Origin of the sequence: Streptomyces sp. B21-105, assembly GCF_036898465.1 — a bacterium.
Lineage (GTDB): Bacteria > Actinomycetota > Actinomycetes > Streptomycetales > Streptomycetaceae > Streptomyces.
Genome location: NZ_JARUMJ010000001.1, coordinates 5150587 through 6071232 on the forward strand (window position 1 = coordinate 5150587; position 920646 = coordinate 6071232).

The following is a 920646-nucleotide window of genomic DNA, read 5'->3' on the forward strand; positions in this document are numbered from 1 at the left end:
GGGACAAAGCCGTCGAGAACGGACGAGAACGTGTGTCGACAGTTGTAGCAGTGCTGGTAGGGCGCGCCTTGGGGGCCTATGGGCGTTGGAGTTCGACACAAGAAGCAAGTGCCAGCGTCGTCAGCCAAGACTGAAGGCGCAACATGCTGCTCGCGCAGCCAGTGCACCCAGTTCGCAGTACTCCAATTCCGGTCGTCGGGACGCACGAAACGGCGGTAGGACAACCTTGACCCCCTGCTTGCAGCTCGGACCCCAAGCAGAGGTTAATCCTACTGTCCGACAGCAGGCAATCACTTGGCGTCAAATAGGAGCTGCGTTGGGCCCGAAACCTCCTCCGCTCGAAGAGGGCTCGCCAAGGTTTCGATCATCTGTTCGGTATTCGCCACGGGGGTTGCTCGCTGAGCCTCGACCATCTTGCGGGCCCATGGCTGCTGATCCACTAGCGACTGGAGCAACAGCACATGCCGGCCTTGCTCGGCCGCCACACGTGCCTGCATCTTGGCGCCGGAAGTTCCTGACGCCTCGATTACGACGCTTCCCAGGCTGATGCCAGACGTCACATGGTTCCTCCGGGGGAAGGTGTCCCGGCCGGGAGATCGAGAAGGCCAAAACTGGGAAACGATCAGGCCTTGATCGGCGATTTCTTCCGCGAGATCAAAGTTTTCCCTGGGGTAGCACTTTGTGATACCCGTACCAATCACTGCGATAGTCCGACGGTCGAAATGCAGTGCCGTTCGATGCGCCTCCGTGTCAACGCCGCGAGCGAGACCCGACGAGATGGTGTATCCCGCTTCACTCAATTCACGTGCCGCCTTGCGGGCGCGCGAGAGCCCCAACTCCGTAGCGTCACGGGTACCTACGACTGCGACTGAGCGTGCGTCGGCTTGGTGATCGAGCTTCCCACGGTAGAACAGGAACGGGGGAAGATCCGCCACGGTCCTTAGATTCTCGGGGTACTCAGGGTCCAACACCGTGACCAGACTCGCTCCGGCGCTGTCAGCCTGCTCCAGCTCGCTTTGAACGCGAGCGAAGTGTTCACTCAGGGCACGTTCCCTTAGTCCCTCGCGGAGCAGGGGTAGGGCCTTGCGGGCTGCGGCGGACTCTTCGGGGATGAAGCCCTCACACAGGCTGTCGAGATGCCCCTTCAGCGCGCACCGGGCAAGTAGTGCCCAATCGACACTCTTGCCCTCCATGCGGAGCGAGCAAAGCGCTAACAAGCGCATACGTACGTCATCGATCATCTCTGTCTCCTTCTACTCAAAGATCACTGTTCGAAGGATCGATGACTGAAAGTCTAGAGGTCAGCCACATCGTGCTGCTACAGATACGCACTCGGTGAATGGGCGAGATGCAGAGACGTAGCACGTGACCTGCACAGTCGGGGAAAAATCGACTGCGACACATCATGGAAGGCCACTCGAACGTGCCCCTCCGCCCGCCAGGGACATTGCGAGTACCGCCCCAGGTCGCCGTTCTGGCGACAACAGACCTTGACGGCAACGTCAGCGCGCGAGCGCATCCTTGGGTACTCATCGACGTGCTGCCCAACCCCTGTCAGGTGGCTGGCGAGCAGGCCGGCTGCTCCACGGGATGAACTTGTAGAGCGAAGGTCGTCAGTTCGAGTCCGGCAGGGGGCTCTTCGATCTAGCTGAGACAACGCCTCCGCGACCTTCCAACCGCGGGGGCGTGACGGCACCCGCCTATCGACGTCGCTTGAGCAGACGATCCATCTGGCCCACAGCCTCCGGCCGGTGCTCGTCGCTCGCCGAGACGTGGCGACACGGGGATGCTGAGGCTTCCAGATTGAATCGCTTGTGAGTTACATCACCCACTCGGCGCCCATATTCTCCACGGGGTGATGTGCACCGGGTAAGTCGCGAGTCGCCCTCTGGGGGCCGGGGGTGCTCCTGGGCAAGCAGCTCTGCGGTCCCGCGAAGCCCAGCAGCCTTTGGTGCAGTAGTCGTTGCGAGGATGCACGCCCTGCTCGCGGGCAGTTTGCCGCCGTACCGTGCTAGGCATTGCACTGCAATGCCTAGCTGAGGCTGGGTGACATATTCTCCCTGGTTAGGGAGATGTTCAGGCAACCTAAATTTGCCATTCGAGTTCGCGTTAGTGAATTGATAACGCCCTGGGGGCTGGCCTGCCGCCCCGCTCGCTCGGTCTTTGATGGGCCACACTGTGCCTGTGCCCGCCCCCGCTCACGGTTGGCCCCAGTGCGGAGGCGGGCTTGACCACATCCCATGTGCGAGAAGGGTCGCCAATGACGTTACCGAGTGAATCCAGGTTTCTCAGTTTCGAGCGGCATGCTGCTGCCGCAGAGACTTCACAGACACCCCGTGGCCGAGTCCGGTTCAGGTGGCGTACCTCCGTCATCCTCGGCATGGCTGCGCTGGGCGCGGTGATCGCCTTCCTTGTGTTGCTCATGCCTGGTCTGGCAGTGCCGCTGGGCGTGGCGGCGGGAGTGGTCGCGGCCGTGGCTGCCATCGCGCAATGGCTGTGGCCGGGCGGGCCGGCGGAGCATCATGGTGCGGAAGAGGGGGCGTGAGCTAGGTCGCCCGGAGGGCACTCAGTCTCAGTTGCAGTCTCAGTTGCCGCACTTTCCAGAGTGATCCGCCAGTGTCCACCACCGTCCATGAAGCCTTGTGATCAGGTAAGGCGTGGCGATGGTGGACGCCCGCGGACGCCCCTGGATCAAGACCGGACAGCTCGTAATGCGTAGGTCTCGGGTTCGAATCCCGAAGGCGGCTCCGAGAAACCCCAGGACTCACTCGCCGTGACCTGGGGTTTTTTCATGCCCGGGGCATGCCGAGCCGCACGACGGGGATGCCGTGGAAGTGCTTGCGTGAGCGATGCGTGAGCGGAGCGGCTCGCCGACCTACTTCTTGGGCTTCACCCGCTTGGCCTTCACGACGGCCTTGGGGCCTGCTCGCTCCGAGCGCAGGACATCTCCGCATGTGCGCTGCGCGGGCGGAGCGAGGCGTACTGACACCTGCGGCGGTGGCCATCTCATCTCACCCGCTGCTTGTCGTGGTGATCTCTCTTAGCGCGGGGCAGCCGTCGGCCCGAAGCGATTCTCGGCGGGCTGGTCGTCGCGTATCGGGCAGAACCTCGGGCTCTTATATATATGTTCCGGCTCTCATGCCCCATGAGAGCGCCTACATTAATAACTCCCTTGTGGTGTGGGTTGGTTGTGGTGACAGTGGTTGTCATCCGCCACGCCCCTCTTGTCATCGGAGCATTGATGCGCCTCATTCACTGCCTGCCCCTCAGGGGGCGTTCGTGCCGTAGCTCGCAGACGTCGGCCCGGTGGTTCCGGGCAACCGTGTTCCACGGAGGCCGAGGGTGAGCGTCGGGGGTGTGGGCATTCCACGGCTGCAGGACCTCGCGTACATCGAGGTCGCCATCGGCAACGTTGCTCAGGGCGCAACCTTCGAGCAGGTGCGTCGTGCTCTCGTCGACCGAGCTGCTGCGGTGGCGCGTGAGGGGGATACGGACGGCTCGTACTCTGCCCGCAAGTGGGAGCTAGCGCGGTCGGACACCAGGAAGCACGTCCACAACACCGTCGACGTCCTCAAGGAGCTGATGCGTCTCGGATGGGTCGAGAAGCACATCCTTCCCTCCAGTCCCAACTCCGCATACGCGCATGCCGATTCGGTGTTCACTCTCACCCCTGCGGGGGAGAGATGGGCGGCGCTTGTCGCCGCCGACGGTCGCGCCGCGTACAACGCGCTCACTGGCGTACTGCTCAACACGCATCCGCAATTCGAGGGTTTTCTGCGCCTCCTGGGCGCCCGACCGGACAGCAGCACCACTCACTTGACCATTCCCCTCTTGAGGTTCAGTGCGTCGGGCTACGGCACTAACGCGGCGTACCTTGACGCGTTCGTCGCGTTCGCTACGGACGCGGCAGCTCAGGGCACGCTCGGCTGGACTGCGGAGCCCGAGGCCATCAGTGAGAGCGTCCGCGACTATGTCCGCCGCTTCGAGGAGCGGGCGCGCGCCCGGGAGAAGGAGATCAGCCGAAAGCAGTTCGCCACCACGTGCGAAGAGGCCATGGCCCGGTTCGTATTTGGCGCGGCCGGCTGTCCTTTGGACTACATCAGCCTCGAGCTGCTACGCAGGTGGACTCGGTTTCTGGGGTTGGCCAACTTCAGCTACTACGCACCAGGACCTTCAGCGATGCGGCTCTGGCCCACCGCCGTGGTGACGGGTAGCGGCGATGCCGTCGCGATCAGCCGGCGAGTCGGCAAGGAGGTGCGTCGGACAGCCCTCGACGCCGTCTGGGCGATCTGGCGCGAGCAAAGGGCCGACGCAGCCGGTGGCATGTACCTGCCCGTCTGGCAGCTGCGTGCGGCCGTTTGCTGGAAGCAACGGATCAGCGACGACGAGTTCGATCTGGCGTTGCGGGAAGCTCTCGCAGGCGAGCACCCCGGCCTTGGTTTGAGTATTCACCTCGATCAGGCGTCGCTGAGGGTCGCCCCTGCTTCGACCAAGCCCTTGATCATTCCCAGTGCGAGTGGGCTCCGACGTGTGTTCAACGTGATCAGCGTTGCACAGGAACCCACTGTCCACGCCACTTCAACCACCACCCAGGAGACCTGACACGATGACCGCCTCAACCCGTAGCGCGGGCCCCGTCTGGCTTAAGAAGCAATGGGGACTGCGTCAAAACCCCTTCCCGACCACGGGCATCGCCCGGTTGGGGGGCGCCGACGTGCGAGAGAACGGACTCCTCTACGAGCCGGACGTCAACGCGGACAAATTCGAGGAGGCCGTCGAGAAATTTGTGCTTGGGGCAGCATTTTCCGGTCTGCGGTTCGGTTACCTGTGGTCGACGGGTACCGGCCCGGGCGACTCTGACGCCCGTGGGTTCGGCAAGTCTGTGCTCATGCAGCACCTCACATGGAGTCTCAACGAGGACTTCGGCCGTGCTGCGTATTTGAGCTGCGGCCTCGATGAGGACGATGCCTCCGAGGAACCGATCTGCGGGTTGCTGACGAGCTTCGACACTGCCCAGATCCGTTCCCTGAGTGCCGCTCTGTTCACGGCCGTCGAGTACGCGACGGATTTCCGTGCCGCTAATACAAGCCTTACGCTCGTCCAGCGCCTACGTGAGGCACTTGTCGCACGGACCGCCACCGACGATCCGCAGAGCCTGGCGAAGATCGTGGTCGAGCAGCATCGAGATCTTCGGGGCCGGACTCTGGGGCCGCCCGACGACAAGCTCATCCTGGCTTTGTGCGACGCGGACTCGACCGTTGCCCAGGACTACCTGGACAAGGTCAAGCCTGCTTCGCGGACCCGGAACGGCGCTGTGTATCTCGCGACGTTCCTCCTCTTCGCCGCGGCAGCAGGCATGAAGCACGTCCTGCTCTGCTGCGACCAGCTGGAGGACCTCGCGAGCACCACTACGGCGAAGGCCAAGCGTGATCTCGAAACCGAACGGTTCCGCGACATCATCCTCGAAACGCTGCCTATGGCCGACATGCTCAACATCGTGGTAACCATGCATCCTCGAGCAGCACTAACCATCGGCACGGCCTGGGAACTCGCGGACCTGCCGACGTTCGAGATCTCGGAGGCCAACAAGCACCGGATCGTGGTCCTGCCAGCGCTTCGTGATCTGGACTCGGCAGTCAAGCTCCTTTCTAAGTATCTCGCTGCTGCTCGCAAAAAAGACGATCGGCCGCGAGGGGACGTGTACCCGTTCACGTCGGAGGCGGTAGATGCGTTGTTCAGGCGATCGAATCGCAAGCCGCGCGACGTACTACGCAAGGCACAGGGCCTGATCGAGGCTGCGTCGGGTGACAACCTAGTGATCATCGACGAGGAGGCCGTCACCCGTTACTTGGACGCGGTCGGTCCCGACACCGAAGAGGACATCGGCCCCGTCCTGGCGAGTCCGGTGACTACGTCCCTGGACTGGAGCGCAGGGTGACCTCCTTAGCTTCGTGTTATGGAGAGTCGGGATGACGGCCGATGCCTGTGATGCCTGCCCCCTTTGCGGCGCCGCCCTGTCGTCATGGGAAAGCAGGCGTTGCGGCTGCGGGGGGCCACGCTGGGAGAGCCATGCAGAGGTCATGTACGCGATTGCCTGTTCGGTCCGATCACCCCTGCACGTACGTGACTTCGTTCGCCTTGCCCACAGCGATTACGGACACAAAATCGGTGTCCCCAGTGCCAATGCGGTGCTTTCGCCTGACCGGCGCTTCTGTTGGGCCGGTCAAGGAACCTACTCCTTGTACCGCCACGGCCCCCTGCCGGGCCCTCGAAATTTGGAAGGGGCGAGTCGGCTGGTTCTGCTCGCAGCCAACGAGCCCATGACAGCGGATGCGCTGGACTACTGCCTGAAGCAACTCGGATATCGGTACAACGTGGCTTCTTTGAAGAACGCGATCAGAAGCTCCAAGTGGATCACGTGGCAGCAGGATGGCCGGTGGGCGCATTCGCTGGGAGAAGCCGCCGAGGCCGAGCTGCGGCGCGAGGTTCCCGTTGTTCCAGACAGCCGTCACGCCGCGTGGGCGGCCATGCGAGATGTGCTGACCAGGGATGTGCGAGGTTTCATAACCCAGCGAGCGGAGCGGCTTCGCAACCTCGGCAGTCCCCACCGATTCGGTCTCAATTGGGACGAGGAACCAGGAGCGATGATGCTGCCGATGTGATGCCGAGGTCTCGGGTTCGAATCCCGAGGGCGGCTCCGGAAAAGGCCAGGTCACAGCCCGTGACCTGGCCTTTTGTGTTGCTCGGGGCATGGCGCGTCACACGGCCGGGGTGCCGCGAGATGGCTTGAGTGAGCGATGGGTGAGCGGAGTGGTCCGGTGCCCTACTTCTTGGGCTTCTTCCGCTTGCTCTTCTTATTGGCCCTGGCCTCGGCTTTCGCCTTGTTCTTGGCCTTCTTGGTGGCCTGACGGGCCTCCTCCGCCTGGGTCTTCCTCTGAAGCGGGACCAGCTTGGCGGTGGCCTCGGCCGCGTTCTTGCCGACCTGTGGCAGGACGCTCTGGTAAATGTCCCGCGTGATTCGGGTGTCGCTGTGCCCGAGTGTGTCCGACACGATCTTCACGTCGATGCCGGCGGCGAGCATGAGCGTGGCCGCCCCGTGCCGGAGGTCGTGCAGCCGGATCGGCGGGAGCCCGGAGGCGGCGACGAGGCGCTCGAAGAGGTCGGTCACCTTGCCGGGGTGCAGCCAGGATCCGTCTTCCTGGGTGAAGACCATGCCGGTCTCGACCCAGGCCGTTCCCCACTCCTCGCGGTCCGCGTCCTGTTGTTCGCGGTGCCGCTTCAGGACGTTGACGGTGTCGTCGTCGAGCGCGACCACGCGGAAGCCGCTGTCCGTCTTGGGCTCGGAGGTCTCGACCTCCCACCCGTCCTGGACGAGCTGGGCGGAGACCGTCAGGGAGTGGTCGTCGAGGTTGGTCTCCGACCAGGGCTGCGCGCATGCCTCGCCCCGCCGCAGACCGCGGACTCCGCGCCGACCTTGCAGTATATGTCGAACGGTACGTCCGGCCAGTTCTTCGCGTGGTCCTCGTCGAACGTCGCGCAGTCGGTCAGGCAGCGTTCGCTGACGTCGAAGGACACCTGGCCCATGGCCTTGGCCGAGTACACCGACGTCGACCGCAGACCGTAGTCGATGTGGTCGAGGTAGCCGGCACGGATGTACGGCGTGGCGGTGGAGTCGCCCGTGGTTTCCGAGACGTTGCGGCCGTAGTTGTTGCTCTCGGTCTTCCAGTAGTAGGCCGTGGCGTTGCCGTGCGGGCCGACGACGTAGTCGAGCTGCCAGCGCCAGGCCTGCTGGCACCAGCCGCTCGCGAACGAAGCGGCGTAACAGGGCTCACCGGCCTGGTTGCCGAAGACAGGCGTGGTCCACGTCGAGTTGGTCTCCGGGTCGTCGGCCGCCGTGCCGTGATCGCTCCAGCCCGGGAGCTGGTTGAGTCCGAAGAAGTACTGGGTGCCGTCGGTCGTGGTGATCTTCCAGTGCTCGCCCTACCGTCGACGTCGGTGGTGCCTTGGTCGCCGTTGGCGGCGCCCGTGAGCTTCTCGAAAGGGCGTTGTCGTTGCACCAGCACAGGTCGCCGACCCGGCTGTTGTCCGTCGCGTCGGTCTTGTCGTCGTTGCAGGACTTGTAGCGGCGCTGGACGAAGCCCGGCTCCCAGGACCAGCCGTCGCCGATCCAGGAGGCCTGGTTGTTCGAGGCGGCTGTCAGCCCGTCCACCGACTCCGACGAGTAGTCGAGCGAGATCTTCGGTTCCATGTTGCCGGGAACGTCCGGCACGTCGATCGGGTACGACCAGGCGAAGGCCCCAGTTGACTTGCGGGCGCTCCACGAGCCCGCTGCCTTTGGCGTGGCCTTATAGTCACCCCCTGGGCCCTCGTTGCCCGCCGTCGCGGCCAGCACCGTCGCGTTCGTCACTGCCACCGTGGCCGTGAGCGTTGAGGACAGCACATCGTTGTGAGTCGCGAGCGGCTTCGGCGTCCGACACGGCGCCTTCTGCGGCGTCGTGAGTGCACAGGCGGGCAGTTGCACGAGCCGGAGCCGAGACGCCCAGTCGCCTCCGTAGGCCTTCCGGAAGGAGGCGTAGTCCACCTGAACTCTGGCCGGGACAGCCTTCGCGGTACCGTCGCGTCGGCCGACCGACAGCAGAAGGCCCTCTATGCCCGCCCTGCGGGCCGCGTCCCGTCCGGCGACCTTACCCCCATCTTCTCTTCGCTGGAGTGTCCGTGCCCTCGGCCGGTGCAAGAGACACTGGCAGTCCGCCTGCCCGGGCCGGCTTCGCTGGCGCGACTTCCCTCACCACTTTTCCGGCAGCCAGCTCCACCTCAGCTAAACCTGCAGCCGGCCAAGCCGCCTCAGGAACGCCTTTCCAGGCATTCTTGGCGGCCATATCAGGCTTTTTGGATCCGCCGATTTGCACCTTTTCCACCGGAACAGTCTTGGGCTGTTTCACTCGCGGAAGTGGGGCTCTTTCTTCCGCGTAGGCAGTCATATGCATCGCCCAGGACTACTCGCTAGAGTCCGGCCGACCTGTCGAATAGCGAGAGGATGCTTGTGCGTCTCGTAAGACCCCGCTACGGTACGGTGAGAAAGAGATGGCCAGCCCGGTCATTGTCTCTCACTTTGATTTGTGCGATTTCCGCCTCTAGCCTCCTTGGCCTGTCCACCGGCGCGAGCGCAGTAGTACCCGCCGTCGCTTCGGGCAACGTCTCTGACGGCTCGAAGAGCGATGAGGAATACGCTCTCGAGCAGGCTGCGGCCACGGGCCAGCCCTACGAACTGCTCTCTGCGCGGACCGAGTCATCCGACACGTGGGCGCTGCCTGACGGCAGTTGGTCGGTCAAGCGGTACGGGACACCGGTGCGCGTGCTGCGCGGCGGCGCTTGGGTGCCCACCGACCCCACGTTGGTCTTTGCTGCGGACGGCAGCGTCGTCCCGAAGGCCTCGTCCGTGGCCGTGACCTTCTCCGGTGGGGGAAGCGGTCCCCTGCTGTCCGGGGTGAAGGACGGTCGCACTCTGACCCTCACCTGGCCTAAGACGTCATCTCATTTGGCCGACTCGGTAGGCTGTGGCTCGTGGGGATCGTTGAGCGGCTGGTGCCGGATGAGTTGTGGGAGTTGTTCCAGCGAGTGGTGCCGGAGGCGCCCTCGCGGCCTCAAGGCGGTGGCCGGCGCCGTCATGGCGATCGTGAGGTTCTTGCCGCGATCGTGTTCGTGGCCACGTCAGGCTGTACCTGGCAGCAGCTGCCGTCCGCGTCATTCGGGCCGTCGGGAGCGACGGCCCATCGACGCTTTGCCGAGTGGTCGAAGGCCCGCGTCTGGGCCAAGCTCCACCGCCTGGTCCTCGACGAGCTCGGCGTTCGTGGCGAATTGGACTGGTCCCGGTGTGCGATCGACTCGGTGAACATGCGGGCCTTGAAAAGGGGGACATGACAGGTCCGAATCCTGTCGACAGGGGCAAGTACGGGTCGAAGATCCACCTCATCACCGAGCGGACCGGTCTGCCCCTCTCCGTCGGAATCTCAGGGGCGAACCTGCACGACAGCCAGGCCCTGATCCCCCTGGTGAAGGGCATACCGCCCATCCGCTCCCGCCGCGGGCGTCGGCGACGCAGGCCGGACAAGCTCCACGCCGACAAAGGCTACGACTACGCCCACCTGCGGCGATGGTTATCCAGCCGAGGCATCCGGCATCGCATCGCCCGTAAGGGCGTCGAGACTTCGCAACGACTCGGCCGCCACCGCTGGACCATCGAACGCACCATGGCCTGGCTCGCCGGCTGCCGGCGCTTGCACCGACGCTACGAGCGCAAAGCCAGCCACTTCCTCGCCTTTACCAGCATCGCCTGCACCCTCATCTGCTACCGCAGGCTCACCAAATGAGATGGTTTCTAAGACGCTTGCCAAGCCCACCCTGGTCGAGAACGTGGCTACCTATGCCGAGGTGCTGCCCGGGGTGGACCTTCAGCTGAAGGCGGAGGTGGAGGGCTTCTCGCAGTTGCTGGTCGTCAAGACGGCCGAGGCGGCGCGGAATCCGGAACTGGCGTCGCTGAAGTACAAGCTGGACACGGTCGGGCTGAACGTCTCTACGGACCCCGAGACGGGGAGTGTCACGGCTGTCAATCCGGCCGGCCAGACCGTGTTCACCAGCCCTACCCCGCTCATGTGGGACTCCACGACCGCCACCTCGGGCGCCGCGGCCGCCACGTCGGGCGCTCCGACCGCCCGGGCTCTCGCAGCAGCTGGGACGGAGGAGATGGCGCCCGGAGACGTCTTCGAGCCGCAGGCCGGGGCGCAGGACGCGCAGATGACTACGACGGTCACGGACTCCACGCTGGAGATCAAGCCCGACCAGGAGCTGCTGACCGGGGCGGATACGCAGTACCCGGTCTACATCGATCCCTCGTGGGCGTGGGGGAAGAGGCAGAACTGGACGCGCGTCTACAAGAAGTACCCGAACACCTCCTATTGGAACACTAAGGAGGTCGTGCGCGTCGGGTATGAGAACGAGACCTATGGGCTGTCGCGATCCTTCTTCCAGCTCGATACGTCCAACATCAGGGGCGCTCAGGTCAAGTCGTCGGTCTTCCGGATCAAGAACACCTGGTCGTGGTCCTGCCAGGCCCGTCCCGTGGAGCTGTGGCATGTCGGTGCCATCTCCTCGAAGACCACCTGGAACCGACAGCCCGCCAAGTACTCCGGGATCGCCACGGTGAACGACGCCAAGGGCTGGAGCAAGGACTGCGCCGCCGGCAACCTGGAGTTCGACACCACAAGCCTGGTCCGCGAGGCGGCGCTGAAGAAGTGGTCGAGCGTCAACCTCGGGATGTACGCCTCCGATGAGACGGATACCTTCGGCTGGAAAAAGTTTGACGCCAAAACCGCGGTCCTGGAGACCAAGTACAACAACCCGCCCAAGACTCCGACGGGCCTGGGCACGAACCCCAGGACAGCCTGCCTCACCGGCGGCGTGATCGGCAACACGCGCGTCAGCCTCTTCGCGAAGTACGACGACGTGGACGCCGGCAACCTCACCGCCGAGTTCCAGGTCTTCAAGGCCGGCAGCAGCACGCCGACGGTGACCCAGACCGTCCCCGCTACCAAGGGAAAGATCTCCACGCTGGCCGTCCCCGATGCGAGCCTGCCCACGGGTGACTACACGTGGAAGACCCGGGCCAAGGACCAGGACGGCGCCTACTCCGGCTGGTCGACCATGTGCAAGTTCTCCGTCGACCGCACCCGCCCGAGCAAGCCGCCCGTCATCAGCTCCCCGCAGTTCCCCGACGGCAAACTGGGCTGGCCGGCCGACACGAGCAAGGCACGCACCACCGGCACCTTCACCTTCATCCCGAACGGCGTCACCGACGTGCGCCGGTACTACTACTACACGGACTGGGACCCGAAGCTGCTGGACGCACCGGTGACGACGGACGACCCGGACACACCGGCTAATGAAGCCGCTGCGTTCGTACAGCTGACGCCGCCCGGCGCCGGCCCGCACTTCGTCTACGCCTACAGTGCGGACGCCGCAGGCAATCTCTCCGACACCGCGGCCTACCTCTTCTACGCCAACCGGTCCGCCGAGCGGGACGGCCCCAACGACCTGAACGGTGACGGCAACAGCGACTTCTGGAGTCTGGACGCCAACGATGCACTGCTCACCTACGCCGGGCAGGGAAACGCGCAGTTCTCCGCCGCGGCCAACGGCGGCATATCGATCGTCAACGGCCAGGTCACGTCCCGGGGAGACTGGAACCAAGACGGGTACAACGATCTCACCTCGTTCGAATACGACGAGGTGGACAAGAGGAACAAGCTCTGGGTCTACCGCAACAACGGCCGCGGCGCCGTGTCCCTCGACGACTACACAGAACTCACCGTTTCCTGTCCGGTGAAGAATCCTGACCTCGGATGCGACTTCGGCGACGAGTGGACCGGCGACGATCACTGGTACAACGCCGAACAGATCGTCGCTTCGGGTGACATCAACGGTGACAGTCAGCCGGACCTGCTGGTCAAGCAGGGCAAGCAGCTGTGGGCGTATTACGGCAATCGCGCAAGTTACACCCTCGACATCCGCGAGCCTGTTCTCGTGGGCAACGGCGACTGGGACCAGTTCACCATCGTTGCTCCCGGCGATACCAACGGCGACTCCCTGCCGGACCTCTGGCTCCGCCAAAACACGACGGGCGACATCTACCGCGCCTATGGCAAGAAGGGAAGCGACGGAAACGTCGACCCGACCACCTGGGGCGCAGTCAGCGAACGCGTGAAAATCGGTTCCGGCGTCAAGGCTGCGGACTTCCCTACACTGGGCTCCTCGGGAGACCTCAACGGTGACGGAATCGCCGACCTGTGGGCGCGGAATTCCGACAATTCCGTGCAGGGATGGCTCGGCAAGGTACCGGGCGCGGACGGCATCGCATTCCAGCCGGCGTTCCCCATCAGCCGGACCCAGCCGACCGGGACGCCGGGCGGCACGCCGGGCAAGCCGGACATGAACGGCGACACCCTCGGTGACATGGTCGTCCACACGCCCGACGGGGCGCTGGCGATTCGCAGGAAGCAGCCGACCGGGCCGTACTTCGACACGGGCACCTACGTGAGCTGGGGCTGGCAGCAGTTCCTGGGCAAGTCCGGCCAGGGCAAGCTGTACTTCGCCGACATCGACGCCGACGGTACCAAGGACCTCATCTCCCACGGCACGGATGGCAACATCATCGTCCGCCGTAACAACCGGACGGGGACCGGGTTCGACACGGGCACCTTGATGAGCGCCCATTGGTCCAACTTCCTGGGGCAGCCTGGTCAGGGTCTGCTGTACTTCGCGGATGTCACCGGCGACGGCAAGGCCGACATGCTGGTCCACACGCCCGATGGCAACATCAACGTCCGTAAGAACATGGGCACCTACTTCGACGGCGGCACGCTGATGACCGCGAACTGGTCGAACTTCCTTGGCCAGCCGGGCCAAGGCCGCCTGTACTTCGCCGACATCACCGGTGACGGGAAAGCCGACCTCATGGTGCACGAGATGGACGGGAACATCAACGTCCGTAAGAACATGGGCACCTACTTCGACGGCGGCACGCTGATGACCGCGAACTGGTCGAACTTCCTTGGCCAGCCGGGCCAAGGCCGCCTGTACTTCGCCGACATCACCGGTGACGGCAATTCGGACCTGGTGGTGCACACCACCGATGGCAACGTCAGTGTCCGCAGGAACATGGGCACGTACTTCGACGGTGGTTACCCGGCCAGTTCCTACTGGTCCAACTTCCTTGGGGGCGACGGCCCCGATCAGGGACGGCTCTACCTCGAGTAGGAGCGGCCTGCACCGTAGGGGGTGGGGCGAGTGACCGAATTCGCCCCACCCCCTGCTGGCCGCGGTCTGGGCGTCTGGCTACTCAGTGCGACCAAGTGGAATCGCATCCCGTTCGTAACCTCCTCCGGTCACAAGAGCCACATGGGCCCCTTATTCTGACAGTAATATCCGCAGATCTTTACGGGGGCTTCCTTGATGGTTGAATCACGCCTGCCAACCGTCTCTGTGGTCATACCCGTGTGCAATGCGATGCCCTATCTGGAGCAGACGCTCGCATCGGCCTCGATTCTTCACTGGCGGTGTGACGCCGGTCGGCTCGGCGACTTGCCCGTAATATCCCCTGCCGTTCGAGGATGGGCCGTCGCGTGACGCTGCGGGGCGTCGGGTTCCACGGGCCCGAGGGTGCTGCGGGTTCCCTCCTCTCCGGTGTCGTTGGGGCGGGGCCGGTCGTCAGGTGTCGGCCGGGAGGCCGGTTGCGTGTCGCCAGGCGGTGGCGAACGCGGGTGCCCAGGGCCAGGTGCGGTCGAGGTGCAGGGTGCGCCGGCGGGCGTGGGTGGTGAGGCGGGCGGGCAGGTGATAGAGCTTCGTCCGGATTGTCTCCGGTTCGGCGGCGGCGAGTTCGGGTTCGTCGTGCAGGAGGAGGAGTCGGGTCCAGGCGTCGAGGTCGGCGGCGAGGGTGGCGGCCAGCATCCAGGCGGCGTTGAGCTGGAAGGACTTGGAGGGCAGTAGCCCGAGCCCGACTCTCTTGATCGCTTTGATGCGGTCCTCGACCTCGGCGTGATCACGGTAGAGAGCGTCGACGAACCACACCTGTCCGGAGCCTGGGACCCCGGAAAGCCCCTGGTGGGTGGGGATGTTCGTGGCGACGATCTGGTAGCGCCAGCCGGTGCGCTGCTCGAACGCGGTCAGCTTCTTCAGGTCGCGGCGCGAGGGTTTGACCCGGCGCACGATCAGCCGTGTCCCCTCGGGCCAGCCGGTCAGGTCGCGGACCCCGGTCAGCTCGGCGACCTGGTAGGTGACCTTCTCCCCGTCCGGGCCCTTGATCTCGTGGACCTCGCCGTCCTGGCGCAGCGCGTCACTCCACACGTCCGCGGGCAGCAGTGCGATCGCTCTCTCGTCGGCGGTGTTGATGGCCCAGCCGGTGATCCAGCGCACCCGGCGGCGGCTGGTGGTCAGCGCCTGCAGATGCTCAAGGAGGCCATGACTGAAGGCCGCGCCGTCGATCCGGATCAGCAGCTTCGACCACAGCGGCAGCGGGAGCTGGTGCAGGGCTGCCGCGAGGACGCTCTTGTGGTCGGCGATGTCGTTGGCCGCGGCGTTGCCCGGCCGCAGCAGCATCGTCACGCATTCGCGGGTGTTGGCCAGCCAGGCTCCCAGCGGGTGATGCCCGTAGCTGCCCTTGAACGTGCCGGCCGCGCCGTCCTTCTTGCTGGTGCAGGTCACGAGGGTGGCGTCGAGATCGAGGACGTACCAGTTGGTGAGCTTGCGCCCGCATACCGAGATCCAGGGAAACCCGCCGGGGCGCAGGGCGAGCAGCGTCCACACCCCACGCCGTATCACGGCACGGACGCGCTCCACCCGGGCTGCGACCGGGCCGTCGATGGCTTCCAGCGTGCGCCACAGGGTGCTGTCCGAGACCGGACAGGGGAACAACGGCCGCCAGTGATGCTGCAGTTGCTCGGCCTGCAGGATGTTCCTCGCGCCGAGGACGATCGCGCAAGCCAGCTGGACAAGGGCCATCCCGCGATCCCGCCACCCCGGCCCGACGCCCTGCGGCAGCGCGGCGGTCAGGGCCCGGGTCAGCCCGACGCGGTCCGCTATCCGGCGCAGCAGCACCACGCCCGCGTGCCCGACCAGGTTCTTGCCGTCGGCCCGCACGACGAGCCGGTGATTCCATTCGGTAGCCTGCACCTGTCGGGTGCCCCCACTCTGCGACGTTCTTGATCTAGGAAATCCAGATCATCGCAGGTCAGGGGCACCCTTCTGCTGTCAGGTCGTCACATCGCTGGCGGACGGCCCTCGTAGCTGAATACACGAGGTCGGTGGCCGGGCAGAGCATCGGCATGGACGCCCTCGAGGTCGTCGCCGTCGACGACGGCAGCACGGACGGCAGCGGCGAGGTCCTCGACGCCTGGGCCAAGGACAGGCCCTGGCGGATGACGGTAATCCACCAGGAGGCGTCGGGCGGGCCGAGTCGCCCCCGCAATGTCGGGCTTGATCACGCGACCGGACGCTATGTGTTCTTCCTCGACGGCGACGACTGCCTGGGCCCGGAGGCGCTGGAGCGGCTCGTCGCCATGGCCGAGAAGAACGGCGCCGACACCGTCCTGGCCAAGCTCGTGGCCGTGGGCCGGGCGATCCGCCCCGAGGTCCGCGAGGTCTTCGTGAAGAACGTGGACCGTGTGGATCAGGCGGCCGTCTACTACACGCTGATGCCGTTCAAACTTTTTAGGCGCAGCATGATCGAGGAGCACCGGATCCGCTTCCCCGAGCACATGCGGATCAGCGAGGACCAGCACTTCGTCGCCCGCGCCTACCTCCACAGCACGGTCATCTCGATCCTTGCCGACTACGACTGCTACTACCTCGTCGGGCGTGGCGATAAGGGCAACATCACGCACGGCGGTCTCGACTACCCGACCATGGTCGCCCAGGCGGCGGAGGTGGTGGCCCTCGTGAAGGACCTCACCGAGCCGGGCACCCTGCAAGACCGGCTGGTCGCCCGGCACGTCAAGGCCGAGTTGCTGCGCCGCTTCGACCGCCGGTACCTCGACGCCGACGACGCGGGCCGCAAGGAGTTCGCCGCCCTGGCCGCGCCGTTCGCCAAGGAATGGGTCACCCCCGGTGTGCGCGCCGAACTGGACGTCGCGGAGCGGCTGCGGGTGCACTGTCTGCGCGAAGGGCTGCTCGACGAGCTCGCCCAGGTCGTCGAGTGGGATCTGGCCGGCCGCCCGGGCAAGAACCAGGTGCGTGACGGCCGGCTGTACGCGGCCACACCGTTCCCGTCGGCATCCTCCGCCGCCTACGCGGAGCTGTGCGACATCACCGACGTGACGCTGGGCGTCAGCCCTCGGCGCCGGGTGGACAGGATCACCTGGAACGGAAGCGTCGTCGAGCTGTCCGGCTACGCCTATCTCGACCAGGTCGACACCGAGGACCTCACCACGGAGATCCTGCTGCGGCACTCCGCGACACAGCAGGAGATTGCCGTAACCGTGCAGCCTGAGTCGTCGCCCTATCTCACGGTGAGCCGGGGCAAGGAAACCTACGACTACGGCCTCGCCGACTTCCGCGTGTCGATCGACATCGCTTCCGTCGCCGGAGGGCGTTGCCTCGATCCCGGCACCTGGGAAGTCTCCCTGCGATGCACCACCCACGGCCTGTCCGCCCGCGGCGGCCTGGGCAAAGCCCTGGGACGCGACGTGCCCAGGGTCGATCGGCACGTCGTGCCACTCCCGGCGGCCAGCGGCCGGCTGCACACGGTGAGCATCGGCCCGGAGAAGGGAAAGCTCGTCCTGAAGATCCAGCCGGTACCCGCACCCCCGTCGAAGCTGTCCCGGCTGAAGAAGATGGCGCGACGCGTGACGAGCGCGTCGAACCGGCGCGGGGAATGAGCCAGCCCCCGCCCTCCAGCTTCCTCCACCAGTCCTGACCAACACCTGACTTGTCGACGTCCGCTGGCGCCGACTCATCACCGTGCACACGCACGCGTCGGCCGCGCTCTCCTGCCGACCGACGCGTTCTGGAGACAACAGTGAACATAGGCGCGCCCGAAAGAGCGGCCGACTTGGCCCCGCCCGCGAGACCTCGACCCGTTGTCCGTCACGCGACCAGGATCCGCATCCGGCTGCTGGTCCAGCCCTGGTGGCCTGCGGCCGGGGAGGTGGCGGTCAGCCTTGCGACCGCACTCGGCTTCACCTACTGGGGGCTGACGGTCGGCAACAGCCCGATCACGCGGATCGGCCAGGTCAGCGGGCTGTCGAACCTTCAGTTCCGACTGGCGCTGCTCGTGCTGGTCGTCGTCGCCGTCGTGGGATGGGCGACCGTGCGGGGCAGCGAGCGGACGCGGGCGACGGCCGTTCGGCTGGGTGCAGCAGCCGTCGCCGGGTTGAGCACCGGATTCCTCGGAGCCGGCCAGGTCTTCGCGCTGCGGGGCACTCCGTGGCCGATCAATGGCCCTTACGGTGACAACAACCGCCTCCTCGGCTGGGCCGAGGAAGTGCTCCACACCGGCTCGATGCACGCCTTCTACCCACCGGCTGTGCCCTACCTCCTCGGGTACGCGGCCAAGACCGGATTCCTCGGCGGACAGCCGGCCTTCGGGCTCAAGTGGCTCTTCATCGCGTTCGTCGCGCTGACCGGACCGGCGGCCTATCTGGCCTGGCGGTCGTGCCTGTCACCGCTGCCCGCGCTCGCCGTCGGTCTGCTGCCCGCGCTGCAGCAGACCCTGTCGCACAAGCCGTACAGCCCGTTCGTGCTCGTCGTCCTCGTGCCGCTGATCGCCAAACTGCTGATGTGGCTGCGGGCCTCGCCCCACTTCACCACACGCGGAGCAGCGCTCCGGGGCGGATTCCTCGGCCTGCTGTTCGGACTCCTCTTCCTCGTCTACTCTGGCTGGCACCTGTGGTCGCTGCCCGGAGCGCTCATCGCCACCCTCTTCTTCTTCCCCTGGCGAACCGGAGCGAGGCGCGGCCTGCTGCTCCTCGGCAGCACCCTCGCCGGATTCCTGCTCGTGGCCGGCGTATACCTGCGCGTCCTGCTCAGCGCGGCCAGCACCCGTGACCAGTGGTGCTCCGGATACACCCTGACCGAGCCCGCCTACATCGGCACAACCCCGCTTTCCAGCCGTGCCTGGGACGACCCGGGCGAGTACCCGGGCTTCGGCGAGTTCGCCGGGCTCCACATGTACGCCGTGCTGGCCCTGGTCGGGCTCGGCGTGGCCGTCGCCATCGGACTACGTGAGGCCGTGGTGATCGCGCCCCTCGCCTGCTTCGGCAGTGCATGGCTGATCCGGTTCTGGCTGGCCGGCCACATGGAGGCCGATCAACAAGTTCAGCTGTTCCCGCGCACCATGATGCAGATTCAGGCGACGCTCACCGCCCTCGCCGTGCTGGCCTGCCTCCTCACGGTGCGCAAGCTCGCACCACTCGTTCAGTCACGGACCACAGACAGGCCCGATACCCAGCGGCGGTTCACCGCTGTCGGCGCGCTGCTCGCGCTGGCGCTGGCTGGCGGGATGATCGGCTCGTACTTCAGCAACCAGTACCTGCCGACCCTGCCCGAGGAGAAACTCGCGGGCACGCTCGCGTGGCAGTCCCACCAGTTCCGCAAGCCCGACGGGAACTGCCCGAAGTACGCCAACCACGGCACCTGCCGGGACTACCCCAAGCGCACCATCATCCACGACGCCCCTCCGGTCGAGCGGATGGTGTGTGAGTACCCCTGGCGCAAGGTGTCGTCCGACGGGTCGATCTCCCTGCTGCTCACCCAGCCCTGACGCGATGCGCTCTGGAAGCGAGGCCGTAGCGCGGGCTGCCGCGGGTGTCTCTACACGCTCGGAGCAGCCCTCGCTGGCAGGCGACCGCACCTGCGTGCAGGGCACACCGCGTGCTACATCCTTGGCCAGAAGGCAGGAGCCCCCACCCCAGTCGCCACAGCTCTCGTTCGGACGGGGTGTCCTCGTGCCATCCGAGGGAGGTGCGTACCTTCTCCCCCACCGCGATCAACATGATCCGCCTCGACGCCCACTGGGGCCAGCAGCCCGCTCGGCCCAACCGCACCAGCAACCTCGAACAGCTCAAGTACCGACTCACCGCCTGAACATCAGGAATTGCGCAGCAGAGGCCACAGCAGTGCCAATCCATGCGTGTGCGTGACGTTGCCGCCAGGCTCCCCTTCGTCAGCGAGTAGCTCGTCGGCAAGCGGCCCACCCGGGCCGACGACCGCCACGGGGCTCCGTACTCTGGCCCACGACTACGCCGAAGCCGACGCCACCGACGGCAACGGGCGCTTTCTGACGAGCCCGTCGTTGTACTGGGCCGACGCCGTCCGGCCGCTGACCGATGCCGGCTGGGCTCGCGACGGCGCGGCCGAACGCGGCACCGTCGAGATCATCGCCCCCGACGGGCAAGCAGGCGTCCTGATCGACAACCGCCTCTCTGACTGGGACGACGAAACCGTCACGCTATGGGCCGGTCCTCCGGGTTGGAACACTCGCGCGGAGGCGTTCTTCACAGCCTGCACCCCGTCTCACCTGTTCGCCGCGACGGCAGCCGCCGTGACAGATTCAGCCCCGGTGATCCGTGAGCGGCACCAGATCAACCGCAAGGTGGATTACCTGGTCACGCTCACCCCAGTCGGCCCAACCGCCCCCAGATCTCTCGGGCTCCGACCCCGCTCGACGTGCGCCGCGCCGCTGTTGCCCAGGCCGTCCACCGCGCCGCACGCACCCCGCAGACACCCGCCGACCTCCGCGTCATGGCCGCCCGCAGCCGCACCGCGAATTCGGCACAGAACCGGTCGAGTAATTCCGCACACTCTCGGGGCCAAGCGGACGGCCAGCCTGTCGGCCCCACGCCACAGCCGCTGACCCCGGCGCCCCGGGCCTTCCGGGGCATCACCTTTGCCCGAAGCACCTCCCAAGCCGGGAGTTCCGCCATGCCCGATGCCACCGCACTCGACCAGGCCACAGCCATGATTGAGAAAGCCTGGGGCCGCCCTATCGACCTGGAACGGATCACCAGCTCAGCGGCGGACCTTCGCGTCGGCCAAGCCGAGAGCCGCACATCCCTGCAGGCGATCAGCCACGTGATCGAAGCGCGTGAAGCCGCCGCGACCGTGGACTGGGCCCCAGCAGTCCGGCTGGCTCAGGCTGCTGTCGTCCGCTCCGGGCACGCGCCACGCGCCCTGGACCAGACGCCCGACCAGCCCGCTCCTTCGGCCGCTGTCGGCCCGTCGGTGGCCAGTCCGGGGCCGCATCGCTGCACTGTGCAGCAGCCGGTAGCGCAGCTTCTTCCGCTGCCGCAGGTGTGCCGCCTGGGCCGTACGAACGGCCGCGTGCCCTTCGCTGACACTGGCGGCGACCGCCGTGCTGAATCCGAATGGGCATGGGCGAGCGGTCATACTCCTGGCATGAGCAGATACACCGAGATCATCGTGCTGGCGCGGAGGGCGGAAGGGGTGATGGAACCCCTGACCCGGCCCGACAAGAACCGGGAGTGGCACCAGTGCTTCACCCGGGTGGGCGACAACGTGTTCGCCGGATCGGGCAAGCCGTCCGAGGAGTGCTATACCTGGGTCATCCAGTTCATCCGCCGCAATTGGACCGGCCTGTTCGCGCATCTGGAGTTGCTGCCCTGGCCCGATCCGTGGTCGGTGCAGGTCCTGGTCCGTGACGAGGACGACGACTGTTTCGGGCTGTGGATGCTCTACGACGGCAAGCTGACCGAGGTGCCGCTGCCGCAGACCCGGCGGGAGCCTTTCTCGGACACCATCGTCGGTGTGCTGTCCCGCACGGACCGTCCCGACCGCTGAGAACGCACGAGGCGGGGTGCCACCCCCGGCTGCTGCCGGAGGGCGGACACCTCGCCTCTGCCATGCGTCAGACCTCGCGATCAGGCCCAGTTGTCCGGGTCCTGCGAGGGGTCGTACCAGGGGTCGATCGATTCACCCATCATGTCCAGCGGATCGATGGTGTCCTCGAACATGTTCCACAGGCCGTGTCCCCAGCCGTCTTCCCTGATGTAGCTGGGGGCCTGGGCCACGGCGAGGGCGCCGCTGACAATGGGCAGCCCGACGCGAACCTTCGGTGCCTTCAGCGGTCCGGGCTTGGCCGTCACCTTGAACGACGGCGGGGGCACCGGAGTACGGTGCGTGTCGAAGTTCCCGGTCGGGTAGATCACCCGAACGTTCGGGTTGCCCTGGTAATAGTCGGCGTACTCCGTCGCCTGGGCCATGTCCTTGGCGACGAAGACGACCGTGCGGGTCTGCTCCCTGAGCTTCTTGTCGATCGTACCGTGGTTCGCGATGACGCCCCGCGTGGACTCCGTGGCATCCGCCGTCTCGACGTTCACGATCTGGCCGTTCTTCCAGGTGACCTTCACGAAGTCGGCCGTCGTCTCCGGCAGCACGGGCTTGCCGTCGGCGTCCTTGACCGGCGCGTCCTTCGCCAGGGTGGTCTTGCCCGCCGCGCTGTCGTCCTGGAGCAGGTACTGCACGCCGTTGCCCGTCTTGGGGTCGTAGTACATCCCCGCCCGTTTCAGGTCGTCGTTCAGCGTGTCGAATGCCTTGGCGGCGGAGGCGTCAGGCGTGTTGGTCAAGTGGTGTGGGACACCCTGTTTGTCGTATACCGTCTTGATGTTGCCTTTGCCGTCGTTGTCGGCGGTCAGTGCCTTGGTGGGCTTCTTGTTTTTGACCTTGCCGCCGTCGCACTGGTCCGGGTTCTGCTGGCAGTACGCCCGCTCGTCCGGGTCGTACAGCCCCGACGGGTCGCTGCGCGTGATCGGGTTGTTGTGGCTGTAGCCGTAGCCGTCCAGCTGGAGCGGGTCGGTGCTGTCCATCACCGGGTCCACTGAGACGAACCTGCCGATTGCCGGGTCGTACTCGCGTGCCCCGAGATGGGTCAGCCCGGTGTCCGCGTCCCGCACACCGCCGACGAAGCCGCGGTCGCCCTGCCAGGTGGTGGGCTGGGTACCACGCGGGCCGCCGAACAGGGCCGTCTTGCGTCGGGTGATCGCCAGGGTCGAGGCGTCGACCTGGGTGGTGCCGGTGCCGTGGTGGTCGGACAGCAGGAAGGTCAGCTTGCCGCCGGTCCGCATGGCCACCGTGGTGCTGCCGGCGCTGTAGTAGCGGGTGCCGGTGACCGTGGTGCCGTCCTTGGACAGCTTCAGCTCGTTGCCGCCCGGCAGGTACAGGGTGGTGCCCGCCGAGTCAGTACGGGTGAGCCGGTCGCCGTCGGCGTCGTAAGTGTAGTCGGTCACCAGGGCGCCCTGGGTGGTCTTCGCGAGGTGGCCCTCGGAGTCCCAGTCCAGGATCTGCTCGGCCGCCGTACCGATCTTGCGGCTCTTGGTCGCGCCTGTTTCGTTGTACTGGTACGACTCGGTCAGCGAGCCCGAGGGGCCGGACTGGCTGACCGAGGTCAGGGCGTGCTTGCCCGCGACCGGGTCTGCGTAGGTACGGGTGATGTCACCAGTCGGACCGGACGGCGTCCTGTGCTGGACTTCGGTCTTCCGGTTACCTGTCGGACCGTAGGTGTACGTCGTCCAGTATGCGTCCGGGCCACCCACGGTAGCTGCAGACGGAGCTGCAGCGCAGCCTTCGGCGATGCCCGGCGCAACCGTCCACGCCTCTGTGATCTGGCGCAGCGCGTCGAGGGTGAAGCACTGGGTGTCGGTCACTGCCTGCGTGTCCTGACCGGAGACGGTCTTCACCGAGGTGATGTTGCCGTTCGGGTCGTAGGTGTAGCGGGTGTTGTCGATGCGCTGCGGGGCCAGCTCCCGGTCGGTCACCGAGCGGGTGAGCGCGCCGGTGTGCTCGTCGTACTCGAACGAGTTCCATAGGTGCTTGGCAAACTCGCCGTACTCGACCCGGGTTGGCCTCCCGTAGTGGTCGTACGTCATCGTCGAGACCAGCGGATCGACGCCCGCGCCCACTGTGTTCAGCAGTCCGCCCGCGGCGGTGTAGGTGTTGGCGATCTTTTCGGAGGGAAGGCCACCCATCGCTGGCTGCTGCAGCCACATCGCCTGCCCGGTGTTGAGGTTGTAGCTGGTGGTCCATTTGTAGGTACCCGCCAGCGCGCCGGTCTCCGGGGCCACCGGGATGGTGACCTGGTTGACGACCGGCAGGTACAGGCTGTTGTAGGTAGTGACGGCTTCCTCGTATGCCTTGCCGTTGATCCAGCGGGTGGACTTGGCGAGCCTGCCCTTGCCACCGGTGGCGGAGTCGTAGGACCAGGCGGCCAGGGTGGTGGCGCCCTGCTTCAGCGCGGTTTTGCGGCCGAGCTCGTCGTAGTCGGTGTGCAGGATGACGCCGCGGGCGTTCTTTATGTCGGTGGCCCGGTCGCCCGCGTCGAAGGTGATGTCCGAGGCACCCTTGTCCGGGTCCTCGATGTGGTTCTGTCGGCCGCGAATGTCGTAGCCGTACTTCCACACCGCGCCGGCCGGGTCGCTTACCTGTTCCAGCAGACCGCGCTTGTTGTACGTGTACTTCGTCGCCAGGAAGGCCGTGCGCTCGGCGTTCGTGTAGTGCCGGACCTCGGTGTTGCGGCCCTTGGCGTCAGTCAGCGAAGTCGTCGTGGTACCGCCCTGCTCGGGGACGATCGTGGTCGAGTCCCCGGTATATGTCGTGGTCGTCCGCCTGGTTTCGTCACCGAACTTGCGGGCGATGACCGCGGTGACCCGGCCGGCGCCGTCGTACTCGGTGTCCGTGGACGCCGGGTAATTCAGCTCCTGGCCGGTGACCAGCACGGGCTCCGCCTGCCCGCTAGCGAAGAAGGTGCCCGAGGTACGCCAGGCCAGGCCCCGGGTGTCGTAGAAGGTCTCACTGACTAGGCGGCCCGCGCCGTCGGGCGAAGAAGACTGGCTCTGCCGGACGCGCAGCTGGCCGTCGTAGAAGGTGTAAGCGGTCCGGTAGACGGAGTTGTGGTCCAGCGCGCTGGTGGTCACCACATTGGGGCCGTCATTGCGGACGGTGTACCCGAAGGTGTAGCTCGGCGTGTCCGGGTAGGTGGTTGCCGAGCGGGCCGGGGTCCAGATCTTGGTTACCCGGCCGAGAGCGTCGTACGCCGTCGTGGTGACGCGGTTGTTCGCGTCGGTGACCGACAGGGGCAGGGCGCGCAGCGGGTCGGCCACGGTGGTGATCGTGTGACCCAGCGGGTTGGTGACTACCGTGGTGGTGGGCACCTCACCGGTGGCCGGGGTATATACCGTGGTTGTCTTCTTGCCGTAGAAGTCCGTGGTGCTCAGCGGCCGACCGTATATGTCGTAGTCAGCGACCGGGGTGGTGCTGGTGATGTCGTAGCCGGTGCCCGTGCCGTTGATCTGCTCTAGCCTGGTGACATCGCCCTTGGTGGGGGCGGCGCCCGGGGTGGTGGAGCCGTCGAAGTAGCTGCGGTTGTCAGAGATGACGTCCGCGGGTCGGCTGATCGCGCTGTCGCAGGCCCCGGCGACCACCTCGGTGCGGTACACCCGGTTCAGCAGGTGCGCGGCGGTGTTCCGGGCAAATTGGGCGGTGATGCAGGACTCGTCGCCGGTCCTGGCTGTGTCACCGAGGTCGGAGGTCTGGGTGACCATGCCGTAGCCGTCAAAGGTGCGGGTCAGCAAGGTCTTGCGCTGGCCGCCGGAGACGGTGGTGAGCGTCTCCTCCTTCTCGATGCCAGTCTTGTAGGACACCAGGTCCGGCAGCCCGGTGCGGGTGCGGGTGGCGACCGCGGCCGAGCGCCACGGGGTGGCGGAGGTCGCGGAGACCAGCTTGGTGGTGTCATCCCCGTTGAAGGTGGCGGAGGCGCGCGGCAAGCCGGCGAACTGCTCCCGGTCGGTGGCCGCGGCCCCGGCGTAGTCGGTGACCTGGGCTCCGTCGATGCCGCGGAAGTAGCGGGTCTCGGTCAGGGTGCGCGGGTCGCTCGCGGCGCCGGTACGGGTCTGCACCCGGCCGTAGCCGCGCGGCACCGAGTACGTACGGTCCTCGGCCTTGGTGAACTCGTCGGCGTTCTTGGCCCAGGCAGCCCCGTCCAGGTACGCGTACGAGGTGACCTTGTCCGGGGACTCCACCAGGTTGTCGCCCTCGACCACCTGGGTGACCACGTAGGTGTTGAACCAGTCGAGTTGGGCGGTCTGGCCCTCGAAGGCCCACTTCACCGGGAAGCAGCGGGTGGTGTTGGTGCCGTCGGCCGGGGGCAGATTGTCCGGGGTGCAGTCCTGCTGCGAGTAGTAGGCGCCGAGGGTGCCGCCGCTCTCGGTGGTGATCTGCGACAGGCGCAGCCGGATGAACGGGGCCAGCTCGTCACCGGTCTTGTCCACGCGGTTGGCCCGCTGTTCGCCGGTGAAGGTGACCGGCGGGAGGGTGGCGGTGCCGCCCGCCTTGCCGGTGCGCTGGATGGACTTCAGCCACATGGGGGTGGATATGCCGTCGCCCGAGGCAGGGAAGTCCTGTGCCAGGGTCCAGGTGTCGACCTCCTTGGGCACCCCGCCGGTGAGCGCCTTGGTGGTGATGGAGGTCAGCCGCTTCCGCGACCAGAAGGTCGGGGCGAACTGGTCCTTGCACTCCGTGGACCCGTCCTTGCAATACTGGTCGAAGGGGGTGTCCGGCCAGTTCGCGGCGTTGGTCTCGTCGAAGGTGGTGCAGTTGGCCAGGCAGCGCTCGGTGACCCCGAAGGCCACCTGGCCCATGGGCTTGCCTGTGTAGACGGCGTCGGAGCGCAGACCGTAGTCGATCCGGTCCAGCCAGCCGCCCCGCGTGTAGGGGGTGACGGTGCCCTTGCCGGTGGACTCGTCGAAGGCGCGGCCGTAGTTGTTCTTCTCGGTGTTCCAGTAGTACGCCATGGCGTTGCCATGGGTGTCGACCACATAGTCGAGCTGCCAGCGCCAGGCCTGCTGGCACCAGCCACTGGTGAAGTTCGCGTTGTAGCAGGGCTCGCCGGACTGGTTGCCGAAGACGGGCACGGTCCAGGTGGAGTTGGTCACCGGGTCGTCGGCCGCGGTGCCGTTGTCCTTCCAGTCCGGAAGGCGGTTGAGGCCGAAGAAGTACTGGGTGCCGTCGGTGGCGGTCACCTTCCAGTGCTCGCCGACTCCGTCGACGCCCGCGGTGCCGCCGTCGCCGTTGGCGGCGCCGGTCAGCTTCTCGACCTTCTCACCGGAGTCGGCCTCCGGGTGCCAGCCCTTGCCGGCCTCGTAGACGAGCTCGGTGGACTTGCTGCCCAGGTGTAGCACGGCGTTGTCGGTGAACCAGCACTGGTCGAAGCGCTTGGTGGTGTTGGTGCCGCCGTCCTTGTCGTCTTCGCAGGACTTATACTTGCGCTCGATGAAGCCCGGCTCGTAGGACCAGCCGTCGCCGATCCAGCTGGGCTGGTTGTTGGAGGCCGCCGTACGGCCGTCCACGGCCTGCGAGTTGTAGCCGATCTCGATGCCCGGCTCAAGGCCTCCCGGCACGGCTGGGATCTGGATAGGGTAGTTCCAGCTGAGTGCGCCGGTCGAACCGCCCGCGCTCCAGGCGCTGGAGGCCTCCAGCGGTGTCGCCTTGTAGTCGCCCGAAGAGCCACCGGAGTCAGCCGTCACGGCCAAGGCCATCGCTCCGGACCGGGCCGTAGCACCCGAGGCCATCACCTTGCTGCGGGCGGACGGGACTGGACCGGTCCGGGCGGTCCCGGGTATCTCGGCGGAGACCTTGCGAGTCTCGGTGTTGTTGGTCGAGTCCAGCGGCCGCTGGCCACGGCACTCGGGCTTCTGTGGAGTGATGAGAGCGCACGCGGGAAGCTCGACCAGACGCAGCCGGGCTGACCAGTCACCACCGTACGCTCCACGGAAGGCCGAGTAGTCGATCGCCACTCTGGTCCCACCGGCAGGCTGGTCCACCAAGAACAGGACGCCCTCCACACCCGCCGCCTTGGTGGTCTTCCGGTCGGCGACCGTGACCTTCACCTTGGGCGGGTTGGCCGCTGCGGCCGAGCTGATCGGGTCCCGTTTACGAGCCACCGGACTCGCCGGGGTCAGTCGGGTGACCGTTATGGGAGCCGCCGCCGAGGCCGTGTTCAGGTCTATGTCCATACTGCCTGCGGCCGGCCAGATGACCTTGGACGCACCCTTCCAGGGGTGGGCGGCGTCTTTGCGTTTGCTGCCGCCCGCGGCCACCGATTTGACCGACACCGCCTTCGGCTGTTTGAGCTTCGGAAGGTCCAGATCGCCATCTGCTACGACCGCCACAGCGGGCAGCGCTCCGGCAAGTACTGCCGAAACCATAAGCACGGCAAGTCCGTGCTTTCTCATGCGTCTCACACCCCACCCCTCATCAAGAGACTTGAAACAGGTTCGGCGCAGGTTAACAGGCATCTTGCGGGGGCTCTTGAGGGTTTACCCGGCCATAAGTGACTGAATATAACTCAATCATGATCTTGATGGAAAATACGAACCTAGGGGCCCAGAGCGCCACAAACACGTAGGCGAGGTGGTGGGCAGCGGAAGATCCGATGGATAGAGTCCGACCGGCTATCGAACATTGAGAGGCTTCTGTGCTACAGAAAAGACCCGGCTATGAGGGGGCAAGAAAGAGATGGCTTTCTCAAGTGATTTCCCTTGCCTTGGTAGGCGGAATTAATCTTGATTGCTCTGCCCACTACTGATCTTTTTTCGGGGTGTTGACAAGACTTCGGGTTGCGGTATGCCGGTTGTATGGGGTTTTCGGGGGCGGCTGTGTCGGGATCACGGGAGTTGGAAGCGGGGCGGCTGGCCGCGGCGGCGTTATTCGAACAAGGGGTGCGGCCAGGGCGATTGCAAAGTCGCGGTGATCTCGTGAGTGTGCAGGTCACGGCGGTGTGACGATGCCGGGAGGGTGCGCGACCGGACGCAACGAAGCTCCGTTGCGGAGGTGACCTTGCCAAGTCGCCTGCGCCCAACGGAGCTTCGATGTGCCGTCAGTCTGCCACCGTCTGTCTGGTCAAGTCGCCCACCCGTCAGCACTGTGCGACGGGTCCGCTGGCCGAGCGGCTGGCCACGCTGGCCGATCCGCGGTGCCGGCGCGGGAAGCGTCACCCCTTCGTGGCAGTACTGCTGATCGTCTGCTCCGCTGTGGTGACCGGGGCGAGTAGCTTCGCGGCGATCGATGAGTGGGCCACCGACGCCCCGCAGGACGTTCTGGCCCGGCTCGGCGCCCGCACCGCGACCGCTCTGGCCGTCCGGGTCCCACCCAGTGGCGCGACGATCCGCCGGGTCATCAAGGACACCTGCCCCGGCGGTCTGGCCGACCTCCTCGGCCACGACCCGGCCGGCGCGGACACCCTCGCCGTGGACGGCAAGAGCGCCCGCGGCTCGCGCCTCGGCGCCACCCAGGCCGCCCACCTGCTGGCCGCGATGACCGGCACCGGAATGACCGTCACCCAGCTCCGAGTCCCGGAGAAGACGAACGAGATCACGTGCTTCGCCGCTCTCCTGGACCCCTATGACCTGCAAGGAGTCACCGTGACCGGCGATGCTCTCCACACCCAGCGCGACCACGCCCGCTTCCTCGTCGAGGCGAAGAAAGCGCACTACGTCTTCACGGTGAAGCGGAACCAGAAGAACCTCTACGAGCAGTTGCGAACGCTGCCCTGGGGCGAGGCGACGGCGAAGTTCTACGACCGAACCACCGGCCACGGCCGCAAGGAAACCCGGGTCGTGCAGGCCCTGACCGTCACCGACCTCGGCGTCGACTTCCCCCACGCCGCCCAGGTCGCCAAGGTCGTACGCCACCGCACCGACGCCAAGACCGGTAAGCAGAGCCGCGAGACCGTCTACGTCATCACCGACCTGACCAGCCGCCAGGCATCCCCGGAACGCATCGCGAAGATCCTGAGGGCGCACTGGGTGATCGAGAACAGGCTCCACTTCGTCCGGGACACCGCCTTTCGCGAGGACGCCTCGAAGATCCGCACCGGGCACGGCCCGGAGAACATGGCCACCCTGCGCAGTTTCGCCATCAACCAGCTCCGCAACGCCGGCCACACCAACATCGCCGCCGGACTCCGCACGACAGCCCTCCGCCCCTACGAGCGGCCACTGGCACTCCTCGGACTCAACTGACCTGCGCCAACACACGATCAACGGACTTTGCAATCGCCCTGGGGGTGCGGCAGGCATGGGTTGCCGAGCGGCTGGGGGTGTCCCGTCAGGCGGTCAGCCAGTGGCACGCGGCGTGGACGGCGGGCGGGGACGAGGCCCTGGCGGCGAAGCGCGGCAACACCACGTCGAACCGGCACCTGACGGGGGGCAGGAGGCGGAGCTGATCACACTGCTGCGTCAGGGCCCTACGGCCCACGGCTGGGAGGACCAGCGCTGGACGCTGGCGAGGATCTCCCGGCTGATTGAGGAGAAGTACGGTCCGCGTTTTTCGCTGCCGGGAGTATGGCTGCTGCTACGGCGTCTTGGCTGGTCATGGCAGGTCCCGCAGACGCGGGCGATTCAGCGGGGCGAGGAGGCGATCGCCGCATGGCGCACGGAAACGTGGCCGGCGGTGTCCCATCCCGACGAGCGGTGAGCGAAGACCGCTGGATCGTCTTCGGCGACGAGTCCGGGGCTGCGATCTCCTCGGTGATGCGCCGGACCTGGGGTCCGCGCGGGTGCACCCCCGTCGTGCACCTCAACGGCTCCCGTCGCGGTCGGGTCAACATGGTCGGCTGGCTCGCCTACCGGCCAGGCCACCAGCCGCGTCTCTACGCCTGGTACAAGCCCGGCAAGGGCTACACGAAGGAGGACTTCCCGCTCCTGCTGACCGCGCTCAAAGTCCGGTTCGGCGGTAAGATCACCCTCGTCTGGGACAACCACTCCAGCCACCTCGCCCACAACGTGACGGAGTGGACCGAAGGCGAACGGGCCTGGCTCGACATCGTCCAACTGCCTGCCTACGCGCCAGGACTCAACCCGGTCGAGCTCCTCTGGAAGATCGTGAAGGACGAGATCGCCAACCGCGCCTTCCGTTCGATTACCGAGCTTGGCGACGCCATCGCCACCGCCCTCGGCAGACTCAAACGGCGGGCCGACCTCATCATCGGATTCCTTCTTGGAACCGGACTCGAAGCAGCGCATATCGTGTCAAGCAGATAGATAAAGATCAGCATCATCGCGCCCCTCGGAGCGGAACGCGTCAACTTCCAGCAGATAAGTCCGTGGCCGACATGTGAGAGACGTGACCTACGCCGAGGACGTCTCCCGCGTGCGCACCGGCACCGCACCCCGAATCATGGCCACCCTGCGGAACCTCGCCATCGGCCTCATGCGCCAGGCCAGGCTGGACCAACATCGCCGCCACAGCCGACCACTACCGGTCACGCCCGGACCTTGCAGTCGCACTACTCAATCTTGAAGCCTGAGAACGCATCAGTCCTGCTCCAGACAGCGGCGGAGGCGCCGCTGATCTCGAGGTTGGGAATCAGTAATCGCGTGATCGCCTGGCGGGTCTTGTGGTTGTGCCAGATCGCGGTGGCAAATGCGAGGATGAGTTGGGCGACGTGGACTGCGATGCGATGGCGCTCGCCACAAGTCGAGCAGGTGGCAGCACCGAACCGCCACGAGATGACGCCTTCAGGAGCTGGCCCAGCCAATTGCGTGTCAGGCTGCTTCGAATGCCCGCCGGATCAGCGTGCCCGCCTTCTCCAAGTCGGACGCCGACGAGATGCGCACCTCCAGGTCGCCCGTCCCGAGGTGGCCGATGCCGCGCATGTCGCGGGAGAAACCCTCCTCCAACTCGACGGTGTCTGGGTCGACTCTGAGGTAGACCACGATCACCTCGTGCTTCGGGCGGAAGATTACCTTGGCGAGATTCACCATCCGCCGGTAGGCGATGTAGTGCCGGAGCGGAGCCACCTCGACCTCGCCCCACGTGGTGAGGGCCTCGTCCAACTCGGCATACAGGTCCTGCAGGCAAGCCGGAACGATGCTCGGAACCACTGGCCTCGACGGCTTCCCGACTTCTCCGCCGGAATCGGACGCCTCTTCCCTCTCCCGCCGCTGACGCCGAGCCAGTGCGGGACGGAAAGAACCCGGTGCGGACTCGACCAGCAGCAGGCCCAGCAGGCCGCCGTCGAAGATGCGGTAGCGCACCAGGTCGATGCTGCGCCTGTGCTCGCGTACGGCGTGCGCGTCGTAGCGGGTGAAGTCGGCGGCGACACAGATCAGCCGGGGTGCGCTCCACAGCACCTGGGACGCGGCCGATACCCCGAGCCGGTCGCGGACCAGGTGCCGGAAGGCGTCCTTGTGCGCCATAAGCCACGCCATGTAATACAGGCCCTGATTGATCACGCCGGCCGCGGTGCCGCGCTTGAACTCCACGACCACCGGCGCCCCGTTCTCATCGAGCCCCAGCGAATCGATCCGGCCGCCGTCAAATCCCTGCGAGTTCACGATTTCTGAAGGTATCGAAATCTGAACTGTAGGTACCGTTGGGGGATTCGGAGGCTCTCTGACCGAGGGTTCGTGCCGCCGGCCCCTGCAGCCGACGTTCCACGCGTCGATGGCAGCCTGGTTCTTGTTGAGGTTGTACTCGGTCAGGTCCTCCGCCCTCCGGTGGTTCGGGGAGGCTGAAGAACTGCTCGGGCACGGCTTGCCGTAGGGCCATGCCTGGGTCGGCCCGTTCGTCTGCTGATCGCGCAGACGCTGCGCCGGTTGCTCGTCCGTCTTGCCGACTGCTTGTCGAGGGTGTGGCCGTTCTCCATGTACTCGTTGCGGCGAGGTTGAGGTCGTACTTGCCGGTCGAGTCGACCTTCAGCCAGACCTGTGAGTCCTTGAAGTCCTCCAGAGTCGAGGAGCACGCTGGGGCCGCTGTGCAGGTCCAGGGCGACGGACAGCAGGGTGGCGTAGTGGTCCAGTGTCGGGGGCAGTTGGGAGGAGCGTGTGACGAACGCGTCGTAGGCGGTGATGGCTTGTTGGTAGCTGAGGATCTCGGGCTGGTAGTCGCGCAGTCCCGTCATTCGGGAGAGGAGACGTCCGGCCTGGGCCACGACCTGGGTGTCGATCTGCTCCTCGCTGAGAATGTCGGCGAGTTGGACGGCCTCGGCAATCCTGCGGGCGGTTGAAGGTCCGACAGCACCTGAGTCGAGAGGGGCGTTGATCAGCCATTTGCGGGCGTCGTGGTCATCGCGTGCGGCGATCGCGTCGATCAGGTGGCGCAGTGCACGGCTCTCGGCGTGGTCGGCCAGCCATACCAGGGCTGCTGTCGGGCAGTCGAGGGCGGTGAGCGCGCCGATTACGGGACGGGCGAGAACCCTCAGCAGGCCGAGAACCTTGAGGTAGGGAAAGTCCTCCGGTTTACCGAGGCGAGCCAGGAGAGCGATGCCGACGCTCACGGTCAGTGTGCTGGTGCCGGTGCGTGTCAGACGGCGGCCGAGAGCACAGGCTGCCGCTGTGTCTTCCAGAGGCAGATCGGCCATCGCGGCCTGGACATGACGATCCTGAATGCCCAACGTGTGCAGCCTGCGGTGGATCTCGTCGGCGGCGCGGACCGTGTTCGGATCGGACAGTAGGGGAGCGAGGATCTCCCGCACACCTGCTTGGGCCTCGCGCCAACCCAGCGCTGCGCGCCTTTGTGGCGAGTCAGGCAAGGGGTAGCCACCGTGAGGCAGTCGACCTTCGGGCTTCGACTGGTACAGGCGCAGCGCGTATGCGTACAGGGAGGGCCGAGGGGCGGGGACTCCACTGCCTGCCTGGGCGCTCATCGGGTGGGGTAGGACTCGATTCCATGGGCCATGCTGCGGATCCTGTCACCACTGGTTGGTCGATGGCCAGAGGTTTTCGCTGGTCAGGAACGGACCTGAAGGACGGTCTCGGGGACAGCCAACCGGCCACGCTGGAAGGGGCCGTCTCTGGAACGACCTGCAGGAGACCCGGCACACGTACGAAGAATCTGTGGGAGGCCTACAATCTCGGTGAGTCTGCTCTTGCCACCCGTGGCAGCCTTCCCGGTGGTCAGCCGGTGGCCGGACGCCTTTGGACGGTGCAGCATCGGGTGGCACGGGTCAACCTGCTGCAGGTGCTCTGATCAGGCACAACGTCACTACGCGGCACGGCGGAACACCACGCAGCACGATTCCTCACGGTCTCCTAAGAGGAGTTCAGCGCGCCATGCCGGCCGAGCTCCATGTGTTGGGTCGGGGACGGGACGCCGTGCGCCGTTTCCGGTGTCGGTTTTCCCGTCCCCGCCCGCCGAACCGGACGTGCCCGTTGGCCGAGCATCCGGCTCTCCACGTGCCGCTGGATCAGGCGAGGTATTCGCTGACCTGGCCGACGAAGGCCACATCGTCGTGGTTCGTCCGGCGGAAGCGTGCTCCGTCGGGATCGACCTCATCGATGTTGTAGGGCGTGCTGATCTGCGCTCCACGAAACGTGTATCGCTGGACCCGCATCTTCTGACGATCGGCTTGCCCGGGGGGTCGGAGCTGCTCGGGTTGGAGTGTGCTCAACTGGGACGCCACAGCCAGCGCAGCGCGTCCGGAAGCAGGACACCGCCGTGGTTGGGGCTGTGTCCGCCGTCTCCCAGGACAAGGCGGAAGTCGTAGCCCGCTTCGGCGAGAGCGGCTGCCACGCGCAGGTTCTCGGCGAGCCAGTTCCACTGTGGCTCGTTCCAGCGCAGGTCGCGGTGGCCGCCTTGCAGGAAGACGCGCAGCGGCTTGCGGGGGACGCGGGAGACGAGGTCCGGGTAGGGGTTGCCGCCCGGCATCTGCGCGAAGCTGGACAGGTATCCGATGACGCGGCTGAATTTGTCCGGACGCAGCCAGGCGGCGGTAAAGGCGCAGTTGCCGCCGCTGCTCCCGCCGCAGATGCCCCACCTTTCGGGTGACTGGGCGATGCTGTAACGCTCCGCGACCTGCGGGATGATCTCGGTGAGGAGAAAGGTGACGTACCGGTCGTCGAAGGCGTCGTACTCGGTGTTGCGGTTCTTCGGGTTCTCCGCATCGGGGAAGACACCGGGATCGACGAACACGCCGATGGTGACGGGGATGTCGCCGCGGTGAACGAGGTTGTCCAGGGCGATCGCGCCGCGTACCTCCCCTGCGGGGTCCAGGTACCACCATCCGTCCTGGAACACCATCAAGGACGCCGGTACCGCCGGGTCGTACTGTGCGGGCACGTGCACCCAGAACTTCCGGAAGGTTCCCGGGTAGACCTCGCTGCCACTCCACTCGAGCTCGACCGTCTCGCCGGCGGGCACGCCCGGCTGGGGAGCGGAATCGGGTCCGTGGATGTAGCGCACGTCGGACTGGTCGATCGGCAGTGGCTGGTAGGGCATCTCCACGGTCATGGGGAACAACCGTAGGGCGATCATCACCCGCGACCGCAAGGGATTTTCGTCCAGACGCTCCACCGCGCAGCTTCAGCGCGCGGTGGGAAAAGGTTCAAGGTCTTCAAGACGGCGGACACGTCACGTCATGGGAGCAGTTCGTACTGGCCGCCCGTTCCAGGGCAGGGCGCTCGCCCTTCCGTCTGGGCAGATACGCCGAGGCCAGGCCGACCAGGAGATTCGGCTGGTCACCGAGGCCTACCGTCGACGCTTCGGCCCCGACTACTTGACCCCGCTCTCGGTCCAGCAGCTTCTTTCCCGCACCCGAGCCGCTCTCGGCCACGTGGAGGCGGGGGCAGAGCTGATGACAGATGTCGTGGCCCGACGGGAACACAGCCTGGGTCCCGACCATCCGTTCACGGTTGCCGGCCGGGAGCTGCTGAGCGCATTCACGTCGGGGAGGTGGCGCCCGCCGCCCGGTGCGCAGGCGTGACGGGGCGGGCGTCTGCGGTGGGTGCGGCTCCGCTGCTTGGGAAGACGGTGTGGGCCGAGCTGAAGGCGCCGGACATCGTGGCCGGGCCCGTCGGGAGCGTGGTGTTCGGCAGCGGATCCCCTCGCTCGCGCCCTGGACGCTGCCACGGCCGCCGGCCTTCGCCAGGTCGCGGACGTCATCAAGACGTACGCCGGCGGCATCCGTGCCTTCAGTGACCCGAGGTCGACCATGCGCTGCAGGAGGGGCTCGACATTGTCGCCGAGATCAAGAAGGGCAACCAGGAGAGAGCCCGAGCATTGCTGGGATCACCGGGTAGGGAGCGCGACGAGTGCTCTGTGCCTCCCGGAGAGCTATCCTTTAGTCCAGTACTTAGTCCACCAGTCCAGCGCTTGGTCCACTCGTTGGTCACATCGTGAGGCAGCCATGGAAGCAGCCCGTCAATACAACGTTCACGAGGCCAAGACGCACTTTTCGCGGATCTTGGAGCAGGTCGCGACGGGTGAGGAGGTCGTGATCAGCAAGGCGGGGGAGCCGGTGGCCAAGGTCGTGCCTCTGCGTCCCAAGGTGAAGCGGACCGGTCGGGGCTCGCTCCGGGGGCAGATCCATATCCCCGACGATTTCGATGAACTGCCCGACGATATCGCCGCCGCTTTCGGGATGCGCTGATGCGGCTGCTGCTCGACACCCACGTGGTCCTGTGGTGGCTGGACGACTCCGCTGAGCTGTCCGGTGAGATCAAGGATCTCCTCGACACCGAACCCGCCGTGTACGTGAGCGCGGTATCACCGTGGGAGATCGCCATCAAGCAGTCTCTCGGGAAACTGGAAGGTTTGGAAGATCTGGCCGAGCGGGTGCGCGACAGCCAGTTCACCGGCCTGCCCATCACCGCCGGGCACGGGGTACGGGCGGGTCGGCTCCCGGCGCTGCACCGGGATCCCTTCGACCGGATACTGGTCGCCCAGGCTCAGATCGAAGGAATGACCCTGGTAACGCGGGACAAGCGGATCCCGCAGTACGACGTCCGGGTCATGACCGTGTGAGGGGCAGTTCACCGGGCGCCTCCGAGGATGCCCCGGCCTTTGGGACAAGGCCGTGAAGTTTGTGGCTGGAGCGTGTTGTCAGGGCCTGCGGGCACGAGGATTTCGATGCCGGTGACGGCTTTTGCAGCTGGTCCGGTCGATGCGGGGACTGACGCGTAGTCGCCGCGGGGGCAGCAGGTTGGCCTGCCGGGCGACGGCCGGCGACCGCCCGTGAGCCCGGAAGGGGTCGCGGGCGGTTCGCGGTTTCCGGCGCCACCCCGGTCGGCGCCGTCCCCGGCCGTGAGGACGGCGGCGCGCCGACCGCCCCGGCGGGGGCACCGCGTCGCGTCTCCCGCCGTCCTGCTCGGTAGGGTATCGGCGGCGTGATCGCATGGGTGAGCGAGTGGAGGGGGAGTCGTGAGCGAGTCCGTGTCGGTGGGGGGCGGCTTCAAGGAACCGGGGCCCGCGCAGGGCGGTGAACTGGCCGCCCGCTGGTGGCAGTGGGCGTTGTCCGCGCCCGAAGACCGCAGCCCTGTCGGTGACACGACGGGGGAGTTCGCGGGCTGGCGCCAGCCGGACGACGTCTGGTTCCTGGCAGGTACCTACGGCGGCCGCGTGGTGCGGCGTTGTTCGATGCCGTCGGGACGGCCGGTGTTCTTCCCGGTGTTCAACACGCAGCGGCCGCTGACGCTGACCTCGCGCGAGCCGATGGTGATGGAGGTCGTAGACGCCAGGGCGTTCCTGAACGGAGTCCCGCTGCCGATGCGGGAGTACACCTCGAAGCCCTTCCGCGCGGCGATGCGCAAGCGCGTCGCCTGGGGGCTCTGGTGTGCTTTCGACCCGTTGCCCGTCGGTCACTACGTCGTCGAGATCAAGGCCCGCACCACGGGGGGCTTCTGGGTGGACACGACATACCACCTCGCCGTCGTCGACGGCGGCTGAGCGCCGGCACGGCGGCCGTGCGGGCGGGGAGAACTCGCGGTGGTCGGGCGCCGGGTCGGACATCGAGACGGACGGCGGCGCGTAGGCCGGGTGCGGTTCGGCGGAGTCATCCGGTCGCGTAGTCGTCGACCAGGTCGGCGACGAAGGCCAGCAGGGCGTCGACGCGGTGCCGGTCCTGGCGTTGCTCGCGCAGGGACCGTTCCAGGGCCCGGAGCCGGTCCAGGGCGGCCGGGACCCGGTCGCGTACCTCGTCGAGGAGTTCCGTGGTGATGAGGTCGAGGCAGTCGGTGAGCAGGCGCCGGGTGGCGGGTGCGGGGGGTGCCGGGTCGGGGGCGGCGAAGCCGGTGGTCAGGTAGCGGGCGGGGTCGGTGAGGCTCCAGCCGACGACGGCGCCGTGCTGGACGAGGAGCGCCACGTCGGGGGCGATGCCGATCCGGGCGTCCAGCGGCTCGTCCAGGACGTCGAGGTCGCGCAGGCAGGTGAGCGCGGCGTCGCCGGGAGCGCGGCAGAGCTCCGAGGTCACCGCCAGATGGAAGTCCCGGGCCTCGTCCGCGCGAAGGCCGCCCGGGCGGACGGGGGGTGCGGCGGGCAGGCGGGCGCAGTCCTCGGGGTCGGCGGCCTCGCCGGCGATCTGGAACTCGGCGCCGACCAATTCCGAGCCCGCCTTGTCGAAGTGGAGCTCGTCGGGCGTGTCCCACAGCCACGGCCGGCTGCCGAAGGTGTCCAGCAGGAACCGCCCGCGCTCCTCGACGTCCGCGTACGCCGCTACCCGCACCCGGAAGTCCCGGAAGTCGAAACGCGGGCTGACGGCGAGCGGATCGTCCGTCACCGTCGCACGCCAGTGGCCGTCGAAGGAGAGCCGCACGATAGCCGGGCCTCAGTCCAGTTCCGCCGCGCGCCTTCTCAGGTCCTCGGCGTACGTGTCCCAGTCAGGGCCGAAGGAGAGCAGGTCCGCGGCTGCCTCGCGGAGCAGCAGCGGGTCGTCGGGGCGTTGCAGGCACGCCAGGCGGTAGGCGAGGTTGCGGGCCCAGGGCGGGAGGGCCATCCAGTCCTCGGTGAGGACGTCCCGCAGCATGGCGAGGATCTCGTCGGCCGTCGCGAAGGTGAGCTTCTCGACGAAGTCACGCGTCGCCTCGTTGACCTGACGGCTGTCGGCACTGTCGATCGCCTGGCCGAGGCTCCTGGCCGAGGGGGTCGGGTCGGGCATCTCTCGCTTCTCCTCGAGGATTTCTCACGGGGTTCTCGCGGGGGTGGCCGTGAGGGTGGTCGTGGGGTCGGTGCTGCGGGTGCCCGGACCCTGACCGACGGGCACGGCCGGTCCCGGCGCCGCCGTGCGGCCGGTGCGGGCCGGGATCGGGTGAGCCGGCCGCTACGGATTGAGCCAGTAGGTGGACAGTTGGTAGGCGCCGTCGGGCCGCTGGACGACCCGGTAGCCGACGTCGTGCCCGTCTATTGTCACCGACCTGTCGAGCGGCCCTGCGAAACCGGGGGTGCCGGCGCGGGGGACGGCGCCGCCGTCCCTCATGTATCCGTACACGTCGGAGACGATCGCCTGCTCGATCTGGTCGGGCTTCAGGTTGGTGGTGCGCAGGTCGTTCGTGGTTCCGCCCGGTCCGGTGTGGGCCCGGTCGTAGCCGTGGCCGGTGTTGAAGTGCCATGAGTCGTCGCCCACCATCGCGGAGCGTTTGAGGTCCTGCCCCTCGCCCTTGGAGGTGTACTCGCCGATGGTGGGGCCTTCCCCCTCCTTGTACGGCGACAGGCCGAACGGGTCGCAGACGGTGTGCGGATTGTCCACGTAGGCGACCGGGTTCGGCGCCGGCGAGAGCCCCAGCGGGTCGGGAGACGCGTACCGGGCGGTCTCCGGGTCGTAGTGCCGGAACAGGTTGTAGTGGAGGCCGGTCTCCGGGTCGTAGTACTGGCCGGGGAAGCGGAGCGGGGTGTAGGCGGTGCTGGAGCGGGACCAGGCGGTGGTCCCCCACAGCGTGGTGCGGGTGCGCCAGGCGATGTCGCCGGACTCGTCGATCAGTTCGGTGGGGGTGCCGATCAGGTCGGTGGTCATGGCGAAGAAGCGCCGGTTGATCTCCTCCTGGCGGGCGTCCGGGGTGAGGATGCGCTCGGTCTGCGCGAGGGGCGCCAGGCCGCGGTGTTCCCAGGTGAGCGCCACCGGACGGGGCAGGTCGCCGGAGACGGTGGTCTGTTCGCAGAGGGTCAAGCCGTCCCAGGTGAAACGGATCTCCTCCGTCACGCTTTCGCCGTCCGCCGCCAGGCGCTGCTTGGCGGTGCGCCGGCCGAGGGGGTCGTAGCGGTAGCGCCAGCGGGTGCCGTCGGGAGTGGTCACCGAGGTGAGGCGGTCCTCGGCGTCCCAGGTGTAGCGCCAGGTGTCCGGTTTACGGGAGAGCCGGGCCTTCTGGCGCAGGGTGACGCGACCGAGGGCGTCGTGCTCGAAGCGGACCGCGCCCGCCCGCGTGACGGTGGTGCCGGTGTAGGTGCGGGCGCCGGTGGCCTCGTGGCCCGGGTGCGAGTCGGGCCACGAGGCCGCGGTCTGGTTGCCGCCGGCATCGTAGGCGTACCGCTCGCTCCAGCCGCGCGCGTGGACGGCGGTGACCCGGCCGACCGGGTCGAGGTCGAAGGTGCGCGCCCCCGACACCAGGTCGGACGTCGCGGTGAGACGGCCGTCGGCGCGGTAGGCGTACGTGCGCTCGTCGAGGGTGCGGGAACCGGCGGTGAGGTGCTGGGCGGACAGCCGGCCGGCCTCGTCCCAGGCGGAGGCCTGGGTGACGATGCCGGCGAAGACGCGTTCCACCTCGCGGCCGGCCGCGTCGTGCGTGAACGTGATGTCGTGGCCTCCGGCGGTCATCCGGCTGGGGCGGCCGGCGGCGTCGTAGGCGTAGTGGGTGACCAGTCCCGTGGGGGTGGTGCGCCGGATGCGGCGGCCCACGGCGTCGTAGGCGTGCCCGAGGGTGCGGCCGTCGACGAGTTCGGTCGTGAGCCGGCCGCACCGGTCGTAGCGGCGCACCAGCTCGCCGTCCGGGCCGGACGCGTGGGTCAGGCGTCCCGCGCGGTCGTAGGCGTGGACGGTGACCCGGCCCTCGACCTCCTTGCGGATCAACCGGCCGAGCGCGTCGTACGCGTAGGCGGTCACGCCGCCGAGGCGGTCGGTCCGGGTGGTGAGCTGTCCGGCGGCGTCGAGGCCGTAGGTGACGGTGCGGCCGTCGAAGTCGGTCTCGGAGACGAGCCGGTCGGCCCGGTCGTACGCGTACGTCCACACGAGCCCCTGCGGGTCGGTGACCCGGGTGAGCCGGAGACCGGCGTCGTGCTCGAACTCGTACCGGGAGCCGTCGGGTCGGATGCGGGCGGCGACGAGGTCGAAGTGGGTGTACTCGAAGCGGGACACCCCGCCCGCCGCGTCGAGGTGGGTGAGGCAGTTGCCTTCGCCGTCGTACGTCCATGACTCGGTGGCGCCGTCGGGGCCCGTGCGCCGGGCGAGCTGCCCGTCGGCGTGCCACTCCAGGCGGGTGACGGCGCCCACCGGGTCGGTGATGCGGACCGGGCGGCCGAGGGCGTCGCGCTCCAGGCGGGTCGTGCCGCCCGCCGGGTCGGTCACCTCCGCCGGCCGCCCGGCCGCGTCACAGCGCACGACGGTGGTGGCGCCCAGGGCGTCGCTGACCGACGTCAGGAGACCGGCGTCGTCGTAGGTGTAGCGGGTGACGCCGCCGGCCGGATCGGTGACCGCCGTGCGGTTTCCCCGCTCGTCGAACTCCTGCAGCCACCGGGCGCCGTCCGGGTCGTACCGCTCGGTGGGCAGACCGAACGGGCCGCGCACGACGCGCAGTTCGGTGCCGTCGGGACGGGTGACCGTGACGAGCCGGCCTTCCCCGTCGTAGGAGTACGCGGTGGTGCGGTTGAGCGGGTCGGTGCGGGACAACAGGTTGCCCCTGCTGTCGTGGCGGAACCGGGTGGTGTGGCCGAGCGCGTCGGTGGTGGCCAGGACGTGACAGCCGGGGCCGATCAGATGACGGGTGGTGCGGCCGTCGGGGGTGGTCAGGACCGTCGTCCGGTGGCCGGTGCCGGGGTCCGGTCCGGTGTAGGACAGGGAGATCTGGACGTGCCCGGCCTGGCCGCCCTCGGCGACGACGCGGTCCTGGTCGTCGTAGACGTAGTCGTAGCGGCTCGCGTTGGAGTCGGTCCAGGCGATGACGCGGCGGCGGTCGTCGTAGAGGAAAGTGGTCGTGGCGCCGGAGGGCCTGGTGACGGCGGTCAGGTCGCCGTCCTGGTAGCCGTAGTTCATCAGTGGCAGGTCGGCGCCGTGCTCGCCCCCGCCGGCCAGGGACAGGGCGGTGACGAGGCCGTCGGCGGACGCCACGTTCACCCGGTGGCCCGCCGAGTGGACGAGGGCCAGCGGCAGGCCGTCCTCGGCGCGCTCGACGGTGATCGTGTGGCCGTTGCGTTCGGTGACGTCCGTCAGCCAGGCGACGCCGTCGCCGCCCGGTTCGCCGCCGGAAGGGGCGTCGAAGCGGCGGACCAGGCCGGTGTCGGGGTCGGTGAGCGTGTAGTCGCCGTCGGCGTCCCGGGCGAGACGCGTGCGGGAGAGGCCCGACTCCGGGGTGGTGGGCGCGCCGGGGACCGGGTGCGGGTACGGGATCAGCAGCCCGTCGGCGGTGACGTGCAGGACGCCGACGGCGTCGATCTGGAGACGCTCGTCGACGGTGGACGTCCAGGCGGGCCCGAGGAAGCGGCCGGCCGTGCAGCCGGACTCGGTGCGGCGGGTGAAGACCAGCGGCAGGATGCCGGGGATCACGAGGTCGGTCTGGGGCAGGAACATCCGCCCGGTGCCGAGGTCCACCGGGTCGGTGCCGTCGGTGGTGCGCCCGGCGTCCGGGCGGTTGTGGGTCCCCTCCGGGGCGTCGTCGAGCAGCCGGCGCAGCCGTGCGGCCTCGGCGGCGTCCTCCGCGATCCGCACGCCCTTCACGGCGGCGCCGCCGCCCCCGGTGGCCACGGTCAGCGCGACGTCGGGCAGCAGCCGTCCCAGGCCCTCGCTGGGGTCCTTCATGAAGTCGGTGACCATCTGCTTGCCGGTGCCGACGGGGTCGTTGGCGGCGACGACCAGCCCGGCGGCCAGACTGTTGAGGGAGGTGACGTACTCGGCCGGGTGCGTGAGGTTGTACGGGTCCATCGGGTTGATGCCGCGGACGAAGTTGAGGATGCCGGCGGTGCCCTTGATGAGACCGCCGCCGACGTGGTCGCCCATGATCTGCAGTTCCTGCATGCCGTCGTTCAGCTGCTCGGCGTAGGACGGCTTCTCGGGCGCCGTGTCACGGGCGGCGCGGACTGCGGAACGCGCCGTCTCCGCCGCCGAGTTGCGCTGCTTGCGGGCCTCGGTGAGCAGGTCCTGGGCGTCCTGCATCAGCTTCTTGCCGGGGTCGTGGAAGGTCGCCGCCGGCTTGGTGGGGAGGGTGGAGGGGTCGCGCTTGTCGGCGGGCTGGGCGTTGTAGCGGTCGACGGCGCTGTTGTAGTCGTCGACCTTCTTGCGGTGGGCGTCGGCGGCGTCCTCGGAGGCCTTGACGCCCTCCTTCCACTTGTCGATCGCCGTCTGCGCCTGCCCCTGCGCCCAGGTGACGGTGCCGGCGAACGCCTCGAGCGCGGCGGCCGCCTTCGTGCAGGCGTCGGCGCCGGTGAACCACTTCGGCGGCTGGGTGCCGACCGCGGTGCGCAGCGCCTCGGCGGTCTCGCCCTTGAGCCGGGACGAGTCGAGGCCCTTCAGGCCCTCGCCCGCGCTGTCGAACGCCGCCTGGAAGCCGCGGAGCTGCTCCGCGGTGGAGCGGATCTTGTCGGCGCTGCCGTAGATCAGCTTGGTCTTGTCCTCGGTCTGCCCGAGGTCCATCTCGTCGACGTCGGCGCCCAGCCGGTTCGCGACCGAACGGGACTGCTCGCGCACCCAGTCCGCGCCGGTCTGCCAGCCGGCCTCCTCCAGTTTGTCGGCCGTCCAGTCGCCCGCGTCCTCGACCCGGTCGCCGACCCACGCGACGCCGTCCTCGACCGCGTCCTCGACCGAGTCGGGCGTGATGTCACTGATGAAGTCGCCGATGCCCACGGTCAGTTGCCCCCGGAGTCGCCCTGTTGCTGTTGCTGCGCCTGCTGGGCGCGTTCCTCCGGCGACGGGCCGAAGGTGTCGTCCAGCGCCTGGTTCCACTGGTCGTCGGAGATGCCGAGCGCGTCGTTGAGCAGCTCCGACCGCCGGCCGCCGTCGCCCTCGGTGAGGACGGTGCGACCGGTGTCCTTCCAGGTCTGCTCGATGTCCTGGCCGGCCTTGTCGAACGACTCGCCGCTCCAGTCCGGGTCCAGGGCGTCCGGCTTGAAGACGTCGCCCCAGTCCTGCCGGGTGATCTCCTCCTCGGTGGCGTGCGGGTTGCCGCCCATCACGGAGTTGACGCCCACCTTCAACGAGCCCGCGATGTACTGGTCGTGCTCCCACTGGGTGCCCGCCGCGAGACCGAGGCGGCTCGCGAGTGCGCTGGCATCGCGCACCAGGGCGCGCACACCCCACTCCCAGCGCTCGCAGAAGTCCTCGAAGTCCACCGACAGGCCGTGGTGCCCGGCCTCCATCTGGGTCATCGCCAGCTCCGAGAAGCCCTTGCCCATCACCGAGCCGGTGGCGCCGCCGAGTTCGCCGAGCTGGTCGATCGTCGCGCCCACGCCCTGCGTGAACTTCGCGACGGCCTCCGCGCCGAGCTGGAGATCCGTTCCCTCACCGCTCACGACAGCCTCCCCGCTCCCGCTCCACCGCCATCGACGGCGACCGCCTCCGGGACGATGCCGACGACCGGCGGGAAGAACATCGACCCGTCCTCGGTGGCGATGTCGACGGCGAGACCGGCGGGTTCGCCCAGCGCGGGCACGATCTCGTCGACGATGCGCGCGCCGAGCAGCGCCGCGTACTCCACGGGCCGGTCGCCGGGCCCGTGGTGCAGGGCGAACCGGGCGAGCGCCGCCTCGTCGGTGAACCCGCAGATCCACCGCACCCCGCCCGAACGCACCGACCACAGCCCCCCGTCGGCCACCGGCACCAGCAGCACCGACCGCCGCATCTCACCGACCAGCGCCCGGGGATCGTCACCCCCGTATCTGCGCTCCGCGATCCGCTCGGCGAGCGCCGCCCTCGACTGCTGCACGCTTCCTCCCCGTTCCAGGTGCCTCATGGCACCGTAGATCAGGACGCACGGCACGAACGGGTCGGTTCTTGTGAAGGTTCGCCGGGGGGCTCACCGACCCGGGGCGGCGGAGCGGAGCCTCACCCGACGGTCACACCTTGACGACCTCGACGGCCGGCCCGCAGAGCAGGCCGATGTCCTCGGGGTCGGAGGTGAGGACGGTGACCGGTCCGGGTGCGGAACGTGCCACGGCGGCGAGGACGGCGTCGATGGCGTACTCGTGGCCGCGCAGACGGTGGTCGCGCAGGAGCGCTGCCGCTCGGTCGGTGACGTTCTTGGTGACGTCATGCACGTCGATCCGGGAGAGCACCCACCGGATGCGGGCGGGGTGAACCCGTCGTCCGTGAGGCGTAGGCCCTCGGCGATGTTGTCCCGCCCTGCCAGGCGGAGTGCGCCGATGGCCAGGTTTCCCAGGGAGGCCATCGCTCGCGGTGCACTGCCGGTCCGCACCCGCGAGGCGTCCTCTCCGAACGTCACATCTCTGACATGGTGCTCACGATTCTCGATTGACCAGTGTCTGCGGAGCCCTGGGCCGGTACCGCCGAAGAGGAAGAGCCAGTTGTTGAGGCAACACGCCGGTGAAGGTCGTCCTGGCGGTGAACTGGAACACGGTCAAGGCCTTCGGCTGGGCCGACCCGCACGAACCGGGCCCCGGCCACCCTCCCAGGGGGTTGCCGGGGCCCGGCCGTTGTGGCGCGCGCTGCCGCTCGTCAGACCAGGTCGTTCTTGTAGAAGATGCTGGAGCGGCGGTCGCCCTCCTCGCCGGTGGCGAAGCCGAGGAACAGGCGCGACTCGCCGGCGTCGGTGCGGTAGATGGCGAGCCCCTCGGGCTCCCGGTAGGTCAGCGTGGAGCCCGCCTTGGTGAGGGTCGGACCCTGGGCTATGGCACCGGTGTTGACGTTGATGCTCGTCAGGTAGGTGTTGCCCGGATCCTTGTTGGTGTCGGAGTAGGCGGTGCCGGTGAGGAAGTACATGTACGAGCCGTAGAGCGTGTAGCCCTGCGGCGTACCGGAGATCGCCGGCGGGGTGAACTTGGCCAGCGGGCTGCTGAAGTCGCCGCGGTAGGCGTCGGCGGCGTCGTAGACCGCGATGTGCTTGGCGCCGTCCTTGTGGTAGCGGACGATCATGCGGTTGTAGACGGGGTCGATGGAGCAGGTGTACTCGGTGGCGCCCGAGATCGGCTGGAACCTGCCGAAGCTGGTGGAGGAGGCGTCCAGCGTGGTGCCGGCGCTGTACTTCACGTAGGCGAGCTTGGTGCCGTAGCCGTTGCCGTTGGCCTCGGTCTCGATCCACAGGTAGCTGGAGGAGCCCGACGGGCGGACGGCGAACGCGACACCGTGGCCGAAGCCGTTGAGGTGCATGTACGACACGTAGTTGCCGTCGAAGTCGAGCTGGCTGATGCACAGGTCGCCGGCCGACTCCGCGCTCCCCGAGCGCTTGGCGGCCACGAACAGGCGCTTGTTGACGGAGTCGAAGGCGAAGCTCTGCTGGACCCGCACGCTGTGCAGCTGCTTGCTTCGGAACAGGTCGTAGGACGGCTGCGACAGATCGAACCGGGCGCTTCCCGGCACCGCCGCGGACGCGCTCTGGGCGCCGTATCCCAGTCCGACCGCGGCGAGAGAGGCGCCGGCGCCGGTGCGCAGAAGTCCGCGACGGGACAGGGGCGAACGGAAGGCTTCGGTCATGGGGCAACTCCTGAATACTGCGACGAACGACGAGATCAACGTCAACGACCGTACGCAGCACGGCGAGTGCGACCGTGCGATGGTCCGGGGACCTCACCCGCTTCTCCTCCATCTCTCCACAGGGCGGGCACCGGGGGAACACGTCGCTTCAACTTGACTTTGCCGAACGTTGTTGGCGGGGAGGGGGGCGGCCGGGAGGCTCGCGTCGACCGCGAGCGGCGCTCTCAGTGCCGCGGGCGGGAGTTCAGGCGGGGCGATCGCGGCCGCGAGCTGCCGGGTGAGCCGGATGGCCTCGGCGGCCAGGTCGACGTCACCGGAGTAGCCCTCGTTGAACACCAGGCGCGGGCTCCTCGTCGAGGAGGTCCTCGTGTCGGCGACGGGCGGTCTCGGCGCGGGCGGTGTCGGCGCGGGCGGTGTCGAGGAACTTGCGCCGGGCGACGGTGATCAGTCAGCCCTTCGCGTCGCGCGGCGGGTCGGCGGGCCACACGCGGACCGCTTCGACCAGCGCTTCCTGCACGGCGTGTCGTCGTGGACGAAGGTCAGCCGGGGGTGCCTGTCGCGTACACGAGCACGCTCTGGTCAGTGGCCCGGTCCGGTCCCGTACAGGCCCAGGCCGGTCGTGGACAGGTCGCCGCCGAGTCCGGCGGGCAACGGCACCTCTTCGCCGTACTTGCCGTGGACGACGCTCCGGTACTCGCCTTCCCCGGGCCGGCCGAACAGCGACCACGTGCCCGTCCGCGGGTCGACCTGCAAGAGGAGCGCGACGCCCGCGGCCGCGTACCACGCGGTCTTCTCGTTGATGCCTTTGAGTCGCTCGGTCGGGGAGATGACCTCCACGGCCAGTTCGACCGCGTCGGCGTCCAGGAGCCAGCCGTCGTCGTCCTTGAACGCACGAGGGCCGATGGTCAGATCCGGGGTCGCGTAGTCGTCCGGGTCACCGGGCATCGGGACGGACACGTTCTCGAACGCCTCGTAGGGGGCCGAAAGCCCGGGCCGAACGGCATCGCGCAGGTCGATGATGATCCCGGCGTGCCTGCCGCTCGGGCTGGGGGACATCACCAGTGTTCCTCCGATGATCTCAACACTCATACCCGTGGCCTGCTCGATGCTCTCCGCGGCCTCGCGCAGGTGCCCACGACGGACGGGAATGGGGTGATGAGCCGGGGTGCCCACGGTGCCACCTCTCTCCTTGCCTGGCCGGCGCTCCCGCCGGGAGCGTCTCAGCACTCACGCGACGTGGATTTCACTGTACGGCGGAGACGGGGAACAGGACGGCCCGGCTCACTTCTGGCCGCCGTCTGTCGCCGACAACCTTCCCGGACTCGTTCCCGTCCGGGACGGTAAGCGGGCCGGCGGTCCCGCGCTCGCCTTCTCCGCGCGTGCCTGGGGCGCTTTCGTCGATCACCTCCGCTGAGAACGGCGTTCCCGACGGAGTCCTTCAGGACCGGGACCCGGGAGAAGCACGGCCGCAGGAAACGCTTCCGCAAGCTGATCTCGGTTCCTTCAACGCCGACGGCGTCTCCACCCTCAATGGGGCCGGCGGGGGCTCCGGCAGCTGGTCTTAGCGTCGATCTTTCGTGACGGTCTGCCGGCGAAGTCGGCAGACCGTTTCGCGTTCCATCGGTGTTCCGTCCAGGTTCAAGACGTGTCGACCAGGGTGGAGGCATGATCCCAACGCCCAAGGAGCACTCATGACCGAGGCGCAGAAGGTCCCCGACGTGCGCAAGACGGTGACGGTTGACGTGCCCGCGGACCGGGCCTTCGCCGTTTTCGCCGAGCGTCCGCTCGAATGGTTCCCGGAGAGGCACGTCTTCGTCGAGGACCGGGTGTCGCTCACCATCGAACCCTTCGAGGGCGGCCGCTACTACGAGGTCGGCGCCGACGGCACCGAGATCGCCTGGGGCACGGTGGTGGAGTGGAACCCGTCCAAGCGGATCGTGCTGACGTGGCGGGTCGGCCCGCACTGGCAGCCGATCTTCGACGACGAGAAGGCGAGCTTCATCGAGGTCGACTTCGAGCCGGCCGGCCCCGGGCGGACGACGGTGGCGCTCACGCACAGCGGACTGCACCGGCACGGCGAGATCGCGCCGCAGATCCACGCGGCGCTCGACGGCCCGAGCCCCGGGGACACGCTGGCCCGCTACGAGCAGGTCGTCGCCCGGGTCGTCGCGGCGGCGAAGGCGGTACCCGTGACCCTCGTCAACAGGTTCCAGCTGACGGGGGACGCCGAGGAGTTCGAGAAGGTCTTCGCCGCGACCTCGGCGTTCTTCGCGGCCCAGCCGGGTTTCATCGAGCACACCCTGCACCGCCGGCTCGGCGAACCGGCGTCGTACGTGAACATCGCGCGCTGGGCGGACAACGCCAGCCTGCGGGCGGCGGTGGCGCAGCCGGAGTTCCAGCCGCACAGCGCGGCGCTGCGGGCGCTCGCCGTGTCGAGCCCGGAGCTGTTCGAGGCCCGTCTGAAGGTGACGGCGGGCGACGCCGGGTGAGACGGCAAGGGTGCGGGAACGGCGGTGGGTCGCCGTTCCCGCACCCGGTCATGTCGGCTGGGTGAACAAGGTGGTCGGAGTCACGAAGTCGAGCGCGGGATCCGCGGACAGGATCGCGTGCTGCAACTGCTGCAGTCGCGCCGACGGTTCCAGCCCGAGCTCGTCGGCCAGTTCGCTGCGCACGCGCTGGTAGACCTCCAGTGCTCGCCAGCGCTGTCCCGAGCGGTAGAGGGCGATCATGAGTTTGGCGCAGAAGTTCTCGTGCATGGGGTTGCGGGCGACCAGCACCGCGAGTTCGCCGAGCAGCATGTGGTGCCTGCCCAGATGCAGTTCGGCGGCGATACGGGTCTCGAGCAGCCCCAGTCGGCTCTGCTCCAGACGCGTGGCCTCGATGCTGAGATGGACCCCGCGCAGGACGTCGATCAGGGCGTCCCCCGACCAGAGGTCGAGGGCTTGGCGGGCCACCCGGTACGCCTCCACGTGGTCGCCGTTCTCCGAGGCCTGGTTGGCCTCGTCGACGAGCCCGTCGTAGAGCTGCGCGTCCACCATCACCGCCTCGGGGGCGAACAGGTAGCCGTTGTAGCGGGTCAGCAGGACGTCCTTCGCCGAGCCCGACAGCACGACCCGGCCGATCAGTCTGCGTAGTTGCAGGATGTAGGTCTGCAGGGTCGTCAGCGCGCTCCGCGGTGGTTTCTCACCCCAGATCTCCTCGACCAGGGTCGACACCGAGACGACCTCACCGGCCCGCAGTGCCAGCAGTGCGAGGACCTGGCGCGGTTTCGCCGCCGTGGGCGCGATGCACCGGCCGGCCCCGGTGGCCTCCATCGGCCCGAGCACGTTTATTTCCAGCAACTTTTCCCCCTCTACGTGGCGCTTCTTTTCAGCCTCTGCGGTTACCTTCGAAGAATGCACGACCGGAATTGAGGCTCGGAACTGCCGCTGTCACCAATGCGCATGAGGTTCACAGGGCCCAGGTATGGGTTTTTCATACGCGTGACGCGAACGGGTCGGACGAAACGCGTCAGATGATCGACGCATCGGACGGGCAACGCATCGGATGATCAATGCGTCAGACGATCAATAGCTTGGTGTTCTCGGGGAGGGCGGGAGAGCCCACCATCCTGGCGGTGCGCCGCCAGCGCCGGCGGCCCAGTACGACCCAGCCGGGATCCCTCCTGCGGACCAGGCCGGCGACGATTCCGCCGGTGTCGCTGTAGGCCGTGTGCAGGGTCCATCGCACGGCCCGGCCCTCCAGGAAGGCTCCGACCTTGAGCAGGGATTCCAGTTCGAGGTCGGCGGAGTCGAACGCGGCGGCCAGGGAGCAGTCGAGCAGCAGGGTCCAGGGCCGTCGTACGACCAGGACGAGGACGAGGTCGCCGCCGTGTTCCTCGGCCAGCGCGACGGCGCAGCGCATGAGGTCGCAGTCCACCGACCACATCACCGCGATGACGGGGCGAGGGCGCCGCAGTGCCATCTTCCGCTCCTTTCCCTGCTGGTCACGGCATCAGCCGAGGGAGTTCAGGCAGGCGACGAGGGTGCGTGCCTGCACGTTCACGTACTGGCTGTGCCGGAGCAGGGCGGTGAGCTGGCTCACCGTCGCCCAGGCGTGGCCGGGCGGCAGTGTGTCGGACGCCGCCGCGTCGGTCTCGGCGACGACGTAGCGGCTCACCGCGTTCAGGAAGCGGCCGCCCTCCTCGGCGTGCAGGGCGTCGTAGCGGATCCGCGGGGAGCCCGCGTCGGGGATGTGGTCGAGGAACGGCGAGGTCTCCTCCTCGAGTTCGCAGGCCGACATGCACTGGACTGTCGGGGCCAGTTCGACGCGGTCACCGAAGCCGCCCTCGGTCGCGGCGCGCACGAGGACATGGAGCACGCCGTCGAACTCCCTGACCAGGAAGGCGGACAGGCCCCGGCCGACGGGCTCGACGAGCGGCTGGGACCAGGACGAGACCTCCCGGCTGCCGGCCCGGACGTCGGCGGCGACCACCCGGAAGAGGCGGCCGTCGTCGCGGCTGATCTCCTTGTCGTCGCGGTGCCAGCCCGGCAGGGCGCCGAGCGGCAGCCGGCCGGTCTCGAGCGTGCAGTCGGTGCGCAGTCCGGTGAACCAGCTCAGCAGGTCGGCCGTGGTCGACAGCGCGCCGGCGTCGGCGTCGCGGGAGGCGGCCAGTGAGCGGCTGAACCGGTCGGCGGCCCCGGCCTCCGGCCCCACCGGGGGCAGGCACGCCAGTACCGTGCGCGAGTCCATGTTGATGAGGTTGTCCCTGGCCAGCAGGGCGTTGATCTGCCCGAGGGTCAGCCAGCAGAAGTCGTCGTCGAGCGGGACGACCTCGTCGTCGGCCGCCTCCACGAGCATGTTCCGGTTCCGTTTGCGGTAGAACCAGTCGCCGTGCTCGGACTGCAGCACGTCGGCGATCACCCGCGTCGGCCGCTGCCCCGTGAAGTACTCCAGGTACTTGACCTTCGCGCCCCGGTGCACCTGTGTGTAGTTGCTGCGGGTCGCCTGGACGGTCGGCGAGAGCATCAGCGGCTCCGGGTTGCCCGGTTCCATCTTGGCCTGCATCAGGAAATGCAGGACCCCGTCGAACTCCTTGACGAGAATCCCGAGGACGCCGACCTCGGGCTGGTTGATGATCGGCTGGAACCGGTCGGCGGATCCGGGGGCGCGCAGACAGAGGCCTTCCACGGAGAAGAACCTGCCGCTTTCGTGCACCAGGTTCCCGATGTCGTTCTCGAATTTCCAGCCGCGCAGTCCGGAGAACGGAATGCGTTCGACCGTGAAGTCATGCGCGTCCGCCCGTTCGGCCAGCCACGCGTCGAATTCGTCCATGTGCATCTGAACGCCCGCCGTCCGCTGGGCGGAGGCGGCGAGTCGGCTGGGAAGAACGAGGTCCTCCCGTTGCTTCAGCTTTTCCACACCCGACACACCCTCGCAGGCTAGGAGTCGTTGGGCGGTCCACGCTGGAGGGGGCCGCTCGATTTCCGCGGCAGCGCTGCTGGAGCTTGCTCGGAAGGTGGGTTTTCCAGGCGGCCGCGAGCACGATCCGAGTCGTCCGGAACAAATTCTCAGAGCACGCACAACCCTCCGACACGGGAGATGGAAATGGCGGAACTGACGATCGACCGGCTCAAGGACATTCTGCGGATCAGCGCGGGCGAGGACGAGTCGGAGCAGCTCGCCGGCGACATCGGCGGGACCACGTTCGGCGAGCTCGGCTACGACTCGCTGGCCCTGCTGGAGACGGCGGCCCTGATCAAGCGCGAGTACGGCGTCGACATCACCGACGACATCGAGCACCTGACCACGCCTCAGGCGGTCACGGACTTCGTGAACGGCAAGTCCCTCGCGTGAGGGGCTTCGACGGGACGGGACGGGAAGGAATCGGATGAGCGACAGGCGGGTAGCGTTCGTCACCGGAGCCAGCAGCGGCATCGGCCTCGCGGTGACCCGGACCCTCGCGGAGCAGGGGATGGCGGTGTACGGGTGCGCCCGGGACGCCGACAAGCTGGCCGAGACGCTGGAGAAGCTCACCGCGGAAGGGCTGGAGGTCGCCGGCGGGCCCTGCGACGTGACCTCCACCGAGGGTGTGCGTGCCGCCGTCGCCGCGGCCGTGGAGCGTTTCGGCCGCATCGACATCCTGGTCAACAACGCCGGCCGGGGCGGCGGCGGTGAGATCGCGCATCTCGACGAGCCGACCTGGCTCGACGTGATCGACACCAACCTGAACGGCGTCTTCCGGGTGACCAAGGAGGTGCTGGCATCCGGCCGGATGGGCGAGAACGGCTACGGGCGGATCGTCAGCATCGCCTCCACGGGGGGCAAGCAGGGCGTGATCTACGCGTCGCCCTACTCGGCCTCCAAGCACGGGGTGGTCGGCTTCACCAAGGCCGTCGGTCTCGAACTGGCGAAGTCGGGCATCACCGTCAACGCGGTGTGTCCCGGATACGTCGAGACGCCGATGGCCGAGCGGGTCAGGTCCGGGTACGCGGACTTCTGGGGCGTCTCGGAGCAGGACGTCCTGGAGAAGTTCAACGCCAAGATCCCGCTGGGCCGTTACTCGACCCCTCAGGAGGTCGCGGGCCTGGTCTCCTACCTGGTGACCGACACCGCGGCGTCCATCACGGCGCAGGCGATCAACGTCTGCGGCGGGCTGGGCAACTACTGAGGCGTACGGCCATCGCGCGGCAGACCTCACGAATGAGGCACGGCAGCCGCACCGCGTACGACCAGCGCACCGCGTACGACCACCGCACCGCGTACGACAACCGCACGACACAGCAGAGGGAGGGAGTGCCAGGGGCACCCCCTCCCTCAAGTCGTGTTCACCACTTGACGGGCAGTGACCACACCCCGTAGACGACGGAGCCCTCCTTGGTGCGGATGTCCTCGTAGGGCACCGCGAGCCGGAGGTCCGGGAAGCGCTCGAAGATCTTGGTGAGGGCGATCTCCAGCTCGACCCGGGCCAGGTCCGCGCCGATGCAGTAGTGCGCGCCGTGCCCGAAACCGAGGTGGCGCCGGGTGCCGCGGGACAGGATCAGCTCGTCGGGCCGCTCGAAGACCGTGGCGTCCCGGTTGGCCGGCAGGGCCAGGCACAGGATGCCGTCGCCCTTCTTGATGGTCACGCCGCCGAGCTCGATGTCGTCCAGGGCCACCCGGGGCACGGCCAGGTCGCCGATGGTGATGTAGCGGACGAGTTCCTCGACGGCCGGGCCGATCAGCGACGGGTCGGCCTTGAGCTGCTCCAGCTGCTCCGGGTTGCGCAGCAGGGCCATGGTGCACAGGGAGATCATGTTGGCGGTGGTCTCGTGCCCGCCGTTCATCAGCAGCCGGCACAGGTTGACCAGGTCGCGGGTGGTGTACTCCTCGCCGGAGTCGCGGTAGGCGATGATCGCCCGGCTGAGCAGGTCGTCGCCGGGCTCGCGCTCCTTGAGGCCGACCAGCTTCTCCAGGTACCTGCCCACCTCCACCATCGCGGCCTGCCGCTGGTCGGGGGTGCTGTGGCCGCCGAGCAGGTTGGTGCCGTGCTCGGCGAAGAACGCGTGGTCCTCGTACGGCACTCCGAGCAGTTCGCAGATCATCGACATCGGGACCGGCAGCGAGACGATCTCGTGCAGGTCGGCCGGCGAGCCCGCCGCCTCCAGGGCGTCGAGGCGCAGGTCGACGTTCTCCTCGATCTTCGCGCGCAGCTGCTGGACCCGGCGGTTGGTGAAGGTGACGGCGGCCTTGCGGCGGGTGGTGGTGTGCTCGGGGGCGTCGTATCCGATGAAGGAGGTCTCGGTGCGGAACTCCGGCGGGGCCTCGAAGTAGAAGGGGAAGTTGTCGTGCTTGCGCGAGGAGCTGATGCGCGGATCGGTCAGCAGCTGGCGTATCAGGTGGTAGTCGGTGACCGCCCAGACCTCGAGACCGGTGATGAGGCTGACTTTCGTCACCGGACCCTTCTCCATCATGGGCCCGTACTCCTCGGGAAGGGAGAAGGGGCACTTGCGCTGGTAGGGAAACGTCGACTGTTCGGTCGCGGATTCGGCGGCGTTCACCGACATGACTACTCCTTGTCTCCGGCGAATTCAGAAGGTCAGAACAGAAGGTCGATCAGACGGTCAGATCAGACGGTCGGCTCGGAAGGTCGGCTAGGAAGGTCGGCTCGGAATTCGGATCTACATCACGTTCCGGGGCGAAGGCGAAAGGAAAGAAGCGCGCTGCCGGGCATAGTGCGCCAGACAGTCCTCGTAGCGGGGCAGAATGCCGAGTTCGGCGGCCCGGGACAGGCTCGGCGCCGACAGGTCCTTCGGCGCCACCACCGGGTCCTCGGACAGACGCCAGGGCAGCGCCAGATCCGGGTCGAACGGGTCGATCTCGAAGGGCGTGCCCGGGATGTACGGGGTGTCGAACACATAGCTGACGCAGGAGTCGTCGGTCAGTGAGACGAAACCGTGCGCCATCCCGTCGGGCAGGAACACCGCCGTGCCCTTCTGGGGCTCCAGCAGACTGACGTCGTGGCGGCCGAACGTCGGCGAGCCGACGCGCACGTCCAGTACGACGTCCAGCACCGCGCCCCGGACGCAGGTGACGTACTTGGCCTGGCCCGGCGGCAGACGCACCCCGTGCATGCCGCGCAGCACGTTGCGGTGGTTGACGGAGAAATTGGTCTGCACCGGCCGGAACACCTGGCCGGTGACGCGGGTGAACTCCTCGTCCCGGAAGGACTCGAAGAACGCGCCCCGCTCGTCGCTGTGGATCCGCGGCCGGATGCGGTAGGCGTCCCGCACGGCCATCTCCTCGATCTCCATGGCCCGCGAAGCTAGCGGGAGCGGCTCGAGCACCGCTGGTGGCGTCGGCCCGGCGGCTCAAGTGCGGCTCGAGTGGCGGGGAGTTGAGTGGCCAGCATGAGGATTCTCGTGAGCACCGGCCCGAGCTACGGGCTCTACTGTCCGGTCGTCCCGCTGGCCTGGGCGCTGCGCGCGGCGGGTCACGACGTGCTGGTCGCCGCACCGGAGAGCCTTGCCCCCGTGGCCAACGGCTCGGGGATGCCCTTCATCCCGACCTACGGCCCGATGCACATGCGCGAGGTCATGGCCCATGACCGGCAGGGCGAGCCCATCGCGTTCGCGCGTGAGGAGCCCCGGATGCTGGAGCAGGCGGGCCGCGGCTTCGGCCGGCTCGCCGCCCGCACCCTGCCCGGTCTCCTCGACGTCGCCGAGAAGTGGAAGCCCGACGTCATCGTCGCCGAGCCGCACACCTACGCGGCCGGCGTCGTGGCGCGGCTGAAGGGCATTCCCTGGGTGGAGCACGGCGTGGGCCTCGGCTACTTCCGCGAGATGGACAAGTCGGGGGCCGACGAGCTGACGCCGGAGCTGACCGAGCTGGGCCTGGGCGCCCTGCCCGAGCCGGACCTGGCGCTGGAACCCTGCCCGGCCTCGCTGCTGCCGGCCGGCGGCGCCCACGGCGTCCCGATGCGCTACGTCCAGTACGACCCGCCGGCCACCGTGCCGTCCTGGGTGTTCGAGGCACGCGAGCGGCCCCGGCTGCTGCTCACACTCGGCACGGTGGCCCCTGCGGCCGGCGGCGCCCGGGTGCTCAAGGACCTCGTCAACTCGCTGCCCGCGCTCGGCGTGGAACTGCTCGTCGCGGTCGCCGAGGACATCGTCCCCGAGCTGGGCCCGCTGCCCGACGCGGTGCTGGCGGCCGGGTTCCTGCCGCTCGCCTCGGTGCTGCCCTCCTGCGACCTGGTGGTCCACCACTGCGGCGGCGGCTCCACCATGGCGGCCATCCTCGCGGGGCTGCCGCAGCTGCTGGTCCCGCAGCCGATCGTCGCCGAACAGTACGACAGCGCGCGCCGCGTCACCGCGTACGGCTCCGCCCGCCAGCTGGTGGAACAGCCCATCGACCCGGAAGCCGTCGTGGAGAACTGCCGCGCCCTGCTCGAGGACGAGTCGTACGGCGTCAGGGCCCGGGCACTGCGCGCGGAGGTGGCCGCGATGCCGTCCCCCGCGTCCGTCGTGCCCGTCATCGAAGAACTCGCCGGCGCCAGGCCGGGACGGTAGGGAAGGAAACCCCGTTGAGCGACACCAACAGCCGCGCGCACCTGCTGCCGGAGACGCTCGAGGTGCGTGGCGCACGCGAGCACAACCTGCGCGGCGTCGACGTGGACCTGCCGCACCGCAACCTCACCGTGTTCACCGGCGTGTCCGGCTCGGGCAAGTCGTCCCTGGCCTTCGCCACGATCTACGCCGAGGGCCAGCGACGCCAGCTGCAGAGCATGTCGACCTTCGCCCGCCAGTTCATGCACCAGATGGACAAGCCGGACGTCGACCACATCGGCGGCCTGTGCTCGGCCGTCGCGGTCGACCAGCGTTCCTCTGCCTCCCGCAGCCCGCGCTCCACGGTGGGCACGGTCACCGAGGTGTACGACCTGCTGCGGGTGGTGTTCGCGCGGATCGGACACCCGCACTGCACCGAGTGCGGGACCGAACTGGCCGACGACGCCTGCCCGCGGGGCCACGACAGCGCGCTGCCCGAGATGACCAACGGGGCGTTCTCCTTCAACCTGCCGTTCGGCCAGTGCACCGCCTGTCAGGGCGTCGGCACCCGGCTCGAGGTGGACCCCACGACTCTGGTCGCCGATCCGGGCCGCTCCCTGCTGGAGGGCGCGATCACGCCCTGGCGGCCCACGTTCACCGAGCCGGAGCGGATGAAGGCCCGCGCGGTGGCGCAGCTGCTGGGCGAGGACGAGAGCACGCCGTGGGAGGACCTCTCCGAGGGGCTGCGGCACACGCTGCTGCACGGCACCGACATCAAGGTCCGCGCCCGCAAGTTCGACAAGCCCGGCGACCCGGTCAAGGACGTCGTGTTCACCGGGGTGGTGCCATGGCTCTACGAGCGGTACCGCAAGTCGGGCGGGGAGAACTTCGGGCAGCTGGAGAACTACATGCGGCCGGCGCCCTGCGCCGAGTGCGGGGGCGGCCGGCTCAACCCGGCGCAGCTCGCCGTCCGGGTCGCCGGGCGCGGCATCGCGGAGGTGGCGGCGCTGCCGGTCTCCGTGTCGCTGCGCTTCTTCCAGGAGCTGGACGTGGCGGAGCGTGAGCGTGCCGCCGTGGGCCAGGCCCTGGAGGAGATCGTGCAGCGGCTCGGCCATCTGACGCGGATGGGGCTGGAGTACCTCAGCCTGGACCGTCCGGCCCGCACCCTGTCCGGCGGCGAGTCGCAGCGCATCCGGCTGGCCGGGCTGCTCGGCACCGACATGTTCGGCCTGCTCTACGTCCTGGACGAGCCGACCACCGGTCTGCACCCCAGGGACATCGAGAAACTGGTCGCCACCCTGAAGGACCTGCGCGACCAGGGCAACACGGTGCTCATCGTCGAGCACGACCACCAGATGATCAAAGCCGCGGACTGGGTGGTGGAACTCGGTCCGGCGGCCGGCGAGCACGGTGGCGAGCTGCTGTTCAGCGGCCCGGCCGAGCAGCTGCTCGACGACGTGAACTCGCCGACCGGCGGCTACACCAGCGGCACCCGCGGCATCCCGGTGCCCGCGAGCCGACGGCCCGGGGCGGCGGACCGCCGGATCGCCGTGTACGGAGCGAAGGAGAACAACCTCGCCGGGTTCGACGTCGACTTCCCGCTCGGCACGTTCATCGCGGTGACCGGGGTGTCGGGGGCCGGCAAGTCCACGCTGGTGGACGACATCCTCTACCCGGCGGTGGAGAGCGCGCTGGGCGGCGACGCGCCGGCGCCGGGCGCCCACACCAGGATCGAGGGGCTGCACCACGTCGACCGGGTGATCAGGGTGGACCAGGCGCCGATCGGGCGTTCGGGCCGGTCGACGCCGGCGACGTACACCGGGGTCTTCGACAGCGTCCGCAAGGTGTTCTGCCAGACCGCGGAGGCGAAGAAACGCCGCTACAAGCCGGGCCGGTTCTCCTTCAACTCGGCGGGCGGGCGCTGCGAGACCTGCACCGGCGACGGCTCCATCAAGATCGAGATGCAGCTGCTGCCCGACGTCTTCCTGCACTGCGAGACCTGTGACGGCACCCGCTACAACGCGGAGACGCTGGAGATCCGCTACCGCGGCAAGAACATCGCCGAGGTGCTGGCGATGCCCGTCGAGGAGGCGCTGGAGTTCTTCGCGGGGGAGCCCGCCATCGAGGCCCCGCTGCGCGTCCTCGACGAGGTCGGCCTCGGCTATCTGCGGCTGGGCCAGTCGGCGACGACGCTCTCGGGCGGCGAGGCGCAGCGCGTCAAGCTGGCCAACGAGCTGCAGCGCAGGGCGGGCGCGCACACCCTCTACCTGCTCGACGAGCCGACCACCGGCCTGCACTCCAGTGACATCGAGCGGCTGCTGGCGGTGCTGCACAGCCTCGTCGACAGGGGGCACACCGTGCTCGCCGTGTCGCACAACCTCGACCTGATCAAGACGGCGGACTGGGTGGTGGACATCGGTCCGGAGGGCGGCGACGGAGGCGGGGCGCTGGTCGCCGCGGGCACCCCCGAGCAGGTGGCCGGGCAGTCGGAAGGACACACCGGGCGTTTCCTGCGCGACGTGCTGGGGACGAGCGGGCGGCCGTGATGTACGGGTCGCCCTCCGAGGGCCCGGAGCCGGTCCGGATCGGTGTGCTGGGGTGCGCGGACATCGCCCGCCGCCGGGTGCTGCCCGCGTTCGCGGCAGACCCCGGCAGCCGGGTGGCGGCCGTGGCCAGCCGGGACGGCGGCCGGGCCCGCGAGATGGCCGACCGGTTCGACTGCGCCGCCGTGACGGGGTACGACCGTCTGCTCGCCGACCCGGCGGTGGAGGCCGTCTATGTGCCGCTGCCCGTCGCCCTGCACGCCGACTGGATCGAACGGGCGTTACGGGCGGGCAAGCACGTGCTCGGCGAGAAGCCGCTCACCGGTGACGTCGACTCCACCCGCCGGCTGTTCGAGCTGGCAGCCGCGCGCGGTCTGGTGCTCGCCGAGAACTTCATGTTCCCCCGTCACCCGCTGCACCGGCGGGTGCGGGAGCTGGTCACGGGCGGGGCCATCGGTGAACTGCGCAGCTTCACGGGGGAGTTCGCCATCCCGGCGCCGCCGCCGGGTGACGTCCGCTACGACGCGGCCCTCGGCGGCGGCGCGCTGCTGGACATCGCCGTCAACCCGCTGCTCGCCGCCCGCTTCTTCCTCGGTCCCGCGCTCACGGTGTGCGGGGCGCGGCTGCGCCGGCACCCCGTGCACGGCGTGGACACCGGCGGAGCGGTCCTGCTGGCCGCACCGGACGGCGTCACCGCGCAGGTGGTGTTCGGCATGGAGCACGCCTACCGGGCCGGGTACGAGCTGTGGGGGAGCGCGGGGCGGATCCGGGTGGAGCGCGCCTACGCGCCGCCCGCCGACCACTGCCCGGTGATCCGCGTGGAGCGGCCGGAGGGCGCCGAGGAACTCGTCCTGCACCCCGCGGACCAGTACCTCGAGGCGGTTCGGGCGTTCTCGCACGCTGTCCGCCAGACCCGGCGGACCGAGCCGGCCGGGCAGACCCGGCGGACCGAGCCGGCCGGGCAGACCCGGCGGACCGAGCCGGCCGGGCAGCCCCGGCGGACCGAGCCGGCCGGGCGAGCCGAACAGGCCGGACCGGCCCAACAGACCCGGCCGACCCGACAGACCCGGCCGAACACCCGACAGACCCGGCAGACACGTGGCGGCCCGGGGGCCGAGCGGAGTCTTCGTGAACGGCACCAGGAGCGGGCCCTCACGGTCGCCCGGCTGGTGGCCGAGGTTCGAGCGGCGGACAAGGCCGCTTCCAGCGCCGCACAGCACCCTGTTCCGAGCTGGGACGACCCGAGAGGGGCCTTATGAACTCCGCTGTCACCGACAAGCTGCGCTGTGAGCGCATCACGAAATTCCGCGACGTCATACCCGGCGACGGTCCGGGCAGGCTCTCCTCTCCCGCCGGGGATCTGGTGAGGTTCGCCAACGGCGACTCCTACCGGTTCGCCGCGTACTGGGACTGCCTGCCGGGCGGACCGTGCCGCGGCAACCACTACCACCTCGACAAGACCGAGGTGATGTTCGTGATCTCCGGCGAACTGAGAGCCGCGTACTACGACCTCGACACCGGCCAGCGCTTCGACACCGTGCTGGTCGCCGGAGACCTGGTCACCGTCCGCCCGCGCCTCGTGCACAGCTACATGGCGCTCAGCCCCACCCAGGTGGTGGAGGTGGCCTCGCACGCCTACTCGCCGAGCGACACCCATCCCTACGTGTTGCTCTGACCGACCAATCCGCCGCACACACACCCCCCATAGAAGGAGAAGATCGTGACCGCTCTGGAAGCAACGTCGTCCGGGGAGCGGGAGGGAGAGCTCAATCCCAAGCGCTGGATCGCGTTGACCGTGATCCTCGTCGCCGCGTTCATGGACATGCTCGACAGCACGATCCTGAACGTGGCCATCCCCTCCATCCGAACCGACCTCGACGCCGGCTACGCGGACATCCAGTGGGTCACCGCCGGCTACCAGCTCGCCTTCGCCCTGCTGCTGATCCTCGGCGGCAGGCTCGGCGACATCTACGGCCGCAAGCTCATCTTCCAGATCGGCGTGGCGGGCTTCACCCTCGCCTCGCTGGCCGCGGCCGTGTCGACCGAGCCGAGCATGCTGATCGTGTCCCGGCTGCTCCAGGGCGGCTTCGCCTCGATCATGGTGCCGCAGGTCCTGGCCATCATCCACGTCAGCTTCCCGCCGCAGGAACGCGCCAAGGCGTTCGGCATGTTCGGCACGGTGGCCGGTCTCGCCGCACTCACCGGTCTGAGCCTCGGCGGTCTGCTGGTCGAGTGGAACCTGTTCGACCTGGAATGGCGGCTGGTGTTCCTCATCAACGTCCCGGTCGGCATCTTCGGCCTGATCGTCGGACAGAAGGCCATCGTCGAGTCGAAGGCGCCGGTCGCGCTGCGGCTGGACATCGTCGGCGCGGTCCTCGGCGCCGTCACCCTGTTCCTGCTCGTCTTCCCGCTCATCCAGGGGCGCGAACTGGGCTGGCCGGCCTGGGGCTTCGTCCTGCTGGCGCTGACGCCGGTGTCGCTGTTCGTGTTCGTCCGCCAGCAGCAGGCCCGTACCCGCAAGGACGGCTCGCCGCTGGTCGCGCTCAACCTGTTCCGGCTGCGCAGCTTCTCCTCCGCGCTGAGCGTGCAGCTGGCGTTCAACGTCGGCGTGGGCGTGTTCTTCCTGTCCTGGAGCCTGTACATGCAGGTCGGGCTGGGCTGGAGCCCGATCCGCGCCGGTCTGACCAGCCTGCCGTTCTGCATCACCACCTTCGTCACGTCGGCGCTGTCGTACGCCTTCCTCGCCGCGAAGATGGGGCGCAAGCTCCTGCAACTCGGCGCGGTGCTGGTGCTGCTGGGCCTCGGCTCCTACATCTGGGTGGTCGAGCACTACGGCAGCGAGGCCACCAGCTGGAAGATGGCGCTCCCGCTGGCCTTCTTCGGGCTCGGCTTCGGCATGGTCATGTCCCCGATCCCGGACATGGCCACCAGCGAGGCTCCGCGGCAGGACGCGGGCTCGGCCTCCGGTCTGGTCAACACCAACCAGCAGCTCGGGTTCGCCGTCGGCACGGCTCTGGTCAGCGTCATCTTCTTCGGCGCCCTGGGCGGCAACGCGGCCGACAACTCCCGGGAGGCGGCCCCGCAGCTGCGCCAGGACCTGGCGGCCGTGTCGGTCACCGGGCAGGACGCGGACCGGGTCGTGAACTACTTCGTGCAGTGCACGAGCGACCAGGCGAAGGAGAAGGACTGGACGGTCCAGGCGCCGAGCTGCGCCAAGCCCCCGTCCGAGCTCACCGGCAACCCGAAGGTCGCCGCCGTGTTCGCCGCGACGGGCAAGCACACCAACGCGCTCACCTTCGCCGACACCTTCTCCCACGCGCTGCGCTGGTTCGTCGGCGGCATGGTCCTCACCCTGCTGCTGACGTTCCTGCTGCCCCGCAAGAACGCGGCGCACGGCGCGCAGAGCGAGGCCGGCGCGGAGCCGAAGCCCGGCGCCGAGCCGAAGGCCGTGGCGGGGAACGCCTGACGGTCACGCACCGCGAGAGGTACTGGGCCGCGGCCCGCGGGGCGACACACCCCGTGGGCCGCGGCCTGCACGTTTGCGGCGGTAGGCCCACCCCGGCGCAGCCCCGGCGCCCCCCCCGACACCCACCCCCGCACCCCCCGGCGCACGCCTCTGCACCCACCCCGGCGCGCGCCCCGCGCGAAAGCCTGCTTGAAGCCGTCATCCGGCGATCATGAATTCTTCACTACCGGCCGGTGAGCACGGCACTACTGCGGCCCTCCTCCTCTCGGCGAGACTCCTGGTCAGACGCCGAAGCCGCGGAGAACACAGACCCGCGAGACGACGTCACACCGCACGGTCACACCGACCGCGTCGCCCGACGCGGGACACCGCCGATCGAGGGGGAGACCATGTCCGCACAGCACCTTTCCGAGGACCTGCTCATCGAGGACTACAACCCGGCCGGCCCGTGGGCCGCGCCCACCGACTCCTTCGTCTGCTGGGCCGAGTCGGCGATCCCCGCCACCACGGACCACAGCGGGGTCTGACGGTGATCCGGTCGGCTTCGGAGAAGCCCCGCCTGGGCTTCAAGGAACACCTGACGGTCCAGATCGTCCCCGGGGAAGCGGTCTACCTGATGTCCGGGCGACGCGTCACCACGTTGCACGGCGCGGAGATCTGCCACCTCGCGGAACTGCTGGACGGCGCCAGGACGCGCGACGCCATCCTCACCGAGGTGTCCGGGCGACTGCCGGTCGAGCGAACGCTGCGGCTGCTCGACCGTCTCACCGAAGCCGGCCTGCTGGCCGAACTGCCCGCGTCGCGGGCCGACGACGCCGCGGAGCGCGCCTACTGGGACGCCGCCGGTCTCAGCGGCGCCGCCGTCCGCCCCGCGGCCACCGTGCACACCCTGGCGGTGGGGGGCGTCGGCCCCGAGACACTGCACACCGCCGCCGTGGCGGCCGGCCTGCGCACCGGCCCGGCCGCCGAGGCGGACCTGGTCCTGGTGGCCTGCGACGACTACCTCGACCCCCGGCTGCGTGACCTCGACCGGGAGTACCGGGAGGCCGGACGCTGCTGGCTGCCGATCCAGCTGCACGGCACCGAGACCTGGATCGGCCCCTTCCTCGGCGTGCCGGACGGCCCGTGCTGGTCCTGCCTGGCCGAGCGGCTGTGGCGCAGCCGCCCGGTCGAGGCCCGGCTCCAGCAGGGGCTCGGTCGCTCCGGCCCGCTGCCCCGCCGCCCCTGCGCGGTTCCGGCGAGCCTGCTCGCCGGACTCCACCTGGCCGTGCTGGAGGCGGTCAAGTGGCTGGCCGGGCTGCGCCACCCCGGCCAGGACGCGCTGTGGACCCTGAACGGACTGATGCTGACGGGCGGTCACCACCCGGTGAGCCGGCGCCCGCAGTGCCCGGACTGCGGCGACCCCACGCTGGTCGCCGCCCGGGTCGAGGCGCCCGTGGTGCTGACCTCCCGCCCCAAGGCGGACAGGGGCGGCGGCGGACACCGGGCCCTGGGCCCGGAGGAGATGCTCCGGCGCTACGGCCATCACGTGGACCCGCTCACCGGCCTCGTCCGGGAGATCCGCCGCGACCCGCGCGGCCCGGCCTTCCTCAACGTTTTCCACGCCGGGCACAACCTGGCCCTGACCCACCACGACCCGCGCGGCTGGCGCACCGGACTGCGCGCCACCAGCGCGGGCAAGGGCAGCACCCCGCTGCGGGCCAAGGTGAGCGCGCTCGCCGAGGTGCTGGAACGGCACAGCGGCCACCTCCAGGGCGACGAGCCGATGCTGCACGCGAGTTACGGCGCGCTCGGCGACGAAGCCGTCCACCCCGACTCCGTCCAGCTCTTCGCCGCCGGCCAGTTCACCGGCCGCGCGCGCTGGAACGCCGGACACGGCGCGTTCCAGCAGGTCTGCGAACCCTTCGACGAGGACCGGGAGATCGAGTGGACCCCCGTGTGGTCGCTCACCGAGTCGCGGCGCCGGCTGCTGCCCACGGCCCTGCTGTACTTCGGCGCGTCCCGCCTCGCGGGCCGTCCGTACTGCCTCGCCACGTCCAACGGCGTGGCCGCGGGCGCATCGCTGGAGGACGCGGTGCTCCAGGGGTTCCTGGAACTCGTCGAACGGGACGCGGTAGCCCTGTGGTGGTACAACCGGCTGCGCCGGCCCGGCGTGGACCTCGGCTCCTTCGAGGATCCCTGGATCGCCGAACTGCGCACCGTCCACGCCTCCTTGAACCGTGAGGTGTGGGCCCTGGACCTCACCGCCGACCTCGGCGTTCCCACCGTCGTCGCGCTGTCCCGCCGTACCGACAAGCCCGACGAGGACATCACACTCGGCTTCGGCGCGCACTTCGACCCGAAGATCGCGCTGCACCGCGCCCTCACCGAGCTGAACCAGATGCTCCCCTACGTCGTGGACGCCGGCGCCGACGGCGGGGGCTACGGGACCGACGACGCCGAGGTGCTGCGCTGGATGCGCACCGCCCGGGCCGCCGAACTCCCGTATCTGCGGCCCGATCCGGAGCGTCCCGCGATGAACGCGGACACCCACCCGTACCGGCCCCGAGCCGATCTGCGGGAGGATGTCGCCGAGGCGGAGCGGATCGTCCGCGAGGCCGGACTGGACATGCTCGTGCTCGACCAGACCCGTCCCGACGTAGGGCTGCCGGTGGCCCGCGTCATCGTCCCCGGGCTCCGCCCCCACTGGGCCCGGTTCGCACCCGGCCGTCTCTTCGACGTGCCGGTGCGCAGCAAAGACCTGACCGAACCGACCCGCTACGAGGACCTCAACCCGGTCCCCCTGTTCCTGTGACCGTCCCCGTGATTCCCCAGCGATCGCGATTATCCCCCCACCTTGGATCAGCCGTGCACCTTGGCAGTCTCGCCCCCCAATTGGTCAATCTGTGGTCCTTGAGGCCGGACATCGTTGTCGATCCGGACACCGATCCCGAGGAGGCCCTCCTGCTGGAGACGCCCTGGGAGGATCTCCGGATCAAGGAGCCCAGCGCCGCCCTGCGCGAGGCCGTGCGCCGGATGCAGCTCGGCCCGTCCGCCATCCCCAACATCCTCGCCTCGGCGTCGGGCTCGCCCGGCGGCGCCGAGAAGCTGCTGGAGGAACTCCGGCCGCTGCAGCACCTGGTGGTCCGCACGCTGGCCGTCGGCGCGGTGCCGCTGCTCTCGGTGGTGCCGATCTCCGGGCAGGCCCGGTTCACCCGGCTGAAGCCGCTGCTGGGCCGGGTCTGCCGGCTCTCGCGGTTCGCGGTGATCCGCTGTGCGCCAGGCGGCGGCCTGGCCGTCGAGTCGTCGCTCGTCGACCACAAGGTGGAGCTGCACCACCCGGGCGTCATGGGCATGCTGGGCCGGATCGACGGCGCGGCAGACGACTTCGACGCGCCGCACCTTCCGGTGGCCGAGGCGGTCCGGTCGTATCTGGTCGCCGCCGGCGTGCTGGTGGTCGCGGACCAGCCCACCGGGCACGGTCCGGGCGCCGCCGAGCCCACCTTCGCGGAGGACCGCGATCCGGCGCTCACCGGCTGGTCCCCGGACGAGCTGCTGGTGCACTCCGGCAGCCGTCGGGAGCGTTACGACCGCCCGCGCGGAGCCGCCTTCGCGCAGGTCGGCCGGATGCCCCCGCCGCCGGTGGTCAAACCGCCGGCCGCGACGGACCCGGACCGCCCCGCGCACCGGATCACGCTCGCCCGGCCCGACCTCGACGGGGGCCCGGGGACCGGGCCGGCGGCCGCCGACCCGTCCCTCACCGCGGTGCTGGAGTGCGGCGACCTGCCGGTCGTCGAGGACGGCGAGCTGTCGCTGGACCGGCTCGGCGCGCTGCTGTACCGGGCGGCCCGGGTCCGCGCCATGCTGCCGCCGGCCGACTTCGATCCGGCCGGCTACCCGACGAGTGAGCGCCCCTACCTCAGCGTCGACGACAGTTACGCGCTGGAGGTCTACGTGCTGGCCGACGAGGGGGAGTCCTGTCTGCCGCCGGGCGCATACCACTACGACCCGCTCGACCACTGCCTGGAGCGCATGGGCGGCGATCCCGGAGCCGCGGCCGACCTGGCGGGCGCCGCGCGCGCCGGGGAGCCGGGCCCGGACGGCGAGCCGACCGTGTTCATCGGCATATCCGCACGGTTCGCCCGCGCCGCCTACAAGTTCAGCGGCACCGCCTACAGCAACGTCCTCAAGGACGTGGGAGCGCTCCAGCAGACGATGACGCTCGTGGCGCGGGCGATGGGACTGCAGTCCCGCGTCCTGCCGGTCGGTGACGCGGACGCCTTCCAGCGGGCCGTCGGTCTGGACTGGCGGGTGGAGTCCAGCGTCGGCGACATGATCATCTCGAGTCGTATACCGCCGAGTTGAGGGACTTGAGGGCCTGTCAGAACACCGGTATGGTGCGCTTTCACCAGCTGGGACTCGGGGCGGGGGAGCGGTCGAGACGGCATGGAACCTATGGAACCGAACGATCTGCGGGTCGATGAGACCGACGCGACGGCAGCGCACCTCGCACCCAGGATCGCGGCGGGCATCACCACGGTCGTCCTGCTGGCCTTCGGCTTCGTCGCCGTCACCTATCTGATGGCCGCCCGGCATCCCGCGCCCCGGCTGGCGGGGGCGCTGGGGCTGCTCGCGCTGGTGCTGGCGCTGCAGTTCTTCATCTCCTTCCCGCGGCTGCTGCCCAGGGTGGCGCCCGGGCTGGCGTCGCGGCTGGGCCGGCACCGCTGGTTCCTGCTTGGCGCGCAGGCACTGCTGACGTATGTGCCGTTCCTGCAGTTCGGGCTGGCCTGGCTCCCGTTGCCCGGGCTGCTGGCGGGGTCGGCGCTGCTGGTGCTGCGCGACATCCGGCAGGGGTGGACGGCGTTCGGCCTGATCGTCCTGAGCACGGACCTGCTGCAGTTCGGCATCGGGCTCGGCTGGCGGAACGTTTCCTACACCACCGTGTCCACGATCCTGACCGGCCTCGTCGTGTTCGGTCTGTCCCGGCTCACCGACCTGGTCTCCGAGGTGCACCGCTCCCGCGCCGAGCTGGCGCAGTTCGCGGTCACCCAGGAGCGGCTGCGCTTCGCCCGTGACCTGCACGACCTGCTCGGCTACAGCCTGTCCACGATCACCCTCAAATGCGAGCTCGCCTACCGGCTGACGCCGGTGACCGCCGACCAGGCCCGGCAGGAGATCTCCGAGGTCCTCGACATCTCCCGGCAGGCGCTCGCCGACGTCCGCGCGGTGGCCCACGGTTACCGGGAGATGTCGCTGTGCGCCGAGGTGCGCGCCGCCCAGGCCATGCTCTCGACGCTGGGCGTGCAGGCGAAGGTCGACGTGGCGTCCGACTCGCTGTCCACCGAGGTGGACACCGTGCTGGCCACGGTGTTCCGCGAGGGGCTGACCAACATCCTGCGCCACAGCGAGGTCAGACGGTGCGAGATCGAGACTGGCCGCCGGGCCGGCGCGGTCTGGTTCCGGCTGGCCAACGACGGCGTGGTCCGCACGGGGACGGTCCAGGGCGCGGAGCAGGGCGGCGGCAGCGGCATCAAGAACCTGACCTTCCGCGTGGAACGCCTCGGTGGCCGCCTCACGGCCGGCGTCGACGACAACGGCTGGTTCGAACTCCGCCTGGAGATGCCCCTGGGCGAGGTCCCGGCCCCCCGGTCGCCCGTACGGTCCTGACAGCGCAAGGCCCGCGGGCCGGACGTCCACCCTCGGGCCGGGCGCCTGCGGTACGGGACCCTTCACGCCGGGCGCCTGTGGGACGACGTCCACGGGGCGGCGGGTTCCTGCGGGCCGGACGCTTGTGGGGCGGGCGCCTACGGGACACCTTCGTGCCGGGCGCGTCCGGAGCGGGGTTACGGGACGGGGATACGGGACGGGCGCGGCGGCGCGGGATTCGGGGTGCCGGCGGTGGGTCAGAGCCAGCCTGATTCGCGGGCGATCCTGATGGCGTCCACCCGGTTGCGGGCGCCCAGCTTGGTGACCGCGGTGGTCAGGTAGTTGCGTACCGTGCCGGTGGCGAGGTGGAGTTTGCGCGCTATCTGGGCGGCCTCCTCGCCCTGGGCCGCCAGCCGCAGCACCTCGACCTCGCGGGAGGTGAGCGCGCCCGGCTGGGTCTCCAGCGCGGCGAGGGCGAGCGTCGCGTCGAACGCGCGCTCGCCCCTGGCGATGGCCCGGATCGCGGCGGTCAGCCGCTCCGGCTCGGCGTCCTTGGGCAGGAAGCCCCGGGCGTGGGCCGCCACCGCCCGGCGCAGATGGCCGGGCTGCCCCAGACCGGTGAGGATCAGCGTGCGGCACTCCGGCAGCGTCGTGTACAGCGCGGACGCCACGCTGATCCCGTCCGTGCCCGGCAGGTCGATGTCCAGCACGGCGACGTCGGGCCGGCACTCCAGGGCGCGCGCCACGACCTCCGAGCCGTTCGACAACTCCGCGACGACCTCAATGTCCCCTTCGAGGCTCAGCAGGGAGACAAGTGCCCTGCGCAGCATGTGGAGATCCTCAGCCAGCAAGACTCTGATCACCTGGTCATTCAAGCATCGGAATCTGGCCGTGTAAGCAAGTTTCGTCAGATGGCTTGTTCGATAAGTGCCGTGCTGTAGTTCGCCGCTGCCCGGGTGATGTCGTAGCGCAGCGCCACATGACTGGTCGCCGTCGTGACGTCCCGCCAGACGCGCTGCAGCTCACCCGAGTCGCTCAGTCCCGCCGTGCCCGCCACGCGCACCAGCGCCGTGACGGCCTCGGCCGCCTGTTCGCCGGCGAACGAGGCATTGCGCTGATTGCGTGCCAAAAAGGTTGGCGTGAAAGTGCGGTCGTCGATCACGGCGGCGTTCTGCTCGACCAGATGCCGCGCCGAGTCGATCCGCGCGGTCGCCCGGACCAGCTCGATCTGCACCGCCTCGGTGAGCCGCTTGCCCTTCAGCACGCGGACGGCGGCCCTCAGCGCGCCCTGCGCGGCGCCCACGGCGGGGGCGGCGAAGGTGGTCGCCCCGATCGCCTGGAAGGGGATGTTGTGCGCGGGCAGCGGGGACCAGCTGTTGACGCCGGTCTCCATCTCCGCGCGCGCGAAGGACAGATGGGCCGGCACGAACACGTCGTCCACCACCACGGTGTGGCTTCCGGTGGCCCGCATGCCGACGCAGTCCCAGGACTGCACCACGCCGAAGGTCCCCCTGGGCAGCGCGAAGAAGCGCGGTCCCGCGTCCTCCTCGGACACGGTCGCGCACAGCAGCACCCAGTCCGCGAAGTCGACGCCGCTGATGTACTGCCAGCGGCCGGAGAGCCGGTAGCCGTTCTCGGCCGGCTCGGCCGTGCCCGCCGGCACCAGGCCGGTGGCGACGAGGGCGTCGGCGCCCGACCCCCACAGCTTCTCGTGCCCCTGCTCGGGCAGGTGCGCGGCGTAGCGGGAGGACGCGGCCAGCAGCGCGACGCACCAGCCGGTGGCGGCGCACGACGCCGACACCCGCAGCACGCCCCGCACGAAGTCGGCGACACTCCCCTCGGTCCCGCCGTAGCGCGCGGAGACGAAGTGCCGCGCGAACCCGCTCGCGCGCAGGGCGGTGACGACGTCCGCGGACAGACGCCCGGTGGCGTCGGCGGCCGCGGCGTGCTCGGCGGACAGCGCGGCCAGCTCGCCGGCCGCCGCCGACAGGTCGCGGATGGGGAGGGTGGAGAGGGTGGCGACGCTCATGGTGGACGACTCCTCGGATGTGGGCGCGCGGGTGCGCACGCGTGGGTGGGGACCCGTGGCTGCGGGCGCGTGGCTGCGGACGCGCGGCGGCGGGCGCGGGCGCGCGGGTGTCAGCCGACCGTCTCGAACCGGATGTCGTGGCGCCCGGTCCCGGAGGCGGCGAAGCGCAGCAGCCGCTCCCCCTCCTCGGTCAGTTCGGCGACGTCCCGGCGTGCCAGGGGGACGAAGGGCTCGACGACCAGGGTGGCGGCGTCCTTGGCGCGGTCGATCCGCCACAGGCCCCGCACGAAGCCGTCGATCAGGAAGGTGGCGCGGATGATGCCGTTGCTGGTGAAGACCCTCGGACGGTGCTCCGCCGCCATGATCCGTGCCCGGTCGGCGTGCGAGAGCAGGATGTTGTCGAACTCGGGCAGATACCGGGCGGGCAGCTCCTCGGACGGGTCCGGCAGCCGCGTCCCCACCAGGTCGTACAGCACGGTCCCGGCCTCGTCCCGGTAGGTGCGCAGGGCCGGCCCGAGCCGGGTGAACGCCTCCTTCAGCCGGGTCAGACCGGACCACTTCTGCATGTCCTTGACGCTCGCCGGGCCGAACGCGGCCAGGTAGCGCCGTACATAGGTGTCGAGGGAGGCGTCCGGATCGAGCCCGCGGCCCAGCCAGCGCTCGACGGTGGTGTGCGCGGCCTGCCCGCTGTGGCCCCAGAGCCCGCGCGGCGGGACCTGGACCAGCGGCACCAGGTTGCGCACGGTCTGCGCCAGCGCGTTGGCGTCGTGCCCCGGCATGCGCTGCGCCATCAGCGCGCCCAGCTCGGCGAAGGTGAGCGTGCGCTCCTCGGCCAGCTCCGCGCCCAGCTTGGCGATCTCGTCGGTGGCCAGGCCCGCGACCTGCCGGCCGAACTGCCCCTTGACCGTGCGGGCCAGCATCTCGGCCAGCAGCGGACGCAGGGCGAGGCAGTCGTCGTCGGTGACGAGGTGGATGGTGGAGCGCATCAGCGCGATGCGCACCACCTTCCGCTCCCGGACCAAGGCCGCCAGGTCCTCGACCGCGAAGTCCGCGAGCCGGGTCCACAGCCCGATGTACGGCGGGTTGGGGGCCTGGGCCTGCAGCCCGGCCAGATGGGCGACGGCCTGCGCGGGCGACAGCGTGGACCGCTCGGCGAGCAACTGGCGGTGGATCAGTGCGCGGTTGAGCGCACGCACACTCAGGACCGGGCCTGCGGACGTAGTGCTCACGGTCAGGACAACCTCACCAGCGCGGTGCCGGAGAGCCGGCCCTTCATCAGATCGATCATGGCCTGCGGCAGCGCGGCGACGCCGCCCTCCACCACGGTGTGCGGGAAGGAGATCCGGCCCTCGGCGAGCCACGCGCCGAACTGCGCGTTCCAGTCCTCGATCTGCTGCGGGGTGTGCAGGGTGGCGAAGCCCTGGAAGGACAGCTCGCGCGGGATGAGACTCGTGAGGTCCAGCCGGGGGCGGGCGTCCTCGCCGTGCTGTGCGGCCAGCGAGCCGCAGAGCGCGAAGCGGGCCCCGGGGCGGCCGCCTGCACCGCGGCCTCGAACTGCTCGCCGCCGACGTTGTCGAAGAAGACCGTGATCCCGTCCGGCGCCAGCTCGCGCAGCCGGTCGACGACCGGGCCGTCGTGGTAGTCGAACGCCGCGTCGTAGCCGGCCTCTTGGACCAGGAAGTCGATCTTCTGCGGGGAGCCGGTGCTGCCGATGACCTTCGCCGCGCCGAGCGCCTTGGCGATGTGGGCGGCGAGGCAGCCGACGCCGGAGGTCGCGCCGGAGACGAACACCACGTCGCCCTCGCGGACCTTGGCGATCTCGGCGAGCCCGCGCCAGGCCGTGGGCCCGTTGGAGAGGAAGTACTCGCTGCCGGGCAGCAGTTCGGGGTCCCGCCTGAAGAACTGTCCGGCGTAGCCCACGACATGGTCGCGCCAGCCGCTGAAGTGCTCGACCAGGTCGCCCACGGCAAGGTCGGGGCTGGCGGACTTCACCACGGTGCCGACCGTGCGGCCCCACATGGGCTGCCCCAGCTGGAACACGGGGATAGGGATGTCCAGCGAGGACTGCATCTGGTCGCGGTAGACCGTGCCGAGGGACATCCAGTCGTTGCGGACCACCACCTGACCCGGCTCCGGCTCGGCCAGCTCCGTCACGGCGACCTCGAAGTGGTCGAGGGAGAGCTCGCCGTCCGGGTAGGAGACGAGCCGCACCTCCTGGCTCTTCGTCGGCGTCCCGTCGGACATGTCGTCAGCTCCTTGTGCGAGGAAATCGAAGGGTCGTGCTGTGCCGAGGGTGCGGGAGCGGTCTCGAAGTGAGGTCGCGCCCGGCTGGAGCGTCCCGGTCGGCGTCCGCGGTCGCGGACCGTCCCCGCAGCCATGATCGACGGGACGGGGCCCCGACAGGGGCGTTTCACCCACGCTCCAGCCGCTCTGGATCGGCGCGGGACACGGTGCGGTTCCCGCGAAACCACCGGACCGTCGAAAGGGGTGCACCGTGTCACCGACACTGCAGCACTCGGAGCAGCACTCGGAGCAGCACACCGGCCAGAACGCGGATGTCTCCTCGGAGATCGCCGCCTTCTACGCCCACCAGATGCCGCTGCTGGAGGCGCGCGACTTCGAGGCCTTCGTGCAGACCTTCACCGAGGACTGTTCCTTCGGCTACGAGGGCGCCTGGCAGCTGGGCAGCCGCCCAGCGCTGCTGGAGGGCGTGCGCGCGAACATCTCCCGCTACGGGACCAGCACCATCCGGCACTGGTTCGAGAACCGCCGGGCCGAGCCGCAGCCGGACGGCGCGCTCCGGGTCACCGCCACCTGCCTGGTCAGCGTCACCGACGAGAACGGCGACGTGACCTTCGAGCCGAGCTGTGTCGTCACCGACGAACTGGTGCGCACCGGGGAGGGGCTGCGCGTCAGGGCCCGGGTCATCCGCCACGACGTGCCCGACCCGGGCCGCTTCTACGCCCGGCTCGCGGCCCAGCACAGCTGACCGAGCCCCCACGACCGGCACCGACCGGCACCGTCCGGCACGACCCGTTCGACCGGCGCCGTCCGGCACGCACGTGGAGCAGAGAGAGGCGGTTGTTGTTCGGTGGTCAGTGGACGCCGGTCCGCCCTGGCGGCGAACCGGCCCTCCCCGCCCTGCTCCTCCGCAGGAGCTTCGTTTCTCCCCCCGCCAGCGGGAGGTACCCCCACCCCTGCCCGAAGGCAGGGGCATCCACGAAGGAGAGACCCGATGACCACTCCCGCACTTCCCTCCCTCGAAGCCCGGGTGAAGCTGTACCGGATCGGTATGGGCTTCGCGGCCCTGCAGTTCGTCCAGGCCGCCGTCGACCTGAAGGTGGCCGACGCGCTGGACGACGAGCCGCTCGGCGCCGACGAGCTGGCGAAGGCCGTCGACGCGGACCCGGACGCGCTCGGCCGGCTGCTGCGCGCACTGTCCTGCCACGGGTTCTTCGAGGCCGTCGAGGACGGCCGGTTCCGCCACACCGAGCTGTCGCGGATGATCCGTCAGGACTCCACCTGGGGCGCCCCCGACGTCATCCGCTTCGGGTGGCTGCACGTGCCGGTCTCGGTGCTGCACCACACCGCGGACGCCGTGCGCACCGGCGAGGCGGCCTTCCCCAAGGTCTTCGGCACCCAGGCGCAGAGCTACTTCGTCAACGACGACCCCGAGGCCGGCGCGATCTTCAACCGGGCGATGACCGCCAACACCATCCTGCTCAACAACGCGCCCGCGCTGGTGGCGGCGCTCGCGCCGAGTCCCGGCGAGACGGTCATGGACGTGGGCGGCGGCCAGGGGCAGCTGCTGCTCCAGCTGATGGAGGCGTACCCCGACATCGACGGGGTGCTGCTCGAGCTGGAGCAGGTGCTGCCGGGCGTCGACGAACGGCTGCGGGCGGGCGGCGCGCTGGCCGCCCGCGCCGAACTGCTCGCCGGGGACTGCCGCGAGTCCGTGCCGGGCGGAGCGGACGTCTATCTGTACAAGCACATGATGTACATGTGGGACGACGACACCGTCGTCACCATCCTGCGCAACACCGCGCGGGCCGCGGCCTCCGGGGCCCGGGTCGTCGTCGTCGACATGCTGCTGGGCGGCGACAGCCCGTTCGAGGAGATCTGCACCGCCGTCGACCTGCTGATGGTGCTCATGGGCGGCGGGAAGCGGCGCAGCGTCGACCAGTTCGCGGCGCTGTTCGAGCAGGCCGGCCTCGACTACCAGGGCGCGCGCAGCATCGAGGGCGACCAGTCGGTCCTGCTGACCGCGCTCGTCCCGTAGGAGAGCCAGGAGCCAGGAGCCAGGAGTGCGTGACGCCGGGGCGTCCGGGTCCAGGGAGTAGTCGGGGGCCCGGATCGCAGCGGAGCAACAGGGGTGGGAACGCCGTGGGCGTCCCGCCCCTGACGCATGCCGGGGCCAGGGGGCGGTGGGGCGCCGGCGGGTGGGCCGCTTGAGGCGGGGTCCGTCGTGACACGAGCGGGCTGGCCGACCGTGGCGTGAACGGACCCCTGCCGCCATCCGCAGACTTTCGGGAGACAGCCATGCCGCATCTGCTGCACATCGACTCCTCCGCCATGTCCCGGGGCTCGGTCTCCCGGGAACTGGCCAAGACCTTCCGCCGGGCGTGGCAGAAGGAGAACCCGGACGGTGTCGTCACCTACCGGGACCTGGGCGCCGTGCCCGTGCCACCGCTGACCGAGGCGGGCGTCACCGCGGGGTTCGTCCCGCCGGCCGCGCACGACGGCCACCAGCGCGCCGCCATGCTGCTGCGCGACGAGCTCGTCGAGGAGCTGCTGGCCGCCGACACGCTGCTGGTGAGCACCCCGATGTACAACTGGTCGATCCCCTCCACGCTCAAGGCGTGGCTCGACCAGGTGCTGGTCAACGACCGCACGATCACCTTCGACGGCAGCCCCGGCCCGCTGGCCGGGCGTCCCGCGACCGTCGTCGCCAGCTACGGCGGCGGCTACAGCCCGGGCGCTCCCATGGAGAAGGCCAACCACTGCGGCCCCTACCTGCAGACCGTGTTCGGCACCGGTCTCGGACTGGACGTCGAGATCATCGCCGCCCAGCTCTCGCTGGCCCCCCGGGTGCCCGCGATGGCCGCGCTCGTGCCGCTCGCCGAGCAGTCGCTGGCCGAGGCCCACCAGGCGGCCGAGCAGCGGGCCCGTGAGGTGTCCGCCGTGCCGGTGCGGTGATTGTCGAGTGAGTCACTAGCCAGACGCCGCATTCTCGTACAAACCAACCTGCATTGATCCAGGAGGCCATCGGTGTCCCGTCGCGCTGTGATCACCGGGCTCGGCGTCATTTCGCCAGGTGCCATAGGTGTCAAGGAATATTGGAGCCTACTTGCCGAGGGCAGGACGGCGACCAGGGCGATCTCCCACTTCGATCCCTCGGCCTTCCGCTCCCGCATCGCGGGCGAGGTCGACTTCCACCCGCTGAAGTCGGGGCTCACCCCGCAGGACGTGCGCCGCCTCGACCGGGCCGCGCAGTTCGCCGTGGTCGCCGGCCGGGAAGCCGTCGCGGACGCGGGCCTGCAGTTCGACGTCATGGACCCCACCCGGGTCGGCGTCGCCCTCGGCTCCGCCGTCGGCTGCACCACCAGTCTGGAGCGTGAGTTCACCATCGGCAGCGACGGCGGCCGGCTCTGGGAGGTCGACCAGGGTTACACCGTCCCGCATCTGTACGACTACGTGAACCCCAGCTCGATGGCGGCCGAACTCGCCACGCAGACCGGCGCGGAGGGACCGGTCACCCTGGTCTCCACCGGCTGCACCTCCGGCATCGACTCGGTGGGCTACGCCGCCCGGCTGATCGAGGAGGGCAGCGCCGACGTCGTCGTCAGCGGCGGCACGGAGGCCCCGCTTTCGCCGATCACGGTGGTGTGCTTCGACGTGCTCCGCGCGAGCTCCACCCGCAACGACGACCCCGAGCACGCCTGCCGTCCCTTCGACAAGACCCGCGACGGTCTGGTGCTGGCCGAGGGCTGCGCCATCGTCGTCGTCGAGGAGCTCGAGCACGCACGGGCCCGCGGCGCGCAGATCTACGGCGAGATCGCCGGGTACGCCTCGCGCTGCAACGCGTACCACATGACCGGTCTCGAGTCCGAGGGCAAGGACATGGCCTCGGCGATCGAGGTGGCGATGGACGAGGCGCGGATCCTGCCCCCGCACATCGACTACATCAACGCGCACGGCTCGGGCACCAAGCAGAACGACCTGCACGAGACGGGCGCCTTCAAGCGCAGCCTCGGCGAGGACGCCTTCACCACGCCGATCAGCGGCTTCAAGTCGATGATCGGTCACTCGCTGGGCGCGATCGGCTCGCTGGAGATCGCCGGCTGCCTGCTCGGCATGCGCGAGGGGCTGATCCCGCCGACGGCCAACCTCAACGAACCCGACCCGCTGTGCGACCTGGACTACGTGCCCAACGTGGCCCGCGAGAAGCGGCTCAACACCGTGCTGACCGTCGGCAGCGGCTTCGGCGGCTTCCAGAGCGCGATGATCCTGCGAAACGTACGAGGAGCGAAGCGATGACCAGGCGAGCAGTGGTGACCGGAATCGGCATCGCGGCGCCCAACGGGCTGGGTCCGACGTCGTACTGGCGGGCGCTGATGGCCGGCCAGTCCGGCATCCGCCGGGTGACCAAGTTCGACATCTCGAAGTACCGCTGCAAACTCGGCGGCGAGATACCCGACTTCGCGCCCGACCGGCATCTGCAGGACCGGATCCTGCCGCAGTCCGACCACATCACCCGGCTGTCGCTGGTGGCCACCGACTGGGCGCTGCGCCAGGCCGGGGTGCGAGGCGGCGACGTCCCCACCGACGAGATGGGCGTGGTCACCGCGGCCTCCGGCGGCGGCTACGAGTTCGGCCAGCGCGAACTGGCCAAACTTCACCACCAGGGCCCCGAGTACGTCAGCGCCTACCAGTCGTTCGCGTGGTTCTACGCGGTCAACACGGGCCAGATATCCATCCGGCACAAGATGCACGGGCCCGGCGCCGTGGTGATCAGCGAGCAGGCCGGCGGCATCGACGCGATCGGCCACGCCCGGCGGCAGCTGCGGGACGGCGCCAACCTCATGCTCACCGGCGGCATCGACAGCACGCTGTGCCCGTGGGCCTGGGTCGCCCACCAGGCCACCGGCCGGATCAGCCGCAGCTCGGACCCGACGCGCGCCTATCTGCCCTTCGACGAGCGGGCCGGCGGTTACGTGCCCGGCGAGGGCGGCGCGATCATGGTGCTGGAGACGCCGGAGAGCGCGAAGAAACGACTCGGCACCACCGTCTTCGGTGAGATCGCCGGCTACGCCTCCACCTTCGACCCGGGCACCCCGGGCCGTCCGCCGGGCCTGCAGCGCGCCATCGAGATGGCGCTGGGCGACGCCGGCATGGACGCCTCCGACATCGACGTCGTCTTCGCCGACGCGGTGGGCGAGGCCGAACTGGACCAGGTGGAGGCGGAGGCCCTCAAGGAGGTCTTCGGCCCGCACGGCGTCCCGGTCGCCGCGCCCAAGACCATGACCGGACGGCTGTTCGCCGGCGGCGCCTCCCTCGACGTCGCCACCGCGCTGCTGTCGATGTTCTGGAGCGCCATCCCGCCCGCCGTCGGCGTCCGGGAGGCCGTGCCCGAGTACGAGATGGACCTCGTGGTCGGCGAGCCGCGGCAGGGCCCGATCCGGTCCGCGCTGATCGTCGCCCGCGGGCACGGCGGCTTCAACTCGGCGATGGTGGTGCGCCAGCTCCGCTGAGCGGCACCGGCAGCACTCCGTCACCGTCATCGACATGTCGCAACGAAAGGGCATTCATGCTGACGTCAGTCGCCGAGGCGGCCGGGAGCGCGATACTCCCGGACGACCTCGAGGAGGCCGTCCAACGCAACGACCTGCGGACCCGCACCGAGGAGCTCGCCCGGCTCAAGGCGGTCATCCGCGAGGGACCGAGCGTGGAGGCGACCGCAGCCCAGCGCGCCAAGGGCAAACTCACCGTCAGGGAGCGCATCGAGCTGCTTTTCGACGAGGGCACGTTCCTCGAGATCGAGGCGTTCCGCAAGCACCGGGCGACAGCGTTCGGGCTGGCGAACAAACGCCCCCACACCGACGGCGTCGTCGTCGGCTGGGGACTGGTCCACGGCCAGAAGGTCTTCGCCTACGCGCACGACTTCCGGATGTTCGGCGGCGCCCTGGGCGAGGCGCACGCCGCGAAGATCCACAAGCTGATGGACATGGCCCTCGCCGCCGGCGCCCCGCTGGTCAGCCTGTGCGACGGGGCGGGGGCCCGGATCCAGGAGGGCGTCACGGCGCTCGCCGGGTACGGCGGGATCTTCCGCCGCAACGCCCAGGCGTCCGGCGTCATCCCGCAGATCAGCGTGATCCTCGGACCGTGCGCGGGCGGGGCGGCCTACTCGCCCGCGCTGACCGACTTCGTGTTCATGGTCCGGGACGTGGCCCAGATGTTCATCACCGGCCCGGACGTCGTCCAGGCCGTCACCGGCGAGCACATCAGCATGAACGGCCTCGGCGGGGCGGACGTCCACGCCGGCGTCTCCGGCGTCTCCTCGTTCGTCTACGACGACGAGTACACCTGCATCGCCGACGTCCGGTACCTGCTGTCGCTGCTCCCCGCCAACAACCGCGCCCTGCCCCCGGTCGTCCCCTGCACGGACCCGGTGGACCGCAGGAACGACGCCCTGCTCGACCTCGTCCCGTCGTCGGCCAACCAGGCCTACGACATCCTGAAGGTGATCGAGGAGATCGTCGACGACGGCGAGTACTTCGAGGTGCAGCCCAACTGGGCGGGCAACATCGTCTGCGCGCTGGCCCGGATGGGCGGCCGGCTGGTCGGCGTGGTCGCCAACCAGCCCATGGTCTCGGCCGGCACCCTCGACATCGACGCCTCCGACAAGGGCGCGCGCTTCGTCCAGATGTGCGACTCGTTCAACATCCCGCTGGTCACCCTGGTCGACGTGCCGGGCTTCCTGCCGGGCCGTGAGCAGGAGCACCAGGGGATCATCCGGCACGGGGCGAAGCTGCTCTACGCCTACTGCGTCGCCACAGTCCCCCGCATCCAGCTGATCCTGCGCAAGGCGTACGGCGGCGCCTGGATCGTCATGGACTCGCGGTCCATCGGGACGGACCTGTCCCTGGCCTGGCCCACCAACGAGATCGCCGTGATGGGCGCCGAGGGCGCGGCGAACGTCATCTTCCGCCGGGAGATCGCGGCGTCGGGCGATCCCGAGGAGACCCGGGAGCAGTGCATCCGGTCCTACCAGGAGGAGTTGATGCATCCCTACTACGCGGCCGAGCACGGACTGGTCGACGACGTCATCGACCCCGCGCACACCCGGGAGACCCTCGTCCGGGCGCTGGAGATGCTGGAGGGCAAACGTGCCTCCCTGGCGCCGCGCAAACACGGCAACCCCCCGATGTAGCCATGACCGCCGACCCGTTGTTCACGATCCGTTCCGGACGGCCGACCGAGCAGGAGATCGCCGCACTCACCGTCGCGCTGCTGACCCGCCTGCACCGGTCCGCCGCGGATCCGTCCGCGGTGGCCGCCTGGGCACAGCGCACCCCCGACGTGCCGGTCGTGGCGGGCCTCGCGGACTGGCCCGGCCCGGACCGGCCCGCGACGACCGTGTGGGGGAGCCGCTCCGGCGGCCCGGACGCCGGGCCGGCCGGCAGCGGCTGGGGGGACCCGACCGGCGCGGACGCCCCGCCCGAGACCGGCTGGGGAAGCCGGCCCGTCCCGGATCAGCCACCCGGCCCGGAGCAGCCCGCGACGGCGGGCTGGCCGGGCCTGCCCTGACGCCCGGACCGGTCTTGGCGTCCGGGCTTGGCCTGGCGTCCGGGCTGGCCCTGACTTTGGGGTTCGCCTTGCCGGGCGGGGCCCCGCGCGGCGTCCGGGCTTGGCCTGGCGGCCGGGCTTGCTCTGGCGTCGGGCCCTGCTCTGGCGTCGGGCCCTGCTCTGGCATCGCAGGGTCGCCTTGTCGGCAGGACCCGGTTTGCCGGGTGGGACTGCTCCGCGCGAAGGGGGGTGACGCGATCGCGTCACCCCCCTTCGCGTGTGCCGGCCCGGTCTGACGGCCGTCGTCGCTCAGGCGTGGCACACCGGGAGGCCTCCGTGGAACTGCGTCATCTCGCCGAACGCCGTCGCCACGTCGATCGGCGCACCCGGCACCGCTCCGGCGAGCTCGGCGTAGGCGCGGTGCAGGTTGCCGACGATGCGTTCGGCGTCCAGGAAGGCGGCCCACGCGCCCAGTTCGGTGCACCGGGCCGTCTCCAGCGCCGACCGTCCGGCCCGCAGGCCCGACTCCGCGACCTCCAGCAGCCAGTTCAGGTAGGCGGCGGTCTCGTCCAGCAACTCGGCCCCGCCGACCGGCCCGTGACCGGGCACCACCGTCTCCGCGCCGAGCGCGCGCAGCCCTCCGATCGCCTCCAGCGACCCCGTGACCGAACCCATCAGACAGAACGGTGTGCTCCCCGACCACACGACGTCCCCGGTGAACAGGACGCCCTCGTCGGGCAGCCACACCACCGTGTCGCCGGTGGTGTGGGCCGTCCCCGGGTGCAGCAGCGCGATGCGCCGGCCGCCCGAGTGGACGGCGGCCTCGTCGCCCCGGTAGGTCACGTCGGGCCCGAGGACCGGCGTCTCCCCCCACTCCACGTCCGGCCACAGTCCGCGCAGCCCCGCGCCCGCCGCTATCTGGTCACGGGCGCAGTTCTCGTGGGCGATGATCGTCGCCCGCGGCTTGAAGTAGGAGTTGCCGAAGGTGTGGTCGCCGTGGAAGTGGGTGTTGACGACGAAGTCCGGCCCGGCCGGCGCCAGCGCGCCCACCGCCTCGGCCAGGACCCGGGTACGGCGTTCGGTGGCGGCCGTGTCGACCAGCACCGCACACTCCCCGTCGAGGATCAGCCCCGCGTTGTTCAGGCACCACCCGCCGTCGGGCTGGATCCAGGCGTAGACCGACGGGGCGACCTCACGCATTTCCGACCGGACCTGTTGCAACGTCATTTCCGACTCCGTTTCGGGTGAGAGTGAGAGTGAGAGTGCGGTGGGCAGTGCGGGTGTGAAAGAAAGTGCCGCGGCAATTTGCCGGAAAGGATGGCCCGAACGGCATGAGCCTCACTGGAACACCCGGTGCGGGAATTCCGGTGCAGCGGTAGTCCAGCCGGTTTCGAGCTGCCCGGAGAACGCTTTCGGGAGAAGGAAACCCCTGCCCGAGGAGGAGTACACCGTGGCTACCCAGACCGCTGAGCGGCAGAAGGTGACGGCCGAGGAGCACGTGGAGATCCTCGGCTTCTACGCCCGACAGTGCCGCCTGATGGACGCCCTGAAGATCGAGGAGTTCGCCGACACCTTCACCGAGGACGGCGTCATCGACCACGCGCACCGCGGCGAACGCCTCGCCGGCCGGGAGGCGATGGTCGCGGCGATGCGGGCTGCCCTCCCGCGGTACCGGTCGGTCGTGCCCCGGCACTGGTTCGACCACTACCTCGTGGAGAAGACCGCGGACGGCTGGCGGGTGGACTACGTCTGCCTGGTCACCCGGACCGACGCCGCCGGGAAGGTGGACTTCGAGCCGACCTTCACCGTGGTGGACGAACTGGTGCGCACCGAGGCCGGCGAGATCCGGACCCGGGAGCGCGTCATCGACCAGGACCGTCCGGCCTCCTGAGGCCGGGGCCCACGATGAAGGGGATAGTCCTCGCCGGAGGCACGGGGACCCGGCTGCATCCGATCACTCTGGCCGTGTCGAAACAGCTCCTCCCCGTCAGTGACAAGCCGATGATCTACTACCCGCTGTCGGTGCTCATGCTGGCCGATATCCGGGAGATCCTCGTCATCACCACTCCCACCGACCTGCCGTACTTCCAGCGGCTCCTCGGCGACGGCTCACGGCTGGGCATCTCGCTCAGCTACGCCGCGCAGGAGCATCCCGGCGGCCTGGCGCAGGCGTTCACCATCGGGGCCGACTTCATCGGCGCCGACCCGGTGGCCCTGGTACTGGGCGACAACATCTTCCACGGCTCGGGATTCCGCGAGCTGCTCCGCCGCAACGCCCGTGACGTGGACGGCTGCGTCCTCTTCGGCTATCCGGTGCCGGACCCCGAGCGGTACGGGGTCGGGGTGACCGACGCCGAGGGGCGGCTCGTCTCGCTCGAGGAGAAGCCGGCCGAACCCAAGTCCGACCGGGCGATCACCGGCCTGTACTTCTACGACAACGACGTCGTGGACGTGGCCAAGAACCTCACCCCGTCGCCGCGCGGCGAACTGGAGATCACCGACGTCAACCGGTGGTACCTGGAACGCGGCAAGGCCAAGCTGATCGAACTCGGCCGGGGTTTCGCCTGGCTCGACACGGGCACCGCCGAGTCGCTGCTGAAGGCCGGCATCTACGTGCAGGCCATGGAGGAGCGCATGGGGGTGCGCATCGCCTGCCTGGAGGAGGTCGCCCTGCAGATGGGCTTCATCGACGCCGACACGTGCCGCCGGCTGGGCGAGGGGATGAAGTCGCCGTACGGCAGGTACGTGACGGAGGTCGCGGCCGAGGCCGCCGGCGTGGGGTACCGCCGCCGGCTCGTCGGCGCACCCCGAGGTGCCTGACGCCCGCGCGGCCGCCCGGGACGGGCCCACCGCGAGCGCGGAGTGCGACGGTCGTTCTTCGGAACCCGTCGCACTCCGCGACGTGCGTCCACGCAGGACACGGCAGGCGGAAAGGATCCGGCGGATCACGTCGCGGCGGCGGTGCTGCCCGCGCGACGTGATCCGCCGGACGCCGTTCAGGCCGCGGACAGGATCTCCAGGACGGCCACCGTCCACGCGAAGCCGCCGCCCGCGCTGACCAGGGCGCCCGTCTGGCCCGGGCGCAGGGCGCCGGTCCGGGTGAGGTGGGTGAGGCCGGCGAACATGTCGCCCGCGCCGAGGTGGCCGACGCCCGAACCCCAGGGCCAGGTGGTCCGCTCCGGGTCGAGGTCCAGCGCCGAGAAGAACTGGAAGTCCATCTTGGCGCGGCCGAGGTGCGGCAGCACCGTCCAGTCGAGGTCCTCCTGCTTGACGTCCGCCTCCCGCAGGGCCTGTTCGAAGGCCGTCCGCTGGCCGGTGTGCAGCCGGTCGATCAGCTCCGACATGCCCATCTCCTTCACCAGGCGGGCGCGGGGCTCCTCCACGCTGACCGGGGTCCGGGTCTCCAGCGGAGTCGCGGCGAAGGGATCGTCGCCGCGCCCCATCTTCTCCAGGGTCGGGTCGGACACCGTCACCAGAGCGCGCAGCAGCGCGAAGCCGTCCTCGGTGGACAGCACGATCGCGGTGCCGCCGTCCCCGAGCACGGTCCCCGGATCGCTGGTCCAGCGGTCGATGCCCGGCAGGCAGAACCGGTCGCCGGTGGTCACGAGGGCGCTGTGCCGGCGGGCGTCCGCGCGCAGATAGGCCACCGCCAGTTCGAAGGCGGCCATCCCGCCGTTGGACAGCTGCTCGACGGCCAGCGACAGGCACGTGTTGCCGACGGCCTCGCGCTGCACGTACGAGGCGGGCGCCCACAGGTCGTAGCCCTGGAAGTAGCTGCTGGCGTGCAGGACCAGGTCGATGTCCTGGGGCCCGGCGTCCGCATGGCGCAGCGCCTCCCGCGCGGCCCGGACCGCCATCTGCGGCCCGGCCTCCGTGCCGACGCACACCGACCGCATCCGGGTGCGCCGCACGGTCCATTCGTCGGTCAGCCCCTGCCGGACCGCCTCCTCGGCCGGCATGGCCGACGGCAGATGAAGTCCCACCCCGGAAACGAACACCTCTTTTGCTGGCACGACCATTTCCCTCCGCCCGACGGCATTCGGCCGTCGAGTCTGCACGGAACTGCTCGGGGGCGGCTCGACGCCGGACGGAGCCCGATTCCGTCCGCGGCTCTCGATCGAGGCTCAGGCGAACGTCGAATCCCCGGGCCCATATTGCGGCAGCGGGAAAGGCAGGAAAGGAAGGTACCGGATGCCCCTCACAGCGCAACAGCCGACTCCACCGGTCGCCCTCGTGTTCCCCGGTCAGGGTGCGCAGTACCCGCGGATGGCCGCGGGCCTGTACGGGCACGACTCGACGTTCACGTACTGGATGGACGAGGCGTTCCGGCTCCTGGCGCCGGACGGCCCGCGGCTGCGCCGCGCATGGCTCGCCGAGACGCCGTCGGCGGACTACGACGACGTGACGGTCGCCCAGCCGCTGCTCTACGCGGTGAACCACGCCCTCGGGCGGATGGTGCTCGACTGGGGTGTGCGTCCGGTGGCGATGCTCGGGCACAGCGTCGGCGAGGTCGCCGCGGCGACCCTGGCCGGGATCCTCGGCTTCGAGGACGGCATACGCCTGATGCGCGACCGGGTCGTGCACTTCGCCGACACCCCGCCCGGCGGCATGCTCGCCGTCGCGGCCTCCCCCGACGACGTCGCCGACCTGCTCGGCGAGGACGTCCACCTGGCCGCCGTGAACGCCGCCCGCCAGCTCCTCCTCGCCGGGGAGCGCGAGCCGCTCGCCCGGGCCGCCCGCGAGCTGGACGGACGGGGTGTCATCTGCCGCCCGGTGCAGGCCCGGCAGGCCTTCCACAGCCCCGCGGTCGACGACGCCGTCCGCGCGACCCTGCCCGGGTTCCGCGCGGTGCCGCTGCGCCGGCCGGCCTTCCCCTTCTACTCCGCCTACACGCCGGGCCGGCTCCCCGACCGGCAGGCGCTGGACCCCGACTTCTGGGCCTGGCAGGCGGCCCGGACCGTGTACTTCGCACCGGCGCTCACCGCCCTGCTCGCCGCGCACGACTGCCTGCTGCTGGAGGCCGGTCCGGGCGACGGCCTCAGCCGGCTGGCCCGCCGCCAGCCCCGGGTGATCGCCCGGCACAGCTTCGTCCAGGCGCTGCTGCCGGGCGACCGCGACGACCGCGAGGCCGTGGACGAGGTACGGCGCCGGCTCACCCTCGTCGCCGCCGGAGGCCGCCATGACCGACCTGGCCACTGACAGAGCCGACGGGACCGACATGACCGAGCTGACCGACATAACCGCCATGACCGAGCTGGCCGAGCCGACCGAGCCGACCGAGACGGCTGAGCCGACGGAGACGACCACACGGACCGACACGGCCGGCGCGTCCGGGGCGCCCGTGGCCGTGGTGGGCATGGCCTGCCGCTTCCCCGGCGCCGACGACCTCCAGGGCTTCTGGCGGCTGCTCCGCCGGGGCGGCGACGCCATCGGCCCGGGCACGGGGCTGCGGGAGGGCCGCCGCCCCGGCGGATACCTGCGCGACGTCGAACTCTTCGACGCGGAGCTGTTCGGGATCTCCCCGCACGAGGCCGCCCTGATGGACCCGCAGCAGCGCCTGCTGCTCGAACTGTGCTGGCACGCCCTGGAGGACGCCCGCATCGCGCCCACCGCGGGCGGGGCGACCGGCGTCTTCGTCGGGTCCTGCTCGGACGACTACGCGCTGATGAGCCGGATGTCCGCGGTGGTGGACGCCTACTCCATGACCGGCACGGCCCGGACCTTCCTCGCCAACCGCCTCTCCTACTTCTTCGGGTTCACCGGCCCGAGCACGGTCGTCGACACGGGGCAGTCCTCCTCGCTGGCCGCCCTCGACCAGGCGCTGGGCAGTCTGCGGCGCGGGGAGTGCGCGACCGCGGTGGTCGCGGGCGTCCAGCTCAACCTCACCCCGACCGGCGACCGGCTCATCGAGGAGCTCGGGGCGATGTCGCCGACCGGCCGCTGCCACACCTTCGACCGCGGCGCCGACGGGATCGTCCGGGGCGAGGGCGCCGGCGTGCTGGTGCTCAAGCCCCTCGAAGCGGCCCTCGCCGCCGGGGACCGGGTGTACTGCACGGTGCTGGCCGCGGCCGTCAACAACGACGGCGGCGGCGCGAGCCTGACGACGCCCACCCGGTCCGCCCAGCAGAGCGTGCTGGCGGAGGCCTACCGCCGGGCGGGCGTCGACCCGGCCGAGGTCGCGTACGTGGAGCTGCACGGCACCGGCACCAAGGCCGGCGACCCGGTGGAGGCGCGGGCCCTCGGCGGCGTCCTCGGCCGGGGCCGGCCCGCGGACCGGCCGCTGCTGGTCGGCTCGGTGAAGACCAACATCGGGCATCTGGAGGGCGCGGCCGGCATCGCCGGTCTGATCAAGACGGCGGCGAGCCTCCACCACCGCGAGCTCCCGCCGACGCTCAACCACCGCCGTCCCAACCCCGACATCGACCTCGACGGGCTGCGGCTGCGCGTCAGCACCCGGCGGCGGGCCTGGCAGCCCGACGAGGGGCCGCTGGTCTGCGGCGTCTCGTCGTTCGGCCTCGGCGGCACCAACGCCCACGCCGTCCTCGGCGAGGCGCCCCGGCGCGAGGACGCCGTACCCGTACCGGCGCCCGAGCCCGTCCCCGGGTCCGTCGAGCCGGTGCCCGTGCTGCTCTCCGGGCACACCGACGCGGCGCTGCGGGCCCAGGCGGCCCGGCTGGCCGACCGGCTGGAGGACCGGCCGGAGGGCCGCGACGACGTGGACCTGCGCGATCTCGGCCTCGCCTCGGCGACGACCCGCGCGGCGCTGCCCGTACGGGCCGCCGTCATCGCCTCCGGACGCACACAACTGGTCACCCGGCTCCGTGAGTTGGCCGACGGGACCCATGAGGACGGGGCGCGTGACGACGGGACGACCGTCCTCACGGGCCGCCCGGGCGCGCAGCCGCCGGACCGGCCTGCCCTCGGGAACGGGCCCGCCGCGGTCGGCGCGGCCGCCACGCTCGGCGAGGCCGCCACGGCCGCCACGGCGGCGGGTGCCGCGTTCGTGCTGGGCAAGCCGGTCGACTGGCTCGCGGTCTACGGCCCGCGGGCCCGCCCGGCGGACCTGCCGCTGTACGCCTTCCAGCGCCGCCCGTACTGGCTGGACACGACGGCGACCGCGGGCGGCCCCGCCGCCGAGGACGCCGCGCCGCAGTGGTCCGGCGACCCGCTGGACCTGGTCCTCGACCTCACCGTGGAGATCCTCGGGCGCGCGCCGGGCGCGGACCTCGACCTGGACGCCACCTTCACCGATCTCGGCCTGGACTCCCGTATGGCCGTCGCGCTGCGCACCTCCGTCGCCAGGGCCACCGGCCGCGTCCTGCCGACGACCCTGCTGTTCGACCACCCCACTCCGGCGGCGCTCATCGAGGCGCTCCGGGCGGACCACACGAAAGGTCACGAGTTTCGATGACTCCCCAGACCGGACCACTGGACGGTGACCAGGAAGCCGTCGCCGTCGTGGCCATGGGCTGCCGCTACCCGGGCGGTGTGCGCACGCCCGCCGACCTGTGGCAGCTGGTCGCGGACGGCCGCGACGCCACCTCCTCCTTCCCCACCGACCGCGGCTGGCGTGCGGCGGACCTCGCCGACGGCCGCTCCACCACGACCCGCGGCGGCTTCCTCGACGACGCCGACCGCTTCGACGCCAAGTTCTTCGGCATCTCGCCCCGCGAGGCGGAGGGCATGGACCCCCAGCAGCGGGTGCTGCTGGAGACGGCCTGGGAGACCTTCGAGCGGGCCGGCCTGAGCCGGGACGCCCTCACCGGCAGCAACACCGGTGTGTTCGTCGGGGCGATGGCCCAGGAGTACGGGCCGCGCCTGTACGAGGACAACCAGGGCGCCGGCGGCTACCGCATCACCGGCAGCTCGACCAGCGTCGCCTCCGGACGCATCGCCTACTGCTTCGGGCTGCGCGGCCCCGCCCTCACGGTGGACACCGCGTGCTCGTCCTCGCTGGTCGCCGTCCACCTGGCGGTGCGGTCGCTGCGCGACGGCGAGTGCGACCTGGCGCTGGCCGGCGGCGTCGCGGTGATGTCGACGCCCGGCATGTTCGTCGACTTCACCCGGCAGGGCGGACTCTCGCCCGACGGACGCTGCCGCCCCTTCTCCGACGACGCCGACGGCACCGCCTGGGCGGAGGGCGCCGGACTGCTGCTGCTGGAGCGGCTCTCCGACGCCCGCGCGCGCGGCCACCGCGTCCTCGCCGTGGTCCGCGGCACCGCCGCCAACTCCGACGGCGCGAGCAACGGCCTCACCGCGCCCAACCGGGCCGCCCAGGAGGACGTCATCCGGCGGGCCCTGCGCCAGGCCGGACTGGACCCGCACGACGTAGACGCGGTCGAGGCGCACGGCACCGGCACCGAACTCGGCGACCCCATCGAGGCGCGGGCGCTGTCCGCCGTCTACGGCCGGGGCCGCGACGCGCAACACCCGCTGTGGATCGGCTCGTTGAAGGCGAACCTGGGACACGCCCAGGCCGCCGCGGGCGTCGGCGGGGTGATCAAGATGGTGGAGGCGCTGCGCGCCGGCGTCCTGCCCGCCACGCCGAACGTCTCCCGGCCCACCCACCACATCGACTGGGAGCACAGCGGTCTCGCCCTGCTGACCCGGGCCCGCCCGTGGGAGCGCGGCGACGGACCACGGCGGGCCGGTATCTCCTCGTTCGGGATCAGCGGCACCAACGCCCACCTGGTCATCGAGGAAGCCGAGCCCGAGCCCGTGCCCGCGCGGCAACCGGCCGCCGACGCGACGGCGCCGCTGCTGTGGTCGGTCTCCGCCCCGCACGCCGAGTCGCTGCGCGCCCAGGCGAGGGCCCTCGCCGACCACCTCGGCCGCACCCCGCAGGATGCGCCCGAGGACGTCGCGCACACCCTGCGCGGCCGCAGCGGGTTCCGGCAGCGCGGCGTCGTGATCGCCGACGACCGCGCCGACCTGCTGACCGGACTGGAGGCGCTGGCCTCCGACGCCCCGCTGCCCGCCGTCCCGGGCCGCTACCGGTCGCCGACCGTGCTGCGCACCGAGTCCTACCGCGACCTGGCCGGACCGGTGTTCGTCTTCCCCGGGCAGGGGTCCCAGTGGCGCGGGATGGGTCTCGCGCTGATGGAGGAGTCGGCGGTCTTCCGCGCGAGCATGGAGGCCTGTGCGGAGGAACTGGCCCCGCTGTGCGGCTGGCGGCTGACCGACGCGCTGCGCGGCGAGGGACTGGAACGGGTCGACGTCGTCCAGCCCGCGCTGTTCTCGATGATGGTGTCGCTGGCCGCGCTGTGGAAGTCGGCCGGCGTACGGCCCGCCGCGGTCGTCGGCCACTCCCAGGGCGAGATCGCCGCGGCCCACGTGGCCGGTGCGCTCAGCCTCGCCGACGCCTGCCGGGTGGTGGCCCTGCGCAGCCAGGCCCTGGCACAGCTCGCGCCCCCCGGCGGCATGGCGTCCGTCCTGCTCGGCGCGGAGGAGACCGAGCGGCTCCTGAACAGCGTGGACGGGGTGAGCGTCGCGGCGGTCAACTCGGCGACCTCGACCGTGGTCGCCGGGGACGTCGCAGGCCTCACCGACCTGCTGGCCCGCTGCGAACGGCACGGCGTCGACGCCCGGCGCATCGACGTCGACTACGCGTCGCACACCGAGGCGATGGAGGCGCTGGAGGAACGCCTCCTCACCGACCTCGCCGGGATCTCGCCGCGCTCCTCCGACGTCCGGCTGCACTCCACGCTGACCGGCGCGGTCATCGACACCGCGGACATGGACGCCGCGTACTGGTACGACAACCTGAGCAACACCGTGCGGTTCGAGCCGGTGCTGCGGGGACTGGTGGAGCGCCGGCACCGCACCTTCGTCGAGTGCAGCCCGCACCCCGTGCTGACCTTCGGCGCCCAGGAGGTCCTGGACGCGGCCGGGGTGACGGGCGCCGTGCTCGGCACCCTGCGCCGGGACAGCGGCGGCGCGGGCCAGTTCCTGGCGTCGGCCGCGGCCCTCCCCGACTCCGTGGGGCCCGTCGACCTGACCGCGCTGCAGCCGGCGGGCCGCCAGATCGACCTGCCGTCCTACCGGTTCGAACGCACCCGGTTCTGGGCGACGGCTCCGACGGCCACCGCAGGCGGCGACGCCGGCGCGTTCACCGCGGCACCGACCGAACTGCCGTCCGGGCAGACCGTCGTCACCGCGACCGTGGACCGCGAGCGGTACCCGTGGCTGGCCGATCACGTCGTCCGGGGCGCGGCGCTGGTGCCGGCGACCGTGTTCCTGTCGCTGCTCGGCGAGGTCGGCGAGCGGATCGGCCGGCCCGTCGTGGCCGACCTCACCCTCAGCGTGCCGCTGCCGCTGCCCGAACAGGGGGCCGCGGACCTGCGGATCGTCCTCGACCCCGAGGACGCCGCCGGACGCCGGGCCCTGACCGTGCACGCCCGCCAGGCCGACGGCGGCTGGGTGCGGCACGCCTCCGGCGCGCTCGCCGGCCGCGACCCGGCGCCGGCCGAGCCCGCCCGCTGGTCCACCGAGGGCGCCACCCCGGTCGACGTCGCCGACGCCTACCGGGTGCTCGCCGAACGCGGCTACCACTACGGCCCGGCGTTCGCCGGACTGCACGCCCTGTGGACGCGCGGCGCGGACATCCTCGCCGAAGTGGCCCTGCCCGACCTGGAGCGGGGCGACTTCGTCACCGCCCACCCGGCGCTGCTCGACGCGGCCCTGCACCCGGCCGTCCTCCGGGCGGACGCGGGCCTGCTGGTGCCGTTCGCCTGGCGCGACGCCGACCTGACGCCCACCGACGCCCGCACCCTGCGCGTGCACGCCCGGCCGGACGGCGACGACCTGTCGCTGACCTTCTTCGACGGCCAGGACCGGCCCGTCGGCTCGGTGCGCTCGCTCACGCTGCGGCCGCTGCCCGCCGAGGAGCGGGGCGTCAGCCTCGAACCGGCGTGGGAGCGGCTGCGCGCCACGGACGCCTCCGGCCCCGACACATGGGTGACGGTCGGCGCGAGCGGCCTGTGGGACCGGCCGGACTTCCCCGACCTGGAGTCGGTGACGCTCCCCGCGCCGGCGATCGTCGTCGCGCCCCTCGGCTCCGCCCCGCTCGGCCCCGCCCCGCTCGGCTCCGTCTCCGGCCCTGACGGCGACCCCGGCGGCGATCCGGCGCAGGCCGAGCGGCTGACGCTGGCCGCCGCCGACCTCGTGCAGAGCTGGCGCGCCGACTCGCGGTTCGCGGCCTCACGGCTCGCCGTGGTCACCCGGGGGGCGCTCGCCGTCACCGACCGGGAACCCGTCCGCGACCTGGCCGCCTCGGCCGTCACCGGACTGCTGCGCTCGGCGCAGACCGAGCACCCGGGCACCTTCGTGCTGATCGACGTCGACGACGACCCGGCGTCCCTGGCGGCTCTGCCGCAGGCCCTCGCCTGCGGTGAGCCCGAGGTGGCCCTGCGGGCCGGACGGCTGTACCGGCCGCGGCTGCGGATCGCCGCCGAGAGCCGGCTGCGCCCCCCGGCCGGCAGCCGCGCCTGGCGGCTCGACGTCACCGTCAAGGGCACCCTCGACGACCTCGCACTCGTCGAACACCCGGAGGCCCAGGCCGAGTTGGGTCCCCGAGAGGTGCGCGTCGAGGTGCGCGCGGCCGGCCTCAACTTCCGTGACGTCACGGTCGGACTCGGCCTCGTCGCCACCGAGAAGACCATGGGCAGCGAAGGCGCGGGCGTGATCACCGAGGTCGGCGCCGAGGTGACCCGCTTCGCGGCCGGCGACCGGGTGTTCGGCATGTTCGAGCGCTCGCTGGGCCCGCTGGCCGTCGCCGACGAACGCATGGTCAAGCCGCTCCCGGACGGCTGGAGCTTCGCCCAGGCGGCCGGCGTGCCCATCGTCTTCATCACCGCCTACCAGTGCCTCGTCGACGTGGCCGGCACCCGGCCCGGCGACCGGGTGCTGATCCACACCGCGACCGGCGGCGTCGGCCTCGCGGCCATCCAGCTCGCCCGGCACCTGGGCGCCGACGTGTTCGCCACCGCCCGCGCCGACAAGCAGCCCACGCTGCGCGCCTGGGGCGTCCCCGACGACCACATCGCCTCCTCCCGCACGCTCGACTTCGCCGACGCCTTCCGGGCCGTCACCGGCGGCCGGGGCGTGGACGTCGTGCTGAACTCGCTGTCCGGCAAGGCCCTCGACCTCTCCCTCGGCCTGCTGGCGCCGGGCGGCCGGTTCGCCGAGATGGGCAAGACCGACCTGCGTGAAGTGGCCGCCACCGAGGCCGAGCACCCCGGCATCACCTACCGGGCGTACAACATCCTGGGCGTCGACCCGGACCGCATCAGCGAGGTCCTGGACGAGCTGGTCGCCCTGTTCGAGGCGGGCGCGCTGCGCCATCTGCCGGTGCGCACCTGGGACGTGCGCGACGGCCAGGTTCCGCTGCGGATGCTCAGCCGGGCCCGTCACCAGGGCAAGCTCGTGCTGACCACCCCGCGCTCCTACGACCCGCTGCGACCCACGCTGATCACCGGCGGCACCGGCGGTCTCGGCGCCGAACTGGCCCGGCACCTGGTCACCGAGCGGGGCGCCCGGCACCTGGTGCTGCTGAGCCGCAGCGGCCCGGCCGCCGACGGCGCGACGCAGCTGAGCGCGGAACTGACCGCGGCCGGCGCCGAGGTGTCCGTCGTGGCCTGCGACGTCGCCGACGCCGACGCCGTCGCGAAAGTCGTCGCCGAGTACCGGCCCGGCAGCGTCTTCCACACCGCCGGCGTGCTGCGCGACGGGGTGCTCACCGGGCTCACGCCGGTACAGCTCCGGGCGGTGCTGCGGCCCAAGGTCGCCGGGGCCTGGCATCTGCACCGGCTCACCGAGCACCTGGACCTGTCGGCGTTCGTGCTGTTCTCGTCGGTGGCGGGGGTGCTCGGCAACCCGGGCCAGGCGAACTACGCGGCGGCCAACACCTACCTCGACGCCCTCGCGCAGTACCGCAGGGCACGCGGGCTGGAGGCGACGTCGCTGGCCTGGGGTCTGTGGCGGCAGCCCACCGGGATGACCGGTCATCTGACCGAGGCCGACACCGCCGCGCTGGCCCGCATCGGGATCGCTCCGCTGGACAGCGGGGACGGCATGCGGCTCCTCTTCGAGAACCTGGCCTCGTCCGCGCCGGTCCGGGTGCCGCTGCGGCTCGCCCCGGAGCAGCTGCGGCCCGGCAGCCGTGCCGCCCGCCTGCTCGAGGGGCTGCCGGACCTGTCCCGGAACGACGCGCCTTCCCGGCCCGCCACACCGGCGCCGGCTCCCGTGCCCGCAGCTCCGGTGCCCGTGCCCGTGCCCGCGGCTCCCGCTCCGGCGCCCGCCCCAGCACCCGGAGCGGCAGCGCCTCCGGCGGGCGGCGACCTGATGCAGCTGGTGCGGACGCACACCGCCGAGGTGCTGGGCTACCTCGAACCGTCCGCGGTCGGCGCCGAGGACTCCTTCAAGGAACTCGGCTTCGACTCCCTGCTCAGTGTCGACCTGCGCAACCGGCTCACCGCCGCGACCGGGCTCCGGCTCCCCGCCGGCGCCGTACTGGAACACCCGACGCCGCGGGCACTTGTCAACTTCATCTCAGGACTGGAGGGCGCGTGATGGCACGCGACGCCGAAACCGTCACCACCGAAGGCACCACCGAAGCCACAGCCGAAGCCATTGTCGACGGCACCCCTGACGCCACCACCGGAGTCACCGTGGACGGCACCGCCGAAGTCACCGCCGACGGCACCACCGTGGTGACCCACCGCGTCGAGGTGTCGGCCCCGGCGGCGGCCGTCTACCGGATCGTCGCCGAAGTGGGCCTGTGGCCGCTGTACTTCCCGCCCACCGTGCGGGCCGAGCGGACCAGCGGCGACGAGACAGACGAACGGATCCGGATCTGGGCGCTCGCCAACGGCGAACTGCGCACCTGGGAGTCGCGCCGACGGCTGGAACCGGCCCGGCTCCGCATCGAGTTCGAGCAGGTCCAGCCGCGCGAACCGGTCGCGGCGATGGGCGGCACCTGGCGCATCACCGAGCGGCCCGACGGCGGCTGCACGGTGGAGCTCGACCACTTCTACCGGGCCGTCGACGGCGACCCGGTGGCCCACGAGCGCATCACCCGGGCCGTCGACACCAACAGCCGCTCCGAGCTGGAGCACCTGCGGCGGGCGGCCGAACGCGGGGAAGCCGAGCGGGAGTTGCTGTTCGACTTCGCCGACACCGAGACCATCACCGGCTCCATCGAGGAGGCGTACGCCTTCATCTACGAGGCGTCCCGGTGGCCGGAGCGCCTTCCACACGTGGCGCGCCTCGAACTCCGCGAGGAGGAGACCGGGCTGCAGTTCATGGAGATGGACACCCGCTCCCCGGACGGCTCGCTGCACACCACGGCGTCCGGCCGGGTCTGCGAGCCGCTGCGGCGGATCACCTACAAGCAGACGATCCTGCCGCCGGTGCTCCACGCCCACAACGGGGAGTGGCGGTTCGAGGAGGGTCCCGACGGCACCGTGAAGGTCACCTCGCACCACCAGGTCCTGCTCGACCCGGCGGGCATCGACGCGCTGCCCGACCCGCCCAAGACGCTGGCGGACGCCCGGCAGGCGGTGCGGCACGCGCTGGGCTCGAACAGCCGCGCCACCATGGCCAAGGCCCGCGCCTTCGTCCAGACCGGGTGAGGGGGACACCATGACGACCGAGACGACCGAGACGACGGAAACGACGGAAACGACGGAGAGGGTCGGGGGCCCGGCGGACGCGGCGGAGATGCTGAAGCGGGTCCGGGAGTTCGTCCGCGCCGAACTGCTGCCCAGGGGCGAGTACTTCGACGGCCTGCCCGAGCAGCCCACCGCCGAGTCGGCCCGGCTGCACGCCGCCGGGCTGGCCAACTGGTGGATCCCGGCCGCGTACGGCGGCGCCGGGGCGTCCCTCGCGGACAGCGTGGACATCGTCTCCGAACTGGCCTACGGCGACGCCGGCTTCGCCTTCGGCGCCTTCCTGCCGGTGCTCGGCACGGTGATGCTCCAACTGCACGGCGAAGAGGCCACGGCCCGCCCCGTCCTGGAGCGTCTCGTCCGGGACGGCGGCCGGCTCGGCATCCTCGGCAGCGAGGAGGACGCGGGCAGCGAGCTCAACCGCACCGCCACCACCTTCCGGCGCGACGGCGACGACCTGGTCCTCGACGGGGAGAAGTACTTCTCCACCAACTCCGACCCGGCCGACACCCTCCTCGTGCTCGCCAGGTCCGCCGACGACGACGGCGACTACGCCGTCGTCGCGGTGCCCCGCGCCACCCCCGGGGTGGAGATCGTCAAGCGCTGGGACATGCTCGGCGTCCGCGGCTCGGGCACCTACCGGGTCCGGCTGCGCGACTGCCGGGTGCCCGCCGCGGGCCGGCTGCGCGGCAACGGGCTGCGCCTGCTGGAGATCGGTCTCAACGCCAGCCGCATCCTCATCGCCGCCACCGCGATCGGCGTCGCCCGCAGGATCCGGGACCTGTCCATGGAGTACGCGGCACAGAAGCGGATCAAGGGCGCTCTGCTGCGCGAGAACGCCGTGTTCGCCGCCAAGCTCGGCCAGATCGAGATGACGATCGACGTGATGCGCAACCAGTGCCGGGCGGCCGCGGCCGAGCTGGACCGGTTCCTGGCGGCGGAGAACCCGGCCGCCGCCCTGTACCGGGTGGGCACCCTGCGCTCGGCGCTGGCCGCCAAGATGTACTGCGGCCAGGCCGGCTGGGAGGTGGCGACGACCGGCTCGGAGATGTTCGGCGGCCTCGGCTACACCCACGACCACCCGATCGGGAAACTGGTCCGAGACCTGCGCTACGTCTCCATCGTGGAGGGCGGCGACGACGTGATGCGCGAGCTGCTCTACGCCCGGTACGTCGTCCCGGCGGGCAAACGCCGCTGACGGACGGCACACACGACGGCGAAGGGGGAGGGGCCGGTCGGCGGGCCCCTCCCCCTTTCGCGCAGTCCCGGACGTCCCGGACGTCCCGGACGTCCCGGACGTCCCCCCGGGATGCAGGCGCCCCGGGGGATTCGGACGTCCCCCGGCCCTCAGGCGTCCTCGGGAACCGGCGGCGCCTGGCGCACTCCGGGCACGCCCACCCGGGCCGGCGGCAGCACCCCGTCCACCAAGTACCCCTCCACGTAGGCCTCGAGGCGCGGATTGCTGCCGCTCAGCACATAGACCTCGTGCTCGCCGGAGTCCTCCACCAGGATCAGATGGTGGCCGAGGCGTTCCGCCAGGGCCTCGCCGCCCTCGCGGTGGTCCATCGGATCGCCGTCCGCCTGCACGACCAGGCCCGCCGGATAGCCGTCCCGGGCGAGCACGGTGGGCGGCTCGGGCGACCGGAAGGTGCGGAACGCGCCGACCCAGGGGGCCGCCCGCAGCACCCCGTGCCCGTAGGGGTAGCGCTCCCGGCAGACGCGCATGTCCGCGTAGTAGGTCTCCAGGTCGGTCGGCCACTCCGTCTCCAGCGTCACCGCCTCGAGGACGCTCTGCTTCCACTGCTCGCTGGCCCGCGCCCCCCAGCCGCCCGTGGCGTGCTCGGCCAGCAGCGCCGCCGTCCGCTCGTCGGCGCCCTCGGCGAGCGCGTCCCGCAGCGCCCCGACCAGCAGCCCCAGCCGCTCCCACGCGGAACGGTCGGTGGCCAGACCGCCCACGATGCCGTCGAACGACGTCCGCACGGACGCCCCGAGCCGGCTCTCCAGCCGCGCGGCGACGCCCTCGACGGCGGCCACGGTCAGCGACGCCGTCGTCCCGAGGGCGAAGTGGTTGTCGCGCCTCGCGGTCCATGCGGCCCAGCGGTCCACGTTCTCGCGGACCGCCCGCGCCTGCGCCACGAACTGCTCACGCCAGGTCCAGCCGGGGTGCACACAGGAGTCGAGCACACTGCGGTCCAGGCGCTCGGGGAACATCGTCCCGTAGACGGCGCCGACGTAACTGCCGTACGCGTAACCGAGGAAGTTCAGTTTCTCCTCGCCGAGCGCGACCCTGATGCAGTCCATGTCGCGGGCGGTGTTACGGGTGTTGACGTGCGCACGCATCTCACCCCCGGCCCGCAGGCACCCCTGCTCGCGCTCGCGCATGTCGGCGGCCATCGCCGCGAACGCGGAGTCCGGCGGCCGTGAGTCGAACGGCGCGGTGGTGGGGGTGACCTCGATGCGCAGCGGCGTCGAGGCGCCGGTGCCGCGCGGGTCGAAGCCGATCAGGTCGTACACCTCCGCGAGGGGGGTGCCGGCCAGCCGGGCGGGCATGCCGGCGCCGAGGCCGCCGTCGCCGCCGGGCCCGCCGGTCACCCCGATCAGGACGCCCCGCCGGCGTGCGGGATCCGTGGCCGGCAGCCGGCTGACGGCGAGGGTGATCCGCGCGCCGTCGGGATCGGCGTGGTCGAGCGGGACCTCGAGCGTCGCGTACTCCAGGCGTTCGCCTGGTCCTGCGGCCGTCCACGTGAGCCGCTCGCCGGTCTTCGGCATGGGTGCCTCCTGTGCGCCATGAGTGCCGTACGTACCGGCCACCCTCCAGCGTGGCTCTCGAACCGACCTGGAGTGCCGGGCGCACCGACCTGGAGCACGGGGCGCACCGGCCTGGAGTGCGCGGGCGGCGGCGGCCCGGAGGCCGCGTTCGATCGAGCCCCCAGCGACTCCCCAGGGAGGCGCGGCACGGTGGGCGGCGAGAGCACCGCAGGCATCCGTGGAACGTACGCCGGCGCGGCTCCGCGGCACGTGCGCGGACGCGCGAACGCAGGGAGGACACGACGCATGGCCAGGATCACCTACCGGAGTCCGGACGGAACCCCCACGACCCTCGACGTCCCCGAGGGGAACTCCGTGATGCGGGGGGCGGTCGTGGGCGGCGTCGACGGCATCGTCGGGGAGTGCGGCGGCGGCGCCATGTGCGCGACCTGCCACGTCTACGTCGACCGCGGCAGCACGGTCACGCTGCCGGCCGTGTCCGACATCGAGGACGAACTGCTGTACACGACGGCCTGCCCGCGCCGGGAGAACAGCAGGCTCAGCTGCCAGCTGCCGGTCACCGACGCGATCGACGGCCTGGTGGTGGACGTCCCGGAGCGGCAGGTGTGACACAGGCCGCCCCGGATCCGGTCGCCCCGGATCCGGTCGTGCCGGGTCGGGCCGCCCCGGATCCGGCCGCCCAGGGCTCGGCAGGGTCACGGCCCGGCCGCGTCAGAACGCGGCGGCGTGCTCGGACACCCATTCGCGGTAGCTGCGGGGGGCCCGGCCGGTGATCTTCTCGACGTCGGCCGTGACCAGGGCGGGCCGGCCGACCGAGTCGGCCCACACCTTGAGGATGTCGTCGAGGACCGGCCCGGGGACGTGCGCGCTCATCGCCGCGCGGACCGTCTCGACAGGCAGCTCCTGGTAGGTGACGGGACGGCCGAGCACCTCGCCGATGATCACGGCCTGGTCGGCGTGGGTCAGCGACTGCGGACCGGTCAGCCGGTGGATCTCGGCGGCATGACCGTCCTCGGTGAGCGCGGCCACGGCCACGGCGGCGATGTCGGCCTCGTGGATCGGCGCGGCGGTGGCCTCGGCGTAGGCGCCGCGGACCACGTCGCCGCCGCCCTTGGTCTGCCCGGCCCACATCAGCGTGTTGGCGGCGAACACGTCGGGCCGCAGGAACGTCCATTCCAGGGTGGAGCCGCGCAGCGCCCGCTCGACCTCCGCGTGGTAGGCGGCGATCGGGCCGTCCTGCTCCTCGGACTCGTCGTCCACCGACCCGGAGGACAGCAGCACCACCCGGCGTACGCCGGCGGCCTCGGCGGCGGCGACGAAGGCCGGCCCGCAGCCCGGGGCGGCGAACAGGAACACCGCCTCGACCCCCTCCAGCGCGGTGGCGAGCGACGCCGGGTCGGCCAGGTCGAGCGCGACGGTCGACACCCCGGCGGGCCAGCTCGCCCGCTCCGGGGCGCGTGACGCGGCCCGCACCTGGCGGCCCTGCGCGAGCAGCATCTCCAGTGCGTGGCGGCCGACGTTCCCGGTGGCTCCGGTGACGAGGATCATGACTTTCTCCCTTGCTGTGCCGGTGGTTCTGCTTGCCTGTGGTTCTGCTTGCCTGTGGTTCTGCGGGCCGTTCCCTCGCGGGCCGGCAAGAAAGACACTAGGAAGCCCTGAGGACAGGTTCTGTCCTCGACCGGGTGCGATCGATGAGGAGTTTTCCGCCAGATGCTCGAGACCTCGGCCCGATTACTGCGGCTGCTCTCCCTGCTGCAGTCCCGCCCCGACTGGCCGGGCCCGGAACTGGCCGAACGGCTGGGCGTGACGACCCGCACCGTCCGCCGGGACGCGGACCGGCTCCGCGAACTGGGCTACCCGGTGCGGTCCCTGGCCGGCCCCGGCGGCGGCTACCAGCTCGGCGTCGGCGCGGCGCTGCCGCCCCTGCTGCTGGACGACGACGAGGCCGTCGCGGTGACCGTCGGCCTGCGGGCCGCCGCGTCCGGCTCGGTGGCGGGCTTCGAGGAGACCTCGCTAAGAGCGCTCGCCAAGCTGGAACAGGTGCTGCCCTCACGGCTGAAGCACCGGGTGGCGGCGATGCAGTCGGCGATCCTGCCGCTGACGGCGTCCGGCCCGGCCGTGGACGCGAACCTGCTGGCGGTGCTCGCCGCCGCCTGCCGGGGACACGAGAGCGTGCGCTTCGGCTACCAGGGCAGGACGCGCCGCGTCGAGCCGTACCGGCTGGTCCACACCGGCCGCCGCTGGTACCTGCTGGCCTTCGACCTGGAGCGGGACGACTGGCGCACGTTCCGGCTCGACCGCGTCGACGCCGCCCCGCAGTCCGGGCCCCGGTTCACCCCCCGGCCCGGCCCCGCCGAGGACCTGAACGCCTACCTCACCGACAAGCTGTCGTCGGCCCCCTACCGCTGCCGGGCGACCGTCCTCTTCCACTGCCCGGTGGAAGACCTCGCCGAGCGCACCTCCCCGACCGCCGGCCGTCTGGAGCGGTACGACGACCGCTCCTGCCTGTTCCACACGGGCGCCGCGACCCTGGACGAGATCGCGTTGCACATCGCCCTCAAGGGCGTCGACTTCGAGGTTCTCGACCCGCCGGAACTGGCCGACCACCTCCGCACCCTGGCCACCCGTCTCACCCGAGCCGCCGCCCACACCCCACCACCCCCATGACCCCACCCCGCCCTGACGGCCCCTCAAACCCCGACGCCCCCCGGAGCCCACACCGGCCGCCACCCCCGTCCCCGACGGCCCCCGGCCCGCACCGGCCGCCACACCGACAGCCATCCGACCTCGGCACCACCCCGGCCCCAGCGCCTACTTGGCACCGACACCCGGCAGCCCCCCAGGCCCCGGCTGTCGTCCCCGCCCCGGCCACCCGTCCCCGGCGGCTGCCCCGGCCCCCGTCGCCGGCGGCCACTGGGAACCCACACCGGCCGCCACCCCCGTCCCCGACGGCCCCCCCGCCCGCACCGGCCGCCACACCGACAGCCACCCGACCTCGGCACCACCCCGGCCCCAGCGCCTACTTGGCACCGACACCCGGCAGCCCCCTCGACACCCGGCCACCCCCAGACCCGGCCGCCGCCCCCGTCCTCGGCGGCCGCCCGGGCCACCCCGTCGCCGGCGGCCACCCAGCCCCGGCATCCGGCCGCCGCCCGGCCCCCGCAGGACCCGGCGGCTACCCCAGGACCCGCACCGGAGCCCCCGACAGGTACGCGCGGATGTCCTCCGCCGCCTGGCCGTAGTAGCGCTCGTAGTTGGCCCGGGACACGTACCCGAGATGAGGGGTGGCCAGCAGGCGGGGGGCCGTCCGCATCGGATGGCCGGCGGGCAGCGGTTCGACGTCGAAGACGTCCACCCCCGCCCCCGCGATGCGCCCTTCCCGCAGCGCCGCCAGCAGCGCCTCCTGGTCGACGATCGCCGCGCGCGAGGTGTTCACCAGGTAGGCCTTCGGCTTGAGCAGCGCGAGTTCTGCGGGACCGAGCAGCCCCCGGGTGCGCTCGCCCAGCGCGAGATGGACCGACACGAAGTCGCTCTCGGCCAGCAGCTCCTCCTTCGAGGCGGCCCGCCGCACACCGACCTCCCGCGCCCGTTCCGCCGTCAGGTTCTGGCTCCAGGCGCTCACCTCCATGCCGAAGGCGAGGCCCACCCGGGCCACCAGAGCGCCGATCTTCCCCAGCCCCAGCAGCCCGAGCCGCCGCCCGTGCAGGTCCTCGCCCAGCGTCGACTGCCAGGGCCCGCCCTCACGCAGGGCGGTGCTCTCCTGCACCAGTCCGCGCGCGAGACCGAGCAGCAGCGCCCAGGTCAGTTCGACCGGCGGGGTCGACGAGCTCTGGGTGCCGCAGACCGTCACCCCGTTCGCCTTCGCCGCCGGGAAGTCGATCACCGAGTTGCGCATGCCGGAGGCGATCAGCAGCCGCAGCCGGGGGAGCCGGTCCAGCAGCGACGCCGGGAAGGAGACACGTTCGCGCAAGGTGACAACGCAGTCGAAGTCGGCCAGTGCCGTCGCGAGTTCGTCCTCGTCGCCGAAGTGCTCGGTGAAGGGGACGACCTCCACCTCCTCGCCGGGCACGGACCAGTCGGCGAGGGTTGTCGCGACGTTCTGGAAGTCGTCGAGTACGGCACAGCGGAAGGGCACGGCGTCTCCTCCGGAGGGGGCGGGCCCACGGGCGGGTCCGCGGGCAGGACCGTCCGAGACTACGGCCGGTCCTCAGGCGCCCCGGCGACTGCCCTCGCCGGACCGGTCAATTGGCGTCGGCGTAGCACTCCACGACCGCCGTGGTGAACGGGAACCGCACCGGCGTCTCCCCGAACGTCAGCCGCCCCGCCAGGTCGGACGCCTCCCGGATCGCCGCGACGACCGCGTCGGCCTCCTCCTGCGGACAGTGCACGATCACCTCGTCGTGCTGGAAGAAGACCAGTTCCGCCGCCATGTCCGCGCAGGCCCGCCGCAGTGCGGCGAGCAGCAGCAGCGCCCAGTCGGCGGCGCTGCCCTGGACGACGAAGTTGCGGGCGAACCGGCCGCGCGCGCGGGCGTCGGTGGAGGCGTAACCCGGCGTCCACTGCCGGTCGTCGGCGCTCTCCTCCTCGGCAGGGCCGCCGGGGCCGCCGGGTCCGCCGGGATCGTCGACGGGGATGCCGGCCTCCTCGGCCTCGGCCGCCCCGACCGCCGGCGGGCACGTCCGGCCGAGCCAGGTCCGCACCAGCCGGCCCTCCTTGCCGGCCCGGGCCGCCTCGTCGACGTACTCCACCGCGCGCGGGAAGCGGCGGCGCAGGGCGGCGAGGTTCTTCAGGCCGTCGCCCGAGGTCTGCCCGTAGACCGCGCCGAGCACGGCGAGCTTGGCCTGGTCGCGGTCGCCGGAGAAGGCGCGGTCCGAGACGGACTGGTAGAGGTCGCTCTCGCGGCCCGCGACCTCCATCAGACCGGGGTCGCGGGAGATCGCCGCCAGCACGCGCGGCTCCATCTGGTCGGCGTCGGCGACCACGAACCGCCAGCCGGGATCGGCGACCACCGCCCGCCGGATGACCTTAGGGATCTGCAGACCGCCCCCGCCGTTGGTGACCCAGCGCCCGGTGACCGTGCCGTGCGCGAGGAACTCCGGCCTGAACCGCCCGTCGCGCACCCAGTCCTGCAGCCAGGACCACCCGTGGGCCACCCGGATGCGGTACAGCTTCTTGTACTCGAGCAGCGGCTTCACGGCTGGATGGTCGAGGGACTCGATCTCCCAGCGCCGGGTCGACCGCACCCGGATCCCGGCCTGGCCGAAGGCCTTCACCACGTCCGCCGGCAGGTCGGGGCGGACGCGGCGACCGAACGCGGCCGACACCTCGTCCGCCAGCTCCGCCAGCCGCCGGGGCTCACCGCCGCCCGCGTACCGCTCGCCGAGCAGGTCGTCCAGGAGCGCGCGGTGCACCGGCGCGCTCCACGGCAGCCCGGCCCGGTTCATCTCGGCGGCCACCAGCATCCCCGCCGACTCGGACGCCGTCAGCAGCCGCATCCGCGCCGGGTGCTCGGCCCGCTCGTGCCTGCGCTGCTGCTCCGCGTAGACGGCGAGGAGGTCCGCCAGCGGCAGCCCCGCGGCGGCCCGCGGTTCGAACAGCGAGGACTGGGCGCCGGGCTCGGCCGAGCGCTGCGGCGGATCCGGCGGCACGGGCCCACCGCGCAGCCGGGCCAGCGCGGCGGCCGCCGATCGGGGCTCGCCGGACCGGCCCTCGTGGCCGAGCAGGAGCGTCTCTGCGTCCTCCACGTCGTAGCAGCGGTCGACCCGCACGCCCGCGTCGAGCAGGCGCGGATAGACCTCGGACGTGGAACGCCAGACCCAGCGCACGACGTCGGGCCGCTCCCGCACGGCCCGCGCCAGATCCGGCTCGCGCAGCGACGGGCCCGCGGGCAGGCCGTCCGGACCGAGGGGGGCGAGTTCCACGCCACCGTCCTCGGCCGGAGCGAGCGCCCACCGGTCGGCCATACCGCGAGTGTGGCAGGGGGGTCTGACAGTGAGGGTGAAGGTGCGCGGGCGGCACATGGCACGATCGAACGGTGAGCAGCACCAACGGCGACCCGGCCGGCGCCGTCGAACGCGCCCTGCGGACCGCCCTCTACGACACCGCCGACGCCGCCCTCGACTCGGGCGCGTCCCTTCTCGCCGCCGACCCCGCCGCGGACGCGGAACTCGCGCGGCGCGGCACGGAGTTCGTGGCGGCGCTCTGGCGGCGCGGCTGGCAGCCCGCCGACCTCGTGCGGATCGTGCGGCGCGACCTGGACGGCGCCCATGTGGGCCTCGTCGCGGCGCTGATCCGCGCGCAGGCGCGCGACGACCGGGCGCGTGGTCGCCGCTGGACGGCCCAGCTGGCGGAGCTGCCGGCCGGCCCGCCCGCGCCGGACGACCGTTTCTCGCACGCCACGGCGGTCCTGGAGCTCTACCGGCTGCTGCTGCGCCTGCCCGGCCTCGACCCTCTCGACGAGCCCGGCCACGGGCGCGGTCACCGGCGGGGGCCGGCGGCCGGGTCGCCCGCGGACTCCTCCTCCCGCATGCTCACCCGGATCCGCGCGCTGCTCGCCAAGGCCGAGGCGACCGGCTTCCCGGAGGAGGCCGAGGCGCTCACGGCGAAGGCGCAGGAGCTGATGGCCCGGCACAGTGTCGACGAGGCCCTGCTCGACGCCGGGGCGCCGGCCCCGGACGCGCCCGGCGCCTGGCGGATCGGCGTCGAGCCGCCGTACGAGCAGGCCAAGGCGGTGCTGCTGGACGCGGTCGCCGACGCCAACCACTGCCGGGCGGTGTGGAACGAGCCGTTCGCCTTCTCCACGGTCGTCGGCTTCGAGGCGGACCTCGAGGCCGTGGAACTGCTCTACACGTCGCTGCTGGTGCAGGCGCAGTCGGCGATGGCGAAGGCGGAGGCGGCGCAGCGGGCGAGCGGCCGCCGGCGGACCAAGACCTTCCGGCAGTCGTTCCTCGCCGCGTACGCACACCGGGTCGGGGCCCGCCTCACGGCCGCCGCCGAGACCCAGGTCAGCGACGACCTGCTGCCGGTCCTCGCCTCCCGCGAGGTCGCGGTCACCGCGGCGACGGACCGCATGTTCCCGCAGACGGTCTCCACCCGTCTGCGCGGCGTCACCGACGAGGCGGGCTGGACCGAGGGCGCCGAGGCGGCGGACCGGGCCCGCGTGCGGTCCCGGCCCCGCCTGCCGTGACCGCATGCCAGGCCCCGCCTGCCGTGGCCGCACGCCGAACGGATTCCGTCAGTCGCCCGCCTGTCGTCTGTCGGGTCGCCTGCCGGTCCGTCAGTCGCCCGCCTGGGTGAAGGCGCTGACCGTGGCGTCCGCCACGCCCTCGCTCTTGAGCGCGACGTCACCGTACGACCAGGGGAAGTCCGTGGTGGACGAGGCCTTCGGCAGGCCGTACTCGACGGTCTTCACGGCGAGGGACTTCTCGCCGCTGCCCGCGCCGCGCACATAGGTGATCGTGAAGGAGGCGGTGCCCTGCGCCGGGAGGGTCAGGGTCTGCGGCGCGGCGGCCTCGTCCTGCGTCACCGACGCGGAGGCGTCGCCGGCCTTGAGGTCGACCTTGGGGACACCGTCCAGGGTGCACTCCTTGCCCTTGTTGGTGAGGGTGATGGTGACGTTGCCGGTGTCCCCGGCGGCGGGCGCGGCGTCGACGGGGCCGACGTCCTGGCCGAGGTCGCCGGCCGCGCAGGCGGATCCGGCGGCCCCGGCGGAGCTCGCGGCCTTGCTCTCGTCGCCGCCGGAGCCGCTGTCGTTCCCGCCTGAGCAGGCGGTGAAGAGCAGGGCCGCGGTGAGAGCGGTGACGGTGATGGGAACGGCGCGCATGAGTGGTTCCTCGGGTCTGGTCGTGACGACGGTGCTCCCAGGATCATCACGCACGCGCGCGGTCCCGCGCCGCGCGCCCCCGCCCTGACCGCTGTGCAGCTGTGTACTTGCGGATGCTGAAGAAGCGGGGCAGGCGCGAGCAGCGCCATGTCTCCGACACCAACCACATCATCGCGAGACGAATCGTGACCGAGGCCGAACGCACCTCTGCCGGAATCGCGCTGGAGGACCTGGGCGGCATCCGGCAGAGGGTACGGCTCCGCAAGCCTGGGGGTACCTCCCACGCCCTTGAGGCAGTGGGGGAGGGTCACGCTCCACTCCTGGGCCTTCGCCCGGCTCGGAGAGTTCATCGCGTACAAGGCCCGCCGCGCAGGCCTGCACGTCGACAAGAACGACCGGGTCGGCCAGGCCCTCTTCATCTGCCGGAACTGCGGGGTCGTCGACCACGCGGCCGGAACGCTTCCCACAACATCGCCCAGCGTGGCGCCGTGGTGTGGAACGCGGGGCGTGAGTCACGCGTCCCTGCCACCCCGTAAGGGGTGCCTGGAGACGGAGGAGTCCACCCAGCAGCCGGCTGTGCACTACCTCCAAGCCCGGTCCTCCAGGACCGCGTCAAGATGACAGGCTGCGGGCGGTGATGTCGCCGTAGGCGGTGGTGGCCTGGATGGCGAGGCCGGCTGCGGCGCCGTCGGTGTTGGCGAGAGAGTTGTGGATGCGGCCGTAGGTGGTGCCGGCGTCGAGGGAGGCGGAGACTCCGCGGGCGGCGCCGACGGAGATGCCGCCCGCCTCGGTGCGCAGGACGACCGTGCCGTGCACGGCCTCGGCGATGTGCAGGTCGCCCTTCTGGGTACTGATCCGGGCGGGGCCGGTGAGACGGCCGACGAAGACGTCGCCGGCGAGCAGGGTGAGCCGGGCGCTCGCGGCCTCGTCGATCTTGACCGTGCCCTGCGCGCCTTCGAAGGCGACGTCGCCGAGGCGGCCGACGCCGCGGAACTCGCCGGCGGCGGTCGTCGCCTCGACGTGCGAGCCGGCGGGCAGCTGGACGGTCACCTCGAGGGCCCCGGTGGCGCCGAGGAACTGGTTCCTCGAAGGGCCCGTGATCCGCAGGGCGCCGTCGGCGAACTCCACCGAGGTCTCCTCCGCCGCCTTCACGTCGCGGCTCCTGGCGGCGTCCGCGGGCAGCACCTCGACCGTGGTGTCGGCCCGGTCGGCGGCGATGAACCGGACACGTCCCGCGGGAACGTCGAGGACGACCGAGACCGGGGCGGTGGTGGCGAACTTCTGCATCGTGCTCTCCTGTGTTCGTTGCTGTTTCCGACACGGGAAAAGCTACGTTGCGTTCTCTGTCTCTGCAACAAGTTCGTTGCGCAGAATTGTCATTCAAGCAGGTGGGAGGCGCATAAATGTTGCAATGCATTGTAAGGTAATGCAACATTGCGGCTCTCGCTCGTTGCAATGTGTGTCGGTGAACGCTAAACTGCCGGCATCGAGGCGCACGAAGGAGGCCGTGATGCCGGGAGGCAGACTCACCCAGCAGGAACGTCAGCAGATCGCGTCGGGGCTGGCCGACGGCCTCGCCTACGCGGAGATCGCCAGACGTCTCGACCGTCCGACCTCGACGGTCACGCGCGAGGTGATGCGCAACGGCGGACCCACCGCCTACCGCGCCGACCTGGCCCACCGGGCCACCGAGCGCCGCGCCCACCGCCGCAGGCAGACCGCGCCCCGCGGGCCGGGCACGTTCCCGCAGGCCCACGGGCGCGACGCCGAGGCCGTGCGCGAGTACGAGGAGGCGTTCACCACCGTCCTCATGGCCTCGGGCATGCCGAAGATGATGTCCAGGGTCATGGCGTGCCTCACCCTCACCGACGCGGGCAGCCTCACCGCGTCCGATCTGGTGCAGCGCCTCCAGGTCAGCCCCGCGTCCGTCTCCAAGGCGATCACGTACCTCGAGGAGCAGGCCTTCGTCCGCCGGGAGCGCGACGAACGCCGCCGCGAGCGCTACGTGGTCGACGACGACGTCTGGTACCAGTCGATGCTGGCCAGCGCCCGGGCTCTCACCCAGGTGATCGACGTCGCACGGCAGGGCGTCGGCGTCCTCGGCCCCGCCACGCCGGCCGCCGCCCGCCTCGAGAACATCGCGCGCTTCCTGGACTTCGTCAGCGAGAGCACGATCCGGGCGGCGGAGCAGGCCCGCGCGGTGCTGCACACGAAACCCGGCACGAAACCCGACGCCGCGGCACAAGCGCGCACGGGCACGGACGAAGGCCCCGCCGCCCCGGCTCCGACCCGCGAAGAGACCCCGCGGGCACAGGCGCCACGCTGAAGGACGGGCCGCCGACGGGGGCGCGGGCCGGCCCGTCCGTCCGGGGGCGACGAGGGGCGGACCGGGGGCGACCGGGCCGTCCGGCCGGCCCGTCCGGGGCTATCCGATCCCGGCCGTCGGCATGCCCGACGGCCACTGACCGTCCTGCGCCCTGGTGAACGTCTCCTTGCCGGCCGCGCCGGTCCAGGTGACCTCGAGGGACTCCGCGTCGACGGAATCGACCATGCCGGTCGCCCGGTCGTCCTTCCCGACGGTGCACGTCAGGTGGATCATCCGCATGCCCGACTCCTTGCCGGCGGTCCCGCTGCACACGCTCCCGCCGGTCCCGAAGAGGGCGGCCTGCTTCCCCGTGATGATGAGGGCGACGGCCTTGCCGTCCGTCGTGGCGAGCCAGCTGCCCTCCAGCTCGTCCGAGGCGGAGACGGAGTCGGAGGGCGAGGCCGACGCGCCGCCGTCCGCCGTCGCCTCCGGGGTGGTCGCGGAGCCGTCGCCGGACCCGCCGTCACCGCTGCACGCGGTCAGCGCGAGCGCGCCCGCCAGCGCGGCGGCCACCGCGGCGGCCCGCACCGGACGGCGGGACGCGCCCCGCGAGAAGATCGCCGAAGTCACTGCAAGCTCCCGAGCTAGGACCGAGGACCGAGGACCGGGAAAACCCGGGACCTCGAGGACCGCAGCAAGCTACCAGCAAGCCCGGCAGCGCCCCGGGCGCGACCGGAAGGCGGCCCGGGAACCGCCCGCGGCCACAGGGGACCCCTGCGACCACCAGGACTCCTCCCGTGACTACCAGGAGGACTTGCGCACCCCCGGCAGGTGTCCCGCGTGCGCCTGCTCGCGCAGACCAACCCGGGAGAGCCCGAACGTGCGGAAGTACCCGCGCGGGCGGCCGTCCACCTGATCCCGGTTGCGCACCCGCGTCGCACTGGCGTCCCGAGGCTGCGCGCGCAACTCCCGCTGCGCCGCCTCCCGTTCCGCGTCCGTCGACGACGGCCGCCGGAGGATCTCCTTCAGCTCGGCCCGCCGCGCCGCGCACCGCGCGACGATCGCCCGGCGTCGGTCGTTCTTCGCGATCTTGCTCTTCTTCGCCATCAGACCCGCACCCCCCGCGCGCGGATCCGCGCCACGGCCGCCTCGACGCCGATCACGTCGACGGTCTTGATCCCCTTCGTGCTCAGCCGCAGCCGTACGTGCCGGCCCTCGCTCGGCAGCCAGTACCGCTTGCTCTGGACGTTGGGGTCGAAGCGGCGCGACGTGCGCCGGTGGGAGCGGGAGATGCGGTTGCCGAAGCCGGGCCGGGCGCCGGTCAGCATGCAGTGCGCGGACATGGGTGACGTACCTCTCCTGAAGCGCTATCGCTAATGGTATTCATTTTCAGTAACATAGCAGCATGGCTCGCAACGAACTCCGTCCGGTCGTCAGGCTCAAGTCCACCGCGGGGACCGGATTCACCTACGTGACCCGCAAGAACCGCCGCAACGACCCCGACCGCATGACCCTGCGCAAGTACGACCCCGTCGCCGGCCGTCACGTCGACTTCCGAGAGGAGCGCTGAACCCCATGCGCAACGAGATCCACCCGCCGTACGGACCCGTCGTCTTCCGTGACCGTGCCGCGAACTACGCCTTCCTCACCCGCTCCACCATGAGCAGCGACCGGACGATCGAATGGGCGGACGGCGTCACGTACCCCGTCGTCGACGTCGAGATCTCCGATGTCAGCCACCCCTTCTACACCGGCACCGCGCGCGTGCTGGACACCGCCGGCCGGGTCGAGCGCTTCGAGCGGCGCTACGGGAAGCAGGGCGGGGCGTGAGCCTGTCGGTCGTGATCGTCGGCGGGCTGCACGCCGACGCCCGCCGGGCCACGGTCGCCCGCCTGCTCGCCGACGTGCCCGGCAGCGTCGTCCTGCACCACGACCTCGCGACGGCCGCGGCGGGCACGGTCGTACGGACGGTCCGGGACGCCACCGGCATCCTCTCCGCCGGGGAGGCGCCCCTGGTGAACGACTGCGCCTGCTGCGCGCTGCGCGAGGACCTGGTGCCCGAGCTGCGCCGTCTCGCCGACGACGGCGTCACCCGCCTCGCGGTCGTCGAACTGTGGGACTCCGTCGAGCCCAAGGCCATGGCCGAGGTGGTGGTGGCCGGCGGGCTCACGGTCACCGGCGTCGTCACCGCCGTCGATCCGGCGCTGCTCCTGCCCTGCCTCGGCAACGGCGACGACCTCGCCGACTGCGGTCTCGCCGCGGCCGCCACCGACCAGCGCACGGTCGCCGACACCTTCGCGCGGCAGCTGGAGTACGCCCCCGTGCTGGCCGTCGTCGACTCCGAGGAGGCCGACGACGAGGACCGCGAGCTGCTGGCGCAACTGCACCCCACGGCCCGTCAGGTCCGGATCGCGCCCGACGACCGCGCGGACCCGCGGTCGCCGCTGGCCGGGGCGGCGCTGGCCGGTTTCGACGCGGAGGCCGCCGCCGCGGCCCAGCACCCGGCCTGCGCGCTGCTCCCCGCCGAGGCCGACGCGCACGGCGTGAGCACGTTCGTCTGGCACCGCCGCCGGCCGTTCCACCCGGAACGGCTGTACGCGGCGCTGGAGGATCTGACCTGCGCGGCAGCCCGCAGCCGGGGCCGGTTCTGGCTCGCCGACAAGCCAGACGTGCTGCTCCACTGGGACGCGGCGGGCGGCGCCCTGTGCGTGGAGCCTGCCGGCCCGTGGCTGGCGTCCCTCCCCGACGCGGCCTGGGACCTGGTCCCGCCGGTGCGCCGCGCCGCGGCCGCGCTCGACTGGCACCCCGAACACGGCGACTGCTGCCAGCACCTGGTCTTCACGTCCCCCGGCCTGGACCGCGACGGCCTCGCCCGGCTCCTGGAGTCCTGCCTGCTCACCGACGCCGAGTACGCCGCCGGCCGCGCCGCCTGGAAGCGGCTGCCGCCCGCCTTCGACACCCTCCTGGAGGTCTGACCCGATGCCCCGCAAGCCCGAGCGCAAGCCCGCCAAGTCCCGTCCCAACCCCCTCGACCAGGCAGGCGTCACCTACATCGACTACAAGGACACCGATCTGCTGCGCCGGTTCCTCTCCGACCGGGGCAAGATCCGCAGTCGCCGGGTGACCCGTGTCTCCGCCCGGCAGCAACGGCAACTCGCCCGAGCCGTCAAGAACGCCCGCGAGATGGCCCTGCTCCCCTACAGCGCCGCCCGCTGACCCGCGCTCCGGGCGCCGCACGGACTCCGGGCGCCTCACGCGCCGCTCCGGCCACGGGAGGGGCGCTCACCTGTCCGGTACACGCCTCTCCCGTCCACCCGGGCCCGGTGCGCACACGTCGCCTTCCGTAGCCCCGGCCCACCGCCCTCCGTACGGTGCCCCCCGCATCCGTACGAGTGGACGCCCTCCCGCCGTCTACTCGCTCCGGCCGTCCGGACGCAGTCGTGCTCCGGCGGTGAGCCGATCCCGCCCTGATGCTCCGGGCCACCGCCCGCCCTGCCGCACCCCGCCCCCGCGCCGACCTCCGGGTCGTACGCGGGGGCGGCGGCCGTCGTCGTGCGACGAGGAACGGGCGGGTTGCGGCGTACTGCCGGGGCGTCGGCGACCGGCAGGTCGGGCGGTGGCCTGGCCCCGGCCGGGTCATGGTCGGGTCGTGGTGGGATCACGGCCCGGCCGCCCTGCGGACCGTCGTCCGAGGGCCCGAGCGGACGGCGGGCGTCCGCCGGAACCGCCGCCTTCGGGACGGCCGTCGCGGCCGTGGTGCCGCTCCCGGCGGAGGGATCCGATTCCGCGTCGTTTCCCCGTCGACGGAACACGAAGGCCCTGGCGCGCGTCTGTCCGGGTACACAAGTAGTCCGATCCGGACGACCGGGCGACCTTTCCGGACGACCTTCCGGACGCCCTTCAAAGCACCTTCCGGGAGCACCTCCCGACGCTCGGCCGCACGGAACGACATCGGTCAAGGGAGCGTCGCAGCTGTAACCATTCAGGCACCGCGCGTGCACGTGCATCTGCTCATGCGTCTGCATGTGAACAGGGTTATGATCCGGGACAGTTGACAACGGCACCAATGGCCACGCAAGCCAGTGCACCACCAGGGAGCGACCTGTGGACCACCACGTTGACGGGGGGCACGACGTGTACAACGGCATGACGGCCACACAGCTGTACGGGGTTGCCTGGCAGAAGAGCCGGCACAGCAACTCGCAGGGCTCCTGCGTGGAGTTCGCGCGCCTGCCCGGCGGTGACGTCGCCGTGCGCAACTCACGCTTTCCCGACGGACCCGCGCTCGTCTACACGCGCGCCGAGATCGAGGCCATGCTCCTGGGCATCAAGGACGGCGAGTTCGACCACCTGATCGGCGGCTGACGCCGCTGCCCGGCGCCCGCGTCGGATATCCCGGCGGAAAACGGACCGCAACGCGCGTAGAAGCAGCGCGTCCACGCGGCCCGCGTCACCTCACGCGGCCGGTGCGTGCAGCCGGAACAGCGCCCAGACGACCTTGCCGCCCAGGCTGCCGGCGAGCGGCTGCCAGCCCCAGCTGTCGGCGAAGGAGTCCACGAGGAACAGCCCGCGACCGGACTCCGCGGAGAAGTCCTCGCCCTCCTGCGGCAGGGGGCTGTCGTGGCTGGGATCGCGCACCGCGCACACCAGCCGCTGGGTCCAGCGCATCAGGTGCAGCCGCACCGGCGGATGCTGCCGGTCGGGCTCGCGTGGAAGGTCGTCGGAGGACAGTCCGTGCCGCAGCGCGTTGGTCACCAGTTCCGAGACGACCAGGCAGACGTCGTCGAACCGGTCGTCCACGTCCCACTGGCCGAGGGTGCGCCGGGTGAACCGGCGCGCCTCGCGCACCGCTTCGTAGCGGGCGGGCAGGGCGCAGGAGGCGGCGTTGGACACGGCCGCGGGATCCAGTGGCGGAAGGCCCTGCCGTAACGGCTCGAGCATGGTCGATCCATTCGTCCCCATGCGAGGCACTCCCGGGATTCGCGGTCGTTGCGATGCAGCGGTGGCGCGGGACCATGGTTTCTGATGCGCACTGCGGATGCAAGGGCAGATGCACGTGCACGTGACCGAAATGGACCCGCCCGTACCGCTTCTTGGCCATTTTTTCCGCCAACTTCTCTCTCACCGCCGCCACTTCTCTTGCTTTCTTCTCACTCTTCCTTCGCATCACGGTGTGCGTATGCTTTGAGTAAGTTCCATCTCTGTAATCGGACGTGTACTGCTCGAAGTGTTTTAGTGGCAGACTGCGGCCCCTAGGACGGCTGGGGAGGCTGGCGAACGTGAGCGCGGGAGAGCCCGGATCGGTGGTGCGGCGGATGCTGCTCGGCTCGCAACTACGACGGCTGCGTGAGGCCCGCGGCGTCACACGCGAGGCGGCGGGATACTCGATCAGGGCTTCGGAGTCGAAGATCAGCCGGATGGAACTGGGCCGGGTGAGCTTCAAGACCCGTGACGTGGAAGACCTGCTGACGCTGTACGGCATCACCGACGACGCGGAGCGCCACGCGCTCGTCGGCCTCGCCCGTGAGGCCAACGTGGCGGGCTGGTGGCACAGCTACTCGGACGTGCTGCCCAACTGGTTCCCCACCTATGTCGGCCTGGAGGGCGCCGCCGCCCTGATCCGCGTCTACGAGGTGCAGTTCGTGCACGGCCTGCTGCAGACCGAGGCGTACGCCCGTGCCGTCGTCAGTCGCGGCATGAGGGGCGCGAGCGCCGATGACGTCGACCGGCGCGTGGCGCTGCGCCTGGAGCGCCAGAAGTACCTCGTCGCCGAGAACGCCCCCGACTTCCACATCGTCCTCGACGAGGCCGCGCTGCGCCGGCCGTACGGCGACCGCGAGGTGATGCGCGGGCAGCTCCAACATCTGATCGACGTCTCCGAGCGGCCCAACGTCCGGTTGCAGGTCATGCCGTTCAGCTTCGGCGGGCACTCCGGCGAGTCAGGGGCCTTCACCATCTTGAGCTTCCCCGAGTCCGATCTGTCGGACGTGGTCTACCTGGAGCAGCTCACCAGCGCCCTGTACCTGGACAAGCGCGAGGACGTCGCGCAGTACGAACTCGCCCTGAAGGAACTGCAGCAGGACAGCCCCGGACCGGACGAGAGCCGCGACCTGCTCCGTGGCCTGATCCAGCTCTCCTGACCCCCGGCGGCTCAGGGATTCCCCTAGAGGCTCCGGGAATCCCTTCAACTCCCTTGAAACACCCGTACGATGACGTGTGATCAGATCGTGACTCCGATCGATCACAGTCGTTCGCAGCAGGGGATTGAGGGATCACATGTCGCCGTCCTACTTCACCGACCTGGCCCAGCAGTACATCGACGGTAAGTGGCGCCCGGGGACGGGCTCCTGGGACATCATCGACTTCAACCCCTACGACGGCGAGAAGCTCGCCTCGATCACCATCGCCACCGTCGACGAGGTCGACGAGGCCTACCGCGCCGCCGCCCGCGCGCAGCGGCAGTGGGCCGCCACCAACGCCTACGCCCGCCGCTCGGTCTTCGAGAAGGTGCTGGCGCTGGTCGAGGAGCGCGAAGCGGAGATCAGCGAGCTGCTCGTCGCCGAGGCGGGCGGCACCTACGGCAAGGCGGCCTTCGAACTCCACCTCGCGAAGGAGTTCCTGCGCGAGTCGATCCACCTGTCGCTGCGCCCCGAGGGCCGCATCCTGCCCTCGCCGGTCGACGGCAAGGAGAACCGCGTCTACCGCGAGCCGGTCGGCGTGGTCGCCGTGATCAGCCCCTTCAACGTGCCGTTCCTGTTGTCGCTGAAGTCCGTCGCCCCCGCGCTGGCCCTCGGCAACGGCGTGGTGCTCAAGCCGCACCAGAACACCCCGGTCTCCGGCGGCACCGTGATCGCCAAGCTGTTCGAGGACGCGGGTCTGCCTCCGGGCCTGCTGAACGTCGTGGTGACCGACATCGCCGAGATCGGCGACGCCTTCCTGGAGCACCCGATCCCGCGGGTCATCTCCTTCACCGGCTCCGACAAGGTCGGCCGGCATGTCGCGACCGTCGCCGCCTCGCACTTCAAGCGGTCCATCATCGAACTCGGCGGCAACAGCGCCTTCGTCGTCCTCGACGACGCCGACGTGGACTACGCGGTGGACGCGGCCGTCTTCAGCCGCTTCGTCCACCAGGGCCAGGTCTGCATGGCCGCCAACCGCATCCTGGTCGACAGCTCGCTCGCCGACGAGTTCACCGAGAAGTTCGTCGCCAAGGTGCGCACGCTGAAGGCCGGCGACCCGCGCGACCCGCAGACCCTCATCGGCCCGGTCATCAACTCCCAGCAGGCGGAGGCCGTCTCCGGCGCGGTCGCCCAGGCGATCGCCGAGGGCGCGACCGCCCTGCTGCACGGCACGACCACCGACAACCTCGTCGAGCCGTCCGTCCTCGCCGATCTGCCGCTCGACTCCGCCCTGCTCCAGCAGGAGGTCTTCGGGCCGGTCGCCTTCATCAACACCTTCGACGGCGAGGCGGAGGCCCTGCGCATCGCCAACGACACGCCGTACGGCCTGAGCGGCGCCGTGCACACCCGCGACGTCGAACGCGGCGTCGCCTTCGCCAAGCAGATCGTCACCGGCATGTTCCACGTCAACGACGCCACCGTGCACGACGAGCCGATCGTCCCCTTCGGCGGCGAGAAGAACTCCGGCGTCGGCCGTCTCAACGGCGAGACCACCCTGGAGTCCTTCACCACCACCAAGTGGATCTCGGTCCAGCACGGCCGCAGCCGCTTCCCCTTCTAGGACGCGCAGCGCACCGAGCTCCGGACGCTCCGCGTACCCGGGCGGGCGGCTGTCCGGTGCCCTGCGGGGTGCCCGGACGTCACGCCCTAACCTGGGCGCATGTCAGCGATCCGTCTCCTCGTCCTGGGCGCCGTGCGCCAGCACGGGCGGGCCCACGGCTACCAGGTGCGCGGCGACCTGGAGTACTGGGGCGCCCACGAGTGGTCCAACGCCAAGCCGGGCTCGATCTACCACGCCCTGAAGCAGATGGCGAAGCAGGGCCTGCTGCGTGAGCACGAGACGGCCCCGTCCACCGCGGGCGGCCCGCCCCGCACCGAGTACGAGGTCACCGAGGCGGGCGTCGAGGAGTACTTCCGGCTGCTGCGCGAGGCGCTGGTCTCCTACGACCAGAAGACGGACGTGAAGTCGGCCGCCATCGGCTTCGTGGTGGACCTCCCGCGTGCGGAGGCGGTCTCGCTCCTGAAGGAGCGCGTGCGCGGCATCGACGGGTGGCGCTCGGCCGTCACCGAGCACTACGTCCCCGAGGAGGGCCCCGGGCAACTGGGCCACATCGGCGAGATCATGAACCTCTGGGTCCACACGGCCGACGCCGAGGCGGAGTGGGCCCGCGGCCTGATCGCACGGATCGAGGACGGGGCGTACACCTTCGCGGGCGAGGGCGAGCCGTTCGTCGGCATCCTCGCGCCGGGCGAGGAGAACCCGTACGCGACGGGGGAACGGCATCCGGAGGACTGGCACTAATCAAGTTTGACGACTGGCGAGAGGCGCGTTACCTTCGCCGTTGTAGTCAAGTTTGACTAATCGAGGAGTGGGGGCTTCATGGCCGACACGGCGATCACCGTCGACGGCGTCCACAAGAGGTACGGGGAGACGCGGGCACTGGACGGGCTCGACCTCACCGTGGCCCGCGGCACCGTGCAGGGGGTGCTCGGACCGAACGGCGCGGGCAAGACGACCCTGGTCAGAATCCTGTCCACGCTGCTGCGGCCCGACGCCGGACGCGTCGAGGTGGCGGGACACGACGTCCGGTCCGAGGCCCGGGAGGTCCGCCGGCGCATCGGCCTGCTCGGCCAGCACGCCGCCCTCGACGAGGAACTGGACGGCCGGCAGAACCTGGAGCTGTTCGGACGCCTCCACCATCTGGGCGCCCGCCACGCGCGCGTGCGCGCCGTCGAACTCCTCGAGCGCTTCGGCCTCGCCGACACCGGCCGCAAGCCGGTCCGCTCCTACAGCGGAGGCATGCGCCGTCGGCTGGACCTCGCCGTCTCCCTCATCGGCGGCCGGCACGGCGCCGACCCCGAGGTGCTCTTCCTGGACGAGCCGACCACCGGGCTCGACCCGCGCGGGCGCGCCGAGGTCTGGTCCGCGGTGCGTTCGCTGGTCGGCGGCGGCACGACGGTGGTGCTCACCACCCAGTACCTGGAGGAGGCCGACCAACTGGCCGACCGCATCTGCGTCGTCGACCGCGGCCGGGTGATCGCCGACGGCACGCCGGACGAGCTCAAGGCGCTGACGGGCGGCGACCGCATCGACGTCGTCCTGCGCGACGCGGGCCTCCTGGGGGCCGCGGTCGCCCTGCTGCCCCTGCCCGAGGAGGGCGTCACCGTCGACACCGACCGCCGGCTGCTCAGCGCACCCGTCACCGACCGCATGGCCGCCCTCTTCGGCGTCGTCCGCGCCCTGGAGGAGGCCGGCGTCGAGGCGGAGGACGTGGCCCTGCGCCGCCCCACGCTGGACGAGGCCTTCCTGCACCTGACCGGGCGCGGGGACCGCGCCGACGACCGCGTCGACCGCGCCGACGACCGCGTCGACCGCGCCGACGACCCCGCGAAGGAGACCGTGTGAGCGGCTACGCGTACGCGCTGACCGACTGCTGGACCATGACCCGCCGTGAGCTCGCCCACTGGGCACGCCGGCCGGGCCGGCTGGCCGTCGGGTTCGTCTTCCCGGTGATGCTGCTGCTGATGTTCGGCTACCTGATCGGCGGCGGCCGCGGGGTCGGCGGCGCCTACCTCGACTACCTGATGCCCGGCATGCTCGCGCTCACCATGGCCTTCGGCCTGGAGGGCACGATGGTCGCCGTCACCCAGGACCTCGACAAGGGCGTCGTGGACCGCTTCCGCGCGATGCCGACGGCCGACGGCGCGGTTCTGGTGGGCCGCTCGGCGGCCGACATGCTCCAGTCGGCCGTGAGCCTGGCCGTGCTGACCGTCGTCGGCCTGGCGCTCGGCTGGCGCCCCCAGGGCGGACCGGGCGCCTTCCTGGGCGCGCTGGGCCTTCTCCTCCTGTTCCGCTTCGCGATGCTGTGGGTCGGCATCTATCTGGCGCTGGTGGCAGGGAGGCCGGAGATGGTGCAGACCGTGCAGATCCTCGTCTGGCCGATCGGCTTCCTCTCCAACGCCCTGGCCGCGCCCACGTCCATGCCCGACTGGCTGGGCACGGCCGTCGAGTGGAACCCGATGTCCCGGACGGCGACCGCGGTGCGCGACCTGTTCGGCGGCGCGGGCGCGGACCCGGCCCACGTGTGGCCGGCCGTGGGCTGGCCGCTGGCCCTGTTGGCGGTCTTCTTCCCACTGGCGGTACGGAAGTTCGCCCGCATGAGCCACTGAGGGCCGCCCGCGCGCGAGCCCGTCAGTGGTGGAAGCCGGTCGCCGCGGACCTGTCCCGGGTCCGCGGCGCCGACTGCCGGCGCAGTTCCGGCAGCAGGCGGGACAGGGCCTCCACGAACAGGTCGGCGAGGTCCTCCGAGAAGCCGTTCCTGCACACGATCCGCAGGACCGACAGGTCCTCCCGGTTCGGCGGGAACGTGTACGCGGGTACCAGCCAGCCGCTCTCGCGCAGCCGCCGCGAGACGTCGAAGACGTCGTACGAGTCCACGCCCGGGGCCGTCGTGAAGGCGAAGACCGGCAGCTCGTCGCCCCGGGTGAGAAGCCGGAAGTCGCCGAGCGCCTCCACCCGGTCGGCGATGCCCCGGGCCACGTCCCGCGTGGTCTGCTGCACCGCCCGGAAGCCCGCCCGGCCCAGCCGCAGCAGCGTGTAGTACTGCGCGACGACCTGGGCGCCCGGCCGCGAGAAGTTGAGGGCGAAGGTCGGCATGTCGCCGCCCAGGTAGTTCACCCGGAAGACCAGTTCCTCCGGCAGTGCCTCGTTGTCGCGCCACAGCGCCCAGCCGACGCCCGGGTACACCAGCCCGTACTTGTGCCCCGAGGTGTTGATGGACGCCACACGCAGGAGGCGGAAGTCCCACACCAGGTCCTCGTCGAGGAAGGGCGCGATCATCGCCCCGGACGCGCCGTCGACGTGCACCGGGACGTCGAGTCCGGTGCGCTCCTGAAGAGCGTCGAGGGCCGCGCAGAGATCCGCGATCGGTTCGTAGGAGCCGTCGAAGGTGGAGCCGAGGACACCGACGACGCCGATGGTGTTCTCGTCGCACAGCTCGGCCGCGGCCCGCGGGTCGAGGTGGAAGCGCTCGCCCTCCATGGGGACCATGCGGGCCTCCACCTCCCAGAAGTTGCAGAACTTCTCCCAGCAGACCTGGACGTTGACGCCCATCACGAGGTTGGGTCGGGCACCCGGGTAGCGGCCCCCGGCGCGCTTGGACCACCGCCGTTTCAGCGCCATCCCGGCGAGCATGCACGCCTCGCTCGACCCGGTCGTCGAACACCCCACGGCCACCGACGGGTCGGGCGCGTTCCACAGGTCGGCCAGCATCGCCACGCAGCGCCGCTCCAGCTCGGCGGTGCGCGGGTACTCGTCCTTGTCGATCATGTTCTTGTCGCGGCACTCCGCCATCAGCACCCCGGCCTGCGGCTCCATCCAGGTGGTGACGAAGGTGGCGAGGTTGAGCCGTGCGTTGCCGTCCAGCATCAGCTCGTCGTGCACCAGTTGATACGCCGCCGCCGGTGGCGTCGGGCCGTCCGGCAGCCGGTGCTTGGGCGGCGACTCGATCATGCCGCTGACCGGATCGGCCTCGCCGTAGAAGGGGTTGACGGACAGGGGACGCCCGTCGGACTTCGAGGGACCTTTGTGCAACGGCATGGGCTGCCTCCTCAAGGGGCGAACGGGTGTCAGCGGACCGGAGTTCCGTCCTCGCGCAACTGCATCTGCGGCCGCCCCGTCACCAGCAGCCAGGCCGGCAGCGAGGCGATGCAGAGCAGTGCGATGACCGAGGGCGAGGAGACCAGGACGGCGGCGACGAAGAGACTCACCCAGCCCTGCCGGGTGATGGCCAGGAGGATGCCGAGCACCCCGGTGGCCACGCCCACCGCGGGATGGACGTCCGGCACGAGCGCATGGGCGGTGAGACCGAGGGCGGAGCCCACGAACACGGCCGGGAAGATCCGCCCGCCCCGGAAGCCGGACGTCGCGGCGACCACCATCGCGGCCAGCTTCACCACCGTCATGGTGGCGAACTGGCCGGCCGTCCAGCCGTCGGGGTCGGCGGCGAGCTCCGCGACCTCGTCCAGCCCCTTGAAGAGCGTCAGATGGCCGCCCAGGGCCGCCAGCAGGCCCAGTACGACCCCGCCGGCCGGGAGGATCAGCATCGGGTGCCGCAACCGTGCGAAGGCGCGGTGCGCGTACGGGAAGGCGTAGACGCCGCACATGCCGAGCAGCGCGCCCGCCGAGGCGACCACCACCGCCGCCAGCAGATCCGCCCAGCCGGGCTGCCCGAACGGGGGCAGGTGCATGTCGAAGCTCGGATCGGCCAGCAGGGTGGTCGTCATCGCGCCGGCCGCGGCGGCGACCAGCGGGGTGAAGACGCTGTCCCACAACGGCCCCTCGGTCTGCCGTCCCGCCAGCGCTTCGGAGATGAGCAGCGCCGCAGCCACCGGCGTGCCGAAGAGCGCGCCGATGGTCGCCGCCTCCGCGAGCATCACCCACAGCGCGCCCGGCGCCTGCGGCCGCAGCCGGTGGCCGAGCCAGAAGACGACCGCCACGTTGACGGCGATGATCGGGTTCTCCGGGCCCAGGCTGGGCCCGCCCGCCAGCATCAGGGCCGTCGCCACCAGCAGCCCCGGCAGCACCACCGGCGGCAGCACGCGCGCGTCCAGCCCCATGGTCGCCGGGTCGGGACCGGCGTGCCCCGGCGCCTTCCACACCACCAGCCCCACCAGCACGCCCGTCATGGTGAGCATGACCATCATCCACAGCACCGAGTACCGGCCCACGCCGGTTGCGTCCGGGAGGTTCTGCCACAGCACGTGCTGGAGCTGGTCCGCCACCCCCTCCACGAGCAGGAGCAGCAGGCTCGCCAGCACGCCGACGGCGAGAGCGGGCAGGATCGACGGCAGCAGGGTGCGTGCCGGGGTCGCCGGAGGGCGGGGCGGCTGCACTGCGGGGTCCTGGGCCACGGGCTCACGATAAGCGGGCAAGACAGGCAAAGCGGACGCGACATCCGGACGGCGGCGGACGAGGAGGCTTCCGGGAAGGCGCCTGAGGACTGGGGGAGGAATCCGGCTTGCACCTCACGTGGCGTGAGGACGCACCGTGGAGCGCGTACCGAGAAGGGAGCGGACGAAGTGAGTTACTCGGTAGGACAGGTCGCCGGATTCGCCGGTGTCACGGTGCGCACGCTGCACCACTACGACGACATCGGCCTGCTCGTCCCCGGCGGGCGCAGCCACGCGGGTCACCGGCGCTACGAGGAGGCCGACCTCGACCGGCTGCAGCAGATCCTGTTCTACCGCGAGCTCGGCTTCCCGCTCGAGGAGGTCGCGGCCCTGCTCGACGACCCGGCGGCCGACCCGCGCGCGCACCTGCGCCGCCGGCACGAACTGCTGACCGCCCGGATCGAGAAGCTGCAGAAGATGGCCGAGGCCGTGGAACACGCCATGGAGGCGAAGCAGATGGGCATCAACCTCACGCCCGAGGAACGGTTCGAGGTCTTCGGCGACAAGGACCCGGAGCAGCACGCCGGGGAGGCGGAGCAGCGCTGGGGCGGCACCGAGGCCTACGCCGAGACGCAGCGCCGGGTCGCCGGCTACACCAAGGAGGACTGGAGACGCGTCAAGGCCGAGGTCGACGACTGGGAGCAGCGCTACGTCGCCCTGATGACCGCAGGGGAGGCGGCGACCGGCGAGTCCGCCATGGACCTGGCCGAGGAACACCGTCGGCACATCGGTGTGTGGTACTTCGAGTGCTCCTACGAGATGCACCGGTGCTTCGCAGAGATGTACGTCACCGACGAGCGCTTCAAGGCCTACTACGACTCCATGCGCCCGGGGCTCGCCGAGCACCTGAAGGAGGCGATCGTCGCGAACGCGGCGCGCCACGACGCGTGAGCGGTCGTGACCCGGGCGGGGCTGCTCCGGGGCGGGGCTACTCCCGGGTCACGATCACGGCCGTCCCGTACGCGCACACCTCCGTGCCGACGTCGGCGGCCTCCGTCACGTCGAAACGGAACGCGAGGACGGCGTTGGCCCCCCGCGCGCGTGCCTGCTCGACGAGCCGTTCCATGGCCTGGTTGCGGGTCTCCACGAGGGTCTTCGTCAACCCCTTGAGCTCGCCGCCGATCATCGACTTCAGGCCCGCGCCGATCTGGCTGCCCAGGTGCCGTGAGCGCACCGTCAGCCCGAAGACCTCGCCGATGACCTGCTGCACCCGGAAGCCGGGTACGTCGTTCGTGGTGACGACCAGTACGTCCGGCTCGGGGCCCTGCCCGCCGCCGTAATCATCGATGCCCATGTTCACAGGTTTGACCAAGGAGAGGCACAGTGCATCCTGGGGGAGCCCCCGGGAACCTGGTCCCGCGGCACCGCGTTGATAGCTTTGGGCGGCCAGGTCGCCCACCGACCGCCTTCACCCCTCAGGAGCCCGGAACCCGTGACTACCCTCGCCCTCGGCCCCGAGTGGATTACTCCGGACTATCTGATCTCGACGTTCGGCCTGGTCGGCATCCTGGTCATCGTCTTCGCCGAGTCGGGCCTGTTCGCCTTCCTGCCGGGCGACTCCCTGCTGTTCACCGCCGGTCTGCTGGTTGCCGACGGCAAGTGGATCCACCAGCCGCTGTGGCTGGTGTGCACCCTGATCGTGGTCGCGGCCGTCCTCGGCGACCAGGTGGGTTATCTCATCGGCAAGTTCTTCGGACCGAAGCTCTTCAGCCGGCCCGACTCCAAGCTCTTCAAGAAGGAGAACCTGGACAAGGCCCACGAGTTCATCGAGCGCTACGGCCCCAAGGCGATCGTGCTGGCCCGTTTCGTCCCCATCGTGCGCACCTTCGCGCCGATCATCGCCGGCGCCGGCCGCATGAAATACCGCACGTTCATCACGTACAACGTGGTCGGCGGCATCCTGTGGGGCACGGGCGTCACGGTCGCGGGCTACTTCCTCGGCCAGATCGACCTCATCAAGGAGAACGTCGAGGCGATCCTGGTCCTGATCGTCCTCATCTCGGTCGTCCCGGTGGTCATCGAGGTCCTCAAGGCCCGCAAGGAGGCCCGCAACGCCTCGGCCGCGCAGGAGGAGCCCGCCCGGCACGAGCCCGCCCGGCAGCAGGCGCAGCACTCGCCGTACGGGCAGTCCCCGGTCATGGACGACGCGACGACCCAGCTCCGCCGCATCGACCAGCAGCAGCCGTACGGCGACCAGGGCCACCGCGAGCACCAGGGCCACCACGGCCACCAGAACGGGCACGGCCACCAGAGCGGCCAGGATCACCAGAACGGCCAGGGCCAGACCTACGAGAACGAGTACTACGGCCGGCCGTACCCGCAACAGCAGCAGAACCCCCAGCAGCAGTACCCCCAGGAGTGGCAGCAGCAGCCCGCCCAGCAGCAGCCCCCGCAGCAACAGCAGCCGTACGACGGCGCCCGGCACAACGGCCAGTACCCCCACAACCAGGGGTACTAGCGCGCGGGTGCCTGGGGCGCGGGGGCGTCAGAACCCCCGCGTCCGCTTGGCGGCCCGCCGCTTGTCGGCGGAGCCCACCCGCAGGAACAGCCGCGAGATCTCGGAACCGAGGTTCACCCCGATGGCGATGGCCATCGCCAGTGCCGCGGCCTTGGTGATCGACACCAGCCCCGCGTCCACCTCGTTCTGCGCGATCGACAACAGCCCGAAGTAGGTGGCCGATCCGGGCAGCAGCGGCCCGATCGCGGCGGTCGTGTACGGCAGCGCGGACGCGAACCGGTAGCGCGACAGCAACTGCCCGAACAGCCCCACCACCCCGGCGGCGACGGCCGTGGAGGCCACCGGCGAGATGTCACCGGCGTAGTACATCGCGCCGTACACCGACCAGGCCACCCCGCCGTTCAGCGTCACGGCCAGCACGGTGGACCGTTCCTGCTGGAGCAGCACCGCGAACGTCAGGGACAGCAGCATGGACGCGCCGATCTGCCACAGCGGCCGCTTGGAGACGCCCAGCGACACGTCCGGGTTGAGATGCGCGCCGAGCTGAACCCCGACGTAGAGCATCACCAGCACGCCGATCACGATGCCCACGAAGAAGTACATGACCTCCAACAGGCGTGCCGCCGCGGTGATGTAGAAGCCCGTCAGGCCGTCCTGGACGCCCGCCACCAGCGCCCGCCCGGGCAGCAGCGCGAACAGCCCGCCGGTGATGACCGCGGACGCCTTCACGTCGACGTCCGCCAACGTGAGCGCGATGCCTATCGCGGCCGGCGGCATCGCCGCCACCAGGAACTGGTAGAACTCCGGCAGTCCGCGCCCCGCGCACAGCCACGCCAGCCGGTCGCCGAGCATCGCGCCGAGCAGAGCCGCCACGAACACGACCGCGTCACCGCCGACCAGCACCGAGGCCGCGCCCGCGAGCAGTCCGCTCGCGGACGTCAGCACCCAGGTCGGGTAGGGGTGCCGGTTGCGGCGTATCTCCGCCAGGCGCCGGTAGGCGTCCTCCAGGGAGAGGTGGGTGTCGGCGTCGCTCAGGTCGTCCACGAGCTGGAAGACGGCCGCCAGGCGCGTGTAGTCGGTGCCCCGGCGGCGCACCGTCCGCGACGCCGTCACCGGGTCCTCCACCAGGGACGGCTGGTACGAGATGGCCAGCAGCGTGAACGTGACGTTGGGCTCGCAGCGGTCCAGCCCGTAGGAGCGGCAGACCGCGAACATGGCGGCCTCCACGTCCTCGGCGCCCTCCCCGCCCGCCAGCAGCAGTTCGCCGATGCGCAGCGTGAGGTCGAGCACGCGCGGGACGGCCGGGCCGCCCTCCTCCGTCTTCGGTCCCGGCTCCGGCGCGGGCCGCTCGGTGACCGGCATCCGCAGCATCGTGCGCATCCGGTCCTGCCAGGGCAGGTCCTTGGTCAGGCTCACCAGCGGGACGCCGGCGGCCGGCGTGAAGGCGGCCGGCGCCTCCCGGGCGCTGTAGGTGCTCGGCACGCTGAACGCCGATCCCTCGCCCTCCCCGGCGGCCGGCTGGCTCACGTCCAGCCCCTGCGGAACGGCGAACTCCGAGGTGGTCTCGGGTTCCCCGCCGGTTCTGGGGACGGTCAGCCCCACCGGCATCGCGAACTCGGACGTGATCTCGGGATCGAAGGCGGTCCTCGCCTCGTCCGACTGCGGTTTGCGATTCTCCGCCTCCGACACTCAGCAACGCTCCCTGAACGACACCTTCCGTAGGCCTCAGTATGCGCACAGACGCCCGAGAGGGCCGTACGCGCATGCGTGCGGCCCTCTCGTCGACATCAGAGGCGACCGGGGCCTCAGTGACCGCCCTGGTCCTTGAAGCGCTTGTAGGACCGCTCGATCTCGGCCTCGGCGTCGGTGCGGCCGACCCAGTCGGCGCCCTCGACGGACTTGCCGGGCTCCAGGTCCTTGTAGACCTCGAAGAAGTGCTGGATCTCCAGCCGGTCGAACTCCGACACGTGGTGGATGTCGCGCAGGTGCTCCACGCGCGGGTCCGTCGACGGGACGCACAGCAGCTTGTCGTCGCCGCCGGCCTCGTCGGTCATCCGGAACATGCCGATCGCGCGGCAGCGGATCAGACAGCCCGGGAACGTGGGCTCGTCCAGGATGACCAGCGCGTCCAGCGGGTCACCGTCCTCGCCGAGGGTGTTCTCGACGAATCCGTAGTCGGTCGGGTAGGCGGTCGAGGTGAAGAGTCGACGGTCCAGGCGGATCCGACCGGTCTCGTGGTCCACCTCGTACTTGTTCCGCGAACCCTTCGGAATCTCGATCGTGACGTCGAACTCCACCGGTGGCTCCTCCATGATCAACACATAGTTCTGGTGGTTAAGTGTCCCTCACGCCGGTGTGTGATCGCGAAAGGGGCTGGTGTTCGTGCCGGAGCTGAGGCCTTGGCGGGCCGCGAGACCGCACGTGGTGCGGGTCACGGACGCCGTGAGACCCCGTCTGGCACGGGCTGCAGGGATCGTACGGCCTCGTCTCGCGCGCGTGGCGGCGAGCGCGGGGCCGCAGGTCGCACGGCTCACGCGGGTCGCGAGGCCGCAGCTCGCGCGGCTCACCGGGACCGGTCCGAACGCCCGGTCCTGGCAGTACGGCGCGGGCGCGGCGACCGTGGGACTGGCGCTGGCCGCCGGTGTGGTGACCGTCGCCGGTCCCTGGGACGCCACCGGTCAGCGTACGGCCGAGCGGGACCGGGCGACCGCCCTCGCACGGACGGGTGGCGGAGATCACGGACGTACGGCGGATTCGTCCCGTACGTCCACCGCCGCGGCCGGTGCGCCGCGCCCCGCCCCCAGCGCCGCCTCCGTCCTGGTCGGCCTCGGCGGCGGCGTCACCGTCGTCAAGTCCGCACCGAACGCCGTGCCGACGGGCGCGGGCGTCGCGGGCGTCCTGAACCCCCTCCTGGCCGACCCGGTCCTCGGCGCGCGGCACGCCGCCGCGGTCGTCGACGTCGCCACCGGCAAGCACCTGTACGGCGCCGGGGCCGGGACGGGGCTGACGCCGGCCTCCACCACGAAGATCGCCACCGCGGTCGCCGCGCTCTCCGCGATGGGCGGCGAGCACCGCCTCACCACCCGCACGGTGCTCGAACCCGACACCAAGGAGCTCGTGCTCGTCGGCGGCGGCGACCCCACCCTCACGGCCCGCGACGACGACCGCGCGGGCTGGGCCGGTCTGCGCGCCCTCGCCGCGTCCTCCGCCGCCGCCCTGAAGAAGCGCGGCCTCACCCACGTGACGCTGTCGTACGACACGACCCTGTACGCGGGCAGCGAAGTTCATCCCATCGGGCCCAACGGCAACCTCGCCCGTGTCACCGCCCTGTCCGCCGACGAGGGCCGCCCCGACGGCTCCACCAGCGGTCCGGTCACGCGCGTGCCCGACCCCGCGGCCGACGCGACCCGCACGTTCGCCGCGTTTTTGAAGGCCGACGGCATCACCACGACGCCCCCCGGCCCCTCCAAGGCCACCACGCGCGCGAAGAGCCTCGCCTCGGTCTCCTCGCCGCCGCTTTCGGTCCTGGTCGAGCGGATGCTGACCAACAGCGACAACGACATCGCCGAGGCCCTCGCCCGGCACACCGCCCTCGCGACCGGCGTCCGCGCCGACTTCGCGGGCGGCGGCGCCGCGGTCCGGGCCCAGTTGAAGAAGCTCGGGCTGCCGACGGCCGGCGTCCGCATCAAGGACGGCAGCGGACTCGACCGCCAGGACCGGATCACGGCGAACCTGCTGACCGCCCTCCTGGTGAAGGCCGGCGACCCGGCCCGTCCCGACCTGCGCCCCGTCCTCACCGGCCTGCCCGTCGCGGGCTTCACCGGCACCCTCGCCGACCGCTACAGGGACGGCGCGGCCGGCGTCGTCCGCGCCAAGACGGGCACCCTGACCGGCGTGAACGCCCTCGCCGGCACGGTCGTCGACCAGGACGGACGGCTCCTCGCCTTCGCCTTCCTGGCCGCCGGCACGACCGACGCGGGGGCGGCCCAGGCGGCGCTGGACAGGGCGGCCACGGCGCTCGCGGGCTGCGGCTGCCGCTGACGTCGGGAGGGCGGGCCGCACCCGACGGCCGCGGCCCACCCCGGAGGCACCCCCCGAGGCACCCCCGACCCCGACCCCGACATCTCCCTGACCGGCCTCCCGCGGCCTGCCCCCGGCGGCGGCGCTCACGTACGGTTGACGCATGACGAGCATCGGTGGTGCTGCATCTGCGGGGATGGTCGACTGGAATCTGGCGGTGGCGACCGCGACCCGGCTGGTGCGGCCGGGCCCGGAAGTCAGCCGCGACGAGGCACGGGCCGTCGTCGCGGAACTGCGCCGGCACGCCAAGGCCTCGGAGGCGCACGTCCGGGGCTTCACCCGGATGGCCACCGAGGAGCTCCACGACACCCCCATCCTCGTCGTCGACCGCCCCGGTTGGGTGCGGGCCAACGTCGCGGGCTTCCGGGAGATCCTCAAACCCCTCCTGGACAAGATGCAGGAACGACGCGGCAACACCCCCGGGGGCGCGGTCCTCGGAGCCGTCGGCGGCAAGGTCACCGGCGTCGAACTCGGCATGCTGTTGTCCTTCCTGTCCTCCCGCGTCCTCGGCCAGTACGAGACCTTCGCGCCGGCCACCCGTGAACTCCCCGCCGGCGCGGGCGGCGGCGGGCGGCTTCTGCTCGTCGCGCCGAACATCGTCCACGTGGAACGCGAACTCGACGTCCACCCCCACGACTTCCGCCTCTGGGTCTGCCTCCACGAGGAGACGCACCGCACGCAGTTCTCCGCCGTGCCCTGGCTGCGTGACCATCTCGAGGGAGAGATCCAGTCGTTCCTGGGCGAGACCGACGTCGACCCCTCGACCTTCCTCGAGCGGGTCCGGGAAGCCGCCCAGTCCCTCGCCGGCGGCCGCCCCGAGGGCGAGGAGGACGACGGGGGCCACTCCCTGGTCGAACTCGTGCAGACGCCCGCCCAGCGCGAGATCCTCGCCCGCCTCACCGCCGTGATGTCCCTCCTCGAAGGCCACGCCGACTTCGTCATGGACGGCGTCGGCCCCGACGTCGTCCCGACCGTCGCCGAGATCCGCGAGAAGTTCCAGCAGCGCCGCGCCAAGGGCGCCTCCCGGCTCGACATCGCCCTGCGCAAGCTCCTCGGCCTCGACGCCAAGCTCAAGCAGTACCGGGACGGCGAACGCTTCGTGCGCGCCGTCGTCGACCAGGTCGGCATGGACGGCTTCAACCGCGTCTGGACCTCCCCGAACACACTTCCGACCAAGGCCGAGATCGGCAAACCGGCGGACTGGATCGCGCGCGTGCACCGCAAGGCCGAGTCGTGACCTCGCGAAACCCGATGAGCCGAATCCGGCCGACGGCAGGCGAACGCCCCTTCAATCACCCGTCCGAGGGACCGTCGGCCCCGGGCAGGCGTGCAATGCTCGGGGAACGCCCCGGTTCTGTCACCATCTACACACTCTGAGTGACCGAACCCGGGCTCAGCCCCCGAAAACTTCATGAAGGGAACCGGACAATGGGTCCCCATCCTGCGGTCGCGGCGATACGCCTGGCGGTCCGCCGCGTACTCCACGACGTCCTCAACGACCACCCCGCCCCCCGAGTGAGCGCCCACGAACACCCGCCGTCGCCGCCGCTCGTGCTCGTGGCGTGCTCCGGCGGCGCCGACTCCATGGCCCTCGCCTCCGCCCTCGCCTTCGAGGCCCCCCGGCTCGGCATCCGCGCCGGCGGCGTCACCGTCGACCACGGCCTGCAGCCCGGCTCCGACCTGCGCGCCGCGGAGGTCGCCCTGCGGCTGCGCGAACTCGGCCTCGACCCCGTCGAGTCCACCGCCGTGACCGTCGGCCGCGAAGGCGGCCCCGAGGCAGCCGCCCGCGACGCCCGCTACACCGCCCTCGACGCCGCCGCCGAGCGCCACGGCGCCGCCGCGGTCCTGCTCGGCCACACCCGCGACGACCAGGCCGAGACGGTCCTGCTCGGCCTCGCCCGCGGCTCCGGCATCCGCTCCCTGTCCGGCATGGCCGCCGTCTCCGGCGGACCGGGGGCCGCCCGCCGCTACCGCCGCCCCTTCCTCCAGCTCGACCGGCAGACCGCCCGCAAAGCCTGCATGGTCCAGTCCCTGCCCGTCTGGGACGACCCGCACAACGCCGACCCCGCCTACACCCGCTCCCGGCTCCGCCACGAGGGTCTGCCCGCCCTGGAGAAAGCCCTCGGCAAGGGCGTCGTCGAAGCGCTGGCGCGGACCGCCCAGCTCTCCCGCGACGACGCCGACGCGCTCGACGCGTGGGCCGGCCAGGCCGAGTCCTCCGTACGGGACGCGGCCGGTCTGCTGGAGTGCGCCAAGCTCTACGCCCTGCCGCCCGCCGTGCGCCGCCGCATCCTGCGCCGCGCCGCGATCGAGGCGGGCGCTCCGGCCGGCTCCCTCTTCGCCCGGCACATCGAAGAGGTCGACCGGTTGATCACCGGATGGCGCGGCCAGGGGGTCATCAATCTTCCCGGCAAAGTCGTCGCCCAGCGCCAGGGTGGCAGACTGGTGATTCGGCAAGGCTGACTCGGGCCCTCCGCCAGGACCGCTCACGTGGTCGTCGTGGGCGGTCCCGGCGGCCGGTAGGACAACCGAAAGTGATGCGGGTGGACGCGAAAGACATGGGCACCGACCTCAAAGAGGTGCTCATCACCAAGGAAGAGATCGACGCGAAGCTGGTCGAACTGGCCGCGAAGATCGACGCGGAGTACGCGGGCAAGGACCTGCTCATCGTCGGTGTCCTCAAGGGCGCGGTGATGGTCATGGCCGACCTCGCTCGGGCCCTGTCCACCCCCGTCACCATGGACTGGATGGCCGTGTCGTCCTACGGCGCGGGCACCCAGTCCTCCGGCGTGGTGCGGATCCTCAAGGACCTCGACACCGACATCAAGGGCAAGCACGTCCTCATCGTCGAGGACATCATCGACTCCGGCCTGACCCTGTCCTGGCTGCTGTCCAACCTCGGCTCGCGCGAGCCCGCCTCGCTCAAGGTGTGCACGCTGCTGCGCAAGCCCGAGGCCGCCAAGGTGGCCATCGACGTCGAGTGGGTCGGCTTCGACATCCCCAACGAGTTCGTCGTCGGCTACGGCCTCGACTACGCCGAGAAGTACCGCAACCTCCCGTTCGTCGGTACGCTCGCCCCCCACGTCTACGGCGGCTGAACCCGAAAAGCCGGGGCCCCTTACGAAGATCGGGAACCCCGGCGGGCCTCACGCCGTTGGAGCATGCAGACGGGTGCGCCAGCCGTCCCGTGCGGCTTCGCGCGACGAAGCTGGGGTACCGTCAGAAGAACTGTCTTATCAAACTCACTATGGCAGGAGGGACGGGGCGACACCGCTCCGTATGGATGGACGTGAAGCGATACTTCCGTGGGCCGGTCATGTGGATCGTGCTGGCCGTCCTTGCCGTGGTCGTGTTGATGCAGGTCGTCGGCTCGTCCGGCGGCTACAAGACGGTGGACACCGGCCAGGTCATTGCAGCGATCAACGACAACAAGGTCGAGTCGGCCAAACTCACCACCGGTGACGAGCAGACCATCAAGGCCACGCTCAAAGACGGCGTGAAGATCAAGGGCAGCTCGAAGATCCAGGCGAGCTACATCGGCGATCAGGGCGTGACGATCGCCAACACGCTGCAGACCAAGTACCAGGACAAGCAGATCCCGGACGGCTACACGGTCTCGCCGACGAAGCAGAACGCCTTCGTCGGGATCCTGCTGTCCCTGCTCCCCTTCGTCCTCATCGTGGTCGTCTTCCTGTTCCTGATGAACCAGATGCAGGGCGGCGGCTCCCGGGTCATGAACTTCGGGAAGTCCAAGGCCAAGCTCATCACCAAGGACACCCCGAAGACCACTTTCGCCGACGTCGCCGGGTCGGACGAGGCAGTCGAGGAACTCCACGAGATCAAGGAGTTCCTCCAGGAACCGGCGAAGTTCCAGGCCGTCGGCGCCAAGATCCCCAAGGGCGTGCTCCTGTACGGCCCGCCCGGCACCGGCAAGACGCTCCTCGCGCGCGCCGTCGCCGGTGAGGCGGGCGTCCCCTTCTACTCGATCTCCGGTTCCGACTTCGTCGAGATGTTCGTCGGCGTCGGCGCCTCCCGGGTCCGCGACCTCTTCGAGCAGGCCAAGGCGAACGCCCCGGCGATCGTCTTCGTCGACGAGATCGACGCGGTCGGCCGCCACCGCGGCGCCGGCCTCGGCGGCGGACACGACGAGCGCGAACAGACCCTGAACCAGCTCCTCGTCGAGATGGACGGCTTCGACGTGAAGGGCGGCGTGATCCTCATCGCCGCCACGAACCGACCCGACATCCTCGACCCGGCGCTGCTGCGCCCCGGCCGTTTCGACCGCCAGATCGCGGTCGACCGCCCGGACATGCAGGGCCGTCTGGAGATCCTCAAGGTCCACCAGAAGGGCAAGCCGGTCGCGCCCGACGTCGACCTGTCCGCCGTCGCCCGCCGCACCCCCGGCTTCACCGGTGCCGATCTCTCCAACGTGCTGAACGAGGCCGCGCTGCTGACGGCCCGCTCGGACAGGAAGCTGATCGACAACCACATGCTGGACGAGGCGATCGACCGTGTGGTCGCGGGCCCGCAGAAGCGGACCCGGATCATGTCGGACAAGGAGAAGAAGATCACTGCGTACCACGAGGGCGGCCACGCCCTGGTCGCGGCGGCCTCCCCGAACTCCGACCCGGTCCACAAGATCACGATCCTCTCGCGAGGCCGCGCCCTGGGCTACACGATGGTCCTGCCGGAGGAGGACAAGTACTCCACCACGCGCAACGAGATGCTGGACCAGCTCGCCTACATGCTGGGCGGCCGCGCGGCCGAGGAGCTCGTCTTCCACGACCCGACCACGGGCGCGGCGAACGACATCGAGAAGGCCACCGCCACGGCCCGCGCGATGGTCACCCAGTACGGCATGACCGAGCGGCTGGGCGCGATCAAGTTCGGCGGCGACAACACCGAGCCGTTCCTCGGCCGTGAGATGGCTCACCAGCGCGACTACTCGGAAGAGGTCGCCGCGCTGGTGGACGAGGAAGTCAAGAAGCTCATCGAGAACGCGCACAACGAGGCCTGGGAGATCCTGGTCGAGAACCGCGACGTCCTCGACAACCTGGTGCTTCAGCTGCTGGAGAAGGAGACGTTGAACAAGGAGCAGATCGCCGAGGTCTTCTCCGCCATCGTCAAGCGCCCGGCGCGGCCCGCCTGGACCGGCTCCTCGCGTCGCACGCCGTCCACCCGTCCGCCGGTGCTCTCCCCCAAGGAGCTCGCTCTGACGAACGGCGCCAACGGCGCCACCCCGGCGATCTCGACCGCGAAGTCCACCGCGGTCGACGCCGGCCCGGTGGCCGAGCCCAGCCCGGAGGAGCGCCCCGAGAGCTGATGTGCTCCCGGCGGCCTCAACAGGCCCGGAATGGATGCCGCGCCCCCCAGGTTCTAGCCTGGGGGGCGCGGCATTTCCTCTCCACCAAGTTCGATGCCGCAGATGAGGCGCGTGACCGGTACGCGCTACCCGCACAGGAACGAGGCACCAGATGACCGACCCCGTGACGCTGGACGGCGAGGGCTTGATCGGCGAGTTCGACGAGAAGCGCGCCGAGAACGCCGTACGGGAGCTCCTGATCGCGGTCGGCGAGGACCCGGACCGCGAGGGACTTCAGGAGACGCCGGCGCGGGTGGCGCGGGCGTACCGGGAGCTGCTGGCGGGCCTCAGGCAGGAGCCCGAGGATGTGCTGACGACCACGTTCGACCTCGGCCATGACGAGATGGTGCTCGTCAAGGACATCGAGATCGTCTCGCTGTGCGAGCATCACATGCTGCCGTTCCACGGTGTCGCCCACGTGGGGTACATCCCGGCGGAGTCAGGGAAGATCACGGGCCTGTCGAAGCTGGCGCGGCTGGTCGAGGTGTTCGCGCGCCGCCTTCAGGTCCAGGAACGCCTCACCACGCAGGTGGCGGACTCTCTCATGCGGATTCTCGAGGCCCGCGGTGTGATCGTCGTCGTCGAGGCCGAGCACATGTGCATGTCCGTGCGCGGGATCCGTAAGCCGGGCGCCAAGACCACCACGTCCGCGGTGCGGGGGCAGCTCAGGGACGCGACGACCCGCGCGGAGGCGATGAGCCTGATACTGGCGCGCTGACCCCGCCGCGCCGGCACCCACCCACACCGCCGGCGCCCCGCGCACGCCGGCACCCCGCGCGCGCCGACCCCGCCGCACTCATGCGCGGCGGGGTCACGCCGTCGAGGCCGCGCCGTTCTCGTGGTCGTCGTCCTCCGGGAGCTTGCAGACGCGTTCCAGGAAGATGGCCGCCGCTATGACGGCGATGCCCGCCAGGACCGAGAAGCCGGCGTAGATGGCCTGGTCGCGGCGGGCGGGGATGTCCAGGGACTCCAGGAGGAAGACGCCCGTGCCTCCGTACATGCCGGAGACGAGGGCGGCCACGAGGGCGCTGGCCTGGCCGAAGACGACCGCGCGGGCGGCCATCAGCGGGTCGACGCCCTTCGCCTCGGGGCGGCGCTCGCGCTGGGCCTTGAGGCGCGAGCGCAGCGAGATCGCCGTGGCGAGCAGGATCACCGCGATCACGGCGAGCACGATGGGCGCGGCCAGCGGGACGCTGGGCAGGGTTCCGACCGAGTTCCAGAGGCGGGCGCCCGCCCAGGACAGGACGCCGGCCACGACGAACACGCCTGCCAGCACCCTGATGTGCAGCTCTCTCACGGTGTCCCTTCAGCTCCCCCGCAGTGGTCCTGCGACCTTCCTGTTGACCTTAACGACTACTCGGGCAGGTGGAGTTCCAGGTCCTCGCGGGCGGCGACGCCCTCACGGGTGACGGCGTCGAGAAGGTCGGCGACCGCGCCGAGGCCGGGGAGTTGGGCCTCGGGCTCCACGTCGTGCCAGGGCGCGAGCACGAACGCCCGCTCGTGGGCGCGGGGGTGAGGGAGGGTGAGCTGCGGGTCGTCGTCCACGACGTCGGCGTACGCGACGATGTCGACGTCCAGCGTGCGTGCGCCCCAGCGTTCCTCCCGGACCCGGTGGAAGGCCTCCTCGACGGCGTGCGCGCGCTCCAGGAGGGAGGACGGCGGCAGGGTCGTCTTCAGCAGGACCACCGCGTTGAAGTACGACGGCTGGCTGCCGGGCTCGACGCCCCAGGGCGCCGTCTCGTACACGGGGGAGACGGCCTTGATGCGCACGCCCGGGGTGTCCTCGAGGGCGTCGATGGCGCCCTGCAGCGTCTCCAGGCGGTTGCCCAGGTTGGAGCCGAGGGAGAGCACGGCGCGTTTCGGGTTGTGCAGGGTGGTGTCGGCGGCGTCGACCCTCTCGACGACGGAGGCGGGCACCGGCTGGACGGTCGGGTCGCTCTGACCCCCGGCGAAGAACGCGGTCATACTCGGCTCCGGGTGATGGTGACGGTCACGTCGTCGAAGGGGACGGTGATCGGGGCGTCCGGTTTGTGGACGCAGACCTCGACCTCCCGGACCACTTCGTGCTTCAGACAGACCTGGGCGATGCGTTCGGCGAGCGTCTCGACGAGGTCGACGGGCTCGCCCTCGACGACGGCCACGGTCTCCTCCGCCACGATGCCGTAGTGCACGGTCTTCGCCAGGTCGTCGTCGGCCGCGGCCGGACGGGTGTCCAGGCCGAGGACGAGGTCCACGATGAAGGTCTGGCCCTCCTCGCGTTCCTTGGGGAACACGCCGTGGTACCCGCGGGCCTTCAGGCCGCGCAGCGCGACACGATCCACGCGAATCACTCCTGCAGTCGTCGGTTCCGGCCGGTGCGTGCCATGTGCGGGCGGCACCCCGGCCACGCTCGAATCTACCCGCGAGCACTGACAGACCCGGTCTCCGGCCGCGACGGCCGGGGCGGGAGCCAGACATTTCACCGGCCGTTCCCCGTGGGGAACCCGGTGGCTCACGGGTTGGTAGCCGCCCCTACCCACGGGTTCGTGATTCCAACCACTTCTTCGCCCTGGTGGGCCGTCCGGGGCCCGCCGCCGGCTCCCGGGGGCCGCTCCCGACCGCTCAGGAGGGGGTGTCCTCCTCGTCGTCGTCATCGTCCTCGTCGTTCCCGGCCAGCACCGGGGAGGCGTGGTGCGACCAGAGCTTCCAGCCGTCCGGCGTGCGGCGGAACACGTTGGTGGCGACCACGAGCTGGCCGACGAGCGGTCCGAGCTCCTCGCCGGCCTCCGGCGCCGGACCGCCGCTGAGGATGTTCTCGGTGCAGTTCACCAGGGCGGTGTCGCCGGTGACCGAGACGTGCACGTCGGTCAGGAAGAACTGGATGTAGTCGGTGTTCGCCATGATCAGCGCGTACGACCGCAGGACCTCGCCGCGGCCGGTGAGCGCGGGCCAGCCGGGGTGCACGCAGGAGACCACGCCGACGTCCGCCGGGTCGTGGTAGGTCTCGTCCACGCCCAGGTCGGACGGGGCCAGCCAGAAGGAGGAGACCCCCTCGAAGTCCCCCTGCTCCAGTGCCTCGTAGAAGGCGGTGTTGGCGGCTTCGACCTCCTCGACGTCCGTGTGTGGGGCGCTCACCGGGCTCCTTCCGCCCGCGCCGGGCCGGGTGCGCCCGCGCCGGGCGTACGCCTTTCCTCGCGCGCCCCTTCCACGGCGCGCGCGACCTGCACCGCGTCGGCCGTCGCGCGGACCTCGTGCACACGGACGGCCCAGGCGCCGGCCTGTGCCGCGAGGGCGGAGACGGCGGCGGTAGCGGCGTCGCGCTCGCGCGCGGGGGGCGGGGCGCCTTCCGGTCCGGCCAGGACCCGGCCGAGGAACCGCTTGCGGGAGGCGGCGACGAGCAGCGGATGCCCGAGGGCGTGCAGCCGGTCGAGGTGGGCGAGCAGGGTGAGGTCGTGCTCGGCCTCCTTGGAGAAGCCGAGTCCGGGGTCGACGACGATGCGGTCGGGGGAGACGCCGCCGGCGAGGACGGCGTCCACGCGCGCGTGGAGCTCGTCGACCACCTCGGCGACGACGTCGGCGTAGACGCCCCGGACGTTGCCGCCCTCGAGGAAGCCGCGCCAGTGCATGACCACGAAGGGGGCGCCCGCGTCCGCCACGGTGGGAATCATCGCCGGATCGGCGAGGCCGCCGCTGACGTCGTTGACGAGGGCGGCGCCGGCCGTCAGGGCCCGGGCGGCGACGGAGGCGCGCATGGTGTCGACGGACACGACGACGCCTTCGGAGGCGAGACCGCGGACGACGGGGACGACCCGGCGGAGCTCCTCGGCCTCGTCGACGCGGGTGGCGCCCGGGCGGGTGGACTCTCCGCCGACGTCGACGAGGTCCGCGCCCTGGGCGACGAGGTGGAGGCCGTGCTTGACGGCGGCGGTGGTGTCGAACCACCGGCCGCCGTCGGAGAAGGAGTCGGGGGTCACGTTGACGACTCCCATGACCGCGCAGCGGTCCCATTGGGGAAGTCCGACGACGCGCCCGCGTCCGCTCTGCTTGCTCATATGTTCAGCGTAGGCCCAGGAGGCAGCCGCGCCGTGGTGCGGCCCAGGGGCAGGGCCCGGCCCGGGAACGCGGCGGCTCCGCGGGCCGGTGCGGCCTATGCCGCCCGTACGTCCCTCTCCGCCACGGCGTGCGCACACGCGCGGGGCGCGCCGGCGCGGCGGCGCAGGAAGCGCGGCAGGGGGAGGGCGAAGTTGACGAAGCCTTCGGCCTGCATGGCGGCGAAGCCGATGCGGGGCAGGTCGCCGGAGGCCCGGTAGACGACGAAGCGGGGCTCCCAGCGGGGCTGGAACTTGGCGTTGAACTTGTACAGCGACTCGATCTGGAACCAGCGGGAGAGGAAGACCAGCAGCCCGCGCCAGGCGCGCAGCACGGGACCGGCGCCGATCTTCTCGCCGCGGGCCAGGGCCGAGCGGAACATGGCGAAGTTCAGCGACACGCGCGTGATGCCGAACTTCGGTGCGGCCTGGAGAGCGGCGACGATCAGCAGTTCGTTCATGCCGGGGTCGGCCGAGCGGTCGCGTCGCATCAGGTCGAGGGAGGCGCCGTCCGGGCCCCAGGGCACGAAATGCAGGATCGCCTTCAGGTCGCCGTACTCGCCGGGGACCTCGTCGGCCTTGTGGGCGGTGGCGATGAGGCAGTCCCCGTCGGAGGCGTCGCCGACGCGGCCCAGAGCCATGGAGAAGCCGCGCTCGGTGTCGGTGCCGCGCCAGTTCTCGGCGGCGCGCCGGATGCGGTCCAGTTCGGCCTCGCCCAGGTCACGTACGCGCCGGACCCGGGTCTCGTAACCGGCGCGTTCGATGCGCTTGACCATTTGGCGCACGTTGCGCATCGCGCGGCCGGCGAGGGAGAAATCCGCCACGTCCACCACCGCCTCGTCGCCCAGCTCCAGGGCGTCCAGGCCGGTCTCGCGGGTCCACACCTCGCCGCCGGTCTCCGAGCAGCCCATGACGGCGGGCGTCCAGGAGTGGGCCTTGGCCTCGTCCATGAAGCGTTCGATGGCGCCGGGCCAGGCCTCGACGTCGCCGATGGGGTCGCCGCTGGCGAGCATCACGCCGGAGACCACGCGGTAGGTGACGGCGGCCTTGCCGCTGGGGGAGAAGACGACGGCCTTGTCACGGCGCAGTGCGAAGTGGCCGAGGGAGTCGCGCCGGCCGTGCTTGTCCAGCAGGGCGCGCAGACGGTTCTCGTCCTCCTCGGTGAGGCGCGCGGCCGGGTGCTCGGGGCGGAAGGCGAGGTAGATCGTGGTGACGGCGGTGATCCAGCCGAGGGCGCCGAGGGAGAAGGCGACCGTCCAGGAGGTGTTGCCCTGGTAGTCGACCGGGCCCTCGAAGCCGAAGAGGCCGTACAGGACGTGCGTGATGCGATCGGCCAGGCTCGGGTCGCCGATCAGGCGCCCCGGGTGGACGCTGACGATGACCAGGCCGAGGCCCAGGGAACCGGCGCCCATGAGGACGAAGTTGGCGAGCGCGCGCCAGCGGCTGCGCGGGTCGGGCAGCGCCGTGAACTGGTCGCGGTGCACCAGGAGCGGGATGAGGAGGGCGACCGAGATGAGCGCGCCCACGATCGAGTGCCGGTACACGAACTGTGAGATCGCGCCGGCCGGGAGCAACACGACCGCGGCTCGCCAGGCCCGCCGCTTGCCGCGCCGGAGACCGTGGGCGAGCAGCAGCAGCAGGACGCCCGCGCTGAGCGACAGCGCGGCCGCGAAGGGCCCGAACGAACCGGGCAGCACCTCGGCGAAGGTGTGCATACGGCTGTGGCGGAACCGCGGGAAGACGCCGGCGGCGACGTCCAGCAGGCCCACGAGGGCACAGGCCCGGGCGACGAGGGACGGCACGGCCGCGGGGCGTGGACCCCGCACTATCCGCCGCACCCGGCTGGTACGGGGCGGAACCCCACCCGACATTTCCCCATCTTCGGTGACAGACATCGCATCCCGTAGTTCCGCGAGAGACATTGGACCCGGTGCCGATTCGGGCATCCGGCGACATTGCGCCCTCTAGGACGGTGTCTTGGGGAGAGAGGTTCACTCGTCTCGCCAAAGCCGTTGAAAAGACCAGGGAAAGTTCGGGACAAGCCCTCGCGAAGGAGTCGGGGGAGCGGGCGTGATTCCGGACGGAGAGCAGGCAGGGAAACACCGCATGGGTCTCACGAGCAACAAAGTGCTGCTGCTGTCAGTGCTGTTCGCCGTATCGCTGTTCATCGGCACGGTGTGGCTGTGGCCGCGTCTGGGCAAGCGCAACTGGCGGGCCGTCGGCGGGCGGGTCGGGCTGCTGTTCGCCACACAGTTGGCACTCTTCGCGTCCATAGGGCTGTCCGCCAACCAGGCGTTCGGCTTCTACGCCAGTTGGGCGGACCTGTTCGGTCAGGAGACGGATCAGGGCGTGGTCGTCGACCACGCGAAGGGCGGCGTGCCGGCGGGTCCGCTGCGGGTGGTCGACACCCGGCGGGTGGACGGCAACGGCAGCGGGATGCCGCGCTTCGGAGGACAGATCCAGAAGATCGCCGTCGTCGGGCGTACGACGGACATCGCCACGCCCGCGTTCGTGTACCTGCCGCCGGAGTACTTCGATCCGCAGTTCCGCACACGCACCTTCCCCGCGACCGTGGTCCTCACGGGCTACCCGGGCACGGCGGAGGCGCTGGTGAACAAGCTGCACTACCCGAGCACCGCGCGGACGCTCGCGAAGAACGGGCGCATGGAGCCGATGATCCTGGTGCTGATGCGGCCGACGGTGGCGCCGCCGCGGGACACCGAGTGCGTGGACATCCCGGACGGCCCGCAGACCGAGTCGTTCTTCGCCAAGGACCTGCCGGAGGCCGTGACGGCCCACTACCGGGTGAACAAGCGGCCCGGCGGCTGGGGCATCATCGGCGACTCCACGGGCGGCTACTGCGCGCTGAAGCTGGCGATGCACCACCCGGAGGTCTACGGGGCGGGTGCGGGCCTGTCCGCCTACTACAAGGCGCCGAGCGACCCGACCACCGGCGACCTCTTCCACGGGAACAAGAAGCTCCGCAATGAAGCCGATCTGCACTGGTTTCTGAAGAATCGTTCCGCTCCGGCCACCTCGCTGCTCGTCACCAGCAGCAAGGTCGGCGAATCCAACTACAAGGCCACGCTGAAGTTCATAGAGCTGGCGAAGAACACCCACCGGACCAAGATCTCGTCGATCATCCTGGAAAGCGGCGGTCACAACTTCAACACCTGGCGCCGGGAGATCCCGCCGACCCTGGAGTGGGTCAGCGAGCGCCTCACCGTGCGGCGAGGGGGCGACGCGGGGTGACGTGGGAGTCCGGGACCGGAAATGATCTTGCCGTTTGTCGAATTCGGTGACAGCAGAGTTTCCCGATGCCCTGTGAAGGCATCGGTACGGCTGCGTTTTTGTGGGGCGGGGCGCCAACATTCGCCTACGCGCGGTAAGTTTCTGGCCATGCCACGTGGACGTCACCGTCATTCCCCTCCTCTGCACAGGCTGCTGCCCCCCTCGGTGATCGCAGGCGTCTCCCTTGTCTGCGCTCTCGGCCCCTGGGTGTTCACGCAACAGACGACTCTCCGCGGCCTGGCGGCGGCGGCCGCGGTCACGGCGATCGTCGGCGCGGTCGTGATGCGCCGCTGGGACGTGCAGGCCGGAAAACACGTCGCCGACCTCACGCGCGCGCGTGCCGGTGACGAGTGGCGGTACGAGGAACGTGTCGCCGAACTGGAGAGCGACCTCGACGAGTCGCGTGAGCTGCGGGTCAAGCTGGAGCAGCGACTGCGGGCCAAGCGCGCCGAACTCGCCGGCCTGCGCAACGAGCACGCGGCGCTGCTGCGCCGCTACGCCACCGCGGAGACCGAGCGGGCCAGCGCCCTGGAGGGCCGCCGACTGCTCGAGATAGAGGCGGTGCCCGCGCTGCCCGGCCCCCCCGCGAGCGAGGCCACCGCGGATTCCGGGGCCGTCGAGGCTCCGGACCCGGTCGAGGGCGCGGCGGCGGACGAGGCGGCTGCGGCGGCGGACGATGCGGCGGCTGAGGCCGAGCCGGATGAGCCGCGCGAGGCAGGCGAGGACGGGTCGCGGATCCCGGCGGTCTTCTCGCCCGAGGGTTCGAAGCTGTTCCTGCGGGCACAGGCCGCGCTGGCACGGCTGGACACCGACGGCGTCGAGCCCCCGAAGGGCGAGGACCTCGCCGCGGACCCTGCCGGGGAGGAGCCCGCGCGGCCGTCCGCCGCGGAGGCCGGGGCCGCCGACGGCGACGCGAACGCCGCCCAGGAGGGCGAGGCGCAGGGGAAGCCCGAGGCGGTCGACGAGCACGCGCGCGCGACCGCCCCCCAGCCGGCAGCCGACGACGAGCCCTCGCAGGACATCACCCCACAGGACGTCGACACCCCGCACGACGCGGCCCTGGAGACCGAGGGGCCGGAGGAGGACGCGGCCCCGGGGACCGCCCCGGGGACCGCCCCGGAGAACGAGCACCCCGGTGCCCTGGCCGACGCCCCGGAAGCCGTCAGGTCCCGTGGGGAGTCGTCCCACGCGCGGACCGCGCCGCAGCCCGAGCCGCCCCTGGACCCGGAGCCCGGCACCGCCCCGGCGCCCACCGCCCCCGCCCCCGCCCCCGTCGAGACCGCAGCGGCGGGTGCGGGCCACGCGCTCGTGCCACGTCCCGCCGCGCCCGTGCGGCCGCCGTCCGGCCACTTCGCCGTGCCGACCGCCGTGGCCGTCGTACCGGCCGCTCGGCCCGTGCGGCGCCCGACGGCCGAAGGCGGGTTCGACTTCTTCGGCACCAAGAGCGAGTCGGCGCCGTACGCCATCGAGTCCGTCCAGAACGAGGACCTGGCGGACGTCGTCGGCCAGGAGGCCCTCGCCCTGCACAAGGCCGAGTCCGAGGCGGAGTTCAAGGCGGCGGACGAGGCGTCGCGCGGAGTCGGCCAGGTGATCGACCTGACCGCCCACGACGAGACGGAACAGATCGACCTCCAGCAGCTCCGCAGCGCCGTCTCCTGACGGGGCGCCTGACGAGGCGAGCGGGTCAGGCCATCCACCGGTCGGGCCGGGCGTCACGGCGCCCGGTCCGAGACCGTTCGGCCTGGCCGTCGAGCAGCCGCGCGGCCTCCTGCACGTCCCTCAGCCGGGCTGTGACGGTCTTGCCGGCCCCCGTGTCCACATGGACGTCCGCCAGGCCCCAGAGACGCTGCCAGGGCCCCTGCGTCAGCCGCACGCTCTGTACCTTGGCGTGCGGCACCAGCGACAGCCGGCGGCGCAGCAGGCCGTGCCGGGCGGCGAACACGCTGTCCGTGACGGTGATGCCGAAGCCCCGCCACCACACCGGCACGCACCGCCCGGCCCGGCGCGGCGGGCGCTCCAGCGCCGCTTCGGCCGGGACGGCCACCCCGGGCAGCACGCGTGCGACGACGTTCTCCGCGGCCGCGTACGGGGCGACCGGCACGAGCACGGAGTTGGCGGAGCCGGCCACGTCCAGCTCGACGCGCACCCAGCGGCGTCGCCGCCACAGCAGCGGCTGGACGATCCGCACGGTCTGCACCCGTCCGGGCGGCACCGTCTCGTGCCTGCGGTCCAGGAGGCCGCGGTCGATCCGCAGCCCGTCCGGCGACTCCCCGACCGTCCAGTCGTACTCGCCGGCGAACCGTCCCACGCTGCTCGCACCGGCCGCGCCGAGCAACGGCACCCCGGTCGCCAGGACCGTCCACACACTGTGGGTGGCCAGCCACAACACGGGCGGCACGACGAGTGCGGCGGCCAGCGCGCCCCAGGTGGCGCCCGTCAGCGCCAGCGCGATCGCCAGTTCACGCGCCGGCACCCGGAGCACCTCGCGCGCGGGCGCCTCACCGACCTCGTGCGCCGTCTCCGGGGCGAAGCCCGCCGCGCGCGCGAGCAGCTCGGCCCGCAGCGTGCGGGCCTCCTCCTCGCCCAGGAAGGCGAGTTCGTCCTTCTTCTCGGCGCCGACGACGTCCAGCCGGAGTTTCGCCACGCCCGCGACGCGGGCCAGCAGCGGCCGACTGACGTCGACCGCCTGAATGCGTTCCAACCGGATGTGCGCGGTGCGCCGGAACAGCAGCCCGGTCCGGATGCGCAGTTCGCCCTCGGTGACCGCGAAATGGGTGAACCACCAGCTCAGAAAGCCGTACAGGGAGGCCGCGGGCACGAGGACGGCGAGCGCGATCAGCAGCGTCGTCGTGGTCAGCCGGGTGAGCTGCTCCTGCGCCTGGTTCGGGTCGTGCACCGCCCAGCCGGCCAGGACGGCGACGGGCGCCCAGGCCCGTCGGAACGGCGTCACGGGGTGCAGTCGGCGCTCGGCGGCGAGCGGCGCCGGGCCTGCCCCGGACGTGCCGGGCGCCTGCGGCCCGCCGTCCTCCTGGCCGTTCGCCAGGCCCTCCTGGCCGTTCGCCAGGCCGTCCTCTGCGCCGTCCTGCACGTCCGGCGCCGTCACAGCCCCGCCGATCGGGCCTCGCCGAGTGCGGTGAGCCGGTCGCGCAGCCGTTCCGCCTCGGCGGGGTCGAGACCCGGGATGGCGGCGTCGGTCGCGGCGGCCGCGGTGTGCAGCTGGACGCCGGCCAGCCCGAAGTGGCGCTCGACGGGGCCGGAGGTGACCTCGACGAGCTGCATGCGCCCGTACGGCACGACGGTCTCCTCGTGCCACAGCACGCCCCGGCTGATCAACAGGTCGTCGGCCCGCTCCGCGTACCGCCAGGAGCGCCAGTTGCGGCCGAGCAGCACCCAGCCCCAGCCGATGCCGGCCAGCGGCAGCAGCGCGAACGCGGCCCACGCGGGGCCGACGAACAGGCCGAGCAGCACCCCGGTTCCGACGGCGGCCGGCACCAGCCACATCACCAGCAGCAGCCGCCGCATCCGCAGCAGGCCCGGCGGCAAGCCGGTCCACACCGGTCCGGCTTCCGTCGTCCCCGCGCCGCCGGCGGCCTCCGCGCCCTCCGCTGCGCCCCCCGGGCTCACCGGGCTCCCCGTCTCCATGGGCCCAGCGTACGTAGGGGAGACTGGTGCCATGACTCCCACGACGGAGACCACGGTCGGGATCGGCGGCGCCGCGGAGAGCACCGACATGGTGCTCAACATCGGCCCCCAACACCCCTCCACGCACGGTGTGCTGCGGCTGCGGCTCGTGCTGGACGGCGAGCGCATCCAGCACGCGGAGCCGGTGATCGGCTACATGCACCGCGGCGCCGAGAAGCTGTTCGAGGCCCGCGACTACCGGCAGATCGTCATGCTGGCCAACCGTCACGACTGGCTGTCGGCGTTCTCCAACGAGCTGGGCGTGGTCCTCGCGGTGGAGCGGATGCTCGGCATGGAGGTCCCCGAGCGCGCGGTATGGACCCGCACGCTGCTCGCCGAGCTGAACCGGGTGCTCAACCACCTGATGTTCCTCGGGTCCTACCCCCTGGAGCTCGGCGGCATCACTCCCGTGTTCTACGCCTTCCGTGAGCGCGAGGTGCTGCAGAACGTGATGGAGGAGGTCTCCGGCGGGCGCATGCACTACATGTTCAACCGCGTCGGCGGCCTCAAGGAGGACGTGCCGGCCGGCTGGGCCTCCCGCGCGCGCGGGGCGGTCGCCGCCGTGCGCTCCCGGATGGACGTCTTCGACGACCTCGTGCTCGGCAACGAGATCTTCCGGGGGCGCACACGGGACGTCGGCGTCCTCGCGCCGGAGCATGTGCACGCCTACGGCGTGAGCGGGCCGATCGCGCGCGGCTCGGGCGTCGATTTCGACCTGCGCAGGGACGAGCCCTATCTCGCCTACGGGGAGCTGCAGGACACCCTGAAGGTGGTGACACGCACCGAGGGCGACTGTCTCGCGCGCTTCGAGTGCCTCCTGGAGCAGACGTACAACGCGCTCGCTCTCGCGGACGCCTGCCTGGACCGCCTGGCCGAGCTGGCGCCCGGACCGATCAACCAGCGGCTGCCGAAGGTCCTCAAGGCGCCCGAGGGGCACACGTACGCGTGGACCGAGAACCCGCTCGGCATCAACGGCTACTACCTCGTCAGCAAGGGCGAGAAGACGCCGTACCGGCTGAAGCTGCGCTCGGCGTCGTACAACAACATCCAGGCGCTCACCGAACTGCTGCCGGGCACGCTGGTCGCCGACATGGTGGCCATCCTGGGGTCGATGTTCTTCGTGGTGGGAGACATCGACAAATAGGCGGGCCTTCTCGCTGTCGGTCCACAGGCGCGCTCAATCGCCTTCCGGCACCCGTGCGGCGTCCGGATCCGGTACGGCCGCCGGGTCCGGCTGCGCGGTCAGCGGGTTCGCGATGCCGACCGGCTGGACCAGCCAGCCGAAGTCGCCCAGTCCGCCCGGTGCGGTGAGCTCGCCGGCCGCTCCCGCGCTCACGAGGGCGCGGACATATGCGGCTGGGTCCGTGGAGGCGAGCGCGAGCGGGGGGCGTGCACCCGTGACGCCCAGGGCGTGCAGCGCCGCACGTTGGGTGAGCAGGCGTGCGCCGGGGCGCGTGCCGGTGTCGGGGCGCGCGGGGGAGCCGGAAAGCGTGTGCGGCGCGGCCGCGCGCGTCGCGGCTCTCGCTCCCGCCTCCGCGCACGCGTCCAGCGCCACGTGTGCCGTGATGTCGCACGACCCGTCCGGCAGGGGCGCGGTCTCGCGACCGTCCCGGAACCCGGTGAGAGTCCCGTACGGGGGGCGTGCGTCCGCGGTGTGGGCGTAGTCCGCCGCCACCGCGAGCCCCCGTTCGACGCAGGCCACGGCCGACGCCCACGCCAGGTCCCTGGGCAGCCCGATCTCGGCTCGCAGCCCCTCCTCGCCCCCCGACGGCCACCAACGCGCCAGCCAGTCCGCCTCCGCTCCCGACACCGGCTCCCCGAGCCGCTCGGTCCCGTCCTCCCGGACGAGGACCAGCCGCGCCACCCCGGCGGAGTCGACCTCCGCGACCTCGACGGGGACGTTGTCCAGCCACTCGTTGGCGAACAGCAGCCCGGTGACGGCCGCCGGCGGTTCGGGGAGCCACTCGATCCGGTGAGCGAGGCCCTCGGGGCGGCCGGCGATCTCGACGGCGTACACGCGCGTGCGGGCGAGCACGCCGGCGGGGAGCGCCGCCAGCACCGCGACGACCAGCTCGCCCCGGCCGGCCGCCATGTCGACGAAGTCGAGCGACTCGGGCCGGCCCAGCGCCTCGTCCACCCGGCACAGCAGCCGGGCCACGGCCTCGGCGAAGAGCGGCGAGGCGTGCACGGACGTGCGGAAGTGCCCGGCGGGACCTTCGGGCCGCCGGTAGAAGCCCTCCATGCGGCCGCCCGAGCCCGGCGTCCCCGGCGATCCCGTCGAAGCCGGATCAGCCACGTCCAGCGCGCTCGTCGCGCTCGGCGCGGCCGGTGCGCCCGTTCCGCCCGTTCCGCCCGTTCCGTACAGCGCGGCCTGCGTCGCGGCGCGCCAGCCGCGCCACTCGCCCGAGCCGGTCACCTCGTCCGCCAGACCTCGTCCACCCGGACAGACTAGGCGGCCGGACCAGGCGTACAGGTGATCGCGGCATCCACCTTGCGGAGTACACGCGCCCCTACCGGATCGACCCTCCGGTTGACCCCTGCACGCATCGGGCTTCCCTACGCTGGGTTACGTGCAGCGCCTCTATGACTTCCTCCGCAGAAACCCGACCGGGGTCGACGGCTTCTGGGCCCTCGTCCTGTTCGGGATCTCTGTCGCGGCCGGAACCGCCGGCCAGGACCAGCGCGGAGGCACCCACTCCATCGCGCTGTACGTGCCCGTCGTGCTCCTGCTCTGCCTGGTCATCGCGCTGCGCAGGCGGCTGCCCGAGAAGATGCTGCTGCTGGCCGCCGCCCTGGGGGTGGCGCAGCTGGTGCTCAACGTCTCGACGACGGCCGCAGACTTCGCCCTGCTGGTGATCGTCTACACGGTCGCGGCGAACGGCGCCCGCTGGGCGTCCCGGCTGGCGCTCGTGATGGGCCTGAGCGCGGCCACCGTCGCCCAGCTGCGCTGGTCGAACGAGAACTCGGGGGTGCTGGGCAACGTCGCGACCGTGGTCTTCCTCACGGTGCCGTTCGCGTTCGCCTGGGTGCTCGGCGACTCCATGCGCACCCGCCGCGCCTACTTCGCCCAGCTGGAGGAGCGCGCGGCCCGTCTGGAGAAGGAGCGCGAGGCGCAGGCGAAGGTCGCCGTCGCCGCCGAGCGCGCCCGTATCGCGCGCGAGCTGCACGACGTCGTCGCGCACAACGTCTCGGTGATGGTGGTGCAGGCCGACGGCGCCGCCTATGTGCTGGACGCCGCGCCCGACCAGGCGAAGGCGGCCCTGGAGACGATCTCCTCCACCGGCCGCCAAGCCCTGGCCGAGATGCGCCGGCTGCTCGGCGTGCTGCGCACCGGCGAGCACCAGGAGAGCGGCGAGTACGTGCCGCAGCCCGACGTCGAGCAGATCGAGGACCTGGTCGAGCAGTGCCGAGGCTCGGGCCTGCCCGTGGACTTCAAGGTCGAGGGGACGCCCCGGCCGCTGCCCAGCGGCGTCGAGCTGACGGCGTACCGCATCGTGCAGGAGGCGCTGACCAACACGCGCAAGCACGGCGGCCCGAACACCGGCGCGAGCGTCCGCCTGGTCTACTTCGACGACGGCCTCGGACTGCTCGTGGAGGACGACGGCAAGGGCGCCCCGCACGAGTTGTACGAGGAGGGCGGGGCCGACGGCGCCGGCCACGGACTGATCGGCATGCGCGAACGGGTCGGCATGGTGGGCGGCACTCTGGACGCGGGCCCGCGTCCGGGCGGAGGATTCCGCATCAGCGCCCTGCTCCCGCTCAAACCGGCGCATTGACGCTGACGCACGCCTCCCGTTGACACCTGTCACGCCCCCCCGTGAACCGCCCGTTCCGCTCCGCCCGCTCCGCCCGCTCCGCCCGCTCCGCCCGCTCCGCCCACGCTCCCCGACAGAAGAACGGAAGAGGACCCGATGACGATCCGCGTGATGCTCGTCGACGACCAGGTGCTGCTGCGCACCGGGTTCCGGATGGTGCTCGCCGCCCAGCCGGACATGGAGGTCGTGGCGGAGGCGGGCGACGGCGTCGAGGCCCTCCAGGTGGTGCGTTCGACGGAGGTGGACGTCGTGCTGATGGACGTCCGGATGCCGAAACTGGACGGCGTCGAGGCCACCCGGCGCATCTGCGAGGAGCCCGACCCCCCGAAGGTGCTGATCCTGACCACGTTCGACCTCGACGAGTACGCGTTCTCCGGGCTGAAAGCGGGCGCCTCCGGCTTCATGCTCAAGGACGTCCCGCCCGGCGAGCTGCTCGCCGCCATCCGCTCCGTGCACAGCGGCGACGCGGTGGTCGCGCCCTCCACCACCCGCCGCCTCCTGGACCGCTTCGCTCCGATGCTGCCCGCCACCGGCGGCGAACCCCGGCACAAGGAGCTGGAGCGGCTCACGGAGCGCGAACGCGAGGTGATGGTGCTGGTCGCCCAGGGGCTGTCCAACGGGGAGATCGCGGCCCGGCTGGTGCTCTCCGAGGCGACCGTCAAGACCCACGTGGGACGCATCCTCACCAAGCTCGGCCTGCGCGACCGTGTCCAGGTGGTGGTGCTGGCCTACGAAACGGGTCTCGTCCGGGCCGGCGGGCACTAGCTGGCCAGGCCGCGTCCCGCCCTTCGTCACGGGCACGGCTCGGGGCCTCTCGTTCGGATCGGGCCGGGCCCGCACTAGGGTCTGGGGATGCTTCTGTGGATCAACGGTCCCTTCGGCGGGGGCAAGACGCAGACCGCCTACGAGATCCGGCGCCGTCTGCCCGGCAGTGTGGTGTGCGACCCCGAGCACGCCGGGTTCGGTCTGCGCCGCATGCTGCCGCCGGACCTGCGCGGTGACTTCCAGGACCTCGCGTCCTGGCGGCAGGGCGTCGTCGAGGTCCTCGATCTGGCACTCCGCGAGCACGACGGAGTGGTCGTCGCCCCCATGACCGTCACCGACCCGGTGTACTTCGCCGAGACCGTCGGCAGGCTGCGCGAACTCGGCCACGACGTGCGTCACTTCACGCTCCTCGCCCAACGGGAGACCATCCTGCGACGGCTGCGTGAACGCGGCCCGGGGCACCTCCTGGGGTTCGCCGTGGGAAGGAACGCGGGGCTGCGCCGGGAGACCTGGGCCGTCGGGCGGCTCGATCACTGCCTGGAGCGCCTGCGCGAGCCGGAGTTCGCCGAACACCTTTGGACGGACCACACGACCGTGCCGAAGACGGCCGACCGCGTCGCCGTCCTGGCCGGTCTGACGCTCAGGCCCCACACCGAGGGCGCGCTGCGGACGCGGCTGCGGCAGGCCGGCGTGGGCCTGAGGCACATCCGGTTCGACTAGCACCCTGTCAGGCCCGAACCGTCCGTCCGGGCCGCTAGCGGAGTATCCCTTCCAGGAAGTCGCTGCCCAGCCGGGCCACCACCGTGACGTCGAGCTGGTGCAGCAGATACCGGCCGCGCCGGCGGGTGGTGACCAGCCCCGCCTTCTTCAGCAGCGTGAGGTGCCGGGATATCTCGGGGGCCGACACGCCCTGGACCTGGGCCAGTTCCGTCGTGGTGCACGCGCTGCGTGCCAGCATCCGGCAGATGCGCATCCGGACGGGGTGGGACAACGCGGTCATCCGGAGCGTCAGCTGCTCCACCGACGGCGGTGCGGCCGGCTCCGGCGAGCCGGTCGGATAGAGCAGCACCGGCTGCCAGCCGCGCCGGAGCACCACCATCAGGTGCGGCCAGCCGAGGCTCGTGGGCACCAGCAGCAGGCCGCCGTCCCCCGTGGTGCTGTGGCCCACGGAGAGCTTGTCGACGGTGATCCGCGCGCTCTCCTCGTCGAGTGTCACGGCCGACGACACGGAGGCGAGCGTCTCCGCCAGCCCTTTGTGGCGCAGGAGGTCCGTCTTCAGGCGGGCGTCGGCGGCGAGCGGGAGCCGCACCCGCGCCCAGACGTCGGCGAAGAACGCCTCGTCGCAGTCCCGCAGGAACTGACGCAGCCACGCACGCACGCGTGGCGGGTCGTCGAGCAGCCGCCGGGTGAACCGCACCTGCCGCGGGCCGCGGGTGGCGGCCAGGTCGAGAGCGCGTCGCCGCAGCTCCGGGTCGCAGAGCACACCGGCGCTCGGCAGGTCGTAGACGGGCGAGCAGATGAACTCCACCGCGCAGTCCACGAACTGTTCGTCCGTCAGCTTGTCCAGGAGGTCGAGCTCGTCGGCCAGCGTCGCGCCGGGGAGGGCGGTTCTGCCCGGGGTGCCCGCGCAGGGCAGGAAGAGGTCCGAGAACGTCGTCCGCCACAGGAAGTCTGCCTCGCACATCCGGTCGGCCAGATGCGGGTCGAGCCCGGACGTGACCGCGGTGACCCAGCCCCGCAGGCCGGGATGGTGCCCGGGCTCGGCCAGCGCGTGCAGCGCCATGCCGAGCTCGGCCAGGGGCGCGGGCGCGACGGAGACCCACTCCGGCCGCAGCCCGGCGACGTCGATGCGCAGGCTCATGTCCTCATGGTGCACTCCCCCACCGACAATCCCCCGCCCTGCCCCCACCCGCCCCCGCTTCTACCGTCACCCGCCCCCGGCCCGCTGCTCCCTGCCTGTCGCCCGCCACCTACCCGCCGACCCCGCCCGCGGTCCGGGCCGCCTGGGGGATCCGGTTGGTGAAGTCCGCGACCGCCGCCTTCACGCCGTCCGCCGTCCACGTCAGCCCCTCGGCGCGGACGCCGACCTCGGTGACGGACAGCCCCGGCCCGCCGCGCTCCCAGGCGCCCGCGAAGAGCATCGTCCCCGTCTCCTCGGCCTGGAGCAGCGCCGCTTCGGCGAGGACGTCCGCCTCGTACGGCAGCCAGACCTGGAACTCGTGGGTGTGCGGCGGCTCCGGGTACACGCGCGCCCAGGGCACGTCCGTCGCGGCGAGGCCCTCACACAGCGCGGCGGCCACCACGCGCGCGTGGTCCACGTAGTCGGGTAGCCGGGGCAGTTCGCGCTCCAGGCCGATGAGCGCCGACAGCGCGGTGGGGAACTGCTGGAAGATCATGCCGCCGTACCGGTGCCGCCAGGTCTTCGCCTCCTCCACCAGCGACCGCGGGCCGGCGAGCGCGGCACCGCCGAAACCGTCGAGAGACTTGTAGAACGACACGTAGACGCTGTCCGCCAGGCCGGCGATCTCGTGCAGCGGACGCCCGAGTCGACGGGTCGTCTCCCACAGCCGCGCGCCGTCGAAGTGCACCACCGCGTCGCGCTCGCGCGCCGCCTCCACCGTCTCGGTCAGCTCCTCCCACGAGGGCAGCACGTATCCGGCGTCGCGGAGGGGCAGCTCCAGCATCAGCGCGCCGAAGGGCTCCTCGCAGCCGCGCACCTCTGCGGCGGTGGGCAGCCGGGGCTCCCCCGTCACCCGGACGGTGCGCAGCCCGCTGACGGCGGTGAACGCGCCCCGCTCCCACCTCTCGGGATGACTCAGCGCATGCAGGGCGACCGTCGGGTTGCCGGTGCGGCCGGCCCAGCAGCGCAGCGCGATCTGCTGGGCCATCGTGCCGGTCGGGAAGAACGCGGCCGCCTCCGTGCCGAGCAGCCCGGCGACCCGCTCCTCCAGGGCTTCCACGACCCCGTTGCCGTACAGGTCACCGACGTCGTCCAGGTCGTGGACGTCGGGGGCGTGCTCGTGCAGCACGGCGAGCCGCTCGCGCAGCGTGCCGCGGAATCCCGGGCGTGACAGCAGGCGTTCCGCCTCCCGGTGGGCGACCGCCCGCCGCTCCCGCAGGCGCTGCTGCGCCCTCTTCTCCTCGCCTTGGTCCGTCGTGTATGCCATGCCCCGGATGATGCCGTGCCGCCACGCGCGCGAGCACGCTCATATCCCGTCGACCAGCAACCCGGGCGTCCCTCGTGGGCCCCGGACGCGTCGCCCCCGCCCCGCCCGCACGCCGCCCGATTCACCCACGCCCCAGCCCTCCCACCCGTCCCGCCCGATGTCGGGGAACGGGTGGGAAAGCCCACAGCCTGTGGACAACCGGACGCCCCTCGAACGGATCGCGTTAACATGACGAGAAATCGTCCGGTACCCGGAGCGGACTGGAACGGAAGGCCGCGTCGCGTGAGTACAGCCCATCAGCCAGACCCGAGGGACCGCCCCGCGCGGCTGGCCGTCGGCGTCGTCGGCGCGGGCCGGGTGGGTCCTGCCCTGGCCGCGTCGCTCCAGCTCGCCGGGCATCGTCCGGTCGCCGTCTCCGGCGTCTCGGACGCCTCCAGGCGACGAGCCGGGCTGCTGCTGCCCGACGTGCCCCTCGTCCCGCCCGCCGAAGTCATGCGACGCGCCGACCTGGTACTGCTGACCGTCCCCGACGACGCCCTGCCCGGTCTGGTCGAGGGCCTCGTCGAGACCGGCGCCGTGCGCCCCGGCCAGCTCCTCGTGCACACCTCCGGGCGGTACGGCGCGAAGGTTCTCGACCCCGCCCTGCGCGCGGGCGCCCTGCCGCTCGCGCTGCACCCCGCGATGACCTTCACGGGCACCCCGGTGGACGTCCAGCGCCTGGCCGGCTGCTCCTTCGGGGTCACCGCGCCCGACGGACTGCGGATGGCCGCCGAAGCGCTGGTGATCGAGATGGGCGGCGAGCCGGAGTGGATCGCCGAGGAGAGCCGCCCGCTCTACCACGCGGCCCTCGCCCTGGGCGCCAACCACCTGGTCACCCTCGTCGCCCAGTCCATGGAGCTGTTGCGCGCGGCCGGCGTCGAAGCCCCCGACCGGATGCTCGGCCCGCTGCTGGGCGCGGCTCTCGACAACGCGCTGCGCTCGGGCGACGCCGCGCTCACCGGGCCCGTCGCGCGCGGGGACGCGGGCACGGTCGCGGCGCACGTCGCGCAGCTGCGCGAGCACGCCCCGCAGACCGTCGCGGGCTATCTCGCGATGGCCCGCGCGACCGCCGACCGCGCGCTCGCCCACGGGCTCCTCAAGCCCGAACTCGCCGAGGACCTCCTCGGGGTGCTCGCCGGCAACCCGCACAGCGCCCCGTCCGACCCCGGCGCCGGCCCGCACGGCGCCGAAGGAGATGCCGGATGACCGCCGCCCTGCTGCGCACCGCCGACGAACTGCACGCACGCCCGCGTGACGGCCGCCGGACCGTCGTGATGACGATGGGCGCCCTGCACGAGGGGCACGCCACGCTGGTGCGCGCGGCCCGCGAGGCCGCCGGGCCCGGCGGCGAGGTCGTCGTCACGGTCTTCGTCAACCCGCTGCAGTTCGGCGCGGGCGAAGACCTCGACCGGTACCCGCGCACCCTGGACGCCGACCTGGAGATCGCCGGGCAGGCCGGCGCGGACGTCGTGTTCGCCCCGTCCGTGGACGAGGTCTACCCGGGCGGCGAGCCGCAGGTCCGGATCTCCGCGGGCCCCATGGGCGAGCGCCTGGAGGGCGGCTCCCGGCCCGGGCACTTCGACGGCATGCTCACCGTCGTCGCCAAGCTGCTGCACCTCACCCGGCCCGACGCCGCCCTCTTCGGCCAGAAGGACGCCCAGCAGCTCGCCCTGATCCGCCGGATGGTGCGGGACCTGAACTTCGGCGTGCGGATCGTCGCCGTGCCGACCGTGCGCGAGGAGGACGGGCTGGCGCTGTCCAGCCGCAACCGCTATCTGTCCGCGCGGGAGCGGAGCACCGCTCTCGCGCTCTCCCAGGCCCTCTTCGCCGGCCGCGACCGGCACGCCGCGCAGGAGGCGCTGCGGGCCCGCGCGCGGGAGGTTCCCGCCACCCACGCGCGTGCCGAGGCGCTCAGCGCCATCGGCGAGTCCCGCGCGGCCGCCGACGCGCACGCCGTCGCCAAGGCCGCCCCCGGCAACCCGGCCGCCGTCCGCGCGGCCGCCCGCCAGATCCTGGACGAGGCCTTGCGGCTCGACCCCCCTCTGCGGCTGGACTACCTCGCCCTCGTCGACCCGTCCGACTTCACCGAGATCGACGACGACTTCACCGGCGAGGCCGTCCTCGCCGTCGCCGCCCGGGTCGGCACGACCCGGCTGATCGACAACCTCCCCCTCACCTTCGGAGCCGCCTCGTGACCAGCACAGGCATACGACTGCACGCACCCGCGCCCGGGTGGAACATCTCCGCGGACGTGGTGGTCGTCGGTTCCGGCGTCGCCGGCCTGACCGCCGCCCTGCGCTGCGAGGCCGCCGGGCTGAGGACGGTCGTCGTCACCAAGGCGCGCCTCGACGACGGCTCCACCCGCTGGGCGCAGGGCGGCATAGCCGCGGCCCTGGGCGACGGCGACACGCCCGAACAGCATCTGGACGACACGCTGGTGGCGGGCGTGGGCCTGTGCGACGAGGAGGCCGTGCGGATCCTCGTCACCGAGGGCCCCGACGCCGTGCGCCGGCTGATCGAGACCGGCGCGCACTTCGACGAGTCCGAGGAAGGCGGCCTGGAGCTGACCCGTGAGGGCGGCCACCACCGCCGCCGTATCGCCCACGCGGGCGGCGACGCGACCGGCGCGGAGATCTCCCGCGCGCTCGTCGAGGCGGTACGCGCGCGTGGACTGCGCACGGTCGAGAACGCACTCGTCCTGGACCTCCTCACGGACGCCGAGGGCCGCACCGCAGGCGTCACCCTGCACGTCATGGGAGAGGGCCAGCACGACGGCGTGGGGGCCGTGCACGCCCCCGCCGTCGTCCTCGCGACCGGCGGCATGGGCCAGGTGTTCTCCGCGACCACCAACCCTTCGGTGTCCACCGGCGACGGTGTGGCGCTCGCCCTGCGCGCGGGCGCGGAGGTCTCCGACCTGGAGTTCGTCCAGTTCCATCCGACGGTGCTGTTCCTGGGCGCGGACGCCGAGGGCCAGCAGCCCCTCGTCTCGGAGGCCGTGCGCGGCGAGGGCGCGCACCTGGTCGACGCGGACGGCGTGCGCTTCATGCTCGGCAGGCACGAACTGGCCGAGCTCGCCCCCCGGGACATCGTGGCCAAGGGCATCATGCGCCGCATGCAGGAGCAGGACGCCGAGCACATGTTCCTCGACGCCCGCCACTTCGGCGCCGACATGTGGGAGCACCGGTTCCCGACGATCCTGGCCGCCTGCCGGGCCCACGGCATCGACCCGGTCACCGAGCCCGTCCCGGTCGCCCCGGCGGCCCACTACGCCTCCGGGGGCGTGCGCACCGACTCCCGCGGCCGTACGACCGTGCCGGGCCTGTACGCGTGTGGCGAGGTCGCCTGCACCGGCGTGCACGGCGCGAACCGCCTGGCGTCCAACTCGCTCCTCGAAGGTCTCGTCTACGCCGAGCGCATCGTGGCCGACATCGCCCTGACCCAGACGGATGACGCACTGCACGCGCGCGTGCCCGCGGCTGTGGAGCGCCCCGAGCGGCCGGCGCACCCGCTGCTCGCCCCCGAGGCCCGGTTCGCCATCCAACGGATCATGACCGACGGCGCGGGCGTCCTGCGCTCCGAGGCGTCCCTGGAGAGGGCCGCCGACCAGTTGCAGCGGCTGCACACCGAGGCCCGCGACGCCCTCGACGAGAACGGCAAGACGGCCGAGCCCGGCGTCGACACCTGGGAGGCCACCAACCTCCTGTGCGTCGCGCGCGTCCTGGTCGCCGCCGCGCTCCTGCGCGAGGAGACCCGGGGCTGCCATTGGCGCGAGGACCACGCCGACCGCGACGACGCCGCTTGGCGCCGCCACATCGTCGTCCGGCTGAATCCGGACCGCACCCTCGCCGTACACACCACCGATACCGCAGACTTCCCCCCGACCCGGCAGCACCACCAGGAGCAGTGACAGACGTGAGCACCCCCGACCTTCCCCTCGCCCCGAGCGGCGGCTGCGGCGACGGCTGTGCCTGCGGCGCCGCCGCAGGCGCCGAATTCACCGACGAGGGATACGCCGAATACGAGGAGTGCGGGCTCGACCCCGCGCTCGCCCAGCTGCTGGTCGACGCCGGACTCGACCCCGTCGAGGTGGAGGACATCGCCAACGTCGCCATCCAGGAGGACCTGGCGCACGGCGTCGACGTGACGACGGTCGCGACCATCCCCGAGGAGGCGGTCGCCACCGCCGACTTCACCGCGCGCGAGGCGGGCGTGGTCGCGGGGCTGCGGATCGCCGAGGCGGTCGTCTCGGTCGTCTGCACGGACGAGTTCGAGGTCGAGCGGCACGTGGTGGACGGCGACCGGGTGGAGGCCGGGCAGAAGCTGCTGTCGGTCACCACGCGCACGCGTGACCTCCTCACCGCCGAGCGCAGCGCGCTGAACCTGCTGTGCCGTCTGTCGGGCATCGCCACCGCCACGCGTGCGTGGGCGGACGCCCTGGAGGGCACCGGGGCACGCGTGCGCGACACCCGTAAGACGACGCCGGGCCTGCGCTCGCTGGAGAAGTTCGCCGTCCGCTGCGGCGGGGGCGTCAACCACCGCATGTCGCTGTCCGACGCGGCGCTGGTCAAGGACAACCACGTGGTCGCCGCGGGCGGTGTCGCCCAGGCCTTCGAAGCGGTGCGGGAGACCTTCCCGGACGTGCCGATCGAGGTCGAGGTCGACACCCTGCACCAGCTGCGCGAGGTCGTCGACGCGGGCGCCGACCTGATCCTGCTGGACAACTTCACGCCCGCCGAGTGCGCGGAGGCCGTAGCCCTCGTGGGCAAGGGCGCGCTGCTGGAGGCGTCGGGCCGGCTCACCCTGGACAACGCCAAGGCCTACGCCGACACGGGCGTCGACTTCCTCGCCGTGGGCGCGCTGACGCACTCCTCGCCGATCCTGGACATCGGTCTGGATCTGCGGGCGGCGGAGTAGGGAACGGGGACCGGCCATGCTGCTGACGATCGACGTGGGCAACACGCACACCGTGCTCGGCCTCTTCGACGGTGAGGACATCGTCGAGCACTGGCGGATCTCCACCGACTCCCGCCGCACCGCGGACGAACTGGCCGTGCTCCTGCAAGGCCTGATGGGCATGCACCCCCTCCTCGGGGGCGAGCTGGGCGACGGCATCGACGGCATCGCGATCTGCGCCACGGTGCCCTCCGTGCTGCACGAGCTGCGCGAGGTGACCCGGCGCTACTACGGCGACGTGCCCGCCGTGCTCGTCGAGCCGGGCGTGAAGACCGGGGTGCCGATCCTGTTCGACAACCCCAGGGAGGTCGGCGCCGACCGCATCATCAACGCCGTCGCGGCGAACGAGCTCTACGGCGGTCCGGCGATCGTCGTCGACTTCGGCACGGCGACGACGTTCGACGCGGTCAGCGCGCGCGGGGAGTACGTCGGCGGCGTCATCGCCCCCGGCATCGAGATCTCCGTGGACGCCCTGGGCGTCAAGGCCGCGCAGCTGCGCAAGATCGAGCTGGCCCGGCCCCGGAGCGTGATCGGCAAGAGCACGGTCGAGGCGATGCAGTCCGGCATCCTCTACGGCTTCGCCGGCCAGGTCGACGGCGTGGTGACCCGGATGGCCCGGGAGCTCGCCGAGGACCCGGACGACGTGACGGTGATCGCGACAGGCGGGCTGGCACCGACGGTGCTGGGCGAGTCCTCGGTGATCGACGAGCACGAGCCGTGGCTGACACTGATCGGGCTGCGCCTGGTGTACGAGCGGAACGTGTCACGCATGTGAGCGACCGCCCCGGCCCTCCCCGTGACCGGCCTCCCCAGGACCGGCCCTGACCCTCCCGGTGCTCCCTTAGTGCTCCCTCGGGCCCTCCCGGGCCCGGTTCTGGTCCGGGGCCGCGAGAGCGGATTCGGACGCCACGCCCGTCTGTTATGTCGAATTTGTCTGATTAGCGCGTATCGTCACAGCATGCCCACGCCCTACGGATCCCGCGGCGGCCTGGCGTTCGGCGCGGAGGAGCTGCGTGTGCTCCGCCGCGCCCTCGCCCTCGCCCTTCACCCCGGCCCCGTCTCCGCCGAGGACATCCAGGACTGTCATCGCCTAGCCGAGTCCCTGGACGAGGCGATGCACGAGGCCGCCCGGCTCCGGGCCTTCCTGGTGGCCGACCTCGGCCGGTACCGCGCAGCCCTTCCCGGCACCGCCGCCGGATATCTCACGCTGCTGGAGGAGGTGCTGGCGACCGGCTACCGGCCCGATCCCGACGATCTCGCCGCCCTGCGCGCCCTGCGCGGCAACCCGGCGGGCGCGGCCCTCCTGGATAGCTGCCAGGCGCTCGCCGAGCAGGACGTACGCGCCCGTCTGGCCCGTCGTACGGCCCGCAGGGCCCCGCTGGCCACCGCGACCGTCCCGGCGTCCCGTACGCGCCTCCTGGCCCTCCCTGGAGGCCTCTCGGAGGAGACGCCCGCCTGCGCTCCAGCGAGTTCCGCGACTTCCGCGGGACACGCGGCCGGCGCGGACCCCGGCGGCGGGCCGCCGGAGGAGCCACGGAAGAAGCCGGCCGGGAAGCCCGCCGGAAAGCCGACCGCGCCGGGCCCCGGTCCGGTGCCCGCCGAGCCCGCCGCCCCGGAGCCCGCCCGCCGGCCCGTCCCCACGCCGGGCGAGGTCTTCCCGCGCCGCAGGCCGACCCCGCCGCCCGCCGACCCCGAGCAGCGGCGACTCGCCGTCGGCTGATCCCCGCGCACCCCGCCCCGGTGTCCCGTTCCTCCCTGGCTACCCTGGTTCCATGGACTACGTCTCCGCGCTGCTGCCCCCCGTCGTCATGGCGGCGTTCTTCATCGGTCTGATCAGGGTGATCGTGAAGACCCAGGGCGGCGCCAACAAGGCCAAGGAGGACGCGGCCGTCGACGCCGCCCTCGCGCGCGCGGAGGGGGCCCGTCAGCCCTCCGTGAGTTCGGAGGCCTGACCCTCCCCTCGGCGCTCGGCCGCCCTCCGAGGCGCGTGGCTCCCTTCGGAGCCGCGCGCCCTTTTTGTTGCCGTTTGCCGGTGAAAGTGTACGAAAGTGGCCGTCCGGCACGCGATCCGTGTGATCTCCCACTATTGTTCTGAGCTGTGCCTCGTCCATTGGGAGAACTCGAAGACGCGGTCATGACGCGGGTGTGGAAGTGGAACCGCCCGGTCACCGTTCGAGAAGTCCTGGAAGACCTTCAGCAGGAACGGTCCATCGCGTACACCACCGTGATGACCGTTTTGGACAATCTCCATCAGAAGGGCTGGGTCCGCCGGGAAGCGGAAGGCCGGGCCTATCGATATGAGGCGGTCTCCACCCGGGCCGCCTACGCCGCCGCCCTGATGAACGACGCCTGGGCGCAGAGCGACAACCCCGCCGCCGCTCTGGTCGCCTTCTTCGGGATGATGAGCGAAGAACAGCGACACGCGCTGCGCGACGCCGTGCGCATGGTCCAAGGCCCGGAACCCGCAGAACCCGCGGAACCCGCGACTACGCGGAGTGCGCCCCGTGTGCCGAGTGCGGACACCACGGCCGGTAAGGGCGGCACCGCGGAGAACCCCGCCTCGGCGACGGAGCGCGACGGGCGATAGCGTCCGTACATGTCAGCAGAGAGTCCCTCGGCCGAGAACCCCGAAGTCACCGCTAAAGCCATCACCGTCCGGCGGGCCCGGACCGGCGATGTCCCCGTCGTGCGGCGTCTCCTCGACGCCTACGTCCGCGGCGGGATCCTGCTCGACAAAGCGACGGTCACGCTTTACGAGGACATCCAGGAGTTCTGGGTCGCCGAACGCGACGACAACGCCGAGGTGGTCGGCTGCGGCGCCCTGCACGTCATGTGGGAAGACCTGGCAGAAGTGCGGACTCTCGCGGTGAAGCCCGGCCTGAAGGGCGCGGGCGTCGGGCACCGGTTGTTGGAGAAGTTGCTCCACACCGCCCGCTGGCTCGGCGTTCGCCGGGTTTTCTGCCTGACCTTCGAAGTGGACTTCTTCGCCAAGCACGGGTTCGTGGAGATCGGCGAGACGCCGGTCGACACCGATGTCTACGCGGAGCTGCTGCGTTCCTATGACGAGGGTGTCGCGGAGTTCCTCGGACTCGAACGAGTGAAACCGAACACCTTGGGCAACAGCCGGATGCTTCTGCATCTGTGATCGTCGCCCCCATTCCCGCCGACTCGCCTTGCCCGGGTTCCCTATGTCCGAAACGCGCACGTTTCCGGTCGGTGGGCGGGCGGTCAGCCTTGGCCGAGGGTTTGTGTTTTCCCAGCAAAAGCGGTTTGCTTTCCGACGTACTGCAGTACGCATATAACAGGGCGCGGCTAAACGGCGGACGCCGCGGACACCCGACCCTCACGTTTTCGATGAAAGGAAATCCGGTGGCACAGAAGGTTCAGGTCCTTCTTGTCGACGACCTCGACGGCGGCGAGGCGGACGAGACCGTGACGTTCGCGTTGGACGGCAAGACCTACGAGATCGATCTCACGACCACCAATGCGGACAAGCTGCGTGGACTTCTCGAGCCCTACGTGAAGGGCGGCCGGCGTACCGGCGGCCGTGCCGCGGGTGGGCGTGGAAAGACGCGCGCCGTTTCCGGCGGAAGCCAGGACACCGCTCAGATCCGCGCGTGGGCGAAGGAGAACGGTTTCGAGGTCAATGACCGCGGCCGTGTTCCGGCGACCATTCGCGAGGCCTACGAGAAGGCCAACGGCTGAGCGCACGCGCCCAGCAGTCGGACACGGTGGCATTGCGTCGCCAGCGTGTCCACCAGCCGTACGAGATCGGGGGCGTTCCCCACGCCCCCCAGCGCCGACATGGTCGGCAGCGAGGCTTCGACCTCGCACCCTGCAACGGGGGGCCGCAACCACACGGCGGCCCCCTGCACCGGTCCGCGGTCCGACCCGGTGGCGCGGCCGGGAGCCCGGTCCGCAGGCCACGGCGCCTCGATGAGGCCGCCCGCCCCGAGCGCCGTCAGGCCCAGGGGCAGCGCGCCCCACTCCAGCCACTTCAGGATCCCCGGCACCTCCTCCGCGCCGCCTGCCGCCACCAGCAGCAGCATCCGGTCGCCCCGCACGGCCACCGGCGAGCCCGTCGCCAGTCGCCGAAGCGCGGCGAGGCCCGCCTCGGCCGGGACGTCCAGGACGTCGAAGCGCTCGCCGGTCGAAAGCCGGACCGGTTCCCCGGGCACGGTCGCCCAGCCCAGTTCGTTCTCGTACCAGCCACGGATCCGGCCTACCGGATCGAACGCATCGAACGCATCGGACGTATCGACCGGAGCGACCGGAGCGGCCGTATCGACCGGAGCGGCCGGGTCGACCGGATCGCGCGGCTGTCGAGGGAGGGGAACAGTGGGCAGTGTGGAGGAGGCCGAGCGGGCCGCCGGGGGTTTCGACGAGGGAACCGAGCCAACCATGCCAAGTGCAACCGCCCGAAAGGCACCCGAGTTACGCTGGGTGTTTCCGTGACTGCGCACCGTTTCGCCGATCGAGGCGGGCCGGGGTGTCGCGAGGCGCAAGGTTGTTCGCCCGTAGCGGAGGGAACCGGTGCCCACGGCATGGAGTGTCAGTCCCGGCGGGTAAGACATCCCTAGTGGGAGGGGGCGACACGCAGGAAAGGCACGTCTCACGTTCGCCATCGGCGTACTGGCGACTGGGGTAACTGCCTGGCCTGCGGGAACATCGTCTCGCACCATCGGGTTGGAGCAGATGTCGGCGTTCGGGGTCAGGAGGCCATCGACGGTGTCGGCAGTTGGAATGAGCGGTCCCCGCTTGCGGGACTAAGCTGCGGAAGGACAGGGAGGGGAAGTTCCCCCCACTGCCTGACCGCTCTGAGGAGCGATTAACGATGTTCGAGAGGTTCACCGACCGCGCGCGGCGGGTTGTCGTCCTGGCTCAGGAAGAAGCCCGGATGCTCAACCACAACTACATCGGCACCGAGCACATCCTCCTGGGCCTGATCCACGAGGGTGAGGGTGTCGCCGCCAAGGCCCTTGAGAGCCTCGGGATTTCGCTCGAGGCGGTCCGCCAGCAGGTGGAGGAGATCATCGGGCAGGGGCAGCAGGCCCCGTCCGGGCACATCCCCTTCACCCCCCGTGCCAAGAAGGTCCTGGAGCTGTCGCTTCGCGAGGCGCTTCAGCTGGGCCACAACTACATCGGCACGGAACACATCCTGCTCGGCCTGATCCGCGAGGGCGAGGGCGTCGCCGCCCAGGTCCTGGTCAAGCTGGGCGCCGACCTCAACCGGGTGCGGCAGCAGGTCATCCAGCTGCTCTCCGGCTACCAGGGCAAGGAGACCGCCGGCGCCAGTGGCGGTCCTGCCGAGGGCACCCCCTCGACGTCCCTGGTCCTCGACCAGTTCGGCCGGAACCTCACCCAGGCCGCTCGTGAGTCCAAGCTCGACCCGGTCATCGGGCGCGAGAAGGAGATCGAGCGGGTCATGCAGGTGCTGTCCCGCCGCACCAAGAACAACCCGGTGCTCATCGGCGAGCCCGGCGTCGGCAAGACCGCCGTCGTCGAGGGCCTCGCCCAGGCCATCGTCAAGGGCGAGGTGCCCGAGACCCTCAAGGACAAGCACCTCTACACCCTGGACCTCGGTGCGCTGGTCGCCGGCTCCCGCTACCGCGGTGACTTCGAGGAGCGCCTGAAGAAGGTGCTCAAGGAGATCCGCACCCGCGGCGACATCATCCTGTTCATCGACGAGCTGCACACGCTGGTCGGTGCGGGTGCCGCCGAGGGCGCCATCGACGCCGCTTCGATCCTGAAGCCGATGCTGGCCCGCGGTGAGCTGCAGACCATCGGCGCCACCACGCTGGACGAGTACCGCAAGCACCTGGAGAAGGACGCGGCCCTCGAGCGCCGCTTCCAGCCCATCCAGGTCGCCGAGCCGTCCCTGCCGCACACGATCGAGATCCTCAAGGGTCTGCGTGACCGGTACGAGGCGCATCACCGGGTCTCCATCACCGACGAGGCGCTGGTCCAGGCCGCCACCCTGGCCGACCGGTACATCTCGGACCGCTTCCTCCCGGACAAGGCGATCGACCTGATCGACGAGGCCGGCTCCCGGATGCGCATCCGCCGGATGACCGCTCCGCCGGACCTGCGCGAGTTCGACGAGAAGATCGCCGGCGTCCGCCGCGACAAGGAGTCCGCGATCGACTCGCAGGACTTCGAGAAGGCCGCCTCGCTGCGCGACAAGGAGAAGCAGCTCCTCGCCGCCAAGGCCAAGCGGGAGAAGGAGTGGAAGGCCGGCGACATGGACGTCGTGGCCGAGGTCGACGGCGAGCTCATCGCCGAGGTCCTCGCGACCGCCACCGGCATCCCGGTCTTCAAGCTGACCGAGGAGGAGTCCTCGCGTCTGCTGCGCATGGAGGACGAGCTCCACAAGCGGGTCATCGGCCAGATCGACGCCGTCAAGGCGCTGTCGAAGGCGATCCGCCGTACGCGTGCCGGTCTGAAGGACCCGAAGCGTCCCGGTGGCTCGTTCATCTTCGCCGGCCCGTCCGGTGTCGGTAAGACCGAGCTGTCCAAGGCGCTCGCCGAGTTCCTCTTCGGCGACGAGGACGCGCTGATCTCCCTCGACATGTCGGAGTTCAGCGAGAAGCACACGGTCTCGCGGCTCTTCGGCTCGCCCCCCGGATACGTGGGCTACGAGGAGGGCGGCCAGCTGACCGAGAAGGTCCGCCGCAAGCCGTTCTCCGTCGTCCTCTTCGACGAGGTCGAGAAGGCCCACCCGGACATCTTCAACTCGCTGCTGCAGATCCTGGAGGACGGTCGCCTGACCGACTCCCAGGGCCGGGTCGTGGACTTCAAGAACACGGTCATCATCATGACGACCAACCTCGGCACCCGGGACATCTCCAAGGGCTTCAACCTGGGCTTCGCGGCCTCGGGCGACTCGAAGACCAACTACGAGCGCATGAAGAACAAGGTGTCGGACGAGCTCAAGCAGCACTTCCGCCCCGAGTTCCTCAACCGCGTCGACGACGTGGTCGTCTTCCCGCAGCTCACGCAGGAGGACATCCTCAAGATCGTCGACCTGATGGTCGGCAAGGTCGACGAGCGGCTCAAGGACCGGGACATGGGCATCGAGCTCTCCCAGTCCGCCAAGGAACTGCTGTCCAAGAAGGGTTACGACCCGGTGCTGGGCGCGCGGCCGCTGCGTCGCACGATCCAGCGCGAGATCGAGGACACGCTGTCGGAGAAGATCCTCTTCGGCGAGCTGCGCCCCGGTCACATCGTGGTCGTGGACACCGAGGGCGAGGGTGACACCAAGACCTTCACCTTCCGCGGTGAGGAGAAGTCGGCGCTGCCCGACGTCCCGCCGATCGAGCAGGCGGCCGGCGGCGCCGGACCGAACCTGAGCAAGGACGCCTGACCCCCTTCAGGGGTTGAGCCCACGAAAGGGGCCGGTGCTGCCGGCCCCTTTCGCATGCGCTCCTACGACAGCTGGCCGTTGTAGTCGGGCAGCTTGTACGTCGTCTCGGCGTGGCCGCCCGAGAGGTCGGTGGGGGTGTTGCCGATGTTCGCGATGATCGTGTAGCCCTTGGACTCGATGGTGACGCGCTGGGCGGTCTTGTAGGCGGCGACGTCCTTGAAGAGGTCGAGGAAGCCGCGTACGTACAGCCCGGAGACCTTGTAACCGACGGTCTTGAGGTTGTAGTCGGTCACCCCGGAGATGATGCCCGGGCGGGCGGTGACGAAGAACAGGGAGACGCCGTGCTCCTGGGCGTACTTGGCCACGTCGAGGACGGGCTTGTTGGCCGGCGCCGGGTAGCTGAAGCCGAAGTCGGACTCCAGGGTGGTGTTGTCGATGTCGAAGACGATCGCCTGCTTCTCGCCCGGCTTGGCGGCGGCGATCCGCTGCTTCAGCGCCGGCAGGGCCTGGTTCATCACCGCCTGGCAGTCCTGCTGCCAGGTCGCGTAGTCGACGTCCTCCGCGGCGGTCGCCGCGGCGGTGGAGGCGCCGGCGGCCGTCGCGGCCTGGGCTCCGACCGGAACGACCAGGGCCGTGGCGGCGGCCGTGGCGACGGCGGTCATGCTGATGCGGCGCTTCCAGGTGCCTCTGGTCATGTGTGGGGTCCTCTCGCGTCCTTGCACTGCCGGTGTCGTGGGCATGCTCATCGGTGGGGATGACTTACGGGGAACCAAGGGGTTACCGGAGGGAACCAGCGGGTTACTGGACGGTAGAGCCGAACGAGAGGCCCGTCACAGACCCGTGCACGTGAACGTGACCGGGGTCACAAGTGCCTTACGGGGCAGGGGAGTAGCCGCCGTCACATTCCGAAGTCCCCCGAGGCGGGCGGCCGGTGACATGCCGCACAAGGGATTTGGGCCCTACTAGGCCGGATAGTCGCGCTGCGAAACGGAACAAAAAGGACATGCGCATCGAGGGGTGCGGGCCCTCTCCGCAGCCTCCGGCCTGGGCGATGTCGAAATCGTCCGGAAGGGGGCGATCTGTCAAGAAGTGGGAAGTTTTGGGGTGAAGTACTAGCTTCCGTCGTAGATCACACGTTTGAGCCCATGCGGGCCTCGGGGTTACCAAGGGATGGCCACTGCGGCGGACGTTCACGCCGGGTGGTTTCTTCTGTCCCCTTCCCACACGAGGTCTTCATGTTCCAGCGCGTCACGTTCCGTTCTTCCCGTACGTCCCTGCTCCGCACCAGCGTGGCCGTCGGGGCCGCCGCAGTGGGCGCCTCGGTCGTGCTGGGGACCGGAGTGGCGTCCGCCGCCGCCCCCGCAGCGGCGCCCGCCGCCGTGCCCGCCGCCGCCAAGAAGGCCGTGTCGGCCTCCTGGATAGACCCGGTGAAGAAGTACAAGCTGTCCGCCGGGTTCGCCCAGGCCGGCAAGATGTGGCAGTCCACCCACAGCGGTCAGGACTTCGCCGTGCCGAGCGGCACCAAGGTCATGGCCACGCACGGCGGCACCGTGGTGAAGGCCGGCGGCAACGGCGCCGGCGACGGCCCGGCCTACGGCAACGCCGTCGTGATCAAGCACGCGAGCGGCGTCTACTCGCAGTACGCCCACCTCTCGCGCATCGACGTCAAGATCGGCCAGGTCGTGAAGACCGGCCAGAAGATCGCGCTGTCCGGCAGCACCGGCAACTCCAGCGGTCCGCACCTGCACTTCGAGATCCGTACGACCGCCAACTACGGTTCGGCGATCAACCCGGTCACCTTCCTGCACTCCAAGGGCGTGAAGGTCTGACGCCTGCGTGATCAGGCGCCCTGGTGCGCCTGGGTCACCAGATCGACCGCGACCTCGAGGACGGCTTGCCGCTTGTCCTCGGGGTCGCCTTCGAGGTCATGCAGGAAGAACATGCCGGCGTGCAGCGTGAAGATGGCGCTCACACAGCGGACCTGGTCGGTCAGTGGGGCCTCCGGGTCGATGATGATGTCGCGCAGGCTCCGCATGCGGTCCTTGAACGAGTCGCCGATCTGGAGCTCGCGCACCGTCGCCTGGTTCTCCTGCATGAAACGGAAGAGCGGGGCCGCCTCGGAGAGTGCCAGGCTGTAGCGGCGCACGAGTTCGTGCTTGGTCTCCAGTGTGTGCGGCTGGCTCCTGCCCCACTCGATCAGGTCCTCGATCGGCTTCGTCAGATCCGTGAAGATGCTGACGGTGATCTCTTCCTTGGTCTTGAAGTGGTAGTACAGCGCCGCCTTGGTGACCTCCAGGCGCTCCGCGATCTCGCGGAGCGAGGTCTTCTCGTAGCCCTGTTCGGCGAAGAGTTCGAGCGCCACGTCCTGGATGCGCTGGCGGGTGTTGCCGCGACGTTGCTGCTTGGTGCCGTCCATGGTGACGTCCATCCTCGTACTTCCGGGCTCCCACGAAGCGTCGGGTGCCGTCCGTCCGGCTCGTTGCAAGAAACTTACTTGACGCCCGGCTAGTTGCAGGTCTACCTTCCCCAGTGTAGTGAACTAGCCGGGCGGCAAGTAAGTGGCCGGCGGCGGTGAGTGGCACAGGGGAGTGGGGAACGATGGCGGACACGCAGACGACCGAGGCGGAAGCCGAGAAACAGCCCAGGAGCGTGCGGGTCGTCCTCCTCGCGCTCATGATCACGATGATGCTCGCGATGCTCGACAACATGATCGTGGGCACGGCGATGCCGACGATCGTCGGCGAGCTGGGCGGTCTCGAGCACCTTTCCTGGGTGGTGACCTCGTACACCCTGGCCACCGCGGCCTCCACCCCGATCTGGGGCAAGATCGGCGACATGTACGGTCGCAAGGGCGCCTTCATGTCGTCGATCGTCCTCTTCCTGATCGGGTCCGCGCTGAGCGGCATGGCCCAGAACATGGGCGAACTGATCGGCTTCCGCGCGGTCCAGGGCCTCGGCGCGGGCGGCCTGATGGTCGGCGTCATGGCGATCATCGGCGACCTCATCCCGCCCCGGGAACGCGGCAAGTACCAGGGAATGATGGCCGGCGTCATGGCGCTGGCGATGATCGGCGGCCCGCTGGTCGGTGGCACCATCACCGACAACTGGGGCTGGCGCTGGTCCTTCTACATCAACCTCCCGCTCGGCGTGGTCTCGCTGGCCCTCATCAGCGCCGTCCTGCACCTGCCGAAGAAGCGGTCCCAGTCGCGGATCGACTACCTGGGCGCGATGCTGCTGACCGTCGGCATCACCTCCATCGTCCTCGTGACCACGTGGGGCGGCACGGAGTACGCGTGGACGTCCGCGCGGATCATGGAACTCATCGGGATCGGCGTCGCCTCGCTCATCGGGTTCGTGTTCTGGCAGACCAGGGCCGCCGAGCCGATCGTCCCGCTGCACATCTTCCGCAGCCGCAACTTCACCCTGATGTCGCTCATCGGCTTCATCACCGGTTTCGTGATGTTCGGCGCCACGCTCTTCCTGCCGCTGTACCAGCAGTCGGTGCAGGGCGCCTCCGCGACCAACTCCGGCCTGCTGCTCCTGCCGATGCTCGGCGCGATGCTCGTCACCTCGATGGTCGCGGGCCGGGTGACCACGAACAGCGGCAGGTACTACGTCTTCCCGGTCGTCGGCAGCGTCCTGATGGTGATCGGCCTGTACCTGCTGTCGACGATGGACACCGGGACCAGCCGTTTCACCTCCGGGGTCTTCATGGCCGTCGTCGGCCTCGGCATGGGCTGCCTGATGCAGATCACGATGCTGGTCGCCCAGAACAGCGTCGAGATGAAGGACATGGGCGTCGCGTCCTCGTCCACCACCCTCTTCCGCACGCTCGGCTCGTCGTTCGGCGTCGCGATCATGGGCGCCCTGTTCAACCACCGGGTCCAGGACGTCATGGCCGAGCGGGCCGGCGCGCTGGGCTCGAAGGTCACCGAACAGTCCGCGCAGCTGGACGCGGCCAGCCTGGCGAAGCTTCCCGTGGCTGCCCGTGAGGCCTACCAGCACGCGGTATCGGCCGGCACGCACTCGGCGTTCCTGCTGGGCGCCGTGGTGGCCGTGGGCGCGCTGGCCGCGGCGGTCTTCGTGAAGGAGGTCCCGCTGAAGGGCGCGGGGCCCCAGAAGACCGACGCCCCGGCCGACGCCCCGGCCCCCCAGCCGCCCGTGGTCGAGGCCGTCTGACCCGCCGACCACACCCGAAGGCCTCCCGGCGGTAATCCGCCCCGGGGGGCCTTCACCACGACCCCACCCAACCCGTCGACCCTGTCCAGCCGTTGAGCCCCGTCCAGCCGTCGGCCCTGCCGTGGCCGTCGGCGCCCGTCCGGGACGTAGAGCTCGTTCGGGACGTAAGGCTCGGACGGGCCCTCGGCCCGTCGGGTGCGTCCGGCGTCGCGTCTGTCCAGACGTCGGCGTCTGTTTGAGCTGTTGGTCTCGGACGGGCCGTCGGGTCTGTCGGGACGTTGCGCTCGGACAGGCCGTCGGTCCGCCCGTCGGGGACTTCTGGGGGCGCGCCTGTCCAGCCGTCGGCTCCGTCCGCGCCGCAGAGTTCGTCTGGCCCGTCTGGCCCGTCTGGCCCGTCTGGCCCGGGCCCTTGGGCTGCCACCGGTCCGCAGGTCTCCGTCGACGGCCGGCGACGACGGTCCGCGACGGCGCGGGGCTTCGGGGCGGGCTTCTGTGGACTTCCGTGGGCCTCGGGGGCCTACGGCATCGTCGGGTAGCTTCCCGTGTTCGTCGGTGCGTGTTCGGGCAGCCACAGGACGGCGACGGCGCCCTCGGCGGGTATGTGCTCCGCGGCTCCGGCGGGCCGTACGTTGCGAAACGTCAGCCGGGCGCCCAGGACGCGGGCCTGGCCGGCCGCGATGGTGAGACCGAGCCCGTGGCCGCGCCCCGCGCGGTCGGCGCTGCCGGTGCGGAACCGCCTCGGCCCATCGGCGAGCAGGTTCTCCGGGAAACCCGGACCGTGATCGCGGACCCGGATGACCCGCCCCTCGACGGTGACCTGGATCGGCGGCTTGCCGTGCCGGGCGGCGTTGGCCAGCAGGTTGAACAGGACCCGCTCCAGGCGGCGGGGGTCGGTCGTGACCACCGACTCGTGCACGACCCGCACCTCCACCTCCGGGTCCTTGGCCGCCACCCGTCGGGCCACGAACTCGCCCAGCACGATGTCCTGCAGCTCGGCCCGTTCCGAGGCGCCGTCGAGACGAGCCACCTCCAGTACGTCCTCCACGAGGGTGCGCATGGCCTTCGCCCGGTCCAGGACCAGCTCCGTCGGCCGGCCGGGCGGCAGCAGTTCGGCGGCCGTCAGCAGTCCCGTCACCGGGGTGCGCAGCTCGTGCGCGATGTCCGCGGTGACCCGGCGCTCGGCCTCCAGGCGCTCCTGCAGCGTGTCCGCCATGGCGTCCACGGCTCTTGCCAGGTCGTCGGTCTCGTCGCGGACCACCCCGCCGATGGCGTCACGGACGCGGACGTCCGACTCGCCCCGGGCGACCTGGTTGGCCGCGGCCGCGGCCTTGCGCAGTCGGCGGGAGAGCTGTCCGCCGATGAGCACCCCGAGCGCGCTGCCGCCGAAGACCACCGCGATGGAACCGATCACCAGGGCCTGGTCGAGATCGTTCAGGATGTCCGTGCTGCGGTCGGTGAAACCGGTGTGCAGGGACAGCACGTGCCCGCCCTTGACCGGCACGGCGGCCCAGATGTCGGGCACTGAGCCGGGGCGGTCGGAGACGAACGTGGCCCGGCGTCCCTCCTGCATCTTGTGCCGCAGCGACGTCGGCAGACCGGGGTCGTCGATCTTGATGTTGGGGAAGTTCAGCCGCCCGGACTGCTCGTAGTTGCGTTGGGCGATCCGCACCCGCTCGTCGGCGAGGTCGCGGGCGTTGTCCAGCATGGACACGCGTGCGGCGTTGTGCACGACGAGGCTGAGCGCGACCGCCACCAGCGCACCGACCAGCGCGATCGCTGCACTCAGCTTCCACCGCAGCCCCGTACGGATGCCCGCGCCCGCTGCGCGCGCCGGTACCAGGCGCTCGATCATCCGCCGCATATCCCTGTCCCTGCCCCGCTCAGGCCTTCAGCTTGTAGCCGAAGCCGCGGACCGTCTCGATGCGGTCCTGACCGATTTTCGTCCGCAGCCGCTGGACATGGACGTCGACGACCCGGGTGTCGCCGCCCCAGCCGTAGTCCCACACCCGCTCCAGCAGTTTGTCGCGGGAGAGGACCGTGCCCGGGGCAGAGGAGAACTCCAGCAGCAGCCGCATCTCGGTGGGCGTCAGCGCCACCGTCTGTCCGGCCCGCCGCACCTCCATGCCCTCGGTGTCGATCTCGAGGTCGCCGAAGGTCAGCACACCCCCGTCGGCGGCGGTTTCGGGCGCGGCACGGTCGCCGACGCCCGCGTGACCGAAGCGGCGCAGCACGGCTCGTATCCGCGCGACCAGCACCGCTCCGTCGAACGGCTTGGTCACGTAGTCGTCGGCGCCGGCCTCGAGGCCCAGGACCACGTCGATGGAGTCCGCGCGCGCCGACAGCATGATCACAGGCACCGTGGACTCGTCGCGGATGCGCCGGCACAGGCTCACACCGTCCAGACCCGGAACCATCACGTCCAGCAGGGCGATGTCGGGGCGGTCGGCCCGGAACGCCTCCAGGCCGGAGAGGCCGTCGGGCATCGCGGTGACCGCGAAGCCGTCCCGCTCCAGGGCGAGCTGGGTGGCTTCGCGGATGACGTCGTCGTCCTCGACGAACAGGACGTGGGTCTGGTCTGCCATCCCGGTGCTCTCAGTTCTCGTATGCGGTCCCGTGCTGCTGTCGGGCGCTGGTCTCGTGCTGTTGTCGCGCGCTGTCGCGCTGCTGTCGGGGCCCTGTCGGGTTCTTGTCAGAGCGCCCCTTGGAGGGACGCGCAAACCACGGCGAGCGTTCACTTCCCGTGTCGTCGGCGTTGCCCGTTCGCCTTGCCCGTTCGCCTTGCCCGTTCGCTTTGCCGGTCACTTATTGATCGCACCGAGCAGCCCGATCGGTTCACGTCCGCCGAAGATCTCTCCGATCGTCGCGTCCGTGCGGGTCAGCCGGTGTCCGGCACGGGGGTCGGTTCCCCGCCGACGACGCTGCTGTAATCGTTGTGCCAGCTGTACTCCTTCATGAAGCGGCCCGAGGTCCAGCGGTACGTGATCACGTTCTCGCCGGACGGACTGGAGACCGGGTCGCCCTTCTCGTACACCTGCTTGGTCACCACGAGGTCGCCCCGGTCTATCTCCGCGTAGACGGGGGGCTCCTCGGCCTTGAACACGTTCTGGTAGCCGTCGTCGCTCTCGCGGTACACATACGAGCCCACGCCGACCGCGTCACCGCAGGTCAGCACGTTGACGACGACGTCGTCGCCGGTACTGCCGGTCAGGTGGCCGTATGAGACGTCGACCGGGTACTCGTCGCCGACACAGGGCTTGAGCCCGCCCTTGACCTCGGCCGAGACCGCCGGGTCGTCCTGGACGAGCTGGACCGCGTCCGACTGGTCGAGGGCCTGGGAGGCGGCGGCCTGGGGCAGAGGTGTCGCGCCCGTCACCGCGTCGGTGTGTGCGGGCCCCTCATCGCGTGCGCCGGTGCCGCCGGTGGCGCAGGCGGAGACGAAAAGGGCAAGGGCGGCGAGCACGGCCATCGCCGCGGTCGCCGCCTGGACGGCGCCACGGGCCGGTGTCGGCCCATGGCGCAGGCCGAAAGGGGCCCAGGCTCCTCGCCGCCCGCCCTCAGGACGGACGCCGGGGCCATCGACACCGCTCCTGTCGGTCAGGCCGCCGTGCAACGCTCCCGCTCCTCAAGCTCCAGCGCGCGTGCGTCCAGATCGCGGGCCTCCAGCTCCTCGCGGAGCCGGGCGAGCGCCCGGTGCAGCGTGCTCTTGACCGTTCCCGCCGACATGCCGAGGGCAGCGGCGGTCTCCTCCGTGGACATCTGCTCCCAGTGTCGCAGCACCACGACACTGCGCTGCTTCGGAGCGAGCACTTTCATCGCATCCATCAGCAGGGCGCGGTCCGCGTGCTGCTCGGTGGAGTCGTCCACCCGGGCGTCCGGGAGCTGCTCGGTCGGCACTTCCTCGAGCTTGCGGGCCCGCCACCACTCGGTGCGCGTGTTGATCATGACCCGGCGCAGGTAGGCGTCCGCGAGCCGCTTGTCCGCGATGCCGTCCCAGCGGCCGTACGTACGGGCCAGCGCGGTCTGCAGGAGGTCCTGCGCGTCGACCGGGTCCGGGACCAGACGTCGGGCGCTGCGCAGCAGCGCGTCCTGCCGCGTGCGGACGTATTCCTCGAACTCGAGCACCTCGCCCTGCGCCATGGTGAACCCTCCGTCTTTTCCCCGTTTTCGGCGGGCTGTCGCCTGCCGGTTCCTGCTGTGGTCGGTGGCCCGGTGTTCTCGGTGGGCACGCAAACGAAGCTACGGAGGTGTTGTCACGGGGCTGTCCGAAGCAGCCTGCGGCTAGCGCTCGGCTGTCCGTCGGTTGTGTAACGGAAACGGGTTCTGGGTAAGGAGGCCGGGCTGTTAGTCCAGATATGGGGCGTTGTGCCCCGTTGTCTTGTGTGACACGGGCACCGTCACGACTCGGTGAAGTCCGTGAAGGAGGCCGTTGTCTGTGATGTGGCTGTGTGTCAGCTCAGCGGCAGGCGGTACAGCCCGTCGGGCAGCGGCTCCACCAGTCCGTCCGCGACGAGCCCGTCCAGCGCACGAGCGCGTTGCACCGGCTCGTGCCACATCCGGTCGAGGGCGGCTTGCGGCACGGGCGCGTGTGCGTCCCGCAGGACGGCGAGCAGCTTGCCCCTGACCTGCCGGTCGGTGCCGGCGTACGTCTGACCGCGGCGCGGCGGACCGTCGTGCTCCGGCTTGCCCGCGAGCCGCCATGCGCACTGCGCGGCGATCGGGCAGCGCACGCACGTCTCGTTCCTGGCCGTGCACACGAGCGCGCCGAGCTCCATGGACGCGGCGGCCCAGCGCGCCGCCGTCGGCTCGTCCTCGGGCAGCAGGGCGCGGGCGAGCTTTCGCTCGGCGGCCGTGGTGGCGTTCGGCGGGTACCGCACGCCCGTCACGGCGCGCGCGAAGACCCGGCGGACGTTGGTGTCCAGAACGGCGTGCCGCTGCCCGTACGCGAAGGAGGCGACGGCCGCCGCCGTGTACTCGCCGATGCCGGGCAGCGCGAGCAGCTGGTTGTGGTCCGACGGAACGTCGCCGCCGTGCCGTTCCGTTATCGCCGCCGCGGCGCCGTGCAGCCGCAGGGCGCGGCGCGGATAGCCGAGCCGCCCCCATGCGCGGACCGCCTCGCCCGGGGCCTCCGCGGCCAGGTCGGCGGGGCGCGGCCAGCGGGCGAGCCACTGTTCGTAGACCGGCAGGACCCGGCTGACCGGCGTCTGCTGCAGCATGAACTCGCTGACCATCACGCCCCACGCGCCGGCGTCGGGGCGTCGCCAGGGCAGGTCACGGGCATGGTCGGCGAACCAGTCGATCACGGGGGAGTGCAGGTCCGCTCCGCAGGCGTCGGCATCGGCCAGGGAGGAGCTGCTGTGCGGGGGCTTCGTGGTCGCAGTCATGGCTCTTCCGATCCTGCCATGCCAACCGGGGCGCGCGCGTGCACCGCCACTCGGCCGGGACCGGCGGGGCGGCGTTCCACGCGCGCGTGCCGGGGGCGCGGTCTTGGGCGCGGTCATGGATGCGAACTGGGTGCGGCGGAGCGATCGTCAAGGGGCGATCGTCAAGGAGCGATGACGGCGTGGGCCGAAGTCGGGCGCGCGAGGCCGGTTTCCGGGATGATGATCCGGAAAAGTTGTGTTCCCAGCGGCGGGTGGGGCAGGTGAACACGACGATCTCTCGTACAGTTTGCGCCGTGGGATCTCTGCGCAATCCGGTCGGGCCGCTTCCCTCCTCCATCTACTGGCGACGGAGGGTCGTACTGCTGTCCGTGTTCGCCCTGTTGGCGTTGCTGACCTTGTGGGTCGTGACCTCGGGCGGGGGCGGCGGCAGGAACAGCGCCGGTAAGGGCAACGGCAAGAACCCCGCCTCGTCCATCACGCCCGGACCGTCCGGATCCGGGCCCGCGATCAGTCAGCACCCGGGCGGACGCGACGGGTCCAGCCCGGGGTCCACCAGCGGCTCGGGTGCGGACGCGGGCGCCGGCTCCGGCGGTTCGGACGGCGGCTCGGCCGGCGCCGGCGACACCGACGACGGCGCCAACGGCAGCGGTGACGGCGACACAGCAGGCGCCGGCGCAGGCGCCGGAGCCGGCGCCGGTGGGAGCAGCGGCGGCGCCGGCGGTACGGCCGCGACGCTGCCCCTCGGCACCACCCTCCCCAACTGCACCGCGGGCGCCGTCACATGGACGCTGCGTAGTGTCCGCAACGACTACTCGCCCGACCGGACGCCGACCTTCCAGCTGATCGCGAAGAACCGCTCGGCAAGCGACTGCAAGGTCGATCTCGGCCCGAAGCAAGCGGTGTTGACGATCACTCAGGCGACCGACGACGAGGACTACTGGTCCTCCGCGGACTGCCCCAAGGCGTCGGGCAGCCTGCTGTACCGGGTGCCGGCCGGGCAGAGCTTCACCTACACCGTGAAGTGGGACCGCAAGCCGAGCGCCCCCGAGTGCGCGACTCCGCCGGCCGGGACGGCCAAGGCCGGCACCTATCTCCTCGAGGCGCAGGCCCCGGGCTTCGCCAAGACCCAGACGTCGTTCGTACTCAAGGACGACTGAGCGCCGTTCGTGCCCAAGCACGACTGAGCGCCGTGCGCGGCCTCCCCGCGGTCTAGACGTACCGCTCCAGGATCGAGGACTCGGCCAGGCGGGACAGGCCCTCGCGGACGCTGCGGGCCCGTGCCTCGCCCACTCCGTCCACCGTCTGGAGGTCGTCGACGCTCGCGGCGAGCAGCTTCTGCAGGCTGCTGAAGTGCTCCACGAGACGGTCGATGATCGCTCCCGGAAGGCGCGGCACCTTCGCCAGCAGGCGGAAGCCGCGCGGGGAGACCGCCGTGTCCAGTGCCTCGGGGGAGCCGGTGTAGCCCAGTGCGCGGGCGACCGTGGACAGTTCCAGGAGCTCGGCGTGGGTGAGCGCGTCCAGTTCGTACAGCGCCTCGTCGACCGTGCGGGAACGCTTGGCCGTCGGCTCAGGCACATAGTCCCGGACCACCAGTTCGCGTTCCGGCTCCACGCCCGCGATCAACTCGTCGAGCTGAAGGGCGAGCAGTCGCCCGTCTGTGCCCAGTTCGACCACGTATTCGGCGATTTCGGTCGCGATGCGGCGCACCATCTCCAGCCGCTGGGCCACCGCCGAGACGTCCCGGACCGTCACCAGGTCTTCGATCTCCAGCGCTGACAACGTTCCCGCGACCTCGTCCAGGCGGAGTTTGTAGCGCTCCAGGGTGGCCAGCGCCTGGTTCGCGCGGGACAGGATGGCCGCGGAGTCCTCCAGGACCCGGCGCTGCCCGTCGACGTACAGGGCGATCAGCCGCATGGACTGCGAGACCGAGACGACCGGGAAGCCGACCTGCTTGCTCACCCGGTCCGCCGTGCGGTGCCGGGTGCCGGTCTCCTCCGTGGGGATCATGGGGTCGGGCACCAGTTGGACGCCGGCCCGGAGGATCTTCGACAGGTCCGAGGAGACCACGATGCCGCCGTCGAGCTTGCACAGCTCACGCAGGCGGGTGGCCGCGAACTCCACGTTCAGCACGAACCCGCCCGTGCACATCGCTTCGACCGTCTTGTCGGAGCCCAGCACGATCAGCCCGCCGGTGTTGCCGCGGAGGATCCTCTCCAGGCCGTCGCGCAGGGCCGTGCCGGGAGCCACCGCGCTCAGCGCGGCGCGCATCAGGCCGTCGGAACCGGAACTCCCACCGGACTTTCCGGGAGCTGCCGCCCGGTCGTTGGCTGCCACTGCACTCCTCCGGTCACTGGGGTCTGGGCGTCCCCGTTCGCGCACTCGTTCGTACGGACGGGCGAGACCAGGGCAAAGTCTACCGGCGGTCCTCCGCCTCCTGCGGGGCCTCTCGGCGACGGGACCGCGGCAGCACCCGCAGGGCGTCCCCCATGTCGGCCACTTCCAGGACCTTCATGCCCGCGGGGATCTTGCCGGGATCGCCCGGCACGAGCGCGTGCGTGAAGCCCAGGCGGTGGGCCTCGGCGAGCCTGCGCTGGACGCCCGTGACCCGTCTGACCTCGCCCGCGAGGCCCACCTCGCCGATCGCGACGAGGTTCTTGGGCAGCGGGGTGTCACTGGCGGCGGAGGCCAGGGCGAGGGCGATGGCCAGGTCCGCCGCGGGCTCCGAGAGCTTCACGCCGCCGACCGTCGCCGAGTAGATGTCCCGCTTGCCGAGTGCGCTGATCCGTCCGCGCTGCTCCAGGACGGCCAGCATCATCGAGACGCGCGAGGTCTCCAGGCCGGACGTCGTACGGCGGGGGGAGGGGATCTGGGAGTCGACGGTGAGCGCCTGCACCTCGGCGACCAGGGGCCGGCGCCCCTCCAGGGTGACCGTCAGACAGGTGCCCGGGACCGGTTCGTCACGTCGTGTCAGGAAAAGTCCGCTCGGGTCGGCAAGGCCGGTAATGCCCTCGTCGTGCAGTTCGAAGCAGCCGACCTCGTCGGTCGCCCCGTACCGGTTCTTCACGCCGCGCACCAGGCGCAGCCGTGCGTGCCGGTCGCCCTCGAAACTCAGGACGACGTCGACGAGGTGCTCGAGGAGACGCGGGCCGGCGATCGCGCCGTCCTTCGTGACGTGGCCCACCAGCAGAGTGGACATGCCGCGGTCTTTGGAGGCGCGGATCAGGGCGCCCGCGACCTCGCGGACCTGGGCCATGCCGCCGGGCGCACCGTCGATCTCCGGGGAGGCCACGGTCTGCACGGAGTCCACGATCAGCAGGGACGGCTTGACCGCGTCCAAGTGGCCGAGGACGGCCGCCAGATCGGTCTCGGCGGCGAGGTACAGGTGGTCGTCGATGGCGCCGATGCGGTCGGCGCGCATCCGGACCTGCGACGCGGACTCCTCGCCCGTGACGTACAGGGTGCGGTGCTCGTCGCTCGCGGACTTGGCGGCCACGTCCAGCAGCAGGGTCGACTTGCCGACGCCCGGCTCGCCCGCCAGGAGCACGACCGCGCCGGGCACGAGCCCGCCGCCGAGGACGCGGTCCAGCTCGGCCACGCCGGTGGGGCGGGCGGTGGCCTGCCGCCCGTCGACCTGACCGATGGGCAGGGCGGAGGTCGTGACGCGGCCCGGCGCCGTGGTGCGGACCGCGGGCGCGCCGTACTCCTCGACCGTGCCCCAGGCCTGGCACTCGGGGCAGCGGCCGAGCCACTTGGCCGTCTGCCAGCCGCACTCCGTGCAGCGGTAGGACGGACGGTCCTTGGTGGTCTTCGTACGGGCAGCCATGGGGAAACCGTAGCCGCCCCCACCGACAGCCGGACGCGCCTGTGGACGACGGGGGCGCGAAACACCGGCACCCCTTGCGAATCAGCCACGCTCCGTCACGAACGAGCCACCGGGCCTCCGGGGTGGTCCCCTTTTGAGGGATCGTTTCACCCGTACGGATTAAATGGACTCAAGGGACAAGAAGACCCGGTTCCGTGCCGCCTACGGTCGCACGGGTGATGAGCAGCAGCCCGGAAACCTCGACCCGCACGACCGGCGCGCACCGGGCGCACCGGGAGGCGCGAGACGGCGCTGCGGCGCGCACGCTCGCGCAGCGGCCGTCCACGCGCTACGAGCCGTACCTGGACGGCCTGTTCACCTACTGTCTGTCTGTTCTGTGCGACCACGAGGCGGCCACCGCGGCCCTCGGCGACGCCCTGGCGTTCGCCGAGCGGCGCGGCCAGCGCGGCCCGCACACCCCGGGCGACCGCCGGGCCTGGCTGTACGCCCTCGCCCGCTGGGCCTGTCTGCGCAAGCTCGCCGAGGCCAGGCAGAAGCACCGGAGCGCCCACGCGTCGCACCGCGACGGTCGCCGCCGGCAGCCGGGACAGCAGCCGGGACAGCAATCGGCGACGGCCGCCGCGTCCGCCGCTCCCTCGGCCGCCTCACTCACGTCCTCCGCCGCCTCACTCACGTCCTCCGCCGCCTCACCCACGTCCTCCGCCCGTTCGGCCGCGGCCGGCGCGCCCGACGCCGTCCAGGAACGGCAGAGACGCGAGCTCTCCCTGCTGGCCTGGCCGGAAGCCGCCGGCACGACGCCGGAACAGCGCGAGGCGCTCGAACTCGCCGTGCGCCACCATCTCGCCGTCCACGAGGTCGCCGCCGTTCTGGGCAAGGACCTCGTCGCCGCCCGCGAACTGCTCGCCACGGCCGCCTGCGAGGTGGAACGCACGCGCGCTGCCCTCACCGTGGTCGAGACCGGCGGCTGCCCCGGCGTGGCACGGCTGACCGGCGGGAGCCGGCTCGTGCTCAGCGCCGCGCTGCGCCGTGAACTCGTCCGGCACGTCGACGACTGTCCGCGCTGCCGCCGGGCCGCCGGACGTGCCGTCCCCGGCCGCTGGCCCGGCGCCGGCGTCACCCCCGCCGAGCTGCCCGTGCTGGAAGCGCCCCGCGCGCAGCTGCACGCCGCCATGAACCACCTCCCGCGCGCACGGCGGACCGCGGTGCCGCGCTACGACCGGCGCGGCTTCCCTATGGACCCCAAGGACCACGCCGCCCGCCGGGAGCGTCTGCGCGCGCGTGCGGTCACGACGACCGTCGTCGCCACCGTCGTCGCCGCTCCCGTGCTCGCCCTGTGGGCGGCCTACCGGGGAACGCCGACGGGGGAGGGCGCCGAAGGCCGCCCGGTCGGCGTCAGTGAGGCGCACGGCTCCGACAACCTGGACGACGAGGCGGAGGCCGGCTACGAGAACGCCGGGAACGCCAGCGCCCGCCCCCGGAGCGACGGCGCGAGGGGCGACGACACGGATGTGTCCGTGGAGGTCGTCAGCGTCACGGGACTCGCCCCGAACGCCGCCGGGCGGCTCTCCGTGACGGCCGCCACCCACGGCGACACCACGCTCGTCACCCTGACCGCGGACGTCGACGCGGACGGTCCGGTCCGCTGGTCGGCCGTCACCGCGGCGCCCTGGCTGTACCTGAGCCGGTCCGCGGGCGTCCTGCGGCCCGGCGAGTCGGTGACGGTGAAGGTGTACGTGGATCACCTGCGCGAGCCGGCCGGCCCGTGGCACGCACGCGTGGCGATCGCCCCGGCCGGCGCCGTCGTCTCCATCGGGGGCTACGGCACCGCCCCCGGCCCCTCCGCCCCCGGGAACGGCCCGGACCCCGGCCCCGGCACAGGCCACGGCCCCGGTACGGGCCATGGTGACCCGCCCCCGGCCACCGACCCGGAGCCCACGCCCACGACGCCGTCCACACCGGACCCGACCCCCACCGACCCGCCCTCCGACCCCGACCCGGACCCTGACCCCACCCCGGCCGACCCGTCCCCGGCCGACCCGCCACCGCCGACCGGCGACGGCGAACCCCCGAGCCCGGAGACGTCCTGAGCCGCGGCCCGGCGGGCGCGCCTCGGACGTTCAGCTCGTCGGAGGCGCCGGGTCCGCCGGGTGCGGGGCGAGGAGCGGGAGCTGTCCGGCGAGTCGTTCCTCGCACAGTTCGACCAGGCGGTCGTAGCCGGCCTTGCCCATCAGCTCGGTCAGTTCCGGCCGGTAGGAGACGTACACCGGGTCGCCCGCGCCGTGCGCCGAGGTCGCCGACGTGCACCACCAGTGCAGGTCGTGGCCGCCGGGACCCCAGCCCCGCCGGTCGTACTCGCCGATCGACACCTGCAGCACGCGCGTGTCGTCCGGCCGGTCGATCCAGTCGTACGTCCGCCGCACCGGAAGCTGCCAGCAGACGTCCGGCTTGGTCTCCAGCGGTTCGCGGCCCTCCTTCAGGGCCAGGATGTGCAGCGAGCAGCCCGCGCCGCCCGCGAAGCCCGGACGGTTCTGGAAGATGCACGACCCGTTGAACGGACGGGTCTGGCGCGAGCCCTCGTCGTCCTCCGTGATCCAGCCGTCCTGTGTGCCCTCGGCGTGGTGCTGCCAGACGTCGGGGGTGAGCCTCGCCACATGCCCGGCGACACGCTTCTCGTCGTCCTCGTCGGAGAAGTGGGCGCCCAGCGTGCAGCACCCGTCGTCCGCGCGGCCCGCCTGGATGCCCTGGCAGCCGCTGCCGAAGATGCAGTTCCAGCGAGAGGTCAGCCATGTCAGATCGCACCGGAAGACCTGTTCGCCGTCCGCCGGATCAGGAAACTCCACCCACGCGCGCGCGAAGTCGAGCCCCTTCTCGTCCGCTGCCGGGGTCGCTTCCGGGACCTTCTTCGCCTGCTTCGCCTTCATCGCCTTCTTGGTCGCCGTCACCACGTCCGCCCGCGAAGAACCGCCGGTGGATTTGTCGGTCTTCGCCTTTTTCGTCTTTGGCACTCGTCCAGGGTAAGACGCGGGAAGCCCCTTCGGGGACGGCCCACGGCCGCACGGGCAGTAGCGTGCCCTACATGAGACTCGGTGTCCTCGACGTGGGATCGAACACGGTGCATCTGCTGGTGGTGGACGCCCACCCCGGCGCGCGGCCCCTTCCCGCGCACTCGCACAAGGCGGAACTGCGCCTCGCCCAACTCCTCGACGAGGACGGGGCGATCGGCGACGACGGCATAGACCGGCTGATCGCGGTCGTCCACGATGCGCTGCAGGCCGCCGAGGACAAGGGCGTCGAGGACCTGCTGCCGTTCGCGACCTCCGCCGTGCGCGAGGCCACCAACGCCGACGACGTCCTCGCGCGCGTGCAGGCCGAGACCGGCGTGGAGCTCCAGGTCCTCACCGGCGCCGAGGAGGCCCGGCTCACCTTCCTCGCAGCCCGCCGCTGGTTCGGCTGGTCGGCGGGCAAGCTGCTCGTCCTGGACATCGGCGGCGGCTCCCTGGAGATCGCGTACGGCATGGACGAGGAGCCCGACGCGGCCGCGTCCCTGCCGCTGGGCGCCGGCCGCCTCACCGCGGGCTGGCTCCCGGGCGACCTGCCGGACCCCGAGGACATACGCGCCCTGCGCCGTCACGCCAGGGCGCAGATCGCCCGCACGGTCGGGGAGTTCAGCCGCCTCGGATCCCCCGACCACGTCGTCGGCACCTCGAAGACCTTCAAGCAGCTCGCCCGCATCGCCGGCGCCGCCCGCTCCGCCGACGGCCTCTACACGCAGCGGGAGCTCAAGCGGGAGTCCCTGGAGTCGTGGGTGCCGCGCCTCGCCGGCATGACGACCGCCCAGCGCGCGGAGCTCCCGGGCGTGTCCGAGGGCCGCGCCAACCAGCTGCTCGCCGGCGCGCTGGTGGCCGAGGGGGCGATGGACCTCTTCGGCGTGGAGGCCCTGGAGATCTGCCCCTGGGCGCTCAGGGAGGGCGTGATCCTCCGCAAGCTCGATCACATGGCGACGACGTGATCCGGGCCTGCGGCGGAGCGGCGGCCCACGGCGCGCACCACCCCGGCGCATCCGTCCGGCGTACGGCCCTGGCGCAGCACCCCGGCGCACCCGCCCCGACGACGAGCCGTCCCGTGGGGAACGCCACAACGGCGAATGGGGGCGCGGTCCCACCCGACCGCACCCCGTAACCTGTCCACCATGGCAGAGCCAGTCGTGCGGATCCCCGATGCGAAGGTCGCCCTGTCGACGGCCTCGGTCTACCCGGAGTCGACGGCGACGGCCTTCGAGATCGCCGCGCGCCTCGGGTACGACGGCGTCGAGGTCATGGTCTGGAACGACCCCGTCAGCCAGGACATCGACGCGCTGCGCAGGCTCAGCGACCACCACCGCATCCCGATCCTCGCCGTTCACGCCCCCTGTCTGCTGATCACGCAGCGGGTGTGGTCGACCGACCCGTGGACGAAGCTGCAGCGGGCCCGCGCGGCGGCGGAGAAGCTCGGCGCGAGCACCGTCGTCGTCCACCCGCCGTTCCGCTGGCAGCGCCAGTACGCGCGCGACTTCGTCACCGGCATCTGGCGGATGGCCGACGAGACGGACGTGCGGTTCGCCGTCGAGAACATGTACCCGTGGCGCTACCGCGACCGCGAGATGCTCGCCTACGCGCCCGACTGGGACGTCACGAAGGACGACTACCGGCACTTCACCATTGACCTCAGCCACGCCTCGACGGCCCGCGCGGACGCGATGCAGATGGTCGACCGCATGGCCGACCGGCTGGGCCACGTCCACCTCGCCGACGGAAACGGTTCGGCGAAGGACGAGCACCTGGTGCCCGGGCGCGGCTCCCAGCCCTGCGCCGAGCTGCTGGAACGGCTCGCGCTGACCGGCTTCGACGGGCACGTCGTCATCGAGGTCAACACGCGGCGCGCGATGTCCGGCGCCGAACGGGAGGCCGACCTGGCGGAGGCCCTCGCCTTCACGCGCCTGCACCTCGCCTCGCCCTCCTCGCCTGCCTCACCCGCCACGGTGTCCTCCCCGGCCGCTCCGGCCGCCGCGCCCCCGTCGAAGCCCCCCGCGCCGCCCTCAAAGCCCTCGGGGTCCTCAACGCCCACAGCGTCCTCGGCGTCCACTGGGTCCGCCTCGTCCGATGTCCCCTCGGGGGCTGCGATGCCGTCCTCGAGGTCCTCCTCCCCGAGCTCCCCGAAGTCCCGGGCCGCGTTCCGGCGCCCGAAGGCCCGCCGCCGATGACCGGCGTCACCGCCCGCAGGCGGGGCCGCCCCCCACGCGCGGAGTCGGCGGACACCCGGGACCGCATCCTGGCCGCCGCCCGCGAGGAGTTCTCCGAGCGGGGCTACGAGAAGACGTCCGTCCGAGGCATCGCGAAGGCGGCCGGGGTGGACCCGGCGCTCGTGCACCACTACTTCGGCACCAAGGAGCAGGTCTTCGAGGCCTCGATCGAGGTGGCCTTCGCGCCCGCGCTCAGCGCGCCGGACGCGGTCGCCGACGGGCCCCCGGACCAGGTCGGCGAGCGGCTCGCCCGTTTCGTCCTCGGCGTCTGGGAGAACCCCACCACCCGCAAGCCCCTGCTGGCGATCGTGCGCTCCGCGGTGAACAACGACACCGCGGCCGCCGTCTTCCGGCGCCTGGTCGCCTCGCAGCTGCTGCGCCGCATCGCCGCCCAGCTGGATCTGCCGGACGCCGAGCTGCGCGCCGAACTCGCGGCGGCGCAGCTGGTCGGCTGCGCGATGCTGCGGTACGTGATCAAGGTGGAACCGCTGGCCTCGGCTGATCTGGAGCAGATCATCGCGCGCGTGGCGCCGGTCGTACAGGGGCACCTGACCGGACCGTGAGGCGCGACCCGGAGGGGGCGCGAACGCGGGTACGCACGCGGGTCTGCACGCGGGCTCGCAGGCAGCCCCGCACGCGGGCTAGACGGGCAGTCCCGCACGCGGGCTGACGGGCAGCCCCGCACGCGGGCCGGGAGGTGAGACATGCATCCCGGTATGCGGACACAGTGTCCGCCCTCTGGATGACCGGCGTACGCTCGTCAACAGTCAGAAGTCTCTGATCGCAGTCTCTGAAGGAGCGAGCGACGATGCCCGAGCTGAGGTCCCGCACAGTCACCCACGGCCGCAATATGGCGGGCGCCCGCGCCCTTATGCGCGCCTCTGGTGTACCCGGTGCGGACATCGGCCGGAAGCCGATCATCGCGGTGGCCAACAGTTTCACCGAGTTCGTGCCCGGGCACACGCACCTCCAGCCGGTCGGCCGGATCGTCAGCGAGGCGATCACCGCGGCCGGCGGCATCCCGCGCGAGTTCAACACGATCGCCGTCGACGACGGCATCGCGATGGGTCACGGCGGCATGCTCTACAGCCTGCCCTCCCGCGACCTGATCGCGGACAGCGTGGAGTACATGGTCGAGGCGCACTGCGCCGACGCCCTGATCTGCATCTCCAACTGCGACAAGATCACCCCGGGCATGCTGAACGCGGCGCTGCGCCTGAACATCCCGACGGTCTTCGTCTCCGGCGGCCCGATGGAGTCCGGCCGCGCCACCCTCGTCGACGGCACGGTCCGCACGCTCGACCTGGTCGACGCGATCTCCGACGCCGTCAACGACAAGATCTCGGACGAGGACATCCTCCGCATCGAGGAGAACGCCTGCCCGACCTGCGGCAGCTGTTCCGGCATGTTCACGGCCAACTCGATGAACTGCCTGACCGAGGCCATCGGCCTGTCGCTCCCCGGCAACGGCTCGGTCCTGGCCACCCACACGGCCCGCCGGGCGCTGTACGAGGACGCGGGCCGCACGGTGATGGACATCACCCGCCGCTACTACGAGCAGGACGACGAGACGGTCCTGCCCCGCAACATCGCCACCATCGCGGCCTTCGAGAACGCGATGGCCCTCGACATCGCGATGGGCGGCTCGACCAACACGATCCTGCACCTCCTCGCCGCCGCCCAGGAGGCGGGCGTCCCGTTCGGCCTGGAGGAGATCAACGAGGTCTCGCGTCGCGTGCCCTGCCTGGCCAAGGTCGCGCCGAACGTCGCGAAGAACCGCACGTACTACATGGAGGACGTGCACCGGGCCGGCGGCATCCCCGCCCTGCTCGGCGAACTGCACCGCGCGGGCCTGCTCAACGAGGACGTGCACGCGGTCCACAGCCCGTCCCTGGGGGACTGGCTGAAGACGTGGGACGTCCGTGCCGGCTCGCCGTCCCCGGAGGCCCTGGAGCTGTGGCACGCGGCCCCCGGCTGCGTCCGCTCCGCCGAGGCCTTCTCCCAGTCCGAGCGCTGGGAGGCGCTGGACGAGGACGCCGAGGGCGGCTGCATCCGCTCCGCCGAGCACGCCTACAGCAAGGACGGCGGCCTCGCCGTGCTGCGCGGCAACCTCGCCGTCGACGGCTGCGTGGTCAAGACGGCCGGCGTCGACGAGTCGATCTGGACCTTCGAGGGCCCGGCGGTCGTCTGCGAGTCGCAGGAGGAGGCCGTCGAGAAGATCCTCAACAAGCAGGTGACGCACGGCGACGTCGTCGTCATCCGCTACGAGGGCCCCAAGGGCGGGCCGGGCATGCAGGAGATGCTCTACCCGACGTCCTTCCTCAAGGGCCGCGGCCTCGGCAAGACCTGCGCCCTGATCACCGACGGCCGTTTCTCCGGCGGCACCTCCGGCCTGTCGATCGGCCACGCGTCGCCCGAGGCTGCCTCCGGCGGCACCATCGCCCTTGTCGAGGACGGCGACCGCATCCGCATCGACATCCCGAACCGCACCATCGAGCTCCTCGTGGACGACGCCGAGCTCGCCCGGCGCGAGGCGGCCCTCGGCGGCGTGTACGCGCCGAAGCACCGCGAGCGCAAGGTGTCCGCCGCCCTGCGGGCCTACGCCGCGATGGCCACGAGCGCCGACAAGGGCGCGGTGCGGGACGTGTCGAAGCTGGGCTGACGCCCGCGACCGACACCAGGACCGGCCCCGTGAGGGCCGTCTCCGCCGATACCCGTGCGGAGGCGGCCCTCGGCGCGTTCGCGGTATCGGTTTGGGTATCGGTATCGGTATCGGCGGTGGCGGCGGCTACCAGTCCTCCGGGGCCCGCCCGTCCACGGTGAAGACGGTCCCGTCGGGCGCACCGGTGTAGACACGGCCGTCGACCGCAGTGGGCGCGGGCAGCGAGGCCACCACCCTGTCCGACTCGGCCCCGAGGCGCAGTCCCGTCTGCCCGACGAGCCTGCCCTTGTCGGCGTCCACCGCGAGGAGACGTCCGTCGGCGGCGCCGAAGTAGACGTGCCGGCCGTCGGCGGACGGCGCCGAACCCCGGCTCACCGCCGTCTGCAGCGACCACAGCTCCTTCTCCGCGGCCGTGTCTACGGCCACCAGCGACCCGTCGAAGGCCAGCAGGTATACCCGGTCGCCGTGCACGGTGGCCCGCACCCCCTGGAGGGCGACGCCCAGGCCGGTGCGCCGTGGCGCGGCGTCCCCCGGCCGGTAGCGGAGCACGGCGTCGACGTCGCCGTACGCACTGCCCTCGGACAGCAGGACGAGGCTGTCGCCCGCGGTGCCCGCGGGGACGACCGTCCCCTCGAACCGCTTCTCCCACCGCACCTGGCCCGTCGCCGGGTCCACGGCCGTGATCCGGGTGCGCCGTCCGTCGTCCGAGGTGCTCGACGCGTAGGCCAGCGGCCGCGCGTCCTGCGCGAACGACACGAAGTACGGCTCGCTCAGCCCCGGGATCGGCCGGCTCCACGCCGTCCTGCCCGTCGCCGCGTCCACCCCGGTCACCCTGCCGTCGGCCGCGGTCAGCAGCAGGGTGTCGCCGACGGTGCGGACGCCGGGGTACGGCGTCAGATCCCGCTGCCAGCGCGGCACGCCCGACGCCGGGTCGAGCGCCTCCATCCGCCTGCCCGAGTCGGTGACCACCAGCGCCAGTCCGCCCGCGAGCGCCGGCGCCTTGACGGGCCCGTCGCCCTCGGGGACCGCCCGCCGCCACAGCATGCGTCCGTCGGACGCGTTCAGCGCGGACACCTGCCCGGCCTGGGCGCAGACCAGCAGTCGTGCGGCGTACCCGCACTGCGGCAGGCCGCCCGTGCCGCCGCCCGCCTTCTGGCCGCCGCGCTTCATGGGCTGCACGCTCCAGTCGGCGAGGGCGGGCGACGCGGAGTGCGCGCCGCCGGCGTTCCCCCGCCCACCCCGGCCCGCGCCGTCGAGCATCCGCGCCGCCCCGAGCGCGCCGCCGCAGAGGACGACGGCCAGCGCACCGGCCGCGAGCACCCTCCACCCACGTCGTCCCCGCGGCTTCCCGCCCCCGTCGGCGGTCCCGGCCTTCCCGCCCGTCCCGCTGTCCCCTGCGGTCCCGCCGTCCCCTGCGGTCGCGGCCGCGGTGGTCTGCCCGGATTCCCCGGCCGAGGGGGAGGTGGGGGAGGTGGGGGCACCTGCCCACGCCCCGGGCTCCGACTCCTTCTGAGCTCGCTGCGGCGGTACGAACACCTGGGTGTCGTAGGAGGCCGCCACCGTCCGCAGTGCGCGCATGAGTTCGTCCGGGGTGGGCCGGTCCTCCGGCTCCTTGGCGAGGCAACGCGTCACGAGGGGCGCGAGGTTGTCCGGTACGCCCGTCAGATCCGGTTCGTCGTGGACGACCTGGTAGGCGACGACGTACGGGCTGTCGGAGTCGAACGGTCCGCGTCCCGTCGCCGCGTGCACCATCACGGAGCCGAGCGCGAAGACGTCGGCGGCGGATCCGACCTCCCGCGGGCGCCGGAACTGCTCCGGCGCCATGAACGGCGGCGTGCCGATCAACTTGCCGGTCTCCGTGTGCAGTTCGCTGTCCTTCGGGCGGGAGATGCCGAAGTCGATCACCTTCGGACCGTCCTCGGCGAGCAGCACGTTGCTCGGCTTCAGATCCCGGTGCACGACCCCGACGCGGTGGATGTCCCGCAGTGCCTCCGCGAGGCCGGCCATCAGCCGCCGCAACTCACCGGCGTTCATGGGCCCGTTCTGCTTCACCTGCTCGGCGATCGTCGAGCCGGGGATGAACAGGGTGGCCATCCAGGGCCGTTCGGCCTCCGGGTCCGCGTCGACGACGGGTGCGGTGAACGCCCCGCTCACGCGGCGGGCGGCGGCCACCTCCTGCCGGAAACGCCCCCTGAACTCGGGATCCCGGGCGAACCGGGCGTGCACGACCTTGACCGCGACCTTCATCCCGGAGGTGCTGCGGGCCAGATGGACCACGCCCATGCCGCCGGAGCCCAGGCACTCCTCGAGACGGTAGTGACCTGCATACTCCGGAAGTTCAGCTTCCGCGCCCGCTCCGGTGTTGCGCTGTGGCGTCATGGACCACCCCCGTGCTGTTCATCCGCGCGCGCGACGCACGGAGCCTAGTCGATGAGTCGTGCGGCGCAGAGGCGGCTTGCTAGCCTCCGCGTACGAATTCCGCACACGTGTTTCATGGCGGGTTTCGGGGGAATCAACGGGACCCCATGGCAGTCATGGGGTGCAACGGGGGAGGTTTCACATGTCTGTCGACCGCGTGGAAGAGGCCGGGAACAGCGACGCGGCGGAAGCCGTCGCCACGACCGCGGCCGCCGCGCTCACCTACTATCCGGTCGCGCCGGGCGTCCGGCTGAACGTGCGCAGCGGCCCGGGCACCGGCTACTCCGTCGTCCGCGTCCTGGCCGAGGGCGCGCGGGTCCCGGTCTACTGCCAGAGCCCGGGCACGTGGGTCTCCGGCCCCTACGGCACCACGAACATCTGGGACAACATCGCCGACGGCCAGTACGTCTCGGACGCGTACGTGCGCACGGGCAGCGACGGCTACATCGCACCGCGCTGCTCCTGACCTCGACGGCGGCGATCGGGGGGCGCAGGCCCGGCCGACCGGGCGCCCCCCAAACAGACCGAACCAGCGCAACCGCACCCCGGCCCGGCTGGCTCGGCCCGTCGGCTCGGTCAGCTCGACTTGGCTTCGCCCGTTCAGGTCAGCCCGTTTCGGTCAGCCCGGCCCGTTCGGCTGGGCTCGTTCGGCTGGCTCGTTCGGCTGGGCTAAGCCCAGGCCTGGCCACGCCCGGCTCGGAGTCGTCCGGACACGCGGTCCGCTCGGCCCGGTCCGGCTGGTTCGGCTCGGCTCGGCTCCGCCCGGTCCGGCTGGTTCGGCTCGGCTCGGCTCCGCCCGGTCCGGCCGCGCCCGGTCCGGCTTTGCCCAGGTCCCGCCCGGTCCGGCTTTGCCCAGGCTCCGCCCGGCCCGGCTCGGACTCGTCCCGACACATCCGGTCCGCGCGGCCCGGCTCCGCCCGTCGGTACTCGCGGGGGCGGCGTCCGTGAGCACCCACCCGGTGGGCGGTGGCGGCGACTTCGGGCGGGTGGCACCCGGCTGGGGCGGTCCGAGCAACATCGGTGCCGCTCCGCAGGGTCCGGTGCCGCTCCGCCGGGTCCGGCTCCGCCCGGCTTCGCCCGGTCCGGCTTTGTCCAGGTCCCGCCCGGCCCGGCTGGGCTCGCACCCAGCCCCGCCCTCGGCGACCCGCGGCGCCGCGGTCCGCGGCACCCACCCGGTGGGCCCGTCCGCACCCCGAGCCATAATCGTCCCGTGAGCGACGAAAACGGCACCCCGGGCACCCCGGCGGAGTCCCGGGGCGCCACCGAGGCCTCCTCGGGCGCCCCCACCGACCCGGCGGGAGACCCTGTCGGCACCGGAACCGGAATGGGCACCGGAACCGGCCCCCGCCCCGAACCCCTCCGCTTTTTCGGCACCACCTGGCTGGACCACGACACCGGCCCCCGCGGCTACGCCGTTCGCCGCGCCGCGGTCGCCCTGGGCTCACTGCTCGCCGTCGTCGTCTCGTGTCTCGTTCTGCGCTTCGCCTACCAGGGCATCGCGCTCTCCGACCTCGGCGGCTTCGTGACCGTCCTGGTCGTCGTGATGTTCGCGGTGTGCAGCTCGCTCGCCTTCCGGCACACCTGGGACGGCTTCGCCAAGCGCCCCGACCCCGACCGCCAGGCCTCCCTGCGCGGTCTGCTGGCGGTCGGCTTCGTCGGCTCGCTGCTCGCGTACTTCTTCCGCACCCTCACCGAGGCGCCCGGCGAGCGACTCCACCGCGAGGAGTACGACGCGGCCCGCCTGCGGTACGAACGCCGCACGACGCGCCGCACCGGCAACCCGTCGAAGAAGCGCCGCCGCGGCTGAGCCGCCCGAGCAAGGGCCCGGTTCACCCTCCCGAAAAGGGCCCCGTTCCCTCCCCACCCGACCCCAAGCCACCATGGCCCCATGACGGCTTCCATCCCAGCCCCCTCCCACGCGGCCCGAGCCCGCTCCTTCGACGCCGCGGCGGCCCAGTACGCGGCGAACCGTCCCTCCTACCCGAACGCCCTCTTCGACGCGATCGAGGATCTCGCCGGCCGCCCTCTCGCCGGCGCGCGAACAGTGGACGTCGGGGCCGGCACCGGCCTCTCGACCGCACGCCTGCACGCCCGCGGCGCGGACGTCCTCGCCGTCGAACCCGGGGACGGCATGGCCGCGCAGCTCCGCCTGGCCCTGCCCGACGTGCCGGTGGTCCGCGGTGACGGCAACCGCCTCCCGCTGGCCGACGCCTCCGTCGACTTCCTCACCTACGCCCAGTCCTGGCACTGGACCGACCCGGTGCGCTCGGTCCCGGAGGCGCTGAGGGTGCTGCGTCCCGGCGGCGCGCTGGCGCTGTGGTGGAACACCGAGGCCCTCGACGTGCCGTGGCTCGCCGCGGCGGCGGAACGCGTCGGACGCCACTTCGGGCAGAACACCGGCGCCGGCAACAAGAACGTGAACACCCGCGTCGTCGACCCCGAGGGCCGTCTCGGCCTCGTCCGCCGCACGGTCCGCTGGAGCCGCCGGGTCCCCGTCGACACGCACCTGGCCAACATCGGCAGCCACTCGATCTTCCTCGTGCACGACGAGGAAGCGGCCGCCGCGTTCCTCACAGAGGAACGCGACCACCTGATACGGGCCTTCCCCGACGGCATCGTCGAAGAGGTCTACGACGTGATCCTCCTGCTGGCCACCAAGACCTGACCCACCGGCCCGACGACCCCTTCCCCTTCTCCTTCCTCTCTCCCTCGCCCGACCCGTGCGCGGCGGCCCTCAACTCCAGGAACTCCAGGGCCGCCGCGCACCCATGTGCCGCCCCCCACCACCCGCGCCCCCCGCCCCCCGCCCTCACCGCCTTCCCCTGCCGCGTGCACCTTGACGGCGCCTCCCACCACGAGCAATATTCATCACATGATGAATTTCAAGCCCGGCGCCCGCCCACCCGACGACGCCGCCGCAGGGCAGACCGCGCCCGCCGCACCTGCCACGCCCACCGCCCCCGCCGTACGCGCCGAAGGCCTGACCGTGGTCCGAGGCCCGCGCACCGTCCTGCGCGCCCTCGACTTCACCGTCCCCCGCGGCCAGATCACCGGCCTGCTCGGTCCCTCCGGCTGCGGAAAGTCGACCCTCATGCGCTCGATCGTCGGCACCCAGGCCAAGGTCGCCGGGACCCTGGACGTGCTGGGCCGTCCCGCCGGCCACGCCGCCCTGCGCACCCGCATCGGATACGTCACCCAGGCCCCGTCGGTCTACGACGACCTGACGATCCGCCAGAACCTGGACTACTTCGCCGCGATCCTCGACCCGGGCCGAGCGGCAGCGGACCGCCGCCACGAGAACGTCACCCGGGCCGTCGCCGACGTCGACCTCACCACCCACGCCGACGCCCTCGCCGGCAACCTCTCCGGCGGCCAGCGCAACCGCGTCTCCCTGGCCGTCGCCCTGCTGGGCGCCCCGGAACTCCTGGTCCTCGACGAACCGACCGTCGGCCTGGACCCGGTCCTGCGCCGCGACCTGTGGAACCTCTTCCACGACATCGCGACGACCCGGGGCGCGACCCTCCTCATCTCCTCCCACGTCATGGACGAGGCCGAGCGCTGCCACCGCCTGCTCCTCATGCGTGAGGGCGAGATCCTCGCCGACGCCACCCCCGACGCCCTGCGCACCCGCACAGGAGCGGACACGGTCGAGTCGGCCTTCCTGCACCTGGTGGACGCCGCCACGGAAGCGGCCCGCACGAAGGAGACCGCCCGATGACGACCAAGACGCCCCCCGAGACCCCGGACGCCCCCACTCCTGCCGCCACCCCTGTCCGTGCCCCCGCCCCGACCGGCAGCCCGACCGGCGCCCTGAACGCCTCCCGGACCGCCGCCACCGCCGCCCGCGTCCTGCGCCAACTGCGCCACGACCCCCGCACCATCGCGCTGCTGATCCTCATCCCCTGCGTGATGCTGCTTCTGCTCCGGTACGTCTTCGACGGCAGCCCCCGCACCTTCGACAACATCGGTGCGTCCCTGCTGGGCATCTTCCCGCTGATCACGATGTTCCTGGTCACGTCCATCGCCACCCTGCGCGAACGCACCTCGGGCACCCTCGAACGCCTCCTCGCGATGCCCCTCGGCAAGGGCGACCTGATCGCCGGCTACGCCCTGGCCTTCGGAGCCCTCGCGATCGTCCAGTCGGCCCTCGCCACCGGCCTGGCCGTCTGGTTCCTCGACCTGGACGTCACCGGCAGCCCCTGGCTGCTCCTTCTGGTCGCGCTCCTCGACGCGCTTCTCGGCACCGCCCTCGGCCTCTTCGTCTCGGCGTTCGCGGCCTCCGAGTTCCAGGCCGTCCAGTTCATGCCGGCGGTGATCTTCCCCCAGCTCCTCCTCTGCGGCCTCTTCGCCCCCCGCGACACCATGCACCCCGCCCTGGAGACGCTCTCCGACGTCCTTCCCATGTCGTACGCCGTCGACGGCATGAACGAGGTCCTCACCCACACCGACATGACGGCCACCTTCGTACGGGACGTCCTCATCGTCGGCGGCTGCGCCCTCCTCGTCCTCTGCCTGGGCGCCGCAACCCTCCGCCGCCGCACACAGTGAGCCCCCACCCCGTCCAGTTCCCAGCCCGTCCGGCGCTTGAGGACGAGGCCCGTCCAGGGCCGAAACGGGGGCCTCGGGGCAGCGCCCCCAGGGACGGGACGGGAAGGGGCGGCGGGGGCGAAAAACCCACGTCCGCCCACCGGACGCGCCAGCCGGACAAGCACCCCCGATGCGAGGATGACCCCGGACGACGACGGCACCACCGCGGCGCGCGCGCCCACCACGCGCCCACACGCACCCCTCCGGAGGACCCCCCAGCCATGACCCAGAAAGTCGCAGTCCTCGGCGCCGGCAAGATCGGCGAAGCCCTCATCAGCGGCATGATCCGCGGCGGCTGGCCCCCCGCCGACCTCCTCGTCACCGCCCGCCGCCCCGAGCGCGCCGAAGAACTCCGCACCCGCTACGGAGTCGCCCCGGTCGCCAACGCCGAAGCCGCGAAGACCGCCGACACCCTCATCCTCACGGTCAAGCCGCAGGACATGGGCACGCTCCTCGCCGAACTCGCCGACCACGTCCCGGCCGACCGCCTGGTCATCAGCGGAGCGGCCGGCATCCCCACCTCGTTCTTCGAGGAGCGCCTCGCCCCCGGAACCCCCGTCGTCCGCGTCATGACGAACACCCCCGCCCTCGTCGACGAGGCCATGTCCGTCATCTCCGCCGGCACGCACGCCACCGCCGACCACCTCGCGCACACCGAGGAGATCTTCGGCGCCGTCGGCAAGACGCTCCGCGTCCCCGAGTCCCAGCAGGACGCCTGCACCGCGCTCTCCGGCTCCGGCCCGGCCTACTTCTTCTACCTGGTCGAAGCCATGACGGACGCCGGCATTCTGCTCGGCCTGCCCCGCGACAAGGCCCACGACCTCATCGTCCAGTCCGCGATCGGGGCCGCCACGATGCTCCGCGACAGCGGAGAACACCCGGTCAAGCTCCGCGAGAACGTCACGTCCCCCGCCGGCACCACCATCAACGCGATCCGCGAACTCGAGAACCACGGCGTACGGGCCGCGCTCATCGCCGCCCTGGAGGCCGCCCGCGACCGCAGCCGCGCACTGGCCTCCGGCAAGAAGGACTGACGCGCCAGAAGAACCGGCCCGCAAGAAGAACCTGCCCGCAAGAAGAACCGGCCCGCCGTTCGCCGGGCCCGCTTCTTCCTGGCGGCCCGCCTCTTCCCGGAGCGGCGGCCCGGTCGTCGTTCACCCGCCGACCGCGCCCACGATCTCCTTCGTGGTGACCACGCGCGCGAACCGCCCCCCGTGCAGCGACACCGCCGAGGCCTGCGCCAGTTCCTCGGCGCTCCGCCGCCAGCCGAACGGCCCCTCCAGACCGAACGTGTACGTCGCGTCGTACGCGAACAGCACGTCATACCCGAGGTTCCCGCCCATCCGCGCCGTCGTCTCCGCGCACATGTTGGTCTGGATCCCGGCCACCACGATCTGCGCGATCCCCTGAGCCGTCAGCCAGGCCCCCAGATCCGGCGTTCCGAGGAATGCCGAGTTCACGGTCTTCGTCACCAGCAGCTCCGCCCCCGCGCCCCGCCCCCTTCTCTCCTCCACGTACGCCTTGAAGTCGTTCCCCTGATACCCCGCCCGCAACGGCGACCGCGGCCCCGACGAGTCGTGCCGCACGAACACGACCGGCCGCCCCGAGGCCTGCCAGACATCGATGAGAGCGGCGATGTTGTCGTCCGCCTCCGGATTGTTCCGCTCACCCCAGAACTCGAGCTCCTCGAAGCCCTTCTGCACGTCCACGACCACCAGCGCTGCGTTCTCTGCGATGTCCATGCCCACGATCCTGCCGCCATCCGGGAACCCGCCCCAGAGGTACGAAAGCCATCGATCGATGGTTTACTGCCAGCCATGAAGAAGCCCGCGCACCGGGTCGCCCTCGTCGCCTTCCCCGGCATCCGCGCCTTCGACGTCTCCGTCATCACCGAGGTCTGGGGCGACGACCGCACCGACCGCGGCGCCCCCGCCTTCGACCTGCGCCGAGTCGCCGCCGACCCCGCCGCGCCCGTCCCGATGCGCGGCGGCATGGCCCTCCTCCCGGACCGCACCCTCGCCTGGCTCTCCCGCGCCGACCTGATCATCGTCCCCGGCCTGGACGACCACCTCACCCCAGCCCCCGCCCCCGTCCTCGACGCCCTCCGCCGCGCCCACGCCCGCGGCACCACCCTCGCCGCCCTCTGCGGCGGCGCGTTCACCCTCGCCCAGGCCGGCCTCCTGGACGGCCGCCGAGCGATCACCCACTGGAACCTCGTCGACCTCCTGCGCACCCACCACCCCCGGGTCACCGTCGTCCCCGACGCCCTCTTCATCGAGGACGACAACATCTGGACCGCCGCCGGCACGGCAGCCGGCATCGACCTCTGCCTCCACCTGGTCCGCCGCTCCCACGGCGCCGAAGCGGCCGCCACCATCGCCCGCTCGATGGTCACCGCCCCGTTCCGCACCGGCACCCAGGCCCAGTTCATCGAGCACCCCACGCCCCGCTCGGACCGGGACGCCGACACCCTCGCCGCCGTGCGCGAACACGCCCTGCGTCACCTGCACGAGCCACTCACCGTCGCCGACCTGGCAGCGCGGGCCGGCATGTCCGCCCGCAGCTTCGCCCGCCACTTCACGGCCGAGACCGGGTCCACCCCCCTGCGCTGGCTCCTCGACCAGCGCATCGCCGCCGCCCAGAAACTCCTCGAACGCACCGACCTCCCCATGCCGGAGGTGGCCCGGCGCGCGGGCTTCGGCAGCGAGGTCACGATGCGCCAGCACTTCGCATCACGCCTAGCCACCAGCCCCCGCGCCTACCGAGCCGCCTTCAACGCCCCCTCCGACGCGCACGTCTCGGCCACAGCCTCCACCACCGACTCCGTCAGCGGGGGAAGCAGCCCGATCGCGCGATAGGCGCGGTCCACGACCGGCCGGGCCATCCCCCGGGCCTTCTCGGCACCGTCGCGCAGCACCCGCTCCACGTACACCGGGTCGGCGCACAGTTCCCGATGCCTGGCCTGCAGGGGTTCCAGGACCGCCACCACCGCGTCGGCGGCGTCCTTCTTCAGAGCGCCGTACGACGCGTACCCCGCGCTGAGCGCCGCCGGATCCCCGCCCGTACAGGCGGCGACGATCTCCAGCAGATTCGCGACCCCGGGCCGCCCCGCCCGGTCGTACACGACCTCCCGCCCGCTGTCGGTGACGGCCCGCATCACCTTCTTGCGCACCACGTCCGGCTCGTCCAGCAGATAAACGATGCCGGGCCCGAAGTCGTCGCTCTTGCCCATCTTGGACGCCGGCTCCTGAAGGTTCATCACCCGCGCAGCCACCGCCGGCAGCGTCGCCTTGGGCACCACGAAGGTGTGCCCGTACCGCTGGTTGAACCGCACCGCCAGATCCCGTGCCAGCTCCACGTGCTGCGCCTGGTCGTCCCCGACCGGCACCTCATGGGTTCCGTAGGCCAGGATGTCCGCCGCCATCAGCACGGGATACGTCAGCAGGGACAGCCGCACACTGCCGCCGCGCCCCCGCTCCCGCGCGGCCTTCTCCCTGTACTGGATCATCCGCCGCATCTCGCCGTCGGTGGCCACGCACTCCAGCAGATACGACAGCCGCGCGTGCTCGTCCACATGGCTCTGGACGAAGACGGTGCACAGCTTCGGATCCAGTCCCGAGGCCAGCAACAGCGTCGCCGCCTGCCGGCTCAGCCGTCGTACCCGCGCCGGATCGTGGTCGACGGTCAGCGCGTGCAGGTCGACGACACAGAACAGGGAGTCGGCCCGGTGCTGGTCGACGTCGGCCCACTGCCGCAGCGCGCCGAGGTAGTTCCCCAGCGTCAGGTGCCCGGTCGGCTTGACTCCGCTGAAGACCCGCTTCATCTTTCCACCTCCTGGTCGAGACCGCCGTTCCGGTCGGCCGGCCCCCGGGTGCTGGTGGGAGAAACGAGAACGGCCGCCGAAGCGGCGGCCGTTGAGTGCATACGTGAACACGGCCGCCGGTCAGGCGGCCCACCACAGCTGGGTGCACGTACGCGTAGTCATGCGGGTCAGACTACGCCTCCGGGGTGCTGCCGGGACATGAGTTGACACACCCTGGCGTGAAACGTAGTGTTCTCCGAGTTGTCCGACGTGAGCGCCGACCCCGGTCGGTCCCCGGACAGCCATTCCGCAGGTACCAACCAACTCTCGACAACAGTCGATTCGTCTGCTGTCGCGTTCATTGGCATGCGTATTCGCGAAATGAGGAATCCGCGTTCGAAAGGACGCAGGCCCCGATTGGCTTCGGAGGCCGGGAATCCGCTAAAGTCTCACTCGTCGGAACGACCCAACAGTCGCGAAGACGACTCCCGCTGACCGGGAATCAGGGCCGAAAGGGTCTGGTAGAGTCGGAACCGCCGGAAAGGGAAACCGCGAGATAAGCGGGGAACCTGGAAAGCACCGAGGAAATCGGATCGGGAAACGGTCTGATAGAGTCGGAAACGCAAGACCGAAGGGAAACTGCCCGGAGGAAAGCCCGAGAGGGTGAGTACGAAGGAAGCGTCCGTTCCTTGAGAACTCAACAGCGTGCCAAAAATCAACGCCAGATATGTTGATACCCCGTCCCCGGCAGTGATAGCCGAGGATGAGGTTCCTTTGAAACAAACACAGCGAGGACGTTGTGAACGCCGGGCTTATTCCGCTCGACGTTCCGCTCTCGTGTGTGCGATCCCGATCACGGGAAAACATTCACGGAGAGTTTGATCCTGGCTCAGGACGAACGCTGGCGGCGTGCTTAACACATGCAAGTCGAACGATGAACCACTTCGGTGGGGATTAGTGGCGAACGGGTGAGTAACACGTGGGCAATCTGCCCTTCACTCTGGGACAAGCCCTGGAAACGGGGTCTAATACCGGATACCACTTCCACTCGCATGGGTGGGGGTTGAAAGCTCCGGCGGTGAAGGATGAGCCCGCGGCCTATCAGCTTGTTGGTGAGGTAACGGCTCACCAAGGCGACGACGGGTAGCCGGCCTGAGAGGGCGACCGGCCACACTGGGACTGAGACACGGCCCAGACTCCTACGGGAGGCAGCAGTGGGGAATATTGCACAATGGGCGAAAGCCTGATGCAGCGACGCCGCGTGAGGGATGACGGCCTTCGGGTTGTAAACCTCTTTCAGCAGGGAAGAAGCGAAAGTGACGGTACCTGCAGAAGAAGCGCCGGCTAACTACGTGCCAGCAGCCGCGGTAATACGTAGGGCGCAAGCGTTGTCCGGAATTATTGGGCGTAAAGAGCTCGTAGGCGGTCTGTCGCGTCGGATGTGAAAGCCCGGGGCTTAACCCCGGGTCTGCATTCGATACGGGCAGACTAGAGTGTGGTAGGGGAGATCGGAATTCCTGGTGTAGCGGTGAAATGCGCAGATATCAGGAGGAACACCGGTGGCGAAGGCGGATCTCTGGGCCATTACTGACGCTGAGGAGCGAAAGCGTGGGGAGCGAACAGGATTAGATACCCTGGTAGTCCACGCCGTAAACGGTGGGAACTAGGTGTTGGCGACATTCCACGTCGTCGGTGCCGCAGCTAACGCATTAAGTTCCCCGCCTGGGGAGTACGGCCGCAAGGCTAAAACTCAAAGGAATTGACGGGGGCCCGCACAAGCAGCGGAGCATGTGGCTTAATTCGACGCAACGCGAAGAACCTTACCAAGGCTTGACATACACCGGAAACGGCCAGAGATGGTCGCCCCCTTGTGGTCGGTGTACAGGTGGTGCATGGCTGTCGTCAGCTCGTGTCGTGAGATGTTGGGTTAAGTCCCGCAACGAGCGCAACCCTTGTTCTGTGTTGCCAGCATGCCCTTCGGGGTGATGGGGACTCACAGGAGACTGCCGGGGTCAACTCGGAGGAAGGTGGGGACGACGTCAAGTCATCATGCCCCTTATGTCTTGGGCTGCACACGTGCTACAATGGCCGGTACAAAGAGCTGCGAAGCCGTGAGGTGGAGCGAATCTCAAAAAGCCGGTCTCAGTTCGGATTGGGGTCTGCAACTCGACCCCATGAAGTCGGAGTTGCTAGTAATCGCAGATCAGCATTGCTGCGGTGAATACGTTCCCGGGCCTTGTACACACCGCCCGTCACGTCACGAAAGTCGGTAACACCCGAAGCCGGTGGCCCAACCCCTTGTGGGAGGGAGCTGTCGAAGGTGGGACTGGCGATTGGGACGAAGTCGTAACAAGGTAGCCGTACCGGAAGGTGCGGCTGGATCACCTCCTTTCTAAGGAGCACTTCTCACCGATCCCTTAGGGGTGAGGTCAGAGGCCAGTTCATCGGCGAACGTCCGATGCTGGTTGCTCATGGGTGGAACGTTGATTATTCGGTCCGGTTTCCGGGTCGGAGGCTTGCGAGTACTGCTCTTCGGAGCGTGGAAAGCATGATCTCCGGGCGGGATCGGGTCGGGCACGCTGTTGGGTGTCTGAGGGTATGGCCGTCAAGGTCGTCCTTCTGATGCCGGCCCCAGTGAACTCCAGCTCAGGTTGGGGGTGATGGGTGGCTGGTCGTTGTTTGAGAACTGCACAGTGGACGCGAGCATCTGTGGCCAAGTTTTTAAGGGCGCACGGTGGATGCCTTGGCACCAGGAACCGATGAAGGACGTGGGAGGCCACGATAGTCCCCGGGGAGCCGTCAACCAGGCTTTGATCCGGGGGTTTCCGAATGGGGAAACCCGGCAGTCGTCATGGGCTGTCACCCATACCTGAACACATAGGGTATGTGGAGGGAACGCGGGGAAGTGAAACATCTCAGTACCCGCAGGAAGAGAAAACAACCGTGATTCCGGGAGTAGTGGCGAGCGAAACCGGATGAGGCCAAACCGTATGCGTGTGAGACCCGGCAGGGGTTGCGCATACGGGGTTGTGGGATCTCTCTTTCACAGTCTGCCGGCTGTGAGGCGAGTCAGAAACCGTTGATGTAGGCGAAGGACATGCGAAAGGTCCGGCGTAGAGGGTAAGACCCCCGTAGTCGAAACATCAACGGCTCGTTTGAGAGACACCCAAGTAGCACGGGGCCCGAGAAATCCCGTGTGAATCTGGCGGGACCACCCGCTAAGCCTAAATATTCCCTGGTGACCGATAGCGGATAGTACCGTGAGGGAATGGTGAAAAGTACCGCGGGAGCGGAGTGAAATAGTACCTGAAACCGTGTGCCTACAAGCCGTGGGAGCGTCGGACGTCAAGCTTGCTTGGCGTCTCGTGACTGCGTGCCTTTTGAAGAATGAGCCTGCGAGTTTGCGGTGTGTTGCGAGGTTAACCCGAGTGGGGTAGCCGTAGCGAAAGCGAGTCCGAACAGGGCGTTTCAGTAGCACGCTCAAGACCCGAAGCGGAGTGATCTAGCCATGGGCAGGTTGAAGCGGAGGTAAGACTTCGTGGAGGACCGAACCCACCAGGGTTGAAAACCTGGGGGATGACCTGTGGTTAGGGGTGAAAGGCCAATCAAACTCCGTGATAGCTGGTTCTCCCCGAAATGCATTTAGGTGCAGCGTCGTGTGTTTCTTGCCGGAGGTAGAGCACTGGATAGGCGATGGGCCCTACCGGGTTACTGACCTTAGCCAAACTCCGAATGCCGGTAAGTGAGAGCGCGGCAGTGAGACTGTGGGGGATAAGCTCCATGGTCGAGAGGGAAACAGCCCAGAGCATCGACTAAGGCCCCTAAGCGTACGCTAAGTGGGAAAGGATGTGGAGTCGCAGAGACAACCAGGAGGTTGGCTTAGAAGCAGCCACCCTTGAAAGAGTGCGTAATAGCTCACTGGTCTAGTGATTCCGCGCCGACAATGTAGCGGGGCTCAAGCGTACCGCCGAAGTCGTGTCATTGCAGCATGAGGGCCAACGCCCGCTGTGATGGGTAGGGGAGCGTCGTGTGCCGGGTGAAGCAGCACCGGAAGGTAGTTGTGGACGGTTCACGAGTGAGAATGCAGGCATGAGTAGCGATACACACGTGAGAAACGTGTGCGCCGATTGACTAAGGGTTCCTGGGTCAAGCTGATCTGCCCAGGGTAAGTCGGGACCTAAGGCGAGGCCGACAGGCGTAGTCGATGGATAACCGGTTGATATTCCGGTACCCGCTGTGAAGCGTCAAACATCGAACCAGGCGATGCTAAGTCCGTGAAGCCGTTCCGGACCCTTCGGGGAATGGAAAGTGGTGGAGCCGACGGACCAGACTTGTAGTAGGTGAGTGATGGGGTGACGCAGGAAGGTAGTCCATCCCGGGCGGTGGTTGTCCCGGGGTAAGGGTGTAGGACGGTGTGTAGGCAAATCCGCACACCACATAGTCTGAGACCTGATGCCGAGCCGATTGTGGCGAAGTGGATGATCCTATGCTGTCGAGAAAAGCCTCTAGCGAGTTTCATGGCGGCCCGTACCCTAAACCGACTCAGGTGGTCAGGTAGAGAATACCGAGGCGTTCGGGTGAACTATGGTTAAGGAACTCGGCAAAATGCCCCCGTAACTTCGGGAGAAGGGGGGCCACGCTTGGTGAGAGGACTTGCTCCTCGAGCTGGGGGTGGCCGCAGAGACCAGCGAGAAGCGACTGTTTACTAAAAACACAGGTCCGTGCGAAGCCGTAAGGCGATGTATACGGACTGACGCCTGCCCGGTGCTGGAACGTTAAGGGGACCGGTTAGTCACTCTTCGGGGTGGCGAAGCTGAGAACTTAAGCGCCAGTAAACGGCGGTGGTAACTATAACCATCCTAAGGTAGCGAAATTCCTTGTCGGGTAAGTTCCGACCTGCACGAATGGCGTAACGACTTCTCGACTGTCTCAACCATAGGCCCGGTGAAATTGCACTACGAGTAAAGATGCTCGTTTCGCGCAGCAGGACGGAAAGACCCCGGGACCTTTACTACAGTTTGATATTGGTGTTCGGTTCGGCTTGTGTAGGATAGCTGGGAGACTGTGAAGCTCGGACGCCAGTTCGGGTGGAGTCGTCGTTGAAATACCAGTCTGGTCGTGCTGGATGTCTAACCTGGGTCCGTGATCCGGATCAGGGACAGTGTCTGATGGGTAGTTTAACTGGGGCGGTTGCCTCCTAAAGAGTAACGGAGGCGCCCAAAGGTTCCCTCAGCCTGGTTGGCAATCAGGTGTTGAGTGTAAGTGCACAAGGGAGCTTGACTGTGAGACCGACGGGTCGAGCAGGGACGAAAGTCGGGACTAGTGATCCGGCGGTGGCTTGTGGAAGCGCCGTCGCTCAACGGATAAAAGGTACCCCGGGGATAACAGGCTGATCTTCCCCAAGAGTCCATATCGACGGGATGGTTTGGCACCTCGATGTCGGCTCGTCGCATCCTGGGGCTGGAGTCGGTCCCAAGGGTTGGGCTGTTCGCCCATTAAAGCGGTACGCGAGCTGGGTTTAGAACGTCGTGAGACAGTTCGGTCCCTATCCGCTGCGCGCGCAGGAATATTGAGAAGGGCTGTCCCTAGTACGAGAGGACCGGGACGGACGAACCTCTGGTGTGCCAGTTGTTCTGCCAAGGGCATGGCTGGTTGGCTACGTTCGGGAGGGATAACCGCTGAAAGCATCTAAGCGGGAAGCCTGCTTCGAGATGAGTATTCCCACCCACTTGATGGGGTAAGGCTCCCAGTAGACGACTGGGTTGATAGGCCGGATGTGGAAGCCCAGTAATGGGTGAAGCTGACTGGTACTAATAGGCCGAGGGCTTGTCCTCAGTTGCTCGCGTCCACTGTGTTGGTTCTGAAACCACGAACAGCCCCATGCCATGGTCACGGTGTGGTGCGGCTGAACAGTTTCATAGTGTTTCGGTGGTCATAGCGTGAGGGAAACGCCCGGTTACATTCCGAACCCGGAAGCTAAGCCTTACAGCGCCGATGGTACTGCAGGGGGGACCCTGTGGGAGAGTAGGACACCGCCGAACAATCATTGCGAAAACCCCCGTGCCATTCGGCACGGGGGTTTTCTGCGTTTAGGGTCGGAATATGCGCTACGACTTGGTGGTCTTCGACAACGACGGTGTCCTCGTGGACAGTGAGCCGATCTCCAACCGCCTGCTGGCCGGCTATCTGACCGAGCTGGGGCATCCGACCAGCTACGAGGACTCCATCCGTGACTACATGGGGTCGGCGATGCACCGCATCCACGACCTGGTCCTGGAGCGGACAGGAGAGCGGCTGCCGGCCGAATTCGACGACGTCTTCCACCGGCGGGTATTCGACGCCTTCGAGCGGGAGCTGCGGCCCGTCCCGGGCGTCGTGGCCGTGTTGGAGAAGCTGGCGGCGGACGAGGTGCCGTACTGCGTGGCGTCCTCGGGGAGTCATGAGCGGATCCGGGTGGGGCATCGGACGACGGGGCTGGACCGGTGGTTCGACGAGAGCCGTGTCTTCAGTTCGCAGGACGTGGGCAAGGGGAAGCCGGCTCCGGACCTCTTCCTCTTCGCGGCCGAGCGGATGGGCGTCGCTCCGGAGCGGTGCGTGGTCGTCGAGGACAGCCCGCTGGGGGTGCAGGCCGCCCGGGCGGCCGGGATGGACGTGTACGGGTTCACCGCGATGACGCCGGCCGCCAAGCTCGCCGGGGCGACACAACTCTTCGCGAACATACAGCAGTTGGCTGACCTGCTCGTTTGACGCCGGTCCGGCGGACGGGCTGACATTTGTCATGCCGAGCTCCGGACGATCGTTTCTACTGGAGGACCCCTCCCGGCGGCGAAGCTATGTGCATGACGACGAACCAGCACAAGAAGCAGAACGCCTTCGCCCCGCTCATCGTGGACGTGGCGGTGCCGCTCGGGTCGTACTACCTCTTCAAGGGCGCGTTCGGGATGAGCACCTTCGCCGCACTCGCCTGGAGCAGCGTGGTGCCGGCCGCGCGGACGCTGTGGAGCGTGGCCATGCAGCGGACGGTCAACGGGCTTGCCGGGCTGATCCTCGTCGTCAACATCGTCGGACTGGTGCTCAGCTTCGTCTCCGGTGACCCGCGGCTGATGCTGGCCAAGGACAGCGGGGTCAGCAGCACGGTCGGGCTCGGGATCCTGGTCTCCGTGATGCTGGGGAAGCCGATGATGACCGCGGCACTCAAGCCGTTCCTGGTGAAGGGGAAGGCGGTCCGGGAGGCTGCATGGGAGCGGCTGACGAGCGGGCAGTCGGTGGCGTCAGCGGACTTCCGCAAGCGGGAGCGGGCCTTCTCGGTCGTGTGGGGCACGGTGCTGCTCGTCGAATGCGTCGTGCGGGTCGTCGGGGCCTACACGGTGCCGGTGGACACGATGGTGTGGCTCGGCTCGGTGATCGCGATCGTGGGGATGGCGCTGGGGTTCGTGCTCGGCGGGGCGCTGGGCGCGGGGCCGATGGAGGCGATGGTGTCCTTCGAGGCGAAGGCCGCGGACGCCGGCGTGGCGGACGCCGAGACGGGGAACGGCGAAGCGGGGGACGGCGTGGAGGGCGGGGAGGTTCGGGGCGTGCGGCCCGAGGTGGCGCTCGCCCGGTAGGACGGGTCGGATTGCCCGGCCGGACCGGCAGTCCGGTAAAGCTGAAGGGAATTCATCTTTGGCTGGATCTACCCACGAGTACGCAGGGGCCCTACGCTCGCCGCCATGACGGATGTACTGCGGCGCGGTAGGGCCTCTCTGGCGTTCAGCTTCTTTGCGCAGGGAGTCGCCTTCGCTCTGCTCGTGACCAGGATTCCGGCCATCCAGGACAGGTACGGGGTTTCTGACGCGTTGTTGCCCGCCTTCCTGGCCGCCGTCCCGGTGCTCGCGGGTGTCGGCAGCGTGACGACGGAGCGGCTGGTGAAGCGGATGCCGCCCAGTCGGCTGCTGCGCTGGTCCCAGCCGGTGGTGCTGCTGGCGCTGCTCGGGGTCGGGGCGGGGCGGGGGATGGCCGAGCTGGGGGTCGCCCTGGCCGTGTTCGGGTTGGCCGTCGGTGCGCTGGACGCCTCGATGAACATGCTCGGGGTGAGCCTGCAGCGGACGTACGGGCGAAGCATCATGCTCAGCTTCCATGCCGTGTACAGCCTGGGCGGGATCCTGGGGGCCTCGCTGGCCTGGGCCGGGGCGCACTGGCACCTCGCGCTGTGGGTGTCGTATCTGCCGGTGGTGGCGGTGCTGCTGCCGTTGGCGCTGGTGGGCAGCCGGTGGTACGTGGACGGGGGCGTGGAGGCCGCCGGAGCCGTGGCGGAGGACGGGAAGGGGAGCGGCGGCGACGCGGGCCTCGTCTTCAAGGTGCTGCTGCCGCTGTGTCTGGTGATGAGCTTCGCCTACATCGGGGATTCGACGGTCTCCAACTGGAGCGCGAAGTACTTGCAGGACGTGCTGGGGAGTTCGGAGCAGCTGGCGACGGTCCCCTACAACGTCTACATGGTGACCACGCTGCTCGGGCGGGCCATCGGGGACTTCGGGGTGCGGCGGTTCGGGGCCGCGGCGGTGGTGCGGCTGGGGGCCCTGGTGGCGGCGGCGGGGTTCGCGGTGGTGGCCGTCGCGCCCGGGGCGTGGGTCGGGATGCTGGGGTTCACGCTCGTGGGGCTGGGCCTGTGCGTGCTGGTGCCGCAGACGTTCGCGGCGGCGGGGCGGCTGTTCCCGGGGGCCTCGGATGCGGCGATCGCCCGTCTCAACATCTTCAACTACGTCGGGTTCCTGGTCGGGTCGCCGTTGGTGGGGGCGCTGGGGGACGCGTGGAGCTATCGGGGGGCGATGGCCGTGCCGATGGTGTTGGTGCTGGTGACGTTGGCGTACGCCCGTTCGTTCGCTGCTCAACCGGACCGATACGGTGGCGGGCATGAGCGGCCGCGCACAGCTGATGTGGGACGAGGCAGTAACGGGCTATGACTTCGGGCCCGGGCATCCGATGGATCCGGTCCGGCTGGATCTGACGTGGAGACTCGTCGGGGCCCTGGGGCTGGACCGGGAGGTGGACGTCGTCTCGGCGAAGCCCGCCGGGGAGTCGACGCTGCGGCTCGTGCACCGGGAGGACTACGTCGAGGCCGTGAAGGCGGCGTCGGCCGAGCCGGGGGCGGCGGACCAGTCGTACGGACTGGGGACGATGGACGACCCGGCGTTCGCGGGGATGCACGAGGTGTCCGCGCTGATCGCCGGCCTGTCCGTGGGGGCGGCGGAGGCCGTGTGGCGGGGCGAGGCGCTGCACGCGGTGAACTTCGCGGGCGGGCTGCACCATGCGATGCCCGGGGGCGCGTCCGGGTTCTGCATCTACAACGACGCCTCGCTGGCGATCGCCCGGCTGCTGGAACTCGGGGCGCAGCGGGTCGCGTACGTGGACGTGGACGTGCATCACGGGGACGGGGTCCAGGCGGCGTTCTGGGAGGATCCGCGGGTGCTGACGGTCTCCTTGCACGAGCATCCGCGGACGTTGTTCCCGCAGACGGGCTGGCCGGAGGAGACCGGTGGGGAGGCGGCACCGGGGTCGGCGGTGAATGTCGCGCTGCCGGCCGGGACCGGGGACGCCGGGTGGCTGCGGGCGTTCCACGCGGTGGTGCCGGAGCTGATCGCCGACTTCCGGCCGGATGTGCTGGTGACCCAGCACGGGGCCGACACGCACTTCGAGGATCCGCTGGCCCATCTCGCGGTGTCGCTCGACGCGCAGCGGGCCGTGCAGGTGGCCTGCCACGACCTGGCGCACGAGTACGCCGGGGGGAGGTGGGTGGCGCTCGGCGGTGGCGGTTACGCGGTGGTGGACGTGGTGCCGCGGTCGTGGGCGCATCTGGTGGGGGTGGCGGGTGGGGTGCCGGTGCCGCCGGAGACGGTGATTCCCAAGGGGTGGCGGCAGGACGTCTTCGCTCGTACGCGGCAGTTGGGGCCGATGCGGATGACCGACGGGCGGTGGCCTGTGGGGTGGGCCGGGTGGGAGTCGGGGTACGACCCCGCCGATCGGTTGGATCAGGCGGTGCTGGCTGCTCGGCGGGCGGTGTTTCCGTTGCGGGGGCTGCTGGCGTAGCCGGGTGCCCGGGGACCGGGTGGGTTGTTTCGCCCCCGCCGCCCCTTCCCGTCCCGTCGGCAGGGGCGCTGCCCCTGCCGTCCCGCCAGGGGGCTCTGCCCCCTGGACCCCCGGTCGGTCCGGACGGCCTCGTCCTCAAGCTCCCCCAGAGGGGGCGCCCTCGGACGGGCTTGTAGGTTACGCCGACTGTGCGGTGTTCCTGCGGTTCCTGCCCGTCGGGCGTTCTCGTCCGTCAGCATCGCTCGGGTGTTGAGTACCGGGGCGCTTCGGGCGCATCTGCTCGCCGCGCGGTTGGCCGGTGTGGTCGCCACCTCCCGGGAGGAGAGTCTGCGGAGCTATCGGCTCTTCGCTGCCCGGGATCCGCGCGTGCTGATCGGGCTTGATCCTGAAGGGAGTTGGGGGCAGCGGGAGCTGATCGCGTTGATGGCGGACAGGTGCGGGGTTTCGGCCGATCCGGGATGTGTGTCGGGGCATGATGTGATCGATCCCGAGCGGACGCTGACCGCTCTCGACGCGTTCGCGGAGCGGCTCGCCTCGGTCGCCCAGCGTGGTGCGGCCGTGCTGATCGGCACCGGGCATCCGCATCGGCTGCTGGGTTTCTACGCCGGTCTTGCGGACGCTTTGCAGACGGCGGGATGTGTTGTTCTCAGCCCGGCATGGGGTCGCTGTATCGACATAACGACCCGGTTCGGTCTACGCCGCCACACCCTGGACTACGTACGAGGGGTGGGGGTCGTCCGGGAGGCGGAGGGTGAACGCGCCGGTTGTGCGACCGGTGCGCACAGTCATTCTCCGCTGCCGGTTCGGGTCGCGCTCGCCGCGGCGGCCGAGGCCGGCGGGCCGTTGCCCGAGCTGGTGATCGGGGACCACGGATGGGTCTGCGGGGCTGGTCAGCTGGGGTTCGAGGCGGTCGGGCTGGCCGACACCGACGACCCGGCGCTGTTCGTGGGGGAGGCCGAGGGGGTCGTATCGGTGGCCGTTCCGCTTGATGACGCCGTGCGGTCCGCTTACTACAGGCCGCTGACCCGCTACGTACTCAATCGAGCGTGTCTGTCACAGTAGGCCGCTGATGGGTGCACCTCTTCCCCACTCGCATCACCCGCCCCTACATTGGGGAGTGAGCACGCAGCGACGAAGAGTCACCGGAAGGGGAAGCCGGTGGCCGTCGAGTCGAGTGCGGAAGGTTCAGGTGTGTCATGGCTGCAGCTGGCGAGAGGCCTCTGAACGAGGTTCAGTTCCTGACCGTGGCGGAAGTCGCCTCGGTGATGCGAGTGTCGAAGATGACCGTGTACCGGCTGGTGCACAGTGGTCATCTGCCCGCGATCCGGGTGGGGCGGTCCTTCCGCGTCCCCGAGCAAGCGGTTCACGAGTACCTCCGCGAGAGCTACGTGGGGGTGGAAACCGCCTGACGGCCGGGGGCCTGCCTGCCGGGCAGGCCCGTGGGTGAGGGGCCCGGCCGTCAGTGCCGTCCCGGGTCCTTCCGCCCTCGATTACGACCTCAGCGCTCAGGCGGGTAGGCTAGCCCCTCGTAGGTCGTATGGGCCCATGGCGCCCAGCACCGAGTGATGAGAAGTGAGCGAGGGTAGTCGTGGGCTCTGTTATCAAGAAGCGGCGCAAGCGGATGGCCAAGAAGAAGCACCGCAAGCTGCTCAAGCGCACGCGCGTTCAGCGTCGCAACAAGAAGTAGGCGCGAGAAGCAGGCACGTTCTGCTTCTTCCGTGTGCTTCGCGCGACGCGAGCCGCGTAGGCGTGGTGTGGCCCCCCATCGATCCGTCGGTGGGGGGCCACACGTGTATCCGGCCGCCGTGCGGTCCGTTGAACGCCGTGCGGATGCCTGGACCGGCATGATTGCCGACGTGGTGGTACGACCGCCCGGTTCTCGTCATTTCGCGCATCGGGCGGTCGTCACAGGTCGACACCGACCCGCTAAGTTGGCCCGCAGACGGGAACCCGGTGCGGCAGCCGGCGGTTCCAGGACGGAAGGAAGGCGCGGATCTTGGGAAAGGTCGTGCTCGTTACCGGCGTGGCCCGTCAGCTGGGGGGCCGCTTCGTGCGGCGGATCCAGCGTGATCCACAGGTCGACCGGGTGGTCGCCGTGGACGTCGTGCGGCCCGAGCATCATCTCGGGGGCGCCGAGTTCATCCAGGCCGACATCCGCCAGCCCACCATCGCGCGGGTGCTGGCCGAGACCGGCGCCGACACGGTCGTCCACCTGGACGTGACGGCGACCGCGCTGGGCAGCGGCAGCCGGACCACGGTCAAGGAGACCAACGTCATCGGGACGATGCAGCTGCTCGGCGCCTGCCAGAAGTCGCCGAACGTGAAGCGGCTCGTGGTGAAGTCCAGCACCAACGTGTACGGGTCGGCGTCCCGGGACCCGGCCGTGTTCACCGAGACCACGCCCGCCAAGGCGCTGCCGAGCGGCGGTTTCGCCAAGGACACCGTCGAGGTGGAGGGGTACGTCCGCGGGTTCGCCCGGCGGCGGCCCGACGTCGCCGTGTGCGTCCTGCGGTTCGCCAACATCCTCGGGCCCACCGCCGAGACGCCGCTCGCCTCGTACTTCGCGCTTCCCGTGCTGCCCACCGTGTTCGGCTACGACCCCCGGCTGCAGTTCGCGCACGAGGACGACGTGATCCAGGTGCTGCGCATCGCCTCGCACGAGCCGGAGCGGGGCACGCTCAACAGCGGCACCTTCAATATCGCCGGGGACGGGGTGCTGCTGCTCTCGCAGTGCTCGCGGCGGCTCGGACGGCCCACGGTGCCGCTGCTGCTGCCCGCCGTCACCTGGGCGGGCTCCCTGGTGCGTACGCTGGGCATGACGGACTTCTCGCCGGAGCAGATCCGGCTGCTCACCCACGGCCGGGTCGTGTCGACGGTCCAGATGCGCGAGACGCTGGGGTTCACGCCCCGGTACTCGACGGCCGAGACCTTCGAGGACTTCGCGCGTGCCCACGGACCCGGGCTGCTGCCGGCGGAGGCCGTCGCCGGGGTGGTCGACCGGATCGCCGCGCTGCCGCTGCCGGGCACTCGCGCTAAGGCCCCGGACCGGTCCACGGTCACCCCCCCGACGCAGAGCGCCAACTGAGGAGCGCATCAACGATGGCGGACGCCAAGGTCATTCCGTTCGACGACGACCGGTCCCGGGGGAGCGCCGTGGCGCGGCCGTCCCGGCGACGGGGTGCGAGCCGGCGCAAGAACGGCGAGCCCGCGCCGGTCCGGGAAATCGGCGAGGTCGGTGAGAACGGCCCGGTCGGTGAGGTCCAGCCCCTGCACAGCGGGGCGGCCGGGCTGGATGATGTTCCTGTGACGGGTGAGGAACGGCCGGACGAGGCCGGGGGCGGCTTGGAGCGGCGGATCGCGGGCGGGTTGTCCTTCCTGCGGCGGCGACTCACGGGCGACTACGAGGTCGACGACTTCGGATACGACGAGGAGCTGACCGACCAGGTCCTGATGTCCCTGCTGCGGCCGCTGTACGAGAAGTACTTCCGGGTCGAGGTGAAGGGCGTCGAGAACATCCCGGCCGAGGGCGGGGCGCTGATCGTCGCCAACCATTCCGGGACGCTGCCGTTGGACGGCCTGATGATGCAGGTCGCCGTCCACGACCAGCACCCGGCGGGCCGTCATCTGCGGTTGCTCGCCGCCGATCTCGTCTTCGTGCTGCCGGTCGTCAACGAGCTGGCGCGCAAGCTCGGGCACACCCTCGCCTGCGCGGAGGACGCCGAACGGCTGCTCGGCCAGGGCGAGCTGGTGGGGGTGATGCCGGAGGGCTTCAAGGGCATCGGGAAGCCGTTCAACGAGCGGTACAAGCTTCAGCGGTTCGGCCGGGGCGGCTTCGTGTCGACGGCCATGCGCAAGGGCGCTCCGATCATTCCCTGCTCGATCGTCGGGGCCGAGGAGATCTACCCGATGATCGGCAACGCCAAGACGCTGGCCCGGCTGCTGGGCATCCCGTACTTCCCGCTCACGCCGACGTTCCCGTGGCTGGGCCCGTTGGGGGCGATCCCGCTGCCGACGAAGTGGACGATCCAGTTCGGCGAGCCGATTCCGACGGACGGTTATCCGCCGGAGGCGGCGGAGGATCCGATGCTGATGTTCAACCTCACGGATCAGGTCCGTGAACAGATCCAGCACACGCTCTACAAGCTGCTGGTGCAGCGGCGGTCGGTGTTCTTCTAGTCCGGCTGCCGGTTCGTCCGCTGTTTCGCCGGGTGGCAGTCGGCTGGTCTGCGGCGGTACGGCGATGGGGGCGCCCCTTCTCAGAAGGGGCGCCCCCATCGCCGTGTGCGGGTGGTGTTACTCCGCGTCCTCGCTGTCGATGCCCAGGCCCGGGAGGAGGCCGGGGAGGAGCGGCGGGAGGGTGACGTCGGGCCGGGTGAGGGGCGGGTCGGTGGTCGGGGTGGTGCCGCCGGTGTCCTTCGGGGGGTCGAGGAGGCCGCCGGTGTTGCCGCCGAGGAGGCCGTCGTCGGTCCCGGAGGTGGCGGACCTGCTGGGGTTGCCGGTGTCGCCGCCGGTGCCGTCGGACGTGTCCTTGCCGCCGCCCGGCGTGGTGGTCCGGCCGGGGTCGGAGGAGCTGCCGGTGGATGCCGACCCGGTGCCCTGCCGGGTGCCGCGGCCGCCGCCCGGGGCGGGGGGCTGCGGGAGCAGGGACTGCAGCGGGGCGACCTCGTCGTCTATGGCTTCGAAGACCGACGACACCTGCTGACTGACGTCTCCGAGCTGGACCGGGAGGCGTTCGCGCAGGGCGCCCCAGGCTTCGCGGTGCGAGCGGGAGAACGCTTCGAGGGCCTGGATGGGGCCCAGCGAGTCGGGGTCGCGTGCGTATGCCTCGTGGAGGAGGCGGTGGCCTTCCGACGCGTCGTGCTGCATGCCGTTCAGGGCGCGCCGGATCTCGCCGAGGGATTCGTGGTCGAGGTCGCCGCTGCGGCCCCGTTCCATGAGTCTGCGGGCCTCGCCGAGCCGGGTGGAGGCCTGGTCGAGGTAGGTGCGACCGCGTTCGTCGTCACCGTCGGCCAGGTAGTTGAGCTTGAAGTCCTCGATGCCGCGCTTCAGCCCGTAGAGCCCGTCGCCGGGAAGGGCGTCGGAGCTCGCGGCGGCGACTCCGCCGAAGGCGCCCGCCGCGACGCCGACGCTGAGGCCGCCCGCGGTGAGGCCTCTGGCGAGGCGGGAACGCGGCCGGAACTTGGCCAGCGGCCCGGCCCGGTGTGTGCCCCTGCTCCGGTGGGACCGCTGTTCGGGGACCGACAGGTCCGCCGCCTCGCCTCCCGCGGTGCCAGCCTGCAGCATGGCCTCCATCGCTGCGACCAACTGGGCCCGCTGGACGACCTTGACCTCGGGATCGAGTTCCGGTTTGGGCAGCTCGGCGAGACTCGTGGCGAGGGCCAGCAGCTGGCCCCGCCCGGTCTGGTCCGCAGCGGCCGGCGCCGGCGGTGATCCTTCGGTCTGCTCGGCCGCCGTGCCCTGGGCGGACTGCTCCTCCAGGGCCTGGGCGAAGGCGTTCGCCCGCCGGTGCGCCGATACGTTCGCGATCACGGGCGGCACCTCCTCTCGTCATGACGGTCGACTCCCTTGGGGTACTGAGGGTTGCACGCCCTGCGCCGGTTGCACCCGATCGAGTGATCGGGGTCGGCCAGGGTGTGACCACAGGGAGCCTGTATCCCGCACAACGACTGGCGCGGCACTTGGGTTACGGACTGCGGATGATCGGATCGGGAAGGCAACGGACTTTCACTGAACGTGAGTTGGGGAACGCGGACAGTGCGCTGCGGGCGGGGGCGGTCAGCGGGCGTCTTCCGGCAGCAGCCGGGCGAGGGTGCGGACGGCCCGGTACTGGAGGGTCTTGATGGCGCCCTCGTTCTTGCCCATCACACGAGCGGTCTCGGCGACGGAGAGGCCCTGCAGGAACCGGAGCGTCACGCACTCCTGCTGCTGGGGGTTGAGCCTGCGCACCGCGTCCAGCAGTGCGGCGTTGGACAGGGACTCCAGGACGGAGTCCTCGGGGGAACGCTCGACCTCGTTGGCGTCGAGCATCTCGCCGGTGGTCACCTCGAGCCGGAAGCGGCTCGACTTGAAGTGGTCGGCGACCAGGTTGCGGGCGATGGTGACGAGCCAGGCGCCGAAGTCGCGGCCCTGCCAGGTGAACGTCCCGATGCGGCGCAGGGCGCGCAGGAACGTCTCGCTGGTGAGGTCCTCGGCGGTCGCCTTGCCGCCCACCCGGTAGTAGATATAGCGGTACACGGTGTCGCTGTACTGGTCGTACAGCCGCCCGAAGGCGTCGGCCTCGCCGGCCTGAGCGCGTTCGACGAGGTCCATCATCCGGGCGCTGTCGCTGTCGGCGGCCGGTCGGCGGGGGGCGGTGGTCGCGCCGCTGGTAGCGCCGCTGGCCGAGCGACCTCTTCTGCCGACCGCGGCGCTGCCTTCCGCCAGTGCGTAGCAGGGGCCCGCCGGAGCGGCGGTGGCGAAGGCGGGGCCGGCGTACGCGGTGGGGACGAAGCCGCGCAACAGGTCCTGGACCGTAGCGACCGTTGCGCGCAGCGTAGCCAGGCCCGAGGTGTCAACCCCGACGTGTGGGTACACGGGACTCCCAGAGGCAGAGCTTCCATCACGTGCAGTGCGGAACCTTTCACCCGTCGTGGCGACAGGAGGGGTACCGGATTGCGTCTGAGGAGAATAACGCTTCGTACAGGGCCTGCTACACCGAGTTGCTCAAATCATCGATTACGTCGCTTCTGTGACCTATTGACGCTCGATCAAGTGGTGCAGGTTGAGCGGTTGTTGATCGGAACGGTTCGAGTTTCCGGTCGGTCCAGGGCGTGTTGTGGCTGTGCGCGGACAACGGGACTGGATACGGGGTTACGCGGGTACGACCGTCGGATTGGCCGGGTTTGCTCGTGGGTGTGGGGTGTTGTCGCCGGTGTGACGGATGTGGGCGGGGTTCCGGGGGTGGGCGGTGGGGTGGACGCGGGCTGGTTGGCGGTCCGGGGCGGTGGGACGAAAAACGGAGCGGCCGGGCGGTGTCGTCCCCGCCCGTCCGCTCCGCCCGGTCCTCGTCCTCGTCCTCGTGCGCCTTGTTCCCGTGCGCCGCTTTCCCGTGCGCCTCGTCCTCGTGCGCCGTCAGCTCATCGGCGGCGTCGGTGCAGCGCGATCGCCGCCGCCGTGCCGCCGGCCACCGCGCCGACGCCCGCCGCCGCCGGGATGCCGACCTTCGCCGCCTTGCGGCCGGTGCGGTAGTCGCGCAGCCGCCAGTCGAGGCTGTGGGCGTGCCTGCGCAGCTTGGCGTCCGGGTTGATGGCGTAGGGGTGGCCGACCAGGGAGAGCATCGGGATGTCGTTGTGGGAGTCGCTGTACGCGGCGCAACGCGAGAGGTCCAGGTTCTCCGCCGCGGCCAGCGCGCGCACCGCCTCCGCCTTGGCGGGTCCGTGCAGGGGCTCGCCCACCAGCTTGCCGGTGTAGACGCCGTCGACCGACTCCGCGACCGTGCCCAGCGCGCCGGTGAGGCCGAGCCGGCGGGCGATCACCTGGGCGATCTCCACCGGCGCGGCTGTGACCAACCACACCTTCTGGCCGGCGTCCAGGTGGGCCTGGGCGAGGGCGCGGGTGCCCGGCCAGATGCGCTCGGCCATGTACTCGTCGTAGATCTCCTCGCCGATCGACATCAGCTCGGAGACGCGGTGGCCCTGGACGATCGACAGGGCCGAGTCGCGGGCCTCCTGCATGTGCTCGGGATCCTCGACGCCGGCCAGCCGGAACCACGCCTGCTGCCAGGCGAAGCGGACCAGGTCGTGGGTCTCGAAGAACTTCCGTTTGTACAGGCCGCGGCCGAAGTGGAAGAGCGCGGCGCCCTGCATCACGGTGTTGTCGAGGTCGAAGAAGGCGGCGGCCATCGCGTCGCCGTGCACCGGGAACTGTGCGTCCCGGTCCGGGGTGTCCAGGGCGTCCTGGGTGTCCAGGGCTTCCTGGGTGGACTTGCGGGCGGCCTCGGCCGAGGCCTCGCCTGCCAACACGCTCCGCGCCGTGGCGGAACGCCTACGGGGAGTGAGCCATCCTAGAGCGGCCATGGCGTGAGCATAGCCAGTCCGTTCGGTGGTTCCGGATCCATCATGTCGGCAGCGTGTGAACACTCGAGGTCGTCCTGTCGCCAGAAGCGCGACAATGGCGCCATGACTCCCCTCTTCCGACGCAGGGCCGACGCGCACGAGCGGTCGGTCACTCTCATCCGCAAGGCGGGCTGCCATCTGTGCGACGACGCGGAACAGGTGGTCGCCCGGGTGTGCGCGGAACTCGGCGTGCCCTGGGAGCAGAAGGACATCGCCGACGACCGTGACCTGCACGACCAGTACTGGGAGCAGATTCCGGTCGTCCTGGTGGACGGCAGGCAGCACACCTTCTGGCGGGTGGACGAGGGCCGGCTCCGCAAGGAGTTGACCGGATGAGAACTGACCGAGCAGTACAAGGACGTACCGGACGTCGCTTAGGATCGATGGCGCTTTGGTCTCGGGGGCGGGATTCACGAGGAGAGTGACGGTTTTGCCCCCTGCAATGACGCGCGTGACCCCGGTCACGTTGGCCGGGCAAATCGGACACCATCTTTGTGCACGCGTTCACAAAGACATAGCCTGCTGTCGACGGGGCGGTCTGGGAACATGTGACCGCCTGCAGCCCCGCTCTACCCGCAGGAGCACCGTGGCAACTGGCCGAACTCACCGACCGGCGACCCGTAGCCGAGGGATTCCCGAGGCCACCGTCGCCCGCCTGCCGCTGTACCTCCGCGCGCTGACCGCACTGTCGGAGCGCTCGGTGCCCACGGTCTCCTCCGAGGAGCTCGCCGCCGCCGCGGGCGTCAACTCCGCGAAACTGCGCAAGGACTTCTCCTACCTGGGCTCCTACGGAACGCGCGGTGTCGGCTACGACGTCGAGTATCTCGTCTACCAGATCTCGCGCGAGCTGGGCCTCACCCAGGACTGGCCGGTCGTCATCGTCGGCATCGGAAACCTCGGCGCGGCGCTCGCCAACTACGGCGGGTTCGCCTCCCGCGGCTTCCGGGTCGCCGCGCTCATCGACGCCGACCCCGCGATGGCCGGGAAGCAGGTCGCCGGGATCGCCGTGCAGCACAGCGACGGCCTCGAGAAGATCATCTCCGACAACGGCGTCTCCATCGGTGTCATCACCACCCCCCCGGGCGTCGCCCAGCAGGTCTGCGACCGGCTCGTGGCCGCCGGCATCACCTCCATCCTGAACTTCGCGCCGACCGTGCTGTCCGTGCCCGACGGCGTCGACGTGCGCAAGGTCGACCTCTCCATCGAACTGCAGATCCTCGCCTTCCACGAGCAGCGCAAGGCCGTCGAGGAGGCCGCGGCGAGCGACGCCGCCAGCGCCCCCGCACCCGTCGCCCGCGACGCCGCCACCGACCAGGGACCCGACGGGGACGTGCCCGCCGTGATGCCGGCATGAGCCTCCTCGTCGTCGGACTGAGCCACCGCAGCGCCCCCGTGAGCGTGCTGGAGCGGGCCTCGCTGTCCACGGACGCCCAGTTCAAGCTGCTCCAGGACACGGTCGCCGCCGAACCGGCCACCGAGGCCGCCGTCCTCGCCACCTGCAACCGGATCGAGCTGTACGCCGACGTGGACAAGTTCCACGCGGGCGTCGCCGAGCTGTCCACGCTGCTCGCCCAGCACAGCGGCGTCGGCCTCGACGAGCTCACTCCCTATCTCTACGTGCACTACGAGGACCGTGCCGTCCACCACTTCTTCTCGGTGGCCTGCGGGCTCGACTCCATGGTCGTCGGCGAGGGGCAGATCCTCGGCCAGATCAAGGACTCGCTGGCCCGGGCGCAGGAGCTGCACACCGCCGGACGGCTGCTGAACGACCTGTTCCAGCAGGCCCTCAGAGTCGGCAAGCGCGCCCACTCCGAGACCGGCATCGACCGCGCCGGGCAGTCCCTGGTCACCTTCGGCCTGCAGCAGCTGGCCACGGGCGAGGACGTGACCGAGTGGGCGCGGGGCAAGCGGGCCCTCGTCATCGGCGCGGGTTCCATGTCGTCGCTGGCCGCCGCCACGCTCGCGCGGGCCGGGATCACCGAGGTCGTGATCGCCAACCGCACCCTCGACCGGGCCGAGCGGCTCGCCCAGATAGTGACCGAGGGCGGCGGCACGGACGTGTCGGCCCGCGCGGTACCGATGGAATCGGTGCCGGCCGAGCTGACACGTGCCGACGTGGCCGTCTCCTGTACCGGAGCGACGGGCCTGGTCCTGACGGCGGAAGCGGTCGCCGCGGCCGTCGAGGGCCGCACCGGGACGCCCGCCGCCTTCGCCGCGGAGAGCGCGGCCCCGGACGTACGGCCGCTGCCGCCCGCCTCGGCCGACGCCGACGAGAACTGCCCCCTCGACCTGAACGCCGTCCAGCAATCTGCCGTGCAGCAGTCCGCCGTGCAGCAGTCCGGCTTCTCCGTGATGGGGGACGCCGCCGTCGCCGGCATGGACGCGGCCACGCTGGAGCAGCACGCCGCCTGGGTCGACAACGCGACCGTGGACCGGCGGCTCGCCGCCCGCCGCAGCCCCGAGACCGACGCTGAGCTGATCGCCGCGCTCGCCGCGACCGCCGCCGCCGTCGGCCGCATCCCGGAGCGCCGCACCCCCGAGCCGGTCGCCACGCTCGTCCGGCCGCAGCCGGTGCTCTTCCTGCTCGACCTCGCGATGCCGCGGGACGTCGACGCGGCCGCGCACCGCCTCGCCGGGGTGCGGCTGGTCGACATCGAGTCGCTCTCCGAGGCCTCTGCCGACGCCCCGATGGCCGCCGACGTCGACCAGGTGCGGCGGATCGTCGCCGACGAGGTCGCCGCCTTCGGCGCCGCGCAGCGGGCCGCGCACATCACCCCGACCGTGGTCGCGCTGCGCGCCATGGCCGCCGACGTCGTGGCCGGCGAGATCGCCCGGCTCGACGGGCGGCTGCCCGGCCTGGACGACAAGCACCGTGCGGAGATCACGCAGACCGTGAAGCGTGTCGTCGACAAGCTGCTGCACGCGCCGACCGTGCGGGTCAAGCAGCTCGCGGCCGAGCCCGGCGGCGCCGGGTACGCGGACGCGCTGCGGACCCTGTTCGACCTCGACCAGGAGACGGTGGCCGCCGTGTCCCGGGCCGAGGACAGCACCGAGAAGAACGCACAGAACCGAGGGCCGGCATGAGCGGCATGAGTACGAAAGCACTGAGACTGGGGACCAGGCGCAGCAAACTCGCCATGGCCCAGTCCGGGCAGGTCGCGGACGCCGTGAGCCGGGTGACCGGACGGCCCGTGGAACTCGTCGAGATCACCACTTACGGCGACGTCTCCCGGGAGCAGCTGGCGCAGATCGGCGGCACGGGCGTCTTCGTGACGGCGCTGCGCGACGCGCTGGCGAGGGGTGAGGTCGACTTCGCGGTTCACTCGCTGAAGGACCTCCCCACCACGCAGCCGGAGGGCCTGGTCCTGGCCGCGGTGCCGGTGCGCGAGGACCCCCGCGACGTGATCGTCGCCAGGGACGCGCTGAAGTTCACCGACCTGCCGCGCGGGGCGCGCATCGGCACCGGCTCGCCGCGCCGGACGGCCCAGCTGAACGCGTACGCGCGCAGCCACGGGCTGGACATGGAGACCGTGCCGATACGCGGGAACGTCGACACCCGGATCCGGTACGTGCACGACGGCGAGCTGGACGCGGTGGTGCTGGCCGCGGCCGGCCTGAGCCGCATCGGCCGCATCGACGAGGTCACCGACTTCCTGTCGATAGACACGGTTCTGCCCGCTCCCGGCCAGGGAGCACTGGCGATCGAATGCGCCGCGGACGACGCCGCGCTGATCGCCGCGCTCGGCGAACTCGACGACCCGCTCACCCGGGTCGCCGTCACTGCCGAAAGGTCCCTGCTCGCCGCCCTGGAGGCCGGCTGCAGCGCCCCTGTGGGCGCGCTGGCCGACCTTCTGGCCGACGGGCAGATTGTCAAGGAAATGCGCCTGCGCGGCGTCGTCGGCACCACCGACGGCACGCGCACGGTGCAGCTGTCCACCACCGGTCCCGTGCCCGAGACGCACGACGGGGCAATGGCGCTCGGTCGCGAACTCGCCGCCGAGATGCTCGCCCAGGGCGCGGCCGGTCTGATGGGGGAGCGAGCACAGTGAGCCCCACCGCCCTTCCAGCCGCCGGCCTCGAACACGGGCACGTCACCTTCCTGGGTGCCGGACCCGGGGATCCGGGACTACTGACTCTGCGCGCCGTGGAGGCGCTGGCGCACGCGGACGTCCTCGTCGCCGAGCACGAGGTGCTCGACGTCGTGCGGACGCACGCCAGGCCTGGCGTCGCCGTCGTGAACGCGGACGCGGGCCCTTCGCCGGACCCGCTCGCGCTCACGGGCGCACCCCGCCCGACGATCGTTGACGGCACGTCAACAACCGCTGAGGTACCCGCTGTGCGCGATGCCGCACATCTTGTCATGGAGGCCGCGAGGGGCGGCAGGCGGGTCGTCCGTGCGGTGTCCGGGGACCCGGGACTGGATACGTACGCGGCGGAGGAAATGCTCGCGTGCGCCGCCGCCGGCGTTCCCTTCGAGGTGGTCCCCGGCATCTCGGCCGCCGTCGGCGTGCCCGCGTACGCCGGTGTGCCGCTGCGCGACGCGCAGGGCGCGGACGTCCGCTTCGTGGACGCGCGCACCGCCTCGGACCGCTGCTGGACCGAGGTCGGCGCCTCCGACGGCACGGTCGTCGTGTCGACGACCCTCGACTCGGTGGCCTCGGCCGCGGGCGAGCTGGTGTCGGCGGGCCGCAAGCCCGACACGCCGATGACGGTCACCGTGGCCGGCACGACGACCCGGCAGCGGACGTGGACGGCGACGCTCGGCACGATCGCCCAGACGCTGAAGCAGGCGAAGGTGCTGCCCTCCCCGGAGGGCGGCCGGCCGGTGATAGTGGTGGTCGGCGAGCGTTCCGCCCCCGCCCAGCGCCACCAGCTGTCGTGGTTCGAGTCCAAGCCGCTGTTCGGCTGGAAGGTCCTCGTGCCGCGCACGAAGGAGCAGGCGGTGTCGCTCTCCGACCAGCTGCGGTCGTACGGAGCCGTCCCGCACGAGGTGCCGACGATCGCCGTCGAACCGCCGCGGACACCGCAGCAGATGGAGCGCGCGGTCAAGGGCCTGGTGACGGGCCGGTACGAGTGGATCGCCTTCACCTCGGTGAACGCGGTCAAGGCGGTGCGGGAGAAGTTCGAGGAGTACGGGCTCGACGCGCGTGCCTTCGCGGGCATCAAGGTGGCCGCGGTGGGCGAGCAGACCGCGAACGCGCTGATCGCCTTCGGCGTGAAGCCGGACCTGGTGCCCAGCGGCGAGCAGAGCGCGGCCGGGCTGCTGGACGACTGGCCGCCCTACGACCCCGTCTTCGACCCGATCGACCGGGTCTTCCTGCCGCGCGCCGACATCGCCACCGAGACCCTGGTGGCCGGGCTCATCGAGCTGGGCTGGGAGGTCGACGACGTGACCGCCTACCGGACCGTGCGGGCCTCGCCGCCGCCGGCGGAGACGCGCGAGGCGATCAAGGGCGGCGGGTTCGACGCCGTGCTCTTCACGTCGTCGTCCACCGTGCGCAACCTGGTGGGCATCGCGGGCAAGCCGCACAACGTCACCGTCATCGCGTGCATCGGTCCGGCGACCGCCAAGACGGCCGAGGAACACGGGCTGCGGGTGGACGTGATGGCTCCCGAGCCCTCCGTGCACAAGCTCGCCGAGGCGCTGGCCGACTTCGGTCTGCGCCGGCGCGCGGCGGCCCAGGAGGCCGGGGACCCGGTCAGCCGCCCGAGCGAGCGCCGCCCGGGCGCGCGCAGGCGGCGGGCTACGTAGCAGCCACCTCTGCGGCTCCCCCCGTGCCTCTGGGGGCAACCCGCCACACCGTGCGCCCCGCCTTCTCCCTCGGAGACGGCGGGGCGTTCTTCATGGACGGGCCGCAAGGTGGGCAAGTTTTCAGGTCTTTATTGAGTAGATACCAACTCCTGAGAAGAGGGCTTCTCAGGAGTTGGTATCTAAAGAGCGTTGACTGGGTTTGGTCAAGCTACTACTGTGGTTAGTGGGCGCCGCAGTCGATGCGATCCCGGTGATCTGAACCTGGCCTGCCGGCTCCAGAAGCAGTTGTGCCCCCGAGTCCGCCTGAATCGGGCGGGCGGACTCGGGGGTCACAACCAAGCACTGCCAAGGGCTGTATGCAATGCAGTGACAGTTATCCAAGGCTTACTCAAGAGACCCTACCACGGGCGGGTCACGGGCGAAAGGACGCGTGATGACGCTGACCAATGGTGGGGTGAGCGAGGACGACCGGTTAATCGCGGCCATCTCTGCGGAGCGGTTCCAGCCGTTCCTGCACAAGTGCGGAGGCGACCGCGTCCGCGCTCTGCGGCTGTATGCCTGGGACTCGGAGGTGGCCCGGGCTCTGCAGAGTCCCCTGCGGGACCTCGAGGTGAGCCTGCGTAACCGGCTCCACCGCCAGCTCGTCGGCAAGCACGGCCAGGAGACGTGGTGGGACGTGCCGAAGGCCCGGCCCAACCACAGCGGCCTGGACATGCTGGACCGGGCGAGCAGGACCCTGGAGGACAGGCGGCCGTCTCGTCCGTTCGGCCCCTGCGACATCGTGGCGCAGTTGCCGTTCGGGTTCTGGGTCGGTCTGCTCGGGCGTGGCGGCCGTGACAACTACGAGATGAAGTACTGGAACTCTTCTCTCCGGCATGTGTTCCCGGAGCATCGCGGTGGTCGGGACGCCCTCTACAACAAGTTCAGGTTCATGCTCACGCTGCGGAACCGGGTCGCGCACCACGAGTGCGTCTTCCAGCGGCACCTGGAGCGGGACCTGGAGACCGCGTTGACGCTGCTGCGGCACGTCTCCCCGGAGATGGCCGACCGGCACGAGAAGTACGGGCAGGTACCGCAGGTGCTCGCCCGCAGGAGGGCGGTGCTCGCCGGCACAGAGCCTCCGCGGCTGTAAGGGCGGTGCCCCGGCGGCCGTGGCCGCCGGGGAGGCCACCCGCCGCGGCCGGGGTGAGAGAACAAGGATCGAAGGAGCGGAGATGACGGTGCGGGTTCCGGGCGGGACCGAGGGGTCGACGTTGGTTTCCCTCGGGGAGATCAAGGAACTCGCCGAGGTCGGCCGGCCCACGGTCAGCAACTGGCGACGCCGGTTCGCCCGGGACGTCCTGGAGGCGGCCGGTGACCGGCGCGTGCCGTTCCCCGATCCCGTGGCGGGCAGCGACAGCAGGCCCCTCTTCGACGCCGGGGAAGTGGCGTCCTGGCTCGACCTGCGTCCGGTACCCGACGAGGAGCCGGACGAGGACGGTACCGTCCCGACCTACGGCGACCGGTTCCGGCGTGGACTGCGCCTGCGCGGGCTGGTCGCGCTACGCCACGAACTGGGCTCCGCGAACCGGCTCATCGTCGACGCGCTCGCGGTGTGTGCCATGGCGGGCGAGGGCGGCGACTGGTACCGAGAGGCCCTCCCCGCACAACTGCTGGAGGACGCGGAGCACGCTGATCCCCGGGTGGTCCGTGCCGTGCGGGAGCTCGTCGAGGAACTCGGCTCGCCGGGTGCCGCCGCCGACGCCGTGCTCGGGCTGGCCGAGCGGCTGGAGTCGGACCTGACGACGGACACGACCCCCCCGGCGGTCGCCCGGCTGATCAGCCGCCTGGTCGGCCCGTCCGGGGCGCTGTCCGCAGGCCCCGGCCAGCCGTCGGTGATCAACCTGTGTGCGGGAACCGGCGAGCTGTTGTTCGCCCGGGACGACATCGGCGGACGCGGTGACATCGCGGCGGTGGAGTCCGACCCCTTGCGCGGCAAGCTGCTGCTGTACCGGCTGTTCGCTCACTACTGCACGGCCGTGGACGTATGCGCCCGCCCAGAGGACCTGGACACCCTGCGGCCGTGGGAACAGCGGGAGTTGGACCTCGATCCAGACCGGCCCTGGGGCATGCCGTCCGCGGATCTGGTCCTCGCCGATCCGCCGTACGCGTCCGGTGAGCGGGAGTCCGACGAGGACGGGCCGCTCGGCTGGGCGCGGGAGGCCGTGCGGCGGTTGCAGCCGGGCGGCCGGGGCTATGTCGTCGTTCCGTCGTGGACCCTGAGCCGGCCGCGTGTCACGGCGTCGACGCCGAGTATGCGGATGCGGGAGCAGCTGCTGAGCGATGGCGCGGTGGCCGCCGTCGTCCAACTGCCGCGCCGCATCCACCCGTTCCGTACAGGGGCGGAGCACGCGCTGCTCGTCCTGCGCGGTGCGGGGACGCGGGAGGAACCGGGCGAGGTGCTGCTGGTCGACGCCGACCGCATCGCCCGCCGGGTCGGCGGGGAGTGGGCCGCGTACGTTGCCGAGGTACTGGTCGCCGGGCGCTCACCGGTGGACGAGGAGGCCGGGTACTTTCCTGTGTCGGGCACCGGACCGCGAGCGGCATCCCTCCTGGACGGCCGTTCGGTCCTGCCCGCGCACCGGCTCGCCGCGAAGGAACAGGGCCTGGACCACTTCTCGGCGACCCTGGACGCCCGCCGCGAGGCCGCAGTGGCCCTGCCCCGGCTCAAGGAGTGGATAGGCGATCTCGGAGTCGCCAGGCGTCAGCCGGAGAACAGGCTGGCGCACCGCAAGGTGGCCGAGCACCTGAAGGGTGGCCAGCTCAGGCTGCTGGCCGGCCACCGGATCCGCGAGGCGGACATCGGGGAGGCGGGACTCCCGGTCGTCGGCCGGGAGGAGATGCTCGGCGCGCTGCCGTTCGGCAGGCGGCGGATCGCGTTGGAGGACCTGGCGCAGTATCCACAAGCGGTGGTCACCGAACGCGGCGACGTCTTCCTGCTCACCGAGCACGGCATCCGTACGCACGTCGACGACGCGGGCGGCTGTGTCCTGCTGGCGCCTGTCCAAGGGCTGAGGATCGCCGCGTACCGTCGGTTCGTGGCGGGCGAGGCGCGCCCCGAGGAGCTGTGGATGCGCCCCCAGCCGTTGGCTCAACTGCTCGCCGCCCCGCGCAACCAGCAGCGCAGCAGCGGCTCCCTGGTGCGCCGGGTGAGTGTGCGGGACATGGATCTGCCGGAGCTGCCGCACGAGGAGGTCGCCGAGCTGGAGGCCATCCTGACCGAGACGGACCGGCAGCGGGCGCAGGTGCGGCGACAGCTGAACGCGCTGGACGACCTGGCCCTGCGGCTGGCGGCCGGGGTCGCCGACGGCGATCTCGCGCTGCGGCGCAGAACCGGCGGCACCTGAGTATCGGCGGGGGCGATGGGTGACACGGCCCCGTCTGGCCGCCGCCACGACGTACGACGAGAAACACCGCGAACGAGAAGGAAACGAGGCAGTGATGCCGCCACGCAACAAGAAGACGACCGAGCCCCCGGCCATGAAGAAGGTGCTGTGGGCGTCCGCGGACAAGCTGCGCGGCAGCCTGGACGCCGCCGAGTACAAGCACTTCGTGCTGGGCCTGGTGTTCCTCAAGTACGTCTCCGCCGCCATGGCCGAGAAACGGGCGCAGTTGGAGGCCGAGCTGCGGGAGGAGGGCGGCTGGAGCGAGGCCGACATCCTCGCCACCCTGGAGGAGCGCCGCGAGTACACCGGCTCCGGGATCTTCTACGTGCCGCCCACCGCGCGCTGGGAGAGCGTCCTGGAGCGGGCGAAGGGCACGGTCGAGGGTCAGAGCATCGGCGAGGCCGTCGACGCCGCGATGCGCGCCATCGAGAAGTTCAACCCGTCGCTGAACCGGACCCTGCCGAAGATCTACGACAACGGGCGCGTCGACAGCGAGCGCCTCGCCGGCCTGGTGAAGCTGCTGGACCGGCTGGTCTTCCAGGAACAGCTCGGCGAGGACGGCAAGCGCCGGGGCGCGCGCGACATCATGGGCGAGGTCTACGAGTACTTCCTCGCGGAGTTCGCCCTCAAGGAGGGCCGCAAGGGCGGTGAGTACTTCACCCCGGAGAGCGTGGTGAAGCTCCTGGTCGAGGTGCTGGAGCCCCAGCAGGGCGAGCGCGTCTACGACCCGGCGTGCGGTTCGGGCGGCATGTTCGTCCAGGCCGAGAAGTTCATCGAGACGCACGGCGGCAACCCGCTGAACGTCGGCGTGTACGGGCAAGAACTCAACCAGACCACCTGGCAGCTGGCCCACATGAACCTCGCGATCCACGGCGTGGAGGCCAAGCTGGGCGACGAGCCGGCCGACACCTTCCGCAACGACCAGCATCCGGAGCTGAAGGCGGACGTGGTCATGGCCAACCCGCCCTTCAACATCTCCGACTGGGGCGGCGAGCTGCTCGGCATGGACAAGCGGTGGGTGTACGGCACCCCGCCCGTCGGCAACGCCAACTACGCCTGGCTCCAGCACATGATCAGCAAGCTGGCGCCGGGTGGCCGGGCGGGGGTCGTTCTGGCCAACGGCTCCATGAGCAGCAAGCAGTCGGGCGAGGGCGACATCCGGCGCGCGATGGTCGAGGACGACCTGGTCGCCTGCATGATCGCTCTGCCGGGGCAGTTGTTCCGGTCCACCCAGATCCCGGCGTGCCTGTGGTTCCTGGCGGAGGGCAAGGGACGGCACTCGGGGTGGGCCCCGGGACGCAAGGGCGAAGTGCTGTTCATCGACGCGCGCGAGTTCGGCGAGATGGAGAACCGGACGCTGCGCGTGCTGACGGAGGACGAGATCGTCGGGCGCATCGGCGACACGGTGCGGGCGTGGCGGGGGGTGGAGGGCGGCCGGCCTTACGAGGACGTGCCGGGGTTCTGCGTGAGCGCTCCGCTGGGTGTTGTCGCCGAGCATGACTTCGTGCTGACGCCGGGGCGGTACGTGGGGGCGGCGGAGGCGGAGATCGACCCGGACGCGGAGCCGGTGGAGGAGAAGATCGCCCGGCTGACGGCTCTGCTGCGTGAGCAGTTCGCGGAGTCGGAGCGGTTGGCGAAGGTCGTGGATGAGCAGTTGGGGAGGGTGTGATGGGGGAGTGGAAGACCTATACGGTCGCTGAGCTTGCCGCGCCCGGTAAGCATTCACTCGCTACCGGACCTTTTGGATCCGCCATTGCGTCCCGGCACTTCAGGGAAGCCGGGGTGCCAGTGATCCGCGGTGGCAATCTGAGTGTCGACGTGGGCACCAGACTGAGTGATGACGGACTGGTCTTCATCAGCGTTGAAAAGGCCAATGAGTTCCAGCGAAGCGTTGCCACCGAGGGGGACTTGGTTTTTACGTGCTGGGGCACAATCGGCCAAGTCGGCATTATCGATGACAAGGCCGTGCACGGGCGGTATGTCGTATCCAATAAGCAGATGAAGCTCACCGTGGACGAAAGCATTGTCCGACCGCTCTTCATGTATTACGCGATGTCATCACCCGAAATGATCTCGCGGGTGCAGGGGGCTTCGATCGGCAGCTCGGTTCCGGGGTTCAACCTTACACAGCTCCGATCCATCATTTTGTCCGTTCCGTCCCTATCTGAACAGCGGGCCATCGTGGAAGTCCTCGGTGCCCTGGACGACAAGATCGCGCTCAACGAGCGGATCCGCGAGACCAGTCTGCTTCTTGCCAATGCCTGCTATGAAGCGGCCGGTGCGAGTGGTGAGTCCATGCTGATTGGTGAGCTTGCTGAACTCTTCGACGGGCCGCACGCCACCCCACACAAGACCGAGGCTGGTCCCTGGTTCCTCAGTATCAGCAGCCTCAAAAACGGCTATCTTGACCTGGCCGAGTCGGCGCACCTCTCTGAAGAGGACTTCCCACGCTGGACTCGGCGCGTGCAGCCGGAGGCCGGGGACGTTCTCTTCTCCTATGAGACAAGGCTCGGTGACGCCGCGCTGATGCCCCCTGGCGTTCGTAGCAGCCTAGGGAGGCGTATGGCTTTGTTGCGCAGCAAGTCCGCCTCGATCAGCGGAGCGTTGTTGCTCCACGCTTACCTCAGTCCCGCATTCCAGGAAGAGATCAAGCGCAGGACCGTCTACGGCGCGACGGTGGACCGATTGCCGCTCAAGGAGATGCCCGGCTGGCGCATCCCTCTGCCTGCTGAAGGTGAGCGAGAGCGGTTGTCGGCGCGGCTCGAAGCACTGCACGCGAGCGTGATGCAAACCGCCGCCGAGAACCGCACCCTCGCCGATCTCCGCGACACCCTCCTCCCTCAGCTCCTCTCCGGAAAGCTCCAGGTGAGAGACGCCGTCCGTGCCGTCGAGGAGGTCGTGTGACCGCAGCCGCCGATCGTGTGCCCGGTGAGCCGTCGACAGGCCGGCTCACCGAGGCGGAGCTGGAACTGCACGCGCTCGAACTGCTCGCCGAGTACGGGTGGCAGCACATTCCGGGGGCGGAGCTGGGGCCCGTGCACGGGGTGCGTACCGACTGGGACGATCTGGTCCTGCGGCCCCGCCTGCTCAAGGCGATCCGCAGCCGGTACCCGCGCCTGCCCGAGCACGTCGCCGAGGACGCTGCCAACGAGTTGCTGCGCTGGCAGACGCGGAACGATCTCCGGGAGAACCACCGGTTCTACGAGCGGCTGGCCGACGGGATCAGCGTGCCCTACGACGACCCCGCCACCGGCGAGCAGCGGCATGCCCGCATCCGTCCCGTCGACTTCGCCGACCCGCACGGCAACGATCTCGTCGCCGCCTCCCAGGTGCGGGTGCGCAGCACGAAGAACCGGACCTTCGTCTTCGACATCGTGCTGTACGTCAACGGGCTGCCCCTGGCCGTCTTCGAGCTGAAGAAGGCCGACAGCAACGACAGCGCCCGCACGGCCTACGACCAGGTCCAGGGCTACCGGCGCGAGCTGAAGGAGACCAGCACCTTCGCCACGCTCCTGCTCACCCTCGTCTCCGACGGGATCACCGCCCGCGTCGGCACCCCCTTCACGCCCTGGCAGCACATGGCTCCCTGGCACGCCGACGAGCACGACGTCATGCTGCGCAGGGAGGAGCGGCAGGACGGGCGGGCGCTGGAGCGGATGCTGTACGGGGCATTCGAGCCTGTCCGTTTCCTCGATCTCGTCGCCAACTTCCTGTCCTACTCGGCCCCCGAGTCCGGTTCCGTCGACACGGTCAAGCTCGCCAAGGCGCACCAGTACATCGCAGTCAACGCGGCCGTGCGCGCCACCGAGTCCGCCGTGGCCACCGACGGCCGCGCCGGTGTCGTCTGGCACACCCAGGGGGCGGGCAAGAGCGAGGAAATGCTGTTCTACGTCGGCAAGGCGGCCCGGACGCCCGAGCTGTCCAACCCGACCTTCGTCCTGCTCACCGACCGCATCGACCTCGACACCCAGCTTTACCGCACCTTCGCCGCCAGTCGCACCCTGGAGAAGATCACGGGAGCTCCGGAGAAGGCCGATGACGCGGGCGAGCTGCGGCGACTGCTCCAGCGGCAGGAGGGCGGCGGGGGCGTCGTCTTCACCACCCTCCAGAAGTTCCGGCTCCAGCAGGAGGAGAAGGAGGCCGGCGTTCGGCATCCGCTGGTCTCCCCGCGCCGTGACGTGATCGTCGTCGTCGACGAGGCGCACCGCAGCCACTACGACTTCATCGACGGCTACGCCCGCAACCTCCGCGACGCGCTGCCGAACGCCACCTTCATCGCGTTCACCGGAACCCCCATCGAGAACGGCGTCGGCAGCACCCGTGGCGTCTTCGGCGAGAACATCCACACCTACGACCTCACACAGGCCGTCGACGACGGGGCGACCGTCCCCGTCTTCTACGAGCCGCACCTCGTCCGCGTCGACCTCCCCGCCGATGCCGATCTCGACGAACTCGACGCCCGTGCCGAGGGGTTGATAGAGGGGCTGTCGGAGGAGGAGAAGCGCAAGGCCCGCCGTCAGTTCGGGGACTACGAGAGCCTGATCGGCGCCCGGCCGCGGATCGAGGAGCTGGCCGGAAAACTCCTCGAGCACTGGGACGCGCGCCGCTCGGAGATGATCAAGCTCACCGGTCATCCCGGCAAGGGCATGGTGGTCTGTGCTTCACGGGTCATCGCGGCGCGTCTCTTCGAGGCGGTCATCCGGCGTCGGCCCGAGTGGGCGGGGGAGAAGGATCCGGAGACCGGGCTTCTCACCGACGACACCGGCCGTATCCGGGTCGTGTTCACCGGCAACGTCGCGAAGGACGATCCGGAGGTCGCCGACTACGTGCGTACGCCCACCCAGTTGAAGAACATCCAGAAGCGGGTCACCGACGCGGACGACGTGCTGGAACTCGTCATCGTCCAGTCCCTCTGGCTGACCGGGTTCGACGCACCGCCGCTGCACACCCTCTACCTGGACAAGCGGATGCGCGGAGCGGCTCTGATGCAGGCCATCGCCCGCGTCAACCGCACCTGGCCGGGCAAGCCGTCGGGACTGGTCGTCGACTTCCAGGGGGTGATCCGGGAGATCAAGGAGGCCCTGGCCGAGTACTCCGAGCGGGACCAGGAGAACCCCGTGTTCGGTGCGGATCTCCGTCAGGCCGTTCAGCTCGTCCGCGAGAACCACCAACGCATCGACGAGCTGCTGCACGGCTGTCCCTGGCGCGAGATCCGTGACGCGGGCGGTCCGAGCGCCTACCGGGAGGCGCTGACGGAGGCGTTGGAGTTCCTGATCGCCCCCGAGCGGAAGCCGGAGCCCGCGAAGGCCACCCGTCGCCAGCGGTTCATGTATCACGCGAACCTCCTCCGCCAGGCCTTCTCCCTCTGCCCCACCGACGAGCGGGTGCAGGACCTGCTTCCCGACATCCGGTTCTTCGAGGCCGTGCGCACCTCCCGCGAGAAGTACGCCATGGACGAGAAGGAGGAACAGGGACTCGCCACCGCCGCCGACGTCCGCCTCCTCATCGCCCAGCTCAACGAGTCCGTCGTCGCCACCGAGGGCGTGGTGGACATCTACGACGCGGCCGGCCTGACCAAGCCCGACCTGTCTCACCTCGACGACCGGGTGCTGAACGACCTGAAGGCGAGCCGTCACCCCAACCTGGCCATCGCCGCGCTCCGACAGGCGCTCATGAAGGAGATCAAGGACGCCCACCCGAACAACCTCACCCGACAGGAGACCTTCACCAAGAAGATGAAGGCCGCCATGAACCGCTACACCAACGGCCTGCTCACCGCCGCCGAGTTCATGGAGTTCCTGGTCAACCTGGCGCGCGAGGTGTCCGCCGACCGCGGCCGGGCGAAGAAGCTCGGGCTGACCGAGGACGAACTCGCCTTCTACGACGCCCTCGCCGCCGACCCGTCAGCGGTGGAGGAGATGGAGGACACCCTCCTCGCGAAGATCGCCCACGAGCTGTACGAGCAGATACGGAAGGACGTCACGGTCGACTGGAAGGTGAAGGAGCAGGCCAGGGACAAGATCATGGCCCGGGTCCTCCGCCTGCTGCGCAAGCACGGCTACCCGCCGGACAAGCAGCCCGCGGCGATCGAACGCGTCCTGAAGCAGGCGGAGGAGATGGCGGAGAGTCTCGCCTGACCCCAACCGTTGCTGGTGTCAGTTCCCGGAGGCGTACGGCAGAAAGGCCGCCCAGGTGGTGGGGGTGAGGGTGAGGCGGGGGCCGCGGGGGGTCTTGGAGTCGCGGACGAGGACGCGGGCGGGGGCGGTGGCCACCTCGACACAAGATGGGCCGTCTTCCGAGCTGTAGCTGCTCTTTATCCACTTCAGCTCGGTACCGGATCCGCCCGAGGGCTTGAAGGTCATGACTCTCCCAGCACTTTTTCGATGAAGGCCAGCGACTCTCCTGGCGTGAGAGCCTGCGCCCGGATGATCCCATAGCGCATATCGAGGACGGTGGTCTCCTTCGGATCGGTGATCACGCGGCTGGTGAGCTGAACTTCGTTCAGGCCCACGACCACCCCGTCCTTGAGCTTGAGCAGTCGAAAGGGACCGCCGAGGCCCGAGTTCTCCTCCCGGCTCAAAGGCAGTACCTGGAGATCGACGTTCCTCAGCCGGGCCACTTCCAGCAACCGTTCGAGCTGTTCGCGCATCACCATCTTGCCCCCAATCAGACGGCGCAGCGTGGCTTCGCACAGCACGAAGCTGAGTAGGGGACGCGTTGCTGGGGCGCGGAGGATCTCCTGACGGGCCAGTCGAGCGGCTACCCGCTGCTCCAAATCGTCCTCGGTGAACTGAGGCCGCCGGGAGCCGAACACGGCCCGTGCGTAGGCCTCCGTCTGCAACAGCCCGTCGATGACCGAGTTGTTGTAGGAGCAGATTTCGACGGCTTCCCCCTCAAGGCGCTTCACGTCCCGCACCTTCTTCGGGTAGCGGGCTTCCGCCAGGTCCTCCTTCAGCGCTGCGATCCTGCCGCCCGCCGACAGAGCCTCGTCCGCGCGGTCCAGGTACTCGGGGCGCGGAATCCGCCGCCCGCGCTCCACGGAGGAGACCTGCTCCTCGCCGTACCCGATGGCCGCCCCGAACTCGGCCTGGGTGAGGCCGGCCGACTCCCGCCACAGCTTCAGCTGCCGTTGGACGGTCCTCATCACCGCGCCGGCTTCCTCGTCGACCTCCGGTTCCGCGTCCCACTCGCTCACGTCCGCCGTCCTCCCGCCGCGCCCTTCTCGGTCCAACCCCGGATGCCTGCGTCCGGTCACCCCGTACGGCCCGGACGAAACCGCACGCCACACGGACAGACACCGTCCGCACGGGCTGCATTCCTTCACAGGTTACGTACATATGGACACGCTGAGTGACGTGAATCAGCAAACTGTGCGTGCCCCGCTCCACCACTTCTCCGTGCCGCTCTCCGCCACCCGGCGCGGCGCCCGTCTCGCCCGCCTCCTCGCGGCCGAGCAACTCGGCTCCTGGGGAGTGCCGTTGGATCCGGCCCGGCTCATCGTCGCCGAACTCGCCGCGAACGCGGCTCTGCACGGACGCGTGCCCGGGCGGAGCTTTCGCCTCACGCTCTCCGTCGTCCGGCCCGGAAGCTTGCGCGTAGAGGTCGCGGACACCCGGGGGGATCACCTGCCCGCCCCGGCCCGAGCGGGCGGCGACGCCCCCGCGGAGTCCGGCTACGGGCTCCGGCTCGTCGAGGAGTTGGCCGACCGGTGGGGTGTGCGGTGCGGGCCGCTGCCGTGCAAGAACGTGTGGGCGGAACTGGATTTCGACCCATGCCGGTGAACTCCGCACCGGAGCCCGGAAACACGGGACCCGGTGGGGCGAAGGCCGGTGCTGTGGGCGGTAAAGGATCAAAGCAACCGGGGAAAAAACCCTTCCAACCAAACCAAACCCCGTGTTTGTCACTCGGGTGGGTGAAACGGGCCGTTGTGACTGGCGTGGGAGTCGTCCCGCCGTGCACGCTCGGCACGAACGACCCCACACATGCATCGGCCCCCGCCGGGACTGCAATCCCAGTGCGAGGGCCTGACCATCGCAGGAAGAGAGCATTCTTCCCCATGGCTGCTACGAAGCCTATCGCTGCACCGCGCCCGACACAGTGCGTTCGGCGGAGTGCCACCCACTCCGGTGTCACCCACGTACGTGCGTTCCAGTCGAGCCACTACACGATTATCGGCAACCACCTCGCCCAGCACCAGGCGCTGTCGCTGACCGCGATCGGACTGGCCGTCCACATCCTGTCGCTGCCGCAGGGCGCCCCCGTCGACATCCGCAGCCTCGCCGACCGCTTCCCCGAAGGGCGGGATCGCATCGCCTTCGGGCTGCGGGAGCTGGAGGCGCACGGCTATCTGGAGCGGGTGCGTGAGCGCATGGACGGGGGCCGTTTCGTCACCCGTACGTACGCCTACAACGCCCCGGCGCTCACCCGGAGGCAGGCGGACGCGACGGAGGCGACGGAGGTACGGGACGCGCCGGTCGCTCCTGCCGCCGTCGTCGCCTGCGTCACTCCGGTCGCACCCGTGGCCCCGGTCGCGCCGGTCGTGGTCGCGGAAGCCGTAGTGGTCGAGGCGGCATGCGACACCGTCCCCGAAGAGGCTCCGACGCCGCCGTCCGAGCGGTTCGAAACCTCCGAACCGTCCGAACCGTCCGAACCGTCCGAACCCGTCGAATCCCTTGACCAGGGACCGCCCGGCAGCGAGCACCGTGACAAGGCCTTCGCCCTGCTCGCGGGCCTGCGCCGCATCGACTACCGGTTCACGCTCTCCGGAAAAGACGTGGAGAGTCTCGCCCCCGCCGTCGTCGCCTGGTTCGACAACGGCGCCTCCCGGTCCGCTGTGATCCACGCCATGACTGCCAACATTCCCGTCCCTCTGAAGTCTCCCGCCCGGTTCCTCGCCCACCGGCTCCGCGAAGGTCTCCCGCCGCCTCTGCCGGTGCTTCTGCCGTACGCGGATCCTTCCGGCACCCCGCCGACCGCCACCGCGTCGGACCGGCCGCCCCCCTGGGCGGATCCCTGGACGAACTGCGAGGGCGGCTGCACGCGCGTCTTCCGGGAGTCGGCGCCCGTCAAGTGCTGTCGCGAGTGCCGTGCGCGCAGAGCGGCAGCGTCACCGAAGTCGCCGGTTCGCACTGTCTGAGCCCTTACGCAGCCCCGGAACCACTCCCGGCTGACACCACTCCCGAGGAAGCAGCCCATGCCCGACGACATGACCCACTCCGCCTACGCGCGCGTGTACCGAGTCCTTCTCGAAGCGGCCGGGGACCTCGAGACCCTGAAGAGGGAGGGTGCCGAGGTCGGCGTGGAGCCGCACGCCGGTGGCGCTCTGATGGCGGTCAGACTCGCAACGGCCGTGCTGTATCCCAGGGTGACCTGCCAGACGCCGCCCTGGTCCCAGGACACCGACCGGCTGCTGGACCTGTGCGTCAACTGGCGTGACGCCGCGTTCGAGGTGGGTGAGTTCGCGCCGGAGGCCGACCTGCGTCTCGTGCAGGGCGGAGAGGACCGGTGAGGGGCCGACGAGGCGTCGGCAAAGGGGCTGCCGGGCCGGGCGTAGCGTAGGGCGTATGACGACGTACGGATCCTTTCCCGGGACGCGGCCCCGGCGGCTGCGCACCACTCCCGTCATGCGGCGCATGGTCGCGGAGACGCGGTTGCATCCGGCCGACTTCATCCTTCCCGCGTTCGTGCGGGAGGGCGTGAGCGAGCCGGTGCCGATCACGGCGATGCCGGGGGTCGTGCAGCACACGCGGGACAGTCTGAAGAAGGCCGCGCTGGAGGCCGTCGAGGCGGGGGTCTCCGGGATCATGCTGTTCGGGGTGCCGGAGGAGTCCAAGAAGGACGCCCTCGGGACGCCGGGGACCGACCCGGAGGGGATTCTGCAGGTCGCCCTGCGCGACGTCCGCGCCGAGGTGGGGGACGACCTGCTCGTCATGTCCGACCTGTGCCTGGACGAGACGACCGACCACGGGCACTGCGGTGTGCTGGACGCGGAGGGGCGCGTCGACAACGACGCCACCCTCGAGCGGTACGCGGAGATGGCGCAGGTGCAGGCCGACGCCGGCGCTCACGTGGTGGGGCCCAGCGGGATGATGGACGGGCAGATCGGGGTCGTCCGCGACGCGCTCGACCAGATCGGGCGGGAGGACGTCTCGATCCTCGCGTACACCGCCAAGTACGCGTCCGCCTTCTACGGGCCCTTCCGGGAGGCCGTCGGCTCCGCGCTGAAGGGCGACCGCAAGACGTACCAGCAGGACCCGGCCAACCTCCGCGAGTCGATGCGCGAACTCGCCCTCGACCTGGAGGAGGGCGCGGACATGGTCATGGTCAAGCCGGCCGGCCCCTACCTCGACGTCCTCGCCCGGGTCGCCGACGCCGTGGACGTGCCGGTCGCCGCCTACCAGATCTCCGGCGAGTACTCGATGATCGAGGCCGCCGCCGAGAAGGGCTGGATCGACCGGGACCGGGCGATCCTCGAGACGCTGACCGGGATCAAGCGGGCCGGCGCCCAGAACATCCTCACCTACTGGGCCACCGAGGCGGCCCGGAAACTGCGCTAGCTCCGGTCACCGGAGCCGGAGCCGGTCACCGGGCCGGGGCCGGTCAGGGTGCCGGAGCCGGTCACCGGGCCGGAGCCGTTCAGGGTGCTGGAGTCGGACGGGCCCTCGTCGCGCAGGCCCTCGCCGTCCTGGCACGCGGTGAGCGTGAGCGCCGCGGCGGCGGTGAGCGCGACGGCGAGCAGACGGACGCGACGCCGGGTGGGGGGATCGGGGCGATGGGACATGGGGCAAGCCTGTGCCGTACGGCTCGCGCCTTCCACATCCGTGGCCCGATTCGGGACGCCGGAACGGTCCCACGGCGTCCTACCTGCGTGAACGCCGCGCATGCGGGACGGGGTGTGGGACGCCCGGCGGCCTGCGGAGCCGCCCGCAGCCGCCGGGGGCGGACACATCGGCGGCGCAGGCGCCCGGCTTCCGGGGCCGTCCACATTCCAGAAACCCGGGTGTAGACGGCACGTATATCCCTAGGGTGCGGACATGACTGTCGCATCCGTGTCCGCGCCCCGCTCGGTTCCCCCGCTCGCCGCCCGCAGCCGGTCGATCGGCGGCTCGCCCGTGCGGGACATCCTCGCCGTCACCGCCCGCCCTGAGGTGATCAACTTCGCGGGCGGACTGCCCGCGCCCGAACTCTTCGACCGCGAAGGCGTGGCGGCCGCCTTCCGGTACGTGCTGGAAGAGGCCCCGGCGCAGGCCCTGCAGTACTCCACGACCGAGGGCGAACCGGCCCTGCGGGAACGGCTCGCCGCCCGGACGACGGCCCGCGGGCTGCCCACCGCCGCCGACGACCTCCTCGTCACGACCGGCTCCCAGCAGGCGCTGTCCCTGCTGGCGAGCGCGCTGCTCGACCCCGGCGACACCGTCCTCGTCGAGGCTCCCTGCTATCTGGCCGCCCTCCAGGTCTTCGGCCTCGCGGGAGCGCGGATCCTCGCCGTGCCCGGCGACGCGGACGGTCCCGACCCCGAGGCGCTCGCGGATCTCGTCGTCCGCGAACGGCCCAAGCTGCTCTACACCGTCCCCACCTTCCAGAACCCGACCGGCCGCACCCTCCCCGCCGGACGCCGCGCCGCCCTCGCCTCCGTCGCCGCCCGGCACGGCCTGTGGATCGTGGAGGACGACCCCTACGGCGAACTCCGCTACGACGGCGCACGCGTGCCCTGGATCGCCGCCCACCCCGACGCCCGCGACCGCACGGTCCTGCTCGGCTCCTTCTCCAAGGTCATGGCCCCCGGCATACGGCTGGGCTGGCTGCGTGCCCCCGCCGCACTGCTGCGGGCCTGCGTCGTCGCCAAGCAGGCCGCCGACCTGCACACGCCGACCGTCAACCAGCTCGCCGCCGCCCGCTACCTGGCCGTCGAGGACCTCGACGCCCATGTGGGCCGGGTGGCCTCCGTGTACCGCGAACGGCGCGACGCCATGCTGGCGGGGCTGGGTGCGGCACTGCCGGACGGGTCGGTGTGGAACACGCCCGAGGGCGGCATGTTCCTGTGGGCCCGCCTCCCCGACGCGTACGACACCACGGCCCTCCTTCCGCAGGTCGTCGCCCAGGACGTCGCCTATGTGCCGGGCGCCCCCTTCTACGCGGGCGACGCCGACCGCTCGACGCTGCGCCTGTGCTTCGTGACGCAGACGCCGCAGGAGATCGCGGAGGGGCTGCGCAGGCTGGAGCGCGGACTCAAGGGGGGCCGGCCCCCACGGGAGGCCCTGGAGGTTCTGGAGGTTCTGGTGGACTTTGCGGGCGAGGGTGGGTCAGGGGGGACCGGCGAGGCTGGCGCAACTGGCAGGGCAGACCTGACCGGCACGGCAGGCGTGACCGGCGAGGCGGCCGTGGGCCGGGTCTGTCAGTCCCACCAGAAGGACCAGGTGTGCTCGCCGACGAGCTGCTTCGCGTAGGACGCCAGGTCTCCCTCGCCCTGCAGCACGTTGTCCGGGCAGAACGCGAAGTGCTCGGCCGCCACGGCTGCCGCATCCGCGGGCGTGGCGGGCGGCGCGGCAACGGAGAGCACGAGCACGTCGAAGCCGAGCCCGACGACCCGTATGCCGAAGCGGTCCTCCCACGAGCGCAGCACCGCGCAGAGGCGAGCCGTGTCGTTCTCGTGGTTGGCCGGTCCCGTCCAGCCGAGTGCCGCCGGCACGTCCGCGCTGCGGCGCGCCGGGACCAGGGCGAGATGAGGTGCCGCGAAGAGGGAACTGCCCTCGCCGGCCAGCGAGTCGGCGACCTGCGCGGCGCGCACGTCCGGATCGGAGGCGAGGGTGAGGCCGTCGGCCAGGCCCGGCCACTCCTCGCCGTCGGCCGCGCACTCCTCCCAGAACTCCGCGAGCACGTCCTCCGCGTCGTGATCGCCCGGGTACGACATCTCCCCGGGCATCAACTCCCACTCCTCCGGGCCGCCTTGGGAGCCGCCCAGGTCGACCAGTACCGGCAGCAACCCCGCCCGCCCCGAACTCCCTCCGAGCGCCGCCCAGTTGCCTGGCGCCGCCGACCGCTGCGCATGCCACAGCAACGGCTCGTGCCAAGGCCCCTCGTCGGTCGCGTCGATCAGTCTCCCCGGAGGGAGCTGCAGCCCGAGGGAGCGCCCGCTCGGATCGGACGCGAGCTTTGGCAGCGGGTTGGGAAGAGTCGCCATGGTGGTGACTGTAGGGGCAGCCACTGACATCGCCGTGGGCAGGCGGCGACAGCCGAAGGCCTCGACCGTGCTCCAGCCCGCCGCCCGGACGGTGGTCAGCGGGGCTTTCTGGCGCGTAGGCGATATGTCAGCCAGATGCCCAGGCCGATCAGCGGCAGCACCACGGCGGCCGGGATGAGCACGCCGGCCCCTCCGATCAGCACGAGGCCGATCAGTGCATCAGCGACCGACGGGCCGTCCGCGCCACCCAACTGTTCCTCCTCGCGCCCGCGTTCCCCGTGCAGTGCGTTCCGGAGGAGGACGCGTGGGTGCGCCGAGTCGGTTCCGGCATGGCCTGGACATGCGTTCCTGCGGACGACTGCGGCCCGTCCTCCGGGAGAGAACGGGCCGCGGGTGCGTCATGGCGTTGTGGCGGCGTGGCGGCGTGGTGTTGTACCGGATGCCGGACGGTTCAGAGCTTTCCGGGGGTCCGGATGCCCAGCAGGGCCATGCCCAGGTGGAGCGTGCGGCCCGTCAGGTCGACCAGGAACAGACGGTTCTCGACGACCTCCGGCGCGTTGTCGGGCGACAGCACGTGGCACTGGTCGTAGAACGTCGTCAGATGCGAGGCCAGCTGGTAGAGGTACGCCGCCAGCTTGTGCGGCGCGTACTCCGCCGCGACCTCCGCCACCAGCTCGCCGAACTGGTCCAGGTGCAGGCCCAACGCCCGCTCCGCCGGGGCCAGTTCGAGCTCCGGGTGGGCGGCCGGTCGGGCCTCGCCCGCCTTGCGCAGGATCGACTGGATACGGGCGTACGCGTACTGCAGGTACACGGACGTGTCGCCGTTCAGCGACACCATCTGGTCCAGGTCGAACTTGTAGTCGCGGACCGCCGACGTCGACAGGTCGGCGTACTTCACCGCGCCGATGCCCACGTACCGGCCGTTCTCGACGACCTCCTCGTCCGTCAGCCCGACCTTCTCGCGCTTCTCGCCGACGACGGCCGTCGCCCGGTCCACCGCCTCGTCGAGGAGGTCGACCAGCTTCACCGTCTCGCCCTCACGGGTCTTGAACGGCTTGCCGTCCTTGCCCAGCACCGTGCCGAACGCCAACTGGTGCGCCTTGACGTCCTCGTTCAGCCAGCCCGCCCTGCGCGCCGTCTCGAAGACCATCTTGAAGTGCAGCGACTGACGGGCGTCCACGACATAGAGCAGCGTGTCCGCCTTGATGTCGAAGACACGGTCGCGGATCGCCGACAGGTCCGTCGCCGCGTAGCCGTAGCCGCCGTCCGACTTCTGCACGATCAGCGGGACCGGGTTGCCGTCCGGGCCCTTGACGTCCTCGAAGAAGACGCAGAGCGCGCCCTCCGAGCGGACCGCCACCCCCGACTCCTCCAGGAGCCGGCAGGTCTCCGCCAGCATGTCGTTGTAGCCCGACTCGCCGACGATGTCCGGGTCCCGGATCTCGATGTCGAGCTTCTCGAAGACCGAGAAGAAGTAGATCTTCGACTCGTCGACGAACTTCTGCCAGGTCGCGAGCGTGTGCGGGTCGCCCGCCTGGAGGTCGACCACCCGGCGACGGGCCCGCGTCTTGAACTCCTCGTCGGAGTCGAACAGCTTGCGGGCCTTCTTGTAGAGGCGGTCGAGGTTCGACATCGCCTCCTCGCCGCTGACCTGGGATTCCTTGTGGTCCAGCTCGTGCGGGTGCTCGTCCAGGAACTGGATGAGCATGCCGAACTGGGTGCCCCAGTCGCCGATGTGGTGGCGGCGCACGACCGTCTCGCCCGTGAACTCCAGGATCTGCACCACCGCGTCGCCGATGACCGCCGACCGCAGGTGACCGACGTGCATCTCCTTCGCCACGTTCGGCTGCGCGTAGTCGATGACGGTGGTGCCCGGCTTCGCCGCGTGCGGCACGCCGAGGCGGGCGGTGTCGTCGGCGTAGCGCGCCGCCAGGTTCTCGGTGATCGCCCGGTCGGTGATCGTCACGTTCAGGAAGCCGGGGCCCGAGACCTCGATCTCCTTGATCACGTCACCGGTGACGACCTGCGCGACCACCTGCGCCGCCAGCTCCCGCGGGTTGGCCTTCGCCTTCTTCGCGAGGGCAAGGATGCCGTTGGCCTGGAAGTCGGCCCGGTCGCTTCGTCGCAGCAGCGGGTCGGCGGGGCCGGCCTCCGGCAGGGCTGCCGTGAGGGCCGTCGCGAGACGCTGGTGGACCGAAGCGGTGAGGGACGTTACCGGGGCCATAGGAGTGGGTGCCGTTCTCCTGGTGGGGATGGATAGACACGGCCAGTATCCCATGGGGGTAAAGCGGTTTTCCCGGGCGCGGGGAGGCGGCAGGCGCGGAGCCGGGGAGGCGGAAGGCAGCCGTGGGCCGGGGCGTGTGGCGGGGTGCGGGGCACGGTCTCGTAAAGGGGTTTTCGCGGTTGCGGGCGGAGCTGGGAGAATGGGGGCTCCAGCCGTCGACCGTACCGGCTGCCCCGGAGAAAGAAGGACGTGCCGATCGTGGCTCAGAGCACCGAGACCACCGACTGGGTCTCCCGTTTCGCGGACGAGGTCATCGAAGAGTCGGAGCGTCGGGCCCCCGGCAAACCTGTGGTGGTCGCCTCCGGACTGTCCCCCTCCGGCCCCATCCACCTCGGCAACCTCCGCGAGGTCATGACCCCGCACCTCGTCGCCGACGAGATCCGCCGCCGCGGACACCAGGTACGCCATCTCATCTCGTGGGACGACTACGACCGCTACCGCAAGGTCCCCCAGGGCGTCCCGGGCGTCGACGACTCCTGGGCCGAGCACATCGGCAAGCCGCTGACCTCCGTCCCGGCCCCGCAGGGCTCGTCCCACCCGAACTGGGCCGAGCACTTCAAGGCCGCGATGACGGCGTCGCTCGCCGAACTCGGCGTCGAGTTCGACGGCATCAGCCAGACCGAGCAGTACACCTCGGGCGTCTACCGCGAGCAGATCCTGCACGCGGTCAGGCACCGCGCCGACATCGACGCGATCCTCGACCAGTACCGCACCAAGAAGGCCCCGGCGAAGAAGCAGCAGCAGAAGCCGCTCGACGAGGCCGAGCTGGAAGCCGCCGAGGGCTCCGGCGCGGCCGACGAGGAGGACGGCTCCTCCGGCACCGCCGGCTACTTCCCGTACAAGCCCTACTGCGGCAACTGCGAGAAGGACCTCACCACCGTCACCTCCTACGACGACGACACCACCGAACTGACCTACGCCTGCACCGCGTGCGGCTTCTCGGAGACCGTCCGGCTCAACGAGTTCAACCGCGGCAAGCTGGTCTGGAAGGTCGACTGGCCCATGCGGTGGGCCTACGAGGGCGTCGTCTTCGAGCCCTCCGGCGTCGACCACTCCTCGCCCGGGTCCTCGTTCCAGGTCGGCGGGCAGATCGTCGGGATCTTCGGCGGCAAGCAGCCCATCGGGCCCATGTACGCCTTCGTCGGCATCAGCGGCATGGCGAAGATGTCGTCGTCCAGGGGCGGCGTGCCCACCCCCGGCGACGCGCTGAAGATCATGGAACCGCAGCTCCTGCGCTGGCTCTACGCCCGCCGCCGCCCCAACCAGTCCTTCAAGATCGCCTTCGACCAGGAGATCCAGCGGCTCTACGACGAGTGGGACAAGCTCGACGCCAAGGTCGCTGGGGGCACCTCCCAGGCCTTCGGCTCTGGGGGAGGCTCCGCCCTGCCCGGCGACGTCGCCGCACACGCGCGTGCGGTACGCACCGCCGGCGCCGAGCTGCCGCGCACCCCGCGGCCGCTGCCCTACCGCACCCTGGCCTCCGTCGCCGACATCACCGCCGGCGAGCAGGAGCAGGCCCTGCGCATCCTGAGCGAACTCGACCCGGACAACCCCCTCGCCTCCCTCGACGAGGCCCGGCCCCGGTACGACAAGGCCGAGGCGTGGATCAACACGCACGTCCCCGCCGACCAGCGCACCATCGTGCGCCAGGAGCCGGACGCCGAACTGCTCAAGTCCCTCGACGAGGCCGCCCAGCAGTCCCTGCGGCTCCTGCTCGACGGACTCGCCGCCAACTGGTCCCTCGACGGCCTCACCCACCTCGTCTACGGCGTTCCCAAGGTCCAGGCCGGCTTCTCCGCCGACGCCACGCCCAAGGAACTCCCGCCGGAGATCAAGACCGCCCAGCGCACGTTCTTCGCCCTGCTCTACCACCTGCTGGTGGGACGGGACACCGGGCCCCGCCTGCCCACCCTGCTGCTGGCCGTCGGCCAGGACCGGGTACGCGCCCTGCTCGGGGAGTAGGCCCGGCCGGACGGCGGAGGGGGCGCCCGGTGCTGACACCGGGCGCCCCCTCCGCCGTCCCCACCGCTACGCGATGTGATCCTCTTCGAGTTCCGCCGCGTGACGGTTCTGGAAACGCATCACCATGCGCTTGGCCTCGGCGTCGAGCAGCGGAGCGCCGAACGTCGCCTCCACGTCGTCGCTGAACTGACTCGGCGTCGGGTAGCCGCCGATGCTTATCGACTGCTTGAAGACCTGGTAGTACGCCTCCTCGTCCGGCTCGACGAGCGGAGTCCCACCACCCTCGCCCAGCTCACGGCTGCGCCCCGGACCCACCGGGATCGGGAACGAACCCGTCTCCTCCGGAGAGGGCTCCTGGGCCGGGGGCTCCTCCTGGTACTGGTCCGCGTACTGCTCGGCGTCCCGCTGCTCCTCGTACCAGTCGGCGTACTGCTCCGCGGGGTCGTACGTGGGGTCGTAACCGCCCTGGTAGGTGACCTCGTGCGGCATCGCCTGGAACCAGGGGCTCTGCTCCTCCGCCGACAGCCCGGGCCGACCGGGTTGCCCGGACGGCTGCCGCGCCTGCCGGGGCAGTGGCTGCTGCGGGTGCTGCGGCTGCTGCGGGGACACCGGCGTCGCCGGTCCCTGGAGCTGAGCCGGGGCCTGCGACTGCACCTGTGACGGTGACTGCGCCTGTGACGGCAGCTGCGGCTGTGCCTGCAGCTGCCCCTGCCCCTGTGCCTGCATCTGCGCCTGGGTCGGCATCGGCGGGAGCAGGGCGGGCTCGATGCCCGCCGCCGCCAGCCCCGCCGGAGCGGTCTCCGCCAGCGGAACGCCGTAACGGGCCAGCCGCAGCGGCATCAACGACTCCACCGGCGCCTTGCGCCGCCAGGCACGGCCGAAGCGCGAACGCAGCCGCGCCTGGTAGACGAGACGTTCCTGCTCCAGCTTGATCACCTGGTCGTAGGAACGCAGCTCCCACAGCTTCATACGACGCCACAGCAGGAACGTCGGCACCGGAGAGAGCAGCCAGCGCGTGATGCGCACGCCCTCCATGTGCTTGTCCGCCGTGATGTCCGCGATGCGGCCGATCGCGTGCCGGGCCGCCTCCACCGACACCACGAACAGGATCGGGATCACCGCGTGCATGCCCGTGCCGAGCGGGTCCGGCCAGGCCGCCGCACCGTTGAACGCGATCGTCGCCGCCGTCAGCAGCCACGCCGTCTGGCGCAGCAGCGGGAACGGAATGCGGATCCACGTCAGCAGCAGATCCAGGGCCAGCAGGACGCAGATACCCGCGTCGATGCCGATCGGGAACACATACGAGAAGTTCCCGAAACCCTTCTCCAGGGCCAGCTCACGGACGGCCGCGTACGAACCGGCGAAGCCGATGCCGGCGATGATCACAGCGCCGGTCACGACCACGCCGATGAGAACGCGGTGCGTCCGGGTCAGCTGTATTCGCTCGGACACCCGTACTCCCCTCCCCTTGCGTGCTCTTGCGCGCAACAGGGTGGCACATGTGTGCGGTGCACGCCTTTCTGGACCGTCAGCTCTTCGCGGACGCGGTCGTCTTCGGAGCCGCCGCGGCCGCCTTGGACGCCGTCGCCTTCGGGGTCGCCGACGGCGGTAGCGAGGCCCCCTGACCCGGCGAGACGGACGCCGACTTCGACGGGGACGGGGAGGCCGAACCCGCCGACGAACCCGCCGAACTCCCGCCGCCGTCCACGCCGTTGGCCGACCGCACGGACGCCACCACGTCCTTGACGGCCTTCTGCGCGGACGCCGACAGCGCGTCCGCGCTGGGCACCTTGTCACCCGCCAGACCGGCACCGTTGTAGTCCAGCGTGACGACGACGTTCTCCACCCGCGCCACCACCGTCTGCTGCTTGAAGGCGCCCTCGGCCTTCTTCAGGTCGTAACGCACCAGCGTCGCCTCGTCGCCCGCCCCCGCGACCGGCTGCGACTTCGCGTTCTTCGCGCCCGCCACCGCCTGGGAGTCCTTCACCTGCTTCGCGTAGTACGTCTTCGCCTGCGACTCGCCGTCGCCGGTCGTCGCGTCCGACTCGAACCGCAGCAGCGACACGTTCAGCCAGCGGAACTGCGAACCCTTGACCCCGTTGTTGGCCAGGCTCGACCACGAACAGCTCGCCCGGTCGGCGGTGTCCCCGGTCGTCCCCTCCTTGCCGGAGGTGACCCCCTTCGGCACCAGCTCGGTCAGCGTCTTCTTCGACACCACCGCGCACGCCTCCGGCAGCTTCTGGTAGGCGGCGGCCTGCACGGTCGGGGTGGCGCTCGCGGCGGAACCCGCACTGCCGCCGGTGGCCGCGGCGGCGTCCTTCGAGCCGTCCTTCGAGCCGTCGTCCGAGCCGGAGTCCGAGGAGCAGCCCGCGGCGATCAGCATCACCGGGACGGCGACCGCGGCTGCCAGGAGGCGGTTGAGCCCTCCCGTGCGCCTCGCTCGCCCGTCACGCTCCTCGCGCTCGTTGAACTGGCCGTCTCGCTGGGCTCGTCGCTGCATGGTTCCTTCACTCATGACGCTCGTGGTTCCTGCGGTCGGATCGGGTCCGAGGAGCCACCGTACGCGGTGAAGACTCTGTGCGGTTCCGCTTCGAAAGCTTGGCGGGCGGGTCACGAACCGCCCCGAAACGACCTCAGCCGGCCAGTGAGTCGACCAACTGCGCGGCCAGTTTCCGGGCCTTGTCCTGCATTTCCTCACTGTCCGGCGTCACGCCCACTGTTGCCGGCTGCTCCTCGTACCGGATGGTCACCAGGACGTTGGACGTGCGGAACGCCACAGTCACCGTGCGCTGCTTGACCGTCGAACCGGAACTCCCGAGCGCGTCGTCGACGAACGCCTCGTCGCCGAGGTCGTCCAGCAACCGGGGCTGCAGATCGGCCGGCGCGACCGTCGAGGAGGCCGAGGCGGAGGCCGACGGCGAGGCGGCGGCCGGCGACGAGGCGGCGGCCGGCGGCGAGGCGGCGGCCGGCGACGATGACGAGGTCGACGTCGAGGCGCCCGCGCTGGGCGAACCCGTGGCGCCCGTGGCACTCGTGGAGGGGGACGCGCCGGCCGTGGTGGACGCGGCGGGCGCCGGCAGGTCGGCCGCCGTCACCTTCTTCGCGAAGAGCGTCTCCGCCTGCGAGTCGTCGCTCACGGCGTTGTCATAGGAGACGACCCGCTCGAAATCGACGAGGAGATGATCGGTGGCGTCCGCCGACTCCACCTTCCAACGGCACCCCACCTTGCGGTCCGTGTCGTAGGTCAGCGTCGCCTCGCCGGCGTAGGCCGTCTCGCGCAGGGCCGCGTCGGTGAGCTGCCGGATGCCGGGAAGCAGGGAGTCGAGGGTGGCCCGGCTCACCACGCCGCATGCCTCCGGCAGCGTCGCGTACTTGCCGGGCCGGGCGGCGGGCGCCGACATGCCTGCCTCGCCCGGGTTGGAGTTGTCGTCCGAGCCGGTGTCGTCCGAGCCGCCGGTGCAGCCGGCCAGCAGCGCCGCGAGGAGCGCGACGACGCCGGGTACGTAGGCCTTCCGCTGCACGGACGGCTCCTCTCGACGGTCACTTCGGGATGTGTTCGGGATGTGTTCGGTCTTCGGGCCCGCGTCCCCGCTGGTTAATCGCTTGCCGGGCGGGGGCGGCCCCTGCAGACAATGTGTATCGCACGCACCACCGTGGATGCCGGTTGGCAGTCCGATTTCGTCGACCATGGCACCGGTTTTGCGACTTGAGACTTTTGTTGGTTGTCCCGGGGGGATGAGGGCATATGTCGTACGTGGAAATGCCGGGCGCGAGAGTGCCCATCCGTATGTGGACCGACCCGGCGTCGGTCGAGGAGGGCGCGCTGCAGCAGCTGCGCAACGTGGCCACCCTGCCCTGGATCAAGGGCCTGGCGGTCATGCCGGACGTCCACTACGGCAAGGGCGCCACGGTCGGCTCGGTCATCGCCATGCGCGGGGCCGTCTGTCCGGCGGCGGTGGGGGTCGACATCGGGTGCGGGATGTCGGCGGTCAAGACGTCGTTGACGGCGAACGATCTGCCGGGGGACCTGTCCCGGCTGCGCTCGAGGATCGAGCAGGCCGTTCCGGTGGGGCGGGGGATGCACGACGACCCCGTGGATCCGGGACGGTTCCACGGCCTGGCCACCGGCGGCTGGGACGACTTCTGGGGCCGTTTCGACGACGTCGCGGAGACGGTGAGGTTCCGCCGCGAACGCGCGGGCAGGCAGATGGGGACGCTGGGAGCGGGAAATCATCACTGTGAGTTCTCGCTCGACACCGAGGGTTCCGTGTGGCTCACGCTGCATTCCGGTTCCCGGAACATCGGCAAGGAACTGGCGGAACACCACATCGGTGTTGCCCAGAAACTCCCGCACAACCAGGGTTTGGTCGACCGCGACCTCGCGGTGTTCGTCTCGGACACTCCGCAGATGGCTGCCTACCGGCACGACCTCTACTGGGCGCAGCAGTACGCGAAGTACAACCGCACGATCATGATGGCGCTCCTGAAGGACGTGGTCCGCAAGGAGTTCAAGAAGGCGAAGCCGACCTTCGAGAGGGAGGTCAGCTGTCATCACAACTACGTGGCGGAGGAACGCTACGAAGGGGTGGACCTCCTGGTCACCCGGAAGGGTGCGATCCGGGCGGGCTCCGGCGACCTCGGAATCATCCCCGGTTCCATGGGTACCGCCACCTACATCGTGAAGGGCCTGGGCAACGAGAAGGCCTTCAACTCGGCGTCGCACGGCGCGGGTCGCCGCATGAGCCGGACGGCGGCCAGGCGCCGCTTCTCGACGAAGGACCTGGAGATGCAGACACGGGGCGTGGAGTGCCGCAAGGACTCCGGAGTGGTGGACGAGATCCCTGGCGCCTACAAGAACATCGACCAGGTGATGGACCAGCAGCGTGATCTGGTCCAGGTCGTGGCGAAGCTGAAGCAGTTCATCTGCGTGAAGGGCTGACGTGTGGAGGGGCCCGAGCTGTGGTGCCGCTCGGCCCCCTCAGTTCACTGATCGCCTGTCGGCAGCGGGATTTTTCCGGTCCGGTGTCGCCAGAGGCGCAAGGCGCAGCTCTGGACAGTTCTGTTCAGTGCCTCGGCGGCCGAGTCGGCGTCTCCGCTTGCAAGAAGCCGAACATGTACGCGTACTCCGGGACCGTCAGGTCCATGAAACGTCGGGCGCTAGGCTCGCAGTCAGCCATGAGGAAGTCTGCCTTCCTTGCTGGTCAGGCCCTCGCCTGGGATGCCGCCCGGGCGAGGGTCGTCGTGTGTGACGTGTCTGGCGCGAGCCCAGGTCGCCAGTTCGCCCGCCGATCGGGTGATCGGCGACATTCACTCGTGTGGGTTCAGGGGAGGCGTTTTTCCAGGAGGGTTACTGCGTAGGGGCTGCCTGTGCCGCCGTCCTTTGCTCGCTGTTCGCCTACGACGGTGTAGCCCGCCGACTCGTAGTAGGTGCGCAGGCGGGGGTTGGAGGAGAGGCAGTCGAGGCGGGCGTAGGGGCGGCCGGCGGCGGTGACGCGGGACTCGGCGTGGGCCAGCAGCCTGCGGCCGGCGCCGGGCGGGGCGGTGTGCGGGGCCGTCATCAGGCGGTGGATGTAGCCCGCCTCGGGCGGACGGGGGCCCCAGGCCGCCGGGTCGTCCCACCAGAGTTCGTAGCCGCCGGTGAGGGCGGCGCCGGTGTGCGCCAGCCAGACCTCGCCCTCGCGCATGCGGTCGAGGAAGTGGGCCTCGGTCTTCTCGCCCGGCAGCCATTGCCGGATGCCGCGGGCCAGTTGCCACAGGGCGGCCGTGTCGCGCAGGCGGACCAGCGCAGCGGCGTCGGCGGGGGCGGCCCGGCGGTAGACCGGCTCCGGCCAGGTGGTGGGGAGCGGTTCGAGGAGGCCGGAGCGCAGCGCGGTGGACAGTTCGGCCGCGTTCAGGCCCAGGGCGTGCGTCACGTACGCCTCGACCGAGCCGTGGCGCTCGCGCAGGGCCGCCAGGAACAGGCGCATCGCCGCCTCGGGGGCGCGGCCGAAGGCCGGCCAGGACGGGGAGCGGCCGTCGTTGCGGGCCCGCCAGTCGTCCAGCAGGGCCCGGGTCGCCAGTTCGGTCAGGCTGAAGTCCTCGATGATCGTCTCGTCCGGGACGCCGAGGAGGGCGAGGACCAGGGCGGCGAGCTGGCCGGTGCGGTCCTTGCCGGAGGCGCAGTGGAAGACCAGGCCTTCCTCCGACTCGGCCACCAGGCGCAGTGCCGCCGCGATCTCCTTGACGCCGTCCTCGGCGACCTCCATGTAGCGGGCGCTGAGGTAGGGGCCGGGGTCGAGGTCCGGGGTCAGTGCCGCCTGGTTGTAGGGGCGGTGCTCGATGCTGAGGTTCTGGTAGGCGAAGGAGTCGTGCCGGGGGACGCGGCCCCGTGCCTCGATCTCGAAGGGATGCCGCAGGTCGATCACGGTGCCGATGCCGAGGGCGAGGAAGCGGTCCCAGTCGGGGCTGCCGGCCGTGAGTTTGCCGAGGGAGTCGGATCGGAACAAGCGTCCCGGGCGGACCCGATGGCCGGTTCCGGTGCGATATCCGCCCAGGTCACGGAAGTTGTGCAGCGTCTTGAACGGTATGTGTCGGTCCACGGACCAGACCTTATGTCGGTGGCAGGTGCCGGCGCGGCGGGCTCACAGCTCGCGGTGGACCTTGGTGTTGGACGCCTGGGCACGGGGGCGCAGGACGAGGAGGTCGACGTTGACGTGGCTGGGGCGGGTCACCGCCCAGGCGATCGTCTCGGCGACGTCGGAGGCGGTGAGGGGTTCGGCTACGCCCTCGTAGACCTTGGCGGCCCGGTCCTGGTCGCCGCCGAAGCGGGTGAGGGCGAACTCGTCGGTCTTCACCATGCCGGGGGCGATCTCGATGACCCGGACGGGCTGCCCGACGATCTCCAGGCGGAGGGTCTCGGCGAGGACGTGCGCGCCGTGCTTGGCGGCGACATAGCCCGCGCCGCCCTCGTACGTGCCGAGCCCGGCGGTGGAGGACACCACGACCACGGTTCCGTCGCCGCTCGCCACGAGCTGGGGGAGGAGGGCCTGGGTGACGTTCAGGGTGCCGAGGACGTTCGTCTCGTACATGGTGCGCCAGTCGGCGGGGTCGCCGGTGGCGACGGGGTCGGCGCCGAGTGCGCCGCCGGCGTTGTTGACGAGCACGCCGATCGTGCGGAAGGCGGTGGCGAACTCGTCGACGGCGGCGCGGTCGGTGACGTCCAGTTGGTAGGCCGTCGCGGAGCCGCCCGAGCGGGTGATCTCCTCGGCGAGCGCCTCGATGCGGTCCTTGCGTCGGGCGGTCAGGACGATGCGGTAGCCGGCCGCGGCGAGTTCCCGGGCGGTCGCGGCGCCGATTCCGCCGCTCGCACCGGTGACGACGGCGATGCGGGACGCGGTGGACGGTGCGGCGGGGGCCATGGACTGCTCCTCGGACGGGGGCGGGACGGGGTCGGCTGGGCTACGGCCAGGATAGGCGGGCGGTGTGTGCGGTCGGTCGGGGGTCTGGGCCGGGGCCGTGCCGGTGACGTCACCTGGTCGGGACGTCACCTGGCGGGGCGTCTGGTGGGTGCGTCGTACGATCTGCGGACGGCAGACGACGAGGGCGCCGGCGACCCGGCTGGTCGGCCGGGTGGAGGGCGGGTGTAGGGCGGGTGCGGCAGGAGACGGGCATACGGCCGTCCGGAGCGGGTGCGGATGGGATGGCGGGCGGGGTGGCGGGTGGCCCGGCCGACGGGACGGCGGGCGCTTTCGCGGGGCGGCGCCTGCCGCGGCACTGGCCGCTGTTGCTGCTGGGCGCGGCGGTGGTGCCGGGTGTGCTGCTGGTGGTCGTGGGGCGGTCGCTGGACGAGCCGGCGGTGCAGGCGTGGCGGACGGTGTGTCTGGCCGTGACCGTGCAGGCGCTGCCGTTCCTGCTGTTGGGGACGGCGTTGTCGGGGGCGATCAACGCGTTCGTGCCGGCGAGGGTCTTCCAGCGGATGCTGCCGAAGCGGCCCGCGCTGGCGGTGCCGGTGGCGGGGGCGGCGGGAGTGGTGCTGCCGGGGTGTGAGTGCGCGTCGGTGCCGGTGGCGAACAGTCTGATCGGGCGCGGGGTGACGCCGGCCGCGGCGTTCGCGTTCCTGCTGTCGGCGCCGGCGGTGAACCCGGTGGTGCTGACGGCGACGGCGGTGGCGTTCCCGGGCCGTCCGGAGATGGTGCTGGCGAGGCTGGTGACCTCGCTGGTGACGGCCGCCGCGATGGGCTGGCTGTGGCTCTGGCTCGGGCGGGAGGAGTGGCTGCGGCCGAGGTCGCGGACCGTCGGGCAGGCGGGGCATGTGCCGGGGCACAGCCGTTTCCGGGAGTTCCGGCAGGGTTTCCAGCATGATTTCCTGCACGCCGGGGGTTTCCTGGTGGTGGGGGCGATGGCGGCGGCGACGTTCAACGTGGCGGTGCCGCGTTCGGTGCTGGACACGTTCGCGGGTTCGCCGTGGCTGTCGGTGCTGTTCCTCGCGGCGCTGGCGATCGTGCTGGCGGTGTGCAGTGAGGCCGACGCGTTCGTGGCGGCGTCGCTCAGCGGGTTCTCGCCGGTGGCGCGGCTGACGTTCATGGTGGTGGGGCCGATGGTCGATCTGAAGCTGATCGCGTTGCAGGCGGGGACGTTCGGGCGGGCCTTCGCGGTGCGGTTCTCGGCGGCCACGGCGGTGGTCGCCGTGGTGTGCAGCGCGGTGATCGGAGGTGTGCTGCTGTGAGGCGGTTCGCGCAAGCGGCGTTGCTGGTGCTCAGCGGCCTGGGGCTGCTGCACGCCGCGCTCTTCACCGACCTGTACCTCAACCTGGTGAAGCCGGGCATGCGGCCGCTGCTGATCGCGTCGGGAGTGGTGCTGGTGGCGCTGGGCGTCCTGGCGGCGGCGGAGGCATGGGGCCTGCGGCGGCCTGGCGACGGGCGGGACGGGGGCGAGCGGGACGGGGGCGAGCGGGACGGGGGCGAGCGGGACGAGGGTGAGCGGGACGAGGGTGAGGGCGCGCACGGACACGGGCACGGGCACGATCACTCCCGGGTGCCGCGGGTGGCGTGGCTGCTGTTCCTGCCGGTGCTGAGCCTGCTGTTCTACGCCCCGCCGGCGCTCGGTTCGTACACCGCCTCACGTGAGCCGGCCAAGGCGGTGGCGGTGGAGGAGGACGGGTTCGATCCGCTGCCGTCGACCTCGCCGCTGCCGATCACGCTGACCGACTTCACCCAGCGGGTGCAGCAGGACCGGTCCGGGGCCGTAGGGAAGCGGACGGTGGTGATGACGGGGTTCGTCACGCCGGCCCCGGGCGGGAACGGCTGGTATCTGACCCGGATCGTCGTCAACTGCTGTGCGGCGGACGCGTCGTCGGTGAAAGTGCTGGTCCACGGGGTCGCCGCGCCGAAGGCGGACACCTGGGTGAACGTCACCGGGACCTGGCATCCGGGCGGGACGCTGGGCACGGCGTCGGCGTCGGTCGCGCTGGACGCGCTGAGCGTGACCCAGGCGCCGAAGCCGTCCAACGCGTACATGGACGCACTGCCGCTGACGTCTTGAGACCGCAGGCCGGGCCCGAGGTCCGGGAGGGGCGCGCGGGCCTACGGTGTGCGGGCGGCGTGGGCGTAGGCGGCCGGGGGGAGGCCGACGGTGCTGGTGAAGTCGCGGGCAAGGTGGGCCTGGTCGGCGTAGCCGAGGTCGGCGGCGAGGCCGGCCCAGTCGAGGCCCTGCCGGGTGCCGGCGAGTTCCAGGGCCTCGTGGAGGCGGTACCGGAGGATGGCCCACTTCGGGCTGACGCCGACGTAGGCGGCGAAGAGCCGTTGCAGCGCCCGTACGGAGAGTCCCTCGGCGCGGGCGAGGTCGGCGACGCGGCGCACCGCACGGTCGGCGCGGATCTGCTCGACGAGGCGCATGGCCTGGTCGGCGCGCGGGTCGGGCTCGGGGTCGAGGGAGAGCAGGAAGGCGTCGAGGGCGGCGACCCGGCCGAGGTCGTCGGCGGGGCCGGTCACGGTGCGGGGGGTGTCGCCGCCGGCCCGGGGGAAGACGTCCCGGGCGGGCAGGACGCGGCCGGTCCAGTGCGCGACGGGTTCCGCGGGGGCGTACGGGCGGAAGCCGCCGGGCCGGAACTTCACCCCGCAGACCCGTCCCCGGCCGGTGAGCTTCCTGGTGTAGAGGCCGCGGGCGACGCCGGTCAGCTCACCGTAGGGCGGGCCGTCGGCCTCCTCCCACTGGAAGGTGAGGTTGACGGACGGGTGCGGGACGATGTGGGAGGCGTACGGCTCGGGCAGGTCCCAGTCGATCAGCCAGTACGTCTCGACGTGACGGCGCAGCGGCTCGGCGGGCAGTTGGCGGCGGAACCGCACGCGGGCCAGCAGCCCGGCCGGGTCGACGATCCCGCGGGTGTCGCGGCGGAGGGCGGCCATGCCCGGATCGTACGTCGCGTTTCTTCAAGACGGGCGGCGCCGGTGTCCTTACGGTCGAGGTATGGACATCGACGGCAGCGGCAACGGTATCGGCACCGACGGTCACCGTGGGAGCGCGTACGGCATCGGTGAGCTGCTCGACAGGGCGCGCGAGCGGGCGGAGCCGGTGCTGCGGGGCATCCCGGACGCGGCGTTGGCCGATCCCACGCCTTGCGCGGAGTACGACGTGAAGGCCCTGGTCAACCATCTGTTCCAGGTGGTCGTCCAGTTTCAGCGGCTGGCGGCCAAGGAGGCGTCGGAGTTCGGGGAGGCTCCCGACCGGGTGGGTGCGGGGCCCGACTGGTGCGGGCGGCTGGTGGCGGAGACGGATCTGCTGGTGGCGGCCTGGTCCGAGCCGGGCGCCGAGGAGGGCACGACGGGCGCGATGGACATGCCCGCGCGGCTGGTCGGCTCGATGGCGCTGCTGGATCTGACGGTGCACGTGTGGGATCTGGCGCGGGCCACCGGCCAGGAGTTCCCGGAGGCCGACGAGGCGGTGGTGGCGGAGCTGGCGGGGGCGGTCGCCGTGCTGGAGCCGACGGCCCGGCGGATGGGGGTGTTCGGCGAGGCGGTGGCGGCGGCCGAGGACGCGTCGCCGTTCGAACGGCTGCTCGCACGCACCGGCCGTGATCCGCACTGGAAGGGGTGAGCCAAGAGGGTGGGCCGGCCGCGGGGAATAGCCGTGGGCGGGCCGCCGTTCTCCGGGTATAGTTGAAGCGTCAACAACCTGGAGGGTGAGCGACCATGCAGTTCGGGATCTTCAGCGTCGGCGATGTCACGCCGGACCCCCCCACGGGCCGTACGCCGACCGAGCGCGAACGGATCAAGGCCATGGTCGCGATCGCGCTGAAGGCGGAGGAGGTCGGCCTCGACGTCTTCGCGACCGGCGAGCACCACAACCCGCCGTTCGTGCCCTCGTCCCCGACCACCATGCTCGGCTACATCGCCGCGCGGACCGAGAAGCTGATCCTCTCCACCTCCACCACCCTCATCACCACGAACGACCCGGTGAAGATCGCCGAGGACTTCGCGATGCTCCAGCACCTCGCCGACGGGCGCGTCGACCTGATGATGGGACGCGGCAACACCGGCCCGGTGTATCCCTGGTTCGGCCAGGACATCCGCGAGGGCATCAACCTCGCCATCGAGAACTACGCCCTGCTGCGCAGACTGTGGCGCGAGGACGTCGTCGACTGGGAGGGGAAGTTCCGCACCCCGCTGCAGGGCTTCACCTCCACGCCCCGCCCGCTGGACGACGTGCCGCCGTTCGTCTGGCACGGCTCCATCCGCTCGCCCGAGATCGCCGAGCAGGCCGCGTTCTACGGCGACGGCTTCTTCCACAACAACATCTTCTGGCCGGCCGACCACACCCGGCGGATGGTCGAGCTCTACCGCGCCCGGTACGCGCACTACGGGCACGGCACGCCCGAGCAGGCCATCGTCGGCCTCGGCGGCCAGGTGTTCATGCGGAAGAACTCGCAGGACGCGGTGCGCGAGTTCCGGCCGTACTTCGACAACGCGCCGGTCTACGGGCACGGGCCGTCCCTGGAGGACTTCACCGACCAGACCCCGCTGACCGTGGGCACGCCCGAGCAGGTCATCGAGAAGACCCTGAAGTTCCGCGAGTACGCGGGCGACTACCAGCGTCAGCTGTTCCTGCTGGACCACGCGGGGCTGCCGCTGAAGACCGTGCTGGAGCAGCTCGACCTGCTCGGCGAGGAGGTCGTGCCGGTGCTGCGCGAGGAGTTCGCCGTGGGCCGCCCGGCCGCCGTGCCGGACGCGCCGACCCACGGATCGCTGCTCGCGCAGAAGCGGGCCGAGGAGGCCGGGCAGGCCGACGCGGGCCGGGCGGAGAAGAAGGAGGTCGTGGCATGAAGCTCGTCGTGCTCTCGGCGGGGCTGAGCGTCCCCTCGTCGACCCGGCTGCTGGCCGACCGGCTCGCCGGCGCCGTGCAACGGCACGCGTCCGTCAGCGTCAGGGGCGGCGTCGATGCCGAGGTCGAGGTCGTGGAGCTGCGTGAGCTGGCCGTCGAGATCGCCCACCACTTCACCAACGGCTTCCCCGGACGGCGGCTCGCGGCCGCGCTGGAGGCGGTGACGGCGGCGGACGGACTGATCGCCGTCACCCCGGTGTTCTCCGCGTCCTACAGCGGACTGTTCAAGTCCTTCTTCGACGTCCTCGACCCCGATGCACTGTCCGGAAAGCCGGTGCTGATCGCTGCCACGGGCGGCTCCGCACGCCACTCGCTGGTGCTGGAGCACGCCCTGCGGCCGCTCTTCTCCCACCTGCACGCCGTCGTCGTCCCGACCGGTGTCTACGCGGCCTCGGAGGACTGGGGCGCGCAGGGCCTGCCGGAGCGGATCGAGCGCGCGGCGGGCGAACTGGCCACGCTGATGGCAGGACTGTCGGCGCCCGCGCCCGCGTCGCCTCCGGAACCGGCGAAGGCCGGCCAGGGCCAGGAGGCCGGGTTCACCGTGACGCCGTTCGCCGACCAGCTGGCGGCCCTGGCCGCCCGGTGACCGCCCGGACCGCTCACGCCGCCGGCGAGCGCTGAGTCCGCTGACCTCCTGAGCGCCCGACGGTGAGAGCCGAGTAAGAAGGGTGACTCCACGACCGTCCCCCCGGCCCAACCGTCGAAGGCCAGGGCAGACTGGGCAGGTGCCTCCCACCGTGCTGCTCGCCGAAGACGACCGTGCCATCCGCAACGCCCTGGAACGCGCCCTGTCCCTGGAGGGCTACCGGGTCACCGCGGTCGCCGACGGGGTCGAGGCGCTGGCGCAGGCCCACCGGAACCCGCCGGACGTGCTCGTCCTCGACGTGATGATGCCCGGGATCGACGGCCTCCAGGTCTGCCGGGTGCTGCGCGCCGAGGGCGACCGGACGCCCGTCCTGATGCTGACCGCGCTGGTGGAGACCGCCGACCGGATCGCCGGACTGGACGCGGGCGCCGACGACTACGTCGTCAAGCCGTTCGACGTCGAGGAGGTCTTCGCCCGGCTGCGGGCGCTGCTGCGCCGGACCAGCCCCGACCCTGCCGCGCCCGCCGCGCCCGCCGTGCCTGCCGCGCCCGCGGCGGCCGCAGTCCCCGCCGCGCCCGTCCCGGACGTCCCGACGCCGGCGTCCGAGCGCCAGGTGGAGGCCGCCGGGCTGCGCATGGACCCGCAGGCACGACGGGCCTGGCGGGACGGACGGGAGCTGGAGCTCACCCGCACCGAGTTCGAGCTGCTGGAACTGCTGGTGCGCAACGCCGGGATAGTCCTGGACCACTCCACGATCTACGACCGCATCTGGGGCTACGACTTCGGTCCCGGCTCCAAGAATCTCGCCGTCTACGTCGGCTACCTGCGCCGCAAGCTCGACCACCCCGGCGCCCCGCAGCTGATCCACACCGTGCGCGGCGTGGGTTACGTGCTGCGCGAGGACTGAGGGGCGCGCGGGTGAGCCGTCAGCGCCCGATGCTGCGCCGGCTGCTGCCCCCGTTCCTGTCCCGGCCGCGGCCCAAGCTGGTGTCGCTGCGCACCACGCTCGCGGTGTCCTTCGCGGCGGTGACCGCCGCCGTCACCGTCCTCGTCGGCGTCCTGTCCTACTCGGCGGCCGCCCGGCTGGTCCGGGTCGACCAGGAGTCGGTGTTCGACGAGGTCGTGCAGGACCTGCGGGACGAGGTGCGCGACCAGCGGATGGCGCCGGAGGACTTCTCCTCGGCCGAGCCCGGGCACGACATCGTGCGGCCCGCCCGTACGGACGTGCAGGTGCTCGGCCCGGACGGGACGGTCGTGGACGGCGGCACACCAGGGCTGCCGGTGGTGGCCGCCGACCGCGCGGTGGCGGGCGCCGCCGACGCCGGGGCGATGGCCGAGCACAAGGACGTGGACGTCGGCAGCGACGTCTACCGCATCGCGACCGTCTCGCTCGGCGACGGGCGGGGCGCGGTCCAGGTGGCGCAGGAGTTCAGCGACACCGAGGACCTGCTGCGGGCGCTCCAGCAGCGCACACTGATCCTGATGGCCGCGGTCGTGACGGCCGCGGGGCTGTTCGGCTGGTGGCTGGCCCGGCGCATCACCCACCGCCTGGTGATCCTCACCACCGCCGCCGAGAGCGTCGCCCGCACCCGGCAGCTCGGCGTGCAGGTGCCCGTCACCGGCCACGACGAGGTGGGCCGACTGGGCCGCGCGTTCGACCGCATGCTGGGCCGGCTCGCTCAGTCGGAGGAGGACCAGCGGCGGCTCGTCCAGGACGCGGGGCACGAACTGCGCACGCCGCTGACCTCGCTGCGGACCAACATCTCCCTGCTGCACCGCATCGACGAACTGCCGCCGGACGTCCGCGACGAGCTGGTGGCGGACCTCGGCCAGGAGGCCCGGGAGCTGACCGACCTGGTCAACGAGCTCGTCGACCTCGCGGCCGGCCAGTCCGACGCCGAGCCGCCGCGCAAGCTGGACCTCGCCGACCTCGCCGAGGAGGTGGCGGCCCTCGCCCGGCGCCGCACCGGGCGGCAGATCGTGCTCCGGGCGCACGGCGACACCAGCTCCTACGGGCGGCCGGGGATGCTCCAGCGGGCGGTGTCGAACCTCGTGGAGAACGCCACCAAGTTCGACCGGGAGAGCCGTGCGCCCGTCGAGATCGCCGTCACCGGTCCCGCCCGGCCGGGCGTCGTCCGCGTCGAGGTCCTCGACCGCGGGCCCGGCATCGCCGACGCCGACCTGACACGCGTCTTCGACCGCTTCTACCGCGCAGCCGACGCGCGCTCCCGGCCCGGATCCGGCCTCGGGCTGTCCATCGTGCGCGAGGTGGCGCTGGCCCACGGCGGCGCGCCGTTCGCCGCGCGCCGCGCGGGCGGCGGCTCGGTGATCGGCTTCACCGTGAGCGGAGGCCTGCCGGAGGGCCGGCGCGACGCGGAAGGACCACCGGACGGGGCGTGAGCGGCACGGGATGACCGGCGGTGGGGTGCCCGGTGACGGTGACCGGCGACGGGGTGAGAGACGGTGGAGTGACCGGCGACGGTGTGACCGGCGGTGGGGCGGTCGCGGTCCCGGCGTTCTCACGGAAGTGCGAGCGATCCCGTGTAGCGCGTATTTGCCGGGGAATGATACGGATTGCGTATTCCGCGGGAGAGTGAGATGAGCGAGGCATCGGACGCCGCCGGCGAGGTGCTCACCGCGCGGGTCACCGTCGACGAACAGGGCGCTGTCACCGGCTGGAACACGGGCGCGGCACGGCTGCTGGGCTACGCCCCGGAGGAGGCCGTCGGCCGCCCGGCCGCAACGCTGCTCGCCCGCACCCCGACCGCCCCGGACGCCCCGGCCCCACCTCGGCCCCGACCCCCGGCGGACGAATCATCCCCGGCCGACGCGCCCTCCGCCGGCCCGCGCCGCCCGCCCGGCCCGCGCCCGATCGCCACGCCACCCGCCGACCCGCGCCCGACCAGGGCACCGCCGCCCACAGGATCGCAGCTCCCGAACCCCTCAGACGCGCCCCTCCCGGACCCCGCAGGCACGCCCGCCACCGGCCTGCCCCCCACCAACCCGCCTCCGCTCACCCGGGCCGCCCTCGCGGACCTGCCGCGGTGGCACGGGGTGCTCGTCCTGCGGCATCGGGACGGTCGTGCCGTGGAGGCCAGGGTCGTCGCACATCACCGGATCGGGGACGACGGCGTCCGCGACTGGCTGCTGGTCTGCGCGGTGCCCGGGTCGCCGAACGGATCGCCGTCCCGGCCCCAGGCTGACGAGGACGCGCTCGCGCGGTGGGGTTTCGTCGACTCCCCCTGCTGCGCGACCTCGGTGCACGACACGGACCTGCGCTTCTGCCGGTCCAACCGGGCCGCACAGCGCGCGCTCGGCCTGGGCGAGGAGTATCTGTGCGGCCTGCGGATCACCGACGTCCTGCCCACGGCGTCCGCGCAGGACGTCGAGCGGATGATGCGGCGGACGCTGGAGACCGGCGAGCCGCGGCACCTGGAGGACGTCGCGCGGGCCCCCGGCGAGAGCCGGCAGCACGCCTGGGCGGTCGATCTCTACCGGGTGCAGGACGAGGACGGCCGGATCCTCGGCGTGGCGCTCACCGGGCACGACATGACGGAGCAGCACCGCGCCCGTGAGCGCCTCCAGCTGATCGCCGAGGCCAGCACCCGGATCGGCAGCACCCTCGACGTGACCCGGACGGCACAGGAGCTGGCGGACGTGGCGGTGCCGGGGCTGGCCGACTTCCTCAGCGTCGACCTGCTGACCTCGTTCGAGGCGGGGCAGGAGGAGACCACGACCGGCGGGCCCCTGCCGCTGCGCCGGGTCGCCCACCGGTCGGTGCTGCCGGGCGCCCCGGAGGCCGTCCTCCAGCCGGGCGACGTCGACGTGTACCCGGAGAGCTCGCCGCCGGCCGAGAGCCTGCGCACGGGACGGGCCGTGCGCCGTCAGGTGACCGAGTCCGCCATCGCCGCCTGGGTCGCCGGGGACCCGGTGCGCACGGCCCGCATCCGGGACTTCGGTCTCCACTCGGTGATCGCCGTCCCCCTGACGGCGCGCGGTACCGCGCTGGGCGTCGCCGTCCTCGTCCGGCACCGGCGTCCGGAACCGTTCCAGCACGACGACGTGGTGCTGGCCGAGGAACTCGCGGCCAAGGCGGCGGTCTGCATCGACAACGCCTGGCGTTACACCCGCGAGCGCCGCACGGCCGTCACCCTGCAGCGCAGCCTGCTGCCGCAGCGGCTGCCCGAGCAGTCCGCGATGGAGATCGCCTCCCGCTATCTGCCGGCCGACGCGCGCGCCGGGGTGGGCGGCGACTGGTTCGACGTCATCCCGCTGTCGGGCGCCCGGGTCGCGCTCGTCGTCGGCGACGTCGTGGGCCACGGCATCCACGCCTCGGCGACCATGGGACGGCTGCGCACGGCCGTGCGCACCCTCGCCGACATCGACCTGCCGCCCGGCGAACTGCTCACCCACCTCGACGACCTGGTCGGCCGGCTGGCCACCGAGGCCGACACGCTCGGCGACGAGGGGACCGCGGGCGACGTCGGGGCGACCTGCCTGTACGCCGTGTACGACCCGGTCACGCGCCGCTGCACGCTGGCCAGGGCCGGGCATCCGCTGCCCGCCGTGGCGCGGCCGGACGGCACGGTGGAACTGCTGCCGCTTCCCGCGGGGCCCCCGCTCGGCCTGGGCGGGCTGCCGTTCGAGGCGCTCGAGACGGAACTGCCCGAGGGCAGCATGCTCGCCCTCTACACCGACGGCCTCATCACCTCCCGGTCCCGCGACAGCGACGTCGACGTCGGCGCCGCCCGCCTGTGCCGCGCGCTGACCGCTCCGGCGGCCTCCCTGGACGTCATGTGCGACGCGGTCCTCGACAGCCTGCTGCCCCGGACGCCCACCGACGACGTGGCGCTCCTCCTCGCCCGCACCCGGGTGCTGGACGCCTCCCGCGTCGCGACCTGGGACGTGGACTCCGACCCGGCCGCGGTCGCCGACGCCCGCAAGAAAGCGGTCGGCCGCCTGGCGGACTGGGGGCTCGCAGACGCCGCGTTCGTCACCGAGCTGATCGTGAGCGAGCTGGTCACCAACGCCATCCGGCACGGCGAACCGCCCGTCCATCTGCGGCTCATCCATGACCGCACCCTTGTCTGCGAGGTCAGCGACGGCGGCGGCACGGCGCCCCACATGCGCCGCGCCCGCACCTACGACGAGGGAGGCCGCGGCCTGCTGCTGGTCGCCCAGCTGTCCCGGCGCTGGGGCGCCCGCCCGGGAACCAAGGGCAAGACGATCTGGGCGGAGCAGGACATCGAGCAACCGGAGGGCGACCCCCCGATCCCCCACTGGCACTGAGCCCGCGCCCCTGCCCCCGTCAGGTGTCCTTGCGGGCCACTCCGCCGTACATGCCGATGGGCGGGGTGTCCGGTGCGGGCGGCTCGTCGGGACGCCACTGCGGGACCAGGACCACGCCCGGGTCGAGCAGGGTGAAGTCCCCGAAGAAGTCCAGGACGCGGGAGTGGCTGCGGGGGTTCATGGTGGCGGTCGCGCCCTTGTAGATCGCGGCCGCCTCCTTGCGCCCGTCCGCGTGGAGGTCGCCCGTCGCGTGGGACAGCACCAGGTACGAACCGGCGGGCAGCGCGTCACGGAGTTCGGCGACGACGGCGTCCGGGTCCTCCGCCTCGGTGACGAAGTGCAGGACGGCCACCAGCAGCAGGGCCACCGGCCGGTCGAAGTCGATCACCCGGCGCACGTCCGGGTGGTCGAGGACGGCCCGGGGGTCGCGCAGGTCGGCCAGGACGACGGAGGTGTCGGCGGCGTCGTCCACGAGGGTCATGGAGTGGGTGCTGACGATCGGGTCGTTGTCGACGTAGGCGACGCGCGTCCCGGGTGCGACGGCCCGCGCGACCTGGTGCACGTTGGGCTCGGTCGGCAGACCCGTGCCGATGTCGAGGATCTGCCGGATGCCGCCCTCCGCGACGACATGACGCACGGCGCGGTGCAGGAAGCTCCGGTTGGCCCGCACGGCCACCCGGACCTCGGGCGCCGCCTTGATGAACTGCTCGGCGGCCGCCTGATCGACCTCGTAGTTGTCCTTCCCGCCGAGGAAGTAGTCGTACATCCGGGCGGGGTGCGGCTTGCTCGTGTCGATCCGCAGAGAGGGACCGCCGTCGCCGCCGAGGGCAGAGGACATGGCGCAGGACTCCGTCCATGAGTGACTGTCGGATCGTCATCCTGACACGCCCCGCCCCGCCCCACCGTCACCGCCACCCCGGCCCACCGCCTGCGCCTGAACACGCCGACCACAATGGCGAGTTGCCCCAAGAGGACAATCCCGTCGGCGCCGGAAGCCGCCGCACAGCCGGACGAGGCAGTAGGGCTGGTGGCTGATTGCTGCTCGAACGCGCAGTCCTGACTCCCTGCGACGGGGCTCACCGCCCTCACCCGTGGGCGCAGAGCCCTGTGCAAGCCCATCGCTTCAGCGGCGACGGGGAGTCGACCGGCAGGCACTCCTACTTTCCGCCCCCTGGCGTCCCGCCGCGGTGTACCCAGTAGAGCGTGCCGTCCATCTCCGCCCATCTCCGCCAGGGTCGAGGCGGAGACACTCAGGTGGTCGGCGAAGGCCACCGCCGGGCTCCAGCCCTTCTGGGTCGTGTAGACCGCCCGCCACAGGTTCTGGTCGTCCGGTTCGCTCTCGGTGTCGGCAGCCCCAGCAGAACGGGCCCGCCCGATGCCGCCGGGTCGATCCGGCCGATCTTGGCTTTGGCGCCGGCGAGGCTGACACGGAGCCCCTCGCGCTCGCCGAGCCGGCCTTCACGCTCGGCTTCGGCGATCCGGTCGAGCAGGTTTTCGCGGATCTCCACGAGCCGGCCCCGATGGGCGCTGCCTTCCTGAGACAGCCGGCGAGGCCCCCAAGGCCTCGCCCGGGTTACACGAGACGGTGGGTCACGGCCAGACGAGGCAGTAGGGCTGGTGGCCTGCCTCGTGCAGACGGTGGCTGAAGTCCTGCCATTCGTGCAGGAGTTGGTACACGTTGTAGGCGTCGCGGGGGCCGCCGCGGTCGGGGACCGTCGACCAGATGAAGGCGGCCGCGCCGACCGCTTCCTCGCCGATGTCCCGCAGCGGGTCGACGACGGTCATGGGGAGTTTCACGACGGCGTAGTCCGGGTGGAGGACGACCAGTTCCAGCGGGGGCACCTTGTGCAGGGGGACGCCTTCGATGCCGGTCAGGACCATCGCGGCCATCGTCTCCGGCTTGATCTTGGTGAACATGCCGTTCATGCCGAGCTCGTCGCCGCCGAGCTCTTCGGGGCGCATCGAGATCGGGACGCGGGCCGCCGTGGCGCCGTCCGGCGCGCCGAAGTACTTGTACGTCACCCCCACTCGACCACCATTCCTGCTTCCCGCCTCGAGACGATCGACCTGGCCGACCCGTCGGTCGACCCGCTCGGACTCGCTCGGCGCGCCTTGTGCCTGCGTCTGTCGCGCTTCGCCGCTTTCCTCCACGTTGCGCCGGTGCCTGCCCCGCCGGGCACGTCGAGGACCCAGGTCGTCAGTCCCCTCGCCCAGTCCGCCACCGCGATGCATATCTCCACCCGACTGCTTTTCTAGGACGCGCCGGCGCCGCCGCGCAACCCGATCATCGTGTCAGTGACCTCCCCCACGGCCGCCCGCCGAAACGTGCGGTGAAACACCTGTCCGCAGGAAACTCGCAGTCCCTCGACACACGGTCGGTGAGATCTACGTCTGTCAGGCCCGTTACGACTCAGTTTCGCAGATGGTGAGGGGGTCGGCGGAGCCACGTGCGCCACGGCCGGCCCGTGGAAGGGGGCCGCGGTCGTGGCACGGGCCCTGACCGGTACGTAGCCGTCGCGGCTGGTCACGGCACGCCCCGTGGGCCCCGGCCCCCGCTGGCCTACCCTGGGAGGTCACTGGCAACCGGAGTCCAGCAAGTCGGAGAAGGTCGGAGAAGTCGCAGGTCATGAGCGAACTGCCCTATTCATACGATGCGCCCGTCTCGCAGGCGCTGTTCGACCGTGCGTCCGTCGTCACGCCGGGCGGCGTGAACTCGCCGGTGCGCGCGTTCCGCGCCGTGGGCGGCACACCGAGGTTCATGGTGTCCGGCGCCGGCCCGTATCTGACGGACGCCGACGGGCGGGAGTACGTCGACCTGGTCTGCTCCTGGGGACCCATGATCCTCGGGCACTCGCACCCCGAGGTGATCGCCGCCGTGCAGGAGGCCGTCACCCGCGGCACCTCCTTCGGCACGCCCGGTGAGGGCGAGGTCGCGCTCGCCGAGGAGATCGTGGCGCGGGTCGCGCCCGTCGACCAGGTGCGCCTGGTGTCCAGCGGCACCGAGGCCACCATGTCGGCCATCCGGCTCGCCCGCGGCTTCACCCGCCGCACCAAGGTGATCAAGTTCGCCGGCTGCTACCACGGGCACGTCGACTCGCTCCTCGCGGCGGCGGGCAGCGGGGTCGCCACCTTCGCCCTGCCCGACACCCCGGGCGTCACCGGCGCGCAGGCCGGCGACACGATCGTCCTGCCGTACAACGACCTGGAAGCCGTGCAGGAGGCCTTCCACCGGCATCCCGGTGAGATCGCCTGCGTGATCACCGAGGCCTCGCCGGGCAATATGGGCGTCGTCCCGCCGCTGCCCGGGTTCAACCAGGGGCTCAAGGACGCCTGCCGGGCCAACGGCGCGCTGTTCGTCTCCGACGAGGTGATGACGGGCTTCCGCACCAGCCGCTCCGGGTGGTTCGGGATCGACGGGGTCACGCCCGACCTGATGACCTTCGGCAAGGTCATGGGCGGCGGCTTCCCGGCCGCGGCGTTCGGCGGGCGGGCCGACGTCATGGCGCACCTCGCGCCCGCCGGGCCCGTCTACCAGGCCGGCACGCTCTCCGGGAACCCGGTCGCCACCGCGGCCGGTCTGGCCCAGCTGCGGCTCCTCGACGACGCCGCGTACGCCAAGGTGAACGAGGTCTCCACGCAGATCCAGTCGCTGGTGTCGGAGGCGCTGACCAAGGAAGGCGTCGCGCACACGCTGCAGAGCGCATCCAACATGTTCTCCGTCTTCTTCACGGACCGTCCCGTCCGCGACTACGACGACGCCAAGGCGCAGGAGTCGTTCCGCTTCACCGCCTTCTTCCACTCGCTGCTGGCGAACGGCGTCTACCTGCCGCCGTCGTCCTTCGAGTCCTGGTTCGTGTCCACGGCCCACGACGACACGGCCGTCCAGAGAATCGCCGACGCCCTCCCGGCGGCGGCCCGAGCGGCTGCGGAGGCCACGGCGGAATGAGCACCTTGGGGAATTTCGAGAATTTCGAGAAGAACGGCGCCGCTCAGGACATCACCGTCGTCCACGTCATGCGGCACGGCGAGGTGCACAACCCCGACGGCGTGCTCTACGGCCGTCTCGACGGCTACCACCTCTCCGAGCTGGGCCGGCAGATGGCCGACCGGGTCGCCGAGCACCTCGCCTCCCGCGACGTCACGCACGTCGTCGCCTCGCCGCTGGAGCGGGCGCAGGAGACGGCGACCCCCATCGCGAAGGCGCACGGGCTCGACCTGGCCACCGACGCGCGGCTCCTGGAGGCCGAGAACGTCTTCCAGGGCAAGACGTTCGGGGTGGGGGACGGGGCGCTGCGCCGGCCGGAGAACTGGAAGCACCTCGTCAACCCGTTCAAGCCGTCCTGGGGCGAGCCCTACGTCGACCAGGTCGTGCGGATGATGGGCGCGCTGGACGCGGCGAAGGACGCGGCCCGCGGGCACGAGGCCGTGCTGGTCAGCCATCAGCTGCCGATCTGGATCGTGCGGTCCTACGTCGAGCGGCGGCGGCTGTGGCACGACCCGCGCAAGCGGCAGTGCACGCTCGCTTCACTGACGACGTTCACGTACCAGGGCGACCGGATCATGTCGGTCGGGTACACCGAACCCGCCCTCGACCTGGTGCCGGCGCACCTGCGCGCCGGAGCCAAGCCGGTGCAGGGCAAGGGTGCGGGCACGGGTCAGGGCAAGGCCTTCGGTGCGTAACGGGTGATGACGGGGTGTTGTGGGGGATTACGGGTGATTGCGGTTGGTGAGAGGCCTGTCCGGTCGGGTACTTCCGCCCGGACGGTCCGGTCGCCTGGCTGAAATCCCCCTTCTGTTACCGAATCCGGAACTATCGGCGGAACCCTGTCGTTCATCATGTCCTCTGAATGGGTGACCACCTGAGGATCTGATGAACGAGGACGCCATGCGCACGATCACCCGAAGGGGAGCACTCGGACTCGGGGCCGGAGCCGCTGCCGCGGCCGGACTCGCCGGCTGCGGCAGCCTCACCAGTTCGGACGAACCCTCCTCCGGTGGTTCCGGTTCCGGGAAGAAGGGCGCCAAGGACGGCGGCTCCGGCAGCCCCCGTCCGAAGTCCACCACCCGCCCCCTCGGCGACGGTTCCACCTCCTTCACCGGCAAGCAGCCCCACCAGCCGGCGGGGCCGGTGCCGCTCCAGCCCGGCGAGGAGCCGCCGCAGTTCGTCGTCTTCTCCTGGGACGGCGCGGGCGAGGTCGGAAACGGACTCTTCAACCGTTTCCTCGACCTTGCCAAGGCGCACGGCGCGAGCATGACCTTCTTCCTCTCCGGGCTGTATCTGCTGCCCGAGTCCAAGAAGCGGCTCTACGACCCGCCGAACAACCCCCGCGGGGCCTCCGACATCGGCTATCTCACCGACGAGCACGTCAAGATGACGCTCGCGGGAGTGCGCCGCGCCTGGCTCGAGGGGCACGAGATAGGCACCCACTTCAACGGTCACTTCTGCGGCGAGGGCCGCGGCTCGGTCGGCAAGTGGACGCCGGCGCAGTGGCGCAGCGAGATCGACCAGGCGAAGAAGTTCGTGATGGAGTGGCGGACCAACACCGGCTGGACCGACCTGCCCGCGCTGCCCTTCGACTACGACAAGGAACTCGTCGGCGGCCGCACGCCCTGTCTGCTCGGCCAGGACAACCTGCTGCCCACCGCCCGCGCCCTCGGCTGGCGCTACGACGCCTCCTCGCCGGGCGGCCGCCAGGTGTGGCCGAGGAAGAAGGACGGCATCTGGGACCTGCCGTTGCAGCAGATACCGTTTCCGGGACGCCGCTTCGAGGTCCTCTCGATGGACTACAACATGCTCGCCAACCAGTCGATCAACTCGACCAAGGCGCCCGCCCACAACTACCCCGGCTGGCGGCAGCAGTCCGCCCAGGCGTACATCCAGGGATTCAAGCGGGCATTCGAGACGAACCGGGCACCCTTCTTCGTCGGCAATCACTTCGAGCAGTGGAACGGCGGCATCTACATGGACGCCGTCGAGGAGGCCTTCAAGCACATCGCGCGCGAGAAGGAGAAGGGCGCGGACGTGCGCATCGTCTCCTTCCGGCAGTTCGTGGACTGGATCGACGTCCAAAAGCCCGAGGTGCTCGAGAAGCTGCGCACCCTCGAGGTCGGACAGCAGCCGGCCGGTGGCTGGAAGACGTTCCTGGCCGCGACCCCGAAGACGCCGAAGTCGCCGACGGCTCCGAAGTCGCCGACGGGCTCCGCGTCTGCCGCCTGAAATGCGGTTCTCTCCCCACAAAGGGGGGTGCGCAAGATCCCCAGAACGGCCATGCGAAACTTTTCACATGAGTGCCGCCTGGATCCGTCCGCGCCGCCCCGCAGTCCTCGGCGCGGGTGCCGTCGTCGCAGCGTTGCTGCTGTCCGCCTGCGGCTCCGGCGGCACGTCGGGCGGGGGCGGCGGCACCAACTTCGTCCTGGGCAAGGACGGCATCTCCACCGCCGAGAAGGGTGAGCGGGCGCAGGTCCCCGACCTCTCCGGCGAGACCGTCGCGGGCAAGCAACTGGACATCGCGTCCTTCAAGGGCAAGATCGTCGTCCTGAACGTGTGGGGCTCCTGGTGTGCCCCGTGCCGCGCCGAGGCGCCCAACTTCGAGAAGGTCTCCAAGGACCTCCAGGGCAAGGGCGTCCAGTTCGTCGGCATCAACGTCGCCGACCCCCAGGTGCGCAGCGCCCTCGCCTTCGAGGAGCAGTTCGGCGTCACCTACCCCAGCCTGTACGACCCCAGCAGCAAGCTGATCCTCCGCTTCCGCAAGGGCACGCTCAGCCCGCAGGCGATCCCCTCCACGCTCGTCGTCGACCGGGAAGGGAAGATCGCCGCCCGCTCGCTGGCCGCGCTCAGCGAGGAGAAACTGCGCAAGATGATCGCCCCGATCCTCGCGGAGAAGTGACGTGAGCGCGCTCACCACGTTCGCCGCCGCCACCGACCCGAACCAGACGGTGATGAGCGGCGCGCTGCTGCTCGCTCTGCCGCTCGCCCTGTTCGGCGGACTCGTCTCCTTCTTCTCGCCGTGCGTCCTGCCGCTCGTCCCCGGCTATCTCTCCTACGTCACCGGCGTGACCGGCACCGACCTCGCCGAGGCCCGGCGCGGACGGATGGTCGCCGGCGCCTCGCTGTTCGTCCTCGGCTTCACCGCCGTGTTCGTCTCCGGCGGGGCCCTGTTCGGGTACTTCGGCCAGACGCTCCAGGAGAACCAGGGCGTCCTGTCCAAGGTGCTGGGCGTCCTCATGATCCTCATGGGCGTCTTCTTCATGGGCCTGATGCCCTGGATGACACAGCGGGAGTTCCGCTTCCACCGCAGGCCCGCCGCCGGGCTCGTCGGCGCTCCCTTCCTCGGCGCGCTGTTCGGCATCGGGTGGACCCCCTGCATCGGCCCGACCCTCGCCTCCGTCATCGCCCTCTCCTCCCAGCAGGGCAGCGCGGGCCGCGGTGCCATACTGACCGTCGCCTACTGCCTCGGCCTCGGTGTGCCGTTCGTGCTCGCCGCGGTCGCCTTCCGCAAGGCGCTCGGGGCCTTCGGCTGGGTCAAGCGGCACTACGTCTGGGTGATGCGGATCGGCGGCACGATGATGATCGTGACCGGTCTGCTGCTGCTGACCGGTGCGTGGGACCGCATCGTGCAGGACATGCAGTCCTGGTCCGCCGGCTTCACTGTGGGGATCTGATCCATGAGCAAGAGCACGGTCGACACCGGCCCCGGTGAGACGCCGCCCCCCTCCGGGAAGCAGGACCTCGGCCCCGGTGAGACGTCGGCCGCCGCCGAGGAACAGGATCTCGGCGCGGCCGGATCCCAGTTGTCGACCGCGCCCGCGGACTCGCTCGCCAGCATGCCCGCCCTCGGCGTCATCGGCTGGGCCCGCTGGTTCTGGCGGCAGCTCACCTCCATGCGGGTCGCCCTGCTGCTGCTCCTGCTGCTCGCGCTCGGGGCGATCCCCGGCTCGCTGATCCCGCAGTCCGGCAACGACGAGACGAAGGTCGACGACTTCCGCCGGGCCCACGAGAGCCTCGCCGGCGTCTACGACCGGCTCGGCCTCTTCCACGTCTACAGCTCGGCGTGGTTCTCCGCGATCTACCTCCTGCTGTTCGTCTCCCTCGTCGGCTGCATCGTGCCCCGCACCTGGCAGTTCGTGGGCCAGCTGCGCGGCCGCCCGCCGGGCGCGCCGAGGACCCTGACCCGGCTGCCGGCCTACACGACCTGGCGCACCGAGGCCGAGCCGGAGCAGGTGCGCGAGGCCGCGCTGACGCTGCTGCGCAAGCGCCGCTTCCGCGCCCACCAGGCCGGGGACGCCGTCGCCGCCGAGAAGGGCTATCTGCGCGAGGCCGGCAACCTCGCCTTCCATATCGCCCTCATCGTGATGCTGATCGCCTTCGCCTGGGGCCAGCTCTTCAAGTCCGAGGGCAACAAGCTGCTCGTCGAGGGCAACGGCTTCTCCAACACCCTCATCTCCTACGACGACTTCAAGTCCGGCAACCTCTTCGACACCGACGACCTGAACCCGTTCAGCTTCACCCTGGACAAGTTCACCGGCACCTACGAGACCTCGGGCCCCAACACCGGCACCCCGCGCACCTACCAGGCCGCCCTCACCTACAGCGTCGGCGCGTACGGCAAGGACCAGAAGACCCTCGTCAAGGTCAACCACCCGCTGGAGATCGACGACTCGAAGGTCTACCTCACCGCTCACGGCTACGCCCCGGTGATCACCGTCCGCGACGGCAAGGGCAAGGTCGTCTTCCATGACGCCGTCCCGCTGCTGCCGCTCGACTCCAACGTCACCTCGTCCGGCGTGATCAGGGTTCTCGACGGCTACCGGAACGCCCGGGGTGTCAGCGAGCAGCTGGGCATCTCGGCGTTCTTCCTGCCGACGTACACGCCGGGCAGCGAGACCGCCTCCACGTTCCCGTCGCTGAGCAACCCGGTGCTGAACCTGACGCCGTACCACGGCGACCTCGGCGTCAACTCGGGCATCCCGCAGAGCGTGTACCAGCTCGACAAGAGCCACATGAAGGAGTTCAAGGACTCCAAGAAGGCTCAGCTGCGCGCGAACCTGAAGCCCGGCGAGACGATGACCCTTCCCGGCGGGGCCGGCACGGTCACCTACGACAGCACCCGGCAGTGGGCCAACTTCCAGGTCACCCAGCAGCCGGGCAGCGGCTGGGCGCTGGGCGGCGCGATCACCGCGATCTTCGGGCTCGCCGCCTCCCTGTTCATCCAGCGCCGCCGGGTGTGGGTGCGTGCCGTGCGGGGCGCGGACGGGGTGACGGTCGTCGAGATGGCCGGCCTCGGCCGCAGCGAGTCCGCCAAGGTGCCCGAGGAACTCGGCGCTCTCGCCGGAACCCTGTACGACCAGGCTCGCGGGGCCTCCGACCCCGAGGACGACTCAGACGCCCCAGACGACTCAGACGCCTCACCCGAACCCACCGACCCCCACGTCGTACCCGCCGAAAAAGGGGCTGAGCAGTGACTCTCGCCGCCGCGACCGAGTTGGCCGCCGCCACCAACGAAAACCTCGCGAGCATCAGCAACACGCTGATCTACTCGTCGATGGCCGTCTACACCCTGGCCTTCTTCGCATACATCGCCGAATGGCTCCTCGGCAGCCGCAGCAAGGTCGGCCGGACCGCCGCCGCGCTCACCGCCCAGCCGGCCGCGCAGGCGAAGGGGCCGGCGAAGGGGCCGGCCGTCACTGTGACGAAGGGCGGCTCCACCGCCGTCCTGGAGCGGCCGCAGGTCGTCGTGCGCTCCGCGGCCGGCGCGCGTGACGTGCCCGACGGGCCGGGCGCGCACGGCGGCGACGAGCAGGGCGACATGTACGGCCGGATCGCCATCTCCCTCACCGTGCTCGCCTTCCTCGTCGAGGTGGGCGGCGTGATCGCCCGTGCGGCCTCGGTGCAGCGTGCGCCGTGGGGCAACATGTACGAGTTCAACATCACCTTTTCCACGGTGGCCGTCGGCGTGTACCTCGGCCTGCTCGCGCTGAAGAAGAACGTGCGCTGGCTCGGCCTGTTCCTGATCACCACGGTGCTGCTGGACCTCGGCCTGGCGGTCACCGTCCTCTACACGGCGAGCGACCAGCTGGTCCCGGCGCTGCACTCGTACTGGCTGTACATCCACGTCTCCACCGCGATCTTCTGCGGCGCGGTGTTCTACGTCGGCGCGGTCGCCACGATCCTGTACCTGTTCAAGGACTCCTACGAGAACAAGCTCGCCAACGGCGGCACGCCGGGCAGGTTCGCCAACTCGGTCCTGGACCGGCTTCCCGCCTCCGCGTCTCTCGACAAGTTCGCCTACCGCGTGAACGCGGCCGTCTTCCCGCTCTGGACGTTCACGATCATCGCGGGCGCGATCTGGGCGGGCGACGCGTGGGGCCGCTACTGGGGCTGGGACCCCAAGGAGACCTGGTCGTTCATCACCTGGGTCGCCTACGCCTGTTACCTGCACGCCCGCGCCACCGCCGGCTGGAAGGGCCGCAAGGCCGCCTACCTGGCGATGATCGCCTTCGGCTGCTGGCTGTTCAACTACTACGGCGTCAACATCTTCGTCTCCGGCAAGCACTCGTACGCGGGCGTGTGACTCTCGTACAAAGAAGGCCGGTTCCTGTGACGTGGGTCACCGGAACCGGCCTTCGTCGTGCGGACGGGCAAGGGGGCGTGGATACGATTCCGAGCACGACGAGCAGTCTGAGGAAACGCATCCGCGCGGGGGACCACGACGCCTTCGGTGAGCTCTTCGACGCCCGCGCACGCTCCGTCTACCTCTGACCTTGGCCAGTGCACCGGGCTTGGGAGTGGACGACGGCCGAGGAGATCGTCTCGCCGACCTTCCTGGACGCCTGGCGGCTGCGCGGGAAGCTCGACGAGGACGGCGGTTCGCTGCGCCCGTGACTGACAGGCATCGCCACCCACGTCACGCGCAACACCCGCCGCGCGGCCCGGAGAACAGGGCTCAGGACGGCGGCAGGCACTCCTTTCCCGGGGGTTTGCCCTCCGGCCAGGCGATGCGGACGAAGCGGGAGCCGCCGTCGGGGTGGAGTTCCACGATCGGCACCGCCTTGTCGTACGGGTTGCCGTGCACGTCCAGGCAGATCCAGCCGCTCGCCCCGCTCACTCGCAGCGAGCCCTTGACCTGGGGCCACTGGAGGCCGACGTCCGCCAGGGTCGGGACGTTCCCGCCGTCCGGCGTGGCCTCGCGGATGCCGTGGACGGCCAGCGTCATCGCGTCGTAGCCGATGATCAGCTGACCGTCCTCCAGGGCGACCTCGCCGATCGGGCCGACCGGCTCACGGACGCTCCGGGCGAGCAGGTCGGTGAGGACCTTCGCGTCCTGCGCGGAGCCGCCCGTCAGCCCCGCCGGGGCGTTCGCCCAGGCGTCCGGGTGGGCGAGCGAGGTGTAGCGGACGGACAGGTTGTGGGTGAGGGCGGTGCGGTCCAGCTTCTTGTCGCCGGACAGGTACGAGCCCTCGTCGCCGGTCAGCACGGTGAACTTACGGTCCTGGCAGCCGCGGGTGCCCAGAGCGTTCACGAACTGCCGCAACTGGGTGTGCCGGCCGGCGAACAGGATGGTGTCCGTGCCCGCCGTGGTGTCGCACACCAGATGCGTGATCTGCCGGAAGGTGTTCGCGGTGGTGCCCTCCTGGGTGCGGTCGGCGGGCGGGGTGAACGGCTGCGGCTCGTAGGGAGAGCCCTTCAGCAGAACGGCGAACGACGTCTGGAGCGTCCGGGTGTAGGGGTCGCCGGGCTTGTCGTACACCAGCAGCGCCCGTCCGGCCTCGACCTTGGCGAACGAGGCCAGGGCGCGCGCCTCGTCTGTGTTGGTGGGGGCCACCCGGGCCAGCCCGGGGAACGGGTCCTTGCCGTTCTGCCCGTTGGCGAGGTCGTCGGCGGTGATCGACGCGCCGACCACCGGGATGCCCCGCCGGGTCAGCTCCGTCACCGCCTTCTTGTTGGCGTCGGTGCTCTGGCCGACCCCCGCCACCGCCCGCAGCCGGTCGTCGCCCCGTGCCATGCGCTCCAGCTGGTCGACCATCGTCTCCCAGTGGGCGCTGGTCGCCCCCGGGTTGGCGAGCACCAGCCGGATCGCCGGGGCCTGCCCGTTGGAGGTGTGGTTGGCCTGCCACTGCGCGAGGTACGCGCCCTGCAGCTCGTGCTGGATGTCGCTGAGCGTCGAGGGGGTAGTGGCGGTGTACGGCAGCATCAGCGCGACCGTGACGTAACCGCCCTTCTTCAGACGGCTGTTCTCCCGGTCGATCGCCTTCACCGCGTCCCGCAGTTGGGCGTGCCCGAAGTCGAATGCGCCCGCGGCCACACCCACGCATTCGTCGCTGTCGGGCGGACGGGCCACTCCCGGCGCGCACGCGCGGTTCTCCGCGGTGACCGCCCGCACGGCGAAGACCAGCCCGGCCACCACGGCGGCCGTGACCAGCAGTGCCAGATAGCGGTAGAGACGGATCTCCCAGATCTCCCGAAGCCACCGCACCAGCGGGCTTCTGACCCCGCCGCCCTCCGCCATCACGCCTCCCCGTCCCCGCTGTTGCCGCCGTGTCCGTTTCCGGCGTTTCCGTCCCCGCCGTCCCCGCCGTCCCCGCCGTTTCCGCCGTTTCCGCCGTTTCCGTCGTCCGGTCCGTTGCCGGGCCTGTCGCCGTCGCCGTTTCGGCCGTTTCCGTCGCTTCGGCCGTTCCCGCCGTCCCCGTCCCCGCCCCTGTCCGCGTCGTCGCCGTCCTCGTCAGGGATGCTCAGTGGGCGGCCCGCGAGGGCGTCGCGGGGCCATGCCCGGGAGGTCGCGAACAGCAGCGCGCCCCCGGCGGGCCGCAGATCGGACAGCTGGAGCAGTTCGAACTCCAGCCGCTCGCACACTCGTGGATCCGGCAGGACCAGCGGGTCGGACGCCTGCCACACCGCGTGCAGCAGCCGCCGTATCCGCAGATGCAGGGCCCGGTCGACGCCCTCGGGCGGTTCTTCGCCGGCGTCGGTGCGGCCCAGCGCGACCGCCGAGCGCCGGTCCTCGTCCCCGTCCGCGTCGCGCCCCTCGGTGTCGTGCGCGTGGAAGTAGGGCGCGGTGCCCAGCAGCCGCAGCGTCAGCAGCCAGGTGCGGGTGGCGAGGACCGGGAACGTGTCACGCAGGTGGGCGACCGCGCCGGCCGGGTCCCCGAGGGCGAGGCGGTGGTACAGACGGAAGGCGTCCACGCCGGGATTCGGGGTCCTGGAGTCCCGGCCCGTCGCGAAGTAGTGCTCGATCATCGTCTCGTGCGTCTCACGCCACCCGGTGTGGTCGGCCTGCCGGTGGTGCAGCCGGAGCAGCAGCAGGGTGCGCAGGAACGGGTCGCCGACGAAGTGCCCGGCGTCGACCGGGAGCCCCTCCTCGGCCAGCCGGATCCGCAGCGACCGTACGCCCGACGAGCCGAAGTCGTCGGGAAGCCGGGCCTGCGCGAGGGACGTGGCGGAGGCGTGGTCGTGGGCCGCCGCGAGGACCGTCAACTCGTCGAGCCGGTCGGCGGGGACCAGCCGGGCCAGCAGCTCGGCGTAGACGGGCCGGCCCTCGTCGGCCTGCCCCTCCTCCAGCCTGACCTTCGCGGTGAGCAGGCGTCCCAACGACGCCGCCTGCTCGGGGTGCTGCCGGGCGGCGGTCGCCAGCAGCACGATGCCGAGCGGGTTGCCGCCGGTCAGCCGGTGGGTGGCATGCGGAAACCGGGGCGGCAGTTCCACGTCGTCGCACACCGCGCCCACCATGTGCAGGGTGTCGTCGGGGGAGAGCGGCGGCAGCGGTACCGCCAGCGCCCGCGAGGACGGCGAAGCGCCCGGCTGCCAGTCGGTGGCCCGGGCGACGTCCGGCAGCGCGCGGCGCACGGCGTCCCCCAGCGCCGGATGGTCGGGGCCGCGTACGGTCGCCACCCACACCACCTGGTCGGCGGTCCCGTCCGCCCGGTCCCGCAGGACGGCGTCCAGCAGTCCCGGACCCGGACCGCCGCCCGCGTTGTCCAGCAGCACCAGCGGCCGGCCCAGCCGGGTGAGGTGCGAGCCGAGCCCCGAGTACGCCTCGGCCAGGTCGGCGAGCAGCGCCCGCACCAGCCAGCGCTCGGCGTGCTCGCGCGAGGTGCCGCCCGCCCGGAAGTTCCCGGCGAGCAGCAGCAGGCCGCGCTTGGCGTTGCCGCCCGCGTTCGGATAGGAGCGGTACCAGGTGGCCGGCTTCTGCTCCCTGCGGTGCGTGACCCCCTCGGACAGCGCCTCCAGGGTGGCCTCGACGGTCGCCGCGACGAACGGGCCGCCGCCGCTCGCCGCCGCGATCACCTTCGACGCCACCTTCGCCGCCCACCGCCCGGCCAGGCTGAAGCGCGAGGCCCGCTCGTTCAGCAGCAGGATGCGCACCAGTTCGCGCCGGATGCGGTCGGAGTCGGTCCGGCCGCTCCAGTCGCTGGCCCGCACGGCCACCAGCCCGGCCGTCAGCCGCGGGAACGTGAGCTGCCCGGCCGCCCGCACCGGCTCCGTCAGCTGCTCGGCGACCACCAGCAGCGCCTGCCACACCGGTGACCACGACTCGGGGCTCTCCTCGTGCGGCGGCCGGGCGAACTGCTCGTCCTCGCAGTCGATCGACGCGACCGGCGTCCGCCTGCGGGCCTCGCCCCGGCGGGTGTGGTCCGTGTAGGCGTCCCACAGCTCGGCCAGCACCGCGCTCTTGCCGAGTCCCCGGCCGCCCGTCAACACCAACAGCGGTGGCCCGCCGGGGTGTTCGAGTTTCTCCGCGTGCAGCTCGTAGGGACGGATCCCGACGAGCCGCGGTACGAGGCCGGCCGGATCGACGTCGAACAGCGCGCCCCGCCCGTACAACCGTCTGTGCACCGTACCTCCCCCAGGGCCGGTCCCTGACGCAAGGGTAAGGAGAGGGAGTTGATATCCGCCAGATCGCGTGGTGCCGGTCTGGCGACGAACGTGGCCTCACACGGCGGCCGGACCGGCGAAACCCGAGGGACTGGAGGGACCAGCGAGACTGGAGGGACTAGAGGGGGCGGCCGGACCGGCGGGCCCGACCCGCGCTCCGTGGGTCACCAGTTCGCTTCGGCGGTGGTCTTCGCCGGGCCGAGGACCTGCACATGGCCGTGATCGCCGTACACGGAGAGCCGCCAGCGGGCGAAGACCCTGGCGGTGCGGTCGGCCCCCGCCTGCTCCCACAGGCCGTAGTCGACGTGGACGACGGCCACACTGCGGGCACTGTCGGCGGGCACGCGGATCTGGACGCTCGTCACATGCGCGGAAACGGCGGCGTCCGCCTCGGGGACGCTCGACGCGAGGTACGCGCGGAACTCGCGGAGCATCGGGAACCAGCGATGCGGCCCCTCCGCCGGCACACCCCCACCGTCGTCGGTGGTGTTGTCCGCGCCGGTCCCCTGGTCGTCGGTGGTGGTGTCGGGGCCGGTGCCCTGGTCGTCGGTGGTGGTGTCGGGGAGGGTGCCCTGGTCGTCGGTGGTGGTGTCGGGGAGGGTCTCCTCGCCGTCGTCGCTCGTCTCGTCCCCCGCGGACGATTCCGACGATCCCCCTCCGGACCGGTCCCCTGCCCCCTGCGTCCCTGCCGCCTGCGTCCCCGGGCGTTCCGTGCCGCAGGCGGCCAGCGGCAGACAGCAGCAGACGAGCAGTGCCGCGACGGGCGTGTACCGGTTCATCACGAACTTCATCGGCTTTCCCCCTTCGGCCTGTGAGAGAGGCTCGCGCGGTCCGGGGTTCCTTCGGCGGTGCCGGAGATGTGCGGTGGCCGGCCGCCGATCGAGTGGCGGCGTTGCCCCCGGCCGTCCGCCGCAGCAGCATGAGCGCATGGAGCGCAATCAGCGTACGCATCACCTTCTGGACCGGCCGACCGCCCGGACCTGGCTGGCCACCGCCGTCGCCGAGGCGCGGACCGGACTCGCCGAGGGCGGCATCCCCGTCGGCGCGGCCCTGTACGGCCCGGACGGCACGCTCCTCGGCCGCGGCCACAACCGCCGCGTCCAGGACGACGACCCCTCCGTGCACGCCGAGACGGCCGCCTTCCGCGCGGCGGGCCGGCAGCGCTCGTACCGCGGCACGACGATGGTCACGACCCTCTCCCCGTGCTGGTACTGCTCCGGCCTGGTCCGCCAGTTCGGCATCTCCCGGGTGGTCGTCGGAGAGGCTACGACCTTCCGGGGCGGCCACGACTGGCTGGCGGAGCACGGCGTGGAGATCGTGCTGCTGGACGACGCGGAGTGCGTCTCGATGATGCGCGACTTCATCGAGCGGAACCCGACCCTGTGGAACGAGGACATCGGCGAGTGATTCCGCAGGTCGGCTCGCACGTCTACCTGCGCGCGAAGCTGGACTCCATCACCGTCGGCTGAACTCCGCCCGCGTTTCCGGCCGGAAACACCTGTCCCCTACCGCGACTCCTGTTTCCACCTGCGGAAACAGTCGGTGTTTCCGTTCCGCAACACCCTTGGTCCTCGCCACGCTTGAGCACATGTCGAGGCATCCAAGGAGGCTGTCGTGAACCGTACGTTGCTGACCACTCGCTCGGCCCTGATCTTCCTGCTCGCGGTCCTGTGTGGCATCGGCGCGGGCGTCCTGACCGGGTTGACCGGGCCGAGCACCGCACAGGCCGTCCTGACGGGTGCGGCAGGCTTCGGGCTCGCAGTGCCGTTCTTCAACAGCCTCATCGACTGACCCTGGAGGTGGAAGGGGCGCAGGCGGTGGGAATCAATGACGACCAGGGACACGGAGAGGCGGGACGGTCTGTGGGGGAGCAGGGGTTCGACGACGGGGAGCCGTCCTTCGGCGACGTGGAGCACCTCAAGGGCTTCCAGTCCTTGCGGCCCGACCTTTCGCAGGAGACACGGGACCTGGTTCTCGCGATGCGTGGCCTTTTCAAGGCGACGCGGCTGAGTCTGCGTGTGTTCGCCGCTCGCCATCATTTCAGCGCGCCTTCGGTCTCCCGCTACCTCAAGGGTGACCGCATTCCCGACAAGCAGTTCCTCGACGTCCTCATGAAGTCGGCCTGCGAGCGGAACGGGTGGGAGGTCACCGCCGATCTGCAGGCACATCTGTATCAGCGGTACCGCGAGGCCCTGATGGCCGATCAGCCCGCCCGGTGCCGAGAGCAGATGGCGAGCGACAGGCTGGAGGACGCGGTGCTGAGGCAGGAGGACGCCGAACTGCGCATCCACGACCTCGAAGGGAACCTGTCCCGCCACAGGGAACAGCTGGACGGGCTCAGGACGCGTATGAAGGAGCTCGAAGCCGCCTGCGCGCTGGAGCAGCGGGAGCTCGGCTCAGAGCTGGACCTGTACCGCCGTCAAAAGGCCGATCTCGAAGTCCGCGGCGAGCACCTGCGCGAGACGATCGCGGAACTGGAGGCGGCGCTCGCCGAAGCGGTCCGGGAACGCGATGCGGCGAGGGCGCGCTGTGGGGAACTGGAGGCGGAGCTCGTCGCCGTCGAGGAGTCGGCGGACCGCGAACGGCTGGAGAGGCGCGTCGCCGAGGAACGTCTGCGGGTGGCGAAAGCGGAGGGTGCCGCCGCAGAGCGTCGCGTGGACCTCGAACGGGCCAAGCGGGACGCCGAGCGGCTGCGCCTGGAGGCGGAGGCCCAGGCCAGAGAGATCATCGAAGAGGCCAACAACAGGGTGACCAGGATCCGGCCCTCGGTCGTCACCAGGTCGGCAGCACTGCGCCAGCTGCGGGACGCGGCACTCGAGGTCGCCGACGTCAGGCTGCCCGCAATGGTCGAGGGGATCTCCCCAGCCGACTCGGCCGACGTCGTCAGCACGGTCAAGCCGATCGGCATCCAGACCAAGGACGAGATCGGGGAGGTCGCCCGGGCATTCGACCGGCTCCATCTTCAGGCGGTTCGTATCGCCGCCGAGCAAGCGTCGCTCCGCGCGGTTTTCGGCGGTATGGCCCGTCGACAGAAGGCCTTCATCGAAGCGCAGCTGGATTTGGTCTTCCGACTGCGTCGCCCGGACTCGGACGCCGGCCAGCTGGAGGGGCTCTTCCGCCTGAACCACTTGGCCGCCCGTCTGGGGCGCATCAGCGAGACCCTCCAGCTTCTCGCCGGCGGCGTGCCCGACCGATACGGGGACCGGGGCGTCCGCCTTGCCGACGTGTTCCGCGCCGCCTCCTTCGAGGTGGAACAGTACGAGCGCTTCGATCTGTCCGGTCTTCCGGAAGTCGAGATCCGCGGCGTCGCCGCGAGCGGCCTTGTCCACCTGTTGGCCGAGTTGCTGGAGAACGCCGCCACGTTCTCCTCGCCGAAGACCGAGGTCCGTGTCACCGGCTACCTGCTGCCCGACGGCCGTGTCCTGCTGGAGATCCACGACCAGGGATGCGGCCTGACTCTCGAGGACTTTGGCGACGTCAACGCGCGGCTTGCCGACCTGCGGGCAGCTCCGGACGCCGGGACCTCCGAGCGCATGGGCCTCTTCGTGGTGCGTCGCATCTGCGAACTGTACGGTTTCCGGGTCCAGCTACGTCCCTCCGACCGGGGCGGCGTCACCGCCCTGATCATGCTGTCGCTCCAGCACGTCAACCGCGACCGCCCGGACACTCACGACACCGGCGCCTGGAGCCCGGACATCGCGTAGTCGACGACGGCAGGGCGGTAGCGGGCGTGCCCGGTGTCCCGGGGTGCCGCGCGGAGCCCTGGGCCGCGTTCGTCGAGCCGGTTCGCTCCTGATGTCGACTTCCGGCTTATTCGATGTCGTGGCGAGGTGGAAGCTGGCTGAACCGGGGAGGACGCATGGCGCGAACAGTCATCGACGTGGACGACGAAATGCTCGCCGAGGCGGCCGAGATCTTCGGGACGACGACCAAGGTCGCGACGGTCAACGCCGCTCTGGAGGATGCGGTCAACCGCAGGAAGCGGGCGTCCTTCCTGGGCTGGCTGGCGGAGGGCGGCCTGCCTGATCTGACCGGTCCGGTCAGTGCCTCGGGCAAGCCGCACGGGGCCGCCGGGACCGCGGACTGAGCGAGGCTGTCCGGCTCAGCCTTCCGTGGGGTCCTCGCCTGTTTCGCGGCGCTTGAGTTCGTCCTCACGGCGGCGCAGGTCGGCTTCCCAGTCCTTGAGGAGCTTCTCGTCCTTCTTGTTCTCGTCCTTCAGGGACTTGAGGAACTCGGGGTTGTCGTCCGGCGCGACGAACTCCGTGCGGTGGTTGCGGTGCCACTGCGACGGCGTGGAGCCGCCCGCCGGCGCGTGCCGCGTCTTTCCGGCGACCAGCCAGGCGATCGGGCCCACGAGCACCTCGCCGAAGAGCAGGATGATGATGACCCAGACCACCTTGGGCAGCCCGCGCACCTCCTCCTCGGGGGTGTTCAGGCAGTCGATGAAGGCGTAGATCCACAGCGCCAGGACCAGCAGGAACGGCAGATACCTGAGCATGGTGGCGGGTTCTCCCGGAAGACGGCGGCAGGGCGCGGGCGGCCCCGGTGACGGGGTCAGGGTAGCGGGTGGCCGATACTGGGACACATGGCTTATGACGATCTTCGTTCCCTGCTCAGGGCACTGGAACGCGAAGGCGACCTCAAGCGCGTCAAGGCCGAGGTCGATCCGTATCTGGAGGTCGGGGAGATCGTCGACCGGGTCCAGAAGTCCGGCGGCCCCGCGTTGCTCTTCGAGAACGTGAAGGGCTCCAGCATGCCCCTCGCGATGAACGTGTTCGGCACCGACCGGCGGCTGCTGAAGGCCCTCGGGCTGAAGTCGTACGCGGAGATCAGCGACAAGATCGGCGGGCTGCTGCGCCCCGAGCTGCCGCAGGGCTTCGTGGGTGTGCGCGAGGCCTTCGGGAAGCTCGGCGCGATGACGCACGTGCCGCCGAAGAAGGTGAAGCCGCAGGACGCGCCCGTCCAGGAGGTCGTCCTGTACGGCGACGAGGTCGACCTCGACGCGCTGCCCGCGCTCTTCACCTGGCCGCAGGACGGCGGCTCCTTCTTCAATTTGGGCCTCACCCACACCAAGGACCCCGAGAGCGGCATCCGCAACCTCGGCCTGTACCGCCTCCAACGCCACGACAAGCGCACGATCGGCATGCACTGGCAGATCCACAAGGACAGCCGCAACCACTACCAGGTCGCCGCCCGCAAGGGCGAGAAGCTGCCCGTCGCGATCGCCTTCGGCTGCCCGCCCGCCGTGACGTACGCCTCCACCGCCCCGCTCCCCGGTGACATCGACGAGTACCTGTTCGCCGGGTTCATCGCCGGCAAGCGGATCGAGATGGTCGACTGCAAGACGGTGCCGCTGCAGGTGCCGGCGCAGGCGGAGGTCGTCATCGAGGGCTGGCTGGAACCCGGCGAGATGCTGCCGGAAGGCCCCTTCGGCGACCACACCGGCTTCTACACCCCGCAGGAGCCGTTCCCCGCCCTGAAGATCGACTGCGTGACGATGCGGAAGCGGCCGCTGCTCCAGTCGATCGTGGTCGGTCGGCCGCCGACCGAGGACGGGCCCCTCGGCCGGGCCACGGAACGCTTCTTCCTGCCCCTCCTCAAGATCATCGTCCCGGACATCGTGGACTACCACCTGCCCGAGGCCGGCGGCTTCCACAACTGCGCGATCGTCTCGATCGACAAGAAGTACCCCAAGCACGCGCAGAAGGTCATGCACGCGGTCTGGGGCGCGCACATGATGTCGCTGACCAAGCTGATCGTGGTCGTCGACGCCGACTGCGACGTCCACGACCTGCACGAGGTCGCCTGGCGGGCGCTCGGCAACACCGACTACGCCCGCGACCTGTCGATCGTCGAAGGCCCCGTCGACCATCTCGACCACGCCTCCTACCAGCAGTTCTGGGGCGGCAAGGCGGGCATCGACGCGACGCGCAAATGGCCCGAGGAGGGGTACACGCGCGACGGCGGCTGGCCCGAGATGGTCCTGTCCGACCCGGAGACGGCGGCCAAGGTCGACCGCCGCTGGAAGGAGTACGGGCTTTGACATCCTCCCCGTCCTAAAGGACGGGGATTCCTGGCTCACGTTGGCTGGGGATCAGCGATCCGCCAGCTCTTACACGATCAACACCAGCCGGGTCGAGACCAGCCCGGACCAGCATCACGCGTGCGGAGTTCTTGTCCCTGGGGGATACGACTCCGCACGCGGTGCAGGTGTAGGTACGTTCCGAAAGAGGAAGTGCGTGCTTGGTTCTCGCTCCGCACGACGCGCGGTCCATGGTGGTGTGCGCGGGATGCACGAGGCGGATGTCCCGCCCGTGCTTGCGGCCCATCTCGATCAGGGCCGTCTTCGTGGCGCCGATCGCCGCGTCAGCGGCCTTGCGGGCCATGGTGGTCTTCGCGAGGAACTTCGGGCGGAAGTCCTCGACGGCGATGGCGTCGTGGTCGAGGACCACGCGCTTGGCCCACTTGCGGGCGGTGTCCTGCCGCTGCCGGGCCGCCTTCTTGTGCACCTTCGCGGCCTGCGGCCGGGCTTGCCGGTAGCCCTTGGAGGCGGCCTGTCCCCTGGCGGGGCGGCGGCGGGCCATCATCCGCTGGTAGCAGGCGCGGCGCTGCGCCGACTTCTTGCCGTGCCCGGCGTGGGGAAGATCGTGGGCGTCGGATGTGGTGGTGGCGGTCTCCTTGACGCCCCAGTCCACGCCGAGCACTCGCCCCGTCTCCGGGAGCGGCTGCGCCTGGGTGGCGACGACGAACGAGGCGTACCAGTGGCCGAGGCTGTCCTGGTACACGCGAACGCTCGACGGCGCGGACGGCAGGTCGCGGGACCACACCACCGCCAGCACGATCCCGCCCGCGACGTGCAGGCGGCCGTCCTTCAACCGGAAGCCACGGGCGGTGTAGTTCAGCGTGGGCAGCGCGTCCCGCTTGCGCTTGATGCGGGGCATCCCGGCACGCTGCCGGACCGGAAGCTTCGCCTTGATGTCCTTGAGCGCCTTGGCACGGGACTTGGCGAAGTCGCGGATGGTCTGCTGCTGCGGCACCGACGCGCCCTCACGCAGCCAGGCCATCACGCCCCGAGCCTCGGTCAGCATCCTGTCGAGCTGCGCCGGGCCGCACGTCGTCTTCTCGGCGGCATCCCGGTTCGCGGCGTGGACCTTGCGGGACATGGCCACGCACTCGTTCCACACCCACCGGCAGCGCGCCCACTCGGCCGACAAGCTGGCGCGGGCGGTCGACGACACGCGGAGCCGGTAGGTGTACCGGGCGCACCCCGTACCCTCCGCGCCTTCCTGTCGTGCCGTCATGACACCATTCTACCACTACAGTTGGGGTATGAATCATGAAGAAGTGCGCATCACGCTCCGCCTGCCCGCGGACCTTCACGCGTGGCTCGTCGTCGTCGCCAAGCGCGACCGGCGGTCCCTCAACTCCGAGATCGTTCACCGGCTGGAGGTCGGGTGCGACAACGCCCCGGCAGACGACCAATCACCCTGACGGCGATTGCTCTATCCCGTGCCCCGCTACGCGGGAGCTTCGATTCCTCCCCGGCCTGGAGGACTCTGCTGAGAAGGCCGGGGCATCCTCGAAGGAGGCTCGGTGACCTCCGCTTCCGCGGCGCTCCCGCAGCAGCCGGGGCGCACCAAGGCCTTCCTGCGCCTGGTGATGATCGAGCACTCGGTCTTCGCGCTGCCCTTCGCCTACATCGCCGCGCTGACGGCGATGTACGAGCTGGACGCCAACATCCACTGGGGCAGGCTGCTGCTGGTCACCGTGTGCATGGTGGGCCTGCGCACCTTCGCCATGGCGGTCAACCGGATCATCGACCGAGAGATCGACGCCCGTAACCCGCGCACGGCGCAGCGCGAGCTGGTGACGGGTGCGATGTCGGTGAAGCACGCCTGGACCGGCGCGCTGATCGCCGTCGCCGTGTTCCTCGGCTCGGCGGCCATGCTCAACCCGCTCTGCCTGGCGCTCGCCCCCATCGCGGTCGTCCCGATGGTCGTCTACCCCTACGGCAAGCGTTTCACGAACTTCCCGCAGGCCATCCTGGGTCTGGCGCAGGCGATGGGGCCGATCGGCGGCTGGCTGGCGATCACCGGCGAGTGGTCCTGGGACGCGGTGATCCTGGGCCTCGCCGTCGGCGTCTGGATCGGCGGCTTCGACCTGATCTACGCCTGCCAGGACGTCGAGACCGACCGGGAGACCGGCGTCATGTCGGTCCCGGCCCGCTTCGGCATCCCGGCGGCGGTCAAGGGGGCGCGCGTCTGTCACGCCGCGACGACCGCGCTGCTCGTCTGGTACGCGGTGGCGACCGGCGCGGGCGCGTTCTTCTGGCTGGGGCTGCTGATCGTCGCGGGCGCGTTCGTGTACGAGCACACCATCGTCCGCCCGCACGACCTGTCCCGCCTGAACAGGGCGTTCTTCTCGACGAACGGGTTCATCGGCATCAGCTTGTTCGTCTGTGCGCTCGCCGACCTGATGGTGCGTGGGCTCACGGTGTAGTCCGGTCCTGAAGACCTCAGCGCCCACCGGTACGCTCGAGGTGTGAACGCAGGAGAAACGCAGCGCGTGCCTTGGATCGTGGGGGTGTCCGGGGCGTCCGGTACGCCCTATGCCGCTGCTGTGCTGCGTGCGCTGCTCGCCGGGGGCGAGAACGTGGACCTGGTGGTCAGCCGGGCCTCGCGGCTCACCCTGCTCGACGAGACCGGGATCTCCTTCCGGGACGCGCACTGGCGTGACGACCTGCGGGAATGGCTCGCGCGCGGGGCCGACGGCAAGCCGGGCGCGTTCGACGTGGACGTCAGCGGCGACCGGGTACGGCACTGGAGTGCGGGGGATCTCGCCGCCGGACCGTCCTCCGGGTCGTATCCCGTCAAGGGGATGCTGATCGTGCCCGCGTCGACGGCCTGCGTCGCCGGCGTCGCCCTCGGCCTGTCGAAGGACCTGCTCCAGCGGGCCGCGAGCGTCACGCTCAAGGAGCGGCGGCCCCTCGTCGTGGCCGTGCGCGAGACCCCGCTGAACGGGCAGACGCTGCGGCAGCTGGTCGCGCTGGACGACGCCGGCGCGAGCGTCGTGCCCGCCTCACCCGCCTTCTACGCGGGGGCCACCCACATCCAGGACCTGGTCGACTTCGTCGCCGGGCGCGTACTCGACGCGGCGGGGGTCGCGCACGGGCTCTATCGCCGGTGGGACGGCGATCTGGGCGGCGCGGCCGGAACCCGGGCCCCCTGAGCGCCATCTGAGCAAGTCGCAGTACCTCTCATCTTTCAGGAATCTTGATCGGAAGGCTTCGATTCGCATGGACGCGGTGGACAGGCAGCTCATCCAGGCCCTCCGGGAGAACGGCCGGGCCTCGTACGCGGAGCTGGGACGCCTCGTCGGCCTCTCGGGACCCAGTGTCACCGACCGCATCAACCGGCTGGAGGCGGCCGGCGTCATCACCGGCTACCGGGCCACGGTGAACTCCGCCCAGCTCGGCCTCGGCGTCATCGCCCTCATCGGCATCTCCCTGTCCGACGCGGCCGACCACGAGGACGTGGCGGCCCGGCTCAAGGACCTCAGCGAGATCGAGGACTGCTGGTTCATCGCCGGCGACGACTCGTTCATGCTCAAGGTGCGGGCCACGGACGTCGACGGTCTGGAGAAGATCATCCGCCGGCTCAGCGGGACCAAGGGCGTGTCCCGGACCCGTACCACCATCGTGCTCTCGACGAAGTGGGAGAACCGCGTCGGGGAGCTGCCGGAAGAGGTGTAGGGGCGAAGACGTACGGTGGGTCGGGCCGGCAGGGAGCCGGGCCGCCGGGAAGTCGTCGGCAGTGGTCGGCAGTGGTCGGTAGTCGTGGGTAGGTCGTCGGTGAAAGGTGTGGGCATGGACGTCGGGCTCAAGCGCGAGCTGGAGGAGAAGGTCAGGGCCGGTGAGCGGCTGACCCGTGAGGACGGCGTCGCGCTGTACGAGTCGGACGACCTGGCGTGGCTGGGCGGCCTGGCGCACGAGGTGCGGACCCGCAAGAACGGCGACGTCGTGCACTTCAACGTCAACCGCCACCTCAACATGACCAACGTGTGCACGGCCTCCTGCGCCTACTGCTCCTTCCAGCGCAAGCCGGGCGAGAAGGACGCGTACACGATGCGCATCGAGGAGGCGGTGAAGCTCGCCAAGGCGATGGAGGGCGAGAACCTCACCGAGCTGCACATCGTCAACGGCCTGCACCCGAACCTGCCGTGGCGTTACTACCCGCGCTCGCTGCGCGAGTTGAAGGCCGCCCTGCCGAACGTCTCGCTGAAGGCGTTCACGGCGACGGAGATCCACCACTTCGAGACGATCAGCGGGCTCACGGCCTCGGAGATCCTGGACGAGCTGATCGACGCGGGGCTGGAGTCGCTGACCGGCGGCGGCGCGGAGATCTTCGACTGGGAGGTCCGGCAGCACATCGTCGACCACCGCACCCACTGGGAGGACTGGTCGCGCATCCACCGCCTCGCGCACGAGAAGGGTCTGAAGACCCCGTGCACGATGCTGTACGGCCACATCGAGGAGCCCCGCCACCGCGTCGACCACGTCCTGCGGCTGCGCGAGCTGCAGGACGAGACGAACGGCTTCCAGGTCTTCATCCCGCTGCGCTACCAGCACGACTTCGTGGACATGAAGGACGGCAAGGTCCGCAACCGGCTCCAGGCCCGTACGACGATGGCGACGGGCGCGGAGGCGCTGAAGACGTTCGCGGTCTCGCGGCTGCTCTTCGACAACGTCCCGCACGTGAAGGTCTTCTGGGTGATGCACGGCGTCCAGACCGCGCAGCTGGCGCTCCAGCACGGCGCGGACGACATGGACGGCTCGGTCGTCGAGTACAAGATCACCCACGACGCCGACAACTACGGCACGCCGAACAAGCTGACCCGCGACGACCTGCTGGACCTCATCCGGGACGCCGGGTTCCGCCCCGTGGAGCGCAACACCCGCTACGAGATCATCCGCGAGTACGACGGCCCCGACCCGGCACTGCGCGAGTCGCCGCAGCCGATGCGGGTGTGATGCCGGCGGTGTGATGCCGGCGGTGCGAGCCCGGCGGCGGATCGGGAGCCGGGGGCCGGTGGGCCGGGGGCTGGTCCAGGATCCGAGAACGGCGGCGCGGCTCCTGTCGTAAGGGTTACGATTCGATCGTGACCCTTACTTTCACCCTCGACCCCACTGTCGCCCCGGCCCTGCGCGACGGCGTCCTCGACCTGTGGACGGACGTCTCCAACGCGGGCGGCGCGGTCGGTTTCGTGGCGCCCGTGTCGCGCGACGAGATCCGGCCGGATCTGGTGAGGCAGCTCGCGGCCATGGCCGAGGGCCGCAACCGGCTGCTCGTCGGCCACGACGCGTCGGGTCGGGTGGCCGCGACCGCGTTCTTCGCCTTCAACAGCCACCGCCTCCGTACCCACTGGGTGATGCTGCACACGGTGATGGTCCACCCCCGCCACCAGGGCAAGGGGCACGGCCGCGACCTGCTGGCCGCCGCCGCGGACGCGGCCCGCGGCTTCGACGGCATCGAGGCGATCCGGCTCGGCTGCCGCGGCGGACTCGGCCTGGAGCACTTCTACGGCTCCTGCGGCTACAAGGAGGTCGGCCGGGTGCCCGGTGCGATCCGGGTCGGGCCGGGCGACGACCGCGACGACATCACCATGCTGCTGCCGCTGACGTGACGCCCGGGGCCCGTCCACCCCGCTGCAAGATCGGGAGCCGGGCGTGCTTCACTGGACGGCGGCCCCTTTGGAATCGGAAGTCTGGATTGAGATGCTCCGCTACACGCTGATGCGCCTCGGTGTCTTCGCAGGCTGCCTCGTGGCCGTCTGGGGACTCGTCTACTCGGGCGTCGTCCCGCGCGGCCTCGGTGACTCCAACGGCATGTGGATCGTCCTGCTGGCCCTGGTGATCTCCGCGCCGATCAGCTTCGTCGTGCTGCGCAAGGAACGCGACCGCGCCTCGGTGACGGTCGTCGAGCGGGTGGACCGTATGAAGGCCAACCTCGAGGCCAACCGGGCCCAGGAGGACGAGGCGGTCGACTCCGCCCACACCCAGGGCCGGGCTGGGGAGCAGGGCAGGACGCAGGAACAGGCGTCCTGAACGGGACTGCCGGTGGCGGGGCCCAACTAGGCTTGCCCCATGGGTGCCGTGAAGACCAAGCGGATGCCGCGTGCGGTCCGTGAGCAGCAGATGCTGGACGCCGCCGTGGAGACCTTCGGCCGCCGCGGGTACATGGCCGCGTCGATGGACGAGATCGCCGAACTCGCGGGCGTGTCCAAGCCGTTGGTGTACCTGTACCTGAACTCCAAGGAAGACCTCTTCACCGCCTGCATCCGGCGGGAGGCCGCGTCGCTCGTCGAGGCGGTCCGCAACGGCGTTCGCACGGATCTGCCCGCCGACCGCCAGCTGTGGGACGGCCTGCGGGCGTTCTTCGCGCACACCGGGCGGCATCCGCACGCCTGGACCCTCCTGTACCTCCAGGCCCGCACACACGGCGAGTCCTTCGCCGGCGAGGTCGCGGCGATGCGCGAGGAGATCGTCGCGTTCGTGACGCAGCTGATCGCCGTCGCGGCCCGGGAGGCCCTCCCCCACCCTCGGCTGCGCTCGTGCGGGGGGACCACCACCGACCCCGACCTGCCCGAACGCGAGGTCGCCGGGCTCGCCGAGGCCCTGGTCGGGGCCGCCGAGTCACTCGCCGCCTGGGCCAACACCGACGACGCCGTCTCCTCCCACCAGGCGGCGGCCACCCTGATGAACTTCGCCTGGGCAGGCCTCGGCAACCTCATGAACGGCCACCCCTGGTCCCCACCGGCTGCCTGACCGCCAAAGCGTGAACCACCGGCCCCCGATTGCAGTTCCTAGGGGCTCTAGGTTAAAACTAGAGCTCCTAGGATCCAGGAGGGTGCATGGCACGGGCCGGGCTGACGGCGGAGCGGGTGACGATCGCGGGCGCCGAGCTGGCGGACGAGGTCGGGTTCGACCAGGTGACCATGTCGCAGGTGGCGCGGCGGCTGGGCGTGAAGGACGCGAGCCTCTATACGCACGTTCGCGGCCTGGAGGATCTGCGGGGACGGATCGCGCTTCTCGCGGCGGACGAGAAGACCATCCGCATCGCGGAGGCGACCGTCGGCCGGTCGGGGAAAGCCGCTCTGGTCGCCTTTGCGAACGCCTGGCGGGAGTACGCACACCAGCACCCGGGCCGCTACACGGCGACGCAGACGCCGATCCAGATCGACCCTGAGCTGGCCTCGAAGGCGCCCGGACCGCGGCGCGCGGTCGAACTGACCTACGGCATGCTGCGCGGCTACGGACTTGCCGAGCCTGACCTGACCGACGCGGTCCGGCTGCTGCGCAGCACGTTCCACGGGTTCGTCGCCCTGGAGTCCGCGGGCGGCTTCGCGCACGAGCGTTCACCGCAGCAGTCGTGGATCCGCGCCCTCGACGCGCTGCACACCCTCCTGGAGCGCTGGCCCCCGTCCCGAGAATCCCGAGAATCCCGAGAAGGAGACCGAGCATGACCGATCCGACCATCGGCAGCCTGCGGGTGAACGGCGCCGATCTGCACTACGAAGTGCGCGGCCAGGGCCCGTTGCTGCTGCTGATCCCCGGAGGGACGGGCGGCGCCGCCTCCTTCGACGGCATCGCCGACTGCCTGGCCGCCGAATACACCGTTGCGACCTACGACCCGCGTGGCATGTCCCGCAGCACGCTGGACGACCCCGACGCCGAGCAGCGAGTCGCTGAGCACGCCGATGACGCGTTCCGGATGCTGGAACTGCTGTCGTCCGATGAGCCCGCCCGAGTGTTCGGCGCCAGCTCGGGTGCGATCGTCGCAGTGCACCTGCTCACCGCTCGTCCCGAACGCGTCGCACGCGTCGTGGCGCACGAGCCGCCGTTGGTGGAGGTCCTTCCGGACGCCTCGGAACACCGCGCGCTCATCGCCCGCGTGAAGGAGACCTTCCGCACGCAGGGGCTCATGCCGGCGATGGCCGCTTTCGCAGCGGGGCTGAAGAAGGACGGCGCCGCCACCGCACCGGAGGCCGAGATCGAACTTCCGCCTCAGGCAGCGGCGCGGGCCGAGCAGACGATGGCGAATCTGCCGTACTTCGTCGGGCGCATCGTGCCCGCCTTCATGTCCTACGCGCCGGACATCCAGCGGCTCAAGGCGCTGTCGGACCGGCTCGTGCTCGCATGCGGCGAGGACTCGCGTGGCGAACTGCCCTACCGGCCGGCCGCTTTCCTGGCCGAGCACCTTGGCACGGAGCTCCATCACTTCCCGGGTGGGCACACCGGACTGACTACACATCCCGCCGAGTACGGAGAGCTCCTGCGGAAGGCCCTACGTGCCTGAACCACTCGGTTCGGCCCTCCCGATCAGTCTCTAGACGCGGTCCACGCGGCCCGTCACGTGGATCCGGGTCGGGTCTTCCGTGCCGCACAGGACGAACCGTGCGCCGTCCGACGCGAACGACACCGTGCCCGGGAGCAGGACCGGAGCCCGGAAGTCGGCCCGGACCCGTGCCCGCTGCGGGACGCCGTGGGCGGCGAGGCAGCGGGCGACGGTCCACATGCCGTGCGCGATGGCCCGGGGGAAGCCGAAGAGCCGGGCGGTGAGCGGGTGGAGGTGGATGGGGTTGCGGTCGCCGGAGGCGGCGCCGTAACGCCGGCCGACGTCGGCGGCGAGCCGCCACTCGTCGAGCACCGGCAGCGGGCCGGGTTCCGGTTCCCTGGCGGCGGGCGCGGCCCGGGTGGCGTGCCGGGCGAGGTATCTGCTCGTCGACTCCCACACGGTCTCGCCGTCCTGTCCCAGCTCGGTGATCACGACGGCCTCCGTCCCGCGCCGGTGCGCCGCCAACTCCTCGACGCGCACCGAGAGTTCGTAGGCCCCGGCGGACGCGAGGGCGGCGCGGCGGGTGATCTCGATCGAGGTGTGGACGAGGCCGAGCAGCGGGAGCGGGAAGTCCCGGCCGCTCATGATGCCCATGGCCAGCGGGAAGCCCAGGACGTGCGGGTAGGTGAGCGGCAGCGAGTCCTCGCCGGTGGGGAAGCCGCAGACGCGTTCGTAGGCGGCGAGCCGGGGCAGGTCCACGCGCAGGCCGGGCACGACCAGGCGGTCGCCGGCGCCGGCGAAGGAGACGCCCGGGCGGGGGTGCTTGAAGGGGGACCGCAGCGCCCCGCGGGCGAGCAGCGGGCCGAGGGACGGAAGCGCGGTCAGGGTTCTCGGCGTGGTCGGAGTGCGCACTACGCCCCCAGCAGGCTCTGGCCGCACACCCGCACGACCTGCCCGTTGACCGCGCCGGACGCGGGGTGGGCGAGCCACGCCGTCGTCTCGGCGACGTCGACGGGCAGCCCGCCCTGCGCCAGGGAGTTCATCCGCCGGCCCGCCTCACGGATGAACAGCGGCACGGCGGCCGTCATCTTCGTCTCGATGAAGCCGGGGGCGACCGCGTTCACCGTGACCCCGTGCTCGGCGAGCGCGTGGGGCGCCAGGGTGCGCACGAGTCCCGCGATCCCCGCCTTGCTCGCGCCGTAGTTCGTCTGGCCCGCGTTGCCCGCGAGTCCGGCGATGGAGGCGGTGGCCACGATCCGCCCGCCCGGGCGCAGCACACCCTTGGCGAGCAGCGCGTCCGTGGTGCGCAGCACGCTCGCCAGGTTGACGTCGAGCACCGAACTCCAGCGTTCGGCGGGCATGTTGACCAGCCGGCGGTCCCTGGTGATTCCCGCGTTGTGGATCAGCACGTCCAGTCCGTCGGGCAGTTCGGCGGCGATCCGCTCACCGGCGTCGGCCGCGGTGATGTCGAGCGCGAGGGCGGTGCCGCCCAGCCGTTCGGCGACCCGCCGGGCGTCGTCCTCGGCCTGCGGCACGTCGAGGACGACGACCCGCGCGCCGTCCCTGGCCAGCGTCTCGGCGACTGCCGCGCCGATCCCGCGGGCGCCGCCGGTGACGAGCGCGGTGCGGCCGGCGAGGGGGAGCGACCAGTCGTCGGGACCGGAGGAGCGGGAGGAGCGGGAGGGGCCGACTGGGTCGGCGTGGAGGCTGCCGGAGCCGGCGGCCTCCACTGCGATCACCTGCCCGCTGACGTAGGCCGACTTGGGGGAGAGGAGGAAGCGCAGGGTGGACTCGGCGGCCTGCGCGTCGGTCAGCCGGACCAGGTTCACCGTCCTGCCGCGCCCGACTTCCTTGCCGAGGGAGCGCACAAACCCTTCCAGGGCCTGCTGCACGGCCGCCTGGCAGTGGTCGCGGGGGTCGAGGGGCGCGCCGAGGACGACGATCCGGCCGCTCGCCGCGACCGACCGCAGCACCGGGTGCAGGGCCGCGTGCGCCTCGGCGAGCGCTTCGACGTCCCGGACGCCGGTCGCGTCGAGGACGATGGCGGCGGGGTCCGGGACGTCGGCTCCGCCCACGCCGGCGGGCCCGTGCGGCGGCAGGCCGGCGCGGGACAGTACCGGCTCGAGGTCCAGGGCGGACCTCCCGGCCGTAAGGTGGATCAAGGAGCCGGTGAGGGAGGGACGTTCGGCTGACCAGCGCTGCAGCGCCGCCGGTTGCGGAAGGCCGAGCCTCCGGGTGAGGAAGCGGCCCGGTGCGGTGGCGGTGAAGCTCAGATAGCGGTCGGCCATGTTCGTCTCCCACGGGCTCGGCACACATGCTTACTCTGGAGTAAGGTTACCTGGGGTAAGTCTAGGTCAAGGGTGAGGAGCAGGTCGAGATGAGTGCCTCGGAGCCGTCACGGCTGAAGCTGGTGGAGCCCTCGCTCCACACCCCTCCTTCCGAGCCCCCGCGCGCCCGCCGGGTCGCGATCGTCGGCGGCTCGCGCATCCCCTTCGCCCGCTCCGACGGCCCCTACGCCACCGCCTCCAACCAGGAGATGCTGACGGCGGCCGTCGACGGGCTGGTGAGCCGGTACGCCCTCGACGTCCCCGGCGTGGTGGGGGAGGTGGTCGCCGGGGCCGTCCTCAAGCACAGCCGCGACTTCAACCTCGCCCGCGAGACCGTCCTCGGCTCGAAGCTCGACCCCCGCACCCCCGCCTACGACATCCAGCAGGCCTGCGGCACCGGCCTGCAAGCCGTGATCGCCGCCGCCAACAAGATCGCCCTCGGCCAGACCGACTCGGCGATCGCGGGCGGCGCGGACACCGCGAGCGACGCGCCGCTCGGCGTCAACGACCGGCTGCGCCGCATCCTCCTGGAGGCCCGCCGGGCGAAGACGACCGGAGCCCGCCTCAAGGTGCTCGCACAGATCCGCCCCTCCCACCTGATCCCCGAGATCCCGCGCAACGCCGAACCGCGCACAGGCCTGTCCATGGGCGAGCACGCCGCGGTCACCGCCCGCGTCTGGGGCGTCGAGCGCGAGGCCCAGGACGTGCTGGCGGCCGCCAGCCACCAGCGCCTCGCGGCCGCCTACGAGCGCGGCTTCTTCGACGACCTCGTCGTCCCCTTCCGCGACCTGGCCCGCGACCAGAACATGCGGCCGGACTCCACCGTCGAGAAGCTGGCCCGGCTCAAGCCGGTGTTCGGCGTCGACGGCCCCGAACCGACCATGACGGCGGGCAACTCGACGCCGCTGACGGACGGCGCCGCGGTCGTCCTCCTCGCCTCCGAGGAGTGGGCCGAGGCCCGCGGCCTGGAGCCGCTCGCCTACCTGACGGCCTACGAGACGGCGGCCGTGGACTTCGTACGCGGCGACGCGGCGGGCGCCGGAAACGGGAGCGGCGACGGCCTGTTGATGGCCCCCGCGTACGCCGTCCCGCGGATGCTGGAACGGGCCGGCCTGGGCATGGAGGACTTCGACCTGGTGGAGGTCCACGAGGCCTTCGCCTCCCAGGTGCTGGCGACGCTGTCGGCCTGGGAGAAGCAGGGCCTCGCCCCGGTCGACCGGGACCGGCTGAACGTCGCCGGCTCCTCGCTCGCCACCGGCCATCCCTTCGCCGCGACCGGCGCCCGCATCGTCGCGACGCTCGCCAAACTGCTCACCGAACAGCACGGCCCCGCGCGCGGCCTGATCTCCGTCTGCGCGGCGGGCGGCCAGGGAGTGACAGCGATCCTGGAACGGGCGTGACCGGAGAGAGCCCCGCACTCGACTAACGGCAAAGTCGGGTGAAGCTATGACAAACCTGAAGGTTCCTCAGATAAACCCCGAGATTGCACAACCCCGACCCCGGAACAACCCGGAACACGCACAAGCCCCACATGTGAGCGCCGTACGATCTCCTACCTAACTGGCGGTAACCCCTTTCTTAGGGGGCATCCCGGTTGAACGCGTCGGTGCGCGAAGCACGTACGTCATGCAGCAAGCAGTTTCTTCGCTGCACGCCCAGGGAGCCGCCCGTGTCCACCCCGTACTCAGCCGACGGCTCGGCCTACGCCGACCAAGACGCTCCTCCCGCCCTTGTGGAACCCGAGACGCGACGACTGGACGGCGCGGTACGCGAGGCGTCCCTGCCGGCCCTCGCCCGCCCGGTGACGTACGGCTCGCTCGCCGACCTGCCCTACGACAACGCGGCGGCCGTCCCCGAGTCGGTGGTCCTCAGCCGCCGGGGACCGGACGGACACTGGACCGACATCACGGCGGAACGATTCGCCGCCCAGGTCCACGCCGTGGCCCGCGGGCTGATCGCGGAGGGGCTGGTGCCCGGCGACCGGCTCGCCATCATGTCCCGCACGACCTACGAGTGGACCCTGCTCGACTTCGCGGCCTGGGCGGCAGGCCTGGTCACCGTGCCCGTCTACCCGACGTCATCCGTCTTCCAGACCCGCTGGATCCTCCAGGACTCCGGCGCGGTCGCCCTCGTCACCGAGACCGCGGGCCAGGCGGCGGCCCTCGGCCCCGAGCGCGACCGGCTGCCCGACCTCCAGCACCTGTGGGTCATGGAGAAGGGGCACGTGGACCGGCTGATCGAGGCGGGCGAGCGGATACCGGACGCCGAGGTCGAGATCCGCCGCGGCATGCTCGTCCCCGACACCCTCGCCACCCTCATCTACACCTCCGGCACCACCGGCCGGCCCAAGGGCTGCGCGCTCACCCACGGCAACTTCTTCGCCGAGGTCGACAACGCGATCGAACTCCTCTACCCGGTCTTCAAGGCCAAGAACGACGACGAGCTCTCCGTCCTCCTCTTCCTCCCCATGTCGCACGTCTTCGGCCGCATGGTCGCCATCGCCTGCATCCGCGCCCGCGTCCGCCTGGGCCACGCCCCGAGCCTGAAGGCGGAGCAACTCCTGCCGGACCTGGCGGCCTTCCGGCCCACCTGCCTGCTGGCCATCCCGTACATGCTGGAAAAGATCTTCAACACCGCCCGCGCGAAGGCCGAGGCGGGCGGCAAACTGACCTCCTTCGAGCGGGCCGTGGGTGTGGCCCGCCGCTACGGCGAAGCCGTCGAGGCGCAGAAGACCGGCGCGGGGTCCGGCCCGGCGGCCACCCTGCGCGCCGCCCGCGCCCTCTACGACCCGCTCGTCTACCGCCGTATCCGAGGCGCCATGGGCGGCAGGGTCCGCCACGCCATCTGCGGCGGCTCCCCGCTCGGCCGCCGCCTCTCCGCCTTCTACCTCGGCGCGGGCATCGAGATCTACGAGGGCTACGGCCTGACCGAGACCACGGGCGCGTCCACGGTGACCCCGCCGATGAAACCCCGCCTGGGCACGGTGGGCTGGCCGCTGCCCGGCACGAAGATCCGCATCGCCGCGGACGGCGAGATCCTCATCGCCGGCGACCACGTGCTGCGCGGCTACTGGGACCCGGCGGCCGGCGGAGTGGTCCCCGCCGCCCCCGACGGCTGGCTCCCCACCGGCGACCTCGGCGAACTCGACGACGAGGGCTACCTGACGATCACCGGCCGCAAGAAGGAGATGATCATCACAGCGGGCGGCAAGAGCGTCGCCCCCGCGCCCCTGGAGAACTGGCTGCGCTCGCACCCCCTGATCTCCCAGGCCATGGTCCTCGGCGACGGCCGCCCCTACGTCTCAGCCCTGCTCACCCTCGACCCGGACGGCCTCACCCACTGGCGGCACATGAACGGCAAGCACCCGGTGCCGGCAGAACTGCTCATCGGCGACGAGGAACTGAACGCCGTGCTCCAGCGGGCCGTCGACGAGGCCAACAAGCTGGTCTCCCGGCCCGAGTCGATCCGCCGCTTCGTCATCCTGCCGACCGACTTCACCGAACAGGCCGGCCACCTCACCCCGTCGATGAAACTCCGCCGCGAGGTCGTCCTGCGCGACTTCGCGGACCAGGTGGAGGGCCTGTACGTGAGATGACCCCGCCGGGGCCGCCCCTCGCTCAGGGCGCGTCGCCCCGCAGCACGCTGTAGGACAGGCTGTCGCGCCAGCGTCCGTCCCGGAACAGGACGCTGCGCAACACGCCCTCGCGGGTGAAACCGGCCTTCTCCAGCGCGCGTTGCTCGGCGATGTTCTCCACCTCGGTGTGCGCCTCGATCCGCACGGCGGGCGTGTGCGCGAACAGGTAGCGGGCCAGGAGGCGCTGGGCCTGGGTGCCGACGCCGCGTCCCTGCGCCCGCGGCAGCAGCTGGATGCCTATGTTCCAGTAGGACGAGTGGGGCACGGTGACGATCCTGCGCCAGGCCACGAAGCCGAGCGGTTCCGTGCCGGACGCCACCATCAACTGGCCCCCGTCGACGGAGAGCATGCCGTTCTCGGCCCAGCGGCGCCTCATGCGCCCGGCGTCCGTCCAGCCGAACCAGGAGAACGTGCCGGCCGCCTCGGGGTCGAGCATGAACTGTTCCAGCATCGGCAGATCGTCCTCGCGGACGGGGCGCAGTCGCACGGTGTCATCGATCATTCGGCCACGCTAGCCGTACTCGCCGGCGCGTGTTCCCGCGCGCTGCATCACATACGTGTTCCCGGCGTCGGGGTCGCCGTAGAAGAAGAACAGCACCAGGTTCTCGTGCTCGCCGCGGTCTGCCTGGAAGTGCCAGGTGTAGGCCGAGGGCGCCGCGGGGGACTCCGTGGGGGCCGTCGCGTCGGAGCGGATCGCGACCGCCGTCCGGGAGGTCATGGTGAGATGGACCTCCTGGCCCCCGCTGTCGTCGACGAGCTTCCAGACTCCCGTGCCGGTCACGCGCCAGGCGTCGTCGAAGTCGAAGTCCTCGCCGTCGAGCAGACGGAACTCGGCGGTGCCGTCCGTGTGCAGGGTCAGCCGAGTGCCGTCGACGCACTCCCAGGCACCGGCCGCCTCGACCGCGGTGGCGTCGTGCAGACCGGTGCCGAGGTAGTACTGGGCGGGGCCGCATCCGCTCAGCGAGACCGTCAGAAGGGCGACGGACAGCGCGAACAGCACCCCCCTGAAGGTCCGTTCCATGGGGTCACCCTGGCAGATTTTTTGAACGTGTTCAACTGATTCGGTCGTGAACGGTCCCGGGTTCGGTCTCGGGGGGCCTGCGGGCGATCAGGAACGCCTGGGGGGCCGGCTCGCGGAGGTCCGCGTGCGGCTCCCGCACCGTTTGCGACAGCATGGTGAACCCGGCCGAGGTCAGCAGCCCGGCCATCGCCTCCGGGCGTCGACGCTCGAAGTCGATGGAGACCGGGCGGCCCCATGGGCGGTCGTAGTGCCGGGGCTCGTCGCCGACCTGGAAGGCCAGCAGGAGGTGGCCGCCCGGGGCCAGGACCCGGTGGAACTCGGCGAAGAGGGCCGGCAGTTCGTCCGGCGGGGTGTGGATGGACGAGTAGAAGGAGACGACTCCGGCCAAGGCGCCGTCCGGGAAGTCCAGCTCCAGCATCGAGCCCTGCTCGAAACGGATCCCGGGGTTCTCGCGCCGGGCGATCGCCAGCATCGACTCCGACAGGTCGAGCCCGGACACGTCCAGCCCGAGCGAGGCGAGCCGTGCGGTGGTCCGGCCGGGCCCGCAGCCCAGGTCGGCCACCCGCCCGCCCGCCCCGACGAGCTCGGCGTAGGCGGCGACGAGGGCCCGCTCGAGCGGTCGCGCGGCGAGTTCGTCACGGAACTGCTCGGCGTAGTCCTCGGCGACGGCGTCGTAGAAGGCACGGGTGGTGCTGACGAAGTCGGGGGTGGGGGTGGGGGTGGGCTCGGGTTTCGTGGTGTCGGTGTCGGTCATGGGTGGGGAGCCTAGGAGCGCCGACTGACACCGAAGCGGTTTCGCGCCACTCCCACCGAGGAGTGTGGAAACGGGAGAGGGCCGACGGCAAAGGCAGGAGCCCCGTGCCGAACGGCACAGGGCTCCTTGGGTACTGCTCTCAGACTTGCGATCTCAGGGTGTGAAGATCAGACGGGAGTGACGTTCTCCGCCTGGGGACCCTTCGGGCCCTGCGTCACGTCGAAGGAGACCGCTTGGTTCTCCTCGAGCGAGCGGAAGCCCTGCGCGTTGATCGCGGAGTAGTGGACGAAGACGTCGGGGCCGCCGCCTTCCTGGGCGATGAAGCCAAAGCCCTTTTCGGCGTTGAACCACTTCACGGTTCCGGTAGCCATAAGCCCTCCTTGGGCCCAAAGGGTTGCCCTGCTCCAGAACCCTGCAAGCGTGAAAGCAAGTGCCGCACAACTGCATACGTCTGAAAACGACGAGAGCCCGCGGTTACATGCTCCGCAGGCTCTGTACTGCAAGGGAAACCAAACTGCAACTTGCGGCGAGCCTAGCATGTGGGCAGCCGGATGCAATAGAGGTCAAGATCACGTCACTCGGACGTTTGAAGATCCATGAAGAGGGTTGACTCGGGGGTCGGAGTCCGCAGCGTACCCGACGGGGTCTAGCCTCGCGATGTGGACAATTCTCGCACCCGGCCGCGCGTCGGCCACATCCAGTTCCTCAACTGCCTGCCCCTCTACTGGGGGCTCGCGAGAACCGGCACGCTCCTCGACTTCGACCTGACCAAGGACACCCCGGAGAAGCTCAGCGAGCGGCTGGTGCGGGGCGACCTCGACATCGGGCCCGTGACCCTCGTCGAGTTCCTCAAGAACGCCGACGACCTGGTGGCCTTCCCCGACATCGCCGTGGGCTGCGACGGCCCGGTGATGTCCTGTGTGATCGTCTCGCAGGTCCCGCTGGACCAGCTGGACGGCGCCCGGGTCGCCCTTGGCTCGACCTCCCGGACCTCGGTGCGCCTCGCACAACTGCTCCTGGCCGACCGCTTCGGCGTCCGGCCGGACTACTACACCTGCCCGCCCGACCTCAGCCTGATGATGCAGGAGGCCGAGGCCGCCGTCCTCATCGGCGACGCGGCGCTGCGGGCCAACCTGCTGGACGGACCGCGCTTCGGCCTGGAGGTGCACGACCTCGGCATGCTGTGGAAGGAGTGGACCGGGCTGCCCTTCGTCTTCGCGGTGTGGGCGGCCCGGCGCGACTACCTGGAGCGCGAGCCCGTCCTGACCCGCGAGGTCCACCAGGCCTTCCTCGACTCCCGCAACCTCTCCCTGGAGGAGGTAGCCAAGGTCGCCGAGCAGGCGGCCCGCTGGGAGGAGTTCGACGAAGACGTCCTCGAGCGGTACTTCACCACCCTCGACTTCCGCTTCGGCGCGCCCCAGCTGGAGGCCGTGGCGGAGTTCGCCCGCCGCGTCGGCCCGACCACGGGCTTCCCGGCGGACGTCAGGGTGGAACTGCTCCGGCCCCGATCTGCGTAGTCTCCTACGGAGTCCTGACGGGGGACACGGAGTCCCGGCGCGGACACGGAGTCCTGATGGGGGAGGGGGGTGGCGCCGATGCAGCCGCTCGGAGACGGTGAACCCACGACCGTGGGGCCCTACCGGCTGCTCGGCCGGCTGGGCTCCGGCGGCATGGGCCGGGTCTACCTGGGTCGCAGCGCCGGCGGCCGCACGGTGGCCGTGAAGATCGTGCATCCGCACCTCGCGCTCGACGAGGAGTTTCGGGCCCGCTTCCGGCGCGAGGTCGAGGCCGCGAGGCGGGTCGGCGGGGCGTGGACCGCGCCGGTCCTGGACGCCGACCCGGAGGCGACGGTGCCCTGGGTGGCCACCGGTTACGCGGCCGGACCGTCCCTGGCCGCCGCGGTCGCGTCCGGCGGGGCACTGCCCGAGCACTCCGTGCGCGTGCTGGGCGCCGGCCTGGCGGAGGCCCTCGGCACGGTGCACGAACTGGGCCTGGTGCACCGGGACGTCAAGCCGTCCAACGTCCTGCTGACCGTCGACGGCCCGCTGCTGATCGACTTCGGCATCGCCCGCGCGACCGACGGCACCGCGTCGCTCACCTCGACCGGCGTCTCGGTCGGCTCGCCCGGCTACATGGCCCCGGAACAGATCCTCGCCAGGGGAGCGTCCGGCGCTGCCGACGTCTTCTCCCTCGGCGCGGTGCTGGTCTACGCGGCGACCGGGCAGTCCCCGTTCCCCGGTGACTCGTCGGCCGCGCTCCTTTACAAGGTGGTCCACGAGGAACCGGAACTCGGCGCGCCCGAGGGCGGACTGCGCGGTGAACTGCGGGCGGTCGCCGAGGCGTGCCTCGCCAAGGACCCGGCCGCGCGGCCGTCCCCCGCAGAGGTGGCCCGGCGCCTGGCACCCGACGGCGCGGCCCGGCTGGTGGCGGGCGGCTGGCTGCCGGGAGCGCTGGTGGAACAGCTGGGGCGCAGCGCCGTCCAGTTGCTGAACCTGGAGGGGACGCAGGCCGGCGCGGAGCCCGCAGCGTCCGGTCCGGTGGGGTTCAGCAACGCGGCGATGACGCCGGGGGAGCCCGCGGGAGCGGCCTCGGGCAGAGCCCCGGCAGGCGAGCCGCCGGCCTCGCTGGGCGTGTTCGGACCGCCACCGGTGATGGACGCGATCCCGGCAATCCCGGCGACTCCCGCGACGCCGGCGACCCCCGCGACTCCTGCGGACGGGGTCGACCGCTCGGCTGCCTTGCCCGCGGTCCTGCCCGTGCCCACGCCGAGGGACGCCGGGCCCGCAGCCGCCGAGGCCGAACACTCCGAGCACTCCGAGCGCGCCGAACACTTGGAACACTCCGAACACTCCGAACACTTGGGACGATCCGATGGTCGCGGTCGGCTCTCGGTCACCGTGGCGGGCAGTGCGACGCCGGGTGAGAACGGCCGCGGCCGGCGGTTGAGCTGCACCGTCGCGCTGGCGGTCGCGGGCGCGATGGCGACGGTGACGGTCGGCTCGGTGCTGCTGTTCCGGCTGCTGCCGGGCGACGGCGGCCAGGACACCCAGGCCGGCAGCGACGTGAACTCCCCGGGGCCGACGGCTGCGGCGACCCCGGGCGCCACGGAGGGCGAGACGCCCGCGGCGAGCCCCGGCCCCACCGAAGGGCAGTCGCCCCCGGCGAGCCCCGGAGCCACCGACGGCTCGTCGGCCGCCGCGCTTCCCGCCTGGTACGTCGGCACCTGGGAGGGGCAGGCCAGCGGCCTCGGCGGCGCCCTCCCGATGGGCACGTTCCGGGTGACGGTCCAACGGGCGGTCGTGGGCGGGAAACTGGGGGAGCTGCGGCAGACGGACGTGCTCGGCGGCGTCTGCGTCGACATCCTGACGCTGAAGCAGGTGACGGCGAAGGAGGTCGTCGCCACGTCGGTGGGCGCTGAGGACAACCACGGCGGCTGCAATCCGAAGCCGCACCCGATCCGGCTCACCCCGACCGGTGACGACCTGACCTACGCCTCCGACAGCGCGGCGGAGGGCAACCCGGTCGCACGCATGTCGAGGGTCGAGTAGGGCCACGGGGCGAGGAGAGAGACGGGGGAGGCGGGGCGGGCGGACGGCGTCGTGCTGACGGTTCCGGTGCCCGTGCCCTCCTCCTGTCCCTACGATCTCTGACGATGACCACACCTCCCAGCGACCTGACACTGGCCGCCGTCGCCGCGCTGTGGGGCGCCGTGACAGGGGCGCTGCTGCCGCGCGCCGCCTACCGTTTCTCCGTGCCGCCGGAGGAGGAGCGGGACGAGACGACCGAGGAGCGGGAGGAGACGGCGGGGCAGGAGGAGCAGGAGGAGCAGGAGGAGCAGGAGGCGGGCGGCGGCTGGCGGGCGATCTGCCCGGCCGGGCATCCGATGCGGGGCTGGCTCGGACGCGCACCCTGTCGCCGTTGCGCCGACACCGGCGCACCCGGCGCACCCCGCCCATCCGGCGTACCCGGCACCCCCGCCGAACCCGTCGCGTCCGGCGCCCTTCTCCTCCCCCTCCTGACCGCCCTCGTGTGTGCCGCGCTCGCCGTGGCGACCGGTGTGCGGCCCGAGCTGGCCGTGTGGCTGGCGCTCGCGCCGGTCGGGGTGCTGCTGGCCGTCGTCGACGTGCGGGTGCGCCGGCTGCCCGACCCGCTCACCCTCCCGCTCGCCGTCGCCGCCCTCGCGCTGCTGGGCCTGGCCGCGCTGCTGCCCGAGCACGCCGGGGACTGGACGACGGCCCTGCTGGGCGCGCTCGCCCTCGGCGCCGGCTACCTCGTGCTGCACCTCGTCAACCCCGGCGGCATGGCCTTCGGCGATGTGAAGCTCGCGCTCGGCATGGGCGCCGCCCTAGGCTGGTACGGCTGGCCGACGGTCATGCTGGGCACGTTCGCCGCGTTCCTGTTCGGCGCGCTGTACGGCGGCGTGCTGTTCGTCGTGGGGCGGGCGGGACGCGGGACGCTGATCGCCTTCGGGCCGTTCATGCTCGCGGGGACGCTCGCCGGGCTGCTGGCCGGCGCGTACACGGCCTGAGGTCGGGGCGTCGGGAGGGCTGGCGTAGGCTGACTTGGTCTGTCCACAACCCTTGACGAAAGGGACGCTCCCGGTGACCGAGAAGGCCGACCTTCAGTCCGTCCTCGACCGTGCCGCCGCCGGTGGGCGGATCACCCCCGAAGAGGCCCTCGACCTCTACCGCGACGCCCCGCTGCACGCGCTGGGCGCCGCCGCCGACGCTGTACGCCGTCGTCTGTACGCGGGGACCGAGCACATCGCGACGTACATCATCGAGCGGAACATCAACTACACGAACGTGTGCGTCACGGCGTGCAAGTTCTGCGCCTTCTACGCGGCCCCCAAGGACAAGGCCAAGGGCTGGACCCGCGACCTCGACGACATCCTGCGCCGCTGCGCGGAGACCGTCGAACTCGGCGGCACCCAGATCATGTTCCAGGGCGGCCACCACCCGGACTTCGGCGTCGAGTACTACGAAGAGCACTTCGCCGCCATCAAGAAGGCGTTCCCGCAGCTGGTGATCCACTCGCTGGGCGCGTCCGAGGTCGAGCACATGGCGCGGATCTCGAAGGTGAGCGTGGAGGAGGCGATCACCCGGATCCACGCGGCGGGCCTCGACTCCTTCGCGGGCGCGGGCGCCGAGCTGCTGCCCGCCCGGCCGCGCAAGGCGATCGCCCCGCTCAAGGAGTCGGGCGAGCGCTGGCTGGAGATCATGGAGACCGCGCACGGGCTGGGCGTCGAGTCGACGTCCACCATGCTGATGGGCACCGGCGAGACCAACGCCGAGCGCATCGAGCACCTGCGGATGATCCGTGACGTGCAGGACCGCACCGGCGGCTTCCGCGCCTTCATCCCGTACACGTACCAGCCCGAGAACAACCACCTGAAGGGCCGCACCCAGACGACCCTCTTCGAGTACCTGCGGATCATCGCGGTCGCCCGTCTCTTCCTCGACAACGTCCGGCACATCCAGGGCTCCTGGCTGACGACGGGCAAGGAGGTCGGCCAGCTCTCCCTGCACTACGGCGCCGACGACCTCGGCTCGATCATGCTGGAGGAGAACGTGGTCTCCTCGGCCGGCGCCAAGCACCGCTCCAACCGCCTCGAGATCATCGACCTGATCAGGAAGGCCGACCGCGTCCCGGCGCAGCGCGCCACGACGTACGAGCACCTCGTCGTGCACGACGACCCGGCGAACGACCCGGTCGACGAGCGGGTCGTGTCCCACATCTCGTCCACGGCGATCGAGGGCGGCACGGCCCACCCCGAGCTGAAGCTGCTGGCGTCCAACTAGCCGCCGCACCGGCCTTTCGCATGCTGACGATTCACGCCGCGCCCCTGGTCCTGCCGGTCGGCGCGGTGCCCCTCCCGGACGGCGCCGTCGCCGTGGACGGCGGCCGGATCGCGGCCCTCGGTCCGTACGACGAGGTCGCCGCCGCGGCCCCCGGGGCACGTGTCCGGCGCTGGCCCGGCGTCCTCACCCCCGGACTGCGCCAGTGGCACGGCCTGTGGCTGCTGCGCCGCTGCTACCACCCCGACCCGCGCGAGTACGACGAACTCGGCGAACTCCCGCTGTGGGGCGAGCGCTTGGCAGCCCTGGACCTGACCGAGACCCGCTGGTCGGGCAGTGTCCGCCGCGGCCTCCAGCGGATGCTGAGCCACGGGACCACGGCATTGGCCTCTCCCGGCGCCCGCTTCACCGACCCCCTGGTGGCGCGGGCCGTGGCCCGCTCCGGCCTGCGGGTCGTCCCGGTCACCGGCGCTCCCGGCGGGATGCTCCTGGGCGACCACCCCGACCTGGACCCCTTCTCCGAGGGGTTCGACCTGGCGGGCACGGTCCACGGACCCCTGGAGGTGGGCGCCCGAGCCGACCTGGCGGTCTTCGACGCGGAGGACGAGGCGATTCTGGCGGCGAAGGGCGCGTCCACCTGCGTGGCCACGGTGATCGAGGGCAGGCTGCTGTACCGGTCCAGGTGAGTCCCCGAAGGGGTGCGGGGAACCGCGCGACCAGCCACAACGCACCTGCACCGGCGCACCGCAGACCCTCGGCGCACTACGGACCCCCGCCCCCTACCCCGAGAAGGCATCCGCGAAGGCCCCCGAACTCTGCGACACCCCACTGCAATTGCTCAGCGCGTCATCCCTGTCCGTCCCGGCGGCGCACTGCCGGTCCCGGAACGTCGCCCACATCGACACCCAGGCGATGCCCTTCTCCTCGGCGAACGTCCGCACCTGGACCGCGTCGGCGAGCGTGAACGTCTCGTTGGCGACGTCGTTCGTGCCGATCATCGACGTCAGCGCCATTCCCCGCCACGCGGTCGAATCGTCCGTCCCGAAGACCTTCTTCAGCTGGGCCTGCGCGGCCGTCGCCGAAGTGATCGCGTATCCGCCCATGTCACCGGAGTGCGACTCGCTGTAATTCATCGTCATGAGGTTGACGGTGGAGACCTGGACGTCGTATTTGTTCGCGGACGCCAGCAGCGCCAAGCCGTCGGAATCCAGCCCCGAGGGCATCACCGGAAGCGTGAAGGTGACCTCCAGACCGGGGCGCTCCTTCTGCAGTGCCGCGATCGCCGCGGAGCGCCTGGCGACCGAGCCGGAGTCGGTCAGTTCGTCGCCCTCGACGTCGAAGTCGGCCTGTGTGGAGCCGGCCGCGTCGAGCGCGTCGCCGTACGCCTTCGCGAGGGCCGACGCGCTGTCGCACGCCGCCGCGAGTTCCGTGCCGGAGGCTCCGCCGAAGGAGACGCGCACCGTGGAGCCCGTCTTCGTCAGCGCCGAGATACGGGACTTCACCGCCTTGTCCCGGATCGCGTCGACGCCGTTCCACTTCGGCGTGCAGTCGCGGCCGTCGGCGATGACGAACGCCAGGTTGTACGTCGTCGGGGCGCCGGCGGAATCGTTGCCGGAAGCCTCGACCGCGCTCACGTAGGGCGCGTAGCCGGTGCCGGTGCCGGACGCCTCGGCGCTCGTCCACCGCGAGGCGCTCGCGGACGGTCCGTCGGCCCGGCCGGTGCCACCGTGTGCCGCGGCCGACGGGTCGCCGGAATCCGCGGAGCATCCCGCCAACGCCAGGGCGGCGAACAGGCAGGCGACCCCGGCCGTCGGCAGCACCAGGAGACTCCTCATTGCGCAAGCACCCGCTTTCTTGATTTCTGCCTGGGACGGAAACAATGTGCGTTCCCGAATTGGGAATGTCTCACATCTGGGCGGATCGCGCGGGAACAGTGGGCACACAGTCAGTTCAGGGATGCAGGCGCGCAAACATGATATTCATCCGACCAAAAGGGGTCATCAACCCTCCCATGAAGGATCGGGGTTGCGCAGAGATTTCATATTTCTCTCAGGTGGGTGACAGGCTCGGGTGCTTCTCATGGGTCTCTCATATGCGGCGCAGAGTTTGCCCCGCATAATGGCTCCCTGATATCCGGTGAATGCAATCCGAGCCTGCCGTCGAAATCCGTGCCGCCGCTCGCGGCAACCGTCGCAGCCGCAAACGTGACGACGCCTCAGCCGACTTCGGCATCGGATTCGCCGGCTGATCGGCGTCTTCGTGCTGCTGTGCGGATGGGCCGAGGACGTGGCGGCGCACACGAAGCCGAGGCTCCTGACGTGAGCCGACGCGAGGCTCCTGCCGTGAGCCGACGGGGGAGGGGCTGACACAATGACCGGGTGACCCGTGCTTCCCTGAACAAGCAGCCCCACGAAGTCGCCTCGATGTTCGACCGCGTGGCGGAACGGTACGACCTGACCAACGACGTCCTGTCGCTCGGACAGGACCGGCGGTGGCGCAAGGAGGTCGCGAAGGCGGTCGACGCCCGCCCGGCGCAGAAGGTCCTGGACCTCGCCGCCGGCACGGCCACCTCCTCCCTCCCGTTCGCGCAGACCGGCGCCTACGTCGTCCCCTGCGACTTCTCCCTCGGCATGCTCCAGGTCGGCAAGAGGAACCACGCCTGGCTGCCGTTCACCGCCGGGGACGCGACGAAGCTGCCCTTCAAGGACGACTCGTTCGACGCCGTCACCATCTCCTTCGGCCTGCGCAACGTGCAGGACTTCGACGCGGCCCTGCGCGAGATGCACCGGGTGACCAGGCCCGGCGGGCGCGTCGTGATCTGCGAGTTCTCGCACCCCACCTGGGCGCCCTTCCGCACCGTCTACACCGAGTACCTGATGCGCGCCCTGCCCCCCGTCGCCCGCGCGGTCTCCTCGAACCCGGACGCCTACGTCTACCTCGCCGAATCCATCCGCGCCTGGCCCGACCAGGCCGCCCTCGCCGAGCACCTGCGCAAGGCGGGCTGGTCGAAGGTCGCCTGGCGGAACCTGACGGGCGGCGTGGTGACCCTGCACCGGGGCTTCAAAGAGGCGTGAGGACCACCATCGCTGTCACCCGGTGACAGCCGTCATCGGGTGATCGCCTGCGAGGGGGTCCTTCGGCCGGTCCAGCTCGCGCTCCAGGCCGCCCCCGCCCGGTCGCGGCACGCGCGGTTCGCGCACACCCGCGCCTCCGCCGCCCTCCCCTTCGCGGAACTCGAACCACACCGTGACGACCGCGCCCAGCGGCACCTCGACACCGGGTGGCGGGTACTGCCGTACGACGTAGTCGACGACCGCGCGGTGGAAGTCGGGCCGGTCCGGTGCGGCCAGCAGCACACCCCGCGCCGCAGCCGCCTCGCGCGCGTCGACGGCCATCAGGCCGACGAACCTGGGCACGCGCACTTCGGGTGTTTTGGGTGGTATGAGCACAGATGTCACCCCCAGCGGTACTGGAAGGGTAACCGCCCGGGGGTGCTGTCCGGAAGCGTCAGGTGTCTTTCCGTAGTCGACGACCACATGGAGTCACCGAAATCGTCACCAGGCCAGGCGGTAGCAGCGCGCCTGCCGCGTCGACCCGGGCCTCGGGTACACCTCCGCGAGCCGCATCCCCAGCCGCTCGGCGACGGCGATGGACCGCTTGTTGGCCGCGTCGACCATGGCCACCACCTCCGGCACCCCGGCCGCCCGCACCCGCTCCAGCGTCGTCCGGGCGGCCACCGTCGCATACCCGCGACCCCAGTGCTCCCGCCCGAGCCGCCACCCGATCTCGATCTCGCCCCGGGGACCCCAATCCCGCGGCCACGGCTGGGCGCCGGTGAAGCCGATGACCCGGTCGTCCGCGTCCAGCATCGTCCACAGGCAGAAGCCGTACTCGGCGTCGTGCCGGCGCTGGCGGGCGGTGAGCTCCTCGTAGACCGAGAGCTCCGCGGATCTCCCGCCGTGGAACTCCATGACGTCCGGATCGTCGAAGGCCCGGTGCCAGGCGACCGCGTCCTCGTCCGTGGGGACGCGCAGCCGTACTACGGGGAGAGCTCGGTTCACGGGGCAGCCCCTTCAGCCAGGTGATCAATTCTGCTGAATAGACTGCCCGTGTCCAGTGCCGGTCGGCACGCAGATTCCGAACTTGGGGAGATCCCGCCGTGACCGCCGTGACCGAGCCCCACTCCGAGCCCTTCACCGCGAACACCGCCGACGTCATCGTCGTCGGCGCGGGACCGGCCGGCTCCACGACCGCCTACTACCTCGCCAAGGCCGGACTCGACGTACTCCTCCTCGAGAAGACCGAGTTCCCCCGCGAGAAGGTCTGCGGCGACGGACTCACCCCGCGCGCCACCAAGCAGCTGGTGGCCATGGGCATCGACATCTCCGAGGAGGCAGGCTGGCTGCGCAACAAGGGCCTGCGCATCATCGGCGGCGGCGTCCGCCTCCAGCTGGACTGGCCCGATCTGGCCTCCTTTCCCGACTACGGGCTCGTCCGCAAGCGTGACGACTTCGACGAGCAGCTCGCCCGCCAGGCCCAGAAGGCGGGCGCCCGCCTCCACGAGCGCTGCAACGTCGGCGCCCCGATCGTCGACGACCGCACCGGCCGCATCACCGGCGTGCACGCCAAGCTGGGGGAGGAGAAGCGCGAAGTCACCTTCCACGCCCCGCTCGTGGTCGCCGCCGACGGCAACTCCACCCGTCTCTCGCTGGCGATGGGCCTGCACCGCCGCGAGGACCGCCCCATGGGCGTGGCCGTCCGCACCTACTTCACCTCCCCGCGCCACGAGGACGACTACCTGGAGTCCTGGCTGGAGCTGTGGGACCGCCGCGGTCCCGGCGAGGACCGACTGCTGCCCGGCTACGGCTGGATCTTCGGCATGGGCGACGGGACGTCGAACGTCGGCCTCGGCGTGCTCAACACCTCCGACTCCTTCAAGGAGCTGGACTGGCGCGAGGTCCTCAAGGCCTGGTGCGCGTCCATGCCGGAGGACTGGGGCTACACCCCCGAAAACATGACCGGCCCGATCCGCGGCGCCGCCCTCCCCATGGCCTTCAACCGCAAGCCCCACTACACCAAGGGCCTGCTGCTGGTCGGCGACGCCGGGGGCCTGGTGAACCCGTTCAACGGCGAGGGCATCGCCTACGCCATGGAGTCGGGGCAGCTCGCCGCCGACGTCATCGTGCAGGCCCACGCCCGCGCCACCCCCGGCCAGCGCGAACTCGCCCTGCAGCGGTACCCGCAGATCCTCGCGGACACCTACGGCGGCTACTACACGCTCGGCCGCGCCTTCGTGAAGCTCATCGGCAACCCGAAGGTCATGAAGATCGCGGCCCAGCGCGGCCTGACCCACCCGATGCTGATGAAGTTCACGCTGAAGATGCTCGCCAACCTGACGGACCCCACGGGCGGCGACGCGATGGACCGCATCATCAACGGCCTGAGCAAGGTGGCTCCCAAGGCCTGACCCGACCGGTGAGCCCGGCGGGCCCGCCCACGCGGTGAGGGCCCGCCGTTCGGCGGCCGACGCGCGAAGACTGCTTCCCGCCGGTCGGCCCGATGATGAAGTGCCCGACATGTCGGGCATCTTCGCCCCTGTGTCGGGCGTGAACGAACAGCCGCAGCCCGACGGCCGCTGGGCGGCCGGCGAGACCTGCCTTCGCGGTGGCGCACGGTGACGAGCCGCCCGCCCGCCCCGCGTCAGGGCCGAGCACGCCCGAAGAGCCCGAAGGGTCAGGAAAGCCCGGAGGGCCAGGAACGCCCGAAGGGTCCGGAACGCCCGGAGAGTCGGAGTGCCGGAGAGAGCCCGAAGGGCCGCTGCCCCCGAGCGGCTGCGGCCCTTGCGTGCGTGAGGCGCTTTCAGAGGCGCCCGGGGGCGGTCAGAGGACCCTCACCGCACCGCTCGGCGGGTCGTACGACAGAGGCTTCTCGGCCACGCCGGTGGACGGGTTCTGCGCACCGACGAACATGCCGTCGCCGACGTAGACCGCCACGTGGTAAGCGCTGCCCGCTTTGCCCCAGTAGAGGATGTCGCCGGGCTGCAGGTTGTCCAGGGACACCTGGGTGCCGACGGTCGACTGGTCCTGCGAGACGCGCGGCAGGTCGATGCCGACCTGCTTGAAGGCGGTCTGCATCAGGCCCGAGCAGTCCCAGGAGTTGGGGCCGGTTCCGCCGGAGACGTAGGCGTCACCGATCTGCGCCTTCACGAAGGCGATGACGGCCGCGGCCGAACCGGTCGCCGTGGAGCCGCTCGTGCTGCTGTAGCTGCTGCCGCTGCTCGCCGTCGTGGAGAGCGTGGTCCGCTCCGCGTTGCGCGTGGCACGCTCGGCGGCGGCCTTACGGGCGGCCTCGGCCTTCTTCTTCGCCGCGGCCTTGGCGTCGGCGAGGTCCTTCTTGGCCTCCTTGGCTGCGGCCGCGGCGGCCGCGTCACGCTCGGCGTGCAGCTGGTAGTTCGCCGCGGCCTGCTGCGTGGCCTGGGCGGACTGCGCGACCTGGGCGGCCAGGTCGCCGGTGAGCACGGGCAGTTCGAGCGTCTGCGTCACCGGCTCGGCGGCGTTGGCCGAGCCGGCTGCTGTGCCGACGGCCAGCGTGCCGAGAACACCACTGGCGACTCCGGCCCGCATCGCGATCGTCGACGCGCTGCGGCGGGGTTTCCGGTGGCTGCGTATGTGAGCGGTGAGGGACATGGGTACAACCGGTATCAGGGGCTCCTCCATACCTTCAAGAAACGTGTGCTGCGCCACAGTTGTTCAACGGACGCCCCAAATTCCCCGCCTCGGGTTCTTTATTGACGCCGTAACGGACATTGCGGACGCACGTGATCAAGCCTGTGATCATGGTGTTTCGTATTTACGCCCGAATTGCCCCGCGCCTACCATCGGTCGCGACAGTTGGCCAAGCCCCGCTCCTGAGCGCCCCTCGCGGATGTGGCGGAGGTCACGGAACGGTTACCGAGACGGCTGCGTCTCGCGCCTGGCGGCAGGACGGCTTCCGCTCGTGAACGCGTGCACACGTCCACATCCGGCCCGACCCTCCCTCTGATGTGTGAACGCGGTCCTCTATCAGCACTCTGCATCCATCTCCAATTTGCATGCAAGGGAAGCTTCTTGATATGGAGACGCCTCTGCGGCCTGCGGTGACGAGCGTAAATGTCACTTCTTGTGATCACTCTGACGCTTCGCGTGCGAAGATCACCGCTGATACGATTTCATGATCGTTCGTCAGGTGGTGGAGATCACAAAGCTTGTGTAATACCCCGTGTCGCAGATCACAGAGCGGCGGGCATAGGATGCGAGGCAGTTGGGCTTGTGACCTGCTTCACATGTTCGCGATCTTCGTCTGGACGGGCGGTGTTCGCGGGCCTGCGGGCCAGGTGGGAGTCCGATGTCATCGCCAGCAGTCAGTGCCGACTGAGAGGAGCGAGGAGCGGTGAACGCGTATGCGCCCATCCTCGTACTGGGAGCCCTCGGGGCAGGCTTTGCGATCTTCTCCGTGGTCATGGCCACGCTGATCGGGCCGAAGCGGTACAACCGCGCCAAGCTCGAGGCCTATGAGTGCGGTATCGAGCCGACCCCCACGCCGGCCGGCGGCGGGCGCTTCCCCATCAAGTACTACCTGACGGCGATGCTCTTCATCGTCTTCGACATCGAGATCGTCTTCCTCTACCCCTGGGCCGTCACCTTCGACGCCCTGGGTGTCTTCGGGCTCGTGGAGATGCTGCTCTTCGTGCTCACCGTCTTCGTGGCGTACGCGTACGTGTGGCGCCGCGGCGGCCTGGAATGGGACTGAGGGGCCTTTAAGTCATGGGACTCGAAGAAAAGCTGCCGAGCGGCTTCCTGCTGACCACCGTCGAGCAGGCCGCGGGCTGGGTGCGCAAGGCGTCCGTCTTCCCCGCCACGTTCGGTCTGGCCTGCTGCGCCATCGAAATGATGACGACCGGCGCAGGCCGCTACGACCTGGCGCGCTTCGGCATGGAGGTCTTCCGCGGCTCGCCCCGCCAGGCGGACCTGATGATCGTCGCCGGCCGGGTGAGCCAGAAGATGGCGCCGGTGCTCCGCCAGGTCTACGACCAGATGCCCGCTCCCAAGTGGGTCATCTCCATGGGCGTCTGCGCATCCTCCGGCGGCATGTTCAACAACTACGCGATCGTCCAGGGCGTCGATCACATCGTGCCCGTCGACATCTACCTTCCGGGCTGCCCGCCGCGGCCCGAGATGCTGATGGACGCGATTCTCAAGCTCCATCACAAGATCCAGAACTCCAAGCTGGGCGTGAACGCCGAAGAGGCGGCCCGCGAGGCGGAGGAAGCGGCGCTGAAGGCCCTGCCCATGATCGAGATGAAGGGGCTGCTGCGGTGAGCGACGAGAACGGCGCCCACGGCGCGAACGGCTCCTCGAACGGGGTGAACGGTTCCTCGGACGGGGTGAACCCCGAGAAGGACCTCTCCGCCTCCAACCTCCCGGGCCAGCGCGGCCAGGGCGGGGAGGAGGTCCGCGTCCAGCGCGGCATGTTCGGCGCCGACAACGGCGGCGACACCTCCGGATACGGCGGCCTGGTCCGCTCGATCCGGCTCCCGGGGGCGGCGAGCCGGCCCTACGGCGGCTGGTTCGACGAGGTCGCCGACGAGCTGGAGGGCGCACTGGAGGAGCAGGGCCTCCTCCCCGCGAACGCGATCGAGAAGACGGTCGTCGACCGCGACGAGCTCACCTTCCACATCGAGCGCGAGCACCTGCCACGCGTCGCCCGCACCCTGCGCGACGACCCCGCCCTGCGCTTCGAACTCTGCACCGGCGTCAGCGGCGTGCACTACCTGCATGACAAGGGGCGCGAACTGCACGCCGTCTACCACCTGCGCTCGATCACCCACAACCGGCTGATCCGCCTGGAGGTCAGCGCCCCGGACGCCGACCCGCGCATCCCGTCCCTGGTCCCCGTGTATCCCACCAACGACTGGCACGAACGCGAGACGTACGACTTCTTCGGGATCGTCTTCGACGGCCACCCGGCCCTGACGCGGATCATGATGCCGGACGACTGGCCGGGCCATCCGCAGCGCAAGGACTATCCCCTCGGCGGCATCCCCGTCGAGTACAAGGGCGCCCAGATCCCGGCTCCGGACCAGCGGAGGTCGTACTCGTGAGCACGCAGTCATCAGCCGCGTCCGCCTCGGCGCGCGAGACCACAGAGGGCACCGTATACACGGTCACCGGCGGCGACTGGGACGAGGTCGTCCAGTCCGCGGCCCGCGCCGACGACGAGCGCATCGTCGTCAACATGGGCCCCCAGCACCCCTCCACCCACGGGGTGCTCCGCCTCATCCTGGAGATCGAGGGCGAGACGGTCACCGAGGCCCGCTGCGGCATCGGCTACCTCCACACCGGCATCGAGAAGAACCTCGAGTACCGCACGTGGACGCAGGGCACCACGTTCGTGACGCGCATGGACTACCTGACGTCCTTCTTCAACGAGACCGCCTACTGTCTCGCCGTCGAGAAACTCCTCGGCATCGAGGACCAGATCACCGAGCGAGCCAAGATCATCAGGGTGCTCCTGATGGAGCTGAACCGGATGTCGTCGCACCTGGTGTGCATCGCCACGGGCGGCATGGAGCTCGGCGCCACCACGATCATGATCTACGGATTCCGTGATCGTGAAATGATTCTCGACATCTACGAGCTCATCACGGGCCTGCGGATGAACCACGCGTACATCCGCCCCGGCGGACTCGCCCAGGACCTGCCACCGGGCGCGGTGGACCAGATCCGCGAGTTCGTGAAGAAGATGAAGAAGAACCTCCCCGAGTACGACAAGCTCGCCACCGGGAACCCCATCTTCAAGGCCCGCATGCAGGACGTCGGCTATCTCGACCTGGCCGGCTGCATGGCCCTCGGCGCCACCGGCCCGATCCTGCGCTCCACCGGCCTGCCGCACGACCTGCGCAAGACCCAGCCCTACTGCGACTACGAGACGTACGACTTCGACGTCCCGACCGCCGACTCCTGCGACTCCTACGGCCGCTTCCTGATCCGTCTGGAAGAGATGCGCCAGTCGCTCAGGATCGTCGAGCAGTGCCTGGACCGGCTGCAGCCCGGTCCGGTCATGGTCGCCGACCGGAAGATCGCCTGGCCGGCCCAGCTGGCACTGGGCCCCGACGGTCTCGGCAACTCCCTCGACCACATCAAGAAGATCATGGGCACGTCCATGGAGGCCCTGATCCACCACTTCAAGCTGGTCACCGAGGGCTTCCGCGTGCCGCCGGGCCAGGCGTACTCGGCGGTCGAGTCGCCCAAGGGCGAGCTCGGGGTGCACGTCGTCTCCGACGGAGGCACCCGCCCCTACCGGGTCCACTTCCGGGACCCGTCCTTCACCAACCTGCAAGCCATGGCGGCGATGTGCGAGGGCGGCCAGGTCGCCGACGTCATCGTCGCCGTCGCGTCCATCGATCCCGTGATGGGAGGCGTCGACCGGTGACCACCTCTTCTTCCGAGCGGGGCGTCAGCCTGGGCATGCCCGAACTGCCCGCACCCGCCTACCCGGACGACGTCCGAGCCCGGCTGGAGGCGGACGCGCGCGAGATCATCGCCCGCTACCCCGACTCCCGGTCCGCGCTCCTGCCGTTGCTGCACCTCGTGCAGTCGGAGGAGGGGCACGTCACGCGCACCGGGATGCGCTTCTGCGCCGACGTGCTGGACCTCACCACCGCCGAGGTCACCGCGGTCGCCACCTTCTACACGATGTACCGGCGCGGCCCCAGCGGCGACTACCAGGTGGGTGTCTGCACCAACACGCTGTGTGCGGTGATGGGCGGCGACGCGATCTTCGATGAGCTCCAGGAGTACCTGGGTGTCGGCAACGGTGGGACCACCGACGACAAAAAGATCACTCTGGAGCACATCGAGTGCAACGCGGCCTGCGACTTCGCGCCGGTCGTGATGGTCAACTGGGAGTTCTTCGACAACCAGACCGTCCAGAGCGCTAAGCGCCTGGTGGACGACCTGCGGAGCGGTCGCACGGTGTCCCCGACGCGCGGGGCGCCGCTCTGCTCCTTCAAGGAGACCGCCCGCATCCTGGCGGGCTTCCCCGACGAGCGGGAGGGGGCCGTCGAGGCGAGCGGCAGCGCGGGACCGGCGTCGCTGGTGGGTCTTCGCCTGGCAAAGGGAGAGACCGCATCCGCGCGCGTGGTCCACCCGCGTGACGGCGGGCCGCACGACGAGCCGCGGGACCGGGCCGTCCACGAGCCGTCGCCCACCGAGCACCTGAGTTCGCACGACGCGCCGCAGGACACGTCGGCCTCCGACCCGGCTCACCCGGCAGGGCCTACCGCCGAGGAGGGGGAGTGATGACCTTGGCACCCGAGCTGAAAGGCGGCAGCCCCGAGAAGCTGCTCGCACCCGTGCTGTCGGCCTTCTGGGACGAGGACAGGTCCTGGAGCCTGGACGTCTACCGAAGGCACGAGGGATACGAGGGCCTCCGCAAGGCGCTCGCCATGTCGCCGGACGAACTGATCGCGTTCGTCAAGGACTCCGGTCTGCGCGGGCGAGGCGGCGCGGGATTCCCGACGGGTATGAAATGGCAGTTCATTCCCCAAGGGGATGGAAAGCCGCACTATCTAGTTGTCAACGCCGACGAATCGGAGCCCGGGACCTGCAAGGACATCCCGCTCCTCTTCGCGAACCCGCACAGCCTCATCGAGGGCATCGTGATCGCGTGTTACGCCATCAGGTCGTCTCATGCCTTCATCTATCTGCGTGGTGAAGTCGTTCCGGTTCTGCGACGGTTGCACGAGGCCGTGCGCGAGGCCTACGCGGCGGGCTATCTCGGCGAGAACATCCTGGGCAGCGGACTCGACCTGCAGCTCACCGTGCACGCCGGCGCCGGCGCGTACATCTGCGGTGAGGAGACCGCGCTGCTCGACTCGCTCGAAGGCCGCCGTGGTCAACCGCGGCTTCGTCCCCCCTTTCCTGCGGTCGCGGGCCTCTATGCGTGCCCGACTGTGGTGAATAACGTCGAGTCGATCGCGTCAGTTCCCGCCATCCTGCACAAGGGCAAGGAATGGTTCAGGTCGATGGGAAGCGAGAAGTCCCCGGGCTTCACGCTCTACTCCCTCAGCGGCCACGTCGCGAGCCCCGGCCAGTACGAGGCGCCGCTCGGCATCACCCTGCGCCAGCTCCTCGAGATGAGCGGCGGCATGCGACCCGGGCACCGGCTCAAGTTCTGGACGCCGGGCGGCTCCTCGACGCCGATGTTCACCGACGAGCACCTCGACGTCCCTCTTGACTACGAAGGAGTGGGGGCCGCGGGTTCCATGCTCGGCACGAAAGCCCTGCAGTGCTTCGACGAGACGACCTGCGTCGTGCGTGCCGTGACCCGGTGGACCGAGTTCTACGCCCACGAGTCCTGCGGCAAGTGCACGCCGTGCCGCGAAGGCACGTACTGGCTCGTGCAGTTGCTGCGTGACATCGAGGCGGGCAAGGGCTCCCTGTCCGATCTCGACAAGCTGAACGACATCGCCGACAACATCAACGGCAAGTCCTTCTGCGCCCTCGGCGACGGTGCCGCCTCGCCGATCTTCTCCTCGCTCAAGTACTTCCGCGAGGAGTACGAGCAGCACATCACGGGCCGCGGCTGCCCCTTCGACCCGGCCAAGTCGACGGCGTGGGCGGACAAGCACACGGAGGTGAACGCATGACGGTGACCACCAGCGCTCCCTCCGGAGGCGGCGAGGCGGCGGTCCCGCCGGAAGATCTCGTGACGTTGACGATCGACGGCGCCGAGATCAGCGTGCCCAAGGGCACCCTGGTCATCCGGGCCGCCGAACAGCTCGGCATCGAGATCCCCCGCTTCTGCGACCATCCCCTCCTCGACCCCGCAGGCGCCTGCCGCCAGTGCATCGTCGACGTCGAGGGCCAGCGCAAGCCGATGGCGTCCTGCACGATCACGTGCACGGACGGCATGGTGGTGAAGACCCACCTCACCTCGCCGGTCGCCGAGAAGGCGCAGCACGGTGTGATGGAGCTCCTCCTCATCAACCACCCCCTCGACTGCCCGGTCTGCGACAAGGGCGGCGAGTGCCCCCTGCAGAACCAGGCCATGTCGCACGGGCAGGCCGAGTCCCGCTTCGAGGGCAGGAAGCGGACCTACGAGAAGCCCGTCCCGATCTCCACCCAGGTGCTCCTCGACCGGGAGCGGTGTGTGCTGTGCGCGCGCTGCACCCGGTTCTCGAACCAGGTGGCGGGCGACCCGATGATCGAGCTGCTCGAGCGGGGCGCGCTGCAGCAGGTCGGCACCGGCGAGGGCGACCCCTTCGAGTCGTACTTCTCCGGCAACACCATCCAGATCTGCCCGGTCGGCGCGCTGACCTCGGCGGCGTACCGATTCCGCTCCCGGCCGTTCGACCTGGTCTCCTCGCCGTCGGTCTGCGAGCACTGCTCCGGCGGCTGCGCCACCCGCACCGACCACCGGCGCGGCAAGGTGATGCGGCGGCTGGCCGCCGACGACCCCGAGGTCAACGAGGAGTGGATCTGCGACAAGGGGCGCTTCGCGTTCCGGTACGCGCAAGCGCGGGACCGGCTCGACACGCCTCTGGTGCGCAACGCCGAGGGGGACCTCGTACCGGCTTCCTGGCCGGAGGCCCTGCAGATCGCGGCTCAGGGCCTGCTGGCGTCGCGCGGCAGGACCGGCGTCCTGACCGGCGGACGTCTCACCGTCGAGGACGCCTACGCCTACAGCAAGTTCGCGCGCGTGGCGCTCGACACGAACGACATCGACTTCCGCGCGCGGGTGCACAGCGGCGAGGAGGCCGACTTCCTGGCCGCCCGCGTCGCCGGCCGCGGCCGCGATCTCGACGGCACGGGCGTCACGTACTCCTCCCTGGAGAAGGCGCCCGCCGTCCTGCTGGTCGGGTTCGAGTCGGAGGAGGAGGCGCCCGGCGTCTTTCTGCGGCTGCGCAAGGCCTGGCGGGGGCACCGCCAGCGGGTGTTCTCGCTGGCCACGCATGCCACGCGAGGTCTGGAGAAGGCGGGCGGCACACTGCTGCCGGCCGCTCCGGGCACCGAGACCGAGTGGCTGGACGCGCTGGCGAGCGGCGTCGGTCTGGCGGACGCGGGCGGCACGGCCGCGGAAGCGCTGCGGGCCGAGGGCGCGGTGATCGTCGTCGGCGAACGGCTGGCCGCGGTGGCGGGCGGGCTCACCGCCGCGGCGAGGGCCGCCTCGGCGACCGGTGCCCGGCTGGTGTGGATTCCGCGCCGGGCGGGGGAGCGGGGCGCGATCGAGGCGGGCGCCCTGCCGTCGCTGCTGCCGGGCGGCCGTCCGGCCACCGACCCCCGCGCGCGTGAGGAGGTCGCCGCGGCCTGGGGCCTGGCCGAACTCCCGCATCGCTACGGCCGGGACACCGGGCAGATCGTCGAGGCCGCCGCCTCCGGCGAACTACAGGCGTTGCTGGTCGCGGGCGTCGAGGTCGCGGATCTGCCCGACCCGGCACGCGCGCGTGAGGCGCTGGCCGAGGCCGGCTTCGTGGTGTCGCTGGAGCTGCGGCCCGGCGAGGTCACCGAGCACGCCGACGTCGTCCTCCCGGTGGCCGCGGTCGCCGAGAAGCCAGGCACCTTCCTCAACTGGGAGGGCCGGCTCCGCTTCTTCGAGGCGGCCCTGAAGCCCGACCAGATGGCCCGCCGTGCGGCGCCTGCCGACGCGCGCGTGCTGCAGATGCTCGCCGACGCCATGGACGTCCATCTCGGCCTGCCGGATCTGCGCACCGCCCGTGCGGAGCTCGACCGGCTCGGGGCCTGGGAGGGCTCCGGCGCCGCCGATCCCACGGAGCCGGCCGCGCAGTTGCCGCGCCCCGCGGCCGGGGAGGCCGTCCTCGCCGGGCATCGTCTGCTGCTCGACCAGGGCGTCCTCCAGCAGGGCGACGAGGCGCTCGCCGGGACCCGGCACGCGGCCCACGCGCGCGTGTCGGCTGCCACGGCCGCCGAGGCCGGCGTCAAGGACGGCGACCTGCTCGCCGTCACCGGGCCCGCCGGAACGGTCGCGCTGCCGCTGCGGATCACCGAGATGCCCGACCGGGTGGTCTGGCTCCCGCTGAACTCCACCGGCCGGGGCGTCGCCTCCGACTCCGGAGCCACGCCCGGCTCCCTCGTACGCATCGGCCCGGCGACGCTCACCGCCGACGCCCCCAAGGAGGTGGAGGCATGAGCCCGTACTTCGCCGCTGAAGACCTCTCGATGTTCGGCCGCGACCCCTGGTGGCTGGTCGTCGTCAAGGCGGTCTTCTGCTTCGCCTTCCTGATGGTGACCGTGCTGTTCTCCATCGTCTGGGAGCGCAAGGTCGTCGCCTGGATGCAGCTGCGCATCGGCCCCAACCGGCACGGCCCCTGGGGCATGCTCCAGTCGCTCGCCGACGGCGTGAAGCTGATGCTGAAGGAAGACCTCGTCGTCAAACGCGCGGACAAGGTGGTGTACGTCCTCGCGCCGATCGTCGCGGCCATCCCGGCCTTCATGGCGATCGCGGTGATCCCCTTCGGGCCGGCCGACAACGAGATCTCGATCTTCGGCCAGCGCACCACGATGCAGCTGACCGACCTGCCGATCGCGATGCTCTACGTCCTGGCGGTCGCCTCCGTCGGCATCTACGGCATCGTGCTGGCCGGCTGGAGCTCCGGCTCCACCTACCCGCTGCTGGGCGGCCTGCGGTCCTGCGCGCAGATGATCTCCTACGAGATCGCCATGGGCGCGGCGTTCGCCTCGGTGTTCCTCTACTCCGGGTCGATGTCGACGTCGACGATCGTCGAGCAGCAGCAGGACCGCTGGTACATCCTCCTGCTGCCGGTCTCCTTCATCCTCTACATCATCACGATGGTGGGCGAGACCAACCGCGCCCCGTTCGACATGCCGGAGTCCGAGGGCGACCTGGTCGGCGGCTTCAACACCGAGTACTCGTCGATCAAGTTCGCGCTGTTCATGCTCGCCGAGTACGTGAACATGGTGACGGTCTCCGCCGTGTCGACCACGCTCTTCCTCGGCGGCTGGCGCGCCCCCTGGCCGATCAGCGGCTTCTGGGAGGGCGCGAACCACGGCTGGTGGCCGATGCTCTGGTTCGTCGTCAAGGTGCAGCTGCTGCTGTTCTTCTTCATCTGGCTGCGCGGCACGCTTCCCCGCGTCCGCTACGACCAGCTGATGAAGCTCGGCTGGAAGGTCCTGATCCCGGTCTCGGTGACGTGGCTGATGCTCGTCGCGACCGTACGGACGCTGCGCAACGAGAACTACGACTTCGCCGACATCGCCCTCTACGTGTGCGGCGGTGTCCTGGTCCTGCTGTTGCTCTCCTTCGTCGCGGACATGTTCCGCAACGCGAGGAAGGAGGCGCAGGCCCCCGCCGAGCCTGCCGACTTCGACCCGATGGCGGGCGGATTCCCCGTGCCGCCGCTGCCGGGGCAGGAGCTGCCGCCGGTGCCGAGGCGGCGCCCGAGCCGGGAGCGGGAGCTCGTTGTCAGTGGTGGAGTGGACACTGTGAGTGACGGATCGCTGGATGGAAAGGAGGCGTCCGATGGCTGAGGAGCCCAAGGAGACCAAGCCCGGTTTCCAGAACCCCGTGGCCGGCTTCGGCGTGACCTTCAAGGCCATGTTCAAGAAGCGGCTGACCGAGCAGTACCCGGAGCAGGAGAAGACCACAGCTCCCCGGTTCCACGGACGGCACCAGCTCAACCGCCATCCGGACGGCCTGGAGAAGTGCGTCGGCTGTGAGCTGTGCGCCTGGGCCTGCCCCGCCGACGCCATCTACGTGGAGGGCGCGGACAACACCGACGAGGAGCGCTACTCCCCGGGCGAGCGGTACGGCCGCGTCTACCAGATCAACTACGCCCGCTGCATCCTGTGCGGCCTGTGCATCGAGGCGTGTCCCACGCGCGCGTTGACGATGACGAACGAGTTCGAGCTGGCCGACTCCAGCCGCGCCAACCTGATCTACACCAAGGAGCAGCTGCTCGCCGGTCTCGACGAGGGCATGGTCGACTCGCCGCACGCCATCTACCCGGGCACGGACGAGCAGGACTACTACCGGGGTCTGGTCACGGAGGCCGCGCCGGGCACGGAACGCCAGACGGCCGTCTCCAAGGGCGAGAGCCCGCAGGAGTCCGCCTCCACGTCCGGCGCGGGCGAGCCGTCGTCGGAGGAGGTGGTCGGCCGATGAGCGCGCAGCTCGCCGCCTACGCCACCTCGACCGGCGAGGCCTTCCAGTTCTGGGTGCTCGGCACGGTCGCGGTGATCGGCGCCCTGTGCACCGTCTTCATGAAGAAGGCCGTGCACAGCGCGCTCTGTCTCGCCGGCACCATGATCGTCCTGGCGGTGTTCTACCTCGCCAACGGCGCCTACTTCCTGGGCATCGTGCAGATCGTGGTCTACACCGGCGCGATCATGATGCTCTTCCTGTTCGTGGTGATGCTCGTCGGCGTCACCGCGGCGGACTCGCTGAAGGAGACCATCAAGGGGCAGCGCTGGCTGGCCCTCCTGTGCGGTCTCGGCTTCGGCGTCCTGCTGATCGCCGGCATCGGCAACGCCTCCCTGACGGAGTTCAACGGCCTCACCGAGGCGAACGCGCACGGCAACGTGGAGGGTCTCGCCGCCCTCATCTTCACGAAGTACGTCTTCGCGTTCGAGATCACCGGCGCCCTGCTGATCACGGCGGCCGTGGGCGCCATGGTGCTCACCCACCGTGAGCGCACAGAGCGGCCCAAGACGCAGCGGGAGCTGGCCGAGCAGCGCGTCCGTGAGGGCAAGCACGTTCCGCCGCTGCCGGCCCCCGGCGTGTACGCGCGGCACAACGCGGTGGACGTCCAGGGCCTGCTGCCCGACGGCACCCCGTCGGAGCTCACGGTCAGCAGGACGCTGCGTGAGCGCGGTCAGATCAGGGACGTGTCCGCCGAGGCGCTGAGCGACCTCAAGGCCCTCGACCAGCGCGCCGAGGAGCGCCTGGAGCGGGCCGCGGTCGAGCCGCCCCGCCTGGGGCCGAACTCCCGGCGGACCGAGGAGGCGTCGAAGTGAACCCCGTCAACTATCTCTATCTCGCGGCCCTGTTGTTCACGATCGGTGCCACGGGCGTGCTGATCAGGCGCAACGCGATCGTCGTCTTCATGTGCATCGAGCTGATGCTCAACGCCTGCAACCTCGCGTTCGTCGCCTTCTCCCGGATGCACGGCAACCTCGACGGCCAGATCATCGCCTTCTTCACGATGGTCGTCGCCGCCGCGGAAGTCGTGGTCGGACTCGCGATCATCGTGTCGCTGTTCCGTTCCCGCCACTCGGCCTCGGTCGACGACGCCAGCCTGATGAAGCTGTAAGGGGTCGGAAGAATCGTGGAGAACCTGATTGCGCTGCTGATCGCGGCGCCCCTGCTCGGAGCGGCCGTCCTGCTGGTCGGCGGCCGCCGGCTCGACGCCGTCGGCCACTGGATCGGCACGCTGCTCGCGGCCGTCTCCTTCCTGCTCGGTGTCGTCCTCTTCGGCGACCTGCTGAGCAGGAACGCCGAAGACCGCACACTGACGCAGCACCTGTTCAGCTGGATCCCGGTCGAGGGCTTCCAGGCGGACGTCGCCTTCCGCGTCGACCAGTTGTCGATGACGTTCGTGCTGCTGATCACGGGCGTCGGCTCGCTGATCCACCTGTACTCGATCGGGTACATGGAGCACGACGAGCGGCGGCGCCGCTTCTTCGGCTACCTGAACCTGTTCCTCGCGGCGATGCTGCTGCTCGTCCTCGCCGACAACTACCTGCTGCTGTATGTCGGCTGGGAAGGCGTCGGTCTCGCGTCCTACCTGCTCATCGGCTTCTGGCAGCACAAGCCCAGCGCCGCCACCGCCGCGAAGAAGGCCTTCCTGGTCAACCGCGTCGGCGACATGGGGCTGTCCATCGCCATCATGCTGATGTTCACCACCTTCGGGACGTTCGCCTTCGGCCCGCTGCTCGGGACGGAGGGGGAGCCCGGCCTCGCCGGTGACGCGACGGAGGGCAAGCTCACCGCCATCGCCCTGATGCTGCTGCTCGCCGCCTGCGGCAAGTCCGCCCAGGTGCCGCTGCAGTCCTGGCTCGGGGACGCGATGGAGGGTCCGACCCCCGTCTCGGCTCTCATCCACGCCGCCACCATGGTGACCGCGGGCGTCTACCTGATCGTCCGATCGGCCGCCGTCTTCAACGGCGCGCCCGACGCGCAGCTCGTCGTCACCGTCGTCGGCGCCGTCACGCTCCTGTTCGGTGCGATCGTCGGTTGCGCGAAGGACGACATCAAGAAGGCACTGGCCGGTTCGACCATGTCGCAGATCGGCTACATGGTGCTGGCCGCGGGCCTCGGTCCCATCGGCTACGTCTTCGCGATCATGCACCTGGTGACGCACGGTTTCTTCAAGGCCGGGCTGTTCCTCGGCGCGGGCTCGGTCATGCACGGCATGAACGACGAGGTCGACATGCGCAAGTACGGCGGCCTGCGCAGGTACATGCCGGTCACCTTCGTCACCTTCGGTCTGGGATACCTCGCGATCATCGGCTTCCCCGGACTGTCCGGCTTCTTCTCCAAGGACAAGATCATCGAGGCGGCGTTCGCCAAGGGCGGCACCGAGGGCTGGATCCTCGGCGGCTGCGCCCTGCTCGGCGCGGCCATCACCGCGTACTACATGACACGCGTGATGCTGCTGACGTTCTTCGGTGAGAAGCGCTGGCAGCCCGACGCGGACGGCCACGAGCCGCACCCGCACGAGTCCCCGAAGTCCATGACGATCCCCATGATCGTGCTGGCGTTCGGCTCGGTGTTCGCCGGCGGGTTCTTCAGCATCGGCGACCGCTTCCTGCACTGGCTGGAGCCCGTCACCGGCCACTCCCACGGCGACTCGCCGGTCAGCGCCCTCACCGTCACCCTCGCCACCATGGTGGTGCTGGTGATCGGCGTGGCGATCGCCTACGCCCAGTACGGCCGCCGTCCGGTCCCGGTCGTCGCCCCGCGCGGGTCGCTGCTCACCCGGGCCGCCCGACGCGACCTGCTCCAGGACGACTTCAACCACGTCGTACTGGTCCGCGGCGGCGAGCACCTCACGCGCTCCCTGGTCTACGTCGATCACACCTTGGTCGACGGAGTCGTCAACGGCACGGCGGCCTCGGTCGGCGGCCTCTCCGGGCGACTGCGCCGACTGCAGAACGGCTTCGCGCGGTCGTACGCGGTCTCGATGTTCGGCGGTGCGGCGGTCCTCATCGCCGCGACCCTGCTGATGAGGGCGGTCTGATACCGATGTCCTTTCCTCTGCTGACAGCGACGGCGGCGCTCCCGGCGATCGGGGCGGTGGCCACGGCCGCCGTGCCGGCCGCCCGGCGCAACGCCGCCAAATCGCTGGCGTTGCTGTTCTCCGTCGCCACGCTCGTCCTGGCGATCTTCGTCCTGGTCCGCTTCGACCCGGACGGCGCCCGCTACCAGCTCACCGAATCCCACTCCTGGATCGCCGACTTCGGAGTCCGGTACGAACTCGGCGTGGACGGCATCGGAGTCGCGCTCGTCGCGCTGACCGCGCTGCTGATCCCGTTCATCATCCTCGCGGGCTGGCACGACGCCGACCCGCTGGAGACCGGCGACGCATCTCTCAGCAGCTTCGCTGCGGGGCGCTGGCGGCCCACTCAGGGCTTCTTCGCCCTGATCCTGGCCGTCGAGGCGATGGTGATCCTCTCCTTCGAGGCCACCGACGTCTTCCTCTTCTACATCTTCTTCGAAGCCATGCTCATCCCGATGTACTTCCTCATCGGCGGCTTCGGGGACCGTGCCCACGCGCACGGCGAGGAGACGGCGGCCACCCAACGGTCGTACGCGGCGGTCAAGTTCCTCCTGTACAACCTGGTCGGCGGTCTGATCATGCTGGCCGCGGTGATCGGCCTCTACGTGGTCGCCGGGAACTTCTCGCTCACGGACATCGCCGAGGCCCGCGCCAACGGCACACTCGACATGGCGACGAACACCGAACGCTGGCTGTTCCTCGGCTTCTTCTTCGCCTTCGCGGTGAAGGCCCCGCTGTGGCCGCTGCACACCTGGCTGCCCAACGCCATGGGCGAGGCGACCGCCCCCGTCGCGGTGCTGATCACGGCGGTGGTCGACAAGGTGGGCACCTTCGCGATGCTCCGGTTCTGCCTCCAGCTCTTCCCCGAGGCGAGCAAGTGGGCGACGCCCGTGATCCTCGTCCTGGCGCTGATCAGCATCATCTACGGGGCGCTGCTCGCCGTCGGCCAGCGGGACATCAAGCGGCTTGTGGCGTACGCGTCGATCTCGCACTTCGGGTTCATCATCCTGGGCATCTTCGCGATGACCAGCCAGGGCCAGTCGGGCGCGACGCTCTACATGGTCAACCACGGCATCTCGACGGCCGCCCTGATGCTGGTCGCCGGATTCCTCATCTCGCGGCGCGGCTCGCGGCTCATCGCCGACTACGGCGGTGTGCAGAAGGTCGCTCCGGTGCTGGCCGGCACGTTCCTGATCGGCGGTCTGGCGACGCTGTCGCTGCCGGGGCTCGCGCCGTTCGTGAGTGAGTTCCTCGTCCTGGTGGGCACGTTCGCGCGCTACCCGGCCGTCGGCATCATCGCCACCTTCGGCATCGTCCTGGCCGCCCTCTACACGCTGGTCCTCTACCAGCGGACGATGACGGGCCCGGTCAAGCCCGAGGTCTCCGCGATGCCGGACCTGCGCGCGCGTGAGCTCGCCGTCGTCGCCCCGCTGATCGTGCTGCTGATCTTCCTGGGCGTCTACCCGAAGCCCGTCACGGACATCGTGAACCCGGCGGTCAAGCAGACCTTGTCCGACGTACACAAGAAGGACCCCCAGCCCGAGGTGGAGGCGGCCAAGTGAGCGCATCAGCCGTCCACAGCCTGTGGACAACGGCGGCAGCCGCGACCGAGCCGATCTCGAAGATCGACGCGCCGAAGATCGAGTACGGGCAGCTGTCGCCCACCTTGATCGTCGTGGGTGCGGCGATCATCGGGGTGCTCGTCGAGGCGTTCGTGCCGCGCAAGCACCGCTACTACGCACAGCTGTTCGTGTCCGTCGTGGCGCTGGTCGCCGCCTTCGCCGCGGTGATCGCGCTGGCGGCGGGCGGCTACGGCACCACGAAGGCGCGCATCGCGGCCATGGGCGCGATCGCCGTCGACGGACCCGCCCTCTTCCTTCAGGGCACGATTTTGCTGGCCGCCCTGGTCGGGGCGTTCACCTTCGCCGAAAGGCGGCTCGATCCCGAGGCGCACGGCAACCGGGTCGACTCCTTCGCCGCTCAGGCGGCCTCCGTGCCCGGAAGCGACAGCGAGAAGGCCGCCGTCAAGGCCGGTTTCACGACCACCGAGGTCTTCCCGCTGCTGCTGTTCGCGGTCGCCGGCATGCTGGTCTTCCCGTCGGCCAACGACCTGCTGACGCTCTTCATCGCACTGGAAGTCTTCTCGCTGCCGCTGTACCTGCTGTGCGCGGTGGCCCGCCGCAAGCGGCTCATGTCGCAGGAAGCCGCGGTCAAGTACTTCCTCCTCGGGGCGTTCGCCTCCGCCTTCACCCTCTTCGGCATCGCCCTGCTGTACGGCTACGCGGGATCGGTGTCGTACGCGACGATCGCGCAGGTCGTCGACGGAACGGTGCAGAACATGAACCCGGCGCTCGCCGACACCATGGGCAACGACGCGCTGCTGCTCATCGGTGCCGCGATGATCGTCATGGGCCTGCTGTTCAAGGTCGGCGCGGTGCCCTTCCACATGTGGACGCCCGACGTCTACCAGGGCGCGCCGACGCCCGTCACCGGCTTCATGGCCGCGGCGACCAAGGTGGCCGCGTTCGGCGCGCTGCTGCGCCTGCTGTACGTCGTCCTGCCCGGGCTGCGCTGGGACTGGCGGCCGGTGATGTGGGGCGTCGCGATCGTCACCATGCTGGGCGGTGCGATCGTCGCGATCACGCAGACCGACATCAAGCGGCTGCTGGCGTACTCGTCGATCGCGCACGCCGGATTCATCCTCGCCGGCGTCATCGCGACCACCCCGGACGGCGTCTCGTCCGTCCTCTTCTACCTGGCCGCGTACTCGTTCGTGACGATCGGCGCGTTCGCCGTGGTCACCCTCGTGCGCGACGCCGGCGGTGAGGCGACGCACCTGTCCAAGTGGGCGGGGCTCGGCCGGCGGTCGCCGCTGGTGGCTGCCGTGTTCGCGGTGTTCCTGCTGGCCTTCGCCGGTATCCCGCTGACCTCCGGGTTCGCCGGTAAGTTCGCCGTGTTCAAGGCGGCGGCGGAGGGCGGCGCGGCACCTCTGGTCGTGGTCGGCGTGATCTCGTCCGCGATCGCCGCCTTCTTCTACATCCGGGTGATCGTGCTGATGTTCTTCAGTGAGCCGCGGCCCGAGGGCCCGACCGTCGCCGTCCCGTCCCCGCTGACGATGACGGCGATCGGCGTGGGCGTGGCGGTCACGCTCGTGCTCGGTGTGGCGCCCCAGTACTTCCTGGACCTGGCGAACCAGGCGGGAGTGTTCGTGCGCTGAGCCGGCGGCGAGGCGCGCCGGCCTGCGCCTGCCGGCGTTGTGGGCCCGGTTCCCAGGGGACCGGGCCCACCGTCGTCGCACAGGTGAGCGACGCGGGCCGATTCCCAGGGGGCATCACGCAGAGTCACCGGATCGGGTCTGTGGATAACTCCGGCGGTGTCGGTGCGGACCCCTATCGTGGAGGCAGTGGTCGAAGGGCGACGTACGGGGGACCAGACGATGGGCGCGACGGGCGGGATCAGCGAGATGACAGGGATCACCGGGACACCGGAGCGGACCGACAGCGAGGCCCTGGCCACGCTGCACCGGGTCTTCGGATACGAGGCCTTCCGCGGCGCGCAGGAAGAGGTCATCGAGCACGTGGTGGCGGGTGGGGACGCGGTGGTCCTCATGCCGACCGGCGGCGGCAAGTCGCTCTGCTACCAGATCCCCGCCCTGGTCCGACCCGGCACGGGAATCGTCGTCTCCCCGCTGATCGCGCTGATGCAGGACCAGGTGGACGCGCTGCGGGCACTCGGCGTGAACGCCGGGTTCATGAACTCCACGCAGGACTTCGACGAGCGGCGCGTGGTCGAGGCCGAGTTCCTGGCCGGCGAGCTGGACCTGCTGTACCTCGCGCCGGAGCGACTGCGCCTCGAGTCCACCCAGGAACTTCTGTCCCGCGGCAAGATCGCGGTGTTCGCGATCGACGAGGCGCACTGTGTGTCCCAGTGGGGCCACGACTTCCGCCCCGACTACCTCACGCTCGCCGTGCTCGGCGAGCGCTGGCCCGACGTCCCGAGGGTCGCCCTCACGGCGACGGCGACGCGCGCCACGCACGACGAGATCACCCAGCGGCTCAACATGCCGTCGGCCCGGCACTTCGTGGCGAGCTTCGACCGGCCGAACATCCAGTACCGGATCGTACCGAAGGCCGACCCCAAGAAGCAGCTGCTGAGCTTCCTGCGCGAGGAACACGCGGGCGACGCGGGCATCGTGTACTGCCTCTCACGCAACTCCGTGGAGAAGACAGCCGAGTTCCTCTCCCGCAACGGCGTCGAGGCGGTCCCCTACCACGCGGGTCTGGACGCGGGCACGCGCGCCGCCCACCAGTCCCGGTTCCTGCGCGAGGACGGCCTGGTGGTGTGCGCGACCATCGCCTTCGGCATGGGCATCGACAAACCGGACGTGCGGTTCGTCGCCCACCTCGACCTGCCGAAGTCGATCGAGGGCTACTACCAGGAGACCGGGCGCGGCGGCCGTGACGGGCTGCCGTCCACGGCCTGGATGGCGTACGGCCTCAACGACGTCATACAGCAGCGCAAGCTCATCCAGTCCGGTGAGGGCGACGAGGCGTTCCGGCGCAGGGCCGCCGCCCACCTGGACTCGATGCTGGCGCTGTGCGAGACCGCGCAGTGCCGCCGTGGACAGCTCCTCGCCTACTTCGGCCAGGAACCGGACGCGGCGGGCTGCGGCAACTGCGACACCTGCCTCACCCCGCCGGAGACGTGGGACGGCACGGTCGCGGCCCAGAAGGTCCTGTCCACGGTGGTGCGGTTGCAGCGCGAGCGCGGACAGAAGTTCGGCGCCGTGCAGATCGTCGACATCCTGATGGGCAAGCGCACGGCCAAGGTGATCCAGTTCGACCACGACCAGCTCTCGGTGTTCGGCATCGGCGAGGATCTCACCGAGGGTGAATGGCGAGGCGTCGTCCGGCAGTTGCTGGCGCAGGGGCTGCTGGCCGTCGAGGGCGAGTACGGCACGCTCGTGCTGACGGAGGCCAGCGGGGCGGTGCTGCGCCGCGAAGGGGACGTGTTGCTGCGCAAGGAGCCGAAGAGGCCGGTCACGTCGTCCAAGGCGTCGGGGGGTTCCTCGTCCGGCCGCAAGGGGGCCAAGGCCGCCGTGGCCGAGCTGCCCGAGGAACTGCTGCCCGCCTTCGAGGCGCTGCGCGCCTGGCGCGCGGAACAGGCCCGTGAGCAGGGCGTTCCGGCGTACGTCATCTTCCACGACGCCACGCTTCGCGAGATCGCCACGGTGTGGCCGACGTCGGTGCGGCAACTCGGCGGGATCAGCGGGGTCGGCGAGAAGAAGCTGGTGACGTACGGGGAGGGCGTGGTCGCGGTCCTGGCCTCATTGGGCGGGCCCCCGCAGGGTGGCACCGAGGCGGGTGCGACCGAAGGTTCGGCTGCCGGGCGTGCCGGTGGTGGTGCCGGAGCCGGTGCCCACGCAGCTGCCGGCGGGAACGCCGCCACGGACCCGGGCGCTTCGGACCTCTGGCCCGACGTGGACGAAGAGCCCGCGCCCGAGGACTGGATATAGAGAGCCGCGCCTCCTCGTCCCGTCCCGTCCCGTCCTGTCCCGTTCCGTCCCGTCCCGAGTGCCACTGTCCGGAGTCCGACCGTGCCGATTCCCGTGTCCCCCGTCAGGGGCCGAACCCGGGGGCGGAGGCGGCGCTCGTGCCGCTGCGGTCCTCGGCGTGCCCGGCTCGTGGGTGCCGGTCCGGGCACCTTCCTCAAAGGGCGCGGCCCGCGTAGGCCCTGACGTCGGCGTCCGAGTCGGTCGTCGCCGTGGCGAGGGCGGCGCGGGCGGCCTCCGAGGCGCGCAGGCGGGTCAGGGCCAGCACGGCGGCCTTGCGGACGTCGGCGTTCGGATCGGCCAGGGCCTTGGCGAGGACCGGCACGGCCGTGTCGGGGTGGGTCACGGACAGCGCGGTGGCAGCGCCGGCACGGACCTGCCAGGCCGGGTCGGCCAGGGCCTCCACGGCGCGGGCGGCGAGCGGCGCCGGGCAGCCGGTCGTGCCCAGCGCCCCGTAGGCGGCGGCGCGGACCAGGGCGTCGGGGTCGTCGACCAGACGGACGAGCGCCGTGTGGACGGCGTCCCGCTCGATGGTGGCCCCCGGACCCGCGCCCATGCCCGTGGCGGAGGCGAAACCGGCTCTGGTTCCGGATTCGGCTCCGGCTCCGGCTCCGGAAGCGAATCCGCAATCGGCTCCGCCGTCCGCGACCGGTGAGGCGCCGGTGAAGGGCAATGGGCCGATGCCGTGTCCGCCCCCGGACTCCGCCGACCCGTCGCCGCCGAGGCGTCCGGCGGCCACCGTGGCCAGGGATCTGGCGATCGTGACGCGAACCTCGCGGGACGGGTCTGCGGTCGCCGCGCGAGCCAGTTCGTCGGCGGCGTCGACGGAGACCAGAGCGCGGACGGCCTCGATCCGGACGGCGATGTCCGCGTCGGTGAGGGACCCGGCGAACAGGGCGGCGTCCCCGAGACGCAGGGCGCGCAGAACGTCCAGGGCCGCCGCACGGACGACGGGGTCGGCCTCCGTGAGCGCGGCGGCGAGGCCGTCCCGAAGGGCGGGCTCCGCGGGCAGGGTCTCGACGAGTTCCCGGAGCGAGGCCGCGGCGGCGGAGCGTACCGCGGCGGCGGGGTCGCGCAGCGCTTCGGCCAGTGCGGGACCGGTGCCCGAAGGCAGGGTCTCGGTGAGGACGGCGACAGCCTCGCGCCGGACGGCAGGCGCGGGGTCGGACAAGTAGGGCAGCAGAGCGCCGAGTTCGGGCTCCTCCTCGGCGAGGGCGACGAGTTCGAGCAGACGGGACGAGGACCGGGGGGAGGAGGCGTGGTCGAGGGCGGGTTCGGGGGCGGCGGGCGCCGAGACGGTCGTCTCCGCCGTGCGGGCCTCGGCCCCCGCGGCGACGGGCGCCACGTCGCGTGAACCGGCCGTCGCCACGTTCTCGGCGTGCACCTCGCCGATGTGCCGCGAAGTGCCGCCGACGGGGGTGAACTCGTCGATCGGCACCAGATACGGAGCCACGGGCCGGGCCGTGAACTCCATCGCACCGGAGGGGGACTTGTGCAGATCCAGATGGTGGAACCAGGAGGAGTCGTCACGATGAGGGTGGTCGAGACGGTCGTGGTAGAGGCCCCAGCGGGACTCGGTGCGGGCCAGGGAGGCGCGCGCGGCCATCTCCGCGCAGTCGCGGATGAAGGTGACCTCGGCGCAGCGCATCAGCTCGTGCGCGGTACGGGCGCCCATCCCGGCGATGTCGTCGCGCATCCGCTCGAAGGACTCCAGGGCAAGCGACAGCCGCGCGCCCGACTTCGGCGGGGCGACGTAGTCGTTCACGAAGCGGCGCAGCTTGTACTCGACCTGGGGCTGCGGCGGGCCCTCCGGGTTGCGCAACGGGCGGTAGATCAATTCGTGCGCCTGGCGCAGCTGATCGGCGGGCAGCTCACCGTCGTACGCCGTGTACCGGGCGGCGTCCGACCCGGCCAGGTCGCCGAAGACGAACGCGCCGATCATGTAGTTGTGCGGGACGCAGGCGAGGTCGCCCGCCGCGTACAGCCGGGGGACGGTGGTGCGGGCGTGTTCGTCCACCCGGACGCCCGACGCCGAATGGCCGCCGCACAGGCCGATCTCCGAGATGTGCATCTCGATGTCGTGGGTGCGGTAGTCATGGCCGCGGCCGGCGTGGAAGGTGCCGCGGGAAGGGCGCTCGGTGGAGTGCAGGATCGACTCCAGGGAGGCGATCGACTCCTCGGGCAGATGGCTGAGCTTCAGGTAGACGGGGCCCCGGTCGCTGGCGACCTCCGCCGCGAACTCGGCCATCATCTGCCCCGACCAGTAGTCGGAGTCGACGAAGCGTTCGCCGTGCCGGTTGACCTGGTAGCCGCCGAAGGGATTGGCGACGTAGGCGCAGGCGGGGCCGTTGTAGTCCTTGATGAGCGGGTTGATCTGGAAGCACTCGATCCCGGTCAGCTCGGCGCCCGCGTGGTAGGCCATGGCGTAGCCGTCGCCCGCGTTGGTGGGGTTCTCGTACGTGCCGTACAGGTAGCCGGAGGCAGGCAGGCCGAGGCGGCCGCAGGCGCCGGTGGCGAGGATGACGCCGCCCGCGCGGACGGTGACGAACTGCCCTGTGCGGGTGTTGAAGCCGACCGCGCCGATGGCCCGCCCGTCGTCGGGGGCCGTCAGCACGCGTACCGGCATCACCCGGTTCTCGATGCGGATCCGCTCCCGCATCTCGCGCCTCCGCAGCTGCCGGTACAGGACCTTCTTGACGTCCTTGCCCTCCGGCATGGGCAGCACATAGGAGCCGGAGCGGTGGACCTGGCGGACCGCGTAGTCGCCGTGTTCGTCCTTCTCGAACTTCACGCCGTACGACTCCAGGCGCTGCACCATGGCGAAGCCGCGGGTGGCGGTCTGGCGGACGGTGGACTGGTCGACGATGCCGTCGTTGGCGCGGGTGATCTCGGCGACGTAGTCGTCGGGCTCGGCGCGGCCCGGGATGACGGCGTTGTTCACGCCGTCCATGCCCATCGCGAGCGCGCCCGAGTGGCGGACGTGGGCCTTCTCCAGGAGCAGCACGTCCGCGCCGCGTTCGGCGGCGGTCAGGGCGGCCATGGTCCCGGCGGTGCCGCCGCCGATGACGAGGACGTCGCAGGTCAGCTCTTCGGCGTCGGTGAGCGCGGGGATCTGCAGGAGGGTGTCCACCGGGGTGCCTTTCAGGTGCTCAGGGAGGTCAGGACGTCGCGCCGCAGGGCCGCGCGCGCGGGGTCGTCGTTTGCGGCGCGGTCGCGGGGGCGGGGTACGTCCCGTACGGCTACGAGCCGGCCCGCGCCGAGCAGGGCCACGCGGTCGCCGAGGAACAGGGCCTCGTCCACGTCGTGCGTGACGAAGACGACGGTGGCCCCGGTCCCCCGCAACACCTCCACCAGCAGGTTCTGCATGCCGGCGCGGGTCTGGGCGTCGAGGGCGCCGAACGGCTCGTCCATGAGGACGGCGCGCGGGCCCGCAGCGAGGGCGCGGGCCAACTGGGCCCGCTGGCGCTGCCCTCCTGAGACGCGGTGCGGCAACTGCCGTGCGCGGTCGGCGAGTCCGACCCGCTCGAGCCAGTCGGCGGCCTTCCCTCTGCGTTCCGCGCGCCGAAGGCCCTGGATGGCGAGAGGCAGTTCGACGTTGGTCTGCAGGGTGCGCCAGGGCAGCAGGGCGTCCTCCTGGAAGACCAGCGCGCGGTCCGCCGCGGGTCCGCCGATCGGCAGGCCGTCCTGCTCGACGGCTCCGCCCAGCGCGGGCAGCAGCCCGGCGAACGTGCGCAACAGCGTCGACTTCCCACAGCCCGAAGGGCCGACGACGGTGAGGATCTCGCCCGGCGAGACGTCCAGGTCGACGTCGGCCAGGGCGGCGGCGTCGGGGCGGCCCAGCGTGGCAGCACGAAGGGTGAGCCGGGTGCCCCGCGCGGGGGAGCCCGTTGCCGTACCGGCGGCGGCCCTCACGGTCGGGGGGCCGGGGGTCTCACGGGTGTCAGACGAGGTGCTCACGGCGCGTCCCCTCGGGTTCGGGTCCGCTGCGTACGGCGTCGTCGGCGCCGCCGGACGAGGCGGAGGCGGACGGGCTGGAGCCGGAGGAGACGGCGGAGGAGATGGAGTCGGCCGGTGTCGGTGTCGGTGTCGGCTTGGGCGTGGGGGTCTCGAGGCGCCGTGGGCGGGGTCGGCCGCCGGCGGGAACGTACGAGGTGCGGGGCAGCCAGCGGGTCAGCCGACGGCCGAGGAGTTCCACGGCCGTGGAGGTGGCCCAGCCGAGCACACCGATCGTGACCATGCCGACGAAGACGCCCGGGTAGTCGACCACGGTGTAGTCCTGCCAGGTGCGGTAACCGACGCCGTACTGACCGGAGATCATCTCGGCGGAGATCACGCAGATCCACGACACGCCGATGCCGACCGACAGCCCGCCGAAGATGCCGGGCAGCGCACCCGGCAGCACGACCGAGCCGAGTATCCGCCACCGGCCGCCGCCCATGGTGCGCACCGCTTCCTCCCATCCAGGGCTCAGCGCGCGGACCGCGTGCCGGGTGGAGACCATGACGGGGAAGAAGGCGGCGGTGAAGGTGATGAAGACGATGCCCTGTTCGTTGGAGGGGAACAGGAGGATCGAGACGGGGACCAGGGCGATCGCGGGGATGGGCCGCACGACCTCGAGGACAGGTCCGAGCAGGTCCTCGGCCAACCGCGAGCGCGCCACGAGCACGCCCGTGGCGACCCCCACGACGGCGGCCAGCAGGAAGCCGCTGAGGATGCGGGTGAGACTGTCGGTGAGATCGGTCCAGTAGTCGTCGCCGGCCATGCGGTCCGCGAAGGCGCGCGCCACGTCGGCGACCGTCGGGAACTGCGAGAACCGCAGCCACAGGTCGACGTTCAGGCTGGTCAGCAGCTGCCACAGACCGAGAGCGGCGGCCACCGAGGCGAACCGCAGCGCATACCGGCTCATGAGGCCCGCCCCAGGGCGTCGTCGTACGTCACGACGCGGGCGCCGCCGTGCGCGGCGACGTAGACCTGCGCGGTGGCCGGGGTGACGAAGGGCAGGAGGGTCGTGCCGTCGGCCACCCAGACCGCCTTGTCGGCGAACCACAGGGTGCCGGTGGTGGCGTCGGGGACGTAGGCGGCGCGGACCGCGTCCTTGTGCCCGGCGACGTAGTTCAGCAGCTCGGCGGGGGTCTTGAAGGCGAGGGTCTTCGTGGCGTCGCCCTTCGGCCAGACCTCGCTCGCCGCGGGCGGCGGGGCGGCGGCGAGCTGCCGGGCGTACGACGAGCCGAGCGCCTTCCTGACGTACTGGTCGTCGACGAAGGAGTCCACGTCGACGTCGCCGGTCAGCTTGGCCGCCTTGAGGATCGACACGTCCTTCTCGAGGGCGGAGACCAGTTGGGGTTTGACGGCGGGGTCGAAGGTGGAGATGCCGTGGGCTCCGTTGTAGAGGTAGACGACCTCGGCGGGCAGCTCGGTGGCCTTGGCGACGCTCTCGGCGGCGGCCACGGGGTGGCCGTTCAGATAGGCGGTGGCCTCGGCCTGCGCCTTGAGGAACGCCTCCAGTACCGCGGGGCGCTCCTTGGCGAACTTCTCGCGGACGGTGACGCCGTGGAACGTGGCCAGGTTCAGCTGGGCGCCGTCGTAGAGGGCCTTGGCCTTGCCCTGGTAGGCGAGCAGGCCGGGCCATGCGACGAACTGCGAGAGGGCGTCGGCGCTGCCCGCGGAGAGCGCCGACGCGCCCACGGCCGGCTGCTGGTTGAGTTTTTCGACGCCTTTGTCCGGGTCGATGCCGGCCCGCTGCAGGGCGCGCACGAGGGTGCCGTCGGCGGCGGAGCCCACGCTGGTGGAGACCTTCTTGCCCTTGAGGTCCTGGAGGGAGGCGAGCTTGGAGTCGGGTGCGGTGACGATGGTGTTGAGACCGCCGCGGAGGTTGTAGCCGGTGATCGACACCAGGTGCGTGGGCTGGTTCAGCTGCTTGCCGCGGGCCGCGTTGATGAGGAGCGGGAAGTCGCCCATCGAGCCGATGTCGATCTTCCCGGCGGTCATCTGCGCGGTGATGGGTGCGCCGGTGGCGTAGTCCTGCCAGTCCACCTTGTAGGTTCTGCCGTCGCCGAGCGCGTTGAGTTCTTTCTCGAAGTAGCCGAGGGAACGCAGGAGGGTGCCCGCGGTGACCGTGTTGATGGTCTTGGACTGGTAGCCGACGGTGACGGTGACCGTGGAGTCGCTGCCGGCCTCCGCACTGCCGCACCCGGCCAGCGGGAACAGCAGGAGGACGGCGGTCGCGGCCGCTGCCTGGGATTTCATGGGAGATGCGGACCTTTCACCGGAGCAGGTAGGGCATGTTGACCGTGACGGCTCCGGTGGGGCAGCGGGCCGCGCAGGGGCCGCAGTACCAGCACTCGTCGACGTGCATGTAGGCCTTGCCGTTGCGCTCGTCGATGGCGAGGGAGTCCAGCGGGCACATGTCCACGCAGAGGGTGCAGCCGTCGATGCACTTCGACTCGTCGATGGTCACGGGCACGTCGGCCCGCTGGGGCGCCAGGGTCATGGCTGTCTCCGAAAAAGTCCCGAGAAATTCTGCGAGATCCCGTGCGGCGGCGAACCGATGGGGCCTTGCCGAACGATGAAGGGGTGAGAGCGGGAAAGCAGGGCGGAATGGCTGGGGAGGGGGCGGCGGGAGATGGAAGGTCACAGCGAGCGGTGCAGTTGTCCACTCATCGAGATGCGGTCGCCGCGGAAGCGGATGAACTCCAGGTCCACCGGGCGTCCGTCGGCGAGATGGGTGAGGCGTTCGAGCATCAGGACGGCCGCCCCGCGCGGCGCCTCCAGTACGGCGGCGGAGTGGGCGTCCGCGGTCACCGCCTCCAGGGTGATCTCGGCGTGGCCGAGGCGCTGCCCGGTGAGGGCTTCGAGGAGACGGAAGACGTCGGTGTTCTCCAGATCGGCGCCCAGCAGATCGGCGCCGATGTCGAGCGGGATGTAGGTGAGGTCGAGCGAGAGGGGAACGCCGCCCAGGCGGCGCAGGCGTTCGATGTAGAGGACATCGGCGCCGGGCGGGACCCGGAGGCGGCCGGCCACTGGTGCGGGTGCCGCGACGGGTCCCATCGTGCGGACCTCGTTCGTGACGTGGCCGTGCTCGTGCAGGGTCTCCGCGAGCCCCATCAGACGGTCCAGCCCATGGGGGTACTTCTGTGCCACGACGATCGTGCCGACGCCGGGCAGGCGTTCCACCAGCCCTTCGGCCCGCAGGAGGTCGAGGGCCTCGCGGACGGTGTTGCGGGAGGCGCGGTAGTCGGCGGCGAGGGTCCCCTCGTGGGGGAGCATGCCGGCCGGGAAATCGCCGGTGAGCAGTTGGCGACGGAGCAGGTCGGCGAGCTGACGTGCCTGGTCCGCGCGCAGCCGGCGCCGCGCACGGTGGGCGGCGACGGTGGTCGCGCCCTGGCCGGCGTGGTCTCGGATGCGGTCGGTGGCTGGCATGTTTCGAACCATACCGACTCACTAGGGAAACAGGTGTTGCCGGAATGTTGCGCCATCTGCGGCAACGTCAGACAAGGGTGTGACCTGGGGAAACGGCTGCCCTTCGAGGCAGATCCGCCACTTCGCGGAGAGATCCGCGGGTTCAGGACAGCGCGGTCAGTCCTGGGGCGAAGGTGATCAGCAGCGGCAGCAGCGGGACCAGCGTGGCCACGGTCGTCGTCAGCGCCCGGTGTCTGCGCAGCAGGCGTGGGGGCGGCTCGAGGAGCCGGTCGACGCGCTCGCCCAGGAGGCGGTGACTGGAGGCGCAGGACAGGACGCCGCGGTGCTGGTTCAGCTCGATCAGGGCCAGCGCCGTGGTCAGGTGCCCGCAGCGGCGTGACGCCGTGTCGTCGGCGGCGAGTTCGACCAGGCGGTGCGTCTGGTCGCAGAAGTGCGAGAAGAGCGGAATACGGGGGAAGCCGGTGGCAAGGGCAGTGGACAGGTGGAGCAGCCAGTCGTGGTGGGCGCGGGCATGGCCGCGCTCATGGGTGAGGACGGCGTCCAGCTGGTGGGAGGTGAGGCGGTGCAGGGCGCCGGTGGTCACGATCAACTGGGGCGGGCTGCCGGGCATCCACCAGGCGTCCGGGTACTCGTCCTCCAGCACGAGCAGCGGGCCCCGGGCGGGCGGCAGGCCCGCGGGCAGGTCGGGGGCGCGTTCACGCAGGTGGGCCCGCGCCCGGTCACGGCGTCGGCGCGCCTCGACGAGTTCGCGGGCGAGCATGGCGGTGGTCCAGGCGGCCCCGCAGGCCAGCAGCAGCGTCAGGGCCGTCGCCCACAGCGGGGCGGCGGAGAGGTCGTACGCCTCCGTGACCTCCGCCGGGGCAGGCGCGAACACCTGTGAACGGACGGTGTGGAAGACGGCCGCAGCGCCCAGCACCAGCGCGGTCAGGCAGCACAGCAGCACGGTGGCGACCAGGCACTGCCACACCCACAGCCCCACCACCGGCTCACGCTCGGGCCAGGCGGCGCGGGTCAGCGCACGAGGGGCCGGCACCGCGGCGGCCAGGCCGACGATGCTCAGCAGGAGCAGGCAGACGGTCATGCCGGGGGCTCCGGATCCTGGTAGGGAAGGGGGAGCGCGCCACACGGGCGCGAAGTGCGTGCCGGCGGCGCGCACGCGTGCGGCCTGCCACGGGCGGCAGGCAGGGTACGAAGACCGCGCCCGCCGCCAGTATGACGGCGGTTCCGCCGGGAGTCAGCCCAAGCCGACGCCCGGATTCGACGAGGGCCGGCTTGTCCGGGCACGGACCACGAAGCAGGCCGGCACACCCAACGTCCCGCCGCACGTCGCACCGGACGTCCCGCCGCACGTCCCGCCCTACGTCGGGCCGAACGCCCCGCCGAAAGTCGCACCGCGCGTCATCGCACCGCCTGCCCTCGAGTTCGAGGCCGGGCCTGTGATCGGGCGCGGGAGAGGGGCTTCACCCGGTGACCACCCGGCCGCTCACCTCGCCCAGTCCCACCCGCAGTCCGTCGGGGCCGGGAGCCCACGCCGACAGGGCCACCACATCGCCGTCCTCCAAAAACGCCCTTTTGCCGTCGGGGAGTTCCAGCGGGTCACGGCCGTTCCAGGTCAGCTCCAGGAGGGAGCCGAGCTGGTCCGGGTTCGGTCCGCTCACGGTGCCCGAGCCGTACAGATCGCCGGTGCGCAGGGAGGCCCCGTTGACCGTGAGGTGGGCCAGTTGCTGGGCGGCCGTCCAGTACATGGCGCAGAAGGGCGGCTCGGAGACGACGTGACCGTTGACCGCGACGGAGATGCGCAGGTCGTAGCCTGCGGGTTCGGCGGCGGAGTCGTCCAGGTAGGGCAGGAGGGGGTGGGTCCGCTCCGGGGGCGTGGTGCGGGCCTCGTCCAGAGCTTCGAGCGGGGTGATCCACGCCGACACCGACGTGGCGAACGACTTGCCGAGGAACGGGCCGAGGGGCACGTACTCCCAGGCCTGGATGTCACGGGCGGACCAGTCGTTGAGCAGGCACAGTCCGAAGACGTGCTCGCGGTAGTCGGCCAGCGCGACCGGGCTGCCCTGCTTCGACGGCACTCCGACCACGAAGCCGACCTCGGCCTCGATGTCGAGCCGCACGGACGGACCGAAGACGGGGGCGGGATCGGAGGGCGCCTTGCGCTGGCCCGAGGGGCGCACGATGTCCGTGCCGGAGACCACGACCGTGCCGGCGCGGCCGTGGTAACCGATCGGCAGGTGCTTCCAGTTGGCGAGGAGGGTGTCGCCGGCGTCCGGGCGGAAGATCGCGCCGGCGTTTCGCGCGTGGTGTTCGGAGGAGTAGAAGTCGACGTAGTCGGCGACCTCGAAGGGGAGGTGCAGGGACACCGCCGACAGGGGATGCAGGAGCGGTTCGACGGTGGGGCGGTGGGCAGGGTCGGTGACCCACTCCGTGAGCGTGCGGCGCACCTGCGACCAGACGGCACGGCCCGCCGCGAGCAGCGGGTTCAGGGTCGGCGCCGAAAGCAGCTCCGCGTGGGGCGAGCCGAGCGCGCGGGCCGCCGCGCCCGCGTCCAGCACGTGCTCGCCGAGCCGGACGCCGACGGTCCGCCCGGTGGAGCCCGAGAGGGAGAACACGCCGTACGGGAGGTTGTGCGGGCCGAAGGGATCGCCCTCGGGAAGGTCGAAGGGGGGCATGGGGTACTGCCTCTCTTTCCTGCACTCATCGGTCTCGCCATGTCGTGGCCACCGGATACCGGGCGGATGTCGCGCGGGTGCGGCGAGCCGGGCCACACGTTACGGCTGACCTGGCGAAAGCGACATGGGGGACCGGCCGGCGAGGCGTTTCGGCCTGCAGCCCTGCAGCCCTGCAGCCCTGCAGCCCTGCAGCCCTGCAGCCCTGCAGGCCCCGCAGCCCGGGAGGCCCGCCGCCCTCCGCATCCGGCGGACCGACTCCCGGTGGTGCACGGGCGGGGCAGGGGCCCGGCCCGCCATCTCGAGCCGGTGCAGAGACCCTTGGCCGTCGGCTCCCCGGGCGAAGGGTCAGAAAGCCGCTTCAATGAGCCAGTCCCGGGACGGTCGGTAAAGACCAGTCCCGCAAGGAGAGTTGGCAGAACAGGGCAGGACCTGGCCGTCGTTCGCTTCTCGTCGAACCAGGGGGGTACGAGATCCGTATTCTCTGATCATGGCCGCACCCACCGCATATGCCGCGCGCACCGCGTACTCCCTGATCGCCACAGACCTGGACGGAACGCTGCTCCGCGGCGACGACACCTTCTCCGACCGGTCGCTCGACGCGCTCGCGCGGGTGGCCGCCGCCGGCGCACGCCACCTGGTGGTGACGGGACGGCCCGCGCCCCGCGTGCGGCCGCTCCTCGAGCGCCTGCACAGCAGGGGGCTCGCGGTGTGCGGACAGGGTGCGCAGCTGTACGACGCCGGCGCGGACCGGCTGCTGTGGTCGGTGACCCTGGACCGGGAGCTGGCCGAGACCGCGCTGGGCAAGATCGAAGCGGAGGTCGGGCAGCTGTACGCGGCGGTCGACCAGGACGGCGTCGACGGGCTGACGCTCATCGAGCCGGGGTACCGGATGCCCCACCCGACGCTGCCGGCGCTGCGCGTCGGTCGTCGCGACGACCTGTGGTGCGAGCCGATCAGCAAGGTGCTGCTGCGTCATCCCACCCTGTCCGACGACGAGTTGGCGGCGACGGCCCGCTCGGTGGTCGGCTCGCTCGCCACGGTCACGATGTCGGGTCCCGGCACGGTCGAGCTGCAGCCCTGCGGGATCACCAAGGCGACGGGGCTGGCGCTGGCCGCGGAACACCTCGGGCTGCGGCCCGAGGACACCGTCGCCTTCGGGGACATGCCCAACGACATCCCGATGTTCGACTGGGCGGCGCGCGGTGTCGCGATGGCCAACGCCCATCCCGAACTCAAGGCGGTGGCCGACGAGGTGACGACGTCGAACGAGGACGACGGCGTGGCCGTCGTCCTCGAAAGACTGTTTCCGTGAGCCCGGGGGTCAGTAGGCGCCGAAGACGTTGTCGATGGAGCCGTAACGCGCGGCCGCGTAGTTGCAGGCGGCGGTGATGTTCGCGACCGGGTCGTAGGAGTCCCAGGAGGTGCCCTCGACGTGGTACGCGCGGAAGGTCGGGTCGATGACCTGCAGCAGGCCCTTGGACGGGATGCCCGCGGCGGCGTTGGAGTCCCAGAGGTTGATGGCGTAGGGGTTGCCCGAGGACTCGCGGATGACGTTGCGGTAGATGCCGTTGTACGTCCCCGGGATGCCGTGCTCCGACATGACCTGCAGGGAGGCGCGGATCCAGCCGTCGAGGTTGTCGGAGTAGCCGAGGCTGCTCGCGGTGGCGACGGTCGGCGTGGTGGCCGCGGAGGCGGTGGTCGCGCCGATGAGCGGGAGCGCCAGTACGGCGACTCCGGTGCCGGCGATGGCGAGCTTGCGGGCGAGACGAGACGTGCGGGTGGGGCGCTGAGCGGCAGCGGACATGATGAGTTTTCCTCTCCGTCGCCTGCGAGGTGAGCTGTCGGGTTCGGGCGGGAGCTGCCCGGTCGCGTCCTGAAGACCGCGACTTCACCCCAAGCCGCAACGGATTGCCCGAAACGCTCCGAATATCCAGAACGTCAGGGCCATGCGATGCGGCGACTTACCTGGTTCCCCCGCTCCTGCCATGCGTTTCTCGGTGGGTGTTACGGGCGGCGGCAGGATTAGGCGTCCGCCCGACTGGCCCGGAACGTATGCGAGAGCACATGTCCGAAACAAGTGTCGGATTCACAGATGACCCCTATTGACCTTGGTCTGTGCCGTATGGGCCACTTGATCCTTTGTGGGTGCAAAGTGTCAACTCGCTTGAGGAGTGCGGTGAATCGATGGGTGGCGGGGCGCGACTGTCGCCGGCGGGACAGTGAGCCATGTCACGGAGAGTCGCAAGGCTGGCGAATCGGGCATTAGCCTCAACTCGCTTGTTATGGGGTGCGGGAGGAGTGGACGGGTCGGGGTCGTGCTTCCTGCGGTGTCGCCGGTGTCGCCGGTGTCGCCGGTGGCACCTGGGGCGCATCCAGTGACACGTCCTGCGGCGCCTCCTGTGCGCCTGGGCTGCCTCCCGCGGGGCTGCCTTCGTGGCCCTCCGCGGCCTCCGTGCGGGATGGCCATGCCATTTTCGAGCCCCGGACGTCGCCCCCGGACGTCGCCCCCGGACGTCGCCCCCGGACGTCGGCGTCGGCCTGGCGTGGAGCATGATTCAGCGCTTCGCGGCAAGCAGATGAATATCTCTTCGTATGAGCTGATCAAAAACGTCACGGACGTGATCGGATACGGTCTGGCCGGATGCGCGCACCTCGCGGGCGAGTGCATTCGCCCCCGGGGGACGTGGGGGCTATCGGTGATCGAAACGTGACCGGATACGCTGACTCGAGTGATGGCAGCGACCTATCGACAAACCGCGTAATCGCCAGTAGACACCAGCAGACAGGAGACCCCTCGTGACCGTCGTCGGGCCGTTCGGGCTGAGCGTGCGGGACCAGGCTCTGGAAGCCGATGTCCAGGCCGGATTGGCGGCTGTCGAGGAAGGCTTGCTCGAGGCCACCAAGAGTGAGGTTCCGTTCATCACGGAAGCCGCCCAGCACCTGGTGCGGGCGGGCGGGAAGCGGTTCCGCCCGCTGCTCGTGATGCTCGCGGCGCAGTTCGGGGACAGGCACGCGCCGGGCATCGTGCCGTCGGCCGTGGTGGTGGAGCTGACGCACCTGGCCACGCTGTACCACGACGACGTGATGGACGAGGCCGCCGTGCGGCGGGGGTCCCCAGCGCGAACGCCCGCTGGGGCAACTCGGTGGCCGTCCTCACCGGCGACTTCCTCTTCGCACGCGCCTCGCACATCCTGGCCGATCTCGGTCCGGAGGCGGTGCGGGTGCAGGCGGAGGCGTTCGAGCGGCTGGTTACCGGGCAGATCCTGGAGACGGCGGGGCCCACGGACGGACGGGACCCGGTCGAGCACTACCTCGACGTGCTCGGCGGCAAGACCGGTTCGCTGGTCGCGGTGGCCTGCCGGTTCGGCGCGATGATGTCGGGCGCCGACGAGACGGTCGTCGACGTGCTGACGCAGTACGGCGAGCGGCTCGGCGTCGCCTTCCAGCTGGCGGACGACGTGCTGGACATCGCGTCCGACTCGCACGAGTCCGGCAAGACGCCCGGCACCGATCTGCGCGAGGGCGTGCCCACGCTGCCCGTGCTGCGACTGCGGGAGCGGGCCGCGCGCCTGTCCCTGCCCGAGGACGTCGCGCTGTGCGAGCTGCTGGACTCCGACCTGAGTGACGACGCCCGGCTGGCCGAGGCCATCGAGGCGCTCCGGGCCCACCCGGCGCTGGAGCAGGCCCGCCGGGACACCGTGCGGTACGCGAAGGACGCGCGGGCCGCGCTGGCGCCGCTGCGCGAGTGCGACGCGAAGGCGGCGCTGATGGAGCTCTGCGACGCGGTGGTCCACAGAGCGGGCTGAACCCTCCCCGCGAGTTCCGGCACTGATCATCGCCGAGCCCCCAGAGCGGTCTGCCTGCCGAGCTCCCGAGCCGTCCTGCTGCCGAGTCCCCGAGCTCCTCAGCTGCTGAGCCGTCCGGCTGTCGAGTCCGTGCCCGTCGGCTGCCGGGTTCTCGTGTGCGCCGTGTCACCCGCGCCACCGTCGAGCCGTCGTACCCCTACGGGTCGGCAGGCGTCCGGGCGTTCCCGTGTCATACCGCAGGTGTACGGGAGTTGAGCCCTCGGGTTGACGCTTCCGAGGAGTCGATTTGGTCAGATGGGAACCACGGAAAACACCACTCCTCACCGATTCGGGTGAGAATGGCGGCTCGGGGTGGGACGCTCAGCGTGAGGACCAGCCGCCGCCGACGACGGAGGTAAGGGACACATGGCACCGAAGGCATCCGACGACACCATGACCGGCGGGAACGCCATCGGCGGGGAGGCCGACGACCTGCGCGTCGGGCGGCGCAAGGCCGTGAGGTACGTCGTTCCGGTCACCGTGATCGGTGTCGCGGCCGCGACGATCGGACTGGTTCCGGCGCTCGCCGACTCCGGCGACCCCGACCTGCCGAAGATCACCGCACAGCAGCTCCTCGACAAGATCGCCGCCTCGGACGTACAGCAGTTGTCCGGAACGGTGAAGATCACTACGGATCTCGGACTGCCGAACCTCGGCGGGCTGGAGAGCGGTCTCCTCTCGGGGGCGGCCAAGGGTGACGACGGCTCGGCCGCCGATCCGTCCGCCAAGCTCACCGAACTCGCCTCCGGCACGCACACGTTGCGCGTCGCCGCCGACGGCCCGGACCGGCAGAAGCTCTCGCTGCTGGAGAACGCCGCCGAATACAGCGTCATCCACAACGGCAAGAACGTGTGGGCGTACGACAGCGGGTCCAACGAGGTCTACCACTCCACGGTCGACGAGAGCGCGGGGAAGAAGGCGGAGTCCCCCGTTCCCGCGACGCCCAAGGACCTCACCGAGGACGCCTTGAAGGCAGTCGACGACACGACGTCCGTGACCGTCGACGGCACGGCCCAGGTCGCCGGCCGCGACGCCTACAAGCTGGTGATCAAGCCGAAGCAGTCCGGGTCCACGGTGGGCGCGATCAGCGTGGCGGTGGACGCGAAGACGGGCCTGCCACTGAAGTTCACGCTGACTCCGACGAGCGGTGGCGCCGCCGTCGTGGACGCCGGGTTCACCCAGGTCACCTTCGCCAAGCCCGCCGCCTCCACCTTCGACTTCACCGCCCCCAAGGGTGCGAAGGTCACCGAGGGCGACGAGGCGGGCAAGGGTGACGAGGCCGGCAAGGGTGACGAGGGAGGCAGGCCGGCGCCCGGGCACGGCGGCTCCCACGACTTCGCCGAGGGCAAGCGCGGCCAGGACGGTCCCGAGGGCCTCGACGTCATCGGCGAGGGCTGGAGCTCGGTCGCCGTCTTCGGCACCGGCGGTGAGGGCGTGCCCTCGGGCGCCGAGGCCGGCGGCGACCTCGGCGGGTTCCTCGGTTCCATCGGCGACAAGGTGAGCGGAAAGTTCGGCTCGGGGACCGTCTTCTCCACCCGCCTGATCAACGCCCTGATGACGGACGACGGCAAGGTCTACGTCGGTGCGGTCACCAAGGACGCGCTGGTGAAGGCCGCAGACTCGGAAAAGTGAGGAAGTCCATGGACGACGTCGACGTCGTCGACGACGCTGACACCCACGTCGACGACGCAGACGTCCATGCCGACGAGGCCGTCATCCGCACCCGCGGCCTCACCAAGCGCTACCGCGGCGGACAGCTCGCCGTGGACGGTCTCGACCTCACCGTCCCGGCCGGCAGCGTCTTCGGCTTCCTCGGGCCCAACGGCTCCGGCAAGACGACCACCATCCGCATGCTGATGGGGCTCATCGAGCCCACGGCCGGCACGGCCCGCGTCCTGGGGCGACCCATGCCGCGGGACGTGCGGATCGTGCTGCCGTACGTCGGGGCCCTCATCGAGGGGCCCGCCCTCTACGGCTTCCTCTCCGGCCGGGACAACCTGCTGCGGTACGACGCCGCCGATCCGACGGCCGACCCGCGCACCCGGCGTGCGCGGGTGGAGGCGTCGCTGGACCGGGTGGGGCTGACGGCCGCCGCGGGCAAGAAGGCGAAGGCGTACTCCCTCGGCATGAAGCAGCGTCTCGGGCTTGCGGCCGCCCTGCTGCAGCCGCGCCGTCTGCTCGTCCTCGACGAGCCGACGAACGGGCTGGATCCGCAGGGCATGCGGGAGATCCGTTCGCTGGTCCGGCAGTTGGCCTCGGAGGGCACGACCGTCTTCCTCTCCTCTCACCTGCTCGACGAGATCGAGCAGGTGTGCACCCACGCGGCGGTGATGGCGCAGGGCCGGCTGATCGTGCAGGGGCCGGTGGCGGACCTCGCGGCGGGGACCCGCGGCCGGCTGGTCGTGACGACCCCGGACCCGGCGGACGCGGCCCGGGTGCTGAAGGAGCAGGGCGCGGCCGATGTCGTCGTCGGCGAGGACCGGGTGAGCGCGGAGGCGCCGCCGCCCGACCGCGATCCGGCCGACCTGAACACGGCACTGGTGACGGCGGGCGTCCGCGTCCGCGGCTTCGCCGTCGAACGAGCCTCCCTGGAGGACGCGTTCGTGGCGCTCACGGGAGAGGGCTTCGATGTCGCGGGCTGAAAGGGAAACAGAGCCCCCAAATCCGCCCCCGCCCCCACCCCCACCCCCGTCCCGGCCCCGGTCGTGGACCTGGACTCTCGGGCTGTTCCGCAGCGAGCTGCTGACGACCTTCCGGCGCTGGCGCACCCTCGCCCTGCTGGGCGTGCTGGCGGCGGTGCCGGTCCTGGTCGGGATCGCCGTCAGACTCGAGACCGGCGACGGCGGGTCGGGCGGTCCCGGCGGCGGGGGAGGGGGCGGCGGCGCGGGACCGGCGTTCATCGCGCAGATCACCAACAACGGCCTGTTCCTGGTCTTCACCGCGCTGGCCGTGACCCTGCCGTTCTTCCTGCCGATGGCGATCGGTGTCATCGCGGGCGACGCGATCGCCGGCGAGGCGAACACGGGCACCCTGCGGTACCTCTTGGTCGCCCCGGCCGGCCGCTCCCGCCTCCTCCTGGCCAAGTACGCGACCGTCATGACCTTCTGCCTCGTCGCCACCCTCGTGGTCACGCTCTCGGCACTGACGGTCGGAGCGCTGCTCTTCCCGCTCGGCGATCTGACGACGATCTCCGGCACCCGGATCGGCTTCGGGGACGGACTGCTGCGGGCGCTGCTGATCGCCGTGGCCGTCGCCCTGTCCCTGATCGGCGTGGCGGCGCTCGGCCTGTTCGTCTCGACGCTCACCAGCAGTGGCATCGCGGCGATGGCGACGACCGTCGGCCTGCTGATCACGGTCCAGATCCTCGACCAGATCCCCCAGCTCGACGCGCTCCAGCCGTACTTCTTCTCGCACTACTGGCTGTCCTTCGCCGACCTCATGCGCGAGCCCGTCTACTGGGACGACCTGCAGAAGAACCTCGGCCTCCAGGCGCTGTACGCGGCGTTCTTCGGCTCGGCGGCCTGGGCGCGCTTCACGACGAAGGACGTCACCGCGTAACCGGCGCGGGCCACAGCGAGCGTTCCGCGCTGTTCCGCGCTCGTTCCGCGTTCCTTCAGCGGGTCTCGTAGGGGAAGCGGGCGAGTGGGGTGTCCTGCGCGAAGAACGTTTTCGCCCGGGCCAGTGCCTCCGTGTCGTTCAGGACGTCGCCGGGCTTGCTGCCGTTGCCGAGCAGCACCCCTCCGAAACGCATCCCCAGGTACGCGGCCGAGTTGCGGAGCGTCCCGACGAGCGGGTCGGCGACCGAGGGCTGTGGGTCCGCCAGCACGGTGACGCCCCACAGAGTGCGCCCGGCCAGCGTCGCCTCGAAGTCGAGGCCGGGGGTGCGCAGCCAGCCCGACCAGTGGTCGAGATAGCGCTTGGTCTGCGCGGAGACCGAGTACCAGTACAGCGGGGACGCGAGCACGATGTCCGTCGCGGCGAGCGTGGCGTCGAGCAGCAGGGCGGCGCTGCCCTCGGTCGGGCGGACGTGGTCGATGTCGTGACGCTGGTCGGCGAAGTCGGGCAGGGCATGCTCGGCGAGGCTGATCCACGTCTGCTCCACATCGGACGGCAGCTGCTCCGCCGCCGCGCGGGCGAGCGACTCGGTGTTGCCGTCCGGGCGGCTGCTGCCCAGCACGAAAAGGACGTTGCGGCGCGTCATGTCTGATCCCCCAGTGGTCGGTGTGTGGCGTGACGCCAGGCCGGCATCCGCAATAGTATGCGCATGCATTAAATGTGTGCGCAAGCATATGGTGGGGAGTGAGAGGCGTGGTGGGCGTCAGCTCTCGGCGGCCCGGGCGACGGCCAGCAGCGTCGCTTCGCCGCCGTGGGCAGCGATCACCTGGAGTCCCAACGGACAGCCGTCCGCGCCGATCCCCGCGGGGAGACTGATCGCCGGGTGACCGCTCAGGTTGAACGCCCAGGTCAACGCCGTCGAATACCGGTCGCCGGGGCCCTCGTGACCGTGCGCGGGGTTCGGGGTGGTGGGCGTCAGCAGCAGGTCCGCCCGGGAGAAGAAGGCAGCCAGCAGTCGGTCGTTCGCCGCGCTGACGCTTTCGGCGGGGCCGCGGTCCGCACCGGGGCCACGGCCCGTTCCGGGGCCGCGGTCCGTTCCGGGGCCGCGGTCCGCGCCGGGGCCGCGGTCCGCGCCGGGGCCGCGCAGTGCCAACCAGGCCGGAGCGGGGTCCTCCAGGTGCAGCAGGGTTGCGGAGGGCAGCAGCCGTAGGACTCCGGCCGCGGCGAGGCGCGCCGCAGCGGCCCTGGCGACGGCGACCGGCTCGGGGTCGGGACCGGCGAAGCCCAGATCGGGGGAGAAGAGGGCGACGGGCGGATCGGGGTTCGCGGGGTTCGCTCTTTCGGGCGTTTCGGAAGCAGACTCCCGGGCTGTGATCCGCCAGTACGCCGCCGCGTCCGCCGCGTACCGGACCAGCACACCGGGCGCCGCCAGCCCCGTAAGGTCCCCGGCCCCGCCCCGCGTCGGATCGCCGGTCCGATCGCCCGGGGGCCGTCGGGCATTCGTGGTCTTCAGGCCGATCACTCCGCACCACGCGGCCGGGATGCGCACCGAGCCGGCGCCGTCGCTGCCGGTCGCGAGCGGGACGAGTCCGGCGGCCACCGCTGCCGCCGCGCCCGCCGAGGAGCCGCCTGGCGTGCGGTCCGCACGCCAGGGATTGACCGTGCGGCCGTGGGCGCCGAGTCCCCACGTCTGCCAGGGCGTCCCCGCGCCGGGCACGGCGGTCGCCCCCACCGGCACACAGCCGGCGGCGATCAACGGGCCCGCCGTACGCAGCCCGTACCGCCCCTTCACACCGATCGGCACCCCGGCCAGCGGCAGCCGCTCACCCGCGGCGACCCGCACCTCGACCTCACGCGCCGCTGAGAGGGCCCGTTCGTCCCAGACCTCGGCGAAGGCGCACAGGGAACGGTCTGCCCGGGCGATCCGGCCGAGCGCTTCGCCGACGACGTCCACCGCCCGAAGCCGACCCGCCCGCACGGCCTCGGCGAGTTCCACGGCCGGGGGCCACTCCCAGGGCCCGGCCGCCCTCATCCCGGCCCCGCGCCCGGTGAGCCCGTCCGGCCGCCCGCGCCCGCTCACCGGGACCGTCCGGTCACCGCCCCGGTGAGGCGGGACAACGGCTGGGTCTCTCGCGGCGGGCTGCCGGTCAGGTCGCCGAGCCGCCAGTCCGCCACCCACGGCACGCGGTACACGTCGATGACCGACTCGATCACCCCGACCCGCTGGACGAGCGGCCGCGGCAGCCGTCCCGGCGCGTCCGCGACGAGGACCACCGCCTCCAGGCCGAGGCCCTGCGGGACGTCCCCGCACCGGAACGCCTCCAGCGCGCGCAGGGCGGAATCCAGCCCCGTCGCGTGGGTGCGGGCGACCAGCAGGACGGACGGCGGAGCGCCGGCGCCCGGCCAGCCACGCCCGCAGTCGTGGCCGCCGTAGACCGCCGCGAGCGTGGTGCTGCCGGCCCCGCCGTGCGTGGCGACCCAGGAGAAGCGCCGGGGCGTGGCGACGTCAGGGTGGGGCGGCGGCGCCGGATCCGGTGCGGGCACCGGCCCGCGGATCCAGATCTCCGGCCCCCGCTGCCCGTCCGTCGTCCGCATCCTCGTGTTCCTCCCGGTCGTCGCCGCTGCTCCGGGCGGCCCGGGTTCCGGCTGGTTCCCGGCGCGGCCCGAGAGGGGGCGTGGGTTCCTGGAACGAGGCTGTGACGTCGTGGTGACGTGAGGACCGGGAGCGCTCGGAGAGACTCAACAGTACGTGTACATGTATGCGTACGTGGACGACCGGAGCGTGACGGCGCATCCGAGTGAGGAACCGATGTCTCGACTCAGCCGCGAGAAGAAGCGGGAACAGAAGCACCCCGGCCGGCCGGCCGGAGTGGTGGCGCCCCTCGACGTCCACGTCCGCGCGGGCGGTGCGGGCGGTGCGGGCGGTGCGGCGACGATAGGCGGTGTTCCGGTCGCGGCGGTCGAGGGCGAGGAGATCCAGCGCGCCGTCCTGGGCCACCTGCACCGCATCGCCCTCGCCACGGGCCACTCGGTTCTCGCCACCGTCCACGACGAACGCATCGGTTACGTCGTCCCCCTGCGCGTGGACCCGGACGGTTCCAGCCACTTCACGGCGGAGCCCCTGCGCACACCGGCGGCCCCGGCTCCGGCGGTCGCGCCTCCGGTGACTTCCGCCGTCGTCGAGGACGGACGGCCCTTGGCGCCCGGGCCCGGACGGGACAGCGCCACACACCTCCTGCGCCCCGTGTCCGAGCCGGTGCGGGACACCAGCCCCACCTTCCCCATGCGCACGGTGCCCGAGAGGGAGCCGGAGACGGAGAGGCACGCGGAGGCGGGGCGGACGCAGGGCTCGGACCCGTCACCGACGTACGCACTCCGGGCCGTACCGGAGTCGTCCCCCGAGCCGGAAGGCGCCATGGCTTCAGAGCCGGAGTCGGAGGAAGCCCTGGGTGACGTTCAGGCCCCCGGCACGGTCGCCGCCCCGACCGGTGTGTTCGGCCCGCCCCCGACCATGGACGAGCGACCGAACCCGGAAACCGCCACCCCCCAGGCCCCGACCGCACCCCCGAGTCAGGCCCCGACCGCACCCCCGCCCCAGGCCCCGACCTCGGTCCTGAACCCACCCTCGGCGCCCATTCCGCTCCCGCTTCCTGTGTCCGCCGTCCCCACCACCCTCACCTCGACCCCCAGCCCCACGCCGCTCGTCCCCGAGGAGCTCATCTCCGTCGCGGGCCTGGATCCCGACCCCAAACCCACCCCCGCCCGCGGCTTCGACGCGGTCGCGGAGGCGGTGCTCGGGGACGATCCCCGTACCCTGCAGGGCCCTGACGGAGCACCCGCGCTCCTCGCCGAGCCGATGGCTCGGATCAACGAGGCCGTCAGGGCGGGCCGGACGGACGTCGCGGCCGGCCTCGCGGAGCGAACCGTGCTGGAGGCGTCCGGGACGCTGGGGCCGGAGCACCCCGAAGTGCTCCGGCTGCGCGAACTCACCGCCTATATCGCCTACTTGGCGGGCGACCCGCTGCGGGCCTTCCACATCTCCCTCGAGCTGGCCCGCCTCCATCGCCGGGCCGGGGGCGCGGAGGGCGCGTACGGCAACGTCCAGAGCGCGGCCGCGGCCTGGCGTGCCGTACGCGACCCCTTCCAGGGCCTGAACCTGGGGACGGAACTCCTCGGCCTGTGGACGGAGCTCGCCGCCGAGGAGGGCCCCGCCGCGGACGACGTCGAGGAGCTGGAGTCGGCCCGCGCGCGCATGCTCCGGCTGGCCGCACGCGCCCGCAGGTCGGGCGGGTAGCGACCGCGAAGCAGCCGGGCGCGGACCGGACTCCGGTCAGGACTCGGTCAGGACGACAGGGCCAGGGCCGGAGCCCCCGTCAGGAGGACAGTGTCCAGACCGCGTACGCGGCTGCGTCCGCGTTGCGGTCGAGGGCGGTGTCGTCGATGTTGGCGGTGGTGTCGCAGGAGGAGTGGTAGCAGCGGTCGAAGGCCCGGCCGGACGTGCCGCCCCACTTGGCCGCCTGCGCCGCAGTCTTGCGGTAGTCCGCGCCGCTGAACAGACCGCCCACCGGCACGCCCGCGTTCTTGAAGGGGGCGTGGTCGGAGCGGCCGTCACCCTCGGTCTCGATCTCCGTCGGGACGCCGATGCCGGTGAAGTAGTCCTTGAACGTCTTCTCGATGGTCGGATCGTCGTCGTAGACGAAGTAACCGGGGTTCGGCGAGCCGATCATGTCGAAGTTGAGGTAGCCGCTGATGCGGGCGCGGTTCGCCGAGGACAGGTTGTTGACGTAGTACCGGGAGCCGACCATGCCCAGCTCCTCCGCGCCCCACCAGGCGAACCGCAGGTGTTTGGTGGGCTGGTAGCCGGTCCGGGCCACGGTCAGGGCGAGCTCCAGCACGGCCGCCGAACCGGAGCCGTTGTCGTTGATGCCCGCGCCCGCCGTGACGCTGTCGAGGTGGGAGCCGGCCATGACGACCCGGCCGGTGTCGCCGCCGGGCCAGTCGGCGATCAGGTTGTAGCCGGTGCGCCCGGACGACGTGAACTGCTGGACGACGGTGGTGTACCCGGCGGCGTCCAGCTTGGCCTTCGCATAGTCGAGCGAGGCCTTGTAGCCGGCCCGGCCGTGGGCGCGGTTGCCGCCGTTGGCGGTGGCTATGGACTGCAGCTGGGTCAGGTGCGCCTTGACGTTGGCCACGGGGATGTCGGGAGCGGCGGCGAGGGGGGCGGGCCCGGGTGCGGGGGCCGCGCCGGCCGTCGATCCTATGGTCAGGAGCATGACAATCGAGGCGGCGCCGGCGGCCGCCGCACGGCCGGAGACGGGGAGCTTCATGTGGGGGCTCCGAATTCCTCGGGAATCACCGGATCACAGGGATTCCACAGTGAGTGGGGTTCCAGGATCGTGAACTCTCACTGACCATGCGTCAAGAGCGCCAACAGGACACGGATCACCGGGCACACCGCGCCGGACGCACCGCGCCGGACGCACCGCGCCGGACGCACCGCGCCGGACGTGGAGCCCCGCCCTCACCCGTGCGCCCCTAGTGGACGCAGAACTCGTTCCCCTCGGGGTCGGCCATCACCACCCACTCGCCGGACGGCTCCTTCACCTCCCGCAGCACGCTCGCCCCCAGTCCGGCCAGCCGCGCCACTTCCTCGGACCGCCGTTGCGCACCGGGGTGCAGATCCAGATGGAGCCGGTTCTTCACCGTTTTGGCCTCCGGTACCCGCTGGAAAAGCAGCCGCCGCCCGAGTCCGGTCCCGCTGTCGGGGTCGTACGGGTCGCCGGGGTGGCGCACGGCGACCAGGTCCCGGAAGGCGAGCCGACCGTGGAATTCCACCGACGCCGCGCCCGGCAGCGCGCCCAGCTCCAGCAGTCGCTCGATGAGAGCGCCGTTGTCCTCGGCCGTGTAGTGCAGCGCGGCGGCCCAGAAGTCGGCCTGCGCGTGCGGGTCGGCGGCGTCGATCACGAGCTTCCAGTGCACGGGCACCGGCGTGGGCACGGGTGTGGGGGTGGGGGTGGGACCGGGCGAGGCCGACGATGCGGGTGTCTGCGTCATGCCGTCCACTCAACCAGCGAGCACGCCGCCGCGCGCGAGGTTCACCCGGAAGAGGGCCGGTCGTCAGGCGTCTGTGGGGACGGCCGGTCGTCAGGCGTCTGCGGGGGCCGGTGTCGCCAACGACGCCTCGGTCACCTCGACCTGCCTCTTCGGGCGGCGTGCGAAGCGCCATGCGTCCGCCGTGAGGAGCACCAGCGCGAGCCACACCAGGCCGAAGCCGGCCCAGCGCTCGGGCGGCATCGCCTCGTCGAAGTAGACGACGCCGAGCAGGAACTGGAAGACGGGGGCCAGGTACTGCAGCAGACCCAGCGTGGACAGCGGCACGCGGATCGCCGCCGCGCCGAAGCAGACGAGGGGGAGGGCGGTGACGAAACCGGTGGAGGCGAGGAGGGCCGCGTGCCCCGTGCCCTCCGTCGCGAACGTGGCGTCACCGTGCGCGGAAAGCCAGATCAGGTACGCCAGCGCCGGGAGGAACTGGACGGCCGTCTCGGCGGTCAGCGACTCGACCCCGCCGAGGTTGACCTTCTTCTTCACCAGCCCGTAGGTGGCGAACGAGAAGGCGAGGCAGAGGGAGATCCACGGCGGACGGCCGTAGCCGACGGTCAGCACCAGCACCGCCGCGAAGCCGACGCCGACGGCCACCCACTGAACTGGCCGCAGGCGTTCCTTGAGGATCAGCACCCCCATGGCGATGGTGACCAGGGGGTTGATGAAGTATCCGAGGGACGCCTCGACCACGTGGCCGCTGTTGACGGCCCAGATGTAGACGCCCCAGTTCACGGTGATGACGGCCGCGGCGACCACCACGAGCGCCAGCCGGCGAGGCTGCCGCAGCAGCTCTCCTGCCCACGCCCAGCGCCGCACCACGAGAAGGGCGACGCCGACGAAGGCGAGGGACCACACCATGCGGTGGGCGAGGATCTCGGTCGCCCCGGCCGGCTTGAGCAGCGGCCAGAAGAGGGGCACGAGGCCCCACATCCCGTACGCCGCGAAGCCGTTCAGCAGACCTATCCGGCCCTCACTCTTCGACGTCCCGGCCACCACGGGCCCCTCTCTCTCGCGGCAGGCCCTCCCACGTCAGGCATGCGTGGACGACGGTAACGCCGAGCACCCCCGCCTGTCATGTCCGTATCGCCATACGGTCATGACAGGCGGGGGTGGGGTGACTCACGCACCGGCGCGGAAGCGGTCAGCCCTGCAGCGGCGGTCAGCCCTTGAGCGCGACCGCGATCGAGTCGGCGATCGGCGTGGTGGGACGTCCCGTCAGCCGGGACAGGTCGCCGCTCGTGCCGGCCAGCTCACCCTTCGCGATGGACGCCTCCACACCGCCCAGGATCGCGGCGAGCGGGCCCGGGAGTCCGGCGTGGGTCGTCAGGATGCCGACGAAGTCATCGACCGAGACGGCGTTGTAGACGATCTCCCGCCCGGTCTGCCGGCTCAGCTCGGCCGCGTACTCGGCGAAGCTCCAGGCGGTGTCGCCGCTCAGCTCGTACGTCGTGTTCTCGTGGCCCTCGCCGGTGAGGACGGCCACCGCGGCGGCGGCGTAGTCGGCCCGGGCGGCGGAGGCGACGCGGCCCTCGCCGGCGGCCTGGGTGACGGCGTTGGTCTGCAGCACGGGGGCCAGCTGCTCGGTGTAGTTCTCGTTGTACCAGCCGTTGCGCAGCAGCGTGTAGGGGACGCCGGACTCGAGGAGCGCCGCTTCCGTGCCCTTGTGGTCGTCGGCGAGCGCGGCGCTCAGGGAGCCGAGGGCGCTGGTGTAGGCGAGGAGGGCGACGCCGGCGGCCTTCGCGGCGTCGATGACGACCTTGTGCTGCCCGACGCGGCCCTTGTCGAACTCGTTGCCGGAGACGAGGAGCACCTTGTCGCCGGCGGCGAAGAGGCCGTCGAAGGTCTCGGGGGCGTTGTAGTCGGCGACGGCGAGCCTGACGCCGCGGGCCGCGAGGTCGGCGGCCTTGGCCTCGTCGCGCACGACGGCTGTTATCTGCTCTGCCGGAACCTTCTCCAGCAACTGCTCGACGACGTGACGGCCGAGGTTTCCGGTGGCTCCGGTGACGACGATGCTCATGGCTCAGAAACTCCTGGTGGGGTTGCGGGGATGCACTAACCCTAAGGGAAGCGCTAACTGAACGAAAGTACCCACTTTGAAGTAAGGTACTGGCATGACCGTAAGTACCCCGCGAGCAAGTGCCCCGCGAGCAAGTACCCCGAGGGTCGACGACGCGATGTGCCCGTACCGTCTGGTCCTCGAGCACCTCACCAGCCGCTGGGGCGTTCTCGTGCTGATCCACCTTCTCGACCGCTCGTACCGGTTCAGCGAACTGCGCCGGGCGATCGGCCAGGTCAGCGAGAAGATGCTGACCCAGACCCTGCAGACCCTGGAGCGCGACGGCCTCGTCCACCGCGACGCCAAGCCGGTGATCCCGCCCCGCGTCGACTACTCCCTCACCGACCTCGGCCGGGAGGCCGCGGAGCAGGTGCGCGCACTGGCCGACTGGACGCACCGGCGCATGCCCGAGGTGGAGCAGGCCCGCCAGACATACGACGAGGCCCGGGACCACCGGCCCCGGGCCCACTAGCCGCCCACGCGGTTCGCGCCGCACGCCGCGCGCGCACATCGCACCGCGCCCGCACACGGCACCGCGCCCGCACACGGCACCGCGCCCGCACACGGCACCGCGCCCGCACACGCACATCACACCGTGCCCGCACACGGCACCGCGCCCGCACACGGCACCGCGCCCGCACACGGCACCGCGCCCGCACACGCACATCACACCGTGCCCGCGCGGGCCGTTCGTCTCAGCCGGAGACGGTCCAGGTGTCGCCGCCCGCCAGCAGTGCGGCGAGGTCGCCCTTGCCGTGCTGCTCGATGGCGGTGTCGAGCTGGTCCGCCATCTGCGTGTCGTACACGGGCCGTTCCACCGAGCGCAGCACGCCGATGGGCGTGTGGTGCAGGGTGTCGGGGTCGGTGAGACGGGAGAGGGCGAAGGCGGTGGTCGGAGACGCGGCGTGCGCGTCGTGGACCAGGACGTCGGCCTCGTTCTCCGGCGTCACCGCCACCACCTTCAGATCGCCGGTCGCCCGGTCGCGGACGACGCCCTTGGCCAGGCCGGCCCCGAACCGGACGGGCTGCCCGTGCTCCAGCCGGATCACCGCCTCCTCGGCGCTCTCACGGTCCTTCAGGGCGTCGAACGCGCCGTCGTTGAAGATGTTGCAGTTCTGGTAGATCTCGACCAGCGCCGTGCCGGAGTGGGCGGCCGCCTGGCGCAGCACGTCGGTGAGGTGCTTGCGGTCGGAGTCGACGGTGCGGGCGACGAAGGAGGCCTCCGCGCCGATGGCGAGGGACACCGGGTTGAAGGGCGAGTCCAGTGAGCCCATCGGCGTCGACTTGGTGATCTTGCCGACTTCGGAGGTGGGGGAGTACTGGCCCTTGGTCAGGCCGTAGATCCTGTTGTTGAAGAGGAGGATCTTGAGATTGACGTTGCGGCGCAGGGCATGGATGAGGTGGTTGCCGCCGATGGACAGGGCGTCGCCGTCGCCGGTGACGACCCAGACCGACAGGTCGCGGCGCGAGGAGGCCAGGCCGGTCGCGATGGCGGGAGCGCGGCCGTGGATGGAGTGCATCCCGTAGGTGTTCATGTAGTACGGGAAGCGCGAGGAACAGCCGATGCCCGAGACGAAGACGATGTTCTCCCGCGCCAGACCCAGCTCCGGCATGAAGCCCTGGACCGCGGCGAGGATCGCGTAGTCCCCGCAGCCCGGGCACCAGCGCACCTCCTGGTCGGACTTGAAGTCCTTCATGGACTGCCGGGCCTCGGCCTTGGGCACGAGGGCGAGCGCCTCGGTGGTGCCGCCGGGGCGGTGTGTCGACGTCTCAGTCATCGATGGCCTCCTTGAGCGCCGCGGCGAGCTGCTCCGCTTTGAACGGCATGCCGTTGACCTGGTTGTAGGAGCGGGCGTCCACCAGGTACTTCGCCCGGATGAGGGTGGCGAGCTGGCCGAGGTTCATCTCGGGGACGACGACCTTGTCGTACCCCTTCAGCACCGCTTCGAGGTTGCGCGGGAAGGGGTTCAGGTGGCGCAGATGGGCCTGCGCGATCGGCGTCCCGGAGGCGCGCAGCCGCCGTACCGCCGCGGTGATCGGCCCGTAGGTGGAACCCCAGCCCAGCACCAGGGTCCGGGCGGCGTGCGGGTCGTCGACCTCGAGGTCCGGGACCTCGATGCCGTCCACCTTGGCCTGGCGGGTGCGGACCATGAAGTCGTGGTTGGCCGGGTCGTAGGAGATGTTGCCGGTGCCGTCCTGCTTCTCGATCCCGCCGATGCGGTGCTCCAGGCCGGGCGTGCCCGGGATCGCCCAGGGGCGGGCCAGGGTGTGCGGGTCGCGCTTGTAGGGCCAGAAGACCTCGGTGCCGTCGGCCAGGGTGTGGTTGGGGCCCTGCGCGAACTGCACCCGCAGATCCGGCAGCTCGTCCGGCGACGGCACCCGCCACGGCTCGGAGCCGTTGGCCAGATAGCCGTCCGAGAGCAGGAACACCGGGGTGCGGTAGGTGAGGGCGATGCGGACGGCGTCCAGGACGGCGTCGAAGCAGTCGGCCGGGGTGCGCGGGGCCACGATCGGCACCGGGGCCTCGCCGTTGCGGCCGTACATCGCCTGCAGCAGGTCCGCCTGCTCGGTCTTGGTCGGCAGGCCCGTCGACGGCCCGCCGCGCTGGATGTCGATCACGAGCAGCGGCAGTTCGAGCGACACGGCGAGGCCGATCGTCTCCGATTTCAGCGCCACGCCCGGGCCCGACGTCGTGGTGACGGCCAGGCTGCCGCCGAAGGCCGCGCCCAGCGCCGCGCCGATCCCGGCGATCTCGTCCTCCGCCTGGAAGGTACGCACGCCGAAGTTCTTGTGCTTCGACAGTTCGTGCAGGATGTCCGAGGCCGGTGTGATCGGATAGGAGCCCAGGAACAGTGGCAGATCCGCCTGCCGCGAGGCGGCGACGAGGCCGTAGGACAGGGCCAGGTTCCCGGAGATGTTGCGGTAGACGCCGGCCGGGAAGGCCTGCGCGGCCGGAGCGACCTCGTAGGAGACCGCGAAGTCCTCGGTCGTCTCCCCGAAGTTCCAGCCGGCTTGGAACGCGGCCAGGTTGGCCCGCATGATCTCGGGCTTCTTCGCGAACTTCGACTTGAGGAACTTCTCGGTGCCCTCGGTGGGCCGGTGGTACATCCACGACAAGAGACCGAGCGCGAACATGTTCTTGCTGCGCTCGGCCTCTTTACGGGTGAGGTCGAATTCCTTGAGCGCCTCGACGGTCAGTGTGGTCAGTGGGACCGGGTGGAGCTGATAACCGTCGAGGGAGCCGTCCTCCAGCGGCGAGGCCGCGTACCCGACTTTCTGCATGGCGCGTTTGGTGAACTCGTCCGTGTTGACGATGATCTGGGCCCCGCGCGGCACATCGGCGATGTTCGCCTTCAGCGCCGCCGGGTTCATGGCCACCAGCACATTCGGCGCGTCGCCCGGAGTGAGGATGTCGTGATCGGCGAAATGCAGCTGGAACGACGACACCCCGGGCAGCGTTCCCGCGGGCGCGCGGATCTCGGCCGGGAAGTTCGGCAGCGTCGAAAGATCGTTGCCGAACGACGCCGTCTCCGAAGTGAAACGATCACCGGTCAACTGCATGCCGTCGCCGGAGTCCCCCGCGAACCTGATGATCACCCGGTCGAGCCGGCGGACGTCCTTCGTCCCGCCCCGTCTGCGCTGCTCTCCCACGACGGCCGCATCCGCTCCGTCGGTTCCGTCGGCCTGTTCTGCTGGGCTGACCTGACTGGTCACTGAACTGGACCTCCCTCGAGGCGGCTGTCCCGGAGCGCCCTTCCCGAAGGCCCTCCACGGATCAACCCTACGTCTGTAAGGGTCGCCTTCCTTCGGCCATTCGTATGACGGTCACTGTCCCGAGACGGCCCGGCACCCCCGCTAACCATGATTTCCCGCCCCCCGGCGCTCCTCCGTTAGACGCTCCGGAATCCCGCCGCGGTTCTGTGGTGTTTCTCCGCCGCTTCCTCCGAGTTCCCCCCTCTGATTTCCTGACCCGACGAACGGCACAGTGCCATCTGTTTATGAATTCAGGTAAGTGAGAACTGCCAGTACTCGGCGGTGATCTCCGTCACTCGGCGACAACCCGAGCTTCAGGAAGATATTGCTGACGTGCTTCTCGACGGCTCCGTCGCTGACGACCAGCTGCCGGGCGACCGCCGAATTGGTCCGCCCCTCGGCCATCAGCCCGAGGACCTCCCGCTCCCGCGGGGTGAGCCCCGCCAGCACGTCCTGCTTCCTGCTCCGCCCGAGCAGCTGCGCCACGACCTCCGGGTCCAGAGCGGTGCCGCCCTCGGCGACCCGCACCACGGCGTCCACGAACTCCCGCACCTCGGCCACACGGTCCTTGAGGAGATACCCGACCCCGCGACTGGAACCGGCCAGCAGTTCGGTGGCGTACCGCTCCTCCACATACTGTGACAGCACCAGCACGCCCAGTCCGGGGTGCGCTTTGCGCAGTTGGACGGCGGCCCGCACACCCTCGTCCGTATGGGTCGGCGGCATCCGCACGTCCGCGACGACGACGTCGGGCAGCGCGCCCTCGTCGTTCAGCTCGGTGATCGTCTTGACCAGGGCTTCGGCGTCCCCGACCCCCGCGACCACGTCGTGTCCCCGGTCGGTGAGCAACCGGGTCAGCCCCTCCCGCAACAGCACCGAATCCTCGGCGATGACCACCCGCACCCTGTCCTCCACGATCCTCGGCCCCCCAGCCGCCCACCCGTCCGCCCGTCGGTCGAACCAGTCAAGCATTTCAGCAACAGACTCGTCTCTACCCGGCGAGAGTCGGGCCCGGCTGGAGGACGACGCGAAAACAGCCCCGACCCACCGTCTTTCGGCCGCCGGCCGAGGCGACGGGAGGAGGGGGTCGGAGCCGCGTGACGAAGGGCGAGGGATGGGAGCCGGTGGCGGGAGGAAGAGGCCGGGAGCGGCGTGACGAGGGGCGAGGGGCGGGAGCGGCGTGACGAGGGGCGAGGGGCGGGAGCGGCGTGACGAGGGGCGAGGGGCGGGAGCGGCGTGACGAGGGGCGAGGGGCGGGAGCGGCGTGACGAGGGGCGAGGGGCGGGAGCGGCGTGACGAGGGGCGAGGGCCGGGAGCCAAGAGGCGACGGCCGGCAGCCGGCAGCCGCGTGACGAAAGTCCGGGAGGGGAGGGCCGTCCCGTGGGTCGACGGCTGTCAGACCTGGCCGCCCCGCCAGGGCAGCTCCGCGGTGACCCTGGTGGGGCCGCCCACCGGTGAGTCCACGACGAGGATCCCGTCCACCGAGTCCAGCCGTCCGGCGAGCCCGGCCAGCCCCGACCCGCCGCCGGAGGCGTCCGCTCCGCCCACCCCGTCGTCCGCCACCTGCAGCATCAGCCGGTCCTTCGCCCGCCACACGTCGACCGAGGCCGACCGGGCACCGCTGTGCTTGCTGATGTTCTGCAGCAGCTCCGACACGGTGAAGTAGGCGATGCCCTCGATCGCCGGAGCCGGCCGTTCGGCCAGGTCCACTTCCACCTTCACCGGAACCGTGCAGCGCGAGGCCACCGAGGACAGCGCCGCGTCCAGCCCGCGGTCGGTCAGGACGGCCGGGTGGATGCCGCGCGCCAGGTCCCGCAGCTCCTGCAGCGCCGTCTTCACCTCGCCGTGCGCCTCGCCCACCATCCGCGCCGCCGTCTGCGGGTCGTCCCGCAGCTTCTCCTTCGCCATCCCGAGGTCCATCGCCAGCGCCACCAGCCGGGCCTGCGCCCCGTCGTGCAGATCGCGCTCGATGCGCCGCAGATCGGCGGCCGCCGTGTCCACCACGACCCCGCGGTCGGACTCCAGCTCCACCACCCGCGCCCCCAGCGACGACGGCCCCAGCAGCCCGTGCACCAGCAGCCGGTCCACCGTCGTCAGCGCCCGCACGATCCACGGCGTGGCCAGCGTGATGAGCAGACCCACCAGAGCCGTCACCGCGATCTCGAACGGGTTGTCGAGGTAGACGCTGTGGTGTTCGTCGCCGTACAGCTGGACGCCGCCCTGACCGCCGTGCACCGGGAAGACCCAGAACCACAGCGGATACGTCAGCATGCTCCAGCCGGCCGACCACACCGCCACGGTGACGCCGAAGGACAGCACCGCCCACGGCAGGTGCAGCACCGCGTACAGGGCGCTCCGCCAGGACGTGCCGCTCTTGAGGGCGGCCGCCATCCACGCCATCGCACCGCTTCCGCGCGGCCGCAGCGGCTCCGGGGAGGCCACCTCCAGACCGAGCAGCCCGCGCGCCCGGGCCCGTTCCAGCGCCCCGAAGCCCCGGCACGCGGTCAGGCCCGCCGCCAGCACCGGGATGCCGAGGAACGTCACCAGCAGGCCCGCCCCGAGGGACAGCATCGTCACCGCGAAGGTGAACCCCACGATGCTGATCGGCAGGCTCAGCAGGACGTACACGAGCTCCTGCCAGTGGCGCGCGGTGAGGGGCTCACGCAGTCCCACCGGAAGCAGCTGCCGGCGCTCCCGTGCCCCGTGCCCGGCCTCGCCCCCGCGCCCGTACCCGCGGTCGTCGCGGACGTATCCGTCGTGCCCTGCGTTCCCGTCGTACCGCCCGTGCGGGTGCCCGTACTGGTCGTACTGCGTGGCCATCGGCGTCGTCCGTTCTACTCGTCCTGCTCATCGCGCAGCTGTCGATCCGTACCTCCCAGCCTCCTCGGCGGCCGTCGCGCGGACCATGGAGTCCGTCGGCCTCTTGGAAGGGGGGTTTTCCCTACCCCGCGCGGTCACGGCCTCCCGCCCCGGTCCCGCCAGGGGAGCTCCGCGGTCACCGTCGTGGGACCCCCCTCCGGCGACTCCAGGACGAAGAGCCCGTCGACGGCGTCCAGCCGTTCCGCCAGCCCCCGCATCCCCGATCCGCCGTCGATCCGCGCGCCGCCCCGGCCGTCGTCCCACACCTGGACGAGCATCCGGTCGCCCGACCGCCACACGTCGACCGAGGCCGACCGGGCCCCGCTGTGCTTGCTGATGTTCTGCAGCAGCTCCGACACGGTGAAGTAGGCGATGCCCTCGATGGCCTGCGCCGGCCTGCTCGGCAGGTCGGCGGTCACCTTCACCGGCACCGTGCAGCGCGAGGCCACCGAGGACAGCGCGGCGTCCAGCCCGCGGTCGGTCAGGACGGCCGGGTGGATGCCGCGCGCCAGGTCCCGCAGCTCCTGCAGCGCCAGCTTCACCTCGCCGTGCGCCTCCTCCACCATCGCCGCCACGACCTCGTCGGCCTGCCCCTCCAGCAACTTCTCCTTGGCCAGACCCAGCCCCATCGCCAGGTTCACCAGCCGGGCCTGCGCCCCGTCGTGCAGATCGCGCTCGATGCGCCGCAGATCGGCGGCCGCCGTGTCCACCACGACCCCGCGGTCGGACTCCAGCTCCGCGATCCGCCGCTCCAACTCGTCGGACGGTGAGAGCAGGCCCCGCACCATCGCCCGGTCCGCGTTGGTCAGACCGCGCGCCAGGAACGGCAGCACCGGCCACAGCACGAACAGCGAGGGCACCACCACGCTGAACGTGACAACGCCCCAGGGCAGCCGGATCAGGTCGTACAGCACCGTGCGCCAGGCCACCGGGTCCTTCAGCACCAGCCACATCCGCTGCAGCGGGCCGCCCGCCCTGCGCAGCGGCAGCGGGCTCGGCTCGTCGATCCGCACCCGGAGCAGCTTGCGCGCCCGCGCCCGTTCGAAGCGGCCCATCAGCCGCGCCCCGCCCAGCCCGAGCGCGAGCAACGGCAACCCCACCACCGTGACGGTCATCGAGGCCCCGGTGACGATCACCGTCATCACATAGGTGAACCCGATCAACGCCATCGGCAGATTGGTCAGCAGGTACGCGATCTCCCGCCAGGTCTGCGGATCGAACGCGGCCCGGGCCGGAGGCAGACGGTCGTCGTCGTGCCCCGCGCCAGGCCGGCCGGAGGAAGCCGGTCGGCCGGAGGGACCCGAAGGGACGGCGGAATGGCTGGCGGAAGCGGTCATACGGGCTAGCCTGCCGCCCTGCACGACCCCGCGCCATGAGGTCTGCTGCCTTCCGCTACCGGGGGAAAACCCCCGCCTCACGTCCCGACCCGTGACGGGCTGCTTACCGTCCCTTTATCAGGGCCTAGACTCCCGTGCGTACAGATCGTCGAACCGGCCTGCCGTCGAAGAGGCTGAGGTCAGGGAGCGAGGGGACGGACGTGCGGGAACCGACCGTCGATGTCGCTGCGGACTATGCGGCCGACTACTTCCAGTCCTACTCCGTCGTCGGGCTGCTCGCCGTCGTCGGCGTGCTGTTCGTCGCCGTCGCCTTCGGCGCGGGACGCCTGCTGCGCCCGGTGGTCCCCACCCCGGAGAAGCTTCTGACGTACGAGTGCGGAGTCGACCCCGTCGGCGAGGGCTGGGCCCACACCCAGGTCCGCTACTACGTCTACGCCTTCCTCTACGTCATCTTCGCGGTCGACTCGATCTTCCTCTTCCCCTGGGCGACGGTCTTCGCCGCCCCCGGCTACGGCGCGACCACGCTCGTCGAGATGTTCGTCTTCCTCGGCTTCCTCACCGTGGGCCTGCTGTACGCATACAAGAAGGGCGTCCTGACATGGGCGTGACGCCGGAACAAGCGGCTTCCGAGCCCGTTCTGCTGCCCGAGCCGAAGCGGCTCGGCACGCTGGCCCGACTCGCCCCCGAGCCGATGAAGGTGATCCTGAACTGGGGCCGCCGCTACTCGCTCTGGGTCTTCAACTTCGGCCTCGCCTGCTGCGCGATCGAGTTCATCGCCGCCTCGATGGCCCGCCACGACTTCATCCGCCTCGGCGTCATCCCCTTCGCACCGGGTCCGCGCCAAGCCGACCTGATGATCGTCTCCGGCACGGTCACGGACAAGATGGCCCCGGCCGTGAAGCGCCTCTACGAGCAGATGCCGGAACCGAAGTACGTCATCTCCTTCGGCGCGTGCAGCAACTGCGGCGGCCCCTACTGGGACTCGTACTCGGTGACCAAAGGCGTCGACCAGATCATCCCCGTGGACGTGTACGTGCCGGGCTGCCCGCCACGCCCGGAAGCTCTGCTCCAGGGCATCCTCAAGCTCCAGGAGAAGATCGCGCGCGAGTCCCTCGACGAGCGCTACGCCACCGCCCCCGCTCGCCGCCCTGCCCCGTCGCGTGCCTCGACCGCGGCCCTGCAGAGCGGCCTGGTACGGCCTCCGGCGTCACCGGGTTCATCGACGCCGCCGTCCGAGGAGGGCCGATGACCACGACCGGGTGGCTCCCCGCCCCCGCCGAGGACCTCTTCGGCCCGCACTCCACAGCCGAGGAGTCCTACGACGTCCTGACCGTGGACGTCCCGCCGGCCTCCTGGACCGACGCCCTGCACGTGGCCCGCGACCGTCTGTCCTGCACCTACTTCGACTGGCTGAGCGCCGTCGACGAACCGGGCACCGGCTTCCACGTCTTTGCGCACGTCGTGGCCCTGTCCCCGGTGCGCCGCCTGCTGGTACGCACGACGATCCCGCACGACGCCCCGACCCTCGCCTCCGCAGTCGACGTCTACGCGGGCGCCGCCTGGCACGAACGCGAGACGCACGAAATGTTCGGCATCGCCTTCGAAGGCCACCCCGCACTCGACCACCTCCTCCTTCCCGAGACCTTCGAAGGCCACCCCCTGCGCAAGGACTTCGTCCTGGCCGCCCGCGTCGCCAAGGCCTGGCCCGGCGCGAAGGAGCCCGGCGAGTCCGAGCACGGCGGCCCCAAGCGCCGGCAGATGCTTCCCCCGGGCGTCCCCGACCCCAACGAGTGGGGTCCCCTGAAGGGCCAGCTGCCTCCGGCCCCGGCCCGCCCCGCCCGAACCCCGGCCGCCCGTGCGACAGGCGACCGCCCTGCCCGCCGCACCCGCGCGGCCTCACAGGGCTCCGCCAGCCAGACGGCCCCGACGGCCACCCCGCCCCCGGCCGCCGCACCGCCGGCGACAGCACCCGACGCCACCGACGGCCCCGGCACGGCGCCCACGCCGCCGGCGACAGCACCGTCCACCGCCGCCATGCCGCCGCCGGTGACCCCGGGAACCCCGGCGGGGCCCCGTCGTGCCCGCAGCGCATCCCAGGGCTCCGCCTCCCAGCGCCCCCAACCCCCGGCGGCGCCCTCCGACACCCCGGCCCGCCCCTCCACGGCCCCCCGCTCCGCCGACGCCCCCTGGCACCACGCCCGCCCCGCCTTCGACGCCCCACCGGCGTCCGAAGAGCCGACCGCCGAGCCGAAGCCACACGCCGAGCGGAAGCCGCAGTCGGGAAACCGGCCGAGGACGGAGCCGGAGCCCACGGCGGAGCCCGGGCGTGGGGCAGAGTCGCAGCGGGCGATGGAGCCCGAGCCCCCCGCAGACCCTCAGCCCACCGCAGAACCCGACCCCACCGCAGAACCCGAGCCCACCGCGGAGCCCGCACCTGAGGCGGAGACGGCGCCTCAGACCGAGGCCGCGCCGGGTGCCGCGACTGAGGCGCCCCCGGAGCGAGACCGCAAGCCCGATTCCCCCTCGAACCGGGCCTCGAACCCGGGCTCGGGCTCGAACCCGGGCTCGGGCTCCGAGCGTCCGGCCACCGATGACGACCCTGCAGGAGGCCCGCAGTGAACGACGCGCTCGACGTCGCCCTGCGACTCCTGGTCGTCTTCGTCGTCTTCCTCACCTTCCCTCTGATCATCGGTCAGACCGAGCACAAGGTGATGGCCCATATGCAGGGCCGCCTGGGCCCGATGTACGCGGGCGGCTTCCACGGCTGGGCCCAGCTCGTCGCGGACGGCGTGAAGTTCGCGCAGAAGGAGGACATCGTCCCCGCGGGCGCGGACCGCCGTATCTTCCAGCTCGCGCCGGCCGTGGCCCTGCTGCCGTATCTGCTCGTTCTCCTCGCCATCCCCATCGGCCCGGGCGAGGGCGCCGTGGGGCAGGTCCTGGACGCGGGGATCTTCTTCGTCCTCGCCGTGATGGGCGTCGGTGTGCTCGGCTCCCTCATGGCCGGCTGGGCCAGCGCCAACAAGTTCTCCCTTCTCGGCGGTCTGCGCACCGCCGCTCAGCTGCTCGCCTACGAACTGCCGATGCTGCTCACCGCCGCGTCGGTCGCGATGGCTGCCGGGACTGTCTCCCTGCCCGGCATCGTCGACGCGTTCGAGTGGTGGTGGCTGCCGTGGCAGATCACCGGAGCGGTCGTCTTCTTCATCGCCGGTCTGGCCGAACTCCAGCGCCCTCCCTTCGACATGCCGGTCGCCGACTCGGAGATCATCTTCGGTGCGTACACCGAGTACACAGGACTGCGCTTCGCTCTCTTCCTCCTTGCCGAGTACGCCGGGATCGTCGTCCTGTGCGGACTGACCACCGTCCTCTTCCTGGGCGGCTGGCACGGTCCCTGGGGCGCCGACGGCCTCGGCTGGGTCTGGACCCTGCTCAAGACGGCCGTCCTCGCCTTCGTCGTCATCTGGCTGCGCGTCACCTACCCCCGCCTGCGCGAGGACCAGCTGCAGAAGTTCTCCTGGACCCTCCTTGTCCCCCTCTCTCTCGCTCAGATCGCCCTCACCGGCATCGTCAAGGTGGTGATCCAGTAGCCATGTCCCGCCCGTCACCCGACCACCACACCCCGGCGCCCCCAGCGGCCCCGGCAGCCCCTGCGGCGGCCCCCGGGCGGCCCCGTCTGCCGATCCCCGGCAGCGGCCTCGCCAAGGGCCTGGCCGTCACCCTCCGCACGATGACGCGGAAGACCGTCACCCAGCAGTACCCGGACGCCCAGCCCGAACTCCCGCCCCGCACCCGCGGGGTCATCGGACTGTTCGAGGAGAACTGCACGGTCTGCATGCTGTGCGCCCGTGAGTGCCCCGACTGGTGCATCTACATCGACTCCCACAAGGAAACGGTGCCGCCCGCCGCTCCCGGCGGACGCGAGCGCAGCCGCAACGTGCTCGACCGCTTCGCCATCGACTTCTCGCTCTGCATGTACTGCGGTATCTGCATCGAGGTCTGTCCTTTCGACGCGCTGTTCTGGTCCCCGGAGTTCGAGTACGCAGAGACCGACATCCACGAGCTCACCCACGAGCGCGACAAACTCCGCGAGTGGATGTGGACCGTGCCGGCCCCACCGGCCCTCGACCCGGCCGCCGAGGAGCCGAAGGAGATCGCGGCCGCCCGCAAGATGGCCGAGAAGCTGGCCGCGGCCGCCCGAGCCGACTCCACCGCACCCGAAACCACTGCACCCCAGCCCACCGCACCGGAGTCCACCGGCCCGAAGTCCACCGCACCGGAGTCCACCGAGCCCGAGGGAGGAGACGCGTGACCCTCGCCGAGGCCCCGCAGGGCTTCCTCTCCCCGACCGGAGTCGAGATCGCCTTCCTTCTCGTCGGACTGGTCACCTTCGGTGCCGCCCTCGTCACCGTCACCACCAAGCAGCTGGTGCACGCGGCCCTGTGGCTCGTGGTCGCCCTAGGCGGTCTGGCCGTCGAATACCTCCTGCTCACCGCCGAGTTCATCGCCTGGGTGCAGGTCCTCATCTACGTCGGTTCCGTCGTCGTGCTCCTCCTCTTCGGTCTGATGCTCACCAAGGCCCCCATCGGCCGCTCGCCGAACGCGGACTCCGGCAACCGCTGGGCCGCGCTCTCGGTCGCCGTCGCCGCGGCCGCCGCCCTCGTCTGGGTGGTCGTCGACGCTTTCCGCGCCACCTGGATCGAGCTGGACGGCCCGGCCGCCGGCTCGACCCAGGTCACAGGCGCGAGCCTCTTCCAGCACTGGGTCCTTCCCTTCGAGGCCCTATCCGTCCTCCTGCTCGCGGCGCTGGTCGGCGCGATCGTCCTGTCCCGCAAGGCGAAAGCCGAGTCGAGCTCTCCCCCAGCGAACGCGCGAGCCGTCACGGATGGTTCCCGACCCGTCACGGACAGTTCCGGAAGTTCCGAGGGCTCTCCCACCGTCCCTGACGCCCGGCAGAACCCGGCCGAGCAGGAAGGCGCCCGCTGATGCACCTCGCCTATCCCGCCGTCCTCTCCGCTCTCCTCTTCTGCACCGGCCTGTACGGCGTCCTCGCCCGCCGCAACGCGATCCTGGTCCTGATGTCGGTCGAGCTGATGCTCAACGCCGTCAACCTCAACCTGGTCGCCTTCGACGTCTGGCTCAGCAGGACAGCCGAGGAGACCCTGCACTCCGGGCAGGCCCTGACCCTGTTCACCATCGCCATCGCAGCCGCCGAGATCGGCATCGGCCTGGCGATCGTCCTCGCCGTCCACCGCAACCGCGGCACCGCCGACATCGACCGCCTCCGCGACACCGCCGAAGGCCATGAGACGCCCGCCGCAGACGGCTTTGACGGTTCCGACGGCGACGCCCCCGCGACCGGAGCGGCCGCCGAGAAGGCTGAGGCCACCGCGTGACCACGACCACCCTCGCCGTCCTCGTCCCCCTCCTCCCGTTCCTGGGCTCAGCCGCCGGCCTGCTCCTTGGCCGTACCGCGCCCGGGTTCGTCCGCCCGCTCGCCGTCCTGCCGACCCTCGCCGCGCTCGCGTTGGCCGCGGTCGTCGCCGCCCGCCAGGGCGGAGACGGCGCCGTCGACGCGGCCACCGAGCTGACTCCCACCGGTTCCGTCCCGATCGAACTCGCCCTGCACATCGACGGATTCGCCGCCCTCGTCGCCGTCCTCGTCGCTCTCGTGGCCACCTGCGTACAGATCTACTCGACCGGCTACCTGCGCGACGATCCGCGCTACGCCTCGTACGCCGCGCTGGTCTCCCTCTTCACCTCCGCGATGCTGCTGGTCGTCTACTCCGGCGACCTGATCGTGCTGCTGGTCGGCTGGGAAGTCATGGGCATCTGCTCCTACTTCCTCGTCGGCCACTACTGGGAGACACCGGAGGCCCGCGCCGCCTCCATCAAGGCCTTCCTGGTCACCAAGCTCGGCGACGTCCCCTTCCTCATCGGCCTGTTCGCCCTCGCCACCGACGCCGGCTCCTTCCGCATCACGAAGGTCCTCGGCGCCGTCGCACAGGGCGGACTCGACCATCCGACCGTCGTCGCCCTGCTGCTCCTCGCGGGCGTGGCCGGAAAATCCGCGCAGTTCCCCCTGCACACCTGGCTCCCGGACGCGATGGCCGGCCCCACGCCCGTCTCCGCCCTGATCCACGCCGCGACGATGGTCGCCGCCGGCGTCTACTTCGTCGCACGTCTCCTCCCGGTCTTCGAGGCCTCCGCGGCCGCGATGGTCGTGCTCGCCGTGATGGCCGGCGTCACGATGGTCGGATCCGGCCTGGCCGCGCTCGCCCAGGACGACATCAAGCGCGTCCTCGCCTACTCGACGATCGGCCAGCTCGGCTACATGACGGGTGCCCTCGCCGTCGGCGACCGGAGCGCCGCCGTCTTCCACCTCCTCTCGCACGGCGCCTTCAAGGCGCTGCTCTTCCTCGCGGCCGGCGTGGTCATCCACGCCGCCGGCACCAACTCGCTGGCCGCCATGTCCCGCATGAGCCACCTGCGCCACCGCGTCCCCGACGCCTACTGGACGATGACCGTGGCGCTCCTCGCGCTCGCCGCGATCCCGCCGTTCAGCGGCTTCTTCTCCAAGGAGTCGGTCCTCGGCGCGGCCGAGCACGCGACCACCGGACACATCGAGCACATCCCCGGCGCCGCCGGCTGGGTCGTCCTCGTCGCCGGGCTGCTCGCCGCCCTCCTCACCGCCGCCTATGCGACCCGTCTGTGGCTGCTGGCCTTCCGCGGGCAGGGAGCCGAAGCACCAGATCACGGCCGCCAGCCGCGGACCATGACGGTGGTGCTGTGGGTGCTGGCGGTGCCCTCCCTGGCCCTCGGCGCGCTCGCCTACCGCACGCTCCCCGACTGGTTCGACGGCGACGACCTGGCCCCGACCCTCACCACCTCCGTAGTGGGCACCGGCGTTGCTCTGGCAGGCGGACTCGTCACGTTCGCCGCCTGGCGGCACCTCGCTGGAATCGCCGCCCGCATCCCCCTGGGTGCGGTCGCCGCCCACCCGGACGCGGACGCGGCGCAGGTCGAGGCCGAAGCCATCGCGACGCACGCCCCCGCCTACGGCAACGTGGCCTCCGCGCCCGACCCGGCCGATCCCGGGCGTCTTCTGCTCGGCCCGCTGCACCGCCACGCGGCTGTCGGCTTCCACGTGGACGCCCTGTACGACCTGCTGTTCGTGCGCCCTGTGCAGGCCGGCGGCCGTCTCGTCCGGTTCCTCGACCGTGAGGTCGTCGAGACCTACGTCCGCGGCGCGGGCGCCCTGCCCCGCTGGCTGGGGATCGCGGTACGGCGAGCCCAGACCGGCAACGTCCAGACCTATGTGAGCGCGCTGCTCGCCGGCACCGTCGTCCTGGCGGTCGCCGCCCTTCTCGTCGCCTCAGGAGCGTGAGCAGGCGTGATCCCTCTCAACGAGTCCGTGATGCAGGTTCTTCTGGCGTTCATCGTGGTCGGCCCGCTTCTCGGCGCCGCCGCCGCGCTGCTGCCCGCCCCGCCCGGACTGAAGGGGAAGTCGCCCGAGCAGGCCGTCCTCCGGCACGGCGTGACGGTGACCGGCGTGATCCTCGTTGCCGCGATCGCCCTCGCGGTCGGCTTCGACCACGACCAGCCGTCGAAGATGCAGGCCACCACGGACATCAGCTGGATCCCCGCACTCGACGTGCGCATCCACCTCGGCATCGACGGCATCTCTCTCCCCCTGTTGGTCCTGACCGCGCTGCTGACCTTCCTCTGCGCGCTCTACTCCTACTTCAAGCTGCCCGCGGGCCCCTCACCCAAGGCGTTCGTCGCCCTCGTGCTCGTGCTCGAGTCCGGCACGCTCGCCACCTTCGCCGTCCTCGACCTGCTGCTGTTCTTCCTCGCCTTCGAGACCGTGCTCATCCCGATGTACTTCCTCATCGCCCGCTGGGGCGGCGCCGGCCGGACCCGGGCGGCCTGGAAGTTCATCCTCTTCACCCTGCTCGGATCCGTGGTCATGCTGCTGGGCCTGCTCCTGATCGGAATCAAGGCGGGCACCTTCGACATGGTGGCACTCGCCACTGACAACGGCCGGTCGCTGACCACATCCGTGCAGGTCATCGCGGTTCTCGCGATCGGGATCGGGCTCGCGGTCAAGACCCCGATGTGGCCCCTGCACAGCTGGCTGCCCGACGCCCACACCGCCGCCCCGACCGTCGGCTCGGTCCTGCTGGCGGGCGTGATGCTGAAGATGGGCACGTACGGCGTCGTCCGCATCCTGCTGCCGGTCGCGCCGGACGGCTTCCGCGTCTTCGCGCCGTACCTCGCCGCCTTCGCCGTCGTCGGGATCATCTACGGATCCCTGGCCTGCCTGGCCCTCGCCAAGCAGGGAGCGAAGGGCGACCTCAAACGACTGATCGCCTACTCCTCCGTCGGCCACATGGGCTTCGTCCTCCTCGGCATCGCGACCATGACGCCGACCGGTGTGAACGGCGCACTGTTCGCCAACATCGCCCACGGCCTCATCACCGGCCTCCTGTTCTTCCTGGTCGGAGCCCTGAAGGACCGCACCGGCACGACCGACCTGGACACCCTCGCCGAGCAGACCGGCGCCGCCCTGTACGGCAGGACCCCCCGCCTCGGCGGCCTCCTCGCCTTCGCCGCGGTCGCCTCGCTCGGCCTTCCGGGCCTCGCCGGGTTCTGGGGCGAGATGCTCGCGCTGTTCGGCGCGTTCGACCCCGCCGAGGGCCTCAGCCGCCCCGCGTTCCTCACGTTCACGGCGATCGGCGCGTTCGGCACCCTGTTGACAGCCGCCTACCTGCTCGTCGTGGTCCGGCGGGTCTGCATGGGCACGGTCCGGCAGGACGCCCCGCGCCTCGCCGACGTGCAGAACTACGAGTTCGCGGCCTGGACCCCGCTCGTCGCCCTCACCGTCGTCGCCGGGCTGTGGCCCAAGGCCCTCCTCGGCCTCACCGACCCGGCCGTGCAGCAGCTCCTCGCAGGAGGCACCCGATGAGCTCCGTGGCCCACCCCCCGGCCCAGATCCTGACCGAGTCCGTGGTCCAGTCCGTCGACTGGACGGCCATCGCACCGCCCACCCTCGCGGCGGTCGTCGCCCTGGTCGTCCTCGTCGCCGACCTCTTCGTCGGCGAGGCGCGCAGGCCGTTGCTGGGCTGGCTCTCGGTCGCCGGCCTCGCGGCCTCCACGGCCCTGCTCCTGCCCCTCCTGGACGGCGACCGCGCCACCTTCTGCCTGACCGGCGACACACGCGCGTGCAGCTACACGGCAGACCACTTCACCCTGGTCGTCCAGTTCCTGGTGTTCGGGGGGGCGCTGCTGGCGGCCCTGCTGTCGGTCACCGCTCTGAAGGACGCGCGCGGGCGCCTTCCCGAGGGCGAGTTCTGGTTCCTGCTGCTGTCCTCCGCCGCCGGCGCCGCCCTGCTGCCCGCCTCCCGTGACCTCGCCACCCTTGTCGTCGCCCTGGAGGTCGCCTCCCTGCCGGCCTTCGCCCTCGTCGGCATCCGGCACGGCGACCGCAGGTCCTCCGAGGCGGCCCTCAAGTTCTTCCTGTCGTCCGTGACGGCGACCGCGGTCAGCCTTCTGGGCATCAGCTTCGTGTACGCGACGACCGGCACCCTCTACCTCACGCAGGTCGCCGACCGCATCCAGCGCGTCGACGGCCAGCTGCACACCCTGGCCCAGACCGGTGTGGTGCTCACCCTCGTCGGCTTCGCCTTCAAGACCGCCGCCGTCCCCTTCCACTTCTGGGTCCCCGACACCTACGTCGGAGCCCCCCTGCCCATCGCCGCCTACCTGTCGGTCGTCGGCAAGGCCGTGGGCTTCTCCGGCCTCATCCTCGTCACCGTCGTCGGCTTCCCGTCGTACGCCGACGTCTGGGGCCCCGCCCTGGCCGCCCTCGCCGCCCTCACCATGACCGTCGGCAACGTCGGCGCTCTCCGTCAGCAGGCCACGCGCGCGTACAGCGCCGTGCGCCTCCTCGCCTGGTCCTCCGTGGGCCAGGCCGGCTACCTCCTCGTGCCGATCGCCGCCGCCGCGTACTCCGACGACGCCGAGCAGGCCGTCGGCTCCACCGTCGCGTACGCCCTCATGTACGCCGCGGTGAACCTCGGCGCCTTCGCGGTCGCCGCCCTGGTGGGACGGACCAGCAAGGCGAACCGGCTCACCGACTACCGCGGCCTCTACGCCAGGAACCCCCTGGCCGCCCTCCTGCTGGCCTTCTTCCTGCTCTGCCTCGCCGGACTGCCGCCGGGCGTCATCGGCCTCTTCGCGAAGGTGACCGTCTTCTCGGCGGCCGTCGACGCCGGACTCGGCTGGCTCGCCGTCGTCATGGCCGTCAACGTGGTCATCGCCCTGTACTACTACCTCCAGTGGACGGCGCTGCTCTTCCGCGCGTGTGAGGGCGAAACCGGGAAGCACCGAGTCCCCGCCCCCCTCACGGCCGCGATCGCCCTCACCGCGGCGGTCGGCATCGCCCTGTCCGGGGCGCCCCAGCTGGTCCTGCGCTTCGCCGACACCGGTCTCTTCTGATCCCACACGCGCGTGCGGGACTCGCTCTCACCCGGACGGCGCACACGCTCCTCCGCTCCTAGGGGCGAGTGCGGGACCCGTCCTCACCCTGACGGCCCACACCCCTGCCCACACGCACAAGGGAACTAGTGCCTCCCGCCTGGCGTTGACCAGTACGGGAGGGTGCACTGGAAGTGACATCACGGCACCAGTGCCACCGGAGAACAGGAAGATCCGCAAGCAAAGGGTTCCCCTGCTGCACGACTTGGAGGGCGTACCGTGCACCGCCGGCACAACGGGCTCAGAACCGCAGTACTCCTCGGGGGGCTGTCGGCACTCATCATCGTCATCGGCAGCTTCTTCGGTCGTGCGGGGCTCGTCGTCGCGGTTCTGATCGCGCTCGGCACCAACGCGTACGCGTACTGGAACAGCGACAAGCTGGCTCTACGCGCGATGCGCGCCCGCCCCGTGAGCGAGTTCGAGGCCCCGGCCCTGTACCGGATGGTCCGCGAGCTCTCCACCCAGGCCCGTCAGCCCATGCCCCGCCTGTACATCTCCCCGACGGAGGCGCCCAACGCCTTCGCGACCGGCCGCAATCCGCGCAACGCCGCCGTGTGCTGCACGGAAGGCATCCTGCGCCTCCTCGACGAGCGCGAACTGCGCGGCGTCATCGGCCACGAGCTCAGCCACGTCTACAACCGCGACATCCTGATCTCCTCGGTCGCCGGCTCGCTCGCCTCCGTGATCATGTTCCTGGTCAACTTCGCCTGGCTGATCCCGATCGGCCGCTCCGACGACGACGACGGCCCCGGCCTCCTGGGCATGCTCCTGATCATGCTGCTCGGCCCGCTCGCCGCCGGCCTCATCCAGCTCGCCATCAGCCGCTCCCGGGAGTACGAGGCGGACTCCTCGGGCGCCCAGCTCACCGGCGACCCCCTCGCACTCGCGAGCGCCCTGCGCAAGCTGGAGACGGGCACCAAGCAGCTTCCGCTTCCGCCGGAGCCCCGCATCGAGACCGCGAGCCACATGATGATCGCGAACCCCTTCCGTCCGGGCCAAGGACTCTCCAAGATGTTCTCGACGCACCCGCCAATGGCGGAGCGAATCGCCCGGCTCGAGAAAATGGCAGGTCGCCACCAGTGAAGACCATCCTGAACGTCATCTGGCTGATCCTGAGCGGCTTCTGGCTGTTCCTCGGTTATGTGCTCGCAGGCGTACTGCTCTGCATCACCGTGATCGGCATCCCCTTCGGCGTCGCCGCATTCCGTATCGGCGTCTTCGCGCTCTGGCCCTTCGGCTACACGACCGTCGAGCGGCGTGACGCGGGCGCGCCCTCCTGCATCGGCAACGTGCTGTGGCTCGTGCTCGCCGGCTGGTGGCTGGCCCTCGGCCACGTCGTCACCGGCTTCCTGCTGTGCCTGACCGTCATCGGCATCCCGTTCGGCATCGCGAACTTCAAGCTGATCCCGGTCTCGCTGTTCCCGCTGGGCCGCGAAATCGTCTCCACCGACCAGCCGTTCGCCTCCCGCTGACGGCGCTGACGGCGTGCCCGCGCTGACCGCGCGGGCACGCCGTTCGCCGTCGCCGGTGGGCGTGTTGCCCGTACCCACCGATACCGGAACCACCGACCGCCGTCATGCGTCGTTCCGATCAGTTCGGCACGAACCCGCGTGCGACGAAGGACGCGGGGCGCGCCGGAGAGCGCGGCCCGTGCGGGGCGAGGGACATCACAGTGCCCGGACAGCACGGGGTGGGTACAGCACAGAAGGGCAGGTTCAGGGCATGAGCATCATCAGCTGGATCATCCTGGGGTTGTTGGCCGGAGTCATCGCCAAGATCCTGCTGCCCGGGCGCGACCCGGGCGGCTTCATCGGCACGACCCTGATCGGTGTCGCGGGCGCGTTCATCGGCGGCTGGATATCGGCCCGCTGGCTGGACCACCCCATCGCCAAGGACTTCTACGACGGCGCCACATGGGCCGCCGCGATCGGCGGATCGCTCGTGCTCCTGATCGTCTACCGCCTGCTGTTCGGCAACTCGCGCGACTGAGTCCGCTGCCGCCCGGCCGGCGCAAGGGCTGACGCCGAGCGGCGCCCGGCCCTTGCCCGTACGGTCGGCTACCGGTAGTTCACGAACTGCAGCGCGAAGTCGAAGTCCTGGCCCTTGAGCAGCGTGATGACGGTTTGCAGGTCGTCGCGGCTCTTCGAGCTGACCCGCAGCTCCTCGCCCTGTACCTGGGCCTTGACGCCCTTGGGACCCTCGTCACGGATGAGCTTCGCGACCTTCTTCGCGTTCTCCTGGGAGATGCCCTCCTTGATGTCCGCGAAGAGCTTGTACTCCTTGCCGGAGAGCTGCGGCTCGCCCGCGTCCAGCGCCTTCAGCGAGATGCCGCGCTTGATCAGCTTGGACTGGAAGACATCGAGAACGGCGTTCACCCGGTCCTCGGAGTTCGCCTCCATGAGGATCTTCTCACCGGACCACGAGATCGAGGCGCCCACGCCCTTGAAGTCGTAGCGCTGCGAGATCTCCTTGGCGGCCTGGTTGAGGGCGTTGTCGACCTCCTGCCGCTCGACCTTCGAGACGATGTCGAAACTGGAGTCGGCCATGTCCTGTGGCTCCTTGTATCGGGGTGCGTGTCAGGGTGCGTATCGGCGCACGTGGGGGTGACCGCCGAGCCCGGTGTGGTCCCGGGCCGCATCCGCCCAAGCCTAGCCACCCCGCCCCCTCCGGGCGGCGCGGAATCAGGTGGCGAAGCACCCCTGCGTATCGGGTATCGTTTACGTCGTTGCCAGGGAGCACCGCCGAAAAGCGGTTCGAACAGGCGGCAAACCCGGCGGTGTGCCCGAGCGGCCAAAGGGAGCAGACTGTAAATCTGCCGGCTCAGCCTTCCGTGGTTCGAATCCACGCGCCGCCACGCTGAGGGAAACCCCCTCTGATCAGGTTACTTACCTGGTCAGAGGGGGTTTCGCGTTAGCCCTCCCCGTTCGCTCGACTGTGGACGGGGCGTGGACGTGTCTCACCTCGTATCGCCCGTATCCCACCTTTGATCAGTGCGTGTCCCCCAGGTGTCCCCCGGGGGTGATCACGATCACTCGGGCTCGTTCCACTCACGAAGAGCGGCGTCGATGCGGCTGTTCGCGTGCTCCCGTGTCTGGTCGAGCACCTTGGCGTACACCTTGTGCAGTACCGCGATGCTGTGGCCGGCGCGCCGGGCGCACTCCATGGCGTCCACGCCGGAACTGAGCCAGAACGAAACGCCGGCGTGCCGCAGGTCGTAGGGACGCCGGGCCAGGAGCGAAGCCGTTTCCGTTTCGCTCAGCACGTCCTTACGAGCCTTCGCCCACACCTCCCCGTAACCGGTCTCCTGCAGCAGGCCGTCACGGTTCGTCCGAAAGAGCCGGCCGTCGGGTGCCGTGCCGTGTGAGGCGATGTGCTGCCGCAGTAGACGGACGAAGTGCGGCGGGATCGGCACCGGACGGGAGTCCTTCTTCGCACGGGCCTTGAGATGGCGCATCTCGTGAGCCGTCCCGTCGTCGGTCCAACTTCGTCCGGCCCGGACAACCCCCTGGCGCAGGGTGAGCATCCCCCATCCCGACTCCGGAAGGTGGCACTGGCTCACACGCAATCCGGCGGCCTCAGCGGGACGCATGGCCGCGTAGTACAGGCACCCGAAGAACGCTTCCAGATGCCTCCCGCGCGGGCCCTGCTCTCGCACGCCGGCCAGCAGCGCGCGGACTTGGCGGGGGTTGGCAACGCTCTCGGGGTCCACGGCGTCCGCCGACTTCGGGGCGGTCCACTTCACGGCCGTGATCGGGTTGACCGGCATGGTGAAGTACTGCTCCTCCACGGCGAGCCCGAGGGCGTCACTCAGGCAGGCCCGTTTGCGCTTAGCGGTGCGTGGCGCTGCCTCCTTCCCGTCCAGCCGCAGGGACAGTGCGTCCAGGGCCAGACGTACGGTCGCCGGGTCCTCCAGTGCCGAGACGGGCATGGAGTGCTTGGCGATCCAGGCGAGAGCGCGGGCCACGTCGTCCGGCGGGGTGTCGGTCCAGCGGTTCCGGTTGTACGCCCACCCGTACAGCGCACGCCGCAATAGCGGGCTATCGGGCATCCCCGCCTTGGTCTTCACGAGCGCGGGGGTGATGGTCGCCAGCGCATCGGCGTAGTTCTTCCGCGACTTCGCCGGGGCCAGCGCCCACTTGCGGTCGATGTAGGCACGGCTGTGCTCGTACCAGGTGATGGAGCCTTGCTTGGCGCGCAGTTCGGACACGGGCAGGCCCGTTTCCTCGTCGAACTGGTCGCCGCGCCGCACGGCGGACATGAGTTCCGAGCGGCGTCCCTCGGCCTGGACCTTGAGGGTGTAGCTCTTCGAGTGCTTCCGCTCCCCGACCAGCCAGCGCAGGCGGTAGGGCTTCGGGCGATCCTTGCGAACTTCGGTCGAGTAGAGACGAACGTCGTAGGTCAGAGCCATATGAACTCCAGAGGGGCCCGCCGGAAGCGGGCCCCTCGTGTCTCGCTGTGCGGGAGGCGGTCAGGCGGCAGCGTTTTCCATGGACGCCCACCACGCGTCGAGGTCGGTGCGGCGGCAGCGGAGCTGACCGTTCGGGAGCTTGATGAGCTTCGGGGCCTGGCCCCGGGCACGCATGCGGTAGAAAGCGGCGCGGCTCATCTCGATCTCTTCGAGGACTTCGGGGAGCTTGAGCATCTTGGGGCGGGCCAAGGCGACGACTCCTTCTCGGGCTCTACGGGAGGGGGTGCCTCTGAGGGCCGCTACTTCCGCTACCGCCGCTACCGTGCAGGTCAGGGGCCTGTTCGAGGTAGCGGGAAGGGGTAGCGGTAGCGGATGGGTAGCGGCGAGGTAGCGGCAAAATCCGGTGCTTGCCGCTACCGCATCGCTGCTGGTCAGGCAGCGTTTTCCATGCCGGGTAGCGGAGGTAGCGGACTTTCCGGGGGTGGGGGGCAGTAGCGGGCCCATGCGTCCCAGAGATCGGCGGCGTAGTAGCCCTTGAGGACGCTGCCGGCGGCCTTGATGTTGCGAGAGGCGATCGGCTCGTTGTCGGCCGTCATGTACTCGGCGAGCATCTTCGACAAGCGGCGATTGTCGAGCGGCTTGCCGCTGAGGTCGGCCCATGGGGCGTCGTCGAGGGCGTTGAGCCGGTCGAGGATGGCGACGGTGGGCAGGCGGTCGATGCCGACCATGACGTGGTCGCGCAGGTCGGTCAGCAGCCGCACGCCCATGCTGCCTTTGTCGTTGGCGCGGGAGGCTTTGACCAGGGCCAGGCAGGCTTCGCGGGCCCGGTCGGGCCAGTTGCCGCCGGCCGCGTCCGCGATGGCGAGCAGCGGTTCCCACACGTCGGCCGGCCGGTCGGCGACTCCGTCCGGCATGTCCGGCCACGCCCCCATGACGAACTCCCGGGCCTGCTCCGCCCATGCGGCGAGCCGGTCGCGGAGCTTGTGGCCTTCCGCCTCGTGGATGCGGGCCCGGAAGGGCTCCACCGTCTCGTTCCGGGCCCGGCGGCGCATGCGGATGATGACAGAGCGGGTGAGGATGGTGTCGGGCAGCGAGCCGAGACCGGCGACCGCGACCGCGCAGTACGAGGGGAACGCCTGAACGGTCTGGTTGCCGCCGTCGCCGATGCACCGGTAGGTGACGCCGGTGCGGCGGTGGCCGGCGTTCAGGAACCCGCGCAGCTCCTCGTTGTCGCCTGCTTTGGGGCCGAAGACGGTGTCGATCTCGTCGAACAGGATCGTGGGTTTGCCGCCGGGTCCGGAGACGGACCGGAACAGGGCGGCGGCGGACGCGTTGACGGCCGTCATGGGCTGCGGCACGAGGGTTTCCACGATCTCCAGTGCCCGCGTCTTGCCCGACCCCGGCTCGGGGGACAGGAAGGCGATGCGGGGAGTGGAGTCGAACGCGTCGAGCAGGTGGGCGTGTGCGTCCCAGAGTGTGACGGCGACGAACGCGGCGTCGGTGGGGAAGACGTTGAAGCGGCGGTGGAAGGCTTCGACTTCGTCGAGCAGGGCAGCGCCGTCGATGGCGGGCTCGGTCATGCGGCGGTCCTCCGTTCGGTGAGCGCGGCGGGGGTGCCGGTGCAGAGGTGCTTGTGGGCCGTGTAGTCGGTGACCAGGTCGGCCACGGCCTGTTGGCCGGTGGCGGTGGCGGTGTGGCCGCAGGAGCAGGCGTAGGCGGCCGTGGGGGTGTCGCCGTAGCGCTTGGACCAGCGGGCTCCGTCGTGGCGGTGGCGGTAGACCGGCGGGGCGTAGACGCGGATCCCGGGGCGGTCGGGCGTTGGGTCAGTGCCAAGGGCCATGGGGACGCCCTGACGGGCGGCGACCTTCGGCACGCCTACGGCCGTCGTGTCCACAGGATGTGGAGCGGCGTCCCGTCGGGCGGGGTCGGGGCTGATGCTCTTCAGAGGGGGGCGGGCCGATGCGCTCATGCCGTCGCTCCCCTGCGCCGCTGGTTGTGGGCGATCGACCAGTTCAGAGCGCTCCGCAGAGTGGAGCGGCACTCGGCGACGGTGAGTCCGGCAGCCTCCCCCGCCTCCTGAAGAGCCTGCTCGACCGAGTGCCGGGAGAGGTCGCCCCATGCGACGAACCGTCCGAGTGCGCGCGCCGCGCGGAACAACGTCGACTCGCGCGCCCCGAGTTGGGCGGTGGCGACGTTGCGCGTCTCGGCGGCAAGGGCGACGTCCGCATATCGGCCGGATTGCCCCGGTACGGCCACCGAAGGGACGTGAGAGCGCTTGGGGGCGGGCTTGAGGACGCTGTGCAGCCATCCGGGCAGTGGGGCCGCCTCAGCGTCGCACAGCGGCTCGTATGGTCCGGCGGGGGTGACGGAACCGGCGGCGACGACGTATCCGCCCCATGCCCGCGTGTCGACCAACTCGCCCACGGTCCCCGCTGTGTTGGTCAGCCGGACCCCGGGCGGGGCGGTGAAGTACAGGTGGGTTCCACCGCTCGCGGTCCGGATGCGGTAGGTGGCGGGGACGGCGTGGCCGGCGCGCTCGCAGAGCGCACCGAAGGTGGCCGCGCCGTCAGGCGCGTCCGAACTGCCGTTGTCCTTGGGCACGTCGAGGTCGACGACCAGCAGCCCCGAGGGGCCGGTGGCGATCCCGACGTTGAACGGGCCGTGCGACCAGGTCGCGCGGATGCGGTCCGGGTCGGTCGTGGCGCGTTCCTCCCACTTCCGGTGTCCGCCGGCGCAGGGCCCCGTGCCGGGGCAGGACTGCTCGCCGTGCAGGGCGGGGCGCTTGGTGCCGGAACGCAGGGGAAAGACGTGCCATCCGCGTTCGATGGCGTTCAGCGCTGCGCGGAGCAGCGCGGACTGTGAGTCATGGGTCATGCTGGAGGTCTCCAGTTCCTTGATGGTGACTGGCTGGACAAGGGCGGCCCCGGTTCTTGGCGGAATGGGGGGCCGCCCTTGGCGTAGCTACTGGCCGGCGGCCGCCATCAGCGCGTACTGCTGGCGGACGTAGGCGCGCGGGTCGCGGTCGGCGTGTGCGTCGTCGAGTTCGATCAGGAATTTCGCCGCGGTGTGGGCGGTGTCGTCGTCGCGGTGGTCGGCTCCGTCGGCGAGCGCGATGCGGTCGAGGACGGCGGCCTTGCGCAGGTAGAAGCCGCGTTCCAGCGCGGTGTAGCAAGCCGCAGTGCCGAGCGTGTGAGCGATCCAGTCGAGTTCGCTGTGGATGCTGGGGGCGTCGGCGTAGGCCTGCTCGGGGTCGGGCCAGACGTCGGCGTGGTCGGCGGTGAGGTAGAGGCGCTGACGCTCGCCGTCGCGGGTGGGGAAGACGCTCACCCGTCCGGTCTTGAACGCGGCCTCCAGGGCGTCGGCGACGCGGTCGGAGTCGGCGGGGTCGCAGATGACGCGGATCTCGAACACGTAGGGCTCCCTGTCAGCCGTGGAAGTGGTTGCGCTTGAACGTCGCCTTGCGGATGTGGAAGGTGTTGCCGCCGCTCCCGCTGCTGCGTCCGCCGAAGATCTGCACGGCGATCCATCCGCCGAAGACGACGGCGGCCAGTGTGATGAGCTGGGTGATCAGCGCGGTGAGCGCGGTGATGAACGTGGTGAGCAGCAGCAGGCCGCCGCACACGGCGAGGAATCCGACGCCCCCGAGGGCGACGTTCACCGCCGTCCGCGAGACGGCCGGCCGGTCGGTGACCGGTTCGGGCTGCACGGGGCTGACGGCGTAGCCGGTGACGACGCGGCCGTCGGGCAGGACGACGCTCGCCACGGCCGGGACGGCTCCGGACTGCACCGGCACAAGGGGTGCCGGGTACGGGGCGGGCGGGGTGAGGGGGGTGGGCTGGTGGACTTCCAGGACCCGGACGGCGGGCGGATGGTGGGCGTGGTCGGGGTACATGCGGAATCCCTTCCGGTGCGCAGTGAGGGAGGCGGACACACCCCCTGCCGGGGGCGTCGTGGAGGGGGTTTCAGGGGTGCTGGCCTGCGGGCTTCCCTGCCTCCCTGGGGATCATCTGTGCAGGTCAGGGCCAGGGATGCGGGGCAGGGAGGGGGTTAGGGAGTTCTCCCTGCCTCCCTGCCCGGGTGGGGGTCGCCTCCCTGTCATCCGTCGGCGGAAGCGGAACCCTCGGAGTCGCGGTTGGTGAGGGCGCGGGCGACGCGGTCGCGGCCGACGACCATGCGGCCGTCGGACTTGTAGGGCTCCGCGCCGGCGTCTTCCAGGACGCGCTTGAGGTCGCCGGGCGTCCAGCGGCCGTAGGCGTCCGCGTTCAAGGTGGTGAGGCGCTTGAGTACGTCGGCGGTCAGGACGCGGGAGGCGTTGCCGAGGACGGTGAGGATGTCGGCGAGCGGGTCACGCTGCTCGCCGGTCTCGACGGCGTGCAGGGTGGTGACGCCGTCGCGCAGGGCCCGGGCCCGGTCGGTGATGACCGTCGCGGCGTCGTCGTCGATGTAATGCGTGCGGACCGTGATGGACGCCTGCCCTGCCGGAATCGTGATGCCGTCGGAAGCGACGACCAGCGTTCCCTTGTCCAGGCCGGGACGGAGCATGTTCGGCGCGGCTCCGCCGTCCACGGCCTTGTCACCGAGCGCCATCCGGGCCTGCTGCTCGGTGCCCAGCGCGAGGGAGGCACGCGTGTGCGCGCCCTCGCGGACCAGCTTGGGCAGGTTCTGGTCGGTGGGGTCCTGAGTGCCCTGCCACATCAGGACGTTCACCGCACGCCCCTGGTTGTGGATCTTGCGGACGGCCATGAAGTACCGGGACGTGGCCTTGGACCCGCCGTACGGCCGCTTGTCCTCGTCGACGGCCGGACACATGAACGCGACCTGCGCTTCGTCCACCACCACGATCAGCGGCGGGAACTGCGTTCCGGGCGGTGCCTGAATGCGGCGGTTCATCTCCTCCACCGCGCCCTCGACCATCTGGGTGACCTGCATGACGTGCTCGTCGGTCGGGCCCTGGATCAGGGTGGAGGCGAGGCCGTCGAACATGGCCCAGTCTCCGACGCCCTTGAGGTCGCCCATGAGGAACTGGACCGACCGGTCCAGCGCCACCCACAGGGCGAGGGAGCGCAGGGCGACGGTCTTGCCCTGGTTGGACAGGCCCGTGATGAGCAGGTGCCGCTGGTAGAGGCTCAGGCTCGCGGCGTCGCCGCGCAGGTCCTGGCCCCAGGGGGCGCGGCCCTTGGCGTAGTCGGCGGTCAAAGTGTCGTCGGTGACCAGCGGGGACGGGCCGATCGGCTCGTCGAGCGCGCCGGAGTCGGCGACCCACAGCCGCACCGTCCGCGCGGCCTGCGGGATCGTGACGAACACTTCGTGCTCATGCCGGGACAGGTTCTCCGCCAACTTGCGCCGCCTGCCCTGCACTTCGTTCGTGGCCACCCCGGACGGCAGGGTGACGTCGACCTCTACGCCGCATCCGGCGATGCGGATCGGCCCGAGCATGGACGCGCCGGCGTCGCCCATCTCCTTGATGGCGTTGCGCAGCGCCGGCACCCCGAGGTCGCGCAGGGCCTTGACCACGATCGACGGGGTGATCGGCTCACCCTCACCCGATCGGACGTTGGCCGGGAGAGCCCACGCGGGTGCGGCCTGCTGCTTGCTGCCGACGGCCCACAGGGCGAGCAGCGCGAGGAACGGGCCGAGGGTGACGGCCGGGCCCCAGACCACCTGAACGATGGTGATGAGCAGGTCGATTGCCTTGATGACGGCCATGATCGGCGTGACGACGTCGGTGACGTCCTTGTTCGCGATCGCCAGCACCACCCCGAGCGCGACCAGACCGCCTATCCCCATGCCCGTGCCGACCAGCGCGCCCTTGGCCGCGTCCAGCGGCGAGTGCAGCAGATCCATACGCCGGCGGTGGCGAGCCTCGCGGTAGCGCTGCCCGCGATCCTCCCACTCGGCAGCGGCCTCGTAGTTCCCCGCGGCTTCCGCCGCACGAAGCATCCGCTCGTAGCGGGCGGCGGTACGCCCGTCCCACGTGCGGCGGGCCACGATCCGCGCCCCGCCCATCACGTAGAGGCTGTGCCGGGCGACCGTGCGGGCGGTCGTCTTCGTGCGCTCGTGCGTGACGGCCGTCTTCACGGCGCGCCCGGAACGCACCCACAGCGGGAGGGGTGCCGGCGGTGCCGGGTCGGGCACCACGGTCAACGTGGTCACGGCCGGGGGGTCGGTGTGCTTGTGCAGGTGAACGACGTTCTCGGACATGCGGAAGTCTCCTCAACACCCCACGACGGGGCAGGAATTGCGTGCGGGAAGAGCGAGGAGCCGGGACGGCGGGGGCGGCCGTCCCGGCGACGGTTCAGGCGGTGCGGGCGGGTGTCACCACCAGCCGGACGACTTCTTCGCGGCCTTGGCCTTGGCGTGCTCGTTCACGACCCGCTGACGCTCGGTCGTGAGCGCGGCGATCTCCGCGACCAGACGCGTTTCCGCAGCACTCCAGGCGGTCTCCAGCTTGCGTTCCGCGCGGGACGGGGCCTCGCCCCGCAGGACGCGGTACGAGCCGCCGGCCAGGCCGGCCAGCACCGCGCGCCGCTCACGGCCGTCCAGCGGCCACATCTCCCGGTCACGGACCGCGTCCAGCTTGCGCATCGTCTTCTGAATCTCGCGGTCGAGACGGCGGGTGTCGGGCTTGCCCATGTCAGGCACTCCTTCAAGCGTCGGAGGGTTCGGGGTAGGCGCAGGGAACGCACATGCCGAGCGACGGCGGGATGACGTATCCGGCATCCGTGCGGCAGTGCGGGCAGGTACGGCGGGCGGTGTTGGCCTTGGCCAACGCCGCCCACTTCGCCGGCGTCATCGGCCGCACCGGCTTGGCGTCTTCGACGCGGTAGAGGTAGGCGACCAGCGGCCCCCGCCGGCGGCGCGGCCGCTCCAGCTGAGCGGCCACGCCCTGACCGCCGGGCCGCAGGTCGCGGGCCCGAAGCTGTCGGCGGGTGGCGTAGCCGTCCGGGGCGAGATGCCACCGGAACACCGGCAGCGCGGCCATCAGGCGACGCGCTTCCATGCCGCCCGCAGCCGCACTTCGGATGCGGAGTGGCCGGCCGCCCGGAAGCGCACGGCCATCTCCCGGTACGACAGGGCCGGGGTCTGGCTGTGCCGGATCGTGTCGACCAGCGCGTCAAGCTGCGCGTCCGTGAGCGCGGGAGCAGACTCCAGGGCGAGCGCGGACAGCGGCTCGACCGGACCCCAGACCGGGAGCTCCCAGCGGGGCGTGACGTCCGGTGTGACGCCGGGCGTGACGGTGCTCGTCACGCAGGTCAGGGCCCGACCGGTGTCCTCGCCCTGCCGCGCCGTCTCCAGCGTCGACCACGCCCCCGCCAGGGTCGCGGCGGTCTTCGCCTGCACCCGTGCGACACGCGCGCCGGCCGCTGTCACGGCCGTCAACCGCGTCTCCTCCGTGGACGCGTCGGCCCGCAGCCGGGCCCGCGCCACCGCCGCCTCATCCCGCGCTTCCTGTTGGATGCCCCGGATGGCACCGAGCGCGGCCGGGGTGAGCGCGGTCCGCTCCCACATGCCGTGAACCAGCCACAACGCCTTGGCCGCGACCGGCAACCACGCCACCGCCAACCAGGCCCCGGTGGATCCCTCGGCGGTCAGCGCGTGCGCCACCAGGACGCCGGTCGCGAGCAGGCCGAAGCACCACCCGACGGCCGTCACGGCGTGGCTGTGGTCGCCCTGCGCGGCGAGCCGGCGTTCGTAGGCGAGGGTGGCGAGCCATCCCCCGTCGATGCCCAGGCCGACGACCAGGGCGACCGGCCACGGCATCGCCGTGCCCAGCCACATCACCACCACCGCGAGGGTGAGCACCATGGAGACGGCCGTCATCGCGACGGCCGGCCCTGCGGTCTTGGCCTTCACGCCGCGCCGCCCGGCAGCGTCGCCGCAGCGGGGCCGTTGGCCAGGTTCCGGCGGGCCGCCAGGACCCGGTTGCGAGCGCGGCGGATGCGGCGGGCATCGACCTCGTTCGCGGGGCGGTCGAGGGTCATGATCTGCGCGTCGAGCAGGTCGACTTCCGCCAGAATCAGCGGCGACTCCTGCTCGATCGCGTCCAGCTCAGCGCTGGTCGGCTCCGTGAAGTCGGCGAACGCGGTAACAGCGCTCTGAACGGTGACGATGGATTCCATGGGTCGTGTTCTCCCTGCAAGGTGGCAACGGCCCGAACCGCGCCCCCAGTGCTCCAACACTGGGGGCGCTCGCCGTTGGGGTCGGAATGTCCGGCTCCCCTCAACCCCGCCCGTACGGACTCCGCGAATCGCGGGACCGGACGGCCAGGGGAGGCAACCGGCGCGACGAGAGCCGCCGCGAAAGCTGAACGAGAGCGGACCGAGCTACTGCACAGGTGACGCCGGCCGGTCCATCACGGCGACACCCCAAGTTGTCGTAGACGCATCAGAACTCCTCGGAAGACGGGAACGGGCAAAGCACTGCAAGGGGGACCTTGTCCCCACTCTCCGGCCGTTGCTCGCGGTCGCCGGGCCACCTCGCCAGTACGGGCCGAAACCCTGTTCCCCCTGGCCTTTAGCGGGATTGCAGCGTCCCCGCCCCGTGCATTCGTGCAGGTCAAACAGCCGCGACAGCGCCCCAACTTGCTGGGGCCTCTCGGGTACATCCCTAAGGTTCCCTAGGGTTCCCTGCGGTGTCAAGCAGTAAGCTAGGGAACCTCAGGGAAGTGACGACAGGGAGCAGGCGAGATGGCAGGCCAGGCCGACAATCGGGCCCCTTACGCGAAGATTGCCGCCCACTACGCGGAGCGGATCACGTCCGGTCGGCTACAGCCGGGGTCGCTCTTGCCGAGCATCAAGAACCTCGCGGAAGAGTGGAAAGTGAGCACCGCGACGGCAGAGAAGGCCCTACGCAAGTTGCGCAACGAGGGGCTTGTGCGAGGGATCCACGGAATCGGGACGGAAGTTCTGGACCGGCCGGCTCCGATGTCCTCGGGGGCGCAGCGTCAAGACCGGGGCCGCCGTACCGGGTCCAGCTGGGGGACAGGCGAAAGGTCCGACTCGCATCAGGCCGCCGTCGTGTCGGCTCCGACGGAAGTGGCACAGGCGCTCGACATTCGGCCCGGCTCGGACGTGATCCGCCGAAGCCGGGTCTACCGAGACCGGCATGGCATCGTGGCCCATAGCACGTCATGGATTCCCGCCCGGTACGGGAAGCTGATCCCCCAACTGGCGTCGAGTGAGCGCCTAACGGGGGGAACGTCACTCCAGCTCATTGCCGAAGCGACCGGCCATGCGATCAGCCACCGCATTGACACGGCATCGGCCCGGCTGCTCACGTCAGAAGATGCGCATCTCCTCGAGTTGGATCCCGAAAGTCCGCCGGCCGATCCGGTCGTCGTGATGACGGCAAAGTTCGTCGACACCGAGGGCAACATCGTCGAATACGGTGTGGACCTCGGGGGCCCTGGCCGTACGTGGCGCACAGAGTCGGAGGTTTCTCCGTGACGGTTCGAGATGGCACGTACGCGTCCCGGCCGCCCTGCTGCGTACTGATGGCCGGACTACCCGGCTCCGGCAAGACCACTCTGTCCCGCGCCCTCACCGATCGCGGGTTCGTACGGCTGTGCCCGGACGAAGAGATGTACCGCCGGCACGGCGTGTACGGGGTCGACTTCCCCCGGGGCACCTTTCCCACCCTTGAACGGCCGGTGCTCGACGACGTGGCGGACGAACTCAGGGAGCAGCTCAAGGCGGGCCATGACGTGGTTGTCGACCACGGGTTTTGGACACCCGAGGATCGGGCTCGGTGGCGAGCACTCGCCACCGACGTCGGAGCAACGCCGGTGCTCGTGTATCTCGCAGCAAGTCATGAGGAGCTTTGGGCGAGGATCAGCAAGCGCAACGAATTCCACGCGGGCGATCCCAACTCGATTTACTTCTCGGAGAGCGACCTTCAGCGGTACCGCACCCGGTTCATCCCTCCTGAGGCAGACGAACCGCACGTCCTTTACGACGGCGATACGGCGGCCGTGATTGCGGCTCTGGAGACCGCTCCCGGGGCCTGATTCCCCCAGGTGTCCCCCAGTGGCGGCCGGTTCAGGGGAAACGCCAGCTCAAGACCCCCGAACCCGTCCCGCTGTAAATCTGCCGGCTCAGCCTTCCCAGGTTCGAATCCTGGCGCCGCCACGCTGAGAGAGGAAGCCCCTCCGAACTGCGGAAACGCAGGACGGAGGGGCTTTTTCGGGTCTGGGCGGCGGTGTTTCGGATCCGCGAGGGCTTTCAGCCGTTATCCGGGGTTTCGCCCTCTCCCTGGGGCGTCTTCGCCTCCCTCTTCACCTCCGCCTCGACGTCGGTGCGGGGCTTCTGCTCGTCCTTGGCGTACTCCGTCACCGCTGCCTGGGCGTCGCGGGCGAGGTCGCGCCAGGCGCGCCAGGCCGTCTCGTAGGTGTCCGTCTGGGTCTCCGACCAGGGGGCGGTTGTCGGCGCGCCGTACGCATCCCGCAACTGCTCGACCCGCGCGTGTGCCTCGTCGGCCGCACGCTGCTTCTCCACGAGTTCCTCGAAGGTATGTGCCACGTGTACGGATGCTAAGGAGGTGGCGGCGGTTCCGCGCGGCGAGCGGGGCGCGTCCGGCCACGGGGTACCCGCGTGGCCCACTGGGGCACACTGACCTCATGTCCAGCCTGTCCAGCCGCCGTAGAAGCTGCCCGGAGTGCCATCGGGAGATCGCCGTCGTCGCCGGACGGTTCGCCCGGCACGACCCGCCCGGGACACGGGAGAGCGGGGACCTCGTCTCCTGCCCGGGTTCCCGGAGGGCGGCGCAACTGGGTGCCGTCCAGCCGTCGTTGGACGGGTATGTGGTCCCGGCGTTCCCGGGACAGCTGCCGCTCTTCTAGCGCGTCCGCAGTGCGCATCCGGCGGGCGGCGGGCCTTCGCGCGCCCCCGACCGTGAGGGCGACGAGACCCCTCACACCCACACCGTCGGTTCCTCGCCGCCGCCCGGCCTCCGTCAGACCGCCCCGGCCACCGCCCTCAGTTCCCCGCCACCGCCTTCACGGCGACCGACACCGGCGTAGAGCCGCTGATCAGCTCCAGGGTGAGGCCGGACGTGGCCGGCGAGTCCAGGAGTTCGGCCAGTACGGCGGCCACGTCCTCTCGTGGGACGGGACCGCGGCCCGTGCGGGCCTCCAGGCGGACCAGGCCGGTCCCGGCGTCGTCCGTGAGCGCGCCCGGGCGCAGGATCGTCCAGTCGAGGGAGTCCAGGCCCCGCACGTACGCGTCCGCCGCGCCCTTGGCGCGCAGGTAGACGTCGAAGACCTCGTTCCCCTGGTGCTCCGGGTCCGCGCCCATGGACGAGACGATCACGAAGCGACGTACGCCCGCCCGGACCGCCGCGTCCGCGAACAACACGGCCGCGCCCTTGTCCACGCTGTCCTTGCGTTGCACCGCGCTGCCCGGGCCGGCGCCCGCCGCGAAGACCGCCGCGTCCGCGCCCCGCAGCCGCTCGGCGACCTCCTCGACGGACGCCGACTCCAGGTCCAGGACGACCGGTTCGGCGCCGGCCGTCCTCAGGTCGTCGCTCTGTTCCGCCTTGCGGATGATCCCCGCGACCTCGTTCCCGCGCGCGGCGAGCAACCGCTCCAGCCGCAACGCGATCTGACCATGACCACCAGCGATGACAATGCGCATGGTTCCGACCGTACGCCCGGCCGACCCCGTCCGCCGCCGCACGGCCCCATCCGCCACCGCACAACCACGTTCACCACTGCACGCCCCGCCCCGCCATCGCGCGACCAAGTCCGCCACGACGCGACCACGCGACCACGTCAGGCCTCACGACCGCGTGTCGCCCCGCGGCCGCTGCTGCGGCGGCACTACGACGGTTCGCCCCGCCCCTGCCGCGGCAGACCCAACTCCTCGGCGGCCGCCGAGTTGCAGTACTCGCGGACGGCGCTCGTGCGAGCCACCACGCGCCCCCGGTGGATGACGATCCGGCTGTACGCCAACGACAGGATCCCCGCCAGCCGGTCGCCGCGGACGGCGAGGAGGTCGGCCGGGAAGCCGGCCTCCACGCGGACCTCGGGCAGACCCAGCGCGGCCCGCGCGGACGTGCTGACGGCGTCGTAGGCGTCCTCGGGACGCAGGCCGTGGCGGGAGGCGAGCAGGTAGGCCGCTTCGAGGGGGTCGCCGCGGCCCACCGGGTTGCGGACGTCCCGCAACGCGCCGCTGCCGGCGGCCAGCCGCACCCCGGCCGCGCGCAACAGCCGTACGGGCGCGGCCCGGCGGTCCTCGACGGCGCCGCAGCCGCCCTGGGGCAGGCAGACCACCGTCACGCCGGCGGCGGCCAGTTGGTCGGCGGTGCGGCCGGCCGCCTCGGCGGGGAGGCGGCCCAGGCCGCCGCAGGGGCTGAGGGCGACGCCGGGCCGCAGCCCGCCGGCCATCGCGGCGAGGCGGCCGAGCCGGGCCGGATCGGCGGCGTCGGTGTGCAGGTCGACGGGGCAGCCGTGTTCGGAGGCGACCTCGAGCACGGTCTCCACGTACCCTGCGGGATCGGGGTCCAGGTCCGGGCAGCCGCCGACCACCGCGGCGCCCATCTTCACCGCGTCCGTCAGCATCGCGCGCCCGTCCGCCCCCGCCGCCCCGGTCAGTACCCGCGGCATCGCCACCGCCGTCAGCTCCGCCAGCCCACGCAGCGAGCGCCGGGCCTGGAGGACGGCGGCCAGCGCGCCGAGGCCCTGGACGTCCCCCACATGCACATGAGCGCGCAGCGCGGTCGCGCCGTGGCCGAGCTGCAGCAGCACCGCCTCGGTGGCGCGGCGCTGGACGTCCTCGGGGGTGTACGAGACGGGGCCGTCGGCGTCCGCCGTGAGCGCGGTGTCGGCGTGCGCGTGCGGCTCGGCGGGGGCCGGCAGGAGGAGGTAGCCGTCGAGGTCCACGCGTGCTCCGCCGCGGGCCGCGCCCGCGGTCATGCTCCCGGCCAGACTCCCGGCCGTTCCGACCGCCTCGATGCGCCCGCGGCCCAGCCGTACGTCCACGGTGCGGCCGTCCGTCAGACGCGCCCCGCACAACAGCAGGGCGGCCGGGTCCGGTGTGCCCGAGGAGGCGCCGGAGGAGGACCACGAGTGGGGCGGCTGCGGCCGGCTGTCGGGCATCGGGCTCCAGGGGCTCGGGACTGCGCGGGGCGCAGAGGGCGCTGAGGATGCAGGCGCCGTGGCGGGACGCATGATCACGCAGAGTGAGTCGAGCCTAGGGCGGCGCTTCGGCAAGGGCGGGGAGGAGCGCAATAGTCGTACCGGCGTGGTCCGCTGTGCGTAAGGGGCGCGTGAGGCCCCTGAGGAGACCTTCGGGAGGCACTCGGGAAGCACTCGGAGCCACTCGGGCCCCCGGGGAAACGAACGCCAGGACGGCCCTGCAAGGAGGGCCGGAGGGGCTCGCGAAACGGATTTGGGTGAACGGCTGCGGACCGTGTAATGTCTTCATCGCTCGCCCCAATAGCTCAGTCGGTAGAGCGTCTCCATGGTAAGGAGAAGGTCTACGGTTCGATTCCGTATTGGGGCTCTGGTGGGTGAGGTTCCCGTCGCGAGGCGGGACCTGATCCCATCAAAGCGGTGTAGCTCAGTCGGTAGAGCAAGCGGCTCATAATCGCTGTGTCACCGGTTCAAGTCCGGTCACCGCTACTGACAGTAGCCGATTGTGGGGTCGGTCCTTCGATCGGCTACTCTTTTATGCGTTAATCGTCCCATCCGTTCGTCAAGGAGCACTCCTGTGGCTGCCACCGACGTCCGCCCGAAGATCACGCTGGCCTGCGTGGAGTGCAAGGAGCGGAACTACATCACCAAGAAGAACCGGCGTAACAACCCGGACCGACTGGAGATGAAGAAGCACTGCCCGCGTTGCAACGCGCACACCGCGCACCGCGAAACGCGATAGATCAGGCTCGTATGCGAGGCCGTCCCCGAGTGATCGGGGGCGGCCTCGTGTCGTTGAGCGACCCCGTACCGGTCAGTAGAGCGACGCACAGCGACGCAGAGAACCAGGAGGTGCCGAGGCCCATGGCGCTCGACCAGTCCTTCGTCGGGCGGAGCTACCCGCCCACCGATCCCTACGAGGTCGGCCGCGAGAAGATCCGCGAGTTCGCCGAGGCCGTGGGGGACGACAACCCGGCGTACACCGACCCTGAGGCCGCCAAGGCGCTCGGGTACGCCGATGTGATCGCGCCGCCCACCTTCGTGTTCTCGATCACCTTCAAGGCGGCGGGACAGGTCGTCCAGGACCCCCAGCTGGGCCTCGACTACAGCCGTGTGGTGCACGGCGACCAGAAGTTCGCCTACAAGCGCCCGGTGCGCGCCGGTGACCGGCTGACGGTCACCTCGACCATCGAGGCCGTCAAGTCCATGGCGGGCAACGACATCCTGGACATCCGCGGCGAGGTGCACGACGAGACCGGCGAGCACGTCGTGACCGCCTGGACCAAGCTGGTCGCCCGTGCGGCGGAGCCGGCGCAGACCGACGGGGAAGCGTGAGCAGCCGATGACGACGAAGATCGCTTACGACGACGTCGAGGTCGGCACCGAACTGCCGGCCCGGTCCTTCCCTGTGGACCGCGCCATGCTCGTGCAGTACGCGGGCGCCTCCGGGGACTTCAACCCCATTCACTGGAACGAGAAGTTCGCCAAGGAGGTGGGCCTGCCGGACGTCATCGCGCACGGCATGTTCACCATGGCCGAGGCGGTCCGCGTCGTCACCGACTGGACCGGTGACCCGGGCGCCCTCGTGGACTACGGCGTCCGCTTCACCAGGCCGGTCGTCGTCCCGAACGACGACCGGGGCGCGGTGATCGAGGTCACCGGCAAGGTGGCCGCCAAGCTCGACGACAACACCGTGCGGGTGGACCTGACGGTGCTGAGCGGCGGCCAGAAGGTCCTGGGAATGTCACGGGCGGTCGTACGACTGGCCTGAGCAGTGAGCAGTGAGCAGTGAGCAGTGAGCAGTGACTGGTAAGGGGCGTCTCCTGGAAACCGCCATGGGGAGGCGCCCCTTACGCGTGACGGGCGGGCCGGACCGGGCTGTCGGTGGTGTCTCTCGTAGGCTGGGGCGCGTGCAGGAACTCCACGACGCCCCGCTCGCCCCGCTGACCACCTTCCGGCTGGGCGGCCCCGCCGCCAGGCTGCTGACCGCGACCACCGACGCCGAGGTGATCGCCGCCGTGCGCGAGGCCGACGCCGACGGCACGCCCCTGCTGATCGTCGGCGGCGGCTCCAATCTCGTCATCGGCGACAAGGGTTTCGAGGGGACGGCCCTGCGCATCGCCACCCGCGGCTGCGAACTCACCGGGACGCGGCTGGAGCTGGCCGCGGGCGAGGTGTGGAGCGACGCCGTCGCCCGCACCGTCGCGGCCGGCCTGGCCGGGATCGAGTGCCTGGCGGGCATCCCCGGCTCGGCGGGCGCCACCCCTATCCAGAACGTCGGGGCGTACGGCCAGGAGGTGTCCACGACGATCACCGGCGTGGTCGCCTACGACCGCCGGGCGGATGAGACTGTCACGCTCACCAACGAGGAGTGCGCCTTCTCCTACCGGCACAGCCGCTTCAAGGCCGATCCGGACCGGTATGTCGTCCTGCGCGTCCGCTTCGAACTGGAGGACGCGGACGGGCTGTCGGCACCGCTGAAGTACGCCGAGACGGCACGCGCGCTGGGCGTCGGGCCGGGCGACCGGGTGCCGCTCGCCGACGCCCGCGAGACCGTGCTGAAGCTGCGCGCCGGGAAGGGCATGGTGCTGGACGCCGAGGACCACGACACCTGGTCGGCCGGTTCGTTCTTCACCAATCCGATTCTCACCGACGCCGACTTCGCCGCCTTCCACGCGCGCGTGAAGGAGCGGCTGGGCGACGGTGCGGAGCCGCCCGCCTACCCGGTCGGCGAGGGCCACACCAAGACCTCCGCGGCGTGGCTGATCGACAAAGCGGGCTTCACCAAGGGGTACGGCAGCGGCCCCGCCCGCATCTCCACCAAACACACCCTCGCGCTCACCAACCGGGGCGCGGCCACCACGGAAGACCTGCTGGCGCTGGCCCGCGAGGTCGTCGCCGGCGTGCGCGAGGCGTTCGGGGTCACCCTGGTAAACGAGCCGGTGATGGTCGGCGTCGGGCTGTAGACCCCGACCGGTTCCAGGGTTCCGGGATACCGGTATCCCGGAGCCCCGAAGTCCCGAAGTCCCGGTATCCCGAAGTCCCGGCCACCGAGCGCCGCGAGGCCCCTGAAGGTCGCTGAAGCCGCCTAATAGGCGACCCCCACCCCCTGCTTCACCGTCCCCGCGTTCTCGGTCATCGCCAGCATCGCGTGGGCCACGTCGGCCCGCCCGATGAACCTGCCCTTGGGCGGGAAGCCGCCGACCACCGTCCGGTACCTTCCGGTGACCGGTTTGTCCTGCAGACGCGGCGGGCGGACGACCGTCCAGTCCGTGGCGCTGCGCGCCAGCTCCGCCTCCATCGCGCGCAGGTCGGCGTACACGTCCTTCAGGGCCGCGGAGACGAGGCCGCGCACGGTGCGGTCCAGGAAGCCGTCGGCCACCGGCTCGGGGCCGACCGGAGCGGCGCTCACCACCAGCAGCCGACGCACGCCCTCCGCCTCCAGCGCCGACACCACCGTCCGCGTGAGCCGGGCGGCCACCCCCGCGTCCTTGCGGCTGCGCGCGCCGAGCCCGGACAGGACCGCGTCGCGGCCGGCCACGGCGCGGCGGAGCGACTCCGGGTCGGCCAGGTCGGCGCGGACCACCTCCAGGCGGTCGCCGGTGACGCCGAGCCCGGCAGGGTCCCGCACCACGGCCGTGACGTCGTGGCCGGCGTCCAGGGCCTGGCGGACGACCTCCCGGCCGATGCCTCCGGTGGCCCCGAAAACGGTGAACCTCATGGCGTGCTCCCCACTCCGAGTCGGTGGGTGAGTATTCACTCACCCCAGGTCCTCTAGCATGGGTAAGCATTCACTCACTCGTCAAGAGGGGATTCCCCATGGAGCGACCGGCCCGCGTCCGCATCCTCGACGCCGCGCACGAGCTGATGCTCACCGTCGGACTGGCCCGCGCCACCACCAAGGAGATCGCGAAGGCCGCCGGCTGCTCCGAGGCGGCGCTCTACAAGTACTTCCCGAGCAAGGAAGAACTGTTCATCCGGGTCCTCATCGAGCGGCTCCCGCGGCTCGCCCCGCTGCTCGACAGCCTCACGGCCGAACCCGGCCGGGGCACCCTGGAGGGCAACCTCACCGAGATCGCCCGCCAGGCGGCGCTCTTCTACGAGGAGAGCTTCCCGATCGCGGCCTCCCTGTACGCCGAGATGCAGCTCAAACGGCGGCACGACGAGGGCATGCGGGAACTGGGCGGGGGCCCGCACGTGCCGATCGAGCAACTCGCCGGGTATCTGCGGGCCGAGCAAGGTGTGGGCCGGGTGCACCAGGACGCGGACCCGTTCGCCGCGGCCTCGCTGCTGATGGGCGCCTGTGCGCAGCGGGCGTTCGCCTACGACGCGGTGGGGGATCGGCCCGAGGTGCAGGACTTCGCCGCGCGCCTGGCGCGCACGCTCCTGACCGGCGTCACCGGCGCGGCGAGCCACACCAGCCCCACGAGCCCCACCGGCGGCACCTCGCACGCCCCCGGGACCACCGGCGGCCTCACCGGCTGAAGACCCGGCGAGCAGCCGACGACGACACGCCCCCGACCCCCCGACCCCGACCCGCGGCTCAGCCGTGCCGGGCTCCGCGGGGGCGGGCTCAGCGGCACCGGGCTCAGGACGCCAGCCAGTCGTCCACGCCCGACAACAACTTCCGGCGTACGTCCTCGGGCGCCGCCGAGCCCCGCACCGACTGCCGGGCCAGTTCCGCCAACTCCTCGTCCGTGAAGGCGTGGTGGCGTCGGGCGATCTCGTACTGGGCCGCCAGGCGCGAGCCGAACAGCAGTGGGTCGTCGGCGCCCAGCGCCATGGGGACGCCCGCGTCGAACAGGGTGCGCAGCGGGACGTCCTCGGGCTTCTCGTACACGCCCAGGGCCACGTTCGAGGCCGGGCAGACCTCGCAGGTCACGCCGCGTTCGGCGAGCTTCCTCAGCAGCCGGGGGTCCTCGGCCGCCCGTACGCCGTGCCCCAGCCGGTTCGCGTACAGGTCGTCCAGACAGTCGCGGACGGACGACGGGCCGGTCAGCTCGCCGCCGTGCGGGGCGGACAGCAGCCCGCCCTCGCGGGCGATCGCGAACGCCCGGTCGAAGTCCCGTGCCATGCCACGGCGTTCGTCGTTGGAGAGCCCGAAGCCGACCACCCCGCGGTCCGCGTACCGCACGGCCAGCCGGGCCAGGGTGCGGGCGTCCAGCGGATGCTTCATCCGGTTCGCCGCGACCAGCACCCGCATCCCGAGCCCGGTCTCGCGCGACGTCGTCTCGACCGCGTCCAGGATGATCTCCAGCGCCGGGATCAGCCCGCCCAGCCGGGGCGCGTACGACGTCGGGTCGACCTGGATCTCCAGCCAGTGCGAGCCGTCCCTGAGGTCCTCCTCGGCGGCCTCCCGCACCAGCCGCTGGATGTCCTCCGGCTCCCGCACACACGACCGGGCCGCGTCGTACAGGCGCTGGAAGCGGAACCAGCCCCGCTCGTCCGTGGCCCGCAGCTTGGGTGGCTCCCCGCTGGTCAGCGCCTCGGTCAGCGCGTCCGGCAGGTGCACGCCGTACTTGTCGGCCAGTTCCAGCACGGTGGTGGCCCGCATCGACCCGGTGAAGTGCAGGTGCAGATGGGCTTTCGGCAGCTCAGAGACATCACGTACACGCTCCATCCAGGGATCCTGCCGCATGCCCCGGGCGTCCCGGTAGCGCTTTCCCCGAACGTGGTCTTGCTCGCACAAAGCAGCGGGACCGCACGCCGGTGTCGGCATGCGGTCCCGTGCGGGAAGCGGACGTCAGTCCCGGGCCTCCGCCAGCAGCTTCTGGATGCGGCTCACGCCCTCGACGAGGTCCTCGTCGCCCAGCGCGTACGACAGCCGCAGATACCCCGGGGTGCCGAAGGCCTCGCCCGGCACCACCGCGACCTCGGACTCCTCCAGGATCAGCGCGGCCAGCTCGACCGAGTCCTGCGGGCGCCTGCCGCGGATCTCCTTGCCGAGCAGCGCCTTCACCGACGGGTAGGCGTAGAACGCGCCCTCCGGCTCCGGGCAGACGACGCCGTCGATCTCGTTGAGCATCCGGACGATCGTCCTGCGACGCCGGTCGAAGGCCTCGCGCATCGTCTCGACGGCCGACAGGTCACCGGAGACGGCGGCCAGGGCGGCGATCTGCGCCACGTTGGAAACGTTCGAGGTGGCGTGCGACTGCAGGTTCGTCGCGGCCTTGACGACGTCCTTCGGGCCGATGATCCAGCCCACCCGCCAGCCGGTCATCGCGTACGTCTTGGCGACGCCGTTGACGACGATGCACTTGTCGCGCAGCTCGGGGAGGATCGCCGGGAGCGAGGTGAACGTCGCGTCGCCGTAGACGAGGTGCTCGTAGATCTCGTCCGTCATGACCCACAGGCCGTGCTCGACGGCCCAGCGGCCGATCGCCTCGGCGTCCTCGGCGCTGTAGACCGCGCCGGTCGGGTTGGACGGGGAGACGAAGAGGACGACCTTGGTGCGCTCCGTGCGGGCCGCCTCCAACTGCTCGACGGAGACGCGGTAACCGGTCGTCTCGTCGGCCACCACGTCGACCGGGACGCCGCCGGCCAGCCGGATCGACTCCGGGTACGTGGTCCAGTACGGCGCCGGGACGATGACCTCGTCGCCCGGGTCGAGGATGGCGGCGAAGGCCTCGTAGATGGCCTGCTTGCCGCCGTTGGTGACCAGGATCTGCGAGGCCTCGACCTCGTAGCCGGAGTCACGCAGCGTCTTCGCGGCGATCGCGGCCTTCAGCTCGGGCAGGCCCCCGGCGGGCGTGTACCGGTGGAACTTGGGGTTCTTGCAGGCCTCGATCGCGGCCTCGACGATGTAGTCCGGGGTCGGGAAGTCGGGCTCGCCGGCGCCGAAGCCGATCACCGGACGCCCGGCGGCCTTCAGGGCCTTGGCCTTGGCGTCCACGGCGAGGGTGGCGGACTCGGAGATCGCGCCGACGCGGGCGGAGACCCGGCGCTCGGTGGGAGGGGTTGCAGCGCTCATGGGGCCCATGGTTTCAGACCGGAAACCGGCCCGGCACACGGGTTTCACGGACTGGTCAGCCGAGCGGTCATCAAAGAGAACATCCGAAGGAATCCGATCAAGGCCGCTTTCCGTTCGACGAGGCGCTCAAGACCACGTACACTCACACGTCGTTGGCCTTCGACAGCCGCGCCCCGCAACCAGGTGCACACCGAGCACCTGAGCGGATGCGGTACGTTGGGGACACACAAAGGGTCGTAGCTCAATTGGTAGAGCACTGGTCTCCAAAACCAGCGGTTGGGGGTTCAAGTCCCTCCGGCCCTGCTACACACTCCATCAGCAGGATGTGTGCGCAGCGCATGTACGTACAGCAATGCACTCGCCGTGCGGCTCAGACCGGGCGCGGCACGGCCACGACCCGGGAACAGGTGAGGACGAATGGCGGACGCCGTGGGCTCCATCGACACGCCTGATGCCCAGGACGAGGCGCCTGAGGCGAAGAAGAAGGCCCGCAAGGGCGGCAAGCGCGCCAAGAAGGGCCCGCTCAAGCGCCTCGCGCTCTTCTATCGCCAGATCGTTGCGGAGCTCCGCAAGGTCGTATGGCCCACTCGTAGTCAGCTGACGACGTACACCACCGTGGTGATCGTGTTCGTCGTCATCATGATCGGCCTGGTGACCGTGATTGACTATGGACTCAGCCACGCCGCCAAGTACGTCTTTGGCTGAGCCTAGAGCGAAGGGCGCCGAGGTATCCGGCGCCCCTTTCGCATGTTCCACCCCTATGTATCCAGGAAGAAGCAGCCACCGTGTCTGACCAGAACCTGAACGACGCCATCGAGCCGGACGAGTCCGTGGACGACGAGCTCGACATCGTCGAGGGCTCGGACGAGGTGGACGAGTTCGAGGCTGCCGAGGCCGAGGCGGGCGAGCCCGCGGAGGAAGCCGCGCTGCACGTCGAGGACGAGGACGCCGAGGACGACGAGACCGTCGCCGAAGAGTCCGAGGAAGCCCAGTCCGAGGACGACGAGTCCGGGGAAGCCGAAGAGGAAGAGCCGGCCGAGCCGGTCGACCCCGTCGTCGCCCTGCGCGAGGAACTGCGCACCCTCCCCGGCGAGTGGTACGTCATCCACACGTACGCCGGTTACGAGAACCGCGTGAAGACCAACCTGGAGCAGCGCGCCGTCTCGCTGAACGTCGAGGACTTCATCTTCCAGGCCGAGGTGCCGCAGGAAGAGGTCGCGCAGATCAAGAACGGCGAGCGCAAGACCATCCGTCAGAACAAGCTCCCCGGCTACGTGCTGGTGCGCATGGACCTGACGAACGAGTCCTGGGGCGTCGTCCGCAACACCCCCGGCGTCACCGGCTTCGTGGGCAACGCCTACGACCCGTACCCGCTGACCCTGGACGAGATCGTCAAGATGCTCGCCCCGGAGGCCGAGGAGAAGGCCGCCCGTGAGGCCGCCGAGGCCGAGGGCAAGCCGGCTCCGGCCCGCAAGGTCGAGGTCCAGGTGCTCGACTTCGAGGTGGGCGACTCGGTCACCGTCACCGACGGCCCCTTCGCCACGCTGCAGGCCACGATCAACGAGATCAACGCCGACTCGAAGAAGGTCAAGGGCCTCGTGGAGATCTTCGGCCGCGAGACCCCGGTCGAGCTCAGCTTCGACCAGATCCAGAAGAACTAGCTCCTTCTGGAACACACGCCTCCGACCAGGTCAGGCGGGCTGTCACAGCTCGCCTGACCTGCTCGGTTTTTGGCCGCGCAGAGATACCCGTTATCGTTGTGCGGTATGCCTCCATCCGGATCATCCGGACCGGAAGGCTGAAAAAACTCTCACTAGGACCCGGAGAGAGCAATGCCTCCCAAGAAGAAGAAGGTCACGGGGCTCATCAAGCTCCAGATCAACGCCGGTGCGGCCAACCCCGCGCCGCCGGTCGGCCCCGCGCTCGGCCAGCACGGCGTCAACATCATGGAGTTCTGCAAGGCCTACAACGCCGCGACCGAGTCGCAGCGTGGCTGGGTGATCCCGGTGGAGATCACGGTCTACGAGGACCGCTCCTTCACCTTCGTCACCAAGACGCCGCCGGCCGCGAAGATGATCCTCAAGGCCGCGGGTGTCGAGAAGGGCTCGGGCGAGCCGCACAAGACCAAGGTCGCCAAGATCACCGAGGCGCAGGTCCGCGAGATCGCCACGACCAAGCTTCCCGACCTGAACGCCAACGACCTGGACGCCGCGTCGAAGATCATCGCCGGCACCGCCCGCTCCATGGGCATCACGGTCGAGGGCTGATTCCCAGCCCCGTAGCACCTTCGTAGCACCGTGGCAGGGCCTGCTCGGCCCGTACCACGACTCCTCAAGACACACTGGAGCAGTAGTGAGCAAGCGCAGCAAGTCCCTCCGCGCTGCGGACGCCAAGATCGACCGGGAGAAGCTCTACGCCCCGCTCGAGGCCGTCCGTCTCGCCAAGGAGACCTCCACGAGCAAGTTCGACGGCACCGTCGAGGTCGCCTTCCGCCTGGGTGTCGACCCGCGCAAGGCCGACCAGATGGTCCGTGGCACCGTGAACCTGCCGCACGGCACCGGCAAGACCGCCCGGGTCCTGGTCTTCGCGACCGGTGACCGTGCTGCGGCCGCGGAGGCCGCGGGCGCCGACATCGTCGGCTCCGACGAACTGATCGACGAGGTGGCGAAGGGGCGTCTGGACTTCGACGCCGTCGTCGCCACCCCGGACCTCATGGGCAAGGTCGGCCGTCTCGGCCGCGTCCTCGGCCCGCGTGGTCTGATGCCCAACCCGAAGACCGGCACCGTGACCCCGGACGTGGTCAAGGCCGTGACCGAGATCAAGGGCGGCAAGATCGAGTTCCGCGTCGACAAGCACTCGAACCTGCACTTCATCATCGGCAAGGCGTCCTTCGACGACGACAAGCTGGTGGAGAACTACGGCGCGGCGCTGGAGGAGATCCTCCGTCTGAAGCCGTCCGCCGCCAAGGGTCGCTACATCAAGAAGGCCGCGATCAGCACCACGATCGGCCCCGGCATCCAGGTCGACCCGAACCGCACCCGGAACCTTCTCGTCGAGGAGGACCCGGCCGCGGTCTGAACCTGACGGTTCGCCCGAGTCGGCGACGAGCCCCGCAACCTTTCGAGGTGCGGGGCTCGTCCCTTTTTGTCGTATCTCTCTTTCTTCGTACGACTGTCAGTGCCGTGCGTTAACGTCCAGTGACAGGCATTCCATGGGGGTGGGACGAATGAAGTGCACGAGTGTGCGCCGCGCGGGCCTCTCGATCGCGGCGGTGACCCTGGCGGCGGCGGCGACGGCCTGCAGCGGCTCGGGCGGGTCCGGCGGGTCGGGCGGCTCCGGGAAGGGCGGGGAGGACAGCCCGAGGCTCAGCCCCGTCGCGGCGCTGCGGAGCGCGGAGAAGTCCACCGGCGGCGCCGACTCCGCGAAGGTCGAGTCCACCACCACCATGGGCTCGGTGATGTCGATGACCGCCGAGGGCGCCCTGGGCTGGAAGGACGGCCTCACCGGCACGCTCACCATCACGTACACCGGCGGCACCATGGCCGACACGATGCGGCAGATGGGCACCACCTCGATGGAGGCCCGATACCTGCCCGACGCCTACTACGCCCGGATGGGCGACTCCTTCGCGGGGCAGGCCGGCGGCAGACACTGGATCAAGTACGCGTACGACGACCTCGAGAAGCTCGGCGGCGGCTCCGGCGCCTTTCTGAAGGACCAGCTGACGAACACCACCCCGAACCAGTCGGTGAAGCTGCTGCTGGCCTCCGGGGACGTCCGGGAGGTCGGCGAGGAGAAGGTGCGGGGCCGGAACACCACGCACTACTCCGGCACCGTCGAGGTGGCCGACCTCGCCGAGAAGAACTCCCACCTCAGCCGGAGCCAGCTCGACGAGCTGAAGAAGACGCTGGAACAGGCCGGCGTCACCACGGAGACCGTCGACATCTGGGTCGACGACCGGGACCTGCTGGCCAAGAAGGTCGAGAAGGGCGAGACCACGGCGGGCGCGTACAGCCAGACGGCCTTCTACACCGACTACGGCACCGAGGTCGTGGCCGAGGCGCCGTCGGCCGGCGACACGACGGACTTCCGCGAGCTGGTGAAGCGGCAGGGGGCGGCCGGAGGCTCGTAATTCACGGGACCTCCTCCCGGTTCCTGGGATACCTTCACGGTCTTGCTGTGCGTCGATCGTGTGTTCTCTGTATGGGGTTCTGGGGGAAATTGGATGAGGTCTGCCGTGGGTGTCCTCGGGCTGTCCGTGCTGCTCGTCAGCGGCTGTGCGGCGGTGGGCGGTACGGGGAGCGGGGATGACGCGTCCGCCGCGGCGGAGGCGGTCACACGGGCCGCGGAGAAGGCGGAGCAGCCGGTGTCCCTGCGCTACCGCACGAACGGCCGGACGCCGGAGGAGGGCCGGATCCGAGGCGAAGCCGCGATCGGCACGAAGCCGCAGGTGATGAGCCTGAAGTCCACCGTGCTCAGTGGCCCCGAGAAGGGCACGGGCGAGTTCCGGTTCGTCGGCGGGGTGCTCTACATAGGCACCGACGAAGCCGACGAGGACGGCAAGCACTGGATCAGGTTCGGCAAGCGCGGCGCCAACGGCGGGATGTCCGACAAGATGCGGGACAACCCGGTGCACGAGACCGGCTTCCTGGCCGGCGCCGACGACCTGAAGAAGGCCGGATCCGAGACCGTCGGCGGCGTCCGCACCGACCATTACACGGGCACGGCCACGGTCGACGAGATCCGCGCCTCCTACGAGGGCAAGCCGACGAAGATCCGGCAACGCACCGAGAAGAGCCTCGCCCAGTACGAGAAGCTGGGCGTCGACGAGCTCACCATGGACCTGTGGGTCGACGCCGAGGACCGCACCAGGCAGCTGCGCATGCAGGGCTTCGGCCGGCGTGGCCCGCTCGACCTGACCATCACCTTCTCCGACTACGGCAAGCCCGTGACCGTGCACGCGCCGCCGGCCTCGGACACCGTGGACCTGGCCGAGCAGCTGCGCAAGGCCGCGGACTGAGCGCCGCCGGGCGACCGGCCGACCGCCCGCCCCGGCGCGCGGCCCGTCCAACCCGGCCCGACCACCCGGCCCGGCGCGCGGCCGGTCCCCGTACGGGCGGATTTGCTTGACGGCGACCGGTTCCCGTACGCTCCTGAAGAAGCCAAAGACCGCTGGTCGTTGCCGTGCACTCAGCAGAGTGTGCGGTGGCCGAAGGATCCGCTGCAATGCGGACGACCCGCGCAGGTGTCAGTGGATGTGCTCCCGAACAGAACTCCTTTCACGGAATTCGTCCGGTCGAGCTACGCCCCGTGCGCCTGCGCCGGGGCGTTTCGTCTGTCACAGCCCCTTCTGAGCGGTCCTCATCACCCGGAAGGAGGCCGACGCTCTATGGCAAGGCCCGACAAGGCTGCCGCGGTAGCCGAGCTGACGGACGCGTTCCGCAGTTCGAACGCCGCCGTGCTGACCGAGTACCGGGGTCTCACCGTGGCGCAGCTCAAGACGCTGCGTCGTTCGCTCGGTGAGAACGCCCAGTACGCCGTGGTGAAGAACACGCTGACCAAGATTGCGGCCAACGAGGCCGGGATCAACACGCTCGACGACCTTTTCAACGGTCCGACGGCGGTCGCCTTCATCACCGGTGACCCGGTGGAGTCGGCGAAGGGTCTTCGTGACTTCGCCAAGGACAACCCGAACCTCGTCATCAAGGGCGGTGTCCTTGACGGCAAGGCGCTGTCCGCCGACGAGATCAAGAAGCTTGCGGACCTCGAGTCCCGCGAGGTTCTGCTCAGCAAGCTGGCGGGTGCCTTCAAGGGCAAGCAGTCTCAGGCTGCTCAGCTCTTCCAGGCGCTTCCCTCGAAGCTCGTCCGCACCGTGGACGCTCTTCGCGCCAAGCAGGCCGAGCAGGGCGGTGCCGAGTAACTCGGCTCGCGAAATGACCGCCGTCTGAGGCGTCCCGCCTCAGGCAGAGGTCGTAGCGGGCCGACAGTACGCCCGCCACACATGTACATACCGGCACCAGCCGAATTAGTGGAAGGATCGCCCACCATGGCGAAGCTCAGCCAGGAAGACCTGCTCGCGCAGTTCGAGGAGATGACCCTCATCGAGCTCTCCGAGTTCGTGAAGGCGTTCGAGGACAAGTTCGACGTCACCGCCGCCGCCGCGGTCGCCGTCGCGGGCCCGGCCGGTCCGGCCGCCGTTGCCGACGCCGTCGAGGAGCAGGACGAGTTCGACGTCGTCCTCACCGGTGCCGGCGAGAAGAAGATCCAGGTCATCAAGGTCGTGCGTGAGCTGACCTCCCTGGGTCTGAAGGAGGCCAAGGACCTCGTGGACGGCGCTCCGAAGCCCGTTCTCGAGAAGGTCGCCAAGGAGGCCGCCGAGAAGGCTGCCGAGTCCCTCAAGGCCGCCGGCGCCTCCGTCGAGGTCAAGTAACACCCCGCGGTCGGCGACGACCGCACGCGAAGGCTGAAACTGCCCCTCCCGGGGCTGTAACGCCCACGCACCGAAGAGCGATCATCCATCTGGGTGGTCGCTCTTCGGCGTTCCTGGAAGCGCGGCCACGGTTACCTCGCACCCCTCTGAGCGGGGGGTATGGTGATCTTCGTCGTGTCTCCGAGCGCCCCGGTTCGCGCCAGGGGGCCTTGACGAACCGCACGCAGCGCGCAATTCTCAGGACGCGTCGTCACAAGGATCCGTATCCGAGGCATGGATCGACGACGAAGAGGGCAGTATCACCGTGCGATTGAGGGCTACCGGACCGAGGGCGTTGAGAACTACGAGGGTCTCGAAGAACCCGCACTGGACATCAGTGTGCCAACTGGCTACACTGACCCTTTGCGCTGCCTGTTAGCTGTCCCCTGCCCGTCACCAGGGGCATGCCCTCACTTGAGTCCGGACGACCAGATCATCTCCCACCTGGCCTTTTCGCCAATCGGGGAACATCTGTCTCCGTGCCCGGGACTGAGGGGCCGGTACGCGCGTAGTGAGTCCGAGCCCTCGGAAGGACCCCCTCTTGGCCGCCTCGCGCAACGCCTCGACCTCGAATACGAACAACGCCGCCAGCACTGCCCCGCTGCGCATCTCTTTTGCAAAGATCAAGGAGCCGCTCGAGGTTCCCAACCTGCTCGCGTTGCAGACCGAGAGCTTTGACTGGCTGCTCGGGAACACCGCCTGGCAGAGTCGGGTCGAGGCGGCTCTGGAGTCCGGTCAGGACGTCCCCACCAAGTCCGGTCTGGAGGAGATCTTCGAGGAGATCTCCCCGATCGAGGACTTCTCCGGGTCGATGTCGCTGACGTTCCGCGACCACCGCTTCGAGCCGCCGAAGAACAGCATCGACGAGTGCAAGGACCGTGACTTCACGTACGCGGCCCCGCTCTTCGTGACGGCCGAATTCACGAACAACGAGACCGGCGAGATCAAGTCCCAGACGGTCTTCATGGGCGACTTCCCGCTCATGACGAACAAGGGCACCTTCGTCATCAACGGCACCGAGCGTGTCGTGGTGTCGCAGCTGGTCCGTTCGCCGGGTGTCTACTTCGACTCCTCCATCGACAAGACGTCCGACAAGGACATCTTCTCGGCCAAGATCATCCCTTCCCGGGCGCCTGGCTGGAGATGGAGATCGACAAGCGCGACATGGTCGGTGTGCGCATCGACCGCAAGCGCAAGCAGTCCGTCACCGTCCTTCTGAAGGCTCTCGGCTGGACCACCGAGCAGATCCTCGAGGAGTTCGGCGAGTACGAGTCCATGCGCGCCACCCTGGAGAAGGACCACACCCAGGGCCAGGACGACGCGCTGCTCGACATCTACCGCAAGCTGCGTCCGGGCGAGCCCCCCACGCGTGAGGCCGCGCAGACGCTGCTCGAGAACCTCTACTTCAACCCCAAGCGCTACGACCTGGCCAAGGTCGGCCGCTACAAGGTCAACAAGAAGCTGGGCGCGGACGCTCCGCTCGACGCGGGCGTGCTGACCGTCGAGGACGTCATCTCGACGATCAAGTACCTGGTCAAGCTGCACGCCGGCGAGACCGAGACGGGCGCGGACAACGGCACGACGATCGTCGTCGAGACGGACGACATCGACCACTTCGGCAACCGTCGTCTGCGCAGCGTCGGCGAGCTCATCCAGAACCAGGTCCGCACGGGCCTGGCGCGTATGGAGCGAGTCGTCCGCGAGCGGATGACGACCCAGGACGTCGAGGCGATCACGCCGCAGACCCTGATCAACATCCGGCCGGTCGTCGCCTCCATCAAGGAGTTCTTCGGCACCAGCCAGCTGTCGCAGTTCATGGACCAGAACAACCCGCTCTCGGGTCTCACCCACAAGCGCCGTCTGTCGGCGCTCGGTCCGGGTGGTCTCTCCCGTGAGCGGGCCGGCTTCGAGGTCCGTGACGTGCACCCCTCGCACTACGGCCGCATGTGCCCGATCGAGACGCCCGAAGGCCCGAACATCGGTCTGATCGGCTCGCTCGCCTCCTACGGCCGCGTCAACGCGTTCGGTTTCGTGGAGACGCCCTACCGCAGGGTCACCGACGGTGTCGTCACCGACGAGGTCGACTACCTGACGGCCGACGAGGAGGACCGCTTCGTCATCGCGCAGGCCAACGCCACGCTCGACGACGACCTGCGCTTCACCGAGAACCGCGTCCTGGTCCGCCGTCGTGGCGGCGAGGTCGACTACGTCCCCGGTGACGACGTGGACTACATGGACGTCTCGCCGCGCCAGATGGTGTCGGTCGCGACCGCCATGATCCCGTTCCTCGAGCACGACGACGCCAACCGTGCCCTCATGGGCGCGAACATGATGCGTCAGGCCGTGCCGCTCATCAAGAGCGAGGCCCCGCTCGTCGGCACCGGCATGGAGTACCGCTCCGCCGTCGACGCCGGCGACGTGGTCAAGGCCGAGAAGGACGGTGTGGTCCAGGAGGTCTCCGCGGACTACATCACCACGACCAACGACGACGGCACGTACATCACGTACCGCCTGGCCAAGTTCTCCCGCTCCAACCAGGGCACCTCGGTCAACCAGAAGGTCATCGTCAACGAGGGCGACCGGATCATCACCGGTCAGGTCCTCGCCGACGGCCCGGCCACCGAGAACGGCGAGATGGCGCTCGGCAAGAACCTGCTCGTGGCGTTCATGCCGTGGGAGGGTCACAACTACGAGGACGCGATCATCCTGTCGCAGCGCCTCGTGCAGGACGACGTCCTCTCCTCGATCCACATCGAGGAGCACGAGGTCGACGCCCGTGACACCAAGCTCGGCCCCGAGGAGATCACCCGGGACATCCCGAACGTCTCCGAGGAGGTCCTCGCCGACCTCGACGAGCGCGGCATCATCCGCATCGGTGCCGAGGTCGTCGCCGGCGACATCCTCGTCGGCAAGGTCACGCCCAAGGGCGAGACCGAGCTGACCCCGGAGGAGCGCCTGCTGCGCGCGATCTTCGGCGAGAAGGCCCGTGAGGTCCGTGACACCTCGCTGAAGGTGCCGCACGGCGAGATCGGCAAGGTCATCGGCGTCCGCGTCTTCGACCGTGAAGAGGGCGACGAGCTGCCGCCGGGCGTGAACCAGCTGGTTCGTGTCTACGTGGCGCAGAAGCGCAAGATCACGGACGGTGACAAGCTCGCCGGCCGTCACGGCAACAAGGGCGTCATCTCCAAGATCCTGCCCATCGAGGACATGCCGTTCCTCGAGGACGGGACCCCGGTCGACATCATCCTCAACCCGCTGGGTGTGCCGTCCCGAATGAACCCGGGACAGGTGCTGGAGATCCACCTCGGCTGGCTCGCCAGCCGCGGCTGGGACGTCTCCGGTCTCGGCGAGGACTGGGCGCAGCGCCTGCAGGTCATCGGCGCCGACCAGGTCGCCCCGGGCACCAACGTCGCCACCCCGGTGTTCGACGGCGCCCGTGAGGACGAGCTCGCGGGTCTGCTCAACCACACCATCCCGAACCGCGACGGCGAGCGCATGGTGCAGCCGACCGGTAAGGCGAGGCTGTTCGACGGCCGCTCCGGCGAGCCGTTCCCGGACCCGATCTCCATCGGGTACATGTACATCCTCAAGCTCCACCACCTGGTCGACGACAAGCTGCACGCCCGTTCGACCGGCCCGTACTCGATGATCACCCAGCAGCCGCTGGGCGGTAAGGCGCAGTTCGGCGGTCAGCGCTTCGGTGAGATGGAGGTGTGGGCGCTGGAGGCATACGGCGCCGCGTACGCCCTCCAGGAGCTCCTGACCATCAAGTCCGACGACGTCACCGGCCGCGTGAAGGTCTACGAGGCCATCGTCAAGGGCGAGAACATCCCCGAGCCCGGCATCCCCGAGTCCTTCAAGGTGCTCATCAAGGAGATGCAGTCTCTCTGCCTGAACGTGGAGGTGCTGTCCAGCGACGGTATGTCCATCGAGATGCGTGACACCGACGAGGACGTCTTCCGCGCGGCGGAGGAGCTCGGCATCGACCTGTCCCGGCGCGAGCCGAGCAGCGTCGAAGAGGTCTGACGGGAGTCCGGTCCGGAGGTTCGGCGATGAAGATCCCTGAACCTCCGGCCGGCCCCGGGACCCCCGTATCAGACCCCAAGACTTACAACCCTGAGAGGGATTGACGCATAGTGCTCGACGTCAACTTCTTCGACGAGCTCCGGATCGGTCTGGCTACCGCTGACGACATCCGTCAGTGGAGCCACGGCGAGGTCAAGAAGCCCGAGACGATCAACTACCGCACGCTCAAGCCGGAAAAGGACGGACTCTTCTGCGAGAAGATCTTCGGTCCGACCCGGGACTGGGAGTGCTACTGCGGCAAGTACAAGCGCGTCCGCTTCAAGGGCATCATCTGCGAGCGCTGCGGCGTCGAGGTCACTCGCGCCAAGGTGCGTCGTGAGCGGATGGGCCACATCGAGCTTGCCGCTCCAGTCACCCACATCTGGTACTTCAAGGGCGTTCCGTCGCGTCTGGGCTACCTGCTCGACCTCGCCCCGAAGGACCTCGAGAAGGTCATCTACTTCGCGGCGTACATGATCACGTTCGTCGACGACGAGCGCCGCACGCGTGACCTGCCCTCGCTGGAGGCGCACGTCTCCGTCGAGCGCCAGCAGATCGAGAACCGCCGCGACGCCGACCTCGAGGCCCGCGCCAAGAAGCTCGAGACCGACCTGGCCGAGCTCGAGGCCGAGGGCGCCAAGGCCGACGTGCGCCGCAAGGTGCGCGAAGGCGCCGAGCGCGAGATGAAGCAGCTGCGCGACCGCGCCCAGCGCGAGATCGACCGTCTCGACGAGGTGTGGACCCGGTTCAAGAACCTCAAGGTCCAGGACCTCGAGGGCGACGAACTGCTCTACCGCGAGCTGCGTGACCGCTTCGGCACGTACTTCGACGGCTCGATGGGCGCCGCCGCGCTGCAGAAGCGCCTGGAGTCCTTCGACCTCGACGAGGAGGCCGAGCGCCTCCGCGAGATCATCCGCACCGGCAAGGGCCAGAAGAAGACCCGTGCGCTCAAGCGCCTGAAGGTCGTCTCCGCGTTCCTGCAGACCAGCAACAGCCCCAAGGGCATGGTCCTGGACTGCGTGCCGGTCATCCCGCCGGACCTCCGCCCGATGGTGCAGCTGGACGGTGGCCGCTTCGCGACCTCCGACCTGAACGACCTGTACCGCCGTGTGATCAACCGCAACAACCGTCTGAAGCGGCTTCTCGACCTCGGCGCGCCCGAGATCATCGTGAACAACGAGAAGCGGATGCTCCAGGAGGCCGTCGACGCGCTCTTCGACAACGGCCGTCGCGGTCGCCCGGTCACGGGCCCCGGCAACCGTCCGCTGAAGTCGCTGTCCGACATGCTCAAGGGCAAGCAGGGCCGCTTCCGTCAGAACCTGCTCGGCAAGCGTGTGGACTACTCCGCGCGTTCCGTGATCGTCGTCGGTCCGCAGCTGAAGCTGCACCAGTGCGGTCTGCCGAAGGCGATGGCGCTGGAGCTGTTCAAGCCGTTCGTGATGAAGCGGCTCGTGGACCTCAACCACGCGCAGAACATCAAGAGCGCCAAGCGCATGGTGGAGCGCGGCCGCACCGTCGTGTACGACGTCCTCGAAGAGGTCATCGCCGAGCACCCGGTGCTGCTGAACCGTGCGCCCACCCTGCACCGCCTCGGCATCCAGGCCTTCGAGCCGCAGCTGGTCGAGGGCAAGGCCATCCAGATCCACCCGCTCGTCTGCACCGCGTTCAACGCGGACTTCGACGGTGACCAGATGGCCGTCCACCTGCCGCTCTCCGCGGAGGCGCAGGCCGAGGCCCGCATCCTGATGCTGTCCTCGAACAACATCCTCAAGCCCGCCGACGGCCGTCCGGTGACGATGCCGACCCAGGACATGGTCCTCGGTCTGTTCTTCCTCACCACCGACGGCGAGCTGCGCGACACCAAGGGCGAGGGCCGGTCCTTCGGCTCCACGGCCGAGGCGATCATGGCGTTCGACGCCGGTGAGCTCGCGCTGCAGTCGCCGATCGACATCCGCTTCCCGGTGGGCACCATCCCGCCGCGTGGCTGGACGCCGCCGGCCGTCGAGGAGGGCGAGCCGGAGTACCAGACCGGTGACACCTTCCGGCTGCGGACGACCCTGGGCCGCGCGCTCTTCAACGAGCTGCTGCCCGAGGACTACCCGTTCGTCGACTACTCGGTGGGCAAGAAGCAGCTCTCCGAGATCGTCAACGACCTGGCCGAGCGCTACCCCAAGGTCATCGTGGCGGCGACGCTCGACAACCTGAAGGCGGCCGGCTTCTTCTGGGCGACCCGTTCCGGTGTCACCGTGGCCATCTCCGACGTCGTCGTCCCCGAGGCGAAGAAGGAGATCGTCCGCGGGTACGAGGCGCAGGACGAGAAGGTCCAGAAGCAGTACGAGCGCGGTCTGATCACCAAGGAAGAGCGCACGCAGGAGCTCATCGCGATCTGGACCAAGGCGACCAACGAGGTCGCCGAGGCGATGAACGCGAACTTCCCCAAGACCAACCCCATCTTCATGATGGTTGACTCGGGCGCCCGAGGAAACATGATGCAGATGCGGCAGATCGCCGGTATGCGCGGTCTGGTGTCGAACGCGAAGAACGAGACCATCCCGCGTCCGATCAAGGCGTCCTTCCGTGAGGGCCTGTCCGTGCTGGAGTACTTCATCTCCACGCACGGCGCCCGTAAGGGTCTGGCGGACACCGCCCTGCGTACCGCCGACTCGGGTTACCTGACCCGTCGTCTGGTGGACGTCTCGCAGGACGTCATCATCCGCGAGGAGGACTGCGGCACCGAGCGCGGTCTGAAGCTGCGGATCGCCTCGAAGGACGCGAACGGCGTCCTGCAGAAGGCGGACGACGTCGAGACCAGCGTCTACGCCCGCATGCTCGCCGAGGACGTCGTCATCGACGGCAAGGTGATCGCGCCGGCCAACGTGGACCTGGGCGACGTGCTCATCGACCAGCTGGTGCGCCACGGCGTCGAGGAGGTCAAGACCCGCTCGATCCTGACCTGTGAGTCGCAGGTCGGTACGTGCGCCATGTGCTACGGCCGCTCGCTGGCCACCGGCAAGCTGGTCGACATCGGTGAGGCGGTCGGCATCATCGCCGCCCAGTCCATCGGTGAGCCCGGCACCCAGCTGACGATGCGTACCTTCCACACCGGTGGTGTGGCCGGTGACGACATCACCCAGGGCCTGCCGCGTGTCGTCGAGCTCTTCGAGGCCCGTACCCCGAAGGGTGTCGCCCCGATCTCCGAGGCCTCCGGCCGCGTGCGGATCGAGGAGACCGAGAAGACGAAGAAGATCGTCATCACGCCGGACGACGGCAGCGACGAGACGGCGTTCCCGATCTCCAAGCGCGCCCGTCTCCTGGTCAGCGAGGGCGAGCACGTCGAGGTGGGCCAGAAGCTCACCGTGGGTGCCACCAACCCGCACGACGTGCTGCGCATCCTGGGTCAGCGTGCCGTCCAGGTCCACCTGGTCGGCGAGGTCCAGAAGGTGTACAACTCGCAGGGCGTGTCGATCCACGACAAGCACATCGAGATCATCATCCGGCAGATGCTGCGCCGGGTGACGATCATCGAGTCCGGCGACGCCGAGCTGCTGCCCGGCGAGCTCGTCGAGCGCTCGAAGTTCGAGGTCGAGAACCGTCGTGTGGTCCAGGAGGGCGGTCACCCGGCCTCCGGTCGTCCGCAGCTCATGGGTATCACCAAGGCCTCGCTGGCCACGGAGTCCTGGCTGTCGGCGGCGTCCTTCCAGGAGACGACCAGGGTGCTGACGGACGCGGCGATCAACGCCAAGTCCGACTCCCTGATCGGCCTCAAGGAGAACGTCATCATCGGTAAGCTCATCCCGGCCGGTACGGGTCTGTCCCGCTACCGCAACATCCGGGTCGAGCCGACCGAGGAGGCCAAGGCCGCGATGTACTCGGCCGTCGGCTACGACGACATCGACTACTCGCCGTTCGGCACGGGCTCCGGCCAGGCCGTTCCGCTGGAGGACTACGACTACGGTCCGTACAACCAGTAAGGCGAACGTCCGAGGTGCATGAAGGGCGGTCACCCCCGTTGCGGGGTGGCCGCCCTTCGGCGTGCGCGCCGTGCCCGGGAGGACGCTGACCGGAGCTCTGCCAGGGCTCTGACGGGTGACGGGTGACGGGTGACGGGTGACGGGTGACGGGTGACGGGTGACGGGAGAGGGGGCGAGGGCGAGCTGACGGGCGAGGGGCGCTCTGACGGCCGGCAGGGCGGCCGGGGAGATCCGGGCCGCCTCCGTGCCGCCTTCCGAGCCCCGGAGGGAGCCGTCGGGGCTCCCAGACGCTGCCCGCGGCCGCGTCAGGCGCCCTCGTCGCCCCCCGGCCCCGGAGCGGCTACGGGATGCCCAGCTCGAAGATGACGTAGTGCGCGTACCACCCGGAGGCCAGGGCCGCCGTCGTGAAGAACACCGCCAGGCTCGGCCACTTCAGCCGGCTCATCGCCGCGGCCGGCGCGAGCAGCAGCGGAAAGGCCGGGAGCAGGTAGCGGCCCGTGTTGCCGAACATCTGCTGGGTGCCCAGCACGGTGATCACGCTCGCCAACGTGTACGCGACCAGCACCAGCGGCGGCTTCTTGCGCAGCATCAGCGCGATGAGGAACGGCAGCGCCAGCACTACCTGGACGGCGAGGAGGTCCGGGACGGAGAACGCGAACAGGTAGTCGTGGCGGCCGACCGCCGTGTTGGCGAGCACGTCCCAGGTGTACTTGCCGAAGTCGAAGTAGTGCGCCCAGCCCTCGCGCTGGAGCGTGAAGTACGCGGTGAGGTCACCCGAGCTGAGCCCGACCCAGGCGACGTAGGTGAGCAGGCCGAGCGGGGCGGCGAACATGGCGTAGAGGGGCCCCGCCACCCCGTGCTCGCGCCGGCTTTCGCGCCGGGCGAGGGTCACGATCGCGGCGAGTCCGACGGCCCCGATGAGCGCGGCGGAGGTAGGCCGGTTGAGCCCGGCCAGGAACGCCAGCAGTCCGGCCGCCACCCAGCGGTGCTTCATCACGCAGTAGCAGCACCAGGCGGCGATGGCGACGAAGAGCGACTCCGAGTAGACCGCCCACTCCACGCCCGCGCCGGGCAACACCGCCCACAGTCCGGCCGCGATCGTGCCGGCCCGCGCGCCGGCGAGCGTGGAGACCACCGCGTAGACGCCGGCCGCCGCGACGAAGGACGCCAGCACCGACACCAGGATCCCGGCGCCGTACAGCCCGAGGCCGGTGACCTCTGAGACGCTCCGGATCAGGCCCGGGTAGAGCGGGAAGAAGGCGACCGAGTTCTGCTTGACGGTGAACAGCCCGCCCGGGGCGAGCCGCTCCAGCGGGCCGGGGTCGTAGCCCTTCTCGGCGACCTGGAGGTACCACCAGCCGTCCCAGGTGGCGAGCACGTCCCACCAGTGGGCGCCGCCGCCGAAGCGCGGGTTCTTCTTCTGGTACTCGTCGGCCCACTCCAGGAGCCAGGCGAACACGGACAGGCCTACGAGTTTCGTCACACCGTAGAGGAGCAGCGGGGCGAGGTACGGTCGTACACCGTCCGGCAGGGTGAGGCGGCGCAGGGTCCCTGACCGCTCCTCCGGCCCGTCGGGCACGGCGGGGTCCGTCGCCGTGTCGCTGGAAGCCGTGCTCATGGCTGGGGTCCCCCCTCGGCCGACCGCCGGACGTCCAGGGCGGCGGCGCTGTCCGGAAGATCGTGGAGTCTGCTCAGAAGAGTGTGGTCATAAGATCGCAACAGGGTCGCACATGCGCACCAGAGGTTGGGGGAGGACCGGTGGCCGAAGCGCCGAGGACCACGGCAGCGGCGACCGTCTTGTCGGTCGTCATACCCATGTACAACGAGGAAGAGGTGCTGCCCGCGCTCGTCAGCCGGCTGCGCCCGGTCCTCGACGGTCTCGCCGTCGACCACGAGGTCGTGGTGGTGGACGACGGCAGCACCGACCGCACGGCGGAGCTGCTGGCCGCGTTCCGGCTGGGCTGGCCGCAGCTGCGCGTCATCGGCCTGCGTCGTAACTCCGGCCATCAGGCAGCCCTGACCGCCGGGCTGGACCGGGCGGCCGGCGCGTACGTCGTCAGCATCGACGCCGACCTCCAGGACCCGCCCGAGAAGATCCCGGACATGCTCGCGCTGGCCCGCGCCGACAACCTGGACATCGTCTACGGCATCCGCGCCGACCGGGCCAGCGACACCGGCTTCAAGCGGTGGACGGCGGGCCTGTACTACCGCCTCGTCCGTCGGTTGGCGGGTCCGTCGGTGCCGGCCCAGGCCGGTGACTTCCGGCTGCTGAGCCGGGCCGCCGTGGACGCCCTGAAGGCCCTGCCCGACCAGCAGCGCGTCTACCGGCTCCTCGTGCCCTGGCTGGGCTTCCCCAGCGGCCAGGTCACCTACGAGCGGGCTCCGCGGCCGGCCGGGCAGAGCAAGTACCCCCTCGGCCGGATGATCCGGCTCGCCGTGGACAGCGTCACCGGGTTCTCGGCCGCACCGCTGCGCATCGCCACCTGGCTGGGCGGCTTCGCCTTCCTGGTCTGCCTCGGCCTGATGGTCTACACGCTGAGCGCCCACGCCTTCCAGCACACCGTGCCCGGCTGGACGTCCCTGTTCATAGGCGTGCTGTTCATCGGAGCCGTGCAGCTGGTCTGCGTCGGGCTGCTCGGCGAGTACGTGGGCCGTATATACACGGCTGTGCAGAACCGTCCGACGTACTTCATCGGCCATGACACGGCGGCGGGGGGCCACGACACGATGGCGGCCGGAACCGGAACCGGAACCGGGACCGGAACCGAAGCCGGGGCCGGAACCGAAGCCGGGGCGAAAAGAGCCGAGGCCGGGGCCGGTACCGGGGCCCGGGCCGGGGACGAGGGCGGCGGATCCGTGCCGGCTCCCGCGGGCCGGCCGGCGGGCTCCGGGGAGGTCGCGGCTCCCGTGGCACAGGGGCTGCGGCAGGGCTCGTAAACCTCCGGCGTGTCGGTGACAGGGCCTTCATTTTGACCGGAGTCGGTGCGCTGGGTACGCTCAGACCTTGTGCCTGGGGTGTGCCCTGGCCCATGTGCGTGTCTGCAACCGCACCGGGGCCGTAGCAATGGCCACCGTGATCCGCGCCCCTTCCTGCCTCGCGGCGGAAGTCCGGGGGTCCGACACACCCGACCGCGTGGGTCGGCGAAGTTCCAGGTTAGCTGTACAAATCGGCACACAGAAACCGGAGAAGTAGTGCCTACGATCCAGCAGCTGGTCCGTAAGGGCCGGCAGGACAAGGTCGAGAAGAACAAGACGCCCGCACTCGAGGGTTCTCCTCAGCGCCGCGGCGTCTGCACGCGCGTGTTCACGACCACCCCGAAGAAGCCGAACTCGGCCCTGCGTAAGGTCGCGCGTGTGCGTCTGACCAGCGGGATCGAGGTCACCGCTTACATTCCGGGCGAGGGACACAACCTGCAGGAGCACTCCATCGTGCTCGTGCGTGGTGGCCGTGTGAAGGACCTGCCGGGTGTTCGCTACAAGATCATCCGCGGCTCCCTCGACACCCAGGGTGTCAAGAACCGCAAGCAGGCCCGCAGCCGCTACGGCGCCAAGAAGGAGAAGTAAACAATGCCTCGTAAGGGCCCTGCCCCGAAGCGCCCGGTCATCATCGACCCGGTCTACGGTTCTCCTCTTGTCACGTCGCTCATCAACAAGGTGCTGCTGAACGGCAAGCGCTCCACCGCCGAGCGCATCGTCTACGGCGCCATGGAGGGCCTGCGCGAGAAGACCGGCAACGACCCGGTCATCACGCTGAAGCGCGCTCTCGAGAACATCAAGCCGACCATCGAGGTCAAGTCCCGCCGTGTCGGTGGCGCGACCTACCAGGTCCCGATCGAGGTCAAGCCCGGCCGCGCGAGCACCCTTGCTCTGCGCTGGCTCGTCGGCTACTCCCGCGCCCGTCGCGAGAAGACCATGACCGAGCGCCTGCTCAACGAGCTTCTCGACGCGTCCAACGGCCTCGGCGCCGCTGTGAAGAAGCGCGAGGACACCCACAAGATGGCCGAGTCCAACAAGGCCTTCGCGCACTACCGCTGGTAGTCGCTACCCACATCGAGACCGAGAGAAGACGAAAGCCTTATGGCTACCACTTCACTTGACCTGGCCAAGGTCCGCAACATCGGGATCATGGCCCACATCGACGCGGGCAAGACGACCACCACCGAGCGGATCCTGTTCTACACCGGCGTCTCCTACAAGATCGGTGAGGTCCACGACGGCGCCGCCACGATGGACTGGATGGAGCAGGAGCAGGAGCGTGGCATCACGATCACCTCTGCTGCCACCACCTGTCACTGGCCGCTTGCCGATGTCGACCACACCATCAACATCATCGACACCCCGGGCCACGTCGACTTCACCGTCGAGGTGGAGCGTTCGCTGCGCGTGCTCGACGGCGCCGTGACGGTGTTCGACGGCGTTGCCGGCGTCGAGCCCCAGTCCGAGACCGTGTGGCGTCAGGCGGACCGTTACGGCGTTCCGCGTATCTGCTTCGTCAACAAGCTCGACCGGACCGGTGCCGAGTTCCACCGTTGTGTCGACATGATCAGCGGCCGCCTGGGTGCGACCCCGATCGTGATGCAGCTGCCGATCGGTGCCGAGGCCGACTTCAAGGGCGTCGTCGACCTGGTCACGATGAAGGCCTTCGTGTGGTCTGCCGAGGCGGAGAAGGGCGAGATGTACGACGTCGTCGACATCCCGTCCACCCACACCGAGGCTGCCGAGGAGTACCGCGGCAAGCTCGTCGAGACCGTCGCGGAGAACGACGACGAGATCATGGAGCTGTACCTGGAGGGCCAGGAGCCTTCCGTGGAGCAGCTGTACGCCGCGATCCGTCGCATCACCATCGCGTCCGGCAAGTCCGACGGCGTCACCGTCACCCCGGTGTTCTGTGGCACCGCGTTCAAGAACAAGGGTGTTCAGCCCCTGCTCGACGCGGTCGTGCGCTACCTGCCCTCCCCCCTGGACGTCGAGGCCATCGAGGGCCACGACGTGAAGGACCCGGAGCTGGTCGTCAAGCGCAAGCCGTCCGAGGACGAGCCGCTGTCCGCCCTCGCGTTCAAGATCATGAGCGACCCGCACCTGGGCAAGCTCACCTTCGTCCGGGTCTACTCGGGCCGCCTGGTGTCCGGCACTGCCGTGCTGAACTCCGTCAAGGGCAAGAAGGAGCGCATCGGCAAGATCTACCGCATGCACGCGAACAAGCGTGAGGAGATCGAGGCGGTCGGCGCCGGCGACATCGTCGCCGTCATGGGTCTGAAGCAGACCACGACCGGCGAGACGCTGTGCGACGACAAGAACCCGGTGATCCTGGAGTCCATGGACTTCCCGGCGCCGGTCATCCAGGTCGCCATCGAGCCCAAGTCGAAGGGCGACCAGGAGAAGCTGGGCATCGCGATCCAGCGCCTGGCCGAGGAGGACCCGTCGTTCCAGGTCCACTCGGACGAGGAGACCGGCCAGACCATCATCGGCGGCATGGGCGAACTGCACCTCGAGGTGCTGGTCGACCGTATGCGCCGTGAGTTCAAGGTCGAGGCCAACGTCGGCAAGCCGCAGGTCGCCTACCGCGAGACCATCCGCAAGGCGGTCGACCGGGTCGACTACACGCACAAGAAGCAGACCGGCGGTACCGGCCAGTTCGCCAAGGTGCAGATCGCGATCGAGCCGATCGAGGGCGGCGACGCCTCGTACGAGTTCGTGAACAAGGTGACCGGTGGTCGTATCCCGAAGGAGTACATCCCTTCGGTCGACGCCGGTGCGCAGGAGGCCATGCAGTTCGGCATCCTCGCCGGTTACGAGATGACCGGCGTGCGCGTCACCCTGCTCGACGGTGGCTACCACGAGGTGGACTCCTCCGAGCTCGCCTTCAAGATCGCCGGTTCGCAGGCCTTCAAGGAGGCCGCGCGCAAGGCCAGCCCCGTGCTGCTCGAGCCGATGATGGCCGTCGAGGTCACCACGCCCGAGGACTACATGGGCGAGGTCATCGGCGACATCAACTCCCGCCGTGGTCAGATCCAGGCCATGGAGGAGCGGGCCGGTGCCCGCGTCGTCAAGGGCCTGGTGCCCCTGTCGGAGATGTTCGGCTACGTCGGCGACCTCCGCAGCAAGACGTCGGGTCGCGCGAGCTACTCGATGCAGTTCGACTCCTACGCCGAGGTTCCCCGGAACGTCGCCGAGGAGATCATCGCGAAGGCCAAGGGCGAGTAACGCACCGCGTTCACACGCTTTAGGCTTGACTCCGGAGCCCCTGGGGCATCCACCCGCATTCGTCAAGGATCGTGGGTGTTTGCCCCGGCCCCGGGATTTGACAGCAAAGATCACCTGGCGCCGATGAAGCAAGGCGTTCCAGAACCACTCCCAGGAGGACCCCAGTGGCGAAGGCGAAGTTCGAGCGGACTAAGCCGCACGTCAACATCGGCACCATCGGTCACATCGACCACGGTAAGACGACCCTCACGGCCGCCATTACCAAGGTGCTGCACGACGCGTACCCGGACCTGAACGAGGCCTCGGCCTTCGACCAGATCGACAAGGCTCCTGAGGAGCGCCAGCGCGGTATCACCATCTCCATCGCGCACGTCGAGTACCAGACCGAGACGCGTCACTACGCCCACGTCGACTGCCCCGGTCACGCGGACTACATCAAGAACATGATCACGGGTGCGGCGCAGATGGACGGCGCCATCCTCGTCGTCGCCGCCACCGACGGCCCGATGCCGCAGACCAAGGAGCACGTGCTCCTGGCCCGCCAGGTCGGCGTTCCGTACATCGTCGTCGCCCTGAACAAGGCCGACATGGTGGACGACGAGGAGATCCTGGAGCTCGTCGAGCTCGAGGTCCGTGAGCTCCTCTCCGAGTACGAGTTCCCGGGCGACGACCTGCCGGTCGTCAAGGTCTCGGCGCTCAAGGCCCTCGAGGGCGACGCCGAGTGGGGTCAGACGGTCCTCGACCTGATGGCCGCCGTCGACGAGTCGATCCCGACCCCCGAGCGTGACGTCGACAAGCCGTTCCTCATGCCCGTCGAGGACGTCTTCACGATCACCGGTCGCGGTACGGTCGTCACCGGCCGTATCGAGCGTGGTGTCCTGAAGGTCAACGAGACCGTCGACATCATCGGCATCAAGCAGGAGAAGACCACCACCACGGTCACCGGCATCGAGATGTTCCGCAAGCTCCTCGACGAGGGTCAGGCCGGTGAGAACGTCGGTCTGCTGCTTCGTGGCATCAAGCGCGAGGACGTCGAGCGCGGCCAGGTCATCATCAAGCCGGGTTCGGTCACGCCGCACACCGAGTTCGAGGCCCAGGCCTACATCCTGTCGAAGGACGAGGGTGGCCGTCACACCCCCTTCTTCAACAACTACCGTCCGCAGTTCTACTTCCGTACGACGGACGTGACCGGCGTCGTGACCCTCCCCGAGGGCACCGAGATGGTCATGCCGGGTGACAACACCGAGATGAAGGTGGAGCTCATCCAGCCCGTCGCCATGGAAGAGGGCCTGAAGTTCGCCATCCGTGAGGGTGGCCGGACGGTCGGCGCCGGCCAGGTCACCAAGATCAACAAGTAAGTCCGTTGATCGACCTGGTAGCTCCAGCCTGAGCTGAGCAACCTGAGAGGGCCCGTACGACTCCGGTCGTACGGGCCCTTTCGTATGGTCGGGCGGGGGAGAGGTCGGCACGCGTGCGGCAGAAGAAGGGGCGGAGCTGACGCGAATGCGGTACGAGGTGCGGTCGCCTCTCCTCCTAGGATGGAGCGGAACGTGAAACGGGGGAGTGAATCGTGACCGAAGGTGAGCCTGCGCACACGCGCCTGAACGAGTTGGCGGCCGACGGAGGGGGCAGAGCGCCCGGCAAGGACTTCGCGTCGACCCCTGCCCAGAAGAAGGCCGCGGCCAAAGCGATCGAGGAGCACCTGGAGCCGGACACCTCGAAGGCGGGTGCCAAAGCAGCCGAAAGCACCGGTGCGGCCGCCACGGCGTTCGGACCCGGCGACGGCGAAGGCTGGCTCACCGGCCAGGCCTTGAAGACCGCGAAGGAGACGTGGAGCCAGCAGCTCACCACGCTGATGAACCGCCTCGGGTCGGAAAAGGCGGCTCTGCGTGCCACAGGCCTGTTGTTCCAGGGCACCGACACCGGCGTGGGATCGGGGATCCGGAATTCCTCCGTACTGGACTCGTTCTGATCGGTTCCCGAACCACCATCTGATCGCGCGGAGTTGGCCTTGGCGACCTATCACGAAATCATGAGCACCGACCTGTCGAAACTCACCACGGCCGCCGGCGACTGGGACGCCATGGCCAAGGACTTCGGCACGCTCGCGGAGAGATACCAGAAGGACGTACACGGCATCTCTCTGGGAGACACATGGATCGGCGTCAGTGCGAACGCCGGATCCGCACGCTTCGACGTGACGCTCAAGGAGTACCAGGGCGCGCAGAGCGAAGCACTCGCTGTCGCGAAGCTGCTCCGTACCGCCCACACGGAGTTCAGCAACCTGCGGAAGAAGATCGAACACACACGGGAAGAGGCGGTCCGTGCCGGCATGCGGGTGTCGGAAAACGGTGTCGTCGCCTTCGACACGTCCCGGCTCGAACCCGGCGAGTACAGCGCCTACGTCCATGACCCCGGCTACCAGGAGAGCGCCCGGAACACGGCGGCCGACTGGGCCGCGCAACTCGCCGTCGCCGTGCAGGCCGTGAACGACGCGGACGAAGGGCTCAAGCTGACCCTCGCCACCGTGATGCAGGACTCGAACCTCATCGACGGCACGATCAACGGCTTCAACCGGGCGCCCGCTCCCAGCCCCTACCCGTCCCTGGAAGAAGCCGCGAAGGCGCAGCACATCCCGAAGGACAGGACCAAGGTCGCCGAATGGTGGCGTGACCTCGATCCCGTCACGCGCGCCGTCCTGCTCCAGGAGAAGGGGGACGAGCTGCGCAAGGCCGGAATCATGAGCCCGCTGTACAAGTGGCATGCGCCCGACCCCGGCTCCGGCGCATTCGACACCGAGGAGCCGACGGCCGAGGACCTGTGGTTCCTGGCGCGGGCGCAGGGCATAGCGGCAGGAGGCGATTTCACGGGAGAGAACGCAGCGTCCCGCAATATGGAGCACTACCTGAGCGCCACCGGCGAACCCCTGGATCTGGACGTGGACCGCATCCTGAAGGACGACTCAGGGTTCCGGGACGACATCGCCGTCCACATCGGCAAGAACCAGGACGACTGGCGGCAGCAAGGGCTCGACGCGTTCGAGAAGGCCGGCGGCGACAAGACCGTGGTCGTACCGGTGGAGAGTGCGCAGGCCGGTCGGACCTTCCGGAATGACCAGTGGTACCACGCGATCGGCTCGCACCAGCAGAACGTGTCAGGAATGGTCACCGTCAGCCCCGGAGAGAACGGCAGGCCCAAGGTCACACTCGACTACCAGGCCAACGTCTGGGACCGGTACAACTGGGACGAGGGCAAGTCGACCACGTTTCCCGGCGGCGTCGTGATCCCCGACTCCGAAATGGGGCGTCTCCACAAGACGGGCCTCGCCCGCGAGTTCGACATGCGAGGCAGCAGCTCCACCTACACGTACGACCTGAACAGCGACACACCCGCGACGACGGCCCCACCGGACCAGGGCCGCGAAGGCACCCGCGGGGACGTCTCCCGGGGCGATGAGGAGAACCGGTGAAGAACCGACGTGGCGCCCACCTGCTGGCGGCGCTGACAACCGCCCTCCTTCTCGTGTCGTGCTCCGGATGCGACCAGGGCGATGGCCCCGTGGCCGAGGGACGCGACTATCAGTGGGACAAGGAAGCCGGCGCCTCCGACGCGTCCGCGTTCATGAACGTGGCGATCCCGGAGGGCGCCACGCAGACCAAGGGCGCCGTCCAGATCAATCCACAGGAGGACGTCTACCTCCTCACTTTCGTCACCAGCGAGAAAACTGCCGAGGACATCGCGGAGGATCTGCGCCCCCAAGAGCCCCTGAAGGCGCAGAAGACGGATTTTGCTCCACAGGGAGAGCTCTTCGCGCACCTCGGGCTGCCCGAGCCGCAGACGTTGAAGGGGGTGCGCTGGGCCGGGGTGTGCCCGCCCTGCGTGAGCGACCACCGCCGCAAGAAGGCGCAGTGGATCGACATCTACGTCGAGACACTTCAAGCCGATCGGGCGCGGGTCTATCTCCAGGCGTTCTGACCGCGCCGCGAGGCATGAGAGAAGGGCGGCCCAATACCCGCCGCCCCCTCCTCCGATCAGCTCAACCGCGCGCGGCCATCCGCACGAACGCGGCCCACTGGCCGGCACCGACCGTAAGGAACCCCTCCCCCGGCCGCTTGGAGTCACGGACCAGCACGGCCGCACCGGCGTCCGCGATCTCGACACAGTCGCCGCCGTCACCCGCGCTGTAAGTGCTCTTAAACCAGTGCAGTTCGTTAACGGCAGGCTCGGGGCTGCTCGCCTTCATAGCTCTCCCAACAGCTTCTCGATGAAGACCAGCGACTCCCTGGGAGTCAACGCCTGCGCTCGGAGAACGCCGTACGTCGCTTCCCTCGGGCTGACCTTCTTCGGGTCCGCGAGCAGGGTGCTCATGCCCTGCACTTCCATGTAAGCCATCCTGCGCTGATCCTTCGAGTGGATCAATGTGAACGGCCCAGCCAGACCTGCGTGCTCTTCGCGTTCCGTCGGCATGACCTGCATCTCGACGTTGCGCTGATGCCCGTAGATCAGAAGCTGCTCCAACTGCCCTCGCCATACCTCTCGGCCACCAAGAGGCCTCCGCAACACGTGCTCCTCGATGACGAAGCTCAGCAGTGGAGCGGGGCGCCGCGAGAAGAGCTTCTGCCGCTCCAACCTGGCGGCCACACCCTGCTCGATCGCCTCCTCGTCCAAGAGCGGTCGCCACATCCGGAAGACCGCCCGCGCATACTCTTCCGTCTGCAACAGCCCCTTGATCACATGGCTGATGTAGGCATGCAATTCAACTGCCTCCGCCTCCAGCTCCGCGTACCGACGGAAGAACGACGGATACCGCGCCTTCGCCACCTCCGGCTTCATCGCAGCGAGCACGCCCCTCGCCCCCACCGCCCGATCCACCACTTCGATCAGGTCCGGCTTCGGAATCCGCCGCCCCTGCTCCACCGCCGCGATCTGAGCCTCGCCGTATCCGACCCGATCCCCCAACTGCGCCTGCGTGAGCCCGGCCACCTCCCGCATCAGCTTCATCTGACGCCCGAAGCCGCGCAGGAAGTCCCCGTCCGCCTCAGGCTCCGCGCCACCCGCGCCCGAGTCCGCGCCACTGCCCATCCCGCCTCGCTCCCTCGCGACTCCGCTGTCCGTGATCGCAGGTTAGGAGCGGCCCTGCTCAACAGCAGTTCGAACGACACAAGTTGGTTCGTGTGGGTGAATGCCCAGCGAAAGCTTTCTTCACTCAACGCGTCCAGGCGCACACTTTCCGTGCTGTACCGTCAGCACAAATACGGCCCCCGCAACGGCTGGAACCGTTCGCGAGGGCCTGAACCACCAGTGGAAGTAAGGGCTCCCACCGTGATTTACCGTCACCATATCGCGCCCCCGCGCGCCTTCACCCAGTTCTCCCACGACCTCATCCGGCATCCCCGGCTCTCCTCCGACGCCGTTCGACTCCTCACCTGGCAGCTCTCCCTCCCCGAGGGAGCGCGCGAACCCCTCTCGCGCACCGCCGAACGCGCCAACATCGGAGCGACCGCCTTCACCCGCGCCAAACGCCAGCTCAAAGACGAAGGCTTCGTGCACGAGCGCCGCCTGCAAGGCCCCGGCGGCCACTGGGTCACCCAACAGCTCGTCTCCAGCGTCCCGTTGAAGCCTGCCGAGGCCGCCAAGATCCTCGCGCGGATGCCCGTCGCACCGGCATCGTCCGTATCGCCGCAGGTCGCACCGAGTCCTCAACCTCCGACCGTCGGTGACCCGACCCCTCCGCCGCCCGACGGCTATCCCATTGGCGACACCCCGGAGAACACCCCCAACCGTCCCCCCAAACCCCCCACCGGCACACCCGCAAGCCCGGAACCGAGCCCGGAGCCGAGCCCGGAAACCCTCGCCGCCGCCACCACCCTCGTCGCCGCCTACCCGACCCTCTCCCCCGACCTGCGTCACATCCCCCACCCCATGCGGGCGGAGCTGACCGCCCTCACCGCCCGCTGGCTGGAAGCCGGGCACCCGCCCACCGTCATCCGCACGCACATCCTTCGCGGCCTCCCCAACGACGGCACCCTCGTCCACAGCCCCGGCGGCCTGTTCCGACACCTCCTCCGCGAGGTCCCACCGCCGCCCGCCACCACCCCCGCCCCCAGCCCCACATCCCCATCCCCCGACCGCACCCCCGGCCCCCGCCTCTCCGCCCGCCTGACAGGCACCCGCGAATGCGAAGGCCGCCACATCCAACCCAGACTCTTCCGCCCGGTCGGCGACGAGAACCTGTGTCCGGCATGCACCGCCTTCCCCGTCCGATGAGAGCTCCCGGCCTCTGGCAGCCCGGAGGTCGGGGCACCGGAGACGGGCGGTTCGACCGAGGTCCGTATCCGTCACCAGGGTTTCTTTCGAGTGACAAGCCTGCGGGAAAGAGACCAGCATGGTGGTGGGCTTCGCGTACCTTGACACCTCGCGGGTCCTGCAACATCGACGCCGGGAGGAGGGACGACATGAGGATCGAGCTCGCGCTCAAGCTGCGAGGTCCGCACGCGGGGATGGATGCCCAGGATTCCCTGCGGTCCATGCAGACCGTGCTGTCCCTCCTGCGCGAGTTGGAGGTCACGGAGACGGCTCGACCGAGCGAGGAAGGGACCCGTTGGACGTTCAACGAGCTCCGGCTCGGCAGCGTCGCCTGCGTTCTCGAGCCCCTGCGCATCGCCGAGCACTCCACCTACGAGGTGGTGGAGCGCGTGCTCCACACCGCCGTGACAGGGCTGCACGAGGCAGAGTCCAGTGAGCGCATCCCCACCGGCTGGACCTTCCGGGCCGCAAACCTCGGGCAGCGGGTCGCCAGGTCCCTCGGCGCGTCGCCGGATGTCGGGATGTTCGTCGAGGTGAGGGGGAACGGGGTGGCCCTTCGCTCTGCGGAGGTCACCCAACGAGCCGCCCTGAACCTGGGCCGCGCCACAAAGGCCCGCTTCCTGACAGTCGGCTCCCGGCGGGGACGCCTGAGCGGACTGGAGGAGGGAAAACGACAGCACCATCCCCGGGCTCTGCTGCGCACCGAGGTCGGCGGCGAGGTGATCCCCGTGTACTTCGGTGACGACCTCGACCCCGAACTCCGGCGGGCATGGCGGCGTGACCGCGTGGAGGTGACAGGGGAGATCACCGAGAACGCGCAGGGGCAGAGCGTCCGCATGCGGGCGACCGATGTCGAACTGCTACCGACGGAGCCGCTGCTGTCGGACGAAGAGCTGCGGGCCGGGTTCTGGCCGGACATGACGGGCGGGCAGGACGCGGTGGACTACCTGGAGGCCCTGCGTGGGGAGAAGTGACCGTCCCGCTTCGGTGTACTTGGACGCCAACTGCTTCATCGACTGGGCGCAGGGAACGGGCAGCGCACGCGAGGCCGAGAGCATGCTGCGGGCCGGCAAAGCCGGGCACGTGCGGCTGCACACCTCGACGCTCACTTTCGCAGAGGCGCGGGGCACCAGCGCAAGCGACCACCGGCTTCGTATCCGGGCGCTGCTCCAGGAGCCCTACATCACTCTCGTCGAAGTGACCCGACGCGTCGGCCTCCTCGCGAACGACATCACCGCCGAACGCCCGAAGATCAAGGGTGCTGACGCGATCCACCTGGCGTCCGCGTGCTTTGCCAAAGTCGATGTTCTGGTGACGCGCAACTTCCGCGACTTCAAACCGGATGACCTGTACCGAGGCGTTCTGCTGCGGATGCCCTTCGAGTTCGGGGGCGAGGGGCTGTTCGCGGCATCGGACATCGGTTGACGATCTGGGCCGGGTGAGCAGGGGACGAGGTTCACCGCCGCTTTCACCGGCCGTGTCACGTCTAGGTAGCCCCACCGTGGACGCGACCTCCCGACCCGCCGTGACGCCAGGTCACGCCGCCTCCGCCTCCTCTGCGGCCCGGCGGGCGAGCCGGTGCGCCTCGGGCAGGGCGTCGGGCGTCGTCAACGGCAGGCGTACGGCATGCGCGTTGTCCGCCTGGACGTTGCGCGCGGCGGCGTAACGGCAGCCCTCCGCGGCCTCGAGCGGCAGACGGAAGTCGAGGTACGCACGGTCCGGGCGCACATAGCAGTAGGCGCCGACCTTGCGCGGTCCGGGCACGTACAGCTTCACGTAGCTCGTCTTCTCGGTGCCGAGCTCGGCGACGGCCCCGTGCTCACGGACCTCCTTCTCCACGAAGGAGACGAAGAGGTCGGCGTACTGCGACGCCGCCCGGTTCCGCAGCAGCGCGAGCACCTCCGGGTCCAGCACGGACGGGGCCGACGCCTCGGCCGTACGCGCCATGGCGTGCAGGCTGAACTCGGCCCCGTGTGCGGCCAACGCGTCGATCAACGCGGGCAGCTCTTCCGGGCTCGCATGAATGCTGACCTTGATCACCACAGTGCACTCTCCTTCGACCGGACCCCGGCGGCCCGCTCACGCACAGCCTAGCCGCTACTGACGACCTACTGCTAGCAGCTTTTCGATGCTTTCCGCGAACTGCTCGCTTCTGTTCTGGGCATCCCGACAGCCCCGACACCACTCCGCCCGACCCCCACAGATCCGGGCCGTGCCACCGTTTCCCCTGGTCACTGACGCCACAAAACGGGATCTTCGGGCCATGCGAACCCCACTCCCCGACATCACTCCCGACCACCACCGGCACCACGACCGCGCCCACGATCACGACCGCGAAGCACCGCTCTCCCTCCGGTTCAGCGCGACCCCACGCGGCGCCCGCCTCGCCCGACGGCTCGCCGCACAACAGATGGACGCCTGGGGATGGCCGTACGGCGGCCCGGCCAATGACGCCGTCGAACTGGTCGTCGCCGAGCTGGCGGCGAACGCCGTCACCCACGGTCGCGTCGCGGGCCGGGACGCGGAACTGCGACTACGCCGCCATGGGAGCGGACGGGTGCGGGTGGAGGTCAGCGACACCCGCGGGGAGCGGTTGCCCGGGCAGGAGTCCGCCGAACCCGACGCGGAACACGGACGTGGGCTGATCCTCGTGGCCGCGCTCTGCGAGACGTGGGGTGTCGTCCCGCGTCCGGGCGGGCCCGGCAAGACCGTGTGGGCCGTGGTCGCCGCACCGCCGCTGACGGACCACGGCTGAGCGGACCGGCGTCAGCCGGCCACCCTCGGCACGCCCCCCTTGCGGCCCACGTTGAAGGCGATGCGGTAGACGTCCGGCAGGTCGATCCGGCCGTCACGGCGGCGACGCATCACGCCCAGCGAGATCAACTCCTCGATCAGCAGCTCCGGGTTCTCCGGATGACGCGGGCCGGTGCGGACCAGCGTCTCGTCGGCGGGGTCGCCGGGCACGTACCGCTCGGCCTCCTTGCGCAAGGCTTCCACGAGCCGGGACTCCTCCCACAGAGCCTCCACCTTCTCCTGCTCGACCGGCACCTGGCGGCCCGCCAGCGGTTCGATCGCCCGCCTCACCCACGGCATGTCCTCGCCGACCTCGGCGACCCGCGTCTCCGATGCCGTCTGCACCCCACGCCGGATCCCTTCGTGATGGAGCGCGAACTCATGGCCCGCGTACTGGTCCCGGGTCTCCGCCAGGGCCTTCTGCAACGCGCTCAGGAAACTGCGCGGGCTGACCTGCTCGACCCCGTCCATCAGGTGGTTGGCCGGCGCGGGAGGGCGGGCCCATGGGGCGGGGTAGCGGGGGAGACCTTGGTGGAGCCGGTCAGTCGGGGTAGCGGGGGAGATCCTCGGTGGAAACGGTCCAGTCCGCGACGGTGACGTCCTCGCCGTAGACGAAGTCCTTGCGCGTGGCGTAGCGGGGACCGTCGGGGGTGGGGTGGATGTCGCTGAGGACCGCGCCCGTTCCGGTGCGGGGGTCGAAGATCGCGTAGACGGGGATGCCCATCAGCGGGTAGTCGCGCACCTTGCTGACCCAGTCGTTGTCCGGGTTGGAGCGGGAGACCACCTCGATGGCGGCGACGAGTGACCGGGGATCGAAGGAGCCCTCTCCCTCCATGTCCGCCTCGGCGATCACCATCACATCGGGACGGCGCATGATGCCCTCGGGTTCGTCCTCCACGTCGGGTTCACCCGTGTGGGCCACGATCTCGGCCGGCATCGCCTTTTCCAGGCGCTTCCGGACGCGCAGCACGGTGAGCTCGTGCGGCCTCGTGGGCGACATCATGTCGAGGACGATCCCTTGCTTGGTGATCTCGAACCTGCCGGGGAGGTTGTCGTCCGTCGACTCCACGAAGTCCCGCATGGCCCGGTAGAGGAGGGAGGCACCGTGCTGCGTGTGGTCCGAGGCGATGGTCATGGCGCTCGCTCCTCGTCGGTGCCCGGGGGCAAGGATCGTCACGCTCATGCTAGGCGGCCTCAGGGCGACCGGGTCGGCAGTCGCGGCAGAGGAGCTCCGGGGTCGGCGAGCGGAAGGGCCGGTCGCAGCCGTCGCAGGTGGGGAGGGGGCCTCGCATGGGCGGTGGAGCCTGCGGTGCAGCCTGCGGTGGAGCCTGGAAGGGATGTGGGGGTGGGAGCTGGGCGGCGAGGCGGTGCGCCAGGAGGGCGGCCGGGCGACGCAACGGGTCCGGTGGGAGGTCCGCGGTGAGCGCTCGCACCATGGCTGCGGGGCTGACATCCCGCTCCAGCCAGGCGGCGACGCCGGGGGCGAGGTGCTCCGCGTCCGTGGCGGACAGCAGGAGGCGGGAGTCGTGGCGGCGGAGGCGGGCGAGGAGGTCCATCGCTGTCTGGAGGAGCGCGGGAGCCGGGTAGGCGGGGCGAGGCACGGCGGGGAGCGCCTTGCGCGGCTGCGGCCTTCGGGGCGGGGCGTCGCCGCCGGCCTTGTGGGGGCGTGGTCCGAGGCCGGACCGCGATCACGGTGACCGGGCTGGTTGCAGGAGACCGTGCGGGTGATGATCCGCCCGCCGGGGATGCGGTTGCGTTCGCGGCGGAGATAGCCGTGGGCCTCCAGCTCGCGCAACGCGGCGGCGATACGGACCGACCCCTCGGGGAAGCGCGCGGTGAGGCTCTTGATGTCGACGCGGACGCCCGGGGGCAGCGACTGGATGTGCACAGCCAGGCCGATCGCAAGCAGCGACAGCTCCTCGTGCTGGGCGAGGTGGTTGCCGATCACCGTGAAGCGTTCGGTGTGGCGGGCGTTGTCATGGGTGAGTCCACCCGCGTGGGGGTGGTTTTTGCCCGGGATGCGGGACTCGGAGTGCGGCGGCGCGCTAGGGTTTTCCTCGGCCATCACGGAGCCTTTTCCGTTGGTTGGTCAGTCATCGGGAAGGGGTTTCTTCCTCGGTGGCCAGGCCCTCGCAATGGGATGCCAGTCCCTGCGGGGGCCGTCGCATGTCTGCGGCGTGGGGGTGATGCGGTACTGCTGCGCTGAGCGTAGAGCAGACAACCCACCCCGAATCCATCCCAGTTGGCATATTCACTCGCGGGAGTGAGTTTGCGCGGCGGGCGGGAGGGGTGGGGCTTGGTGGGGTCCTTTCACACAGGTGGTCCTTGGGGAAGACCGCCCCTGTCACCGAAGCGCAGAGGATCGGGTTCCGGTGCCGACGACGTGCGGATTTCCGCCCAGACCGTCTTACGCGGCCACCGTCCCCGTCGGCCGGTCGGAGGCACGGCATCCGGTCACCGTGCGTGTCCGTCACCTCGATGCGGAGGGCGTCGCCGATGACGTACAGGAGCAGGCGGAAGTCGCGACCGGGGACGCGTCCGTGGGTGACGGCGTTGGCGGCCAGCTCGGCGACGAGGAGCGCGGCCGGGTCCAGCGGCATTCCCCAGGAGCGGAGTTGCTCGGTTGCGAGGAGACGGGCGAGGCGGGCTCCGCGGGGCGTGGCGGACAGGCGCACGTCGAAGTTGCGGAGGGAGGCGCCGGGGGAGTTGAGTCGGCGGGTTTCCTGAATCACGTCACTCAGCGTGGCGATCTCCGCGTACCGTGAACAGTGACCGGACGGTTGCGTAGGGTCACTGTCCATCCCTTGTCCGGTCGTGTCCGGGCTTGTCGGAGGCGGGAGCACGGGTATCGCCGTGAGGGTGTGACGGGACGACGGAGGGGTGCGGGATGTGGGTCGACGGGCAGGCGGTACGGCTCAAGGACGAGACGGGCGAGACGGACGAGCCGGGTTGGGACGTGGACCTGGACGACGAGTGGGGCGTCGCGGTCGTCGCCACGGTGGGACGCCAACTGAGGCTGCGCCGGGAGGCCGTGGCGATGCGGGTCGCCGACTTCGCGGTGGCCGTGGGATACGGCGAGGACATGGTCTACAAGATCGAGAGCGGCCGGCGGATCCCTCGCCCCGAGTATCTGGACAGGGCGGACGAGATCCTGGGCGCGGGCGGCCTGCTCTCGGCCATGAACGAGGACGTGAAAAGGGTCCAGTACCCGAAGAAGGTTCGCGATCTGGCGGCGATGGAGGCCAAGGCGGTCGAGATCCAGCTCTATGACCCGCTGAACATCCACGGGCTGTTGCAGACGCCGGAGTACGGGCGGGGGCTGCTTCTCATGCGGCGACCCGCCTACACCGAGACCGAGGTGGAGCGCTTCGTCGCCGCACGCGTGGGACGCAAGTCCGTCTTCGAGCGAGACCCGATGCCTGAGCTCAGCTTCGTACTGGAGGAGTGGACGCTGCGACGCCCGCTCGGGGGGAGGGCGGCGTTGCGCCACCAGCTTGAGCACCTGCTGGATGCAGGGAAGTTGCGGAACATCGAGCTTCAGGTGATGCCCATGGACCGTGAGGAGCATGCTGGATTGGCCGGTGGCATCGAGGTACTGAAGTTCGGAGACGGCTCTGCCGTGGGTCGCTCGCCAGCGGTGGCCAACGGTCGAGCGGTATCCGACCTGAAGCAGCTTCGTATCCTGGAACTGCGGTATGGCATCATCCGAGCTCAGGCGCTCACTCCACGTGAGTCGTCGGCCTTCATCGAGCAACTGCTGGGGGATACATGATCCGGGACCTGGTGTGGTTCAAGAGCAGCTACAGCAGCAGCTCCGAGGGCGACTCCTGCGTCGAAGTCGCGACCACCCCCGCCGCCGTCCACGTCCGTGACTCCAAGGTCGTCGACGGCCCCGTGTTCCAGGTCGCCTCGTCCGCCTGGACGGAGTTCGTGACGTACGCGTCAGGCGGAGGCCATCGCGGCCAGTAGCACCAGGAGCCCCACCGGGAAGAGCGTGATCAGCAGTGCCGCGCCGGCCGCCAGGATGCGGGGCATCCGGAACGTAAGGCGGTGCGGCAGCACCCAGGCGAGGGCGTACAGGGCCATGGCCGTGTAGATCATGCCGCCGTACTGCCCCATGCCGTGGTGATGCCGGACGAGGGTGTACTCCATCGCGAGAACCGGCAGCCCGAACACGGAAGCCACGAAGGGGGCTCTCCACCACGTCTTGTGGGGCTCGTGAAGCGGGGCCGGCAGGGTCTCGGTCTCGGTCATGGCTCCACTTCACCAGCGCCACGCGTCCGATGCATCCGAACACGTACGTCCGCGACGTAGGTACGGGTACTCAACTGGCTCCGCGAGGTCCGCGCTACGGTACATGTCAAGTTTGCAGTGACAACGGGGACAACGGGAGACACGCGTGGCGTGGGACGAGTGGGAGCAGCTCAAGAGCGCGGCGGCTGAGCGGCACGGGACCCAGATGCAACTGAACCACGTTCCGCTCGACCCGGCTGGCAGCGGCGGCACACTGGTCTCGAACAAGCCGGCCTGGTCCAAGGCCGGCAGTGACGTCGGCTTGATCCGTGAGGACCTCAGCAAGGTGGGGGTCAAGCTGGCGGACGGCCAGAAGGGCATCGGCGAGGACGCCGGCTGTCTGACCGCGGCCGCCCAGAAGGACGTCTACCGCTCGTGGGAGACGTACGTCAAGAACGTTGGTAACCGCTGCGGAAAGCTCTCCGGTCTGCTGGAGAAGGCCGGCAGCGACCAGTTGAAGACGGACGAGGCGATCAACGCCGAGATAGGCAACATGAAGGTGGAGTACGCAGATACTCCGGCCGTCGGCGGCAAGGGCTGAGGGGCGGTAACGAGACGTCATGGACCTCGCAACGCTCAAGGCCCTCAAGCCCACCGAGTACTCGGAAGCGGCCGACGGATACCGCAGCACCTCTGACATGGCGAGCGCGGCCAAGGATCGCATCGAGAACCAGATCGCCGCGGCGATGCGTAAAGCGCTGAAGGGCGAGGCCGCGACCGCCGCGATCAACCAACTGACGGAACTGGGCAAGAACTTCCACTACATCCAGGTGGAATGCGGTCTCGTCAGTACCGCGCTCGAAGCCTTCTCCTACGAGGTGGGAGCCGCCAAGACCAAGCTCGACGCGGCCCTCGACGGCGCTCAGGCCGCCAAGCTCACCGTGCTCGCGGACGGTTCGGTCTCCTACCCGGCGGGCGGGGAGAAGGACGCCGACGGCAAGATTCCCGACGGTGGCACGGTGAGCGGTCTGACAGACGGCACGGCCGCCGCGGTCGGCCGGCAGGCGGCCAACTTCGACCCCAATCCGAACCACCGCTTGGCGCAGGACTACGCCGACCAGATAGCCGCAGCGCTGAAGGAGGCTACGGAGGCCGACGAGAAGTGGGCTCCGAAGCTGCGCGCGCTGAAGGCGGACGACGACCTGACCGTCTCCGACAGCGACTGGGCCGACGCGTCCTCGGACACGAAGGGCGTCGCGGAGGCAGGCAAGAAGTATTTCGACTCGCTTCCGCAACCGCCCAAGGACGGTACTCCGGAGTCGAACGCGGAATGGTGGACTGGCCTGAACGCGGAGGAGCAGGCCGCGTAGATCTCCATGCGCCCAGACGCCGTCGGTGCGATGGACGGTCTGCCCGCCACGGCTCGCGACGAGGCGAACCGCATCGTGTTGGAGGAGACGCGCGCCAAGATGCGGATGGAGTTGGATTCGATCCCGAAGCCGCCGGCCAACGAGTGGACCTGGATCACTGCTGGTGGCTACCCGTCCAAGGTCCACACCGACGAATGGATGGACTGGCACAGAGAGTACGGGGACCGATCCGAGCAGCTGAAGCAGCACCTCAAGGGCATGCAGTACATACAGGACCGGTTCGACCGGACCGGCGAAGGGGGCCTGCCCGAGGCCTATCTGCTCGGCTTCGACCCCGTGGGGCTGGACGACGGAAAGATCATCATGGCCAATGGAAATCCGGACGTCGCGGATCACGTGGCTGTGTACGTGCCCGGTACCCACGCCGGCCTCGAGAAGATCGGGGAGAACGACACCCATGGAGACCTCGGCCGTGGCGAGACGCTGTGGGCGGAGAGCTCCAAGCTCGCTCCCGGCCAGAAGGTGTCCACGATCACCTGGCTCGACTACGACGCTTCGGACAGCATCGTTTCCGGGCGAGCAGCGGATCGCGCGCGGAGGAGGGTGGTCCTCGCCTGTACGACTTCCTCCAAGGAAGCAGAGCAGCCCATGAGGAGGCCACCGGAACCACCGCACACACCACGGTTCTCGGGCACAGCTACGGAAGCACGGTCGTCGGCGCCTCCGCACAGTCGGGGAGCTGGCAAGACCCCGAGGCCGTGGACGACTACATGTTCGCAGGAAGCCCGGGCGTCCAAGCAGATCATGCGGCTGACTTCGGTGTGGGTGCGAACCACGTCTGGGCGATGGGCGGACCTGGGGACGACCAGCTCGTACGCCAAGGCGGTCGCTTGATGGGGCTCGGTGACAACCTGACCATCCCCACTGACGAATCGTTCGGTGGGAACGTGATGAAAAGCGACTCGGACGGGCACAGCGGATTCTGGGATGAGGGATCCGAGAGCCTGCGCAATCAGGCTGCGGTGATCGCTGGCAAATATCATAGGGTTGAACTTGAATAGAATGATAGCGAAGATTTCGTATGTGGTATTGGGCTGCACCCTGTTGGTCGCATGCTCGCAGAGAGATGAGGTCTCCAAAGTGGAGGTACGCGACAGTGATGCAGTCAAGACGGAGATCGAGCAGGAGTCCAGCCGAATCCTGGAGATCATGGCGCTCAAAGGAAAGGTAACTAATACCGGAGCCGTGACTACTCCCTGCGCGAACTACGACTCCAGCGAGAATGTGTACCGTGCCCGCCATCCGTGGAGTGTCTATCAGGTTCCCGTGGCGGAGATGGAGCGAGCCATGGACCGCCTACGTGCAGGACTGCCCGAGAAGGGATGGACGATAGTCAAGGATGGCGTTGATGGCAGCGTCGGCAAGAGTCCACAAATAGTGGCCGAGTCCAAAGGTAAGAAATTTGCGGTCGATGTGCGGTTGCTTGATGAGCGAAAGCACGGTGATGACCCTTCACTCGTCGAGGTGACGGTCGAATCCGCCTGCTACCGGTCCAAGTAGGCGTGCGGGAATGAGTCTCTTCACCGAACACGCCTTCAGCCAGCCCGAGATCACCTGGCTCGAGGCCAGGTCGACGTCGCTCAACGAGGTGAGTCTGCGGGGATGGGCCTGGCGCATGCCGAAGCACGGTCAGTTCGACGACCAGCGACGTGTCCGGCGGCCCGGGAACGAGACCAGGCCCGTGTCCCAGGGACCGACCGCCATGCGGATCCGCTCACGGTGCTCGACGCCGCGGGACCAGGCTCCCGGCCAGGCGGCCGCGCCCACCGAAGCCCCGGCGAAAGCGCCCGCCAGCGCCGCGATCGAGTCCGAGTCTCCCGACGACCACGCCGCCCGGCGTAGCGCCGTCACCGGCTCTTCGGGAAAGAGAAGGAAGCAGTACAGGCCCGCCGCGAGTGCTTCCTCGGCGATCCAGCCCGCGCCGACCGCCGCGCACGGGTCCCGTTCCGGATCCGGGGCGCGCAGCGCCGCCTCGACGGTGTCCAGAGCACGCAGGCACTCGTCCCAGCCGTGGGCGATGTACGCCGCGGGGTCAGCGGCCCCCGCTCGCTGAGCCAGGTCCCCGAGCCATGCGGCGTGGTAGGTCGTTCGCGACTTGAGGGCGTAGTGGCGCAGCCAGGGGAGGAGTTCCACCGGAGCGCAGTTGTGGGTGAGGAGCCAGACGGCATGGGCCGTCAGGTCGCTCGCGGCGAGCGCGGTGGGATGGCCGTGCGTCAGCGCGGCCTGCAACTGGGCTGCTCCGGACCGCTGTTCGGCGCTCAGGCCCGGGACCAGGCCGACCGGAGCGACCCGCATGTTGGCTCCGCACCCCTTGGACCCCAGCACGCTCGCCGCCTGCCACGGCCCGCCGCGTTCGAGCGCGGCACAGGCGTTCAGGCACGTCTGTCCCGGCGCGCGGCTGTTGTCGGGCGAGCGCAGCCACCGCACGAAGTGGGCCCGCAGGGCTGGTTCCAGCGTCTCGGCGGAGAAAGCCGCGTCGGCGTCCCGCGTGACGTCCACCAGGGCGTCCCCGACGGCCAGCGCCATCCGGGTGTCGTCGGTCACCAGCGCCACGCCATCGGTGAACGGCAGTTCCAGGTCCCGCCAGGCGCCGTATCGGGCGGCCGTCTGCTCCAGCGTGAGGAACTCGGTCGGGTAGCCCAGTGCGTCGCCGACGGCCAGGCCGACCATCGTGCCCGTCGCCCCGTCCTTGACCCGGTCCAGGAGCCATTCCTTCCCGGCGAGATCGTCGACGACGATGATGCTCGGCGCCTCGGTGAGCGAGCCGGGAACGACATGGCTGCGGGGACTGAAGGGCGAGTCCCGGATCATTTCGGCGAGGGCCTGTGTGGGCGGAATTCCGCGCTGCCTGGCGTCGCGCAACCGCCTTCCCCACACCCCGAACTCGTTGTGTGCCGCGGGGCTCGCGTCGCTGCGGATGCGGACGCCCCCGGCCTCGTCCTCGTCGTTGGCCCACACATAGCCGATCATCCGGTCGTCGGCGTCGGCCACGGTCAGGTAGCGCACCGGCTTACCCGTGTGGCGGGCGTAACGCGGCGGCCCGCCCGTCACCACGAACGCCATGTCGGCCTCGAAGCGGGGATTCTTCTTCGGTTGCGGTTCCATCAGCGTCCGTTCCTCCAGCGCCCGTTCCTCCTTATGCGGCCGCCGAGCAGCTTCCGCATGCCCGGCCCTTCGGGGGGCGGTTGGTTCAGCGGTAGCGGATCACGTGCAGGCGGTGGACTCCTGCCGGGTCCAGTGACAGGGGGGCGTCGGACGAACCGTCGAGCAGCATCACGCCCTCCGCCGTCACGACGGCGTTCAGCAGCCACCCCACCGCTTCTCGCGACCGGCCGTCCGTCCGCCGTACCCAGACCAGCGCCCGCGCGCCGGTGGCCAGGGCCGACAAGGCGTCCGCCGCGGTCTGCCAGTCGACGTGCTCGGACGTGGACAGGACGGTGCCCAGCTCCGCGAGCGTCGGCTCGAACCAGCTGGCGCGGCCGGGCGGGGGCGGTGGGGGGAAGCCTTTCGGACCCGGGTTCTCGCCGGCGTTCCAGCGCGCCAGCCAGGCCCAGGGCTCCGCGTTGGGCAGGCCGAACGGGGCGCCGTTGTCCTTGGGGACGACGACCGTCGCGTCGAGCATGGCGTCCTGCCAGCGTCCGCCGTCCAGGAACCGCCTGGTGTTGCAGGAGAAGACCCAGCCCCGCCGGATCTCGTCCTCGGCCGTCGGCGACACCAGGTCGACCTGTCCGTGGTATGCGTCGTCGAGCCAGAGCCGGGCCTTGGCTGCCGCGGAGGCGAAGTCGTGCGCCTCCCGCTCCCACGCCTGCGGCGGGGCCTCCCGCGTCGCGGGCAGGGAGCGCAGGAGGACCAGCTCGTGCACCAGGTCCGCTCTGTCGAGTCTGGCGAGGGACGAGGTCAGGCCGTCCAGCAGGACCACCTGGCCGTTGTTGTTGTGTGCGTAGAGGAGGTTCCCGGACGCCTCGGCGCCGCCGATCGCGCGGCGGACCCAGACCACGCCCCGCGTGTCGGGACCCGGCTCGCTCATGGCGCCGATCACGTCGTCCCAGCCGCGCACGGGAACCCGCTGGAACGACGGGAAGTAGCGCCGGGTCAGCCTGGACCACCAGCCGGGCGCCTCGTCGGAGGGCTGCCAGGGCAACGGGACCGACGGGGCACGCTCGACGGCGGAGTGCACGGCCACCAGACAGCCGCGCGCGTTGATCCTGCGTGCCTGGTCGGTGACCCTGCGCGCCGCCTGCCGGGGGTCGACCGCGTCCATGTCCCCGAGGGGGTCGCTGGCCGACGGGTGGAAGGCCGGGCTGCCGTCCTTCGGGACGACGACGGAGGCCGCGAGCATGGGCGTGGCGGGGTAGCCCGGCTGGGTCAGGGTCCGGCAGGAGAACATCCACGCGGTGGGAGTCTCGTGAACCGGCTGCGGAACGGAGAGTTCGACCAGACCCCGGTATGTCTCGGTCAGCCACGCGGCCGCTCGGGTGTCAGGGCTCATCACGGCTGCCTACTCCTTGGGGGGCCAGTTGCCCGAGGCGCGTCGGGACATGTAGTCGTCCACCGGAAACGCGCTCGGCGGGAAGTGGGCCCTTCCTCCGTCGTGCGGCACGACGACCACGCTGGTGATCGGCGACAGCAGCCAGTCCCCGGTCTCGATGTGCTCTTTCCAGTCGAAGGCGACCGCCCATCCGTAGGGGTATTCGACGGACTTCTCCGGAAGCATGACCAGCGATTCCGTCTTCTCGGGATAGACCGCCCTGAGGAGCGCTGCCGCGGAATCCAACGCCTCGTCTCTGCTCGGCATCTACTTGACTACCTTCTCGTAGGGGACGTGCTGGATTTCCACCACGTTCTTCTCCAGGGTGGCGAGCTTTCCGGTCTGCCCGTCGAGGAAGACCACTCCGTGGTCGGTGTTCACCGCGTTGAAGAAGTGGCCCGAATTTCCTCGGCCGATGAAGACGGCACTCTTCGCCCCGTCGCCGCGAGCCTGTAGGTCGCGAATGAGATCATCGTAGCTGTCGGCCTTCCGCCAGGGCTGGGTCTCGTCCAGAACCTTGAACGGCTCCAACGGAAGGTGTCCGGGGCCCGGCCGAGGCGCCGCGCTGACCTCGATGTCCTCGATCCGGCGCGCGGTCGAGACCGTGGTGTGCGCGCAGTTCTGCGTGTACCCGTCCTCCCAGCGGTTGTTGATGTCCTTCAGCCACGGATACTGGTCGTCGAGGAATTCCTGGGCCACCTTCGGATCCACCGAGTCGGCGTGAATGGCCCTCTCCGACACGTGATCCGTGCTGCGGGCGAGACCGCTCCAGTCCTTGGGGGCATCCGCGGCCGCCTTCGCCGTTTTCTGCCCGGCGACGAGTTCGTCCCCGTATTTGAGGCCCTGGGCCGCGCTGCTCTCCAGACCTTCTTTCATCCCCAGCCGCAGCCCGCCGCGGGCCAGCCCCGCGCCCTTCGTCCCGAACAGTTCGGGCAGGAGTCTGCCGGTGAATTCGGAAGGGTCCTTCTTGAAGCCGTCCACCGTCGCCTGGACGACGCGTTCGGGGTGGGCGGCGGTGGAGACGAGTCCGGCCAGCGTCATGTTGACGTTCTGGATGTACTCGGCCGGATGCATGAGGTTGTACGGGTCCGTGGGGTTCAGCCCGCGCACGAAGTTCAGCAACCCCGCCGTGCCCTTGAGGGCGCCGCCGATGACATGGGTGAGCTCGGTGTTGACGGCCTGGTAGCCGTCGATCAGGTTGCTGCCGAACCGGTCCAGCGGCGGTGGTTCGGCGGGGGCGTGCGCGAGCGCCGCCTTGACCTGGGTCTGCGCCTCGCCGGCGACGAGGTTGCGCTGCTTGCGGGCCTGAGCGAGCCTGGCGCGCGCCGCCCTCATCCCCTCGATGCCCGGATCGTGGAACGGCTCGGGCTGCGGCCCCGGATCCTGGTCGGCCTTGATCTTGGCGTTGTAGGCGTCGACCTTCTTGTTGTACGCCTCCACGGCGTCCACGGAGGCCTTCTTGCCCTTCTTGTACTGCTCGACGGCCTCCTGGGCCTGCCGCTGGGCCCACTCGACCGTGTCCGCGTAGGCGTCCAGAGCCACGCCGGCCGCCTCACAGGCATCGGCCGCGTACAGCCACTTCATGGGATGCACGCCGAACTTCTCGCGGAAGACGTCTCCGCCCACCCCCTTCCAGCCGGCCGAGTCGACCTTCTTCATCCCGGTGCCGACTTTGTCGAACGCGGCCTGGAAGTCCTTGAGGTGTTTGGCGCTCGCCCGGATCTTCGCGGGGCTGCCGTGGACGAGCTCGTCGGCCTGCTCGGTCTGGCCGAGCTGCTGTTCCCCGGGGGTGGCGCCGAGGTCGGAGGCGAGCTCGTCGCCGAAGTCCTCCACCGCGTCGGCGGCGCTGTGCAGGCCCACGTGGTCGAGGCCGTCGCCGACCTTGTCGGTGGCGTAGTCGATGCCCTCGCCGAGCTTCTTCTTGCCCTCGTCGACGAGCTTCTCGCCGTACTCCAGGCCGCTGTTCAGACCGCCCTTGATGTCGTCGACGATCCCCATCAGCCCTCCCCGCCCTGCTGCTGGGCCGCCTGGGCCGCCTGGGCGCGGGCCTCGGGCGAGGGGCCGAACGTGTCGTCCAGCATCTTGTCGTACTCGGCGTCCGAGACCCCGAACGTGTCGTGCAGGTTCTCAGGATTGAGGCCGAGGGGGCCGACGGTCCGCGAAGTCATCACATCGCGGCCGGCGTCCTTCCAGCCCTGCTTGATGTTCTCGCCGGCCTGGTCGAAGGACTCCTTGCTGTAGTCGACGTCGCCGCCGAAGACGCCGGAGGTGGCGATGTCGCCCCAGCCCATCCCGGTGACCTCGTCCTCGGAGGCGTACGGATTGCCGATGAGGGAGTTGGTGACCACCTTGAACGTGCCCCCGACGTATTCCTCGGTCTCGTGGAGGGTGCCGGCCGCGAGTCCCGTCCTGACGGCGAAGCCGTTGCCCTCGTTGATCAGGGAACGCACGCCCCACTCCCAGCGCTCGCAGAACGAGCCGAACGTCTCGGTCAGCCCCTCGTGGCCCAGCTCCAGCCCCGACAGGGAGAGGTCGCCGAAGCCGCGCCCGGCGCCGGCCATGCCGACCATGCCGAGCTCCTTGAGCTCGCCCAGCGCATCGGTCAGCCCCTTGGCTATCAGATCCAGGCCGACCGCCTTGAGGTCCGGCGCGCCGGGCCCACTCATGGGCGCGCCGCCGTTCACGGGCACCCATGCGCCGTCCGCCGGCACGCCGCCGCCGATCAGCTGCTCCTCACCGCCGCTCACCAGGCGCCCCCCTGCTCACGATCCACGGCCACCTCGTCCGGTACGACACCCACGACCGGCGGGAACACCGCGCCGTCCGGGCCGTCCGCGCAGTCCAGCGCCACCCCGCAGGGCACGCCTGCCGCGGGCACGGCCACATCGAGCAGCCGTGCGCCGAGGATCGTCTGGTAGGCCCACTCGCGGTGGTACTCGCCCCGGGCCAGCGCGTACCGGGACAGTGCCTGCTCGTCGGAGAAGGCCAGGATGAACCGGACGCCGTTCAGGTCCGCGGTGAGCAGGCCCCGTTCGCTGTCGGGGCCGGGTCCGTCGCCGAGCGGGACCAGTACCGCGGTCTGCCGGAACTCCTCCAGCAGGCCGGCGAACCACCGTCGCCGGGCCTCGGCCTCCGGGCCGTCCGCAGTCGGCGTGGGCGCGGGTGCGGCCACGTCCGGCGGCCCGGGTGCCGCCGCGTCCGCGGGTGCTGCCACTCGTTCCGGTGCGAGCGGCGCCGGCCGCTCCTCCGACGGCTCCCGCGGCGGGGCCGTCATCTCCGCGTAGTCCTCGAGACGTGACCTGGGAACCCTGTTCCGGGCCGGTCCGCTCGCCTTGCCCCCGTACTCAGACATGCCGACGATTATGGCGAGAACCTGTCACCGAAACTTCGTTCGGGGCGCGCGAGCACGCGGCTCGCACACACTCTCCACACCCTGCGTTTGACCTGCGTCACGCTCGGGGTATTGTCTCCGGCCCGATTGGCGGAGGGCGTGCCCCATATGGCAGACTAGCGGGGTTGCTCGGTCGAGTGTTGATGCTGTGCGCCTCCCGCCGGGAGGACCGGAAGCGAGTCCCACAGTACTCGTCGCCCTAACTGCCTGATGGCAGCGCTGGGGCGGACGTACGGGAATCTTTCGGGAAGCGCGGTGCGGCACCGGCCAGGCGCCCGGTGGGCCTTCCGCCCCCGGCTTGCGGTTCCGGTAGGGCCGTGTGCATTCCGCAGGGATGTTCGAACAAGGGACATCTGTGTCAGCGGGAGCGCGACACGCCCGACCGCGTGGGTCGGAGGAGAAGGTGAAATGGAACATCGGGTTCCGGAGCGGACAAAGAGACAGGACTACTGAGTAGCCATGGCGGGACAGAAGATCCGCATCCGGCTCAAGGCCTACGACCACGAGGTCATCGACTCCTCGGCGAAGAAGATCGTCGAGACGGTGACCCGCACTGGTGCGTCGGTCGCGGGCCCGGTGCCGCTGCCCACTGAGAAGAACGTGTACTGCGTCATCAAGTCGCCGCACAAGTACAAGGACTCGCGCGAGCACTTCGAGATGCGCACGCACAAGCGCCTGATCGACATTCTCGACCCGACCCCCAAGACCGTTGACTCTCTGATGCGACTCGACCTCCCGGCCGGTGTCGACATCGAGATCAAGCTTTAGGGGCCGGTGATCTGAAGAATGGCTAAGCAGATCAAGGGCATCCTGGGCGAGAAGCTCGGCATGACGCAGGTGTGGGACGAGAACAACCGCGTTGTTCCCGTCACCGTCGTCAAGGCCAGCCCCAACGTCGTCACCCAGGTCCGTACGAACGACAGCGACGGCTACGAGTCCGTCCAGATCGCCTTCGGCGAGATCGACCCGCGCAAGGTGAACAAGCCCCTCAAGGGTCACTTCGCCAAGGCCGACGTCACTCCCCGTCGCCACCTCGTCGAGATCCGCACCGCGGACGCCTCCGAGTACACGCTGGGCCAGGAGATCACCGCTGAGGTGTTCGAGGCCGGCGTGAAGGTCGACGTGACCGGCAAGAGCAAGGGCAAGGGCTTCGCCGGTGTCATGAAGCGTCACAACTTCAAGGGCCTCGGCGCCGGACACGGCACCCAGCGCAAGCACCGCTCGCCCGGTTCCATCGGTGGCTGCGCCACCCCGGGCCGCGTGTTCAAGGGCCTCCGCATGGCGGGTCGCATGGGCAACGAGCGTGTCACCACCCAGAACCTGACCGTCCACGCCGTTGACGCGGAGAAGGGTCTGCTGCTCATCAAGGGCGCTGTCCCCGGTCCGAACGGCGGCCTCGTCCTGGTCCGCACCGCGGCCAAGGGGGCCTGAGGTAACCGATGAGCACTGTTGACATCCTTTCGCCTGCCGGCGAGAAGACCGGTAGCGTCGAGCTCCCCGCGGAGATCTTCGGCGTGGAGAAGGTCAGCATCCCGCTGATCCACCAGGTCGTCGTCGCGCAGAACGCGGCTGCCCGTCAGGGCACGCACAAGACCAAGACCCGCGGCGAGGTTCGCGGTGGCGGTAAGAAGCCTTACCGCCAGAAGGGCACCGGCCGCGCGCGCCAGGGCTCGACCCGCGCGCCGCAGTTCGCCGGCGGTGGCGTCGTCCACGGCCCGCAGCCGCGTGACTACTCGCAGCGGACCCCGAAGAAGATGAAGGCTGCCGCTCTGCGTCACGCCCTCACCGACCGGGCCCGCCACAACCGCATTCACGTCGTCACCGGCGTGATCGAGGGCGAGGCTCCCTCCACCAAGGCCGCTCGCACGCTGTTCGGCAAGATCTCGGAGCGCAAGAACCTGCTCCTGGTCGTCGACCGCGCCGACGAGGCCGCGTGGCTGTCCGCCCGCAACCTGCCCCAGGTGCACATCCTGGAGCCGGGCCAGCTGAACACGTACGACGTGATCGTCTCGGACGACGTGGTCTTCACCCAGGCCGCTCTTGAGTCCTTCGTGTCCGGCCCGAACAAGGCCAACGACACCGAAGGGAGTGACGCCTGATGGCTACGCGTCACCCGAGCATCGCCTCCAAGGCGGCCAAGGCCGCCAAGGCCGCGCGCGTCGCCAAGGCGAAGCGCCACGAGGCCGAGGGCAAGAACACCGTCGTCACCGCGCCCAGCAAGGCGTACACGGACCCCCGTGACGTGCTGCTGAAGCCGGTCGTGTCGGAGAAGAGCTACGCGCTCCTCGACGAGAACAAGTACACGTTCATCGTCGACCCCAACGCCAACAAGACCCAGATCAAGCAGGCCGTCCAGGCGGTCTTCTCGGTCAAGGTCACCGGGGTCAACACGATCAACCGCATCGGCAAGCGCAAGCGCACCAAGACCGGTTTCGGTCAGCGTGCCGGCACGAAGCGCGCGATCGTGACCCTTGCCGAGGGCGACCGTATCGACATCTTCGGCGGTCCGACCGCCTGATGGCGGTCCGGATCGTCCGATATCGGACGAGGACTGAATAATGGGAATCCGCAAGTACAAGCCGACTACGCCGGGCCGTCGTGGCTCCAGCGTCGCCGACTTCGTCGAGGTCACGCGGTCCACGCCGGAGAAGTCGCTGGTCCGCCCGCTGCACAGCAAGGGCGGCCGTAACAACGCCGGTCGTGTGACCGTTCGCCACCAGGGTGGCGGACACAAGCGCGCCTACCGAGTGATCGACTTCCGTCGTCACGACAAGGACGGCGTGCCGGCGAAGGTCGCGCACATCGAGTACGACCCCAACCGCACCGCGCGCATCGCGCTGCTGCACTACGCCGACGGCGAGAAGCGCTACATCCTCGCCCCGCGCAACCTGCAGCAGGGCGACCGCGTCGAGAACGGTCCCGGGGCCGACATCAAGCCGGGCAACAACCTGGCGATCCGCAACATCCCGGTCGGTACGACGCTTCACGCGATCGAGATCCGTCCGGGTGGCGGCGCCAAGTTCGCCCGCTCCGCCGGTGCCTCCGTGCAGCTGCTCGCGAAGGAGGGCACCATGGCCCACCTCCGCATGCCGTCCGGTGAGATCCGCCTGGTCGACCAGCGCTGCCGCGCCACGGTCGGCGAGGTCGGCAACGCCGAGCAGAGCAACATCAACTGGGGCAAGGCCGGCCGCAAGCGCTGGCTGGGCGTCCGCCCGACCGTTCGCGGTGTGGCGATGAACCCGGTTGACCACCCCCACGGTGGTGGTGAGGGCAAGACCTCCGGTGGTCGCCACCCGGTCAGCCCCTGGGGTCAGAAGGAGGGTCGTACTCGTTCGCCGAAGAAGGCTTCGAACAAGTACATCGTCCGCCGCCGCAAGACGAACAAGAAGCGCTAGGAGCGGGTTTAGATGCCGCGCAGTCTCAAGAAGGGGCCCTTCGTCGACGGACACCTCGTAAAGAAGGTGGACGCCCAGAACGAAGCCGGTTCCAAGAACGTCATCAAGACCTGGTCCCGTCGCTCGATGATCATCCCGGCCATGCTGGGTCACACGATCGCGGTGCACAACGGCAAGACCCACATTCCGGTGTTTGTCACCGAGTCGATGGTCGGCCACAAGCTCGGCGAGTTCTCGCCGACGCGCACCTTCCGGGGTCACGTCAAGGACGACCGGAAGTCGAAGCGCCGCTAACGCGGGGTGGAATGACCATGACAGACACTGGAAGGACAACCATGGAAGCCAGGGCCCAGGCGCGGTACATCCGCGTCACGCCCATGAAGGCCCGCCGGGTGGTGGACCTTATCCGTGGCATGGACGCCACGGAGGCTCAGGCGGTCCTGCGTTTCGCCCCGCAGGCCGCGAGCGTGCCGGTCGGCAAGGTGCTGGACAGCGCCATCGCCAACGCCGCGCACAACTACGACCACACTGACGCCGACAGCCTCTTCATCTCCGAGGCGTACGTCGACGAGGGCCCGACCCTGAAGCGGTTCCGTCCGCGTGCCCAGGGCCGCGCCTACCGGATCCGCAAGCGGACCAGCCACATCACCGTGGTCGTCAGCAGCAAGGAAGGGACCCGGTAATGGGCCAGAAGGTTAACCCGCATGGGTTCCGGCTCGGCATCACCACGGACTTCAAGTCCCGCTGGTACGCCGACAAGTCGTACAAGGAATACGTCGGCGAGGACGTCGCCATCCGTCGGATGATGACGTCCGGCATGGAGCGCGCCGGTATCTCGAAGGTGGAGATCGAGCGCACCCGTGACCGCGTCCGCGTCGACATCCACACCGCGCGTCCGGGCATCGTCATCGGCCGCCGCGGCGCCGAGGCCGACCGTATCCGCGGCGACCTGGAGAAGCTGACCAAGAAGCAGGTCCAGCTGAACATCCTCGAGGTGAAGAACCCCGAGGTCGACGCTCAGCTGGTGGCCCAGGCCGTCGCCGAGCAGCTCTCCTCCCGCGTCTCCTTCCGTCGGGCCATGCGTAAGAGCATGCAGTCCGCCATGAAGGCCGGCGCCAAGGGCATCAAGATCCAGTGCGGTGGCCGCCTCGGCGGCGCCGAGATGTCCCGCTCGGAGTTCTACCGCGAGGGCCGCGTGCCCCTGCACACGCTCCGCGCGAACGTGGACTACGGCTTCTTCGAGGCCAAGACGACCTTCGGCCGCATCGGCGTGAAGGTCTGGATCTACAAGGGCGACGTCAAGAACATCGCCGAGGTCCGCGCCGAGAACGCCGCAGCCCGCGCCGGCAACCGCCCGGCCCGTGGTGGCGGCGGCGCCGACCGCCCGGCCCGTGGTGGCCGTGGCGGCGAGCGTGGCGGTCGCGGTCGTAAGCCGCAGCAGGCTCCCGCTGCCGAGGCCCCCAAGGCCGAGGCTCCGGCGGCTGCCGCTCCGGCTGAGAGCACCGGAACGGAGGCCTGACCGACATGCTGATCCCCCGTAGGGTCAAGCACCGCAAGCAGCACCACCCGAAGCGCCGTGGTCAGGCCAAGGGCGGTACGACGGTCTCGTTCGGCGAGTACGGCATTCAGGCCCTCACGCCGGCGTACGTGACCAACCGCCAGATCGAGGCGGCCCGTATCGCGATGACCCGCCACATCAAGCGTGGCGGCAAGGTCTGGATCAACATCTACCCGGACCGCCCGCTCACGAAGAAGCCTGCCGAGACCCGCATGGGTTCCGGTAAGGGTTCTCCCGAGTGGTGGATCGCGAACGTGCACCCGGGACGGGTCATGTTCGAGCTGTCCTACCCCAACGAGAAGATCGCCCGTGAGGCCCTGACTCGCGCAGCCCACAAGCTGCCGATGAAGTGCCGGATCGTCAAGCGCGAGGCAGGTGAAGCGTGATGTCGGCCGGTACCAAGGCGTCCGAGCTGCGCGAACTGGGTGACGAGGAGCTTCTCAACAAGCTCCGCGAAGCCAAGGAAGAGCTGTTCAACCTCCGCTTCCAGGCGGCGACGGGTCAGCTCGAGAACCACGGTCGGCTCAAGGCCGTCCGTAAGGACATCGCGCGGATCTACACCCTGATGCGTGAGCGCGAGCTGGGCATCGAGACGGTGGAGAGCGCCTGATGAGCGAGAGCAACGTGACCGAGAACACCACGACCGAGGCCCGTGGCTTCCGCAAGACCCGTGAGGGTCTGGTCGTCAGCGACAAGATGGACAAGACCGTCGTCGTCGCCGTCGAGGACCGTGTGAAGCACGCGCTGTACGGCAAGGTCATCCGCCGTACGAACAAGCTCAAGGCTCACGACGAGCAGAACGCCGCGGGCGTCGGCGACCGTGTCCTCCTCGCGGAGACCCGGCCGCTGTCCGCGACGAAGCGCTGGCGCGTCGTCGAGATCCTCGAGAAGGCCAAGTAATTCTCCTGCGGCCCTAACACATAGGGGCCCCGCAGGACAGTTCCGCCAGGCTCGGCAGGGGCTCCACCTCGTGAGAGGCGGCCCCTGCCGGGAACCGGCAGACAAACAGGAGATAGACGTGATCCAGCAGGAGTCGCGACTGCGTGTCGCCGACAACACTGGTGCGAAGGAAATCCTTTGCATCCGTGTGCTCGGTGGCTCCGGTCGCCGCTACGCGGGCATCGGTGACGTCATCGTCGCCACCGTCAAGGACGCGATCCCCGGTGGCAACGTGAAGAAGGGTGACGTCGTCAAGGCGGTCATCGTTCGCACCGTCAAGGAGCGCCGCCGTCCGGACGGCTCGTACATCCGCTTCGACGAGAACGCCGCCGTCATTCTGAAGAACGACGGCGACCCTCGCGGCACCCGCATCTTCGGCCCGGTCGGGCGCGAGCTGCGCGAGAAGAAGTTCATGAAGATCATCTCGCTGGCTCCGGAGGTGCTGTAAGCATGAAGATCAAGAAGGGCGACCTGGTCCAGGTCATCACCGGTAAGGACAAGGGCAAGCAGGGCAAGGTCATCGCGGCCTTCCCCCGTGAGGACCGCGTCCTGGTCGAGGGTGTCAACCGGGTCAAGAAGCACACGAAGGCCGGTCCGACCGCCAAGGGCTCGCAGGCCGGCGGCATCGTGACCACCGAGGCCCCGATCCACGTGTCCAACGTTCAGCTGGTCGTGGAGAAGGACGGCAACAAGGTCGTCACGCGCGTCGGTTACCGCTTCGACGACGAGGGCAACAAGATCCGCGTTGCCAAGCGGACGGGTGAGGACATCTGATGGCTACCACCACCACTCCGCGTCTGAAGACGAAGTACCGCGAGGAGATCGCGGGCAAGCTGCGTGAGGAGTTCTCCTACGAGAACGTCATGCAGATCCCCGGCCTCGTCAAGATCGTGGTCAACATGGGTGTGGGCGACGCCGCCCGCGACTCCAAGCTGATCGAGGGCGCCATCCGCGACCTCACCACGATCACCGGTCAGAAGCCGGCCGTCACCAAGGCCCGCAAGTCCATCGCGCAGTTCAAGCTGCGTGAGGGTCAGCCGATCGGCGCCCACGTCACGCTTCGTGGCGACCGCATGTGGGAGTTCCTGGACCGCACCCTGTCGCTCGCGCTCCCGCGCATCCGCGACTTCCGCGGTCTGTCCCCCAAGCAGTTCGACGGCCGTGGCAACTACACCTTCGGTCTCACGGAGCAGGTCATGTTCCACGAGATCGACCAGGACAAGATCGACCGTGTCCGGGGTATGGACATCACCGTGGTCACCACGGCGACCAACGACGCTGAGGGCCGTGCGCTCCTTCGTCACCTCGGCTTCCCCTTCAAGGAGGCGTGAGCGAGATGGCGAAGAAGGCTCTGATCGCGAAGGCTGCTCGCAAGCCCAAGTTCGCTGTGCGCGCGTACAACCGCTGCCAGCGTTGCGGCCGTCCCCACTCCGTGTACCGCAAGTTCGGCCTCTGCCGTGTGTGCCTTCGTGAGATGGCTCACCGCGGCGAGCTGCCGGGCGTGACCAAGAGCTCCTGGTAGAACCCCCTTTTAGGGTTTCCAGAGGCTCTCGGTAAGCAATGGGCGTGTCAGGTGCCCACCCCTCCATGGCTTAGGCTGGGAGGGTTGGGCGCCCTGACGGTCGCCCGTACGACTTACTACGCCGTAGGTCCACCGCGCCGCACCCGTCCCGTCTCGGATCGGGGAGAGGGATGGCGCACCAGGAAACCCCGGCGAGAGAGGCCACAGGCCAATTCATGACCATGACTGATCCGATCGCAGACATGCTTACGCGTCTGCGGAACGCGAACTCGGCGTACCACGACTCCGTGACGATGCCGGCATCGAAGATCAAGTCTCACATCGCGGAGATCCTCCAGCAGGAGGGCTTCATCACGGGCTGGAAGGTCGAGGACGCCGAGGTCGGCAAGAACCTCACCCTCGAGCTCAAGTTCGGCCCGAACCGTGAGCGCTCCATCGCGGGCATCAAGCGGATCTCCAAGCCCGGTCTCCGGGTTTACGCGAAGTCCACCTCCCTGCCCAAGGTGCTCGGTGGCCTCGGCGTGGCGATCATCTCCACGTCGCACGGTCTCCTCACCGACAAGCAGGCCGGCAAGAAGGGCGTAGGCGGAGAAGTTCTCGCCTACGTCTGGTAGCGGAAGGGAACGGAGGAAACAGCTATGTCGCGCATTGGCAAGCTCCCCATCACGGTTCCCGCCGGCGTGGACGTCACCATCGACGGCCAGACGGTCTCGGTCAAGGGCCCCAAGGGCTCGCTGACCCACACCGTCGTTTCGCCGATCGAGATCGCCAAGGCTGAGGACGGCGTCCTGAACGTCACTCGCCCCAACGACGAGCGTCAGAGCAAGGCCCTGCACGGCCTGTCCCGCACGCTGGTGGCGAACATGATCACCGGCGTGACCGAGGGTTACGTGAAGAAGCTCGAGATCAGTGGTGTCGGTTACCGCGTGACCGCGAAGGGCTCGAACCTCGAGTTCGCGCTCGGTTACAGCCACCCGATCACCGTCGAGGCGCCCGAGGGAATCACCTTCAAGGTGGAGACCCCGACCCGCTTCCAGGTTGAGGGCATCGACAAGCAGAAGGTCGGCGAGGTTGCGGCCAACATCCGCAAGCTGCGCAAGCCCGACCCGTACAAGGCCAAGGGTGTCAAGTACGAGGGCGAAGTCATCCGCCGCAAGGTCGGAAAGGCGGGTAAGTAAGCCATGGCATACGGACAGAAGATCCTCAAGGGCGACGCTTACAAGCGTGCCGCGATCAAGCGTCGCCACATCCGGATCCGTAAGCACATCTCGGGTACGGCGGAGCGTCCGCGCCTGGTCGTGACGCGCTCCAACCGCCACATCGTGGCTCAGGTCATCGACGACATCAAGGGTCACACCCTGGCGTCGGCGTCGACCCTGGACACCACGATCCGCGGTGGTGAGGCCGACAAGTCCTCGCAGGCCAAGCAGGTCGGCGCCCTGGTCGCCGAGCGCGCCAAGGCTGCCGGTGTCGAGGCTGTCGTGTTCGACCGTGGTGGTAACCAGTACGCCGGGCGCATCGCCGCCCTGGCGGACGCCGCCCGCGAAGCCGGGCTCAAGTTCTGAGCCGCTTCCGTAGCTAGCGGAAAGAGAGAGGTAATCCAATGGCTGGACCCCAGCGCCGTGGAAGCGGTGCCGGTGGCGGCGAGCGGCGGGACCGGAAGGGCCGTGACGGCGGCGCTGCTGCCGCCGAGAAGACCGCGTACGTTGAGCGCGTCGTCGCGATCAACCGTGTCGCCAAGGTTGTGAAGGGTGGTCGTCGCTTCAGCTTCACCGCGCTGGTCGTGGTGGGCGACGGTGACGGCACCGTGGGTGTCGGATACGGCAAGGCCAAGGAGGTGCCGGCCGCCATCGCCAAGGGCGTTGAGGAGGCCAAGAAGCACTTCTTCAAGGTCCCGCGTATCCAGGGCACCATCCCGCACCCGATCACGGGCGAGAAGGCCGCGGGCGTCGTCCTGCTCAAGCCGGCTTCCCCCGGTACCGGCGTCATCGCCGGTGGCCCGGTGCGTGCCGTGCTCGAGTGCGCCGGCGTACACGACATCCTGTCGAAGTCGCTCGGCTCGTCGAACGCGATCAACATCGTGCACGCGACCGTGGAGGCCCTGAAGGGCCTGCAGCGTCCCGAGGAGATCGCGGCACGCCGTGGTCTGCCCCTCGAGGACGTCGCTCCCGCGGCTCTGCTTCGTGCGCGTGCCGGGGCTGGTGCTGCGTAATGGCTCAGCTCAAGATCACGCAGACGAAGTCGTACATCGGCAGCAAGCAGAACCACCGTGACACCCTGCGTTCGCTCGGGCTCAAGCGCCTGAACGACGTGGTCGTCAAGGAGGACCGCCCCGAGTTCCGCGGCATGGTGCACACCGTCCGCCACCTCGTGACGGTCGAGGAGGTCGACTGATCATGGCGGAAAACAACCCGCTCAAGATCCACAACCTCCGTCCCGCCCCGGGCGCCAAGACCGCGAAGACCCGTGTCGGTCGTGGTGAGGCGTCGAAGGGTAAGACGGCCGGTCGTGGCACCAAGGGCACGAAGGCCCGCTACCAGGTTCCGGAGCGCTTCGAGGGTGGGCAGATGCCCCTCCACATGCGTCTGCCGAAGCTGAAGGGCTTCAAGAACCCGTTCAAGACCGAGTTCCAGGTCGTGAACCTCGAGAAGCTGGCCGCGCTGTACCCGGAGGGTGGCGAGGTCACCGTCGAGGGTCTCGTCGCCAAGGGCGCCGTTCGCAAGAACAGCCTCGTCAAGGTCCTGGGCCAGGGCGAGATCTCCGTGGCGCTGCAGGTGACGGTCGACGCCGTCTCCGGCTCCGCCAAGGAGAAGATCACCGCCGCCGGCGGTACCGTCACCGAGCTCATCTGATCACCTCAGGCGTCTCGATGACTTGATCGATCCCGACCGGGGATACCCCACAAATGGGGTATCCCCGGTTGGTCGTTCCTAGGGCAGGCATGTCGCGGGTATGGTGACCAGCGCTGCCCTCTTTTCACAAGGTTCCCCCAAGAGGGCACCTTGAGCGGCAGTCGACCGTTACTCATGTCGTTGTCGTATGTCGTTGTTCTTATTGGCCCCTCAAGACCGTCACCCTTGACGCAGATGCGCGGGGGTCGCAGGAGGCACCGTGCTCACCGCGTTCGCCCGGGCGTTCAGGACGCCCGACCTGCGCAAGAAGCTGCTCTTCACGCTCGGGATCATCGTCGTCTACCGGGTCGGCACGCACATCCCGATTCCCGGCGTCGACTACACGTCCGTTCAGCGCTGCGTGGACGAGGCATCCGGCCAGCAGGGAATCTTCGGTCTGGTGAACATGTTCAGCGGCGGTGCGCTGCTGCAGATCACCATCTTCGCGCTGGGGATCATGCCGTACATCACGGCGAGCATCATCCTCCAGCTGCTGACCGTGGTCATCCCGCGCCTGGAAGCCCTCAAGAAGGAGGGCCAGGCCGGCACCGCGAAGATCACGCAGTACACGCGGTACCTCACGGTGGCCCTCGCCATCCTGCAGGGCACCGGCCTGGTGGCCACCGCCCGCAGCGGCGCCCTGTTCTCCAGCTGCTCCGTCGCCTCGAGCATCGTCCCGGACCGTGCGATCTTCACCACGATCGTGATGGTCATCTGCATGACCGCCGGTACGGCCATGGTCATGTGGCTCGGTGAGCTCATCACCGACCGCGGCATCGGCAACGGCATGTCGATCCTGATGTTCATCTCGATCGCCGCGACGTTCCCCTCCGCGCTGTGGGCCATCAAGAAGCAGGGCACGCTGGCGGGTGGCTGGATCGAGTTCGGCACCGTCGTCCTGGTCGGCCTGGTCATGGTCGGCCTGGTGGTCTTCGTCGAGCAGGCCCAGCGCCGTATCCCCGTGCAGTACGCGAAGCGCATGATCGGCCGCCGTTCCTACGGCGGTACGTCGACGTACATCCCGCTCAAGGTGAACCAGGCCGGTGTGATCCCGGTCATCTTCGCCTCGTCGCTGCTGTACATCCCTGCTCTGGTCGCTCAGTTCTCCAGTGGGACCTCCAGCTGGAAGACCTGGATCGAGACCAACCTGACCAAGGGCGACCACCCGATCTACATCGTCACGTACTTCCTGCTGATCGTTTTCTTCGCGTTCTTCTACGTGGCTATCTCCTTCAACCCCGAGGAAGTAGCCGACAACATGAAGAAGTATGGTGGCTTCATCCCGGGCATCCGGGCTGGCCGGCCGACCGCTGAGTACCTGTCGTACGTCCTCAACCGGATCACCTGGCCGGGTTCGCTGTATCTGGGTCTGATCGCTCTCGTGCCGACGATGGCGTTGGTCGGTTTCGACGCGAACCAGAACTTCCCGTTCGGCGGGACGAGCATCCTGATCATCGTGGGTGTGGGTCTCGAGACGGTGAAGCAGATCGAGAGCCAGCTCCAGCAGCGCAATTACGAAGGGTTCCTCCGCTGATGCGTATCGTGCTCGTCGGGCCGCCGGGTGCCGGTAAGGGGACGCAGGCCGCGTTCCTGGCCAGGAACCTGTCGATCCCGCACATCTCCACGGGCGACCTGTTCCGGGCCAACATCAGCCAGCAGACGGAGCTCGGCAAGCTCGCGAAGTCCTACATGGACGCGGGCAACCTCGTACCGGACGAGGTCACCATCGCGATGGCCAAGGACCGCATGGAGCAGCCGGACGCCGAGGGTGGTTTCCTGCTCGACGGCTTCCCGCGCAACGTGTCCCAGGCCGAGGCGCTCGACGAGGTGCTGCAGGCCGAGAGCATGAAGCTGGACGCGGTCCTGGACCTCGAGGTCCCCGAGGAAGAGGTCGTCAAGCGGATCGCCGGGCGGCGGATCTGCCGCAAGGACTCCAGCCACGTCTTCCACGCCACCTACAGCCCGCCGAAGTCGGAGGGCGTCTGCGACGTCTGCGGCGGCGGCCTGTACCAGCGGGACGACGACACCGAGGAGACCGTCCGGACGCGGCTGGAGGTCTACCACACGCAGACCGAGCCGATCATCGACTACTACAAGGCGCAGGGCCTGGTCGTCACCATCTCCGCGCTCGGCAGGGTCGACGAGGTCACGGCACGTGCCATGGACGCGCTCCAGCGCGACGAGGACGGCAAGTAGCAGCGTTCGCGCCGCGCGGTCGACGACCGGTGCGGTGCGGCGAGCAGTCTGTGCAGACGCCCGGCGGGGTTTCCCCGCCGGGCGTCCTGCGTTTCGGGTCCCGGCCCCGGAAAGGGGGTCCAGTCCCGGAAAGGGGGTCCGGTCCCGGAAAGGGGGACGCCTCGGGCGCGTCGGCGTACATGCGTGCGTACGCGTATTGTGGAGCGTCGCGATACCAGTGGCCCAGGAGGCGCAGACCGTCATGGTGCAGATCAAGACCCCCGAACAGATCGCCAAGATGCGGGCGGCGGGGCTTGTCGTCGCCGCCATCCACGCGGCCACGCGGGAAGCGGCGGTGCCGGGGGCGACCACGAAGGACCTCGACGACGTCGCCCGCAAGGTGCTGGCGGAGAACGGCGCGAAGTCGAACTTCCTGGGGTACGGCGGCTTCCCGGCGACGATCTGCACCTCGGTGAACGACGTCGTCGTCCACGGCATCCCCTCCGACGAGGTCGTCCTGAAGGACGGCGACATCATCTCCATCGACTGCGGCGCGATCGTGGACGGCTGGCACGGCGACGCGGCGTACACGGCGTTCGTGGGCGGCGGCCACGCCCCGGAGCTGGTCGAGCTGTCCCGGGTCACCGAGGAGTCCATGTGGGCCGGGATCGCCGCGATGAAGCTCGGCAACCGCCTGGTGGACGTGTCGCGGGCGATCGAGACGTACATCCGCCGGCAGCCCAAGCCGGGCGGCGGCCGGTACGGCATCGTCGAGGACTACGGCGGTCACGGCATCGGCACCGAGATGCACATGGACCCGCACCTGCTGAACTACGTCGACCGGCGGCGGGGGAAGGGGCCGAAGCTGGTTCCCGGGTTCTGCCTCGCGATCGAGCCGATGGTGTCGCTGGGCACGCCGCGGACCGAGGTCCTCGAGGACGACTGGACGGTCATCACGACGGACGGCACGTGGTCCTCCCACTGGGAGCACTCGGTCGCGCTGACGGAGGCGGGGCCGCTGGTGCTGACCGCTCCCGACGGCGGCCGGGCGAAGCTGGCCGAGCACGGGATCGAGGCCGCGCCCGATCCGCTGGCCTAGGTCCGGCCCGGGGCAGGTGGGCGGGTGTGCCGCTTAAGGATCTCCCCGGCGGGGCAGACTCCTCGATTCGTGTTTCCGTCGGGGCTGACGTAGACTGACTCGTCGACTCCCGTGCACCCGCATGTCCGCATGTACCCGTAAGGGAATGGGTGGGGAGTCGATCAAGGTAGTCGATTCGAAGGGCGAAGCGTGGCCAAGAAGCAAGGTGCCATCGAGATCGAGGGCACTGTCGTCGAGTCTCTTCCGAACGCCATGTTCAAGGTCGAGCTCCAGAACGGCCACCAGGTCCTGGCACACATCAGCGGCAAGATGCGTATGCACTACATCCGTATCCTCCCTGACGACCGGGTCGTGGTGGAGCTGTCTCCGTACGACCTGACGCGTGGCCGGATCGTCTACCGCTACAAGTAGATCTTGCCCAGGCTCCGTGCGCTCTCCCGCGTGCGGGGTTGCCGGCAACTGACCCGGAGAACCTCACTTTCATGAAGGTCAAGCCGAGCGTCAAGAAGATCTGCGACAAGTGCAGGGTGATCCGCCGTCACGGTCGGGTCATGGTCATTTGCGAGAACCCGCGCCACAAGCAGCGCCAGGGCTGATCGCTCAGAGATCACACCCTCTGCATCGACATCGCAGAGACTTCGCGCGACGCGAGCTGAATATGTTCATACGCAGGGCCCGGGCGGTCGTACCGCCTGACACCCCCGGTTCGGAGGCCGGGGACCCAGTCCGTACCAAATCTTCCGCAGTGAAGAGGACGGCGGCTGGGAGTCGGTCCTGTGGCAGACCTCCGAAGATCAAACTGGAGCCATTGAATGGCACGCGTTTCCGGTGTTGACATCCCGCGCGAAAAGCGTGTGGAGGTCGCCCTCACCTACGTGTTCGGCATCGGCCGGACCCTTTCCCAGGAGACGCTGGCAGCGACCGGCGTCGACCCGAACACCCGCGTTCGCGACCTCTCCGAGGAGCAGCTCGTCGCGATCCGCGAGTACGTGGACGCCAACATCAAGACCGAGGGTGACCTTCGTCGCGAGATCCAGGCCGACATCCGCCGCAAGGTCGAGATCGGTTGCTACCAGGGTCTCCGTCACCGTCGTGGTCTGCCGGTCCGCGGTCAGCGCACCAGCACGAACGCTCGTACCCGCAAGGGCCCGCGTCGCGCCATCGCCGGCAAGAAGAAGCCGGGCAAGAAGTAGTCCTCAGCGGACAACGCTTCATCAGCGGTCTTCGCTGTAGGACCGACCACCTCCCCGTAGGAGTTTGTAGATGCCCCCCAAGGGTCGTCAGGGCGCTGCCAAGAAGGTGCGCCGCAAGGAAAAGAAGAACGTCGCGCACGGCCAGGCGCACATCAAGAGCACGTTCAACAACACGATCGTGTCCATCACGGACCCGGCCGGAAACGTGATCTCGTGGGCCTCCGCCGGCCACGTCGGTTTCAAGGGCTCCCGCAAGTCCACGCCGTTCGCCGCGCAGATGGCCGCCGAGTCGGCTGCCCGTCGCGCGCAGGAGCACGGCATGCGCAAGGTCGACGTCTTCGTAAAGGGCCCGGGCGCCGGTCGTGAGACCGCCATCCGCTCCCTGCAGGCCACGGGCCTCGAGGTCGGCTCCATCCAGGACGTCACCCCGACCCCGCACAACGGCTGCCGTCCGCCGAAGCGCCGTCGCGTCTGACGCACGGTCGTCCCGGGTTTTTTCGGGTTTCGGGCGGCACGTCCTGTTCCGGGCGTGTCGCCCGTACCCTTGCAGTACCGAGTCGGGCGTCAAATAGCGGGCGCCCCTGACTGAAGGATTCATCCATGCTGATCGCTCAGCGTCCCTCTTTGACCGAAGAGGTCGTCGACGAGTTCCGCTCCCGGTTCGTGATCGAGCCGCTGGAGCCGGGCTTCGGCTACACCCTCGGCAACTCCCTCCGCCGGACCCTCCTGTCGTCGATCCCGGGTGCGGCGGTCACGTCCATCCGCGTCGACGGCGTGCTGCACGAGTTCACCACCGTGCCGGGCGTCAAGGAGGACGTCACCGACCTGATCCTCAACATCAAGCAGCTGGTCGTCTCCTCGGAGCACGACGAGCCGGTCGTGATGTACCTGCGCAAGCAGGGCCCGGGTCTGGTCACCGCCGCCGACATCGCGCCCCCGGCCGGTGTCGAGGTGCACAACCCCGACCTCGTCCTCGCCACGCTCAACGGCAAGGGCAAGCTGGAGATGGAGCTGACCGTCGAGCGCGGTCGCGGTTACGTTTCGGCTGTGCAGAACAAGCAGATCGGTCAGGAGATCGGCCGTATCCCGGTCGACTCGATCTACTCGCCGGTTCTCAAGGTCACGTACAAGGTCGAGGCCACGCGTGTCGAGCAGCGCACCGACTTCGACAAGCTGATCGTCGACGTCGAGACCAAGCAGGCGATGCGTCCCCGTGACGCCATGGCCTCCGCCGGTAAGACGCTGGTCGAGCTCTTCGGTCTCGCCCGTGAGCTCAACATCGACGCCGAGGGCATCGACATGGGCCCGTCCCCCACGGACGCCGCCCTCGCCGCCGATCTCGCCCTGCCGATCGAGGAGCTCGAGCTCACCGTTCGGTCGTACAACTGCCTCAAGCGCGAGGGCATCCACTCCGTGGGTGAGCTCGTGGCACGTTCCGAGGCCGACCTGCTCGACATCCGCAACTTCGGTGCGAAGTCGATCGACGAGGTCAAGGCGAAGCTGGCCGGCATGGGCCTGGCCCTCAAGGACAGCCCGCCCGGATTCGACCCGACCGCCGCGGCGGACGCCTTCGGGGCGGACGACGACGCGGACGCGGGCTTCGTGGAGACCGAGCAGTACTGAGCGCTCCGCGGGGAGGCGATACTGCGACTGCGGGCCGGTTGTGGCTGGTCGCGCCCACGCGACGGAGTCGCACATCGACACCGCCCCGCGCCCCTTCCAGGCCCCTGCGGGGGCCTGGATCTTCGACAGACGACCGTCTGCTCGGATACTGACCCCGGTACCTGATACGGCCGGGGCAGACACCTAGGAGAAACACCATGCCGAAGCCCACCAAGGGTGCCCGTATGGGCGGCAGCGCCGCGCACGAGAAGCTGCTCCTCGCGAACCTCGCGAAGGCGCTGTTCGAGCACGGCCGCATCACCACCACCGAGGCGAAGGCGCGCAAGCTGCGTCCGTACGCCGAGCGTCTGGTCACCAAGGCGAAGAAGGGCGACCTTCACAACCGCCGTCAGGTGCTCCAGGTCATCACGGACAAGAGCATCGTGCACACGCTCTTCACCGAGATCGGCCCGCGCTACGAGAACCGTCCCGGTGGCTACACCCGCATCACCAAGATCGGTAACCGTCGTGGCGACAACGCGCCCATGGCCGTCATCGAGCTGGTCGAGGCGCTGACCGTCGCGCAGCAGGCGACGGGCGAGGCCGAGGCCGCCACGAAGCGTGCCGCTAAGGACGCCGAGACCGCTCCGGTCGCCGAGGCCGCTCCGGCCGCAGAGGAGACCGAGGCCGACGCGGCCGAGGAGTCCAAGGACGCGTAAGCGTTCTGCCGGGGGCTGTGCGTTTTACGGCTGCGGGTTCGTCGTGGCTGGTCGCGCAGTTCCCCGCGCCCCTTCAGGGCGATCGCGGGTCCGCTTCTTTCGAGGAGCGGGCCCGCTTTTGTGTTGCTGAGAGGATCTGTACGTGAGTGACGAAGCACAGCCCGGGTTCGTGCGGGTGCGGCTGGACCTGTCCTACGACGGGGCCGGGTTCTCCGGGTGGGCCAAGCAGGCCGGGGGACGGCGAACCGTCCAGGGGGAGATCGAGGACGCGCTGCGGACCGTCACACGGTCGGGCGGGACGACGTACGAGCTGACCGTGGCCGGGCGCACCGACGCCGGGGTGCACGCGCGCGGCCAGGTCGCCCATGTCGATCTGCCGGAGGCGGTCTGGCGTGAGCACCACGAGAAGCTGCTCAAGCGGCTCGCCGGGCGGTTGCCGAAGGATGTGCGGGTGTGGGCGCTGCGGGAGGCGCCGAGCGGGTTCAACGCGCGGTTCTCGGCGATCTGGCGGCGGTACGCCTACCGGGTCACCGACAACCCCGGGGGCGTCGATCCGCTGCTGCGGGGGCACGTCCTGTGGCACGACTGGCCGCTCGACGTGGACGTCATGAACGAGGCCGCCCGGCAGCTGCTCGGCGAGCACGACTTCGCCGCGTACTGCAAGAAGCGGGAGGGCGCGACCACGATCCGCACGCTCCAGGAGCTGAGTCTGACGAAGGGCGACGACGGGATCGTCACCGCCACCGTCCGGGCCGACGCCTTCTGCCACAACATGGTGCGTTCGCTGATCGGGGCGCTGCTGTTCGTGGGGGACGGGCACCGCGGCCCGGAATGGCCCGCCAAGGTGCTGGCCGCCGGTGTGCGGGACTCGGCCGTGCACGTCGTGCGGCCGCACGGGCTGACGCTGGAGGAGGTCGGCTACCCGGCGGACGGGCTGCTCGCCGCGCGCAGCAGGGAGGCGCGCAACCGGCGGACGCTGCCCGGGGCCGGGTGCTGCTGAGCCCGGCCCACACGCCCCGTGGGCCAGGGCCGGCCGGTCAGCTGTTGGCGGCCGCGGACGCCTGGGCCTCGCCGCGGCGGCGGAGCTGCTGGAACGCGAACTCGGCCAGGTCGTCGCCGGCGGTGAACACGGCGGTGTCCTTGGTGGTGACGTCCTTGCCGTTCGCGAAACCGGTGAGCGTGAAGTAGGCGTACCGGCCGTAGGAGTTGGTCGTCGAGCGGCAGATCGCGCCGTTGCAGAAGGCCTTGACGCCTCCGCCGGCGAGGGCCTTGACGATGCTCCTGTCGTCGGACTGGCTCTTGACCTTGGCGGCCTGCGCCTCGGTGTCGAAGACCGCGACGCCGACGGTGACCGAGATGCCGTCCTTGGCGTACGTGACGCGCATCATGCGGGTGCAGCCGTTCGCGGCGAGGATCTTGCCCAGGGTGCCCGCGGCGCCCGTGGCGCACGCGGTGCTGTCGGCCTTGGTGCCCTTCTTGTACACCGCCGCGCCCATGGTCAGCTGCTTGCCGGGGAAGAGCAGGTCCGGCCCGTTGGGGGCGGTGTCCTTGGCCTTGCTGGAGACGAACTCCTTCGGGTCCAGCGGGGGCGGGGCGCTGGTCGGCGCGAAGGACGGGGTGGTGGACGCGCTCGGGAGGTCGCCGGTGGCGGGCAGCGAGGCTGTGGGCCGGTTGGCCTTGTCGTCGTTCGCCGACACCACGCCCATGGCCACGGCGGTGCCGATGCCGAGCGCGGCGAGCGCGCCGCCGCCTATGAACAGCAGCCGGCGGCGCTTGTTGCGCGTCTCGGACGCCTCGGCGAGCGCGGCCCAGTCCGGGGTACTGCCGTCATCGCCGGTGCCCCACGGCTGCTGGGAGTTCGGTTTCCACGGATCCCACTGGGACTGAGGTCCCCCCTGCCCATAGCTCATGGGGCGCATCTTAGACGGGGTGCGGGGTGTGGTGTCCCGTGCCGACGGGTAGGGGAGACGCGCGGAATCCCGGGCCGGGGGCGGGCAAACGCGACATCTCCGGGTGCTTGGTACGGCGTTCCCCCTGGCCGCCCTCGAACGTGTGGCGCGGGCCACTCCGGAGGGCCGTTTCCCGCTCCGATCGAGCTCGTTTTGACCCCGCCATGGAGACGCGGGTATCCTGCATCTTCGTTGTGTATTGGCGCGCTCTTCTCACGGGACGGGCCCTTACACCGGTCCACCGGGCCGATGACCAGCGACCAGCACGCGGTATGCGTCACCGCAGTGCGGTCTGGGCTGTCGTGATCGTCTTCGGTGACCTTGTCAGGACCATTCACTGAAGAAGCGAAGGCTACGAACCGTGCGTACGTACAGCCCCAAGCCCGGCGATGTGACGCGCCAGTGGCACGTCATCGACGCTCAGGACATCGTCCTGGGCCGTCTCGCCACCACTGCCGCGTCCCTCCTCCGGGGCAAGCACAAGCCGATCTACGCGCCCCACGTCGACACCGGTGACTTCGTCATCATCATCAACGCCGACAAGGTGCACCTCTCCGGCAACAAGCGGACCCAGAAGATGGCGTACCGCCACTCCGGCTACCCGGGTGGTCTGCGCGCCGTGCGCTACGACGACCTGCTGGCGAACAACCCCGAGAAGGCCGTCGAGAAGGCCGTCAAGGGCATGCTCCCCAAGAACACGCTGGGCCGTCAGATGCTCTCGAAGCTGAAGGTCTACAAGGGTGACGTGCACCCGCACGCGGCGCAGCAGCCCGTGCCGTTCGAGATCACCCAGGTCGCGCAGTAAGTCCGGCCACACCACCTAGCTGAAGAGAATCTGAGGAGAACCGTGGCCGAGACCACTGCCGAGCAGCCGCTCGAAGAGACCGAGCTCGTCGACATCGAGAGCTACACCACCGAGTCCGAGGTCCCCGTCGAGGGTGAGTACACCTCGGAGTCCCTGGCCTCCCGCTTCGGCGAGGCCCAGCCGGCGGCCGGCCTGGGCCGTCGCAAGAACGCCATCGCCCGCGTCCGGATCGTTCCGGGCTCCGGCAAGTGGAAGATCAACGGGCGCACGCTCGAGGACTACTTCCCGAACAAGGTGCACCAGCAGGAAGTCAACGAGCCCTTCAAGGTGCTCGAGCTCGACAACCGCTACGACGTCATCGCCCGCATCTCGGGTGGCGGCGTCTCCGGTCAGGCCGGTGCGCTCCGTCTCGGTGTCGCCCGCGCGCTGAACGAGGCCGACGTCGACAACAACCGCGGCGCCCTCAAGAAGGCCGGCTTCCTCACGCGCGACGACCGCGCGGTCGAGCGCAAGAAGGCCGGTCTGAAGAAGGCCCGCAAGGCCCCGCAGTACAGCAAGCGCTAGGCTTCGCTGCCTGCTCGTGCATATCGCGGAGCGGGTCGCTCGCCTCGCTCGTATGTACTCCGAACGCCCCGGCGGCACGCCACAGTGTCGTCGGGGCGTTCGTTTTATCGCAGTCGTGGGCGTATAACGGCACAAGGTGCTCAAAGGCTTGTGCGATCGGATGCTCGGGGCATCAAATGCCTGGATGCGGGATCGGATGCGGAATCGGGGGCGGCCGCAGCAGGCCGTCCGACCGGCGGCCGGGCCCGCACGGCCTTGGAAACTGACGCTTCCTCAGGAGGACAAGTGGGACGACTCTTCGGCACGGACGGCGTGCGCGGTGTCGCCAACGCGGATCTGACGGCGGAGATGGCCCTCGGCCTGTCCGTCGCGGCGGCGCACGTGCTGGCCGAGGCGGGCACCTTCGAGGGTCACCGACCGGTGGCCGTCGTCGGACGGGACCCGCGCGCGTCCGGGGAGTTCCTGGAAGCCGCCGTGGTGGCGGGTCTGGCGAGCGCGGGCGTGGACGTGCTGAAGGTCGGCGTGCTGCCGACGCCGGCCGTCGCGTACCTCACCGGCGTGCTCGGCGCGGACCTCGGCGTGATGCTCTCGGCCAGCCACAACGCGATGCCCGACAACGGCGTCAAGTTCTTCGCCCGCGGCGGTCACAAGCTCGCCGACGAGCTCGAGGACGCCATCGAGACCGTCTACGAGGAGCACCGCACCGGCGCGCCCTGGGACCGGCCGACCGGCGGCGGCGTCGGTCGCGTGCGTTCGTACGACGAGGGGTTCGACCGGTACGTCGCCCATCTCATCGCCGTCCTGCCGAACCGGCTCGACGGGCTGCGGATCGTCCTCGACGAGGCGCACGGCGCTGCCGCGTGGGTATCGCCGGAGGCGTTCGCCCGGGCCGGCGCGGAGATCGTGACCATCGGGGCCGAGCCGGACGGGCTCAACATCAACGACGGCTGCGGGTCGACCCACCTGGACAAGCTGAAGGCCGCGGTCATCGAGCACGGCGCCGCCCTCGGCATCGCGCACGACGGCGACGCGGACCGCTGCCTCGCCGTGGACCACACGGGTGAGGAGATCGACGGCGACCAGATCCTCGCCGTGCTGGCGCTGTCCATGCGGGAGCGGGGCGTGCTGCGCTCGGACACCGTTGTCGCGACGGTCATGTCCAACCTCGGGTTCAAGCTGGCCATGGAGCGCGAGGGGATCCATCTCGTGCAGGCCGCGGTCGGCGACCGCTATGTGCTCGAGGAGATGAAGGAGCACGGGTACGCGCTCGGCGGCGAGCAGTCCGGGCACGTGATCATCCTCGACCATGCGACGACCGGCGACGGCACGCTGACCGGGCTGATGCTGGCGGCTCGCGTCGCGGAGACGGGGCGGTCGCTGCGTGAGCTGGCCTCCGTGATGGAGCGGCTGCCGCAGGTGCTGGTCAATGTGCCCGACGTCGACAGGTCCCGGGTCGGGGACTCGGCCGAGCTGGCGACTGCCGTCGGTGAGGCGGAGCGGGAACTGGGGTCCACCGGGCGGGTGTTGCTCCGGCCTTCCGGGACCGAGCCGCTGGTCCGGGTGATGGTCGAGGCGGCGGACATCGATCAGGCGCGGGCTGTTGCGGGGCGGCTGGCGGATGTAGTGAAGTCCGCGCTGGGTTAGCCGAGGGCGGGCCGGGGCGGATCGGGTTCGGGGTGCTGCGCGTCGCGGGGTGCGGGTGTGTTGTGGCTGGTCGCGCAGTTCCCTGCGCCCCTTGGGGGGTTGGGGTGGGCGGGTCAGGGGTGTTGGGTTCGGCGGTGTTGGGTTGACCAGGCCCATTTTTGGAGGAGCAGGGTCAGGGTGCCGGCCAGGACGATGCCCAGGAGGTTCAGCAGGAGTTGTTTCGCCGAGCCCCATGTCTGGCTCATGTCGCCGTAGCTGAGGGCCACCGCCGCGTTCGCCGCCGCCGGGACCGTCGTCACCGAGATGGCGACGCCGACCAGGGCGCCCGACTTCGCCGAGGTCAGGGAGAGGGTGCCGGCGACTCCGGCGAGCACGGCGACGACGAAGGAGAACCAGTCCGGGGCGTAGACGAAGCCGGTCTGGGGGCGGTCACCCTCCAGTTTGGCCTCGCTGAACAGGCTGACCGCGTCCATGAAGAGGCTGAAGCCGACGGTTGCCGCCATCGCCACCGCGAAGCCGACCAGCAGGGCGATCAGGGAGCGCACGGCCAAACGGGGTGCGCGCTGCACGATCGCCGTGCACACGCCGGCCAGCGGGCCGAACTCCGGGCCCACCGCCATCGCTCCGACGATCAGGACCGCGTTGTCGAGCACCACACCGCAGGCCGCGATCATCGTGGCCAGTGTGATGAAGGCGAGGTAGGTGACGGAGAGCGTCGAGTCCTCGTGGGTCGCGTCGGTCAGGTGCTCCCACAGGACGGCGTCGGCGGCTTCGCCGGGGGCCTCCGCCTCGGCCTTGTCCGCGCGCCGGGAGAGCGACAGGTCGATGTTCTCCACGGCGATCGAGCCGGTCTCCTCCAGGCCCAACTGCTGCAACCGGGTGAGGAGTTCGTCGCCCGCCTCGCGGGCCACGTCGCACAGGACGACGTCGCCGGCCGGGTTGCGGGCGGCCCGGGGCAGGACCACGAGGTGGGTGGCCCCGACGGTCCGCTCGATGAGACGGACGACGTCGTCGGTCCGCTCCGCCGGGGTGATCAGACGCAGGTGCAGCATGGGGGCAGGGTAGCCGTCAGAGTTTGCGCAGCCGCAGCCGCTGGACCTTGTGGTCGGGCCCCTTGCGGACCACGAGGCCGGCCCGCCCGCGGGTGGGGGCGATGTTCTCCACCAGGTTCGGCTTGTTGATGGTGCGCCAGAGCGTGCGCGCGTAGTCGAGGGCCTCCTCCTCGGAGACCTGGGTGTACTTGCGGAAGTACGAGTCCGGGTTCTGGAAGGCGGTCTGACGCAGTTTCCGGAACCGGCTGAGGTACCAGCGCTCGATGTCCTCGGTGCTCGCGTCGACGTACACGCTGAAGTCGAAGTAGTCGGCGAGGCCGACGCGGGTGCGGCCGTCGCTGCCGGGCAGGGCGGGCTGCAGGACGTTCAGGCCCTCGACGATGAGGATGTCGGGGCGGCGGACGGTGAGCCGCCGGTCGGGGACGATGTCGTAGATCAGGTGGGAGTAGACCGGCGCGGTGACCTCGCCCTTGCCCGCCTTGATGTCGGCGACGAAACGGGTCAGCGCGCGGCGGTCGTAGGACTCGGGGAAGCCCTTGCGGGACATCAGGCCGCGGGCTTCGAGTTCGCGGGTGGGCAGCAGGAAGCCGTCCGTGGTGACCAGCTCGACGCGCGGGTGCTCCGGCCAGCGGGAGAGCAGCGCCTGCAGCAGGCGGGCGACCGTCGACTTGCCGACGGCGACCGAGCCGGCGACGCCTATCACGAAGGGGGTGCCGGACTGCGAGCCCTTCTCGCCCAGAAAGGTGTTCAGTGCGCCGCGCAGGCCGTCGGTGGCGCCCACGTAGAGGTTGAGGAGGCGGGAGAGCGGGAGGTAGATGTCCCGCACCTCGTCGAGGTCGATGACGTCGCCCAGGCCGCGCAGCTTCTCGAGCTCCTCGGCGGTCAGCGGCAGCGGGGTCTTCTCCCGCAGCGCGCTCCACTCGGATCGGGTGAGGTCGACGTAGGGAGTCGCCTCCGGCCTGTGCCGGTGGGCGCTCCGGGGCATCGGGGGGACCGGAGAGATCACAGTCCATTGTTAACGGAGTTTGAACGCGATGGCGGGTGGGCTCCGTCACGCCCGGGCGGGGCGGCGTACACCCGCGGGAATTTCCGGAATCGGGCACGTGGAGGCTCTTTCGGGGCGGGGATCGGCCGTAGGCTGCCGCGCATGTGCGGAATCGTGGGATACGTGGGGTCTCAGTCGGCGCTCGACGTCGTGATGGCCGGACTGAAGCGGCTGGAATACCGGGGGTACGACTCGGCGGGCGTCGCCGTGCCGGCCGACGGGGGGCTCGCCGCGGCGAAGAAGGCGGGCAAGCTCGTCAATCTGGAGAAGGAACTGACGGAGTGGCCGCTGCCGGCCGGGACGACGGGCATCGGGCACACCCGGTGGGCCACGCACGGCGGGCCCACCGACGTCAACGCCCATCCTCATCTCGACAACGCGGGGCGGGTCGCCGTCGTGCACAACGGGATCATCGAGAACTTCGCGGCGCTGCGGGCCGAGCTGGCCGAGCGGGGACACGAGCTGCTGTCGGAGACCGACACCGAGGCCGTCGCCCATCTGCTCGCCGAGGAGTTCTCCGTGACGTCCGACCTGGCGGAGGCGATGCGGCTGGTGTGCCGGCGGCTGGAGGGCGCGTTCACGCTGGTCGCGGTGCACGCGGACGAGCCGGACGTGGTGGTGGGCGCGCGACGGAACTCGCCGCTCGTGGTGGGCGTTGGCGAGGGCGAGGCTTTTCTCGCCTCGGACGTCGCCGCGTTCATCGCCCACACGCGGTCGGCGGTCGAACTGGGTCAGGACCAGGTGGTGGAGCTGCGCCGGGACGGGGTGACGGTCACGGGGTTCGACGGCCGGCCGGCCGAGGTGCGGTCGTACCACGTCGACTGGGACGCGTCGGCGGCGGAGAAGGGGGGTTACGACTACTTCATGCTGAAGGAGATCGCCGAGCAGCCCAAGGCGGTGGCCGACACCCTGCTGGGCCGGATCGACGCCGGCGGCTCGCTGACGCTGGACGAGGTGCGGATCCCCGCGCGGGAGCTCCGGGAGATCGACAAGATCGTCGTCGTCGCCTGCGGGACGGCCTTCCACGCCGGGCTGATCGCCAAGTACGCCATCGAGCACTGGACGCGCATCCCGTGCGAGGTGGAGCTGGCCAGCGAGTTCCGCTACCGGGACCCGATCCTGGGCGCCCGGTCGCTGGTCATCGCGATCTCCCAGTCCGGCGAGACGATGGACACGCTGATGGCGCTGCGGCACGCGCGGGACCAGGGGTCCAAGGTGCTCGCCATCTGCAACACCAACGGGTCGACCATCCCCCGTGAGTCGGACGCCGTGCTCTACACGCACGCGGGGCCGGAGGTGGCCGTCGCGTCCACCAAGGCGTTCCTGACCCAGCTGGTGGCGTGCTACCTCGTCGCCCTGTATCTCGGGCAGGTGCGCGGCACCAAGTGGGGGGACGAGATCCGGGCCGTCGTCCGGGACCTGGCGCGGATCTCCGGCGAGGTGGAGCGGGTGCTGGAGACCATGGAGCCGGTGCGGGAGCTGGCCCGCTCGCTGGCCGACAAGGACACCGTGCTGTTCCTCGGGCGGCACGTGGGCTATCCCGTCGCGCTGGAGGGCGCGCTGAAGCTGAAGGAGCTCGCCTATATGCACGCGGAGGGATTCGCGGCGGGCGAGCTGAAGCACGGGCCGATCGCCCTCATCGAGGAGGGCCTGCCCGTGGTGGTGGTCGTGCCCTCACCGCGCGGCCGGTCCGTCCTGCACGACAAGATCGTCTCCAACATCCAGGAGATCCGGGCGCGAGGGGCGTGCACCATCGTGATCGCGGAGGAGGGGGACGAGGCGGTCGTGCCGTACGCCGACCACCTCGTGCGGATCCCCGCCACGCCGGTGCTGCTCCAGCCGCTGGTGGCGACGGTGCCGTTGCAGGTGTTCGCGTGCGAGCTGGCGACCGCGCGGGGCAACGAGGTGGATCAGCCGCGCAACCTCGCGAAGTCGGTCACCGTGGAGTAGGGGAACAGGCGGATGCCCGCGGGAGTCAGACGGATGCTCGCGCGTGGGGGCGTTCCGTGTCCCCCACGCGGGCGGGTGGTCAGCGGCGGGTGCGGCGTCTGCGGGCGGCGAAGAGTTTCCAGGTCGTGAGGAGCAGCGGCAGTTCCATGATCCAGAGGCCGGTGACCGCGTCCCACTGCGGGTCAGCCATCGCGGACTCGTCGGCGGTGACGACCCCGCACAGCACGCCCCAGGCCGCCGCGAGCAGGCCCACCAGCCAGAGGGCGGTGGTCCAGCCCCGCACCGAGCCGTCGGCGCCGGCCGTCCGGGCCGTCGGGGGCCGCTTGCGCGGCTGCGGCTGCGGGATGCGGTCGGGTTCGCGGGCCGGCATCCGCACGATCGCGTCGTCGGGCACGGCCGCGTCCAGCGCCGCGATGCGGTCCGGCGTAACGCCCTTGTACAGCGTCGGCTCCACGGTGACCGGGAAACCGTCGTGGCCGGTGAGGGCACGGGCGCCGTCGGGATACGCGGTCATCGCCGCGCAGGCGTCGTAGCGGACGGTGACTGGGCCCTTCGGGGTGAGCAGGCTGACGCCCTCCGCACCGATGACCAGGGTGACGTCCTCGTCCTCCAGGGACGGGTGGCGGGTGCCGGTCACGGCGGCCGTCGAGAACTGCGGGGCGAGGGTGAGCCCCGCCCAGTCGACGCCCCGGCCGGGCACCTGCAGCAGCGCGGCGTCCCACGCCTGGCGGGCGACCTCGTGCAGGTCCCGAGTCGTCACCGCGTTCAGCTCGGCCCGGAGCTGGTCGGGGGTGAGGATGCGATGCCCGATCAGCAGGCTCAGCGCGTACGAGGGGAGCAACGCCGCGCCGAGGTCGGGAGTGTCGTACACCTTGAGGAGCTTGGCGCGGACGGAGTCCAGCTCGGCCTGCTCGATACGGCCCGCGCGCAGCCGGGCGAGGGTGTCGACGAAGCCGCCGACGACCGCGTCCTGCTTCTGCGGGAGGGCGTCGGCGTACGCGGTGAGGGTGGCGAACTCGGCGTCGCGCGGGCTGTAGTCGGCCTCCGCGGAGTAGGAGTAGCCGCCCTCCTGGCGCAGGTCCTGGAAGAGGGCCCGGCCGAGGACGTCCGCGAAGACACTGGCCGCGGTGGAGCGGCGCAGCACCGAGGTGAGGACCACGTGTCCGTCGTCGCCGCCGATGAACGCCGGCGTGACGGGCAGGGCGCTGGTCGCGGCGGGGGCGGGGAAGCGGGAGCCCCGGGGGAGGGTCAGGTCCAGGCCCTCGGGGACATGGTCGCCGGCGATCCACAGGACCGCGTTGTCCCTGGTGAAGCGGGTCTCGGCCCAGTGGCGGACCTGATCGGGAGTGAGGCTCCAGGTGCCCAGTTCGTTGTAGCTGGACAGTCCGTAGCTCTGGGCGCCGTACCGCCACAGCGGCATCCGGTGCTGGGGTCCGCCGCCGCGGCCGGCCGCCTCCGTGCGGAGGATCTCCCGCTCGGTCTCCAGCCGCTCCATCGGCAGGTCCCGCAGTGCGGCGCACACACTGTTCAGGTACTCGACCACCTCCTCCTCGCTGCCGTGCACGTGGAAGAGGGTGTACGTGTTCGCCGTCGCACCGTTGTAGTGCAGGTCGGACAGGCCCAGGCGGTGCAGGGCGAGGTGCTCGACGAGGTGGGTGAGACCGGCGGTGGCCAGCGTCTCGTCGGCGCGGCCCACCCGGAAGAAGAGTCCGGCGGTGATCTCCTTGCCGGAGGCGGGGGCCGGGGCGTAGAGGGTGGGCACACCGTTCGTGGTGGTGTGCGAGACGAGGCCTTCGAGAGCGGCGAGGCCGTCGAGGTCGTCGTGCGGGGTGAGGCCGTCCAGGTCGTCGACGTCGTCGTGCTTGTGCAGGTTCGTGGTCATCGGACGCCGCCTCCACGGGATTCCAGCGCGGCCTTGCGGAAGCCGAGGAACGCCGACTTCTGGTCGGGCAGGTACTGCCAGGGGGTTTCCGTGGCGCGGTTGCCGAGGAAGGCGAAGTGCGGGGCCGCGTCCGCGAAGTGGCCGCCCAGCGAGAAGGCGAACGCGAACGCGTTGTGCGCGCCGACCGAGTTCCAGTCGGGCCGGTGGTCCGGGTGCAGCACCGAGACCTGGGCGGCGAAGCGCAGGTCGTCGCGGACCGGCACGCCCCGCAGGTACGCGGCGTCCTCGCCGCTCGGCAGGTCCAGCCAGTGCTCGATGTGGGCGAGGGCCACCACGGCGGCGGAGTTCGACGCGTCGGGGGCCCCGGTCGCGCACTCGCGGGCGAAGCCGTGCGCCGCTTCCCAGGAGCCGCCCCACTTCGGGCACAGCTGCTGCAGCAGCTGCGACTGCGCGCGGTACTGGTGCGGATGGTGCGCGGACAGCCGGTCGTAACGGCGACGCGCCTCGGCCTGCCCCAGCTGCAGACCGCGCGCGGTCGTCAGCCGGGTGATCCAGGCGAGGGCGTACGAGGGCTGCTCGGCGCAGACCTCGATCAGCAGCTGTTCGGCCCGCCGCAGCCAGTCGTGGAACTGGCTGAACCGGTCCTGCGAGACGTACTTGGCGCGGGCGCCGCTGCGGATGTCCCAGCCGATGTACACGTACCGCTCGGCGAGCAGGGTGCGGGGCAGTGGGTCGGCGGGCGATTCGGCCGCCGCCCGCTCCAGGAAGCCCTCGACGCCGGCGATGTCGGCGAGGAGGCCGGCGGCCGAGGCGAGCCTGTCGACGGAGCCGAGCCCCGCGAAGCAGTCCCGGACGGCCGGCCAGTCCCCGGCCTGCGCGGCGGTGCGCAGCGGGATCAGCTCGGGTGTGTTGTCGTACGGGTCGAACGTCGGCGCCGAAAGGCCTATGGGTCTGCCGCCGGACATGCCGCCGGTCGTGTTGTCGGTCGTGCTGGTCATTCCCCCGCCCCCTGGCGTCCCCTTCCGCGGCGCGCGGGCTGGCCCCCCAGGGCGCGCGGCGGTGAAATCCTGCTGGAAAGTCTACGTTCGACTTGACGTGCTCAAGTCGCCGCAGGCTAGCAGCAGGGGGTGACGGTGAGGCCCTAGGGTGCTGGGCATGAGCATCATCGGGGTCGGTATCGACGTGGCCGAGATCGAGCGCTTCACGGCGTCCATGGAACGGACACCCGGGCTCGCCGAACGGCTGTTCCTGCGGAGCGAGTTGCTGCTGCCGAGCGGCGAGCGCAGGGGCATGGCCTCGCTGGCGGCCCGGTTCGCGGCGAAGGAGGCCCTGGCCAAGGCGCTCGGGGCCCCGCCCGGACTGCTGTGGACGGACGCCGAGGTGTACGTCGAGGAGAGCGGGCGGCCCCGGTTGCGGGTGCGGGGGAGCGTCGCCGCCCGGGCGGCCGAACTGGGCGTCACGGGATGGCACGTGTCGTTGAGTCATGACGCGGGCGTGGCCTCGGCGGTGGTGGTGGCCGAAGGGTGAGGCGCGGGGTGGGGCGCTCCGCGGGGTGAGGCGAGGAGTGGGGAGTGGGCTGCGGTACGCAGGTGCGGCGGCGAGGGCGGCCGGGGCAGACTCGACCGTATGCGTACTGCCTACTGCGTGGAGACCGTCCGTCGTGCCGAACGGGAGCTGATGGCCCGGGTCCCGGAAGGGGCCCTCATGCAGCGGGCCGCCGCCGGGCTCGCCGCCGCCTGCGCCGATCTGCTGGGCCGGGTGTACGGACGCCGGATCGTGCTGCTGGTCGGCAGCGGGGACAACGGGGGCGACGCCCTGTACGCCGGGGCGCGGCTCGCCCGGCGCGGGGCCGGGGTGACCGCCGTGCTGCTCGCACCCGGGCGGACCCATCCCGGAGGGCTGACGGCGCTGCGCCGGGCGGGCGGCGCCGCCGTGACCCCCGACGGGGCCGGCGACGTCGTCCGGCGGGCCGACCTCGTGCTCGACGGCATCGTCGGAATCGGCGGCAAGGGCGGGCTGCGGCCCGATGCGGCGGAGCTGGCCGCGCTCGTCGCCGGGTTCCGGGCCGCCGTCGTGGCCGTCGACCTGCCCAGCGGGGTCGACGCCGACACCGGCGAGGTGCACGGGAGCGCGCTGCGCGCCGACCTCACCGTCACCTTCGGCACGCACAAGCCGGGGCTGCTCGTCGATCCCGCGCGCGAGTACGCCGGTTCGGTGCGGCTCGTCGACATCGGGCTCGGCGAGTACCTGCCCGACGTACCCGAGCTGGAGGCGTTGCAGCACGCGGACGTGGCGGCCCTGCTGCCGGTGCCGGGAGGGGAGAGCGACAAGTACCGGCGGGGCGTCGTCGGGATCGCCGCCGGATCGGACCGGTATCCGGGGGCGGCCGTGCTCGCCGTCGCGGGAGCGCTGCGCGGCGGGGCGGGGGCGGTGCGGTATGTCGGGCCGGCCGGGGACACGGTCCTCGCGCGGTTCCCCGAGACGCTCGTGTCGGAGCGCGGGCCCGCACACGCCGGACGGGTGCAGGCCTGGGTCGTCGGCCCGGGGGCCGGGGACGACGCGACGACGGTCGCGGAGGTGCTGGCCGCCGACGTGCCCGTGCTGATCGACGCCGACGGGCTGCGGCTGGCGGACGCCGACGCGGTACGGGGGCGTGCCGCGCCGACGCTGATGACACCGCACGCCGGGGAGGCGGCCGCGCTGCTCGGCGTGGCGCGTGAGCAGGTGGAGGGGGCCCGGCTGGCCTCGGTGCGGGAGCTGGCGGCGCGGTACCGGGCGACAGTGCTGCTGAAGGGGTCGACGACGCTGGTCGCCGACGCGGGCGGCGAGGGACCCGTGCGGGTCAACGCCACCGGCACGGCCTGGCTCGCCACGGCAGGCAGCGGGGACGTGCTGTCCGGGCTCGCCGGGTCGCTGCTGGCGGCCGGGCTGGGCGCGCTGGACGCGGGCAGCGTCGGGGCGTACCTGCACGGCCTCGCGGGTCGGTACGCGGCGGACGGGGCGCCGGTCGGGGCACATGACGTGGCCGAGGCGATCCCGCGTGCCTGGCGGGACGTGCGCGACTGAAACGACTGAAGCGACTGAAGCGACTGACGTGACTCCCGGGTCACGGGGCGGGGGCGTCGGCCCGGTGCCGGGAGTGCCGTTCGGCCGCTCTGAGACACTGGGCGCGATGAGTGAGACTGCCTTCCCGCCCGCCGCCGCCCCGCTGCGCGCCCGTGCCGAGATCGATCTGGCCGCGCTGCGGGCCAACGTGCGGACCCTGCGTGCCAAGGCGCCGGGGGCTGCGTTCATGGCCGTGGTCAAGGCGGACGGTTACGGCCACGGCGCCGCCCCCTGCGCCCGCGCGGCCGTCGAGGCCGGCGCCGAATGGGTGGGCGCCGCCACGCCCGAGGAGGCCCTCGCGCTGCGCGCGCACGCCGGGCTGCCCGCGGACGTCCGGATCATGTGCTGGTTGTGGACGCCGGGCGGGCCCTGGCGGGAGGCCGTCGACGCGGGCATCGACGTGTCGCTGAGCGGGCTCTGGGCGCTGCGCGAGGTGGAGGAGGCGGCTCGGGCCGCCGGTCGGGCCGCCCGGGTGCAGCTCAAGGCCGACACCGGGCTCGGCCGCAACGGATGCCAGCCCGCCGACTGGCCCGAGCTCGTCGGGGAGGCGCTGCGCGCCGAACACGAGGGACTGGTGCGGATCACCGGCCTCTGGTCCCACTTCGCCTGCGCCGACGAACCGGGGCACCCCTCCGTCGCCGCCCAGCTCGACCGGTTCCGGGAGATGGTGGCGTACGCCGAACGGCAGGGCGTCCGGCCCGAGGTGCGGCACATCGCCAACTCGCCGGCCGCGCTCACCCTCCCGGAGACCCACTTCGACCTGGTCCGCCCGGGGATCGCGATGTACGGCCTGACGCCCAGCCCCGAGCTGGGCTCGTCCGCCGACTTCGGGCTGCGGCCGGTGATGACCCTCGCGGCCTCGCTGGCGCTGGTGAAGCACGTCCCCGGCGGGCACGGCGTGAGTTACGGCCACCATTACGTCACCCCGGGCGGGACGACGCTCGGGCTGGTGCCCCTCGGGTACGCCGACGGTGTGCCCCGGCACGCCTCCGGGACCGGCCCGGTGCTGGTCGGCGGCAAGTGGCGGACGGCCGCCGGCCGCATCGCGATGGACCAGTTCGTCGTCGACCTCGGCGGCGACGAGCCGGACCCCGGCGCGGAGGCGGTCCTCTTCGGACCGGGCGACCGCGGCGAGCCCACGGCGCAGGACTGGGCGCAGGCGGCCGGAACCATCGGGTACGAGATCGTCACGCGCATCGGATCGCGCGTTCCCCGCGTCTATGTGAATGAGTGACGAGACCGGGTAACCCGCAGTCAGTGCAAGGACATCGGCCCAGGAGGAGCGGCACGTGAGCGAGAGCAGCGCGGAGGCGGTGGCGAGCGCCGCCACGGCGGTCGTCGCCGCGTCCGCGACGGGGGTGGGAGCGGGAGCGGCCGGAGGCTGGCGCCGGGCGACCGGCATCGCGGGCGCCGCGATAGGCGTGATCGCCGCTGGCGCCGCGGCCGGTGTCGCCGTGGAGCGGATGACCGTGGGGCGGGGCATGCGGGCCAAGGCCCGGCTGGCGCTCGACTCGGCGGGACCGTACGGAGGGCTGCGCGGCACCCCCGGCAAGGCGTACGCCGACGACGGCACCGAGCTGTACTACGAGGTCGACGACGTCGAGCCGCAGGGCGGGCCGGCCGGCCGGCGGCGCAGGCTCTTCGGGCGCAAGGCGCCGCTGCCCGTCACCGTCGTCTTCAGTCACGGCTACTGCCTCAACCAGGACTCCTGGCACTTCCAGCGGGCGGCTCTGCGGGGCGTCGTGCGGACCGTGCACTGGGACCAGCGCAGCCACGGCCGGTCCGGGCGCGGCAACGCCCAGACCGGGGACGGCGTGCCGGTCACCATCGACCAGCTGGGACGCGATCTGAAGGCCGTCGTCGACGCGGCCGTGCCGGAGGGGCCGATCGTGCTGGTCGGGCACTCCATGGGCGGGATGACGGTGATGGCCCTGGCCGCCCTGTACCCCGAGCTGATCCGTGAGCGGGTCGTCGCCACCGCGTTCGTGGGGACGTCGTCCGGGCGGCTCGGCGAGGTCAACTTCGGGCTGCCGGTCGCCGGTGTGAACGCGGTGCGGCGGGTGCTGCCGCAGATACTGAAGGCGCTGGGCCAGCAGGCGGCCCTGGTGGAGAAGGGGCGGCGGGCGACCGCCGATCTGTTCGCCGGGATCATCAAGCGGTACTCGTTCGCGTCCCGGGACGTGGACCCGGCGGTGGCGCGGTTCGCCGAGCGGATGATCGAGAGCACGCCGATCGACGTGGTCGCCGAGTTCTACCCGGCGTTCACCGACCACGACAAGACCGAGGCGCTCGCCTGCTTCACGGACATGCCGGTGCTGGTGCTGGCCGGGATCGGGGACCTGGTCACGCCGAGCGAGCACAGCGAGGCGATCGCCGACATGTTGCCGGACGCCGAGCTGGTCCTCGTTCCCGACGCCGGGCACCTCGTGATGCTGGAGCACCCGGAAGCGGTCACCGACCGCCTCGCCGACCTGCTCACCCGCGCGGGCGCCGTGCCGGCAGGGGCTACCGTGGGAGGTTATGGAGACACCAGCAGCGCCGCACCACCCGGCTGACCTTCGGATCACCGTCAACTCTCCCGAGCAGATGCGGGACTTCGGCCGCCGGCTGGCCAAGGTGCTGCGCGCCGGCGATCTCGTCATGCTGAGCGGGGAGCTCGGGGCGGGCAAGACGACGCTCACCCGCGGGCTCGGCGAGGGGCTCGGGGTGCGGGGCGCGGTGACCTCTCCGACGTTCGTGATCGCCCGGGTGCACCCCGCCCTCGGGGACGGCCCGCCGCTGGTCCACGTCGACGCGTACCGCCTGGGCGGTGGGCTCGACGAGATGGAGGACCTCGACCTCGACGTGTCGCTGCCGGAGTCGGTGATCGTCGTGGAGTGGGGCGAGGGCAAGGTCGAGGAGCTGACCGACGACCGGCTCCAGATCCGCATTCACCGGGCGGTCGGGGACACCGACGACGAGGTGCGGCACGTGACTGTGTCGGGGCTCGGCCGGCGATGGGCCTCGACGGACCTCGGCGTGCTGTCGGCCTGACGCTGACTCTGGCTCTGCGTCCGACTCTGGCCTGCGTCCGACTCTGGCTCTGGCTCTGACTCCGACTCTGGCTCTGACTCGGTGAAGGTTCCGACAACGTGTCGGCAAAATGTTGCGTCCCGTGTCGGAGGCGTGGTCACATGGGTATCAAGCTCGTAGTTAGGTCTACCTAACTACGCCCGCCCCCGAACCTCAGGAGGCGTCCATGCCGGCCACCGAGCCCCCGCCCCGGCCGCCGCGTCCCGTCGCGCCCGCCGCCGTGTCCATGCGTGACCTGCTGGCCTCGTGCGCCGCCGCCGAAGCCGTCTCGACGCCGCCGCGGCTGCCCGACCCCGTACTGGCGGAGAAGCCGGCCCGCCGCCCCCGGGCGGCCTGAGGCGACACCGGACGGCGCAACCGGCCGGACCGATCCGGACCGATCGGGACGGGAGGGTCTACCGGACCACGTCGACCCGTCGGCCGATCGTCGCGAACGCCCACATCGCGTCGCCGTCCGCGACGCTCTCCCGGATGCCGCCCGTCCGCACCCTCGGGTCGGGCTGCGGCAGCGAGCCGTCCAGGGCCGCGCTGAAGCCGATCGTCACGCCGTCCACCTCGGTGAACCGCACGACGTGCTCGATCGGGGTGCCGTCGGTGCCGGTGATCGCCCCCGAACGGGAGCCGACCGAGTAGCTGCCCGGCAGCGGGTCCACACTGCCGGGGGCGACCTTGAACGTGCGGTTGACGCGACCGTCCGCGCCGACCAGCCACACCCGGTCGGCGGTCAGCGCGTACACCACCCGCTCACCCACGCCGGAGCCGTCCGGCAGTGCCGTCGAGGCGACGGTCCCGGGTGCCTTCGCGGGTTTCGCGGGGGCGCCGCGCCGCGGCCCGGTCAGGTCGTCGGGCGCGTTCGCCGACGCCTGGAACGCGAGGAACCCGACCGTCGCCAGGGCGGCCGCGGTGACCCCGGCCACGAAAGTCGAGCTGCTGCTGGGCACCGGTGACCACCTCGTCCGTCCTGCGCCCGATTCCGGGCCACTTCCGCGTTCTGTCCTGTACGTGATGTACGTCATGTTTCGCGGCGACGTTAGCAGCCGTCACGGCTGCGACCGGGACGGCGGTGTCGGGGGCACGGGAGCCGTAGGCTGTTTGCGTGCTCTTGCTCGCTCTGGATACCGCCACCCCCGCCGTCACCGTCGCCCTGCACGACGGCACCGACGTCGTCGCCTCCTCGAGTCAGGTGGACGCGCGCCGGCACGGCGAGTTGCTGCTCCCGGCCGTCGACCGGCTGCTCGCCGGCGCCGGGCGCGGTCTCGACGCCGTCACCGGGATCGTCGTCGGCGTCGGCCCCGGCCCCTACACGGGGCTGAGAGTCGGTCTGATGACCGCAGACACCTTCGGGCTGGCGCTCGGCGTCCCCGTGTACGGCCTGTGCACCCTCGACGGTCTCGCCTACGCCTCCGACCTCGAAGGACCCTTCGTGGTCGCGACCGACGCCCGCCGCAAGGAGGTCTACTGGGCGCGCTACACCGACTCCCGCACCCGGGTGTCCGGCCCCGCCGTGGACCGGCCCGCCGACATCGCCGACGAGGTGGCCGGGCTGCCCGCCGTCGGCGCGGGCGCGCTGCTCTACCCCGACGCCTTCCCCCACGCGCACGAACCCGAGCACGTCTGTGCCGCGGCCCTCGCGAGCCTCGCGGCGGAGCGGCTGGCCGCCGGCGAGGAACTGCCCCCGCCACGGCCCCTGTACCTGCGCCGGCCGGACGCCCAGGTCCCCAAGAACTACAAGGTGGTCACCCCCAAGTGACCGAATCCGTCGACCTCGTGCTGCGCGAGATGCGCTGGTGGGACATCGAGCGCGTGCTCGAACTCGAGAAGGACCTCTTCCCCGAGGACGCCTGGTCCCGGGGCATGTTCTGGTCCGACCTGGCCCACGCCCGCGGCCCGGAGGCGACCCGGCGCTATCTCGTCGCGGTCGACCCGGCCGCGGACGACCGGATCGTCGGATACGCCGGTCTGGCCGCCGCAGGGGACGTCGCCGACGTCCAGACCATCGCCGTCGCCCGCGACCGCTGGGGCACCGGCCTCGGTGGCCGGCTGCTGACGGAACTGCTGAGCGCGGCGACCGCCTTCGAGTGCGTCGAGGTCCTGCTCGAGTGCCGCATCGACAACGTCCGCGCCCAGAAGCTCTACGAGCGCTTCGGGTTCGAGGCCATCGGGTTCAGGCGCGGCTACTACCAGCCGGGCAACGTGGACGCCCTGGTGATGCGCCTCACCGACCCATCGACATCCGTAGCGGGAACACAGGGAAACGAGACCAATGGCTGACGAACCCCTCGTTCTGGGGATCGAGACCTCCTGCGACGAGACCGGCGTCGGCGTCGTGCGCGGCACGACCCTGCTGGCGGACGCGATCGCCTCCAGCGTCGACGAGCACGCCCGCTTCGGCGGGGTCGTGCCGGAGGTGGCGTCCCGCGCCCACCTGGAGGCGATGGTCCCGACCGTCGAACGGGCGCTGAAGGAAGCGGGGGTGAGCGCGAAGGACCTCGACGGCATCGCGGTCACCGCCGGTCCGGGGCTCGCCGGCGCACTGCTGGTCGGCGTCTCGGCGGCGAAGGCCTACGCCTACGCCCTCGGCAAGCCCCTCTACGGCGTCAACCACCTCGCCTCGCACATCTGCGTGGACCAGCTGGAGCACGGCGCGCTGCCCGAGCCGACGATGGCGCTGCTGGTGTCCGGCGGCCACTCCTCCCTGCTGCTGTCCACCGACATCACCGCCGACGTCCGTCCGCTGGGCGCGACCATCGACGACGCGGCGGGCGAGGCCTTCGACAAGATCGCCCGGGTGCTGAACCTGGGCTTCCCGGGCGGCCCCGTCATCGACCGCTACGCCCGCGAGGGCGACCCGACGGCGATCGCGTTCCCGCGCGGTCTGACCGGCCCGCGCGACCCGGCGTACGACTTCTCCTTCTCCGGTCTGAAGACGTCGGTCGCCCGCTGGATCGAGGCCAGGCGGGCGGCGGGCGAGGACGTCCCGGTACGCGACGTGGCGGCTTCCTTCCAGGAGGCGGTCGTGGACGTCCTGACCCGCAAGGCCGTCCGGGCGTGCAGGGACGAAGGCGTCGACCACCTCATGATCGGCGGCGGCGTGGCCGCCAACTCCCGGCTGCGCGCCCTGGCCCAGGAGCGCTGCGAGGCGGCCGGCATCCGGCTGCGCGTGCCGCGTCCCAAGCTGTGCACGGACAACGGCGCGATGGTGGCGGCGCTGGGCGCGGAGATGGTCGCCCGCGGGCGGGCCGCGTCCGGCTGGGACCTGTCGGCGGACTCGTCGCTGCCGGTGACCGATCCGCACGTGCCGGGCAGGCACCACGGGCAGCCTGACGAGGACGGCCACGACCACGGCGGTGTGCACGGCCAGGTGCATGGCCACGACCATGTGCACGAGGTCTCCAAGGACAACCTGTACTCATGACCGTCGCGCTGATGTGGGAGGCCCGGGCCGCGGCCGGCCGGGGCGAGGAGCTGCTGCGCTGGGCGCAGGAGCAGGCGCGCCGGCTCGCGCGGCGGCCCCTGCGCAGCGAGACCTTCCGGGCTCCGCAGGACAGGGTGCTCGTCATCACCTGGTGGGACGCCGGGTACGACGACCCCGGCCTGCCCGAACTTCCGGAGCCGGACGGGGAGTTGGTGGCCAGGGCGGTGCACCGTTGGCGGTTCGAGGCGGTCCCGGACAAGCCCTGAGGAGAGCCCTGAGGAAAGCCCTGAAGGCGGGTCAGGGCTCGTCCGTCTCCGCTTCCAGCGCGGTGCGGGTCGCGACGCCGTACACCCCGGCCTCGTCCTGCAACACCGTCCGGGTGAGCTGGTAGGAGCGGACCGTGTTCTCGACCTCGAGGTCGTACACGCCCTCGGTCCGGCCTGCCTGGTAGCCGATCTCACGCAGCCGCGCCTGGAGTTCGGCCACCTCGGGACCGGTGTCCCCGAACCGCAGCACCGGCGGCGCGGAGTCGGACGGGCGGCCCGGCCCGGGGGACGCGGTACCGGTGGCCGCTCTGGAGGGAGCCGGAGTCCTGGGCGGCGCGGCGGACCGGGTGGGCTTCGCCGGAGTGGGGGAGGGCGTGTCGGGGGAGTCGGAGGCGGTCGGCGACGGGGGTGTCCGCGAGGGCCGTGGGGGCGCCTTCGCGGCCGTCGTGGTGATGCCGGACGTCACGTCGGGCACCGGCGCCCGTACGCCCTCGGGGAGCGCGCCGTCACGGGTGGGACCGTCGTAGAGGAGGAAACCGGCGAGCACCGCCGCGGTCACGGCGGTCGCGAGGACGCCGGCGAGCACCAGCAGGCGCACGGGGCTCCGGCGCCGGCCGGGGTGCGGTGCGTCGCCGGAGCCCGGGCCGGCCTCGGCGCCGTCGGCCCGTCTTCGCTCGGCCGACGCGGACTCGACCGGCGCGGACTCGACCGGCGCGGACTCGGCCGGCGCGGACTCGGTCTCCGTCGACTCGCCTTCGACGTGTGCCTGTCGAGCCGCCTCGGCCTTCGTTGCGGAGGGCGTCCCGCCGTCGTCGTTCTGTGCGTTCCGGCCGTCGCCGTCCTGCGGCTCCCGGCCGTCGTCGAACACGACGAACGGCCGGATGCGTACCGGGTCGAAGTCCTCGGCGGCGGCCGCCTCCGCCGTGCGCGCGCTGCGGTGGGCGTCGGACGCGAGCCGGCCGCACACGCACGCGGGGGCGCCGTCCGCGGCCCGGGGCGCGCCGCACAACGGACAGACACCACGCTGCGGTTCACTCAACCTGAAGCACCTCTCGGGGCGGGCTTCAGATGATATTCACATTCTGTGCACAGCATTTCCCCGGCGCCGGATCCCGCGTGCACCAGCGCCGCCCGCGCCACCTGCGCGGTGCGGGGGGACCTCCGCGATCCGCCGGACAGGGCCTAGCCGCGTACGACCTCCGCCTCGCACCGCAGCCGCCGCTCCGCCCCCGTCTCGCGCACCGGCCCGGTCAGCCGCAGCCGTGCCGTGGCCCGGACGTCGGTGCTGGAGGCGGCCAACCGCAGTTCCAGGTCGCCGGGTTCGACCACGCGCCGTCCCGAGCGGTCGGTGAAGGCGGAGAGGTCGGCGTGGAAGCGGAAGGTCACGCGGGCTGCTTCGGTGGCGGCCAGTTCCAGCCGCTGGTAGCCGATCAGCCGCATGTCGGGGCGGGTCACCCCGGCCACCGGGTCGTGCAGGTACAGCTGGACGATCTCCGCACCCGCCCGGTCGCCGGTGTTGCGGACGGTGACGGAGACGTCGTACGAGCCGTCCGTGCCGATCTCCGCGTCCGTGCCGGTGAAGTCCTCCCAGGTGAACGCCGTGTACGAGCGGCCGTGGCCGAAGGGGTACAGCGGGGTCGGGTCGAGGTTGCTGACCTGGCCGGCCAGGCCGAGCGGCGGCTGGAGGTAGGTCCACGGCTGGCCGCCCGGCTCGCGCGGGACGCTCACCGGGAGCCGGCCCGAGGGGTTCACCCGGCCCGACAGCACTCCGGCCACCGCAGGGCCGCCCTCCTCGCCGGGGAAGAACGCCTGGACGGCCGCCCCCAGCCGCCCGTGCCAGCGGCCCAGCGCGTACGGGCGGCCGGTGAGCAGCACGAGGACGACCGGGACGCCCGTCGCGACCAGCGCGTCCAGCAGGTCGCCCTGGACGCCGGGCAGGCTCAGATCGGCGACGTCGCAGCCCTCGCCGGACGTGCCCCGCCCGAACAGGCCCGCACGGTCGCCGAGGACGGCCACGCAGACGTCGGCCTCCGAGGCGCGTGTGATGGCCTCCGTGAAGCCCGACGGGTCCGGGTCCGAGACCCCGCAGCCCTCCGCGAACGTCACCTTCGCGTCGGGGAGTTCGACCCGCAGGGACTCCAGCAGCGTCGGGATGTCGATGCCGGTCTCCACCCCGGGATGGTGGGGCAGGACGTGGGACGGGAAGGAGTAGCAGCCGAGCATCGCCAGCGCGTCCGCCGCCCGTGGCCCGATCACCGCCACGCGCGCGTCGGGGGAGAGGGGGAGCAGGCCGTCGGGGTTGTCCAGCAGGACCACCGACTTCTCGGCCAGCCGGCGGGCCAGCGCGCGGTTGCCGGGCGGGTCGAGGTCCACCGACTCGGGGACGTGCGGCTGCCAGTCCTCGTTCAGCAGGCCCAGTTCGCACTTCTGCAGCAGGACGCGGCGCGCGGCCCGGTCGATCAGCTCCGCGGGCACCTCGCCCGCCCGTACGGCGTCGGCCAGCGCGTCGCCGTAGTACTTCACGGTGGGCAGTTCGACGTCGATGCCGGCGTCCAGCGCCAGCCGGGCGGCCTGCGCGGGGGTGCCGGCCACCCGGTGCAGGGTCTGCAGGAAGCCGATGCCGAAGTAGTCGGCGACGACCGTGCCGGTGAAGCCCCACTCCTCCCGGAGCAGTCCGGTCAGCAGTTCGGGGTCGGCGGAGGCCGGGACGCCGTCGCGTTCGGTGTAGGCCGCCATCACCGAGCGGGCGCCGCCCTCGCGCAACGCCATCTCGAACGGGGGCAGTGTGACGTCCGCGAACTCGCGGGTGCCCGCCCGCACCGGGGCCAGGTTGCGCGCGCCCGCCGAGGAGGCGTAGCCCGCGAAGTGCTTGAGGGTGGCGACGACCCCGGCGGACTCCAGTCCGCGTACATAGGCCGTGCCGACCGTGCCGACCAGGTACGGGTCCTCGCCGATCGTCTCCTCGACCCGCCCCCAGCGCGGATCGCGGACGACGTCCAGGACCGGGGCGAGGCCCTGGTGGACGCCCATCGCGCGCAGGTCCCGGCCGATCGCCCGGCCCACCTCCTCGACCAGCGGCGGGTCGAAGGCCGCGCCCCAGGCCAGCGGGACCGGGTACGCGGTGGCCCGCCAGGCGGTGACTCCCGCCAGGCACTCCTCGTGGGCGACCGCCGGGATGCCGAAACGGCCTGCGGCGACGATCTGCCGCTGGGCGCCGGCCAGGGCGCGGGCGCCGAGCGCCGGCTCCACGGGCGCGGTGCCGAAGGAGCGGGTCAGCTGGCCGAGCCCCCGGGTGATCAGCTCGTCGTAGTCGTATACGGCGGTCATGTCGTGCTGGTGCGGGGCGACTCCCTCGCCGTCCGTCGCGGCGCCCACCCACACGCCGTACAGCTGGGCGGTCTTCTCCTCGAGCGTCATCCGGCCGAGGAGGTCGTCGACGCGGGCGGCGGCGGGCAGGGCGGGGTCACGCCAGGGGGCGGTGGTCATGAAACTCCTGTCAGAGGTCGGTGAGCCACCAGGGAGACGGTGCGGTCCTGGAATTGCGTCCTGCTGCTGGCTGGAATGCGGTGGAGCGTCCGGCAGGGCGGGCCCTGTCGAGTATTGTCGAATGTTTCGATGCATATTCCGAATGTTCCGGGAACCTATGGCGTCGACATGGGTTCGTCAAGAGGTCGCGTGACGATACGATCGCCGCCATGACACCCTCGGAGCCCACAGAAACGCGGACAGAAGCGCGGCAGACGCAGACCGCGACGCTCGCGGAGATCGCCCGCGAGGCCGGCGTGTCGGCACCGACTGTTTCGAAGGTCCTCAACGGCCGTGCCGACGTCGCGCCCGCCACCCGCACCCGCGTCGAGGAGCTGCTGCGCACCCACGGCTACCGGCGCCGCCGCGCGGAGGCGACCCGTTCCCCCCTGATCGACCTCGTCTTCCACGAGCTGGAGAGCGCCTGGGCGATGGAGGTCATCCGGGGCGTGGAGAACGTGGCGCGCGACGCCGGGCTGAGCGTGGTGCTCAGTGAGAGCGCCGGACGGCTCACTCCGGGGCGGACCTGGGCCGACCAGGTCGCCGCCCGCCGTCCGCACGGCGTGGTGCTGGTGCTGTCCGGGCTCGACGGGTCCCAGCGGGCGCTGCTGACCAGCCGCTCCATCCCGTTCGTGGTGATGGATCCGGCCGGCGACCCGGGGGCCGACGTGCCCTCCATCGGGGCCACCAACTGGCAGGGCGGTCTCGCCGCCACCCGGCATCTGGTGGAGCTGGGGCACCGTCGGATCGGGGCGATCAGCGGGCCGCCGCAGATGATGTGCAGCCGGGCCCGGATCGACGGTTACCGCGCCGCGCTGGAGACCGCCGGCCTGCCGGTCGAGCCGGGCCTGATCAAGACCGGCGACTTCCACCACGAGACCGGCTACCTCCTGGGGCGCGAGCTGCTCGACCGCCCGGACCGGCCCACGGCCGTCTTCGCGGGCAACGACCTCCAGGCGCTCGGCTTCTACGAGGCGGCCCGCGAACTGGGCCTGCGTATCCCGGAGGACGTGAGCGTGGTCGGCTTCGACGACCTTCCGGTCGCCCGCTGGGTCGGCCCGCCACTGACGACGGTGCGCCAGCCGCTGACGGAGATGGCCGAGGCGGCTGCCCGGCTGGTCCTCGAACTGGGCCGGTCGGCCTCGCGGGAGGCGCCGACGTCGACGCGGGTGGAGCTGGCCACCAGCCTCGTGGTGCGGACGAGCACGGGTGCGCCGCCCGCCGGAAGCTGACCTCCGGGAGTTGACCTATTGACGGGCGTGCGGGACGCCTCCACACTCCACCGAAGTCAATCGGTTGAACGGCCGAAACTTTCGGAGGCCCCGCAATGAGCTCCTCCAGAACCTCTCCCCGGACTTCTCCCCGGACTTCTCCCGGGACTCCTTCCCGGACTTCTCCCGGGACTTCCCCCGGGTCGTTTCCGCTGCGGACCCGGCTCACCACCCTGGTCACCGGCGCCGCCGCGGTGGCGGCCCTGCTCGTCGCCGCTCCCGTGTCCCACGCCGCCGACGCCCCGCTGCGCGACCTCGGCGCAGCCAAGGGCAAGGTGGTCGGCACCGCCGTCACCGGCTCCAAGCTCACCGGCGCCTACGGCGACATCGCCGGGGCGCAGTTCTCCTCACTGACCCCGGGCAACGCCATGAAGTGGGGCTCGGTGGAGCCGACGCAGGGCGTCTTCAACTGGGCCGAGGCGGATCAGATCGTGGCGTTCGCCCAGGCCCACGACCAGCAGGTGCGCGGCCACACCCTGGTCTGGCACAGCCAGAACCCGAACTGGCTGACCAACGGCAGCTGGACGTCCGCCCAGCTCGGCACGCTGCTGCAGAACCACATCGACACCGAGGTCGGCCGCTACAAGGGGAAGATCGCCGCCTGGGACGTCGTCAACGAGCCGTTCAACGAGGACGGCACGTACCGTCCGACCCTCTGGTACAACGGCCTCGGCGCCGACTACATCGCCACCGCCCTGACCCGGGCGCGGGCCGCCGACCCGGCCGCGAAGCTCTACGTCAACGACTACAACGTCGAGGGCGTCAACGCGAAGTCGACCGCCCTGTACAACCTGGTCAAGTCGCTGAAGGAGCGGGGCGTCCCGATCGACGGCGTCGGGCTGCAGGCCCACCTGATCCTCGGTCAGGTGCCGTCCACGTTCCAGCAGAACATCCAGCGCTTCGCCGACCTCGGCGTGGACGTGGCGATCACCGAGCTGGACATCCGGATGAACCTGCCCTCCGACAGCGCCAAGCTCGCGCAGCAGAAGGCCGACTACAAGGCCGTCACCGCCGCCTGTGCCGCCGTCACGCGCTGCGTCAACCTCACCGTCTGGGGCTTCACCGACTCCGACTCCTGGGTGGAGAGCACCTTCCCGGGGCAGGGCGCGGCGACCCCCTACGACGCGAACTACGCGCCGAAACCGGCGTACTACGGCATTTCGGAGGCGCTCGGCGGCACGACCACGCCGGTACCGACCGGCAAGTGCACGGCGGCCTACAGCGTGGGCAGTCAGTGGAACACCGGGTTCACCGGGAACGTGACGATCTCCTGCTCGGGCGCCTCGCTGTCGTCCTGGAAGGTGACCTGGGCCTACGGCGCGGGCCAGCAGATCACCCAGGCCTGGAACGCCGTCTGCACCCAGTCGGGGGCGGCCGTGTCGTGCGCGAACGCCCCGTACAACGGGACCGTTCCGGACGGCGGTTCGGTGAGCTTCGGGTTCAACGCCAACTGGAGCGGGAGCAACCCGGCGCCCACGGTGACGCTGGGCTGAGCCGGAACGGTGAGTTCTCCCGCGGAAGGCGCGTCGACGGTTCCCTTCCTCACCGTCCCCTCATAATTCGGACGTACGTTCCTTCTAATGGGGGAACTCGCTTTCCTGTGAGGGGACTCGTGACGGCACTCGAGGAGCACGGCGAAACCGGCAGCGGGGCGGGCCGGAGGTCGAGAGCACTCAAGGCCGCCGGCCTCACGCTGGCCGCCGTCATGGTGGCGGGCGTCGGGACGGCGGGCTGGGCCTACTGGCACCTCAACGGCAACATCAAGAGCGTCGACATAGACAACGCGCTCGGCGACGACCGCCCGGCGAAGGCCCTCACGGCCCCGACCCCGACGCCGACCCCGGCCCCGTCCGGCTCGGCGTCCGCCTCACCGCTGCCCACCGAGGCCGTGAACGTCCTGGTGCTGGGCTCGGACTCGCGCAGCGGCGCGGCGAACCAGGAGCTCGGCGGCGGCGACAGCACCGGCGCGCGCTCCGACACGGCGATGGTCGTGCACATCGACGCCGGCCGCACGACGGCCACGGTCGTCAGCATCCCGCGCGACACCCTCGTCACCCGGCCGTCCTGCCCGCTGCCAGACGGCGGTTCGACGGCGACGGCGTACGGGGCGATGTTCAACACCGCCTACGCGGTCGGCGGCCCGGTCTGCGCCGTCAAGACGGTCGAGTCGGTCACCGGCGTCCGCATGGACCACTACGTCGAGGTCGACTTCTCCGGCTTCGCCGAACTCGTGGACGCGCTCGGCGGCGTCACCGTCACCACCGACGAGGACATCGACGACGACGACAGCCACCTGCACCTCGCGGCCGGCACCCACCATCTGGACGGCGCCCGCGCCCTCGCCCTGGCCCGCACCCGGCACGGTATCGGCGACGGCAGCGACCTCGGCCGCATAGGCCTCCAGCAGAACCTGGTGAAGGCCCTGCTGGCGCAGATCGCCTCCACCGACCTCCTCGCCAGCCCCACCAGGCTGTACGAGGTCGCCGACGCGCTCACCGGCAGCCTCACCACCGACACCGGCCTGGACTCGCTCGCCGAGCTGACGGAATTCGGCGGCAGCCTGAAGGGCCTGTCGGCCGGGAACGTCCGGACGGTCACCCTGCCCGTGGTGCCGGCCCCCTCCGACCCCAACCGGGTGATCGCCCAGGAGCCGGCGGCGAGCGCGCTGTGGGAGTCGCTGAAATAGATTCCGGTGAACGTGTCGATCCGGCCCGTCGCCGTTCGACGCAGGGGGGAGAGGCCGGGAAGGACCCGGCTCACCGCACCCGAGGAGTCACCATGCCCCGTTACCTGTCGCTCGTGAAGATCGACGAGGCCACCGCCCCCGCCGAGGGCCCCAGCCCGGAGCTGATGCAGCGGATGGGCGAGCTGATCGAGGAGGTCACCAAGGCCGGCGTCATGCTGGAGACCGCTGGGCTGACACCGTCCGCGCAGGGCGTCCGCGCGCACTACGAGGGCGGGAAGATCACCCTCACCGACGGGCCCTTCACCGAGGCCAAGGAGGTCGTCGGCGGCTACGCGATCATGCAGTGCAAGGACATGGCCGAGGCCGTCGAATGGACGAAGCGGTTTCTGAAGGTGCACGAGGAGCACTGGACGGTGACCTGCGAGGTGCGGGAGATCGCGGAGGGCTGAGCTTTCTTGGCCTGAACGGGCGCCGGGTGTTCGATGGTGAGCTGTGGAACGACAGCCCGCCCCGAACCCCGGCCCGCCCTCGGGCCCCCGTACGCCCTCGGCCCCAGGCTCGCCCCCGGATTCCCGCAGCGCCCCGGATTCCCGTACCGCCCCGGACCCCCGTACGGCCATCGAGACCGTCTTCCGTCTGGAGGCCCCCCGTGTCATCGCCGCCGTCGCGCGCGTGGTGCGGGACGTCGGCGTCGCCGAGGAACTGGCGCAGGACGCCCTGGTCGCCGCGCTGGAGCAGTGGCCGCGCGACGGAGTGCCGGACCGTCCCGGCGCTTGGCTGACCACCACCGCCCGCCGCCGTGCCGTCGACCTGGTCCGCCGGCGCGAGACCCACTCCCGCAAGCTCCAGGAGATCGGCCGCGACCTGGAGACCACGACCGCCCCGCCCGCCGACCCCGCCGACCCCGACGACATCGACGACGATCTGCTCCGGCTCGTCTTCAACGCCTGCCATCCGGTGCTCTCCGCCGAGGCCCGCATCGCCCTCACCCTGCGTCTGCTGGGCGGCCTGAGCACACCGGAGATCGCCCGCGCCTTCCTGGTCCCCGAGCCGACGGTCGCCCAGCGGATCGTGCGCGCGAAGAAGACTCTGGCGACCAGGAACGTGGCCTTCGAGGTGCCGTACGGTCCCGACCGCGAGGCCCGGCTCGGCTCCGTCCTCGAGGTCATCTACCTGATCTTCAACGAGGGGTACGCGGCCACCGCCGGCGACGACTGGCTGCGCCCGGCCCTGTGCGAGGACGCCCTGCGGCTGGGCCGGCAGCTGGCGGCGCTGATGCCGAAGGAGCCGGAGGTCCACGGCCTCGTCTCGCTGCTGGAGTTCCAGGCGTCCCGGACGGCCGCCCGCACCGCCCCCGACGGCACGCCCGTCCTGCTGAAGGACCAGGACCGCCGCCGCTGGAACCGCATGCTGATCGCGCGCGGCATCACCGCCCTCGACCGCGCCCGGAGCGCAGCCGCCGGCGCGCCCCCGGGCCGGTACGCCCTGCAGGCCGCCATCGCCGCCTGCCACGCGCACGCGTACACGTACGACGAGACCGACTGGGCGGCCATCGCCACCCTGTACGGGCTGCTCGCGGCCCGGTTCCCCTCTCCCGTGGTCGAGTTGAACCGCGCGGTCGCCGTTTCCATGACCGAGGGCCCGGCGGCCGCCCTGGCCCTCGTCGACGCCCTGACGGCCGAACCCGCCCTGCGGGACTACCACTTGCTCCCGAGCGTCCGCGCCGACCTCCTGTCCCGCCTCGGCCGCACGGCGGAGGCCCGCGCCGAGTTCGAACGTGCGGCGGCACTGACGTCCAGCGCCCGCGAACGCCACCTGCTGCTGCGCCGGGCCGCAGAGGTGGTCGGATGAAAGCCATGAGCGCCATGGAGCTGGAGATCGGCCTGTACGACTGGTCCGCGCTCCGGTGCCGTAGCTGCGAGTCCGCGGAGCACGTGCCCGGGGAACTGCTGCGGATGGCCCGCGCACAGACGCGGGACGAGGCCAGGCCGAGGGACATCGAGTTCCACGTGCTGCAGGAGAGCTGGGCGACGCCGACGGTCGTCCCCGTCGCCCGGGTGCTGATGGCCGGTCTCGCGGACCGGACCACCACGCCGGCGGCCCGGAACCAGTTCCTCGATCTGCTCTGGTCGTTCGTCATCGTGGACGACGACGACCTCGCCGAGGCCTGCAAGGACGCGGTAAGGGCCGGAACCTGGTCGCTGTACGAGGAGATCCTGTCCGGCGCGTCGAAGGGCAGCGCCCTCCTCGCCTACTGGCTGGTGAAGGAGGTGGAGACGGCTCCGGCCCGCGTGGAGCGGCTCCTTCAGGTGGCGCGGCACATGCTGCCGGACGACCTGTGCGAGGACGAGGACGACTGACGGCCTGAGGGGCGTCAGACGGTGGCGGGCCTTCCGATCAGCATGGTCGGGGCGCCCGCCACTCGTGTGAGGAACACCGTCGCCGAGTGGGGCCCCTGCGGCTTCGGGAGGACCTTCTTCCGCAGCTCCTCCGGCTCCACCGCCGACCCCCGCTTCTTCACGGTCAGGACGCCGACCTCACGCTCCCGCAGCAGGGCCTTCAACTTCTTCACCCCGAACGGGAGTTGGTCGGTGATCTCGTAGGCGGCGGCGTACGGGGTGGGGCGCAGTTCGTCGGCCGTGACATAGGCGATCGTCTCGTCGACGAGCCCGCCGTCGAGCTCCCGGGCCACCTCGGCGACCAGATGGGCCCGGATGACGGCGCCGTCCGGCTCGTACAGATACCGTCCGACGGGCCGGACGTCAGGGTCGGGCAGGCCGGCGCCGAGCAGCGTGCGCGGGCCCGGCAGCAGCGTCGCCCGGACGGCTCCCGGCTCGGCGGTCCCGAACCACAGCACCGCCTCCTTCACGTCCCCGCCGTCCGAGATCCACTCGGCCTCGGCCTCGGCGGGGATCGCCTCGTGCGGCACACCCGGCGCGATCTTGAGGGCGGCGCGCGGAGCGGCGAGGGCGGCGCCCACCGCCCACGACAGGGGAGGCGAGTACGCCTCGGGGTCGAAGATGCGCCCGCGGCCGCCTCGGCGCGCCGGGTCCACGAAGACGGCGTCGTAGCCGGCGGTGTCCACCTCGGTGACGTCCGCCTCCCGCACCTCGATCAGCTCGCTCAGCCCGAGCGCCTCGGCGTTCGCCCGCGCCGCCTCGGCCGTCGCCGGGTCCCGGTCCACGGCCAGCACCCGGATCCCGGCGCGGGCCAGCGCGATCGCGTCCCCGCCGATCCCGCAGCACAGGTCGGCGACGGAGGTCACGCCGAGCGCCTTCATCCGCTCGGCCCGGTACCCGGCGACGCTCGCCCGCGTCGACTGCTCCACGCCGTTCGGCGTGAAGAACATCCGCTCCGCGTCCTTCGCCCCGAACTTCGCCGCGGCCCGCTGCCGCAGCCGGGCCTGGCCGAGGGCCGCGGAGACCAGGTCGGCGGGGTGTTCGCGGCGCAGCCGGGTGGCGACGGCGAGTTCGTCGGCCGGGGCGGTGCCGCGCACCGCGTCGAGGAGGGCGCGGCCCTCGGGAGTGCGCAGGGAGGCGAGGTCGTTCACCGGGTCATTGTGGGCCAGTCGGTGGACAGCGCGCCGCAGGCGGCGGTGTCGGCCCGGGTTCGGGAGGGGGCGACTGCGAAGATCCGGCGCCATGGGACCTGTCGTACAAGATGACAAAAACGGCCTGGATGGGCCGTCCCGTCGCCGCCCGCACCCAGAAACCGGCTCCTGTCGGACAAGGATCCCCGGCCTGACGGGGATCCGCCCCCGCTCGGAGGCCCGCCGCCGCACAGATGCCCTCGTCCGCCAGGGAATCCGGGGCCGCGGGACCCGCGCCGGGCTCGGGAGCCTAGTCGCCGTTCTCGCGCTCGCCGCCGTCGCGTCGGGCTGCGCGGGAGGGGGTGACGGCCGTACGACCCGCCCCGCGGCCGGACAGCAGCCGGAGAAGGCGGCGCCGCCGGCGGTCGCGCCCGCCCGCGCCCTGTACGGGTACGCCGCCCGGCTGCGCGCCGCCCACCGGGCCAGGGTCGCCGTGGCCCGGCGCTGGGGTCTGGGGAAGGTCCCGCTGACGCCCCCGGCGCCGCCCGCGCGCAAGCCGGAGATCACCACCCGCAAGGGCTTCGAGGTCGACGACCACGAGAAGCTCGGTCTCCCGCCGGTCTTCACCAGGGTCCCCACCGAGGACAAGGTCGTCTTCCTCACGATCGACGACGGCGCCGAGAAGGACCGGGCGTTCCTGCGCATGATGAGCGAGCTGAAGATCCCGTACACGGCCTTCCTCAGCGACTACCTGATCAAGGACGACTACGGGTACTTCAAGGAGATGCGGGACCGGGGGGTGGCCCTGAACAACCACACGCTGCACCACCCCTACCTGCCGGCCCTCTCCTACGCCCGTCAGAAGCACGAGATCTGCGGGATGCAGGAGGTGATCCGGAAGCGCTACGGGGCCCGCCCCGCCCTCTTCCGGCCGCCCTTCGGCAACTACGACCAGGACACCCTGCGCGCCGCGAAGAGCTGTGGCGTGCGTTACGCGCCGCTCTGGGGCGAGGAGGTCTTCGTCGACCACTGGGAGTACCGCGAAGGGGACCGGGACCTGCACCCCGGTGACATCGTGCTGACGCACTTCCGGGGCCGGGGCGAGTGGAAGGGCACGATGCCGGACCTGGTCCGCCGGTTCCTGGACAAGGTCACGGCGAACGGCTACGCGGTGGCCCGTCTGGAGGACTACCTGTGAGGGCGCTGAGGGCGCGGCAGAAGAGCGCGCGACGGACGGCCGTCCCGCTCGTCCCGCTCGTCCCGTCCATCCAGTCCATCCCGTCCATCCCGCTCGTCGCGCTCGGCGCGGTCGTCGTGCTCGTCCTGACGACCCTGAGCGGCTGCGCCCAGTCCGTCGACCCGATCGAACGGCTGGGCAGGAAGGCAGCGGCCCGGGTCCATCCGGCGAGCTCGGCGAGCCCGGCGGACGCGGCAGGTTCGGCGGGCTCGGCGGGCGCGCCGGGGAGGGCCGCCGGTCAGCCCGCCTACCGCCGCTGGGGTCTGACGGCCCCCCTGACCCCCGCCCCGGCCCGTCCGGCCCGTCCGGCCCGCTCCCCGGCCGGCAGCCCGGGGACGGCTCTCCCGCCGGTCGTGGACCACGTCCCGACCGACGACAGGGTCGTCTTCCTCACCTACGACGACGGCGCCGAACGCGACCCTCGCTTCGTCGACATGGTGCGCGAACTGCGCCTGCCGGTCAGCATGTTCCTCACCGACAGCGTGATCGGCCCCGGCTACGGCCGGCTGGCCCGGCTGCAGTCGGTCGGGGCGAGCGTCCAGAACCACACCCTGGACCACCCGGCCCTGCGCGGCCTGCCCTACGCCGGCCAGCGCGCCGAGATCTGCGGTCAGCAGGACAAGCTGCGCGCCCGTTTCGGCCAACGCCCCCGCCTCCTCCGTCCTCCCTACGGCGTCTACGACACGACCACTCGGCGCGCCGCCGCCGACTGCGGCATCGCGGCCGTCGTCCTGTGGCGCGCCTCGATGGGCCCCACGGGCCTCACCTACGCCCACGGTCCCCACCGCCTCCGCCCCGGCGACGTCATCGCCGTCGCCCCGGACGAGACGACGGCCCCGGACCTGAAGGACCGCACGACGCGGCTCCTGCGCCAGATCCAGCAGGGGCACCTGACGGTGGCCCGCCTGGAGGACTACGTCTAGGCCTCGGCGCCCGGGGCGAGCCTTCGCCAGGCGGGCATACGTCAGGCGAGCCCGAGTCGGGCAGGCATGCGTCAGGCGAGTACGAGGGGTCGGGAAGATCAGCCCGTCCGGCGTTTGAGGACGAGGCCCGTCCAGGGCCGAAGCGGGGGGTCTGGGGGGCGGCAGCCCCCGGTGCGGGCCCACACGAACACCGGGGCAACGAGGACACTCACGTGAGCGAAAAGTGGGCCGACGCGCCGCCGTCATTGGCACTCCGCTTGACCGAGTGCTAATCGCGGTCATAGTCTCGGGTCTGGCACTCCCCACTGGAGAGTGCCAAACGCGACGGGCAGGTCCGGCACCCGCGACGACGGATCCACCTGGTCGCCACCTCAGACAGTTAGCCCCGTGAGATCTCCGAAGGGGGAGGTCGGATCGTGACGACCACCAGCTCCAAGGTTGCCATCAAGCCGCTCGAGGACCGCATTGTGGTCCAGCCGCTCGACGCCGAGCAGACCACCGCCTCTGGCCTGGTCATCCCGGACACCGCGAAGGAGAAGCCCCAGGAGGGCGCTGTCCTCGCGGTGGGCCCGGGTCGCTTCGAGAACGGCGAGCGCCTGCCGCTCGACGTCAAGGTCGGCGACGTCGTCCTGTACAGCAAGTACGGCGGCACCGAGGTGAAGTACAACGGCGAGGAGTTCCTCGTCCTCTCGGCTCGCGACGTGCTCGCGATCATCGAGAAGTAATTCACCCAGTTTTGCAGTGAACTGCGCTCCTGGCCCCGCGTGTTTGTGAAGCCGGGTGCCGGGGGCGCAGTTCGTTTCTCCCACTTTTTCCGAGAGGGCTGAACCGCTCCCATGGCGAAGATCCTGAAGTTCGACGAGGACGCCCGTCGCGCCCTCGAGCGCGGCGTCAACAAGCTTGCCGACACGGTCAAGGTGACGATCGGCCCCAAGGGCCGCAACGTCGTCATCGACAAGAAGTTCGGCGCCCCCACCATCACCAACGACGGTGTCACCATCGCCCGCGAGGTCGAGCTCGAGGACCCGTACGAGAACCTCGGCGCGCAGCTGGTGAAGGAGGTGGCGACCAAGACCAACGACATCGCGGGCGACGGTACGACCACCGCCACCGTGCTCGCCCAGGCGCTGGTGCGCGAGGGCCTGAAGAACGTCGCCGCGGGCGCGTCCCCGGCCGCCCTGAAGAAGGGCATCGACGCCGCCGTCAAGGCCGTGTCCGAGGAGCTCCTCGCGACCGCCCGCCCGATCGACGACAAGGCGGACATCGCCGCCGTCGCCGCGCTGTCCGCCCAGGACCAGCAGGTCGGCGAGCTCATCGCCGAGGCGATGGACAAGGTCGGCAAGGACGGTGTCATCACCGTCGAGGAGTCCAACACCTTCGGTCTGGAGCTGGACTTCACCGAGGGCATGGCCTTCGACAAGGGTTACCTGTCGCCGTACTTCGTGACGGACCAGGAGCGCATGGAGGCCGTCCTCGAGGACCCCTACATCCTCATCAACCAGGGCAAGATCTCCTCGATCGCCGACCTGCTGCCGCTGCTCGAGAAGGTCATCCAGACCAACTCCTCCAAGCCGCTGCTGATCATCGCCGAGGACCTCGAGGGCGAGGCGCTCTCCACCCTCGTCGTCAACAAGATCCGCGGCACCTTCAACGCGGTCGCCGTCAAGGCCCCGGGCTTCGGTGACCGTCGCAAGGCGATGCTGCAGGACATGGCCGTCCTCACCGGCGCCACCGTCATCTCCGAGGAGGTCGGCCTCAAGCTCGACCAGGTCGGCCTCGACGTGCTGGGCTCCGCCCGCCGCGTCACCGTCACCAAGGACGACACCACCATCGTCGACGGCGGCGGCAGCTCCGAGGACGTCACGGGCCGCATCGGCCAGATCAAGGCCGAGATCGAGAACACGGACTCCGACTGGGACCGCGAGAAGCTCCAGGAGCGCCTCGCGAAGCTGGCCGGCGGCGTGTGCGTGATCAAGGTCGGCGCCGCCACCGAGGTGGAGCTGAAGGAGAAGAAGCACCGCCTGGAGGACGCCATCTCCGCGACCCGCGCCGCGGTCGAGGAGGGCATCGTCTCCGGTGGTGGCTCCGCGCTGGTCCACGCCGTCAAGGTCCTCGAGGGCAACCTCGACAAGACCGGCGACGAGGCCACCGGTGTCGCGGTCGTCCGCAAGGCCGCCGTCGAGCCGCTGCGCTGGATCGCCGAGAACGCGGGCCTCGAGGGCTACGTCATCACCTCCAAGGTCGCCGAGCTCGACAAGGGCCAGGGCTTCAACGCCGCGACCGGCGAGTACGGCGACCTGGTCAAGGCCGGCGTCATCGACCCGGTCAAGGTCACCCGCTCCGCCCTGGAGAACGCCGCCTCCATCGCCTCCCTCCTCCTGACGACCGAGACCCTGGTCGTCGAGAAGAAGGAAGAGGAAGAGCCGGCCGCCGGCGGTCACGGCCACGGCCACTCCCACTGACCCAGGTCAGCCCCCGCACCACCGCCGAGGCCCGGCCCCCCGTTCCACCGGGGCGCCGGGCCTCGGCGCGTGCGGCCCTGTTCGGTGCCCTCCGTCAGCCGTTCTGCTGCACCAGGAACCTGACAGGTTCGGCCAGCACGGCCCGGGCCCCTTCCTCGTCCGCCAGTCGCGCGGCGAGGGTGGCCTCCGCCAGCCCCTGAGGGAGGGCTTCGGCGAGCTTCAGGCCGCGCACGGCACGCACGTCCACGTTCGGCAGGGTGAGCCCTGCCTCGGCATCCGCCACGGCGGCCCGCCACCCCTGGGGAGTCACGTCGTCGCGCAGCCGGATGAACCGGTCGTCGATGTACCGGTGCCTCAGGTCGACGGACGAGAGGGAGGCGGCCAGCGTGGCGTTCGCCCGGTGCCCTGCCCAGGTCCACCAGCGCCCGTCACTGTCACCCCGCCGCGTGATGACGGTTCCGGCCAGGTCGCGACAGGGCACCGGGGTGGTGCGGCGGACGGAGTTCACGGACACGCGCGGACGGCTCGCAGCCGAGGTGAGCTACGCCATTCGGGTTGTCCGCGCCATATGATCCCTCGGGTGTCGGTGAACCCAGCAGAACACCACTACGCCCAGGCCGCTGTCCGGCACTACAAGGACGGCGTCTTCCTCCAGGACGGCGCGCGGCTGCCCAACGCCGACCATCACTACGGCTTCGCGGTCGAGTGCGCTCTGAAGAGTCTGCTGCTCCGCTTCACCGCGGCCACGATGGATCCGAAGAAGCCCGGAGGGCTGCCGTCCAAGTCCCCCTGGATCAAGGACCCGGCGACGGGCAGGGCCGCCCACACCTACAGTCACCTGCCGTGGGTGGCCACCGATGTGGCTCTGCTGACGCACGGCAGGTCGGCGACCCGGCTGTCCGCCGCGCTCGGCGGGCTGACCGCGTTCGACGCGTGGGCGGTCGACGACCGTTATCTCGACGGCAGCGGCGTCGTGGAGGCGGACGTCGAACAGCGGCGTACCGTGGCCAAGGACATTCTCGGCCTGCACGAGCAGGCACTGATCACCGGAAGGCTGCCGTGACGCTCGCCTCCGAACCGGCTGGCCGGCCGGTCCGCTTCGCCGAGGCGCGGCCACGCGCACTGGCACTGGCCCACGAGATCGCGGACGCGGGCGTGGACGTCCTGGTCGTACGCGACGTCCTGGGGCGTTTCACCCTCATCGTCGACGACCGCACGCGGCCCCTGCCGCCCGCTCTGGAGGACCCCGAGGCCGGCTACGGCCCGCGTCTCGTGCGGGAGCTGGGCCGGTATGCCGCGGACCGCCCGCTCATGGCGGCGTCCGGTCTCTTCTCGGCGGACGGCCTGCTGGGGTCCGAGCGAGCCGTGAAGGACCCGGAGCGCCCGGGGGGACGTGTCCGGATCCTCGACAACACCGTGGTCGGCGAGGACTGGGCGCAGGTGTCCACTCCCGCTCCCGAAGCGGACGGCTCCCGCACCCACCGCACCGCGCTCTACGGCTTCAAGGGCGGTGTCGGACGCAGCACGGCGACCGCCGTCCTGGCCCGCCATCTGGCCGACCAGGGCCACATCGTGCTCGTCGTCGACCTGGACCTGGAGTCGCCGGGCGTGGGCCCGCTGGTCGCCGAAGGCACGGAACTGCCCGCCCACGGCGTCATCGACCTGCTCGTGGAGTCGGCCGTCGGCAACGCGGAGGGGCTGGACCATGTGGTCCGCACCGGGTACGCACCCCGTGGCGGGCGCGGCGAGCTCTGGGTGTCGCCTGCCCGCGGCCGGGGCGCGCCGGGTGTCCCCTACGCCTATGTCGAAAAGCTCAACCGCGCGTACGCGGACGTCCCCGGCGCCGACTTCGCCGACCGGCTGGAGCAGGCCGTGCGCGCCTGCGAGGAGGCGGTGGCCCGGGACGGCGAAAGCGGCCGGCGCCCCGATGTCGTCCTGCTCGACAGCCGGGCCGGGATCCACGACATCGCGGCGGTCATCATCTCCCGCCTGTGCGACCTGGCCCTGCTGTTCGGCACGGACAACGCCCAGACCTGGGAGGGCTACGGGGACCTGTTCGAGGCCTGGCTCACGTCGGGGCAGGCGCCGGCCGTCCGCGACAAGCTCCGCATGGTGGCCTCGATGGTCCCGGACTCTCCGCTGCGCCCCCAGGGGGCCTACCTCCAGTCGTTCCGCGAGCATGCCTGGGAGTGCTTCGCGCTGCTCTACGACGACGATGTCGTCGACCCGGAGACCAACGCACTGGACCCCGACACGTTCTCCCCCTTCCTGGAGGACGAGTCGGCTCCGCACCACCCCATCCCCATCCTGTTCGAGCCGGGGTTGGTCGGTCTGGACGCCGTCACCGCGCCCGGCTGGCAGGACCGTGCCTTCGTGCAGGCCGCGTACCGGGACTTCCTGCCCACCGCCACTCTTCTGATCACCGCAGATCCGCAGAACAGCGAAGGACCGCGATGAACACCCCCGCACTGGGCGTCCAGGAGTACCGCGACCTTCTGGCGGCGGCCCTGCCGGAGGCGCACGACGCCGACACCGCCGAGCCGAGCGTCCAGAGCCTGTTCACGCCGGACACCCACCGTGCGGCTCTGTACGTCGACAGCACGGTGGTCCGCGGTGGCCGAGGCGTCGGCAAGACCTTCTGGTACCGCTCGCTGCAGGACGAGAACCTGCGGGAGATCGCGGCTCAGGAGTACGGGATCGAACGCCTGCGCCGCGTGAACGTGTCGCGCGGATACGGGGCCGCCCTGGAGCCCCACCTGTACCCCGGGTCGGGCAATCTGCGGCAGCTGGTCGAGGAGGGCGTCCGCCCCTACGACCTCTGGTACGCCGTGCTGCTGACCGCCTTCGGCCAGCCCGAGCTGCGGGAGCTTCCCGAATGGCGGGACAAGGCCGCCTGGGTGCGCAACAACCCCGGCGCGGTCGAGCGCACGGTGCAGCGCGTCGACAAGGAGGCGCAGGAGAACCGCGTCACCCACCTGATCCTCTTCGACGCCCTGGAGCATCTGCACCGGGTCCGCGCGCAGGCCGACCGGCTCGTGAGCGGCATCCTGGAGCTGGCGCTCGCGATGCGTCTGGGCACCCGCAGCATCCGCTTCAAGGTGTTCATCCGCCCCGACATGTACGACGGTGCGCTGCTGCACTTCCCCGACGCCTCCAAACTGACGTCGAACGCGGCGGCCCTGACGTGGTCCCGTGCCAATCTGTACGGCCTGCTCTTCCACACCCTGGGCAATCACGACGGCGACCTCGCGACCCGCTTCCGGCAGCTCACCGGCGGCTGGCAGTCCGAGGCCGACGGCCGACGCCATGTTCCGCCCGCGCTCCTCAGCGGCGACGAGCAGTTCCAGACCGAGCAGTTCACCCTGATCGCCGGCCCCTACATGGGCTCCAACTTCCGTAAGGGACACACCTTCACCTGGCTCCCCAACCACCTGATGGACGGGGTCGAGCAGGTCAGCCCGCGCAGTTTCCTGAGCGCGTTGCAGAAGGCCCTGGCGGAGACCCGGGACCAGTACGCGGGCCATGAGTTCGCGCTCCATCACGAAGGGATCCGGCGTGGGGTGCAGACGGCATCGGAGACGCGGGTCGCCGAGGTCGGCGAGGACATGCCGTGGGTGAGGCGGGCGATCGAACCGCTGGCGGGCCGCCAGGTGCCGGTCGAGCAGGAGAAGGTGGAGGCTCTGTGGGAGGAGTCCCGGCTCGTGGAAGCCTTGCGCAAGGAGGCCGAGCGGTACGTGCCCGGCGACCCCGCCGACGAGACGCTGGTCCGCACCGGCCCGCGTCATCCGGAGAACCCGGAGCTGCTGATCGAGGAGTTGATCTCGCTGGGCGTGATGCGTCGCCGCCGTGACGGCCGGATCGACCTGCCGGACGTCTACCGCATCGCCTTCAACGTGGGCCGCAAGGGGGGCGTGCCGAGGGTGGCCGGCTGACGCCGGTCCGCTCAGCCGTGGTCCGTCAGCGGCGGTGCGGCGACCACGGCCCACACGGTCTTGCCGCGCCCGCCCGGACGCGGGACGACGCCCCACGTCTCGCAGAGCGCGGCCACGAGGATCAGCCCACGTCCGTGTTCCGCGTCGGGTTCGGCGGACTCCTGCCCGGGCAACCGCTCCCCGCGGGTGTACGGCCCGTCTCTGATGCCCTGACCTCAGGACTGCCAGAGGCCGTGAGCTCTCATCGGACGGGGAAGGCGGTGCATGCCGGACACAGGTTCTCGTCGCCGACCGGGCGGAAGAGTCTGGGTTGGATGTGGCGGCCTTCGCATTCGCGGGTGCCTGTCAGGCGGGCGGAGAGGCGGGGGCCGGGGGTGCGGTCCGGGGACGTGGGGCTGGGGCTTGGGCTGGGGGTGGTGGCGGGCGGCGGTGGGACCTCGCGGAGGAGGTGTCGGAGCAGGCCGCCGGGGCGGTGGACAGGGGTGCCGTCGTTGGGGAGGCCGCGAAGGATGTGCGTGCGGATGACGGTGGGCGGGTGTCCCGCTTCCAGCCAGCGGGCGGTGAGGGCGGTCAGCTCCGCCCGCATGGGGTGGGGGATGTGACGCAGGTCGGGGGAGAGGGTCGGGTAGGCGGCGACGAGGGTGGTGGCGGCGGCGAGGGTTTCCGGGCTCGGCTCCGGGCTCGGTTCCGGGCTTGCGGGTGTGCCGGTGGGGGGTTTGGGGGGACGGTTGGGGGTGTTCTCAGGGGTGTCGCCATGGGGATAACCGTCGGTGGGCGGAGGAGTCGGGTCGCCGACGGTCGGGGATGGGGGACTCGGCGCGACCTGCGGCGATACGGACGATGCCGGTGCTACGGGCATCCGCGCGAGGATCTTGGCGGCCTCGGCGGCGACCAACGGGACGCTGGAGACGAGCTGTTGGGTGACCCAGTGGCCGCCGGGCCCCTGAAGGCGGCGCTCGTGCACGAAGCCTTCGTCTTTGAGCTGGCGCTTGGCGCGGGTGAAGGCGGTCGCTCCGATGTTGGCGCGTTCGGCGGTGCGCGAGAGGGGTTCGCGCGCTCCCTCGGGGAGGGAGAGCTGCCAGGTGAGGAGTCGAACGGCGTCGGAGGAGAGCCGGGGATGCCGGATGAGGTCGTGGGAGAACTGAGTGAAGGCGCGCGGGGGCGCGATATGGTGACGGTAAATCACGGTGGAGCCTCGATATCCACTGGTGGTTCAGGCCCTCGCGAACGGTTGCACCCGTTGCGAGGGCCGTATTCGTGCTGACGGTACAGCACGGAGCGTGTGCACCTGGACGCGTTGAGTGAAGAAAGCTTTTCGCGGGGCCTTCACCCACACGAACCAACTTGTGTCGTTCGAACTGCTGTTGAGCAGGGCCGCTCCTAACCTGCGATCACAGACAGGGGAGTCGCGAGGGAGCGAGGCGGGGTGGGCAGTGGCGCGGACTCGGGCGCGGGTGGCGCGGAGCCTGAGGCGGACGGGGACTTCCTGCGCGGCTTCGGGCGTCAGATGAAGCTGATGCGGGAGGTGGCCGGGCTCACGCAGGCGCAGTTGGGGGATCGGGTCGGATACGGCGAGGCCCAGATCGCGCCCGTCAGGCCGAGCAGGAACTGCGGCTCACAGACGTAGCCAATTGCGCAGGCAAGAGACCTGGACGCCCGTCACGCGGGTACCAGTCCGCGAAGTCCTCGTCGCACCACAGCCCGTCGAGGCGGTCTCTCACCCATATAGCTGTGGACGAGGAAGAGCCGCCGACGGCCGTGGCCACTCCCACTGACCCAGGTCAGCCGCCGCACCACCACCGAGGCCCGGCGTCCCGTTCCACCGGGGACGCCGGGCCTCGGCGCGTGCTGGGACCCGTTCCGCGCCCTCCATACCCCACACCCCGCACGGCACGCGCCGCCATCTCCTATGCAACGGCCGGTATGTCAAAGGCGGATGCGAGAAAGTCAGATCATATGATGGGCGTTTGATGGGTGCGGGGTGCGGGGTGCTGTCGATCAGCGGCGCACGACACCGAGGGGCGGGCGCAGAGCATGGGACAGCACGGAGCCGACTCACCGCAGGGCGGTACTCCGGATCTCAAGGCGACCGCCGGCGACCTGACGAAGCTCGCGGGCGACCTCGGCGACATGCGTGATCACCTGGACGGACAGGTCACACGCATGGACGCGATCGTGGACCGGATCGAAGCGGGCTGGCGCGGCCCGGCAGGGTCGGCGTACCGCGACTTCCATCGTGCGGCTGCCGAGGACGCCGTACGCATCCGGGAAGTCGTGAAGCTGCTGGAGGAGGCAGTACGGCTCAGCCGGGACGGTTTCTCCGAGACCGATCTCGATGTGCTCGCCGGGATGCGCCAGGTCAGCGTGGACGTCGACAGCGAGGTCGACAGGCTCTCCACGCCGAACGTGGAGGGGGCGACGCCTCCGCGCAGCAGTTTCGACGAGTACTGACAGGCCACGCCCGCCACGCTTCGAGCGGCCGACGCGGACGTCACCAAGGGGGAACATGTCGAACGGGCCGGCACCCGAGGAGCAGATCACCGTCTCCTTCGCGGCGCTTCAGGAACTGGCCACCGACCTGGAGGACATTCTCAAGAAGCTCAACGAGAAGCTGGAGGCGCTCTACGGCCGGGTGGAGCCTGTGGTGTTGTCGTGGAAGGGCGAGACCAGAGAGGTCTTCGTCGACAAGCTCGACGAGTGGGACCGGTCGGCCCAGGATTTGCAAGCGGCCCAGAAGTGGCTGCACGAATTCGTCACCACCGGGCAGCTCAACTACACGGCGGCGCATCGGGCGGTGCTGCGCGGCTGGGGTGCGCTCTGATGGCCACACCGGTTCCGGCGCCTTCCGCGAGTCCGACCCCCACCCCGTCCACGGGGGGAGGCGTGCCCCAGCCCTCCGGCTCCGGCGGTGCGGGCCCGACGCCGCATCCGTCGCCCGGCGGCCTCACCGACCCCGCCGGTAAGGACATCTCCCGTGGCGACACGGGCTCGGACCGCCACCGACGCGCCGCTGAACTGCAGGCGATGAAGCCCGCACCGCCGGGCAACATCGTCGGTTTCGACGTCCAGCCACAGCACGTGCATTACGCCTCGTACATGTTGCGCAACGCACAGTACGACTTCGCCGGCCAGGCCACGAAGCTGGTGGAGGGGCTCGACGGTTACGAGCACGCGGTCGGCTGTGGCACCGGACCCGAGGCCTTCGCCAAGGCCTACGCCGACACCGCCGTCCTCTTCCTCGAGGTATGGAACAGGACGACGCAAGGCGTCGGCGGCGCTGCGGTCGGCCTCACGGTCACCGCGAACAACTACGTCCGGGCGGACCACACCCTCCACCCCCTGATCCCGGTGCCGGCGACGAAGAACCCGCCGGACGTCCTGAAGAGCGCCCGTGCGTCCGGGTCCGTCGCCGAACTCGGCTGGGGCAACGCCCAGGGTGAGGACGGCTGGGGCAACGCGGTCATCGATGAAGTCTCGGGTGCCGTAGCCACGGTCGGGGCCGAGATCCTCCGCCCGATCCTCAGTCATGCCCTGCGCCACGGCAAGGTCGCGGACATCACGCCCGGCGGCGACGACGTCGCCCTGCCGGAGATCGCCAAGGTCTGGCGACAGGCCGCCAAGGACGCCAAGACTTCCGCGGAGGCCTTCGACGACGCCATCGCCTACATCACCAACCCTGCGATGGGGAACGACGAGTGGCAGAGCGCGATGAAGCAGTTCTGCTCGGCGATGTGGGGGACTACGGCGTGGGGCAAGGAGCATCACGGCTACAAGTGGGCCCACAAGGAGGGCAAGCAGCCCGCTCTCGACGTTCTGCAGGACACCGCGCGGGATGTGGCGACGGCGTGCGACGCGGTCAGTGCGGAAGTGACGAAGATCCGATCCATCATCGTCGACGTCTACAAGGACGCGGCGACCAAGACCTTCGCGGTGAAGAGTTTCAAGGATCTCCTCGAACTGATCGGCGAGCTCCCCGCGCTGGCGGCGGAGTTCATCACGAACGTCGACACGGGCCGCCTGAACACTGCGGTGGACTCCTACAACCGCGAGATACACAGCCTCGGCGACGGGCTGGCGAAGCTGAAGCCAGCGCTGGAGGAGGCCAAGAACAGCGTCCCCACCTACTCTGCGGAAGAGGCACGGGCCGAGGCATTCGGGGCTCGCTCGCTCAATGACTTCAAGGGACAGCCGCTCTACACGGTTGCAGGGGAGGACAAGGACAACCATTTCTACACGGTTGACCTGGCGAACCAGGAGGGCGTGCATGGAAGCCATGTGATCGACAAGCATGTCGGGCAGTCCGACGCGCAACTCGTGAACCGACTGAGGGACCAGCCGGGAATCGCCGCCGCTTCGACGTTCACGAACCTTGCCACAGCCCAAAAGGCGACGCAGACCGCCATGGACGAGATCGGTCCGTCCAACACTCCTGCGAACGCCGGCAAACCTAATGCCGGGGTCAATAATCCAGAGAAGATTGAGAAGTGGCTCTCGCGGCCACGGTCCGACAGCTCGAAGCTCGAACTGGACCCCGTGGAGTTCGACTATGTCACGGGAAGAACAATCCCGAGCGGTTCGACGACTGCTCATGAAACCCACAGCGTCAAGGTGATTCTCAAATACAAAAACGGTATCGATCCGCCTTACGTTGTCCTTACTTCCATGCCCAAGTGATCTGTGTACCCGAGTGAGTGATGTCCATGAGCGTAGGAACTCTGCCCGAGTGTGCGTCCACCCTGTTCGACCCGCTTTGCGCCGTCGTCTGTCTGACCCCCAGGAGTCATGAGGATTGGGCTGACGACCTGGTGGCCTTCACTCGCGGTGACGGTGGCGGGGAGAGCGTCGGTGTTGATCCGGTCCCGATGTTCGAGGCTGTGACCGGTGAGCTCGTGAGGCAGAACCTCATGCCGGTCACGTCAGAAGGTGCAGAGGAGTTGCTGAAGTTCCTCGCGGTGGGATCCTTCTACGAGGGGCCGGATCCGTCGCTTCGTGAAGCGGATGAGGTCAGGGACGGCTGTGTTCGCGATGTCCTGGCCTCGGTCGGCGATTCCGTCGAATTCTTCACGAATCATGGTCACGCCGAGGACGGCCCGGACGCGGAGTTCCTGGTGCCCGGCTTCTACTGGAATTCCCTTGCCGTCACGCTCTACGACGTCTGCCTGATCGGGGTTACGTCGGAACGGCTGCTGGTGGCCTGGAGATTCGAGGACGCCTGAAGGGAAACCAAGGACCGAAGGTTCGCGGCACATCCCAGGAAGGGCGGCCTTCCAAATCTTCATCCAGTCGAATGGGCGTTCCGTGACGCCTCGTACCTTCCCAGTGAAAGTGGTGGCATGTCCGAGACGACTCCTGGGCGTACCCGAACGTCGACGTACCCCGACCGGGAGACCGCCCAGTGGGCCACCCAGCATGTGGTCACCGCCAACGAGCAGCTCATCCACCGCTGGCTCGCCCGGTCCACCCGGGCGCGTCTGACCGTCGAGGCGTCGTGGCCGTCGCGGGAGGGGCCGGTGGGGCGGGTGTTGCTGACCGCCTACCTGCGCCAGACCTGGCACAGCCGGCCATGGGCCCTCGCCGTCGCCGAGCGCCAGTTGCGGGAGTACGCGGACCATCCGCCGGGACGGCTGAGGCTGCGCCTGGGCGAGTTCTACCCTGTGCCCGACGTCGGTCTGCCGGACAGCGAGATCCAGCAGTGGCTGTACTGCCTGGCCGACCACATCAGGCTCAGCGTCGAGCAGGGCGAGGTGCCGCCTCCGTCCACCCCGGCGACGCACTGGGAGTGGCGCGCCCGCTTCCCCGAACTCGGGCAGTTCCTCGGCGGCTGGTTCTCCCAGAACATGCCCGACGGGTTCGCCGGTCACGACGCGGCGGTCGACGACTACCGGGCGACGACCGACGCTCAGGTGGTCGCCAGGCTGGTCGGCGAGCTCCATGAACTGCTCGCCCTCGACCTGGACGAGCCCGACTACGCGCTGGCCCTGGCCGAGCTGGGAATGGAGGTCGACCCACCGGCTCCGTACGCGCCGAGCGGCTGGCTGGAGCTGATCGCCCACCGGCTGGCCGGCCCACGCGCCGTGTACGCACCGGACACGACGCAGAACCGAGAGTGACTCTCCCGGCGGACGAGCTGGGACCGCTCCTCGACGGCCTCTCGTCCGAACTGCGCGTCTGCCTTTGATCTTGGCCGGGTCAGCACTGTGCGCATGCGCTTACGGGGCACCGGCTGTCGCTCGATGTACTGCTGTGCGACGGTCGGCGGCGCCCCGCCGCGGCGGCGACGCGCGCGGGACGCGCTGAGTGAAGAGCGTGGTACAGCGTGGTACGACCTATGCCCCCCACCCCGCGCGGGCCGCGTCGTCAGGTCTCCAGCGTGTCCAGTGCCCCCAGTTGGGCCATCAGGCCCAGGCGGTCGTACTGCCACCAGGTCTCGGCGATCCTGCCGTCGTCGTCGAACCGGCAGATGGTCGTCCCGGTCATGGTGACCTCCCGGCCGGTGGGTGCGAGACCCATGAACTCACCGTGGTGCGTCGCGTCGAACGTCCAGCGGGTGCACACGCGGTCGTCCTCGGAGATCTGGTCCTCGACCGTGAACGAGATGGAGAAACCGGCGCGCCACATCTCGACCTCGCGCCGCATCGCGTCCATGCCGATCACGTCCTGCACGTTGGACGGATCATGGTGGTGGTAGTCCTGCGCCAGCAGACCGTCGAGCGGCGCCAGCTCGCCCGGGGCGGCCAGCGTCTCCAAGAACCGCCGCGCCGTCGCCGCGAACAGCCGCTCGTCCCGCACGACGTCGAGATCGGTGAACGTGGGCATCTCGTCGCACAGGGCCACCAGCTCCTCGAAGACCTTGCCGGTCTCCGGAAGGTTCGAGTTGCGCATCGCCTCCTCGTACGAGGGGAACTCCACGATCTCGATGAAGTGCGAAGCGTCGGAGCGGTCCTTGCCGACCACCGCGTGCGTGGCGGTCCGCTTTCCCTTGGTCTGCTCGACCCATGTGTCCATCAGCCGGTCCATCTCGTCGAACCGGCTCGTCTTGCAGTCGATGAGCTGTACGAACGTCATGACGTCGCCTCCGGCCCCCCTGGGCGGTGTTCAGACACGCCCATCTTCCCACCGGAGCGCCGACGCCACCCGTCCACCCACAGGCCCGCGACGGGGGCCGGTGCTTGCTACCGAGGCCCGTACTTGCGCCCCGTCCTCGAGCTGACGCCGCCCAGCAGCGACCGCGGGGTCACCTTCACCAGCCCCATCAGCGCCTTGTACCGCGGGTCGGGGATCGACACCGACTTCCCGCGCGCCAGATCGTGCAGCGCCGCCGCGACCAGTTTGTCCGCGTCCAGCCACATCCACCCGGGGATGTTGTCCGTGCCCATCCCGGCCCGCTCGTGGAACTCCGTGCGCACGAAGCCCGGGCACAGGGCCATCAGGCGCACGCCCGTACCGGCCAGGTCCTTCGCCGCGCCCTGCGTGAACTGCACGACCCACGCCTTGGACGCCCCGTACGTCCCGCGCGGCACGAACGCCGCCACCGAGGCCACGTTGACGACACCCCCGCGCCCGCGCTCCCGCATCGTGGCCGCCGCCGCGGACGTCAGCCGCAGCACCGCCTCGCAGTGCACCTTGAGCATGGTCAGCTCGTCCGCCATGGAGACGTCCAGGTAGCGGCCCTTGTTGCCGAATCCGGCGTTGTTGACCAGCAGGTCGACCGGGTTCTTGCGGTCGCCGAGGCGGACGGCCACCGCCTCGATGCCCTCGTCCGTCGCCAGGTCGGCCGTCAGCACCTCCGCCTCGATGCCGTGCCGGTCGTGCAACTCGGTCGCCTGTTCGCGCAGCCGCTTGGTGTCCCGCGCGACGAGGACGAGATCATGCCCGTCCGCCGCCAGTCTGCGGGCGAACGCGGCGCCGATGCCCGCGGTCGAACCCGTGATGAGAGCCGTTGTCATGACAGAAGGTTAGTGACCCGGAGCGGGTCCGTCCGCTCTCTGCACGCGCCCTTCCGAAGGTGAAGGCCACGTGAGCACCGATCCCCCGTCAGGCCTCACTCTCCGTGCCGCGCCAGATACTTCCGGGCCGCGGCCAGCGTCTCCGGATGCAGGGCGTCGCCCGCCGCGAGCGTGCGGGGCAGCAGCTCCCGGTGCGTGGTGACGGCCTGGAACTGCATACGGGCCGTCACGTCGTGATCCGGCCGGTGGACGATCTCCACCGCGTCCCCCGCGCGGATCCCGCCCGGCGTGATCACCCGCAGGTACGCGCCCGTGGCCGCCCTCTCCGTGAACCGCCGGACCCAGCGCCGCTCGCCCAGATGCCCCTGGAAGGTGAGGCACGGTATGCGTCCGGCACTCACCTCCAGCACCACCTCGGAGCCGATCCGCCAGCGCTCGCCGATCCGTGCGCCGGACACGTCGAGCCCCGTGGTGGTGAGGTTCTCGCCGAACGCGCCGGAAGCCAGCGTGCGCCCCAGCTCGCGCTCCCACGCGTCGAGGTCCTCGCGCGCGAAGGCGTACACCGCCTGGTCGTCGCCGCCGTGATGGCGCAGGTCGCACACCGCGTCCCCGGCGAGGCCGCTCGCCCCGACGCCCTTCGGACCGGGCGCGGACACCCGCACGGGCCCCTCGACCGGCTGCTTGTCGATGCCGGTCAGGCCCTGGGGCTGGTCGGTGTACGGCACGGCCTCAGGGCGGCCCAGATTGACGGACAGAAGCCTCATGGCGGCACGATAAGCGACCGGGTGTCAAAGTGTCGACGCATTATTCGCACGGAGCCCCAAGCCTCCCTTATGCTCGGCGCATGATCGAGGCCCGTCATCTCCGTGTCCTGCGCGCCGTCGCCGCCACCGGCTCCTTCTCGGCGGCGGGGCGGGAGCTGGGGTGCACCCAGCCGGCCGTGAGCCAGCAGATGAAGGCGCTGGAGGCGTCGGTCGGCACTCCGCTGCTGGTCCGCAGCGGCCGCGAGATGCGGCTGACCCAGGCGGGCGAGGCCCTCGTGCGGCACGCGGCCGGGATCCTGTCGGGCCTGACCGCCGCGGAGGAGGAGGTCGCGGCCATCGCCGGCCTGCGTGCCGGCCGGGTCCGCCTGGTGTCCTTCCCCAGCGGCAGTTCCACCCTCGTCCCGACCGCTCTCGCCGCCCTGCGCGCCGCTCACCCCGGCACCCGCGTCTCCCTCGAGGAGGCGGAGCCGCCGCAGTCGGTGCGACTGCTGCGGGAGGGCGACTGCGACATCGCCCTGGCCTTCCGCTACGAACGCGCGATCCCCGGCGGCGCGCCCGAGGGAGGCCCGGAACGGGCGCCGGTTCCCGAGCAAGGCGGCCCCGGTCCGGTCCGGCCGGGCGGCACCGGCCCTGGCCCCGGCGTCGGCCCTGGCCCAGGCACCCGAGACCTTGGCGACGACGAATGGGACGACCTGGTCGTGCGGCCGGTGCTGACGGACCGTCTGGTGGCCCTCGTCCCCGAACGGCACCGCCTCGCCCGCACCGGATCCTCGGACGCCGTCGCCATCGGCGACCTCGCCGACGAGCCGTGGATCGCCGGCTGCCCGCGCTGCCGAGGCCAGCTGGTCCGGGTGTGCGAGAGCGCGGGCTTCACGCCCCGCATCGACTTCGCGACCGACGACTACCTGGCGGTGGTCGGCCTGGTCGGCGCCGGCCTGGGCGTGGCCGTCCTGCCCCAGCTCGCGATCGACTCCGTGCGCCCCCGCGGCGTCCGGGCACTGACGCTGGAACCAGCGGTGCGGCGGGAGATCGTCGCGCTCACCCTGCCCGACCTGGCCCACGTGCCGGCGGTGACGGCCACCCTGGAGCAACTGGGGCGTGCCGCGGCCCGCTCATGACGTAGCCGGTCACTTATGACCCAGCCGGCCGCTGAAAGGAAACGGAGGGCACGCGCGTGTGCCCTCCGTTTTCTGAAGAAACGTTCCTTCATGTGTTCGAAGCGGGGTCTCTCGCGCCCGACGACGCCGAGACCAGGCGGTTGCGCGCCCGCCCCATGAGCTCTTCGCGCTCGTCCTCGGTCAACCCGCCCCACACGCCGTACGGCTCGCGCACCGCCAGCGCGTGCGCCGCGCACTGTGCGCGGACCGGGCACCTCATGCAGACCTCCTTGGCCGAGTTCTCTCGAGCGCTCCGAGCCGCCCCGCGCTCGCCCTCCGGATGGAAGAAGAGCGAGCTGTCCACTCCGCGGCAGGCAGCCAGGAGCTGCCAGTCCCACAGATCCGCGTTCGGTCCGGGAAGGCGGGAGAAATCTGCCATTGCGTGACCCCTTGTAGCCGTTCAGAGCGGATACGGTGCCCACGACCGTACAACTACGATCTAAGGAGATGAAAATATGACTCATTGCGAATCTAGCCTCAGACACCAGCAAAAGGGAAGAAATAGGGCCAAACGGGGCACTGCTTGTGATGAAAGCTTGAGGGTCCGTGTGGCTGACTCCTCTGTGTCCGCGCCCTCACGTAGAGTGCCGAAGAATGCACGCGGCCCCGTAACTCTTTCGAGTGACCGTCGTTGAGTGAGCGGTGGCGGTTGAGAAGACAAACGCTCGGGCAGGCGTCCGAGCGGTCGACCGCACAGGTGACGATTTCGTACCAGCCTGGAGGCACAAGGTGACGCGCATCAGCTGCGGAGGGCGACCATGACTTCCGTCCTCGTCTGCGACGACTCCCCGCTTGCCCGAGAGGCGCTCCGCCGCGCGGTCGCGACCGTGCCCGGCGTCGAGCGCGTGACGACGGCGGCCAACGGCGAGGAAGTCCTCCGCCGCTGGGGTGCCGACCGCTCGGACCTGATTCTGATGGACGTGCGCATGCCCGGACTGGGCGGCGTCGAGACCGTACGGCGGCTGCTGTCCGCCGACCCCGGCGCCCGCATCATCATGCTGACCGTCGCCGAGGACCTCGACGGCGTGGCCCTCGCGGTCGCGGCCGGCGCCCGCGGCTACCTGCACAAGGACGCCTCGCGCGCGGAGCTGCGGGCGACCGTCACCCAGGCCCTCGCCGACCCGACCTGGCGGCTCGCCCCGCGGAGGCTGCGCTCGGCCGAGATGGGCGCGGCGCCCACGCTCACCGCGCGTGAGATCCAGGTCCTCGAAGGCATGAGCCACGGCCGCTCCAACGCGGAGATCGGCCGTGAGCTGTTCCTCTCCGAGGACACCGTCAAGACGCACGCGCGACGGCTGTTCAAGAAGCTCGGCGCCTCGGACCGCGCACACGCGGTGGCCCTCGGCTTCCGCTGGGGCCTGGTCCGCTAGGACGCCGTCCCGCCGGGTCATGCCCCGGCCGGCGCGGCGCCGCCGTACCGGCAGCTGCATGGTCGCGCTCACGGTCGGGCCCGCGTCGGGTTCCCGGCCCCCGGCCCGGCCCGGCCCGGCTCGGCTGCGGCCGTTGGCCTCGCAGATGCGGTCGATGGCCCTCCGACCTCGGGTCAACAACGCCACGACCTCAGGGCAACCGCTCGGCGACCTCGGGGCAACCGCTTGGCGACCTCAGGACAACCGCTCGGGGACCTCGGGGCAACCGCTCGGCGACCTCGGGGCAATGGCTTCGCAGCCTTGCGGCACCAGCGTCACAGCCTTCGGCCAGTGGCTCCACGGCCCTCGGGCTGGTGGCTCACGGTCTTCGGTCCGGTGGCTTGCCGCCTTCGGGCTCGCGGCCTCACGGCTTGCGGCGCGATGGCTTCACGGCCCTCGGCCCGATGGCTTCACGGTCTTGCGGTCCGGCGGCCTTACGGTCTCTCTCGGGCCGGTGGCCTTGCGGTCTTTCGGCTCGGCGGCTGCTCCGTCTGCGGGCCGGGGGCGCCGCGGTTTCGCCCGGTGACTGCACGGCCTTCGGGTCGGCGGCCTCGCGGCTCCGGACAGGGCCCGGCACCGGGCGATCCCGGGCCGGACGGCGCTGTCCGCGGTGGTCCGGCCATCGCGGTCGGCATGACGCTTTGGCGGTCCGGAGCGGTCGCGGGTGACATCGGCCATTCGGACGGCGATTCACTGAGGGGAGTGGGCTCATGAGCGAACCTCCCTGGTCAAGGGCGGTCCGGAGGGCGGGTGAGACGCCCAGCCGCCGCACCTCGGGCGGCCTTGGCGAGGAGTCCCGGCGGACGCCCGCTGCTCGTTTCGCCGCGGATGCCGCATCCTTGAGGTGTGGAGTTCCTCGGGGACGAGTCGGGCGAGCGGAAGGGGAGGGCGCAGGGGATGACTTCCGGCGCACCTGCTCATAACGCTTCGGTGCACAACGACGGGCACGGTGCCGCGGCCGGTCCGGCCGCAGTGCACCATGGACCGATGCGCGAGGACGAGGCGGTCACTGCCGTGGGGACGATCGGGGCACTCGTCCATCGCGCCGTGGACGGCGACGAGCAGGCCACGCACGACCTGCTGGCCCACGTCCACCCCCTGGCACTGCGCTACTGCCGCACACGGCTGTCCCGGCTGCCCGGCGACGCGCGCCACTTCGTGGAGGACCTCGCCCAGGAGGTCTGCGTCGCGGTCCTCCTCGCCCTGCCCCGCTACCGGGACACCGGGCGGCCCTTCGAGGCCTTCGTCTTCGCCATCGCCGCACACAAGGTCGCCGACCTGCAGCGGGCGGCCATGCGCCACCCGGGCTCGACGGCGGTCCCCTCCGACGAGATGCCCGAACGTCCCGACGACTCCCTCGGTCCCGAGGAGCGCGCCCTGCTCAGCAGTGACGCCGAGTGGGCGAAGAAGCTCATGGCCAACCTGCCCGAGAACCAGCGGGAACTGCTTCTGCTGCGCATCGCGGTGGGCCTCACCGCAGAGGAGACCGGCCAGATGTTGGGAATGTCACCCGGAGCGGTCCGGGTTGCCCAGCACCGCGCGCTGAGCCGGCTGCGGGCGCTCGCCGAGCAGTAGGCGGCCGGGCCGCCGGGTGTGTCGAAGACGCCCCGGCGGCCCGGAGAGAGCGCTTTCGCCGCCGGCCGGGCCGTCGGTGAACGGACGGCTCGCGTTCTCCGTACGAACACACGAAGCCCGGAGTCACGCTCGTTCGTGGAATTCGGGCGGTGCGCTTCCCGTTAGCATGGACATCCGCACCGATCAAGGCCATTTGGGGAAGGTGTCATGACTGCAAACGTCGACGGAGTGCCCGGCAAATTCGCGACCCTCGGGCTCACCTACGACGACGTGCTGCTGCTGCCGGGCGCATCCGAGGTGCTCCCGAACGCGGTCGACACCTCGTCCCGCATCTCTCGCAATGTTCGCGTCAACATCCCGCTGCTGTCGGCGGCGATGGACAAGGTGACCGAGTCGCGCATGGCGATCGCGATGGCCCGCCAGGGCGGCGTCGGCGTGCTGCACCGGAACCTGTCCATCGAGGACCAGGTCAACCAGGTCGACCTGGTGAAGCGTTCCGAGTCCGGCATGGTCACCGACCCGATCACGGTGAACCCGGACGCGACGCTCGCCGACGCCGACGCGCTGTGCGCCAAGTTCCGCATCAGCGGCGTGCCGGTCACCGACGGCGGAGGCAAGCTGCTCGGCATCGTCACCAACCGCGACATGGCCTTCGAGTCCGACCGCTCGCGGCAGGTGCGCGAGGTCATGACCCCGATGCCGCTGGTCACCGGCACGGTGGGCATCTCCGGCGTCGAGGCCATGGAGCTGCTGCGCAAGCACAAGATCGAGAAGCTTCCCCTGGTCGACGAGGCGGGTCTCCTCAAGGGCCTCATCACGGTCAAGGACTTCGTCAAGGCCGAGCAGTACCCCCGGGCCGCCAAGGACGGCGAGGGCCGGCTGCTCGTCGGCGCGGCGGTCGGCGCCAGCCCCGAGGCGCTGGAGCGCGCCCAGGCCCTCGCCGAGGCCGGCGTGGACTTCCTGGTCGTCGACACCTCGCACGGCCACAACAGCAACGCCCTCAGCTGGATGTCGAAGATCAAGTCGAGCGTCCGTGTGGACGTGATCGGCGGCAACGTCGCCACCCGTGACGGCGCCCAGGCCCTGATCGACGCGGGCGTGGACGGCATCAAGGTCGGCGTCGGGCCCGGCTCGATCTGCACCACCCGGGTGGTCGCCGGCATCGGCGTCCCGCAGGTCACGGCGATCTACGAGGCCTCCCTCGCGGCCCGTCCGGCGGGCATCCCGCTGATCGGGGACGGCGGACTGCAGTACTCCGGCGACATCGGCAAGGCGCTGGCCGCCGGCGCCGACGCCGTGATGCTGGGCAGCCTTCTCGCCGGCTGCGAGGAGTCGCCCGGCGAGCTGCAGTTCATCAACGGCAAGCAGTTCAAGTCGTACCGCGGCATGGGCTCGCTGGGCGCCATGCAGTCCCGCGGCCAGGCCAGGTCGTACTCCAAGGACCGCTACTTCCAGGCGGAGGTCGCGGCCGACGACAAGCTCGTGCCCGAGGGCATCGAGGGACAGGTCCCCTACCGCGGCCCCCTCGGCAACGTGCTGCACCAGCTCGTCGGCGGACTCCGTCAGACCATGGGCTACGTGGGCGCCGCCACCATCGAGGAGATGGAGAGCAAGGGCCGCTTCGTCCGGATCACCTCCGCGGGCCTCAAGGAGAGCCACCCGCACGACATCCAGATGACGGTCGAGGCGCCGAACTACAGCAGCAAGTAGACGCGCGAGCAATTGAGCAGGCGCTGACGCGCGCGTGAGACGCGACAAGGGCGGTCCCGGGACATCCGGGGCCGCCCTTGTCGTAGCCGTCGGCGATACTGGAGGACGCTGCAACGCATCAGGGAAAGGCCACACACGTGACTGAGATCGAGATCGGGCGCGGCAAGCGCGGCCGCCGGGCGTACGCCTTCGACGACATCGCCGTCGTCCCCAGCCGCCGTACGCGGGACCCGAAGGAGGTCTCGATCGCCTGGCAGATCGACGCCTACCGGTTCGAGCTGCCCTTCCTGGCCGCCCCCATGGACTCGGTCGTCTCCCCGGCCACCGCGATCCGCATCGGTGAGCTGGGCGGTCTCGGCGTCCTCAACCTCGAGGGCCTGTGGACGCGGCACGACGACCCGCAGCCGCTGCTCGACGAGATCGTCGGGCTGGACGCGGACACCGCGACCCGTCGCCTCCAGGAGATCTACGCGGCACCCATCAAGGAGGAGCTGATCGGGCAGCGCATCAAGGAGGTGCGCGACTCGGGCGTGGTCACCGCCGCCGCGCTGTCCCCGCAGCGCACGGCCCAGTTCTCCAAGGCCGTCGTCGACGCGGGCGTGGATATTTTCGTCATCCGCGGTACGACAGTGTCGGCGGAGCACGTCTCCGGTTCGCACGAGCCGCTGAACCTGAAGCAGTTCATCTACGAGCTCGACGTCCCAGTGATCGTCGGCGGCTGCGCCACCTACACGGCGGCCCTGCACCTGATGCGCACGGGCGCGGCGGGCGTCCTGGTCGGCTTCGGCGGCGGCGCGGCGCACACCACCCGCAACGTGCTGGGCATCCAGGTTCCGATGGCGACCGCGGTCGCCGACGTGGCGGCCGCCCGCCGCGACTACATGGACGAGTCCGGCGGCCGGTACGTGCACGTCATCGCGGACGGCGGCGTCGGCTGGTCCGGCGACCTCCCCAAGGCGATCGCCTGCGGCGCCGACTCGGTGATGATGGGCTCGCCGCTCGCGCGCGCGACCGACGCGCCGGGCCGCGGCAACCACTGGGGCATGGAGGCCGTCAACGAGGAGCTGCCGCGCGGCAAGAAGGTCGACCTCGGCACGGTCGGCACGATCGAGGAGGTCCTGACGGGCCCCTCGCACACCCCCGACGGCTCGATGAACTTCTTCGGCGCCCTGCGCCGCGCGATGGCCACGACCGGCTACAGCGAACTGAAGGAGTTCCAGCGCGTCGAGGTCACGGTGGCGGACTCGGTGCACCGGCGGTAGTCCCACACGTCGCACACGGACACGGACACGGACAGCTGAAAGGGGCCGGTCATCTCACCCCGGGTGAGATGACCGGCCCCTTTCGCATGCCCGACGCACGGGCCGACCGGGGCGCGTGGTGGGGACGAGGGGGCGCGCGGTTGCGTTCGGGTCGAATCCGGGCTGGTCAGGGGGGTCGCGGGCGATAGCGTCCGGTCGGCGCCCCAGTTGTGTGGGGTGCCCCCTTCCAAGGACATGTGTTCCGGACCCCGGCCCTCGGGGCCCGGCCCGAGTTCCTGAACGTGCCGCACCCCGGGTCATGGGCGGCGTCGTGGAAGGTGGCGTCCATGGGACGCCACCGCAAGCCCACCCGCTGAGACCGACTCCGTCTTCGGACGGTGCAGTGCCGGAGGAGGCGGATCTTGCGTCTTTTCGGATGGTGAGCGGCCGCCCCCAAACACACTAGGGGCGGACACTCCGTGATCCATCCTGGAGCCTGCCGCAGTGCCCCTGCGGTGGGCTCCACCTGCTTCGGATGGTGAGCGGCCGCCCCCAAACACTCTAGGGGCGGACACTCCGTGATCCATCCTGGAGCCTGCCGCAGTGACTGCTGCGGCAGGCTCAGCTTGTTTCCACCGGATAGGCCGGAGGGTGCCCCGGCCTTCAGGCCGGGGGTGAATCCGGTTTCCCGCGTAGCGGGGCAGGAGAAGCCGGATCGCCGTCAGGGCGATCCGGCGTCCCGGAGGCTTCGGTAGCACGTCGCACTACGGAGATCAGCCATGAGTTCAGAGAGCGGTCGTCAGCCGCAGCAGCAGCCACGGCGAGTGCGTGCACGTCGTCGGGAAGGCGGAGGTTCACATGCTTCGTCATGGTCCCATTCTGGCATCGGCTCCAATGTGAAGCTATGATGGGACCATGAGTCGTTTCCGGATGTACCCGACGCGCGAGCAGGCGGAGCAGATTCTGCTGCACTGCGCGCACGCCCGGTACGTCTGGAACCTCGCCGTCGAGCAGCACTCCCACTGGCGCAGGTGGCGCAAGTCCGCCCCCGGTTTCGCCGAGCAGTGCCGCCAGCTCACCGAAGCCCGACACGACAACGAATGGCTCGGCACGGGCAACGCCGACGTACAGCAGCAGGCCCTCAAGGACTTCGCCAAGGCCAAGAACGCCCGCTTCACCTCAGGGTTCGGCGAGCCGACCTGGCGCAAAAAGTTCCGTCACGAAGGCTTCCGCGTCATCGGCACCGACCGCGTGCCCGAGTGCAACGAGGACGGCTCGCCGAAGCTGAACACGAAGACCGGCAAGCAGGTCATGGGCCGCTCCGTCGTGGTGCAGAAGCTGAACCGGCGCTGGGCCCAGGTGAAGGTGCCCGGCTGCGGCTGGGTCCGCTTCCGCCTCACCCGCGACCTGCCCAGCGCGAAGACGTTTCGGGTCACGTTCAGGAACGGCCAGTGGCACGTTGCGTTCGCCGTCATCCCCGAGCCGATCGACGCCCCGGGCACGGGCGAGGTCATCGGCATCGACCGGGGCGTGAAGATCACCGCCGCCCTGTCCGACGGCCGCACCCTCAACTGCCCGCAGCTCACTGTCAAGGAACGTGCCCAGGTCCGCAAGCACGAGCGGCGCGCGGCACGGGCGAAGAAGGGCAGCCCCGAGAAGACGGCCGAGTACGCCAAGGCCGCCAAGTTCAAGGCCCGTGAGGCGAACCGGCGCAAGGACTGGTGCGAGAAGACCTCGACGATGCTCGCCCGCTCGTATGACCTGGTGCGGTTCGAGAAGCTGAACGTCAAGACGATGACCCGCTCGGCGAAGGGGACCGTCGAGCAGCCCGGCAAGAACGTCGCTCAGAAGTCCGGCCTGAACCGGGCGATCCTCGCCCAGGGCTGGGGTCTTCTGCGGCAGCGCACCGAGCACAAGGCCCCCGGCCGCGTCGAAGACGTGCCCGCCCCCTACACGAGTCTGCGGTGCAGTGCCTGCGGATGGATCGACAAGAACTCGCGCAAGAGCCAAGCCGAGTTCGTCTGCTCCTCCTGCGGCTTCACCTGCAACGCGGACACCAACGCCAGTATCAACGTCGCGGCAGGACAGGGCGGGATTCCCCGCCCCCGGCGATCAGCCGGTGCCGGAAGGATGACACCCCCCAAGGGGTCGAGCGTCCGTGAACCTCAGCCCATATGGGTTGGAATCCCCCTCTTTTAAGAGGGGGAGGATGTCAACGTACTGGCGCGGGACTCCTCGTGCCAGCAGCACCGGAGGCCTGCGCGGCCGTGTGCGCCCCGGTCTCACAACCGGTGCGCCGCCCCCGTGGGCGTGGCGCCCCGCGTGTCCAGCAGCAGTTGCGCCTTCACCGACAGGCCCTGGAGGTCGTACGTCCGGTGCTGCTGGAGGAGGATCGTCAGGTCGGCGTCGGCGGCGGCCTCGTAGAAGGAGTCGGCGCGCGGCACCGGGCGGTCCAGGACGCTCCAGGACGGGACGTGCGGGTCGTGGTAGCTGACGGCGGCGCCGAGCTCCATGAGGCGGGTCGCGATCTCGCGCGCGGGGGTGTTCTGCTGGTCGGCGAGGTCGGGCTTGTAGGTGACGCCGAGCAGCAGCACGCGCGCGCCCCGCGCCGACTTGCCGTGCTCGTTGAGGAGGGCGGCGGCGCGCTGGACGACGTAGCGGGGCATGCGGTTGTTGACCTGTTGGGCGAGTTCCACCATGCGCAGCGTGCTGCCGGGCCGGCCGGCGCGGTCCAGGGGGACGGAGTGGCCGCCGACGCCGGGGCCGGGGCGGAAGGACTCGAAGCCGAAGGGCTTGGTCTCCGCGCAGCGGACGACGTCCCACAGGTCGACGCCCAGGTCGTGGCAGAGGACGGCCATCTCGTTGACGAGGGCGATGTTGACGTGCCGGAAGTTGGTCTCCAGGAGCTGCACGGTCTCGGCCTCCCGCAGGCCACGCGCGCGTACCACCTTGTCGGTGAGCCGGCCGTAGAAGGCGGCGGCGGACTCGGTGCAGGCGGGGGTGAGGCCCCCGATGACCTTCGGGGTGTTGGCCGGGGTGAAGGCGCGGCTGCCGGGGTCGACCCGGCTGGGGGAGTGGGCGAGGTGGAAGTCGCGGCCCGCGCGGAGGCCGGACGTCTCCTCCAGCAGAGGCAGCAGGAATTCCTCGGTGGCCCCGGGGTACACGGCTGACTCCAGGATCACGGTGGTGTGCGGGCGCAGGTGCCCGGCGAGGGTGCGGGCGGCCGTTTCCACCTGGCTCAGGTCGAGCCGGCCGTCGGTGTCGCGCGGGGTCGGGGCGCAGATGACGGCGGTGCGGACCCGGCCCAGTTCCGCGGGGTCGGTGGCGATCCGGAAGCCCCCCGAGAGCATCCGGCGCAGTTCGGCGGGACTCAGCGAGCCGGCTTCGGGGCCGGTGCGGTAGCCGACGGTGGGGATGCCGGCGGCCACGGCGGCCTGGGCCAGGGGGAGGCCGAGCGGGCCGAGTCCGATGACGGCGAGATCTGCGGGCATGGCGTATGCCGTCCTTCCCAGTAACCGAGGTGGGACAGGTGCGCAAGCCCGGTGGACAGGATGGGCGAGCGCAATGTCAGACTAGGAGTAAATATGACCGTTATGTGGGATTGATCGACTGTGTTGACCGGCTGTGTCGACCGGCTGTGTCGAGGGCCGTGTTCCCCGGCGTTGCCGGACGCTTCTCGGCGTCCGCAGGCGTGCGTGGCGTGCCCCGGCGTTCCCCGGTGTCCGCAGATGTGCCCTATGAAGCGAGGGTCAAGTCCCGTGAGAGTTATCCACAGGCTGGGGCTCGTGGTGGCTGAAGTGGCGCAGCGCGGTCAGAATCTGGGCATGGGGGATACGGACGGGGTCTCGCCCCTGACGGGCGCGGCCGGCACGACCGACAGCGGGAGGCAGCGGTGAGGACAGCGACACTGGGGCCGGCGCAACGAGCCGAGTCACTGGCGGCGATGGCCGAGCGTGAACTGGACGTGCTGGTGGTGGGAGCCGGCGTGGTGGGCGCAGGCGTCGCGCTGGACTCCGTGACGCGCGGCCTGTCCACCGGGCTGGTCGAAGCACGCGACTGGGCCTCGGGCACGTCGAGCAGGTCCAGCAAGCTGATCCACGGCGGCCTGCGCTATCTGGAGATGCTCGACTTCGCCCTCGTGCGCGAGGCGCTCAAGGAGCGCGGCCTGCTGCTCGAACGGCTCGCCCCGCACCTCGTGAAACCGGTGCCCTTCCTGTATCCGCTCCAGCACAAGGGCTGGGAGCGGCTGTACGCGGGCTCGGGCGTCGCCCTCTACGACGCGATGTCCATGGCCCGCGGGCACGGACGCGGGCTGCCGACCCACCGTCACCTGAGTCGAGGCCACGCTCTGCGTGTGGCCCCTGCCTTGAAGAAGGACGCCCTGGTCGGCGCGTTGCAGTACTACGACGCGCAGATGGACGACGCCCGCTTCGTGGCCACGCTGGTGCGCACCGCGGCGGCCTACGGGGCGAGGGCGGCCAACCGCGCGCGCGTCACCGGATTCCTGCGCGAGGGCGAACGGGTCGTGGGCGCGCGCGTGGAGGACGTCGAGGCGGGCGGGGAGTACGAGATCCGCGCCCGACAGATCGTCAACGCCACCGGCGTGTGGACCGACGACACCCAGGCGATGGTGGGCGAGCGGGGACAGTTCCACGTCCGCGCGTCCAAGGGCATCCACCTCGTCGTGCCGAGGGACCGCATCAGCTCCTCCTCCGGGCTGATCCTGCGCACCGAGAAGTCCGTGCTCTTCGTCATTCCCTGGGGCCGGCACTGGATCATCGGGACCACCGACACCGACTGGGATCTCGACAAGACCCACCCGGCCGCCTCCAGTGCCGACATCGACTACCTCCTCGAGCATGTGAACTCGGTTCTCGCAGTACCGCTGACCAGGGACGACGTGGAGGGCGTGTATGCGGGACTGAGGCCGTTGCTGGCCGGCGAGTCCGACGCCACCAGCAAGCTGTCCCGGGAGCACACCGTCGCCCATCCGGTGCCGGGGCTCGTGGTCGTGGCGGGCGGCAAGTACACGACGTACCGGGTGATGGCCAAGGATGCGGTCGACGAGGCGGTGCGCGGCCTGGATCAGCGGGTCGCCGACTGCGTCACGGAGGACGTGCCGCTGATGGGCGCGGAGGGCTACCGGGCGCTGTGGAACGCGCGGGCGCGGATCGCGGCGCGGGCCGGACTGCACGTGGTGCGGGTGGAGCATCTCCTCAACCGCTTCGGGGCGATGGCGGAAGAGGTCCTGGACCTCGTCGTCGCCGACCCGTCGCTGGGGGAGCCGCTCCAGTTCGCCGACGACTATCTGCGCGCCGAGATCGTGTACGCCGCCTCCCACGAGGGCGCACGGCATCTGGACGACGTGCTGACGCGCCGCACGCGCATCTCCATCGAGACCTTCGACCGCGGCACCCGCAGTGCCCTCGAGGCCGCCGAACTCATGGCGCCGGTCCTCGGCTGGGACCAGAACCACATCGAGCGCGAGGTCGAGCACTATCAGAAGCGGGTGGAGGCCGAGCGGGAGTCGCAGCGCCAGCCCGACGACCTGACGGCGGACGCGGCACGGCTGGGCGCGCCGGACATCGTGCCTCTTTGACGTCTCCGCTGACAGTTCCTCTGAAAGTTCCTCTCAGGACCCTGCTGACATCTCCTCCGACAGCCCGCTGGCCGCTCTGACAGTCCGTTCGGCGGACGCTCCCGGGCCGTCCCCTCTGACGGTCCGTCTGACGGCTGCCGGCTGTTCTGATCGGGGCGCCCGCGGGGCGGGGCCGGTCGGAGAGCCGCGGCGGGCGCCTTGCCGCGGGTGAGAGGCAGCGGGAGCGGCTGGTCCGTGGGCGGAACGGGCCCGGCCTGCGAACTCACCCGTGCACAGGCCGAGGAGCGCCAGGGCCACCGGGACGGCCGCCAGGTTCCGGAGTGCGGGCATCGCGGTCCCCTCTCTCCTCGTCCTCGGCACTCTTCCACCGGACAGGCCGGAGGGTGCCCCGGCCTTCAGGCCGGGGGTGAATCCGGTTTCCCGCGTAGCGGGGCAGGAGAAGCCGGATCGCCGTCAGGGCGATCCGGCGTCCCGGAGGCTTCGGTAGCACGTCGCACTACGGAGATCAGCCATGAGTTCAGAGAGCGGTCGTCAGCCGCAGCAGCAGCCACGGCGAGTGCGTGCACGTCGTCGGGAAGGCGGAGGTTCACATGCTTCGTCATGGTCCCATTCTGACATCGGCTCCAATGTGAAGCTATGATGGGACCATGAGTCGTTTCCGGATGTACCCGACGCGCGAGCAGGCGGAGCAGATGCTGCTGCACTGCGCGCACGCCCGGTACGTCTGGAACCTCGCCGTCGAGCAGCACTCCCACTGGCGCAGGTGGCGCAAGTCCGCCCCCGGTTTCGCCGAGCAGTGCCGCCGGCTCACCGAAGCCCGACACGACAACGAATGGCTCGGCACGGGCAACGCCGACGTACAGCAGCAGGCCCTCAAGGACTTCGCCAAGGCCAAGAACGCCCGCTTCACCTCAGGGTTCGGCGAGCCGACCTGGCGCAAAAAGTTCCGTCACGAAGGCTTCCGCGTCATCGGCACCGACCGCGTGCCCGAGTGCAACGAGGACGGCTCGCCGAAGCTGAACACGAAGACCGGCAAGCAGGTCATGGGCCGCTCCGTCGTGGTGCAGAAGCTGAACCGGCGCTGGGCCCAGGTGAAGGTGCCCGGCTGCGGCTGGGTCCGCTTCCGCCTCACCCGCGACCTGCCCAGCGCGAAGACGTTCCGGGTCACGTTCAGCAACGGCCAGTGGCACGTTGCGTTCGCCGTCATCCCCGAGCCGATCGACGCCCCGGGCACGGGCGAGGTCATCGGCATCGACCGGGGCGTGAAGATCACCGCCGCCCTGTCCGACGGCCGCACCCTCAACTGCCCGCAGCTCACTGTCAAGGAACGTGCCCAGGTCCGCAAGCACGAGCGGCGCGCGGCACGGGCGAAGAAGGGCAGCCCCGAGAAGACGGCCGAGTACGCCAAGGCCGCCAAGTTCAAGGCCCGTGAGGCGAACCGGCGCAAGGACTGGTGCGAGAAGACCTCGACGATGCTCGCCCGCTCGTATGACCTGGTGCGGTTCGAGAAGCTGAACGTCAAGACGATGACCCGCTCGGCGAAGGGGACCGTCGAGCAGCCCGGCAAGAACGTCGCTCAGAAGTCCGGCCTGAACCGGGCGATCCTCGCCCAGGGCTGGGGTCTTCTGCGGCAGCGCACCGAGCACAAGGCCCCCGGCCGCGTCGAAGACGTGCCCGCCCCCTACACGAGTCTGCGGTGCAGTGCCTGCGGATGGATCGACAAGAACTCGCGCAAGAGCCAAGCCGAGTTCGTCTGCTCCTCCTGCGGCTTCACCTGCAACGCGGACACCAACGCCAGTATCAACGTCGCGGCAGGACAGGGCGGGATTCCCCGCCCCCGGCGATCAGCCGGTGCCGGAAGGATGACACCCCCCAAGGGGTCGAGCGTCCGTGAACCTCAGCCCATATGGGTTGGAATCCCCCTCTTTTAAGAGGGGGAGGATGTCAACAGTTCGTCACGTCCATCATCCAGGGCCGGGGCGCACGCTCCTCACCTGGTCCGCGCCCCCTGACCGGCGCTCGAGCGGCGCATTGGCCGGAGCGTGCTGCACCTTCTGGCCGGAATGCTCCCCTCCTGGGGTGCGGTCGGGAGGCGGTGAGGGGCACCCTGGGCGTCGGGCACTTGTCGGGTGAGGGACAATGGAGGCTCTGTCAGGGCGGGTTGCATGAGGGGACGCATGTCGGAGGCGGAGCGGGCGGGAGTATCCCGTCAGGACAAGAGCGCACGTCTCCTCGCCGGGCGGTACCGGCTGGGAGACGTACTCGGCCGCGGCGGCATGGGGACGGTGTGGCGCGCCGAGGACGAGACCCTCGGACGCACGGTCGCCGTCAAGGAGCTGCGGTTCCCGGGGAACATCGACGAGGACGAGAAACGCCGCCTGATCACGCGGACGTTGCGCGAGGCCAAGGCCATCGCGCGGATCCGCAACAACAGCGCGGTGACGGTCTTCGACGTGGTCGAGGAGGACGACCGGCCGTGGATCGTCATGGAGCTCGTCGAGGGCAAGTCGCTCGCCGAGGTCATCCGTGAGGACGGCGTGCTGGATCCGAAGCGTGCGGCGGAGGTCGGGCTGGCCATCCTCGACGTGCTGCGCTCCGCGCACCGTGAGGGCATCCTGCACCGGGATGTGAAGCCGTCCAACGTGCTGATCGCGGAGGACGGCCGGGTCGTGCTCACGGACTTCGGCATCGCGCAGGTCGAGGGTGATCCGTCCATCACCTCCACCGGCATGCTCGTCGGCGCGCCCTCCTACATCTCCCCGGAGCGGGCCCGCGGGCACAAGCCGGGGCCGGCGGCCGACCTGTGGTCGCTGGGCGGTCTGCTGTACGCGTCGGTCGAGGGATCGCCCCCCTACGACAAGGGTTCCGCCATCGCGACGCTCACAGCGGTGATGACGGAACAGCTGGAGGAGCCGAAGAACGCGGGTCCGCTGCGGGACGTCATCTACGGCCTGCTCACCAAGGATCCCGCGCGGAGGCTCGACGACGCCGGTGCGCGGGCGATGCTCGACGCGGTGCTGCACGCGCCCGAGCCCCGGCACGCCGAGCCGGCTGACGCGACGAAGGTCGTGCCGCTGCCGGTACCGCCGGACGGCCCCGGCGGCAGGGGCGGTTCGGCCGGCGCCGAGGCCGGCGAGAAACTGCGCGGCGCGCTGCGGTCCGTGCGGAAGGTCGCCGTCGCGGCGGGGGCGGCGACCTCGGCGGCCGCGGCCCGCGCCAAGTCGTCCAACGGGCCGAGCGGTTCCGGATCGGCCGGCGCGGGCGAGGCGTCGAGCGGGGGCGGGGCGTCGTACCGGTCCGGTGCCGCTTCCGCCGCCGCGCCGCCCACGGTGCCGCCTCCGCCGCCCCCGGCCGCGCCCGCTGTCCAGGCATCCGGCAACCCCGCGACGCGATCGGCTCCGGCCTCGGGTACCGCGGCGGGTGCGGGGTCGGTGAGCCGGGCGGGGTCCGGGGCGGTCGCCCGGTCCGCGTCCGTGCCTGCGGCGCGTGCCGGTTCGGGCGCCGTGGCGGGCGCAGAGTCCGCCTCGGCCAGTGCTGCCGGGGGGAACGGCGGCAGCGGCGGGCGGAGTTCGGGGTGGCCCGTCATGACGCCTCCGGACCTGCCCCCGCGGTCCGTGCCGCGGGCGCCGCTGACCGACGTGGTGCCGAAGCGGACGCTGGTGATCATCGCCGTGGTCGTGGCGCTCGCCGTGCTCGGCACCGTGCTGGCCCTCACGCTCGGCGGCGGTGGCGACGACTCCGCGGGCGCCAAGGGCGGCACGAAGGGCGGCGCCTCCACGGCGGCGGCCGCCGGGAGCGCGAGCGCCGGCTCCGACACCAAGGAGGACACCGGCGACGCGACGCGCAAGGACGGGTCGGGTTCGAAGGACCCGTCACAGTCCGGGACGTCCGGGTCCACGCCGGGCAACACCGCCGCGGCCGGGGGCACCGGGTCCGGCGCCACCGCGGACGGCGGGGCGGTGACGACGTACAAGAGCGCGCAGGGGTACACGATCGGGCTGCCCGCAGGGTGGAAGTACCGCACCACGGTGTCTGCGGGAGACCGTTTCACCGGGCCGGACGGGCAGAAGCTGCTCGTCGCCTGGACGAACAGGCCCAAGGGCAGCCCCGTGGCGGACTGGAAGAACCAGGAGCGCTTCATGGTGCGCTCCCAGTACAAGAAGGTCCGCATAGCGCAGGTGAACTACCGCGGCTGGAACACGGCCGACTGGGAGTTCACCTACAAGGAGGGCGGGACGGCCTACCGCACCATCGACCGCGGGTTCGTCGTCAACAGCGGTCTCGGGTACGCGCTGATGTACACGGCGAAGGCGGCAGCGTGGGGCAGCGACCTGCGCGGCGCCACCTGGGCGACGCTGACGGACACCTTCACGCCGAAGAAGTAGCGGCCGCCGGGCAGAGCCGGGTTCGCAACGCGAGATCCGGCATCCCCGCTTTGCGGGTTGCCTCCGGCACGTATCGTGAGTGGTTGCGGACCGTACGCATCCAGCAATGCGGCTGGATTCGGCTGCAAAGGCACGCAACGCGAACGGAATTGACCGACCGGGCGGCCGGGGGAGGCAACGTGGACGACTACGCGGGTCGGGTACTCGCCGACCGCTACCGCCTGCCGCTGCCGCTCTCCGACGAGTACGAGCACGAGAGCCGGGCCTTCGACACCTACAGCGGGCAGGAAGTCCTGGTCCGCCAGGTGCCGTTGCCGGAGGTCGTCGAGGCGGAGGTGCTCGACGCCGAGGGACTGCCCGAGGGGTTCACCGCCCGTGAGCGCGGGGCACGGCGACCGGCCACGCGCGCCACGGGCGAGGCGTCCGGGACACGCAGGCCGGCCGATCCCGTCGTGCGGCGCGCGATGGAGGCGGCGCAGGCCGCGGCGGGCATCCCCGACCACCCACGGCTCGACCAGGTCTTCGACGTGTTCGCCCAGGGCGGCTCGCTGTGGATAGTGAGCGAACTGGTCGCGGCGCGACCGCTGTCGGCGCTGCTCGCCGAGCAGGCGCTGACGCCGTACCGGGCGGCCGAGGTCGCCTCCGACGTGCTCATGGCGCTGCGGGTGCTGCACGCGCACGGGTGGGTGCACCGGAACATCACCGCCCGCACGGTGCTGGTCTGCGACGACGGACGGGTCATGCTGACCGGGCTCGCGGTCGGCGCGGCGGAAGAGGCGCTCTGCGGCTACGACCCGGTGCCGGCCGAGACCACGACGGCGGGCGGGCCGGACGGGCCGGGCCGAGCGGATGGGCCGGACCGGGCGGGTGATCCGGCCCGCGGCGGTGCCGCGACCGTCGGACCTGCGGGGACGGGCGGCCACCCCGGGGCCGGGGCGCACCCGGCGCACGGGGTGAGCGCGGGACCCGGCGGCGGCGCGGGGTTCGGCAGGGGCGCCGGCGTGCCCCGGGCCGGGGCGGTGGACGCCGAGGCCGCCAGGCGGGCCGCCATAGAGGCGCGGGCGTCGGGTGCGCGACCGGTGCCGTCCGGTGAGCCGTCCGGCGCGGGCGGGGCCTCCGGCGCGGTGGCGCGGCGGGACCCTGTGGAGACCGGCGGGGACATCCGCGCCGCGCGGGCCGGGGCGATCGCCGCGTACCGTGCCGGAGCACGGGCCGCCGCCCGCGTGCAGGAGGCGCAGGAGGCGCAGCAGAACGGCCGCGCGGCGCTGCCCGGGGCCCGCCCCCCGGCCGACGGCGATCCCGCAGCCCTGGCCGGCAACCCTCCCGGACAGATGGCCGACCCCTACGGTGTGCAGGGCCCGCCCGTGCCCGGTCCCGCGCGGTACGGCGCTCCTTCGCCGGCGCACGCTTCCCTCGCGCCCCACTCCGGACAGGGCCCGGAGGCGACACCGGGAGGCGGCACGGCGGGCGAGGCGCGGACCGGCGCCCACTGGGACGGACCGGCGACCGCGGCACCGGGCGCCGGCGTCGGGCGCGGCCCCACCACCGCGCTGGCGGCCGAGCGGGCCCGCCAGGCGCGGATGGCCGTGGTCGGGCCGGTCACCGAGCGGTGGGCGCCCGAGCAGGCCGGGCCGGTGCACGAGAACTGGCAGCTGGCCGCGCCGATCGGTCCCGCGACCGATCTGTGGGCGCTCGGCGCGCTGCTCTTCCGAGCCGTCCAGGGGCATGCGCCGTACCCGGAGGAGTCGACGGCCGAGCTGGTGCAGATGGTGTGCGCCGAGCCGCCCGCCTTCGCCGAGGAGTGCGGACCGCTGCGACCGGTCGTGGAGTCCCTGCTGCGCCAGGACCCCACCGACCGCCCCGACTTCGAGGAGCTGCGCGGCTGGCTGCGCTCGCTGGTGCGGTCCGCGCCGGAGCCCGAGGCGGGCACGCACGTGATAGTCGCGCCGCCGGCCGATCCGCGCCGTCTGCCGATCGTCCGCCGCAAGGGCGAACTGGTGCGCCGCCGGCGCGCCGGGCTGCCCGCGTCGCACGGACGGCACAAGCGGGGCCGCCCCGAGCCGGACCGCTCGCCCCGCAGTCTGGGCCGCACCCTCGTCCTCCTGGTCCTGCTGGTGCTGGCCGCGGCGATCGCCTACGCCGTGCTGTTCATGCCCAAGGCCGGCGAGGACGACGCCGCCGGCCCGGACGGCGCCCGAGGGACCGGGGCCACCGGGACTCCGGCCGGCCAGGCGCCCGACGCCAGCAGCGAACCCCGGCCCGACCAGACCGGGCCCGCCGGCGGCGTCTCCGGATCCCCGTCGTCCCCGTCGTCCTCGTCGGCGCAGGCCACCCAGACCCAGACCGGTGGTTCCGGCGCGGGCGTCGCCGACGGTTTCACGCTCCGCAAGGACGAGGCCGGCTTCCAGATCGCCGTGGCGAACGGCTGGAACCGCACACCGAAGAACGGCCGGGGACAGGTCGTCTACGCGCACGGCGACTTCGAGCTGATCGTCGTGCCGGGGCGGGACAGCACGTCCGGGAACGGCAGCGACCCGATGGTCTACCAGCGGGAGAAGGAGAGCGAGCTCCAGCCGTACCGCGCCTCCAGCTGGGCGACGGCGTCCGGGCTGCGCACGACGACCGTGGGCACCCGGACCATGGCCGAGGGCCAGTTCACCTGGACCGACGGCGACGGCCGCAAGCTGTATGTCCGCAACCTCGCGATCCTGATCGCCGGGCGGTACCACGTCGTCCAGGTCAGAGGGCCGGAGGCCGAACGGGACGAGGTCACGCGGCTGTACGAACAGGCGGCGGCCGCCTACCAGTACACCGGCTGAGCGCCGCCGGTCCCCCCGGTTCCCGCGCCGGCGCGGAAGCGACAACCGTCACAGTGCTGTCTCCTTGGCACCCCTGCGGTTCCGCCGAGGCAGCAAGGTCTTTACGCTGACCCTGTCAAGAGCATTGCGGGGCAACGTGAATCAGATGCAGGGCCAGCTCCTGGCCGGCCGCTACCGGCTCGCCGACGCCATCGGGAGCGGCGGCATGGGCCGAGTCTGGCGTGCCCACGACGAGCTGCTGCACCGGGCTGTCGCCATCAAAGAACTGACCGCCGCGCTCTACGTCGCGGAGAGCGACCAGGCCGTGCTGCTGGCGCGGACCAGGGCGGAGGCCCGGGCCGCCGCGCGGATCAACCACTCCGCCGTGGTCACCGTCCATGACGTGCTCGAACACGACGGCCGGCCGTGGATCGTGATGGAGCTGGTCGAGGGCCGTTCGCTGGCCGACGCCGTCAAGGAGGACGGCCGAGTCGAGGCCGCCGAGGCCGCCCGGATCGGCCTGTGGGTGCTGCGCGCGCTGCGCGCCGCGCACTCCGCCGGTGTACTGCACCGCGACGTCAAGCCCGGCAACGTGCTCCTCTCGCACGACGGACGGGTTCTCCTCACCGACTTCGGCATCGCCCAGATCGACGGCGACACCACCATCACGCGCACCGGCGAGGTCGTCGGCTCTGTCGACTACCTGGCCCCCGAGCGGGTGCGCGGCCATGATCCGGGCCCGTCCTCCGACCTGTGGGCGCTGGGCGCGACGCTGTACACGGCGGTCGAGGGACGCTCGCCCTTCCGGCGCACCTCACCGCTGACCACCCTGCAGGCCGTGGTCGAGGAAGAGGCCGCCGACCCGCGCCATGCCGGCCCGCTGGGCCCCGTCATCGCCGCCCTGCTGCGCAAGGACCCGGCCGCCCGCCCCGGCACCGCCGAGGCCGAGCAGCTTCTCGCGGAGGCGGCCGAGGGACGGCGTCCGCACGCGGCTCAGGCGCACGGGGCCCAGGTGTATGTGCCCACGCAGTACGGCGGGCCCGACCCGGGTACCGGAGGCCACCGGACGGCGTCCCGCTCCGGGTCCCACCCGACCCCCGCCACCTCGTACGTACCCGTCGGCCCGGAAGCGGCGACACCGGTACCGGGCCACCCCGCGACCGGCCCGACCGCCGTGGGCCCGACCGCGACGGGTCCCACCACCGCGGCCCCGGCGCACTTCGGCCAGGGTCCGGCACCTGTCGGCCAGAGCCCGGCGCACAGCGGCCAGCGTCCGGCATACGTCGGCCAGGGTGCGCCGTCGGCCGGGACGGCGGCGGAGCCGCCCCGGCGCCGTCGTCGGCTGCGCTCGCTCGTGCTGGTGGTGGCCGTCGCCGCGCTGGTCGGCGGGGGGACCGCCGTGGTGCTGCAGAAATGGGACGGGGGGCGGTCGCAGACCGTCGGCTCCGACTCGCCGTCCGACTCGCCGAGTCCGACGAGCGCCTCCACCCCCGTCGAGCAGGGCGCGGTGCCCGACTCCTGGCAGCGCGTCGACGACCCGCTGGGCTTCGGCCTCTCGCTCCCCCGGGGCTGGGAGCGTGAGGTGTACCAGGACGACGGCGATCTCCAGCAGATCGACTACTCGCCCGACGGCGGCAAGCACTTCGTGCGCATCGCCCTCGACAAGTCCCCCGACTTCAGCGACCCGTACGCGCACCAGGTCGACCTGGAAGCACAGCTCAAGAGGCTGGTCGACTACCACCGGGTCACCCTCGAGAAGAACGTCTACCGCGACCGGGCCGCCTCCGAGTGGGAGTACACCTGGACCGCGCTGGCCAAGGACACCGAGTTCCCCGGACCGCGCCGCGCCATCGAGGAGACGTACGTGGCCCGTAACGGCGCCGAGTACGCGATCTACATGTCTGCGCCCGCCGACGACGACTGGGCCACCACGGCCAGACAGTTCAGATCCGTACTGCAGAGCTGGCGCGAGCCCACCGCGTAGTACCGGCCGCAGGCTCCCGCAGTTGGCCGGACGGCGCCCCGGAGGCAGGCCGTCCGGTGGGGCATGATGTGCCCATGGGGACCGAGGGGGACGGGAGCACCGCACGGGTCATCGCGGGCCGTTACCGGCTGGAGGCGAGGCTCGGGCGCGGCGGCATGGGTGTCGTGTGGCGGGCCACGGACGAGCTGCTGGGACGGCGTGTCGCGGTCAAGGAGCTGACCCAGGACGACACGCTCTCCGACGAGGAGGCCCGCGAACGGCGGGACCGGACACTGCGCGAGGCACGTGCCGTCGCCCAGTTGCGCCACCCGCACGTCATCGTCGTGCACGACGTCGTCGTGGAGGACGAACGCCCCTACATCGTGATGGAGCTGCTGGACGGCGGCTCGCTCGCCGACCGGATCGCCGAGCACGGCCCGCTCGCCCCGGACGAGGCCGCCCGGATCGGCATCGCCCTGCTCGGCGCCCTGCGCGCAGCGCACGCGGCGGGGGTGCTGCACCGGGACATCAAGCCCGCGAACGTCCTGTTGGAACGCGACGGCGACCGGGTCGTCCTCACCGACTTCGGCATCGCGCAGGTCTCGGGCGCCACCACGCTCACCCAGACCGGCTCGTTCGTCGGCTCGCCCGAGTACACCGCGCCGGAGCGGATGTCCGGGGCGCGCACCGGCGCGGAGTCCGACCTGTGGTCGCTGGGCGCGCTGCTGTGCACGGCGCTGAGCGGCGAATCCCCCTTCCGACGGGACTCGTTGGGCGGCATCCTGCACGCCGTCGTGTTCGCCGAGATCCGTACGCCCCCGCAGGCCGGGCCGCTGCTGCCGGTCGTCCGGGGTCTTCTGGAGCGCGATCCGGACCGGCGGCTGAGCAGCGCGGAGGCGGAGCGGCTGCTGCGCGCCTTCCTCGACACCGGGTGCACGCCGACGCCCGTGTCGTCCGGATACACGCCGACGCAGGCCGACCTGCCCCGGCCGCAGCCGCAGCCGCAACCGCAACCGGAACAGGCCGCCAGGGAACGCTCCACGCGCAGTGTGCTGGTGGCCGCGCTGCTGGTCGCCGCGATGGCGGGCGCGGGCGTGTCGGCGGCGGCGCTGCTGATGAAGGGGGACGGCGACGGAGGGCACGCGCCCGCGAGTTCGGCGCCGGCGGTCTCCGCGAGCGGGTCGGGGCGCTCGGCGAGCGGGTCCCCGAGCGCGCCGGTGTCGTCCGCTCCGTCGCCCGCCGCGTCGCTCACGCCGAGCCGTACGCCGTCCGCACCCTCCGGCTACCGGGTGGCCGACGATCCCGCCGGGTTCGCGTTCGCGGTGCCGGAGGACTTCACGCGTGTGCCGCAGGGCGAGCGGGTGTTCTACATGTCGCCGGGGCAGGTCTTCCGGCTCGGCGTGAAGGTCTCCCACGCGTCGCCGGACGGCCCGCTCGCCGTCATGGAGCGGGCCGCAGCCCGGGGTGCGGACACCAACCCGGGCTACCACGACGGCCGGGTCACCGAGACCAGCCAGGGCGGACGCCCTGCCGCGCTCTGGCAGTTCACCTGGAACGGCTTCAGCGCCGCGGAGGGCCCCCGGCACACCTACGACCTGTGCTGGGAGGAGGGCGGGCGACTGTACGACGTGTGGGTCTCGGCGCCGGTCGGGAAGGTACGGGAGGCGCGGGAGTACTTCGACGTCGCGGTCGACACCTTCGTCGTAGGGTGAGGAACCTTCGTCGTCGGGTGGGGCGGCCGCGCGGAGGGTCCGCGTAAAAGGGGCATAAGGAGCGGTACGCGTCACGGGTGTGTGACCGGTGGGCCCGACCGGTGGAAATCGGCCCGTGTGGCGCGATGTGATGAGCCCATGAGCCACCACGGGGGATTCGGGCCCGGTCCCGACGACACGACGAGTTTTGTTCTGCAACCGCCGAACCCGCGCCCGCAGGTGAACCCGCAACCGCACATGAACCCGAACCCGGCCCCGGGCGGCGTGCCGCCGCAGCCGCCGGTGGCCGGGACGGCGGACGGGTCGGTGGACGGGCCGGCGGCCGGGGCGGTGCAGGAGCCCGGCGTGGGGAGGCTCGTCGCGGGACGCTACCGGCTGCTGGCCAAGCTCGGGCACGGCGGCATGGGCACCGTGTGGCGCGCCAAGGACGAGACCGTGGACCGCGAGGTCGCCGTCAAGGAACCCCGGGTGCCGGACCACCTTCCCGAACGTGAACGGGCCAATACGTTCGAGCGGATGCGGCGCGAGGCGCGGGCGGCGGCGCGGCTCGACCATCCGGCCGTGGTCAACGTCCATGACGTCGCCGTCGTCGACGGCCGGCCGTGGATCGTGATGGAACTGGTCCACGGACGTTCGCTCGGCGACGCCTTGCAGGAAGGCACGCTCGGGACGCCCGAGGCGGCCCGGATCGGCCTGGAGGTGCTCGGCGCGCTGGAGGCCGCGCACGCGGCGGGCATCCTGCACCGGGACGTCAAGCCGGACAACGTACTGCTCGGCCGGTACGACCGGGTCGTCCTCACCGACTTCGGCATCGCGCAGATCGAGGGCGAGACCAACCTGACCGACACCGGGGGCTTCGTCGGCTCGCCCGAGTACATCGCGCCCGAGCGGGTGCTGGGCCGGCGTCCCGGGCCCGCCGCCGACCTGTGGTCCCTGGGCGTGGTGCTGTACACGGCGACCGAGGGCGTGTCGCCGTTCCGGCGCAGCAACACGCCGGCCACCCTGCAGTCCGTCCTCCACGCGACGCCCGCACCGCCCGCCGCCGCGCAGGGGCCGCTCGCCGAGGTCGTCGACGGCTTGCTGCAGAAGGACCCGGCACTGCGTCCGACGGCCGCGCGGGTGCGGACGCTGCTGGAGGCCGCCGCGAACCCGCCCGCACCGCCCGCGCCGCAGCCCCCGCAGGCCGTCTCGCACACCGCGGCGCTGAGCGTCCGGCGCCGGCTCGGCCGCCGCACGACGTGGATCGGGCTCGGCGCAGCCGTCGTCGCGGCGGCGACAGCGGCGTACCTGGTGTTCGCCGATCCGTTCGCGGGGCCGCTGCCGGACGGCTGGACGACGAAGCCCGAGAAGGAGGTCACCGCGACGCTGGTGGTGCCCGACAGTTATGTGCGCAGCGAACCCGAGAAGACCGCCCCCGCCGACGATCACTGGGTGGCTTACACCGACCCCAGCGGCGCGATCTCGGTCGTCCTGCGGGTGGACCGCAGAGCGCAGGACACCGGCCACCGGATCAAGGACTCCGCGGCGGCCGAGATGTACGCCGACAACGGGGACTTCAAGGAGTCGGGCAGTTACGAGCTCGACATGCCGAAGGGGCCCGCGACCCGCACGGACGGCAACGCGACCTTCCACGGCCGCAAGGCCGCCGGGAACACCGTCGTCTACACCACGGACGACAGCCGGCAGCCGGCCCCGCGCGAGCTGCGGATCCTGTACTACAAGTCCAGCGCCGGCGACATGTACAAGCTCATGGTCGGCTACCCGGGCAAGGGCGACTTCACCGCCCGCGGCCGCGAGGTGGCCCGCACGGCGATCGCCCACCTGGAGATCGACCGGCTCTAGCGCCCGCCACGGAACCGCACCCGGGAACCGCACTCCGGTCTCCCGCCCCGGAACCGGTGGGGGGACGAGTGCGGAACCGGTGCCGGACCGGGGCGCCCGGACCGTGTGGGGAAGCGTGCGGCAAGCCCGGCATATGCGGGGCTCGACGCCCTGATCAGCACGTTTGTTGCCAGTGAACGCTGGCGTCATGTGTGCGGGCGGTGAATCCCTATTACCCGCGGGTACCCAAAGTCCCCCGTACGTCATACCCTGCGGCTCATGACGGACTCGCAGGCCCCGGAGAAGACTTCGGAACAGACGCCGGAAAAGACAGGCACCAACCCCCTCGCCCCCGCCCCCACCGGCGTCCGTACCGCCGCCGACGTGGTGACCCCCGAGCTGGTGGCCCAGCTCACCAAGGGAGTGACCGGCTCCGGCCGCACGGCCAACCACACGCCGTTCACCGGCGAGAAGCTCGCCGACCTGCCCGAGTCCACCCCCGAGGACGTGCTCAGGGCCTACGAGGCGGCCCGCGCCGCCCAAGCGGTGTGGGCGAAGACGCCGGTCCGGGAGCGGGCCGCCGTCCTGCTCCGCTTCCACGACCTGGTGCTGGAGCGCCAGGCCGAGGTGCTCGACCTCATCCAGCTGGAGACCGGCAAGGCCCGTCTGCACGCCCACGAGGAAGTGCAGGCCGTCGCGGTCGCCGCCCGCCACTACGGCCGCAGGGCCCCCTTCTACCTGCGCCCCAAGCGGCACGCGGGCGCCATACCGACCCTCACCAAGGTGACCGAGCTGCGCCACCCGCGCGGTGTCGTGGGGCAGATCGCCCCCTGGAACTACCCGCTGGAGCTGTCGGTCGGCGACGCGCTGCCGGCGTTCGTCGCGGGCAACGCGGTCGTCATGAAGCCGGACACGGAGACCTGCCTGACCGCCCTGTGGGCCCGTGACCTGCTCGTCGAGGCCGGTCTGCCCGCGGACGTCTTCCAGGTCGTCCTGGGCGAGGGCCCCGTCGTCGGCCCCGAGGTCGTCCGGCACGCCGACTACGTGTCCTTCACCGGGTCCACCCGCACCGGCCGCGAGGTCGCGCAGGGCGCCGCCGCCCGGCTGATCGGCGTCTCCCTCGAACTCGGCGGCAAGAACGCCATGCTGGTCCTCGAGGACGCCGACATCGAGCGGGCGGCCGAGGGCGCGGTCCGCGCCTGCTTCTCCTCGGCCGGCCAGCTCTGCATCTCCATCGAGCGGCTGTACGTCCACGAGTCGATCGCGGACGCCTTCGTCGAGCGCTTCGCCGCCCGCACCCGGGCCATGCGCCTCGGCACCTCCCTGGCCTACGGCGCCGACATGGGCTCCCTGGTCGGCGAGCGCCAGCTGGAGACCGTGACCCGGCACGTCGAGGAGGCCGTCGCCAAGGGCGCGAAGGTCGTCGCCGGCGGTGTCGCCCGCCCGGACGTCGGCCCGTACTTCTTCGAGCCGACCATCCTCGACGGCGTCACGGAACCCATGTCCGTCTGCACCGAGGAGACCTTCGGCCCGGTCGTCTCGATCTACCGCTTCAAGACCGACGACGAGGCGATCGAGCACGCCAACTCCACGCCGTACGGTCTGAACTCGTCGGTGTGGACGAAGGACGGCCGTCGCGGCCGGGAAGTCGCCTCCCGCGTGCGGGCGGGCACCGTGAACGTCAACGAGGGTTACGCCGCCGCCTACGGCAGCGTCCAGTCCCCGATGGGCGGAATGAAGGACTCCGGTCTCGGCCGCCGGCACGGCTCCGAGGGCATCCTGAAGTACACGGAGGCCCAGACGGTGGCCCATCAGCGCCTGCTGCCGATGGCGCCCGCCTTCGGCATGGACGACGAGAAGTACGCGGCGTTCATGAGCACCAGCCTGAAGGTGATGAAGGCACTCCGACTGCGCTAGGGCAGGCCCGCACCGTTGCGGTGCCAGGACAGGCCCCGCGTGTTCTGTCCCGGGTGAGTCCCGGGGGAGACGACCGGTCCCCATCCGTTCTCGACGAGGAGAGCACGTGTCCCAGGACGCCTACGACTACGACGTCATCGTCGTCGGATCCGGCTTCGGCGGTTCCGTGACCGCCCTGCGCCTCACGGAGAAGGGCTACCGCGTAGGCGTCCTGGAGGCCGGCCGCCGTTTCACCCGGGAGTCGCTCCCCAGGAACTCCTGGGACCTGAAGAACTACCTGTGGGCCCCGAAGCTCGGCATGTACGGCATCCAGCGCATCCACCTGCTGGGCAACGTCATGGTGCTGGCCGGCGCGGGCGTGGGCGGCGGCTCCCTCAACTACGCCAACACGCTGTACGTGCCGCCGAAACCGTTCTTCGACGACCCCCAGTGGCGTGGCATCACCGACTGGCAGGAGGAGCTGACGCCGTACTACGACCAGGCCCGGCGCATGCTCGGCGTACGGCTCAACCCGACGACGACCCCCTCCGACGTGCACCTGAAGGCGGCCGCCGAGCGGATGGGCGTCGGCGACACCTTCCACATGGCGCCCGTCGGCGTGTTCTTCGGCGACGGCGAGGACGCCGACGGCACGGTGAAGGCGAAGCCGGGCCAGCGGGTCGACGACCCCTATTTCGGCGGCGCGGGCCCGGCCCGCAACGCCTGCACCGAGTGCGGCGAGTGCATGACCGGCTGCCGGCACGGCGCGAAGAACACCCTCAACGAGAACTACCTGCACCTCGCCGAGAAGGCGGGCGCCGTCGTGCACCCCCTGACGACGGTCGTCTCCGTCACGGACGACTCGCAGGGCGGGTACGCGGTGGCCACTCTGCCCACCGACGAGCGCCGCAGGGGCAGGGCGAAGGCGCGGGGCAGGGTCTTCAAGGCCCGCCGGGTCGTCCTCGCCGCCGGCACCTACGGCACCCAGACCCTGCTGCACCGGATGAAGGCCAACCGCCAACTCCCGTACCTCTCGGACCGGTTGGGCGAGCTGACCCGTACCAACTCGGAGGCGCTGGTCGGTGCCCAGACCGACGACCGCCGCTACCGCAAGGCCACCGGCGCGCCGAAGGTCGACTTCACGCGCGGCGTCGCCATCACCTCGTCCGTCCACCCGGACGCCGACACGCACATCGAGCCGGTCCGCTACGGCAAGGGCTCCAACTCGATGGGCGGGCTGTCGATCCTCCAGGTGCCGTACGCGGAGGGCTCCTCCAGGGTGGCCGGCTGGCTGACGAACGCGGCCCGCCACCCGCTGCTCGTCCTGCGCTCGCTGTCCAACCGCCGCTGGTCGGAGCGGACCATCATCGGTCTGGTGATGCAGTCGCTGGACAACTCGCTGACGACGTATCTGAAGCCGTCCGGCGTCGGCAAGGGTCTGCTGACGGCACGCCAGGGGCACGGCGCCCCCAACCCCAAGCAGATCAAGGCCGCCTCCGAGGCCGCCTCCGCGATCGCCGCCGACATCAACGGCTTCGCCGGTTCCAACGTCGGCGAGCTGATGGGCACCCCGCTTACCGCCCACTTCCTCGGCGGCTGCCCGATCGGCGACTCCCGCGAGACCGGCGTCATCGACCCGTACCACCGCCTGTACGGCCACCCGGGCATCTCGGTCGTCGACGGCGCGGCCGTGTCGGCGAACCTGGGCGTCAACCCCTCGCTCACCATCACCGCCCAGGCGGAGCGCGCGATGTCGTACTGGCCGAACAAGGGCGAGACGGATCCGCGTCCGGCGCAGGGAGCGGCGTACGAACGCCTGAAGCCGGTGGAGCCGGTCAGCCCGGCGGTGCCGGCGGACGCCTTCGGCGCGCTGCGCCTGCCGTTCCTCGGCATGCCGGCGGTCCCGCCCCGGCAGTAGCACGAGTACGGGCGACGACACGCCGAAGGGACCTGCGCCCCCCTCCGGGCGCAGGTCCCTTCGTGTGTCCCGATGCGCGTTACGCGTGCATGCCGACCTTGCGGCGACGGACGGCGAACACCGCGCCGCCGCCGGCGAGCACGGCGACCCCGCCGACCAGGCCGATCACCGGCAGCGCGGAGTCGGAGCCGGTCGAGGCGAGGCTGCCGCTGATCGGCTTGGCGTCGCCCTGGGGCTTGACGCCGGAGGTGGGCTTGTGGCCGTTGGGCTTGGCGTCGCCGGAGTCGCCCGCGTCCGTGCCGGCGGCGAGGATCCGGACGTCGTAGTAGTCACTGTTGCCGTGGCAGGCGGAGTCCTCGCCGGCGTAGACGGCCTCGCTCAGCGCCAGCGAGGAGCCCGCCGGGGCGGAGGCCTTGACCTTCACCCGCAGTTCGAGGCTGGCGGAGGAGTGCTTCTCCAGCGTGTCGAGCAGGCCGACGAACGATCCCGTGACGTCGACCTTCTTGCCGTGCTCGTCCTCGTAGGAGTCCTGGAAGCTGTTGGTCCACTTCCCGTCCTCCTTGACCTGGATGACGGCGAGGCCCTCGGACAGGTACGCCTCGGTCGTTTCGTCGCCGTACTCGAGGAACGCGTCGAGGTACACGTTCTTCAGGTCGCGGTCGGAGTCGTTGTCGACGACGAACGTGAAGCCGTGCCAGCCGGAACCGGCGACGATCTTGCTCGGCAGGCCCTTGATCTGCGCCGACAGGTCCTCGTCGAGGTCGAAGGAGTCGCAGTCCTCGTACGGGTCGAACCCGTTCCCGCTCTCGGAGGCCGACGAGCTCGCGGTGGACGTCCCCGAGCTGGAGGAGGAGGCAGAGGAGGAGCCGGACGGGGAGCCGGACGCCTTCTCGCCGTCCGACGGGGACGACGAAGCCGACGAAGCGTCGGTCGTGGTGTCGGTCGTGGTGCCGGTCTTGGTGTCGGACGCACTCTGGTCGTCCGAGGCCGAGGCGGACGGCGAGGAGGTGCCGGTCTCCGAGGAGGATGCGCTCGGCGAGGACGTACCGCCCTCCTCCGCGAAGGCGGCGGGCGCCGACAGCAGCGCGAGCGGCGCGATGACGGCAGCCGCGGCCGCGGTGACCATCGTGCGGCGGAGATTCATGAAGACCTCGTGGATCTGGTGGTGGAGGCCTTCCGCATGGGGGTGCTGGGAGTGGCCCTGGTTCGGTACGTGTGACCAGGCAGGGCCGAAATCAGTTGTCCTGAACTCATCAGTTCTTTATGTGATGCCCGTCACGTTCACTCCTTCCTGGGCGTGACGAAGGGCCCCGCGGGACGGATCCGCGGGGCCCTTCTTTACCGTCAGCACCGGCGTCAGGGCAGCGCCGGTGCCTGGGAGCGGCGCCGGGGGGTTTGCGCCGCTGGTCTGGACCTCTGGTGGTCGAGAAGGGCAACGGTGCACGTGAGGCAGTTGCCCTGGGGGACTTGGCCCTGTTCGGGGCTTTCTCGCATCGTGCTGGATGAGCGCGGCCTCCGCAACCATTTGGCCCAGCCTTGTGCGTTTTCGCATTGTCCGTCGGTCGGCCCCGGGCGTCCCCGAGGCCGGCCGTTCTCTTGGGTGACCGGGCTGCTGTCCCCTGCGGTCCGGTCACGTTCCGGAGCGAGGTCCCACGGCGCACGAACGCGATCCGTACGCCTCTCGCCCCAGCGAGCCACGCGTGGTTCTTCCGGGCCCGCCCCTGGCTGGCGCGGACACGGGGACCAACGAAGCGCCCCGGGCGGCGGTCACGCGCCGTACGGGTGAGAGAACGCCCGAACTGGCGCGCGACCTCGGGCCCGCCTCCGCGTGTCCTTGTCCGGCGCGCGGCCTCAGACGCGGCCCCGGCACAGCTCCAGCAGCGTCATTGCCAGGGACGTGCCGGGCTTGCCGAGCGCGTCGCTGTAGTGCCCGAGGACCTCCATCTCGCGGGAGAGGTTCACCCGCCGACCGCCGGAGGTGATGCGCGCCTCCTGGATGACGGCCGAGACGGCCATCCGTTCCTGGATCAGTCCGATGATCCGGTCGTCGAGCGCGTCGATGCGCTCCCGGGCGCCGGTGATCACGTCGGCGGCGTCGGTGGTGCGGGCGCCGGTCTTCTCCGCGGCGGTGGCGGCGGTGGCGGTGGTGGTCATCTCGGGGCTCCTCGTGGGAAAGGGGGCCCCGGATCGGCAGGATCCGGAAAACGCCAGGCGCCCCGGACCTTGTCGGCCCGGGGCGCCTGGGAAGTCGCTCGTCAGTTGCTCAAGCAGCACGACCATGGCAGCCGGTGGGCCGGTTGCCATAGGTAAACAGGAAGGTCGGGTGCGTGAGCATGCGGCCAGTATGCAGCGTCGTCGGGCGCGGTCCAACACGGTTCGCATCCTGAGACGCGACGGTGGGCCAGGGCGCCGGTCGGCGCTCGGTCCGCCGTCGGGGCCGCTGCCCGCGCCCGCCTCGGTAGAATCGGAGGACACAGAGACCCCGCCCCACCGCCGGAAGGCCCCCGTGTCATCAGCGACTCCTACTGCCGCCGCCCCCGACACCGTCCTGGTCGTCGACTTCGGTGCGCAGTACGCCCAGCTCATCGCCCGTCGAGTCCGCGAGGCGCGGGTCTACAGCGAGATCGTGCCGAGCAGCATGCCGGTCGAGGAGATGCTCGCCAAGAACCCGGCGGCGATCGTCCTCTCCGGCGGCCCCTCGTCCGTGTACGAGGAGGGCGCCCCGACCGTCGACCGTGCGCTCTTCGAGGCCGGCGTCCCCGTCTTCGGCATGTGCTACGGCTTCCAGCTGATGGCGCAGACCCTCGGCGGCACCGTCGACAACTCCGGCGCCCGTGAGTACGGCCGCACCGACCTGCACGTCTCCCGCGCCTCCTCCACCCTCTTCGAGGGCACCCCGGCCGAGCAGGCCGTGTGGATGTCGCACGGCGACGCCTGCTCCGCCGCGCCCGAGGGCTTCGTCGTCAGCGCCTCCACGGACGTCGTCCCGGTCGCCGCCTTCGAGAACGACGAGAAGAAGCTCTACGGCGTCCAGTACCACCCCGAGGTCATGCACTCCACGCACGGCCAGCAGGTGCTGGAGCACTTCCTCTACCGGGGTGCGGGCCTGAGCCCGGACTGGACCACCGGCAACGTCATCGACGAGCAGGTCGCGGCCATCCGCGAGCAGGTCGGCGACCGGCGTGCCATCTGCGGCCTCTCCGGCGGCGTCGACTCCGCGGTCGCCGCGGCGCTCGTGCAGAAGGCCATCGGCTCGCAGCTGACCTGCGTCTACGTCGACCACGGTCTGATGCGCAAGGGCGAGACCGAGCAGGTCGAGAAGGACTTCGTGGCCGCGACCGGCGTCCAGCTGAAGGTCGTCGACGCGGAGGAGCGCTTCCTCACCGCCCTGAAGGGCGTCTCCGACCCCGAGGAGAAGCGGAAGATCATCGGACGCGAGTTCATCCGCGTCTTCGAGCAGGCGCAGGCCGAGATCATCGCGGACGAGGGCCCGGCCGTGGAGTTCCTCGTCCAGGGCACGCTCTACCCGGACGTCGTCGAGTCCGGCGGCGGCACCGGCACCGCCAACATCAAGTCCCACCACAACGTCGGCGGCCTCCCCGAGGACCTGGAGTTCCAGCTCATCGAGCCGCTGCGCAAGCTGTTCAAGGACGAGGTCCGCATGGTGGGCCAGGAGCTCGGCCTGCCCGAGGAGATCGTCCAGCGCCAGCCGTTCCCGGGTCCCGGCCTCGGCATCCGCATCGTCGGCGAGGTCACCAAGGAGCGCCTGGACCTGCTGCGCGACGCCGACGCCATCGCCCGCGAGGAACTGACGGCCGCCGGTCTCGACCGCGAGATCTGGCAGTGCCCGGTGGTCCTCCTCGCCGACGTCCGCAGCGTCGGCGTCCAGGGCGACGGCCGCACCTACGGCCACCCGATCGTGCTGCGCCCGGTCTCCTCCGAGGACGCCATGACGGCCGACTGGTCGCGGCTGCCGTACGACGTCCTGGCGAAGATCTCCACCCGGATCACCAACGAGGTGCGTGACGTCAACCGTGTCGTCGTCGACATCACCTCGAAGCCGCCGGGCACCATCGAGTGGGAGTGACCCCCTGCACGGGGTTCAGGTCCGCTTGAGAGTGCGCACCGGCTCTCCGGGCTTCCAGACCTGGGCGACCAGATATGTGTCGTCCTCGATATAGGTCCGCACGACCTCCGTCAACTCGGTGCGGAAGAGGTGGAACGGCTCCGGCGGTTCCACCTCTTTCACGTACGCCCCTTTGAGCTTCGGGTCGTCCACCTCGACCGCCCGGCCGGCGATCCGGACGTCGCCGCCGCCCAGCCCCGTCCCCTCGCCCGGGTTGGCCTGGAGGCTGAAGCGGGGATCGCGGTGCAGGTCCCGTGCCTTGAGCGAGTCCGGCATCATGCCGAGCCACAGCTCACCGCCGGTGAACCGGACCTCGAGGCCGCTGGTGCGGGGCGAGCCGTCCTTGCGGAGCGTCGCGAGGACATGGTGCGTGAAGGCTGCGAAGCGTTCCTCGGCGACCTTCGCCAGCTCCGGTTCGGCCGCGGCGAAGGACGACCAGTTCGCTGTCATGGGGATCTCGGCGGGGATCTCGGTCATACGGCGAGTGTGGCCCCGATACCGGACACCTTCTGTCGGTGTTTCGCGCACGTCCGGATGACGGTCGGCAACGCTCAAGACGTGCACCGAAGGTGACGGAAATCGTCATCTTTGTATAACGGCTCTGCCCTTTTACGTTGACCGAGGGTAACTTCCGCGTCGTGACGCAATCCAGTGCTGGAGGACCGATGCCACGGCCCACGCCGCCTGCCCCCCTGCCCACGGACCGGCTGCAGTTCGCGATGCCACCGATGCACGACTCGGTGGAGGGCGAGCGCCTGCACCGCAAGGAACGGCTGGCGGGCGCGGTGCGCCTCTTCGGACGGCTCGGCTTCGAGGACGGCGTCTCCGGCCATATCACCGCCCGGGATCCCGAGTTCGACGACTGCTTCTGGGTCAACCCGTTCGGCATGCCCTTCCAGCACGTCACGGTCAGTGACCTGGTGCTGACCAACCAGGACGGGCAGGTCGTCGAAGGCCGCTACCACGTCAACCAGGCCGCCTTCACCGTGCACGCCCAGGTGCACGCGGCACGGCCCGACGTCGTGGCCGTCGCGCACTGCCACTCCGTGCACGGCCGCGCCCTCGCCGCCCTCGGCGAGCTGCTCGACCCCATCACCCAGGAGAGCTGCGCGTTCTACGAGGACCACGCCCTCTACGACGCCTACACCGGGGTCGCCGTCGACGCGGAGGAGGGCAGGCGCATCGCGGCCGCGCTCGGCTCCCGCAAGGCGCTCGTGCTGCGCAACCACGGACTGCTGACGGTCGGCGACTCCGTCGACGCGGCCGCCTGGTGGTTCCTGTCGATGGAACGCTCCAGCCAGGTTCAGCTGACCGCGCGGGCGGCGGGCCGGCCCGTGCTGATCGACCACCGGGCGGCGGTGGCGACCCGGGAGCAGCTCGGCGGCGACCTGGTGGCGTGGATCAACTACCAGCCGCTGTGGCAGGACATCAGCCGCAGCCAGCCCGACCTGCTGAGCTGACCGGGAGCCGCGGCCCGCACTCAGAAGTTCCGCAGCCCTCAGAAGCCCCGCAGCACCACGGCCTTCGTCCGCGTGAACTCCTCGTCGGTGAGCACACCGTCCCGGTGCAGTTCGCCCAGCTCGCGCAGCCTGCGCAGCAACACGTCGTGATGGTCGGCCGGCGACGGGACGGACGCCGTGAGCCACCGCCCGCGGTCCGCTCCCCCCTGCCCGTGCGCGCGCCCGTGTCCGCCCCCGTCCCCGGCCCCACGGCAGTCTCCGTTTCGGTCTGCGTTCCCGTGCCCGTTCCTGTCGCCGGGCTCCCGGTGTGCGCGGGCCGAGGGATGCGGCAGCCGTGCGGTGACCGCCGTCGCGACCAGCGCCGTCAGCAGGTCGCGGCTCACGTTGCCCCACAGATCGAGGGCGTACGGGTCCTTCTCGGCCGGCAGCTTCGAGTGCACCGTCTCGCGGGTCACGAAGCGCAGGAAGCCGTCCTCGAAACCGGAGTTGGGCAGCCACTCGACCCGCACCACGTCGCCCACGTCGAGCACCCGGGGCCCGGTCGCCCGTTTCACCCGGTCCGAGGTCTCCGCCCAGTCGACGCGCACCTGGACGCCGTCGAAGGAGACGACGCCGTCCGACGACCGCACGGAGACCGGGACCGGCGGGCCGGGCAGCAGGTAGGCCACGGTCGGCTCACCCGGGATCTGGTCCAGCAGCAGCGCGTGCCGGATCTCCTCGGCGAGGTACTCGGCGACCCCGGAACGATCCGCGTCCACCGTGAGCCGGTAGGGATCGACGGCGTCGGGCAGCCGCCCGCCGGTCGCCTGCAGCAGTGGATCCGCTCCCTCGCGCAGCCTCATCCGCAGCCGACCGCGCCTGCGTTCAGGCTCGTAGACGATCCCGGCGACCGCCTCCAGAGGCACGGCGATCTCCCCGTACGTCTGCCGGAACAGCGGCACGGAACGGTGCAGCCCCGGCGTGATCCGGACCGTCGCGCCGTCGAAGGCCCAGGTCCCGTCACGCTGGATGATCTCGGCCATACGGAAATTCTCGCAGCCGGGTCAACACTGCCCTTCGCGCTTCACCCCCGCTGACCAGACCTGGCGGACACACAGGGTGTGCCGTAGGGCACAATTCGACGGCATCACAGGGGAGTTGTTCACAGGGTGGCGGCCCGGTCCGCTCAGGGTCCATCGAGGACCGCCATCCGATCGGGTCGCGGGGAAGGCAGGCGTCGGACGTGGCGGTGCAGGAGGCGAGACAGGGCGCGAGCCCCGGACCGGGTGCGGGCGTGCACGACGGCGGCTGCACCTGCGGGGACTGCCCGCACGGGGCGCGTGAGGGACACCGGCGCGCTGTCGCCGCGTTCCTGCGGAAACGTGACGGGTTCGCCGCCGGACAGGGGCTGCCGGCCGCCGTCGCCCACTCCGTCTCCGCCTCCCGCCAGTGGGTCTCGGAGGAACTGACGCAGTCCGCGGAGTTCGTCGCCGAACGCGGGCGCGCCGAGAGCGAGGCCTGGCTGGGCCGTCTGTGGCTGCGCACCACGGTCACCGTGTGGGCGGCGGTCGTCGTGCTGCTGCTGATCCAGTCCCTGACCGCCGTCGGCGCGGGCTGGACCGCCGCCCGCACCGCCGGACTCCTCGCCGCCCTCGTCGTCGCCGGCGCGCTCACCGCCGCCTCGTGGTTCCACCGGGCGCGCGGCGGTGCGCTCGCCCCCGTGATCGGCGAGGACAACCGTCCCTCCACCTCCCGCGCGGTCGCCGCCGCCTGGGTGCTGCTCGTGGCCTACGCCGTGCTGGTGCTGGCCGGCCGGCTCGCCGCCGCCTCCGGCCCCGCCGAACGCGACGCACTGATCGCCGGACTCGACCTCGCCCGCGGCGCCGGCACGGTGACCGTCCTCGCCGTGGTCTGCGGGATCGCCGTGCTGGTGCGCCGCGTGGTCGGCCTGCGAGTCCTCGCCCAGCGGCTGCAGAAGGTCCGGGCCCACCGCCCGCGCGCCGCCGACCTGCTGACCGACGACTCCGGCCGCGGCGCCTTCGCCGACATCCAGTACGCGGTCATCGGCGGCGTCGCCCTCGTCTTCGCCGGTGTCCGCCTGGCCCGCCGCCCCGACCAACTGCCCGACCTGCCCTGGGGACTCGCGGTCGTGGTGCTGATCTCGGCGGCGACGTATCTCGCCGGCAAGTACGCCGAGGGCGGCCGCCCCGTCATCCTCTCCGTCGTCCGCTCCCGCGAGGCCGGCGACCTCGACGCGCCGATCCGCACCGGCGACGACATCGAGATCCGCGGGGCCGGGTTCGTGCCGCCCGGGGCCCAGACCGCCGACCGGCTCTCCCGCATGGTCGTCCGCATCGGACCCGTCCACGTCCACGTCCCGCTCGTGCCGGTCACGGGCGGGTTCAGCAACCCGACCGACGCCGTCCTCACCGTCCCCGTCCCGGCGGACGTGGAACCGGGGCGGGCCGAGGTCCAGGTCGTCACGGCGGCGGGGGTGGAGACGAACCGGTACATGATCGACGTCACAGAGTGAACGGCCCGCCGGAGTGAACCGCCGGGCCCGCTTATCCGTGCACCCAGTTGAGCGCACCCTCCATGTCGTACGTAGGGTTGTTGAGGGGTTTACCACTGCGCGGGCGAGAGGCGACTACGGGCGATGACTCACGGTATGCGGACGGACACCACTTCCCCTTACGCCGACGGCGGAGGACACGGCTGGCGGGACACCGCCACCCGGTACGCCCTCCTTCCCCTGCGCGTCTTCCTCGGCGTCACCTTCCTCTACGCCGGTCTCGACAAGCTGACCGACAGCGCCTTCCTGAAGGACAGCGGCGCCGGCTCGATCGGCGAGACCATGCGCGCCGTCCGTGACTCCTCCGCCATCCCGGCCCTGGTCGACATGGCCCTGAAGAGCCCGGTCGGCTTCGGCTACGCGATGGCCTTCGGTGAACTCGCCGTCGGCATCGGCGCCCTGCTGGGCATCCTCACCCGACTCGCCGCACTGGGAGGCGTGCTGATCTCCCTCAGCCTGTGGCTGACGGTGAGCTGGGCCGCCGAGCCGTACTACTACGGCAATGATCTTCCCTACCTCATGGCCTGGATCCCTCTCGTCCTCGCCGGCGCCCCGGTCCTCTCCTTCGACGCCGCCTGGCGCTCAAGGCGACGACAGCGCACCGGCGGCCTGGCCTAGGCTGCGCCGCCGGGCCGTTCGTCCGGCCCCGTCGGCACCGGCCCTTCAGGTCCCGGCCGGCGCCACCCGGCCGTCGGGTCCCGCCCGGCCGTCGGGTCCCGTGCGTGCCGTCCGGCTGGGCGCGCTGCCCGTTCGTTCGGGCACGCACGCCCGACCGCGTTGCCCCGCCTGAGCCCGTCCGTGTGTGCCGTGCGTGTGTGCCGTCCGCCGGGGCCCGCCTGTCCGGGCCGGTCCGTCGGTGCTGCCCGGCTGCGTCGCCCCGTCCGGCCCGGGCCGGACGGGGGAGGCGGTTTCGGTGGGGACGGAAGACGCGGTTGTGGGGCTCGGAGGGCCGGTGGTCAGGGTGTGGGGTTCGGGTCGGGGGCGGTCGGGGCGGTCTGGGCGGTGGGGTGGGACGAGCCGCGTCGTCTTCGTATGCTCCGGGCCGTCGCGCCCGTCGCGCCCGCCAGACAGAGGCCGCCCGTGACGAGCGGGATCAGCACGAACCACGGCGTCTGCCACAGGCTGCCCGCATCACCCGCGAAGAGGACGCCCGCGAGGACGAAGGCGGCGCCCGCCACCAGCCTGCCGGGCCTGAAGTCATGACGCAGCACGGGCCACCTCCGCCTGTCCCACTCCGACCCTGAGGTCGAGATCGATGGTTCCCTTCGCCGCCGTGCCCGAGGCCGGCGGCAGGGTGACCTCCTTGTGCTTGCCCGGCTCCACGTCCACATCCTGTTCGTCGTCGCCGGGCAGCTGGATGTCTCCCAGCCCCACGTCGATCCGTAGCTTCACCGTCACGTCGGGCGGGACGATCACCCGCAGCCGCCCCGCGCCCACCTCGGCCTCGGTGCTCACCGTCTGCCCCTTGGCCGGCGCCAGCCCGGAGAGGTCGAGAGTGCCCTCGCCGGCGCCCAGGTCGTAGGCGGTCCGTACGTCCGCCGCCGTCAGGGGGCGCCAGGTGGTGTCGGTCCAGTGCGTGCCGATGTCCTTCGGCAGGGCGGACGCCCCGGCCAGCAGTCCCGCCGTGACGATGGCGAGGAAGACCGACCCCGCCCCCGTCCGGCCCAGGAACGAGCTGACGGCGATGCCGCAGCCGAGCACGATCAGCGCTGCCGCGAGGCCTGCCTGGAGGCTGGTGCCGAGCGGGTGGTGGTCCCAGGTCAGCCCGGTGGCGAGGCCGCACGCGAGCAGGGCGAGCAGGAAGAGCCAGCCGCCGATCCAACGCGGCCCGCGCGGTTCGGTGTGGGGTGCGCGCGAAGTGCGTACGGCCTCCGGGCGGGGCCCGTGTCCGACGAGGTCGACGCTGACCGCCGACGCGAGGTCCCGGCCGCGGGCATCCCAGGGGCCCCACAGGTAGCCCGTGCCGCCGTCGTGCGTGCCGTCCTTGACTATGGGGTCACGCCACCACGAGGGGTAGGCGGTGGGCGCCGGCGGCGCCTTGGCCTCCGGCGGAGCGTCGGCCACGGCCTGGGCGGCCAGCGGGTCGGGGTCGAAGGAGCCCCGGTGCCGCGACCAGTACCCGGCGCCCGCGAGCAGCAGGGAGACGACGACGGCGAAGGTCAGCACACTGCCGTTCTTCAGCATCGACAGGAACACCCCGCAGCCGACCAGCGCGAACAGCACGGCCGCGAGGGCCTGGCCGTCCACCCGGCCGGTCAGGAGCTTGCGCACCTCGTTCTGCTCGTCGTCGGCGTAGGGGACGAAGAGCCAGGCGAACCCGTAGAAGATGAGGCCGACGCCGCCGGTCGCGGAGAGCACGGCGAGCGTGATCCGGAAGATCACCGGATCCATGTCGCACTGCCGCCCGAGGCCCGCGCACACGCCGGCGAGCACCTTGTGCTCCCGGTCCCGCCGGAACCGGGGAGGAACGGCGGCCGCCGCCCCGCCGGCTTCCGCGGCTCCCGCCGCCGCAGCGTCCGTCGCGGCTTTGACGGCCGCCTCCGCCGCCGTCATCGCGTCCGCCTCCACGGACCCGTTCTGCGCGGACCCGCTCTGCGCGGTGTGGGCGTCCTTCGCCTTCCCCTGTTCTCCGTGCGCGCGAGGGTTCTCACCGGCGGCGCCCGGGGCGCCGGGGGACGAGGCGGCCGCGTCGGACGCGGCGCCCCCGTCGGGCACGGCGTCCGCTGCGTGCTGGTGATCTGTCATGACTCCATGGTGGCGGTCGGACGGCCCCCGCGGCAGTCGGAACGACCCTGGTCGGACCCTGATATCGGCCCTGACCCGAGGCGGGGGAGGTGTTCGACGTGCGGCGGCGTCGAAGATCAGGGGCGTCTCGGGGGCGAACCCTGATGCCCTGCCACGCGGCCCGTGTGACCATCGTTGGCATGCCGGAAGCCGCAGCAGCGCCACTCGTCGAACCGCGGCCGCCGCGCAAGCTCTACCGCAGCAGCGACGGACGCTGGCTCGGTGGTGTGGCGCGGGGGCTCGCCGGGCATCTCGGGCTGCCCGTCGTGTGGGTGCGGCTGGTCTTCGTCGGCCTGTTCATGGCCGACGGGCTCGGCGCTCTGCTCTACGCCGCCTTCTGGTTCTTCGTGCCGCTCGGGATCGGCGGCGTCGGCGACCAGAAGCCGCCGTCCCTCGTCGCCACCGAGACCGCGCCCGACGGCCGCCGCAGAATAGTCGCCCGCAAGCCGGACAAGGGGCAGATCGTCGCCCTGCTCCTCATGGTCGTCGTCGCCGTGGTCTTCGTGGGCAACGTGAACCTGGGCAGCGGCGCCAAGGCGTATCTGCTGCCCGCCGTCCTCGTCGGCGCCGGCGTCGCCCTCGTCTGGCGCCAGGCGGACAACGCCCGGCGGGCCCGCTGGGTCGAGGTCGGCCGCAGACGCCGCACGCTCACGCTGCTGCGCACCGGCGCCGGCGTCCTGCTGGTCACGGCCGGCGTCTCCGGCACGTTCGTGCTGCAGGGCTCCGCCGCCCACCTCGGCTCCGTCCTGCAGGCGGCGCTCGCCGTCATCGTCGGCATCACCCTGCTCGCCGGCCCCTACCTGGTCCGCATGACCCAGGATCTGTCCGAGGAGCGGCTCATGCGCATCCGCGCCCAGGAACGCGCGGAGGTCGCCGCCCACGTCCACGACTCGGTGCTGCACACCCTGACATTGATCCAGCGCAACGCGGAGAACGCCGGTGAGGTGCGCCGCCTCGCCCGTGCGCAGGAGCGCGACCTGCGCACCTGGCTCTACAAACCCGAGGGCACCGGCAAGGAGGAAGCCGACGAGCCGACCACCGTCGCCGAAGCGGTCCGGCGCAACGCGGCCGAGGTCGAGGACAAGCACGGCGTCCCCATCGAGGTCGTCGTCGTCGGAGACTGCCCGCTCGACGACGGAGTCGGCGCACAGATGCAAGCCGCGCGCGAGGCGATGGTGAACGCGGCCAAGTACGGTGGCGAGGGCGGCGCCGTACAGGTCTACGCCGAAGTCGAGGGCAGGACGGTCTTCGTGTCCGTCCGCGACCGCGGACCCGGCTTCGACCTCGACTCGATACCCGGCGACCGCATGGGCGTCAGAGAATCGATCATCGGCCGCATGGAGCGCCACGGGGGCACGGCGCGACTGCGGGCCGTGCCGGACGGCGGCACGGAGGTCGAACTGGAGATGGAGAGGGCGGAGAAGACGTCATGAGCGACCCGAGCAACCCGACCGACACGAACGGCACGACGGGAGCGGGGGCGGCCGAGCCGGCCCACGCCCCCGGCGACAGCACGGGCGGGCGCCATGTGCGCGTGGTCCTCGTCGACGACCACCGCATGTTCCGCACGGGCGTGCAGGCCGAGATCGGCCAGACCGCGCAGACCGGCGTCGAGGTCGTCGGCGAGGCGGCGGACGTCGACCAGGCGGTCACCGTCATCACGGCGACCCGGCCCGAGGTGGTCCTCCTCGACGTGCACCTGCCGGGCGGCGGCGGCGTCGAAGTGCTGCGCCGCTGCGCTCCCTTGATGAGCGACGCCGAACGGCCCGTCCGGTTCCTCGCCCTGTCCGTGTCGGACGCGGCGGAGGACGTGATCGGGGTGATCCGCGGCGGCGCCCGCGGATACGTCACCAAGACGATCACCGGGACCGACCTGGTGAACTCGATCTTCCGGGTGCAGGAGGGCGACGCCGTCTTCTCGCCGCGGCTCGCCGGGTTCGTCCTCGACGCCTTCGCCTCGACCGACGCCCCACCGGTCGACGAGGACCTGGACCGGCTCACCCAGCGCGAGCGCGAGGTCCTGCGGCTCATCGCCCGCGGCTACGCCTACAAGGAGATCGCCAAGCAGCTCTTCATCTCCGTCAAGACCGTCGAGTCGCATGTCTCCGCGGTGCTGCGCAAACTCCAGCTGTCCAACCGGCACGAGCTGACCCGCTGGGCCACGGCACGGCGACTGGTCTGACGGGGCGAGGCGTCGGCGCGCACCGCCCTGAGCCCTCGGGATCAAGACCCTCGCGGTCCTGGCCGACGGCACCGGCGAGATCCGCACCATCGACAACCCGCGCCACATGGACGCGGCGTTGAAGCAACTGCGCCGCACCTCCCGCGTCGTGTCCCGCCGCCAGGGACCGGACCGCCGGACCGGCCGCAAGCCGTCGAAGCGGTGGGAGAAGGCCAACGCCCAGCGCAACAAGGTCCACCACCGGGTGGCGGACCTCCGCACCGACGCCCTGCACAAGCTCACCACCGCGGTCGCCGCCGAGTACGGCACCGTCGTCGTCGAGGACCTCAACGTCGCCGGCATGCTCCGCAACCGGCGCCTGGCCCGCCGCATCGCCGACGCCGGATTCGGCGAGATCCGCCGCCAGCTCACCTACAAGACCCGCCGGCGCCACGCCACCCGCATCATCGCGGCCGACCGCTGGTTCCCCTCCTCCAAGACCTGCTCCGGGCGCGGCGCGGTGAAAGCCAAGCTGCCGCTGCACGTCCGGACCTACACATGCGACGCCTGCCCCCTGGTCATCGACCGGGACACCAACGCGGCCCGCAACCTCGCCGCCCTCGCGGCGGCAGCCTGCACCACTGGTACCGGAGTGGCCGGAGACCAGGGCGCGCAAGCGCCGAAACCTCGTGGAGCCGACCAGAAGACCCGCGCCACCCGTCCCAGCCGCAAGGCCGGGACGGGGCGGGCAGGTGGCGCATTCCCGTACCAGCGGGCGGAAGCGAGAGATCGTCAACAGGACGCTACGGCCCAACTCGGGCCGTGGTGACCTCGTTACGAACCTTTCTTACCGAATGGGTAGGAATTACTGAGAGTCGATGAGACTTTCAGCAACGGGCGGTACACCTAGACCACCCGGGCGGCACCCGCGAAGGGCATCTCGTCGATCGGGGCCACGCGCACCGGGGCCGACGGGTTCGGGGCGTGGATCATCCGGCCGTCGCCGATGTAGAGGCCGACGTGGGAGATGCCGGAGTAGAAGAACACCAGGTCGCCCGGGCGGAGTTCGGAGCGCGACACGCGCTGCCCGGCACCGATCTGGGCGTAGGTGGTGCGGGGCAGGGAGACCCCCGCGGAGCGGTACGCGGCCAGCACGAGCCCCGAGCAGTCGAAGGCGTTCGGCCCGGTGGCCCCCCACACATAGGGGCTGCCGAGCTTCGAGTAGGCGTACGAGACGGCCGCTGCGGCACGGGAGCTGGGGGCGTCGGCGGTGCCGGAGCCGGGCGTCCCGAGGTTCGTGCGCGCGCCGGACGCACCGGACCCACCGCGTGAGGCGCGGGCGCCCGCGCCCCCGCCGCTCGGCTGCTCGCCGAACCTGGCCTGCTCCGCCGCCGTCAGCCGCGACAGCAGGCGGCGCGCCGCGTCCAGCTTGCCGGTGATCGTCTGCTTCTGCTTCTGCAGTTCGGCCCGACGGGTCCGCAGCGCGGTCAGTTCGAGGCGTGCCGCGCCGCGCAGCTGCTCGATCTCGCGCAGCTGTCCGCGCACCCGGGTGACGGCGGCGGACTGGCGGTCGCCGGCCCGTTCGGCGAAGGCGGCGCCGTCGAGGTAGCGGTCGGGGTCGTCGGAGAGCGCCAACCGCACGGCGGGGTCGAGGCCGCCGTCGCGGTACTGCGCCGCGGCCATCGAACCCAGCGCCTCCCGCGTCGCGTTGAGCTTCTCCTCCTTGCGCGCCGCCTCGTCCCGCAGGTTCTTCAGCCGCTGCTCGGCGGCCGTCGCCCTCTCCTTCACGCCGTTGTACTTCTCGGTGGCCTCCTCCGCCTCCTGGTAGAGCTTGGCCACCTTCGCCTTGACCTCGGCGGGAGTCAGTTCCGGCTCGGCCTGCCCGGTCCCGTCGAAGGCGGTCGCCGTCGCCACGCCCGCGAGGGCGATCGTGAAGGCCGTACGGGCTGTACGGCCCGAAGGGCTCGTACGGCCGCCGAGCGAGCGCTGTCGGGGCTTGCGGTGCGCTGCCACGTGGGACTGCACGTCCTTTCGTCGACCGCCCGGCCCGCCGGTCCGCCGCGGGAAGTGCCCCGTGACTGCCGGCCGATCCGTGTCAGGCGGTTCCCGGGCCGTCGGGGGAGCGGATGGACGGCCCGGGCCGCGGCTGACGCGTCCGGCGACGTTCCGCACGGGGAGCGGTCACGCCGCCGGACTTCCTCGGCGGTGGTGGCCGACTGCCGCCCCTGGCCCGGGCGGCGGTGGGGAGCCGGTCACCTGGGGAAGGACGGTAGGCCGGTGATGACGTTTGGGTAACGCGATGTGCGGAAGTGACACGAGCGGACTGCCTGGTGACCGGATGTGTCCCGCTGACCCGGCCGGACGGGGCGGGTTCGCGCGGCGCGCTGACCGAAGGCGGGATTTCGCGACCCGCGGGAGCGGGTCGGTGATATGGCGCATATATGCAAGGACGAGCGGTCCCGCGGCGGAATGCGGGGGAGACCCGCTGGGATGAGGGGTGGGGAATCACGGGCGAACGGCTAACGGCTAACGGCGAACGGCGGGCGGCGGGTGCTGGGTGCTGGGAGCGGGCAGCGCCGGGGGCGGTGTCGGTCAGCGTGTGCGGGCTGATTAGCATCCGGCTTCATCGGGAACCTCCGTGGATACTCCGTCCTTCAGGGCGGAGAGGAAACGGACTCCTGCGGAGCAGGGCAAGATGCGGGGTTTCGCCTCCTGGGCGAAGGACCGCGCTCTGACCAGCGGGTTTGAGCTTCACCTGACGTAACGCTAGTTTGTGAGAGTGACCACGACGCAGGTGAAGCGGGCGTTCAAGTACCGCTTCTATCCCACGGACGAGCAGGCGGCAGAGCTGTCGCGCACGTTCGGCTGTGTCCGCAAGGTCTACAACATGGCCCTCGCCGCCCGCACACAGGCATGGACGCGGCAGGAGCGGGTGAACTACAACCAGACGTCGGCCATGCTGACGGCGTGGAAGAAGACCGAGGAACTGGCGTTCCTCAACGAGGTCTCTTCCGTGCCGCTCCAGCAATGCCTGCGCCATCTGCAAGCCGCGTTCACCCACTTCTTCGGCAAGCGGGCGAAGTACCCGCGCTTCAAGTCGAAGAAGAAGTCCCGCAAGTCCGCCGAGTACACCACCAGCGGTTTCCGCTTCCGCGACGGCGAACTGACGCTCGCCAAGATGCGTGAGCCGCTCGACGTCGTGTGGTCCCGGCCGCTCCCGCAGGGCGCCGAGCCGTCCACGGTGACCGTCTCCCAGGACGCAGCCGGGCGCTGGCACGTCTCGATGCTGTGCGACGACCCGACGCTCAAGCCGCTGCCCGTGAGCGATGCCGCCGTCGGCGTGGACGTCGGCCTCGATCACCTCCTGACGCTCTCCACCGGCGAGAAGGTCGCCAACCCCAGGCACGAGCGCAAGGACCGTTCCCGCCTCGCCCTGGCCCAGCGTCGTCTGGCGAAGAAGGCCAAGGGGTCGGCGAATCGCGCCGAGGCGGCGCGCAAGGTCGCCAGGATCCATGCCCGTATCGCCGACCGTCGCCGTGACGGGCTGCACAAGCTGACCACTCGACTCGTTCGTGAGAACCAAACGATCGTGATCGAGGACCTGACCGTGCGCAACATGGTCAAGAACCGGACCCTGGCCCGCGCCGTCAGCGACGCGGCGTGGTCGCAGTTCCGGAGCATGCTGGAGTACAAGGCCGCCTGGCACGGGCGGGAAGTGATCGCGGTGGACCGCTTCTTCCCCTCGTCCAGGCTGTGCTCCGCTTGCGGCGCCCTCCAGGAGAAGATGCCGCTGCACGTCCGCATGTGGACGTGCGACAGCTGTGGCACGACCCACGACCGGGACGTGAACGCGGCGAAGAACCTGCTGGCCGCCGGACGGGCGGTGTCGGCCTGTGGAGCCGGTGTAAGACCTCAACGGAGTACTCCGGGCGGGCAGTCGGCGATGAAACAGGAAGTCTCACGGCGCGAGCCGTAAGAATCTCCTCCCTTAAGGGAGGGGAGCGTCAAGGACGTACTCATCCACCTCTTCGTCGGCCTGCAGCCTGCACATCATCGGCATCGCCTCGCTCCTCGGCGGCTTCCTCACGCAGATGAAGGCGATGGGCCAGGGCACGGCCCGCTTCGTCCCCGCCATGCTCCACGGCGCGGCGACGATGCTGGTCACGGGCGTGATCCTGGTCGGCCTCAACCAGGCGGACGACCAGAGCGTCGACAACGTCAAGATCGGCGTGAAGCTGGCCCTGCTGATCGTGATCCTCGGTCTCGTCTATGTGAAGCGCGACGACGAGAAGGTGGAGAAGCCGCTGTTCGCCCTCGTGGGCCTGCTCACCGTGGCGAACATCTTCATCGCGGTGCTCTGGACCTGATGTCGGCCCGGGCCGAGCCGACCGCCGCAGCGGCGACGACCAGCCACGCCGCCACGGCGAGCCACAGCAGCGCCTCGCCCGGCCCGTCCAGCGCCGGGACGTCCACGGCGGCTCCGACGGACAGAGTCGCCGCCGCCGTCATCCCCATGGGGAACACGGTCGCCCACCGGCGTTCGTCGTAGCGCGGCCGCGGCCACCGCACCTCGGCGTACAGCAGGACGGCGTACCAGACGTAGTCGAGCACCAGGAGCGCGACGGTCAGTCCGCGCAGGACGGCGGTGTCGTCGGCGTTCCACAGGTACAGGGCGCCGTCGTCGGCCATGAGGAGTTTCGCGCCCGCGAGCGCGGAGACGGAGAGCGCCCCGCCCGCCACCCAGTGGTCCCCTGCGCCCTCGGCCGTCTGCCGGAAGTCGAAGAGGCCCAGGGCGACGCCGTACAGCAGAAGACCGAGCCAGAACAGCACGAGCGCGGTGTGCGCGAGCCAGGCCGCCGACGCGGCCTTCGCGAGCACCGCGCCGAGCACGGCGAGGCTCTGTGGCGCCACGCAGCACAGGAAGACCGCCCCGGGCATGCGCCGCTTCCACCGCCGCACGACCGTCACGAACAGCACCGGCCACAGCGCCGCGGCCAGCGCCAGCAGCGCCTCGGCCAGGGTCTGCCGGCCGCGCGCGGAGATCTGTGTGCCGAGCACGGCCGTCGCCGCGACGGCGGTAAGCGCCCCGGGCGCCCCCGCCTCGGCCCGCCACCGCGCGCGCTCCCGCACCAGCCGGACGACGAAGTCCGCGGCGAGCGCGACCCAGGCGACGCCCGCCATCGCCAGCCAGACGCGGGACAGCGCCTCGTGCCCGGCCAGATGCAGACCGACCGACACGATGCCGGTCGCCATCACGGCGGTCCCGGACGCCGGCGGGCGGCGCGCCCACCAGTCGCGGAGCCGGGAGCGACGCGGGGCGGGCGAGGCGGGCGGGGGTGCGGCAGGCGGGGAGGAGCCGGGCATGCGGCCGATGCTAGAGAGCGCGCCGCGCCGAGCGAGCGGGCCACGCGCGCGTGCCCGCAAAAACGACGTGTGCCGCAAGAACGAGGGGTGCGGGGGTGCGACGCGCGGGGACCTGCGGCGGGGCGGCGCGCGGCGCACGATGTACGCCGCGCGCGCGTGCGTCAGTCGGCCACCGCCGTCGAGGTGGGCCGGGACCCGCCCTCGACGGCGGCGTTCGGCCCGAGTACTTCAGAGACTGCCGCACGCCGGACGGCCCGGCGTCACTTCAGGTGCCGGTCCAGGAACCGGCACCCGTCCTCCAGTTCGAAGAACGGGGTGCCGGTGTGCCCGCCGAGGTTGGCGTGCAGCGTCTTCTCCTTGCTGCCGAAGGCGTCGAACAGGTCCAGGGCCCGTTGCCGGGGGTTCCCCTCGTCGTCCCACTGCAGCAGGAACAGCAGCGGCACGGTGACCCGCCGGGCCTCCTCGCGCTGGGCGCGGGGCACATACCCGCCGGCGAAGAAGCCGGCGGCCGCGATGCGCGGGTCGACCACCGCCAGCCGGATGCCGAGGGCGGTCCATCCTCCCGAGTACCCGACCGGACCGCCGATCTCCGGCAGCTCGAGGAGGGCGTCCAGAGTGGTCTGCCATTCCGGGACCGCCCGTTCGACCAGCGGGCCGATGAGGGACTCGAAGATCTCGTCGACCGGCTCACCCGCCTGCATCGCCCGCCGGAGGTCGGCGCGGGCCTGTTCGTCGGCGGCGGAACGGGGTCGGTCACCGCACCCGGCGGCGTCGATGCTCGCCACCGCGTAACCGCGCGCCGCGGTGTACCGGGCCCGGGCCACCAGCCGGGGATCCGCCTTGGGCAGGCCGTTGTTGTGGGCCATCAGAATCAGCGGTGCCGGCGCGGCGGACTCGGGTGTCCACAGGGTGCCGGGGATCTCGCCGAGGGTGAACTCGCGCTCGAGGACGCCGTCGTCGGCGAGGCGCTGCTCGGAAGTGAGTCGCATGGTCGTGCCTTTCGGGAATGCGCGTGAACGGCGCTCCCGGACGACCTATCGCCCGACCGTGACCCCGGAGGGGAGCACCCATGTCGATACAGCGTTCACGGGTACCACCTCCTCGTCTCTCGCACGGCCGCCAGGAAAGTAGCAGCGGTGGCCGCGATCCGCCAACGGGTTTTCCGCGCAGGGTCCGTGACCGTGACACGGCCCGGCGGCGCCGCCGCGGTCCCTTGGTCGGGCCGGCGCCGGCCCGACGCCCTCAGGCCGGGCGCACCACGCTGTGGATGCCGGACTCGCCGTCGCAGTAGATCGACTCCTCGCGCACATAGGCGCCGGGCTTCGGAGAGTGGATCATCATGCCGTTGCCGATGTAGACCCCGACGTGGCTGACGTCGTCGTAGAAGAAGATCAGGTCGCCGGGCCGGGCGGCGGCGAGCGGGACCGTGACGCCGGCGCCCGCCTGGGCGTGGGTGCTGCGGGGCAGGGTGACCGCGGCGGCCTTCCAGGCGGCCTGGGTGAGGCCGGAGCAGTCGTAGGACCCGGGTCCGGTCGCGCCCCATACGTACGGCTTCCCGATCTGTGCGCGGGCGAAGGCGAGGGCCTTCTCGGCCTTGACGGCGTACGACGCGTCCACGACAGAGCCGGCAGAGGCCGCAGCGCCCGCCGCCGACGCTGTGGTGGGGGACGTCTCATACGCCGTCGGCGCTGCGGCTGGGGGCGCGCCGTACGCCGTCGGCGCTGCGGTCGGGGCCGCCGTGCCCGCCGTGCCCGTCGACTCCGTGCCCGACGGTCCGCCGATCCTCTCTTCGGCGGGCCGGGCGGTCTGCCGGGCCGCTGCCTGCTGGGCCGCCGCCTGCCGGTAGGCGAGCTCCGCCGCGCGCGCGGCCTCCTCCTGCTTCAGCTTCTCGATCGCCGCGAGGCGCGCCGTCTCCTGGGCCGCCAGCCGGGACAGCACCTCGCGTGCGTCGCCGAGCTTCTTCTGGACGGCGGCCTTGGCGGTCCGCAGGCCGTGCTGCGGGTCGGCGGGCGTCGCGAGGCTCTCGGCCGTCTCGTGGCGCCGCTTCGGGGTCGCCGACTGCTCGGCGACGTAGTCGTCGACCGCGCCCTGCCGGCGGTCGGTCGGCCGGTCAGTCAGCCGGTTGCGGCCGGCGTGGTCCTGCTGGGTGTCCGCGAGGAGGGGGGTCGCGGTGGCGGGCGCGGAGGCGCCGGTGCGGTACCGGGCCGCGGCCCGTGGGCCCGGTTCCTCACGCGCCTCGGAGGGGTTCCGGGTGCGCTGGGGGGCGACGTCGTCGAGGAGACCGTCCGCGCGCGTGCGCTGCTCGGTCGTCCTGGGCGTCTTCTCCTTGGCGGAGTTGCTCTTCTCGGTCGCCGACCCCGCCTGGCGGTAGAGGTCGTCGACCTTTTTCTCGACCTCCTCCAGGCTCGGCCTGCCGTCGTCCGAGGGAGCGGCGTTCGCCGACTGGGAGAGCAGGGCCACGGACGTGAGGGCCGCGGTGGCGAGGGCGGGGGGACGTATGCCTGCCATACGCGAAGCCGCGGAGCGTGGCCTGCGATGCTGCGACGCCAAGGGAGGCGACTCCTTCCAAAAGCTCCGCCTGCCGGTCGGCGGTGAGGTCCCGGAGGCCGCCGTCCAGGCACCGGGGAGGGTGTTTCGGGCGGGCGAGCGGAAGGCCGTCCTACGCCGGCCTTCTCCCGACAGGGTCGGGCCGGTTCACCCAGGTTGCGGTGGTCCCCGGAGCCACGCGGCGCGAGCGGGCGCCTCGGCTCCGGCGGAGGCCGCGCGGTCCGGCGGGGTCACCGGTGGAGTCGTACGGCCTGTCCGCACGGTAGCCAACGCGTGTGGCCCGTGTGAAGGTTGACGGGCGATATGCCCGATACATTTTCGTGACCTGAGGGTGGATCCCACGCTCCTGGCCGGAACCGTCGCGGTTCGTGACCGCGGCGGGCCGGAGGGTGAGTGCGCGGCGAAGTGCGGGGCGAAGCGCGAGCGAAGTGCGGGGCGAGTTTTCCGGACGGCGGCCGGTTGTCGGTGGCGCCCCCTAAACTCGGAGAGCGATGAGCAGCCTCTTTGACGACAGCTTCCTGGCGGACCTCAAGGGCCCCCGTGCCCACGAGGAAGAGCCCCCGCCGCCCGAGGACGATCACGGACCGGAGCCGGTCCCGGACGATCTGTTCGGCGGGAAGTTCGACGCGCCCCCGGACCGGGACTCCTACTACCGCGGCGGCGCCCCCCGTCCGGCTCTCGACCCGGCGGCACTCCTGGACGGGCTGAACGACAACCAGCGCGCGGCCGTCGTGCACGCCGGCACACCGCTGCTCATCGTGGCCGGCGCCGGTTCGGGCAAGACGCGCGTGCTCACCCACCGCATCGCCCACCTCCTCGCCGAGCGCCACGTGCACCCGGGGCAGATCCTCGCGATCACCTTCACCAACAAGGCCGCGGGCGAGATGAAGGAGCGCGTCGAGCAGCTCGTCGGCCCGCGCGCGAACGCGATGTGGGTCATGACGTTCCACAGCGCGTGTGTGCGCATCCTGCGCCGGGAGAGCAAGAAGCTCGGCTTCACGTCGTCGTTCTCGATCTACGACGCCGCCGACTCCAAGCGCCTCATGGCCCTCGTCTGCCGGGACCTGGACCTCGACCCCAAGCGCTACCCGCCGAAGTCCTTCAGCGCGAAGATCAGCAACCTGAAGAACGAGCTGATCGACGAGGAGGACTTCGCGGCGCAGGCGACGGACGGTTTTGAGAAGACCCTCGCCCAGGCCTACGCGATGTACCAGTCGAGGCTGCGCGAGGCGAACGCCCTCGACTTCGACGACCTGATCATGACGACGGTCAATCTGCTGCGCGCCTTCCCCGACGTCGCCGAGCACTACCGCCGCCGGTTCCGGCACGTCATGGTCGACGAGTACCAGGACACCAACCACGCCCAGTACGCCCTGGTGCGCGAGCTGGTCGGCACCTCCGAGCACCCTGTGGACGTCCCGCCGAGCGACTACGACCTGCCGCCGGCGGAACTGTGCGTCGTCGGTGACGCCGACCAGTCGATCTACGCCTTCCGGGGCGCGACGATCCGCAACATCCTCCAGTTCGAGGAGGACTACCCGAGCGCGACGACGATCCTGCTCGAGCAGAACTACCGCTCGACGCAGACGATCCTGTCAGCCGCCAACGCGGTCATCGAGCGCAACGAGTCGCGCCGGCCCAAGAACCTGTGGACCAACGCGGGCGAGGGCGCGCGCATCACCGGCTACGTCGCCGACACCGAGCACGACGAGGCGCAGTTCGTCGCCGACGAGATAGACCGCCTGACGGACGCGGGTGACGCGAAGGCGGGCGATGTGGCGGTCTTCTACCGCACCAACGCCCAGTCCCGTGTCTTCGAGGAGATCTTCATCCGGGTCGGCCTGCCCTACAAGGTCGTCGGCGGGGTCCGCTTCTACGAGCGCAAGGAGGTCAGGGACGTCCTGGCCTATCTGCGCGTGCTGGCCAACCCGGAGGACTCGGTGCCGCTGCGCCGGATCCTCAACGTGCCCAAGCGCGGCATCGGCGACCGTGCCGAGGCGATGATCGACGCCCTCTCCCAGCGGGAGAAGATCAGCTTCCCGCAGGCCCTGAAGCGCGTCGACGAGGCGTACGGCATGGCCTCGCGGTCGACGAACGCCGTGAAGCGGTTCAACGCGCTGATGGAGGAGCTGCGCACGATCGTCGAGTCGGGCGCCGGTCCGGCGACCGTCCTGGAGGCGGTGCTCGAACGCACCGGCTACCTCGCCGAGTTGCAGGCCTCCACCGACCCGCAGGACGAGACCCGGATCGAGAACCTCCAGGAACTCGCCGCCGTCGCCCTGGAGTTCGAGCAGGAGGCCGGCGCAGGGGAGGGCGAGGACGCCGCCCCGGCCGGCCTCTCCGACTTCCTGGAGCGGGTCGCGCTGGTCGCCGACTCCGACCAGATCCCCGACGAGGAGGAGGACGGCTCGGGCGTCATCACCCTGATGACCCTGCACACCGCCAAGGGCCTCGAGTTCCCGGTCGTCTTCCTGACGGGCATGGAGGACGGCGTCTTCCCGCACATGCGCGCCCTCGGCCAGACCAAGGAGCTGGAGGAGGAGCGCCGGCTCGCGTACGTGGGCATCACGCGTGCGCGTGAGCGGCTGTACCTCACCCGGTCGTCGCTGCGCAGCGCCTGGGGGCAGCCGTCGTACAACCCGCCCTCCCGGTTCCTGGAGGAGATCCCGCCGACGCATGTGGACTGGAAGCGGACGGGGGCGTCCTCGCCCGTGCCGTCCGGGCCGGTGTCCGGGGTGGCAGCCTCACTGTCTTCGTCCCTCTCGCGTTCCTCGGCGGCGGGCGCGTCCGGATTCGCGACGCGCCGCACCGCGGGGGAGAAGCCCGTGGTCGCGCTGGCCGTCGGCGACCGGGTCACGCACGACCAGTTCGGGCTCGGCACGGTCGTCGGAGTGAAGGGCACCGGCGCCAACGCGGAGGCCACCGTCGACTTCGGCGACACCAAGCCGAAGCGACTGCTGCTGCGGTACGCGCCGGTGGAGAAGCTGTAGGCCGAGCCACCGGGCGGCCCCACCGCCCGGTGCACGCGTGAACCCCGCTTCGGCGGCGGACACTCTGGCGGCCGGTTGCCAGTGGCTGCTGACCGGTGGCTGCTGACCGGCGGGGCGTGGGGTGCGGCGCGGGGCGCGAAGAGCGCTTACGTCGGGAGGCGCTTACGTCGGGAGGCGCTTACGTCGGGTTGAGGCCGTGGCTGCGCAGCCACGGCAGCGGGTCGATCGCCGAACCACCGGCCGGCCGGACCTCGAAGTGCAGGTGCGGGCCGGTCGAGTTGCCGGAGTTGCCCGAGTAGGCGATCGGGTCGCCGGCCTTCACCGTCGTGCCGGAGGGGACGCGATAGGTGGAGAGGTGGCAGTACCAGGTCTCCGTGCCGTCCTTCGACGTCAGGATCAGCATGTTGCCGTAGGCGCTGTTCCACTGGGTGCGCACGGTGCCGTCGGTCGCGGCCATCACCGTCGTGCCGTACGCGACGGGGAAGTCGATGCCGGTGTGCTGCGACATCCAGTTGATGCCGGCCTGGCCGAAGTAGGCGCTGAGGCCGTGCTGCGCGACCGGGAGGGCGTACTTGGGGCGCAGCCGCTCCTTGCGGGCCGCTTCAGCCGCCGCCTTCTTCTTCTCGGCCTCCTGCTGCGCCTTGAGGTCGATGCGCTCCTGCGTGCGGCTGACCCGGTCGCCGAAGTCGTCGGCCCCGGCGCTGAGCGTCGCGAGCTGGCTGTCCAGCTTGGTGTTGGCGGCGGACGGCTTCACCGGCTGAGCGTCCGCGGCGGAGGCCGAGGTCTCCTTGCCGTCGCCGCCGGTGAGCGTGCCGACCGAGGCGGCGGCGATCCCGGCGACGCTCATCACACAGGCCGAGGGCACCGCCACCGTCAGCAGCGCGGAGCGCCTGGCGGGCACCCGGCGCCGGGAACGGTTCGCGTTACGGGTGGCCGCCCGGCCGAGGGGCGCGGAGACGGGATCTTCCTGGTCGTCGAGGAGCGGAAGGGGGGCGCCGTCCGCCGACTCGCCCTCGGTGCCGCTCGCTTCGGTGCCGACCGCCTCGGTGCCGGTCTCGTCGTACGCGAGCTGCTCGAAGGTGGCGGTGGCCTGCTGGTCGAACGGGACCTCGGCCTGCTGCTCGAACTCGTCCGCGGCGGCCTGGGCGAAGATGCCGGACGGGTCGCCGTCGGAGTTCCACTGCGTGGCGTCGTACGCGCCGGTGTCGAAGTTCTGCGTGCCCCATTCCCACTGCTGGGTCGCGTCGGCGGGGCAGCCGGGCTGGTCGGGCTGGAGCCAGGCGCTCGCGTCCCACTGGCCGGAGGCGTCGTGCGCGGTCGCCTGCTGCGGGACGGCGGACAGGTGCTGGTGCTGTCCCGTCTGCCAGGCGGTCGCGTCGTACGCGCCGGAGTCGTGGACGGCGTGGTGCTGGGCCGCGTACGCGTCGTAGTTCAGCGTCTGGTGGCTGCCCGTGTCCATGGCCTGGTGGCTGCCCGTGTCCGCGGACCCGTGGGCGCCGGTGTGCCACTGCGTGCCGTCGTACGTGCCGGTCGCGGTGCCGACGGCGTCGCCCGAAAGCTCGCCGAACAGCGGGTCGGCGGCGGTGAAGTGCCCGGTCGTGTGCGCGCCGGTGTCGTAGCCGGCGGTCTCGTGACCGTCGTACGTGGTGAAGCCGTCGTACGAGACTTCCTGGGTGCCGTACGACGCGTAGTGCGCCGAAGCGGCGTCGGAAGCCGGGGTCGGGGAGGTCATGATTCCCGACGGGTGACGGTCATTCACCAACTTCTCTTTCGTCGACGACAGGGGCTGCCAGAGCAGTGCGGCGACTGTACCCGGCAGTACGCGGGCGCGACAATGTTCTGCAGGTTTCATGCCCGAAGGAAAGGGGCATTCGGCTCTGTTTCGGGGGACGGCGGGCGCGGGCTTGGCTTTACGTTCGAATGACGTTCGATGTTGAACGAGTGGCAGAGGGTGTCGTCAGGCCACCGTGAGGCCGGTCTGCCGGGTGCCGGAGCGAGCGGCGGCGGGCTCCTGCGGTGTCGCGGTGTCGAGGGCCTGCCGTATTCCGGTCGCGACGGCGGGGTGCACGGGCAGCGCGAGATGGCCGATCCCGGTCACCCGGACGTTCTGTGCGGACAGGTCGGGGTGGTCCACGCAGGCGGACTCCAGCGGGTCCATGAGGTGGTCCAGATCGCTCCAGAAGCTGACGAACCTGGTGCGGCACCCCGGCGCGGGCCGGGAGAGCTCCTCGATCACCGCCGAACCCGGACGCATCTGGCGCACGATCGGGTGCGCGTTCGCCAGCGGCGCCACCCGGGTGCCGGAGTGCGGGGTGCCCAGCGTGACCAGGATGCGGACGCGGACGTCACCGCCCAGCCGTTGTACGTAGTAGCGCGCGATCAGGCCGCCCAGGCTGTGCCCGACCACGTCGACCTGCACACTGCCGGTGCGCTCGCAGATCTCCTCTATGTGCCGGCCGAGCAACTCGGCCGCCGTCCGTATGTCACAGGTCAGCGGCGAGTAGTTGAGCGACTCCACGCGATGCCGGCCGTGCTGCGCGAGGCTGCGGCGCAGCAGCACGAACACGGAGCGGTTGTCGATGAACCCGTGCAGCAGCACCACCGGCGGCGGCGCCTGGGTGGGCAGCCGGGCCGGATCCTCGGCGGCGGCCCCCGCGGGCAGGGCGGGACGGACCGGGTCGCGGCGCTCCTGCGCGATGCCGGAGGGGTACAGGAGCAGATGCCCCGCGAGTATCGCGAGGTCCAGAGCGGTCGCCTTGAGGAGGGCCAGGGACAGGCCGGCCAGTCGGCCCGGCAGGCTCGGGAGGTCCGGCAGCCCCGGGATGCCCGGGAAGCCGGGCAGGCCCGGCAGGTCCGGGAACAGACGCTGGCACAGCGGCAGAAGGGGCTGCAGTGCCCGGGTGACCTTCATGGCCGACCTCCTGTCGGCACGCTGAGGACTTCTCTGTCCCCCGTGTGCCCTCGTGGAAGTCGCTGTCGAGGAGGTCGATCGGGCACGGCGGGGCGTGGAGCGGACGCGGCCCGAAGCTCGGGGCGCGTACGGCGTGTGCGACACCCCTTGCACCGCCGACCCTTGCACCGTCGACGTGGCGAGGATCCCTGCCGGTGTGGCGACAGGCTCCCCGCTGTCGTGCCTTACCTGCTCTACATGACCATCGTGCCTGCCGATGCGCCGTACCGCCACGCAGCGCGGGCTGCGACGCGACGAACGGCCACCTCGTTCTGCGGCTTCCTCTGCGCCTCGAACCCCCTGGGACAGGGTGCGAACGGTGCGCGGTGAACGTGTCCCTCCGTGTGATTTCCCCCTCGGTCAGCACCGCGAAACTGCCGGTTGCGGGATGCTGGCGATAACGTTCGTTCACTTCCCCCGGGCGGTGTGGCACGGGGTGTCCGTGGCCTCGAGGATGGACGCAGTCGCTCGAGGGCGGACGGAGTCGCTTCATGGAGGCAGTGATGGGTGTGGCAGCCGGTCCGATCCGCGTGGTGGTCGCCAAGCCGGGGCTCGACGGCCACGATCGCGGGGCCAAGGTGATCGCGCGGGCGCTGCGCGACGCCGGCATGGAGGTCATCTACACGGGGCTCCACCAGACGCCCGAGCAGATCGTCGACACCGCGATCCAGGAGGACGCCGACGCGATCGGGCTGTCCATCCTGTCCGGGGCGCACAACACGCTCTTCGCCGCGGTGATCGAGCTGCTGAAGGAGCGGGACGCGGCGGACATCCTGGTCTTCGGCGGCGGGATCATCCCCGAGGCGGACATCGCGCCGTTGAAGGAGAAGGGCGTCGCCGGGATCTTCACCCCGGGGGCGACCACCGCGTCGATCGTGGAGTGGGTCCGGGCCAACGTCCGACAGTCCGCACAGGCGTGAACCGCTCGGGGTGAGCCCCGCGCTCGGGTCGGTGGTCGAGTCGGTCGTGGGGTCGTGGGATCGTGGGGTCGTGGGTCGAGTCGGTCATGGGGTCGGTGGTCGGGTCGTTGGCGGGTAGGGAACCGGTCAGGCGCCCTGTCCCCGGGGCGCCCGTGGTCCGAGTTCCTCCGCCATCAGGGCCCGCAGCCGCAGTGTCCTGCCCAGCCGCTGGAAAGCCTCCGCCCAGTAACCGCCCGCGCCCGGCGACGCGTCCTCCGGTTCGTCCGGCACTGCCAGCAAGGCGTCGAGGCGGGACGCCTCCGCCGGATCGAGACAACGCTCGGCGAGACCCATGACGCCGCTGAAACTCCACGGATAACTGCCCGCGTCCCGCGCGATGTTGAGCGCGTCGACCACGGCCCGGCCGAGCGGCGCCGCCCAGGGCACGGAACAGACGCCGAGCAGCTGGAACGCCTCCGACAGACCGTGTGCCGCGATGAACCCGGCCACCCAGCCGGCCCGCTCGGACGACGGCAGCGTGCCCAGCAGCTTCGCCCGCTCGGCGAGGGACACCGCGCCCGGTCCGCCCGCGCCGGGCGATGACGGCGCGCCGAGCAGCGCCCGTGACCAGTCGGCGTCCCGCTGCCGGACGGCGGCCCGGCACCATGCCGCGTGCAGTTCACTCAGCCAGTCGTCGGCCACCGGGAGCGCCACGATCTGCTGCGGTGTGCGGCCGCCCAGCCGGGCCGGCCAGGTGGCGAGCGGGGCCGCCTCCAGCAACTGGCCGAACCACCAGGACCGTTCGCCCCGGCCGGGCGGGGCGTGCGGCGACACGCCGTCGCGTTCCATGGCCGCGTCGCACTCGTGCGGCGCCTCCACCAGGAGGGTCGGCGTGTCCTGGGTGTGGTCGACGGCCACGCACGCGCCCGCCCGGACCGCCATGCGGGCGGCGAGCGCCGAGCCCGGCAGCGCCGACAGCAGCTCCGCGGCCGTGGCCCGTACGTTGCGGCTGCGATCCGCCAGCGCCTGCTCCAGGAACGGCTCGTCGCGGGGAGCGAGGCCGGTGCGCAGCGAGTCGAGGAACATCAGCCGGTCCTCGGCACGCTCCGTCGACCAGGTGGCCGCGAGCAGTTCCCGGGCCGCGTCGGGGTCACGGGAGCGGATCGAGGCGAGCAGGGCGACCCGCTCGGCGAACAGGCCCTCCTGCCACAGGCGCTCGGTGCGCTCGGCCTCCGCCGGTCCCGGCAGCGCCGTGCCGCCGCCCGGTGCCGCGCGCAGGGCGAACCGCCAGTCCGGGTTCAGCCGGGCCAGCCACAGGGCGCGCGGGCCCGCGAACTCCAGCGCCGCGGCCCGCAGATCGGTACGCGCGCGTGCTGCGTCGAGCAGCGCGGGGAGGGTTTCGGGGGGTGCGGCGAAACCGCGTGCGTTCACCGCCGTCAGCCACTGGGGCAGCAGCTCCATGAGGTCCGGCGAGGCCCCTCTGCGGCCGCCCGCGACGGCGCCGGGGCGGTCGGCCAGGAGCAGGGCGAGTCTGCGGGCCGCCGCGGTGGGCAGCGGCGTGCGGGGGTCCTCGGCGGCCGGTTCCGGACGGGGCGCCGCGCGGCCGGGGCGCAGGCCGGCACGCCGGCGTACGGTCTCCGCGGCCGCCGCGTCGAGCAGGGCCGTCGGCGCGTTACGGCCCGGGGTCGCTCCCGGGGGTGTACGGCGGTCCGTGCCGAGGAGGGCCGCGGTGATCAGCTCGTCCCAAACGGCGGCCGTGGGCAGGGCTGACGGGGTGTTCATGAAACTCCTTTCTGCCGGCTCTGCCGACTTCGTCGACGCAGCGGGCTCTGCGGGATCCGCCGACTCGGCTGGCTCTGCCGGCTCTGTGGGTGAGGCTCGTTCAGCACAGCCGCACCGCCTCTCCCGGGCCCGTCGGCCAGGCCGTCAGCGGGGTGAAGCCACGGTGTCCGCACTCTCCGAAGACCCGGACGGGGGCGCCGCCGGAAAGGGCCGCCAGACGCCACAGGCCGGGCCGGGCGAGCGCGGCGGAGGTGAGCGGCAGGGCCGTGTCGCCCTGTGCGTCCGCCAGTTGCCAGGAATCGCCGTCCGGCGTCGGGACCACGTCGGCCAGCGTCACCGGGACCGACTCCTGCCAGGGGTCGCGGCGCAGGGCCTCGCCGTAGCGGGCGGCCGCCTCGTGGGTCGACACGCCCGGGGGTCTGGCGCCGGTCGGGGCGGGCGGCGCGAACTGTTCGCCGAGAGCCGCCCGTGGCTGCCCCGCGCCGGGATACGCGGACAGCTCGGCGTCCATTGCGAGGCCCACGGGCAGGGTGACGTCGGGGGACCGGCCGGCGGCGCCGTAGGAGAGCAGGAGCGCGGTGCGGCCCGTGGTGGCCCCGTACAGCCAGATGCGGCGGGTCGTCAGTTTCGGGTCGGGCGTGTCGTACTGGGCGAGCACCAGCCACTGGTCGCGGACCGGCGGGCCGGCCGCTGACGAGGGCAGGCCCACGCGGCTGCGGACGGTCGCCGCGAGGTCCGCCGGCAGCCGCTCGCGGTGCAGCCAGCCCCGGTCGAGGAGGTGCAGCAGCGCGCACTCCTCCAGCAGCCGCACCGGCCAGCCCGGGCCGGAGGCGGGAATGGCACCCAACTCCCGTACCCGCGCCGCGAGTCCGGGTGCCTGTGCGTCGACCATGCGGGCCGCCGTCTCCTCCCACAGGCCGTAGCCGGCCTGTTCGGCGCCGGCCAGGCCGGAGCGCAGGAGATCGGTGAGCCGTTCCTCCAACTCCGTCACCCCGCCGGTGATCCGCGCGGCGCGGCGCTCCGCCCGCCGCCGAACCCCCTCCGCGTCGACGGGGCCGGACGCGGAACCCTCCGCCCCCGCCGCCCGTTTCTCCTGCGTGCGCCGGCGCCCGGCGACCCACTGCTCGGCCCACTCCGGCTCGCGCCCCGCCGGCACCGCTTCCTCTCCGCCCGACCAGAGCAGCAGCAGCCCGAGCGCGTGCTTGCAGGGGAACTTACGGCTCGGACAACTGCACGTGTACGCCGGACCGGGGCCGCCGACCGCGCTCGCGACGTCTACGGCCGTCCGGTACGACGTGCCGCCGCCGCCCCGGCACAGGCCCCACACGATCCCCTCCCGCGAGCTGCCGGTCCCCGACCACGGGCCGGGCGCGGCGAGTTTGCTTCCCGCTTTGCGTGACGCGGAGTCAGGCGCCAGTGCCAGCACCTGGTCCGCGGTCCAGCGCACCCCCTGCTCAGTCATGTCACCGACGGTAGACGCCCCCACTGACAATCGGTCCGCCGAGCCGCGGACGGACCCGGCCGAGGTGACGTTTGCGCAGGTCGGATCGCATTGTCAGTGGCGTGGTGCACGGTGGACACCAGATCCGAACCGGCCGAGATGGAGGGGGGCCCAGCCATGTCTGTGTCCGTAGATCCGACGTCCGTCGACCCGAGTGCGAACAGGCCGGCCGATGCGTTGCGCCCGCACGCCGAGGAGGCTTTCGCGGGCGAACTCGCCGCGCTGGCCGCACAGGACGACCGGCCGCGTCCGGCCCGCTGGAAGCTGTCGCCGTGGGCCGTGGCCACCTATCTCCTCGGCGGCGTCCTGCCCGACGGCACCGTGATCTCGCCCAAGTACGTGGGGCCGCGCCGCCTCGTCGAGGTCGCCGTCACCACCCTCGCCACCGACCGCGCCCTGTTGCTGCTGGGCGTCCCGGGGACCGCGAAGACGTGGGTCTCCGAGCACCTCGCCGCCGCGGTCAGCGGCGACTCGACGCTGCTGGTGCAGGGCACCGCGGGCACCCCGGAGGAGGCGATGCGCTACGGCTGGAACTACGCGCAGCTGCTCGCGCACGGGCCGAGCCGTGACGCGCTGGTGCCCAGTCCCGTCATGCGCGCCATGGCGGACGGGGCGACGGTACGGGTGGAGGAGCTGACCCGTATCCCGGCCGACGTGCAGGACACGCTGATCACCGTCCTGTCCGAGAAGACGCTGCCGATACCGGAGTTGGGACAGGAGGTGCAGGCCGTCCGGGGTTTCAACCTCATCGCCACGGCCAACGACCGCGACCGCGGCATCAACGAACTGTCCAGCGCGCTGCGCCGGCGCTTCAACACGGTGGTGCTGCCGCTGCCGGAGAGCGTCGAATCCGAGGTGGACATCGTCGCGCGGCGCGTCGACCAGATAGGCCGGTCCCTGGACCTGCCGGCCTCGCCGGAGGGCATCGACGAGATCCGCCGGGTGGTGACGGTCTTCCGCGAACTGCGGGACGGCGTCACCTCCGACGGCCGGACGAAGGTGAAGTCGCCGAGCGGCACGCTGTCCACCGCGGAGGCCATCTCCGTCGTCACGAGCGGTCTCGCGCTGGCCGCGCACTTCGGCGACGGCGTGCTGCGGCCGGGGGACGTGGCCGCGGGCATCCTCGGCGCGGTCGTCCGCGATCCGGCCGCCGACCGGGTCGTCTGGCAGGAGTACCTGGAGGCGGTCGTGCGCGAACGCGCCGGCTGGACCGACTTCTACCGCGCCTGCCGAGAGGTGAGCGCGTGAACGGGGAGCACATGAACGGGGAGTACGGGCACGGGGTCGGCACCGGGAGCGGAAGGAGCACCCGCAGCGGTCGGGGCAACCGGAGCGGCCGTAACCACGTCAACGAAATGACCTGGTCGTTCGTGCACACAACGGGGAGGGCGAGGGTGAACGGCGACACGAAGTGGCCCCGCGCGTGAAGGGTGACCACAGCACGGCCGACGTCGACGGGGGCGGCGGTCGGGGCACGGGACAGCCGCTGCTGCTCGGCGTGCGGCACCACGGGCCGGGGTCGGCGCGGGCGGTACGGGCGGCTCTGGAGGCCGCCCGGCCTTTGACCGTCCTGATCGAGGGACCGTCCGACGCCGACGCATTGATCCCGCTCGCCGCCGACGCGGACATGCGGCCGCCGGTCGCCCTGCTCGCGCACGCCGTCGACGAACCCGGCCGGTCGTCCTTCTGGCCGATGGCCGAGTTCTCGCCCGAGTGGGTCGCCCTCCGCTGGGCGCTGGACCACGGGGTTCCCGCCCGCTTCATCGACCTCCCGGCCGCCCACTCGCTGGCCTGGGAGAACACGGCGGAGACGGAGGAAGGGGAAAGAGAACAGGCAAGGCAAGGGGACGAGGAGAAAGGGGACGAAGGGGCCGGGGGAACGGGCCGCGAGGGGGGAGAGGGCGAAGAGGGGGGACAGGGACGACAGGGGAGACAGGGACGAGAAGGGAGAGAGGGCAGCGGAGCGGAACTGCGGGGTGATCCCCTCGCCGTGCTGGCCGAGGTCGCGGGGTACGACGACGCCGAGCGCTGGTGGGAGGACGTCGTCGAGCACCGCACCTCGGGGACACGGGACCCGTTCGCGCCGTTCGCCGCGATCGAGGAGGCCATGGGGGCGCTGCGGGAGGCCGAAGACACCGGTCCGGGCCGGAGCGGAACCGACCGGGACCTCGTGCGCGAGGCCTGTATGCGCGGCCACATACGGGCGGCGCAGCGGGAGTTCGGGCCGGAGGGGGTGGCCGTGGTGTGCGGGGCGTGGCATGTGCCCGCGCTGCGCCGTAAGGCCGCCGTCGCCGCCGACCGGGCGCTGCTCAAGGGACTGCCCAAGGTCAGGGCCGACCTGACCTGGGTGCCGTGGACGCACCGCAGACTGGCGCGGGCCGGCGGGTACGGCGCGGGCATCGACGCGCCGGGCTGGTACGCCCACCTGTTCGGCGCGCCGGACCGGCCCGTCGAACGCTGGCTGACGAAGGCGGCGGTCCTGCTGCGGGAGGAGGACCACGTCGTGTCTCCGGCGCATGTCATCGAGGCGGTCCGGCTGGCCGAGGCGCTCGCCGCGTTGCGCGGCAGGCCGCTGCCGGGCCTGGGCGAGACGACCGACGCCGTGCGGGCCGTGCTCGGCGAGGGCTCGGACGTCCCGCTGGCGCTGGTGCGTGACCGGCTGGTGATCGGGGACGTGCTCGGCGAGGTGCCGGCCGACGCGCCCGCGGTGCCGCTGCAGCGCGACCTCGACCGGCTGCTGCGCCGGCTGCGGCTCCGACCGGAGGCGGCGGAGCGGGAGGTGGCGCTCGACCTGCGCAAGGAGAACGACGCCGAGCGCAGCAGACTGCTGCACCGGCTGCGTCTGCTGCACGTCGAATGGGGCGAGCCGGTCGCCTCGCGCGGCAGCACGGGGACGTTCCGGGAGACCTGGCGGCTGCGGTGGGAGCCGGAGCTGTCCGTGCGGGCCGCCGAGGCCGGCGTGTGGGGGACGACCGTGTCGGCCGCCGCCAACGCGAAGGCGGCGGCGGACGCCGTCGCCGCGCGCGGCCTCGCCGAAGTGACGGCGCTGGCCGAGCGCTGCCTGCTGGCCGGTCTGTCGGACGCCTTGCCGACCGTCATGCGGGTGCTCGGGGACCGGGCGGCCCTTGACTCGGACGTCGGGCATCTCGCGGAGGCGCTGCCCGCCCTGGTCCGCGCCCTGCGCTACGGGGACGTGCGCGGCACCGACACCGGCGCGCTCACGGAGGTGGCGGCGGGCCTCGCCGAGCGGATCTTCGTGGGTCTGCCGCCGGCCTGTGTGTCGCTGGACCGGGACGCGGCGGACGAGATGCGACGCCATGTCGACGCGGTGCACGCCGCGGTGGCGATGCTCGACGACGTCCGCGCGGCGGACGACGAGGCCGCCTCCGGCGCGGACGACCCGCGCGCGGACGACCCGGGCGAGAACGACCGGGGCGAGGACGCCCCCGGCAGTGCCCCCGGCGCCGGGCGGCGTGTCCGCTGGCGGGCGGTGCTGGGGGTGCTGTCCGGGCGGGACAGCGTGTCCGGAGTCATCCGGGGGCGTGCCGCACGACTGCTGCTGGACGAGGGGGAGCTGGACCCGGAGGCGGCGGCGCGGCTCATGGGCCTCGCCCTCTCGCCGGGGACGCCGCCGGGCGACGCGGCCGCCTGGATCGAGGGCTTCGTCGGCGGCGGCTCGGGGGGCGGGCTGCTCCTCGTCCACGACGAACGGCTGCTCGCCCTGGTCGACGGGTGGCTGACGACGGTGCCGGCGGAGGCGTTCACGGACGTGCTGCCGCTGCTGCGGCGGACGTTCTCGGCGTACGAGCCGGGGGTGCGCAGAACGCTCGGCGAACTGGTGCGGCGTGGGCCGGGGGAGCGGGCGAGCGGGCCGGGCGCGGAGGCCGCGACGCCCGGGTTCGCGACCGCTCTCGACGCGGGGCGTGCGGACGCCGTCCTGCCCGTGGTGCGTCTGCTGCTGGGGCAGGACCCCGACGGGACGGTGGAGACGAGCGGGGAGGCGGACGGGACGGAGGAGACGGAGGAGACGGGCGGGGCCGGTGTGGCCGGCGCGGCAAGGGGGCCGGGGGACCCCGAGTACTCGGGGGTGGGCGCATGACGACGAGCAGGCCGAGGACGGGTGACACGGCGGCGCATGCCACGGAGGTGAACGCGATGGAAGCGAGGGGCACGGAGGCCAGGGGCGCGGAGCCGGGCGTGCCGGAGGCGAGCGGCACGCCGACGGCGGCGGACGACGGACAGGAGCGGCTGAGGCGCTGGCGGCTGGTGCTCGGGGGCGACGTGGCCGACGGCACCGGCACCGGCTCAGGCACCGGCTCAGGCACCGGCACTGGCCTGTCCGGCCGGGACACCGCGATGGACGGGGCGCTCGCAGCGCTCTACGGGGCGCCGGAGCAACCGCGCGCGGGACGGGAGCGTTCGGGAGGACTGGGCGCCTCCGCACCGTCCGTGGCGCGCTGGCTCGGGGACATCAGGACGTACTTCCCCTCCTCCGTGGTGCAGGTCATGCAACGCGACGCCATCGACCGGCTCGGGCTGTCCACCCTCCTTCTGGAGCCGGAGATGCTGGAGGCGGTCGAGGCCGACGTGCACCTCGTCGGCACCCTGCTCTCCCTTCACCGGGCCATGCCGGAGACGACGAAGGAGACCGCGCGGGCCGTCGTCCGCAAGGTCGTCGAGGACCTCGAGAAGCGGTTCGCCGGCCGCACCCGCGCCGCCCTCACCGGCGCACTCGACCGGGGCGCGCGGCTCAGCCGTCCGCGCCACCGCGACATCGACTGGAACCGCACGATCGCCGCCAACCTCAAGCACTACCAGCCCGAGTACGGGACGGTCGTGCCGGAGCGGCTCGTCGGGTACGGGCGGGCCTCGCAGTCCCTGCGCAAGGAGGTGATCCTCTGCATCGACCAGTCGGGTTCCATGGCGTCGTCGGTGGTGTACGCGTCGGTGTTCGGGGCGGTGCTGGCCTCGATGCGGTCGATCAGTACCCGGCTCGTCGTCTTCGACACGGCGGTCGCCGACCTCACCGACCTTCTCGACGACCCCGTGGACGTCATGTTCGGCACCCGGCTCGGCGGCGGCACCGACATCAACCGGGCGCTGGCGTACTGCCAGTCGCAGATCACCCGGCCCGCCGAGACCGTGGCGGTGCTCATCAGCGACCTGTACGAGGGAGGCATACGCCACGAGATGCTCAAACGGGTCGCCGCGATGAAGGCGTCGGGCGTGCAGTTCGTCGCGCTGCTCGCCCTGTCCGACGAGGGGGCGCCGGCCTATGACCGGGAGCACGCGGCCGCGCTCGCGGCACTGGGGGCGCCGGCGTTCGCCTGCACACCCGATCTGTTCCCGGAGATCATGGCGGCGGCCCTGGAGAAGCGGCCCCTGCCGACACCGGACCCGGGGTGAGCGGGAGGGCGGCACGATCACGATTACCCATCGGTAACAGGGGTTGCGCAACGCCGGGACCTGCGTGCAAGGATTCGGGGCACGTTGCCGCCGCACGGGAGGAACCTCCCCTCTTGGCCTGGTTCACCGCCCTGCCCGCCACCGTCCTGCTCGCCACCGCCGGGCCCGCCGCCGCTCCGCGTGTCCTGCGCGCGGGGTCGGGGTGGCGCGTGCTGCACCTTGCGCTGCTGGTGGGCGGGCTGTTCGTGCTCGCGTTCCTCGACGGGGAACAGGCGCGAGCAGCCGACGGCGCGCCGCCGACGCGGGCGACGGCGGTTGCCCAGGTCACGAGCCCGCGCACGACCGCCGAGACCCCCCTCCCCGACTCCCGACGGACTCCCGCCCACGCCGGCGTCTCGCTCTCGCCTGCCGTCGTCGGCCCCGAGCACGCCCGCCTTCCCGTCTTCGTCGCCGCCCCCGCCGCCGGCCCCGCAGTCGCGCCGGCTCGATGCGGCCCTGTCGTGGGCGGCGCCGGTGTGCGCGGTGGCGTGCCGGGCGGCGTGGCCGCGCTCGACGGCGGGACGCAGGGGGACGTCGACGTGCACGCCGTCCTGCCGCCGCAGCACCGGATGCCGCCGTGGCCGCCGTCCGGTACCGCCCCGCCATACGACGCCGCCGGGACGCGGGACAGCTGCCGGGACGTCGCTGCCTTCCCCGGCTGAGCACCGGCGGCGCACTGGCGCATTGGCGTACGGGCGCACCGATGGGCGCTCCAGTTCACCGGCGATTACTCCCCGCCTCGCGTCACGCAGCCTCGCGTCACGCAGCCTCGCGCCGCCCGGCCGCGCGCCGCACAACCTCGCGCCGACTCTGCGCAGCTCGCATCCCTCGACTTCGTGAGGCGACGGACACGGACGGCCGAAACCCGTCGGTCGGTCCGGTAGGGACCTCACGGATGGGGGCGGCTGGTTCCCATTGGGGTGGGGACCGGCCACCCCGAGCCCCTGAGGGGCTGCTCAGGGGGCCTCACCGGGTCCACCCCAACCTGGTGAGGCCCCTCCCTCCGACCTCACATCCGGCACGGGGTGCCAGTGATCCCGGCATCGTGTGACAGGTATCACCGCTCAGGTGTGACCCTCGATTTAGGGGCCTCATGCAAGCAGCGATAACCTGCGAGACGGACATGCCGCGCGCTCGGACACCGTGTGCGCCTCCCTTGTGACTGACAGACGAAGCGGACGTCACGTTGCCCTCGCGGCACGCCCACGCAGACAACGAACCGCGAGATCACTGATAGGGACGGAAGCGCGTGGACCTGTTCGAGTACCAGGCGAGGGACCTCTTCGCCAAGCACGATGTACCGGTGCTGGCCGGTGAAGTCATCGACACGCCTGAGGCGGCCCGCGCAGCCACCGAGCGTCTTGGTGGCAAGTCCGTAGTCAAGGCCCAGGTGAAGGTCGGCGGCCGTGGCAAGGCGGGCGGCGTCAAGCTCGCCGCCACCGCCGACGAGGCCGTGGAGCACGCGACCAACATCCTCGGCATGGACATCAAGGGCCACACGGTCCACAAGGTGATGATCGCCGAGACGGCTCCGGAGATCGTGGAGGAGTACTACGTCTCCTTCCTCCTGGACCGTGCGAACCGCACCTTCCTCTCCATCGCGTCCGTCGAGGGCGGCATGGAGATCGAGGAGGTGGCGGAGACCCGCCCCGAGGCCGTCGCCAAGACGCCGATCGACGCCAACGTGGGTGTGACCCCCGAGGTCGCGCGCCAGATCGTCGAGGCCGCGAACTTCCCGGCCGAGGTCGCCGACAAGGTCGAGAACGTCCTGGTCACCCTGTGGAAGACCTTCGTCGAGGAGGACGCCCTTCTCGTCGAGGTGAACCCGCTGGCCAAGGTCGCCTCCGGTGACGTCATCGCCCTCGACGGCAAGGTCTCGCTGGACGAGAACGCCGAGTTCCGCCAGCCGGACCACGAGGCCCTCCAGGACAAGGACTCGGCGAACCCGCTCGAGGCCGCGGCCAAGGAGAAGAACCTCAACTACGTCAAGCTCGACGGCGAGGTCGGCATCATCGGCAACGGCGCGGGTCTCGTCATGAGCACCCTGGACGTCGTCGCGTATGCCGGTGAGGCGCACGGTGGGGTCAAGCCCGCCAACTTCCTCGACATCGGCGGCGGCGCCTCCGCGGCCGTCATGGCGAACGGCCTGGAGATCATCCTCGGCGACCCGGACGTCAAGTCCGTGTTCGTCAACGTCTTCGGTGGCATCACCGCCTGCGACGAGGTCGCCAACGGCATCGTCCAGGCGCTGCAGCTGCTCAAGGACAAGGGCGAGGAAGTCACCAAGCCGCTCGTCGTCCGCCTCGACGGCAACAACGCCGAGCTGGGTCGCAAGATCCTCTCCGACGCCAACCACCCGCTGGTCCAGCGCGTGGACACCATGGACGGCGCGGCCGACAAGGCCGCCGAGCTCGCGGCTGCGAAGTAAGGGAAGAGGGACAGAACAGCCATGGCTATCTTCCTGAACAAGGACAGCAAGGTCATCGTCCAGGGCATGACCGGTGCCACGGGCATGAAGCACACCAAGCTCATGCTGGCGGACGGCACCAACATCGTCGGCGGCGTGAACCCCCGCAAGGCGGGCACGTCCGTGGACATCGACGGCACCGAGATCCCGGTCTTCGGCACGGTCGCCGAGGCGATCGAGAAGACGGGCGCCAACGTGTCCGTCCTCTTCGTGCCGCCGGCCTTCGCCAAGGCCGCCGTGGTCGAGGCGATCGACGCCGAGATCCCGCTCGCGGTCGTCATCACCGAGGGCATCGCCGTCCACGACTCGGCCGCGTTCTACGCGTACGCCGTGTCGCAGGGCAACAAGACCCGGATCATCGGCCCGAACTGCCCCGGTCTCATCACCCCGGGCCAGTCGAACGCCGGCATCATCCCGGGCGACATCACGAAGCCGGGCCGCATCGGTCTGGTCTCGAAGTCCGGCACGCTGACGTACCAGATGATGTACGAGCTGCGCGACATCGGCTTCTCGTCTGCCGTCGGCATCGGTGGCGACCCGATCATCGGCACCACGCACATCGACGCGCTCGCCGCGTTCGAGGCCGACCCCGACACCGACCTGATCGTCATGATCGGTGAGATCGGCGGCGACGCCGAGGAGCGGGCTGCGGCCTTCATCAAGGACAACGTGAAGAAGCCGGTCGTCGGCTACGTCGCGGGCTTCACCGCGCCCGAGGGCAAGACCATGGGCCACGCCGGCGCCATCGTCTCCGGCTCCTCCGGCACGGCCGCCGCGAAGCAGGAGGCCCTCGAGGCCGCCGGCGTCAAGGTCGGCAAGACGCCGACCGAGACGGCGAAGCTCGCGCGCGAGATCCTCGCGGCCGGCTGAGTCGTCCGACCGCGTCACCCGGCTGCTGACGCGTCCGGCCGAGCTTTCGGCCCGGACACGGCGGCCGGACGCCGGCGGGCCCGTTCCCCCAGGGGGAACGGGCCCGCCGTCTTTCTGCCGTGCCGTCTTTCTGCCGTGCCGTCTTTCTGCCGTGCCGTCTTTCTGCCGTGCCGTCTTTCTGCCGTGCCGCCGTGCCGCCGTGCCGCCGTGCCGCCGTGCTGCCCCTTCTGCCGTCCCGCCCGTCCCGCCCGTCCCGCCCGTCCGCCCGTGCTGCCGTCACTCGGGGCGTGGGAGCAGTCTGTCCGGGCCGTTCTGGGTCTCGGACCTCAGCTTCGCGCGCAGCTTCAGCTCCGCGTCCGACAACGTGCCAGGGGCGGCCCGCGGCGGGACGCCCTGCACGGTCTCGCCGGGCGGCACCGGGGGCTCGTAGCGGGTGGGGGCGGTGCGCGCGGTCAGCGCGGTCGCGCCGATGAGCGCGATCGTGAACGCGATCGCCGCCCTGGTCCAGAAGCGGGCCCGCCGCTCCCCGCCCGACCGCACGGCGGGCGGTTTCGGTGCGCGCAGCCGTTCGGCGGACGCGACCTCCGCGAGACGCCGGTGCAGTGCGGCCGGACTCGCCAGTTCCGGCAGCCGCGCGGCGACCGCCTCGCGCGCGTGCAGCAGCCGGTGCGCCGCCGCCGGGGTGCTCGCCTCCGTCTCGGCGGCCGTCTCCGGCAGATCGAGTCCGACGCCGTCGTAGAGCAGGAGCGTGCGACGGTACGTCACCGGGAGGGTCAGCAGGACGTCCAGCAGCGCGCGGTCCGCCGCGGCGGCCGGGGGCGGCTCCGGGTACCGGTAACGCGGACGGAACCGGTGCCACGGGGAGAGCGCGTACTCGTACGCCACGGCCCGCACCCAGCCGGCGGGGTCGGGATCCACGGCCACCTCGGGCCAGCGCTGCCACGCCAGTTGAAACGCCCGTTCGACCGACTCGCGGGCGAGCTCGCGACGCCCGGACAGCAGATAGGCCTGCCGGACTAGGGCGGGGGCGCAGAACGCGTACAACGCGTCGAAGGCCTGAACGGGAGTCAAGGGGGCAGCGGACGCGCCTGGTTCGCCGACGGGTTCCGTGCCGCGGGGGTCAGGGTTCTCCGTCGTCGGACGCGCCTCGGCCGGACGCACCGTCACCTGACGTCGAGGCGCCGCCTTCTGGGTGTTCGTCACCTTTGCCGCCTTGTCCCAGCCGTGTTCAGCCTTGTTCGGTGATGCCGGCAGTTTCGCGTACGCCTCCCGTGTGCGGTCGCGGGGCGCCGCGTCACGGAGTACCCCTTCACCCGGTAACTACATAAAACGTATATTGAGCGACACATCCGAAGTTCGCCCGTTACGACGGAAAAGCGCGTGTCGTTGGGAGCATGGCCGTCGTGATCCCGATGACCGCTCGCCGGCTTACGTTGTCGTCCCTGCTGCCTCGAAGGCGCGACCGATCGCCCGGACTGGCCGCCGGCCTCGTGGGCGGTGTGCTCGCGGCCGGGCTGGGGCTCGGGTCCTTCGCCGTGCTCGTGATGGTGCTGTGGATCAGCTCTCCGTACCCGGACAGTGGGCCGAGCGGTGCGCTGCATGTCGCCGCCGCGCTGTGGCTGTTGGCCCATGGCGCGGAACTGGTGCGCGTCGACACGTTGTCAGGGGCCCCCGCGCCGGTCGGCGTCACCCCGCTGCTGCTGCTCGCGTTGCCGGTGTGGCTGGTGCGGCGGGCGGCCCGCGACGCGGTGGACGGCGGCGACGCGGGCGCCGGGGGTGGCACCGGCGGCGGCGCGGAGAACGGGGAGCCGGTGAGCGCGCGCACCGCGTGGGCCGGCGTCGTGCTCGGGTATCTCGCCGTCGGCTCGGGCGCCGCCTGCTACGCCGCCTCGGGCGGCGCGCTGCGGACCTCGTGGGCGTGGGCGGCGGTGTGCGTCCCGGCCGTCGCCGTGCTGGCCGCCGGGGCGGGGGTGTGGTCCGGTTGCGGTCACCCGCGCGGGCCGGTGGACGGCGTGCTGCTCATGCTGCCCCGCGGGCTGCGACGGCTGCTCGTCGGGACGGCGGAGCGCGCACGCCTGGCTGCCGCGGCGCGGGCGGCCGCCGCGGGTGCGGCGGTGCTCGTCGGTGGCGGGGCCCTGCTGGTGGCGTCGTCGTCGGTGTGGCACGCCGGGGCGGCTCGAGAGGCGTTCCTGCAGTTGACGGAAGGGTGGTCGGGGCGGTTCGCGGTGCTGCTGCTGTGTGTGGCGCTGGTGCCGAACGCGGCGGTGTGGGGGGCGGCGTACGCCCTCGGGCCGGGGTACCTCCTCGGCGCGGGGCACGTGGTGGCGCCGCTGTCCTCCGACCCGGCGCCGCTGCTGCCGCCGTTTCCGCTGCTGGCGGCGGTACCCGAGGCGGGGGCCGGGACGCCGTGGAACTGGGCGGCGAGCGCGGTCCCGCTGGTGGCCGGTGTCACGGTGGGCGTGTTCGCGGCCGGTGCGGCGACGGATCAAGGCTGGTCGCGGGGGAGGACCGTCGGAGTCGTCGTGCTGGCGGGCGTGGGGTGCGGGGTGCTGACGGGGGCGCTGGCGGGGCTGGCGGGCGGGCCGCTGGGGGCCTCCGTGCTGGCCCGGTTCGGGCCGGTGTGGTGGCAGGCCGGGGGTGCGGCGCTGCTGTGGGTCGTGGCGGTGGGGACGCCGGTGGGCGTGGCGGTACGGGGGTGGCGCTGCCGGAAGCGGGGAGCGGTCGGCTGGGTCCGCGGGCCCTGGAAGGGGCACGCCGAGACGGCGGGAACACCCGGCGTGCGAGCGTCGGCGGGGACGCCCGGGAAGGCAGATGAGGAGCTGTACGACTTCCTCGTCACCCGGGATGCCACCCCTGGTTCCCCTGGTGCTCCTGGTTCCCCGAGCTCCCCCGGCGCGCCGCCGCACCTGTACGACGAGGCCGCCGACTCCTTCGCGCCCTTCGCGCCGTTCGCGGCCTTCGAGCAGGCGCCCTACGTCGCGCCGCCGGACCCCTTCGCCCCCCTCGAGCCCGCGTCGTTCCTCGAACCGGGCGAGCTCCGCACTCCGCCCGACCCGCTCGCCGACGTCGGACCGGTGGAGCCCGTCGGACCGGCGTGGCACGGCGACTCGGCCCGGGAGGCCCGGTGGGCGGCGTTGCGTGAGGCGGGCGAGGTAGGCAAGGCGGGCGACGAAGGGACGGAGCCGAAGCGATGACCGTCCGTCGGCGCCGCGCAGCTCACCTTCGCAAAGGACGACGACCAGGCCGAGGACGACGACGAGGACGAGGACGAGATCTCAGGAGTCGGTCCCGAGGATCTTCCGCAGTTCCTTCGGCAGAAGGTCGTTGCAGGACTGCTTCGCCTCGACGGTGAGGGCGTCGTTGGTGCAGGTGTAGTAGTCCTGGTAGACGAGTTGGGCGCTGAAGCTCGCGGCGACCAGGGCGAGCGCCAGGGAGGCGGTGACCACGCCGCTCACCGCGGCGGTCTTCTGCGGGCGGGGGCCGCTCTCCGGGCTGTCGGGGGACGGGTTGCGGGGCCCCGCGCGCAGGGCGCTGATGCCCCAGTTCAGGGCGAGGGCGCCGAGCAGCAGAGCCACGTACGGCCAGCCGAAGAGGACGAAGAAGAAGGCCCACATGCCGCTGAGCAACGCGTAGCGCGCGCGGCGCTGCGCGGGGTCGGTGGGGTCCCAGCGTTTGCCGCCGTTCTCGGATCCCGGCCCGCCGTTGCCGTTGTCGGGCCCGCGGCCCGGGCGTTCGCCGAAGCCGCCGGGGGAGCGGCCGGGCTGCTGGTCGCTCCACTGACCGCCCCACGGCGACCGGCCGCCCTGGGAGGAACCACCCTCGGGAGCACCGCCCTCAGCCCCGCCGCCCGCCGGGCGCCGGGGCTGCCACGGGCGGTCGGGGGCGTTCTCCGGCGGCGGGGCGAACGGGTTGTCGTCCTCAGGGGGCGTGCCGTCGCCCGAGGGGGCGTCCGGAGGTGAGGCTGGGCGCTCCCGCAGCAGCACGGCGCCGCGCTCCCCTCCCTGCGGTGACTGCGGTGACTGCGGGGGGAGCGTGAGGAGTCGCAGACTGCGGTCCGGCATCAAATGAGCGTCTTCCCCTAGGAGATACGGCTGACTGGTGTGAGCTGTCGTGAGCTGGCATGAGCTGTCGTAGGGGGAACGCACCGCACGGCGACCGCGTTCCCGCTCTCCGCTCCTCGCAGACGCTACCTTCCGGCCACGCCCCCGTCCCGCGGGGGCCGCCCGGTGTGCCGGTATCGTTGCTGACGGTCGGCTCCTTCGTAGGCTTCCCCGTATCCGGGGGCGCGATGCATTCGTACGAACGTACAAGCGGGAAACCACGAGTACGAAAGCACAAGCCCGCGCAGGTCGCCACCCCGTTGACGTGCTTCCCCGAGAAAGGGCCCCGCCGTGGCCGCCAAGCCCGTGGCCAAGCGCCTCGTCGTGCTGGTCTCCGGATCCGGTACGAACCTGCAGGCGCTCCTCGACGCCATCGCCGCCGCCGGCGTCGACGCGTACGGCGCCGAGGTGGTGGCCGTCGGGGCGGACCGGGCGGCCGTCGAGGGCCTCGCCCGTGCCGAGCGGGCGGGGATCCCCACCTTCGTCTGCCGGGTCAAGGACTTCGCGAGCCGACAGGAGTGGGACGCCGCGCTCGCCGAGGCCGTGGCCGCCCACGAGCCCGACCTCGTGGTCTCCGCCGGGTTCATGAAGATCGTCGGCAAGGAGTTCCTGGCGCGGTTCGGGGGGCGGTTCGTGAACACCCATCCCGCCCTGCTGCCCAGTTTCCCCGGGGCCCACGGGGTGCGGGACGCACTCGCGTACGGCGCCCGGGTCACCGGCTGCACCGTCCACTTCGTCGACGACGGCGTCGACACCGGCCCGATCATCGCCCAGGGCGTGGTCGAGGTCCGGGACGAGGACGACGAGAGCGCTCTGCACGAGCGCATCAAGGAAGTCGAGCGAAGGCTGCTCGTCGAGGTCGTGGGGCGGCTCGCCCGTAACGGCTATCGCATTGAGGGACGAAAGGTAGTTATCCAGTGACCGCCGACAGCACTGTCACGGCAGAGAGCAGCAAGCGGGGCATCCGTCGCGCGCTCGTCAGCGTCTACGACAAGACCGGTCTCGAAGAGCTCGCGCGCGGGCTGCACGAAAGCGGTGTCGAGCTCGTCTCCACCGGGTCCACCGCCTCCCGCATCGCCGCCGCCGGCGTCCCCGTCACCAAGGTGGAGGAGCTGACCGGCTTCCCCGAGTGCCTGGACGGCCGGGTCAAGACCCTGCACCCCAAGGTGCACGCCGGCATCCTCGCCGACCTGCGTCTCGAGGACCACCGCCGGCAGCTGGCGGAGCTCGGTGTCGCGCCGTTCGACCTGGTCGTCGTCAACCTCTACCCGTTCCGCGAGACCGTCGCCTCGGGCGCCTCCGAGGACGAGTGCGTCGAGCAGATCGACATCGGCGGGCCGTCCATGGTGCGCGCCGCCGCCAAGAACCATCCGTCGGTGGCCGTCGTCACCAGCCCGGACCGGTACACCGACGTCCTCGCGGCCGTGCGGGACGGCGGCTTCGACCTGGCCGCCCGCAAGCGGCTCGCCGCGGAGGCCTTCCAGCACACCGCCGCCTACGACGTGGCTGTGGCCTCCTGGTTCGCGTCGTCCTACGCGCCGGTCGACGAGTCGCGCTTCCCCGACTTCCTCGGCGCGACCTGGGAGCGCAGGAGCACCCTGCGCTACGGCGAGAACCCGCACCAGCCGGCCGCCCTGTACGTGGACGGCAGCGGCACCGGTCTCGCCGAGGCCGAGCAGCTGCACGGCAAGGAGATGTCGTACAACAACTACACGGACACGGATGCCGCGCACCGGGCCGCGTACGACCACCCCGAGCCGGCCGTCGCGATCATCAAGCACGCCAACCCGTGCGGGATCGCCGTCGGCGCGGACGTCGCCGAGGCGCACCGCCGGGCGCACGCCTGCGACCCGCTGTCGGCGTTCGGCGGCGTCATCGCCGTGAACCGGCCGGTCAGCCGGGAGATGGCGGAGCAGGTCGCGGAGATCTTCACCGAGGTCATCGTGGCGCCGGACTACGAGGAGGGGGCGCTGGAAGCCCTCACCAAGAAGAAGAACATCCGGGTGCTCAGGGCGCCGCAGGGCCCCGCGGCCCCCGTCGAGCTCAAGCCCGTCGGCGGCGGCGCGCTGCTCCAGGTCGCCGACCGGCTCCAGGCCGACGGCGACGACCCGGCCAACTGGACGCTGGCGACCGGCGAGGCGCTGTCCGGGCCGGACCTCGCCGAGCTGGCGTTCGCCTGGCGGGCGTGCCGGGCGGTGAAGTCCAACGCGATCCTGCTCGCCAAGGACGGCGCGTCGGTCGGCGTCGGCATGGGGCAGGTCAACCGGGTCGACTCGGCGAAGCTGGCCGTGGAGCGGGCCGGTGAGGAGCGGGCGCGCGGCTCCTACGCCGCCTCCGACGCGTTCTTCCCCTTCCCCGACGGGCTCGAGGTCCTGGTCGAGGCGGGCGTGAAGGCCGTGGTGCAGCCCGGCGGTTCGGTCCGTGACGAGCTGGTCGTCGAGGCCGCGAAGAATGCGGGCGTGACGATGTACTTCACCGGCACGAGGCACTTCTTCCACTGACCCGAGCCGCAGCGCACGAGGGCCCGCCGGTTCGCGAACGACTCGTCGCGAACCGGCGGGCCCTGCTGGTGCTTGTGCGGGTGCCGGTCGGCGGGCGATGCTGCCCGGCCGGCGGCCTGTTCAGGCGGCCCGGTAGGCCTGCACCCAGGAACTGTTCTCGAACAGGAGCCGGTACCGGGTGCCGTCCCGCACGTCGGTGGCGACGACCGTCCAGTCGCTGTCGACCCTCGTGTAGCTGCTCTGGCAGTACGAGGGCGACGAGCTCGGGTAGAAGCACACCTTGACGTTGCGGTACGGGGTGATCAGGAGGTTGGCGATCTTGACGTTGATGTCGTTGCAGCGGGAGGTCGTCGTGTACGTGCCGGAGCTGGGGTGGTAGCGGCTCTCGCCGGAGAAGTAGCTCGCGCCGTCATAGCAGCTCGCGGCGCTCGCGGGGGTACCGCCGGCCAGGACGCCCGCGCTCGCGAGAGTGAACGCCGCAGTGAGGGTGACGGCCGCCTTGCGCACCGTGTGTGCGGACATGATCTTTTCCCCTGTTCGTCGGAGGCCTTGTGCTCTGTGCAGTCGGTCGCTCTGCGCAGTCGATCGCGCTCAGACTAGGCGGCCCGGCGCCGGAGGGGTCCCTGTAACTTTCCAGGTTCGCCGGTCCCGCGCGTGACCTCGTCACCGGCTCGGCGGTGTGGGGTTCCGTCCGTCGCCCCCGTCCCCGCAGTGTGCGATGAGCCGGTGGGACAGGGGCGCGTACGTGCCGGCCAGATTGCCCTGGGCGCGCTGGGAGGTGCATCCGGTGCGCAAGCGGCTGCGGGGGCGGGTGACGTCCACTCCGACGGGGGTGTAGTCGCGGCCCCGGTAGTAGGCGACGCCGCCCAGGTCCGTGGAGTCGTCGGCGTTGTAGTAGATCGACCTCACCGGGCGGTCGGCGGTCCACATGCAGGTTTCCCGGCCGGACAGCCAGTCGGGGTCGCTGCCCTCCCACGCGCACATCTCGCCGTTGCCGTTCTGCTCGCTGAAGAAGCACACGGACGCGTACGGGCAGCGGTGGTAGCCGTACGACGGGCCGGCGTCCCGCAGGGCCGCGTACGTGACGCCCCCGGCGGCGGCCAGGAGCGCCCCGGCGACGGCGACAGCGCCGACCAGGGCGGGCCTGCGCCGTCCGCGCGTGCGCAACCAGGGCGAGCGGAGCAGGCGGTAGAGGCGGCCCAGGCGAGCCAGACGGGGTAACCGGGCAAGAAGAGCCAGAAGGGCCAGAAGAGCCGGGCGTGCCGGACGGGCCGGACGGGCCGGACGGGCCTGGCGGGCCTGGCGGGCGGGAGGGGCCTGGCGGGTGGAGTCGGTGACGCCCGCCGCCGCCTCCACGCGGCGCAGGAGCGCGCCGGTGTCATGGACGAGCCGGTCCCGGTGGGTGCGGGACAGGCAGTCGGTGACGATCTGCCGCCAGCCGGCCGGGAGCCGGGGCGAGAGGCGCAGTTCCTCAGCGCCCCGGGCGTATCGCACCGCCGCGTCGCTACGGGCCTCGGCCGACGCGCCCGGCAACGGGTACGAGCCGGTGAGGACCACGTGCGCCAGGACCCCGTAGGCCCAGACGTCGGCGGTGGGGCGGACCGGCGTGCCGCGTTCGCTGACCTCGGGCCACAGCAGTTCGGGCGGGGTGTAGTCCTGGGTGGCGAAGGCGAGCGAGTAGGCGTGGGTGCCTTCGAGTTCGGCGGCCGTGTTGAAATCGGCCAGGCGTACCGAACCGTCCTTCATCAGCAGGACGTTGCCCGGTTTCAGGTCGCCGTGGACCCAGCCGGCACGGTGCAGCTGGCTCAGGCCCGCACAGACCTGGGCGAGCAGCGCGGGTCCGGCTTCCGGGACCGGATCGCGGTCGAGCAGGGCGTCCAGAGAGCCCTCGGCCCGCTCCAGGACGAGCACGGTGGCGCCGTCGAGTTCGGGACGGTCCGGGTCCTCGACGGTGAGCGTCTCGTGCATGCGGATCAGCCGGGGTGCGCGGATCCGCTGGAGCAACTCGACCTCGCGTGCGGCCAGTTCCCGCAGGTGGTGCAGTTGGCGGGGGGTGCGCGTGCCGGTCGGCAGGAACTTCAGCGCCGCGACCGGCGGCAGTGCGGCGCCGGGCCGGGTGTTCCGGGCCGCGTACACGGTCGCGAAGGAGCCGGACGCGAGGGGCTCGCGCACCTCCCAGCGGCCGACCCGGTAGCCCTTCGGGACGGGCACGGTGTGCGGCTCGTGGCATCCGCGCGTCCGGCCGGTCACCGGACCGCACCGCTCAGGGACGTGGTGAGCACACTGAGGTCGTCCTCGCGGACCAGGTCGAACCGGAGCGCCAGGGACACCAGCGACTCCTTCCGGCCGTTGAAGCGCCGGCCGGGCTCCTGCACGTCCGCGTCGGGCCGCAGCCGCAGTTTGACCGCGAGGTAGTCGACGTTCCAGTACACGGCGGAGCGGCTGACCCCGGGCCAGACGGGCCGCAAACGGTCCACGAGTTGTTCCACGGCGGGCGGCGGGGCGTGCGGTTCGCCGCGCAGACGCGGCTCGCACAGGGCGGCCAGGACCGCGAAGTACCGTTTGGTGCGGTCGAGGGAGAACGCCTTGGCGGTGCGGTCCCCGGACAGTCCGTGGCGGGCGACGCTGCGGAAGGCGTGGCATGGCGCCCAGACCTCGAAGGCGAGCAGATCGCCGCCGGCGGGCAGGACGACGCGCGAGAACTCGAACGGTACGGGCGCTTCCTGGCGGCCCGGCGCCACCTTCATGTGCTCGCCCGCGCCCTCCGGGTTCTCCACCACGTAGGTCTGGTCCTCGCTGTGGTTGCTGAGCAGCCAGAACGAGCGGTGCGCGGTGATCTCCCCGGCGGCCCGGGGGACTCCCGCGTGAGCGATGACGAGGCCGCCGCCGTCGGCGGCAGCGGCTCTGCCGAACGTCAGCCGTTCCCCGTGGAGACCCTGATCTGTTCGGCTGCGCCGTCACACGGCGGTGGCACGACGATGAGGCTGTACATGGAGTCGTCCCCCTCCTCCGATGCCTGGGGGCGAGCCCCCAGCCCGAGGGGGGCAGATTAACGGAGGCTCCGCACGGACCACGAGGCTTTCCGTGGCGTGGTCGGGCGCCGACGTGCGGGACGCGCGTCGACAGGTGCCGACACACGGGAGGGGGCCGTGTCACGTGGTGACACGGCCCCCTCGGGGAGTGACGAGAAGACGCCGTTGCGGCGCTCAGACCGGTTCATCGCGCCTCCGGTTCCCGAGCGGTCGGCAGCGCGCCCGCGGTCAGTAGCGCGGACGGCTGAACCAGGCTCCGCCGCTGATCATCGCGGAGAGGATGATGCCGCCGAAGGCGAGCGAGATGACGCCTCCGAAGGTGCCCGAACCGCCGGCGCCGTTCACGATGTTGGCGAGGCTGCCCAGGATCATCAGCGCGCTGTACACGATCGTGGTGACGCGGATGCCGCCGCGGCCGGTCTTGAACTTGACGCCCAGGAAGATCGACAGGCTGCCCAGCGCCAGCATCAGCAGCGCGATCGCGATGACGAGGCCGGTCGCCGTGCTGCTGTCGTCGCCGGACCCGAACGCGTTGGTCGTGTCCTGTGCGGCGCCGGCCAGGATGCCGATGAACACGCCGGCCAGGAACTGGAAGCCCGCGGTGATGAACAGCAGCACCCGGGCGGTCTTCACCAGGCCGGGCATCTCCTGCGGGAAGCCGTAGCCGTAACCCTGGGGGACCGGCGGGGCCTGCGGGTAGCCGTAGCCGGGCTGGCCCTGGGGAGCGGTGGGGTAGCCGTAGCCGGGCTGCTGGGGCGGCTGGCCCTGCGGCGGGTAGCCGGGCGGCTGGCCCTGGGGCGGGCCGTAGGGGTTGTTCGGGTCGCCGAAACTCATGGCGGTCCTTCCTCCGTTGCATTCGAGTGCGGGGACGCGCGGCCTGGCTCGGAGGAAGGTTCTACAGATGCGGTTCGTCCCCCCGGTACTGCCCGCGGCACTGTGCCGTCAATCGTTCTGCAATGGCCGGTTTGTTGTCCAGCGGCATTCCGAGGCAATGAACATGTGTTGTGCAAGTGCAACATCGGCGATCATGCCCGCCGCGGTCGCCCGCAGTCGTCCTCGGCACGTCCGCGGCCGCCCGCAGGCCGCCCTCGTCCCGTCCGCACCCCTGTCACCCCGCCCGACGTCCCCGTACGGGTTCACCCGGATTGGAACCGGGAGGCCGTCATCCGCGAGGATGGGACCATGACCGCCCAGATTCTCGATGGCAAGGCCACCGCGGCCGAGATCAAGTCCGAGCTGACCGCCCGCGTGGCGGCGCTGAAGGAGAAGGGCGTGACGCCCGGACTCGGCACGATCCTCGTCGGCGCCGATCCCGGCAGCCAGAAGTACGTGGCCGGCAAGCACCGCGACTGCGCCGAGGTCGGCATCGCCTCCATCCAGCGCGAACTGCCGGACACGGCCACCCAGGAGGAGATCGAGGCGGTCGTCCGCGAACTGAACGACGACCCCACCTGCACCGGTTACATCGTGCAACTGCCGCTGCCCAAGGGCATCGACGAGAACCGCATCCTGGAGCTGATGGACCCGGCGAAGGATGCCGACGGCCTGCACCCGATGAACCTCGGCCGGCTGGTGCTGGGCGAGCCCGCCCCGCTGCCGTGCACACCCAATGGCGTCCTCACGCTGCTGCGCCGGTACGGCGTCGAGATCAAGGGCGCGGAGGTCGTGGTCGTCGGCCGCGGCGTCACCATCGGCCGGCCGATGCCGCTGCTGCTGACCCGGCGCAGCGAGAACGCGACGGTGACGCAGTGCCACACCGGTACCCGGGACCTGTCGGCGCATCTGAAGCGGGCCGACGTCATCGTCGCCGCCGCCGGCTCGGCCCACCTGGTGCGGGCCGAGGACGTCAAGCCGGGCGCGGCCGTGCTCGACGTCGGCGTCTCGCGCAGCGCGGAGGGGAAGATCGTCGGCGACGTCCACCCGGACGTCCGCGAGGTGGCCGGCTGGATCTCCCCGAACCCCGGCGGGGTGGGCCCGATGACCCGCGCCCAGCTGCTCGTCAACGTGGTCGAGGCGGCGGAGCGCAGTGTCGGCTGACGGCGGCTCCGGAAAGCCCGACGGCATGGACGGCACCGGCGGCATCGGCGGCATCGGCGGCATCGGCGGCACCGACGGCATCGGCGGCACCGACGACCGTGTCAACGGCGGCGGCACTGTGGCCGACGGCGACGACATCGAGGTGCGGGATCCGATCAGTGCGCCCGACGCCGACGGTGTGCCGCGCCGCACCACCCGCCGCTTCCCCAAGTTCACCCGGGACACCGCGCGTCCCGAGGGCGCCGGGCGGGCCGCGCCCGGCGACGCGCTGGCCGCCCGGCAGTGGCCGATCATCGCCGTGCTGGGCATCGCAGCGCTCGGTCTGCTGGTGACCGCGCTCGGCCAGTTCCGGGTCGGCACGATCCTGATCGGCGTCGGTCTGCTGACCGGCGCGGTCCTGCGCTGGACGCTGCCCGGCGTCGGCATGCTCGCGGTGCGCTCCCGCTTCACCGACATCGTGACCTACGGAGTGCTCGGCACGGTCATCGTCCTGCTGGCGCTGATGGCGCAGCCCGGTCCGTGGCTGCAGATCCCGTTCCTCAAGGACACCCTGCACTTCACGGTCAGCAGCAGCTGACGGCACGCGAACGGCGGCCCGTCCTCATCCCCCGAGAAGGACGGGCCGCCGACGCGTTCCACGCTCCCTCATCACGAACAACCTGTTCAACAGCTGTCCGGACGCTGTGGCACGGAAGTGACCGTTCCGCCATCGTGCGCGCGCCCTGCCACAGTCGCCCCCGGCCGGGGAACCGAGGGGCCGCCCCGCGTCGTCCCCTCAACGGACCGAAGGGAAGGTGGGTGGGATGGGCGCCTGGCAGCCGCTGCCGGACGGGCTGCCGTCGGAGGTACGGCACTTCGTGGAACAGCTGCGGCAGCTCAAGGACGGTACGGGCCTCAGCCTCGCCGCGCTGGGCGCGCGCACCGCGTACAGCAAGTCGTCCTGGCAGCGGTATCTCAACGCCGTCCAGCCGCCGCCCCGGCAGGCCGTCGCTGCGCTGTGCCGGGTCGCGGGACTGGTCGGAGCGGAGGCCGAACGGCACGTCGTGCGCTGGGAGTTGGCGGTCGAGGCCTGGCCACGGCCGACGCCGGCCAGCCCGGCCGAGGCCTACGAGGACGATCCGACGATCCCCTGGTGGGACCGGCTCGAGGAGCCCGCCCCGCAGCCCGCGCCCGGACCGGTCGGACGGCTCCTGCTCTACGCTGCCCTGCTCCTGCTGGCGCTGCTCCTCGCAGCCGTCGGCGGCGCGGTCGCCTTCGGCTGAGCGGCCGTCACGACTCCGCCGACGCCCCGAGGCCGGCGCCGCGCACGCCCTGAAACGGGCGCGGGCAGAACCGTCCTGAGAAAAAGCGCTCCGCGCAGGAATAGCCGCCTCCGCTCCGGGAAGGCGGACCCGTAACCCCCACGGGAGTCCGGCGCGACCCGGCACCCCCACACGGCGGCCGCCGATCCCCCTCTCCCGGACCGGCGGCCGCCGCGTCGTGCGGGTCTCCCGTAGGCCGAGACGCATTCTGTGAAGCGGGCCACACAAGCCCCGGACGTCGGGCCTCCCGGATGCGCGATAGCCTGACCGCTGATCGGATCTCTTGATACCAAGAGATCGATCATTTGTACGTCCCACCCGGGGCAGGGACGCCCCACCGACAGCTGTCATACGGAGAACGCCATGACCCGCACTCCCGTGAACGTCACCGTGACCGGCGCGGCCGGCCAGATCGGTTACGCCCTGCTCTTCCGCATCGCCTCCGGCCAGCTGCTCGGCGCGGACGTGCCCGTCAGGCTGCGCCTGCTGGAGATCACCCCGGCGCTCAAGGCCGCCGAGGGCACCGCCATGGAGCTGGACGACTGCGCGTTCCCGCTGCTTCAGGGCATCGACATCACCGACGACGCCAGCGTCGCCTTCGACGGCGCCAACGTGGCCCTTCTCGTCGGCGCCCGCCCGCGCACCAAGGGCATGGAGCGCGGTGACCTCCTCGAGGCCAACGGCGGCATCTTCAAGCCGCAGGGCAAGGCCATCAACGACCACGCCGCGGACGACATCAAGGTTCTCGTCGTCGGCAACCCGGCCAACACCAACGCCCTGATCGCCCAGGCCGCCGCGCCGGACGTACCGGCCGAGCGCTTCACCGCGATGACCCGCCTCGACCACAACCGCGCGCTGACCCAGCTCGCGAAGAAGACGGGCTCGACGGTCGCCGACATCAAGCGCCTGACGATCTGGGGCAACCACTCGGCCACCCAGTACCCGGACATCTTCCACGCCACGATCGCCGGCAAGAACGCCGCCGAGGTCGTGAACGACGAGAAGTGGCTGGCCGAGGACTTCATCCCGACCGTCGCCAAGCGCGGCGCGGCCATCATCGAGGCCCGTGGCGCGTCCTCCGCCGCGTCCGCCGCCAACGCCGCCATCGACCACGTCCACACCTGGGTCAACGGCACCGCCGAGGGCGACTGGGCCTCCATGGGCATCCCGTCGGACGGCTCCTACGGCGTCCCGGAGGGCCTGATCTCCTCCTTCCCGGTCACGGTGAAGGGCGGCGTCTACGAGATCGTCCAGGGCCTCGAGGTCAACGACTTCTCCCGCTCCCGCATCGACGCGTCGGTGCAGGAGCTGGCGGAGGAGCGCGAGGCGGTCCGCGCCCTCGGCCTGATCTGAGCCTGACCTGAACGCAAAGCGATCCCCGGACGGTCCGACCGTCCGGGGATCGCTCGCGTTCGCCTGCGCGTTCAGCTCTGCTTGAGGGCGTCCACGAAGCTCGCCCACGCGCCGAGCCCGAAGAGGACCGCCCCGCGCTCGGGGTTCTTGCTGTCCCGGACCGGGACGACGGCCGGGATGTGATCGGCGACTTCGAGGCATTCGCCGCCGGTGGTGTTGCTGTAGCTGGACTTGCGCCAGGTCACTTGACTCAGGTCGAGGGCTCGCACGGCACTTCCTCCAACATCCGCGTGATGAACTTCTGCGACTCGGCCGGAGAAAGCGCCAGGTCGCGCACCGAATCGTACGCATGTTGCAGCTCCTCGACCGAGCCGATTTCCTCGATCAGTTCGCCTCGCACGTCGTTCTCCGTGTAGGCCACGGTACGGGCGTCGGGCAGGCGAAGGAACATCATCGAGGTGTTCATCAGCGGGTGAGGACCGGCGCTGAACGGCAGGACATGGAGGGTGATCCCCGGCCGCTCGGAGACCGCTACCAGGTGCTCCAGCTGATCCCGCCACGCCTGTGCGTCCCTGAGCCGGGTGCGCAACACCGCCTCCGAGAAGATGGCACGGAACTTTGGCGCACCCTTCTCCTCCAGCAACTTCCGTCGCCCCATCCGTGCTTCGACTTGCTGATCCAGCTCGTCCCCCAACAGGCCACCCGCGGTGAGCGCTTCGCGTGCGTAGGCAGGCGTCTGGAGCAGCCCAGGCGGTGCGGACACGCCGTAGTGCCACAGGCTCAGCGCCTCCGCCTCCAGGTCCATGTACCTGCGGTACTGCTCCTTGAACTGGCTGTTGTCGCCCATCGCGACTTCCCACAGGGCCAGCAGCAGTCCCGGTGTTCCGTAGTGCGTGTCCAGGGCTTCGACGACCTCAGGGCTGCCCAGGTTCGTCCCGCTCTCCATCTTGCCGAGGGTGGACGAGTCCCAGCCCAGGCGTTCGGACAGTTCCCGCAGGCTCTCGCCGCGGCCGTTGCGCAGCAGCCGCAGTTCCTCCGCGAAGCGTTTGCGGGGCTGCTGACTGCGGCCGGTGACCACTCGTCTCGCAGGCATGGGGCGACTCCTTCGCGTCTCTGAGTGGCGACGGGAACACAAAGAGTAATCCAACCCTCCGTGGAGTTCGGCCCACTCGCTCACCCCGGTACTATTTGTCCATTTATGCGAGCAAGTTCCGTGACGCGGCGCACTTTCGGCCGCGAATTGCGCATGCAATCGAAGGCCGGGGGCAGGTGGACGCGGTCTCCCGAGTGACCCGCGGGTGACGTAGGGGGACGGAACAGGAACGGAAGGCAACGCCGATCATGGCCGACAGGACCGAACCGCTGTACACGCCGGAGCTGCGGGAGCACTGGACGATTCACTCGGGCGGAGAGTGGCGGGAAGCCGTCTCCGGCGCCACGCGCGAGATCGTCGACCCCGCGGACGGCCGTCCCTTCGCCGTGGTCGCCGAAGGCGACGAGAAGGACACCGACCTGGCCGTCGCGGCCGCCCGTGCCGCCTTCGACGCGGGCGAGTGGCCGCACACCCCCGCCGCCGAGCGCGCGGCCCTGCTGCACCGGGTCGCCGACCTCCTCGTCCGCGACCGTGAACGGCTCGGCCTGCTGGAGAGCCGGGACGCGGGCAAGACGGTCGAAGAGGGTCGCGTCGACATCGACTGCGTCGCCGACGCCTTCCGCTACTTCGCGGGCCTGGTGGCCGCCGAGCCGTCGGGCCGGGTGGTGGACGCGGGATCGGCCGACGTCCACAGCGTCGTCGTCCATGAGCCGGTCGGCGTGTGCGCGCTGATCACGCCCTGGAACTACCCGCTTCTCCAGGCGAGTTGGAAGATCGCCCCGGCGCTGGCGGCCGGCAACACGTTCGTCGTCAAGCCGAGCGAGATCACGCCGCTGACCACGGTCGCGCTGATCGACCTGCTCGCCGAGGCGGGGCTGCCCGCCGGTGTCGCGAACATCGTCACCGGACCCGGCCACACGGTCGGCGCCCGGCTCGCCGAACACCCCGACGTCGACCTGGTGTCGTTCACCGGCGGCCTGGTCAGCGGGACGAAGGTCGCGCAGGCCGCCGCGCCCACCGTCAAGAAGGTCGCCCTCGAACTCGGCGGCAAGAACCCCAACGTGGTCTTCGCCGATGCCTGCGCCACCGACGAGGGGTTCGACACCGCCGTCGACCAGGCCCTCAACGCGGCTTTCATCCACAGCGGGCAGGTCTGCTCGGCGGGCTCCCGGCTCATCGTCGAGGAGTCGGTCCGCGATCGTTTCGTCGCCGAACTCGCCCGCCGGGCCGGGAAGATCCGGCTCGGCCGCGGCACCGAGGACGGCGTCGAGTGCGGCCCGCTCGTCTCCGAGCAGCAGCGCGCCAAGACCGAGGAGTACGTGGCCTCCGCGCTCGACGAGGGCGCGGTGCTGCGGTCCGGCGGCAGGCGGCCCGAACCCTCCCCGCAGCGGCCCGGGTCGGGCTACTTCTACGAGCCCACCGTCCTCGACCGCTGCCACCGCGAGATGCGCGTCGTGCGGGAGGAGGTCTTCGGACCGGTCCTCACCGTCGAGACCTTCCGCACCGAGGACGAGGCCGTCGCTCTCGCCAACGACACCGAGTACGGCCTCGCGGGCGCCGTCTGGACCGCCGACGCCGGCCGCGCGCGGCGGGTCGCCGGCCGACTGCGGCACGGCACCGTCTGGATCAACGACTTCCACCCCTATCTGCCGCAGGCGGAGTGGGGCGGCTTCGGCAAGAGCGGCGTGGGCCGCGAACTCGGCCCGGCCGGACTCGCCGAGTACCGCGAGGCCAAGCACGTCTACCAGAACCTCGCGCCGAAGCCCGTCCGCTGGTTCGCGGGCTGACCGGCCGGCAGGCCCCGCAGTCCCCGCAGAGCCCGGCCGTCTCCCGCCCCGAACGCATTTCGCCCCGAACGCACTTCGCACAGACTTCGCACGCCCCTGGAGTACCCCCCATGCCAGAGAGCTCACCCGTCTATGACTACGTGATAGTCGGCGGCGGAACCGCCGGTTCCGTCATCGCGTCCCGGCTCACCGAGAACCCCGACACCACCGTCGCCGTCATCGAGGGCGGCCCCAGCGACGTCGGCCGCGACGACGTCCTCACCCTGCGCCGCTGGACCGGTTTGCTCGGCGGCGAACTCGACTACGACTACCCGACCACCGAGCAGCCGCGCGGCAACTCCCACATCCGGCACAGCCGGGCCCGCGTCCTCGGCGGCTGCTCCTCCCACAACACGCTCATCGCGTTCAAGCCGCTGCCGTCCGACTTCGACGAGTGGGAGGCGGCGGGCGCCGAGGGCTGGGGCGCGGTCCCGATGGAGGCGTACTACGCGCGCCTGCTGAACAACATCGTCCCGGTCGACGAGAAGGACCGGAACCCCATCGCCCGCGACTTCGTCGACGCCGCGCGGCAGGCGACCGGAGTGCCCCGCGTCGAGGGCTTCAACAGCAAGCCCTTCGACGACGGCGTCGGCTTCTTCGACCTCGCCTACCACCCCGAGACCAACAAGCGGTCGTCCGCCTCCGTCGCCTACCTCCACCCGGTGATGGACGAACGGCCCAACCTGACGATCCTCCTGGAGACCTGGGCGTACCGGCTGGAGCTGGACGGCACGCGCGCGCGGGGCGTGCACGTGCGCACCCGGGACGGCGAGGAGATCCTCGTCCGCGCCCGGCGCGAGGTCGTGCTCTGCGCCGGCGCGATCGACACGCCCCGGCTGCTGCTGCACTCCGGCGTCGGCCCCAAGGCCGACCTGGACGCGCTCGGCATCCCCGCCGTCCACGACCTGCCCGGCGTCGGTGAGAACCTGCTCGACCACCCCGAGTCGGTCATCGTCTGGGAGACCCACGGCCCGCTCCCGGAGAACTCCGCGATGGACTCCGACGCCGGCCTGTTCGTGCGCCGCGACCCCGAACACCGGGGCCCCGACCTGATGTTCCACTTCTACCAGGTCCCCTTCACCGACAACCCCGAGCGGCTGGGCTACGAACGCCCCGCGCACGGCGTGTCGATGACCCCCAACATCCCCAAGCCGAAGTCCCGCGGCCGGCTCTCCCTGCGGAGCGCCGACCCGGCCGTCAAGCCCGCCCTGGACTTCCGCTACTTCACCGACGAGGGCGACTACGACGCCCGCACCCTCGTCGACGGCATCCGCATCGCCCGCGAGATCGCGAAGACCGAGCCGCTGGCCGGCTGGCTGGGGCGCGAGGTCGCCCCCGGCCCGCACATCACGGGCGACGAGGAGCTGAGCGAGTACGCGCGCAAGGTCGCGCACACCGTCTACCACCCGGCCGGCACCTGCAAGATGGGCGCCGCCGACGACGAACTAGCCGTAGTTGACCCCCAGTTGCGAATCCGTGGACTGGACGGCATCCGCATCGCGGACGCCTCCGTGTTCCCGACCATGACAGCCGTGAACCCGATGATCGGCGTGCTGATGGTCGGCGAACGGGCCGTGGACCTGATCGGAGGCAATGCCTGATGAGTACCGACCCGAGCACCGACACCCCTACCGACACGACCACCTTGAGCACCGACACGAGCGCCCCTACGGCCATCGAGGAGCGTCCGCCGGTCTTCTCGGTGGACGGCCTGTGGAAGGTGTTCGGCCCGAAGGCCGAGAGCGTCCCCGCCGATCCCGAACTGACCTCGCTGCCCCCCGCGGAGCTCCGCTCCCGCACCGGCTGCACCGCCGCCGTCCGGGACGTCTCCTTCGACGTGCGCAAGGGCGAGGTCTTCGTCGTCATGGGCCTGTCCGGATCCGGCAAGTCCACCCTCGTCCGCTGCCTGACCCGGCTCATCGAGCCGACCGCAGGCAGGATCGCCATGGAGGGCGAGGACGTGCGCGCCATGGACAAGAACCGGCTGCGCGAACTGCGCCGGCACCGGGCCGCGATGGTCTTCCAGCACTTCGGCCTGCTCCCGCATCGCACCGTCGTCGACAACGTGGCCTACGGCCTGGAGATCCAGGGCGTCGGCAAGGCCGAGCGGCGCGCCCGGGCCCGGCAGGTCGTCGAGAAGGTGGGCCTGGAGGGCATGGAGCACCGCAGGCCCAGCGAGCTGTCCGGCGGGCAGCGCCAGCGCGTCGGACTGGCGCGCGCGCTCGCCGTGGACCCCGAGGTCCTGCTCTTCGACGAGCCGTTCAGCGCCCTCGACCCGCTGATCCGGCGCGACATGCAGGAGGAGGTCGTCCGGCTGCACCGGGAGGAGGGCCGCACGATGGTCTTCATCACCCACGACCTCAGCGAGGCCCTGAAGCTCGGCGACCGCATCGCCCTCATGCGCGACGGCCAGGTGGTGCAGCTCGGCACCCCCGAGGAGATCGTCGGCTCGCCCGCCGACGACTACGTCCGCGAGTTCGTCCGCGACGTCCCGCGCGAGCAGGTCATGACGGTCCGGCGGGCCATGCGGGCCGGCGAGTGCGGCGGCCCCGGCCACCCGGGCGCGCTCGCCGCCGACGCGGTGGTCGCCGAGGCGATCCAGGTCGTGTCGCGCAGCCACAAACCCGCGTGCGTCGTGGAGAACGGCCGGTGTCTGGGGGTCGTCGATCATGAACGGCTCCTGGACGTCGTGGCCGGGACGGAGCTCCGCAAGGAGGCGGTCTGACATGGCTACGGTCACCGCACCCGCCCCCCGTGTCTCCCTGCCGGGGGTCCTCAAACACCGTTCGGTCGCCAAGCTCGCGCTACTGGCGCTCGCCGCGGCGGTCCTCGTGCCGCTCGCCAACGCCCAGTGGGCCAGCGGCAGTTGGCCCGCCACCCTCACCGTCGACCTCACCGAACCGCTCGGCAAGGCCAGCGACTGGATCATCGACAACCGCGACAGCCACCCGCTGTTCCTCTACGGCTTCGGCTACGTCAGCAACGCCGTCGTACTGTGCGTGCGGGCCGTCTACCTCGTGCTGCTCGCGGCCGGCTGGGCGGGCGTCACCGGCGCCGCCGCGCTGGTCGCCTGGCGGGTCGCCGGCGTGCGGCTGGCCGTCGGCACCGCTGTCGCGTTCCTCGCCTGCGGACTGCTCGGCATGTGGATCCCGACCATGCAGACACTCGCGCTGATGGTCGTCGCGGTCCTGGTGTCGGTCGCCGTCGGCGCCGTGCTCGGCCTCGCCGCCGGGCTCTCGGACCGGATGGACCGCATCCTGCGCCCCGTCCTTGACACCATGCAGGTACTGCCCGCGTTCGCCTACCTGCTCCCGGTCGTCCTGATCTTCGGCATCGGCGTTCCCGCGGCCGTCCTCGCCACCGTCGTCTACGCCGCGCCGCCGATGGCCCGGCTCACCTCGCTCGGGCTGCGCGGCGCCGACAAGGAGGTGCTGGAGGCCGTCGAATCGCTGGGTTCCACCGCACGCCAGCGCCTGCTCACCGCGCGCATCCCGCTGGCCCGCAGGGAGCTCCTGCTCGGCCTCAACCAGACGATCATGATGGCGCTGTCCATGGCGGTCATCGCCTCGGTGATCGGCGCGGGCGGCCTCGGCGACCGCGTCTACCAGGCGCTCGCCTCGGTCGACGTCGGCGCGGCCCTCGCCGCCGGCATCCCGATCGTCCTCCTCGCCGTCGTCCTGGACCGGGTCACCGGCGCGGCCGGCGACGGTGACGGCGACCCCGGCGCCGGAACCCGGCGCGGCGGCCTCTCGCGCCGCGCGGGCTGGGCGGCCGCGCTCGCCGCCACCGTCGTCGTCGCGGTCGCCGTACGGCTCGCGGGCCGCCTCGACTGGCCCGACGCCTGGACGCTGAACATCGCCGAGCCGGTCAACCGGGCCGTCGACTGGATGACCGACCACCTCTACTCCGGGGTGCCCGTGATCGGCGGCACCGCCGACTGGGCCGGCCACTTCACCACCTGGGTCCTCGACCCGCTGCGCGACGGCCTCCAGGGCCTGCCCTGGTGGTCGGTGCTGCTGATCGTCGCCGCGCTCGCGTGGGTGATCGGCACCTGGCGCACCGCGCTCACCGCCGTCCTCGCTATGGCCGCGATCGGCGTCCTCGGCGTGTGGAAGCCGTCGCTCGACACGCTGTCGCAGGTCCTCGCCGCGGTCGCCGTCACCCTCGTGCTGGGCTTCGCGACCGGTATCGCGGCCGCCCGCAGCGACCGCTTCGAACGGCTGCTGCGGCCCGTCCTCGACGTCTTCCAGACGATGCCGCAGTTCGTGTACCTGATCCCGGTCGTCGCGCTGTTCGGCGTCGGCCGCGCGCCCGCCGTGGCCGCCGCGGTCGTGTACGCGCTGCCCGCCGTCGTCCGCATCACCGCCCAGGGCCTGCGCCAGGTCGACCCGGCCGCCCTGGAATCGGCCCGCTCGCTCGGCGCGGGCAGCGGCCAGCAGATCCGCCAGGTGCAGCTCCCGCTGGCCCGCCCGGCCCTGCTGCTCGCGCTCAACCAGGGCGTGGTGCTGGTCCTCGCCGTCGTCATCATCGGCGGTCTGGTCGGCGGCGGCGCGCTCGGCTACGACGTCGTCTTCGGCCTCGCCCAGGGCGACCTCGCCACCGGTCTGGTCGCCGGCGCGGCCATCGTCTGCCTCGGCCTGATGCTCGACCGGGTGACCCAGCCGACCGAACGCCGCACGAAGAAGGGGGCGTGACATGCGCATCCGTAACACAGCGACAGCGGCAGCGACCGCGACCGTGGCAGGCGTGTCCGCGCTGCTCCTGCTGACCGGCTGCGGCGCCGCCGACATGACCAAGCAGGCCTCGCCGTTCGCGAACGCCCAGGGAGCCAAGTCACTGACCCTGTCCGTGCAGTCCTGGGTGGGCGCCCAGGCCAACGTGGCCGTCGCCCAGTACCTGCTCGAGCACGAGCTCGGCTACCGCGTCGACACCGTGAAGGTGGACGAGGTGCCCGCCTGGGACGCGCTCAGCCAGGGCCGGGTCGACGCGATCCTGGAGGACTGGGGCCACCCCGAGCAGGAACAGCGCTACGTCAAGGACAAGAAGACGATCACGCCCGGCGGCGACCTCGGCGTGACCGGGCACATCGGCTGGTTCGTGCCGACGTACTTCGCCAAGCAGCACCCGGACGTCACGAACTGGAAGAACCTCAACAAGTACGCGGCGCAGTTCGCCACCGCGGAGAGCGGCGGCAAGGGCCAGCTCCTGGACGGCTCGCCCTCCTACGTCACCAACGACAAGGCACTGGTGAACAACCTGGACCTGGACTTCCAGGTGGTGTTCGCCGGTTCGGAGGCCGCCCAGATCACCCAGATGCGGCAGTTCGCCAAGGCGAGGAAACCCTTCCTCACCTACTGGTACTCGCCGCAGTGGCTCTTCAAGAAGGTCCCGATGACCGAGGTGAAGCTGCCCGCCTACAAGGAGGGCTGCGACGCCGACCCGGCGAAGGTCGCCTGCGCCTACCCGCACACCCCGCTGCAGAAGTACCTCAACACCGGCTTCGCGAAGGACGGCGGCAAGGCGGCCGCCTTCCTGAAGAGGTTCAAGTGGACGACCGAGGACCAGAACGAGGTGTCCCTGGCCATCGCCGACCAGAAGCTGACGCCGGAGGAGGCCGCGAAGCAGTGGGTGGACGGCCACGCCTCCACGTGGAAGGCGTGGCTGTCCTGAGCACATCGGGTGCGGCGGGTGCGGCGGGTGCGATGAGCACGGTGCGCGCGGCGGGTGCGTCGAGTGTGCTGACCGCTGCCGTTACGCCAGTCCTGCGCTGATCTCCCGCAGGGCGGCTGCCGCCCGCTGCTGGAGTCCCGGCCCGAACGTGACGCGTGTGGCCCCGAGTTCGCCGAGACCGGCGGGCGAGGGGCCTTCGCCGTCCACCCGGCCGCCCACGTTCACCGGGCCCTGGATCCCCGACCGCAGCAACGGCAGCAGGCGGGTGGGCGCGCCGATCGGGTAGACGCAGTCGGCGCCGGCCGCCACATAGAGCGCGGCCCGCTCGATGGCCCGCTCGACGGCCCGTTCGGGGGCGCCGGCGTCGTCGCCGTACTCGAAGACGTCCACGCGCGCGTTCACGAAGAGCAGGTCGCCCGCCGCCGCCCGCACCCGCGCCAGCCACTCGGCGTGCTCCCGCGGGTCCTTCAGGGTCCCGTCGGTGGAGTCCTCCAGGTTGCAGCCGACCGCGCCCGTCTCCAGCAGCCGCTCCACCAGTTCCTTCGGCGCCAGCCCGTACCCGTCCTCGACGTCCGCCGACACCGGCACGTCCACCGCCCGGACGATCCTGGCGACCGCCGCGAACATCTCGTCCGCCGGGGTCTGCCCGTCGGCGTACCCGAGGGAGGCGGCGACACCCGCGCTGGGCGTCGCGAGGGCCGGGAAGCCCGCCTCGGCGAAGACCCGGGCGCTGGCCGCGTCCCACGGTCCCGGCAGGACCAGGGGGTCGCCCGGCAGCCGGCCGCGGTGCAGCCGCCGGAAGTCGTCCGCCTTGCTCATGGCGTGCGCTCCTCGCGGTCGAAGGGGGCCGTGCGGCTCACCGGTGCTGCCCCGGGCGGTAGTGCCCCGGCGTCATCCGGCACGTCACGCCGAACCGGTTCCAGGCGTTGATCACCGTGATCGAGGCGATCAGCTGCGCGAGCGCGGGCTCGTCGAAGTGCTCGGCCGCCCTCGCGTACACCGCGTCCGGCACGAAGCCCTCCGTCAGCACCGTCACCGCCTCGGTCAGCGCCAGCGCCGCGAGCTCCTGCTCCGTGTAGAAGTGCGCCGACTCCTCCCAGGCGCTGAGCTGGACGATCCGCTCGACGCTCTCGCCCGCCGCGAGCGCGTCCTTGCTGTGCATGTCGACGCAGAGCGCGCAGCGGTTGAGCTGCGAGGCCCGGATCTTCACCAGCTCCAGCAGCGTGGGGTCGAGGCCCTTCCGGGCGGCGGCGTCCAGCCGGATCATCGCCTTGTACACCTCGGGGGCGTGCGCGGACCAGTCGAGCCGGGGGGTGTGCTCGGGCGCGTGACCCGGCCGCTCGCCGGTGGCCGGGGCGGGGGAGCCGACCGCCGGGCCGGGGGTGGGGCCGGTCGAGGGGCTGGTCATGGTGCTCGTCGCGGGGCTGGGCGCGGTGTTCGTCGTGGTGGCCGGGGCGGGGGCGTCGGTCGTCATGCCTTCGACCCTAGGTGTCAGGCAGCCCAGGAGTATGGTCCATTCCCATGGCGAAATCATGGGCCACTTTCGGGGTCGACCTGCATGTGGAGCCGACCGGGCCGCAGGTGCGGCGGGGTCTGACCGAGGGTCTGCGCGAGGCCGTCCGCGGCGGCCGGCTGCCGCCCGGCACCCGGCTGCCCTCCTCCCGCTCCCTCGCCGCCGACCTGGGCATCGCCCGCAACACGGTCGCCGACGCCTACGCCGATCTGGTCGCCGAGGGCTGGCTCACGGCCCGCCAGGGCTCGGGCACCCGGGTGTCCGAACGCCGCGTCGTGCCTCCGGCGGGCTCGCCGCCCCGCCGTCCCGCAGACCACCGGCCCCCCCACGACCTGCGGTCGGGCAGCCCCGACCTCGCCTCCTTCCCGCGCGGCGCATGGCTCAGGGCGGCCCGCCGCGCCCTCGCCGCGGCCCCCTCCGACGCCCTCGGATACGGCGACCCGCGCGGCCGGGTGGAACTGCGCACGGCCCTCGCCGGCTACCTCTCCCGCTCCCGCGGGGTGCGCGCCGACCCCGAACGCGTCGTGGTGTGCGCCGGGTCCTCGCACGGCCTGCGCCTGCTCGCGAAGGTCCTGCGGGCGCGCGGGGCGAAGTCGATGGCCGTCGAGTCGTACGGCCTGGACGAGCACTGGCGACTGCTGGCGGCGGAGGGGCTGGTCACCACCGCCCTGCCGTTCGACGAACGCGGCACGGACCCGGCGGCCGGGCCGACGGACGCCGGCGCGGTCCTGCTGACGCCCGCCCACCAGTTCCCGATGGGCGTGCCGCTGCACCACGACCGCCGGGCGGCCGTCGTGGACTGGGCGCGGCGCACCGGCGGTCTCGTCCTGGAGGACGACTACGACGGCGAGTTCCGTTACGACCGCCAGTCCGTCGGCGCACTCCAGGGGCTCGACCCCGATCACGTGGTGTACCTGGGCACGGCGAGCAAGTCGCTGGCCCCCGGCCTGCGGCTGGGCTGGATGGTGCTGCCGCCGGGTGTGGCGGAGGAGGTGGCGGCGGCCAAGGGCGGGGTGGACAGCTGCGGGGTCCTTGACCAGCTGACGCTCGCGGAGTTCATCGCCTCGGGCGCGTACGACCGCCATGTGCGGGCCATGCGCACGCGCTACCGCCGCCGCCGCGACGCGCTGGTCGCCGCCCTGGCCGACCGGGCCCCCGCGATCCGCGTCACCGGCATCGCGGCGGGCCTGCACGCCGTCCTGCGCCTGCCGCCGGGCACGGAGGCGGCCGTGGTGCGGGCGGCGGCCCGGCAGGGTCTCGCCGTCGACGGTCTCACCCCGCGCCACCGGCACCCGGGCGCGGTGGCCGCCCCGCTCGACGCCCTGGTCGTGGGCTACGGCACCCCGCCGGACCACGCCTGGTCCGGCGCGCTGGACGCCCTGTGCGCCGCTCTTCCCGTCGGCGACAACGGCTCCGGAATTCTTTTTCCCGGATAGATTTCCGGGAATTTCCCGGATACAGTCACACCATGACGAACAGTAATTCCGTGTCCCGTGCAGTGTCCCGTGTGGCGCTCAAGAAGGTTACTCCCGATGTCTCCGCCGCGATGGGCTCCCTGCACGGCGCGGCTGTTTCCGCCGCCCGGGACGCCAAGGTCGAACCCGAGATCCTGGAGCTGGTCAGGATCCGCGCCTCGCAGCTCAACGGCTGCGCGTTCTGCCTCGACATGCACACCAAGGACGCCCGCGCCGAGGGCGAGACCGAGCAGCGCCTCTACGCGCTGAACGCCTGGCGGGAGACCCCCTTCTTCACCGAACGCGAGCGCGCCGCACTGGCGTTGACCGAGGCCGTGACCCTGGTGCACGACGGCCACGTGCCCGACGCGGTGTACGCCGAGGCGGCGGAGGTCTTCGACGAGGCGCAGCTCGCCGCGCTGATCTGGGCGGCCACCGTCATCAACGCCTACAACCGCATCGCCGTCGCGACACGCATGGTCCCGGGCGCGTACCAGCCGGCGAAGAAATAACGAGAAAACCGGCAGAGCCGACGGAATGGCAGAGGGAATTCAATGAAATGCGAAATGCGGGCACCGGTCCTGTCGGCCGGCGCCCGTGTTTCTTTCTGTTCCGCGGTGTTTCGGGGTCTTCTTCTCTCCCGTTCCAGACTCGGGCTATATTCGCGGCAGTGGCTCGCCCATGGAATCCAGCCACCGTCGCCATTCCGGCGCCCGTACCGCAGGCCCGGGAGTGATCGGGCCTCCCGCCCAGGCCGTGACCGGGCGGATGCCGTGCAGTGCGTTCACCAGCCACACCTCCCGCCCGTCCAGCTCGGCGGGCGTCCGTTCGCGGTGGACGACCCGGACGCCGAGGCGGTGGGCCCGTTCCTGGATCAGCCGGCCGGTCACCCCGGCCAGGACCGGCAGCCGGGGCGGCGGCAGGCACAGCGTGTCGTCCTCCCACCACAGGACGCTCGCGGTGGCCGCCTCCAGCACCGCGCCGGACGGCGTGACCAGCACCGCCTCCGTCGCGCCCGCACCGGACGCCCGGCGGCGCACCCTGGCGAGCGCGTCCAGGTCGGGGCCCTTGCGGCGGGGCATGGTCCGCGGGTCGGGCTGGCCCGCGGCCCACACCCGGACGTCGGGCTCGAGCTGCGGGGCGTGACGCAGCAGCAGCCGCAACTCCAGGGAGCCGGCGGCGAGTTCCACCCGGGGGAACCACTCGCCGCACCGCGGAAGGGCGGCCGTCATGTCCCGCCAGAACTCCACCAGCCGGCGCAGCGGCGGACCGCTGCACTCGCCGCAGGCCCGCAGGAACCGTTCCCGGTGCCGTTCCAGGCCGCGCACCCTGCCGTCACGCACCAGCCACGAGTCGGCGACGAGCAGCCGCCCGCCGGCCTCGGCGCCCGGCCTCAGCCCTCCGGCCGACGTCCACCCCGACAACCCCTCCACCATCGTCGCCTGCGCCGTCGACTGGGTCATCGCCTGCGTCATCGCCTGCGCCGTCGTCCGCGTCATCGCCTGTTCCTCTCCGACCGTCCCGCTCAGTACTTTCCGCCCGCCGCCGCCGGAGCCCCGCCCCGGGGCCCGTACGGCGCGTGCTCCAGCCATGACCCGCACGAGGGCAGTACCGGCGCGAGGGCCGCCGCCGCCCGCTGCCGGAGCCGTACGGTCCGCCGCCGGGGGCGCAGATGTTCCAGCGCGCGCCCCGCGGCGTCGCTGTTGAACAGTCCCGCCGCCCGCCGCGTCCCGGCGAACTCCTCGACGGCCCGGTCGGTGCCGGCCGCGACGGCCTCGGCCGCCGCCACCGCGTCGGCGATCCCGCTGTTCATGCCGCGCGCCCCGAACGGCGGGAACAGGTGCGCCGCCTCACCGACGAGCAGCACCCGCCGGTGCGGGTCGGTGAACGAGGCGGCGACCTTGCGCAGGAAGCGGTACGTCGACACCCACAGGATCCGCCCGTCCAGCCCGGCGTCCCCGCCCCTGCCCCCGCCGTCCCCGGGCCCGTAGTCGTCGCCGACGACCGCCGGCAGCCACCGTCGTACGGCCTCCTCGGCGCCGAAGTCCTCCTCCGCGTCGTCGTCGCGGCACTGCAGGTCGACCTGGAAGCCCCCGGTGAACGGCACCCGCATCACGCTGCGGCCGCCCACCCCCGGATGCTCGTAGTGGAAGACCCGCTCCAGCGGCAGTTCGGCGCCGGGCACATCGGCCACGTCCACCACCACGTGGAAGCCCTCGCCGCGCACGCCCTCCATGGCGATGCCCAGCCCGCGCCGGACCGCCGAGCGGGCCCCGTCGGCGGCGACGACGTGCCCGGCATGCCACTCCCGCCCGTCCGCGCCGCTCAGCACGGCCCCGTCCGGCGTGGTGCGGACGTCCGTGACGCGCGCCCCCCACACGAACTCGACGCCGGCCCGCGCACAGGCGGCGCGCAGGAACCGCTCGGTGTCCACCTGCCGCAGACTGGTGAACGGCGGCAGGGCCGTCGAAGGGCCGGAGCGGGGCGGGAAGGTGCGGGCGTACACCTCACGGCCCCGGTACAGGGTCCGCCGGGTGTGCCAGGTGCGCCCGTAGGCGGTGATCTCGGCGGCCAGCCCCGGCGCCGCCCCGTCGAGCAGCGCGAGGGTCTCGCGGTGCACGAACAGGGCGCGGCTGCCCGGCCGTTCACGGTCCTCGGGGTCCGCCTCCAGCACCAGCACGGGCAGCCCGTGCGCGCGCAGCGCGAGCGCCGCCGACAGACCCACCGGGCCCGCGCCCACGACGACGGCCGCCTTCACGCGGGCACGCTCCGCGGCGTCCCGGTCAGCATGCGGGTGATCTCCACCCGCTTCACCTTCCAGGTCGCCGTCATCGGCAGCTCCTCGAACCGCCACTGCCGCGGCTCGGCCATCACGGGCAGATCGGCGGTGGCCGTCCGCCAGCGCTCCGGATCGAGCGGCTGCTCGCCCCGCACGCACACCACCGGCACCGGCTCCCGGTCCGCGCCGGGCACGATGACCACCTCGCGCAGCTCCTCCAGACGCTCCATCAGCGCGTCCTCGACCTCCAGGCTGCTGTGCACGGCGTCGATCCGGTCGATCTCACGGTCGATCAGCCGCAGCGCTCCCAGCCGGCTCAGGACGCCCATGTCGCCCATCTGCCACCACCCGTCGTCGAGTTGGCGCTCGTACTGCGCCCGCGCGCCGAGGTAGGTGAGGATGCGGCCCCGGGTGCGCGCCTCGATCCGGCCGGGCGTGCCGGGCGCGACGGGCCTGCCGTCGGGGTCGGTGATCCGCAGCCGGGTGAAGCCGGGGATGCCCGTTCCGACCCGGCGGCCGTCAGCCCGCTGCGCGCTGCGCCGGGTGAACCACTGGACCGCGACCGGCCCCGTCTCGCTCTGCCCGTACAGCTGGACCAGCCAGGGCGCGCGGCGTTTCGACGCGCCCAGCAGCCGGCGCACGGTGCGCGGGTGGATCGCGTCGAACGTGGAACCGTACGACTTCACCCGGGACAGCGGCGCGCCGGGCGCGTCGGCCAGCTCCTCCCACAGCACGAACGTGTTGGGGTGGGTCTCGACGATGCCGGGCCGGTGGCGGACCAGCAGCGGCCGTACGGCGGCCGGGTCCGGGTCGGTGATCAGCACGAGCGGGCTGCCGAAGCGCAGCAGGACGCCGAGCAGGTGGTAGAAGCGCGAGTGCACGAACGACATGTGCAGCGCGGCCGTCTCGCCGCGGGTGGGCCAGCCCATCGCCTGCTGCGGGACGAGCCGGTTCCACATGGTGTTCGGGCAGTGCACGGCCAGCTTGGGGACGCCGGTGGTGCCGGAGCTGTGGGTGATCAGCGCGGGCTCGCGAGGGTGCAGCCGCACGGGCGGAGGAGGCCCGTCGGCGGTGAACCCGGCCAGCGGTTCGGCGCCGGGCGCGTCGTCGACGGACAGCGTCCGCCGCACGTGGACGTCGACGCCCGCCAGCGGACCTTCCAGCTTGGCCCGGTCGGTGATCAGCCAGGGCTCCCGCAGCCGTTCCAGCAGCTGCCCGACGACCGGGCCGGCGAGGCCGGGGGAGAGCAGCACGGGCACGGCGCCGATCCGGGAGATCGCGCAGGTCAGCAACACGATGTCGACGTTGTCCGTCTTGTGCAGCGCCACCTGCTCGGAGGGCCGCACGCCGGCCGCCCACAGCCGGCCCGACAGCTCCTCGACCACGTCGGCGAGGACCGCGTAGTCGAGGTCGACACCGAGGCCGGGATGGGTGTCCAGCGGCCGGTCCAGGGTGACGAACACGGCGCCGTGCCGGTCGGCCGCCCGCCGGAACAGCGGGCCCAGATAGAACCCGCGGTCGGCGAGCAGACGTTGCTGCGACATGTGACTGTTCCTTTCGGCCGTACGGGGGCGACCCGCGGGGGTCACCACGGTCACCACGCCCCCTGGCGGACCAGATGGCGGCGGAGCTTTCCGGTGGCGGTGCGCGGCAGGGACGTCACGAAGCTGACGCTCCTGGGCACCTTGAAGGCGGCGAGGCGCTCGCGCGCCAGCGCGAGGAGGTCGTCCTCGAGACCGGCGGCGACCGGGCCGGCGGGGACGACGAAGGCGCGCAGCCGGCTGGAGCCGCGCCCGTCCGTGACGGCGGCGACCGCGACCTCGCGCACCGCCGGACCGGTCCGCAGCACGGCCTCCACCTCCAGCGGGGAGACGGTGATCCCGCCGACCATCTCCATGTCGTCGGTGCGGCCCAGATGCCGGTAGGAGCCGTCCGGCTCGCGACGGGCCCGGTCGTGGGTGGCCAGCCAGCCGCCGACCAGGGTGCGCGCGGTGTCCTCCGGCCGGTTCAGATAGCCCGACGTCAGCGTCGGCCCGCGCACCCACATCTCGCCGTCCGCGCCGTCCGGCACCGGCCGCCCGGCCCGGTCCCGCAGCTCCACCTCGAACCCCGGCACAGGACGCCCGACGGTGCCCGGACGGTCGTGGCCGAGACTGTTGGCGCAGAAGGCGTGACCGGCCTCGGTGGAGCCGATCTGCTCCAGCACGGGCGCGCCGAGCAGTTCGGCGACCCGGACGCCGAGCCCGTCCGGCAGGCCCTCGCCCGCCGACACCGCCGCCCGCACCGAGGCGAAGCAGGCGGTGTGCCCGCTGCCCCGGTCGGCGACCAGCGCCGCGTACGCCGACGGCACCGAGTAGAGGAGGGTGACCCGGTGCCGGGCGACGAGCTCGTCGACGGCGGCGGGCGTCGGACGCCGGTCCACCAGGACGGCGGACGACCCGGAGAACAGCGGGAAGACGAAGGCGTTGCCGAAGCCGTACGCGAAGTACAGCTTCGACACCGACAGGGTGACGTCGTCCTCGGTGACGCCGAGCAGCCGCCGGCCGATCAGGTCGTGGTACGCCTTCGGGTCGCCGTGCGCGTGCACGACGCCCTTCGGACGGCCCGTGGTGCCGGAGGTGTACTGCACGTACAGCGGCGCGTGCGCGTCGACCGGGTGGACGGCGGCCGGCTCGGCGGCGGAGGCCAGCGCGAGAAGCTCGTCGGCCCCGAGCCGCGCCCGTCCGGCGAAGCGGTCCCCCCGCTCCCCCCGGTCCTCTCGGTTCTCCCGGTCCTCCAGCCCCGGCCCGGTCAGGCAGAGCACGGCCTCGGCGTCCTCGGCCATGAACGCGTGCTCGGCGGCGGGCAGTTCGGGGTTGACCAGGACGGCGACGGCCCCGAGACGGGCGACGCCGAGGAAGGCCGCCACCCACGCCACCGAGTCGGGCAGCGCGAGCACCACCCGGTCGCCGGCCCGCACCCCGTGCGCCGCGAGCACCGTGGCCGCCCGCGCCCCGAGGTCGTGCACCTCGCCGTGGGTCCAGCGCCGGTGCCCCTGGTGGAACGCGGCCCGCCCGGCCCAGCCCCGCCGCCCGGCGAGGTCGACCAGCTGCGCGGCGAGGTTGCCGGGCGCGTCGCCGTCGCCGTTCCTCCTCGGCCGGGGCACGGCCGAGGCGCGCGGAGCCGCCGCGGCGGGGGACACCGTCGTGACCTGAGGTGCTGCCGGGGCCTGTGGAGCTGTCGTGACCCGGGATGTCGTCGTGGGCTGCCGGTTCGTCATCGGGAGGCCTCCTCGGCGGTGGCGGGCCCCGGCTGCGAGGCCGCCGCCCCGTCCTCGGCGTCCTCCCGCAGGGCCCGCATCTGCGCGGCCGTCTTCAGCAGCATCTCGTCGTACTCCGCGACCGGATCGGAGTCGAGGACGATCGCGCCCCCCGCCCCCAGCTGCATCGAACCCTCGGCGAGGACCGCGGTGCGGATGACGATGTTCAGGTCCGCGCCGCCGCTGCAGCCCAGATAGCCGAGCGCACCCGCGTACACGCCGCGCGCCTGGGTCTCCAGCTGGTCGATGATCTCCATCGTGCGCAGCTTCGGCGCGCCCGTCATCGAGCCGCCGGGGAAGCAGGCGCGCACGCAGTCCACCGCGTCGGTGTCCTCGCGCAGCCGTCCCTCCACGGTGGAGACGAGCTGGTGCACGGTCGCGTACGTCTCGGCGGCCATGAGCCGGGAGACCCGCACGGTGCCGGTCCGGCAGACCCGCCCCAGGTCGTTGCGGAGCAGGTCGACGATCATCAGGTTCTCGGCGCGCGTCTTGGCGTCGGCCGCCAGCGCGTCCCGCAGCCGGGCGTCCTCCAGCGGATCGGCGCCGCGCGGCGCGGTGCCCTTGATGGGCTTGGCCTCGGCGACCCCGTCCCGGGTGATCCGCAGGAACCGTTCCGGAGAGGAGCCGGCCACGTCGAGGTCGCCGAGTCGCAGGAACGCCGCGTAGGGGGCGGGGTTGACGCGACGCAGCGTCCGGTAGAAGGCGAGGGCGTCGGCCGGTGCGGGTAACCGGGCGGCGTCGGTCAGGCAGATCTCGTAGCTGACGCCCGCGGCGAGCTCCCGCCGGCAGGCCTCGATGTCCGCGAGGTAGGTCGCGCGGTCCCGCACCAGCCACGGCTCGACGGCTCCGAGGTCCGCCTGCGCCGACGGTCCGGCGGGGGCCGCCTGGGGCCGTGCCCGGTCGGACTCGGCGGGCAGCGAGGTGAGCCGGGCCAGCGTGGCCTCGAGCCAGTCGGCGGCCTCCAGGGCGGCCTGCGGGGTGTCCTCGGCCAGGCAGACGGCGTAGGTGAAGCCCTCCTGGTGGTCCACCGCGACCAGCCGGTCGGCGAACAGCCAGCAGGCGTCCGGGACGGTGGACCGGTGCCGGTTCGGGGAGCCGCAGTCTGCCTTCGTCTCGTAACCGAAGTAGCCGACGTAGCCGCCGGTGAAGTCGAAGGGCAGCCCGGTGGCGTCGACCCGGCGGCTGGCGAGCTGCCGCTTGAGGTAGTCGAAGACACTCGCGCGGACCTTGCGCGTCGGCCGTCCCGCCCGCTCGATCTCGCAGCGCCCGGCCTCGACGTCGTAGCGGACGAACTCGGCGAGCGGACCGCTGTCGTCGCCGAAGAACGAGAAGCGGGACAGGCCGCGCTCGACCCGGGAGCTGTCCAGCCAGAACGCCCGCGCCGATTCGGCGTGCAGCCGGGTGAAGGCGGCCTCCGCGTCGATCGCCACGGCGATGCGGCGGGTGTGCAGCCGGTAGGCGGGCCCGCTCGCCCGGCGCGGGCCGGGGACGGTCACCGTCTGCCGCGGCATCGCGGCGGCCGCCGGCGTGACCGCGGTGTTCTTCGTCCGCGTCTTGCGGGCCCGCTCGGCCGTGAGGTTGCGGAAGTTCACCAGCATTCGGTGGCCGTACTCGGTGAGCACCGACTCCGGGTGGAACTGCACGCCCCACAGCGGTCGTTCGCGGTGCCGCAGACCCATCAGGACGCCGTCCTCCGCCCAGGCCGTGGCCTCCAGGGAGTCGGGCAGCGGCTCGCGCACGGCCAGCGAGTGGTAGCGGACGGCGGTGAAGTTCTGCGGCAGCCCCTGGAACAGGTCCCGCTCGTCGTGCCGGACAGCCGACAGATGCCCGTGCCGGGGCTGCGGGGCCGCCGACACCTGGCCGCCCTCCTCGAGCGCGATGCCCTGGTGGCCGAGGCAGACGCCGAGCACCGGCAGCGGGCACTCGGCCAGCACACGGGCGCTGATGCCGAAGTCACGCGCCTTCGCCGGATGCCCGGGACCCGGCGACACCACCACGTTGTCGAACGCCGTGAGGTCGGGGAAGGCGTCCAGGGGGGCGTCGTTGAGGATCACCACCGGCTCCTCGCCGTTGACCTCGGCGATCAGCTGGAACAGGTTGTACGTGTACGAGTCGTAATTGTCGATGAGCAGGGTTTTCACCCGCCCACCTCCCTAGGGTCGTTCTCTGGCCTACGCGGTGCGTTTGTGGCGACCGCGGAGCGCCTGGAGCGGTGGATACAGCCATTTCTTGAAGAAACGCTGGAGGCGGGGCATGAGAATCCAGGTGACGAGGGCCGTCACGCACAGACACAACAGCAGCGTACGCACGAAAGGATTGAGTCCGCCGAGATAGGGAAGCACGATCAGATTGAACAGGAGCACCGGCGGGAAAACGGCGCTCATATTCACGAACCACAACTTCCATTTCGACGGCGGACCCGGCGGGGCCTGCGGTTTCGGCGCGTCCGCCTGGGCGTCGAACCACGCTCTGGAGCCCCGCACGCTACGGCGGTCCGTCTGCCGGGCGATGCCCTGCGTCCGGGCGTCCCACCGCACCCGGGCGTCCGAGTTCTCCCAGGCGCGGGTCGCGCCCTCGCTGACGAAGCGATAGACCACATGCCATTCCGCCCCTTCGTCGACGAGCACACCACCTCCCAGGAATCCGGGCTGCTGTGCGCTCGCGCCCAACATGCCCCACCCCCAGGAATGAAAGTCGGCCTCTCGGCCCGGCACCACGTGATAAGCGGTGGTGACGGTGACGGGATTACTGGTCACACCGTCGAGTACGCGTCAGAGAGCGCTTGCGTTCACAGGTCCTTCAAACTTTTACAAGTGTCTTCCGTTGTCCGAAAGGAGGCTTTGGGTGGGTCTCGTCACCCCTGCTGACAGAAAGGAAAAGAAAAACGGACCGCAGGGGAGCGCGCGCCGCCGCCGAGCCGCGTTCGGCCGCTCTCAGCCCGGTGTCTAGGCTGTTCACCGGAGATCGCCGTAGGGGCGATGCGACCAGGGGGAGACACGGACATGGCGGAAACGCGTCGACGACTTCGTTCGGGCACGGTCGTGCTCGGGGGTGTGGGGCTGCTCGCCACCGCCCTCACCGCCTGTTCCTCCGACCCCGACAAGCGCTGCGTCGACCGCGACAGCTACACCCTCGCCAAGGGGTACAAGGTCGTCGCCGACAAGAACTGCAAGTCCTCCAAGAGCACGTCGGGCAGCGTCTGGTACTACGGCGGCAAGAAGAAGGGCTCCTGGGTCGAGGGCGGCTCCCTCAGCAAGCCGGGCAAGGGATCCGGCGGCTCGGGCGGGTCGAGCAGCGGTAGCGGCGGCGGCAGCGGCGTCGACCGCGGCGGCTTCGGCGGGGACGGCGACGGCGGCAGCGGCAGCCACAAGGGCAGCTCCGGCGGCTGAGCGCCCGGACGACCGGCGATCCGGCGACCGGCGATCCGGCGACCGGACGCCCCGAACGACCGGACGCCCCGAACGACCGGACGACCCGGCGACCGTACGACCGAGCGGCTGAACAGGACACCGTCACCCATGCGACGTCACACCGTCGAACCGCGCCCCGGCTGGCAGCGGACCGTCGAGGAGCAAGGCCTCGTCTATCCCCTCACCCGTCACCCCGACGGCAGCCTGCGCCCCTACTGGGACGAGAGCGCCTACTACGCCTTCAGCCTCGACGAGGTCGAGGCGCTGGAGGAGACCGTCGAGGAACTGCACGCCCTGTGCCTGACCGCGGCCGAGCACCTGGTGGACGCCGGCCGCCTCACCGACCTCGGCATCACCGACCCGCGGATCGCGGCGGCGGTCGCCGAGGCCTGGCGGCGGCGCGCCGAACTCCCCTCCGTCTACGGCCGGTTCGACCTCCGCTACGACGGGACGGGCCCGGCGAAGCTCCTGGAGTACAACGCCGACACCCCCACCTCCCTCGTCGAGGCCGCCTCCCCCCAGTGGTTCTGGATGGAGGACCGCTTCCCCGGCGCCGACCAGTGGAACTCCCTGCACGAACGCCTGGTCGCCGCCTGGAAGAAGCAGGCCCCGCTGCTCCCGCCCGGCAACCCCCTCTACTTCGCGCACTCCTCGGCCGACGAACTCGGCGAGGACCTGATGACGGTCGCCTACCTCAAGGAGACCGCCGAGCAGGCCGGCCTGGACACCGACTGGATCTCCATGGAGGAGATCGGCTTCGACCCGCTGTCCGGCCGCTTCGTCGACGGCCAGCTCCGCTTCATCCGCAGCTGCTTCAAGCTCTACCCCTGGGAATGGCTCACCACCGACCGCTTCGCCGGCCACGTCCTCGACACCCTCGACAACGGCGGCGGCACCGGCAGCACCCTGTGGATCGAACCCGCCTGGAAGATGCTCCTCAGCAACAAGGCGCTGCTCGCCGTCCTGTGGGAGCTGAACCCCGGCCACCCGCACCTGCTGCCCGCCTACCTGGACGGCCCGCGCGACCTCGCGGAGACCGCCGGCTACGTCGCCAAGCCGCTGCTCGGCCGCGAGGGGGCCGGCGTCACGATCCACGAGAAGGGCGCCGATCCCGTGGTCCGGGACGACGAGCCCTGCTGCTACCAAAAGCTCGCCCCGCTCCCCGCCTTCGACGGCAACCACGTCGTCCTCGGCGCGTGGGTCGTGGACGGCGAGTCGGCCGGCCTCGGCATCCGCGAGTCCGCCGGCCTGATCACGGACGAGTACGCCCGCTTCGTCCCGCACGTGATCCTCTGACCGGGAGCCGGTAGGGTGCGGAGTGGGCCGTGACTGGCGCGCTGGGATGGGACGGACCATCGGGGAGCGGCCCGTGAGCAGTGACAGTGCCGTGCGCCTGGGCCGAACCGAACTCGCCGTACGCCACGTCCGGAGGTCCCGATGCCCGAGAATTCCGCACCCCTGTCCACCGAGTCCGCCGCCGTGCGGGCCGCCCTCGACGTCGTCCGCGCCGTCGAGCCGCGCGTCGCCGACGCCATCGGCCAGGAGCTCACCGACCAGCGCGAGATGCTCAAGCTGATCGCCTCGGAGAACTACGCCTCCCCGGCCACCCTCCTCGCGATGGGCAACTGGTTCAGCGACAAGTACGCCGAGGGCACCGTCGGCCGCCGCTTCTACGCCGGCTGCCGCAACGTGGACACCGTCGAGGCGCTCGCCGCCGAGCACGCCCGCGAGCTCTTCGGCGCCCGCCACGCCTACGTCCAGCCGCACTCCGGCATCGACGCCAACCTCGTCGCCTTCTGGGCCGTCCTCGCCGACCGCGTCGAGGCCCCGTTCCTGGAGAAGACCGGCGCCCGCCAGGTCAACGACCTCTCCGACGCCGACTGGGCCACGCTGCGCCAGGCCTTCGGCAACCAGCGCATGCTCGGCATGTCCCTGGACGCCGGCGGCCACCTCACGCACGGCTTCCGCCCGAACATCTCCGGAAAGATGTTCGACCAGCGCTCCTACGGCACGGACCCCGCCACCGGCCTCATCGACTACGACGCGCTGCGCGTCTCGGCCCGCGAGTTCAAGCCGATGATCATCGTCGCGGGCTACTCGGCGTACCCCCGGCTGGTGAACTTCCGGATCATGCGCGAGATCGCCGACGAGGTCGGCGCGACCCTCATGGTCGACATGGCGCACTTCGCGGGCCTGGTCGCCGGCAAGGTCCTGACCGGCGACTTCGACCCGGTCCCGCACGCCCAGATCGTCACCACGACCACCCACAAGTCGCTGCGCGGCCCGCGCGGCGGCATGGTCCTGTGCGACGACTCCCTCAAGGACCAGGTCGACCGCGGCTGCCCGATGGTCCTCGGCGGCCCGCTCCCGCACGTCATGGCCGCCAAGGCCGTCGCCCTCGCCGAGGCCCGGCAGTCCTCCTTCCAGGACTACGCGCAGCGCATCGTCGACAACGCGCGCGCTCTCGCCGAGGGCCTGACGCGGCGCGGCGCGACCCTGGTCACCGGCGGCACGGACAACCACCTGAACCTGATCGACGTCGCCTCCTCCTACGGCCTCACCGGCCGGCAGGCCGAGGCCGCGCTGCTCGACTCGGGCATCGTCACCAACCGCAACGCGATCCCGGCCGACCCGAACGGCGCCTGGTACACCTCCGGCATCCGCATCGGCACCCCCGCGCTGACCACCCGCGGTCTCGGCCTGGCGGAGATGGACGAGGTGGCTGGCCTGATCGACCGGGTCCTCACCGCCGCCGAGCAGGGCACCACGAAGTCGGGCGCGCCGTCGAAGGCCTCCCACGTCCTGGACGGGAAGATCGCGGACGAGATCTCCCGCCGCGCGACCGACCTGGTCGCGGGCTTCCCGCTTTACCCGGAGATCGACCTCGGCTGAGCCGGCGGCGTCCCGGGCGGCCCGCGCGGCCGCCCGGGACCCGTTCCGGGTCCGACCGGGACCCGTTCCGGGTGGTCCCCGCGCTCTGAGACAATAAGAGGCATGGCCTCAGACCGACCCCGCGTGCTCTCCGGAATTCAGCCCACCGCAGGCTCGTTCCACCTCGGCAACTACCTCGGCGCCGTCCGCCAGTGGGTGGCCCTGCAGGAGTCCCACGACGCCTTCTACATGGTCGTCGACCTGCACGCGATCACGGTCCCGCAGGACCCGAAGGAGCTCGGCGCGAACACCAGGCTGGCCGCCGCCCAGCTCCTCGCGGCCGGCCTCGACCCCGAGCGCTGCACGCTGTTCGTCCAGAGCCACGTTCCCGAGCACGCGCAGCTCGCCTGGGTCATGAACTGCCTCACCGGCTTCGGCGAGGCCAGCCGGATGACGCAGTTCAAGGACAAGTCCGCCCGGCAGGGCGCCGACCGCGCGAGCGTTGGCCTTTTCACGTACCCGATCCTCCAGGTCGCCGACATCCTGCTCTACCAGGCCCACGAGGTCCCGGTCGGCGAGGACCAGCGCCAGCACATCGAGCTCACCCGCGACCTCGCCGAGCGTTTCAACGGCCGCTACGGCGAGACGTTCACGATCCCGAAGCCGTACATCCTGCGCGAGACCGCGAAGATCTACGACCTCCAGGACCCGTCGATCAAGATGAGCAAGTCGGCGTCCACGCCGAAGGGCCTCATCAACCTGCTCGACGATCCGAAGGCCACCGCGAAGAAGGTCAAGAGCGCGGTCACCGACACCGACACGGTGATCCGCTACGACACCGAGAACAAGCCGGGTGTCAGCAACCTGCTCACGATCCTCTCGACGCTGACCGGCCGCAGCGTCCCCGAGCTGGAGCTCGCCTACGAGGGCAAGCTCTACGGCGCGCTCAAGACGGACCTCGCCGACGTCGTCGTCGACTTCGTGACGCCGTTCCGGGACCGCACCCAGCAGTACCTGGACGACCCCGAGACGCTCGACTCGATCCTCGCCAAGGGTGCCGAGAAGGCGCGCGCCGTGGCCGCCGAGACGCTGTCGCGGACGTACGAGCGGATGGGCTTCCTGCCCGCGAAGCACTGAAGGCACAGGGAAGCACCGAAAGCGCCGGGAAGCACTGAAGGCGCTGAGGAGCACTCGGGGCGCACCGCACACATGTTCCTCGGGGCAGAGCGCTGCACATCACTCCGTCTGCGCCTGCCCAGAGCACAGCCGTGGTCGTACAGTCGATAGCCGTACGACTGAGTACGAACCCGGCACCACACTCCGCCACCCCGCCATCACCACATGACGACATGACGACAGGAGAAGACGTGGGGACCGTAACGATCGGCGTGTCGATCGCGGTCCCGGAGCCGCACGGCAGCCTGCTCCAGGAGCGGCGCGCAGGCTTCGGCGACGCCGCGGCTCACGGCATCCCCACCCACGTCACGCTTCTGCCGCCGACCGAGATCGACGCGGGCGCGCTGCCCGCCGTCGAGGCGCACCTCACCGAGGTCGCGGCGGCCGGCCGGCCCTTCCCGATGCGGCTGTCCGGCACCGGGACGTTCCGGCCGCTGTCGCCGGTGGTCTACCTGCGGGTCGTGCAGGGCGCGGAGGCCTGCGCCCGGCTCCAGCAGCGCATCCGGGAGGGCTCCGGGCCCCTCGTGCGCGAGCTGCAGTTCCCGTACCACCCGCATGTCACCGTCGCGCACGGCATCGACGAGGCGGCGATGGACCGGGCCTTCGAGGAACTGGCCGGCTACGAGGCCGAGTGGCCCTGCACCGGCTTCGCCCTCGCCGAGCAGGGCGCCGACGGCGTCTGGCGCAAGCTCCGTGAGTACCCCTTCGGCGGCACGGTGGTGCCTCCGCAGGCCGCCCACGTCGACCGGGGCTCCCTGCCGACGCGGTGAGCCGAGGCCGACGGGTTCAGAGCGGCAGACGCCGGAACAGTCCCCGCGGCAGGTGGCGCAGGGCGGACATCACCGCCCGCAGCGCCCCTGGCGCCCACACCGTCTCCGAGCGGCGCCGCAGTCCCAGCTCGACGGCCACGGCGACCGCCTCCGGCGTGGTCGGCAGCGGCCCCTCCTGCCGCCCGGCCGTCGTCTTCGTCCGCACGAACCCGGGGCGTACGACCATGACGTGGACGCCGGTGCCGTGCAGGGCGTCGCCCAGGCCCTGCGCGAAGGCGTCCAGGCCGGCCTTGCTGGAGCCGTAGATGAAGTTCGCGCGGCGGGCCCGCTCGGCGGCGACCGAGGAGAACACGACCAGCGAGCCGTGTCCCTGCGCCTGCAGGGCCTGCGCGGCGATCAGGCCGGCCGACACCGCCCCTGTGTAGTTGGTCTGCGCGACGCGCACCGCGGCCGCCGGATCGCGCTCGTCGTGCGCCTGGTCGCCGAGGACGCCGAAGGCGAGCAGCACCAGATCGACGTCGCCCTCGGCGAACACCTTCCCGAGGGCGCTCTCGTGGGACTCCGGCTCCAGCGCGTCGAACGACACGGTGTGGACGTCCGCCCCCAGCGGCCGCAGCTCCGCGGCGGCCGACTCCAGGGCCGGCGACGGCCGCCCGGCCAGCCACACCGTGCGGGTGCGGCGGGCGATCAGCCGGCGCGCGGTGGCCAGCGCGATCTCGGACGTGCCGCCGAGGACGAGCAGGGACTGGGGGAGGCCGAAGGCGTCCTTCATGAGGGCTCCTGAGGAACGGTGTCGGAAACGGTCTCGGAAACGGTCTCGGCAGGGATGTCGGTGACCGTATCGCCCCTGCTTGAGCGACTGGTTGTGAAACGTGACGATCATCCCTGAAACGGGTGATCAAACGGGTGATTGATGAGATGTCGCCTGACCACGTACTCGTGCCCCCTCCTCGGCGTCATCCTCGCGGAGCAGGGCAGAGTGGGCTCATGGACTGGCTGAGAAAGCTGCCCGGCATCGGGCCGTGGGTCGCGCGCCTGATGACCACGCACGCATGGCGGTCGTACGAGCGCCTGGACCGTGTGAAGTGGACGCGGCTCGCCGCCGCGATGACCTTCGTCAGCTTCGTCGCGCTGTTTCCGCTCCTCACGGTGGCCGCGGCCGTCGCCGCCGCCACGCTGGGCGAGTCCCGGCAGCAGGAGCTCCAGGACAAGATCACCGACCAGGTCCCCGGCATCTCCGACCAGATCGACGTCAACGGCCTGGTCGAGAACGCCGGCACCGTCGGGTCCATCGCCGGCGCCGTCCTGCTGCTCACCGGCATCGGCTGGGTCGGGCAGATGCGGGACTGTCTGCGCGCGGTGTGGGAGCTGCCCGACAAGGACGAGAACCCGGTCCTCGCCAAGATCAAGGACGCCGGCGTGCTCGTCGGCCTCGGCGGCGCGCTCCTGCTGACCCTCGCCATCTCCACCGTCGCGTCGGCGCTGGTCGGCTGGATCACCGACGAGCTCGGGATCGACCAGGCCGGCTGGAGCAGCGTCCTGCTGCGGGCCGCCGCGTTCGCCGTCGCCGTCCTCGCCGACTTCCTGCTGCTGCTCTACGTCCTCACCCTGCTGCCCGGCGTCGAACCGCCCCGCCGCCGGCTCGTCGTCGCCGCGTTCCTCGGCGCCGTCGGCTTCGAGCTGCTGAAACTGCTGCTCAGCGGCTACATGCAGGGCGTGGCCGCGAAGAGCATGTACGGCGCGTTCGGCGTGCCCATCGCCCTGCTGCTGTGGATCAACTTCACCGCGAAGCTGGTCCTGTACTGCGCGGCCTGGACGGCGACCGGCAGTGCACCCGACGAGCCCGGGGACATCGACGTCAGCGACGACGTCGTACCAGGTCCGGCAGCGGCCAGCGCCGGTTGACCAGCCACGCGCCGCCCGCGAGCAGCACCAGCAGACCGCCGGTGATGGCCAGCGCGATCCACATGCCGCCGGAGCCGTCGTCCGCCACGGCGCCCGCCACCGGCTTCCCCGACGCGTTCCCCGCGCCGCCCGCCTGCCCGCCCCCCGCGGACGAGGACGGGTTCGCGCCGGGCTGGGCGCTCGACTGCGCGGCGTTCCTCGGCGCGATCAGCTCGCCCACCGGCGTCACCTTGCCGGCCGCCTGGAAGCCCCAGTCGAACAGGGCGGCGGTCTCCTTGTAGACCTCGTTGTGGTCGGACTTCGCCGGGTTCATGACCGTGACGAGCAGCACCTTGCCGTTCCGCTCGGCGACGCCGGTGAAGGTGGCGCCCGCGTTGGTGGTGTTGCCGTTCTTCACGCCCGCGATGCCGGGGTACTGGGAGATGTCGTAGTCGCCGCTGAGCAGCCGGTTGGTGTTCTGGATCTCGAAGGTCCCGCGGCTGGGCTTGCCCTTCTTGTTCTTCGTCGTCGCACCGGGGAACTTGGCCGAGACCGTCGAGCAGTACTCCCGGAAGTCCTTCTTCTGCAGGCCGGAACGGGCGAACAGGGTCAGGTCGTACGCCGAGGAGACCTGTCCGGGCGCGTCGTAGCCGTCCGGGGAGACGACGTCGGTGTCGAGGGCCTGCAGTTCGTCGGCGTGCTCGTTCATCTGGGCGACCGTGGCGGCGACGCCGCCGTTCATCGCGGACAGGACGTGCACGGCGTCGTTGCCCGACCGCAGGAAGACGCCGAGCCACAGGTCGTGGACCGTGTACGTCTCGCCTTCCTTTATGCCGACGAGGCTGGAACCGGCGCCGACGCCGGCCATGTCCTTCGGGGCGACCTTGTGCGCGGTGGTCCGGGGGAAGCGCGGCAGCACCGTGTCGGCGAACAGCATCTTCAGCGTGCTCGCCGGGGGCAGCCGCCAGTGCGCGTTGTGCGCGGCCAGCACAGCGCCCGACTCGGCGTCCGCGACGATCCACGACCGCGCCGTCAGGTCCTTCGGCAGCACCGGCGCGCCGCCCGCGATCGTCACCTGGGTGCCGGCCTGCCCGAGCCGGGCGCCGCCCACGGTCGACATCTTCGCCGGCGGAGCGACCGAGGGACTGGCCGACGCCGAGGCCCCCTTCGAGGCCCCGGCGGACGGCGAGCCCGACGCGGGCTTCGACGCGGACGGCGACGGCGAGGGCGACGGCGAGAGGGGCGCCGACGGGGGCGGGATCGGCACGGCGAGCGAGACGGGCGCGGTCAGCGCGAGGGCTGCCAGGGTTGCGGAGGTGACCAGCAGGGAACGCCTGACGGTCTGCTTCATGGGTGCGGGCACGACGCAGAACGTACCCGGCCCGCGACGCGAAGTCCCGTTCCCCTCCCCACCCCGGTCACGAAACAGGAATCCGGGCGGCGATACTGAACGCATGACGCTCAGCCGCCGCCTCTCCTGGTTCCTGCTCGCCTTCGGGGTGTGGAGCTGGATCATCTGGGTCACTTTCGTCAAGAACCTGGTCAAGGACAGCAGCGGGCTCGCGTTCGAGGACGGCGACCCCACCGCGTACTTCTGGGTGCATCTCACGCTGGCCGTCGTCTCCTTCGTATTGGGGACGGTCGTCGGGGCCATCGGGTTGCGTGGTCTGCGCGCACTCGGCCGGAAGTCGTAGCCATGGTGATCGTCTTCGCGCTCCTCGCGCTGACCGTGCTGGTCACGGCCAACTGGTACCTGTGGCGCCGGCTGTTCCGCGACACCACCCACGGCCCCGGCCGGGCCCGCCGCGGCGGCGCCGCGCTCATCGCCGGCGGCTGGGCCCTGGCGATCGGCGCCCTGATCGCCGAGCGGGCCGGCGCCCCCTTCTGGCTCCAGCGGGTCCTCGCCTGGCCTGGCTTCCTGTGGCTGGCCCTGTCGATCTACCTGCTGCTGGGCGTCGTCGTGGGTGAGGCGGTACGGCCGCTGCTGCGCCGTTTCCTGGAGAAGCGGGCGCGCGCCGCGGCCCCGGCCGGGACGGCCGTCGCCCACCCACGGCCGGACCCGGTACCGGTGGGCGCGCCCACGGGGTCGGGGAAGCCCGAACCGGGCCGGCCGGCGTCCGAGAAGCCGGCGTCCGAGGATCCGGAGGCCGAGCGGACCGCGTCCGAGCGGACCGCGTCCGAGCGGACCGCGTCCGGGAAGCCGGGCCTCGGGGCGCCCTCGCCGTCCCGTCGGCTGTTCGTCTCCCGGGTGGCGGCCGGCGCGGCGGCCGCGGCCGCCGCCGGTACCGTCGGCTACGGCACCTACGGCGTGCTGCGCGGCCCCCGGGTCAAGCGGGTGACCGTGCCCCTCGCCAAGCTTCCGCGGGCCGCCCACGGTTACCGGATCGCGGTGGTCAGCGACATCCACCTGGGCCCGGTGCTGGGCCGCGGCTTCGCCCAGAAAGTCGTGGACACGATCAACGCGACGCAGCCCGACCTGATCGCGGTCGTCGGCGACCTCGTCGACGGCAGCGTCAAGGACCTCGGCCCGGCGGCCGCCCCGCTCTCGCAGCTGAGGGCCCGTCACGGCAGCTACTTCGTCACCGGCAACCACGAGTACTTCTCCGGCGCCGAGAGCTGGGTGGAGGAGGTGCGGCGGCTCGGCCTCACCCCGTTGGAGAACGCGCGCACCGAGCTCGCCTGGTTCGACCTCGCCGGCGTCAACGACATCGCCGGCGAGAGCGAGGGTCAGGGCCCCGACTTCACCCGGGCGCTGGGCGGCCGTGACACCGCGCGCGCGTGCGTGCTCCTCGCCCACCAGCCGGTCCAGATCCACGATGCCATGCGTCACGGCGTCGACCTCCAGCTCTCCGGACACACCCACGGCGGTCAGCTGTGGCCCGGCAACCTCGTCGCCGCCGCCGCGAATCCCACCCTGGCGGGACTGGAACGCCACGGCGACACCCAGCTGTACGTGTCCCGGGGCGCCGGCGCCTGGGGTCCGCCCACGCGCGTCGGCGCGCCGTCCGACATCACCGTCGTCGAACTGGCCTCCCGGCACGTCTGACGGAGGCTAGGGCAGGCGGCCCTGACGCCCCGTCGAGTCCCTTTCCGGGAAGCTGAGAAGGAGCTGTCGACTACCCGGCCCTGAAGGGCCGGGTCTGCAGACAGAGTGCGACATGGTGCCCCACCGTGGTCCCCTGCGTCCGGAACTAGCTTGCGCCGGTTCTGGCGGTTGACTGCGCCCCGCTGCCCCGCTGCCCCGCTGCCCCGCTGCCCCGCTGCCCCGCTGCCCCGCTGCCCCGCTGCATCGGCCCGGTGGGTGTGCCAGCTCTCGGAGCACTGACGGGAGGTGTTGCGCGGGTCCACGTGGACCCGAGTTCGAGGTTGCCGTGACCGCCCTGGGCGACGGCTCCTGCCTGATAGAGGTAGCCACCCCCCTATGACCCGACACCGCCCCCGGCCCCTCGGCCCGCCTGACACTCACGCTCGGCGGGGCCCGCCCGGCTCACGCCTCGGCCGGGCCCGGTGGGTTCTTCTTGACCGGGTCCGGCAGCGCGTTGGTCATCCCGGGCAGGAAGTCCGTGAACAGGTCGTGCACTTCGAGGACGAGCGGCCGCAGCACCCGGAACCGGGCCAGCGCCACCCCCCGGGCGGTGAGGCGCGCACCCCGCCCGGCCAGCCGGTAGCTGCGTTCGCGGCCCGCCGTGCGGTCGTAGATCCAGTACATGACGAGGCCCATCTGCGAGAGCCACATCAGCTCGGGCAGCACCTCCCGCAGTTCCTCCGGCACCTTCGCCTTCGACCCCGCGAGCACCTCCTTGTGGACGGCTATGGCCTGCACGCGCGCGGGCTCCGACTCGGCGGAGAACGGGCTGAGCGGGCTGTCCGGGTCGGCGGCGTTCTTGAAGAACTGGACGGCGAACTCGTGGTACGGCTCTGCCACCTCCAGCCACACCCGCAGCACCCCCGCCAGCCGGGCCTCCAGGCTCGTCTCCCGCGCCAGGACCTCCCGGACGGCCTCCCGGTGCTCGGCGGCGAGCCGGTCGTAGAAGCCCTGGATCAGATGCTCCTTGCCGGCGAAGTAGTAGTACGCGTTGCCGACCGAGACCCCGGCCTCCTTGGCGATGGCCCGCATCGTCGTCTTGTCGTAGCCGCGTTCCTGGAACAGCCGCATCGCCGTCTCCAGGATCAGGGCGCGGGTCTGCTCGGACTTGGACGCGGGAGTCCCGGAGGACTCGGTCGGGGAAGCGGCCTCGGCGGGACCGTCGTTGTTCGCGGGCACGGGACAAGAGCCTAGTCAGTGGCGCAGACGCCGTCCGCACAGGCAGGCGGGTCGTACAGCCAGCCCAGGTGCGGGTCGTACGACCAGCCGTCGCCGCGCCGGTACACGCCCCCGCCCCAGCCGGTCGCCGGCTCCTGCCCCCGGCGCCACTTTGCGGCGGCGAGCACGGCGGCCCGCGCGACCTTCGCCCCGGCGGGGGTGCTCAGCCGGTGGGACAGCGGCCGGTGCTCACGCAACGCCCACAGGGTGACGATCCAGGCGGCGGCGCCCTGGTAGACCTGGCCCGCGTCGCCGACGACGGTGATCTCGTCGAGGGTGGCGCGGTGGTCGAGGCCGGGGAAGCGGGCGCACGCCTGCGCCGACCCCGCCGGGACGAACTCCAGCGGCACCAGCTGCGGCTGCCGGCGCAGCCAGTCGCAGAGGAAGCCGCACAGCGAGCACTCGGCGTCGTGCAGGACGGTGAGCCGGCGGACCGGGACGCGGAGCGCGTCCCGGTCGGCGGCGGCCTGCGCCGCGATGGTGTCCTGCGCGGCCCGGTGGGCCGTCATGGTGCTCACGCCCCGGTCGCGGGCGCCGACGGGGCGGTCCAGCCCTGCGGGGCGACGGGCGGCAGCTGCTCCCGCTCCATGATCCCGCGCCGCCGGATCCGGTTGAGCACGTACACGTTGGCCAGGTGCATCGCGCCCAGCACCAGCAGCACCACGCCCAGCTTGGTCGACAGGGCCTCGAAGATGCCCCGGGTGTCCTCGATGGTGTCGTCACCGCTCAGGTACAGGGCGACGAACCCGAGGTTGACCAGGTAGAACCCGACCACCAGGAGGTGATTGACGGCGTCGGCGAGCTTCTCGTTGCCCTGGAGCACGTCGGCGAGGAAGACCCGCCCGTTGCGACTGAGGGTCCTGGCCACCCAGACGGTCAGCCCGATGCTGACGATCAGGTAGACGACGTAGGCGATGACCGTGCGGTCCATGTTCCCCACCTCTTCTTGAACGCGTTCAAAACGCTGTCAGGGATGACTGTAGCCCTGCTTTTGAACATGTTCAACTCAAATGTGGGGGCGTGCGGGAGCGATGGGCCGAGGGTTCGCCCGGGCGGGGGAGGAACGGTGGCCGAAAGGGCTTGTGCGCCGTGGGGATCCGTGGGGCGGCCGAGGCCGTGCTGGGGCATCCTCTTCCGGCTGCCCTCAAGGACTTCTGGCGGCTCGCGGACGGCGCGCACGACGAGGACGGTTTCGCCGTCGTCTGCTCGGTCGGCGAAGTGATGGGCCGCAACCTGGAGTTTCGGAGCTCGGCCGACTTCCGCGGCCTCTACATGCCGTTCGACCCGCTGCTGCTGTTCGGCGAGAGCGCCGGCGGCGACCTGTTCGCCTGCGTCGTCAAGCCGCAGCGGCCGGAGGTCTTCGTCTGGGACCACGAGAACGACATCCGCCGCTGGGCGGCGAACGACCTGGAGGACTACCTGCGCCGGCGTCTCGGCAGCGACGACCCGGAGTGGTACGCGTCGTGGTGACGGAGGGTCAGTCGCTCTTCCTCGGGCGGCCCGCCGCGAGGATCTCGGCCGCCTCCAGGGTGACCGTCGCGCCGATGACGTCGGGCAGCGTGACGGACTGCCCCGGCGCGTAGAACTGGTGGTTGTCGTAACCGCCCACGACCGGCTCGGTGAGGACGTGGACACGCTGGTGCTTGCGGTCGACGATGACGTAGACGGGCACCTTGGCCTGGGCGTACGCGGCGACCTTGGTTTTGAGGTCGTCCTTCCAGTTCCCCGAGGTCACCTCGAGCACCAGGCGGAAGCAGCCGGGGTCGTACGCGTTGTTCTCCACGAAGTGGTCGTCGATGTCCGCGTCGACGATCACGAGGTCGGGAATCGCGTAGTCCTCCGCGCCCGTCGGCAGCCACAGCCCGACGTTCTGCAGGACCTCGCTGTCGCCGTCGTCGAGCCCTGCTGCGATGAACGGTCGCATGAGCTTCGTCAGAGCGCGGGCGTGCGGGGCATCCGGTGAAGGGGTCACGAGGAGGTGGCCTCCGATGATCTCGACGCGGTAGCCCGGATGGCGCTCCATGATCTCGTCGGCGATCGCCGTCAGGGAGAACGGCTCGTCGTCGGTGTAGGGCTGCTCGACGGATGCAGCGGACATCGCGTGCCTCCTTGGGGCTGGTGTCGAGAGCATCATCGTAGGCCGGGGTGCGCTCAGGTGTCTCTCTTGATCACGTTCACCCGATCGTGGTGTGCCAGGCCCGAGGGCCCCGCCCCCGGTGGCGAAACCGGGAGACGGGGCCCTCGTGGACGTACCGTGACGCAGCTCAGAAGCGGCGGGTGATCAGGGCCTTCTTGACCTCCGCGATCGCCTTCGTGATCTCGATGCCGCGCGGGCAGGCGTCCGTGCAGTTGAACGTGGTGCGGCAGCGCCAGACGCCGTCCTTGTCGTTCAGGATCTCCAGCCGCTGCTCGCCCGCCTCGTCACGCGAGTCGAAGATGAAGCGGTGGGCGTTGACGATCGCCGCCGGGCCGAAGTACTGGCCGTCGTTCCAGAACACCGGGCAGGACGACGTGCAGGCCGCGCACAGGATGCACTTCGTCGTGTCGTCGAACCGCTCGCGGTCCTCGGCCGTCTGGAAACGCTCCCGGGTCGGCTCGTTGGTGTCCTTCGTGATCAGGAAGGGCATCACGTCCCGGTACGCCTGGAAGAACGGCTCCATGTCGACGACCAGGTCCTTCAGGACCGTCAGGCCCTTTATGGGCTCGACCGTGATCGGCTTCTCGGGGTTGATGTCCTTGATCAGCGTCTTGCACGCCAGACGGTTCTTGCCGTTGATCCGCATCGCGTCCGAGCCGCAGATGCCGTGGGCGCAGGAACGGCGGAAGGTGAGCGTGCCGTCGAGCTCCCACTTGATCTTGTGCAGACCGTCGAGGACGCGCTCCTTGGGGTCGATCTCCAGCTGGAAGTCGTCCCAGACCGCCTCCGCCGAGACCTCCGGGTTGAACCGGCGGATGCGGAAGGTGACGGTGATGTACGGGGAGTCGGCGAAGCCGGGCTCGGGGGCGCCGGCCGCGTCCGCCTTGTCGAGGGTCGGGGTAGCCATCAGTACTTACGCTCCATCGGCTGGTAGCGGGTCTGGACGACCGGCTTGTAGTCGAGACGGACGGTCTCGGTGCCGTCGTCGCCCACCTCGCGGTACGCCATGGTGTGGCGCATGAAGTTGACGTCGTCGCGGTTGGGGTAGTCCTCGCGGTAGTGGCCGCCGCGGGACTCCTTACGGGCCAGCGCCGACACCGCCATGACCTCGGCCAGGTCGAGCAGGTTGCCCAGCTCGACGGCCTCCAGCAGGTCCGTGTTGAACCGCTTGCCCTTGTCCTGGATCGAGACGTTCTTGTACCGCTCGCGCAGCTCGGCGATCTTCTCGACCGCCGTCTTGATCGTCTGCTCGGTGCGGAACACCATGACGTTCGCGTCCATGGTCTCCTGCAGCTCGCGGCGCAGGACCGCCACGCGCTCGGTGCCCGTGGCGGAGCGCAGCCGCTCCACCTGGTCGACGACCAGCTGCGCGGGGCTGTCCGGCAGCTCGACGAAGTCCGCCTTCTGGGAGTACTCGGCGGCGGCGATGCCGGCCCGCTTGCCGAACACGTTGATGTCCAGCAGCGAGTTGGTGCCCAGGCGGTTGGCGCCGTGCACCGACACGCAGGCGACCTCGCCGGCCGCGTACAGGCCCGGGACGACCGTCGTGTTGTCGCGCAGGACCTCGCCCTCGACGTTCGTCGGGATGCCGCCCATGGCGTAGTGCGCGGTCGGCTGGATCGGGATCGGGTCCGTGTAGGGCTCGATGCCGAGGTAGGTGCGCGCGAACTCCGTGATGTCGGGCAGCTTGGCGTCCAGCTGCTCCGGCGGGAGGTGGGTGAGGTCCAGGTAGACGTGGTCGCCCTCGGGACCGCAGCCGCGGCCCTCGCGGATCTCGGTGTAGATCGAGCGGGAGACGACGTCACGGGACGCGAGGTCCTTCATGACCGGCGCGTACTTCTCCATGAAGCGCTCGCCGTCCTTGTTGCGCAGGATGCCGCCCTCGCCGCGGGCGCCCTCCGTCAGCAGGATGCCCATGCGCCAGATGCCGGTCGGGTGGAACTGGAAGAACTCCATGTCCTCCAGCGGCAGACCGCGGCGGTAGACCGCCGCCTGGCCGTCGCCCGTCAGCGTGTGCGCGTTCGACGTCACCTTGAAGAACTTGCCGCAGCCGCCGGACGCGTAGATCACGGCCTTCGCCTGGAAGACGTGGATCTCGCCGGTGGCCAGCTCGTACGCCACGACGCCGGCGGACTTCTTGACGCCGTCGACCTCGGTGATCAGCTGGTCGAGGACGTAGAACTCGTTGTAGAACTCCACGCCCTCCTTCACGCAGTTCTGGTACAGCGTCTGCAGGATCATGTGGCCGGTGCGGTCGGCCGCGTAGCAGGACCGGCGGACCGGGGCCTCGCCGTGGTTGCGGCTGTGACCGCCGAAGCGGCGCTGGTCGATCGTGCCGTCGGGCGTCCGGTTGAACGGCAGGCCCATCTTCTCCAGGTCGAGGACGGAGTCGATGGCCTCCTTCGCCAGGATCTCGGCGGCGTCCTGGTCGACCAGGTAGTCACCGCCCTTGACCGTGTCGAAGGTGTGCCACTCCCAGTTGTCCTCCTCCACGTTGGCGAGCGCGGCGGCCATGCCGCCCTGCGCGGCGCCCGTGTGGGAGCGGGTGGGGTAGAGCTTGGTCAGCACGGCGGTGCGGCTGCGCTTCGTCGACTCGATGGCGGCGCGCATACCGGCGCCGCCGGCGCCGACGATGACGGTGTCGTACTTGTGGATCTTCATGATTCTCGCAACCCCGTGCCTAGCGGATGTTCGGGTCGAAGGTGAAGATCACCAGCGTGCCCAGCAGGATGGTGAACACCGTGGCGGTGTAGAGCAGGCCCTTCAGCCACAGCCGGGTGTTCGCGCGCTCCGCGTAGTCGTTGATGACCGTGCGCAGGCCGTTCGCGCCGTGCAGCATCGCGAGCCACAGCATCAGCAGGTCCCAGACCTGCCAGAAGGGGGACGCCCAGCGGCCCGCCACGAACGCGAAGCCGATCTTCGACACGCCGCCGTCCAGCACCAGCTGGATGAGCAGGTGGCCGAGGACCAGCACGACCAGCACGACGCCGGACAGACGCATGAACAGCCAGGCGGCCATCTCGAAGTTGCCCCGGGTGGACTTCGGGGTCTTCTTGGTGCGCTTGCGCGGGGCCTCGATGAAGGGCGCGGGGTTGTCGACGTCGTAACCGGAGCCGCCCTCGACGGGGCCGATCCCGGCTGCGGTGGTTTCAGTGGTCGCCATGGGTCAGCTCCCGAACAGTTCACGAGCGGCGTGTCCGAGGACGGGGTAGACCGCCCCGAGCATCAGCACGAGCCACAGGCCCACGACGGTCCAGAGCATGTGCTTCTGGTAGCGCGTGCCCTTCGACCAGAAGTCGACGGCGATGACGCGCAGGCCGTTGAGCGCGTGGAAGAGGATGGCGGCGACGAGGCCGTACTCCAGCAGCGCGACGATGGGGGTCTTGTAGGTGGCTACGACCTTGTCGTAGTCCTCGGGGGAGACACGCACGAGGGCGGTGTCCAGCACGTGGACGAACAGGAAGAAGAAGATGAGGACGCCGGTGACTCGATGAGCCACCCAGGACCACATTCCTTCCCGGCCGCGGTACAGCGTTCCAGCCGGCACGGAAGAACCCTCCGGGAGCGGGGATTGGGGCCTGCCGGCTTGGGTGTCGGACGGGCCCGGCCGGGTACGGTCCACCGGCCCCCAGCATCGTAGCGAGGCCCCGGCGCTGGGCTTACGCCGGGCCTGTCGGTGTGATCAAAGTGGCACGCGTATGGGTGAGCGCCGGCGGCATCTGGGGCGATCTCGGCCGATATGCGCCGAGTGCGGCCGCGGCGCCGGGCGTATGGATCACGGGAGCCCGTCACGTGTCCGAGGCCGCGCGTCGACCACACCCCCGCGCCTCTGACCGCGTCGGCTACGTTCCCGCGTCCCTGACCACGCCGACCAGTCGGCCCTTGGCCAGCCGGCGGAGCTCCTCCGCCGCCACCACCCGCTCCTCCTCCGGATCGTTCGCCAACCGTGACCGGATGCCTTCCAGTACGTGGTCCAGGGCCTCCGCCGGCGGCAGCCCGTCCAGGCAGATGACGAACGCGTGACCGAATCTGGCCTCGTAGGCGGAGTGGGCCGCGCCCAGCGCCATGTGGGCCGCTCCGTAGGCGTCGTCCGGCAGTGCGGGGAGTGTCTCCGCGGCCAGGGCCTCCGCCAGGTCCTCGGGCGTCAGGTCGTACGCCGCCTCGTCCGACGCCGCCAGCAGGGACTCCATCGTCGGATAGGGGCGATGGTCGGCGAGGCGACCGGCCCAGCGGGGACTGCGCAGGCAGGTCAGGAGCACCCGGCGGGCCTCGTCGGCGGACGCGGTGTTGAAGCCGTGCAGCAGGGGCACCGGCGATGTCCGGGTCTGCGCGGGTATGGCGAGACGGCCGGAGAGGTGGGGAAGGCGGTGCGCAGGCAGCGTGGATCCTCGCGTCACGTGTGAAGTGGCAGGGGATGCATGGGCAGGAGGTTCAGGTGATGTGGCAGGGGATGCATCCGATGTGGCAGGGGGTGTGGTGAAAGATGTGTCGACACGTTATCGAGAGCGGTCGAAGTGTGTCCGACCGATGTCTGAATTTCACCCGAACGAGAGAGTTTCAAAGCGTGTCATAGACCCCTTCGCGCGGACTTCGGCGTGCCGCGACCGCGCGCGGGTCGTACGGTTGGCGGAGTGAGCAGGCACAGGCACCGGCGCCGGGCGCCGCGGACGAAACCGCACCAGAGGGTCGTGACACGGGCACTGACGGCGGGCGGGCTGGTCGCCGCGCTCGGCGTCGGAGCGGGGCTGTGGGCCTCCTCGGGCGACGACGGGACGCCGGCCGGGTCGTCGTCCTCCCGGCAGGCGGCCGACGACGCCTCGGCCGGCGGCCCCGGCCCGGCCGCCGCCCCGTCCCCGAGCCCCACGCCCAGCCGCTCCTACGCCCTGTCCACCGCCCCCCGCACCATTCCCGCCGTCCGCGCCCACACGCCCGCCCGCGGCCCGGGCTGGCGCCCCGCGACCGAGCGCCGGGTCGTGGTGGGCGACGCCGGACTCGCCGACGAGGGGCGACTGGTCGCCGCCGAGCTGGGACTGACGTACGCGGGTGAGAAGGACGACGTGCGCGCCGGCGACCTGCGCCTCGTCCTCAACGACGACAAGGGCGCGAACCCGGAGTCGTACACCATGACCGTGAGCGGCGGTCGGGTCACCGTCACCGCGCCCACGGACGCCGGCGTCTTCTACGGCACCCGCACGTTGAAGCAGGAGGTGCACGGCGGCGGGACGGCCCCCGAGGGCGTCGTGCGCGACCAGCCGGCCAAGCCGCAGCGCGGGTTCATGCTGGACATCGCGCGCAAGAACTTCAGCGCCGACTGGATCGAGGACCGGCTGCGCGAGCTCGGCGACCTCAAGTACAACCAGCTCGGCCTGCACTTCTCCGACGACCAGGCGTTCCGGATCCAGTCCGACACGCACCCGGAGATCGTCGCCCGGGAGCACCTGACCAAGGCCCAGGTGAAGAAGATCGTCACGCTGGCGGCCCAGCGGCACATCACCGTCGTACCCGAGATCGACTCGCCCGGACACCTGGGCGCCGTCCTCGACGCCCACCCCGAGCTGCAGCTGCGCAATGTGCGGGGGGTCGCCACCCGCGGGGCGATCGACATCTCCGAGCAGGCGTCCGCGGAGCTCCTCGACGACCTGCTGAACGAGTACACCGGTCTCTTCCCCGGCGGTTACTGGCACCTCGGCGGCGACGAGTACCAGGCGCTGACGGTGTCGGACCCGGCCGCCTCCTACCCGCAGCTGGCCTCCGCCGCACGGGCCCGGTACGGCGCCGGCGCGGGGGTCTCCGACCTCGCCACCGGCTGGCTCAACGACCGCGCCGACACCGTCCGCGCCCACGACCGGACGATGCGGGCGTGGAACGACGGCTTCTTCCGCGGCACGTCGGTGCAGCCGGCCTCCGACCTGGTGGTCGCCTACTGGACGGGCAAGGAGATCGGCGCCCGGACGCCGACGGAGTACCTGAGTGCCGGGCGCAAGATGCTCAACTACAACGACGAGTACCTCTACTACGTCCTCGGCGAGCCCAACGACTTCGCCTACCCGACCGGGCGGCGCATCTACGAGCAGTGGACCCCGCGCGTGCTGCGCGGCACCACGCCGGTCCCCGCGAAGTACGACGCCCAGATCCTCGGCGGCTCCCTCGCGGTCTGGTGCGACCTCGCGAACTCCCAGACGCAGGACCAGGTCGCGGCGGGCGTGCGGATGCCGCTGCGGGCCACCGCACAGAAACTGTGGGACGCGCGGACGCCGGCGCTGACCTGGGCGCAGTTCACCTCCCTTGCGAACAGGCTGGGCTGATTCCGGCTCATCTGTCATGCTCACCCGACTGCGCAACGGTGCCCTGGTTGGCCGAAAAGCTCTCCTGTGACACTCCCGGGCCGTCGCACGCAGTAAGGGGAAGTGCGGGCTCCGTCAGGGCGGGCCCTGGCGAGGGAGGCGTGAATGAGCCTGGTGGAACTGATCGCGCAGGCCGACGAACGCGGACTGGCCGCCAGCGGGTTGGCTTGTTTGGATCGGTGCGTGCCCCTGCTCGGCGGTGACGACGAGACCCTGCGGCCGCTCTGGGGAAACCTCGCGGACGCCGCCGACGCTGCCGACTGGGGCGGCCTGCTGGAGCAGACGCGCGGCAAGCTGGAGTCCTTTCAGGGCGAGGACGAGAACGAAGATGAGGGCGGGGGCGGGGGCGGGGGCGAGGGCGGGGGCGACGAGGCCGTGGTGCTGGTCCGCCGCATGCTGAGGGCCGCCCCGGCCGACCGCCGCGCCGCCGAGGTGCGGGCCTGGGCCGACGCCTGCTCCGTCGCCTCGCTCCAGATCCACCGCCTGCTCGACCCCGCGGCGGACTCCGGCCCGGTCGACTCCGGCCGCGAGGGCCGTACGGCGGGCATGTCCCCCCTCGTCGCCGCCGAACTGCGCCGCCAGGTCATCGTCCTGGAGGTGCTCGCCGGTCACGGCGCGGGCGGACTGCGGCGGGCGCTGGAGGTGTCCACGGAGGGGCGCCGGGTGCTGCGCGCGGTGGTGTCGCGGCGAGCTCGTGGACGGTCGTGAGCATTTCGCGGCGGAGCTGCGACGGTCCTGCACCGGTCTCGCGCCCGCCGCGCCATCGCGTGACGGAACACCCGCCGCCCTCGCTGAACGGAGTGTGACGCACAGGAGGACCACCCAGCCCCAGCCGACCCCCCAGCCCGCCCAGCCCGCCCAGCCCGATCCGAGCGAACCACCCCGGCAGCCCCGCCCGCCCGGCCGGCCCTCCGCCGCGGCCCGGCCCGTGCGCTGGGCGGCGGAGGCGGTGGCCGCCGCACCCGACGCCGTGCGGCCGCACCTCGACCACTCGCCGCAGAGCCTGTGGCGCGTCGACCGGTGGATCGCGGAACTGCGCCGCACCGCTGCGTCGCCCGCCGCCGTCGAGGACCTGCTGCGCGGACTCGGCGCCTACGCCGGTGAGGTGATCGTCCGTCGATCCGGCGCCGAGTGGTGGTCCTCCGGCGGCGACCACTGGGTCCGCACCCCCGACGGCCGCCTGTGGGAGCCCCTCGACGAGGCCCGCCGCTGCTACGCCGGCCACGGCTCGCTCCGCCTGCTGTGCCGCGACGCGACCCCCGGGACCCGGTGACAGCACGCTGCCCGGGGGCATGACGGGGGCCGTCCCGGACGGGAAAGGAAGGAGCAGGGCCCTGAAACCGAGCCAACGGCCGGGGCCGCCACCCCTGGGCGGACCAAGCCGTAGGAGGCCTCTGACCAGGCACTTTGTTGGCCAGGAGTCGGTTCCCGTTTGTCGCCTGGAGCTGGCCTCATCTGGGTGCTTCTGCCTGTTCCTGACCGCTGTTGGTCACGCGTTGGTCATGTGGCCAACCGACGGCATAGATCAGCCCGTCGCGGATCGCCTCGGCAGGGACTGCGTCCCAAACCCCGCGGCACGGCTGCCGCCCTCGTAGACATCGCTCATCGTCCAGAGGGGCGGCGGCCGAGTGTGTACTGCTGCCTCTCGCCCGGCCGCCCGGCGAGCAGCGCGCCACATCCGGTTCGGAATGGCCTTTATGCCGCAGGGTGCCCTCGACGACCAGCTACGCGAGCTGCCCGGCTTGCGCGTCACCCGCACAGCGGCGACTGCGTGGGTTCAAGGTCCGTAGCCCTGGGGCGGGCGCAATATAGGCCACGATCCCCGGTTACCGAAACCGGGGGATCGTGCGGACCATTGATGTGTTCGTGCTTGGCTGTATAGCGGACGCGGCGAACTGAGTCATGCAGTTACCCGAGATACGGGAAAACGAGGTCCTGAGTGTCCAAGAGAGGCAACGGTCAAGGGAGTACTCCGGTCGAAATACCCCGAAAGGGCAGGACGAACACTTGGGGGGTACGTACTCCGCTCCACTTCAATGAGGCTCAAGGAAAGCAGGTCCGCTACTGGATCGGCCGGAGATACACGAACAAAACGGAGGCCAGCAAGGCTCTCACCAAGTGGCTGGCGGAACGCGACGCAGGGGTGGTTGTCGCGCGTGCTCGGACGACAGTTCCCCAAGGTCAAAACGATGCTCCTGGAATCCAAGACCGACCTCACCGCCTTCGCGGACTTCCCCGAGCGACATTGGAAGAAGATCCAGTCGACCAACCCCCTGGCGGGTCAACCGGGAGATCAAGCGCCGCGTCGACGTCGTCCAGATCTTCCCCAACCCAGGCGCCCTCGAACGCCTCACCACGGCCGTCCTCATCGAGATGCACGACAAATGGATCGCCTTCCCCCGCCGCTACCTCCCCGAAGGCAGCATGGACAAGATCTATCCAGCCGAAGATCAACCCAACCCGGTTACACCACCACAGGGGACATGACCCACTACCGGAACCGGCAGGTGTCCCAGGACGGAGAGCTGGTGACCCTGTTGGGGCAGTGCTTCCGCAACGAGGACCATTTCGACGGACTCCGCCGCCTCAAGGCGTTCCGGATGCGCGAGGTCGTGGCGCTCGGAACCCCGGAGCAGGTCACGGCCCACCTCGATCACTCGGCACACTTCCTCGATGTTCTGGCCGGTGAGGTCGGTCTGTCGCTGGAACGCCGCGCGGCCTCCGACCCCTTCTACGATCAGTCCGGAGAGCGCGCCACGTTCCAGCAGATCGTTCCGGTCAAGCACGAGTACGTCTACAGGGGCATGGCGATCGCCTCGGTGAACACCCACCACACCTTCTTCGGCGAGCGGTGTTCCATATCGCTGCCCAGCGGCGGCCCGGTCTCCACCAGCTGCGTCGGCTTCGGCATCGAGAGGTGGCTCCACGCTCTGGCGGATCACTTCGACGGGGACTGGGATCAGGCTCACGGCGCCGTTGAGAAGGCCGAGAAGTCGCTGGCCTGAAGACCGCTCGTGGTGGTGCACGCCGGTGGCGCGCACCACCACGACCACCGCTTCAGCCGACTTGTGCTCTGGACGGGCGGCTGGCCCTCACGCTCCAACGCCCGTCAACGCGGGTGAGGCGGATGGGATGGTCGAAGCACTTGCTGACCTGGTCGCTGGTCAAGACCTCGCCGGCCGGACCGGAGGCCAGGCAACGACCGTCCCGCAGCAGCATCACGTGGGTCGTCCCGGGAGGAAGTTCCTCCAGGTGATGAGTGACCAGGACGGATGCGAGCTCAGGGTAGGTGTGCTGAAGCGTGTCTATCCGCTCGATGAGCTGTTCGCGGCCGGCGACGTCCAGACCGGTCGCGGGCTCGTCGAGCAGGAGGAGCCGTGGACTGGGCATGAGCGCCCGGGCGATCAGCGCGCGCCCCCGTTCGCCCTGGGACAGGGTCGGCCACCGCGCGTCCTGACGGTCAGTGAGGCCGAGCAGGCCGATGAGACGGTCGGCCGTGGATACTTGCTCGGGGGTCGGCTCCCAGCGGGGCACTCGCTCGATGGTGTTGGTCAACCCGGTGAGTACGACGTCCTGGACCTTGAGGGGTGAGCGCAGATCGTGCCGTGGGTTGACGTGGCCGACATAGGAGCGCAGTTGGCGCATGTCGACCCGCCCCAGCCGATGGCCCAGCACCTCCACCATGCCGCAGGTGGGGTGCGCGAGCGCTCCGAGGAGACTGAGGAGGGTGCTCTTGCCTGCCCCGTTGGCGCCGAGCAGCGCCCAGTGCTCGCCGGCCCGTACGGTCAGCGACACCTCGCGCAGGATCGGATTGCCGTCGCGGACGACATCCACGTCCTTCACGAGGAGTAGTGGAGTTGCGGTCACGAGGAGACCTGCCCGGAGCGGTTGACGGCGGCCATGACGGCGTGGACCGATGCGGTCAGGACCGAGGTGTCCCAGCCCGCGCCCCAGCAAGTGACGTCGTCCACGCGGCACTCGGCGTAAGCGACTGCGGGACTCCCTGGCCCTGTGGCGGTGGAGTGCTCGGTGTAGCTGAGGATGTCGACGGTGATGCCGACGGTACTGAGGGCATCCGCGAGGGCGGACAGCGGTCCGTTGCCGGTGCCCTGGCAGGAGTGTTCCTGACCGTCGGCGTGCAGCGTGCAGGTGAACTGGTGCTGGCCCGGTACAGGCTCTGTGGTGTTCCAGGCGGCCAGGGTGACCGGGCCGTCCAGGGCAGAGGTGATGTAGGTGGTCCGGAAGAGTTCCCACAGTTCGTTGTGCGAGAGCTCCTGACCGGTGGCGTCGGTGAGGTGCTGCACCGTTCGGGAGAAGTCCGGACGCATCGTCTGGGGCAGGTCCAGGCCGTGGTGGGTGTGGAGGAGGTGTGCGATGCCTCCCTTGCCGGACTGGGAGTTGATGCGGATGACTTCCTCGTACGTGCGGCCGATGTCGCCCGGGTCGATGGGCAGATACGGCACCGCCCACGGGGCCTCTTCGGCGGAGACGCCCTTCTCGGCGGCCTGCTTGGCGTGGTGGGCCATGCCCTTGGCGATGGCGTCCTGGTGGGTGCCGGAGAAGGCCGTGTGCACGAGGTCGCCGCCGTAGGGGTGGCGCGGGTGGATCGGCAGCCGGTTGCAGTACTCCACCACCTCGCGCACCGCGTCGATGTCGGAGAAGTCGACCATCGGGTTCACGCCCTGCGCGTAGAGGTTCAGGGCCAGGGTCACCAGATCGACGTTCCCGGTGCGCTCGCCGTTGCCGAACAGACAGCCCTCCACGCGCTGCGCCCCGGCCAGGACGGCGAGTTCGGCGCAGGCGACGCCGGTGCCACGGTCGTTGTGCGGGTGCACCGAGAGGATCACGGACTCGCGGCGTGCCAGGTGGCGGTGCATGTACTCGATCTGGTCCGCGTAGACGTTGGGGGTGGCGATCTCCACCGTCGCCGGTAGGTTGTGGACGACTGGCCGGTCCGGGCTCGCCTCCCACAGCTCGGTCAGGCTGTTGCACACTTCCAGGACGAAGTCCGGCTCCGTGAGGTTGAAGACCTCGGGGGAGAACTCGAACCGGATGTCGGCGCCCGGCCGTTCTTCGGCACGGCGCATCAGGTAGGTGGCGGCGTCCCGGATCAGCTCGTGGACTTCGGCACGGGAGCGGCCGAGGACCACATCCCGCCACGTCGGCGCGGTCGCGGTGTAGAGGTGCACGAGGGTGCGGGGGAGCCCTTCGACGGAGGCGATGGTCCGGTCGATCAGATCCTCGCGGGCCGCGGTGAACACAGAGATGGTCACGTCATCGGGCACGGCGCCGCTGTCGGCCAGGTGGCGGACGAAGTCGAAGTCCGTCTGACTGGCGGAGGGGTACCCGACCTCGATCTCCTTGAAGCCCATGGCGACGAGGAGGTCGAACATCCGGCGCTTGCGCTCGGTGTCCATGGGCTCGGCCAGCGCCTGGTTGCCGTCACGCAGGTCGACCGGCACCCAGAGCGGAGCCCGCTCGATCCGCAGCGACGGCCAGGTCCTGTCCCTCAACGGCAGGGCGACCCGCTGGTGCGCGGGCTCGTAACGGTGATGTGGCATCGCGCTCGGGCGCTGCGGGTTCCAACGCGGTGCATCCGCCGGGATGTCACCGGAGGGAGTGTGAAGGGTGGGAAACGCCATGCTCTGGAAGGACGAAGTCATCGTGCGGAACTTCTTTCAGTCGGCCATACGATGACCGGCGCAGCCCGGTACCCCGCTGCGGGGTGCCGGTCGTGTCAGGCCCCACAGCGGCAGCCGAGGAGAAGAAGCTCGTGCAGCAGCATGGGGGTACAGTAACGACAACTCAGCTCCTCAGACAACCCGAGAGGTGTGGGAAGGTGAACCTCACATGACGCTAGGTGCCTTGCGGCCGTCCCCCTTGGTCGAGCAGGCCACGGACCGCCTGCGCGAGCAGATCACCGGCGGTGAATGGGCCGTGGGGACGAAGCTCCCCGGCGAGACCGCCCTGGCCAAGTCCCTTGGCGTGGGGCGCTCGACCGTCCGTGAGGCCCTGCGCGCACTGGCCGGCGCCGGGCTGGTACAGCCACGCCAGGGATCCGGTGTCTTCGTCATCGCGACCAAGCCCAAGGAGGACTGGTCCACGCAGCTCCGCCAGGCGGCCATCACCGATGTCTACGAGGTCCGGATGCTCGTCGAGGTCGAAGCCGCGCAATTGGCCGCACAGCGCCGAACCGACGACGACATCGCCGCCCTGAATGACGCCCTGGCCAGGCGCCGCGACGCCGGGAACGCAGGCAACGCCGAGTTCGTCGAGGCCGACATCGCCCTGCACGCGGTCGTGGTCGCCGCGGCCCACAACCCGGTGCTCACCGGCCTGTTCACCGAGTTCGTACCCGTGCTGAAGCAACGGCTGCTCGATCTGGTCGAGCTGCTCAGCCTGCGCTCCGACGACCCGAACCATGGCGACGAGGGGCACGCCGTGCTGGTGAACGCCGTCGTGCGGGGAGACGCCGAGGCGGCCGGACGTGCGCTGCGGGACGAACTCAAGCAGACGCTCGCCCTGTTGCACTCCCTCTGACGATGTCGTCTTCGAGAGAACGGTAGCCATGCTCGACGCCGAACCGTGGATACGGTCCTTTCCCGTCGCCGCACCGCCGGCCACCCCTTGGACGATCCTCTTCTTTCCGCACTCGGGCGGCTCCGCAGACCCCTACCGGCGCCTCGCGGTGCAGGTGGCCGACATCGCATCTACGGCGGGTGTTCAGTACCCGGGGCGCGCGGAACGCCAACAGGAGTCCCTCTTCACCGATGTTCATGTCCTCGCGGACCAGGTGGCCGAAGCGCTTGCCGCAGCGCGCCAGGACGCACCGATGATCTTCTTCGGTCACAGTCTGGGGGCAGCCGTGGCCTACGAGGTCGTGCGCCGTATGCCCGTTCAGCAGCGGATCGTGCTCGTGGCCTCCGGGCATCCGGCACCTTCCCGTTTGAGGCTGTCTGTCTTCGACGCCGCAGACGATGCCTCGAAGGACCCCGACGAGCCGCTGATCGAGCTGGTCAGATCGCTGGGCGGTGCCGATGCCGACCTCCTGGACCATCCGCTGCTGCGTCGTATGTTCCTGCCTGCCATACGCAGCGACCTCATGGCGCACAGCCGCTACCGCCCCGAAACCGACTCGGCCGTCAGCTGTCCCGTCATCGCCCTCATGGGAACCACGGATCCCTTCACCAACCTCCCCGACGTACAGGCATGGCAGCAGCACACGACCTCGACGCTGCGAGTGCACGCGTTCCCTGGCGGGCACTTCTTCACCAACGAGCGCACCGGGGAAGTGGCGGACATCCTGCGCCACGTCATGACAACTGATCGCGAAGGAGCGGGAGTTCGCCATGCGTGACGCGACGTCCAGGCACGAGACGTCGGTACAGGGGACGGGCTCCGAACTTCCTGTTCCTGGTGAGGGCCCGGGCGGTTCCCGGCTGATGCGACGCGTCGCCGTGGCGAGCTTCATCGGCACGGCGATCGAGTTCTACGACTTCTACATCTACGGCACCGCTGCCGCACTCGTCATCGATGAGGCGTTCTTCCCCAACCTCTCCCGGGTCAACGGCGTACTCGCCGCCTTCTCCACCTACGCCGTAGCCTTCGTGGCTCGTCCTCTGGGCTCGGTCCTGTTCGGCCACTTCGGGGACAGGGTGGGCCGCAAGTCCGTTCTCGTGACCTCTCTGCTTCTCATGGGCCTCTCGACGGCGGCGGTCGGCTTGCTGCCGACGTACGGCATGTGGGGAGCCTGGGCGCCGGCGCTGCTGGTGCTACTGCGTTTCCTGCAGGGCATCGGGCTCGGCGGAGAGTGGGGCGGTGCGGCCCTGCTGGCCGTGGAGCACGCACCGCCCGGTCGCAGAGGGCGGTACGCGGCCTACCCCCAGCTCGGTCCCTCCGTCGGCTTCCTTGGCGCGACCGGTGTCTTTCTGCTGCTGTCCACCGCGGTGAGTGACGAAGCGTTTCAGGGGTGGGCGTGGCGGGTTCCCTTCCTGCTGTCGCTCGTCCTGGTGGCGGTGGGCCTGTTCGTCCGGCTTCAGATCAGTGAAACTCCTGCCTTCAGGAGGGTGATGGCAGACCGGCGGACCTGCCGGACTCCCTTCGTCGAAGTCGTTCGCGGCTACCCGCGGGAGCTGTTGCTGGGCTCTGGCGCGATGATCGTGGCGTACGGCTTGTTCTACACCGCCACCACGTACTGCCTGTCGTACGGGACCAAGACGCTCGGTGTCGGCCGCACCACCATGCTGCTGGCCTCCATGGCCGCGGTTGTCTTCCTCGCTGCCGGAACATGGGTCGCTGCGACGAGATCCGACCGGCTCGGCCGACGGCGCATGGCGCTTTCCGGCACGATCGCGGCGGCGGTGTGGGGCCCGCTGCTCTTTCCGCTCCTGGACACCGGTCACCTGCCGCTGATCATCCTCGGGCTCGGCGGCACTCTTTTGCTCATGGGTGTGATCTACGGACCCATGGGGGCGTTCCTGCCTGAGTTGTTCCCGGCGGAACTGCGCTACTCCGGGGCCGGTCTCGCCTACAGTCTCGGTGGCGTGGCGGGAGGCGCTGTCGCGCCACTGGTGGCGACACGTCTCCAGGCCGAGTTCGGCTCGGCTTCGGTCGGCTGGTACGTGAGCTTCATGGCTGCACTGTCGCTGATCTGCCTGCTGCTTCTGCCCGAGACGCGAGAACGCGAGCTGATGAAGGTCTGAGCCTGGTCGGCACCGGTCAGCGTCCCACAAGGCACTGGCCTCTTGCACCGGTTGCAGGCGGATTGGCTTCGTCGGCGACGAGTCCGCTATCGAACTGGAGCGGGTCGTCGGCCCGGTCGGCAACAAGAGCATCCGGCGGCGCCTCGCCAAGGACAGAGACAACCGCGCGATCATCTACGTCGGCCAGGCGCTGATGAGCGTGCTCAAGGTGCAGCAGGAGCGCCAGCAGATGTGGAAGGAGAAGCTCGGCTCGGCTCGCCTCGTGGAGGTCTCTGCGAACACGAGGCGTCCGGCCCGTTGGTCACGCGTTGGTCGCGCTGGTCATGGAATCCGGGTAAAGTCCCAGGTCAGAGTCCTAAACCGCGGAGACGGCCGGGGCCGCCACCCCCCACAGGAGAGGCCCCGGCCGTCGCGCGGCACGGGCCGCGCGGCGACCCGTACTCCCTACAGCGCCAGCAGTGCGGTTTCCGTCACACCTGGCGCGCGTCACGAACCAGTTGCATGTTCCATGAACGTGGACGGGCGGCGGTTTCAGGTCGTAACGTGCTTTTCGCGCCGGACGGCCAAGCGGAAGACCACCGCTACGACCTGCGGTCCCGAGACCGCGAAGCATCGACCGAGGAAACCACGACGTGGGGGACGACGCGGAGCTGACAGCCGCGGTGCTCGCGGCACAGCACGGGGACGAGACCGCGTTTCGGACCGTGTACCGCACGGTGCACCCGCGGCTGCTGGGATACGTGCGCACACTGGTCGGAGATCCCGACGCCGAGGACGTGGCGTCCGAGGCCTGGCTGCAGATCGCCCGGGACCTCGAGCGGTTCGCCGGCGACGCGGACCGCTTCCGCGGCTGGGCCGCCCGGATCGCCCGCAACCGCGCCCTGGACCACCTGCGGATGCGCGGACGACGTCCGGCGACGTCCGGCGACGAGACCGAGCTGGCCGGCCGGGCCGCCCAGTCCGACACCGCGGGCGAGGCCATCGAGGCGCTGGCCACCGGCCGTGCCCTCGGCCTCATAGCCCGGCTGCCGCAGGACCAGGCCGAGGCCGTCGTCCTGCGGGTGGTCATGGGCCTCGACGCCAAGACGGCCGCCGACACGCTCGGCAAGCGGCCCGGCGCGGTGCGCACGGCCGCCCATCGAGGCCTGAAGAAGCTCGCCGAACTGCTCGGCGACGACCCGGAGACGGCCGGCGTGCTCGACGCGCTGCCGCCCCAGCGGGGACCGCGTTCCCGCGCGGTGCCGTCCGCCGGTGTGACGCATGTGCGCACGCGGACGCAGAGGGACATGTGATGGCCGACAAGCACGACAGGTGGCTCGACCGAGAGGCGTCAGAGCGTCTGCTGCGCGGTGAGTCACCCGACAACGCTGTCGCCGACGCGGCCCGCGACGAGGCCGAACGGCTCGCCAGAACGCTCGGCGCGCTCGCGGCGTCGGCCGCCGCTCCGCCGCCCGCCGACGAGGAGCTGCCCGGTGAGGCGGCGGCCCTCGCCGCGTTCCGCAAGGTCCACGCCGACCGCCATGACCTCGCGGCCCGCGCGGGTCACGCGGGCGCGGCGGCCCTCTCAGGCGCCGCGGGCCGTGCGGGCCGTGCCGGGGCCCCGGGCACTCCCGAGCCTGCGGGCGCTCCCGAGCCTGCGGGCGATGGCGACGCGGGACTGGTCCGCATCGGCGGACGGGGCGAGCAGAGCGGGCGCCGTGCGCGCCGGGGGCGGCCCGTGCGGCTGGGGCTGGCCGCCGCGCTGGCCGTCGGGATGATCAGCGGGGTGTCGGTGGCGACCGCGGCCGGATATCTGCCGACGCCGTTCGACGATCAGTTGCCCGGGCCGCCCGCGGCGTCCGTCTCCGCCTCCGCGTCCTCCGACGGCCGTCCGCTCGGCTCGCCCGCCCCGACCGCGCCGACCGTCACGCCCGGCGACGGCGGAGGGTCGGCGCCCGAGCCCGGCGCGAGCGCCGCCGACCGGGGCGCGGCCGGGAAGGGCGACGCGGGCGACGACGCCTCCGGCGCCCCGGAAGCCCGCGGCGCCCGGCCGTCCGGCGTGACCTCCTCCTGCCGTGAACTCGTCGCCGGCAAGACCCTGGACCGGGAGCGCCGCCGGCGCCTGGAGAAGCTGGCGGGCGGCGCACAGCGCGTCCAGGCGTACTGCGCGGCCTTCCTCGACGGCGCCCGCGCCGGAAGCGGCTCGGCGGGCCGGGACACCGGAAAAGGGCAGTCGGGCCGCGGCAGCGGAAGCGGTGGCGGCGACGCGGCCGGACAGCAGGGCGCCGACGACAAGGGCGGCCGCGGCGGCTCCGACGACGACGATGACCCGGGTCGAGAGGGCCACGGACGCGGTCGCGGACACGGCCGGGGGCACGGCCACGGGCACGTCGAGGGCCAGGACCGGACGCAGGGGCAGGGGCAGGGCCGTGGTTCCGGCGGCGGTCCTGGACACCACGGCTGACCTGCGGTTTCAAGGTCGTGGAAAAAACCTACTCGGCGGGTGTGACGTTTTTCGTGGCCGGTACGCAGTAACGAGTGAGCCGACTGGTCATCGGCCCCTGCACAGAGCCGGGGGTTCCCCCCGTACCTTCGGCTCGTGCGCTCGGCGCGGGCGGGACACGTTCCCCCGGTCCCGCTCGCGCCCCATACACCTCTCCCTCGCCTCGCCCCCGGTCCGGATGACGAGTCGCGGACCGCCCGGCACACTGACGAGTACTCAGTCGACAGACCAGGGGCGGTTGCCGCGACCGCCCGGCGGGAGGCCTGCACCCATGGCGCGTGAGTCGGAGTCCGGACTGCCCATCGAGCCGGTGTACGGCCCGCAGGACCTGGCGGGCTGGGACCCTGCCGAGCAGCTGGGCGAGCCGGGCGCGTACCCCTTCACCAGGGGCGTCTACCCGTCGATGTACACGGGCCGACCCTGGACGATGCGCCAGTACGCGGGGTTCGGCACCGCGGTCGAGTCCAACGCCCGCTACCGGCAGCTGATCGCCCACGGCACCACGGGCCTGTCCGTCGCCTTCGACCTGCCCACCCAGATGGGCCACGACTCCGACGCCCCCATCGCGCACGGCGAGGTCGGCAAGGTCGGCGTGGCGATCGACTCGGTCGAGGACATGCGGGTGCTGTTCGACGGGATCCCGCTGGACCAGGTGTCGACGTCCATGACGATCAACGCCCCCGCCGCGCTGCTGCTGCTGATGTACCAGCTGGTCGGCGAGGAGCAGGGCGTCCCGGCCGACCGGCTCACCGGCACGATCCAGAACGACGTGCTGAAGGAGTACATCGCACGCGGGACGTACATCTTCCCGCCGAAGCCCTCGCTCCGTCTGATCGCCGACATCTTCAGGTACTGCCGGGCCGAGATCCCGAGGTGGAACACCATCTCCATCTCCGGCTACCACATGGCGGAGGCGGGCGCGTCGCCGGCGCAGGAGATCGCCTTCACGCTGGCCGACGGCATCGAGTACGTCCGCACGGCGGTCGCCGCGGGCATGGACGTGGACGACTTCGCACCCCGGCTGTCGTTCTTCTTCGTGGCCCGCACGACGCTCCTCGAGGAGGTCGCGAAGTTCCGCGCCGCCCGCCGGATCTGGGCGCGGGTGATGAAGGAGGAGTTCGGCGCGAAGAACCCCAAGTCGCTGATGCTGCGCTTCCACACGCAGACCGCCGGCGTCCAGCTGACGGCCCAGCAGCCCGAGGTGAACCTGGTCCGGGTCGCCGTCCAGGGCCTGGCGGCGGTGCTCGGCGGCACCCAGTCGCTGCACACCAACTCCTTCGACGAGGCCATCGCACTGCCGACCGACAAGAGCGCGCGGCTCGCCCTGCGCACCCAGCAGGTCCTGGCCCACGAGACGGACGTGACGGCCACCGTCGACCCCTTCGCGGGCTCGTACGTCGTGGAGCGGATGACCGACGACCTGGAGGAGGCGATCGTGGGCCTCATGCGCCGGGTCGAGGACCTCGGCGGCGCGGTGTCGGCCATCGAGCACGGCTTCCAGAAGAACGAGATCGAGCGGTCCGCCTACCGGATCGCGCAGCAGACCGACTCCGGCGAGCGGGTCGTCGTCGGCGTCAACCGCTTCCGGCTCGACGCGGAGGAGCCGTACGAGCCGCTGCGCGTCGACCCGGCCATCGAGGCGCAGCAGGCGGAGCGCCTGGCCCGGCTCCGCGCGGAGCGCGATCCGGCGGCCGTGGACGCCGCCCTCGACGCCCTGAGGAAGGCCGCGCAGGGCGAGGACAACGTCCTGTACCCGATGAAGGACGCGCTACGGGCCCGGGCGACAGTGGGCGAGGTGTGCAACGCGCTGCGCGAGGTCTGGGGGACGTACGTGCCGTCGGACGCGTTCTGAACGGGGTGATTCCAGCGAGGTACGGGATCCGGTAACCGAAAGCCCGGCAGCCGGCTCGCCGGGCCATGGGTGGGCACCGTATGTCGAACCCCGAGTTCAACCGCTCCTGGATCCAGGACCGGCACGGCCGGGTGCTCCTGCGTGACGCAGCGCACGTTCTCCCGGGTCGACTCGAGCGAGGCGCCTCGGTGAGCCGCTCGGGCAGGTTGAGCTGGGAGGAGGCCCGCGGCGGCAGGACGGCTCCCTTCCGCACGATCGGCGGCCTGACCCGCCCTGCTGCGCAGGGCGGAACGGGTCGTTCCGGGAGACCCTTTCTCCCGCTATGTCCAACTGCTGCTGACCATCACCCGGGCCCGTGACCTGGTGGTGGTCGACGACGGCACGGCGACCGCTCGCTCTTGAAGACCCGTCACGTCACCCGCTACTTCGCCCACCGCCGTGACCGCGTGGGGAAGCTCCACCGCCTGGCGGTGGAAACGGGCCTGGAAGCGGCCCGCCCGGAACTCCCCTGGAGCTGATCGCCCACCTGGGCACGTGACGGACACCGCCCGGGACGTACACCGGTTGGCGGCGGTGACGGCGGACTGACGCGTCGAGAGGCCCGGTCGCCGCCGAGAGTGCCAGGAATTTCCCCAGGCGTACCTGTTCATTCTGATCACATTCGAATCAAGATCGGAATTCTCTTTGATCGGATGGTTCCCTCACTGATAGACATTCAGTTCTGGCTGTCGTCCGCCGCGTCGGAGCGGTGACACCGTCGGGGGGGCTTACGTAGGTCTGGTCCTGGGCTGGTCGTGCCCGGACCCCTTGACTCTTCACGCTTTCGCCGTGCCCGCACACCGCACGGTCACGCCCTTCCGTGGTCTCACCTGCCCGCACCCGCACCCGGGCGACAGGGATCGCGAGAAAAGGGAGTGTGCATGGGCCGTACCGCCCGTGAGAAGGCATTCAGATGGGCCGCGGCGACCGTCGCCGCACTGGCCGTGACTGCCACCGTAGCGCCGGTGTCGTACGCGGACACGACAGGTGAGCCGGGCCCGCGGCGGGTCGGCTCGGCGCCGAAGGTCCCGCAGGGCGCCGACCGTTCGGCGGACCCGGCGCCGGGGCAGACGCTCGACCTGAGCGTCATCCTGGAGCCGCGCGACCAGGCTGCGCTGAACCGTTTCGTCGCCGACGTCGCCAACCCCAAGTCCCCGAACTACCGTCAGTACCTCGGTACGGGCGAGTTCGCGACCGCGTTCGGCGCGCTGCCGCGGACCGTGGAGCGGGTCCGCGCCGAGCTCGAGGCGAAGGGCCTCACGGTCGGCGAACCGGAGGCCGACGGCCTCACGCTGCCGGTGCGCGCCACGGTCGCCGAGGCGGCGAAGGCCTTCGCGACGGAGTTCGACGGCTACAAGCTGAAGAACGGCAAAACCGGTGTCACCAACACCCGCGCGCCGCAGTTCGGCGGTACGACCGCGGGCGACATCCGCGCGGTCGTCGGCCTGAACACGCTGGCGACGTACGAGCCGAGGAACACCGGCGCCAAGGGCCCGGCCCGCAAGCAGCGGACCACGGATCCGAGCGATGGCGCCCGCCAGTCCCGTCTGACGGGGACCACCCCGACGATGTGCTCGTCCATCAGGGACCTGTACGCCCAGCCCCCTGCCGCGTACGACAAGCAGGACTACTGGAGCGCCAGGTCCCTGGCGACCGCGTACAACATGGCGGACCAGCCCAACGTGCAGACCGGCACCACCGTCGCCGTCTACTCGCTGGAGAACTACGACCTGCGCGACATCGCGAGCTACCAGGCTTGCCACGGCACGAAGGCCCCGGTCAGCTCGGTGCGGGTCAACGGCGGTCCGACGGATCCGGCGGACCTCGACACCGGCGTGGGTCTGGAGACCGCGCTGGACGTCGAGACCATCATCGGTCTCGCCCCGCAGGCCAAGATCCTCGTCTACCAAGGCCCGAACACCTGGGAGGACGGGGTCGACGTCTTCCGCAGGATCGTCACGGAGAACCGGGCCAAGGTCGTCTCCGTCAGCTGGGGCAGCTGTGAGGTGAACACGCCGACCGACGTGATGGACGCCGAGACCCTGGCGTTCCAGCAGGCCGCCGCCCAGGGCCAGACCATCGTCGCCGCCTCCGGCGACAGCGGCTCCACCGGCTGCTACAGCGACGACTACAACGACCCCAACGCCGACCAGCTGGTCACCGACAACCCGGCGAGCTCGCCGTACGTCCTCGGCGTCGGCGGCACCACCATGCAGACCTCGGTCTCCAACCAGACCACGTGGACCGGCTCCGGCGGCGGCGTCTCCCGCCGCTTCCCGCTGGCCGCCGACGGCTTCCAGAGCGGCAGGACCGGTGCCGGCTACAGCGACGCCTGCGTCGCCGGCGCGAGCCAGGTCTGCCGTCAGGTCCCGGACGTCTCCGGCGTCGGCGACCCGGCCACCGGCTACCCCGTCGCCTTCGGCCACGACACCGACGGCAACCAGTACTGGCACATCATCGGCGGCACCAGCGGCGCCGCCCCGGTGTGGGCCGCGCTCATGGCGCAGGCCGACCAGGACCTCGCCTGCCAGGCCAACGGCTCCGTGGGCGATGTCCACTCCGCGCTGTACAAGCTCCCGGCCACCGCGTTCCGTGACGTCACCACCGGCGACAACAACGTGCTGGAATCCGGCAACTTCAGCGGTTTGTACCAGGCCGGCACCGGCTATGACCTCGCGACCGGCCTCGGTACCCCGAACGGCCGCGAGATCGTCAAGGGCCTGTGCCAGTCCGTCCCGCGCTCCCCGGCCGGCACCTTCAACGCGCTGACCCCGGCTCGCATCCTCGACACCCGCTACGGCATAGGCCGCACCGGCACCTCCCCGGTCGCCGCGAACGCCACGGTCAAGCTGAAGGTGACGGGCGTCGGCGGCGTCCCGGCCACCGGTGTCACCGCGGTCGTCGTGAACGTCACGGCCGCATCGCCCACCGCGACCGGTCACCTCATCGCGTACCCGAGCGGCACCACCCGCCCGTCCTCGTCCAACATGAACTGGCTGAAGGGCCAGATCGTCCCGAACCTGGTGACCGTCCCGGTCGGCAAGGACGGCTCGATCGACCTCTTCAACGCCGGCAGCGGCACCGTGCACTTCATCGCGGACGTCTCCGGCTACTACTCCACCGAGGCCGGCGGCAGCACCTACCTGCCCAAGGGACCGGCCCGGGTCCTCGACACCCGCAACGCCATCGGCGTCCCCGGCAAGACCCCGGTCGCCGGCCAGGGCACCGTGTCCCTGAAGGTCGCGGGCGTCGGCGGGGTGCCCGCCACGGGCGCCACCGCCGTGGTCCTCAACGTCACGGCCACCGGGGCGACCTCGACGGGCCACCTGATCGCGTACCCGAACGGCGCCACCCGCCCGACCGCGTCGAACATCAACTGGCTCACGGGCCAGACGCGCCCGAACATGGTGGTCCTGCCCATCGGCGCCGACGGCAAGGTGAACCTGTACAACGCCGGCCTCGGCACCGTGCACTTCATCGCGGACGTCTTCGGCTACTTCACGCCCACTACGGAGGGCTCGTCCTTCCACACCGCGGGCCCGAGCCGGCTGCTCGACACCCGGTACGCCCTCGGCACGTCCCGCACCACGCCGGTGTCCGGCGGCTCCACCCTGGTGCTGAACATCAACGACGGCCACACCCTGGCGAACGCCAAGGCCGTGGTCCTCAACGTCACCGTAACGGCCCCGACGACCAACGGCTTCCTGACCGTCTGGCCGGATGGGACCACCCTGCCGAACGCGTCCAACCTCAACTGGACCACCGGCCAGACCGTGGCCAACCTGGTGACCGTGCCCGTCGTCAACGGAAAGATCGACTTCCGTCCGAACGCCGGCGGCGTGCACGTGATCGCCGACCTGTTCGGGTACTACCTGTAGTCCCCCCGCGAGTGGTCCGCCGCGCGCGGGACGCATGACACGGGCCCTGCCCCCACCGCTTCGGTTCGCGGTGGGGGCAGGGCCCCTCCCGCTCCCGGCGCTCGCGTCACCCGGCTGACCGTCCCACGGCCACCGGCAGCCGGCCGCCGGCCCGTGCGGCCTCACGGGGCTCATGAGACCCATGAGGCCGCACGATCCAAATCATGCCGATCACGAGGGCCCGCCGTGCCGGGCACCAAGCAGACCGGGATTCTCGAGGAATCCGGGGACGTCCTCCTGCCACAGCCGCATGCCCACCGTGGTCCGCTCGCCGGTGCCGTCAGGGGACACGAGGCCCGCAGCGCCGCCGACCGTCGCACAGCGTTACCGAAACGACACGTGGCGATGGCGGTTCCGGGAACCGGCCGCAGGTCGCTCGGGCCCCTCTGGCCCCATCCGGTTCCGGTGAGTGGACAGCTCCGGCGCCCCGCGGCGGGCCATGGTATGCGTGGAGGAACAGGAAAAGGGTGGGTCCCATGATTGACTCGGTCGGAAGAGCGGGCTATTTTACCCACCCTCGTCGACAGCCATGCGCCGCGCGGTCAACTGATCTCCCCTAACGGGCTGATTTTTTGTTGATCCTGGTGGGTTGACCACCCCGGCGTCCTACCCTTCAGAGGGTGAAGCAACTGATGTCCCGAGAGTCCGAGGCCGATCCCTCAGGGGAAGCAGCGCTCCCCGGCGCCCTCCCCGGCGTCCTTCCGGGCGTTCTGCCGGAGGCGCTGCGCGCCGAGCTCGTGGCCTTCCGCCGCGACCTGCACATGCACCCTGAGCTGGGCAACCAGGAGTTCCGCACGACGGCCGCGATCAAGGCCCGCCTCGAGAAGGCTGGCCTCAGGCCGCGCGTACTGGCCGTCGGCACCGGCCTCATCTGCGACATCGGGCCCGTGGGGGCCGAGGGTGCGGCGGTGGACGGCGTCCCCGTCCTCGCGATGCGCGCCGACATCGACGCGCTGCCCATCCCGGACACGAAGACCGAGTGCGCCTACCGGTCCACCGTCCCCGACCGCGCGCACGCCTGCGGCCACGACGTGCACACCACCGTCGTCCTCGGCGCCGGTCTCGTCCTGGCGGAGCTGCACCGGCAGGGCCGGCTCCCGCGGCGGGTGCGGCTGATCTTCCAGCCCGCGGAGGAGGTGCTGCCCGGCGGCGCCGCCGACGCCATCGCCGACGGCGCGCTGGACGGGGTGGGCCGGATCATCGCCGTGCACTGCGATCCCCGGGTCGACGCGGGCAAGGTCGGTCTGCGCGAGGGCGCCATCACCTCCGCCTGCGACCGGCTGGAGATCTCCCTGGACGGTCCCGGCGGCCACACCGCACGCCCGCACCTGACCACCGACCTCGTCACCGCGGCCGCCCGGGTCGTCACCGACGTGCCCGCGCTGGTCGGCCGCCGGGTCGACACGCGCGCCGGGCTGGCCGTCACCTGGGGCCGCATCGAGAGCGGCCACGCCCCGAACGTGATCCCGCAGCACGCCGAGCTCTCCGGGACCGTCCGCTGCCTGGACATCGACGCGTGGCGGCAGGCGCCGGACATCGTGGTCGCGGCGATCGACGAGGTGGCCAACCTGCACCGGGCCAAGTCGGAGATCAACTACGTGCGGGGCGTCCCGCCCGTCGTCAACGACGGCGACGTCACCGCCCTGCTGCGGGACGCCATGGTGGCCCGGCGTGGCGAGTCGGCAGTGGAGGGCACCGAGCAGAGCCTCGGCGGCGAGGACTTCTCCTGGTACCTGGAGCGGGTCCCCGGCTCGATGGCCCGCCTCGGCGTGCGCCCGCCCGGCGAGCGCACCGTGCGCGATCTGCACCAGGGCGACTTCGACGCCGACGAGTCGGCGATCACCGTCGGCGTGGAACTCTTCACGGCGGCAGCGCTGCTGGACGCGGCCGACAGGTGAGCGGAGGGCGGAACGGCCCGAAGGGGGTCGTTCCGCCGTTCGGCGCAACCCTGTTGTAAGCCATTCGTCCTCGGTTCGAAATCATCGGCGCGAAGCCGCAAGGGACCGAGTTCAGACGGCGTTCGCCTCGAATCGATAACGGCGTCGCGAGGGGTGTTTTTCTGACATCTACGCGCGTTACGATGCCGCGAAGCCAACGCCGATCGGGGCGTTCAGGCCCGAGCACTGGCATGGTGCTCACATCAAGCGCCGACGAGGCGCTCAGGTCAGGTGAAGGAGCCTTCCCGTGCGCCGGGTAGCCAAGCTTTCCGCTGCGTGTATCGCCACCGCAGCTCTCGCACTGACTGCCACTGCATGTGGCAGCACCTCCTCCGAGAACGACAGCAGCAGCTCGTCCTCCGCCTCCGCCGGCGGCGGCTCGGGCGTCAAGATCGGTCTCGCCTTCGACGTCGGCGGCCGTGGTGACCGTTCCTTCAACGACTCCGCCGCGCGCGGCGCCGACAAGGCCAAGGCCGAGTTCGGCGGCTCCCTCAAGGAGCTGACCGCCAAGACCACCGACACCGAGGCCGACCGCGAGCAGCGCCTGACCGACCTGGCGGACGCCGGCTACAACCCCATCGTCGGCGTCGGCTTCTCCTACGCCGCCTCGATGACCAAGGTCGCCGCGAAGTACCCGAAGGTCAGCTTCGGCATCGTCGACTCGGTGGTGGACGCCAAGAACGTCGACAGCATCACCTTCACCGAGGAGCAGGGCTCCTACCTGGCCGGTGTCGCCGCGGCGCTGAAGACCAAGAAGGACCACGTCGGCTTCATCGGCGGCGTCGACGTCCCGCTGATCAAGAAGTTCGAGGCGGGCTTCACGCAGGGCGTGCACGACACCAAGCCGACCATCAAGGTCGACAGCCAGTACCTGAGCCACGGCTCGGACTTCTCCGGTTTCGCCAGCCCCGACAAGGGCAAGGCCGCCGCGTCGGGCATGCTCGACAACGGCGCCGACGTCATCTACACCGCGGCCGGCTCCTCCGGCAACGGCGCGATCGAGGCCGTCAACGGCGTCAAGGGCGCCTGGGCCATCGGCGTGGACTCCGACCAGTACAACATCCCGGGTCTGGCCAAGTACAAGGCCTCCATCCTGACCTCGATGGTCAAGAACGTCGACGTCGGCGTCTACGACTTCGTCAAGTCCGTCCACGACGGCAAGCCGCTGACGGGCGTCAACAACTACTCGCTCGCCAAGAACGGCGTCTCGCTCGCCACCAGCGGTGGCTTCATCGACGACATCAAGACCCAGCTGGACGCGGCGAAGCAGAAGATCGTCGACGGCTCCATCAAGGTCAAGACCACTCCGTGACCTGAGGCTCGCCGCCTGACCCCGGCTCGACGAGGGGGGTGCACGACAACCCCTCGTCGAGCCATAACAATGTGTCAACTCTACGCGTGTAGCACGGAGTTGCCGCGCTAGCGTCGCCGACGCCTGCCCTCCCCTACGCAGCCCCTTTTCCCCGAGGAGAGTGCGCCATCAACGCGTCCAGCCCTCCCGCTGCCGTCGAACTGCGCGGCATCACCAAGCGATTCCCCGGCGTCGTCGCCAACCGCGACATCGACATCACGGTTCGCACCGGCACCGTCCACGCCCTGTGCGGTGAGAACGGCGCCGGCAAATCCACCCTGATGAAGATCCTCTACGGCATGCAGCAGCCGGACGAGGGCACCATCACCGTGAACGGCGACCAGGTCACCTTCAGCAACCCCGCCGACGCCATCGCACGCGGCATCGGCATGGTGCACCAGCACTTCATGCTCGCCGACAACCTCACCGTCCTGGAGAACGTCGTCCTCGGAGCGGAGAAGCTCCACGGCATCGGCGCCAAGGCCCGGACGAAGATCAGGGAGATCTCCGACGCGTACGGCCTGAACGTGCGGCCCGACGTCCTCCTGGAGGAGCTCGGCGTCGCCGACCGCCAGCGCGTGGAGATCCTCAAGGTCCTCTACCGCGGCGCCAAGACCCTCATCCTCGACGAGCCCACGGCCGTCCTGGTGCCGCAGGAGGTCGACGCCCTCTTCGACAACCTGCGCGAGCTGAAGGCCGAGGGCCTCACCGTCATCTTCATCTCCCACAAGCTGGGAGAGGTCCTGTCCGTCGCCGACGAGATCACCGTCATCCGGCGCGGCACCACGGTCGGCACGGTCGAGCCGGAGAACACCACCACCAAGCAGCTCGCCGAGCTGATGGTCGGCAGCGAACTGCCCACGCCGGAGACCGAGGAGTCCACGGTCACGGACGTCCCGCTGCTGACGCTGGCGGGGCTGCACCTCACGCAGACGGACCTCGACGGCGTCGAGCGGATCATCCTCGACGACATCTCCTTCACCATCCACAAGGGCGAGGTCCTCGGCATCGCCGGCGTGGAGGGCAACGGCCAGTCCGAACTGGTCGAGGCGATCATGGGCATCCGCGCCCCGGACGCCGGCGCCATCACGCTCGACGGCGCCGACATCTCCCACGTCCCCACCCGCAACCGCCGCGAGGCCGGCGTCGGCTACATCCCCGAGGACCGCCACCGCCACGGCCTGCTCCTCGAGGCGCCGCTGTGGGAGAACCGCATCCTCGGCCATGTCACCGAGCGACCCAACTCGCGCGGCCGGCTGCTCGACATCAAGGCCGCCCGCACCGACACCGACCGCATCGTCAAGGCGTACGACGTCCGCACGCCCGGCATCGACGTGACCGCCGCCTCGCTGTCCGGCGGCAACCAGCAGAAGCTGATCGTCGGCCGCGAGATGAGCCACGCGCCCAAGCTCCTCATCGCCGCCCACCCCACCCGCGGTGTGGACGTCGGCGCGCAGGCCGCGATCTGGGACCACATCCGCGAGGCGCGCCGCGAGGGCCTGGCCGTGCTGCTGATCTCCGCCGACCTGGACGAGCTCATCGGGCTCTCCGACACCCTGCGGGTGATGTACCGCGGCCGGCTGGTCGCCGACGCCGATCCCGCCACGATCACCCCCGAGGAGCTGGGCTCCGCCATGACGGGTGCGGCCACCGGCCACCTGGAGCACGCAGAGGACGACGCCCGATGAAGAAGCTGACCTCAAGGATCGACAAGGAGCGGCTGCTCCTCGGCATCGCGGCCCCGCTGCTGGCGATCGTCACCGCGCTCGTCGTCACCGCCCTGGTCATCCTCGCCACCGGCAAGAACCCGGGCGCGGCCTTCAGCGACATGCTGACCTACGGCTCCGCGAGCGACAGCCAGGTCTACATCCTGAACAAGGCGACGACGTACTACCTGGCGGGTGTCGCGGTGGCCATCGGCTTCCGCATGAACCTGTTCAACATCGGCGTCGACGGCCAGTACCGGCTCGCCGCGTTCGTCGCCGCCGTCCTCGGCGGCGCGCTGACCGTGCCCGGCTGGATCGCGATCCCGCTGATCATCCTGTGCGCCATGGCGACCGGCGCCCTGTGGGCGGCCATCGCGGGCATCCTCAAGGTGACCCGCGGCGTCAGCGAGGTCATCTCCACGATCATGCTGAACTCGATCGCCACCGCGATCATCGCCTACCTGCTGCAGCCGGGGAAGCTCGCCGAACTGCAGAGCGGCGGCACGGTCGTCTCGACCGACCCGCTGCCGAAGTCCTCGTACTTCTTCACCATCGACACCGGCGCGGCCGGTGTGCTGTGGGGCTTCATCGTCGTCGCCGTCCTCGTCGGCGTCGCCTACTGGTTCGTGCTCGGCCGCACCCGGTTCGGCTTCGACCTGCGCACCGTCGGCCAGTCCGAGAGCGCGGCCACCGCGAGCGGTGTCTCCGTCAAGAAGATGGTCGCGACCAGCATGATCATCTCGGGCGCCGTGGCCGGTCTGATCGGCATGCCGACCCTGCTCAACGACAGCCACCAGTTCAGCAACGACTTCCCGTCGGGCATCGGCTTCACCGGCATCGCCATCGCCCTGCTCGGCCGCAACAACCCGGTCGGGATCGCGCTCGGCGCGCTGCTCTGGGGCTTCCTGGAGCGCACCACCAACCACCTCGAGTTCGAGGGGTACGACAAGGAAATCCTCGGCGTCATCCAGGGCGTCATCGTGCTGTGTGTCGTCATCGCCTACGAGCTCGTCCGGCGCTACGGCCTCAAGCGTCAGCAGCAGCGGGTCGGCGCCGAGCTCGCCGCCCAGGCCGCCGCCCCGACCCAGAAGCAGGAGGTGGCGTGATGACTGCCACGATGACCGACACGCCGCCCCCCGCGGCGCCCAAGGCGGACACCGGCGGCCGGTCGGGCCGCTCACTCGGCCGGATCCTGATGATCGTCGCCGGCGCGCTGCTGCTCGTCGCCGCGGTCCGCGTCATCACCGGCTCCAACCAGCTCACCTCCGAGGGCCAGGTCTCGGCCGCGCTCGGCCTCGCCGTGCCCATCGGCCTCGCCGGTCTGGCCGGCCTGTGGTCCGAGCGGGCCGGCGTGGTCAACATCGGCCTCGAGGGCATGATGATCCTCGGCACCTTCGGCGCAGGCTGGATCGGCTGGCAGTCCAACCCCTGGCTCGGTCTGCTGTGCGGCGTCGGCTTCGGCGTCCTCGGCGGCCTGGTGCACGCCGTCGCGACCGTCACCTTCGGCGTCGACCACATCGTCTCCGGCGTCGCGGTCAACCTGCTGGCGCTCGGCACCACCCAGTACCTCGCCAAGCTGTTCTTCTCCGAGGGCGAGCCGGCCGAAGCGGGCGGCAACCCCAAGCAGTCCCCGCCCGTCGAGTCGCTGCCCCACATCGACGTGCCCGGACTCTCGGACGCCCTGCAGTCCGTCGAGAAGCACCACTGGTTCCTGCTCTCCGACATCGCGGGCATCCTCGGCGGCCTGGTCACCGACCTGTCCGTGGTGACGCTCCTCGCCTTCCTGCTGTTCGTCGGCAGCTGGTGGCTGCTGTGGCGCACCCCGTTCGGCCTGCGACTGCGCTCCTGCGGTGAGAACCCGATCGCCGCGGAGTCCCTCGGCGTCAACGTCTACAAGTACAAGTACGCGGCCGTCGCCGTCTCCGGCGGCCTCGCCGGCCTCGGCGGCGCCTTCCTCGCCCTGGTCACCTCGCACACCTACCTCGAGGGCCAGACCGGCGGCCGCGGCTACATCGGCCTCGCGGCGATGATCTTCGGCAACTGGCGTCCCGGCGGTCTGGCCATGGGCGCGGGCCTGTTCGGCTACTCCGACGCGCTGCAGCTGCGCAACGGCGGCGAGACCGTCCACGCGCTGCTGCTCCTGCTGGTCGTGCTCCTCGCGGGCCTGGCCGGCTGGAAGCTGTACCGCAAGGCGCACTGGCAGGCCGGGATCAGCCTCATCGTGGCCGCGCTCGTCCTGGTCTGGTACCTGTTCACCGACGAGGTCCCGAGCGACTTCGTGGGCGCCACCCCGTACGTCGTCACCCTGCTGGTGCTGTCGCTGTCCGCGCAGCGGCTGCGCATGCCCAGGGCTGACGGCATGCGCTACCGGAAGGGCCAGGGCAAGTGACCCCGGCCGCCGACGTCGACTGGGAGGCGCTGCGCGAGGTGGCCCGGGAGGCCATGTCCCGCGCGTACGCCCCCTACTCCGGCTACCCGGTCGGTGTGGCGGCGCTCGTCGACGACGGCCGGACCGTGTCCGGCTGCAACGTCGAGAACGCCTCCTACGGGCTCGGCCTGTGCGCCGAGTGCGGGCTGGTCTCGCAGTTGCAGAACACCGGCGGCGGCCGGCTCACGCACTTCACCTGCGTGGACGGCCGCGGCGAGATCCTCGTCCCGTGCGGCCGCTGCCGCCAGCTGCTGTACGAGTTCGGCGGCCCAGGCCTCCTGCTGGAGACGCCGGCGGGGATCCTGCCGCTCGCGGAGATGCTCCCGCAGGCATTCGGCCCGGACCACCTCACCAAGTAGTTCCCGCGCGGCCCCTCTGACTGGCGCAGAGGGGCCGCGCACTTTCTCCCCCCCGTCTCCACCCGTTTCTCCCCCTGTCTTGTCGCACCACCGTCGCACCACCGCGCACCACCGTGCATCACCGCGCACCACCGTTGCATCACCGGAAGGAAAGCCATGGCCATGGACGCCGTCTCCGTCATCCGCACCAAGCGGGACCGCGGTGAGCTCAGCGACGAGCAGATCGACTGGGTCATCGACGCGTACACCGGCGGTGAGGTCGCCGACTACCAGATGGCCGCCCTCAACATGGCCATCCTGCTCAACGGCATGAACCGCCGCGAGATCGCCCGCTGGACGGCCGCGATGATCGCCTCCGGCGAGCGCATGGACTTCTCCGCCCTGTCCCGCCCGACCGCCGACAAGCACTCCACGGGCGGCGTCGGCGACAAGATCACGCTGCCCCTGGCCCCCCTCGTGGCGGCCTGCGGCGCGGCGGTCCCGCAGCTCTCCGGACGCGGCCTCGGCCACACCGGCGGCACGCTGGACAAGCTGGAGTCGATCCCGGGCTGGCGCGCGCTGCTCTCCAACGAGGAGATGCTGTCCGTGCTGGACGGCACCGGCGCGGTGATCTGCGCCGCGGGCGACGGTCTCGCCCCGGCCGACAAGAAGCTCTACGCGCTGCGGGACGTGACCGGCACCGTCGAGGCCATCCCGCTGATCGCCTCGTCCATCATGTCCAAGAAGATCGCCGAGGGCACCGGCTCGCTGGTCCTGGACGTGAAGGTCGGCACCGGCGCCTTCATGAAGACCATCGAGGACGCCCGTGAGCTCGCCTCGACGATGGTGGGCCTCGGCACCGACCACGGTGTGAGGACGGTCGCCCTGCTGACCGACATGTCCACCCCCCTCGGCCTCACCGCGGGCAACGCCCTCGAGGTCCGCGAGTCGGTCGAGGTGCTGGCCGGCGGCGGCCCGGCGGACGTCGTGGAGCTGACGATCGCCCTGGCCCGCGAGATGCTCGACGCGGCCGGGATCAAGGACGCCGACCCGGCGAAGGCGCTCGCCGACGGCTCGGCGATGGACGTCTGGCGGCGCATGATCGCGGCCCAGGGCGGCGACCCGGACGCCGCGCTGCCCACCGCGAAGGAACAGCACGTGGTGAAGGCGGGCGCCTCGGGCGTCCTGACCCGCCTCGACGCCTACGACATCGGCATCGCCGCCTGGCGCCTCGGCGCGGGCCGCGCCCGCAAGGAGGACCCGGTGCAGGCGGGCGCCGGCGTCGAACTGCACGCCAAGCCCGGCGACACGGTCACGGCCGGCCAGCCGCTGCTCACCCTGCACACCGACACCCCGGAGCGCTTCGCGTACGCGCTCGACGCGGTGGACGGCTCCTACGATGTCGCCGCCCCGGGCACCCCGTTCACGGCCTCCCCGGTCGTGCTGGAACGCATCGCCTGACCTGGCCTTACCTGACCTGCGGCCGGAGGTCGCCGGTGTCACAGCCCCCTTTCGGGTGAACGGGATCGGTGGACCTCCGCCGGTCCCGTTCGGCATGCTGGACTCGGTGACGCACCGATCAAGGAGACCGCCATGAGCGCACTCACCGTGGGCCACGACCCCGAGCAGAGCTGGGACGACCTCGTCCGGTTCTGGGAGGAGATGGAATGGCCCGAGGGCAGCAAGGTGGAGATCATCGAGGGGATCGTCACCGTGTCACCTGCTCCCGCTTACCGCCACAACGTCATCGCGGCACGCATTCAGCGCCGCCTCTACTCAGTCATCCCCGAGGACTGGGAAATCTTCCAGACGCTGGCCATCGCCGTGCCGTCGCGGCTGGGCATGCTCATTCCGGACCTCGTGGTGGCCCCCGTGCGGGAGCACACGGAGGCGGACAGCCACATCCCGGCCGGACTGGCCGAACTCGTCGTCGAGGTCACCTCGAAGTCCAACGCGCGGCACGACCGCATCAGCAAACCCGCCGCCTATGCCACCGCGGGCATCCCCTTCTACCTCCTCGTCGACCGCTGGGCTCCCGAAGGCCCCAGTGCGACCCTCTACGGAGAACCGCGCGGCGACGTCTACCGCCTGCTGAGCACGGCGAAGTTCGGCGAGCCGCTCAAGCTTCCCGCACCCTTCGACCTCGTCATCGACACGAGCGAGTTCCCCGCTGAGTAGGTCCTGCCGCCGCCTGGCGATGAGTCGGGGTGTTGCGCACGGTCTACCGATCGTGGAAGCGACGACACCCCCCGTGCTCACCCTGACCGGCCCCGTCACCCGCGGGCAGGCGGCAGGGCTGGGCGACGCCGTGCGCACGCTGCTGGCCGGCACCGAGACCGCAGTGGTCGTCTGCGACGTGGCCGGGATCGGGCCGCCCGGGCTGCTCACCGTCGACCTGCTGGCACGGCTCCAGCTGGCCGCCCGGCGGGCCGGGGGCCGGATACGGCTGCGCGGCCCCGACCCCGCGCTACGCGCCCTGCTCCACCTGGTCGGACTCCCCGTCGAGGTGGAGGGGGAGGTCGAAGAGGGGGAACCAGCGCTGGGTGTCGAGGTAGAAGTGGAACCCGGTGAGGCGGCCCTCTGAGATCTCCAGGATCTGCACGGCCCACGGGGTGAACCCGCCCTTCTCCGGGTCCGGCTTGTACTGGGCGAACCCCGGCAGACCGTTGACCTCGACCGGCAGCAGGCGCGAGCCCTCGCAGGCGGAGCCGAACGTGGTCATGAAGCCGGTGATGTCGTCGTGCCCGGTCAGCCACAGGTCGAACGGCGGCATCGTCATGACGGCGTCCTCGTGGAGCAGGGCCGTCAGCGCCGTCATGTCATAGCCCTCGAAGGCCGCCACATAGCGGTCGAGGAGCTTTTGCTGCTCCTCGTCGAGCGGGTCCGACACCGCCGCGTCCGCGCCGGACTCCTTGCGCTCGGACAGGGTGGCCCGCGCCCGCTGCAGCGCGCTGTTGACCGAGGCGACCGAGGTGTCCAGCAGTTCGGCGACCTCGCTCGCCCGCCACGCCAGCACCTCCCGCAGGATCAGCACCGCCCGCTGCTTCGGCGGCAGCTGCTGCAGCGCGGCCATGAACGCCAGGCGTACCGACTCCTTCGCGACCGCCGCCTCGGCCGGGTCCTCCACCGTCGGCAGCACACGGGCGTCGGGCATCGGCTCCAGCCAGGTGTTGTCGGGACGGGGTGAGAGCGCGGCCCGGGCGAGGGGGGTGGGCCCGGAGAGGTCCATCGGCCGGGCCCGCTTGTTGCCCGCCGTCAGCATGTCCAGACAGACGTTGGTGGCGATCCGGTACAGCCAGGAACGCAGACTCGAGCGGCCCTCGAACCGGTCGTAGCTCCGCCAGGCGCGCACCAGAGTGTCCTGCACCGCGTCCTCCGCCTCGAAGGACGAGCCGAGCATGCGGTAGCAGTAACCGGTCAGTTCCGTCCGGTGCTTCTCCAGTGCGACGTCGAGCTCCGTCGTCGTCGCCGTGCTGTCGCCCATCGCCAACCCACCCCTGTGGCCGTCCTGTCACGCGTCTTCGCGCCCAGCACTTCGGAAGCTACCGCAGCCCACTGACAACGGCCTGCCGAGTCGGCGAAAGCGCAGGTGGACGCCCTGCCCGAGCCCTTGCGGCCGCCCATCAGACCAACTGCTTGACGGACATCAGCAGGTGCCGGTGGCTCTCCGGCGCGTCCGCCGGGCTCAGCAGCGCCCGCTGGCCGGTCCCCAGCAGCTCCACCCGCAGCCGTGCCGCCCCGAACGACGACAGCGCGTCCAGCAGATACGCCGGGTTGAAGGCCACCGTGACGTCCTCGGCGCCGGTCAGCGCGGCCGGCAGCCGCTGCGCCGCCACGTCGTCGCCGTACCCGGCGCGCAGCAGCACCGACTCCGCCGAGAAGTCCAGCCGCACCGGACTGTTCGCCTCCGCCACCACCGCGACCCGGCGCACGGCCTCCGTGAGCGCCTCGCACTCCACCTCGGCGACCGTGGCCTCCGCCATGTCGAACAGCTTCCCGTACGACGGCAGCCGCCCGTCCAGCGGCCGCAGGACCGTCCGCATCCGCCCGCCCTCGAACCCGACCGGCCCGCTCCCGACCGGCCTGCTCCCTCCTGGCCCGCTCCCGGCGGCCCCGTCGAGGCCGATCCGCACGGTCCCGCACCGGGCGAGCGACCGGGCCGTGTCCAGCAGCCGCCGCGCCGGCAGCAGCGCCTCCACCACGCCCCCGTCCGCCGCGTCCGGCTCCGCCCTCCACTCCAGCCGCCGCACCGCGTACCGGTAGCGGTCCGACGCCGACAGCGTCATCTCCTCGCCCTCCAGGCGCAGCTGGACGCCGGTCAGAACCGGGAGGGTGTCGTCGCGGCCCGCGGCCACCGCGACCTGCGCGACGGCGGTCGCGAACGCGGCCGCGTCGACGGCGCCGTACGCCTGCGGCGGCGCGGGCGGGACGGGGTACTCCTCGTGCGGGAGGGTCGACAGGCCGAAGCCGGTGCCGCCCGCCTCGACCGTGAACCGCGTCCCCTCCAGCGCACAGCTCACCGGCCCGTTTGGCAGCACCTTGCAGATGTCCAGCAGCCGCCGCCCGAGGACGAGCACCCGGCCGCCGGCCCCGACCTCGGCGTCCGCCTCGATCCGCGCGGCGGTCTCGAAGTCGAACCCCGACACGCTCAGCACTCCCGCCGACGCCTCCAGCACCAGACCGCCGAGCACCGGCACCGGCGTGCGTGCGGGCAGCGCGCGGGCCGCCCATCCCACGGCCTCGACGAGATCACCGCGGTCGATGCGGAACTCCATGGACGAACCCCCTGCGACAGAAACCGGTCAGTGGTCGCGGAGGCTATCCGCGACCACTGACAAACGACTCTGAGCAGGACGGACGGGGACCGGGACCGGGAAGGGAGCCGTCAGGCGACGGCCGGCGCCTCCCGGCGCGCCGCGCGCGTGCCGGCCACCGTGATCGCGACGACGCCGAGCACCGCGACGAGGCCCACGCCGACCGTGCCGGCCCAGCCGCCCGAGTGGAAGGCGATCGCCCCGACCGTGGAACCGGCGCTGGAGCCGACGTAGTACGCGGACTGGTAGAGCGCCGAGGCCTGGGCGCGGCCGGTGGTCGCCGTCCTGCTGACCGCCGACGACGCCACCGCGTGCCCCGCGAAGAAGCCCGCCGTGATCAGGACCAGGCCCAGCAGCACCGACGCCAGCGAGTCCGCCAGGGACAGCAGCAGGCCCGCCGTGGTCGTGCCGCCCGCCAGGTACAGCGTGCCGCGCCGTCCCAGCCGGCCGACCAGCCGGCCCGCCGTCGACGCCGACACCGTGCCCACCAGGTACACCAGGAAGATCGAGCCGACGATGCCCTGGGGAAGGGAGAACGGCTCTTCCGTCAGCCGGTAGCCGATCACCGTGTACACGCCGCCGAAGACGGTCATGAACAGCGCGCCGATCGCGTACAGCCGGCGCAGCAGCGGGTTCGCGAGGTGGCTGCGGACGGTCCGGGCCAGGACGCGCGGCGGCAGGGAGCCCGGCGTGAAGTGGCGCGGCGCCGGCAGCAGCAGCCGGAAGGCGACCGCGCAGGCCACCGCCAGCGCGCCGATCACGCCGACGGCGATCCGCCAGCCCCACTCCTGTGCGACCCAGCCGGTGATGACCCGGCCGCTCATCCCGCCGACGCTGTTGCCGGCCACGAACAGGCCGATCGCCGTGACCAGCGCCTTCGGCCGGACCTCCTCCGCGAGGTAGGCCGTGGCCGAGGCGGGGAGCCCGGCCAGCGCCGCGCCCTGCACCGCCCGCAGCACGACCAGCCAGCCCAGGGAGGGGGCGAACGGGACCAGCAGGCCCACGCCGACCGCGACCCCCAGCGAGGCCGTCATCACCGTACGGCGGCCGTAGCGCTCCGACAGGGCGCTCATCGGCAGGACGAACAGTGCCAGTCCGCCGGTCGCCGCCGCCACCGTCCAGCTCGCCTGGCTCGCCGCCACCCCGAAGTCGCCGGAGATCAGCGGCAGGAGCGCCTGCGTGGAGTACAGCAGGGCGAAGGTCGCCACACCGGCGAGGAAGAGCGCGAAGCTCATCCGGCGGTAGCCGGGGCCGCCGGGCGCCAGCCGGGAGTCGCGGGAGACGTCGGAGACGGTGGCGGTGGCGGCCGAGCGGGCGGGGGAGGCGGCGACCACGATCGTGGACGCCCCGGTACTGGCGGGAGACATGCCTCGAACCTACGGACGGTCCCGCTGATCCGTCCAATGCATGGACTCGTCATAATCGTTCCCATGGTGCATCAGCAGAGGTCGCAGGCTCGCCTGTCACGGTCCGGTGACACAGAAGCCATCGCCGACATGGCGAGGCTGCTCGCCCCGCGGCTCGCCTACTTCGCCGGCGTCGCCCGCACCGAGCACGTCACACGCGCCGCCCGGGAGATGGACGTCCCGCAGTCGACGCTGTCCCGGGCGATGGTCCGGCTGGAGCAGGACCTCGGCGTCGATCTGTTCGCCCGCCGCGGCCGGACGGTCTCCCTCACCCCGGCCGGCCGCACCTTCCTCGCCTCGGTGGAGCGCGCCCTCGCGGAGATCGAACGGGCCGCCGACGAGGTCCGGGCCGACGCCGACCCGACGGCCGGCAAGGTCGCGTTCGGCTTCCTGCACACCATGGGCGCGGAGACCGTGCCGGGCCTCCTCCACGCCTTCCGCGCCGACCACCCGCGGGTGCGCTTCAGCCTCGTGCAGAACTACGGCGAGGCGATGCTGGAGCGCCTGCGGGCGGGCGAGCTGGACCTCTGTCTGACCTCCCCGGTGCCCGACGCCCCGGACCTGGTCGCGCGCAGGCTCGACGAGCAGAAACTGCGTCTGGTCGTCCCGGCCGACCACCGTCTCGCCGCCCGCAGGAGGGTTCGCCTCGCCGAGGCCGCCGACGACACCTTCGTGACCCTGGAACCCGGCTACGGCCTGCGCCGCATCACCGACGACCTGTGCAAGGAGGCGGGCTTCAGGCCCCGGGTCGCCTTCGAGGGGGAGGAGGCGGAGACCCTGCGCGGGCTGGTGGCGGCGGGCCTGGGGGTCGCCCTGCTGCCACCGCCGGCCGTGGCCCGCCCCGGCGTGGTGGAACTGACGGTCACGGCCCCCCGGGCCGCCCGCGAGATCGGCGTGGCCTGGCTCGACGGCCATCCGGACACCCCGCCGGTGGCCGCCTTCAAGAAGTTCCTGCTGTCGAGACGCGGCAACCTGCTTCCGTCCTAGTGACGTGACCGGAGAGGTTCACCGGCTCGCGACGCCCGGCACGGCACTCCCCCAGCCTTCGGCCGGGGCTGCCCCCACGCCGCGTTGTCGCATCACCCGAGTACATCCAGTACACGGGCGATGCTCGCGCCTTGCGATGCTCACCCACTGCCTGAACGGCGTGGGAGGCGCCCCCACCACCGGACGCCGCGAGCTTCTCGGCAAACCCTTCCGGTCACGGCACTAGACACGCCTTCCCGAGCGCGGTGCCCGTGACGGGACGCCCGGCCGTGCCACCACCGGCATCCCGTTTCTACGTTTCCTCGCCGTTTCTACGGTTTCTCGCCGTTACTACCGTTTCCCAGCCGTTCCTACCGTCGCCGTAACGACTTTCCGAAACCGGCTGCCAGCGGCATGCGCAACCCCAGCGGGGGCGGGGCCGCGAGCGCGTCCTCGACGGGGCGGGAGAGGACCCTGCCGAACAGCGCGCCCATGACGAAGTCCTCGGCGAGGGCGAGGACTTCGGCGCGGTACTGGTGCAACCCGTGGCCGTCGGAGTGCACTTCGAACCGGCACACGTCCCGGTTCGTCTTCTTGGCGCGCGCGGCGAGCCGGAACGACAGCTCGGGGTCGCAGCGTCCGTCCTTGGTGCCGTGCACGAGGAGCACCCGCCGGCCCACGAGCTGTCTGACCGGCTCGGGCGGAGCCGCCAGGTCCTCCTCCGGCAGCCACGGAGCCATCGCCAGAACGGAGTTGACGGCGTCGTGGCCGGCCGCGTGCAGAGCCGCCCGCGCGCCCATGTCGACGCCGGCCAGACACACCGGGACGTCCCCGTACCGCCGCACGATCTCGTCGGCGGCCCAGGCGGCGTCGGCCGCGAGATGCGCCTCGCCGCCGTTCCAGCCGCGGTAGCGGTAGTGCACGGCGTGCACGGCCAGCCCCTCCGCGGCTCCCGCACGGGCCAGTCGGCGCCCGAGACCCCGGACGGAGGCCGCCGCCCACAGGGCGGACGGTCGGCGGTCGGAGACCTCCTCGCCGCCCGGGAGCAGCAGCACCGCTCCGCTCACCGCCGTCGGCTCCGGGCCGAGCGCCCTTCCCAGCCGGGCCGTCCGAACCGGCGTCAGTTCCTGTGCCATGGCGCAACAGTGTCAGAAGCAGTGGTGTACTCCACCTGTCCGTGCGGTCACCGTTACATATCGGCGGAGTTGTACAACGCGCGATCTACGCGCGTAGGAGTTAGAGTGCGGAAATGACGAGCCAGAGCATCCAGACGGGCATCACCCCGAGCCCGGACCAGATCCGGCGGGCGCCCAAGGTTCTGCTGCACGACCACCTCGACGGCGGGTTGCGCCCCGGCACCGTCGTCGACCTCGCCCGGAACGCCGGGTACTCACGCCTCCCCGAGACGGACCCCGACAAGCTCGGCCTCTGGTTCCGGGAGGCCGCCGACTCCGGTTCCCTGGAGCGGTACCTGGAGACCTTCTCGCACACCGTCGGCGTGATGCAGACCCGGGAGGCCCTGGTGCGGGTCGCCCGCGAGTGCGCCGAGGACCTCGCCGAGGACGGCGTCGTCTACGCCGAGGTGCGGTACGCGCCCGAGCAGCACCTCGACGGCGGACTGACCCTCGAGCAGGTCGTCGAGGCCGTCAACGAGGGCTTCCGGGAAGGAGAGCGGGCCGCCCGCGGCAACGGCCACCGCATCCGCGTCGGCGCCCTGCTGACCGCCATGCGGCACGCCGCCCGCGCCCTGGAGATCGCCGAAATCGCCAACCGCTACCGGGACCTGGGCGTCGTCGGCTTCGACATCGCGGGCGCCGAGGCCGGCTACCCGCCCACCCGGCACCTCGACGCCTTCGAGTACCTCAAGCGCGAGAACAACCACTTCACCATCCACGCCGGCGAGGCCTTCGGGCTGCCGTCCATCTGGCAGGCGCTGCAGTGGTGCGGCGCCGACCGGCTCGGGCACGGCGTGCGGATCATCGACGACATCGAGGTCGCCGACGACGGCTCGGTGAAGCTCGGGCGGCTCGCCTCCTACGTCCGCGACAAGCGCGTCCCGCTGGAGATGTGCCCCAGCTCCAACCTGCAGACCGGAGCGGCCGCCTCCTACGCCGAGCACCCCATCGGGCTGCTGCGCCGGCTCCACTTCCGGACCACCGTCAACACGGACAACCGTCTCATGTCCGGCACCAGCATGAGCCGGGAATTCGAGCACCTGGTCGACGCGTTCGGTTACACGCTCGACGATCTCGCATGGTTCTCGGTCAATGCTATGAAGTCAGCATTCATTCCTTTCGATGAACGACTCGCAATGATCAGTGACGTGATCAAGCCCGGATATGCCGAGCTGAAATCCGAATGGCTGTTCCAGTAAACCGTCTCCACCAGCGGTTCTGTGACAGAAGAAAGCTGAATGCGAAACCTTTGGCGTACGAAATACGGGCGGGTGTTCACCAACCGTCCGCATTTCGATGTTTGCCGCTGACCCCGTCCCGTGTTTACGGTCGGGAACCGCTCAGTTCCCCGTATCCCATTCGAGGACGCATTCATCATGAAGCAGTCTGCTGCCAAGACCCTCGGCGTCGCCGCCCTCGGCGCCGCCTTCGCCGCCGTCGGTGCGGGCGCCGCGAACGCCGCCCCTGCCGTACCGGACGCCACGCAGGCCCTGGACGGCGTCACCCGCACGCTGCCGGCGGAAAGCGCGACCCAGGCGCTGCCCGCCGCCGGTGAGGCGCTGACGCACGCCCAGCCGACGGTCGGCGCGGGCCTGAGCGCCGCCCAGCCGGTCGCCGGGAAGCTGCTCGCCGAAGGCCCCACCGCGCCCGTCTCCGGACTGCTCGGCGGTCTCCCGCTGCAGGGCCTGCCCACCCACGGCCTGCCGGTCAACGGAATCCCGCTGGGCTGAGCGGCGCCGCCCGCCGCACCCACCGCACACCACCACGCCGTCGGGGTGTGCCCGGTACGCACCGGGCACACCCCGACGGCGTTCTGTGCGACGGCGGGTCACCAGGCGGTGCGCGCCGCCTTGTCCTCCGACGGCAGGAGGATCCAGAGGGCTATGTAGAGCAGGAACTGCGGCCCGGGCAGCAGGCAGGAGATCACGAAGATCACACGCATCGTGGTCGCGGAGGTGCCGAAGCGGCGGGCCAGCGCGGCGCACACTCCGCCGATCATGCGGCCGTGGGTGGGGCGGGCGAGGCTGGACATCTGCGGCTCCTTCGTGAGCGTCCGGCGGGGCGGCCTTTGCGGCTGCTCCCTCTGACGACAACGCTACGGTGACGAAGGGGACGAAGCGTCGCTCTACGGGGCGATACCGACCCTGGGAATCCTCGGGGTGCGACCCTGAGCCGCCTCCCCCTGCCGGAACCCGGCACGCGCCCCGGGCTCCTCCCTGCGGCGCAGCCACCCGCGCACCGCCGGCACCACCGCGACGTGCGCCAGCGCCACGCCCGCCGTGTTCAGCAGCATCGAGTCGACGTCCGCGACCTGCCCCGGCACGCCCGTCTGCAACAACTCCACGGCCAGGGACAGCAGCGCGCCCGCCGTGACCGTACGGACCAGGGAGACGAGCGGCGAGACACGGAGCCTGCCGTGCACCAGCGGGAGCAGGAAGCCCAGCGGGGCGAACAGCCCGAGGCCTGCACCGATCCGCGCCGCCGCCTCGGGCCAGCCCAGCTGCAGATCGGCGCGGATCCCGTCGAAGGGATGCAGGTTGGCCGGCATCACCCAGGGAACGTTCAGCGGGCGCAGCGTGACCCAGGCGACGAACACGAGGTGGGCGGCCAGGAGGAGAATCCCGGTCGCGCGGATGCGGATCGCGGCGCTGCCGCCGATGGAGCCTTGACGCTGCACGCCCCCCAAGACGCGCCCCCCGGCACGATCGGTTCCGGCCCGCCGGCGCAGCACCCGGCCCGGCCCCCCGTCCCGCCGCGACACGACAGACGATGACCTGCGACGACGTCGAGCCCAGGCCCCCGAGTGAGGCGTCCGACACACCCACCCGCCACGCCGGACGGCCGGAGCGGGCCGGCACGAGGCCGACGACGGGACAACGCGGGGTCGGCAGCGGTCTCAGCAGCGGGTCGGCACGGGGCAGTGAGGTGGCGGCGCGGCCCGGGGGGCCGCCCGGCGGCAGCCCGAGGGCCGCCCGGCGACGGCCGCTTTTCAGCGGCCGCTCGTGACGGCCGACGACGGGACAACGCGGGTCGGCAGCGGTCTCGTAACCGGTCTCAGCAGCGGGTCGACACCGGGCAGCCCGGTGGCGGCGCGGCCCGGGGCCGCCCGGGGGCCGTGCGGCGACGGCGGTCCTTCAGCCGCCGCTCGTGACGGCCGACGACGGGGGTTCCGTGCTGCCGGGCCGCGAGCGGACCTCGTCGGTGCACTTGTAGCGGCGCACGGGCTCGGAGCCGGGACCGCCCAGGATCACCGAGCCGTCGCCCTCGGCCGCCGCCGAGTCGGAGAAGGTGCACACGACCTGCGCGAGCGCGTACGAGGTGAGGTCCCCGGGCGGGACGCTCAGCCGTAGCGCGTCGTCCGGGTCCTTGGCGGCCGGACCGCTCACGGTCATGGCACCGCGCACGTCCGTCGTGTACCCGGCCTCCTTCTCGGCGGCCGACGGCGACTCGGCGAGCTGGTCGAGCAGGCCCTGAGCGACCAGCGCGCGCCGCGCGGGGCCGGCCGCGCCGTCCGGTACCCGCACACTGCGGTCCACGGCCACCAGCGCCGAACCGCACAGCAGGAACACCCGCACCGGCACCCCCGCGCGCGCGGCCTGCGGCGACACGGCGAGGTCGGTGAGCGAGCAGCGCACCCGGGAGGGCGCGGGACCGAAATCGGTCGGCACCTCGGTCGCCCGGATGCCGCAGCCCGCGAGCGGACCGGCCAGGGCGGCCAGCACCGCGGCGGCGCACAGCCGTCGTACGGTCGCACGGCCCATGGTCACGATGCGTCCCCCTCGTCCAGCCCGGTCTTCACGCCCTGCTCGCCGCCCTCCGCGCCGTCCTGCTCCACCGGCTCGGAGACCCCCCGCGGCAGCCGCAGCGTGAACACCGCGCCGCCCTCCGCGGAGTTGGCGGCGGTGATCTCACCGCCGTGGATGTGGGCGTTCTCCAGCGCGATGGACAGCCCCAGTCCGCTGCCCTCGGAACGCGGCCGCGAGGCGCTCGCCTTGTAGAACCGGTCGAAGACGTGCGGCAACACCTCCTCCGGGATGCCCGGCCCGTGGTCGCGCACGGCGATGACCACCGAGTCGTCCTGCGCCGACACCGACACGCGCACCGGCGAACCGCCGTGCTTGAGCGCGTTGCCGATGAGGTTGGCGAGGATGACGTCCAGCCGCCGCGGGTCGAGCCGGGCGTGGATGCCGCGCTCGGCGGCCAGGTCGACGGCGTCCAGCCAGGCCCGCGCGTCGATGCACGCGGTGATCTGGTCGGCGACGTCGACGTCGTCCAGGACCAGCCGCGCGGTCCCCGCGTCGAAGCGGGTGACCTCCATCAGGTTCTCCACCAGGTTGTTCAGCCGCCGGGTCTCGCTGACCACCAGCCGCACCGCGGGCTCGATCATCGGGTCGATGCTGCCCGACTCGGCGTCCAGCTCCTCCTCCAGCACCTCCGCGACGGTGGTGATGGCGGTCAGCGGCGTCCGCAGCTCGTGCGACATGTCGGCGACGAACCGGCGCGACGCCTCGTCACGGGCGGCCATGTCGTCGACCCGCTTCTCCAGCGCCTCGGCGGTCCGGTTGAACGTCCGTGACAGATCGGCGAGTTCGTCCGTGCCGGAGACCCGCAGCCGGGTGTCGAGCCGTCCCTCGCCGAGTCGGCGCGCCGCGACGCCCAGCCGGTGCACGGGCTTCAGGACGGTCGTGGCGGCGGCCTGCGCGAGCAGCGCGGCCCCGACCAGCGCCAGGGCGGTGGCGATCCCCAGCGACCAGGCCAGCGAGTTGAGGTCCTTGGCCTCCGGCTCCAGCGACTTGCGCATGTAGCCGGTCGGCCCGCCCCCGTTCACTCTCGTCCCGGCCACCAGGTACGGCGTCCCGTGGTCCACGATGCGCTGCCAGTACAGGTGGTACGGCGACTTGTTGCCGCCGGTCACGTCCTGCTGCTTGTTCACCGCCGTGCGCAGCGACTCGGGGACGTCCTCCAGCGAGAACCCGTTGAGCCCGTTGGAGTTGCCGTACACGGTCTTGCCGCTGTCGTCCGCGCCCACCAGCAGCACGTTGAACCGCTGGCTGCTGTTGGCCATCTGCCCCGCGGTGTGCTGGAGCTCGTCCTGCGTGGGATGCTCCGGCAGCGAACCCGCCCGGTTCTGCATCTCCTGCTCGAAGTCCCGCAGCACCGAGCCCTGGGTGCGGGTCAGCACGGCCTCGCGGTTCAGCCAGTACGCGATGCCGGACGCGGACACGGCGGCCGTCAGCGCCACCGCGCCGAAGACCAGCACGAGCCGCAGACGCAGGCTGGTGAGACGCAGCCGTGACAGTTTTCCCTTGCGCGCCGCGGACCAGCCGCGGAGCCCCCCCTGCGGCTGTGTCACTGAGGGGCGTCCAGGCGGTAGCCGACACCACGCACGGTACGGATCAGGACCGGGGAGGACGGCACGTCCTCCACCTTGGCCCGCAGCCGCTGGACGCAGGCGTCCACCAGCCGCGAGTCGCCCAGGTAGTCGTGCTCCCACACCAGCCGCAGCAACTGCTGCCGGGACAGCGCCTGGCCGGGCCGGCGGCTCAGTTCGAGCAGCAGCCGCAGCTCGGTCGGGGTGAGCTGGAGGTCCTCGCCGTTCTTCGTGACCGTCATCGCCGCGCGGTCGATGACGAGACCGCCGAAGGTCGCCGAGTCGTTCGACTCGCGCTCCCCGCGCCGCAGCACGGCCCGGATCCGGGCGTCCAGCACCCGGCCCTGCACGGGTTTGACGACGTAGTCGTCGGCGCCGGACTCCAGCCCGACCACCACGTCGATGTCGTCACTGCGCGCGGTGAGCAGGATGATCGGCAGCTGGTCGGTGCGCCGGATGCGACGGCAGACCTCGAAACCGTCGATTCCGGGCAGCATCACGTCCAGCACGATCAGATCCGGCCGCTGCTCGCGCAACAGCTTCAGACCGTCCTCACCGCTCGCAGCGGTCGCCACACGGTGCCCCTGGCGCGTCAGTGAGAGCTCCAGGGCCGTACGGATGGCGTCGTCGTCCTCGATCAGCAACAGGGAAGGCACGGGCTCATTCTGGCCTATGAGGGTGCTGTCGTTCGACCTGTGGGTAGGTGCCGGTCCGGCCACGGTCGCAGCGGAGCGGCGTTTCCGGCGGCGCGCGCGGCGTTCGAGCGGCGCGCCAGAGGCGTGCGAGGGGCCGGGGGAGGGGGCCGGGGGAGTCCGGCGAACACCTGTGCCGGAGGCGTACGACAGTCCGGTACACGCATCGCGGACCTGCGGTTTCGTCCGCAGGCCCGGGCCTTCCCCGCGGACGGGCGGGGCCCCCTCGACGCCCGGCTCCGGTAGCCGTCCGGGCGGGGCCGAGCCGTCCGGGCGCGACGGGACGGAAGCGGCCGCCCCGCGCAGCCGGCCACGGGCCGCGGGCATGACACGAGACCGGTCGGCGCCCCGCGCGGCTTCCCGTCGCCTGGCCGTCCTGCCGTGCGGCGCCCTCACGCCGAGCCAGAGGACCGCCCCCGTCGAGAGCCCTCGCGGACCGCCCCCGTGCCCCCGGACCGCCCCCGCATCCCCCGCCGGTGACCTGCGACGACCAGGTCAACTGCCGTACCGCGCAGGCCTGTGCAGTGCCTGTGTTGTTCCCGTGACAGGCCCCTGTGACAGGTCTGTGACAGACGGCGGACACGGCGATGAAGTGGCCCGGGCAGTCTTTTGGTCACCAGGCGGGGCGACGCGGAAACGAACACCGCGGAGCCCGGCCGAGGCACCAGACAGAACACCGGTAAGTCCACGACGGGGGGCGCGAGATGAACACGCTGCACGGTATGAGCACCAACGCAGTCGCGGTCGTCACGCGTCTGCACGATGTGAACCGGGGTTCCGAGAAGTCCGGTGCTGTGACCGGGCGGGGGTGCGGTCGTGGCATCGGGCGTCAGCACGCTCCCCTCATGTCGGTCGTCGACACGGGGGAGCAGGCGGCTCACGGGGGAGCCGCGTACAGGGAGGACTCGGGGGAGCAGCGCTCCCTGACGGAGGCGGAGTTCACCGCCTACGTCCAGGAGCGCCGCGCCTCCCTGTACGCCACCGCCTATCACCTCACCGGTGACCGTTTCGAGGCCGAGGACCTGCTGCAGAGCGCGCTGTTCTCGACGTACCGGGCCTGGGAGCGGATCAGCGACAAGGCCGCGGTCGGCGGATACCTCCGCCGGACGATGACCAACCTGCACATCAGCGCGTGGCGCCGCCGCAAGCTGAACGAGTACCCGACCGAGGAACTGCCGGAGACGCCCGGCGACACGGACGCGATGCGCGGCACCGAACTGCGCGCCGTCCTGTGGCAGGCGCTGGCCCGGCTGCCCGAACTCCAGCGGACGATGCTGGTCCTGCGCTACTACGAGGGCCGCACCGACCCGGAGATCGCGGAGATCCTCGACATCAGTGTCGGCACGGTGAAGTCGAGCATCTGGCGGTCGCTCCGCCGGCTGCGCGAGGACGAGGTCCTCAGCTTCGGCCGTGACGAGGAGGACGCCTTCGGGGAGCTTGTCGCCTGAGGGTGAAACAGGGGAGGGACCCGGCTCAGCTCAGGTGAGCCGGCGAACGGGGGAGCGGTGCCGGGGGGACCCGACGGGGGACGTACGGGGGAGCGGCACCGCGCAAGCACGGGGGAAGCACCACACGGGGGAAGTACCGGGGGGTACGGGGGAAGCACGGGGGAGCGGGACTGGAGGGCCGGGGGGTCCGTCCAGTCCCGCTTTTTCGCGTCTCATCGCGTGTCGTCGCGCCACGGGGCGCGTCACGGCATGGCACGTCACGTCACGTCCCGCTATGTCACATCGCGAACGGAACCGTCAGGCGGCGGTCCTCGTGGTGGTGGCGGCGCCGCGGCCGTCCGCGGCGGCGGCCAGGCGGCCCATCGCCTCGTCGCGGTCGCAGGCGTACGCGCCGAGCCCGGTCTGGCGGGCCACGATGGAGCGTTCGGCGCGCATCAGACGCCAGCCGCGCCGCAGGAGGAAGGGCACCGACTTGCGGCCCTCCTTCAGATCGCGCAGGAAGCGGCGGCGGAAGGTCTTCACCGGGCCGCGGCTCAGGCACAGCGCGTCGGCGAGGACACCCAGTTCCCCGCAGCGGACGACGATCTCCGCGGCGAAGATGCCTTCCGCGATGAACAGCGGGGTCCGCCCGATCTCGACCGCTGCCTCGCCGGTGCGGGCGCTGAGCGAGATGTCGTAGACGGGAACATTCGTGCGTCCGGTGGTGCACAGGTCCACGATCGCGGCGACGGCGGCGTCCGCGTCCCACGAGTCGGGGTGGTCCCAGTCGATGTCGGCGCTCCCGGCGACCGACGGCAGCGTCGGGTCGTCGCCCTCCTTGTAGAAGTCGTCGAGCCGCAGCACAGGGAGGCCGGAGCGGGCCGCGAGCAGGGACTTGCCGGAGCCGGAAGGGCCGCAGAGCAGCACGACTCGCGTCGGTATGGGCACAGGGGGCGTCACGGGACACCAGTGTGAGGCATCCCCCGGGCCGTCAACGACCCCGCGGGTCGGCTTTGATGCGCGCGTCACATCTCAACTACCCTTCGTGGCGACCTGATCACCTTGCGCATCAGAAGGCGGCATCGACGATGGCCCGACACGACTCCTCCCAGACCTCCACCGCCCGGCGCGCCCTCGCCGCCCTCGCGACCGCCGGAGTGGCGCTGGGCGCGGGCGCCTCTGCCGCCTCGGCGGCGACCGGCGTACCGGTCCTCGACGCGGTGAGCAGCCGGCCCACCTCGATCGGCTCGATCGACGCGCAGGCGGGCATGCAGGGGGCGCTGGGAGCTCTGCCCTACGTCACCGGGGCGGTCTCCGGCCTCAAGCCCAACCCCCTCGCGGGCACCGGCGTCGACCCCCTGGACAACGGCGTGGGGACCCAGCTCGCCGACTTCCAGCCCCTGACCTCCCAGATGCTGACCGCCCCGGTCGCCCAGGCGCAGTCGATCGGGTCGATCCCGGTGCTGGGCGAGGTGACGAAGGTGCTCGGCGGCTGAGCGCCCCGCACGGCAGAAAGACGGGAGCCGCGCCGCCATCCGACGGAGGGTGACGCGGCTCCCGCGTTGGGTCAGGGGGTGCGGCCGATGTGGGTGATCACGACGTGGATCACCTCATTGTCGATGACGTACAGGATCCGGTAGTCGCCGACGCGGAGGCGGCGGATGTCGGGAGATCCGTAGGGAGTCGAGGTAGCTGGACGGGGGTCGTCGGCCAGTTTGTCGATGGTGTCGAGAACCAGAGCCAGGCCGCCCGGATCTTCCTTCAGGAACCGGGCTGCCGAGTCGAAGGCGTGCGGCTCGAAGACGATCTCGTACGTCACTGCTGTTCGAGCCCCAGCCGTCGACGGACCTCGGCCATCGGAATGCCGGGTTCGAGAGTTCCCTCGGCCTTGCGCCGCTGGTAGTCCGCCACCGCCAGGGCGTCTTCGAAGTCCTCTATCACCTGCGGTGACACGAGGAGTGCGGCCACGTGGCCGTGGTCGGTGAGGGCGATGGTCTCGCGGCCGTGGGCGGCGCGGCGGACCAGGTCGCCGAGCTGGGAGCGGGCTGCGCTGATGGCGATCTCAACCATACTGGAAATGTATCACATGGTTAATCTAGTGAGCGATTCATGTGTCAATAACGCAAAGGGCCGCGCCTTCTCCGGACGGAGAGGAGGCGCGGCCCAGCTCGTAGGGGCGCCGGCGCGACGCCCCGGGGTCGTCAGTACGACGAGCCGGAGGCGCCCAGGGAGCCCGTGGGGTGCCAGACGGTCTTGGTCTCCAGGAAGGCCGTCATGCGGTCGATGCCGGGAGTCGCCGCCCAGTCGTCCACAGGCTGTGGACGAAGGACGCGCTTGAGGTTGTCGGCCGCGGCGATCTCCAGCTCCTTCGCCAGCGCCTCGTCGGCGCCCGCGAGGTCGATCGCGTTGACGTCCTGGTGGGACGCCAGGGGCGCCGCGATCTCCGCCGTGCGGCCGGAGAGGACGTTGACGACGCCGCCGGGCAGGTCGGAGGTGGCCAGCACCTCGCCGAGCGAGAGCGCCGGCAGCGGCGAGCGCTCGCTCGCGATCACCACGGCAGTGTTGCCGGTGGCGATCACCGGGGCGACGACCGAGACCAGGCCCAGGAAGGACGACTCCTGCGGCGCGAGGACCGTCACGACACCCGTCGGCTCCGGCGAGGAGAGGTTGAAGTACGGGCCCGCGACCGGGTTTCCGCCGCCCACCACCTGGGCGATCTTGTCGGTCCAGCCCGCGTACCAGACCCAGCGGTCGATCGTGGCGTCCACCACGGCGGCCGCCCTGGACTTCGACAGGCCCTCGGCGTCGGCGACCTCGCGGGCGAACTGCCCCCGGCGCCCCTCCAGCATCTCCGCGACGCGGTAGAGGATCTGGCCCCGGTTGTACGCCGTGGCCCCGGCCCAGCCGCCGAACGCCTTGCGCGCGGCGACCACCGCGTCCCGCGCGTCCTTGCGGGACGACTGCGGCGCGTTGGCCAGCCACCTGCCCTGTGCGTCGGTCACCTCGTACACCCGGCCGCTCTCCGAACGCGGGAACTTCCCGCCGACGTACAGCTTGTAGGTCTTGAAGACGCTCAGACGGGGCTGCTCGGTCTTCTCGGGCTTGTCAGACATCGAGGTACGCCTCCAGGCCGTGGCGGCCGCCCTCGCGGCCGAAGCCCGACTCCTTGTACCCGCCGAACGGCGAGGTCGGGTCGAACTTGTTGAACGTGTTGGACCAGACGACGCCTGCCCGGAGCTTGTTCGCCACCGCGAGGATGCGGGAGCCCTTCTCCGTCCAGACGCCCGCCGACAGGCCGTACGGCGTGTTGTTGGCCTTGGCGACGGCCTCGTCCGGCGTGCGGAAGGTGAGGACCGACAGGACCGGGCCGAAGATCTCGTCCCGGGCGACGGTGTGGGCCTGCGTGACGTTCGTGAACAGCGTCGGCGCGAACCAGTAGCCCGCGTTCGGCAGCTCACAGGCCGGGGACCAGCGCTCCGCGCCCTCCGCCTCGCCCTGCTCGACGAGCGAGGTGATGCGGGTCAGCTGCTCCTCGGAGTTGATCGCGCCGATGTCCGTGTTCTTGTCCAGCGGATCGCCGAGGCGCAGCGTCGACAGCCGGCGCTTGAGCGACTCCAGCAGCTCCTCCTGGATCGACTCCTGGACGAGGAGACGGGAGCCCGCGCAGCAGACCTGGCCCTGGTTGAAGAAGATGCCGTTGACGATGCCCTCGACGGCCTGGTCGATCGGCGCGTCGTCGAAGACGATGTTGGCGCCCTTGCCGCCCAGCTCCAGCGTGAGCTTCTTGCGCGTGCCCGCGACCGTCTTGGCGATCGCCTTGCCGACGGCCGTGGAGCCGGTGAAGGCCACCTTGTTCACGTCGGGGTGGGCGACGAGCGCCGCCCCCGTGTCGCCGTACCCGGGCAGGATGTTGACGACGCCCCTGGGCAGACCCGCCTGACGGCAGACGTCCGCGAAGAACAGGGCGGACAGCGGAGTGGTCTCGGCCGGCTTCAGGACGACCGTGTTGCCGGTGGCGAGCGCCGGGGCGATCTTCCACGCCAGCATCAGCAGGGGGAAGTTCCACGGGATGACCTGGCCGGCCACGCCCAGCGGCTTCGGCGAGGAGCCGAACCCGGCGTGGTCGAGCTTGTCCGCCCAGCCCGCGTAGTAGAAGAAGTGCGCGGCGACCAGCGGGAGGTCGGCGTCGCGCGTCTCCCGGATCGGCTTGCCGTTGTCCAGCGTCTCGAGGACGGCCAGCTCGCGGCTGCGCTCCTGGATGATCCGGGCGATGCGGAACAGGTACTTCGCCCGCTCGGCGCCGGGGAGCGCGGACCAGGCGCCGAAGGCCCTGCGGGCGGCCTTCACGGCACGGTCCACGTCCGCCTCGCCCGCCTGGGCGATCTCGGAGAGGACCTCCTCGGTGGACGGCGAGACGGTCTTGAAGACCCTGCCGTCGGCCGCCTCGGTGAACTCGCCGTCGATGAACAGGCCGTAGGAGGGGGCGATGTCGACGACCGAGCGGGACTCGGGCGCCGGTGCGTACTCGAAAGCGGAAGTGAATGCGGAAGCCATGGTGATCAGTCCACCGTCACGTAGTCGGGGCCGGAGTAGCGGCCGGTGGCCAGCTTCTGACGCTGCATCAGCAGATCGTTCAGGAGCGAGGAGGCGCCGAAGCGGAACCAGTGGTTGTCCAGCCAGTCCTCGCCCGCGGTCTCGTTGACCAGGACCAGGAACTTGATCGCGTCCTTGCTGGTGCGGATGCCGCCGGCGGGCTTCACACCGACCTGGACGCCGGTCTGGGCGCGGAAGTCGCGGACGGCTTCCAGCATGAGCAGGGTGTTGGCGGGGGTGGCGTTGACGGCGACCTTGCCGGTGGACGTCTTGATGAAGTCCGCCCCGGCCAGCATGCCGAGCCAGCTCGCCCGACGGATGTTGTCGTACGTCGAGAGCTCGCCGGTCTCGAAGATGACCTTGAGACGGGCGGCCGTCCCACAGGTCTCGCGGACGGCGACGATCTCGTCGTACACCTTCAGGTACCGGCCGGCCAGGAACGCCCCGCGGTCGATGACCATGTCGACCTCGTCGGCGCCGGCGGCGACCGCGTCACGGACGTCGGCCAGCTTCACGTCCAGGGCGGCGCGGCCGGCCGGGAAGGCGGTGGCGACCGAGGCGACCTTCACGGCGGAGCCCGCGACGGCCTCCTTGGCGACGGCCACCATGTCGGGATAGACGCAGACCGCGGCCGTGGCGGGGGCCGTCCGGTCGGTCGGGTCGGGACGGACCGCCTTCGCGCCGAGCGCCCGGACCTTGCCCGGGGTGTCCGCGCCTTCCAGCGTCGTCAGGTCGACCATCGAGATGGCGAGGTCGATGGCGTACGCCTTGGCGGTCGTCTTGATGGAACGGGTGCCGAGCGTGGCGGCGCGCGCCTCCAGGCCGACCGCGTCGACGCCGGGCAGCCCGTGGAGGAAGCGGCGCAACGCGGCGTCGGACGCTGTCACGTCGGTGAGCGCCGGGGCTGCGGTGGGTGCATTGGTGGGCATGGTCACCAGACGAGCATATCTACGCGCGTAGCGGGTGTACACCCCCGGACGCTGTTTCGGGCGCTCGTCACCCGCTCATCGCGAGCTCGTCGCCACTCTTCGCGCCGCTCGCCGCCTGCTCGGTGCCCGCTCATCGCGCGCCGGGGCACCGCGTATGAGCGGATCACGGGCTTCGGGCACAATCGGGGCCATGACGAGCCCGGAAGACCAGTCGCCAGAGCCACGGCCCGCGAAGCCCGCGGGCGCCCCGGAGCCCGCACGGCCCGCGGGGACTCCCGGGCCTGCGGGGACTCCCGGGCCTGCGGGGACTCCGGAGCCGTCCGGCTCCCCGGACTCCCCGGACTCCCCGGACTCCCCGGACTCCCCGGACTCCCCGGACTCCCCGGCGGACTCGGGCTCTCCGGACTCCCCGGACTCCCCGGCGGACTCGGGCTCTCCGGCCGCCCCGGGCTCCCCGGCCGCTTCGCGGTCTCAGGAGCCGTCGGAACCCGTGTTGAAGGACCGGGTCTACCGGTCGTCCGGGAGTGTCGCCACCGGTGCGGCGCTGCTCGGGCTGGCAGCCTGGCTCGGCACCGACGCGATCGTCGCGGGTGAGGGGCGCACGCCTTGGCTGGCGCTCGCGACGCTGATCCTCGTCGTGCCGCTGATCATCGCGTTCACACTGCGCCCCGCCGTGTACGCGGGACCGGACCGGCTGCGGGTGCGCAACCCGTTCCGGTTGATCGTGCTGCCCTGGGGGCAGGTCGCCGTGCTGCGGTCCGGCTACTCCAACGAGGCGATCGCCGTGTCGGGGAAGAAGTTCCAGCTGTGGTCCATTCCCGTCTCGCTGCGGGCGCGCAAGCGGGCGGCCCGGGGGAAGAGCGGCCGCCTGGGCGGGACCGGCGCGAGTGCCGCGGACGGTCCGCTGCGCGCCCGCGGCGACCGGGACGTGGACGAGCTGCGCGAGCTGTGGGAGGCGCGGCAGCGGGAGGAGAGCGCGCAGGGCGAGGTGTCCGTGCGGTGGGCCTGGGAGATCCTGGGCCCGGTCGCGGCGGGGGCCGTGGTGCTGGGGATCCTGCTGGCCGTGGGCTGAGGGCCGGCCGGCGCGCCCCGGAGGCGGTGCGTCGCGGTCCGGCGGGAACCCCAGGCGGTGCGTCGCGGGTCCGGCGGTCACCGGTACCGAGGGCCGGGTCTGCGGCTGGGACCCGGACGAAACGGTGTGCGTCCGGGGTGCGGCGGCGGTCCGGTGTGGGCCGACGGTGTGGGCGGGTGTCCACGTACACGTCCAAGGCCTCCCGCGGTGCGGCCGGCGCCGGCACGGACGAGGACGACAGCCACAAGGCCGACGGGGACGAGGACGACGGGGACGAGGACGACGGCGACGACGAGGAGCTGCGCGCGCTGATCGACCGGATCGGCGACGGGCGCGCCGGACCGCTGCGGGAGGCCGTACTGCACGGAATCCCCTGTGACGGGGGCGAGGCCGTCTTCCTCGCCGCCGCGTCCGTGGCCGGCGAGACGCCTGTGGTGGAGGTGTCCCTCGGGTCGGTGCGGCCGATGACCCCGGGCGCGTTGCGGACCAGGGGTGACGTCTACGCCCTCGTCCTTACGGCCCTCGCCGGGCTCGTGCTGCCGCGCCGGCTCGCCTGGCGCGTCACCGCCGACCGGGAGGGCATGTGGTTCAACGGGCTGCGCGGGACCCGGCACATCCTCTGGGACGACGTCCGGATGGTGAAGGCCGACGGCGCGCGCCTGAGGATCGAAAGCCGACGGACGGCGTTCGGGGAGTGGCGGGTGTCCTCCCCGCGCTGGGCCTGGCTGGAGGCCAGGCTCGGAGTGCTGCACCCGTACGAGCGGACGGCCGCGGAGATCACGGCCATGTGGCGGACCCCGGCACTGCGGCCGACCGGCACGGCGACCGGCCGCCTGCGCGGACGGCCCCTGTGGCCGCTCGGCGCGGCTGCCGCGACGGCGGTCGCCGCGGCACTGCTCCTGCTGCGGTGAGGACCGGCTCTCCCGCGTGAGGCCCGTTTCTCCTGCGTGCGGCCTGTTTCTCCGGTCTCAGATCCCCGCTGCCGCCGACAGGTCCTGCTTGAGGGTTGTCAGGAGTGCGGTCGCCCTGGTGCGGGCGGCCGGCAGGTCGGCGTGGGCGGCGACCGGGACGACGACCTCCAGGTAGCACTTCAGCTTCGGCTCGGTGCCGCTGGGCCGGACGACGACCCTGGCGCCGTCGAGGGTGTAGCGCAGGCCGTCGGTGGGGGGCAGCCGGTCCGTGCCCCGCGTGAGGTCCTCGGCCGCGGTCACGGCGAGGCCGGCGAGGGAGGCCGGGGGCGCCGCGCGCAGCCGGTCCATCGCGCGGGCGATGACGGACAGGTCCTGCACCCGGACCGAGAGCTGGTCGGTGGCGTGCAGACCGTGCTCCACGGCGAGGTCGTCCAGCAGGTCCAGGAGGGTGCGGCCCTGTTCCTTGAGCTCCGAGGCCAGTTCCGTGACGAGCAGGGCGGCGGTGACGCCGTCCTTGTCCCGGACGCCCTCGGGGTCCACGCAGTAGCCGAGGGCCTCCTCGTAGCCGTAGCGCAGGCCGTCCACGCGGGCGATCCACTTGAAGCCGGTGAGGGTCTCCTCGTAGGGCAGGCCCGCCTTCTCGGCGATGCGGCCGAGGAGGGAGGAGGAGACGATCGACTCGGCGAACGTGCCGCGCGCGCCGCGCCGGACGAGGTGCGCGGCGAGCAGCGAGCCGACCTCGTCGCCGCGCAGCATGCGCCAGTCGCCGTCGTACGGGACGGCCACCGCGCAGCGGTCGGCGTCCGGGTCGTTGGCGATGATCAGGTCGGGGGCTGCCGCGCGGGCGGCGGCGAAGGCGAGGTCCATCGCACCGGGCTCTTCCGGGTTGGGGAAGGCGACGGTCGGGAAGTCCGGGTCGGGCTCGGCCTGCTCGGCGACGAGGACCGGCTCGGGGAAGCCCGCGCGGGCGAACGCGGCGAGCAGGACGTCCTTGCCCACGCCGTGCATCGCCGTGTAGACGGTGCGGGCCGTGCGCGGGGAGCCCTGGGCGAGGACGGCGTCCGTGCGGGCCAGATAGGCGTCGAGGACGCCGTCGTCCAGCGTCTGCCAGCCGGCCTCGGGACGGGGGACGTCGTCGAGCGAGACGATCGCCTCGATCTCCGCCGCGATCCCCGCGTCGGCGGGCGGCACGATCTGCGAGCCGTCGCCCAGGTACACCTTGTAGCCGTTGTCGCGGGGCGGGTTGTGGCTGGCGGTGACCTCGACCCCGGCGACCGCGCCGAGCCGCCTTATGGCGAAGGCGAGGACGGGCGTGGGCAGGGGGCGGGGGAGCACGGCCGCCCGGAATCCCGCGCCGGTCATCACGGCCGCGGTGTCACGGGCGAAGTCGGCGGACTTGTGGCGGGCGTCGTAGCCGACGACGACGGTGCCGCCGGCCTGGCCGTTCTTCGCGAGGTAGGCGGCGAGACCGGCCGCCGCGCGGATCACCACGGACCGGTTCATCCGCATCGGCCCGGCGCCCAGCTCGCCGCGCAGGCCGGCGGTGCCGAACTGCAGGGTGCCGGCGAAGCGGTCGGCGAGCTCGGTGACGTCCCCGGCCTCGAGGAGCTCGGCCAGCTCGGCGCGGGTCTCGGGGTCGGGGTCCTCCGCGAGCCAGGCCTGGGCGCGGGCGAGGAGATCGTCGTGCACGGGGGTCACCCTCCGGTTGCGTGTGGACGCCGGACGCGTGGTCCAGCCCGTCCGGCGTGTCGGGACGAGGCCCGCTCGGGGCCGTGGCGGAGCCGGGGGCCGCGACGCCCCCGGCGGCGGCGCGATCAGAGCCGGTCGAGCACCCGGGCCAGCAACGACCCCATGCGCGTCGCGCTGTCCCGGCCCGCCTGGAGGACCTCCTCGTGGTTCAACGGCTCGCCCGTCATACCGGCGGCCAGGTTGGTCACCAGGGAGATGCCGAGCACCTCGGCGCCCGCCTCACGCGCCGCGATGGCCTCCAGCACGGTGGACATGCCCACCAGGTCGGCGCCGATGGTCCGCGCCATGCGGATCTCGGCCGGCGTCTCGTAGTGCGGGCCCGGGAACTGGGCATAGACGCCCTCCTCCAGGCTGGCGTCGATCTCCTTGCACAGGGCGCGCAGCCGCGGCGAGTAGAGATCCGTCAGGTCGACGAAGTTCGCGCCGATGATCGGCGAGGTCGCCGTCAGGTTGAGGTGGTCGCTGATCAGCACCGGCTGACCGGGCCGCATGCCCTCGCGCAGACCGCCGCAGCCGTTGGTCAGCACGATCGTCTTGCAGCCGGACGCCACCGCGGTGCGCACGCCGTGGGCGACGGCGGCGACGCCACGGCCCTCGTAGTAGTGGGTGCGGCCGAGGAACACCAGCGCCCGCTTCTCGCCGATCCGGTACGAGCGGACCTTGCCGCCGTGGCCCTCCACCGCGGGCGGCGGGAATCCGGGAAGGTCGGTGACCTGGAACTCGGCGTCGGCGGCGCCCAGGGCGTCCACGGCGGGCGCCCAGCCGGAGCCCATCACGAGGGCGACGTCGTGGGTCTCGGCGCCGGTCAGTTCGCGCAGGCGCGCGGCGGCGGCGTCGGCGGCGGCGTGCGGGTCGCCCTGGATGTCGTCCGGGAGAAGAGATGCGTTCACGCGGGAGAGCGTAGCCGGTTTGTGCCTACGCGCGTAGATGACAGAGCCCACGGGAATGCGATCGTTGTCTTGTCGTTTCCGACGAGGAAGGGCTTCAGGGTGGTCGAGGAGCCCCTCAGGCGTCCGTGATCAGGATGTCCTTGTCGTTGAAGACTTCGACGATGAAGATCAGCAGGCGGCCGCGGCTGACCGTGTACTCGACGAGGATGTTCTGGGTCAGGCGGATCGTGCGGTCGTCCCCGGTGGACCCTATGGGCCTCGACACCGAGAGGAACGGGTCGCGCGCCAGCAGGGCGATGCCCTTGTCGAACGCGGCGCGCTGCTGATCGTCGAGCCGGTCGCGGGCCTCGGCGGCCTGCACCGTGTAGTAGACGTCATACGTGCTGGGACCCATACGATCTCCCGTTGCTGCGCAGATGCTCCGAGTCTAGAGGCGGCCGCGCTCAGCAGGGCCGCTTGCGCAGCTCCATCACGTAATCGTGGGGCGCGCCCGCCGACTCCGCCGCGTCCGCGACCTCGCCCAGGTACCGTGCCGACGGCAGACCGCCCTCGTAGCCGTTCAGCACGTACATCCAGGCCGACTCCTCGCCCTGGAGCGTCTGCACCCGCACCCGGGCGCGCCGGTAGATGCCCAGACCCACGCCCTCCCAGCGGTCCAGTGACTCCTCGTCCATGGGGGCGATGTCGTACAGCGCGACGAAGACCTGCGCGCCGGGCTCCTCCACGACCGTCGCCAGCGCGCCCTCCCAGCCGAGCTGCTCGCCGCCGAACGTCAGCCGCCAGCCGTTCAGCCAGCCCGTGGCGCGCAGCGGCGAGTGCGGGGTGCGGCGGGACATCAGCCGCGCGTCGAGGTTGCCGGCGTACGCGGCGTAGAGCGACATGCAAGGAGAGTACGGCAGCGGCCCCGCACGGCACTCCCGTCACAGGCGGCGGCGCCGGCCCGGACCCGGGGCGGGACCCGGGGCGGTACCACCGCCCGCCGTGCGGGAGAATGGAGTACGTGACTCGGATCGTGATCATCGGTGGCGGACCCGGCGGCTATGAAGCGGCCCTGGTGGCCGCGCAGCTCGGCGCGGAGGTGACCGTCGTCGACTGCGACGGTCTGGGCGGAGCGTCGGTGCTGACCGACTGCGTGCCGTCGAAGACCCTTATCGCTACGGCCGAGGTCATGACGACCTTCGACTCGTCGTACGAGGAACTCGGCATCATCGTCGCCGACGACACCCCGCCGCTGGAGCAGGCGGCCCGGGTCGTCGGGGTCGACCTCGGCAAGGTGAACCGGCGTGTGAAGCGCCTCGCGCTCGCCCAGTCGCACGACATCACCGCCTCCGTCACCCGGGCCGGCGCGCGCGTGCTGCGCGGCCGCGGCCGGCTGGAGGGCATGCAGGCCCTCGACGGCTCCCGCAAGGTCGTCGTCGCCGCTGCGGACGGCACCGAGGAGACCCTCACCGCCGACGCCGTGCTGCTCGCCACCGGCGCCCACCCGCGCGAGCTGCCGGACGCGCAGCCCGACGGCGAGCGCATCCTGAACTGGACCCAGGTCTACGACCTCGCCGAGCTCCCCGAGGAACTCATCGTGGTCGGTTCCGGTGTCACCGGCGCGGAGTTCGCCGGCGCCTACCAGGCCCTCGGGTCCAAGGTCACCCTGGTCTCCTCCCGCGACCGCGTGCTGCCCGGCGAGGACCCGGACGCGGCCGCCGTCCTCGAGGACGTCTTCCGCCGTCGCGGCATGAACGTCATGGCCCGCTCGCGCGCCGAGTCCGCCAAGCGGGTCGGCGACCGGGTCGAGGTCACCCTGTCCGACGGCCGGGTCATCACCGGCTCGCACTGCCTCATGGCGGTCGGCGCGATCCCCAACAGCGAGGGGATGGGGCTCGAGGAGGCGGGCGTCAGGGTCCGTGAGTCCGGGCACATCTGGACCGACAAGGTCAGCCGTACCACCGCCCCGGGCGTCTACGCGGCCGGTGACGTGACCGGGATCTTCGCCCTCGCCTCCGTCGCCGCCATGCAGGGCCGGATCGCCATGTACCACTTCCTCGGCGACGCGGTGGCCCCGCTCAACCTCAAGACCGTCTCCTCGAACGTCTTCACCGACCCCGAGATCGCCACCGTCGGGTACAGCCAGGCCGACGTGGACGGCGGGAAGATCGACGCCCGGGTCGTCAAACTGCCGCTGCTGCGCAACCCGCGCGCCAAGATGCAGGGCATCCGGGACGGGTTCGTCAAGATCTTCTGCCGCCCCGGCACCGGGATCGTCGTCGGCGGCGTGGTCGTCGCCCCGCGCGCCTCGGAACTGATCCACCCCATCTCGATCGCCGTCGACAACAACCTGACGGTCGAACAGATCGCGAACGCGTTCACCGTGTATCCGTCCCTTTCGGGGTCGATCGCGGAGGTGGCGCGGCAGTTGCACACCCGTAAGACGGAGGGCGAGGGCTGACCGTCCGTTCCGACCGGACCCCGGCCGTCGCCGAACCGGGCCGCCGGATTCCTGCCGGATTCACGCGGATTCCCCGCCGGCCACGGGAAGTTGACGGGAGGCCGGCGCGGTGTCGGCGGACGGTGCGGGAGGCATAGGCGCCGGAAGTGAGCCCTATACCACCCCCCGTGCCCCTGTGCGAACAACTTCTACTATTCGGCGCAAAGAGCTGAAAGCAGACGGTCGTCCGCGTTACTGTCAGTTTCGTGTTCGCTGCAGAACGTCGTCAATTGATCCTCGAAATGGTGCGAGCGAACGGGGCCGTGTCGCTCCGTGAACTCGCCCGCGTCGTCCAGACCTCCGAAGTGACCGTGCGGCGGGACGTGCGCGCACTGGAGGCAGAAGGACTCCTCGACCGCCGGCACGGCGGTGCGGTATTGCCGGGCGGGTTCACGCGGGAGTCCGGCTTTCCGCAGAAATCCCATCTCGCGACCGCCGAAAAAACCGCCATCGCGGACCTCGCCGCCAACTTCGTCGAAGAGGGCGAGGCCATCGTGGTCGGGGCGGGCACCACGACACAGGAGCTGGCCCGCCGGCTCGCCCGGGTGCCCGGCCTGACCGTGGTCACCAACTCCCTTCTGGTGGCCCAGGCGCTGGCCCACGCCAACCGGGTCGAGGTGGTGATGACGGGCGGCACCCTGCGCGGCTCCAACTACGCCCTCGTGGGCAGTGGGGCCGAACAGTCCCTCCAGGGACTCAGGGTCTCCCGCGCCTTCCTCTCCGGGAGCGGGCTGACCGCCGAGCGCGGGCTGTCCACGTCCAACATGCTGTCGGCGTCGGTCGACCGGGCGCTCGTCCAGGCGGCCGCCGAGGTCGTCGTCCTCGCCGACCACACCAAGCTCGGCACGGACACCATGTTCCAGACCGTGCCCACGGACCTCGTCACCCGCCTGGTGACGGACGAGCCGCCCGCGCACGACGACCGTGCCGCCACCGAACTGCAGGCCCTGGCGGACCAGGGGGTGCAGATCGCCGTGGCCGGGGCGTCGGGAAGCCCGGGGGGTGATGCGGTCCCGGCGCGCCATCAGCAACAGCGCCGGGACGTACCGCTGCCGGCGCCGCGGCGGGGCCAGGTCCCCGGGGCCGCGTCGGGGCTGCGTGCGGGATCGGCTCTGGGCGAGCAGGCTCCGGGTGCGGAGCGGGCGCGGGTTGCGGACCTGCGTCGACGGTGAGGTGACCTTGCGGTCCGCACGCTGGGGTTCCGTCCCCCCGGGGCCCTTGCGCGGGCCGCGCGCTGGGGGCTCCGCCCGCAGGCCCCCGATCGGCCCTGGACGGGCCTCGTCCTCAATCGCCGGACGGGCTGATTGTGCGGGCCCTCGTCCTCAAACTCCCCCAGAGGGGCCCGCGACGGGCTGATGGGTGGGGCCCTGGGCACGGATCGTGCCCGACGGCTGATGGTACGGGCCCGGGAGGTCGGGGGTGACCGTCGGTACAACGCGGTGAGGCGCCCGGGTGAGCGGGCGCCTCGGCGTGGGGAGCGGTGGGGTCAGTCCTTGATCTCGCAGATCGCCGCGCCCGACGTGATGGACGCGCCGACCTCCGCGCTCAGGCCCTTGACGGTGCCGGAGCGGTGGGCGTTCAGGGGCTGCTCCATCTTCATGGCCTCGAGGACGACGACCAGGTCGCCCTCCTTGACCTCCTGGCCCTCCTCGACCGCGACCTTGACGATCGTGCCCTGCATCGGGGAGGCGAGGGTGTCGCCGGAGGCCACCGGGCCGGACTTCTTGGCCGCACGGCGCTTCGGCTTCGCCCCCGCGGCGAGGCCCGTGCGGGCCAGCGACATGCCGAGCGAGGACGGGAGGGAGACCTCCAGCCGCTTGCCGCCGACCTCGACGACGATCGTCTCGCGGTCCGTCTCGTCCTCGGCCTCGGTGTCCGCCGGGGCCGAGAAGGCAGGGATCTCGTTGACGAACTCGGTCTCGATCCAGCGGGTGTGGACCGTGAACGGGGCGTCGGAGCCGGTGAGTTCGGGCGCGAACGCCGGGTCCGCGACCACCGCGCGGTGGAACGGGATCGCCGTGGCCATGCCCTCGACCTGGAACTCGGCCAGAGCGCGGGCCGCCCGCTGCAGCGCCTGCTCACGGGTCGCGCCGGTGACGATCAGCTTGGCGAGGAGGGAGTCCCAGGCCGGGCCGATGACGCTGCCGGACTCGACGCCGGCGTCCAGGCGGACGCCCGGGCCGGACGGCGGGGCGAAGAGGGTGACCGTGCCGGGGGCCGGCAGGAAGTTGCGGCCCGGGTCCTCGCCGTTGATGCGGAACTCGAAGGAATGGCCGCGCAGTTCCGGGTCGCCGTAGCCGAGCTCCTCGCCGTCGGCGATGCGGAACATCTCGCGGACGAGGTCGATGCCGGCGACCTCCTCGGTGACCGGGTGCTCGACCTGGAGCCGGGTGTTGACCTCCAGGAAGGAGACCGTGCCGTCGACGCCGACCAGGAACTCCACGGTGCCGGCGCCGACGTAGCCGGCCTCCTTCAGGATGGCCTTGGAGGAGGCGTACAACTCGGCGGTCTGCGCCTCGGAGAGGAACGGCGCCGGGGCCTCCTCGACCAGCTTCTGGTGGCGGCGCTGCAGGGAGCAGTCACGGGTCGAGACGACGACCACGTTGCCGTGGCTGTCGGCGAGACACTGCGTCTCCACGTGCCGCGGCTTGTCCAGGTAGCGCTCCACGAAGCACTCGCCCCGGCCGAACGCGGCGACCGCCTCGCGGACCGCCGACTCGTACAGCTCGGGCACCTCTTCCAGCGTCCGGGCGACCTTGAGACCGCGGCCGCCGCCGCCGAACGCGGCCTTGATCGCGATCGGCAGGCCGTGCTCCTCGGCGAACGCGACGACCTCGTCGGCGCCCGAGACCGGGTCGGGCGTGCCGGCCACGAGGGGCGCGCCGGCGCGCTGGGCGATGTGCCGGGCGGCGACCTTGTCGCCGAGGTCGCGGATGGCCTGCGGCGGCGGGCCGATCCAGATCAGGCCCGCGTCCAGGACGGCCTGGGCGAAGTCGGCGTTCTCCGAGAGGAAGCCGTAGCCCGGGTGGACGGCGTCCGCGCCCGACTCCCGCGCCGCGTTCAGCACCTTGTCGATGTCGAGATAGCTGGTCCCGGGAGTGTCACCGCCCAGGGCGAACGCCTCATCCGCGGCGCGGACATGCGATGCGTCCCGGTCCGGGTCGGCGTAGACGGCCACGCTCGCGATACCGGCATCCCGGCATGCCCGGGCCACGCGGACAGCGATTTCGCCACGGTTGGCGATGAGCACCTTGCGCACGATTGAGGCTCCCTCCTTGAAACAAGCCGAGTTTAGGGACTGCCGACACGACTCATCGACCCGTGCCCACAGGTGAGCTTGCCCACACGGAGCGTGATGCCAGGCTCACTCGACACCGAAATCCCTTGCAGTACCGCCGTACGCAGCACTCCTCCGGGAAACCCTAGCCCTCCGATGTGGTCAAGGTCTCTGTGAGAGCGTGCTGCGGCACACTCCGTTTCTTTGTGGAGTCCCTACGAATGGCCCAATGATTCTTTGCGCCGCGCAGAACCCTTGTCCCGGAACCCTTGTCCCGGGGTTTACCCGTTAGTAGCGTGCGGGATGTCTCGAACGTAGTCGAGGTAACAGCACCCTTGCTCGGGTCGGGGTCGAAAGTGGGTGGGGACCGGTGGTGCGCAGACCGGTGGCGTGGATCGTGGCGGTCGTGCTCTTCGCCGAAGGGCTCGGCGTCGCCGCGCTGAACTGGTTCATGGGCGTCGTGGTGGACCGGCAGGACATGTCCCTGGCCGGCCTGGACCCGGACGTCATGTCGACGTCCTCCAAGGTGGGCGGGATCGTCTTCGGCCTGTACTTCGTCCTGTGCGGCGTGGTGGCCCTGCTGGTGGCGCTGCGCGACCGCGCGCCCGCCGGCTTCGGACGGATCCTGCTGATCAGCGCCGCCGTCGTGCACGGGCTGCTGGGCGCGGTCGCCTGGGGGCTGCTGGGCGTGCCGCAGTTCGCGTTCATGGTGGTCGTGCTCGCCCTGATCGTGCTGCTGCTGATGACCTACGACGCCCGGCAGCGGCCCGCCGCCCAGGCGCCCGAGGACGCCAAGGGCGACGGCGGCGGCTCCCCGGCGGCGCCGGTCGCGCCGGCGCCCGTCACGCCTCCGGCGGCGCCCACAACTCCGTGATGCCGACGCCCAGCTGCGCCAGCAGCCGGCGCAGCAGGGGCAGACTGAGGCCGATCACGTTGCCGTGGTCACCGTCGATGCCCTCGATGAACGGCGCCGACCGGCCGTCGAGGGTGAACGCCCCGGCGACGTGGAGCGGCTCGCCCGAGGCGACGTACGCCGCGATCTCCGCGTCCGTCGGGTCGCCGAAGCGGACCACGGTGGACGCGGTCGCGGAGGCGTAGCGCCCGCTGACGGTGTCGTAGACGCAGTGGCCGGTCTGCAGGGTGCCGGCCCGGCCGCGCATCGCCTTCCAGCGCGCGGTGGCCTCCTCGGCGTCCGCCGGCTTGCCCAGCGCCTCGCCGTCCAGGTCGAGCACCGAGTCGCAGCCGATCACCAGGGCGCCCTTGACGGCGGGCTTCGCGGCGACGACGGAGGCCTTCGCCTCGGCGAGGGCGAGCGCCAGGTCGGCGGGGGTGGGGGCGGTGACGGCGTCCTCGTCCACCCCGCTCACGATCACCTCGGGGGTGAGGCCGGCCTGTCGCAGCAGGTTCAGCCGGGCGGGGGACTGGGAGGCGAGGACGAGGCGGCGCGCAGCGGTCATGCGGTCAGCGTATCGCCGGTGTTCTTCTCATCTGACGCCGAGCACGATCATCGCCAGCACCATGGCCAGGGCGAGGAAGAGGCCGAGTCTGCGCAGGGTCTCCTGCATGTCGCGCAGTTCCTCGGGCGGCTCGTTCTCGGGGTCGGACCACAGCATGCCACCAGCGTGCGGCCGGGCGGGGTGCGGGCGCCTGAGTACGCCTACTCAAATAGGCGCCCGCGCCCCTGCCGTCATGTCCTGCCCGTGCTCTGCCGGTGTCCTGCCCGTGTCCCTGCGCGTGTCCCTGCGCGTGTCCTGTCCGCGCCCTGCCCGTGCTTCGTCAGCTCGGCCAGTAGGTGCGGGACCAGGAGGCCGCCCCCGCCTGCGGCAGTCGGCGGGCCGCGATGCGGGCGGGGTCGGACCACGCGTCCCTCGGGGGCTGCGCGCCGGACGGCGGCGTCGCCGCCACCGCCGCGGCGCGGGCCCGGACCACCGCCAGGGCGGCGGCGAGCTCCTCCGGGGTCGGGTTGCCCCGTACGACCTTGATCGTCACAGCGGCTCCTTAGAGGGGGATGTTGCCGTGCTTCTTCGGGGGCAGGGATTCCCGCTTGGTGCGCAGCTGACGCAGTCCGCGCACGATGTGCCGACGCGTGTCGGACGGCATGATCACCGAGTCGACGTAGCCGCGCTCCGCCGCGATGTACGGGTTGAGGAGGGTGTCCTCGTACTCCCGGATCAGCCGGGCGCGCACCGCCTCCAGGTCCTCGCCGGCCGCCTGCGCCTCCGCGATCGTGCGGCGGTGCAGGATGTTGACCGCGCCCTGGGCGCCCATCACGGCGATCTGGGCGGTCGGCCAGGCCAGGTTGAGGTCGGCGCCCAGGTGCTTGGAGCCCATCACGTCGTACGCGCCGCCGAAGGCCTTGCGGGTGATGACGGTGATCAGCGGAACCGTCGCCTCGGCGTACGCGTAGATCAGCTTCGCGCCGCGGCGGATGATGCCGTCGTGCTCCTGGTCGACGCCGGGCAGGAAGCCGGGCACGTCCACGAACGTGATGACCGGGACGTTGAACGCGTCGCAGGTGCGCACGAAGCGGGCCGCCTTCTCGGAGGCCGTGATGTCCAGACAGCCCGCGAACTGCATCGGCTGGTTGGCCACGATGCCCACCGGGTGGCCCTCGACCCGGCCGAACCCGGTGAGGATGTTCGGCGCGAACAGCGCCTGCGTCTCGAAGAACTCGGCGTCGTCCAGCACGTGCTCGATCACCGTGTGCATGTCGTACGGCTGGTTCGCGCTGTCCGGCACGATCGTGTCCAGCTCGAGGTCCTCGTCGGTGACGGACAGGTCCGCCTCCTCCGCGAACACCGGCGCCTCGGACAGGTTGTTGGACGGCAGGTACGACAGCAGCTGCTTGACGTACTCGACGGCGTCCTTCTCGTCGCCGGCCATGTGGTGCGCCACGCCCGAGACGGAGTTGTGGGTGCGCGCGCCGCCCAGCTCCTCGAAGCCGACGTCCTCGCCGGTGACCGTCTTGATGACGTCCGGGCCGGTGATGAACATGTGCGACGTCTGGTCGACCATCACCGTGAAGTCGGTGATCGCGGGGGAGTAGACCGCCCCGCCCGCGCACGGGCCGACGACCAGCGAGATCTGCGGGATCACCCCGGACGCGTGGGTGTTGCGGCGGAAGATCTCGCCGTACGCGCCCAGCGACGCCACCCCCTCCTGGATGCGGGCGCCGCCGGAGTCGTTGATGCCGATGACCGGGCAGCCGGTCTTCAGCGCGAAGTCCATGACCTTGACGATCTTCTGGCCGTAGACCTCGCCCAGAGCCCCGCCGAAGACGGTGAAGTCCTGCGAGAACACGGCGACCGGACGGCCGTCCACGGTGCCGTACCCGGTGACGACGCCGTCCCCGTACGGGCGGTTGTTCTCCAGGCCGAAGTTGGTGGACCGATGCCGGGCGAACTCGTCCAACTCGACGAAGGAACCCTCGTCGAGCAGCAGCTCGATCCGCTCACGGGCCGTCAACTTGCCCTTGGCGTGCTGCTTCTCGACGGCGCGTTCCGAACCGGCGTGCGTCGCTTCCTGGATGCGCCGCTGGAGATCCGCGAGCTTGCCCGCGGTGGTGTGGATGTCGATCCCTGGGATCTCGTGGCGCTCTTCCGGCTCGGACATCGGGATGCGGCTCCCTGCCTGCTCAAAAGGGGGGGACGGTTACTCATCCGTAGCGTAGTGGTGCCCCCACGGATCGGCAGTGCGGTGTTCAACACACCTAGGGTGGCTTGCATGACACCGCGAGATGCATCAGAGGCGGGCGGCGGCGGCCGGTGGTCCGACCTCGACCGCCCGCCCCTCAACGGCGCAGCCCTGCGCCGGGCGCTGGTACGGGAGGGCGGCCTGTGGTCCGGGGTGGACGTGGTGCAGCGCACCGGCTCCACCAACTCCGACCTGGTGACGGCCGCGAGCGAGGGCAGGGCGCACGAGGGCGCGATCCTGGTGGCCGAGGAGCAGACCTCGGGCCGGGGCCGGCTGGACCGCCGGTGGACGGCGCCCCCGCGCTCCGGACTGTTCTTCTCCGTGCTCCTCACGCCGAGCGAGGTGCCGGTGGCCCGCTGGGGCTGGCTGCCCCTGCTCACCGGTGTCGCGGTGGCGACGGGGCTGACCCGGGCGGCGGGCGTCGACACGGCACTCAAATGGCCCAACGACCTGCTGGTCACCGTCGACGGCGAGGAACGCAAGGCCGGCGGCATCCTCGCGGAACGGGCCGGCACGGACGCGGTGGTCGTCGGCGTCGGCCTCAACGTCACCCTGCGCGCGGAGGAGCTGCCGGTGCCGCAGGCGGGCTCCCTGGCCCTCGCCGGCGCGGTCAGCACGGACCGGGACCCGTTGCTGCGGGCCGTCCTGCGGTCGCTGGAGGACTGGTACGGACGCTGGCGCGCGGCCGGCGGCGACCCGGCGGCGAGCGGTCTGCAGGAGACGTACGCGGCCGGATGCGCGACCCTGGGACGAGCGGTACGGGCCGAGCTGCCCGGCGACCGGTCGCTCGTCGGCGAGGCGGTCGCGGTCGACGGCGACGGCCGCCTCGTCATCGCCACCGAGGAAGGGGTGCAGGAACCGGTGGGAGCGGGCGACATCGTCCACTTGCGACCGGCGTGACGTCCGAGCCCGTCCGGCTGCCCTCGCGGGTGCTTGAGGGCGGCGGGACGTGAACGGGCCCCGGCCCCTGACGAACCGAACGGGAGTGAGCTGGCGCACACCTGCCGTAGAGTTGAGGCCGGTCGAAACCTGACCGCGGAAGATCGGAAGGGCAGCAGGCGTGACCGTCGACGACACGGGCTCCGGCGCGGGCGAGGACGGCCGGGGCAACCTGCCGGCCGCCGACCCCGGCGAGCCGGGCGACCCCGGTGAGGACCCGCATCCTCTGGCGCTGCGCCTCGAACAGCTCATCCTCGGCGCCGAGCGCCGCTACACCCCCTTCCAGGCCGCCCGCAGCGCGGGCGTCTCCATGGAGCTGGCGTCGCGTTTCTGGCGGGCGATGGGCTTCGCCGACATCGGGCAGGCCAAGGCGCTCACCGAGGCGGACGTGCTGGCCCTGCGGCGGCTGGCCGGTCTCGTCGAGGCCGGGCTGCTGAGCGAGGCGATGGCCGTGCAGGTGGCGCGGTCCACCGGGCAGACCACCGCCCGGCTGGCGGAGTGGCAGATCGACTCCTTCCTGGAGGGCCTGACCGAGCCGCCCGAGCCGGGCATGACCCGCACCGAGGTCACGTACCCCATCGTCGAGCTGCTGCTGCCCGAGCTGGAGGAGTTCCTCGTCTATGTCTGGCGCCGCCAGCTCGCCGCCTCGGCGGGCCGGGTCGTGCAGGCCGCCGACGACGAGGAGATGGTGGACCGGCGGCTCGCCGTCTGCTTCGCCGACCTCGTGGGCTTCACCCGGCTGACCCGCCGGATGGAGGAGGAGGAACTCGGCGAGCTCGTCGAGGCCTTCGAGACCACCTCCGCCGACCTGGTCGCCGCCCGGGGTGGACGCCTGATCAAGACCCTCGGCGACGAGGTGCTCTACGCGGCCGACGACGCGGGTACCGCCGCCGACATCGCACTGCTGCTGGTCGAGACGATGAGCAACGACGAGACGATGCCGGAGCTGCGCGTCGGGATGGCGTTCGGCACGGTCACCACCCGGATGGGCGATGTCTTCGGCACGACCGTCAACCTGGCCTCCCGGCTGACGTCGATAGCGCCACGGGACGCCGTCCTGGTCGACAGCGCCTTCGCCGAGGAGCTGATCCGCACCGGCGACGCTCCCTCCTCGGAGGCCGAGGCCGCGGAGGAGGCGGCCGCCGCGGAGAAGGAGGGCGAGGAGCCCCCGAAGTACCGCTTCGCCCTGCAGCCGATGTGGCAGCGCCCGGTACGCGGCCTGGGAGTGGTCGAACCCTGGCTCCTGACCCGGCGCAACGACACCGACGACGACTGACCGACCGACCCGTATCGCCGGTGGGGGCTTCTGGCGGGCGCCGCTGTCCGGGGTCTCGGGGGGTGCTGCTGTCGGGGGTCTGTGCTGGGCGTTGCTGGTGGGGGCTTGCGCCGGGTGCTGTTGGCGGGGGTTTGCCGCGACGCCGTTGCCGATGGTTTCGCCGGACGCGCTGACGGCCGGGGGCGCAGGCCTCCGGTGGCTGGGGTGGCGGTGTCCGGGGCGGAGGCGGCGGGCGGGGGCGGAGGCGGGGGCGGCTAGCGCTGCGACGCCGGGGCGCTCAGCGGGTCCACGCAGAGGCCGATGATCGGGACGCAGAGTCCCGGCTGCCGGGGCTTTTCGGCCTTCGGCGGCTCGGCCGGCTGGGACGCGGGGGCGGCGGTGGCCGGGCGGGGCGTCGGCGCCGACGGGGCTTTCGGGGCGGCGGTCGCGGCGGGCGCGGGACTCGCCGCGCGAGGTGCCGGGACGTAGGTGGCGCCGGGGGTCAGGGCGACGGACGTCGGGGCTCCGGGCGCGCCCGGCAGGAGGCCGGCCGCCTCGCGCGCCGGGCCGGTGCTCGCCCCGCCCATGGCGGAGGGCGCGGTGGGGGCCGGGGCGACGGTGTCAGGTCCGGCGGCGGCTCGGCCGGCGCGGGCCTCGCGGTCGCCCCGGCTGTCGTCGGCCGCCTTGCCGGCGCCTTCGCCGGTCTCCTCGCCGGCACCGTCGCCCGCGTCGTCGTCCGCGCTGGTGACGAGGTCGGGCTGGGGCTCCGTCTCCGTGGCGCCGAGGGCGTTCGTGCCGCCCGCGTCGGGAGCCGGCCGCAGGAGCGTCAGCACGCCCGCGGCCAGCGCGAGGCCGCCCACGGCGAACAGCACCTTGCGGGGGCGCGGCCGGCGGTGCCGGCCCCGGGCACGCGGGACCCAGGGCGGGTCGGCCTCCGCGGCCAGGTCCTGCCGTGTCGTCTCGTCCAGTCCGATCAACGTCGCAGCCATCACGTTCCTCCCCGATGCGGTCGCGCCCTCGATGCGCCGGGGCGGAGGCACGGTATGGCCTCTCCTGGGCGGTGCGCGCGGGGTTGGCTGGGATGTCACCCGAACGGGTGGCCGGGGTACCGGTACGGAGGGGGCCGGTCTTTCGCTCGCGGCCGCGGACTGGGATGATCGGATCCTGACTGTTAACCATCGTTAACTTGGAGGGGCTGTCGTGAGCGGTGTCGTGGACGGGGAGCGCGAGGGCGGGGAGCACGTGGGCGAGGCGCGCTTCGGGGAGTTCGTGCTGGTGCGGCGGCACGGGGGCGGCGGCCATGTCGCGGAGCTGGTCCTCGACCGGCCGAAGGCCATGAACGCGGTCTCCACCGAGATGGCCCGGTCGATCGCCGCGGCGTGCGCGGCACTGGGCGAGGACCGCGAGGTGCGGGCGGTCGTGGTGACCTCGACGCACGAGCGGGCGTTCTGCGTCGGCGCCGACCTCAAGGAGCGCAACTCCTTCAGCGACGCCGACCTGGTGCGGCAGCGACCCCTGACCCGTGGTGCGTACACCGGCGTCCTGGAGCTGCCGGTGCCCACGATCGCGGCCGTCCACGGCTTCGCCCTCGGGGGCGGGTTCGAACTGGCCCTGGCGTGCGACGTGATCGTGGCCGACGGCACGGCCGTGGTGGGCCTGCCCGAGGTGTCGGTGGGCGTGATCCCCGGCGGCGGAGGCACCCAGCTGCTGCCCCGCCGGGTGGGCGCGGCCCGGGCGGCCGAGCTGATCTTCACGGCGCGGCGCGTGGAGGCGGCGGAGGCGCGGGAGCTGGGCCTGGTGGACGTGCTGGCGGAGGAGGGGCGAGACCGGGAGGAGGCGCTGGCGATGGCCGCGCGGATCGCCGGCAACTCGCCGGTGGGGCTGCGGGCGGCGAAGCGGGCGCTGCGGATCGGGCAGGGGCTGGACCTGCGGGCCGGGCTCGAGGTCGAGGACGCGGCGTGGCGTTCGGTGGCGTTCTCCGGCGACCGGGCGGAGGGGGTCGCCGCGTTCAACGAGAAGCGCAGGCCGCAGTGGCCCGGCGAGTGAGATTCCCGGGGCAGCCCACACCACTCCCGGCGCTGTCACTCTAAGTGCCCCCTTCGTGTCTCTTTTTCACCCAAATATCCCTAGCCTGATGTCATGGGCGAGGGCAGTGGGGGTGAGGGCGATGGGTGAGGACACGCGCCTGGCGGCCGTGGTGGCGCTCGCGCAGGGCATGGCGGCCGCGCGCACCCCCCGCGAGTCCTGGCGCGCGGCCGCGCTGGGAGCCGGCCGGGCGCTGACGGGAAGCTTCGCCGCGCTCTCGGTGTGGGAACGCGACCTCGGGCGGCTGCGGGTCCTGGTGAACGTGGGGGACCGGGCCGCGGACGAGGCCGAGTTCCCGGAGGCGGAGGCCTACCCGGTGCACCAGTTCCCCGAGATCACCGAGTTCCTGCACGAGCGCTGGGCGGCGGGCGGTGAGCCCAACGCCTGGGTGGAGACCGCCCAGGGCCTCGCAGCCGGCCGCCCCGGCTACTGCCATCAGCGCGTCGCGGCCCTGCGCCGCCGGGGCCGGGGTTCCTGTGTGGTGGCGCCGATCGTGCTGCACGGCCGGGCCTGGGGCGAGCTGTATGTGGCCCGCTCCACCGGCGCCCGGGTCTTCGACCGTGCCGACGCCGATTTCGCGACCGTCCTCGCCGCCGTCGTCGCCGCCGGGCTCGCCCAGACCGAGCGGCTGGAGGAGGCCCGCCGCCTCGCCTTCACCGACGCCCTCACCGGCCTGGCCAACCGCCGAGCCGTCGACGTGCGGCTGGAGGAGGCGGTGGAGCGGCACCGCGCGGAGGGGGTGGTGGTCTCTCTCGTGGTGTGCGACCTCAACGGGCTGAAGCGGGTCAACGACACCCGCGGGCACGCCGTCGGCGACCGGCTGCTGGAGCGGTTCGGTTCGGTGCTGTCACTGTGCGGGGCGATGCTGCCCGGCGCTCTGGCCGCCCGGCTCGGCGGGGACGAGTTCTGCCTGCTGGCCGTCGGACCGGCCGCCGACGACGTCGTCAAGGTCGCCGACGACCTCTGCCGACGGGCCGGCGAGCTGGAGCTCGGCGAGGGCGTGGCCTGCGGGGTCGCCTCCACCGCGGACCCGATCGGACCGGTGTGCTCGGCCCGCAGGCTGTTCCGCCTGGCGGACGCCGCCCAGTACCGCGCCAAGGCCGTGCGGGCCGCTCGGCCTGTGGTCGCCGGACGGCAGGGCCCCGACGACCCCGTGGTGCGCCTGGCCGACGAGCCGGAACCGCCGCACGAGCGGACCTCCGCCGAGCGGCGGCGGTTCCGCGGCCGGCCCTGAGGCGCGGGCGGCGACGTAGCGCGGTGACGGCGGGGCGTGGAGGAGGCTGCGGGGTGCGGTGCGGCTGTGCCGGGATGCGGCGGGGCACGGTGGTGGCGGGACGCGGTGGCGACGTGACGCATCGGTAAGGGGCGAACACCGCCCCCACTGGTGACATCTTCGTCTTCACTGCGTACGCTCCTGAATATGGATATGCACACTGTGGTGGTGGGGACGTCCGGCGTGACCGCGTCCGACGTGGTCGCCGTGGCGCGTGACGGCGCCAGGATCGAGCTCTCCGCGGGAGCGGTGGCGGCCCTCGCCGCGGCCCGCGGCATCGTGGACGCGCTGGCGGCCAAGCCCGAGCCCGTCTACGGCGTCTCCACCGGTTTCGGCGCCCTCGCCACCCGGCACATCAGCCCGGAGCTGCGCGCTCAGCTGCAGCGCAACATCGTCCGCTCGCACGCCGCCGGCATGGGCCCGCGGGTGGAGCGCGAGGTCGTCCGCGCGCTGATGTTCCTGCGGCTGAAGACGGTCTGCTCCGGGCACACCGGCGTCCGGCCCGAGGTCGCGCAGACCATGGCCGACATCCTGAACGCCGGCATCACCCCGGTCGTCCACGAGTACGGCTCCCTCGGCTGCTCCGGCGACCTGGCCCCGCTCTCGCACTGCGCCCTCACCCTCATGGGCGAGGGTGACGCGGAGGGCCCGGACGGCGTCGTACGCCCCGCCGGCGAACTGCTCGCCGAGCACGGCATCGGCCCGGTCGAGCTGCGCGAGAAGGAGGGCCTGGCGCTCCTCAACGGCACCGACGGCATGCTCGGCATGCTGGTGATGGCCCTCGCCGACCTCGACATGCTCTACAAGTCGGCCGACGTCACCGCCGCGTTGTCGCTGGAGGCCCTGCTGGGCACCGACAAGGTGCTCGCCCCCGAGCTGCACGCCATCCGCCCGCACCCGGGGCAGGGCGCCTCGGCCGCCAACATGCTGGCCGTGCTCGCGGGTTCGGAGCTCACCGGTCACCACCAGGACGACGCCCCGCGCGTCCAGGACGCCTACTCGGTGCGCTGCGCACCGCAGGTCGCCGGCGCCGGCCGCGACACCATGGCGCACGCCCGCCTCGTCGCCGAGCGCGAGCTGGCCTCGGCCGTCGACAACCCGGTGGTGCTGCCCGACGGAAGGGTGGAGTCCAACGGGAACTTCCACGGGGCGCCCGTCGCCTACGTCCTGGACTTCCTCGCCATCGCCGTCGCCGACCTCGCCTCCATCGCCGAGCGGCGCACCGACCGGCTGCTGGACAAGAACCGCAGCCACGGCCTCCCGCCGTTCCTCGCGGACGACGCCGGCGTCGACTCCGGGCTGATGATCGCCCAGTACACGCAGGCCGCGCTGGTCAGCGAGTTGAAGCGGCTGGCCGTACCGGCGTCCGCCGACTCGATCCCGTCCTCGGCGATGCAGGAGGACCACGTGTCGATGGGCTGGTCCGCGGCCCGCAAGCTGCGCACCGCCGTCGACAACCTCACCCGGGTGATCGCCGTCGAGCTGTACGCCGCCACGCGCGGTGTGGAGCTGCGCGAGGGACTGACCCCGGCGCCGGCGACGCGCGCGGTCATCGCGGCGGTACGCGAGGCCGGCGTGCAGGGCCCCGGTCCGGACCGGTTCCTCGCCCCCGACCTCGCGGCGGCGGACGCCTTCGTGCGCGCCGGTGGGCTCGTCGCGGCGGTGGAGACGGTCACCGGACCGCTCAGGTAGAGACGAGCGGGGCCCCGCCGCACGGAGGTGCGACAGGGCCCCGAAGTTCCGTCCGGCCGAGCGGAGTTACTTGAGCTTCGCGAGCTGCGCGTCGATCACGGCCGCCGGGACGGCGCCCATGTCGCCGCCCTTGGTCATCGCGGCGAAGTTCACCGTGTAGAACGTGGCGACGGTGTTGCCCTTGCGCACCACCGCGGCGTGGAAGGTGGCCTTGCCCGCGCCGTCCATGTCGACGTCCTCGGTGAACGCCACCACCTCGTCGCCCTTGGCGGAGTTCTTCTCCTCGGCGACCTTGGTGACCTTGGTGTTCTCGCCGTCGGCCTTCAGGCCGTACCCGCCGGCACAGGCCGTCACGCCGTCGGAGACGGCCTTCATCGCCTTCTCGGCGCCGTCGCCCGCGTACGAGGAGAGACCGACGAACGTCATGTCGATGTCGAAGGCGTCCGCGAGGTCGGTCGGCTTGGCGGTGGCGGCGGCCGTCTTGTCCTCGGCGACCGTGTTGCCGACGCTCGCGTCCGTGTCGCCCGGGGCCAGTGCGGCCGTGGCCCACGCGAGCGGGTTGCAGGCCGGCTTGTCGGTCTTCACCACGCTCTTGGAGGCCGGCAGTGTGTCGTCGCCCGAGTCGACCTTGTAGCCCTTGAGTTCACCCTGCGCGAGCAGCAGCTTCTCGAGCTCGGCCTTGGTGAGCGCCTTCGCGGCCGGAGCGGAGGAGGAGGCCTCGGCGGGCGCGGAAGCGGAGGCGGACGTCTTGGAGTCCGTGTCCTTCGACCCGTCGTCCGAACAGGCGGTGAGAAGGGAGAGCGACAGTGCGCCGATTGCGGCCGTGGCGCACAGCCGCGCCCCCGATGATCTCTTCATGTGCGAACTATGAGGAACCTGTCAAGGGCGAGTCAAATTGATTCAAAAACCCAGGCGTTCCCGACGAATGGAATAAACGACGAAGCCCGCGCCCAGTGCGAGCAGGGCCGTCCCGCCGATCACGTACGGGGTGGTGTCGAAGCTTCCGGTGTCGGCGAGCCGGACGCCGTCGTCGGCTCCCGCCCCTGCCTCCGCCTCGGCATCGGTGTCGGTCTCGGCGAGGGTCCGTGTCGCGCTTCGGTCGGCCGCCCGGTCCGCGGTCCGCTTCACCGCCCCGGTCGTGGTCGCCGAGGCGGCCCGCGCCTGGGTCGGGACCTGTGTCGTCGTGACCGTTCTGGCAGGGGTGTGCTGGGACGCGTTGGCGGACGGGACGAACCACAGGGCGCCCAGCAGGGTCGCCGCGGCGGTGGCGGTCAGCAACGGACGTCGAGCGGATGACACGGAATATCGATCCCCTTGTGGCGCTGGCGTATTGGCCGTGTCCTCCGATGCTAATGAAAGTCGCGGGTCGCGGGAAAGTCGCGCGAGCCACGAGCCGTACGCTCCGGCCATGAGCGATGAGACAACATCACGTTTTGTGCGGATTCGAGTGGAAGTTCTTCTCGAAGTGCATGACGAGGACGCCGTGAGCGCGGCGGCGCTGCGCCGGCTCGCCCACGACCCGGAGGTCCCGGACGCCGAGCGCGCGCACGCCGAGGCCGCTGTGACGGAAGACACGGCGGAGGCCCTCGCCTACCTCGTCGACCCCTTCGACCTGGTCGGCGAGGTGCCCGGGGTGGAGCTCCAGCAGGCCTCCTGGTCCAGTGAGCGGGTCGACCACGACCCGGATTCAACGGAGTGGGACCTCGACGAGGACGATCTCGACGAGGATGACGGGGCGGACGGCGAGGCGGGCCGTATCGGCTGAGCGGAGCCCGGCCGGATCGGCTGACTGAAATCGGCCGCATCGGCTGAGCGTTCCGGGAAACTCGTGACCCCGGACGGCAACCGCCGGCCGGGGTTTCGTCGTCTCAGCAGGCGCACGAACCGACACCCACACCTTCCGCGCCGCGAACGTGGCGTGCCCCACACCTTCTGTGCAGGGGGAACGGGAGGAACCGGTCGTAGCGTTGATGTTCTTGACGGGGACTCTCGGGGTTCAGGCATACGGCAACGATGGAGAAGCGTGTGATGACGGACAGTAGGCGGCGCCGGGGTCTGATGACGGCGTCCGCACTGCTCGGCGGAGTTCTGGTGCTTTCCGCGTGCTCCGGCGGCGACGACGGAGCCTCCGGCGGCGGAGGCAGCTCCTCGCAGGCCAAGGCCGACGAGGCAGCCGCGAAGAAGTCCTCCGAGGCGCAGATCAAGATCACGCCGGCCGACGGTTCGGACAACGCCTCCATCAACAACTCGGCGGCCGTCACGGTGAGCAAGGGCACCCTCACCTCCGTGACGATGACCACGGCCGAGGGCGCCGCCGTCAAGGGCGCGCTCTCCGCGGACAAGACCAGCTGGAAGCCGGACGGGCAGCTCGAGCGCTCCACCACCTACAAGGTGGCGGCCGAGGCCAAGGACTCCAGCGGCCTCGTGGCCCACGAGAACGCCTCCTTCACCACGGTCTCCCCGGCCAACAGCTTCATAGCCAACTTCACGCCGGAGGACGGTTCGACCGTCGGCGTGGGAATGCCCGTGTCGATCAACTTCAACAAGCAGATCACCGACAAGGCGGCCGTCCAGAAGGGCGTCACGGTGACCTCCACCAGCGGTCAGGAAGTCGCCTGCCACTGGTTCTCCAGCCAGCGCATGGACTGCCGTCCCCAGGAGTACTGGAAGGAGAACTCCACCGTCACGCTGAAACTCGCGCTCGACGGTGTGGAGGGCGCCAAGGGCGTCATCGGCGTCCAGCAGAAGACGGTCACCTTCAAGATCGGCCGCAACCAGGTCTCCTACGTCGACGCGAAGACCAAGCAGATGAAGGTCACGCACAACGGCGCGGTCATCAAGACCATCCCGATCTCGGCCGGCTCGCCCGACAACAAGACGTACGAGGGCCAGATGGTGATGTCGGAGAAGTTCAAGGAGACGCGCATGAACGGCGCGACCGTGGGCTTCACCGACGACGACGGCAAGGGCGAGTACGACATCAAGGACGTGCCGCACGCCATCCGCCTCACCAACTCCGGCACCTTCGTGCACGGCAACTACTGGGGCGCGAAGTCCATCTTCGGCTCGGTGAACACCAGCCACGGCTGTGTGGGCCTGTCCGACACCAAGGGCGCCAACGACAAGGGCACGGCCGGCTACTGGTTCTACACCAACTCGATCGTCGGCGACGTCGTGGTGGTCAAGAACACCGGCGACAAGACCGTGGCCCCGGACAACGGCCTCAACGGCTGGAACATGGACTGGGCGCAGTGGAAGGCCGGTTCGGCCGCCTGACCCCGTTCCCAGCCGATCCACAGGCTCCCGATGCCGCCCCCAGGGGCGGCATCGGTGTTTCCGGGGCCCTGCACAGCCTTCTCATCGTTCTCTTATGTCTGGTTTATGCCTTCATCACGCGCCGTACCTAGCTTGCGGCCATGTTCTTCACCTACCTGAGGCGCGAACTGCGCCGCCGCAGAAAAGCGGCACTCGTCGTCGCCTCCGGCCTCGCGCTGGGCATCGCGCTGGTCATCGTGGTCACCTCCGTGTCCTCCGGCATGGGGAAGGCCCAGGACAAGGTCCTGCAGTCCCTGTACGGCCTGGGTACGGACATGACGGTCACCAAGGCCGCCTCGCCCACCGCGAGCTCCTCGGACCGTCCGCGCTTCCGGTTCGACGCGCAGGACAACGACTCGGACGCGGAGCAGAGCACCGACCGCGTCATGGTCCAGGGCTTCCAGACCCTGTCGGCCGCGACCGTCGCCGAGGTCGGCAAGCAGAGCGGGGTCTCCGACGCGGTCGGCGGGCTGAGCCTCCAGGTCATCAAGATCAACGGGCAGTTCACCCGCGGCCGGTTCCAGCAGAACGGCAGCGGCGGCAGCGGCGGCGGCCGGCGGGGCGGGGGCGCCGGCGGCAGCGAACGGCCGCAGGGTGAAGTGCAGGGCGGCGGCGCGAACTTCGACGTCAACAACTACTCCGTCTACGGCGCCGACGTCACCGAGCCCGAACTCGGACCGCTGACCTCCTCCACGATCAGCAGCGGTCGCACCTTCAAGACCTCCGAGACCGACGGCAAGGTCGCCGTCGTGGACTCGGCGTACGCCAAGGAGAAGTCGCTCAAGGTCGGCTCCACGCTCACCATCAGCAGCGTCACGTTCTCCGTGATCGGCATCGCCACGGCCGACAGCGGCGACGCCGCCGCCAACGTCTACATCCCGTTGACCCAGGCCCAGACCCTCGGCGACGCGAAGAACAAGGTCACCACGATCTACGTCAAGGCGACCGACTCGCAGAAGATCGACAGCGTCAAGTCGACCATCCAGAAGAACGTCTCGGGTACGACGGTGACGACCTCCGCCGACCTCGCGGACACCGTCTCCGGTTCCCTCTCCACGGCCTCCTCGCTCGCCGCCACCGTCGGCAAGTGGCTGTCGATCGCGGTCCTCATCGCCGCCTTCCTGGTCGCCGGGCTGCTCACCTCCTCGGCCGTCTCCCGGCGCGTGCGCGAGTTCGGCACGTTGAAGGCGCTGGGCTGGAAGTCCGGCCGGGTCACCCGGCAGGTGGTCGGCGAGGCCATGGTCAACGGACTGCTGGGCGGCGCGCTCGGCATCGCCCTCGGCCTCGCCGGCGCCTACGCCGTGACCGCGATCAGCCCCACCCTCCAGGCCCGGTTGGGCGGCGGCGCAGGCGGCGGCCAGGGCGGCCCCGGCGGTGGCGGCGGCTTCGGCCGCCGGGCGGCCGCCAAGACCCTCGACGTCGCGCTGACGGCTCCGGTGAGCGTCACGACGGTGGCCGTCGCGGTGGCACTCGCCGTGGCCGGCGGCCTGATCGCGGGCGCGTTCGGCGGCTGGCGCGCCTCGCGGCTGCGCCCGGCGGACGCGCTGCGCCGCGTCGAATAGCCAACCCACCCACCAGCTCCAGGAGTTGTTGTCCCCATGTACGAACTCAGAGGCGTCACCAAGCGCTACACCCGGGGCAAGGAGACCGTCCACGCCCTGGACGGCGTCGACCTGACCGTCCCCGACGGCGACCGGCTCGTCATCCAGGGTCCCACCGGCGGCGGCAAGTCCACCCTCCTGCAGATGATCGGCGCGCTCGACCGGCCCAGCGAGGGCGAGATCGTCTTCGACGGCGTCGACCTGGCCAAGCTCTCCGAGGCCCGGCTGACGAAGGTGCGCAGCGAGAACATCGGCTTCGTCTTCCAGTCCTTCAACCTGATCCCGACGCTCAACGCGCAGGAGAACGTCGAGACGGCCCTCGTCCCGCTCGGCGTGAAGGGCGGGGAGCGCCGCGAACGGGCCGCCGAGGCGCTGAAGTCGGTGGGCCTCGGCGAACGCCTCGGACACCTGCCGTCCGAGATGTCGGGCGGTCAGCAGCAGCGCGTCGCCATCGCCCGCGCGCTGGTCAAGCAGCCGAAGGTGCTCCTCGCCGACGAACCGACCGGCAACCTCGACGAGGGCATGCGCGACGAGATCATGGACGTGCTGCACACCCTGTGGAAGGAGCACGGGCTGACCTTCATCATGGTCACCCACGACTCCGCCATCGCGAAGAAGGCCCCGCGCGTCGCGACGATCCGCAAGGGCCGGATCACGGTGAAGGAGAACGCGACGTCCGCCTGACGCGCGTCGCCCTCCCCGCGAACGCTGAGCGCTGAGCGAACGCCCGCCGGAAGAGCAGCCTCCGGCGGGCGGTCCGTGCTTGCGTGTCCCCATGACCGCAGCCGAGACAGCCACCACTCCCGCCGGCCCCACCACGGTCGAGTACATCCGCTACCGCATCCCGCAGGAGCGATCGGCGGAGTTCCTCGCCGCCTACACCCGGGGCGCGCGTCAGCTCGCGGCCTCCCCGCACTGCGTCGACTACGAACTCGCCCGCTGCGAGGAGGACTTCGAGCATTTCGTCCTGCGCATCACCTGGACGTCGACCGAGGACCACCTGGCGGGCTTCCGGGCCTCGGACCTCTTCCCCGCCTTCCTCGCCGAGATCCGCCCCTACGTCGGTCACATCGACGAGATGCGCCACTACAAGGCCACCTCGGTGCGCGGCTCCGGCTCCGCCGTGCCCACGCTGTACGAGTGGGCCGGCGGCGCGGACGCCTTCACCCGGCTCACCGAGACCTTCTACGCCAAGGTGCTCCAGGACGACCTCCTCGCCCCCGTCTTCGCCGGCCTCGCCCCCGAGCACGCCGAACACGTCGCGCTCTGGCTCGCGGAGGTCTTCGGCGGGCCCGAGACCTACTCGGCGACCCAGGGCGGTCACAGCCACATGGTCGCCAAACACTTCGGCCGCGACATCAGCGAGCCCCAGCGCCGCCGCTGGGTCAACCTGATCCAGGACGCCGCCGACGAGGCCGGTCTGCCGACCGACGCCGAGTTCCGGTCCGCGTTCCTCGCCTACGTGGAGTGGGGCACGCGGCTCGCCGTCCACTTCTCCGGTCCGGACGCGGGGCCGCCGGCCGAGCAGCCGACGCCGAAGTGGGGATGGGGGGCGGCCCCGCCGTACCGGGGCTGAGCACGGCCGGCGGGCGGCCGGGGGTGGAGCCGGTCAGGCGGACGGCGCCTGCGACCCGGCCCCCGCCTTCCGCGCGTCGGCGCCCCAGCTCGCCAGCAGCCGCAGCGCCTCCGCGGAGGCCGACCCGGGCTCCGCGTGGTACGTCACCATCGTCTGCTCGCCGTCACCGGTCAGCCTGAACCCCTCGAAGTTCAGGGAGAGCTCACCGACCAGCGGATGCCTCAGCCGCTTCACGCCGTGGCTCTTCTCCTTGACGTCGTGGGTCGCCCACAGCCGCCGGAAGTCCTCGCTCTTCACCGACAGTTCGCCCACCAGCGCGGAGAGCCGCGGGTCGTCCGGGTAGCAGCCCGCGTCCATCCGCAGCGCGCAGACGATGTCGATCGCCTTCTGCTCCCAGTCCACGAACAGATCCCGGTAGTCGGGGCGCAGGAAGACGAGCCGCGCCCAGTTGCGCTCCGCCACCGGCAGCTCCGCCCAGTCGCCGAAGACCGCCGCGGCCATGCGGTTCCAGCACAGGATCTCCGCGCGCCGTCCGACCAGGTACGCCGGCACCGAGTCCATCGTGTCCAGCAGCTGGCGCAGCGTGGACCGGACCTGCTGGGGCGGCCCGCTCTGCTTCTTCTTGTGCTTCGGCTTCGCGAGGTGGGTGAGGTGCGCGTGCTCGGCGTCCGTCAGCCGCAGGGCGCGCGCGATCGCGTCCAACACCTCCGCCGACACGTTCCGGCCGTTGCCCTGCTCCAGACGCGTGTAGTACGCCACCGAGACCCCGGCCAGCTGCGCCAGCTCCTCGCGCCGCAGCCCGGGCACCCTGCGGTGCCGTCCGAAGTCCGGCAGCCCCACGTCCTCCGGCTTCAGCCGGGCCCGCCGGGTGCGCAGGAACTCACTGAGCTCGGCACGCCGGTCGAGGGGGGCGCCGGGAGGTTCGGGGCGATCGTCCATGACGTCCAGTATTCCCGGTCGTACGCCCAGCAGCCTGACCCCGCCAGTGGTAGGCACGGCAGTCGTACGCAGAAGCGTGACCTGGGTGAACACGGTGGAATGGGGGAACCTGGACGGCATGCCCGGTCCGAAGGCAGGCCGGGACGACCCCCTCGCTAGGAGAACCACGCATGACCACCGTTGCCGCGTACGCCGCATCCGCAGCCAAGGCTCCGCTGGAGCGCACGACGATCGAACGCCGCCCGGTGCGCGAGTTCGACGTGCTCATCGACATCGAGTTCGCCGGCATCTGCCACTCCGACATCCACCAGGCCAGGGAGGGCTGGGGCGAGGCCATCTTCCCGATGGTGCCCGGCCACGAGATCGCGGGCGTCGTCTCCGAGGTCGGCCCCGGCGTCACGAAGTTCGCCGTCGGCGACCGCGTGGGCGTCGGCTGCCTCGTCGACTCCTGCCGGGAGTGCGACAACTGCAAGGCCGGCCTCGAGCAGTACTGCACCGGCGGCGGCGTCGGCACCTACAACGCCGTCGGCAAGGACGGCGAGCCCACCTACGGCGGCTACTCGCAGAAGATCGTCGTCGACGAGAACTACGTCCTGCGCATCCCCGACGGCCTGGGGCTCGACGAGGCCGCGCCGCTGCTCTGCGCCGGCATCACCACGTACTCCCCGCTCAGGCACTGGAACGCCGGCCCGGGCAAGAAGGTCGCGATCCTCGGCATGGGCGGCCTCGGCCACATGGGCGTCAAGATCGCACACGCGCTCGGCGCCGAGGTGACCGTCCTGTCCCAGTCGCTGCGCAAGAAGGACGACGGCCTCAAGCTGGGCGCCGACCACTACTACGCCACCAGCGACGAGAAGACCTTCGAGGACCTGCGCGGCACCTTCGACCTCATCCTCTCCACGGTCTCCGCCCCGCTGAACCTGGACGCCTACCTGTCCCTGCTGCGGACGGACGGCGCCTTCGTGAACGTCGGCGCGCCCGAGGAGCCCGTCGCGCTCAACCTGTTCTCGGTGATCGGCGGCCGCAAGACCCTCGCCGGCTCCGGCATCGGCGGCATCCAGGAGACCCAGGAGATGCTGGACTTCTGCGCCGAGCACGGCTTCGGCGCGGAGATCGAGTTGATCAGCGCCGCCGAGATCAACGAGGCGTACGAGCGGGTGCTCGCCAGCGACGTTCGCTACCGCTTCGTCATCGACGCCTCGACGATCTGACGGACCTCGGGACTGTCGGTTCTCGGGAGAGCGCTCCGGCGGACGCCGGAGCCTGGTTTTCGGGCAGGGTGCCCGGCCCTTTCAGGGCCGGGGTGATGCCTGCTCCCGCGGAGCGGGGCAGGGGTAGCCGGATCGCCGCCAGGGCGATCCGGTGTCGTCGGGGATGCGGAGGGCGGCCGCGGTCGGGTGGTGGTGACGGGGAGTCGAGAGTCCCGGGGCCGGTGGCCGGTGGTGTGGTCACTCGCATGGGTGATGGTGATCGATGAGGTGCGCTGCTGGGGAAAGTGTGGTCTAGGTTTCGGGGCATGGCGGTTTCGGATGTACCCGACGGGTGAGCAGGAGCGGCAGATGCTGCTGCACTGCGCGCACGCGCGGTACGTGTGGAACCTCGCCGTGGAGCAGCACGCGCACTGGCGGCCGGGCCGCGGGTCCGCGCCGGGGTTTGCCGAGCAGTGCCGTCAGCTCACCGAGGCCCGGCGGGACAACGAGTGGCTGCGCCGGGAACGCGGACGTACAGCAGCAGGCCCTCAAGGACTTCGCCGCAGCCAAGAACGCCCGCTTCACGTCCGGGTTCGGTGAGCCGACCCGGCGCAGGAAGTACCGGCACGAGGGGTTCCGCGTCATCGGCACCGACCGCGTCCCCGAGTACCACGAGGACGGCACACCGAAGCTGAACGCGAAGACCGGCAGACAGGTCATGGGCCGGTCCGTCGTAGTACGGAAGCTGAACCGGCGATGGGCGCGGGTGAAGGTGCCCGGCTGCGACTGGGTCCGCTTCCGCCTCAGCGCGAGCGGCAAGGGTGCGAAGCTGCCCGACGCGAAGACGTTCAGGGTCACCTTCCGCGACGGGCAGTGGCATATCGCGTTCGCCGTCGTCCCCGACCCGGCCAGGGCGCCCGGCACTGGCGAAGTCATCGGCGTCGACCGCGGCATCGCCGTCACCGCCGCCCTCTCCGACGGGCGGCGACTGAACTGCCCACAGCTCACCGCACGCGAACACGCCCAGATCCGCAAACACCAGCGCCGCGCCGCCCGCGCTCCCAAAGGCAGCGACCGCAAGACCGCCGCCTACGCGGCCGTCGCACGGCTCAAGGCCCGCGAGGCGAACCGCCGCAAGGACTGGTGTGAGAAGACCAGCACGCTGCTCGCCCGCAGCTACGACCTGATCCGCTTCGAGAAGCTGAACATCAAGAACATGACCCGCTCAGCGAAGGGCACCGTGGAGCAGCCCGGCCGAGGCGTCCGGCAGAAGGCGGGGTTGAACCGGGGCATCCTCGCCCGGGGCTGGGGCCTGCTGCGGCAGCGCACCGGGCACAAGGCCCCGGGCCGGGTCCAGGACGTCCCGGCCCCCTACACATCTCTGCGGTGCAGCGCCTGTGGCTGGATCGACAAGAACTCGCGCAAGAGCCAAGCCGAGTTCGTCTGTTCCTCCTGCGGCTTCACCTGTAACGCGGACACCAACGCCAGTAGCAACATCGCGGCAGGACAGGGCGGGATCCCCCGCCCCCGGCGAACAGCCGGTGCCGGAGGGGTGACAATGGCCAGCAGCCGTTCGAGCACCCGTGAACCTCAACCCAAACCGGTTGGAATCCCCCTCTTTTAAGAGGGGGAGGATGTCAAGAAGACGGCCACCGAGCCGCCACCCGCCCGGCCGCCGCCACCCGCCCGGCCGCCGCCACCCGCCCGTCCGCCCCGGCCGTCCGCGTCTGCCGGCTCGGCCGGCCGTCACGGTCCGGAGCCGCCAGGCCTGTCAGGGCCGCCGGAGGTGCCGGCCGGGGACTTCGTCAGCGGGTCCGGGGAGTCCTGGGGGCCCATGTCGAGGCGGAACGGCGGATACACGTCGGTCATCAACGCCGCGTAGGCGGCCACCCGCACGACCCAGCGGGCCAGCCCGATCAGGAAATCGAACAGGTGGACCGGGTAACGGCCGGTGAACGCCAGGATGATCACGGCGACCAGCGACAGGAAGTAGACCAGGCCGCCGCCGTGCCAGCGGTCCGACTCGCCCCAGCCCCAGCCCCAGTCGCCTACGAACATCCCCACGACGATGTACTGCGGGATCGCCAGCAGCCACCACTTCACCAGGACCAGGCCCCGGGACAGTCGCTCCGGATAGGCCACGTCGAGATGCGCCGGGTAGTCGGCCACGTCGGCCAGGGTGAACGGCGGATACCGGTCGGTGCCGAGCGCGGCGTGGGCGTAGTAGCTGACGCGCCAGTTCCAGCGCATGACGCCCACGTTGAAGTCGAACAGCGACCGCGGATACCGGCCGGTGAACAGGATGGCGAAGAACGCGACGACGGTCACGAAGAAGAACGCGATCCACAGGAAGAACAGCACGATGTAGTGCGGGACGGCGAGAAGCCACTTCACCAGCCACAGCCATCTGGACAGCCGAGGATCGAGGAAGGCCTCGACCCGCACGGGCGACCCGGCGACCGGATTCATGTCGATCAGCTCCTCTCGAGCGCCCCCGCCCCGGCGGCCACCGCCCCCGTCCCCACCCGGAGCGGCGGGCGGACGGGCGGTTTCCTGATCATGAATTCAGGCTCGCACAGGAACACAGAGGCTGCGACCGGGCCGACCCGACCTGCCCCCTGCCAGGTGCAGGAGGTGCAGGTGCAGGTGCAGGTGCAGGCGTCGGCCGCGCTGCGGGCGCTCGAGCGGCGGTCAGTGCGGCATCGTCGCCGGGCTGCCGCCGTTCGCCTCGTAGCCCGCGACCGCCAGCGCGCGGTAGACCGCGAACTCCGCCGCCGGGTCCGGGGAGAGCGTCCAGGGGAGCGCGCCGACGTGGCCGTCCACGTGGACCAGCTGGCTCATCGCCTCCGACCAGCGCTCGGAGCGGACCAGGAAGAAGACCAGCAGATGCCGGACGTGCGCCAGCATCGGATCGTCGGGCCGCGCCGCGTGCACCGCGAACAGCGCGCCGTGCACAGCCTTCGTCACGACCTCGCTCTGGTAGAAGCTCCTGACCAGGTTCACCTCGGGAAGGTGCTCGAAGACCGCGAAGAGGGGCATCGCCGCGAGAAGGGAGCCCCGCGGGGCTCTCGCCGCCGCGGCCTCCGCGAAGTCGTACGCCAGCTCACGCGAACCGTGCCACTTCTCGCACCAGTAGTGCAGGGCCGCGAGATGCGCCCCCATGTGCGCCGGAGCGCGGTCAAGGATCTGCAGCCAGAGCTGCTCGAACTCGGCCTGCGAGTACCGCAGGCCGCGGGCCACCGACAGTTCGACGATGTACGGGATCGGGTCACCGGGGGCCAGCAGCGCCGCCTGCCCGCAGGTGTCCTTCGCCTCCTCCATGATGATCCGGAAGTCGTCCGTGCCCGGGGTGGACGTGCGCCAGGCCTGCTGGACCAGGAACTCGGCGTGCACCGCCGCACCGCCCGCGTCCTTCGGCGCCTCCGCCCGCCACACCCGCAGCCACTGACCGCCGGGCGCATCGCTGACCCCGCCCGGCCGCTGCTGCAGCTCCAGCGCCGCCGCGCCCGCGAAGGCCTGGACGCGCTGCCAGCGCACCTCGCCCTCCGCCTCGGTGCCGGCCAGCAGCTGCTGCGCGGCCCGGTAGTCCTGCGTGCGCTGCACCACGTCCAGCACGTTCAGCAGGTCCTGGTCGGGGCCGGGCATCCGGATGTCCAGTTCCTCCGTGCTCAGGAAACCGTAGGTCGCCGGGTCCGCGGCGTCCGGATGATCCGCCGGGACCAGCCCCACCAGGCCGCGCCTGCGCCGCAGCAGCGCCAGCAGCACGAAGCCGATCATGATCACGGCGGTCAGGACCCAGAGAATCTCCATGCCACAAGCGAACCAGACCGCGCCGACAATTGGCCAACCCGCCCCCCATGCCTGTGGAAAAACGTCCCTGCCGGCAGGGACGGTGGTGACGGCGGAGCCGGACCCCCGTTACGCCCGCCGCCCGCACCGGGCCCGCGAGCGGACTACGCTCGGGGCCCATGAGCGACAGGCACATCAGTCAGCACTTCGAGACCCTCGCGATCCACGCGGGCAACACCGCGGACCCCCTCACCGGCGCGGTCGTCCCGCCGATCTACCAGGTCTCGACCTACAAGCAGGACGGCGTCGGCGGTCTGCGCGGCGGCTACGAGTACAGCCGCAGCGCCAACCCGACGAGGACCGCCCTCGAGGAGAACCTCGCCGCCCTCGAAGGCGGCAGCCGAGGCCTCGCGTTCGCTTCCGGACTGGCGGCCGAGGACTGCCTGTTGCGTACGCTGCTCAGCCCCGGCGACCACGTGGTCATCCCCAACGACGCCTACGGCGGCACGTTCCGGCTGTTCGCCAAGGTCGTCGCCCGCTGGGGCGTGGAATGGTCGGTCGCCGACACCGGCGACGCCTCCGCCGTCCGGGCCGCGATCACACCGAAGACCAAGGCCGTGTGGGTGGAGACGCCCTCCAACCCGCTCCTCGGCATCACCGACATCGCCGCCGTGGCCCAGGTCGCCCGTGAGGCCGGCGCCCGCCTCGTCGTCGACAACACCTTCGCCACGCCGTACCTGCAGCAGCCGCTGTCACTCGGCGCGGACGTCGTCGTGCACTCCCTGACCAAGTACATGGGCGGCCACTCGGACGTCGTCGGCGGCGCGCTGGTCACCGGCGACGCGGAGCTCGGCGAGGAACTGGCGTTCCATCAGAACGCGATGGGCGCGGTGGCCGGACCCTTCGACTCCTGGCTGGTGCTGCGCGGCGCGAAGACGCTGGCGGTGCGCATGGACCGGCACAGCGAGAACGCCACCAGGATCGCCGACATGCTGACCCGTCACGCGCGCGTGACGAGCGTGCTGTACCCGGGCCTGCCGGAGCACCCCGGTCACGAGGTCGCCGCCAAGCAGATGCGGGCCTTCGGCGGCATGGTCTCCTTCCGGGTCGCCGGCGGCGAGGAGGCGGCGGTCGAGGTCTGCAACCGCGCCAAGGTGTTCACCCTCGGCGAGTCGCTGGGCGGCGTCGAGTCCCTCATCGAGCACCCGGGCCGTATGACGCACGCGTCCGTGGTCGGCTCCGCCCTCGAGGTGCCCGGGGACCTCGTCCGCCTCTCGGTCGGCATCGAGAACGTCGACGACCTGCTCGAGGACCTGCACCAGGCCCTCGGACAGCTGTCCGCGTAGCCGTCCGCGCAGCCGTCCGCGCGGGTCGTCACCAGTCGGTGAGCGGTGGAGTCGTCTGCGACGGCGGCTCCACCCACGGCTCGGCGACCGCAGCCCACACGAGGAACGCCACGGTGGCCGCGCACAGCAGCAGCCACAGCAGTCGCAGGGCCAGCGTCCGCCGGCGCAGCATCCGGCTGCCCCGGCGCACGACGTCCGGGTAGAGCTCCGCCGGCAGCGGAGGGGCCGTGCCCTCCAGCATCCGGCGGACGGCGGCCTCCCGGGCGGCCCGGTTCACGACGCCGCCGCCTCTTTCGCCGGGCGCACCGCGGGGGCCCGATGGCCCGGCGGACGCAGCAGTGTCGCCGCCGCCCGTTCGCAGACCGCGCGGACCCGGTCGTCGGGCAGGCCCAGCAGCGCCCCCACCTGTTCCTCGGCGACGCCCTCGTACAGCCTCAGGACGAGGACGAGGCGCTGTCGGGGGGTGAGGCGGGCCAGCGCGCCGCCGGCCGTACGCGGGCGGGCACGGCCGAAGGGCAGCGTGCGGTACCGGTGCCAGGCGCCGTGCGCGAAGCGGGCCGCGAGGTCCTCACGGGCGTGGTCGTAGGGGTCGTCACCGCGCAGCCGGTCCCAGCACGCGTATGTGTGCGCGAGGGCCAGCGTCAGCAGACGACGCGCGCGCGGGTTGTCGTCCGGGGCCTCCGCGGTGAGCAGCGTGGCGGTGTGCAGCAGCCGCCCACCGGCGCCGGCGACGAACGCCTCGAAGTCCCGGTTCCTGCGGTGTTCCTGGGTTCCACGCCTCTCGCGCACACCGAGCCTCCCGCCTGACGGCGTCCCCTGGACGGCCATCTGCCCCGGTCTCATCTGAGGCCAGGCGCAGGCTGCCGGTCAAGAGCCGCGCACGCTCGCCGGAAAGTCGTCCACGCGCGCGTGTCCGGGGGGTCAGCGCGCGCGCTCGGGCGTCAGGAGGCGGCCGGCGACTGTTCCGCGCCCGGGAGGCCCGCGGAGGCCATCCGGGAGGACAGCGCGGTGTTGAAGCGCGTGAGGAGCGTGCAGAACGCCTCGCGCTCCTCCGGCGCCCAGTCATCCGTCAGTTCGGCCATCAACTGCCGTCGCGAGGACCGTACTTCCTCGAGGCGCGCCGCCCCGCGCGGGGACAGCTGGAGCACCACGGCCCGTCCGTCCTCCGGGTGCGAGGTCCGCTTGACCAGGCCGGTGTCGACGAGCGGCGCCACCTGCCGGGTGACCGTCGAGGAGTCGATGCCCATGCTCGCGGCGAGCGCCTTGACGCCCATCGGACCTTCGTTGTCGAGGCGGTTGAGCAGCAGGTACGCGGCGCGGTCCATGGAGTTGCGCACCTGTCCGACCCCGCCGAGCCGGGTCTGTTCGGCCCGGCGGGCGAACACCGCGACCTCGTGCTGCAGCGTGTCGAGGAGACCGGTGTCAGCGACGGTCGTCATGTCCATCGACATTTCAGGTGTTGTGGGCATGGCCGGGGGCTCACTTCATGAAGGGGCTGCTGGAATGGGGGACAGAGTACGCGGCTGGAAGGCGGGTCGTACCGGCGCTGCGGAAACCGGTCTCGGAGGTTGGTCACAGCGGTCGTTCCCGCCTGTGAACTGCGATGCTGGTGTCATGAGCTACAGCCCGGCTGACTCCTTGCGCGCCGTCACCCTCGACGATGTGCGCGGCGCCCAGAAGATGCTGTCGGGCGTGGCCCGGGCGACCGCGATGGAGGGCAGCAGGCACCTGTCCCAACTGGTCGGGGCACCAGTGCACCTCAAGTGCGAGAACCTCCAGCGGACGGGTTCGTTCAAGCTGCGCGGCGCCTACGTCAGGATCGCCGGGCTGCTGCCGGAGGAGCGGGCCGCCGGAGTCGTCGCGGCGAGCGCGGGCAACCACGCGCAGGGTGTGGCGCTGGCGTCGACGCTGCTGGGCGTGCGCTCCACGGTGTTCATGCCCCAGGGCGCGCCGCTGCCGAAGATCAGTGCGACCCGGGAGTACGGCGCTCAGGTGCGGCTGCACGGTCAGGTGGTCGACGAGACGCTGGCGGCGGCGCAGGAGTACGCGGCCGCGACGGGCGCGGTGTTCATCCACCCCTTCGACCACCCCGACGTCATCGCGGGGCAGGGCACGGTCGGTCTGGAGATCCTGGAGCAGTGCCCGGAGGTGCGCACGATCGTCGTGGGGATCGGCGGCGGGGGTCTGGCGGCGGGCATCGCGGTCGCGGTGAAGGCGCTGCGGCCGGACGTGCGGATCGTCGGCGTGCAGGCGGCGGGCGCGGCGGCGTATCCGGTCTCGCTGGCGGCCGGGCGGCCGGTGTCGATCGACAACCCCACGACGATGGCCGACGGCATCAGGGTCGGCCGGCCCGGTGACGTGCCGTTCGGCATCGTCGGCGACCTGGTGGACGAGGTGCGCACGGTGTCGGAGGGCGAGCTGTCCACCGCGCTGCTGCTGTGTCTGGAGCGGGCCAAGCTGGTCGTCGAGCCGGCCGGGGCGAGTCCGGTGGCCGCGCTGCTGAGCGAGCCGGGCGCCTTCGAGGGGCCGGTGGTCGCGGTGCTGTCCGGCGGCAACGTCGATCCCGTGCTGATGGAGCGGGTGCTGCGGCACGGCATGGCGGCGCAGGGCCGCTACCTGGCCGTTCGGCTGCGGCTGACGGACCGGCCGGGCGCCCTCGCCACCATGCTCGGGGCGTTGTCAGTGGTCGACGCTAATGTGCTGGACGTGGGCCATGTGCGGACCGACCCCCGGCTCGGGCTGACCGAGGCGGAGGTCGAGCTGCACCTGGAGACGAAGGGGCCGACGCACTGCGCCGAGGTCGTCCGAGCCCTGCGCGAGGCCGGTTACACCATCCTCGGCTGAGGCCGACGGAAGGATCACCCGGCGGCGGGGCACGGGGCGGCGGGAGCCATCGGCACCGTCGGCGGTGGCCTCCCGGTCATCGCCGTCCTGGTCGCGGCCGTGTCCGACGCCGCTGTCCGGTCGCCGTCACGGTCGTCCGAGGGCGGTCGCGACGGGTGTCGGTGCAGGTCAGGAGGGTCTTCGTCACCCATACGTAAAAGCCCTTTGTGAGACGCGATACATCGCGTTATGGTGTGTGTCACGCCAGCCGTTCCTGTTCCTCATGACGTTCCCCATGGCAGGACGAAAAGCGACAATTCCGGGATTGCTCAGGAATCCCGTACGAAACATCCCCAACGACGTGGAGACTCATATGCCAGGCGCCATCTACGCCGAAGGCCTGGTGAAGACCTTCGGCGACGTAAAGGCTCTGGACGGCGTCGACCTCGACGTCCCGGAGGGCACGGTCCTCGGCCTGCTCGGGCCGAACGGCGCGGGCAAGACCACCACGGTCCGCTGTCTGACCACCCTTCTGCGACCCGACAGCGGCCGAGCGGTGGTCGCCGGCCTCGACGTGCTCAGGCATCCCAACGAGGTGCGCCGCTCGATCGGCCTGTCCGGCCAGTTCGCCGCGGTCGACGAGTACCTCACCGGCCGCGAGAACCTGCAGATGGTCGGGCAGCTCTACCAGATGAAGGCCGGCGCGGCGAAGGCCCGGGCCGCCGAGCTCCTCGAGCAGTTCGACCTGGCGGACGCCGCCGACCGCACCGCCAAGACTTACTCCGGAGGCATGCGCCGCCGCCTCGACCTGGCCGCGGCACTGGTGGTCTCCCCGCCCGTGATGTTCATGGACGAGCCGACGACCGGCCTCGACCCCCGCAACCGCCAGTTGCTGTGGGAGGTCATCAAGCGACTCGTCTCCGGCGGCACGACGCTGCTGCTGACCACCCAGTACCTCGAAGAGGCCGACCACCTCGCGCACGACATCGCGGTCGTCGACCACGGCCGCGTCATCGCCCGCGGCACCTCCGACGAGCTGAAGGCCCGCACCGGCGGGGAGCGCGTGGAGGTCGTCGTGCACGACCGCGGGCACATCGCCACGGCGCAGGAGGTGCTGACCCGCTTCGGCAAGGGCGACACCACCGTCGAGCAGCACACCCGCAAACTCACCGTGCCCGTGGCCGGCGGCGCCAAGCTCCTCGCCGAGGTCATCCGCGAACTCGACGCCCGCGGCATCGAGATCGACGACATCGGCCTGCGCCGCCCCACCCTCGACGACGTCTTCCTGTCCCTGACCGGGCACGTGGCCGAGGAGAAGGCCGAAACCAACGACGACAACGGACAGAGTAAGGAGCCGCTGAAGTGAGCGCCGTGAACGACTCCCTGGTCATCGCCCGCAGGAACCTGATCCGCATGAGTCGGATCCCCGAGATGATCATTTTTGGACTGGTCCAGCCGATCATGTTCGTGGTCCTGTTCACGTACGTCTTCGGCGGCTCCATGAACATCGGCGGCTCCACCGACCCGGACGTCTACAAGAACTTCCTGATGGCCGGCATCTTCGCGCAGACCGTCACCTTCGCGACCGCCGGAGCCGGCGCGGGCATCGCCGACGACATGCACAAGGGCCTGATCGACCGCTTCCGCTCCCTGCCCATGGCCCGCGGCGCGGTCCTCACCGGCCGCACCATCGCCGACCTCGTACAGACCGGTCTGACCCTTTTCGTCCTGGCCGTCGTCGCGCTCCTCGTGGGCTGGCGCCCCGGCTTCGCGGAACCCACCAACTTCGGCAAAATCATGGCCGGCTTCGGCCTGCTGCTGCTCCTCGGTTACGCCTTCACCTGGATCGGCGCCTTGATCGGCCTGTCGGTCCGCACTCCCGAGGCGGCCACCTCCGGCGGGCTGATCTGGCTCTTCCCGGTGACCTTCATCTCCAACGCGTTCGTGGACTCCTCGCAGATGGCGTCCTGGCTGCAGCCGATCGCCGAGTGGAACCCGTTCAGCGCGACCGTCCAGGCGTGCCGCACGCTCTTCGGCGACCCGGGCGTCTCGACGTCCGGCGCATGGCCGATGGCCCATCCCGTCTGGGCCTCGATCATCTACTCGGTCCTGATCATCCTGCTGTTCAGAACGCTGGCCGTCCGCAAGTACCGCTCGGCCACCGCGTGACGGCCCGCCACGGCAGGCCGATGCGGGTATGACGAAACCCCCGGCGGCACGGGGCGCCGGGGGCTCGTCCAAAAGATCCGGGACGTAAGCGGTCCGCGGAGAGCTCAGCCGCTGTAGGCCACGGCCTTGAGGATGCGCACGGAGGCCTTCTTGCCGTTGGGCAGCTCGTACTGGGCGTCCTCGCCCACCTTGTGGCCGAGCACGCCGGTGCCCAGCGGGGACTGCGGCGAGTAGGTCTCGATGTCGGAGCTCGCGTACTCGCGCGAGGCGAGCAGGAAGGTCATGGTGTCGTCCTCGTCGCCGTCGAAGGCGATGGTCACGACCATGCCGGGCGCCACCGCGCCGTCGGTGGAGGCGGGGGCCTCACCCACCTTGGCGTTCTCCAGGAGCTGGGTCAGCTGGCGCACACGGAGCTCCTGCTTGCCCTGCTCCTCCTTGGCCGCGTGGTACCCACCGTTCTCGCGCAGGTCCCCCTCCTCGCGCGCGGCGGCGATCTTGGCGGCGATCTCCGTGCGCGCAGGACCAGTAAGGTACTCAAGCTCGACCTTGAGCTTGTTGTACGCCTCCTGGGTCAGCCAGGTGACGGACTCGCTGGTCTGGGTCACAGGTGCTCCTCGTCGGTACTGGGAATACAAAGCATCGCCCACCCAGAAGCATGTTCCTCAGGTGATGGGCGAAACCACGAGCCTAACAATTCAGTGGCCGAAGGGGGAGGACATAAGCCACCAGAATTGCGTCGACGCAGGTCACCGAACGTGTATTACTGTGGGCGCCACCCGCGTGGGAGCTCCCGCGTCAGTCGGCGTGACAGCCGAGCAGCTCCGCCGTCGTGCCCGTCGCGGTCGTCCGCAGGGTGACCACCTTGTCGATGCGGGTGTCCGAACCGGAGAACCGGAAGTCCGCCCGGCCCACCTCGGCGCCGTCGGCGGCCTGCGAGCGCACCGTGCAGTAGCCGCTTGTGCCCGAGTCCTTGCGGACCTCGAGATGCACCTGGACCGCCGCGTCCGAGGTCGCGTCGAAGGCGATCACCTCGGCACTGATCTTGGTCTTCGCGACGTAGTGGTAGGCGAAATAGCCCACCAGCGCCAGCAGCAGGGCACCCAGCACGGCACCGGTGATCTTGAGCCTGTGGTCGGCGCGCTCGTCCGAGGAACGGCCGTACCGGCCCTGCGGAAGTCGCGTGCCGGCAGTACTCATGATCGTCCTCTCGGCGCGGAATTATTCGCCCCCCGATTCGGTCACTATAGAAGCCTGCGATCGCGCCGGTGCACACCGGGCGCCGACTTACCGAGGATTGAGTCTTGACTGACCAGCTGCGACTGATGGCCGTGCACGCCCACCCCGACGACGAGTCGAGCAAGGGCGCGGCCACCATGGCGAAGTACGTGTCCGAGGGGGTGGACGTGCTGGTCGTGACCTGCACGGGCGGGGAGCGCGGCTCCATCCTCAACCCCAAGCTGCAGGGTGACAGGTACATCGAGGAGCACATCCACGAGGTGCGCAAGAAGGAGATGGACGAGGCCCGCGAGATCCTCGGCGTCCGACAGGAGTGGCTCGGCTTCGTCGACTCCGGCCTCCCCGAGGGCGACCCGCTGCCGCCGCTCCCCGAGGGCTGCTTCGCCCTGGAGGACGTCGACAAGGCGGCCGGCGAGCTGGTGAAGCAGATCCGCGCCTTCCGTCCCCAGGTGATCACCACCTACGACGAGAACGGCGGCTACCCGCACCCCGACCACATCATGACCCACAAGATCTCCATGGTGGCGTTCGAGGGCGCGGACGACACCGAGAAGTACCCCGAGAGCGAGTTCGGCCCCGCCTACCGGCCGCTGAAGCTCTACTACAACCAGGGCTTCAACCGCCCCCGCACCATGGCGCTGCACCAGGCGATGCTCGACCACGGCCTGGAGTCCCCCTACGGGGAGTGGCTCAAGCGCTGGGAGGAGTTCGGGCAGCGCGAGCGCACGCTCACCACGCACATCCCGTGCGCCGACTACTTCGAGATCCGCGACAAGGCGCTGATCGCCCACGCCACCCAGATCGACCCGGACGGCGGCTGGTTCCGCGTCCCGATGGAGATCCAGCGGAAGGTGTGGCCCACGGAGGAGTACGAGCTCGCGAAGTCGCGCGTCGACACCGCCATCCCCGAGGACGACCTCTTCGCGGGCATCCGCGACAATGCCTGATATGAGCGCAAGCGTGAGCCTGGCAATGACGCACCTCGTCCCCCTCGCCAAGGAGGTCGACGAGAACAAGGTCACCCCCGGCATCCTCGGCTTCATCGTCTTCGCGGCGATGGCGGTGGCGGTGTGGGGCCTGATGAGGTCCATGAGCAAGCACATGGGCAAGGTCGACTTCAAGGAGACGGCGGCCGGCGCGGACCAGGCGTCCGGCGGCACCCCGACGGACGCCCCGCGGGACACGCCGACGACCACGACGACGGGGAAGTCCACCTCGGCGACGTGAGGTCGCGCCCGGGCGGGTGCGGGCGGGCAGGCCGGGCGGGGCCGGGCCGGAGGGCCCGTATCCGAAGGACGCGTGCGCACGTGAGTGTGCACCACGGCTGTGCCGCGTGCGGGGGCACGGGCGGCCGCGCCGCCCGGCCGGCGCTCGTGCCGCACCGCCCGGCCGCACCGCCCGGCCGAGGCCGGTGCAGCGCCGCCCACCCGCGCCGCCTGGCCGACGCTCGTGCCGCACCGCCCATTCGCACCCGGCCGGTGCTCGTGACGCGGCGGGTCGTCACCCCGTGCCGACGTCCACTCCCATGACCTCCCGGCCGTGCCTGTCCGGTACCAGTCCCAGACGCCAGGCCTGCCAGCCCGACTCCAGGCGCACACCGCGTTCCAGCAGGAGGCCGTAGGCCTCCAGGCACTCGGTCAGCCGGTCGTCACGCAGCGGATGGTGCGCCCGCCGCAGCTCCGCCAGCTCCTCCTGAGCCACCGCGACGCCCACCTCCACACCGCCCGGCGCCGCGTACGGCAGAAGCGTGCAGCGCAGGAAGCGGGCCCAGTCCTCGCCGCGCCGGTCCCCGTACGACGCGAACAGGGCCGCCGCCTCCTCGCACAGCGCGAGGGCCGCCTGGGTACGGGTGTTGCCCGCGTCGACGATCGCCAGCTCGACGCACGTCCAGGCCTCGCCGTGGGCGACGCCGATGCGCTGGAAATCGGCGCGGGCGTCGACCAGGAGCTGCCGGGCGAAGCCCGAATTGCGCAGCGAACCGGTCTGCGCGGCACGCTGGTCCCGGGTCACCCGCGCCGAATGATGCCGGGCACAGGCCAGCCCGTAGACGTCCCGCATACGGGAGAAGAGAGTGCGGGAACGTTCCAGCTCGCGGACCGCGTGGTTCAGATCACCCGTCTCCTCCAGCGCGAGGCCCAGGTAGTACACCGTCCACGCCTCACCGCGCGCGTCCTCGTTGTCCCGGTGCCGGGCCGAAGCCCGCCGCAGGTCCTCCGCCGCCGGCCCCGCGTCGCCGTCGATCAGACGGGCCCGCGCCAGCTGCGTCATCGCCCACGCCTCGCCGCGCGCGTCGCGGGTGCGGCCGTACAGGTCGAGAGCCTGCCGCAGCTCGGACTCGGCCCGCGGCACATCCCCCCGCCGCAGATGCAGCTGCCCCAGCTGGAAGTGCGCCCACGCCTCACCGTGCACGGAGCCGCCCTCGCGGTGCAGCAGCAGCGAACGGGTCAGCAGGTCCAGCGCCTCCGCGAGATGGGCCCGGTCGCGTTCCACCGCCGCCAGCGCGTGCATCGTCCACGCGCGGTCGGTGGCCAGTTCGGGCGCCGCCTGCAGGGCCATCGCCTCCCGCAGCTTCGCCGACGCCTGCGTGAGCTGCCCCTGGTGGTGCAGGGTGATGCCCAGCGAACACAGCGCCCGCGCGGCCCCCGCGTCGTGGTGGGCCTGCAGATACAGGTCGACGACCGAACTGAGCGTCGTGCGTGCCTTGTCCAGCTCGCCCAGCTGACGGGCCGCGATGCCGGTGCGCCACTGCACGGACCGGACCAGCAGGTCCTGGCCGACCGCCTGCGCCAGCTCGCTGATCTCGCCGAGCCGGTACAGGTCGCCGCGCAGCAGGCAGTAGTCGCACAGCGCGCCCAGCAGACTCATCACCGCGTTCTGGTCGACGCCCTCCGCGTGCCGCAGCGTCGCCGTGATGAAGCTCGACTCGTCGTCCAGCCAGCGCAGCGCCTCGTCCAGCGAGGTGAAACCGTGCGGGGTGAACCGGTCGGAACGGGTCGACATGTTGCCGTCGACCAACCGCAGCACGGAGTCGGCCAGCTCCGCGTAGCTGACCAGCAGCCGCTCCTGCGCCGCCGAACGCTCGGCGGGGTCTTCCTCGTCCAGCAGCCGGGCCTGCGCGAAGCCGCGCACCAGGTCGTGCAGCCGGTAGCGGTCGCCCCGGACCCGGTCGACGAGGCCCGCGTCGGCGAGGGCCGCGAGGAGCCGGGCCGCCTCCGGGCGGTCCGTCGCGAGCAGCGCGGCGGCCGCCGCCGTACCCAGCGAGGCCCGACCGGCCAGCGCCAGCCGGCGCATCAGCCGACGGGTCGTCTCCGGCTGGTCGGTGTAGCGCAGCCACAGCGCGCGCTCCACCGGCTCCACCGGACCGTACGCCGCGAGATCGGCCGCGAGGGCGCGCGGCGAGCGCGGGCCCAGCGAGGAGCCCACCACGCGCAGCGCGAGCGGCAGACCGCCGCACAGCTCGGTGATCCGGTCCGCGGCCTCGGCGTCGTACGGACCCGACGCGTCCTGCGCCACCGCGACCAGCAGTTCCTCCGCGCCCGCCGCCTCCAGCGGACGCACCGCCAGTTCGTGCACCCACGCGGACAGTCCGGCCGGCAGGTCGAGCGACGTCCGGGCGGTCACCAGGACCAGGCTGTCGGAGCGTTCCGGGACGAGCGCACGGACCTGCTCGGGATCCGAGGCGTCGTCCAGGATCACCGTCACCGGCAGCCCCGTCAGGTGCTGGTGGTACAGCTCGCCCAGCCGCTTCAGCTGCTGCTCCGCCGAGGAACGCTCACGGAACAGGAGCTGCTCGCGGGGCGCGCCCAGCCGGTTCAGCAGATGCAGCAGGGCGTCCCGGGTCGGCAGCGGGGCCCCGCCCGTGCTGTGGCCTCGCAGGTCCACCACGCAGGCGCCGCGGAACTGGTCGCGCAGATCGTGCGCGGCCCGCACCGCGAGGGCGGTACGTCCGCTGCCGGGGTCGCCGTGCAGCACGACCACCGTGGGACGGGTCTGGGTGCTGGCCCTCGCCGCCTGTACCCACTGCCGGATCTGCGCGAGTTCCGCGCGCCGCCCCGCGAACGGACCGGCCGGCTGGGGGAGTTGCGCGAACGACTGCTGCAGCACCGTCCGTCCGCGTGCCGCCGCGCTCTTGTCGGCGCCGCGCAGCAGCGGTCCCGTCGCCTTCTTCGCACCGGTCGTCGCGCTCAGCACCCGCTGCTGGTCCAGGAACGGCCGGATGCCGCGCACCTCCAGCGCCGTGAGCCACTGCAACCGCAACTGCTCCGCGCCGCCGGGCTGTCCGGCCGCACCGGCCCGGTGATGCGCGGCCGGCAGATGCGACCCCGCCACCTTCACCACCGTCGCCGCCGCCCCGACGACCCCGACGGTCACCCCCGCGCCGAGCGCCGTGCCCGTGCTCGTGCCCAGCGCGAGGTCGGCGACCGCCGTCGTCAGGGCGGCAACGCCGGCCACCAGCAGCGGAGTCCGGCCGCCCTCGCGCGCGTAGCGCTGTCCGAAGCTGACCCGGGAGGCCTCCGACTCCTCCAGGGCGCGGGCGTACGCCTCGTACTCCTCGGCTGCGGTCTGCGCCATCGCGTCCAGCGCGCCGCGCGCCCGCGTCAGCAGCGCCTGCCGGTCGGTACGCCCGCCGGACCGCCGTACCTCTTCCTCCACGGCCCGCGCCAACAACCGCTCGGCTTCCGCCCTATGGCCGTCCCGCATGTTCCGTCCCCCTCCGGCGGTACCAGCTGTACGCGGTCAAGTGTGCGGCGGCCGGCTCCTTGGCGCGAGGGGGCGGGTGGCGTTGCGGCACGGGGCGCCCTCGCCACTATCGTGATCGCAGCAACCGAAGAGGATGACGGGGGAAGTCGCATGAGCGCGTACAACGGGGGACCGGCGGGACCGCCGCAGGGACCGCCGCAGGGCCCCCACCAGCCCTACCCGCCCCAGTCGCCCCATCCCCACCCGCCCCAGTCGCCCCAACAGCCGCGTTGGGCCTGGTGGGTCGTGGGGATCGTCATTCCCGTGGTGGGCATTCTCATCACGGTGCTGGTCAGCCGGCCGGGCTCCTCGGACGGCGACGGGAAGGCGGCGCCGGCCTCCGACGGGCGGCCGTCCGCCTCGCCGTCGTCCTCCACCCCGGCGCAGCCCCCGGCGTCGGCCACGCCGGGCGCCGGGACGGCACAGGTGCTCTACGGCCCGGCGGACGTGGCGGCCGACGTGACCAACTCCGGGTCGTACATCGAGCTGGACACGTCCCAGCCGGTCGTGTCGGGCAGCTCCGTCAAGGGCGCGGACGTCATCTTCGGCGCGTCCCTCGGCGACCCGACGCTGTTCGTGCCGGGCTCCGCCTCCAACCTGGCCCCGCTGCCCGCCTCCGGTCCCGCCCCGGGCGCCGGGGAGTGCGCCGAGAGCGTGGACCGCAACGGCACGTACACGGCCGACGTGAAGCGGGGCGACCGCTTCTGCCTGCTGACCGACCAGGGGCACGTCGCCTACCTGCGGGTCGTCACCGCGCCGGGCACGGGCCAGGGCAAGCTCAACGTCACCGTCTGGGACATGCCTGCCGCCTGACGGGCCGGTACCTGCGGCAGGATGGACGCCATGGCGAACCGACTGGCCCATGAGACGTCCCCCTACCTGCTCCAGCATGCCGACAACCCCGTCGACTGGTGGCCCTGGTCGGCGGAGGCCTTCGAGGAGGCGCGCAGGCGGGGCGTGCCGGTGCTGCTGAGCGTGGGATACAGCAGCTGCCACTGGTGCCATGTGATGGCTCACGAGTCCTTCGAGGACCAGGAGACCGCCGACCGCCTCAACGACCACTTCGTCAACATCAAGGTCGACCGGGAGGAGCGTCCCGACGTCGACGCCGTCTACATGGAAGCCGTGCAGGCGGCCACCGGGCAGGGCGGGTGGCCGATGACCGTGTTCCTGACGCCCGAGGCCGAGCCGTTCTACTTCGGTACGTACTTCCCGCCCGCGCCCCGGCACGGCATGCCCTCCTTCCGGCAGGTGCTGGAGGGGGTGCATCAGGCGTGGACGGAGCGGCGGGACGAGGTGGCCGAGGTCGCCGGGAAGATCGTCCGGGATCTGGCGGGGCGGGAGATCTCCTACGGGGACAGCCAGGCGCCCGGGGAGCAGGAGCTGTCGCAGGCGCTGCTCGGGCTGACCCGGGAGTACGACGCGCAGCGCGGCGGTTTCGGCGGTGCACCGAAGTTCCCGCCGTCGATGGTGCTCGAGTTCCTGCTGCGGCACGCCGCGCGGACCGGCGCCGAGGGCGCGTTGCAGATGGCGCGGGACACCTGTGAGCGGATGGCGCGCGGCGGGATCTACGACCAGCTCGGCGGCGGGTTCGCCCGGTACTCCGTCGACCGTGACTGGGTGATCCCGCACTTCGAGAAGATGCTTTACGACAACGCCCTGTTGTGCCGCGTCTACGCGCACCTGTGGCGGGCCACCGGGAGTGAACTGGCCCGGCGGGTAGCGCTGGAGACCGCCGACTTCATGGTGCGTGAACTGCGCACCGCCGAGGGCGGGTTCGCCTCGGCGCTCGACGCCGACAGCGACGACGGCGAGGGCAACCACGTCGAGGGCGCGTACTACGTGTGGACGCCCGCGCAGCTCGCCGCGGCGCTCGGCCCGAAGGACGCCGAACTCGCCGCCCGCTGTTTCGGCGTGACCGAGGAGGGCACCTTCGAGCACGGTGCTTCCGTCCTGCAGCTCCCGCAGCAGGAAGGCGTGTTCGACGCCGAGCGGATCGCCGGTGTCAAGGAGACGCTGCTGCGTGCGCGTGCGCTGCGCCCCGCGCCCGGCCGGGACGACAAGGTCGTCGCCGCGTGGAACGGCCTCGCGATCGCCGCGCTCGCCGAGACCGGCGCCTACTTCGACCGTCCGGACCTGGTGGACGCGGCCGTCGCCGCCGCCGACCTCCTCGTCCGGCTGCACCTGGACGACCAGGCGCGTCTGTCGCGGACCAGCAAGGACGGTCACGTCGGGGCCAACGCGGGCGTCCTGGAGGACTACGCCGACGTCGCCGAGGGGTTCCTCGCGCTGGCCTCGGTCACCGGGGAGGGCGTCTGGCTGGAGTTCGCCGGGTTCCTGCTCGACCACGTCCTCGCCCGGTTCGTCGACCCGGAGTCCGGCGCGCTGTTCGACACCGCCGCCGACGCCGAGCAGCTCATCCGGCGTCCGCAGGACCCGACGGACAACGCCGTGCCGTCCGGCTGGACCGCCGCGGCCGGTGCGCTGCTGAGCTACGCGGCCCACACCGGTTCCGAGCCGCACCGCACCGCAGCGGAGCGGGCGTCGGGCGTGGTGAAGGCGCTCGGGCCGCGGGTGCCCCGGTTCATCGGGTGGGGGCTGGCCGTGGCCGAGGCGCTGCTCGACGGCCCGCGCGAGGTCGCCGTCGTCGGCTCCGGCACGGACGACCCGGCGTCGAAGGCCCTGCACCGCACGGCGCTGCTGGGCAACGCGCCGGGCGCGGTCGTCGCCTTCGGCGTCCCGGGCGGCGACGAGTTCCCGCTGCTCGCCGACCGTCCGCTGCGCGGCGGCGCACCGACCGCGTACGTCTGCCGCGACTTCACCTGCGACGCCCCCACCACCGACCCGGAGCACCTGCGCACCGCGCTGGGCGGCCGGGAGCAGCCGGCGGGTTAGCGGCCGGGGCCGACAGGTCTGCGGGTCAGCCCGGGAACTCGGCGAGGGCGCGTTCCACGATGGCCTCCAGCTGGTCGTGGTGCGCGCCCTTCCAGTACGCGCGTCCGCAGGAGCGGCACTGGGCGAAGACGTCGTAGTTCTGCTGGGTGCCGTGTTCCAGCTGGTCGGCGACCTCGTCCTTGGTGGCCTGGCGCAGCTCGCCGTTGCAGGCGGTGCACCTGGTCCAGGGGCGCAAGTCGGGCGCGAACCGGTCGAGGACGTCGCGCAGTTGCTCGGCGGGGTCGGTGCTGTAGACGTAGCCGCCCGCCCACAGTTCGCGCCGGCGCAGCAGGCCCCGGTCGCGGCTGAGCATGACGCGCTGTTCGGCGGCCGAGCGGGCGGCGAGCGCCGGGTCGCCGATGTCGGTCGACTCGTACGCCGTGTCCACGCCGAGCAGACGCATGCGGCGGGCGAGGGTGCCGAGGTGGACGTCCAGGAGGAAGCGCAGCGGGGCGCCGGGTACGCGTTGGGGGCGGGCGACCGGGCGGACGGTGACGGACTCGCCGTCGGCGGGGATGTGCGAGACCGGTGCCTCGCGGCCGTCGACGACGAGGGAGCCGACCTCGGTGAGGGGCACCCCGAGGGACTCGACGACGTGGCCGAGCGTCGACACGCCGTCGACGGTGAGTGCGGTGGCGCCGGCGCGCCGGGTGTGCGGGACGAACAGGGCCAGCTCGGGAGCGACTTCGACGCGGATCTCGGGTGCGTTCACCTGGTCAGGATGGCACGGGGGGAGGGGCGGGGTCTCAGGGGTTTCCGCTGCCCGGAGCCTGCTCCCCGCCGGGCTCCGGACCGTCTTTCCGACTGTGTTCCAGGTCGTGTCCCAGTCCGTGTTCGAGGACGTCCAGCGCGCGGTCTAGGAGGGCGGGGAAGTCGCCCTGGTGGCCGTTCTCCGCCCAGTACATGGACGCCTCCATCAGGCCGCCGAGGAGCGACATCGCGTGGACGCGGACCTCCAGACCGTCGGGGTCGTGGCCGGTGCGCTCGGCGATCGCGACGCAGAGCAGCCGGCCGGTGACCGACATGCTCTCCATCATCCGCGAGCGCACCGCCGGAACCTGGACCAGCAGCCGGGTGCGCAGTCTGGCCACCTCGACGTCGTCCTCGACGCCCGCGCGTGCGGCCGCCAGCATCACCTGGCGGATGGACTCCGGCCACGGCTCGTCCGTCGGACGGGCACGCAGCTCCTCCAGGAGGACGGGGTCGTACTCGTCGGTGAGGACGATGTCCTCCTTGGTCGGGAAGTAGCGGAAGACGGTCGACGGCGACACCTCGGCGCGCTCGGCGATCTGGTCGATCGTCGTGGCGTCGTAGCCCTGCTCCCTGACGAGCGCGTAGGTCGCGGTGCGGATGGCCTCGCGGGTCTTGATCTTCTTGCGCTCACGCAGACCGAGTCGCGGGCGGTCGGCGGGGGAGCTGATGCGTGCGGCCGTCATGAGGCTCATTGTCGGGCATCGGTCCGAGCGGCGGCCCCGTCGGGACCGGTGCCCGGGGGCCGCCGCCTCGGGCGTCCGCGTCCTTGACGCGAGGGCTCGCCGGCAGGAACGCCGCCGCCAGCAGCGTGGAGACATGAAAAACGGCCATGGCGGGGACGCCATGGCCGGAACGGAGTTGTGCGGGGCGGTCAGCCGTGCTGGTACGCCACCAGGGAGATGCCGACGTAGTGCACGACGAACGCGGCGAGGGTGAGGGAGTGGAACACCTCGTGGAAGCCGAACCAGCGCGGTGACGGGTTGGGGCGCTTGATGCCGTAGATCACGCCGCCCGCGCTGTAGAGGACTCCGCCGACGATGACCAGCACCAGGACCGCGATGCCGCCGGTGCGCATGAAGTCGGGCAGGAAGAAGACGGCGGCCCAGCCCATGGCGATGTAGCAGGGGGTGTAGAGCCAGCGGGGCGCGCCGACCCAGAAGACCCGGAAGGCGATCCCGGCGAGCGCCGCCGCCCAGATGCCCCACAGCAGCCACTGCCCCTTGCTGCCGGGCAGGAGCAGCAGGGTGAGCGGGGTGTAGCTGCCCGCGATGATCAGGAAGATGTTCGCGTGGTCGAGTCTGCGCAGGACGCCGTCCATCCGGGGGCTCCAGTCGCCACGGTGGTAGAGGGCGCTGACCCCGAACAGCAGGCAGGCGGTCAGGGCGAAGATTCCGCAGGCGACGCGGCCACGGGTCGAGTCCGCCAAGGCGGTCAGGACGAGTCCGGAGACGAGGACTGCCGGGAACATGCCGAGGTGCAGCCAGCCCCGGAGCTTGGGCTTGATCTCTTCCGACAGGGAGTGCGCGAGGGACGCGGAGCCGACGGCCGGCGAGTCCGTGGGCGCGTCAGGGACGGACGCAGTCATGGGCCAATCGTACCTACGGGACCGTAAGTTACGTGTCAGTACGGCGCGGCCGAGAGCGAGGAGTGGTCATCGTCTCACGGTGTGCAGGTCAAGGGCCGGCCGGGTGAAGGTCACGGGACGTGAAGCGCAAGGTCATGGGAACGCAAAGCTACGTCCGTACACGTGGCCATCCTCACTCCGCTCACTTGTGAGGCCCTCTGGACATATGGGCGCGACCGTCGGATGATCAAATGAGTGCGGTCGACACCGGATGAGCGCCAGGGGTTCATCACTGTGCAGCATCCGGGTCGCAGCCCCCACGGGGCCTCCAACAAAAAATCCCTCTTTTTAGGAGCAATCGTGGCGCGCGACATCGCGGCTTCCCCCGTCATTCCCACCCAGCACCAGGAACTCGTCTCCTGGGTGAACGAGATCGCCGAACTGACGCAGCCGGACAACGTGGTCTGGTGTGACGGATCCGAGACCGAGTACGAGCGACTGTGCGAGGAGCTCGTCGAGCAGGGCACGTTCCGCAAACTCGACCCGATCAAGCGCCCCAACTCCTACTACGCGGCCTCCGACCCGACCGACGTCGCCCGGGTCGAGGACCGCACCTTCATCTGCTCCGAGAAGGAGGAGGACGCGGGTCCCACGAACCACTGGAAGGCCCCCGCCGAGATGCGGGAGATCTTCACCGGTGAGAAGGGCCTGTTCCGCGGCTCGATGCGGGGCCGCACGATGTACGTCGTCCCCTTCTGCATGGGCCCGCTGGGCTCACCGCTGTCCGCGATCGGCGTCGAGATCACCGACTCCGCCTACGTCGCCGTGTCCATGCGCACCATGACCCGCATGGGACAGCCGGTCCTGGACGAACTCGGCCCCGACGGGTTCTTCGTGCGTGCCGTGCACACGCTCGGAGCGCCGCTCGCCGAGGGCGAGGCCGACGTGCCGTGGCCCTGCAACTCGACCAAGTACATCTCGCACTTCCCCGAGAGCCGCGAGATCTGGTCCTACGGTTCCGGCTACGGCGGCAACGCGCTGCTCGGCAAGAAGTGCTACGCGCTGCGCATCGCCTCCGTCATGGCCCGGGACGAGGGCTGGCTGGCCGAGCACATGCTGATCCTCAAACTCACGCCGCCCACCGGCGAGTCCAAGTACGTCGCCGCCGCCTTCCCCAGCGCTTGCGGCAAGACCAACCTCGCCATGTTGGAGCCCACCGTCTCCGGCTGGACGGTCGAGACGATCGGCGACGACATCGCCTGGATGCGCTTCGGCGAGGACGGCCGGCTGTACGCGATCAACCCCGAGGCCGGCTTCTTCGGCGTCGCGCCCGGCACCGGCGAGCACACCAACGCCAACGCGATGAAGACGCTGTGGGGCAACTCGGTCTTCACCAACGTCGCCCTCACCGACGACGGCGACGTGTGGTGGGAGGGCATGACGGAGGAGACCCCGGCGCACCTCACCGACTGGAAGGGCAACGACTGGACCCCGGAGTCCGGGGTTCCGGCCGCCCACCCCAACGCCCGCTTCACCACGCCCGCGGCGCAGTGCCCGATCATCGCGCCCGAGTGGGAGGACCCCAAGGGCGTGCCGATCTCGGCGATCCTCTTCGGCGGCCGGCGCGCGAGCGCGGTCCCGCTGGTGACCGAGTCCTTCGACTGGAACCACGGCGTCTTCCTCGGCGCGAACGTGGCGAGCGAGAAGACGGCCGCCGCCGAGGGCAAGGTCGGCGAGCTGCGCCGCGACCCGTTCGCCATGCTGCCGTTCTGCGGTTACAACATGGGCGACTACATGGGTCACTGGGTCGATGTCGCCAAGGGCAAGGACCAGGCGAAACTCCCGAAGATCTACTACGTCAACTGGTTCCGCAAGAACGACGAGGGGCAGTTCGTCTGGCCCGGCTTCGGGGAGAACAGCCGCGTCCTGAAGTGGATCGTCGAGCGTCTGGACGGCCACGCCGAGGGCGTCGAGACCCCGATCGGCATCCTGCCGACGAAGGACGCCCTCGACACCAAGGGCCTCGAACTCGACGACGAGGACCTCGACTTCCTCCTCTCCGTCGACAAGGAGATCTGGCGCGAGGAGGCCGCCCTGGTCCCCGAGCACCTCAACACCTTCGGCGACCACACCCCGAAGGAACTGTGGGACGAGTACCGCGCGCTGGTGAAGCGCCTGGGCTGACTCCCGTCCGAGACTCCGCGGCCGGTTTGGGGATGCCCTGACCAGCGATCGTCACGACCGGCCGCGGTGCGGTACCGGACACCCCCACGAGAGGCTTTCGCCTCTCGTGGGGGTGTCGTTTGCGAACTGGGCCTAGCCGCACCACACGGAACAGAAACGCCCGGAAGGCATCGCCCAAGAGCTGGGGCACGCCTTCATGGCGTTGGAGGAGGCGGAGCGGCAGGGTCTGCTGCCGTCCTTCGAGGACTGCGTCGCGTAGCGGGGAATCCTCGGCAGCGGCGCCGGAGAGGGGACGCCGTGCAACTGCCCTGAGGCTGCCCTTCGGTGAATTCCACCCTTTCGGCGGAATGGTGAAGCAGCGACGAGGGCATGGGTGTCGCCCGGGTGACCCGAAGCCACAATATCGGACGATCATTCATATTTCTTTCACAAAATGTGAAGGATGTGCTTGTTGTTCGTGACCGTAGGTGAAGTGGCATGCGAGCGGCATGGAACTCACTCAGTGCGCGCTTGCTGCTGATCCCCTCCCCATCGTGAGGAAGGTTCACTTGAACCGTAGAACGATTCGAATCTCGCGCCTGAAATCCGCCACGCTCGTCTCGGCGGGCGCGGTCGCCGTGGCGCTCAGCGTCGTCCCGAGCGCGGTGGCCGTCGCCGACGTGGCGCGTCAGCCGGGCACCGACAGTTCCGTGACGCCGCTGCGTCCGATCGAGCGGCCCTCCGCGGCCATCGCCGACGCGATCCGCAGGGCGGGCGCCGAGGGCCAGGCGACGGTGCAGTCCGACCGCGCCATGAGGTCCGCCGCGGACAGGGACAAGGACAAGCACCACAGCGGCCGTGACCACGCCGGCCCCCGGGGGCCGCGCGGCCCCCAGGGCCACGAGGGCAGGCCGGGGAAGCCGGGCAAGCCCGGAAAGCCGGGGAAGCCCGGCAAGCAGGGCCCGCCCGGCCCGCAGGGCCCGCAGGGTTTCCAGGGAACCGACGGTGCTGACGGCGCCGATGGAGCCGACGGCGCGCAGGGCAACCAGGGGTTCCAGGGCAATCAGGGCTTCCAGGGCAACCAGGGGTTCCAGGGTGACCCGGGAGCACAGGGCAACCAGGGGTTCCAGGGTGACCCGGGGGCGCAGGGCTTCCAGGGGTTCCAGGGTGACCAGGGGCCGCAGGGTTTCCAGGGTGACTCGGGGGCGCAGGGGTTCCAGGGGTTCCAGGGAACCCAGGGTGACCCGGGGGCGCAGGGCTTCCAGGGCAACCAGGGCAACCAGGGCAACCAGGGCAACCAGGGGTTCCAGGGCGTTCAGGGCGGCGTCGGCAGCAACCTGTACGTCAAGACCGCGACGGGGGCGGGAGGTGCCATCGCCACCTGTGATCTCGGGGACGTGGCCACCGGCGGCGGGGCCACGAACAACGGCGGCAATATCCGGGACAACTCCCCGGTCGGCGGCACGCCCACTTCGCCGCCCACGGGATGGACGGCCAGCGTGGCGAACGACAGCTCCGTCCAGGTCTTCGTGGTCTGCGCCGACGTGATGCCGTAGTCCTTCGTGAGCGGCGGTGCGGTACCGGCCGCCGGAGACCGGGCGTGCGCGGTGGGTGCCCTTCGAGGCTTCGGCTTCGGAGGGCACCGCCGCACGAGTACGTCCGACCGTTCGACCGCACAACCCACTCAGGGACCGAGGCCAATCTGGCGCCGGTGGCGAACGCCCCCGGCTACACCTTCGTCGGGGGCGACATCTGCGACCCGGACGTGGTCGAAGAGGCCATGGCGGGCCAGGACGCGGTGGTGCACTTCGCCGCCGAGTCGCACGTCGACCGGTCGATCGAGGGGGCCGATCCGTTCGTCCGCACCGATGTGCCGGGCCCGCAGGTGCTGCTCGACGCCGCCCGTCGGCACGGCGTCTGCCGCTTCGTCCAGGTGTCCACGGACGAGGTGTACGGCTCGACAGCCGAAGGGTCGTGGACCGAGGACCGGCCCTGAACAGGCGCGTCGGCCCTGAACAGACGCGAGGCGCCCCGCGGGACCCATGAGTCCTGCGGGGCGCCTCCCGTACCCGGGACCGGGGCCGCCTGGACCCGCCTAGACCAGCAGCGGGCCGCCGCAACGCTCGGCGCCGTCCTTCACCGAGATGAGGTTGGCGATCACGTACGAGATGTTCTTCTCGGAGTGCCACTGGGACGGGAAGCAGGTGGTCAGCCGGGAACTCTGGAACCTCGCCTCGATCTCCGGCACGAACGCGCGGTACTGGTCGTCCGTGTAGTACCAGAACGAGTTCTCGTTGTAGTAGGCGACGTGGGTCGGGTCCTGGTACGCGCCACGGCCGTCGGAGCTGGGGGTCGTGCTGAGGAGCATGCCGCCGGGCGCCAGCAGCCGGTACAGCTCGTTGATCAGGGGAATCTTGGCCGGCACGTGCTCCAGGAAGTCCACGGCCCGCAGCAGGCCGACGGAGTCGTCGGGCAGGTCCAGCCGGCCCGGCAGGGTCGCGACGATGTCGACGCCCTCACCCGGGTACTGGTCCACGCCCAGGTAACCGGGCGGCTTCCGGTGCGCTGCTCCGAGGTCCAGCGCGAGCAGCCCTCTGCGGTAGGTCCAGGCGAGGGCGTTGGCCTCGATGTACCTGTCGTACAGGGCGACCGTCTCGCTCTGGATGTGCGCGTTGGTCTCCGGGTCGCGCTGGGTGTTCGCCGGGTGCATCCGCTGCAGGTACAGACAGCGGGGGATGTGGTGGAAGTCGCCGACGTGGAACAGACGGCACATCAGGTCCTGGTCGTCCAGGACCGAGCGGGAGGCGTCGTAACCGCCGGCCGTCTCGTAGGCGTCCCGGCGGAACGCCCGTACGTGGTTGGGCGCGTACCAGATGTACGCGACGTTGTGCGGCGTCGGAGCCATCGCCCTGACCTGCAGCAGGTTCTGGCCGTCGACGCGCACGTCCTCGTAGTGCCAGCCGTGCGACTCGTTGAAACGGCTGTCGTCCCGTTTCCCGTCCTCGGTGATCTGCGCGGTGTTGCTGTAGACGAAGACCGCGTCGGGATTCTCGTCGAACGCCTTGCCGAGCTCCGCCAGGCACGCCTTCGCCAGCAGGTCGTCGTGGTCGAGTTCGACGAGGATCTCGCCGCGGGCCAGCTCACAGGCCCTGCGCTTCGCGGCTCCGACGCCGGTGACGTCGTCCGCGAACTCGATCCGGACCCGGTCGTCGGGGCGCTCCGGTCGCCAGCGGGCGCCGTTGTTGAGCAGGACGATCCACTCCCAGTCCGGACAGGTCTGCGCCTGCAGCGTCGCCAGGCAGTCGTCGAGGAAACGGGTTCGGTGGCTGGGGGTGAAGACGGAGAACCTCGGGGTGGCCGTCGACGTCATCTGGTGCTCCCTGCTCGGCTCGATGGTCGCGGAGGCCGACTGAGAGCGGACCGCGGGCGTGCCGACGTGCCGGAGTCGACCACCGTCATGTGCGCCGACGTTACGAGTCCGTCGCGATGACGCCGCCGTTCGGCAGGCGCTTGTGGTGTACAGATCACCCGAATGGGCGGACCGCGGCGGACCGCAGCGATGCGCGGCTGCCGGGTGTCGTGGAGGAGCGGGACGACCGGTCGTGTGGGCGTGACACGGTCATGGCGCCCGGTCCGCGCGTCGCTGCGGGTGCACGCGGACCGGGGCCGTTCGAGGTCCCCGACGGGGAGTCCGGGGAAGCCGGGGGGAGTCCGGGATCCCCCGGGACGGGGTCAGCCGGCGGTGCTCAGTTCCTGCTGCTCCGCCTGGCCGGCGGCGTGCGCGTCCATCCGCTGGGCCGCCAGGATCGCGGCGGCGGTGTCCGCGCGGGACGCCGCGACGACGAGGGCCCGGCCGGCGAGGGCGTGGGCCCGGTCGTGCAGGGCCGCGACGTGCGGCGCGGCCGGACCGGGGGCGTGGGACGAGCGGACCTGCGTCCGCCCGCCGCGCAGCCGGGCCACCTGCTGGGCGAGCCGGCCGGCCGCGGTGTCCAGGTCGGCGGACGGCGCCGTGGCCCGCAGCTCGTCGGTGACGGCGAGCAGCGCCGCGAGATGACCTGCGAGCTGGATGTCCAGCTCCTCCTCGCGGGAACGGTGGGGGAAGTCCGCGGGCGTGCCGGCCATCTTGGTGTGGGCGGACCTACCGGAAGTACCGGAAGTCCCGGAAGACTGGGTGCGGATCGGCTCGTACATGAGGATGGCCTCCCGTGCTGTCAGGAAACCATCCTAGCTTGGATCTCGTCTAAAGTTGAGGGATTCAAGAAGTCGTTGCCCGGATGATGTTTAAGTCTGGCTGTAGCCGTCCAGGAAGCGGGCGATCCGGCCGACCGCGTCCCGCAGATCCGTCGCCGTCGGCAGGGTGACGACCCGGAAGTGGTCCGGCTCCGGCCAGTTGAAGCCGGTTCCCTGGACCACCATGATCTTCTCGCGGCGCAGCAGGTCGAGGACCATCTGCCGGTCGTCCCTGATCTTGAAGACCGCGGGGTCGAGGCGCGGGAAGAGGTACAGCGCCCCCTTCGGCCGCACGCAGCTGACGCCCGGGATCTGCGTCAGCAGCTCGTACGCCGTGTCCACCTGCTCCTTGAGCCGGCCGCCCGGCAGCACCAGGTCGTTGATCGTCTGGCGTCCGCTCAGGGCGGCCACCACCCCGTGCTGGCCCGGCATGTTCGCGCACAGGCGCATGTTCGCCAGGATCGTCAGGCCCTCGATGTAGGAGTCGGCGTGCGCGCGCGGGCCGGAGATCGACATCCAGCCGACCCGGTAGCCGGCCACCCGGTACGCCTTCGACATGCCGTTGAAGGTGAGGGTGAGCAGGTCGGGGGCGATCTTGGCGGTGGGGGTGTGGGTGGCGCCGTCGTAGAGGATCTTGTCGTAGATCTCGTCCGAGCAGATCAGCAGGTTGTGCCGGCGTGCGATGTCCGTCAGCCCCCGGATCATCGCCTCGTCGTAGACCGCGCCGGTCGGGTTGTTCGGGTTGATGATGACGAGCGCCTTGGTGCGGTCGGTGACCTTGCGCTCGATGTCGGCGAGGTCCGGCATCCAGTCCGCCTGCTCGTCGCAGCGGTAGTGCACGGCGGTGCCGCCGGACAGCGACACGGCGGCGGTCCACAGCGGGTAGTCCGGGGCCGGGACGAGCACCTCGTCGCCGTCGTCCAGCAGGCCCTGCATCGCCATGACGATCAGCTCGGAGACGCCGTTGCCGATGAAGACGTGCTCGACGTCCGTCTCGATGCCGAGCGTCTGGTTGTGCATGACGACGGCCCGGCGCGCCGCCAGCAGGCCCTTGGCGTCGCCGTAGCCGTGCGCCGTGGAGACGTTGCGGAGGATGTCCTCCAGGATCTCCGGCGGGGCCTCGAAGCCGAAGGCGGCCGGGTTCCCGGTGTTCAGCTTGAGGATGCGGTGACCGGCCGCTTCCAGCCGCATCGCCTCCTCGAGAACCGGCCCCCGGATCTCGTAACAGACGTTGGCGAGCTTGGTCGACTGGATCACCTGCATGTCTGGGAGCTTACGGCCCGGTAACGCCTCCGGGGGCGTGTTTTCCGCCACGTAAGGCGTGGATTTCGGGTGGTTTCCGGTGATCGCTCAGGGTAGTGTCCAGATCTGTGTCGTGATGACGTAGAAGACGGCCACCCAGAACGCCGTCAGGACGGCGACGGTGCCGAGGCCGATGAGGTGGGTCCGGGTCGCCGGCTCGTCCGGGGCCGGTCTCAGCCAGCGCTTGAGGAGCCGGTTCACGTAGTACGGCATGGTGAGGAAGCTCATCAGGAAGCTCGACAGCAGGTTGCCCACCAGCAGCCCGAGCCAGAGCGGCATGTCCAGCGGCGACAGGGCGAGCGTCAGCAGCACCACGGTCGGATACAGGCCGACCCAGACCGCGAGGGCCGTCCGCGTCTCGGAGGGCGCCGCCGCCCCCTTGCCGTTCCCCTCGAAGGCGAACCAGCTGCCGAAGGAGTGGTCGACCGTGCGCAGCCGGAAGTCGTCGAACTTCTCCCCCTCGGCGAGGAGCTGCCGGCGTCTGCTCGACGTCAGCCAGGCGTCGAGGTGCTCGGCGTTGTCGAACCGGTACAGGGTGGTCCAGTCGTCCTGCACTCCTTCGACCGGCTGGAAGATCTCCGTTCCGCGAAACCCCTCGAACTTCTCCTCCTCCCGGGTCAGCCGGCGCTGCCAGGCGAGGAACTCGTCGACGTGGGCCGGGTCGACCCGGTGGGTGACCATCACGGTCACCAGCGGATCCGTCGGACGGGTGCCGCCGCTGATCACCTGCTGGGTTCCGGGGCCGTCCAGGTACTCGTCGCCGACGTCCAGGAGGCGCTGTCGCGTGTCGCTGTCGATCCACGCCTTGAGGTGCGCCACGGAGTCGAACCGGTAGACGACGACCCACTCGGGCTGTACCGGGGTCGGCGGGGAGACCTCGACGCCCAGGTACCCGGCGTAGCCGGCGGCGGCGGAGTTGACGTCCTCCTGCCATGACTCGTACTCCCGTTCGAGTCCGGGGAGTACCTTCTGGTGGATGACCGCCGTCGCTCCCGCGCTCCGGTCGCGGTCGGTGGTGTCGGTGCCGGCGGCCCTGCCGGCTCTGCCGGTGCGGTCGGCCCTGTCGGTGCGGTCGGTGCCGCTCATGAGCCCGGGCCCGTCGCCACCGACTGCCTTGCGGCGAGCCGGCTCCAGATCCGCTCCGGCGTCAGGGGCAGGGAGCGGAAGCGGACGCCGGTGGCGTCGTGGAGCGCGTTCGCCAGCGCCGGGGCCACCGGGTTGATGCAGCATTCCGCCATCCCCTTCGACCGCAGCGGGCCGACGGAGTCCGTCGAGGCCACCAGCAGCACGTCGGTGCGTGGGACGTCGGCGTAGGTGGGGATGCGGTAGTTGCGCAGATTCGGGTTCGTCATGACGCCGTTCTCGTCGACGTGGTGGTTCTCGGTCAGCGCGAACCCGATGCCCTGGGCGACCCCGCCCTCGACCTGGCCGCGGACCTGAGCGGGATTGATGACCACGGCGGCGTCGGTCGCCTGGACGCTGTGCAGGATGCGGATCTCGCCCGTCACCGGGTGGACGGCGATCCGGAACCCCTGCGTGTTGGAGGTGACGCTGCGGGGCGAGCCGTAGGCCTTGCGGGCGGCCGTGAACCGGATGCCACGGGCCCGGGCCGACGCGACGAGCTCGGCCAGCGGCACCCGCCGGTCGCCGCAGACGACCTCCTCGTCGTCGATCGAGCACAGCACGAGATGCACGCCGGTGTACGCGGCGGCGTACTCCAGGATGCGGTCGCGCACGGCGTCGGCCGCCCGGAGCACCGCGTTGCCCGAGACGAACAGTCCGGCACTGGCGAAGGCGCCGGTGTCGAATCCCGTGCGGTCCGTGTCCGACTGCACCAGGCGGATCCGGGACGGCGTCGTCCCCAGCTGGCCGGCCGCGATCTGGACGTGCGCGGTCGACGTGCCCTCCCCGAACTCGACCGTGCCGACGGCCAGTTCGTAGACGAGGTCGTCCCCCAGGGTGACCCAGGCCTCGGAGACGTGCTCGGTCGGGGGCGCGGTCTCGTGCAGGGAACTCGCGACGCCCGCGCCCCTCAGCCAGCCGGGGCCGGGCGGCGGCAGGCCGGCGGTCCGGGCCAGGGCGTTCTCCACCAGGTCGATGCACTTGGCGAGGGAGTCCTCGCTGAACGCCACGTCGTCGGGGCCGTCGTGCAGGGCCACGAGCGGGTCTCCCGGCCGCACGATGTTCCGGCGCCGCAGGGCGAGCGGATCGAGGTGCAACGCGCGCGCCAGTTCGTCCATCGCCGACTCCACGGCGAACGCCGGCTGCGTCATCCCGTATCCGCGCAGCGCCCCGCTCGGCACGGTGTTGGTGTAGACGGAGAAGGCGTCGTACCTCTTGTTGGGGCAGCGGTAGATCGCCACGGCTGCGCCTCCCGCGTACAGCGTCTCGCCGCCGTGGTTGCCGTAGGCGCCCGTGTTCGCCACATTGCGGACCTGGAACGCCGTGAGGGTGCCGTCGGCCTTCGCCCCGAGCTTGACCGTCAACGTCATCGGGTGGCGTGGCGAGGCCGTGGTGAACTCCTCCTCGCGGGTGAACTCGAAGCAGACGGGCCGCCCGGTGTCGAGGGCGGCGAGCGCCGCCAGATCCTCCGAGATCACCTCCTGCTTGCCGCCGAAGCCGCCGCCGACGCGCTTGCAGAACACCCGCAGCTGGTCGGAACGCAGCGAGAACAGATAGGCGAGTTTGACCTTCGCGATCGACGGCGACTGAGAGCTGGTGCGCACGTTCAGCCGGCCGTCCTCCATCCACGCGATCGAGCCGTGCGTCTCGAGATGCGCGTGCTGCACGCGGGGCGAGAAGTAGGTGCCCTCGTGGATCACGTCGGCGTCGGCGAACCCCGCGTCCACGTCGCCGATGTGCGTGTGCAGCTCGAGCAGCACGTTGTGGGTGGGGTCGCGGACGAACGGGTCGTGAAAGCCGTGCAGTTGCGGCGCCCCCTCCGCCATCGCCTCCAGTGGCTCGAACACGGCCGGCAGGACCTCGTACTCCACGACGACCTTCCGGCAGCCCTCCTCCGCCGCCGCGACGGTGTCGGCCAGCACCGCGACCACGCGCTGGCCCACGAAGCGGACGGTGTCGTCGAGGATGCGGGTGTCGTCCGGATCGACCAGATGGTCGGTGTGGATGGCCGTGGTGAAGCGCCGGCGCGGCACGTCCTGCCAGGTGTAGACCCGGTGCACGCCGGGGACGGCGAGGGCGGCGCTCTTGTCGATCGAGACGATCCGGGCGTGCGCGTGCGGGGAGTGCAGCACCTTGAGGTGCAGCATGCCGTCCAGGCGGGTGTCCATCGTGAACTCGGCGCGGCCGGTCACCACGTCCTCGGCGGCCGGCGCCCCGACGCTGCGGCCGACGGCCCTGCCCGGCGCGGCGCTCTCCACGCCGACCACGCCGTTCACCGCGTCCTCGATGGCCCGATAGCCGGTGCAGCGGCAGAGGTTGCCCTTCAGCGCCCGGGGCAGGTCCGTCTTCTGGGCGTCGGTGAACGTCGCGGCGGTCATGATCATCCCGGCGGTGCAGAAGCCGCACTGGAACCCCGGGGCGTCGCGGAAGCGCCGTTGCGTGGGATGCAGGTCGCCCGGTGACCCCAGACCCTCGATCGTGGTCACCTCGCGGCCGTCCGCGCGGAAGGCGGGGGTGATGCAGCTGTGCACCGGATCGCCGTCCAGCCAGACCGTGCAGGCGCCGCAGTCGCCCGCGTCGCAGCCCTTCTTGACGCCGTGATGGCCGAGCGCGCGCAGGAAGGTGCGCAGGCACTGGCCGGGTGCGGGTTCCTCCGTGAAGCTCCTGCCGTTCACGAGGTAGGTCATGTCACGTTCCAGCCATGAGTTCGCGACGAATCTCTTCGGCGAAGTGCCGTGTCAGATGGCGCCGGTGGCCGGGGGTCCCGTTGGGGTCGGCGAACCAGACGTCGGCGGGGACGGCGTCGATGCTCTGCCGCAGGGTCACGGCGTCGGGAAGGCCGTCGAACGCAAGGCGCACCGGCCGGGTGGTGCCCGCCGTGACCGTGAGCAGCAGGTCGCCCGACCCCGGGGCCCGGGTGCCGATCAGGAACACCGTCGAGCGGCCGAGGCGGGTCAGGGTGAAGCGGCGGTGCGCGGCACGCCTTCTCAGGGCGTGCGCCGGGATCATGACGAGCCGCAGGACCTCGCCGGGAGCGAGAACGTTTCGGTGGTCCCCGGTCACGAACCCGACGGCGTCGAGGACCCGTGTGGACCCGTCGGGAGCCCACAGTTCGTACCGTGCCTCCAGCGCGACCGTCAGCGTGATCATCGACCCGGCGGGCAGGGACAGGCAGATGTTCCCGCCGACGGTCGCCGAGTTCCAGACCTTGAACGAGGACAGCAGGGCCTCGCAGCAGCGTGCCAGGAGCGGGCCCGCGATCCAGTCGGCGGGCGGCGTGAACGCGTGCAGGTCGCGGATGGTGCACGTCGCGCCGATCTCGAGGCCGGCGTCGCTGCGTACCAGCGGATCCCAGTGCAGCGCCGTCAGGTCGACCAGGCGGCGCAGATCGGGCTGTTCGGCGGAGAACAGCCATGTTCCGCCCGCGAGCCAGGCGTCGCCTTCACGCCAGTCGGCATCGGGCCGGACGGCCGGTCGGCGTACGACTTCGGTAATGGTGTGCAGGTCCACGGAGTCGATCTCCCTCACGGCGACGAACGTGCGGAGGGCCACTGTCGACGGGGCGCGATGGGCGCGGAGAGTCCCTCTCAGGGTATCCCCGGGCGGGCCGGCCCCGCGATGTCAGCCCTTGGGGCGGGAGGGCGTCGCGCCCTGCCCCCGCCCCCCCCGCGCCCTGGACGCGAGGGCGTCGCCCCTTCCGCCGCCGCCCCCTCGGCCGCCGCCGCCCCTTCCGTTGCCCCCGCCCCTTCCGTCGCCCCTGCCCCTGCCCCCTGCCCCCACCTCCCGCCCGTCCGTGGCCGAAAGCAGACCCTTGCTCTCCTCCCCTCTGGAACCAACAATGCGCATGACAAAACAGCGGGCGGCCGGAAGATCTCCGGTCGCCCTGTCGCAAGAGGGGACCCCCACATGAGAAAGCCTCTCGTCGCCGCCTGCTTCGCCCTGGCCATCGCCGGGGCGGGCGCGGCGCCCGCGGTCGCCGCACCGGCCGCGGCCGGGACCGGGGCGGCCACGCCCAAGGCCGCCGCGCCCACGCTCAAGGCCGTCAACCTCGCCGGGACCGTCGCGCTCAGCAACTGCTCCGGCTCGGTCGTCCGCTTCCCCAGCTCCCTGGACACCGACCCGGCGCTCGTGCTCTCCAACGGACACTGCCTGTCGACCGGGTTCCCGGAGCCGGGCGAGGTGCTCGTCAACCAGGCCTCCAGCCGCACCTTCGGCCTGCTCAACTCCTCCGGCACCCGGGTCGCGACGCTGCGCGCCAGCAAGCTCGCCTACGGGACGATGACCGACACCGACGTGTCGATCTACCAGCTCACCAGCACCTACGCGTCGATCAAGAACTCGTACGGCATCTCGGCGCTGACCGTGCAGGACACCCACCCGGTCGCCGGCACCGCCATCACCGTGGCGTCCGGTTACTGGAAGCGGCTCTACAGCTGCAACATCGACGGGTTCGTCTACCGGATGAAGGAGGGCGACTGGACCTGGAAGGACTCGGTCCGTTACACCTCCGCCTGCCAGACCATCGGCGGCACCTCCGGCTCGCCGGTGATCGACCAGGCCACCGGCAAGGTCGTCGCCGTCAACAACACCGGCAACGAGGACGGCCAGCGCTGCACCGAGAACAACCCGTGTGAGGTCGACGCGAACGGCAACGTCACCGTCCGCAAGGGCATCAACTACGCCCAGGAGACCTACCTGATCCCGGCCTGCTTCAAGGCCGGCAACCAGATCGACCTGAACAAGAGCGGGTGCACCCTGCCCAAGCCGTAGGGACTGTCCGCCGGACAGCCCTGAGGCGGGCGGCGGGGCGTTCCGTCACGTGGGACCGCGACGGACCGCCCGCCCCGCCAGCACGTCCGTGCGCCGGCCGTCCTCGATGACGAACCGGCCGTCGACCAGGACGTGCGGGATGCCCGTCGGCAGGGTGCGCGGGGACCCGTACGTCGAGCCCGCCGCCACCGTCGCCGGGTCGAAGAGCACCAGGTCGGCGCGGTGCCCCTCACGGATCACGCCCTGGTCCGGCAGCCGCAGCCGGGCCGCCGGACGGCCGGTCGGGTGGGCGACGCACTCCCGACGACGAGGTCTTCCATGGTCGGCCTCCGGCTCGAACGGGTCAGAAGTACGTGCGGATGTAGTCGACCACCGTGCCGTCCGCCTCGGCCAGCGGGATCAGCGGCCACTTGTCGAAGGACGTGCACGGGTGGGACAGCCCCAGGCCCACCCAGTCGCCGACCTCCAGGTCCGCCTCGTCCGTCGTACGCAGCCAGGCGTGCTGGTCGGAGAGCGCGGTCACCGAGACGCCGGTCGCGGGCCGTTCCCGGCCGTCGCGGCGGATCACCTGGGCGAAGGGCAGGTCGAGGTCGTAGGCCGCGTCCCGCTTGCCCGCGTTGACGAACGCCTGGTCGGGGGAGGGGCGGGAGACGACCTGGGTCCACAGCCGCAGCGCGGGCTCCAGCGCGCCCTCCTCCGGGACCCGGTTGAACGGCGTCAGCCCCCGGTAGTGGCCGTCGTCGTGGCTGACGTACGCCCCCGAGCGCAGCAACTTCACCACGGGCAGGGACAGTTCGGGGATCCCCGCGAGGACGTCGGCGACCGCGTCGAACCAGGAGCTGCCGCCCGCGCTGACGATGATCTCCTCGGCGTCCGCGAACCGGCCCGCCCTGTCGAAGCCGGCGGCCAGGGCGACCAGCCGGCGCAGCCATGCGCGCACCCGCTCCGGGTCGGCCCCCGGCGTCTCTGCCTCGTAACCCGCGACACCGACCAGCCGCAGCGTCGGGACGGCCGCCACCGCGTCCGCGACCGCCGCGCACTCCTCCTCCGTGCGGACGCCGGCGCGGGCGCCCTCACCGGCCGCCAGTTCGACCACGACGTCGAGGGGGCGGACGGCGCCGCGCAGGGCCGCGTCCATCAGCTCGACGCCGCGCACCGAGTCGACGTAACAGACCAGGCGGAACGCGGGGTCGGCGTCGAGCTCGGCGGAAACCCAACGCAGGGCCGCCGCGTCGACCAGTTCGTTGGCGAGGAAGATCCGCCCGACGCCGTACGCCCGGGCCACCCGCACCTGGTGCGGGACCGCGAGGGTGATGCCCCAGGCGCCGTGGTCGAGCTGGCGCCAGAAGAGCTGCGGGGCCATCGAGGTCTTGCCGTGCGGCGCGAACGCGAGGCCGTGCCGGGTCGCGTACGTCTCCATGAGCGCGAGGTTGTGCTCCAGGCGCTCCGCGGAAAGGGCCAGCACCGGGGTCGGGAAGCCGCCGGTGAAGAGGTCGCGGCGCTGGGCGGCCAGCTCGCCGACGGTGAGGCCGTCGGCGTCCGGCGGGAGGCCCTTGAAGCGGTGGTCGACACGTTCCTCGGCCAGTCGGGCGAGCGCCGCGATCGCCTCGGTACTCATGGAACCTCCCTGATCAGGAGCGTTGCACATAATGCAGCGTCCATTGCGTATGCCGCTCACGGCTGTCTGACAAACGCGGGGCCAACGGACCGTTCCTAGAGACTGAGCGGGACTCCCACTCACCAGAACACTCTCGAGCACACTCCAACCCGAGCAGCTCCGACCCCTCGGCGACCGGGACTCCGGCCTTCGGCCGGGGACCCCCATCTCACTTCGCTCGCCCACACCAGCACGGGAGCCACGACGAACGTGACCGCCACCGGACCCCGCAACGCCCCGGCCGCCTCACACGGCACGCACGTCGTGGACGCTCCAGTCGCCTCGCACGGGGTGAACGTCGTGGACGTCGTCGCGCTCGGCGAGTCCATGGTCGTCCTCCTGCCCTCCCGGCCGGGCCGCCTCGCCGGTGTGCCGTCCTTCGACCGGGGAATCGGCGGCGCGGAGTCCAACGTGGCCTGCGCCCTCGGGCCGCCGACCTCGCGGCCACGAGGCGTCCATCAACTGCGTCGCCGCGCCCGTCCGGGGCGCCGACGGCCGGGTGGTCGCCGCGCTGTCCGTCTCCGCGCCGAACGTCGTCGCCACCGCCGACGAGCTCCTCACCCCGCTCCCGCTGGTCCGCCGCGCGGCGGACGCCGTCAGCGGCGAGTACTCCGGCAGGACGCCCGTACCGGCTCCGTCGGCTTGAGGGTGGCCGTATTGCGCGGCTTCGTCTGGTTCTCCATGGATCGCCGTGCGGAGCTCCCGTAACGAAGTAGGGGCTGGCTGTGTCCGGCACAGGATCGTCGACCATACTGCCCGCTGTGGAGCAGCGCATAGGTACGAGCAGCCAGCCCCTGAAGGGCGCCGGATTCGACCCGGCATTCGTTCCCGGGCTCACGTCGCCCGTGACCGCGGGGCCGTCCGACGCGAAGCCGGCCGAGGCCGACGACGCCGAGGCGGTCGTCGACTCGGAGGAGGTGGAGAACACCGACACCGGATCCGGGTCCGAGGCCGACGCCGACGCCGTGTCCGACGCGGAGGCGGAGACCGAAGCCGACGCCGAGGACGGGGAAGCGCAGGAGCCGGAGGCATCCGCCGCGGGTCCCGTCTTCGAGGCCTCCGACCGCCGGGCGCGGATCGCCGCCGACGCCAGGGGCGTCCGGCTCCGCCTCGACGAGGAGGAGTGCGAGTTCCGCTGGGACGAGATCGGCGCCGTCGAGACCGAGACGCCGCGTTTCGGCAAGCGGTACACCATCACCGTGCACACCCCGGAACGCCGCTGGTACCCGATCGAGATCGAGGCGACGTCCAGGGCGCGCTTCGCGGAGTGGGACGAGCAGCTGGACGCTGTCCTCGACGCCTACTTCGACGAGGGGGACGCGGACGCCGGGGACGCCGAGGCCGACAACACCGACGCCGAGCCGGTCAACGCCAAGGACGCCGACAAGGACGCCGACTAGGGACCGGTTCGCGTGAGGGCGGGCTGAGCACATCGGGTGGAGATCGGGCAGGCCCTCTTGCCCGACCGCCCGCTGTGGGCTTTCTTGACCCTCATGGCGGACACCACGGAACCCCCCACGGGAAACACCAAGGCCACCGAGGACACCGGGGCCGGCAAGGCTCCATCCGGCGTCGACCAGACCCCCAGAAAGTCCAGCTGGAAGTACATCGGACCCGGCATCGTGGTCGCGGCGACCGGCGTCGGCGCCGGCGACCTCGTGGCCACCCTCATCGCCGGCAGCAACTTCGGCTACACCCTGCTCTGGGCGGCGGTCGTCGGCTGCCTGGTCAAGATCTCCCTCGCCGAGGCGGCCGGCCGCTGGCACCTGTCCACCGGCCGCACCCTCTTCGACGGCTGGGCGGGGCTCGGCCGTTGGACGACGTGGTTCTTCGGCGTCTACCTCGTCGTCTGGGGCTTCGTCTACGGCGCGGCGGCGATGTCGTCGAGCGCGCTGCCGCTGCAGGCGCTGTTCCCGGACGTGATGGGCCTCAAGTCGTGGGCCGTCGCCTGCGGTCTGGTCGGCCTGGTGTTCGTCTGGTTCAACAAGTACGCCGTCTTCGAGAAGGTCATGACGGTCCTCGTGGGTGTCATGTTCGTGGTCACCGTGTACCTGGCGGTCCGCGTCACCCCGAACCTCGGCGACGCCCTCGCCGGCCTGCTGCCGGTCCTGCCGGACGAGAAGGACTCCGTCCTCAACACCCTCGGCCTGATCGGCGGCGTGGGCGGCACCATCACGCTGGCCGCGTACGGCTACTGGGTCAACGCCAAGGGCTGGACGAACACCGGCTGGATGAAGGTCATGCGGCTGGACAACCGCGTCGCCTACCTCACGACCGGCGTCTTCGTCGTCGCCATGCTCTTCGTCGGCGCGGAACTGCTGCACTCGGCGAACGTGTCGATCGCGAGCGGCGACAAGGGGCTCGTCCAGCTCAGCGACATCCTGGAGGCGAAGTACGGCGCGGCCACGGCCAAGTTCTTCCTCATCGGCTTCTTCGCGACGTCCTTCACCTCGCTGATCGGCGTCTGGCACGGCGTGAGCCTGATGTTCGCCGACTTCTACGCCCGCCTGCGGGGCGGCAGCGACACGACCGGCACGGAGGTCGCCTCCGGCGAGCGGGAACGCTCCTGGCCCTTCCGGGCGTACCTGCTCTGGCTGACCTTCCCGCCGATCGTGCTGCTCTTCCAGGGCCAGCCGTTCCGCCTGGTCATCCTCTACGGTGTGCTGGGCGCGGCCTTCCTGCCGTTCCTGGCGGGGACGCTGCTGTGGCTGCTCAACTCCTCCCGCACGCCCCGCGAGTGGCGCAACGGGCTGCTGAGCAACGCGATGCTTGCACTGGCGGGGCTGCTGTTCCTGGTGCTGTGCGTCAAGCAGATCTGGGACCAGCCCTGGTCGGATTTCTTCTGACCCCCGACCGGGCCCCGCGGAGCCCCCGTTGAACCCCGCGGAGCCCAGCCGGGCCCCGGCCCCGTCGGGCCCCGTCGGGCCCCGTCGGGCCCCCGTCCGGACGCGCCCGGCCGGGGCCCGCGGCGGCCGTCAGTCCTGGTCGCTCAGCCAGCGCGGGCTGAGCGCGATCGTCCGCAGCTGCGCGACGGTGAGAGCGGGCTCGGCGCGGGTCGCCGCCTTGTTCTGCTCGGCGGCGTTGAAGGCGCTGACGACGACCCGCAGACCGTCCTTGCGGAGGGTGTCGACGGTCCACATCACGACCCCGGCCCCGCCCTTCTCACCCGGGCCCTGCCGGACGGCGACCCGGGTGCCGTCGGCCAGGGTCTCGGAGCCGTCGCCGAACAGCTCGTCGGCGACGTCGGACATGCCGGGCTGCACGTTGATCTGGACCAGGCTCCTGCCCTTGCCGTCGTCGACGACCATGTAGCCGTACCCGGTCTCCTGGCTGCCGTACGAGACGCGTTTCAGGCTGGACGGCAGCAGGAGGCTGAGCTTGCGCAGGATGAGCCACCCGGCCATCTCCGCGGGCCGCGTGGACGCGCTCGCGGCGGCGGAAGGCTTCTGCTGCTCGCGGGGCATGGCGTCCACGATCCGGCGCCACTCCGAGGCCGCGGCGAGGGTCCTCAACCGGGCCGTCGACAACGGGGGTTCGGGGCGGGTGACCGGCTTGCCCTTCTCCGCCGCCGCGTTCCACTCGATGACGCTCACATGCTGCCCGGCCGGAGTGACCAGGTCCGCCCCCCACGCCTTGGTGTCCTCACGGCGGTCGGGATACTCGTACCCCTGGTAGACGGTGACCGCCGACCCGTCGGGCAGGACGTCCGTCCTGCAACTGTCGAAACCCGACTGCCCGCCGTCCGAGCAGGGCATCACGGCTGTGACGGGATCGAACTTCCCCGGGGTGTCGGTCCGGACGCGGTCCAGGCCGACGGAGACGGCCCCCTCGCCTTTGCCGTCGTCGAACACGCCGAGGGCGAGCGGCGGCAGTTCCTCGTCCGTGCCGCGCGCCTCCGTCTTGGTCAGCTTCCCCTTCGGCAGCAGCTTCTTGAGGGTGCGGAACACGTCGTCGGCGGAGTACGCGGCCGGCTTGGCGCTGGAGCTGCCGCTCGCGGCGACGGAGGAGGGGTTCGGAGCGGGCGTGCCGCCCCACGGCACGAGCAGCGTCCCGCCCACGCCCACCAGGGCCAGGCCGGCGACGCCGCCCGCGACGGCGGCCCTGCGCCGCAGCCGCAGCCGGTGCCCGCGGGCCTGACCGGCGGCGGCGAGCGCGCCGCCCGGCCGGTCGAAGGCGCCGCCGGCCTCGTGCAGGGCGGCGGAGAACCGCTCCTCGAAGGGATCGCTGTGCTGGTCTACGGGCATGGGGAACCACCGTCTTCCGCGTGGGATGGAGTGAAGTCGTGTGAAGTGCGGCGGGCCGGCGGCCCGGAGCCGGACCGTCGAGGGCCGGACGGCTCAGGGCCGGGCGTACTCGCTCATGTCCTCGCCGAGCAGTTGCCGCAGGCGTCCGAGGGCACGGGAGCAGCGGGTCCGCACGGCCGCTGAGCTGGCGTTCATGGCGTCGGCGGTCTCCTCTATCGAGCGGTCCTCCCAGTACCGCAGCACCACGACGGCGCGGTCCTTGGCGGGCAGCCGGCCGAGCGCCTGCACCAGCGTCAGCCGCAGTGAGGCGTCGGTGCCTCTGCGGTCGGGCAGGTCGGGGAACACGTCCGTGGCCTGTTCGCGGCTGCTGCGCTTGCGCTGGTGCGCGAGGAAGGTGCGGGTGAGGACGGTCTGCGCGTACCCGGCCGGGTTGTCGACCCGGGACACCCGTCCCCAGCGGACGTACAGCCTGCCGAGGGTCTCCTGAACCAGATCCTCGGCGAGATGCGTGTCCCCGGCGGTGAGCAGACACGCGGACCGGTAGAGATGCCGGGCGCGCGCTGCCGCGAACTCGGCGTACTCGTCCGCGCGGACCTGCCTCATGTGTGTGCCCCTCGTGTCGGTTACCGTGCCGCCCTCACCTCACTGATGCGGTGGGGCACGGTAAATGTTTCAAGGGAGACCGAAAGTGGGCGCACAGCCCCCGCCGGGTAGGTTTCCCGCTGTGACCGAGCAGCCCCCGCCCCCGCCCCCGCCACCGTCCATCCTGCCGCCGTCCACCCCGCCGGGGTTCGGCCCGCCGGGGTTCGGCCCGCCCCCACCGCAGTACGCCCCGCAGCCCCAGCCCGGCGGCCCGGACTTCACAGCCGTCGACAAGCACAACGCGGTCGTCGTGGACGAGGCGGGCGTCGCCTTCGAGATGTACGGCATCACCGTCGACTTCCCCTGGCCCGAGATCCGCAGCGTCCACTACAAGCCGAGCCCCGACGGCAAGGCCCTCATGGTCGCCGTGGTCCACATCGACGGCCGCGTCTACGAATGCGTCGTCAAGGCCAAGCCCAAAGACCGCCTCCAGACCTGGTTCCCCCACCTCGCCCGGGTCCTGTCCCACTACCGCCCGACAGGCTGACCGGGCCCGTCGGCCCCCTCCGGCCACGGCAGGGCGGGTGCGTGCGGGGCGACCGTCGACGAGCAGGCGTTGACGGCCGTCGCGTTTCCGTTGTTGTCAAGAGGTCGTCGTCGGCTCCGCTTGTGGAGGGTCCGTGTGCGTAACCTGCCCCGGTTTGGCGGGACTTGCGCGAAGAAGAGTTGTCAGGCAGCTACGGAAAGCTGTTCTCCGGCCACAGGGGCGTGGATACAGTGCTGAGGTAGTCACGCAACGAAGTCACCCCGGCGCACCGGAGTAACGCCGGTGGGCCGGACGGCGGGAATCGGGGAGCTGCGCGTGCCAACAGCCATTGCCGTGACCGGAGCCGACCTGGCGCTGTCGCCGCAGGACGAACGCACCCTGCCCGCCGCCGTGCTGACCGGCCTCGATCAGCAGCCGCTTCAGGACGCCCTCGCCGCCGTCCAGTCGCTCGTCGACCAGCACGGGCATCTGATCGTCGTGTACTCGCGGGCCGTGCCCGCCGCCGTCGAGCAACGGCTGCACACCATCCGCTCCCTCCTCGAGAGCGACCGCATCGCCCTCTTCCGCCCCGACCTCCCGCCGCTCGCCGTCGCCGTCCTGGTCCGCCAGTTGCGTCAGCTCGCCTCCTGCGACCTCGGCCCCGGCGTGCTCGCCTCCGCGGGCCGGCTGCTCACCCACTACCTCCACGCGGGCGCCCTCCTCGGCTCGGTCGCCCGGCTCGACCGGGTGCCCGGCGTCGGCCTGAAGTCGCACGCCCGGTCATGGGTGCCCGGCAGCCAGTTCGGCGTGCTGGCCCACCCCAAGCCGGAACTGGTGAAGGCCACCCCCGAAACGACCCTGCCGGGACCCGAGTTCGGCACCTGGCTGCTCGTCGCCCGCGGACACCTGCAGTCCGACTGGGTCACGGACGTGCTGGCCCCCGCCTGGCGGGTGCAGGGACTGCGGGAGACGGAACTGCCCGCCGAGTCCGCCGACTGGTGGGGCACCGGCAAGGCGATCGAGTTCTGCGCCTACCTGCCCGACCTGTCCGTCCTCTACCAGCTGGTCGCCTCGGTCCGGCAGAGCGTGTGCCACTGGTGCGGCATCGACGTCATCGGCGACCGTTGCGTCTTCTGCTCCGCCACCCCGCCGTCCGCCTCCGAACTCGCCGTCCGTCCCGCCCGCGAGCTCACCGCGGGCGGCTGAGACGTACGCCCGGTCTCTCCGCTCCGCCCCGCCCGCTCGTTCCCGTCCGTTCGCCCGACCCGACTCCCGACGAGGTTGTACGGCTCATGAACTCCCGTCAGCGCCGCGGCGTGATTCTGCTCATCCTGTCGATCGTGTGCGCCCTCGGCGCCTTCGCCGGCGTTCTCTCCGTCATCGACGACGTGAAGTCCAAGGTCGGTCCCGAGGTCACCGCGTACGAGCTGCGCTCCGACATCGCGCCCTACACCGCCCTGAGCGCGGGCCAGTTCAAGAAGATAGAGATGCCGGAGCGCTGGCTGTCCGAGAACGCCGTCACCGACCTCGCCGCCATCCGCGGCAAGATCGCCGTGACGACGCTGCGGAAGGGCTCCCTGCTGCAGAGCGACATGATCGTCGACCAGCCCGCCCTCCAGCCGGGCCAGCAGGAGGTCGCCATCATGATCGACGCGGCGACCGGCGTGGCCGGCAAGATCACCCCGGGTTCGTCCGTCAACGTCTACGCGACCTTCGAGGGCGCCCGCGACAGTGATCCCGACCAGTCGAAGATCATCGTCACCAACGCCCGGGTCCTCGACGTCGGCGAGCTGACCGCCCTCGAGCCGGACGAGAAGAACCGCAGCCAGTCGCCCAGGGACGCGGTGCCCATCACCTTCGCGCTGTCGACCCTCGACGCCCAGCGCATCACGTACGCCGAGTCGTTCGCCAAGCGCGTCCGCCTCGCCCTCGTCGCGCCCGGCGGCAGCGCCACGGTCCCCGACAAGGACCGTACGTACGAACTCGCCACGGACAAGTGAGAGGCCGCCGCCCATGCCCACGAGGATCCTCCCGGCCGTCGGCGACGCGGACGCGGTCCGTTCCCTCACCACCCTGCTCAGCCAGCTCCCCGACGCCGAGCCGGTCGCCCCGGTCGCCGACTCCACCCAGCTGGTGGACACCCTCGCCCGGCTCGCCGCCGAGTCGGTCGACGAGCTCCCCGAGGTCGTCGTCGTCCACGAGCGGATCGGCCCCGTGCCGGCGCTGGAACTCGTTCGCGAGGTCGCCCTGCGTTTCCCGGCGGTCGGCGTCGTCCTCGTCACCACCGACGCCGGGCCCGGCCTCTTCGCCGCCGCCATGGACGCCGGCGCGCGCGGCCTGGTCACCCTGCCGCTGAGCTACGAGGACCTCGCGAACCGTGTGCAGGCCGTCGCCACCTGGTCGGTCGGGGTACGGCGTCATCTCGGCCACGGCGGCGACGTGTTCACCGGCGCGGGCGGCACCGTCGTCACCGTCAGCGGCGCGAAGGGAGGCGTCGGCGCGACCCTGACGGCCGTCCAGCTCGCCCTCGCCGCCCAGGCTTCCGGCCGTCCCACCGCCCTCGTCGACCTCGACCTCCAGGCCGGCGACGTCGCCTCCTACCTGGACGTCCAGTTCCGCCGTTCGGTCGTAGACCTCGCCGCCATCGCCGACATCTCGCCCCGCATCCTCGCCGAGGCCGTCTTCCGGCACGACAGCGGAGTGGCACTCCTGCTCGCCCCCGGCGAGGGCGAACGCGGCGAGGAGGTCACCGACCGCGCCGCCCGCCAGATCCTCGGCGCGCTGCGCTCCCGCTACGAGGTCGTCGTCGTCGACTGCGGCGCCCAGCTCGCCGGCGCCGGCGCCGCCGCCGTCGAACTCGCCGACCGCGCCCTGCTCGTCACCACCCCCGACGTGGTCGCCGTGCGCGGCGCCAAACGCACCGTGCGCATGTGGGACCGGCTGCAGATCCGCAAGGCCGAGGAGACGACCGTCGTCGTCAACCGCCACACGCGCGCGACGGAGATCCAGCCCCCGCTCATCCAGAAGATCACCGGCACCGCCGTCGCCACGACGACGGTGCCCGCCAACTTCCGCGAACTGCAGGCCGCGGTCGACGCCGGCCGGGTGGACGCCCTCGACGCCAAGGGCGCCGTCCGACAGGCGCTCTGGGCGCTCGCGGGGGAGCTCGGGCTGGTCAAGGCGCCGGAGACGGCGCTGGTGCGCCGCGGCGGCGGACGCGCCCGCGGTGCGGACCGGGGGCCGGCCGGGTTCCGGCGGCGGAGGGAGTGAGTTGACCGCACAGCGGACGAGGGCGTTCCTCGCGGGTGACCGGGGCCAGGTCACCGTCGAGTTCCTCGGCATGCTCCCCACCATCATCGTGACGCTGGTGGTGGTGTGGCAGTTCGTCCTCCTGGGATACACGTACACGCTCGCGGGGAATGCTGCCGACGAGGCGGTGCGGGCGGGCACGGCGGCGCATCCTGGGGCGCGGTCGGCGGCCTGCGCACAGGCGGGCAGGGACAAGCTGGGGGACGCGTGGGAGGGGGGCGCCGAGGTGAGCTGCGGGGGCAGCGGTTTCGTGACAGCCGAAGTCACGCTGCACGTCCCCGTCCTGGTCCCCGGCCTGATCGACTTCCCGTTCCCGGTGCGCGCCCACGCCGGCGCGGTCGAGGAAGAGGACGGCGACTGAGATGGCGTACCGGGCGTACCGAGGGCGTGGACGGGAGCGGGGCTTCTCGCGGGGCCGACGACCAGAGCGGGAGCGCCGGGGGAGAGCGGGGGAGCGGGTGCGGGACCGAGGGCGCGGACGCGCGTACCGGTGGGAGAGCGGGAGCGGGAGCGGGCGGGACCGGGGCCAGGCGGCCATCGAGTACCTGGGCTTCCTGCCCGTCCTCCTCGCCGTCGCGCTGGCCGCCGTCCAGCTCGGGCTGGTCGCGTACGCGGCGCAGCAGGCCGGGACCGCGGCGCGCACGGGGGCGCGCAGCGCGTCGCTGCGCGAGGACTACGCCGGGGACTGCGCGCGGGCGGTCAGCGCTTGGCTGAACGCCAGTTGCGCGCCCGCGTACTCCGACAAGGAGGTCCGGGTCACCTCCACCGTCGACATCCCCTCCGTCATCCCCGGCATCGGATTCGGAGAGGCTCACAGGACAGCCACCATGCCACTCGACCACTGACGCCGACGCGGACCCCGCCGCCCCCAGTCCACGAGATCGACGAAGTCCACGAGATCGACACGAAGTCCACGAGGAGGAACCGGAGATGAGCCTGCGGGCGCGCATCACCTCCCCCGACGAGCACGGCGGGCGCGGCGAGGACGGCCACCTGGTCACGTCCTACCGGGCCAAACTCCTCGAGGAGATCGACCTCGCCGAGATGAGCGCGCTGGCGGCGGCCGAACGCCGGGCGCGGCTGGAGCGGGTGCTGGGGCACATCATCAGCCGCGAGGGCCCGGTGCTGTCCACGGGGGAGCGCGCGCAGCTGATCCGCCGGGTCGTCGACGAGGCGCTCGGCCTCGGCATCCTGGAACCCCTGCTCGAGGACGCGTCGATCACCGAGATCATGGTCAACGGACCGGACGCGATCTTCGTCGAACGCGGCGGCCGGGTGGAGCAGCTTCCCCTCCGCTTCGCGTCCAACGACCAGCTGATGCAGACGATCGAACGCATCGTCTCGACGGTCAACCGGCGGGTGGACGAGACGAACCCGATGGTCGACGCCCGCCTCCCGTCCGGCGAACGCGTCAACGTGATCATCCCCCCGCTGTCGCTCACCGGCCCCATCCTCACCATCCGTCGCTTCCCGCGCTCCTTCACCCTGCACGAACTGGTCGGCTTCGGTTCGCTGGACGAGCAGATGCTGTACCTGCTGGCCGGGCTGGTGCAGGCGAAGTTCAACGTGATCGTCTCGGGCGCGACCGGCACCGGCAAGACGACGTTGCTGAACGCGCTTTCCGGCCTGATTCCGGACGGCGAACGCATCATCACCATCGAGGACTCGGCGGAACTGCAGCTCCAGCAGTCCCATGTGATCCGTCTGGAGTCCCGCCCGCCGAACGTGGAGGGCAACGGCCGCATCACCATCCGCGACCTGGTGCGCAACTCCCTGCGCATGCGCCCCGACCGGATCGTCGTCGGCGAGGTCCGCGGCGGCGAGTCGCTCGACATGCTCCAGGCGATGTCGACCGGCCACGACGGCTCCCTCGCCACGGTCCACGCCAACAGCGCCGAGGACGCGCTGATGCGGCTGCAGACCCTCGCGTCGATGTCGGAGGTCGAGATCCCCTTCGTCGCGCTGCACGACCAGATCAACAGCGCGGTGGACGTCGTCGTCCAGCTCACCCGTTTCGCCGACGGCGCCCGCCGCGTCACCGAGATCGCCCTGCTGGACAGCCATGGCGGAGAGCCGTACCGGCTGGCGACGATCGCCCGGTTCAACGCCCGGCCGATGAGCGCCGACGGCCGTATCGACGGGGCCTTCGAGTACTTCCCCCTCCCGCGCCGCACCGCGGACCGGCTCTACATGGCGAGCCAGCCGATCCCGCAGGCGTTCGGGGTCGCGCGTGACGCACTCGAACTGACCACAAGGGAAGCCCGGTAACGCTGATGGACCTCGACACCCTCATCACCCTCACCACCGGCGTGGCCCTGCTGACCTGCGCCCTGGCCGTCGCCGGCCTGCACGCCTACACCCGGGGCCGGGCCCAGCGCGCCGAACTGGTGGAACGCCTGACCTCCGCCGGGCAGGTGCACGGCGGCGCCCGCCGGCGGCGCTTCCACACCCTGGACCGGCGGCTGCGCCGCACCGCGACCGGCCGCCGGCTGGAGCTGAAGCTCGCGGCGACCGGTCTGGACGTGACGCCGGGCGAGTTCTTCGTCTACCTGCTGGCCGCGGTGGCCGGCCTGTGGCTCGTCGGCCAGGCCACCCTCGCCCCCTTCTTCGGGCCGATCGCCGGCCTGCTGGGCGTCTGGGCGGCCTGGCAGTTCCTGACCTGGCAGCGTCAGAAACGCATCGAGAAGTTCATCAACCAACTCCCCGAGCTGGCCCGCATCCTGGCCAACGCGACCCACGCCGGACTGGCGCTGCGCACGGCGATAGGCATGGCGGCGGAGGAGCTGGAAGCGCCCGCCGGTGAGGAACTGGCCAAGGTCGCCAACCAGTTGGCCGTCGGCCATTCCATGGACGACGCTCTCGGTGAACTCGCCGAGCGCCTGCCCTCCCGCGAACTGGTCGTCCTCGTCACCACCCTGGTCCTCTCCAACCGGGCCGGCGGCCAGGTCGTCGGGGCGCTGCGCAACCTGACGGAGACGCTGGAGGAACGCAAGGAGACCCGACGCGAGGTACGCACCCAGCTGTCCCAGGTGAACATGACGGCGTATGCGGTGCCGGTGTTGGGAGTGGGCTCCCTCTTCCTCATGAACGGCGTCAAGGACGGCGCCCTGGAGCGCATGACCGGCTCCCCGGTCGGCCAGGGCGCCGTCATCATCGCCTTCGCCCTGTACGCGGTCGGCTTCGTCCTCATCCGCCGTATGTCCCGCATCGACGTCTGAGCGGCCGGGAAGGAAGGAGCACGCGCCATGGAACTACTGCTCGCACTCGTCATGGGTCTCGCCGTCTGGGGCGCCTTCGCCGGCATCCGCATGTACCGCGCGGACGCCAAGCTTCCGCCGGACCTGGCCCTGGCCCTGGAGGTCGGCGCGACCCGCACCGGCGCGGTCGACTCCGTCGTCGACCGGCTCGGCATGCGGTACGCCCCGGCCGTACTGCGCCTGATGGGCCCCAAGCAGGTCGCCAGGTACCGCCGCAAGATCGACCTGGCGGGCAACCCGGGCGGGCTGACCATCGACCGCTATGCGGCGCGCCGCGCGGTGTACGGCGCCCTCGGCGGCTTCGGCGGGCTCGTGTTCCTGCTGCAGGGCAGGATCGTCGTGGCCCTGCTGCTCTTCGCGTTCGCCGCGTTCTGGACCGAGGTCGGCATCTGGGCGGCGATCCGGATCCGCAAGGACGTGATCGAGCGGACGCTGCCCGACTTCCTGGACGTCCTCGCCGTCGTCGTGAGCGCCGGGCTGGGCTTCCGGCAGGCCCTCGACCGCGTCGCGTCGAAGTACGAGGGGCCCTGGGCGGACGAGATCCGCATCACCCTGCGCCAGATGGACCTCGGGGTGAGCCGCCGGCAGGCCTTCGCGGAGCTGCGCCGCCGCAACGACTCCGAGCAGGTCGCCATGTTCGTCACCGCGCTCCAGCAGGGCGAGGAGCTGGGCGCGCCGATCGTGGACACGCTCGTGTCTATCGCCAAGGACATGCGCCGCACGGACGCCCAGAACGCTCGCCGCAAGGCCGCCCGGGCGGTCCCGAGGGCCACGCTGATGATCACCACGTTCATGGTCCCGGCGACGATGCTCCTCCTCGGCGCCGGCCTCCTCCTCGGCTCCGGCACGGACTTCAGCCCGCTCACGGGCGACTAGGCAGGCGGGTGAGAGACGGCAATGACGACGACAAAGACCACGACGGCGACGCCCAGGAGGGAGATCGTGAGGGTGATCGCGAGGGCGATCGCGAGGGCGCGCAGCAGGCTGCTGAGAAGGCGGGTGAACGGGCCGCCGGATCCGCCCACGCCGGTCGCGCCCATCCCGCTCAGCCTGCCTGACCCGCCCATCCCCATCCAGGTCAACGCGCTGCAGGCGATGTCCCGGCAGGTCTTCGGCTTCCGGCTGGCCATGATCGCCGTCGCCGCCCCGGCCGCCCTCCTCAACGCGGCCCCGGGAATGGGCGTCCGACTGGTGGGGGCGGCGGTCGTCGTCACCTTCATGGGCTCGTACGTCCTCTTCCGCGACTGGGAACGCTTCGGCCCCCTCCTGCTGAGACACCCCTCGCTGCTCGTCGCGGACACCCTCCTCGGCGCTCTGCTGCTGGTCTCCGCGGGCCCGGGCACGACACTCGCCTACGTCAGCGTCTGCACGCCGCTGCTGGCCGGCATCGTCTACGGCTGGCGGGGCGCCGCCTGCTTCGCCTCCCTCCAGTCGCTGATCCTGCTGCTCGTCCACGCGGCGCTGCGGCACGGGCCGGACGTGAGCGTGGCGGAACGGCTGCTGCTGCCCGGCCTCTGCGTCATCACGGGGGCGATGGGCTCCACCCTGCGCGGGCTGATGCTCCGCTTCGGCGCGGCGACGCACGCCCTGACCGAGGTCAAGGCGCGCCTCGCCGTCACCGAGGCGGTCGCCGCGGAACGTGCCCGACTGGCGCGGGAGATGCACGACTCGGTCGCCAAGACGCTGCACGGCGTGGCGCTCGCCGCAGACGCCCTGGCCTGCTCGGCGGTCGCGCCCGACACGGACCCGGCCCGGGTGCGCCGGCACGCCGAGTTGATCGCGCGCGCCGCACGGCAGGCCGCCGCGGAGTCCCGTGAACTCCTCACCGACCTGCGCCGCGAGGAGCCGGAGGACACGGTTCGGGGCGTCGACGTGCTGCCCGAACTGGCCGCCCGCACCCGGGACTTCGCCGCCCTCACGGGGCTGCCGGCCAGCTACCACGCCACCGGCGACCGGACGACGTTGCCCGTGCCGCCCGTCGTGGCCCGCCATCTCCTCACGATCACCTCGGAGGCCATGGACAACGTGCGGCGCCACGCCGACCCGACCCGCGTCGCCGTGCACGCGGGCGTCCACGGCGACCGCCTGTGTATCAGCGTCTACGACGACGGCCGAGGCCTGCCCGACGGCACCACACTCGAAGATCTACGCCGATCCGGCCATTTCGGCCTGGTCGGCATGGTGGAGCGGGCCGCCGCCATCGGCGCCCGCATCCACATCGGCCGCGGCGCACACCCCGAGGGCACCGAAGTCCGCCTCGAACTCCCCCTGACGGCGTCCCGCCCGTGAACGGCCTCCCGCTCCCGAAGGAAAGCGACGTCATGCCGGCCCCACCCGCACCCCCCGCCGCGGTGCAGCCGCTCTTCCCGCCTCCTCCCCGTCCCGCCCCCGTGCGCGTCGTGGTGGCCGACGACAACCCGGTGGTCCGCGCGGGCCTGACCGCTCTCCTCTCCTCCCGGGAGGACATCACGGTCGTCGCGGAGGCGGCGGACGGCCGCGAGGCCTACGAGGCCGCGGCACGGCACCGCCCCGACGTCGTCCTCCTGGACGTCCGCATGCCGGGCGTCGACGGCCTCACGGCCCTTCCGCACCTGGCGCGGATCGCACGGGTCGTGATGCTGACGTACAGCCACGAGGCCGAGATCGTCCAGGCTTCCCTGCGGGGCGGGGCGGGCGGATACCTGGTCCACGGGGAGTTCACCGTCGAGGAACTGACGTCGGCGGTACGGGACGTCACCCGGGGCCGCGCCCATCTCACTCCGACGGCTGCGACGGCGGTGATGGCACACCTCTACACCGATGCGACTGCACACGCAGAAACGGACCCACTTCCCCTATTTCCAGTGACTTCACCGAATCGGCTTTCGCAGATGCAACCTGTTATGGGACAGTCGACACGGGAACGCGACGGGGAACCGGAACGGGCACGGGCACGGGAAGCCGGCACGAGAAGCCGACTCAGCGCGAGGGAGGCGGAGATCATGGACCTGATCGCATCGGGCATGAACAACCAGCAGATCGCCGCCACTTGTTTCATCAGCGAGAAGACGGTCAAGAACCACATCAACCGCATCTTCGCGAAACTCCACAGCGCCAGCCGTTCCGAAGCCACCGCCACATGGCTGGGCACGGCACCCGGCGCCGCACACCGAGGGGTGGGCTGACGGGTGACGAGGAGGCGACGGAACGGCCGGGCGGTCCGGAATTGGGCCCGGAATTGGGCCCGCGGGCCCTCTACCGGAACCGGCGTCGAGGCCTACGCTCAGGGTGCCGACAGCGGCACCGGCACCCAGCGAGCCGGTCACGCGACACCCGGAGGGGAACAGCATGACCCAGTGGATCAACACGGTCGTCGCCCGTGTCCAGTCCCGAGCGCGCCGCAACGACAGCGGCCAGACCGCGGTGGAGTACCTGGGCATCATCGCCGTGGTCGTGGCGATCGTCCTGGCGATCACGGGCACGGACATCGGCCAGACGATTTACAACGCGATCACGGACAAGATCAACGAGGTCATCTCAGGCTGACGCCGTCACCTCGGTTCGGCGACGCAGGGCAGGCCTTCCCCATCTACATCACGGTGGTGGCGGGTCTGCTCTTTCTCGCGCTCGCTTACCTCGCCGTGGGACAGGCCGCGGCGAACCGGAACGGCGCGCAGACGGCCGCGGACGCGGCGGCGCTCGCCGCGGCTCTGGACACGAGGGACAAGCTCGCCCGCGACTGGACGGAGAGCGTGCTCGACCCGACGAAGTGGCAGGCCATCTTCGACGCCACGGAGACCGTCTTCGACGGGTGTGGACGTGCGGCCCAGCTGGCCGCGGCAAACCACGCGACCGCGGAGTGCGGACCCTCGGACGGGCTGCCCCCGGATACACGGTGGACGTTGAGACGACCGAGCCCGTCGGCGACTCCATCGTGCCCGGCACCGAGAACCTGCACGCAAAGGCGACCGCCACCGCGGTGATCGAGCCGGCCTGCACATTCGAGCTGCCCGAGGACGCCGACCCGGTCCTGCTGCCCACGCTCACCTGTGGCGACGGCGAGGAGTGGACTCTGGATCCGGAGCACCTCACGGAACTCCCCCGGCCCGAGGACCTCTTCCACGTCCACTTGGCCGACTGAGCAGCGAACGACGAGAAGGAAGCAGCGTGATGAGCATTCGGTTCACGGCGAAGGCCGTCAGGAGGATGGCCGCCCTGTCCGCGGCGGCCGGGTTGGTCCTTGGCGTGGCCGGTTGCAGCGGAGGCGGCGGCGACGGCGAGAAGCCGCGGTCATCGGCGTCGGCGTCCGCGTCGAAGGGGAAAGGCTCTGCGCCGAGCGCCCAGGAGGGACAGTCCGATGAGCCTCTTGCCGAACTGAAAGGTCCGACCGGACTGCTGCTGGAGATCACTTCGGCAATGCGTGACTCCGGTGGCTTCGTCACGGTGTCCGCGGACCTGAAGAACGACAGTGACAAGTTGTTGACGATCCCTGCCCAGTTGAGCGGCAACGAGACAGAGATCATCAGGAACGGCAAGTCCTTCGGTGGCGCGACCCTCGTGGACGCCAAGGGCAAGAAGCGTTACTACGTGCTCCGCGACACGGACGGCCGGCCACTCACCACCACAGGCGTCTCGAGCATCAAGTCGGGTGACTCCGTACCGGTCTTCATGCAGTTTCCGGCACCGCCCGCCGGCACCGCACAGGTGACCTTGCAGGTGCCCATGTTCGCCCCTGCTGACATCACCATCTCCGGGTGAGGCCCCCCATGCCCCGCACCCGCACCCGCACCCGCCCACTCCCGTCCCGTCTCACCCTCGCCGTCCTCGCCGTCGCCGCCGTGCTCGTCGCCCCCGCCCCCGCCCGGGCCGACACCCCCAGCGTCCCGCCCGGCACCGAACCCACCGCGTCCGCGCCTGTGGACGTCGACGCCAACGACCCCGATCTCAAGCTCCCCGAGGGCGGCACACTCGCCGAGCCCAAGGTGCTCGACATCAAGCAGGTCGTCGAGGACGAGACGGGCGACGAACGGCGGGAGGACACCAACGCCGACGTGACGTTCGCGCTCCAGGCGGAAGTCCTCTTCGGCAAGGACAGCGCGAAGCTCGGCGCGGCGGCGAAGGCACGCATCACCACGATCGCCGCCGAGATCAAGAAGCAGAACACCACCCTGGTCCGCGTCTTCGGGTTCACCGACAACCTGGGCTCCTCCGCGCACGGCGACGTCCTGTCGAAGCAGCGGGCGGACGCCGTCCAGGCGGAACTCGCGGGAGAGTTGAACGACCCGAAGATCACCTTCGAGGTGCGCGGCTACGGCGAGCAGTACCCCATCTCCGACAACTCGACCGAGGCCGGTCGCAAGAAGAACCGCCGAGTGGAGGTCACCTTTCCCCGCACGGCGAGCTGAGCGTCACTCTTGCGGCGGCTCACTGTTCCCGGACTCGGGCAGCGGGTCGGCGACGAACGTGCCGCGACCGTGCACCGTCTCGATGAGTCCCCTGTCGCGCAGAACCTGAGCTGCCCGTCGGACGGTGAGGTAGGCGACGCCGTATTCCTGTGCGAGATCGCGTTCGGCTGACAGCCGGACGCCGGGCTGGAGCTCTCCGCTGCGGATCCTCGCCTCGACGTGGTCGGCCACGGCGACATAGATGAGCTGGGACCCCTGCGGGCTGAAGTCGGGCACCTCACTGCGGTCACTCACAAGGGCAACGTAAGCCGGGGCCGAGCTATGCGAATCTTTAGAGAGCTATACATAGCTATACATTGCTTAGTAAGGTCAGGTGCAGCAGAGACGTGGCCCTGGTCATGGCGGCCGACTTCGGGATCGACCTGGGCCGGCATGTCGTGGGCGCGGAGAGGGCGGCGTGATGGGCACGGGGGACAGGGAACCCCGCCCGCCGGTACGGATGTGCGTCCGCTGCGAGGTGACCACCGAGGCTCCGGTCGTGGTGGGAGTCGTCCACCAGAACTCGGGACCCGGTTTCGTGGTGTACGCGTGCCGGACCTGCGCCGCGCACTACCCGCCGGAGCCGGACGTCCTTTCCGTCCCCTCGCCCACCCGCCAAGCGGGAAGGCCGGAGTAGCAGGGTGGCCTGTCCGAGCGAGTCGGCGGGCCGCCCCGGCAACGAGGACGTGCAGGCAGGTGCCGCCGCCCGACGGACTTCGCTGCCTGCCGGGATCTCGGGTAGGCACCCACTTGGCGAAGCACTGTCACTCCTCGCTGAGCGCCAGGTCGTCGGGAATCAGCGGGGCATTGGTGCACTTCAATGCGTCGCGCAGCGAGCGGGCGAGGGTGACCACCAATCGCTCGTGGAGGTCGGCCGACACCTTGAGCGCTCTCGTTCGAACTCTCACCTCGAGAGGTATCCGTGCCTCTTGCTCGCCATCAGTACCGCTGATCTTGCAAGCGAATATAGCGTCGGTGTCCCGACCACTCGCCGAATGATGATGGTCGGCGTAGACGTCTCCGCCAACGGGACGCCAAGGTGATGAGGCCGATCGGACGGCCTTGAGGTTGTCTTTGGCCCATTCCACGGTCGTGGAGAGGAGGATTTCGCCTGAAAGACTGCAGGGGGCATATTCTTTGAGTGAATAGTATTTTTGGTCTGGGCTCCACTTCACTACCTCTTCGACCAGTCCATTCCGTAGGTTGCCGACAGGCAACGCCTCATTTGTGAAACGGAGGTCGTCCGAGCCTTCCGTGCTGCGCATCAAGTCCATGTTCTTGGATCCGAACAATTTGTCACAAGTCTGCCACTGAACAGGGTAGCTTTCACGGAGGGAAGGCTCGCTGGAGCAGCCCGCCAGTAAAGCCAGTGCCGTCAGCGCTCCGCACCGGAAGGCCCAATCAGATCTCATGCGCATTCCCTATCCGACCTTCTCCAGATCTCCCACGAGCGCTCTCCCGTCATAGTAGGAACCCGAAGTCCCTCCACGGCCAAGGAGGGCCGGTTCACCCTCCGATCGCCAAGTCGCTCGGGATATCCGGCCTATTAGTGCATGCCAGTTCATCTCGAAGCGCGCGGGACAGATGGACGATCAGCCGCCGACGGAGATCTACCAAGGCTTTCCGGTTACCTGGCGTGGTGATCCTGGTCTCGATCAGCACCTGCTTCTGCTGCTCGCCCGCCCCCTTGATGTCGCAGCGAAAAAGAAGGTTGACGTCGCCGACTACGTAGGAGGTGTTGGCTACGTAGACGTCCTCGGCCGCCCGGTGCCATAGCTCGGTGTCGGCCTGTACCGCCCTCAGGTTATCTGCGGCCCACATCGCCATGGCTTTGAACTGGCCGTCGCCCGAGAGCCCGCAGACCTCGTATTCGTCGAATCCCTTGTATTCGTCGTAGGGCTCGATCGCTTCTCTTGTCAAACCCTTCTGGATCTGCTCCACGGGCAAAGAACGGCGGGAGAACCTGAGGTCGTCCGAGTCAACGATTTCCCGCAGAGACTCCATGTTCCCGGTGCCGAGCAGCGCATTGCAGGTTTTCCACTGCGTGGGGTACTGCTCGCTCAGCGACTGCTCGCCCGAGCATCCGGTCGCCAGCGCCAGCGCCGCGATCACCCCCCACCGGGCGATCCGCGTCAGACATCCCACGACGACACCTATTCGTTGTTCGAGATGGTGGTTTTCCGGTCAGGTACTGACGGACGGCCCGCTGCCGTTCACCATCAGTCGACGGAGCAAGAGCGGTGAACGGCGGTCTGTGGCACCTGCGCACTCACAGAGTGGCCGGGATGTGCAGGTCATTGGTGCACGGCAGCCCTTCGGCCAATGTGCGGATGAACTGGGCGGTCATCTCGTCGAGGAGCTTGGTGTCGAAGTTGGGCACGTTCCTTACCTGGGTCTCCACCTCGAAGGGGAGGCCGGCCTCCTGGTCCTTGTGGGAACCCTTGATCTTGCAGGGGAACACAGCGAAGACATGCAAGCCTGCATCCTCCCGCTTGACGTAGACGCTGCCCGCGGACTCCCAACCGGACCCCGCCTTACCGGCCGTGATTCTCGCCGGCGAGTCCAATGCCCAGGCTGCATACGAGGCGAACCGCTTGTTGGTGTTGTCCACGCCAAGCTCGCAAGGGTGGTCCCTGGTGCGCAGGCTCAACTCCTTGCCAGGTTCCCAGCGCCGGGTGACGGCGGCCCGGGCGGACATCAACTCGTCTACCGGAAACGGCGAGTTCAGGGTCTCCAGGGTCCCTTCACCCATCGCGTCCTGGAGGGCGTCGATCCGGTCGGCACCGAACAGCGCGTTGCAGGTGCTCCAGCCGATCGGGGCGTCATTCCTGTCCTTGCCGTCTCCGTCCTCCGAACCGGAGCACGCGGAGAGCAGGGCCAGTACCGCGGCCACCACACAGACGGAGGGAAGCATCTTCTGGACGGGCTTCACTGCGACACCTTCTCCGCGTCCGAGATGGCGTCCTTCCCATCCCTGTACGAACCCTCGATCTCCCGGTTGAGCTCCAGTTTCTCTGCCTGTGTCATACCGATGGCGTCGGCGTAGTTGTTCACGGGCACCCAGGCTCCGCGCTCGCCGGCGGCCTCAAGGCCTTGCACCGACCGCAGCGCCTCAGGGTCGTTTTTGTACTCGTTGTCCTCAAGGTATTGCAGTGTGTGAGTCCCGTATCCGGTGTCGAGGGTGGACCCGACGACCTCCACGACAACTGGGACCGCAGTGGCGGCGACTACGCCGGCAGCCGGTCCCAGGAACACGGCCGTCGCGCCTGCCGTCACAGCCGCGACACCTGCCGCGACACCTCCTGACGCCAACGTCTTGCGCCACTCGCCCTGCTTTTCCATCGCGAGGTTCCGGGCGGTCTCGTCGTCTTTGAAGTCCTCGCGAATCTGGTGTGCCCGGGACTCGTCGAGGATGCCGTTCACCTTGGCCGAGTTGTGGGCGAAGGCGATTCCGTCGTCACGGGCACCCTCGTGGGAAGCGAGTCCGCTCGCCGTGTAGACCTGCTGGGCAGCGGACAATGTCTGGTATCCCTCCTCGTCCCCGGCGACCAGCATCATGAAATTCCGCGCCCCCTGTTCACCGAAGCTCCTGTGCGCTGAACCGTCGCTGCTGTCGCCGAAGATCCGGGCGCGGCCCAGCTCGTCGCCCGCCTTGCCGAAGTCCATGACCGAGTAGTTGAGGTCGTCGATGTACGCCGCGCCCATGCGGGCCAGGCTGTCCTTCATGACGTCGGGAGGCGACCCGTGGTCGGAGGCGACGTTGTAGCGGTTGATGACCTTCTCCATGATGTCGGCCGTCTGCTCGTCCCGGTGGAGCGCCGGTGGGTCCGCGTCCCACGCCGACCCCGTGGTCGCTGCCTCCAGGGCGTGGCCGAGGGAGTCCGGGCCCATTTCGCGGGCGTGTGCCGCCTCGTCGCTGGAGGGGTGGGCGAGGCTGTCCGGGGCCCACGTGAAGTCCTTGTCGTTCAGGACCTCGAAGTAGTTCTCGTAGGTGACGGTGCCGTTCTTGTCGACCGTGCCGTCCTCCCGGTAGACGGTCGGCGGGTCGGTGAAGAACTTCTTCGCCGCCTCGGGGCTGTGTCCGAGGCCCTCCAGGACGCTCGTCAGGGGGTCGTAGCCGTTGCCGTTCTTGCCCGACGGGTTGAAGCCCCAGTCGAGGTCGGATCCGACGGCCATGGGCTTGTTCGCCACGAACCGGTAGGGATTCGCCTTGTGCAACTGCGCCACGTGCTCGGCGATGGGGTTGATGAACCTCGGGTCGTAGTTGCCGTAGCGCAGGATTCCGCCGAGGAGCTGGTAGCCGTACGGCGCGCTGCCCGCGCCGGGGTAGAGCTGGACCTGCTGAGTGCCCAGCTTGCGGAATTCCGAGGACCAGCTCGCCGGCAGGTGCGGCCTGTTGTCGGGATCGGTCGCCGAGGCCAGGGCCAGCCCCATGTTCCGCTGGAGCTGCCGGGTGAGGGCGAGCCGCTCCTTGTCGTCTCCCATCGTGCCGTCCAGCGACATCCGGCCGTAGAACTCCAGCGTCTCCTTCGGGCCGCCGAGCGAGGTGTAGAAGTCCGTGGAGAAGTCGGCGTCCGTGGCGTTGAACCGCATGATGGAGTTCAGTTCCATGTACTGCTTGTCGGTCATTTTCGGTCCGAGCTTGGCCAGTTCGACCGCGCGCTCGGCCTGGGCGTCGTCCAGGGACCCGTACGACGCGTGACCGGCGTTGTGCTTGTCGCCGCCGTGGCTCTTGGCCAGCGCACGGGCGAGGGACGCGTCGATCTCGGAGGCGTGCGCGACCAACCGGTTGACGCGGTCCTCCAACTCCTGCTTGGCGTCGAGCTGTTCCTGAGTGCGTTCGTCGGTGTCACCCCGGACGTGCGGGAAGAAGCAGCGGACCTTGCCCTCGCCGATGTCCTCGACACGGACTCCGAGGTTCGGTGCGTCCTGCTGGACCGCGGTCCTGATCTTCTTCTGCAGTGCGACGAGTTCCGTGTGGCCGTCCACGAGCACCGTGTGGATGCTGTCGGCCTCGACGTGCAGGTCGGAGATCTCCTTGACCGTCTTGGTGACGAACTCCCGGGTCACCGTGGCGTTCACGCCGGCCCACCGGGCCTTGTCCGACTTGGCCTGCATGCCCGTGCGGGCGTTCTCCGCCGCCGTCTTGAGCAGGTCCACGCTCTTTTTCCAGTCGGAGACCGCGGAACCGAGCTTGCCGAGGTCGACCTCGACGAGATCCGTGTAAGTGAGGGCCACTGCGCTCCCCCTACCGGAAGTACTTGCTGATCTCGGACACTGGCAGGGCGGAGCCGTCGCCGGAGAGCAGCACGGCCCCGATCTTGGCATCGTCCTCGGCGTGCAGTTTCTTGCTGAAGTCGAGGTGGTCGGATATGTGTGCGCAGGCCTGGAGCACCGTCTTGAGCTGCGACGTCCAGACGTCCACGGTCGTCTTCAGCGCTCCGCCCGACGTGAAGCCGTGGGACTGCAACGACGTGGCGGCCTGCTGAGTGCTCCCCGCGCCCTCTTTGTCGGCGCCGGCGCCGGCGATGTCGGCCCCGACCCGCAGATCCTCGAACAGCGTGTGCGCGTCGTGACCGACGGCACCGAGATCGTCCTGGTTGACCACCAGATCGCCGGTGCCGCCACTGCCCGGGTCGGACGGGATGTGGTTCAACTGCATACCTGTCGCGGACCGTTCAGCGGCCGAGGTCTTTAACTGCTCCCACTCGTCCCACGCCATGTTTCGCCGAACCTCCCCGTTGCCCGGCCGCGGACTTGGCCGGGGCTTTGCCCGAACCAAGGGAGTGTAAAGCAGCGTTCGGCTATGCGACCGGCGTTTTCCCGCCGCTCTGCACGCCCTCTTCACTCGCCCGCTGGTAGTGCAGCAGGACGACGCCGTTGCCGAAGGTGTGGGACTCGAGCAGGGTGAGGGGCGTCATGGTGTCGGGGTGGGGGAACAGGGGTTTGCCGCGGCCGACGAGGACGGGGTGGACGTACAGGCGGATCTCGTCGACGAGGTCGTGGTGCAGGAAGGCCGCGGCGAGGTCGGCACCGCCGAGACCGAGGTCCCCGCCCGGCTGCCGGGTGAGGGCGCGGACCTCGTCGGGCACGACCTCCCGGACGATCACCGTGTTCCAGTCGGCGCTCCGCAGGGTCCGGGAGTACACGTACTTCGGGATCTCCCGCCAGATGCCGGCGAACTCGGCCATCGCCCCGTCGGGATCGACGTCGGGGCCGGAGTCGTACGTGGGCCAGAAGCCGGCCATCAGCTCGTGGGTGACCCGGCCGGAGAGCAGCCCGCCCAGCCCGCGGACGACGTCGTTCATGTGCCGGTGGAGTTCCTCGTCGACACGGTGCCAGGAGATGTCGCGGCCGGGTCCTTCGACGTACCCGTCGAGCGACACCGACATCATCAGGACGATCTTGCGCATCACGCACCTCGCTGGACCACGGACGGACTCGACGGACGGTCGGAAGGGTAAGCGTTGGGGGACGCGAAAGGTGGGACATGGGGCGGCGTTGGCGTGACGGGCGGGGCCGGTTGACGGTGCACGGGGGCGGCGGGGCCCTCGCGATCGTCCCGCTGCAGGTCGCCGCGTCCTACCGGGCGCGCACCAGGGGGCTGCTGGGGCGGGACGCCGTCGACGGAGCGCTGCTGCTCACCCCGGCCTCCGGCATCCACACGTTCCGGATGCGCATCCCCATCGACGTGGCCTATCTGAGCGCAGACCTCACCGTCCTCGCCGTGCGCACCATGCGCCCCGGCCGCCTGGGCCTGCCGCGGCCGCGTGCCCGGCACGTGCTGGAGGCGGAGGCGGGAGCCATGGCGGGGTGGGGCGTCGAGACGGGCGCGCGGGTCACGGTCGAGGTGGACGAAATGGGCTGAGGGGGCCCGGTCCGCGGGGAGAAATTCGCACGCGATCGGTACCGGCCCTCTGGGACGATCCCCTTATGAAGAAGGACGACGGGCGTGACGAGTCTGCTCTCTTCGAGGGGCTGGTGGCCGAAGGGGCCGCCGTCCCCACCGAGGGGTGGGACTTCTCCTGGTTCGAGGGACGGGCGACCGAGGCGCGGCCCTCCTGGGGATATGCGCTGTCGCTGGCCGGGCGGTTGGCCGGCGCGCACGCCGCGCTCGACGTGCAGACCGGGGGAGGGGAGGCGCTGGACTTCGCTCTCGGCCGGGCCGCGCCCAAGGCTCCCGTCCTCACCGTGGCGACCGAGGGCTGGCCGGCCAACGTCGCCAAGGCCACCGCGCTGCTGCGGCCGCGCGGCATCGCGGTCGTCGCGAACCCGGAGGACGCCCCGCTGCCCTTCGCGGACGCCGCCTTCGACCTCGTCAGCAGCAGGCATCCGGTGCGGCCCCACTGGCACGAGATCGCCCGTGTGCTGCGGCCCGGCGGGACCTACTTCGCCCAGCACGTGGGCCCCCGCAGCGTCTTCGAGCTCGTCGAGTACTTCCTCGGGCCGCAGCCGGAGGCGGTGAGCAGCAACCGTCACCCCGACCGTGAGCGCGCCGACGCGGAGGCGGCGGGCCTGGAGATCGTCGACCTGCGGGCGGAACGGCTGCGCGTCGAGTTCCACGACATAGCCGCCGTCGTGCACTTCCTGCGCAAGGTGGTGTGGATGGTCCCCGGCTTCACGGTGGCGGCCTACCTGCCGCGGCTGCGCGACCTGCACGAGCAGATCCTCGCCGACGGCCCCTTCGTGGCGCACAGCACCCGCCACCTCGTCGAGGCCCGCCGACCGTAGGCCCGCCGCTCGGCCCGGGGTTTCGCCGGTGGCCCGTGAGGGGCGCGGCCGTCGTTTCGGCCGGGAATCGTCCCTCCCGGCGATGCCGGGACCGGATGTAGCCTTCACGGAGTTTCCACATTGTTATCGCGATCGGTTCCTGTCCGGCGTGGGCCTCGCGTAAGTTCTAGCGGAGGCAATTCGCGTGAGCAAAGCTGCGTGGACGTCACCGCGCGGCGGAGGGGGCTGCGCGGTGACGCCCGCGTCAAGATGGGGTTCGCCTCGGGGTTAGCCCGTCGGGGGGAAGTGCGGGCGGATGTCCGGTCGGCACCGAATGCGCCCCGGAACCCCGACCTCCGTCGGCGAACGAGTGAGTTTCCCTGGGAATCCGCTGTGTTTCGGCCATGAATCACCCATGATCGACGGCCGGAACGGTCAGCGCCGCGTCGCCGGACGGCTGCGGAGAGTAGTTGTGGCGCGCCGATGCACGCAGCAGCACTCACGAAGGGTTATGGTGGAAACCCCCCCTCGGGCCGGTCCGTCTCCCCCCCCACGGACCGGCCCGTTTTTTTGCCCAAGTCCGCACAGGGGTAGGCTGCGGCCCGCGGGGACCGCACCGTACGGAGGGGCTGACAATCACGTGAACCTGCGCGACAAGCTGCGCGGCCTTCTGGTCAGGCTGTACGCACGCCGGGTGGAAGGCCACCTGGACCACGCTCAGGTGCCCAAGCACATCGGCGTCATCATGGACGGCAACCGACGCTGGGCGAAGGCCGCGGGTTCCACGACCGAGCACGGCCACCGGGCCGGCGCGGACAAGATCGAGGAGTTCCTCGGCTGGTGCACCGAGACGGACGTCGAGGTCGTCACCCTCTGGCTGCTGTCGACGGACAACCTCGACCGCCCCCAGGAAGAACTCGTCCCGCTCCTCGGCATCATCGAGGACGTCGTGCGCACGCTCGCCGCCGACGGCCGCTGGCGCGTCCACCACGTCGGCACGCCCGACATCCTCCCCTCCCACGTGCAGACCGCGCTGAAGCAGGCCGAGGAGTCCACCGCGCACGTCGACGGGATACTGGTCAACGTCGCCATCGGCTACGGCGGTCGCCAGGAGATCGCCGACGCCGTGCGCTCGATGATCGTGGACGCGGCGGACCGGGGCACCTCGATGGAGGACCTCGCCGACTCCGTCAGCGTCGACCTGATCAGCCGCCACCTCTACACCGGCGCCCAGCCCGACCCCGATCTCGTGATCCGCACCAGCGGCGAGCAGCGGCTGTCCGGATTCATGCTGTGGCAGACGGCCCATGCGGAGTACTACTTCTGCGAGGTCTTCTGGCCGGCTTTCCGCAAGGTGGACTTCCTGCGCGCCCTGCGCGACTACGCGGCCCGCCACCGCCGCTACGGCGGCTGAGCCGCAGCACACGCGCGTCCTTCGGGGGCGGCCCGTGTACCCGTTTTCGGGGCGGAAGTAACGAGGAGTTCACCGGCGCGCCGTCATATGCCCTGGCATGACGGCGCGTCTTCAAGGGCATAAGCCAAGCAGGTCGACGCCCGAACCACGGGTGTCGCATCCTCAGCGGACGGCACGGGGCCGTCCGCCCGGGAGGCCCTTTGCACCAGCCCGACCGTGCGGTCACGGCACGGAAGAAGCAGCGGGGGGCCGGTTCTCGGCCCGTGCACAGCGGCGGCCGACGACCGGCCTGGTTCTTCCCGCCCTCCCGGCCCTGCTTCCACTCCGTCGCTCCCCGACCTCATCCGAGGGGGTACGTCCTTCCGTGGTGACCAGCACAAAGCGCCGTATGCCAGACCGGCGCACCTATGTTCTCGACACCAGCGTCCTGCTGGCCGACCCGAACGCCCTGACCCGCTTCGACGAGCACGAAGTCGTGCTCCCCATCGTCGTGGTCACGGAGCTGGAGGCCAAGCGGCACCATCCGGAACTCGGCTACTTCGCCCGGCAGGCACTGCGCCTGCTGGACGACTACCGGGTGAAGTTCGGTCGCCTCGACGCCCCCATCCCGATCGGGGAACTCGGCGGCACCGTCCGTGTCGAGCTCAACCACTCGGACCCCAGTGTGCTGCCGACCGGCTACCGCCTGGGGGACAACGACTCCCGCATCCTCGCGGTCGCCCGCAATCTGCAGGCCGAGGGATTCGACGTCACCGTCGTGTCGAAGGACCTGCCGCTCAGGATCAAGGCGTCCTCGGTCGGACTCCTCGCCGAGGAGTACCGCGCCGAACTCGCCATCACGGGCTCCTCCGGCTGGACCGGAATGTCCGAACTGACCCTGTCCGGCGAACAGGTGGACATCCTCTTCGAGGAAGGGCACATCCACGTGCCCGAGGTCGCGGACCTGCCCGTGCACACCGGTCTGACCATCCAGTCGGAGCGGGGCAAGGCCCTGGGCCGGGTCACCGCCGACGGCGACGTCCGCCTCGTGCGAGGCGACCGCGAGGCCTTCGGCATCAAGGGCCGCAGCGCCGAGCAGCGCATCGCGCTCGATCTGCTGCTCGACGCGGACGTCGGGATCCTGTCCATGGGCGGCCGGGCCGGCACCGGCAAGTCCGCGCTCGCGCTCTGCGCGGGTCTCGAGGCGGTCCTGGAGCGCCGTCAGCACAAGAAGGTGATGGTCTTCCGGCCGCTGTACGCGGTGGGCGGGCAGGAACTGGGCTATCTGCCCGGGTCCGAGGCCGACAAGATGGGCCCCTGGGCGCAGGCGGTCTTCGACACCCTGTCCGCGGTCACCAGCCGTGACGTCATCGAGGAGGTCACCGCACGCGGGATGTTGGAGGTCCTGCCCCTGACCCACATCCGGGGACGCTCCCTCCACGACGCCTTCGTGATCGTCGACGAGGCGCAGTCGCTCGAACGGAATGTGCTGCTCACCGTTCTGTCCCGGATCGGCGCCAATTCGCGGGTGGTTCTGACCCACGATGTGGCGCAAAGGGACAATCTGCGAGTCGGCCGTTACGACGGTGTGGTCGCCGTCGTCGAGAAACTGAAGGGGCATCCGCTCTTCGCCCACGTCACGCTGAACCGGTCCGAGAGGTCCCAGATCGCGGCACTGGTGACCGAAATGCTGGAGGATGGGCAGATCTGAATGAGCTGCCCCGAGATATCGGGGTAAGGCAGTAGTTGGCGCCGTCCGGCAAAGGCAGTGAGCTTAGCCGGGCGGCGCCGGTGTGTGTGAGGGTTTCGAGAAATTCCCTGGGTCCCGAAGGGTGTGAGCTTTAACACGTAACCCGGAATTGCCTCACGCAGTCTGGTTACGGCAAAGTCTCAGTCCTGTCAGGCCCCGCATGCGACACATCTGTGCCTCCAGCACTACGGCACCGCTGAGCATCACCGTCAACTCCATACCGACCGTCGTATGCCGCCCGTGCACCACGCGGCGCTCCCGTGCCGGGAGTTGCCCACCGGGCCCGTGTCTCCTGTGACCCCGCAGTTCGGAGACCAGCGACAAGGGCACGATTGCGTCCGCCAGGGTCACCGAAGCGGGCGATGCTGGAAGGAAAACCGTGTGAGCCGGATCTCGGTCCGGGGATTCGCAGTGGCCTCGGCCACGGCGGTCACCGCTGTCGGAAGCGTCGTCGGTGTTGCCTCGGGCAGCGTCGCGCAGGCCAACGACGCAGAAACGACAGCAAGCGACGCGACGCTCCTCGCCGACATCCCCGTGGGGCAGCAGGCCCAGGTACAGACGGCGTCCCTGGCGCAGCAGGCCAGTTTCCAGGCCATCGCCGCCGACGAGGGCGCGAAGAAGGACGCCGAGGAAGCGGCCCGCAGGGCCGCGGCCGATACGGCGGTCGCGAAGAAGAAGGCCGCCGAGAAGGCAGCCAAGGACCGCGCGGAGGCCAAGGCCAAGGCCGCCCGCAGCGCGGGAGACTTCCCGATCCTGGGGTCCTACAGCGTCTCGCAGCTCCAGGACATGGCGGCGCAGATGGTGCCGAGCGGCCAGTTCCAGTGCTTCAGCAACATCGTGGACCACGAGTCCAGCTGGAACTACCACGCGGTCAACGCCTCCTCCGGCGCCTACGGTCTCTTCCAGGCACTGCCCGCCGGCAAGTACTCGTCCGCGGGCGCCGACTGGCGCAGCAACCCGGCCACCCAGATCAAGTGGGGCCTGAACTACATGAACAGCCGGTACGGCAGCCCCTGCGAGGCGTGGTCGTTCTGGCAGGCCAACCACTGGTACTAGGCCAACCACGGGTACCAGGCCAACCACGGGTACTGGGCCGACCGTTGGTATCAGGCCAACTACCGGTACCAGGCCGACCACTGGTGGTAGGCCGCCTGTCGGACGGCCTGCGCCACTTCTCGGACACGATCCGGGCCGACGATCGGCGCCGAACGAAACTGAGCCGGGGGCCCGCGCGGGCCCCCGGCCGTTCGTCGTCCTGTCGCCCGAAGACACTTCCGATGACACTGCAGAAGGAATTCGTGTGAGCCGAATATCGGTCAGGGGATTCGCCGTGGCATCGGCGACCGCGGTCACCACCGTCGGAGCGGTCGTGGGAGTCGCCCAGGGCGGCGTCGCGCAGCCCGCCGACGACGCCCAGGCGGTGGGCGACTCCACGCTGCTCGCCGATTTACCGGCCGGCCAGCTCGCCGAGGTGCAGACCGACTCGATGTCGCACCAGGCCACCGTCCAGGCCATCGCGGCGGACACCACCGCACGCAAGGCGGCGGAGGAGACGGCCCGCAAGCAGGCCGCCAAGGACGCGGTGGCCAAGCAGAAAGCCGCCGAGAAGGCGGCCGAGAAGGCCGAGGAACGGGCGAAGGCCGCACAGGAGGCCAAGGACCGCGAGGCCGCGCGGACCCAGAGCGCCTCGGCCGGCGCCACCGGTGACGCCGACGACTTCCCGCAGCAGGCCTCGTACACCGTCGGCGAGGTCAAGGCCATCGCCCAGCAGATGGTGCCGAGCGGCCAGTTCCAGTGTTTCAGCAACATCGTGGACCACGAGTCCACGTGGAACTACCGGGCCGTCAACCCCTCTTCGGGCGCGTACGGCCTCGTCCAGGCCTACCCCGGGTCGAAGATGTCGTCCGCGGGCGCCGACTGGCGGACCAACCCGGCCACCCAGATCAAATGGGGCCTGAACTACATGAACGAGCGGTACGGCAGCCCCTGCGGGGCCTGGGACTTCTGGCTGGCCAACCACTCGTACTGACGGCCCGTTCCGCCTGCACCACCCTTGCCGACGGCCTGTTCGGTCCGGCGTGACGTGGCGGCCGCTCTCCACCCCGCGCAGCCCCTCCCCGTGCACCGGGGGAGGGGCTGTCGCCCTGTACGGTCGTACGACCGGGACCGACGACTCCAGGGGGAGTGGTGGGGAGAGACGGGGGAAGAGGGCGGATCATGTCGAGAGTGCCACGGTGGCTCGGCCGGCTCGGCGCCGGTCTCAGCGAGATGAGCGAGCGGCTCGACGAACGGCGCGCCGAGGTCGAGCGGGAGGGCGCGGTCGAGCGGGAGGCGACGCCGCCCGACGCGTCGCCGTCCCCCGAGGAGTACCCGGAGCCGCTCGAGCCCGCCCCGCGCCCCGATCCCGCGCAGGCCGTGCCGTGGGGGGTCCGGGTCGCGGCCGAGGCCGGCTGGCGGCTGCTGGTGCTCGCGGGGACCGTCTGGGTGCTGATGAAGGTCATCACCGCGATCCAGCTGGTCGTGATGGCCTTCGTGGTCTCGCTGCTCCTCACGGCGCTGCTGCAGCCCACCGTGGCCCGGTTGAAGCGGGCAGGGGTGCCCGGGGGCGCGGCCACCGCGATGACGGCGATCCTCGGGTTCGTCGTCATCGGCCTGATGGGCTGGTTCGTGACCTGGCAGGTCATGGCGAACATCGACAACCTCTCCGACCAGGTCCAGGACGGCATCGACGATCTGCGCCGCTGGCTGCTCAACAGCCCCTTCCACGTCACCGACAAGCAGATCAACGGCATCGCGAAGAACCTGCGGGACGCGATCGGCGACAACACGGACTCGATCACCTCGGCGGGCCTGGAGGGCGTCACCGTCGTGGTCGAGGCGCTGACCGGCATCCTGCTGGCGTTCTTCTCGACGCTCTTCCTGCTGTACGACGGCAAGCGCATCTGGGAGTGGACGCTCAAGCTGGTGCCGGAGGCGGCCCGGCCGGGCGTGGCGGGCGCCGGTCCGCGGGCCTGGGCGACGCTCACGGCGTATGTGCGCGGCACGGTGATCGTCGCGTTGATCGACGCCATCTTCATCGGCCTGGGCATCTACTTCCTCGACGTGCCGATGGCCGTCCCGCTCGCCGTCTTCATCTTCCTGTTCTCGTTCATCCCGCTCGTCGGCGCGGTCGCGTCCGGCGCGCTGGCCGTGGTGGTCGCGCTGGTCACGCAGGGCGTGTTCACGGCGGTGATGACCCTGGCGGTCGTGCTGGCGGTCCAGCAGATCGAGGGACACATCCTGCAGCCGTTCATCCTCGGCCGCGCGGTGCGCGTCCACCCGCTGGGGGTGGTCCTGTCGGTCGCGGCGGGCGGCATGGTCGCGGGCATCGGCGGCGCGATCGTGGCGGTGCCCTTGGTGGCCGTCACCAACACGGTGGTGGGCTATCTGCACGGCTACTCCAGGGAGCAGGCCCTGCGGCACGCTCCCCGGCCGAGAGGAGCGACGGCTTCGCGCGTCGCGTCCGTGACGGCCGCGGGGCCGAGCCGGGAACAGGAACCCCAGGCCGACGAGGGCCAGGTCACGCCGCCCGGGTAGTCGTCGCGCAAGGTGGGCTGCCGAACGCGGCAGGGCCCGTCGGTGACCGACGGCCCCTGCCGCGCTGCGGTGAGGCGAGGTGAACGGCGGCCCCTGCCGCGCTGCCGTGACGAGAGGTGACGGGCGGCGCTTGCGAATCAGATGCCGGCGAGGACCGCTTCCGCGTCCAGCGTCACGCCGACCGCCTGGATCACCGAGGCGATCTTGAACGCCTCCTGGACGACCTCCCGCTCGACGCCCGCCTTGCGCAGCACCTGCTCGTGGGAGTCGAGGCACAGGCCGCAGCCGTTGATCGCGGAAACGGCGAACGACCACAACTCGAAGTCGACCTTGTCGACGCCGGGGTTGCCGATGACGTTCATCCGCAGGCCGGCCCGCAGGTTGCCGTACTCGTGGTCCGACAGCAGGTGGCGGGTGCGGTAGAAGACGTTGTTCATCGCCATGACGGCCGCGGCCGACCGGACGGCGGTGTACGCCTGTGGCGACAGGTTCGCCTTCGCCTCCGGCGCGAGTTCGCGCAGCACGATCGGGGAGCGGGAGGCGATCGCGGTCGCCAGGACCGTGCCCCACAACTGCTGTGCGGGCAGGTCGGAGTTGCCGATGACCGAGCCCAGGTTGAGCCTCAGGTCCTTGGCGTAGTCCGGTATCGCGGACTTCAGCGCGTCGAGGGACATCTCAGCTCACTCCCCGGCCAGCAGCTTGACGGGGTCGAGGGTGTTCTCGCCCTTGGTCCAGTTGCAGGGGCACAGCTCGTCGGTCTGCAGGGCGTCCAGGACCCGCAGGACCTCCTTGGGGTTGCGGCCCACGGAGCCCGCCGTGACCATCGTGAACTGGATCTCGCGGTTCGGGTCGACGACGAACACGGCGCGCTGCGCGAAGCCGTCCTCCCCCTCGATGCCGAGGTCGCGCATCAGCTCGTGCCGCGAGTCGGCCATCATCGGGAACGGCAGGTCGGTCAGGTCCGGGTGGTCCTTGCGCCAGGCGTGGTGGACGAACTCGGAGTCGCCGGAGAAGCCGAGGATCTGTGCGTCACGGTCGGCGAAGTCGTCGTTCAGCCTGCCGAACGCGGCGATCTCGGTCGGGCAGACGAAGGTGAAGTCCTTGGGCCACGCGAAGACCACGAGCCACTTGCCCTCGTAGGACTTGTGGTGGATCTGCTCGAACTCCGCACCCTTCTCCAGCGAGACGCAGGCGGTCAGTTCGAACTCGGGGAACTTGTCACCGACAGTGAGCACACGCTCTCCTTGCAGCGAAGGAATGTCCGGATTGCGGACACTCCTCGTGGGTTGGACGGACCCGATCGTGGCACAGGGTGCATTGATACGGGGCCCTCGACAACTGCCGGCGGGCGCGCCGCGCAGGGCGCCGCGACGCCTGTCGGTCCGGGTGCTCGGAGACGACGTCTGACGTCCGTCAATCGGTCAATTGAGCGCTGAACAAAGAGATTTGGGTCCATCCGCGGAACAACTTCCGTCAGCTGGGGGCAGGTCGGAAATCCCCCGCTGGAGCGCGCGCCCCGGCTGATACACCTTCCCTCCTCAGCAGTACGCGTCAGGCGTATGTGCGAGAGGCCGCAGGGGAGTGATGTCGGGCTGATGTCGGGTTACGAGCTGCTGGCACGCGACCTCGCCGCGTGCGGCAGGGACGGCTTCACCGGGGAACTGTGCGTGACCGGCTCGCCCGGCGGCGTCTTCCATCTGGACGGCGGCCTGGTCGTCGCCGTCGAGTCGCCGGGCGCGCCGGCCCCCGAGGCGCTGCTGCTGCGCTCCGGCCGGATCGGCGGCGAGGAGTGGACCGCGCTGGTGCGCGAGTCGGACGGCGCGCGCTGGCCGGCCGCCGGACTGATCGCCCACGGCTACTCGGGCGCCGCCCAGTTGCGCGTGGTGTGCGCGATGGCCCTCCAGGACGCCGCGTTCGCGGTTGTCGCGGGCAGCGTCGACGGCTGCGAACGCGGCCCGGCGACGGGTCCGCGGCCGGCCTCCGTCGCCGTCGGCGAACCGCCCACCCGGCTGCTCCAGGTCGCCTCCCGCAAGCTGGCCGCGCTGCTGGCGATGCCGTGCCCCGTGTGCCCGGACCGGGAGCGTCCCGTGCCCGCGCCGCTCGCCCTGGCGGCGGCCCGGCTCGGCGTCCTGCAGCGCGAGCTGCTCGCCCACGCGGACGGCCGGCGCACCGCCCGCGACCTCGCCTTCCGCACCGGGCGCGGCGTGTACACCGTCACCGTCGAGGTGGCCCGGATGCTGGGCGAGGGGCTGCTGGAGTGCGTGGAGGCGCCCCACCCGGTCCCCGTCCGGCTGCCGCCCGACGGACCCGGGGTGCGCCCCCGCGAGCCGGCGCCGCCCCAGCCGCAGCCGCCGCCGGCCCCGGAGGCAGCCGCCCTGCCCCCTCGTCAGCCCGGTGCCGGCGGCATCCACGAGGCCCTCACGCCGGAACGGAACGGTCCCGGCTGGAAGGAGTTCTTCCACCTGCGCAACCCGACGGCGAAATGACGGCCCGCCAGAGGTCCCACGCCCCACGAGAAGCCCTGCAAGAAGCCCCCAGGCCCACCAGAAGCCCCAGGCCCCACCCGTGAACGTCGGCATGCTGTTCGCGCAGGTGCGAAGGGTGATGCGGGAGTACCAGCTGTCAACGCGGACGGTCCCTCCCCGGGCGGGGAGGGACCGTCGTCCTCTCAGGCCGTACCGTGCGCGGCGGCACGTCATTCCGTGCGCAGGCCGTCCGGTCGCATCAGCCGCAGCAGCGGCGGCAGGCTCAGGAGCGTCACCATCAGGACGATCGCCGCGCCGAACCCGGTCATCGCCAGCACGCTGCCCCAGTCGACGCGGACGGCCGTCCCCGTCATCTTCAGCAGGATCGTGCCCAGCGTGAGACCCACGGTCAGGGCGAGCAGCAGTCCCAGCGCGATCGGGACGGCCGTCTGCCACAGCACCGACAGGCTCAGCGTGCGCCGCCGGGTGCCGAAGGCGACCAGGGACGACAGCAGCTTCTTGCGCTCGCGCAACTGCTCCAGCTGCGAGACCAGCAGACTCGCCCCGATCAGCAGCAGCACACACGCGGAACCGACGAGCAGCCCGGTGCGGATGGAGGAGAACTTCGTGTCCTCCCGGGTGGCCGACCAGTTCATAGGCTGGGCCAGCGGGTCGAGGCGTGCCGCCGTGTTGCGTGCGCGGTCGTAGGCGTCCGGCACCGACTCGTCGAACGAGAGGTACAGCTGACCGCGGAGCTTCGTCGCGGCCTCCGCGGGCAGCGCGCCCGGCGTCAGCAGGAAGCCGCCGCGCCGCTCACCGGTCATGTCCTCGATCGCCTGCGCCTGCCGCACGCCCGCGGGCACTGTCCAGACGGTCTCCGTGGTCCTCCCGGGGAAGGAGCCGCCCGTCTGCATGTACAGCTTCTTGCCGGGCACGTTCAGCTTCGGCCCGTCGGCGGAGTACTCGCTGCCGGTGAGGACGAACATGTCGCCGTCCTTGCACGACGGCAGGTTCGCCAGCTCGCGCAGGGTCGTGCAGTCGCCGACGGTCAGCTCGGTGGAAAGGTCCGGCCCCTCCTCCGCCTGCCAGGAACTGTCGCCCAGGTACTCCTCCCACAGGGCGGTGACCTTGCGGACGCCCTCGGTGTCGGCGAACTCCTGCCTGGTACTGGCCAGCGAGGGGCCGTGCCCGATGGTCACCTGCATCTGGGCGAGGTTCACGTCCTTGCCCGTGGCCTCGGTGTAGTCGCTCTCGACCCCGGCGAACAGCATCTGCAGGGCGATGGCCCCGGCCACCGCGACCGCGATGCCGTTGACCATGCGGGCCGCCGTACCACTGCTCAACTGCAGTCGCCGTACGGCCAGTTGCCAGGCGACGCCGCCCGAGCCGAGCCGGGCGACGACCTTCTCGACGAGCCACGGCAGCAGGGCGGTGATCCCGACGAGCAACAGCAGGACGCCGCCGACCACCAGGTACTCGTTGAACTCGCCGTTGCCGCGGCCCTGTCCGATCATGGGGTACAGCATCGCGAGGCCGGCCACCGGCAGCAGCAGCCGCCACCACAGCCGGCGCCGCGACGGCTTCGCCGAGCGGACCACGCCGAGGGGTTCGATGACCACGCGGCGCAGCGCGAACAGGGTGACCAGCACCGCGGCCGCGGGCACCGCCAGCGCGACCAGCGCGGCCAGGGCGGGAGACGGGTTGAGGTAGCTGGGCCACACGCTCACGCCCATCACTTCGACCGTGCCGACCGCCTGGCGGCCGATCAGGAAGAACACCGTGCCGAGCACCAGGCCGAGCAGCGCGCCTGCCAGCGCCTCGCCGGCGGCGATGCGCCGGGTCATCCCGCCGTCCGAGCCGATCAGCCGGAGTGCGGCGAGCCTGCGGTCGCGCCGTTCGCCGCCGAACCGCACGGCGGCGGCGATGAACACGGCGACGGGCATCAGCAGCACCACGAGGACCACGAGGATCAGCAGGAGCAGCACCGGGTCCGTCTTCTCGCTGGTCCGCTGCGGGTTGCCGAACGTCTTCAGCCGGGTCGCCCCGTAGCCCTCGACGTGCGAGGCGAGCCCGGAGCCCCCCGCGTAGTAGGCGAGCTCCTGCGAACCGACCAGCCCGCTCTCGCCGATGGTCCCGACGACGCGGTACGGCAGCCGTTCCCGCAGCAGCGCGGAGCCGTCGGCGGCGAGCAGCTTCCTCAGGGCGGGCGAGACCACCATGTCGCCCTTGGCCGGGAACGCGCTCACGCCGGGCGGCAGCGGCGCGCGCGGCCCCTCCGGTTCCACCACCCGGCCGCGGACGTCCTTGTCGCGGAACGTCGTGTCGACCTGCGTGATGAGCAGGGTGTCGTCGGCCCTGGCCGGCGGCGGGTCGATGAACGCCCAGTCCAGCCGGGCCTCTTCGCGGTCGTGCCGTACGGAGAGCACGTTCGGCACCGCCGTCGTCAGCAGCAGCACGGCGACGCCGAGTCCGACGCCGACGGCCGTCAGAACGGCCCGGATCCACCCCTCCCGTCCGCCGGAGAAGGCGAACCGGATCCCCAGGGCCAGATCCCTGGACCACTGACGCAGGCTCATATGACCCGCTCCATGTCCCGCGACTTACCGTCCCGGACGACGATCTCGCGGTCCGAGTAGGCGGCGACCCGGGCTTCGTGCGTGACGAGGACGACGGCCGCGTTGGCCGTCCGGGCGGCCTCGGTGAGCAGCTCCATCACGCGCTCGCCGTTGAGTGAGTCCAGTGCGCCGGTCGGTTCGTCGGCGAACAGCACACGGGGGCTGGTGACCAGCGAGCGCGCCACGGCGACCCGCTGCCCCTGCCCGCCGGACACCTCACCGGGCCGCTTGCGGCCGAGGTCGGCGACCTCCAGCCGTTCCATCCAGGCGAGCGCGGTGCGCTCGGCCTGCTTGCGCGGAGCGCCGTTCAGCCGCAGCGGCAGCGCCACGTTCTCCACGCAGGTCAGCTCGGGGACGAGCTGGCCGAACTGGAACACGAACCCGAACTCCGTGCGTCGCAGCCGGCTGCGCTGGGCGTCGTTCATCGTGGCGAGGTCGTGGCCGTCGTACATGATCGATCCGGAGTCGGGCGTCACGATGCCGGCGAGGCAGTGCAGCAGGGTCGACTTGCCGGAACCGGACGGGCCCATCACCGCGACGACCTCGCCGGGGTGGATGGAGAACTCGGCGCCGTCCAGCGCCATCGTCGGGCCGTAGGCCTTGCGCAGGTCCTCGGCGACGAGCAGGGACCCCCCGGGGGCGTTCACGCGGTCACCGTGGCCTTCAGCCTGTCGAGGCGCGCGGCGGTCAGTTCCAGCCAGCGCAGGTCGGCCTCGAGGTGGAACAGGGCGTGGTCGCAGATCAGCTGGTCGGCCAGGTCGCCCTTGCGCTTGCGGTCGGTCAGGATCCGCATGCTGCGCAGGTGCTCCGCGCGCTGCTCGTCGAGGATGTCGGCGGCGTCGCGGCCGGTGAGCAGCGCGAGGACGATCTTCGTGTAGAGCGTGGACTGCAGGTACGGCTCGGGCTTCTCGGGCGTGGCGAGCCACCGTTCGACGTCGGTGATCCCGGCGTCGGTGATCGCGTACCGCTTGCGTTCGGGGCCGCCGCCGGCCTCGATGCCGTCGACCTCGACGAGCCCGTTCTTCAGCAGGCGCGACATCGTCGAATAGACCTGGCCGTAGTGCAGCGGCCGGTCATGACCGAACTTCTCGTCGAAGGCCCGCTTGAGGTCGTAGCCGTGGCGGGGTCCGGACTCCAGGAGTCCCAGAAGGGTGTGACCGATGGACATGGAAGGACTGTACATGCGGTGTATACCCCGTGTGTATACGCGGAGTGCGCAGGTGGCAGCGGGGGGTGGGGGTGCGCAGGTGGGAGACGGTTGTCACCGTTCTGCAACAGCCACACGCGCCCTCCGGGATACCGCCCACCCCCTCACTCCGACGACGACCCCCCGGCCGCCCCGCCGCCCCGCCGCCCCGCCGACAGGGCGTGTGCCGGGCGGAGCTCCGGGGGAGTCCCCTCTCCCGCCGCGCTACTGCCGGCCGGCCCTCCGCCGGCGGGGTGTCCGTCCGCCGGGCCCCGCCGAGCGGGATTCCGCGGAGCGGGCCTCTGCCACGCCGGGTTCCCATCGGTCCGGTTCCGCCGGCCGGGTTTCCGTCAGCCGGGTTTCCGCCGGGCGGGCCTGTGCCACGCCGGGTTCCCATCGGTCCGGTTCCGCCGGGCGGGCCTCTGCCGCGCGGGGTTCCAGCAGGCGGGGCTCCGCTGGAAGGGCTCTCGCCGGCCGGGCTCCCGCGGAGCGGGTTTCAGCGGGCAGGGTCTTGTCGGGTCGGTTTCCACCGGCGGGGCTCCCACTCGGCGGGCCTCCACCCCCGGCTATCGCTCGCCGGGCTCCTGCCGGGCGGGCTCTCATCCGGCGGTCGTCCATCCCGGCTTCGGTCTGCCGGGCTCGCTGCGAGTGGGTTTCCGCCCGGCGGGCTCTCGTCGGCCGGTTTCCGTCGGGCGGGTCAGTGGGCGGGGCGTTCGCCCTCCGGGCTCCCGTCGGGTCGGTTTCCGTCGGCCGGGCTGCCATCCGGCGGCCGTCCGCCCCGGCTTCCGCTCTCGCGCCTCCCGCTCGCCGGGCTCCCACCGGGCGGGCTCCCACCGGGCGGGCTCCCACCGGGCGGGCTTCCGCCCTCGCGGCTTCCGCCCTCGCGGCTTCCGCCCTCGCGGGTTCCGCCCTCCTGGCCTCCGGTCGCCGTGCTGCCATCCGGCGGACCTCCGCCGCGGGTTGCGCCCTCGCGGCTTGCGCTCGGGGGGCGGCCGCGGCGGGGGATGGGGGCGGCGTCGCCGGGGAGGCGGCCTGCCTCCCGCAGTGCCCGACGCAGCAGGAACTCGATCTGGGCGTTGGCGGACCGCAGGTCCTCCCCGGCCCACCGGGCCAGCGCCTCGTAGACCGCAGGGTCCAGCCGCAGCAGCACCTGCTTGCGCTGCGGCCGGCCCTGAGGGGGCGGACCCCCGGAGGGGACCGTCACTGGTAGAGGGTGCCGGTGTTCAGCACCGGCTGGGGTGACCGGTCCCCGCACAGCACCACCATCAGGTTGGACACCATCGCCGCCTTCCGCTCCTCGTCCAGTTCCACGATGCCCTGCTCGGCGATCCGGCCGAGCGCGGCCTCGACCATCCCCACCGCCCCGTCCACGATCTCCCGCCGGGCCGCGACCACCGCGCCCGCCTGCTGGCGCTGGAGCATCGCCGAGGCGATCTCGGGAGCGTACGCGAGGTGGGTGAAGCGGGACTCGATGATCCGCACGCCGGCCGCCTCCACGCGCGCGTGGAGCTCCACGGCCAGCTTCTCGGTGATCTCCTCTGCGTTGCCGCGCAGCGAGAGCCCGTTCTCGTCGTGCGAGTCGTAGGGGTACTCGATGGCGATGTGGCGCACGGCAGCCTCGGTCTGGGTGGCGACGAACTCCAGGAAGTCGTCCACCTCGAAGGAGGCCTGCGCGGTGTCCTTCACGTTCCACACCACGACCGCGGCGAGCTCGATCGGGTTGCCGTAGGCGTCGTTGACCTTGAGCACGGCCGTCTCGTGGTTACGGACCCGGGTGGAGATCTTCGCGCGCGAGGTGAACGGGTTCACCCAGCGCAGTCCGTCCTCGCGGATGGTGCCGCGGTAGCGGCCGAAGAGCTGCACCACGCGGGCCTCGCCCGGCGCGACCGTGTTCAGTCCGCACATGGCGAGGAACGCGGCCACGGCGACCACGATGCCGAGGGCGACGAGCGCGGCCTTGAGGCCGCCCGCGGTCGCCGCGGCGCCCGCGGCGATCATCCCGCCGCCGGCCAGCAGGCCGAGCAGGCCGAGCAGCAGCGCGACCCCGCCGCCCACGCTGTGTGCGGGGAACTCGTGCACGCGCGGGGCGGGCATGTCGGGCGCGTCGACGGTGTCGATGGCGTCGGTGTGCTCGGCGGTGGCCGAAGGGTCGTGCGCGGACATGGTGGTCCCCCGTCTGTCGTCAGCAGTCAGCAGCCGATTCAGCGATCGACCGTCTAGCTAAGTGATATCACTTTACCCCGGGATGGCAACCCTGTGCCCGTCTCGCACGTCGAATCTGTGGGGTGGCTCTACGGGTTCCGCCGTGCGAGGTGCGCATTCTCACGCCCCTCGAAGGCGGCATCGGGAGCACTACGTCATAGACAGCGGTGTTAGCTTTCTGAGCTGACCTGGCCCTGCCCCGGGCACTGGTGTGACTGCCGAGTAGGAAGCGGAGCGAGCGGACTCATGGGACGAGCGGAAGAGAGACGAGCGCGACAGCGCGGTGGCCGCCGCGCGGCGCCCAGGAACCGCTCGACGGAGACGGAGTCGGTCGCGCCCCCCGCCCCCACCACCGCCGGCAGCGGTTCCGCGACCGGCAGCGGTTCCGCGACCGGCGGCCGCGCGGCCGCCCGCAGAGGCGCGAAGAAGAGCGCCAGGGGCGGCAGGGGGAAGGCCGGGAAGAAGGACAAGAGCCGTATACGCCGGCTCTTCACCTGGAAGAAGATCCTCGGCACGTTCCTCGGTCTGGCCGTCGCCGTGATCGGCGCCTTCGTCTGGCTGTACGTGAGCACGCCGATCCCCAAGGGCAACCCCGACGCCGACCTGCAGAGCAACGTCTACAAGTACGGCAACGGCGCCATCCTCGCCCGCGACGGCGACGTCAACCGCGAGAACGTCGATCTCGCCTCGGTGCCCATGCCCGTCCAGCACACCTTCGTCGCCGCCGAGAACAAGAGCTTCTACACCGACGCCGGCGTCGACTTCAAGGGCACCACCCGCGGCATCCTCAACACACTCATGGGCAAGGGCGCGCAGGGCGGTTCGACGATCACCCAGCAGTACGTCAAGAACTACTACCTGAGCCAGGAACAGACCGTCACGCGCAAGCTGAAGGAACTGGTCATCTCCCTCAAGCTGGACCGGGAGGAGTCCAAGGAGTACATCCTGGCCGGCTACATGAACACCAGTTACTACGGCCGCGGCGCCTACGGCATCCAGGCCGCCGCCCAGGCCTACTACCGCGTCGACGCCGACAAGCTGAGCGTCGAGCAGGGCGCCTATCTCGCCGCGCTGCTGCAGGCGCCCAGCCAGTACGACTGGTCCGCCGCCTCCGACACCGGCAAGCGCCTGGTCAAGAACCGCTGGAACTACGTCCTGGACAACATGGTCGAGCAGGACTGGCTGGACAAGTCCAAGCGCCAGGCCATGACGTTCCCGGTCCCCCTGGACCCGAAGCCCGCCCCCGGCAAGGAGGGCCAGGTCGGCTACCTGGTCGACGCGGCCAACGCCGAACTCGCCCGCCAGCTCGTCGCCCAGGGCGCCGCCGACGATCTCGAATCGGCCAACGCCATGGTCAGGAAGGGCGGCTGGAACATCGAGCTGAACATCGACAAGGCAAAGCAGAAGAAGCTCGAGGAGACGGTCAAGGAGCAGCTGACCAGCAAGCTCGACAAGGACAAGCGCAAGGTGGACGGCAACGTCCAGGCCGGCGCGGTGTCCGTGGACCCGAAGACGGGCGCGGTCGTGGCGATGTACGGCGGCGTCGGCTACACCGACCACTTCGTCAACAACGCCACCCGCACCGACTACCAGCCGGCCTCCACCTTCAAGCCGGTGATCCTCGCCGCGGCCTTCGACGAGAAGGCCAAGACGCAGAAGGGCGAGGAGATCACCGCCGACACCCTCTACGACGGCACCAGCAAGCGTCCCGTCGTCGGCAGCGACATCGGCTTCGCGCCGGAGAACGAGGACGACCAGGACTACGGCGACGTCACCGTCCAGACGGCGCTGAACCAGTCGGTGAACTCCGTCTTCGCGCAGATGGGCGTCGACGTCGGCATGCCCGAGGTGCTGAAGGTCGCGGGCAACCTCGGCATGGACACCAAGGGCCTCAAGGCAGTGCCCGCCCAGACCCTGGGCACCATGGGCGCGAGCCCCCTGCAGATGGCCGGGGTCTACGCCACCCTCGACAACCACGGCAAGAAGGTCACCCCGGCGATCATCAAGTCGGCGCAGAACAGCGCCCACCCGTCGTTCAAGCTCGCCGAGGCCGTCGGCGGCCAGGTGATCGACAGGGAGGCCGCCGACTCCGTCACCTCGGTCCTCACCGGCGTGGTCGATGACGGCACCGCCAAGAAGTCCGTACGGGACAACCCGCTGCGCAAGGGCCAGAAGGTGGCCGGCAAGACCGGAACCTCCGACAACAACAAGTCCGCCTGGTTCACCGGCTACACCCCCGACCTGGTGACGTCGGTCGGCCTGTTCGGCGAGGACGCCAAGACCCACGCGCAGGTGCCGCTGACCGGCGCGACGACGGGCCTGACCACGACCAAGGGCCGGATCAACGGCGGTGGCTTCCCCGCGCAGATCTGGGCGACGTACACCTTCGGCGTCTCCACCAAGGTCTCCAAGTTCGACCTGGAGACCGACCAGGGCGCGGCGGTCCGCACGGCGTCGCCGTCGGCGTCGGCCTCGCCGTCCACCAGCGCGTCGCCGTCCCCGTCGCCCAAGCCGAGCACGTCGCCGTCCTCGTCGCCGAAGCCGAGCACGTCGCCGTCCCCGTCGCCGAAGCCGAGCACGTCGCCGTCCCCGACGCCGACGGGCAGCACACCGACGGCACCGAGCCCGGAGGATCCGACGGACGGGCAAGAGGATCCGGAGAATCCCCTCCTGGGTCAGTAGCGCGACGGCACAGAGCGGAAGCACACGACAAAGCACAGAGGGGCGCCCGGAGATCTCCGGGCGCCCCTCTGTCGTCGAACCCCCTTGGTCAACGCCTCCCGCCGCACACGGGGGAGGCGCCACGCCCTAACCCCGGTTCAGCTCGAACCAGACCACCTTGCCGGTGCTCAGCCGTGTCGCACCCCAGCGCCGGGCCAGCCGGTTGACCAGGTAGAGACCGCGACCACCCTCGTCGGTCGCCCGGGCCTGCCGCAGCCGGGGCAGCTGCGGCACGTCGTCCCCGACCTCGCAGCGCAGCACGTCGGTGCGCAGCAGCCGCAGCGTCACCGGCCGCGACGCGTACCGCACCGCGTTGGTGACGACCTCGCTGACCAGCAGCTCCACCGAGTCGGACATGTCCTCGAGCCCCCACCGGGACAGCGCCCGCCGGGCCAGCCGACGGGCCCGGCCCGGCGCCGCGTCCTCCGGTTCCAGGAGCCAGTACGCCACGTCGCTCGGCGCGATCCCGTCGAAGCGGGCGGCGAGCAGCGCGATGTCGTCGTCCCGGTCGCCCGGGCCGAGCATGTCGAGCACCTCGTCGCACAGCGCCTCCAGCGGCGGCGGGTGATCCGGCCCGGTGAGCTGCGCCGTCGCCGCGAGCTTCTCCCGCAGCTGCTCTATGCCGGTCGCCACGTCCCGCAGCCGGGACTCCACCAGCCCGTCGGTGTACAGCAGCAGCGTCGCCCCGGCCGGCGCGTCCAGCTCCACCGCCTCGAAGTCGACCCCGCCGACGCCGATCGGCGCGCCCGGCGGCACCCGCAGCACCTCCGCCCGGCCGCCCAGGTGCAGCAGGATCGGCGGCGGATGGCCCGCGTTGGCGATGGTGATGCGGTGCGCGACCGGGTCGTAGACGGCGTACAGACAGGTCGCCATACGGTCGGTGCCCAGCCGCTGGGCCTGCTCGTCGAGGTGGTGCAGGACCTCCTGCGGCGGCAGGTCGAGCCCGGCGAGGGTCTGCGCCGTGGTGCGCAGCTGCCCCATGATGGCCGCCGACGTCATCGAGTGCCCCATGACGTCGCCCACCACCAGCGCCACCCGGCTGCCGGGCAGCGGGATGGCGTCGTACCAGTCGCCGCCGACCCGCGCGGTCTCCGCCGCCGGCAGATACCGGGACGCCAGCCGCACGCCCGTGGGACGCGGCAGGGTCTCCGGCAGCATCGTGCGCTGCAGCTCGTCGGCGATGTACGCCTCACGGTCGTACAGCACCGCCTTGTCGATGCCCAGGGCGCTGTGGGTGGCGAGCTGGGCGGCCACCAACAGGTCGTCGGTCTCGAACGGAGGGCGCTCCGGACGGCGCAGGAACACGGCGGCGCCGATCACCCGGCGCCGGCCCCGCAACGGGGCCAGGATCGCCCGCTGGCCGCCCGGGACCGCCAAGGTGCTGTCCGTGCCCAGCAGTTCGGGCAGCGCGGCACGTGCGGCCGGATGGTCGGCGAACACCGGACGCACCCCGCGCAGCACCTCCGCGAGCGCCCCGCCGGGCCGCACCTCGCACATGTCGCCGACCGCGGCCGACAGCTCCGGGGTCAGCTCCGCCGGCTCCGGGAGCGGCAGGGCCAGCGCCGCGAAGCCGGTCTCGGTGTCGCGGTCCTCCGGGATCCGGTCGGTGCGGCGCAGCCGCAGCATGATGCGGTCCGCCACGGGCCGCTCGTCGCCGACCGGCAGCGGGTCGCGCAGATAGACGAGGATCGCGTCGGAGAAGGTCGGCACGGTGGCCCGGCACAGCCCCATCACGATCTCGTCGAGGTCCAGACCGCGGGCGATCCGCCGGGTGGCGGCGCCCACGAACCGCAGCCGGTCGCCCTCCCGCCGCATCGGCGTGGGCCGGCCCGGAGTCACTCCCGCGCCGGCGCGCCGTTCCTGCCCGCCGGGACCGTGTTCCTGCCCGCCGGGACCGCGTTCCTGGTGTCCGTCTCCGCCCGGCTGGGCCGGGATCGACTCGGGCGCCGGGCGCGGCCGGTGCGTGTCGGCATCCGCGGTCGCCGACGGCTGCGAGTGCTCCGCACCCGCACCCGCCTCCGCGTCGGCCGCGTCCTTACCCGTGGCTCCCTGGCCGCCCATGTCGCCCTTTCCGCCCTTGCCGCACGTCGTCGTACCCGAGGCGTCGGGCGGTAAGGCGGACGGGCCCGGCGCGGAGGCCGGAGTATGCAGGAGTGCCCCATGGGGGTCCGTGGGGTCGACGCCCTGGGGGCGTTCGTAGGAGGTGGGCTGCTCCGTCACGCGTGTCGAATCCGTCCGTCCGGGGCTGCGCGCCGCGCGCGCAGTTGGTCCCGCAGGAAACCCGATACCCGGAATACGTGTCCCCGGAACGGAATTCCCGCGTGGTCAGAGGTTGTTCCTGTGTCACCCGTGGACCGCTCACGGTCCGGGTGGCCGACGCCGAGCGTGCCGCCGGTGTTGCCCTCGTACCCCTCGCTCACGTCCTGCCGCCCCTCGGTGACGTTCGGTCAGACCCGGCGACTGCTCCGGGAGTTACTGCCAGCGTGCCTTGCGGAGGACGATCCTACGTTTGTTGCCCGGGGGCGCATCAAGGGTCTCATGTGGACATGTGCGCGGGCGTACGGTCCCAGTCCTCCGGCAGCAACGGTACGGCCCAGGACGGGTCCGGGCGCCAATGCTGCCAGCCCTCGTCGAACGGCGGCCCCCAGGCGCGGATCGTTTCCAGCGCCCTGCGGCCCGCCAGCAGCACCAGCTCGGCCACCGCCCGGTCCATCAGTCCGTCCTGCTGGGCCTGCGCGAACTCGTCCTCGTCGCGCCAGCCCCAACTGTGGTCGGGGTAGACGCAGATGTCCAGAAAGTGGTCCTCGGAGTCCACTCCGCCCTCCCAACGGACAAGCGGCTCCTCCAGGTTGACGTACCAGTTCTTGAACTGCCAGCCCGGATCCCAGAACAGCCACACCGACCACGGCTCGCCCGGCCGGGCCAGCTTCAGCACGCCGGTGCCGAACCAGCGGTCGCGCTGCACCGTGCGCGGCTTGGTGTAGCGGGTGCGCAGCGGCTCCCGGTGCGGCGGCGTGCCGTCCGCGAGGACCGGCTTGACGCACTCGGTGCCGGGGGCGAGCCAGACCGCCAGCACCTCCGCGTCGTCGCGCACCACGGTGACCGGGCGGGCGATGTGGAAGCCCGCGCCGCCGTTCGCCCGGTAGCGCCACAGGATCCGGTCCCCGGGCTCCCAGAAGGCCGCCGCATCGCCCGTTCCCACGCGTCTCACCGCTTCACCGTCTGCCATGCAGAGATATTAGGTGCCATGGCCATATGACGCTGCGGCGCGTGACACGGTTCTCACGCCGGGGCGCGAAAGGTCACGGGCGTGTCATCCGCAGGACGTCCAGCGCCTCGTCGAGCTGCTGGACCGTCAGGTCACCGCGCTCCACGTAGCCGCCCGCGAGGACCGTCTCGCGGATCGTCCGGCGCTCCGCCAGCGCCTTCTTCGCCACCTTCGCGGCCTCCTCGTACCCGATGTACTTGTTCAGCGGGGTGACGACGGAGGGCGAGGACTCGGCGTACTCGCGGGCGCGTTCGCGGTGGGCGACGATCCCGTCGACGGTCCGGTCGGCGAGCAGCCGCGACACGTTGGCGAGCAGCCGGATCGACTCCAGCACGTTCTTCGCGATCACCGGCAGCATGACGTTCAGCTCGAAGTTGCCCGCCGCGCCCGCCGTCGCCACCGTCGCGTCGTTGCCGACGACCTGCGCGGCGACCATCAGCACCGCCTCCGGGATCACCGGGTTGACCTTGCCGGGCATGATCGAGGAACCCGGCTGGAGGTCGGGAAGGCTGATCTCGGCCAGCCCAGTGCGCGGCCCGGACGCCATCCACCGCAGATCGTTGGCGATCTTCGTCAGGCCCACCGCGACGGTCCGCAGCTGCCCACTGGTCTCGACGATCCCGTCCCGCGCGCCCTGGGCCTCGAAGTGGTCGCGCGCCTCCGTCAGCGGCAGCCCGGTGCTGCGGGCGACCTCCTCGATGACGGCGGCGGAGAAACCGGGCGGCGTGTTGATGCCGGTGCCGACGGCCGTGCCGCCCAACGGGAGCTCGGCCAGCCGGGGGAGGGACGCGGTGAGCCGCTCGACGCCGTACCGCACCTGGGCGGCGTACCCGCCGAACTCCTGGCCGAGGGTGACGGGCGTGGCGTCCATGAGATGGGTCCGCCCCGACTTCACGACGTCCGCGAACTCCTCCGCCTTACGGCCGAGGGCGTCGGCCAGCTGCTCCAGGGCGGGGATCAGATCACGCGTGACGGCGGCGGTGGCGGCGATGTGGATCGACGACGGGAAGACGTCGTTGGAGGACTGCGAGGCGTTCACGTGGTCGTTGGGGTGCACCTGGCGGCCCAGCCGCTCGCCGGCCAGGGTCGCGAGCACCTCGTTGGCGTTCATGTTGGACGAGGTGCCGGAGCCGGTCTGGAACACGTCCACGGGGAAGTGCTCGTCCCACTTCCCGTCGGCCACCTCGCGGGCCGCCTCCTGGATCGCCTCGGCGATGTCCTTGTCGAGCACCCCGAGCCCGGCGTTGACCTTAGCCGCGGCCCCCTTGATCCGGGCGAGCGCCTCGATGTGCGCCCGCTCGAGGCGCTGCCCGGAGACGGGGAAGTTCTCGACGGCACGCTGGGTCTGCGCCCGCCACTTGGCCTCGGCGGGGACCCGGACCTCGCCCATGGAGTCGTGCTCGATGCGGTAGTCGCTCATGACCGGTACAGCGTGCGGCGCGCCCCGCTTGTTCCTGGCACAGGCCCGTTCGGGCCACCGCGCCGGGAACGAGCGGGGGGCGTACCGGTGCGCCGGTACGCCCGCGCCGTCAGCCCAGCCCCGGCCCGCGTACCGGAACCGTCAGCCCAGCCCCAGCCCCGGCCCGCGTACCGGGATCGATGTGAACGTCGGTGCGGGGGCGGGGTCCTTGAAGAAGTCGTTCGACTTGTTCAGTTGGCGGCACCACCCGTAGCATCCGCGCATGATCTCTAACCCGAGGGTGCTGGGCAACGTCCGCTTGTCCGTCATGAAGGACGACACCACCAGCCCGGAGAAGCAGCGCGCGGCCGTCGAGCACTGGGCGCACGGCCCCTCTATAGAGGGGCGCATCGTGGGGTGGGCTGAAGACGTGGATGTGTCCGGCGCGATGCACCCCTTCAAGAGACCGGGCCTCGGTCCCTGGTTCATGGAGCGGGCTGACGAGTGGGACGTGTTGGCCGTCTGGAAGCTCGACCGCCTCAGCAGGAAGGCGGGTCACTTCGCCGAGATCTTCGAGTGGTGCCAGAAGCACGGCAAAACCATCGTGTCCGTGACCGAGGGCATCGACATGTCCACCCCCATGGGCAAGATGTTCGCTCAGATCATTGCCGCGTTCGCGGAAGGCGAGTTGGACACCATCCGTGCGCGTGCCCTGTCCGGCTCGATGGCCCGGAAGGCGAAGGGCGTTTGGATCGGCGGTGTACTCCCGTTCGGATACCGATTTGAGCGCCAAGAGGACGGGGGTAAGAAGCTCATTCAGGATGACAAATACGCGAACCTTCTCCGTGACATTGTGGAGAAGCTGAAGAGTGATTGGTCGTCGTACAAGATTGCCGTTGATCTTAACAAGCGTGGTGTTCCGACGTGGCGGGATTACCTGCGCATGGATCGCGGCGACGAACCGAAGGGTGTCGCTTGGACCGCTAACGCTATCCGAGCGATCGTGACTAACCCCACGGTCGGCGGTATCTACACCTATAAGGGTGAGACTGTCGCGGATGACGATGGTGAGCCGGTACGGATCACGGATGACCCGCTCATGGAATACGGGGAGTGGGCGGAACTGGTGGCCAGCATCACGGCTAACCGTCCGGTATCGCGCGCCACGCCCTCGCGTTCCATGTTGGGAGGCGTGGCCGAGTGCGATGTGTGCGGCGCCCGTATGTCTTCGTCCAAGAAGACCAAGGAGAACGGCAGAGTTTTCCATTACTACGCGTGCAATAACATCAACACGGGGACTTGTTCCGACCCCGGGCGTATCCGGAGGGAAGATCTCGATACGGTCGTCGGCCAGTTCGTGAATGTCACCCTTGGGCCCCTCCCTGTAATGGAGAGGGTTGGCAATTCGATCAGTCAAGCGAAGACGGAACTGGTGGAAGCCGAAGCCATGCTTGACAGGCTGGAGGCTGACTATCTGGCCGGTCGTATCAAGACTGAAGTTCAGATCGAACGCTACTGGAAGCAGCACGAATCCCAGTCGGCCAAGGTCGAGCGACTGCGTAACGAAATCAAGGAAGCGGAGGATGCGCCCGCCTGGAAGGAAACGGGGCGCAACTATGCGGAGGAATGGGCCACGAAGGATGACGAACAGCGTCGGGTATTCCTACAGCGTCACGGGGTAACGATCACGGTCGGGAAGGCCAAAGACGGAAACCGCCGAGTCGTTTGCAAAATGCTTGAGCTTGCGGAGATCGCTAAGGAGACTGGGCTTCACGTCCCCGAAGGGTACTGGATGACCGAGCCTGAGGCGGAGTTTCTCTTGCCCGCGCGTCGGCCGTACAGCGGCGGATAGCCACCTGACCTTCTGATCCCCTGACCCCCGTTGCGTGTAAACGCTTCGGGGGTCTTCCTATGCCTGCACTCTCTTAGGAAGGCGTTTACACGCTCTCGCACCGTCCCGTTTAAACGCGCGTCCTTGAAACCGCCACCCTTGACGGGCTAGAGCCGAGGCAAAGAAGACCGCACAGTGGTCCCGGCTAAGCGGGGCCTTTTCTGTGCCCGCATCCTCCGCAAAGGAACCAGACCGATGAATCTTTCCGAACTGTTTCTAAGGACGTTTTTGGGCTCCAGTCGACGGAGGTTTTCTGGCTCCATGGTTGGGCTGGAGGGGGCGTGAGGCGGTGTGATTCACGCCCCTGTAGCAAGGTGATTTGGCCCCACTTCGATCGAGTGGTTCCGCTGGCCCTGGGGGTGGGGTCTCGCGGTAGTTTGGGAGCCTCGGTCAGCCTGCCGTCAGCGTGCCCCCGACAGGTGCGTGGAGGCTGCCGACGACCCGGCTCGACTCAGACCGTGGACCGCCCAGTGTCCGCGGTGGCTGGACGAGAACGGGCATTGGTGGGTCTTCAAGGTTGAGCGGTGTGGAGGTGTCCGCGGGCTCGGCGGGTGGTGACGCAGCGTGTGCGTAGGCGTTGGTTGTCGGCGTTGCGGAAGCCGAACGCGTTGCGGGCGACGAGCTTGATCACGCGGTTGATCCCTTCGCTCTTGGCGTTGCTGTGTCCGGTGTCGATGAGCGCGGCGATCTCGGGCCACCAGCGGTCGACGGTGGCGGCGAGCTGGCGGACTTCGGGGATGTCGGAGTCCGCGCACTAGGTGAGGAACTTCCAGCGGGCGTGGCCGACTTGGTGGCGGTCGGCTCCGGTGCGGGCCAGGGCGAGGAGGGTGCGCAGGTTCTCCTTGGCGATCCAGGCCGTCAGCAGTGTCTGCCCGATCTTCCCCTCGCCCAGGAGGGTGTTCCACATGGTGGCGAACTGGTCGTCGGTGAGGTCCTCGCGGTTGCGTAGAAGCCTCCGTCTGGCCTTCCACTCCGGGTCGCTGGCCCGTCCGCGCCGGCCGCGGGTCTCGGCGGTGGTGCGGCGCCTGACCATGGACAGCATCTTGTTGGCGAGCTGGACCACGTGGAAGTGGTCGACCACGACGGTGGCGTGCGGCAGGCCGATGTGGATCGCGGCGCGGTAGGTGGCCGACATGTCGATGGCGACGTAGCCGATGCCCTTTCTCCAGTCCCGGTCGGTGGTGGCGAGCCAGGCCAGGACGTCGGCGATGGTGCGGCCCTCGACCTGTCCGAGCAGTCCGCCGTGGCCGAGGGCGTCGACGAAGCCGGTGTGCCACCGGTCCCGGGTCAGATGCCACTTGCCGGTATCCGCATCCTGTTCCCAGCGGGGCCGTCCGCGGCGGGTCTCGTCGATGCCCAGGACTGTGACCTGCGGCAGAGGTGCCTCGGTGACGTCGCGGGCTTGCGTGCGGAAGGCTTCCATCGCGGTCGGCCAGGACAGATGCAGATCCCGTGCGGCCTGGATGACCGTGGAGCCGGCATCGCGTATGCGGCGCCCGGCCGCACCCCGCAGCCGGGCGGTCAGTCTGGCACCGGCCGGGATCGGCGGGATCTGCTCGGTGAAGGACCGGCGAGGGCAGTCGGCCTCGCGGCACCACCAGCGGCGCTTGTGCCAGCGGAACTCCAATCCGCTCTCGCCGTAAGGGAGATCGCGTGGCCGGGTCACCGTCGAGCCCTTAACCCGGGTGGCGAACACCCCGCAGGCCGGGCAGGCTCTGGCCCTCTCGTCGGCCGTGGCCAGGTGAACTCGGCGCCTTCCGTCGGCCAGCCGCTCGACCCGCGCGACGGACACCCCGTCGAGGTCGAGCAGCAACGTCGTATCGTTGAGCAAGCTCGTGGCTCCTGCATGATCGTTCTGCGTCGAGAACAGAGATGATCACGCAGGTCCACGGGCATCCTGCATCCGGGGCCGTGCCCGAATGTGTCATGACAATCGGCCGGGTGTGGTTCGCTGCTGGGGTGACTCAGGACTTGGAGATCGTCGCATTCGAATCCGCCGAGACGTTCGAGGCATGGCTCGGTGAGAACCACGCCGTCTCGTCCGGCGTCTGGCTCAAGCTTCGTAAGAAGGGCCCCGGAATCGCCGCGCTGGACTACGCCCAGGCGCTCGACGTGGCACTCTGCTACGGCTGGATCGACGGCCAGAAGGGCAAGTTCGACGACCAGTGGTGGCTCCAGCGGTTCACCCCGCGCACGCCGCGCAGCAAGTGGTCCAAGGTCAACCGGGACAAGGTGGCCGCCCTGATCGAGCAGGGCCGGATGCGTCCGCCGGGGCAGGCCGAGGTCGACCGCGCCAAGGCGGACGGCCGCTGGGAGGCGGCCTACGACGGCGCGAAGACCGCCACGGTGCCGGACGACCTCACGGCGGCCCTGACCGCCGACCCGGCCGCGGCGGAGTTCTTCGAGACACTGGACCGGCAGAACCGCTACGCGATCCTGTACCGGATCCAGGACGCCAAGAAGGCCGAGACCCGGGCGCGCCGGATCGAGAAGTACGTAGCGATGCTGGCGAAGGGCGAGAAGCTGTACCCGTAGTCACGGAAAGGGGACCATGGCCGTGTGGTGCCGTGGGGTCCCGGCGCGCCTGCGGCCCCGGCAGCAGCCACCAAATGCCCTCACCGAGCGTAACGAAACGCCAAAGGCCCTGAGCAGGCGCACCGCTCAAGATCGAAGACCCGCATTGGTCCGGCCGGCACTGGGACCCGGCGGCCGGACCCGGAACGGCTGCGGCCGGCCCCCCGTCAGGGAGGCCGGCCGCGGTTGTCGGTGAGGGTTAGCGGCAGTGCCGTGGCTAACCCTCAGCTTGGCGGGGCATGCGCAGGGACGCGTCCAGGATGGTCATGAGCTGTGCTGCACGGGTCTTGCCAGTTGGCGCCAGAGGGTATCTGTTCAGAACCTCGATCAGAGCGGGTGTGGCGCGTTGTCGAGCCTTCTCGATCAGTCGGAGCCCGACGGCGAAATCATCGTCCGCGTTCAATTCTCCAACGCGCGCGGCGCTTGCGGCGGCTCTCAGGATGTGACCCACTTGGGTGGCTTTCGCGATCGGATGAAGGTAGGCCGCAGAGGCGGCATCTCCCGCAGCGCGCGCAGCCAACTGTGCGGCCTCCGTGGTCGCTTCCTTCGCCGCCCGGTGGGCGTCCAAGGAGGTGATGCGCTGAAGTTTGGTCCTTCTGGCGCCGTTCACGAACTCCCGCGCAGCGTCAATGGCTGCACGAGGCCGAGGATCGCCGGGGTTGGCCTCCTCGAACACGGGAAGAACTTCCTCAGCGCTCTCCAGAACGTAGTGGGCGACGACGCGCAGTTCGTCCACGGTCAGTTCAAAGTCCCCAGATACGATCGTCACGGACCTGATTCTCCCATCGAGCGATCACCTGCGGTCTCAGACGGAGACTGTGGGACACAGCCTTGCCGAGGGCCGAGGCAAGGGTCAGCTGAAGTTTCCCCGTGATCTTGGACACTCGTTCGTTATGCCGCGAGGGCGTGTTGATGGCGTTGCCGGGTCTCGGCTGGGGTGAGGTAGCCGAAGGTCTTGTGCTTGCGCAGGCGGCGGCGGTTGTAGAAGGTCTCGATGAAGTTGAAGACCTCGGCGCGGGCGGTGGCCCGGTCTTGCCAGGTCCGGGTTCCGATCTCCTCCTTGAGTAGGGCCCAGAAGCTCTCCGCGGCGGCATTGTCGAAACACGATCCGGTGCGTCCGCAGCTCTGCCGCAGCCCCAACTCACGAATCCGATTGCGGAATTGGGTGGATGTGTACTCGGCGAGTTCAACCAGTCGTTGCAACACAGGGCTGTTGCAGCGAGCGTAGCTGCTCTTCGAAGACCTCGGCCGGTGTCCGCCAACCGAGTACCTTGCGGGGCCGGTTGTTGATCGCCATGGCGACGGCTTCGAGGTCCGTGGACGACCAACGGGAGAGATCAGTGCCCTTCGGGAAGTACTGACGCAGCAGCCCGTTCGTGTTCTCGTTTGTCGGTCGTTGCCAGGGCGAGTGCGGATCGGCGAAGAACACCTTTGTCCCGGTATCGAGAGCGAACTGGGCATGACCGGAGAGTTCCTTCCCGCGGTCCCAGGTGAGGGTCTTGCGTAACTGCTCGGGCAGCGGTGCCATCGACGTGGTGAGCGCCGCGTTCATCGCGATCGCGCCATAGCCCCCGAGCGAGGGGCCGTTCTTCACGGGCGGCCTCTCGCCCCAGCCCTCAAGCCGGGGCAGGTGCACCAGGAGCGTGGAGCGGCTGCTGCGCTCGACAAGCGTGCCGATCGCGGAGCGGCCCGTCCCGATGATCAAATCGCCTTCCCAGTGTCCGGGGACCGCGCGGTCCCCGGCCTCGGCGGGGCGTTCACTGAGGATGACGTCCGCGGTGACATGCCCCTGCGGCTTGTTCTGCGACCGTGCACGGGGAACCCGCAGCGCCCGGCCGGTGCGCAGACACATGACCAGTTCCCGCTTGAGCGCGCCACGGCCCTCGATGAACAGCGCCTGGTAGATCGCTTCGTGGCTGATGCGCATGGACTCATCATCGGGGAAGTCGACACGGAGCCGGTGCGAGATCTGCTCCGGGCTCCATGCCGTCGCCCAACGCCTGTCCTGCCGATGCGGCTTGTTCAGCCCCTTCCACCCAGGCGTCTCAGGCCCGGTGACGATCATGCCGTCGGGGCGACGGACGCTGCCGGCGAGCCGCTCCTGCACGTACTCTCGCAACCTGTCGTCGCCTGCGAGCTTCGCGGTCTTCGGGCGCTTCGCAGCCTGCTGCGCTTTCCACTGCGCCACCAGAGCCCGGTAGACCGGTTTGCCGCCCCGGGTCGCCGCGTTGCGGCGCAGCTCGCGTGAGATCGTGCCCGCGTCGCGGCCGATCCTGCGAGCGATCTCCCGCACGCCGAACTCCTGGGCGCGCAGCAGCGCGATCTCCTCACGCTCGGCGAACGACAGATAGCGGCCGGTGGGCTCGTCCAGGCTGATCGGCGGCATCCCGCCAGCGTGACGGAACCACCGGGTTGCGACCGGCCATGAAACGCCAACAGCCACCGCGGCCTCTGCCGTCGTCACTCCCGACGCGATCCGCCGCCAGAAGTGGCGCTGCACCGCACGAGACGGCTCCGGCCGACCCGGTGAACGCATCGGCGGTCGCATCGCCCGATCCGCCGCCCACTGCCGTCGCGCTCCCGCAGGCGCCTTTGGCACCTTCTGCTTCCGGTCTCGTCCCATCGCATACCTCCGTGATCAAGGTGTTGCGACGACCAGTTGAATCCGCCCTCGCTTCCGCGATCACTGTGTATGACACATCCGGGTTCCAGCCGGGTCCGACCGTGGGCCATGTCGAGAGCGTCGACGACGAGTTCGGCGCGGTGGTGATCGGCCATGGCGTAGCCGACGACCCGGGTGGCCAGGTCGAGCCAGCAGGCGAGGTAGAGCCAGCCCTCGGCGGTGGGCAGGTAGGTGATGTCGCCGACCAGCTTGGTGCCGGGGTGCTCGGCGTGGAAGTCGCGGCCGATCAGGTCCGGGGCCGGCTTCGCCTTCGCGTCCGGCCGGGTCAGCGAGCGGTGCTTGCGTCGGGTGACACCGCGGATGTCGCGCTCGCGCATGACGCGGGCGACGCGCTTGCGGTTCACGCGCCGCCCCAGACGCCGCAGCTCGGCGTGGACGCGCGGGACGCCGTAGGTCTTGCGGGAAGCGATGTGCAGCACGGTGATCTCGTGTGCGAGTGCGTCGTCGGCTGCCTGGCGGGCCCGGCGGGCGGCCTCGCCCTCGCGCCAGGCGTAGTAGGAGGAGCGGGCCACGTGCAGCACCCGGCACAGCAGGAGGATCGGGTAGTTCGCCTTCTCCGTATGGATCAACCGGTACAACTCGCTCACCGGTCGCTCTCCTTCACGAAGAAGGCCGCTTTTTTCAGGATCTCGATCGTCTGCTGCTGTTCGCGGACCTCCTTGCGCAGCCGGCGCAGTTCATCGCGCTCGGCGCTGGTCAGCTCACCGGGCCGCCCCTCGCCCCGGTCGGCCTTGGCCCGGCGGTACCAGCCGCGCAAGGACTCCGAGCTGATGCCGAGTTCCCGGGCAACCGCCGTGACCGTCTTGCCAGAGGAGTCGACGAGCGCGATGGCGTCCCGCTTGAACTCCTCGGTGTACCGCTTCGTGTACTTGCTTCCCACCTGGTGCTACTCCCTCTGGAACCTCAGGTCCCAGTCTCCAGGTGTCCACGATCAAGGGGAAGCTTCAGTCGCGACCTGCCCCGGCGTGGGGCCCTGCGGCTGTGTCCGGGGTGATCGCGGACGGAACGGCCCCGCTTGCGCAGAGAGCCCCCAGCAATCGGCTGGGGGCTCTCTGGGGGTGCCGCTGCCGAGGTCAGGCCAGGCCAGGACCCCGGACCGGGATGCTGGTGAAGGTCGGCTGAGAGAGTTGCTGCGGGCTGAAGAAGTCGTTGCCCTTGTCGTCGACGACGACGAACGCCGGGAAGTCCTCGACCTCGATCTTCCAGACGGCCTCCATGCCGAGCTCCTCGTACTCGACGACCTCGACCTTCTTGATGCAGTCCTGCGCGAGACGCGCGGCCGGGCCGCCGATCGAGCCGAGGTAGAAACCGCCGTGGCTGCCGCAGGCGTCGGTGACCTGCTGCGAGCGGTTGCCCTTGGCCAGCATCACCTTGGAGCCGCCCGCCGCCTGGAACTGCTCGACGTAGGAGTCCATGCGGCCGGCCGTGGTCGGGCCGAACGAGCCGGACGCGTACCCCTCGGGGGTCTTCGCGGGACCGGCGTAGTACACCGGGTGGTCCTTGAGGTACTGGGGCATCTCCTCGCCCGCGTCCAGCCGCTCCTTGATCTTGGCGTGCGCGATGTCGCGGGCCACCACCAGCGGACCGGACAGCGACAGGCGGGTCTTGACGGGGTACTTCGTCAGCTCGGCCAGGATGGCGTCCATCGGCTGGTTCAGGTCGATCCGCACGACGTCCCCGGACTCGTCCAGGTGCTCGTCCGTGGTGTCGGGCAGGAACCGCGCCGGGTCGGTCTCGAGCTGCTCGAGGAAGACGCCCTCGGCGGTGATCTTCGCGACGGCCTGGCGGTCGGCCGAGCAGGACACGGCGATCGCGACGGGGCAGGAGGCGCCGTGCCGCGGCAGCCGGACCACCCGCACGTCGTGGCAGAAGTACTTGCCGCCGAACTGCGCGCCGATCCCGATCTTCTGCGTCAGCTCGAAGACCTTCTCCTCCAGGTCCTTGTCCCGGAAGCCGTGGCCGAGCGGCGAGCCCTCGGCCGGGATCTCGTCCAGGTAGTGCGCGGACGCGTACTTGGCGGTTTTCAGCGCGTACTCGGCGGACGTGCCGCCGACGACGATCGCCAGGTGGTACGGCGGGCAGGCGGCCGTGCCCAGCGAACGGATCTTCTCCTCCAGGAACTTCATCATGGAGGCCTCGTTCAGGACGGCCTTCGTCTCCTGGTAGAGGAACGACTTGTTGGCGGAGCCGCCGCCCTTCGCCATGAACAGGAACTTGTAGGCGCCGCCGTCGGTCGCGTACAGCTCGATCTGGGCCGGGAGGTTGGAGCCGGTGTTCTTCTCCTCCCACATGGTGAGCGGAGCCATCTGCGAGTAGCGCAGGTTGAGGTTCAGGTAGGCGTCGTAGATGCCGCGGCTCAGGGCAGCCTCGTCGCCGCCCTCGGTGAGGACGTTCTGCCCGCGCTTGCCCATGACGATCGCGGTGCCGGTGTCCTGGCACATCGGCAGCACGCCGGCGGCCGCGATGTTCGCGTTCTTCAGCAGGTCCAGCGCGACGAACTTGTCGTTGGCGGACGCCTCGGGGTCGTCGATGATGCGGCGCAGCTGTGCGAGGTGCGCGGGACGCAGGTAGTGCTGGATGTCGTGGATCGCCTCGGCGGCGAGCTTGCGCAGGGCCTCCGGCTCCACCTTGAGGAACGTCCGTCCGTCGGCCTCGAAGGTGGAGACACCTTCGGAGGTCACCAGCCGGTACGGGGTGGTGTCCTCTCCCTGGGGGAGCAGATCGGTGTACTCGAACTCAGGCATCTCGCCCATTCCTCACTCGACAGACGGCGACCGCCTCCATTGGCGGGCGCCCACCAGCGTAGAACCCGCGCCGGACGGCGAGCCTGTGAGGTAAGGCTCAGTCTCCGCGGGCCCGCCGGCCGTTCGGGGTATCGCGATCTATCGTGTGTTGGGTACGCTGCGGTCGTGGACCTTCAGAAGCAGACCGCCGCCGCCCCGACGTCGGCCGCCGCCCCGACGTCGGCCGCCGAGCTGCGCGCCTCGGACGCCGACCGGGACCGTATCGCCGACATGCTCCGCGAGGCCCTGGCAGAGGGCCGACTGACCGCCGACGAACACGCCGAACGCGTCGAGGGCGTGCTGGCCGCCAAGACGGTCGGAGAGCTGCAGGCGTTCGTCCGGGACCTGCCCGCCGCGCACGAGCGGCGCGCCGCGTCCGCGTCCGTCCCCGACCGGCCGGCGGCGGGCGCGATCCCCGCCGACCCCGACGACAACGTGGTCGCGGTCTTCAGCAGCGCCGTCCGCCGGGGCCGCTGGCGCGCCGGCCGCCGCATCCACGCGTACGCGGTCTTCGGCACCGTCGAGATCGACCTCACCGAGGCGCTCTTCGAGTACCAGCAGGTGGTGGTCAAGGCGTTCGCGGTCTTCGGCAACGTGGAGGTCCGCGTCCCGGAGAACGTGTCGCTGCGCGGCGCCGGCGGCGCGGTCCTCGGCAACTTCGAGGTGGACTCGCTCGACTCCCCGCAGTCCGACGCCCCGGTGGTCTACGTCGACGGCTGGGCGGTGCTGGGCAACGTCGAGGGCCGGCCGAAGCGGGGCAAGCTCGTGGCGGACATTCTCGATCGGGTCCAGGACAAGGTCGACCGCAGTCTGCGCAAACACCTGGACCGCTGACGGTCGTCCGGCGGCATGTGCGGTCCCGGCGGCGGTGGTCCGGAACTCAGTGCATAGGCGCGCGCACAGCGGGTAGGCCTTGCTGCATCGTCTCTCGCTCGCGAAGCCGTCGTCAGGAGAAGACCCGTGCTGCAACCGCCGCATTCGTCCTTGCAGGTCGCCGCCGTCCCGGCTCAGCGGGTGCCCGCGCGTGACAGGGACCAGGACGACCCCTGGCACACCGACGCGGTGTGCCGGCGCGACGAGGCGGGCCTGTTCTTCGCCCCCTCCAAGGAGCCCACGGCCGCCCGGCTCTCCCGGGAGGAAGCGGCGAAGCGTGTCTGCGCGCGCTGTCCCGTGATGATCGAGTGCCGCGAGCACGCGTTGCTGCAGCCCGAGCCCTACGGGGTCTGGGGCGGCCTGACCGCTGCCGAGCGCCGCGTGGCCCTCGCCCGGCGCCGCCGGCGTGACGTGGAACTGCAGAAGACGGTGCGCGCGACGGACCGCATAGCCCAGGCGGGCTGAACGACAGCTCCGGGGCCGGACGAACGACAGGTCCGGGCGGGTCGAACGACGGCTCCCGCGGGCCGCACGCCGGCTCGCTCCCGGGCGGGCCGAATGCCGGCTCCCGCGCAGGCCGAATGCCGGCTCTCGCAGGCCGAACGGCGGCTCTCGCGGGATGAACGAAGGGCGCCCCCTCCGCACCGGGGGCGCCCTCCTCTGCTGCTGTCCGGCCCGACCGGCTGGGCCGGGCCGGACCGGGGGCCTACTTGGCCCGGTCGAAGTCGACCGCGCTGTAGGCCCGCAGCTTGCTCAGCCGGTGCTCGGAGTCGATCCGCCGCACCGTCCCGGACTTCGACCGCATCACGATCGAGTCGGTGGTCGCCGTCTCCGACCGGTAGCGGACGCCCCGCAGGAGTTCGCCGTCGGTGATGCCGGTGGCGACGAAGAACACGTTCTCGCCGGTCACGAGGTCCTCGGTGGTCAGCACCCGGTCGAGGTCGTGCCCGGCGTCGACGGCCCGCTGCCGCTCCTCGTCGTCCTTGGGCCACAGCTTGCCCTGGATGACGCCGCCCAGGCACCGCACGGCGCAGGCCGAGATGATGCCCTCGGGGGTGCCGCCGATGCCGAGCAGCAGGTCGACGCCGGTGCCCTCGCGCAGCGCGAGGATCGAGCCGGCCACGTCGCCGTCGGAGATCAGCTTGATGCGCGCCCCGGTCGCCCGGATCTCCTCGATGATGCCCGCGTGCCGCGGCCGGTCCAGGATGACGACGGTGACGTCCTCCGGCGTGGCCCGCTTGGCCTTGGCGACCCGGCGGATGTTGACCTCGACGGGCGCGTTGATGTCGACGAACTCGGCGGCCTCGGGGCCGGTGACCAGCTTGTCCATGTAGAACACGGCGGACGGGTCGAACATCGCGCCGCGCTCGGTGGCCGCGAGGACCGCGATCGCGTTCGGCATGCCCTTCGCGGTCAGCGTGGTGCCGTCGATGGGGTCGACCGCGATGTCGACCTCGGGGCCGGTCCGGTCGCCGACGCGCTCGCCGTTGAAGAGCATCGGGGCTTCGTCCTTCTCGCCCTCGCCGATGACGACCACGCCGTTCATCGACACGGTGGAGACGAGCGTCCGCATCGCGCGCACGGCGGCCCCGTCGGCGCCGTTCTTGTCCCCGCGTCCCACCCAGCGGCCTGCGGCCATCGCGGCCGCTTCGGTCACCCGGACGAGTTCCAGGGCGAGGTTGCGGTCCGGGGCCTCGGAGGGGACATCGAGTTCGGACGGCAAGTGATGATGCTCGGTCATCGGAGCGCACCTTTCTGACTGATACGACGACGGCCGGATGAGGGTTTGAGCCCTGACTCTATCGTCAGTCCGACAAAATGAGCAGGGGACCCCACGGATGAGCGCATCGGGCACCTGCGACGATAGGGGCGTGGCAGGTTCGAACGGCAGACAGAAGACGGCCCGGGACATGATCCTCTCCCTGGGGCTCATCATGATCGCGGCGTGGGTGATCTATCTCTTCATCCCCCACGACGACCGCGCTCCCGACGTCAAGCGGGTCGACTACCGCGTCGAACTCCTCACGGCGCGCCGCGCGGCGTCGTACCCGGTGGCCGCGCCCGAGGGCCTGCCGAGCACCTGGAAGGCCACCTCGGTGCGCTTCCGGGGCGACGAGTTCGACGCCTGGCACCTCGGTTTCCACACCCCCGACGGGGAGTACGTGACCATCGAGCAGTCCACCCAGCGGCGCTCGCAGTTCATCGAAGAGGCCAGTCAGGGCGCGAGCGAGACCGAGGTCACCGAGAAGATCGGCGGCCGCACCTGGACCCGCTACACCGGCGGCCGCTATGACGCGCTCGTGCTGCAGGGCACCGACGGCTCCACCACGGTGGTCGCGGGCACGGCCGGCTTCGACCGGCTCTCGACGATGGCCGGCGCGCTGAAGCTGGCGTGAGCGCCCCGGACGTACGAGGAGGGGCCCCGGCACGCCGGGGGCCCCTCCTCGTACGTCCGGGGTCTCGGACAGGTGGTCTCAGACGGTGGTGACGACCTCGTCGTAGGCCAGGCGCGGGGAGCGCGGGAACCAGGCGCCCTCGCCCGGCTTGCCGATGTTGACGACCATCAGCGGGGTGTGGTCGTCGTCGAGGAACTCCTTGCGGACGCCCTCGAGGTCCACACCGGTCATCGGGCCGGCGGCGAGGCCGGCGGCGCGGACGCCGATGATGAAGTAGGCGGCCTGGAGGGCGGCGTTCAGGGCGGCGGCGCCCTCGCGGGCCGGGCGCTCGCTGAAGAACAGCTCCTTGGCCTGCGGGAAGGCCGGGAACAGGGTGGGCAGCTCCTCGTGGAACTCGTTGTCCGCGGAGAGGATCGCGACCAGCGGGGCGGCGGCGGTCTTGGCCTGGTTGCCCTCGGCCATGTGCCGCACCAGGCGCTCGCGGGCCTCCGGGGAGCGGACCAGGGTGACGCGCAGCGGGGTCTGGTTGAACGCCGTCGGGCCGTACTTGACGAGGTCGTAGATCGCCTGGACCTGCTCGTCGGTCACCGGCTCGTCGGTGAAGGTGTTCGCGGTGCGGGCCTCGCGGAACAGCAGGTCCTGGGCGGCGGCGTCAAGAACGAGAGACATGCGTGAACTTCCTTGGAGTGGCGTCCGGATGTGGTACCGGACCGTGGTCCGGATCGGCTGACGGCACCGACAGTACGCGAGAGAAGTTCAACCTTCAACAAAGACGCGAGTGAAGGCGGAGTGATCCGCTTCACACCCGCTTCACACCCACCCCACAGCCCCTGTGGCGTCACTCCTCGTCCGGGGTGCCCTCCTCCTCGGCCAGCGCCGCGTCCAGCCGCTCCCGGGCGCCCTCCAGCCAACGCCGGCACACCTTTGCCAGCTCCTCCCCGCGCTCCCAGAGGGCGAGGGACTCCTCCAGCGTCGTGCCGCCCGCCTCCAGACGCCGTACGACCTCGATCAGCTCGTCGCGGGCCTGCTCGTACCCGAGCGTCTCGTCCGTCCTGCTCGTCATGGTCCCTGTGCCCCTACTCGTCTACTGGCCTACTGGCCTACTCGTCGACTCGAACGGTGAACTCGCCCCCGGCCACCCGCGCGCGCAGCGCCTCGCCCGCCGCCGCGTCGCCCGGATCCCGCACCACGTGCCCGTCGGCCTTCTGCAGCACCGCGTACCCCCGCTTCAGCGTCGCGGCCGGCGAGAGGGCCACCACGCGCGCGTGCGTGTGACTCAACTCGGAGTCCGCGCGGTCCAGGAGGTGACCGAGCGTGCGCCGGGCACGGTCGGCGAGCGAGGCCACGTGGTCGGCCCGCTCGTCGATCATCCGGTGCGGATCCTGTATCGCGGGCCGCGCCAGCGCGTGGGCCAGCCCGCGCTCCTCCCGCTCCACAAACGCCTCGGCGCACCGCCGAGCCCGCCCGCGCAGCATCCGCACCCGCTCCAGCTCCTCGCCGACGTCCGGCACGACCTTCTTCGCGGCGTCGGTCGGCGTCGAGGCGCGCAGGTCGGCCACGTGGTCCAGCAGCGGGTTGTCCGGCTCGTGCCCGATCGCCGAGACGACGGGCGTACGGCAGGCGGCGACCGCCCGGACCAACTGCTCGTCGGAGAACGGCAGCAGGTCCTCCACGCTGCCGCCGCCCCGCGCGACGACGATCACGTCCACCGATTCCAGCGCGTCCAGCTCCTTCACGGCCTGGACGACCTGCGTCACCGCGTGCACGCCCTGGACGGCGACGTTGCGCACCTCGAAGCGGACCGCGGGCCAGCGGTGCCGGGCATTCTCCAGGACGTCGCGCTCGGCCGCGGATGCCCGACCGCACACCAGGCCGACGCGCTGCGGCAGGAACGGCAGCGGCTTCTTCCGCGCGGGCGCGAACAGCCCCTCCGCCGCCAGGGACTTCTTCAACTGCTCCAGCCGCGCCAGCAGCTCCCCGACGCCGACCGGTTTGATCTCCATGGCCCGCAGCGACAGCTGTCCGCGCGGCGCGTACCACTCCGGCTTCGCGTGGACGACGACCCGCGCGCCCTCGCCCACGACGTCCGCGACCGCGTCGAAGACCTGGCGGTAGCAGGTCACGCCCACGGAGATGTCGTGCGAGGGGTCCCGCAGCGTCAGGAAGACGACGCCGGCGCCCGGACGCCGGGACAACTGGGTGATCTGCCCCTCGACCCACACCGCGCCGAGCCGGTCGATCCAGCCGCCGATGAGCCGCGACACCTGACCGACGGGCAGCGGGGCGTCCGCGGACGTGTTCACAGCCATGACGACGAGAGTATCGGCCCCCACCGACAACGCGGGGGGCGCCGGACGCAGGCCGGACGCACGCCGGACGCACGCCGGCGGCGGCCGGGAGCGGCCTTACGATGGGACACATGACTGCTTCGCCTGGCCGCCGCCGTGTCCTGCTCGCCGCTCCCCGGGGCTACTGCGCGGGCGTCGACCGTGCCGTGATCGCCGTGGAGAAGGCCCTGGAGCAGTACGGGGCCCCGGTCTACGTCCGGCACGAGATCGTCCACAACAAGTACGTCGTGCAGACCCTGGAGAAGAAGGGCGCGATCTTCGTCGAGCGGACGGAGGAGGTGCCGCCGGGCAACATCGTGATGTTCTCGGCGCACGGCGTCGCCCCCGTCGTCCACGAGGAGGCCGCGCGCGGGCGCCTCGCCACCATCGACGCGACCTGCCCGCTGGTCACCAAGGTCCACAAGGAAGCGGTCCGCTTCGCGCAGGAGGACTACGACATCCTCCTCATCGGGCACGAGGGCCACGAGGAGGTCATCGGCACCTCCGGCGAGGCCCCGGACCACATCCAGCTGGTCGACGGCCCCGCGGACGTCGCGAAGGTCGAGGTCCGCGACCCGTCGAAGATCGTGTGGCTCTCCCAGACCACCCTCTCCGTCGACGAGACGATGGAGACGGTCGACGCGCTGAAGGAGAAGTTCCCGCAGCTCGTCTCCCCGCCCAGCGACGACATCTGCTACGCCACGCAGAACCGTCAGCTCGCGGTGAAGCAGATGGGCGCGGAGGCGGAGCTGGTCATCGTGGTCGGGTCCCGCAACTCCTCCAACTCCAAGCGGCTGGTCGAGGTCGCCAAGCTCGCCGGCTCCCGCGAGGCCTACCTGGTGGACTTCGCGAGTGAGATCGACGAGGCCTGGCTGGAGGGCGTGACGACGGTGGGCGTCACCTCCGGAGCCTCCGTCCCGGAGGTCCTCGTCGAGGAGGTGCTGGCCTGGCTCACCGAGCGCGGCTACGGGGACGTCGAGCTCGTCAAGGCGGCCGAGGAGCACATCACCTTCTCGCTGCCCAAGGAGCTCCGCCGCGACCTGCGCGAGGAGGCGGCGGCCCTGGCGGCCGGGCGCGGCGGCAGCGGTACGGCGTCCTCGGCGTCCCGTACTGCAGCCGGTACCGCACCCGGTACGGGCTCCGGTACGGCGGGTGCCTCGACCGAGTGACGGTCCGTCGGCCGTCGTAACGTAGGGCCATGCAGATCTTCGGCGTGGACATCGGCGGATCCGGGATCAAGGGCGCCCCGGTGGACCTGGACAAGGGCGACCTGGCTCAGGAACGGCTCAAAGTGCTCACCCCGCAACCGGCGACGCCCGACAGCGTCGCCGACGGCGTGCAGCAGGTCGTGGAGCACTTCGGGTGGACGGGGCCCGTGGGACTGACCTTCCCGGGCGTGGTCACCGGCGGCTCCACGATCCGCACCGCGGCCAACGTCGACAAGGGCTGGATCGACACCGACGCGCGCGCCCTGTTCAGCGAGCGGCTGGGCGGCCTGCCGGTAACCGTCGTCAACGACGCGGACGCGGCGGGCGTCGCGGAGATGTCCTTCGGCGCAGGGCGGGGCCGCGGCGGCACGGTGATCCTGCTGACGTTCGGCACGGGCATCGGCAGCGCCCTGTTCGTGGACGGCGCGCTGGTCCCCAACACCGAGCTCGGCCATCTGGAGCTGCACGGCCACGACGCCGAGAAGCGCGCCAGCAGCAAGGCCAGGGAGGACCACGAGCTGACGTGGGAGCACTGGGCGCAGCGCGTCCAGAAGTACCTCGCCCACGTCGAGATGCTCTTCTCGCCGGAGCTGTTCATCATCGGCGGCGGCGTCAGCCGCAAGTCCGAGAAGTTCCTGCACTTCATCGAGGGCGTCAAGGCGGAGATCGTCCCGGCCCAGCTGCAGAACAACGCGGGGATCGTGGGCGCGGCGATGCACGCGACGAAGGGCGACTGAGGGGCGGCGCCCGCGACCGCTACCGCGACTACGACACGACCACGACGCGACTACGACGGGTCCCGGCGGGGAGTCGGCTGGCGGCGGGCCGGGTTCCTGCGGCGGGCCGCCACCCGGCGCAGGCCGCGCGCCAGGACGGTCAGCGCCGCCAGCAACGTCCCGCCGTACAGCCAGCCCACCTGGGTGGCGAGGGCTGTGACCAGCCCCATCAGGCGCGCCCCGATCCCGTCGCCGCCGGCCAGGGGCAGCAGCCCGACGGAGAAGGCGATCGGCGCGACCACCGGTACGGACAGCAGATCGGCGTCGCGCACCCAGAGGGCGGTCAGCAGGCACGCCGGCAGGAACAGCACGCCGTACACCGTGAGCGAGGCGCCGAAGAGCAGGAGGTCCAGGCAGCCGAGCGCACACATCAGCGCCGAACCGAACAGCCCCGCGCCGAGCCCGGTCAGCCGTGGGTTCGGCAACCTCCGCAGCGGCACCGGCAGCGGAGGCGGCAGAGGCAGCGGAGGCGTGTCCCGTCGGGCATCCCGTAGGGCATCCTGTCCGGCGGCGTCCCGGGAGCTGTCCCGGTTCGGGGCCCGTGTCCTGTGTTGCTCCACCGGACCAACTTAGGTCGGTTTATGTGCCGAACACGGTGTCGGACACGCCGGGCGGCGCGGCTTGGCCAGGCGTTCGACGGACCGGCGGGGCCGCGCCGGGCACGCCGTAAACTGGTGGACCGGTCAGCTCTCTGGCCCCTGGCCCTCTCACTCCGGGAACTGGCCCCTTGGCCCTCTCACCACGGGAAGTCGCAACGTGTCGCTCACGATCGGAATCGTCGGTCTGCCGAATGTCGGCAAGTCGACCCTGTTCAACGCCCTGACCAAGAACGACGTGCTGGCGGCCAACTACCCGTTCGCCACGATCGAGCCCAACGTCGGCGTGGTCGGCGTCCCCGACGCCCGCCTGACGAAGCTCGCGGAGATCTTCGGCTCGCAGCGCATCCTCCCGGCGACGGTCGACTTCGTCGACATCGCGGGCATCGTGCGCGGCGCGAGCGAGGGCGAGGGCCTGGGCAACAAGTTCCTCGCCAACATCCGCGAGTCCGACGCGATCTGCCAGGTCATCCGTGCCTTCAAGGACGAGAACGTGGTCCACGTCGACGGCAAGGTCTCGCCCAAGGACGACATCGAGACGATCAACACCGAGCTGATCCTCGCCGACCTGCAGACCATCGAGAAGGTCCTGCCGCGACTGCAGAAGGAGTCGCGGATCAAGAAGGACGTCGCCCCGAAGGTGAAGGCCGTCGAGGAGGCGAAGGAGATCCTGGAGAAGGGCGACACCCTCTTCTCCCAGGGCGTCCTCCAGGGCAGCGAGCGGGCCGAGCTCCTGCACGACCTGCACCTGCTCACCACCAAGCCCTTCCTCTACGTCTTCAACGTCGACGAGGACGAGCTGACCGACGACGCCTTCAAGGACGAGCAGCGCGCCCTCGTCGCCCCCGCCGAGGCGATCTTCCTCAACGCCAAGCTGGAGCAGGACCTCGCCGAGCTGGACGAGGCCGACGCGATGGAGCTCCTGGAGTCCGTCGGCGCCGAGGAGCCCGGCCTCGCCACCCTGGCCCGCGTCGGCTTCGACACCCTCGGCCTGCAGACGTACCTCACGGCCGGCCCCAAGGAATCCCGCGCCTGGACCATCAAGAAGGGCGCCACCGCCCCCGAGGCGGCCGGTGTCATCCACACCGACTTCCAGAAGGGCTTCATCAAGGCGGAGGTCATCTCCTTCGCCGACCTGGTGGAGACCGGCTCGGTCGCCGAGGCCCGCGCGAAGGGCAAGGCCCGCATGGAAGGCAAGGAATACGTGATGCAGGACGGCGACGTGGTGGAATTCCGCTTCAATGTCTAGCGGGTGACTTAGTGGTCCGGTTCGGAAATCCTTCGGGGGTTGATCACGTGGTGAGAGGGGCGGAGGAGTCTTCCTGTCGGTCGAGTCTGGCCAGCAGATCGTCCAGGTCGGAGGTGGTGAACTTCCACTGGAACGGCTGTGCCGTGGCGTTGTAGCGGTCTTCGAAGGCTCGGAGCCGGTCCCGGACCTCGTTGAGGTCCGTGAAGTCGTTGGGCGAGACGACCTTGCGCTGGACGATCGAGAAGAAGATCTCGATCTGGTTGCTCCATGAGGCGTGAATGGGGGTGTGGACCATGACTGCGTTGGGGAATCTGCTGGTCAGCCGGTCGGTGGCCCTCTTCCCTCGGTGGGAGGAGCCGTTGTCGACGATCCAGAAGACGCGTTTGGCGTCGGCGTAGGGCTCTTGCCTCATGACCTGCTCCACCAGGTTCATGAACGGGACGATTCCGGAGGTGGCCTCGCAGCGGCCGAAGACGCGAGCTCGGTGGACGTCGTAGGCCGCCAGGTAGGCCAGGGCGCCGCCGCGGTCGTACTCGTGGTTGACGCGCATCGCGCGGGCCTGCCCGGGTGCCAAGGTCGGGTGGCAGCGGCAGCGGGCCTGGATGGAGGTTTTCTCGTCTGCGGAGATCACGTACTCGTCCTCGCCAAGCGGTTCGCCCTGCCAGGTACGGGCGTACAGGTCCATCACGCGTGCGGCCTTGGCACGGAAATCCGGATCGCGGACGAAGATCCAGGACCGGTACTGCCAGGGCTTGAGCGCGTCGTCTTTGAGCCAGCGCCGCACGGTGGAGGCGGAAATGGACCCGGCGATGGCCCGAGCGACCACCTCGCGGGCCAGGCCGTGACCGGCGAACCGCCCCCGCCAGGTACGGACCGTGTCCAGGTGCAGGCCCGTCTCACGGGCGATGCGCGCGTTGGAGCGTCCGCGTGCCGCGTGCAGCACGATCTGCGCGCGGACTCGCAGCCGGTGCTCGGTCTTGTGCCCGTAGGCCATCTTCTTCAGCCGCTCTCGCGCGCTGGCGCACAAGGCTATCGGGCGGGCGGCGACAACGGGCAAGGCAGGCAGGCCAATCGGGAGAATTGGATCACGAAAGGCCGTGTTGCCGCTGTAGTTGGCGTCGTGGCCGGGCGTTTGGAGCCATGGTGCCGCCGGTCAGGCGTCGAACGGGTTCTATTGCGCGAGCTGGTGCTCATCCAAGGCAGCGCAAGGTCAGGCCGGGAAGCCGGGGTGCCTGGAGTCTGTTACGGGCCGTCGATGCCGGCCGAGCGCATCTTCTCCTCGACCAGCGCGGTCAGTCGGGTCCAGCCAGGCCGTTCGTCTTCTCCGTGGTGGGCGAGCAGTTCGTAGCGGGTCTTGCCGTCGTCGCGGTTCTGCAGACCGGTCAGCGTGGGGAGCAGCGAGGGGTCGGCGAGGAAATGGGAGGCCACTTCCTCGGCGAGTTTTTCGATCCGGGGGTCGTCGGGGTCCCAGTTGCCGGCACTCCAGGTGAGCTTGATCATGGCGACGTGCCGGGGATCGTCGAGGCCGTGCTCGATCTGGGAAAGGTAGTCGTCGAAGCCCTCCGGCATCAGGGCCCTGACCAGGATCAGGCCCTCTCGTGCCGTCGTCACGTCGTCCGCGGTGAATCCGAGCCTGGGCATCCGGTCCAGCAGCGTGAGAGCACGGTCGGGCAGCAGGACCCGATCGCCGTGGACGAGTTGCCGCAGCGTCTCCCGCCGCGCGATCAGCTCGTCGATCCGGCTGGTGAGGCTCTCTTCGACATCGACGAGTGCGGCGGCGAACCGGTCGGGATCGGCATCGAGTATGGTCCCGATCTCGGCCAGCGGTACGCCTGCGCCGGCCAGGGTCCGGACTTGAACCAGCCGCAGCAGTTCGGCGGTTCCGTAGCGACGGTAGCCGGAGCTGTCGCGGCGGGGTTCGTCGATCAGGCCGTTCTGGTGGTAGTGCCGGATGGTCTTCACCGTGACGCCGGCGAAGACCGCGGCTTGACTGATGGTGATTCCGTCTGTCATAGCGTCAGCTGACCCCACCGTGCACCACGTCGGCAACTTCTCGAACGGCCGCGGCTATGGCACGGAAGTCCTTGCGCACGATAGTCGTGTGCTTGCTTCCGACCGTCGCGCTCACCTTCACGTTGGGATTCCGGGCGAGCACCGGGTCCAGCGTGGCCCGCATCGTCGCCAGCCCTTCCGCGGTCCCGCCGAGGCTGGCACCCGAGGCCACGAGGAACCGCATCGGGAAGGTCACGAGGTCGAAGACCGGATCGCTGGCAGCGACGATCTCGTTCAGCTCGATGTTGACCTCAGCGTGCTGATCGGCGCTCATCCGAGCGGCCATACCCAGCGGCCGGATGAGAGGCATCATCCAGCCGAAGCGCCGGAACATCTTCCGGATCTCCTCCCGGCCGACCTCTCGGCCGCCCTCGACGGTGGCGAGGTAGTCCCACGGGTAGCCGCCGTCAACCATCACCACACCAGCGACGCGGTCCCGGTTCCGGGTGGCCCAGTGCAACGCCAGCGCCGCCCCGTAGGACCAGCCCACCAGCAGTGGCCGCTCCGCACCGGTCGCCTCCACGACAGCGTCGATGTCCCGGATGCAGGCCTCGAATGAGTAGTCCGCCGACTGCTTTGACCGGCCGCGGGCACGCTCGTCGTAGGTGATGTGCCGGTACTCGTTTCCGAGTTCTGCGGTGACGCGCCGCCAGTTCTTCTGGGTCGCGTAGGAGCCGTTGAGGTAGACCACGGGCTGACCGGGCCCACGGGTGTCGGTGACGGCCAGCGCCGTGTCCTCCACCGGCACCGTGCCGGTCCAGGTCGAGTTCGGGTTCGCGTTCGAGTTCGTCATGCGTTCAGCGTGAGGCCTGACCTTAGGTCAAGGTCAACCCTGAAAATCCCGCGGTTCGCCATCCGAGCCGGTGCGTGTGCCAAGCCGACCGGTCGCTTGCTGTTCGCAACTACCTCTTGCCGTGCCACATGCCGCGCCGAAGATCGATAGGCGCGGTGCCGACCATCTTGCCCAGTGCCAACCAACATGGCCCGGCACAGACGTCAACCCCCGAAGGACTTCCGAACTGGACCACTTAGCACCACTTCGCTGATCTGGCAGACATGCAGGTCAAAAGGAGTCTGACTCTTCAGGGTTAGACCCCTTGATTTTTACCGTGCTGGATAGGTGCTGGATTTTCTGACCCCTCGTCACCTGTCATCACCCCTGCTCATCGCTACCGTGCTGGGTTCGTGCTGGGAGGAACGAGAGCGCCCGTGCTGGAGCGCGCGCTGTCCAGAACGTGGCGGTGGGAAGTGCACGGGCGAACGACCTCCCCACGCCGTCTGACGGCGTTGGTAAGGGGGACGGGCGCGGGCTCGGTTCTTTGTCGGAACAACCCTCGGTTACGCATGCGAGGGCGTCACGCAGGACTTCCTCGACGGGCGCTCGGCCATCGCTCACACCTCCAGCACCAACCGCTCTCCTTCCGGTGCACGCGAGACGCAGGGCAGCATGGCGCCGGCCGCACGTTCGGTGGCCGTGAGTCGGCGGTCACGATGATCGACATGGCCATGGGCCACCCGTACCCGGCAGGTGCCGCAAAACCCCTGGCGGCAGGAGAATGGCAGGTCCGGCAGGGCCTCGTGGAGAACATCCAGGGCGGTGCGGTCGTACGGCACTGGCAGAACCCGTCCGGTGTCGCCCAACTGGACTTCGAAGGGACGGCCGTCCGTGATCGGGGTGCGGACACGGGCAGGCTCCTCGGCTTGAAACGTGGAAACCGATCGGTTTACGATGGTTGTGAACCGACCGGTTTCATCGGTGCGGTGTCCGGGCGGGGCACTGCATCCCTACCTCCGGTTCCCCGTTGCGGCGGTGTGTGCAGAGATCGAACGTTCCGAGGGTCGCCGCTCCGCAGCGAAGCTGTCCGGCCGTCTCCGGATGTGAGTGTGTTGACCGAGACCGGAGTAATGAGCCATGAGTGGGATTCCCCCCTTTCGCGTACTGTGCGCCAAACCCCTGTGGATCGTCAACGGCGCCATCACGGGCGTCCTCGCGCTGCTGTTCACCGTGTTCTATGTCGGGGCCAACATCGATCCCGTCGATCACATGAAGAATCTGCCCGTCGGCCTGGTCAACGCCGACAAGGGGGCCGCTGTCGGTGGCAAGCAGGTCAACCTGGGGGCTGGGATCACCGAGTCGATCAAGAAGTCCACCGCGAGCGGGGACAAGATCGACTGGAAGGTGATGGATGAGAAGGAGATGAAGGAGGAACTCGGCAAGGGCAAGCTGTACGGCGCGCTCGTCGTTCCCGCCGACTTCACCTCCGCCGCCACCGCACTCACCGGCACCGCGACCGCCGGGGCCCCGACCCGCCCGACGCTGACGGTGCTGACCAACCAGTCCGCCGGCAGCGTGGGCTCCAGCCTGGCCCGGACGGCGACGACGCAGGCGGCCGAAAGTGCCTCGCTCCAGGTCGGCAAGGAGCTCACGTCCCAGGACGGGACCAGGCAGGCGAATCTGCCCGCCGCGGCACGCGTCCTCCTGGCCGACCCCGCCGCCGTCACGGTGAAGGACGGCCATCCGCTCGACTCACACAGCGGCCTGGGCCTGACCGCGTTCTACTACGCGCTCGTCCTGGTGGTCTGCGGGATGCTCTCCGCCAACGTCATCAGCGGCCAGGTGGACCACGCCCTCGGCTACACCCACAACGACATGGGCCCGCTCCGCATGCACCGCCCGCTGATCCGGGCGACCCGGGTGCAGACCCTCGCCATCAGCAGCACCCTCATGGCCGGGCTGTCCCTGTTGATGGGGAGCCTGGTCATGGTGGGCGCGGTCGGCCTCATGGGGATGCACGCCGCCCATCTACCCCTGCTGTGGCTGTACTCGGTGTGCGCCATCGCCATCTCCGGGATCGGTGCGCTCACCCTGCTCGCCGTGTTCGGCACGCCCGGCATGCTGGTGGTCACGCTGGTCTTCATCGGGATGGCGGTGCCGACGGCCAACGCCACCACGCCGCTTCAGGCGCTGCCCGGCTTCTACCGCTTCCTGGCGGAGTTCGAGCCGCTGAGGCAGATCACCGGCGGCATCCGCTCGATCCTGTACTACGACGCCCAGGCCGACGCCGGCCTGACCCGGGGCTGGGCCATGATGGCCGTCGGTCTCGTGGCAGCCGCCCTTTTCGGCTTCGGCGTGACGGGCTGGTACGACCGCAAGGGGCTGCACCGCATCCCTGCCGAGACGGAGCCCGAGACGGCCGCTGCCCCGGCGTAGCGGAAGGCGGATCACCCTAGGTGGGGCCATGACTTGGAGTGGCCCCGGTGTGCGTCGCCCCCGTGGGGACGAAAGGTGCGCGCACCATCAGGGCTGGGCGGCGGCCTCTCCCTCAAGGCTGTCGTCGAGCCTCTGAGGGGCCTTCAGGCGTCCGCCTGGCGGCGGCGTCTCCCCGGCACCGCATGGAAACCGATCGGTTTCTTACTTGTCCGATTCGAGTTAACCTCGCGGTATGACTACCGAAGTGAAGCAAAGCCCCCGGGAGCGGCTGCTGGAGGCGGCGGCCACGCTCACCTACCGCGACGGCGTCGGTATCGGCGTCGAGGCCCTGTGCAAGGCGGCGGGGGTGTCGAAGCGCTCCATGTACCAGCTGTTCGAGAGCAAGGATGAACTGCTGGCGGCGAGCCTGAAGGAGCGTGCCGCTGCCTTCGTGGCGAGGGCCCTGCCTCCGGCGGACGATGGCCGTTCCCCCCGTGAGCGGATCCTGTACGTCTTCGAGCGGGTGGAGTCGCAGGCGGGTGCGCCCGACTTCCAGGGCTGCCGGTACCTGGCTGTGCAGATCGAGCTCAAGGATCAGGCCCACCCCGCGAGCCGGGTGGCCCACCAGATCAAAGCGAACCTGACGGCCTTTTTCCGGTCCGAGGCCGAACGGGGTGGGGCGAGTGACCCCGACCTGCTGGCCCGGCAGCTCATCCTGGTCTTCGACGGCGCCAGCGCCCGCGCGGGGATCGGCGCCGACAATCTGACCGGGCTCGTCGCGCCCACTGTGACCACCCTGCTCGATGCGGCAGACATGCACTGATCCACCCCGTCGTCGAGCAGGATCGGCGACCGAAGCGCTCTTTCGGGTTGATGCCCGTCTCCGGCAGCCGGAGCAGCGCCTATGGCCTCACGCCCCTGTCTGCCGGCAATCGGAGGGGAGCCCGATGGCTGTAAGAGTGTTGCCGAGCATGCCGCAAGCAAAGAACGTGCGCTTTCGTGGACATCGGCACCCAGCGACAGGTGCACGGTTTCCCACAGTCTCATCCAGCCGGCCCGGACGAGCTCGCCTGTCTGGTCATCGTCCTTTGCCTCAGCGGCCGCGACGACGGCGTATCCCTGCATCTGCGTCAGGAGCGTTTCGGGGAGCGCCGAGATCGGCTGCGCGTGCGCGTCCTCCATGGCGCCCAGGGCCTGCTCGCTGCCGGTCACCTCCCACAACTCCGGAGTGCTGAGAATGGTGTTCAACTGCTCGACGAGCAACGTGGCTTCCGTCTCGTCAGTGGTGCCAAGTCCTCGGCGCACGCGGCGGCCGGTCTTGCCGGTCGCGAAGTCAAGGCGAGCAGGGTGCCGGAAGATGACGGACCATGACTCCCGCCCCTGATTGCGGCTCTTGCTGGCGGTGTAGTACCTCAAACCCTCTTCCGTTTTTTGTGCTCGGCGCGAGGCGCCCGCTCGGAACGACGACTCGTCCGCGGCTCGCGCCTGTGGACTGCTGAGAGTGGTACGTCATTCGGTACTACTTGAAAGAGGGAGTCGGCTCATGTCCATAAACCGCGAGCGAAGCCCGCAAGGCTCTCTTCCCGCTGATCAAGAAGGTCAACGACGATCACGAGGCCATCGAGATCGTCTCCAAGCATGGCAAAAGCCGTGCTCGTCTCAGCCGAGGATTATGCGGCGCTGCGCGAGGGCTCGTACCTGCTCCGCTCCCCGGCGAACGCGCGACGACTGCTCAAGGCGTATGAGAACGCTCTGAGCAACATCAATGTGTCGGAGCGCGAGCTGATCGATCCGGATGCGGCGGATCCTGCTGCGGGTGCTGCGTGAGGCTTGTCTTTGAGGATCAGGGCTGGGAGGACTACACGTCCTGGCTCAAGAGCGACCGCAAGATGCTGGCCCGGATCAACAAGCTCATCGAGGACGTCAAGCGTGACCCCTTCACAGGGATCGGCAAGCCCGAGCCGCTGAAGTACCACTTGCCGGGGGCGTGGTCGCGGCGGACCGACGACGAGCACCGGCTCGTCTACCTGGTTAGGGACAAGGAGATCGTCATCCTCGCCGCCCGCTACCACTACTGATCATCGTGCAGGTCGGAAGGGGGAGGCCTGTGACGAGTCCGGTCCCTTCTGCGTTCTCAAGCTGACATGGTGCTGACTTTTCAGGGTTGATCTCGTGCTTCGACCGGCCGGTGAGGCCTTTTTCGCGGCTCCGAGGTCGAAGTGGATCTGCAGCCGCCCAAATGAACTCCCCCAGGATGGCCGCCGAGGTGATTGCGCAGAGGTCGTCGGCGCGGGCCAGGGGTAAGCCAGCCGCTGAGCGTGCGGTCACGCAGCACAGCCTTGGCTGGGCCGGGCCGTGCAGCGCCCGCCGCTGGCCGACGTGCCCACAGCTCCGACGCTTCACGTACGACGCGCTCCGCGGCCGAACGGCGGTCACCGGCTTCGGGCCCGGTCTGCTGTGCCCGTTCTCTGGTGGCAGGACGGGGCCGGCGGGGGCTCGCAGCGAGCAGCACGCTCTGACTCGGGCGACGGAACCGGGCGCCCGCCCGACAACGACAGTCGGCCCGTTGGTCAGCCCGCATCAGGCACATGGAACACGAAAACGTTCCGCGGACTCCGTCAGCGGATCGTCACGAAAGATCAAGGCCGACAAGCCAACAACCATATGCATCTAGTTGCACAGCATCGACTTGCATATTATGGTGCGCTCATGGCTTTGGAGCACGCGATTCTTGTGTCCTTGGCGGAGAAGTCCGCCACGGGATACGACCTGGCGCGTCGGTTCGACGCATCGATCGGTTACTTCTGGAAGGCCAGCCACCAGCAGATCTACAAGGTGCTGGGCCGGATGGAGCGCGTGGGCTGGGTCGAGTTCGAGACCGTGGCCCAGGACGGGCGACCCGACAAGAAGGTCTACGTTCTGACATCGGCTGGTCGCGATGAGCTGGGTGTGTGGACATCCAAGGCAACGCCGGTCGAGTACCTGCGCAGCGAGTTCGCGGTCAAGCTTCGGGCCCTGCCATTCGGAAACTCGACCGCGATCGTCGAAGAGGTCCGCACCCGCCGCCGGGTGCACGAAGAACGCCTCGCCTACTACGCCGAGAGCGCCGCGCGCTTCTATCCCGACCCGGACGCCCTGCGCCCGGACCAGATGGGCGCCTGGCTCGTCCTGCGAGGGGGAATGCTGGCCGAGGAGACCGGCCTGGCCTGGTGCGAGGAGATTCTGCAGCGGCTGGCGCCCGAGGAGACGGACCGATGAGCCCCGACGCCCCGGACCGGGGCGCTCGGGCAGGTCAGGACCGTCAGCGCGATCAGCACGACACGGACCGGCAAGCCCGAGGCCGTTCCACCACCGGTTGTCCGATGCGCGCATTTCGTACCGCCGTCGAGGCCGGCGACTTCGGCGCGCTGGGCGAGCTGCCAGCCGAGGACGTCGTCTTACGCAGCCCCGTTGCTTCAAGCCCTACGAGGGCAGGCTGATCGTCGCGGCGATGCTGCGTGGGGTCGGCAGGGTCTTCACCGTCTTCCGCTGTGTCCGCGCGCTCGAGGACTCCGACGGCCACGGCGGGGCGCTGCTCTTCGAGACGTCTGTGGACGGGACGAGCTTGAACGGCATCGACCTGATCCGCACGAACGACGCCGGACTGATCAGCGAGTTCACCGTCATGGTGCGGCCTCGCCGGCGGCGACCGTCCTCGCTGCTGCCAGGGGCGCCCCGTTTTCTCAGATCCAGGCCGAAGCGATCGCCGGCCTCCACAGCACGACACCCGCCCGGGAGTGAGCACCGTGAACCCCTACCCGCACTTGCTGGAACCCCTCGACCTGGGCCACACGATGCTGCGCAACCGCGTCGTCATGGGGTCGATGCACACCGGCATGGAGGACCGCGCCAGGCATCTGCCCGAACTCGCGGCCTACTTCGCCGAGCGCGCGAAGGGTGGCGTCGCCCTGGCGGTGACCGGTGGCTATGCACCGAACTGGCACGGCTGGCTGCTCCCGTTCGGAGCGCAGATGACGTCGAGGCGCTCTGCCGACAAGCATCGAATCGTGACCGACGCGGTGCACGAGCACGACGGCAAGATCGTGATGCAGATCCTCCACGCCGGGCGTTACGCCTACCATCCGTTCAAGCGGGCGGCGTCGGACATCAAATCGCCCATCACTCCGTTCCGAGCCCCCAAGGCGATGTCGACCAGGGAAGTCGACCGGACCATCGACGACTTCGCCGCCTCGGCGGTCCTCGCCCGCCGCGCGGGCTACGACGGCGTCGAGATCATGGGGTCCGAGGGCTACCTGATCAATCAGATGCTGACCGCGCGCACCAACAACCGCACGGACCGCTGGGGCGGCGGCGCCGCCAACCGGATGCGCTTTCCGGTCGAGATCGTCGAGCGAGTCCGCGAGGCTGTCGGCGACGACTTCATCGTGATGTACCGGATGAGCCTGCTCGACCTGGTCGACGACGCGCAGAACTGGGAGGAGACCGTCGAGCTGGCCCACAGGATCGAGGCCGCCGGCGTCTCGCTCATCAACACCGGCATCGGCTGGCACGAGGCCCGGATACCCACGATCGTGATGTCCGTGCCCCGCGCGGCGTTCGCGTGGGTCACGGCCAAACTCAAGGCCGAGGTCACGGTTCCTGTCGTCGCATCCAACCGGATCAACACGCCCGAGGTCGCCGAGAAGATCATCGCCTTGGGCCAGGCCGACATGGTCTCGATGGCCCGGCCGTTGCTGGCCGACCCGTTCTTCGTCCAGAAGGCAGGCGATGGGCGTGCCGACCAGATCAACACCTGCATTGCCTGCAATCAAGCGTGTCTCGACCACGGTTTCGTCAACAAGCGCGTGAGCTGTCTGGTCAACCCCCGCGCGGGTCACGAGACCACGCTGGTCCTGTCGCCGACTCGGGCCGTCAAGCGGGTCGCGGTCGTCGGCGCAGGTCCAGCCGGTCTCGCGGCCGCGGCCGAGTTGTCCGGGCGCGGCCACACCGTCGAGCTCTTCGAAGCGCGCGATGAAATCGGCGGACAGTTCCGACTCGCCATGGAAATACCCGGCAAGGAGGAGTTCCGCGAGACGATTCGCTACTTCTCGCGCCGGATGAAGATCAACGGGGTGAAAGTCCACCTCGGCGTCCGCGCGAGCGTCGACGACCTGACGGACTTCGACGAGATTGTCGTCGCGACGGGCGTCGAGCCGCGCGTGCCGACGATCCCAGGCGTCGACCACCCATCGGTCGTCGGCTACCAGGACGTTCTTCGTGGCATCGCCACCGTCGGGGAACGGGTCGCGGTGCTGGGTGCAGGCGGCATCGGCTTCGACGTGTCGGAGTTCCTGCTGCACGACGTCGGCGAGTCGGTGCAGCACTGGAACCAGCGCTGGGGAGTGACAGACCCGTCCCTGGAGCGCGGTGGCCTGACAACGAAGGTCAAGGCGCCGCCCCGCCGACAGGTCACCCTGCTCCAACGCAAGACAACCGAGCTCGGCAAGACCTTGGGCAAGACGACCGGCTGGGTCCACCGCCAGACACTCAAGGACTCCGGCGTCGAGATGGTCAAGGGTGTGACCTACGACCGGATCGACGACGACGGCCTGCACATCACGGTCGCCGTCGGCGACGACACCACCGAGTCACGGGTACTCGACGTCGACACGATCATCCTGTGCACGGGCCAGGAGTCGGTCCGCGATCTGATCGAACCGCTCGAAGCGCTGGGCCGCCCGGTCCACGTCATCGGCGGCGCCGACGTCGCCGCCGAGCTCGACGCCAAGCGAGCCATCCGGCAGGCCACCGAGCTCGCCGCCCGGCTCTGACCCCGGCCCGCGGTTCACCACGGTCCCTGAAAAACCTCCCCAACGGGTCGGCCCTGTGCCGAACCGCCCCTGTCCACGCGTCGAGAACGGTGAGAACCGCCATGAGCTACAACCCACCGATCAACGAGTACGAGTTCTTCCTGCGCCGCGTCATGAACGGCGCCGAGCACCTGGCGGACGTGACCAACGGCGAATACGACATCGACGACGTCCTGGCCATTCTGCGGCCGGCCGCCGAACTGGCCGCCGACGTACTGCAGGACACCAACGTCTCCGGCGACCGGGTCGCAGCGCGCATCGAGAACGGGCAGGTCGTCACCGCACCCGGCATGCGCGAGGCCTACGCGAAGTTCACCGGGGCGGGCTGGAGCAGCGTAGGTGCACCGGTCCAAGCCGGCGGCGCTCCCCGAATCGTCTCGGCAGCTCTCACCGAACTGTGGAGCGCCGCGAACCCTGCATTCGCCATGTGCAGCGGACTGAGCCAAGGCGCCGTCGCCGCGATCTCCTGGTCCGGCACACCCGAGCAGAAATCCGTCTACCTCGAGCCGATGGTCGAAGGCCGCTGGACCGGCACGATGAACCTGACGGAGCCCCAGGCCGGCTCGGATCTCGCCGCGATCCGCACCCTCGCTCGACCGCAGGACGATCAGACATGGCGGGTGAGCGGTCAGAAGATCTACGTCTCCTGGGGCGACCACGACCTGACCGAGAACATCGTGCACCTCGTGCTCGCTCGAACGCCGGACGCACCGTCAGGGCTACGGGGACTGTCACTGTTCATCGTCCCCAAATTCCTTCCCGACGCCGATGGCCGCCCGGGCCGCGCGAACGGGGTCACCCCCATCGCACTCGAGCACAAGATGGGCATCAAAGGCAGCCCGACCTGCGTCCTGCAGTACGAGGACGCAACCGGCTTTCTCCTGGGGGAGCTGAACCAGGGGCTCCCGGCGATGTTCGTGATGATGAACCTCAGCCGCCTCGGCGCCGGCATCTGGGCCCTCGGCATCGCCGACCGCGCCCACCAGGCGGCTCACCACTACGCCCACGAGCGTGTCCAGGGCAGGGTCCTGGACGAGCCCGAAGGCACACCCATCGCCCGCCACCCCGACGTAGCGCGCCTGTTGTCCTCGTCGGCCGGCATCATCACCGCCATGCGTGGGCTGATGCTGCAAACCAGCATCCACCTCGACCGGGCATTCGCCGGCGACGCCGAGAGCTTCGAGCTCACCGACTTCCTCACCCCCGTCGTGAAGGGCTGGATGACCGAGGAAGCCATCGGGGTCACCTCCGACGCCGTCCAGGTCCATGGCGGCGCCGGCTTCATCGAGGACACCGGCGTCGCCCAGTACTACCGCGACGTCCGCATCGCTGCAATCTACGAAGGCACCACCGCGATCCAGGCCAACGACTTCCTCGGCCGCAAGATTCTGCGAGATCGAGCCGGCACCGCCTCCCGCGTGCTCGACATGATCGAGACCGATGTCCGCCATCTGGCCGAAGCCGAACACCCGGTAGCCGTCGCGACGTCCGAGCGAATGACGCGCTCCCTCGCCTCGATTCGAGACGTCACCGCCCTTCTGCTGGACCACGCAGCCGCGGGCCGCCGACGTGACGCCTATGCCGGCGGCGTCCCCTATCTCAAGATGTGGGGCCTGGTCCTCGGAGGCTGGATCCACGTCCGAACGCTCCAGGCCGTCCTCGACACCCGCGACGGCACCTCCGACCAGAGCCACCGCCGGATATCCGAAGCCAACGCCTACCGCGCTCACCACCTCAGCCGCGTCGCGGCGCACGCGCAGTCCGCGAGCGCAGGAGAAACCGGCTAATCGGCTGGGAAGTTTGACGATCTGCTGGCGCAGGCGGATCTCGGAGCGGCTCTGTCCGCGCCCCGACCAGCATGCAGAAGTCGTTCTTGAGGTCGAGGGGGCGCTGGTGAGCGCGTTGCGCGGTGCGCCCGGCTTCCTGGGCCAGGGCGACGATGGTCAGCGCGCCGTTGGAGCGCTGCACGGTTCCCTGCAGGATGCGGTCCATGGCCGCGCGGATAGGGTCGCGTTCGTCGGGTGCGGGGCTGATGTGCCGCCCGACCGTACCTGGGGTTCGGGGCGGCAGGCCCCCGACTTGCACCTGACGTTGGCGTCAGGTTTTAGCGTGGCTGCTGTTGGCGCTCCGCAGCTCGCTGCGGACCTCGCCTCCTTACGTCAACGATCTTCCGCGTCTGCTGTGAGCAGGTGCGACCGACACCTGGAGTACTCATGCGCGCAGCTGTCTACCGTTCGCTCGGCGGCCCGGACGTCGTCGAGGTCGCCGAGGTCGACAAGCCCGTTCCGGGCTTGAGCGAGATTCGCATCAAGGTTCAGGCGGCCGCACTCAATCCGGCCGATGCGGCGGCCTGGGGCGGGGTCTTCCCCGCTCCGCCGGAGGGAGCCGCCTATGGTCTCGGCTGGGATGTCGCCGGCGTTGTCGACGCCGTCGGCCCGGGTAGCCACTGGACGCCCGGACAGCCCGTCATCGCGTTCAGTCACGGCTTGCCCCTGGGGCTGAACCGGGGGCAGGCCGAGTACATCGTGGTTCCTTCCCAGGGGATCGCCGCGGCGCCCGCGGGTGTCGACCCCGTCCAGGCCGCCACCATCCCACTCAACGGCCTGACCGCGGCCCAGTCCGTCGAACTCCTCGGCATCCAGGCGGGCCAGACCGTGCTCATCACCGGCGCCGAGGGGGCGGTCGGCGGCTACGCGGTGCAGCTGGCCAAGCGCCGGGGAGCGGTGGTCATCGCGACTGACCTCTCGCCCGACGGCGTGTTCGCGACCAGGGTGGCAGGCGCCGATGTGTACGTGGCGGCGTCGCAGACGCCGGCCGAGGACGTCCGCAAGGTACGTCCCGAAGGGGTCGACGCCGTGCTGGACACCGCCAGGCTGGGTCAAGCAGTCATCGGCGCGGTGGCGGACGGCGGCAGGTTCGTGACCACACGGCTCGACGCCCTGCCCCAGGCCGAGCGGGACATCCGGGTGCTGCTGACGCAGGTCGGCCCGGACGCAGCGATGCTGACGACGCTGTCCGATCTGGCCGCGGCGGGAGACCTGGCGCTGCGCGTGGCCGAGAGCTACCCGCTGCAGGAAGCCGCGCAGGCTCACGCGCGCATGATCAAGGGCGGACTCCAGGGACGTGTCGTCCTCACCATGGAGTGAGCACGCAGCGGACGAGGCGCCGGCTCGTACGACCCTGCGGCCACGGCGAGGCCCGTCGCTGAATCGGCCTGCCGCACCCTGCTGGTGAGCAGGGCGCGGCAGGCCGATTCGGGCGGTATTGAATACCGATTCAGGCGGTGCCGGCGGCGACGCCGGCGCGTACGGGGTGGCGGTGATGCGGGTGGCTGGGGTCCGTCGCCACGGCGATGATCTCGTCGAGGCGGGCGCGTACTGCCGTCAGGTCGTTGATCTGGCGGTCGATGCGGGCCCGTTCGGTGATGAGGCTGTCGGTGAACCCATGGGGCGCGGCGCCTTCGTTCATGCACCGCGGCAGGACCTCGCGGACGAGCCTGCTCGACAGGCCGGCGGCGTACAGCTGCTGGATCATCCTGACCCGCTCGACCGAGCCGTCCTGGTACTCCCGCTGACCCCCGGCGGTACGCGTGGGGCCGAGCAGCCGCTGCTCCTCGTAGTAGCGCAGCGCCCGAACGCTCACTCCCGCCTGTTCGGCGACCTCTCCGATCCGCATGGCTGCTCCTTGCTGTTTCGTGTCCCATCAAAGCGACATCTGACGTCAGCGTTAGGTTTGAGTGTAACTGATGCCGACGCCCCGAGCCGGGAGGGCAGGGTCAGTGGCAGGCCAGGAGGGTGCGCAGGCGGGCGGTGTGCTCGTCGATGGCGTGGGGGCCGTTGCTGGTGAGCAGGCGGACACCCTCCTCCCAGATGACCTTGACGGCGGCCGGGTTGGTGGTGGTCTGCACCTGGTAGCCGGCGTCCTTGAGGGCTTCGTCGATGAAGTAGCCCATGCGCACCTTCTTGCCGGGGATTTTGAGGTAGCCGTTGCTGAGGACGAAGAGTTCGGCGGACTTGGCGACCGTGGTCACGCGCGCGCCCTTGAAGGCGTGCTCGGGGTCGGTGACGACGGTGTCGTCTGGGCTCACCCGGTACTTGGCCGAGGCCATGGCGATGGGGGCGTGGCAGATCAGCGAGATCAGCACCTGGCTCTCCCGCAGGGTGTGCAGGAGTTCGCCGAGCCAGGGGTTGTCGACGAAGTCGACCATGGGGGCGTGGCCGCCGGGCATGTGCACGAAGTCGAACGCGCCCAGGTCGAAGGAGTCCTCGGGGTCGCGGTGTCTGTGCACGAGCTGTTCGACGGAGGGGAAGGTGTGCTCCGGCAGATCCTGCATCGACTTGATCAGCTCGTCACGCAGTACCACGACCTCCTTGTCGCTGCCCGGCAGCGACTCGGAGACGGGCAGGCGGCCCAGGTAGCGGCAGGAGAGGGCGAGTTCACTGTCCCGGCGGGCGACCAGTTCCGGCCGCTTGGCGCGGAAGGTGTCGACATCGAAGCGGAACGCCTGTGCCGCGGTGGCCGAGACCATCGCGGCGCCGGACCTGGCGCCGGCGTGCATCGGCAGGCCCAGGCCGTTGATCTCGAGCTGCGGGACGAGTCCGCCGGGGGTGGCGAAGGTGAACTCGTAGTCGTCGCCGAATTCCTTGAGGACCTGCGCCATCTCGACCAGGTAGAACCCGGTGGATACGCCGGGGTGGCCCGCCGGTTCGGTGAGCGGCAGGACAGCGGCCGACGGGATGACGATCAGCGCCTTGGGCTTGGGCGAGGGGGTGGGGGTATCCACGACATTCCTTCTCTCGTTCTGTGGGCGGGGGGAGGGCGCCCGTTGGTGGCGTCACGCCCCGGGGTGCGCCAGTTGGTGGTCAGGCCGTGGTCGTGCTCGGTGTGTAGATCGTGGCGGGGTCGAGGGCGAGGTTCGCTTTGAACTGAGCGGAGAGCGCGTCGGCCAGGACTTCGGACTGCCCTGCCTCAACTCCGTCGAGCGCGGCCCTGATGACGTCGGCGGGGTCGTTCAGCTTGAACGGGAACGACAGCCCCCGGGCCAAGTCGGTGTCGGTCGGCCCCAGATACACACCGGTGACCAAGGTGCTCTGCCCGGAGAGTTCGAGGCGGACACTGTTGGTCAGGCTCCAGGCAGCGGCTTTGGCCGCGTGGTAGGCGCCCCAGTGCTCGGAAGGGAACCAAGAGGCCGCCGACAAGACGTTGACGATCGCCCCGCCGCCACCCGCCTTCAGGATCGGAGCGAAGGCCCGGATCATGCGCAACGGCCCGTAAAAGGCGGTGTTCATCTCCAGTTCGATCTGGTCCGCATCCCCGTTGACCAGATCGTTCATGGTGTTGATGCCGGCATTGTTCACCAGCAGCGTCACGTCCGTGGCGGCTGCCGCCGCAGCCGCCACGGAGGCCGGGTCGGTGATGTCGAGCCCGAGCACCTCCGCGCCGGGCAGGTCGACGTTCTCGGGGTTGCGTGCGGTGGCGTACACCTTGGCAGCCCCCCGCTCCAGCAGTTGTGTGACGAAGTGATGGCCGAGGCCGCGGTTCGCACCGGTGACAAGGGCGACGGAATTGGCGATCTGCATGTGGGGGAGGTCCTTCGCGTAGGAATGCGTCGTCAGGGACGCCCGGGTGAGCCCTTACAACGCCTACGCTAAAACCTCACGCTAACGTCAGGTGCAAGTCCTCGCGGGGTGAGACTCCGCCGCGACGTCCTGAGCCCGGCGCCCACGGCGCTCTGAAGAGCCCCAGCTCTGCTGGGGACCCATGACCGCGCGGCCCACCGTGTGCCCATGCACCCGCTTGGGCTGGAGGTGATTCGAAGCCGTGACCAGGAGCGACAACCGGCGATGAGTAGATGCTAACGTTAATGTTAGTAACATCATTGTTGGTGTCATGCGTGGAGGTCGGCGGACGTGGTTGATTTCGTAGGCCGTCGGCAGGAGCTGGCGACACTGGAGCGAGAGCTGCAGAAGGTGGCGACAGGGGTTGGCGGGGAGCGGCCCGGTCGGTGCGTGATGTTGCGCGGGCGGCGCCGAGTGGGCAAGTCGCGACTGGTCGAGCGGTTTGCAGAGCGCTCCGGTGCCCCGTTCCTGTTCTACGCGGCGACCGGTGCGTCCCCCAGGGATGATCTGGCGCGACTGGCCCGGGACGCTCAAGCGTCGACGCTGCCGTTGGCGGGGCTGGTGGCCGCCGCGCGGCCGGAGAGCTGGGACGCCGCGTTCGATGTGCTGGCCGCGGCGCTGCCCGCCGACCGGTCGAGCGTGCTGGTCATCGATGAGGTGCCATACCTGATGGATGCCGATGGCGCCTTTGAGGGGATGCTGCAACGGGCCTGGGACCGGGTGCTGGAGACCAAGCCAGTGCTGCTGGTCCTCATCGGCTCCGATCTGTCGATGATGGAGGCCCTGAACAGCTACGGACGCCCCTTCCACCAGCGCGGCCGGGAGATGGTGCTAGGACCACTGAACCCCGCCGAGGTGGGGCAGATGCTCGGGCTGGATCCGGCGGAAGCCTTCGATGCCGCGCTGGTCACCGGCGGGCTGCCGCTGATCTGCGCGGAGTGGCCGCGAGGCGCAGGGCTGTGGGACTTCCTCGGCGAGGCGTTGAGCGACCCGGTCTCGGCCCTGCTGGTGTCGGCCGAGCGTTCGCTGGCTGCCGAATTCCCCCCGCAGGCTCAGGCGCGTACGGTGCTGGCGGCTATCGGCAGTGGTGAGCGGACCTTCACCAACATCGCTCGTGCAGCCGGCGGAATCCGGGCAACGCCGCTGCAGCGAGCGCTGGAGCTGCTTACGGACAAGCGGATCGTCGCGGCGGAGCTGCCCGTGTCGCTGCGTCCGTCGAAGGATCGCCGCTACCGGGTGAAGGATCCCTACCTGCGGTTTTGGCTGCACCTGCTCGGCCCCTCCATGGAGGAGATCGAGCGGGGGCGGGGCGATCTGACCTTGGCGCGGATCCGGGAGAGCTGGACCAGCTGGCGCGGCCGGGCCGTCGAGCCCCTTGTCCGCGAGGCCCTGGCGCGGATACTGCCCGACGATCGGCTTCCCGCGGTCCCCGCGGTGGGCGGCTACTGGACCCGTACCAACGACGTTGAGATCGATATCGTCGGGGCGGACCGCGCCCCCATTGCCAAGGAGCTGCTCTTCGTTGGGTCCATCAAGTGGCTGGAGCAGTCGCCCTTCGACCGGCACGACTTGGCCGCTCTCTATCGACACCGGGCCGCCCTCACCGACGAACCTGTTCCAGTCGTGGCGGTTTCGCGCAGCGGAGTCGACTGCCCGGGCCTCGATGCCACCTACGACCCCGGCGATTTGCTGACCTCCTGGCCGCTGTGAGTGGCGGATGGAAGGCGAGGCACGGGCGTTGGGGAGCGCGGTCAGGCTGAACAGACGTTGCGGAGAAGTCCCTTGGACCTCGGCCCCTTGCTGGTGCTGTTGTGTAGCGTCGGCGACCATGTGCCCCAGGCTCGCCCGGCAGGAGGAATTCGTTCGCCGTCTCAGGTAATCGCTTCTAGCCTGCGTTGGGTGATGACAGCTGAGGATGTGTTGTCTGTCTTGGCCCTGCTGCAAAGGGCACGGGTTGACGTCTGGATCGGCGGAGGCTGGGGGATCGATGCTTTGATCGGCGAGCAGACCCGGGAGCATCGCGACCTGGACTTGATGCATCGGAAGGATCATGAAGCCGCGGTCATGGCGGCCCTGTCCGGAATGGGTTTCGAAGAGAGCCTGGACTCGCGGCCCGTCCGGTTCGTCGTAACGCATCTGGACGGCCGAGAGATCGACCTTCACCCGCTGGTCTTCGCCGAGGACGGCTCAGCAGCGCAGGCATCGTTTGAGCTGGAGCGACCGTTCCTGTATCCCTCCTCACGCTTTGTGACGGGCGTCATCAGCGGAACGACCGTCCCGTGTCTCTCAGCTGAGCAGCAGGTTTACTTCCACCAGGGTTATGAGCCATCCGATCGTGATCGTCACGACATGGCCCAACTCCGCCGAGTCTTCGGGATCTCCACTCATTTTTGATCCGGTCAGCGAGACGAGCATCGCTTTCCCAGCGCCTGTCGCCATTCCCTTTCGGCCCGCGGTCTTCCCTCAGCGAGGCAACTTCGGTGAGGGATCGTCATGGCATCGGTCAGGCGGTCAGGCGGAGCGGGTCAGACGGTCACGCGGTCGTGATTGCCGAAGGTGTCGAGTCCGGTGACAAGGCTGTGAGGTGTGGAAGGAGGTCGTGGACCCCTTCAACGAGGGCAGCTCTCCGTGGTCAGCCGCACCAACTGCTTCAATGGCATTCGCACCACCATCGAGGAGCTCCTCGGCACCACCTGGTGACCGGCGCTGCTGATCTGCCGTCAAGGCCAAGGTGCTTGCCCGTCCGAGCGACGGTGGTCGTGGTCCGCCGCCACCGGCACTAATGCCCGGCGGTACGTGTGGTGAGGTCCTCGTCCGTGATGGCGCGGACCACCCGGCAAGGGGTTCCGACCGCGACGGTCATCGGGGGAATGCTGTGGCTGACGACGCTGCCGGCGCCGATGACCGAGCCGTATCCGATACGGACGCCGGGCAGGACCACCGCGTTGCTGCCGATCCACGCCTTGTCCTCGATCACGATCGGTTCTGAGAACCGCCCGAAGTCCGCGCGCCGCGAGGGATGCACCGGGTGTCCCGTCGTGGTCAGTGTCACGCTGGGCGCGATCATGACACCGTTACCTATGCGGATGTCCACGTCGTCGACGAAGGTGAGGTTCACGTTCCCGAAGAAGTCGTCGCCGATGTGGACGTTGCTGCCGAACCCGGCGTGGAACGGCGGCAGCAGCACCGTGCGTTCACCGACCGAGCCGAAGATCGCGACAAGCAGCGATCGGCGTTTCTCCGTGTCGCCCGGTGGTGTGTGGTTGTACTCGAAGATCTGCGCGGTGCGGCGCCTAGGGGCCTGGAAGGCCGCTTCCGACTCCGTGTAGACCAGCCCCTTGGCGATCCGGGCCAGGACTTCCTCCTCGTGAGCATGCGTCACAGCGGAACGCTCCCTTCGTTCAATCCCTTGGGCACAAGCTCAGCGTGCCCTGGTTGACCGTGCGTCAAGCACAAGATCATCTGGCACTCGCAGAAGTCACTTCACCCGGCAGCCAAGCCGTTTCACCGAAGTCATTCAGAAGGTGATCAGTTAACCTGCGCGTTTCACTTGCCACGGTGTCCGGATCTTGACCAGAAACACGAAAGTGCCCTCTGGCCAGGGAAGATGAGGCTTGTCGAAGGTCTCAGTCGTCCCAGCAGGAAGGCACTTTCTGCGTGCACACTGCCGCCTCGCGCCCCGAGCTCGTCGTCTCGGCCGACGGCCACGGGGTGGTCAACCACGCCGGGTCCCGCCTGCTGGCCGATCTCGCCGATGCCACCGGCCTGACCGGCGCCTTCACCGATGCACTACGTCGACTGCGGCCGCGCGGCACCGGACATGATCGTGCAGAGCTCATGGTGTCTCCTAGTCCCGCGGCTCGTCGGCGCAGCGCTGACTGCGGCCCCGGCGCGGCGGACCGATGGGTGACATCCCAGTGGCATCGACGTCCACGCAGCCGACTGGGGTGTCAATGACGACTTGTGTCATCGATGACAGCGAGTGCCCGATTATGAAGCGCGATCCGGCCAGTACGTCAACGGTGCGGGCGCCATCCCTCCGGTACGGGCCTGGGGTCTGTCGGGCGTCGTCGGCGGTCGCGACCCGCGTCAACGAGTCAGGCCATGGCGGTCCGGGTCGGCAACCGTGCAGGTCAGAGCGGTGACTTGGGTGGCAACCGGCAGGCTTCCGCGACGTCGTACGAGGCCGAGATCGGCCGCGTTAACGAGTTGTTTCCGGGGTGTTGACCGGTGGGGCCTCGCGGTGCTTCACTTCCGGCACCGGTACCGAAACCGGTTCCGGGACCGATGTCGGTACCGGTTGCACGGGTCTCTGTACGATCGGCCCTTTGGGAGCGGGAGGAAGTCTTCCGCCTCTGCAGGAAGGGAGGGGAGGTGACATGGGAGTCACTATCGCCGACGTGGCCTCGCGGGCCGGGGTCAGCAAGACGACGGTCTCGCGGGTGCTGAACGGCAAGGGCGAGATCAGCGAGGACACCGTCTTGAAGGTCCGCAAGGCGATCTCGGAGCTTGGTTATGTGCCGAGCGCGGGAGCCGTGGGGCTGGCACGCGGCACGACCCAGATGATCGGGATGCTGGTCCCTGATTTGGCCTGGGCCTGGGCCGGCATAGTGCAGGCGGTCGTCGAAACGCTGGAGGCCGAGGGCTTCGGGCTGCGGATGCTGACCTGGAACCGTGGTGAGGAGTCACTGCGCAGGCTGGGCCTGCAGGTCGCTGCCAAGTCGTTCGACGGGCTGCTGGTGATAGAGCCCGAGGGGGCCCTGGGATCCATCACGGAACTGCACGAGGCCGGACTGCCGGTGGTGCTGATCGACGACCGCTTCCAGCGGCCGGGATTCCCCTACGTGGCCACCACCAACCGGGAGGGCGGTGAGCAGGCGGCGCGTCACCTGCTGGACCTCGGCCGCCGTCGCCCTCTGGTGGTGACCGGTCCTGATGAGTACGGCTGCACGCAGGAACGGCTGGGCGGCTTCGTCGACGCGTATGCGCAGGCCGGGATCGAACTCGACCCGCGCAGAATCATCTGCGGCGACTTCCTGTTCGACGACGGCCGGAGCGCGGTGGCGCAAGCTCTCGCGGACGGCGTGGAGTTCGACGCGGTCTTCGGGCACAACGACCCCTTGGCAGCCGGCGTGCTCGCGGCCCTGCACGAGGCCGGCCTCAAGATTCCGCGGGATGTCGCCGTGGTGGGGTTCGACGACGTCGAGGTGGCGTCGTACACCTATCCGGCACTGACCACCATCCGCCAGCCGATGCGGGAAATGGGTGAGGCAGCGGCGCGGCTGCTGCTCGACCACGTGCGCAGATCGCCGGAGGCCGCTCCCTCGCGCGTCGTTCCCACCAGCCTCGTGATCCGCGGCTCGACGTTAGAGCCGAGCTCGAACTGACGCGACGTCATCGCGATGAGCGAATGACGGCGCCTCGCGGCCGGGCGGTGCGTTGCCGGTGACGCACGCACCGCCCCCGTCTCCTTGAAACCTAGGCGAACCTCTTCGGGCCTCGCCTTCCTCACCACATCCGGCGGCTGCGCCTGCGTTCACGCGCCACCGCCCCATGCGCTTTCCGCCCGCGCGTTCCCGATCCGGGACACCGAAGGGGCGCCTGGCACATCCCGCCCGGCCGCTACCCACTCCGCGTCGGACGCTCCCACCGCGACCCGCGAGGGACCGCAGCCGCTGTCACCACAGACGCTGCCCACTCGTGGGCCGGCCCATCCGGGCGCCCGCCCCTTCCTACCCTTCGCCGCCCCCCCGCGCCTGTCTCGCTCAACGGCAAGGAGCCGCATCATGCGTATCACTACCCGTCACGCTGTCAGAACCGTCCAGACCCTGTGCGTCACCGTCACGGCAGCCCTCGTGGCCACCGGCTGCGGCCGGAGCGAGGATTCCGGCCCCGGCAACGATGCCCCCGCCGAGATCGGCGCGGGCAAGGCCAAGGGGACGGTGGTCATGTGGTCCCTGGGCGACCCCGACGAACCCCTGAAGGACCTGGCCAAGAAGTTCGAGCAGGAGAATCCGGACGCAGACGTCAAGATCACCGCGGTCCCGTGGGACGGCGCCCACGACAAGCTGACCACCGCGATAGCCGGCGGCAACACACCGGACATGTCCATGGTGGGCAGCACCTGGATGGCCGAGATGGCCGCCTTGAACGGCTTCCAGGCCACACCGACGTCGATCAAGTCCTCGGACTTCTACCCCGGCCAGTGGGACACCACCAAGTACAAGAACACCTCCTACGGCGTCCCGTTCATCGCCGACACCCAAGCGGTCTTCTACCGGACCGATCTCACGGCCAAGGCCGGCATCAAGGGCGCCCTGGCCGGCGACTGGGACGGATACCTGAAGGACCTCAAGGCCGTCCAGGCCACCGCCGGCAAGGAGAACCCCAAGCTGCGCCACGCCAGCGGGCTGAAGATGGGCTTCAACTCATGGATCTTCTGGCTGCCCATGGTCTGGCAGCAGGGCAGCGACATCTACGACGCCAAGACCGGGAAGTTCACCTTCGACACGCCCGAGGTCGCCGAGGCGCTGGAGAACTACGCAAGCGTTCCGAAGGAGGGCCTCGCGCCGACCGACAGGGCGGACAACGTGCAGGAATTCCAGGACGGGCTGACCGCCGTCTACCAGGAGGGCGCGTGGGCCGGCGGCACCTTCCACAAGGACTCCCCGCAGCTGGACGGCAAGTGGAAGACCATGCCGATGCCGTACACCAAGCAGCCCGCCGGGTTCGCCGGCGGCAGCGACCTGGCGGTGTTCAAGGAGGCCAAGAACCCCGACGCGGCATGGAAGTTCGCCCAGTTCCTGACCGAGCCCGCCAATCTGGCGACCTATTCCAAGGCCTCCGGCAGCCTGCCTCCTTCGCCCCAGGCGTGGACCGAGGGGAAGCTGACCGAGGACGAGAACCTGAAGGCGTTCGCCGAGCAGCTCGAGGTCGGCAAGGCGCCGCCCGCCATCACGACCTGGCAGCAGATCGCCGACACCATCGACTCCGAACTGGAGAAGCTGACCCTCGGCAAGTCCACCGTCGCCGAGGTGCAGAAGACGCTGCAGTCCAAGGCCACCAGCATCGGCACCGGCCGCTGAGCGCCGCCGCGTGAGTACCCCTCGTATGGACACCCCTCGTACGGACGGATGACATCCATGTCCACGAAAACGCTCCCCGAGCGGGGCGACACCCACGAGCAGGGCACCGCAGGGTCGGAACGGAGTGCCGATCGCCGGCACTCCGGGCTCCGGGGCACGGCGCGCGGCAGGCAGGCCCTGGCCGCCTGGGTCCTCGCCGCTCCGTTCCTCGCGCTGTTCTTGGCCTTCATGCTGCTGCCGGTGGTGTGGTCGCTGCTGATGGGCCTGACCGACACCAAGAGCGCGGACCTGCGCACACCGCTGAACGTGTCGTTCGTCGGCTTCGACAACTACGTACGCCTCTTTGAGGACCCGCAGTTCTTCACGGCCCTGCGCAACACGGCCGTGTTCGTCCTGGTGGCCCTGCCCCTGACCCTGGCCGCCGGGCTCGCGGCGGCGGTTGCCCTCGACCGGGGCATCCGCCGCTTCCGGGCCGTCTTCCGGGTCGGCTTCTACCTGCCGGTGATCACCAGCATCGTGGCCGTCGCCGTGGTGTGGAAGACGCTCCTGGAACCTCGCGCGGGACTGGCGAACCTCGTCCTGGGCTGGTTCGGGATCGACGGTCCGGCCTGGCTGGCGGACACCCGCTTCGCCCTGCCCGTCATGATCGTGATGGCGGTGTGGCGCAACCTCGGCACGGTCATGATCATCATGCTGGCGGGTCTGCAGTCCGTCCCACAGTCCCTGATGGAGGCGGCCGAACTCGACGGCGCCGGGCCCTGGCAGCGGTTCTGGCGGGTCACCTTCCCGCTCCTGCGGCCGGCCCTGCTGCTGACCGCCGTGACCACCGGCATCGGCTATCTGCAGTTCTTCGACGAGCCGTTCGTGATGACCGACGGCGGGCCGCTGGACTCCACCCTGTCGGCGACGTTGTACGCCTACAAACAGTTCGGCAACGGCAACTACGAGATGGCGTCGGCCGCCGGCTACGTCATCTTCGTCCTCATCGTCGCGCTGACCGTGCTGCAGTTCCGCGTGCTGCGAGACAAGGACTGATGCCTCATGAGCACCCTCTCCACTCTCCGAAACCCACAACCGGGCACGGACCGCGCCCTGAGGCGCCGCCGTATCCGCCAGAACTGGGGCCGGCCCTGGCTGTACCTACCGCTCGCCGGCGCCCTGCTGCTGATGATCGCGCCGTTCCTGTGGATGCTGTCCGGGTCGTTCAAGCCCGAGGCCGACATCCGCAGGGTCCCGCCCGTCCTGATACCCACGGCGCCCACGACCGCCAACTACGGCGAGCTGTTCAGCACGCTCGACTTCACGAGCATGTTCGCCAACTCCGTGATCGTGGCCCTCGCCGTGACCGCGGGCAATCTGATCTTCTGCTCGATGCTCGGATACGCCCTGGCCAAGCTGGAGTTCCGCGGACAGCGCGCCGTCTTCCTGCTGGTCATGGGGACGCTCATGATCCCCGGCCTGGTCACCTTCGTACCGCTGTACGTGCTGGTGGCCAACATGCAGCTGACCGGCTCCCTGCTCGGGCTGATCCTGCCGTTCCTGGCCACGCCCTTCGGGGTGTTCCTGATGCGGCAGTTCATCTCCACCCTGCCCGACGAACTCATCGACGCCGCCCGCGTCGACGGCTGCCGCGAACTGGCCATCTTCGCGAAGATCATCCTTCCGCTGACCAAGCCCGCCCTCGCCACCCTCGGGATCATCACCTTCCTCGGCTCCTGGAACAACTTCCTGTGGCCCCTGGTCGTCGCTCAGAACGAGAGCCAGTACACCCTCCCCGTCGGCCTCGCCCTGGCCAGCAGCGGACAGTCCTTCACCCGCTTCGGCATCCTGCTCGCCGGCGCCATGGTCGTCCTGCTGCCGGTGATGATCGTCTTCCTGCTCTTCCAGCGACAGTTCGTGGCCGGCATCGCCACTACCGGCCTGAAATGACACCCCGGCTCCCGCCCCGCCGCCCCATGCCGTACCGGTCCCGCCCAGAGCGGCGGACGGACGGCACGCGAGCCCCGCCGCGCCGGGCGGCAAGGTTCGCGCGACGAAGCACTCACCGTCGCCCATCAACCCTCTGATCTGTGACGACTCATCTCTTGGAGAACACCGTGGGACAGCCGGTCCACTCTGCCGCGTACCTGGATCCGGAAGCGTCCGTGGAAGCGAGAACCGACGACTTGCTGTCCCGGATGACCCTGCCGGAGAAGGTCGGGCAGCTGCTGATGCTCGACGCGCAACACGGGGATCTGGCGGACATCGTGTGGGCCAAGCTGGCCGGATCGGTCCTGCATGTGTCTCCCGACCTGATGCCGCAGGCCATGGAACTGGCCCGGCAGACACGGCTCGGCATACCGTTGCTGACAGCCGACGACGGCATCCACGGCCACTCGTTCTGGCCGGGTGCGACCATCTTCCCGACCCAGCTGGCCATGGCCTGCACCTGGGACCCCTCCCTGCTCCACCGGGTGGCCCGAGCGGCCGCGACCGAGATCGCGGCGACCGGAATCCACGGGACCTTCTCCCCGGTGCTGTGCATCACGCGGGACCTGCGCTGGGGCCGGATCAACGAGACGTTCGGCGAGGACCCGTTCCTGATCGGCGAACTCGGGGCGGCGATGGTGCGTGGCTATCAGGGTGAGGGTCTCAGCGATCCGACCGCGGTGCTGGCGTACGCCAAGCACTTCGCGGGCTACTCCGAGACCCTGGGCGGGCGCGACGCGAGCGAGGCCGATCTCAGCCCACGCAAGCTGCGCTCGTGGTTCCTGCCCCCCTTCGAGCAGGCGGTACGGGCCGGATGCCGCGGCTTCATGCTCGGCTACCAGTCCATCGACGGGGTGCCCATCACCGCGCATCACTGGCTGATCAACGATGTGCTCAAGGGCGAGTGGGGCTTCACCGGGACACTGGTGACCGACTGGGACAACGTCGGCCGGATGGTCTACGACCAGCGCACCTGCGCCGACTATGCCGAGGCGGCGGCGGTCGCCGTCAACTCCGGCAACGACCTCATCATGGCCACGCCGCAGTTCTTCGAGGGCGCGCAGGAGGCGATCGCCCGCGGCCTGGTTGAAGAGAAGCAGATCGATGACGCGGTACGGCGGGTTCTACGGCTGAAGTTCGAACTCGGGCTATTCGAGGACCCCCGCGCCCCCGACCCCGAGCGGCAGGCGCAGGTGATCGGCTGCCGAGCACACGCCGACCTCAACCTCGAAACCGCCCGTCGTTCCCTGGTGTTGCTGCGCAACGACGGGGTCCTGCCCCTCGAAGGCGGCTTGACCTCGGACGGAACCGGCCGCGCCGCGAGCCGAGGCAAGCAGCGGACGATCGCGGTCATCGGCCCCAACGCCGACAGCCCGCAAGCCATGCTCGGCGACTGGGCGGGCGCCACCGGCCAGGTCCCGTGGATGCCCGAAGGCCATCCACGGGAGTCGGTGGAGACGGTGCTCGACGGTCTGCGCGCCGTCGCGCCGGCCGACTGGACCATCACGTACGCCCGCGGAGCCGACATCGAAAGCCCCGCCTCCAACGCCGGGTGGTCCCTCGGGCCCGACGGCCAGCCACAGCCGGATATTTTCACCCCTGCCCCGGTCGACCAGGCAAAACTTGAGGAGGCCAGCGCCGCCGCAGAGGCCGCCGACTACGCCGTCGTGGTCGTGGGGGACACCATCGCCCTCACCGGCGAGGTGCGCTCCACGGCCACGCTCGACCTCCAAGGAGGCCAGATCGCACTGCTGGACGCGGTCGCCGCCACCGGCACACCGATGATCGTCGTACTCGCCCAGTCCAAGCCGAGCACCCTCCCGGACTCGGCCCTCGACTCGGCAGCACTCATCGAGGCGTTCAACCCGGGCATGCGCGGTGGCCGCGCCCTCGCCGAACTCCTCCTCGGACTCATCGAACCCAGCGGCCGGCTCCCGGTCTCCTTCGCCCGCCACGTCGGACAGCAACCGGTCTTCTACAACCAGGTGCGAGGCCAGCACGGAACCCGCTACGCGGATCTCACCCAGGACCCCCTGTTCGCGTTCGGCGAGGGCCTCACCTACACCACCGTCACCTACTCCCACCTGGCCGTGCACGACCCGGAGGTCACCGCTGACGGCACCGTCAACGCCACGGTACGACTCACCAACAGCGGCACCCGTCCTGCCCTGGAAACGGTCCAGGCATACATCAGCGACCTGACCACCAGCGTCACGTGGGTCGAGCAGGAGCTGAAGGGCTTCACCCAGGTCGAAATCGCTCCAGGCGAAACCCTGGACGTCGACATCAGCATCCCTGCCGCGCACTGCTCACTCGTCACGGCCGACAACCGCCGTGTGGTCGAACCAGGTGAGTTCGCACTCCGCGTCGGCCCCAGCTCACGACGGGAGCAGCAGCTGAGCGTGGAATTCCGCATCCGGACCTGAGTGTCGTATCCGGACCTTCGGGCCGCATGCGGCCTTGAAGACCCCCGCCCCGCCGGCCCGCCGCCCCGCCGATCAGAGGGCCGGCGGGGCGGGCCCCTCTGCCACACCGAAAGGCGCGCGTGTGTCCATCCCACCCCGCGATCCGCACTTCCCCGTCGCGCACCTGCGCCCGCCCCGCAACTGGATCAACGACCCCAACGGGCTGGTCTTCCACGACGGCCACTACCACGTGTGCTACCAGTACAACCCGTACGGAGCGACCCACGCGAACATGCACTGGGGCCACTTCCGCAGTCCCGACCTGCTGAGCTGGGAGCCGCTGCCGATCGCCCTGGCCCCGACCCCCGATGGCGAGGACGTCGACGGATGCTTCTCCGGCAACGCCGTCTCCGACGGAGACCGTCTCGTCGCCTTCTACTCCGCGCACCGCGAGACCCGCTCGTTCCAACACCAGCCCGTCACCTGCGCCGTCTCCCACGACGGCGGCGACAGCTTCCGACCGCGGGGCGAACTGCTCATCCCCGAGCTGCCCGAGGGCTGCACCATGTACCGCGACCCCTATGTCTGGCAGGACGGAGACAGCTGGCGGATGCTGGTCGGCGCCGCCCTCGCGGACGGCCACGCCGCCGCCCTTCTCTACGACTCGCCCGACCTGGAGAACTGGACCTACCGGGGGCCCTTCGCGGCCCGCCGTCCGGAGCCCATCGGTGGCACCGAACTGCTCACCGGCGAGGGCTGGGAATGCCCCCAATACCTCCCGGCAGCCGACGGACGCGGCGCCCTCATCCTCAGCGCATGGACCGAACCCACCGGCCCGCAGCACCTCGCAGCCCTGATCGGCGAAGAGAACGACAGCCACTTCAAGGCCGGCCCACCGGTACCCGTCGACCACGGCCCCGACTGCTACGCACCCGCCCTGCTGCGTGCACCGGGCGGCCGGTGGCTGCTGTGGGGCTGGTCGTGGGAAGCCCGCGACGAAGCCTGGGCGGTCGCGGACGGATGGGCCGGCGTCCTTACCCTGCCCCGCGAGATACACATCCACGACGACGGCACACTGGGCCAGCAGCCCGCCACCGAACTGCTCGCCCTGCGCGGCAGGCACAGCATCCACTCCGCAGGCGAGATGAACGGCACGCAGCCGGCGGACCTCGGCACCGTGGGCCGCGCCTTCGACCTGACGGCCCGTCTGGAGCCGACCGGAAACGCCGGTCTACGGCTCCTCACGACCCCAGACGGCTCCGAGTACCTCGACATCCGCCTCGATGCCGATGCGGGCGAACTGGTCGTCGACCGCGACCACGCCTCCCTGGACCCCCGGGCCCGCGGCGGCTCCTACCGGATGCCCTGCCCAGCTGACCGGCCCGTCGACCTGCGCGTCGTCGTCGACCACTCCATCGCCGAGATTTTCCTGATCACCACCGGCCAGGTCCTCACCCTGCGGTTCTACCCCACAGGGCAGAGCCCATGGCGACTTCAGGCCCACACCGCACCGGGGACGCGCCTCGGGTTCGCGGTCGACGCCTGGGTACTGCACCCGCTCGTGATCAAGTAGCTGAGCACCGGCGTCGCGGAGCCGGCGCCGGCGTCGTCGTAGAACCGACTCGGACCGGTCGATCCCCACCTCGGCACTGTGTCCCACCCGCTCCCAAGCACTGAACAAGCAGGTCCGAAGGAGGATCTTCCATGAGGTCATACGGTCTCGGACGACGCCAGTTCCTGGCCACCGCAGTCGGTGTCGCCGCCGCCTGGACCCACGTTTCGGGCAACGCCAACGCCGCCCCGCAGCTGAAGCAAGCCTCACGAGATGGCTCGCGTGGACCGTGGTCTCGGTGATCCCGTACACGTTGACCAGCACCGGCTCGTCGCCGGGATGCAGGGCGTACCACTCCGCCGGCCGCCGGAAGTCGAGCGCCTCGCCGCCGAGGACGACGTAGCGCAGCGCGAGCCGTCGGCCGAGCCGTGGATCGTCCGCGTACGCCTGGAGGAGCTGGTGGAAGGCCGAGGCGTGTGGCTCAGCACGGTGACGGCCTCGTCCGCCAGAAGCCGGAGGAAACGCTCCGGCGCGCGGCGGGTGGCCGGGGGCACCAGGACGAGCCGGCCGCCGTGCAGGAGGGGTCCCACCCCTTCGGCCTCCCGCCAGGACATCGTCGACGTCGTCCGCGACACCTACCTCGCCCACCACGCGGGCGACTCGGTGAACCGCCGCACTCCCACCCGCGTCCGGCCGCGCCGTTCGGCGGGCCGGTGTGGGTGCCGCGGGGTGGGGTGTTGTGCGGGTTATGCGGCGCCCAGGGCGCCGCAGCGGAAGATGTGGTGGTTGACGGGGTCGTCGCGCAGGATCGCGCCGCGCAGATCCTGCAGCTCGCGGCTCAGGTCCAGGCCCAGCCGCGCGGACATGCTGGCGCGCGCGGAGGACAGCACGCGCAGCGCGTCGGCGCGGCGGCCGCATTCGTAGAGCGTGGCGGCACGGAAGGCCAGGAACATCTCGTGCTCGGGATGCTCCGCGGTGAGCCGCGCGAGTTCCGCGGCGAGCGACGCGTAGTTGCGCAGCTTGAACTCCGCTGCGACACGCAGCAGTTGCGCCGAGATCAGCAGTTCGTCGAAGGCGGTGGCGACCCCTCGGCGGGTTCGTTCGGAGGCGACGTCCTCCAGTACCGCCCCCCGCCACTCGGCCAGGGCGGCCGAGGCGAGCCGTGACACCTCCTGCGGCTCGGTGCCCCGCTGAGCCCGGTCGACCAGCTGGCTGAAGCGGTGCACATCCACCAGCTGCGGATCGCCGGTGAGGGTGTACGTCGAGCCGCTCCGCACCAGCCGCACCGACCCGTCGGCCCCGCCCCGGCGAAGGCTCGCCCGCAGCCGGCAGACGTTCACATACAGGTCGGCCCGGGACCTCGGTCGTTCGTCCTCGTCCGACAGCAGATCGATCAGCCGGTCCATCGGCAGCGGCCGGCCCATCTCCAGCAGGAGTAAGCCCAGCAGCAGACGCTCGCGGCGGCGCCCGATGGTCCTGGGGTGTCCGTCGACGGTCCATTCAACTCTGCCGAGCACTCGAAAATATGACCCCGTGGCAAGCATGCCGTCATGGTGCTCAGCCCGTCATGCTCCTGGCAAGGTGTTGGCATCCTCCTGGCAGGCCCCACCTCTCACACTGCTCCCAAGTGCCACCGCGCCCAGGGGGTAGAAACGTGCCATACGTCATAGCCGGTCTCGTGCTCGTCGGAGCCGTCGCCGTGCTCAACCTCGTCCTGCTCCTGGTCGTCCTGCGCCGCTGGCAGGAACTCGAAGCCGTCAGCCGGCACCGCGACTTCGCGGCCCAGGGGCCCCAACCCGGGGACGGACTACCGGACTTCACCGCCACCGCGCTCAGCGGGCGGACGCTGACCCAGGACGACTTCCGCTCCGGGGAACTGCTGCTGGGCGTCTTCTCCCACGACTGCCCGTCCTGCACCGACGCCCTCCCCGACTTCGCCGCACGGGCCGACCGGGCACGGGCGACGGGCGGCCGGGTGCTGGCCCTGGTGATCGGCGCCGAGGCCGTCGAGAGCAGCCTGACCGCCCAACTCGTCGGGCCGGCGGACGAGGTGGTGCCCGGGTCCGAGGCGGCACCGCTGTTCGGCGCCCTGCGGGTCCCCGCCTTCCCCACGATCCTCAGCTACCGGGACGGCGTCGTCGCCGCTCCCTCCGCCGCCGACCGCGAACCGGTACCGGCGGCCTCCTGAGCCCCGGTGCGGCCGCGGACCGCGGCCGCACCGCGGAGTACGCACATCCCATCCCCACAGGAAGAGGAGAACCATGCGCACACTGAAGGCCGGTGCGGGCCGTCTGATCGAGCGGATTCTGCCCAAGGCCGTGGCGGACGCGGGCTGCCCGCCGGACTGCTACACCGAGTGGAGCACCAGCGCCCAGCGCTGCCGTCGCTGCTGCTACACCGGCGCGTGCAAGATCAGCTGCGGAAGCTGGGACTACTGCTGAACCACCACGGGGCGGGCCGCGTGCGGCCCGCCCCGTGCCCGCCCTGTGCGGCTTGCACCGAGCCGCTCGCCCCGTGCCCGCGCCGGCCCGGCATCCCTCCCTCCGGAGTCACCCTTGTCCGACCTGCTGCTCGTCTGCCGCCTGACCCTGATCTGCGTGCTGGCCGTGGCGGGCCTCGCCAAGCTGCGCGACCGCCGCCGGTTCGCCGCGGCACTGGGCGACCTCACCCGCCTGCCCGCCGCCGCCCGCCCGGCGCTCGCCGTCCTGGTGCCCGCGGCCGAACTCCTCGCCGCCGTGCTCCTCGCCGTGCCCCGCACGCTCACCGCGGGTCTGGTCGCCGCCGCCGCCCTGTGCACGGCGTTCAGCGCCGTCGCCGTCACCACCATGCGGCGCGGCAGCCCCGCCGGCTGTCCCTGCTTCGGCAGCAGGACCACCGTGCCCATGGGCCCCTGGCACGTCGCACGCAACGCCGTCCTCACCGCGCTCGCGGTTCTCGGCGGCGCCGTCGCCCTCACCCACGGCACCGCCACCGACCTCGACGCCCCGGCGCTCGGGCTCGCCGTCGCGGTCGCCGGCTACCTCACCACGCTCGCCGTCTTCACCGACGACCTCGCCTCCTTCTTCTCCGCCCGCCCCGGCCGACGTCCCGCACCGACCGACGCTGAAAGGACGATCACGCAGTGAGCCACGCCATCGCCGGCCTCGCCCTTCTCGCGGCGGTCACCCTCGTCAACGCCCTTCTCACCGTCGCCGTCAGCAAACGCTGGCGGACCGCGATGGCCCCCGCTCCGGCCGCCGCGCCCCCGGGTCCGCCGGCCCTCGCCGTCCGGGAAGGCGACCGCACGCCCGCGTTCACCCTGCACACCCCCCGCGGCGAGGTCGGCGAAGCCGGTCTGGCCGGGCACCCCGCCCTCATCTGCTTCCTGCGCCCCAACTGCGGGCCCACCAGGGACAGCCTCCCCGGAATCCAGCGCTGGGCCGAGGCGAACACCCCGTCAGGCGCGCGGCTCGTCGCCGTCGTCAGCGGACCGCCCGCCGACGCCGGCCCCCTGCTCGAAGTGGTCGGCCCGCTCACCGAACTCACCGCCACCGAGCCCCCGAACGGTCCGCTCGCCGCGGCCTTCGGCGTCCGTCACCACCCCTCGTTCGTCCTCCTCGACGCCGACGGGACCGTCACCGGGACGGGCATCGGCCAAGGGTCCCTGCCCGCGCTCGACCCCGTCACCGCATGAGCGGGTCCGCCGCCTCCCGCCCCGGCGAATTCCTGCGCGGTCTCGGCGCCGTGCTCGCCCTCACCGTGCGGTCCTGCCCCGGGGCCCTCGCCGCCCGCGTCGCCGCCGTCGTCATCGCGGGCACCGCCCCCGTGGCCGCCTCCTGGCTGCTCAAGTACGTGGTCGACAGCCTCACCGCGGACGGGTTCCGCGCCTCGGACCTCAACTGGGCCGCGGCCGGCATCGGCCTGCTCACGGTCCTCCTCGCCGCCGCCTCGGCCGTCTCCTCCTACGCCGACGGCCGCATCCGCCGCGCCACCTCCACCCGGGCCCAGAGCGAGCTCCTCATGGCCGTCAACCGGCTCAGCGGTCTGTCCAAGCTCGAACAGCCCGCCTTCCACGACCGGGTCCAACTCGCCGTCCAGAGCGCGCAGGGGGCCGAGCGGCTGGTCGGCGCGGCGCTCCAGGGCGCCCAGAGCGTCCTCACCCTGGCGGGATTCCTGACCAGTCTCCTGCTCGTCAGCCCCACCCTGGCCGCCGTCCTCGTCGTCGCGGCCGTCCCGGCCCTCTTCGCGCACCTGGCCAACAGCCGGCACCGCGCGGACATGTTCTGGCGCACCAGCAGCCTCGCCCGCCGCCAGATCTTCTACCGAGGGCTCCTCACGGACACCCAGGCGGCGAAGGAGATCCGCCTCTACGGCCTCGGCGGATACTTCGCGGAGCGCCTGCGCACCGACCTCGACAGCATCAACCGGCAGGAGGAACGGCTCGACCGCCGCCTCGTCACCTACGAGACGGCCCTCGCCGTCCTCGGCGCCGGCGTCTCCACCGGCGCGCTCGTCTGGGGCGTGCACCAGGCAGCCGTCCACGCCCTCACCGCCGGTGACGTGTCCCTCCTCGTCGCCGCCCTCGCCGGCATGCAGACGGCCCTCGTCGGCCTGGTGGGATGCATCGCCCAGAGCCACCAGACGGCCCTGATGTTCAGCCACTACCTGCACGTCGTCGAGGTCGCGGACGACCTCCCCGCCCCGGCCGCGCCGATCGCCCCGCCGCCGCTGAGCCGGGGCCTCGAACTGCGGGACGTCTGGTTCCGCTACACCGACGACGGACCGTGGATCCTGCGCGGAGTCAGCCTGTCCGTTCCGCACGGCACCAGCCTGGCCGTCGTCGGGCTCAACGGGGCCGGCAAGAGCACCCTCGTCAAACTGCTGTGCCGCCTGTACGACCCGCAGCGCGGCAGCATCCACTGGGACGGCATCGACATCCGGGACTTCCCCGCGGACCAGCTCCGGACGCGGATCAGCGTCGTCTTCCAGGACCCGATGGAGTACGACCTCACCGCCGGGGAGAACATCGGCCTCGGCGACCTCGGCTCCCTCCACGACCACGGCCGCATCCGTGCCGCCGCCGACGACGCGGACATCCACACCGCCCTCACCCGCCTCCCGCAGGGGTACGACACCATGCTCAGCCGGATGTTCTTCCCCGACGACACGGAAGACACCGGCGCTGGCGTCCAGTTGTCGGGCGGCCAGTGGCAGCGCCTCGCGCTCGCCCGGGCGTTGATGCGTTCCGAACGCGATCTCATGATCCTCGACGAACCCGGCACCGGCCTCGACGCGGTCGCCGAACGCCACGTCCACGACCGGCTCACCTCGCTCCGCCGGGGCGCGACGAGCATCCTCGTCTCCCACCGCCTGGGCACCGTGCGTGCCGCGGACGCCATCGTCGTCATCGCCGACGGAACCGTGCGGGAGGCGGGCACCCACGAACAGCTCATGACCGCCGACGGCGCCTATGCCGAGCTCTTCACCACACAGGCCCAGGGCTACGAGGAGACCGTCCGGTGACGGCCGCGGCCCCGCTGCTCCTCACCGCGGCGGCCCTCCTCGTCCTCGCCGGGGCCCTGCTGCTGGCGCGCGGGCGGCTGGTGGCCGTGACCGTCCGCGGCTACAGCATGTCGCCGACCCTCATGCCCGGCGACCGGCTCCTGCTGCTCCGCGGCAGACGCCGGGTCGCCACCGGCCGGGTGGCCGTCGTCGTCGCACCGCACCCCGAGCACGGCTGGGGCACCGTCACGGGCCCGGCGCCCGACCTGTGCGACGGGTGGTACGTCAAACGCATCGTGGCCGTCGCCGGAGAGCCCGTGCCGCGCTGGGCCGGCCGGTGCCCCGGCACGCACGTGCCGCCGGGGATGCTCGTCCTCCTGGGCGAGCAGCCGGGCTCCAGGGACTCCAAGCAGCTGGGCTACTGCCCCGAGGACAAGCTCATCGGGACCGTCCTGTTCCGCCTGCGGGCAGCCGTGCCCGCGGCTTCGTACACGCCCTAGTCAGACGCGCCGGGGCGGGGTCAGCTTGTCGAGGTCCAGGCTGATCTCGAAGGGCACAGGGCGCGTGAGGGAGCCCCGGAAGATGCCCGCGGGCGCGTAGGAACCGGTCGGCTCGTCGAGTTCGTAGACGTGGACGACGGGATCCCCGTCCTCGTCCTCGATGCACCAGTAGTGCGCGATGCCCGCTTCCGCGTACTTGCGGAGCTTGACCGTGCGATCCCGGTGCGCGGACTCGGGTGAGACGACCTCGATGACGAGCTTCACGTCCTCCGGGGCGTACCAGGTGCGGTCGGGGTCGTAGGGCAGGTTCGTCAGCAAGAGGTCCGGCTCGGGGCGATTCCGGGCATCGAGGCGGATCGTCATCTCCCGCTCGACCTCGATGCCGGGCGGTGACTGTGCCATGAGCGTGGTGGTCAGGGCGGTGACGAGGCGGCCGTGCCAGGCTCGCTGCGGCGACGTCATGAAGACGAGGGCTCCGTCGATGAGCTCGGTGTGGCGTGGCGCCTCGGGGAGGCGGTCCAGGTCCTCCGCGAACCAGCCTTCCGCACGCGGTGGGCGCATCCAGTCGGGCAGTGCGGTCATGGCTCAACGGTAGCGACTCGGTGAGGCGCGGGCCACGAGATCGTCACCGGTCCCGGACCGGCCTCTCCCGGCGGCGGCCGGTGGTCGGTGCGGACGTGCGTGCTGTTCGTCGTCAGCCGTACCCCGCAGGGTCCAGGACGTCCCGTCCGATGCGAGCATGGGAGGTGTTCGGTGCGCGGGTGAGGGGGCGGGCGTGACACGGATGGGGGAGCTCTACGCGGACGGTATGCGGTTGTACGACGCCGCCCTCGCGTTGCGGACCGACCACGCCCGTGCCGTGGACGCCGTCCGTGCCGCTCACGCGCCGCTCAGGGACGCGCTCGTCGCCGCGGAGCTCGGGTCCGTCGCGCTCACCCGGCTGAAGGACGTCACCGAGGGGCGGCTGCGGCTCGCGGCGGTCGAGGCGGCCGGCTTCGGCTCGGTCCGGGAGGTGTACGAGGCCGGCCGTCACCAGCTCCGGCTGATCCCCGGCGTCGGCGCGCAGACCGCCGACCAGGTCCTCGCCGCCGCCCGGCAGATCGCCCGCGCGGTCGGGGAGACCGTCTCCGTGCGGATCGACGTCGACCACCCCGAGCCCGCTACCGCCGCCCTGGTCGGCGCGTTGTACCGGCTCGTCGAGGCCGGCCCCGGGCTGCCCCGCGCGGTGGCCGCCGCCGAACGGTACGAGAAGCGGCTCGGCGAACTGCTGCCCGCGGCCCGCCCGGCGACCAGCCGGCTGCGGCTGGCCCTCGCCGGACGGCCCCGCCGGGGGGCCGCGCGCGCCGCCGTCACCGAACTGACCGCGCTGACGGCCGAGGCCGCCGAGACCGGCGTGGCGCTGCACCTCGCGCAGGCCACCGCCGACCTGCTGCGCGAACCGGCCTCCGAGTTCGAGCCGTGGGTCGACTTCGAGGTGCGCTCGGCGGAGTACTACAGCGTGCTGGCGGCGATCTGCGCCCACCCGTCGGACACCGCGGCAGCCGAGGGTTTCGTGCCGTCGGACGTGGCCGAGCAGGTGCACGCGCAGCCGCTCGACGACACCCACCGCCGGGTCTCCCTGCGCGGCTACCAGGCGTTCGGCGCGCGGTTCGCGCTGGCCCGGCGCCGGGTCGTCCTCGGGGACGAGATGGGGCTCGGCAAGACGGTCCAGGCGATCGCCGTGCTCGCCCACCTGGCGGCCGAGGGCCATGCCCACTTCCTGGTGGTGTGCCCGGCCGGCGTGCTCATCAACTGGACCCGGGAGATCCGCGCCCGCAGCACGCTGACGGCGGTGCCGGTGCACGGACCGGACCGGCGGGACGCCTACGCCGACTGGCGCGAGCGCGGCGGCGTCGCCGTCACCACCTTCGACGTGCTGCACACCCTGCCCGAACCGGACGGCGCACCGCCGCCCGGACTCCTCGTCGTCGACGAGGCGCACTACGTCAAGAACCCCGAGACCCGGCGCGCCCGCTCGGTCGCGGTGTGGACCGGGCTGTGCGACCGCGTCCTGTTCCTCACCGGCACGCCGATGGAGAACCGTGTCGAGGAGTTCCGCGCCCTGGTGCGCTGCCTCCAGCCCGAACTCGTCCCCGCGGTCCACGACAGCTACGCGGCCGCCGGCCCGCAGGTCTTCCGCAAGGCGGTCGCCCCCGCCTATCTGCGCCGCAACCAGCAGGACGTGCTCACCGAACTGCCCGCGCTGATCCACGTCGACGAGTGGGAGGAGTTCAGCGCCGCCGACGAGGACGCGTACCGGGCGGCGGTCGCAGCCGGCAACTTCATGGCGATGCGCCGGGCCGCGTACGCCGACCCCGAGAAGTCCGCCAAGCTCCAGCGGCTGCGCGAACTGGTCGGGGAGGCCGCGGAGAACGGCCTGAAGACCGTCGTGTTCTCCTACTTCCGCGACGTCCTCACGGCGGTCCGGGGCACGCTGGGCGGCGACGTGTTCGGGCCGATCGCCGGCGACGTCCCGGCCGTCCGGAGGCAGCGGCTCGTGGACGACTTCACGGCCGCCGGGGGCCCCGCGGTGCTGCTCTGTCAGATCGAGTCGGGCGGCGTGGGACTCAACCTCCAGGCCGCGTCGGTGGTCGTCCTGTGCGAGCCGCAGATCAAACCGACCCTGGAGCACCAGGCCGTGGCCCGGGCGCACCGCATGGGACAGGTGCGGGCGGTCCAGGTGCACCGCCTGCTGGTCACCGACAGTGTGGACGACCGGCTGCTGCGCATCCTCGAGAACAAGACCCGGCTGTTCGACGCCTACGCCCGCCGCAGCGACACGGCGGAGGCGACGCCGGACGCGGTCGACGTCTCCGACGACGGCCTCGCCCGCCGGATCGTGGAGGAGGAGCAGCTCAGGCTCGCCGGCCGGCCGCACGACGCCGGGTAGCGCGGCGTCGTCCCGGGTGCCGGGTGTCAGCGGCCCCTGCCAGACTGACCCGGGCGACGCGACGACCGGCTACCGGCTACCGGTTGACGGTCGCCGGTCGAAGGAACCAGCTCGGCCGTCGTTCGCACCACCGATGTCCACCACCGATGTCCACCACCGGTCCCGGCGGTCGGCCGTCCCCGGTGACCGCGACACCCGTCAGCGCGCCCGCCCGACCGCCCGACCGCCCGATCGCCCGAACCGTCCGGCCCGTCTGAACCAGGAGCACGGTACTCGTGTCCATACCTCCGCCCCCGGGGCCCCACCAGCCCCAGGACCCGTACCAGCCTCCGCCCCCGCAGGGCCCCTACGCGCAGGGTCCCTACCCTCAAGGCCCGGTCCCCCAGGACCCGTTCACCCCGCCCCAGCAGCCGTCCCCGTACACCCCGCACGACCCGTACGCCCGGGGAGCGTACCCGCAGGCCCCCTACGGGGCGGCGCCCTACCCGGTCTGGGGGCAGGGGTACAGCCCCTACGGGCGGCCCTCGGCCATCAACGGCGTGGCCATCGCCGCCCTCGTGCTCGGCATCCTCTGTTTCCTGCCGGCCGTGGGCCTGGTGCTCGGGATCATCGCGCTGGCGCAGATCAAAAAGCGCGGGGAGCGCGGCAAGGGAATGGCGATCGCCGGCGCCGTCCTGTCCAGCGTCGGACTCGCGCTGTGGATCCTGATGCTGGCCACCGGCGGAGCCTCCGAGTTCTGGCAGGGGTTCAAGGAGGGCGCGAGCCAAGGCGCGGGCTCCAGCTTCTCGCTCGCCAAGGGCGACTGCTTCGACGTGCCAGGCGACATGCTCGGCAAGGACGTCTACGACGTCGACGACGTGCCCTGCTCCGGCGAGCACGACGCCGAGGTGTTCGCCACGGTCCCGCTGCCCGGTGGCGACTACCCCGGCGAGGACGAGGTCGTGGAGGTGGCCGACGACAAGTGCTACACGCTCCGGCACGCCTACGCGATGGACACCTGGGCGGTGACCGAGGAGGTCGACGTCTACTACCTCACGCCCACCTCCGAGAGCTGGGACTGGGGTGACCGTGAGATCACCTGCGTCTTCGGCAACGTGGACGACGGCGGCACCCTCACCGGCTCGCTGCGCGCCGACGAGACCACCCTGGACGCCGACCAGCTGGCCTTCCTGAAGGCCATGGCCGCCGTCGACGAGGCGCTCTTCGAGGTGCCGAAGGATCCCCCGCAGGACGACCTGAAGGGCAACCGGACCTGGGCCGGGGACGTCGGCGACGTCACCGCCGCGCAGGCGGCCGTGCTGAGCGGCCGCACCTGGCCTGCGACGGTCCGGGCGCCGATGGCCGCCCTGGTGAAGGACATGCAGCGGTCGAGCAAGGAGTGGGCGGCGGCGGCGAAGGCCTCCGACGTGGACGCCTTCAACCAGCACTACGACACCGCCGACAAAGTCGTGGACGGCACCACGACCGTCACCGCGCGCGAGGCTCTGGGCCTGGCCACCACCCCGCCCGACTACGACGAGGACTTCGGCGATTCGAGCGGGGGTACCCGCGGAGGCGACGGCGACAGCGGCCTCGATGTGTGATCACGTCCTCAGCGGGGAGAAAGTGCCTGGGTGAAGCGTTTCGCCGACTGATGTCATCACATCGAGTGATTCTCTGGCCTTTACTTGCACGGCTCAACCCACGGTTGCCAGGCTGTAGCTGTCTGTACAACCTGACGGGAGTGGCCAGTGACATTCGGTGAGCAGCCGGCGTATCTGCGTGTCGCGGGTGATCTTCGCAAGAAGATCACCGACGGGTCGCTGCCACCGCACACCCGACTCCCCTCCCAGGCGAGAATCCGCGAGGAGTACGGCGTCTCCGACACCGTCGCTCTCGAGGCGCGCAAGGTGCTGATGGCCGAGGGGCTGGTCGAGGGCCGTTCCGGTTCGGGCACGTACGTGCGCGAGCGGCCCGTGCCCCGCCGGATCGCCCGCTCCGGCTACCGGCCGGTCAGCGGCGCGACACCGTTCCGGCAGGAGCAGGCCGAGGCGCACACGCACGGCACGTGGGAGTCCAGCAGTGAGCAGACCGAGGCGGGCGTCGCCGTGGCGGAGCGGCTCGGCATCCAGACCGGCGACCGCGTGATGCGCACCAGATACGTCTTCCGCGAGGCCGGCGAGGCGATGATGCTGTCCACCTCGTGGGAGCCCCTCGCGGTCACCGGCCGCACCCCCGTCATGCTGCCCGAGGAGGGGCCGCTGGGCGGCATGGGCGTCGTGGAGCGGATGCGCGCGATCGACGTCATCGTCGACAACGTCACGGAGGAGGTGGGCGCACGGCCCGGCCTCGCCGAGGAACTGCTCGCCCTCGGCGGCGTCCCCGGACATGTCGTGCTGGTCGTGCAGCGCACGTACTACGCCTCTGGCCGCCCGGTCGAGACGGCCGACGTGGTGATCCCCGCCGACCGGTACCGGGTCGCCTACCACCTGCCGGTGAAGTAGCCGCCCCACCGTGCACAAGTCCCGCCTGCGAAGGCGGTCGCCGGGCCGGGCGGTGCGGTAGCGCATGCGCTACCGACGGCGCACACCCTTCCGGCAGTTGCCTCCGGAAACCCCACGCCCCGGGCCTGCTCACACGCCGTCGGAATCCGGTCGTTTCCGGACGTTCCCGCAGGTCGTCCCCTAGGTGCCCAGACCCTCGCCGACCGGACACGTCGCGGCGCGCGCACGGCGCGTCCGGCCTCGTGCGCCCCCTGCGCGCTGGCTGGTTGCGTACCTCTTTGTGTAAAGCCGTGTTCGCTGCGTAAAGGTAAGGCGTAGGCTCGGGCATATGCGGATTGCGGTTTCCTTGGAAGGCGGGGCGCACGGCGTGCCGCGGACGGGATCCGGGCGGGCGGGGGCAGGAAGGGGGCGTGCGGCGCGATGAACGACGGCACCATCTCTCTGCCTTGGCACGTGGTACGGCAGGACGACAACGGCAATCGCTACCGCGTGGGCCGGTACGCGACCCGGGCCGAGGCCCAGAAGATCGCGGACAGCCTCGACGGCCGAGGTCACAAGCAGCTGTACTGGGTCGAGCGCGTCGGCCAGCAGGGCCACGGGCAGAGCCAGGGGCAGGGCACGGGCCAAGTCCCGGCGCAGCCCCCGGGTCCGGGCCGGGTACAGGCCCCGGCACAGGCCCCGGCGCAGGCGCACAACGGAGACGGCACCCGGAACTGAACCGTCGTCCCGCCCAGTTGCCCCGCCTCCCGTAGGCTCCGGCGCATGACGGAACGGATCGTGGTGGTGGGAGCCGCCCTGTTCGACGACGACGGCCGACTGCTCGCCGCCCGCCGCAGCGCCCCACCGGACCTCGCCGGACGCTGGGAGCTGCCCGGCGGCAAGGTCGAGGAGGGTGAGGCGCCCGACGCGGCTCTCGCGCGCGAACTGCGTGAGGAACTCGGCGTCGCCGCGGAGGTCGTCGAGTGCGTGCCGGGGGAGTGGCCCCTGAAGTCGCCGTACGTCCTTCAGGTGTGGAGCGCGCGGTTGCGCCCCGGCTCCGCCGCCCCCCGTCCCCTCCAGGACCACGACGCGCTGCGCTGGCTCACCCCGGACGAGATCTGGCACGTCGACTGGCTCGAGCAGGATGTTCCCGCGGTCCGCGCGATCCTCGCGAGGGTTTCGGGGGTCCGCTGACCGGCGGCCGGGGTGCGGCGGGTACGCCGTTCGCCCCACGCGCGCCGCGCACGGCGGTACTGTCCACTGGATATCGGGTATGTGCCCATTAACCCCATGAAATCGGACAGGGGTGTACTCGCTGGCCCGGGAAGTGATCGGCGTGATCGACACCGAAGGCGACCGCGCCGAGTGGACGTTCCCCGCGGACCCCGGCGCGGTGCGCACCGCTCGCCGCGCCGTGCGCGAGCAGTTGCGCGACTGGGGCCTCGACAGCGTGGGCGACCTCACCGCGCTTTTGGTCAGCGAACTCGTCACCAACGCCCTGCGGCACGCCACCGGTCCCATCGGCGTCCGCCTGGTCCGTCCCGCGCGGCTGGAGGGCGTCCTCCTGGTCGAGGTCTCCGACCCGCTGCCGGATCCGCCCCGTGAGCGGATCGCCCGGCCCGAGGACGAGAGCGGGCGCGGACTGCAACTGGTCGCCTCCTCCTCGCGCCGCTGGGGCACCCGGCCGGGAGACACCGGCAAGACGGTGTGGTTCGAGCTCGCCGTGCCGGATTGACGCGCCCCGGCGCGGGGATGAGCCGGTGTACAGCGGGGATGAGCCTGTGCACAGCGGCGCTGAGCCCGGTGTACAGCGGGGGCGGCGGTGTCACCGTCGGGTTCCGGTCGCCGACCGGTGCCGCAAGGTGGGGTTCGACGACGTGTCCGCTGGTTAGAAGACGGGAAGTGTCGTCGCAGGACGGGCCGGAAAGAGCCTGGACCGTGCTGTGATCGTGAACACCGTGTCGTGCGGCCCCGTAGTGCTGGATACTGCGGGCAGCCGCCGCCGGTGACCGGTGCCGGGCGCGGTGAGCTGGAGGGGACGGTTCGCGTGAGCGAGATACCAGCGAAGGCCACGGAGTCCGAGGACCCGTCGGGCAACGCGAGGGCCGAGGCCGTCGTGCCCGGCGATCTCCCGGGCGGCGAGGCGCCCGGCGACGCCATATGGCAGAGCAGCCCACCCGGCTCGATCTACGACTACATCAAGGTCGCCTCCTTCTCCATCGGCCCCGACGGTCTCGTCGACCAGTGGAGCCTGCGCGCCGAGCAGATCTTCGGCATCCCCGCCGACCGGGCCGTGGGCATGGACCCCATCGACGCGTTCATCGACCCGGACCTGCGCGAGCGCGGCCAGCGCAAGATGGCCGAGATCCTCGACGGGCGCGAGTGGACCGGCGTGGTCCCGTTCCGGATGCCCGACCCGGTGCCCGGCGGCGGGCGCGGCGAGCAGGGCCTCGCCGAGGTGTACGTCATGCCGACGCGCAGCCTGGACGGCGAGAAGGCCGCCGTGTGCATCGTCGTCGACGTCCGCACGCTCCGCAGCATCGAGACGGACCTCGCCGCCTCGCAGGCCATTTTCAGCCAGTCCCCGTTCGGGTTCCTGCTGATCGACCCCGAGCTGCGGGTCCGCCGCGTCAACCACCGGTTCGCCTCCGTCTTCGGCGGCACCCCCGACGACCACCGCGGCAAGGGCGTCCACGACTACCTGCCCCGGTCCGAGGCCGACCGGGTCAGCGCCACCCTGCGCCGGGTGCTGCAGACCGGCGACTCCATCACGGACATGCACGTCACCGGTTTCGTGCCGGGTTCCGACGAGCGCCGCCACTGGTCGATCAACCTCTACCGCGTGCACAGCGGCAGCGGCCGCCCCATCGGCGTGGCCTGGCTCGGCACCGACGTCACCGCCCGCCGCGCCGCCGCCCGCGAGGCCGCCGCCGCCCGGCGCAATCTCGCCCTGCTGAACGACGCGGGAGCCCGCATCGGGAACTCCCTCGACCTGGAGACGACCGCGCGCGAACTCCTCGACGTCGTCGTGCCCGGCTTCTGCGACCTCGCCACCGTCGACCTCTACCAGGGGCTCCTGGCCGGCGACGAGACCCCGCCCGGCCTCGCCGACGGCAGCGCCGAACTGCGCAGGGTCGCCTTCTCGTCCGCCGTCTCCGACGCGCCCTTCCGCGGCGCGGGCGCCCCCGTCGCCGTCGGCGCGGTCCACCACTTCCCGTTCAACTCGCCCTGCGCCGACGCCCTGCGCACCGCCCGCCCGCAGTCCATCCCCGGCGACGAGGGCGGCCTCGTGCAGGGCACCCTCGCCGTCCCGATGGTCGCCCACGACACCGTCGTCGGCCTCGCGCAGTTCTCTCGGACGAAGGGCAGCGAGCCGTTCGGGGACCGGGACCGCGCGCTGGCGGTGGAGCTGGCGGCGCGGGCGGCGGTCTGCATCGACAACGCCCGCCTGTACCGGCGCGAGCACGAACGGGCGCTGATACTGCAGCGGTCGCTCCTGCCGCCCGGCGACCCGGTCGCGTCCGGCCTGGACATCGCCTGCCGCTACCTGCCCGGCAACGTCTCCACCGGCCGTCCCAGCGAGGTCGGCGGCGACTGGTTCGACGTCATCGAACTGCCCGGCCACCGCACCGCGTTGGTGGTGGGGGACGTCATGGGCCGCGGACTGCGGGCGGCGGTAGCGATGGGTGAACTGCGCACGGCCGTCCGCACACTGGCCCTGCTGGACCTCGAACCGGCGGAGGTGCTCTCCGCGCTGGACGAGATCGCCCGCGGCCTCGGCACCCCCGGAGGCGTCCAGCAGGCCACCCGGGCCGCCCGCCGCCCCCGCGAGGCCGACCTGTCCGAGGTGTACCTCGCGACCTGCGTCTACGCGGTCTACGACTCGGTGACCCGCCGCTGCACCTTCGCCAACGCCGGCCATCTGCCGCCGGTGCTCGTCGAGCCCGGCGAGCAGGCGCTGATGCTCGACGTGCCGCCCGGCATGCCGCTCGGCGTGGGCGGCGAACCCTTCGAGGAGGTCGAGGTCGAACTCCCCGAGGGCGCGCTGCTGGCGCTGTACACGGACGGCCTGGTCGAATCCCGCGACCATCCGCTGGACGAGGGCCTCAACGCGTTCGTGGGAGCTCTCACCGATCCCTCCGCACCGCTCGAGGACGTCTGCGACCACGTTCTCAGCACCCTCGACTCGCACCACGGCGAGGACGACATCGCGCTGCTGATGGCCCGGGTGCAGGGCCTGCCCGCCGACTCGGTCGGCGACTGGACCCTGCCGCGCGAGCCGCGCAGCGTGGGCCGGGCGCGGGAGCACGCGCGCGGCCGGCTGCTCGCCTGGGGCCTCGAACCCCTCGTCGACACGACGGAACTGCTCGTCAGCGAACTCGTCACCAACGCACTGCGGTACGGCGAGGGCGAGATCAGACTGCGGCTGCTGCTGGACCGCACCCTGGTCTGCGAGGTCTGGGACGCCGGCCTCGTCCAGCCGCGCCGGCGCCGCGCCCGGGACACCGACGAGGGCGGCCGCGGCCTCCAGCTCGTCGGCCTCCTCGCGGCGGCCTGGGGCTCCCGCCGGACGCCGCGCGGCAAGACGGTGTGGTTCGAACTGCCGCTGCCGGACGGCGAGACGGGCCTGACCGACCCGGCGGAGGCACTGCTGAGCCTGTTCTGACCGTTCCCGAAGACTGACCGGGAGTGAGTCCGTCGTCGGCCCGGTGCGGCTGCCCGTAGGCGCGGTGCGGTCCGTTCGGCTCACTGGTCGTCGGTGGGCTCATGTGCCGCCGGGGGTGGGCCGGCGGGGTCCGTGGGCGTGGGGGCGGGGTCTGCGGGCGGGACGATGCCGCCGAGCACTGCGCCGGTCGCGCCGATCTCACCGGTCGTCCCCTCCGGTACGGGGCCGGGGTGGCCGTATGTGCGTACGTCCTGCTCGGCCAGCTCCAGAGACTCCAGGGCGAGGTCGTCGGCGGCCCGCCGCTCGGCCGGATCGTCCGCGGCGAGGAGCCGTTCCGCCTCGGCCAGCCTGGTGCGCGCGGCGGCGCCGACCGCGCCGCGGTGCGTCTCGACGAAGTCCGCCGCCGCGCCCACGGCCGCGCGGGCGGTGATCAGGGCGGCGGCCGGCAGCGCCCCGGCCCGCCCCGAGACGAACGGTTCCGTGGCCCGCACGATCCTGCGCAGCACGTCGACCGGGTCGCCGGGCCGGCCCGCCGTGCGCTCGAGCCGCACGGATGCCAGGACGGCGTCCGCGTGACGCAGTTGTGCGCGCGGTGCGCCGGGGGCCGCGGTCGCCTCGTCCGCCCGTGCCGCGGACAGCTCCGCCTCCGCACCGGTCAGGGCGGCCGGCACCGTCTGCTCGGCCGCCTTCAGCAGCGCGGCGAGCCGGTCGACCCCGCCGAGGAGGACCGCCGCCTGGGCGACGGCGGCCTCGGCGGCCCGCAGCTGCGCCGCCGCCCGTCCGGCCCGTCCCGAGTCGGCCGCCTGACGGGCCTCGTTCAGTCGGACGGTGGCGAACAGCAGCCGGTCCTTGGCCTGTTCTACGTTCCCCGTGACGCAAGCGGTGGCGGTGGGCGCGTACCGCGTCCGCAGGCCCGCGAGGACGGACTCCGAGGCCGCCACCAGCCCGGTCAGCTCCCGGAAGCGGCCCTCGGCGACGCCCAGCGCCCCATCCAGGGCCCCATCCAGGGTTTCGCCCAGCGCCTCACCCGGTCCGCGGTCGGGGCCGCCTCGCAGCCGCTCCAACGCGTCGGCCACGGAGTCCAGCCGTCGGGTCGTCTCCTCGCACCGTCCGACGATTCCCGCGAGCGTGTGCACCCGGGCCGCCTCCTCGGCCGGCGTCCCCTCGTCGTACCGCCGGCGCATCCGGAAGGCGGCGGCGAGTTCGGTCCCGGCCTCCTGGACGGTCCGGCGCAGGGGTGCCACGGGTTCCGTCCCGAACAGGGTCTCGGCGTAGCCGAGTTCGGTGCGCGCCGCGCGGATCCGGTCGTCGGCCTCGACCAGCGCGGCGCAGGACCGTCCGTCGAGGGACGCCAGGTCCGCGAGGGGCGGCGCGGATCCCGGCCGCGGCAGGCTGCCCGGGCCGCCGGGGGTGGTCCGGCTGCGGGCCCGCCGGACCCGGCGCACGTACCCGTAACCGGCGACCGCGCCGACCGCCGCGACCGCCACGAGCGGCAGCACCAGGTCGGCGGTGGACGTCTCGTCCTCCTCCGCGGCGGCGGCCGCGACGGAACTCGGAGCCGACGTCGGTTCCTTGATCGCAACCGGAGCGTCATCGCGCGACGTCATCCCTGGCAACACCAGCCACATGACCCCGATCGCACAGCCCAGCACGGCATGCGCCACCCGTACGCATATGTGCGGCCCGGCACGCCGCGGCCGGCCTCGATGCAGGGAAGAGGTCACATTTGGGAGCGTATGGCCGTGAATCCGGTCACGCGAGCGGGATACACCCGAGGTGGGGGCGGTGAGGCGGGACGACACGGGAGGGATGACCGGGATGGACCGATCGCCGGGACGCACGGAGCCGGAACCGAAGCCGGAACCGGAGCCGGAACCGAAGCCGGAACCGGAGCCGGAACTGGAGTCGGAGCCGAAACCAGAGACGGAACCGGAGCCGGGGTCTGCGCCGGAGGAGGGCCGGGCCCCGCAGGTGGAACCCCCGCCGAGCCGACGCCCCGAGCCCGCCGCCCCGCAGGCCCCCGCCCTCGAGCCCGGTGCCGTTCCGCCCGAGCCGCCCGCCCCCGACGCCGAAGGCGACGCGGGAGGCCCCGGGGGCCCCGGCGACCCCGAAGTCCCCGACGGCGCCCGTGCCTCCGGTGGGCGGGGGCCGGTCCGGCGGCGGTTGCGCCGGGTCCGCCGTGTCGCCCTCGTCCTCGTCCTGCTGCTCGTCGTGCCGATCCTCGTCGCCGAGGCCGCACTGCGCGTGAACTATCTGGGCGATCCGGCCGACGGCACGCACACCCGCGGCAAGGACGCCATCTGGCTGGGCCACGCCTGGGTGGACGGCCGCAAGACCGACGCAGACGTGCAGACCCTGGCCCGCCGCCTCGCGGACACCGGCATGCGGGACCTCTATGTGCACGCCGGGCCGCTGGAGCACGACGGCACGCTGCCGAAGTCCGCCTACGCGAACGCGCGGTGGTTCATAGCCGCCGTGCACCGGGAGGCGCCGAAGCTGCGCGTCCAGGCGTGGCTCGGCGACGTCCTCGCCACGGAGACCCCGGACGGCATGCGGCTGGAGCGGCCGACGACCCGAGCCGCCGTCGTGCGGTCCACCCGGGAGATCCTCGCGGCCGGCTTCGAGGGCGCCCACTTCGACCTCGAACCCCTCCACTCCGACGACGCCGACTACCTCACGCTGCTCGACTCCCTGCGCGCCGTCACCCGCGCGCACCACGCCCAGCTCTCCGTGGCCGCCCACCAGATCGACCCCGTGCCCGGCTTCCACTCCTTCTGGGGCACGACCACCGGGCACCCCAAGTGGTGGTCACAGAAGTTCTTCGGCCAGGTCGCCCGCCGCGTCGACCAGATCGCGGTGATGTCGTACGACACCATGCAGCCGCTGCAGAGCACGTACGGCGGTTACGTCGCCCAGCAGACCTCCCTCGCCCTGGAGGTCACCCCGCCCTCCACCGACCTGCTGATGGGCCTGCCGTTCTACCACGAGAACCGCTTCGGCCACTGGGCGCACGCGGAGACGGTCGCCGCCGCCGTCCGGGGCGTCCGGCTGGGCCTGTCCCGCACCGACGCCGACCGCGAGAACTTCGGTGTGGCGGCCTACGTGGACTTCGCGGCGACGGAGACCGACTGGACGTCGTACGAAGAGGGGTGGGTCCGGTAGGCGACGCGCCGGGCGGCGTTCTTTCAAGCCCCGGTCTCGGGTGGGCCATCGCCGGGTCATAGGTTCCTGCCGGCGCTGGAGGGCCTGCGATCATGGCCGGCATGCACCGGGTTCTGACGGGGCTGGCCGCACTCACCGTCACGGTTGTGGCCGTGGGCGGTGTGGCCGGGATCGCGACCGGCTGGGTCCCGCCGTGGGGTGCGTCCAGGGTCCTCAGGCCGCGGCTGTGGGACTGGGGATCGCTGATCAACGCCACCGGAGCAGCTGTGTGGATCTTCGTGGGCCCGCTGAACGGTCCGCCGCAAGGCGCGTCGGCCTACGTCGCGTGGGCCGGCTGGGTCGTGTTCATGGTGGGGCTGCCGGTCCGGCTCCGCGCCCGGCACCCCGGCCACCTTCCTCGTGCCGGCCCTACGACGACCGCCTCCTGATCTTCGAGCCCAGCCACACCAGCGGGTCGTACTTGCGGTCGACCGCACGTTCCTTCAGGGGGATCAGCGCATTGTCGGTGATCTTGATGCCCTCCGGGCAGACCTCCGTGCAGCACTTGGTGATGTTGCAGTAGCCGAGGCCGTGTTCGTCCTGGGCCGTGCGTTTGCGGTCCAGGCCGCTCGCCTCGGCCCCGTCCAGCGGGTGCATGTCCAGCTCGGCGACCCGCATGAGGAAGCGGGGCCCGGCGAACGCCGCCTTGTTCTCCTCGTGGTCGCGCACCACATGGCAGGTGTCCTGGCACAGGAAGCACTCGATGCACTTGCGGAACTCCTGCGAACGGTCCACGTCCTCCTGGAACATCCGGTACTCGCCCGGCCCGACCCCCTCGGGCGGCACGAACGCCGGCACCTCCCTCGCTTTTCGGTAGTTGAACCCGACGTCCGTGACCAGGTCGCGGATCACCGGGAAGGCGCGCAGCGGGGTCACGGTGATCGTCTCGTCCGGGGTGAACACCGACATGCGCGTCATGCACATCAGCCGGGGCCGTCCGTTGATCTCCGCCGAGCACGAACCGCACTTGCCCGCCTTGCAGTTCCAGCGGACGGCGAGGTCGGGCGCCTGCGTGGACTGCAGCCGGTGGATGATGTCCAGCACCACCTCGCCGTCGTTGACGTCGACCGCGAAGTCCTCCAGACCGCCGCCCTCCGTGTCACCGCGCCAGACCCGGAACCGTGCCTCGTAGCCGCTCATCAGTACAGCTCCTCATCAGTGAGGTACTTGACCAGCTCCTCCTTCTCGAAGAGGGCGAGCAGGTCGGGGCGGACGGGGTCGGTGGTCTCGCGGACGAGCTGGATCCGGCCGCGCTGCGGGTCGGTTGCCGTCGGGCCGTCGGCGGGCTCCGCGAGCCGGCAGAGCAGGTTGACGTTGCGCCACGACCGCTCCATCGCCGGACAGTCCTCGCGGGTGTGGCCGCCGCGCGACTCGGTGCGCTCCAGGGCGGCACGCGCCACGCATTCGCTGACCAGCAGCATGTTCCGCAGGTCGAGCGCCAGGTGCCAGCCGGGGTTGAACTGGCGGTGGCCCTCCACGCCGGCCCGCCGGGCCCGTACCCGCAGCTGCGCCAGCCGGTTCAGGGCCTCCTCCATCTCGCCGGCCCGGCGGATGATGCCGACCAGGTCGTTCATGGTCTGCTGCAGTTCCTGATGCAGGGTGTACGGGTTCTCCGCGGGACCGGCCGCGGGACCGGCCGCGGGACCGGTCGCCGGACCGGTTGCGGGGCTGCCGCTCCCGGGCCTCTCGTCGGCCGTCTCGACGGAGAAGGGGCGCAGCGCCTCGGCGGCCGCCGCGTCCACCTGCGCCTCGTCCACCGGTGGACGTTCGTACGTCGTCGCCGCCGCGTACTCGGCCGCGTGCAGTCCCGCGCGCCGGCCGAACACCAGCAGGTCGGAGAGGGAGTTGCCGCCGAGCCGGTTGGAGCCGTGCATGCCGCCGGCCACCTCCCCGCACGCGTACAGTCCCGGCACTCCGCGTGCGGCCGCCGTGTCGGAGTCGACCGCGATGCCGCCCATCACGTAGTGGCAGGTCGGCCCGACCTCCATGGCCTCGGCGGTGATGTCGACGTCCGCGAGCTCCTTGAACTGGTGGTACATGGAGGGCAGCCGGCGCTTGATGACGTCGGCGGGCATCCGCGTGGACACGTCCAGGAAGACCCCGCCGTGCGGGGAGCCGCGGCCCGCCTTCACCTCGGAGTTGATGGCTCGGGCGACCTCGTCACGGGGGAGCAGCTCCGGCGGGCGCCGGTTGTGGTCCGGGTCCTCGTACCAGCGGTCGCCCTCCTCCTCCGACTCGGCGTACTTCTCCTTGAAGACGTCGGGGACGTAGTCGAACATGAACCGTTTGCCCTCGGAGTTGCGGAGCACCCCGCCGTCGCCGCGCACCGACTCGGTGACGAGGATGCCCTTGACCGACGGCGGCCAGACCATGCCCGTCGGGTGGAACTGCACGAACTCCATGTTGAGCAGGGGCGCGCCGGCCAGCAGGGCCAGCGCGTGGCCGTCGCCGGTGTACTCCCACGAGTTCGACGTCACCTTGAAGGACTTGCCGATGCCGCCGGTCGCGATGACCACGGCGGGCGCCTGGAGGACGAAGAAGCGGCCGGTCTCGCGCTCGTAGGCGAAGACGCCGCTGACCCTCGATCCGTCCTTCAGGATCCGGGTGACCGTGCACTCCTGGAAGACCTTCAGCCGTGACTCGTAGTCGCCGGTCTCCTTGTGGTCCTCCTGCTGGAGCGCGACGATCTTCTGCTGGAGGGTGCGGATCAGCTCCAGGCCCGTCCGGTCGCCGACGTGCGCGAGGCGCGGGTACTCGTGGCCGCCGAAGTTGCGCTGCGAGATCCGGCCGTCGGCGGTGCGGTCGAAGAGGGCGCCCCAGGTCTCCAGCTCCCAGACCCGGTCCGGGGCCTCCTGGGCGTGCAACTCGGCCATCCGCCACTGGTTGAGGAACTTGCCGCCGCGCAGGGTGTCGCGGAAGTGGACCTGCCAGTTGTCGTGCTCGTTGGCGTTGGCCATCGCCGCCGCGATGCCGCCCTCGGCCATCACCGTGTGCGCCTTGCCGAACAGCGACTTGCAGATGACGGCGGTGCGGGCGCCCCGTTCCCGGGCCTCGATGGCGGCCCGCAGCCCGGCGCCTCCCGCGCCGACCACGACGACGTCCCACTCCTGGCGGTCGACCACGGACATCAGCAGGCCCCGCTCGTCATGTTGGGCAGCGGGTTCGGCAGAGAATTCGGTAGAGCGTTCGGCAGCATCTAGAAAAACCTCGGATCGTCGAAGACACCGGACGCGACGAGATAGACGTAGAAGTCGGCGAGCGCCACGCTCACCAGCGACGCCCAGGCCAGCTGCATGTGACGGGCGTTGAGCCTGCCGACGAACTGCCATGCCCGGTAGCGCACGGGGTGTCTGGAGAAGTGCTTCAGCTTGCCGCCGACGATGTGCCGGCAGGAGTGGCAGGACACCGTGTACGCCCAGATCAGCGCGATGTTCAGCAGGAAGACGAGGGTGCCGAGCCCCATGTGCCCCCACGCGTAGTGCTCGTCGCGGAAGGCGAGCACGGTGTCGTAGGTCAGGATCCCGGCGACGACGATCGCGGCGTAGAAGAAGTACCGGTGGATGTTCTGCAGGATCAGCGGGAATCGGGTCTCGCCGGTGTACTTGCGGTGCGGTTCGGCCACCGCGCAGGCCGGGGGCGAGGCCCAGAAGCCCCGGTAGTAGGCCTTGCGGTAGTAGTAGCAGGTCAGCCGGAAGCCGAGCGGGAAGATCAGGATGATGATCGCGGGTGAGATGCCCCACCAGGCGCCGAACAGCTCCGCGTTGGGGCCGTGCCGCATCGTGTCGCAGTTCTCCGCCAGGCACGGGGAGTAGAACGGCGAGACGTAGGGGGCCGCGTAGTAGTCGGCGTTCGCGAAGGCCCGCCAGGTCGAGTAGACGACGAACGCCAGCAGACCGGCGGCGGTGGCGGCGGGGGCCAGCCACCAGCGGTCGGTCCGCAGATGGGGCGCGGCGATCGCGGCGCGGCCGGCGCCGCGTACGCCGCTCGGGGGATGGGGGTCGGTGGGGGCGGGTTCCGTACCAGTGGCCAACGCAGGACTCCGGTTCGGGTCAGGAGGCTCGGTTCGGGTCGGTTCGACAGGCGCGGGTCGGCTCGAGTCAGGTAGCTCGGTCCGGGTCGGTTCGGTTGCTCGGGTCAGGGGGCGTGTCGGTCCCGGGCGCCGAGTCCCTCGTCGTCCGTGTCGATCCACAGGGAGTCGTCGTACGGGGTGTCGGGGATGGTGACCAGTTCGGGCTTGCGCGGCGCGTCGGGGTGGGCCGCCGCCTCGCGCAGCAGCGCGACGCTCTCCCGCAGGTGGTCCGCGTCGGTGCGGACGCGGCGCATCTCCAGGCCGCCGCTGCCGATCTGCTGTTCCAGGCGGCCGACGGACCGGGAGAGGTCGTCGAGGCAACGCTGGACGGTTGTCAGGTCGTCGTGCACGGACATGACATGACCTCGCTTCCGTGGGCAGGGCCAGGGACGGCAACGTTCATGCGCCTGCGAGTGTTGCGCGTCACACCGGTGGATGTGAAGGCGTGTGCAGTGATTGGCGGATACGGAGGGGTGCGGAGGGGTGCAGAGGCGTGGAGGGAGCGCGGGCGGGGTGGGTGCGGGCGGGGTACGGATGGGTGCGGGCGGGTCCGGACGGGGGATGTTCTGCTCCGTACGAGTGGGGTTGCGGGGCCCTGCCGCTGTGTCGCTCCCGGCAGGCGAACCCTTTCCTCTTCAGTGAGCCGTAGATCTGATCAACTCCAAAATACCGCCAAATGTGATCAGAACGCACTGCCAGCGGCTCCCCGGAGGTACCAGAGATGTCGAAGTCCTACGACAGCGTCGGACTGCGCTCGGTCATGCGCTCGGCCGCCTTCCTGTCCGCGGGCGTGCTCGCGGCGCCCCTGCTGACCGGCTGCGGTTCCCCGGACGAGGCGGGCCGCCCGCTGGCCGGTCAGGACATCGCCCGGACGGCCCGCGCCCAGATCGCCGACGGCGGCACGCTGCGCTGGGCCGTGGACGCGGTGCCCGAGACGCTCAACGCCTTCCAGGCGGACGCCGACGCCGCCACGACCCGGATCGCCCAGGCCGTGCTGCCGTCGATGTACCGGATCGACGCGCAGGGCCGGCCGCAGCGCGACGCCGACTATCTGGAGTCCGCGAAGGTCGTCGACACCGAGCCCAAGCAGGTCGTCCTGTACAGGCTGAGCCAGCAGGCCGTCTGGAGCGACGGCCGGGAGATCGGCGCCGCCGACTTCGCCGCCCAGTGGCGCGCCCTGTCCGGCAAGGACAGCGCCTACTGGACCGCCCGCAACGCCGGGTACGAGCGCATCGAGAAGATCGAGCGCGGCGACGACGACCTGGAGGTCAGGGTCACGTTCAGCCGCCCCTACGCCGACTGGCGCTCCCTCTTCTCCCCGCTGTATCCGAAGGACGTCATGGGCACGCCCGACGCCTTCAACGACGGGGCGCGGCGCAAGCTGAAGGTGAGCGCCGGACCGTTCCTGGTCCAGAAGGTCGACACCAAGAACCACCAGGTGCGCCTCGCCCGCAACCCGCGCTGGTGGGGAAAACCGGCCAAGCTCTCCGAGATCACGCTGACGGCCGTCAAGCGCGACGAGCGGGCCTCCGCGCTGGCCGCGGGGAAGATCGACGTGGCCGAGGTGGATCCGGCCACGGCACAGCGCGTCGACGGCGCGGCGGGCGGCGCGGCCGGACCGCCGGCCGCCGCCGTCACCGGCTCCGGGCCGGCCGCCGAACAGGCCCTGCGGGCGTGGGCCCGCGCCCACGGCCTGGCCGAGGACAAGGCCGAGGACAAAGACACGGGCAAGGACTCGGGCGAGGTCAAGAGCGGCGAAGACAAGAACAAAGACAAGGCCAAGGCCAAGGCCAAGGCCAAGGCCGAGCCCAAAGACAAGGCCAAGGCCAAGGCCGAGCCCAAAGACAAGAGCAAGGCCGAGGACTCGGCCGAGGACGACACGAAGGCCCTCAGCGATCTGCGCGAGGCCGTCACGGAGTTCCAGCAGCAGCAGAAGGCGCTGCGCGGGGTCGAGGTGCGCAGATCGCTGGAGCCCGCCTACACCCAGCTGGCGCTGAACGGCGAGACCGGGCCGCTCGCGGACGAGCGGGTGCGGCGGGCCGTGGCCCGGGCCCTGGACCGCGAGGAACTGGCCGAGCTCGTGCTGAAGCCGCTGGGGCTGCCCGCGGAGCCCGTCGGCAGTCACCTCGCCCTGTCCGGGCAGGAGGTCTACGCAGACAACAGCGGAGCGCTCGGCGGCCAGGACACCGCCGAGGCGCGGGCGCTGCTCGCGGACGCCGGCTGGGTGCTCGGCGGCCCGGTCGAGGAGAAGGAGAAGGAGAAGGGCGAGAAGGCCGCCGGAGCCGCGGGCAAGAAGGCCGACAGCGACTCCGAGGACGACGACAGGCCGAACGTCGTCGGCGAGGACGACAAGGCGCCCGCCGTGACCGGCCGCGGGGAGACGACCCGCGCGGCGGGCAGCGAGCACGCGCGGAACAGCGCCAAGAGCCCGGACGGCGGCCTCCGGCTCGCCCAGGACGGCGCCCAGTACCGGCAGGCGCATCCGGGCGGCGTCCCCGGCGCCTACGCCCCGAAGGGCACCGCCGCCCCGAAGGGCACAACCGCCGCGGCCGGCACCGCGGGGAAGGCGCTGGCCAAGGACGGCAAGGCGCTCAGCCTGCGCTTCGTGCTGCCGTCGGGACCCGGATCGGAGTCCCTGGAGACGGTCGCCGAGCGGATCACGAAGATGCTGACGAAGGTCGGCATCCGCACGGAGATCGCCAAGGTCTCGGACGAGAGCTACTTCAAGGACCACATCGCGTCCGGCCAGTACGACCTCGCCCTGTACTCCTGGCCGGCGTCCGCCTTCCCCGCCACCGACGCCCGGCCGATCTACGCCAAGCCGCAGCCGGCCGCCGACGGCTCGCTGAGCGTCGAGCAGAACTACACGCGGGTCGGCACCGACCAGGTCGACCAGCTGTTCGATCAGGCGCTCTCGACCTTGGACGAGGGCCGGAGCCGGTCCCTGCTGCGCAAGGCGGACTCGCGGATCTGGGCCGCTGCCGGATCGATTCCTCTCTACCAGCGGCCCCAGCTCACCGCGGTGCGCAAGAACGTGGTGAACGTGGGAGCCTTCGGATTCCAGACCCCGGTCTACGAGGACATGGGCTTCCTGAAGAAGAGCGCGAAAAACAGCGCGACGGAGAGCGCGACGGAGGGCGCGACGGAGAGCGCGAAGACCCCCTCCGGCCAGGCCGGGAGCCCCGCCGCGAGCGCCTCCCGCGAGTGATCGAAGAACGAGCGGCCGGTGACCCCGGTGGCCCTGCGGGGGCCGTCCCCCGCAGGGCCACGTACCATGGGGTAAGGCCGTGGCGTGTCAAGCCCGGCAGGGCCCGCGTAACAGACGTACGCAGCAGGGTCGCCCTCACACTCCGGGAGAACGCCGCTTTATGGCCACGCGCCACGACATTCGCAACGTAGCCATCGTCGCCCACGTCGACCACGGCAAGACGACTCTGGTCGATGCCATGCTCAAGCAGGCGGGCGCCTTCGCCGCGCACGCCGCCGAGTCGCTCGACGACCGCATGATGGACTCGAACGACCTGGAGCGTGAGAAGGGCATCACGATCCTCGCCAAGAACACGGCGGTGAAATACCACCCCAAGGACGGGGGGGACGTCGTCACGATCAACATCATCGACACCCCCGGTCACGCCGACTTCGGCGGTGAGGTCGAGCGCGGCCTGTCGATGGTGGACGCCGTCGTGCTGCTGGTGGACGCCTCCGAGGGTCCGCTGCCCCAGACCCGCTTCGTGCTGCGCAAGGCGCTGCAGGCCCGCCTGCCCGTCATCCTGTGCATCAACAAGACGGACCGCCCCGACTCGCGCATCGACGAGGTCGTCAACGAGGCCTACGACCTCTTCCTCGACCTCGACGCCGACGAGGACCAGATCGAGTTCCCGATCGTCTACGCCTGCGCGCGGGACGGCGTCGCCTCGCTGACCAAGCCGGAGGACGGCACGGTCCCGAAGGACAGCGACAACCTGGAGCCCTTCTTCTCCACGATCCTGTCGCACGTCCCCGCCCCCGAGTACGACGAGGCGGCCCCGCTCCAGGCGCACGTCACCAACCTGGACGCCGACAACTTCCTCGGCCGTATCGCGCTGCTCCGCGTCGAGCAGGGCGAGCTGCGCAAGGGCCAGACCGTCACGTGGATCAAGCGCGACGGCTCGCTGTCCAACGTGCGCATCACCGAGCTGCTGATGACCGAGGCGCTCACCCGCAAGCCCGCCGAGATGGCCGGCCCGGGTGACATCTGCGCCGTCGCCGGCATCCCGGAGATCATGATCGGCGAGACCCTCGCCGACCCCGAGAACCCGGTCGCGCTGCCGCTCATCACGGTCGACGAGCCGGCCATCTCCATGACCATCGGCACCAACACCTCGCCGCTGGTCGGCCGGGGCGGCACCGGCAAGGGCGCGGAGAACAAGGCCGCGGTCAAGGACCGCAAGGTCACGGCCCGTCAGGTCAAGGACCGCCTCGACCGCGAGCTGGTCGGTAACGTCAGCCTCCGGGTGCTGGACACCGAGCGGCCCGACGCGTGGGAGGTGCAGGGCCGTGGCGAGCTGGCGCTGGCCATCCTGGTCGAGCAGATGCGCCGCGAGGGCTTCGAGCTGACCATCGGCAAGCCGCAGGTCGTCACCAAGGACGTCGACGGCAAGGTCTACGAGCCCGTCGAGCGCATGACGATCGACGTGCCCGAGGAGCACATGGGCGCCGTCACGCAGCTCATGGGCGTCCGCAAGGGCCGGATGGACAACATGTCCAACCACGGCTCGGGCTGGGTCCGCATGGAGTTCGTCGTGCCGTCCCGCGGTCTCATCGGTTTCCGTACCGAGTTCCTGACCGGCACGCGCGGCACGGGCATCGCGCACTCCATCCACGAGGGCCACGAGCCGTGGTTCGGCACGCTGACGACCCGTAACAACGGCTCGCTCGTCGCCGACCGCGCCGGCGCCGTCACCGCGTTCGCGATGACGAACCTCCAGGAGCGCGGCGTGCTGTTCACCGACCCCGGCACCGAGGTGTACGAGGGCATGATCGTCGGCGAGAACTCGCGCTCCGACGACATGGACGTGAACATCACCAAGGAGAAGAAGCTCACCAACATGCGGTCGTCCTCGGCCGACTCGTTCGAGGCCATCGTCCCGCCGCGCAAGCTGTCGCTCGAGCAGTCGCTGGAGTTCTGCCGCGACGACGAGTGCGTCGAGGTGACCCCGGAGGCGGTCCGCATCCGCAAGGTCGTGCTCGACCAGCGCGACCGCGCCCGCACCGCCAGCCGCGCCAAGCACGGCTGATCCGCGGGCGGTTCACCGCCGCAGCACGTTCCGCAGCCCGGGTTCCCCCGCATGGGGAGCCCGGGCACCGTGCGATCCGCCACGGCCGCCGGGCGGCAGCGTGGCCTGACTGCGAGGCGGCGGGGCGGCCGGGCAGGGCGGCTGCCGTGCTGCGGGGTCGGCCGGGCTCCGGTGCCCAGGGCTCCCGCGCTGCCGGGCTCTGCGCTGCCGTGCTTCCGTGTTGCCGCCCTGCCGTGCGCGTCCGGCAGATACCGCCGGCCGACCGTCTGCGGGGCCCTGCGGATCCGGTGCACCTCGCGCGGCGCGATCGCCCGGGGCACGAACGCCTCCTGCCCCCGCGGGTCCTCGAGCGCCGCGATCCGCCGTACCGCCTCGGCGGCCGTGACGGTCGCCTGCGCGTCCCGGGCGGCGTCCCGGTAGTGGCCCGTGAGCACCGGCTCGGCGTCGTCCAGTCGCGCGTGGACGGCGACCAGGCCGCCCCGGCTGCCGAACCGGGCCAGTTCGCGCAGCCATTGATGGGTGAGGGTGTGCGACGGCAGCAGGGGAAGCAGTGCACCCCGCGCGCGCCTGCCGGTCCGCGGCCGGCCGTGCGGACGCCGGATCGCCGGATGCGCGGCGCGTTCGCCGCCGAGGTCAGATGCACGAACATCGCCATGGCCCGGCATGGCGGGCGGGGGTCGGGAAGCGGTGTCCGCGTTGCTTCCCCGACCGGCGTCCGCGCCGGTCGGGCCGGGCAGGCGGCACGGGTGACGACGGTCGGACAACGGCCGGAAGACGGCCCGGGTGAGCAGGAGTCTGTGCGGCCGGTGTTAAGGAACACGTAGGGAAAACCCTTCATCCTGCTCCTGGAGTCCGCTTCGAGCGGCTTTCCCTACTAACCTGCTGTGTGAACGGACGTTCCGCGTGACATCAGCACGCCTCCGTGAGCCGCCGGGCGCCCCGTGGTGGGTGTGCCGAGCCGGCAGGTGCGCACAGTGGTGCGGCCGCAAGTGATTTTCCCCTCCATGCTGTCCGGAATGCGGACGACCGTCCCCGATAGATGTGTAACAAGTCCGTTTCGCAGGGATCTTTCTGCTAACTGTTTGTCCGGATTTTGGAAGAAGTACGCGCCAGGTGTGATCGAACCGAGACCTCGTGGGTGTGGTTCGGTCAGATTCCATGCCAGATAGTTAGGCGCGTAGAGCTCGGGGTTGACGGGTCATGCGCTGCAGGGGGCGGCGACTCACGAGCCTGCGGGGGTACTCCACCTTCTCCGTCCTTGTCGACCGGGTGAGTGCTGTGTGCTCCCTTTTGCGGTGAAAACCAGGACTCACGAGGAGGAACCCCATGCGTGGTGCCAACAGCGCCAAGTGGGTGGCGGGGGCGATCGTCATTGCTCTCGCCGCGACTGCCTGTGGTGGCAGTGACGACGACAGCAGCAGCAGCGGCAAGGGCGCGGGCAAGGCCGGCGGCACCTTCCGGCTGGGCATCACGGAGCCGGTCGCCATCGACCCGTACAACTCGCAGGAGTCCGAGGGCATCCTCGTCACGGACAACCTCTTCACGGGGCTGTACGAGCCGACCGCCGACGGCAAGGTCATCCCGATGCTCGCCACCTCCAAGGAGGTCAGCGCGGACGGCAAGACCTGGACCTTCAAGATCAAGCCGGGCACCAAGTTCACCAACGGCGAGGCGGTGGACGCCGAGTCGTTCATCCGCGGCTGGAACCGTGTCGCGCAGAAGACGGCGGCCTCCGACGTCGCCTACCACCTGGCCGGCATCGCGGGCTTCGACGACGTCCAGGCGGGCAAGGCGCCCACCATGTCGGGCCTCAGCGCCCCGGACGCCAACACCCTCCAGGTGAAGCTCTCCGCCCCGGACTTCGAGTTCTACATCAAGACCACGCACACGGTCTTCAGCCCGGTTCCCAAGGTCGCGGGCGACGCGAAGAACAAGACGTACAACGAGGCGCCGATCGGCAACGGCCCCTTCAAGATGCAGGGCTCCTGGCAGCACAACAAGTCGATCACCCTCGTCCGCAACGACGACTACGGTCTGACCAAGGCCAAGCTCGACGAGGTCGAGATCAGCATCCTCAACTCCAACAACGGCGTCACGCTGGAGTACCAGGGCTTCGAGGCGGGCAGCTTCGACTGGGCCCGTATGCCCACCCCGCAGCTGCCAGCCGCCAAGGCCAAGTACGACGCGCAGGGCGAGTGGATCGACGAGAACACGAACGGGATGAACTACCTCCTCCCGATCACCGACAACGGTCCGCTCAAGGACAAGAAGGCCCGCGAGGCCGTCTCGTACGCGATCGACCGGGACGCCATCATCAAGGGCGTCTTCCAGGGCATGCAGACCAAGTCGACGACGATCCTGCCGCCCGCCTTCGCCAGCGTGTACCAGAAGGACCTGTGCCAGTCCTGCATCAAGTCGGACCCGGCGAAGGCCAAGCAGCTCGCGAAGGAGGCCGGTCTCACCCCCGGCACCACGATCGAGCTCGGCTACAACACGGGCGCGGGCCACGAGGAGTGGATCCAGGCCGTCAAGCAGCAGGTCGAGAAGGTCCTCGGCGTGAAGGTGAAGGCGACCGGCAAGCCGTTCGCCGAGCTGCTCGCCGACCAGCAGAAGTCGGGCGCCACGGGCATGTACCGCTTCGCGTGGGGCGCGGACTACCCGACGCCGGACAACTTCCTCTTCCCGCTGCTCGACACCGCGTCCATCAACAAGGACGCGTCGGGCAAGGTCACCGGTGACAACCGCGGCCGTTACAGCAACCCGGCGTTCGACGCGCTGCTCGCCAAGGCCCGCGCCACCGAGGCCGAGGCCGGCCGCAACGACCTGTACAAGCAGGCGGAGAAGATCGCCATGGACGACATGGCCCTGATCCCGCTGTGGAACCGCACCCAGCTGCGTCTCGCCAACACCAAGAAGTTCGCCGACATCAAGATGGACTTCCACGAGGACCCGAACCTCGCCGAGATCAGCCTGAAGTAACCGGGCGCCGCGCGACGCGGCGTCTGGAGACGGGGGCCGTGGGTACCGAGACGCATGTCTCGGATGCCACGGCCCTCGACGACCGTCGGGAGCGGTGTGATCCACTCTCCCGCCCCTTACCCCTACCGCCCCACCAACCTGGGGGGAGGGAGCTGCCACGAAGCGGCAGCGAGGCAGAGAGGCAAGTCATGGGAAGGTATGTGGTCCGCAGGCTGGGCCAGTTGGTCGTCGTCGTGCTCGGCGCGACGATGATCCTGTTCGCCTGCCTGTTCGTGCTCCCGGGTGACCCGGTCGGGCAGATCGCGGGCAGCGACAAGGCACGCGACCCCGATGTGATCGCGCAGCTGCACAAGCAGTACGGACTCGACGATCCGCTGATCGTGCAGTACGGCAACTACGTGGGCAAACTCGTCCAGGGAGACCTCGGCCAGGACTACACGCAGAGCCGGCCGGTCTCCGAGATCCTCGGCCCGAAGCTGGCCAACACGGCCAAGCTGGCCACCGCCGCGATCGTGCTCGACATCATCATCGGCATCTCCGTCGGTGTGCTGGCGGCGATGCGCAGGTACTCGATCTGGGACGTGTCGGCGACCTTCGTCACGACACTGGCGATCGGCGTCCCCTCGATCGTGCTCGGCATGATCATGCAGCGTGTCTTCGTCATCGAGCTGGGCTGGTTCCCGCTGATCGCCGACGACAGCTTCAACTCGATCGTCCTGCCGGCCCTGACGCTGGCGATCATCGACGCGGCACTCGTCGCCCAGCTGGCCCGCAGCACGATGCTCGAAGTTTTGGGCGCCGACTACGTCAAGACGGCCGTGGCCAAGGGACTTCCGCGGCGCACGGTGCTCACGCGGCACATCCTGCGCAACTCGGTCATCCCCGTGATCACCTATCTGGGCATCTCCTTCGGTGGTCTCCTCGGGGGCGCGATCATCACCGAGACGATCTTCAACTGGAACGGCATCGGTCTCGCGCTGATCCAGGCGATCCAGCAGAACAACAACCCCGTCATCGTGGGCGTGGTGACCATCAGCGTGGCGGTCTTCGTCGTGCTGAACCTGGTCGTCGACCTGCTGTACGCCGCCCTGGACCCGCGCATCCGACTGGCCTGACCCGTAGGGCCGCCCCCATCTAGGAGTCACACCATGACCGAACTCGCCACAGGCGCGGGCGAGCCGAAGACGGCCGACCCCGTCCCGGCCTCCAAGGACGCCGAACCCAGCGTCGTCAGGGTCAGCCAGTGGTCCGACATCCGGCACCGCTTCGTGCAGAACAAGCTCGCCGTGCTCGGCCTGGCCATCATCGTCGTCCTGATCCTCACCGCGATATTCGCGCCCCTGCTCGCGCCGCACGACCCCCTCGAGCAGGACCTGAACGCGACCCTGCAGGCCCCGGGCGCCGGCCACTGGCTCGGCACCGACGCACTCGGCCGCGACCAGCTCTCCCGCCTCATCTACGGCAGCCGCATCGCGATGATCGTCGGCCTCGCCTCGATCCTCGTCGCGATGACCCTCGGCATCCTCTTCGGCGCGCTGGCCGGTTACTACGGCCGCTGGCTGGACACCGTGATCATGCGCGTGGCGGACATCTTCTTCGCCTTCCCGCTGCTGATCGGCGCCATCGTCATCATCCTGCTCATGGGCCGCGGCGTGCTGCCGGTGGTCCTGTCGCTGGGCATCTTCTCCTGGGCGACCTTCGCCCGGCTGCTGCGCAGTCAGATCCTGTCGGTGCGTGAGATGGACTACGTGCACGCGGCGAAGGCGCTCGGCGCGAGCCAGGGCCGGATCATCCGCAAGCACATCCTGCCCAACTCGCTGACGTCGGTCCTCGTGTACGGCACCAGCAACGTCGGCATCGCGATCGTCGCCGAGGCGTCGCTGTCGTACCTCGGTGTCGGTGTCGACCCCGAGGTCGCGGAGTGGGGCAACATGATCGCCGCGGGCCGCGGGTTCATGGGAGTCAAGGACTTCATGTGGACCTACCCCAGCATTGCGATCGTCATCACCGCGCTGGGCTTCATCCTGCTGGGCAACGGCCTTCGCGACGCGCTCGACCCGAAGCTCCGGTGATCCGCGGCCATGAGTCGAACCCCCTTGAGCAAGCAAGACGAAGGTGATGGCATGACCAGCCTGGAGCAGGCTCCCTCGAACGCCGGGCCGGACGGGTCCGCACCCCTTCTCGAAGTCCGCGACCTGCACGTGGAGTTCAAGATCCGCGACTCCGTGACCAAGGCGGTCAACGGCGTCAACTACAGCGTCAATGCGGGCGAGACGCTCGCCGTGCTCGGCGAGTCGGGCTCCGGCAAGTCCGTCACGGCGCAGGCCATCATGGGCATCCTGGACAGCCCTCCCGGACGGATCAGCAAGGGCGAGATCTTCTTCCAGGGCCAGGACATCCTGAGCCTGCCGGAGAGCGAGCGGCGCAAGCTGCGCGGCGCCAAGATGGCGATGATCTTCCAGGACGCGCTGTCGTCCCTCAACCCCGTGCTCTCCGTCGGCTTCCAGCTGGGCGAGATGTTCCGGGCCCACCAGGGGCTGTCCCGCAAGGACGCCAAGGCCAAGGCCATCGAGCTGATGGACCGGGTGCGCATACCCGCCGCGCGTCAGCGCGTCGGCGACTACCCGCACCAGTTCTCCGGCGGCATGCGCCAGCGCATCATGATCGCCATGGCGCTGGCGATGGAACCGGACCTGATCATCGCCGACGAGCCGACCACCGCGCTCGACGTGACGGTCCAGGCCCAGGTCATGGACCTGCTCGCGGAGTTGCAGCGCGAGTTCCAGATGGGTCTGATCCTCATCACCCACGACCTCGGCGTCGTCGCGGACGTGGCCGACAAGATCGCGGTCATGTACGCGGGCCGCATCGTGGAGACCGCGCCGGTGCACGAGCTGTACAAGCGCCCCGCGCACCCGTACACCCGTGGCCTGCTGGACTCGATCCCGCGCCTGGACCAGAAGGGCCAGGAGCTGTACGCGATCAAGGGTCTGCCGCCCAACCTGCTGAACATCCCCGCCGGTTGCGCCTTCAACCCGCGCTGCCCCAAGGCACAGGACATCTGCCGTACGGAGGTCCCGGCGCTGCTTCCGGTGACCGAGGAGGACGGCACCGAGCTGGTCGGCCGAGGTTCGGCATGCCACTTCTGGAAGGAGACGATCCATGGCTGAGCTCAGCAAGAACGACGAGCGCCAGGACGCCACACCGAACGTCTCCGAGGTGGAGACCGTCGACGTGCAGTCGGAGACGGAGGCCGTCGCCGCGATCGAGGCCCCCGTCGAGCGCGGTGAGCCCATCCTCCAGGTCCGCAACCTCGTCAAGCACTTCCCGCTGACCCAGGGCATCCTGTTCAAGCGGCAGGTCGGCGCGGTCAAGGCCGTCGACGGCGTCTCCTTCGACCTCCACCAGGGCGAGACCCTCGGCATCGTCGGCGAGTCGGGCTGCGGCAAGTCGACCGTCGCCAAGCTCCTGATGAACCTGGAGCAGGCCACCGCCGGCGAGATCTTCTACAAGGGCCAGGACATCACCAAGCTGTCCGGGCGCGCCCTCAAGGCCGTCCGGCGCAACATCCAGATGGTGTTCCAGGACCCGTACACCTCCCTCAACCCGCGGATGACGGTGGGCGACATCATCGGGGAGCCGTACGAGATCCACCCCGAGGTGGCGCCGAAGGGCGACCGGCGTCGCAAGGTCCAGGAACTGCTGGACGTCGTCGGACTCAACCCGGAGTACATCAACCGGTACCCGCACCAGTTCTCCGGCGGCCAGCGCCAGCGCATCGGCATCGCACGCGGCCTCGCGCTCAACCCGGAGATCATCATCTGCGACGAGCCGGTCTCGGCCCTGGACGTGTCGGTCCAGGCGCAGGTCATCAACCTGATGGAGCGACTGCAGGGCGAGTTCAACCTCTCCTACCTCTTCATCGCGCACGACCTGTCGATCGTCCGGCACATCTCCGACCGGGTCGGCGTGATGTACCTCGGCAAGCTCGCCGAGATCGGCTCCGACGAGCAGATCTACGATCACCCGACGCACCCCTACACCCAGGCGCTGCTGTCGGCCGTGCCGGTGCCGGACCCGGCGGCCCGCGAGCACCGCGAGCGGATCATCCTGGCCGGTGACGTCCCCTCCCCGGCCAACCCGCCCTCGGGCTGCCGCTTCCGCACCCGCTGCTGGAAGGCCGAGGACAAGTGCGCGCAGGAGGCCCCGCTGCTCGCGATCCCCGAGCGGTTCAAGGGCTCCGACACGCCGGCCGCCCATGAGTCGGCCTGTCACTTCGCCGAGGAGAAGGACGTCGTCCACGCGGCCTGACGTCGAGCCGAGCGCTCACCCCCCGTCCGCGGCCTCCGGCAGCCCCGTGCTGCCGGAGGCCGCGAACGTCGGCACCCGCACCCCGCCCCCACGCAAGGCCAAGGACGACACCGAGGACGACACGATGCTGCACCACGTCGAACTGTGGGTCCCCGATCTGTCCCGGGCGTCGAGGGAATGGGGCTGGCTGCTGGGCGGCCTCGGATACGAGCTGTACCAGGACTGGGAGCGGGGCCGCAGCTGGCGGCTCGGCCCGACCTATCTCGTCGTCGAGCAGTCCCCGGCGATGCGGGACGACGGCGGCGGCCACGACCGGCTGCGCCCCGGCCTCAACCATCTCGCGTTTCATGCCGCGAGCCGGTCGGATCTCGACGCGCTGGTGGCGCAGGGGCCCGCGCACGGCTGGACGCCCCTGTTCGCCGAGCGGTACCCGCACGCGGGCGGCCCGGACCACTACGCGGCCTACCTGGAGAACTCCGACGGCTTCGAGGTCGAACTGGTGGCCCCCACCCCCGCGTAACGCCCCGGCGGCAAGGCCAGAGCTCTCGCCCGCGCGCCCCGAGTAGCACCCCTCGGCACCAACGCCCGCGCCCTCCCCTCGCGCATCGCGCCCGAGCCACGGACGGCCCGGCCCGCGCCCGGCCAGCGTCCCGCGCGGGCCTTGTCCCAGGGCGCCCGCCTCCGCCCGCCGCGTCCCGCGCTCTTCGCCCGAGCCACGGACGGCCCAGGCCGCGCGCCCACCTCCGCCCGCCGCGCGGCCCGCGCGAGCCGGACCCCGGCCGCGCGTCCGCGTCCGAACGCCCGGTCTCCGCGCGCCAGCCCCACGTACCCCGCGCCGGCCGGTGCCCACGCATCCCGCCCGGGCTCGTCCCGCCTCCGCGCCTCCGTGTCTCGCGTGTTCGTTCGGGCGTCACGCTTCAGGTGTGTTCGTTGCGCCCGTACGGACGGGTGAAAGTGCGTCGAATCGCTTATGTGCCCATATCGCCTGGTAAAGGATCAGGGGACAAGGCGACAGGCGCGCAGTCAACGAGGAGGCATCCCATGCGTGGAGCCACGCACGCCAAGTGGGTCGCATGCGCGGCCGCGGCAGCGCTCACGGCGACGGCCTGCGGCAGCGGGGGGAGCGACAGCGGCAGCGGCGACGGCGGCACGGTCCTCAGCTCCTCCTGGGGTGACCCGCAGAACCCGCTGGAGCCCGCCAACACCAACGAGGTGCAGGGCGGCAAGGTCCTCGACATGGTCTTCCGCAGCCTCAAGCGGTACAACCCGGAGACCGGCGCGGCCGAGGACATGCTGGCCGAGAAGATCGACACCACGGACTCGCAGAACTTCACGATCACCGTCAAGGACGGCTGGACGTTCAGCAACGGCGAGAAGGTGACGGCGAAGTCGTTCGTCGACGCCTGGAACTACGGCGCGAGCCTGAAGAACAACCAGAAGAACGCGTACTTCTTCGAGTACATCGACGGCTACACCGCCACCCACCCCGCCGAGGGCGGCAAGCAGACCGCCGACACCCTCTCCGGGCTCAAGGTCGTCAACGACAAGACCTTCACCGTCAAGCTCACCCAGAAGTTCTCCACCTTCCCCGACACGCTGGGCTACCCCGCCTTCGCCCCGCTGCCGCAGTCCTTCTTCAGCGACCACGCCGGCTGGCTGGAGAAGCCGGTCGGCAACGGGCCGTACACCATCGCGTCCTACACCAAGGGCTCCCAGATGGAGCTGAAGAAGTGGGCGGACTACCCCGGCGAGGACAAGGCGCAGAACGGCGGGGTGACCCTCAAGGTCTACACCGACAACAACACCGCCTACACCGACCTGATGGCCGGCAACCTCGACCTGGTCGACGACGTGCCCGCGGCCCAGCTCAAGAACGTCAAGAACGACCTGGGCGACCGCTACCTCAACACCCCGGCCGGCATCATCCAGACCCTGGCGTTCCCGTTCTACGACAAGAAGTGGAACACCACCGGCTCGGACAAGGTCCGCACCGGCCTGTCCCGCGCGATCGACCGCGAGCAGATCACCGACACGATCTTCCAGAAGACCCGCACCCCGGCCACCGACTGGACCTCCCCGGTGCTCGGCGAGGAAGGCGGCTTCAAGGCAGGCTTGTGCGGGGACGCCTGCGACTACGACCCCGCGGCCGCCAAGAAGCTCATCCAGGAGGGCGGCGGACTGCCCGGCGGCCAGGTGAAGATCAGCTACAACGCGGACACCGGATCCCACAAGCAGTGGGTCGACGCGGTCTGCAACTCGATCAACAACGCCCTCGACAACGACAAGGCCTGCGTCGGCAACCCGGTCGGCACGTTCGCCGACTTCCGCAACCAGATCACCGACCGGAAGATGAGCGGCCCGTTCCGGGCGGGGTGGCAGATGGACTACCCCCTCATCCAGAACTTCCTCCAGCCGCTCTACTACACGAACGCGTCCTCCAACGACGGCAAGTGGTCGAACAAGGACTTCGACACGCTCGTCAACCAGGCGAACGCCGAGACCGACACCGCCAAGGCCGTGGAGACCTTCCAGAAGGCCGAGGAGGTCCTCCGCGACAACATGGCCGCCATCCCGCTCTGGTACCAGAACGGCAGCGCCGGCTACTCGGAGCGGCTCTCCAACGTCAAGCTCAACCCGTTCTCCGTCCCGGTGTACAACGAGATCAAGGTCAGCTGACCCGCCGTGGGCCGGTATGTGATCCGGCGTCTGCTCCAGATGATTCCGGTGTTCATCGGGGCGACGCTGCTCATCTTCCTGATGGTGAACGTGATGGGCGACCCCATCGCCGGCCTGTGCGGTGACCGGCAGTGCGACCCGGCCACCGCCGCCCAGCTGAAGAAGGAGTTCGGCCTCGACAAGCCGGTGTGGCAGCAGTACCTGACCTACATGGGGAACGTCTTCACCGGAGACTTCGGTACGGCGTTCAACGGCCAGCCGGTCACCGAGCTGATGTCGACGGCGTTCCCCGTCACCATCCGGCTGACCATCGTGGCGATCGTCTTCGAGATCGTCATCGGCATCACCCTGGGCGTCGTGACGGGCCTGCGCCGGGGCCGGCCCGTCGACACCGGGGTCCTGCTGCTGACCCTCGTGGTGATCTCCGTCCCCACCTTCGTCACCGGTCTGCTGCTGCAGCTGCTGCTCGGCGTGGAGTGGGGCTGGATCAAACCGTCCGTCTCCTCGGACGCCGAGTTCGGCGAACTGATCGTGCCGGGGCTGGTGCTGGCGTCCGTGTCGCTGGCGTACGTCACCCGGCTGACCCGCACCTCGATCGCCGAGAACAAGCGGTCCGACTACGTCCGCACGGCGATCGCCAAGGGGCTGCCGCGCCACCGGGTCGTCACCCGGCACCTGCTGCGCAACTCCCTCATCCCGGTGGTCACCTTCATCGGCACCGACATCGGGGCCCTGATGGGCGGCGCGATCGTCACCGAGCGCATCTTCAACATCCACGGCGTCGGCTTCCAGCTCTACCAGGGGATCCTCCGCCAGAACACCCAGACCGTCGTCGGCTTCGTGACCGTCCTCGTCCTGGTGTTCCTGGTGGCGAACCTGCTCGTCGACCTCCTGTACGCCGTACTCGACCCGAGGATCCGCTATGCCTGAGCCGACGCCGGAGCATCATCTGCCGGGCGCGGGCCGCACACCGGAGGAGGGAGCCATCGCCGACACCGGCATGGGCGGGGCGATGGACCTCGCCACGGCGGAGGGCGAGACGCTGGAGAAGACCCCGGGCGACCCGCAGGGCTCCGGCCCGTCCGAGAAGGCCCGCTCCCTGTGGTCCGACGCCTGGCGGGACCTGCGCCGCAACCCCGTCTTCATCATCTCCGCCCTGGTCATCCTGTTCCTGGTGTTCATCTCCCTGTGGCCCGGGTCCATCACCTGGCTGAGCCCCCTCAAGTGCGACCTGTCCAAGGCCCAGGAAGGCTCCCGGCCCGGCCACCCCTTCGGCTTCGACGGTCAGGGCTGCGACGTCTACACACGCGTCGTCTACGGCGCCCGTACGTCCGTCACGGTCGGCGTCCTCGCCACCCTCGGCGTCGCGCTCTTCGGCAGCGTCCTCGGCGGACTCGCCGGGTTCTTCGGCGGGGCGTGGGACGCGGTCCTCTCCCGCATCACCGACGTCTTCTTCGCCATCCCCGTCGTCCTCGGCGGCCTCGTCCTGCTCTCCGTCGTCACCAGCAACACCGTCTGGCCCGTCATCGGGTTCATGGTGCTGCTCGGCTGGCCGCAGATCTCCCGCATCGCCCGCGGCTCGGTGATCACGGCCAAGCAGAACGACTACGTCCAGGCCGCCCGCGCCCTCGGCGCCTCCCACTCCCGGCTGCTGCTGCGGCACATCACGCCCAACGCGGTCGCTCCGGTGATCGTCGTCGCGACCATCGCGCTCGGCACGTACATCGCCCTGGAGGCGACCCTGTCCTACCTCGGCGTCGGCCTGAAGCCGCCCACCGTCTCCTGGGGCATCGACATCTCCGCCGCCTCCCCGTACATCCGCAACGCCCCGCACGCCCTGCTGTGGCCCTCGGGCGCCCTGGCCGTCACGGTCCTGGCCTTCATCATGCTCGGCGACGCGGTCCGCGACGCCCTCGACCCGAAGCTGAGGTGACGGGCGGATGCTGCTCGAAGTGCGTGACCTGCACGTGGAGTTCCGCACCCGGGACGGGATCGCCCGGGCCGTCAACGGCGTCAGCTACGGCGTGGACGCGGGCGAGACGCTCGCCGTGCTCGGCGAGTCCGGGTCCGGCAAGTCCGTCACCGCCCAGGCGATCATGGGCATTCTCGACATGCCGCCCGGCCGCATCACCTCCGGCGAGATCCTCTTCCAGGGCAGAGACCTGCTGGGGCTCAAGGAGGACGAGCGCCGCAAGGTGCGGGGCGCCGAGATGGCCATGATCTTCCAGGACGCCCTGTCCTCCCTGAACCCCGTGCTGTCGGTCGGCGACCAGCTCGGCGAGATGTTCGTCGTGCACCGCGGAATGTCCCGGAAGGACGCGCGCACCAAGGCCGTCGAGCTGATGGACCGCGTCCGTATCCCGGCCGCCCGGGAACGCGTCAAGGACTACCCCCACCAGTTCTCCGGCGGCATGCGCCAGCGCATCATGATCGCGATGGCGATGGCCCTGGAACCGGCGCTCATCATCGCCGACGAACCGACCACCGCCCTCGACGTCACCGTCCAGGCCCAGGTCATGGACCTGCTCGCGGACCTGCAGCGCGAGTACCACATGGGCCTCATCCTCATCACCCACGACCTCGGCGTGGTCGCGGACGTCGCCGACCGCATCGCCGTCATGTACGCGGGCCGCATCGTCGAGTCGGCCCCCGTGCACGACATCTACAAGGCGCCCGCCCACCCCTACACCCGCGGCCTGCTCGACTCCATCCCGCGGCTCGACCAGAAGGGCCAGGAGCTCTACGCCATCAAGGGCCTGCCGCCCAACCTCATGCACATCCCGCCCGGCTGCGCCTTCAACCCGCGCTGCCCGATGGCCCGGGAGGTGTGCCGCCGGGACGTCCCGCCGCTGTACGACGTCGACGACTCCGACGCGGACCGCGCCAGCGCCTGCCACTTCTGGAGGGAGTGCCTGCATGGCTGAGCCGATTCTGGAGGTCAGCGGGCTGGTCAAGCACTACCCGCTCACTCAGGGCATCCTCTTCAAGAAGCAGGTCGGCGCGGTGAAGGCCGTCGACGGGGTCGATCTGACCCTGCACCGCGGCGAGACCCTCGGCATCGTCGGCGAGTCGGGCTGCGGCAAGTCGACCGTCGCCAAGATGCTGGTCAACCTGGAGAAGCCGACGGCCGGCGAGATCCGCTACCGGGGCGAGGACATCACCAAGCTGTCCGTGCGCGCCCTCAAGGCCGTCCGGCGCAACATCCAGATGGTGTTCCAGGACCCGTACACCTCCCTCAACCCGCGGATGACGGTGGGCGACATCATCGGGGAGCCGTACGAGATCCACCCCGAGGTGGCGCCGAAGGGCGACCGGCGTCGCAAGGTCCAGGAACTGCTGGACGTCGTCGGACTCAACCCGGAGTACATCAACCGGTACCCGCACCAGTTCTCCGGCGGCCAGCGCCAGCGCATCGGCATCGCACGGGGGCTGGCCCTGCGCCCCGAGGTGATCGTCGCCGACGAGCCGGTGTCCGCGCTGGACGTGTCGGTGCAGGCGCAGGTGATCAACCTGCTGGACCGGCTGCAGAGCGAGTTCGAGCTGTCCTACCTCTTCATCGCCCACGACCTGTCGATCGTCCGGCACATCTCCGACCGGGTCGGCGTGATGTACCTCGGACGGATCGTGGAGATCGGCCGTGACGCCGAGATCTACGACCACCCCACCCACCCGTACACCCAGGCCCTGCTGTCCGCGGTGCCCCTGCCGGACCCGGAGGCGCGCGAGCACCGGGAGCGGATCATCCTGGTGGGCGACGTGCCGTCGCCGACGAACATCCCCTCCGGCTGCCGCTTCCGCACCCGCTGCTGGAAGGCGCGGGAGCGCTGCGCGCTGGAGGTGCCGGCGCTGGCCGTCCCGGCGGAGTTCCGCCACGCCACGGGGCCCGAGGCGCACGACTCGGCGTGCCACTTCGCCGAGCTGAAACAGGTCGTCCCCCCGGAGGAACCACAGTCCTGACGGAGACCGGGCGGAGAGCGGGCGGAGAGCGGGCGGAGAGCGGGCGGACACCGGGCGGAGAGCGGGCGGACACCGGGCGGAGAGCGGGCGGACACCGGGCGAGCCGGTGAGACCGCAGGTCTGACGTTGACCCGGCGGGCCGGCGCAACCGTACATTTGCGCAGCAACCGCGTTAACACGCAGGCAACTTGGCCGACCCGATTCCGATATACGGACGCGTCAGGCTGACCGACGTACGGCCGTGCGGGTGCCGTAAGCGGGCCGGGGCGCATGCGCCCCGGCCCGGTTTCTTGCGCGGGGGCCGCTGCTCAGGCGAGTCCGAGAGTACGACGGAGGAAGTCCACCTGGAGGAGGAGCAGGTTCTCCGCGACCTGTTCCTGCGGGGTCATGTGGGTGACGCCCGACAGGGGGAGCACCTCATGTGGGCGGCCGGCGGCCAGCAGGGCCGAGGACAGCCGCAGCGCGTGCGCGACGACCACGTTGTCGTCGGCCAGGCCGTGGACGATCATCAGCGGCCGGTGCGGTTCGGCGGGCTCGGCCAGCCCCTCGTCGGTGACCAGCGAGCTCTTCGCGTACGCCGCCGGCGACGTGGCCGGGTCACCGAGGTACCGCTCGGTGTAGTGGGTGTCGTAGATCCGCCAGTCGGTCACCGGCGCGCCGGCGATGCCCGCGTGGAAGACGTCGGGGCGGCGCAGCACCGCGAGGGCCGCGAGCCAGCCGCCGAAGGACCAGCCGCGGATCGCCACCCGGGAGAGGTCGAGCGGGTGGCTCTTCGCCAGGTCCTCCAGCGCCTCGACCTGGTCGTCGAGGGCGACCGTGAAGTCGTGGTGGATCGCCTTCTCCCAGCCGGGCGAGCGGCCCGGCGTGCCCCGGCCGTCGGCGACGACCACCGCGAAGCCCTGGTCGGCGAACCACTGGGAGGTGAGGTGCGCGTTGTGCGCGGCCACCACCCGCTGGCCGTGCGGGCCGCCGTAGGGGTCCATGAGCACCGGCAGAGGGGCGTCGCCGCGGTGGTCCGAGGGCAACAGGACGGCGCACGGAATGCGTCGTGCGCCCCCCTCGGCGAGTCGCACGCGCGGGGTCAGACCCGGATCCGCCGCACAGGACCGGACGGACGCGACGGGCTTACCGTCCCGCAGCACCCGCGCCTCGGCGCCCGGCCGGTCCAAGACCGCCGACGTCAGCACGGTCACGTTCGCGGCGCGGACCGCCCCGTGCACGCCGGGCTCCTGGGAGAGACGCTCGAAGCCGAGCTCGTTCACCCGGTAGACGTGCACCTCACCGACCTCGGGCGCCGCCGCGCCCGCCCCGGCGGAGGCGGCGACCAGCACGTCGTCGGCCGTCACGTCCAGCACCGCCCGTACGTGCAACTGGTCTCCGGTCAGCGGGCGTTCACCGACCGCGAGAACCCGCGCGCCGCCCTCGTCGGCGATCCGGACCAGCTGCCCCGAAGGGCTCCAGCAGGGCACTCCAGGGAAGAGTTCCAGCCAAATCCGATCTTCGTCGGCATGCACCATCCGGGTCGCCCCGGAGTCGGTGTCCACCGCCAGGAACAGCTGACTTCGCTGGTCGCGCGCTTGTACGAGCAGCAGCGGCGCCCCCGCCCCTGACCAGTGCACTCGCGCCACGTACGGATAGCGCGCACGATCCCAGACGACCTCCGTACGCACCCCGTCGAGACCGAACACGAACAGCCGTACGTCAGCGTTGGGCGTCCCGGCAGCTGGATATCGCACGTGGCGTGGGTCACGTTTCGGCTGGGCCGGATCGGAGATCCACCACTGTTCCACCGGCGTGTCGTCCACCCGGGCGACCAGCAGCCGGTCCGAGTCCGGGGACCACCAGAACCCGCGCGAGCGGGCCATCTCCTCGGCCGCGATGAACTCGGCCAATCCATAGGAAACCGGTTCCGATTCCGGTTCCGCCACCGCCCGGTCGTCCTCGCCCTCCGCGCCCACCACCCGCAGCGCACCCCCGGCGACATAGGCGACGAGTCGCCCGTCAGGGGACGGACGGGGGTCGATCACCGGTCCGGTGACCGGCAGCTCGGTGGCCGTCCCGGCCCTCAGCTCGGCCGTGAAAAGCCGCCCTGACAAGGCAAAAGACGCCAGCTCCACGCCCGCGTCGGTGGCATAGCCGACGATGCCCGCACCGGCTTCGCGGCTGCGTTCACGGCGCGCCCGCTCCTCGGCCGAGAGGTCCTCCGAGGCGCCGCCGAGGAGGGTGCGGGGGTCGGCGGCCAGGCGTTCCGTGCCGTCCGCCGGGTCGAGGACCCAGAGTGCGCCCGCGCGGTCCGTGCCGGAGCCGGAGCGCAGAAACACCACGCGGGAGCCGTCGGGCGCCACCGTGAACGAACGCGGCGCGCCGAGAGTGAAACGCTGGGTGCGGGCGTGCCTGCGGGGGAAGGAGTCGGACTCGGTCGTCATCCCCCGACCATATTGGCCATGCGACCCCCTTGTGCGGCTGTGCGCCGAGAGATGCGCGCCCACACGTAGTTATGATCACTAGCGCTGAGTGGGTATAAACCTGCTGGCAGTCGTATGGACTTACGTGTTCCCTCGCTCTGTTTTCCCCCACGTTTCCCGGGTCCTTGGAGGTGAGCCGCCGTGGCACTCTCGATTTCGGCGGTGGTGCTGCTGGCGATCGTCGTCTTCTTGCTGGTCAAGAAGTCGGGACTGAAGGGCGGTCACGCTGTCGTCTGCATCCTGCTCGGCTTCTATCTGGCCTCCTCGACGATCGCTCCCACCATCAGCGACCTGACGACGAGCGTGGCGAGCATGATCGGCAGCATCAAGTTCTGACGCCGTCAGCTCTTCGACACGTACGGCACGAAGTCGGCCCAGGCCTCCGGCGACAGCCGGAGGCGGGGGCCGTCGGCGTGCTTGGAGTCGCGGACGTGGACGGTCGCGGTGGTGGTGGCGATTTCTACGCAGGACTCACCGTCAGGGCCGCTGCTGTAGCTGCTCTTGAACCACGCCGGTTCGGATGGGCCCCCGGCGGCGTGCTTGCGGATCATGTCTCTCCCAGCAGTTTCTCGATGAGGGCCAGAGACTCCCCTGGGCGGAGAGCCTGCGCGCGGATGGTGCCGTACCGCAGCTCAAGGATGCGGAGCTGCCTCAGCTCGGGTGTCGGACGGCCGCTGAACGCCCCGTCGGAACGGCCTACTCCGGTGCCGTCCTCGAACTTCAGCAGCTCGATCCTGCCGCTGAGGCCAGGGTGGGCACCACTGTCCATCGGCATCACCTGAAGCGTCACGTTGTTCAACCGCCCCACCTGTAGCAGGCGTTCGAACTGTTGTCGCCTCACCATTGTGCCCCCAACGTTGCGGCGCAGCGTCGACTCTTCCAGGACGAAGCCCAGCGCGGGCGCAGGCGACCGCTCGAAGACGGATTGCCGTGCCATGCGGGCCGCGACCAGCCGTTCCACATCTTCCGGCGTGTAGGCAGGCTGCCAAGATTCCAGCAAGGCGCGCGCATGCTCGGGAGTCTGCAACAGCCCGTGAATGTTGTTGCACTCGTACACCCCGATCTCGACAGCCCTCGCTTCCATCGCCGCCAGATCCCGCACCTTTTTCGGGTACCGGACCTTCTTCACGTCCTCCTTCATCGCCGAGAGCAGCCCGCCCGCTCCCAACACCTTGTCGGCCTTGTCCAGGTACTCGGGGCGGGGGATCCGCTTGCCGCTCTCGATCTTGTAGACGAGATCCTCGCCGTACCCGACCGCCAGCCCGAAGTCGGCCGCGCGCATCCCCACGGCCTCGCGCCGCAGCTTCAGCTGCCGCCCCACCGTCTCCACGACGGCGATGCCCCAGGGGTCGTCCGGATCCACCTCCCAACCCGGCTCGTCCGCCTCCTCCTTGAGCTGGACCGGCCTGCCGTTCACCTGCGTCATTCCGCACCCTCCGTCACCCGGGCCGACAGTTCGGACACGACCGGACAACGCCCGGACAGTCACCGTACGCAACGGCTCCATCACTGTTCACGGTAAATGGGAGTGGCCACTCTGAGTGACGTGATCCAGGAATCCGTCTCCTCTGCGACCCAACCCGGCCAGCACTTCCGCAACTTCAGCCTGCGGTTGTCTCCCACGCCTCGCGGAGCGCGCCTCGCCCGCCTGCTCACCGTCGAGCAACTGCGCTTCTGGGGCGTGCCGGTGGACCCGGCCGGCCAGATCGTCGCTGAGCTGGCGACGAACGCAGCCACTCACGGACGCGTACGGGGCCGGGACTTCCGACTCACGGTCTACGTCATCGCGCACACGCTCCGCATCGAGGTCACCGACACGGCGGGGGAGCGGCCGCCCCGCTTGCCGCATCCGGGTCCGGACGGCGATTCCGAGTCGGGCCGTGGGCTGCTCCTGGTCGAGGCACTCGCCGACCGGTGGGGCTGGGCCCCGGAGCTGCGCCCACGCAAGACGGTCTGGGCCGAACTCGTACTCCCGCCGGACGACGTTCAGAGTCGCCGCGACTCCTGACCGCCGCAAGCCCCGGACGAGGCGACGTGCGTCCGTCACCGGAACCCGGATTTCCGGGCTTCGGCGCAAGTGGCGCTCTTTCCAAAGGACCACGATGGCTGCGAAAGAACCGCACCAAGCCCCACCCCTCCCGCCCGCCGGTCAAACTCACTCCCGCGAGTGAATATGCCCAACTCGACTGGATTCGTGACGGGTTGCCTGCCTTACGCTCAGCGCAACGCAGCACAGAGCCACAGTGCTGCACCTCCACCCCAGACATGCGACGGCCCCCGCCGGGACGGCAATCCCAGTGCGAGGGCCTGACCACCGAGGAAGGCCAACTTCCCGATGGACACGGAAAACCCTAGCGCGCCCTCGTGCGCCGAGTCCCGTAACGCGGGCAAAAACCACCCGCGCGCGGGCGGACTCACCCACGACAACGCCCGTCACACCACCCGCTTCACCGTGATCGGCAACCACCTCGCCCAGCACCGGCAGCTGTCGCTCCTGGCGATCGGGCTGGGCGTGCACATCCAGTCGCTGCCCAAGGGCGCCCGCGTCGACATCAAGTCCCTCACCGCCCGCTTCCCCGAGGGCGCCACCCGTATCGCCGCCGCTCTGCGCGAACTGGAGTCCCACGGCTATCTGCGCCGCGAACGCTCGCGGATCCCGGGCGGCCGGATCGTCACCCGCACGGTCTCCTGCAACCAGCCCGGCCGCCACGACCGCCGCCCGGCAGCCGCCGAACACGCCGAGCATGCCCAGGACGCCGCGACCCCGGCCAAGCCGAAGAAGGCGCGCGCACCCCGCAAGCCGCTCCCCGCCGTCCCGCGCCCCGGCTACCCCGCCCCCGCTCTCCTGCAGGCGGCAACGGACCTCCTCGCCGGCCTGCGCCGTCACGATTCCAGCCTCCTCCTCTCCACCTGCGACACCGCCCACCTCGCCCCCGGCGTCGCCGCCTGGCTGGAGCGGGACGTCAGCCCCGCCGCCGTACGCCAGGCCCTCACGGCCACCTTCCGCCCGAAGGCGTCCGCCGCCCCGCAGCCCTTCTGGCACACCGGCTCACCGCCCTGCTGCCACCACCGCCGCCGTTCCGTGGGCCCGCGGCCCCACCGCCGCCTGCCCCGCACGAGATGCGGAACTGCGACGGCTGCGACCGCGGCATCCGCTCACCCGAACCGGGCGCCCGCTGCCGCGACTGCAGGAAACAGTCGGCGTCGGCTCCCTGAAAACCCCACAAGTAAAGGAAACGCATGGTCAGCGCGTCCCATGAGGCGATGCACCGAATTTTCCAGGAGTATCCGGGTCTTTTCGCCGGGGTCTCCAAGGTGCTCGGCCTCCCGTTCATCCCACCCGAGTGTGTGACGGTTCTACCGACCGATCTCACCGAGACCCAGCCCGTCGAACGCCGTGTCGACACACTGCTGCGTTTCGACGGCGACGAGTCGTTCTTGCTGGCTGTTGAAGCACAGAGCGCGAAGGACCCGGACAAGCCCGCCAGCTGGGCCTACTACCTGTCCTTCTTGTACACGAAGTACAAGGTCCCGCCTCTGCTGCTGGTCGTCTGCCAAGACCGGACCACGGCAGAGTGGGCCGCGCGGCCCATGATCCTCGGGCCAGAGCAGTGGCCCTCCCTTACTCTGCGCCCGCTGGTGGTCGGTCCGCACAACATGCCCTTGATCACGGACCCGGACGACGCTCGGGCCGACTTGGCGCTGGCCGCGCTGTCCGCCATCACGCACGCGAAGGAACCGGATGTCGGTGGAATACTGAAGACTCTGTCCACCGCATTGCACGACGCTCCCGAGGCGGTCGTCGTCACGATCATCGAATTCATCGCTCAAGGCCTCGGTAGCAATCGTCGGGCCGCGGAACTCTGGAGGAACCTGGTGGCTGTGGACCTTTCCCCGTACAAGTCGTACATCTTCGAAGAGTTCCGCGACGAGGGTCGAGCCCAGCGGGGTGCCGAGGACATCGTGCTCGTTCTCGAGGCGCGCGGCCTCGACGTCCCCGACGAGGTGCGGGAGCGCATCACCGGCTGCGACGACCCCGGTCTGCTGCGGGAATGGCTGACCCGGGCCGTCACCGCGTCGTCCGCCGAAGCGATCTTCACCGGCTACCGGGAAGACGCCTGACCCGGATCGAGCGCATCGCCCTCGCCCAGGTACTCAATGGCGACGGGCGGGTGGATGACCGGGGGAGGGGTGTCGCCTCGTAGGGTTGGCCCATGACGGAACTGCCCTCCCGGCGTCTGTTGCTGGTGCACGCGCACCCGGACGACGAGTCGATCAACAACGGCGCGACCATGGCCAGGTACGCGGCCGAGGGCGTCCACGTGACCCTGGTCACCTGCACGCTCGGTGAACGCGGCGAGGTCATCCCGCCCGAGCTGCGGCAGCTGACCGGCGCCGCGCTGGGTGAGCACCGCAGGGCGGAGCTCGCCGCGGCCATGGCCGAGGTCGGCGTGCACGACGTCCGGCTGCTCGGCGGCCCGGGCCGGTACGGCGACTCGGGGATGATGGGCCTGCCCGACAACGACGACCCGGCATGCTTCTGGCAGGCCGACGTCGACGAGGCGGCCGCGTCTCTCGCCGAGGTGATCCTCGAGGTGCGCCCCCAGGTCCTCGTCACTTACGACGAGGACGGCGGCTACGGCCACCCCGACCACATCCAGGCCCACCGGGTCGCCATGCGCGCCGCCGAACTGGCCGGGGCCGCCGGCTGGCGCATCCCGAAGGTGTACTGGAACCGCGTCCCGCGCTCCGTCGCCGAGGACGCCTTCGCGAAGCTCAGGGAGGAGCTGCCGGACCTCCCCTTCCCGAGCGCCGCCGCCGTGTCCGACGTGCCGGGGGTCGTGGACGACGACCGCGTCACCGCCGAGATCGACGGAGGCGCGGGGTACGCCTCCGCAAAGGCCGCCGCGATGCGGGCGCACGCCACCCAGATCGACGTGGCCCCGGGGGAGAGGTACTTCGCCCTCTCCAACGGGCTCGCCCAGCCCCTCTTCACCACCGAGTACTACGAACTCGTCCGGGGCGAGGCCGCCGGGCGCGGCGGGAACCGGGAGACCGACCTGTTCGCGGGGACGACCGACGCGGCGGAGGTGGCCTGATGTCCGACCGGGGTTCGATGCTCGCCCAGCCGCTGCGGATGCCGTCCGCCGGACGGGCCGCCGTCTATGCCGGGCTGCTGCTGCTCGGCGCGCTCACCGGGCTCGCCGGTGCGCTCGTCCAGGCCGGCTGGTTCCGGGCGGTCTGCTCCTCGCGCTCGTGGCCGCCGCCGGGCTGTTCGTCGGCGGCGCACGGGCCGTCGGCAGCCGCGCCGGGGCCGTCGCACCCGCCGCCGGCTGGATGATCTCCGTCGTTCTGTCCACCGCGGGCCGCCCGGAGGGCGACTTCCTGTTCGGCGCGGGCGGAGGCTCATATCTTTTCCTGCTCGGCGGGATGGCCCTCGCTGTGATCTGCGCCACCCTTGGCGGGGGGCGGCAACCGGGCGGCGACGACGTCCGACTTGGCAAGTGACGTACCACTTCACCCCCGGGTGACCGTGCGAGTCCCGTGTGGGTCTTCCGGCGGTCGTGGGATACAGGCCAGAAGTGGCCAGTATGGTGGTGCGCGCCGCCGAGCAGCCCGTGAGGTCGTGGCGAGCGGCGGAGCCAACCTGGAGAACCTGCCTTGAGTCGTGAAACTGACAGTCCGTCCTCCGGGCCCAACGGGCGCGGCGGAGCCGCATACCCCTCGGGTACGCCGCCGTACGGCACCCCCGTGGTGTCCGACGGCGGTGCGGACGCGGGCCGTTCGGCCGCGCAGCCGGAGGAACGCAAGACCGAGACCACGCTGACCACCCGGATCCGCATCAACATCCCGGGATCGCGGCCCATTCCGCCGGTCGTCGTGCGCAAACCCGTCGCCGACGCCGAGGGCGCGGGCGACGACAGTGGTCCGGGCGGCAAGGCCGACACCGGCGTCGACGCGCAGCAGACGGCCCCCGCGGGCGCCGTCGGCTCGGCCTCGTCCGACACCGGCTCGTTCGAGCTGCCCGGCGACTCGGCGTCCGGCGCCGAGGACAAGACGAGTGACTGGTTCGCGCCACGCAAGTCCGGTCCGGGGAAGCCCGGTCAGGGCGGCGGCGGCACCAACGGGGCGGGTCTGCCGGGCGGTTCGGCCGCCGGGGCAGGCGCGTCCGCGAACGCCTCCGGCGCGGCGGGCCCCAACACCGGTTCCGGCGTGCCCGGTCCCGGTCCCGGTCCCGGTGCCGGCGCGCCCGGTACCGGCGCGCGGCCCGGTGCGGGGCGTCCCGGCGGGGTGGTCGGCTCCATGAGCGTGCCGGGCGGCGCCCGCTCCGGCGGCACCAACGGCGCGGGGTTCTCCGGTGCGACCGGCGGTCCCGTGGCTCCGGGGCACGGCGGCGGCACGGGCTCCTTCGACGTGACCGAGGCGCTGGCCGGCGGCCCGCGCACGGGCCAGGGTCAGGGTCAGGGGCGGACGCCGGGTCAGGGGCAGTCGCAGGGTCAGGGTCAGCCGCAGGGCCAGGGTCAGGGCCAGGCGCAGGCGCAGGGCGGCGCGGAGTCGCGCCGTGACGACCTGCCGTACTTCTCGGGCACCGGCCCGAACGGTCTCCCGAGCCCGAACGGCGTGAGCGGTCCGAACGGCGTGAACGGCGTCGGCGGCAGGCCCGACGGCCAGGGCGGCCTCCCGGCAGGCCAGGGCGGCCTCGGCGGCTCCTACGACTTCAACGGCCCCGACGGACCGGGCGGTCCCGACGGCCGGGGCGGCCCCCAGGGTGGTCCCGCGGGCCCGACCGGGGGTCCGGTCACCGGCGACGGCCCGATCGTGCCCCCGATGCTCGGCGGCGCCCCCGGCGCGCCGTCCGGTCCCGGCGGTCCCGGCGGTCCCGGCGGTCCGCGTTCCGCCGCCCCCGGCGTCGGAGCCGGTGTGGGAGCCGTCGCCGGAACCGGCCGGCTCCCCGGCGGCGGTCTGAGCGACGACACCGCGATCCTCACCCCGCAGAAACCCGCCCCCGGACCGGGCGCGGGCGGCTACGGCGGCCGTCCGGCCGACAACGTCTCGGGGAACACCGTCACCAGCGGCATCCCCGTCGTGCCCGCCGGCGGACCGGGCGGACCGGGAGCCCCCTTCACGGGCGGCGCGCCCGCCGAGGGTCCGCTGCCGCACACCCCGCCCAAGGGGCCGGCGCAGGGCGCGCAGAGCACGTCCGCCGGTGACGCCAAGAAGAAAAAGAAGAAGGGCCGCAGCAAACTCCCGCTGCTGGGCGGCCTGGTGGTCGTCGCGGGGGTCGGCGTGTACGGCGCGGGCCTGCTGATGAACCACTCCGACGTGCCCAAGGGCACCACCGTGCTCGGCGTCGACATCGGCGGCGGCACCCGCGACGACGCCGTCAAGAAGCTCGACGACGCGTTCGAGAAGCGGGCCGGGCAGACGCTGAAGCTGTCCGTCGACGGCGACACCGTCACCCTCAAGCCGGACCAGGCGGGCCTGCAGTTCGACATGCAGGCCACCGCCGACGCGGCCGCCAAGAGCGACTACAACCCGGTCTCCGTGATCGGCTCGCTGTTCGGGCAGCACCGCGAGGTCGAGCCCGTGATGCCGGTGGACGAGGAGAAGCTCCAGGCGGCCCTGAAGAACGCCGCGGGCGGCTCCGGCTCGGCCACGGACGGCACCATCAAGTTCACCTCGGGCAAGGCCGTCCCCGTCTACGGCAAGGCCGGCAAGGGCATCGATCCGGCGAAGGCCGAGTCGGCCGTGGTGGACGCCTACCGCGGCCAGGTGGAGACCGGCACCGCCGCCGCGGTCACGGTGCCGACCACCACCAAGCAGCCGACCATCTCGAACGCCGAGGTCGACCGCATGATGAAGGCGTTCGCCGAACCGGCGATGTCCGGCAAGGTCACCGTCCAGACCGACGCGGTGCACTCCGTGCCGCTGAGCCCGAAGAACTCCCTGTGGAAGTTCCTCAGCGTCAAGGCCATCAACGGCAAGCTCGTCGAGAGCTATGACAAGGCCGCGCTGAAGGGCCTCTACGGCGGCGCCTTCGACGGCGTCCTCATCACCCGCGGCACCGGGCAGAAGACGCCGGTCACCGTGGAGGACGTGATCAGCGCCCTGCGCCCGGCCCTGATCAGCAAGACGGACCGCGTCGGGATCATCGACACCGACCCCAGCTGACGCGACCGGCGTTCGACCGGGGATCGTCCGGGGTGCCGCATGACAGATGTCATGCGGCACCCCGGACGTCCGACACTGCCGCCCGGTGGGCCCTCCCGGCGACGATTGCCGGCATGACGACGCAGACAGCACCGGTGGTCGGATTCGACCGGGTGACCAAGAGTTTCGGCGACGTACGGGCCGTGGACGGCCTGACGCTCGACCTCCGGCCCGGGGAGACCGTGGCGCTGCTCGGCCCCAACGGCGCGGGCAAGTCCACCTCCCTCGACCTGCTGCTCGGCCTCAAGCACCCCGACAGCGGCGCCGTGCGGCTCTTCGGCGCCACCCCGCGCGAGGCGATCGTCGCCGGGCGGGTCGGCGCGATGCTGCAGAGCGGCGGCCTGATGGACGAGGTGACGGTCGCCGAACTGGTCGGCCTCGCCTGCCGGCTGCACCCGAAGCCGTACCGGCCCGCCGACGTGCTGGCCCGCGCCGGCGTCGCCCAGATCGCCGACCGCAAGGTCGACAAGCTCTCCGGCGGCCAGGCCCAGCGGGTGCGGTTCGCCCTCGCCACCGCGGGCGACAGCGACCTCATCGTCCTCGACGAGCCCACCACCGGCATGGACGTCACCACCCGGCAGGCGTTCTGGGCCACCATGCGCGAACAGGCCGATCAGGGCCGCACCGTCCTGTTCGCCACCCACTACCTCGAAGAGGCCGACGCCATCGCCGACCGGGTGCTGGTCCTGCACCGGGGCCGGCTGCTCGCCGACGGCACGGCGGCCGAGATCAAGGCGAAGGCCGGCGCCCGACGCATCGCCTTCGACCTGGAGGGCGAGATCGACGAGGCCGCGCTGCGCGCCCTGCCGTTCCTCACCTCCCTGACCGTGTCCCACAGCGGCTCCGCCGCCGGGTCCGCGTCCGGATCCGGACCCCGATCCAGCCGGACCGTGCGCATGCAGTCCTCCGACGCCGACGCCACCGTCCACGCGGTGTACGGCCTCGGCCTCTACCCGCACAACCTCGAAGTCGCAGGGCTCGGCCTGGAACAGGCCTTCGTCGCCCTCACCACCGCCGAGGAGGCGAAGACCCGGTGAACGGCCTGATCAAGCTGGAACTCACCCGCGCGCTGCGCAACCGCAAGTTCCTGTTCTTCTCGGTGATCTACCCGTCGGTGCTGTTCCTGCTGATCGCGGGCTCCTCCGACAGCAAGGAGAAGATCGACGGCACGGGCCTCACGCTGCCGACGTACATGATGGTCTCGATGGCCTCCTTCGGCGCCCTCACGGCCGTCCTGATGGGCAACAGCGAGCGCATCGCCAAGGAACGGCAGAGCGGCTGGGTGCGGCAGCTGCGGCTGACCACCCTCCCGGGACGCGGATACGTCCTCGCCAAGACCGCGAGCGCCGCCGTGGTCAGCCTGCCCTCCATCGTCGTCGTCTTCGCCGTCGCCGCGGTCGTGAAGGACGTACGGCTGGACGCCTGGCAGTGGGCCGCGCTCACCGGCGCGATCTGGGCCGGCAGCCTCGTCTTCGCCGCACTGGGCGTGGCGATCGGCTACCTCGCGACCGGGGACGCCGTCCGCCCCATCACGATGATCACCTACTTCGGCCTGTCGATCCTCGGCGGTCTGTGGATGCCCACGACGACCTTCCCGGGCTGGCTGCAGGACATCGCCAGGTGGGTGCCCACGCACGCGTACGCTGCCCTGGGGCAGGCGATCGAACAGAGCCGGGCCCCGCATGCCGAGGACATCGTGATCCTGGCCGCCTTCTTCGCCCTGTTCACGGGCGGCGCGGCCTGGCTGTACCGGAAGGACACCCTGAAGGCGTGAGCGTCATGACGGACGACCCGCGGTGCCGGGAGGGCAGGGACGGCCTGGAGGCCATCGAGGGCAACCGGATCCTGCCGGGCGGGCCCGCCCGTAACCGGCGGGAACTGTGGCGGCGCAAGGTGCTCTGGATCGGGGTGTGGCTGGTCTTCCTCAGCTCGCCCGTGCACGACCTGGTCTCCGGGCAGCACACCACGGCCGGCACGGTGGCCGGCTGGCTCGGACTCGCGGTGTTCGTCGCGCTCTACCTCGCGCTGCTGTTCCGGAACATGGGGGACACGCCCTACCCCACGAAGGCCGTTCACGCCCTCATCGGGTCCATGGCCGTGCTGGCCACCGTCCTCTCCCTGACCCACGGCTCCGCCTGGCTCGGCCTGTACTGCTACGTCTCCGTCGCCTGCGGAAGCGTGCTGCCGATGCGGCTGGCGCTCTGGGCGATCCCGGGCACGGGAGCCGTGCTGCTCCTCGTCGGACTGCGCAGCGACGAGGAACAGGCGCTGAACCTGCTTCTGCTGGTCCTGCTCATCGGTTTCGCGATGACGGGCGTCAGCCAACTCGTGTGCACCACCATCGAGTTGCGCAAGGCGCGGGCGACGGTCGCGCAACTGGCCGCGAACGAGGAGCGGTTGCGGCTGGCGAGGGACCTGCACGACCTGCTCGGCCATTCGCTGTCCCTCATCACGCTCAAGAGCGAGCTGGCCGGCCGGATGCTGCCCGACCACCCCGACAAGGCGGCCCGGCAGGTCGCCGACATCGAACAGGTCAGCCGGCAGGCCCTGGTCGACGTCCGCGAGGCCGTCACCGGCTACCGGCGCCCCCGGCTGACCGCCGAACTCGCCGGCGCGCAGGTCGCGTTGACGGCGGCCGGCGTCATCGCCGCGCTGCCCGCCGAACCGGATCTCGAAGGCGTCCCCGAGGACAGCGAGGCCGCCCTCGCCTGGGCGCTGCGCGAGGCCATCACCAACGTGGTCCGGCACAGCGGCGCCGCCCGTTGCACGGTGGACGTCGTGCGCCGCCAGACCCTCGACGGCCCCGTCCTCGAACTCTCGGTCGAGGACGACGGATCCGGCGGCTCCGGCAAGGGCCCCGGCAACGGACTCACCGGCCTGACGGAGCGTCTGGAGAAGGCGGGCGGCGTGCTGGAGGCGGAGCGCCTGGGGTGCGGTTTCCGCCTGGTCGCCCGGGTCCCGGCCGGCGCGGTGCCGGACGTAGGATCCCGCTCATGACAGGCACGATCAAGGTTCTGCTGGCGGAGGACCAGTCGATGGTCCGCGAGGCCCTGGCGGCCCTGCTCGGCCTCGAGGACGACATCGAAGTGGTCGCCCAGGTGGCGCGCGGCGACGAGGTCCTCGCCGCGGCCCGCGCCCACGACGTCGACGTCGCCCTCCTCGACATCGAGATGCCGGGTGCCACGGGCATCGAGGCAGCCGCACAACTCCACAAGGAGCTCCCGGAGTTGAAGCTGGTTGTGCTGACGACCTTCGGTCGCCCCGGCTATCTGCGCAGCGCCATGGAGGCAGGCGCCGACGCCTTCCTCGTCAAGGACGCGCCGGCGGCGCAACTGGCGGAAGCGGTGCGCAAGGTGCTGGCGGGCGAGCGGGTCATCGACCCCACGCTGGCGGCGGCGGCCCTGGCGGGGGGCGCCAACCCGCTCACCGACCGGGAACGCGAGGTCCTGCGGGCGGCGGCCGACGGCTCGACCAACGCCGAACTGGCGGCGGCCCTGCACCTGTCCCAGGGAACGGTCCGCAACTACCTGTCGACCGCAATACAGAAACTGGCGGTACGCAACCGAGCGGAAGCGGTCCGCATCGCAAGAGAAAAGGGCTGGCTGTAACACCCGGGCCGGGGCCCTGCCGGTCGCCGGGCGCTGCGGCCCGGGTGTTCAGTTCAGCAGGGCCCGTGCGGCGAAGGCCTCGCCGCGTACGCGTTCCGCCGTGCCCTCGTCCACGACCTCCACCAGCCCCGCGTACTCCTCCAACTCGGCGGCCCCGCCGAGGAAGTCCCCCCGGCGCACCAGCAACTGCCCGCGCTCGTACCGCAGCCGGGCCGGATGAGAGGGCACCGCGAGAGCCAATTCCACGGCCCACAGGGCGACATCCGACCGTTCGGGCCGGGCCGACGCCCACGACCGGATGTTGTTCAGGATCCGCATCACGACGTCCAGCGGCTCCGCGGGCGTCAGCATCGACGGCTCCAGCGGCGCGCCCGTCGCACCGGTGACGAGCAGGTCGGCGTCCTCGCCGGTCAGCAGCCGCCCCCCGTCGAAGGGGTCGACGAGCACCTGCCGGGCGACGTCCTCGGGTGGTCCGAAGCCGGCCACGAAGTGCCCCGGCAGCGCCACCCCGTACACCGGCGCCCCGGCCCGCCGCGCCACCTCCACCCACACCACGGACAGCAGGATCGGCAGCCCCCGCCGCCGCGCCAGCACCCGGTCCAGCAGCGACGAGTCCAGCCGGTCGTAGTCCGCCGCGGAACCGCGGAACCCGTACCGCTCGCCGAGCAGCTCCCGCAACGCCTCCGCCCACGCCGCCGGCCCGCCCGGCCGGTACGGGACCTGCCCCGCCAGCCGGTCCAGCTCGATCTGCCCGGCGTCCAGACCGTCCTCGCCCGCCGTCGGGTCGGCCGCCGCTCCGACCAGCAGGCACAGCAGCGCCAGATCGGGCCGCTCGGACCGCGCCTCGGCCGCGAACCGCTCCCGCACCTGCGCCCACTCGAAGCCGCTCACGACGCCTCCGACGACGGGCCCGGGCCGGGTGAGGGCTCCCCGGCGGGCTCCCGGTAGTGGTGGTAGGCGTGGTGGGCCGCGAAGCCCATCCCGGCGTAGAGAGCGCGCGCTACCTCGTTCTCCTCCTCCACCTGCAGCCAGGCCGCCGACGCGCCCTCGTCGAGCGCCCTGCCGGCCAGCGCGGCCATCACCGTCGTGGCGAGTCCCCGGCGGCGGTGCCCCGGAGCCACCTCGACGGCGGCGAAGCCGGCCCAGCGGCCGTCCACCACACACCGTCCGATCGCGGCCGGGGCCCCGCCCTCAGGCGCGGGCACCGAGGCGAACCACACCGACGGCCCACCCCCGCTCCCGCCGCCCCCGCTCTCGCCCGAGTGGGAGGACCGCCCTGTCAGCACCCGCAGGGCCACCTCGCTCACCCCTTTGCGCTGGTACCGCGCCAGCCACGCCTCGTCGGCCTCCCGGGACAGGACCACACCCTCGGCGTCCGCCCGGTCGGCGACCGGCGCCAGTGCCCCGATCCACAGCTCCGCCGTCACCTCACGCACCCACCCGCGCCGATCCAGCTCCGCGCAGAGCAGTTCCTCGGTCCCCTCGGCGCCCGTCGCCGTCTGCACGTAGGCGGGCAGCCCGCGGGCGCCGTACCAGGCCCGTACGGCGTCCAGGGCCGCGTCGAGGGGCATGCCGGGGTCGCCGAGCGGCAGCACCGAGTTGGCCCGTCGGGTGAACCCGGCGGCCGCCCGCAGCTCCCACTCGCCGAGCCGGGCGCTCTCCACCGGCCGCCAGGCCCGCGCGGCGACGCCGGCCAGCTCCCGGTAGCCGGCGGCCGGCCCCCGGCGGCGGGCCGGGGCGGCGGGCACGACCTTCCCCGCGACCAGCGAGGACGCGTCAACACGGACGCTCTCCCCGCTCTTTCGTGTGATCGCGAGCACACCGTCGTCCCATGATGTGAGAACCCCGACCGTGTCGGTGAATTTCGCGTCGGCGGCTCCAGCGTCGGTCAAGCACCGCACGGAGACGCGTTTTCCCACGTCAGCAGCGGTGATGCGGACCTCGAGACGTCCGGCGGCCGAGATTTCCACAGGTCGGTCCACCCCTCCTGTTCGGATCATGCCCAAGAACGGAGATACTAGGTGGCGGGCATCGACGACGCCGCGCTCCCGCGCGCCAGGCGGCGGAGCCTGAGGAGGCCCGCCAGCGCCCTATCGAGGAGGAACGACAGCGTGACCTACGTCATCGCGCAGCCTTGTGTCGACGTCAAGGACAAGGCGTGCATCGAAGAGTGCCCGGTCGACTGCATCTACGAGGGCCAGCGGTCCTTGTACATCCACCCGGACGAATGCGTCGACTGCGGCGCCTGTGAGCCGGTCTGCCCGGTCGAGGCGATCTTCTACGAGGACGACACTCCGGAGGAGTGGAAGGACTACTACAAGGCGAACGTCGAGTTCTTCGACGAGCTCGGCTCGCCGGGCGGCGCCAGCAAGCTGGGGCTGATCGAGCGCGACCACCCCTTCGTCGCCGCGCTGCCGCCGCAGGCCGAGTAATCCGCGGCGGCCCGCACCCCGTGCCGCCTCGGTCCCGTACGGCCTGATCAGGTCTGATCGCCGTACGGGGCCGAGGCGTTTGCCGTACGTACGAAAGTGAGCGAGTCACCGTGCCCTCCGCGTCCTCCGCAGTCTCCGACCGACTTCCCACCTTTCCCTGGGACAAGCTGGAGCCGTACAAGAAGACGGCCGCAGCCCACCCGGACGGCATCGTCGACCTGTCGGTCGGCACCCCGGTCGACCCGGTCCCCGACCTGGTGCAGAAGGCCCTGATCGACGCGGCGGACTCGCCCGGCTACCCGACCGTGTGGGGCACCCCGGCCCTGCGCGACGCGATCACCGGCTGGCTGGAGCGCCGCCTCGGCGCCCGCGACGTCACCCACCGGCACGTGCTCCCGATCGTCGGCTCCAAGGAGCTCGTGGCCTGGCTGCCGACCCAGCTGGGCCTCGGCCCCGGCGACAAGGTGGCGTACCCGCGGCTCGCCTACCCGACGTACGAGGTGGGCGCGCGCCTGGCCCGCGCGCGGTACGAGGTCTACGACGACCCGACGGAGCTCGACCCCGCCGACCTCCGGCTGCTCTGGCTGAACTCCCCGTCCAACCCCACCGGCCGGGTGCTGTCCAAGGCCGAGCTCACCCGCGTGGTCGACTGGGCGAGGCGGCACGGGGTGCTGGTCTTCTCCGACGAGTGCTACCTGGAGCTGGGCTGGGAGGCCGACCCCGTCTCGGTCCTCCACCCCGACGTCAACGGCGGCTCCTACGAGGGCATCGTGTCGGTCCACTCGCTCTCCAAGCGGTCGAACCTGGCCGGGTACCGGGCGGCCTTCCTGGCAGGCGACCCGGCCGTCCTCGGCCCCCTGCTGGAGATCCGCAAGCACGGCGGCATGATGACCTCGGCGCCCACCCAGGCGGCGGTGGTGGCCGCCCTCGGCGACGACGCCCACGTCCATGAGCAGCGCGAACGCTACGCGGCCCGGCGCGCCCTGCTGCGCGAGGCGCTGCTGTCGCATGGCTTCCGCATCGAGCACAGCGAGGCCAGCCTCTACCTCTGGGCCACCCGCGACGAGTCCTGCTGGAGCACGGTCGCCCATCTGGCCGAGAGGGGCATCCTGGTGGCCCCCGGCGACTTCTACGGCGAGGCCGGCGAGAAGTTCGTCCGCGTGGCGCTGACGGCGACGGACGAACGCGTACGCGCGGCAGTGGCGCGCCTGTAGCGACGCCGTCGCGCCCCCTCTCGCGGCCGCACAGAGCGGGGGGCGGCCCCACAGACACTGACAGGCCCGCACAGAGCGACGGGCCCGCACAGAGCGACGGGGCCCCGGGAGCGGACTCCCGGGGCCCCGTCGTCGGCTCGAGCGGTCGGCTCGAGGGCGGGCGGCTGGTGTCAGCCGATCGGCAGGCTCTTCACCGGCAGGGTCTTGGCGCCGGGCAGCCCGCCCTTGGCGAGGGAGTCCGTCGGCAGTCCGCCCTTGGTGGCGGTCGACGCGGTGTCCCCGAGGAGACCGCCGGCGGAGCCCGCCGCCTCGCCGGCCGTCTTCTGCGCCACCGGCGCCGCCTTCTGCACGGTCTTGCCGCCGGCCTTGCCCGCGAGCCCGGTGACGTGGTGCGTCGCGCCGTCGACCGTGCTGCCGACGTTCGCCGTGTCCAGGGCGGTCAGTCCGCCGAGGCTCGGGGTGGCGGGAAGGGCGGGTGCCGCACTCGCGGAGCCGGCCGCACCGACTCCGGCGGCCGCTCCCGCAGCGACGAGCAGCGCGGCACGGGCGATCCGGCGGGTCAGGGGGAGAGACATGTTGCTCCTTCGACGGGAGAGAACAAGGACTGTCCGGGCCCGGACGCAGTGACTACCGCTCGAGATCCACGAAGGTTGCGCACCGCCGACGTAAAGAGTTGGCAATGCGTCGCATTATCGGCTGTGTACAAAAATGGGCAAAGACCGCTCCACGTGAAAGCGTGTCCCACCCCGGAGCCCTTTGCCCGCAAGGGATTCCGTGCGCAGGCGGGTGACGGCGCGAAAACCTGAGCACCCTGCCGGACGGGGGGTCCCCGCATGACCCGGCCGGGTGACGTCCCGCACTACTGAGCGGTGACGATCCGCACGTCGCCGGCGCCGCCGGCCGCCGCCGTCGCCCCGACGCCCTCCGCGCTGGTGGAAGCGGTCGTCCGCCACTTCGTGTCGGAGGTCCCCGAGACCCACTCCCGGCCCGCGTACGAGACGCGCTCGATACGCAGCGCCGAGGCGTTGGCCACCGCCCAGTGCGCCAGCTGCCAGCCGCGCTCGCGGGCGCTGCGCCCGTCGGCGGCGGTGTCCTCGGACACCGGCAGCATCACGGTCCGCTCCCCGCTCTCGACGGCCGGCACATCGGACCGCGACGACGACGATGAGGAGGAGGACGACGACGAGGACGAGGATGAGGATGAGGACGACGACGAGGTGCCCTTCCCGCCCTTCTGCCGGTGCGAACCCCGCCCGAAGTCGCGCTGCAGCGCCGCCCGGACCGCCGCCGGACCGGTGGCCGTCGTGGCCGACCCCGACCCCGACGCCGTCGTGGTGACCGAGCGGCCGTCACAGGTCAGCGTCGCCTGCGAGGTCCCGGTGAGGGCGGCGGCGAGCACTACGGCGTCCCCCTCGTGCTTGGCGTACGCCTCCGGGTAGCCGCTGCGCTGCACCCGCTGGGCGGCGACGGTGAGCGGCAACTCGGTGTAGTTCCGCACCTTCTCCAGGTGCTTGTAGAAGACATCCGCAGCGTAGGCGGGGTCGGTGACCTGTTTCTCGGTGCCCCAGCCCTGCGAGGGCCGCTGCTGGAACAGGCCGAGCGAATCCCGGTCGCCGTGGGCGAGGTTGCGCAGCGCGGACTCCTGGATGGCGGTCGCGAGCGCGATGGCCACGGCCCGCTCGGGAAGGGCCCGGTCGGTGCCGACCGCGGCGATCGTGGCCGCGTTCACCGCCTGCTCGGGCGTGAACTCGTACGCCGCCGTTCCGTCAGCGGAAACGACTCTGCAACCCGGATCGCCGGTGCCGCCGGCGACGTACTGCACCACGACATAGCCCGCGACGGCGGACAGGACCACGCAGGCCGCCCCGAAACGGAGCAGGCGGCCGCGACGCTTGGAGGAGGACTGCTTCGGCACGCGTCCAAGGTACTGGAGAGTAGTGAAAAGGAGGAGGTGGATGTGCAGAGATGGGGGAGAGCGGCGCGGCCGACCGGCGCGTTAGGGTCGACGGCATGGCCGACACCCCTCTTGACCTCACCCTGGACGCCGCCGCACTGACCGCGAAGCTCGTCGACTTCCGCTCGGAGAGCGGCGCCGAGAAGCCCCTCGCGGACGCGATCGAGATCGCCCTGCGCGCGCTGCCCCACCTGACGGTGGACCGGCTCGGCAACAACATCGTCGCCCGCACGCACTTCGGCCACGCGCAGCGCGTGGTCCTCGCCGGCCACATCGACACGGTGCCGATCGCCGACAACGTGCCGTCGCGGCTGGACGAGGACGGGGTGCTCTGGGGCTGCGGCACCTGCGACATGAAGTCGGGGGTGGCCGTCCAGCTGCGCATCGCGGCGACGGTGCCGGCCCCCAACCGCGACCTGACGTTCGTCTTCTACGACAACGAGGAGGTCGCCGCCGAGCTGAACGGCCTCAAGCACATCGCCGAGACCCGTCCCCAGTGGCTGGCCGGCGACTTCGCGGTACTGCTCGAACCCTCCGACGGCCAGGTCGAGGGCGGCTGCCAGGGCACCCTGCGGGTGCTGCTGAGGACGCGGGGCGAGCGGGCCCACTCGGCGCGCGGCTGGATGGGCTCCAACGCGATTCACGCGGCCGCCCCGATCCTGGCCCGGCTGGCCGCCTACGAGGCGCGCCGGCCCGTCATCGACGGACTGGAGTACCGCGAGGGCCTCAACGCGGTCGGCATCACGGGCGGGGTGGCAGGCAACGTCATCCCCGACGAGTGCGTCGTCACCGTCAATTTCCGCTACGCGCCGGACCGCAGCGAGGAGGAGGCGCTCGCCCACGTCCGCGAGGTCTTCGCCGACTGCGGGATCGCGGAGTTCACGGTCGACGACCACAGCCCGGCCGCGCTGCCCGGCCTCTCCCATCCGGCCGCCGCGGCCTTCATCGAGGCGGTGGGCGGCACCCCGCTGCCCAAGTTCGGCTGGACGGACGTGAGCCGCTTCTCCTCTCTCGGCGTGCCCGCCGTCAACTACGGCCCCGGCAACCCGCACTTGGCGCACAAGCGGGACGAACGGGTGGAGACGGCCAAGATCCTGGCGGGCGAGGAGCGGCTGCGGGCCTGGCTGACGGCCTGAGAGAAGGCCCGGCGCGTCGGCGCTGCACGGCGGACACGCCGACGTCCCCCGTGCGTAACCCGCGTGGATCTACGCTGAGGTGGAACGGACGCAAGCGGAGGGAGCTCACCATGGCTACAGGGAACCCCGAGGGCAAGAAGCAGCCACCGGACGAACAGCGCCTGGGACCGGTCCTTCGCAGGCGGGACCAGGTGCAGTCGAGCACGACCGACCAGCGGCTGCTGGACGAACGGGCCCCCTCGGACTGGGTGCACACCGACCCCTGGCGGGTCCTGCGCATCCAGTCGGAGTTCATCGAGGGCTTCGGGACCCTCGCCGAACTTCCCGCGGCGATCAGCGTGTTCGGGTCCGCCCGGACGCCGGCGGGCTCACCGGAGTACGAGGTCGGGGTACGGCTGGGCGGCGCCCTCGTCGACGCCGGGTGGGCCGTGATCACGGGCGGCGGCCCGGGCGCGATGGAGGCGGCCAACAAGGGCGCGAGCGAGGCGGGCGGCGTCTCCGTGGGCCTCGGCATCGAGCTGCCCTTCGAGCAGGGGCTCAACCCGTACGTCGACATCGGCCTGAACTTCCGTTACTTCTTCGTGCGGAAAATGATGTTCGTGAAGTACGCGCAGGGCTTCGTGGTGCTGCCCGGCGGTCTCGGCACGCTGGACGAGCTGTTCGAGGCCCTCACCCTCGTCCAGACCCAGAAGGTCACCCGCTTCCCGATCGTCCTGTTCGGCACGGAGTACTGGGGCGGCCTGATCGACTGGCTCAAGAACACCCTGATCGCCCAGGGCAAGGCGTCCGAGAAGGACCTCCTCCTCTTCCACGTCACGGACGACGTCGAGGAAGCGGTGGCCCTGGTGTCGAAGGAAGCCGGCCGCTGACGTTCAGCCCGTCCGGGGGCGCGGCCCCCGGACGGGGGCGGGCGGCGAGGGCGGGGGCGAACGGGACTCTGCGAGCCCCCGCCCGGCTACGCGAGCCCCCGCCGGCTACGCGAGCCCCCGTCCCGCTATGCGAGCCCCCGCCGCGCCACCGCAGGCGCCCGGTGCCCGGCGATGGCAGCGACCATGTCGAGCACCTGCCGCGTCTCCGCCACCTCGTGCACCCGGTACACCTGCGCCCCCAGCCACGCCGACACCGCCGTCGTCGCCAGGGTGCCCACCACCCGCTCCTTCACCGGCCGGTCCAGCGTCTCCCCGACGAAGTCCTTGTTGGACAGCGAGACCAGCACCGGCCACCCCGTCGCCACCATCTCGTCGATCCGCCGGGTCGCCTCCAGGCTGTGCCGGGTGTTCTTCCCGAAGTCGTGCCCGGGATCGATCATGATCGACTCCCGTGGCACCCCCAGCTCCGCGGCCCGCTCCGCCAGCCCCAGCGTCACCCGCAGGATGTCGGCCATCACGTCGTCGTACGTCACCCGGTGCGGACGCGTCCGCGGCTGCGCGCCGCCCGCGTGCGTGCACACCAGTCCCGCCCCGTACCGCGCGGCCACCTCCGCCAGCCCCGGATCCACGCCGCCCCACGCGTCGTTCAGGACGTCCGCGCCCGCCTCGCAGACCGCCGCGCCGACCTCGGCCCGCCAGGTGTCCACGCTGATCACCACGTCCGGGAAGCGCCGCCGCACCTCGGCCACGAAACCGACGGTCCGCCGGATCTCCTCCCGCGCCGTCACCTCTTCACCCGGGCCTGCCTTCACCCCGCCGACGTCGATGATCGCCGCGCCCTCCGACACCGCCTGCTCCACGCGCGCGAGGGCCGGCTCGTCGAGGAAGGTCGCGCCCTGGTCGTAGAAGGAGTCCGGGGTCCGGTTCACGATCGCCATGATCGCCGGCTCGTGCGCGCCGAATTCACGCCTGCCCAGCCTGAGCATCCCCTGTGACCTCTCCTCGAACGTCCTGCACCACTGCCGCCTGCGACCCTAGCCGTCGGACCCGCATGGCACGATCGGACCCGCACACATCCACTCCGAGCACACCGAGCGTGGGGGCCCACCGATGGTTATGTTCTTGTTCCTGGTCATCGCGCTCGCCGTGGTGGTCGCCGCGGTGACGCTCGCCGTGCTGGGCGGCGGCGAGGGCACCGGCCCGCTGCCGGAGGCCGTCCCCGAGCGGCTGCACGACCCGTTGCCCCCCGACCGCCCGCTCGACCGGTCCGACGTCGACCGGCTGCGCTTCCCCCTCGCCGCGCGCGGCTACCGCATGTCGGACGTGGACGACGCCCTCAACCGCCTCGCCGCCGAGCTCGCCGAGCGGGACGCCCGCATCGCCGACCTCGAGTCCGCCCTGGCCGGTGCGCAGGCTTCGGCCACGCCCCACGTCTCGACGACCACGCCCCACGTCTCGACGGACACGTCCCACGTCTCGATGGAGAAGAAGGCCCCGGAGGACCAGAAGTGAGCGACGGCGCCGCCCTCGCGGGCGCGGACGGGGCGCTGCGCTGCCCGTGGGCCCTGTCGACGCCGGACTACGTGACGTACCACGACGAGGAGTGGGGCCGCCCGGTACACGGCGACGACGCGCTGTTCGAACGCCTCAGCCTGGAGGCCTTCCAGTCCGGCCTGTCCTGGATCACGATCCTGCGCCGCCGCCCGGGGTTCCGCACCGCCTTCGCCGACTTCCAGATCGCCTCGGTCGCCGCCTTCACCGGCGACGACCGCGCACGTCTCCTCGCCGACCCCGGCATCATCCGCAACCGCGCGAAGATCGACGCGACGGTCGCCAACGCGCGCGTGCTCGCCGACTGGGCGCCGGGCGACCTCGACGAGTTGATCTGGTCCCACGCCCCGGACCGGGCCGGCCGCCCGGTCCCGAGGACCCTCGCGGACGTCCCCGCCGTCACCGACGAGTCGACGGCCCTGTCCAAGGCCCTCAAGAAGCGCGGCCTGCGGTTCGTCGGGCCCACCACGGCGTACGCCCTGATGCAGGCGTGCGGCCTGGTGGACGACCACCTGGAGAGCTGCGTGAGCAGGGCCGGCTGAGGCAGGCGCACGGGACCGCCCCCGGGCTCACCGGCCCAGGTACTTCGGTGTCCCCTTCTCGACGAACGCCCGCACCGCGATCGTGTGGTCCTCGGACGCCCCCGCCCGGGTCTGCAGCTCGTCCTCCTTGTCCAGCGTCTCGGCCAGCGAGTGCGAGAACCCGTACGCCATCGCTTCCTTGATCGCCGCGTACGCCACCGTCGGACCCTCCGCCAGCATCCGCGCCAGCTGCTCGGCCGCGGTGCGCAGTGACGCCGCCGGGACGACCCGGTTGGCGATGCCCAGCTCGTACGCCTCCTGCGCGGTGATGCTGCGCGGGAAGAGCAGCAGGTCGGCGGCCCGGCCCGGACCGATGACCCGGGGCAGCGTCCACGAGACGCCGGAGTCGGCGGTCAGCGCCACCCCGGCGAACGAGGTGTTGAAGGACGCCGTGTCGGCCACGATGCGGTAGTCCGAGGCCAGCGCGAACCCGAGTCCCGCGCCGGCGGCGACCCCGTTCACGGCGGCGACGACCGGCTTCGGGGCCTCGGTCAGGGCCCGCACGATCGGGTTGTAGTGCTCCTGGACCGTGCTCATGATCTCTTTGGAGCCCGCGGCCAGCAGCCCGATGTGCTCCTTGAGGTCCTGCCCCACGCAGAACGCCCGCTCGCCGGCGGCCGTCAGCAGGACGGCCCGTACGGCGTCGTCGGCGGCCGCGTCCCGGACCGCGTCGCGGAGGGCGACCTTGGCCGCGATGTTCAGCGCGTTCATCGCCTCGGGGCGGTTCAGCGTGATCGTCGCGAGCCCGTCACTCACCTCGTAGAGCACGGTGTCGGCCATGGCGTTTCCCCTCCGCGTCGCGGTTTCGACGCATTCTTCGACGCATTACTCGTCAGTACATCCGGTGTACGAGGACAGCATGGCGGAGATCACCGTCCGCGGACCGGACGCGACGTGTGACCTGCGTCAAAGAATTCGGGACGATTTCCGGTGCGCGGAAGTCCGTGCGGTGGCGCAGTATCGCAGTCACATCGCCGAATTGAGTGGTTTTGCTCGCGCGCGTTGCCCAAGCGATGCCGACCGATGTTGGTCATCGGGTCCTGAGATGCGGGATAATGGCCGGGAAGCAATGTGTTCGATGCCGGTGTCGCGTGTCCCACGCTGGATCGCGGCTGCCCTCCACGGGCCGTCGGCTTTGGCGATGAGCTGGTTTCAGGAAGGGGAACGAGCATGGCGGCCATGAAGCCGCGAACGGGTGATGGCCCGCTCGAGGTGACCAAGGAGGGGCGGGGCATCGTCATGCGCGTTCCGCTCGAAGGCGGCGGGCGGCTCGTCGTCGAGCTGACCCCTGACGAGGCCGACGCGCTCGGCGATGCCCTGAAGAAGGTCGTCGGCTGACGCGCAAGCGACCCTGTTCTCTTCGACTGCTCCGGCGTCCTCCTGGGCGCCGGAGCAGTCGTCTTTGTCTTCGGGTTCGCTGCGTTCGTCGCGTACGTCGCGTTTTCGTCTTCGTCAGCGTTTGACCGCGCACAGCAGGCCGTCGCCGACCGGCAGCAGCGAGGGCACGAGCTCCTGGCTCTCGCGCACCGCCCTCAGCAGCTCCCGGATGCGTATGACCTCCGTCGGCTGCGGTCCCGAATCGACCGTGCGCCCGTTGGCGAAGACGCCCTCGAAGGCCACCACGCCGCCGGGGCGCAGCAGGCGCAACGATTCAGCGAGGTATTCCTGCAGCTCCAGACGGTCGCCGTCGCAGAAGACGAGGTCATAGCCGGCGTCCGCCAGGCGGGGCAGCACGTCGAGCGCGCGGCCCGGGATGAAGCGGGCCCGGTTACTGGCGAACCCGCAGGCGCGGAAGGCCTGACGGGCGAACTGCTGGTGCTCCGGCTCGGGGTCGACGGTCGTCAGGACGCCGTCCGGGCGCATCCCGTACAGCAGGTGGATCCCGGAGACGCCGGTACCGGTGCCGATCTCGGCGACCGCCTTCGCGTCCACGGCGGCGGCGAGCAGCCGCAGCGCGGCGCCCGTGCTGGGCGACACCGAGCGCAGCCCTGCCTCACGGGCCCGGTCGCGGGCCCAGCGCAGCGCTTCGTCCTCGGCGGCATAGGCGTCGGCGAACGCCCAGCTTGCCTGCCGGTTGCCGGTAATGACCCTCTCCTGTCCCCGTGGTTGCCTCGGCGTGACTGTATCCGTTGCCGCCGGGAACCCGCAGATGGGACCGGACGTTTGAAGGGGTGGGAACGACGGCGGGGGGACACAGTTGGATCACGATGAGGGACCGGGCGCCGACCAGGCGCTGATGCGGCTGTACGAGCCCGGTCAGCGCACGACAATTTCTCGGAAAACCGCTTATCCGGAGCTAACGGGCGAGGTGGCTATGGTAGGGGCTCCACTGGACACCACCAGAGCCGACAGGGGAGGTGCGGCCGCGCGTGTGGATCGGGGAGGAGTGCTGCGGCGCTTTCTCGGGTCGGCGGGCAGGCCCAAATCCGTGAACAACACCGCTGCTGACCACAGCCACGCCGGCGCCACCGCCGGACAAGCCCAGACCGCGACCTTCACCACCGACGCGGACGGGCAGGCGTGGACTCCGCCCACGTGGGAGGAGATCGTCAGCATGCACAGCGGCCGGGTCTACCGGCTCGCCTACCGGCTGACCGGCAACCAGCACGACGCCGAGGATCTCACCCAGGAGGTCTTCGTCCGCGTCTTCCGCTCCCTGTCGACGTACACGCCGGGCACCTTCGAGGGCTGGCTGCACCGCATCACGACCAACCTCTTCCTGGACATGGTCCGCCGCAAGCAGCGCATCCGTTTCGACGCGCTGGGTGACGACGCGGCCGAGCGGCTGCCCAGCAAGGAGCCCAACCCCCAGCAGCTGTTCAACGACGCCCACTTCGACGCGGACGTCCAGCAGGCTCTCGACACCCTCGCGCCCGAGTTCCGGGCCGCGGTCGTCCTCTGCGACATCGAGGGCCTCTCCTACGAGGAGATCGCCGCGACCCTGGGCGTCAAGCTGGGCACCGTCCGCTCGCGCATCCACCGCGGCCGTTCCCAGCTGCGCAAGGCCCTCGCCCACCGCGCGCCCGAGGCGCGCGCGGGGCGCCGTCCCCTCATGGCGCGCGTGCCCGCGCTGGGAGGAGGGGGCACGACCGCGTGAGTGGATCCCGACACAACGCAGCCGAGAGGCTCCTCGCGGAGCAGCATCTCGGAGACCGACTCTCGGCCCTGGTGGACGGCGAGCTCGGCCACGACACCCGTGAGCGCGTGCTGGCGCACGTGGCGACCTGCCCCAAGTGCAAGTCCGAGGTCGACGCGCAGCGCCGACTGAAGAACGTCTTCGCGGAGGTCGCACCGCCCACCCCCTCCGAAAGCTTTCTGGCCCGTCTCCAGGGGCTGCCCGCGGGGCCCGGGGGAGGCGGCGATCCGGACCGTGGCGGCACGCCGCCGCGCGGCGGCGGCCTCACCGACGGAGTCGGAGTGAGAGGGACGCGACGGGAGGAGCCGTTCGAGTTCGGCTATGTGCCGGCCCGCGACCACGGCTCCGTGTTCTCCCCCGCGTCGGACCGGGGCTTTCGCATCCACCCGCTGAGCCGTGGCGGCGAACGCCACGACTTCGAGCGCTCCCGTGGCATGCGGTTCGCGTTCGTCGCCGCCGGCGCGGTGTCGCTGGCCGCGATCGCCCTCGGCGGCATGACCACCGTCGCCCCGATCGACACGAGCGCGGACGGCCGGGCCGGGGCGGGTTCCGGAAGCAATGTGACACCGGCCCGCACTCCCGGCATGGGCACCGGCACGGGTTCCTCTGCGATGTCGGAGAGCCAGCGTCGCCGCGCCGCGGGCCCCCTGCTCTCCCAGGGCGGCCAGCTCGGTCACACCCCGGCGGCCCCCACCGAGGCTTCCGCACCGCTGCTGCCCGGCGTGCCCGCTCCGGCCGGCGGGCGGAGCGACCAGGTCCTGCACCGGCTCACCACACCCATGGTGGCCGGGGCCGCGGCGATGTCCCCGCTGATACGTCCGCTCGGCATGACCCCGCCGATCTCGCTGACCGCCTGGAGCGCCACACCTCAGGTCTCCGGCATCGGCCTGTTCGCCGCCCCCGACACCGTCTCCGCTCCCTCGTCCTCTCCCTTCTTGCGCAACGCTCGCTGAGCCGGGGCCCGCGCCACTCCGCCGCGAACCTGGTTGAATCCAGGGACGATCGCGTCCGGCCGGGCGGCCGGGCGCCAAAGCGGAGTGCGCGGGTGGGGAGAGCATGGACGAGGGGAAGCCCACGAAGGCGAAGTGGTGGAGCCGGCCTCGACCACAGGAACCCGCGGGAGACCGGCACGCCGCGCACGACGCCGACAGCATGACGGCGCCGTCGCCGCCCACCCCGGACGGCGACTTCGAGTTGGCCCGTCCCGCGACCCCGGGCGAGGACGGCTTCGCCGACGGTGCTTCCGACGCGCCCGACGTGGCTCCTACCGACGAGACCGGTCCTACCGATGAGACCGGTTCCGTCGACGACGCCGGTGGGGCCGATGAGGCCTTCGGCGGGACCAGCTTGCAGGAGCCGGCCGCCGACCCCGACCCTGCCCCCGACACCGCCGAGTCGGTGGCCGGCGTGCCTGTCGGGCCGGAGTCAATCGCTGCCGCGCGGCCAAGGCCGCTGCACGACCCCGACCCGTACAGCACTCCGCCGTACGGCGAACCGGGCCCCTGGGCCCCCGCACCGCCCGTCCAGCACCCGGCCGTCACGTCCGCCCACGGCACCGGGACGGCTCCCGGCGTGACCGTTCCTCCGTCGCTCCCGTCGCTCCCGTCGCTCCCGTCGGTCCCGAGTCAGGCTGTCCCGCCGTCGGCCGTCCCGGGGCCGTGGGTGACGCCCCGGGGGGCGGCACCGGTCGCCGCCGCCGCGCCCGGTGCCGACCCGACTGTCGCTCCCGGCGCCGCAGCCGTCCCCGCCCAGGACGTCGGGCCAGGCCCGGGCTCGGCTGTGGCACCCGGCCCGGATCCCGCTCACGGCACGCTGCCCGCCACCCCCGCCGCCCCCGCCGACTCCGGGGACCCCCTGGCCGCCCCGGCCGCATCCGGACCGGCGCCCGCCCCCGCCGTCCCGACCGGCCCGGCCGTAGGCGACACGGGCTTCGACCCCTGGCAGCGCTACGACCCCTGGGCTGCCGCCTCGCGGCGGGAGACGTACGTGCACGACGGGCCGTGGCAGCAGACCGGGGCCGGAGCCGTGACCGCGGGGCAGCGGCGGCGGTGGGTGCGTAGCCGGTTGGTGGGCGGTGCTGTCGCCGTCGCGTTGGTGTCGGGCGTGCTCGGCGGAGCCGTGGGCGTGTATCTCGAGCGCAACGGCGGGCTCGACCCGATCCGGCTCCCGCAGGCGTCCGCCGAGCCCGCCGGACGGGCCGCGGAGAGCGTGGCCGGTATCGCTGCCCGCGCCCTGCCCAGCGTCGTCACCCTGCACGTCAGCGGCGGCGACGAGGGCGGCACCGGCACCGGGTTCGTGCTCGACTCGCTCGGCTACATCCTCACCAACAACCACGTCGTCGAGCCGGCCGGGAGCGACGGCGCGATAACCGTCGTCTTCAACGGCGGCCAGACCGCCAAGGCCGAGGTCGTCGGCCGGGACAGCGGATACGACCTCGCCGTGGTGCGGGTGACCGGCGTGAAGGGGCTCAAGCCCCTCTACCTCGGCAACTCCGACAACGTCCGGGTCGGCGACCCGGTCGTCGCCATCGGGGCCCCCTTCGACCTCGAGGGCACCGTCACCTCCGGCATCATCAGCGCCAAGGAACGCCCCATCACGGCCGGCGGTGACGGCGGTGACGCCGACGACGTGTCGTACGTCGACGCCCTGCAGACCGACGCGCCGATCAACCCCGGCAACTCGGGCGGGCCGCTCCTCGACGCGCAGGGCCACGTCATCGGCATCAACTCCGCGATCCGCTCCGCCGACGAGGGTGTGGGCGCCGGCGACGTGCAGTCCGGTTCGATCGGCCTCGGCTTCGCCATCCCGATCAACCAGGGCAAGCGGGTCGCCGAGGAGCTGATCAACAACGGCAGGGCGACCCACCCCGTCATCGGCGTCAGCCTCGACCTTCAGTACGCGGGCGACGGCGCCCGGATCAGCGCGAAGAGCGGTGACGGCGGCCCCCCGGTCACCGTGGGCGGCCCCGGCGCCCGGGCCGGGCTGCGGGGCGGAGACGTCGTCACCGAGGTCGACGGGCAGCGCGTCCACTCTGGCGAGGAGCTGATCGTCAGAACCCGCGCCCACCGCCCCGGCGACCGCCTGAGGCTGACGATCCTGCGCGACGGCGCCGAGCGCACCGTCATGCTGGTCCTCGGCTCGTCCGGCGGCGGCTGACGCGCCGCGCCCCGGCTCGCGCGGCCGTCGCGGCCCGCCCGGACCGTCCGGCCCGCGGACGGCCATGCGCCCGAGGATTGCCAGAAACGTCACATGTCGGACTGCGAAAGCGGGTCTGACATGGCAAACATCGCGAAAAACCGGCCGCGTACACGCACTCGGAGGCTCCGGGGCAGTACCGGTTCGACGGGTGCGACAGGTACCGTGGACCGGCCTGGACCACGGAAGACCCGAACTGACCACTGAGGGCCCGAGGACCGAGGACCGAGGACATCGCAAGGAGCTTCAGGTGTTCAATGACATAGGACCGCTCGAGCTGGTGACGCTGATCGTCCTGGCCGTGCTCGTCTTCGGTCCGGACAAGCTCCCGAAGGTCATTCAGGACGTGACGCGCACCATTCGGAAGATCCGCGAGTTCTCCGAGAGCGCCAAGGCGGACATCCGCGGCGAGCTGGGGCCCGAGTTCAAGGACTTCGAGTTCGAGGACCTCAACCCCAAGACGTTCATCCGCAAGCAGCTGGACAACGACGAACTGGGGCTGAAGGAGATCCGCAACGGCTTCGACCTGAAGAAGGAGATGGCCGAGGTCACGGACGCCGTCCACAGCCGCGACACGGACACCGCCGCCTCGGGTTCGTCGTCCTCCTCGCCGTCCTTGCCCTCGTCCGGCGGCGGTCGCGTCGACATGACCAAGAAGCCCGAGGAGCCGGGCAAGGACGACCGTCCGCCCTTCGACGCGGACGCCACCTGAGCCACCCGCGCCCCCGGTGTGAGGGGGCGCACGCCGCAAGCGCCGGGTGGATTCCCGGCAGCCGGGAGCAGGGTGGCTATGCTGCCTGGTTGTTGTGCGGAGCGGACGAGTACGCCCGAACGGGGGCGGGCCGGTCGTTCCGTCGAGAACGAGGAGGCGTCCGGGCAGATGGAGACGACGAGTCGGGCAGTCGCGCAGACGCCGGCCGCGGAGGGCGGACCACAGGTCCCCTCCGTCCGGCGTACGGTCGACGGCTACCTGGAGGCACCCTTTCCCTGGTACGGCCTCGACGAGGCCTTCACGGGGCCGCGCTGGCTGATGCAGGTGGGCACGGCGGCCGACGGGGCCGTCGAGCACGGTTGTGTCGGACACGGCGACGAGCCCTCCGTGCGGCACGAGACGGCAGGCGAGGACCGCGGGAAGTTCGCGGTCGTGGTGACCGTCGCCGCGAACCCGGTCCGGCGCAGCCCGGACGGCACCGGTCTGCTCGAGGCCACCTCCGTGTCCTCGGCGGCCTGGCTCGCGGGTGTGGGCCTGCTGTCCTTCACCTGGCCGGGCCAGATGGACCACAGCCTGCGCGACGAGTGGCTGGACCAGCAGACCGAGACGGCGTGGGTCCTCGCCGACGACCTCTCGGGACCGGACTGGTCCACGCTGTCCCTGCCGGTCGACGGTGTGCCGACCCCGTTCCACTACCGCGAGTCCGAGTTCGGCTGGGTGCTGGCCGGTTCCACCGCGGGCGGGGTGCATCTGGGGGCGTACGGACGCGGCATGAGCGCGTACGGTCTCGGCTTCTCCGCGATCAAGGACATCGCCGAGTACGCCTAGACACGACGCCTGGACACGACGCCTGGACACAACAAAAGAGGGTGCCCCCGAGCGGAGGGCACCCTCACGGGCGGGCGACGCCGTGATGCCGGTCTAGAACTTGTTCCTCGGGGTGATCCCCAGCGACAGTCCCGACAGGCCGCGCTGCCTGCCGCCGAGCTTGCCCGCGATGGCCCGCAGCGCGGAACCCGCCGGGGACTCGGGGTCGGTCAGGACGACCGGCTTGCCCTCGTCGCCGCCCTCGCGCAGCCGGACGTCGATCGGGATGGAGCCGAGCACCGGGACGTTGGCGCCGGTCGTGCGGGTCAGCCCGTCGGCCACCGACTGTCCGCCGCCGGTGCCGAACACGTCGACCATCTCCCCGCAGTGCGGGCAGGGCAGGCCGGACATGTTCTCCACCACGCCGACGATCTTCTGGTGGGTCTGCACGGCGATGGACCCGGCCCGTTCGGCGACCTCGGCCGCCGCCTGCTGCGGGGTCGTCACGACCAGGATCTCGGCGTTCGGGACCAGCTGCGCCACCGAGATCGCGATGTCGCCGGTGCCCGGCGGGAGGTCGAGCAGCAGCACGTCCAGGTCGCCCCAGTAGACGTCCGCCAGGAACTGCTGGAGCGCGCGGTGCAGCATCGGGCCGCGCCAGACGACCGGGGCGTTGCCCGGAGTGAACATGCCGATGGAGATGACCTTCACGCCGTTCGCGGACGGCGGCATGATCATGTTCTCGACCTGGGTGGGACGGCCGTCCGCGCCCAGCATGCGGGGCACGCTGTGGCCGTAGATGTCGGCGTCGACGACACCCACCTTCAGGCCGTCGGCCGCCATCGCCGCCGCCAGGTTCACCGTCACCGACGACTTGCCGACGCCGCCCTTGCCGGACGCGACCGCGTACACGCGGGTCAGCGAGCCGGGCTTGGCGAACGGGACCTCGCGCTCGGTCTGGCCGCCGCGCAGGGCGCTCGCCAGTTCCTTGCGCTGTTCGTCGCTCATCACGTCGAGGGTGACGTCGACGCGGGTGACGCCCTCCACCGCAAAGACGGCGTCGGTCACCCGCTGGGTGATCGTCTCGCGCATCGGACAGCCGGAGACCGTCAGGTACACGGTGACCGCGACCGCCCCGTCCGCACCGATCTCCACCGACTTCACCATCCCGAGCTCGGTGATGGGTCGGTTGATCTCGGGGTCGTTCACCGTCGCGAGCGCTTCGCGCACGGTGTCACCCGAAAGGGTGGAGCCCGGCTTATCGGCGGCCATCGGTGTTTCCTTCGCTACTAGTCTCCTGCCTGTGCCGTCAGGCGCCGGACAGGGCTTGTCCGTCATGAGGACGCGGTCGCGTCCGATTGAGAAGCCGCTCCCTGGGAGAGGCGGAGTCACAAGCACGATGGTACGGCGCATTCAGCGGCCCTCAGGAACCATCCTCCATCAGTTGGGATGCCCGGTGCTCCTCGATCTCCTTCAGGAGATCCTGGAGCTCGGAGCGGATCCAGTCCCGGGTGGCGACCTCGCCGAGACCGATCCGCAGGGCGGCGATCTCCCGGGTCAGATACTCGGTGTCGGCGATGGACCGCTCGTTCTGCTTGCGGTCCTGCTCCAGGTTGACCCGGTCGCGGTCGTCCTGCCGGTTCTGCGCGAGCAGGATCAGCGGGGCCGCGTAGGAGGCCTGGAGGGAGAGCATCAGGGTCAGGAAGATGAACGGGTAGTTGTCGAAGCGCAGGTCGCGTGGGGCGAAGATGTTCCACAGGACCCAGACGATGATGACGATCGTCATCCAGACGATGAACCGTCCGGTGCCCAGGAACCGCGCGATGCGCTCCGACAGCCGTCCGAAGGCCTCCGGGTCCCACTCGGGCAGGATCCGGTGCCGGGGTGGCCGCGGCTGGTCCAGCCGGGGCCGGTGCCGGCCGGACGCCGTGGCGCCGACCGGCGTGCGCTCGGCGCGCCCGCCGCTGTCGCGCTCAGGAGTCACCCGGACCCACCTCCTCGGTCGCGCCCTCGTCGAGGTGGAACTCCGTCTCCCGCCAGTCCTCGGGCAGCAGGTGGTCCAGGACGTCGTCCACGGTCACCGCGCCCAGCAGCGAGCCCGCCTCGTCGACGACGGGGGCCGCGACCATGTCGTACGTCGCGAAGAATCCGGCGACGACCGGCAGCGCCGCGTCCGGCGCCAGGGCCTGCAGATCGTCGTCGATGATCGAGCTGACCAGGGTGTACGGCGGGTCGCGCAGCAGTCGCTGGAAGTGGACCGTGCCGAGGTACTTGCCGGTCGGCGTCTCGTCGGGCGGGCGGCAGACGTAGACCTGCGCGGCGAGCGCGGGGGAGAGGTCGCGGTTGCGCACGCGCGCGAGGGCGTCCGCGACGGTGGCGTCCGGCCGCAGGACGATCGGCTCGGTGGTCATCAGCCCGCCCGCGGTGTGCTCCTCGTAGGCCATCAGACGCCGCATGTCGGCCGCGTCCGCCGGTTCCATCAGACTCAGCAGCCGCTCCTGGTCCTGCTCCGGGAGCTCGGACAGCAGGTCGGCCGCGTCGTCGGGGTCCATGGCCTCCAGGACGTCCGCGGCGCGCTCCTCCTTCAGCTTGCCGAGGATCTCGATCTGGTCGTCCTCCGGCAGCTCCTCGAGGACGTCGGCGAGGCGGTCGTCGTCGAGGGCCGCGGCCACCTCGGCGCGCCGCTTCGGCGACAGGTGGTGCAGGACGTTGGCGAGGTCGGCGGGGCGCAGCTGTTCGAAGGTGGCCAGCAGGCTCTCCGCGCCCTGCCCGTGCTCCTCCAGCGAGAACCCGGTGACCGCCGACCACTCCACGGTCAGCGTCTCGCCCTTCGCCCGCCGGAACGCGCTCGCCTTCTTGCCCTTGCGGACGAAGACGCGGTCGATCTCCCAGTCCCGGCGGGCCGGCAGCTGCTGCACCGACACGTCGAGGACGCCGACCTCCTCGCCGGTCTCGACGAGCGTGACGCGCCGGTCGAGCAGTTCCCCGAAGGCCAGCCGCTCGGTCGGCCGCTGCTCGAAGCGCCGGACGTTGAGCACGCCGGTGGTGATGACCTGTCCGGACTCGATGCCGGTGACCCGGGTCATCGGCAGGAAGATGCGCCGCCGCGTGGACAGTTCGACGACCAGCCCGAGCACCCGGGGCGGCCGGCGGCCCACCCGCAGTACGACGACGAGGTCGCGTACCCGGCCCACCTGGTCACCGTTCGGATCGAAGACGGGGATGCCGGAGAGGTGCGAGACGAAGATCCGCGGGGCGCCCGCTGCCATCACCGCACCTCCTTCCCTGCCGACTTCTTCACGGACACTTCCACGGCCGCCTTCACGGCCGTCTCCGCTGACTTGTTCACGGAGCGACCGTCCGCGTCGTCAGGGGTGACGCACTTCTCCCGAATGCCCGCTCGTGCGGGCTTAAGGCTAGCCCGTCCCGATCGGATACGCCCTGGTGGGCGGTCCGGACGGACTGGCTCCGCCAGGGCTCCGAGACCCCGGTACGCTGCCGTACGCCGCTCGGCACAACCCCGCAGAAAGGTGAATCCCCCTGTGACTGCGATTCCCCAGAACCGTACGCGCCGGGTCCCGCTGGTGAGCGCGGTGTGCGCGCTGGTCGTGGGTCTGGGACTGACGGGATGCAGTGAGGATCCGGACGCGGGCACGAACGGGGTGGGCAGACTTCCCGCCCCGGAGATCCAGGCGAAGACGAAGGCGGCCGCGGACTCGGTCGACGCGGTGCGCCTGTCGGGGAACGTGGTCACCAGCGGGCGCACGTACAAGCTCGACATGCGGCTGAAGGCGGACGGCGCCACCGGCTCGGTCACCGCCGAAGGGTCCACCTTCCATCTGCTGCGGGTCGGCGAGCAGCTGTTCCTGAAAGCCGACGCGGCGTTCTGGAAGCACGAGGACGCCAAGTCCGACGACGGCAAGGACGCGGCGACCGGCGGCAAGCTCGACGGCAAGTATGTGAAGGTGCCGACCGGCGACCCGTCGTACAAGAAGTTCAGCGGCTTCACGGACAAGGATCTCCTGCTCGACGGTCTGCTGACGCTGCACGGCTCGCTGGACACCGACGGCCACCACGAGCAGTCCGGCGTCCGCACGGTCCGCATCACGGGCGACGGTGGCTCCGGCGGCGCGCTGGACGTGTCGCTGGAGGGCAAGCCGTACCCCCTGCGCCTGGAACGCGCCGGAGGGGCGGGCACGCTGAGCTTCTCGGCCTGGGGGAAGGACTTCGCCCTCAAGGAGCCGACGAAGGGCGAGACGGTGGACTACGGCAAACAGCTCCCGACGTCGTAGCCCCGACGTCGTAGCCCAGACGCCGTAGCCTCGTCGCCGGGCGTCCGCGGCGGCTACTTGCGTCTGCGTTTGCGCAGCAGCAGCTTCGGGAGTGCGGCCGGCGCCGCCTCGCGCGTCGTGGCCGGGGTGGCGACGGGCGCCGTGGCGAGGTCCCCGTCCGGCAGCGGCGCCAGGTCGCCGGTCGGCTCCAGCCGGAGCACCCGGCACTCCCGGGCCCAACGCTCTGTCATGGCCTCGCCGTCGGGCGCGTTCAGCCGCTTGCCCTTGAGTTCGGCGACGGCCGCCTCCCACGCCTTCGAGCCCGGCGTGAGCTGGACGATCCGAGCCGTCCAGGAGACCAGTCGGCCGCCCTTGTCCTTGCTGCGGACGGTGACCTCGGCCGAGCCGCCCTCGACGAGCCCCGGTAGCGGCTGCTCGCCCGGCCCGTCGCCGACCAGACAGGCCGCGCCCTCGTGCCAGACGTGCCACAGCGCACGCGCGGCCGTCTCACCGGCGCCCCTGACCCAGACCAGGCCGGACTTCTTGGTGGCCTCCTCGACGAGGGCCCGCTCGACGAGTGCCCGCTTGTCGGGCGCCTGCTCGTCGGGGGTCTGCTCGGCGAGGGTCTGCTCGGCGAGGGCCTGCTCGTCGAGTGCCCGGTCTCCGTGGGCCCGGCCGGTCGGCTCGCTTGTCATGCCGTCAGCCTAGCCGGGCGTCCTCACAGCCAGCCGTTGCGCTTCAGCGTGCGGTGGATGCCCACACACAGGGCCACCATGGCCGACATGACGACGGGGTAGCCGTACTTCCAGTGCAGTTCCGGCATGTAGTCGAAGTTCATCCCGTACACCCCGCACACCATCGTCGGTACGGCGATGATGGCGGCCCAGGACGTGATCTTGCGCATGTCCTCGTTCTGCGCGACGGAGGCCTGTGCGAGGTTGGCCTGGAGGATCGAGTTGAGCAGCTCGTCGAAGCCGATGACCTGCTCCTGGACCCGGGCGAGGTGGTCGGCGACGTCCCGGAAGTACTTCTGGATGTCGGGGTCGACCAGCCGCATCGGCCGCTCGCTCAGCAGCTGCATCGGCCGCAGCAGCGGCGACACCGCACGCTTGAACTCCAGCACCTCACGCTTGAGTTGGTAGATCCGGCCGGCGTCCGTGCCGCGCGGGGTGCCCTTGCGTCCCGGCGAGAACACCTCCGTCTCGACCTCGTCGATGTCGTCCTGCACGGCGTCCGCCACCGCGATGTAGCCGTCGACCACGTGGTCGGCGATGGCGTGCAGCACCGCCGAGGGGCCCTTGGCGAGCAGTTCGGGGTCGTCCTGGAGGCGGTGGCGCAGTGCGCGCAGCGAGCCCTGGCCGCCGTGCCGGACGGTGATGAAGAAGTCCTTGCCGGTGAAGCACATGACCTCACCGGTCTCGACGACCTCGCTGTTGGCCGTCAGCCGGTCGTGCTCGATGTAGTGGATGGTCTTGAAGACGGTGAAGAGGGAGTCGTCGTAACGCTCCAGCTTGGGCCGCTGGTGGGCCTGCACCGCGTCCTCCACGGCCAGCGGGTGCAGCCCGAACTCGGCGGCGATACCGGCGAATTCGGCCTCGGTCGGCTCGTGCAGCCCGATCCACACGAAGCCGCCGTCCCGCCGCACCTGACGCATGGCCTCCTGCGGGTTCGGCGCCTGGGCGAAGACGACGCGGGCGCCGTCGCGGTAGACGGCGCAGTCGACGACGGCCGACGGCGTGGCGGGGTCGCGGGTGGTGTCGTAGGCGCCGTTGTCCATACGCCCGCCCCCCTTGCGCAGGGAGGGGCGGGCCGGGCGGACGACGGCACGGAGGTCGCGGATCATCGACATGGCAGGTTCCTTCGCGACGAGCAAAGAAAGACCGCCACGGCGGGTGGAACTGCCCGGAATGGGGACGTCCTGACTTGGGTCTTCCCGGCCCTCGAGGCGGGAAAGGTTTGGCACGTCCACAAAGCGGGGAGCACCGCTCCGTCGCGGTGGCGAGCTTCGCTACTGATTCAGATCAAACGATCAGACAGATCAGGCAAAACGAAACGAAGTGCTCTTCCGCTGAAGATGAGCGCGAGAGTCGGCGACCAGCCGGAGGCGAGAAGGCCAGAGGCGAAGAGGCCAGAGCAGTTGCGTCAGCGGCCGGAAGAGCGAGTGGTACTGCACGGGTGACTTCGATCCATGACAGCCCCACCTCCTCCAGCCGGTCCCTCGTAAGGGAGTCTCGTCTGCGTCGGGGCAAGATCGCGACGCTTCAGCGTGCTGCCCCGAACCACCGGGCAAGAGTAGCAGTCGACCGAAGTGTCAAGGTGCTGCTTTGCCGCGCTCTGACGAGTTCTATGCTCGCCGCATGGCTGATGTTCTTCCTCTGGTCGAGGCCCGTCTGCGCACGGCGCTGGGCGAGCCGGACGCCCGCGCGGCGGTCACCTTCCTCGGCGCCGACCGCGTCGAGGTGCTGCGTTTCCGTGAGGGCGACATCGTTCGCTACGCCACGCTCGGCATGTCCGCGCAGCCGATGAGCGATCCCACGGCGGTGCTCGCGGACCCGGTGAAGGGCCCGCGCGCCGAACTGCTCCTGTCCGTCCGGCCGGGTGACGCCGACACGGACAAGGTGCTTCGTCCGCTCGCCGTGCTCGCCGCCTCCCCGCAGGTCGAGGGCGTGGTCGTGGCTCCGGGCGCCTCCCTCGACGTGGGCGGGCCGCTGTGGCCCGGCGCTCCGTTCACCTCGGTCCTGGTCGCCGAGCCGGGCGGTCTGGTGGAGGACCTCGACCTCGACGGGCCCCTCGACCCGGTCCGCTTCCTGCCGCTGCTCCCGATGACCCCGAACGAGGCCGCCTGGAAGCGCGTGCACGGCGCCCAGGCCCTTCAGGAGCGCTGGCTGACGAACGGGACGGACCTGCGGGATCCGTCCCGCAGGTCCGTCCCGTTCGACTGACGCTCCGTGAGGAACGTCACCAAAGCCCGGCCGTCGGCGGCCGGTTGGCGATGCCGGGCGCGGAGGGCTCAGCCGGCGAAGACCGCGACCCCGTCCTCCGTCGCGTGCTGCGGCTCGAGTTCACGTGCCTCGGCCGTGAGTGCCCCGCGCCGGACGACGACCACGACCGCGCCGAGCACCGCCGTCACCGCCGCGACAACGAACGGCACGTGGACGTCGGTCCATTCCTCGATCTTCGGCGCGAAGTAGGGCGCCGCCGCGGCCGCGAACCACCGCACGAAGTTGTACCCGGCGCTCGCCACGGGGCGCGGCGCGTCCGACACGCCGAGCGCCAACTCGGTGTAGACGGTGTTGTTCACGCCGATGAAAGCGCCCGACAGGATCGTGCAGACGACCGCCGTGGAGTGGTCGCCGTAGCCGAGGAGGAGCACGTCGGCGGCGAGCAGCAGCAGCGAGCCGCCGAGCACCTTCAGCGAGCCGAACCGCTTCTGCAGTCGCGGGGCGACGAGCACCGAGAAGACCGCGAGCAGCACGCCCCAGGCGAAGAACACCGCTCCCGACTTGTAGGGGGTCATGTCCAGCACGAAGGGGGTGAAGGCCAGCACGGTGAAGAACGTGTAGTT

820 protein-coding genes, 5 tRNA genes, 3 rRNA genes, 26 pseudogenes and 2 riboswitches (1 of these 856 only partly in view) are annotated in these 920646 nt (G+C 70.9%); of the genes and pseudogenes, 525 read left to right on the top strand and 329 right to left on the bottom strand.

Annotation, left to right across the window (positions count from 1 at the left end; all coding sequences use genetic code 11):
- Positions 1-290: 290 nt before the first annotated feature.
- Positions 291-1241, bottom strand: a complete 951-nt coding sequence (locus QA802_RS23290) for a DNA-processing protein DprA (RefSeq protein ID WP_334526007.1) — start codon at positions 1239-1241, stop codon at positions 291-293.
- Between the two features lie 1139 nt (positions 1242-2380).
- Between QA802_RS23290 and QA802_RS23295 the strand changes: the two genes are divergently transcribed.
- From QA802_RS23295 to QA802_RS23310, 4 genes are all read left to right on the top strand, one after another.
- The gene (locus tag QA802_RS23295; RefSeq protein WP_334526010.1) at positions 2381-2545 is read left to right on the top strand and encodes a hypothetical protein; all 165 of its coding nucleotides are present in this window, start codon (positions 2381-2383) and stop codon (positions 2543-2545) included.
- A gap of 812 nt (positions 2546-3357) precedes the next feature.
- Positions 3358-4602 carry a hypothetical protein gene (locus tag QA802_RS23300; RefSeq protein WP_334526013.1) on the top strand — a complete coding sequence of 415 codons (1245 nt, stop codon included), beginning with the start codon at positions 3358-3360 and terminating at the stop codon, positions 4600-4602.
- A 4-nt stretch (positions 4603-4606) separates the two neighbouring features.
- Positions 4607-5938, top strand: coding sequence for a hypothetical protein (locus QA802_RS23305; RefSeq protein WP_051831906.1), 1332 nt, complete (start codon positions 4607-4609; stop codon positions 5936-5938).
- A gap of 382 nt (positions 5939-6320) precedes the next feature.
- Positions 6321-6662: a hypothetical protein gene (locus QA802_RS23310; protein WP_158806154.1), complete on the top strand. Its 342-nt coding sequence runs from the start codon at positions 6321-6323 to the stop codon at positions 6660-6662.
- Positions 6663-6823: 161 nt separating this feature from the next.
- Here the strand turns inward: QA802_RS23310 and QA802_RS23315 are convergent.
- A pseudogene (locus QA802_RS23315) lies at positions 6824-7459 on the bottom strand (site-specific integrase); the annotation flags it as partial.
- Between the two features lie 24 nt (positions 7460-7483).
- On the opposite strand from QA802_RS23315, the gene QA802_RS23320 reads away from it, so the two are divergent.
- On the top strand, positions 7484-7624 hold the full coding sequence (locus tag QA802_RS23320) for a hypothetical protein (protein WP_319169504.1): 141 nt from the start codon (positions 7484-7486) through the stop codon (positions 7622-7624).
- Positions 7625-7828: 204 nt separating this feature from the next.
- Here the strand turns inward: QA802_RS23320 and QA802_RS23325 are convergent, their stop codons facing one another.
- Positions 7829-8521: a hypothetical protein gene (locus QA802_RS23325; protein ID WP_319169483.1), complete on the bottom strand. Its 693-nt coding sequence runs from the start codon at positions 8519-8521 to the stop codon at positions 7829-7831.
- 1049 nt (positions 8522-9570) lie between these two features.
- Between QA802_RS23325 and QA802_RS23330 the strand changes: the two genes are divergently transcribed.
- A protein-coding gene (locus tag QA802_RS23330; RefSeq protein ID WP_234370366.1) for an IS5 family transposase occupies positions 9571-10370 on the top strand; the annotation gives its coding sequence in 2 pieces (ribosomal slippage) (positions 9571-9906 and positions 9909-10370; 798 coding nt in all).
- Position 10371: 1 nt separating this feature from the next.
- Positions 10372-13812, top strand: coding sequence for an FG-GAP-like repeat-containing protein (locus tag QA802_RS23335; RefSeq protein WP_334526033.1), 3441 nt, complete (start codon positions 10372-10374; stop codon positions 13810-13812).
- A 450-nt stretch (positions 13813-14262) separates the two neighbouring features.
- On the opposite strand, the gene QA802_RS23340 is transcribed toward QA802_RS23335, so the two are convergent.
- Complete coding sequence (locus QA802_RS23340) at positions 14263-15723, bottom strand: IS1380 family transposase (RefSeq protein WP_334518312.1); 1461 nt, start codon at positions 15721-15723, stop codon at positions 14263-14265.
- 50 nt (positions 15724-15773) lie between these two features.
- Here QA802_RS23340 and QA802_RS23345 point away from each other — a divergent pair, with 50 nt between their 5' ends.
- The 4 genes from QA802_RS23345 to QA802_RS23360 all read left to right on the top strand — a co-directional run bounded on the left by QA802_RS23345 (position 15774) and on the right by QA802_RS23360 (position 21345).
- Positions 15774-17426 (top strand): glycosyltransferase family 2 protein, encoded by a 1653-nt coding sequence (locus QA802_RS23345; protein WP_334534833.1) that lies wholly within the window; start codon positions 15774-15776, stop codon positions 17424-17426.
- Positions 17427-17695: 269 nt separating this feature from the next.
- Complete coding sequence (locus QA802_RS23350) at positions 17696-19309, top strand: hypothetical protein (protein ID WP_334526035.1); 1614 nt, start codon at positions 17696-17698, stop codon at positions 19307-19309.
- A gap of 200 nt (positions 19310-19509) precedes the next feature.
- Complete coding sequence (locus tag QA802_RS23355; protein ID WP_319169479.1) at positions 19510-19632, top strand: hypothetical protein; 123 nt, start codon at positions 19510-19512, stop codon at positions 19630-19632.
- A gap of 837 nt (positions 19633-20469) precedes the next feature.
- On the top strand, positions 20470-21345 hold the full coding sequence (locus tag QA802_RS23360; RefSeq protein WP_319169478.1) for a hypothetical protein: 876 nt from the start codon (positions 20470-20472) through the stop codon (positions 21343-21345).
- Between the two features lie 80 nt (positions 21346-21425).
- On the opposite strand, the gene QA802_RS23365 is transcribed toward QA802_RS23360, so the two are convergent.
- Positions 21426-27725, bottom strand: a complete 6300-nt coding sequence (locus tag QA802_RS23365) for an RHS repeat domain-containing protein (RefSeq protein ID WP_334526039.1) — start codon at positions 27723-27725, stop codon at positions 21426-21428.
- Between the two features lie 699 nt (positions 27726-28424).
- Here QA802_RS23365 and QA802_RS23370 point away from each other — a divergent pair.
- The 4 genes from QA802_RS23370 to QA802_RS23380 all read left to right on the top strand — a co-directional run bounded on the left by QA802_RS23370 (position 28425) and on the right by QA802_RS23380 (position 30596).
- Positions 28425-29576, top strand: coding sequence for an ISAs1 family transposase (locus QA802_RS23370; RefSeq protein ID WP_334518345.1), 1152 nt, complete (start codon positions 28425-28427; stop codon positions 29574-29576).
- A gap of 77 nt (positions 29577-29653) precedes the next feature.
- Entirely contained in the window at positions 29654-29779 is a 126-nt protein-coding gene (locus QA802_RS41650) for a hypothetical protein (protein ID WP_443042168.1), read from the top strand.
- An 8-nt stretch (positions 29780-29787) separates the two neighbouring features.
- Positions 29788-30030 (top strand): helix-turn-helix domain-containing protein, encoded by a 243-nt coding sequence (locus QA802_RS23375; protein ID WP_443042290.1) that lies wholly within the window; start codon positions 29788-29790, stop codon positions 30028-30030.
- On the top strand, positions 30027-30596 hold the full coding sequence (locus tag QA802_RS23380) for an IS630 family transposase (RefSeq protein WP_319169474.1): 570 nt from the start codon (positions 30027-30029) through the stop codon (positions 30594-30596). Before QA802_RS23375 ends, QA802_RS23380 begins: the two co-directional genes overlap by 4 nt.
- Before the next feature lie 504 nt (positions 30597-31100).
- Here the strand turns inward: QA802_RS23380 and QA802_RS23385 are convergent.
- The 4 genes from QA802_RS23385 to QA802_RS23400 form a co-directional block, all read right to left on the bottom strand.
- On the bottom strand, positions 31101-31892 hold the full coding sequence (locus tag QA802_RS23385; RefSeq protein WP_334526043.1) for a DUF5655 domain-containing protein: 792 nt from the start codon (positions 31890-31892) through the stop codon (positions 31101-31103).
- Between the two features lie 143 nt (positions 31893-32035).
- Entirely contained in the window at positions 32036-33031 is a 996-nt protein-coding gene (locus QA802_RS23390) for a hypothetical protein (RefSeq protein ID WP_334526046.1), read from the bottom strand.
- A gap of 711 nt (positions 33032-33742) precedes the next feature.
- Positions 33743-33889, bottom strand: coding sequence for a hypothetical protein (locus QA802_RS23395; protein WP_193433426.1), 147 nt, complete (start codon positions 33887-33889; stop codon positions 33743-33745).
- A gap of 53 nt (positions 33890-33942) precedes the next feature.
- Positions 33943-34785 carry an alpha/beta hydrolase gene (locus tag QA802_RS23400; protein ID WP_334526055.1) on the bottom strand — a complete coding sequence of 281 codons (843 nt, stop codon included), beginning with the start codon at positions 34783-34785 and terminating at the stop codon, positions 33943-33945.
- A gap of 895 nt (positions 34786-35680) precedes the next feature.
- On the opposite strand from QA802_RS23400, the gene QA802_RS23405 reads away from it, so the two are divergent.
- The 3 genes from QA802_RS23405 to QA802_RS23415 all read left to right on the top strand — a co-directional run bounded on the left by QA802_RS23405 (position 35681) and on the right by QA802_RS23415 (position 37218).
- Complete coding sequence (locus tag QA802_RS23405) at positions 35681-35923, top strand: type II toxin-antitoxin system Phd/YefM family antitoxin (RefSeq protein WP_319169470.1); 243 nt, start codon at positions 35681-35683, stop codon at positions 35921-35923.
- A complete protein-coding gene (locus QA802_RS23410) occupies positions 35923-36297 on the top strand; it encodes a type II toxin-antitoxin system VapC family toxin (protein ID WP_319169469.1) in 375 nt (124 codons plus the stop codon). Before QA802_RS23405 ends, QA802_RS23410 begins: the two co-directional genes overlap by 1 nt.
- 396 nt (positions 36298-36693) lie before the next feature.
- Entirely contained in the window at positions 36694-37218 is a 525-nt protein-coding gene (locus tag QA802_RS23415; protein ID WP_319169468.1) for a hypothetical protein, read from the top strand.
- A gap of 106 nt (positions 37219-37324) precedes the next feature.
- On the opposite strand, the gene QA802_RS23420 is transcribed toward QA802_RS23415, so the two are convergent.
- The 9 genes and pseudogenes from QA802_RS23420 to QA802_RS23465 all read right to left on the bottom strand — a co-directional run bounded on the left by QA802_RS23420 (position 37325) and on the right by QA802_RS23465 (position 47284).
- Positions 37325-38083 carry a hypothetical protein gene (locus tag QA802_RS23420; RefSeq protein ID WP_319169467.1) on the bottom strand — a complete coding sequence of 253 codons (759 nt, stop codon included), beginning with the start codon at positions 38081-38083 and terminating at the stop codon, positions 37325-37327.
- 12 nt (positions 38084-38095) lie between these two features.
- Entirely contained in the window at positions 38096-38425 is a 330-nt protein-coding gene (locus QA802_RS23425; RefSeq protein ID WP_319169466.1) for a hypothetical protein, read from the bottom strand.
- A gap of 162 nt (positions 38426-38587) precedes the next feature.
- Positions 38588-43309: a putative T7SS-secreted protein gene (locus QA802_RS23430; protein ID WP_334526063.1), complete on the bottom strand. Its 4722-nt coding sequence runs from the start codon at positions 43307-43309 to the stop codon at positions 38588-38590.
- 2 nt (positions 43310-43311) lie between these two features.
- Positions 43312-43974 carry a hypothetical protein gene (locus QA802_RS23435; protein ID WP_334526066.1) on the bottom strand — a complete coding sequence of 221 codons (663 nt, stop codon included), beginning with the start codon at positions 43972-43974 and terminating at the stop codon, positions 43312-43314.
- On the bottom strand, positions 43971-44387 hold the full coding sequence (locus QA802_RS23440; RefSeq protein WP_334526069.1) for a hypothetical protein: 417 nt from the start codon (positions 44385-44387) through the stop codon (positions 43971-43973). The genes QA802_RS23435 and QA802_RS23440 overlap by 4 nt, the downstream gene beginning before the upstream one ends.
- A 130-nt stretch (positions 44388-44517) precedes the next feature.
- Positions 44518-44763, bottom strand: a pseudogene (locus QA802_RS23445) (DNA-binding protein); the annotation flags it as partial.
- A 373-nt stretch (positions 44764-45136) separates the two neighbouring features.
- Positions 45137-46111, bottom strand: coding sequence for a phage baseplate protein (locus tag QA802_RS23455; protein WP_334526072.1), 975 nt, complete (start codon positions 46109-46111; stop codon positions 45137-45139).
- 240 nt (positions 46112-46351) lie between these two features.
- A pseudogene (locus QA802_RS23460) lies at positions 46352-46694 on the bottom strand (hypothetical protein); the annotation flags it as partial.
- Positions 46691-47284 (bottom strand): Uma2 family endonuclease, encoded by a 594-nt coding sequence (locus tag QA802_RS23465; protein WP_334526075.1) that lies wholly within the window; start codon positions 47282-47284, stop codon positions 46691-46693. The pseudogene QA802_RS23460 and the gene QA802_RS23465, both read right to left, overlap by 4 nt.
- A gap of 1 nt (position 47285) precedes the next feature.
- On the opposite strand from QA802_RS23465, the gene QA802_RS23470 reads away from it, so the two are divergent.
- The gene (locus QA802_RS23470) at positions 47286-47525 is read left to right on the top strand and encodes a DUF397 domain-containing protein (protein WP_443042169.1); all 240 of its coding nucleotides are present in this window, start codon (positions 47286-47288) and stop codon (positions 47523-47525) included.
- A gap of 277 nt (positions 47526-47802) precedes the next feature.
- Positions 47803-48600: an antibiotic biosynthesis monooxygenase gene (locus QA802_RS23475; protein ID WP_334526078.1), complete on the top strand. Its 798-nt coding sequence runs from the start codon at positions 47803-47805 to the stop codon at positions 48598-48600.
- Between the two features lie 48 nt (positions 48601-48648).
- On the opposite strand, the gene QA802_RS23480 is transcribed toward QA802_RS23475, so the two are convergent.
- From QA802_RS23480 to QA802_RS23490, 3 genes are all read right to left on the bottom strand, one after another.
- On the bottom strand, positions 48649-49452 hold the full coding sequence (locus tag QA802_RS23480; RefSeq protein WP_334526081.1) for an AfsR/SARP family transcriptional regulator: 804 nt from the start codon (positions 49450-49452) through the stop codon (positions 48649-48651).
- A 217-nt stretch (positions 49453-49669) separates the two neighbouring features.
- Positions 49670-50074, bottom strand: a complete 405-nt coding sequence (locus QA802_RS23485; RefSeq protein ID WP_334526084.1) for a hypothetical protein — start codon at positions 50072-50074, stop codon at positions 49670-49672.
- Positions 50075-50104: 30 nt separating this feature from the next.
- On the bottom strand, positions 50105-51520 hold the full coding sequence (locus tag QA802_RS23490; RefSeq protein ID WP_443042170.1) for an NDP-hexose 2,3-dehydratase family protein: 1416 nt from the start codon (positions 51518-51520) through the stop codon (positions 50105-50107).
- A gap of 177 nt (positions 51521-51697) precedes the next feature.
- On the opposite strand from QA802_RS23490, the gene QA802_RS23495 reads away from it, so the two are divergent.
- Together QA802_RS23495 and QA802_RS23500 are read left to right on the top strand one after the other, a co-directional pair.
- A complete protein-coding gene (locus tag QA802_RS23495) occupies positions 51698-51946 on the top strand; it encodes an acyl carrier protein (RefSeq protein ID WP_319169456.1) in 249 nt (82 codons plus the stop codon).
- A 34-nt stretch (positions 51947-51980) separates the two neighbouring features.
- Positions 51981-52760, top strand: a complete 780-nt coding sequence (locus tag QA802_RS23500) for an SDR family NAD(P)-dependent oxidoreductase (RefSeq protein ID WP_334526091.1) — start codon at positions 51981-51983, stop codon at positions 52758-52760.
- A 157-nt stretch (positions 52761-52917) separates the two neighbouring features.
- Here QA802_RS23500 and QA802_RS23505 read toward each other — a convergent pair whose 3' ends face one another.
- Positions 52918-54135, bottom strand: a complete 1218-nt coding sequence (locus QA802_RS23505) for a cytochrome P450 (protein WP_334526094.1) — start codon at positions 54133-54135, stop codon at positions 52918-52920.
- Positions 54136-54249: 114 nt separating this feature from the next.
- Complete coding sequence (locus tag QA802_RS23510; protein WP_334526097.1) at positions 54250-54882, bottom strand: dTDP-4-dehydrorhamnose 3,5-epimerase family protein; 633 nt, start codon at positions 54880-54882, stop codon at positions 54250-54252.
- A gap of 96 nt (positions 54883-54978) precedes the next feature.
- Here QA802_RS23510 and QA802_RS23515 point away from each other — a divergent pair, with 96 nt between their 5' ends.
- From QA802_RS23515 to QA802_RS23555, 9 genes are all read left to right on the top strand, one after another.
- Positions 54979-56136 carry a nucleotide disphospho-sugar-binding domain-containing protein gene (locus QA802_RS23515; RefSeq protein ID WP_334526100.1) on the top strand — a complete coding sequence of 386 codons (1158 nt, stop codon included), beginning with the start codon at positions 54979-54981 and terminating at the stop codon, positions 56134-56136.
- A gap of 44 nt (positions 56137-56180) precedes the next feature.
- Positions 56181-58658, top strand: a complete 2478-nt coding sequence (gene uvrA, locus QA802_RS23520; RefSeq protein WP_443042291.1) for an excinuclease ABC subunit UvrA — start codon at positions 56181-56183, stop codon at positions 58656-58658.
- On the top strand, positions 58658-59914 hold the full coding sequence (locus QA802_RS23525) for a Gfo/Idh/MocA family protein (protein ID WP_334526106.1): 1257 nt from the start codon (positions 58658-58660) through the stop codon (positions 59912-59914). Before uvrA ends, QA802_RS23525 begins: the two co-directional genes overlap by 1 nt.
- Complete coding sequence (locus tag QA802_RS23530) at positions 59911-60330, top strand: cupin domain-containing protein (protein ID WP_319169449.1); 420 nt, start codon at positions 59911-59913, stop codon at positions 60328-60330. The genes QA802_RS23525 and QA802_RS23530 overlap by 4 nt, the downstream gene beginning before the upstream one ends.
- Positions 60331-60375: 45 nt before the next feature.
- Positions 60376-62121 (top strand): MFS transporter, encoded by a 1746-nt coding sequence (locus QA802_RS23535; RefSeq protein ID WP_334526111.1) that lies wholly within the window; start codon positions 60376-60378, stop codon positions 62119-62121.
- Between the two features lie 389 nt (positions 62122-62510).
- The gene (locus tag QA802_RS23540) at positions 62511-62648 is read left to right on the top strand and encodes a hypothetical protein (RefSeq protein WP_319169447.1); all 138 of its coding nucleotides are present in this window, start codon (positions 62511-62513) and stop codon (positions 62646-62648) included.
- A 2-nt stretch (positions 62649-62650) separates the two neighbouring features.
- A complete protein-coding gene (locus QA802_RS23545) occupies positions 62651-64915 on the top strand; it encodes a TOMM precursor leader peptide-binding protein (RefSeq protein ID WP_334526115.1) in 2265 nt (754 codons plus the stop codon).
- A gap of 98 nt (positions 64916-65013) precedes the next feature.
- Entirely contained in the window at positions 65014-66465 is a 1452-nt protein-coding gene (locus QA802_RS23550; protein ID WP_334526118.1) for a SagB family peptide dehydrogenase, read from the top strand.
- A gap of 81 nt (positions 66466-66546) precedes the next feature.
- Complete coding sequence (locus tag QA802_RS23555; protein ID WP_334526121.1) at positions 66547-67767, top strand: sensor histidine kinase; 1221 nt, start codon at positions 66547-66549, stop codon at positions 67765-67767.
- A 236-nt stretch (positions 67768-68003) separates the two neighbouring features.
- Here the strand turns inward: QA802_RS23555 and QA802_RS23560 are convergent, their stop codons facing one another.
- From QA802_RS23560 to QA802_RS23575, 4 genes are all read right to left on the bottom strand, one after another.
- The gene (locus tag QA802_RS23560; RefSeq protein WP_334526124.1) at positions 68004-68609 is read right to left on the bottom strand and encodes a response regulator transcription factor; all 606 of its coding nucleotides are present in this window, start codon (positions 68607-68609) and stop codon (positions 68004-68006) included.
- 44 nt (positions 68610-68653) lie between these two features.
- Positions 68654-69775, bottom strand: coding sequence for an acyl-CoA dehydrogenase family protein (locus QA802_RS23565; protein ID WP_334526127.1), 1122 nt, complete (start codon positions 69773-69775; stop codon positions 68654-68656).
- Positions 69776-69885: 110 nt separating this feature from the next.
- Positions 69886-71004 carry a winged helix DNA-binding domain-containing protein gene (locus QA802_RS23570; RefSeq protein WP_334526129.1) on the bottom strand — a complete coding sequence of 373 codons (1119 nt, stop codon included), beginning with the start codon at positions 71002-71004 and terminating at the stop codon, positions 69886-69888.
- 55 nt (positions 71005-71059) lie between these two features.
- Positions 71060-72019, bottom strand: coding sequence for a zinc-binding dehydrogenase (locus QA802_RS23575; protein WP_334526132.1), 960 nt, complete (start codon positions 72017-72019; stop codon positions 71060-71062).
- Between the two features lie 250 nt (positions 72020-72269).
- On the opposite strand from QA802_RS23575, the gene QA802_RS23580 reads away from it, so the two are divergent.
- From QA802_RS23580 to QA802_RS23610, 7 genes are all read left to right on the top strand, one after another.
- Positions 72270-72764: a nuclear transport factor 2 family protein gene (locus QA802_RS23580; RefSeq protein ID WP_334526135.1), complete on the top strand. Its 495-nt coding sequence runs from the start codon at positions 72270-72272 to the stop codon at positions 72762-72764.
- Positions 72765-73010: 246 nt separating this feature from the next.
- Positions 73011-74054, top strand: coding sequence for a methyltransferase (locus QA802_RS23585; protein ID WP_334526137.1), 1044 nt, complete (start codon positions 73011-73013; stop codon positions 74052-74054).
- A 260-nt stretch (positions 74055-74314) separates the two neighbouring features.
- Complete coding sequence (locus QA802_RS23590; protein ID WP_334526140.1) at positions 74315-74971, top strand: FMN-dependent NADH-azoreductase; 657 nt, start codon at positions 74315-74317, stop codon at positions 74969-74971.
- Positions 74972-75043: 72 nt separating this feature from the next.
- Positions 75044-76312, top strand: a complete 1269-nt coding sequence (locus QA802_RS23595) for a beta-ketoacyl-[acyl-carrier-protein] synthase family protein (protein ID WP_334526143.1) — start codon at positions 75044-75046, stop codon at positions 76310-76312.
- Positions 76309-77526 (top strand): ketosynthase chain-length factor, encoded by a 1218-nt coding sequence (locus QA802_RS23600; protein WP_334526146.1) that lies wholly within the window; start codon positions 76309-76311, stop codon positions 77524-77526. Before QA802_RS23595 ends, QA802_RS23600 begins: the two co-directional genes overlap by 4 nt.
- A gap of 56 nt (positions 77527-77582) precedes the next feature.
- The gene (locus tag QA802_RS23605) at positions 77583-79205 is read left to right on the top strand and encodes an acyl-CoA carboxylase subunit beta (protein ID WP_334526149.1); all 1623 of its coding nucleotides are present in this window, start codon (positions 77583-77585) and stop codon (positions 79203-79205) included.
- A 2-nt stretch (positions 79206-79207) separates the two neighbouring features.
- Positions 79208-79582, top strand: a complete 375-nt coding sequence (locus QA802_RS23610; protein WP_334526152.1) for an acyl-CoA carboxylase epsilon subunit — start codon at positions 79208-79210, stop codon at positions 79580-79582.
- 288 nt (positions 79583-79870) lie between these two features.
- Here the strand turns inward: QA802_RS23610 and QA802_RS23615 are convergent, their stop codons facing one another.
- Positions 79871-80788, bottom strand: coding sequence for an MBL fold metallo-hydrolase (locus tag QA802_RS23615; protein ID WP_334526155.1), 918 nt, complete (start codon positions 80786-80788; stop codon positions 79871-79873).
- Between the two features lie 223 nt (positions 80789-81011).
- On the opposite strand from QA802_RS23615, the gene QA802_RS23620 reads away from it, so the two are divergent.
- Together QA802_RS23620 and rfbA are read left to right on the top strand one after the other, a co-directional pair.
- Positions 81012-81452 carry a nuclear transport factor 2 family protein gene (locus QA802_RS23620; RefSeq protein ID WP_306950064.1) on the top strand — a complete coding sequence of 147 codons (441 nt, stop codon included), beginning with the start codon at positions 81012-81014 and terminating at the stop codon, positions 81450-81452.
- Between the two features lie 14 nt (positions 81453-81466).
- Positions 81467-82381: a glucose-1-phosphate thymidylyltransferase RfbA gene (rfbA, locus tag QA802_RS23625; protein ID WP_319169431.1), complete on the top strand. Its 915-nt coding sequence runs from the start codon at positions 81467-81469 to the stop codon at positions 82379-82381.
- Positions 82382-82557: 176 nt separating this feature from the next.
- Here the strand turns inward: rfbA and QA802_RS23630 are convergent, their stop codons facing one another.
- Complete coding sequence (locus QA802_RS23630; protein ID WP_334526160.1) at positions 82558-83544, bottom strand: ketoacyl-ACP synthase III family protein; 987 nt, start codon at positions 83542-83544, stop codon at positions 82558-82560.
- 208 nt (positions 83545-83752) lie between these two features.
- Between QA802_RS23630 and QA802_RS23635 the strand changes: the two genes are divergently transcribed.
- The 5 genes and pseudogenes from QA802_RS23635 (at position 83753) to QA802_RS23655 (ending at position 95425) form a co-directional block, all read left to right on the top strand.
- Positions 83753-84760 (top strand): acyltransferase domain-containing protein, encoded by a 1008-nt coding sequence (locus QA802_RS23635; protein ID WP_334526163.1) that lies wholly within the window; start codon positions 83753-83755, stop codon positions 84758-84760.
- Entirely contained in the window at positions 84741-86972 is a 2232-nt protein-coding gene (locus QA802_RS23640; protein WP_334526166.1) for a beta-ketoacyl synthase N-terminal-like domain-containing protein, read from the top strand. Before QA802_RS23635 ends, QA802_RS23640 begins: the two co-directional genes overlap by 20 nt.
- 26 nt (positions 86973-86998) lie before the next feature.
- Positions 86999-93130, top strand: a pseudogene (locus QA802_RS23645) (type I polyketide synthase); the annotation flags it as partial.
- Positions 93130-94191 carry an aromatase/cyclase gene (locus QA802_RS23650; RefSeq protein ID WP_319169426.1) on the top strand — a complete coding sequence of 354 codons (1062 nt, stop codon included), beginning with the start codon at positions 93130-93132 and terminating at the stop codon, positions 94189-94191. The pseudogene QA802_RS23645 and the gene QA802_RS23650, both read left to right, overlap by 1 nt.
- A gap of 10 nt (positions 94192-94201) precedes the next feature.
- Positions 94202-95425 (top strand): acyl-CoA dehydrogenase family protein, encoded by a 1224-nt coding sequence (locus tag QA802_RS23655; RefSeq protein ID WP_334526172.1) that lies wholly within the window; start codon positions 94202-94204, stop codon positions 95423-95425.
- Between the two features lie 149 nt (positions 95426-95574).
- On the opposite strand, the gene QA802_RS23660 is transcribed toward QA802_RS23655, so the two are convergent.
- Positions 95575-96996: an alpha/beta fold hydrolase gene (locus QA802_RS23660; protein ID WP_334526175.1), complete on the bottom strand. Its 1422-nt coding sequence runs from the start codon at positions 96994-96996 to the stop codon at positions 95575-95577.
- Between the two features lie 285 nt (positions 96997-97281).
- On the opposite strand from QA802_RS23660, the gene QA802_RS23665 reads away from it, so the two are divergent.
- A complete protein-coding gene (locus QA802_RS23665) occupies positions 97282-97605 on the top strand; it encodes a 2Fe-2S iron-sulfur cluster-binding protein (protein ID WP_319169423.1) in 324 nt (107 codons plus the stop codon).
- Positions 97606-97707: 102 nt separating this feature from the next.
- Here the strand turns inward: QA802_RS23665 and QA802_RS23670 are convergent, their stop codons facing one another.
- The gene (locus tag QA802_RS23670) at positions 97708-98544 is read right to left on the bottom strand and encodes an NAD(P)H-binding protein (RefSeq protein ID WP_334526180.1); all 837 of its coding nucleotides are present in this window, start codon (positions 98542-98544) and stop codon (positions 97708-97710) included.
- Positions 98545-98706: 162 nt separating this feature from the next.
- Here QA802_RS23670 and QA802_RS23675 point away from each other — a divergent pair, with 162 nt between their 5' ends.
- The gene (locus QA802_RS23675; protein WP_334526183.1) at positions 98707-99663 is read left to right on the top strand and encodes a helix-turn-helix transcriptional regulator; all 957 of its coding nucleotides are present in this window, start codon (positions 98707-98709) and stop codon (positions 99661-99663) included.
- 508 nt (positions 99664-100171) lie between these two features.
- Here the strand turns inward: QA802_RS23675 and QA802_RS23680 are convergent.
- Both QA802_RS23680 and QA802_RS23685 read right to left on the bottom strand, forming a co-directional pair.
- Entirely contained in the window at positions 100172-101131 is a 960-nt protein-coding gene (locus tag QA802_RS23680; protein WP_334526186.1) for a D-2-hydroxyacid dehydrogenase family protein, read from the bottom strand.
- Between the two features lie 106 nt (positions 101132-101237).
- Complete coding sequence (locus tag QA802_RS23685; protein WP_334526189.1) at positions 101238-102959, bottom strand: bifunctional 3'-5' exonuclease/DNA polymerase; 1722 nt, start codon at positions 102957-102959, stop codon at positions 101238-101240.
- Between the two features lie 71 nt (positions 102960-103030).
- On the opposite strand from QA802_RS23685, the gene QA802_RS23690 reads away from it, so the two are divergent.
- On the top strand, positions 103031-104182 hold the full coding sequence (locus QA802_RS23690) for a DUF2786 domain-containing protein (RefSeq protein ID WP_334526192.1): 1152 nt from the start codon (positions 103031-103033) through the stop codon (positions 104180-104182).
- A gap of 90 nt (positions 104183-104272) precedes the next feature.
- Here the strand turns inward: QA802_RS23690 and QA802_RS23695 are convergent, their stop codons facing one another.
- Positions 104273-104818 (bottom strand): DUF4232 domain-containing protein, encoded by a 546-nt coding sequence (locus QA802_RS23695; protein ID WP_334526195.1) that lies wholly within the window; start codon positions 104816-104818, stop codon positions 104273-104275.
- 612 nt (positions 104819-105430) lie between these two features.
- The gene (locus tag QA802_RS23705) at positions 105431-106105 is read right to left on the bottom strand and encodes a DUF4097 family beta strand repeat-containing protein (protein ID WP_334526198.1); all 675 of its coding nucleotides are present in this window, start codon (positions 106103-106105) and stop codon (positions 105431-105433) included.
- Between the two features lie 223 nt (positions 106106-106328).
- On the opposite strand from QA802_RS23705, the gene QA802_RS23710 reads away from it, so the two are divergent.
- A complete protein-coding gene (locus QA802_RS23710; protein WP_334526201.1) occupies positions 106329-107144 on the top strand; it encodes a GbsR/MarR family transcriptional regulator in 816 nt (271 codons plus the stop codon).
- Positions 107145-107243: 99 nt separating this feature from the next.
- Here the strand turns inward: QA802_RS23710 and QA802_RS23715 are convergent, their stop codons facing one another.
- The 3 genes from QA802_RS23715 to rpmB form a co-directional block, all read right to left on the bottom strand.
- Entirely contained in the window at positions 107244-107753 is a 510-nt protein-coding gene (locus tag QA802_RS23715; protein ID WP_334526204.1) for a hypothetical protein, read from the bottom strand.
- 171 nt (positions 107754-107924) lie between these two features.
- The gene (gene rpsN / locus QA802_RS23720; RefSeq protein ID WP_334526207.1) at positions 107925-108230 is read right to left on the bottom strand and encodes a 30S ribosomal protein S14; all 306 of its coding nucleotides are present in this window, start codon (positions 108228-108230) and stop codon (positions 107925-107927) included.
- A complete protein-coding gene (rpmB, locus tag QA802_RS23725) occupies positions 108230-108466 on the bottom strand; it encodes a 50S ribosomal protein L28 (protein ID WP_334526210.1) in 237 nt (78 codons plus the stop codon). Before rpmB ends, rpsN begins: the two co-directional genes overlap by 1 nt.
- Before the next feature lie 62 nt (positions 108467-108528).
- Between rpmB and rpmG (QA802_RS23730) the strand changes: the two genes are divergently transcribed.
- The 5 genes from rpmG (QA802_RS23730) to QA802_RS23750 all read left to right on the top strand — a co-directional run bounded on the left by rpmG (QA802_RS23730) (position 108529) and on the right by QA802_RS23750 (position 111488).
- Entirely contained in the window at positions 108529-108693 is a 165-nt protein-coding gene (gene rpmG, locus QA802_RS23730; RefSeq protein WP_266724813.1) for a 50S ribosomal protein L33, read from the top strand.
- Between the two features lie 5 nt (positions 108694-108698).
- Positions 108699-108953, top strand: coding sequence for a type B 50S ribosomal protein L31 (locus QA802_RS23735; protein ID WP_334526213.1), 255 nt, complete (start codon positions 108699-108701; stop codon positions 108951-108953).
- Positions 108950-110098 carry a CobW family GTP-binding protein gene (locus tag QA802_RS23740; protein ID WP_334526216.1) on the top strand — a complete coding sequence of 383 codons (1149 nt, stop codon included), beginning with the start codon at positions 108950-108952 and terminating at the stop codon, positions 110096-110098. Before QA802_RS23735 ends, QA802_RS23740 begins: the two co-directional genes overlap by 4 nt.
- A 4-nt stretch (positions 110099-110102) precedes the next feature.
- Entirely contained in the window at positions 110103-110339 is a 237-nt protein-coding gene (rpsR, locus tag QA802_RS23745; protein WP_319169411.1) for a 30S ribosomal protein S18, read from the top strand.
- A 930-nt stretch (positions 110340-111269) separates the two neighbouring features.
- Positions 111270-111488, top strand: coding sequence for a DUF397 domain-containing protein (locus tag QA802_RS23750; RefSeq protein WP_107448818.1), 219 nt, complete (start codon positions 111270-111272; stop codon positions 111486-111488).
- A 90-nt stretch (positions 111489-111578) separates the two neighbouring features.
- On the opposite strand, the gene QA802_RS23755 is transcribed toward QA802_RS23750, so the two are convergent.
- Positions 111579-112064, bottom strand: a complete 486-nt coding sequence (locus QA802_RS23755; RefSeq protein WP_334526220.1) for an ATP-binding protein — start codon at positions 112062-112064, stop codon at positions 111579-111581.
- Positions 112065-112426: 362 nt separating this feature from the next.
- Here QA802_RS23755 and QA802_RS23760 point away from each other — a divergent pair, with 362 nt between their 5' ends.
- The 5 genes from QA802_RS23760 (at position 112427) to QA802_RS23780 (ending at position 117472) form a co-directional block, all read left to right on the top strand.
- Positions 112427-113263, top strand: coding sequence for a Sco1979 family transcriptional regulator (locus tag QA802_RS23760; RefSeq protein ID WP_503461621.1), 837 nt, complete (start codon positions 112427-112429; stop codon positions 113261-113263).
- 136 nt (positions 113264-113399) lie between these two features.
- Positions 113400-114863, top strand: a complete 1464-nt coding sequence (locus QA802_RS23765; RefSeq protein ID WP_334526223.1) for an aldehyde dehydrogenase family protein — start codon at positions 113400-113402, stop codon at positions 114861-114863.
- A 99-nt stretch (positions 114864-114962) separates the two neighbouring features.
- The gene (locus QA802_RS23770) at positions 114963-115604 is read left to right on the top strand and encodes a PadR family transcriptional regulator (RefSeq protein WP_334526226.1); all 642 of its coding nucleotides are present in this window, start codon (positions 114963-114965) and stop codon (positions 115602-115604) included.
- Between the two features lie 78 nt (positions 115605-115682).
- Positions 115683-116708, top strand: coding sequence for an ATP-binding cassette domain-containing protein (locus QA802_RS23775; protein ID WP_334526229.1), 1026 nt, complete (start codon positions 115683-115685; stop codon positions 116706-116708).
- Positions 116709-116743: 35 nt separating this feature from the next.
- The gene (locus tag QA802_RS23780; protein WP_334534840.1) at positions 116744-117472 is read left to right on the top strand and encodes an ABC transporter permease; all 729 of its coding nucleotides are present in this window, start codon (positions 116744-116746) and stop codon (positions 117470-117472) included.
- Between the two features lie 22 nt (positions 117473-117494).
- Here QA802_RS23780 and gad read toward each other — a convergent pair whose 3' ends face one another.
- Together gad and QA802_RS23790 are read right to left on the bottom strand one after the other, a co-directional pair.
- Positions 117495-118901: a glutamate decarboxylase gene (gad, locus tag QA802_RS23785; protein ID WP_334526232.1), complete on the bottom strand. Its 1407-nt coding sequence runs from the start codon at positions 118899-118901 to the stop codon at positions 117495-117497.
- Positions 118902-118930: 29 nt separating this feature from the next.
- Positions 118931-120214 carry an ion channel protein gene (locus QA802_RS23790; RefSeq protein WP_334526235.1) on the bottom strand — a complete coding sequence of 428 codons (1284 nt, stop codon included), beginning with the start codon at positions 120212-120214 and terminating at the stop codon, positions 118931-118933.
- Between the two features lie 168 nt (positions 120215-120382).
- Between QA802_RS23790 and QA802_RS23795 the strand changes: the two genes are divergently transcribed.
- The gene (locus QA802_RS23795; RefSeq protein ID WP_334526238.1) at positions 120383-121144 is read left to right on the top strand and encodes a MerR family transcriptional regulator; all 762 of its coding nucleotides are present in this window, start codon (positions 120383-120385) and stop codon (positions 121142-121144) included.
- A gap of 37 nt (positions 121145-121181) precedes the next feature.
- Here QA802_RS23795 and QA802_RS23800 read toward each other — a convergent pair whose 3' ends face one another.
- A complete protein-coding gene (locus tag QA802_RS23800; RefSeq protein ID WP_319169401.1) occupies positions 121182-121547 on the bottom strand; it encodes a YbjQ family protein in 366 nt (121 codons plus the stop codon).
- Between the two features lie 138 nt (positions 121548-121685).
- On the opposite strand from QA802_RS23800, the gene QA802_RS23805 reads away from it, so the two are divergent.
- Positions 121686-122711 carry a DedA family protein gene (locus tag QA802_RS23805; RefSeq protein ID WP_334526243.1) on the top strand — a complete coding sequence of 342 codons (1026 nt, stop codon included), beginning with the start codon at positions 121686-121688 and terminating at the stop codon, positions 122709-122711.
- Between the two features lie 27 nt (positions 122712-122738).
- Here QA802_RS23805 and QA802_RS23810 read toward each other — a convergent pair whose 3' ends face one another.
- Both QA802_RS23810 and QA802_RS23815 read right to left on the bottom strand, forming a co-directional pair.
- Positions 122739-124400 carry a threonine/serine exporter family protein gene (locus QA802_RS23810; protein ID WP_334526246.1) on the bottom strand — a complete coding sequence of 554 codons (1662 nt, stop codon included), beginning with the start codon at positions 124398-124400 and terminating at the stop codon, positions 122739-122741.
- Between the two features lie 116 nt (positions 124401-124516).
- Entirely contained in the window at positions 124517-125008 is a 492-nt protein-coding gene (locus tag QA802_RS23815) for an inorganic diphosphatase (RefSeq protein ID WP_007452023.1), read from the bottom strand.
- A 79-nt stretch (positions 125009-125087) separates the two neighbouring features.
- On the opposite strand from QA802_RS23815, the gene dacB reads away from it, so the two are divergent.
- From dacB to folE, 6 genes are all read left to right on the top strand, one after another.
- Positions 125088-126752 (top strand): D-alanyl-D-alanine carboxypeptidase/D-alanyl-D-alanine endopeptidase, encoded by a 1665-nt coding sequence (gene dacB, locus QA802_RS23820; RefSeq protein WP_443042171.1) that lies wholly within the window; start codon positions 125088-125090, stop codon positions 126750-126752.
- A 142-nt stretch (positions 126753-126894) separates the two neighbouring features.
- Positions 126895-128028 (top strand): Rv3626c family coenzyme F420 biosynthesis-associated protein, encoded by a 1134-nt coding sequence (locus tag QA802_RS23825; protein WP_334526249.1) that lies wholly within the window; start codon positions 126895-126897, stop codon positions 128026-128028.
- 191 nt (positions 128029-128219) lie between these two features.
- Positions 128220-129254 carry a tRNA lysidine(34) synthetase TilS gene (gene tilS, locus QA802_RS23830; protein ID WP_334526252.1) on the top strand — a complete coding sequence of 345 codons (1035 nt, stop codon included), beginning with the start codon at positions 128220-128222 and terminating at the stop codon, positions 129252-129254.
- A gap of 74 nt (positions 129255-129328) precedes the next feature.
- Complete coding sequence (hpt, locus tag QA802_RS23835; protein ID WP_093780137.1) at positions 129329-129889, top strand: hypoxanthine phosphoribosyltransferase; 561 nt, start codon at positions 129329-129331, stop codon at positions 129887-129889.
- Positions 129890-130074: 185 nt separating this feature from the next.
- Entirely contained in the window at positions 130075-132114 is a 2040-nt protein-coding gene (gene ftsH, locus QA802_RS23840) for an ATP-dependent zinc metalloprotease FtsH (protein WP_334526259.1), read from the top strand.
- Between the two features lie 151 nt (positions 132115-132265).
- Complete coding sequence (gene folE, locus QA802_RS23845) at positions 132266-132871, top strand: GTP cyclohydrolase I FolE (protein ID WP_319169391.1); 606 nt, start codon at positions 132266-132268, stop codon at positions 132869-132871.
- Between the two features lie 93 nt (positions 132872-132964).
- Here the strand turns inward: folE and QA802_RS23850 are convergent, their stop codons facing one another.
- The 6 genes from QA802_RS23850 to QA802_RS23875 form a co-directional block, all read right to left on the bottom strand.
- Complete coding sequence (locus tag QA802_RS23850) at positions 132965-133450, bottom strand: DUF3180 domain-containing protein (RefSeq protein ID WP_266724783.1); 486 nt, start codon at positions 133448-133450, stop codon at positions 132965-132967.
- Positions 133451-133506: 56 nt separating this feature from the next.
- Positions 133507-134118 carry a 2-amino-4-hydroxy-6-hydroxymethyldihydropteridine diphosphokinase gene (folK, locus tag QA802_RS23855; RefSeq protein ID WP_334526265.1) on the bottom strand — a complete coding sequence of 204 codons (612 nt, stop codon included), beginning with the start codon at positions 134116-134118 and terminating at the stop codon, positions 133507-133509.
- The gene (gene folB / locus QA802_RS23860) at positions 134115-134474 is read right to left on the bottom strand and encodes a dihydroneopterin aldolase (protein ID WP_334526268.1); all 360 of its coding nucleotides are present in this window, start codon (positions 134472-134474) and stop codon (positions 134115-134117) included. The genes folK and folB overlap by 4 nt, the downstream gene beginning before the upstream one ends.
- A 280-nt stretch (positions 134475-134754) precedes the next feature.
- Entirely contained in the window at positions 134755-135267 is a 513-nt protein-coding gene (locus QA802_RS23865; protein WP_334526271.1) for a nuclear transport factor 2 family protein, read from the bottom strand.
- Complete coding sequence (gene folP / locus QA802_RS23870) at positions 135264-136184, bottom strand: dihydropteroate synthase (protein WP_334526274.1); 921 nt, start codon at positions 136182-136184, stop codon at positions 135264-135266. Before folP (QA802_RS23870) ends, QA802_RS23865 begins: the two co-directional genes overlap by 4 nt.
- A 95-nt stretch (positions 136185-136279) precedes the next feature.
- A complete protein-coding gene (locus QA802_RS23875; protein ID WP_334526277.1) occupies positions 136280-138091 on the bottom strand; it encodes a phosphatidylglycerol lysyltransferase domain-containing protein in 1812 nt (603 codons plus the stop codon).
- Between the two features lie 235 nt (positions 138092-138326).
- On the opposite strand from QA802_RS23875, the gene QA802_RS23880 reads away from it, so the two are divergent.
- Together QA802_RS23880 and QA802_RS23885 are read left to right on the top strand one after the other, a co-directional pair.
- Positions 138327-139472 (top strand): alpha/beta hydrolase, encoded by a 1146-nt coding sequence (locus QA802_RS23880; protein ID WP_334526280.1) that lies wholly within the window; start codon positions 138327-138329, stop codon positions 139470-139472.
- Positions 139473-139619: 147 nt separating this feature from the next.
- On the top strand, positions 139620-141170 hold the full coding sequence (locus QA802_RS23885) for a hypothetical protein (protein ID WP_334526283.1): 1551 nt from the start codon (positions 139620-139622) through the stop codon (positions 141168-141170).
- A gap of 25 nt (positions 141171-141195) precedes the next feature.
- Here QA802_RS23885 and QA802_RS23890 read toward each other — a convergent pair whose 3' ends face one another.
- Both QA802_RS23890 and QA802_RS23895 read right to left on the bottom strand, forming a co-directional pair.
- Complete coding sequence (locus QA802_RS23890; RefSeq protein WP_334534844.1) at positions 141196-142470, bottom strand: PH domain-containing protein; 1275 nt, start codon at positions 142468-142470, stop codon at positions 141196-141198.
- Between the two features lie 140 nt (positions 142471-142610).
- A complete protein-coding gene (locus QA802_RS23895) occupies positions 142611-143153 on the bottom strand; it encodes a PH domain-containing protein (RefSeq protein ID WP_334526286.1) in 543 nt (180 codons plus the stop codon).
- Positions 143154-143184: 31 nt separating this feature from the next.
- Between QA802_RS23895 and QA802_RS23900 the strand changes: the two genes are divergently transcribed.
- Positions 143185-144336, top strand: coding sequence for an NADH-quinone oxidoreductase subunit D (locus QA802_RS23900; protein WP_319169382.1), 1152 nt, complete (start codon positions 143185-143187; stop codon positions 144334-144336).
- Between the two features lie 33 nt (positions 144337-144369).
- Here the strand turns inward: QA802_RS23900 and QA802_RS23905 are convergent, their stop codons facing one another.
- Complete coding sequence (locus tag QA802_RS23905) at positions 144370-145608, bottom strand: SAM-dependent methyltransferase (protein ID WP_443042172.1); 1239 nt, start codon at positions 145606-145608, stop codon at positions 144370-144372.
- A 154-nt stretch (positions 145609-145762) separates the two neighbouring features.
- On the opposite strand from QA802_RS23905, the gene QA802_RS23910 reads away from it, so the two are divergent.
- From QA802_RS23910 to QA802_RS23920, 3 genes are all read left to right on the top strand, one after another.
- Complete coding sequence (locus tag QA802_RS23910) at positions 145763-146968, top strand: sensor histidine kinase (protein ID WP_334526290.1); 1206 nt, start codon at positions 145763-145765, stop codon at positions 146966-146968.
- Positions 146969-147103: 135 nt separating this feature from the next.
- Complete coding sequence (locus tag QA802_RS23915; protein ID WP_306949975.1) at positions 147104-147772, top strand: response regulator; 669 nt, start codon at positions 147104-147106, stop codon at positions 147770-147772.
- 87 nt (positions 147773-147859) lie between these two features.
- Entirely contained in the window at positions 147860-148492 is a 633-nt protein-coding gene (locus QA802_RS23920; RefSeq protein WP_334526296.1) for an AAA family ATPase, read from the top strand.
- Between the two features lie 34 nt (positions 148493-148526).
- Here the strand turns inward: QA802_RS23920 and QA802_RS23925 are convergent, their stop codons facing one another.
- Together QA802_RS23925 and QA802_RS23930 are read right to left on the bottom strand one after the other, a co-directional pair.
- Positions 148527-149633, bottom strand: coding sequence for a DUF5937 family protein (locus QA802_RS23925; protein WP_334526299.1), 1107 nt, complete (start codon positions 149631-149633; stop codon positions 148527-148529).
- A gap of 109 nt (positions 149634-149742) precedes the next feature.
- Positions 149743-150939: a threonine aldolase family protein gene (locus QA802_RS23930; RefSeq protein WP_334526302.1), complete on the bottom strand. Its 1197-nt coding sequence runs from the start codon at positions 150937-150939 to the stop codon at positions 149743-149745.
- Between the two features lie 282 nt (positions 150940-151221).
- Between QA802_RS23930 and QA802_RS23935 the strand changes: the two genes are divergently transcribed.
- The 10 genes from QA802_RS23935 to QA802_RS23980 all read left to right on the top strand — a co-directional run bounded on the left by QA802_RS23935 (position 151222) and on the right by QA802_RS23980 (position 159636).
- Positions 151222-152184, top strand: a complete 963-nt coding sequence (locus tag QA802_RS23935) for a Rossmann-like and DUF2520 domain-containing protein (protein WP_334526305.1) — start codon at positions 151222-151224, stop codon at positions 152182-152184.
- Positions 152181-153173, top strand: coding sequence for a pantoate--beta-alanine ligase (gene panC / locus QA802_RS23940; RefSeq protein ID WP_334526308.1), 993 nt, complete (start codon positions 152181-152183; stop codon positions 153171-153173). The genes QA802_RS23935 and panC overlap by 4 nt, the downstream gene beginning before the upstream one ends.
- Positions 153170-154885, top strand: coding sequence for an L-aspartate oxidase (locus tag QA802_RS23945; protein WP_334526311.1), 1716 nt, complete (start codon positions 153170-153172; stop codon positions 154883-154885). Before panC ends, QA802_RS23945 begins: the two co-directional genes overlap by 4 nt.
- Before the next feature lie 5 nt (positions 154886-154890).
- Positions 154891-155892: a carboxylating nicotinate-nucleotide diphosphorylase gene (nadC, locus tag QA802_RS23950; protein ID WP_334526314.1), complete on the top strand. Its 1002-nt coding sequence runs from the start codon at positions 154891-154893 to the stop codon at positions 155890-155892.
- 16 nt (positions 155893-155908) lie between these two features.
- Entirely contained in the window at positions 155909-156706 is a 798-nt protein-coding gene (locus tag QA802_RS23955; protein WP_319169373.1) for a type III pantothenate kinase, read from the top strand.
- A 213-nt stretch (positions 156707-156919) separates the two neighbouring features.
- Entirely contained in the window at positions 156920-157651 is a 732-nt protein-coding gene (locus QA802_RS23960; protein WP_334534848.1) for a hypothetical protein, read from the top strand.
- Positions 157652-157703: 52 nt separating this feature from the next.
- Positions 157704-157883, top strand: a complete 180-nt coding sequence (locus tag QA802_RS23965) for a hypothetical protein (protein WP_334526318.1) — start codon at positions 157704-157706, stop codon at positions 157881-157883.
- Between the two features lie 182 nt (positions 157884-158065).
- Positions 158066-158518, top strand: a complete 453-nt coding sequence (locus tag QA802_RS23970) for a BlaI/MecI/CopY family transcriptional regulator (RefSeq protein ID WP_443042292.1) — start codon at positions 158066-158068, stop codon at positions 158516-158518.
- Between the two features lie 9 nt (positions 158519-158527).
- Entirely contained in the window at positions 158528-159076 is a 549-nt protein-coding gene (locus QA802_RS23975) for an amino-acid N-acetyltransferase (RefSeq protein WP_306949956.1), read from the top strand.
- 224 nt (positions 159077-159300) lie between these two features.
- Positions 159301-159636 carry a histone-like nucleoid-structuring protein Lsr2 gene (locus tag QA802_RS23980; RefSeq protein ID WP_319169369.1) on the top strand — a complete coding sequence of 112 codons (336 nt, stop codon included), beginning with the start codon at positions 159301-159303 and terminating at the stop codon, positions 159634-159636.
- Here the strand turns inward: QA802_RS23980 and QA802_RS23985 are convergent.
- The gene (locus QA802_RS23985) at positions 159615-160334 is read right to left on the bottom strand and encodes an SCO3374 family protein (RefSeq protein ID WP_334534850.1); all 720 of its coding nucleotides are present in this window, start codon (positions 160332-160334) and stop codon (positions 159615-159617) included. The two genes, QA802_RS23980 and QA802_RS23985, sit on opposite strands and share 22 nt — an antisense overlap.
- A gap of 431 nt (positions 160335-160765) precedes the next feature.
- On the opposite strand from QA802_RS23985, the gene QA802_RS23990 reads away from it, so the two are divergent.
- Complete coding sequence (locus tag QA802_RS23990) at positions 160766-163294, top strand: ATP-dependent Clp protease ATP-binding subunit (RefSeq protein ID WP_319169368.1); 2529 nt, start codon at positions 160766-160768, stop codon at positions 163292-163294.
- Between the two features lie 62 nt (positions 163295-163356).
- Here QA802_RS23990 and QA802_RS23995 read toward each other — a convergent pair whose 3' ends face one another.
- Positions 163357-163989 carry an HAD family acid phosphatase gene (locus QA802_RS23995; protein ID WP_334526326.1) on the bottom strand — a complete coding sequence of 211 codons (633 nt, stop codon included), beginning with the start codon at positions 163987-163989 and terminating at the stop codon, positions 163357-163359.
- Between the two features lie 540 nt (positions 163990-164529).
- Here QA802_RS23995 and QA802_RS24000 point away from each other — a divergent pair.
- Positions 164530-165123, top strand: coding sequence for a M23 family metallopeptidase (locus tag QA802_RS24000; RefSeq protein WP_334526329.1), 594 nt, complete (start codon positions 164530-164532; stop codon positions 165121-165123).
- Positions 165124-165134: 11 nt separating this feature from the next.
- On the opposite strand, the gene QA802_RS24005 is transcribed toward QA802_RS24000, so the two are convergent.
- Positions 165135-165722: a TetR/AcrR family transcriptional regulator gene (locus QA802_RS24005; RefSeq protein WP_334526332.1), complete on the bottom strand. Its 588-nt coding sequence runs from the start codon at positions 165720-165722 to the stop codon at positions 165135-165137.
- Positions 165723-165892: 170 nt separating this feature from the next.
- On the opposite strand from QA802_RS24005, the gene QA802_RS24010 reads away from it, so the two are divergent.
- On the top strand, positions 165893-167473 hold the full coding sequence (locus QA802_RS24010) for an MDR family MFS transporter (RefSeq protein ID WP_334526335.1): 1581 nt from the start codon (positions 165893-165895) through the stop codon (positions 167471-167473).
- A 517-nt stretch (positions 167474-167990) separates the two neighbouring features.
- On the opposite strand, the gene cseC is transcribed toward QA802_RS24010, so the two are convergent.
- The 5 genes from cseC to QA802_RS24035 all read right to left on the bottom strand — a co-directional run bounded on the left by cseC (position 167991) and on the right by QA802_RS24035 (position 172854).
- Positions 167991-169325: a two-component system sensor histidine kinase CseC gene (gene cseC, locus QA802_RS24015; RefSeq protein WP_319169362.1), complete on the bottom strand. Its 1335-nt coding sequence runs from the start codon at positions 169323-169325 to the stop codon at positions 167991-167993.
- A 28-nt stretch (positions 169326-169353) separates the two neighbouring features.
- Positions 169354-170055: a two-component system response regulator CseB gene (cseB, locus tag QA802_RS24020; protein WP_334526340.1), complete on the bottom strand. Its 702-nt coding sequence runs from the start codon at positions 170053-170055 to the stop codon at positions 169354-169356.
- Positions 170056-170348: 293 nt separating this feature from the next.
- The gene (locus tag QA802_RS24025) at positions 170349-170939 is read right to left on the bottom strand and encodes a hypothetical protein (RefSeq protein ID WP_334526343.1); all 591 of its coding nucleotides are present in this window, start codon (positions 170937-170939) and stop codon (positions 170349-170351) included.
- A 128-nt stretch (positions 170940-171067) separates the two neighbouring features.
- Complete coding sequence (locus tag QA802_RS24030; RefSeq protein WP_334526346.1) at positions 171068-171610, bottom strand: SigE family RNA polymerase sigma factor; 543 nt, start codon at positions 171608-171610, stop codon at positions 171068-171070.
- A gap of 311 nt (positions 171611-171921) precedes the next feature.
- Complete coding sequence (locus QA802_RS24035; protein WP_334526349.1) at positions 171922-172854, bottom strand: HhH-GPD family protein; 933 nt, start codon at positions 172852-172854, stop codon at positions 171922-171924.
- A gap of 293 nt (positions 172855-173147) precedes the next feature.
- Between QA802_RS24035 and QA802_RS24040 the strand changes: the two genes are divergently transcribed.
- The gene (locus QA802_RS24040) at positions 173148-174011 is read left to right on the top strand and encodes a hypothetical protein (protein ID WP_334526352.1); all 864 of its coding nucleotides are present in this window, start codon (positions 173148-173150) and stop codon (positions 174009-174011) included.
- 52 nt (positions 174012-174063) lie between these two features.
- Here QA802_RS24040 and disA read toward each other — a convergent pair whose 3' ends face one another.
- Positions 174064-175188: a DNA integrity scanning diadenylate cyclase DisA gene (gene disA / locus QA802_RS24045; protein WP_319169355.1), complete on the bottom strand. Its 1125-nt coding sequence runs from the start codon at positions 175186-175188 to the stop codon at positions 174064-174066.
- Between the two features lie 79 nt (positions 175189-175267).
- Entirely contained in the window at positions 175268-176677 is a 1410-nt protein-coding gene (radA, locus tag QA802_RS24050) for a DNA repair protein RadA (protein WP_319169354.1), read from the bottom strand.
- A gap of 218 nt (positions 176678-176895) precedes the next feature.
- On the opposite strand from radA, the gene QA802_RS24055 reads away from it, so the two are divergent.
- Positions 176896-178764: a hypothetical protein gene (locus tag QA802_RS24055; protein WP_334526357.1), complete on the top strand. Its 1869-nt coding sequence runs from the start codon at positions 176896-176898 to the stop codon at positions 178762-178764.
- Between the two features lie 30 nt (positions 178765-178794).
- Here QA802_RS24055 and QA802_RS24060 read toward each other — a convergent pair whose 3' ends face one another.
- Positions 178795-179598, bottom strand: a complete 804-nt coding sequence (locus tag QA802_RS24060; RefSeq protein WP_334534852.1) for a DUF3109 family protein — start codon at positions 179596-179598, stop codon at positions 178795-178797.
- 155 nt (positions 179599-179753) lie between these two features.
- Here QA802_RS24060 and QA802_RS24065 point away from each other — a divergent pair, with 155 nt between their 5' ends.
- The 4 genes from QA802_RS24065 to ilvD all read left to right on the top strand — a co-directional run bounded on the left by QA802_RS24065 (position 179754) and on the right by ilvD (position 184617).
- A complete protein-coding gene (locus QA802_RS24065; protein WP_334526360.1) occupies positions 179754-180686 on the top strand; it encodes a Ppx/GppA family phosphatase in 933 nt (310 codons plus the stop codon).
- Positions 180687-180866: 180 nt separating this feature from the next.
- Positions 180867-181916 (top strand): sugar phosphate isomerase/epimerase family protein, encoded by a 1050-nt coding sequence (locus QA802_RS24070; protein ID WP_443042173.1) that lies wholly within the window; start codon positions 180867-180869, stop codon positions 181914-181916.
- Positions 181913-182518 carry a TetR/AcrR family transcriptional regulator gene (locus QA802_RS24075; RefSeq protein ID WP_334526363.1) on the top strand — a complete coding sequence of 202 codons (606 nt, stop codon included), beginning with the start codon at positions 181913-181915 and terminating at the stop codon, positions 182516-182518. The genes QA802_RS24070 and QA802_RS24075 overlap by 4 nt, the downstream gene beginning before the upstream one ends.
- Before the next feature lie 245 nt (positions 182519-182763).
- Positions 182764-184617, top strand: coding sequence for a dihydroxy-acid dehydratase (gene ilvD, locus QA802_RS24080; RefSeq protein ID WP_334526366.1), 1854 nt, complete (start codon positions 182764-182766; stop codon positions 184615-184617).
- Positions 184618-184743: 126 nt separating this feature from the next.
- On the opposite strand, the gene QA802_RS24085 is transcribed toward ilvD, so the two are convergent.
- The gene (locus tag QA802_RS24085; RefSeq protein ID WP_334526369.1) at positions 184744-186996 is read right to left on the bottom strand and encodes a serine/threonine-protein kinase; all 2253 of its coding nucleotides are present in this window, start codon (positions 186994-186996) and stop codon (positions 184744-184746) included.
- 181 nt (positions 186997-187177) lie between these two features.
- Between QA802_RS24085 and QA802_RS24090 the strand changes: the two genes are divergently transcribed.
- The 6 genes from QA802_RS24090 to proC all read left to right on the top strand — a co-directional run bounded on the left by QA802_RS24090 (position 187178) and on the right by proC (position 192656).
- Positions 187178-187501 carry an SH3 domain-containing protein gene (locus tag QA802_RS24090; RefSeq protein ID WP_334526372.1) on the top strand — a complete coding sequence of 108 codons (324 nt, stop codon included), beginning with the start codon at positions 187178-187180 and terminating at the stop codon, positions 187499-187501.
- A gap of 744 nt (positions 187502-188245) precedes the next feature.
- A complete protein-coding gene (locus QA802_RS24095) occupies positions 188246-188842 on the top strand; it encodes an EamA/RhaT family transporter (RefSeq protein WP_443042174.1) in 597 nt (198 codons plus the stop codon).
- An 81-nt stretch (positions 188843-188923) separates the two neighbouring features.
- Positions 188924-189700 carry a class I SAM-dependent methyltransferase gene (locus QA802_RS24100; RefSeq protein WP_334526375.1) on the top strand — a complete coding sequence of 259 codons (777 nt, stop codon included), beginning with the start codon at positions 188924-188926 and terminating at the stop codon, positions 189698-189700.
- Positions 189701-189907: 207 nt separating this feature from the next.
- Positions 189908-190753, top strand: coding sequence for an ABC transporter ATP-binding protein (locus tag QA802_RS24105; protein ID WP_334526377.1), 846 nt, complete (start codon positions 189908-189910; stop codon positions 190751-190753).
- Positions 190750-191583, top strand: coding sequence for an ABC transporter permease (locus QA802_RS24110; protein ID WP_334526380.1), 834 nt, complete (start codon positions 190750-190752; stop codon positions 191581-191583). The genes QA802_RS24105 and QA802_RS24110 overlap by 4 nt, the downstream gene beginning before the upstream one ends.
- Before the next feature lie 260 nt (positions 191584-191843).
- Positions 191844-192656 (top strand): pyrroline-5-carboxylate reductase, encoded by an 813-nt coding sequence (proC, locus tag QA802_RS24115; RefSeq protein ID WP_334526382.1) that lies wholly within the window; start codon positions 191844-191846, stop codon positions 192654-192656.
- 120 nt (positions 192657-192776) lie between these two features.
- On the opposite strand, the gene QA802_RS24120 is transcribed toward proC, so the two are convergent.
- A complete protein-coding gene (locus tag QA802_RS24120) occupies positions 192777-193364 on the bottom strand; it encodes a cysteine hydrolase family protein (RefSeq protein ID WP_334526385.1) in 588 nt (195 codons plus the stop codon).
- Positions 193365-193439: 75 nt separating this feature from the next.
- Between QA802_RS24120 and QA802_RS24125 the strand changes: the two genes are divergently transcribed.
- Positions 193440-194480, top strand: coding sequence for a GlxA family transcriptional regulator (locus tag QA802_RS24125; protein ID WP_334526388.1), 1041 nt, complete (start codon positions 193440-193442; stop codon positions 194478-194480).
- Here QA802_RS24125 and trpS (QA802_RS24130) read toward each other — a convergent pair.
- Positions 194381-195445, bottom strand: coding sequence for a tryptophan--tRNA ligase (gene trpS / locus QA802_RS24130; RefSeq protein WP_334526391.1), 1065 nt, complete (start codon positions 195443-195445; stop codon positions 194381-194383). The two genes, QA802_RS24125 and trpS (QA802_RS24130), sit on opposite strands and share 100 nt — an antisense overlap.
- 845 nt (positions 195446-196290) lie before the next feature.
- On the opposite strand from trpS (QA802_RS24130), the gene QA802_RS24135 reads away from it, so the two are divergent.
- The 12 genes from QA802_RS24135 to QA802_RS24190 all read left to right on the top strand — a co-directional run bounded on the left by QA802_RS24135 (position 196291) and on the right by QA802_RS24190 (position 209662).
- A 16S ribosomal RNA gene (locus QA802_RS24135) occupies positions 196291-197816 on the top strand.
- Positions 197817-198135: 319 nt separating this feature from the next.
- Positions 198136-201258 (top strand): 23S ribosomal RNA (locus QA802_RS24140).
- Positions 201259-201348: 90 nt separating this feature from the next.
- Positions 201349-201465, top strand: a 5S ribosomal RNA gene (gene rrf, locus QA802_RS24145).
- The 16S, 23S and 5S rRNA genes sit together here, the layout of an rRNA operon.
- 61 nt (positions 201466-201526) lie before the next feature.
- Positions 201527-202171 carry an HAD family hydrolase gene (locus QA802_RS24150; RefSeq protein ID WP_334526394.1) on the top strand — a complete coding sequence of 215 codons (645 nt, stop codon included), beginning with the start codon at positions 201527-201529 and terminating at the stop codon, positions 202169-202171.
- A gap of 92 nt (positions 202172-202263) precedes the next feature.
- Positions 202264-203028, top strand: a complete 765-nt coding sequence (locus QA802_RS24155) for a VC0807 family protein (protein ID WP_443042175.1) — start codon at positions 202264-202266, stop codon at positions 203026-203028.
- Between the two features lie 105 nt (positions 203029-203133).
- Positions 203134-204363 carry an MFS transporter gene (locus QA802_RS24160; RefSeq protein ID WP_334526400.1) on the top strand — a complete coding sequence of 410 codons (1230 nt, stop codon included), beginning with the start codon at positions 203134-203136 and terminating at the stop codon, positions 204361-204363.
- The gene (locus QA802_RS24165) at positions 204314-205486 is read left to right on the top strand and encodes an acetoin utilization protein AcuC (RefSeq protein ID WP_334526403.1); all 1173 of its coding nucleotides are present in this window, start codon (positions 204314-204316) and stop codon (positions 205484-205486) included. Before QA802_RS24160 ends, QA802_RS24165 begins: the two co-directional genes overlap by 50 nt.
- A gap of 246 nt (positions 205487-205732) precedes the next feature.
- On the top strand, positions 205733-206548 hold the full coding sequence (locus tag QA802_RS24170; protein ID WP_319172146.1) for a phosphatase: 816 nt from the start codon (positions 205733-205735) through the stop codon (positions 206546-206548).
- 134 nt (positions 206549-206682) lie between these two features.
- Entirely contained in the window at positions 206683-206895 is a 213-nt protein-coding gene (locus tag QA802_RS24175; RefSeq protein ID WP_004984898.1) for a helix-turn-helix domain-containing protein, read from the top strand.
- Positions 206896-207074: 179 nt separating this feature from the next.
- Positions 207075-207173, top strand: a complete 99-nt coding sequence (locus QA802_RS24180) for a 30S ribosomal protein bS22 (protein ID WP_003948845.1) — start codon at positions 207075-207077, stop codon at positions 207171-207173.
- A gap of 309 nt (positions 207174-207482) precedes the next feature.
- Positions 207483-208571 (top strand): NAD-dependent epimerase/dehydratase family protein, encoded by a 1089-nt coding sequence (locus QA802_RS24185; RefSeq protein WP_334526408.1) that lies wholly within the window; start codon positions 207483-207485, stop codon positions 208569-208571.
- Between the two features lie 14 nt (positions 208572-208585).
- A complete protein-coding gene (locus QA802_RS24190) occupies positions 208586-209662 on the top strand; it encodes a lysophospholipid acyltransferase family protein (protein WP_334526411.1) in 1077 nt (358 codons plus the stop codon).
- 117 nt (positions 209663-209779) lie between these two features.
- Here QA802_RS24190 and QA802_RS24195 read toward each other — a convergent pair whose 3' ends face one another.
- The 3 genes from QA802_RS24195 to QA802_RS24205 form a co-directional block, all read right to left on the bottom strand.
- Positions 209780-211015: a DUF5667 domain-containing protein gene (locus QA802_RS24195; RefSeq protein ID WP_334526414.1), complete on the bottom strand. Its 1236-nt coding sequence runs from the start codon at positions 211013-211015 to the stop codon at positions 209780-209782.
- Positions 211016-211261: 246 nt separating this feature from the next.
- Positions 211262-212059 carry an ECF subfamily RNA polymerase sigma factor, BldN family gene (locus QA802_RS24200; RefSeq protein ID WP_334526416.1) on the bottom strand — a complete coding sequence of 266 codons (798 nt, stop codon included), beginning with the start codon at positions 212057-212059 and terminating at the stop codon, positions 211262-211264.
- Between the two features lie 542 nt (positions 212060-212601).
- A complete protein-coding gene (locus QA802_RS24205) occupies positions 212602-213540 on the bottom strand; it encodes an HAD family hydrolase (RefSeq protein ID WP_334526419.1) in 939 nt (312 codons plus the stop codon).
- Positions 213541-213642: 102 nt separating this feature from the next.
- Between QA802_RS24205 and QA802_RS24210 the strand changes: the two genes are divergently transcribed.
- The 10 genes from QA802_RS24210 (at position 213643) to QA802_RS24255 (ending at position 228893) form a co-directional block, all read left to right on the top strand.
- Positions 213643-213915 (top strand): glutaredoxin family protein, encoded by a 273-nt coding sequence (locus tag QA802_RS24210; RefSeq protein WP_334526422.1) that lies wholly within the window; start codon positions 213643-213645, stop codon positions 213913-213915.
- 250 nt (positions 213916-214165) lie between these two features.
- Positions 214166-214933: a redox-sensing transcriptional repressor Rex gene (locus tag QA802_RS24215; protein WP_334526424.1), complete on the top strand. Its 768-nt coding sequence runs from the start codon at positions 214166-214168 to the stop codon at positions 214931-214933.
- The gene (locus QA802_RS24220; RefSeq protein ID WP_334526426.1) at positions 214930-216663 is read left to right on the top strand and encodes a glutamyl-tRNA reductase; all 1734 of its coding nucleotides are present in this window, start codon (positions 214930-214932) and stop codon (positions 216661-216663) included. The genes QA802_RS24215 and QA802_RS24220 overlap by 4 nt, the downstream gene beginning before the upstream one ends.
- A gap of 5 nt (positions 216664-216668) precedes the next feature.
- On the top strand, positions 216669-217628 hold the full coding sequence (gene hemC, locus QA802_RS24225; RefSeq protein ID WP_334526428.1) for a hydroxymethylbilane synthase: 960 nt from the start codon (positions 216669-216671) through the stop codon (positions 217626-217628).
- Positions 217625-219331: a bifunctional uroporphyrinogen-III C-methyltransferase/uroporphyrinogen-III synthase gene (locus QA802_RS24230; RefSeq protein ID WP_334526430.1), complete on the top strand. Its 1707-nt coding sequence runs from the start codon at positions 217625-217627 to the stop codon at positions 219329-219331. The genes hemC and QA802_RS24230 overlap by 4 nt, the downstream gene beginning before the upstream one ends.
- Before the next feature lie 433 nt (positions 219332-219764).
- Complete coding sequence (locus QA802_RS24235; protein ID WP_334526433.1) at positions 219765-220463, top strand: hypothetical protein; 699 nt, start codon at positions 219765-219767, stop codon at positions 220461-220463.
- An 82-nt stretch (positions 220464-220545) separates the two neighbouring features.
- Positions 220546-222717, top strand: a complete 2172-nt coding sequence (locus QA802_RS24240) for an N-6 DNA methylase (RefSeq protein ID WP_334526436.1) — start codon at positions 220546-220548, stop codon at positions 222715-222717.
- Positions 222718-222736: 19 nt separating this feature from the next.
- Positions 222737-224425 carry a class I SAM-dependent DNA methyltransferase gene (locus QA802_RS24245; protein WP_334526439.1) on the top strand — a complete coding sequence of 563 codons (1689 nt, stop codon included), beginning with the start codon at positions 222737-222739 and terminating at the stop codon, positions 224423-224425.
- Complete coding sequence (locus QA802_RS24250) at positions 224425-225660, top strand: restriction endonuclease subunit S (protein WP_334526442.1); 1236 nt, start codon at positions 224425-224427, stop codon at positions 225658-225660. Before QA802_RS24245 ends, QA802_RS24250 begins: the two co-directional genes overlap by 1 nt.
- Complete coding sequence (locus QA802_RS24255; protein WP_334526445.1) at positions 225657-228893, top strand: type I restriction endonuclease subunit R; 3237 nt, start codon at positions 225657-225659, stop codon at positions 228891-228893. Before QA802_RS24250 ends, QA802_RS24255 begins: the two co-directional genes overlap by 4 nt.
- A gap of 18 nt (positions 228894-228911) precedes the next feature.
- Here the strand turns inward: QA802_RS24255 and QA802_RS24260 are convergent, their stop codons facing one another.
- Positions 228912-229118, bottom strand: coding sequence for a DUF397 domain-containing protein (locus QA802_RS24260; protein ID WP_334526448.1), 207 nt, complete (start codon positions 229116-229118; stop codon positions 228912-228914).
- The gene (locus tag QA802_RS24265; RefSeq protein WP_334526451.1) at positions 229115-229951 is read right to left on the bottom strand and encodes a helix-turn-helix domain-containing protein; all 837 of its coding nucleotides are present in this window, start codon (positions 229949-229951) and stop codon (positions 229115-229117) included. The genes QA802_RS24260 and QA802_RS24265 overlap by 4 nt, the downstream gene beginning before the upstream one ends.
- 142 nt (positions 229952-230093) lie before the next feature.
- Between QA802_RS24265 and QA802_RS24270 the strand changes: the two genes are divergently transcribed.
- From QA802_RS24270 to hemB, 4 genes are all read left to right on the top strand, one after another.
- Positions 230094-230537, top strand: a complete 444-nt coding sequence (locus tag QA802_RS24270; protein ID WP_334526454.1) for an ATP-binding protein — start codon at positions 230094-230096, stop codon at positions 230535-230537.
- Positions 230538-230812: 275 nt separating this feature from the next.
- Positions 230813-231892, top strand: coding sequence for a helix-turn-helix domain-containing protein (locus QA802_RS24275; RefSeq protein WP_334526457.1), 1080 nt, complete (start codon positions 230813-230815; stop codon positions 231890-231892).
- Positions 231893-231949: 57 nt separating this feature from the next.
- A complete protein-coding gene (locus tag QA802_RS24280; RefSeq protein WP_334526460.1) occupies positions 231950-232264 on the top strand; it encodes a hypothetical protein in 315 nt (104 codons plus the stop codon).
- Positions 232265-232319: 55 nt separating this feature from the next.
- Positions 232320-233312, top strand: a complete 993-nt coding sequence (gene hemB / locus QA802_RS24285; RefSeq protein ID WP_334526463.1) for a porphobilinogen synthase — start codon at positions 232320-232322, stop codon at positions 233310-233312.
- Here the strand turns inward: hemB and QA802_RS24290 are convergent.
- Positions 233309-233536 carry a hypothetical protein gene (locus tag QA802_RS24290; protein WP_334526466.1) on the bottom strand — a complete coding sequence of 76 codons (228 nt, stop codon included), beginning with the start codon at positions 233534-233536 and terminating at the stop codon, positions 233309-233311. The two genes, hemB and QA802_RS24290, sit on opposite strands and share 4 nt — an antisense overlap.
- A 253-nt stretch (positions 233537-233789) precedes the next feature.
- Between QA802_RS24290 and QA802_RS24295 the strand changes: the two are divergent.
- Positions 233790-234992, top strand: a pseudogene (locus tag QA802_RS24295) (aminotransferase-like domain-containing protein); the annotation flags it as partial.
- Positions 234993-235150: 158 nt separating this feature from the next.
- On the opposite strand, the gene QA802_RS24300 reads toward QA802_RS24295, so the two are convergent.
- The 3 genes from QA802_RS24300 to argS form a co-directional block, all read right to left on the bottom strand.
- Complete coding sequence (locus QA802_RS24300) at positions 235151-235936, bottom strand: DUF4253 domain-containing protein (RefSeq protein ID WP_334526469.1); 786 nt, start codon at positions 235934-235936, stop codon at positions 235151-235153.
- Between the two features lie 95 nt (positions 235937-236031).
- Entirely contained in the window at positions 236032-236187 is a 156-nt protein-coding gene (locus QA802_RS24305; protein WP_334526472.1) for a hypothetical protein, read from the bottom strand.
- A 200-nt stretch (positions 236188-236387) separates the two neighbouring features.
- Positions 236388-238160, bottom strand: a complete 1773-nt coding sequence (gene argS, locus QA802_RS24310; protein WP_334526475.1) for an arginine--tRNA ligase — start codon at positions 238158-238160, stop codon at positions 236388-236390.
- A 249-nt stretch (positions 238161-238409) separates the two neighbouring features.
- On the opposite strand from argS, the gene lysS reads away from it, so the two are divergent.
- Positions 238410-240182: a lysine--tRNA ligase gene (lysS, locus tag QA802_RS24315; RefSeq protein ID WP_334526478.1), complete on the top strand. Its 1773-nt coding sequence runs from the start codon at positions 238410-238412 to the stop codon at positions 240180-240182.
- Positions 240183-240248: 66 nt separating this feature from the next.
- Here the strand turns inward: lysS and QA802_RS24320 are convergent, their stop codons facing one another.
- The 3 genes from QA802_RS24320 to QA802_RS24330 form a co-directional block, all read right to left on the bottom strand.
- The gene (locus QA802_RS24320) at positions 240249-241634 is read right to left on the bottom strand and encodes a DUF2637 domain-containing protein (RefSeq protein ID WP_334526481.1); all 1386 of its coding nucleotides are present in this window, start codon (positions 241632-241634) and stop codon (positions 240249-240251) included.
- A gap of 76 nt (positions 241635-241710) precedes the next feature.
- Positions 241711-242697, bottom strand: coding sequence for a DUF3558 domain-containing protein (locus QA802_RS24325; protein ID WP_334526484.1), 987 nt, complete (start codon positions 242695-242697; stop codon positions 241711-241713).
- Between the two features lie 118 nt (positions 242698-242815).
- The gene (locus QA802_RS24330; RefSeq protein ID WP_334526486.1) at positions 242816-243703 is read right to left on the bottom strand and encodes a DUF3558 domain-containing protein; all 888 of its coding nucleotides are present in this window, start codon (positions 243701-243703) and stop codon (positions 242816-242818) included.
- A gap of 224 nt (positions 243704-243927) precedes the next feature.
- Between QA802_RS24330 and QA802_RS24335 the strand changes: the two genes are divergently transcribed.
- On the top strand, positions 243928-245121 hold the full coding sequence (locus QA802_RS24335; protein ID WP_334526489.1) for an RtcB family protein: 1194 nt from the start codon (positions 243928-243930) through the stop codon (positions 245119-245121).
- 382 nt (positions 245122-245503) lie between these two features.
- Here QA802_RS24335 and QA802_RS24340 read toward each other — a convergent pair whose 3' ends face one another.
- Positions 245504-246760: a GNAT family N-acetyltransferase gene (locus QA802_RS24340; protein ID WP_334526492.1), complete on the bottom strand. Its 1257-nt coding sequence runs from the start codon at positions 246758-246760 to the stop codon at positions 245504-245506.
- 42 nt (positions 246761-246802) lie between these two features.
- Positions 246803-247579: an SDR family NAD(P)-dependent oxidoreductase gene (locus QA802_RS24345; protein ID WP_334526495.1), complete on the bottom strand. Its 777-nt coding sequence runs from the start codon at positions 247577-247579 to the stop codon at positions 246803-246805.
- Between the two features lie 281 nt (positions 247580-247860).
- Between QA802_RS24345 and QA802_RS24350 the strand changes: the two genes are divergently transcribed.
- Together QA802_RS24350 and QA802_RS24355 are read left to right on the top strand one after the other, a co-directional pair.
- On the top strand, positions 247861-248886 hold the full coding sequence (locus QA802_RS24350) for a permease (protein ID WP_334526498.1): 1026 nt from the start codon (positions 247861-247863) through the stop codon (positions 248884-248886).
- Positions 248883-249701: a TIGR03943 family putative permease subunit gene (locus QA802_RS24355; protein WP_334526500.1), complete on the top strand. Its 819-nt coding sequence runs from the start codon at positions 248883-248885 to the stop codon at positions 249699-249701. The genes QA802_RS24350 and QA802_RS24355 overlap by 4 nt, the downstream gene beginning before the upstream one ends.
- 41 nt (positions 249702-249742) lie before the next feature.
- On the opposite strand, the gene QA802_RS24360 is transcribed toward QA802_RS24355, so the two are convergent.
- Positions 249743-250564: a DUF6597 domain-containing transcriptional factor gene (locus QA802_RS24360; protein WP_334526502.1), complete on the bottom strand. Its 822-nt coding sequence runs from the start codon at positions 250562-250564 to the stop codon at positions 249743-249745.
- A 61-nt stretch (positions 250565-250625) separates the two neighbouring features.
- Between QA802_RS24360 and QA802_RS24365 the strand changes: the two genes are divergently transcribed.
- The 6 genes from QA802_RS24365 (at position 250626) to QA802_RS24390 (ending at position 258411) form a co-directional block, all read left to right on the top strand.
- The gene (locus QA802_RS24365; protein ID WP_334526505.1) at positions 250626-251252 is read left to right on the top strand and encodes a TIGR03086 family metal-binding protein; all 627 of its coding nucleotides are present in this window, start codon (positions 250626-250628) and stop codon (positions 251250-251252) included.
- Positions 251253-251347: 95 nt separating this feature from the next.
- Positions 251348-252478 carry an LLM class flavin-dependent oxidoreductase gene (locus QA802_RS24370; protein WP_334526508.1) on the top strand — a complete coding sequence of 377 codons (1131 nt, stop codon included), beginning with the start codon at positions 251348-251350 and terminating at the stop codon, positions 252476-252478.
- Entirely contained in the window at positions 252475-253122 is a 648-nt protein-coding gene (locus QA802_RS24375) for an FMN reductase (RefSeq protein ID WP_334526510.1), read from the top strand. The genes QA802_RS24370 and QA802_RS24375 overlap by 4 nt, the downstream gene beginning before the upstream one ends.
- A 139-nt stretch (positions 253123-253261) precedes the next feature.
- Positions 253262-254029 carry a response regulator transcription factor gene (locus QA802_RS24380; RefSeq protein ID WP_334526512.1) on the top strand — a complete coding sequence of 256 codons (768 nt, stop codon included), beginning with the start codon at positions 253262-253264 and terminating at the stop codon, positions 254027-254029.
- Positions 254030-254058: 29 nt separating this feature from the next.
- Positions 254059-255522 (top strand): sensor histidine kinase, encoded by a 1464-nt coding sequence (locus tag QA802_RS24385; RefSeq protein WP_334534856.1) that lies wholly within the window; start codon positions 254059-254061, stop codon positions 255520-255522.
- A 198-nt stretch (positions 255523-255720) separates the two neighbouring features.
- Entirely contained in the window at positions 255721-258411 is a 2691-nt protein-coding gene (locus QA802_RS24390) for a SpoIIE family protein phosphatase (protein ID WP_334526515.1), read from the top strand.
- A gap of 19 nt (positions 258412-258430) precedes the next feature.
- On the opposite strand, the gene QA802_RS24395 is transcribed toward QA802_RS24390, so the two are convergent.
- The 3 genes from QA802_RS24395 to QA802_RS24405 all read right to left on the bottom strand — a co-directional run bounded on the left by QA802_RS24395 (position 258431) and on the right by QA802_RS24405 (position 260643).
- Entirely contained in the window at positions 258431-259249 is an 819-nt protein-coding gene (locus QA802_RS24395) for an SAM-dependent methyltransferase (protein WP_334526518.1), read from the bottom strand.
- Positions 259250-259661: 412 nt separating this feature from the next.
- Positions 259662-259919 carry a hypothetical protein gene (locus QA802_RS24400; protein ID WP_334526521.1) on the bottom strand — a complete coding sequence of 86 codons (258 nt, stop codon included), beginning with the start codon at positions 259917-259919 and terminating at the stop codon, positions 259662-259664.
- 82 nt (positions 259920-260001) lie between these two features.
- Positions 260002-260643: a hypothetical protein gene (locus QA802_RS24405; protein WP_334526523.1), complete on the bottom strand. Its 642-nt coding sequence runs from the start codon at positions 260641-260643 to the stop codon at positions 260002-260004.
- Positions 260644-261037: 394 nt separating this feature from the next.
- Here QA802_RS24405 and hemL point away from each other — a divergent pair, with 394 nt between their 5' ends.
- From hemL to ccsB, 7 genes are all read left to right on the top strand, one after another.
- Entirely contained in the window at positions 261038-262357 is a 1320-nt protein-coding gene (hemL, locus tag QA802_RS24410; protein ID WP_319164179.1) for a glutamate-1-semialdehyde 2,1-aminomutase, read from the top strand.
- A complete protein-coding gene (locus QA802_RS24415) occupies positions 262354-263091 on the top strand; it encodes a histidine phosphatase family protein (protein WP_319164180.1) in 738 nt (245 codons plus the stop codon). The genes hemL and QA802_RS24415 overlap by 4 nt, the downstream gene beginning before the upstream one ends.
- 205 nt (positions 263092-263296) lie before the next feature.
- Entirely contained in the window at positions 263297-264628 is a 1332-nt protein-coding gene (locus QA802_RS24420; RefSeq protein ID WP_334534858.1) for a polysaccharide deacetylase family protein, read from the top strand.
- Positions 264629-264695: 67 nt separating this feature from the next.
- Positions 264696-265298, top strand: a complete 603-nt coding sequence (locus QA802_RS24425) for a TlpA family protein disulfide reductase (RefSeq protein WP_334526533.1) — start codon at positions 264696-264698, stop codon at positions 265296-265298.
- A 1-nt stretch (position 265299) separates the two neighbouring features.
- Positions 265300-266073, top strand: a complete 774-nt coding sequence (locus QA802_RS24430; protein ID WP_334526536.1) for a cytochrome c biogenesis CcdA family protein — start codon at positions 265300-265302, stop codon at positions 266071-266073.
- A gap of 3 nt (positions 266074-266076) precedes the next feature.
- A complete protein-coding gene (gene resB, locus QA802_RS24435) occupies positions 266077-267873 on the top strand; it encodes a cytochrome c biogenesis protein ResB (RefSeq protein WP_334526539.1) in 1797 nt (598 codons plus the stop codon).
- Positions 267870-268982 (top strand): c-type cytochrome biogenesis protein CcsB, encoded by a 1113-nt coding sequence (gene ccsB / locus QA802_RS24440; protein WP_334526543.1) that lies wholly within the window; start codon positions 267870-267872, stop codon positions 268980-268982. The genes resB and ccsB overlap by 4 nt, the downstream gene beginning before the upstream one ends.
- 372 nt (positions 268983-269354) lie before the next feature.
- Here ccsB and QA802_RS24445 read toward each other — a convergent pair whose 3' ends face one another.
- From QA802_RS24445 to QA802_RS24455, 3 genes are all read right to left on the bottom strand, one after another.
- Positions 269355-270917 (bottom strand): ABC transporter substrate-binding protein, encoded by a 1563-nt coding sequence (locus QA802_RS24445; RefSeq protein WP_334526546.1) that lies wholly within the window; start codon positions 270915-270917, stop codon positions 269355-269357.
- The gene (locus QA802_RS24450; RefSeq protein ID WP_334526549.1) at positions 270917-273241 is read right to left on the bottom strand and encodes a hypothetical protein; all 2325 of its coding nucleotides are present in this window, start codon (positions 273239-273241) and stop codon (positions 270917-270919) included. The genes QA802_RS24445 and QA802_RS24450 overlap by 1 nt, the downstream gene beginning before the upstream one ends.
- A 203-nt stretch (positions 273242-273444) precedes the next feature.
- Positions 273445-274071 (bottom strand): hypothetical protein, encoded by a 627-nt coding sequence (locus tag QA802_RS24455; protein WP_334526552.1) that lies wholly within the window; start codon positions 274069-274071, stop codon positions 273445-273447.
- A gap of 136 nt (positions 274072-274207) precedes the next feature.
- On the opposite strand from QA802_RS24455, the gene QA802_RS24460 reads away from it, so the two are divergent.
- The 4 genes from QA802_RS24460 (at position 274208) to QA802_RS24475 (ending at position 277367) form a co-directional block, all read left to right on the top strand.
- A complete protein-coding gene (locus QA802_RS24460; RefSeq protein WP_334526555.1) occupies positions 274208-274687 on the top strand; it encodes a nucleoside deaminase in 480 nt (159 codons plus the stop codon).
- A gap of 207 nt (positions 274688-274894) precedes the next feature.
- On the top strand, positions 274895-275071 hold the full coding sequence (locus tag QA802_RS24465; RefSeq protein ID WP_334526558.1) for a hypothetical protein: 177 nt from the start codon (positions 274895-274897) through the stop codon (positions 275069-275071).
- Between the two features lie 26 nt (positions 275072-275097).
- Complete coding sequence (locus tag QA802_RS24470) at positions 275098-276984, top strand: ATP-binding protein (RefSeq protein WP_334526561.1); 1887 nt, start codon at positions 275098-275100, stop codon at positions 276982-276984.
- Positions 276985-277139: 155 nt separating this feature from the next.
- On the top strand, positions 277140-277367 hold the full coding sequence (locus tag QA802_RS24475) for a type II toxin-antitoxin system VapB family antitoxin (RefSeq protein WP_334526564.1): 228 nt from the start codon (positions 277140-277142) through the stop codon (positions 277365-277367).
- A gap of 15 nt (positions 277368-277382) precedes the next feature.
- Here QA802_RS24475 and QA802_RS24480 read toward each other — a convergent pair whose 3' ends face one another.
- Positions 277383-277778: a PLD nuclease N-terminal domain-containing protein gene (locus QA802_RS24480; RefSeq protein WP_334526566.1), complete on the bottom strand. Its 396-nt coding sequence runs from the start codon at positions 277776-277778 to the stop codon at positions 277383-277385.
- 87 nt (positions 277779-277865) lie between these two features.
- On the opposite strand from QA802_RS24480, the gene QA802_RS24485 reads away from it, so the two are divergent.
- Positions 277866-279323, top strand: coding sequence for a menaquinone biosynthesis decarboxylase (locus QA802_RS24485; RefSeq protein ID WP_334526568.1), 1458 nt, complete (start codon positions 277866-277868; stop codon positions 279321-279323).
- 13 nt (positions 279324-279336) lie between these two features.
- On the opposite strand, the gene QA802_RS24490 is transcribed toward QA802_RS24485, so the two are convergent.
- Positions 279337-280581, bottom strand: coding sequence for an RNA-guided endonuclease InsQ/TnpB family protein (locus QA802_RS24490; RefSeq protein ID WP_334526571.1), 1245 nt, complete (start codon positions 280579-280581; stop codon positions 279337-279339).
- 28 nt (positions 280582-280609) lie between these two features.
- Here QA802_RS24490 and QA802_RS24495 point away from each other — a divergent pair, with 28 nt between their 5' ends.
- From QA802_RS24495 to QA802_RS24540, 10 genes are all read left to right on the top strand, one after another.
- On the top strand, positions 280610-280771 hold the full coding sequence (locus tag QA802_RS24495; protein WP_334526574.1) for an Arc family DNA-binding protein: 162 nt from the start codon (positions 280610-280612) through the stop codon (positions 280769-280771).
- Positions 280772-280873: 102 nt separating this feature from the next.
- Positions 280874-281779, top strand: a complete 906-nt coding sequence (gene mqnP, locus QA802_RS24500; RefSeq protein WP_334526577.1) for a menaquinone biosynthesis prenyltransferase MqnP — start codon at positions 280874-280876, stop codon at positions 281777-281779.
- Positions 281780-281845: 66 nt separating this feature from the next.
- Positions 281846-282508: a UbiX family flavin prenyltransferase gene (locus tag QA802_RS24505; protein WP_334526580.1), complete on the top strand. Its 663-nt coding sequence runs from the start codon at positions 281846-281848 to the stop codon at positions 282506-282508.
- Between the two features lie 67 nt (positions 282509-282575).
- Entirely contained in the window at positions 282576-283031 is a 456-nt protein-coding gene (locus QA802_RS24510) for an Lrp/AsnC family transcriptional regulator (RefSeq protein WP_307045217.1), read from the top strand.
- 114 nt (positions 283032-283145) lie between these two features.
- Positions 283146-284309, top strand: a complete 1164-nt coding sequence (gene mqnE, locus QA802_RS24515; RefSeq protein WP_334526587.1) for an aminofutalosine synthase MqnE — start codon at positions 283146-283148, stop codon at positions 284307-284309.
- Between the two features lie 128 nt (positions 284310-284437).
- Complete coding sequence (locus QA802_RS24520) at positions 284438-284962, top strand: GNAT family N-acetyltransferase (RefSeq protein WP_334526590.1); 525 nt, start codon at positions 284438-284440, stop codon at positions 284960-284962.
- A gap of 91 nt (positions 284963-285053) precedes the next feature.
- Entirely contained in the window at positions 285054-285383 is a 330-nt protein-coding gene (locus tag QA802_RS24525) for a DUF4229 domain-containing protein (protein WP_334526593.1), read from the top strand.
- Between the two features lie 39 nt (positions 285384-285422).
- Complete coding sequence (locus QA802_RS24530; protein WP_334526596.1) at positions 285423-286103, top strand: TetR/AcrR family transcriptional regulator; 681 nt, start codon at positions 285423-285425, stop codon at positions 286101-286103.
- A gap of 86 nt (positions 286104-286189) precedes the next feature.
- Complete coding sequence (locus QA802_RS24535) at positions 286190-286801, top strand: TetR/AcrR family transcriptional regulator (protein ID WP_334526598.1); 612 nt, start codon at positions 286190-286192, stop codon at positions 286799-286801.
- Complete coding sequence (locus QA802_RS24540) at positions 286798-287634, top strand: alpha/beta fold hydrolase (protein WP_334526601.1); 837 nt, start codon at positions 286798-286800, stop codon at positions 287632-287634. The genes QA802_RS24535 and QA802_RS24540 overlap by 4 nt, the downstream gene beginning before the upstream one ends.
- Before the next feature lie 30 nt (positions 287635-287664).
- Here the strand turns inward: QA802_RS24540 and QA802_RS24545 are convergent, their stop codons facing one another.
- On the bottom strand, positions 287665-288525 hold the full coding sequence (locus tag QA802_RS24545; protein WP_334526603.1) for a MaoC family dehydratase: 861 nt from the start codon (positions 288523-288525) through the stop codon (positions 287665-287667).
- Positions 288525-289901 (bottom strand): 3-oxoacyl-ACP reductase, encoded by a 1377-nt coding sequence (locus QA802_RS24550; RefSeq protein ID WP_334526605.1) that lies wholly within the window; start codon positions 289899-289901, stop codon positions 288525-288527. Before QA802_RS24550 ends, QA802_RS24545 begins: the two co-directional genes overlap by 1 nt.
- An 89-nt stretch (positions 289902-289990) precedes the next feature.
- Between QA802_RS24550 and QA802_RS24555 the strand changes: the two genes are divergently transcribed.
- Together QA802_RS24555 and QA802_RS24560 are read left to right on the top strand one after the other, a co-directional pair.
- Entirely contained in the window at positions 289991-291340 is a 1350-nt protein-coding gene (locus tag QA802_RS24555; RefSeq protein WP_334526607.1) for an acetyl-CoA C-acetyltransferase, read from the top strand.
- Positions 291341-291609: 269 nt separating this feature from the next.
- Positions 291610-293535, top strand: coding sequence for an AMP-dependent synthetase/ligase (locus QA802_RS24560; RefSeq protein WP_334526610.1), 1926 nt, complete (start codon positions 291610-291612; stop codon positions 293533-293535).
- Positions 293536-293557: 22 nt separating this feature from the next.
- Here QA802_RS24560 and QA802_RS24565 read toward each other — a convergent pair whose 3' ends face one another.
- From QA802_RS24565 to QA802_RS24580, 4 genes are all read right to left on the bottom strand, one after another.
- Complete coding sequence (locus QA802_RS24565) at positions 293558-294076, bottom strand: GNAT family N-acetyltransferase (protein ID WP_334526614.1); 519 nt, start codon at positions 294074-294076, stop codon at positions 293558-293560.
- Between the two features lie 9 nt (positions 294077-294085).
- A complete protein-coding gene (locus tag QA802_RS24570; RefSeq protein WP_334526616.1) occupies positions 294086-294595 on the bottom strand; it encodes a hypothetical protein in 510 nt (169 codons plus the stop codon).
- A gap of 31 nt (positions 294596-294626) precedes the next feature.
- Positions 294627-295349: a class I SAM-dependent DNA methyltransferase gene (locus QA802_RS24575; RefSeq protein WP_334526619.1), complete on the bottom strand. Its 723-nt coding sequence runs from the start codon at positions 295347-295349 to the stop codon at positions 294627-294629.
- 167 nt (positions 295350-295516) lie between these two features.
- Entirely contained in the window at positions 295517-295720 is a 204-nt protein-coding gene (locus tag QA802_RS24580; RefSeq protein WP_073499902.1) for a cold-shock protein, read from the bottom strand.
- A 288-nt stretch (positions 295721-296008) separates the two neighbouring features.
- Here QA802_RS24580 and QA802_RS24585 point away from each other — a divergent pair, with 288 nt between their 5' ends.
- From QA802_RS24585 to QA802_RS24605, 5 genes are all read left to right on the top strand, one after another.
- Complete coding sequence (locus QA802_RS24585; RefSeq protein WP_319164202.1) at positions 296009-296866, top strand: menaquinone biosynthetic enzyme MqnA/MqnD family protein; 858 nt, start codon at positions 296009-296011, stop codon at positions 296864-296866.
- 78 nt (positions 296867-296944) lie between these two features.
- Positions 296945-298897 carry a serine/threonine-protein kinase gene (locus QA802_RS24590; RefSeq protein ID WP_334526627.1) on the top strand — a complete coding sequence of 651 codons (1953 nt, stop codon included), beginning with the start codon at positions 296945-296947 and terminating at the stop codon, positions 298895-298897.
- A 104-nt stretch (positions 298898-299001) separates the two neighbouring features.
- The gene (locus QA802_RS24595; RefSeq protein WP_334526630.1) at positions 299002-299877 is read left to right on the top strand and encodes a prepilin peptidase; all 876 of its coding nucleotides are present in this window, start codon (positions 299002-299004) and stop codon (positions 299875-299877) included.
- A gap of 73 nt (positions 299878-299950) precedes the next feature.
- Positions 299951-301150, top strand: a complete 1200-nt coding sequence (gene mqnC / locus QA802_RS24600; RefSeq protein WP_334526634.1) for a cyclic dehypoxanthinyl futalosine synthase — start codon at positions 299951-299953, stop codon at positions 301148-301150.
- 20 nt (positions 301151-301170) lie between these two features.
- Complete coding sequence (locus QA802_RS24605) at positions 301171-301833, top strand: amidohydrolase family protein (protein ID WP_334526637.1); 663 nt, start codon at positions 301171-301173, stop codon at positions 301831-301833.
- Between the two features lie 93 nt (positions 301834-301926).
- Here QA802_RS24605 and QA802_RS24610 read toward each other — a convergent pair whose 3' ends face one another.
- Positions 301927-302982, bottom strand: coding sequence for a chitinase (locus QA802_RS24610; RefSeq protein ID WP_334526640.1), 1056 nt, complete (start codon positions 302980-302982; stop codon positions 301927-301929).
- Between the two features lie 543 nt (positions 302983-303525).
- Here QA802_RS24610 and QA802_RS24615 point away from each other — a divergent pair.
- Positions 303526-304221 carry a demethylmenaquinone methyltransferase gene (locus tag QA802_RS24615; protein WP_319164208.1) on the top strand — a complete coding sequence of 232 codons (696 nt, stop codon included), beginning with the start codon at positions 303526-303528 and terminating at the stop codon, positions 304219-304221.
- 15 nt (positions 304222-304236) lie between these two features.
- Here the strand turns inward: QA802_RS24615 and QA802_RS24620 are convergent, their stop codons facing one another.
- Together QA802_RS24620 and QA802_RS24625 are read right to left on the bottom strand one after the other, a co-directional pair.
- Positions 304237-304569, bottom strand: coding sequence for a PASTA domain-containing protein (locus QA802_RS24620; RefSeq protein ID WP_334526645.1), 333 nt, complete (start codon positions 304567-304569; stop codon positions 304237-304239).
- A gap of 132 nt (positions 304570-304701) precedes the next feature.
- Entirely contained in the window at positions 304702-305208 is a 507-nt protein-coding gene (locus QA802_RS24625) for a GNAT family N-acetyltransferase (protein WP_334526648.1), read from the bottom strand.
- Between the two features lie 98 nt (positions 305209-305306).
- Between QA802_RS24625 and QA802_RS24630 the strand changes: the two genes are divergently transcribed.
- Positions 305307-306614, top strand: coding sequence for a geranylgeranyl reductase family protein (locus QA802_RS24630; protein ID WP_306949838.1), 1308 nt, complete (start codon positions 305307-305309; stop codon positions 306612-306614).
- Between the two features lie 412 nt (positions 306615-307026).
- On the opposite strand, the gene QA802_RS24635 is transcribed toward QA802_RS24630, so the two are convergent.
- Complete coding sequence (locus QA802_RS24635) at positions 307027-307833, bottom strand: C40 family peptidase (protein WP_334526653.1); 807 nt, start codon at positions 307831-307833, stop codon at positions 307027-307029.
- A gap of 742 nt (positions 307834-308575) precedes the next feature.
- Here QA802_RS24635 and QA802_RS24640 point away from each other — a divergent pair.
- From QA802_RS24640 to recQ, 15 genes are all read left to right on the top strand, one after another.
- Positions 308576-308935 carry an NADH-quinone oxidoreductase subunit A gene (locus QA802_RS24640; RefSeq protein ID WP_007383963.1) on the top strand — a complete coding sequence of 120 codons (360 nt, stop codon included), beginning with the start codon at positions 308576-308578 and terminating at the stop codon, positions 308933-308935.
- Positions 308936-308949: 14 nt separating this feature from the next.
- The gene (locus QA802_RS24645) at positions 308950-309504 is read left to right on the top strand and encodes a NuoB/complex I 20 kDa subunit family protein (protein WP_057584832.1); all 555 of its coding nucleotides are present in this window, start codon (positions 308950-308952) and stop codon (positions 309502-309504) included.
- Complete coding sequence (locus QA802_RS24650; protein WP_334526656.1) at positions 309501-310286, top strand: NADH-quinone oxidoreductase subunit C; 786 nt, start codon at positions 309501-309503, stop codon at positions 310284-310286. Before QA802_RS24645 ends, QA802_RS24650 begins: the two co-directional genes overlap by 4 nt.
- Positions 310283-311617, top strand: coding sequence for an NADH-quinone oxidoreductase subunit D (locus QA802_RS24655; RefSeq protein WP_334526659.1), 1335 nt, complete (start codon positions 310283-310285; stop codon positions 311615-311617). The genes QA802_RS24650 and QA802_RS24655 overlap by 4 nt, the downstream gene beginning before the upstream one ends.
- A complete protein-coding gene (nuoE, locus tag QA802_RS24660) occupies positions 311614-312486 on the top strand; it encodes an NADH-quinone oxidoreductase subunit NuoE (RefSeq protein ID WP_334526662.1) in 873 nt (290 codons plus the stop codon). The genes QA802_RS24655 and nuoE overlap by 4 nt, the downstream gene beginning before the upstream one ends.
- Positions 312483-313835, top strand: a complete 1353-nt coding sequence (gene nuoF / locus QA802_RS24665) for an NADH-quinone oxidoreductase subunit NuoF (protein WP_319164215.1) — start codon at positions 312483-312485, stop codon at positions 313833-313835. Before nuoE ends, nuoF begins: the two co-directional genes overlap by 4 nt.
- Positions 313832-316336, top strand: a complete 2505-nt coding sequence (locus QA802_RS24670; protein ID WP_334526667.1) for an NADH-quinone oxidoreductase subunit G — start codon at positions 313832-313834, stop codon at positions 316334-316336. The genes nuoF and QA802_RS24670 overlap by 4 nt, the downstream gene beginning before the upstream one ends.
- Positions 316333-317694 (top strand): NADH-quinone oxidoreductase subunit NuoH, encoded by a 1362-nt coding sequence (gene nuoH, locus QA802_RS24675; RefSeq protein ID WP_334526670.1) that lies wholly within the window; start codon positions 316333-316335, stop codon positions 317692-317694. The genes QA802_RS24670 and nuoH overlap by 4 nt, the downstream gene beginning before the upstream one ends.
- Positions 317687-318328 carry an NADH-quinone oxidoreductase subunit NuoI gene (gene nuoI / locus QA802_RS24680; RefSeq protein WP_319164218.1) on the top strand — a complete coding sequence of 214 codons (642 nt, stop codon included), beginning with the start codon at positions 317687-317689 and terminating at the stop codon, positions 318326-318328. Before nuoH ends, nuoI begins: the two co-directional genes overlap by 8 nt.
- Complete coding sequence (locus QA802_RS24685; RefSeq protein WP_319164219.1) at positions 318325-319179, top strand: NADH-quinone oxidoreductase subunit J; 855 nt, start codon at positions 318325-318327, stop codon at positions 319177-319179. The genes nuoI and QA802_RS24685 overlap by 4 nt, the downstream gene beginning before the upstream one ends.
- A complete protein-coding gene (nuoK, locus tag QA802_RS24690) occupies positions 319176-319475 on the top strand; it encodes an NADH-quinone oxidoreductase subunit NuoK (RefSeq protein WP_003974374.1) in 300 nt (99 codons plus the stop codon). The genes QA802_RS24685 and nuoK (QA802_RS24690) overlap by 4 nt, the downstream gene beginning before the upstream one ends.
- Before the next feature lie 15 nt (positions 319476-319490).
- Positions 319491-321404, top strand: a complete 1914-nt coding sequence (nuoL, locus tag QA802_RS24695) for an NADH-quinone oxidoreductase subunit L (RefSeq protein WP_334526675.1) — start codon at positions 319491-319493, stop codon at positions 321402-321404.
- A 5-nt stretch (positions 321405-321409) separates the two neighbouring features.
- Positions 321410-323005 carry an NADH-quinone oxidoreductase subunit M gene (locus QA802_RS24700; protein ID WP_334526678.1) on the top strand — a complete coding sequence of 532 codons (1596 nt, stop codon included), beginning with the start codon at positions 321410-321412 and terminating at the stop codon, positions 323003-323005.
- Positions 323002-324660: an NADH-quinone oxidoreductase subunit NuoN gene (gene nuoN, locus QA802_RS24705; RefSeq protein WP_334526681.1), complete on the top strand. Its 1659-nt coding sequence runs from the start codon at positions 323002-323004 to the stop codon at positions 324658-324660. Before QA802_RS24700 ends, nuoN begins: the two co-directional genes overlap by 4 nt.
- A 219-nt stretch (positions 324661-324879) precedes the next feature.
- Positions 324880-326958: a DNA helicase RecQ gene (gene recQ, locus QA802_RS24710; RefSeq protein ID WP_334534860.1), complete on the top strand. Its 2079-nt coding sequence runs from the start codon at positions 324880-324882 to the stop codon at positions 326956-326958.
- 193 nt (positions 326959-327151) lie between these two features.
- On the opposite strand, the gene QA802_RS24715 is transcribed toward recQ, so the two are convergent.
- The 8 genes from QA802_RS24715 to fahA form a co-directional block, all read right to left on the bottom strand.
- On the bottom strand, positions 327152-330124 hold the full coding sequence (locus tag QA802_RS24715) for a fumarate reductase/succinate dehydrogenase flavoprotein subunit (protein WP_334526684.1): 2973 nt from the start codon (positions 330122-330124) through the stop codon (positions 327152-327154).
- A gap of 11 nt (positions 330125-330135) precedes the next feature.
- Positions 330136-330951 carry an ABC transporter ATP-binding protein gene (locus QA802_RS24720; protein WP_443042176.1) on the bottom strand — a complete coding sequence of 272 codons (816 nt, stop codon included), beginning with the start codon at positions 330949-330951 and terminating at the stop codon, positions 330136-330138.
- Complete coding sequence (locus tag QA802_RS24725) at positions 330935-331900, bottom strand: ABC transporter permease (RefSeq protein ID WP_334526687.1); 966 nt, start codon at positions 331898-331900, stop codon at positions 330935-330937. The genes QA802_RS24720 and QA802_RS24725 overlap by 17 nt, the downstream gene beginning before the upstream one ends.
- Entirely contained in the window at positions 331897-333240 is a 1344-nt protein-coding gene (locus tag QA802_RS24730) for an ABC transporter substrate-binding protein (RefSeq protein ID WP_334526689.1), read from the bottom strand. Before QA802_RS24730 ends, QA802_RS24725 begins: the two co-directional genes overlap by 4 nt.
- 16 nt (positions 333241-333256) lie before the next feature.
- The gene (locus QA802_RS24735) at positions 333257-333484 is read right to left on the bottom strand and encodes a 4Fe-4S dicluster domain-containing protein (RefSeq protein ID WP_037669921.1); all 228 of its coding nucleotides are present in this window, start codon (positions 333482-333484) and stop codon (positions 333257-333259) included.
- A gap of 140 nt (positions 333485-333624) precedes the next feature.
- Positions 333625-334413, bottom strand: a complete 789-nt coding sequence (locus QA802_RS24740) for a GntR family transcriptional regulator (protein ID WP_334526699.1) — start codon at positions 334411-334413, stop codon at positions 333625-333627.
- Positions 334414-334555: 142 nt separating this feature from the next.
- Positions 334556-335494, bottom strand: a complete 939-nt coding sequence (locus QA802_RS24745; RefSeq protein WP_334526702.1) for a M56 family metallopeptidase — start codon at positions 335492-335494, stop codon at positions 334556-334558.
- Between the two features lie 379 nt (positions 335495-335873).
- Positions 335874-337085, bottom strand: coding sequence for a fumarylacetoacetase (fahA, locus tag QA802_RS24750; protein ID WP_334526705.1), 1212 nt, complete (start codon positions 337083-337085; stop codon positions 335874-335876).
- Between the two features lie 487 nt (positions 337086-337572).
- Between fahA and QA802_RS24755 the strand changes: the two genes are divergently transcribed.
- Positions 337573-338397 (top strand): HAD family hydrolase, encoded by an 825-nt coding sequence (locus tag QA802_RS24755; RefSeq protein WP_319164230.1) that lies wholly within the window; start codon positions 337573-337575, stop codon positions 338395-338397.
- A gap of 9 nt (positions 338398-338406) precedes the next feature.
- Here the strand turns inward: QA802_RS24755 and QA802_RS24760 are convergent, their stop codons facing one another.
- Positions 338407-338889 (bottom strand): transglycosylase SLT domain-containing protein, encoded by a 483-nt coding sequence (locus tag QA802_RS24760; protein WP_319164231.1) that lies wholly within the window; start codon positions 338887-338889, stop codon positions 338407-338409.
- A 4-nt stretch (positions 338890-338893) separates the two neighbouring features.
- A riboswitch (cyclic di-AMP (ydaO/yuaA leader) is annotated at positions 338894-339095 on the bottom strand.
- A gap of 786 nt (positions 339096-339881) precedes the next feature.
- Here QA802_RS24760 and QA802_RS24765 point away from each other — a divergent pair.
- From QA802_RS24765 to QA802_RS24780, 4 genes and pseudogenes are all read left to right on the top strand, one after another.
- Positions 339882-340891, top strand: a pseudogene (locus QA802_RS24765) (polyprenyl synthetase family protein).
- A gap of 405 nt (positions 340892-341296) precedes the next feature.
- Positions 341297-342562, top strand: coding sequence for a LolA family protein (locus QA802_RS24770; RefSeq protein WP_334526711.1), 1266 nt, complete (start codon positions 341297-341299; stop codon positions 342560-342562).
- 8 nt (positions 342563-342570) lie between these two features.
- Positions 342571-343572 (top strand): ABC transporter ATP-binding protein, encoded by a 1002-nt coding sequence (locus QA802_RS24775; protein WP_334526714.1) that lies wholly within the window; start codon positions 342571-342573, stop codon positions 343570-343572.
- Entirely contained in the window at positions 343559-344488 is a 930-nt protein-coding gene (locus QA802_RS24780) for an ABC transporter permease (RefSeq protein ID WP_334526717.1), read from the top strand. Before QA802_RS24775 ends, QA802_RS24780 begins: the two co-directional genes overlap by 14 nt.
- Before the next feature lie 55 nt (positions 344489-344543).
- Here QA802_RS24780 and QA802_RS24785 read toward each other — a convergent pair whose 3' ends face one another.
- The 3 genes from QA802_RS24785 to QA802_RS24795 form a co-directional block, all read right to left on the bottom strand.
- Entirely contained in the window at positions 344544-345131 is a 588-nt protein-coding gene (locus QA802_RS24785; protein ID WP_319164236.1) for a flavodoxin family protein, read from the bottom strand.
- A gap of 117 nt (positions 345132-345248) precedes the next feature.
- Entirely contained in the window at positions 345249-346517 is a 1269-nt protein-coding gene (locus QA802_RS24790; RefSeq protein ID WP_334526721.1) for an amidase family protein, read from the bottom strand.
- A gap of 44 nt (positions 346518-346561) precedes the next feature.
- On the bottom strand, positions 346562-347080 hold the full coding sequence (locus QA802_RS24795) for a hypothetical protein (protein ID WP_334526723.1): 519 nt from the start codon (positions 347078-347080) through the stop codon (positions 346562-346564).
- A gap of 214 nt (positions 347081-347294) precedes the next feature.
- Between QA802_RS24795 and QA802_RS24800 the strand changes: the two genes are divergently transcribed.
- Positions 347295-348779, top strand: a complete 1485-nt coding sequence (locus QA802_RS24800) for a tetratricopeptide repeat protein (RefSeq protein WP_334526725.1) — start codon at positions 347295-347297, stop codon at positions 348777-348779.
- 79 nt (positions 348780-348858) lie between these two features.
- On the opposite strand, the gene QA802_RS24805 is transcribed toward QA802_RS24800, so the two are convergent.
- From QA802_RS24805 to QA802_RS24820, 4 genes are all read right to left on the bottom strand, one after another.
- Positions 348859-349812, bottom strand: a complete 954-nt coding sequence (locus QA802_RS24805; RefSeq protein ID WP_334526728.1) for a M28 family metallopeptidase — start codon at positions 349810-349812, stop codon at positions 348859-348861.
- A gap of 208 nt (positions 349813-350020) precedes the next feature.
- On the bottom strand, positions 350021-350539 hold the full coding sequence (locus tag QA802_RS24810; protein ID WP_334526731.1) for a VOC family protein: 519 nt from the start codon (positions 350537-350539) through the stop codon (positions 350021-350023).
- A gap of 90 nt (positions 350540-350629) precedes the next feature.
- Positions 350630-351580: an EamA family transporter RarD gene (gene rarD, locus QA802_RS24815; RefSeq protein ID WP_334526734.1), complete on the bottom strand. Its 951-nt coding sequence runs from the start codon at positions 351578-351580 to the stop codon at positions 350630-350632.
- A gap of 166 nt (positions 351581-351746) precedes the next feature.
- On the bottom strand, positions 351747-352604 hold the full coding sequence (locus QA802_RS24820; protein ID WP_334526737.1) for an SDR family oxidoreductase: 858 nt from the start codon (positions 352602-352604) through the stop codon (positions 351747-351749).
- Between the two features lie 94 nt (positions 352605-352698).
- On the opposite strand from QA802_RS24820, the gene QA802_RS24825 reads away from it, so the two are divergent.
- The gene (locus QA802_RS24825) at positions 352699-353115 is read left to right on the top strand and encodes a winged helix-turn-helix transcriptional regulator (RefSeq protein ID WP_443042177.1); all 417 of its coding nucleotides are present in this window, start codon (positions 352699-352701) and stop codon (positions 353113-353115) included.
- A 223-nt stretch (positions 353116-353338) separates the two neighbouring features.
- On the opposite strand, the gene QA802_RS24830 is transcribed toward QA802_RS24825, so the two are convergent.
- The 5 genes from QA802_RS24830 to QA802_RS24850 form a co-directional block, all read right to left on the bottom strand.
- Positions 353339-354421, bottom strand: coding sequence for a 2-oxoacid:ferredoxin oxidoreductase subunit beta (locus QA802_RS24830; RefSeq protein ID WP_334526744.1), 1083 nt, complete (start codon positions 354419-354421; stop codon positions 353339-353341).
- Entirely contained in the window at positions 354414-356357 is a 1944-nt protein-coding gene (locus tag QA802_RS24835; RefSeq protein WP_334526747.1) for a 2-oxoacid:acceptor oxidoreductase subunit alpha, read from the bottom strand. Before QA802_RS24835 ends, QA802_RS24830 begins: the two co-directional genes overlap by 8 nt.
- A 282-nt stretch (positions 356358-356639) precedes the next feature.
- Entirely contained in the window at positions 356640-357299 is a 660-nt protein-coding gene (locus QA802_RS24840) for a LuxR C-terminal-related transcriptional regulator (protein ID WP_503461622.1), read from the bottom strand.
- A gap of 492 nt (positions 357300-357791) precedes the next feature.
- On the bottom strand, positions 357792-359216 hold the full coding sequence (locus tag QA802_RS24845) for a sensor histidine kinase (protein ID WP_334526752.1): 1425 nt from the start codon (positions 359214-359216) through the stop codon (positions 357792-357794).
- 134 nt (positions 359217-359350) lie between these two features.
- Complete coding sequence (locus QA802_RS24850) at positions 359351-360592, bottom strand: sensor histidine kinase (protein WP_334526754.1); 1242 nt, start codon at positions 360590-360592, stop codon at positions 359351-359353.
- A 200-nt stretch (positions 360593-360792) separates the two neighbouring features.
- Here QA802_RS24850 and QA802_RS24855 point away from each other — a divergent pair, with 200 nt between their 5' ends.
- The 13 genes from QA802_RS24855 (at position 360793) to QA802_RS24915 (ending at position 373114) form a co-directional block, all read left to right on the top strand.
- A complete protein-coding gene (locus QA802_RS24855; protein ID WP_319164251.1) occupies positions 360793-361200 on the top strand; it encodes an NADH-quinone oxidoreductase subunit A in 408 nt (135 codons plus the stop codon).
- Positions 361191-361841 (top strand): NADH-quinone oxidoreductase subunit B, encoded by a 651-nt coding sequence (locus tag QA802_RS24860; protein WP_334526759.1) that lies wholly within the window; start codon positions 361191-361193, stop codon positions 361839-361841. Before QA802_RS24855 ends, QA802_RS24860 begins: the two co-directional genes overlap by 10 nt.
- On the top strand, positions 361838-363211 hold the full coding sequence (locus QA802_RS24865) for an NADH-quinone oxidoreductase subunit C (RefSeq protein WP_334526762.1): 1374 nt from the start codon (positions 361838-361840) through the stop codon (positions 363209-363211). The genes QA802_RS24860 and QA802_RS24865 overlap by 4 nt, the downstream gene beginning before the upstream one ends.
- The gene (locus QA802_RS24870) at positions 363208-364176 is read left to right on the top strand and encodes a complex I subunit 1/NuoH family protein (RefSeq protein ID WP_319164254.1); all 969 of its coding nucleotides are present in this window, start codon (positions 363208-363210) and stop codon (positions 364174-364176) included. Before QA802_RS24865 ends, QA802_RS24870 begins: the two co-directional genes overlap by 4 nt.
- A 140-nt stretch (positions 364177-364316) precedes the next feature.
- Positions 364317-364898: a 4Fe-4S binding protein gene (locus QA802_RS24875; protein ID WP_334534864.1), complete on the top strand. Its 582-nt coding sequence runs from the start codon at positions 364317-364319 to the stop codon at positions 364896-364898.
- Entirely contained in the window at positions 364895-365572 is a 678-nt protein-coding gene (locus tag QA802_RS24880; protein WP_334526765.1) for an NADH-quinone oxidoreductase subunit J family protein, read from the top strand. The genes QA802_RS24875 and QA802_RS24880 overlap by 4 nt, the downstream gene beginning before the upstream one ends.
- Entirely contained in the window at positions 365572-365982 is a 411-nt protein-coding gene (gene nuoK, locus QA802_RS24885; protein ID WP_319164256.1) for an NADH-quinone oxidoreductase subunit NuoK, read from the top strand. The genes QA802_RS24880 and nuoK (QA802_RS24885) overlap by 1 nt, the downstream gene beginning before the upstream one ends.
- Positions 365979-367973, top strand: a complete 1995-nt coding sequence (locus QA802_RS24890; RefSeq protein WP_334526769.1) for an NADH-quinone oxidoreductase subunit 5 family protein — start codon at positions 365979-365981, stop codon at positions 367971-367973. Before nuoK (QA802_RS24885) ends, QA802_RS24890 begins: the two co-directional genes overlap by 4 nt.
- 6 nt (positions 367974-367979) lie before the next feature.
- The gene (locus QA802_RS24895; protein WP_334526772.1) at positions 367980-369554 is read left to right on the top strand and encodes a complex I subunit 4 family protein; all 1575 of its coding nucleotides are present in this window, start codon (positions 367980-367982) and stop codon (positions 369552-369554) included.
- Positions 369551-371086, top strand: coding sequence for an NADH-quinone oxidoreductase subunit N (locus tag QA802_RS24900; RefSeq protein ID WP_334526775.1), 1536 nt, complete (start codon positions 369551-369553; stop codon positions 371084-371086). Before QA802_RS24895 ends, QA802_RS24900 begins: the two co-directional genes overlap by 4 nt.
- 258 nt (positions 371087-371344) lie before the next feature.
- Complete coding sequence (gene htpX / locus QA802_RS24905; protein WP_334526778.1) at positions 371345-372208, top strand: zinc metalloprotease HtpX; 864 nt, start codon at positions 371345-371347, stop codon at positions 372206-372208.
- Entirely contained in the window at positions 372205-372597 is a 393-nt protein-coding gene (locus QA802_RS24910) for a YccF domain-containing protein (protein WP_334526781.1), read from the top strand. Before htpX ends, QA802_RS24910 begins: the two co-directional genes overlap by 4 nt.
- A 250-nt stretch (positions 372598-372847) precedes the next feature.
- On the top strand, positions 372848-373114 hold the full coding sequence (locus QA802_RS24915; protein WP_319164261.1) for a GlsB/YeaQ/YmgE family stress response membrane protein: 267 nt from the start codon (positions 372848-372850) through the stop codon (positions 373112-373114).
- 68 nt (positions 373115-373182) lie between these two features.
- Here the strand turns inward: QA802_RS24915 and QA802_RS24920 are convergent, their stop codons facing one another.
- The gene (locus QA802_RS24920; RefSeq protein ID WP_057584707.1) at positions 373183-373671 is read right to left on the bottom strand and encodes a YajQ family cyclic di-GMP-binding protein; all 489 of its coding nucleotides are present in this window, start codon (positions 373669-373671) and stop codon (positions 373183-373185) included.
- A 226-nt stretch (positions 373672-373897) separates the two neighbouring features.
- Between QA802_RS24920 and QA802_RS24925 the strand changes: the two genes are divergently transcribed.
- Positions 373898-373979: transfer RNA gene (locus QA802_RS24925), tRNA-Tyr, on the top strand.
- Positions 373980-374153: 174 nt separating this feature from the next.
- Here QA802_RS24925 and QA802_RS24930 read toward each other — a convergent pair.
- The 12 genes from QA802_RS24930 to QA802_RS24985 form a co-directional block, all read right to left on the bottom strand.
- A complete protein-coding gene (locus QA802_RS24930; protein WP_334526785.1) occupies positions 374154-375533 on the bottom strand; it encodes a tyrosine-type recombinase/integrase in 1380 nt (459 codons plus the stop codon).
- Between the two features lie 60 nt (positions 375534-375593).
- On the bottom strand, positions 375594-375782 hold the full coding sequence (locus QA802_RS24935; protein WP_334526788.1) for a helix-turn-helix transcriptional regulator: 189 nt from the start codon (positions 375780-375782) through the stop codon (positions 375594-375596).
- Positions 375783-375964: 182 nt separating this feature from the next.
- A complete protein-coding gene (locus tag QA802_RS24940; RefSeq protein ID WP_334526792.1) occupies positions 375965-377113 on the bottom strand; it encodes a DUF3631 domain-containing protein in 1149 nt (382 codons plus the stop codon).
- Positions 377110-377502, bottom strand: a complete 393-nt coding sequence (locus QA802_RS24945; RefSeq protein ID WP_334526795.1) for a hypothetical protein — start codon at positions 377500-377502, stop codon at positions 377110-377112. Before QA802_RS24945 ends, QA802_RS24940 begins: the two co-directional genes overlap by 4 nt.
- Positions 377499-378407 (bottom strand): bifunctional DNA primase/polymerase, encoded by a 909-nt coding sequence (locus QA802_RS24950; protein ID WP_334526798.1) that lies wholly within the window; start codon positions 378405-378407, stop codon positions 377499-377501. Before QA802_RS24950 ends, QA802_RS24945 begins: the two co-directional genes overlap by 4 nt.
- An 87-nt stretch (positions 378408-378494) precedes the next feature.
- Positions 378495-378944, bottom strand: a complete 450-nt coding sequence (locus QA802_RS24955; RefSeq protein ID WP_334526801.1) for a hypothetical protein — start codon at positions 378942-378944, stop codon at positions 378495-378497.
- Between the two features lie 13 nt (positions 378945-378957).
- Positions 378958-379425, bottom strand: a complete 468-nt coding sequence (locus tag QA802_RS24960; RefSeq protein ID WP_334526804.1) for a hypothetical protein — start codon at positions 379423-379425, stop codon at positions 378958-378960.
- Positions 379426-379628: 203 nt separating this feature from the next.
- A complete protein-coding gene (locus tag QA802_RS24965; protein ID WP_334526806.1) occupies positions 379629-381734 on the bottom strand; it encodes an FtsK/SpoIIIE domain-containing protein in 2106 nt (701 codons plus the stop codon).
- Positions 381735-381848: 114 nt separating this feature from the next.
- On the bottom strand, positions 381849-382166 hold the full coding sequence (locus tag QA802_RS24970) for a hypothetical protein (protein ID WP_107442448.1): 318 nt from the start codon (positions 382164-382166) through the stop codon (positions 381849-381851).
- 13 nt (positions 382167-382179) lie between these two features.
- Positions 382180-382515: an RRQRL motif-containing zinc-binding protein gene (locus QA802_RS24975; RefSeq protein WP_334534866.1), complete on the bottom strand. Its 336-nt coding sequence runs from the start codon at positions 382513-382515 to the stop codon at positions 382180-382182.
- A complete protein-coding gene (locus QA802_RS24980; RefSeq protein WP_334526811.1) occupies positions 382515-383387 on the bottom strand; it encodes a protein spdB in 873 nt (290 codons plus the stop codon). The genes QA802_RS24975 and QA802_RS24980 overlap by 1 nt, the downstream gene beginning before the upstream one ends.
- On the bottom strand, positions 383384-383653 hold the full coding sequence (locus tag QA802_RS24985) for a DUF6284 family protein (protein WP_334526814.1): 270 nt from the start codon (positions 383651-383653) through the stop codon (positions 383384-383386). The genes QA802_RS24980 and QA802_RS24985 overlap by 4 nt, the downstream gene beginning before the upstream one ends.
- A gap of 567 nt (positions 383654-384220) precedes the next feature.
- Between QA802_RS24985 and QA802_RS24990 the strand changes: the two genes are divergently transcribed.
- The 3 genes from QA802_RS24990 to QA802_RS25000 all read left to right on the top strand — a co-directional run bounded on the left by QA802_RS24990 (position 384221) and on the right by QA802_RS25000 (position 385660).
- Entirely contained in the window at positions 384221-384979 is a 759-nt protein-coding gene (locus QA802_RS24990; protein ID WP_334526817.1) for a GntR family transcriptional regulator, read from the top strand.
- Positions 384976-385539, top strand: a complete 564-nt coding sequence (locus QA802_RS24995; protein WP_334534868.1) for a P-loop nucleotide/nucleoside kinase family protein — start codon at positions 384976-384978, stop codon at positions 385537-385539. Before QA802_RS24990 ends, QA802_RS24995 begins: the two co-directional genes overlap by 4 nt.
- 21 nt (positions 385540-385560) lie before the next feature.
- Positions 385561-385660, top strand: a tRNA-OTHER gene (locus tag QA802_RS25000).
- Between the two features lie 93 nt (positions 385661-385753).
- Here the strand turns inward: QA802_RS25000 and QA802_RS25005 are convergent.
- Positions 385754-386050, bottom strand: a complete 297-nt coding sequence (locus QA802_RS25005) for a hypothetical protein (RefSeq protein ID WP_334526820.1) — start codon at positions 386048-386050, stop codon at positions 385754-385756.
- A gap of 107 nt (positions 386051-386157) precedes the next feature.
- Between QA802_RS25005 and QA802_RS25010 the strand changes: the two genes are divergently transcribed.
- Positions 386158-386370 (top strand): hypothetical protein, encoded by a 213-nt coding sequence (locus QA802_RS25010; RefSeq protein ID WP_334534870.1) that lies wholly within the window; start codon positions 386158-386160, stop codon positions 386368-386370.
- A gap of 136 nt (positions 386371-386506) precedes the next feature.
- Here the strand turns inward: QA802_RS25010 and QA802_RS25015 are convergent, their stop codons facing one another.
- Both QA802_RS25015 and QA802_RS25020 read right to left on the bottom strand, forming a co-directional pair.
- Positions 386507-387163: an SDR family oxidoreductase gene (locus QA802_RS25015; RefSeq protein ID WP_334526823.1), complete on the bottom strand. Its 657-nt coding sequence runs from the start codon at positions 387161-387163 to the stop codon at positions 386507-386509.
- Positions 387164-387348: 185 nt separating this feature from the next.
- Positions 387349-388626 (bottom strand): amidohydrolase family protein, encoded by a 1278-nt coding sequence (locus tag QA802_RS25020; RefSeq protein WP_334526825.1) that lies wholly within the window; start codon positions 388624-388626, stop codon positions 387349-387351.
- A gap of 333 nt (positions 388627-388959) precedes the next feature.
- On the opposite strand from QA802_RS25020, the gene QA802_RS25025 reads away from it, so the two are divergent.
- The 6 genes from QA802_RS25025 to QA802_RS25050 all read left to right on the top strand — a co-directional run bounded on the left by QA802_RS25025 (position 388960) and on the right by QA802_RS25050 (position 391628).
- Positions 388960-389032, top strand: a tRNA-Thr gene (locus QA802_RS25025).
- A gap of 46 nt (positions 389033-389078) precedes the next feature.
- Positions 389079-389151, top strand: a tRNA-Met gene (locus tag QA802_RS25030).
- A gap of 88 nt (positions 389152-389239) precedes the next feature.
- Positions 389240-389404, top strand: coding sequence for a 50S ribosomal protein L33 (rpmG, locus tag QA802_RS25035; RefSeq protein WP_003948671.1), 165 nt, complete (start codon positions 389240-389242; stop codon positions 389402-389404).
- A gap of 122 nt (positions 389405-389526) precedes the next feature.
- Positions 389527-389997 carry an FAS1-like dehydratase domain-containing protein gene (locus QA802_RS25040; RefSeq protein ID WP_319164265.1) on the top strand — a complete coding sequence of 157 codons (471 nt, stop codon included), beginning with the start codon at positions 389527-389529 and terminating at the stop codon, positions 389995-389997.
- 7 nt (positions 389998-390004) lie between these two features.
- On the top strand, positions 390005-390433 hold the full coding sequence (locus tag QA802_RS25045) for a MaoC family dehydratase (RefSeq protein ID WP_334526830.1): 429 nt from the start codon (positions 390005-390007) through the stop codon (positions 390431-390433).
- Positions 390434-390572: 139 nt separating this feature from the next.
- On the top strand, positions 390573-391628 hold the full coding sequence (locus tag QA802_RS25050) for a UDP-N-acetylmuramate dehydrogenase (RefSeq protein ID WP_334526833.1): 1056 nt from the start codon (positions 390573-390575) through the stop codon (positions 391626-391628).
- Between the two features lie 122 nt (positions 391629-391750).
- Here QA802_RS25050 and QA802_RS25055 read toward each other — a convergent pair whose 3' ends face one another.
- Positions 391751-392383, bottom strand: coding sequence for an NAD(P)-dependent oxidoreductase (locus QA802_RS25055; protein WP_334526836.1), 633 nt, complete (start codon positions 392381-392383; stop codon positions 391751-391753).
- Between the two features lie 98 nt (positions 392384-392481).
- Between QA802_RS25055 and QA802_RS25060 the strand changes: the two genes are divergently transcribed.
- A complete protein-coding gene (locus QA802_RS25060; protein WP_334526839.1) occupies positions 392482-393147 on the top strand; it encodes a TetR/AcrR family transcriptional regulator in 666 nt (221 codons plus the stop codon).
- A 103-nt stretch (positions 393148-393250) separates the two neighbouring features.
- Here the strand turns inward: QA802_RS25060 and QA802_RS25065 are convergent, their stop codons facing one another.
- Together QA802_RS25065 and QA802_RS25070 are read right to left on the bottom strand one after the other, a co-directional pair.
- Positions 393251-394282: an adenosine deaminase gene (locus QA802_RS25065; protein ID WP_334526842.1), complete on the bottom strand. Its 1032-nt coding sequence runs from the start codon at positions 394280-394282 to the stop codon at positions 393251-393253.
- 123 nt (positions 394283-394405) lie between these two features.
- Positions 394406-395632: a pyridoxal phosphate-dependent aminotransferase gene (locus tag QA802_RS25070; protein WP_334526845.1), complete on the bottom strand. Its 1227-nt coding sequence runs from the start codon at positions 395630-395632 to the stop codon at positions 394406-394408.
- A gap of 230 nt (positions 395633-395862) precedes the next feature.
- Here QA802_RS25070 and QA802_RS25075 point away from each other — a divergent pair.
- The 11 genes and pseudogenes from QA802_RS25075 to QA802_RS25125 all read left to right on the top strand — a co-directional run bounded on the left by QA802_RS25075 (position 395863) and on the right by QA802_RS25125 (position 410137).
- A tRNA-Trp gene (locus QA802_RS25075) sits at positions 395863-395935 on the top strand.
- A 114-nt stretch (positions 395936-396049) separates the two neighbouring features.
- Positions 396050-396337, top strand: a complete 288-nt coding sequence (secE, locus tag QA802_RS25080; protein WP_319164272.1) for a preprotein translocase subunit SecE — start codon at positions 396050-396052, stop codon at positions 396335-396337.
- An 80-nt stretch (positions 396338-396417) separates the two neighbouring features.
- Positions 396418-397293 carry a transcription termination/antitermination protein NusG gene (nusG, locus tag QA802_RS25085; RefSeq protein ID WP_334526851.1) on the top strand — a complete coding sequence of 292 codons (876 nt, stop codon included), beginning with the start codon at positions 396418-396420 and terminating at the stop codon, positions 397291-397293.
- Between the two features lie 171 nt (positions 397294-397464).
- Entirely contained in the window at positions 397465-397899 is a 435-nt protein-coding gene (gene rplK, locus QA802_RS25090) for a 50S ribosomal protein L11 (RefSeq protein WP_005481290.1), read from the top strand.
- 85 nt (positions 397900-397984) lie between these two features.
- Positions 397985-398710 carry a 50S ribosomal protein L1 gene (gene rplA / locus QA802_RS25095; protein ID WP_319164274.1) on the top strand — a complete coding sequence of 242 codons (726 nt, stop codon included), beginning with the start codon at positions 397985-397987 and terminating at the stop codon, positions 398708-398710.
- A gap of 148 nt (positions 398711-398858) precedes the next feature.
- Positions 398859-399764: an SCO4651 family lipoprotein gene (locus QA802_RS25100; protein WP_334526854.1), complete on the top strand. Its 906-nt coding sequence runs from the start codon at positions 398859-398861 to the stop codon at positions 399762-399764.
- Positions 399765-399857: 93 nt separating this feature from the next.
- The gene (locus QA802_RS25105; protein WP_334526856.1) at positions 399858-400652 is read left to right on the top strand and encodes an SCO4651 family lipoprotein; all 795 of its coding nucleotides are present in this window, start codon (positions 399858-399860) and stop codon (positions 400650-400652) included.
- A gap of 369 nt (positions 400653-401021) precedes the next feature.
- Entirely contained in the window at positions 401022-401552 is a 531-nt protein-coding gene (gene rplJ / locus QA802_RS25110) for a 50S ribosomal protein L10 (protein ID WP_057584693.1), read from the top strand.
- Between the two features lie 126 nt (positions 401553-401678).
- The gene (rplL, locus tag QA802_RS25115) at positions 401679-402062 is read left to right on the top strand and encodes a 50S ribosomal protein L7/L12 (RefSeq protein WP_319164277.1); all 384 of its coding nucleotides are present in this window, start codon (positions 401679-401681) and stop codon (positions 402060-402062) included.
- Between the two features lie 580 nt (positions 402063-402642).
- Positions 402643-406127 (top strand): annotated as a pseudogene (rpoB, locus tag QA802_RS25120) (DNA-directed RNA polymerase subunit beta).
- Between the two features lie 110 nt (positions 406128-406237).
- Entirely contained in the window at positions 406238-410137 is a 3900-nt protein-coding gene (locus tag QA802_RS25125; RefSeq protein ID WP_334526859.1) for a DNA-directed RNA polymerase subunit beta', read from the top strand.
- A gap of 340 nt (positions 410138-410477) precedes the next feature.
- Here the strand turns inward: QA802_RS25125 and QA802_RS25130 are convergent, their stop codons facing one another.
- On the bottom strand, positions 410478-411755 hold the full coding sequence (locus tag QA802_RS25130; RefSeq protein WP_334526862.1) for a putative hexosyltransferase: 1278 nt from the start codon (positions 411753-411755) through the stop codon (positions 410478-410480).
- A 140-nt stretch (positions 411756-411895) separates the two neighbouring features.
- On the opposite strand from QA802_RS25130, the gene QA802_RS25135 reads away from it, so the two are divergent.
- The 8 genes from QA802_RS25135 to QA802_RS25170 all read left to right on the top strand — a co-directional run bounded on the left by QA802_RS25135 (position 411896) and on the right by QA802_RS25170 (position 420316).
- Positions 411896-413074, top strand: a complete 1179-nt coding sequence (locus tag QA802_RS25135) for a glycosyltransferase family 2 protein (protein ID WP_334526865.1) — start codon at positions 411896-411898, stop codon at positions 413072-413074.
- A gap of 255 nt (positions 413075-413329) precedes the next feature.
- Positions 413330-413701 (top strand): 30S ribosomal protein S12, encoded by a 372-nt coding sequence (gene rpsL, locus QA802_RS25140; RefSeq protein ID WP_003948652.1) that lies wholly within the window; start codon positions 413330-413332, stop codon positions 413699-413701.
- 3 nt (positions 413702-413704) lie between these two features.
- Positions 413705-414175, top strand: a complete 471-nt coding sequence (rpsG, locus tag QA802_RS25145) for a 30S ribosomal protein S7 (protein ID WP_020132641.1) — start codon at positions 413705-413707, stop codon at positions 414173-414175.
- Between the two features lie 39 nt (positions 414176-414214).
- Positions 414215-416341: an elongation factor G gene (gene fusA / locus QA802_RS25150; protein WP_334526868.1), complete on the top strand. Its 2127-nt coding sequence runs from the start codon at positions 414215-414217 to the stop codon at positions 416339-416341.
- A gap of 164 nt (positions 416342-416505) precedes the next feature.
- Positions 416506-417699 (top strand): elongation factor Tu, encoded by a 1194-nt coding sequence (gene tuf, locus QA802_RS25155; protein ID WP_319164282.1) that lies wholly within the window; start codon positions 416506-416508, stop codon positions 417697-417699.
- A gap of 212 nt (positions 417700-417911) precedes the next feature.
- Positions 417912-418313 (top strand): hypothetical protein, encoded by a 402-nt coding sequence (locus QA802_RS25160; RefSeq protein WP_334526870.1) that lies wholly within the window; start codon positions 417912-417914, stop codon positions 418311-418313.
- 60 nt (positions 418314-418373) lie between these two features.
- Positions 418374-419810 carry a hypothetical protein gene (locus QA802_RS25165; RefSeq protein WP_334526873.1) on the top strand — a complete coding sequence of 479 codons (1437 nt, stop codon included), beginning with the start codon at positions 418374-418376 and terminating at the stop codon, positions 419808-419810.
- Positions 419807-420316 (top strand): hypothetical protein, encoded by a 510-nt coding sequence (locus QA802_RS25170; protein ID WP_334526878.1) that lies wholly within the window; start codon positions 419807-419809, stop codon positions 420314-420316. Before QA802_RS25165 ends, QA802_RS25170 begins: the two co-directional genes overlap by 4 nt.
- A gap of 61 nt (positions 420317-420377) precedes the next feature.
- On the opposite strand, the gene QA802_RS25175 is transcribed toward QA802_RS25170, so the two are convergent.
- The gene (locus QA802_RS25175; protein ID WP_334526881.1) at positions 420378-420584 is read right to left on the bottom strand and encodes a DUF397 domain-containing protein; all 207 of its coding nucleotides are present in this window, start codon (positions 420582-420584) and stop codon (positions 420378-420380) included.
- Positions 420581-421423 (bottom strand): helix-turn-helix domain-containing protein, encoded by an 843-nt coding sequence (locus QA802_RS25180; protein WP_334526884.1) that lies wholly within the window; start codon positions 421421-421423, stop codon positions 420581-420583. Before QA802_RS25180 ends, QA802_RS25175 begins: the two co-directional genes overlap by 4 nt.
- A 240-nt stretch (positions 421424-421663) precedes the next feature.
- On the opposite strand from QA802_RS25180, the gene QA802_RS25185 reads away from it, so the two are divergent.
- The 3 genes from QA802_RS25185 (at position 421664) to QA802_RS25195 (ending at position 424072) form a co-directional block, all read left to right on the top strand.
- Positions 421664-422608, top strand: a complete 945-nt coding sequence (locus QA802_RS25185; protein ID WP_334526887.1) for a hypothetical protein — start codon at positions 421664-421666, stop codon at positions 422606-422608.
- Between the two features lie 188 nt (positions 422609-422796).
- Positions 422797-423621: a hypothetical protein gene (locus QA802_RS25190; protein ID WP_334526890.1), complete on the top strand. Its 825-nt coding sequence runs from the start codon at positions 422797-422799 to the stop codon at positions 423619-423621.
- A gap of 13 nt (positions 423622-423634) precedes the next feature.
- On the top strand, positions 423635-424072 hold the full coding sequence (locus QA802_RS25195; RefSeq protein WP_334526893.1) for a type II toxin-antitoxin system VapC family toxin: 438 nt from the start codon (positions 423635-423637) through the stop codon (positions 424070-424072).
- Between the two features lie 111 nt (positions 424073-424183).
- Here QA802_RS25195 and QA802_RS25200 read toward each other — a convergent pair whose 3' ends face one another.
- Entirely contained in the window at positions 424184-424690 is a 507-nt protein-coding gene (locus tag QA802_RS25200; RefSeq protein ID WP_334526896.1) for a hypothetical protein, read from the bottom strand.
- 220 nt (positions 424691-424910) lie between these two features.
- Here QA802_RS25200 and QA802_RS25205 point away from each other — a divergent pair, with 220 nt between their 5' ends.
- Positions 424911-425402, top strand: coding sequence for an ATP-binding protein (locus QA802_RS25205; protein WP_334526899.1), 492 nt, complete (start codon positions 424911-424913; stop codon positions 425400-425402).
- 11 nt (positions 425403-425413) lie between these two features.
- On the opposite strand, the gene QA802_RS25210 is transcribed toward QA802_RS25205, so the two are convergent.
- The 3 genes and pseudogenes from QA802_RS25210 to QA802_RS25220 all read right to left on the bottom strand — a co-directional run bounded on the left by QA802_RS25210 (position 425414) and on the right by QA802_RS25220 (position 427505).
- A complete protein-coding gene (locus QA802_RS25210; RefSeq protein WP_334526902.1) occupies positions 425414-425911 on the bottom strand; it encodes a hypothetical protein in 498 nt (165 codons plus the stop codon).
- A gap of 70 nt (positions 425912-425981) precedes the next feature.
- Positions 425982-426575 carry a Uma2 family endonuclease gene (locus tag QA802_RS25215; protein ID WP_334526905.1) on the bottom strand — a complete coding sequence of 198 codons (594 nt, stop codon included), beginning with the start codon at positions 426573-426575 and terminating at the stop codon, positions 425982-425984.
- A 49-nt stretch (positions 426576-426624) separates the two neighbouring features.
- Positions 426625-427505 (bottom strand): annotated as a pseudogene (locus QA802_RS25220) (helix-turn-helix domain-containing protein).
- An 822-nt stretch (positions 427506-428327) separates the two neighbouring features.
- Here QA802_RS25220 and QA802_RS25230 point away from each other — a divergent pair.
- Together QA802_RS25230 and QA802_RS25235 are read left to right on the top strand one after the other, a co-directional pair.
- Positions 428328-429212, top strand: a complete 885-nt coding sequence (locus tag QA802_RS25230) for a helix-turn-helix domain-containing protein (protein ID WP_334526908.1) — start codon at positions 428328-428330, stop codon at positions 429210-429212.
- Positions 429209-429409: a DUF397 domain-containing protein gene (locus QA802_RS25235; protein WP_334526911.1), complete on the top strand. Its 201-nt coding sequence runs from the start codon at positions 429209-429211 to the stop codon at positions 429407-429409. The genes QA802_RS25230 and QA802_RS25235 overlap by 4 nt, the downstream gene beginning before the upstream one ends.
- Here the strand turns inward: QA802_RS25235 and QA802_RS25240 are convergent.
- Positions 429383-429694 (bottom strand): hypothetical protein, encoded by a 312-nt coding sequence (locus tag QA802_RS25240; RefSeq protein ID WP_334526914.1) that lies wholly within the window; start codon positions 429692-429694, stop codon positions 429383-429385. The two genes, QA802_RS25235 and QA802_RS25240, sit on opposite strands and share 27 nt — an antisense overlap.
- A 145-nt stretch (positions 429695-429839) precedes the next feature.
- Between QA802_RS25240 and QA802_RS25245 the strand changes: the two genes are divergently transcribed.
- The 5 genes and pseudogenes from QA802_RS25245 (at position 429840) to QA802_RS25265 (ending at position 432603) form a co-directional block, all read left to right on the top strand.
- Positions 429840-430274 carry a hypothetical protein gene (locus QA802_RS25245; RefSeq protein ID WP_334526917.1) on the top strand — a complete coding sequence of 145 codons (435 nt, stop codon included), beginning with the start codon at positions 429840-429842 and terminating at the stop codon, positions 430272-430274.
- Between the two features lie 19 nt (positions 430275-430293).
- Positions 430294-431043, top strand: coding sequence for a hypothetical protein (locus tag QA802_RS25250; RefSeq protein ID WP_334526920.1), 750 nt, complete (start codon positions 430294-430296; stop codon positions 431041-431043).
- Positions 431044-431406: 363 nt separating this feature from the next.
- Positions 431407-431562 (top strand): annotated as a pseudogene (locus tag QA802_RS25255) (hypothetical protein); the annotation flags it as partial.
- Positions 431529-432104 carry an alpha/beta hydrolase gene (locus tag QA802_RS25260; RefSeq protein ID WP_334534872.1) on the top strand — a complete coding sequence of 192 codons (576 nt, stop codon included), beginning with the start codon at positions 431529-431531 and terminating at the stop codon, positions 432102-432104. The pseudogene QA802_RS25255 and the gene QA802_RS25260, both read left to right, overlap by 34 nt.
- Positions 432105-432183: 79 nt before the next feature.
- Positions 432184-432603, top strand: a complete 420-nt coding sequence (locus tag QA802_RS25265) for a hypothetical protein (protein ID WP_334526923.1) — start codon at positions 432184-432186, stop codon at positions 432601-432603.
- Between the two features lie 129 nt (positions 432604-432732).
- On the opposite strand, the gene QA802_RS25270 is transcribed toward QA802_RS25265, so the two are convergent.
- From QA802_RS25270 to QA802_RS25295, 6 genes are all read right to left on the bottom strand, one after another.
- Positions 432733-433806 carry an ADP-ribosylglycohydrolase family protein gene (locus tag QA802_RS25270; RefSeq protein WP_503461623.1) on the bottom strand — a complete coding sequence of 358 codons (1074 nt, stop codon included), beginning with the start codon at positions 433804-433806 and terminating at the stop codon, positions 432733-432735.
- 487 nt (positions 433807-434293) lie between these two features.
- Entirely contained in the window at positions 434294-435592 is a 1299-nt protein-coding gene (locus QA802_RS25275) for a YrhB domain-containing protein (protein ID WP_334526926.1), read from the bottom strand.
- Between the two features lie 9 nt (positions 435593-435601).
- Positions 435602-435898: a YrhB domain-containing protein gene (locus QA802_RS25280; RefSeq protein ID WP_307057407.1), complete on the bottom strand. Its 297-nt coding sequence runs from the start codon at positions 435896-435898 to the stop codon at positions 435602-435604.
- The gene (locus QA802_RS25285) at positions 435899-437629 is read right to left on the bottom strand and encodes a putative T7SS-secreted protein (protein WP_334526933.1); all 1731 of its coding nucleotides are present in this window, start codon (positions 437627-437629) and stop codon (positions 435899-435901) included.
- Complete coding sequence (locus QA802_RS25290; protein ID WP_334526936.1) at positions 437629-438378, bottom strand: hypothetical protein; 750 nt, start codon at positions 438376-438378, stop codon at positions 437629-437631. The genes QA802_RS25285 and QA802_RS25290 overlap by 1 nt, the downstream gene beginning before the upstream one ends.
- Positions 438375-438983, bottom strand: coding sequence for a hypothetical protein (locus QA802_RS25295; RefSeq protein WP_334526939.1), 609 nt, complete (start codon positions 438981-438983; stop codon positions 438375-438377). Before QA802_RS25295 ends, QA802_RS25290 begins: the two co-directional genes overlap by 4 nt.
- A gap of 498 nt (positions 438984-439481) precedes the next feature.
- Here QA802_RS25295 and rpsJ point away from each other — a divergent pair, with 498 nt between their 5' ends.
- The 31 genes from rpsJ (at position 439482) to truA (ending at position 457115) form a co-directional block, all read left to right on the top strand.
- Complete coding sequence (rpsJ, locus tag QA802_RS25300) at positions 439482-439790, top strand: 30S ribosomal protein S10 (RefSeq protein ID WP_003948644.1); 309 nt, start codon at positions 439482-439484, stop codon at positions 439788-439790.
- A gap of 18 nt (positions 439791-439808) precedes the next feature.
- Positions 439809-440453, top strand: a complete 645-nt coding sequence (gene rplC, locus QA802_RS25305) for a 50S ribosomal protein L3 (RefSeq protein WP_020132636.1) — start codon at positions 439809-439811, stop codon at positions 440451-440453.
- 8 nt (positions 440454-440461) lie between these two features.
- Positions 440462-441121, top strand: a complete 660-nt coding sequence (gene rplD / locus QA802_RS25310) for a 50S ribosomal protein L4 (RefSeq protein WP_057584679.1) — start codon at positions 440462-440464, stop codon at positions 441119-441121.
- Positions 441121-441540 (top strand): 50S ribosomal protein L23, encoded by a 420-nt coding sequence (gene rplW, locus QA802_RS25315; RefSeq protein WP_057584678.1) that lies wholly within the window; start codon positions 441121-441123, stop codon positions 441538-441540. The genes rplD and rplW overlap by 1 nt, the downstream gene beginning before the upstream one ends.
- 40 nt (positions 441541-441580) lie before the next feature.
- On the top strand, positions 441581-442417 hold the full coding sequence (rplB, locus tag QA802_RS25320) for a 50S ribosomal protein L2 (RefSeq protein WP_306949763.1): 837 nt from the start codon (positions 441581-441583) through the stop codon (positions 442415-442417).
- A gap of 12 nt (positions 442418-442429) precedes the next feature.
- The gene (gene rpsS, locus QA802_RS25325) at positions 442430-442711 is read left to right on the top strand and encodes a 30S ribosomal protein S19 (protein WP_020132632.1); all 282 of its coding nucleotides are present in this window, start codon (positions 442430-442432) and stop codon (positions 442709-442711) included.
- Between the two features lie 41 nt (positions 442712-442752).
- Positions 442753-443100 (top strand): 50S ribosomal protein L22, encoded by a 348-nt coding sequence (gene rplV / locus QA802_RS25330; RefSeq protein WP_003974262.1) that lies wholly within the window; start codon positions 442753-442755, stop codon positions 443098-443100.
- Positions 443100-443936, top strand: a complete 837-nt coding sequence (gene rpsC, locus QA802_RS25335; protein ID WP_057584676.1) for a 30S ribosomal protein S3 — start codon at positions 443100-443102, stop codon at positions 443934-443936. The genes rplV and rpsC overlap by 1 nt, the downstream gene beginning before the upstream one ends.
- Positions 443937-443941: 5 nt before the next feature.
- A complete protein-coding gene (gene rplP / locus QA802_RS25340; protein WP_006140905.1) occupies positions 443942-444361 on the top strand; it encodes a 50S ribosomal protein L16 in 420 nt (139 codons plus the stop codon).
- Positions 444361-444585, top strand: coding sequence for a 50S ribosomal protein L29 (rpmC, locus tag QA802_RS25345; RefSeq protein ID WP_005481220.1), 225 nt, complete (start codon positions 444361-444363; stop codon positions 444583-444585). Before rplP ends, rpmC begins: the two co-directional genes overlap by 1 nt.
- Positions 444585-444875: a 30S ribosomal protein S17 gene (rpsQ, locus tag QA802_RS25350; RefSeq protein ID WP_069770397.1), complete on the top strand. Its 291-nt coding sequence runs from the start codon at positions 444585-444587 to the stop codon at positions 444873-444875. Before rpmC ends, rpsQ begins: the two co-directional genes overlap by 1 nt.
- A 118-nt stretch (positions 444876-444993) precedes the next feature.
- Positions 444994-445362: a 50S ribosomal protein L14 gene (rplN, locus tag QA802_RS25355; RefSeq protein ID WP_003998823.1), complete on the top strand. Its 369-nt coding sequence runs from the start codon at positions 444994-444996 to the stop codon at positions 445360-445362.
- 2 nt (positions 445363-445364) lie between these two features.
- Positions 445365-445688 carry a 50S ribosomal protein L24 gene (gene rplX, locus QA802_RS25360; protein WP_030039760.1) on the top strand — a complete coding sequence of 108 codons (324 nt, stop codon included), beginning with the start codon at positions 445365-445367 and terminating at the stop codon, positions 445686-445688.
- A complete protein-coding gene (rplE, locus tag QA802_RS25365; protein ID WP_030788262.1) occupies positions 445688-446245 on the top strand; it encodes a 50S ribosomal protein L5 in 558 nt (185 codons plus the stop codon). Before rplX ends, rplE begins: the two co-directional genes overlap by 1 nt.
- A 5-nt stretch (positions 446246-446250) precedes the next feature.
- Positions 446251-446436, top strand: coding sequence for a type Z 30S ribosomal protein S14 (locus QA802_RS25370; protein WP_030890724.1), 186 nt, complete (start codon positions 446251-446253; stop codon positions 446434-446436).
- A gap of 215 nt (positions 446437-446651) precedes the next feature.
- Positions 446652-447050, top strand: a complete 399-nt coding sequence (gene rpsH, locus QA802_RS25375) for a 30S ribosomal protein S8 (RefSeq protein ID WP_030788259.1) — start codon at positions 446652-446654, stop codon at positions 447048-447050.
- A gap of 24 nt (positions 447051-447074) precedes the next feature.
- Complete coding sequence (rplF, locus tag QA802_RS25380; protein WP_057584674.1) at positions 447075-447614, top strand: 50S ribosomal protein L6; 540 nt, start codon at positions 447075-447077, stop codon at positions 447612-447614.
- A gap of 3 nt (positions 447615-447617) precedes the next feature.
- A complete protein-coding gene (rplR, locus tag QA802_RS25385; protein ID WP_057584673.1) occupies positions 447618-448001 on the top strand; it encodes a 50S ribosomal protein L18 in 384 nt (127 codons plus the stop codon).
- A gap of 38 nt (positions 448002-448039) precedes the next feature.
- Positions 448040-448648: a 30S ribosomal protein S5 gene (rpsE, locus tag QA802_RS25390; RefSeq protein WP_010354225.1), complete on the top strand. Its 609-nt coding sequence runs from the start codon at positions 448040-448042 to the stop codon at positions 448646-448648.
- Positions 448648-448830, top strand: coding sequence for a 50S ribosomal protein L30 (gene rpmD, locus QA802_RS25395; RefSeq protein ID WP_030788246.1), 183 nt, complete (start codon positions 448648-448650; stop codon positions 448828-448830). The genes rpsE and rpmD overlap by 1 nt, the downstream gene beginning before the upstream one ends.
- Positions 448831-448832: 2 nt before the next feature.
- On the top strand, positions 448833-449288 hold the full coding sequence (gene rplO / locus QA802_RS25400) for a 50S ribosomal protein L15 (protein WP_319164309.1): 456 nt from the start codon (positions 448833-448835) through the stop codon (positions 449286-449288).
- A 259-nt stretch (positions 449289-449547) separates the two neighbouring features.
- The gene (secY, locus tag QA802_RS25405; protein ID WP_319164310.1) at positions 449548-450861 is read left to right on the top strand and encodes a preprotein translocase subunit SecY; all 1314 of its coding nucleotides are present in this window, start codon (positions 449548-449550) and stop codon (positions 450859-450861) included.
- Entirely contained in the window at positions 450861-451523 is a 663-nt protein-coding gene (locus tag QA802_RS25410) for an adenylate kinase (protein WP_334526948.1), read from the top strand. The genes secY and QA802_RS25410 overlap by 1 nt, the downstream gene beginning before the upstream one ends.
- Positions 451524-451764: 241 nt before the next feature.
- A complete protein-coding gene (gene map / locus QA802_RS25415) occupies positions 451765-452601 on the top strand; it encodes a type I methionyl aminopeptidase (RefSeq protein ID WP_334526951.1) in 837 nt (278 codons plus the stop codon).
- Positions 452602-452790: 189 nt separating this feature from the next.
- Complete coding sequence (infA, locus tag QA802_RS25420; RefSeq protein ID WP_003948620.1) at positions 452791-453012, top strand: translation initiation factor IF-1; 222 nt, start codon at positions 452791-452793, stop codon at positions 453010-453012.
- 71 nt (positions 453013-453083) lie between these two features.
- Positions 453084-453197: a 50S ribosomal protein L36 gene (gene rpmJ, locus QA802_RS25425; RefSeq protein WP_003998809.1), complete on the top strand. Its 114-nt coding sequence runs from the start codon at positions 453084-453086 to the stop codon at positions 453195-453197.
- A gap of 216 nt (positions 453198-453413) precedes the next feature.
- A complete protein-coding gene (gene rpsM / locus QA802_RS25430; protein ID WP_020132619.1) occupies positions 453414-453794 on the top strand; it encodes a 30S ribosomal protein S13 in 381 nt (126 codons plus the stop codon).
- Between the two features lie 70 nt (positions 453795-453864).
- Complete coding sequence (gene rpsK, locus QA802_RS25435) at positions 453865-454269, top strand: 30S ribosomal protein S11 (protein ID WP_010354218.1); 405 nt, start codon at positions 453865-453867, stop codon at positions 454267-454269.
- A gap of 125 nt (positions 454270-454394) precedes the next feature.
- A complete protein-coding gene (locus tag QA802_RS25440; protein ID WP_306949759.1) occupies positions 454395-455417 on the top strand; it encodes a DNA-directed RNA polymerase subunit alpha in 1023 nt (340 codons plus the stop codon).
- 197 nt (positions 455418-455614) lie between these two features.
- Positions 455615-456115 (top strand): 50S ribosomal protein L17, encoded by a 501-nt coding sequence (rplQ, locus tag QA802_RS25445; protein ID WP_334526955.1) that lies wholly within the window; start codon positions 455615-455617, stop codon positions 456113-456115.
- Positions 456116-456257: 142 nt separating this feature from the next.
- On the top strand, positions 456258-457115 hold the full coding sequence (gene truA / locus QA802_RS25450; protein WP_334526958.1) for a tRNA pseudouridine(38-40) synthase TruA: 858 nt from the start codon (positions 456258-456260) through the stop codon (positions 457113-457115).
- Positions 457116-457152: 37 nt separating this feature from the next.
- Here truA and QA802_RS25455 read toward each other — a convergent pair whose 3' ends face one another.
- Positions 457153-458025, bottom strand: coding sequence for a hypothetical protein (locus QA802_RS25455; RefSeq protein WP_334526961.1), 873 nt, complete (start codon positions 458023-458025; stop codon positions 457153-457155).
- A 400-nt stretch (positions 458026-458425) separates the two neighbouring features.
- On the opposite strand from QA802_RS25455, the gene rplM reads away from it, so the two are divergent.
- The 3 genes from rplM (at position 458426) to glmM (ending at position 461077) form a co-directional block, all read left to right on the top strand.
- On the top strand, positions 458426-458869 hold the full coding sequence (gene rplM / locus QA802_RS25460; RefSeq protein WP_334526964.1) for a 50S ribosomal protein L13: 444 nt from the start codon (positions 458426-458428) through the stop codon (positions 458867-458869).
- 42 nt (positions 458870-458911) lie between these two features.
- On the top strand, positions 458912-459433 hold the full coding sequence (rpsI, locus tag QA802_RS25465) for a 30S ribosomal protein S9 (RefSeq protein ID WP_107442401.1): 522 nt from the start codon (positions 458912-458914) through the stop codon (positions 459431-459433).
- Between the two features lie 285 nt (positions 459434-459718).
- Positions 459719-461077, top strand: a complete 1359-nt coding sequence (glmM, locus tag QA802_RS25470) for a phosphoglucosamine mutase (protein WP_319164316.1) — start codon at positions 459719-459721, stop codon at positions 461075-461077.
- Positions 461078-461190: 113 nt separating this feature from the next.
- Here the strand turns inward: glmM and QA802_RS25475 are convergent, their stop codons facing one another.
- Positions 461191-462129, bottom strand: a complete 939-nt coding sequence (locus QA802_RS25475) for a DUF389 domain-containing protein (protein ID WP_334526969.1) — start codon at positions 462127-462129, stop codon at positions 461191-461193.
- Between the two features lie 16 nt (positions 462130-462145).
- Positions 462146-463114 (bottom strand): type I pantothenate kinase, encoded by a 969-nt coding sequence (gene coaA, locus QA802_RS25480; protein WP_319164319.1) that lies wholly within the window; start codon positions 463112-463114, stop codon positions 462146-462148.
- Between the two features lie 162 nt (positions 463115-463276).
- Between coaA and glmS the strand changes: the two genes are divergently transcribed.
- Positions 463277-465124: a glutamine--fructose-6-phosphate transaminase (isomerizing) gene (gene glmS, locus QA802_RS25485; RefSeq protein ID WP_334526972.1), complete on the top strand. Its 1848-nt coding sequence runs from the start codon at positions 463277-463279 to the stop codon at positions 465122-465124.
- A 79-nt stretch (positions 465125-465203) separates the two neighbouring features.
- Here glmS and QA802_RS25490 read toward each other — a convergent pair whose 3' ends face one another.
- Both QA802_RS25490 and QA802_RS25495 read right to left on the bottom strand, forming a co-directional pair.
- Complete coding sequence (locus QA802_RS25490) at positions 465204-467006, bottom strand: M16 family metallopeptidase (RefSeq protein WP_334526975.1); 1803 nt, start codon at positions 467004-467006, stop codon at positions 465204-465206.
- Positions 467003-468004, bottom strand: coding sequence for a hypothetical protein (locus tag QA802_RS25495; RefSeq protein ID WP_334526977.1), 1002 nt, complete (start codon positions 468002-468004; stop codon positions 467003-467005). Before QA802_RS25495 ends, QA802_RS25490 begins: the two co-directional genes overlap by 4 nt.
- Before the next feature lie 157 nt (positions 468005-468161).
- On the opposite strand from QA802_RS25495, the gene QA802_RS25500 reads away from it, so the two are divergent.
- The 6 genes from QA802_RS25500 to QA802_RS25525 all read left to right on the top strand — a co-directional run bounded on the left by QA802_RS25500 (position 468162) and on the right by QA802_RS25525 (position 473520).
- Positions 468162-468533 carry a holo-ACP synthase gene (locus QA802_RS25500; RefSeq protein ID WP_334526980.1) on the top strand — a complete coding sequence of 124 codons (372 nt, stop codon included), beginning with the start codon at positions 468162-468164 and terminating at the stop codon, positions 468531-468533.
- A gap of 99 nt (positions 468534-468632) precedes the next feature.
- Positions 468633-470072 carry an NAD(P)H-hydrate dehydratase gene (locus tag QA802_RS25505; protein WP_334526983.1) on the top strand — a complete coding sequence of 480 codons (1440 nt, stop codon included), beginning with the start codon at positions 468633-468635 and terminating at the stop codon, positions 470070-470072.
- A gap of 106 nt (positions 470073-470178) precedes the next feature.
- Positions 470179-471345, top strand: a complete 1167-nt coding sequence (gene alr, locus QA802_RS25510; RefSeq protein WP_334526986.1) for an alanine racemase — start codon at positions 470179-470181, stop codon at positions 471343-471345.
- A 55-nt stretch (positions 471346-471400) separates the two neighbouring features.
- The gene (locus tag QA802_RS25515; RefSeq protein ID WP_334526989.1) at positions 471401-472666 is read left to right on the top strand and encodes an alpha/beta fold hydrolase; all 1266 of its coding nucleotides are present in this window, start codon (positions 471401-471403) and stop codon (positions 472664-472666) included.
- Positions 472632-473144, top strand: a complete 513-nt coding sequence (gene tsaE / locus QA802_RS25520; protein ID WP_319164326.1) for a tRNA (adenosine(37)-N6)-threonylcarbamoyltransferase complex ATPase subunit type 1 TsaE — start codon at positions 472632-472634, stop codon at positions 473142-473144. The genes QA802_RS25515 and tsaE overlap by 35 nt, the downstream gene beginning before the upstream one ends.
- Before the next feature lie 205 nt (positions 473145-473349).
- A complete protein-coding gene (locus QA802_RS25525; RefSeq protein WP_334526993.1) occupies positions 473350-473520 on the top strand; it encodes a hypothetical protein in 171 nt (56 codons plus the stop codon).
- A gap of 58 nt (positions 473521-473578) precedes the next feature.
- Here the strand turns inward: QA802_RS25525 and QA802_RS25530 are convergent, their stop codons facing one another.
- Positions 473579-474124, bottom strand: coding sequence for a hypothetical protein (locus QA802_RS25530; RefSeq protein WP_334526996.1), 546 nt, complete (start codon positions 474122-474124; stop codon positions 473579-473581).
- Positions 474125-474279: 155 nt separating this feature from the next.
- Between QA802_RS25530 and tsaB the strand changes: the two genes are divergently transcribed.
- Genes tsaB through QA802_RS25550 form a run of 4 tightly spaced genes read left to right on the top strand, consistent with a single transcriptional unit; the run spans position 474280 to position 476864 of the window.
- Positions 474280-474933, top strand: coding sequence for a tRNA (adenosine(37)-N6)-threonylcarbamoyltransferase complex dimerization subunit type 1 TsaB (gene tsaB / locus QA802_RS25535; RefSeq protein WP_334526999.1), 654 nt, complete (start codon positions 474280-474282; stop codon positions 474931-474933).
- Complete coding sequence (rimI, locus tag QA802_RS25540; RefSeq protein WP_334527002.1) at positions 474930-475454, top strand: ribosomal protein S18-alanine N-acetyltransferase; 525 nt, start codon at positions 474930-474932, stop codon at positions 475452-475454. Before tsaB ends, rimI begins: the two co-directional genes overlap by 4 nt.
- Positions 475447-476598: a tRNA (adenosine(37)-N6)-threonylcarbamoyltransferase complex transferase subunit TsaD gene (tsaD, locus tag QA802_RS25545; RefSeq protein WP_334527005.1), complete on the top strand. Its 1152-nt coding sequence runs from the start codon at positions 475447-475449 to the stop codon at positions 476596-476598. Before rimI ends, tsaD begins: the two co-directional genes overlap by 8 nt.
- Positions 476595-476864 carry a hypothetical protein gene (locus QA802_RS25550; RefSeq protein WP_334527008.1) on the top strand — a complete coding sequence of 90 codons (270 nt, stop codon included), beginning with the start codon at positions 476595-476597 and terminating at the stop codon, positions 476862-476864. Before tsaD ends, QA802_RS25550 begins: the two co-directional genes overlap by 4 nt.
- A 31-nt stretch (positions 476865-476895) precedes the next feature.
- Here the strand turns inward: QA802_RS25550 and QA802_RS25555 are convergent, their stop codons facing one another.
- Both QA802_RS25555 and QA802_RS25560 read right to left on the bottom strand, forming a co-directional pair.
- Positions 476896-477903, bottom strand: coding sequence for a peptidoglycan-binding domain-containing protein (locus tag QA802_RS25555; RefSeq protein ID WP_334527010.1), 1008 nt, complete (start codon positions 477901-477903; stop codon positions 476896-476898).
- 143 nt (positions 477904-478046) lie between these two features.
- Positions 478047-480350, bottom strand: a complete 2304-nt coding sequence (locus tag QA802_RS25560) for a beta-xylosidase/alpha-l-arabinosidase (RefSeq protein WP_334527012.1) — start codon at positions 480348-480350, stop codon at positions 478047-478049.
- Between the two features lie 209 nt (positions 480351-480559).
- Between QA802_RS25560 and QA802_RS25565 the strand changes: the two genes are divergently transcribed.
- The 6 genes from QA802_RS25565 to QA802_RS25590 all read left to right on the top strand — a co-directional run bounded on the left by QA802_RS25565 (position 480560) and on the right by QA802_RS25590 (position 486706).
- Entirely contained in the window at positions 480560-481621 is a 1062-nt protein-coding gene (locus QA802_RS25565) for a LacI family DNA-binding transcriptional regulator (RefSeq protein WP_334527014.1), read from the top strand.
- 233 nt (positions 481622-481854) lie between these two features.
- Positions 481855-483153 (top strand): glycoside hydrolase family 10 protein, encoded by a 1299-nt coding sequence (locus QA802_RS25570; protein ID WP_334527017.1) that lies wholly within the window; start codon positions 481855-481857, stop codon positions 483151-483153.
- A 212-nt stretch (positions 483154-483365) separates the two neighbouring features.
- Positions 483366-484346 carry an LCP family protein gene (locus tag QA802_RS25575; protein ID WP_334534876.1) on the top strand — a complete coding sequence of 327 codons (981 nt, stop codon included), beginning with the start codon at positions 483366-483368 and terminating at the stop codon, positions 484344-484346.
- Between the two features lie 92 nt (positions 484347-484438).
- Entirely contained in the window at positions 484439-484795 is a 357-nt protein-coding gene (locus tag QA802_RS25580) for a YciI family protein (RefSeq protein WP_319164337.1), read from the top strand.
- 169 nt (positions 484796-484964) lie between these two features.
- Complete coding sequence (locus tag QA802_RS25585; protein ID WP_334534877.1) at positions 484965-486197, top strand: RNA polymerase sigma factor; 1233 nt, start codon at positions 484965-484967, stop codon at positions 486195-486197.
- Entirely contained in the window at positions 486194-486706 is a 513-nt protein-coding gene (locus QA802_RS25590; protein ID WP_334527022.1) for a hypothetical protein, read from the top strand. The genes QA802_RS25585 and QA802_RS25590 overlap by 4 nt, the downstream gene beginning before the upstream one ends.
- 14 nt (positions 486707-486720) lie before the next feature.
- Here the strand turns inward: QA802_RS25590 and QA802_RS25595 are convergent, their stop codons facing one another.
- Entirely contained in the window at positions 486721-487896 is a 1176-nt protein-coding gene (locus QA802_RS25595) for a class I SAM-dependent methyltransferase (RefSeq protein WP_334527024.1), read from the bottom strand.
- A 91-nt stretch (positions 487897-487987) separates the two neighbouring features.
- Here QA802_RS25595 and QA802_RS25600 point away from each other — a divergent pair, with 91 nt between their 5' ends.
- The 4 genes from QA802_RS25600 to groL all read left to right on the top strand — a co-directional run bounded on the left by QA802_RS25600 (position 487988) and on the right by groL (position 492497).
- Entirely contained in the window at positions 487988-489073 is a 1086-nt protein-coding gene (locus QA802_RS25600) for a polysaccharide deacetylase family protein (RefSeq protein ID WP_334527027.1), read from the top strand.
- 77 nt (positions 489074-489150) lie between these two features.
- Positions 489151-490035 (top strand): polysaccharide deacetylase family protein, encoded by an 885-nt coding sequence (locus QA802_RS25605; protein ID WP_443042293.1) that lies wholly within the window; start codon positions 489151-489153, stop codon positions 490033-490035.
- A gap of 416 nt (positions 490036-490451) precedes the next feature.
- Positions 490452-490760: a co-chaperone GroES gene (gene groES / locus QA802_RS25610; RefSeq protein WP_057584642.1), complete on the top strand. Its 309-nt coding sequence runs from the start codon at positions 490452-490454 to the stop codon at positions 490758-490760.
- A 111-nt stretch (positions 490761-490871) separates the two neighbouring features.
- Positions 490872-492497 carry a chaperonin GroEL gene (groL, locus tag QA802_RS25615; RefSeq protein WP_334527030.1) on the top strand — a complete coding sequence of 542 codons (1626 nt, stop codon included), beginning with the start codon at positions 490872-490874 and terminating at the stop codon, positions 492495-492497.
- Between the two features lie 94 nt (positions 492498-492591).
- Here groL and QA802_RS25620 read toward each other — a convergent pair whose 3' ends face one another.
- Positions 492592-493011, bottom strand: a complete 420-nt coding sequence (locus tag QA802_RS25620) for a hypothetical protein (RefSeq protein WP_334527032.1) — start codon at positions 493009-493011, stop codon at positions 492592-492594.
- A 66-nt stretch (positions 493012-493077) separates the two neighbouring features.
- Here QA802_RS25620 and QA802_RS25625 point away from each other — a divergent pair, with 66 nt between their 5' ends.
- Genes QA802_RS25625 through QA802_RS25635 form a run of 3 tightly spaced genes read left to right on the top strand, consistent with a single transcriptional unit; the run spans position 493078 to position 496429 of the window.
- A complete protein-coding gene (locus tag QA802_RS25625) occupies positions 493078-493560 on the top strand; it encodes a hypothetical protein (RefSeq protein WP_319164343.1) in 483 nt (160 codons plus the stop codon).
- Complete coding sequence (locus tag QA802_RS25630) at positions 493557-494954, top strand: KGGVGR-motif variant AAA ATPase (RefSeq protein WP_319164344.1); 1398 nt, start codon at positions 493557-493559, stop codon at positions 494952-494954. Before QA802_RS25625 ends, QA802_RS25630 begins: the two co-directional genes overlap by 4 nt.
- On the top strand, positions 494951-496429 hold the full coding sequence (locus QA802_RS25635; protein ID WP_334527035.1) for a hypothetical protein: 1479 nt from the start codon (positions 494951-494953) through the stop codon (positions 496427-496429). The genes QA802_RS25630 and QA802_RS25635 overlap by 4 nt, the downstream gene beginning before the upstream one ends.
- Before the next feature lie 11 nt (positions 496430-496440).
- Here QA802_RS25635 and QA802_RS25640 read toward each other — a convergent pair whose 3' ends face one another.
- Positions 496441-496602, bottom strand: coding sequence for an ATP-binding protein (locus QA802_RS25640; protein WP_334527037.1), 162 nt, complete (start codon positions 496600-496602; stop codon positions 496441-496443).
- A 68-nt stretch (positions 496603-496670) separates the two neighbouring features.
- Positions 496671-497615 (bottom strand): hypothetical protein, encoded by a 945-nt coding sequence (locus QA802_RS25645; RefSeq protein WP_334527039.1) that lies wholly within the window; start codon positions 497613-497615, stop codon positions 496671-496673.
- A 240-nt stretch (positions 497616-497855) separates the two neighbouring features.
- On the opposite strand from QA802_RS25645, the gene QA802_RS25650 reads away from it, so the two are divergent.
- The 6 genes from QA802_RS25650 (at position 497856) to QA802_RS25675 (ending at position 502539) form a co-directional block, all read left to right on the top strand.
- The gene (locus QA802_RS25650) at positions 497856-498056 is read left to right on the top strand and encodes a helix-turn-helix domain-containing protein (protein WP_334527041.1); all 201 of its coding nucleotides are present in this window, start codon (positions 497856-497858) and stop codon (positions 498054-498056) included.
- Positions 498057-498463: 407 nt separating this feature from the next.
- Positions 498464-498880, top strand: a complete 417-nt coding sequence (locus QA802_RS25655; RefSeq protein ID WP_334527044.1) for a WXG100 family type VII secretion target — start codon at positions 498464-498466, stop codon at positions 498878-498880.
- 55 nt (positions 498881-498935) lie between these two features.
- On the top strand, positions 498936-499250 hold the full coding sequence (locus QA802_RS25660) for a WXG100 family type VII secretion target (protein ID WP_334527047.1): 315 nt from the start codon (positions 498936-498938) through the stop codon (positions 499248-499250).
- A gap of 62 nt (positions 499251-499312) precedes the next feature.
- Positions 499313-501103 carry an RNase A-like domain-containing protein gene (locus QA802_RS25665; protein WP_334527050.1) on the top strand — a complete coding sequence of 597 codons (1791 nt, stop codon included), beginning with the start codon at positions 499313-499315 and terminating at the stop codon, positions 501101-501103.
- Positions 501104-501129: 26 nt separating this feature from the next.
- Entirely contained in the window at positions 501130-501645 is a 516-nt protein-coding gene (locus QA802_RS25670; protein WP_334527053.1) for a hypothetical protein, read from the top strand.
- Positions 501646-501762: 117 nt separating this feature from the next.
- Complete coding sequence (locus QA802_RS25675) at positions 501763-502539, top strand: contact-dependent growth inhibition system immunity protein (protein ID WP_334527056.1); 777 nt, start codon at positions 501763-501765, stop codon at positions 502537-502539.
- Between the two features lie 247 nt (positions 502540-502786).
- Here the strand turns inward: QA802_RS25675 and QA802_RS25680 are convergent, their stop codons facing one another.
- The 3 genes from QA802_RS25680 to QA802_RS25690 form a co-directional block, all read right to left on the bottom strand.
- Positions 502787-503494: an ester cyclase gene (locus QA802_RS25680; protein ID WP_334527059.1), complete on the bottom strand. Its 708-nt coding sequence runs from the start codon at positions 503492-503494 to the stop codon at positions 502787-502789.
- 107 nt (positions 503495-503601) lie between these two features.
- Positions 503602-504375: an SDR family NAD(P)-dependent oxidoreductase gene (locus QA802_RS25685; RefSeq protein ID WP_334527062.1), complete on the bottom strand. Its 774-nt coding sequence runs from the start codon at positions 504373-504375 to the stop codon at positions 503602-503604.
- A 95-nt stretch (positions 504376-504470) separates the two neighbouring features.
- Positions 504471-505139 carry an MOSC domain-containing protein gene (locus QA802_RS25690; RefSeq protein WP_334527065.1) on the bottom strand — a complete coding sequence of 223 codons (669 nt, stop codon included), beginning with the start codon at positions 505137-505139 and terminating at the stop codon, positions 504471-504473.
- 80 nt (positions 505140-505219) lie between these two features.
- Here QA802_RS25690 and QA802_RS25695 point away from each other — a divergent pair, with 80 nt between their 5' ends.
- Positions 505220-506257, top strand: coding sequence for a LysR family transcriptional regulator (locus tag QA802_RS25695; RefSeq protein WP_334527067.1), 1038 nt, complete (start codon positions 505220-505222; stop codon positions 506255-506257).
- Between the two features lie 88 nt (positions 506258-506345).
- Here the strand turns inward: QA802_RS25695 and QA802_RS25700 are convergent, their stop codons facing one another.
- Positions 506346-506675 carry a WhiB family transcriptional regulator gene (locus QA802_RS25700; RefSeq protein ID WP_319164355.1) on the bottom strand — a complete coding sequence of 110 codons (330 nt, stop codon included), beginning with the start codon at positions 506673-506675 and terminating at the stop codon, positions 506346-506348.
- A 379-nt stretch (positions 506676-507054) separates the two neighbouring features.
- Between QA802_RS25700 and QA802_RS25705 the strand changes: the two genes are divergently transcribed.
- The 4 genes from QA802_RS25705 (at position 507055) to QA802_RS25720 (ending at position 512252) form a co-directional block, all read left to right on the top strand.
- A complete protein-coding gene (locus tag QA802_RS25705) occupies positions 507055-507666 on the top strand; it encodes a response regulator transcription factor (protein WP_003948568.1) in 612 nt (203 codons plus the stop codon).
- Positions 507667-508692: 1026 nt separating this feature from the next.
- On the top strand, positions 508693-509280 hold the full coding sequence (locus tag QA802_RS25710) for a sigma-70 family RNA polymerase sigma factor (protein ID WP_319164356.1): 588 nt from the start codon (positions 508693-508695) through the stop codon (positions 509278-509280).
- A gap of 207 nt (positions 509281-509487) precedes the next feature.
- Positions 509488-510990 carry an IMP dehydrogenase gene (guaB, locus tag QA802_RS25715; RefSeq protein WP_334527075.1) on the top strand — a complete coding sequence of 501 codons (1503 nt, stop codon included), beginning with the start codon at positions 509488-509490 and terminating at the stop codon, positions 510988-510990.
- A gap of 137 nt (positions 510991-511127) precedes the next feature.
- Entirely contained in the window at positions 511128-512252 is a 1125-nt protein-coding gene (locus QA802_RS25720) for a GuaB3 family IMP dehydrogenase-related protein (RefSeq protein WP_319164358.1), read from the top strand.
- 642 nt (positions 512253-512894) lie between these two features.
- On the opposite strand, the gene QA802_RS25725 is transcribed toward QA802_RS25720, so the two are convergent.
- A complete protein-coding gene (locus QA802_RS25725) occupies positions 512895-513101 on the bottom strand; it encodes a toxin-antitoxin system HicB family antitoxin (protein WP_319168940.1) in 207 nt (68 codons plus the stop codon).
- Between the two features lie 45 nt (positions 513102-513146).
- On the opposite strand from QA802_RS25725, the gene QA802_RS25730 reads away from it, so the two are divergent.
- Positions 513147-514430 carry an RNA-guided endonuclease InsQ/TnpB family protein gene (locus tag QA802_RS25730; protein WP_334527077.1) on the top strand — a complete coding sequence of 428 codons (1284 nt, stop codon included), beginning with the start codon at positions 513147-513149 and terminating at the stop codon, positions 514428-514430.
- A gap of 83 nt (positions 514431-514513) precedes the next feature.
- Here the strand turns inward: QA802_RS25730 and QA802_RS25735 are convergent, their stop codons facing one another.
- Positions 514514-515722, bottom strand: coding sequence for a nucleotide sugar dehydrogenase (locus QA802_RS25735; protein ID WP_334527079.1), 1209 nt, complete (start codon positions 515720-515722; stop codon positions 514514-514516).
- A 401-nt stretch (positions 515723-516123) separates the two neighbouring features.
- On the opposite strand from QA802_RS25735, the gene QA802_RS25740 reads away from it, so the two are divergent.
- On the top strand, positions 516124-517830 hold the full coding sequence (locus QA802_RS25740; protein ID WP_334527082.1) for a glycerol-3-phosphate dehydrogenase/oxidase: 1707 nt from the start codon (positions 516124-516126) through the stop codon (positions 517828-517830).
- 395 nt (positions 517831-518225) lie between these two features.
- Here the strand turns inward: QA802_RS25740 and QA802_RS25745 are convergent, their stop codons facing one another.
- The gene (locus QA802_RS25745; RefSeq protein WP_319168940.1) at positions 518226-518432 is read right to left on the bottom strand and encodes a toxin-antitoxin system HicB family antitoxin; all 207 of its coding nucleotides are present in this window, start codon (positions 518430-518432) and stop codon (positions 518226-518228) included.
- A gap of 45 nt (positions 518433-518477) precedes the next feature.
- Here QA802_RS25745 and QA802_RS25750 point away from each other — a divergent pair, with 45 nt between their 5' ends.
- The 8 genes from QA802_RS25750 to QA802_RS25785 all read left to right on the top strand — a co-directional run bounded on the left by QA802_RS25750 (position 518478) and on the right by QA802_RS25785 (position 534323).
- On the top strand, positions 518478-519761 hold the full coding sequence (locus tag QA802_RS25750; RefSeq protein ID WP_334527085.1) for an RNA-guided endonuclease InsQ/TnpB family protein: 1284 nt from the start codon (positions 518478-518480) through the stop codon (positions 519759-519761).
- Positions 519762-520007: 246 nt separating this feature from the next.
- A complete protein-coding gene (locus QA802_RS25755) occupies positions 520008-522215 on the top strand; it encodes a serine/threonine-protein kinase (RefSeq protein WP_334534879.1) in 2208 nt (735 codons plus the stop codon).
- A gap of 179 nt (positions 522216-522394) precedes the next feature.
- A complete protein-coding gene (locus QA802_RS25760; protein WP_334527088.1) occupies positions 522395-525034 on the top strand; it encodes a serine/threonine kinase C-terminal domain-containing protein in 2640 nt (879 codons plus the stop codon).
- A gap of 145 nt (positions 525035-525179) precedes the next feature.
- Positions 525180-526997, top strand: coding sequence for a serine/threonine-protein kinase (locus QA802_RS25765; RefSeq protein WP_334527091.1), 1818 nt, complete (start codon positions 525180-525182; stop codon positions 526995-526997).
- Between the two features lie 74 nt (positions 526998-527071).
- The gene (locus QA802_RS25770; protein WP_334527094.1) at positions 527072-528688 is read left to right on the top strand and encodes a serine/threonine-protein kinase; all 1617 of its coding nucleotides are present in this window, start codon (positions 527072-527074) and stop codon (positions 528686-528688) included.
- 138 nt (positions 528689-528826) lie between these two features.
- On the top strand, positions 528827-530530 hold the full coding sequence (locus QA802_RS25775; protein ID WP_334527097.1) for a serine/threonine-protein kinase: 1704 nt from the start codon (positions 528827-528829) through the stop codon (positions 530528-530530).
- Positions 530531-530788: 258 nt separating this feature from the next.
- On the top strand, positions 530789-532426 hold the full coding sequence (locus QA802_RS25780; RefSeq protein WP_334527100.1) for a succinic semialdehyde dehydrogenase: 1638 nt from the start codon (positions 530789-530791) through the stop codon (positions 532424-532426).
- 106 nt (positions 532427-532532) lie between these two features.
- The gene (locus QA802_RS25785) at positions 532533-534323 is read left to right on the top strand and encodes a GMC oxidoreductase (RefSeq protein WP_334527103.1); all 1791 of its coding nucleotides are present in this window, start codon (positions 532533-532535) and stop codon (positions 534321-534323) included.
- Positions 534324-534402: 79 nt separating this feature from the next.
- On the opposite strand, the gene QA802_RS25790 is transcribed toward QA802_RS25785, so the two are convergent.
- Positions 534403-535467, bottom strand: coding sequence for an LPXTG cell wall anchor domain-containing protein (locus tag QA802_RS25790; protein WP_334527106.1), 1065 nt, complete (start codon positions 535465-535467; stop codon positions 534403-534405).
- A gap of 707 nt (positions 535468-536174) precedes the next feature.
- Positions 536175-536477 (bottom strand): chorismate mutase, encoded by a 303-nt coding sequence (locus tag QA802_RS25795; RefSeq protein ID WP_334527109.1) that lies wholly within the window; start codon positions 536475-536477, stop codon positions 536175-536177.
- 352 nt (positions 536478-536829) lie between these two features.
- Here QA802_RS25795 and guaA point away from each other — a divergent pair, with 352 nt between their 5' ends.
- Positions 536830-538410 (top strand): glutamine-hydrolyzing GMP synthase, encoded by a 1581-nt coding sequence (gene guaA / locus QA802_RS25800; protein ID WP_319164373.1) that lies wholly within the window; start codon positions 536830-536832, stop codon positions 538408-538410.
- Between the two features lie 15 nt (positions 538411-538425).
- On the opposite strand, the gene QA802_RS25805 is transcribed toward guaA, so the two are convergent.
- Entirely contained in the window at positions 538426-538899 is a 474-nt protein-coding gene (locus QA802_RS25805) for a pyridoxamine 5'-phosphate oxidase family protein (RefSeq protein ID WP_334534880.1), read from the bottom strand.
- Between the two features lie 215 nt (positions 538900-539114).
- Between QA802_RS25805 and QA802_RS25810 the strand changes: the two genes are divergently transcribed.
- Positions 539115-539909, top strand: a complete 795-nt coding sequence (locus QA802_RS25810; RefSeq protein WP_334527112.1) for a class II aldolase/adducin family protein — start codon at positions 539115-539117, stop codon at positions 539907-539909.
- Positions 539910-539947: 38 nt separating this feature from the next.
- Here QA802_RS25810 and QA802_RS25815 read toward each other — a convergent pair whose 3' ends face one another.
- Entirely contained in the window at positions 539948-540931 is a 984-nt protein-coding gene (locus tag QA802_RS25815; protein WP_334527115.1) for a DUF4429 domain-containing protein, read from the bottom strand.
- Positions 540932-541131: 200 nt separating this feature from the next.
- Between QA802_RS25815 and QA802_RS25820 the strand changes: the two genes are divergently transcribed.
- Entirely contained in the window at positions 541132-542421 is a 1290-nt protein-coding gene (locus QA802_RS25820; protein ID WP_334527118.1) for a hypothetical protein, read from the top strand.
- A 123-nt stretch (positions 542422-542544) separates the two neighbouring features.
- Complete coding sequence (locus QA802_RS25825; protein ID WP_334527121.1) at positions 542545-543078, top strand: DoxX family protein; 534 nt, start codon at positions 542545-542547, stop codon at positions 543076-543078.
- Positions 543079-543416: 338 nt separating this feature from the next.
- Here QA802_RS25825 and QA802_RS25830 read toward each other — a convergent pair whose 3' ends face one another.
- Together QA802_RS25830 and QA802_RS25835 are read right to left on the bottom strand one after the other, a co-directional pair.
- Positions 543417-543671: a hypothetical protein gene (locus tag QA802_RS25830; RefSeq protein ID WP_334527124.1), complete on the bottom strand. Its 255-nt coding sequence runs from the start codon at positions 543669-543671 to the stop codon at positions 543417-543419.
- Positions 543658-545205: a PspC domain-containing protein gene (locus QA802_RS25835; protein WP_443042178.1), complete on the bottom strand. Its 1548-nt coding sequence runs from the start codon at positions 545203-545205 to the stop codon at positions 543658-543660. Before QA802_RS25835 ends, QA802_RS25830 begins: the two co-directional genes overlap by 14 nt.
- 179 nt (positions 545206-545384) lie before the next feature.
- Here QA802_RS25835 and QA802_RS25840 point away from each other — a divergent pair, with 179 nt between their 5' ends.
- Genes QA802_RS25840 through QA802_RS25850 form a run of 3 tightly spaced genes read left to right on the top strand, consistent with a single transcriptional unit; the run spans position 545385 to position 548234 of the window.
- Positions 545385-546677: an ATP-binding protein gene (locus QA802_RS25840; RefSeq protein ID WP_319164380.1), complete on the top strand. Its 1293-nt coding sequence runs from the start codon at positions 545385-545387 to the stop codon at positions 546675-546677.
- Positions 546674-547426, top strand: coding sequence for a LuxR C-terminal-related transcriptional regulator (locus QA802_RS25845; RefSeq protein ID WP_334527127.1), 753 nt, complete (start codon positions 546674-546676; stop codon positions 547424-547426). The genes QA802_RS25840 and QA802_RS25845 overlap by 4 nt, the downstream gene beginning before the upstream one ends.
- Positions 547427-547466: 40 nt before the next feature.
- The gene (locus QA802_RS25850; protein WP_334534884.1) at positions 547467-548234 is read left to right on the top strand and encodes an RNA-guided endonuclease TnpB family protein; all 768 of its coding nucleotides are present in this window, start codon (positions 547467-547469) and stop codon (positions 548232-548234) included.
- A 77-nt stretch (positions 548235-548311) separates the two neighbouring features.
- Here the strand turns inward: QA802_RS25850 and QA802_RS25855 are convergent, their stop codons facing one another.
- Complete coding sequence (locus QA802_RS25855; protein ID WP_334527130.1) at positions 548312-549418, bottom strand: C40 family peptidase; 1107 nt, start codon at positions 549416-549418, stop codon at positions 548312-548314.
- Between the two features lie 766 nt (positions 549419-550184).
- On the opposite strand from QA802_RS25855, the gene QA802_RS25860 reads away from it, so the two are divergent.
- Both QA802_RS25860 and QA802_RS25865 read left to right on the top strand, forming a co-directional pair.
- Positions 550185-551381: an RNA-guided endonuclease InsQ/TnpB family protein gene (locus tag QA802_RS25860; protein WP_334519712.1), complete on the top strand. Its 1197-nt coding sequence runs from the start codon at positions 550185-550187 to the stop codon at positions 551379-551381.
- Positions 551382-551423: 42 nt separating this feature from the next.
- Positions 551424-551772 (top strand): annotated as a pseudogene (locus QA802_RS25865) (hypothetical protein).
- On the opposite strand, the gene QA802_RS25870 reads toward QA802_RS25865, so the two are convergent.
- The 3 genes from QA802_RS25870 to QA802_RS25880 all read right to left on the bottom strand — a co-directional run bounded on the left by QA802_RS25870 (position 551750) and on the right by QA802_RS25880 (position 555277).
- On the bottom strand, positions 551750-552769 hold the full coding sequence (locus QA802_RS25870) for a tellurite resistance/C4-dicarboxylate transporter family protein (RefSeq protein ID WP_334527133.1): 1020 nt from the start codon (positions 552767-552769) through the stop codon (positions 551750-551752). The pseudogene QA802_RS25865 and the gene QA802_RS25870 overlap by 23 nt on opposite strands.
- Positions 552770-553029: 260 nt before the next feature.
- Positions 553030-553758 (bottom strand): dienelactone hydrolase family protein, encoded by a 729-nt coding sequence (locus QA802_RS25875; RefSeq protein WP_334527136.1) that lies wholly within the window; start codon positions 553756-553758, stop codon positions 553030-553032.
- A gap of 253 nt (positions 553759-554011) precedes the next feature.
- Positions 554012-555277 carry a C40 family peptidase gene (locus QA802_RS25880; protein ID WP_334527139.1) on the bottom strand — a complete coding sequence of 422 codons (1266 nt, stop codon included), beginning with the start codon at positions 555275-555277 and terminating at the stop codon, positions 554012-554014.
- A gap of 530 nt (positions 555278-555807) precedes the next feature.
- On the opposite strand from QA802_RS25880, the gene pcrA reads away from it, so the two are divergent.
- Positions 555808-558306, top strand: a complete 2499-nt coding sequence (gene pcrA / locus QA802_RS25885; protein WP_334527142.1) for a DNA helicase PcrA — start codon at positions 555808-555810, stop codon at positions 558304-558306.
- A 178-nt stretch (positions 558307-558484) separates the two neighbouring features.
- Here pcrA and QA802_RS25890 read toward each other — a convergent pair whose 3' ends face one another.
- Together QA802_RS25890 and QA802_RS25895 are read right to left on the bottom strand one after the other, a co-directional pair.
- Complete coding sequence (locus QA802_RS25890; RefSeq protein WP_334527145.1) at positions 558485-560065, bottom strand: M23 family metallopeptidase; 1581 nt, start codon at positions 560063-560065, stop codon at positions 558485-558487.
- A gap of 198 nt (positions 560066-560263) precedes the next feature.
- On the bottom strand, positions 560264-561217 hold the full coding sequence (locus QA802_RS25895) for an esterase/lipase family protein (RefSeq protein ID WP_334527148.1): 954 nt from the start codon (positions 561215-561217) through the stop codon (positions 560264-560266).
- A 542-nt stretch (positions 561218-561759) separates the two neighbouring features.
- On the opposite strand from QA802_RS25895, the gene icmB reads away from it, so the two are divergent.
- The gene (icmB, locus tag QA802_RS25900) at positions 561760-562176 is read left to right on the top strand and encodes a coenzyme B12-dependent isobutyryl CoA mutase small subunit (protein ID WP_057584774.1); all 417 of its coding nucleotides are present in this window, start codon (positions 561760-561762) and stop codon (positions 562174-562176) included.
- A gap of 126 nt (positions 562177-562302) precedes the next feature.
- Here the strand turns inward: icmB and QA802_RS25905 are convergent, their stop codons facing one another.
- Together QA802_RS25905 and QA802_RS25910 are read right to left on the bottom strand one after the other, a co-directional pair.
- On the bottom strand, positions 562303-563937 hold the full coding sequence (locus QA802_RS25905; RefSeq protein ID WP_334527151.1) for a DUF5691 domain-containing protein: 1635 nt from the start codon (positions 563935-563937) through the stop codon (positions 562303-562305).
- 100 nt (positions 563938-564037) lie between these two features.
- Complete coding sequence (locus QA802_RS25910; protein WP_334527154.1) at positions 564038-565399, bottom strand: SWIM zinc finger family protein; 1362 nt, start codon at positions 565397-565399, stop codon at positions 564038-564040.
- Positions 565400-565555: 156 nt separating this feature from the next.
- Between QA802_RS25910 and QA802_RS25915 the strand changes: the two genes are divergently transcribed.
- The 6 genes from QA802_RS25915 (at position 565556) to sucD (ending at position 574220) form a co-directional block, all read left to right on the top strand.
- Positions 565556-566686, top strand: coding sequence for an ATP-binding protein (locus QA802_RS25915; RefSeq protein ID WP_334527157.1), 1131 nt, complete (start codon positions 565556-565558; stop codon positions 566684-566686).
- 175 nt (positions 566687-566861) lie between these two features.
- Positions 566862-569537, top strand: a complete 2676-nt coding sequence (locus QA802_RS25920) for a DUF5682 family protein (protein WP_334527160.1) — start codon at positions 566862-566864, stop codon at positions 569535-569537.
- Entirely contained in the window at positions 569534-570844 is a 1311-nt protein-coding gene (locus QA802_RS25925; RefSeq protein ID WP_334527163.1) for a VWA domain-containing protein, read from the top strand. Before QA802_RS25920 ends, QA802_RS25925 begins: the two co-directional genes overlap by 4 nt.
- 113 nt (positions 570845-570957) lie before the next feature.
- The gene (locus QA802_RS25930) at positions 570958-571545 is read left to right on the top strand and encodes a hypothetical protein (protein WP_334527166.1); all 588 of its coding nucleotides are present in this window, start codon (positions 570958-570960) and stop codon (positions 571543-571545) included.
- 587 nt (positions 571546-572132) lie between these two features.
- Entirely contained in the window at positions 572133-573311 is a 1179-nt protein-coding gene (gene sucC / locus QA802_RS25935) for an ADP-forming succinate--CoA ligase subunit beta (RefSeq protein WP_334527169.1), read from the top strand.
- 21 nt (positions 573312-573332) lie between these two features.
- Entirely contained in the window at positions 573333-574220 is an 888-nt protein-coding gene (gene sucD, locus QA802_RS25940; protein WP_319164398.1) for a succinate--CoA ligase subunit alpha, read from the top strand.
- A 276-nt stretch (positions 574221-574496) separates the two neighbouring features.
- Here the strand turns inward: sucD and QA802_RS25945 are convergent.
- A pseudogene (locus QA802_RS25945) lies at positions 574497-575303 on the bottom strand (RNA polymerase sigma factor); the annotation flags it as partial.
- Between the two features lie 311 nt (positions 575304-575614).
- Between QA802_RS25945 and QA802_RS25950 the strand changes: the two are divergent.
- Positions 575615-577414, top strand: a complete 1800-nt coding sequence (locus tag QA802_RS25950) for a cell division protein PerM (protein ID WP_334527185.1) — start codon at positions 575615-575617, stop codon at positions 577412-577414.
- Between the two features lie 81 nt (positions 577415-577495).
- Here the strand turns inward: QA802_RS25950 and QA802_RS25955 are convergent, their stop codons facing one another.
- Complete coding sequence (locus tag QA802_RS25955; protein ID WP_334527187.1) at positions 577496-578281, bottom strand: hypothetical protein; 786 nt, start codon at positions 578279-578281, stop codon at positions 577496-577498.
- A 330-nt stretch (positions 578282-578611) separates the two neighbouring features.
- Between QA802_RS25955 and purN the strand changes: the two genes are divergently transcribed.
- Entirely contained in the window at positions 578612-579241 is a 630-nt protein-coding gene (gene purN / locus QA802_RS25960) for a phosphoribosylglycinamide formyltransferase (RefSeq protein WP_334527189.1), read from the top strand.
- Positions 579238-580821, top strand: a complete 1584-nt coding sequence (purH, locus tag QA802_RS25965; protein WP_334527191.1) for a bifunctional phosphoribosylaminoimidazolecarboxamide formyltransferase/IMP cyclohydrolase — start codon at positions 579238-579240, stop codon at positions 580819-580821. Before purN ends, purH begins: the two co-directional genes overlap by 4 nt.
- A gap of 120 nt (positions 580822-580941) precedes the next feature.
- On the opposite strand, the gene QA802_RS25970 is transcribed toward purH, so the two are convergent.
- The 4 genes and pseudogenes from QA802_RS25970 to QA802_RS25985 all read right to left on the bottom strand — a co-directional run bounded on the left by QA802_RS25970 (position 580942) and on the right by QA802_RS25985 (position 584687).
- The gene (locus tag QA802_RS25970; RefSeq protein ID WP_334527194.1) at positions 580942-581343 is read right to left on the bottom strand and encodes a hypothetical protein; all 402 of its coding nucleotides are present in this window, start codon (positions 581341-581343) and stop codon (positions 580942-580944) included.
- 141 nt (positions 581344-581484) lie between these two features.
- Entirely contained in the window at positions 581485-583032 is a 1548-nt protein-coding gene (locus QA802_RS25975; RefSeq protein ID WP_334527197.1) for a serine/threonine-protein kinase, read from the bottom strand.
- 35 nt (positions 583033-583067) lie between these two features.
- Positions 583068-583813 (bottom strand): annotated as a pseudogene (locus QA802_RS25980) (FHA domain-containing protein).
- A 268-nt stretch (positions 583814-584081) separates the two neighbouring features.
- Positions 584082-584687: a hypothetical protein gene (locus tag QA802_RS25985; protein ID WP_334527203.1), complete on the bottom strand. Its 606-nt coding sequence runs from the start codon at positions 584685-584687 to the stop codon at positions 584082-584084.
- 348 nt (positions 584688-585035) lie between these two features.
- Between QA802_RS25985 and QA802_RS25990 the strand changes: the two genes are divergently transcribed.
- The 4 genes from QA802_RS25990 (at position 585036) to QA802_RS26005 (ending at position 588544) form a co-directional block, all read left to right on the top strand.
- Complete coding sequence (locus QA802_RS25990; RefSeq protein ID WP_319164409.1) at positions 585036-585890, top strand: bifunctional methylenetetrahydrofolate dehydrogenase/methenyltetrahydrofolate cyclohydrolase; 855 nt, start codon at positions 585036-585038, stop codon at positions 585888-585890.
- Positions 585880-586467 (top strand): DUF3017 domain-containing protein, encoded by a 588-nt coding sequence (locus QA802_RS25995; RefSeq protein WP_334527208.1) that lies wholly within the window; start codon positions 585880-585882, stop codon positions 586465-586467. The genes QA802_RS25990 and QA802_RS25995 overlap by 11 nt, the downstream gene beginning before the upstream one ends.
- A 226-nt stretch (positions 586468-586693) precedes the next feature.
- Positions 586694-587152 (top strand): helix-turn-helix domain-containing protein, encoded by a 459-nt coding sequence (locus QA802_RS26000; protein ID WP_334527211.1) that lies wholly within the window; start codon positions 586694-586696, stop codon positions 587150-587152.
- 402 nt (positions 587153-587554) lie between these two features.
- Positions 587555-588544: a malate dehydrogenase gene (locus QA802_RS26005; RefSeq protein WP_334527214.1), complete on the top strand. Its 990-nt coding sequence runs from the start codon at positions 587555-587557 to the stop codon at positions 588542-588544.
- 71 nt (positions 588545-588615) lie between these two features.
- On the opposite strand, the gene QA802_RS26010 is transcribed toward QA802_RS26005, so the two are convergent.
- Entirely contained in the window at positions 588616-588813 is a 198-nt protein-coding gene (locus QA802_RS26010; protein ID WP_334527217.1) for a DUF397 domain-containing protein, read from the bottom strand.
- Entirely contained in the window at positions 588795-589637 is an 843-nt protein-coding gene (locus tag QA802_RS26015; RefSeq protein WP_334527220.1) for a helix-turn-helix domain-containing protein, read from the bottom strand. Before QA802_RS26015 ends, QA802_RS26010 begins: the two co-directional genes overlap by 19 nt.
- A gap of 248 nt (positions 589638-589885) precedes the next feature.
- Between QA802_RS26015 and QA802_RS26020 the strand changes: the two genes are divergently transcribed.
- The 5 genes from QA802_RS26020 (at position 589886) to QA802_RS26040 (ending at position 597133) form a co-directional block, all read left to right on the top strand.
- A complete protein-coding gene (locus QA802_RS26020) occupies positions 589886-591424 on the top strand; it encodes an aldehyde dehydrogenase family protein (RefSeq protein WP_334527223.1) in 1539 nt (512 codons plus the stop codon).
- A gap of 110 nt (positions 591425-591534) precedes the next feature.
- Positions 591535-593064 carry a GMC family oxidoreductase gene (locus QA802_RS26025; RefSeq protein ID WP_334527226.1) on the top strand — a complete coding sequence of 510 codons (1530 nt, stop codon included), beginning with the start codon at positions 591535-591537 and terminating at the stop codon, positions 593062-593064.
- Positions 593064-594188 (top strand): quaternary amine ABC transporter ATP-binding protein, encoded by a 1125-nt coding sequence (locus tag QA802_RS26030; RefSeq protein ID WP_334527229.1) that lies wholly within the window; start codon positions 593064-593066, stop codon positions 594186-594188. The genes QA802_RS26025 and QA802_RS26030 overlap by 1 nt, the downstream gene beginning before the upstream one ends.
- Before the next feature lies 1 nt (position 594189).
- Entirely contained in the window at positions 594190-596157 is a 1968-nt protein-coding gene (locus tag QA802_RS26035; RefSeq protein ID WP_334527231.1) for an ABC transporter permease, read from the top strand.
- Between the two features lies 1 nt (position 596158).
- Positions 596159-597133: an ABC transporter substrate-binding protein gene (locus tag QA802_RS26040; protein WP_334527234.1), complete on the top strand. Its 975-nt coding sequence runs from the start codon at positions 596159-596161 to the stop codon at positions 597131-597133.
- A gap of 81 nt (positions 597134-597214) precedes the next feature.
- Here the strand turns inward: QA802_RS26040 and QA802_RS26045 are convergent, their stop codons facing one another.
- Positions 597215-597952, bottom strand: a complete 738-nt coding sequence (locus tag QA802_RS26045; protein WP_334527237.1) for an isocitrate lyase/PEP mutase family protein — start codon at positions 597950-597952, stop codon at positions 597215-597217.
- Positions 597953-597989: 37 nt separating this feature from the next.
- Complete coding sequence (locus QA802_RS26050; RefSeq protein WP_443042294.1) at positions 597990-598541, bottom strand: carboxymuconolactone decarboxylase family protein; 552 nt, start codon at positions 598539-598541, stop codon at positions 597990-597992.
- A 113-nt stretch (positions 598542-598654) separates the two neighbouring features.
- Here QA802_RS26050 and pdxR point away from each other — a divergent pair, with 113 nt between their 5' ends.
- Positions 598655-600082 carry a MocR-like pyridoxine biosynthesis transcription factor PdxR gene (gene pdxR, locus QA802_RS26055; RefSeq protein WP_334527242.1) on the top strand — a complete coding sequence of 476 codons (1428 nt, stop codon included), beginning with the start codon at positions 598655-598657 and terminating at the stop codon, positions 600080-600082.
- A 32-nt stretch (positions 600083-600114) separates the two neighbouring features.
- The gene (locus QA802_RS26060) at positions 600115-600612 is read left to right on the top strand and encodes a carboxymuconolactone decarboxylase family protein (RefSeq protein ID WP_334527245.1); all 498 of its coding nucleotides are present in this window, start codon (positions 600115-600117) and stop codon (positions 600610-600612) included.
- 144 nt (positions 600613-600756) lie between these two features.
- On the opposite strand, the gene QA802_RS26065 is transcribed toward QA802_RS26060, so the two are convergent.
- The 6 genes from QA802_RS26065 to QA802_RS26090 all read right to left on the bottom strand — a co-directional run bounded on the left by QA802_RS26065 (position 600757) and on the right by QA802_RS26090 (position 608933).
- Positions 600757-601536 carry an aminotransferase class IV gene (locus QA802_RS26065; protein WP_334534886.1) on the bottom strand — a complete coding sequence of 260 codons (780 nt, stop codon included), beginning with the start codon at positions 601534-601536 and terminating at the stop codon, positions 600757-600759.
- Positions 601537-601625: 89 nt separating this feature from the next.
- Entirely contained in the window at positions 601626-602858 is a 1233-nt protein-coding gene (locus QA802_RS26070) for an FAD-dependent monooxygenase (protein ID WP_334527248.1), read from the bottom strand.
- Positions 602855-604423 (bottom strand): class I adenylate-forming enzyme family protein, encoded by a 1569-nt coding sequence (locus tag QA802_RS26075; protein ID WP_334527251.1) that lies wholly within the window; start codon positions 604421-604423, stop codon positions 602855-602857. The genes QA802_RS26070 and QA802_RS26075 overlap by 4 nt, the downstream gene beginning before the upstream one ends.
- Before the next feature lie 50 nt (positions 604424-604473).
- Positions 604474-606138: a benzoate-CoA ligase family protein gene (locus QA802_RS26080; RefSeq protein ID WP_334527254.1), complete on the bottom strand. Its 1665-nt coding sequence runs from the start codon at positions 606136-606138 to the stop codon at positions 604474-604476.
- A complete protein-coding gene (gene pabB / locus QA802_RS26085; protein ID WP_334527257.1) occupies positions 606135-608318 on the bottom strand; it encodes an aminodeoxychorismate synthase component I in 2184 nt (727 codons plus the stop codon). The genes QA802_RS26080 and pabB overlap by 4 nt, the downstream gene beginning before the upstream one ends.
- A 30-nt stretch (positions 608319-608348) precedes the next feature.
- A complete protein-coding gene (locus tag QA802_RS26090) occupies positions 608349-608933 on the bottom strand; it encodes an antibiotic biosynthesis monooxygenase (protein WP_334527260.1) in 585 nt (194 codons plus the stop codon).
- A 246-nt stretch (positions 608934-609179) separates the two neighbouring features.
- Between QA802_RS26090 and QA802_RS26095 the strand changes: the two genes are divergently transcribed.
- The 5 genes from QA802_RS26095 (at position 609180) to QA802_RS26115 (ending at position 614404) form a co-directional block, all read left to right on the top strand.
- Positions 609180-609566 carry a hypothetical protein gene (locus QA802_RS26095; protein ID WP_334527263.1) on the top strand — a complete coding sequence of 129 codons (387 nt, stop codon included), beginning with the start codon at positions 609180-609182 and terminating at the stop codon, positions 609564-609566.
- Between the two features lie 129 nt (positions 609567-609695).
- The gene (locus tag QA802_RS26100) at positions 609696-610883 is read left to right on the top strand and encodes a glutathionylspermidine synthase family protein (protein WP_334527265.1); all 1188 of its coding nucleotides are present in this window, start codon (positions 609696-609698) and stop codon (positions 610881-610883) included.
- A 19-nt stretch (positions 610884-610902) separates the two neighbouring features.
- A riboswitch (ZMP/ZTP riboswitch) is annotated at positions 610903-610993 on the top strand.
- Between the two features lie 31 nt (positions 610994-611024).
- Positions 611025-612479, top strand: a complete 1455-nt coding sequence (locus QA802_RS26105) for a glycine hydroxymethyltransferase (RefSeq protein WP_334527268.1) — start codon at positions 611025-611027, stop codon at positions 612477-612479.
- Between the two features lie 102 nt (positions 612480-612581).
- A complete protein-coding gene (gene trpS, locus QA802_RS26110) occupies positions 612582-613595 on the top strand; it encodes a tryptophan--tRNA ligase (RefSeq protein ID WP_334527271.1) in 1014 nt (337 codons plus the stop codon).
- 230 nt (positions 613596-613825) lie between these two features.
- Positions 613826-614404, top strand: a complete 579-nt coding sequence (locus QA802_RS26115) for a 2'-5' RNA ligase family protein (protein ID WP_334527274.1) — start codon at positions 613826-613828, stop codon at positions 614402-614404.
- 16 nt (positions 614405-614420) lie between these two features.
- Here QA802_RS26115 and dprE2 read toward each other — a convergent pair whose 3' ends face one another.
- Positions 614421-615176: a decaprenylphospho-beta-D-erythro-pentofuranosid-2-ulose 2-reductase gene (dprE2, locus tag QA802_RS26120; RefSeq protein ID WP_334527278.1), complete on the bottom strand. Its 756-nt coding sequence runs from the start codon at positions 615174-615176 to the stop codon at positions 614421-614423.
- Positions 615177-615391: 215 nt separating this feature from the next.
- Between dprE2 and QA802_RS26125 the strand changes: the two genes are divergently transcribed.
- Complete coding sequence (locus QA802_RS26125; protein ID WP_334527280.1) at positions 615392-616309, top strand: YihY/virulence factor BrkB family protein; 918 nt, start codon at positions 615392-615394, stop codon at positions 616307-616309.
- Here the strand turns inward: QA802_RS26125 and QA802_RS26130 are convergent.
- Positions 616263-617651 (bottom strand): D-alanyl-D-alanine carboxypeptidase family protein, encoded by a 1389-nt coding sequence (locus QA802_RS26130; RefSeq protein WP_334527281.1) that lies wholly within the window; start codon positions 617649-617651, stop codon positions 616263-616265. The two genes, QA802_RS26125 and QA802_RS26130, sit on opposite strands and share 47 nt — an antisense overlap.
- Before the next feature lie 91 nt (positions 617652-617742).
- Here QA802_RS26130 and QA802_RS26135 point away from each other — a divergent pair, with 91 nt between their 5' ends.
- Positions 617743-617982: an SCO4848 family membrane protein gene (locus tag QA802_RS26135; protein WP_334527283.1), complete on the top strand. Its 240-nt coding sequence runs from the start codon at positions 617743-617745 to the stop codon at positions 617980-617982.
- Between the two features lie 2 nt (positions 617983-617984).
- On the top strand, positions 617985-619334 hold the full coding sequence (locus QA802_RS26140; RefSeq protein ID WP_334527286.1) for a metallophosphoesterase: 1350 nt from the start codon (positions 617985-617987) through the stop codon (positions 619332-619334).
- A 441-nt stretch (positions 619335-619775) separates the two neighbouring features.
- On the opposite strand, the gene QA802_RS26145 is transcribed toward QA802_RS26140, so the two are convergent.
- The 3 genes from QA802_RS26145 to QA802_RS26155 are packed head-to-tail and all read right to left on the bottom strand — an operon-like array spanning position 619776 to position 621522.
- Complete coding sequence (locus tag QA802_RS26145; protein ID WP_319164439.1) at positions 619776-620552, bottom strand: TetR/AcrR family transcriptional regulator; 777 nt, start codon at positions 620550-620552, stop codon at positions 619776-619778.
- A gap of 11 nt (positions 620553-620563) precedes the next feature.
- Positions 620564-621100 (bottom strand): thiol-disulfide oxidoreductase DCC family protein, encoded by a 537-nt coding sequence (locus tag QA802_RS26150; RefSeq protein WP_334534888.1) that lies wholly within the window; start codon positions 621098-621100, stop codon positions 620564-620566.
- Positions 621101-621105: 5 nt separating this feature from the next.
- On the bottom strand, positions 621106-621522 hold the full coding sequence (locus QA802_RS26155; RefSeq protein WP_334527293.1) for a hypothetical protein: 417 nt from the start codon (positions 621520-621522) through the stop codon (positions 621106-621108).
- A 158-nt stretch (positions 621523-621680) separates the two neighbouring features.
- On the opposite strand from QA802_RS26155, the gene QA802_RS26160 reads away from it, so the two are divergent.
- Entirely contained in the window at positions 621681-622061 is a 381-nt protein-coding gene (locus QA802_RS26160; protein WP_334527296.1) for an SMI1/KNR4 family protein, read from the top strand.
- Positions 622062-622068: 7 nt separating this feature from the next.
- Here the strand turns inward: QA802_RS26160 and QA802_RS26165 are convergent, their stop codons facing one another.
- The 6 genes from QA802_RS26165 to QA802_RS26190 all read right to left on the bottom strand — a co-directional run bounded on the left by QA802_RS26165 (position 622069) and on the right by QA802_RS26190 (position 627125).
- A complete protein-coding gene (locus QA802_RS26165; protein WP_334527300.1) occupies positions 622069-622689 on the bottom strand; it encodes a Uma2 family endonuclease in 621 nt (206 codons plus the stop codon).
- Between the two features lie 166 nt (positions 622690-622855).
- Positions 622856-623635, bottom strand: a complete 780-nt coding sequence (locus QA802_RS26170; protein ID WP_334527303.1) for a succinate dehydrogenase iron-sulfur subunit — start codon at positions 623633-623635, stop codon at positions 622856-622858.
- Positions 623635-625389, bottom strand: a complete 1755-nt coding sequence (sdhA, locus tag QA802_RS26175; protein ID WP_334527305.1) for a succinate dehydrogenase flavoprotein subunit — start codon at positions 625387-625389, stop codon at positions 623635-623637. Before sdhA ends, QA802_RS26170 begins: the two co-directional genes overlap by 1 nt.
- 19 nt (positions 625390-625408) lie before the next feature.
- Positions 625409-625891 carry a succinate dehydrogenase hydrophobic membrane anchor subunit gene (locus QA802_RS26180; RefSeq protein ID WP_319164445.1) on the bottom strand — a complete coding sequence of 161 codons (483 nt, stop codon included), beginning with the start codon at positions 625889-625891 and terminating at the stop codon, positions 625409-625411.
- Between the two features lie 3 nt (positions 625892-625894).
- The gene (sdhC, locus tag QA802_RS26185; protein WP_306949647.1) at positions 625895-626275 is read right to left on the bottom strand and encodes a succinate dehydrogenase, cytochrome b556 subunit; all 381 of its coding nucleotides are present in this window, start codon (positions 626273-626275) and stop codon (positions 625895-625897) included.
- Between the two features lie 295 nt (positions 626276-626570).
- Positions 626571-627125 carry a 2-oxo-4-hydroxy-4-carboxy-5-ureidoimidazoline decarboxylase gene (locus QA802_RS26190; RefSeq protein WP_334527312.1) on the bottom strand — a complete coding sequence of 185 codons (555 nt, stop codon included), beginning with the start codon at positions 627123-627125 and terminating at the stop codon, positions 626571-626573.
- A gap of 291 nt (positions 627126-627416) precedes the next feature.
- Here QA802_RS26190 and QA802_RS26195 point away from each other — a divergent pair, with 291 nt between their 5' ends.
- The 5 genes and pseudogenes from QA802_RS26195 (at position 627417) to QA802_RS26215 (ending at position 632077) form a co-directional block, all read left to right on the top strand.
- Entirely contained in the window at positions 627417-629033 is a 1617-nt protein-coding gene (locus QA802_RS26195) for a beta-N-acetylhexosaminidase (RefSeq protein WP_334527315.1), read from the top strand.
- Between the two features lie 144 nt (positions 629034-629177).
- Complete coding sequence (locus QA802_RS26200; RefSeq protein WP_334527318.1) at positions 629178-629780, top strand: hypothetical protein; 603 nt, start codon at positions 629178-629180, stop codon at positions 629778-629780.
- Between the two features lie 220 nt (positions 629781-630000).
- Positions 630001-630345, top strand: a complete 345-nt coding sequence (locus QA802_RS26205; protein ID WP_334534890.1) for a hypothetical protein — start codon at positions 630001-630003, stop codon at positions 630343-630345.
- An 883-nt stretch (positions 630346-631228) separates the two neighbouring features.
- Positions 631229-631559 (top strand): annotated as a pseudogene (locus QA802_RS26210) (transposase); the annotation flags it as partial.
- A complete protein-coding gene (locus QA802_RS26215) occupies positions 631556-632077 on the top strand; it encodes a class-II aminoacyl-tRNA synthetase family protein (protein ID WP_334527321.1) in 522 nt (173 codons plus the stop codon). The pseudogene QA802_RS26210 and the gene QA802_RS26215, both read left to right, overlap by 4 nt.
- Positions 632078-632129: 52 nt before the next feature.
- Here the strand turns inward: QA802_RS26215 and QA802_RS26220 are convergent, their stop codons facing one another.
- Together QA802_RS26220 and leuA are read right to left on the bottom strand one after the other, a co-directional pair.
- Positions 632130-632915: an ABC transporter ATP-binding protein gene (locus tag QA802_RS26220; protein WP_334527324.1), complete on the bottom strand. Its 786-nt coding sequence runs from the start codon at positions 632913-632915 to the stop codon at positions 632130-632132.
- A 20-nt stretch (positions 632916-632935) separates the two neighbouring features.
- Entirely contained in the window at positions 632936-634714 is a 1779-nt protein-coding gene (leuA, locus tag QA802_RS26225) for a 2-isopropylmalate synthase (protein ID WP_334534892.1), read from the bottom strand.
- Positions 634715-634922: 208 nt separating this feature from the next.
- Between leuA and QA802_RS26230 the strand changes: the two genes are divergently transcribed.
- From QA802_RS26230 to QA802_RS26310, 17 genes and pseudogenes are all read left to right on the top strand, one after another.
- Complete coding sequence (locus QA802_RS26230; protein ID WP_334527327.1) at positions 634923-635612, top strand: FadR/GntR family transcriptional regulator; 690 nt, start codon at positions 634923-634925, stop codon at positions 635610-635612.
- A 28-nt stretch (positions 635613-635640) separates the two neighbouring features.
- On the top strand, positions 635641-636429 hold the full coding sequence (locus QA802_RS26235; RefSeq protein ID WP_334527330.1) for a thioesterase II family protein: 789 nt from the start codon (positions 635641-635643) through the stop codon (positions 636427-636429).
- 85 nt (positions 636430-636514) lie between these two features.
- The gene (locus tag QA802_RS26240) at positions 636515-637774 is read left to right on the top strand and encodes an MFS transporter (protein WP_334534893.1); all 1260 of its coding nucleotides are present in this window, start codon (positions 636515-636517) and stop codon (positions 637772-637774) included.
- 632 nt (positions 637775-638406) lie between these two features.
- The gene (locus QA802_RS26245) at positions 638407-639066 is read left to right on the top strand and encodes an RNA polymerase sigma factor (RefSeq protein ID WP_334527333.1); all 660 of its coding nucleotides are present in this window, start codon (positions 638407-638409) and stop codon (positions 639064-639066) included.
- Positions 639066-640217 carry a hypothetical protein gene (locus tag QA802_RS26250; RefSeq protein WP_334527336.1) on the top strand — a complete coding sequence of 384 codons (1152 nt, stop codon included), beginning with the start codon at positions 639066-639068 and terminating at the stop codon, positions 640215-640217. The genes QA802_RS26245 and QA802_RS26250 overlap by 1 nt, the downstream gene beginning before the upstream one ends.
- 310 nt (positions 640218-640527) lie before the next feature.
- The gene (locus QA802_RS26255) at positions 640528-642108 is read left to right on the top strand and encodes an acyl-CoA mutase large subunit family protein (protein WP_334527339.1); all 1581 of its coding nucleotides are present in this window, start codon (positions 640528-640530) and stop codon (positions 642106-642108) included.
- Positions 642109-642188: 80 nt separating this feature from the next.
- Positions 642189-642498: pseudogene (locus QA802_RS26260) on the top strand (hypothetical protein); the annotation flags it as partial.
- 530 nt (positions 642499-643028) lie between these two features.
- Complete coding sequence (locus tag QA802_RS26265; RefSeq protein WP_334527342.1) at positions 643029-646025, top strand: S53 family peptidase; 2997 nt, start codon at positions 643029-643031, stop codon at positions 646023-646025.
- Between the two features lie 671 nt (positions 646026-646696).
- Positions 646697-647962, top strand: coding sequence for an amidohydrolase (locus QA802_RS26270; RefSeq protein WP_334534895.1), 1266 nt, complete (start codon positions 646697-646699; stop codon positions 647960-647962).
- A gap of 286 nt (positions 647963-648248) precedes the next feature.
- A complete protein-coding gene (locus QA802_RS26275; RefSeq protein WP_334527345.1) occupies positions 648249-649313 on the top strand; it encodes a BMP family lipoprotein in 1065 nt (354 codons plus the stop codon).
- A gap of 200 nt (positions 649314-649513) precedes the next feature.
- Positions 649514-651040 carry an ABC transporter ATP-binding protein gene (locus QA802_RS26280; protein WP_334534897.1) on the top strand — a complete coding sequence of 509 codons (1527 nt, stop codon included), beginning with the start codon at positions 649514-649516 and terminating at the stop codon, positions 651038-651040.
- Positions 651037-652164, top strand: a complete 1128-nt coding sequence (locus QA802_RS26285; protein ID WP_334527348.1) for an ABC transporter permease — start codon at positions 651037-651039, stop codon at positions 652162-652164. Before QA802_RS26280 ends, QA802_RS26285 begins: the two co-directional genes overlap by 4 nt.
- On the top strand, positions 652164-653447 hold the full coding sequence (locus QA802_RS26290; RefSeq protein ID WP_334527351.1) for an ABC transporter permease: 1284 nt from the start codon (positions 652164-652166) through the stop codon (positions 653445-653447). Before QA802_RS26285 ends, QA802_RS26290 begins: the two co-directional genes overlap by 1 nt.
- The gene (locus QA802_RS26295) at positions 653444-653845 is read left to right on the top strand and encodes a cytidine deaminase (protein ID WP_334527354.1); all 402 of its coding nucleotides are present in this window, start codon (positions 653444-653446) and stop codon (positions 653843-653845) included. The genes QA802_RS26290 and QA802_RS26295 overlap by 4 nt, the downstream gene beginning before the upstream one ends.
- A gap of 156 nt (positions 653846-654001) precedes the next feature.
- The gene (locus QA802_RS26300; RefSeq protein WP_334527357.1) at positions 654002-655285 is read left to right on the top strand and encodes a thymidine phosphorylase; all 1284 of its coding nucleotides are present in this window, start codon (positions 654002-654004) and stop codon (positions 655283-655285) included.
- A gap of 132 nt (positions 655286-655417) precedes the next feature.
- On the top strand, positions 655418-656002 hold the full coding sequence (locus QA802_RS26305; protein ID WP_334527360.1) for a Uma2 family endonuclease: 585 nt from the start codon (positions 655418-655420) through the stop codon (positions 656000-656002).
- Between the two features lie 19 nt (positions 656003-656021).
- Entirely contained in the window at positions 656022-656408 is a 387-nt protein-coding gene (locus QA802_RS26310; RefSeq protein ID WP_334527363.1) for an STAS domain-containing protein, read from the top strand.
- Here QA802_RS26310 and QA802_RS26315 read toward each other — a convergent pair.
- The 3 genes from QA802_RS26315 to QA802_RS26325 all read right to left on the bottom strand — a co-directional run bounded on the left by QA802_RS26315 (position 656292) and on the right by QA802_RS26325 (position 660005).
- Complete coding sequence (locus tag QA802_RS26315) at positions 656292-657308, bottom strand: sigma-70 family RNA polymerase sigma factor (RefSeq protein ID WP_334527366.1); 1017 nt, start codon at positions 657306-657308, stop codon at positions 656292-656294. The two genes, QA802_RS26310 and QA802_RS26315, sit on opposite strands and share 117 nt — an antisense overlap.
- 139 nt (positions 657309-657447) lie before the next feature.
- A complete protein-coding gene (gene dnaN, locus QA802_RS26320) occupies positions 657448-658599 on the bottom strand; it encodes a DNA polymerase III subunit beta (protein WP_334527369.1) in 1152 nt (383 codons plus the stop codon).
- A 110-nt stretch (positions 658600-658709) separates the two neighbouring features.
- Complete coding sequence (locus tag QA802_RS26325) at positions 658710-660005, bottom strand: MFS transporter (RefSeq protein WP_334527372.1); 1296 nt, start codon at positions 660003-660005, stop codon at positions 658710-658712.
- A gap of 63 nt (positions 660006-660068) precedes the next feature.
- Here QA802_RS26325 and QA802_RS26330 point away from each other — a divergent pair, with 63 nt between their 5' ends.
- On the top strand, positions 660069-661031 hold the full coding sequence (locus QA802_RS26330) for a LysR family transcriptional regulator (RefSeq protein WP_334527375.1): 963 nt from the start codon (positions 660069-660071) through the stop codon (positions 661029-661031).
- A gap of 350 nt (positions 661032-661381) precedes the next feature.
- Here the strand turns inward: QA802_RS26330 and QA802_RS26335 are convergent, their stop codons facing one another.
- Positions 661382-662146, bottom strand: coding sequence for a prolyl oligopeptidase family serine peptidase (locus tag QA802_RS26335; RefSeq protein WP_334527378.1), 765 nt, complete (start codon positions 662144-662146; stop codon positions 661382-661384).
- A 113-nt stretch (positions 662147-662259) separates the two neighbouring features.
- On the opposite strand from QA802_RS26335, the gene QA802_RS26340 reads away from it, so the two are divergent.
- Positions 662260-663384, top strand: a complete 1125-nt coding sequence (locus QA802_RS26340; protein ID WP_334527381.1) for an adenosine deaminase — start codon at positions 662260-662262, stop codon at positions 663382-663384.
- Positions 663385-663561: 177 nt separating this feature from the next.
- Positions 663562-663915 carry an ATP-binding protein gene (locus QA802_RS26345; protein ID WP_334527384.1) on the top strand — a complete coding sequence of 118 codons (354 nt, stop codon included), beginning with the start codon at positions 663562-663564 and terminating at the stop codon, positions 663913-663915.
- Between the two features lie 98 nt (positions 663916-664013).
- On the opposite strand, the gene QA802_RS26350 is transcribed toward QA802_RS26345, so the two are convergent.
- From QA802_RS26350 to afsQ1, 5 genes are all read right to left on the bottom strand, one after another.
- Positions 664014-664217, bottom strand: coding sequence for a PspC domain-containing protein (locus QA802_RS26350; protein WP_334527387.1), 204 nt, complete (start codon positions 664215-664217; stop codon positions 664014-664016).
- Positions 664218-664310: 93 nt separating this feature from the next.
- On the bottom strand, positions 664311-664862 hold the full coding sequence (locus tag QA802_RS26355) for a VanZ family protein (protein ID WP_319164466.1): 552 nt from the start codon (positions 664860-664862) through the stop codon (positions 664311-664313).
- A 457-nt stretch (positions 664863-665319) separates the two neighbouring features.
- A complete protein-coding gene (locus QA802_RS26360) occupies positions 665320-665946 on the bottom strand; it encodes a hypothetical protein (protein WP_334534899.1) in 627 nt (208 codons plus the stop codon).
- A 2-nt stretch (positions 665947-665948) separates the two neighbouring features.
- On the bottom strand, positions 665949-667538 hold the full coding sequence (locus QA802_RS26365) for an ATP-binding protein (RefSeq protein WP_334527392.1): 1590 nt from the start codon (positions 667536-667538) through the stop codon (positions 665949-665951).
- Positions 667535-668212, bottom strand: coding sequence for a two-component system response regulator AfsQ1 (afsQ1, locus tag QA802_RS26370; RefSeq protein WP_334527395.1), 678 nt, complete (start codon positions 668210-668212; stop codon positions 667535-667537). The genes QA802_RS26365 and afsQ1 overlap by 4 nt, the downstream gene beginning before the upstream one ends.
- Before the next feature lie 740 nt (positions 668213-668952).
- Between afsQ1 and QA802_RS26375 the strand changes: the two genes are divergently transcribed.
- On the top strand, positions 668953-669696 hold the full coding sequence (locus tag QA802_RS26375) for a SigE family RNA polymerase sigma factor (RefSeq protein WP_319164469.1): 744 nt from the start codon (positions 668953-668955) through the stop codon (positions 669694-669696).
- A gap of 297 nt (positions 669697-669993) precedes the next feature.
- Here QA802_RS26375 and QA802_RS26380 read toward each other — a convergent pair whose 3' ends face one another.
- Positions 669994-670704: a uridine kinase gene (locus QA802_RS26380; RefSeq protein WP_334527399.1), complete on the bottom strand. Its 711-nt coding sequence runs from the start codon at positions 670702-670704 to the stop codon at positions 669994-669996.
- Between the two features lie 59 nt (positions 670705-670763).
- Between QA802_RS26380 and QA802_RS26385 the strand changes: the two genes are divergently transcribed.
- Positions 670764-671171 (top strand): hypothetical protein, encoded by a 408-nt coding sequence (locus QA802_RS26385; protein ID WP_334527402.1) that lies wholly within the window; start codon positions 670764-670766, stop codon positions 671169-671171.
- 71 nt (positions 671172-671242) lie between these two features.
- Here QA802_RS26385 and QA802_RS26390 read toward each other — a convergent pair whose 3' ends face one another.
- From QA802_RS26390 to deoC, 5 genes are all read right to left on the bottom strand, one after another.
- On the bottom strand, positions 671243-671494 hold the full coding sequence (locus QA802_RS26390) for a type II toxin-antitoxin system RelE family toxin (protein ID WP_334527405.1): 252 nt from the start codon (positions 671492-671494) through the stop codon (positions 671243-671245).
- Entirely contained in the window at positions 671491-671745 is a 255-nt protein-coding gene (locus tag QA802_RS26395) for a type II toxin-antitoxin system prevent-host-death family antitoxin (RefSeq protein ID WP_266726225.1), read from the bottom strand. The genes QA802_RS26390 and QA802_RS26395 overlap by 4 nt, the downstream gene beginning before the upstream one ends.
- Positions 671746-671876: 131 nt before the next feature.
- Positions 671877-672788 carry an aldehyde dehydrogenase family protein gene (locus QA802_RS26400; RefSeq protein ID WP_334527409.1) on the bottom strand — a complete coding sequence of 304 codons (912 nt, stop codon included), beginning with the start codon at positions 672786-672788 and terminating at the stop codon, positions 671877-671879.
- Positions 672781-674229 (bottom strand): aldehyde dehydrogenase family protein, encoded by a 1449-nt coding sequence (locus tag QA802_RS26405; RefSeq protein WP_334527412.1) that lies wholly within the window; start codon positions 674227-674229, stop codon positions 672781-672783. Before QA802_RS26405 ends, QA802_RS26400 begins: the two co-directional genes overlap by 8 nt.
- Positions 674230-674234: 5 nt before the next feature.
- Positions 674235-675197, bottom strand: coding sequence for a deoxyribose-phosphate aldolase (gene deoC / locus QA802_RS26410; RefSeq protein ID WP_319164474.1), 963 nt, complete (start codon positions 675195-675197; stop codon positions 674235-674237).
- Between the two features lie 490 nt (positions 675198-675687).
- Between deoC and QA802_RS26415 the strand changes: the two genes are divergently transcribed.
- Positions 675688-676269, top strand: coding sequence for a PH domain-containing protein (locus QA802_RS26415; RefSeq protein ID WP_334527415.1), 582 nt, complete (start codon positions 675688-675690; stop codon positions 676267-676269).
- Between the two features lie 176 nt (positions 676270-676445).
- The gene (locus QA802_RS26420) at positions 676446-677180 is read left to right on the top strand and encodes a hypothetical protein (protein ID WP_334527418.1); all 735 of its coding nucleotides are present in this window, start codon (positions 676446-676448) and stop codon (positions 677178-677180) included.
- Positions 677181-677237: 57 nt separating this feature from the next.
- On the opposite strand, the gene QA802_RS26425 is transcribed toward QA802_RS26420, so the two are convergent.
- The 4 genes from QA802_RS26425 to QA802_RS26440 all read right to left on the bottom strand — a co-directional run bounded on the left by QA802_RS26425 (position 677238) and on the right by QA802_RS26440 (position 680700).
- On the bottom strand, positions 677238-678869 hold the full coding sequence (locus tag QA802_RS26425; RefSeq protein ID WP_334527421.1) for a phospho-sugar mutase: 1632 nt from the start codon (positions 678867-678869) through the stop codon (positions 677238-677240).
- A gap of 125 nt (positions 678870-678994) precedes the next feature.
- Positions 678995-679819, bottom strand: a complete 825-nt coding sequence (locus tag QA802_RS26430; RefSeq protein WP_319164478.1) for a purine-nucleoside phosphorylase — start codon at positions 679817-679819, stop codon at positions 678995-678997.
- A 115-nt stretch (positions 679820-679934) separates the two neighbouring features.
- Complete coding sequence (locus QA802_RS26435) at positions 679935-680213, bottom strand: type II toxin-antitoxin system RelE family toxin (RefSeq protein WP_319164479.1); 279 nt, start codon at positions 680211-680213, stop codon at positions 679935-679937.
- A gap of 49 nt (positions 680214-680262) precedes the next feature.
- Positions 680263-680700, bottom strand: a complete 438-nt coding sequence (locus QA802_RS26440; protein ID WP_334527425.1) for a gamma-glutamylcyclotransferase family protein — start codon at positions 680698-680700, stop codon at positions 680263-680265.
- A 110-nt stretch (positions 680701-680810) separates the two neighbouring features.
- Here QA802_RS26440 and QA802_RS26445 point away from each other — a divergent pair, with 110 nt between their 5' ends.
- Together QA802_RS26445 and QA802_RS26450 are read left to right on the top strand one after the other, a co-directional pair.
- Complete coding sequence (locus tag QA802_RS26445; RefSeq protein WP_334527428.1) at positions 680811-682259, top strand: NAD(P)H-quinone dehydrogenase; 1449 nt, start codon at positions 680811-680813, stop codon at positions 682257-682259.
- A gap of 245 nt (positions 682260-682504) precedes the next feature.
- Entirely contained in the window at positions 682505-683470 is a 966-nt protein-coding gene (locus QA802_RS26450; RefSeq protein ID WP_334527431.1) for a DeoR/GlpR family DNA-binding transcription regulator, read from the top strand.
- A 314-nt stretch (positions 683471-683784) separates the two neighbouring features.
- Here the strand turns inward: QA802_RS26450 and QA802_RS26455 are convergent, their stop codons facing one another.
- Positions 683785-685557: an acetyl/propionyl/methylcrotonyl-CoA carboxylase subunit alpha gene (locus QA802_RS26455; RefSeq protein ID WP_334527434.1), complete on the bottom strand. Its 1773-nt coding sequence runs from the start codon at positions 685555-685557 to the stop codon at positions 683785-683787.
- 388 nt (positions 685558-685945) lie between these two features.
- Between QA802_RS26455 and QA802_RS26460 the strand changes: the two genes are divergently transcribed.
- Entirely contained in the window at positions 685946-686449 is a 504-nt protein-coding gene (locus QA802_RS26460) for a hypothetical protein (RefSeq protein WP_334527437.1), read from the top strand.
- On the opposite strand, the gene QA802_RS26465 is transcribed toward QA802_RS26460, so the two are convergent.
- The 4 genes from QA802_RS26465 to QA802_RS26480 all read right to left on the bottom strand — a co-directional run bounded on the left by QA802_RS26465 (position 686418) and on the right by QA802_RS26480 (position 689187).
- Positions 686418-687032 carry a nucleoside triphosphate pyrophosphatase gene (locus tag QA802_RS26465; protein ID WP_319164485.1) on the bottom strand — a complete coding sequence of 205 codons (615 nt, stop codon included), beginning with the start codon at positions 687030-687032 and terminating at the stop codon, positions 686418-686420. The genes QA802_RS26460 and QA802_RS26465 overlap by 32 nt on opposite strands.
- A gap of 27 nt (positions 687033-687059) precedes the next feature.
- A complete protein-coding gene (gene mmpB / locus QA802_RS26470; RefSeq protein ID WP_107105390.1) occupies positions 687060-687188 on the bottom strand; it encodes a morphogenic membrane protein MmpB in 129 nt (42 codons plus the stop codon).
- Between the two features lie 163 nt (positions 687189-687351).
- Positions 687352-687564: an acyl-CoA carboxylase epsilon subunit gene (locus tag QA802_RS26475; RefSeq protein ID WP_319164486.1), complete on the bottom strand. Its 213-nt coding sequence runs from the start codon at positions 687562-687564 to the stop codon at positions 687352-687354.
- Positions 687565-687573: 9 nt separating this feature from the next.
- Positions 687574-689187: an acyl-CoA carboxylase subunit beta gene (locus QA802_RS26480; protein ID WP_334527444.1), complete on the bottom strand. Its 1614-nt coding sequence runs from the start codon at positions 689185-689187 to the stop codon at positions 687574-687576.
- Positions 689188-689298: 111 nt separating this feature from the next.
- Here QA802_RS26480 and QA802_RS26485 point away from each other — a divergent pair, with 111 nt between their 5' ends.
- Both QA802_RS26485 and QA802_RS26490 read left to right on the top strand, forming a co-directional pair.
- Positions 689299-690168, top strand: a complete 870-nt coding sequence (locus tag QA802_RS26485) for a biotin--[acetyl-CoA-carboxylase] ligase (protein WP_334527447.1) — start codon at positions 689299-689301, stop codon at positions 690166-690168.
- A gap of 160 nt (positions 690169-690328) precedes the next feature.
- A complete protein-coding gene (locus tag QA802_RS26490; protein ID WP_334527450.1) occupies positions 690329-691483 on the top strand; it encodes an adenylate/guanylate cyclase domain-containing protein in 1155 nt (384 codons plus the stop codon).
- 254 nt (positions 691484-691737) lie between these two features.
- On the opposite strand, the gene QA802_RS26495 is transcribed toward QA802_RS26490, so the two are convergent.
- Entirely contained in the window at positions 691738-692451 is a 714-nt protein-coding gene (locus QA802_RS26495; RefSeq protein WP_334527453.1) for a hypothetical protein, read from the bottom strand.
- A gap of 253 nt (positions 692452-692704) precedes the next feature.
- Here QA802_RS26495 and QA802_RS26500 point away from each other — a divergent pair, with 253 nt between their 5' ends.
- The 3 genes from QA802_RS26500 (at position 692705) to hutH (ending at position 696512) form a co-directional block, all read left to right on the top strand.
- A complete protein-coding gene (locus tag QA802_RS26500; protein WP_334534901.1) occupies positions 692705-693508 on the top strand; it encodes an enoyl-CoA hydratase/isomerase family protein in 804 nt (267 codons plus the stop codon).
- Between the two features lie 121 nt (positions 693509-693629).
- A complete protein-coding gene (locus tag QA802_RS26505) occupies positions 693630-694781 on the top strand; it encodes a GGDEF domain-containing protein (RefSeq protein WP_334527456.1) in 1152 nt (383 codons plus the stop codon).
- 192 nt (positions 694782-694973) lie between these two features.
- Positions 694974-696512 carry a histidine ammonia-lyase gene (gene hutH, locus QA802_RS26510; RefSeq protein WP_334534903.1) on the top strand — a complete coding sequence of 513 codons (1539 nt, stop codon included), beginning with the start codon at positions 694974-694976 and terminating at the stop codon, positions 696510-696512.
- 66 nt (positions 696513-696578) lie between these two features.
- Here hutH and QA802_RS26515 read toward each other — a convergent pair whose 3' ends face one another.
- On the bottom strand, positions 696579-697370 hold the full coding sequence (locus QA802_RS26515) for a hypothetical protein (RefSeq protein ID WP_334527459.1): 792 nt from the start codon (positions 697368-697370) through the stop codon (positions 696579-696581).
- A gap of 42 nt (positions 697371-697412) precedes the next feature.
- Positions 697413-697811 (bottom strand): LPXTG cell wall anchor domain-containing protein, encoded by a 399-nt coding sequence (locus QA802_RS26520; RefSeq protein ID WP_334527462.1) that lies wholly within the window; start codon positions 697809-697811, stop codon positions 697413-697415.
- Positions 697812-697977: 166 nt separating this feature from the next.
- Between QA802_RS26520 and QA802_RS26525 the strand changes: the two genes are divergently transcribed.
- The 5 genes from QA802_RS26525 to QA802_RS26545 all read left to right on the top strand — a co-directional run bounded on the left by QA802_RS26525 (position 697978) and on the right by QA802_RS26545 (position 703004).
- A complete protein-coding gene (locus QA802_RS26525) occupies positions 697978-698277 on the top strand; it encodes a hypothetical protein (RefSeq protein ID WP_334527465.1) in 300 nt (99 codons plus the stop codon).
- 263 nt (positions 698278-698540) lie between these two features.
- Positions 698541-699788, top strand: a complete 1248-nt coding sequence (locus QA802_RS26530) for a L,D-transpeptidase (RefSeq protein WP_334527468.1) — start codon at positions 698541-698543, stop codon at positions 699786-699788.
- Positions 699789-699928: 140 nt separating this feature from the next.
- Positions 699929-701389 (top strand): ABC transporter permease, encoded by a 1461-nt coding sequence (locus tag QA802_RS26535; RefSeq protein ID WP_334527471.1) that lies wholly within the window; start codon positions 699929-699931, stop codon positions 701387-701389.
- Positions 701390-701425: 36 nt separating this feature from the next.
- Positions 701426-702112 (top strand): ABC transporter ATP-binding protein, encoded by a 687-nt coding sequence (locus QA802_RS26540; protein ID WP_334527474.1) that lies wholly within the window; start codon positions 701426-701428, stop codon positions 702110-702112.
- Between the two features lie 91 nt (positions 702113-702203).
- On the top strand, positions 702204-703004 hold the full coding sequence (locus tag QA802_RS26545) for a group II truncated hemoglobin (protein ID WP_334527477.1): 801 nt from the start codon (positions 702204-702206) through the stop codon (positions 703002-703004).
- 33 nt (positions 703005-703037) lie between these two features.
- Here QA802_RS26545 and QA802_RS26550 read toward each other — a convergent pair whose 3' ends face one another.
- Positions 703038-703943 (bottom strand): helix-turn-helix domain-containing protein, encoded by a 906-nt coding sequence (locus tag QA802_RS26550; RefSeq protein WP_334527480.1) that lies wholly within the window; start codon positions 703941-703943, stop codon positions 703038-703040.
- A gap of 170 nt (positions 703944-704113) precedes the next feature.
- Between QA802_RS26550 and QA802_RS26555 the strand changes: the two genes are divergently transcribed.
- Both QA802_RS26555 and QA802_RS26560 read left to right on the top strand, forming a co-directional pair.
- On the top strand, positions 704114-705154 hold the full coding sequence (locus QA802_RS26555) for an NAD(P)-dependent alcohol dehydrogenase (RefSeq protein ID WP_334527483.1): 1041 nt from the start codon (positions 704114-704116) through the stop codon (positions 705152-705154).
- 442 nt (positions 705155-705596) lie between these two features.
- Positions 705597-706757: an RNA-guided endonuclease InsQ/TnpB family protein gene (locus QA802_RS26560; protein WP_334527486.1), complete on the top strand. Its 1161-nt coding sequence runs from the start codon at positions 705597-705599 to the stop codon at positions 706755-706757.
- A gap of 122 nt (positions 706758-706879) precedes the next feature.
- Here the strand turns inward: QA802_RS26560 and QA802_RS26565 are convergent, their stop codons facing one another.
- Together QA802_RS26565 and QA802_RS26570 are read right to left on the bottom strand one after the other, a co-directional pair.
- On the bottom strand, positions 706880-707602 hold the full coding sequence (locus QA802_RS26565; RefSeq protein ID WP_334527489.1) for a DUF4389 domain-containing protein: 723 nt from the start codon (positions 707600-707602) through the stop codon (positions 706880-706882).
- Positions 707603-707824: 222 nt separating this feature from the next.
- Positions 707825-708943: a hypothetical protein gene (locus tag QA802_RS26570; protein ID WP_334527492.1), complete on the bottom strand. Its 1119-nt coding sequence runs from the start codon at positions 708941-708943 to the stop codon at positions 707825-707827.
- A gap of 158 nt (positions 708944-709101) precedes the next feature.
- On the opposite strand from QA802_RS26570, the gene QA802_RS26575 reads away from it, so the two are divergent.
- A complete protein-coding gene (locus tag QA802_RS26575) occupies positions 709102-710268 on the top strand; it encodes a cystathionine gamma-synthase (protein ID WP_319164504.1) in 1167 nt (388 codons plus the stop codon).
- A gap of 28 nt (positions 710269-710296) precedes the next feature.
- Here the strand turns inward: QA802_RS26575 and QA802_RS26580 are convergent, their stop codons facing one another.
- From QA802_RS26580 to QA802_RS26590, 3 genes are all read right to left on the bottom strand, one after another.
- Positions 710297-710545 (bottom strand): hypothetical protein, encoded by a 249-nt coding sequence (locus tag QA802_RS26580; protein WP_319164505.1) that lies wholly within the window; start codon positions 710543-710545, stop codon positions 710297-710299.
- Positions 710542-711057: a sigma factor-like helix-turn-helix DNA-binding protein gene (locus tag QA802_RS26585; protein WP_334527498.1), complete on the bottom strand. Its 516-nt coding sequence runs from the start codon at positions 711055-711057 to the stop codon at positions 710542-710544. Before QA802_RS26585 ends, QA802_RS26580 begins: the two co-directional genes overlap by 4 nt.
- A gap of 152 nt (positions 711058-711209) precedes the next feature.
- Positions 711210-711719, bottom strand: a complete 510-nt coding sequence (locus QA802_RS26590; RefSeq protein ID WP_319164507.1) for a MarR family winged helix-turn-helix transcriptional regulator — start codon at positions 711717-711719, stop codon at positions 711210-711212.
- 163 nt (positions 711720-711882) lie between these two features.
- Here QA802_RS26590 and ilvA point away from each other — a divergent pair, with 163 nt between their 5' ends.
- The 3 genes from ilvA (at position 711883) to QA802_RS26605 (ending at position 715260) form a co-directional block, all read left to right on the top strand.
- On the top strand, positions 711883-713112 hold the full coding sequence (gene ilvA / locus QA802_RS26595; RefSeq protein WP_334527501.1) for a threonine ammonia-lyase: 1230 nt from the start codon (positions 711883-711885) through the stop codon (positions 713110-713112).
- A 352-nt stretch (positions 713113-713464) separates the two neighbouring features.
- Entirely contained in the window at positions 713465-714457 is a 993-nt protein-coding gene (locus QA802_RS26600; protein WP_334527504.1) for an ATP-binding cassette domain-containing protein, read from the top strand.
- Positions 714454-715260, top strand: coding sequence for an ABC transporter permease (locus QA802_RS26605; protein ID WP_334527507.1), 807 nt, complete (start codon positions 714454-714456; stop codon positions 715258-715260). Before QA802_RS26600 ends, QA802_RS26605 begins: the two co-directional genes overlap by 4 nt.
- A gap of 104 nt (positions 715261-715364) precedes the next feature.
- Here QA802_RS26605 and greA read toward each other — a convergent pair whose 3' ends face one another.
- Together greA and QA802_RS26615 are read right to left on the bottom strand one after the other, a co-directional pair.
- Positions 715365-715865 (bottom strand): transcription elongation factor GreA, encoded by a 501-nt coding sequence (gene greA, locus QA802_RS26610; protein WP_334527510.1) that lies wholly within the window; start codon positions 715863-715865, stop codon positions 715365-715367.
- A 190-nt stretch (positions 715866-716055) separates the two neighbouring features.
- Positions 716056-716457 carry a DUF4307 domain-containing protein gene (locus QA802_RS26615; RefSeq protein ID WP_334527513.1) on the bottom strand — a complete coding sequence of 134 codons (402 nt, stop codon included), beginning with the start codon at positions 716455-716457 and terminating at the stop codon, positions 716056-716058.
- A gap of 125 nt (positions 716458-716582) precedes the next feature.
- Here QA802_RS26615 and mca point away from each other — a divergent pair, with 125 nt between their 5' ends.
- Both mca and QA802_RS26625 read left to right on the top strand, forming a co-directional pair.
- Positions 716583-717443, top strand: coding sequence for a mycothiol conjugate amidase Mca (gene mca, locus QA802_RS26620; protein WP_334534905.1), 861 nt, complete (start codon positions 716583-716585; stop codon positions 717441-717443).
- On the top strand, positions 717436-717723 hold the full coding sequence (locus QA802_RS26625) for a hypothetical protein (protein ID WP_319164514.1): 288 nt from the start codon (positions 717436-717438) through the stop codon (positions 717721-717723). Before mca ends, QA802_RS26625 begins: the two co-directional genes overlap by 8 nt.
- 273 nt (positions 717724-717996) lie before the next feature.
- On the opposite strand, the gene QA802_RS26630 is transcribed toward QA802_RS26625, so the two are convergent.
- Complete coding sequence (locus tag QA802_RS26630) at positions 717997-721197, bottom strand: tetratricopeptide repeat protein (protein ID WP_334527517.1); 3201 nt, start codon at positions 721195-721197, stop codon at positions 717997-717999.
- Positions 721198-721347: 150 nt separating this feature from the next.
- Between QA802_RS26630 and QA802_RS26635 the strand changes: the two genes are divergently transcribed.
- On the top strand, positions 721348-722049 hold the full coding sequence (locus QA802_RS26635) for a hypothetical protein (RefSeq protein WP_334527520.1): 702 nt from the start codon (positions 721348-721350) through the stop codon (positions 722047-722049).
- Between the two features lie 30 nt (positions 722050-722079).
- Positions 722080-724131 (top strand): thioredoxin domain-containing protein, encoded by a 2052-nt coding sequence (locus QA802_RS26640; RefSeq protein ID WP_334527523.1) that lies wholly within the window; start codon positions 722080-722082, stop codon positions 724129-724131.
- A 25-nt stretch (positions 724132-724156) separates the two neighbouring features.
- Here QA802_RS26640 and QA802_RS26645 read toward each other — a convergent pair whose 3' ends face one another.
- The 3 genes from QA802_RS26645 to trhA form a co-directional block, all read right to left on the bottom strand.
- A complete protein-coding gene (locus tag QA802_RS26645) occupies positions 724157-724882 on the bottom strand; it encodes a Mut7-C RNAse domain-containing protein (protein WP_334527526.1) in 726 nt (241 codons plus the stop codon).
- 34 nt (positions 724883-724916) lie between these two features.
- A complete protein-coding gene (locus QA802_RS26650) occupies positions 724917-725606 on the bottom strand; it encodes a TetR/AcrR family transcriptional regulator (protein WP_443042179.1) in 690 nt (229 codons plus the stop codon).
- A 188-nt stretch (positions 725607-725794) separates the two neighbouring features.
- Entirely contained in the window at positions 725795-726508 is a 714-nt protein-coding gene (gene trhA, locus QA802_RS26655) for a PAQR family membrane homeostasis protein TrhA (protein ID WP_334527532.1), read from the bottom strand.
- 339 nt (positions 726509-726847) lie between these two features.
- Here trhA and QA802_RS26660 point away from each other — a divergent pair, with 339 nt between their 5' ends.
- The 3 genes and pseudogenes from QA802_RS26660 to QA802_RS26670 all read left to right on the top strand — a co-directional run.
- Positions 726848-728671, top strand: a complete 1824-nt coding sequence (locus QA802_RS26660) for a phosphoenolpyruvate carboxykinase (GTP) (protein WP_334527535.1) — start codon at positions 726848-726850, stop codon at positions 728669-728671.
- Between the two features lie 548 nt (positions 728672-729219).
- Entirely contained in the window at positions 729220-730206 is a 987-nt protein-coding gene (locus tag QA802_RS26665) for a collagen-like domain-containing protein (protein ID WP_334527538.1), read from the top strand.
- Positions 730207-730250: 44 nt separating this feature from the next.
- Positions 730251-730643: pseudogene (locus QA802_RS26670) on the top strand (GDP-mannose 4,6-dehydratase); the annotation flags it as partial.
- A 102-nt stretch (positions 730644-730745) separates the two neighbouring features.
- Here the strand turns inward: QA802_RS26670 and QA802_RS26675 are convergent.
- The 6 genes from QA802_RS26675 to QA802_RS26700 all read right to left on the bottom strand — a co-directional run bounded on the left by QA802_RS26675 (position 730746) and on the right by QA802_RS26700 (position 738814).
- Entirely contained in the window at positions 730746-732020 is a 1275-nt protein-coding gene (locus QA802_RS26675) for a glycosyltransferase (RefSeq protein ID WP_334527541.1), read from the bottom strand.
- A gap of 362 nt (positions 732021-732382) precedes the next feature.
- Positions 732383-732841 (bottom strand): SCO4983 family protein, encoded by a 459-nt coding sequence (locus tag QA802_RS26680; protein WP_334527545.1) that lies wholly within the window; start codon positions 732839-732841, stop codon positions 732383-732385.
- Between the two features lie 90 nt (positions 732842-732931).
- On the bottom strand, positions 732932-734143 hold the full coding sequence (locus tag QA802_RS26685) for a pyridoxal phosphate-dependent aminotransferase (protein ID WP_334527547.1): 1212 nt from the start codon (positions 734141-734143) through the stop codon (positions 732932-732934).
- Positions 734144-734230: 87 nt separating this feature from the next.
- Positions 734231-735268, bottom strand: coding sequence for an antibiotic biosynthesis monooxygenase (locus QA802_RS26690; RefSeq protein WP_334527549.1), 1038 nt, complete (start codon positions 735266-735268; stop codon positions 734231-734233).
- A complete protein-coding gene (locus QA802_RS26695; RefSeq protein WP_334527552.1) occupies positions 735265-737991 on the bottom strand; it encodes a molybdopterin-dependent oxidoreductase in 2727 nt (908 codons plus the stop codon). Before QA802_RS26695 ends, QA802_RS26690 begins: the two co-directional genes overlap by 4 nt.
- 1 nt (position 737992) lies before the next feature.
- A complete protein-coding gene (locus tag QA802_RS26700) occupies positions 737993-738814 on the bottom strand; it encodes an FAD binding domain-containing protein (protein ID WP_334534907.1) in 822 nt (273 codons plus the stop codon).
- A 396-nt stretch (positions 738815-739210) separates the two neighbouring features.
- Between QA802_RS26700 and QA802_RS26705 the strand changes: the two genes are divergently transcribed.
- The gene (locus QA802_RS26705) at positions 739211-740074 is read left to right on the top strand and encodes a S1 family peptidase (protein ID WP_334527554.1); all 864 of its coding nucleotides are present in this window, start codon (positions 739211-739213) and stop codon (positions 740072-740074) included.
- Positions 740075-740119: 45 nt separating this feature from the next.
- Here the strand turns inward: QA802_RS26705 and QA802_RS26710 are convergent.
- Both QA802_RS26710 and QA802_RS26715 read right to left on the bottom strand, forming a co-directional pair.
- Positions 740120-740380: pseudogene (locus QA802_RS26710) on the bottom strand (amidohydrolase family protein); the annotation flags it as partial.
- 37 nt (positions 740381-740417) lie between these two features.
- On the bottom strand, positions 740418-741692 hold the full coding sequence (locus QA802_RS26715) for an amino acid deaminase (protein ID WP_334527557.1): 1275 nt from the start codon (positions 741690-741692) through the stop codon (positions 740418-740420).
- Between the two features lie 102 nt (positions 741693-741794).
- Here QA802_RS26715 and QA802_RS41655 point away from each other — a divergent pair.
- From QA802_RS41655 to QA802_RS26735, 4 genes and pseudogenes are all read left to right on the top strand, one after another.
- A pseudogene (locus QA802_RS41655) lies at positions 741795-742157 on the top strand (hypothetical protein); the annotation flags it as partial.
- A gap of 16 nt (positions 742158-742173) precedes the next feature.
- A pseudogene (locus tag QA802_RS26725) lies at positions 742174-742377 on the top strand (IclR family transcriptional regulator domain-containing protein); the annotation flags it as partial.
- A 115-nt stretch (positions 742378-742492) separates the two neighbouring features.
- Positions 742493-743131 (top strand): hypothetical protein, encoded by a 639-nt coding sequence (locus tag QA802_RS26730; RefSeq protein WP_334527559.1) that lies wholly within the window; start codon positions 742493-742495, stop codon positions 743129-743131.
- 93 nt (positions 743132-743224) lie between these two features.
- Positions 743225-744577, top strand: coding sequence for an Nramp family divalent metal transporter (locus QA802_RS26735; protein WP_334527562.1), 1353 nt, complete (start codon positions 743225-743227; stop codon positions 744575-744577).
- Between the two features lie 129 nt (positions 744578-744706).
- Here the strand turns inward: QA802_RS26735 and QA802_RS26740 are convergent, their stop codons facing one another.
- On the bottom strand, positions 744707-745975 hold the full coding sequence (locus QA802_RS26740; protein WP_334527565.1) for a hypothetical protein: 1269 nt from the start codon (positions 745973-745975) through the stop codon (positions 744707-744709).
- 93 nt (positions 745976-746068) lie between these two features.
- Positions 746069-746578, bottom strand: a complete 510-nt coding sequence (locus tag QA802_RS26745; protein WP_334527568.1) for a SigE family RNA polymerase sigma factor — start codon at positions 746576-746578, stop codon at positions 746069-746071.
- Positions 746579-746699: 121 nt separating this feature from the next.
- On the opposite strand from QA802_RS26745, the gene QA802_RS26750 reads away from it, so the two are divergent.
- The 15 genes and pseudogenes from QA802_RS26750 (at position 746700) to QA802_RS26820 (ending at position 759033) form a co-directional block, all read left to right on the top strand.
- Entirely contained in the window at positions 746700-747104 is a 405-nt protein-coding gene (locus QA802_RS26750) for a hypothetical protein (protein WP_334527570.1), read from the top strand.
- Between the two features lie 315 nt (positions 747105-747419).
- On the top strand, positions 747420-748289 hold the full coding sequence (locus tag QA802_RS26755) for a hypothetical protein (protein ID WP_334527573.1): 870 nt from the start codon (positions 747420-747422) through the stop codon (positions 748287-748289).
- 86 nt (positions 748290-748375) lie between these two features.
- Complete coding sequence (gene cpaB / locus QA802_RS26760) at positions 748376-749083, top strand: Flp pilus assembly protein CpaB (protein WP_334527576.1); 708 nt, start codon at positions 748376-748378, stop codon at positions 749081-749083.
- Between the two features lie 13 nt (positions 749084-749096).
- The gene (locus QA802_RS26765; protein ID WP_334527579.1) at positions 749097-750353 is read left to right on the top strand and encodes a CpaE/TadZ family protein; all 1257 of its coding nucleotides are present in this window, start codon (positions 749097-749099) and stop codon (positions 750351-750353) included.
- A 70-nt stretch (positions 750354-750423) separates the two neighbouring features.
- A complete protein-coding gene (locus QA802_RS26770) occupies positions 750424-750753 on the top strand; it encodes a pilus assembly protein (RefSeq protein ID WP_334534909.1) in 330 nt (109 codons plus the stop codon).
- Positions 750754-750850: 97 nt separating this feature from the next.
- Positions 750851-751237, top strand: a complete 387-nt coding sequence (locus QA802_RS26775) for a TadE/TadG family type IV pilus assembly protein (protein ID WP_334527582.1) — start codon at positions 750851-750853, stop codon at positions 751235-751237.
- Positions 751238-751322: 85 nt separating this feature from the next.
- The gene (locus QA802_RS26780; protein WP_334527585.1) at positions 751323-752660 is read left to right on the top strand and encodes a TadA family conjugal transfer-associated ATPase; all 1338 of its coding nucleotides are present in this window, start codon (positions 751323-751325) and stop codon (positions 752658-752660) included.
- Between the two features lie 5 nt (positions 752661-752665).
- On the top strand, positions 752666-753610 hold the full coding sequence (locus tag QA802_RS26785; protein ID WP_334527588.1) for a type II secretion system F family protein: 945 nt from the start codon (positions 752666-752668) through the stop codon (positions 753608-753610).
- Positions 753611-753637: 27 nt separating this feature from the next.
- Positions 753638-754525, top strand: coding sequence for a DUF5936 domain-containing protein (locus QA802_RS26790; RefSeq protein WP_306949545.1), 888 nt, complete (start codon positions 753638-753640; stop codon positions 754523-754525).
- Positions 754526-754744: 219 nt separating this feature from the next.
- Positions 754745-755938, top strand: a complete 1194-nt coding sequence (locus QA802_RS26795) for a sensor histidine kinase (protein ID WP_443042295.1) — start codon at positions 754745-754747, stop codon at positions 755936-755938.
- Positions 755935-756813: a response regulator gene (locus QA802_RS26800; protein WP_503461613.1), complete on the top strand. Its 879-nt coding sequence runs from the start codon at positions 755935-755937 to the stop codon at positions 756811-756813. Before QA802_RS26795 ends, QA802_RS26800 begins: the two co-directional genes overlap by 4 nt.
- 163 nt (positions 756814-756976) lie before the next feature.
- Positions 756977-757174, top strand: coding sequence for a Flp family type IVb pilin (locus tag QA802_RS26805; RefSeq protein ID WP_334527597.1), 198 nt, complete (start codon positions 756977-756979; stop codon positions 757172-757174).
- A pseudogene (locus QA802_RS26810) lies at positions 757171-757769 on the top strand (pilus assembly protein TadG-related protein). The gene QA802_RS26805 and the pseudogene QA802_RS26810 overlap by 4 nt, the downstream one beginning before the upstream one ends.
- 29 nt (positions 757770-757798) lie before the next feature.
- Positions 757799-758386, top strand: a complete 588-nt coding sequence (locus QA802_RS26815; protein WP_334527599.1) for a hypothetical protein — start codon at positions 757799-757801, stop codon at positions 758384-758386.
- A gap of 8 nt (positions 758387-758394) precedes the next feature.
- Entirely contained in the window at positions 758395-759033 is a 639-nt protein-coding gene (locus tag QA802_RS26820; protein ID WP_334527602.1) for an OmpA family protein, read from the top strand.
- A 3-nt stretch (positions 759034-759036) separates the two neighbouring features.
- On the opposite strand, the gene QA802_RS26825 is transcribed toward QA802_RS26820, so the two are convergent.
- The 7 genes from QA802_RS26825 to QA802_RS26855 all read right to left on the bottom strand — a co-directional run bounded on the left by QA802_RS26825 (position 759037) and on the right by QA802_RS26855 (position 765485).
- Positions 759037-759327 carry a winged helix-turn-helix domain-containing protein gene (locus QA802_RS26825; RefSeq protein ID WP_334527605.1) on the bottom strand — a complete coding sequence of 97 codons (291 nt, stop codon included), beginning with the start codon at positions 759325-759327 and terminating at the stop codon, positions 759037-759039.
- 509 nt (positions 759328-759836) lie between these two features.
- Positions 759837-760337, bottom strand: a complete 501-nt coding sequence (locus QA802_RS26830; protein ID WP_334527608.1) for a hypothetical protein — start codon at positions 760335-760337, stop codon at positions 759837-759839.
- 241 nt (positions 760338-760578) lie between these two features.
- A complete protein-coding gene (locus QA802_RS26835; RefSeq protein WP_334527611.1) occupies positions 760579-761184 on the bottom strand; it encodes a hypothetical protein in 606 nt (201 codons plus the stop codon).
- A 157-nt stretch (positions 761185-761341) separates the two neighbouring features.
- Positions 761342-762004, bottom strand: coding sequence for a hypothetical protein (locus tag QA802_RS26840; protein WP_334527614.1), 663 nt, complete (start codon positions 762002-762004; stop codon positions 761342-761344).
- Entirely contained in the window at positions 762001-764310 is a 2310-nt protein-coding gene (locus QA802_RS26845) for a hypothetical protein (RefSeq protein WP_334527617.1), read from the bottom strand. Before QA802_RS26845 ends, QA802_RS26840 begins: the two co-directional genes overlap by 4 nt.
- A gap of 10 nt (positions 764311-764320) precedes the next feature.
- Complete coding sequence (locus QA802_RS26850) at positions 764321-764794, bottom strand: hypothetical protein (RefSeq protein WP_334527620.1); 474 nt, start codon at positions 764792-764794, stop codon at positions 764321-764323.
- Positions 764795-764876: 82 nt separating this feature from the next.
- Positions 764877-765485 carry a dihydrofolate reductase family protein gene (locus tag QA802_RS26855; RefSeq protein WP_334527623.1) on the bottom strand — a complete coding sequence of 203 codons (609 nt, stop codon included), beginning with the start codon at positions 765483-765485 and terminating at the stop codon, positions 764877-764879.
- A 77-nt stretch (positions 765486-765562) separates the two neighbouring features.
- Between QA802_RS26855 and QA802_RS26860 the strand changes: the two genes are divergently transcribed.
- The 7 genes from QA802_RS26860 to QA802_RS26890 all read left to right on the top strand — a co-directional run bounded on the left by QA802_RS26860 (position 765563) and on the right by QA802_RS26890 (position 773501).
- Positions 765563-765940: a DUF192 domain-containing protein gene (locus tag QA802_RS26860; protein ID WP_334527626.1), complete on the top strand. Its 378-nt coding sequence runs from the start codon at positions 765563-765565 to the stop codon at positions 765938-765940.
- 65 nt (positions 765941-766005) lie between these two features.
- Entirely contained in the window at positions 766006-766803 is a 798-nt protein-coding gene (locus QA802_RS26865; protein ID WP_334527629.1) for a class I SAM-dependent methyltransferase, read from the top strand.
- A gap of 619 nt (positions 766804-767422) precedes the next feature.
- Positions 767423-768196 (top strand): isoprenyl transferase, encoded by a 774-nt coding sequence (locus QA802_RS26870; RefSeq protein ID WP_319164563.1) that lies wholly within the window; start codon positions 767423-767425, stop codon positions 768194-768196.
- 364 nt (positions 768197-768560) lie between these two features.
- Positions 768561-769886 (top strand): RNA 5'-3' helicase PhoH2, encoded by a 1326-nt coding sequence (gene phoH2 / locus QA802_RS26875; protein WP_319164564.1) that lies wholly within the window; start codon positions 768561-768563, stop codon positions 769884-769886.
- Between the two features lie 420 nt (positions 769887-770306).
- A complete protein-coding gene (locus QA802_RS26880) occupies positions 770307-770981 on the top strand; it encodes an aggregation-promoting factor C-terminal-like domain-containing protein (protein WP_334527636.1) in 675 nt (224 codons plus the stop codon).
- Positions 770982-771225: 244 nt separating this feature from the next.
- Complete coding sequence (locus QA802_RS26885; protein WP_319164566.1) at positions 771226-771954, top strand: aggregation-promoting factor C-terminal-like domain-containing protein; 729 nt, start codon at positions 771226-771228, stop codon at positions 771952-771954.
- A 188-nt stretch (positions 771955-772142) separates the two neighbouring features.
- Positions 772143-773501 carry an AI-2E family transporter gene (locus QA802_RS26890; RefSeq protein WP_334527640.1) on the top strand — a complete coding sequence of 453 codons (1359 nt, stop codon included), beginning with the start codon at positions 772143-772145 and terminating at the stop codon, positions 773499-773501.
- A gap of 137 nt (positions 773502-773638) precedes the next feature.
- Here QA802_RS26890 and QA802_RS26895 read toward each other — a convergent pair whose 3' ends face one another.
- Together QA802_RS26895 and QA802_RS26900 are read right to left on the bottom strand one after the other, a co-directional pair.
- Positions 773639-774175, bottom strand: a complete 537-nt coding sequence (locus tag QA802_RS26895) for an alkyl hydroperoxide reductase (protein WP_334527642.1) — start codon at positions 774173-774175, stop codon at positions 773639-773641.
- A gap of 6 nt (positions 774176-774181) precedes the next feature.
- The gene (locus QA802_RS26900) at positions 774182-774736 is read right to left on the bottom strand and encodes a peroxiredoxin (RefSeq protein ID WP_319164569.1); all 555 of its coding nucleotides are present in this window, start codon (positions 774734-774736) and stop codon (positions 774182-774184) included.
- A gap of 360 nt (positions 774737-775096) precedes the next feature.
- Between QA802_RS26900 and QA802_RS26905 the strand changes: the two genes are divergently transcribed.
- Positions 775097-775987, top strand: a complete 891-nt coding sequence (locus QA802_RS26905; RefSeq protein WP_334527645.1) for a MarR family transcriptional regulator — start codon at positions 775097-775099, stop codon at positions 775985-775987.
- A gap of 209 nt (positions 775988-776196) precedes the next feature.
- Here the strand turns inward: QA802_RS26905 and QA802_RS26910 are convergent, their stop codons facing one another.
- The 5 genes and pseudogenes from QA802_RS26910 to QA802_RS26930 all read right to left on the bottom strand — a co-directional run bounded on the left by QA802_RS26910 (position 776197) and on the right by QA802_RS26930 (position 781930).
- Positions 776197-778542 (bottom strand): ABC transporter permease, encoded by a 2346-nt coding sequence (locus tag QA802_RS26910; RefSeq protein WP_334527648.1) that lies wholly within the window; start codon positions 778540-778542, stop codon positions 776197-776199.
- Entirely contained in the window at positions 778539-779228 is a 690-nt protein-coding gene (locus QA802_RS26915; RefSeq protein ID WP_334527651.1) for an ABC transporter ATP-binding protein, read from the bottom strand. The genes QA802_RS26910 and QA802_RS26915 overlap by 4 nt, the downstream gene beginning before the upstream one ends.
- Positions 779225-779749 carry a PadR family transcriptional regulator gene (locus QA802_RS26920; protein WP_319164575.1) on the bottom strand — a complete coding sequence of 175 codons (525 nt, stop codon included), beginning with the start codon at positions 779747-779749 and terminating at the stop codon, positions 779225-779227. Before QA802_RS26920 ends, QA802_RS26915 begins: the two co-directional genes overlap by 4 nt.
- Positions 779750-780740: 991 nt before the next feature.
- Positions 780741-780971: pseudogene (locus tag QA802_RS26925) on the bottom strand (type II toxin-antitoxin system antitoxin); the annotation flags it as partial.
- Positions 780968-781930: an SPFH domain-containing protein gene (locus tag QA802_RS26930; RefSeq protein ID WP_334527655.1), complete on the bottom strand. Its 963-nt coding sequence runs from the start codon at positions 781928-781930 to the stop codon at positions 780968-780970. The gene QA802_RS26930 and the pseudogene QA802_RS26925, both read right to left, overlap by 4 nt.
- 285 nt (positions 781931-782215) lie before the next feature.
- Between QA802_RS26930 and QA802_RS26935 the strand changes: the two genes are divergently transcribed.
- Entirely contained in the window at positions 782216-784651 is a 2436-nt protein-coding gene (locus QA802_RS26935) for a transglycosylase domain-containing protein (RefSeq protein WP_334527658.1), read from the top strand.
- 126 nt (positions 784652-784777) lie between these two features.
- On the opposite strand, the gene QA802_RS26940 is transcribed toward QA802_RS26935, so the two are convergent.
- The 3 genes from QA802_RS26940 to QA802_RS26950 all read right to left on the bottom strand — a co-directional run bounded on the left by QA802_RS26940 (position 784778) and on the right by QA802_RS26950 (position 789378).
- Positions 784778-786910, bottom strand: coding sequence for a SpoIIE family protein phosphatase (locus tag QA802_RS26940; RefSeq protein WP_334527661.1), 2133 nt, complete (start codon positions 786908-786910; stop codon positions 784778-784780).
- 316 nt (positions 786911-787226) lie between these two features.
- Positions 787227-787919, bottom strand: coding sequence for a cytidylyl-2-hydroxypropylphosphonate hydrolase (fomD, locus tag QA802_RS26945; protein WP_334527664.1), 693 nt, complete (start codon positions 787917-787919; stop codon positions 787227-787229).
- Between the two features lie 73 nt (positions 787920-787992).
- Complete coding sequence (locus QA802_RS26950; protein WP_334527667.1) at positions 787993-789378, bottom strand: class II fumarate hydratase; 1386 nt, start codon at positions 789376-789378, stop codon at positions 787993-787995.
- 262 nt (positions 789379-789640) lie between these two features.
- Between QA802_RS26950 and QA802_RS26955 the strand changes: the two genes are divergently transcribed.
- The gene (locus QA802_RS26955) at positions 789641-791209 is read left to right on the top strand and encodes a recombinase family protein (RefSeq protein WP_334527670.1); all 1569 of its coding nucleotides are present in this window, start codon (positions 789641-789643) and stop codon (positions 791207-791209) included.
- Between the two features lie 550 nt (positions 791210-791759).
- On the opposite strand, the pseudogene QA802_RS26960 reads toward QA802_RS26955, so the two are convergent.
- Positions 791760-793040: pseudogene (locus tag QA802_RS26960) on the bottom strand (ISL3 family transposase).
- 134 nt (positions 793041-793174) lie between these two features.
- On the opposite strand from QA802_RS26960, the gene QA802_RS26965 reads away from it, so the two are divergent.
- Positions 793175-793783, top strand: a complete 609-nt coding sequence (locus QA802_RS26965) for a YdeI/OmpD-associated family protein (protein ID WP_334527673.1) — start codon at positions 793175-793177, stop codon at positions 793781-793783.
- A 256-nt stretch (positions 793784-794039) separates the two neighbouring features.
- Here QA802_RS26965 and QA802_RS26970 read toward each other — a convergent pair whose 3' ends face one another.
- From QA802_RS26970 to QA802_RS26995, 6 genes are all read right to left on the bottom strand, one after another.
- Positions 794040-794591 (bottom strand): putative immunity protein, encoded by a 552-nt coding sequence (locus tag QA802_RS26970; protein WP_334527676.1) that lies wholly within the window; start codon positions 794589-794591, stop codon positions 794040-794042.
- Between the two features lie 122 nt (positions 794592-794713).
- Positions 794714-795025, bottom strand: a complete 312-nt coding sequence (locus QA802_RS26975; RefSeq protein WP_334527679.1) for an integrase core domain-containing protein — start codon at positions 795023-795025, stop codon at positions 794714-794716.
- Positions 795009-796370, bottom strand: coding sequence for an IS30 family transposase (locus QA802_RS26980; protein ID WP_443042057.1), 1362 nt, complete (start codon positions 796368-796370; stop codon positions 795009-795011). Before QA802_RS26980 ends, QA802_RS26975 begins: the two co-directional genes overlap by 17 nt.
- The gene (locus QA802_RS26985; protein WP_334527682.1) at positions 796283-797092 is read right to left on the bottom strand and encodes an IS3 family transposase; all 810 of its coding nucleotides are present in this window, start codon (positions 797090-797092) and stop codon (positions 796283-796285) included. The genes QA802_RS26980 and QA802_RS26985 overlap by 88 nt, the downstream gene beginning before the upstream one ends.
- A complete protein-coding gene (locus tag QA802_RS26990) occupies positions 797089-797385 on the bottom strand; it encodes a transposase (protein WP_334527685.1) in 297 nt (98 codons plus the stop codon). Before QA802_RS26990 ends, QA802_RS26985 begins: the two co-directional genes overlap by 4 nt.
- A gap of 193 nt (positions 797386-797578) precedes the next feature.
- Positions 797579-799249 carry a fumarate hydratase gene (locus tag QA802_RS26995; RefSeq protein ID WP_334527688.1) on the bottom strand — a complete coding sequence of 557 codons (1671 nt, stop codon included), beginning with the start codon at positions 799247-799249 and terminating at the stop codon, positions 797579-797581.
- A 165-nt stretch (positions 799250-799414) separates the two neighbouring features.
- On the opposite strand from QA802_RS26995, the gene QA802_RS27000 reads away from it, so the two are divergent.
- Together QA802_RS27000 and QA802_RS27005 are read left to right on the top strand one after the other, a co-directional pair.
- Complete coding sequence (locus tag QA802_RS27000; protein ID WP_334527691.1) at positions 799415-800122, top strand: DUF1707 SHOCT-like domain-containing protein; 708 nt, start codon at positions 799415-799417, stop codon at positions 800120-800122.
- A 126-nt stretch (positions 800123-800248) separates the two neighbouring features.
- Positions 800249-800626 (top strand): WhiB family transcriptional regulator, encoded by a 378-nt coding sequence (locus QA802_RS27005; RefSeq protein WP_319164583.1) that lies wholly within the window; start codon positions 800249-800251, stop codon positions 800624-800626.
- A gap of 241 nt (positions 800627-800867) precedes the next feature.
- Here QA802_RS27005 and glpX read toward each other — a convergent pair whose 3' ends face one another.
- Positions 800868-801902: a class II fructose-bisphosphatase gene (glpX, locus tag QA802_RS27010; RefSeq protein WP_334527696.1), complete on the bottom strand. Its 1035-nt coding sequence runs from the start codon at positions 801900-801902 to the stop codon at positions 800868-800870.
- A gap of 130 nt (positions 801903-802032) precedes the next feature.
- On the opposite strand from glpX, the gene QA802_RS27015 reads away from it, so the two are divergent.
- Positions 802033-802557 carry a DUF4245 domain-containing protein gene (locus QA802_RS27015; protein WP_334527699.1) on the top strand — a complete coding sequence of 175 codons (525 nt, stop codon included), beginning with the start codon at positions 802033-802035 and terminating at the stop codon, positions 802555-802557.
- A 78-nt stretch (positions 802558-802635) separates the two neighbouring features.
- Here QA802_RS27015 and QA802_RS27020 read toward each other — a convergent pair whose 3' ends face one another.
- From QA802_RS27020 to xseA, 3 genes are all read right to left on the bottom strand, one after another.
- Positions 802636-803226: a malonic semialdehyde reductase gene (locus QA802_RS27020; RefSeq protein WP_319164586.1), complete on the bottom strand. Its 591-nt coding sequence runs from the start codon at positions 803224-803226 to the stop codon at positions 802636-802638.
- A 169-nt stretch (positions 803227-803395) separates the two neighbouring features.
- The gene (locus QA802_RS27025) at positions 803396-803620 is read right to left on the bottom strand and encodes an exodeoxyribonuclease VII small subunit (RefSeq protein WP_319164587.1); all 225 of its coding nucleotides are present in this window, start codon (positions 803618-803620) and stop codon (positions 803396-803398) included.
- A 37-nt stretch (positions 803621-803657) separates the two neighbouring features.
- The gene (xseA, locus tag QA802_RS27030; protein WP_334527703.1) at positions 803658-804866 is read right to left on the bottom strand and encodes an exodeoxyribonuclease VII large subunit; all 1209 of its coding nucleotides are present in this window, start codon (positions 804864-804866) and stop codon (positions 803658-803660) included.
- Between the two features lie 101 nt (positions 804867-804967).
- Here xseA and QA802_RS27035 point away from each other — a divergent pair, with 101 nt between their 5' ends.
- Entirely contained in the window at positions 804968-806053 is a 1086-nt protein-coding gene (locus QA802_RS27035; protein WP_334527706.1) for a 4-hydroxy-3-methylbut-2-enyl diphosphate reductase, read from the top strand.
- A 29-nt stretch (positions 806054-806082) separates the two neighbouring features.
- Positions 806083-806829, top strand: coding sequence for a polyphosphate--glucose phosphotransferase (gene ppgK, locus QA802_RS27040; protein WP_334527709.1), 747 nt, complete (start codon positions 806083-806085; stop codon positions 806827-806829).
- A gap of 50 nt (positions 806830-806879) precedes the next feature.
- On the opposite strand, the gene QA802_RS27045 is transcribed toward ppgK, so the two are convergent.
- Entirely contained in the window at positions 806880-807293 is a 414-nt protein-coding gene (locus tag QA802_RS27045; RefSeq protein ID WP_334527712.1) for a DUF6542 domain-containing protein, read from the bottom strand.
- A gap of 331 nt (positions 807294-807624) precedes the next feature.
- Between QA802_RS27045 and ychF the strand changes: the two genes are divergently transcribed.
- Positions 807625-808713, top strand: coding sequence for a redox-regulated ATPase YchF (gene ychF, locus QA802_RS27050; protein ID WP_319164592.1), 1089 nt, complete (start codon positions 807625-807627; stop codon positions 808711-808713).
- Between the two features lie 43 nt (positions 808714-808756).
- Here the strand turns inward: ychF and QA802_RS27055 are convergent, their stop codons facing one another.
- The 4 genes from QA802_RS27055 to QA802_RS27070 all read right to left on the bottom strand — a co-directional run bounded on the left by QA802_RS27055 (position 808757) and on the right by QA802_RS27070 (position 812406).
- Positions 808757-809770: an IS630 family transposase gene (locus QA802_RS27055; protein WP_334527717.1), complete on the bottom strand. Its 1014-nt coding sequence runs from the start codon at positions 809768-809770 to the stop codon at positions 808757-808759.
- Positions 809771-809955: 185 nt separating this feature from the next.
- Positions 809956-810726 (bottom strand): MerR family transcriptional regulator, encoded by a 771-nt coding sequence (locus tag QA802_RS27060; RefSeq protein WP_334527719.1) that lies wholly within the window; start codon positions 810724-810726, stop codon positions 809956-809958.
- A gap of 4 nt (positions 810727-810730) precedes the next feature.
- Positions 810731-811558 (bottom strand): alpha/beta hydrolase, encoded by an 828-nt coding sequence (locus QA802_RS27065; protein WP_334527722.1) that lies wholly within the window; start codon positions 811556-811558, stop codon positions 810731-810733.
- Positions 811559-812157: 599 nt separating this feature from the next.
- The gene (locus QA802_RS27070; protein WP_334527725.1) at positions 812158-812406 is read right to left on the bottom strand and encodes a 2Fe-2S iron-sulfur cluster-binding protein; all 249 of its coding nucleotides are present in this window, start codon (positions 812404-812406) and stop codon (positions 812158-812160) included.
- 271 nt (positions 812407-812677) lie between these two features.
- Here QA802_RS27070 and QA802_RS27075 point away from each other — a divergent pair, with 271 nt between their 5' ends.
- The 6 genes and pseudogenes from QA802_RS27075 (at position 812678) to QA802_RS27100 (ending at position 817213) form a co-directional block, all read left to right on the top strand.
- Positions 812678-813976, top strand: coding sequence for an SNG1 family protein (locus QA802_RS27075; RefSeq protein ID WP_334527728.1), 1299 nt, complete (start codon positions 812678-812680; stop codon positions 813974-813976).
- Between the two features lie 232 nt (positions 813977-814208).
- Positions 814209-814778, top strand: a complete 570-nt coding sequence (locus tag QA802_RS27080; protein ID WP_334527731.1) for a TetR/AcrR family transcriptional regulator — start codon at positions 814209-814211, stop codon at positions 814776-814778.
- Between the two features lie 176 nt (positions 814779-814954).
- Positions 814955-815326 (top strand): hypothetical protein, encoded by a 372-nt coding sequence (locus tag QA802_RS27085; protein WP_334527735.1) that lies wholly within the window; start codon positions 814955-814957, stop codon positions 815324-815326.
- A gap of 215 nt (positions 815327-815541) precedes the next feature.
- A pseudogene (locus QA802_RS27090) lies at positions 815542-815782 on the top strand (type II toxin-antitoxin system Phd/YefM family antitoxin).
- Entirely contained in the window at positions 815779-816033 is a 255-nt protein-coding gene (locus QA802_RS27095) for a Txe/YoeB family addiction module toxin (RefSeq protein ID WP_334527738.1), read from the top strand. The pseudogene QA802_RS27090 and the gene QA802_RS27095 overlap by 4 nt, the downstream one beginning before the upstream one ends.
- A 631-nt stretch (positions 816034-816664) precedes the next feature.
- Positions 816665-817213, top strand: coding sequence for a PadR family transcriptional regulator (locus tag QA802_RS27100; RefSeq protein ID WP_334527740.1), 549 nt, complete (start codon positions 816665-816667; stop codon positions 817211-817213).
- Positions 817214-817417: 204 nt separating this feature from the next.
- Here the strand turns inward: QA802_RS27100 and QA802_RS27105 are convergent, their stop codons facing one another.
- Positions 817418-817621 carry a hypothetical protein gene (locus QA802_RS27105; RefSeq protein WP_334527743.1) on the bottom strand — a complete coding sequence of 68 codons (204 nt, stop codon included), beginning with the start codon at positions 817619-817621 and terminating at the stop codon, positions 817418-817420.
- A 119-nt stretch (positions 817622-817740) separates the two neighbouring features.
- Here QA802_RS27105 and QA802_RS27110 point away from each other — a divergent pair, with 119 nt between their 5' ends.
- The 3 genes from QA802_RS27110 to QA802_RS27120 all read left to right on the top strand — a co-directional run bounded on the left by QA802_RS27110 (position 817741) and on the right by QA802_RS27120 (position 822950).
- Positions 817741-819765 carry an oxidoreductase gene (locus tag QA802_RS27110; protein WP_334534913.1) on the top strand — a complete coding sequence of 675 codons (2025 nt, stop codon included), beginning with the start codon at positions 817741-817743 and terminating at the stop codon, positions 819763-819765.
- Between the two features lie 101 nt (positions 819766-819866).
- Positions 819867-821591 (top strand): acyl-CoA dehydrogenase family protein, encoded by a 1725-nt coding sequence (locus QA802_RS27115; RefSeq protein ID WP_334527746.1) that lies wholly within the window; start codon positions 819867-819869, stop codon positions 821589-821591.
- A 426-nt stretch (positions 821592-822017) separates the two neighbouring features.
- Complete coding sequence (locus tag QA802_RS27120) at positions 822018-822950, top strand: NADP-dependent oxidoreductase (protein ID WP_334527749.1); 933 nt, start codon at positions 822018-822020, stop codon at positions 822948-822950.
- Positions 822951-823080: 130 nt separating this feature from the next.
- On the opposite strand, the gene QA802_RS27125 is transcribed toward QA802_RS27120, so the two are convergent.
- The 3 genes from QA802_RS27125 to QA802_RS27135 all read right to left on the bottom strand — a co-directional run bounded on the left by QA802_RS27125 (position 823081) and on the right by QA802_RS27135 (position 825383).
- The gene (locus QA802_RS27125; protein ID WP_334527752.1) at positions 823081-823479 is read right to left on the bottom strand and encodes a MerR family transcriptional regulator; all 399 of its coding nucleotides are present in this window, start codon (positions 823477-823479) and stop codon (positions 823081-823083) included.
- Positions 823480-823579: 100 nt separating this feature from the next.
- On the bottom strand, positions 823580-824587 hold the full coding sequence (locus QA802_RS27130; protein ID WP_334527755.1) for a DJ-1/PfpI family protein: 1008 nt from the start codon (positions 824585-824587) through the stop codon (positions 823580-823582).
- A 79-nt stretch (positions 824588-824666) separates the two neighbouring features.
- The gene (locus tag QA802_RS27135; RefSeq protein WP_334527757.1) at positions 824667-825383 is read right to left on the bottom strand and encodes an SDR family oxidoreductase; all 717 of its coding nucleotides are present in this window, start codon (positions 825381-825383) and stop codon (positions 824667-824669) included.
- Between the two features lie 330 nt (positions 825384-825713).
- Here QA802_RS27135 and QA802_RS27140 point away from each other — a divergent pair, with 330 nt between their 5' ends.
- The gene (locus tag QA802_RS27140; RefSeq protein WP_334527760.1) at positions 825714-827132 is read left to right on the top strand and encodes an ATP-binding protein; all 1419 of its coding nucleotides are present in this window, start codon (positions 825714-825716) and stop codon (positions 827130-827132) included.
- Between the two features lie 192 nt (positions 827133-827324).
- The gene (locus QA802_RS27145) at positions 827325-827816 is read left to right on the top strand and encodes a nucleotidyltransferase domain-containing protein (RefSeq protein ID WP_334534914.1); all 492 of its coding nucleotides are present in this window, start codon (positions 827325-827327) and stop codon (positions 827814-827816) included.
- Positions 827817-828201: 385 nt separating this feature from the next.
- On the opposite strand, the gene QA802_RS27150 is transcribed toward QA802_RS27145, so the two are convergent.
- The gene (locus QA802_RS27150) at positions 828202-828804 is read right to left on the bottom strand and encodes a sugar O-acetyltransferase (protein WP_334527763.1); all 603 of its coding nucleotides are present in this window, start codon (positions 828802-828804) and stop codon (positions 828202-828204) included.
- A gap of 997 nt (positions 828805-829801) precedes the next feature.
- Here QA802_RS27150 and QA802_RS27160 point away from each other — a divergent pair.
- The 6 genes from QA802_RS27160 to QA802_RS27185 all read left to right on the top strand — a co-directional run bounded on the left by QA802_RS27160 (position 829802) and on the right by QA802_RS27185 (position 838453).
- Positions 829802-830809: a LacI family DNA-binding transcriptional regulator gene (locus tag QA802_RS27160; protein WP_334527766.1), complete on the top strand. Its 1008-nt coding sequence runs from the start codon at positions 829802-829804 to the stop codon at positions 830807-830809.
- Positions 830810-831208: 399 nt separating this feature from the next.
- On the top strand, positions 831209-832507 hold the full coding sequence (locus tag QA802_RS27165; protein WP_334527769.1) for an extracellular solute-binding protein: 1299 nt from the start codon (positions 831209-831211) through the stop codon (positions 832505-832507).
- Positions 832508-832555: 48 nt separating this feature from the next.
- A complete protein-coding gene (locus tag QA802_RS27170) occupies positions 832556-833542 on the top strand; it encodes a carbohydrate ABC transporter permease (RefSeq protein ID WP_443042180.1) in 987 nt (328 codons plus the stop codon).
- A gap of 6 nt (positions 833543-833548) precedes the next feature.
- Positions 833549-834436, top strand: a complete 888-nt coding sequence (locus QA802_RS27175; RefSeq protein WP_334527775.1) for a carbohydrate ABC transporter permease — start codon at positions 833549-833551, stop codon at positions 834434-834436.
- Between the two features lie 167 nt (positions 834437-834603).
- Positions 834604-836901: a glycoside hydrolase family 3 N-terminal domain-containing protein gene (locus QA802_RS27180; protein WP_334534915.1), complete on the top strand. Its 2298-nt coding sequence runs from the start codon at positions 834604-834606 to the stop codon at positions 836899-836901.
- Between the two features lie 121 nt (positions 836902-837022).
- Positions 837023-838453 carry a glycoside hydrolase family 32 protein gene (locus tag QA802_RS27185; protein ID WP_334527778.1) on the top strand — a complete coding sequence of 477 codons (1431 nt, stop codon included), beginning with the start codon at positions 837023-837025 and terminating at the stop codon, positions 838451-838453.
- 225 nt (positions 838454-838678) lie between these two features.
- Here the strand turns inward: QA802_RS27185 and QA802_RS41660 are convergent.
- A pseudogene (locus tag QA802_RS41660) lies at positions 838679-839019 on the bottom strand (AMP-binding protein); the annotation flags it as partial.
- A 159-nt stretch (positions 839020-839178) separates the two neighbouring features.
- A complete protein-coding gene (locus QA802_RS27190; RefSeq protein WP_334527781.1) occupies positions 839179-839976 on the bottom strand; it encodes an AfsR/SARP family transcriptional regulator in 798 nt (265 codons plus the stop codon).
- A 110-nt stretch (positions 839977-840086) separates the two neighbouring features.
- Here QA802_RS27190 and QA802_RS27195 point away from each other — a divergent pair, with 110 nt between their 5' ends.
- The 6 genes from QA802_RS27195 (at position 840087) to QA802_RS27220 (ending at position 844413) form a co-directional block, all read left to right on the top strand.
- Positions 840087-840620, top strand: coding sequence for a redoxin domain-containing protein (locus QA802_RS27195; RefSeq protein WP_334527783.1), 534 nt, complete (start codon positions 840087-840089; stop codon positions 840618-840620).
- A gap of 73 nt (positions 840621-840693) precedes the next feature.
- A complete protein-coding gene (locus tag QA802_RS27200) occupies positions 840694-840873 on the top strand; it encodes a hypothetical protein (RefSeq protein ID WP_057584405.1) in 180 nt (59 codons plus the stop codon).
- Positions 840874-840987: 114 nt separating this feature from the next.
- Entirely contained in the window at positions 840988-841557 is a 570-nt protein-coding gene (locus QA802_RS27205) for a MauE/DoxX family redox-associated membrane protein (RefSeq protein WP_334527785.1), read from the top strand.
- Positions 841554-842105 carry a TlpA family protein disulfide reductase gene (locus tag QA802_RS27210; protein ID WP_334527788.1) on the top strand — a complete coding sequence of 184 codons (552 nt, stop codon included), beginning with the start codon at positions 841554-841556 and terminating at the stop codon, positions 842103-842105. Before QA802_RS27205 ends, QA802_RS27210 begins: the two co-directional genes overlap by 4 nt.
- Positions 842102-843934 (top strand): ABC transporter ATP-binding protein, encoded by a 1833-nt coding sequence (locus QA802_RS27215; RefSeq protein ID WP_334527791.1) that lies wholly within the window; start codon positions 842102-842104, stop codon positions 843932-843934. The genes QA802_RS27210 and QA802_RS27215 overlap by 4 nt, the downstream gene beginning before the upstream one ends.
- Complete coding sequence (locus QA802_RS27220; RefSeq protein WP_334527793.1) at positions 843931-844413, top strand: S26 family signal peptidase; 483 nt, start codon at positions 843931-843933, stop codon at positions 844411-844413. The genes QA802_RS27215 and QA802_RS27220 overlap by 4 nt, the downstream gene beginning before the upstream one ends.
- On the opposite strand, the gene QA802_RS27225 is transcribed toward QA802_RS27220, so the two are convergent.
- A complete protein-coding gene (locus QA802_RS27225) occupies positions 844414-844995 on the bottom strand; it encodes a Uma2 family endonuclease (protein WP_334527796.1) in 582 nt (193 codons plus the stop codon).
- Between the two features lie 202 nt (positions 844996-845197).
- On the opposite strand from QA802_RS27225, the gene QA802_RS27230 reads away from it, so the two are divergent.
- From QA802_RS27230 to QA802_RS27260, 7 genes and pseudogenes are all read left to right on the top strand, one after another.
- Positions 845198-847342 (top strand): DEAD/DEAH box helicase, encoded by a 2145-nt coding sequence (locus QA802_RS27230; RefSeq protein ID WP_334534917.1) that lies wholly within the window; start codon positions 845198-845200, stop codon positions 847340-847342.
- 275 nt (positions 847343-847617) lie between these two features.
- Entirely contained in the window at positions 847618-848925 is a 1308-nt protein-coding gene (locus QA802_RS27235) for a DUF4190 domain-containing protein (protein ID WP_334527799.1), read from the top strand.
- Between the two features lie 147 nt (positions 848926-849072).
- The gene (locus tag QA802_RS27240; RefSeq protein WP_334527801.1) at positions 849073-849825 is read left to right on the top strand and encodes a GntR family transcriptional regulator; all 753 of its coding nucleotides are present in this window, start codon (positions 849073-849075) and stop codon (positions 849823-849825) included.
- A 420-nt stretch (positions 849826-850245) separates the two neighbouring features.
- Positions 850246-850425 (top strand): annotated as a pseudogene (locus tag QA802_RS27245) (SPOR domain-containing protein); the annotation flags it as partial.
- Positions 850426-850587: 162 nt separating this feature from the next.
- Positions 850588-850998 carry a (deoxy)nucleoside triphosphate pyrophosphohydrolase gene (locus tag QA802_RS27250; RefSeq protein WP_334527804.1) on the top strand — a complete coding sequence of 137 codons (411 nt, stop codon included), beginning with the start codon at positions 850588-850590 and terminating at the stop codon, positions 850996-850998.
- Positions 850999-851110: 112 nt separating this feature from the next.
- Positions 851111-851539 (top strand): ATP-binding protein, encoded by a 429-nt coding sequence (locus QA802_RS27255; protein WP_319164824.1) that lies wholly within the window; start codon positions 851111-851113, stop codon positions 851537-851539.
- A 312-nt stretch (positions 851540-851851) separates the two neighbouring features.
- Positions 851852-854470 carry a SpoIIE family protein phosphatase gene (locus tag QA802_RS27260; protein ID WP_334527811.1) on the top strand — a complete coding sequence of 873 codons (2619 nt, stop codon included), beginning with the start codon at positions 851852-851854 and terminating at the stop codon, positions 854468-854470.
- A gap of 80 nt (positions 854471-854550) precedes the next feature.
- Here QA802_RS27260 and QA802_RS27265 read toward each other — a convergent pair whose 3' ends face one another.
- A complete protein-coding gene (locus QA802_RS27265; protein WP_334527814.1) occupies positions 854551-856077 on the bottom strand; it encodes a hypothetical protein in 1527 nt (508 codons plus the stop codon).
- Positions 856078-856288: 211 nt separating this feature from the next.
- Here QA802_RS27265 and QA802_RS27270 point away from each other — a divergent pair, with 211 nt between their 5' ends.
- Together QA802_RS27270 and QA802_RS27275 are read left to right on the top strand one after the other, a co-directional pair.
- The gene (locus QA802_RS27270) at positions 856289-857632 is read left to right on the top strand and encodes a glycoside hydrolase family 18 protein (protein ID WP_334527817.1); all 1344 of its coding nucleotides are present in this window, start codon (positions 856289-856291) and stop codon (positions 857630-857632) included.
- Positions 857633-857733: 101 nt separating this feature from the next.
- Complete coding sequence (locus tag QA802_RS27275) at positions 857734-858060, top strand: hypothetical protein (protein WP_334527820.1); 327 nt, start codon at positions 857734-857736, stop codon at positions 858058-858060.
- On the opposite strand, the gene QA802_RS27280 is transcribed toward QA802_RS27275, so the two are convergent.
- The 4 genes from QA802_RS27280 to QA802_RS27295 form a co-directional block, all read right to left on the bottom strand.
- Complete coding sequence (locus tag QA802_RS27280; RefSeq protein WP_334527823.1) at positions 858041-858811, bottom strand: succinate dehydrogenase/fumarate reductase iron-sulfur subunit; 771 nt, start codon at positions 858809-858811, stop codon at positions 858041-858043. The two genes, QA802_RS27275 and QA802_RS27280, sit on opposite strands and share 20 nt — an antisense overlap.
- The gene (locus tag QA802_RS27285) at positions 858811-860799 is read right to left on the bottom strand and encodes a fumarate reductase/succinate dehydrogenase flavoprotein subunit (RefSeq protein WP_334527826.1); all 1989 of its coding nucleotides are present in this window, start codon (positions 860797-860799) and stop codon (positions 858811-858813) included. The genes QA802_RS27280 and QA802_RS27285 overlap by 1 nt, the downstream gene beginning before the upstream one ends.
- A gap of 68 nt (positions 860800-860867) precedes the next feature.
- On the bottom strand, positions 860868-861701 hold the full coding sequence (sdhC, locus tag QA802_RS27290) for a succinate dehydrogenase subunit SdhC (protein WP_334527829.1): 834 nt from the start codon (positions 861699-861701) through the stop codon (positions 860868-860870).
- A gap of 104 nt (positions 861702-861805) precedes the next feature.
- On the bottom strand, positions 861806-862096 hold the full coding sequence (locus QA802_RS27295; protein ID WP_319164832.1) for an Rv0250c family protein: 291 nt from the start codon (positions 862094-862096) through the stop codon (positions 861806-861808).
- 365 nt (positions 862097-862461) lie between these two features.
- On the opposite strand from QA802_RS27295, the gene QA802_RS27300 reads away from it, so the two are divergent.
- The 13 genes from QA802_RS27300 to QA802_RS27365 all read left to right on the top strand — a co-directional run bounded on the left by QA802_RS27300 (position 862462) and on the right by QA802_RS27365 (position 880939).
- Positions 862462-864948, top strand: coding sequence for an ABC transporter family substrate-binding protein (locus QA802_RS27300; protein ID WP_334527833.1), 2487 nt, complete (start codon positions 862462-862464; stop codon positions 864946-864948).
- Between the two features lie 160 nt (positions 864949-865108).
- Positions 865109-867016 (top strand): translational GTPase TypA, encoded by a 1908-nt coding sequence (gene typA, locus QA802_RS27305; RefSeq protein WP_334527836.1) that lies wholly within the window; start codon positions 865109-865111, stop codon positions 867014-867016.
- Between the two features lie 1326 nt (positions 867017-868342).
- Complete coding sequence (locus QA802_RS27315; RefSeq protein ID WP_334527838.1) at positions 868343-869995, top strand: peptide ABC transporter substrate-binding protein; 1653 nt, start codon at positions 868343-868345, stop codon at positions 869993-869995.
- A 188-nt stretch (positions 869996-870183) separates the two neighbouring features.
- Complete coding sequence (locus tag QA802_RS27320; protein ID WP_334527841.1) at positions 870184-871110, top strand: ABC transporter permease; 927 nt, start codon at positions 870184-870186, stop codon at positions 871108-871110.
- Positions 871111-871143: 33 nt separating this feature from the next.
- Entirely contained in the window at positions 871144-872067 is a 924-nt protein-coding gene (locus tag QA802_RS27325; RefSeq protein WP_334527844.1) for an ABC transporter permease, read from the top strand.
- Positions 872068-872118: 51 nt separating this feature from the next.
- A complete protein-coding gene (locus QA802_RS27330; RefSeq protein ID WP_334527847.1) occupies positions 872119-873165 on the top strand; it encodes an ABC transporter ATP-binding protein in 1047 nt (348 codons plus the stop codon).
- Entirely contained in the window at positions 873158-874306 is a 1149-nt protein-coding gene (locus tag QA802_RS27335; RefSeq protein ID WP_334527850.1) for an ABC transporter ATP-binding protein, read from the top strand. The genes QA802_RS27330 and QA802_RS27335 overlap by 8 nt, the downstream gene beginning before the upstream one ends.
- Positions 874307-874430: 124 nt before the next feature.
- Positions 874431-874826: a VOC family protein gene (locus QA802_RS27340; RefSeq protein ID WP_334534919.1), complete on the top strand. Its 396-nt coding sequence runs from the start codon at positions 874431-874433 to the stop codon at positions 874824-874826.
- A 521-nt stretch (positions 874827-875347) separates the two neighbouring features.
- The gene (locus tag QA802_RS27345) at positions 875348-876982 is read left to right on the top strand and encodes a peptide ABC transporter substrate-binding protein (RefSeq protein WP_334527853.1); all 1635 of its coding nucleotides are present in this window, start codon (positions 875348-875350) and stop codon (positions 876980-876982) included.
- A gap of 6 nt (positions 876983-876988) precedes the next feature.
- Positions 876989-877912, top strand: coding sequence for an ABC transporter permease (locus tag QA802_RS27350; RefSeq protein ID WP_334527857.1), 924 nt, complete (start codon positions 876989-876991; stop codon positions 877910-877912).
- A complete protein-coding gene (locus QA802_RS27355) occupies positions 877905-878915 on the top strand; it encodes an ABC transporter permease (RefSeq protein WP_334527860.1) in 1011 nt (336 codons plus the stop codon). Before QA802_RS27350 ends, QA802_RS27355 begins: the two co-directional genes overlap by 8 nt.
- Positions 878916-878922: 7 nt before the next feature.
- Complete coding sequence (locus tag QA802_RS27360; protein WP_334527863.1) at positions 878923-879906, top strand: ABC transporter ATP-binding protein; 984 nt, start codon at positions 878923-878925, stop codon at positions 879904-879906.
- Entirely contained in the window at positions 879899-880939 is a 1041-nt protein-coding gene (locus QA802_RS27365; protein WP_334527866.1) for an ABC transporter ATP-binding protein, read from the top strand. Before QA802_RS27360 ends, QA802_RS27365 begins: the two co-directional genes overlap by 8 nt.
- Before the next feature lie 308 nt (positions 880940-881247).
- Here QA802_RS27365 and QA802_RS27370 read toward each other — a convergent pair whose 3' ends face one another.
- Positions 881248-883365 carry a prolyl oligopeptidase family serine peptidase gene (locus QA802_RS27370; protein WP_334527869.1) on the bottom strand — a complete coding sequence of 706 codons (2118 nt, stop codon included), beginning with the start codon at positions 883363-883365 and terminating at the stop codon, positions 881248-881250.
- A 180-nt stretch (positions 883366-883545) separates the two neighbouring features.
- Here QA802_RS27370 and QA802_RS27375 point away from each other — a divergent pair, with 180 nt between their 5' ends.
- Positions 883546-883740, top strand: a complete 195-nt coding sequence (locus QA802_RS27375) for a hypothetical protein (RefSeq protein WP_062641281.1) — start codon at positions 883546-883548, stop codon at positions 883738-883740.
- Positions 883741-883745: 5 nt separating this feature from the next.
- On the opposite strand, the gene QA802_RS27380 is transcribed toward QA802_RS27375, so the two are convergent.
- Both QA802_RS27380 and QA802_RS27385 read right to left on the bottom strand, forming a co-directional pair.
- Positions 883746-883955 (bottom strand): DUF397 domain-containing protein, encoded by a 210-nt coding sequence (locus QA802_RS27380; RefSeq protein ID WP_334527872.1) that lies wholly within the window; start codon positions 883953-883955, stop codon positions 883746-883748.
- The gene (locus QA802_RS27385) at positions 883952-884830 is read right to left on the bottom strand and encodes a helix-turn-helix domain-containing protein (protein WP_334527875.1); all 879 of its coding nucleotides are present in this window, start codon (positions 884828-884830) and stop codon (positions 883952-883954) included. The genes QA802_RS27380 and QA802_RS27385 overlap by 4 nt, the downstream gene beginning before the upstream one ends.
- A 120-nt stretch (positions 884831-884950) precedes the next feature.
- On the opposite strand from QA802_RS27385, the gene QA802_RS27390 reads away from it, so the two are divergent.
- The 10 genes and pseudogenes from QA802_RS27390 (at position 884951) to QA802_RS27435 (ending at position 895223) form a co-directional block, all read left to right on the top strand.
- Positions 884951-885412, top strand: coding sequence for an ATP-binding protein (locus tag QA802_RS27390; RefSeq protein ID WP_334527877.1), 462 nt, complete (start codon positions 884951-884953; stop codon positions 885410-885412).
- 327 nt (positions 885413-885739) lie between these two features.
- A pseudogene (locus QA802_RS27395) lies at positions 885740-886620 on the top strand (helix-turn-helix domain-containing protein).
- A 24-nt stretch (positions 886621-886644) separates the two neighbouring features.
- The gene (locus tag QA802_RS27400) at positions 886645-887526 is read left to right on the top strand and encodes a hypothetical protein (RefSeq protein WP_334527879.1); all 882 of its coding nucleotides are present in this window, start codon (positions 886645-886647) and stop codon (positions 887524-887526) included.
- 92 nt (positions 887527-887618) lie between these two features.
- The gene (gene mshB, locus QA802_RS27405) at positions 887619-888503 is read left to right on the top strand and encodes an N-acetyl-1-D-myo-inositol-2-amino-2-deoxy-alpha-D-glucopyranoside deacetylase (protein WP_319164852.1); all 885 of its coding nucleotides are present in this window, start codon (positions 887619-887621) and stop codon (positions 888501-888503) included.
- Positions 888503-888912: pseudogene (locus tag QA802_RS27410) on the top strand (DUF6113 family protein). The gene mshB and the pseudogene QA802_RS27410 overlap by 1 nt, the downstream one beginning before the upstream one ends.
- Before the next feature lie 153 nt (positions 888913-889065).
- On the top strand, positions 889066-891576 hold the full coding sequence (locus tag QA802_RS27415) for a hypothetical protein (protein ID WP_334527883.1): 2511 nt from the start codon (positions 889066-889068) through the stop codon (positions 891574-891576).
- 113 nt (positions 891577-891689) lie between these two features.
- Complete coding sequence (locus QA802_RS27420; RefSeq protein WP_334527886.1) at positions 891690-892652, top strand: ABC transporter ATP-binding protein; 963 nt, start codon at positions 891690-891692, stop codon at positions 892650-892652.
- Positions 892649-893389: an ABC transporter permease gene (locus QA802_RS27425; protein WP_334527888.1), complete on the top strand. Its 741-nt coding sequence runs from the start codon at positions 892649-892651 to the stop codon at positions 893387-893389. The genes QA802_RS27420 and QA802_RS27425 overlap by 4 nt, the downstream gene beginning before the upstream one ends.
- On the top strand, positions 893386-894612 hold the full coding sequence (locus tag QA802_RS27430) for a sensor histidine kinase (protein ID WP_443042181.1): 1227 nt from the start codon (positions 893386-893388) through the stop codon (positions 894610-894612). Before QA802_RS27425 ends, QA802_RS27430 begins: the two co-directional genes overlap by 4 nt.
- Positions 894609-895223 (top strand): response regulator, encoded by a 615-nt coding sequence (locus tag QA802_RS27435; RefSeq protein WP_334527891.1) that lies wholly within the window; start codon positions 894609-894611, stop codon positions 895221-895223. Before QA802_RS27430 ends, QA802_RS27435 begins: the two co-directional genes overlap by 4 nt.
- A gap of 48 nt (positions 895224-895271) precedes the next feature.
- On the opposite strand, the gene QA802_RS27440 is transcribed toward QA802_RS27435, so the two are convergent.
- Together QA802_RS27440 and QA802_RS27445 are read right to left on the bottom strand one after the other, a co-directional pair.
- Positions 895272-896114, bottom strand: coding sequence for a transglutaminase family protein (locus QA802_RS27440; protein ID WP_334527894.1), 843 nt, complete (start codon positions 896112-896114; stop codon positions 895272-895274).
- Positions 896111-897193, bottom strand: coding sequence for a GNAT family N-acetyltransferase (locus QA802_RS27445; protein WP_334534923.1), 1083 nt, complete (start codon positions 897191-897193; stop codon positions 896111-896113). Before QA802_RS27445 ends, QA802_RS27440 begins: the two co-directional genes overlap by 4 nt.
- A gap of 141 nt (positions 897194-897334) precedes the next feature.
- On the opposite strand from QA802_RS27445, the gene fdxA reads away from it, so the two are divergent.
- Both fdxA and QA802_RS27455 read left to right on the top strand, forming a co-directional pair.
- Positions 897335-897655 carry a ferredoxin gene (fdxA, locus tag QA802_RS27450; protein ID WP_007495984.1) on the top strand — a complete coding sequence of 107 codons (321 nt, stop codon included), beginning with the start codon at positions 897335-897337 and terminating at the stop codon, positions 897653-897655.
- 110 nt (positions 897656-897765) lie between these two features.
- Entirely contained in the window at positions 897766-898869 is a 1104-nt protein-coding gene (locus tag QA802_RS27455) for a bifunctional succinyldiaminopimelate transaminase/glutamate-prephenate aminotransferase (protein WP_334527897.1), read from the top strand.
- Positions 898870-899039: 170 nt separating this feature from the next.
- Here QA802_RS27455 and QA802_RS27460 read toward each other — a convergent pair whose 3' ends face one another.
- Both QA802_RS27460 and QA802_RS27465 read right to left on the bottom strand, forming a co-directional pair.
- The gene (locus tag QA802_RS27460; protein ID WP_319164861.1) at positions 899040-899444 is read right to left on the bottom strand and encodes an ATP-binding protein; all 405 of its coding nucleotides are present in this window, start codon (positions 899442-899444) and stop codon (positions 899040-899042) included.
- Positions 899445-899728: 284 nt separating this feature from the next.
- Positions 899729-900784, bottom strand: coding sequence for a VldE C-terminal domain-containing protein (locus QA802_RS27465; RefSeq protein ID WP_334527901.1), 1056 nt, complete (start codon positions 900782-900784; stop codon positions 899729-899731).
- Positions 900785-900879: 95 nt separating this feature from the next.
- Here QA802_RS27465 and dapE point away from each other — a divergent pair, with 95 nt between their 5' ends.
- A complete protein-coding gene (dapE, locus tag QA802_RS27470; protein ID WP_334527904.1) occupies positions 900880-901959 on the top strand; it encodes a succinyl-diaminopimelate desuccinylase in 1080 nt (359 codons plus the stop codon).
- A gap of 110 nt (positions 901960-902069) precedes the next feature.
- On the top strand, positions 902070-902828 hold the full coding sequence (locus QA802_RS27475) for an LOG family protein (RefSeq protein WP_334527906.1): 759 nt from the start codon (positions 902070-902072) through the stop codon (positions 902826-902828).
- 125 nt (positions 902829-902953) lie between these two features.
- Here the strand turns inward: QA802_RS27475 and folP (QA802_RS27480) are convergent, their stop codons facing one another.
- Complete coding sequence (folP, locus tag QA802_RS27480; RefSeq protein ID WP_334527908.1) at positions 902954-903814, bottom strand: dihydropteroate synthase; 861 nt, start codon at positions 903812-903814, stop codon at positions 902954-902956.
- Between the two features lie 130 nt (positions 903815-903944).
- Between folP (QA802_RS27480) and QA802_RS27485 the strand changes: the two genes are divergently transcribed.
- Positions 903945-904340: a DivIVA domain-containing protein gene (locus tag QA802_RS27485; protein ID WP_443042296.1), complete on the top strand. Its 396-nt coding sequence runs from the start codon at positions 903945-903947 to the stop codon at positions 904338-904340.
- Positions 904337-904921: a DNA-3-methyladenine glycosylase I gene (locus tag QA802_RS27490; RefSeq protein ID WP_334527914.1), complete on the top strand. Its 585-nt coding sequence runs from the start codon at positions 904337-904339 to the stop codon at positions 904919-904921. Before QA802_RS27485 ends, QA802_RS27490 begins: the two co-directional genes overlap by 4 nt.
- A gap of 27 nt (positions 904922-904948) precedes the next feature.
- Here QA802_RS27490 and chcB read toward each other — a convergent pair whose 3' ends face one another.
- Positions 904949-905740 (bottom strand): 2-cyclohexenylcarbonyl CoA isomerase, encoded by a 792-nt coding sequence (chcB, locus tag QA802_RS27495; protein ID WP_334527917.1) that lies wholly within the window; start codon positions 905738-905740, stop codon positions 904949-904951.
- Between the two features lie 390 nt (positions 905741-906130).
- Between chcB and QA802_RS27500 the strand changes: the two genes are divergently transcribed.
- Complete coding sequence (locus tag QA802_RS27500; protein ID WP_003966491.1) at positions 906131-906298, top strand: DUF3117 domain-containing protein; 168 nt, start codon at positions 906131-906133, stop codon at positions 906296-906298.
- Between the two features lie 114 nt (positions 906299-906412).
- On the opposite strand, the gene QA802_RS27505 is transcribed toward QA802_RS27500, so the two are convergent.
- Positions 906413-907111, bottom strand: coding sequence for an O-methyltransferase (locus QA802_RS27505; RefSeq protein WP_319165039.1), 699 nt, complete (start codon positions 907109-907111; stop codon positions 906413-906415).
- Positions 907112-907346: 235 nt separating this feature from the next.
- On the opposite strand from QA802_RS27505, the gene sigE reads away from it, so the two are divergent.
- From sigE to QA802_RS27530, 5 genes are all read left to right on the top strand, one after another.
- A complete protein-coding gene (gene sigE / locus QA802_RS27510) occupies positions 907347-908057 on the top strand; it encodes an RNA polymerase sigma factor SigE (protein WP_334534927.1) in 711 nt (236 codons plus the stop codon).
- Entirely contained in the window at positions 908054-909049 is a 996-nt protein-coding gene (locus QA802_RS27515; protein ID WP_334527920.1) for an anti-sigma factor family protein, read from the top strand. Before sigE ends, QA802_RS27515 begins: the two co-directional genes overlap by 4 nt.
- A gap of 103 nt (positions 909050-909152) precedes the next feature.
- A complete protein-coding gene (locus QA802_RS27520; protein ID WP_334527923.1) occupies positions 909153-911252 on the top strand; it encodes a trypsin-like peptidase domain-containing protein in 2100 nt (699 codons plus the stop codon).
- Between the two features lie 289 nt (positions 911253-911541).
- A complete protein-coding gene (locus QA802_RS27525; protein WP_334527926.1) occupies positions 911542-912003 on the top strand; it encodes a sec-independent translocase in 462 nt (153 codons plus the stop codon).
- Between the two features lie 168 nt (positions 912004-912171).
- Positions 912172-912831 (top strand): hypothetical protein, encoded by a 660-nt coding sequence (locus QA802_RS27530; RefSeq protein ID WP_334527929.1) that lies wholly within the window; start codon positions 912172-912174, stop codon positions 912829-912831.
- A 93-nt stretch (positions 912832-912924) separates the two neighbouring features.
- Here QA802_RS27530 and QA802_RS27535 read toward each other — a convergent pair whose 3' ends face one another.
- The 3 genes from QA802_RS27535 to QA802_RS27545 form a co-directional block, all read right to left on the bottom strand.
- Positions 912925-914082 carry an Mrp/NBP35 family ATP-binding protein gene (locus QA802_RS27535; protein ID WP_334527932.1) on the bottom strand — a complete coding sequence of 386 codons (1158 nt, stop codon included), beginning with the start codon at positions 914080-914082 and terminating at the stop codon, positions 912925-912927.
- A gap of 151 nt (positions 914083-914233) precedes the next feature.
- Complete coding sequence (locus tag QA802_RS27540) at positions 914234-914794, bottom strand: DUF1003 domain-containing protein (RefSeq protein ID WP_334527935.1); 561 nt, start codon at positions 914792-914794, stop codon at positions 914234-914236.
- The gene (locus QA802_RS27545; RefSeq protein ID WP_334527938.1) at positions 914784-916079 is read right to left on the bottom strand and encodes a magnesium transporter MgtE N-terminal domain-containing protein; all 1296 of its coding nucleotides are present in this window, start codon (positions 916077-916079) and stop codon (positions 914784-914786) included. Before QA802_RS27545 ends, QA802_RS27540 begins: the two co-directional genes overlap by 11 nt.
- 273 nt (positions 916080-916352) lie before the next feature.
- On the opposite strand from QA802_RS27545, the gene QA802_RS27550 reads away from it, so the two are divergent.
- On the top strand, positions 916353-917102 hold the full coding sequence (locus tag QA802_RS27550; RefSeq protein ID WP_334527941.1) for a hypothetical protein: 750 nt from the start codon (positions 916353-916355) through the stop codon (positions 917100-917102).
- A 53-nt stretch (positions 917103-917155) separates the two neighbouring features.
- Here the strand turns inward: QA802_RS27550 and QA802_RS27555 are convergent, their stop codons facing one another.
- Together QA802_RS27555 and QA802_RS27560 are read right to left on the bottom strand one after the other, a co-directional pair.
- Entirely contained in the window at positions 917156-917776 is a 621-nt protein-coding gene (locus QA802_RS27555; protein WP_334527944.1) for a hypothetical protein, read from the bottom strand.
- Between the two features lie 23 nt (positions 917777-917799).
- Positions 917800-918930 carry a magnesium and cobalt transport protein CorA gene (locus tag QA802_RS27560; RefSeq protein ID WP_334527947.1) on the bottom strand — a complete coding sequence of 377 codons (1131 nt, stop codon included), beginning with the start codon at positions 918928-918930 and terminating at the stop codon, positions 917800-917802.
- A 508-nt stretch (positions 918931-919438) separates the two neighbouring features.
- On the opposite strand from QA802_RS27560, the gene QA802_RS27565 reads away from it, so the two are divergent.
- Positions 919439-920023: a suppressor of fused domain protein gene (locus QA802_RS27565; RefSeq protein ID WP_334527950.1), complete on the top strand. Its 585-nt coding sequence runs from the start codon at positions 919439-919441 to the stop codon at positions 920021-920023.
- Between the two features lie 68 nt (positions 920024-920091).
- Here QA802_RS27565 and QA802_RS27570 read toward each other — a convergent pair whose 3' ends face one another.
- Positions 920092-920646, bottom strand: partial view of an MFS transporter gene (locus QA802_RS27570; RefSeq protein ID WP_334527953.1) — the 3' end only. The gene runs 675 nt beyond the window's last position; only the last 555 of its 1230 coding nucleotides appear in the window; its start codon lies beyond the right edge, outside the window; it ends in the stop codon at positions 920092-920094.

Excerpts from the sequence above, each read along its gene's own strand:
- QA802_RS27230 (WP_334534917.1), top strand. The coding sequence starts at position 845,198 with ATGGGGGAGCTCTACGCGGACGGTATGCGGTTGTACGACGCCGCCCTC.
- QA802_RS24540 (WP_334526601.1), top strand. The coding sequence starts at position 286,798 with ATGACCGATCCGACCATCGGCAGCCTGCGGGTGAACGGCGCCGATCTG.
- QA802_RS24100 (WP_334526375.1), top strand. The coding sequence starts at position 188,924 with ATGACGGCTTCCATCCCAGCCCCCTCCCACGCGGCCCGAGCCCGCTCC.
- QA802_RS25285 (WP_334526933.1), bottom strand. The coding sequence starts at position 437,629 with ATGGGGATCGTCGACGACATCAAGGGCGGTCTGAACAGCGGCCTGGAG.
- QA802_RS23605 (WP_334526149.1), top strand. The coding sequence starts at position 77,583 with ATGCTGACGTCAGTCGCCGAGGCGGCCGGGAGCGCGATACTCCCGGAC.
- QA802_RS25840 (WP_319164380.1), top strand. The coding sequence starts at position 545,385 with ATGCCGGAAGCCGCAGCAGCGCCACTCGTCGAACCGCGGCCGCCGCGC.
- dnaN (WP_334527369.1), bottom strand. The coding sequence starts at position 658,599 with ATGGAGTTCCGCATCGACCGCGGTGATCTCGTCGAGGCCGTGGGATGG.
- QA802_RS24270 (WP_334526454.1), top strand. The coding sequence starts at position 230,094 with ATGGACACGCTGAGTGACGTGAATCAGCAAACTGTGCGTGCCCCGCTC.
- QA802_RS24025 (WP_334526343.1), bottom strand. The coding sequence starts at position 170,939 with ATGGCCGTGCTCGCCGCCCTTGCCCTTTTCGTCTCCGCCTGCGCCACC.
- QA802_RS24570 (WP_334526616.1), bottom strand. The coding sequence starts at position 294,595 with ATGGAACGGACCTTCAGGGGGGTGCTGTTCGCGCTGTCCGTCGCCCTT.
- QA802_RS23485 (WP_334526084.1), bottom strand. The coding sequence starts at position 50,074 with ATGGCACTGCGGCGCCCTCGCCCCGTCATCGCGGTGATGTGGTCGGTG.
- QA802_RS23615 (WP_334526155.1), bottom strand. The coding sequence starts at position 80,788 with ATGACGTTGCAACAGGTCCGGTCGGAAATGCGTGAGGTCGCCCCGTCG.
- QA802_RS27530 (WP_334527929.1), top strand. The coding sequence starts at position 912,172 with ATGGAGACGACGAGTCGGGCAGTCGCGCAGACGCCGGCCGCGGAGGGC.
- QA802_RS26250 (WP_334527336.1), top strand. The coding sequence starts at position 639,066 with ATGGCCGACAAGCACGACAGGTGGCTCGACCGAGAGGCGTCAGAGCGT.
- QA802_RS24730 (WP_334526689.1), bottom strand. The coding sequence starts at position 333,240 with ATGAAATCCCAGGCAGCGGCCGCGACCGCCGTCCTCCTGCTGTTCCCG.
- QA802_RS25560 (WP_334527012.1), bottom strand. The coding sequence starts at position 480,350 with ATGACCACCGCCCCCTGGCGTGACCCCGCCCTGCCCGCCGCCGCCCGC.
- QA802_RS27225 (WP_334527796.1), bottom strand. The coding sequence starts at position 844,995 with ATGACCGCACTGCCCGACTGGATGCGCCCACCGCGTGCGGAAGGCTGG.
- QA802_RS26690 (WP_334527549.1), bottom strand. The coding sequence starts at position 735,268 with ATGAGCGGCACCGACCGCACCGACAGGGCCGACCGCACCGGCAGAGCC.
- QA802_RS25875 (WP_334527136.1), bottom strand. The coding sequence starts at position 553,758 with ATGCGACTCACTTCCGAGCAGCGCCTCGCCGACGACGGCGTCCTCGAG.
- QA802_RS24275 (WP_334526457.1), top strand. The coding sequence starts at position 230,813 with ATGGCTGCTACGAAGCCTATCGCTGCACCGCGCCCGACACAGTGCGTT.
- rpsC (WP_057584676.1), top strand. The coding sequence starts at position 443,100 with ATGGGCCAGAAGGTTAACCCGCATGGGTTCCGGCTCGGCATCACCACG.
- QA802_RS24055 (WP_334526357.1), top strand. The coding sequence starts at position 176,896 with ATGAGCAGCAGCCCGGAAACCTCGACCCGCACGACCGGCGCGCACCGG.
- rfbA (WP_319169431.1), top strand. The coding sequence starts at position 81,467 with ATGAAGGGGATAGTCCTCGCCGGAGGCACGGGGACCCGGCTGCATCCG.
- QA802_RS23530 (WP_319169449.1), top strand. The coding sequence starts at position 59,911 with ATGAACTCCGCTGTCACCGACAAGCTGCGCTGTGAGCGCATCACGAAA.
- QA802_RS23400 (WP_334526055.1), bottom strand. The coding sequence starts at position 34,785 with ATGACCGTGGAGATGCCCTACCAGCCACTGCCGATCGACCAGTCCGAC.
- QA802_RS24360 (WP_334526502.1), bottom strand. The coding sequence starts at position 250,564 with ATGGCCGCCCTCCGCCGCGACACCCGCGGGATCGTCGACCCGGCCGGG.
- QA802_RS24365 (WP_334526505.1), top strand. The coding sequence starts at position 250,626 with ATGGACATCGACGGCAGCGGCAACGGTATCGGCACCGACGGTCACCGT.
- guaB (WP_334527075.1), top strand. The coding sequence starts at position 509,488 with ATGACTGCAAACGTCGACGGAGTGCCCGGCAAATTCGCGACCCTCGGG.
- QA802_RS25440 (WP_306949759.1), top strand. The coding sequence starts at position 454,395 with ATGCTGATCGCTCAGCGTCCCTCTTTGACCGAAGAGGTCGTCGACGAG.
- QA802_RS25015 (WP_334526823.1), bottom strand. The coding sequence starts at position 387,163 with ATGCGCATTGTCATCGCTGGTGGTCATGGTCAGATCGCGTTGCGGCTG.
- QA802_RS25810 (WP_334527112.1), top strand. The coding sequence starts at position 539,115 with ATGCCACGGCCCACGCCGCCTGCCCCCCTGCCCACGGACCGGCTGCAG.
- QA802_RS26000 (WP_334527211.1), top strand. The coding sequence starts at position 586,694 with ATGGGCGCCTGGCAGCCGCTGCCGGACGGGCTGCCGTCGGAGGTACGG.
- QA802_RS24010 (WP_334526335.1), top strand. The coding sequence starts at position 165,893 with ATGGCGGACACGCAGACGACCGAGGCGGAAGCCGAGAAACAGCCCAGG.
- QA802_RS25730 (WP_334527077.1), top strand. The coding sequence starts at position 513,147 with ATGAGTCGTTTCCGGATGTACCCGACGCGCGAGCAGGCGGAGCAGATT.
- QA802_RS26855 (WP_334527623.1), bottom strand. The coding sequence starts at position 765,485 with ATGCGCAAGATCGTCCTGATGATGTCGGTGTCGCTCGACGGGTACGTC.
- QA802_RS26265 (WP_334527342.1), top strand. The coding sequence starts at position 643,029 with ATGGGCCGTACCGCCCGTGAGAAGGCATTCAGATGGGCCGCGGCGACC.
- QA802_RS24790 (WP_334526721.1), bottom strand. The coding sequence starts at position 346,517 with ATGAGGGCGGCCGGGCCCTGGGAGTGGCCCCCGGCCGTGGAACTCGCC.
- QA802_RS26550 (WP_334527480.1), bottom strand. The coding sequence starts at position 703,943 with ATGGACGATCGCCCCGAACCTCCCGGCGCCCCCCTCGACCGGCGTGCC.
- QA802_RS26040 (WP_334527234.1), top strand. The coding sequence starts at position 596,159 with ATGCGCATCCGTAACACAGCGACAGCGGCAGCGACCGCGACCGTGGCA.
- QA802_RS26715 (WP_334527557.1), bottom strand. The coding sequence starts at position 741,692 with ATGAGTACCGAGGCGATCGCGGCGCTCGCCCGACTGGCCGAGGAACGT.
- fahA (WP_334526705.1), bottom strand. The coding sequence starts at position 337,085 with ATGCCCCCCTTCGACCTTCCCGAGGGCGATCCCTTCGGCCCGCACAAC.
- QA802_RS27270 (WP_334527817.1), top strand. The coding sequence starts at position 856,289 with ATGGACCGATCGCCGGGACGCACGGAGCCGGAACCGAAGCCGGAACCG.
- QA802_RS26930 (WP_334527655.1), bottom strand. The coding sequence starts at position 781,930 with ATGTCCGCGCACGACCCTTCGGCCACCGCCGAGCACACCGACGCCATC.
- QA802_RS26080 (WP_334527254.1), bottom strand. The coding sequence starts at position 606,138 with ATGACGAACCGGCAGCCCACGACGACATCCCGGGTCACGACAGCTCCA.
- QA802_RS27560 (WP_334527947.1), bottom strand. The coding sequence starts at position 918,930 with ATGTCGATGATCCGCGACCTCCGTGCCGTCGTCCGCCCGGCCCGCCCC.
- QA802_RS25690 (WP_334527065.1), bottom strand. The coding sequence starts at position 505,139 with ATGAGGCTTCTGTCCGTCAATCTGGGCCGCCCTGAGGCCGTGCCGTAC.
- QA802_RS26570 (WP_334527492.1), bottom strand. The coding sequence starts at position 708,943 with ATGGAGATTCTCTGGGTCCTGACCGCCGTGATCATGATCGGCTTCGTG.
- QA802_RS25495 (WP_334526977.1), bottom strand. The coding sequence starts at position 468,004 with ATGACCAGCACGACCGACAACACGACCGGCGGCATGTCCGGCGGCAGA.
- QA802_RS24795 (WP_334526723.1), bottom strand. The coding sequence starts at position 347,080 with ATGCGGACGACGGACGGGCAGCGGGGGCCGGAGATCTGGATCCGCGGG.
- QA802_RS27380 (WP_334527872.1), bottom strand. The coding sequence starts at position 883,955 with ATGATCCGCAAGCACGCCGCCGGGGGCCCATCCGAACCGGCGTGGTTC.
- QA802_RS26140 (WP_334527286.1), top strand. The coding sequence starts at position 617,985 with ATGGTGATCGTCTTCGCGCTCCTCGCGCTGACCGTGCTGGTCACGGCC.
- QA802_RS24875 (WP_334534864.1), top strand. The coding sequence starts at position 364,317 with ATGACGCGGAAGACCGTCACCCAGCAGTACCCGGACGCCCAGCCCGAA.
- QA802_RS24950 (WP_334526798.1), bottom strand. The coding sequence starts at position 378,407 with ATGACCCATGACTCACAGTCCGCGCTGCTCCGCGCAGCGCTGAACGCC.
- QA802_RS26385 (WP_334527402.1), top strand. The coding sequence starts at position 670,764 with ATGGCCCGACACGACTCCTCCCAGACCTCCACCGCCCGGCGCGCCCTC.
- QA802_RS25490 (WP_334526975.1), bottom strand. The coding sequence starts at position 467,006 with ATGACCACGAACCTGCACAAGCACGACGACGTCGACGACCTGGACGGC.
- QA802_RS26075 (WP_334527251.1), bottom strand. The coding sequence starts at position 604,423 with ATGTCGCAGCAACGTCTGCTCGCCGACCGCGGGTTCTATCTGGGCCCG.
- QA802_RS25500 (WP_334526980.1), top strand. The coding sequence starts at position 468,162 with ATGAGCATCATCGGGGTCGGTATCGACGTGGCCGAGATCGAGCGCTTC.
- QA802_RS26740 (WP_334527565.1), bottom strand. The coding sequence starts at position 745,975 with ATGCCCGTAGACCAGCACAGCGATCCCTTCGAGGAGCGGTTCTCCGCC.
- QA802_RS25680 (WP_334527059.1), bottom strand. The coding sequence starts at position 503,494 with ATGACGTTCGTACAGCTCATCGACTGCAAGACGAGCCGGTTCGACGAG.
- QA802_RS27500 (WP_003966491.1), top strand. The coding sequence starts at position 906,131 with ATGGCGGCCATGAAGCCGCGAACGGGTGATGGCCCGCTCGAGGTGACC.
- QA802_RS23370 (WP_334518345.1), top strand. The coding sequence starts at position 28,425 with ATGTGCCGTCAGTCTGCCACCGTCTGTCTGGTCAAGTCGCCCACCCGT.
- QA802_RS23915 (WP_306949975.1), top strand. The coding sequence starts at position 147,104 with ATGACGATCCGCGTGATGCTCGTCGACGACCAGGTGCTGCTGCGCACC.
- QA802_RS25670 (WP_334527053.1), top strand. The coding sequence starts at position 501,130 with ATGAGCGTAGGAACTCTGCCCGAGTGTGCGTCCACCCTGTTCGACCCG.
- QA802_RS25635 (WP_334527035.1), top strand. The coding sequence starts at position 494,951 with ATGAACACCCCCGCACTGGGCGTCCAGGAGTACCGCGACCTTCTGGCG.
- QA802_RS24740 (WP_334526699.1), bottom strand. The coding sequence starts at position 334,413 with ATGCCAGCCACCGACCGCATCCGAGACCACGCCGGCCAGGGCGCGACC.
- QA802_RS24580 (WP_073499902.1), bottom strand. The coding sequence starts at position 295,720 with ATGGCTACCGGAACCGTGAAGTGGTTCAACGCCGAAAAGGGCTTTGGC.
- secE (WP_319164272.1), top strand. The coding sequence starts at position 396,050 with ATGGCGGACGCCGTGGGCTCCATCGACACGCCTGATGCCCAGGACGAG.
- QA802_RS26095 (WP_334527263.1), top strand. The coding sequence starts at position 609,180 with ATGGCGGAAACGCGTCGACGACTTCGTTCGGGCACGGTCGTGCTCGGG.
- QA802_RS25040 (WP_319164265.1), top strand. The coding sequence starts at position 389,527 with ATGGCGCTCGACCAGTCCTTCGTCGGGCGGAGCTACCCGCCCACCGAT.
- hutH (WP_334534903.1), top strand. The coding sequence starts at position 694,974 with ATGCACACTGTGGTGGTGGGGACGTCCGGCGTGACCGCGTCCGACGTG.
- QA802_RS24475 (WP_334526564.1), top strand. The coding sequence starts at position 277,140 with ATGGCGCGAACAGTCATCGACGTGGACGACGAAATGCTCGCCGAGGCG.
- QA802_RS24780 (WP_334526717.1), top strand. The coding sequence starts at position 343,559 with ATGTCGCGGGCTGAAAGGGAAACAGAGCCCCCAAATCCGCCCCCGCCC.
- QA802_RS26315 (WP_334527366.1), bottom strand. The coding sequence starts at position 657,308 with ATGGGCGACAGCACGGCGACGACGACGGAGCTCGACGTCGCACTGGAG.
- rplJ (WP_057584693.1), top strand. The coding sequence starts at position 401,022 with ATGGCAAGGCCCGACAAGGCTGCCGCGGTAGCCGAGCTGACGGACGCG.
- QA802_RS24345 (WP_334526495.1), bottom strand. The coding sequence starts at position 247,579 with ATGGCCCCCGCCGCACCGTCCACCGCGTCCCGCATCGCCGTCGTCACC.
- QA802_RS25725 (WP_319168940.1), bottom strand. The coding sequence starts at position 513,101 with ATGACGAAGCATGTGAACCTCCGCCTTCCCGACGACGTGCACGCACTC.
- QA802_RS24005 (WP_334526332.1), bottom strand. The coding sequence starts at position 165,722 with ATGGACGTCACCATGGACGGCACCAAGCAGCAACGTCGCGGCAACACC.
- QA802_RS24645 (WP_057584832.1), top strand. The coding sequence starts at position 308,950 with ATGGGACTCGAAGAAAAGCTGCCGAGCGGCTTCCTGCTGACCACCGTC.
- QA802_RS25755 (WP_334534879.1), top strand. The coding sequence starts at position 520,008 with ATGTCGGAGGCGGAGCGGGCGGGAGTATCCCGTCAGGACAAGAGCGCA.
- QA802_RS26675 (WP_334527541.1), bottom strand. The coding sequence starts at position 732,020 with ATGACGTCGACGGCCACCCCGAGGTTCTCCGTCTTCACCCCCAGCCAC.
- QA802_RS25790 (WP_334527106.1), bottom strand. The coding sequence starts at position 535,467 with ATGAATCTCCGCCGCACGATGGTCACCGCGGCCGCGGCTGCCGTCATC.
- QA802_RS26325 (WP_334527372.1), bottom strand. The coding sequence starts at position 660,005 with ATGTCTCCCGCCAGTACCGGGGCGTCCACGATCGTGGTCGCCGCCTCC.
- QA802_RS24555 (WP_334526607.1), top strand. The coding sequence starts at position 289,991 with ATGAGTGCCTCGGAGCCGTCACGGCTGAAGCTGGTGGAGCCCTCGCTC.
- QA802_RS25240 (WP_334526914.1), bottom strand. The coding sequence starts at position 429,694 with ATGACCGAGACCGAGACCCTGCCGGCCCCGCTTCACGAGCCCCACAAG.
- QA802_RS25925 (WP_334527163.1), top strand. The coding sequence starts at position 569,534 with ATGACGACGAGCAGGCCGAGGACGGGTGACACGGCGGCGCATGCCACG.
- QA802_RS27080 (WP_334527731.1), top strand. The coding sequence starts at position 814,209 with ATGACTACCGAAGTGAAGCAAAGCCCCCGGGAGCGGCTGCTGGAGGCG.
- QA802_RS24725 (WP_334526687.1), bottom strand. The coding sequence starts at position 331,900 with ATGAGCCGGTATGCGCTGCGGTTCGCCTCGGTGGCCGCCGCTCTCGGT.
- QA802_RS23710 (WP_334526201.1), top strand. The coding sequence starts at position 106,329 with ATGCCGGGAGGCAGACTCACCCAGCAGGAACGTCAGCAGATCGCGTCG.
- QA802_RS26535 (WP_334527471.1), top strand. The coding sequence starts at position 699,929 with ATGTTCTTCACCTACCTGAGGCGCGAACTGCGCCGCCGCAGAAAAGCG.
- QA802_RS26405 (WP_334527412.1), bottom strand. The coding sequence starts at position 674,229 with ATGGCTTCCGCATTCACTTCCGCTTTCGAGTACGCACCGGCGCCCGAG.
- QA802_RS25020 (WP_334526825.1), bottom strand. The coding sequence starts at position 388,626 with ATGCCCGACAGCCGGCCGCAGCCGCCCCACTCGTGGTCCTCCTCCGGC.
- QA802_RS24550 (WP_334526605.1), bottom strand. The coding sequence starts at position 289,901 with ATGGCCGACCGCTATCTGAGCTTCACCGCCACCGCACCGGGCCGCTTC.
- QA802_RS24235 (WP_334526433.1), top strand. The coding sequence starts at position 219,765 with ATGACGCTGACCAATGGTGGGGTGAGCGAGGACGACCGGTTAATCGCG.
- QA802_RS23650 (WP_319169426.1), top strand. The coding sequence starts at position 93,130 with ATGGCACGCGACGCCGAAACCGTCACCACCGAAGGCACCACCGAAGCC.
- QA802_RS23970 (WP_443042292.1), top strand. The coding sequence starts at position 158,066 with ATGACGCGGGTGTGGAAGTGGAACCGCCCGGTCACCGTTCGAGAAGTC.
- QA802_RS23825 (WP_334526249.1), top strand. The coding sequence starts at position 126,895 with ATGACGAGCATCGGTGGTGCTGCATCTGCGGGGATGGTCGACTGGAAT.
- rplX (WP_030039760.1), top strand. The coding sequence starts at position 445,365 with ATGAAGATCAAGAAGGGCGACCTGGTCCAGGTCATCACCGGTAAGGAC.
- QA802_RS24085 (WP_334526369.1), bottom strand. The coding sequence starts at position 186,996 with ATGACGCCACAGCGCAACACCGGAGCGGGCGCGGAAGCTGAACTTCCG.
- QA802_RS24960 (WP_334526804.1), bottom strand. The coding sequence starts at position 379,425 with ATGTACCCCGACCACGCCCACCATCCGCCCGCCGTCCGGGTCCTGGAA.
- QA802_RS24830 (WP_334526744.1), bottom strand. The coding sequence starts at position 354,421 with ATGACTGAGACGTCGACACACCGCCCCGGCGGCACCACCGAGGCGCTC.
- QA802_RS27295 (WP_319164832.1), bottom strand. The coding sequence starts at position 862,096 with ATGTCCGTGCACGACGACCTGACAACCGTCCAGCGTTGCCTCGACGAC.
- QA802_RS25410 (WP_334526948.1), top strand. The coding sequence starts at position 450,861 with ATGCGTATCGTGCTCGTCGGGCCGCCGGGTGCCGGTAAGGGGACGCAG.
- QA802_RS24510 (WP_307045217.1), top strand. The coding sequence starts at position 282,576 with ATGGACGCGGTGGACAGGCAGCTCATCCAGGCCCTCCGGGAGAACGGC.
- hemC (WP_334526428.1), top strand. The coding sequence starts at position 216,669 with ATGAGTACGAAAGCACTGAGACTGGGGACCAGGCGCAGCAAACTCGCC.
- QA802_RS24820 (WP_334526737.1), bottom strand. The coding sequence starts at position 352,604 with ATGAGCATCGTCGTCACCGGAGCCACCGGAAACCTCGGCCGTCACGTC.
- QA802_RS26335 (WP_334527378.1), bottom strand. The coding sequence starts at position 662,146 with ATGGCACAGGAACTGACGCCGGTTCGGACGGCCCGGCTGGGAAGGGCG.
- QA802_RS26020 (WP_334527223.1), top strand. The coding sequence starts at position 589,886 with ATGGCCGACAGGACCGAACCGCTGTACACGCCGGAGCTGCGGGAGCAC.
- QA802_RS24785 (WP_319164236.1), bottom strand. The coding sequence starts at position 345,131 with ATGACGCGCCGCAACGTCCTTTTCGTGCTGGGCAGCAGCCGCCCGGAC.
- QA802_RS26895 (WP_334527642.1), bottom strand. The coding sequence starts at position 774,175 with ATGTCCCTCGACGCGCTGAAGTCCGCGATACCGGACTACGCCAAGGAC.
- QA802_RS25675 (WP_334527056.1), top strand. The coding sequence starts at position 501,763 with ATGTCCGAGACGACTCCTGGGCGTACCCGAACGTCGACGTACCCCGAC.
- QA802_RS26575 (WP_319164504.1), top strand. The coding sequence starts at position 709,102 with ATGAGCGACAGGCACATCAGTCAGCACTTCGAGACCCTCGCGATCCAC.
- nuoK (WP_319164256.1), top strand. The coding sequence starts at position 365,572 with ATGCACCTCGCCTATCCCGCCGTCCTCTCCGCTCTCCTCTTCTGCACC.
- QA802_RS27565 (WP_334527950.1), top strand. The coding sequence starts at position 919,439 with ATGGCTGATGTTCTTCCTCTGGTCGAGGCCCGTCTGCGCACGGCGCTG.
- QA802_RS26555 (WP_334527483.1), top strand. The coding sequence starts at position 704,114 with ATGACCACCGTTGCCGCGTACGCCGCATCCGCAGCCAAGGCTCCGCTG.
- QA802_RS25575 (WP_334534876.1), top strand. The coding sequence starts at position 483,366 with ATGGTGGCGGGCGTCGGGACGGCGGGCTGGGCCTACTGGCACCTCAAC.
- QA802_RS23885 (WP_334526283.1), top strand. The coding sequence starts at position 139,620 with ATGCCACGTGGACGTCACCGTCATTCCCCTCCTCTGCACAGGCTGCTG.
- QA802_RS26955 (WP_334527670.1), top strand. The coding sequence starts at position 789,641 with ATGATCTCTAACCCGAGGGTGCTGGGCAACGTCCGCTTGTCCGTCATG.
- QA802_RS24425 (WP_334526533.1), top strand. The coding sequence starts at position 264,696 with ATGAGTGCCGCCTGGATCCGTCCGCGCCGCCCCGCAGTCCTCGGCGCG.
- QA802_RS23685 (WP_334526189.1), bottom strand. The coding sequence starts at position 102,959 with ATGGCCGACCGGTGGGCGCTCGCTCCGGCCGAGGACGGTGGCGTGGAA.
- QA802_RS25835 (WP_443042178.1), bottom strand. The coding sequence starts at position 545,205 with ATGACAGATCACCAGCACGCAGCGGACGCCGTGCCCGACGGGGGCGCC.
- QA802_RS25870 (WP_334527133.1), bottom strand. The coding sequence starts at position 552,769 with ATGCCCGGCTCCTCCCCGCCTGCCGCACCCCCGCCCGCCTCGCCCGCC.
- rpsN (WP_334526207.1), bottom strand. The coding sequence starts at position 108,230 with ATGGCGAAGAAGAGCAAGATCGCGAAGAACGACCGACGCCGGGCGATC.
- panC (WP_334526308.1), top strand. The coding sequence starts at position 152,181 with ATGACCGCCGCCCTGCTGCGCACCGCCGACGAACTGCACGCACGCCCG.
- QA802_RS24280 (WP_334526460.1), top strand. The coding sequence starts at position 231,950 with ATGCCCGACGACATGACCCACTCCGCCTACGCGCGCGTGTACCGAGTC.
- radA (WP_319169354.1), bottom strand. The coding sequence starts at position 176,677 with ATGGCTGCCCGTACGAAGACCACCAAGGACCGTCCGTCCTACCGCTGC.
- QA802_RS25915 (WP_334527157.1), top strand. The coding sequence starts at position 565,556 with ATGTCTGTGTCCGTAGATCCGACGTCCGTCGACCCGAGTGCGAACAGG.
- QA802_RS26795 (WP_443042295.1), top strand. The coding sequence starts at position 754,745 with ATGTCCCGGCAGGTCTTCGGCTTCCGGCTGGCCATGATCGCCGTCGCC.
- QA802_RS25780 (WP_334527100.1), top strand. The coding sequence starts at position 530,789 with ATGACGGACTCGCAGGCCCCGGAGAAGACTTCGGAACAGACGCCGGAA.
- QA802_RS26995 (WP_334527688.1), bottom strand. The coding sequence starts at position 799,249 with ATGCCTGAGTTCGAGTACACCGATCTGCTCCCCCAGGGAGAGGACACC.
- QA802_RS24455 (WP_334526552.1), bottom strand. The coding sequence starts at position 274,071 with ATGAAGTTCGTGATGAACCGGTACACGCCCGTCGCGGCACTGCTCGTC.
- QA802_RS24610 (WP_334526640.1), bottom strand. The coding sequence starts at position 302,982 with ATGAGGAGTCTCCTGGTGCTGCCGACGGCCGGGGTCGCCTGCCTGTTC.
- QA802_RS25805 (WP_334534880.1), bottom strand. The coding sequence starts at position 538,899 with ATGACAGCGAACTGGTCGTCCTTCGCCGCGGCCGAACCGGAGCTGGCG.
- QA802_RS24210 (WP_334526422.1), top strand. The coding sequence starts at position 213,643 with ATGACTCCCCTCTTCCGACGCAGGGCCGACGCGCACGAGCGGTCGGTC.
- QA802_RS24490 (WP_334526571.1), bottom strand. The coding sequence starts at position 280,581 with ATGACGGCACGACAGGAAGGCGCGGAGGGTACGGGGTGCGCCCGGTAC.
- QA802_RS25765 (WP_334527091.1), top strand. The coding sequence starts at position 525,180 with ATGCAGGGCCAGCTCCTGGCCGGCCGCTACCGGCTCGCCGACGCCATC.
- QA802_RS24825 (WP_443042177.1), top strand. The coding sequence starts at position 352,699 with ATGACCGTAAGTACCCCGCGAGCAAGTGCCCCGCGAGCAAGTACCCCG.
- hpt (WP_093780137.1), top strand. The coding sequence starts at position 129,329 with ATGCGGGTGGACGCGAAAGACATGGGCACCGACCTCAAAGAGGTGCTC.
- QA802_RS24385 (WP_334534856.1), top strand. The coding sequence starts at position 254,059 with ATGCTGCGCCGGCTGCTGCCCCCGTTCCTGTCCCGGCCGCGGCCCAAG.
- QA802_RS24160 (WP_334526400.1), top strand. The coding sequence starts at position 203,134 with ATGACGGATGTACTGCGGCGCGGTAGGGCCTCTCTGGCGTTCAGCTTC.
- QA802_RS24390 (WP_334526515.1), top strand. The coding sequence starts at position 255,721 with ATGAGCGAGGCATCGGACGCCGCCGGCGAGGTGCTCACCGCGCGGGTC.
- QA802_RS24205 (WP_334526419.1), bottom strand. The coding sequence starts at position 213,540 with ATGGCCGCTCTAGGATGGCTCACTCCCCGTAGGCGTTCCGCCACGGCG.
- alr (WP_334526986.1), top strand. The coding sequence starts at position 470,179 with ATGAGTGAGACTGCCTTCCCGCCCGCCGCCGCCCCGCTGCGCGCCCGT.
- QA802_RS26540 (WP_334527474.1), top strand. The coding sequence starts at position 701,426 with ATGTACGAACTCAGAGGCGTCACCAAGCGCTACACCCGGGGCAAGGAG.
- rplV (WP_003974262.1), top strand. The coding sequence starts at position 442,753 with ATGGAAGCCAGGGCCCAGGCGCGGTACATCCGCGTCACGCCCATGAAG.
- QA802_RS25770 (WP_334527094.1), top strand. The coding sequence starts at position 527,072 with ATGGGGACCGAGGGGGACGGGAGCACCGCACGGGTCATCGCGGGCCGT.
- folP (WP_334526274.1), bottom strand. The coding sequence starts at position 136,184 with ATGAGCAAGCAGAGCGGACGCGGGCGCGTCGTCGGACTTCCCCAATGG.
- QA802_RS26765 (WP_334527579.1), top strand. The coding sequence starts at position 749,097 with ATGCCCACGAGGATCCTCCCGGCCGTCGGCGACGCGGACGCGGTCCGT.
- QA802_RS24685 (WP_319164219.1), top strand. The coding sequence starts at position 318,325 with ATGAGCGCGCAGCTCGCCGCCTACGCCACCTCGACCGGCGAGGCCTTC.
- QA802_RS24370 (WP_334526508.1), top strand. The coding sequence starts at position 251,348 with ATGCAGTTCGGGATCTTCAGCGTCGGCGATGTCACGCCGGACCCCCCC.
- QA802_RS25745 (WP_319168940.1), bottom strand. The coding sequence starts at position 518,432 with ATGACGAAGCATGTGAACCTCCGCCTTCCCGACGACGTGCACGCACTC.
- QA802_RS26785 (WP_334527588.1), top strand. The coding sequence starts at position 752,666 with ATGGACCTCGACACCCTCATCACCCTCACCACCGGCGTGGCCCTGCTG.
- QA802_RS27355 (WP_334527860.1), top strand. The coding sequence starts at position 877,905 with ATGCCTGAGCCGACGCCGGAGCATCATCTGCCGGGCGCGGGCCGCACA.
- QA802_RS23665 (WP_319169423.1), top strand. The coding sequence starts at position 97,282 with ATGGCCAGGATCACCTACCGGAGTCCGGACGGAACCCCCACGACCCTC.
- cpaB (WP_334527576.1), top strand. The coding sequence starts at position 748,376 with ATGAACTCCCGTCAGCGCCGCGGCGTGATTCTGCTCATCCTGTCGATC.
- QA802_RS25905 (WP_334527151.1), bottom strand. The coding sequence starts at position 563,937 with ATGAACACCCCGTCAGCCCTGCCCACGGCCGCCGTTTGGGACGAGCTG.
- QA802_RS25580 (WP_319164337.1), top strand. The coding sequence starts at position 484,439 with ATGCCCCGTTACCTGTCGCTCGTGAAGATCGACGAGGCCACCGCCCCC.
- QA802_RS26505 (WP_334527456.1), top strand. The coding sequence starts at position 693,630 with ATGGGTGAGGACACGCGCCTGGCGGCCGTGGTGGCGCTCGCGCAGGGC.
- QA802_RS26625 (WP_319164514.1), top strand. The coding sequence starts at position 717,436 with ATGCCTGATATGAGCGCAAGCGTGAGCCTGGCAATGACGCACCTCGTC.
- QA802_RS23455 (WP_334526072.1), bottom strand. The coding sequence starts at position 46,111 with ATGACCGAAGCCTTCCGTTCGCCCCTGTCCCGTCGCGGACTTCTGCGC.
- nuoI (WP_319164218.1), top strand. The coding sequence starts at position 317,687 with ATGGCTGAGGAGCCCAAGGAGACCAAGCCCGGTTTCCAGAACCCCGTG.
- mqnE (WP_334526587.1), top strand. The coding sequence starts at position 283,146 with ATGGACGTCGGGCTCAAGCGCGAGCTGGAGGAGAAGGTCAGGGCCGGT.
- QA802_RS24485 (WP_334526568.1), top strand. The coding sequence starts at position 277,866 with ATGGCTTATGACGATCTTCGTTCCCTGCTCAGGGCACTGGAACGCGAA.
- QA802_RS25705 (WP_003948568.1), top strand. The coding sequence starts at position 507,055 with ATGACTTCCGTCCTCGTCTGCGACGACTCCCCGCTTGCCCGAGAGGCG.
- QA802_RS24405 (WP_334526523.1), bottom strand. The coding sequence starts at position 260,643 with ATGCATCGCGGTGGCGGACTGGGCGAGGGGACTGACGACCTGGGTCCT.
- QA802_RS25045 (WP_334526830.1), top strand. The coding sequence starts at position 390,005 with ATGACGACGAAGATCGCTTACGACGACGTCGAGGTCGGCACCGAACTG.
- typA (WP_334527836.1), top strand. The coding sequence starts at position 865,109 with ATGGCCACGCGCCACGACATTCGCAACGTAGCCATCGTCGCCCACGTC.
- QA802_RS25695 (WP_334527067.1), top strand. The coding sequence starts at position 505,220 with ATGATCGAGGCCCGTCATCTCCGTGTCCTGCGCGCCGTCGCCGCCACC.
- argS (WP_334526475.1), bottom strand. The coding sequence starts at position 238,160 with ATGGCCCCGGTAACGTCCCTCACCGCTTCGGTCCACCAGCGTCTCGCG.
- QA802_RS26445 (WP_334527428.1), top strand. The coding sequence starts at position 680,811 with ATGGAGTACGTGACTCGGATCGTGATCATCGGTGGCGGACCCGGCGGC.
- QA802_RS26350 (WP_334527387.1), bottom strand. The coding sequence starts at position 664,217 with ATGTCCAGCCTCGCCCGCCCCACCCACGGCCGCATGATCGGCGGAGTG.
- QA802_RS25910 (WP_334527154.1), bottom strand. The coding sequence starts at position 565,399 with ATGACTGAGCAGGGGGTGCGCTGGACCGCGGACCAGGTGCTGGCACTG.
- QA802_RS24735 (WP_037669921.1), bottom strand. The coding sequence starts at position 333,484 with ATGACCCTGGCGCCCCAGCGGGCCGACGTGCCCGTGACCATCGACGAG.
- QA802_RS25165 (WP_334526873.1), top strand. The coding sequence starts at position 418,374 with ATGAGCACCGACCTGTCGAAACTCACCACGGCCGCCGGCGACTGGGAC.
- QA802_RS24760 (WP_319164231.1), bottom strand. The coding sequence starts at position 338,889 with ATGTCCGCTGCCGCTCAGCGCCCCACCCGCACGTCTCGTCTCGCCCGC.
- QA802_RS24670 (WP_334526667.1), top strand. The coding sequence starts at position 313,832 with ATGACGGTGACCACCAGCGCTCCCTCCGGAGGCGGCGAGGCGGCGGTC.
- QA802_RS24590 (WP_334526627.1), top strand. The coding sequence starts at position 296,945 with ATGCAGCCGCTCGGAGACGGTGAACCCACGACCGTGGGGCCCTACCGG.
- QA802_RS25955 (WP_334527187.1), bottom strand. The coding sequence starts at position 578,281 with ATGCCGGACCGCAGTCTGCGACTCCTCACGCTCCCCCCGCAGTCACCG.
- rpmG (WP_266724813.1), top strand. The coding sequence starts at position 108,529 with ATGGCTCGCAACGAACTCCGTCCGGTCGTCAGGCTCAAGTCCACCGCG.
- QA802_RS23575 (WP_334526132.1), bottom strand. The coding sequence starts at position 72,019 with ATGTCCGACGGGACGCCGACGAAGAGCCAGGAGGTGCGGCTCGTCTCC.
- QA802_RS25100 (WP_334526854.1), top strand. The coding sequence starts at position 398,859 with ATGAAGTGCACGAGTGTGCGCCGCGCGGGCCTCTCGATCGCGGCGGTG.
- QA802_RS26150 (WP_334534888.1), bottom strand. The coding sequence starts at position 621,100 with ATGACGGCCCACCGGGCCGCGCAGGACACCATCGCGGCGCAGGCCGCC.
- QA802_RS27200 (WP_057584405.1), top strand. The coding sequence starts at position 840,694 with ATGCGCACACTGAAGGCCGGTGCGGGCCGTCTGATCGAGCGGATTCTG.
- QA802_RS27215 (WP_334527791.1), top strand. The coding sequence starts at position 842,102 with ATGAGCGGGTCCGCCGCCTCCCGCCCCGGCGAATTCCTGCGCGGTCTC.
- coaA (WP_319164319.1), bottom strand. The coding sequence starts at position 463,114 with ATGCCCCGGAGCGCCCACCGGCACAGGCCGGAGGCGACTCCCTACGTC.
- QA802_RS27275 (WP_334527820.1), top strand. The coding sequence starts at position 857,734 with ATGCACCGGGTTCTGACGGGGCTGGCCGCACTCACCGTCACGGTTGTG.
- QA802_RS26270 (WP_334534895.1), top strand. The coding sequence starts at position 646,697 with ATGTCCCGAGAGTCCGAGGCCGATCCCTCAGGGGAAGCAGCGCTCCCC.
- QA802_RS24165 (WP_334526403.1), top strand. The coding sequence starts at position 204,314 with ATGAGCGGCCGCGCACAGCTGATGTGGGACGAGGCAGTAACGGGCTAT.
- pdxR (WP_334527242.1), top strand. The coding sequence starts at position 598,655 with ATGGCGAAATCATGGGCCACTTTCGGGGTCGACCTGCATGTGGAGCCG.
- deoC (WP_319164474.1), bottom strand. The coding sequence starts at position 675,197 with ATGCCCACCAATGCACCCACCGCAGCCCCGGCGCTCACCGACGTGACA.
- QA802_RS27330 (WP_334527847.1), top strand. The coding sequence starts at position 872,119 with ATGACCAGCCTGGAGCAGGCTCCCTCGAACGCCGGGCCGGACGGGTCC.
- QA802_RS25210 (WP_334526902.1), bottom strand. The coding sequence starts at position 425,911 with ATGGACGGGGTCGAGCAGGTCAGCCCGCGCAGTTTCCTGAGCGCGTTG.
- QA802_RS24970 (WP_107442448.1), bottom strand. The coding sequence starts at position 382,166 with ATGGGCAAGCCCGACACCCGCCGTCTCGACCGCGAGATTCAGAAGACG.
- QA802_RS24805 (WP_334526728.1), bottom strand. The coding sequence starts at position 349,812 with ATGAAGCTCCCCGTCTCCGGCCGTGCGGCGGCCGCCGGCGCCGCCTCG.
- QA802_RS24155 (WP_443042175.1), top strand. The coding sequence starts at position 202,264 with ATGACGACGAACCAGCACAAGAAGCAGAACGCCTTCGCCCCGCTCATC.
- mshB (WP_319164852.1), top strand. The coding sequence starts at position 887,619 with ATGACGGAACTGCCCTCCCGGCGTCTGTTGCTGGTGCACGCGCACCCG.
- QA802_RS24775 (WP_334526714.1), top strand. The coding sequence starts at position 342,571 with ATGGACGACGTCGACGTCGTCGACGACGCTGACACCCACGTCGACGAC.
- QA802_RS24110 (WP_334526380.1), top strand. The coding sequence starts at position 190,750 with ATGACGACCAAGACGCCCCCCGAGACCCCGGACGCCCCCACTCCTGCC.
- QA802_RS26650 (WP_443042179.1), bottom strand. The coding sequence starts at position 725,606 with ATGACGGCCGCACGCATCAGCTCCCCCGCCGACCGCCCGCGACTCGGT.
- QA802_RS27280 (WP_334527823.1), bottom strand. The coding sequence starts at position 858,811 with ATGAGCGGCTACGAGGCACGGTTCCGGGTCTGGCGCGGTGACACGGAG.
- QA802_RS23640 (WP_334526166.1), top strand. The coding sequence starts at position 84,741 with ATGACCGACCTGGCCACTGACAGAGCCGACGGGACCGACATGACCGAG.
- hemB (WP_334526463.1), top strand. The coding sequence starts at position 232,320 with ATGACGACGTACGGATCCTTTCCCGGGACGCGGCCCCGGCGGCTGCGC.
- QA802_RS24800 (WP_334526725.1), top strand. The coding sequence starts at position 347,295 with ATGTCTCGACTCAGCCGCGAGAAGAAGCGGGAACAGAAGCACCCCGGC.
- QA802_RS24575 (WP_334526619.1), bottom strand. The coding sequence starts at position 295,349 with ATGACCGACACCGACACCACGAAACCCGAGCCCACCCCCACCCCCACC.
- QA802_RS27285 (WP_334527826.1), bottom strand. The coding sequence starts at position 860,799 with ATGTCCGTGGTCGACCGCCAGGAGTGGGACGTCGTCGTGGTCGGCGCG.
- rplO (WP_319164309.1), top strand. The coding sequence starts at position 448,833 with ATGGCGGAAAACAACCCGCTCAAGATCCACAACCTCCGTCCCGCCCCG.
- QA802_RS26780 (WP_334527585.1), top strand. The coding sequence starts at position 751,323 with ATGAGCCTGCGGGCGCGCATCACCTCCCCCGACGAGCACGGCGGGCGC.
- QA802_RS25370 (WP_030890724.1), top strand. The coding sequence starts at position 446,251 with ATGGCGAAGAAGGCTCTGATCGCGAAGGCTGCTCGCAAGCCCAAGTTC.
- QA802_RS26290 (WP_334527351.1), top strand. The coding sequence starts at position 652,164 with ATGACTGCCACGATGACCGACACGCCGCCCCCCGCGGCGCCCAAGGCG.
- QA802_RS24060 (WP_334534852.1), bottom strand. The coding sequence starts at position 179,598 with ATGAAGGCGAAGCAGGCGAAGAAGGTCCCGGAAGCGACCCCGGCAGCG.
- QA802_RS23410 (WP_319169469.1), top strand. The coding sequence starts at position 35,923 with ATGCGGCTGCTGCTCGACACCCACGTGGTCCTGTGGTGGCTGGACGAC.
- QA802_RS23610 (WP_334526152.1), top strand. The coding sequence starts at position 79,208 with ATGACCGCCGACCCGTTGTTCACGATCCGTTCCGGACGGCCGACCGAG.
- QA802_RS26515 (WP_334527459.1), bottom strand. The coding sequence starts at position 697,370 with ATGAAGAGATCATCGGGGGCGCGGCTGTGCGCCACGGCCGCAATCGGC.
- QA802_RS23895 (WP_334526286.1), bottom strand. The coding sequence starts at position 143,153 with ATGGAGACGGGGAGCCCGGTGAGCCCGGGGGGCGCAGCGGAGGGCGCG.
- rpsQ (WP_069770397.1), top strand. The coding sequence starts at position 444,585 with ATGAGCGAGAGCAACGTGACCGAGAACACCACGACCGAGGCCCGTGGC.
- QA802_RS26235 (WP_334527330.1), top strand. The coding sequence starts at position 635,641 with ATGCTCGACGCCGAACCGTGGATACGGTCCTTTCCCGTCGCCGCACCG.
- rplL (WP_319164277.1), top strand. The coding sequence starts at position 401,679 with ATGGCGAAGCTCAGCCAGGAAGACCTGCTCGCGCAGTTCGAGGAGATG.
- QA802_RS27115 (WP_334527746.1), top strand. The coding sequence starts at position 819,867 with ATGAGCTACAACCCACCGATCAACGAGTACGAGTTCTTCCTGCGCCGC.
- QA802_RS26045 (WP_334527237.1), bottom strand. The coding sequence starts at position 597,952 with ATGAGCAAGGCGGACGACTTCCGGCGGCTGCACCGCGGCCGGCTGCCG.
- QA802_RS23395 (WP_193433426.1), bottom strand. The coding sequence starts at position 33,889 with ATGCGGGTCCAGCGATACACGTTTCGTGGAGCGCAGATCAGCACGCCC.
- ilvD (WP_334526366.1), top strand. The coding sequence starts at position 182,764 with ATGCCCGAGCTGAGGTCCCGCACAGTCACCCACGGCCGCAATATGGCG.
- QA802_RS24755 (WP_319164230.1), top strand. The coding sequence starts at position 337,573 with ATGGCCGCACCCACCGCATATGCCGCGCGCACCGCGTACTCCCTGATC.
- QA802_RS25230 (WP_334526908.1), top strand. The coding sequence starts at position 428,328 with ATGTGGGTCGACGGGCAGGCGGTACGGCTCAAGGACGAGACGGGCGAG.
- ppgK (WP_334527709.1), top strand. The coding sequence starts at position 806,083 with ATGCAGATCTTCGGCGTGGACATCGGCGGATCCGGGATCAAGGGCGCC.
- QA802_RS27370 (WP_334527869.1), bottom strand. The coding sequence starts at position 883,365 with ATGACGACCGAGTCCGACTCCTTCCCCCGCAGGCACGCCCGCACCCAG.
- QA802_RS23305 (WP_051831906.1), top strand. The coding sequence starts at position 4,607 with ATGACCGCCTCAACCCGTAGCGCGGGCCCCGTCTGGCTTAAGAAGCAA.
- QA802_RS26830 (WP_334527608.1), bottom strand. The coding sequence starts at position 760,337 with ATGCGCAGCACGGAAGGCTCGGACGACCTCCGTTTCACAAATGAGGCG.
- QA802_RS25235 (WP_334526911.1), top strand. The coding sequence starts at position 429,209 with ATGATCCGGGACCTGGTGTGGTTCAAGAGCAGCTACAGCAGCAGCTCC.
- QA802_RS25475 (WP_334526969.1), bottom strand. The coding sequence starts at position 462,129 with ATGCTGCACCTGCGTCTGATCACCCCGGCGGAGCGGACCGACGACGTC.
- QA802_RS25970 (WP_334527194.1), bottom strand. The coding sequence starts at position 581,343 with ATGTCCGCACACACGGTGCGCAAGGCGGCCGTCACCCTCACTGCGGCG.
- dprE2 (WP_334527278.1), bottom strand. The coding sequence starts at position 615,176 with ATGAAGGACGCCTTCGGCCTCCCCCAGTCCCTGCTCGTCCTCGGCGGC.
- QA802_RS23920 (WP_334526296.1), top strand. The coding sequence starts at position 147,860 with ATGCTTCTGTGGATCAACGGTCCCTTCGGCGGGGGCAAGACGCAGACC.
- QA802_RS25700 (WP_319164355.1), bottom strand. The coding sequence starts at position 506,675 with ATGGCAGATTTCTCCCGCCTTCCCGGACCGAACGCGGATCTGTGGGAC.
- rplP (WP_006140905.1), top strand. The coding sequence starts at position 443,942 with ATGCTGATCCCCCGTAGGGTCAAGCACCGCAAGCAGCACCACCCGAAG.
- QA802_RS27190 (WP_334527781.1), bottom strand. The coding sequence starts at position 839,976 with ATGCTTGCCACGGGGTCATATTTTCGAGTGCTCGGCAGAGTTGAATGG.
- rpmD (WP_030788246.1), top strand. The coding sequence starts at position 448,648 with ATGGCTCAGCTCAAGATCACGCAGACGAAGTCGTACATCGGCAGCAAG.
- QA802_RS24035 (WP_334526349.1), bottom strand. The coding sequence starts at position 172,854 with ATGACTGCGACCACGAAGCCCCCGCACAGCAGCTCCTCCCTGGCCGAT.
- QA802_RS25600 (WP_334527027.1), top strand. The coding sequence starts at position 487,988 with ATGGGACCTGTCGTACAAGATGACAAAAACGGCCTGGATGGGCCGTCC.
- sucD (WP_319164398.1), top strand. The coding sequence starts at position 573,333 with ATGGCTATCTTCCTGAACAAGGACAGCAAGGTCATCGTCCAGGGCATG.
- QA802_RS26905 (WP_334527645.1), top strand. The coding sequence starts at position 775,097 with ATGTCGGGTTACGAGCTGCTGGCACGCGACCTCGCCGCGTGCGGCAGG.
- QA802_RS23925 (WP_334526299.1), bottom strand. The coding sequence starts at position 149,633 with ATGAGCCTGCGCATCGACGTCGCCGGGCTGCGGCCGGAGTGGGTCTCC.
- QA802_RS27160 (WP_334527766.1), top strand. The coding sequence starts at position 829,802 with ATGGGAGTCACTATCGCCGACGTGGCCTCGCGGGCCGGGGTCAGCAAG.
- QA802_RS26215 (WP_334527321.1), top strand. The coding sequence starts at position 631,556 with ATGACCCACTACCGGAACCGGCAGGTGTCCCAGGACGGAGAGCTGGTG.
- QA802_RS23735 (WP_334526213.1), top strand. The coding sequence starts at position 108,699 with ATGCGCAACGAGATCCACCCGCCGTACGGACCCGTCGTCTTCCGTGAC.
- QA802_RS24850 (WP_334526754.1), bottom strand. The coding sequence starts at position 360,592 with ATGACCGCTTCCGCCAGCCATTCCGCCGTCCCTTCGGGTCCCTCCGGC.
- QA802_RS23565 (WP_334526127.1), bottom strand. The coding sequence starts at position 69,775 with ATGAGCGTCGCCACCCTCTCCACCCTCCCCATCCGCGACCTGTCGGCG.
- QA802_RS26920 (WP_319164575.1), bottom strand. The coding sequence starts at position 779,749 with ATGTCCATCGGTCACACCCTTCTGGGACTCCTGGAGTCCGGACCCCGC.
- QA802_RS26135 (WP_334527283.1), top strand. The coding sequence starts at position 617,743 with ATGACGCTCAGCCGCCGCCTCTCCTGGTTCCTGCTCGCCTTCGGGGTG.
- QA802_RS24595 (WP_334526630.1), top strand. The coding sequence starts at position 299,002 with ATGACCACACCTCCCAGCGACCTGACACTGGCCGCCGTCGCCGCGCTG.
- QA802_RS25295 (WP_334526939.1), bottom strand. The coding sequence starts at position 438,983 with ATGTCTGAGTACGGGGGCAAGGCGAGCGGACCGGCCCGGAACAGGGTT.
- tilS (WP_334526252.1), top strand. The coding sequence starts at position 128,220 with ATGGGTCCCCATCCTGCGGTCGCGGCGATACGCCTGGCGGTCCGCCGC.
- QA802_RS26890 (WP_334527640.1), top strand. The coding sequence starts at position 772,143 with ATGTCGAGAGTGCCACGGTGGCTCGGCCGGCTCGGCGCCGGTCTCAGC.
- QA802_RS23360 (WP_319169478.1), top strand. The coding sequence starts at position 20,470 with ATGCCCGATGCCACCGCACTCGACCAGGCCACAGCCATGATTGAGAAA.
- QA802_RS27460 (WP_319164861.1), bottom strand. The coding sequence starts at position 899,444 with ATGTCTCTCCCCCTGACCCGCCGGATCGCCCGTGCCGCGCTGCTCGTC.
- map (WP_334526951.1), top strand. The coding sequence starts at position 451,765 with ATGGTGCAGATCAAGACCCCCGAACAGATCGCCAAGATGCGGGCGGCG.
- QA802_RS23320 (WP_319169504.1), top strand. The coding sequence starts at position 7,484 with ATGTCGAACGGTACGTCCGGCCAGTTCTTCGCGTGGTCCTCGTCGAAC.
- glmS (WP_334526972.1), top strand. The coding sequence starts at position 463,277 with ATGTGCGGAATCGTGGGATACGTGGGGTCTCAGTCGGCGCTCGACGTC.
- rpsG (WP_020132641.1), top strand. The coding sequence starts at position 413,705 with ATGCCTCGTAAGGGCCCTGCCCCGAAGCGCCCGGTCATCATCGACCCG.
- QA802_RS24250 (WP_334526442.1), top strand. The coding sequence starts at position 224,425 with ATGGGGGAGTGGAAGACCTATACGGTCGCTGAGCTTGCCGCGCCCGGT.
- QA802_RS23555 (WP_334526121.1), top strand. The coding sequence starts at position 66,547 with ATGGAACCTATGGAACCGAACGATCTGCGGGTCGATGAGACCGACGCG.
- QA802_RS26440 (WP_334527425.1), bottom strand. The coding sequence starts at position 680,700 with ATGTCGCTCTACGCCGCGTACGCCGGCAACCTCGACGCGCGGCTGATG.
- QA802_RS24845 (WP_334526752.1), bottom strand. The coding sequence starts at position 359,216 with ATGGCCACGCAGTACGACCAGTACGGGCACCCGCACGGGCGGTACGAC.
- QA802_RS24965 (WP_334526806.1), bottom strand. The coding sequence starts at position 381,734 with ATGTCCGAGAACGTCGTTCACCTGCACAAGCACACCGACCCCCCGGCC.
- QA802_RS27485 (WP_443042296.1), top strand. The coding sequence starts at position 903,945 with ATGTTCTTGTTCCTGGTCATCGCGCTCGCCGTGGTGGTCGCCGCGGTG.
- QA802_RS25280 (WP_307057407.1), bottom strand. The coding sequence starts at position 435,898 with ATGCCGAGCAGAGACGAGGCGTTGGATTCCGCGGCAGCGCTCCTCAGG.
- QA802_RS26680 (WP_334527545.1), bottom strand. The coding sequence starts at position 732,841 with ATGTACGAGCCGATCCGCACCCAGTCTTCCGGGACTTCCGGTACTTCC.
- QA802_RS26100 (WP_334527265.1), top strand. The coding sequence starts at position 609,696 with ATGCGACGTCACACCGTCGAACCGCGCCCCGGCTGGCAGCGGACCGTC.
- QA802_RS24605 (WP_334526637.1), top strand. The coding sequence starts at position 301,171 with ATGCTGACGATTCACGCCGCGCCCCTGGTCCTGCCGGTCGGCGCGGTG.
- QA802_RS24900 (WP_334526775.1), top strand. The coding sequence starts at position 369,551 with ATGAGCTCCGTGGCCCACCCCCCGGCCCAGATCCTGACCGAGTCCGTG.
- QA802_RS26180 (WP_319164445.1), bottom strand. The coding sequence starts at position 625,891 with ATGGCGACCACTGAAACCACCGCAGCCGGGATCGGCCCCGTCGAGGGC.
- QA802_RS23515 (WP_334526100.1), top strand. The coding sequence starts at position 54,979 with ATGAGGATTCTCGTGAGCACCGGCCCGAGCTACGGGCTCTACTGTCCG.
- QA802_RS26340 (WP_334527381.1), top strand. The coding sequence starts at position 662,260 with ATGACGAGCCAGAGCATCCAGACGGGCATCACCCCGAGCCCGGACCAG.
- QA802_RS23990 (WP_319169368.1), top strand. The coding sequence starts at position 160,766 with ATGTTCGAGAGGTTCACCGACCGCGCGCGGCGGGTTGTCGTCCTGGCT.
- QA802_RS24030 (WP_334526346.1), bottom strand. The coding sequence starts at position 171,610 with ATGGCGCAGGGCGAGGTGCTCGAGTTCGAGGAATACGTCCGCACGCGG.
- QA802_RS25215 (WP_334526905.1), bottom strand. The coding sequence starts at position 426,575 with ATGACCATCGCCTCGGACCACACGCAGCACGGTGCCTCCCTCCTCTAC.
- QA802_RS25985 (WP_334527203.1), bottom strand. The coding sequence starts at position 584,687 with ATGAGTTTCGGCGACCCGAACAACCCCTACGGCCCGCCCCAGGGCCAG.
- rpsS (WP_020132632.1), top strand. The coding sequence starts at position 442,430 with ATGCCGCGCAGTCTCAAGAAGGGGCCCTTCGTCGACGGACACCTCGTA.
- QA802_RS26030 (WP_334527229.1), top strand. The coding sequence starts at position 593,064 with ATGAGTACCGACCCGAGCACCGACACCCCTACCGACACGACCACCTTG.
- QA802_RS26025 (WP_334527226.1), top strand. The coding sequence starts at position 591,535 with ATGCCAGAGAGCTCACCCGTCTATGACTACGTGATAGTCGGCGGCGGA.
- QA802_RS27125 (WP_334527752.1), bottom strand. The coding sequence starts at position 823,479 with ATGCGGATCGGAGAGGTCGCCGAACAGGCGGGAGTGAGCGTTCGGGCG.
- QA802_RS23800 (WP_319169401.1), bottom strand. The coding sequence starts at position 121,547 with ATGGGCATCGATGATTACGGCGGCGGGCAGGGCCCCGAGCCGGACGTA.
- QA802_RS25455 (WP_334526961.1), bottom strand. The coding sequence starts at position 458,025 with ATGAGCTATGGGCAGGGGGGACCTCAGTCCCAGTGGGATCCGTGGAAA.
- QA802_RS23505 (WP_334526094.1), bottom strand. The coding sequence starts at position 54,135 with ATGTCGGTGAACGCCGCCGAATCCGCGACCGAACAGTCGACGTTTCCC.
- QA802_RS26965 (WP_334527673.1), top strand. The coding sequence starts at position 793,175 with ATGACAATCGGCCGGGTGTGGTTCGCTGCTGGGGTGACTCAGGACTTG.
- folP (WP_334527908.1), bottom strand. The coding sequence starts at position 903,814 with ATGCTCAGGCTGGGCAGGCGTGAATTCGGCGCGCACGAGCCGGCGATC.
- QA802_RS23525 (WP_334526106.1), top strand. The coding sequence starts at position 58,658 with ATGTACGGGTCGCCCTCCGAGGGCCCGGAGCCGGTCCGGATCGGTGTG.
- QA802_RS27170 (WP_443042180.1), top strand. The coding sequence starts at position 832,556 with ATGACATCCATGTCCACGAAAACGCTCCCCGAGCGGGGCGACACCCAC.
- QA802_RS25815 (WP_334527115.1), bottom strand. The coding sequence starts at position 540,931 with ATGGCCGAGATCATCCAGCGTGACGGGACCTGGGCCTTCGACGGCGCG.
- QA802_RS26065 (WP_334534886.1), bottom strand. The coding sequence starts at position 601,536 with ATGGTGGAGGGGTTGTCGGGGTGGACGTCGGCCGGAGGGCTGAGGCCG.
- QA802_RS27345 (WP_334527853.1), top strand. The coding sequence starts at position 875,348 with ATGCGTGGAGCCACGCACGCCAAGTGGGTCGCATGCGCGGCCGCGGCA.
- QA802_RS26035 (WP_334527231.1), top strand. The coding sequence starts at position 594,190 with ATGGCTACGGTCACCGCACCCGCCCCCCGTGTCTCCCTGCCGGGGGTC.
- QA802_RS27105 (WP_334527743.1), bottom strand. The coding sequence starts at position 817,621 with ATGACGGTGAACTCGCTGATCAGTCCGGCGTCGTTCGTGCGGATCAGG.
- QA802_RS24745 (WP_334526702.1), bottom strand. The coding sequence starts at position 335,494 with ATGACCGTCTGCCTGCTCCTGCTGAGCATCGTCGGCCTGGCCGCCGCG.
- QA802_RS26935 (WP_334527658.1), top strand. The coding sequence starts at position 782,216 with ATGGGACGAGCGGAAGAGAGACGAGCGCGACAGCGCGGTGGCCGCCGC.
- rplB (WP_306949763.1), top strand. The coding sequence starts at position 441,581 with ATGGGAATCCGCAAGTACAAGCCGACTACGCCGGGCCGTCGTGGCTCC.
- QA802_RS27060 (WP_334527719.1), bottom strand. The coding sequence starts at position 810,726 with ATGACAGACGGAATCACCATCAGTCAAGCCGCGGTCTTCGCCGGCGTC.
- QA802_RS25950 (WP_334527185.1), top strand. The coding sequence starts at position 575,615 with ATGGCCGTCGTGATCCCGATGACCGCTCGCCGGCTTACGTTGTCGTCC.
- QA802_RS27175 (WP_334527775.1), top strand. The coding sequence starts at position 833,549 with ATGAGCACCCTCTCCACTCTCCGAAACCCACAACCGGGCACGGACCGC.
- fusA (WP_334526868.1), top strand. The coding sequence starts at position 414,215 with ATGGCTACCACTTCACTTGACCTGGCCAAGGTCCGCAACATCGGGATC.
- QA802_RS25105 (WP_334526856.1), top strand. The coding sequence starts at position 399,858 with ATGAGGTCTGCCGTGGGTGTCCTCGGGCTGTCCGTGCTGCTCGTCAGC.
- QA802_RS24375 (WP_334526510.1), top strand. The coding sequence starts at position 252,475 with ATGAAGCTCGTCGTGCTCTCGGCGGGGCTGAGCGTCCCCTCGTCGACC.
- QA802_RS26155 (WP_334527293.1), bottom strand. The coding sequence starts at position 621,522 with ATGGACCGCACGGTCATCGCCTACGTCGTCTACCTGATCGTCAGCATC.
- groL (WP_334527030.1), top strand. The coding sequence starts at position 490,872 with ATGGCGAAGATCCTGAAGTTCGACGAGGACGCCCGTCGCGCCCTCGAG.
- QA802_RS25190 (WP_334526890.1), top strand. The coding sequence starts at position 422,797 with ATGAGGATCGAGCTCGCGCTCAAGCTGCGAGGTCCGCACGCGGGGATG.
- QA802_RS26495 (WP_334527453.1), bottom strand. The coding sequence starts at position 692,451 with ATGGCTGCGACGTTGATCGGACTGGACGAGACGACACGGCAGGACCTG.
- QA802_RS25655 (WP_334527044.1), top strand. The coding sequence starts at position 498,464 with ATGGGACAGCACGGAGCCGACTCACCGCAGGGCGGTACTCCGGATCTC.
- QA802_RS23695 (WP_334526195.1), bottom strand. The coding sequence starts at position 104,818 with ATGCGCGCCGTTCCCATCACCGTCACCGCTCTCACCGCGGCCCTGCTC.
- QA802_RS27120 (WP_334527749.1), top strand. The coding sequence starts at position 822,018 with ATGCGCGCAGCTGTCTACCGTTCGCTCGGCGGCCCGGACGTCGTCGAG.
- QA802_RS23965 (WP_334526318.1), top strand. The coding sequence starts at position 157,704 with ATGGACTACGTCTCCGCGCTGCTGCCCCCCGTCGTCATGGCGGCGTTC.
- QA802_RS24860 (WP_334526759.1), top strand. The coding sequence starts at position 361,191 with ATGGGCGTGACGCCGGAACAAGCGGCTTCCGAGCCCGTTCTGCTGCCC.
- QA802_RS23660 (WP_334526175.1), bottom strand. The coding sequence starts at position 96,996 with ATGCCGAAGACCGGCGAGCGGCTCACGTGGACGGCCGCAGGACCAGGC.
- QA802_RS27365 (WP_334527866.1), top strand. The coding sequence starts at position 879,899 with ATGGCTGAGCCGATTCTGGAGGTCAGCGGGCTGGTCAAGCACTACCCG.
- QA802_RS26745 (WP_334527568.1), bottom strand. The coding sequence starts at position 746,578 with ATGAGGCAGGTCCGCGCGGACGAGTACGCCGAGTTCGCGGCAGCGCGC.
- QA802_RS26170 (WP_334527303.1), bottom strand. The coding sequence starts at position 623,635 with ATGGCTACCCCGACCCTCGACAAGGCGGACGCGGCCGGCGCCCCCGAG.
- nuoH (WP_334526670.1), top strand. The coding sequence starts at position 316,333 with ATGAGCCCGTACTTCGCCGCTGAAGACCTCTCGATGTTCGGCCGCGAC.
- QA802_RS27075 (WP_334527728.1), top strand. The coding sequence starts at position 812,678 with ATGAGTGGGATTCCCCCCTTTCGCGTACTGTGCGCCAAACCCCTGTGG.
- QA802_RS27335 (WP_334527850.1), top strand. The coding sequence starts at position 873,158 with ATGGCTGAGCTCAGCAAGAACGACGAGCGCCAGGACGCCACACCGAAC.
- QA802_RS24150 (WP_334526394.1), top strand. The coding sequence starts at position 201,527 with ATGCGCTACGACTTGGTGGTCTTCGACAACGACGGTGTCCTCGTGGAC.
- sdhA (WP_334527305.1), bottom strand. The coding sequence starts at position 625,389 with ATGAAGATCCACAAGTACGACACCGTCATCGTCGGCGCCGGCGGCGCC.
- QA802_RS27300 (WP_334527833.1), top strand. The coding sequence starts at position 862,462 with ATGTCGAAGTCCTACGACAGCGTCGGACTGCGCTCGGTCATGCGCTCG.
- QA802_RS24445 (WP_334526546.1), bottom strand. The coding sequence starts at position 270,917 with ATGGCGGAGGGCGGCGGGGTCAGAAGCCCGCTGGTGCGGTGGCTTCGG.
- proC (WP_334526382.1), top strand. The coding sequence starts at position 191,844 with ATGACCCAGAAAGTCGCAGTCCTCGGCGCCGGCAAGATCGGCGAAGCC.
- QA802_RS26005 (WP_334527214.1), top strand. The coding sequence starts at position 587,555 with ATGACCCGCACTCCCGTGAACGTCACCGTGACCGGCGCGGCCGGCCAG.
- QA802_RS25565 (WP_334527014.1), top strand. The coding sequence starts at position 480,560 with ATGACACCCTCGGAGCCCACAGAAACGCGGACAGAAGCGCGGCAGACG.
- QA802_RS24420 (WP_334534858.1), top strand. The coding sequence starts at position 263,297 with ATGCGCACGATCACCCGAAGGGGAGCACTCGGACTCGGGGCCGGAGCC.
- QA802_RS25550 (WP_334527008.1), top strand. The coding sequence starts at position 476,595 with ATGACCGTCGCGCTGATGTGGGAGGCCCGGGCCGCGGCCGGCCGGGGC.
- QA802_RS26400 (WP_334527409.1), bottom strand. The coding sequence starts at position 672,788 with ATGTCTGACAAGCCCGAGAAGACCGAGCAGCCCCGTCTGAGCGTCTTC.
- QA802_RS24770 (WP_334526711.1), top strand. The coding sequence starts at position 341,297 with ATGGCACCGAAGGCATCCGACGACACCATGACCGGCGGGAACGCCATC.
- QA802_RS26565 (WP_334527489.1), bottom strand. The coding sequence starts at position 707,602 with ATGAATCCGGTCGCCGGGTCGCCCGTGCGGGTCGAGGCCTTCCTCGAT.
- hemL (WP_319164179.1), top strand. The coding sequence starts at position 261,038 with ATGAGCGAACTGCCCTATTCATACGATGCGCCCGTCTCGCAGGCGCTG.
- QA802_RS27340 (WP_334534919.1), top strand. The coding sequence starts at position 874,431 with ATGCTGCACCACGTCGAACTGTGGGTCCCCGATCTGTCCCGGGCGTCG.
- QA802_RS24000 (WP_334526329.1), top strand. The coding sequence starts at position 164,530 with ATGTTCCAGCGCGTCACGTTCCGTTCTTCCCGTACGTCCCTGCTCCGC.
- rpsJ (WP_003948644.1), top strand. The coding sequence starts at position 439,482 with ATGGCGGGACAGAAGATCCGCATCCGGCTCAAGGCCTACGACCACGAG.
- QA802_RS23590 (WP_334526140.1), top strand. The coding sequence starts at position 74,315 with ATGCCGCATCTGCTGCACATCGACTCCTCCGCCATGTCCCGGGGCTCG.
- QA802_RS23775 (WP_334526229.1), top strand. The coding sequence starts at position 115,683 with ATGGCCGACACGGCGATCACCGTCGACGGCGTCCACAAGAGGTACGGG.
- QA802_RS24700 (WP_334526678.1), top strand. The coding sequence starts at position 321,410 with ATGTCCTTTCCTCTGCTGACAGCGACGGCGGCGCTCCCGGCGATCGGG.
- trpS (WP_334527271.1), top strand. The coding sequence starts at position 612,582 with ATGGCCTCAGACCGACCCCGCGTGCTCTCCGGAATTCAGCCCACCGCA.
- QA802_RS24975 (WP_334534866.1), bottom strand. The coding sequence starts at position 382,515 with ATGGCCGCGCTGCCGGTGTTCCGGTGGCATCTCGCCCCGGACGGCTAC.
- QA802_RS27100 (WP_334527740.1), top strand. The coding sequence starts at position 816,665 with ATGGCTTTGGAGCACGCGATTCTTGTGTCCTTGGCGGAGAAGTCCGCC.
- QA802_RS26790 (WP_306949545.1), top strand. The coding sequence starts at position 753,638 with ATGGAACTACTGCTCGCACTCGTCATGGGTCTCGCCGTCTGGGGCGCC.
- recQ (WP_334534860.1), top strand. The coding sequence starts at position 324,880 with ATGGGCGCGACGGGCGGGATCAGCGAGATGACAGGGATCACCGGGACA.
- QA802_RS23510 (WP_334526097.1), bottom strand. The coding sequence starts at position 54,882 with ATGGAGATCGAGGAGATGGCCGTGCGGGACGCCTACCGCATCCGGCCG.
- QA802_RS26770 (WP_334534909.1), top strand. The coding sequence starts at position 750,424 with ATGCTCCCCACCATCATCGTGACGCTGGTGGTGGTGTGGCAGTTCGTC.
- trhA (WP_334527532.1), bottom strand. The coding sequence starts at position 726,508 with ATGACTGCGTCCGTCCCTGACGCGCCCACGGACTCGCCGGCCGTCGGC.
- ftsH (WP_334526259.1), top strand. The coding sequence starts at position 130,075 with ATGGACGTGAAGCGATACTTCCGTGGGCCGGTCATGTGGATCGTGCTG.
- rpmB (WP_334526210.1), bottom strand. The coding sequence starts at position 108,466 with ATGTCCGCGCACTGCATGCTGACCGGCGCCCGGCCCGGCTTCGGCAAC.
- QA802_RS26060 (WP_334527245.1), top strand. The coding sequence starts at position 600,115 with ATGACGAACAGTAATTCCGTGTCCCGTGCAGTGTCCCGTGTGGCGCTC.
- icmB (WP_057584774.1), top strand. The coding sequence starts at position 561,760 with ATGGGTGTGGCAGCCGGTCCGATCCGCGTGGTGGTCGCCAAGCCGGGG.
- QA802_RS26590 (WP_319164507.1), bottom strand. The coding sequence starts at position 711,719 with ATGTCGATGGACATGACGACCGTCGCTGACACCGGTCTCCTCGACACG.
- QA802_RS23290 (WP_334526007.1), bottom strand. The coding sequence starts at position 1,241 with ATGATCGATGACGTACGTATGCGCTTGTTAGCGCTTTGCTCGCTCCGC.
- rpsH (WP_030788259.1), top strand. The coding sequence starts at position 446,652 with ATGACCATGACTGATCCGATCGCAGACATGCTTACGCGTCTGCGGAAC.
- gad (WP_334526232.1), bottom strand. The coding sequence starts at position 118,901 with ATGCCGTTGCACAAAGGTCCCTCGAAGTCCGACGGGCGTCCCCTGTCC.
- QA802_RS26735 (WP_334527562.1), top strand. The coding sequence starts at position 743,225 with ATGGCGGACACCACGGAACCCCCCACGGGAAACACCAAGGCCACCGAG.
- QA802_RS27520 (WP_334527923.1), top strand. The coding sequence starts at position 909,153 with ATGGACGAGGGGAAGCCCACGAAGGCGAAGTGGTGGAGCCGGCCTCGA.
- QA802_RS26375 (WP_319164469.1), top strand. The coding sequence starts at position 668,953 with ATGAACACGCTGCACGGTATGAGCACCAACGCAGTCGCGGTCGTCACG.
- QA802_RS26485 (WP_334527447.1), top strand. The coding sequence starts at position 689,299 with ATGACACCGCGAGATGCATCAGAGGCGGGCGGCGGCGGCCGGTGGTCC.
- QA802_RS25895 (WP_334527148.1), bottom strand. The coding sequence starts at position 561,217 with ATGAAGGTCACCCGGGCACTGCAGCCCCTTCTGCCGCTGTGCCAGCGT.
- QA802_RS23540 (WP_319169447.1), top strand. The coding sequence starts at position 62,511 with ATGTCCGCACAGCACCTTTCCGAGGACCTGCTCATCGAGGACTACAAC.
- QA802_RS27250 (WP_334527804.1), top strand. The coding sequence starts at position 850,588 with ATGACGGAACGGATCGTGGTGGTGGGAGCCGCCCTGTTCGACGACGAC.
- QA802_RS25065 (WP_334526842.1), bottom strand. The coding sequence starts at position 394,282 with ATGGAGCGTGTACGTGATGTCTCTGAGCTGCCGAAAGCCCATCTGCAC.
- rplD (WP_057584679.1), top strand. The coding sequence starts at position 440,462 with ATGAGCACTGTTGACATCCTTTCGCCTGCCGGCGAGAAGACCGGTAGC.
- QA802_RS27320 (WP_334527841.1), top strand. The coding sequence starts at position 870,184 with ATGGGAAGGTATGTGGTCCGCAGGCTGGGCCAGTTGGTCGTCGTCGTG.
- QA802_RS23310 (WP_158806154.1), top strand. The coding sequence starts at position 6,321 with ATGACAGCGGATGCGCTGGACTACTGCCTGAAGCAACTCGGATATCGG.
- QA802_RS26105 (WP_334527268.1), top strand. The coding sequence starts at position 611,025 with ATGCCCGAGAATTCCGCACCCCTGTCCACCGAGTCCGCCGCCGTGCGG.
- rpsK (WP_010354218.1), top strand. The coding sequence starts at position 453,865 with ATGCCCCCCAAGGGTCGTCAGGGCGCTGCCAAGAAGGTGCGCCGCAAG.
- QA802_RS26395 (WP_266726225.1), bottom strand. The coding sequence starts at position 671,745 with ATGGTTGAGATCGCCATCAGCGCAGCCCGCTCCCAGCTCGGCGACCTG.
- QA802_RS24065 (WP_334526360.1), top strand. The coding sequence starts at position 179,754 with ATGAGACTCGGTGTCCTCGACGTGGGATCGAACACGGTGCATCTGCTG.
- rplR (WP_057584673.1), top strand. The coding sequence starts at position 447,618 with ATGGCATACGGACAGAAGATCCTCAAGGGCGACGCTTACAAGCGTGCC.
- mca (WP_334534905.1), top strand. The coding sequence starts at position 716,583 with ATGGCCGTGCACGCCCACCCCGACGACGAGTCGAGCAAGGGCGCGGCC.
- QA802_RS27035 (WP_334527706.1), top strand. The coding sequence starts at position 804,968 with ATGGGACACATGACTGCTTCGCCTGGCCGCCGCCGTGTCCTGCTCGCC.
- QA802_RS24125 (WP_334526388.1), top strand. The coding sequence starts at position 193,440 with ATGAAGAAGCCCGCGCACCGGGTCGCCCTCGTCGCCTTCCCCGGCATC.
- trpS (WP_334526391.1), bottom strand. The coding sequence starts at position 195,445 with ATGAAGCGGGTCTTCAGCGGAGTCAAGCCGACCGGGCACCTGACGCTG.
- QA802_RS26805 (WP_334527597.1), top strand. The coding sequence starts at position 756,977 with ATGACCCAGTGGATCAACACGGTCGTCGCCCGTGTCCAGTCCCGAGCG.
- QA802_RS23770 (WP_334526226.1), top strand. The coding sequence starts at position 114,963 with ATGTCAGCGATCCGTCTCCTCGTCCTGGGCGCCGTGCGCCAGCACGGG.
- QA802_RS24460 (WP_334526555.1), top strand. The coding sequence starts at position 274,208 with ATGGAGCGCAATCAGCGTACGCATCACCTTCTGGACCGGCCGACCGCC.
- QA802_RS26860 (WP_334527626.1), top strand. The coding sequence starts at position 765,563 with ATGGGGCGGCGTTGGCGTGACGGGCGGGGCCGGTTGACGGTGCACGGG.
- QA802_RS25055 (WP_334526836.1), bottom strand. The coding sequence starts at position 392,383 with ATGAGGTTCACCGTTTTCGGGGCCACCGGAGGCATCGGCCGGGAGGTC.
- QA802_RS26330 (WP_334527375.1), top strand. The coding sequence starts at position 660,069 with ATGGTGCATCAGCAGAGGTCGCAGGCTCGCCTGTCACGGTCCGGTGAC.
- QA802_RS26820 (WP_334527602.1), top strand. The coding sequence starts at position 758,395 with ATGCCCCGCACCCGCACCCGCACCCGCCCACTCCCGTCCCGTCTCACC.
- QA802_RS24415 (WP_319164180.1), top strand. The coding sequence starts at position 262,354 with ATGAGCACCTTGGGGAATTTCGAGAATTTCGAGAAGAACGGCGCCGCT.
- QA802_RS23955 (WP_319169373.1), top strand. The coding sequence starts at position 155,909 with ATGCTGCTGACGATCGACGTGGGCAACACGCACACCGTGCTCGGCCTC.
- QA802_RS26050 (WP_443042294.1), bottom strand. The coding sequence starts at position 598,541 with ATGACCAGCCCCTCGACCGGCCCCACCCCCGGCCCGGCGGTCGGCTCC.
- QA802_RS24395 (WP_334526518.1), bottom strand. The coding sequence starts at position 259,249 with ATGTCCTCTGCCCTCGGCGGCGACGGCGGTCCCTCTCTGCGGATCGAC.
- QA802_RS25750 (WP_334527085.1), top strand. The coding sequence starts at position 518,478 with ATGAGTCGTTTCCGGATGTACCCGACGCGCGAGCAGGCGGAGCAGATG.
- QA802_RS25060 (WP_334526839.1), top strand. The coding sequence starts at position 392,482 with ATGGAGCGACCGGCCCGCGTCCGCATCCTCGACGCCGCGCACGAGCTG.
- QA802_RS26345 (WP_334527384.1), top strand. The coding sequence starts at position 663,562 with ATGAAGCAGTCTGCTGCCAAGACCCTCGGCGTCGCCGCCCTCGGCGCC.
- QA802_RS27555 (WP_334527944.1), bottom strand. The coding sequence starts at position 917,776 with ATGACAAGCGAGCCGACCGGCCGGGCCCACGGAGACCGGGCACTCGAC.
- chcB (WP_334527917.1), bottom strand. The coding sequence starts at position 905,740 with ATGGCCGACACCGTGCTCTACGAGGTGAGTGACGGGCTCGCGACGATC.
- QA802_RS23670 (WP_334526180.1), bottom strand. The coding sequence starts at position 98,544 with ATGATCCTCGTCACCGGAGCCACCGGGAACGTCGGCCGCCACGCACTG.
- QA802_RS26255 (WP_334527339.1), top strand. The coding sequence starts at position 640,528 with ATGGCGCGTGAGTCGGAGTCCGGACTGCCCATCGAGCCGGTGTACGGC.
- QA802_RS26630 (WP_334527517.1), bottom strand. The coding sequence starts at position 721,197 with ATGCGGGACGGCCATAGGGCGGAAGCCGAGCGGTTGTTGGCGCGGGCC.
- QA802_RS26240 (WP_334534893.1), top strand. The coding sequence starts at position 636,515 with ATGCGACGCGTCGCCGTGGCGAGCTTCATCGGCACGGCGATCGAGTTC.
- QA802_RS27385 (WP_334527875.1), bottom strand. The coding sequence starts at position 884,830 with ATGACGCAGGTGAACGGCAGGCCGGTCCAGCTCAAGGAGGAGGCGGAC.
- QA802_RS27420 (WP_334527886.1), top strand. The coding sequence starts at position 891,690 with ATGACGACGCAGACAGCACCGGTGGTCGGATTCGACCGGGTGACCAAG.
- QA802_RS24495 (WP_334526574.1), top strand. The coding sequence starts at position 280,610 with ATGAATCATGAAGAAGTGCGCATCACGCTCCGCCTGCCCGCGGACCTT.
- QA802_RS25775 (WP_334527097.1), top strand. The coding sequence starts at position 528,827 with ATGAGCCACCACGGGGGATTCGGGCCCGGTCCCGACGACACGACGAGT.
- QA802_RS25845 (WP_334527127.1), top strand. The coding sequence starts at position 546,674 with ATGAGCGACCCGAGCAACCCGACCGACACGAACGGCACGACGGGAGCG.
- rpsR (WP_319169411.1), top strand. The coding sequence starts at position 110,103 with ATGCCCCGCAAGCCCGAGCGCAAGCCCGCCAAGTCCCGTCCCAACCCC.
- QA802_RS26310 (WP_334527363.1), top strand. The coding sequence starts at position 656,022 with ATGAGTCGGGGTGTTGCGCACGGTCTACCGATCGTGGAAGCGACGACA.
- QA802_RS26685 (WP_334527547.1), bottom strand. The coding sequence starts at position 734,143 with ATGCAGGTGATCCAGTCGACCAAGCTCGCCAACGTCTGTTACGAGATC.
- QA802_RS24335 (WP_334526489.1), top strand. The coding sequence starts at position 243,928 with ATGTCGTACGTGGAAATGCCGGGCGCGAGAGTGCCCATCCGTATGTGG.
- QA802_RS26910 (WP_334527648.1), bottom strand. The coding sequence starts at position 778,542 with ATGAGCCTGCGTCAGTGGTCCAGGGATCTGGCCCTGGGGATCCGGTTC.
- tsaE (WP_319164326.1), top strand. The coding sequence starts at position 472,632 with ATGGAGACACCAGCAGCGCCGCACCACCCGGCTGACCTTCGGATCACC.
- QA802_RS24325 (WP_334526484.1), bottom strand. The coding sequence starts at position 242,697 with ATGAGTGAAGGAACCATGCAGCGACGAGCCCAGCGAGACGGCCAGTTC.
- folK (WP_334526265.1), bottom strand. The coding sequence starts at position 134,118 with ATGACCGCGTTCTTCGCCGGGGGTCAGAGCGACCCGACCGTCCAGCCG.
- QA802_RS25070 (WP_334526845.1), bottom strand. The coding sequence starts at position 395,632 with ATGAGCGCTGCAACCCCTCCCACCGAGCGCCGGGTCTCCGCCCGCGTC.
- QA802_RS23995 (WP_334526326.1), bottom strand. The coding sequence starts at position 163,989 with ATGACCAGAGGCACCTGGAAGCGCCGCATCAGCATGACCGCCGTCGCC.
- QA802_RS26695 (WP_334527552.1), bottom strand. The coding sequence starts at position 737,991 with ATGACCTACCTCGTGAACGGCAGGAGCTTCACGGAGGAACCCGCACCC.
- QA802_RS26200 (WP_334527318.1), top strand. The coding sequence starts at position 629,178 with ATGAGCCTGGTGGAACTGATCGCGCAGGCCGACGAACGCGGACTGGCC.
- QA802_RS24635 (WP_334526653.1), bottom strand. The coding sequence starts at position 307,833 with ATGTCCCTCACCGCTCACATACGCAGCCACCGGAAACCCCGCCGCAGC.
- QA802_RS27025 (WP_319164587.1), bottom strand. The coding sequence starts at position 803,620 with ATGACGAGCAGGACGGACGAGACGCTCGGGTACGAGCAGGCCCGCGAC.
- QA802_RS26360 (WP_334534899.1), bottom strand. The coding sequence starts at position 665,946 with ATGGGCCGTGCGACCGTACGACGGCTGTGCGCCGCCGCGGTGCTGGCC.
- QA802_RS26015 (WP_334527220.1), bottom strand. The coding sequence starts at position 589,637 with ATGCCTGCGAGACGAGTGGTCACCGGCCGCAGTCAGCAGCCCCGCAAA.
- QA802_RS25275 (WP_334526926.1), bottom strand. The coding sequence starts at position 435,592 with ATGAGCCCTGACACCCGAGCGGCCGCGTGGCTGACCGAGACATACCGG.
- QA802_RS25735 (WP_334527079.1), bottom strand. The coding sequence starts at position 515,722 with ATGCCCGCAGATCTCGCCGTCATCGGACTCGGCCCGCTCGGCCTCCCC.
- QA802_RS24240 (WP_334526436.1), top strand. The coding sequence starts at position 220,546 with ATGACGGTGCGGGTTCCGGGCGGGACCGAGGGGTCGACGTTGGTTTCC.
- QA802_RS24350 (WP_334526498.1), top strand. The coding sequence starts at position 247,861 with ATGGCGGGCGGGGTGGCGGGTGGCCCGGCCGACGGGACGGCGGGCGCT.
- QA802_RS26125 (WP_334527280.1), top strand. The coding sequence starts at position 615,392 with ATGGACTGGCTGAGAAAGCTGCCCGGCATCGGGCCGTGGGTCGCGCGC.
- QA802_RS25250 (WP_334526920.1), top strand. The coding sequence starts at position 430,294 with ATGGACCTCGCAACGCTCAAGGCCCTCAAGCCCACCGAGTACTCGGAA.
- leuA (WP_334534892.1), bottom strand. The coding sequence starts at position 634,714 with ATGGCGTTTCCCACCCTTCACACTCCCTCCGGTGACATCCCGGCGGAT.
- QA802_RS25660 (WP_334527047.1), top strand. The coding sequence starts at position 498,936 with ATGTCGAACGGGCCGGCACCCGAGGAGCAGATCACCGTCTCCTTCGCG.
- QA802_RS23750 (WP_107448818.1), top strand. The coding sequence starts at position 111,270 with ATGACGGCCACACAGCTGTACGGGGTTGCCTGGCAGAAGAGCCGGCAC.
- QA802_RS26640 (WP_334527523.1), top strand. The coding sequence starts at position 722,080 with ATGGCGAACCGACTGGCCCATGAGACGTCCCCCTACCTGCTCCAGCAT.
- QA802_RS26545 (WP_334527477.1), top strand. The coding sequence starts at position 702,204 with ATGACCGCAGCCGAGACAGCCACCACTCCCGCCGGCCCCACCACGGTC.
- QA802_RS26815 (WP_334527599.1), top strand. The coding sequence starts at position 757,799 with ATGAGCATTCGGTTCACGGCGAAGGCCGTCAGGAGGATGGCCGCCCTG.
- QA802_RS25590 (WP_334527022.1), top strand. The coding sequence starts at position 486,194 with ATGAAAGCCATGAGCGCCATGGAGCTGGAGATCGGCCTGTACGACTGG.
- QA802_RS24810 (WP_334526731.1), bottom strand. The coding sequence starts at position 350,539 with ATGACGCAGACACCCGCATCGTCGGCCTCGCCCGGTCCCACCCCCACC.
- QA802_RS24920 (WP_057584707.1), bottom strand. The coding sequence starts at position 373,671 with ATGGCCGACTCCAGTTTCGACATCGTCTCGAAGGTCGAGCGGCAGGAG.
- dapE (WP_334527904.1), top strand. The coding sequence starts at position 900,880 with ATGGCCGACACCCCTCTTGACCTCACCCTGGACGCCGCCGCACTGACC.
- glpX (WP_334527696.1), bottom strand. The coding sequence starts at position 801,902 with ATGACCGAGCATCATCACTTGCCGTCCGAACTCGATGTCCCCTCCGAG.
- QA802_RS26615 (WP_334527513.1), bottom strand. The coding sequence starts at position 716,457 with ATGAGTACTGCCGGCACGCGACTTCCGCAGGGCCGGTACGGCCGTTCC.
- QA802_RS27400 (WP_334527879.1), top strand. The coding sequence starts at position 886,645 with ATGGTCAGCGCGTCCCATGAGGCGATGCACCGAATTTTCCAGGAGTAT.
- QA802_RS23875 (WP_334526277.1), bottom strand. The coding sequence starts at position 138,091 with ATGTCGGGTGGGGTTCCGCCCCGTACCAGCCGGGTGCGGCGGATAGTG.
- QA802_RS23975 (WP_306949956.1), top strand. The coding sequence starts at position 158,528 with ATGTCAGCAGAGAGTCCCTCGGCCGAGAACCCCGAAGTCACCGCTAAA.
- ilvA (WP_334527501.1), top strand. The coding sequence starts at position 711,883 with ATGAGCTACAGCCCGGCTGACTCCTTGCGCGCCGTCACCCTCGACGAT.
- QA802_RS24190 (WP_334526411.1), top strand. The coding sequence starts at position 208,586 with ATGGCGGACGCCAAGGTCATTCCGTTCGACGACGACCGGTCCCGGGGG.
- QA802_RS26465 (WP_319164485.1), bottom strand. The coding sequence starts at position 687,032 with ATGACCGCTGCGCGCCGCCTCGTCCTCGCCTCCCAGTCCCCCGCCCGG.
- QA802_RS26980 (WP_443042057.1), bottom strand. The coding sequence starts at position 796,370 with ATGCGACCGCCGATGCGTTCACCGGGTCGGCCGGAGCCGTCTCGTGCG.
- rpmC (WP_005481220.1), top strand. The coding sequence starts at position 444,361 with ATGTCGGCCGGTACCAAGGCGTCCGAGCTGCGCGAACTGGGTGACGAG.
- QA802_RS24220 (WP_334526426.1), top strand. The coding sequence starts at position 214,930 with ATGAGCCTCCTCGTCGTCGGACTGAGCCACCGCAGCGCCCCCGTGAGC.
- QA802_RS26305 (WP_334527360.1), top strand. The coding sequence starts at position 655,418 with ATGAGCGCACTCACCGTGGGCCACGACCCCGAGCAGAGCTGGGACGAC.
- QA802_RS25505 (WP_334526983.1), top strand. The coding sequence starts at position 468,633 with ATGCGTACTGCCTACTGCGTGGAGACCGTCCGTCGTGCCGAACGGGAG.
- QA802_RS24075 (WP_334526363.1), top strand. The coding sequence starts at position 181,913 with ATGACCGGCGTCACCGCCCGCAGGCGGGGCCGCCCCCCACGCGCGGAG.
- QA802_RS26230 (WP_334527327.1), top strand. The coding sequence starts at position 634,923 with ATGACGCTAGGTGCCTTGCGGCCGTCCCCCTTGGTCGAGCAGGCCACG.
- QA802_RS23585 (WP_334526137.1), top strand. The coding sequence starts at position 73,011 with ATGACCACTCCCGCACTTCCCTCCCTCGAAGCCCGGGTGAAGCTGTAC.
- QA802_RS23765 (WP_334526223.1), top strand. The coding sequence starts at position 113,400 with ATGTCGCCGTCCTACTTCACCGACCTGGCCCAGCAGTACATCGACGGT.
- rpsM (WP_020132619.1), top strand. The coding sequence starts at position 453,414 with ATGGCACGCGTTTCCGGTGTTGACATCCCGCGCGAAAAGCGTGTGGAG.
- QA802_RS23705 (WP_334526198.1), bottom strand. The coding sequence starts at position 106,105 with ATGCAGAAGTTCGCCACCACCGCCCCGGTCTCGGTCGTCCTCGACGTT.
- cseC (WP_319169362.1), bottom strand. The coding sequence starts at position 169,325 with ATGATCGAGCGCCTGGTACCGGCGCGCGCAGCGGGCGCGGGCATCCGT.
- QA802_RS26165 (WP_334527300.1), bottom strand. The coding sequence starts at position 622,689 with ATGTCCGCTGCATCCGTCGAGCAGCCCTACACCGACGACGAGCCGTTC.
- QA802_RS23780 (WP_334534840.1), top strand. The coding sequence starts at position 116,744 with ATGACCCGCCGTGAGCTCGCCCACTGGGCACGCCGGCCGGGCCGGCTG.
- QA802_RS24985 (WP_334526814.1), bottom strand. The coding sequence starts at position 383,653 with ATGGAATCCATCGTCACCGTTCAGAGCGCTGTTACCGCGTTCGCCGAC.
- QA802_RS24990 (WP_334526817.1), top strand. The coding sequence starts at position 384,221 with ATGGCAGGCCAGGCCGACAATCGGGCCCCTTACGCGAAGATTGCCGCC.
- QA802_RS23635 (WP_334526163.1), top strand. The coding sequence starts at position 83,753 with ATGCCCCTCACAGCGCAACAGCCGACTCCACCGGTCGCCCTCGTGTTC.
- QA802_RS26635 (WP_334527520.1), top strand. The coding sequence starts at position 721,348 with ATGAGCGCGTACAACGGGGGACCGGCGGGACCGCCGCAGGGACCGCCG.
- mmpB (WP_107105390.1), bottom strand. The coding sequence starts at position 687,188 with ATGCTGTGGTCCGACCCCGAGAACGAGCCGCCCGAGGAACTGCGCGAC.
- QA802_RS24300 (WP_334526469.1), bottom strand. The coding sequence starts at position 235,936 with ATGGCGACTCTTCCCAACCCGCTGCCAAAGCTCGCGTCCGATCCGAGC.
- QA802_RS23495 (WP_319169456.1), top strand. The coding sequence starts at position 51,698 with ATGGCGGAACTGACGATCGACCGGCTCAAGGACATTCTGCGGATCAGC.
- QA802_RS27265 (WP_334527814.1), bottom strand. The coding sequence starts at position 856,077 with ATGACGTCGCGCGATGACGCTCCGGTTGCGATCAAGGAACCGACGTCG.
- folE (WP_319169391.1), top strand. The coding sequence starts at position 132,266 with ATGACCGACCCCGTGACGCTGGACGGCGAGGGCTTGATCGGCGAGTTC.
- QA802_RS26600 (WP_334527504.1), top strand. The coding sequence starts at position 713,465 with ATGCCAGGCGCCATCTACGCCGAAGGCCTGGTGAAGACCTTCGGCGAC.
- rplQ (WP_334526955.1), top strand. The coding sequence starts at position 455,615 with ATGCCGAAGCCCACCAAGGGTGCCCGTATGGGCGGCAGCGCCGCGCAC.
- QA802_RS26530 (WP_334527468.1), top strand. The coding sequence starts at position 698,541 with ATGACGGACAGTAGGCGGCGCCGGGGTCTGATGACGGCGTCCGCACTG.
- QA802_RS23335 (WP_334526033.1), top strand. The coding sequence starts at position 10,372 with ATGGTTTCTAAGACGCTTGCCAAGCCCACCCTGGTCGAGAACGTGGCT.
- QA802_RS24565 (WP_334526614.1), bottom strand. The coding sequence starts at position 294,076 with ATGATCGATGACACCGTGCGACTGCGCCCCGTCCGCGAGGACGATCTG.
- rplW (WP_057584678.1), top strand. The coding sequence starts at position 441,121 with ATGGCTACGCGTCACCCGAGCATCGCCTCCAAGGCGGCCAAGGCCGCC.
- QA802_RS27165 (WP_334527769.1), top strand. The coding sequence starts at position 831,209 with ATGCGTATCACTACCCGTCACGCTGTCAGAACCGTCCAGACCCTGTGC.
- rplC (WP_020132636.1), top strand. The coding sequence starts at position 439,809 with ATGGCTAAGCAGATCAAGGGCATCCTGGGCGAGAAGCTCGGCATGACG.
- QA802_RS25130 (WP_334526862.1), bottom strand. The coding sequence starts at position 411,755 with ATGAGCACGGCTTCCAGCGACACGGCGACGGACCCCGCCGTGCCCGAC.
- QA802_RS25525 (WP_334526993.1), top strand. The coding sequence starts at position 473,350 with ATGCCGGCCACCGAGCCCCCGCCCCGGCCGCCGCGTCCCGTCGCGCCC.
- QA802_RS23600 (WP_334526146.1), top strand. The coding sequence starts at position 76,309 with ATGACCAGGCGAGCAGTGGTGACCGGAATCGGCATCGCGGCGCCCAAC.
- QA802_RS27325 (WP_334527844.1), top strand. The coding sequence starts at position 871,144 with ATGACCGAACTCGCCACAGGCGCGGGCGAGCCGAAGACGGCCGACCCC.
- QA802_RS23425 (WP_319169466.1), bottom strand. The coding sequence starts at position 38,425 with ATGCCCGACCCGACCCCCTCGGCCAGGAGCCTCGGCCAGGCGATCGAC.
- QA802_RS24480 (WP_334526566.1), bottom strand. The coding sequence starts at position 277,778 with ATGCTCAGGTATCTGCCGTTCCTGCTGGTCCTGGCGCTGTGGATCTAC.
- pcrA (WP_334527142.1), top strand. The coding sequence starts at position 555,808 with ATGAGCAGCCTCTTTGACGACAGCTTCCTGGCGGACCTCAAGGGCCCC.
- rplE (WP_030788262.1), top strand. The coding sequence starts at position 445,688 with ATGGCTACCACCACCACTCCGCGTCTGAAGACGAAGTACCGCGAGGAG.
- QA802_RS24865 (WP_334526762.1), top strand. The coding sequence starts at position 361,838 with ATGACCACGACCGGGTGGCTCCCCGCCCCCGCCGAGGACCTCTTCGGC.
- fomD (WP_334527664.1), bottom strand. The coding sequence starts at position 787,919 with ATGGCAGACGGTGAAGCGGTGAGACGCGTGGGAACGGGCGATGCGGCG.
- QA802_RS27360 (WP_334527863.1), top strand. The coding sequence starts at position 878,923 with ATGCTGCTCGAAGTGCGTGACCTGCACGTGGAGTTCCGCACCCGGGAC.
- QA802_RS23930 (WP_334526302.1), bottom strand. The coding sequence starts at position 150,939 with ATGGCATACACGACGGACCAAGGCGAGGAGAAGAGGGCGCAGCAGCGC.
- QA802_RS23655 (WP_334526172.1), top strand. The coding sequence starts at position 94,202 with ATGACGACCGAGACGACCGAGACGACGGAAACGACGGAAACGACGGAG.
- QA802_RS24070 (WP_443042173.1), top strand. The coding sequence starts at position 180,867 with ATGGCAGAGCCAGTCGTGCGGATCCCCGATGCGAAGGTCGCCCTGTCG.
- QA802_RS24120 (WP_334526385.1), bottom strand. The coding sequence starts at position 193,364 with ATGGACATCGCAGAGAACGCAGCGCTGGTGGTCGTGGACGTGCAGAAG.
- resB (WP_334526539.1), top strand. The coding sequence starts at position 266,077 with ATGAGCAAGAGCACGGTCGACACCGGCCCCGGTGAGACGCCGCCCCCC.
- QA802_RS25175 (WP_334526881.1), bottom strand. The coding sequence starts at position 420,584 with ATGAAGGCGAGCAGCCCCGAGCCTGCCGTTAACGAACTGCACTGGTTT.
- QA802_RS23500 (WP_334526091.1), top strand. The coding sequence starts at position 51,981 with ATGAGCGACAGGCGGGTAGCGTTCGTCACCGGAGCCAGCAGCGGCATC.
- QA802_RS26480 (WP_334527444.1), bottom strand. The coding sequence starts at position 689,187 with ATGTCCGAGCCGGAAGAGCGCCACGAGATCCCAGGGATCGACATCCAC.
- QA802_RS26865 (WP_334527629.1), top strand. The coding sequence starts at position 766,006 with ATGAAGAAGGACGACGGGCGTGACGAGTCTGCTCTCTTCGAGGGGCTG.
- QA802_RS24535 (WP_334526598.1), top strand. The coding sequence starts at position 286,190 with ATGGCACGGGCCGGGCTGACGGCGGAGCGGGTGACGATCGCGGGCGCC.
- QA802_RS23675 (WP_334526183.1), top strand. The coding sequence starts at position 98,707 with ATGCTCGAGACCTCGGCCCGATTACTGCGGCTGCTCTCCCTGCTGCAG.
- QA802_RS24915 (WP_319164261.1), top strand. The coding sequence starts at position 372,848 with ATGAGCATCATCAGCTGGATCATCCTGGGGTTGTTGGCCGGAGTCATC.
- tsaD (WP_334527005.1), top strand. The coding sequence starts at position 475,447 with ATGGCTGACGAACCCCTCGTTCTGGGGATCGAGACCTCCTGCGACGAG.
- QA802_RS24525 (WP_334526593.1), top strand. The coding sequence starts at position 285,054 with ATGCTCCGCTACACGCTGATGCGCCTCGGTGTCTTCGCAGGCTGCCTC.
- QA802_RS27065 (WP_334527722.1), bottom strand. The coding sequence starts at position 811,558 with ATGACGAACTCGAACGCGAACCCGAACTCGACCTGGACCGGCACGGTG.
- QA802_RS25880 (WP_334527139.1), bottom strand. The coding sequence starts at position 555,277 with ATGGCAGGCATACGTCCCCCCGCCCTCGCCACCGCGGCCCTCACGTCC.
- QA802_RS27545 (WP_334527938.1), bottom strand. The coding sequence starts at position 916,079 with ATGGCAGCGGGCGCCCCGCGGATCTTCGTCTCGCACCTCTCCGGCATC.
- QA802_RS23985 (WP_334534850.1), bottom strand. The coding sequence starts at position 160,334 with ATGGTTGGCTCGGTTCCCTCGTCGAAACCCCCGGCGGCCCGCTCGGCC.
- QA802_RS24175 (WP_004984898.1), top strand. The coding sequence starts at position 206,683 with ATGGCTGCAGCTGGCGAGAGGCCTCTGAACGAGGTTCAGTTCCTGACC.
- QA802_RS27135 (WP_334527757.1), bottom strand. The coding sequence starts at position 825,383 with ATGCAGATCGCCAATTCCGTCGCCCTTGTCACCGGTGCGAACCGCGGC.
- QA802_RS23475 (WP_334526078.1), top strand. The coding sequence starts at position 47,803 with ATGACCGAGGCGCAGAAGGTCCCCGACGTGCGCAAGACGGTGACGGTT.
- xseA (WP_334527703.1), bottom strand. The coding sequence starts at position 804,866 with ATGGCTGTGAACACGTCCGCGGACGCCCCGCTGCCCGTCGGTCAGGTG.
- QA802_RS27435 (WP_334527891.1), top strand. The coding sequence starts at position 894,609 with ATGACAGGCACGATCAAGGTTCTGCTGGCGGAGGACCAGTCGATGGTC.
- QA802_RS24260 (WP_334526448.1), bottom strand. The coding sequence starts at position 229,118 with ATGACCTTCAAGCCCTCGGGCGGATCCGGTACCGAGCTGAAGTGGATA.
- QA802_RS25710 (WP_319164356.1), top strand. The coding sequence starts at position 508,693 with ATGCGCGAGGACGAGGCGGTCACTGCCGTGGGGACGATCGGGGCACTC.
- QA802_RS25180 (WP_334526884.1), bottom strand. The coding sequence starts at position 421,423 with ATGGGCAGTGGCGCGGACTCGGGCGCGGGTGGCGCGGAGCCTGAGGCG.
- QA802_RS24530 (WP_334526596.1), top strand. The coding sequence starts at position 285,423 with ATGGGTGCCGTGAAGACCAAGCGGATGCCGCGTGCGGTCCGTGAGCAG.
- QA802_RS27315 (WP_334527838.1), top strand. The coding sequence starts at position 868,343 with ATGCGTGGTGCCAACAGCGCCAAGTGGGTGGCGGGGGCGATCGTCATT.
- QA802_RS26950 (WP_334527667.1), bottom strand. The coding sequence starts at position 789,378 with ATGAGCGACTACCGCATCGAGCACGACTCCATGGGCGAGGTCCGGGTC.
- QA802_RS24940 (WP_334526792.1), bottom strand. The coding sequence starts at position 377,113 with ATGACCGAGCCCGCCATCGACGGCGCTGCCCTGCTCGACGAAGTCGAA.
- QA802_RS25685 (WP_334527062.1), bottom strand. The coding sequence starts at position 504,375 with ATGACAACGGCTCTCATCACGGGTTCGACCGCGGGCATCGGCGCCGCG.
- QA802_RS25990 (WP_319164409.1), top strand. The coding sequence starts at position 585,036 with ATGACCGCCCAGATTCTCGATGGCAAGGCCACCGCGGCCGAGATCAAG.
- QA802_RS24945 (WP_334526795.1), bottom strand. The coding sequence starts at position 377,502 with ATGAGCGCATCGGCCCGCCCCCCTCTGAAGAGCATCAGCCCCGACCCC.
- QA802_RS27475 (WP_334527906.1), top strand. The coding sequence starts at position 902,070 with ATGGCTACAGGGAACCCCGAGGGCAAGAAGCAGCCACCGGACGAACAG.
- QA802_RS23755 (WP_334526220.1), bottom strand. The coding sequence starts at position 112,064 with ATGCTCGAGCCGTTACGGCAGGGCCTTCCGCCACTGGATCCCGCGGCC.
- QA802_RS26705 (WP_334527554.1), top strand. The coding sequence starts at position 739,211 with ATGAGAAAGCCTCTCGTCGCCGCCTGCTTCGCCCTGGCCATCGCCGGG.
- QA802_RS23295 (WP_334526010.1), top strand. The coding sequence starts at position 2,381 with ATGGCTGCGCTGGGCGCGGTGATCGCCTTCCTTGTGTTGCTCATGCCT.
- QA802_RS23405 (WP_319169470.1), top strand. The coding sequence starts at position 35,681 with ATGGAAGCAGCCCGTCAATACAACGTTCACGAGGCCAAGACGCACTTT.
- rpsE (WP_010354225.1), top strand. The coding sequence starts at position 448,040 with ATGGCTGGACCCCAGCGCCGTGGAAGCGGTGCCGGTGGCGGCGAGCGG.
- QA802_RS26435 (WP_319164479.1), bottom strand. The coding sequence starts at position 680,213 with ATGGGTCCCAGCACGTATGACGTCTACTACACGGTGCAGGCCGCCGAG.
- QA802_RS26285 (WP_334527348.1), top strand. The coding sequence starts at position 651,037 with ATGAAGAAGCTGACCTCAAGGATCGACAAGGAGCGGCTGCTCCTCGGC.
- QA802_RS24090 (WP_334526372.1), top strand. The coding sequence starts at position 187,178 with ATGTCTGTCGACCGCGTGGAAGAGGCCGGGAACAGCGACGCGGCGGAA.
- QA802_RS24105 (WP_334526377.1), top strand. The coding sequence starts at position 189,908 with ATGATGAATTTCAAGCCCGGCGCCCGCCCACCCGACGACGCCGCCGCA.
- QA802_RS24290 (WP_334526466.1), bottom strand. The coding sequence starts at position 233,536 with ATGTCCCATCGCCCCGATCCCCCCACCCGGCGTCGCGTCCGTCTGCTC.
- QA802_RS24930 (WP_334526785.1), bottom strand. The coding sequence starts at position 375,533 with ATGGCTCTGACCTACGACGTTCGTCTCTACTCGACCGAAGTTCGCAAG.
- cseB (WP_334526340.1), bottom strand. The coding sequence starts at position 170,055 with ATGGCAGACCAGACCCACGTCCTGTTCGTCGAGGACGACGACGTCATC.
- QA802_RS23880 (WP_334526280.1), top strand. The coding sequence starts at position 138,327 with ATGGGTCTCACGAGCAACAAAGTGCTGCTGCTGTCAGTGCTGTTCGCC.
- QA802_RS27020 (WP_319164586.1), bottom strand. The coding sequence starts at position 803,226 with ATGTCTCTCGTTCTTGACGCCGCCGCCCAGGACCTGCTGTTCCGCGAG.
- QA802_RS25795 (WP_334527109.1), bottom strand. The coding sequence starts at position 536,477 with ATGACCACCACCGCCACCGCCGCCACCGCCGCGGAGAAGACCGGCGCC.
- rplK (WP_005481290.1), top strand. The coding sequence starts at position 397,465 with ATGCCTCCCAAGAAGAAGAAGGTCACGGGGCTCATCAAGCTCCAGATC.
- QA802_RS27535 (WP_334527932.1), bottom strand. The coding sequence starts at position 914,082 with ATGGCCGCCGATAAGCCGGGCTCCACCCTTTCGGGTGACACCGTGCGC.
- QA802_RS25205 (WP_334526899.1), top strand. The coding sequence starts at position 424,911 with ATGCGAACCCCACTCCCCGACATCACTCCCGACCACCACCGGCACCAC.
- QA802_RS26300 (WP_334527357.1), top strand. The coding sequence starts at position 654,002 with ATGGCCATGGACGCCGTCTCCGTCATCCGCACCAAGCGGGACCGCGGT.
- QA802_RS27145 (WP_334534914.1), top strand. The coding sequence starts at position 827,325 with ATGACAGCTGAGGATGTGTTGTCTGTCTTGGCCCTGCTGCAAAGGGCA.
- QA802_RS26850 (WP_334527620.1), bottom strand. The coding sequence starts at position 764,794 with ATGGCGTGGGACGAGTGGGAGCAGTTAAAGACCTCGGCCGCTGAACGG.
- rpmJ (WP_003998809.1), top strand. The coding sequence starts at position 453,084 with ATGAAGGTCAAGCCGAGCGTCAAGAAGATCTGCGACAAGTGCAGGGTG.
- rplF (WP_057584674.1), top strand. The coding sequence starts at position 447,075 with ATGTCGCGCATTGGCAAGCTCCCCATCACGGTTCCCGCCGGCGTGGAC.
- QA802_RS25825 (WP_334527121.1), top strand. The coding sequence starts at position 542,545 with ATGACTCACGGTATGCGGACGGACACCACTTCCCCTTACGCCGACGGC.
- QA802_RS23900 (WP_319169382.1), top strand. The coding sequence starts at position 143,185 with ATGACTCCCACGACGGAGACCACGGTCGGGATCGGCGGCGCCGCGGAG.